Genomic DNA, 899,048 nt, shown 5'->3' with positions numbered 1-899,048 from the left:
GGGCTGTCTCAGCACGTCGAGGCCGGCGACGACCGCCTTGCCGCTGTCGGGCCGCAGCAGGGTGGTCAGACAGCGGACGGTGGTGGTCTTGCCCGCGCCGTTCGGCCCGAGCAGACCCAGGACGGTGCCCTCGGGGACTTCGAGGTCGACGCCGTCCAGTGCCCTGACGTTCCCGAAGGTCTTCACCAGACCTTCTGCGTAGATGGCGCCTGGCATATGAGTCTCCACGTCGTCGTGATTCTTCGGAAAGCCTAGGGTTGCGCGCTTCGTCGTGCTGAGGTTTTTCACCGGGCGGGGGTGGCGGGGCGCGCGATCAGGCACCCGGCGACGAGACACACAGTAACGCGATGTATCGCGTCTCACAATGGGCTCACCCGAAGGAGTGACACGCCGTCGGACGTCAGTCCATGACCGTGTAACCCGCCTCGCGCAGAGCCCTGTTGACCTCCGCGCAGTGCTCCGGGCCCTTGGTCTCCAGGTGCAGCTCGACCTCCGCTTCCGTGAGGCCGAGCCGTGGATCGGTCCGCACGTGGCTCACGTCGAGGACGTTGGCGTCCGCCGCCGACAACGCCCCCAGAAGCGAGGCGAGCGCGCCCGGCCGGTCCGTCAGCCTCAGCCGCACGGCCAGGTAGCGGCCCTGCGCGGCCATGCCGTGCCGCAGCACCCGCTCCATCAGCACCGGGTCCACGTTGCCGCCGGACAGCACCGCGACGACCGGTCCCTCGAAGGCGCCGGGACGGCTCAGCAGCGCCGCGACCGGGCTCGCCCCGGCCGGCTCGACGACCAGCTTGGCCCGCTCCAGGCACAGCAGCAGCGCGGCCGACAGCTCGTCCTCGGTGACCGTGCACACCTCGTCCACCAACTCGTCGACGATCCCGAACGGCACGTCCCCGGGCCGCCCCACCTTGATCCCGTCGGCCATCGTCGCCGGGTCGCGCACCGACACCGGACGCCCGGCCGCCAGCGAGGGCGGATACGCCGCCGCACCCGCCGCCTGCACGCCGACGATCCGCACGTCGGGCCGCAGCGCCTTCACCGCGACCGCGATCCCGGCGGCCAGCCCGCCCCCGCCGACCCCGACGACGATCGTGCGCACCTCGGGGCACTGCTCCAGGATCTCCAGGCCCACCGTGCCCTGACCCGCGATGACGTCCGGGTGGTCGAAGGGGTGGATGAACACGGCGCCCGTCCCGTGCGCGTACTCCGTCGCCGCGGCCAGCGTCTCGTCGACCACCTGGCCCTGCAGGCGCACCTCGGCGCCGTACTCCCGGGTCGCGCTGATCTTCGGCAGCGGGGCGCCCCTCGGCATGAACACCGTGGACCGCACCCCGAGCAGCGACGACGCCAGCGCGACCCCCTGCGCGTGGTTGCCGGCGCTCGCCGCGACGACACCGGCGGCCCGCTCCTCGGGCAGCAGCCCGGCGATCCGGACGTACGCGCCGCGCAGCTTGAACGACCCCGTCCGCTGCAGATTCTCGCACTTCAGGTGCACCGGGGCGCCCACCCGCCGGGACAGGTGCCTGCTGCCCTCCAGCGCGGTCGTCCGGGCCACGCCCGAGAGCATCTTCCGAGCGCCGCGCACATCGTCGAGGGTGACGGTCCGCAGGGATTCGGCCGTGCTGTAGCTCATGGCTCCAGGATCGCAGTTCGCCGGCGGCGGCGACCGGTGTGACCAACCCGCGGACTCGGCTTTGCGCAGCGCCGGTACGGGCCGCCGTCCGGCCGCGTACCCTGTCCCCCAATTAGCAGCCCTCCACGAAGTGAGCCCTCGGCCATGCCCACAACACCTGATATGTCGATGGACATGAGGACGGACCTGACGGCCGTCGGCGACACCGGTCTCCTCGACACGCTGCAGCACGAGGTGGCGCTGTTCGCCCGCCGTGCCGAACAGACGCGTCTGGGCGGAGTCGGCCAGGTGCGCAACTCGATGGACCGCGCCGCGTACCTGCTGCTCAACCGTCTCGACAAGGAAGGCCCGATGGGCGTCAAGGCGCTCGCCGCGAGCATGGGCATCGACTCCTCGACGGTCACCCGGCAGGTCGCCCCGCTCGTGGACACCGGCCTGGTCAAACGGACCTCGCACCCCGAGGACGGGCGCGCGGTCGTGCTCCAGCTGTCCCCGCGCGGGCAGTCGCGCCTGGAGGAAGTGCGCTCCTCGCGGCGCCAGTTGATGGCCGAGCTGACGCAGGAGTGGGCGCCGGAGGAGCGCGAGGCGTTCTGCACGCTCCTGACGCGCTTCAACGGCGCGCTGTCCGCGCGAATGTCCGCACAGGGGGCCCCGGAGGGCGGGTCGTCCTCCTGACCGGACTCCCCGGAGGGCGCACCCCCGGACGGGCTGATTCCGGCCCGCCCGGCGATAACCGGCCCCTCCGGCGTCCGAGGAGCGGGGGTCCGGGGGCGACGCCTCCGGGGACGGGAACGGGAAAGGGCGGCGGGGCGGAAACCGGAGCGTCGTACGCGCACGTCTCTTGACCGGGCGGTGCCTCCTGGCCTGATATGAGAACCGAGGGCTCACTCGGGGGTCGCGGGAGGCGCGGTTGCGACAACGGCATGCGACCCAGGACATCCACCGCGCCCGCGAGTTCGAGGCGTACGTCGCCGGCGCGGGCGGACGCCTGCTGCACACCGCGACCCTGCTCACCGCCGAGGCCCCGGACGACAACCCGCACGCGCGGCGCCTGCTCACCCTGGCGCTGGCCCACACGTACGCGAGCTGGGACCGGCTGCACGGCGGGGACCCCTACGCCCACACCCGCCGCTGCCTGGCGACCCGCTTCGCGAACGGCGCCTGGCGCCGGCGCGGCGGACTGCTCCGCTCCCGCGCCCGCCCGGCGGGCCTGCTGGCCCGGCTCTCCCCGCAGGAACGCCTGGTCCTGGTGCTGCGGCTGCACGAAGGAATCGCCGAGGAACAGACGGCGGCCCTGCTCGGCCTGTCCGCGGAGCGCGTGCGGACCGTCTTCCACCGCGCGATGACCGTCGTGCTGCGTCCGCCTCCGGGACCGGCCTCCGCGGTGGGCGGCGCCGAGGCGGTGCCGTCGTGACCCGGATGAGGCGTGAGGCGACCGTACGGCGGATGCTGGAGCAGTCGCCGCCGCGCGTACCGCCCGAGCTCCACGAGGAGGCTGCGCGGCGCGGGGCCCGCGTCCTGCGCCGCAGGGTGCTCGCCCGCCGCGTGATGTGGCTGTTGTTGCTGGCGGGGACCATGGCGTTCGTGGTGTGGGCGCTGACCGCCCGCCCCTGGGTGGAGCCGCCGTCGGAGACGACTCCACCGCTCACGGGCTGGTGACCGTCACCGTCCGAGCGCCTGCTGGAGGTCTTCGAGCAGGTCGTCGACGTTCTCGATGCCCACGGAGAGGCGCACCAGGTCGGCGGGGACCTCGAGCGCGGAGCCGGCCGCGGACGCGTGCGTCATCCGCCCGGGGTGCTCGATCAGCGACTCGACGCCGCCCAGGGACTCGCCGAGCGTGAACACCTCCGCCCGGTTGCAGACCTCGACGGCCGCCTCCTCGCCGCCCTCCACGCGGAAGGAGACCATGCCGCCGAAGGCCCGCATCTGCTTGGCGGCGACCTCGTGGCCGGGGTGGTCGGGCAGCCCCGGGTACAGGACGCTCGTCACGCGCGCGTGGCGGGTGAGCATGTCGGCGATCCGCGTGGCGTTCTCGCTGTGCCGGTCCATGCGGACCGAGAGCGTCTTGGTGCCGCGCAGCACCAGCCAGGAGTCGAAGGGCCCGGCGACCGCGCCCATCGCGTTCTGGTGGTAGGCGAGCTCCTCGCCCAGCTCCGCGTCGCCGGTGATCAGGGCGCCGCCGACGACGTCGGAGTGGCCGCCCATGTACTTGGTCAGGGAGTGCACGACGACGTCCGCGCCGAGCGCGAGCGGCTGCTGGAGGTACGGCGTGGCGAAGGTGTTGTCGACGACGAGCCGGACCCCGGCGTCCCGGGCCACCTGGGCCACGGCGGCGATGTCGGTGATGCCGAGCAGCGGGTTGGAGGGGGTCTCCACCCAGACGACCTTGGTGTTCGGGGTGATCGCGGCCCGGACGGCGGCCGGGTCGGAGGTGTCGGCCACGGACCATGCCACGCCCCAGCGGGCGACGACCTTGGCGAAGAGGCGGAACGTGCCGCCGTACGCGTCGTTCGGGATCACCACGTGGTCGCCGGGGCTGAGCAGCGTGCGCAGCAGGCAGTCCTCGGCCGCCAGTCCGGACGCGAACGCGAGGCCGCGGCGGCCGCCCTCCAGAGCGGCGAGGTTCTCCTCCAGCGCGGTCCTGGTCGGATTGGCGCTGCGGCTGTACTCGTAGCCGCCGCGCAGGCCGCCGACGCCGTCCTGCTTGTAGGTGGACACCTGGTAGATCGGCGGGACGACCGCGCCCGTCAGGGGGTCGGCGGTGTTGCCCGCGTGGATCGCGAGCGTCTCGAAGTGCTGACTGATGTGCCTGTCGCTCATGGGAACCGAGGGTAGTGGGCGCACGGTCCGGATGAGGGACGCGGAGCGGGCGGAGTGGGGGAGCGGGCGGACGCCGGGAGTTTTCCACAGGGCCCGGCACCGGGTTGGCCAATTGCCGGCGTGGTCTGGTTCGCTTGGTGGCATGGAGATTCTCTGGGTCCTGATCGCGCTCGTCATGCTCGGCTTCGTGGTGGTGCCGTATCTGCGGCGCGGGCGCGGGGCGATCACGCAGGTCCCCGCCGGTCACCCGGACGCGGCGGACCCGGTGAACTACGGCTTCGCCCGCGAGGAGGAGCTGGACGTCCGCATGCCGGGCCCCGACCAGGACCTGCTGGACGTCCTGGACCTGGTGCAGCGCACGCAGGACTACCGCGCGGCGCAGCAGCTGCTGGCCGGCACGGACGCGGCGGGCGAGCGGCGCTGGCAGCGCGTGCAGGCGTTCGCGGGCGCGGCCTCGCTGGAGTTGCAGCAGCGGCCCGGCGGGGTGGGCGAGGCGCCGGGCGGGCAGTGGCTGCGGGTGTGGCGGACCGAGATGCCCAAGGACGCGGGCGGCGCCGCGGTGCACGCCGAGTTCCTGGTGCAGCAGGCGTGGCGTACGGCGACGCCCGGGACGGACGAGTTCCGGATCATCATGGAGGAAGCGAGGACGGCGTGCGGCGAAGCCGCGCTGCTGGCTCCCGGCGACCCCGTCCCGTACCTCGTGGAGCTGTCGGTGGCCCGTGGACTCGGGTACTCGCGGCAGGACTTCGAGCAGGTCTGGCTGAAGATCCTGGACCGCGCCCCGGCCCACATGGGGGCGCACCTGGCCGCGCTGCACTACTGGTGCGAGAAGTGGCACGGCTCGCGGCAGCAGGCGTTCGCGTTCGCGGAGGCCGCGGCGGCGCGGGCGCCCCAGGGCTCCCTGCTCGCCGCCATGCCGCTCTTCGCGGTCTTCGAGCACCTGCCCGAGGTGAACCTGGTCGCCGGTTTCCACCAGAGCGAGACCGTCACCAAGGCGGTCCACGGCGCGCTGCACGCGGTGCACTCGGCCCGCCCCGACGACCCGATGACGGCACACGTACGGCACCTGCTGGTCTTCTTCCTGGTCCGCGGCGAGCGCTGGGCGGAGGCCATGAGCCAGCTCATACACATCGACGGCCACGTGGGCGCCCTCCCCTGGACCCTCTCCCCCGACCCGGCCGCCGAGTTCGCCGTCCACCGCGCCCTGGCGGTGGCCGGCTACGAGGCGAACGGCGGCAGCCCGGCGACCCTGCCGCGCTGACCGCCGCGGTCCGCCTCCCGGCCGGCGGCCGGTGTCAGATCGTCGCCGTGTCGATCACGAAGCGGTAGCGGACGTCGCTGTTCAGGACGCGCTCGTACGCCTCGTTGATGCCGGCCGCGCCGATCAGTTCGATCTCCGCACCGATGCCGTGCTCGGCGCAGAAGTCCAGCATCTCCTGGGTCTCCCGGATGCCGCCGATGCTCGACCCCGCGAGGGTCTTGCGTCCGCCGATCACCGAGAAGAGGTTGAGGGAGACGGGCTCCTCCGGGGCGCCCACGTTCACCAGCGCGCCGTCCGTCCGCAGCAGCGACAGGTAGGCGCCGAGGTCGAGCGGGGCGGAGACCGTGGAGAGGATCAGGTCGAAGGCGCCCTCCAGCTCCTCGAAGGTGGCCGGGTCCGCGGTGGCGTAGTAGTGGTCGGCGCCCAGCCTCAGCCCGTCGTCCTTCTTCCGCAGCGACTGCGACAGCACCGTCACCTCGGCGCCGAGCGCGTGCGCGATCTTCACGGCCATGTGGCCGAGGCCGCCGAGTCCGACGATCGCGACCTTCTTGCCGGGACCGGCGCCCCAGTGCCGCAGGGGGGAGTACGTGGTGATGCCGGCGCACAGCAGGGGGGCGGCCTCGTCCAGCGGGATCCCCTCGGGGATGCCGACGACGAAGTTCTCGTCCACGACGATCTTCTCCGAGTAGCCGCCGTAGGTCGGCTCGCCGTCCCGGCCGATGCCGTTGTAGGTCATCACGTTGCCGCCGGTGCAGTACTGCTCCTTGCCGGCCTCGCAGTTGTCGCACTCGCGGCAGGAGTCGACCATGCAGCCGACGCCGACGCGGTCACCCACCTGGTAACGGGTGACGCCGGGGCCGACCTCGGAGACCACACCGGCGATCTCGTGGCCGGGGACCATCGGGAAGATCGCCTCGCCCCAGCCCTCACGGACCTGGTGGATGTCGGAGTGACAGATACCGGCGAACTTGATGTCGATCAGGACGTCGTGCTCGCCGACCGCGCGCCGCTCGATGGTCGTCCGCTCCAGCGGAGCCTTGGCGGCGGGTGCGGCGTATGCGGCGACAGTGGTCATACCGGGGGTTCTCCTCGTGAGGTCGTGCGCCCGGCTGTCTCCTGTCCGGCCGGGCACGGCCTCCAGCCTGCTCCGGCGCCTCGGACTCACCCAGACCACGGCTCTGCCTACGTTGGCCGTGCGTACCACTGGCGGGGACAGGATGCCGTGCGTACGACCGGGAATACTGGGGCCATGGACGAGCAGCACACCCACCAGGCCGGCCCCGCGAGCGGCGGCCTCGACCCGCGGACGGAGCTCAGCGAGTTCCTGCGCACCCGGCGGGCCCGGCTGAAGCCGGAGGACGTGGGTCTGCCGGACTTCGGACGGCGCCGCCGGGTACCCGGTCTGCGCCGCGAGGAGCTGGCCCAGCTCGCCGGGGTGTCCGTGGCGTACTACACGCGCCTGGAGCAGGGCAACGGGCGGAACGTGTCGGCGGAGGTGCTGGACTCGATCGCGCGCGCCCTGCGCCTCACCGACGCCGAGCGGTCCCACCTCACGCATCTGGCGAAGCCGAAGCAACAGCGGCGCAAGCCGGCGGCCCGGACCCAGCACGTCCGCCTCCCGCTGCGGCACCTGCTGGAGTCGATGGACGCGGTCCCGGCGTACGTGGTGGGCCGGCGTTCGGAGATCCTCGCCTGGAACCGGATGGCGGCGGCGGTCTTCGGGGACTGGGGGCTGCTCCCGGCACAGGAGCGGAACTGGGCGCGGCTGGTGTTCCTGAACCCGGACTACCGGGAGCTGTTCGTGGAGTGGGAGCAGAAGGCGTACGACATGGTCGCCTATCTCCGCATGGACGCGGGACTCCATCCGGACGATCCGCAGCTGTCCTCCCTGGTGGGCGAGCTGTCCGTGAAGAGCGAGGAGTTCCGCAGGCTGTGGGCGGCGCACGACGTCAAGGAGAAGAGTCACGGCGTCAAGCACGTGAGGCACCCGCTGGCCGGTGAGCTGACGCTGCTGTGGGAGTCGTTCCGTCCGGCCGGCGACGACACGGGTCAGTCGCTGGTCACGTACTTCACGGAGCCGGGTTCGCCGTCGGCGGAGGCCCTGCGGCTGCTGGCCAGCTGGGGCGCGGACGCGAGGCGGTCCGGGGCGGACGCCACGGCGCCGTGAGGCGCGGGGTCCCTCGACCACGGAACGGCCCGCCGGGAGCAGTGCTTCCGACGGGCCGTCCGCTCACGGACCACTCGCCGTAGTCGTAGGACACGTACGCGGACGGGGACTTGAGGTTCTTGCCCCTGGCGGCGCCCTCGACGGCGACCGGGACGCCGGCCTTCCTGTCGGCCGTCACCTTGCTGTCCGGTCCGGTGGCCGCCTGGAAGCGGACCGTGGAGGCGGCGGCGAGCTTGGCGCTGCGCTTGACCGAGGTGGTCAGCTTGGTGGCGCGCAAGGCGGCCGATGCCGCGACCGGCGCCACCGAACAGGCCCTGATCGAGACGGGCCGCACACACGCCCGGGAGGTACGGTTCGTGCAGCCCGCGCACACCAGCATGGACTGCGCGCGGTGCGGAGCGGGAGCCAGGCACGCCCTGCCGCTGTCAGAACGCACCTGCACCTGCGCCGCGTGCGGAGCCGTCCGTCCCGGGGACGCGAACTCCGCCCGCGTGATGCTCCTCCGGGCAGGTCCGGACCCGGCTGGTGTCGAAGGCACAGGACCTCCCGGAGCGCCGCCGGGCGAACTCGGCGCCACCCGGCCGGGGGTGTTCTCGTACGCATGCGCGCACCCCCCGGATCACGCGGTAGGCCGAGGGGCGATCAAGCGTCTCGAAGGAACGCCGGAAAGGGCGCCGAAGTCGACGGGCGGCTGTCGCACCACCGCCGGAACTCCGTTGCGCGACCGTGTGGTCGGCTCCTCCTCCGGTCAGACTCCCGGGTTCTCCCGCACGGTGATCCGCCCCTTGCGGATCGTCGCCAGGCGCGGGGCCGCCTTCGCGATCGACGAGTCGTGGGTGACCATGACGAAGGTCGGACCCAGCTCCTCCCACATGCGGATGAGCACGTCCATGATCTCGTCGCGCATCGACTCGTCGAGGTTTCCGGTGGGTTCGTCGGCGAGCAGCACCTTCGGCTCCTTCACCAGCGCCCGCGCGATGGCCACGCGCTGCTGCTGGCCGCCGGACATCTCGCCGGGCAGGTGCCCGAGCCGCTCGCCCAGGCCGACCGACGCCAGCGCCTCGGCGGCCTTCTCCCGGCGCTCCTTGGCCTTCACGCCGAGCGGGACGAGCGCGGTCTCGACGTTCTCCTGCGCGGTGAGCGTGGGGATCAGGTTGAACGACTGGAAGACGAAGCCGATGTTCTCGCTGCGGACCCGGGTGAGCCGGGCCTCGGGCAGCCTGGCCAGGTCGGTGCCGTCCAGGAGGATCTCGCCGGAGCTGGGCCGGTCGAGGCCGCCGAGCATCTGCAGCAGCGTGGACTTGCCGCCGCCGGTGGGGCCCTGGATGACGAGCCGGTCGCCGTCGGGGATGGTCAGGTCGACTCCGTCGAGGGCGTTGACGGTCTCCTTGCCTCGCGTGTAACGCCGGGTGACGCCTTTGAGTTCGTACATGGGTCTGCTCCTGGATCGCGTACGGGGGTGGGGCCCGTCCGCTGCGGGCGGGCCCCGGTCGGCGGTGCCGGGCGGGTGCTACTCGACGCGGCGGAGCGCGTCGGCCGGCCGCAGCCGGGAGGCGCGCCAGCCGCCGAAGGCGCCGGCGACGAGACCGCCGGCCACGGCGAGGCCGACCGCGAGGGCGAGGGTGGTGAGGCCGACCGGCGCGGTCAGCGCGACCTCGAGGGTCCTGACGGCGGCCTGCCGTCCGGGTCCGCCCGTGCCGCCACCGGGTCCGCCCGTGCCGCCACCGCTGCCGCCGCCGAGCTGGGCCTGCAGGGTGGGGCTGACGGCGGTGACGGCGTACGCGCCCGCCAGGCCGAGCGCGATGCCGAGGGCGCCGCCGATCAGGCCCTGGACCATGGATTCGCCGACCACCTGCCGGGTCACCCGGCCGGACTTCCAGCCCAGTGCCTTGAGGGTGCCGAACTCGCGCACCCGGCGGGAGACCGCCGAGGAGGTGAGCAGACCGGCGACGAGGAACGCGGCCACGAGCACCACGACCGACAGCCAGGTGCCGACGCCGGCGGCGAGGGAGGAGGCGGTGGACAGGGAGCCGGAGACGGTGTCCGCGAGGTCGGCGGAGGTCGTGACGGTCGTACCGGAAATGCTCTTCTGGATCCGGGACTTGACGCTGTCGATCCGCTGGGAGTCGGTCGCCTTGACGTAGATCGTGGTGACCTTGTCCTCGGCGTCGGCGAGGGTCTGCGCCTGCTTCAGCGGCAGGTAGAGGTTGGCCGCGGCGTCCCCGCTGGCGGCGGTGGCGATGCCGATGACCTTGTACCCGGCGCCCTTGACCGTGACGGTGTCACCGGTCTCGAGCTCCTTCTCCTTGGCGTAGGCGGAGTCGGCGACGGCGACCTTCGCGTCGGTCTCGGTCGTCTTGAAGGTGCGTCCGTCGGTGATCTCGGAGGAGGTCAGCGGGCCGAGTCCGGGCTCGGTGACGTCGGTTCCGTAGACGGTGTAGCTGTTGACGTCGAAGGCGGCGCCGCCGCCCTCGACCCGGCCCTCCGGGGAGGACTGGCCGCCACCGGGACCACCGCCCTGACCTTCCTGGCCGTCCTGGCCTTCCTGCTGGAACCGGCCCCGGGTGAACTCACCGCTCACCTTCACGACGTGCAGGCTCAGTCCGCCCACCGCGTCGGCGACGCCGTCCTGCTCGCCGACCTCGGTCACGGTGGAGCTCGCCAGGGTCTGGAAGCCCTGCACCATGACGCGGTCGCTGCTCTGCTCCTCGCCGGAGTCGTCGTCCCGGGCGTCGAACTGGAACCGGGGACGGTCGGCGGCGGTCCCGGACCGGGCCTCCGCCGCCTTGGTGACCGTCATGTCCGTGCCGAGCCCGTACAGGGACTGCAGGACCTTCTCCTGCGCCTTGCCCATGCCGGAGGACACGGAGGTGACCACGATGACCAGCGCGATGCCGAGCGCCAGCCCGGAGGCGACGACGAGGGCCGCCTTTCTGCGGCGGCGCAGCTCGCGCCTCAGGTAGGTGAAGAACATGGCGGCAAGGTAGGGACGCCGGGTGATGAAGTGATAAGCGCCCCATAAGAGCCCCATGAGAAGAAGACCGATGCCGCCGCCCGCTCCCCGAAGGGGCGGACGACGGCATCGGTCGGGTGGTGGGCGGGGCGCCGCGTGCGCGGTCGGCGTCAGACCGCCGAGCCCGCCTTCCACTGCTCCCAGCTCATGTTCCAGCCGTTGAGGCCGTTGTCGGGGGCGATGGTCTTGTCGCCGGTGTTCTGGACGACGACCACGTCTCCGATGATCGAGTTGTCGTAGAACCAGGCACCCGGCGTGCTCGGGTCGTTCGCGCCCTTGGTGTCGGACAGGCCCACGCAGCCGTGGCTGGTGTTGACGCTGCCGAAGATGGACTTGGCGCCCCAGTAGTTGCCGTGGATGAAGGTGCCGGAGGTGCTCAGGCGCATGGCGTGCGGCACGTCCTTGATGTCGTACTCGCCCTTGCCGTCGTCGTCGGTGAAGCCGACCGTCGCGCCGTTCATCCGGGTCTCCTTGAACTTCTCGGAGATCACCATCTGGCCCTCGTACGTCTTGTTCTCGGGCGCCCCGGCGGAGATCGGGATGGTGCGGACGGTCTTGCCGTCCTGCGTGACCTTCATCTGCTTGGTCTTGGCGTCGACGTACGTCACCTGGTTGCGGCCGATCTTGAAGGTGACCGTCTTCTGCTGGACGCCGACGACGCCCTCGGCGCCCTCGACGCCGTCGAGCGCCAGCTTCAGCGTGACGGTGGAGCCCTCCTGCCAGTACTCGTCGGGCCGGCAGTCCATACGGTTGGCGTTGAACCAGTGACAGACGACTTCCTGGCCACTGGTGGTGGAGACGGTGATGCCCTTCTGCACCGCGGCCTTGTTGGTGATCGCCTTGTCGAAGTTGATCGACACCGGCATGCCGACGCCGACGGTGGTGCCGTCGTCCGGGGTGAAGGTGCCGATGAAGCTGTTGTCCGGGGCGACCGTGGTGAACGAGGCGTTCTCGTGGGCGGCGAGGCCCGCGGAGTCCTCGGCGGTGGCCGACAGCTTGTAGGTGGTGGCCCGCTCCAGCTGGGCGCTGGGCTTCCAGCTCTTCTTGTCGGCGGATATCTCACCGGCGACGGCGGTGCCGTCGGCGGTGGTCATCTTCACCTCGGTGAGCGTGCCCTTGGCCACGGTGACGGTGGCGGAGTTGTTGATGGAGGCGTTGTTGGAGCCGTCCTTCGGCGTGATCTTGATCTGTGCCTCGGAGGACTTCTTGGCCGCCGCCTCGTCGACCTGGGCCTGCGAGTCGCCCTTGCCGCTGTCGCCCGAGGCGCTGTCGTCGCCGCCGCCGGAACACGCCGAGAGCACCAGCACTCCGCCGAGCAGAGCGGACGCGGCCGCCAGACCCCTGCGCCGCTTACCGTCCGTCATCACACGCTTCTCCATCGTTGCCGAATCCCAACCCCACGGATCCCGGACCGAAGTCGAGGACCCCTCCACAACCTTCAACGCTACGACCGGCTTCGCCCGTTCCCCACGGCCCGAAGGTGTGGGGCTCACCACGTCCGCCGGGGCGGACGGTGGTGAGGATGCGGGTCGGTGCGCCGTCGCTTGAGACGTTCCGGCCCCGGCGGCGGTTGCCGCCCGGGGTCACGATTTCCTCAAAACGCCTCAGCCGGCCCCGCCCGCCCCCTCCTCCTCGTCGTAGGGCTCGCCGTCGTCGTCCTCGTCGAGGTCCCACTCCGGCGAGTCGGGGTCGTAGTCGATCTCCTCGCCGCTCCAGGAGGCCTGCAGCAACTCCACTCCCGGCACCTCGTCGATCAGGGCGAACGGGTCGACGAGCTGGGCGAGGGCCTCCGCGGTGTCCTCCGTCACGGCGCTCTCGGCGTGTACCCGTTCCTCGCCCCGCATATCGCCGTCGTCCGCGATCCTGCGCAACGCGGCCCCGGTCACCGCCTCCTCGTCGTCGATCTCGAGGACGAGTTCCACGCGAAGCCGTACAAACCGTGATGTCTCTGGGGTGTTCATGCCCGGAGCGTACGGCCCCGGCCCCCTGTGGCTTTCCCGTGACCCGCGCTGTTCACTAACATCGCCCCACACGGCCAATTCGCCAGCGCCACAAGGGGATCGATATTCCGTGTCATCCGCGCTCCGTCCGTTGCTGACCGCCACCGCCGCGGGCACCCTGCTGTGCGCCCTGTGGTTCGTCCCGTCCGCGAACGCGACCTCGAACACACCGGTGGCCGACACGGTCTCGGCAAGTCCGTCTCCGCAGGTCACGGAGCAGGCGAGAGTCGTCTCGACGTCCGTCGACGGCACCGGCGAGGACGTCCGCCTCGCGGACACCGGCAGCTTCGACAGCACCCCGTACATCGCCGGCGGCACCGCCTGCCTCGCCCTCGGCGCCGGTTTCGTCGTCTACTCGGTCCGCAGGGAACGCCTGGGTCTGTAGACCCGCGCGGAGCCCGGCACAACGGCCGCCGGACCCCGGACGGTTCAGCTCAGCGGTCCGGTGACCGTCTCCACGGCGGCCACCAGCCGCCCGTCCCGCACGAACGCCTCCGCCGCGGCGAGGTCGGGGGCGAGGTGGCGGTCGGGCCCGGGACCGCCCACACCCGCCTCCCGCACGGCCTCGACGACCGCCCGCGTGGCCGGCGCCGGGGTCAGCCCCTTACGCAGTTCCACGGCCCGCGTGGCCGCGTACAGTTCGATCGCGACGACCCGGGTGAGGTTGTCGACGGCCGTCCGCAGTTTCCGCGCCGCCGACCAGCCCATGGAGACGTGGTCCTCCTGCATCGCGGAGGACGGGATCGAGTCCGCCGACGCCGGTACGGCGAGCCGCTTCAACTCGCCGACCAGGGCGGCCTGCGTGTACTGGGCGATCATCAGCCCGGAGTCCACGCCGGGGTCGTCGGCGAGGAAGGGCGGCAGCCCGTGGCTGCGGTTCTTGTCCAGCAGCCGGTCGGTACGGCGCTCGGCGACGGAGGCGAGGTCGGCGACGGCGATGGCGAGGAAGTCCAGCACATAGGCGACCGGAGCCCCGTGGAAGTTGCCGTTGGATTCGACCCGGCCGTCGGGAAGCACCACCGGATTGTCCACGGCTGCCGCGAGTTCACGCTCGGCGACCAGCCGGGCGTGGGCCAGGGTGTCCCGTCCTGCGCCGGCGACCTGCGGGGCGCAGCGCACCGAGTAGGCGTCCTGGACGCGGGGCGCGTCGTCCTGGTGATGCCCGGTCAGCCCCGAACCCTTCAGCACGGCCAGCATGTTGGCGGCGCTGGCGGCCTGGCCTGGGTGCGGGCGGATGGCGTGCAGTTCGGGTGCGAGCACCTTGTCGGTGCCGAGCAGCGCCTCCAGGCTCAGGGCCGCCGTGACGTCGGCGGACGTGTAGAGGAGGTCCAGGTCGGCGAGGGCCATGACCAGCATGCCGAGCATGCCGTCGGTGCCGTTGAGGAGGGCGAGTCCCTCCTTCTCGCGCAGTTCGACGGGCCGGATGCCGTGCTCGGCGAGCAGTTCGCCGGCCGGCCGCACACTGCCGTCGGGTCCCTCCGCCTCGCCCTCGCCCATCAGCGTGAGGGCGCAGTGGGACAGCGGGGCCAGGTCGCCGGAGCAGCCGAGGGAGCCGTACTCGTGCACGACCGGGGTGATCCCGGCGTTCAGCACGTCGGCCATCGTCCGCGCGACCTCGGGCCGGACACCGGTGCGCCCGGAGCAGAGGGTCTTCAGCCGCAGGAACATCAGCGCCCGTACGACCTCGCGCTCCACTCGGGGCCCCATGCCCGCGGCGTGCGAGCGGACGATGTTGCGCTGCAGCCGGCCACGGAGCCCGGGGCTGATGTGCCGGGTCGCCAGGGCGCCGAATCCGGTGCTCACCCCGTACACGGGGTCCGGCTTCGCGGCCAGGGCGTCCACGATCCCGCGGGACGCGGCGAGGGCGGCCACCGCCTCCGCGGACAGCTCCACGAGGGCACCGCCGCGCGCCACGGCGAGCACGTCGGACGCGGTCACGCCGGCGGTCCCCACCACCACAGTGTGCATATTCATATTCAGGAGCGTACGCAGTGAATTCAGCGGTGTCACCACCGGGTCGGCGCCTCGCCCCTTACCGGCAGGCCGTGCGCTACGGCGCATGCCGCCCCCGGAACCGGCGCCGCTCCCCGTCCGCCGCCCGCGACGGCTCGTCCGCGAGCCGTACGACGGGATCGTCCGGCCCCTCCCGTCCGGCCACGACGGGATGCGCGGCGCGCTCGGCCTTGGCCCGGTACTGCGCCGCGTCGGCCAGCCGGAACAGCCGTCGGGCGGAGCGCACCGGCCCGACGGGGTCCTCGGTGGACGCCACCCCGCAGGCGACCCCGTCCCCGATCCCCAGCTCCACGGCCCGCCGGCACACCTCGTCGGCGGCCTTGACGACCTCGTCGGCCGGTGGCCCCACCGCCAGCAGACAGAACTCGTCCCCGCCGAGCCGCGCCGCCAGGGCTCCCGGCAACATGGCCCCGCACAGCGACAGCACGGTCCCGAACCGCTCCAGGAGCCGGTCCCCCACGGCGTGCCCCAGCGTGTCGTTGACCCGCTTCAGCCCGTTCAGGTCGCACACCACGAGGCTGACGACGGCCCCGTCGCGCCGGTGCCGGTCGACGGCCTCGTCGAGCCGGGCGTCCACGGCACGCCGGTTGGCCAGTCCGGTCAGCGAGTCCGTGTACGCCAGCCGCCGGGCCTCCTCCAGCCGCTCGGTCTGCGCGATCCCGGCGGCCACGACGGCGGCCAGGACCGTCGCGAAGTCGGCGTCGTCCCGCCCGAAGACGGGCGCACCGGCCGGCCGGGCCACATACAGCTCACCCCAGGCCCGCCCGTGCAGCACGATCGGCGCGACCACACAGCACCCGCGCCCCCGCCGCCTGAGCGCGGCCGCCCGCCGCCTGCAGTACCCGGAGCGCCCCGCCGAGGCCCCCTCGGCGGTCTCCACCCAGGCGTCGGGCTCGCCGCCCCCCGCCCACCGCTCGTGCAGGAACTCGGTGATCTCCGCGAACTGGTGCACCGGATAGGACTCGTCCTCCGGGAACTCCTCCTCGCCCTCGGCCAGCTCCCCGACGTTCACCAGCACCCGCAGCCGCCCGAGCTCCCGCTCCCACACCGACAGCGCGGCGAAGCTCCCGCCCAGCGCCCGGCAGGCCCCGCCGGCAGCGGCCCGCCAGGCGTCCCGCGAACCGTGCGCGGCGGCCATGCCCTGAGCCAGCGCCACCACGGCCGCCAGCCGGCTCTCCTCACCCATCTCTCCAGGTTAGGAAGGTTCGGGTCGAACCGGGACATTAAAGGCGCGAACGGGCTTCGCCGACCCCTACTCCCCAGGCCACTCCGGTCTGCGCTTCTCGTTGAAGGCGGCGACCCCCTCCGCCCGGTCCCCCGAGAACGCCACCGACCGCCAGGCGGCGTCCTCGACCTCCAGCCCGGCGGACAGATCCAGCCCGTGCCCGAGCCGCAGCGCCCGCTTGGCCGCCCGCAGCCCCACCGGTGAGTTCCCGGCGATCCGGGACGCCATGGCGAGGGCCTCCTCCCGGTCCCGCCCCTCCTCCACCAGCTCGTCGACCAGTCCCAGCTCCCGGGCCTCACCCGCCTCGACCCGCCGCGCCGTGAAGACCAGCTCGGCGGCCCGCGCCGCCCCCACCCGCCGGGGCAGCAACTGCGTACCGCCCCCGCCCGGAATCACCCCGACCGACACCTCGGGCAACCCCATGACCGCCGTACGGTCGGCGACGATCACGTCACACGCCAGGGCCAGCTCGAACCCGCCGCCGAGCGCGAACCCGTGCACCGCCGCCACCGTCGGCACCGGCAGGTCGAGCACCCCGGTGTACGCCGCGCGCGCCACGGGCCGCTGGCGCACCAGGTCGGCGTCGCTGAAGGAATTGCGCTCCTTCAGATCGGCCCCCACACAGAACGCCCGCTCGTGCGAGGAGCTCAGCACCACCACCCGCACGCTCCGGTCCTCCCCCAGCGCCGCACAGGCGCCGGCGAGGGAGCGGGCCATCCCGGTCGACACGGCGTTCATCGCACCCGGCCGGTCGAGGACGAGCTCCGCGACATGCCCCCGCTCGTGCCGGCGCACCAGCACGAACTCCCCGAACCGTTCCTCACTCATCGACGCCCTCCGGTTAACGCGGGTTAACTTCCACTCGTTCCGATCATCGCAGCCCGCGCCCACCGGTGAAAAGGGCGCACGCCTGGTTCCCTTGTCACCCCCCGCCCACCCGTTCGAGTGACATCGTTCCGGCTCCCGGCCCGGCCCCTCGCGGGAGCGCATAGCGTGCGCACACCGCGGCACGCCGCGGCACACCGGAGGCGCGCACGCAGGGGAGGGGATCGCGATGACACCGACCACACCGGCGGAAGAACCACCGGCAGGCACCTCCGGCCCCCGGGGCCGCCACCGCAAGCCCCGCCCCCGCAAGGTCCTGCCGGCCGCGGGAAGCCTGGTCGTGGCCGTCGGCGCCGTGGCCCTGGTCCGTCTGGCCGCCCCCCAGGGCGGCGGCACGGGCATCGGCACGGAGGCGGGCCCCCGTCCCTCCCCCCGTACGGACACCGGCACACCCGCCGCTTCCCCGCCCGGGACCGTCACCCCCGCCCCCGAGGCGGGCCCGTCCTCCCCCACGGCGCTGGGCGGCAAGGACCCGGCCTCGCTCACGACGCCCGGGCCGTCGGCGCCGGCCCGCCCCGCCACGACCGTCCCGGACCCGGAAGACCCGGAAAATGCGGTGGAAGACACGGCCGCGCCACCCGCCACCGCGCCCGCGACCACCCGCGGACCGCACGCGCCCACACCCCGGCGGCCCTCGCGCGACACGCCGGAACCACCCCCGTCGGTCCCCCACGACACGCCGCCACCACAACCGGACGGCCGCACCCCGGACCCCCGTCCCGGCCTGTGCGTACCGGTCATCGGCATCTGTGTGAGCAGCCGGGGTTAGGACGGGACGGAAGCCCCGTTCCGGCGCGTGAGCAGCCAGGGTTCCACCACGCCCAGACCACGCACGGGCCGCTGCCACATCGGCTGGAGCGCGAACCGGTAACCCGGCGGCTCCTCGCCCTCCTTCTCCGCCGCGGCCACCGCCTCGGCCGCCGCCGCCTCGGAGGCGGGCGCGTCACCGGTGCGGATCAGCTCCTCGGCGAAGGCGCTGTCGACCAGCACCGCGTCCCGGGGGGCTATGGACGTGAGCCGGGAGGCCAGGTTCACGGTCGTGCCGAACACGTCGCCCATCCGGGTGGTCACCGTGCCGAACGCCATGCCGACCCGCAGCTCCGGCATGGTCTCGTCGTTCGCCATGGTCTCGATCAGCCGCATCGCGATGTCCGCGGCGATACCGGCGTCGTCGGCGACGTAGAGCACCTCGTCGCCCAGCGTCTTGATGAGCCGCCCGCCGCGTGCGGCGACCAGATCGGCGGCGGTGGTCTCGAAGGCCTCGACGAGCTCCCCGAGCTCCTCCTCCTCCATCCGCCGGGTCAGCCGCGTGAACCCCACGAGGTCCGCGAAGGCGACGGCGAGCCGCCGGTCGACCATCTCCTCGTCGTCGGCGCCCTGCACGACCCGCCCGGCCGACGCGGCGAGCTGCCGCCGCCAGACGTACACGAGGAACTCCTCCAGCTCGGGCAGGAGCAGCTCGACGATCGGGTACGTCACCTCGGTACGGGTCATGCCCGGCTCGGGCGGCTCGGTCAGCCCCTCCAGGAACGAGTCGATCTGCCACTCGGCCAGCCGGGCGGTGGTCTGCCCGGTGGACCGCGCCACCTGCACCGCCATGGCCTCGCTCAGCAGGCCCGCCTCCACCAGACCGGCGAGCCGGCGCAGCGCGAGGACGTCGGCCTCGGTGAGGGCCTTGGCCTGGCCGACGTCGGCGAAACCCATCGCCCGCCAGAAGCGGGTGGCCAGTTCCATGGTGACGCCGGCGCTGCGGGCCGCCTGGAACGGCGTGTAACGGCGCTCGGCGCCCAGGATGAGGTGTTCGAGGCGCAGGGCAAGCGGATCCTCGCCGGCGCCCTGCGCGTCCGTGGAACCCGAGTCGTCGACGGTCACGCGTGCCCTTCCGATCTGCCATGGCCAGGTATCGACCGCGCTCAACTCTACGGCAGGTGTGCGCCAGCTCACTCCGTTCTGTTGGGCCGCGGGGTGGGGCCGCGGGAGACCGCGGCGGCCTCCCGCCGGAGCCGTGGCCTCACCTCGCGCGCACGTGGATGATGTCGCCCGCGCCCACCGGTTCCTGCACGCCCTCCCCCGTGGCCAGGACCAGGCGGCCGTCGCCGTCCACCGCGACCGCCTCCCCCACCAGCTCCCGGTCCCCGGGCAGCTCCGCCCGCACCACCCGCCCGAGCGTCGCGCACCCCGCCGCGTACGTCTCCTGCAGGCCGCTCGTCCCGGGGTCGCCCCCCGCCGCCCGCCACCGTCCGTACCAGTCCTCCAGCGACCGCAGCACCCCCCGCAGCAACGGATCCCGGTCCGTGCTCACCGCCCCCGCCAGCGCCAGCGATCCCGCGGTCGGCACCGGCAGCTCATCACCCCGGAGGCTCACATTGACGCCGACCCCGATCACCACCCCGTCGTCCCCGGCCCGTTCCGCCAGGATCCCGCCGGCCTTGCGCTCCTCTCCCCCCACCGTGACCAGCAGGTCGTTGGGCCACTTCAACGCCGTGTCGACGCCCGCGGCCCGCGACAGCCCGGTCGCCACCGCGACGCCGGTCAGCAACGGCAGCCAGCCCCACCGCGCCACCGGCACCTCGGCGGGCCGCAGCAGCACGGAGAAGAACAGCCCCGACCGGGCCGGCGCGGTCCACTGCCGGTCGAGGCGTCCCCGCGCGGCGGTCTGCTCCTCGGCGACGAGGACCACGCCCTCCTCCAGGCCGCCCGCGCCGGCCCGGGCCACGAGGTCGGAGTTGGTGGAACCGGTGCGCTGCACCACGTCCACCTGCGTCCACAATCCGCCCGCGCGCACGAGTCCCCGGCGCAGACCTGCGGCGTTCAACGGCGGGCGGTCGAGGTCGGACCACCGTCCCGGACCCGGCTCACCGGGCTTGCCTTCACCATGGGGTGTCATACGACCCACCCTAGGTTCGGCCTCCTCCGCCCCGCACAGGGGACGGGTTCCGGCCCGGGGCCGAGGCGCACGGGCGTACCCGTGGGCGCGGCGAGGAGGCGGGCTCTTCGAGGATCTCCTTCCCGCGTCTGTGAAGGGGAAAGCGGTGTGGGAAACACCGCACTGCCGATACGGAGGGCCCCCACTACGCTACGGATGAGTAACCGTCCCCCCTTTTGAGCAGGCAGGGAGCCGCATCCCGATGTCCGAGCCGGAAGAGCAGCAGCCTGACATTCACACGACCGCGGGCAAGCTCGCGGATCTCCAGCGTCGCATCGACGAGGCGAGGCACGCCGGCTCCGCGCGTGCGGTCGAGAAGCAGCACGCCAAGGGCAAGCTGACGGCCCGTGAGCGGATCGACCTCCTGCTCGACGAGGGGTCCTTCGTCGAACTGGACGAGTTCGCCCGGCACCGCTCCACCAGCTTCGGCCTCGACGCCAACCGCCCCTACGGCGACGGCGTCGTGACCGGTTACGGCACCGTCGACGGCCGCCCGGTCGCCGTCTTCTCCCAGGACTTCACCGTCTTCGGCGGGGCGCTGGGCGAGGTCTACGGCCAGAAGATCGTCAAGGTCATGGACTTCGCGCTGAAGACCGGCTGCCCGGTCATCGGCATCAACGACTCCGGCGGCGCCCGCATCCAGGAGGGCGTGGCCTCGCTGGGCGCGTACGGCGAGATCTTCCGCCGCAACACCCACGCCTCCGGTGTGATCCCGCAGATCAGCCTGGTCGTCGGCCCGTGCGCGGGCGGCGCTGTGTACTCCCCCGCGATCACCGACTTCACGATCATGGTCGACCAGACGTCCCACATGTTCATCACCGGGCCCGACGTCATCAAGACGGTCACCGGCGAGGACGTCGGCTTCGAGGAGCTCGGCGGCGCCCGCACCCACAACACCGCGTCCGGCGTCGCCCACCACATGGCCGGCGACGAGAAGGACGCGATCGAGTACGTCAAGCAGTTGCTGTCGTACCTGCCGTCGAACAACCTCTCCGAGCCCCCGGTGTTCCCGGAGGAGGCGGACCTGACGGTCACCGACGAGGACCGCGAGCTGGACACGCTCGTCCCGGACTCGGCGAACCAGCCCTACGACATGCACACGGTGATCGAGCACGTCCTCGACGACGCCGAGTTCTTCGAGACGCAGCCGCTGTTCGCGCCGAACATCCTCACCGGCTACGGCCGCGTGGAGGGCCGCCCCGTCGGCATCGTCGCCAACCAGCCGATGCAGTTCGCCGGCTGCCTGGACATCACCGCCTCCGAGAAGGCGGCCCGCTTCGTGCGCACCTGCGACGCCTTCAACATCCCGGTGATCACCTTCGTCGACGTCCCCGGCTTCCTGCCCGGCGTGGACCAGGAGCACGACGGCATCATCCGCCGCGGCGCCAAGCTGATCTACGCCTACGCCGAGGCCACCGTCCCCCTCATCACCGTGATCACCCGCAAGGCCTTCGGCGGCGCCTACGACGTCATGGGCTCCAAGCACCTGGGCGCCGACCTCAACCTGGCCTGGCCCACCGCCCAGATCGCCGTGATGGGCGCGCAGGGCGCGGTCAACATCCTGCACCGCCGCACCATCGCCGAGGCACAGGACCCGGAGGAGACCCGCGCGAGGCTGCTGCGGGAGTACGAGGACGCCCTCCTCAACCCCTACGTCGCGGCCGAGCGCGGTTACGTCGACGCGGTGGTCATGCCGTCCGACACCCGCCGGCACATCGTCCGCGGGCTGCGTCAGCTGCGCACCAAGCGGGAATCCCTGCCCCCGAAGAAGCACGGCAACATCCCCCTGTAAGGAGCCGACGTGATCAAGGTCGTACGGGGCAACCCCACACCGGAGGAGCTGGCCGCCGCACTGGCGGTGGTCCGGGCGCGCGCCGCGGCGGCGTCAGCCGTGCCGTCCGGCGCGCCCACCCACCGCGACGCGTGGTCCGACCCGTCCCGGATCGCGGCCCACCACGTTCCCCGCCCGGGCCCGGCATCGTGGGCGCGCACGTACTGGCCTAGCTAGCGACGTCCAGGTCAGGGGCGCGGTGTGACGGCGCCGTGCCCCTACTTGAGTACGCGTACTCAGGCACCCCGACCGGCCCAGGCCCCACGCTGGTGACATGCTGTGGTCCGACCCCGAGAACGAGCCGCCCAAGGAACTGCGGGACACGCAGGACATGCTGCGGCGGCTGGGCGTTCTCATGGCGCTGGCCATGGTGCTCGCCATGCTCGTGATCGGCGTGAGGTGAGGCATCCGGGCCACGTCGATACGCTGACCGCATGACAGATCAGCCGCGCCGCCGACTCGTGCTCGCCTCCCAGTCCCCCGCCCGGCTCGGGCTGCTCCGGCAGGCCGGACTGGACCCCGAGGTGATCGTCAGCGGGGTCGACGAGGACGCCGTCACCGCCCCCACCCCCGCCGACCTGGCGCTCGCCCTGGCCGAGGCCAAGGCATCCGTCGTCGCCGCGAAGCCCGAGGTCAAGGGCGCGCTGGTGATCGGCTGCGACTCGGTCCTGGAACTGGACGGCCGGGCCCTGGGCAAACCCTCGGACGCCGGGGAGGCCACCGCGCGCTGGAAGGACATGCGGGGCCGCGCGGGCACCCTGCAGACCGGCCACTGCGTGTACGACACCCTCAGCGGCCGGTACGTCTCCGCCACCGCCTCCACCGTCGTCCGTTTCGGCGATCCCAGCGACGAGGAGATCGCCGCCTACGTCGCCTCGGGCGAACCGCTCCACGTCGCCGGGGCGTTCACCCTGGACGGCCGCTCGGCCCCGTTCATCGACGGCATCGACGGCGACCACGGCAACGTCATCGGCATCAGCCTCCCCCTGGTCCGGCGCCTCCTCGCCGACCTCGGCGTCGGCATCACGGAGCTGTGGGCGCCGCCGGAGGAGTGACCGCAGGCGCGGCCGGGGAACCGTCACCGCCGGCGCCGCCCCCGAAAGCGGCGTCGGCCGGTTGCCCCGCATGGTCGTCGTACGTCATCAGCAGCAGCACGATGAGCCCGAGTACGACCACCATGGAGAGGAACGCCGGCGGGCCGACCAGGCCCCACACGACCGCGCCCAGCAGCGCGTGCACCACCGCCGCGCTGATCAGCAGGGCCCGGCCGGGCCCTGCGGGCGCCCGGTCGCGCACGGCGGCCAGCAGGGCCACCAGGCCGCACAGCGCGAAGTGGAGCCCGAAGACGACTCCGCCGATCTTCGAGGACGCCGACATCATGTCCGGATCGAGCCCGGCCGGCGACATGTTCTGCCGGTCGACGACGACGCCCAGGAACCAGTTCAGCGCCACGGTGCCGAGCGCCTCGGCGAACAGCACGAGCGCCACGACCCACGCCACCGGTCTGCGCACCACCGGCCCCCACCCGCTTTCGAGCACGACTGTGGTTACCCCGAGTATGTTCGGGCCGACGCGAAGGCTGCACGGGGTCCCCTCCCCCGGCTCGTTAAGAGTCCGGGGGAGGGCAAACCTCGGTACGAGGGTTCCGCGGAGGGCAAAGAATCATTGGGCCATTCGTAGGGACTCCACAAAGAAACGAAGTGGGCCGCAGCACGCTCTCACAGAGACCTTGACCACACAGGACGGCTAGGGTTTCCGGGAGGAGTCCTGCGTACCGAGGTGCGACAAGGGCTTTCGCGGGTCGAGCGAGCCTCGTATCACGCTCCGTGTGGGCAAGCTCACCAGTGGGGACGGGTCGAAGTGCCGTGTCGGCAGTCCCTAAACTCGGCTTGTTTCAAGGAGGGAGCCTCAATCGTGCGCAAGGTGCTCATCGCCAACCGTGGCGAAATCGCTGTCCGCGTTGCCCGGGCCTGCCGGGATGCCGGAATCGCGAGCGTTGCCGTCTACGCCGACCCGGACCGGGACGCTCTGCATGTCCGCGCCGCGGATGAGGCGTTCGCCCTGGGCGGTGACACTCCGGCCACCAGTTACCTCGACATCGACAAGGTGCTGAACGCCGCGCGTGAGTCGGGTGCCGACGCCATCCATCCGGGCTACGGCTTCCTCTCCGAGAACGCCGACTTCGCCCAGGCGGTGCTGGACGCGGGCCTGATCTGGATCGGCCCGCCGCCGCAGGCCATCCGCGACCTCGGCGACAAGGTCGCCGCCCGGCACATCGCGCAGCGCGCGGGCGCCCCGCTGGTGGCGGGTACGCCCGATCCGGTGAGCGGGGCCGAGGAGGTCGTCGCGTTCGCCGAGGAACACGGGCTGCCGATCGCGATCAAGGCCGCCTTCGGTGGCGGCGGGCGTGGTCTGAAGGTCGCCCGGACGCTGGAGGAGGTTCCGGAGCTGTACGACTCCGCCGTCCGTGAGGCGGTCGCCGCCTTCGGGCGCGGTGAGTGCTTCGTCGAGCGCTACCTCGACAAGCCGCGGCACGTGGAGACGCAGTGCCTGGCCGACCAGCACGGCAACGTGGTCGTGGTCTCCACCCGTGACTGCTCGCTGCAGCGACGGCACCAGAAGCTGGTGGAGGAGGCCCCCGCGCCCTTCCTGTCGGACGCCCAGATGGAGGAGCTGTACTCATCCTCCAAGGCGATTCTGAAGGAGGCCGGCTACGTCGGCGCGGGCACGGTGGAGTTCCTCGTCGGCCTGGACGGCACGATCTCCTTCCTGGAGGTCAACACGCGTCTGCAGGTGGAGCACCCGGTGACCGAGGAGGTCGCGGGGATCGACCTGGTGCGGGAGATGTTCCGCATCGCCGACGGCGAGGAACTGGGCTACGGCGACCCGGTGCTGCGGGGCCACTCCTTCGAGTTCCGCATCAACGGCGAGGACCCGGGCCGCAACTTCCTCCCGGCCCCCGGTACCGTCACCCGCTTCGACGCGCCGTCGGGGCCGGGTGTGCGGCTGGACGCGGGTGTGGAGTCGGGCAGCGTGATCGGCCCGGCGTGGGACTCGCTGCTGGCGAAGCTGATCGTGACCGGGCGCACCCGCAAGGAGGCGCTGGAGCGGGCCGCCCGTGCGCTGGCGGAGTTCCAGGTCGAGGGCATGGCCACGGCCATCCCGTTCCACCGCGCGGTGGTGAAGGACCCGGCGTTCGCGCCCGAGCTCACCGGTTCGACGGAACCGTTCACGGTGCACACACGGTGGATCGAGACGGAGTTCGTCAACGAGATCAAGCCCTTCGCCGCCGCCGTGGACGCGGGGGCGGAGGAGGAGATGGACCGCGAGACGGTCGTCGTCGAGGTCGGCGGCAAGCGTCTGGAGGTCTCGCTCCCGGCCTCGCTGGGCATGTCCCTGGCCCGTACGGGGCTGGCGGCGGGCGCGAAGCCGAAGCGGCGGGCGGCGAAGAAGTCGGGTCCGGTCGCCTCGGGCGACACGCTCGCCTCCCCGATGCAGGGCACGATCGTCAAGCTCGCCGTGGAGGAGGGGCAGGAGGTCAAGGAAGGCGACCTGGTCGTCGTCCTGGAGGCCATGAAGATGGAGCAGCCCATCAACGCCCACCGCTCCGGCACGATCAAGGGCCTGAGCGCGGAGGTCGGCGCCTCCATCACCTCCGGTGCGGCCATCTGCGAGATCAAGGACTGACACGTCCGACGCCTGCGGTGCTCCGTCCGCCCCGGTGGGGCGGGCGCAGCGCCCACGGCCGGTGGGTGGGCCGGGGCCCGCGTCGGCCGCGGGCAGTCGTGCCTCCCCCAGTGCCTCAAGGGCCTGGGAGGCACCCCCCCCCGCTCATGGGGGTCCCCGCTCGGGCGAAGCCGAGAGAGGGGGAGCGCGGGCGCGGCGGCACCCCGTAAGCGCCGGACCGTGCGAACACCCCCGGCCCGCACCGATGTGGGGTCACCTGGCAAGCACCGGGCGGACGAGCCGCCCCGGGCCGGCACCATGGCGACGGCACCCGCCAAGGCGCCGGGCGTCAGCGCCTCCGCAGGTCCGCCACCCGCGCCCGCTCCGCCCCCTGCGCCTGCTCGGCCGCCGCCCCCAGCGCCACAGCCGGCCGGAGCCCGGACCCCTGCCGCCGCGGCCCGGGAAGGGGGACCTCCCGGCGCTGGCGCCCCACCGAGCCCCCTTCACCCCCCGTCCCCGCGACAGCGATCTGCACGCCCTGATCGGCCAGCGCCTGCAACTCGGTCCCCGCCCGGTCGTCATGCCCGGCCGGCTCGTCCGTCACCAGCCGCGTGATCAGATCCGTGGGCACCGTCTGGAACATCGTGTCCGTACCGAGCTTGGTGTGGTCCGCGAGGACCACCACCTCCGCCGCGGCCTGCACCAGCGCCCGGTCGACCGACGCAGACAGCATGTTGGACGTGGACAGCCCGCGCTCGGCGGTGAGGCCGCTCCCGGAGAGGAACGCCCGGGACACCCTCAACCCCTGCAGGGACTGCTCGGCACCACTGCCCACGAGGGCGTAGTTCGAGCCGCGGAGCGTACCGCCGGTCATCACGACCTCCACCCGGTTGGCGTGGGCCAACGCCTGGGCGACCAGCAGGGAGTTGGTGACGACCGTGAGGCCGGGCACCCGGGCCAGCCGGCGGGCCAGCTCCTGCGTGGTGGTACCCGCCCCGACCACGATCGCCTCGCCCTCTTCCACGAGACTCGCGGCGAGGTCGGCGATGGCGGTCTTCTCGGCGGTCGCGAGATGTGACTTCTGCGGGAAACCGGACTCTCGCGTGAAACCGCCCGGCAGTACCGCACCGCCGTGCCGGCGGTCGAGGAGTCCTTCTGCCTCCAGCGCGCGCACGTCCCGCCGTACGGTCACTTCGGAGGTCTGGACGACGCGGGCGAGCTCACGGAGCGACACGGCCCCGTTCGCTCGCACCATTTCGAGGATCAATTGGCGACGTTCTGCAGCGAACACGAAACTGACAGTAACGCCGGCGACCGTCTGCTTTCAGCAGTTTGCGCTGAATAGCAGAAGTTGTTCGCACGGCCCCGCACCAAGTGGTATAGGGCCGCCCTTTCCGGACGTCAGGCCTCCGCGCCCGCCTTCCGCGTGTGCAACTGCCGTGCCACCTCGGCGATCGAGCCCGACAGCGAGGGGTAGACCGTGAAGGCGTTCGCGATCTGTTCCACCGTCATGTTGTTGTCGACCGCGATCGAGATGGGGTGGATGAGTTCCGAGGCGCGCGGCGCGACGACCACACCGCCCACCACGATGCCGGTGCCCGGACGGCAGAAGATCTTGACGAAGCCGTCGCGGATGCCCTGCATCTTCGCGCGCGGGTTGCGCAGCAGCGGCAGCTTCACCACGCGGGCGTCGATCTTGCCGGCGTCGACGTCGGCCTGGGAGTAGCCGACGGTGGCGATCTCGGGGTCGGTGAAGACGTTCGACGAGACCGTCTTCAGGTTCAGCGGGGCCACCGCGTCGCCCAGGAAGTGGTACATGGCGATGCGGCCCTGCATCGCCGCCACCGAGGCGAGCGCGAAGACGCCGGTGACGTCGCCGGCGGCGTAGACGCCGGGAGCCGTGGTCCGGGAGACCTTGTCGGTCCAGATGTGGCCGGACTCCCGCAGCCTGACCCCGGCCTCCTCCAGGCCCATGCCCTCGGAGTTCGGGATGGCGCCCACGGCCATCAGACAGTGCGAGCCGGTGATGACGCGGCCGTCGGCGAGCGTCACCTCCACCCGGTCGCCGACCCGCTTCGCGGACTGGGCCCGCGAGCGCGCCATGACGTTCATCCCGCGGCGGCGGAAGACCTCCTCCAGCACGGCGGCCGCGTCCGGGTCCTCGCCCGGCAGCACCCGGTCGCGCGAGGACACCAGCGTCACCTTCGACCCCAGCGCCTGGTAGGCGCCGGCGAACTCGGCGCCCGTGACGCCGGATCCGACCACGATGAGCTCCTCGGGGAGCTCGTTCAGGTCGTACACCTGGGTCCAGTTCAGGATCCGCTCGCCGTCGGGGCGGGCGTCCGGCAGCTCGCGCGGGTGCCCGCCGGTCGCGATCAGCACGGCGTCCGCGGTGAGCGTCTCCTCGGTCCCGTCCACGGCTCGCACCACGACCTTCCGCGACCCGTCGAGCGCCTGCATGCCCTCCAGCCGGCCCCGCCCGCGCAGCACCCGCGCGCCGGCCCGGGTCACCGACGCGGTGATGTCGTGCGACTGGGCCAGTGCGAGCCGCTTCACACGCCGGTTGACCTTGCCGAGGTCCACGCCCACCACCCGGGCGGCCTGCTCCATGGGCGGGGTGTCGTCGGCGACGATGATGCCCAGTTCCTCGTACGAGGAGTCGAAGGTGGTCATCACCTCGGCCGTGGCGATCAGGGTCTTGGACGGCACGCAGTCGGTGAGCACCGACGCCCCGCCCAGGCCGTCGCGGTCGACGACGGTCACCTCCGCGCCGAGCTGTGCGGCGACCAGCGCCGCTTCGTATCCGCCGGGTCCGCCACCGATGATCACGATCCGAGTCACGTACTCCATTGTCCCGCACACTTCACCGTGCGACCGTCCAGGGGCCTCAGCCGTGGCTCCCCCGTTACCGGAGTGGCCCGCGCACCCGCTGCCGTACCCTTCCCCCATGTCGCTCTACGCCGCGTACGCCGGCAATCTGGACGCGCGGCTGATGTCCCGCCGCGCCCCGCACTCGCCGCTGCGCGCCACCGGCTGGCTCAACGGGTGGAGACTGACGTTCGGGGGCGAGCACATGGGCCGGGAGGGCGCGCTGGCCACGCTGGTCGAGGACCCGATCTCGGCGGTCTTCGTCTCCCTCTACGACATCGCCCCGATGGACGAGGAGCCCCTGGACCGCTGGGAGGGAGCGGGCGGCCCGGACCTCTACCGCCGCACCCGGGTGCGCGTGCACACCCTGGACGGCGAGGAGCCGGCCTGGACCTACGTCCTCAACAGCTACGAGGGCGGCCTCCCCTCGGCCCGCTACCTGGGCGAGATCGCCGACGCGGCCGAGTCCGCGGGAGCGCCCCACGACTACGTGATGGAACTCCGCAAGCGCCCCTGCTGACGCCCCTGGCGGGAAACGACAAGACAACGATCGCCAACCCGCCCACTCCGGCATCTACGCGCGTAGGCGAATACCGGCTACCCTCATCGCGTGAATGCTTCTCTTCTTCCGGACGACATCCAGGGCGACCCGTACGCCGCAGCCGACGCCGCCGCCGCACGCCTGCGCGAACTCACCGGCGCCGAGACCCACGACGTCGCCCTCGTGATGGGCTCCGGCTGGGCCCCGGCCGTGGACGCCCTCGGCACGCCCGAAGCCGAGTTCCAGGTCACCGAGCTGCCCGGCTTCCCGCCGCCGGTGGTCGAGGGTCACGGCGGCAAGATCCGCTCGTACGCCATCGGTGCGAAGCGGGCCCTGGTGTTCCTGGGCCGTACGCACTACTACGAGGGACGTGGGGTCGCCGCGGTGGCCCACGGCGTCCGTACGGCCGTGGCCGCGGGGGCGAAGACGATCGTCCTGACGAACGGCTGCGGGGGTCTGCGCGCGGGCATGCGCCCCGGGCAGCCGGTCCTGATCAGCGACCACATCAACCTCACGGCGACCTCGCCGATCGTCGGCGCGAACTTCGTCGACCTCACGGACCTCTACTCGCCGCGTCTGCGGGCGCTGTGCAAGGAGGTCGACCCCACGCTGGAGGAGGGGGTCTACGCGCAGTTCCCCGGCCCGCACTACGAGACTCCGGCGGAGATCCGGATGGCCCGGGTGATCGGGGCGGACCTGGTCGGCATGTCGACGGTCCTCGAGGCCATCGCCGCCCGTGAGGCGGGGGCGGAGGTCCTGGGCATCTCCCTGGTCACCAACCTGGCCGCGGGGATGACGGGCGAGCCGCTCAACCACGAGGAGGTCCTCCAGGCGGGCCGGGACTCCGCCACCCGGATGGGGTCCCTGCTGGCGCAGGTGCTCGGCCGCCTGTAGGCGCGGGGCCCGCTCCTTCGGCGTGCGATGCGTGGTGACGCGCCTCGGGCTGCGGCGTCCCGGCGCCTCAGGCAGCGCTTCGCGCTGTTGTGGGCCGGCGCGGCCCGACGCGCTTCCTGGGGCCCGGCGTGGGTGTGGGCCGGGGTCGGGGTCGCGCAGCCCGGCGCTTGCGGGGCGCCGTCGCGCCCACCCTCCCCCATGAGCGGGGACCCCCGTCGCCCTGGGGGTACCTCCCAGGCCCTTGAGGCACTGGGGGAGGCGCGACCGCCCGCGGAGACGAAGACGTGACCGCCCACGGAAACAGGGGCGTGACTGCCCGCGGAGACGCGGGAGCGGCGGCCGCGTACGGCGGGAAGGGGGCAGGAGCGGCCGCCCGCAGCGGTCGGCGCGTCCGCGCCCCGCGCCCCCTCCGAGCGACGTGATCCGCGCCGGTCCGAGGACGGACACCCCCGACCCGGCCCCGACCCACCCACCGACCGCAGGCGCCACCCCAGCCTCCACCGGACCGGACCCTGCGCCGCAGGCATCCCCCCACCGGACCGAAAGCCGCCCCGCGGGCACAAGACCCGCACCCCGTGAAACCCTGACAGACGACCAACGAGAGAGGCCGACCGACCGTGCAAGACGACGCCCTCATCGCACAGGCCCAGGCGTGGCTCGCCGAGGACCCCGACCCGGACACCCGCGAGGAACTCGCCCGCCTCATCGACACCGGCGACCACACCGAGATCGCCGCCCGCTTCAGCGGCACCCTCCAGTTCGGCACCGCAGGCCTGCGGGGCGAACTGGGCGCGGGCCCGATGCGCATGAACCGCTCCGTCGTCATCCGTGCGGCCGCCGGCCTCGCCGCGTACCTCAAGAAGCACGGTCCCGCCCGGGCGGACGGCACAGCCGGCCTCGTCGTCATCGGCTACGACGCCCGCCACAAGTCCCGCGACTTCGCCGAGGACACCGCCGCCGTCATGACCGGCGCCGGCCTCCGGGCGGCCGTCCTGAACCGCCCCCTCCCCACCCCCGTCCTCGCCTTCGCCGTCAGGCACCTCGGCGCCGTCGCCGGAGTGGAGGTCACCGCCAGCCACAATCCGCCCCGCGACAACGGCTACAAGGTGTACCTTGGCGACGGCTCCCAGATCGTCCCCCCGGCCGACGCGGAGATCGCCGCCGAGATCGAGGCCGTGGCCTCGCTCACCACGGTCCCCCGCCCCACCGAAGGCTGGGTGACCCTCGACGACACCGTCCTGGACGCCTACCTCGCCCGCACGGACGCGGTCCTGTCCGAGGACTCCCCCCGCACCGCCCGCACCGTCTACACGGCGATGCACGGCGTCGGCAAGGACGTCCTCCTCGCCGCCTTCGAGCGGGCCGGCTTCCCACGACCCGTCCTCGTCGCCGAGCAGGCCGACCCCGACCCGGAGTTCCCGACCGTCGCGTTCCCCAACCCGGAGGAGCCCGGCGCGATGGACCTGGCGTTCGCGAAGGCCCGGGAGACCGGCCCCGACCTGGTGATCGCCAACGACCCCGACGCCGACCGCTGCGCCGCCGCGGTCAAGGACGGCGCGGACTGGCGCATGCTGCGCGGCGACGAGGTCGGCGCCCTGCTCGCCGCCCACCTGGTCCGCCGCGGAGCGACCGGCACGTTCGCGGAGTCGATCGTGTCGTCGTCCCTCCTCGGCCGCATCGCCGAGAAGGCGGGCCTCCCCCACGAGGAGACCCTGACCGGCTTCAAGTGGATCGCCAGGGTGGAGGGCCTGCGCTACGGCTACGAGGAGGCGCTCGGCTACTGCGTCGACCCGGACGGCGTACGCGACAAGGACGGCATCACGGCCGCCCTCCTCCTCACGGAACTGGCCTCCGGGCTGAAGGCCGAGGGCCGCACCCTCCTCGACCTCCTCGACGACCTCGCCGTCGAGCACGGCCTGCACGCCACCGACCAGCTCTCGGTCCGCGTACAGGACCTCGGCCTCATCGCGTCCGCGATGCGCCGCCTGCGCGACCGGCCGCCCACGGAGCTGGCCGGCCTCCGGATCACCGCCGCCGAGGACCTGACCCGGGGCACAAAGACCCTCCCGCCCACCGACGGCCTCCGCTACACCCTGGACGGCGCGCGGGTCGTGGTCCGCCCCAGCGGCACGGAGCCGAAGCTGAAGTGCTACCTGGAGGTGGTGGTCCCGGTCGCCGCGAGGAGCGACCTCCCCGGGGCCCGCACGAAGGCGACGGCACTCCTCGCGAGGATCAAGCAGGACCTGTCCGAGGCGGCCGGCATCTGAGGGAATCCCCGCGGGGCGAGCGCGCTCGCCCCGCGTCACCCCCTCGCCCTCACCCCACGGCCAGCAGGACCGCCAGCAGCACGGCCCCCGCGACGGCCGGCGCCGCGATCTCGTAGGCCCACCGCACGGTCACCTCGCCCTGCGCGGCCTCGGCGTCCTGCCGCCGCTCGTGCAGTTCGCGCATCTCGTCCATCGCCCGGTCGCTCTCGTGCCGCCGGGGCCCCTCGGCAGGGCCCTCCGCACCACGGCCGCCGCGTCCGCCCCCGTTCCCGAGCGCGGCCCGCGCGGCGGCCCGCGCCTCCTGCCGGTTCGCCTTGCTGCGGGCCCGCAGCGACACCGGGAGGGCCCACAGCTGGTACTTCGCGCCGGACTCGGCGAAGACCTCGTTGGTGAAGCCGGACCGCAGCGAGGCGACCTGTCCCCAGGGCAGCACGATCACGCGGAACGGGTTGCGGACGCGCAGCCGGTCGTCGTTCACGTACACGGCGGGGCGCAGGGTGTAGGCGACGACCAGCGGCACGAGGAAGAGCATCCCGGCGAGGGCCAGCCACGGGGTGCGGCCCTCGCCGGCGAACACCGCGTCGACGCCGAGCCATCCGATGACGGCGAGCAGCAGCGCACCGCCGACGAGACCCGCGGGCGAGCGGTAGATGCGGTCCTGGTACTGGGGCGCCGCGGACCCGGTCGGCTTCGTGGGCTCCGGGTCGGGCGGCTGGTGCTCGGGGGTCGTCATGCTCCCGATTCTGCACGACACCCCGGAGGAGCCCGTACGTGGTGGAAGCCGTACGCGATCCACCACGGGGCTGTACAGCCGCTACGCGCGTAGATATGCTCGTCTGGTGACCATGCCCACCACTGCACCCCATGCTCTCAGCGACGTCACCGCGTCCGACGGCACGCTGCGCCGCTTCCTCCACGGGCTGCCCGGCGTCGACGCGGTCGGCCTGGAGGCACGTGCCGCCTCCCTCGGCACCCGTTCGATCAAGACGACCGCGAAGGCGTACGCCATCGACCTCGCCATCTCGATGGTCGACCTGACGACGCTGGAAGGCGCGGACACCCCGGGCAAGGTCCGGGCGCTCGGCGCGAAGGCGGTCCGCCCCGACCCGACCGACCGCACCACGCCCGCCACGGCCGCGGTCTGCGTCTACCCCGACATGGTGGCCACGGCGAAGGAGGCCGTCGCCGGCTCCGGCGTCAAGGTCGCCTCCGTCGCCACCGCCTTCCCGGCCGGCCGCGCCCCGATCGCCGTGAAGCTGGCGGACGTCCGCGAGGCCGTCGCCGCCGGTGCGGACGAGATCGACATGGTCATCGACCGCGGGGCGTTCCTCGCGGGGAACTACATGAAGGTGCACGACGAGATCACCGCCGTGAAGGAGGCCTGCGGGGCGAGCGCCCGCCTGAAGGTCATCTTCGAGACGGGCGAGCTGTCGACGTACGACAACATCCGCCGCGCCAGCTGGCTCGGCATGCTGGCCGGCGCGGACTTCATCAAGACCTCGACCGGCAAGGTCGCCGTCAACGCGACCCCCGCGAACACCCTCCTCATGCTGGAGGCGGTCCGCGACTTCCGTGCCCAGACGGGCGTCCAGGTCGGCGTGAAGCCGGCCGGCGGCATCCGCACGTCGAAGGACGCCGTCAAGTTCCTGGTCCTGGTCAACGAGACCGCGGGCGAGGACTGGCTGGACAACCACTGGTTCCGCTTCGGCGCCTCCTCGCTGCTGAACGACCTGCTGATGCAGCGTCAGAAGCTGGCCACCGGCCGCTACTCCGGCCCCGACTACGTGACGGTGGACTGATCACCATGGCATCCGCATTCGAGTACGCACCGGCGCCCGAGTCCCGCTCGGTCGTCGACATCGCGCCGTCGTACGGCCTGTTCATCGACGGCGAGTTCACCGAGGCGGCCGACGGCAAGGTCTTCAAGACCGTCTCCCCCTCCACCGAGGAGGTCCTCTCCGAGGTCGCCGAGGCCGGCGAGGCGGACGTCGACCGCGCGGTGAAGGCCGCCCGCAAGGCCTTCGAGAAGTGGTCGGCGCTCCCCGGCTCCGAGCGCGCGAAGTACCTCTTCCGCATCGCCCGCATCATCCAGGAGCGCAGCCGCGAGCTCGCCGTCCTCGAGACCCTCGACAACGGCAAGCCGATCAGGGAGACCCGTGACGCGGACCTCCCCCTGGTCGCCGCGCACTTCTTCTACTACGCGGGCTGGGCCGACAAGCTCGACCACGCCGGCTACGGCGCGGACCCGCGTCCCCTCGGTGTGGCGGGCCAGGTCATCCCCTGGAACTTCCCCCTGCTGATGCTGGCGTGGAAGATCGCCCCGGCGCTCGCCACCGGCAACACGGTGGTCCTGAAGCCCGCCGAGACGACCCCCCTGTCCGCCCTGTTCTTCGCGGACGTCTGCCGCCAGGCGGGCCTGCCCAGGGGCGTCGTCAACATCCTCACCGGCGACGGCCGCGCCGGCGCCGCGCTGATCGCCCACCCGGACGTGAACAAGGTCGCCTTCACGGGCTCCACGGCCGTCGGCAAGGAGATCGCGCGCACGGTCGCGGGCACCCGCAAGAAGCTCACCCTCGAACTGGGCGGCAAGGGCGCCAACATCGTCTTCGACGACGCCCCGATCGACCAGGCCGTCGAGGGCATCGTCAACGGCATCTTCTTCAACCAGGGCCAGGTCTGCTGCGCGGGCTCCCGCCTGCTGGTCCAGGAGTCGGTCCACGACGAGCTGCTGGACTCCCTCAAGCGCCGCCTGACCACGCTCCGCCTCGGTGACCCGCTGGACAAGAACACCGACATCGGCGCGATCAACTCCGCCGAGCAGCTGGCCCGGATCACCGCACTGGCCGACCGGGGCGAGGCGGAGGGCGCCGAGCGCTGGTCCCCGGCCTGCGAACTCCCGGAGAACGGCTACTGGTTCGCCCCCACGCTGTTCACGAACGTCACCCAGGCGCACACCATCGCCCGCGACGAGATCTTCGGCCCGGTCCTGTCGGTCCTCACCTTCCGCACGCCCGACGAGGCCGTCGCCAAGGCCAACAACACCCCGTACGGGCTGTCGGCGGGCATCTGGACGGAGAAGGGCTCGCGCATCCTGGCGGTCGCGAACAAGCTCCGCGCGGGCGTCATCTGGTCCAACACGTTCAACAAGTTCGACCCGACCTCGCCGTTCGGCGGCTACAAGGAGTCGGGCTTCGGCCGCGAGGGCGGCCGCCACGGCCTGGAGGCGTACCTCGATGTCTGACCGACTCAACGTGCTGAAGACCTACAAGCTGTACGTCGGCGGGAAGTTCCCGCGTTCGGAGAGCGGCCGGGTGTACGAGGTGACGGATTCGAAGGGCAACTGGCTGGCCAACGCCCCGCTCTCCTCCCGCAAGGACGCCCGTGACGCGGTGGTCGCCGCGCGCAAGGCGTTCGGCGGCTGGTCCGGCGCGACGGCGTACAACCGCGGCCAGATCCTCTACCGGATCGCCGAGATGCTGGAGGGCCGCCGCGACCAGTACGCCGCCGAGGTCGCCGACGCCGAGGGCCTGTCGAAGTCCAAGGCGGCGGCACAGGTCGACGCCGCGATCGACCGCTGGGTCTGGTACGCGGGCTGGACCGACAAGATCGCCCAGGTGGTCGGCGGCGGCAACCCGGTGGCGGGCCCGTTCTTCAACCTCTCCTCCCCCGAGCCGACGGGCGTGGTCGCCGTGCTGGCCCCGCAGGAGTCGTCCTTCCTCGGCCTGGTCTCGGTGGTGGCCCCGGTGATCGCGACGGGCAACACGGCGGTCGTGGTGGCGTCCGAGAGGTCCCCGCTCCCCGCCCTCTCCCTCGGCGAGGTGCTGGCCACCTCCGACCTCCCCGGCGGCGTGGTCAACATCCTCTCCGGCCGCACGGCGGAGATCGCCGCCCCGCTCGCCGCGCACCAGGACGTCAACGCGATCGACCTCGCGGGCGCCGACGAGGTGCTGGCGAAGGAGCTGGAGATCGCGGCCGCGGACAACCTCAAGCGCGTCCTGCGTCCACAGCCTGTGGACGACTGGTCGGCGACGCCCGGCACGGACCGCCTGACGGCGTTCCTGGAGACCAAGACGGTCTGGCACCCGACGGGTTCGCTGGGCGCGTCCGGCTCGTCGTACTGAGCCACCCCCGCAACCGGAGCGCCGTACCCCTCCTTCGTCCGGGAGGGGTACGGCGCTCCGTCGCTCCGTGCCCATCCGGTCAGCCGCGCAGCGCCTCCGTCGCCCGCCCCGCCACCGGAACGCCGCCCACCGACGGCGCCTGGGCGACCGGCCCCGTCACCTCGCGCGAGTCCACCGGCCGGAAGTCGGCGACCTGGGTGCCGACGCCGTTGTCGAGCGGGTCCACGCCGGTGCCGGCGAGCGGGTTGGGCTTGAGGTCCGCGACCGTGCCCACGGCCCGGCCGGTGCCGTCGAGGAGCGGGCCGGAGTCCGCGGCCGCCGCCGTCGCCGCGCCGGCCCCGAGCGCCACCGAGGCGGTCGCGAGAACGGCCAGAGCGTGTCGGGCGGTCGGCGTCCTGGGTGCCTTGTGTCGGGCCATCGCTCTGCCACCTGTCGCATTCGCTGGGTAACCGGGTCGGCGCGAAGCGTAGTGGAGGTGTGATGCGTGCTTCAAAGCCGCACCGCGGGGCGTACGTCACCCGGCTGATGCCTCAAACTGGTGTCCCGTGAGCTCTTCCCAGTCGCCCGTGTCCGCGCGAGTCGTGCTGCTCTGCGGCCCCTCCGGCTCCGGCAAGTCCCTCGTCTCGGCCCGCTCCGGCCTCCCGGTGCTGCGCCTCGACGACTTCTACAAGGAGGGCGACGACCCGACCCTGCCCCTCGTGGCGGGCAGCTCCGACATCGACTGGGACCATCCCGGCTCCTGGGACGCGGACACCGCCGTCGCCGCGATCGAGCGGCTGTGCCGCACGCGTCGCACGCAGGTCCCCGTCTACGACATCTCGCTGAGCGCCCGCACCGGCGAGGACACCGTCGACATCGGCGGCACGCCGCTGTTCATCGCCGAGGGCATCTTCGCCGCGGAGATCGTCGAGCGCTGCCGTGAACGGGGCCTGCTGGCCGACGCGCTGTGTCTGAGCCGCGGTCCGGTGCGGACGTTCCGGCGGCGGTTCCTGCGGGATCTGAAGGAGGGCCGCAAGTCGGTGCCGTTCCTGCTGCGCCGCGGCTGGCGGCTGATGCGGCTGGAGCGGTCGATCATCGCCCGTCAGACGGCGCTGGGCGCGTACGCCTGCGACCGGGAGGAGGCGCTGACCCGCCTGGCCGCCGCGGCGGTCGCCGGACGCCCGACGACGGCGACGGGTTCCCCGCAGCAGCTCTGGAGCGAGCCGATCAGACGGTCGAGCACGAACAGTTCGGCGAGGTAGAAGGCGAGAGCGAGAAGGGGGGCAAGGACGGCGCACAGCCAGGAGCGACGCACCCCGGCGCGCGCCAGGAAGACGGTCAGGAGCACGGTGAGGAGCGCGCCGACGGCCAGGAAGACGACCGCCTCTCCCCAGTAGTGGAGCGCCAGCCCCAGCCAGAGCCCCTCCCCCAGCACCACCATCGCGATGGCCGCCCCCGCCGACGCCCGCGCGTCCCCCTGCCCGTGCCGCACGGTCCAGCCGGCCCATCCGAGCAGCGGCCCTCCCGCCAGTCCCGCCACCGACCAGACGGCGGCGGTTCCGAGCCCTCCGGCACCGAAGGCGTCCCCGAGCGCGGCCGTCGTGTAGTAGCCGGCGCAGGTGGCGAGCATCATCAGCGCCCCGCTCCGGACGGCGAGCCGCCGGGTGCGGATCAGCGCACCGGCCGCGGCGGTCCAGATGATCCAGGCGGACACCGAGTTGGTCGCCCGCTCCAGCAGGGGTGCCGTCCCGTGCAGGGTGTACGTCGCCCAGCCGAGCAGCAGCCCGAAGGCCACGACGGCGGGGAGGACGGCGACGGGAGCGCTGCGACGGGATGTGGTCACGGTGGTCACGCGCCGCACTGTGCACAGTATGTATGCACACCGTGTGTAGTGGCTGGGAGTTCAGGACTCCCCGGTGGTGGAGGGCCGTCGGCGGACCGTCGTACGCCGACGCGGCGTCAGTACGCGAAAAAGCGGGACCGCGTACGGGCCCCCCGGCCCTCCGCAGTCCCGCTGTTCCGCACTCCCCCGTGATCCCCCGTGATCACCCGGATCCCTCTCGCTCCCCCGGATCCCGGCCCCCCGGTTCCCCCGAACCCTCAGGCGACGAGCTCCCCGAAGGCGTTCTCCTCGTCACGGCCGAAGCTGAGGACCTCGTCCTCGCGCAGCCGGCGGAGCGACCGCCAGATGCTGGATTTCACCGTGCCGACACTGATGCCGAGGATGTCGGCGATCTCCGGGTCCGTGCGGCCCTCGTAGTAACGCAGGACCAGCATGGTGCGCTGGAGTTCGGGCAGCCGGGCCAGCGCCTGCCACAGCACGGCGCGCAGTTCGGTGCCGCGCATCGCGTCCGTGTCGCCGGCCGTCTCCGGCAGTTCCTCGGTCGGGTACTCGTTCAGCTTGCGGCGGCGCCACGCGCTGATGTGCAGGTTGGTCATGGTGCGGCGGAGGTATCCGCCGACCGCCGCCTTGTCGCTGATCCGGTCCCACGCCCGGTAGGTCGAGAACAGCGCGCTCTGCAGCAGGTCCTCGGCCTCGAAGCGGTCACCGGTCAGGTGGTAGGCGGTGGCGTACAGGGAGGCGCGGCGCTCCTGGACGTAGGCGGTGAACTCCACCTCGCTCAGCGAGCGGCGCTCCCCCGGGTCCTCCCCGTACGCGTTCCCCCCGTTCGTGCCCCCCGTGTCCCCCGTGGGTGCGTCAACCACCGTCATGATCGTGGTGTGCTGACGCCCGGTGCCGCGGGCGCACCCCCGCATGCCCGCCGCACCGGACTTCTCGGAACCCCGGTGCACGTCGTGCAGACGCGTGATCACTGCGCTGGTGCTGGTGCCGTGCAGCGTGTTCATCTCGCGCCCCCCGTCGTGGACTTCCGGTGTTCTGTCCTGCTGTGGTGCTTGTGACGAAAAGCTTGCCCGTGGACCTTCATGGCCGTGTCAGCCGACTGTCACAGGCGTGTCACAGAGGTCGGTCACGGTGGACCCGCAGGTCCTTCACATCCGTCCGTGCACGGAGCGGCACGTATCCGGCCCAAGGGGCATCTGCCGTCCACGGGTCGAACAGGGAGCCCTCCATGGGCCAGAATGGGCCCGTGCCTTCACTGTTGCTGATCGAGGACGACGACGCCATCCGCACGGCCCTGGAGCTCTCGCTGACGCGCCAGGGCCACCGGGTGGCGACCGCTGCCAGCGGTGAGGACGGTCTGAAGCTGCTGCGCGAGCAGCGGCCGGATCTGATCGTGCTGGACGTGATGCTGCCCGGGATCGACGGGTTCGAGGTGTGCCGGCGCATCCGGCGCACGGACCAGTTGCCCATCATCCTGCTGACCGCGCGCAACGACGACATCGACGTGGTGGTCGGGCTGGAGTCCGGCGCCGACGACTACGTCGTCAAACCGGTGCAGGGCCGGGTGCTGGACGCCCGCATCCGGGCGGTGCTGCGGCGCGGCGAGCGGGAGTCCAGTGACTCGGCGACCTTCGGCAGCCTGGTCATCGACCGTTCGGCGATGACGGTGACGAAGAACGGCGAGGACCTCCAGCTCACGCCGACCGAGCTGCGGCTGCTCCTCGAGCTGAGCCGGCGGCCGGGACAGGCGCTGTCCCGGCAGCAGTTGCTGCGGCTGGTGTGGGAGCACGACTACCTGGGCGACTCGCGTCTGGTGGACGCGTGCGTCCAGCGGCTGCGCGCCAAGGTCGAGGACGTGCCGTCGTCCCCGACCCTGATCCGTACCGTGCGCGGTGTCGGCTACCGGCTGGACGCGCCTCAGTGACACAGGAGCACCAAGGGGGGGCCGGCGGTTGGTCCGCCGCGCGCAAGGGGGTGTGGTCACGGCTGCGGTTCACCAGCCTGCGGCTGCGGCTGGTCGTGGTGTTCGGGCTGGTCGCGCTCACCGCCGCGGTGTCCGCGTCCGGCATCGCGTACTGGCTGAACCGCGAGTCGGTGCTGACCCGTACCCAGGACGCGGTGCTGCGCGACTTCGAGCAGGAGATGCGCAACCGGGCGGGTGCCCTGCCCGATCACCCCACGCAGGACGAACTGCAGCACACGGCGGGCCAGATGGCGAACAGCAGCCAGCGCTTCACCGTGCTGCTGGTCGCCGAGGACCCCGACGGGCGGACCGTGTACGGCAGTTCGGGCGGGTTGAACGGCTTCTCCCTGCAGGACGTGCCGGTCTCGCTGCGCGAGGCCGTGACCGAGCCGCAGGAGGTCACGTCGAACAACAAGTACCCGCACCGCCTGTACTGGCAGCGGATCGTCGACGACGACACCCCGTACCTGGTGGCGGGGGTGCGGGTGATCGGGGGCGGGCCGACCGGCTACATGCTGAAGTCGCTGGAGCCGGAGGCCAAGGACCTCAGCTCACTGGCCTGGTCGCTGGGGATCGCCACCGGGCTGGCGCTGATAGGTTCCGCGCTGCTCGCGCACGCGGCGGCCACGACGGTGCTGAAGCCGGTGCAGCGGCTCGGGGCGGCCGCGCGGCGACTGGGCGAGGGGAAGCTGGACACGCGGCTGAGGGTGTCGGGCACCGATGAACTGGCAGATTTGTCACGGACGTTCAACAAGGCGGCCGAGGCGCTGGAGAAGCGGGTGGCGGACATGGCGGGGCGCGACGAGGCGTCCCGGCGGTTCGTGGCGGACATGAGCCACGAGCTGCGTACGCCGCTGACCGCGATCACGGCGGTGACCGAGGTCCTGGAGGAGGAGCTGGAGTCCGAGGCCGGCGGCATCGACCCGATGGTCGAGCCCGCGGTACGGCTGGTGGTGAGCGAGACCCGGCGGCTGAACGACCTGGTGGAGAACCTGATGGAGGTGACCCGGTTCGACGCGGGCACCGCCCGGCTGGTCCTCGACGACGTCGACGTCGCCGACCAGATCACCGCCTGCATCGACGCGCGCGCCTGGCTGGACGCGGTCGACCTGGACGCCGAGCGCGGCATCCACGCCCGGATCGACCCGCGCCGGCTGGACGTGATCCTGGCGAACCTGATCGGGAACGCGCTCAAGCACGGCGGGTCGCCGGTGCGGGTCTCGGTGCGGGAGGACGGCGCGGAGGGCGCCGGGGACGGGGGCACGGTGGTCATCGAGGTGCGGGACCACGGGCCGGGCATCCCGGAGGAGGTCCTGCCGCACGTCTTCGACCGCTTCTACAAGGCGAGCGCCTCGCGGCCGCGTTCCGAGGGCAGTGGCCTGGGCCTGTCCATCGCGCTGGAGAACGCCCACATCCACGGTGGCGAGATCACCGCGGCCAACTCTCCCGACGGCGGTGCGGTGTTCACCCTGCGGCTGCCGCGGGACGTGTCCGCGCGGAACCCTTCGGAGAAGGCGGGCGACGTCGAGGACGAGGTCGCCGGGGGGGATGCCCGATGAACGTACGGACTGCTCCGCGGCGTACGCGGGGACTGCTCGCGCTGGGGGCGCTGGGCGCGCTGCTCGCCGGGTGCGGGATACGGGCCACGGAGGTGCCGACCGACTTCGGGCCGGCGCCGTCGCGGACGCGCTGCTCACTGGCCGAGACGGAGGCGCCGACGCGGCCGGAGCGAGGGCTGCCGGTGCGGGTGTCCCTGTTGTGCGGGTCGTCGCTGGTGGCCGTGGACCGGACGGTGCGGGTGCCGGACGGGGCGGCGGACTCACGGCGTGCGCTGGTGGCGCAGGGACTGCTGGACGCGTTGTCCCAGGAGCCGTCGGCCGCCGAGCAGCAGGCCGGGTACGGCACGCGGGTGCGGCGCGGCACGACCGTGACCGGTCCGCGGCTCGGCGATCCGGAGGACACGCTGCGGCTGAGCACCGCGCCGGGGAGTCTCGCCGCCGCCGGGCTCGCGCAGATCGTGTGCACCTTCTCCGACTCGGCGGCGGCCGAGGGCGACGGCTCGGTGATCCTGGGCGGTCCCGACGACGCCCGGCCGCGCCGCTACGCGTGCACGGACGAGGTCCGGTCCCGTCCGGACGCCGGGGAACCGCCGTCCTCGGAGGTCACCGGCGGGTGAGCCCCCGCTGTGGCGCATGCCTCATGCGGTGAACGGGTGACCTCCCGGAACCGATCGCGCCGGAGGTCGCGTCTAGGGGGGCGTGCAGCGTCAAGGCCTCATCGGCGGCTCCGCCGCAACCCGTATCCGCGTGGCAGGAGGGCTCCTCCTGGTCGCGTATCTCGCGTTCGTCGCCTGGTACACGCTGCGCCCGCTGGACGTCCCCTGGGTGATGCCCGCCAATCTGCGGCCGCTGGACGGCATCCGGGGCGACTTCGCGCTGGGCTGGGCGACGGGGGTCCGCCGGATCTGCGAGGGGCTGGCGCTGCTCGCGCCGCTGGGCGTGCTGCTGCCGATGGCCGGAGGCCGGCTGGCCGTCTCGCGGCTGGGATCGCTGATCCGCACCGCGGCGGCGACCGCGCTGGTGTCGCTGGCCGTCGAGATGCTGCAGACGGCGGTGCCGGGCCAGGTCGTGGACGTCGACTCGCTGCTGCTCAACACGGCGGGCGCGGCGCTCGCGCACGCGGCCGTGGTGCCGGCGGGCCGCGCCCGGCTGCGCCGCCGGGCGGTACGGCGGTCCCTCACGGCCCTTCTCCCGGAGGAGCCGGCTCAGGGGAGGACCCCGACGATTCCCAGGGTCGGGATCGCCCCGTGGAGTGATGCTTTGCCCCCTTCGTCTCCGTACCGTGGAGTGCACTGAGGCAGCCGGTCGGGAGGCCTCGCACCACTCACCAAGGAGCCGCGATGAGCCGCCTCGCCCGCCCCACCAACGGCCGCGTGATCGGCGGAGTGTGCGCCGCGCTGGCCCGGCGCTTCGGCACCTCCGCGACCACGATGCGGGTCATCTTCCTGCTGTCGTGCCTGCTTCCGGGGCCTCAGTTCCTGCTGTACATAGCGCTGTGGATCCTGTTGCCCTCGGAGGGCAAGGCCCAGCCGGCCTGGTGACTCCGCGGCGCCTGCCGCGCGTACGCCGACGGGGCGCGACCCGGTTCCGGGTGCGCCCCGTCGGTCCGTTCCCGCCTGGCGGGGTCAGGCGCCGACCGGCGCCCCGTTGAGGGTGACGCCCCGGGTGGGCAGCTCCTGCACCGGCATGCCGCCGAGGAGACCGGTGGCCGGGACCTCGGGGCCCGCCTGCCGGACGACCGGCTGCGCGGTCGCCATGCCGTCGCCGGCCAGCTCCTGGCCCTGCGCCAGCGCCTGGTCCGAGCCGGGCAGCGCGGTGGACAGCCTCTTTGCCGGTACGGCCCGGTCGACGGTGTCCAGCGCCGGGACGGCGTCCGGGACGGCCGGGGCCGCGTTGGCGGCGCCGGCGCCGGCCGCGGCGAAGGCGGCACCCAGCACGGCGACACCGAGGGTCTTGGCAGCAGACTGCTTCATGGAATGCGTCCTCGAAATGGGATATGGGGAGTGAGCGGTGCTGAGACGGTAGGCACGGCCCCTCTCCCGCCGCAAACATCGGAATATGGACGAACGGTGAAAGCGAGCGGCTCCCGCATTCCCCGCGGACGCCGCCCTCGGCTTTCCGCCGCCGGAGAACCGCTGGTGGAAGCCGTCCGACGGAACAGCCCTTCGGATGTCAGCCCGGCGCATCCGGGCTCGACGATGTCATCGATCACGGCCAGTCGTTCATCGAAAGGGATGAAGACCGATTGCATCGCATTGACGGATATCCTCGCGTGGTGTCGAGCATGCAACCGAACACGCCGACCGGGTAGTCGAATTCTCGGCCCATGGGGACGTGGGACATCAGACGACCGCCGGTGTGCACCGCCCGCCGCGCCACGGAAAGCGCAGCCGGCACAGCGGGCCGATGGGATGCCCGGCGTACGAGGCGGCGGCCCCGGGCTGAAGGGCGGAGCCCGGGGCCGACTTCCCGCGGGACGCGCTCGTCCCGGACCCGAAAGGCCGGCCGAGTGCGACCGCGCCGTCGGGGTGGTCGTGCGGCGGAACCCCGGGCGCCCGGCGGATCCGCTCCGTGGCCGGGGTGTTCGCGAGGGTCCGGTCCGCCGTTTCCGTACTCCGGCTCCCACGCGCGCAGATCACCGGGTGGACGAATTCGTCGATACGCAACGGTGACCGCACGGCAGGGTGGAGTACACCCGCACTTCTGAGAATGTTCTGCCATGGCACAGGAAGCGAGGCCGGTTCGCACGGCCCGGCTGGGGAGGGTGCTCGGCCCGGAGCCGACGGCGGTGAACGGAGTGGTGCTGCTGCTCCCCGGCGGCGAGGAGGTGTCCGGCCGCAGACCGTCCGCCGTGCTGGCGGCCGCCTCCGTACGCGCCCTGGGGCGCCGCCTCGCCCGCGCGGGCCGGGACGAGAGCCTCGCCGTCCATGTCGTCCACTACCGCTACCGGGGCTGGAACGGCAGCGAGGCGCATCTCGCGCGCGACGCCTCGTGGGCCGCCGACGAGGCCGTACGGCGCTACGGGGACGTCCCCGTCTGCCTCGCCGGGATCGGCATGGGGGGCAGGGCCGCGCTCCGCGCGGGGGGCCACGAGGCCGTCGACTCCGTGCTGGCGCTGGCTCCCTGGCTGCCGGACGAGGACGTGGCGGCACCGCCCGAACCGGTGAAACAGCTCGTCGGACGGCGGGTGCTGATCGTGCACGGCACGAATGACGCGCACAGCGACCCCGAGCTGTCGTTCCGGCTGGCGGCGCGGGCGAAGAAGGCGAACCGGGAGGTGTGCCGGTTCGAAGTCCACGCGGACGGCCACGGCTTGGGCCAGTACCGGGAGGAAGTGCTGGCGCTGGCGGAGGACTTCGTGATGGGGGCGTTGTTCGGGCGGGCGTTCTCGCGGCCCGTGCAGGATGCCCTGGCGGCGCCTCCGCCGTTGGGGTTGCGGATGCCGCTGGCCGCGGGGTTCGGGAAGTCCTTGCGGCGGTAGCGCCGGTGGGGTTCATGCCGTGCCGCGACTGCGGGCCGTCGGTGGCCGGTCGCACCCACGCGGCGGAGCCGCACACCGGTGCGGCCCCGCGCCCCTAGGTCGGCAGCAGGGTGCCCCTCTTCGAGAGCAGGAACTTCTTGAAGGCCGCCACCGGGGGTGTGTCCGGGTGGCCGGCGAGCCAGGCCACGCCGATCTCCCTGGCCGCCCTGGGAGCGGTGACCGTCAGTTCGACCACTCCGGGACGGGGGAAGGGCGGTGGGGGGAGGAGGGCCACGCCCAGGCCCGCCGCCACCAGGCCGCGCAGGGTCTCGGCTTCCTCGCCCTCGAAGGCGATGCGGGGGGTGAAGCCGGCCTGGGTGCAGAGGTCGTCGGTGATGCGGCGCAGGCCGTAGCCGGGTTCCAGGGTCACGAAGGTCTCGTCGGCGGCCTCGGCGAGGCGGATGCGCCGGCGGCCGGCGAGGCGGTGGTCGGCGGGGACGACCAGGCGCAGCTTCTGCTCGTCGAGGCGGCGGGCGACGAGGTCGGGGGCGTCGGGCACCGGGGAGGTCAGGCACAGGTCGAGTTCGCCCGCACGGAGGCGTTCCAGCATGGCCTCGCCGTAGTTCTGGACCAGGCTGAAGCGGATGCGCGGGTGGTCGGCGCGGAAGGCGTGCAGCAGGCCGGGCACGGTCTCGGCGCCCATGGTGTGCAGGAAGCCGAAGGCGACCTTGCCGGTGGCGGGATCGGCGTCGGCGCGCACCTCGTCGGCGGCGCGCTCGATCTCGGCGAGGGCGCGTTCGACGGAGGCGAGGAAGGTGTGCCCGGCCGGGGTGAGGGAGACGGTGCGGCCGTGCCGGGCGAACAGCTCGACGCCCAGGTCCTGTTCCAGGCGGACCAGCGCCCGGGAGAGGGTGGACTGCGGGACCTGCATCTCCTGGGCGGCGCGGGTGACGTGCTCGGTGCGGGCCACGCCGGCGAAGTAGGCGAGGCGGGGGGCGAGCAGCCTCGCCATGTCTTCCGTGTCTTGTGTGTCACTGGTCTGTGACAGTCTCCTTCGTGACCTCTGCTGATGCGCCATGGGAACGATTATGACGATTCCGTGCATTGGACGGATGAGCGGGGGCGTCCGTAGCTTCGAGGCATGACTCCCGCCAGTACCGGGGCGTCCACCAGTGTGGGCGCCGTCGCATCCGTTCCTCCGACCTCTTCGCCCCGGACCGCCCCCGAGGCCGTCCCCGAGTCCCGGATGTCTCCGGGCGGACCCGGTTACCGCCGGATGAGCCTCGCCCTGTTCCTCGCGGGCGTCGCGACCTTCGCGCTGCTGTACTCCACCCAGGCCCTGCTGCCGCTGATCTCCGGCGACTTCGCGGTGAGCGCGGGTGACGCGAGCTGGACGGTGGCGGCGGCGACCGGTGGCCTGGCGCTGTTCGTGCTGCCGATGAGCGCGCTGTCGGAGCGCTACGGACGGCGCACCGTCATGACGGCCTCCCTGGCCGCCGCGGTGACCCTCGGACTGCTGGTGCCGTTCGCGCCGTCGCTGGGCGCGCTGGTGGCGCTGCGGGCGCTGCAGGGTGCGGCGCTGGCCGGGCTGCCGGCGTCGGCGACGGCGTACCTCGCGGAGGAGGTCACGCCGAAGGCCCTGGTGACCGCGATCGGGCTGTTCGTCGCCGGCAACAGTGTCGGCGGGATGAGCGGCCGGGTGATCACCGGCTGGGTGGCGCAGGAGTGGGGCTGGCGGGTCGCCGTCGGGGTGATCGGCGTGGTCGCGGTGGCGTGCGCGGTGGCGTTCCGGCTGCTGCTGCCGGCGCCGAAGCACTTCCGTCCGGGCTCGCTGCGGCCGCGGGTGCTGGCGCGCACCGTCCGGGACCATCTCGCCGATCCGCTGCTGCGGCGGCTGTACGCGATCGGCGCGCTGTTCATGACGGTGTTCGGCGGCGTGTACACGGTCATCGGGTACCGGCTGACCGAGGCGCCGTTCTCGCTGCCGCAGGGCATCGTGGGTTCGATCTTCCTGGTGTACCTGGTGGGCACGGTCTCGGCTTCGGCCGCCGGGCGGCTGGTCGGGCGGCTGGGCCGGCGGGGCGCGCTGTACGCGGGGGGCGGGACGACCGCGGCGGGGCTGCTGCTGTCGCTGGCCGGGTCGTTGCCGGTGGTGCTGCTGGGGCTGGTGCTGATCACGGCGGGGTTCTTCGCGGGGCACGCGGTGGCGTCGTCGGCGGTCGGGAAGACGGCGACGGTGGGACGGGCGCAGGCGTCGGCCCTGTACCAGTCCGCGTACTACGTCGGGTCCAGTGCGGGCAGCACGGTGGGTGCGCTCGCGTTCCACGCGGGGGGCTGGGGCGGAACGGTGGGGGTCGGGCTGGCGGCGGTGGCCGGGGTCGCGGCGATCACCCTGGCCGGGACGCGGGCGGCGCGGGCGGCCGCGGTGCGGCCGGCCTGATCTTCCCCGCCCCCGCGCCGGCACCCTCGGCCTGCACGTTCGTCCGCCCGGAGAGCCGTTGTCAGTGGGCTGCGGTAGCTTCCGAAGTGGTGGACCACAACGACACCACATGGGGTGGGTGGACGATGACGAACGGCACCGCGACGACGACCGACCTGGACGCCAGGCTGGAGGCGCACCGGGTCGAACTGACCGGGTACTGCTACCGGATGCTGGGCTCCTCCTTCGAGGCGGAGGACGCGGTGCAGGACACGATGATCCGCGCGTGGCGCAGCTACGACAGGTTCGAGGGCCGTTCCAGCCTGCGCTCCTGGCTGTACCGCATCGCGACCAACGTCTGTCTGGACATGCTGACGGCGGGCAACAAGCGGGCCCGGCCGATGGACCTGACGGAGTCCACACCGCTGGCGCGCGCGGCCCTGTCGCCCCGCCCGGACAACACGTGGCTGGAGCCGATGCCCGACTCCCGGGTGCTGCCCACGCCCGCCGACCCGGCGGAGGCGGCGGTCGCCAAGGAGTCGGTGCGGCTCGCCTTCATGGCCGCGCTGCAGCAGCTTCCGGCCAAACAGCGGGCGGTGCTGATCCTGCGGGAGGTGCTGGCCTGGAAGGCGAGCGAGGTCGCCGAGCTGCTGGGCACCTCGGTCGCGTCGGTGAACAGCGCGCTCCAGCGGGCCCGGGCGACGCTCGCGGAGCGGCGGCAGCCGGGCGCCGAGGCGTCGGTGTCCGACCCGCTGGACGAGGAGCAGCGGAAGCTGCTCGAGCGCTACGTGGCGGCGTTCGAGGGGTACGACATGTCGGCCCTGACCGCGCTGCTGCACGAGGACGCCGTCATGACGATGCCGCCGTTCGACCTCTGGCTGACCGGCACCGAGGACATCACGGGCTTCATGACGACGCTGGGCGCCGCCTGCGCGGGTTCACGGCTGATACCGGTGGAGATCAACGGGCTGCCGGGCTTCGCCCAGTACAAACCCGATCCGGAGGCCGGCGGTTTCACACCGTGGGCGATCCAGGCGCTGGAGATCTCAGACGGCCGGATCACCGGTTTCCACTGCTTCCTCGACACCGCGCGGTGGTTCCCGCTGTTCGGGCTGCCCCTCCACCTCGAAGCGGAGGCCGGCCAGGTCGAGCAGGGCGTGTAGCGCCGGGGAGGGGTCGCGCAGCCGTATCCGGCCCCCGGCCCGGCGGGCGGTGAGCTGGAGCCGGGCGAGCAGGTCCACTGCGGCGAGGCCGGCCGGCCCCAGCCCGGCGACGTCGCAGACCACCACCCGGCCCGGGCCGCCGCCTCCCCCGTCCAGCAGCGCCCGCAGCGCGTCGCAGGGCCCGCTCACCTCTCCCGGGGTGAGGGGTCCGCTGAGTACGAGTACGGGCGGTGTCATGGCGTCCACGACCGGTAGACCGGGCGGCGGCGCGTAACTCATCGCGATGCGTCGCGGGACCGGCGCCGTGAGGGTCACATTGACCTGAGCGCGGCCCTCCCCGGAGGGTTGGGTGTATGCGCCATAGATCATTCCCGTCCATGCCGTCCGGTGCCCTTCGCGTCCGCGAGGAGCTGCCGTGCAGGGGGTGCTGAGCGGATTCCTGGTGATCGCCGTCGTCATCGGCGTCGGCTACGTCATCGGCCGGCGGGGGCATCTCGGCGCACAGGGCCGCGAGGTCCTGACGAAGCTGGCGTTCCACGTGGCGTCGCCCGCGCTGCTGTTCACCACGCTCGCCCGGGCCGACCTGTCGGTGGTCTTCTCCAGCCGGCTCCTGGTCACCGCGCTGAGCACGGCGGCGGTGGCGGGCGTCTTCGTCGCGGCGGGGGTCGTACGCGGCTGGGGCGTGGGCCGCACCACCATCGGCGCCCTGTGCTCCAGTTACGTCAACTCCGGCAACCTGGGCATCCCGATCGCCGTGTACGTGCTGGGCGACGCCTCGCTGGTGGCGCCGGTGCTGCTGTTCCAGCTGGTCGGGGTCACACCGGTCGCGCTGACGATCCTCGACCTGTCGACGGCGGGCGGGAAGCAGCCGCTGTGGCGGCGGATCCTGACCCCGTTGCGCAACCCGATCGCGGTGGGGTCGCTGGCGGGGGTGGCGGTGTCGGCGGCCGGGATCGGGATACCGGGCCCGGTGTGGGACCCGGTGGTCCTGATCGGCAACATGGCGGTCCCCGCCGTGCTCCTCGCCTTCGGCATCTCGCTGCGCGGCAGCACGCTGCCCCTGCGGGGCGGGGACCGCGGGGCGGTGCTGCTCGCCGTGGCGCTGAAGGCGGTGGGCCAGCCACTGGCCGCCTGGGCGCTGGCGGTGGGCGTCTTCGGCCTGCGCGGCGCGCACCTGCTGGACGTGGTGGTGACGTCGGCCCTCCCGGCCGCCCAGAACCTCTTCACGTACGCGAGCAGCTACCGGGTGGGCGAGCAGCTGGCCCGGGAGGCGATCCTGGTGTCGACGGTGCTGTCGGTGCCGGTCCTCGTGGTGGTGGCGGCACTGCTGGGGTGACTCAGCTCTCGGGGAACCCGCCGGTGTCGATGACGAGGTCGAAGGGGGCGGGGAGCTTGATCGGCTCGCCGAACTTCGCGGTGCTCAAGGGGCGGTAGACGTCCCCCTGCGGCTCGCCGTAGAGCGTCGCGGTCGGGCCGTCGGGGGCCCAGCGGTCGACGAGGAGGTACAGCGGGATGCCCGCGGTGGCGTAGGCGGCAAGCTTGCTGACGCGGTCGTCGCGGGCGTTGGACTTCGAGGTGACCTCGACGACCAGCTCGGCGAGGGCGGCGGGGATGTGGGTGTCCGATTCGGTGTGGTCCTGCACCGGGGCCACCACCAGGTCCGGGATGAGCATGCCCAGCCGCGAGGGCACGGCGATGGCCAGGGTCTGGAAGATCTCCCAGTCCTCGGGGATCGCGGAGTAGAGGCGACGCTGGATGCGGGCCGCGATCACGTTGTGACGGTACGCGGGAGCAGGTGACACGGTGATGATCCCCTCGATGATCTCCACCTTGCTGCCCTCGGGCCATTCCATCTCCTCCCAGAACCGGACGAGGTCGTCCCAGTTCTGGTCGGGCTCCTGGCTCACGGTGAGTGCGCTCATGGCGGTCCCCTCTTCGGTGCGTCACCGAGTACAGCATGCCGAACGGGACCGGTAAGGGGCCACCGGTCCCGTTCACCCGAATGAGGAAACCCCAGGTCAGGCGATACGTTCCAGCACGACCGGCGTGGCCTCGAAGTCCGTACCGGGGGCGGCGATGCCGTATGAACCCTCCACCGCCCGGAGCGCGTAGTCGAAGCGTTCCGGGGTGTCCGTGTGGAGGGTCAGCAGGGGCTGGCCCTCCGTCACCGTGTCACCGGGCTTGGCGTGCAGCTCGACGCCCGCGCCCGCCTGGACCGGGTCCTCCTTGCGGGCGCGGCCCGCGCCGAGGCGCCAGGCGGCGACGCCGACGCCGTAGGCGTCGAGGCGGGTGAGGACGCCGGAGGACGGGGCCTTGACCACGTGCTGCTCACGCGCGACCGGCAGTTCGGCGTCCGGGTCGCCGCCCTGCGCCGAGATCATGCGGCGCCAGACGTCCATCGCGGAGCCGTCGGCCAGCGCCTTCGCCGGGTCGGCGTCCTTCAGGCCGGCCGCGTCGAGCATCTCGCGGGCCAGGGCCAGGGTCAGCTCCACGACGTCCGCGGGGCCGCCGCCCGCCAGGACCTCGACCGACTCGCGGACCTCGAGCGCGTTGCCGGCGGTCAGGCCGAGCGGGGTGGACATGTCGGTGAGGAGGGCGACCGTCCTCACGCCGGAGTCGGTGCCCAGGCCGACCATGGTGCGGGCCAGTTCGCGGGCGTCGTCGATCGTCTTCATGAAGGCCCCGGTGCCGACCTTCACGTCGAGGACCAGGGAGCCGGTGCCCTCCGCGATCTTCTTCGACATGATGGACGAGGCGATCAGGGGGATCGCCTCGACCGTGCCGGTGACGTCCCGGAGCGCGTACAGCTTCTTGTCCGCCGGGGCCAGTCCGTCGCCGGCCGCGCAGATCACCGCGCCGGTGCCGTCCAGCACCGACAGCATCTCCTCGTTGGAGAGCAGCGCGCGCCAGCCGGGGATCGACTCCAGCTTGTCGAGGGTGCCGCCGGTGTGGCCGAGACCGCGGCCGGAGAGCTGGGGGACGGCCGCGCCGCAGGCCGCGACGAGGGGGGCCAGCGGGAGGGTGATCTTGTCGCCGACGCCGCCGGTGGAGTGCTTGTCGGCGGTGGGGCGGGACAGGGACGAGAAGTCCATGCGCTCGCCGGAGGCGATCATCGCGGCGGTCCAGCGGGCGATCTCGCTCCGGTTCATGCCGTTGAGGAGGATCGCCATCGCGAGCGCCGACATCTGCTCGTCGGCCACCTCCCCGCGGGTGTACGCGTCGATCACCCAGTCGATCTGCTCGTCGCTGAGTTCGCCGCGGTCCCGCTTGGTGCGGATGACGGAGATGGCGTCCATGGCCATGGCTGGCGTTCCTTCCGGAGGTGCGAAGGGTGCGGCCCCTCCGGCCGACGGTAACGGCCGTCGGGCGAAGGGGCCACGGAGGGATTACTTGGTGAGGTGCTGCGGGCCGAAGGCCTGGGGCAGCATCTCGGAGAGCGGCAGGATGCCCGCCGGGGTCTGAAGGAGCAGGCCGGGGCCGCCGAACTCGTACAGCAGCTGGCGGCAGCGGCCGCACGGGACGAGGATCTCGCCGGCGCCGTCCACGCAGGTGAAGTGCGTGAGCCGGCCGCCCCCGGTGCGCTGGAGCTCCGAGACCAGTCCGCACTCGGCGCACAGCCCGATCCCGTACGAGGCGTTCTCGACGTTGCAGCCGGAGACCGTGCGTCCGTCGTCGACCAGGGCCGCGACGCCGACCGGGTAGCCCGAGTAGGGGGCGTAGGCGTGGGACATGGCGTCCCGTGCCACGGCGCGCAGCGCCTCCCAGTCGACGTCGGCCGCGGTCACTTGCCCTGTCCCTTCCGGTACGGCATGCCGTCCGCCTTCGGCATCCGCAGCCGCTGCGCGGAGAGCGCGAGGACGACGAGGGTGATGACGTACGGCGTGGCGGAGACGACCTGGTTGGGGACCTCGTTGGTGCCGGCGTACCAGGCGAAGACCAGGGCGCCGACGACCAGGGTGATCACCGCGTGGACGTACTTCTTGCGGACGGCCAGCCAGATCGCGCCGATGACCAGCAGCAGGGCGCCGAGCAGCAGCAGGGCGTGCACGTTGGCGGAGCCGCCGCGCAGGTTGAGGCTGTCGGTGTAGCCGAAGAGGCCGGCGCCGATGGCGAGGCCGCCCGGCATCCAGTTGCCGAAGATCATCGCGGCGAGGCCGATGTAGCCCCGGCCGCTGGTCTGGCCCTCCAGGTAGAAGGGGTTGGCCACGATGGAGAGGAAGACGCCGCCGAGGCCGGCCAGTCCGCCGGAGATGATCACGGCGAGGTACTTGTACTTGTAGACGTTGACGCCGAGGGACTCGGCGGCGATCGGGTTCTCGCCGCAGGAGCGCAGCCGCAGGCCGAACGCGGTGCGCCACAGGATCCACCAGGTGGCGGGGATGAGCGCGACGGCGATCAGGGTCAGCCAGGAGACGTCGGTGACCAGCCCGCCGAGCAGGCCGGCGACGTCGGAGACGAAGAACCAGCCCTTGCCGTTGAGGTCGCTCAGCGCGTCGGACAGCCCGGGCACGGTGAAGTGGCCGAGGGACTCGACCGCCGGGGACTGCTTGGCGGAGCCGCCCTGGTGGCCCTCGAAGGCGAGCGGGGCGAGGTAGCGGGTGGCGCCGAGGGCGAGGATGTTGATGGCCACACCGGAGACGATGTGGTTGACGTTGAAGGTGACGGTGACGATCGCGTGCAGCAGACCGCCGAGCGCGCCGCCGATGACGCCGACGAGGACGCCGGTCCACGGACCCCACTGGAATCCGGCCCAGGCGCCGAACCAGGTGCCGAGGATCAGCATGCCCTCGAGGCCGATGTTGACCACGCCCGCGCGCTCGGCCCACAGGCCGCCGAGACCGGCGAGGCCGATCGGGACCGCGAGCTGGAGGGCGGTGGACATCTGGCTGACGTTGGTGATGCCGTCCGCGCCGGTGACGATGCGGACGATCGAGACCAGTGCCAGGGCTCCGGCGACGACCAGGAGCAGGACGGGCCACGACATGCGGCGGCCGGTCGGCGGTGCGTGTTCCAGCGACGGCTGGTTGACGTCGGTCGCTGTGGTCGGAGCGGTCATCGGCCGGCCACCTCCTTCGTGGTGTTGTTGTCGGCGCCCAGGACGTGCCCCGCGGCGAGTTCCGCGCCGACCCGGCGCTGCTGGCGGCGCAGGCCCCACTCGCGGACGGCCTCGTAGGAGACGACGACCGAGAGGACGATCAGGCCCTGCATGATGACCGCGATCTCCTTGTCGTAGCCGTGGAAGTCCAGCTCGGGCGAGGCCTTGTCGAGCCAGGCCCACAGCAGGGCGGCGAAGGCGATCCCGACCGGGCTGTTGCGGCCGAGCAGGGCGATGCCGATGCCGAGGAAGCCGATGCCGGTGGGGAAGTTGAGGTTGTAGGTGTGGGAGTCGCCGAGGAGGATCGGCAGGCCCGCGAGACCGGCGATGGCCCCGGAGAGCAGCATGGCGGTGAGGACCATGCGCCTGGGGTCGACGCCGGAGGCGGAGGCCGCGGACTCGGAGGCGCCGGAGGCGCGCAGGTCGAAGCCGAAGCGGGTGCGGTTGAGGACGACCCAGTAGCCGATGCCGAGCAGGACGGCGAGGACCAGCAGGCCGTAGATCTCCCCGGCCGCGCCCATGTCGATGCCGGGGATCCAGCCGGACTCGTGCATCTCGCCGGTGGTGCTGTTGTTGCCGATCTTGACGCCGAAGACGTCCGGCTTCCACATGTAGACGATGAGCGAGGTGGCGATCGCGTTGAGCATGATCGTGGCGACGACCTCGCTGACGCCGCGAGTGACCTTGAGGACGCCGGCGATGCCGGCCCAGAAGGCGCCGGTGAGGACGGCGGTCAGCAGCAGCAGCGGGACCTGGAGGAACGCCGGCAGGTTCGCGTGCGCGCCGACGATGGCGGCCATCATGGCGCCGAGCTGGTACTGGCCGTCGACGCCGATGTTGAACAGGTTCATCCGGAAGCCGATGGCCACCGCCAGGGCCGCGATGTAGTACATCGAGGCCTGGTTGATGATCAGGACCTGGATGTCGGAGAAGCCGGCCTGCTCGAACATGATGGCGAACGGTTCGACCGGGTTCTTACCGGAGGCGATCAGGACGATCGCGCTGAGCACGAAGGCCACGGCGAGCGCGATGACCGGCCCGGCCACCGCGAGGAGCACGCGCTCCTTGTCGATCTTCTTCATCAGCGGGCCTCGTCTTCCGGAGACTCGGCGGACGTGGACGGGTCGGCCGGGGTCTCGGGGGTCTCGTCGTGTTCGAGGTGGCCCTCGGCGGCGCCGGTCATGGCGGTGCCGAGTTCCTCCGGGGTGATGGTGGCCGGGTCGGCGTCCGCGACCAGCTTGCCGTCGTAGATCACCCGGAGGGTGTCGGACAGGCCGATCAGCTCGTCCAGGTCGGCGGAGATCAGCAGCACGGCCAGGCCCTCGCGGCGGGCCTCGCGGATGTGGTCCCAGATGGCGGCCTGGGCGCCGACGTCCACACCGCGGGTGGGGTGGGCGGCGATCAGGAAGCGCGGCTTGTGGCTCATCTCGCGGCCGACGATCAGCTTCTGCTGGTTGCCGCCGGACAGGGAGGCGGCGGTGACGTCGATGCCGGGGGTGCGGACGTCGTACGCGGTGACGATCCGGCGGGTGTCCTCCTGGGCGGCCTTCGGGTCGAGCCAGACGCCCTTGGCGTTGGGCTTCTCGGTGACGTGGCCGAGGATGCGGTTCTCCCAGAGGGGGGCCTCCAGGAGCAGGCCGTGGCGGTGGCGGTCCTCGGGGATGTAGCCGATGCCCTGTTCGCGGCGCCTGCGGGTGGCCCAGGAGGTGATCTCCTCGTCGCCCAGCCGGATGGTGCCGGAGTCGGCGTGCCTCAGGCCGATGAGCGCGTCGACCAGCTCGGTCTGGCCGTTGCCCTCGACGCCGGCGATGCCGAGGACCTCGCCCGCGTGGATGGTGAAGCTGATGTCGTCGAGCAGGGCCTTGCCGCCGGGGGCCGCCAGGCGCAGCTTGTCGACGGTGAGGACGGGGCGGTCGGTGACCGTGGACTCGGCCGTCTCCGGCGTCGGCAGCTCGCTGCCGACCATCAGCTCGGCGAGCTGGCGCGGGGTCGTCTCGGCGGGGACGGCCGTGCCGACCGTGGTGCCGCGGCGGATGACGGTGATCTCGTCGGCGACGGAGAGGACCTCGCCCAGCTTGTGGGAGATGAAGATGACCGACAGGCCCTCGGCCTTCAGCTCGCGCAGGTTGTCGAAGAGGGCGTCGACCTCCTGCGGGACGAGGACGGCGGTGGGCTCGTCGAGGATCAGGGTGGTGGCGCCGCGGTAGAGGACCTTGAGGATCTCCACGCGCTGGCGGGCGGCGACGCCGAGCTCCTCGACCAGGACGTCGGGGCGGACGCCGAGGCCGTAGCGGTCGGAGAGCTCCTTGATCCTGCGGCGGGCCCTGCCGCCGATGCCGTGGAGCTTCTCGCTGCCGAGGACGACGTTCTCGAGGACGGTGAGGTTGTCGGCGAGCATGAAGTGCTGGTGCACCATGCCGATGCCGCGGACGATGGCGTCGGCGGGCGAGGAGAAGCTCACCTGCTCGCCGTGGATCGTGATGGTGCCCTCGTCCGGCTTCTGCATGCCGTAGAGGATCTTCATCAGGGTCGACTTGCCGGCGCCGTTCTCACCGACGAGGGCGTGGACGGTGCCCTTGTGGACGGTGAGGTGGATGTCGTGGTTGGCCACGACGCCGGGGAAGCGCTTGGTGATCCCGGCGAGCTCGACGGCGGTCACCGAATCGTTGACCGCCGCTCCGGCCGGAGGGCTGCTGGACGCGTTGATGACGCACTCTCCTGGGGACGGGGGCCATCTACGCGCGTAGCGCCCCTATGGCATGCAAAGGGGTGGCGCACTCGACCGACGGGGTACGAGGAGCCGGGCTCCTCGTACCCCGTCGAGCGGACGCGACCCCGCGGTTGTTCGGGGGTGTCACTCAGCTCGACTTGACCTTGATCTCGCCGCTGACGATCTTCTCCTTGGCCGTCTCTATGGCTTTCTGGAGCTCGGCGTCGTCCGCGAACTTCGGGTTGGAGTTCGACAGGCTCACCTCACCCGTCTTCAGATCGCCCTTGACGATACCGGTCGCGGGCTTGCCGTCCTCGACCGACTTCGCCAGGTTGTACACCGCCTTGGCGACGTCCTTCATGGCCGAGGTGAGGATCGAGTCCTTGTACTTGGCGAGGGCTTCCTGCTTGTACTGGTCGGAGTCGACACCGATCGCCCACACCTTGTTGGCGGCGGCGGCCTCGATGACGCCCTGTCCGGACAGACCGGCGGCCGCGTAGATCACGTCGGCCTTCTTCTCGATCTGGCCCTCGGCGGCGGACTTGCCCTTGTCGGGGCTGGAGAAGCCGCCCTCCTCCGCGGTCTGCGTCAGGAACTGCGGGATCACCTTGACCTTGGGGTCGGTGTCCTTGACGCCCTGCTCGAAGCCCGCGCGGAACTTGTGGATCAGCGGGATGTCCACACCGCCCACGAAGCCGACGACGTTCGTCTTGGTGCTCTCGGCGGCGGCGACGCCGGCGAGGTAGGAGGCCTGCTCCTCGGAGAAGACCAGGTCGGCGACGTTGTCCGCCTCGATCGTGGCGTCGTCGACGATGCCGAAGGTGGTGTCCGGGTACTTCTCCGCGGCGCCCTTCACGGCGGAGGCGTACGCGTAGCCGACACCGACGACCGGGTTGTAGCCCTGCTTCGCCAGCGAGACCAGGCGCTGCTCCTTGTCGGCGTCCGTCTCGCCGTCGGTGGGCTCGACGTCGGCGGTCTCGTAGCCGAACTCCTTCTTCGCCTGCTCCAGGCCCGCGTACGCGGCGTCGTTGAAGGACTGGTCGCCCTTGCCGCCGACGTCGTAGGCGATGGCGAGGCCCTTGTCGCCCTTCGAGTCCGAGGAGCTCGAGGAGGTGGAGGTGCCGCCACAGGCGGAGAGGGCGAGGGCCAGGGAGGCGGTCGCTGCGCCCGCGACCGTGATCCGGGAAATCCGGCGCATGTGTGGTGCTCCTAGTCGTACAAGCGCCGGGACGTGTTCAGCTGCGGCGCTGGCTTCGCCGCAGATTAACGCGCGTAGACCTGCCTGAAAACCCCTTCTGTCCACCTTGTTATCCGGCCGTGGCCAACGTAACGCCGGGCGGTGGCCCGGGCGTCGCCGGGCGCGAACGCGGGGTGGCTGTGGGTGAGCGGGGGCGGGGACGGCGGAGCGGGCGGACACCCGTGGCGCCCGCCCGCTCCGTACGGGTGTGCCGCCGTCGCTACTGCTCGGTCTCGACCTTGATGGAGCCGTCGACGATGCCTTCCTCGGCCTTGGCCACGGCGTCCGTCAGGCCGGCGATCCCGGCCATCTTCGGGTTGCTCTCCGACAGGCCGACGCCGTCCACCTCGAGGTCGAAGACCTGGGTGCCGGTCAGCGGCTTGCCGTCCTCGACCGACTTGGCCAGGGCGTACACCGCACCGCCGACGTCCTTCAGGGCGGAGGTGAGGATGTAGTCCTTGTACGGGGCGAGGGCCTCCTGCCGGTACTGGTCGGAGTCGACGCCGATCGCCCAGACCTTCGCCTTGGCGGCGGCCTCGATGACACCCTGGCCGGACAGACCGGCCGCCTGGTAGATGACGTCGGCCTTCTTCTCGATCTGGCCCTCGGCGGCGGCCTTGCCCTTGTCGGGGCTGGAGAAGCCGCCCTCCTCGGCGGTCTGGGTGAGGTACTGCGGGATCACCTTGACCTTGGGGTCGGTGGCCTTCACGCCCTGCTCGTAACCGGCCTGGAACTTGTGGATCAGCGGGATGTCCACACCGCCCACGAAGCCGACGGTCTTGGTCTTGGTGGCCTTGGCGGCGGCGACGCCGGCGAGGTAGGAGGCCTGCTCCTCGGCGAAGACGAGGGAGGCGACGTTGTCGCCCTCGACCACGGAGTCGACGATGCCGAAGGTGGTCTTCGGATACTTCGCGGCCACGGCCTTCATCGCGGGGCCGTAGGCGAAGCCGACGCCGATGACCGGGTTGTGGCCCTGGCGGGCCAGCGAGGCCAGACGCTGCTCCTTGTCCGCGTCGGTCTCGCCCTCGGTGGGCTCCACGTCGGCGGTCCTGTAGCCGAACTCGTCCTTGGCCTTGGTCAGGCCGGCGAAGGCGGCGTCGTTGAAGGACTGGTCGCCCTTGCCCCCGATGTCGTAGGCGATGGCGAGGCCGAGGTCCTCCTTGGAGCCGCCGCTGCCGCCGTTGTCACTGCTGGTGCCGCCGCAGGCGGTGGCGGCGAGTGCGAGCGAGGCGACCCCCACCGCGACGCGGGTCAGTTTGGATATCCGACGCATCTGAAGTTCCCCATTCTCCAAAGCCCCGCAGCGGGCGCTCGGTTCGGCGCACATTAACGCGCGTAGAAACTCCTGGGAACGGGATCGAGCGGGGCCGTTATCCATTCGTGCCGATGGCTGGTTACGTCCTTGTGAACCAGAGGGCCGTACGGGCCCGTACCGGGCGATCGGTGCGGTACGCGCGGTCGCACGCGCCCCACGCTGCCCCCGGCGTGCGGGGCACGCAAGCGGAGCGGGCGGGGGAGGTGAGGGTGGGGACCGGCGGGGTGGGCAGGTGGGAGCCTGCCGGGGCTTTCGCCCCCTCCACCCCTTCCCGTCCCGTCCCCGGGGCTCCGCCCCGGACCCCGCTCCTCGGGCGCCGGAGGGGCCGAGTCGGCCCCTCCGGCGTTCGGAGTTCGGAGGAGCCGTCGCCTAACGCAGGGCGTCCAGGAGGGCGGCGCCGGTGAAGAGCTCCACGCCGACGGTGATGGCGTGCTCGTCCACGTCGAAGTCGCCCTGGTGCAGGTCGCGCACGGTGCGCTCGCCCGGCGGGCGGACGCCCAGGCGGGCCATGGCGCCGGGGACGCGCTCCAGGTACCAGGAGAAGTCCTCGCCGCCGAGGCTCTGCTCGGTGCCCTCGACGGACTCCACCCCGCGCCGGGCGATCATGGCGTCGCGCAGCAGCTCGGTGGCGCCGGCCTCGTTGACGACCGGCGGGACGCCGCGCACGTAGGTGATCTCCGACTTGGCGCGGTGCAGGTTGGCCACCTCGTCGATGGCGGCGACCACGATGTCGGGGGCCTGCCGCCAGGTCTCCAGGTCCAGGCAGCGCACGGTGCCGGACAGTTCGGCGTGCTGCGGGATGACGTTGGGCGCGTGGCCCGACTCGACCCGGCCCCAGGTCACGGCGAGTCCGCTGCGGCTGTCGACCCGACGGCCGACCAGGGCGGGCACGTCGGTGACGACCCGGGCGGCGGCGGTGACCAGGTCGGTGGTCAGGTGCGGGCGGGCGGTGTGGCCGCCGGGGCCGTCGAGGGCGATCTCCAGCCGGTCGCAGGCGGAGGTGATGGGCCCCTCGCGCAGGCCGATCCTCCCGGCGTCGACGCGGGGGTCGCAGTGCACGGCGAGGATCCGGCCGATGCCGTCGAGTCCGCCGTCCTCGACCACCTCGGCGGCGCCGCCGGGCAGCACCTCCTCGGCGGGCTGGAAGATCAGCCGCACGGGACGGGGCAGCAGGCCCTGGCGGTGCAGTTCGGCGAGGACCAGGCCGGCGCCGAGCACGACGGTGGTGTGCACGTCGTGGCCGCAGGCGTGGGCCCGGTCGGGCACGGTCGAGCGGTAGGGGCAGTCGGCCTTCATGTCGGGGATGGGCAGGCCGTCGATGTCGGCGCGCAGGGCGAGCATCGCCGAGTCCGTGCCGGCCTCGCCGTCGGTTCCGATGTCACAGATCAGGCCGGTGCCGCCGGAGAGGACCCGCGGCTTCAGACCGGCCCGCTCGAGGCGTTCCTTGATCGCCGCGGTGGTGCGGAACTCCTGGTGGCCGAGCTCCGGGTGCATGTGCAGGTCGCGTCGGAAGGCCACGAGTTCGGCGCGCAGGGCCTCGGGCAGCGCGCCGGGGAGCACCGCTCCCCCGGGGAGATCGATCTCGGACTCCAGTGACATCAGTGGTTTCACCCTTTGAAGAGTAGGGCTCCAGAGCTGTTCACCGACCCCTGATCAAGAAAAATCAGCCCGTTGGGGGGAGAAAATCCGGCTGCCCTACGCATAGCCGTATGTCGAGGTGGGTACACTCACCTCCCTTTTTGGGAGGGTATAGGCCGCCGGCCTGCCGGTCCATGAGGCCGATCACAATCCGGGACATGGTTCCGGCACTCCTCCACTCCTCACGGTTACCACGATCGGCCGAAGGCACGCGGACCGGTTCATTCGGCGGACGCCGGCCGCGCCGTGTCCCTGCGGCGGACAGTCGCCCCCCCCAGGTGGCGGCGACGGCTTCGTCGCCCGGGAGGGCCGGGACGTCGGCGAGCCGGTCGGCGAGTTCCCGGCGGCTCCGGGCGCCCCGGCGTACGGATCTCCATCGGCCCGGTCGGCTTGCGCTTGTGCGGCGGGGAGGCGACGTCGGTGTCGGGGACGACGGGTCGCACGCGGCGGGCTCGGGCGGCGTCGCGCCGGCGCTCGGCGCAGGTGAAGGCGAGGAACTCCTCCAGCTCCTCGCCCGACTCGGAGGTGTCGGCGGCGAGGTCGTCCAGGGAACGGACCGGCCGGGTGTTCTTCGCCGCCGGCATCCCTTCGGCCGACACGCGTGCCCTCGGCCGCGGATGGCCGGGGCCTTCGGATGCGGGCGCGCTCATCGGGGCCTCCGACTGGACGAGAACCGGTGCCACGGCCAGCGTACGAACACTCTCACCCGGTGACATCAGGGTCCGCCGGCATGAGCGAGCGACCGAACGCCCGCTCCCTTCCGGCGCGGGGCTCAAACCGCCGGAGCCGTCCGCAGGTGGTGGACGGACTTGGCGGTGTCGGTGACGCTGGCCAGGAAGCCCTGGGCGCGCGGGGAGGCGTTCTCGGTCAGCCAGGCGGGGTCTATGTCGCACACCGCGACGCGGACGCCCGTGCCGGCGAGGGCCAGCGGCAGGGTGTGGACGACCGTGGAGGGGAAGCTGAGGACGGTGGCGCCGATGGGGCCGCGCCGGGCGACGATCTCCAGCGGGAGCTCGGGGCGGACGATCTCCAGTCCCGTCCCGACGGCGAGCCGGTGGAGTTTCTCCGTGCTCTCGCGGCGGTGGGCGAAGTAGCGCTTGGCGCCGTGCGCGGCGACCAGGGCGCGTACGGCCTCCAGGTAGGCGTCGGCGTCCACCACACCGGTCTCCACCAGGGACGTGCCGACCATGTCGGCGCCCCGGGTGACGCGGGGCGGGCCGAAGCGGTCCCGGGTCCAGGCGAAGGTGTGGGAGCTGACGGTGACGCCGGGCGGGGTGTCCTCCATCGGCATGGAGGTGAAGACCTCCACCGTGCGCTTCTCACCGGGGGTGAGCCGGCGCCGGGCGGCGGCGGACACGGGCAGGAGGACGAATTCGCGGGCGCCGGGGCGGCCGCCCTTGCGGTGCCAGCGCACCAGACGCTCGCCCCGGGCCAGCTGACCGACGAACTCCATCGTCGCGGTGCCGTCGTCGACGACGACGACCTCACGGGCGCGGGTGATCGTCAGCAGCAGCTGGACGTAGCGGGAGAAGGGGTCGCCGAGGACGACGCGGGTGGCCCGGCGGAGCGGCCCGGCGAGGCCGCCGACCGTCTGCAGCGGGGCGCCCGCTCCGCCGCGCGCCTCCTCCCAGCGGACCTCGTGGCCCTCCTCGCGGGCCAGCTCCGCCATGCGGCGCAGCTGGCCCCGGGTCATGGGGTCGACCGGGGACAGCACCACGAGGGTGAACCCCACGCCGGGCGCGTGCGCGTGCGCCCACTCCAGCACGTTGAGCAGTTGTACCGGGCTCTCGACGAAGGCGAGGGTGTGGGGGCCGGGCAGGCCGGCGCGGGGGCTCATCGACGTACGACCGTTCCCGTCGTCGTAAGGGTGGGTGAGGGGTCAGACGGCCACGGGCTCGCCGGCGGCCGCGGCGATCTCCGCCTCGGCGACCACGCCGGTGACGCGGCGCAGCTTCTTCATCGGGCCCAGCTCGGAGTCGTAGACCTTCTTGACGCCGTCGCCGAGGGAGGCCTCGATGGTGCGGATGTCGCGGACCAGGCGGGTCAGGCCCTGCGGCTCGACGGAGGCGGCCTGGTCGGAGCCCCACATGGCGCGGTCGAGGGTGATGTGGCGCTCGACGAACGTGGCGCCGAGGGCGACGGCGGCGAGGGTGGTCTGCAGGCCGGTCTCGTGGCCGGAGTAGCCGATCGGGACGTTCGGGTACTCCTGCTGGAGGGTGTTGATGACCCGCAGGTTCAGCTCCTCGGCCTTCGCCGGGTAGGTGGAGGTGGCGTGGCAGAGCAGGATGTTGTCGCTGCCCAGGACCTCGACCGCGTGACGGATCTGCTTCGGGGTGGACATGCCGGTGGAGAGGATGATCGTCCGGCCGGTGGCGCGCAGGGCGCGCAGCAGCTCGTCGTCGGTGAGGGAGGCGGAGGCCACCTTGTGGGCGGGGACGTCGAACTTCTCCAGGAAGGCGACGGCCTCGGTGTCCCACGGGGAGGCGAACCAGTCGATGCCCTTCTTCTTGCAGTAGGCGTCGATCTGGCGGTACTCCTCCTCGCCGAACTCCACGCGGTGGCGGTAGTCGATGTACGTCATCCGGCCCCAGGGGGTGTCGCGCTCGATGTCCCACTGGTCGCGCGGGGTGCAGATCTCGGGGGTGCGCTTCTGGAACTTGACCGCGTCGCAGCCGGCCTCGGCGGCGGCGTCGATCAGCTTGAAGGCGTTCTCGATGTCACCGTTGTGGTTGATGCCGATCTCGCCGGTGACGTACACGGGGCGGCCGGGGCCGGCCTCGCGGGTGCCGAAGGTGCGGATGCGGGTGTTGGTGCTCATGTCCGGGGGTTTCCTTACTTGGGGAGGGAATCGAGAGAGGGACCGAGGATCCAGCCGGCGATCTCCCGGATCGCGCCGTCACCGCCGGGGAGGGTGGTGACCGCGCGTGCGGCGCCGCGTACGACGTCGTGGGCGCTCGCGACCGCCACGGGCCAGCCGACGAGGGCGAAGCACGGGAGGTCGTTGACGTCGTTGCCGACGTAGAGCACGCGCTCCGGCGCGATGCCCTGTTCCTCGCACCACTGCTTGAGGGCGAGGTCCTTGCGGTCGATGCCGTGCAGCACGGGGAGGTCGAGCTTGCGTGCGCGGGCGGCGACGACCGGGTTCTGTTCCGTGGACAGGATGAGCAGCTTCAGGCCGCTGCGGCGCAGGGCCGCGATGCCGAGTCCGTCCCCGCGGTGCACGGAGACGAACTCCCGTCCGTCGGAGTCGATCAGCACCCGGTCGTCGGTCTGGGTGCCGTCGAAGTCGAGGACGACCGCGTCGACGTCGTCGGCGGTCGGAAGGGAGCCCGGCCGGTCCGCGTCGAAGAGCGGGGCGAGAGCACGGGCCCGGGCGAGGTCGTGCGGGTCGTCGATCTCCAGCACCCGGGCCGGGTCGGTGCGCACGAGTTCGGTGCGGCCGAAGAAGCGGTGCCCGTGCTCGCGGAATCCGGCGGCGTCCATGGCGTAGGCGGCGCCGGTCTCCAGGAGGTCCTGGGGGCGGTCCTGGCGGCGGGGGCGGAAGGACTTGTCGTGGTTGACGCCGTACCCGCCCCCGGTCGCCCCGTCGTCGGCGTCGCGCCAGACGAAGCCGTGGAACGGGGCGACGGTCACGGCCGTGTCCGCGCCCTGGTCGACGACCGCGGCGGCCACCGAGCCGACGTCCTCACGGAGCAGGAAGGGGCTGGTGCACTGGACGAGCAGGACCACGTCCACGGGGGCGCCGTGCAGGGCCTCGTGGGTGTCCATGGCGTGCAGGACGGCGGCCTCGGAGGTGGCGGTGTCGCCGGCGATGGCGGCGGGCCGCAGCACGACCTCGGCGCCGGCCTGCCGGGCAGCGGCCGCGATGGCCTGGTCGTCGGTGGAGACGACGACGTCCGTGACGTACCGCGCGGCCCGGCACTCGCGCACGGCGCGCGCCACCAGGGGGACGCCGCCGACGGGGGCGAGGTTCTTCGCGGGGACGCCCTTGGAGCCGCCGCGCGCGGGGATCACGGCGAGCACGCGGCGCGCCGTCGGCGGGTGGGACATGGGATCAGCTCCTCGGTCGGGGGTCGGGCCGGTCACAGCTCGCCCATCCGGCGGATCACCGGGGCCACGCGCTGCACGCCGTGCCGGTAGGCGCCGCGCGCCGCGCGGCGCACGATCTGCCGGACCGGTCCGGGCTCCCTGTCGGCGGCGGGCGCGCCGGGCAGCGGGGCGCCGTCCGGGCCGAGGTGGTGGCGGGCGAGGATGCCGGGCAGGTAGCCGGGCGCGGTGACGGGCGTGTAGTACGGGGTCAGCGGCGGGAGTCCGCCGGGGCGGCCGAGCAGCTCGGCGATGCGTCCGCGGGCCGCGTCGAAGGCCGTCCCGTACGAGCCCTCCGCGGCCACGCCCTGCCGGGCCACCCACTCCGCGTCGGGCGCCGGCCGGTGCCCGTCGTCGAGCTGGTCCCAGGAGGCGAGGCAGCCCGAGCCGACGAAGTGGTGGTTGCCGAGCGCCTCCCGGACGCCGAGGTCGGTGAGGACCACGGTCGGGATGCGGCGGTGCAGCGACTCCAGGGCGGCCGTGGAGCTGACGGTGACCAGCAGGTCGGTCCGGTCGAGTACCTCGCCCATGTTCCCGTAGACCAGGCGGAAGTTGGCCGGCGGGTCCAGCCGCTGGACGAGCTTCTGGTAGGGCAGTTCCTCGATGTGGGTGGTGTGTTCGCCGGGCTTGGAGCGCAGCTTCAGCAGCACCTCGCGCCCGGGGTGCCGGCGGGCGTGCCGCACCAGCCGGTCCAGCAGGTACGCGCGGTCCCTGCGGCTGTCCGGGACGGACGGCTGGGCGGCGAACACCACGGTGTAGGGGTCGTGTTCGCCCTCGTACGGGGCCCCGCCGAGGAACGGCAGCGCGACCTCGGTCACCGAGGAGGCGTCGGCGCCCACCCCTTCGTACACGGCGCGGAAACGGTCCGCGTCCTGGCGGGAGTTGGCGAGCACCAGGTCGGCGCCGTGGCGCAGCAGGAGTCCGTCGGCGAGCTTCTCGTAGACGACGCCGACGTATCCGGTGACGACGACGGGCCGGCGCGGCCGGTCCTCCCAGACCCGCTTGAGTCCGTGCAGCATCGCCTGCACACCGCCGCCGACCAGGGCGAGCACGAGGAGGTCGTACGACTCCTCGCGCATCGCGCGCAGGAACTCGACGGCGGTGACCTCGCGGAGCGAGTCCGCCCGGACGCCGACCTCGCCGAGCTGGCGGGCGGTGGGGGTGGCGCGGCCCCGCAGGAGGTATCCGTCCAGGCGGACGTCCCGGCCGGCCGCGGCTCCCGGGTCTCCGGGCTCCGACGGCGCGACGCGGTTCGCGGTGAGCGCGCCCCATTTCCACCGGGTGTCGGAATCCGCGAGGACCGCGACCCTGAGGGGCTTCATTGCACTTGCTGGCACGCCGAAGACGCTAGGAAGCCATTTCTAGGCGTGGCCCAACCGCGAATCAACGAGAAGTTAACAACATGCCACCGAAAGCCGAACCGGCCCGGCGATCCCCCGGAAGTACAAGCGATGCACCGTTCCGACACGCCGAGTTCACCCCGTGTACGGCAACCGGAAAGTTTCCCTGTCCGGCGGTCTCCTAGCGTTTCGAAGGTGCCGAAGCTTTCCGTGATTGTGCCGTTCTACAACGTGCGGCAATACGCCCTCGATGCCCTGCGGAGTCTGCGCGCCAATGCGCGCGACGACTTCGAATTCATCCTCGTCGACGACTGTTCGACCGACGGAACCGCGGACCTTCTCGCGCGTGCGGAACACGAGCTGCCGGGGGCGGTACTGGTCAGACACGAACAGAACGGCGGTCTGGCGACCGCCCGCAACACCGGCATCGACCGGGCCCGTGGCGAGTACCTGACCTTCATGGACGGCGACGACTGGCTGGCGCCCGGCCACTACGCCCGACTGGTCGCCGCGATCGAGGCGCTCGGCTGCGACTTCGTCCGCACCGACCACGTGCAGTGCACGGCGCGGGCCCGCACCGTGCACCGCGTCCCGCACGGCCGGCGCAACGTGGTGCTGCGGCCGCGCGACGCGATCCTGCCCGCCCACCGGACCACCTCCGTCGACTACGCCTACGCCTGGGCGGGCATCTACCACCGTCGCCTGGTCGAGCGCGGCCTGCTGCACTTCACCGACGGGCTGCGCACGGCGGAGGACCGGCCCTGGATCTGGAGGTTGCACCGGGACGCGGAGTCCTTCGCGGTGACCAGCCTGCTGGGGGTCTTCTACCGGCGCGGGGTCGCCTCGTCACTGACGCAGATCGGCGACGTCCGGCAACTCGACTTCATCCGCGCGTTCGATCAGGTGATCGAGGAGACCGCGGGGGACGCGGATGCGGCGGCACTGCTGCCGAAGGCCGTGCGCACGTACTGCGCGATCATCGCCCACCACCTGGGCGCCGTCGACCGGTTCGAGCCTCCCGTGGCCAGGAAGCTGAAGGTGATGAGCACCGCCGCTCTGCGGCGCATGCCGCAGGACGTACTCGACGACGCGCTCGACTCGATGGACGCGGAGCGCGCCGGACGGCTGCGCCGGCTGCGCCGTCGTCCGGCGCCGGACGCGGAGGTGGCGGCGTGAGCACACAGATCTTCATGGTGTCGACCCTGTACGGCACCGCCACGCTCGCCGCCGCTCTCGACTCGGGCTGCTTCGCACCCGCCGACCGGCGGATCCTGCTGGTCTCCAACAACGCGGTGACGCCGGAGACGACGCCCTCCGTCGACGAGATGCCCGGGTTCGAGCGGCTGCGGTCGCGGTTCGACGACGTGGTGTCGTGGAACGAGGCCGTCTTCCCCTTCCACCCCGGCGGCTGGGAACCACGTCTGGACGACGTGCCCATGTGGGAGCGGTACCTGCGGCTGGCCTGGGGCATCGGTGACGACGACGTGTCGCTCGCCGTGGAGTCGATCCAGGTCAACCCGGCGCTCGGGGTGGCGCAGATCTTCACCGACGCGCCCGTCACCGTCTACGCGGACGGCCTGATGAGCTACGGCCCCACCCGCAACAAGATCGATCCGCTGGTCGGCACGCGGGTGGAGCGCCTGCTCCACCTGGACCTGGTGCCGGGGCTCCGGCCGCTGCTGCTCACCGAGTTCGGTGTCGCGCCGGAGGTGGTGCCGACCCCGGCGTTCACCAAGGTGCTCGCCGAGCTGGTCGACACCGGCGCCGCGCTGCCGGACGTGGAGGAGCCCGCGCTGTTGCTGGGCCAGTACCTGTCCGCGCTGCGCATCCTCTCCGTCGAGGAGGAGGAGGACCTGCACGTGCGGATGCTGAAGAGCGCGGTGGAACTGGGCCACACCCGGGTGCTGTTCAAGCCACACCCCACGGCCCCGGCCCGTTTCACCCGCACCTTGGAGCGGGAGGCCGAGCGGCTCGGTGCCGATCTCACGGTGCTGGACACCCCGGTGCTCGCCGAGGTGCTCTACCAGCGGATGCGTCCGGCGCTGGTCGTCGGCTGCTTCTCCACGGCGCTGCTCACCGCATCCGAGCTGTACGGTCTGCCGGTCGCCCGGGTCGGCACGGACACGCTGCTGAAGCGGCTGACGCCGTACGAGAACAGCAACCGCGTCCCCGTCACGATCGTCCACGCGTTGCTGCCCGCGCCGGACGACCGCGCGGCCGTCGCCGAGCGGCGCGGGAGCATGGACACCGAGGCGCTCGCCGGCCTCGTGCGGGCCGTCGGGTTCGCGATGCAGCCGAGGATCCTCCCTCAGCTGCGGGCCGAGACCGAGCGGTATCTGTCGACGCGGCTGGACGACGGCGTCCGGACGTACTTCACGAAGAAGCGGCTGACGTCCCTGGGGCTGCCGGGCGGGGTTCCGGCCCAGCTGGGCTTCCTGCCGCGCAACGCCACCGTACGACGGGTAGCGCGCAAGGCGCGCAGCCTGCGGCGGGCAGTGGCACGCCGACGCGCGGCCCCGCCCCCACCGGTGAACGGTGGATGAAACCTGTCGGACATTCGGTCGAGGGCAATGTATTCCTCGGATTCGCTGGTGTATCAACGGTCGTGCGTTCCGTAGCGCATCGCCGCCCTCCTCCAGCGCTGTCCAACCCGTGAGGCATCCATGACGAAGCTCGGTCGGCTTTATCCTCTCCTCGGCGACGTCCGACTGCCGGACACGGTTCCCTACTCCCAGGTGAGCACCTGGGAGTTGCAGTTCCTCTACCTGTTGGGACGTCATCACCTCACGGGTAAGGACCGGCTGGTCGAACTGGGCTCCGGCGGGGGCGGTTCCACGTACGCCCTCGCGCTCGGTCTGCGGGAGAGCCCGGTGTTCGACGAGCGCACGGGCCGACTGCACGCGTACGACTTCTTCCGCGTGGGCAAGGGCACGTTCGCCACGGAGAAGTTCTTCACCGACGGAGCGAAGCCGCAGGGCGAGAACTCCTTCCTGGACGACTTCCGCGAGCGGCTGGATCCGTTCCTGCCGTTCCTGGAGATCCACGCCGGGGACCTCTGGCAGACCTCCGATCCCGAGGACACCAGCGCGATCGAGTTCCTGCACGTCGACATCGCCAAGACGGCACGGGTGTTCCGGTGCGTGGCCGAACGGTTCCTGACCCGGCTGCGACCGGGCTCGGTGGTGCTGCACCAGGACTTCGCCGGACCGCGGCTGCCGTGGCTGCACCACAGCACCGGCGCGTTGCTGCCGTACATAGAGATCGCCGGGCCGCCGATCCGCTCCACGCTCGCCTTCGAGGTGGTCCGGCCGATCCCCGAACACGTGCTGAAGGCCGTCGCGGAGGACTCCTACTCCGTCGACGAGAAGCTGGCGCTGATCTCCGCCGTCCAGGAGCGGATCGACCGCGACCACACCGGCGGGATCCCCTTCAGGTCGGTCCTGGAGTTCGCCAAGGCCTACACCGCCCACTACGCCGGCGAGCACCGCCGGGCCTGGTCGATCGCCAAGCCGCTGGCCTCGGACGAGTACCTGAGCCGGACCCGCGCCGACCACTTCGAACAGTTGCGCAAGGCGTACGAACAGGACCGGGAGCAGGGCGGTTCCCGCCTGACCCGGCTGGTGAAGAAGGCCGTGGGGCGCTGAACCCGCGTGCGTGAGCCCCCGCGGTCCACCGGCCGCGGGGGCTCACCGCGTGTCAGGCTCCGAGGATCCTCCGCAGGTCGGCCGCGTTCGCCTCGGTGACCTTCCACAGCGTCCGCTGGCGCTCGTGGACGTCGGCGACCGTCGCCGCGTGGGCGTCCAGGATGCCTACGGCCCGCTCGGTGAGCATCGCGCCCAGGTTCCGCTCGTGCACGGAGATGCCCCACTCGGGGCGCTCGATGTCGGCCAGGAAGTACGCCATCTTGGGGTGCGAGATCAGGCTGATGATCGGCGTGCCCACGCCGAACGGGATCATCCCGGCGTGCCCGCGCATGCCGATGACCAGGCGGGTCTTCGCGTACAGGTCCCGGATGGCGTCGTTGTCGAAGTCGTACATCGGGATCACCGGCAGCGAGATGCCGTGCTCACGGCGCAGGTCGAAGGCGATCCGCTCGTCGTCCAGCGAGTGCGCGGCGCAGCGGACCTCGGTGTGCGCGCCGATGCCCCGCACGGCCTTCGCGATCTCCGCGAGGAAGTGGCCGTAGTCGTGTCCGAAGCGCAGGCCCGCCCGGTCGTAGGCGGCGTTCAGCAAGACGGTGTCCTCGCGGTGCGCCGGGTCCGTCCAGCCGGGGACGAGCTGACGGCTGACCGTGGTGGGGCAGGGCTGGAAGCGGACCCGGTCGTGCAGGTGGTCCGGGAGCATCGCCCGCACCTTCGCGATGGAGCCGTGGTTGCGCAGTCCGAAGAACGCGGACTTCTCCACCAGCAGCCGGAGGCTCTCGCGGAACCGCCCGGCCCGGTACGACTGCCCGTCGAAGGCGTTGAACCCCACCGCGTACACCATGATCGGCACGTCGATGCCGTTCAGCTGCTCGTCGGCCACGTTCCACTGCCAGGCGCTGTTGCCGTTGGGCATCGTGTCCGGGATGAACAGTCCGCCGCCGCCGATGACCAGTCCGCGCCGGGCGTTGACCCGCTCCAGGGCCGCCTCGTCGAACAGGCGGTGGGCGTGGACGGAGTGCCAGCGCCGGGAGGTGGTGTCCTCGCCGAACGCCAGACGCACCGTCTCCGGCAGCAGTTTGTCGCCCGCGTTGCCCTGCCGGTCCATGTAGAAGGCGACGTGCGCCAGCTGCTCCCCGGGGCTGCCCTGCTCCTGGGCGGGCACGGTGCCGGCGCGCTGCGCCCACAGCCTGCTCGACCGGTGGGTCGGGTCGACGGAGATGCCGGCGGTGGCGTACCGCAGCGCCTCGGTGTTGTCGCCGTGCACCCAGGCCATCTGGGCGAGCCGGGCGTAGGCGGTGGCGGCCCGGTTGGGGGCGGAGGTGGCCAGCAGCAGATGGGCCTTGGCCTCCTCGTAGCGGGAGACGCTCATCAGGGCGTGGCCGAGCACCTCGTGCGGCCAGGCGGCGTCGAGCGGGATGTGGACGCTGCTCAGGACGTCGACGGCGTCCTGGTAGTCGCCGGCCGCGATGTGCGCGGCGGCGACCTTGCGGGCGCACTCGACGTCTCCGGTGCGCATGACGTGCGGGGTGCCGAAGTGCACCAGCAGGTCGTGGTGGAGACCTCCGGAGGACGCCAGGTACGCGGCGTGGAAGTCGGCGTCGGACAGGTCGAACCCGCGCCAGCACTCCTCCGCCTGGGAGTAGCCGGCCTCGCCGCCCTGCCAGGGCTTGTGCCGCCCGGTGAAGTGCAGGATCGCCGTGTCGTCAGGCACCGGCAGATCGCCGGACAGGCGCCGCTTGACGAAGTTGTAGCGGGCGTCGAGCCGGACGAAGTCGCCGTCCAGGACGGCGTTGAGGATGCCCTGGTCGTGCTTGTCGAGTTCGTAGTCCCCGCTGCGCCCGGTCGCGTCGAGCTTCGCGCAGAAGGCGTCGGTGAGGTACTCGCGCTGGATCACCAGCAGGCCGGAGTTGAGCTTGTGCTGCCCGTAGAAGAACTGCGGGACGGCCGCCAGCCCCTCGCGCAGCCGCAGGAGTTCGCCCAGGTCGCCCAGGACGACCATGTCGGTGTCGAGGGTGATGACCGTGTCGTAGTCACGGATCCGGAAGACATCGAGGATGAAGTACGCCTTGCGGACCAGGTAGTTGTCCTGGTCGCCCTTCTTGTACGAGTCGTAGTGCTCGGCGTTCACGCGGCGCAGCACGATGCGCGGGTGCAGGGCGCGGATCTTCGCGATGGAGCCGGGGCGCAGGTCGTCGTGGAGGACGACGAAGTCCTCGCACACCCCGGGGTTGGACAGGGCGAGGCTGCGCAGCAGGGCGAGGAAGCCGGGCAGGTAGTTCTCGTCGACGTAGGAGGCGAAGGCGACGCGCCGCTTGCCGGTGAGCGCGGCCGACGAGGGGGCCGGGGCCTGGGCGGAGGTGGTGTCGGCCGGGAAGGTCGTGGTCATCGCAGGGATATCCTCATGTCGGTCACTCGCTGGGCCCGCTGCATGACCCATTCCTTCTCGCTGGTGTATTCGTGCACGGACGTGATCGGCATCTTCATGGCCTCCGGCACGCGGTAGGCGCCGCTCTCGTAGAAGTCGAATCCGATCAGGTCGAGCGTGGGGCTGACGTCCAGGAAGTCCAGCAGGAACAGCATGTTGAAGCCGGTGGTCGGGATGCCCGACCATGCGTCGTTGCCCAGGCGGCCGATGTTGCGCACGGGCCAGCGCAGTGACTCGTCGCCGAGGAACCGCTGGGCACCGGGTACGAGGCGGTTGCGCAGCGAGTACTTCCAGTCGCCCGAGATGCCGCCGAAGACGAGCCGGGTGGTGACCTGCTGGTCCCAGTTGAAGCCGTGCTTGTGGATGGTGGCGTGGATGTCGGTGCGGCTGCCGGTGTGCTTCGGGTCGATGCGGTACGAGTTGAAGCGCACCACCAGGTCGTAGCCGTCGATCTCGGCGCCCATCGAACTACTGCCGACCCGGCCGGAGTTGGCTATCAGGCAGATGGACTTGCCGGCGATCTCGTTGCGGAACTCGCCGAGGCTGAGCCACCGCACGCCGCCGATGGTCGGGTCGGCGACGGGGCCGCGCATCCGGGTGCGGCGCTGCTCGGCGTAGAGGGCGAGGACCTCGGTGAGGGCCGGGATGTCGCCGCCCCGGCCGGTGCGCAGGTCCAGGTACTGGCTGAGCAGTTTCTGCCGGTCGGCGACCGGGGACGGCTCGGCGGCCAGCGCGAGGAGCGCTCCCACCATGCGCGGCTCGGCCTCGGCCCAGTCCCCCACGGCGTGCGCGGCCAGGCCCTCGGCCCACACGTCGGTGGCGGGTCCGCGGGCGAACTCCTCGGCTCGCGGGCACTGGCGACGCAGCAGGGCGAGCAGTTCCTGCTCCTTCTCCGCCGCGGCGCGCAGTCCGGCGACCTTCGCGCGTACGCCGAAGCCGTCGTCGTCGGTGAGGCCCAGGTACCGCTCGTAGGCGGTCACGGCCTCGGTCTCGTCGCCGAGGGCCTCCAGCAGGCGGGCGCGCAGCCGCCAGCCGGCCCGGGAGCTCTTGCGCTGGGCCAGCACGGTGTCGCTGATGAGGACCGCGAGGTTCAGTTCGTCGTCGTAGCCGCATTCGAGGGCCTTGTTGGCGACTGCGAGCAGGGCGTCCAGCAGCTCGTTGGACAGGCCGGGAGAAGGCGTTGTCGTGCCCTTCACGGCCCGCTTGAGCAGGGCGGTCGCGCCGCTCGGCGCGGGCGCCGGCTCCGGCGTGGCGCCGGTGGCGCACACGACGAGCAGCTTCCGCAGCTGTTCGGCGAGTTGGATGCGGCGGCGGTCGACGCTGCCGACGAGCTTGCCGCTGTGTACCGCGCAGGCACGCAGACAGTCGTCCAGCTCCCCTCCTCGTGCACGTGCCCGTCTGTTGTGGACCGTCGTCATGGCACTCCTTGTGCGGAACCGGCCGCCGTCCGTGGGCCGGCATCGGTCGTGATGTTTTCCAGGTGGGGTGTCGAGAGAATTTAGGAAGCCAAAACGACGCCGAGGTGAACTCGTCGCGGCCGGACGGGGAATCGTTGGCCCGACAGCCGGACGTCGCCTGTGGATCGGTCTAGCGTGCTGGCGTATGCACGGCCAGGACCATGAGCGCAGGGGATTTCCTTGACCAGCACGATCACCCGCCCGACACCCGACATGCCCCGGGGGACGGAGCCGGGGACGCCTCGCCGCGAGTCGCGGCTGCGCGCCCTGGACGGACTGCGTCTGGTCGCCGCCCTCATGGTCGCGGCGTACCACTACGGCGGCCGCGGGGGCGCGGTCACCGAAGCCTGGGGAAGTTCGCCCAAGGTTCAGTTCCCCACGCTGCACGCCTTCTTCGCCTACGGCTGCCTGGGTGTGCAGATCTTCTTCGTGATCAGCGGATTCGTCATCTGCATGAGCGGCTGGGGGCGGTCGCTGACGTCCTTCTTCGCCTCCCGTGCCTCCCGTCTGCTGCCGGCGTACTGGGCGGCGGTCGTCCTCGTGACGGCGGTGTTCGCACTGCCGGTGGTCGCCTACGACGCGGTCTCGCCCAGCGACGCACTGGTCAACCTGACGATGCTCCAGCAGCCGCTGGGAGTGGACCGGGTGCTGGGGGTGTGCTGGACGCTGTGGGCGGAGATCCGCTTCTACGCGCTGTTCGCGCTGCTCGTGGTACTGCCCGGCGCGAGCCGTCGGCGCGTGATCCTGTTCTGCGCGCTGTGGACCCTGGCGGCGGCGATCGCCCAAGGCGCCGACGAACCGCTGCTCGACCTGATCCTGATGCCCGAGTACGCGCCGTTCTTCGTCGGCGGCATCGGCCTGTACCTGGTCCACCGCGACCGGCGGGACGCCTGCGCGTGGGGCATCGTCGGCGTGAGCTGGCTGATCGGGCAGCACCACGCGGTCCGTGAACTGTGGCACGCGCCGAGCGCGGACGCCTTCTCGAACCGGACGTCGTTCGGGATCGTCCTGGTGGTGACGCTCGGCTTCGTCGCGGTCGCCGCGATCGCGCTGGGGTGGCTGAAGCGGGTGAACTGGCGCTGGCTGACGGTGGCGGGGGCGCTGACGTACCCGTTCTACCTGGTGCACGAGCACCTGGGCTGGGTGGTGATCCACGGGCTGCACCGCGGCCTGGGCCTGGCCTCGGCGGAGACCTTCGCGCTCACGGTCGCCTCGATGCTGCTCCTCGCCTGGCTGCTGCACCACGGTGTCGAGAAGCCGCTGACTCCGAGACTGCGGGCGGCGCTGTCCGGGCGGCGCTGAGCTCCGGTCGCGGAGCGTCCGGGGCGACGGGCCTCGCCCGGCGACGCGGCGCACGTGCACTCCCCGGCCGGCGCCCGGGGCCTCGGTTCCTCGTCCGCCCGGACGGTTACGCGGGCCGGGCCGGGGACACGCCGGCCGGACTCCCCGAGTACCTGGCCCGGTTCGGCGGGCGCCGACCCCTACGCGCTCGCCAGCGACAGCTTCGCCGCGAAGCCCAGGAACAGGGCGCCGGCCGCCGAGGTGGCGCCGGCCGACAGGCGCCTGCGGCGGCGGAAGGCGGCGGCGAGCCGGGTGCCGCCGAAGATCAGCGCGCTGAGGTAGAGCACGCTGGCGATCTGGGCGAAGGCACCGAGGACGACGAAGGAGAGCGCCGGGTAGGCGTAGGCCGGGTCGACGAACTGCACGAAGAAGGCGATGAAGAACAGGATCGCCTTGGGGTTGAGCAGGCTGACGACCAGGGCCCGGCGGAACGGGCGCTCACCGGGCGCGACCGCGGCGGGGGCCTCGGCCGCGTCCTTGTCCCGCCGCGTCCGCCACATCCCCCACGCGGCGCGCAGCATCCCGACGGCCAGCCAGGTCAGGTATCCGGCGCCCGCGTACTTCACGATCCCGAACAGCACGGCGTTGGCCTGGAGCAGTGAGGCGACCCCGGCGGCCGAGAGCGTCATCAGCACGGTGTCCCCGCACCAGACACCGGCGGCGGCCGTGTATCCGGCGCGCACACCGCGACGGGCGGCGACGGAGAGGACGTAGAGGGAGTTGGGACCGGGCAGCAGGATGATGAGGATCAGTCCCGCCAGGTAGGTGGGGAGGTCGATGACGCCGAACATGGAGGGAGTGTCGCACGGGGGTGCGACACTCCGCTCCGGTGTTTCAGCCGTCGAGAAGGGCGTCCACCGAGATCTCGGCGCGCACGCCGACCGACTCCGGCACGGTCACGTCCTGACCCCGCTCGAAGCGCTGGGGGTCGGGATATCTGCCGTCGGCCGGATCGGTGTGGAGCAGGACCTCGTCGTGCTTGCGATCCACGATCAGGTAACCGACCAGGTCAGAAGGCATCCGAGGGCACGTACGTCCCCCAGACCTCCCGCAGCGCGTTGCAGACCTCGCCCACCGTCGCGCGGGCCTTGAGGGCGTCCTTCATGGGATGGAGGACGTTGTCCTCGCCCTCGGCGGCCTTCTTCAGGGCGGCCAGGGCCGAGTCGACCGCCCGCTGGTCGCGCTCCGCGCGGAGCTTGGCCAGGCGCTCGGCCTGCTGGGCCTCGATGGCGGGGTCGACGCGGAGCGGCTCGTAGGGCTCCTCCTCGTCGAGCTGGAAGCGGTTGACGCCGACCACGACGCGCTCACCGGAGTCGGTCTCCTGGGCGATGCGGTAGGCGGAGCGCTCGATCTCGTTCTTCTGGAAGCCGTGCTCGATGGCGTTGACCGCGCCGCCGAGGTCCTCGACCTTGCCCATCAGCTCCAGCGCCGCCGCCTCGACGTCGTCGGTCATCTTCTCGATGACGTAGGAGCCGGCGAACGGGTCGACCGTCGCCGTCACGTCCGTCTCGTAGGCGAGGACCTGCTGGGTGCGCAGGGCGAGGCGGGCGGACTTGTCGGTCGGCAGCGCGATCGCCTCGTCGAAGGAGTTGGTGTGCAGCGACTGGGTGCCGCCGAGCACCGCGCCCAGGCCCTGGACGGCGACGCGGACCAGGTTCACCTCGGGCTGCTGGGCCGTCAGCTGCACCCCGGCCGTCTGGGTGTGGAAGCGCAGCATCAGCGACTTGGGGTTCTTCGCGCCGAACTCCTCCTTCATCACCCGCGCCCAGATCCTGCGGGCCGCGCGGAACTTGGCGACCTCCTCCAGGATCGTGGTGCGGGCCACGAAGAAGAACGACAGGCGCGGGGCGAAGTCGTCGACGTCCATGCCGGCCGCGACCGCCGTGCGCACGTACTCGATGCCGTCCGCGAGGGTGAACGCGATCTCCTGCGCGGGCGAGGCGCCCGCCTCGGCCATGTGGTAGCCGGAGATCGAGATCGTGTTCCACTTGGGGATCTCGGCCTTGCAGTACTTGAAGATGTCGGCGATCAGGCGGAGCGAGGGCTTGGGCGGGAAGATGTACGTGCCCCGCGCGATGTACTCCTTGAGCACGTCGTTCTGGATCGTGCCGGTGAGCTTGTCGGCCGGGACGCCCTGCTCCTCGGCGACCAGTTGGTAGAGCAGGAGCAGCGGGGCGGCGGGGGCGTTGATCGTCATCGACGTGGAGACCTTGTCCAGCGGGATGCCGTCGAACAGCACCCGCATGTCGTCGATGGAGTCGATGGCGACGCCGACCTTGCCGACCTCGCCGTGCGCGATGGGGGCGTCGGAGTCGTGGCCCATCTGGGTGGGCAGGTCGAAGGCGACCGACAGGCCCATCGTGCCGTTGGCGATCAGCTGCTGGTAGCGGGCGTTGGACTCCGTCGCCGTGCCGAAGCCGGCGTACTGGCGCATCGTCCAGGGCCGGCCGGTGTACATCGTCGGGTACACGCCCCGCGTGAAGGGGTACGCTCCCGGCTCGCCCAGCTTCTCGGCCGGGTCCCAGCCCTGGAGGGCCTGTGGCCCGTAGACCGGTTCGATGGGCAGTCCACTCTCGGTGGACCGGGCACTGCCCGACTCGCGCGCCATGGTGTGATGCCTCCCGCTGAGCGGCGTTGCTCGACTTGCCCGCCCGGTACCCGTCAGTTGCCCCGTCAGTACAGGCCGACCCTTCGACGGACTGTAGCGGTGCGCGTGCGGCCCGGTGGAGGGGCACACCCTGGGACCTTCCTCACAGCCCCGGTGGGACCCCGCTCACAGCCCCACCCCGGCGCTCGTCTTCCGGTCACTCACCACCATGCCCCCTTGTTCGTCGGTGGTCACGTCCGGGGAACATCTCAGGTGACGGCCGGGCGCGGCCGGTGGGACGCCCGGGGGGCTGCTGTGCGGAGGAGGGGCATGGGGAGGAAAGGAATCGCGGGTCTCGCGGCGCTGGCCGCCCTGACGGCGTGTGCGGCCGGCTGTACGGTGCGGCCCGCCGGGGAGGGCGGGCCGCCGGTGCGCATCGAGGTGCCGGGCCGGACGCCCTCCACGTCGGCGCCGGAGCCGGAGTCACGGGCTCCGGACGGTGGCGGGAAGTCCGCCCGTCCCGGCGCCCCGGCGCCGCGCGTGCTGTGGTCCCCCGGTGACTCCGGGCGCGACATACGCGAACTCCAGGCCCGGCTGCGGCAGGTCGCCTGGATCTTCCACGGGCCCACGGGGACCTACGACGACCTGACGGCGAAGGCGGTCCGGGGCTTCCAGGGCAGGCGCGGACTGCCGAGGACGGGGGTGACCGACTCCGTCACCTGGCAGCGGCTGCTCGCCATGACGCGCGAACCGGGCAGGTGGGAGCTGTACCTGATGGGCGGCCAGCCGGCCGACGCGCCCGACCCGCGCTGCACGACCGGCCGCGCGCTGTGCATCAGCAAGTCGAGCCGCACCCTGCGCTGGATGATCGACGGGCGGACGGTGTCGACGACGCCGGTGCGCTTCGGTTCCGAGTACACGCCGACCCGCGAGGGTGTCTTCCACGTCTACTGGAAGTCCCGGCACCACGTGTCCACGCTCTACGACTCCCCCATGCCGTACGCCATGTTCTTCAGCGGCGGCCAGGCCGTGCACTTCTCGGCCGACTTCGCCGCGCGGGGATACGCCGGTTCCTCGCACGGTTGCGTCAACGTACGGGACGAGGAGGCCATCGCCCTGCTGTACGGGCAGGTGCGGAAGGGCGACAAGGTCGTCGTGCACTGGTGAGAAGGGGCGCGGGCGGAACCGGGGGAACGTGTCCCGCCCGCGCCGAGGTGCACGAGCCGTGGGTACGGGGGGAACCCCGGCTCCGTGCGACAGCCGATGACCAGTCGGCTCACTCTTTACTGCGCCACGAGGGCCGGAAGTGTCACACCTGCCGGGAGAAAATTTCAGCGATCAACAAAAGTGCAGGTCAGGGGCGGCGGCGTCATGGGTTCTTCTTGCGGCCCTTGCCGTTGTTCCCACCGTCCTCGCCGTTCCCGTTGTTCCCGCCGTTCCCGTTGTTCCCGCCGTTCCCGTTGTTCCCGCCGTTCCCGTTGTTCCCGTCGTCGCCCTTCTTGGCGCCGTTGCCGCCGTTGCCCTGCCCTTGGCCCTGCCCTTGACCCTGGCCCTGCCCTTGGCCGTTGGCCTTCCCGTTGCCGTGCCCGTTCCCGTTGCTCTCGTGGGCTTCCCCGTCGCCGCCGGTCGTACCGGACGCACCGGAGGTGTCCGGCGTGGACAGCACGTCCTCGCAGTACGGGCCGACCCGGGAGGGGCCGCCCGCCGCGTCCTCGAGGAGGTGCTCGCGTTCGCCGTTCAGCGCCCTGCCGTCGCGCCACGCGCGACAGGCCGCGGCGAGCTGCTTCCCGCCGTGTCCGGAACGGGGCGCGCCGTCACCGGTGTCCGCGTCGGGCTCCCCCGGTGCACGGGACCCGCCGGCGTCCCCGCCGCCCTCGGCCGTACCGGGGGCACTCCCGGAGTGCCGGTCCTCGGGCACGGCTCCGCCCGGTGCGGCGCCCTTCGGCGAAGGGGACACCAGGGGGCGTCCGGGACCCGCGCCGGTGGCCGTGACGGAGGCGGCCGGGTCGGACCGGGAGCCGTCGGGCGGGGACAGGACTCCGGTTCCGGTCAGCGCCACGGCGCCCCCGGCCACGCCGACGACCAGCGCGGCGGCCAGCCCGAGATGCAGGGAACGCCCTCGCCGGGGTCCGTCCGCGGTTCCGGAACGATCACCGCGCGGGGCACGCATACGGATCGTTCCGATGTCGGAGGGTCGCGTTCGGTCCGGTCGGTCCGCACCGTGAGCCGCCTCGGCCCGCTCCTCCCGCTTCTCGCGCGACATGCGGAAGGCGGCCAGGGCGGCCGCCTCGCCGGGGAGCTCCCCGCCGTCCGACGGGGGTTGCGCGGAGAGCGCGCGCAGCGTTCCAGCGAGCCGTCGAGCCTGGTCACGGGCGACGGGATCGGTGGTTTCCGGGGGCTCTCCGCTCAGTAAGCGCTCCGCAGTCCCGCGGTCCAGCCACCTGTGCTGCTCGTCGGCCATCACATGTCCTTCTGCGTCCGCGTTCGCATCTGCGTCACACTCGCGGACGTCACCGTACGACGGCGTGGTTCTCTCTGGGGAGGAAGGGCGTCGAGCACCCCGGCGGATTCCGGTTGGGTTTCCGGATCGCCGCCGATCAGCTCGGCCAGGCGCTTCAGCCCCCGGTGCGCGGCCGTCCGTACCGCGCCCGGTCGTTTGCCCAGGGTCTCGGCGGCGGACTTGGCGTCGAGGCCCACGACCACGCGCAGGACGACGGCCTCCGCCTGGTCCTGCGGCAGTCTGGATATGAGGGAGAACGCGCCGTCGGTGGCCAGCGCCTCGATGGCCTCGCCGGCCGTGTCGGACTCGGCGGCCCGCCCGGTGAGCTGGGTCTCGTCGCCCCCGATCGCGGGGCGGCGTCCGCGCATGCGGATGTGGTCCAGCGCGCGGTTGCGGGCGATGCGGGCGGCCCAGCCGCGGAACCGGTCCGCGTCTCCGGTGAAGCGCTCCAGGTCACGGGCGATCTGCAGCCACGCCTCGGACGTCACGTCCTCGGCGTCGGACTCGCCGACCAGCGTCCGTACGTATCCCAGCAGCCGCGGGTGCACCGCGCGGTACACAGTCCGGAACGCGCTTTCGTCCCCGTCCTGTGCCGCACGCACCGCGGCGGTCAGCTCCGCGTCGTCCCCCAGCACACGCGTGCGCCCTTCTGCGCTCTCGACCGGCGCCGCTCTCGCGGACCGGGTTCTCGCCGTCGTGGTCACTCGATTGATGGTTGCGGTGTCGAGGCCGCGGGCGGTTCGTGGTCATGTGTCCGCCGCGACCTGGCGCGAATGGCACGTTACGGCCTGAATCCTCTCCCCGTCCATGTCCGCCCAAGATGCAACTAACCCGTGACACATGAGGGTGTGACAGAAAGCGCGCCCCTGGCGCTGTAGGAAGTACGGGCCGCCGCGCGGCCCGGGCCGCGCGGCGGCCGGGGCCTCTCCTGTGGGGGGTGGCGGCTCCGGCCGTCGCCTCGGCGGCAGCGAAGCGGAGCGCGCCGAGACCTGCGGATTCTTCGTTTTCCCTGGTCACAGGGGTCACATGGACGGGTTACGGGCGGTTGGCGCCCGGGGTCTCGGGCTTCCCCGTGCCGTTGCTCCCGCTGCCGCCCGCACCGTCGCCCGTGGCGCCCGCACCGTTGCCGGAGCCGTTGCCCGCGTCACGCGTGACGTCGTCGCCCGCGTTGCCCGAGGAGCCGTTTCCGGACCGGTCGGCCGAATCGTCGTCCCTCTTCCCCGGCGCCCCGGTGTCGACGGGCGGCGTCCCGGTCCCCGCCGGCTGCCCGGCGCAGTGGGCGGCGACGTTCTCCGCGCCGCCCGCAGCCTCCGTCAGCCGCTTCCAGGCCGTCGAGTCCAGCGCCTCGCCCCGCCCCCGCACCTGCTCGTAGGCGCGGCAGTGGGCCTCGGTGTCCCGGGCCGTCCCCGGGTGGTCCGGGCGGTCGGATCCGGTGTCGGGGCCCGCCGGACCGCCGGTGGACGGGCCGGTGGACGGGCCGGTGGACGGGCCGGTGGACGGGCCGGTGGACGGGCCGGTGGACGGGCCGGTGGACGGGCCGGTGGACGGGCCGGTGGACGGGGCGTGGCTGCTCCTGCCGTCCTCCGTCGGGCCGTCCGTGGACGATCCCGTCGCGCCGATGCCGGCGACCGCGACCCCGCTCAGGGTGAGACCGGCGACCACGAGGGAGAGCGTGGCCTTCAGCGAGTGGCGGCCGAGCCGGCTCCGACGGGTCCGCCAGTCGTCCCGGCGTCGGGTGCGCGCGCCGTGCGCCCCCGCCTCCCGGGCGGCCAGGAACGCGGTGACGGCCCGCTGTTCGGCCCCCGCGTCCACGCCGCGGCGGATCAGCGCGGCGGCGAGCAGTGCCTCCAGATCGGCGGCGTCGACGACCCGGCGCCCGCCCGTGACGGAACCCGGACCGCCGTGCCCGGGGGGCGCGTCCGTCTCAGGGTGCACACGCCGACGGCCGGCCGGCCCGCCGTCGTTCTGCCGTTCACCCATGTCCGTTCTCGTTCCTGCTCGTTCCACTTGATGCCCGCGGCCCGGCCCGCCCGGCCGGCCCGCCGTGCCCGTGCGGGCCGGGCGGCCGCGTGGGCGGTACCGCCCGGACCGACGGATACGTTCCGCGTGTCCGGCCTGTTCATCCGGCGGCCTTCGGGGGCCGTCGTGGGCCGCCGGGTGCGGGCGGCCCGGGCCGGGCGCCGTCGCGCCGCCCGCCGTGTCCGCCGTCCCGGCCGGCGTTCATGTCGACTCACCCAGCGTCCGCGACGCCTCATCCGTCACACTCTCGACACCGAGCTGCTTCGCCAGGCGCTTCAGCCCCCGGTAGGCGGCCGTCCGTACCGCGCCCGGCCGCTTGCCGAGGACGCGGGCGGCGGCGGGGCCGTCGAGGCCGACGACCACCCGCAGCAGCACGGCCTCGGCCTGGTCGCGCGGCAGCCCGCCGACCAGTGCGAGGGCGTGCTCGGTGGACATGGCCTCCATGGCCTGGTCGTAGGTGCTCTGCGGCCCGGGGAGGTCCAGGACGTCCTGTTCCAGGGCCGACGGACGGGGCCGTACCCGCTGCCGGCGCAGATGGTCCAGCGCCCGGTGCCGGGCGATGGTCGCCGTCCAGCCCCGGAACCCGGCCCCGTCGCCCTTGAACCTCCCCAGATCGCGGGCTATCTCCAGCCAGGCGTCCGACATCACGTCCTCGGCGTCGTCCCCGACGAGCCTGCGCACATAGACGAGCAGGCCGGGCTGTACGAGCCGGTAGGCCACGGCGAAGGCGGCCTCGTCCCCCTTCTGGGCCCGCGCGACGGCCGCGCCCAGTTCCCCGTCGTACGCCTGTGCGCGGCGGGATTCCCCTCCGTGGCCCAAGAACCGTCCTCGTCCGTACCGAGTGCGTAGCGCACCGCTATCGCTTGGCGTGAGCACGCCCGACGGCGCCCGCACCCCCACGGTCATCAGCGTCCGGCGCCACGAAAGTGTCACAGCTCGTCACACGCCCCATGCGGCACACGCGGGCGGGGGCCGGCCTCCCGTGTCCCGGCGCCAGGGGGACGGCGGGGCCGTCCGGACAGACGCCGTCCCGGCCGGTACGGTCCGGGTCCGCCGCCGGCCGTCGGCGGGCGGCGGGCGGCGGGCGGCGGACCCGGACGGACCGGCACCCGTCACGCTTCCCCACGACGGAGGTCCCCATGTCGGCCTGGTGCCGGTGGCCGGGCGGAAGGTCCGCGGCGACCCCCCGCGCGACGGGTCGTGATCATCACCCGTCAGGGATGTGGCGCTCACCACACGATCACCTCACGGGACGCATACAACCTTTCGCCCTCCCGTACGTCCGCGAGGCATGTCGCGGGATCCGCGGGTTCGGTGACGTCACATGTGACGTTCGGCCCGCGCCCGACGCTGAATGAGTGTTACCTGTGGGACAGGTGATGTTCATGTGTCTTCTCTAGGGGTGGGGTAGTTGAGTTCTCGCAGAACCCGTGCGTACAAGCCGCTCAGCCTGAGACGGCGGGCCTGGCTGACCGCCGGAGCCGTCGTGCTCAGCGGTACGGGTCTCGTCACGTACGCGGTGGCCGATCAGCCGTCCGCTCCGGGGGATCCCGGCGTGGAGGCCCGTGACCCGAGCATTCACACGCTGAAGCTGGAGAACCGGGGTTCCGGCCGCCGGGGCCTCGACCGGCAGACCACGGATCGCTTCAGCGCGGTGCTGGTGACCTGGGACAACCCGGAGGCGGACGTCAAGGGCACGCCCCAGGTGCGCACCCGGGACCTGGAGACCGGCAAGTGGTCCGGCTGGCAGGCGCTGGAGGACGAGCCGAGCCAGGCCGACGGAGCGGAGGGCGAGCGGGCGGCGGCCCGCGGCGGTACGGCGTCGGTGTGGACCGACGACTCCGACGGCGTCGAGGTACGCGTGGTGAACGCCGACGGCACCCAGGTGGGCGGCCAGCCGGCCGGCATGGACGTCAAGCTCCTCGACCCGGGCACGGACCCCGAGGGCGCGCCGACGGTCGCGAGCATGGAGCCCGCGGCGTTCCTCGCGGAGACCACGACGCCGGCGGCCCCGGAGCCGACGGAGGCGCAGAGCACCGGAACGCCGTCGGAGGCACCCGTCACGGAGACCTCCACGCCCGCGGACACGGCGTCCGCGGAACCGGCCGGCACCCCGTCGGGGACGGCCACGGGCACCGCGTCCCCCGATCCGACGCCCACCGTCCCCGAGCCCCGCCCCTCGACGGTCGTGAAGCCGCCGGTCATCACGCAGGCCGAGTGGGGCGCGTCCACGGACTACGACGGCACGCCGAGCTACGGCACCGAGATCAAGGCCGCCGTCATCCACCACACCGGCGTCGACAGCGACAACAGCGTGTCCTGCGCTGACTCGCGGGCCCGGATGCGCTCCATCCAGCAGGAGCACTTCGCGCGCGGCTACTACGACATCGGCTACAACTTCGTCGTCGACCGCTGCGGGCAGATCTTCGAGGGCCGCAGCGGCGGCATGGACCTGCCGGTGGTCGGCGCGCACGACGTCGGCTTCAACACCGACACGCTCGGCATCTCCTATCTGGGCAACTTCGAGAGCGCCCGCCCGAGCCGGGCGGCGCTGGACTCGATCGCGCGGGTCGTCGCCTGGAAGTTCGGCATGTACGGCATCGACCCGACCGGCAAGGTCACGCTGACCTCCGGTACGGAGGCCGGCGTCACCGGCAACAAGATCGACAAGGGTGAGTCGGTCACCCTGCCGAGGGTCTTCGGCCACCGGGACACCAACCACACGGCCTGCCCCGGTGCGAACCTGTACCCGAAGCTGTCCCTCATCGCCGCGCTCGCCAAGACCCCGGGCGTCTCGCACGCCCTGGCCACCTCGGACCACAACCGGGACGGCCTCTCCGACCTGGTGGCCGGCACCCCGAAGGCCTCCGGCGGCGGCAGCGCGACCGTCATCCCCGGCGGACTGAACGGCCCGGTCACCGGCGCGAAGAAGACACTCACCCAGGACAGCCCCGGCGTCCCCGGCGGCAACGAGTCGGGCGACGGCTTCGGCACCTCCACCGCCTGGGGCGACGTCAACGGCGACGGTTACGCCGACCTCGCGATCGGCGTCCCCGGGGAGGACGACACCAGCGGCCACGCCGACCGCGGCGGCGTCGTGGTGATGTACGGCCCGGAACTGGACACCGGCTTCTCCCACTACGCCTCGGGCGTCACGCAGACCGGCGCGAAGCTCGGCACCACGGTCGCCGTCGGCGACTTCGACGGTGACGGCAAGGCGGACGTGTTCGCGGCCGGCACCGGGCGGGGCGGCAACTGGAACGCCCGGCACACCGACGGCGCCACCACGTACGGCACGCTCACCGGTTCCACCGGTTCCGTCTCCTACCTGGACGCCGCGAGCGGCGACTTCAACCGGGACGGTTACGCGGACATCGCCCTCAACTACCGCGACACCGGCGGCGTCAGCCGTGTCGTCCGCTTCGCGGGCTCCGCGTCCGGCCTGGCCGAGGCGGGCGTCCTCTCCGTCAAGGGCGGGCGCTCCGTCGCCGCGGGCGACTTCAACGGCAACGGCTACGACGACATCGTCATCGGCCAGCCGGTGGCCGACGAGTCCGGCGGTACGACGCCGGGCGGGCGGATCACCATGGTCCCGGGCACCTCGTCCGGGTTCACCACCACCGGCATGAGGACCCTCCACCAGGACACCTCCGGCGTCCCCGGCGGCAACGAGTCCGGCGACGCGCTGGGCACCTCGGTCTCGGCCGGCGACTTCAACCGCGACGGATACGCGGACGTCCTGGCCGGCGCGCCCGGCGAGGACTTCACCCGCAGCGGCGCCAACCGCAAGGACACCGGCCAGGCGATCCTGTTCCGCGGCGGCTCCTCCGGCCTCACCGGCACCGGCGCGATCGGCTTCTCCCAGGACACCTCCGAGGTCCCCGGCGCCACGGAGTCCGGTGACCGGTTCGGTTCCGCGGTGTCGCTGACGGACCTGTCCGGCTACGGCCGCGCGGACCTCACGGTCGGCGCCGAGGGCGAGGACACCTCGGACGGCGCGCTGCTGTACGTGCCGAGCAACAGCTCGGGCCTCGGCTACGGCGACTCGTACATCTTCGGCAAGGGCACCCTCGGCCTGCCGGCGGACGTGCGGCTGGGCCAGACCCTGGCGCCGTGACCCGTACCCGGTACGACGACGGCCGGGGGCCCGCGCACCGTGCGGGACCCCGGCCGTCGCACGCGTCAGGTCCGTGCGCCGTCCGACGCGTCACGGCACAGCAGGCGGAGGGAGCCGTCGCCCGTGTAGCAGCGGCGGGCCTCGTCGATGGGGTCCCAGAGGCGGCCGTCGGGGGTGCGGACCCAGTGGTCACCGCCGGAGGACCACCATTCGCCGCCGGTCCGGCGGGCGATCACCTCGCCGGCGTAGGCGCCGAATCCGCGCAGCACCAGTTCCACCGCGGCGAGCGGGGCCGCCTCCCGGCGTATGTCCTCGATCACCCGGTCGACGCTCCACAGACTGCGCGCCGAGTAGTCGAGGCGCAGCCGTGCCCCTTCGCGCATCGCCGCCACCGCGTCCGCCGCCCAGCGGACCGGCTTGGTCGCGGCCGAGGGCCTGGTCTCCTGCTGTGTGGTCACAGTCGTCGCAGTCGTCACACCCTGGTAAGCGCTCCGGTGAAGCGTTTCGTCACCATCGTTCGGACCGCGACCGCCGTTCGGACCGTGCCGGAGCCGTGGGCCTAGGAGTCCCTGCGGCTGCGGCGGGACACCGCGGCGCGCAGGACCCGGCGCCCCTCCGTCGAGACCTCGAGGGCTTTGCGCAGGCCCGCCGGGCCGTGGGCGGCGAGGAGTTCCAGGACCGTGAGCTGGCGGCGCAGTTCGGCGGCGAGCAGCGGTGACAGACCGTCGGAGCGGCCGTCGCGGCGGGCGTCGGCGAGGCCGGAGTCGTCGGCGGCGCCGTCCAGCATCCGGTGGATCCGCAGCGCGGCGACGGAGCAGTCGTCGGCCCACTCCCGCAACCCGGCGGCGGACCGCCCGGCGGGGGCGCCGGCCAGCATCCGGCGTGCGAGCGCCACCGCCTCGTCCGCGCCGTCGGCCGTCGCGTCCAGGGCGCCGCGGGCCTGCTCCAGCCGCCGCACCCAGTCCCCGGCGGGCGCGGCCCCCGAGAGGCTCGCCCACAGGGGCCGCAGCGCTTCGTCGTCACCGCCCAGCAGCGGCACGCACCGATCCAGACAAGCCAAGCCGCTCACGGCCAGCCCGGTCTCGTCGGCCCGCGCGATCATGTCCACCAGGCTCATCCACGCCTCCCCAAGGGGTGTTCGCGGGCCCCCGACGGGGCCCTCACGCGCCCCGTTCCTCACGGAGCCCGCATTTCCCCTTACTGCGTGCGATGGGCCGGGAGTGTCACAGGGGCACGACGCCGAGCCGGTCGAGCAGGCGGAAGAAGAGGTTTTCGGCCACCGGGTCGGGAGCGGCGGTCAGCACCTCGGTCAGGTCCTCGACGGAGGCGGTGCGCCCCGCCTCCTCGGCCCAGAAGACGGCCCGCTCGGCGGCGTCGGCGGGGTCCAGGAAGTAGTCCTCGAGCGTGAGCCCCTCCTGCTGCCCCTCCAGGCGGGCGGCCGTGTTCGCCCGCGCCAGACAGGTCGTCCACGCCCCGCTCTCCGGGGACGCCGCCTCCACCACCACGCAGTCGCTGTCCATGACGTACCCGAACAGCGCGGGCGCTCCGGTCTCCCGGGCCAGGTCGTTCATGTTCCCGACGTCGCCCCGGCCGCCCGGGTACTCCCACACCTGCCAGTCGTCGGGCGCCGAGGTGTGCCGGGTCATCTCCCCGGCCGCACCGGCCAGCGTGTCCAGTTCGGCGAGCGGCCGCTCCCCGCGGCCCACGACGAAGTACCCCCAGTAGCCCATGTGCCGGTGTTCCCCCGCTGTGTCGGTTCCTTCGGCCTGTTCAGAACACCACCACAGTCGCAGGGGGGTCCGCAGCCGTATGCGGCAATCCGTTCCGCGGCCCGGCCCGGGGGCCGGGGCCGGTCAGTCCAGCTCGTCCGCCAGGTTCCGGAACTGCGCCCAGGACAGCTCCGGTTCGTCCGGGTCCCAGAGTTTCTGGACGGTCGCCCGCAGCGGCAGCCGGATCCCGGCCGCGACCTGGTCCTGGGTCTGGGCCCGGGGGATGTCGCCCCAGACGGCGAGGGCCCCGCCGAGGATCTGGTCGTCGTACCGCTCCGGGACGGCGGTGGTGCCGCGCAGCACCAGCGGCGTCCACTGCTCGTAGATCCGCTCGCCCGTCGGGTAGACGAAGGTCAGGGGCTCCCCGAGCACGTAGTAGAGGAACTCGTCGTTGTGGTTGATGACCTCGCGGCCCTCGCTCAGGTACTCCTCGGGCTGCCGGGCGCCGATCTCCTTGCCGGTCCAGTAGGCGACCCGGATGTCCTTCGCGGCCCGCACCGAGCCGCCCCGGAAGAAGCCGTCGTTCCAGGCGCGGGGCGCGCGGTCGTGGGCGCGGACCGCGGCGGCCCGGTCGTTCAGCCAGCCGGCGGTCAGGTCCTCCACGGTCGCGCCGGAGCCGTACCTCTCCCGCGCGGCGGCGGCGAGGCCCGGGAACGACGCCTCGGGGTCGGACACCACCAGCGCCTGGTACTCGTCGCCGCCCAGGTGCCACTGCCCGCCGGGGAAGAGTCCGGCGTACTCGTCCAGCAGGTCGTCGACGATCTCGGCGGCCCCGGGCTCGGAGATGTCGATCGCGCCGCGCACCGCCTCGCCGTTCGCGTCGCGCAGTTGCAGGTCCGGGTGGGCGGCGATGACCGCGCCCAGGTGTCCGGGCGAGTCGATCTCGGGGACGACGGTGATGTGCCGGCTCTCCGCGAGGTCGACGATCCTCTTCACCTGCGCCTTGGTCAGATGCTGCTCGGACACGATCTCCGGGTGCGAGTCGGACTCGATGCGGAAGCCCTGGTCGTCGGAGAAGTGCAGGCCGATCTCGTTGAACTTCAGATCGCCGAGCTCGCGGATCCGGTCCTCGATCCAGCCGGCCGTGTAGTGCTTGCGCGCGATGTCCAGCATCAGCCCGCGCCGCTGCTTGGCGGGCTCGTCGCGCACCACGCCCTCGGGGGCGGCGCCGGCCCCCTCGACCTCCTGCTTGAGGGTGCGGGTGCCGTAGAACACGCCCGCCTCGCCGGGGGCGGTCACGGTCACCCGCCCGTCCCGCACGGTCATCGTGTACGACTCGGGGTTCGCGCCCGCGTCCCGGTTCAGCTCCAGCCGCAGATCGCCGGCCCGCCGGTCGTCCTTCTCCCCCGCGTACGTCAGTCCCAGCTCGCCGGCCGTCAGGCGGCCCTCGTCGGCCAGCGCGGGGTCGTCCACGACCACCCGGTGGTCCTTCGCGGGGCGCCAGCCGGGACCGCGCTCCGCGGTGTGGTCGCGTACGGCGGGTATGGTGCGCGGCGCCGTCGACAGCGGGTAGGAGCGGCTCGGAGCCGGGCTCTCCGCGGAGGACGCCGCCGGGCCCGCGGACCCGCCGCCGTCGCCCGAGGCCGTCCAGAGGCCGAGGCCCACACCGGCCGCGGCCACCAGCGCGCCCGCGGCGACGGCCCCGGTCAGCGCCCGGCGGCGCGGGGCCGTCCCCGTCGCCGCGCCGCGCCCGTGCTGCCCGTGCTGCCCGTGCTGCCCGTGCTGCCTGTGCCGACTCACCCGGCCAACGTACGACCCGAACGGGTGAAGGGTGACATCGAGCCGTTCCCAAACCCTGCCGTTCGAGTGAATTCGGGGTACCGATCGGACACGTCTCGGACTCACTCGATAACGTGACGTCACAACTCTCACAGCATCTTCCACCGACACACGCGACGCCCACGAGGACCCACGCTGCCTGCGCACCGTCTCCCAGACCTCCCCGGCCGAGTCGCCATACCCGGGCAGTCCCGCGGCGCGCCCGACGCCCCTCCCGCGCTGGAGCGGTTCAACACCGCTCCCGCCGAGGACGCCGAGCGCGCCCTTCTGGCCTGCCTGCGCAGCCCGCGCTGGGCCCTGCGCCTCTCCGGCCACCGCCCCTACCCCGACCTGCCGTCCCTCCTGGCGGCCTCCGACGAGGCGATGTACGACCTCTCCCCCGAGGAACTGGCGCAGGCCCTGGCGGCGGAGGCCCTCCCCACCCTCCCCGACGGCACCTACTCCGCCGCCCACACGGCCCTGACCGCGGCCCACACGGCGTACGAGACCAAGTTCGGCCACGTCTTCGTCATCTGCCTGGACGGCGTCCCCGAGGAGGAGACCCTGGACCGGGTCCTGGAGGACATCCGGTCACGATTGGCGAACGATCCGGACGAGGAACGGGCGGTGGCGGCCGAGGAGCTCCGCCGCCTGGCGCGGGGCAGGCTGGTGAGTACCCTCGAGGGCACGGGACCGTGACGGTCCGCGGCTCCGCCGGGCGGGCGCGGCCGGCCACGGCGGCGCCGCACCCCCGCACAGAACCGGACATTCCCTACCATGTGCCGCCGCGATAGCCCGTAAGCGTGCCAGTTTGATCACACCGGCAGGCCCCCTGTGAGTGCCGCGGGCAAGCGTCGCTAACATGCTGGGGGCCGGTGGACCGTACCCGGCCGGGCCCGACCGACAAGGAAAGCCGGCGCGGCCCCGAACCCCGCTCCCGGAGGAAACTTCCGTGCCGGCTGGAACGCTGTACCGCGGCCGGGAAGGAATGTGGTCCTGGGTGGCTCACCGAGTCACCGGCGTCCTCATCTTCTTCTTCCTGTTCGTTCACGTGCTGGACACCGCTCTCGTGCGGGTGTCCCCCGAGGCCTACGACACCGTCGTGGCCACGTACAAGACGCCGATCGTCGCGCTGCTGGAGTACGGCCTCGTCGCCGCCATCCTGTTCCACGCGCTCAACGGCCTGCGTGTCATCGCCGTCGACTTCTGGATCAAGGGCGCCCGCTACCAGAAGCAGATGCTCTGGACCGTCGTCGCCCTGTGGCTCGTGCTGATGCTCGGGGCGATCTACCCCGTGCTCGGCCACGCCGCTCGTGAACTGTTCGGGAGCTGACGCCCATGTCCACCACTGACACCACCGCCTCGGGCGTCGGCCCCGTCGAAGGCGCCCCGCTCTACTCCGTCGACAACCCGGCGCCGGTCATCGAGCCCCCGCGCAAGCGGACCAAGAAGAGCCCGAAGAGCACCCGCGGCAACTTCGAGATGGCCGCCTGGCTGTTCATGCGCCTGTCCGGCGTCGTCCTGGTCGTCCTCGTCATCGGTCACCTGCTGATCCAGCTGGTGCTGGACGGCGGCGTCTCCAAGATCGGCTTCGCCTTCGTGGCCGGCCGCTGGGCCTCGCCGTTCTGGCAGGTCTGGGACCTGCTGATGCTGTGGCTGGCGATGCTGCACGGCGCCAACGGGCTGCGCACGGTCATCAACGACTACGCGGAGCGGCCGAACACCCGGCTGTGGCTCAAGGGCCTGCTCTACACCGCCACGGTGTTCACCATCCTGCTGGGCACGCTGGTGATCTTCACCTTCGACCCGAACATCCGCTAGGCACGGGGCTGCGAGAATCATGAAGATCCACAAGTACGACACCGTCATCGTCGGCGCCGGTGGCGCCGGCATGCGCGCGGCCATCGAGTCGACCAAGCGCAGCCGCACCGCCGTCCTGACGAAGCTCTACCCCACCCGCTCCCACACGGGCGCCGCGCAGGGCGGCATGGCCGCCGCGCTGGCCAACGTGGAGGAGGACAACTGGGAGTGGCACACCTTCGACACGGTCAAGGGCGGTGACTACCTGGTCGACCAGGACGCCGCCGAGATCCTGGCGAAGGAGGCCATCGACTCGGTCCTCGACCTGGAGAAGATGGGCCTGCCGTTCAACCGGACCCCGAACGGCACCATCGACCAGCGCCGCTTCGGCGGGCACAGCCGCAACCACGGCGAGGCCCCGGTCCGCCGGTCCTGCTACGCGGCCGACCGCACCGGCCACATGATCCTCCAGACGCTGTACCAGAACTGCGTCAAGGAGGGCGTGGAGTTCTTCAACGAGTTCTACGTCCTGGACCAGCTGATCACCGAGGTCGACGGCGTCAAGAAGTCGTCCGGCGTGGTCGCGTACGAGCTGGCCACCGGCGAGATCCACGTCTTCCAGGCGAAGGCCGTGATCTACGCCTCCGGCGGCACCGGCAAGTTCTTCAAGGTGACGTCCAACGCGCACACGCTGACCGGTGACGGCCAGGCCGCCGTGTACCGGCGCGGGCTGCCGCTGGAGGACATGGAGTTCTTCCAGTTCCACCCGACCGGCATCTGGCGCATGGGCATCCTGCTGACGGAGGGCGCCCGCGGTGAGGGCGGCATCCTCCGCAACAAGGACGGCGAGCGCTTCATGGAGAAGTACGCGCCGGTCATGAAGGACCTCGCCTCCCGTGACGTGGTCTCGCGCTCCATCTACACGGAGATCCGCGAGGGCCGCGGCTGCGGTCCCGAGGGCGACCACGTCTACCTGGACCTCACGCACCTCCCGCCGGAGCAGCTGGACGCCAAGCTGCCCGACATCACGGAGTTCGCGCGGACCTACCTCGGCATCGAGCCGTACACGGACCCGATCCCGATCCAGCCGACCGCGCACTACGCCATGGGCGGCATCCCGACCAACGTCCAGGGCGAGGTGCTGGCGGACAACACCACCGTCGTGCCGGGCCTGTACGCGGCCGGCGAGGTCGCCTGCGTGTCGGTGCACGGCGCCAACCGCCTGGGCACCAACTCGCTGCTGGACATCAACGTGTTCGGCAAGCGGGCCGGCATCGCGGCGGCGGAGTACTCCCAGAAGGCCGACTTCGTCGAGCTGCCGGAGAACCCGGAGTCCTTCGTCGTCGAGCAGATCGAGCGGCTGCGGTCCTCCACCGGCAACGAGCGGGTGGCCACCCTCCGCCGTGAGCTGCAGGAGACCATGGACGCCAACGTCATGGTGTTCCGCACCGAGCAGACGATCAAGACGGCGGTCGAGAAGATCGCCGAGCTGCGCGAGCGCTACAAGAACGTCGCCATCCAGGACAAGGGCAAGCGGTTCAACACCGACCTCCTCGAGGCCGTCGAGCTGGGCAACCTGCTCGACCTGGCCGAGGTCATGGCCGTCTCCGCGCTGGCCCGCAAGGAGTCCCGCGGCGGTCACTACCGCGAGGACTACCCGAACCGCGACGACGTCAACTTCATGCGCCACACGATGGCGTACCGCGAGGTCGGCGCCGACGGCACCGAAACCGTCCGTCTGGACTACAAGCCGGTCGTCCAGACCCGCTACCAGCCGATGGAGCGTAAGTACTGATGGCTACCCCTGTTCTGGACAAGGCGGACGCGGCCGGTTCCCCCGAGCCCGGTTTCGCCGACTCCCCGTACATCACCGTCACGATGCGGATCCGCCGGTTCAACCCGGAGGTCTCGGCCGAGGCGGTCTGGGAAGACTTCCAGCTGGAGATCGACCCCAAGGAGCGCGTCCTCGACGCGCTGCACAAGATCAAGTGGGACCTGGACGGCACGCTGACCTTCCGCCGTTCCTGCGCCCACGGCATCTGCGGCTCCGACGCCATGCGGATCAACGGCAAGAACCGCCTGGCGTGCAAGACGCTGATCAAGGACATCAACCCCGAGAAGCCGATCACGGTCGAGGCCATCAAGGGCCTGACGGTCCTCAAGGACCTGGTCGTGGACATGGAGCCGTTCTTCCAGGCGTACCGGGACGTGATGCCCTTCCTGATCACGAAGGAGACCAACGAGCCGACGCGCGAGCGGCTGCAGTCCGCCGAGGACCGCGAGCGCTTCGACGACACGACCAAGTGCATCCTGTGCGCCGCGTGCACGTCCTCGTGCCCGGTGTTCTGGAACGACGGGCAGTACTTCGGCCCGGCGGCCATCGTCAACGCGCACCGCTTCATCTTCGACTCGCGCGACGAGGCCGGCGAGCAGCGCCTGGAGATCCTCAATGACCGCGACGGCGTCTGGCGCTGCCGCACGACCTTCAACTGCACGGACGCCTGCCCGCGCGGCATCGAGGTCACGAAGGCGATCGCGGAAGTGAAGCGCGCGTTGATCACGCGCCGCTACTGAGGCACGTCGCCGTACGTCCGTGAGGGCCCCGTCTCCGCCGGAGACGGGGCCCTCTGGCATATGCCACACCTTCGGGTGAACGCGGCTGCGACGGACGTGAGGGCGCCCTCCGCCCTACGATGATGGTCTCGACGCCAGCCCCTGGGAGGCACGCGATGTCCGCAGCATCCGTCGAGCGGCCCCACGACGAGCGTCCGCTGATCGCGGAGGCGAACCGTCTCATGGACCGCAATCCGGGTTACCGCGTCGAGATCATCGGAGGCCAGCTCCTCGTGACCCCGCCACCGGACGGCCCGCACGCCCGCGCCCTGACCACACTGATGGTCCCCTTCATCACAGCCGGACTGCACGGCGGGGGGACCGAGGTACTCCAGGGCGTCGGCCTCTGGCTGCCCACCGATGCCGAGGACTACGCGATTCCTGATCTGGTGGTCGCGGACGCCGACATCGACGATCACCTCATCGAGAACAACTGCTACGACCCGGTCCGCTTCCGCCTCGTCCTGGAGGTCACCTCCAGCAACTGGAAGAACGACCTGAAGGCCAAGGTCGCCGCCTACGCCGAGGCGAGGGTTCCCGTCTACGTCGTCGTCGACCGCAAGCACCGGCGTCTCCACGTCCTGACCGACCCGGTCGGGAACGAGTACGCCGGCCACCGCTTCCACTCCCCCGGTCAGCAGGTCACCCTCCCCGACTCGATCGGCGCGAAGGTCACCCTGGACGTGTCCGAGATCCTTCGGGCGGGACAGCCCCGCAGGACTGACTGAGCCGGACACCAAGCACGGCCGATCCGTGACGCAGCCCACTCCGCCATTGAGTTGAACACGTTCAAAAAAGGTCTAGAGTCTTCCCTGTCAGCGTTTTGAACGCGTTCAAGAAGGGCTGGGGGACATGGACCGCACGGTCATCGCCTACGTCATCTACCTCGTCGTCAGCATCGGGCTGACCGTCTGGGTCGCTCGCACGCTCAGCAGGAACGGGCGGGTCTTCCTCGCCGACGTGCTGCACGGCAACGAGAAGCTCGCCGACGCCGTCAACCACCTCCTGGTGGTCGGCTTCTACCTCGTCAACCTCGGGTTCGTCGCGCTGTACCTGAGCGGCGACGAGACGATCACCGACACGCGCGGCATCTTCGAGGCCCTGTCGACCAAGCTCGGCGTGGTGCTGCTGGTGCTGGGCGTGATGCACCTGGGCAACGTGTACGTGCTCAACAGGATCCGGCGCCGCGGGATGATGGAGCGGGAGCAGGTCCCGCCGGTGCCGCCGCAGGGCTGGGCGGCCCCCACGGCCGGGGCGTGAGCGGCATGACGGCCGCACCCCGGGACCGGGGCGCCGCGCGCGTCCCGGTCCGCCGGCTCACCGTGCTGTACGACGCCGAGTGCTCCCTGTGCGCCTTCGTACGGGACTGGCTGGTGCGCCAGCCCCAGCTGGTGCCGCTGGAGCTGGTCCCGGCGGGGTCACGGGCGGCGCGGGCCCGCTTTCCCGGCCTCGACCACGGGGCCACCCTGGAGGAGATCACCGTCGTGGGTGACGCCGGGCAGGTCTACCGGGGCGCCGCCGCCTGGATCGTCACCCTGTGGGCGCTGCGGAAGCACCGGCGGCTGGCCCACCGGCTGAGCACCCCGTCCGGCGCCCGGCTCGCCAGGGGCGCGGTGCTGGCCGCCGCCAAGTGGCGCGGGGCGACGACCGGGTGGGGCGGGGGCGTGTACCACCGGGGCGACGGATGGACCTACGATCCGCGCGACGGCTGGAGCCACACCCCGCCGAGCTGTGCCGCGGGCACCTGCACCGCCCCGTAGGGCGCCCGTCCGTGGCACTAGGCTCTCCTTCCGTGCCCGCGAAGAACGACGGCCCCGACGACGGCGCCACCCTCAGCAAGTCCGAGCAGACCCGCGCCCTGATCCTCGAGACGGCCATGCGGCTGTTCCAGGAGCGCGGGTACGACAAGACGACCATGCGGGCCATCGCCAAGGAGGCCGGGGTCTCCGTCGGCAACGCCTACTACTACTTCGAGGGCAAGGAACACCTGATCCAGGGCTTCTACGACCGGATCGCCGCCGAGCACCAGGTGGCCGTCCGGGAGGTCCTGCGCCGGGAGACCGACCTGGAGGCCCGGCTCGCGGGCGTGCTGAAGGCGTGGCTGGACATCGCCACGCCGTACCACGAGTTCGCGGTGCAGTTCTTCAAGAACGCCGCCGACCCGGACAGCCCGCTCAGCCCCTTCTCCCCCGAGTCCGAGCACGCGCGCGCGGAGGCGATCAGCGTCCACCGCGCGGTGCTCGCCGGGACGAGGAGCAAGGTGCCCGAGGAGCTGCGGGACATCCTCCCCGAGCTGATGTGGCTGTCCCAGATGGGGCTCGTCCTGTACTGGATCTTCGACCGGACCGAGGGCCGGGAGCGCAGCTACCGGCTGGCCGAGCGCGGAGCCCGGATCACCGCGCGGGGCATCGCCCTGGCCCGCTTCCGGGTGCTGCGGCCCCTGGTCCGCGAGGTGCACGAACTGTTCACGGAGTTCCTGCCCGGGATGACGAAGGCGCTTCCCGACCCGGCCAGGAAGGAGCAGGGGGCGCCCGCCGACGACGGGCGCCCCGGCACCGTCGGTTGACGGCGTCCACCTCACCGGGCGTGAGCTCCACGTCGTGCACCGGCGGGCCGTCCTCCACGGTCACGTGCACCGCGTGGGAGCCGAGCGGAGCCGCCGTGACCGCGAGCAGACAGGCGCCCGGAGCCGGTACGGAGACGATGTACGCGCCGTCGGCCAGGGAGACCACGCCGGTCCAGCTGACGGCCGCCCGAGGTCAGCAGGGCGACGGCGGCGCCCTCGACGGGTCCGCCGTCGGCCGTGCGGACGAAGCCGTGGACCACCGAGGAGGGGCCGTGCGGGTCCGGGACCTCGGTGGGCCCGGGCAGGGCGTCCTCCTTCGGCTCGACCGCCAGGTGCGGCAGCCGCTTCTCCAGGCCGGCCGGCAGCCACCCGTTGGACTTGCCCAGCAGGTGCATCACGGCCGGCACCAGCGCCGTGCGCAGGATGAACGCGTCCAGGGCGACCGCGGCGGCCGGCCCCACGCCCGCCATGGCGGCTCCGTAGTCGCCGCTGAGCACGAAGGCGAGGAAGACGCAGACCATGATCAGGGCCGCGGAGTTGATGACCCGGCTGGTCTCGGCGAGGCCGACGCGCACCGCGCGGGCGTTGTCCCGGGTGTGCACCCGCTCCTCGTGCATCCGGCTCACCAGGAACACCTGGTAGTCCATGGAGAGCCCGAACAGCAGCGACAGCATGATGATCGGCAGGAAGGACGCGATGGGGCCCTCCTGGCCGAGGCCGAGCAGGTCCAGGCCGTAGCCCCACTGGAAGACCGTCACCAGGACGCCGAAGGAGGCCGCCGCCGCGAGCAGGTTCATCACGGCAGCCGTCAGCGGCACCACCAGGGAACGGAACGCGAGCAGCAGGAGCAGGAAGCCGAGGCCGAGGCCGATGATCGTGCCGATGAACAGCGGAAGCCGCTCGCCGGTCACCGTCGCGAAGTCCTTGGACACCGCGGTCACCCCGCCGACGTGGGCCTCGACGCCCGCCTGCGGGATGACGTCCTCGCGCAGGGTGTCGATCAGCCGGTCCGTCTCCTCGGCCTGCGGGGAGGTGGTGGGGACGACCTGGATGACGGTGACGCCGTTCGCGGGCGGTACGGCGGCGACCCGGGCGACGCCCTCGGTCTCCTCCAGGACCGTCACCAGGGCGTCGGACGCCTCGCCGTCCACGACCACCTGGAGCGGGCCGTTGAAGCCGGGCCCGAAGCCCTCGGCGAAGGTGTCGGTGCGGACGGCGCCGGGCGAGGGGCTGGAGGTGACCGTGGCCCTGCCGGCCCGGCCGGGAGCGCGCCCGGTGGACGACGGGACGGCACCCGCCCCGGCGGGCCGCACGGCATGAGGCCGGGTCACTCCCCGGCGGCCGTGAGGTCGGCCACCCGGGCGGTGCGTGCGCCGAGGGCGGTCAGCCGCTCGAGGGCCTCGCGGTGCTGTGCCTCGTCGGGGCTCGCGGTGGCGTCCTCGGCCACGACGACGCCGTAGCCCGGCAGCAGCGCCGTCGCGGCCGTCGCCGCGACGCCGTGCGCGGTGGAGGGACCGGCGACCACCACCTCGGTGACCCCCTCACGGCGCAGTACGCCGTCCAGGCCGGTGCCCTCGAACGCGTCGAGGCCGTGCCCGGTCACCAGGTGGTCGCCGGGGCGGGGCGCGCAGCCGGGCACGAGCCGGTCGGGGGCGGCGTCCGGCCCGCCGTCCGCACCGCCGGCGCGCACGTGCCGGACCAGGACGACCGTCGGGAAGCGGTCGCGCAGCCGCCCGCACGCCTCGGCGACGGCCTCACCGCCGACCGGCTCCCCCTCCATGCCGACGATCCACCGCTGCGGATCGACCAGTACGAGTGCCGTACGGACAGGACTCGTCCCAGCTCGCGGCGGATCCGCCCCGGCACACCGTCAGGCCTGCTTCGAGGCCAGCTCGATCACCGTGATGTCCGACGGCGCGCCCACCCGCGTGGGCGGCCCCCACGCGCCGGCACCCCGGCTGACGTACAGCTGCGTGTCACCGTAGCGGTCCAGCCCCGCCAGCGTGGGATTGGCGAGACCGGCCACGAGGTTGCCGGGGAACAGCTGGCCACCGTGGGTGTGGCCGGAGAGCTGGAGGTCGACCCCGTGGTCGACGGCGTCGTGGATCTGCACCGGCTGGTGGGCGAGCAGCACGCACGCCCGTCCCCGGTCCCGGTCGCCGAGCGCCTTCGCGTAGTCCGGGCCCTGGCCCTCGTCCTCACCGGCCACGTCGTTGACCCCCGCCAGGTCGAAGTGCGGCAGCTCCGTGCGGGCGTTCTCCAGCGGGTTCAGCCCGAGCCGCCGCACCTCCTCGACCCACTGCTCGGCACCGGAGAAGTACTCGTGGTTGCCGGTGACGAAGAACGAGCCGTGACGCGCCCTCAGCTGCGCCAGCGGAGCCGCGGCCGGGCCGAGGTCCTTCACGCTTCCGTCCACCAGGTCGCCGACGACCGCGATCAGGTCCGGCTGGGTCGAGTTGACCGTGTCGACGACCTTCTGCGCGAAGCCCCGCCCGAGCACCGGCCCGAGGTGGATGTCGCTGACCACGGCGATGCGGTAACCGTGCGCCGCGCGGGGAAGCTTGGCGAGCGGCACGGTGACCCGCTTCACCCGCGGCCCGCGCAGCACGCCGTACGTCCCGTAACCGACGGTCCCCACGGCCGCCGCGGCGGCGGCCCCGCCGACGACACGGGAGACGAACAGCCGCCGGGAGGGGGCGGCGAGCGCTCCCTGCGGGCCGGACGCGCCGCCGTAGGCCGCCGGGCCGTCCCCGGCCGCCTCGGCGTCGGCGTCCGTCGCACCGCCCGGACCGCGCCCCGTGCCCTGCCCGGCCGGTATCGGCTCCGGCCGCACCGGTACGGGCGCCGCCGCCTCCGACGTCCGCGCCCGCCGTTCCAGGATCCGCCGCAGCACCGGGCGCACCAGTTCGCCCGCGAGCACCGCCAGCAGCAGGTACAGGGCCAGGGCCAGCCACAGGTAGCCGGGCCAGGCCAGGACCTGCTTGAGGCGGAAGGGGGCGTCGCTGCGGCTGACGGCGAAGGTGGCCACCGTCAGCGCCCAGCCGCCGGCGATCACCGCCGCGCCCGCGCGGCGCACCGCGCCCGGCCCCTTCGTGGTGTCCCGGAACAGACGCCGCCACACGTACCAGTTGCCCGTCACCAGGACGGCCACGACCAGCAGTGCGATGAGTACGAAAACGATGGCCACGAGGCGGAGTTCCCCTGTTCCCGGTCAGGACGTCCGTGACGTCCGGCTCAGTGCGCGCAGTCCGCGCAACCCGATGCCCCCGATGACCGTCCCCAGTACGAAGGAGACCACGGCGAGCGTCAGGTGAACGAAGAAGTACGCCGTGGGGTGCCCGTCCTCGAACGCGAGTCCACTGCTGTCCTTGACCAGGTTCTTGACGAAAGTGACCCAGATGACCCAGCTCCACACCCCGAAGGCGAGCAGGAACCAGGAGACGGGGCGGCTGAGCTTCACCAGAAAAGACCTTTCCTCACAGCGCCGGGCACCCTCGGCCGGCCGGGGGTCCGGAGGTTGTCCCCCGGAAGAGCACGGCATCGGTCCAGTATCGCCGGGCGGTGTCCGGATCCTTGCCCGGGGTGGGGACCTGCCCGGGACTTCGCCGGACATGGCATGTACGTTTCCGGTCGTGCCCGCACCCCAGAACACCGTCCGGCGATCGCTGCTGGTCGCCTCCGCCGTCCTGTTGTCCACCGCGCTGACCGCGCCCGCCGCCCTCGCGGCCCCGAAGCCGTCGACGAGTCCGACGGCCACGCCCCCGGCGACGATGTCGACGGTGGGCGGCGCCCGGCTCGGGCAGCCGGGGACGCAGGTCAACCTCGCGAGCGGGGTGCCGGTGCTGCCGAAGGAACTGTCGGCCCGCTCCTGGATCGTCGCCGACGCCGAGTCCGGCGAGGTGCTCGCCGCGCACAACGCGCACTGGCGGCTGGCCCCCGCGAGCACGCTGAAGATGCTGTTCGCCGACACGCTGCTGCCGAAGTGGCCCAGGACGACGGAGCACAAGGTCGAGCCGTCCGACCTCGCCGGTGTCGGTCCGGGCTCCAGCCTGGTCGGCATCAAGGAGGACGAGACGTACACCGTCCACGACCTGTGGCTGGGTGTCTTCCTCCGCTCCGGCAACGACGCGGTGCACGTGCTGTCGGCGATGAACGGCGGCGTCGAGAACACCGTCGAGGAGATGAACGCGCACGCCGAGGAGCTCCAGGCGCTCGACACGCACGTGGTCAGCCCCGACGGTTACGACGCCCCGAAGCAGGTGTCGTCCGCGTACGACCTGACCCTGATCGCCCGTTCCGGGCTGCAGAAGAAGGACTTCCGGGAGTACAGCTCGACGGTCACGGCGAAGTTCCCGGGTGAGACGAAGAAGAACAAGAAGGGCAAGAAGGTCCGCGGGTCCTTCGAGATCCAGAGCACCAACCGGCTGCTGGCCGGCGACTACGACGTGCCGGTCTACCAGGGCATAGCCGGTGTGAAGAACGGCAACACCACCAACGCGGGCGCCACCTTCACCGGTGTCGCCGAGCGGAACGGCAAGGTGCTGCTGGTCACCGTGATGAACCCGTCGAAGAACGAGCACAACGAGGTCTACAAGGAGACCGCGAAGCTCCTCGACTGGGGTTTCAAGGCGGCCGGCAAGGTCGAACCGGTGGGTGAGCTGGTGCCGCCGAAGGGAGCGGCTCGGGCCGGCGCCCGGCCGGGCCCGTCCGCCTCCCCCGGTGAGGCCGGGGGCGCCGGGGACGGTGTCGTCGCGGCCGGTTCGAAGCCGGTGGCGAGTGCCGCGGCGGGCGGCAGCGCCGACGGCGCCGGGGTCGCGCTGGGCGTCGTCGGCGGGGTGCTGGTGCTGCTCGCGGGCGGCGCCTTCCTGGTCAACCGGCGCTGGCCGCTGCCGGACCTGGTGCGCCGCCGCCCACGTCCGTGAGCCCGGGAACCTCGTCCCGCTTGCTCCGCGTCGCCGTCCAGGCGGCGCAGAACAGGACCAGTTTCGAGGTGAGGTTGATCCACAGCAGCAGGGCCACCGGAACGCCGAACGCGCCGTACATGCTCTTGGCGGCCACGCCCTGCAGGTAGCCGCTGAGCAGCAGCTTCAGCAGCTCGAAGCCGACCGCGCCGGTGAGGGCGGCGACGAGCAGACGGTGCCGGGTGGGTTCGACGCCGGGCAGCAGGGTGAGGACGTACAGCAGGAGCAGGAAGTCGGCGCCGACGGCGACGGCGAACGCCGTGACGTGCAGGACGACCCCGCCCCAGCCGCCCTTCTCCAGCCCGATGGCTTCGCTGATCCGGCCGACCATCGCGGAGGCGACGGTCGAGGCGACCAGGGTGATCAGGACCGCGCCGCCCAGGCCGACGAGGGTGCCCAGGTCCTTGCCCTTGCGCAGGAGCGGGTTCTCCTCCTCGTCGGGCAGCTCCCACACCGCGCGCAGGCATTCCCGCATGGAGCCGGCCCAGCTGACGCCGGTGAACAGCAGCACGGCGCCGGCGATGAGTCCGACGGTGCCGGCGTTCTCCGCCAGGCCCCCGACGTCCAGCTGGTCGGAGATGCCGGGCACCTGGTCGGCGATCCTGTCCTGGAGGGTTTCCTGCTGCTCCCGGCCGATCGTGGCGGCGCCGATCGAGGCGGCCACGGTGAGCAGCGGGAACAGCGCGACGAAACTGGTGAAGGTCATCGCGGCGGCCAGCCGCGTCCAGTGCACCCGGTCCAGACGCCCGTACGACCGCCACGCGTGCGTGAGCATCAGCCGGGCCGTCCACGGCCCGACGACCGGGAGTCTTTTCAGCCAGTCCATGATCCGACCCTGCCCCCCTCGTGGAAGCCCCATGTCCTGGTACCCCGGAACCGGGCCTCCGTGACCGGTGGCGAAGCGGACGGTCCCTCACCAGTCGGCCACCGCCAGGGCGTACATCGCCGCCCAGACCAGGCCGATGACGGCGAGCGCGCGGTCGCCCAGCACCACGTCCTCGGGTTCGCCGGCGGTTCCGCGGTCGGCGAAGACGGCGTACCGGAGGACGGCGAGGACGAAGGCGACCACGGACAGCTGCCGCCAGGGCAGCACGCTGGTGTGCGGCACGCCGCCCTCCTCCAGGGCCCACAGGCAGTAGCCGAGGACGGCGACTCCGGCGGCGAGCTGCCAGACGAAGCGGAGGTAGCCGGTGGTGTACTCGGTGAGCAACGCGCGTGTGGCGCCCGCTTCTCCGGCCATCTGCACGGCTTCGGAGTAGCGCTTGGCGGCGACCATGAACAGGGCGCCGAACCCGGTGGTGATGAGGAACCAGCGGGACAGGGGGATGCCGAGGGCGAGGCCGCCGATCACCGCGCGCATCACGAAGCCGGCGGTGACGACGACGAGGTCGACGACGAGGACGTGCTTGAGGCTGACGCAGTACGCCAGTTGCATGGCGAGGTAGGCGGTCAGCAGCGCGGCGGCCTCCGGGGGGCACAGCCGGGCCGCGACGGCGGGCGCGAGGACGCCGAGGGCGGTTCCGGCGGCGTAGGCGACCGGCACGGGGACCCGGCCGGCGGCGACCGGGCGGCGGCACTTGACGGGGTGGGCGCGGTCGGCGTCGGCGTCCCGCGCGTCGTTGACGAGGTAGACGGCGGCGGCGCAGGCGGTGAACAGGACGAAGACCAGGGCGAGCCGGGTCAGGGCGTGGACGGAGAACAGTTCGCCGGCGGCGGCCGGGGCGGCGATCACCAGGACGTTCTTGACCCACTGCTTGGGCCGCGCGGTCAGCAGCAGGCCCGTGAGGAGGCCGCCCGTGCCGGACGGCGCGGTCCGCCGTCGGTCGGAGCGCTCGCGCAGGAGGGTCACGCGGGGCCTCCCGTCATCCAGCGGGCACCGAGGCGGGCGGTGAGCGCGCCGAGGGCGGCGCCGGCAGCCACGTCCGACGGGTAGTGGACGCCGGCCACCAGGCGGGACACGCAGACGGCTGCGGCGAGCGGGGGCACCGCGCGGGCGCCCAGCGCGCCGAAGGCGACGGCCGCGGCGGCGGAGGAGGCGGCGTGCGAGCTGGGGAAGGAATGCCGGCCGACCGTGCCGACCAGGGGTTCGACGTGCGCGGGCCGCGGACGGCGCACGACCCGTTTCACGGCCGAGCCGGCGACGTGGGCGCCCGCGGTGAGCGCGGTGCCGCGCAGCCAGGCGCCGCGCCGGGGGCGGTCCACGACGGCTCCGGCGAGCCCCACCGCGAGCCACACCGCCCCGTGCTCCCCCGCCCGGGACAGGGCCCGCGCGGCCCCGGCCACGCGCGGGTCCGCGCCGCACGCCCTGAAGACCGAGACGATCCGGCGGTCCATGCCGTGGAGAGCGCGGGCGCGGGGGAGGTCGTGGAGGTCGTCCATGGGACCCACTGTTCACGCCCGGCGGGCCGGAATTCCCGTCGCCGGGGAGCGACATCTCATTAATCACCCGTTTCAGGGACGGGAATGACGTTTCAAAACTAAGAAGTCACATAGGGACGATACGGTCACCGTCATGCCTGCCGACACCGTTTCCGTCACGGGGTGGGGCCGCACCGCTCCCTCCGCCGCCCGGCTGATCCGCCCACGGACGTACGAGGAGGCCGTCCTGGCCGTGCGGGAGTGCGGGGTCCGCGGGGGCATCGCGCGGGGACTGGGGCGGGCGTACGGGGACGCGGCGCAGAACGCGGGCGGTGCCGTGCTCGACATGACGGGTCTGGACCGTGTGCACGCGGTCGACGCCGACGGCGGCACCGTGCTGTGCGACGCGGGCGTCTCCCTGCACCGGCTGATGGAGGTGCTGCTGCCGCTCGGCTGGTTCGTGCCGGTGACGCCGGGCACCCGCTACGTGACGGTCGGCGGGGCGATCGGCGCCGACATCCACGGCAAGAACCACCACGTCTCCGGCTCCTTCTCCCGCCATGTGCTGTCCCTGGAACTGCTCACCGCCGACGGGCGGGTCCGTACGGTCGTGCCGGGCACGCCGCTGTTCGAGGCGACCGCGGGCGGCATGGGCCTGACCGGGGTGATCCTCACCGCGACGATCCGGCTCCAGCCGGTGGAGACCTCGCTGATGTGCGTCGACACCGAGCGCGCGGACGACCTCGACGACCTGATGGCCCGCCTCGCCGACACCGACCACCGCTACCGCTACTCGGTCGCCTGGATCGATCTGCTGGCCCGCGGCCGGGCCACCGGCCGCGCGGTGCTCACGCGCGGCGACCACGCCCCTCTGGACGCACTGCCCCGGGGCTGCCGCGCGCGCCGGGAGCCCCTCTCCTTCCGCACCTCCCGGCTCCCGGCCGCCCCCTCCTTCGTCCCCGGGGGTCTCCTCGGCCGCACCATCGTGGGGCTGTTCAACGAGTTCTGGTACCGCAAGGCCCCCCGCGCCCGGACCGGGCAGCTCCAGCGCATCCCCGCGTTCTTCCACCCCCTCGACGGCGTGCCGCACTGGAACCGGGTCTACGGCCGGGGCGGCTTCGTGCAGTACCAGTTCGTCGTCGGACACGGCCGGGAGGACGCCCTGCGCCGGATCGTGCGCCGGATCTCCGGGCGCCGCTGCCCCTCCTTCCTCGCCGTCCTCAAGCGCTTCGGGGAGGCCGACCCGGGCTGGCTGTCCTTCCCGGTGCCGGGGTGGACCCTGGCCCTGGACGTCCCGGCGTCCCTGCCCGGCCTCGGCGGCTTCCTCGACGAGCTCGACGAGGAGGTCGCCGGCGCCGGCGGGCGCGTCTACCTCGCCAAGGACTCCCGGCTGCGCCCGGAACTGCTCGCGGTCATGTACCCCCGCCTGGACGACTTCCGCGCGCTGCGCGCCGGACTGGACCCGCGCGGGGTGTTCGTCTCCGACCTGGCCCGCCGCCTCCATCTCTAGACAACCTCCAGGAGCTGTCATGAAGGACGCCTTCGGCCTCCCCCAGTCCCTGCTCGTCCTCGGCGGTACGTCCGAGATCGCGCTGGCCACCGCGCGGCGGCTGATCGCCCGCCGCACCCGCACGGTGTGGCTGGCCGGCCGTCCCTCCCCCGGCCTGGACGAGGCCGCCGGGCAGCTGCGCGGCCTCGGCGCCGAGGTGCGCACGGTCGCCTTCGACGCGCTCGACCCCGCCGCCCACGAGGACGCGCTCGGCAAGGTCTTCGCCGAGGGCGACGTCGACCTGGTGCTGCTCGCCTTCGGCACCCTGGGCGACCAGGCGCACGACGAGCGGGACCCCCGGGCCGCGGTGCGGGTCGCGCAGACCAACTACACCGGAGCGGTCTCGGCGGGCCTGGTGTGCGCGGGCGCGCTCCAGGCGCAGGGCCACGGCTCGCTGGTGGTGCTGTCCTCCGTGGCGGGCGAGCGGGCCCGCCGCGCGAACTTCATCTACGGCTCCAGCAAGGCCGGCCTGGACGCCTTCGCCCAGGGCCTCGGCGACGCGCTGCACGGCACGGGGGTGCACGTCATGGTCGTACGCCCCGGATTCGTCCGCACCCGGATGACCGCCGGTCTCCCCGAGGCGCCGCTGGCCACCACGCCCGAGGCGGTCGCGGCGGCCGTCGAACTGGGGCTGCGGCGCCGCACGGAGACCGTGTGGGTGCCGGGCGCGCTGCGGGTGGTGATGTCGGCGCTGCGGCACCTGCCGCGCGGGGTGTTCCGCCGGCTGTCGGTCTGACCGCCGGCCGGGGTCGCTCAGTGGGCGGAGACGGAACCCCGCTCCACGCTCCCGGACTGCGGGGGCACCGCCACGGAGCCGAAGGGGAAATCGCGCAGCTTGCGCCACACCCCGTCGGCGCCCTGCTCGTAGAGCGCGAAGCCGGTGCAGGGCCACTCGGCCTCGTAGCCGGCGAGCTCCTCGAAGGCGCGGTCCATGGCCGCTTCCTCGATGCCGTGCGCCACGGTGACGTGCGGGTGGTACGGGAACTGCAGCTCGCGGGCGACGGGGCCGGAGGCGTGACGGATCCGCTTCTGCAGCCAGGTGCACGCCGCGCCTCCCTCGACGACCTGGACGAACACCACCGGCGTCAGCGGCCGGAAGGTGCCGGTGCCGGACAGCCGCATGGGGAACGGGCGGGCGGCCGCGGCGACCTCGCCCAGGTGCGCCTCGACGGCCGGCAGCCCGGTGTCGCCGATCTCCGTCGGCGGCAGCAGGGTGACGTGCGTGGGGATACCGTGAGCCGCGGCGTCGCCGAAGCCCGCGCGCAGCTGCTGAAGCCGGCTGCCGTGAGGCTCCGGGACCGCGATCGACACGCCGATCGTTACGGTCCCCACGTCGTCTCCTGTCGTTGTGGTGGTGGAGCGGGGTGGAACTGCGGTGAGCGCCGGGTGACCGCCCGAGCGGTCACCCTGTCATCGACTGTACGACCACGACCCGGATGCGGGCAGGCGCAACCGGAGTGATGTGCGGCGCCGTGCGGTGGTACGGATCGCCGCCGCGGGCCGGTTCAGCGCCGGTTCGACGCCCGGTGGGCCGGTGCGCGGCGGCTCAGTGCTTGGCGGGCAGGAAACCGACCCGGTCGTACGCCCGGGAGAGGGTCTCCGCGGCGACGGCACGCGCCTTCTCCGCGCCCTTGGCCAGGATCGAGTCGAGCGTCTCGGGGTCGTCCAGGTACTGCTGGGTGCGCTCCTTGAAGGGGGCCACGAACTCGACCATGACCTCGGCGAGGTCCGTCTTGAGCGCACCGTAGCCCTTGCCGGCGTACTTCTCCTCCAGTTCGGGGATGTCCGCTCCGGTGAGGGTCGAGTAGATCGTCAGGAGATTGCTCACGCCGGGCTTCTCCACGACGTCGTAGCGGATCACCGTGTCGGTGTCGGTGACCGCGCTCTTCACCTTCTTGGCGGTGGCCTTCGGCTCGTCCAGGAGGTTGATGAGGCCCTTCGGCGTGGACGCCGACTTGCTCATCTTGACCGTCGGGTCCTGGAGGTCGTAGATCTTCGCCGTCTCCTTGAGGATGTACGCCTTGGGCATCGTGAACGTCTCGCCGAACCGGCCGTTGAAACGCTCGGCGAGGTCGCGGGTGAGCTCGATGTGCTGGCGCTGGTCCTCGCCCACCGGCACCTCGTCGGCCTGGTAGAGAAGGATGTCCGCGACCTGCAGGACCGGGTACGTGAACAGGCCGACCGAGGCGCGGTCGGCGCCCTGCTTGGCGGACTTGTCCTTGAACTGGGTCATGCGGGAGGCCTCGCCGAATCCGGTGAGGCAGTTCATGACCCAGGCGAGCTGGGCGTGCTCGGGCACGTGGCTCTGCACGAAGAGCGTGCAGCGGTCCGGGTCGAGACCGGCGGCCAGCAGCTGGGCGGTGGCCAGCTGGGTGTTGGCGCGCAGCTCGGCCGGGTCCTGCGGGACCGTGATCGCGTGCAGGTCGACGACCATGTAGAACGCGTCGTGGGTCTCCTGCAGGGCCACCCACTGGCGGACGGCGCCGAGGTAGTTGCCGAGGTGGAACGAGCCTGCGGTGGGCTGGATTCCGGAGAGCACGCGGGGTCGGTCAGTCGCCATGCCCACCATTCTCTCAAACCCCGGAAGGCGGTCCGGAACAGGCCGGAAACAGGTGGGAACCGATCCGTGCCCGGCGGTGTAACAAAGACGTGAGGACGCGGGAGGGGGGCCGCATCGTCGATGAGGCCGCGGTGATCGCACGCGTACGCGCCGGGGAGCCGGAGGCGTACGCGGAGCTGGTGCGGACCCATACGGGCATCGCACTCAGGGCGGCCGCCGCGCTCGGGGCGGGGGCGGACGCGGAGGACGTGGTGCAGCAGGCCTTCGTGAAGGCGTACTGCGCGCTGGGCCGGTTCCGGGACGGCACGGCGTTCCGGCCGTGGCTGCTGTCGATCGTGGCCAACGAGACGAGGAACACCGTGCGCGCCGCCGTGCGCCGGAACGGCCTCGCCGACCGGGAGGCGGCGTTCGTGAAGGCGGATCCGGTGATACCGGAGTCGGCCGATCCGGCGGTGGCGACGCTGGAGGCGGAGCGCCGCGGGGCGCTGACGGCCGCCTTGGAGAAGCTGAGCGAGGAGCACCGGCTGGTCGTCACCTACCGCTATCTGCTGGAGATGGACGAGCGGGAGACCGCCCAGGCCCTGGGCTGGCCCCGGGGCACGGTGAAGTCCCGGCTGAACCGCGCCCTGCGCAAGCTGGAGCGCCTGCTGCCGGACTTCCGGCCCCGGGAAGGGGGTGAGAGGCGTGAGTGAGCGGTACGACGGCGACGCCGAGCGGTTGCGGGAGGAGTTGCGGGCACTGGGGCGGGCGCTGGACGGGACGGGCTCGGCGGCGGGGCCGGAGTCGATGGTCGAGCGGGTGCTGGGGCAGATACTCGCCGGGGAACTGCCGGTTCCAAAGGCCGGGCCGACGGGCGCCGGCGTGCGCCTGCGGGCGGCGCGGCGCTGGACGCGGGCGCGGTGGCGGTCGCTGGTCGCGGCCCTGTGCGGGCTGCTGACGGTGCTGGCGCTGACGCCTCCGGTGCGGGCGGCGGTGACCGACTGGTTCGGCTTCGGCGGGGTCGAGGTGCGGTACGACCCGTCGGCGGTGCCCTCGCCGGGCGCGGAGGTACTGGGGTGCGGGCGCTCGGTGTCGCTCGGCGAGGCGGAGCGGCGGGCCGGGTTCGCGCCGGTGGTGCCGAGCACACTGGGTGTTCCGGACGCGGTGGCGGTGAGCGCGCTGCCGCGGGGGCGGTCCCTGGTCAGCCTGTGCTGGCAGGAGGGCGGACGGACGGTCCGGCTGGACGAGTTCGCGGGCCGCCTGGACTTCGCCTTCACCAAGGCGGTGCGCGAGCAGCCGGAATGGCTGTCGCTGGGCGGGGAGGGCGAGGCTCCCGACCGGGCCCTGTGGTTCCCTCGGCCGCACGTGCTGAGCTTCTGGCTGGTGGACGCGGACGGTCACCGGTTCACCCGGGAGGAGCGCACGGCGGGGCCGACACTGCTGTGGACGCACGACGGGGCGGCCGGTGAGGGGGCCGCGCCGGGCGGGACGACCCTGCGGCTGGAGGGCGTGGGGTCGAGGGCACGGGCTCTGGAGATCGCGAAGGCGCTCGGGGAGGCGGGCCGGTAGCCGCGGCCCCCACCGTCACGGATGCGTGGTGGCCGGCCGGGAACCCCGGCGGGCCGGGCGGTGTACCAGAAGTGACAGGCGGCTCGCGGGCGGGCCGCACGGGGATCGACCGGCCGAGTGGGGGCCCGGATGCGTGACTGGAAGGACAGGGTTCGACAACTGACAGCGGGGATGGGCGCGTTGGTGGCTGCACTGGCCCTGATGGCATGGGGTGCTTCGCCGGCATCCGCCGGAGGGCCGACGAGCGTGCTGGTGGTCTCGCCGGGGAGCGGGGAGACCGCCTCGCTGTACTACTCCGACGCGGACTACCGCTGGCTGGAGCAGCTGCTCGGTCCCTCCGACAGGGGCGCCCGGGACAAGCCGCCGGAGGCCGACCTGGCCTCGGTCCGATTGGTCAACGTGTCGTGGATGCTGCACGACGTGACGCCCTGGCGTGTGGACCGGGTCTTCCTCGGAAGCATCGGGGAGGACGTGTGGATACACACGGCGGCGGAACCCCCAAAGACGCCGAACGGCGTCTGGCACCGCGCCGAGGACCCGTCCGACCTGCACAAGCTGCTGTACGAGCTGGGCGTGATGGGCCATGTGACAGAGACTGGATCGGCCTCCCACATCTACCCGGTGCCCTGGGAGACGCAAGCCTCCGGTTCCACCGCCGGATCCGGTTCACCGGGCTCCGGTACGGAGCAGGGTGTGACGGCGGCCCCGAGGAAACCGGCCGCGTCGGGTGCGGGCGACGCCACCGACTGGTGGTGGGCGATACCGGGGGTCGTGGCCGGAGCGGCGCTGGCTCTGGTGCTGCGCCCGTACGTGACGCGGTTGCCGCTGATACGCCGGCGGAAGGACGACCCGGGGCCGCGGCAGGAGCTGCTGGACACCTGACGACGGCACGCGACGGCCCGGTGCGTGACCGGGCCGCCGCGGGGCGCGTCGAGCAGGGCCGGGCTGCCTCAGCCGAGGTCGATCTCCGGGTAGAGCGGGAAGCCGGCGACCAGGTCGGTGGCGCGACGGGAGATCTCGTCGGCGACCTTGGCGTCGAGGACGTGGGCGGCCTTGGAGGGGGCGCCGGACTTGGTGGTGCCCGGCTCCGTGGTGGTCAGGACACGGTCGATCAGACCCGCCACCTCGTCCATCTCCGCCGTGCCGAGACCGCGCGTGGTCAGCGCGGGGGTGCCGATGCGGATGCCGGAGGTGTACCAGGCGCCGTTGGGGTCGGCGGGGATGGCGTTGCGGTTGGTGACGATGCCCGAGTCGAGGAGGGCCGCCTCGGCCTGGCGGCCGGTGAGGCCGTAGGAGGTGGCGACGTCGATCAGGTTGAGGTGGTTGTCGGTGCCGCCGGTGACCAGGGTGGCACCGCGGCGCATCAGGCCCTCGGCGAGGGCGCGGGAGTTGTCGACGATGCGCTGGGCGTAGTCCCGGAAGGCGGGCTGCCGGGCCTCGGCGAGGGCGACGGCCTTGGCGGCCATGACGTGCGGGAGCGGGCCGCCGAGGACCATCGGGCAGCCGCGGTCGACCTGGTCCTTGAGGGAGTCGTCGCACAGCACCATGCCGCCGCGCGGGCCGCGCAGCGACTTGTGGGTGGTGGTGGTGACGATCTGGGCGTGCGGTACCGGGTCGAAGTCGCCGGTGAGGACCTTGCCGGCGACCAGGCCGGCGAAGTGGGCCATGTCGACCATGAGCGTGGCGCCGACCTCGTCGGCGATCTCCCGCATGATCCGGAAGTTCACCAGCCGGGGGTAGGCGGAGTAGCCGGCGACGATGATCAGCGGTTTGAACTCGCGGGCGGAGACGCGCAGGGCCTCGTAGTCGATCAGGCCGGTGGCCGGGTCGGTGCCGTAGGAGCGCTGGTCGAACATCTTGCCGGAGATGTTCGGGCGGAAGCCGTGGGTGAGGTGGCCGCCGGCGTCCAGGGACATGCCGAGCATGCGCTGGTTGCCGAAGGCCTGGCGGAGCTCGGCCCAGTCGGCCTCGGAGAGGTCGTTGACCTGGCGGGCGCCGGTCTTCTCCAGGAAGGGGGCCTCGACGCGGTCGGCGAGGACGGACCAGAAGGCGACGAGGTTGGCGTCGATGCCGGAGTGCGGCTGGACGTAGGCGTGGCGAGCGCCGAAGAGCTCCCTGGCGTGCTCTGCGGCGAGCGACTCGACGGTGTCCACGTTGCGGCAGCCGGCGTAGAAGCGGCGGCCGACGGTGCCCTCGGCGTACTTGTCGCTGAACCAGTTGCCCATCGCGAGGAGGGTGGCCGGGGAGGCGTAGTTCTCGGAGGCGATCAGCTTGAGCATCTCGCGCTGGTCGGCGACCTCCTGGCCGATGGCGTCGGCGACGCGCGGCTCGACGGTGCGGATGACGTCGAGGGCGGAGCGGAAGGCGGTGGACGCGGGGGTGAGCGGCTGCTCGGCGGCTGACATGGGGACCTCCGGACGTGGCGTTCTGCGTTCACGGTACGGCCCAGGCGCACGGCACATGTGTCAGGACCCGAAGGGTCCGGGGCCGCTTCCCGATGGTTGCTCCATCCCAGCGCGCCAGTCACGGCCCACGGTCACATTACCGGGCGGCACGCGGTGCCACGGGAAGGCGTCCACCATGCGGGCGTCGGCGTCCGCACGACCGACGCGGGTGGCGCGTCAGAGGATCACGTGCGGCAGGAAGCGGGCGTACTCGTCCGTCACCAGGCCCGACGACTCACGGATGCCCAGGCCCGCGGACTCGTTCTCCACCACCCAGGCGCCGAGGACGACGTGGTTGCCGTCGAAGTCGGGAAGAGGAGCGAGTTGCTGGTAGCAGCAGGGTTCGTCGCGGAGGACGGGGCCGGTGCCGGGCTGGTGGAGGGTCACGCCGGCGCCCTCGCGGCCGAGCAGGGGCTTGGCGACCCAGCCGGTGGTGTCCGCCAGCTCCCGCGGGCCGTCCAGGTAGGCGGGGAGGAGATGGGGGTGGCCCGGATAGAGCTCCCAGAGGATCGCCAGCAGGGCCTTGTTGCTGAGCAGCATCTTCCAGGCGGGCTCGATCCACAGGGTGGCGCCGGTGCCGCCGCCGTTGTCGAGGGTGTCGAGGACGTGGTCGGCGAAGCGGTCGGTGGTGAGCCACTCCCAGGGGTACAGCTTGAAGATGCTGCGGATGAACCGGAGCCGGTTGTCGACGAAGCGGCCGGAGAGGCGGTCCCAGCCGATCTCCTCCATGGAGATCCAGTCGGTGTCGAGGCCGGCCTGTTCGGCGGTCTCCTTGAGGTAGGCGACGGTCATGAGGTCCTCGCCGAGTTCGTCGGCGGAGGAGTGGGCGAAGTACAGGGGGTTGCCCGGCGGAAGGAGGGCGGCCTGTTTCCTCCAGGCGTCGACGAGGCGTTCGTGGAGGGAGTTCCACTGGTCGGCGCCGGGGAAGCGTTCCTCCATCCAGAACCACTGGGGAGAGGCGGCCTCCACGAGGGAGGTCGGGGTGTCGGCGTTGTACTCCAGGAGCTTCGCGGGACCCGTCCCGTCGTAGCGGAGGTCGAAGCGGCCGTAGACGGAGGGGAGTTCCGCTCGCCGGCGCCAGGCCTCGGCGACCGCGCGGGCGATGCGCGGGTCGGTGATGCCGAGGTCGGCGAAGCGGTCGGCGGTGACGATGTGCTCGGCGGCGGCGAGGCACATGCCGTGCAGTTCCTCGACGACCTCCTCCAGCGCCTCGATCTCCTCCAGGGTGAAGACGTAGTAGGCGCTCTCGTCCCAGTAGGGGCGCAGGGACCCGTCGGGATGACGGGTGAGCGGGTAGATGAGCCCCTGCTCCTCGACGGTCTCCTGCCAGCCGGGGCGGGGCTCGGTCGTACGCCGTTCCATGACCCGCTCAGCCGCCGCTGCTGCCGGAGCCCGAGCAGCCGAAGCCGCCCCGGTCGACGGCCTCGCTGCGGCTGAAGGTGCCGTAGTCGGCGTAGCCGTTGCTGACGTCGGCGTCGTAGTACCAGTCGGCGTTGGTGCGGGTCTTGCCGCCCTTGCCGATCGAATGGGAAGTGGTCCCGGAGGACGTGCAGTTCTTGTCGGCGACGATCTTGTAGCCGTTGAGGTGGTCGTAGCTGTCCCGGTCCACGCACCGCCGGTCAGGATCCGACCCGCACGAGGTCAACGCCGCCGCGAGGACGCCCATCCCCCCGAGCACCACCGTGCTGGACCGCAGCCGCCGCCGTGACTCCGCCATGTCCTTCGCTCCCCCTCGTCCTTCCCGGGTCACCTCTCCCGGCTCGCGGCGGACAGCCTAGAGACCGGCCGGCCACCGCACACAGGAGCCCCCTGCGGACAGCGCTCCCCCGTCGCCCGTTTGTGCCCCTTGGCACGTTATGCCGGTGCGGTACGTCAGGGCAGCGCCCGGCACAGGGCGTCCAGGGTGCCGGCCCAGGCGTGGTCCGGCGGGGTGGCGTAGCCGACGACCAGGGCGTCGCCCGCCACGGTGTCGGTGGCGGGGTGGCGGAAGCGGGAGAGGCCGTGAACGGCGAGGTTCTGCCAGGTGGCGGCCTGGACCACGGACCGTTCGGTGCCCGGCGGGAGCCGGAGGACGGCGTGCAGGCCGGCCGCGATGCCGGTGATCCGGACGTCGGGGGCCCGGGCGGCGAGGGACTCGACCAGACAGTCGCGGCGGCGGCGGTAGCGCAGGCGGGCGGAGCGGACGTGGCGGTCGTAGGCGCCGGAGGTGAGGAACTCGGCGAGGGTGAGCTGTTCGAGGACGCTGACGGAGCGACCGCCGCCGTGGGCCACGACGTCCGGGACCAGGGACGGGGGCAGGACCACCCAGCCGAGGCGGAGTCCGGGGGCGAGGGACTTGCTGGCGGTGCCGAGGTAGACCACGTGGTCGGGGTCGAGGTTCTGGAGCGCGCCGACGGCCTGGCGGTCGTAACGGAACTCGCCGTCGTAGTCGTCCTCCAGGATCAGCCCGCCGGTGCGGCGGGCCCAGTCGACGACGGCGGCACGGCGCTCGGGCCGCAGGGCGCCGCCCAGCGGGAACTGGTGCGCGGGGCTGAGCAGGACCGCGTCGGCGTCGCCCGGGTCCTGGGCACGGGTGCCGAGGGAGTCGAAGGGCAGCGGGGTGGTGGTCAGGCCGGCGCGGGTGGCCAGGTCCCAGTGGACGTCCAGTCCGTAGGACTCCACGGCGAGGGTGCGGGCGCCGCGGGCGCGCAGGACCTCGCAGAGGAGGCGGAGGCCGCCGGCGAAACCGGAGCAGACGACGGTCCGTTCGGGATCTGCGCGTACGCCGCGCACCCGGGCGAGGTAGTCCGCGAGGGCCGTGCGCAGTTCGGGACGGCCGAGCGGGTCGCCGTAGCCGAGGGCGTCGTGCGGGGCGGCGGCGAGGGCGCGGCGGGTGGCCTTGAGCCATTCGGCGCGGGGGAAGGAGGCGAGGTCGGGGGTGCCCGGGACGAGGTCGTAGGGAAGCCGGCCGGGGGCTCGGCGCGGGGAGGGCCGGCGGGTCGTCGGTCCGGGTACCGCGCGGTCGGCGACGTGGGTGCCGGAGCCCTGCCGGGCCGTGAGCCAGCCCTCGGCGACCAGGTCGGCGTAGGCGTCGGCGACGGTGTTGCGGGCGATGCCCAGGTCGGCGGCGAGGGAGCGGGAGGAGGGCAGCCGGGCGCCGGGGGCGAGGCGGCCGGTGCGGACGGCCTCGCGCAGGGCGTCGGTCAGGCCGCGGCGCAGGCCGGGACCGGCCGGTTCGAGGTGCAGGTCGATGCCGAAAGTGGCCCAGCGTTCCGCCATGGAAGTGGACCATACCCCTGGGCTGCCTCACTCCTAGGGTCGAGGCATGAGCACTACCGAAACGAACACGACGTACGCCGCCGAGCTCCCCGTCCGGCTGGAGTGGGCCCGGCACGCCCCCGAGGTCTACAAGGCGATGGTCCGGCTGGACTCCGCCGCCAGGAAGGGTCTCGACGCCAGGCTGTACGAGCTGGTCAAGATCCGCGCCTCGCAGCTCAACCACTGCGCGTTCTGCCTGGACATGCACACCAAGGACGCGCTCGCGGCGGGCGAGAGCGTCGAGCGGATCGTACAGCTCGGCGCGTGGGAGGAGTCGCGGCACTTCTACACGGAGAAGGAGCTCGCGGCGATCGAGCTGACCGAGGCGGTCACCGTGCTGACGGACGGCTTCGTGCCGGACGAGGTGTACGAGCGGGCCGCCAAGCGGTTCGAGGAGCCGGAGCTGGCGCAGCTGATCGCCGCGATCACGGTGATCAACGCGTGGAACCGGTTCGGTGTGACCTGCCGGATGACGCCGGGTCACTACACGCCGGGGCAGCACGCGTGACGGCCCGTACGGCCCGTACGACCCGTCTCGACGCGGAGGTCCGCAGTGCGCTGCGGGCGGTGAGCGCCGCCGCCAAGAAGGGTCTCGGCGATCCCGGGCTGGCCGAACTGGTCCAGATCCGCGCCTCGCAGCTCAACCACTGCGCGTTCTGCCTCGACATGCACCTCGCGATCGCCCGCAAGGACGGAGTGGTGCGCGAGGCGCAGCTCGATCTGCTGAACGCCTGGGAGGAGGCCGGGGACGACGTCTTCGACGCGCGGGAGCGGGCCGCGCTGGAGCTGACGGAGGCGGTCACGGTGCTGACCGAGGGGTTCGTGCCCGACGAGGTGTACGAGCGGGCGTCCCGGCACTTCGACGCCGCCCGGCTCGCCCACCTCGTCGCGCTGATCACCGTGATCAACAGCTGGAACCGGCTGATGGTCGCCCGCCGGATCCCCCCGGGCTCCACCGAGTGGTGAACCAGGAGGGCGGGACGGCCGCTCCCGCCCCGCGGGCCCGTGGCTGACCGCCCGCTTCCCCGCCGCCCCGCCGCCGCGCTCCGCGGAGTGCGCCGGCCCGAGCCGGCCGACGGGCGAGGCCCGGACCCGTCCGGCGGGGGCGCGGTCAGCCCTGCCGGCAGGTGGTGTCCGGCCGGAGAAGGCCGCGTGGTCGTCGCGGGACACGCCGCGGGGCCCCGCGCCGGACGAACCGGCACGGGGCCCCGCGGAAGCCGGGAGGGACTCAGATGAGGCCGAGGCCGCGGACCGCCTCGCGCTCCTCCTCGAGCTCCTTGACGGAGGCGTCGATGCGGGCGCGGGAGAACTCGTTGATCTCCAGGCCCTGGACGATCTCGTACTTCCCGTCCTTCACGGTGACCGGGAAGGAGGAGATGAGGCCCTCCGGGACGCCGTAGGAGCCGTCCGACGGGATGCCCATGGAGACCCAGTCGCCCTCGTCGGTGCCGTTGACCCAGGTGTGGACGTGGTCGATGGCGGCGTTGGCCGCGGAGGCGGCCGACGAGGCGCCACGGGCCTCGATGATCGCGGCGCCGCGCTTGGCGACGGTCGGGATGAAGTCCTCGGCCAGCCACTTCTCGTCGTTCACGACCTCGGCGGCGTTCTTGCCGGCGACCGTGGCGTGGAAGATGTCGGGGTACTGGGTGGCGGAGTGGTTGCCCCAGATCGTCAGCTTCCTGATCTCGGAGACCGGGACGCCGGTCTTCTTCGAGAGCTGGGTCAGCGCGCGGTTGTGGTCCAGGCGGGTCATGGCGGTGAACCGCTCGGCCGGGACGTCCGGGGCGGCGGCCTGGGCGATCAGGGCGTTGGTGTTGGCCGGGTTGCCGACGACCAGCACCTTGATGTCGTCCGCGGCGTGGGCGTTGATGGCCTGGCCCTGCGGCTTGAAGATGCCGCCGTTGGCCTCGAGGAGGTCACCGCGCTCCATGCCCTTGGTGCGCGGGCGGGCGCCCACGAGGAGGCCCACGTTGGCGCCGTCGAAGGCCACGTTCGGGTCGTCCGTGATCTCGATGCCCTGCAGGAGCGGGAACGCGCAGTCGTCCAGCTCCATCGCGGTGCCCTCGGCGGCCTTGAGCGCCGGGGTGATCTCCAGCAGGCGCAGCTTGACCGGCACGTCCGCGCCGAGCAGCTGGCCGGAGGCGATGCGGAAGAGCAGGGCGTAACCGATCTGGCCGGCCGCGCCGGTGACGGTGACGTTCACGGGAGTGCGGGTCATGGCGTTCTCCGTATGACAGCTGGCGGTGGGGCGGTCCCTGCCCCGGGGTGCGGGATCCCGCTCCGGCTCGCGACCGGCGTCCACCACGATGATCGATCATCGGTTCGAATGATCGATCTCTTGGCGTCAAGAGAGATCCAGCGGTCAGGCTATCGCGCATCCGCGGACACGGACGGCCGGGCTCCCTGTGGCCCGCCCCACAGAGTGACGGCCCGGGTGGACGGGTAGCCGAGTGGCGCATAAGGGGCGGCCGCTCCGTCCGGGAGAGGTGGGGACGGGGCGGCCGCCGTCGGGACCGACCGTGCCGGATTCCCGTGGGGGTGCTTTTCGCCTGCCCGTCTTTCGCCACCCCATGCACATCACCACGCTTCCCCCACATATATGGGTCCGTACGGACCCATATATGTGGCGCGCGGGGCCATGTGCGGGGACGCTACTCGGTGCAGCCCTTCTCACCGGTGGCGGCCAGTACCGCGCAGGCCTTCGCGTCCTTCGCGTCCTTCACCGGCACCATCGGGGTGTACGCGACCGTGTCGCCGGCGGCGGTGATGCTGTCGCTCTGCTTCTTCGCCGCGCCCGCGCCGATCTCGACCTCGTCCCCCTGGGCGCCCTGCGTGATGCGCCCCCAGGCCGCGGCGCAGGCCTCGCTGTAGCGGACCTCCACCGTGGTGGCGCCGACGGTCGCGGTCCGGGTCGTGGTCACCAGGTCACCGCTGCACCCCATGGCCTCGGCGTCCTTGCCCGCGCAGCCGTCGCCGTTGCACTTCACGCCGGGGGGCAGGTCGACACCGGCGGTGGCGGTGGGCGAGGGGGACGTCCGGGCCTCGTCCTTGTTCTTGCCGTCCTCGGTGCCGGTGACGTAGAACGCGGCGGCGACCACCACCAGCGCTCCCACCGCTCCGACGATGAACGTCGACGTCCGCCGCTTGCCGCCGGAGCCGCCCTGGCCGGGCACGTCCGGGGGCGGCGCGCCGTAGGTGCCGGAGGGCCCCGGCGTGCGCCCGCCCGCCGCGGCCCCGGGGGCGCGGCGGCCCGTCCGCGGCGGGTCCGCCGGCACGGCGACCCCCCAGGAGTTCGTCCCGGACGCACCGCCCCGCGCGCCGTCCCCCCGTACGCCGCCGGTGGCGTCACGCGCGTCCGCGGCGGTCGGCTGCGGCGGCACGCTCGGTACGACCCCGGCCGGCCCCGCGACGCCCGGACGGACCGCGGCTGCGCCCTTGCGGGCGGACTTGCCGCCCGAGCCGGAGGACGGGCCGGCGAGCTCGCTGAGCGCGGCGCGCGCCTGCGAGATCCGGATCGCCTCCATCGTCATGTCGTGACGCATCTCCGAGCGGCTCCAGGCGCGCTCGGCGAGCTCCCACATGGTGGTGAGGTGCACCGGGTTGGTCCCGGTGACCTCGGCCAGGGCCACGATCGCGCCCTTGGGCGCGAGCAGCCGGCCGTTCAGGTAGCGCTCCCAGGACGTCTTGCTGTAGCCCGTGCGGTCGGAGACCGACGCGACGCTCAGGCCGCTGCGGTCCACGACCCTCCTGAGCTGACTCGTGAACTCCCTGATCTGCGGATCGAGTTCATCCGGCAAGGCCTTCCAACGAGGCATTGCTTCCCCCCTCTTCCCCCCGGTTGGTGCTGGTTGTTCCCTCGCGCATGGTGCCCCTCGCCGAGTCCCCGTCGTGACTATCCACGAGGATGCCGCCGGACAGGGTCTCAGTTCCCGGGGTGGGGGCGCACGGGAGCGTCGGAGCCGCGGGCAGGCACCGTCGCACGCCTACTCGTTCGCGGTCCAGTGTCCCACCGGTCGCCCCTTCGGCCGAACGGAGCCGGGCAGCCGCGCGCGGGGCGTCCGGACCGCCTCCTTTGTCCACGCCGGTCCACTGTCCCACCACTTCGTCGCGCAACCGCGTGTCCGTCGACACATCGACACCGGTCGGTCGCATACGGACGCGTCGCAAGGCCGTACGGGGATTCCGGGAGGCGTAGCGGAATGGTCACTTCCGTGCCACAGCGGCCGGACAGCCGTTGAACAGGCCCTTCACGGTGCAGGAAGGTGGTCCCCGGTGGCGGCCCGTCCTCTCACGGGGGTGTGGACGGGCCGCCGTTCACGGCGCTCCGCCCCCGGTTAACCGTCGACCGTGAAGTGCAGCGTGTCCTTCAGGAACGGGATCTCCAGCAGCGGCTTCGGCTGCACCATCAGCGCCAGCAGCGCGATCACCAGGCCCAGCCCGGCGTACGTGACGATGTCCGTGAAGCGGGAGCGCACCGCGAGCATGCCGACGTCCGGCACCAGCCAGCGCAGCAGGGCCCCGGCCAGCAGGGCCACGCCGACCAGCAGCGTACCGAGCCGGAACTGGTCCAGCGCGGTCAGCAGCAGCCCCAGTCCGACCGCGAGCAGCACGGCGAGGATCGGCCACTGGCGGGCGGGCGCGGGGGCGTCGCCGGGGGCGGCCCTGCCCCCGCCCTCGGGGCGCGCGGTGTCCCTGGTGAACAGCGGGAACCGCCGGGTGGTGCGGCGCGGCCTGCCCTCGGCGTCGGGTGCGCTGACGGGGTCGCGGACCGTGATGTCCTCGGCCCGCTCCTCGGAGGTGTCCGGGGCGCCGCGCTCAGCCGACACTGCGCTCCGCCGCCTCGACCACGTTGACCAGCAGCTGTGCCCGGGTCATCGGGCCGACGCCGCCGGGGTTCGGGGCGACCCAGCCGGCCACCTCGGCCACGCCCGGGTGGACGTCGCCCACGATCTTGCCCTCGGCGTTGCGGGAGACGCCGACGTCGAGGACGGCCGCGCCCGGCTTGACGTCCTCGGGGCGGATCAGGTGGGCGCTGCCCGCGGCGGCCACGATGATGTCCGCGCGCCGGAGGTGGGCCGCCAGGTCGCGGGTGCCGGTGTGGCACTGGGTCACCGTGGCGTTCTCGCTGCGCCGAGTCAGCAGCAGGGGCATCGGGCGCCCGATGGTCACGCCGCGGCCGACGACCACGACCTCGGCGCCCTTGATCTCCACGCCGTGGCGTCGCAACAGGGTGATGATGCCGTTGGGGGTGCAGGGCAGGGGAGCCGGCTCGTTGAGGACGAGACGGCCGAGGTTCATCGGGTGGAGGCCGTCGGCGTCCTTGCCCGGGTCCATCAGTTCGAGGATGCGGTTCTCGTCGATGCCCTTGGGCAGCGGCAGCTGGACGATGTAACCGGTGCAGGAGGGGTCCTCGTTCAGCTCGCGGACGACCGCCTCGATCTCCTCCTGCGTGGCCGTGCCCGGCAGCTCGCGCTGGATGGAGGCGATGCCCACCTGGGCGCAGTCGCGGTGCTTTCCGGCGACGTACTTCTGGCTTCCGGGGTCCTCCCCGACGAGGATCGTGCCGAGGCCGGGCGTGACGCCCTTCTCCTTCAGCGCCGCCACGCGGGCGGTCAGATCGGACTTGATCTCGGCTGCGGTGGCCTTGCCATCGAGAATCTGGGCGGTCATGACCCCATCCTCGCGGATGACCGGGCCCTGGTTCCAATCCGACCGCATTCCGGGCGGCCATGACACCCTCCGACCACGTATCACCCGTTTCCGGCCAAGATCGTGAGGTTGCACTTGCACAACACATACGGCTTACGCCTGGACAAGGAAAGGAGAGGTCAAGAACGATGAGGGCACAGTGCCGCGGGCAGAACCGGGGGGACGGACCGCATCTGTAGAACTTCCTCCGCGCCGAGTCTCGCGTCGTCCCCGCACCTGAAGCGCAACGGAGGAAGAACCGCCATGAGTTTCGGCGACCCGAACAATCCCTATGGTGCCCCGCAGGGTCAGCCGCCCGGCTACGGCTATCCCCAGCAGCCCCAGCAGGGGTACGGCTACCCGGCGGCGCCGCCGGTGGGCGCCTACCCCGGCGCCCCGGTGCCGACGTCCATGCCGGGAACGGTGAGCACGGCACGCGTGCTGCTGTGGATCATCGTGGCCCTGCAGCTCATCGGCGTGGCACTGTTCGCGATCACCGCCGCGAGCGTGGAGGCCGCGAAGGACGACCCGACGCTGAGCGAGGAGCCCGCGTTCGAGCAGCTCGCCGACTACTCGTCCGGCCTGCTCTGGGGTCTGACCCTGTTCGCGCTGGCGTGGGGCGTGTTCGCGCTCGTGCTGGCCCTCAAGTTCGGCAAGGGCGGCAACGGCGTCCGCATCACCACGCTGATCTTCGGCATCATCACCGCCATCCTCGGCATCTACCCCTTCATCCTCGTGGGCCTGATCCACACGGTGCTGGCGATCCTGATCGCCGTGTTCGTCGGCAACGCCGCGGGCAGCGCCTGGTTCAACCGCCCGCGTTACTGAGGGCGACCGCTCCGAGCACACCGCCGTCAGGGCCGTGTCCCCCCGTCCGGGGGGGGCACGGCCCTGGCGCGTCCGGGGCGAGCGGCCCCGGAAACGGCGGAAGCGGCATGGAGGGCGTCCCCGTCCCGGACCGGCGCGTCCGCCACCCGGCAATGACGGGGCGTCAGGACTGCTTGTTCCCGGCAGTGATCTTCAGGGCGGACGGTGAGAGGCTGCACGGGGCGACGATCGCCGCCTTCCCTGAAGACCCTTACCCACAAGGCAGGTTCACGTATGAGACTGACCCGCGGTGCTCTGCTGGTGGCCGCCACGGCGCTCACGCCGGCCCTCCTCCTCACCCCTCCGGCCTTCGCTTCGGACGCGCCGCCGTCCTCCGTAGCCGTGACGGCGGCGGACACGGACGGCCCCGGCACGCCGGTGGACGAGATGTCGGAGGAGGAACTCCGCCTCGCCATCTTCCGCATCCTCGGCGACCCCGACTCCGGCAAGGGCGTCGAGCGGGAAGCGGGCGAAGCCCTCGGCGGCACCGTGGAGGACATGCGCGAGTTCCTGAGGACCGGCTACCGCCTCGCGCAGTTCGAGGACGACCAGGTCGCCCTCTTCCGCGTCCTCGGCGACCCCGACTCCGGCAAGGCCGTCAAGCGCGAAGTCGTCAAAGCCCTCGAAGCCGGCACCCCGGAAGCCGCCCGCGCCTTCTTCGAAACCGGCTACCGCCTCGCCCAGGCCGAGGACGACCGCGTCGCCGTCGCGCGCATACTGGCCGACCCGGACATCAGCGACGCGCTCCGCGCGGCAGCCGAGGAGGTCATCGACGGAACGCCCGAGGAGCTGCGGCACTTCCTCGAGGCAGGCCGGTACGAGGTGGACAAGTAGAAGGCCGTGTCCGCCCGTCCACGTGGACGGGCGGACACACCGTCAGTGGAAGAAGTGGCGCGTGCCCGTGAAGTACATCGTCACACCCGCCTTCTTCGCGGCCTCGACGACCAGTTCGTCGCGGACCGAACCGCCGGGCTGGACCACGGCCTTCACGCCGGCCTCGGTGAGGATCTCCAGGCCGTCGGGGAACGGGAAGAACGCGTCCGAGGCGGCGTAGGAACCGGCCGCGCGCTCGGCGCCCGCCCGCTCCACCGCCAGCTTCGCGGAGTCGACGCGGTTGACCTGGCCCATGCCGACGCCGACGGAGGCGCCGTCCTTGGCGAGCAGGATCGCGTTGGACTTCACCGCGCGGCACGCCTTCCAGGCGAAGGCCAGCTCGGCCAGCTCCGCCTCGGAGAGGGCCTCGCCGGTGGCCAGCGTCCAGGTGGCCGGGTCGTCGCCCTCGGCCTGGAGGCGGTCGGTGACCTGGAGGAGCGCGCCGCCGTCGATCGGCTTGACCTCGACCGGGTGGTCGGGGCGGCCCGGGGCGCGCAGCACGCGGATGTTCTTCTTCTTGGCGAGGGCCTCCAGCGCGCCGTCCTCGTAGTCGGGCGCGACGACGACCTCGGTGAAGATCTCGGCGACCTGCTCGGCCATCTCCTTGGACACCGGGCGGTTGACCGCGATCACACCGCCGAACGCCGACAGCGGGTCGCAGGCGTGCGCCTTGCGGTGCGCCTCGGCGACGTCCGCGCCGATCGCGATCCCGCAGGGGTTGGCGTGCTTGATGATGGCCACGCACGGCTCGTCGTGGTCGTACGCGGCACGGCGCGCGGCGTCCGTGTCCGTGTAGTTGTTGTACGACATCTCCTTGCCGTGCAGCTGCTCGGCCTCGGCCAGGCCGCCCGTGCCCGCGGTGTAGAGGGCGGCGGGCTGGTGCGGGTTCTCGCCGTAGCGCAGGGTGCGGGCGCGCTCCAGGCTGGTGGCGAGGAACTCGGGGAACTGCGCGTCCCCGGCGGGCGCGTAGACGGAGGCGAACCAGGTGGAGACGGCGATGTCGTACTCGGCCGTGTGCCGGAAGGCCTCCGCGGCGAGCCGCTTGCGGGTGGTGAGCTCGAAGCCGCCGGACCGGACCGCGGCGAGGACGTCCGCGTACCGCGCCGGGCTGGTGACGACGGCGACCGACGGGTGGTTCTTGGCGGCGGCGCGCACCATGGACGGGCCGCCGATGTCGATCTGCTCCACGCACTCGTCGGGCGTGGCGCCCGAGGCGACGGTCTCGCGGAACGGGTAGAGGTTGACGACGACGAGGTCGAACGGCTCCACGCCCAGCTCGGCGAGCTGCCGCTGGTGGTCCTCCAGGCGCAGGTCGGCGAGGATGCCGACGTGGACCTTCGGGTGCAGGGTCTTGACGCGGCCGTCCAGGCACTCGGGGAAGCCGGTGAGCTCCTCGACCTTGGTGACGGGCACGCCCGCGGCGGCGATCCTCGCGGCGGTGGACCCGGTGGAGACGAGCTCCACGCCGGCCTCGTGCAGGCCGCGCGCGAGGTCCTCGAGGCCGGTCTTGTCGTAGACGGAGACGAGCGCCCGTCGGATGGCCCGCTTGTTGCTCTCGGCGGTCACTGGATAACTACCTTTCGTCCCTCAATGCGATAGCCGTTGCGGGCGAGGAGCCCCACGACCTCGACGAGCAGCCTTCGCTCGACTTCCTTGATGCGCTCGTGCAGAGCGCCCTCGTCGTCCTCGTCCCGGACCTCCACCACGCCCTGCGCGATGATCGGCCCGGTGTCGACGCCGTCGTCGACGAAGTGGACGGTGCAGCCGGTGACCTTGGCGCCGTACGCGAGCGCGTCCCGTACGCCGTGGGCCCCGGGGAAACTGGGCAGCAGGGCGGGGTGGGTGTTGACGAACCGCCCGCCGAAGCGCGCGAGGAACTCCTTCCCCACGATCTTCATGAACCCGGCGGACACCACGAGGTCGGGCTCGTGGGCGGCGACGGCCTCGGCGAGCGCCGCGTCCCACTCCTCGCGGGTCGCGTGGTCCTTGACCTTGCACACGAAGGTCGGCAGCCCGGCGCGCTCGGCGCGGGCCAGCCCTTCGACGCCCTCGCGGTCGGCGCCGACGGCCACGATCTCAGCCCCGTACGCCTCGGCGCCGGTGGCGGCGATCTCGTCGAGGAGCGCCTGGAGGTTGGTGCCGGATCCGGAGACCAGCACGACGAGACGCCTGGCGCGCTCGGCCACGGGCTTGGCGGCCACGGTGGGGCCCTTTCTCGGGGAGCGTCTGCACGGTCGGCGGCACAGCGCTTTGTACATTCCTACGAATGCTTCGCGTCCCCGGATACGGGGAAGCCTACGAAGCGGCCGACCGTCAGCAACGATACCGGCACACCGGGCGGCCCCCACGGGACGGGGGCGTGGCCGGAAGGTAGCGTCTGGGAGGAGCCGGTCCTGGAACGCCGGGCGCGTGGGAACGCGAACCGTGCACCGGGCGTTCACAGGATGACGGACCCGGGCCGCGAAGAGCCGACGGGAACGCACCGGCTCACCAGCTCAGTCGTAGTCGATACGTCGTGCGAGGCGGTCGCGCCGGACCACGCCGTGCTTCATTAAGGGGAAGACGCTCACTTGATGCCGGACCGCAGCCTGCGACTTCTCACGTTCCCCCAGCAGTCCGCCCGGGGAGGGGACCGGGGCGCCGTGCTGCTGCGGGAGCGCCCCGCCTCGCCGCCCGACGCCCTCCGGGGCGAGGGCGACGACGGGCGCCGCGGGGCCCGCGGCCCCGAGGACGCGCAGGGCGCCCCGGAGCCGCAGGACGACAATCCGTTCGCGCCACCGCCGGAGGGGACTCCCGACCGGCCCTGGCAGCCGAGGCATCCGTCCGGCGGGGAGGGCGGCGGCCGCTCCTCCTGGGGCCGGAACTGGAGCGACCGGCAGCCCGGCCGCTCCTCCGGCGGTTTCGGCGAGCGCCCGCGCCGCCCCGAGGGACAGGGCGGCGGCCCCCAGGGGCCCGGTGTGCGCTGGGACCCCACGGACCCGGCCCAGCGCCGTGCGCGGTACGCCCTGCTGTGCGGCATGTGGGCCTTCTTCTTCGGTCTCTTCGGCTGGCCTTACGTCGCGCTGCTGCTGGGCGCGCTGGCCCTGTACTGGGGCGTCAGCGCCCTGCGCGCCAAGCCCCGTGCGCAGGACCCGGACGCCCCGGCGTCCGAGCCGAAGGGCCGCCCGCAGACCGCGGCCGCGGTGAGCGGAGTGGTCACGGGATCGCTGGCGCTCGCCCTGGTCGCCGCGTCCTTCACGGCCCAGCTGGTCTACAGCGACTACTACACCTGCACCGACGACGCCCTCACCCAGGAGGCCCGCCAGTCCTGCGGCGATCTCCTCCCGGAGCAGCTGCGCGACCTCCTGGGCACGACCGACTGACGTCCGCGCTCACTCCCGGGCGCCGGGGGCGGGGGGCTCCCCGTCGGGGCCGGCGATCGCGTCCCGCACACCGAACGGCATGTCCCAGTCCCACCGGCCGGACGCGGAGTCCCGGGAGGAGGGGGCGAAACCCCGGGTGCGGCGGGACGGGCAGGGGTCGTCGCGCGGAAGCGGCGGGGCCGGCCGGCGGCGTGCGGACGGCGCGGGCCTCGCCTCCTCGTAAGCACGGCGGCTCCGGGGCGCGCCGGGTCCCGGGAGCCGGTTCCCCGGTCCGCGGCGGTTGCGTGGTGACGCGGGTCCCGGGAGCCGGTCCCCCGGCCCGCCTCCGGGCGGGCGGCGGCGCCAGGCGCGTACCGCCAGTGACGTGGGGACCGCCACCAGCGTGAGCCACGCCAGGGTCGCGGCTCCCACCTGCCACCACACCGGGCCGAACCGGGAGAGCGCGGCCACCCCCAGCGGCCCGCCCGCGAGCGCGGCGAGCACGGACAGCAGGGCCGCGCACAGCACGGCCGCCAGTCCCGCCGCCCCGGCGGTCCGGCCACGGGTCCAGGCCGGTGCGGGCGCAGGGCCGCTCCTCGCGGCGCCCCGTCCCACGAACCACCCCGTCACCAGTCCGGCCGCCACCGGCAGCGCCGCCGCCGCCCAGTTCGGCGCGGTCCCCGCTCCCGCGTCCGGTACCGCCGCGAGCAGCGGGAACGGCGGCAGCGGCGGGGCGGGCGGGGAGAACAACGGGGTCACCGGGGCGCCGGTCCCGAGGAGGAAGCCGGGGCCGAGGGCGTACGCCGCCGCCCACACCGCGGCGTTCGGCGCCAGGGTGACGCAGAGCAGCAGCACCGCCAGCCATCCCGACCAGCCCTCCGTCAGCCGCAGGAACGCCTGCCGGGCCTCCCCGCCGTGCCGTCCCAGCGACACCGCGAGGAGCAGCGCCCCGCCGCCGGACAGCACCGTCGCCCCGGCCGCCGCCGCCCGCGCCGCCGCTCCGGGACGGCCGTCCGGTCCGAGGAGCAGATGGCGCACTCCCCTGGGCAGCACCGCCCCCAGCACCCGCTCCAGCGGTCCGCTCGGGCGGCCGTACGCCGTCCACACCCCCGCCCCGGCGGCCAGTCCGGCGACCAGCGGCACGCACACCGCGGTCCACTGCCACGCCGGCCGCAGCACGCCGCCCGCGCAGGAGAGCGCGGCGGGGACGCCGACGGCGAGGTAGCCGAGAAGGACCCCCGTCCACGCCGTACGGCCGGGAACGAGCGGGGCCTCACCGCCCGCGCCGCCCTCCGCCGCGTCGCGGGCCGCCCGGTGCAGCAGCCACACCGGCAGCGCGAGCAGCAGCAGCGGCGGGACGCCCACGGGTGCGGGGACGCCGGAGAGCGTGTCGGCGCGGACCAGTTCGACGCCGTGGGCCAGCAGCCACAGCGCCGCCGCGAGGCGCAGGGCACCGCCGGGCCCGCTGTCGGGATAGGGCGAACTGATCCACAGCAGGATCACGAGCGCGGCGAGCACAGCGAGCCCCAGCCCGGCCGCGAGGGCGCCGCCGAGGAGGCCGGAGGCGAGCCCGGGCGAGCGGTCGCGCAGCCTGGTGAGCAGGGCGGCCGACGTGGTACGGCGAGCGGTCTTCTGGGTCACGTGCGCCATGCTCCCAACGACACGCGCCTTCCCGGTGTAACGGGCGAACCATGGCCGTGTCGCTCAATATACGTTTATGTACTTTTTTGGACGGAGGGGCGCCCAGTGACACGGAGCCCCGCCACCCCGCTCCCCTCACCCGACGAACGCCGACGCCTGCGCGAGGCGGCCTCGCTGACGCGGCCTCAGCTCGCGGAACGCATGGGAGTCCGGCCGGAGACGGTGCGCGCGTGGGAGTCCGGCCGCAGCGCACCCCGGGGCAGGAACCGGGAGGCGTACGCGGAGCTGCTGGCCGGTCTGGCGGAAGGGGCCGCCGGTGCGGGAACGCGGGAGTCCGTGTCCGTTCACCGGAAGGAGGAGGTCACCGCGGTGGTGACGGTGCGCCCGGACGAACCGGGCGGCGAGGGCCGCCTCGGAGCGGTCGCGCCGGATCCCTCCGCGTTCGCGCAGGCGCCCCCGCCATCGTCCGCCTCCCGGGAGGCGCTCCTGACGCCCGCCCAGGCCTTCGACGCCCTGTACTCCTTCTGCGCCCCTGCCCTCGTCCGGCAGACCTATCTGCTCACCGGCCGCCGCGCACTCGCCCGCGAGTCCGTGGAGCGGGCCTTCCAGCTGGCCTGGGACCGCTGGCCCGAGGTGGCCCGGGACCCGGACCCGGCCGGCTGGGTGCGCGCGGCGGCGTACGAGTGGGCGCTCTCCCCGTGGCACCGGTTCCGCCGCCACCGCCGGAAGGCCGAACCGCCGCCCCCGGACGAGGACGACCGCGCGCTCCTGGAGGTCCTGCTGCGCCTGCCGCCGCCGTACCGCCGTGCACTCCTGCTGTACGACGGGCTCGGTCTCGGTCTGCCCGAGACTGCGGCGGAGACGGAGGCGAGCACCCGGGCGACGGCCGGCCGGCTGACGCACGCGCGCGAGACCGTCGCCGCCCGGCTCCCCGAGCTGTCGGACCCGCGGGAGCTGCACCGGCGGCTGGCCGAACTGGCCTGCACCGGGCGGCTGCGGGCGGCCGAGCCTCCGGTGGTGCGCGACGGCAGCGAGCGCCGGGCCCGGTTCTGGACCCGGTCCGCCGTCGCGTTCACGGTCGCGCTGATCGGCGCCACGGCGCTCACCCTGTACACCGCCCCGACCCGCTACGAGCCGCCGGTGCCACCGGGCGAGACGGTGCAGGGTGTTCCGCCGCGGGTGGCGCCCGGCCCCTTGTCGGAGGACCAGCGTGAGCTGCGCACCCGGCTGCGGGGGGAACTGCCGCGGGGACCGGGACGCCTGGTGCCGCAGGCGCGGTAGCGGCCGGCGGAGACGACGGTGGGCCCGTCCCCCACCGCGGGGAACGGGCCCACCCGTGCCGTGCTCTGGCGAGTGACTCAGCCTGCGAGGATCGCGCGCGCCAGCTTCGCCGTCTCGGTCGGGGTCTTGCCGACCTTGACGCCGGCGGCCTCGAGGGCCTCCTTCTTCGCGGCGGCCGTGCCGGAGGAACCGGAGACGATGGCGCCGGCGTGGCCCATGGTCTTGCCCTCGGGCGCGGTGAAGCCCGCGACGTAGCCGACGACCGGCTTCTTCACGTTCTCCTTGATGAAGGCCGCGGCCCGCTCCTCGGCGTCGCCGCCGATCTCGCCGATCATCACGATCAGGTCGGTGTCGGGGTCGGCCTCGAACGCGGCGAGCGCGTCGATGTGCGTGGTGCCGATGACCGGGTCGCCGCCGATGCCCACGGCCGAGGAGAAGCCGATGTCACGCAGTTCGTACATCATCTGGTACGTCAGCGTGCCGGACTTCGAGACCAGGCCGATGCGGCCCGGCTTGGTGATGTCGCCCGGGATGATGCCGGCGTTCGACTGACCGGGGGTGATCAGACCCGGGCAGTTCGGGCCGATGATCCGGGTCTTGTTGCCCTTCTCCACGGCGTACGCGTAGAAGGCGGCGGAGTCGTGCACCGCGATGCCCTCGGTGATGACGACCGCGAGCGGGATCTCGGCGTCGATGGCCTCGACGACGGCGGCCTTGGCGAAGGCCGGCGGGACGAAGAGGACGGACACGTTGGCGCCCGTCTTCTCCATCGCCTCGGCGACCGTGCCGAAGACCGGGATCTCGTTGCCGTCGATGTCGACGGACGTGCCGGCCTTGCGGGGGTTCACGCCACCGACGATGTTCGTGCCGTCGGCCAGCATGAGCTTGGTGTGCTTCATGCCCGTGGCACCGGTCATGCCCTGGACGATGACCTTGGAGTCCTTGTTGAGGAAGATAGCCATGGCTGTCTGAGTCCCTCTTCCTTACTTCGCAGCCGCGAGCTCGGCGGCCTTGTCGGCCGCGCCGTCCATGGTGTCCACGCGCTGCACCAGCGGGTGGTTGGCGTCGGAGAGGATCTTGCGACCCAGCTCGGCGTTGTTGCCGTCGAGACGGACGACGAGGGGCTTGGTGACTTCCTCGCCCTTGTCCTTCAGCAGCTGCAGCGCCTGCACGATGCCGTTGGCGACCTCGTCGCAGGCGGTGATGCCGCCGAAGACGTTGACGAAGACGGACTTGACGTCCGGGTCGCCGAGGATGATCTCCAGGCCGTTCGCCATGACGGCGGCGGAGGCGCCGCCACCGATGTCGAGGAAGTTGGCGGGCTTGACGCCGCCGTGGGCCTCACCGGCGTAGGCGACGACGTCCAGGGTGCTCATGACGAGACCCGCGCCGTTGCCGATGATGCCGACCTCGCCGTCGAGCTTGACGTAGTTGAGGTTCTTCTCCTTGGCCGCGGCCTCGAGCGGGTTGGCCGAGGCCTTGTCCTGCAGGGCCTCGTGCTCCGGCTGGCGGAACTCGGCGTTCTCGTCCAGGGAGACCTTGCCGTCCAGGGCGATGACGTCGCCGGAGGCGACCTTGGCCAGCGGGTTGACCTCGACGAGGAGCGCGTCCTCGGCGACGAAGGTCTTCCACAGGGTGACCAGGACGTCGGCGACCTTGTCGGCGACCTCGGCCGGGAAGTTCGCCGCCTCGACGATCTCGCGGGCCTTGGCGGGGGTCACACCCTCGTTGGCGTCGATCGGGGTCTTGGCGACGGCCTCGGGGCGGGTGGCCGCCACCTCCTCGATCTCCATGCCGCCCTCGACGGAGGCGATGGAGAGGAAGGTGCGGTTGGCACGGTCGAGGAGGAAGGAGACGTAGTACTCCTCGACGATCTCCGGGGCGGTCTCGGCGATCATCACCTTGTGGACCGTGTGGCCCTTGATGTCCATACCGAGGATGTTGGTCGCGTGCTCGACCGCCTCGTCGGGGGTGGCGGCGAGCTTGACGCCGCCGGCCTTGCCGCGGCCACCGACCTTCACCTGGGCCTTGACGACGGACTTGCCACCGAGCCGCTCAGTGGCTGCGCGGGCCGCCTCAGGCGTGTCGATGACTTCACCGGCCAGCACCGGTACATCGTGCTTGGCGAAGAGGTCCCTCGCCTGGTACTCGAACAGGTCCACGCGCTTCCGTCCCTATCAGTGATCTCGCGGTTCGTTGGATGCGTGGGCGTGCCGCGAAGGGCAACGTGACGTCCGCTGTGTCACAAGGGAGGCGCACACGGTGTCCGAGCGCGCGGCATGTCCGTCTCGCAGGTTATCGCCGCTTGGGGGACCTCTCTAAATCGCGGGTCACACGTGAGCGGTGATACCTGTCACATGATGCCGCCGTCCCTGGCACGGCGTGCCTGGCGTGAGGGGCCTCACCGGGCTGGGGTCGGCCCGGTGAGGCCCTGGCGAACAGCCCGGAGGGGCGGTGGCCGCCCTGTTCTCCGGGGCGCGGGGGCCGGGTCCCGCCCCAATGGGGCCGGCCGCCCCTCCACGGGGTTCCTTCCGACCCGACAGACCGACGGCTTTCGGCTGTCCGGGTCCTGACGCCCCGCGGAGATCTTTGTTACCCGTGAGTCAGACACGGGTGGGACGCGGGGGGTGCAGCCGGACTCCACGGCGGGGTCCGCCACGGCTTCCGCCGGGACACGGAGGGCGCACGGAAGGTGTCCGGGCGGGTCGGCTGCCGCGCCCTCGCGCGTGTGCGTCCGCAGCGAGGGAGGGGCACCCCCTGGGCGGGCGAGACCGGGACGTCCCGGTGCGGGTCCCGCGTACCGGCCGCCTCGGCGCGCACGGCGGCGCCGGGTACGGGCCGGAGCGACGGCCGGTGGTGCGCGGGGACGGCGTACACGTCACCGTGCCGCGGCGTGCCGTGGTCCGCGGCCGAGCGGCTGCCCGCCCGCCGGCCGGCCGGCGGGCGGGCGGGCGGGGGCGCCCTCGACCGGTCCGCCGTCCGCCGCCCGTGCCCGTTCCCCGCACAGCACGCCGAGCACGAACACCGCGCCCGCCAGGAGCGCCCACCGGACCGCACGCCGCCCCACCGCCGCGCGCATCGTGCGCGGAGCGGCACCGGGAGAGCCTGCTGACCGGATCAAGACCGGATCAAGAGGGGCGGGTCCTCACGGACGACGGGGCGGCGGGGGGCACTTCACGGGTCCTTCGTCGAACGGCGCCGGTCCTTGCGCGCGACTCCCGAGGGGGCGCAAGCCCTCCGCCACCGATGGGTGCTCATGTCCGTTTCCACCGCCCCCAGGTCCGCTCCTCACGCCGCGTCCGGTACCGGTAGCGGACGCTTCTCGATCGCCGCCGCCATCACCTCCGGGAACAGATCGGGTGTGCAGGCGAACGCCGGTGCGCCCAGCGCGGCGAGCGCCGCCGCGTGCTCCCTGTCGTACGCGGGCGCTCCCTCGTCGGACAGCGCGAGCAGCGTCACGAACTGCACCCCCGACGCCTTCATCGCCGCCACCCGCTTGAGCATCTCGTCGCGTATCCCCCCTTCGTAGAGGTCGCTGATCAGCACGACCACCGTCTCCGCCGGCCGGGTGATCCGCGCCTGGCAGTACGCCAGCGCCCGGTTGATGTCCGTGCCGCCGCCGAGCCGGGTGCCGAAGAGCACGTCGACGGGGTCGTCGAGCTGGTCGGTGAGGTCCACGACCGCCGTGTCGAAGACGACCAGCCGGGTGTCGATCGACCGTATGGAGGCGAGCACCGCCCCGAACACCGACGCGTACACGACGGACGCCGCCATCGACCCGGACTGGTCGACGCAGAGGACGACCTCCTTCCTCACCGACCGCGAGGCACGCCCGTGGCCGATGAGCCGCTCGGGCACGACCGTCCGGTGCTCCGGGAGGTAGTGCTTGAGGTTGGCCGCGATCGTGCGGTTCCAGTCGATGTCGTGGTGGCGTGGCCGGTTGACGCGGGCACTGCGGTCGAGGGCGCCGGTGAGGGTGGCCCGGGTGCGGGTGACGAGCCGTTTCTCCAGGTCCTCGACGACCCTGCGCACGACCGCCCGTGCCGTCTGCTTCGCCGTCTCCGGCATGGCCTTGCCGAGCGACAGCAGCGTGCCGACCAGGTGGACGTCGGCCTCGACGGCCTCCAGCACCTCCGGTTCCAGCAGGAGCGTGGCGAGACCGAGCCGGTCGATGGCGTCGCGCTGCATGACCTGGACGACGGAGGAGGGGAAGTAGGCCCGGATGTCCCCGAGCCAGCGGGCCACCGAGGGCGCCGACGCGCCGAGCCCCGCCGAACGGTCGCGGTCCGCCCGCGGTCCGTCCCCCTTGCCGTAGAGCGCGGCGAGCGCCCCGTCCATCGCGGCGTCCTGCCCGGACAGCTCGCATCCGGTTCCGTCGGCCGTGTCCCCGCCGAGTACGAGCCGCCAGCGCCGCAGCCGCTCCCGCGCCGGATCCGTCGTCGTGTCCGGCATCTCCGCCTCTCCTTGCGCGTCCGTCATCCCGTCGCCTCCACGAGCCCGTCGCGTGCCCCCTCGTCCTCCCCGGCCGGTCCGAGCAGCAGCCGCAGGACCGGCAGCACGGCGTCCGCGCGGGCGGTGTCGGGGTCGGGGTCGAAGCCTGGGACGCCGGAGACAGCGGCCGCCGTGCCGCCGGGTGTCCCCGGTCCGCGCCGGACCAGTTCGCCCAGGGCGCGCCGCACCCCGGCCTCGTACGCCGAGAACGTCCGCCGCAGCAGCGGCAGTACGTCCGTGAACGCCTCCGCCGGTACGCCCGTCAGCCACGCGTCGACCAGCCCGAGCAGCCGTTCGTCGTGGACCAGGAGCAGTCCGCCGCCGGAGCCGCCGACGAAGCCCTCGATCCACGCGGCCGCGTCCGCCGGCGGTGTGCCCGGCGACAGCACAAGCCCCATGAGCCGCCCCGCCTCGTCCCGCGCCAGCTCCCCGTCGTCCAGCAGCAGCCGCACGGACCTCCCCCGTATGACACCGGGCACGGTGTCCCGTACGGAGAGGGTCCGCAGGACCGACTGCCAGCGGGCGCGCAGCTTCCCGTGGCCCGGCGCGGGGTCGTCGCCGAGCAGGCCCACCGCGCCGTGCACCGCGTCGACGTGGCGCCGCATCTCGTCGGCGGCGTCCGCGTCCAGCGCGGCGCAGGCCGGGGGCAGTCCGACGAAGACCCGTTCGGCGAGACCCGCGGCGACCTCGGCCAGCGCCGCCGTGTCGGTGCCGCGCACGTCGCCGTAGCGCAGCGAGCGGACCAGGGCGGGCAGCGCCTGAGCGAGATGGCCGACGTCCGTGTCGAGGGCCGCGCGGTCGGTGAGGATCCGCATCACCGTGGGCAGCGCCCCGGGCAGCGCGGCCAGCAGGCAGTGTTCGGCGAGCCCGGTGACCTCGGCGAGGTCCCGCGCGCCGACGGCGTCCGCCTCCGCCTTGGCGGTGGCGGCGGCGAGCACGGTCGTCCCCCAGACCCCGGCCTCGGCGACCCGCACGGACAGCTCGGGCTCCCAGCGCAGTCTCCAGGTCTCCCGGAAGGTCCCCGTGCCGCCGCGTGCGGCAGCGGGTTCTCCCCAGCCGATGCCGAGCAGCCGCAGCCGGCGGAGCAGTCTGCCGCGCTCCGCGTCGGTCTCCTTGCGCAGGTCCAGCTCCAGCTCCCGCTCCCCGGCCTCGGGTTTCAGCCGCAGCCGGCGCTGGATCCGCGCGAGGTCCCGCTGCAGCGGCACGGCGGGGGCGGTCGCCGGCACCTCCCCGAGCACGTCGCCGACGACCAGCCGGTCGTGCACCAGCGCCAGCGGTACCTCGGAGCCCTCGCACATCACCGCCCGTACGGCGTCGGTCGTCTCGCTCAGACCGGGCAGCGGACGTCCGCGCAGCGCGGCGAGGGTCTCCGCCAGCCGTACGGCCTCGATGACGTGCGCGGAGGAGACGGTCCGGTCCTCGGCCCGCAGCAGCCCGGCCACCTTGGTCAGCCACCGCTCGACCGGCCGGTCCGGCGCGCCGAACAGGTGCTCGTACCAGCCCGGGGAGTCGATGCCCGCGCCGTAGCCGCTCGTCCGGGAGAGCCTGCGGTGGGTCCAGGGCACCCAGGTCATGTCCGTCCTCGCCTTGGGCAGCCCCTTCAGCAGGGCGCGGTCGGCGGCGACGGCGGCCTTGTGCCGCAGCGCCGGCACGTGCCACGCCCCGCAGACCACGGCCACGCCGTCCTCGAACTCCCGCTGGGCCGCCCGGATCCGCAGCCGCATGTGCGCCTCGCGCACGAGGTCCCGCCGGTGTCCCCCGCTTCCGCACTCCTCCCGCAGCGCGGTCATGGCCTCCTCGAGCGCGGTGAACGGCGCGACCGGGTCCCCCGCGCCGACGCCCCGGTGCTCGACGACGTCCTCCCACCACCGCTCGGCGTCGTCGTACCCGGCGGCTTCGGCGAGCACTCCCAGGGGATCGACCCGCACGCCGTCGTCCGTGCCGGGCTCGTGGTCCTCGTCGCTCCCCCAGGCCAGTGTGTGCGCGGCCGGCAGGTCGATGAAACGGACCGGGACCTCGTGCTCCAGCGCCCAGCGGACGGCGACCCACTCCGGGGAGAACCCGGCCAGCGGCCAGAAGGCCGAGCGGCCGGGCTCGTCCACCGCGTGGGCGAGCAGCGCGACCGGCGGCCGCATGTCCTTCTCGGCGGCGAGCGGGACCAGCGCGTCCGCCTCCGGCGGGCCCTCGATCAGCACGGCGGACGGCCGGGCCTCCTCCAGCACCGCCCGTACGGCCCGCGCGGACCCCGGCCCGTGATGCCGCACGCCGAGCAGCAGCGGTCCCGCGGTGTCCGCCTTCCCGCCGCTCATCCACTCACCTCCCGGCAGGCCCGGTAGAAGTCCTTCCAGCCGTCACGCTCGCGGACCACGGTCTCCAGGTACTCCCGCCAGACGACGCGGTCCGCCGCCGGGTCGCGGACGACCGCGCCGAGGATGCCCGCGGCGACGTCCCCGGCCCGCAGCACGCCGTCGCCGAAGTGGGCGGCCAGCGCCAGCCCGCCCGTGACCACGGAGATCGCCTCGGCGGTCGACAGCGTGCCGCTGGGCGACTTGAGCTTCGTCCTGCCGTCGGTGGTGACCCCCTCGCGCAGCTCGCGGAAGACGGTGACGACCCGGCGGATCTCGTCGATGCCGTCGGGCACGGCCGGCAGGTCGAGGGAGCGGCCGATCTGGTCGACCCTGCGCGAGACGATGTCGACCTCCGCCTCCGGGGTCTCCGGCAGCGGCAGCACCACGGTGTTGAAGCGGCGGCGCAGGGCGCTGGACAGGTCGTTGACCCCGCGGTCGCGGTCGTTGGCCGTGGCGATCAGGTTGAAGCCGCGGACCGCCTGCACCTCCTGGCCCAGCTCAGGTATCGGCAGCGTCTTCTCCGACAGGATGGTGATCAGCGTGTCCTGGACGTCGGCCGGGATGCGGGTCAGCTCCTCGACGCGGGCCGTCATGCCCTCCGCCATGGCCCGCATCACCGGGCTGGGCACGAGGGCGTCGCGGCTCGGGCCGTGGGCGAGCAGCCGGGCGTAGTTCCAGCCGTAGCGGATGGCTTCCTCCGGCGTGCCGGCCGTGCCCTGCACGAGCAGGGTGGAATCACCGCTGACCGCGGCGGCCAGGTGCTCGGAGACCCAGGTCTTCGCGGTGCCGGGCACACCGAGCAGGAGCAGGGCGCGGTCGGTGGCGAGGGTGGTCACCGCGACCTCGACGATGCGGCGCGGACCGACGTACTTCGGCGTGACGACCGTGCCGTCCGGCAGCGTGCCGCCGAGCAGGTAGGTGGCGACGGCCCACGGCGACAGCCGCCAGCGGGCGGGGCGGGGGTGGTCGTCCTGCGCCGCCAGCGCGGCGAGTTCGGCGGCGAAGGCGTCCTCGGCGTGCGGTCGCAGGGTCTGCGCGGACGGCGCGTCCGCGGGCGCGGAGCCGTCCCGGCTCGGGTCTACGGACGTCGGTTCAACAGGGACAGGCATGGTTGAGTCCCCCTCCAGCTCGGCCGGTCCGGATCTGTCACCAACCGTGCACCACGCCACTGACAATCGCTCTGACCTGTACGGAAGCAATCGCCGGGGCGATTGTCAGTGCCAGGATCTAGTTTCGACGGCATGACTCAGCAGGGGGTGCGCCGGACCGCGGACCAGGTGCTGGCGCTGGCGCCTGACTCCGCGTCACGCACGGCGGGAAGCAGACTCGGCACGGCCGGTCCGTGGACCGGGGCCGGCAGTTCGGGCGAGGGGACGGTGTGGGGTCTGTGCGAGGGCGGCGGAAGCACTCCGTACCGGACGGTCGTCGACGTCGCGGACGCCTCCGGGCCCGCGTACCACTGCAGTTGCCCGAGCCGTGAGTCCCCGTGCGAGCACGCGCTCGGTCTGCTGCTGCTCTGGGCGGACGGGGACGGGGCGGTGCCGCGGGGGGAGGCGCCGGAGTGGGCCGAGCGGTGGATCACGGGCCGGCGCACGCGCGCGGAACGGAAGCGGACCGGGGAGTCCTCGGGCTCCTCGGGTTCCGCCGGCCCGGAGGCGTCGCGGCGCAGGGCGGAGCGCCGGGCCGAGCGGGTGACGGCGGGCGCGGTGGAGCTGGAGCAGCGTCTGGCGGATCTGCTCCGCGGCGGCCTGGCGGCGGCCGAGCAGTCGGGGTACGGACTGTGGGAGGAGACCGCGGCCCGCATGGTCGACGCCCAGGCGCCGGGACTGGCCGCCCGGGTGCGGGAACTGGGGGCGTTCGCGGGCGCCGGGCCGGGCGGACCGGTGCGGCTGCTGGAGGAGTGCGCGCTGCTCCACCTCCTCGGCCGGGGCTGGCTGCGCCGGGAGCGGCTGCCGGAGGGCCTGGCCGCGACGGTCCGTTCCCGTGTCGGCCTGCCCGCGTCGGCGGACGGCCCGGCGATACGGGACCACTGGCTGGTCCTCGCCCAGTACGACACGGCGGACAGCCGTCTGACGACCCGCCGCGTCTGGCTGTACGGCACGGACTCGGGGCGCACGGCGCTGCTCCTCTCCTACGGTGCGGCGGGCCGCGCTCCGGAGCTCGCGCTGCCGGTGGGACTGGCCCTCGACGCGGAGCTGTCCGCGTACCCGGGAGCGGGGCAGCCGCGGATGGCCCTGGGCGAACGGTTCGCGCCGCCCGCACCGACGGACGTACGGCCGCCAGGGACGACGACGGCCCGGGCGGCCGCCCGCTACGGCGAGGCGCTGCGCGACGACCCCTGGCTGGACTCGGTTCCGGTGACGCTGGACCGGGTGATACCGGCTCCGGACGGTGACGGCTGGCAGCTGGCCGACGCCGACGAGGACGCGGCCCTGCCGCTCACGCCGGCCGCGCGGTCCCGCCCCGGTCTGTGGCGTCTGGTCGCTCTGTCGGGCGGCGCCCCGGTCAGGGTCTTCGGCGAGTGCGGCCACCAGGGATTCACTCCACTGGCGGCATGGCCGGAGGGGTCCGGCGAGGTGGTGACGCTGTGCTGAGCGGCACGCTCGCCCCCGTTCCCACCCACTCCGGGAATCTTTCGGACATCACTGGACACTCGGTGCGCGTGGGCATGCGGCCGCGCCGGGACACCCTTCGGGAAGGAAGCTCATGAGCAGGACGACCACCTCCGTGGGCACGTCCCTCCCGGACTCCTGGGAGGAGCTGGTGACCACGGCCCTGCTGGGCACGGACCGGCGCACACCGGCGGGCTCCGCGCCCGGACCGGACGCGCCGTCCGCCCTGCTGGACGCGGCGGCCGTGGCGACCGTACGGCGACGCGCCGGCCTGCGGCCGTCGCGGGCCGCGGAGCGTCCGCGGCCCGCCCCCGAGGACCCGCGCCCTCCGCTGCCGTCCGCCGCCGCGCGCCGGCTCGCGATGCTGCTCGCCGACCGCCCCGGCGCCCCCGGCGGTGGGCGCCGGGGCACGGCCCCGGACCTCATGGAGCTGCTGCCCCAGTGGCTGGCGGCGGCGAACGCCCGCGGGTTCGCGGCACCCCCCGCCGCGCTGCCCGCCCTGCTCGACGCCGCACGGGGACGGACCGACCTGCGTCCGGCGGCACTGCGGTTCGCGGGGCCGCGCGCCCTGTGGCTGGCCCGGTTCAACCCCGACTGGCGGTTCGCCCTGCGTTCCGCACCGGGCGGCGGCGCGTCCGCGCCCCGTCTCCACGACACCGAGGGCATACGGCGGCTCTGGGAGGAGGGCCTCTTCGCCGAGCGGGTCGCCCTCCTCGACGCCCTCCGCTCCCGCGAGCCGGCCACCGCGCGGGAGCTCCTCGCGGCGAGCTGGGCGACGGAGCGGGCGGAGGACCGCCTGATGTTCCTGGACTCGCTGCGCACCGGACTCGGTCCGGACGACGAGCCCTTCCTCGAGCAGGCCCTGGCCGACCGCAGCCGCAACGTACGGGCGACGGCGGCGGAGCTGTTGTCGGCGCTGCCCGGCTCCGCGCTGGCGGAACGCATGGCGGTCCGGGCCGGGGCGTGTGTGGCCGTCGACCACACACGGGACACACCGACGCTCACCGTCGAGGCGCCGCACGAGTGCGACGCGGGCATGGAACGCGACGGCGTGGTGGCCAGGGCCCCGGCGGGCCGGGGCGAACGGTCCTGGTGGCTCGGTCAGCTGGTGGAGGCGGCGCCCCTGGGCAGCTGGTCGCGGCGGCTCGGCGGGCGTACGCCCCGGGAGATCGTGGCGCTGCCGGTGGCGGACGACTGGCAGGGCGAACTGCACGCGGCCTGGTGCCGGGCGGCGGTACGGCAGCGCGACGCGGCGTGGTCCCGGGCGCTGCTCGGGGAGCCCTCCGCGCCGGAGGCGGGCGGCCCGGGGGCGGTGTCCCTGGCCGAACGCGCCCAGCTGCTCGGCACGCTGGACGCCGCCGGGCGGGCCGAGTGGGTGGCCGGGTTCATCGAGACGCACGGCCTGTCCGAGGCGTTCCAACTGCTCGGGGTGTGTGCCGTGCCCTGGGCGGCGCCGGTCGGGCGGGCGGTGGTCGACGCGCTCGACATCGCGCGTGACGCAGGGAGTTATCCATGGAGTTTCAGCGGAGTCATGGGCCTGGCCGAACGCTGCCTCGATCCGTCCGAGGCCGGCCGTCTCGACGCGCTCCTGGCCACACCGGACGAGCCGGAGGACGCGTCGCCCGGAGCCGGCGGCTACTGGTCGGAGGCCTTCCAGCGGCTGGTCACCACACTGCGCCTGCGCGCGGCCATGCTGACCGAACTGTCCCCGGCCGCCACCTGACCGTGCGCAGGCAGGCGAACCGAGCCGATGCCGTACCGGTCGTACGGGGTCACTGGACCGAACTCGGCACGTCAGCCAATGCCTGGGCCTTGCCGACCCCGGGCCGGTGCGGCACGGGGGTACGTCACGCGGTTTGGCACTCGCGGGGTGCCGCCGCGCCCGTCCGTGCCGCCCCAGCGGCACGACTGCCCGCGGGAGCGGCGGTGCGGACCCTGCCCTCACACGCGGGGCGCCGCGAACGCGGCCTACGCCTCCGCGGGCTGCCGCACGTTCGCCCGTACCCAGTCCACGATGGACGCCGTGGTCGCACCCGGGGTGAAGATCTCCGCGACGCCCTTCTCCTTCAGCGGGGCGATGTCCGCCTCGGGGATGATCCCGCCGCCGAAGACCAGGATGTCCGCCGCGTCCCGCTGCCGCAGCAGCTCGATGACGGCCGCGAAGAGCGTGTTGTGCGCCCCGGAGAGGATGGACAGGCCGATCGCGTCGGCGTCCTCCTGGATCGCGGTGTCGACGATCTGCTCGGGGGTCTGGTGAAGCCCGGTGTAGATCACCTCCATACCGGCGTCGCGCAGCGCCCGCGCAATCACCTTGGCCCCGCGATCGTGGCCGTCGAGCCCCGGCTTGGCCACCACCACGCGGATCGGACCGGCTGCCACACCCATCACTGCCTCCATGAAGCGACTACATCCATCCGTACCGACAAGTACCGCACACATTCGTCATGCCGTACACATCGTTCGGGCACCTCGGCCCGAACCGGCCGGGGAAGTGAACGAACGTTATCCCCAGCATCCCGCAACCGGCAGTTTCACGGTGCGCGGGGAGGGGCAAATCACACGGAGGGACACGTTCATCGCGCAGCGTTCCCGGCCTCCGAGGCCCACGCACCGCGTGCCCGTGCACCACTCGGGCAACGGTGGGAACATGCGTACAAGGGATTCGCACCGAGGTCGCCGTGCCACCGCGCCCCCTCCACGCACCGCACGCGCGCGCCGTCGACCGCTCTCGCGGCGATTTCCCATGAGGGCACACGGGGGACAGGGCTGTCCTCCCGCGTGCCGACAGGAGGTCGGCCATGAAGGTCACCGAGGCAGCTCTTCCCTTCCTGCCGCTCTGTCGGCGTCTTCTGCCGACCCGGCTGGCGGATCTCTCCCTGGCCCTGTTGAAGGCGACCGCCCTGGAGCTGGCGATCCTGGCGGGCCACCTCCTGCTCTATCCCGCCGGCATCGTCCAGGAGCGCCGGGGCGCGCCTCCCGCGCTGCCCGCCCAGGACGGCACCGCACAGCTGCCGGCGGAGGCCAAACCCCCGGTGGTGCTGCTGCACGGCTTCATCGACAACCGGTCGGTCTTCGTCCTGTTGCGCCGCAGCCTCTCCCAGCACGGCAGGCAGCAGATCGAGTCGCTCAACTACTCGCCGCTGACCTGCGACATCCGTATCGCGGCCGAACTGCTCGGACGGCACATAGAGCAGGTGTGCGAACGCACGGGCAGCCGCCGGGTCGATGTGGTCGGACACAGCCTCGGCGGGCTCATCGCGCGGTACTACGTGCAGCGACTGGGGGGTGACGCCCGCGTGCGGACCCTCGTCACGCTCGGCACCCCGCACTCCGGCACCCGCGTCGCACCGCTGGCCAACGCGCACCCCATCGTGCGCCAGATGCGTCCCGGCTCGCCGGTGCTCGAGGAGCTCGCCCAGCCCGCGCCGGGCTGCCGTACGCACTTCGTCGCCTTCTGGAGCGACCTCGACCACATCATGGACCCGCTGGAGTCGGCGTGCGTCGAGCACCCCGACCTGACGTCGGTGAACATATGCGTGAGCGGCGTGGGCCATCTCGCCCTGCCCGTGCACCCGGCCGTGGCGACCCGCATACGGCAGGCCCTGGACACGGCGCATCCCGGAGAGCCGTCCACCGGCCGTCCGGAAGGCCTGACGGTGGCCTGACGGTGGCCTGACGGCCGGTGCTCCCGGACCGATCCGGGTCGCCGCCGCACGGAGACGGCGCGCGGCGGCGCGACACGCCCGGCGTCCGCGCCACGAGGCAACCGGAACCGAGCGTCCCCCTCGACGGTGGTCCGAACAACAACGGCCGGAGGCGGCTCACTTACCGCCGCCACCCCTCGCCATCTCGAACAAATTTCGAACAAAAAGCCAAGACCACGCCCGTCGTCCGCCAAAAGACAACCGATTGCCCGTTTCCTGCGCGCACGAAACCTGGGGAAGATTGTCGTGCCCGCATACCGCCGGGTACAGTCGCCGCACTGCTCTGGCAGCCCCTGTTGTCGAGGCGAAAGAGAAGTTGGTGAACGACCGTCACCCGTCGGGGACCATGGACCCGGCTCCGGCTTCCGATGCCGTCTCGGCGCCCCATGCGGCGTACGGCACGCAGGAAGCCCCGTACGGCGATCTCACCACGTACGGCGAACACGATTCCACCGGTTTTGCCGCCACCCACTTCGGGACCGGCGACCACACCACCGGAGCCTTCACCGCAGACCCCCTCTTCGGCGACCTTCCCGGCGGCGGCCACGACACGGGCGCGTACGACACCGGGCACTGGCCCGCGGGCGGTCACGACACCAGGCAGTACGACGGCTACGCGACCCCGTATCCGTCCGCGTACGACACCGGCGGCTACGACGCGACCGCCTGGGCCACCGGTCATCACCTGCTGACGGTGATCCCGCCGCAGGCCGGCTCGCCGGAGACCAGCGGCCAGTGGGACTCCGGTGAATGGCTCCGGCCCGATCAGGCCGGGAACCCCGCCGACGAGACCCAGCAATGGGACTGGGGCACGCAGACCTTCGACAGCGGTGCCTACGACGCCACGCAGTGGAACTCCGACGGCGGTGACACCACCGCCCCGGCGTCCGCGTCCGACGCCTACGAACCGCAGACCGAGTCCTACGCGCACCAGGGCGAGCCGTTCGACCAGGATCCCTACGAGGCCCACGCCGCCACCGAGCCGGCCGACACCGGTGAACTGCCCGCGGTGCACCTGCTCGACGAGCAGGAGGAGACCGTTCCCGCCCCCACGTCGCGCGCGGCCTCGCGCGCCGGGTCCCGCTCCCGCCGCCGTACGCCCGCCAGACGCTCCGCGCTGCTGACGGTGGCCGTGCCCTCGGCGTGCGTGATGGGCGTCGCCGGCATCGCCGCGGCCTCGGTCGGCAACCTGACCGACGACGGCGCCCAGGAGACGGCGACGACCGCGGCGGACGCCCAGCCGGTGAAACCCTCCACCGCCAACATCAAGCTGGACACCCAGCTGGAGAGCCTCGCCGCCGGCGCCGACGACTTCGCCGACCGGGCCAGCCGCACCCAGGAGCGCATCGACCTCGAGGCGCAGCAGGAGGCCGATCGCAAGGCGGCCGCCAAGGAAGCGGCCCGCAAGGAGCGGCTGCGGCCGAAGTTCGCGCTCCCGGTCGCGCAGCACGGACTCAGCGCCTACTACGGCCAGTCCGGCATCAACTGGATGTCCGTCCACACCGGCATCGACTTCCCCGTCCTGTACGGCGCGACGGTGATGGCCGCCACCGACGGCACGGTGCGCACACAGCTCAACCCCGCCTACGGCAACATGATGATCGTGACGGCGAAGGACGGCACGGAGACGTGGTACTGCCACCTCTCCAGCTACCAGGTCGCCTCCGGTACGACCGTGAAGGCCGGCGACCCGATCGCCTTCTCCGGGGACTCCGGCAACTCGACCGGACCGCACCTGCACTTCGAGGTCCGTCCCGGCGGCGGCTCGGCGATCGACCCGCTCGCCTGGTTCCGCAGCCACGGCCTCGACCCGTCGTAGGGTTCGCCCCCGACGGGTCGAGGCGGACGCCTACAGCTTCTCCACCGGCGCGTACCGCAGCAGCAGCCGCTTGGGCTTGGTGTCCCCGAAGTCGATCGTCGCCTCCGTGTTGGCGCCCGTGCCCTTCACCGCGACCACGGTGCCGAGGCCGAACTGGTCGTGGGTGACCCGGTCCCCGACCGCCAGCGCCACCACGGGCTTCTCCGCGGTCCGCCGGGTGGCGAAACCGGAGGCTCCCGAAGCCGACGAGCGGGAACGGGACGACGACAGCGAAGCCGCCACCCCCGACACCGGACCGGAGGACACGGGCGCGCTCGCCCCCGTCCGCTTCCACTCCAGGTGGGCGGCCGGGATCTCCTCCAGGAACCGCGAGGGCGGGTTGTAGGACGGCTGGCCCCACGCGCTGCGCAGCGTCGACCGGGTCAGGTACAGCCGCTCACGCGCGCGCGTGATGCCGACGTACGCCAGGCGCCGCTCCTCCTCCAGCTCCTTGGTCTGGCCGAGGGCGCGCATGTGCGGGAAGACGCCGTCCTCCATGCCGGTGAGGAAGACGACCGGGAACTCCAGGCCCTTGGCGGTGTGCAGGGTCATCAGGGTGATGACACCGGAGCCGTCCTCGTCCTCGTCGGGGATCTGGTCGGAGTCGGCGACCAGGGCGACCTGCTCCAGGAAGTCGGACAGCGCGACCGACTCGCCCTCGCCGCGCTCCTGCTCGAACTCCAGGGCGACGGCGGCGAGCTCCTGGAGGTTCTCGATCCGGGTCTCGTCCTGCGGGTCGGTGGAGGCCTGCAACTCGGCGAGGTAGCCGGTGCGTTCGAGGATCGCCTCCAGGACGGTGGCCGGGCCCGCGCCGGACTCGACGACCGTACGGAGGTCCTCCATGAGCGTGTTGAACCGCTTCACGGCGTTCGACGACCGCGCGGCCATGCCGTACGCCTCGTCGACGCGCTTCAGCGCCTGCGGGAAGCTGATCCTCTCTCGCTGGGCGAGGGCGTCGATCATCGCCTCCGCACGGTCGCCGATGCCCCGCTTGGGTACGTTGAGGATGCGGCGCAGCGGCACCGAGTCCTCGGGGTTGGCGAGCACCCGCAGGTAGGCCAGGACGTCCCGGACCTCCTTGCGCTCGTAGAAGCGGACGCCGCCGACGACCTTGTAGGGCAGGCCGACGCGGATGAAGATCTCCTCGAAGACACGGGACTGGGCGTTGGTGCGGTAGAAGACGGCGACGTCGCCCGCCTTCGCCTCGCCCGCGTCGGTGAGGCGGTCTATCTCGTCGGCGACGAACTGGGCCTCGTCGTGCTCGGTGTCCGCGACGTACCCGGTGATCCGCGCGCCCGTGCCTGCGTTGGTCCACAGGTTCTTGGGGCGCCGCGACTCGTTGCGCTCGATGACGGCGTTGGCCGCGCTCAGGATGGTCTGGGTGGAGCGGTAGTTCTGTTCCAGCAGGATCGTGGTCGCGTCCGGGTAGTCCTCCTCGAACTGGAGGATGTTGCGGATCGTCGCGCCGCGGAAGGCGTAGATCGACTGGTCGGCGTCGCCCACCACGCACAGCTCGGCGGGCGGGACCTCGGCCTCGGACGGTGCGCCGGCGGAATGCTCGGAGGTGCCGACGAGCTCGCGCACCAGGGCGTACTGGGCGTGGTTGGTGTCCTGGTACTCGTCGACCATGACGTGCCGGAACCGGCGGCGGTAGTGCTCGGCGACGTCCGGGAAGGCGCGGAGCAGATTGACCGTCGTCATGATCAGGTCGTCGAAGTCCAGCGCGTTCGCCTCGCGCAGCCGGGACTGGTAGAGCGCGTAGGCCTGGGCGAGGGTCTTCTCGAAGCCGTCGGCCGCCCGGGCGGCGAAGTCCTCCTCGTCGATCAGTTCGTTCTTCAGGTTGCTGATCTTGGCGCTGAAGGACTTCGGCGGGAAACGCTTGGGGTCGAGGTCCAGGTCGCGGCAGACCAGGGCCATCAGCCGCTTGGAGTCGGCGGCGTCGTAGATCGAGAACGACGACGTGAAGCCGAGCTTCTTGCTCTCGCGGCGCAGGATGCGCACGCACGCGCTGTGGAACGTCATGACCCACATGGCGCCCGCACGCGGGCCGACGAGCTGCTCGACGCGCTCCTTCATCTCGCCCGCGGCCTTGTTGGTGAAGGTGATCGCGAGGATCTGGCCCGGATGGACGTGCCGCTCGGCCAGCAGGTGGGCGATGCGGTGGGTGAGCACGCGGGTCTTGCCGGAACCGGCGCCGGCCACGATGAGCAGCGGGGAGCCGGAGTGCACGACGGCGGCGCGCTGGTTGTCGTTCAGCCCTTCGAGGAGTGCGGCGGCGTCGATCACCGGGCGTGGGGCGCCGTCGCGGTAGTGGGTGTCCCGTTCCGGCGGCAGGTCGAACTTCCCGCCGAACAGGTCGTCCGGGATCGGCTCCGGTACGTGCTCGTCCTCGGGCGGTGGCGGGGGCTCGCCCTCGGGGCCCCGCTGGGCCTGGAGGTCCGCCAGGAAGCTGTCGTCAAAGAGGCTGCTCATCGCTCTCCGAGTCTAGGGCGCTCCACCGACAACCTGAGGCCACCCCGGGAACATCCCCGGTTTCCGGCAGCCGGAGCAGGGTCTTCACCCTTCAGAACCGATATATCACCCTGGGTCACCCCGCGCGCAAGGTCACGAAAATGTATCGGGCATATCACCCATCAACCTTCACAGGCGCCACACCGGTTGGCTACGGTGCGGGCGGGCCGCACGACCCCCACCGGCGAACCTCGCCGGGCCGCGCGGCCTCCGCCGAGTCCGTCCCTGCCGATCGCGGCAGCCGGAGCCGGGGACCCACCGAGACCATGGGGTGAATCGGCCCACTCCCTCGCGGAGCGGCCGTAGGGCAACCCTTCCAAGCACCCGCCCGAACCCGACAGCTAACCCGGTAGGCGGAGCGTTGGAAGGAGTCGCCTCCCTTGGCGTCGCACCGCAAGTCGCGCACCCCCGGCACCCGCGTGGCAGGCATACGGACCCCGGCCCTCGCCACGGCCGCCCTGACCTCCGTGGCCCTGCTCTCCCAGACGGCCACCGCCGCCCCCTCCGACGACGGCAGGCCCAGCCTGGAGGAGGTCGAGAAGAAGGTCGACGACCTCTACCGCCAGGCGGAGTCGGCGACCGAGAAGTACAACGCGGCCAGGGAGAAGACCGCGAAGCAGCGCAAGCAGGTGGACACGCTCCTCGACGACGTGGCCGAGCGCACCCAGAAGCTCAACGAGGCGCGGGCGGAACTGGGTTCCTTCGCCGCCGCCCAGTACCGGACCGGCGCCGGCATCCCCGACACCGCGACCTTCCTGCTCGCGGACACGCCGCAGGACATCTTCGACCAGCGCCAGGTGATGGACCGGATGACCGGCCGCCAGAAGGAAGCGGTCGACGACTACGTCACCCAGCAGTCCGAGACGATGAAGAAGCGCCAGGAGGCCACCGAGAGCCTCGAGACGCTCACCGAGACCCAGGGCGACCTGAAGACGGCCAAGGCCACCGTCCAGAAGAAGCTCGCCGACGCGCGCGACCTGATGGCGGAGCTGACCGCCGAGGAGAAGGCGCGGCTCGCGGCGATCGAGAAGAAGAAGCAGAAGGAGGCCGCCCGCAAGGCCGCCGAGCTCGCCGAGCAGCAGAAGGCCCAGGAGGAGGCGGCCGCCGCCCAGCAGGACAGCGGCACCTCGGGCAGCGCCTCCGGCTCGGCCGGCACGCCGTCGACGTCGACGTCGACGTCGACGTCGACGTCGACGTCGACGGACTCCTCGTACGCCACCAAGGCCGAGAAGGCCCTCGCCTTCGCCCGCGCGCAGATCGGCAAGCCGTACGTCTGGGGCGCCACCGGCCCCGGCTCCTACGACTGCTCCGGCCTCACCCAGGCCGCCTGGAAGGCCGCCGGAGTCACCCTCCCGCGCACCACCTACGACCAGGTCGACGCGGGCACGACGGTCCCCGTCTCCCAGGCCCTCCCCGGTGACCTGGTCTTCTTCTACGACGACATCACCCACGTGGGCATCTACATCGGCAACGGGATGATGATCCACGCGCCGAAGCCCGGCACGTACGTCCGCGAGGAGTCCGTCTACTACGACGGCGAGTCCTCGATCCACAGCGTGGTGCGCCCCGCCTGACCCGCTCGGAAGGGGCGGGGAAGGAGCACGGGGGTTCCTCCGGCACCGTCCCCGCCCCGCTCCCTCTCCGTGCCGGCCCACCTCACGGCGCGCGGTGCCGGGCGGCCGTGTTCCCCTGGGAACGCCGACGGCGGTGACGCTGTCCGCGTCCACCGCCGTCGGCGTTCCCCGGCCCGGGAGCCGGGGCACGCCCTGTCGCGGGCCGCGGTCACGTCCGGCCCGTGGAGCAGAGGGTCAGGTCCACAGCACCGCGATGAAGACATTCGTCACGGTCAGCAGTCCGACCAGGCCGAACAGGCCCTTGTCCACCTTCTCGTCGTCCCGCTTCACATAGACCAGGCCGAGGATCACGATCAGCAGGGCCAGCTTCACGCCGATCTTGATGTTGTCGACGGAGTGGTCCTGGGCCTGGTTGAGACCGACCAGGACCACACCGGTGACCAGCATCGTCAGCGCGCCGTGCAGCATCGCGGGGACGAACCGGGCGGTACCCGCGCCCATCGCCTTCATCTGGGTGAGGAAGCCGCCGAGGAGCGACGCGATGCCGATGATGTGCAGACCGACGAAGAGGTGGATGAGTACGTCCATGAGGCCGGAGCCTAGCCATAGCCGCCTCGTAGCACTCCAGCGCCCTCATCCGTCCTTCCTCCGCCATATCGGTCATCACCCTGAGTGAAGACGACGAAGCCGGAACGAAATCCTGGTCACCTACGGTCACCCGACGATCCGCTCACGTCACTTCCGCGCAACCCGCACCGGGGCCCCGCGGCCGGGCCTAGCGTCCTCCCCCAGGTGACCGGCTCTCCACCGCCGCCCGGCCCAGAGGCGGCGACCGGACACCACCGCCGAAGAAGGTCCGGCGGCGGACGGCTCCCCCGTGCACCCCCGCCGCCGGACCGCCGGACCGCCGGACGGCAGTCCGCTCCGCGCGGCCGTGCACGAGGACGGGAGGCCAGGTGGCAGCGCACCGCAGGACCCGACCGCGCCCCGCACTCCTCGACGGACGCCCGGGAGGCCGCCTTGGCGGCCCCCGCGCGGCGGAGGCCGTCTCCTACGCCTACGCCAAGCTCGGCAGCCCTCACGTCTGGGGCGCGACCGGCCCGGACGCCTTCGACTGCTCGGGCCTCGTGCAGGCCGCGTACCGCTCCGCCGGTGTCTCCCTGCCCCGCACCACCTACGTCCAGATCGACGCCGGCCGCCGCGTCCCCCGCTCCGAACTCCGCCCCGGCGACCTGGTCTTCTTCTGCTCCGGCATCAGCCACGTCGGCATCTACGTCGGCGACGGCCGCGTGATCCACGCCCCGAACCCCTCGGCCCCGGTCCGCGTGGCCCCCATCGACGAGATGCCCTTCGCGGGCTCCACGCACGTGGTCCGAGGGCCCGCTCAGACCAGTCGTCGCGCCGTCGCCCAGCGGGTCAGTTCGTGGCGGTTGGAGAGCTGGAGCTTGCGCAGGACCGCCGAGACGTGGGACTCGACCGTCTTCACCGAGATGAACAGCTGCTTGGCGATCTCCTTGTAGGCGTAGCCGCGGGCGATCAGCCGCAGTACCTCCCGCTCGCGCTGGGTGAGGCGGTCGAGGTCCTCGTCGACCGGCGGGGCGTCGGTCGAGGCGAAGGCGTCCAGGACGAAGCCGGCCAGCCGCGGCGAGAAGACCGCGTCCCCCTCCTGGACCCGGAAGATCGAGTCGACCAGGTCGGTCCCGGTGATCGTCTTGGTCACGTATCCGCGCGCACCGCCCCGGATCACCCCGATCACGTCCTCCGCCGCGTCCGACACGGACAGGGCGAGGAAACGGACCGGCCGCTCGGCGTCGCCCATCAACGGGGCGCAACGGCGCAGCACTTCGACGCCGCCGCCACCGGGCAGGTGCACGTCGAGCAGGACCACCTCGGGCCGGGTCGCGGTGATGACCGTGACCGCCTGGTCGACGTCGGCGGCCTCGCCGACCACCTCGACGCCCGTCTGCGCGGTCTGTCCTATCTCCGCCTGGACCCCCGTGCGGAACATGCGGTGGTCGTCGACGAGGACGACACGCACATGACGCCCGGCACTCCCCGCCGCTCCCGTCGTTCCGTTCGCCTCGGTCGGCTCGCTCATGACGTCTTCTCCGCCCTCTCCATCTCCAGCTCGACCTCCGTGCCGCCGTCCGGCACCGCGCGCAGCCGCGCCGTGCCTCCGTTGCGCTCCATGCGGCCGATGATCGATTCTCTGACGCCCATGCGGTCGGCGGGTATCGAGTCCAGGTCGAAGCCGGGGCCGCGGTCCCGGACGGACACGAAGACCGTCCTCCCCTCGACTTCGGCGTAGACCTGCACCGCGCCTCCCTCGCCACCGTACTTGGCGGCGTTGACCATCGCTTCGCGCGCGGCCTGCATCTGTGCGCTGATCCTCTCGTCGAGCGGACAGTCTCCGACGACCACCACCTCGAGGGGGACGCCGTGCTTGTCCTCCACCTCGGCGGCATTGCGCTTCACCGCCTCGGCGAGCGTGGCGGGTTCGTCGTCCTCGTCCTTCCCGTTGCCCTCCGGCTTGTAGAGCCAGGCGCGCAGGTCGCGCTCCTGGGCCCGGGCCAGGCGGCGCACCTCGCCCGCGTTGTCCGCGTTGCGCTGGATCAGGGTGAGGGTGTGCAGCACCGAGTCGTGGACATGGGCGGCGACCTCCGCACGTTCCTGGGCCCTGATGCGCATCAGGCGCTCCTCGGAGAGGTCCTGTGTCATGCGCACGAGGTAGGGGCCGGCGAGGAGGGTGATGCCGACGAGGACCGCGAGGGCCGCCTGGAGCACCGAACCGAGGTGACTGCCGGAACCCCGCAGGACGAAGATGCCCGAGGCGCCCGCCGTCACCAGGAGCACACCGGCCACGGCCCGCAGCAGCGTGACCGTGCGCCGTCGGCGGCCGACCTCCATCCAGCGGGCCCGGCGGGCGTTGTCCGCCTGCCGCCAGACCAGGGCGACGCCCGCACCGACCAGCACGGTCGGCCAGAGGTAGGCCCTGGTGCCGTTGCTCAGGTTCACGTTGCCCACGAAGATCATGGCCACGACGACCATGAGGAGCAGGGCGACGATCTGCCCCTTGTCCGGTCTACGGGTGACGAGTCTGCGCCGACCGTCCGGCGAGGTGTCCGTCACCACCAGCGAGGGCGGTTTCTGCGCGTCCACACCTCCGACGCCCAGGGGTACGAAGAACCAGAACGCGGCGTACAGCAGCGCGCCGAGACCGTCGGCCATGAACAGGCCGACGAAGACGAGACGTACCCAGATCACGGGCAGCCCGAGGTGCCCGGCGAGCCCCCGCGCCACACCGCCGAGCCAGCGTCCGTCACTGCTGCGGTAGAGCTTGCGCGGCGGCCGCGGCTCGGCTACTGGCGCTGCTGCGGCTTCCGACATGCCAATGATGGTCACACGGCCGAAGTACCGGAGCATCAGGGTCGGCCCCGGAGACTCCCCTGATCTCCGCGGGCCGGGACCGTCGAACGTTCCCCCGGCCCCCCTGGGGGACCGATATCAGGGTCCGGCCAGGGTCGTACCGACTGCCGCCGCGGCGGCTCGCCCGTCACCATGGATCCATGACCGATCACCAGCACGCCGCGACGGGGCCGGGACCCGTCTCCGCCCCGGAGGGAGCGACCGCCCCGCCGCCGGAACCGGCCGACGAGAGCGGACGCTTCCGGCGCGACCGCCGGCACCAGTTGCTCGGCGGGGTGTGCGCGGGGCTCGGCCGGCAGTGCGACATGGACCCGGTGATCTTCCGGATCACGCTCGCGGTCCTGTCCGCCACCGGCGGCATCGGCCTCATCTTCTACGGCTTCGCCTGGCTCTTCGTCCCGTACGAGGACGAGGACGAGAACGGGATCCGCCGGCTGCTGACCGGCCGGGTCGACGGCCACACCCTGACGGCCGTGCTGTTCGCGCTGGTGGGCTGCGGCATCTTCCTCACCATGCTGAGCAACGACGGAGTGCTGAGCTTCGCCGTCATACTGTCCCTGCTGCTCGCCGGCGCCGGGTACTGGTCACGGCGGCGCGGCGCGCCCAGCCCCGACCACATCGCCGCCCAGGCCGCGGCCGACGCCCCACCGGAGCCCCAGGCGCCGCCGGCCCCCTCCGCCTTCCCCTCGTGGTGGCGTGATCCGATCGTCAAGGACGGCACACACGTCGGTGGCACGGGCTATCTGTGGGGGCCCCGGGACTCCCGCGACATGGACATCGCCGCCGCCGTCGACATCAACCTCGACCCCCGCGTCGGCACCCGCGGCATCGCGTACGCGCCGCTCCACCGGCCGCCGAAGCCGCGCGGCCCCCGCGGGACCGGCGGCTGGATCTTCCTGCTCGCCCTGCTCGCCGGCGGTCTCGGCACCGGGCTGACGTGGGAGGGGCATCCCCTCGGCACCAGCCTGCAGACCGGTCTCGCCTGCGCGCTCGCCGTCTTCGGCATCGGCGTGGCCGTCAGCGCGTTCCTCGGCCGTACCGGAGCGGGATCGATCGTCCTGGCGGTCGTCACGGCGGGCCTGCTCGCCGGCTCGGCCGCCCTGCCCAAGGACATCGGCACCGACTGGACGCGCACGACCTGGGAGCCCACCTCGGTCGCCCAGATACGCCCGGCCTACGACCTGGGCGCCGGTGAGGGCGAACTGGACCTGTCCGCGATACGCATCCCCGGGGACCGCACCGTCTCGACGCGGGCCGATGTCGGCCTGGGCCGGATCCACGTGATCGTGCCCAGGGACGTGACCGTGAGACTGAGCGTCGATGTGGGAGTGGGGGACATCCAGTTGCCGGGCGACAGGCAGAAGGACGTGGACGTGGCACCGGGCAAGCACAAGGAGGTGACCCTGGAGCCTCCGGCCGGCGTCGAGGAGGCGGGCACACTCGACCTCGATCTCCAGGTCGGCGCGGGACAGGCGGAGGTGAGCCGTGCTGCGTCATGAGTTCCAGCCGGGCAGGCTGGTGGCCGGCGCCTTCCTCATCCTCGCTGCGGTGATCTACGCAGGTGACGCGGGTGGCGCCTGGGACACCCCGTGGTTCGTGGTGATCCCCGTGGTCACCGGCGGGCTCTGCCTGGCCGGCGCGGTGGGTTCCCTGACCGGCCTCGTACGCCGCCGCCGGGACAGGTCGGTCCCCCGGAGGGCCGACGCGGAGACGACACCCTGAGCGGGCGCTACCGGTGCTCCCCCGTCCGCTGCCGCCGCGCGTGCAGAGCGGCGTCCACGGACAACAGCGGAGCACCCGCCAGCACCAGCGGAATCCAGGCCATCAGGTACGGGAGGTCGTTGCCGTAGTAGTACGGATCGGCGGCCCAGCTCACGGTCAGCCACAGGCTGAGGGAGATCAGCGCGCCGCCCAGGGCGGCGATGCGGGTGAGCAGGCCGAGCAGGGCGCCGATGCCGACGGCCAGCTCCCCGAGGGCGATGGCGTATCCGAACGCGACGGGGCTCTCCAACGCCATGTCGACCAGCGCGGGGACGGCGGAGGAGTCGCGGACACCGCGCATCATGTCGCCGATCGATCCGGCGCCGGCGTCCTTCATGAACGCGCTGTCCGTGAGTTTGTCGAGGCCGGCGTAGAGGAAGGTGATGCCCAGGAAGACACGCAGGGGGACGAGGGCGTAGCGGGCGGCGGTGTCCCGCCAGTCCCCGTCGCCGGGGCGCGGGGAGCGCGTGTCCGCCCGCATACCGTGGGTCATCGCCGTCCGCCGCCTCTCACTGCCGTGCCGGGACCTCCGCGTCAGTCCATACGTACGACGAATGAGGGCGGCTCAACCCTGGGCACGGGGTTTTTCTTCGGACGCGGTGCTTGCGGACACGCCGGTGCCGGTGCGGTTCGGGGGGTGTTCGCGCAGCCCGGCGCTGGCGGGGTGCCGTCGCACCCATCCGTGCCGCCCCAGCGGCACGATCGCCCCCGGGAACGGCGGGAGCGGCGGCGGCTGCCTGTGGTTCCCGGCAGGGTTCAGTCCGTCACGTCGATCGTGTAGCGGTTGGTTTCCACGCCTGCTGCTGTGACGACCTGTACCTCCACCCGCCCCGGCTCCACCTCCGCCGGCACGGGCACGGTCAGCAGCGAGTCCGTCGGGTTGTCGAAGCCGCCCTTCACCGGGACCAGCGGCACATGCACGTGCACCGGTCCCACCCGCACCACCATCCGTGACAACCGGTCCGCGCCCTGGGCCCCCGCCGGCACGAACCCGGCCCCGCGGATCTCGATGTCGTCGCCGGTCCGGATCGGCGCGTCCAGATCACCGGCTTCCCGCGCCCGCACCACCGACAGAATGACCGGACGCCCGCCCTCCGCGTACTTCCCCGCGAGATAGGTCGCCGCCGACACCAGGACCACCACCGCGAGTCCCCATGGCAGATCCGGCAGCTGGTCCGGTCGCCGGGCCAGCCGCACCGCCGCGAACACCAGGGCGACACCGCTGATCACGACGTACTGGATGTCGGCGAAGCTGCCCCGGCCCGAGTCGTCGGTCAGCAGGTCCGCCGCCCTGGGCCGGTACGCGCGCACCTTCTGCAGGCGCTGTCCCAGCACCCGCAGTCCGACCACCCGCCGCACCAGCACGGCGATCCCGCACACCACGGCCAGCACGGTCACCACACCGGCGCCGCGGTCCAGCTCCAGCCCGTCGATCAGGGCGTCCCGCTCCCGGTTCCCGGAGGCGGCCGCGAGCCGCCCCACCAGAACGAGCACCGCGAACGCCAGGAACAACACCCAGCACGCGGCCACCGCACGGGACGTGGAGAGCCGGTTGTCCTCCCCGATCACCGGCGCCAGCGCACCCCCGCGTGCCCGGTGGAACCACGCCGCGGCGGTCAGCGCGCCGGCCACCACCAGCGCCGCCAGCAACCCGGCGGTGCGCGCGGCGGTCCACCCCGCGCCGATCGCCGTGAACGCCTGCCCCAGGAGCAGCAGCACGACGCCCGCCCACACCGCACCCGCGGTCCGCCGCCACAGCCGCACCAGCCACGCCGTGCCCTCGGCCCGTCCCCGTTCGGCGACGACCTCCGCGGCCTGCGTCAACTCCTCCGACACCCACTGCCGGGAAGCGGAGGCGGAGTGGGCCACCGCGGCCGGCACCCCCTGCCCGGCCGCGAACTCGTCCCGCTTCAGCAGGAACGCGGCGACCGCGCGCCGATGCCCCTCACGCACTCCGTGCGGACAGTCCCCGCAGGTGCAGCCGCCCTCATGGGCGCCCACGTCGGGGCCGCCCTGCCTCGCCTCCTGCACCGCCACGCCCGAAGCCCGCCTTCCCCGCCATCAAAAACACGACACAAGTCCCCTGCGACGAAAGCGAATTGTGCCCTACACCGCCCCCTCGCCGTCCGGCAGGCCCGGTCCGGACGAGTGAATTTCACGACGACGGGTTGACCTGCCGTCTAACTCAGCAGATCCGGCTCGCTCCGGCTGATGTCCTGCCACATCGGCTGGTAGTTGATCCACGCCACCAGGTCCCCGCCCAACTGCTCCCGCGTCGCCACCGCCTGCCGGTGGTCGATCAGGACGGGCCGACCCGCCGCCTTCGCGGTGAGCTGCACCTGACAGGACCGCTCCATCGTCACGAACCACCAGGCCGCCGCGTCCACCGAGTCGCCCACGGTGAGCAGTCCGTGGTTGCGCAGCACCAGCGCCTTGTGGGAGCCGAGCACACCCGCGATCCGCCGTCCCTCCTCGGCGTCGACGGTGACGCCGCTGTAGGCGTCGTAGAGGGCGTGGTCCTCGTAGAAGGCACAGCTCTCCTGGGTGATCGGGTCGAGCAGGTCGCCGAGGGCGGCGAGGGCACGGCCGTGCACCGAGTGGCAGTGGGCGACGGCGACGACGTCGGGCCGGGCCGCGTGCACCTGGGCGTGCACGGTGAACGCGGCCTGGTTGACGTGGTGACCGCCCTCGACCACCTGGCCGTCCCGGTTGGCTAGCACCAGGTCGCTCACGGTGACCTGCCGGAAGGGCATCCCGAACGGATTGACCCAGAAGCAGTCGCTGAACTCCGGGTCGCGCGCGGTGATGTGCCCCGAGACACCGTCCTCGTAACCGAGCCGCCCGAAGAGCCGCAGCGCGCCCGCGAGCCGCTGCTTGCGGTGCCGGCGCTCGTCGTCGACCGACTCGTGCATCGGCGGCATGGCGAAGCGCAGTTTGTCGGTGGGCAGCGGCAGGGGCGGCGTGGGCCCGTGCATGAGTCCTCCCGCGGGGGTGTGCGTACGGGGCGGAAGTTACCGGCGGGCCGCCCCGTACGACAGCTCTCTTCCGTAAAGATGCGGCACGGGGCCCGCTGCTCCGTCCGGAGGACCCCGCCGATACCCGACACAGGATGTCCGGTTTCCACGCAACACTCGTCCCATGCACACGAATTGGGCGGCCTTCCTCGCCGCCGAACCGGATCTCGCGAAGACCGTGGAGGAGCGCTTCGCCGCGTACCCCCACCACGTTCTCGCGACCCTGCGCAAGGACGGCTCACCGCGCACCGCCGGCCTGGAGGTCCGCTTCCTGAACGGGGAGCTGTGGCTCGGCATGATGCCGGGTTCGCTCAAGGCGCTCGATCTGCGCCGCGACCCGCGCTTCGCGCTCCAGGCGAACCCCGGCGACGGCACGGGCATGGGCGGCGGCGACGTCCGGATCAGCGGCCGGGCGGTCGAGATCGCCGACGACGACACGGAGACCCGGCGCGGGTACGCCGAAGAGGTGGAACCGCCGGAGCCGTTCCACCTCTTCCGCACCGAGCTGACGGAGGTCGTACGGACCCGCGTCGAGGACGACAAGTACCTGGTCGTCCAGGTCTGGAAGCCCGGAGAGCCGGTGCGCGCTCTCAGACGGACATGACGGTGGGGACTACTCCCACTCGATGGTGCCCGGCGGCTTGGAGGTCACGTCGAGGACGACGCGGTTGACGTCCCGCACCTCGTTGGTGATCCGGGTCGAGATCTTCGCGAGGACGTCGTACGGCAGCCGTGACCAGTCGGCGGTCATGGCGTCCTCGCTGGAGACCGGGCGCAGCACGATCGGGTGGCCGTAGGTACGGCCGTCGCCCTGGACGCCCACCGAGCGCACGTCCGCGAGCAGGACCACCGGGCACTGCCAGATGTCCCGGTCGAGACCGGCCGCGGTCAGCTCCTCGCGGGCGATGGCGTCGGCCTCGCGGAGCAGGTCGAGCCGCTCCTTGGTGACCTCGCCGACGATGCGGATGCCCAGGCCCGGTCCGGGGAACGGCTGGCGCTGGACGATCTCCTCGGGCAGGCCGAGCTCCTGGCCGACCATCCGGACCTCGTCCTTGAACAGTTTGCGCAGCGGCTCGATCAGCTTGAACTCGAGGTCCTCGGGGAGGCCGCCCACGTTGTGGTGGGACTTGATGTTGGCGGTGCCGGTGCCGCCGCCGGACTCCACGACGTCCGGGTAGAGGGTGCCCTGGACCAGGAACTCCACCGCCGGACCCTCGTCCGCGATGATCTCGGCCTGGGCCTGCTCGAAGACCCGGATGAACTCCCGGCCGATGATCTTCCGCTTCTCCTCGGGGTCGGAGACGCCCTTGAGGGCCGTGAGGAACCGCTCCTGGGCGTCCACGACCTTGAGCTGCACGCCGGTCGCGGCCACGAAGTCCTTCTCGACCTGCTCGGTCTCGCCCTTGCGCATCAGGCCGTGGTCGACGTACACGCAGGTCAGCTGGGAGCCGATGGCCTTCTGGACGAGCGCGGCGGCGACGGCGGAGTCCACACCGCCGGACAGGCCGCAGATGGCGCGCTTGTCGCCGACCAGCTCGCGGATGGCGTCGACCTGCTCGTCGATGACGTTGCCGGTGGTCCAGTCCGGGGTCAGGCCCGCGCCCCGGTACAGGAAGTGCTCCAGCACCTGCTGCCCGTGCGTGGAGTGCATCACCTCGGGGTGGTACTGGACGCCGTAGAGCTTCTTGTCGTCGTTCTCGAACGCGGCGACCGGGACGATGTCCGTCGAGGCGGTGACGGTGAAGCCCTCGGGGGCGGCGGAGCAGGCGTCGCCGTGCGACATCCAGACGGCCTGCTCCTCCGGGGTGCCCTCGAAGAGGGTGGAGGAGTTCCTGGAGACACGCAGGTCCGTGCGGCCGTACTCGCGGGCGCCGGTGTTGTCCACCTGGCCGCCCAGGCTCTGGGCCATGAGCTGGAATCCGTAGCACATGCCGAAGACGGGGACGCCGGCCTCGAAGATCTCGCGGTCGAGGCTGGGGGCGCCCTCCTCGTACACGGACGAGGGGCCGCCGGACAGGATGATCGCCGCCGGGTTCCTGGCGAGGATCTCCTCGACCGGCATGGTGCTCGGCACGATCTCGCTGTAGACCCGCGCCTCGCGGACGCGACGGGCGATGAGCTGGGCGTACTGCGCGCCGAAGTCGACGACCAGGACGGTGTCGGGCGCGTTGGCAGCGGGAGACGCTGATGACACGAGGTGCCTTCCGGCGGTGGGGCGGGAGTCTTGTGCCCCCCAATTCTACCGAGGCGGCGGCGGAGCATGTCGCGCCGCCGGGACCGGGCCCCGTCTCACCATGCGACCGGTGTTGGACGGCCGCGGCCGACCGGGCATACTTGCCCCATGCTCACGCACCCGACCTTCCTCTTTACCTATGGCGACCGGCCCGCCGGCTGCCATGGTCGTGCTGCTTGAGCAACTGACAAGCGACTTCCCAGGCGCCCCGGGCCGACAAGGTCCGGGGCGCCTGGCGTTCTCCTCCGGACCCTGTCGCTCCGGGGCACCGCACCCGTCCTTCGAGGAGCCCCGCCATGACCGCCACCACGACGCAGCCGACCGAGAAGACCGGCGCCCGCACCGCCGAGGCCGCCGAGCTGATCACCGGCGCCCGCGAGCGGATCGACGCGCTCGACGACCGGATCATCGGTCTGGTGCAGGAACGGATGGCCGTGTCGGCCGTCATCCAGAAGGAACGGATCGCCTCCGGCGGGCGGCGGGTGAACCTGTCCCGCGAGATGGAGGTCCTCGCCACCTACCGGGACGCCCTGGGCAAGCCGGGCACCGCGCTCGCGATGACCCTGCTGGAGCTGTGCCGCGGCAGGATCTGAATCCGCTTCCGCGGTACGGACGTACGCACCGCCCCTCACCCGTACGGCGCATGACCGGGACCGGAGCCGCCTCGTTGGTACCGGTGTCCGGGCCGGCCGGGGACGGGCCGGGAGGACCACGCGCGGCTCGCCGGAGCGATGAGGCGTGCGGCTCCGCCGTACGCCGTGGGACCTCGCTCCGGACGAGTGACCGGACGGCAGGGGACAGCGGCCCGGTCACCCCTGAGAACGGCCGGTCCCGGGGACACCCGGGACCGGCCGTCGGGACCGGCCCCTCCCCCGCTCGCGGAGGTACGCCTCGGGTGCGGGTCACGCCACCGCGATCGTCGCCCCTCGGCTCCCGGCTGCGATCGTAGGGGTCGAACGCCTTGCCGGACGGCTCTTCGAGGTGGAGGCGCGGATGTCGCGCTCGCTGTCCTGGACGAACTCCTCCCGGACGCCATCAGGGAGGGACGAGGACTCCGTTCCGGACTTTTCGGACGGTCGTTCGGGCGCGGGTCGCGTGCTTTCTCTCGACGGCGGTCGTAGGCGGCCGAGGGTGCGCCGACGGCGATCATCCCTCATCTGTGATCCACCTCACATGAGAATTCCGTGAAGGCCTGGACAACCATCCACCGGCCTTGTCGATCGAACTCACTGAATCCTCACGGACCACACCCGTGACGCCTTCCGCGAAGGCGCCTCCCATCTCGTACCGCACCCGAGCGGTACACCGGACTCACCGAGGTCTTCATGAAGCTTCGCCGCGCCATGGCCGTGGCGGCCGCGACGGCCGTCATAGCGCCGCTGGCCCTGCTCTCGGCCCCGGCGGCCTTCGCGACCGGTGGTGAGGAGACGCCGAGCACGTCGACGAGTGCTTCCGCCGAGGGCGAGAACCCCCCGGCAGAAGACGAGAACCCGCCCGCCGAGGACGAGAACCCCCCGGCAGAAGACGAGAACCCGCCCGCCGAGGACGAGAACCCCCCGGCAGAAGACGAGAACCCGCCCGCCGAGGACGAGAACCCCCCGGCAGAAGACGAGAACCCGCCCGCCGAGGACGAGAACCCCCCGGCAGAAGACGAGAACCCGCCCGCCGAGGACGAGAACCCCCCGGCAGAAGGCGAAAAGCCGCCCGCCGAGGACGAGAACCCCCCGGCAGAGGACGAGGACGACGTCGAGCTGTGCCTCGACGAGAAGGGCGGCACCGCCAAGCTCAGCGTCGAGCTGAAGAGCGGTCTGGTCGGCCTGCCCGAGACGATCGTCGCCGGCAGCGGCTGGAAGGCGTTCTCGTTCAACGTCTCCAACCGCGGCGACGAGGAGATCAAGGACATCAAGCCGCTGATCGGCGTCGCCGCCGTCGGCTGGGACGCGGAGGACTACTCCGGCCAGATCACCGTTCAGGTGTTCGACAAGGCCGCGGGGAAGTGGACCACCCTGGCGGACACCGCCGGTGAGGGCAGTACCTTCGCCGCGTTCTCGCTCGGCGCCGGCCGGTCGACCTCGTACCAGCTGCGGCTCAGCGTCTCCGGCGAGGTGCCCGACGCGCTCGGCATCACCGGCGGCCTGGCCGAGTACGCGGACGACGACGGCTGCTGGGTCGCCGACGACGCCAACGGCTGGATCTACTTCTTCGACATCCTGGCCGCAGGCTCCGCCCCCGGGAAGCCGAACGACGCCAAGCCGCAGACCGGCGGCAAGGTCGAGCTCGACAAGGTGAAGAAGGTGAAGGACGTCAAGGTCACCGGCACCCTCGCCGCGACCGGTTCGAACTCCGCTCTGCCGATGATCGGCCTGGCCGGTGGCGCCGCCGTCGTGGCCGGCGCCGGTGCGGTGTTCGTGGTGCGCCGGCGCAGGGCCGGTTCGGAGGCGTAACGCCGCCCGGCCGCACCGTGTGCGGCATCACCCAGGACAAGGGCGAAGGACCTGAGCTCGGAGGGGGGCACAGGTCCTTTTCCCTTTACTTCTTCGGCGGCACCGCCGGCATCCCCAGGAACGGCAGCCGCAGCGCTCCGAACGCCTCCGCCGGGACCGCCGGGGACTTCGGCTCGACCGGCTCCAGGCGCCGGTAGGCCTCCCCCTGCGCGGGGCGCGGGTCGGCCTCGCCCTTGTTGGGCCAGTACGACATCGCCCGCTCGGCCTGCGCCGTGATGGTCAGGGAGGGGTTGACGCCCAGGTTCGCCGAGACCGCCGCCCCGTCCACCACCGAGATGCCCGGGTGGCCGTAGAGGCGGTGGTACGGGTCGATCACACCGGTCTCGCGGGAGCCGCCGATCGGGCAGCCCCCCAGGAAGTGGGCGGTCAGCGGCATCCCCGTCAGCTCGCCGACGTTGGATCCGGCGAAGCCGTTGATCTCGGCCGCCAGCGCCGACGCGCCGTCGGTGGCCGCCTTGATCTGCTTGGGGTTGGGGGCGCCGTGGCCCTGCCGGGCGGTGAGCAGCCCGCGGCCGGCCCCGGACGGCTTGAGGTACGTCGTCAGGGAGTTGTCCAGCGACTGCATCACCAGTCCGATGATGGTCCGCTCCGACCAGCGCCGGTTGGACAGCGAACGGAGCAGCAGCCAGGGGTGCCGCGCCACGTTGCCCAGCCAGCCGAGCACCCGGGCGGTGCCCGAGCCGCCGCCCGCGTACGGCACCTGGAGGATCGACAGCCCGCCCATCGAGTTGGAGCCCCGGCCGTAGCGGACCGGCTCGATGTGGGTGTTCTCGTCTGGATGGATCGACGACGTGATGGCCACACCGCGGGTGAAGTCGGCCTTCGGCGCGCCGGTGGCCCTGCGGTAGCGGCGGTCGTCGGTCTGCGCGCCGACCAGGGCTTCGGAGTTGGTGCGGGTCAGTTCACCCAGCCTCTTCGAGAGGTGCGGCAGTTGACCGCCCGCCTTCATCCGGTGCAGCAGCGTCTGGGTGCCGTAGGTGCCGGCGGCCAGGACGACCCGGCGGGCGCGGAAGGTCCGCCCCTTGCCCTTGCGGCGGTCGTCGGTCGGGAGCGTGGCGACGGCGAACCCGCCCCGCGAGTCCTCCGTGACCGACACGACCGTCGTCATGGGGTGCACGACCGCACCCGCCTTCTCGGCGAGGTGGAGGTAGTTCTCGTTGAGGGTGTTCTTCGCGCCGTGCCGGCAGCCGGTCATGCACTCGCCGCACTCGGCACAGGCCCGGCGCGACGGCCCCGCCCCGCCGAAGTACGGGTCCGGCACCTCCTGTCCCGGCTTCGCCTTCGTCTTCCCGTCGGCGTCCTCGCCGTCGCCGAAGAAGACGCCGACCGGGGCCATGTGGAAGCTGCCGCCCACGCCCATCCGCTCGGCCGCCGCCTTCAGGTGCACGTCCGACGGGGTCATGGTCGGGTTGAGCCGTACGCCGAGCATGCGCCTCGCCTGGTCGTAGTACGGGCCCAGCTCCTCCTGCCAGTCGGTGATGTGCCCCCACTGCGGGTCCTCGAAGAACGGCTTCGGCGGTACGTAGAGGGTGTTGGCGTAGTTGAGCGAGCCGCCGCCGACGCCCGCGCCGGCCAGCACCATGACGTTGCCGAGCAGGTGGATGCGCTGGATGCCGTACATGCCGAGCTTCGGCGCCCAGAGGTAGTTCTTCAGGTCCCAGGAGTTCTTCGGCAGGGTCTCGCGGGTGAAGCGGCGGCCGGCCTCCAGGACCGCGACGCGGTAGCCCTTCTCGGTCAGCCGGAGCGCCGAGACGGAACCGCCGAATCCCGAGCCGACGACGATGACGTCGTAGTCGTGGCCGGAGCCGTCGTCCGGTCCGTGGGCGGAGTTCTCCTGTGACACGTGCTCTCCTCGTTGAAAGCGGTGGCGCCGGGGGCGGGCCCTACCGGAAACGGAACGCCTTCATCAGGCGCAGGCTGCGGCTCATGAGGGCCGCGTACTTCTCGTCGTCCATGCCCAGTGACGGGGCCATCGGGAGGAGGCGCTGGTGGGCGACGGTCTGGGCCTCGGTGTACTTGAGGATGCCCTCGGAGCCGTGGCGGCGGCCGAGGCCGGAGTCCTTCATGCCGCCCATCGGGGACTGGACGCTGCCGTACGCGGCCGCGTACCCCTCGTTGATGTTGACCGTGCCGGTGCGCAGCCGGGCGGCGATCTCGCGACCCCGCCGGGCGTCCCTGGTCCAGACGGAGGAGTTCAGACCGTACGGGGTGGAGTTGGCGCGTTCGACCGCCTCGTCGTCGGAGGAGAAGCGGTGGACGGAGACGACCGGGCCGAAGGTCTCCTCGGAGCAGACGCTCATCGGGGCCTCGACGCCCTCGAGGATGGTCGGTTCGTAGAAGTAGGGGCCGATGTCCGGGCGGGCGGTGCCGCCCGCGAGCACCTTGGCGCCCTTGGCGACGGCGTCGTCGACGTGCCGGGTGACGGCGTCCAGCTGGCGTTGCCCGGCCAGCGAGCCCATGCCGGCGCCGTAGGCGAGGGACGCGCCGAGGCGGATCGCCCTGGTGCGGGCGGCGAAGCGCTCCAGGAAGGCGTCCGCGACCGACTCGTGGACGTACAGCCGCTCGATGGAGATGCACAGCTGGCCCGCGCTGGAGAAGCAGGCGCGGACGGCGCCCGCGGCGGCCTTGTCGAGGTCGGCGTCCTCCAGGACCAGCATGGCGTTCTTGCCGCCGAGTTCGAGGGAGACGCCGACCAGCCGGGCGGCGGCCCCCTGGGCGACCTCGCGGCCGGTGCGGGTGGATCCGGTGAAGGAGACGTAGTCGGCGTGCCGGACCACCTCGGGGCCCACCACCGGGCCCTCGCCGAGGACCACCTGGAAGACGTCGGCGGGCAGTCCGGCCTCGATCAGCAGGTCACGGGCCCACAGTGCGGTGAGGCAGGTCTCCGTGTCGGGCTTCATCACGACCGCGTTGCCCGCGGCGAACGCCGGGAGCGCGTCGCCGACGGAGAGTTCGAGGGGGTAGTTCCAGGGCGCGATCTGACCCACGACACCGCGCGGGTGGCGCAGTTCGGTGACCTTCGTCAGGGCGGGCATGGCGCCCGCGTGCCGCTTGGGCCGCAGGTAGGCGGCGGCCCGGCGGCCGTAGTGGCGGGCGGCGACGGCGACGGCCTGCACCTCCTCGTGGGCGTGCAGCCGGGCCTTGCCGGTCTCCAGCTGGATCAGGTCGAGCACCTCGGCCTGGCGGCTCAGCACCAGGTCGTGGAAGCGCAGCAGGACGGCGGCGCGCTCCCGTACCGGGATCCTCGCCCAGACGGCCTGGGCGGCGCGGGCCGCCTCGAAGGCCTTCGCGACGTCCTCGGGCGTCGACTCGGGCAGGTCGGCCAGCTTCTCACCGGTGAACGGCGTGTGGTTGGCGGTCCGGCCGGAACCGGCCACGCCCTTGGTGAGCTGGGCGACCAGCTCCGGCGTGACCACGTCGGCGGCGGTGCGGGCACCCGCAGGCGCGGGGGCGAGGGGGTTGGTGCCGGTCGTTTCCCGAGTCTGCGCGTCCGTCATGAGGCGCAGGGTATGCCGGGGAGAACACTTTGTGTACCCGTCGGTAACGGATTCCCGCACGGCTCACACATCACGCCAGTGAGCACTGGCAACAAAGCTCCTGATCAGGCCGTTGGCGGACGTCGGCTCGGTCAGAGCCGCCGGATGTCCCACGAGCCGATGACCGTGCGGGCGATCTCCCGGCCGTCCTCGGCGAAGTAGCCCTTGCCCGGGTACACGATCCAGAGCCGGTACATGTCGCCGTCCTCGCTCCGGTAGTACACGACCTGCGCCTCGCGCACCACCGCCGGGCTGGTGGTCGTCGTGTAGACGATGGTGTTCGTGGCCGCCTCACGGTCCTTGTACGTCGTCTCGCGCGGCTTGCCCTTCGGGGCCGGCGTGCCGGCGATGCCCCAGCCGTACTCGCCGTCCCTCAGCTCCTCCCAGTGCGCGAACGCCCGTTCCGAGGCCGAGGCCTCGATGTCGCCGTTCTCGTCCTCGGCCTTGACGTCGCGGTCGACCTCGACCCGCACCAGTCCGCTCGGGTCGGTGAAGGAGGCGACGGTCCCGTCCGAGTCCTCGGCCTGCTCCTCCCGCACGAAGTCCTCGGGCACCGCGACGCCGGCGCCCACCTCGCTCCCGAGGTCGTGCTGCTTCCAGCCGTCCGGCAGCGGCCCCGCGAACGGGTCGGCGATCACCAGGTAGGCGGCCAGCGTCCCCGCGACGACCGCCGCGCCCAGCGCCGTCAGCGTCTTGCGGCCGATCCGGACGCCCTTGCCGCCGGAGCCCGGGGCGGGGAACCGGGTCACCTGCGTGGGCTGCGGGGCGGGCGGGTTCGCGGCCGTCTCCAGTGCGGTGCGGACCTGGGCGGCGTTCGGACGGCGCGCCGGGTCCTTCTGCAGCAGCCCGGTGATGATCTCGGCCAGCGGCCCCTGCGCGGAGGCGGGCGGCGCCGGCGTGGCGTTGAGGACCGACTGGAGGGTGGCGGGGGTGTTGCTGCGACGGAACGGCGAGACGCCCTCCGTCGCCGCGTACAGCACCACACCGAGCGACCACAGGTCGGAGGCGGGGCCGGGACGCTGCCCCAGCACCCGTTCCGGGGCGATGTACTCGGGCGAGCCGACGAAGCCGCCGGTGTCGGTCAGATTGGTCTCGCCCTCGATCTGGGCGATGCCGAAGTCGGTGAGGACGACCCGGTCGTACCGGCCGAGCAGCACGTTGTCCGGTTTCACGTCCCGGTGCAGGACGCCCGCCGCGTGGGCGGCCTCCAGCGCGCCGAGCACCTCCAGGCCGACCCTGGCCGCCTCGCGCGCGGAGAGGGTGCCCTCGTCCTGCAGCACCTGGCCCAGCGAACGGCCCTGGACCAGTTCCATCACGATCCACGGCCGGCCGTCGACCACCGCGACGTCGTGGACGTCGACCACCGCGGGGTGGTCGAGTCGGGCGGCGGCGCGGGCCTCGCGGCGCATCCGCTCGAAGGCGTTGGAGCGTTCGCGTTCGGGAAGGTGGTCCGGGACGCGCGGCTCCTTGACGGCGACCTCGCGGTCGACGGTCTCGTCCTTGGCCCGCCACACCGTGCCCATGCCGCCGTGTCCGAGCTTGGCGAGCAGCCGGTAACGGCCGGCGATCAGCCGGCCGGCGCCGGGGTCGGACGTGGGCTCCGGGAGCGTCGGCCGGTACTGCGTCCGTTCCGGCGCCCGGCCGTGCGGCTGCGGCGGAACCACCTGGGTCGGCGCCGCGTACGGATTGCCGGGGTGCGGCACGGCCGCGGGCGGGTTCGGGTTCGGCGGTTGCAGACCGAAACTGGTGGGCTCGTCGGCCCCGTGGCGGGCTCCCCCGTCGTTGTTCATGGTTCATCCATATCGCGCCAAGCCCTCACGTATCCACTGCGGACGCCGACCGGTCACAGACCCGTGACCCTCGCGAGGGCTTATCTCCCGTTTACGGTGCTATGCGGCCGGATCGAGGCGTCGGTCGGCGTGGGAGGGGCCGAGGAACTCGGGGGCCCGGAGGACGATGCGCTCGCGGGTGTCTCCGGAGCCGTGCTCGTCGGCGTGCCCCCTCCGTCGTCGCCCCGGTCCTGCAGGAGCAGCGCCGCCGCGGACACCCCCGCTCCCACCATGGCGGCGACCGCCAGTGCCGCGACGAGCGCGCCCCTCGTGGGCTGCCGCCGGGCCGGAAGCGCCTCGGGCCCCCCGGCCACGTCCCCCCGCCGCACCGGGGGCCGCCGGCGGGGCGCGTCCCGGTCCGCGGGCAGCGGTCCGGGGGGCGCCGACTCCGGCGTACGGCCCGTCTCCCGGAACGCCCGCAGCATCCGCTCGGCCCGGTCCGCGTCCAGCCGGCGGTCGGGGTCACGCTCCAGCAGACCGCGCACCACGGGAAGAATCGGCCCCGCCTCGGCGGGCGGCCGTATCTCGTCGACCACGACGGCGTGCAGGACCCCGCCGAGGGAGTCCCGCCGGAACGGCGACTCGCCGCTGAGCGCCGTGCACAGCAGCGCGCCCAGCGACCACAGGTCGGACTCCGGTCCCGTCCTGGCGCCGGACATCCGCTCGGGGGCGGTGTACTCGGGCGAGCCGACGAAGGAGCCGGTCTCGGTGAGCGTGGTGGAGCCCGACACCCGGGCGATGCCGAAGTCGGTGAGGACGACCCGGCCGGTGCCGTTCTCCAGCAGGACGTTGGCGGGCTTGAGGTCGCGGTGCAGCACACCGGCCGTGTGGGCGGCGCGCAGCGCGCCGAGCAGGTCGATCCCGATCCGCGCGGCCTCCGCGGCGTCGACCGGTCCCTGCTCGGCGATCCGGTCGGCGAGGGACGGCCCGTCGATCAGCTCCAGGACGATGTACGGGTGTTCGTCGTCCTCGACGACGTCGTGGACGACGATGATGTGCGGGTGGCTCAACTGGGCCAGGGCCCGCGCCTCGCGCAGGGTGCGGTCCCGCTGCCGCCGGGCGTCCGCCGCGGAGAGCGTCTCGTCGAGGGGGAGTTCCTTGACGGCGACCCCCCGTCCGAGCAGTTGGTCGGTGGCCCGCCAGACCACACCCATGCCGCCGCGTCCGAGCCTCGCCTCCAAACGGTAACGGCCCGCTATGACACGTCCGTTGGTCCTGGCGGTCGCGTTCTCGGCGTCCCCGTCGGTCCCCATGGGCCCATCATGCCCCACCGGATGTGTCGGCTCCGGTACGGCGATTCGGCCAAGCGGCGCGCAGCCGCGCCCGGCACCGGCGTCAGGGCTCGCGCCACCCCTTCAGCACCGTCTCGAACTGCTCGCGGGCCGTGGCCCAGTCCTCGGCCGGCCCGGACATGTAGATCGCGTACTCGACCCCGTTCCGCGAGAAGTACATCTGGTCGACCGCCCGGCGCGGCCCCGGGAAGCCGGTGTCCTTGGCCAGCGCGGTCCAGCCGTACTCCAGCCGGGCGCTCTCGCGGTCCCGGTAGACGCGGCGGTCCAGAACGATCCGCCGGTAGTCGACCAGGCGCTCCCCTATCTGCTGGTCCAGATCGCTCAGGTGCTCGTACGGGTCGTCGAAGTCGGGCGAGTCGTCGATGGCGATGCGGATGAAGTGGTTGCCGCCGTCGGGCGTGTAGTCGACCTGCCGGGTCCCCTCGTCGAAGACCTCGCGCTCCCAGTCGTCGCCGGGCAGGGCGATGCTGAAGCCGTAGGGATCGCTGCGGCGGACCCAGCCCTCCGGGAGGCCGCCCCGCGACTCTGCCTGCCCCGTCCCGGTGGGGCCGGGCGTGGGGGTGGAGGTGGCGGTGGCCGTCGGGGACGGGCCGGCCGTGGTGCCGCCCCGTTCCTCCTGCTGGAGCATCACCGCGGTTCCCCCGCCGATGATCGCCGCCAGGACCACGACCAGGGCGATCACCCGCCCGCGCACCCGCCGGCGGGGGGCGACGGCAGGGGGCGCGTACAGCTGCTGAACGGCCGTGGGACCACCGCGCGGGTGCTGCGGGGCCGCCTCCGGCCGGGTCTCGTGCGGCAGTGGCACGTGGGCGTCGACGGCCCGGGTCGGCACGTACTCCTGTGCGGCGGGCGGCCGGCGTCCCTCGGCGGCCTCGGCGAGCATCTGCTCGGTCCGGTCCGCGTCGGGGCGGCCGGCCGGGTCCTTGTGCAGGAGTGCGCTGATGACGGGCGCGAGCGGGCCGGCGTGCCGCGGCTCCTCGACCTCCTCCTCGACGACCGCCTGCATGGTGGTCAGCGGTGAGGTGCGGCGGAACGGCGACCTGCCCTCCACCGCCGTGTACAGCGTCGCGCCGAGCGCCCACAGGTCGGAGGAGGGGCCGGGGTCGTGGCCGCGGACGCGCTCGGGGGCCAGGTAGTCGACCGAGCCGACGACCTCGCCGGTGCGGGTGATGGCCGTGTCGCCGTCGATCTGCGCGATGCCGAAGTCGGTGAGCAGCACCCGGCCGTCCCGGCCGAGGAGGACGTTGCCGGGCTTGACGTCACGGTGCAGCACGCCGGCGGCGTGCGCGGCCCGCAGCGCGCGCAGCACCCACAGGCCGATGCGCGCGGCCTCGCGGGGCTCGACGCGTTCCCGTTCCTTCACCTCGTCGGCCAGCGAGCGGCCCTCGACCAGCTCCATCACGATCCACGGCCGGCCGTCGTGCTCCAGCACGTCGTGCACCGTGACGACGGCGGAGTGGTTGATCCGCGCGGCCGCCCGCGCCTCCGCGCGGGTGCGGGCCAGCAGCCTGGCCTGTTCGCTGTCGGAGACGTAGAGCGCCGCGGTCAGTTCCTTGATGGCGACGGCCCGGTGCAGCACCTCGTCATGGGCGCGCCACACCCGGCCCATGCCACCGCTCCCGATGGATTCGCCGAGCCGGTAGCGGCCCGCGACGAGCGAGCCCTGCATCTGATTCACGTTGCCCCGCAATGGTCTTGACAGAGCCAGCGTAAGTATCCCGGCGCGTCCTGGGAACCGAGGGGGCGCCTTGGAGACCGCACTGTGACAGTTGTCGCTGCCCGGGGCGTCAGGCAACCAACACGCCTGTGGCGGCGTGGAGTCCGTGGTCAGCCGGTGAACCGGTAGGTCGCGGCGGCCTGCTCGTAGAGCCGTGTCACCTCGTCCCGTTCGGCCTCCGGACCGCGCACCTGCACCACGTGGTAGCGGCCGTCGATCAGCGCCGCGAGGTTGCGTACGTACAGCTCGCCGCCGTCGCCGGTCCAGGTGAACTGGCCCTCGGCCATGGTCCGTCCGCCCACCTCGATGGTCTTCAGACCGGTGGAGGTGGCCCAGCTGGAGTCGCGGTAGGGCTGGAGCTCGCGCTCGTCGTCCCGCTGGTAGGCCATCGGGTCGCTGCCGTACTTCTGCGCGCTGTCCCGGCCCGGTACGACGATGAGCTCGAAGTCACCGCCCGCGTAGACGACCTGGCCGCTGCCGTTCTTCGCGGTGCGCTGCCAGCCCTCGGCGACGGCGATCCGGAAACCCTCCGGGTCCTTGGCCAGGGTGAAGCCGTCGGCGACCTCCGGGTCGGTGGTCTGCGTCTCGGCGGAGGCGTCCGACTCCTCGGGGTCGTCCCCCGGCTCCGCCGGGCTCTTCCCGTCTCCCGGCTCTCCGCCGGCGTCCGGTGGGCTCGGCACGGGGCTCACCCCACCGGCGGCTCCGGTACGGTCGGTGGAACCCGTGTTCTCCTCACCGGACTTCGGCATGAACAGCATGGCGTACGCGATCGCCGCCGCCATGGCGAACAGCACCAGCAGGAGCAGGGTGCGGCCGAGCCGGCGCGGGGAACCGGTGTCCTGCCTGGTCCGCTTGTGCCGTCCGTGGTGCGCGGGGAGCCCGGCCCGGCGCCTGCGCACCAGCTCGCCCCGGCGCCGTATGACGGGCAGCCGTCCGGCGTCCACCGGCGGCGCCGCTATGACGTGCACACCCGCCTCGGGTTCGGGAGCCGACCGCACCAGCGAACGCAGCCAGCCGCTCAGTTCCTCGAAGTCGAGGCGTTCGGTGGGATCCTGACGCAGCAGCGACTCCACGACCGGCCTCAGCGGCCCGCACTCCTCGGCGAACGCGGGCGGCTCGGCGCACACCATCTGCACCAGCTCGGCCGTCGACTCCTCCGGGTAGGGCGCGTGTCCCTGCACGGCCCGGAACAGCAGGGAGCCCAGCGCCCAGAGGTCGGTGGCGGGGCCGATCGGGGCGGCCAACTGCCAGTTCTCGTGCACGGGACCGGCCTGCTCCGGCGCCCACCGCTCCGTCACGGGGCCGACGACGGCCATGCGTGCCTGCCGCGCCCGCTCGGCGGCCAGCGCGGTGGCCGGGCCGCTGCGCGCGGGGGCGTGTGCCACCAGGTCGTCCCAGCGTGCGGGCGGAGCGGCGGCCGCCGCCGGTTCGAGGGCGGGGGCTTCGGGTGTTCCGAGGGCGGTGCGTCCGCTGTCTCCGCCCGTACGGGGTGCGGCACCGTACCGTCCGGTGGCGCCCACGCCGTAGGGGTCCGCTATCTGCCCCGGCGGGACCGCGGCGGCGGTCGTGCCCGCGCCCCCGTCCCCCGGCCGGGAGACGTACGGCGGCTGCGCGGAGCCGTCACCGTGCTGCGGGGCGGAGTCCGGGCCGTCGTCGCCCTCCGGGGCGGGCCGGGCGCCGGGCAGGGCGGCACGGCCGTTCTGCTGGGCCTCCTGCACCCGGGCGGCGGCGCGGGTGCCCGCCCGGTACGCGGCGATCGCCCCCGCGCGGGCCGCCCGCACGTCTCCCGCGCTGTCGAGGGCCTTGGGGGCCACCACGGGCGACAGACCGCCCGCCGTGTCCGCTCCGCCGCCGGACAGCCGGCCGGCCCGCGCCTCGATGGCGGCCCGGCGCGCGGCATCGGGGTCGGGGTCCGGGCCGGCGGTGAAACCGGGTGGCCAGGACGGGCCGCGCCCGGTATCCGGCGTTCCCGCGGGCGCCGCCGGTCCCAGGGCCTCGAGCGCTCCCGCCGTCCGCTCCGGCTCCTCGTCCGGAGGGGGCACCGGGTCGTACCCGCACAGTGCCTCCTCGGCCGCGCCGACCGCGAGGCCGGTGAGCATCACCCGGCCGTCGTCGCAGACGAGCACCGTGCGCGCGGTGATGTTGCGGTGCACCCAGCCGTGGGCGTGCAGTACCCGCAGCGCGGTCAGGACGTCGGAGGCCACCTCGGCCGCCCGGTACGGGGACAGCGGCTTCTCGGCGAGCAGGGCGGCGAGCGGACGCGCGGGCACGAGTTCACTGACTATCCACAGGGAACCGCCCTCCGCGAACACGTCGAAGACCTGGTCCAGGCGCGGGTGGTCGGGAACGGCGGCCGCCGCCTGCGCCGCCTCGAGCGCGCGCCGCACGACCGGGTCGGCGGGCCGCCGCGTGCCCCCCCGCGCGGGCCCGGGACCGCCCCGCCGCACACCTCCGTCACGGGCGGTGAAACCGTCGGGCAGCCCTTCCGCGTCCAGCACCTCGGCCTCGACGACCTCCGGCAACGGGACCTGCCTGACCAGGACTTCCTGCCCGCTGTACGTGTCGAAGGCGCGGGTCTCGGTCAGCTCGTACTCGTCGGAGGGCGGCAGCGGCAGGCGGTAACGGTCGGCGAGAACCCGTCCCGCGTAGTCGTCCACGTTGCCTCCCCCGGCACTACGGTCGGTCGGTTCCGTTCGCCCGGCGGGCCGTCCCGGCTTCGTACGGTCCGCAAGCATTCACGATACGTGCCGGAGGCAACCCGCAGTGAGGGGATGCCACATCTGACTCCCCATTCCGCGGGCCGGTCATGCTCAGGACTTCGGCCGGAACGTCTTCGTCAACGTCCGCCAGGTGTCCTTGCGCCGGTCGCTGTCCCAGTCCGCGGCCCTGGCCGTGTACATCAGCCCGTACCCGAGCCGGTCGCCGACGACGGTCCCCCGGTCGATGGACCGGTACTTGGTCCCGCCCTCCACATAGGTGAACTCCCAGTCGGCCGTGTCCCAGCCGCGGTACTCCACCGCCTCGATACGGATGCGCTGGTACTGGGCGCGCACCATGGCGCGCTCCTGGTTCTTCCAGTCCGCGACCGGGTCGTCCTTCGGCGTGGTCGTCCAGCCGATGAGCAGCTTCTGCCCGTCGGGACCGGTGAACCGGTCCCCGGCGGCCCCCGTCGACCGGAACTTCCATCCCGCGGGCAGCCCGATCGAGTACCCCTGGCCGCCGTTGTACGTCTCCGTCGCCGACGTGCCGCCGCCGTCCTCCTCCTTCCCGGCGTCGTCCTCGTCCTCGTTCCCGGCCGGGCCGCCGGTGCCCGCGGTGGCGGTCGCCGCACCCGCTCCCGATTCCGTGCCCGTCGACTCGGTCGCCGTGCCGTCGGTCCGGGTGCCGTCGCCCTCGTCGCCCTTGGTGTCGGCGCTCGGGGTCCCGCTGGCGACGGTCGCGCCGCCGCTGCCGCCGGCTCCCTTGTCGCCCCCGTCGTCGCCGCCGAGCGTGAGGGCCAGCACGATGCCGAGCACGGCGAGCACCACGACCACCGCGATGATGACCAGCGTCCGCCGCGGCACCACATCGGTGAGCGGCGCCCTCGGCACGGGCCTGGCCGGCAGGTCCGGCGGCGTCATCACCGGCCAGCCCGAGCCACGGCCGCCGGCCGCCGGCTTCGCGGCCGGGGCGGAGGGCGACGTCACGCCGGGCCTCGTCCCGGAGGCGCCCGTCGGCGTGCTCCTGGTTCCCGTGGCCGGTTCGGCGGCCGAAGCGGCGCTGCCGCCGCCGGACTTGGCGCGGACCGCCGCGGCGGCACCGGCCGAGCCGGCCGCCACCGCCGCCTTCCGCACGGAACGCAACGCGCCCCGCAGCTTCTCCCCGGCCTCCTCGCCGCGCCTGCCCCCGGCGCCCGCGCGCTCGTCCGGCTGCTCGGGCAGCGGCACGACCTTCGTCGCGTCCGCCGGTTCCCCGGCCCCCTTGGACGCGGGCGCGTCCAGGACCGCGTTCAGCATGGCCCGGGCGCCGCTGTCGTCGAGCCGCTGGGCGGGGTCCTTGGTGAGCAGCCCGTAGATGACGTCCCTGAGCGGTCCCGCGTTCTTCGGCTCCTCGAGCGGCTCGGTCATCACCGCCGTGAGCGTCGCGATCGCGGACCCCTTGTCGTACGGCGGTGTGCCCTCCACCGCCGCGTACAGCAGTCCGCCGAGCGACCACAGGTCGGCCGCCGGCCCCGGCTTGTGCCCGCGGGCCCGCTCCGGGGAGATGTAGGAGGGGGCGCCGACCAGCATGCCGGTCGAGGTGATGGACGGATCTCCCTCGACCTGGGCGATGCCGAAGTCGGTGAGCACGACCCGGCCGTCCTCGGCGATCAGCACGTTCGACGGCTTCACGTCGCGGTGCAGGATGCCCTCGCGGTGCGCGGAGCGCAGGACGTCCAGGATGGCGAGGCCGACCTCCGCCGCGCGCTTCGGCTCCAGCAGACCGTCCTCCCGGATGGCCTCGGCGAGCGACTTGCCCTCGACGAGCTCCATCACGATCCAGGGCCGGTCGTCCTCCTCGACCACGTCGAAGACGGTCACGGCGCTGTTGTTGCGGATCCGCGCGATCGCCTTGGCCTCGCGCAGCGTCCGCGTGATCAGCCGCCGCTTCTCCTCCTCGTCGATGTTCGACGGGAAGCGGAGCTCCTTGACGGCGACGGTCCGCCCCAGGGTCTCGTCCTGGGCCCGCCACACCGTGCCCATGCCGCCGCGGCCGAGCACATCTCCCAGCCGGTAACGCCCGGCGAGGAGACGTGCGCTCCTGTCCTGACGGGATGTCCCCGCCCGCTCCGCCTCCGACATGCGTCCCCTCATGCAACCCGCCCTGACAGAGCCTTCATTGTCCCTCACCCGACAAGTGCTCGACGCCCAGGGTGCCTCTGGCCGCACTTCGGGCCCAACGCACACGGCACCCGGGCGGCGAACGCGCTCCCCTACCCTGCATGATGGGCCTCCGACCTGGGGGGAGCCGGGATGCAGCCGCTTCGGACACTACTGGCCGTTCCTGTGTTCCTGGCCCTGCTCGCCCTGGCCCCGACCGCCTCCTCGGCCCCGGCCGTCCCGCCTACGGACGCGCTCCTTCCGCTCCTGGTCACACGAGGTGGAGCCCCCGCCGCGGCCCTGCTGGCCCTGGAGGAGACCGGCGTCCGCTACGCCGACACCGGCCCGGGCATCGGACACGCCGACCACTTCCGCGCCGGCAGCATCACCAAGACGTTCGTCGCCACGGTCGTCCTGCAACTGGCCGACGAAGGCCGCCTGTCCCTGTCCGACACCGTGGAGGAGCATCTGCCCGCTCTGGTGCGGGAAGCGGGCAACGACGGCCGCGCGCTGACCCTGCGCTCCCTGCTCACCCACACCAGCGGCCTCCACGACTTCTCCGCGGAGACGCGGGGCACCGTACCGGTCGCCCCTCTTCAGGCCGTCCGCATCGCACTCACCCGCCCCCCGGCCGCTCCCGGCCGCTTCTCCTACTCGAACACCAACTACGTCCTGCTCGGCCTGGTCGTCGAACAGGTCACCGGCCGCTCGTACGCCGTCGAGGCCGAGCACCGCATCATCGCTGCGCTGCGTCTGACGGGCACCTCCTTCCCTGGCTCCCGGACCTCTCTGCCCCCGCCGCACGGCCGCTCCTACGCGACCGACGGCACCGACGTCACCCGGCTCGACCCGCGGGTGGCCGGCGCCGCGGGCGAGTTGGTGACCACGCTCGCCGACCTGGACCGCTTCTACGGGGCCCTGCTCGGCGGTGAACTGCTGCCCCCGCACCGGCTGCGCGAGATGCTCGACACCCGCACCGCACACGGCTCGTACGGCATGGGCCTGTTTCCTGTGACGCTTCCGTGCGGCACCACGGTGTGGGGACACAACGGACGCATCTCCGGCAGCTACGTGCGCACCGCGGCCACGGTCGGCGGCCGGCGTGTCCTCACCTTCCGCGTGAACACGGACTCGATAGCGGATCCCGGCCTCGAACCCGCGGTACTCACGGCCGAGTTCTGCTCCCGCACCTCCTAGAACGGACGGGCCCCGAACGGATATCCCGCCCCTTGTCACCCGTTCGAGTGATTCGGGCCGGTGGTCCGCGGCGCGCCTACAACGGCACGATGTCCGGCGCCCCCAGCCGCGCCGCGTCCGCCGTCAGGTCGTCGGGCTGCCGCTGCGACTCCCGTTCGGCCTCCACCCGCTTCTCGTAGTGCCGCACCTCACGCTCGATCTGGCCCTTGTCCCAGCCCAGCACCGACGCCATCAGCTCGGCGGCCTCACGGGCGCTGCGCACACCCCGGTCGAACGTCTCGATCGAGATGCGGGTGCGCCGGGTCAGCACGTCGTCCAGGTGCCGTGCGCCCTCGTGCGAGGCGGCGTAGGCGATCTCGGCACGCAGATAGTCGTCGGCAGCCCGGAGCGGCTCGCCCAGCGCGGGGTCCGCGGCGATGAGGTCCAGGACCTCCTCCGCCATCGCACCGTACCGGTGCAGCAGGTGCTCCACCCGTACCGTGTGCAGCCCGGTGCGCGCGGCCGTGCGCGCACGGGCGTTCCACAGGGCGTGGTACCCCTCGGCACCCACCAGCGGCGTGTTCTCGGTGACGCAGTCGGCGACACGGGCGTCGAGTCCGTGCACCGCCGCGTCCACCGCGTCCTTGGCCATGACCCGGTACGTCGTGTACTTGCCGCCCGCCACCACGACGAGCCCGGGTACGGGATGCGCCACGGTGTGCTCGCGGGACAGCTTGCTCGTGGCGTCCGATTCACCGGCGAGCAGCGGTCGCAGACCCGCGTACACGCCCTCCACGTCGTCCCGCGTCAACGGCACGGCGAGCACCGAGTTCACGTGCTCCAGCAGGTAGTCGATGTCCGCGCTGGACGCGGCCGGGTGCGCCTTGTCGAGGTCCCAGTCGGTGTCCGTGGTGCCCACGATCCAGTGCCTGCCCCAGGGTATGACGAACAGCACGGACTTCTCGGTGCGCAGGATGAGCCCGGTCGTGGAGTGGATGCGGTCCTTGGGGACGACCAGGTGGATGCCCTTCGAGGCCCGCACGTGGAACTGGCCGCGTTCGCCGACCATCGCCTGGGTGTCGTCGGTCCACACCCCGGTGGCGTTGACGACCTGCTCGGCCCGGATCTCGTACTCGCCGCCGCCCTCGACGTCCTGCACCCGGGCGCCGACGACGCGCTCGCCCTCGCGCAGGAACCCGGTCACCCGGGCGCCGTTGGCCGTCCTCGCACCGTACGCCGCGGCCGTCCGTACGAGGTTCACCACGAACCGGGCGTCGTCCATCTGGGCGTCGTAGTACTGCAGGGCTCCGACCAGTGCGTCCTTCCTCAGGCAGGGCGCGACGCGCAGGGCGTGACGGCGGGTCAGGTGACGGTGCGCGGGCAGGCCGCGCCCGTGCCCCCTGGCCATCGCCATGGTGTCGTACAGCGCGACGCCCGCTCCGGCGTAGAGCCGCTCCCAGCCCTTGTGCTGCAGCGGGTACAGGAACGGCACCGGGCGCACCAGATGCGGGGCGAGCCGCTCCAGCAGCAGGCCGCGCTCCTTCAGCGCCTCCCGCACGAGCACGAAGTCGAGCATCTCCAGGTAGCGCAGACCACCGTGGATCAGCTTGCTGGACCGGCTGGACGTACCCGACGCCCAGTCACGCGCCTCGACCAGGCCCGTGGACAGGCCGCGCGTCGCGGCGTCGAGCGCCGTACCCGCGCCGACCACGCCGCCGCCCACCACCAGCACGTCCAGCTCGTGCTCGGCCATGGACGCGAGTGATTCGGCGCGCTGCGCCGGCCCCAGTGTCGCTGTCCTCACCGCTGCCTCCCGCTCATCGGTCGCATCGGCCGCACCCGTCGGGCGAAGCCCGGTCCCCACCCTCATGCCCAGATTCTGACCGGCTTGCCCGACTTCAGCCACCACGGACCCCGGCCTGTGGACGACCCCGCAGGACGACTCACCGAAACTCAGCCGACCAATCCCACATATCGGTCATATTTACTCCTAGTCTGACATTGCGCTCGCCTGCCCGGTCCACAGGGCTTGCGCACCTGTCGCACTCCGGTTATTGGGAAGGACGGCCCACGCCATGCCCGCAGATCTCGCCGTCATCGGACTCGGCCCGTACGGCCTGCCCCTGGCCCAGGCCGCCGTCGCCGCCGGCATCCCCACCATCGGTTACCGGACCGGCCCCGAGGCGGGCCCCCTCAGCGCCGCCGAACATCGCCGCATGCTCGCGCGGGGTTTCCGGACGACCGCCAACGCGGCCGAACTCGGCCGGGTGCGCACCGCGGTCATCTGCGCGCCGACGCCGCGCGGTGCGGACGGCGGACTGGACCTGGGCCAGGTGGAGACGGCCGCCCACACCCTCGCCGCATGGCTGCGCCCGCACACCACGGTGATCCTCGAGTCCCCCGTGCCGCCGGGGACGACGGAGGGCCCCCTGCTGCGCCTGCTCGAGTCGGTGTCGGGCCTGCGCGCGGGGCACGACTTCCACCTCGCCTACTCCCCCAGCCGGGCCGACCCCGGCAACCGTGACCACACCCCCGCCAACACCCCCAAGGTCATCGGCGGTCTCACCCCCGCCTGCACCGAGTCGGCCGCCGCCTTCTACGGGCGCATCACCGACAAGGTCGTACGCGCGCGCGGCCTGCGCGAGGCGGAGACCGTGCAGCTTCTCGAGACCAACTTCCGGCACGTCAACATCGCCCTCGTCAACGAGATGGCCGCCCTCTGCCACGACCTGGGCATCGACCTGTGGGACGTCCTGCGCTGCGCGGAGACCAAGCCCTTCGGCTTCCAGGCGTTCCGCCCCGGCCCCGGCGTCGGCGGCCACGCCGTACCGCAGGACCTGACCGCCCACGTGGGCCGCACCCTGCGCATGACGGAACTCGCCCAGGAGGTCAACGGCCGCATGCCGCGCTACGTCGTGCAACGCGCCGCCGCGCTCCTCAACGAGCACGGCAAGTCCGCACGCGGCGCGCGGGTGCTCCTCCTCGGCGTCACCTACAAGCCCGACCTCGCCGACCTGCAGGGCTCCCCGGCCCAGGAGATCGCGGCCCGGCTGATGGAGCTGGGCGCCTCCGTCAGCTACCACGACCCGTACGTGCCGTCCTGGAACGTCCTCGACCGCCCGGTCCCCCGCGCGGACTCCCTCTACGAGGCCGTCGCCGACGCAGACCTGACGATCCTGCTCCAGCCGCACCGCACGTACGACCTCCAGGGCCTGTCGGTGAAGGCCCAGCTGATGCTGGACACGCGGGGGGCCACTCCCACGGGGGCGGCGCACCGGTTGTGAGGGGGCGCCGGACGGCCGACGGGTTGGCAATGCCTGCCAGGGAGAACGGTGGCCGCTCACCTCCCGCAAAGCCACACGACACGCCTCCTCCCGACCTTCACCATCCGCAGATGGGTCCGGTCGCGGGCGGTGGGCCTCGCGGAGACGGCCCACAGCGCGCCCCCGGACGCGGGGGCTCCGTCCGCGCACGCGGACACGCGGAAGGGGCCGGTCACCCGGGCGGGGTGACCGGCCCCTTCACGTGCCGTGCGAAGGACTACCGCCGGTGCTGCGAGTCCGCCACCGTCACCTCGACGCGCTGGAACTCCTTCAGCTCGCTGTAGCCGGTCGTGGCCATGGCGCGGCGCAGGGCGCCGAAGAGGTTCATCGAGCCGTCGGGGGTGTGGGACGGACCGGTGAGGATCTCCTCTATCGTGCCGACCGTGCCGAGGTCGACCTTCTGGCCGCGCGGCAGCTCCTCGTTGACGGCCTCCATGCCCCAGTGGTGGCCCCGGCCCGGACCGTCCGTCGCGCGGGCCAGCGGGGAACCCATCATCACGGAGTCCGCGCCGCAGGCGATCGCCTTGGGCAGGTCGCCGGACCAGCCGACGCCGCCGTCCGCGATGACGTGCACGTACCGGCCGCCGGACTCGTCCATGTAGTCGCGGCGGGCGGCGGCCACGTCGGCGACCGCGGTGGCCATCGGGACCTGGATGCCCAGCACGTTGCGCGTGGTGTGCGCGGCGCCGCCGCCGAAGCCGACCAGGACGCCCGCGGCACCGGTGCGCATGAGGTGCAGGGCGGCCGTGTAGGTGGCGCAGCCGCCGACGATCACCGGGACGTCGAGTTCGTAGATGAACTGCTTCAGGTTCAGCGGCTCGTGCGCGCCGGAGACGTGCTCCGCCGAGACCGTCGTGCCGCGGATGACGAAGATGTCCACGCCCGCGTCGACGACGGCCTTGGAGAACTGGGCGGTGCGCTGCGGGGAGAGCGCGGCGGCGGTGACCACGCCCGAGTCGCGCACCTCCTTGATGCGCTGCCCGATCAGCTCCTCCTTGATGGGAGCGGCGTAGATCTCCTGCAGGCGGCGCGTGGCCGTCTCGGCGGGCAGGCCGACGATCTCGTCCAGCAGCGGCTGCGGGTCCTCGTAGCGCGTCCACAGGCCCTCGAGGTTCAGCACGCCGAGGCCGCCGAGCTCGCCGATGCGGATCGCGGTGGCCGGGGAGACGACCGAGTCCATGGGAGCGGCCAGGAACGGCAGCTCGAAGCGGTAGGCGTCGATCTGCCAGGCGATCGAGACCTCCTTCGGGTCCCGCGTACGGCGGCTGGGGACGACGGCGATGTCGTCGAAGGCGTACGCCCGGCGGCCGCGCTTGCCGCGCCCGATCTCGATCTCAGTCACGTCTGTGGCCTTTCCCTGATGCGTTGCAGCGCCTTCCAGTATCCCCGACGACCGTGGCGCCCACCGCCCCGGACATACGGCGAGGGCGGCCCGGACACCCCGGGGCCGCCCTCGCCGAAGCCCGCCGTCTACTTGCGGCTGTAGTTCGGCGCCTCGACCGTCATCTGGATGTCGTGCGGGTGGCTCTCCTTGAGGCCCGCGGAGGTGATCCGCACGAACCGCCCGTTGTCCTGGAGCTCGGGCACGGTGCGTCCGCCGACGTAGAACATCGACTGGCGCAGGCCGCCGACCAGCTGGTGGACGACCGAGGAGAGCGGACCGCGGTAGGGCACCTGGCCCTCGATGCCCTCGGGCACCAACTGCTCGTCGGAGGCGACGCCCTCCTGGAAGTAGCGGTCCTTGGAGAACGACCTGCGGTCGCCGCGGGTCTGCATGGCGCCGAGCGAGCCCATGCCGCGGTACGACTTGAACTGCTTGCCGTTGATGAACATCAGCTCGCCCGGGGACTCCTCGCAGCCCGCGAGCAGCGAGCCCAGCATCACCGTGTCGGCGCCCGCGACGAGGGCCTTGGCGATGTCGCCGGAGTACTGCAGACCGCCGTCGCCGATGACCGGGACGCCGGCCTCCTTGGCGGCCAGCGCGGCCTCGTAGATCGCCGTGACCTGCGGGACGCCGACGCCGGCGACGACACGCGTGGTGCAGATGGAGCCGGGGCCGACGCCGACCTTGATGCCGTCGCAGCCCGCGTCGACGAGGGCCTGGGCGCCCTCGCGCGTGGCGACGTTGCCGCCGATGACGTCGACGCCGGAGGAGTTCGACTTGATCTTGGCGACCATGTCGCCGACCAGGCGGGAGTGGCCGTGCGCGGTGTCGACGACGATGAAGTCGGCGCCCGCCTCGATCAGTGCCTGGGCGCGCTCGAACGCGTCACCGGCGACACCGACCGCGGCGCCGACCAGCAGGCGTCCCTCGGCGTCCTTGGCGGCGTGGGGGTACTTCTCGGCCTTCACGAAGTCCTTGACCGTGATGAGGCCCTTGAGGACGCCGTGGTCGTCGACCAGCGGAAGCTTCTCGATCTTGTGGCGGCGCAGCAGCTCCACGGCGTCCGGGCCGGAGATGCCGACCTTGCCGGTGACCAGCGGCATCGGCGTCATGACCTCGCGCACCTGACGGGAGCGGTCGGTCTCGAAGGCCATGTCGCGGTTGGTGACGATGCCGAGCAGCTTCTTGTTGCCGTCGGTGACCGGGACGCCGCTGATGCGGAACTTCGCGCACAGGGCGTCGGCCTCGGCGAGCGTGGCGTCCGGGTGGATGGTGATCGGGTCGGTGACCATGCCGGACTCGGAGCGCTTCACCAGGTCGACCTGGTTGGCCTGGTCCTCGATGGACAGGTTGCGGTGCAGGACGCCGACGCCGCCCTGGCGGGCCATCGCGATCGCCATGCGCGACTCGGTGACCTTGTCCATGGCGGCGGACAGCAGCGGGATGTTGACCCGCACGTTCTTGGAGACGTACGAGGCGGTGTCGATCTGGTCGGGCGCCATGTCCGACGCGCCCGGCAGCAGCAGCACGTCGTCGTAGGTCAGCCCGAGTGTCGCGAATTTACCGGGCACTCCGTCGACGTTGGCAGTCATGACACCTTCCCCAAATGGCCTTGATCGGTGCGGATGTCCATGCTAACGGGAAGCGTGGGTGTCTCATTCCACGGTTTCGCACGGCTCCGGGCTTCGTATGTTCGTACGGGAACGGCTGGTCGTCCGTTCATGTGCCGAAGGGGCGGCGCGACGGCGGCGGTTACTGCTCCGCCAGGGCACGCAGCCGGCTCAGCGCGCGGTGCTGGGCCACCCGGACGGCGCCGGGTGACATTCCCAACATCTGTCCAGTCTCCTCCGCCGTGAGGCCCACGGCGATCCGCAGCAGGAGCAGCTCGCGCTGGTTCTCGGGCAGGTTGGCCAGCAGTTTCTTGGCCCATTCGGCGTCGCTGCTGAGCAGGGCGCGCTCCTCCGGGCCGAGGGAGTCGTCGGGACGTTCGGGCATCTCGTCGGAGGGCACGGCCGTCGAGCCGGGGTGACGCATGGCCGCGCGCTGCAGGTCGGCGACCTTGTGGGAGGCGATGGCGAAGATGAACGCCTCGAAGGGCCGGCCGGTGTCCTTGTAGCGGGGCAGCGCGAGGAGCACCGCGACGCAGACTTCCTGGGCGAGGTCCTCGACGAAGTGCCGGGCGTCGCCGGGCAACCGCGACAGACGGGTGCGGCAGTAGCGCAGCGCCAGGGGGTGGACATGGGCGAGCAGGTCGTGCGTGGCCTGCTCGTCCCCGTCGACCGCGCGGTGGACGAGCGCACCGATCGCCCCTTGGGCAGTGCCCGCCTCGTCGTCGCGCATCGGTCCATGGTGCCTTGCGGACGCCTGGTCCGCGGCACCGTGTCCCTGGTTGTGCACCGAAGCGTTATGAGCAGGTGCGCCGGAACTCATCCCTTGCGCCCTCCTCTTCCGCTCGACCGACTCGTCCCCGAGGAACTCCACACCTCAAGGATGCGGCATCCCCGGCGAAACGAGCAGCGGGCGTCCGACGGCTGTCGCCGATGCGCTGGTGGAGCGGGGTTCTCACGCCCGGGCACGGCGGCTTGCCGGCATCCCGGGCACGGCGGATCCGACCGACCGCGCCGGCTCGTCGCACTCCGGGCCGGGCCGGCCTGTTCCGCGGCGTGCCGTGCGACCCGGTCCGGGTCCGTGGGGCCGGGGTGCGCCGCACGGAACCACGGGTTTCGTGCCCGCCGGCAGCACGCCGACCGGAGCCACGGCCTTCCCGGGCGCCGACAGCACGCCGCACGAGGCCACGCCCCCCACCCACCGGAAGCGCGTCGCACGGAGTCACGGGTCGCGCCCCCATCGGAAACGCACCGCACGGCGCCAGAACCCACGCGTTTCGCCGGAAGCGCACCGCGCGGAGCCGCTCCCGCGCACCCACCGAAAGCGCCCTCCCGACGGAGCCACGAGCTTCACGTCCGCCGGGCACACACCCCACCGGACCGCGGGCCCCGCACCGTCGGTCGGCGGGCTCCGCCCGGGGCCGGCGCATGGGCGGCCGGTCACGAGGTGTCGCCTCGGCGGCCGGGTTCCGGGCGGGCGCTCACAGCCCTCCGCGGTGTCGGCTGCCGTGTGGTGCCGCGCGCCGGGGCGGGAAAGGGCTCGGGAGCCCTCGTGCGGATCGTGCCGGGCTCGTGGCTCCCGGTTCCGCGCCGGGCCGCGCGGCGCGCCCGGCGTCGCACCCCCGGCTCCCGCCGTCCCGCGGTGCAGGGCGCGAGGCCCTGCTCGCCGCCCGGCGCGATCCGCGCAGGGCCTCAGCGCACCAGACCCCACCGGAAGCCGAGCGCCACCGCGTGGGCCCGGTCCGACGCGCCGAGCTTCTTGAAGAGCCGCCGCGCGTGCGTCTTGACGGTGTCCTCGGAGAGGAACAGCTCGCGGCCGATCTCGGCGTTGGAACGGCCGTGGCTCATGCCTTCGAGGACCTGGATCTCCCGCGCGGTGAGCGTGGGCGCCGCACCCATCTCGGCGGAGCGCAGCCGGCGCGGGGCGAGCCGCCAGGTCGGGTCGGCGAGCGCCTGCGTGACCGTGGCCCGCAGCTCCGCGCGGGAGGCGTCCTTGTGCAGGTAGCCACGCGCGCCGGCCGCCACCGCGAGCGCCACGCCGTCGAGGTCCTCGGCCACCGTGAGCATGATGATGCGCGCTCCCGGGTCGGCGGACAGCAGTCGCCGGACCGTCTCGACGCCGCCCAGACCGGGCATGCGCACGTCCATCAGAATCAGGTCCGAGCGGTCGGCTCCCCAGCGGCGGAGGACTTCCTCGCCGTTGGCAGCCGTCGTTACGCGCTCGACGCCGGGCACGGTCGCGACCGCACGGCGGAGCGCCTCTCGGGCAAGCGGGGAGTCGTCGCAGACGAGGACGGAAGTCATGGCCGCCCTCCGCAGCTGATGCGCGTCACCTTGAGCCTCCAGGCTGGTACGAAATCGTCACCTGTGCGGTCGACCGTCCCGGACGTCCGTCCGAGCGCTTCTTCCTTCAACCGCCTCGCACTCTCAACGACGGTCACTCGAAAGAGTTACGGGGCCGTCTGCCATCTTCGGCACTCTACGTGAGGAGGCGAACACGGTGGAGACATGCGCGGCGGACCCTCGAACTTTCATCACAACCCGTGCCCCATTCAGACCCTTTTCTTCCCCTTTGCTGGTGTCCGGGGCTAGATTCGCAATGAGTCATATTTTCATCTCCTTGGATCGTAGTTGTACGGTCGTGGGCACCGGATCCGCCCAGAACGGCTACAAGGGGTCACGCAATGGCAGATTTCTCCCGCCTTCCCGGACCGAACGCGGACCTGTGGGACTGGCAACTCCTGGCCGCCTGCCGTGGGGTGGACAGCTCGCTCTTCTTCCACCCGGAGGGCGAGCGGGGTGCGGCCCGAAGCGCCCGCGAGAACTCGGCCAAAGAGGTCTGCATGAGGTGCCCGGTGCGCGCCGAGTGCGCCGCACACGCGCTGGCGGTGCGCGAACCGTACGGCGTGTGGGGCGGACTCACCGAGGACGAGCGCGAAGAGCTGATGGGGCGGGCGCGCAACCGGCTGGTGTCGGCGTCGGCCACCGGCGGGCACTCCGCTTCGGACAACTGAGGGAACGTTTCTTCAAGGACACGGGGCACGTACGCGTGCCCTTGATGCGTCACTGGGGGTGATCGACCGCCCCTCACGCGCGGTGCCGGTGACCGCGCGCCCGGCCCCTTACCGGGCGGCCGCCCCGGCCAGCTTCTCCAGCGTCGCGACGACCGCCGGCACCTGGGCGAGGTCCGGGAGGGTGAGCGCGACTATCTCCCGGCGCACGGCGGGCTCCAGCGCCACGGTGCGCACGCCCCGGGGGCGCACCGACTCGACGGCCAGCTGGGGCAGCACCGCCACTCCGAGTCCGGCGCCGACCAGTCCCGCGACGGCCGGGTAGTCGTCGGTCGCGAAGTCGATGCGCGGGATGAAGCCGGCCGTCTCGCACACCTCGACCAGCTGCCCCCGGCAGCGCGGACAGCCGGCGATCCAGGGCTCCTCGGCGAGTTCGCCGATGGCGACCGACTCCGCCCGGGCGAGCCGGTGCCGTTCGGGCACGAGTCCCACCAGCCGGTCCGACAGCAGCGGCCGTACGACGAGGTCGTCCCACTCCTCGGCGCCCGCCGCCCCCTCGTACCGGAAGGCGAGGGCCACGTCGCAGTCGCCCTCGCGCAGCATCTCCACGGAGCGCGGCGGTTCCGCCTCCTCCAGGGAGACCCGGGTGCCGGGGTGGGCGGCGCGCAGGGCTGCGAGGGCCGTGGGGACGAGGGTGGAGCTGCCGCTGGGGAAGGAGACGAGCCGGACCCGGCCCGCGCGGAGCCCGGCGATGGCGGCGACCTCCTCCTCGGCGGCGGTCAGTCCGGCGATGATCCCGACCGCGTGCCGCACCAGCGCCTCCCCGGCCTGCGTCAGGCGCATCTCGCGGCCGCTGCGGACGAGCAGGGGCGTGCCGACGGACGCCTCCAGGGCCTTCATCTGCTGGCTGACGGCGGGCTGGGTGCAGCCCAGTGCGCGGGCCGCCGCGGAGAAGGAGCCGGTGGTGGCCACGGCACGCAGCACGCGGAGATGACGGGCTTCGATCACCCCTCAAGGATAAGCCGACCTTTGACACCGTGCCGGATAACGCGTCGACGCTTTGACGCCCATCGCTTACCGTGCGATCCATGAAGCTTCTGTCTGTGAACCTGGGCCGACCCCGGACCGTGCCGTACACGGACCAGCGCGACGGCGTGACCGGCATCGACAAGCGGCCCGTGGACGGACCGGTGCGGGTGGCGGCACCGGGAGCGAAGGGAGTCGGCGGGAGCGGTCTGGCCGGGGACGCCGTGTGCGAGCGGCGGCACCACGGCGGGGACGACCAGGCGGTGTACGCCGTGGCCCGCGAGGACCTCGACGAATGGGAGCGCACCCTGGGGCGCCCGCTGGCGAACGGCTCGTTCGGCGAGAACCTCACCACCGAGGGGATCGACGTCTCCGGCGCCCTGATCGGCGAGCGCTGGGCCGTCGGTCCCGAGGCGGTGCTGGAGGTGACCTCCGGGCGCATCCCCTGCCGCACCTTCCAGGGCCACCTGGGTGAGAAGGGCTGGGTGAAGCGGTTCACGGAGCGGGGCGCGCCGGGGGCGTACTTCCGGGTGGTCCGGCCCGGTGAGATACGCGCGGGCGACGCCGTACGGATCGTGCACCGGCCGGAGCACGAGGTGACGGTGGCTCTGCAGTTCCGGGCGATGACGACCGATCGGACCCTGCTGCCGCGGTTGCTGGCGGCGGGCGGGGCGCTGCATCCGGAGGCGCTGGCGGCGGCGCGGACGTACGTGGAGAAGTACGGGGCGCGGTCGACGGCCTGACGGCGTGCGTCCATGGGATGACACGAAGCGGACGGCTCCGCTCCGGGTAACTACTCTTGCGCCATGACAACGGCTCTGATTACGGGATCGACGGCTGGGATCGGTGCCGCGTTCGCGCGGCGGCTGGCGGCCGACGGACACGATCTGGTGCTGGTCGCCCGCGACACCGCCCGGCTGCGCGAACAGGCGACCGAGCTGCACGACCGCCATGGCATCGAGGCGGAGGTGCTGACCGCCGACCTGGCCCGGGACAAGGGCATCGAGGCGGTGGCCGACCGCCTCGGCGACCCGAAGAACCCCGTCGACCTGCTGGTCAACAACGCCGGCTTCGGCCACCGGGGCCGTTACCTCGAGGTCCCCATGGCCGATGAGCTGCGGATGCTCAAGGTGCACTGCGAGGCGGTGCTCCGGCTGACGTCGTCGGCGGTGGAGGCGATGCGCGAGCGCGGGCGCGGAGGTGTCGTGAACGTCGCCTCGACCGCCGCGTTCGTACCGCGCGGGACCTACGGGGCCTCCAAGGCGTGGGTCGTGCAGTTCACCCAGGGCGCGGCGCAGGACCTGGCGGGCCACGGCGTACGGCTGATGGCGCTGTGCCCCGGTTTCGTGCGCACCGAGTTCCACGCGCGGGCCGGAATGGGCACGGACAACATCCCGAACTGGATGTGGCTGGACGCGGACAAGGTCGCCGCCGCGGCGCTCGCGGACCTGGCCCGGGGCAAGACGCTGTCGATCCCGGATCCGCGCTACAAGGCGCTGATGGGTGCGGCGAAGCTGGTCCCGCGCGGGTTGCTGGGCGGGATCTCGTCGCGGACGGGACGGAAGTACGGACCCAGGTAGCGATCGTCCGGCGGTCCCGGCAGGAACACGGTCACGGCGGGACGGACCCCGCTCCCCGGGAGAAAACGGGTGCTGACGGACCGACCCGGACCCAGGGAGCGGAAGTGGTGCCCCTGGCCGAGTTCTTCCAGGAGCGTGGGGTGCGTCGGTCGCCGTCCGAGCAGCCCACGCGTGATCGCGTTGGATGCCGGCTGGTCCAGCGACACCAGAGCGCCCAGCCAGGCGAAGTGCTCGAGCGCGTTCTCGGCGGCGACGGAGGAGAGCGGCACGCCCAAGTGGCGGGCGATGGACTCGGCGATGCTCCGGATGGTGACGCCTTCCTGCCCGACGACGTTCAGGAGGGAGCCGGCAGGTGCCTTCTCCAAGGCGAGGCGGAAAGCGCGCGCGGTGTCCAGACGGTGGGTGACGGGCCAGCGCTGGGAGCCGTCGCCGACGTACCCGGACACGCCCTTGTCGCGGGCGGTGGCGATGAGCGTGGTGGTGAAACCGGGGTCGCCCTCCCCGTGAACGGCGCGCGGCAGGCGCAGCACTGCGGAACGGATCCCGCGGGAGGACAGCGCCAGCACCATCTCGTCGGTTCCGGCGCGGGCGGGCGGGCTGTTGTCGTCGACGGTGTCCGTGGCCCGCCGCCCACCCGGAGCTGCAGGAACGCGAACTGGCCAAGCTCGCGTCCTGGTCGCAGACGCTCACCGGTGCCCTGATGCGGCGCGGAACGGCGCAGCCGGAGGCACGACTCGCCGCGGAGGCCGGTCTGGCCGTGTTCAGGACCGCCTTCGAACGCTGGAACGCGACCGCCGACCCGCAGCACACCCTGGGACAGTGCGTCAGCGACGCCTTCGACGACCTCGGAAGGCTGTTCGCCCGTCCCTGAGCGTCCGGCGCCCGGTACGGCGTGAGCCTGCTCCGGTCGACGGGGCAAGGCCCCCGCCCGGACCGCCCTCCGGCCGCACTCGGATGGACGTGATCGACCAGGACTCAGGTGCTCGACCGGACAGGGCCGCAACACGCGAGGTTCCCGTGTGGCGCGGGAGGGACGCCGGGTCCTCACCTGGTACCTGTCCGGCGCCGACGCGGGGCGGAAGGCGATCCTTCCGCGCTCCCGCACCCTTCACCTGGTGCCCGCGGGTGACCAGGTGCGACCGGTCGAGCGTTTCGACGAGGCCGCCGACGCGGTGCGGTGGTTCGACACCGAACGCGAGAACCCGCTCGCCGCTACGCCTACGGCCATCCGCTCCCCGCAGGCCCGGTACGGGAGCGGCCGGGCCGGACCTTCGCCGTCATCAGCCTGGCGGCCCTCCCCGAGAGGCGGGGCCGTGGCACGGGGCGCGTCTGGTGGAGGAACTCCTGCGCGGCCGCGCGGAGCAGCGCGCCGTCCTGTCGGTACAGCCCGCCGCCCTCGCGACGCAGCGCCTCTACCGGCACTGGGGATGGACGAACGTCGGCAGGAAGGGGCCTCTGGCCGGCGTCACACCGCCCTACGGGGATATCCACGTGCGCGGCCTGAGCTGTCTGCACAGGCCCTCCGCGCCTCGTCGGCGAGATGCGGAGGGCCTGCCGACCTCAGGGGTCGTACGTGAGGTCGAGCTTGCTGGAATAGGCGTCGGAGTCATCGACGGCGGGCCCGTCCTCCCCGTCGGAGCGACGGTGGGGCCCGGCCTCCGTCCAGACGCGCACGGCGCGCCAGTGGTACTGGTCCTGCTCGGCCCGCTCGGCCGAGAAGACGACGGATTGACCGGTGGTCAGCTCACGGAAGCCCTCGGCCTCGATCATCGAGAAGTGCGCCCAGACCTCACCCGGGAGGGTGTCGGAGGCGAGCACGCCCCAGCCCTCCTCTCTGTGCCACTCCAGCACGCGGCCGGCGTACACGTCGCCGGACGTGGTGTCGGGCATGGTTGTTCCCCCTTGTCCTCCTGGCGCGTCGCCCTTCGGCACACACTGTGGTCAGCAGCGCTCGACCGAATCAGTCATGAAACTAACAGGTGTGCGCCAGTGAGCCTCCCGCTGCCCCACTTCTCGGAGAACTCCAGGAACCGCTCGGTCGCGGCAGTCTCGCTCGGCGCGGTGTGGACGGGCTCCGAATCACGCGCGGCCTTGTCCCAGTCCTGGCGGGCGCAGGAGCGGATGCTGTCGCGCATCAGGTGAACGACGCAGGTCTGGACGACAGTGCGCGGCCGGACAGGGACAGCGAGAACACCATCTCGTCGACACCGGTCAGCCGACGCTGCCGCTTCTTCACCGGCTGCGGCCCAGTAGACGGTCTCTTGCCAGGGACGGAAGTCGGCGGCCGGCATCAGTGTGGCGTTGCCGCCCCTGGAGGTGGTCTCCACCGGCTCATGGTCGTCGTTGACCTGCTGGATCAGCGGGAAGTCCTGGCCCAGGCCTCGCTGACGGTGATGGACACAACCCCTCCTCCACAGAACCGGCACAGGAGAGCCATACCGGTCGAATGGTGCAGAGATCCGGTACGAGTCGCACGGCGGCGCTGACGGAACCGGGTCGGCCGGACAACCCTCAGTCCCCGCCGCCTCCGCCGCCTCCCCCGTCACCGCCGCCGCCGTCGCCGCCGCCGCTTCCGCCGCCGTCGCCGCCCTCCCCGCCGTCGCCGCCCCAGCCGTCGCCGCCGCCGCGTTCGTTGTCGTCGCGGCCGGTGCCGAGGTTGCTGAACCAGTGGAGGTCCCAGGTGTCGGCTTCCGTCTCCGCACGGGAACGGGGACGGAACCTGGCCAGGCCCGTCGTGTCCCCGAGGCCGAAGGAGACGGCGACCGCGTGGGCCATCACGGCGTCCAGGGGATCGGGGCTCTCGTGGTGCACGCCGGCCAGCGGCAGCAGCACGGTGCCGGGCGGAGGACCCGGCCACCGCGACGGGCGGGTCAGGAGGGCGACCCGCCGGTCGTCGCGCAGCAGCCACGAGCTCTCCGCGTTCTCCCGCCGCAGCGTCCAGTGCCGGTCGGGCAGGCGTATCTCCACGCTGCTCTTCGACTTGCGGAACGTGCGCCGGAGTTCGAGGTGCGCGATGACGTTGTCGATGATCACCTGCAGGCCGCCGTCCGGGGCGGTGGAGCCGGCGCGGAAGCCGTACGGCGCCCTGAGCCGTACGGAATGATCGGGCGGGCCCCACACGTCCACGCGTACCGAGCGCCGGTCCACGGCGACGGCGACCGGTCCGGCGGGGCCGGGCGCGTACCGCCGCGCGATCCACAGCGGTACGCCCTCCGCGTGCGCCCGCACGGAGAGCACGCCCACCTCTTCCGCCCCGCCGCACCCGCGGACCGCCAACTCGCCCAGGGCGCCGGCGAACTCGGCGGCCCGGCGCACCTTCAGCGGCGCGGTCGTCCCCGTCACGCGGGTGACCGGAACGATGCCGGGGCCCTGCGCCAGCGCGGCCAGGGGGCGTTCCGCGCCGCCGCCGCCGAGCCAGCGCCCCCGCAGGTACGCCTCGGCCATGGCGCCGAGGTTCAGCTCGGTCATCGGGGTCGTCCTGCCGCCCCTGCGCAGCCCGTCCTCGGTGAGCTCCACGGTCCGCGCCAACGGGTTCCGGGACCGTTCCCCGTAGAGCACCCGGCTCATCACACATCCCCTCCTGCTTCCCCTCCCGCACTGCGGTCCCCACCCTCACACACCGGGCCCCGGCGGACTCCGCCGCCCCCGTCGGGAAAACATCGCGGCCGTGCGGCAACCTCCCGGCGTGCGGCGGCGACTTCAGGGCGGTGGACAACGAGGGCCATCGCACATCGAACGAAAGCCGTGACATGCGCAGTACTGGTAACACCGCCCCGCCCGCGGGGCACCGGAGGAAGAACGGCCGGCGCCGCACCGTCCTGATCGGCGCCCTCACCACGTCGCTGGTGGGCGGCGCCGTGGTCGGCGGCGTGCTGATGTCGGCGTCCGCCGCGGAACCGGGCGCGGGTACCTACCGCCTGGTGAACGCGGCGAGCGACACCTGTCTGGAGGTTCCGTCGGGAAGCACGGGCGCCGGGGTGCGGCTGGCCCTGGCGGACTGCGACGGGGGCGCGGACCAGAGCTGGGAACTGGCCGACTCCGGCGACGGTTTCACGGTGACGTCGTCCGCCACCGACCTGTGCGTGGGCGTCAAGGGCGACTCGGCCTCCGCCGGGAAGGCCGTGCAGCAGCAGGACTGTGGCGAGGGCTCCTCCCAGGTCTGGAAGGTGAGCGCCGTCGGCGACGCCTACCACCTGGTCAACGCGCACAGCGAGAAGTGCCTGAACCCCAAGAACGGTCTGCTCCAGCAGAACTCCTGCGACAACGCCGCCGGCAAGACCTGGACCCTGCAGGAGGTGAACGGCTCGGCGCCCCCGGCGTCCACTCCGACGGCGAGCACCCCCGCCTCTCCCTCCGCGCCCGCCTCCCCCTCCGCGCCCGCGGACGACGAGCCGGCCGGTGACACCGCGTTCGCCTCCTGGCCCACCGCCACCGACGAGCAGCCCGTCTCCTCGACCATCGAGGTGAAGGGCGTGTACGACGGCTCCCTGAAGCGCTTCCACGGCGCGGGCGAGCTCGGCGGCAGCGGCCAGGACGAGGGCCAGGACCCGCTGTTCAAGCTCGCCGACGGCGCGACGCTGAAGAACGTGATCCTGGGTACGCCCGCCGCCGACGGCGTGCACTGCTCGGGCAGCTGCACCCTGGTCAACGTGTGGTGGGAGGACGTCGGCGAGGACGCCGCCAGCTTCAAGGGCAAGTCCTCCTCGGCCACCTACGTCGTCGACGGCGGCGGTGCCCGCAAGGCCGACGACAAGGTCTTCCAGCACAACGGCGCCGGCACCCTGACGGTCAGGAACTTCCAGGTGTCCGACTTCGGCAAGCTCTACCGCTCGTGCGGCAACTGCGGGACCCAGTACCAGCGCCACGTCGTGATCGACAACGTCCTGGTCACGAGCCCCGGCAAGGTCCTCGCCGGGGTCAACGCCAACTACGGTGACACCGCGACCCTCTCGGACGTGACGATCGTCGGCGACAGCAAGAGGAAGATCGCCGTCTGCGAGCGCTTCGAGGGCAACGACAGCGGTGACGAGCCGACCAAGCTCGGCAGCGGCCCCGACGGCAAGGCCTGCGTCTACAAGGACTCCGACGTGACCTACAAGTAGAGGGGCGCCCCACGGGCGAGGGCCCGGCGCCGCTGGAGAACAGCGGCGCCGGGCCCTCGTCGTGCTGCGAGCGGGTCGCTCAGTGGGCGTGGCCGTGGCCGTGACCGGCGGCGGCCGGCTCTTCCTCTTCCTTCTTCTCGACGACCAGGGTCTCGGTCGTCAGCAGCAGGGAGGCGATGGAGGCGGCGTTCTCCAGGGCGGAGCGGGTCACCTTGACCGGGTCGATGACGCCGGCCTTGACCAGGTCGCCGTACTCGCCGGTGGCGGCGTTGTAGCCGTTGCCCTTCTCGAGCTCGGCGACCTTGGAGACGATGACGTAGCCCTCGAGGCCGGCGTTCTCGGCGATCCAGCGCAGCGGCTCGACGGCGGCCTTGCGGACCACGGAGACACCGGTGGCCTCGTCGCCGGTCTTGTCGAGGTTGCCCTCGAGGACCTTGACGGCGTGGACCAGCGCGGAGCCACCACCGGAGACGATGCCCTCCTCGACCGCGGCGCGGGTCGCGGAGATGGCGTCCTCCAGACGGTGCTTCTTCTCCTTCAGCTCCACCTCGGTGGCGGCGCCGACCTTGATGACGCACACGCCGCCGGCCAGCTTCGCGAGGCGCTCCTGGAGCTTCTCGCGGTCCCAGTCGGAGTCGGTGGTCTCGATCTCGGCCTTGATCTGGCCGACGCGGCCCTGCACGTCCTCCTTGTTCCCGGCACCGTCGACGATCGTGGTGTCGTCCTTGGTGACGGTGACGCGGCGGGCGGAGCCGAGCACGTCCAGGCCGACCTGGTCGAGCTTGAGGCCGACCTCCTCGGAGACGACCGTGGCGCCGGTGAGGACGGCCATGTCCTGCAGCATCGCCTTGCGGCGGTCACCGAAGCCGGGGGCCTTCACGGCGACCGCGTTGAAGGTGCCGCGGATCTTGTTGACGACCAGGGTCGACAGGGCCTCGCCCTCGACGTCCTCGGCGATGATCAGCAGCGGCTTGGAGGCGTTGGCCTGGATGACCTTCTCCAGCAGCGGCAGCAGCTCCGCGATGGAGGAGATCTTGCCCTGGGTGATGAGGATCTGGGGCTCGTCGAGGACGGCCTCCATGCGCTCCTGGTCCGTCACGAAGTACGGCGACAGGTAGCCCTTGTCGAAGGCCATGCCCTCGGTGAAGTCCAGCTCCAGACCGAAGGTGTTGGACTCCTCGACGGTGATGACACCGTCCTTGCCGACCTTGTCCATCGCCTCGGCGATGAGCTCGCCGACCTGCTGGTCCTGGGCGGACAGCGCGGCGACGGCGGCGATGTCGGACTTCTCGTCGATCGGGCGGGCCGAGGCGAGCAGGTCCTCGGAGACCGCGGCGACGGCCGCGTCGATGCCCTTCTTCAGCAGCGCCGGGGAGGCGCCGGCGGCGACGTTCTTCAGGCCCTCGCGGACCAGCGCCTGGGCCAGCACGGTGGCGGTGGTGGTGCCGTCACCCGCGATGTCGTTGGTCTTGGTCGCCACCTCCTTCACCAGCTGCGCGCCGAGGTTCTCGTACGGGTCCTCGATCTCGACCTCGCGGGCGATCGTGACACCGTCGTTGGTGATGGTGGGGGCGCCGAACTTCTTGTCGATGACGACGTTGCGGCCCTTCGGGCCGATCGTCACCTTCACCGTGTCGGCAAGCTTGTTGACGCCGCGCTCGAGGGCGCGACGGGCGTCCTCGTCGAACTTCAGGATCTTCGCCATGGCAGCGGGAGCCCTCTCGGAAATCTGGGTGAAATCACTGCGCCCCGGGCGCCCGGCTTCTTATCGGATGCTGGGGCCAGGGGCGCAGTGGTTCGAGCAAAAAGTGCTTGCTTCGAGGTCGGGTCGTCCGGGGGTGACCCCCGGGTTCCCCTTACTTCTCGACGATCGCGAGGACGTCGCGGGCCGAGAGGACGAGGTACTCCTCGCCGTTGTACTTGACCTCGGTGCCGCCGTACTTGCTGTACAGAACGACGTCGCCGACCTTCACGTCGAGCTCGACGCGCTTGCCGTCCTCGATGCGGCCCGGACCGATGGCCAGGACGACGCCCTCCTGGGGCTTCTCCTTGGCGGTGTCCGGAATGACCAGGCCCGAAGCCGTGGTCTGCTCGGCGTCGAGCGGCTGGACCACGATGCGGTCCTCGAGCGGCTTGATGGCAACCTTGGAGCTGGCGGTCGTCACGATCCGACCTCCCCCTTCGGAGATCTCACGGGGTTAACTGTCTGAGGTGGCGACCAGGTGGATCCGTCGTCGCGGGTGCCGGACCTGCCCGTCGCGTGTTTGGCACTCTCCAGGGGGGAGTGCCAGAACTGAGACTATGACTGCGATTAGCACTCGGTCAAGCGGAGTGCCAATTGCCCGCGGCGCGTCGCGGGGGCGGGTTCCTTTTCGGCACCGGGTCGTGCAGCCGGCGGTGTCGCGGTGACCGTCACCGGGGGCTGCCGCCCCGGCCCCCCGCTTCGGCCCGGACGACCTCGTCCTCGATCGCCGGACGGGCTGGAAGGTGAGCGGCGCCCGCCGGTTGCCGTCGGCGGGTCGACGGGGTCCGACGTGGTCCTCCAGTCTCCCCACCCCCAGTCCCCGCTCCGCCAGTTCGTCCAGCAGCCGGGTCGTCCGTTCCGTCAGGGTCAGCGACGGGGCCTCGCCCGACGGTACGGCGATGATGTCGCCGGGTTCCAGGCGGCGGGGGCCGTCGGTGTAGGTGAGGTGGCCGTCGGGTTCCAGGGTCACCCTCCACAGCACCACCGCCGCGATGCCGCAGTCCGCGGCGGCCCGCAGGGTGGTGGTGTCGTACGTGCCGTAGGGCGGGCGGAAGAGGCGGGGGCGGACGCCGAAGCGGGACGCGAGCTTGCGCTGCTGGCCGCAGATCTCGGCGCGCTGGCCGGCGTAGGGCAGGCCGCGCAGGGCGGGGTGGTCGAGGGTGTGGTTCTGCAGGCTCGCACCGACCGAGCGCAGCCGGGCGAAGTGGGCGTACCCGGGGCCCGCCACGCTGTCCGTGAGGAACAGGCTGACGGGGAGCCGGCGCTCGCGCACCAGCTCGACGAAGCGGGGGTCGCGTTCGGCGCCGTCGTCGTAGGTGAGGAAGACGACCCGGTCACGGGTCGGGACGCGGTCGACGACGGGCGGGAGGGCGCCGGTCCCCGGCGCCGGGCCGGCTCCGGGCGACCGGCCCGCGCCGTCCCCCGTCCCGCCCGGCGGACCGCATCCGGCGATCACGGCCAGCAGGGCGACGGCGCCCGCCAGGAGACGGCCCCTCACAGGTAGTCCTCCAGGCGGGCCACCGCGTACCCCTCCGCCGTGGCCTTGTCCAGGAAGCGGCGGATCATGTCCGGCATCGTGCCCTTCCAGTCCCCGCGGCCCCGGAAGTGGCTGAGGACGATGTCGCCGGGGTGCAGTGCGCGGTCCCACTCGCGGTACTCCCAGCGGTCGACGAAGACCTCCTCGTTCCAGAGGGGGACGTGGGTGATCCCGCAGGCCTTGGCGGCGCGCAGGGTGGCCTTGTCGTAGTTTCCGTAGGGCGGGCGGAAGAGGACGGGGCGCTCGCCGTAGCGCTCCTCGATGACCTCCTGCATGCCGCAGATCTCACGCTTCTGGCGGGCGTAGGACAGGGCCGGCAGGTAGGGGTGGCGGAGGGTGTGGTTGTGCAGGGCCACGCCCCGGTCCCGCATCTCCTCGAAGTAGCCGTAGTCCTCCTTGACCAGGTAGTCGCTGAGGAAGGCGCTGTACGGGACCTTCAGCTCGCTCATCATCCGCAGGAACGCCGGGTCCTTCTCGGCGCCGTCGTCGATGGTGAGGAAGAGGATCTTCTCGTCGGTGGGGACGGTGGTGAAGACCGGGGGGAGTTCCAGCCGCCGGTGGCCGTCGACCTCGAAGCCGTCGCGGGTGGTGATCCGGGGCTTCTTCGCCGGGGGCGGCGGAGCGGTCAGCGGCACCCGCTTCAGCCCCCAGCGTCTCGCGGCGGCGACCCTGGCGGCGTGCGCCGCGCGCAGCTTGGTGGCGTAGGCGTCGAGCGCGCGGGCCGGGGGCGCCTGCAGGGGCTGCTGGCCGCCCGCCGGTTCGGCCGGGGCGCCGCCGCCCGGTCCGCAGCCGGCGGCGATGGAGGCGAGAGCGAGTACCGCGAGGCCGATCCGCACACCGCCGAATGGCCGCCTTTTATCGTTTTGTCCTACTGCTCGCATGGTGCCGGATCCTCGCAGTCCGCCACCGGCGATCCGGCCCGACACCGCGACCGGAGGCACACGGTCCACCGACTGGCCCACAATGACCCGGTGAACGACCTCGCCCCCCTCCTCACCCCCGAAGGCCGCGCCCTCCTCGACGAGGTGCGCGACACCGATCCGGCCCGTGAACTCGCCGTCGCGACCCGGCTGCGCCGCGAACACCCCGCCGACCTGGTGTCGGCGGCGCTGGGCCAGGCGCGGCTGCGGCAGCGTGCGGCGGCCAAGTTCGGGGCGGAGGACGCACGGCGGATGTTCTTCACGCCGAACGGGGTGGAGCAGTCGACGCGGGCGAGCGTGGCGGCGTACCGGGCACGGCGGTTCCGGGAGCTCGGTGTGGCCTCCGTGGCCGACCTGTGCTGCGGGATCGGCGGGGACGCGATCGCGCTGGCCCGTGCCGGGATCCGGGTGCTGGCGGTGGACCGGGATCCGCTCACCGCGGCGGCCGCGCGGGCGAACGCCGACGCACTGGGGCTCTCCGACCTGATCGAGGTGCGGCAGGCGGACGTGACGGAGGTGGACACGGCCGGCCATGACGCCGTGTTCGTCGATCCGGCCCGGCGCGGCGGGCGGGGCCGGATCTTCGACCCCGAGGCGTACTCGCCCCCGCTGTCCTGGGCGGTCGAGGCGGCCCGCACGGCACCGCGCGCCGCCGCGCTGAAGGTCGCGCCGGGCATCCCGCACGAGGCCGTCCCCGCCGACGCGGAGGCCGAGTGGATCTCGGACGGCGGGGACGTGAAGGAGGCGGTGCTGTGGTTCGGCGCCGGGCAGGAGGCGGCGGTCCGCGCGACCCTCCTCCCCGGTCCGCGCACCCTCCTCTCCCGCGGGCTGCCCGACCCCGCGGTCCGCCCGCCCGGCCGGTACCTGTACGAGCCCGACGGCGCCGTCGTCCGGTCGCACCTCGTCGCCGAGGTCGCCGCGGAACTCGACGGCGGGCTCATCGACCCGACCATCGCCTACGTCACCGCCGACGAGCACCGCCCGACGCCGTACGCCACCGCCTACGAGCTCACCGACCGGCTCCCGTTCAACGTCAAGAAGCTGAAGGCGCTGCTGCGCGAGCGCCGGGTCGGCACGCTGACGGTGAAGAAGCGCGGCTCGGCCGTCGAGCCGGAGGAGCTGCGCCGCAAGGTGCTGCCCAAACCGCACGGCGCCGGGTCCGTCACGGTCTTCCTGACCCGCGTCGCCGGCGCCCCGACGATGCTGCTGGGGCACCCGGTGCGGTGATCACGCGCCGGTCCGCGCCGCGCGGCGCAGCAGCAGCTCCCGTTCGCGTGCGTTGCGGGTCAGCGACGCCGCGCGCCGGAACTCCGCCCGGGCCTCCTCCGTGCGGCCCAGACGGGCCAGCAGGTCGCCGCGGACGCTGGGCAGCAGGTGGTAGTCCCGCAGCGCCGGCACGCCGTTCAGGGCGTCGGCCAGGGGCAGCGCGGCGGCGGGGCCCTCGGCCATGGAGACGGCCACCACGCGGTTGAGCTCGACGACCGGGGAGGGGGCGCGGACGGCGAGCAGGGCGTACAGGGCGGCGATGCGGGGCCAGTCGGTCTCCTCGTAGCGGTACGCGTGCGCGTGGCAGGCGGCGATGGCCGCCTGGAGGACGTACGGACCCGGGGCGCCGCCGGCGGCGGCGCGGGCGAGGGCGGTGGCGCCGCGGGCGATGAGCATGCGGTTCCAGCGGGCGCGGTTCTGGTCCTCGAGGAGGACCGGTTCGCCGTCCGGACCGGTGCGGGCGGCGGCGCGCGAGGACTGGAACTCCAGCAGCGCGGTGAGCCCGTGCACCTCGGGCTCCTTCGGCATCAGTGCGGACAGCACGCGGGCCAGCCGCAGCGCGTCCTCGCACAGCGCCGGGCGCAGCCAGTCGTCGCCGGCCGTGGCGGAGTACCCCTCGTTGAAGATCAGGTAGATGACATCGAGGACCGAGCCGAGGCGGGCCTCCCGGTCGGGGCCGCAGGGCACCTCGAAGGCGACGTTCCGCGTCGCCAGGGTGCGTTTGGCGCGCACGATCCGCTGGGCCACCGTCGCCTCCGGCACGAGGAAGGCACGGGCGATCTCGGCCGTGGTCAGGCCGCCGAGCAGCCGCAGGGTGAGGGCGGTGCGGGCCTCGGCGGACAGGACCGGGTGACAGGCGGTGAAGACGAGACGGAGCAGGTCGTCGTCGATGCCGTCCGGGTCGGCGGGCTCCTCCGGCGGGGCCGTCACCATGGGCTGGTCCCGGCCGATCTCGGCCAGCTTGCGGGCGTAGGTCTCCCGGCGGCGGATCAGGTCGACGGCGCGGTTGCGGGCGGTGGCCATGAGCCAGGCGCCCGGGTTGTCGGGCACCCCCTCCCGCGGCCACCGCTCCAGCGCGGCGACGAGGGCGTCCTGCGCGAGCTCCTCGGCGATGCCGACGTCCCGGACGACACGGGTCACGCCGGCGATCACCCGGGGCGACTCCATGCGGAACACGGTCTCGACGGTCCGTGCCGTGTCCGTGTCCGTGTCCATGTCCGGGTCGCGGTCCGGGTCACGGTCCGGGTCGCGGGGGTCTGTGGTGGGCTGTGGGGTCACGACCCACCATCAGACACCCGTACGGCGGCGGGGCCAAGGAGGGATCTCCGGGCGCGCGGGAGCCGTCAGCCCTCCACGACCTCCCGCACCTCGCAGGTCACCGTCCAGTGCGGCTCGTGCACCTTCAGGAACCGCTTGGTCCACTCGATCGCCTCGGCCCTGTCCTTGGCCTGCAGCATCGCGTAGCCCCCGATGACCTCCTTGGTCTCGGTGAACGGACCGTCCGTCACGGACAGCCGGCCGCCCTCGTAGTGCACCCGGGCGCCCTGGGCGGTCGGGACCAGCCCGGCGGTGTCCAGCAGGACCCCGGCCTTCGTCATCTCCTCGATCAGTTCGCCCATCCGCCGCATCAGTTCAGGGCTGGGGCCGCCTTCGGGGGCGTCGTTCTCGTCGATCCGGATCAGGGAGAGAAAGCGCGGCATGGTGACTCCTCGGGTCGTACGGACCGGGTCCTTCCCGGCCTCTCACCCCTGCGTCGAACGGGGGGCACCGGATTCGACACCGGCGCCGGAGTTTTTCCTCCCCGCCCTCGCCTCACCTCAGAGAGGCCCACAGCTCCCCCGCCTCCGGCTCGTCCGCCACCACGCGGTTGCGGTCCCAGGGGGCCGGGACGACCGGCATGGTGAGGGTCGTGACGCCGTCGGCCGGGAGGTCCCGCAGGCTCCGGGCGAGGCGCGTCAGTTCGCCCAGGGAGTCGAGGCCGGTGTCGGTGGTGAGGCTGTCGGTGACGGTGTCGGCGATCCGGTACAGCCGGGTGGGGCCGGTCAGCAGGTCCTCGTCCGCGGCCTGCTCCAGCAGCGCCTTCACCAGCCGGTGCTGGAGCCCTATGCGGCCGAGGTCGCTGCCGTCCCCGACGTCGTACCGGGTGCGGGCCAGGGCGAGGGCCTCCGTGCCGTCGAGGTGGTGGGTGCCGGCGTCCAGGGTGAGGTGGCTGCGGTCGTCGTCGATGTCCTCCTCGGTGGTGACGGTGACCCCGCCGAGCGCGTCGACCAGGCGGGCGAAGCCGGCGAAGTCGATCTCGACGTAGTGGTCCATGCGGACGTCCGTGAGCGACTCGACGGTCTTCACGGCGCACACCGGCCCGCCCACCTCGTACGCGCTGTTGAACATCACGCCGGAGGCCGCACGGGTCGACTTCCCGTCCTCCAGGGGGCAGGAGGGCCGGTCGACGAGGGTGTCGCGGGGGATGCTGACCACCGTCGCCGCGGTCCGGCCCGCGTCGAGGTGGACGACCATGGCGGTGTCGGAGCGGGCGCCGCCGCTGTCGCCGCCGCCGAGCTCCTGGTTCTCCTCGCCGGTGCGCGAGTCGGAGCCGAGCACCAGGATGTTCAGGGACCCGGTCGGCAGGTCCGTGGCGGACGCGTCCGGGGCCGGGGCGGCCGCGGCCCCGGCGGGGCGGTCGTCGCCCAGGGCGTTGTCGATGTCGACGCTGTCGATGTTGCCGTTGAGCTGCCAGTACGCCCAGCCGGCGGCTCCGGCGCCCAGGACCAGCAGGCCCGCCAGCGCGCACCCCGTGATCTTCAGCGCCTTCGCCCGCCGGCCCGTCCGTATGCCCGCGCCCTCGCCCCCGGCCCCGTCGTCGCCCCCGGTCCTGCCGCTCTTCTCGTGTCCCCTCACGGAGAGGAACGTAAGTCCGAATTATGACGAGCAGTGCACCGCGGGCAGTTTTCTTGTGAAATTCTCAGACTTCCGGCACGGCGTCCGGCGGTCCGAAACTTTCGGTCCGGCTCACGCCCCCGTCGGCGCCGCGGTACTGCTCCGCACCACCAGGCTCGTCGCCAGCTCCACCCGGGTCGCCGCCGCCGGGTCCTCGTTCCGGCCCAGATCGAGGACCAGCTTGGCCGCCGCCTCCGCCATCTCCGTCAGCGGCTGCCGCACGGTCGTCAGCGGCGGCCCCACCCAGCGGGCCACCGGCAGGTCGTCGAACCCGACCACGCTCAGGTCCTCCGGGATCCGCAGCCCCAGTTCGCGCGCGGCCTCGTACAGGCCGAGGGCCTGGAGGTCGTTGCCGGCGAAGACCGCGGTGGGCCGGTCCTCGCGGCGCAGCAGGGCGAGGCCCTGCCGGTAGCCGGCCTCGTGGTGGAAGTCCCCGTCCACGATCAGCCCGGGGTCGACCGGCAGCCCGGCGGTCTCCAGGGCGGCCCGGTAGCCGTCGATGCGGGCGCGGCTGCACATCATCTGCGCGGGTCCGCTGATCGCGCCGATCCGGGTGTGGCCCAGCTCGACCAGGTGCCGGGTCGCGGCGAGCCCGCCCTGCCAGTTGGTCGCGCCGATGGAGGGCACGTCGGTGCCCGGGTCGCCGGCCGGGTCCATCACCACGAACGGGATGGAACGGCTGGTCAGTAGGGCCCGCCCGGACTCGTCGAGGCCGGACAGCACGAGGATCACGCCGTGCGGGCGGCGCGCGGCGACCTGGTCGGCCCAGGTGCGTCCGGGCGTGAGCCGGCCCGCGCTCTCGGAGAGGACGACGCTCAGGCCCGCGTCCCGGGCCACGTTCTCCACGCCCCGGATGACCTCCATGGCCCAGGCGCTCTCCAGCTCGTGGAAGACCAGGTCGATCAACGGCGACCGGGACGCCTCGGCGCGCCGACGCCGGTAGCCGTGGGCGCGCAGCAGCCCCTCGACCCGGCTCCGGGTGGCGGGAGCGACGTCGGCTCGGCCGTTGAGGACCTTCGAAACAGTCGGGGCGGAGACGCCGGCCTCGCGGGCGATCTCGGCGAGGGTCGCCGTCCGGGCACTGCGCCCTTGCGTCCGGGTTTCGGCGGGCTGCGGGGAAGTCATGGCCGCGATCGTAACCCTGCGGGCCCTGTTGACGAAGACCTCAACTCCCCATGGATTCCCGGAACATTCGGTGGGAATCCCGAAACTTTCCCCGTAGCGTGGGCAAGAGATCCGTTCGCCCTCCCCGCACCCGGCCGTGCGCCTTCGGCCACGGCGGCTCGCACGGCACGCCGCCGACCGTCCGCGACACCGGCGAGCGGGCCGGCGCCGCCCGGCTCCACCCGCACGCCCCGGTGGCGTCGGCGACCCCGGACGTCCGATCGGCCGCCGGCGGGTGGTCGGACCGGACGTGCCGGGGCTGCGACCGGCGGCCTCCGGCGCGAACACCCGGCGCACGGCCCCGGCCGCGCCCCGCCGGCGCCGACGGGGCCGGGTCAGACGCCCCCGAGCGACTCGAACCGCCACCGGTGCACCGGACGGGTGACCAGGTCCCCGGCCGGTTCCGGGAGTTCGGGGAGGTCCGCGTCGTACGGGGCGTCCCACCAGGTGATGACCAGGACCCTGTCCTGCGGGGCGCGGAAGGTCTCGCGGCGCAGGGGGCGCCCGGCGAGCTCCCGCACGTGTTCCTCGGCCCAGGCCACCAGGTCCGCGCCCCGGCCGGGCAGCGCCCTGGCCTCCCACATCAGTGCGACCGTCATGAGTACAGGTTGTCCTTGGCGGTCTCGTGCACGTGGTCGTGCGCGTGCGAGGCGCCCGGCACGTGCGGGTCCGTCACCGGGAGCGAGGAGTCGGCCGACAGGTCCCAGTCGGAGGCCGGACGGTTCCGGGCGACCATCTCCGCGCCCAGCGCCGCCACCATCGCGCCGTTGTCCGTGCACAGCTTGGGACGCGGCACGCGCAGCCGGATGCCGGCCGCCTCGCAGCGCTCCTGGGCCAGGGCCCGCAGCCGGGAGTTGGCGGCCACGCCGCCGCCGATCATCAGGTGGTCGACGCCCTCGTCCTTGCAGGCCCGTACGGCCTTGCGGGTGAGCACGTCCACGACCGCCTCCTGGAAGGACGCCGACACGTCGCGCACCGGCACCTCCTCGCCCGCCGCCCGCTTGGCCTCGATCCAGCGGGCCACGGCCGTCTTCAGCCCGGAGAAGGAGAAGTCGTACGCCGGGTCGCGCGGACCGGTCAGCCCGCGCGGGAACGCGATCGCGTCCGGGTCGCCCTCGCGCGCGTACCGGTCGATGACCGGGCCGCCGGGGAAGCCCAGGTTCAGCACGCGGGCGATCTTGTCGAAGGCCTCGCCGGCCGCGTCGTCGATGGTCGCGCCGAGGGGACGGACGTCGGAGGTGATGTCCGCGGACAGCAGCAGCGAGGAGTGGCCGCCGGAGACCAGCAGCGCCATCGTCGGCTCGGGCAGCGACCCGTGCTCCAGCTGGTCGACGCAGATGTGCGAGGCGAGGTGGTTGACCCCGTAGAGGGGCTTGCCGAGGGCGTAGGCGTACGCCTTGGCCGCCGAGACGCCGACCAGCAGCGCGCCGGCGAGCCCGGGTCCGGCGGTGACGGCGATGCCGTCGAGGTCGCGGGCGCCGACGCCCGCCTCCCTCAGCGCGCGCGCGATGGTGGGGACCATCGCCTCCAGGTGGGCGCGGCTCGCCACCTCCGGGACGACGCCGCCGAAGCGGGCGTGCTCGTCGACGCTGGAGGCGACGGCGTCCGCCAGCAGGGTGGTCCCGCGCACGACGCCGACGCCGGTCTCGTCGCAGGAGGTCTCGATCCCCAGTACCAGGGGTTCGTCAGCCATGGGTCTCGGTTCCTTGTACGCCGTTCCGGTCGACGGGGTTCGCCGGGTTCACAGAGGTGGACGGGTCGGTCAGCCGCATCACCAGGGCGTCCACGTTCCCCGGTTGGTAGTAGCCGCGCCTGACGCCGATGGTCTCGAAGCCGAAGCGTTCGTAGAGTTTTTGGGCCCGGACGTTGTCCACCCGGCACTCCAGCAGCACCTCGGCGCACTCGAAGGCGGTCGCCGCCCGCAGCAGCTCGGTCAGCAGCCGCGAGCCCAGGCCGGTGCCCCAGTGGTCCCGGGTGACGGCGATGGTCTGCACGTCGGCCGCCGGGACGCTGTCGCCGCCCTGGTCCCCGTCGCCTTCGGACTCCGCGCCGGAGGTGGTGAGGCCCGCGTAGCCGACGATCCGGTCACCCTCCTGGGCGACGAAGTAGCGCCGCGTCGCCCCGGGCCCGCGCGCATGGGCCAGCTCGGACCAGAACATCCCGCGCGACCAGGCGTCCTCGGGGAACAGGTTCCGCTCCAGCTCCAGTACGGCGTCGATGTCCCACCAGCGCATCTCGCGCAGAACGGTCGTCTCGGTTCCCGTCACTTGGGGGTGACCACCTTGTAGTTCTTGGGGACCTGGGCATCGGGCCGGCGCAGGTACAGCGGCCGGGGCGCGAGCAGCTCCTCGCCCGCCGCCAGCCGCTCGGCGGCCAGCCGGGCCAGGGCGGCGGCGGACACGTGCTCGGGCTCGTGCGCCCTGGGGAAGGTGTCCGGGTAGAGCAGCGCGCCTGCGCCGACCGCGGGCAGGCCCGCGACCTGCTCGGCGATGTCGGCGGGCCGGTCCACGGCGGGTTCGGTGAGGCGGGTGCGGGAGTCGGCGTAGCGCGCCCAGTAGACCTCCTTGCGGCGGGCGTCGGTCGCCACGACGAAGGGGCCCTCCAGGTCGGCCGCGCAGGCCAGGCCGTCCAGCGTGCACACACCGTGCACGGGCACGCCCAGCGCGAGCCCGAAGGTGTCCGCGGTCGTCAGGCCGACGCGCAGCCCGGTGTACGGACCGGGGCCGACGCCGACGACGATCCCGGTGACGGCGTCCAGCCGCAGGCCTGCCTCGGCGAGGACCCGGTCGATCGCCGGGAGCAGCAGCTCGCCGTGGCGGCGGGCGTCCACCTGGCTCGACGAGGCGATGACGTCGTGGCCGTCGTGCAGCGCGACGGTGACGGCGGGTGTGGCGGTATCCAGAGCGAGCAAGAGCACGCAAACAGCCTACGGCTCCCACGCCCGGGCCACGGCCGCACGGGCCGACCGGTCACGTACTGCTACGGTCACGTCGACGTACGTACATAACAGTGCAGAGCGGGACAGAGGTGACGGCGGTGGCAGGCACCAGCTCGGTGATCGTGGCGGGGCTGACCGCGGCGGCCCTCGCGACGGTCGGCTACCTCGGCCACCGGGCGGCGGTGACCGTCCCGGCCGAGCTGCGCCCTCCGGAGCCCGGCACCGCGGCGGCCCTCCACCAGACCCTCCGGGAGCGGAACCACCCCGCCGCCCTGCCCGCGCGCTCGGGGACGGGCGAGCGGGTCGTGTACGCGCTGGGCGCGGACCGGGTGTGGCTGATCGAGGGGAGCGGCAAGGTGCGGCGCACCTTCGGGGTCAGCCCCAGCACGGTGGACCCGGCGCCGGGCACCTACCGGGTCACCTCCCGGTCCGGCACGGCCGTCGGATCGGACGGCGTCCCGATCGAGCACGTGGTGCTGTTCGCGTCCGTCGAGGGCACGGCGATCGGGTTCAGCGCGGCGGTCGACGGCTCGGCGCCGCGGCTCGACCCGAAGGAGCGGACGGGCGGCATCCGCGAGACCCGTGAGGACGGCGCGGCGATGTGGGGCTTCGCGACGATCGGGCGGAAGGTCGTCGTCGTACGGTGAGTCCCGGTGTGCGCGTTCCGGTCGGATCACGTGAACAGGAGCCGTGCGTTCCGACAAGACGTCGGCAAGATGTTGCGTTCGGCGTCCCGGGCGTGGTCACATGGTATCCAGCTCGTGGTTAGGTCTGCCTAACCACGCCCGCCCCCGTCCTTCAGGAGGCGTCCATGCCGGCCCACCAGAGCGCCCGCCGGACCACGGCGCAGTCGCGGCCCCAGCCGGTCTCCGGGATACCGATGCGCGATCTGCTGGCGTCCTGCGCCGCGGCCGCCGCGGTCTCCACCCCGCCCCGTGCGCCGGAGCCCCGGCCCCGCGAACCGGCGAAGGACCACCGCGAGGCGGCGTAGCCGGCCGGACCGACAGGACGGCCGGGCCGGACGGTCGGGCCGGACGCCCCGTCAGGCCGACAGCACGGTCAGGTCGGCCGCCGTCCAGCGCGTGCCCAGGCCGGCCACGGTCACCCGGCGCGCCTCGTCGGTGGTGTCGCCGACCGCACGGTGGATGACGACCTGGAGACGGTCCTCGGTCAGCTCCTCGACCTTGCCCTCGCCCCACTCCACGACGATCACCGACTCCGGCAGCGAGACGTCGAGATCGAGGTCCTCCATCTCGTCCAGACCGCCGGAGAGCCGGTACGCGTCGACGTGGACCAGCGGCGGACCGTCCCCCAGGGACGGGTGCACCCGGGCGATCACGAACGTCGGCGAGGTGACCGCGCCCCGTACGCCGAGCCCCTCGCCGAGACCTCGGGTCAGCGTCGTCTTGCCCGCGCCGAGCTCGCCCGAGAGCAGGACCAGATCGCCGGCGCGCAGCAGCTTGGCGAGTCTGCGCCCCAGTTCGCGCATCTGCTCGGGGGAGGTGACGGTCAGCCCGACGGAGTGCGCGGGCGGGGTCGGCTCAGCCGGGTCGTGCGGTGCTGCTGCTTCCATAGCCCTTAACGGTAGCCCCTGCGGGCACCGCGCCGGCGCGGGTGAGCAGGTCGGCGAGGCGGTCGGTGACCGCCTCCGGGTGCTCCAGCATCACCAGGTGCCCGGCGTCCGGGACCAGCACCAGTTCCGCCTCCGGGAGCAGATCGGCGATCGCCTCGCTGTGCTCGCTCGGCGTCACCAGGTCCCGCACCCCGGCCAGCACCAGCACCGGCAGGCCGGCGAAGTGGGCGAGGGCCCCGGTCTTGTCGTGGTCGCTGAAGGCCGGGTAGTACTCGGCGACCACGTCGATCGGCGTGCCCTCGATCATCCGCTCGGCGAACCGGGCGACCGCCGGGTCCACGTCCCGGGACGCGAACGAGTACCGCTTGATCACCCCGGCGAACAGGTCCGCCGTCGCCCGGCGCCCCCGTTCCACCAGCTCGGCCCGCTGCCCCAGCGCCTTCAGCACCCCCGGCAGCACCCGCCGCACCGCGTTGACGCCGGCCACCGGGAGTCCGAAGTTGACCTCGCCGAGCCGTCCCGACGACGTACCGACCAGGGCGACGCCCACGACCCGCTCCCGGATCAGCTCCGGGTACTGGTCGGCCAGGGCCATCACCGTCATCCCGCCCATGGAGTGACCGACCAGCACCAGCGGACCCTCGGGCGCCGCCGCGTCGATGACGGCCTTCAGGTCCCGCCCCAGCTGCTCGATGGTGACCGGCTCGCCCCGCTCCGCCTGCGCCGCGCCCCGCGCCGAGCGGCCGTGGCTGCGCTGGTCCCAGTGCACGGTCCGCACGACGCCCCGCAGCGCGGCCCGCTGGAAGTGCCAGGAGTCCTGGCTGAGGCAGTAGCCGTGGCTGAAGACGACGGTGACCGGGGCGGGGGCCTTGCGGCCGAACAGCCGGCGCCGACGTCCCGGGGTCGCGGCCGGATCGGGGTCGACGTCGTCGGTCTCGTAGTACAGCTCGGTGCCGTCGTCGGCGTACGCCTTGCCGGGCGTGCCGCGCAGCGCGCCGTACGGCCCCGCGGAGTCGAGGGCGAGCCGGGCCTTCTGGCGCATGCCCCGGCCGACCGTCATCCGCTCTATCGCCACGCCGGCGGCGGCCCCGGTGGCGAGCACGCCTATCGCGGCGCCCGCGACGCCGGTGGCCCGGCGCCAGCCTCCCCCGGCCGCGGAGGCGGCGGCCTCCGCGATGCCCTCGCTCACGTGCCGCTCCCCTGCCTTCCGTCGGTCCCCTCGTTGACGTAGACGCGCGGGACGCGGGTTCCGATCCGGGTGACGATCTCGTACGCGATGGTCCCGGCGGCCTGCGCCCAGTCCTCGGCGGTGGGCTCACCGCGGTCGCCGGGCCCGAAGAGCACCGCCTCGGCGCCCGGCCCCGGCTCGTCCCCGCCCAGGTCGACGACGAACTGGTCCATCGCGACCCGTCCCGCGACCGTGCGCCACTTGCCCTCGACGAGGACCGGCCCGGTGGAGGAGGCGTGGCGCGGGACGCCGTCGGCGTAGCCGAGCGGGACGAGGCCGAGGGTGGTGGCGCCCGGGGTGACGTAGTGGTGGCCGTAGCTGACGCCGTGGCCGCCGGGAACGTGCTTGACCAGGGCCATCGAGGCGGAGAGGGTCATCGCCGGGCGCAGTCCGAGGTCGGCGGGGGCGCCGATCCCGGGGCTGGGCGAGACGCCGTACATCGCGATGCCGGGGCGCACGAGGTCGAAGTGGCTCTCGGGGAGGGTGAGGGTGGCGGGCGAGTTGGCGATGTGCCGCACCTCGGGGTCGACGCCCCGGCTCTCGGCGTACGCGACCATCTCCCGGAAGCGGGTCAGCTGGGCGGCGACGGAGGGATGCCCCGGCTCGTCGGCGCAGGCGAAGTGCGACCACAGGCCGGTGACCCGCAGCAGCCCCTCGGCCTCGGCGCGCAGCGCCTGTGCGACCAGCTCCGCCCAGTCGTCCCCGGGCTGGCAGCCGCCGCGCCCGAGCCCGGTGTCGGCCTTGAGCTGCACCCGCGCGGGCCGCCCCGCGAGACGGGCGGCCCGGACGACCTCGTCCAGCGCCCACCTGCCGCTCAGGGACACGTCGAGGCCGGCCTCGACCGCCTCCCGCCAGGGCCCGCCGGGCGTCCACAGCCAGCACATGATCCGTACGTCGTCCGGCACCCCGGCGCCGGGCGCGCGCAGCGCGAGCGCCTCCTGCGGGGTGGCGGTGCCCAGCCAGGTCGCCCCGGCCTCGACGGCCGCCCGCGCGCAGGGGGCGGCGCCGTGCCCGTACCCGTCGGCCTTGACCACGGCCATGAAGGCGGCGCCGGGCGCGCGCTCGCGCAGGGTCCGCACATTGGCCCGCACGGCGGCGAGGTCGATCTCGGCGCGGGCCCGCAGCTCCGCACCCCCCGGGGCAACTGTCTCGTTCATCCCGCCCAGTCTCTCAGAGCGGCCCGTTGCGTCCTCCCGTCGGTTGGGTCAGCCCCTCCGGCGTTTGAGGAGCGGGGGTCCGGGGGCAGCGCCCCCGGAGACGGGACGGGAAAGGGCGGCGGGGGCGAAAAACCTCCGGAATCCGCCCGCACCTCACCCTCACCCCCGCACCACACTCCGCCACGCCCCCGCGATCCCCTCCGCCACGTCGTGCGCCCCCATCGGCGCCCCGTCCGCCGCGAACCGCCCCGCCAGCCCGTGCAGGTACGCCCCCGCACTCGCCGCGTCGACGGCCGACAGCCCCGCCGCCAGCAGCGAGCCCCCCAGCCCCGACAGCACGTCCCCGCTCCCCGCCGTGGCCAGCCACGACGTCCCCGTCGGATTCACCCGCACCGCACCCCCGCCCGGGGACGCGATCAGGGTCGTGGACCCCTTCAGCAGCACCGTCGCCCCGTACCGCCCCGCCAGCTCCCGCACCGCGCCCAGCCGGCCGCCCTCGACCTCCTCCCGCTCGACCCCGAGCAGCGCCGCGGCCTCCCCCGCGTGCGGTGTCATCAGCGTCGGCGCCCGCCGCCCCCGTACCGCCGACGCCTCCGCCAGCCGCAGCCCGTCCGCGTCGATCAGCACCGGCACGTCCGCCGCCAGCACCTCCGCCACCGTCGCCGCGTCGTCCCCGGCCCCCGGTCCGACCACCCACGCCTGCACCCGCCCCGCGTGCTTCGGCCCCCGGTCCGACACCAGCGTCTCGGGGAAGCGGGCGATCACCGCCTGTCCTGCGGGGCCGACGTACCGTACGGCCCCCGCACCGCCCCGCAGCGCCCCCGCCACCGCGAGCACCGCGGCCCCCGGGTACCGGGCGGACCCGGCCGCGATCCCGACGACGCCCCGCCGGTACTTGTCGCTCTCGACGGCCGGCACCGGCAGCAGCCGGGCCACGTCCGCGTGCTGCGGCGCCTCCAGTTCCGCCTCGGCCGGCAGCTCCAGCCCGATGTCGACCAGCCGCACCGACCCCGCGTACTCCCGCGCCGGGTCGATCAGCAGCCCCGGTTTGTGCGTCCCGAAGGTCACCGTGAGGTCGGCGCGGAGCGCCGCCCCCCGCACCTCCCCGGTGTCGGCGTCGACCCCGCTCGGCAGGTCGACGGCGACCACGGCCGCCCGCGACCGCCCGGCGGCGTCGGCGAGCGGCACCGCCTCCGGGCGCAGCCCGCCCCTGCCGCCGATCCCGACGATGCCGTCGACGACGAGGTCGGCCCGCTCGATCAGCCCTTCGGCGCCGTCCGTGCCCGTGGTCCGCCCGCCCGCCCGGCGCAGCGCCGCGACCCCTCCGGCGTGGGCGCGCTCCGGCGCGAGCAGCACCGCGCTCACGCCCGCGCCGCGCCGGGCGAGCCGGGCGCCGGCGTAGAGGGCGTCACCGCCGTTGTCCCCGCTGCCGACCAGCAGGACGACCCTGCTGCCGTACACCCGCCCCAGCACGTCCGCACAGGCCGCGGCGAGCCCGGCGGCGGCGCGCTGCATCAGCGCCCCCTCCGGCAGCCGTGCCATCAGTTCCCGTTCCGCCGTCCTGACCGTCTCCACGCTGTACGCAGTACGCATGCGTCCGAGTCTCCCGCAGACGGCCCGTCGACTCCCGTACCGGAGGAGCGGACCGCTTGACTACCTGCCATGTCCTTGCCAAACTCTCGGCCCCCCACCGGATGAATCGATTCAGTCGAATCGGTTCGACGACAGAAGCAGAGGACCCATGGGACGCAGAGCCGCACTCCTCGCAGCAGCCGGCGCCACCGCACTCCTCACCGCCGCCGGCACCATGACGGTCCCGGCCACCGCCGCCGCCTCCCCCACGGCCACCGCGGCCCCCGCCCGCGCCGCGGCCTGCGGCGACGGCTCCTACCAGGCCGAGGCCGTACTGAACGGCAGCACCTGGACGGCCAGGCGCGGCGGCAGCACGGTCCACACCGGCACCGACATGCGGGCGGCCGTGCAGGCGGCGATCAACAGCCTGACCCCCGGCCGCACCAGCAAGGAACGGGTGGTGGTCCGCGGCTCGGGCTCCGTCTCCGCCGGTTCCCGCATCTCCCTGCCGAGCTACACGGCCCTCGACGTCTGCGGCACCGTCGACGTCACCGGCAGCGGCTCCGGCGACCAGGCTCCGGTCTACTCCCGCGGCACCCGCGACATCGAGGTGCAGCACCTCAACGTCACCGGCGCCCCGCTGTACGGCATCTTCCTGCGCAACGTGCAGAACGTCGTCCTCGGCCAGATCGACATGCGCCTCTCCCGCGGCCTCGGCGTCCGCATCGACAACCGGGGCGACACCAGCCAGTGGACCCGCAACGTCCGCATCGACAGCGTGTACGTCTCCGGCGCGTCCAGCCACGCCGTGGAGACCTACGGCGTCGACGGCCTCACCGTCGGCACGGTGACCGCCCGCAACGTGGGCGAGTCGGGCCTGCTGCTGAACCAGACGGTCAACGCCACCGTCTCCAGGGTGGACGCGGAGAACGCGGGCGCCGGCACCGGGTACGCCGCCTTCCGCATGGCCAACCGCAACGGCCGCGTCGGCGGCTCCTACCCCACCAACATCCGCGTCGGCGAGGTCGTCGCGCGCGGCGGCGGGCGGGGCGTGTTCTGCGTGTCGGAGAGCGGCGGCGCGACCATCGACAGGATCACGCTCTCGAACACGGGCAACAACGCGATCCTCATCGAGAACTGCTACAACGTGAACCTCGCCGCCCAGAGCGGCACGGTCACCGGCGGCGGCGAGATCCGGCTGGCGGCGCGGACGGAGTTCGCGAACAACCGGGACATCACCGTCCAGAACCTCACGGTGACCAACTCGTCGATCCGTGAGAGCCCCTGCGGCGAGAACACGACGTTCCGCAACAACCGGCTGGTGAACAGCGGCCAGTCGATCTGCTAGCGGAGGCGCACACACGCACGCGGGGTGCGGCGCTCCCTGTCGCCGCACCCCGCGTGCGTCCCGCCGTACGTCCTTCGCCGCGTCAGTTCGTGGCGAGCATCCCCGCCCGCAGCCGCTTCAGCGTGCGGGACAGCAGTCGCGAGACGTGCATCTGGGAGCAGCCGAGCCGCTCGCCGATCTCCGCCTGCGTCAGCTCCTCCACGAAGCGCCAGTGCACGATCTTGCGCTCGCGCTCGTCGAGCTCGGCGATCATCGGCGCCAGCGCGTGGAAGTCCTCGACCAGTTCCAGCGCGGCGTCCTCGGTCCCGATGAAGTCCGCGAGCACGCTCTCGCCGTCCGGCTCGCTGCCGATGGCGGCGTCCAGGGACGCGGAGTTGTAGCCGTTGGACGCGATCCGGGCCTCGTTGACCTCTTCCTCGGTCAGGCTCATCAGCTGGGCGAGTTCGGCGGTCGTGGGCGTGCGGCCCAGTCGGCTGCGCAGTTCCTCGGTGGCGCGGGCGAGCTGCACCCGGGCCTCCTGGAGCCGGCGCGGAACGTGCACGGACCACGACGTGTCCCGGAAGAACCGCTTGATCTCACCGACGATGTAGGGGATCGCGAAGGAGGTGAACTCCACCTCGCGGGACAGCTCGAACCGGTCGATCGCCTTGATCAGACCGATCATGCCGACCTGGACGATGTCCTCCATCTCCTCCGGCCCGCGGCTGCGGAACCGGCCGGCCGCGAAGCGGACCAGGGACATGTTCATCTCGATCAGCGTGTTGCGCGCGTACTGGTACTCGTGCGTGCCCTCTTCCAGCTCCGCCAGCCGACGGAAGAACTGCTTGGACAGCTCCCGGGCGTCCTTCGGCGCGACCTGACCGGGATCGGCGACCTCCGGCAGTTCGGTCACTGTCTGAGCTCGGTCGGTCCGCGTCATCGTCGACGTCACTGTTCGCCCTCCCTGGTCTGGTCGGCCCCACTTCCGGCACCGGCTCAACCGCTTGTACCCCGGTCCACGCGATACACGCACCCTCTTTTCACACATTCATCGACGACGGTTGCGCACCAGCCTCACGAGGGCGAAGACGACGGTGAGCACGGCGGCGACGACGAGGAACGCGTCGCCCCAGACCGGCAGGTCGACCCCGGTCCCGGGGAAGGCGAACACGGACCTCACCCCTCCGCGATCACGACCGCCGAGGCCACCCCGGCGTCATGGCTGAGCGAGACGTGCCAGGACCGCACGCCCAGCGCGGCGGCACGGGCGGCCACCGTCCCCTTCACCCGCAGCCGGGGCTGTCCGCTGTCCTCGCACCACACCTCGGCGTCGGTCCAGTACAACCCCGCGGGCGCCCCGAGCGCCTTGGCGAGCGCCTCCTTGGCCGCGAACCGCGCGGCGAGCGAGGCGACACCGCGCCGCTCACCGCTGGGCAGCAGCAGCTCGCTCTCCAGGAAGAGCCGCTGGGCCAGTGCGGGCGTCCGCTCCAGCGACGCCGCGAACCGCTCGATCTCCGCCACGTCGATCCCGACTCCGATGATGCTCATACGGGAACTTTATTGCGGTGGGGCGGGGCCCAGACATGTCGGCGACCCGCCGTCCGCCGCGGGGCCGGCGGCGTTCGCGGACGCGCTCGCGCCTCGTCGGCACGCCGGACCGGCTCGGCGGCGAACGTCCGGCGGGGACAGGGCGGGATGCGTGGCGGATGTGATCCACCCGTGGCAGGTCCGGACAGGGCCCGGCAGACGACAGTCGGGGGCGCTTCCTTTTCGTCCGTCACGTGGGCCCTCCGACCACGCATACTGTGCCTGATTATCGGATGAGCAATCGGGAGAATATGTGGATCTGCAAGCTCTCATAGGCCTCGGGGTGCTTTCATTACCCTTCGGGCTGAGGATCCTCCATGTGGAGAGAAGCAGGAAGCGCAACGGGGTGAGCGTGACGGCGACTTGCGTGGACCGCATTTACGAGGGGCACACGGCCGAGCCGATAAGGGTCGTCTGTTCGTACGTCACACCCGAAGGGCGAGAGATGCGCTGGGTCGTGGATGCCGAGCCCGACTTCCCGGAGGTGGGGGAAACGGTCCCGGTCGTCTACGACGCCCGCAGGGGAGGAGCCGAACGACAGGCGGCCGGGAGGAGCCCGGTGTCGACCGGGGTCGGCTGGACCGCTCTGTCCGTCCTCTCCCTGACCGTCGGACTGCTGGGTACGTATGTGTTCTGAAGGCACCGCGCTCGTGGTGGCCGCCTGAACGTTCCCCACCCGCTGGTCGGGTTGGGCCGTCGGACCGAGCCTCCGGCCCGTCCCCACGGGACACTTCGCGGACCGCCGTTTCCCCGGCAGATGACCGCGGACCACGTGCGGGAACGCAAAGCGCCTGACCGCCCGCACCACGCCCTGGGACATTCCTCTCGACCCCCCGGCCGGGAGGCACATGCCCCTCTGAAAAGTGGGAGCATTTCGGCCTCGAGTGTGGACGCACCGCTCATCCGAGTGCGTGAGTGGCATTCACCTGCCGGATGCTCACCGTTTCCAGCAGGGTGGGTGTCATGAGCCCCGGGAGATCGCGTCCCGCCGGATGGCGCCGCCGCGCGCGATGCGGGAGCCGTTGCCTCATCGGACGGCCGACGTGCGGCTCACCGGGAGGCCATGCGAGTGACCCCATGGTCACGGGCGAACCCCGTCAGGCCGCGTCCAGTTCGCACCACACCAGCTTCCCCCGGCTGCCGTCCCGGGACAGCGGTTGCCAGCCCCACAGGTCGGAGCACGCCCGTACCAGTGCCAGTCCGCGCCCGTCCTCCAGGCCGAGGTCCGCGGACCGTTCGAAGGGCAGCGGCGCGTCGGGCGGCGCGGGGTCGGTGTCCCACGCCCCGATCCGCAGCACGCCGGCCATCCAGCGCACCCGCAGAGCGGCCGGCCCCTTGGTGTGCCGTACGGCGTTGGCGACCAGCTCCGTCGCGAGCAGCTCGGCGACGTCGACCAGCCCGATCAGTCCGTGCATCGTGAGGATGAGACGGAGGGTGCGGCGACTGACGGTGACCGCGCGAGGGTCGTTGGGGAGGGAGAGGGAGTACTCCCAGGGCTCGTTTTCGGGCATGCATGAACTCCATTCAGGTGATAGGGAGTTGCTGCTCGCGGGCGGTGGCTGTGCCGCAACCGTCGTGGCAGGACGGAGCGGTGCGCTTCCAGTAACCCCGGCAATTCGCAGCGTGTGCGTCGCATCACCGAACGTAGGACTAACCTGTCATCCCAAGCAAGCCGATCGCGTAATCTGAACCCGAACGAGCCGCATCGCCGATCGGGTTGAACCAAGGAGCAACAGTGGTCCTGAGGCGCGAGCCAACCGCACGTCAAATGCGCCTGGGAACCGAGTTGCGCAGACTTCGCGAAGCAGCGGGCCTCACGGCTCGTGACGCAGCAGCCCTGCTCGGAGCGGGCCGCGTCCAAATGAGCCACATCGAATCCGGGCTCACGGGAGTCAGCGAGCAGCGACTACGCCGCCTCGCCTCCCACTACGCCTGCATGGACGAGGAGTTCATCGATGCTCTGGTCTCGATGGCCACCGACCGGACCCGCGGCTGGTGGGAGGAATACAGGGGTCTCCTGCCCACGTCGTTCCTGGACTTGTCCGAACTGAACCACTACGCCTCGTTCCGGCACGATGTCGCAATCCTCTACGTGCCGGGCCTGTTGCAGACAGAGGAGTACGCCCGCGCCGTCTTCTCCGCCCGAGTGCCCGAGCTCACTTCCGAGGAACTTGAGCTGCGCGTACGCCATCGCATGGCAGGCCAGGAGATCACCGTCCCGTACGAGTTGGTGATCCACGAGTCGGCCCTGCGTATCAGGGTCAGCGATCGCGCCGCCTCACGGGCTCAGCTCGCCAAGCTCCTGGATCTCTCCGAAACGGACAACATCACCGTACGTGTCATCCCCTTCGACCTGGACGGCTTCGCCAGGGCCGCCAGCACCATGACCTACGTGGGTGGTTCAGTGCCCAAGCTGGACACAGTGGTGCGTGACGTGCCCCAAGGCTCTGCCTTCATCGATTCCGAAGCACAACTCAGCGCTTTCCGAACGCGTTTCCGTAGAGTAGAAGGCGTGTCCCTCGATCCCGGGCGATCACGGGACTTCATCCACCGGCTGACGAAAGAGCTGTGAGGGAGACCATGGACAACTGGCGCAAGTCCTCCTACTCAGGCCCCGACGACGGCAACGAGTGCGTCGAGATCGCGCACACCGCCACTCACGTGGGCGTACGCGACTCGAAGACCCCGGCCAAGGCGACCCTCACCTTCCCTGCCGAAGCCTTCACCACCTTCGTGGAAGCGCTGAAGACTCACTCCCCGGGGAAGTCAACATGACCGCGCCCGGCCGCTGGAGGAAGTCGTCCTACTCGGGCCCGGGCGACGGCAACGAGTGCGTCGAAGGTGGGACCCGCCCCACCCACACAGCAATCCGCGACTCGAAAACCCCGGCCAGGGCAAACCTCACCTTCCCGGCCGGAGCCTTCTCCGCGTTCCTCGACGGCGTGAAGGGCTACTCCACCGTCACCGACTTCGCCAGGTTCCGCGGCTGATCCACCTCGTTCCCCCGCGCCGTCGCCAGCTCGCAGGCGAACACCTGCAGCGGCACCGTCGCCACCAGGGGCTGGAGCAGCGTCGGGGTGGCCGGGACGCGGATCAGGTGGTCCGCGTACGGCGCGACCGCCTCGTCCCCCTCCTCCGCGACGACGATCGTCCGCGCACCGCGCGCCCGGATCTCCTGGATGTTGGAGACGATCTTGTCGTGGAGGACGGACCGCCCGCGCGGTGACGGGACGACCACGACCACCGGCACGTCGTCCTCGATTAGCGCGATCGGCCCGTGCTTCAGCTCGCCCGCCGCGAAGCCCTCCGCGTGCATGTACGCGAGCTCCTTCAGCTTCAGCGCGCCCTCCAGCGCCACCGGGTAGCCCACGTGCCGGCCCAGGAACAGCACCGTGTCCTTCCCCGCCAGCGACCGGGCCAGCTCCCGTACCGGCTCCATCGTGTCCAGGACGCGTTCGACCGCGCCGGGGATCGACGACAGGTCCCGCACCACCGCGCGGATCTCGTCCGCCCACTTGGTGCCCCGCACCTGGCCCAGGTACAGCGCGACCAGGTAGCAGGCGACCAACTGGGTCAGGAACGCCTTGGTCGAGGCGACCGCGACCTCCGGGCCGGCGTGCGTGTACAGCACGGCGTCGGACTCGCGCGGGATCGTGGAGCCGTTGGTGTTGCAGATCGCCAGCACGTGCGAGCCCTGCTCGCGGGCGTGGCGCAGCGCCATCAGCGTGTCCATGGTCTCGCCGGACTGGGAGACGGCGATGACGAGGGTCTGCTGGTCGAGGATCGGGTCCCGGTAGCGGAACTCGCTCGCCAGTTCCACCTCGCAGGGGATCCGGGTCCAGTGCTCGATGGCGTACTTGGCGATCAGCCCGGCGTGGAAGGCCGTGCCGCAGGCGATGATGACGACCTTGTCGATCTCGCGCAGGACGTTCGCCGGGATGCGCACCTCGTCCAGGGTGAGCGAGCCCGCCCCGTCGATGCGGCCCAGCAGGGTGTCGGCGACCGCCTTCGGCTGCTCGGCGATCTCCTTGAGCATGAAGGAGGCGTAGCCGCCCTTCTCGGCGGCGGAGGTGTCCCAGTCGACGTGGTACTCGCGGACGTCGGCGGCGCGGCCGTCGAAGTCGGTGACCGTCACCGCGTCCCGGCGCAGCTCGACCACCTGGTCCTGTCCCAGCTCGACGGCGTCACGGGTGTGCGCGATGAACGCGGCCACGTCCGAGGCGAGGAAGGCCTCGCCGGCCCCCAGACCCACCACCAGCGGGGAGTTCCGCCGCGCGCCCACCACCACGTCCGGCTCGTCCGCGTGCACGGCGACCAGGGTGAACGCGCCCTCCAGGCGCCGGCAGACCAGTCGCATCGCCTCCGCGAGGTCGGCGCAGCCGGAGAACTCCTCGGCGAGCAGGTGCGCGACCACCTCGGTGTCCGTCTCGGAGGCGAGGTCGTGGCCGCGCTCGGTCAACTCCGCGCGCAGGGCGGCGAAGTTCTCGATGATGCCGTTGTGGACGACGGCGACCCGGCCCGCGTTGTCGAGGTGCGGGTGCGCGTTGGCGTCCGTCGGACCGCCGTGGGTGGCCCAGCGGGTGTGCCCGATGCCGGTGGTCCCGGTCGGCAGCGGCCGCTCGGCCAGCTCCTTCTCGAGGTTGACGAGTTTCCCGGCCCGTTTGGCGGTGGCCAGACCGCCGTCCGCCAGCACGGCGACGCCCGCCGAGTCGTACCCCCGGTACTCCAGCCGCTTCAGCCCGGCCGTCACGACGCTCAGCGCCGACTGCGGCCCCACGTATCCCACGATTCCGCACATGCTCGGCAGCCTACGGTCCGACGGCCGCCGGGAAGGGCCTTCGCCTGCCCGGAAACGGAAATTCCCACCGGTGCGCGAAGCACCGGTGGGAACGGAACGCGGGTGCGTCAGGCCAGCTTGCCGAGCTGCGCGTCAAAGACCGCCGTCGGGAAGTCGAAGTCCTCGCCGGTGGCGGCGGAGGCGAAGTTGGTGACGGTGAAGGAGGCGACGGTGGCGCCCTTGCGGGCGACGACCAGCTTCATGGGCGCCTTCACGCCCTCCTCCGCGGCCAGGAACGCCGTGACCGCGACCGCCTCGTCGGCGCCGCCGGGCGCCTCGGTCTTCTCGACCGACACGATCTCGAGCGCCTCGCCCATGGCGTCGTAGGCGTAGCCTCCGGCGCACTTGCCGGCGGCGGCGTCCACGTCCTTGACGACCTGCTCGGCGCCGCCGTCCTCGTAGGAGGCGAGCGTGACGACCATCTTCTCCGCGTCGAGGCCGGCGAGCAGGGCCTCCTCGGGGCTGACGTCCCCGGCCGGCTTCTGCTGGTCAGCCGTCCAGGACCGCTTCACCGTGGCCGCCGGCGTGCCCGCGGGCACGCTCATCTGCAGCTGGGCGAGCGACTGGCAGGCCGCGTCCTTCGACTTCACCTTGTCGGCGGTGGCGTCCTCCGCGGCGGGCACCTCCTCCACCTTGCCGTCCTTGACGTCCGCCTGCGCCAGCACGGCCTTCTCCAGCTCGGCGGCGGTGAGCGCCTTGGCCGCCGGCGCGGCGGAGGCGGAGGCGGTCGAGTCGCCCTTGCCCTTGCCGTCGTCGGCCTTGTCCTCGTCGCCGGAGCCACCGCAGGCGGTGACGAGCAGGGCGAGCGCGGCGGCGGAGGCGGCGAGCGCGGTACGGCGGACGGCGGTGGTTCTCACGGGTGGGAACTCTTTCTCGAAGGCGCGGAGGACTCCGCAACGTAGTGCGCGTCATTCAAGCGGATCCCGCACACAGCCGCCGCACAGATGATCATCAGACCATCACCCGGTATGTGACCGTGACCACCGCGTGATCTCGGAAGGCGTCAAAAGCGGCGGGGCGGCGTGACACACCCCACCTGCCACCCCGTTCGAACTCCGTTAACAATGGACTGTGATCTCTCCGGTCTCCCCGATACCCCGGAGCGCCCACCGGCAGCGGCCGGAGGCGACTCCCTACATGGACCTCACCCGCGCCGAGTGGAGCGCGCTGCGCGACAAGACTCCGCTGCCCCTGTCGGCGGCGGAGGTCGAACGGCTGCGCGGCCTCGGTGACGTCATCGACCTCGACGAGGTGCGGGACATCTACCTGCCGCTGTCCCGGCTGCTCAATCTCTACGTCGGCGCCACCGACGGACTGCGGGGCGCCCTGAACACGTTCCTCGGCGAGCAGGGCTCCCAGTCGGGCACGCCCTTCGTCATAGGGGTCGCCGGTTCCGTGGCCGTCGGCAAGTCCACGGTGGCCCGGCTGCTGCGCGCGCTGCTGTCCCGCTGGCCCGAGCACCCGCGCGTGGAACTGGTGACGACGGACGGGTTCCTGCTGCCGACGAAGGAGCTCCAGGAGCGGGGCCTGATGTCGCGGAAGGGTTTCCCCGAGTCGTACGACCGCCGCGCGCTGACCCGTTTCGTCGCCGACGTCAAGGCGGGCAAGGGGGAGGTCTCCGCCCCCGTCTACTCCCACCTGATCTACGACATCGTCCCGGGCGAGAAGCTCACCGTGCGCCGCCCGGACATCCTGATCGTCGAGGGCCTCAACGTCCTCCAGCCCGCGCTGCCCGGCCAGGACGGCCGCACGCGCGTGGGCCTCGCCGACTACTTCGACTTCAGCGTGTACGTGGACGCCCGCACGGAGGACATCGAGCGCTGGTACCTCAACCGCTTCAAGCGGCTGCGCGAGACCGCGTTCCAGGACCCGTCGTCGTACTTCCGCAGGTACACCCAGGTCTCCGAGGAGGAGGCCCTCGACTACGCCCGCACGATGTGGCGCACCGTCAACAGGCCGAACCTCGTGGAGAACATCGCCCCGACCAGGGGCCGGGCCACCCTGGTCCTGCGCAAGGGCCCCGACCACAAGGTCCAGCGCCTGAGCCTGCGCAAGCTCTGACCGCTACCCTGCCGCCATGCTGCACCTGCGCCTGATCACACCGGTCGGGAAGACCGATGACGTGGTCCGTCTGATCGAGGGGACGATCGGCACCGCGCACCTGTGCGTGCTGCCGGGCGCCGCCCGCGATCCCGCCGGGGACGTGGTGATGTGCGACGTGGCGCGGGAGGCCGGTGACGACCTGATCGGCGGGCTGCAGCGGCTGGGACTGGACACGAGCGGTTCCATCGCCGTGGAGGACATCGGCCTGTCGCTGTCGAAGCGGGCCGAGGAGGCGGAGAAGGACGCGCCGGGGGAGAGCGCGGACGCGGTGCTGTGGGAGCACCTGACCGAGGCCACCCACGAGGAGTCGACGCTCTCGGTCACCTATCTCGCGTTCCTCACGCTGGCCACCATGATCGCGGCGTGCGGTGTGGTGCTGGACAACGCGATCCTGATCGTGGGCGCGATGGCGGTGGGGCCGGAGTTCGGGCCGCTGGCCGGCATCTCCACCGCGGCCGTGCAGCGCCGGCCCCGTCTCGCACTGCGCTCGGTGACCGCCCTGCTGGTGGGCTTCGCGGTGGCGATGGCGGTGACGGTGGGGTTCAGCCTCTTCATGGACGCGGTCGGGCTGTTCACCCAGGAGCAGCTGAAGGGCGAGAGGCCGCAGACCGGCTTCGTGTACGCCCCCGACTGGTTCTCGTTCGTGGTGGCGGTCCTGGCGGGCGCGGCCGGCACGCTCTCGCTGACGTCCGCCAAGTCCGGCGCCCTGGTCGGCGTCGCCATCTCGGTGACGACGGTCCCGGCCGCCGCGAACGCCGCGGTGGCGCTGAGCTACGGCGACACGGTCCAGACCTGGGGCTCCACCGAACAACTCCTGCTCAACCTGCTCGGCATCATTCTGGCGGGCGTCCTCACCCTGCTGACGCAGAAGTACTTCTGGGCCGGACAGCACCGACGGCTGCGCAGGCGCGCCGGGAGCTGACCGGCCGCCGACTCCGGCGCCCTCCCGCGTCCGCTCCGACACCCGTCGGTAATCGGCCAACTTCGATCAGGGAATCACCATTTCCCCCACCGTGTGAACACCAAAGGTTCACAAACGCCCCTTGCGATGTGCGGGAAGAGCGAACCGGGACGGCTACCGGCCAGTAGTAAAAATCGAGCCAGCCCGCCTCCGGCACGGGAACCGGACCCCTTCCCAGCGCCTGAGGTTCTACCTAGTGTTGCGCCCCGCGTGACCGGACCTGACCAGTCCGTTCCCGCACATCCATCGCGACCGGGGGAACAGCGCCGCCACGGGGAGGGGCGCGTCGCATGCCGCACCATCCGCCATCCGTGCATCCCGTACCGGACGGACACCGCCGTTCCTGACGCCGCGGGAGCCGAGGTGTCCTCATCGACTCCTCGCGCCCGCCGGCGCCTCCCGGTCGCCTCCCTCCAGTTCAGAAGGGGATGCACACGTGCGTTCCAGACCACCGTGGTCCGTCGGGCACGGACCACGCCGATCAAGACTCCTCACCGGACTCCTTCCCCTCTCCCTCAGCCTCGCGGTCGTCGCGGGCCTCGCCGCCCAGCCGCAGCCGCTCGACCGGACCACCGGGGACGACGCCGTCCCCGCGGGTGCCTCCGCCGGCTGGAACGAGGACACGGCCGCCGAACAGCTGCGGCAGGACCAGTGCCTGATGTCGGACGTGCTGCGGCTGGGCGGACCCGCCATGGCCGCCGTCGCGCAGAACGGCCTCAACCAGCCACCGGACAAGCTGCGCGAGCTGGCCGACCGCGACTACTGGGAGGACACGCCCCTCGCCGCCGCATACACCAAGGACCGGGACGCCGCGGACAAGGAACTGGACGCGCTCAACAGCCGCCGGGACGCCTGGGCGGCGCCCCTCGACGGGCTGGAGACACCCGGTGGCTTCACCGTCACCGGGTTTCACTGGCCGCCCGGATCGCCCGGCGACGACGAGGAGGACTTCTACTCCCAGACCGGCCTGACCCAGTGGGTCGCCGACCGGTTCTGGAAGAGCGAGGGCGACTTCTACGAGGACCCCACTCCCCCGGCCGACGAGCAGACCGTCAAGGCCGTCAAGGACCTGGGCACCCCCCTGTACACGAAGGACCCCGATCCGCACTCCCCCGACTGGAACCGGGACCTCGCCGAGCGGGACGCCTTCGAGCACCTGACGGACTGGTCGCTGGAGCCGACCGGCGCGGACGACGCCCGCATCTTCCTCGCCTCCGGCGGGTTCCCGCGCACGGCCCCGAGTCCGGGGTCCGCCGAGCACCGCATCGCGGTCGAGGACCTGAAGACCCGGTTCGCTTCCTGCGCCTGGCGGGACCCGATCGACCCGAGCGAGGTGCTGGGCGGGATCGCCGGCACCGCCGCCACCGAGTGGCAGGAGGAGATCGCCGCCCAGGCCGGGCAGCGCGACCTGATCCTCGACGCCAACGAGGAAGCCACCAAGGCGCTCGCCGCCGGCGCGAAGTCCCTCGGTGAGATGCTCGGCAACTCGTGGGTCGCCGACCACCTCGTCCAGTGGCAGGACTACTGGTCCGCCGGCGGGGTGGGCTGGATCGGCGACAGCCACGTGACGATCGAGGTGCCGGGCGCGAAGGGCAGCTGCCTGGACGTCGCCGGCGGTGCCAAGACCAACGGCACCCCCGTCCAGATCTACACCTGCAACGGCGGCGCGGCCCAGCAGTGGACGCTCGAGGGCAGTGAGAACGACCTGCACCTGCGCAACGTCGGCTCGCAGAAGTGCCTGGACGTGGCCGGGAACGCCTCGGCGAACGGCACGAAGATCCAGATCTCGGACTGCTACAAGTCCAAGGGACAGTCGTGGAAGGGCGACGTCCGCGCCACCGCGCCCCTGAAGAGCGTGACCACCGGCAAGTGCCTGGACCTGAGCGCGTTCACCAAGAGCACGGACGCGCGGCTGTGGGACTGCAAGGACGCCTCCTCGCAGAAGTTCCTGATCAAGCCGTCCGGCCACCAGGGCACCGACAGCCTGTCCTACCCGGACACGGCCCAGTTCAACAAGGCGAAGACGGGCGTCGCCGCCGCGCAGACGAAGGCGGCGAAGGAACTCGCCCTCCTCAAGGTGCAGGCCGGCCTGGCACAGAAGGCCGTGACCACCACCGACACCGCGGAGAAGGCGGCGTACGCCATCGCGGACGAGCGCGGTGCGCCGCGTGGCCGCGGTCTGCTGGTCGGCCAGCAGAAGGCGCAGGTCACCAAGGGCGCCGCGGCGGCACTGGAGGCGATGGTGAAGGCCGGCGAGACGGCTGCCGCCGCCACCCGCGCCTCCGCCGGCGACAGCGCGACCATCGCCCAGCGGGCGCTGGCCCAGGCCGCCCAGTCCAAGGCGGAGTTCCGCAGGGAGGCCGCCCACGCCGCCGAGCTGCAGGCGAAGGCCTCCGCCGACGCCGCCAAGGTGCACCGGGACAACGCCAAGAAGGACAAGGAGACCGCCGAGGCCAAGCTCACCGAGGCCCTGAAGGCCGAGGGCGAGGCCAAGACGGCCGCCGCCGAGGCCCGCGCCGAGCGCCTGGCCGCCGAGGCCGAGGAGAAGACGGCCGAGGCGGAGAAGAAGACGGCCGCCGCCAAGCAGGCCGAGGCGGCCGAGCACCGGAAAACCGCCGAGACCGAGGCGACGAAGGCCAAGGACGCCAAGGACAAGGCCGAGGCGGCCGAGAGCACGGCGTCCGACAAGCGTGACGCCGCGGTCAAGGCCAAGGACAAGGCCCGCGACCTGCGCGACGACGCCTGGGACGCCGAGCAGAAGGCCGACGCCGCACGCGCCAAGGCCGACGCGAAGGAGGCGTACGCCCAGGCGCACGAGTCCGACAGCAACGCCCAGGAGGCGAGGGCCGCGGCCGACGCGGCCGCCGGACACGCCGACGACGCCGAGGCCGCCGCGGTGAAGGCCCGCTCCGCGGCCGACGCCGCGACGAAGGCGGCCGCCGACGCGGACGCCGCCGCGACCCGCGCCGAGGCCGCCGCCAAGCGGGCCCGCGCGCACGCGGACAACGCCCAGGCGGCGAAGCTGAAGGCCGACGCGGCCCTGAAGACCGCGACCAGCGCGGCGGCGGACGCCATCAAGGCGGCGAAGCACGCCGCCTCCGAGGCCAAGGCGGCCGTCGCACTGGCCGACGAGGCGGAACAGGAGGCCAAGACCGCCAGGACCCACGCGAACGAGGCGAGCAAGGAGGCCGCCAAGGCCCTCGCCGCGTCGGCGAAGGCGACGGGCTTCGCCCACGTCACCGCCCAGGCCGCGGTGGACGCCGGCAACTCCGCCGCGCAGGTCGCCAAGCCCGCCAACGACGCGATCCAGCTCGGCTCCCCCTACGTCGACACCGACTCGGCCGCCGGCCTGGTGGTGCTGACGGGCCAGGCGTCGAAGTCGATCGCCGAGCAGCAGAAGGCCGTCGCCGAGGCCCACGCCAAGAACGCGCAGGCCGAGGCCTCCGCCGCCAAGAACCTCGCCGACCAGGCGAAGGGCGACGCGAAGCAGGCCTACGTCCACGCCGCGAACGCCGCCGGCCACGCCGCCGACGCCCGCGGCTACGCCAAGGAGGCCCTCGGCTACGCCGCCGACGCCGCCACCGCCGCGTCCAAGGCCGCCGCCTCACTGGCCCGCACGGCCGAGTACGACCGTCAGGCCACCGAGGACGCGGAGGCCGCCGACAAGGCCGCGGGCCGAGCCGAGGGTCACGCCAAGGCCGCCCGCGACTCCGCCGACGAGGCCGCGCTCGACGCGGAGGCCGCTCGCACGGCCGCCACGGAGGCCGAGGAGGCCGCCAGGGACGCCCGGTCGGCCGCCGACCGCGCGGACGCCGCCGCCACCGAGGCGGAGGAGGCCGCGAAGGACGCCCTGAAGTACGCGGAGGAGGCCCAGGAGGCGGCGGAGTCCGCCGAGCGCAAGCAGGCCAACCAGCAGGTCTCGTCGGGCGCCGGCACGGGCATCGGCGGCACGTTCTACGTCGTCGACAAGGTCACCGAGGCTGGACCGGCCAAGCAGCTCAACGACTGCGTCTACACGCTCCAGGGCTGCACGGTCACCTACGAGCTGCACCTCGACATCACGGTCAGCTACTACTACTGCCTGAACCCCGACGTCCCCGCGACCGAGAGCGGCTGTCCGAAGCAGGACACGCAGTACCTCGGTACGGAGACGCTGAAGGATCAGACCAACAACTGGACCCACCACTTCACCTTCGAGGAAATCACCAGGATCGGCTGGCAGAACCTCTTCGGGGAGACGGTCGGAGCGGTCCTGTACGAGCTGGTGCTGGGTGAGGCCTTCCAGTGCTACCACGGCGACAAGTCCAGCTGTGCCTGGGCCGCCACGATCCTCGTACCGCCGTCGGTCGCCACCAAGCTCGCCGAGGCCGTCAAGCTCGCCACGCGGGCCGAGAAGGCCGTCAAGACCGGTGAGGACGCCGCGCAGGTGCTCAAGGACCTGAAGAAGATCTACGGGGAGAAGGGAGCCGCCCAGGTCGGCGACGCCACGAGCGCGGCAGGGATGGGGCTGCGCATCGCACTCGGCGTGGCGGAACGGGCCAAGATCCACCGTGGCACCCTCGATCCGAAGCTCCTGGACAAGCTCAAGGACGCCGGTGTGAAGTTCAACCAGGCGGACACGATCTGGGTGGCCCAGTACGCCAAACCCGGTGTGCCCCTCGCCTGGCTTGAGAAGGGAAACGTCAATGCGGGCCTGACCCACATCATCTTCCGTCACGCGGGAGAATTCGCGGACGCGGGGGTCCGGGTGGACGACATCCCCGCCCTCGTGAAGACCGCCCTGACGGAAGGCACGAGAGTCGGCACCCAGGGGGCCGGAAGGCCGATCTTCGAGGTCGTCTTCCAGGGCAAGACCCAGCGCGTGGCCGTCAGTGTGGGTGACAACGGATACGTGATCGGAGCGAACATCGCATGACCCTCGAAGAACCGCGGCACGTACTCGTGCACGCCCGGGGCGAGCCGTCTCCGTTGTACGAGCCGCAGGACGACGGTGTCCACGACGACCTCGGTGCCTTCATCCGTGAGGTCTCGTTGGACGACGGCCGGCTGGGCCTGCCCGGGGACTTGGCCGACACACTGCGCTCCTGGTCGCTGTCCCGTCCGACAGGGGGCTTCATCTCCCGGCCGGACCTGCGTAAGCACGCCGAGCAGGGCCTGGTGATCGCTCGGCGTCTGGCTCGGTATCTCGGACCGTCGTGGGCGGTGCGTTACCGGGACGAGCGTCACCGGACAGCGACATGGGTGTGCTGGGGCTGTGACCGCCTGCACTGGGAACGCGACGACCACGACGCGCCACCGCATCCCGTCCGCATCACGGTCGAGGGCGAGTACAAGTTCGGTCCGCTCCGCTCGGACGGCTTCGGTGACTTCTTTCCCGACGATCCCGCCGCGGCCCTGGACCTGTCCGACGAACTCGTCTCCTCGCTCCGCACCTGGGCGGACGAGATCGACACCACCCTGAACCTGGACCTGCGGGACCGGGAAGAGGGGAAGTACGACACCGTGTGGCAGCGGTTGTTCCACCAGGGGATGGAGCTGGCCCAACAGGTCGCGCACGAACTCGGCCCCGCCCGGACCGTGACCTACAAGGGCTTGGCCCACGGAGGTCTCGCCGCGATGACGTCGGTCACCTGGCAAGGGGACCGGCAGATCTAGTCACGGGACGAAACCGGCCCGGTGGAACGGGAGATCACCTGCCCCGCTCCACCGGGCCGAGTCGGAACACTCTGCGCGCCTACCCCAGCGCCGACTTCACCACGTCCGCCAGGCGGCTCGCCACCGAGCGGGCCTGGTCGAGGTCCGCGGCCTCGACCATGACGCGGACCAGCGGTTCCGTGCCCGAGGGGCGCAGGAGCACGCGGCCCGTCTCCCCCAGCTCGCGCTCGGCCTCGGTGACGGCCGCGGCGAGTTCCGCGGAGGTCCTCACGCGGGACTTGTCCACGTCCGGGACGTTGACCAGGACCTGCGGGAGGCGCTCCATCACCGAGGCCAGGTCCCGCAGCGTACGGCCGGTCCCGGCGACCCGCGCCGCGAGCAGCAGGCCGGTGAGCGTGCCGTCGCCGGTCGTCGCGTGGTCGAGGACGATGACGTGGCCGGACTGCTCGCCGCCGAGGGCGTAGCCCTTCTCCTTCATCTCCTCCAGCACGTAGCGGTCGCCGACCGCGGTCTGCACGAGCCGGATGCCCTCGCGCTCCATGGCGAGCTTGAAGCCGAGGTTGGACATCACGGTCGCGACGACGGTGTCGGAGCGCAGTGCGGAACGCTCCCGCATCGCCAGCGCGAGCACGGCGAGGATCTGGTCGCCGTCGACCTCCTCGCCGGTGTGGTCCACGGCCAGGCACCGGTCGGCGTCGCCGTCGTGCGCGATGCCCAGCGCGGCCCCGTGCTCGACGACCGCGGCCTTCAGCCGGTCGAGGTGGGTCGAGCCGCAGCCGTCGTTGATGTTGAGCCCGTCCGGGTCGGCGCCGATGGTGACGACCTCGGCCCCGGCCCGGGTGAACGCCTCCGGGGAGACCTTCGCGGCGGCGCCGTGCGCCTCGTCGAGGACGATCCTCAGACCGTCCAGCCGGTTCGGGAGGGCGCCGACGAGGTGGGCGACGTAACGGTCGAACCCCTCCTCGTAGTCGCGCACGCGGCCGACGCCGGCGCCGGTCGGGCGGTCCCAGGGGGCCCCGGTGCGGTGCTCCTCGTACACGGACTCGATCCGGTCCTCCAGCTCGTCGGCGAGCTTGTGACCACCGCGGGCGAAGAACTTGATGCCGTTGTCCGGCATGGCGTTGTGGCTCGCGGAGAGCATGACGCCGAGGTCGGCGCCGAGCGCGCCGGTGAGGTGCGCCACCGCCGGCGTCGGCAGCACGCCGACCCGCAGCACGTCCACGCCCGCGCTGGCGAGGCCCGCGACGACGGCGGCCTCCAGGAACTCCCCGGAGGCGCGTGGGTCACGTCCGACCACGGCGGTGGGCCGGTGTCCCTCGAACGTGCCCGCCTCGGCCAGTACGTGTGCGGCGGCGACGGACAGGCCGAGCGTCATCTCCGCCGTCAGGTCCGCGTTGGCGACACCGCGCACGCCGTCCGTGCCGAAGAGTCGTCCCACTTGTCCTCCTGAGGGTGCGTCAGTATCGAAAGCCGAGGCCGTGCCGGGGCGCCGGACCCGTCCGCGCGGTCGACGGTCGTGCCGCTGACGGTACTGGTGACGTGTTCGACGGTCGGGACGCGAGTGCGGCTCCGCATCCGCGGACACGCGCCACAGCGACGATGTCCGACCATTCGATCACATTAGCCTTTGAGCGCCTTGTGCCGTTATACGCCCACAGCAGTGAATAGACGAACGCCCCGACAGCACTGTGGCGTGCCGCCGGGGCGTTCGGAGTACGCGCGAGCGCCTGGATTTAGCGCTTGCTGTACTGCGGGGCCTTACGGGCCTTCTTCAGACCGGCCTTCTTGCGCTCGACCGCACGGTCGTCGCGCTTGAGGAAGCCGGCCTTCTTCAGCGGGCCGCGGTTGTTGTCGACGTCCGCCTCGTTCAGCGCACGGGCGACACCGAGACGGAGCGCACCGGCCTGACCGGAGACACCGCCACCCGCGATGCGGGCGATGACGTCGTAGCGGCCTTCGAGCTCGAGCACCTTGAAGGGCTCGTTGACTTCCTGCTGGTGCACCTTGTTCGGGAAGTAGTCCTCGAGGGTGCGACCGTTGATCTTCCACTTTCCGGAGCCCGGGACGATCCGGACGCGGGCGATGGCGTTCTTGCGACGGCCCAGGCCGGCGGCCGGCTGGGGCTCGCCGAAGCGGGAGGCCATGGACTCCGAGGTGTACTCGCCCTCGACGGGCACCTCGGACTCGGTGGTGTAGCTGTCGATGTCAAGCTCTTCGAGCGGCTGCTCGGCAGTGGTCTCGGCCACGATTCTCCTCAGATTCTGTTCAGTCTTAGGGGGTGGCCGGACTTACTGCGCGACCTGGGTGATCTCGAACGGCACCGGCTGCTGGGCAGCGTGCGGGTGCTGGTCGCCCGAGTAGACCTTCAGCTTCGAGAGCATCTGACGGCCCAGGGTGTTCTTGGGGAGCATGCCCTTGACGGCCTTCTCGATGGCCTTCTCGGGGTTCTTGTCGAGCAGCTCGTCGTAACGGACGGAGCGCAGACCACCCGGGTAGCCCGAGTGGCGGTACGCCATCTTCTGGGTCCGCTTGTTGCCGGAGAGGTGCACCTTGTCCGCGTTGATGATGATGACGAAGTCACCGGTGTCGACGTGGGGCGCGTAGATCGGCTTGTGCTTGCCGCGCAGGATGGAGGCCGCAGTGGAGGCCAGACGACCCAGGACGACGTCCTGAGCGTCGATGACGTGCCACTGGCGCGTCACATCGCCGGGCTTGGGGCTGTACGTACGCACGGTTCGTAGCCTTCGCTTCTTCAGTGAATGAGTCCTGACAAGGTCACCGAAGACGATCACGACAGCCCTGACCGCACAGCGGTGACGCAAACCGCGTGCTGGTCGCTGGTCATCGGCCCGGTGGACCGGTGTAAGGGCCCCTCACGTGAGAATGAGTAAGCCACTACACACAACGAAAATGCAGGATACCCATCGTCGGCCGGACGGGTCAAAACGAACCCGTCCGTGAGGGGCTACGCCGATTCTACGACCGTGCGCCGCTCCCCCGCCGCCCCACCCGGGCGGTCCGCCTCCCGAGTCCCCCGTACGCAGTGAAGGGCGACCGTCACCGCCAGCACGCACAGCGTGAAGGAGTCGCGGAAGGCCCGGCGCCTGCCCGACTCCAGCCACGGCCAGGTCACCCCCGGCAGCTGCGGCACCAGGGCCAGCCAGAACCAGGGCCGCCGCGCCACCGCCCCGGCGTACGGCAGACCGGCGAGCAGCAGCGGCAGGACGACCAGGAGGTAGTGGTTGTAGGAGGGGCGCGACACCAGGAACGCCGAGAGCATCAGCCCCGCGGACGTCTCCGCCAGCCGCAGCTGCGCCGGACCCGGTCCGCGCCAGCGCCGGTACGCGCACACCACTCCCGCGGCGGCCGCGAGCAGCGCGAGCGGCACGGCGACCGCCCCGGGCACGCCGAGCCGGGGCAGCACGGCCGCCGGCGAGGCCTCGTAGAGCCGTACGAAGGCGTCGTCGCCGCTCAGCAGGAACGGCAGGGTGCGGGTGAAAAAGCCCGTGGGGTCCGGCAGGAACAGCGCCGCCACCACCGAGGCGACCGCCGGGACCAGCACCAGCACCGCCAGCGCCGCCCAGCGGCGCGCGAAGAGGAACAGCAGCGCCATCGGCGCGAGCAGCGGCTTCAGCGCCACCGCCACCCCGATGACCGCGCCCGCCGCGACCCACCGGCCCCGGCTCGCCAGCAGCAGGCACAGCGGAAGTGCCAGCACGGCCGTCACCGTCCAGTTGCCCAGCCGCACCAGCTGCCCGAACGGCGCGAAGCCGGCCGCGAGGCCCAGCAGCCCGAGGACGGCGAGCCTGCTGCGCAGCGGCACCCGGTGCAGCCGCAGGGCGCAGGCCCAGCCCAGCACGAGGGCGAGGACCACCGCCACCGGCACGGCCACGTCGAGCACGGACCGCGGCAGCAGCGCCTGCGGGGCGGCGGCCACCACCGCGCTCGGAAAGTAGAGGAAGTGCCGGTCGTCGTAGGGCGAACCACCGGCCAGCCAGGTCCGCCCGGCGTCCACGACGATCGCGTTGTCCATCCCTCCGTCCGAGGTCACCAGCACCGCGTGCGCCGCCAGCGCCCCCAGTACCGCCGCGAGCCCGGCCCACAGGGGCCCGCTCGCGGGACGCACCAACCACCCGGAGATGTCGCTTTTGCCCGTTACCATGGCGGCAACGCTAGGGCCTGCGGGCCCCGTTGAGGCGGACCAGCACACCCCGTGCCCCGTCTAAGATGCGCCCCATGAGTCTTGGGCAGGGGGGACCTCAGCAGCAGTGGGATCCCTGGAAACCGAATTCCCAGCAGCCCTGGAGCGGCGGCGGCTCCGGCCAGTCACCGGACTGGGCCGCGCTCGCCGACGCCTCCGAGGCCCGCGCCAAGCGCCGCCGGCTGCTGTTCATAGGCGGCGGGGCGCTCGCCACCATCGCGATAGGCACGGCCGTCGCGGTCGCCGTCGTCTCGTCCGACAGCGGCGACGAGGCCTCGCCGGGCGCCTCCTCCCAGCTGCCCGGGGGCTCCGACACCGACCTCCCGAGCCCCACGGGCACGGTCCCGTCGTTCGCCCCGACGAGCGCCCCGCCGCCGCTGGACCCGATGGACTTCATCGCCAGCGCGAAGAAGGACAAGGCCCCGCTGAGCCCCGACATCCTCTTCCCCGGAACCCAGCTGACCATGGGTGAGGCGGTGTACAAGAAGGGCCCGACGGCGGACACCGACAACTGCGCCTCGGCCGCGAAGTCCACGCTCCCGAAGGTCCTGAACGACAACGGCTGCACCCGTCTGATCCGGGTCACCTACACCAAGGACGACATGGCGGTGACGGTCGGCGTGGCCGTCTTCGACACCGCGGCCCAGGCGACGAAGGCCAAGCAGCAGGCCGACAAGAAGAGCATCGTCAAGTCGCTGTCGGGCGGCGGGGTCGAGGACTTCTGCTCCGGCGCGGTCTGCCGCTCCACCACCAACTCCTACGGCCGCTACGCCTACTTCACCCTCACCGGCTTCACCGCCGGCAAGGACGTGACGACGAAGGACAAGGCCGTCTTCACCACCGGCGACGACCTGCAGGAGTTCACGTTCGGCCGGATCCGCAGCCGGGGCGTGGCCCAGGCGTCGGCGGCGGCGAACGAGTAGCCGGCGGCGGTGAGCCGCGTGCCTGCGGTCCTTCCCGCCGAGGGAGCGGCCCCGCTCACGAGGTCCTGATCCAGATGCGGTACTCGCCGGTGCCGGCGGAGTTGCGGAACGGCAGGTTCGCCAGGAGCCGGTAGTGCGGATTGCCCCTGACCGCGTCCGCGATGACGTCGTCCACCCGCGGGTTGGTGAGCCCGTCGAGGACGATCAGATCGAACTCGCCGTCGCGCAGCGCCGCCCGGTAGGCGGCGTCCCCGGCGGAGTACGTGCCCTTCTCGTCCGTGTACTCCATGCCGAAGACGCTCTGCCACTGGCGGTGCGTGGTCTCCTCACGGAAGTAGTAGAGGGGCACCTCGGGCGTGGAACCGAGGTAGTGGCCCCGGGGGTTCATGTGGGGCTCGATGGTCCGGACCATTTTCGAGGAGTCGGGCCAGAGGGCGAACCGCCAGTCCGCCTGCGCGATGCCCAGGCAGAGCATCGCCGTCCACAGCATGATGCCGAGCTGCGGGTACCGGAAGTGCGCGCCCACCAGCCGGGTCGCACCGACACCGGCCATGGGCGCGGCGAAGAACAGGCCGAAGCCGATGTGCTTGAAGAGCGAGACCTGGGTGGCCAGGTGCACCTGGTAGGCGGGCGCGAGCACCGCCGTGCCGCACAGCACCAGTCCGAGCAGGGCCCGTCGGCGCCGCCCGGGGTCGTCCAGTCGCCGTGCGAGCGGCGACTCGTGCATGCGGCTGCGCCGCACGTAGGAGACGGCGCCGCCGACGGCGGTGAGGAACATCAGTCCGCCCCACTCCGCCGACCGCCGCAGCAGGAAGCCGGCGCCGTCGGTGCCGTGCTCCCGGTCGGTGGTGGTCTGCCGCACGCCGGCCATCAGATCGGTGGCGTAGACGCCGGCCGCGAGGAGGGCGCCGACGCCCAGGCCGAGCAGTACCACGCGTCCGGCCGCCGCCCCGGCGCCCCGGCGGGGCCACGTGGTGAGCAGGGCCAGCACGACGACGGTCGGCAGGTACAGCGCGGCCGCGTACTTCACGCCGACGGCCAGGACCGCCACGGGCGCGGCGAGCAGCACGGCTGCGACGGGCGCCCGGTCGGTGCGGACGACGATCCAGGTGGCCAGCGCCAGCAGGAACACGGCGGCGGCGTCGTAGGTGGCGTAGTACCCCATGACGACGGTCGACTGCACCACCGCGAACAGCGCCGCCGCGGCCAGCGCCGCCCGCTCGTTGAACAGGCGGCGGGTGAGGGAGTACAGCAGCCCGGTGGTGGCGAGCATGAACACCAGGCTCAGTGACCGCGCCCCGGCGAGCCCGAACCGCCCGTCCACGAGCGCGGCGAGCACCGGGTACAGCTGCGGCGAGCCGGAGAAGTACGCCGCGTAGTCCCTCGGGAGCACAGTGCCGTGCAGCAGGTGGTCGAGCTGGGCGTGTCCGGCCGCCAGGTACAGGGCCTCGTCCTGGAAGGCGGTGTTGGACAGCCGCAGCGAGAGCACGGCCTGGACGGTCAGGACGCACAGCAGCACGACCCGGCTGATCCGGTCCCGCCGTCTGCCGGCGGCCATGTCCCAGCCCACCTCGGGGGTGTCGGGCACGTGGTAGCCCGGCCCGGCCGGCGCCCGTTCCGCCACGGCCCGCAGCGCGCGGGTCGGCCGGTCGTCGTGGCCGTCTTGCGGACCGCTCGGCTGCCGCGGCGCGCACCCGTCGGCGCCGGCCCGGCCGCCGGCCGGGTCCTCCTGCCCGTACGGGCCGAAGGGCCGCGGTGCGCGGTGCTCGTACCGGGACATCACGGCTTCCGCACGTCGAAGCCGAACCGGTCGTCCGCGGCCAGGCGCCTGAACTCCTCCAGCGCCAGGGGGCTCGCCTCCAGCCGCCAGTCGGCGCGCTTCTTGTGGTTGAACCAGACGAAGCCGAGCATGTCGTCGTCGGTCGTGACGCCCGCGAAGAGGCTGCGGATGTCGGCCCGCCGCCGCTCGCCGGCCATGGCCGCCGTCTCCAGCAGCAGCATCGGCTTCCCGGTGAAGGTGCGGACCTGGTCCCGGGTCGGCCCGAAGACGCTGTCGAAGGCGCCGTCCTCCTCGCTCGTCCAGTAGCCGATCAGGCCGATCCAGTCGACGTAGCCGTCGCCCGGGTAGTACGGCTCCAGCTCGACCTCGCCGACCGGGTTGACGATGTTCGGCGACCAGGCCCAGATGACGTTCGAAGCGCCGACGTCGACGAAGGTGTCGTGGACGCGCCGCCAGGCGGCCACGTAGTCCTCGGGGGTGGTGTTCCGGGTGCCCCACTTCTCCCAGTGGCCGTTGAACTCGTCCGCGAAGGAGATCACCACGGGCAGGTTCAGCTCGCGCACCGCCCTCGCGTACTTCTCGACGTAGGCGTCCGACGCGCCGGCCGCGATGTCGGCGGGCGAGGTGTCGAAGGGCTCCCAGGACATCAGCGTCAGGGCGCCCTCCGCCCAGGCGTTGCGCACACCGGTGGCGTCGAAACCGTCGCCCCAGGCGGCGTAGTACTCGATGAGGTTCGGCCGCTTGCCGACCATCTCGGTGTAGGCGTCGATGCCCTTCATCGAGTGCGGCGAGCCCTCGACGGCGGCCCCGAAGTACTTCTTCGCCGGCTTCAGCAGCGGTACGACGTCGTACGGGACGCCCGCCCCGGCGCTCCCGGCGCCCGGGCCGCCGCCGGCCGCGTCCGGGCCGGCCGGCTCGTCGCCGGACGACGAGCAGCCGCTGAGCAGCAGTGCCGCCAGCAGGCAGGAGGACAGCACCGCACGGGCGCGGGGGAGGAAGCGCATCAGACCGTCGCCTCCGTCCGGGGCTGCACCAGGACGCGGGCCACCACCAGGGCGTAGAAGAGTCCGGAGGAGAGGATCAGCGCGAAGTCCGGGGCGTCCATGGTGAACGTGCGGTACACCGCGGCGACCACCCACACCAGGGCGGTGCCACCGCTCCACACCCACATGCCGGTCCAGAAGCGCCGGGTCCTGTCCTTCCTGGCGCCGGAGGAGCCGGTGGGCTGCCAGCCCATGCGGTTCCCGCGCAGGATGTCCCAGATGGCGAAGGCGTGTGCCCAGCCGTACATCATGCGGGCCGCCCACGCCTCCAGGCGGTAGGGCGCCCTGTGCCACATCGGGAAGACGATCGTGGTGTAGACGATGCTCGGGAGCAACAGGACCAGATGCTCGACCAGGAGCTTCTCCGGCATCGCCAGCAGCAGCACGATCGGGATCACGGGGGCCGCGAAGGTGAACAGCGCCGTGTGGATGTAGTAGAAGAAGCCGGACAGGTAGCACAGGCGGCTCGACGGCCTGATACTCGTCCGCCAGAACTTCCCGCTGCCCAGCAGGCTCATGGAGCCGGAGCACCATCGGTACTGCTGGTCGAAGAAGGCGCCCGCGTTGTCCGGGCACACGCCCGTCGACACCGCGACCGGCACATAGCGCAGGTCCCAGCCGAGACGGCGCAGGTCGAAGCCGGTGTGCACGTCCTCGGAGTGCTCGATCAGCGTGGTTCCGCCGTTGGTCTCCAGGGCCGCGCGCCGGTAGACGGCGCAGCTGCCCACGCAGATCGCACCGTCACTGCCCTGCCGGGAGACCTGCACGGACCGGTAGAACAGCTCCTGCACGGCGCCGGCGCCGCGCTCGATCCAGTTCTGCGAGTCCAGGACGCGGAAGTACTGCGGCGACTGGACGATGCCGGTGCGCGGATCCGCCGCCATGTACGGCAGCAGTTCCTGGAGCAGATCGGCGCGCGGGGTGAAGTCGGCGTCGAGGATCAGGATGAACTCGCCGTCGGACCGGCCGAACCCGAAGTGCAGGTTGCCCGCCTTCTTGAACCAGCCGCGGTTCTCGCGGCTCCCGTAGCGGAACCCGAAGTCCCGTGCCATCGCCTCCAGTTCGCGACTGGCACCGTCGTCCAGCACGAACGGGACGCAGACGCCCGGGTAGTGGTCGGCCATCACCCGCACGTGCTTCCAGGTGTTGTGCAGGATCCCGATGGGCTCGCCGCACACGGGCAGGAACACGTCGACCGTGGGGTACGCCTCCGGCCGCCAGTCGCGGACCAGCCGCTTGTGGTGCGCGACGTCGAAGTCACGGGTGAAACCGTTCACCCGGAGCGACACCAGGTAGTAGACGACCGTGAAGGCGAGCAGCGGCATGTACGCCCACAGCAGTGGCGCCGACCGCGCCAGCTTGACCTGACTGACCGCCAGGCAGCCGAAGCTGACCAGCGAGCTGAGCGTCAGGATCCATAAGTGCCGGCGCGCGTAGGCGTACTTCTCCCTGTCCGTCGGCGGCAGCGGCAACAACCCCGTCGGGACCCCGCCGTCGCGCGGCGCCCTGCGCCGCCCGCCGCTCCCGCGCAGGTCGCGACGCCCCCCGGTCCGCACCGGGCCCACTGAACCCATAGGAAACCCCCCGGGCCCCGACGGCCCGTCGACCCCACCCTCGCCCGGCCTCCCCGAACCCACGACCGGGCGCCGCAAGGTTATACGAGAGGCAGGAGGACCGTAAGGGGGCGACTGGAGCGCTATGTTCCGAATGTGCCAGGGGGGAAGCGGGGCCGGGAACGGGACGGAACTAGCAGGTCGCGCATCCCGACCGCGCGGGCAGGGACCGCTTGTTGCGGGCCTCCCTGCTGCGGGCGGCGAGGAGTTCGTCGGCCGGGTAGCCGACCTCCTCCAGGGTCAGGCCGTGCGGGCGTACGACGTGGACGGCCGAGTCCCGTACGCCCGCCGCCAGCACCTCGGCCGGCCAGTCGGGCGGGCGGTGGCCGTCGCCGACGAACAGCAGCGCGCCGATCAGCGAGCGGACCATGTTGTGGCAGAAGGCGTCGGCCCGGACGGTGGCGGTGACGATCCCGTCCTCGCCGCGCACCAGGCTCAGCTCCTGGAGGGTCCGGATGGTCGTGGCCCCCTCCCGCTTCTTGCAGTACGCGGCGAAGTCGTGCTCCCCCAGCAGCCCGCGGGCCGCCTCGTTCATGGCGTCGACGTCGAGCGGCCAGTCGTGCCACAACACGTGCCCGCGCAGCAGCGGGTCCACCCCGCCGGGGTTGTCGGTGACGCGGTAGGCGTAGCGCCGCCAGATCGCGGAGAACCGGGCGTCGAAACCGCGGGGCGCCTCCCTGAGCGCCCACACCCGCACGTCCCTCGGCAGGCGCCCGGCGAGCCGCTTGAGCAGCTTCGTGTGGTGCTCGGCCCACACCTCCCGCTCCAGGTCCACGTGCGCGACCTGACCCCGCGCGTGCACACCGGCGTCGGTCCGCCCCGCCACGGTCAGCTCGTACGTCGTCCCCCCGGACCGCGTCACGGTCCGCAGCGCGTCCTCGATCTCCCCCTGCACGGTCCGCCGCCCGCCGGCCTGCTTGGCCCACCCGGAGAATTCGGTCCCGTCGTAGGAAAGGTCGAGACGGACCCGCACGAACCCCGGCTGCACTTCGTCACTCACACCAAAGATCCTCTCACCCGCACGAAAGCGGGCCCGCCCCTCGAAAGGGACGGGCCCGCAACGCCCTCAGGGGCGCGGGGAACTGCGCGACAAGCCACGACACCGCCGCAGCCGCCATCGCCCAGCCCCCGGCAGAACGCTTACGCGTCCTTCGACTCCTCGGCGGCCTCGTCGGCCTTGACCTCGGTGGTCTCCTCGGCCTTGGTCGTGTCGACCTTGGTCTCGGCGTCCTTGGTCTCGGCGTCCTTGGCGGCACGCTTCGTCGCGGCCTCGGCCTCGCCGGTGGCCTCCTGCGCCACCGTCAGCGCCTCGACCAGCTCGATGACGGCCATGGGCGCGTTGTCGCCACGGCGGTTACCGATCTTGGTGATGCGGGTGTAGCCACCGGGACGGTTCTCGTACCGCGGGCCGATCTCGGTGAAGAGCGTGTGGACGATGCTCTTGTCCGTGATGACCTGGAGCACCTGACGGCGGTTGTGAAGGTCGCCCTTCTTCGCCTTGGTGACCAGACGCTCGGCGTACGGACGCAGCTTGCGCGCCTTCGCCTCGGTGGTGGTGATGCGGCCGTGCTCGAACAGCGCCTTCGCGAGGTTCGCGAGAAGCAGCTTCTCGTGCGCGGCGCTGCCGCCCATACGGGCGCCCTTGGTGGGCCTCGGCATGGTGTTTCTCCTAGGTGTCTGCCCCGGCCGTATCAGGTACCGGGGTCAGTATCCGAGCGGGCGGTCGCCCGTCGGAGATCCAGGCCCCCGCAGGGGCCTGGAAGGGGCGCGGGGAACCGCGCGACCAGCCACAGCCGGCCCGCGGACGCAGTACGGCCTCCCCGCGGAGCGCCTAGTACTGCTCGGTCTCGACGAAGCCCGCGTCCGCGTCGTCGTCCGCGCCGAAGGCGTCCGCCGCGGCGGTCGGGTCGAACCCGGGAGGCGAGTCCTTCAGCGCGAGGCCCATGCCGGCGAGCTTGGCCTTGACCTCGTCGATGGACTTCGCACCGAAGTTGCGGATGTCGAGCAGGTCCGCCTCGGAGCGGGCGACGAGCTCACCCACGGAGTGGATGCCCTCACGCTTGAGGCAGTTGTACGACCGAACGGTGAGCTCCAGCTCCTCGATCGGCAGCGCCAGGTCGGCGGCGAGGGCGGCGTCCGTGGGGGACGGGCCCATGTCGATGCCCTCGGCGTCGATGTTGAGCTCGCGGGCCAGACCGAACAGCTCGACCAGGGTCTTGCCGGCCGACGCCATGGCGTCGCGCGGACGCATGGCCTGCTTGGTCTCGACGTCGACGATCAGCTTGTCGAAGTCGGTGCGCTGCTCGACACGGGTCGCCTCGACCTTGTAGGTGACCTTGAGGACCGGCGAGTAGATCGAGTCGACCGGGATGCGCCCGATCTCCTGACCGACCTGCTTGTTCTGCACGGCGGAGACGTAGCCGCGACCGCGCTCGACGGTCAGCTCCATCTCCAGCTTGCCCTTGCCGTTGAGCGTGGCGAGGACGAGGTCGGGGTTGTGCACCTCGACACCGGCCGGCGGCGCGATGTCGGCGGCGGTGACCAGACCCGGGCCCTGCTTGCGCAGGTACATCACGACCGGCTCGTCGTGCTCCGAGGAGACGACCAGCTGCTTGATGTTGAGGATCAGGTCGGTGACGTCCTCCTTGACGCCCGGCACGGTGGTGAACTCGTGCAGGACGCCGTCGATGCGGATGCTGGTGACAGCGGCACCGGGGATCGACGACAGGAGGGTACGGCGGAGGGAGTTGCCGAGGGTGTAGCCGAAGCCCGGCTCCAGCGGCTCGATCACGAACCGGGAGCGGAATTCGTCGACGACCTCTTCGGTCAACGAGGGACGCTGAGCGATCAGCATGGGGTGATCAGATCCTTCTTTCGTGGACGCCCGCTATTTGACGCCCGACGGAAACCGCACCCGGTGAAAAGTGCGGGTACTGCAAGGGTACGGGCGGCACGGCCCTTGCGAGCCGTACCGCCCGAACCCGAAGCCGAACGAAGCGGCCGGCGTCTCAGACGCGACGGCGCTTCGGCGGACGGCAGCCGTTGTGCGGGGTCGGGGTGACGTCCTGGATGGAGCCGACCTCGAGGCCCGTGGCCTGCAGGGAGCGGATCGCGGTCTCACGACCGGAGCCCGGGCCCTTGACGAACACGTCGACCTTGCGCATGCCGTGCTCCTGGGCGCGGCGGGCGGCCGACTCGGCGGCCATCTGCGCGGCGAACGGCGTGGACTTCCGGGAGCCCTTGAAGCCGACGTGGCCGGCGGAGGCCCAGGAGATCACGTTGCCGGACGGGTCCGTGATCGAGACGATCGTGTTGTTGAACGTGCTCTTGATGTGCGCGTGGCCGTGAGCGACGTTCTTCTTTTCCTTGCGGCGCACCTTCTTGGCAGCGCCCTGACGACCCTTGGGGGGCATGTCGTTCTCCTACGGGAGGTGGTCGGTCCTACAGCGAAGACCGTGGACAGAGGTCCGCTGCGGACTACTTCTTGCCCGGCTTCTTCTTGCCGGCGATGGCGCGACGCGGGCCCTTGCGGGTACGCGCGTTGGTGCTGGTGCGCTGACCGCGGACGGGCAGGCCGCGACGGTGACGCAGACCCTGGTAGGTGCCGATCTCGACCTTGCGGCGGATGTCGGCCTGGATCTCGCGACGGAGGTCACCCTCGGTCTTGATGTTGTTGTCGACGTACTCGCGGATCGCGACGAGCTGCTCCTCGGAGAGGTCGCGAACGCGGGTGTTCGGGTCGACGCCGGTGGCGGCCAGCGTCTGCTGCGAAAGAGTCCGGCCGATGCCGAACACGTAGGTGAGGGCGATCTCCACGCGCTTTTCGCGCGGGATGTCAACACCGGAAACGCGTGCCATTCAATGGCTCCAGTTGATTGTCGGAGGTCTTCCACAGGACCGGATCCCAGCCCGCCGTACCAGGTACGGACCGGGTCCCCGGCCTCCGAGCCGGGGGTGTCGAGCCGTGCGGCTCGGGACCTGCGTATGAACGTGTACTGCTCGCGTCACGCGAAGTTCTGCGGAAGTCGCAGAGGGTGGATCGTGCTGCGGTCAGCCCTGGCGCTGCTTGTGGCGCGGGTTCTCGCAGATGACCATGACCCGGCCGTGACGGCGGATCACCCTGCACTTGTCGCAGATCTTCTTGACGCTCGGCTTGACCTTCATGGGTGTGAGGTTCTCCGGGTCAGTGCCATCACCCCGGCGGACCGGGGAGCGGGCAAGATCTACTTGTACCGGTAGACGATCCGGCCACGCGTCAGGTCGTACGGAGACAGCTCCACCACGACCCGGTCGTCAGGGAGGATGCGGATGTAGTGCATGCGCATCTTGCCGCTGATGTGTGCCAGGACCTGGTGGCCGTTCTGGAGCTCGACCCTGAACATGGCGTTCGGAAGAGACTCGACGACAGTGCCCTCGATCTCGATGGCACCTTGCTTCTTGGCCACGCTTCGCCCTTCGAATCGACTACCTTGATCGACTCTGGCGTGCACCGTGTGTAGTACATGCGGACATGCGGGTGCACAAGAGCCGACGAGTCAGTCTACGTCAGCGCCCCCGGAAAAACGAATCGGAAATCCTGCCCCACCCCGGAGATCCTTAACCGGACGGAGCCCACTCCTCGACGCCGGCCCCCGGCCGGCGAGTGCGTCCGGGGTCCGTCGTCAGCCGAGCGGGTCCGGCGCCGCCGTGATGCCCATCTCCGCCAGCTTCGCCTTGCCCCCGTCGGGAGCCGTCAGGACCAGCGGCCCCTGCTCGGTCAGGGCCACCGAGTGCTCCCAGTGGGAGGACCAGGTGCCGTCGGTGGTGATGACCGTCCAGTCGTCGGAGAGGACCTTCGTCTTCGGGGTGCCCAGGGAGACCATCGGCTCGATGGCGAGGCAGAAGCCCGGGACCAGCTTGGGGCCCTTGCCGCGCTTGCGGTCGACGTAGTTCAGCAGATGCGGGTCCATGTGCATCTCGGTGCCGATGCCGTGGCCGCCGTAGTCCTCGATGATCCCGTACTTGCCGCCGCCCGGCTTGGGCTGGCGCCGGATGTACGTCTCGACGGCGCGGGAGATGTCGACGAGCCGGTTGCCCTGCTTCATGGCCGCGATGCCGGCCCACATCGACTCCTCGGTCACCCGGGACAGCTCGATCAGCTCCGGGGAGTGGCCGGACCCGACGAACGCGGTGTAGGCGGCGTCACCGTGCCATCCGTCGATGATCGCGCCGCAGTCGATGGAGATGACGTCGCCGTCCTTGAGGACCACGTCGTCGGAGGGGATGCCGTGGACGACGACGTCGTTCACCGAGGTGCAGATCGTCGCGGGGAAGCCGCCGTAGCCGAGGAAGTTCGGCTTGGCGTCGTGCTCCGCGAGCACCTTGCGGGCGACCTGGTCCAGGTCCTTCGTCGTGGCCCCGGGCACGGCGGCCTCACGGGTGGCCGCGTGGATGGCGGCGACGACCAACCCCGCCTCACGCATCTTGGCGATCTGCTCAGGGCTCTTGATCTGCACCATGGGGACGACGGCCTTTCTGGGACCGGAAGGAGTACGAACGCTTCCAACGATACGGGGCGCGATCCGCGGGCGATCGCGCCTCCCCCCGTGTCCTGAAGGCCCGGGAGGTGCCCCCGGGGCGCCGGGGCCCCTCCGGGGGAGGCGCCCCGCGAGCGCCGGGCCGCGCGAGCACCCCCGGCCAAGCCGCAGCCGCGGCCCCTCGAGCGAAGGGACCGCGGCTGCGACCGATGTACAGAACTACTTACCGCTCTTCAGCGCCTCCAGCGCGCGGCCCGTGACCTCGTCGACGGGCCCCATCGCCGAGATGGTGACGACCAGCCCCTGCGCCCGGTAGTAGTCGATGATCGGCTCGGTCTGCGTGTGGTAGACCTCCAGCCGCGTCCGCACGGTGCCCTCGGAGTCGTCGTCGCGCTGGTACAGCTCACCGCCGCAGAGGTCGCACACGCCCTCCCGCTTCGACGGGCTGTACGTCACGTGGAACACGTGCGCCGAGTCCTTGCGGCAGACCCGCCGCCCGGCGATCCGCTTGACGACCTCGTCCTCGGGGGCTTCCAGATCGAGCACGGCGTCCAGCTTGATGCCCTCGGTCTGCAGCAGCTCGTCCAGCGCCTCGGCCTGCGACACGTTGCGCGGGAAACCGTCCAGCAGGAAGCCGCCCTCGGCGTCGGGCTGCTCCATGCGGTCCTTGGCCATGGCGATGGTGACCTCGTCGGGGACGAGATTGCCCGCGTCCATGTAGGACTTCGCGAGCTTCCCGAGCTCGGTCTGCCGGCTGATGTTGGCGCGGAAGAGGTCGCCTGTGGAGATGTGCGGGATGCGCAGTTTCTCGGCAAGGCGGGTGGCCTGCGTACCTTTACCAGCACCCGGCGGCCCGACGAGGACGATTCGCATCAGCGGAGGAACCCTTCGTAATTGCGCTGCTGGAGCTGGCTCTCGATCTGCCTCACCGTCTCGAGACCGACACCCACGATGATCAGGATGCTGGTCCCGCCGAACGGGAAGTTCTGGTTCGCCCCGAAACCAGCCAACGCCATTGTCGGCACGAGAGAGATCAGACCCAAGTACAGCGAACCCGGCCAGGTGATCCGGTTGAGTACGTAGCTGAGGTACTCAGCGGTCGGTCGGCCAGCCCGGATGCCCGGGATGAAGCCACCATACTTCTTCATGTTGTCGGCGACTTCCTCGGGGTTGAAGGAGATCGCCACGTAGAAGAAGGCGAAGAACACGATCAGGAAGAAGTACAGAATGATGTGCGCCGTGGCCCCGGGGTCGGCGAGATTCGCCTCGATCCACGTCGCCCAGCCCGCCGTCGAGCTGGAGAACTGGACGATCAGCGCCGGGATGTACAGCAGCGACGCGGCGAAGATGACGGGGATGACGCCCGCCTGGTTCACCTTGAGCGGGATGTACGTCGACGTACCGCCGTAGGAGCGGCGGCCGACCATGCGCTTGGCGTACTGCACGGGGATCCGGCGCTGGGCCTGCTCGACGAAGACGACCAGGCCGACCATGACGAAGCCGACGAGCATGACGGTGCCGAACTCGATCCAGCCGTCCGCGAGGCTGCCCTGCTCCTTGATGGCCCACAGGGCGGAGGGGAAGGTCGCGGCGATCGAGATGAACATCAGGATCGACATGCCGTTGCCGATGCCGCGGTCGGTGATGAGCTCACCGAGCCACATGACGAGGGCCGTACCGGCGGTCATGGTGATGACCATGGTGACGGTCACGAAGATCGACTGGTCCGGGACGATCTCGCTCGCGACCGGGCAGCCCTGGAACAGGGCGCCGCTGCGGGCGGTGGCCACCAGGCCGGTGCCCTGCAGGATGGCCAGCGCCACCGTCAGATAACGGGTGTACTGCGTGATCTTCGCCGTACCGGCCTGGCCCTCCTTCTTGAGGGCTTCCAGACGCGGGATCACCACGGTCAGCAGCTGCAGGATGATCGCCGCGGTGATGTACGGCATGATGCCCAGGGCGAAGATCGTGATCTGGAGCAGCGCCCCGCCGCTGAACATGTTCACCAGACCGAACAGACCCGAATTGGCTTCGGCATTGTCGATACAGGTCTGGACGTTGCGGTAGTCGACGCCCGGAATGGGAACGTTGGTACCGACGCGGTACACCACGATGATGCCGAGCGTGAAGAGCAGCTTCTTGCGCAGGTCGGGCGTCTTGAACGCCCGGGCGAACGCGGTGAGCACGGTGCCTCCTGCGACCCCCCGCGCATCTGCGTCAAGGGTGACGGTCTTGAGATTCCGACTAAGGACGAATACGTAACGGTCAACTGCCGTCCCGAGTGCCCGTACGGGGCGCCCGGGGTCAATGGGCAGCGCAGGCCACCTTACCGGCGACCATGCCGCCCTAGGAACGACCAACCGGGGATACCCCAAATGTGGGGTATCCCCGGTCGGGATCGTTCTACGTCATCGAGCCACCTGAAAGGGTCAGACGAGCTCGGTGACGGTACCGCCGGCGGCGGTGATCTTCTCCTTGGCGGAGCCGGAGACGGCGTCGACCGTCACCTGCAGCGCCACGGAGATCTCGCCCTGGCCGAGGACCTTGACGAGGCTGTTCTTGCGCACGGCACCCTTGGCCACGAGACCCTCGACGGTGACCTCGCCACCCTCGGGGTAGAGCGCGGCCAGCTTGTCGAGGTTCACGACCTGGTACTCGGTCTTGAACGGGTTCTTGAAGCCCTTCAGCTTCGGGAGACGCATGTGGAGCGGCATCTGGCCACCCTCGAAGCGCTCCGGAACCTGGTAGCGGGCCTTGGTGCCCTTCGTACCACGACCGGCCGTCTTACCCTTCGACGCCTCACCACGACCCACACGGGTCTTGGCGGTCTTGGCGCCCGGGGCGGGACGGAGGTTGTGGATCTTGAGCGGGTTCTGCTCCGCCATGATCAGTCGACCTCCTCGACCGTCACGAGGTGGCGGACGGTGTGCACCATGCCGCGGAACTCGGGGCGGTCCTCCTTGACGACCTGCGTGTTGATGCCCTTGAGACCAAGGGAGCGCAGGGTGTCACGGTGGTTCTGCTTGCTGCCGATGTAGGACTTGACCTGCGTGATCTTGAGCTGCGCCATGATCACACACCCGCCCCGGCACGCGCACGGAGAAGAGCCGCGGGGGCGACGTCCTCGAGCGGCAGACCACGGCGGGCCGCGATCTCCTCGGGACGCTGCAGGCCCTTGAGGGCCGCCACGGTCGCGTGCACGATGTTGATCTGGTTGTCGGAGCCGAGCGACTTCGACAGCACGTCGTGGATACCGGCGCACTCGAGCACGGCGCGCACCGGACCACCGGCGATCACACCGGTACCGGGCGACGCGGGCTTGAGCAGCACGACGCCGGCAGCCTTCTCACCCTGGATGGGGTGCGGGATGGTGCCCTGGATGCGGGGGACCTTGAAGAAGTGCTTCTTGGCCTCCTCAACGCCCTTGGCGATGGCGGCCGGCACCTCCTTGGCCTTGCCGTATCCGACACCCACGGTGCCGTCACCGTCGCCCACCACGACCAGCGCGGTGAAGCTGAAGCGACGACCACCCTTCACAACCTTGGCGACGCGGTTGATCGCGACGACGCGCTCAACGTACGCGGTCTTCTCGGCGGCAGCTGCGCCGCCGTCACGGCCCTTCCGGTCCCGCCGCTCGCCGCCACCGGCACCGCCACCGCGGCGCTGGGGTCCAGCCATTGGAATTACCTCTCTCTGTTTCCGCTAGCTACGGAACCGGCTCAGAACTTCAGTCCGGCTTCGCGGGCGGCGTCCGCCAGGGCGGCGATGCGCCCGGCGTACTGGTTGCCACCACGGTCGAACACGACGGCCTCGACACCGGCGGCCTTGGCGCGCTCGGCGACCAGGGCGCCGACCTGCTTGGCCTGCGCGGACTTGTCGCCCTCGCCACCACGGACCGACGCGTCCAGGGTGGACGCCGACGCCAGGGTGTGGCCCTTCAGGTCGTCGATCACCTGCGCCACGATGTGGCGGTTGGAACGGGTCACGACCAGGCGAGGACGCTCGGCGGTGCCGGCGACCTTCTTGCGGATCCGGATGTGACGACGCTTGATAGCAGCACGCTTGTAGGCGTCGCCCTTGAGGATCTTCTGCCCGTATGCCATGGCTTACTTACCCGCCTTTCCGACCTTGCGGCGGATGACTTCGCCCTCGTACTTGACGCCCTTGGCCTTGTACGGGTCGGGCTTGCGCAGCTTGCGGATGTTGGCCGCAACCTCGCCGACCTTCTGCTTGTCGATGCCCTCGACCGAGAAACGGGTCGGGGCCTCGACCTTGAAGGTGATGCCCTCGGGCGCCTCGACCGTGATCGGGTGGCTGTAGCCGAGGGAGAACTCCAGGTTCGAACCCTTGGCGACAACGCGGTAACCGACACCGCTGATCTCGAGCTTCTTCACGTAACCCTGGGTCACGCCGGTGATCATGTTCGCCACCAGCGTGCGGGACAGGCCGTGCAGGGCCTTGTTCTGACGCTCGTCGTTGGGGCGGGTGACGTTCAGCACGCCGTCCTCGCCCTTGACGATCTCGATCGGCGCCACGACGGTGTGGGTCAGCGTGCCCTTGGGGCCCTTGACCGAGACCGTACGGCCGTCGATGGTGACGTCCACGCCGGCGGGAACCGCGATGGGGAGCTTGCCGATGCGCGACATAGCTGTTTCCTCCGTTCCCTTCCGCTACCAGACGTAGGCGAGGACTTCCCCACCCACGCCCTTCTTGCCGGCCTGCTTGTCGGTGAGGAGCCCGTGCGACGTGGAGATGATCGCCACGCCGAGGCCGCCCAGCACCTTCGGCAGGTTGGTGGACTTCGCGTACACCCGGAGACCGGGCTTGGAGATCCGCTTGATGCCCGCGATGGAGCGCTCACGGTTCGGCCCGAACTTCAGCTCGAGGACGAGGTTCTTGCCGACCTCGGCGTCCTCGGTCTTCCAGCCGGTGATGAAGCCCTCCTGCTGGAGGATCTCCGCGATGTGCGACTTGATCTTCGAGTGCGGCATCACCACGGAGTCGTGGTACGCCGAGTTCGCGTTCCGCAGACGCGTGAGCATGTCTGCGATCGGATCAGTCATGGTCATGAATTGGCCTTCGGCCTCTCTCGCCGGGGTTTCCTGGTGCGCCATCCCTCTCCCCGATCCGAGACGGGACGGGTGCGGCGCGGTGGACCTACGGCGTAGTAAGTCGTCTGGGGCACGGCAGGTGCCCAACCCCGCAAGCCTAAGCCATGCGGAGCGGGCCTCCCGCCGTTCCCCTTGCTTACCGAGAGTCCTGGGGATCCGGAATTACCCGGATTACCAGGAGCTCTTGGTCACGCCCGGCAGCTCGCCACGGTGAGCCATCTCACGAAGGCACACGCGGCACAGGCCGAACTTGCGGTACACGGAGTGCGGACGGCCGCAGCGCTGGCAGCGGGTGTAGCCGCGCACTCCGAACTTGGGCTTGCGAGCAGCCTTCGCGATGAGAGCCTTCTTCGCCATCTCGCTCACGCCTCCTTGAACGGGAAGCCGAGGTGACGGAGAAGGGCACGGCCCTCTTCGTCGTTGGTCGCCGTGGTGACCACGGTGATGTCCATACCCCGGACACGGTCGATCTTGTCCTGGTCGATCTCGTGGAACATGACCTGCTCCGTGAGACCGAAGGTGTAGTTGCCACGGCCGTCGAACTGCTTGGGGGACAGGCCGCGGAAGTCGCGGATGCGCGGCAGCGCGAGCGACAGGGTGCGGTCCAGGAACTCCCACATGCGGTCGCCGCGGAGCGTGACGTGGGCGCCGATCGGCTGGCCCTCGCGCAGCTTGAACTGCGCGATGGACTTGCGGGCCTTGGTGACGGCCGGCTTCTGACCGGTGATCGTGGTGAGGTCGCGGATGGCGCCCTCGATCAGCTTGGAGTCGCGGGCGGCGTCGCCCACACCCATGTTGACCACGATCTTGACGAGGCCGGGAACCTGCATGACGTTCTCGTAGGAGAACTGCTCACGCAGCTTGCCCGCGATCTCCTCGCGGTACTTCGTCTTCAGACGCGGGCTGGTGGTGGTCGTCATCAGATGTCCTCACCCGTCCGCTTGGCAACGCGGATCTTGTTGCCTTCGTCGTCGAAGCGGTAACCGACGCGCGTGACGACCTTCTTGCCGTCCTTCTCCACGACCAGCTGGACGTTGGAGACGTGGACCGGGGCCTCGGTGGTCACGATGCCGCCGGCCTGCGAACCGCTGGCGGTCGGGCCGGCCTTGGTGTGCTTCTTGACCCGGTTGACACCCTCGACCAGGACGCGGTCCTCCCGCGGGTAAGCGGCAATGACCTTGCCCTGCTTGCCCTTGTCCTTGCCGGTGATGACCTGAACCAGATCACCCTTCTTGATCTTCATGCTTACAGCACCTCCGGCGCGAGCGAGATGATCTTCATGAACTTCTTCTCGCGCAGCTCACGGCCGACCGGGCCGAAGATACGGGTGCCGCGAGGGTCGCCGTCGTTCTTCAGAATGACGGCGGCGTTCTCGTCGAAGCGGATGTACGAGCCGTCCGGACGGCGGCGCTCCTTGACGGTGCGAACGATGACCGCCTTGACGACGTCACCCTTCTTCACGTTGCCACCGGGGATCGCGTCCTTGACGGTGGCGACGATGACGTCACCGATGCCCGCGTAGCGGCGACCGGAGCCACCGAGCACACGGATGCAAAGGATTTCCTTCGCCCCCGTGTTGTCGGCGACGCGCAGTCGCGACTCCTGCTGGATCACGTCTATCTCCTGTTTGTCTGCCGGTTCCCCGGGGGGCCGTTCGGCTGAACGGCCCCCCGGAGCCTGGCGGAACTGTCCTGCGAGGGATGCCTAGCAGGAACGTACTTTTGGGAATTCCCTTGCGGGAATTACCTACTTGGCCTTCTCGAGGATCTCGACGATGCGCCAGTGCTTCGTCGCGGACAGCGGCCGGGTCTCCATCAGGAGGACGCGGTCGCCGACGCCGGCGGCGTTCTGCTCGTCGTGGGCCTTGAGCTTGCTCGTGCTGCGGATGACCTTGCCGTACAGCGCGTGCTTCTTGCGGTCCTCGACGGCGACGACGACGGTCTTGTCCATCTTGTCGCTGACGACGATGCCCTCACGGGTCTTGCGGTCGCCCCGAGCCTCGGTGTTCGTCTCAGTCACGTTGTTCTCGCTCATGCGTTCTCCACCGTTTCGATGCCCAGCTCGCGCTCGCGCATCAGGGTGTAGATCCGCGCGATGTCCTTACGGACGGCCTTCAGCCGACCGTGGTTCTCGAGCTGACCGGTCGCCGCCTGGAAACGGAGGTTGAACAGCTCTTCCTTGGCCTCGCGGAGCTTCGCGAGAAGCTCCTCGTTGCCCAGCTCGCGCAGCTCGGACGCCTTGGTACCGGCCGACATCACGCTTCACCTGCCTCGCGCTTGACGATCCGGCACTTCATCGGCAGCTTGTGGGCCGCACGGGTCAGCGCCTCACGGGCGATCTTCTCGTTGGGGTAGGACAGCTCGAACATGACCCGGCCCGGGTGCACGTTCGCGATCCACCACTCCGGCGAACCCTTACCGGAACCCATGCGGGTCTCGGCCGGCTTCTTCGTGAGCGGGCGGTCCGGGTAGATGTTGATCCAGACCTTGCCGCCACGCTTGATGTGGCGGGTCATCGCGATACGGGCGGCCTCGATCTGGCGGTTGGTCACGTACGCCGGCGTGAGGGCCTGGATGCCGTACTCGCCGAACGCGACCGTCGTACCGCCCTTGGCCATACCGCGGCGCTTCGGGTGGTGCTGCTTGCGGTGCTTGACCCTACGGGGGATCAGCATGTCGGTCAGGCCTCCGTTCCGGTGCTCTCAGCCGGAGCGGCAGCCGGAGCCTCGGCCTTGGGGGCCTCGGCAGCGGGAGCCTGCTGCGGCTTGCGGCCGCGACCGCCACGCTCGCCACCGCGGCCACCACGGGCCGGGCGGTCAGCGCCACCACGGGCCGGGCGGTTGCCGGCACGGGCGGCGGCGTTCTCGGCGCGGACCTCGGCGATGTTCTTGACGTCGCCCTTGTAGATCCAGACCTTCACGCCGATGCGGCCGAAGGTCGTCTTGGCCTCGAAGAAGCCGTAGTCCACGTTCGCGCGGAGGGTGTGCAGGGGCACACGGCCCTCGCGGTAGAACTCCGAGCGGGACATCTCGGCGCCGCCGAGGCGGCCACCGCACTGGATCTTGATGCCCTTGGCGCCCGCCTTCATCGCCGACTGCATGCTCTTGCGCATGGCGCGGCGGAAGGAGACGCGGGAGGAGAGCTGCTCGGCGACGGCCTGGGCCACGAGCTGAGCGTCCGTCTCGGGGTTCTTGACCTCGAGGATGTTCAGCTGGACCTGCTTGCCGGTGAGCTTCTCGAGGTCGCCGCGGATGCGGTCGGCCTCGGCGCCGCGGCGGCCGATGACGATGCCCGGACGAGCGGTGTGGATGTCCACCCGCACGCGGTCACGGGTGCGCTCGATCTCGACCTTGGAGATGCCGGCGCGCTCCATGCCGGACGTCATCATCCGACGGATGGCGACGTCTTCCTTGACGTAGTCCTTGTACAGCTTGTCGGCGTACCAACGCGACTTGAAGTCGGTCGTGACACCGAGCCGGAACCCATGCGGGTTAACCTTCTGGCCCATTACCGGGTTCCTTCCTTGCTGCTGACGACCACGGTGATGTGGCTGGTCCGCTTGCGGATCCGGTAGGCGCGGCCCTGGGCACGCGGACGGAACCGCTTCAGGGTCGGGCCCTCGTCGACGTAGGCCTCGGAGATGAAGAGGCTGTCGACATCGGTGTGGTCGTAGTTGTGCGCGGCGTTGGCGATGGCGCTGTCCAGCACCTTGCCGACCGGCACGCTCGCGGCCTGCGGGGCGAAACGCAGGACCGCCTGAGCCTCCGTGGCGTCCATGCCACGGATGAGGTCCACCACGCGGCGGGCCTTCATGGGCGTGACGCGGATGTACCGCGCCTGGGCCCTGGCTTCCATGGTTGTCCCTTCAGTGTTTGTCATGGTCATCACCCCGCTGACTAGCGGCGCTTCGACTTCCGGTCGTCCTTGACGTGACCCCGGAAGGTGCGCGTCGGCGAGAACTCGCCGAGCTTGTGGCCGACCATGGACTCGGTGACAAACACCGGGATGTGGGTCTTGCCGTTGTGCACCGCGATCGTGTGGCCCAGCATCGCCGGGACGATCATCGAGCGGCGGGACCAGGTCTTGATGACGTTCTTGGTACCGGCTTCGTTCTGGACGTCCACCTTCTTCATCAGGTGGTCGTCGACGAAGGGTCCCTTCTTCAAGCTACGAGGCATCTCAACCCGTCCTTAGCGCTTCTTGTTCGTCTTGCGGCGGCGGACGATGTACTTGTTCGACGCCTTCTTGGGCGAACGAGTACGGCCTTCCTTCTTGCCCCACGGGGACACGGGGTGGCGGCCACCGGAGGTCCGGCCCTCACCACCACCGTGCGGGTGGTCGACCGGGTTCATGACGACACCACGGACGGTCGGGCGGACGCCCAGCCACCGCTTACGGCCGGCCTTGCCCCAGTTGATGTTCGACTGCTCGGCGTTGCCGACCTCGCCGACCGTGGCGCGGCAGCGCTGGTCGACCAGGCGGATCTCTCCGGACGGCATGCGGAGGTGGGCCATCGAGCCCTCCTTCGCGAGCAGCTGCACGGAGGCGCCGGCGGAGCGGGCGAACTTGGCGCCGCCACCGGGACGGAGCTCGATCGCGTGGATCGTGGTACCGACCGGGATGTTGCGGAGGGCCAGGTTGTTGCCCGGCTTGATGTCGGCCCCGGGACCGTTCTCGACGCGGTCGCCCTGCTGCAGGTTGCGCGGGGCGAGGATGTAGCGCTTCTCGCCGTCGGCGTAGTGCAGCAGCGCGATGCGCGCGGTGCGGTTGGGGTCGTACTCGATGTGCGCGACCTTCGCCGGCACGCCGTCCTTGTCGTGACGACGGAAGTCGATCACGCGGTAGGCGCGCTTGTGGCCACCGCCCTGGTGGCGGACGGTCACACGACCGGAATTGTTACGGCCGCCCTTGCTGTGCAGGGGACGGACCAGCGACTTCTCCGGCGTGGACCGCGTGACCTCGACGAAGTCGGCGACGCTGGAGCCACGACGGCCCGGAGTCGTCGGCTTGTACTTGCGGATACCCATTTCTCAGTCCTCGTCCGATATCGAACGATCCTGACCGCTTACGCGGTCGGACCGCCGAAGATGTCGATACGGTCGCCCTCGGCGAGGGTCACGATCGCGCGCTTGGTCGCCGCGCGCTGGCCGAAGCCGGTGCGGGTGCGCTTGCGCTTGCCGATGCGGTTGATCGTGTTGACCCCGGTGACCTTGACCTCGAAGACCGCCTGGACGGCCTCCTTGATCTGGGTCTTGTTGGAGCCCGGCGCGACGATGAACGTGTACTTGTTCTCGTCGATGAGCGCGTAGCTCTTCTCGGACACGACCGGCTTCAGCAGGACGTCACGGGGGTCCGTGAACGCCTTGCTCGCCGGGGTGACGACGGTGTTCTTGCCTTCGGCCTCGTGGCGGCGCGCCTTGGCGACGCGAGCGGCCTTGGCCGCCTTGGCGGCCTTCGAGGCGATCGAGGGGTGACGGGCAGCCATCAGACCTCGCTCCCTTCGTTGTCGTTGGCCTTGTTCGGGCCGGCGACGAAGGACTCGAAAGCGGCCTTGGTGAAGACCACGTCGTCCGAGACGAGAACGTCGTACGTGTTCAGCTGGCCCGGCTCCAGGATGTGGACCTGGGGCAGGTTGCGGGCGGACAGCCACGCGGCCTCGTCGGCGCGGTCGACGACCAGGAGCAGGTTCTTGCGCTCCGAGATCTTGCCGAACAGCGACTTGGCGGCCTTCGTGGAGGGGGTCTCGCCCTCGATCACGCCGGAGACGACGTGAATGCGGTTGTGGCGCGCCCGGTCGGTGAGGGCGTGACGCAGGGCGGCAGCCTTCATCTTCTTGGGGGTGCGCTGGGAGTAGTCGCGCGGCACGGGACCGTGCACGACGCCACCACCGGCGAACTGCGGTGCGCGGGTCGAACCCTGACGGGCGCGGCCGGTGCCCTTCTGGCGGTACGGCTTCTTGCCGCCACCACGGACTTCACCGCGGGTCTTGGTCTTGTGGGTGCCCTGGCGGGCAGCGGCCAGCTGCGCGACGACGACCTGGTGGATCAGCGGGATGCTGACCTTCTCAACGCCGAAGATCTCCGCGGGGAGCTCGACGGTACCGGCCTTGTCGCCCGCCGGCGAAAGGATGTCAACAGTGCTCATCGGTTACCTCAGGCCCCCTTGGCCGCGGTGCGGACCAGGACGAGGCCGCCGTTCGGACCGGGAACCGCGCCCTTGATGAGCAGCAGACCCTTCTCCGCGTCAACGGCGTGGACGGTCAGGTTCTGGGTGGTGACCCGCTCGTTGCCCATGCGACCCGCCATGCGGAGGCCCTTGAACACACGGCCCGGGGTGGCGCAGCCACCGATGGAACCGGGCGAGCGGTGCTTGCGCTGGGTGCCGTGTCCGGCGCCGAGGCCCTTGAAGTTGTGACGCTTCATGACACCGGCGAAGCCCTTGCCCTTGCTCTTGCCGGTCACGTCGACCTTCACGCCGGACTCGAACACCTCGGCGGTGACTTCCTGGCCCAGCGTGTACTCGGAGGCGTCCGACGTGCGGATCTCGACGAGGTGACGACGGGGGGTGACGTCGGCCTTGGCGAAGTGGCCCTTGAGGGGCTTGTTCACCTTGCGCGGGTCGATCTCGCCGAAGGCGATCTGGACCGACTCGTAGCCGTCGACGTCGTTCGTACGGACCTGGGTGACGACGTTGGGGCCGGCCTTGACGACGGTGACCGGAACAACACGGTTGTTCTCGTCCCACACCTGCGTCATGCCGAGCTTCTCGCCCAGGATGCCCTTGATCTGCTTTGCCATCTCTTCAGATCACCGGCCTCAGAGCTTGATCTCGATGTCGACACCGGCCGGGAGGTCGAGTCGCATCAGAGAGTCAACGGTCTTGGGGGTCGGGTCGAGGATGTCGATCAGGCGCTTGTGCGTGCGCATCTCGAAGTGCTCGCGCGAGTCCTTGTACTTGTGCGGCGACTTGATGACGCAGTACACGTTCTTCTCAGTGGGCAGCGGCACCGGGCCCGCGACCGACGCACCAGTGCGAGTCACCGTCTCGACGATCTTCTTCGCCGAGGAGTCGATGACCTCGTGGTCGTAGGCCTTGAGCCGGATGCGGATCTTCTGTCCCGCCATGGCTACTTCGTAGTCCTGTCTCTCTTTACGCTCCGGAACCCGATGTCCCAGGGCTCGTCCTCCGACCCACGCGGTCGGGTGTGTCGCACTCCCGCCGACATGAATGTCCCTTGTTTCGAACATCCCTGCGGGATTGACACGGCCCTACCAGAACCGCGGACCGGGGGCGAAAGGCCCACCGGGCGCCTGGCCGGCGCCGCGCAACGCTTCCCGGAAGATTCCCGTACGTCCGCCCCTACACCTTTCGATGTAATACGTGGGACGACGAGTACTGTGGGACTCGCTTCCGGTCCTCCCGGCGGGAGGCGCGCAGCATCAACGCTCGACCGAGCAACTCGGACAGTCTGCCACACGGGGACCGGGGCTGGCCAATCGAGCGGAAGAGATTACCCCGGAAGTGACGGGGATCAAACGCGGGAGCGCTCGTGCCCCGGCCCCTTGCTCCGGGGAAGCGTCAGGAAACCCTCAGACCCTTCGGGTACCGGATCATTCTCCCGTCGGGTGATCTCACCGATTCGCAGCACGCGGCGCGGTCCGAGCAGGGCGGACCGCCCCCTCACTCCGGCTGCTGCCGCACCAAGACCGTCCGGGCCCGGCTGGGGACCGGATCCACCGGTTCCCGGTCCGCGTAGTGCAGGTCCCGCCCGGAGACGATGCCCAGGTCGCCGGTGCCCGGTTGCCGTTGCCCCGCCGACGGACGCCTCGACTCTCGCGGAACGGCTCCGTTCACGAACACTCGTACGGTTACATGCCTTCATGCGAAGATCCACGACGGGAACACGTGCATGGGGTGGGGCTGCGCTGGTGTGCGCCGCGGTCGCGGCGCTGCTGCCGTGGTTGCGTTACGGCGCTCCGACTCCCCGCTGGGACGTCCTCGCCGCGCTGGGCGCGGCGCTGCTGTGCGGGCTGGGCTGGGTGGCGGCGACCTGGCGGGCCCCGCGGTTCGTCCCGGCGCCCCCGGAGGGCCGGCCCGCGGACGGTGCTCCCCGCCTGCCAGCCCGGCTGCCGCGCCCGCCGCTGGCCTCCCTGGCCCGCGGCCTGTCATACGCCCTCGCCGGGTACGCGCTGGTGTCGGCGCTGCTGCTGGCCTGGCAGCCGGACGGCCGCCAGGCACGCGCCCTCGCCGCGCTCCAGGACGCGGGCGCGACCGTCTCCACCGGCAGGATCACGGACGTGACGTCCCGGGAGCAGGCGATCGGTGGAAGCGCCGGACAGAAGTCCAGCAGCTACTGGTACGCGTCCTTCACCGCCGAACTGTCCGACGGCACCCGGCTGTCCGTGGACCGCGGCATCGTCGTGAGCACCCCTTCCGGGTGGAGGAAGGTCAAGGTGCTGCACGTCCCCGGCCGTCCCGAACTGGGTGGCTGGGCGGACGCCAGCACCGACCTCATGGCGTACGTCCAGACCTGGCGGCCCCCGCTCTCCCCCGTTCCCGGGCTCCTGACCGCCTTCGCGGCCTTGGCGACCCTGGCGCACCTCAATGGGCGCTTCGGGCGCTTCGGGCCCCACCGGGTGCTGGCCGAGGACGCGGCGGCGGGCCGGGTGAAGGCGTTCCGGGTGGAGGCCCTCACCGCGGTCCGGGACGAGCACACGACCGTCGGCGCCCGCGCCGGCACCACGCGGGTGGTGGTACGCCGCGAGCTGCACGCGTCCGGTGAGGGCGGCACGCTCCGGCTGTACGTGCGGGATGTCGACATGGCCGCCCTGGCGGCGGAGTTCGGAACTTCGGGCGGCTGGCTGATGTGGGCGAACCGCTGGCGTTCGGTACGTGGGAGCAAGCCCGTCCCCTGCGCCTTCGTCGCCCCCGACGGCCGGGCCTTCCGCTGCACCGCCCAGCCGGCGGACCTCGCCCTCCTGCGGGAGAGCGGAGCGGCGTCGGAGCAGTCGACGGACCCGTCCGTCACGGTCCGCGACTGGAGCGGCCTGTGCGGGACGTCGCCGGCCGTCCGTCTGCTGCTGGTCCTTCTCTACACCGCCGTGGCCGCCTGCGCGCTGCCGGCCCTGACGGGCACGGCGAGCCACCTCACGGGCTATCTGCCGCTGCCGGCGGCCGCAGTGGCCGCGGTCGTCGCCGGGTACCTGGTGACGCGCCCCGTCGCCACGGACGACCTGCCGGTCTGGGAAAGGCGCAGGAGCCGGGACCGGAGGGTGCGGGCGGAGGCCTGAGCAGGCCGGCAGCGCCCTGAAGGGACGCGGGGCCGTGTCCGTGTGCGGCTCCGCGGCGCCGTCGCGGCCGGCCGCGACGGCGCCGCGCTCAGCCCTGCTTGGCGACCGTGAGCAGTACCGCCGCGTCCTCCAGGGCCTCCAGGCCGTGCCGGGCGGGAGGGATGACGATCAGGTCGCCCGTGCGCCCTTCCCGGTCGGTGTCGCCGCTGGTGAGGCGGACGCGGCCGCGCAGGACCAGGAGGGTGGCCTCGCCGGGGCCGTCGTGGTCGGCGAGGGCGGTGCCGGCGGTCAGCGCGAGGAGGGTCTGGCGCAGGGTGTGCTCGTGGCCGCCGTGGAGGGTGGTGGCGCTGCGGCCGTGGGAGGAGGCGGCGGCGCGTCCCAGGTGTTCGCGGGCGAGGGCGTCGAGGGAGAGCTTCTGCATGGCTCCGAGCCTTCCCGAGGCGTCCCGCGGCCGCCAGGGCCATGTGGGGTACACCGTGGCGTCCGCCGTGGTCGCCCGTCGTGGCGCGCGGCTGTCCGAGCCCTCCGCGATACTGGCGCGGTGCCGTCGACACCCCCGCTCCCGCAGCCCATCACGCCCGACCCGCCGGAGGCGATCGCGCGTCCGCTGCTCACCCAGTCGTGGCTGGACCTGACCTTCGTGCACTGGGCGGTGGACCCGGCCGACGTGGCCCCCCTGCTGCCGCCGGGCACCGTGCCCGACACGCTGGACGGGGTCACGTACGTCGGTCTCGTCGCGTTCCGGATGCACAAGGTGGGATGGCTGCGCCTGCCGGGCGTCCCGTACCTGGGGAACTTCCCGGAGACCAACGTCCGCCTGTACTCGGTGGACGCGCACGGGCGGCGCGGGGTGGTCTTCCTCTCCCTGGACGCCTCCCGGCTGATCCCGGTGGCGGTCGCCCGCCTCGGGTTCCGGATGCCGTACGTCTGGTCCCGGATGCGCGTGGAGCACCTCGACGGCGGCACGGTGACGTACACCAGCAGCCGGCGCTGGCCCGGGCCGCGGGGCGCCGGCGGACGCATCACCGTGCGCAGGGGCGAGCCGATCGAGGAACCGACCGAGCTGGAGCACTTCCTCACCGCCCGCTGGGGCATGCACGGCGCCTTCTTCGGACGGTCGACGTACCTGCCCAACGCCCATCCGCGCTGGCCCCTGCACCGGGCCGAGCTGGTGGAGTGCGAGGAGGACCTGGTCACCGCGGCCGGGCTGCCGAGGCCGGCCGGGGAGCCGGTGAGCGTGCTGTACTCACCGGGCGTCCCCGCCCGCTTCGGACGCCCGGCCCGTCCGGCCGGCATCCCCACACCCTGACGGCGTGACGCGGGTGCGTCAGATGACGCCCTGCGCGAGCATCGCGTCCGCCACCCGCTCGAAGCCGGCGATGTTCGCGCCGGTCACGTAGTCGCCGGGGGCGCCGTAGCGCTCGGCGGTCTCGGCGCAGGTGGTGTGGATGTCGGTCATGATGCGGGCCAGCTCGTTCTCGACCTGGTCGGCCTTCCACGAGGTGCGCGACGCGTTCTGCGTCATCTCCAGCGCGCTGACCGCGACCCCGCCCGCGTTGGCCGCCTTGCCGGGGCCGAAGGCTACGCCGGCCCGCTGGAACAGCTGCACGGCCTCCGGCGTGGTCGGCATGTTCGCGCCCTCGGAGACCGCCTTCACGCCGTTGCGGATGAGGGCGTCGGCGTCGACGGCGTTCAGCTCGTTCTGGGTCGCCGACGGCAGGGCGACGTCCGCCGGGACCTCCCAGACCCGCCCGTCGGGCACGAACCGCGCGGAGGCGCCCCGGCGCTCCGCGTAGTCGCTCACCCGGCCGCGCTCGACCTCCTTGATCTGGCGCAGCAGCTCCAGGTCGATGCCCTTCTCGTCGACGACGTAGCCGCTGGAGTCGGAGCAGGTGACCGGGTTGGCGCCGAGGGCGGCCAGCTTCTGGATGGTGTAGATCGCGACGTTGCCGGAGCCGGAGACGACCGCGGTCTGTCCCTCCAGGTCCTCGCCGCGGGCGCGCAGCATGGCCTCCGCGAACAGCACGTTGCCGTATCCGGTCGCCTCCGGACGGATCAGCGAGCCGCCCCAGCCGGCGCTCTTGCCGGTGAGCACGCCGCCCTCCCAGCGGTTGGTGATCCGCCGGTACTGGCCGAAGAGGTAGCCGATCTCGCGGGCGCCCACGCCGATGTCACCGGCCGGGATGTCGGTGTACTCACCGATGTGCCGGTACAGCTCGGTCATGAAGGACTGGCAGAAGCGCATGACCTCCGCGTCGCTGCGGCCCTGCGGGTCGAAGTCGCTGCCGCCCTTGCCGCCGCCGATGCCGAGACCGGTCAGGGCGTTCTTGAAGATCTGCTCGAAGCCCAGGAACTTGATGATCCCGAGGTTCACGGAGGGGTGGAAGCGCAGGCCGCCCTTGTAGGGGCCGAGGGCGCTGTTGTATTCGATCCGGAAGCCCCGGTTGACGTGGACCCGGCCCTGGTCGTCCTGCCACGGCACCCGGAACATGATCTGCCGCTCCGGCTCGACCAGCCGTGCGACGAGTCCCGGCTCGGCGTACTCGGGACGCGCCTCGAGCACCGGGGCGAGGGTCTCCAGCACCTCGCGTGCGGCCTGGTGGAACTCGGGCTCCGCCGGGTTACGGCGCTCGACCTCGGCGCGGAGCAGGTCGAGCGAGGTCTTGGGGTCGGGTCGTGAGGTCACGGGGTCCCTTTCTGGCGCGGCTGACACCGGTATGGAAACCGGTGATGGGCGCTCGGCGCCGTTGCCGCGCGCAGGACAGCGGCCGGTCGGGGGTGGTCACCCGAAGCGGCCAGCTTTCCAGTGTTACCCCTGTGTAAACCGAAACGGCAAGAAGCTCGACCGATTGTCCGCTATCTGAGACCTCGTGCACGGACACAGGACGCCACGGCGTCTCACTCCCTGTATACGATCGGGGGCGGGGGCGCGCCTCCGGAGGAGCCGGGTCCCCACGTCCTTCCGGGGTGCCGGATCCCCTCGGCGTCCTCCCGCGACGAAGCACGAGGGCCCTCATGAGTTTCACGGTCTCCGCGGACGAACTCCTCAGCGCGTTCGGTCTCACAGGTGTCGTGTACTTCCCCCGCCACGAGGAACCGGGCAGCCGCCTCGACGTACGGACGGCGGACTTCCTCGGCGGGGTCGGCCTTCCGGACGACGAGTACTTCAAGTCGAGGGCCGGCGTCGGCCAGGAGGAGTCGATCCGCCTGGCCGAGTGGTTCGGGCCCGAGGACGGGCCCCTGCCCGGGGAGTGCGGGTCCTGGCTGGTCCTCGCCCACTTCGCCGCCTCCCTCATCGCCCTCGACCCCGGGAGCGGGAAGGTGTACGCGTTCGGCGAGGGCGAACCCCTGGACTCGTACACGCAACTCCACCGTGACGTCGAGTCCCTCGCCTACGCCCTGCTCCTCCTCAAGAGGTTCGAGGAGCACGCACGGGACGACGCCGGCATCGACGGGCAGGTCGACCGGTTGCGCGCGCGGATCGAGGCCTTCGACCCCCTCCCCTTCGAGGACGACCGGTCGCAGTGGAACCTCGTCCTCGACGAGGTCGCCGAGGGCATCCGGTGAGGCGGGCCGCCGGGCCCACGCGTCCTTGACCGGCCGCGTCACCACGACCTCCGGCATCACCCGGATCGCCCTCCGGGCTTTCGTTGGCCGGGGTCATTGACGTGGAGCAGGTGAAGGCTTTCGGGGCGCGTGCCGTTGATTGGAGTGTCAGCGCTCCGACGCGTACGTCACGAAGTTCGACCACGCACCCGGCGTGAGCGCGAGCCGAGGCCCTGCCGCGTTCTTGGAGTCGCGAACGTGGACAGTGCGGGGCGCTATCGCGATCTCTACACAGGAGTTGCCATCGGGGCCGTCGCTGTAACTGCTCTTGAACCAGAGCAGTTCAGAGGTGTCCCCGGCAGAAGCCTTGCGGATCATGTCTCTCCCAGCACTTGCTCGATGAAGGCCAGCGACTCACGAGGGGTGAGAGCCTGCGCCCGGATAGTCCCATACCGCAGCTCAAGGATTCGCAGCTGCTTCGGATCGAAGGTCGGCCGACCGCTGAACGCACCGTCGGAACGGCCTGCCGCTGTACCGTCGGTGAACTTCAGCACTTCAATCCTGCCGTCCAACCCAGGGTGAGCCCCCGCGTTGGTAGGCATCACCTGCAACGTGACATTGCGCAAACGCCCTGTCTCCAGCAGGTGTTCGAGCTGCTGTCGCCACACCATTGTGCCCCCAACGCGCCGACGCAGCGTGGCCTCTTCCAGGACGAAGCTGAGAGCCGGAGCAGGAGATCGCTCAAAGATCGACTTTCGGGCCATGCGAGCAGCGACCAGGCTCTCAGCCTCCTCCTCCGAGTACGGCGGCTGCCATGCGTCGAACAGGGCTCGCGCATGCTCCGGCGTCTGCAACAACCCATGGATGCTGAGCCCGACGTACACCCCAAGCTCGACCGCCCTGGCCTCCAGCTCCGCCAGCGCCCGCACGCTCTTCGGATACCGGACCTTCTTCACGTCCTCCCAAGCCGCCGAGAGCAACCCACCCGCCCCCAACACCTCGTCGGCCCTGTCCAGATACTCCCGCTGAGGGATCCGCTTCCCGCCCTCGACCTTGTAGACGAGGTCCTCCCCGTACCCGATCGCCGCCCCGAACTGGCCGGCCCGCATCCCCGCCGCCTCGCGCCGCAGCTTCAACTGCCGCCCCACCGTGGTGATGACGGCGACGCCCCACTCGTCGTCCGGGTCCACCTCCCACCCCGGCTCGTCCGCCTCCCCCTTGAGCCGTACCGCCTCACCGTCCACCAACATGCCGCACCCTCCGTCGTCCCGCGCCGTACCGCGGCGCCCTACCCGTACCAACCGCCCCGACAGCCCGGACAGCACCGGACAACCAGCGGACAGTCACCACACGCAGGGAGATCCGCCACCACTCACGCTAGATCGCGACAGGGCCACCAGTGAGAGAAACGCATAATTCATACTTTTACGCACCACGCCACACTGAGCACTCATGGTCGACCCCCTCCCGGGCCACCGAAATCCCAGAGGGGCAGCACCCCCAGGCTGCTTCAAAATTGAATTTAATCGCTTCCCCCGAACCAAGGAAAATGGGGCCATCGACGCCCCTTTTACGAAAGCTCAAAAGAAAATCAAGCGGTAACGAGTGGGCAACGGGATGAACAGATAACCCCCCGATACGGATCAAGGCATGATTTGATCACGACCGATAAGCCGGGCGATTTGACCAGTCCCCGGCCACATGCAAGTCCGACCTGGGGGAAAAGATGAAGCGCACTGCATTCGCAGTTGTTGCCATATGCGCCATTACCGTCACGACTCCGGGAGTCGCCTTCGCGGATTCTCCGGAACCCGCGCCGTTGGATGTCTGCGACGGAGGATGGAAGACCGACATCTATGCCCAGTCGAGGAAGCACCTGGGCAAGGGACCGATCTACAAGGACGGCCCCGGGGGGACCATGGTTCTGACACGGGTGAAGTCGGGATCCGTGGCGACCAAGATCACGGCCGGCGGAGGAGTCTCCGTCAGCGGCATCGTGGCCGAGGCGAAGGCCGAGGTGAGCCGCGAGTCGGTCAAGGAAGTGTCCTGGGAGACGCAGCACCAGTACCGGCGCGACATCAGCCGCAACAAGTACGGCAACGCGCAGTTCGGCTCATGGGGTCACCACGTCAAGTGGCAGAAGTACTACCAGCTGCCCGACTGCAAGAAGACCCAGATTTCGTACGGGGAGGCTGACGTCGCCAACAAGACCGTCGAGTTCAAGTACTGGGAAACGAGTTCCTGATGCGATCCAGTCGTGCGGCCTTCGTCACGGCAGCCGTCCTGTGCGGGTTGCTGACCTCCTGCACGGGCGAGGACAGCTCGGACAAGCCCAACGTTCCGGACCCGAAACCGTCCCAGTCAACCGTCGCGCCACCTCCCCAGGAGCCGCTGACCGCCCCCGAGGTGGACGCCGGATACGAGGAAATCCTCTCCGAAGGCCCTCATCGCGGTGTCCGGCAATTCGGCACGATAGAACTACCGAAGGGGGAATCCTGGATCAAGGTGAACTGCATTTCACGTTCGAAGCCGGTTGATCTGGAGATCTCCCTCGAAGGCATCGGAGGGTTCTCCCTGGGGTGTTCCGGTGTGGAGGTGGAGAAAAACGCGAATCAGATGAATCTGAACTCGCCGCGCAAGCTCCACTTCACCGTGGTGACGGAGGAGTCCGTTCGCTGGTATGTCAGCATCCAGGTTCCCAAGCGGTGAGCCCGGGCAGCGAAGCCGGCTTCTCCAGCCGCTGAGCGGCAGTCGGACAGAGGGCTCGGTGCAGGCACCGAGCCCTCTTCGCTCCCCCGCGCCGACAATGCCGACAACCTCGGACACATCACCGACAGTGACGGTACGCGCCTCCTTAATCACGCATGGCGACGGATGCGAGTCATCACTCTGAATGCCGTGCATCAGGAAACCGCCGGCATCACGGCTCAACCGACCAGTTCCTTCCCCCACTTCAGTGTGCTGCTGTCCGCCACCCCGCGCAGTGCCCGCCTCGCCCGCCTCCTCGCGGACGCCCAACTCCGCAGCTGGGGATACGACTCGGACGCCGCGCGCCACGTCGTGGCCGAACTGGCGGCCAACGCCGTCACCCACGGTCGCGTTCCGGGCCGGGACTTCCGTCTTGATTTCTACGTGGTGGACCACACGCTCCGTATCGAGGTCACCGACACGCGCGGTGAACGCCTGCCCGAGCTCCAGCCGCCCTCCCCCGACACCGAGTCGGGCCGCGGCCTGCTTCTCGTGGAGGCGCTCGCGGACCGCTGGGGCGTGACCGAGGACCGCTTCCCGCGCAAGACCGTCTGGGCCGAACTGCGCCTTGCATCACCGGAACCCGGGATCTGAAGCTCCGGTGCCGTCGGCGCCTTACCAAGCAAGGACATGAGGGGAAAGAAACCCCACCAAGCCCCACCCTTTCCCGCCCGAGGAGCGTGATCACTCGGGCGGGTGAACATCACCGGCTCAGCTGGATTTTCGGACCCCCAACGCCTCTACGCTCAGCGCACACAGCCGAAAAGACTTCGGCCCCCGCCGGGACTGGCATCCCGGTGCGAGGGCCTGACCACCCAGGAAGAACGGACCTTCCCGATGGATACCCAAAACCCTAGCGCGCCCCCGCGCCCCCGGTCAGCCCCCGCCGGCAAACCGACCCGGCCGCGTCACCACACCGGCGGCGTCATCCACGAGAACACCCGCCACACCACCCGCTTCGTGGTGATCGGCAACCACCTCACCCAGCACCCCGAACTGTCCCTGGTCGCCATCGGCCTCGCCTGCCACATCCAGTCCCTGCCCACCGGCGCCCCCGTGGACATCAAGAGCCTGGCCGCCCGCTTCAAAGAAGGCACCACCTGCATCGCCGCCGCCCTGCGCGAACTGGAGACCCACGGCTACCTCCGCCGCGAACGCGTCCGCACCCCTGCCGGCCGCATCATCACCCGCACCACCTCCTGCAACCAGCCCGGTCACCGACGCCAGGCAGCCCCCACCGACTGCCCCGCCCCGCAACCCGGACCGTCCAGGGAGCGCACACCCCAGCCCCGCCCCCGCAAGGCCCTCCCCACCGTCCCCCGACCCGGCTGCACCACCCCGGCCCTCCTCCAGCAGGCCACCGACCTCCTCACCGGCCTGCGCCGCCACGACCCCCGCCTCCTGCTCTCCGCCACCGACACCGAGCACCTGGCCCCCGGAGTCGCCGCCTGGCTGGAACGCGAGGTCACCCCCACCGCCGTACGCCACGCCCTCACCAACGACCTCCCCGGCGAACCCCTGCACCGCCCCGCGGCCCTCCTCGCCCACCGCCTGACCGCCCGACTCCCACCCCCACCTCCGTTCCGCGCACCGGCCACCCCGCCCCCGGTCCGCCACCCGCTGCGCAACTGCGACGGCTGCGACCACGCCTTCCGCGCCCCCGAAACCGAAACCCGCTGCCCCGCCTGCCGCACGACCGCTTCACCCACTCACTGAGCGGAGAGGGAACACCACGATGTTCGCGCCTCAGTACCCCAGCCGCCCCGTACGAAGCTGGGTCCTGACCTGGGCGCGGGACGTCGAGATCGCCCGCCGCCCCGACCTCGCCGCCCGTCACGCCCGCGCCAGGAGCGGCCTGGAGCACGAGGACGCGGCGACCGCCCGAGAAGCCCTGCGGGAGCTGACCGCGGTCCTGGACGAGGCCATGAAGGCAGTCCCCGCTTGAGCCGGACCCGGGAGTACGCCTTCGGCGCCGAGGAGAAGCCGCCCGCACGGCCGCGCGCACGAAGAGGGCGCCCCGCAGGGCGGCGACATCACCGTGCGCGGCGGGATGTTCGCCCATCAGATCGTCGTACGCGGCGAACGCGTCCACGTCGCCCAGGTCACCTCCGGCGCATCGCGCCGGTCAAGGCCCGGCTATCGTGGCGATCACGACCGGAAAAGGTCAACTGCCGCGCGGAACAAGGGGAATCGACGTGGACCAGCAGGACTCCGCCATGGGCGCTCCGGTACGGATCGACACCAACAAGCCGCATCCCGCGCGGATGTACGACTGGTTCCTCGGCGGCAAGGACAACTACCCGGTGGACGAGGAGCTGGGCAGGCAGCTCGTGGCGTTCGCGCCGCCCATTCCGGTCATGGCGCGGATGAACAGGGCGTTCATGCACCGTGCCACCCGCTGGACGGCCGACCAGGGCGTGCGCCAGTTCCTCGACATCGGGACGGGCATCCCGACGGAGCCGAACCTGCACCAGGTGGCCCAGGAGGTCGCCGCCGACGCGCGGATCGTGTACTGCGACAACGACCCGATCGTCCTGGTCCACGCCGAGGCGCTGCTGCGGGGCACTCCCGAGGGGGCCGTCGACTACGTGCAGGCGGACGCCCGTGACACCGCCGCCATCGTCGAGCGCGCCCGCAGGACGCTGGACTTCGAGCGGCCGGTCGCGCTCTCCCTGATCGCGCTGCTGCACTTCATCGGCGACGAGGACGGGGCGTACGAGCTGGTGGAGCAGCTCAAGGAGGCGCTGGCGCCGGGCAGCTACCTGGTCATGTCGCACCTCACGCCCGACTTCCACCCGGAGGAGGCGTCGAGGAAGGTGATCGACCTGTACCGGGCGGGCGGGCTCACCATGGACATGCGCAGCCGGGACCGGTTCGCCCGGTTCTTCGAAGGGCTGGAGGTCGTCGACCCCGGCATCGTGGCGGCCGAGGAGTGGCACCCGGAGCTCGGGGAGCCGGTCCCTGGCCAGGAGGGCGTCCACAGTGGGGCGTACGTGGCGGTGGCCCGCAAGGCCTGAGCCCTCGCGGAGCAGGACTGCGGGGCCGCCCCGGTCGGGGGCGGCCCCGCCGGGCGTTCTCAGCCCTTGCCGTGCTTGTGGTGCTTCCCGTGCTTCTCGCAGTCGTCCTCCCGGGCGGCCTCCTTCAGCGTGTCCCGCAGGGCGTAGAAGGCGGGCTTGCGGGCGTAGTCGTCGGTCATGACGTTCGCGAAGCCCTCGCCCTCGAAGAACACCGGCACCCACGAGTACTTGTCGGTGAAGCCCCAGATGGTGAACGAGTTGCAGCCGTCGACGGCCAGGCACGCCTCGAGCGTCCGCTGGTAGTAGTCGGCCTGCTGCCGCTCCTGCGCCTCGGTGGGCACACCGCCCTCGGGGACGTCCATGCGGACGTCCAGCTCGGTGACGGCCGTCTCCAGGCCGAGCGCGTCGAACCGGCGCAGGTTGTCCTCCAGGTCGCCCGGGAAGCCGTACCGCGTGCTCAGGTGGCCCTGGACGGAGAAGCCGTGCACGGGCACGCCCTGCTCGAGCAGGTCCTGTACGAGGGCGTAGTAGGCGTCGCTCTTGGCGTTGACGCCCTCGACGTTGTAGTCGTTGAAGAACAGCTTCGCCTTCGGGTCGATCCGGTGGACCCACCGGAAGACGTCCGCGACGATGCCCGGACCCAGCTCGCGGATCCAGATGTTGTCCTGGGTGCGCAGGTTGCCCTGGTCGTCGAAGATCTCGTTGGCGACGTCCCACTGCTGGATCCTGCCGGCGTAGCGGCCGACGACGGTGGTGACGTGCTCGCGCAGGATGGTGCGCAGCTCCTCCTTCGAGAAGTCGCCCTCCTCCAGCCACGCCGGGTTCTGGCTGTGCCACAGCAGGGTGTGGCCGCGCACGACCTGCTTGTTGCGCTTGGCGAACTCGACGATCGCGTCGGCCTGCGCGAAGTCGTAGCGGTCCCGCTCGGGGTGGATGTAGTCCCACTTCATCTGGTTCTCGGGGGAGACCGAGCTGAACTGGCGCCCCAGGATCTTCCGGTACTCCCTGTCGTGCGTGAAGGGGTCCGGGTAGTCCTGTTCCAGGTGGTGACCGCCGCCTGCCACGGCGGTCCCCACGACGAAGCCCTCGGGAGCGGCCGAGCGCAGCCGGTCGGACGCGGCGTGGGAGTGCGGCGCGGGCTTCTTGCCGGCCGACGGGTCGGCGGCGGCCGAGCCCGTCATGAGCGGCAGGGTCAGGGCGGCGGTGGCGAGGGCCACGGTGGCGAAACGAATGGATCTCATGCGGGGAGTCTCATTCCGTCGTCGTTCGTTCTCGAATGTTTCGAAGTCAGTGCCGAAACATTAGGGATGGGCGGACGCTAAGGTCTGGTCGAACGGCGCGTCAATACCCGTGCACCACCACGTCCGCGCGAACGACCGGCCGGGCGACAGGCCCGCGCCACCCCTCACCCCGCCCCTCCCACCCCGCGCCCGTGCACCTCCCCGTCCTCGCTGTACAGTTCCTGACCCGACGAAGTCCCCGCGACGGAAGGAGACACCGCAGTGTCCGATTCCCCACCGATCGACCTGGTTTCCCTGTCGGACGAGGACCAGAGCGTCACCGTGCGCGTCCTTCGGGCGGAGAACTTCTCCGGGGGTGAACAGGACGACACCCTGATCGCCGAGATCGGCGTCTCCAGCGCGTTCGTGAACGGGCGTATCGATCTCTATCTCAACGCCTACGACCTCGACAGCTGGACCGAGGTGCTGGATTCGGTCGCGTCCGGGCGCACCGCGAGCTGGCTGGAGAGCGGCCGGTCACCGCGCCTCACCCTCACCCCCGCCGATCTCAGCGAAAGCGAATGCACGGAAGTGAGCGTCCACGACGTCACCGCTTCCCAGATCCATGTCACCGTGCCGATCGCGGCACCGCCCGACTGGATCGAACGCCACCGCGCCCTGCTCGCCGCCCTCAGGAGCCGATTCCCTCTCGCGCAGGAGCCCCTGTAAGGACCCCTGCGCGAAGCCGGCGCGGGCCGGGGGCCGCCCCGGCCCACTACCGGCCCGTGGGCGTGTTCTTCACCACCTTCATTTCGCTCGTCCCCTTGTTGCCTATCGCGATCAGGGTCGTCTGGTACGGGACCAGCTCCGAACCGTCGTACTGCGGAACGGCCAGGTAGTAGATCCGCTCACCGCCGGCGATGTGCTTGGCGATCCCGTCCTCGAACTGCTTCTGGATCACGGAGTTGGGAATCGTGTACTGCGGGACCAGATTCCGCAGTTCCTTTCCGCTGCCGCCGAGCTGACGTCCGATCAGATGGCCCCGGGCAAGCCCCCTCTTGTAGCCCGGAGGGTTGTACTTGCCGTTCCGGACGGTGTCACTGCCCACGATGTCGGTGTCCTTGTCATCGGCTGCGGCACCACGTCCCGTCAGCTTGATGGCGTCGCGCTGGAGACAGCCGACCGCGCCCGTGGCCCGGTCCAATTCGTCGCGCGGGTGGTAGTAGATCCAACTGCGCTTTCCGGACGTGCAGTTCTTCTGCTGGTCGTCCCAGTTCTTGACGAACCGCGCGAATTCCGCCTTGTAGGACTTCCCCTCCGCCAGACGGGGGAACAGTTTGAAGTACTCGCGGATCTGCTCGTCCGTGAGCTTCAGGTCCTTCCGTGCCCGGGTGAGGGAGTCGTCGACGAACTTCCTGTGCGCCTTGTCCGTCGAGGTGCTCGAGACCGGCCGTGCGGCTTCCTTGCGCAGCGCGTCCGCGATCATCTCCGCCCACGGGGGCGGGGGCGGCGGGGGGCCGAAGTCGGCACAGGCGTAGCCGCACGGGCCGGCGCCCGTACCGCCGCCCGTACCGCCGCCTCCGCCGCCCGACCAGTAGCCGGTGCGCACGAGGTAGCTCTTGCCCTGGCCCTGCCGGGCCGGGCTGACGACACCTCCGCGGTACGGGCCGGTGGAGTAGTCGTTGTAGTGGTGGACCGTGCCCAGGTGGGTCTTCGGCTTGTCGGTCAGGCTCCGGTACAGGTCGTACGCGTCCCAGGCCCAGCCGATCGGCCCGAGGGCCTTCTTCCCGCCGAAGCGCAACACCTTGCCGGGGTTCTTGACGACCCAGCGGACGCCGGACTTGGCGGCGTTGCCCGCCGAGTTGGCGTAGCGCTCCAGCTGGTTGATGCCGTCCTCGATGTACCGCGTGGGGATGCACACGCCCCAGAGGCAGTTGTCGTGTCCGCTGGGGTCGGTGTTCAGCAGCGGGCTGCCGTTGCCGTACCCGTACCGGTTCGCGTTGATCGACGGGAGCGGGTTCAGGGTCCAGGAGTCCCGGGCGGAGAAGCCGCCCGTGGCCGGGTCGTACCAGCGGGCGTGCATGTTGACCTGGCCGGTGTCCGGGTCGGTGTACTCGCCCTGGTAGCCCAGCGGGCCGGTGCTGCCCGAGGCCGCCGTCACCTCGCCGAAGGGCGAGTAGCCCGTCGAGCCGGCCACGGCGCCCGTGGCCGCCGTGAAGGCCCCGATGACGTCGCCGTGCACGTCCGACAGGAGCGCGGCCGCGTTCGTGCCGTCCGCCCCGGCCGAGGACAGGGCCTCGCCCGACGGGTCGCGGAAGACCAGGCCGGCGGCCGTGGCGACCGGGTTGTTGGACTGGTCCGCGTACGCCAGCGTGTCGTCGCCCTGCCGCACCAGGCGGCCGAGCGCGTCGTACCCGTACGCCGTGCCGTCCGCCGAGACCATCCGGCCCAGCGCGTCGAAGGCGAAGGAGTGGCTTCCGCCCGCGTCGCCGCTGCCGGTGCGGTTGCCGCGCGCCGCGTACGTGTACGTCGCGTCCCCGGCCGACAGCAGGCGGTTGCGCGCGTCGTACGTCGCCGTCGTGTCGCCGGCGGACGTGCGGTTGCCCGCCGCGTCCCAGGTGTAGTCGGTGACCGTGCCGCCGACGCCGGTCCAGCTGGTCAGCCGGCCCGCCCAGTCGTAGCCGTAGGACTGGGTGCCCGCGCCCGCCGTGCCGGTCGTCGTCTTCTCGACCAGGCGGGAGGCGTCGTCGTAGCCGTACGCGACCGAGGCCGTCGTCGTGCCGCCCGGTGCCTTCAGGGTGTCCGAGGTGGGACGGTCCAGGACGTCGTAGCCCAGCGCGCGCGTCGCGCCGGTGCCGCCGTACGCCACCGACGTCAGGCGGGAGGCCGTGTCGTAGCCGTACGTCTGCGCCGCCTTCGTCAGCGGATCGGCCGCCGTCCTCAGGCGGCCCGCGCCGTCGTAGCCGAAGGTGGCCTGTCCCGCCTCGTCCGTGCGGGCGGTGAGGCGGCCCTCCGTGTCGTAGGCGAAGGACGCCGTGCCGGACGGGCCGTCGGCCGACAGCAGGTTGCCGCGGTCGTCGTAGGTGTAGGTGTTGGTGCCGCCTGGCGCGCTCGCCGAGGTGAGCCGGCCCAGCGCGTCGTAGCCGAAGGCGTCCGGCGTGGTCGCGGCCTCCGCGCCCGAGCCGGTGGCCCGGGTGAGACGGCCCAGCGCGTCGAAGGCGCGCTCGACCGCCACCCCGCCCGGCTGGAGCTCCCGCACCGGGAGCCCGGCCGCGTCGTACACCGTCGTCCAGGTGCGGTCCGCCGCGTCCGGGTGGGCCTGGGTGGAGGGCTCCACCACCGACTCCAGGGCGCCGCGGCTGGTGAAGTCGTACCAGGTGGTGTTGCCCCTGCCGTCGGTCAGGCGCGTGCGGTTGCCCGCCGCGTCGTAGCCGTACGTGGTCGTGATCGACGTGTCCGCGTCCACCGGCTCGACCAGCTTCGTCAGCCGGCCCAGCGCGTCGAACGTCTGCCGGACGGAGTGGCCGAGCGCGTCCGTGACCGTGACCGGGTTGCCGGCCTCGTCGTAGGAGGAGGACGTGGTGCGCAGGACCGTGCCCGCGCCGTTCTCGTCCCGGACCTCGGTGGCGCGGCCCGCCAGGTCGTAGGCGGTGCGGGTGGTGCGGCCCTGCGGGGTCGTCACCGTCGCGGGCAGGCCCGTGGGGCCGTAGGTGTAGGCCGTGACGCCGCCCGCGGTGTCCGTGGCGGTGAGCGGGTCGCCCGCCGCGTTGTACGAGCCGGAGGCGGTCAGGCCCGTCGGGCTCTTCGTCGAGCGCAGGTTGCCGGCGTCGTCGTAGGTGTACGTCGTGGTGAACGCGCCCGGTGCCGGGCGCCGTTCGACGACCGTGGACGTGGCCTGGCGGCCGAGGTCGTCGTACGTGGCCTCGGTGCGGGCGCCGGTCGGGCCGGTGGCCGACAGCTGCTCGCCCAGCAGGTCGTAGGTGAACGTCGACACCGGGGTGGCGGCGCCGTCCCCGGGGGCCGGCAGGGTCACCTTCGACAGGTTGCCGAGCTGGTCGTAGGCGTAGGACGTGGTCCGGCCGAGGGCGTCGGTCTCGCTCACCAGGTTGCCCGCCGCGTCGTAGGCGCTGGTGACCTCGCCGGGCAGCGGGTCCGTGGCGCCGGGCGGGGTGTAGGCGGGCAGGGTCGTGCTCGTCGCGCGGCCCGCGCGGTCGTACGCGGTGTGCGTGACGCGGCCGTTCGGGTCGCGCACGTCGGTCGTCTCGCCGAAGGCGTTGTAGCCGACGGTGGTGGTCGGGCGGACGGTCGCCGCCGGGGACTGCCGGGTCTCGGCGGTCACCGGGGCGCCGCGCGTGACGACCGGGCGGCCGAGGGCGTCGTAGGTGTGCCGCGTGGTGTGCGCGGCCGGGTCGGCGCCGGTGGCGTTGCCGCGCGGAGAGGTCTCGGCGACCACCAGGCCCCGGTCGTCGACCTCGTAGGTCGTGACCAGGTCGGCGGTGCCGTTCTCCACCGTCTCCTTGATCAGGTCACCGGTGGCGTTCCGCTCGTAGGTGACCTTCTCGGCGCGGGTGCCGCCGGTGCCGGTGAGGGTGGCGGTGCGCACCGCGCCGCCCGCGTCGTAGGTGTAGGCGGTGCGGCGGGCCAGGCCGGAGGGGTCGAGGACCTCGGCCGTGGTGCGTCCGGCGGCGTCCACCTCGTAGGCGGTGGTGACCTTGCCGTTGCCGGTGGTCTCGCGGACCAGGTGGCCGGCGGCGTCGTACGTCCGGTCGCTCAGCACCAGGTCGCGGGTGGATCCGTCCGGGTCGTGGAAGCCGACCAGGATCTCCCGGGCCTGGAGGCCGTCGTCGTAGTAGGTGAAGCGCGTGGTGCGGCCCATCGCGTCGGTGTGCTCGGCCGGCCGGCCGGCCGGGTCGTACGCGTAGGAGTCCAGGACGACGTCACGGGCGGCGGAAGGGGCGTTGGGGTCGCCCGTGAAGCCGGCCAGCGTGACCGTCGCGAGGGAGCCCGTCGCCGTGTACGTGTACCGGAACGTCCGGTCGCCCGGCAGGGTGCGGCTGGTCTGGCGGCCGTAGGCGTCGTACGCGTAGGTCTCCTCGCCGCCCTCCGGGTCGGTGAGCGAGGCCAGGCGGCCGTGGGCGTCGTAGGCGCGCTCGGTGGTGCGGGCGGCGTCTTCGCCGAGGAGGTCGGCGACGGTCTCCGTCAGCACCCTGCCGTCACCGTCGTACGTGTACGTCGTGCGCGCCCGGTGGTCGGTGTCCGTGACCTGGTTCGTGGTGACCGGGCCGGTGACCGTCAGCGGGCGGGACTCGCCGTCGTACGTGGTGGTCGTCGTGACGCCGTCGGGGTACGCGTCGGAGATCACCGTGCTGCCGGTCTCGCGGCCGAGCGCGTCGTAGGCGTACTCGGTGACGACGCCCTTGGGGTCGGTGACCTTCGCCAGGTCGCCGGCCGCCGTGTACTGGCGCCGGGTGACCGCGCCGCGCGCGTCGGTGCTGGTGGCGAGCAGGCCGGCCGGGGTCGTGCCGCCGCCGGCGGCGGGCTCGGTGCCGTCGGTGAAGGTGAAGGACTCGGTGCCGGCCGGGGTGGTGGTCGAGGTCCGGTCCCCGGAGGCGTCGTAGCCGTACGACGTCTTGTAGGTGTCGTCGGTCGCGCTCGCCGAGCGGGCGTCGCGTACGGCGGTGAGCTGGTCGTTGCGCGGGTCGAGCGGGTCTTCGGGGTTGTGGAAGTAGCTCGAGTACGAGGTGTGGCAGGTGTCCTCGTCGCCGGTCTTCCGGCACGTGGTCTGCGAGACGCGGTTGCCGCGCTCGTCGTTGCCGAACCGGGTGACGGAACCGTCGGGGCCGGTGGTGGCCGCGAGGTAGCCGCCGGTGTCGTAGGCGAAGCGCGCGGTGTGGCCGGCCGTGTCGGTCTGGGCGGTCAGCCGGTTGCCCTGCAGCGGGTCGTAGGTGTAGCCGGACGTGCGGTCGTCGGGGTCGGTGACGGTGACCGTGAGGGTCGGGGTCCCGTCGACGGCCTGCCGGTCGTCGGTGGCGGGCTGGTCCTCGGTGCCGGTGACCTCCAGGCCGGACAGGCGGTACGTGCCGCCGTTGGCGTCCGTGTAGGACGACACGCGGTCGTGCACGGTGTCGTAGGCGACCTCGGCGTGCACCCGGCCGCTCGCCCGGGTCACCTCGGTGAGCTGCTGGGCGACCTGTGCGGAGGCGTGGTGCTCGGCGACGGTGCGGGCGCCGAGGGGGCGGGAGTAGACCGCGGCCTCGTCGATGTCGCCGGCGAAGTGGCCGACGGTGCCGGCGGTGGCGGGCCAGTCGCTCCAGTAGCCGGCGCCGAGGTAGACGAAGCGCTGGTCGTACTGGGTGATCTCGCCGCTGAGACTGCCGGCCTTCCTGCCGTCCAGGTACAGCGTCTGGGTGTTGCCGGCGGCGGTCAGCGCCGCGTGGTGCCAGGTGCCGTCGTTGACGGCGGCGGCGGAGGTGATGGGCGCGTCGGTGCCGTTCCAGAACTCGCCGCGCAGCTTGCCGTCGGTGCCGACGTACAGGGCCGGGGTGTACGTGCCGGTGGTGGCCTCCTCCAGGGTGTGGTCCTGGTAGCTGAGGAGGACACCGCTGCCGGTGGTGCGGAACCACAGCTCGGCGGTCAGGTACGGGGTGTCGGTGACCAGCTGGTCCGGCAGCTGCACGTAGGACGTGGTGCCGTTGAACGTGGCCGCCGTGTCGGGGCTGCCCGCGAGTGCGCCGGGGGTGCCTAGCCGGACGTCACGGTAGGTGCCCGCGTGCTCCTCGCGGCTCAGCGGAAGGTCGTCGGCCGCGTCGGTCGCGCCCTCCTTCTCGTCCAGGCGCCAGTAGGAGAACGGGCCCGCGTCGTGCACCACCGTGCGGTGGTGGGAGCCGTCGCCGTAGCCGTAGGCGGTGCAGGCTCCGAGCTCGTCCTCGGGGCCGCAGACCAGGGTGAGCCGGTCGCCGGAGTAGGTGTACGTCCAGGTCAGCGGGGAGGCGCCGGCCTTCGGCGGGTCGGTGCTGACCGTCGCGACGTGGCCGCCGGACCAGGTCAGGTGCAGGGTGCGGCCACCGGTGGCGGTGACCTCGGTCAGCTCGCCGGCCGTGTCGTACGTGAGGGTCTGGGTGCGGTCGCGGTAGTCGGTGACCCCGGTCAGCCGGCCGTCCGCGTCGAAGACGTAGGTGGTCTGCTCCTTGTCGGTCAGCTTCCAGCCGCCGCCGCTGACGGCGGTCAGGGTGGAGAAGCTGCCGTACGGGGGCGCGTAGCTGCCGTCGGGGTTCTTGCCGAAGCGGACCTGGCGGCCCTCGGGCAGCGTGGCGACGACGTTGCCGGTTCCGTCGCCGTCCGGCGTGATCCGCATGTCGTAGCGGGTGGACCAGCCGGCGCCGAAGGCGTTGTCGGAGCGCGGGTCGCGGCTGTTGTAGGTGCGGGTGACGGTCAGGCCTGGACCGGCCGTGGCCACCGTCGCGTCGGTGTCGGTGGTGGTGTAGTTGCCGATGCCGGGGTCGACCTCACGGCCGTCGGCTCCCAGGCCCTGGCTGCCCAGGTGGGAGGTGATCGCGGGCTGCTCGACGGCCGTGGTGACCGAGTGGAAGGGGCTGAGCGGGGTCGGCAGGCCGTTCTCGCGGGCCTTGACGCGCCACAGGTACTGCTTGCCCCAGGTGAGCTTCCCCGTGGGCACGTTCCAGGTGCGCTTGGTCAGCCAGCCCGAGTTCGCACAGTTCACGGGCGCTTCGGGCGTACCCGCACAGATCTCGAACCAGTGCTCGATCTTCGCCCCGGAGGGGTAGTGGTCGATGCTCTCCGTGTCCATGAACAGCGCCGGGGTCAGGCTGCCGACCTGGCCGCCCGGGTCCGGGTACACGGCCGTGACGCGCGGGCCGACGTCCTGGGAGGTGACGGTGACCGTGACGACCGGAACGTCCTCGCTGGAGAACCACTTCTGGTCCCGCAGCCGTTGCAGATCGAAGTTGACCTTGTACTTGCCCGGCGGCAGCGGGGGTATCCGGGCGCTGAGCGTGGTGTCGTCGCCGGGCGTGAGGCGCTCGTTGAGGCGGGTGAAGGCGACCTGGCCCTGGAGCGCGCCCGTGTCGTAGTCGCGGACCCGGGCGCCGAGGCGGACCTCGTTCCAGCCGAGCGGCTCCCAGGTGAAGTCGCCGAGGTTCTTGACGTTGACGTCGATCTCACCGCTCTGGCCGCCGGTGAGCGGGGCGGTCTGGGAGCCGACGGTGTACTTCGCGCCCCAGGCGCTGTGGGTGACGGCCAGGTACGGCTTGTTGGCGGAGTTGGCGCTGCCGAACCGCTTCCAGGGACCGGAGGTGTCGAAGTCGGCCCACAGGGCGAGGCCGTGGTTGGTCTTCGACCCGTCGACCCAGCCCTGGACCAGGTCGACGCCCTTGCGCCCCAGGTCGAGGACGCGCCACTTGGAGCCGCCGCAGTTCTCGCCGTACGCGAAGGAGGCGGAGGCGATCAGGTCGTCGAAGCTCGGGGGGCGGTTGTTCCAGGTGACCGTCGTGGAGCTCCAGGAGCCGGTGACCTGGTGGACGGTCATCTTCTGGGCGGTGCAGCTGGAGGACCAGACGTTGTAGAGGCCGAGGTCGGCGTTGAGGATGTAGCGGTTGTCCAGTCTGCTGGTGACGTTGTCGAACTTCAGGTAGCTGATGGCCCGGTTGGTGCCGGCGTCGTAGCTGCCGACCTTCAGTTCGTCGTCGCCGGCGAAGTTGCTGTCGGGCCAGGTGTCCTGGACGAAGGAGTCGCCGTTGTCGTCGATGTCGTCGACGCTGGGGTCGACGCGCACGGGGTAGACCCGGTCGGGCGAGTCCAGCCAGGCCTCGTCGAGCAGGACCTCCAGCGACCAGCGTCCGTCGCTCTCCACCAGCCGGTAGTCGACGTCGCCCGACAGGGCGGGGCCGCCGGTCTCCGGGTCGTGGGCGGAGTCCTCCATCCACCCCTTGGGGATGACGGCCTGGGCCTGGCCCTGCGCGTCCTTCAGCAGGACGGCGCCGTGTGCGTCGAGCGACGGGGTGAGACCGTCGAGGTGGAGCGGGAAGGTCCAGGCGCGGGGTGCGTCCGGCGAGTTGAGGACGATGGTCTCCTTGACGGCGCCGTGCGCGGCCTCCAGGACGATGTCGGAGTCAGGGCGCACGTCCTCGTAGTGCGCGGCGTCGTCCCGCACCTCGGCCGTGGTGCCGGTGGCCCCGGACAGGCCGAAGCCGACCTCGTGGCGGCCGCCGTCGACCTTCAGCGTGGCCAGGGCCGGGTCGTCGCCGCGGGTGGCCAGGGTGAGGCCGGTGTCGTCGGCGGCCGCGGCGAGCCGGTCGCCGTCCGCCCGTACGTCCTTCGGGGCGCCCTTGGCGTCGTCGGCGGGGACCAGCGAGGTGTCGATCTCCCGCCAGGCGCCGTCCGCGTCCCGGTAGTGCACCTGCTCGGTGTAGACGCGGGTGGTGCGGGTGCCGTCGGGGTTGCGGAACTCCTTGGAGGTGGCGGTGCGTTCGCCCGTGTCCTCGACGCTGTGCCCGGGGTCGTATCCGGTGCTCCCCCGCTCCTCGTCGGCTGTGACCACGGGCTCGAGCGCGGGTGCGGTGAGCTTCGGCTCGACGGGGGTGAAGCCGGGACCGGATTCGTGGAGCGGCAGGGCGTTGTGATCAGCCGCCAGGTCCGCGGGGTCGGCCGTGCCGCGTCCGTTCGCGTCCGTGCGCCCGGAGCCGACCTCGTGCTTGCGCCCGGCCGCCGTACCGGTGCGCTGCTCGGGCGGGTCGGCGTCGGGCCAGGGCGCGGCCGAAGCGGTCCGCACGAACGGCGTCAGCGCGGGCGGCGGCAGCAGGGCGGCGCCCAGTGCCAACAGCACGCTGCCGGACGTCAGGGCCACGGCCCGCGCGGGACGCCCCGAGCGGCGGCGCCGGAGACCCACGAAAGGACGGAGGCGGGGGCGGCTGGGCACGGAACTCCTCGAAACCACAAGGCCGATCGCCCGCACGCGGGGACGATCGGCCGGAAGCAGGGGACCGGGCGCACTCGTCACCGAACGGGGAGAGGAACCCGGGCGGCGTACACGCTAGATGATCAGACGCCGGTTCCACCGTGCCCATGACAACGGATATATAACGACATTCCTCGACATGCCCGCCCCTCACGAGCCGGTCACAGGCCCTCCCGGGGATCTACTGCCCCCACTGACCTGCGGAAAAACATTTCAGCCACGATCCGGGCGGCCGGTCGACCGCGCGGCCGACCGTGATCGATTCGAGATGATCACCGGGATAACCTGCGGCGTCATCACACGGACCGGTCACCCACCACAGCGGTCCGACCGCCCCGCACCGGGATCTCAGCAGCGGAATCCGGCCATGGGCGACCTCCGCACGGCCGCAGGGAAGTGAAGGGCTCATGGCCGAAGACAAGGCACGCACGGCACGCAGGCGCCGCCCGAAGGCATGGCAGGCGGCCGCCGCCCTGCTCGTCTGCGCGACGGCCGTGACCGCCACCGTCCTGACCGCCGGATCGACGGACGCGGCCGAGCCCTACGACTTCAACGGGGACGGCACACCGGACCTGGTCGTCGGCCTGCCCGACAACACCGTGGCCGGGCACGCACGGGCCGGCTCGGTCGTCATCGCCGACGGCACCCCGACGGGACCGGCGAGCACCTCCGTCCGCATCGACCAGGAGTCCCCCGGGGTGGGCGGCGCCGCAGAGGCCGACGACGGCTTCGGCCAGGCGGTCGCCAGTTGCGACTTCGACCGGGACGGCGACGCCGACCTGGCCGTGTCCTCCCCCTTCGAGGCCATCGGCACGACCGAGGGCGCCGGCATGCTGAGCGTGCACTACGGCGAGTCCGCCGGCCTCCACGGCGCGACGACCGAGACCTTCACCGAGGACACCACCGCCTACCCGGGCTCCGTCGGCTGGGACGAGGTCTTCACGTACTCGCTGGCCGCCGGGGACGTCAACGACGACGGGTACTGCGACCTGGCCGTCGGGCAGCCCCTCGACATGGCCGGCGACAAGCCGAACTCCGGAACCGTCAAGCTGATGTTCGGTACTCCCAGCGGCCTCAACGCCTCGGACACCGTCCAGCTCGACCAGTCCACGGCCGACGTGCCCGGTGCCCCGGAGTCCGAGGACCGCTTCGGCGAGAACATGGCCGTCGGGGACGTCAACGGTGACGGCATCGGCGATCTCGTCGTCGCCACGATCGGCGAGCAGATCTCCGGCAGTTCGGACCGCGGCTCCCTGCACGTCCTGTACGGCCCGATCGAGGACGCCCCGGCCTCCGGCGGTTATGTCGACGCAGGCAGCGTCACGGGCATCGGCGAGTTCGCGGGGAGCGCGCTGGCCGTGGGCCACTTCGACGACGACGAGTACGCGGACGTCGCCCTCGGTGTCTCGGACGAGGAGGTCGGCGCCAAGGGCGCCGCGGGCCGGCTGGCGGTCCTGTACGGCGGCCCGCAAGGGCTGTCGGCCAACAGCCGCATCAAGCTGTTCGACCAGGACTCACCGGGCGTCTCCGGCGCACCCGAGACGGAGGACTACTTCTCCTCGTCCCTCGCCGCCGGCGACTTCGACGGCGACGGCGTGGACGACCTGGTGGTCGGCATGCGCAGCGAGGCGATCGGCTCGGTGAAGGGGGCCGGGGCCTCGATGGTCCTCTTCGGCAACCCGACCGGCGGCATCACGACCAAGGGCGCCCTGTGGATCGACCAGGAGACGGCCGGAGTCCCCGGCACGGCCGGCGAGGGCGACCACTTCGGCTGGACCGTCGGCGCCCTGGACACCGACGGCAACGGCCGGGTGGAACCGCTGGTCGGCGCTCCGGGCAACGCCGCCGGCACCGTCACCGTCCTCAAGGTCAGGCCCGGAACCCTGGAGTCGGCCAAGGCCCTGGCGGAGGGGGACCTGGGCTTCGCGGCGGGCAGCGACGGCGACGCGTTCGGCATGGCGCTGCCCCACTGAGCCGGTTCAGTCTGCCGCGCCCTCGAAGACCTCGGCCGCCGACGTGGCGGTGATGGCCCGCGTGAACCAGACCTCCAGGACGTCGGGATCCCCGCAGCCGACGATGCGCTCCCGGTCGGCCGCGGTGACGTCGACACCTCGATGGCCCAGAAGGACCAGGATGTCCTTCGCCCGGCTCTCGGCCAGACCTTCCGCACGGCCTTCCTCACGGCCCGCCTCGCGCCCCTCGGCCCGAAGCTTCTGGGCGGTCTCCGACTGGAAGAAGGAGAGGTCGACGGCCATGAGGTGCCTCCAGATGTCCGCGGCCGGCGTCTTGCCGAGGCCTTGTTCCGTGAGCTCGATGAAGAAGACTGCGGTGTTCTCGTCGTGGACCGACAAGCCCTTCAGTGCCTTTGCCAGCGCAGCCAGTATGGCATCGGCCTCCGGGTCACGGCTGTGCAGCGCAGCCGACAGGACCGTGAGCGGGATGTCGCGAGCGGCGTCGTCGGGGCTGTCGATCACCGGTACGTCGTCGGGCCCCAGCACAAGGGGTCGCAAGCTGAGCGAGGGCCACTGCCGGGGACCGATGTCGAACTGCTGGGCCGCCCACGCGGCCGTCCCCCGGTCCGCGCAGACGACGAGGAGCACCGGCGGGACGCGGTACTTGGCGTACGCGTAGGAGAGGTAGGACGCCCAGCTCGCGGGCTTGCGCGGGTCCGGCTCGCTCTGCGACTCGACCGCGAGGAGGAAACTGCCCTCCTCGGTGTCCATCCGCAGCAGCGTGTCCACCCGGCGCTCCAGCGGCCGGGTCTCCGTGAGGTCGGTGGAGAGCTCGACCGACGAGACGGGAGGGGGGAAGGCGGCGCCGAGGTTTCTGGCGACGCGGGCGAAGAGGCCCGGGACCTCCTGGAAGATCCGGTGCAGGGCCTCATGGGATGAGCTGACCATGCGGCGAACCTACGGGCGTGACGGCATACGCCGCCTACATATGCGGCACCGTTCACACGACCGGGCGGCCCGACCGGCGCCGCGTTGACTCCCCGAAGCGCCGCGCGAACGAAAGGGCCCGCACGACCGAAGTCGTGCGGGCCCTCTCAGGTGCTCGCGGCAGGAGCTACCAGGTCAGATCAGCAAGCTCACTTGTTGATCTTGGTGACCTGGCCGGCGCCCACGGTCCGGCCACCCTCACGGATGGCGAACTTCAGGCCCTCCTCCATGGCGACGGGCTGGATGAGCTCCACCTTCATCTCGGTGTTGTCACCCGGCATGACCATCTCGGTGCCCTCGGGGAGGGTCACGACGCCGGTCACGTCCGTCGTACGGAAGTAGAACTGCGGGCGGTAGTTGTTGAAGAAGGGGGTGTGACGGCCACCCTCGTCCTTCGACAGGATGTAGGCCTGGGCCTCGAACTCGGTGTGCGGGGTGACCGAACCGGGCTTGATGATGACCTGGCCGCGCTCGACGTCCTCGCGCTTGATGCCGCGGAGCAGCAGACCGACGTTCTCACCGGCCTGGCCCTCGTCGAGGAGCTTGCGGAACATCTCGATGCCGGTGACCGTGGTGGTGGTCTTCTCCGGCTTGATGCCCACGATGTCGACGGTCTCGTTGACCTTGAGGACACCACGCTCGATGCGGCCGGTGACGACCGTACCGCGACCGGTGATGGTGAAGACGTCCTCGATCGGCATCAGGAACGGCTTGTCGACGTCACGCTCGGGCTGCGGGATGTTCTCGTCGACGGCCTTCATCAGCTCGAGGACGGTGTTGCCCCACTCCTTGTCGCCCTCGAGGGCCTTCAGGGCGGAGACCTTGACGACCGGCAGGTCGTCGCCCGGGAACTCGTACTCGGAGAGGAGCTCACGGACCTCGAGCTCGACGAGCTCCAGGATCTCCTCGTCGTCCACCATGTCGGCCTTGTTCAGGGCGACGACGATGTACGGGACGCCGACCTGGCGGGCCAGGAGCACGTGCTCCTTGGTCTGCGGCATCGGGCCGTCGGTGGCGGCGACCACGAGGATGGCGCCGTCCATCTGCGCCGCACCCGTGATCATGTTCTTGATGTAGTCCGCGTGACCGGGGCAGTCGACGTGGGCGTAGTGACGCGTCTCGGTCTGGTACTCGACGTGCGCGATGGAGATGGTGATACCGCGCTGGCGCTCTTCGGGAGCCTTGTCGATCTGGTCGAAGGCCGAGGCCTCGTTCAGGTCCGGGTACGCGTCGTGCAGCACCTTGGTAATGGCGGCCGTGAGGGTCGTCTTACCGTGGTCGATGTGACCGATGGTGCCGATGTTGACGTGCGGCTTAGTCCGCTCGAACTTCGCCTTCGCCACGGGGGTCCTCCTGAGAGTGGTTCTGGTACGCCTTACTCATCGGCGCCAGGTGATCTTTGCTGGGAAACCCGGACCCGGGACATTCCGCCGGGTTGGCGGCGGAATGCCCACGTGCAGGCTCCGGGGTCAAGCCTAAAGCGTGTGAACGGGGTCCGTTGAACGGAGTCCCTTACTCGCCCTTGGCCTTCGCGATGATCTCCTCGGCGACGTTCCGCGGAACCTCGGCGTAGGAGTCGAACTGCATGGAGTAGCTGGCACGGCCGGACGTCTTGCTGCGCAGGTCGCCGACGTAGCCGAACATCTCCGAGAGGGGCACGAGACCCTTCACGACGCGGGCACCGGCCCGCTCCTCCATGGCCTGGATCTGGCCACGGCGGGAGTTGATGTCGCCGATGACCTCACCCATGTAGTCCTCGGGCGTGGTGACCTCGACGGCCATCATCGGCTCCAGGAGCACGGGCGAAGCCTTGCGCGCGGCCTCCTTGAAGGCCTGCGAACCGGCGATCTTGAACGCGAGTTCGGAGGAGTCGACCTCGTGGTAGCCACCGTCGATGAGCGTGACGCGGACGCCCGTCATCTCGTAGCCGGCCAGGATGCCGAACTGCATGGCCTCCTGCGCACCGGCGTCCACCGAAGGGATGTACTCCTTCGGGATGCGGCCACCGGTGACCTTGTTCACGAACTCGTACGAGGCGTCGCCGCCCTCGATCGGCTCGATCGCGATCTGCACCTTGGCGAACTGACCGGTACCACCGGTCTGCTTCTTGTGGGTGTAGTCCACGCGCTCGACGGCCTTGCGGATCGTCTCGCGGTAGGCGACCTGGGGCTTGCCGACGTTGGCCTCGACCTTGAACTCACGGCGCATGCGGTCGACCAGCACCTCGAGGTGCAGCTCGCCCATGCCGCCGATGATGGTCTGGCCCGTCTCCTCGTCCGAGTGGACCTGGAAGGACGGGTCCTCCTCGGCCAGACGCTGGATCGCGACGCCCAGCTTCTCCTGGTCGCCCTTCGACTTGGGCTCGATGGCGACCTGGATGACCGGCGCCGGGAAGTCCATGGACTCCAGGATGACCGGGTTCTTGTCGTCGGACAGCGTCTCACCGGTGGTGGTCTGCTTCAGGCCCATGACGGCGACGATGTCGCCGGCGCCCACCGACTCGATCTCCTCACGCTTGTTGGCGTGCATGCGGTAGATCTTGCCGATGCGCTCCTTCTTGCCCTTGACGGAGTTCAGCACGGCGGTGCCGGACTCCAGGCGGCCCGAGTAGACCCGGACGAAGGTGAGCTTGCCGAGGTGCGGGTCGCTCATGATCTTGAAGGCGAGCGCGGCGAGCGGCTCGTCCTCGGACGGCTTGCGCTTGACGACGGTCTCGGCGTCCTTCGGGTCGTGGCCCTCGATGGCCTCGACGTCGAGGGGGGTCGGCAGGTAGCGCACGACCGCGTCGAGCAGGGGCTGGACGCCCTTGTTCTTGAACGCGGTGCCGCAGAACACCGGGGTGACCGTGGTGTCGCTGGACTTGCCGGAGGCGATGGTGATGCGACGGATCGCGGCGTACAGCTGCTCCTCGGTGGGCTCCTGGCCCTCCAGGTACAGCTCCATGATCTCTTCGTCGTTCTCGGCGACGGCCTCGACCAGCTTGCCGCGCCACTCCTCGGCCGGACCCTGGAGCTCGGCCGGGACGTCGAGGACGTCGTACATCTCGCCCTTGGCGGCCTCGGCGGAGTAGACCAGGGCCTTCATGCGGACCAGGTCCACGACGCCCTTGAAGTCGGCCTCGGCACCGATCGGGAGCTGCATGACCAGCGGCTGGGCGCCCAGGCGGTCCGAGATCATCTCCACGCAGCGGTGGAAGTCGGCGCCGGTACGGTCCAGCTTGTTGACGAAGCAGATGCGCGGGACGCCGTAACGGTCGGCCTGACGCCACACCGTCTCGGACTGGGGCTCGACACCGGCGACACCGTCGAACACGGTCACGGCACCGTCGAGCACACGCAGGGAACGCTCCACCTCGACGGTGAAGTCGACGTGCCCGGGGGTGTCGATGATGTTGATCGTGTAGTCGTTGTCCTCGAGCGGCCAGTGACAGGTGGTGGCAGCGGACGTGATCGTGATGCCACGCTCCTGCTCCTGCTCCATCCAGTCCATGGTGGCGGCGCCGTCGTGGACCTCACCGATCTTGTACGACACACCGGTGTAGAACAGGATCCGCTCGGTGGTGGTCGTCTTGCCCGCGTCGATGTGGGCCATGATCCCGATGTTGCGGACCTTGGCCAGGTCAAGTGAAGTGGTAGCCATAAGGCTTCAGTCTTCTCTCGGTCTCGATGTGGGTAGCGACTACCAGCGGTAGTGCGCGAAGGCCTTGTTGGACTCGGCCATCTTGTGCGTGTCCTCGCGCTTCTTCACAGCGGCGCCGAGGCCGTTGGAGGCGTCGAGAAGCTCGTTGAGCAGACGCTCGGTCATGGTCTTCTCGCGACGGGCGCGGGAGTAACCGACCAGCCAGCGCAGCGCGAGCGTGTTGGCGCGACCGGGCTTGACCTCGATCGGGACCTGGTACGTCGCACCACCGACACGGCGGGACTTGACCTCGAGGGTCGGCTTGATGTTCTCCAGCGCGCGCTTCAGCGTGATGATCGGGTCGTTGCCCGTCTTCTCACGCAGACCCTCCATGGCGCCGTAGACGATGCGCTCGGCGGTGGAGCGCTTGCCGTTCAGCAGCACCTTGTTGATCAGGGAGGTCACCAGAGGAGAACCGTAGACCGGGTCGATGATGACCGGGCGCTTCGGGGCGGGGCCCTTACGAGGCATTCTTACTTCTCCTTCTTGGCGCCGTAACGGCTGCGAGCCTGCTTGCGGTTCTTGACACCCTGGGTGTCGAGCGAACCGCGGATGATCTTGTAGCGAACACCCGGCAGGTCCTTCACACGGCCGCCGCGCACGAGCACGATGGAGTGCTCCTGCAGGTTGTGTCCCTCACCCGGAATGTAGGCCGTGACCTCGATGCCGCTGGTCAGACGCACACGCGCGACCTTACGCAGGGCCGAGTTCGGCTTCTTCGGGGTGGTCGTGAACACACGCGTGCAGACGCCACGACGCTGAGGGGAACCCTCGAGTGCGGGCGTCTTGTTCTTCTCGACCTTGTCCTGCCGGCCCTTGCGGACCAGCTGCTGGATCGTAGGCACTACTTCTCCGGTTTCTGTGTGCCGAATGGTGAAGCTAACCTGGAACGTCACCGACCCACGCGGTCGGGTGTGTCGAATCCCGCGGCCTTCCGCCGCACGACGGAAGGAACGTGTGGATTGCGGTGGCCGTTCATCGGCCCCCGGTGCGGTGTGATGGCACGCACGAAGACCAGGGCACACCCCAGGCACAAGGTCTGAGCGTACCTACCGCATACGCCGTGGTCAAAACAAATGCCCCGGGGCCGTGCGAGGGCGTCGGACGCCCGCCGTCCGCCGCCCCGGACGGCGGTCCGCCCCGCCGCGGCCGGCACGCGCCGCGCCCGCCGGGAGGACCGGAGCCGCGGGGGCGGCGGCCGCCCGGGCGGGACGACGCGGTCGCCCGGGAGCGCCGGCGCGAGGCCCGGGAGAGAGCGGTGCGAACGCACGGCCCGAACCCGGCACGGCCTCCGTCCGGCCGGACGCACCGGAAGCCGCACCCGCCGGGGCGCCTGACATCGGGTCAGTTCGGTGTGCCCGACCGCACATTGTCTGTTTTCGCAGGTCCGCGGCGCCACGCTCGACAAACCTCCGTCATGGCTTCAAGATTGCCCGTACACTCATTCGAACAGACATTCGAACTACACCAGAGGGACCCGCACCGCCAGTTGGCGCACACCGGAAAGCAGGCAGACAGACATGGCGAGTGGCACCAGTGACGCCCCGAAGCAGCCGACCGACACCTACGCCCGCCTCGCGCACCTCCTGCCCGGCCCCATGCCCCACCGCGAGGCGCTGCTCGACCGGCTGTACAAGGAAGTCCTGAGCCACGAGTCGCACGCCTACGCCGCGGGCTGGACCGACGCCATGGCCTCGATGAGGCAGGCCCGCAAGGCCGACGCGGGGGCGCACGCGTAGGGGCGTCCACCCGATCGGGTGAACGCCCCTGCCCCTGCTCCCTCGCTCCGCCGCCCCCGTCGATCACGTCACCCCCGTCGTCCGCCGCCCGGGTCACTCCCGGGCCGCGGCGGGGCCGTCCGCACCGGCCGTCTCGGCGGCCGGCCCCGGTTCCACGAACTGGGTCACCACCTTGACGAACACCTCCAGCCGCTCGTCGGGCACGCCCAGCCAGTGGGCGAAGTCCTCGACGGTCGGCTGCCAGTCCGGCGGCGGCGCCAGGTCCGCGGAGACCGGCAGTTCCTCCGGCGTGACCCGGCCGGAGCGGATGAGCATCTCCCGGACCGGCACACCGAGGACACGGGCCAGCCCGCGCATCGTCTCCAGGTCGGGCATGCTCTGCCGCTGCAGCAGGCGGGTGACCGCCGCGCGGTGCACGCCGGCCTCGTCCGCGATCCGCGTCCTGCCGCCGCCCCGCGGGCTGTCGATGTCGTAGCCGCGCTCCCGCAGCAGCCCCTCGACCCAGCCCGCGAAGGCGTCCAGGCTCTGGTTGGCCATCCTCGTTCCTCCCACTCCCACTCCTCCGCCTGCGCAGAGCATAGCGTGCTTGCTCGCAAGAAATGCGTGCAGCCGTGCACGCACGCTATGGAGGCGGAAGAGGCTCCACGGGCGCGGCGGGGTGAGAAACTTCCGCTCTTTTTGTTGCGCGCCCGCACGCAACCTGACACAGTGGCCCTCCTCCGACCCCGTCGGCACAGGACCGGCACAGGATCGGCACCCAGGAGTCCTCCATGCCCGCAACCGCGACCAGCGTCCGCCCCGTCATGTCGCCCACCGTCCCGGCCACGGCAGCCGCCCGCCGCTTCGACCCGTACCGGCCGCCGGACCTGCCGGACCCGCCCGAGCCGGAAGCCTGGCGGGCCGCCGCCGCCTGCGCCGGCCTCGCGCCCGAACTGGTGTTCACCCGCCGCCTGGCGGACGCCGCACCCGCCCTGCGGGCCTGCGCCGCCTGCCCCGTGCGCGCCGAGTGCGAGGCCGCCGTGGCCCCGGCCGAGAGCTGGTTCGACGGCGTCTGCGCCGGCCGCCTGTGGCGCAACGGCCGCCCCGCGGCCGACCTCATGGACCTCGACCACCTCCAGCACCGCACCGGGAGCAACCGTGGCTGACCGCCCCTCCTCCGACGCCGCCCTCTGGATCTCGGCCCTGCTCAGCCACTTCCCGGAGCTGTCCGAGGAGCTCGCTCCCGGCCGGCCCGGGAGCGCCCCGGCACCGGGCCGCGGGCCGTCCGGCCCGCACCACGACGCGCTGCTCCGCGAGGAACGCCGGGAGGCCCTGCTGACGCAGCGGCTCCACGGCGTGACCGCCCCCGGTCACAGCGCCGCCCCGATCCGCCTGCACGTATCGGACGCCATCCGCGACATCACCGACGGCGTGGTCGAGCTGGAGGAGGCCGTCCACGCCCGGCTCGGCCTCCCCCGCCCCCGCCGCGCCCGGGTGCCCGAGCGGCTGCGCAGGATCGGCGCCCTGCTCGACAGGATCGGCGAGGACCAGGACCTCGCCGGTCACGTCACCGCCGAGACCCGCCGGATGGCCCGCCGCTGCGCCCGCGCGCTCGGCGACGTCGAGACCCCGGTCCGCGTCGCCGGGCGGTGCCCGTGGTGCGACTCGGTCTCCCTGCGGGCCCTGCCGGACAGCCGTACGGCGCTCTGCGTCAACCCCGCCTGCCGCTGCGCCGACACCACGTGCGGCTGCCACGACGATCCGGCCTACCGGCACGTGTGGCCGGAGGCCGAGTGGAAGGTCCTGGCCGACGCCTCGGGCTGCGACCCGGCGGAGCTCGAGGCCGCGGTGTCCGCTCCCCCGTCCGTCCCGTCCCACGCCGCCGTCCCGTCCCACGCCGCCGGCCCGTCCGCGCCGCGAGGAGCCCGCCGATGACCGCCCTCCCCGCCATGCCCACCCTCGTCCCCGGCCCCGTCGCGGCCCGGGAGGTCGGTGTCGCGCCGGCCACCATCCGCAAGTGGGTCCAGCTCGGCCACCTCACCGCGGCCGGCAAGGCCGGCCGGGCCCTGCTCTTCCGCCTGGAGGACGTCTTCGCGGCCGAGCGGGCGGTACGACGCGCCGGACGATCCGCCGGCTGACGGCGCTCCCCACGCACCCGGCGCGGGCCCTGACGCGGGTGGCCGGACTCCCTCCCCGGGAGTCCGGCCACCCGCGTCTTCGGCGTGCCGGGAGCACCGCGGCCGGGCCCGCGACAGGTCCGCCGAGCCCGCGCGCGACCGCCCCCACGCCAATTAGTTGCGCGCGCGCACGCTCTCTGTCACAGTTGGTGCAGCGGCGGAGCTGTGCCCCCGGCCGGGGCGCGGGTCCGCCGCCCGTCGTCGGGTGGTGTCCGCGCCCCTCTCCCTCCCGCCCCGCGGGCACCGCCCGACAGGCCCGGCTCCTCCTTCCGCCCGTCTCCCTCCGCCAGTCCCGAGGAGAACGTCATGTCCACGCCTCCCCCGAGTTCCTTTCCCGACGTCGAGGAGCTGGTCGCCGAAGTCCTCGCGGACGACCCGGCCCTGTCGACGGCGCTGGTCGCCGTCGAGCCGCCGCCGGAGTTCGACGGCACCCAGCCGGCCGTCCTGGTCAACCGGCGCGGCGGCGCCTGGACCGGCGACCTGCACGTCGACATGCCGCTGATCGAGCTGGAGGTCTACGGCCCCACCAAGGCCCAGGCCCACGTACTGGCCAACTCCGCCCGCCGGACGCTGCTGGCCCTGATGGACCAGCGGCTCGGCGGCAACTACGTCAGCGACGTCGAGGAGATGGACGGCCCGCGCTGGCTGCCCGACTACCTCTACCGCGCGGCCAACCGCTACGTGAGCGTCACGCGCCTCTCCATCGACGTCCACTGACGTCCGCGGCCCCGGCCGCCCCCGAACGAGGCCTCCGCCTTCCCGGCGGGGGCCTTCGCCATGCCCGGCCCTCCCCGGGAGTGGCACGCACCCACTCACCCCGTCCCAAGGAGAAACACCACCATGGCAGGACGCAACGCCTCCGAGATCCGCATCGCCGGCACCGGCCGTCTCTACGTCGCCGACGCCGACACCGTGCTCCCGGCCTTCGGCACCGGCGAGGCCGAGACCGAATGGACCGGCTGGAAGGACCTCGGCTACACCACCTCCGACGGCGTCACCTTCGGCAAGAAGGACAAGCTGGAGCCGATCGACGCCTGGCAGGCGGTCAGCCCGGTCCACTTCGTCTACTCGGACCGTGAGCTGACGCTGAAGTTCTCCCTGCTCCAGTTCAACGAGGACACGCTCCCGTTCTTCATGGGCGGCGGCGCGGTGAAGCCGGTGACCGGGTCCACCGACGTCTTCGAGTACAACCTCGCCGACTACGCCCAGGCCGACCCCCGCGCCCTGGCCCTGGAGTTCAACGACATCAAGGCGGACGGCACCGCCGACGGCGTCAACACCAAGGTCACCTACCGCATCTACATCCCGCGCGGCCAGGTCACCGCGTCCGACGACATCAAGCTCGGCCGCAAGGCCGCGGCCCAGCTGGGCATCACCTTCACCGCGATGTCCAGCGGCGACGACCAGCCGCTGGCGAAGTTCCTGATGCAGGACAACTCCTACGCCGCCGCCTGACCCGCCCCGGGGGTGGACCGCCCACCGGGCGGCCCACCCCCGGCCCGTTCCGCCCCCCTCTTCACCACCACCAAGGAGTACGACCCGCCATGGCCCGTTTCGACGTCAACGCCGCCCGCGCCCAGCGCCTGGAAGCCCTCGGCCGCACCTGGTCCTTCGACCTGGACGAGGACACCTTCACCCTCCCGACCGAGCTCTCCCGGGCCACCGCGCGCGCCCTGCGCCGGCTCGACGACAACGACGTCGACGGCCTGCTCAAGCTCCTGATGGGCGAGCAGCAGTTCGCCCGCTTCGAGAAGCACGAGGTGACCATGCAGGACATCGGCGCCATCCTCGAGGCGTACGGCAAGGAGACGGGGATGGGCCTGGGGGAAGGCTGAGCCTCGACGCGTTCGTCGAAGAACACGCCGAGGCCCTCGAAGCCGACCTGCTGCGCCACTACGGCGTGGACCTGCTCGACTGGCACCGCGAGGAGCTGTCGTCGCGGCGGCTGCTGGTGCTGATCCGGCACCTGCCGCCGGACGCCTCGCTCAACCGTGAACTGCACGGGGAGGCCGCCGAGTGGTCGGTCACCGACTACCTGCTCGCGGCAGCCGTCGACCACCTGGCGGTCGCCAACTGGATGTTCGCCAGTGTGAACACCGGGGAGGACGACGACCCCCCGGAGCCTCCGCAGCCGGTGCCGCGGCCCGGGGAACCGACGGCCGGGTCCGCCCCGGCCGAGGACGCCCCGGGTCTGCCCACCCCCGCGGAACTGGCCGGCTTCTTCGCCTGACCCCGGTCAGCGGCCGTCGTCCTGCTTCACCACGGGGGCCCACTCCTGCAGCTCGTCCACCAGAGCCCTGGCCCGCTCCGACAGGCGGGGCTCGCCGCGTCCCTGGGCGCCGGCCGTGCCGGTGTCCGCCGCGGAAGCGGGGGCCGTTTCGTCGTCGGCCCGGTGGTGCTGCTCCCGCTGCTCCTCCGGTGCCGCCGCCGGCCCGGCCGGCGGCGTCCTGGGCACGGGCACCGCTCCTCCCAGGACCCGCCGGGCGGCACGCGCCACCCGCCGCTCCCGTTCCGCGAGCTCCTCCTCCAGCTCGGAGGAGCTCGGGGGGCGACGCTCGTCGAACCGTTCCTGCTCGCTCACGACGCGCTCCTCGGCCGCCACCACCCTGGGCGGCGGCGCCAGGAGGTCCGCGAAAGGAAGCGGGATCACGGCGGCGCCCTCTTCGGAGGTGCCCGACCTGCGCAGCGGGGCCCCGCCGCGGCGCGCCCCCGTGCCGACGGCCTGGCCCTTCGCGTAGGCGTCGGCGATGCGGCGCTCGTACTCGCGCCGGACGGCGGGGAGGTCGGTGCGCATGGCCTCCGCCCAGCCGGCGGAGAAGGCCGCCGTCTCCCTGCGGTCGACCTCGGACCGGGGCATCACCACGAGCTCGTCGGGATCGAAGCCGTCCCGCAGCACCAGCTCGGAGACCCGCGCGATCAGATGGGGCAGATCCGGCGAGATCACCAGCCAGTCCACCGCCCGGTCCTCCCGACCGCCCCCCACCCGCCTCGCCACCGCCGGACCGCCCTCCCACCCCATGCCCCGCCCTGGCTCCCCGACCCCGCGGAACTCGCCGAATGACTCTCAGCGTACCTCGCTGACACACAGTCACCTCGGCGGGAGCACACGCCACAGGGGTCCGCCCGACCGCTGCGGAGTCCGGTGTCCGACGCTCCCGGACTCGGTATTGATCTGCTGCGGAACAACCACACGCGTCCCCGGCAACTCGGAGGAGGAACGGTCAGCCGGCGTCGGAGCGCAGAAGAAGAACCGGGGCAACGCATTCCTGCTAGCCTCCGCATGCTGTTTTCGATCAGCAAGGAGGGAACGATGAACTTCCCGGGCTTTCCGGTCACCGGCTGGAAGACAAGGACGATTCCGGTCGCCCGACGAGCGGGAACTCCGGCAGTCCTCGTGTTGCGATCTCGGGGACCTATGACCAGCTTTTCCGTAACCCCGGTCATGGACACACCGGCCATAAAAGAGCGCGGCGGCCACCTTTTCGACTCCTTCGGCACCGATCCCCACATGTTCGTACTGCCCACCCGATACACACATGTGGAGATAGCGCGACCCAAGCGCGAGGCTGGAAACGGTATCGCACGATGGACGCTCGATCGGGTGGCCGTCGAGGACCTCCGAGTCCTGGACAAGAGCGTCACAGGAGTAGGGTCCGAGGTATTCGCATGGCGGAACGCACAGGGCTGCTTTCGGTTCGACTTCAACCATAAGGATGCCCATCGAACCACAAAGATCAACTTCTACGCCCTTTCTGACGGAGAGGAGAGTCTGACGGATATCGAAGGACACACGCGTGGCACCGCCACGGTCCCGGAACCCGGCTTCGTCAGGATCCAGTCCTCCGGAACATGGCGCATCGACCTCACATGAGCTGAGCTCATCGCGGACTGCAGGAAGGCCCCCACGCTGCACCGTGGGGGCCTTGCCGTTTGCCCGGTCGAGTGCGTGAGGTGTGGCTGATCGCGTTCATCCGAGTGGTCCGGGGTGCGGCCAGGACGCCCGCCGCGACGACGATCACGATTGCTGTCGCGGGAGGCGCCGGCCACGTCCGCCGCGCGGGTCCGGGTCAGGCGCACCGCGTCGGGCAGCGGCTGCGGGGACGGGGTACGGGCCAGTCGTTCCAGGCCCGGCTGCACGGGAGAGGACGAGAGCGCAGGCACGCTCTTCGGTTGTGATCACGTGAACTCGACACTTCCCTGATCAACGAGGTCGTGCCCGTGCCCGCACGCTGGCCTTGTCCGAACCGGCATGCCCGGCCGTCACCGGCAGACTCACCCGGCCCGCAGCCCCGCCATGCCCCGGAAGGCTGTCGAAAAGGGCATTGCCGCACACGTTTCTCCGCTCAGAGGCGATCCGGACAGCAGTAGTCAGCCCATCCGCCCGACTCGAGCACATTCAGGAAACAGCGACGATGAAAAACAACCCGACCAGCACCCCGCCAACCAAAGCTGCGCACGATTCAATGACGAACAGAGCCCAGTGGATTTTCTCCTGACGCGCCTCGGGCACCAGTCTTCCGTTCCGTATACGCCTGGAACCCACGCCTCTTGACCGCGCGATCCGCTTTCGCTCGCGCTTCGACCGAGGCAGGTCTTCGAGCACCCAGAATGTTACTTTCACCCACCCCCTTATCCCATCCTCGCGCAGGCCTGTGAAGAACCCTCTGACCAGTACCACGAACACCCAGAGCGGAAGAATCGCTATCGAGCCGGCCAGCACGGCCCAAGCGACGCTTTCCGCGGTGACCGCATTCCATACGAAGGCCAGCCCGATGCCCGCCGTTCCATAAAGCAGAGAAAACCCGCTGAACACCTTCGCAGGCCCCGACCATCCGGCGCTCCTGTCCAGGAGGCCGAAAACCAGGACGCCGATGATGAAGGCCGGAGCCCCGAGGCCGAGCAGCGCCGACCCCTCTTCGCAGACGCCGGCCATCCGGTCACCGCAGTTCGCCAGGTCCCCCACCCGGCTGAACAACTCAATAAGGAGCGTTACCCCGCAAAACTGGAAAAACACTCCGACAACCACAAAAAGATGACGGAGCGGTAACGTACCGCCCGAGCCATTCACCGTCGCACCCACATCGATCGAGTCATTCACTCGGCTGACGATATCAGAGGACGGCGAGGACCACGATGAGCAGCCCCGAAGAACAGATAAAACAACTCAGGGAGGACCTGGCCGCACAGAATTCGCGGCTCACGGCTCAGATACAGACGAAGCTCGACAAGGAAAAGCTCTCCTTCCTCGTCAAGGAGGACGAGAAGAAGAAGGAGAAGCAGAAGACTTTCGAGGCCTCCCTGAAGGAAATGATCTCCACCGAGGTCGAGAAAGCCGGAAAGTCGACCTGGAACCCTGACAAGCGACCCTTCAAAACCCCGGAATTCATGGGGCTCGTGACCGCACTGACTGCGGCCGCAGTGGCCGGCACCCTGGCCTCCATCGGGCTCACCATCATCAAGTATGACTTCACGTTGGTCGACTTGACGGAGAAGGTGAACCGCAATGTCCTGCGCTGGGCGAACCACCTAACAAAACGCAAAGAGTGGGACAAGCAGTTCCGCACCAGCCAGCACAACGCGGAACTGGAACTCAACCGCCGTTTCCACGACCTCGATCATCGGTTGTCCCGCCGGATAAAAGAGGTTGTGAAGAAGCTGAACAAGAGGATCGACGGTCTGGACAAGCGGGTCGCCGACAACACTCGCGCCCGGGCAGACACGAGGAACGCCCAGGAACGGGTCAGAACCGTCGCCGCCTCGCCCGGAACCATCCCCTCCACACGTGCTGCCGCAGCCGAACTCAACGAGTTGCACACGAGAATCGATCAGTTGGTCGCCGCTCTCGGGTGATGCGGGCGGATTACGCTGCCCTGCCGATGACAGGTCATCGCAGACATCACCGTCTGGAGGCATGAATTCCGCTGATCGCTCCACTGAAAAAGTGACCCTCCACTCCAGAGGAATTCAAAAGAAAACCCTCCAGCGCCTCCGGAACCGGTATCGGGAAATCAGATGCGGCGGATCGCCGGACAGCGTCGGCCAGTCGACAGATCAGCTACTCCGGTCGCCCCCGCCGCCACTGCTTGTCCTGCCTTCCACTCTGTTTGACCATGCGCTGCGGGTCGGCGCCCCAAAACTCCCCAGACCCCGTTCCGGCCCGCCACACCCCAGGAGAAACGCATGTCGCTGGTCACTTCCCTGAAAAGGGGATCCTCCGCCCTCCAGGACTTCAAGAGCAAAGCCTCCGGCGCCTCGACGGCCGTCAGGAACGTCGGGACCGCCGGCCAGCAGAGCTCGTCCAGGATCAAGTCCTTCAAGACCGCCGTACAAGGTGCCGAAAAAGAACTCAAGGACCTCAAGACCGCCTCCGACAAGGCCGAGAAGTCGATCGCCAAGGCCGGCCGGGCCGGGAGCACCGCCGGCAAGAACCTCGGCGCCTACCAGAAGGGCGCCACCAAGGCCGCCAAGGGCCAGGACAAGCTGAACAAGTCGATGAAGGGCAACATCTTCACGCGGCTTCTCGGCATGCTGATGCCGCTGGTCGAGAAGGTCGTCGCGATGGCGGCCCAGTCGAAGACCATGCAGAACGTGATGAAGAAGGCCTTCACCGCCGTCCGCACCGTGATCAGCGCGGTGATGAAGGCGATCGGCCCCATCATGAAGAAGGCCGCCGCCCTCATCAAGAGCGTCTGGAACGGCATCAAGAAATCCGTCTCGACCGTCGTCAAGGCCGTCTCCAGCGTCGTCAAGAAGACCTTCAACGCCATCAGGTCGGCCATCACCACCGTGCTGAACGCCGTCAGGAACGTGGTCCGCAGCGTCTGGAACGGCGTCAAGTCGGCCATCATGCCGGTGGTCAACTGGGTCCGGACGGCGATCCCCCAGGCGTTCCAGACCGTGAGGAACAAGATGTCCAGCGCCTGGAACGGGCTCAAGGACATCGCCGGAAGGGCCTTCAACAGGGTCAAGGGCGCCGTCAGGGGCCCGATCAACGGCGTGATCGACCTGATCAACTCGATGATCCGCAAGGTCAACGGCATCAAGGTCAGCGTGCCCGGCTGGGTGCCGCTCGTCGGCGGCAAGACCTTCGGCGTCAGCCTGCCCACCATCCCCCGTCTCGCCGAGGGCGGCGTCGTCCGGCCCCGCGCCGGAGGTGTGCCGGCGATCCTCGCCGAGGCCGGTGAGGCCGAGGCCGTCCTGCCGCTGTCCAAGCTGAACCGCCTGCTGTCCTACACCGCCCGCCAGAGCCGTGCCCAGGCGCTCAACGCCGGGACCGGCGCGGCGGCCGGCTTCCAGATCGAGAACTACTACGAGGCGCCGTCGGCCGACCTGGAGGACACCGCCCGTGCCCTCTACTTCCTGGCGAAGGCACGCGGATGAGCGCCGCGGCCCTCTCCGCCTCCCCCGCCCTCCGGATCCAGCGGCTCCTGCGGGGGGTCGCCCCGGCGGTCGGAGACTTCCGCAGCCGGGTCGGCCAGGTGTCGGGGGCACTGAAGTCGCTGGTCACCGGTGTGCGAAGGGCGGCCGGCCAGGCGGGCGGCCTGGCCCCGGCGGCCCGGCAGGCGCAGACCGCGCTGTCGAGGATGAAGAACGGGGCCACCGCGAGCGCCCGCACCGTGCAGGCACTCGGCCGCGGCGCCACCACCGCCACCGCCGGCGTGAAGCGGATCACCGCACCCGCGAAGAAGGGCAGGGCCGGCCTGGCCGGGCTCGCCCTGGGCGCGAGCGGTCTCCTGACGATGGCGGTCGACATGAGCACCATCGGCGGCACCCTCGGTACGGCGCTGACCGCCTTCGGCGCGGCCGCCGTCGTCGGCGGCATCGTGATGACCGCGATGAACACCGTCGCGAAGGGCAATCCGCTCGGGCTGGCCCTCGCCGTCCTCGTGCCCGTCCTCGCCCACCTCCTGGAACTCGCCCTGAGTTCCGAGACGGGGCAGCGGGTCATGAAGCAGGTCTTCGCCAGGGTGCGGGAGACCTTCCGGTCGGTCGTCACGTTCCTCACGCCGCTGATGAAACTCGTCGGCAAGGCGGTCGGCACGTACTTCACCGGCTACCTGACCCTGATCACCACCGTGCTGACCGTCGTCGGCCCCGGTGTCCGCAAGGGGTTCGAAGCGGCCCGGTCCGCCGTGAACGGCGCGCTCGCCCCGCTGCGGAGCATCGCCTCGCGTGCCCTCGGCGGGGTGCGGGCCGCGGTGGACGGCGTCCGGCGGTGGTTCACCGGCACCCTGCCGAAGGCCTACACCCGGGTGAAGAACGCCCTGGACGACTCCCTCCGGGGCATCGGCGGCTTCGTCGGCACCGGCCTGCAGACCGCGCTCGGCGTGATCAAGGGACCGCTCAACGGCCTGATCGCCTTCGCCAACTGGATCATCGAGGGCCTGAACGACCTCGGCGGCGAGTTCCTCGGCAAGAAGTTCGGCGTCCACCTCGACAAGATCCCCATGCTCGCCGAGGGCGGCGTGGTCGATCCGTCCGGATCCGGCACCCCGGCCTCGCACGTCCGTCCGCTGTCGTCACTGGACCGGCTCCGTCCGGCCGAGGCGTCTGCCGCCGGCGCCCGGCGCCCGGCGGACCCGTCCCGGCTGCACACCTACGTCGCCCCGGACGGCCACGGTCCGCTCGCCGTCGCCGCCGACCTGCTCTTCCTGCACCGCACCGCGTGTGCCGCCTGAGGGCGGCCGCGCCCTCCCCGCCCCGAGCACCGACCCCGTGGAGGTGACGGCCCGTCATGGCCGAAACAGCGTTCCTCACCGGCCCGCCCCTCGCCAGACCCGGCTCACTGATCACCCGCGACGGGCAGATCCAGTGGGCCGGCCTGCTGATGGGTCCGGGCACCCCGTACCAGATCGACCGCAGCGGCGTCACCGGCTGGGAGGACCTGCCCGCCCTCGACACCGGTGACATCGCCCGCCCCGACCAGCACGGCGCCTGGCCGGGTGCCCGCTGGGCGCAGCCCAGGATCGTCGAGGCGTCCGTCTGGCTGCTGCCGCCGGCGGCGGCCGGACTCTCCGCCCACGACGCCACCGCCGGCTTCCGGGCGGCGACCGGAGCCGAGGGCGGCGAGCAGTGGCTGACCGTCCGCCTGCACGGCGAGGCCCTCGCCCTGAAGGCGCGGGTCAGCCGCCGCGTCGTGCCCAACGACCGCTCCTTCGCCCGGGACGGCATAGCCAGGGCCACCGTCCAGTGGACGGCGACCGACCCCCGGCGCTACAGCGTCGAGGAGCACAGCGCGGAGGCCAGGCTTCCGCGCACCGAGGACGGACTGGTGTGGCAGGGCGAGCAGGGGCTCGGCCTGGCCTTCCCCCTCGACTGGGGCAGCACGGGCGGCGCCGGCGCGTTCACCGTCCTCAACGCGGGATCGGCCGCCACCCGTCCCGTGATCGAGTTCCGCGGGCCGCTCCGCCGTCCCGCCCTGACCCGGCTGAGCGACGGGCGGCGGCTCCAGTACGACATCGCGCTCGGACCGCAGGACGTCCTCACCGTGGACACCGAGACCGGCACGGTCCTGCTGAACGGCACGGCCTCCCGGCTCTACACCGCCACCTCGGCCTCCTCACCGGAACAGCTGTTCCACCTCGAGCCGGGCCGCACCCCGCTGGTCTTCCGCTCCGACGACCTGGAGCCGGACCCGGACGCCTCGGTCACCGTCCGCTGGCGCGACGCCCACTGGTGACCGGCCCGCGTCCGCCCGCTCGCCCCAGCCCACCCGACATCCCCACGGCACCCTTCAGGAGGACGACATGCCCGTGCGCAGCGCATGGCTGATCAACCGCACCGAGACCGAGTCCGGCCAGTCCAGGACCGACACCCGTCTCGCCCCTCTCGGCACCATGGCCCCGACCGACGGCCTGAGCACCCTTTCCGGCATCGTCCCCGGCTCGCCGGGCGGCGAGTTCCGCATGTCCGGCCTCTACGTGTTCGGTGAGAACGCCGGCATGACGGCCACGGTGGCCCCGGGCCGGGCCGTCATCCAGGGCTCCGAGGCGGCCGGCGCCTATCCGGTGGTCCTGACCGACTACACGACGGTCACCTTCGCGGACGGCGACGCCGCCAACCCGCGCATCGACCTGGTGGTGCTGCGGGTCTACGACGCCCAGTTCGACAGCGGCAACGGCCGTACCGAGGCGGTCCTGGAGGTGGTCCAGGGCGAGCCGTCCGGCACCCCGCAGCCGCCCGCCCTCCCCCCGACCTCGCTGCCGCTGGCCCAGGTGGAGGTCCCGGCGGGCGCCTCCGTCGGCAACGAGGCCATCCACTGGGACACCGCGGTGGACGATCTGCGGGAGGCCACCGTCGCGGTCGGCGGCATCCTGCCGGAGACCCACAACCGTGAGATCGCGGGCGGCTACCCGGGCCAGTACCGGGACACCGGCGCCCAGCTGCAGCGCTGGGACGGCTCCCGCTGGACGGTCTACCCCCGCCACGTCGGCGGCATCGCCCCGCAGGACGCGCTGGCCACCGGCGAGTACGCCGGCCAGTACCGCGACGAGGGCGGACGCCTGCAGCGCTGGGACGGCCAGGGGTGGCGCCCGGCGGTCGCGGTGCCGCCGACCGCGTTCGCGTACGACAACGACGGCGGCTACTCCGCCGTCACCACCTGGACGGAGTCCCTGGAGCCCGGCTCCACCGCGGCGCCGAAGGTCACGGCGTCGTTCACCGCCCCGGTGTCCGGCGCGGTCCTGGTGACACTCGGCTTCCTCGGCAACACGGGGGTGGACGGTCAGACGGCCCGGATGTCCCTGACCGTCCGCAAGAACGGCTCCGTGCTGGTCGAACCGCACGAGACCCGCTCGGCGGTGACCACCAGCAACCGGGCGTCGAGCGTGTCCCACACGTTCAAGATCACCGGCCTGGAGCCCGGCGCCGCGCACCACGCGACCCTGACCTACCAGTCGTCGGCGTCCTCCAGCCGGAACTGGTACGACTCCCGTTTCCTGCGCATCGACCCGTGGCTGTGAGGCCGCGGTGAACGAGTCCTCCCTCACCCCCGTCTACCGGGCGCTCTTCTGCGATCTGCGCACCGACCAGATCGTGGACGTGCTGCCCCTGACGGACGCCAAGTTCGACGACTACATCGGCAAGGCCGGATCGCTCACCGCGACCGTCCCGCTCCCGGAGGCGGCCCTCGCCGCCCGGGCGCGGGCGGCCCTCCGGCCGGGCCGCACCGCGGTGTGGCTGGAGCGCGGCGGCGACATCTGGTGGGGCGGAGTGCTGTGGACCATCACTCCGGCCTGCGACGAACAGGGCCGGGTCACCGTGCAGTTCCAGGCGGGCACCTTCGACTCGTACCTGGACCACCGCATCCTCTCCCGCGGCCTGGCCGACACCGCGACCGACCAGTTCGACATCGCCCGGGCCCTGGTCCGGCACATGCAGGACCAGCCGGGCGGCGACATCGGCATCACGCTGGGCAACGAGATGTCGGGAGTACGGCGCGACTACGCGTACCCCTACTCGGCACTCGGCCGGGTCCGGGAACTCCTGGACAAGCTGGCGCAGCTCACCGACGGCTTCGAGTGGCGGATCCACTGCTTCCGCGACGCCCGCAACCGCCGGGTGAAGCGGCTGCAGCTCGGCTCCCCGCGGATCGTCGCCGGCCAGTCCGACCTGGTGGTGACCCACCCCGGCCAGGTCGTCACCTACAGCCTGCCCACGGACTCCACCGTGCAGGCCAATGTGTGGGTGGCACGCGGCGAGGCCGCCGGCACCGACCAGACGAAGGAGTCCGAGCCGCTGACCGTGGCGGAGACCGCGCCGGCGGCACTGGCCGACGGCTGGCCCCGGCTGGAGCAGACCTCCGACCACAGCGGTGTCACCGACGAGGCGACCCTGCGCTCGCTGGCCCGCGCCGAACTCACCCGGCAGAGCAGGCCGGAGACGATCCCGGAGATCACCGTCACGCTCGACGGGACCATCACCCCCGCCCTGCTGGGCGCCGTCGTCCGGCTGCGCATCCACGACCTGTGGCACGCCAAAGGGCTCGACCGGCCCTACCGGATCGTCGGGCTCGCGGTGAACCCGCCGCAACGCACCAAGCCCGAGACGGCCACGCTCTACCTGGAAGAGGTGTGACGGATGGCGATCATCCCGCTCGACCTGCTCGACCGCATCCGCGCCCTGGAACGCCAGGTCCGCGAGCTGATGGGCAGCGCCAACACCAGCCCCGCCCGCAACCAGGTCAGCGACGGCGAGATCGTCATCGGTGACGGCGGCCGCCTGCGGGTGCGGACCCCGGCCGGTGAGGACCTGCTCTACCTGGGGCGGGTCGCACCGGACCGGGACGGGAACACGCCCCAGCAGGGTCTGGTGGTCCGCCGCGACGACGGCTCGCTCGCCCTCACCGTGTGGACCGCCAGCCCCGACACACTGCCGGTGCAGTCGGTGCGGATCCTGGACCGGCGCGGCAACGTCGTCGTCGCGGACGACTCCGTCCACCGGGGTCTCGCCCGCCCGTACATCCCGTACCCCCTGCCCGGTCCCGCCGCCGCCGCCCGGTGGGAGTCGACCGGCTCCACCGAGTGGACCACGCTCTACCGCGGCCCCGGCATCGTGCAGCACCCGCGGCTGCACTGCCGGATCGCCCTCGAGGGCCCGGCCGGCGCGGAGGTACGGCTCCTGGTGAACGGCGTCCAGGCGGGCCCGGCGGGCTCCGCCACCGCCGAGGACGGCACCCCCGTCGACGAATTCCTGTTGGTCGACGAGGTCACCGTGGACTTCGACGCACCCGTCGTCTTCGAGGTCCAGGCACGGGTGGCCGCCACCGGCGACACCGTCCGCTGCCGCCCCCTCGCCCTGTACGGCGTCCAGTCCTGACCCACCGCCCCGCCCCGGGGCCCACACCGCGCCGGCTCCCGTCCTCCGGCACCCCGACCCCGTAAGGAGAGGCACAGTGCTGCCCGAATCCATCCCCACCGTCCGTGTCACGGCACGCTATCTGGCCCCGGACGGCACCCCGCTCACCGGAACCGTGGAGTTCCGCCCGCCCGCCCTGCTGGCCCACTCCGACACCGACGTGCTCGTGGGCGGTCCCACCACGGCGGTCCTGGACGCCGACGGCCGGCTCTCGGCCGTCCTGCCGGCCACCGACGCACCCGGCTGGAACCCGGTCGACTGGACGTACCGGGTGACCGAGAAGATCTCCGGGCTCTCCGCCCGGAGCTACCGGATGGCGCTGTCCGCCGCGCACCCCGCGGTCGACCTCGCCGACGTCCGGCCCGCGGACCCGTCCACCCCGAACTACGTCGCCGTCCCCGGGCCGCCCGGGCCGCAGGGCGAGCTGGGACCGGCCGGCCCGCCCGGACCGGTCCGCTCGGTCAACGGCCGCACCACCCCGGACATCACCCTCACCGCCGCCGACGTGGGCGCGCTGGCCGTCGACACGGCCGGCGCGCCGAGCGGCGTCGCCCAGCTCGGCACCGACGGGAAGGTCCCGCTGTCGCAGCTCCCCGCCCTCGGCGGCCAGGTCGCCTCGGTGAACGGCCGCACCGGCGAGGTGGTGATCACCGCCGCCGACCTGTCCGCGCTGACCCAGGCGGCGGGCGACGCCCGCTACCTGCCCATCGACGGCTCTCCGGTGACCTCGGTCAACGGCAAGGCCGGCGCGGTCCAGCTGACCGCCTCGGACGTGGCCGCGGTCGCGGCGGGCACCGCCGTGACCCTGACCGGCGACCAGACGGTGGCGGGGGCCAAGACCTTCACCACCCCGCCGTCGACGGCCGCCCTGCCGAGCAGCCCCGACCACCTCGCCTCACGCGCCTACGTCGACTCCGTCGCCGCGGCCGGCACGTGGACCCCGTCGGCCCTCGGCTTCACCGCCTGGGCCTTCGACCCGGCCACCGCCGCGGACGCCAGCGAGCAGTCCCCGCTGACCGGCCACGTCTACCTCATCGGCGTACCGCTGTACGCGCCCGCCACCATCAACAGCGTGGTGTTCTACCTGAACCGGTACTCCACCTCCGGCGGAGCCATCAGCGCCTCCTCGTTCGCCGGCCTCTACAACAGCGCCGGCCGGCAGGTGGGCACCACCACCGCCCTCACCAACCACTTCAAGGCCACCACCGGTGCCACGGTGGTGTGCCCGCTGAGATCGGCCTACGAGGCGCCCGCCGGCCTCTACTGGGTGGCCCTGCTCCTCAACGGCACCACCTCCGGCCTCGGCCTCCTCCGCGGCGCCAGCCAGGGCGACTACCCGGGCGGCAGCGCGCGGATGCCCAACCACGGCATCGCCCGGCACGCCCGGCTCTCCACCACCGGCCAGACCTCCCTGCCGAGCTCGTTCGCCCCGGCCACGGCCGTCGTCGCGGACGCCAACGCCATCTGGGCCGCGGTCGCCTGACCCGGCGCCGCGCACCCCCGCACCCCCGTCCCCGCCCAGAGAAGAAGGAAGAGACATGGCCACTCCCCTCTCCGCCGACGCCCTCGTCGCCGCCCTCCGCGCCGAGGGCCTCACCGTCGTCGAGCACGACGGCTGGCGCACCAACAACCGCGATCACATCGGGGCCTGGGGACCGGTGAACGGTGTGATGATCCACCACACCGTCACCTCCGGCACCGCCGCCACCGTCGATCTGTGCTTCAACGGCTACGAGGGCCTGCCCGGCCCGCTCTGCCACGCCGTCATCGCCAAGGACGGCTCCGTCCACATGGTCGGCAACGGCCGCGCCAACCACGCCGGTTCCGGTGACGACGACGTCCTGGCCGCGGTGATCGCCGAGACGGCGCTGCCGGCCCCGAACGAGAACAACACCGACGGCAACACCCGCTTCTACGGCTTCGAATGCGTCAACCTGGGCGACGGCGCCGACCCGTGGCCGGAGGTCCAGCTGGACGCGATCGAGCGGGCCTCCGCGGCGGTCTGCCGCGCCCACGGCTGGGGCGCCGGTTCGGTCATCGCCCACAAGGAGTGGACCAACGCCAAGATCGACCCGCGCGGCTTCGCCATGGGCGACCTGCGAGGCCGTGTCGCCACTCGCCTGGGCCAGGCGCCGTCCTGGCCGGTGGTCGACCTCTCCCTGCTGGTCGAGGCGGCCCTGACCGACCCGGCCGCCCCCGGCGCCCCGGTCACCTACGGCGGCGTGATCCACGTCGAGCGCGCCCTGGCGGCCGAGGGCCTGCTCACCGAGGGCTACGTCGACGGCCACTACGGCACCACCACCGTCGACGCCTACGCCGCCTGGCAGCGCCGCCTCGGCTACAGCGGCGCCGACGCCGACGGCATCCCCGGTACGAGCAGCCTGCGCGCCCTCGGTGACAGGCACGGATTCGACGTGGAGGAGTGAGTCCATGACCGACGCCAACCGGCGGGCCGCGCGCACCGTGGTCCAGACCCTGCTGGCGGTGGCGGCGCTGCTGCCGGTGATCATCGACAGCGCGGGTCTGTCGCGCTCCCTCCCGTGGGTGGCCACGGCACTGGCCGTGGCCGGCGCGACGTCGCGGGTCATGTCCCTGACCGGGGTGCAGGCCCTGCTGCCGGCGTGGCTGCGCGCCACCGGCCCGGCCGACGGTTCCGTGGAACCGGACGGGCGGGCGGCCGGGGGGCGCGGATGACCGAGACCGATCCGCACGACCCGGCGTCCGTGGCCCTCGAACTCGAACGGCTGCGGACGAGCGTGGAGACCGGATTCGCCCGGGTCGACGGTTCGCTCGCCCTGCTGGTGCAGCGGGGCGACCAGACCGACCGGCAGCTCGCCGACCACGAGATGCGCCTGGACGAACTGGAACGCGCCCGCTGGCCGCTGGCCGGCATCGCCACCCTCACCGCCCTGGCGGGCGTGGCGGTGGCGGCCTGGGAGCTCACCGCTCACTGACCGGCGCGCCCCGCACCGCAGCCCGTCCCCACCCCGCGCCGGCACCGCCCTCCCCGGGCGGTGCCGGCGCCCCGTCATTTCCTCCGCAGTGCCGAGGCCCCCTCCCCCACCCGTCCGGGAAGCACGGGACGAGGGGCCACGGCCGGACCAGCGACCGAAAGGACCTCCTCATGGCCGCACCCCTCTCCGCCGGCGCACTCCTCAGGGCGCTGCGCGACGAGGGCGTCAAGGTCGTCGAACACGACGGCTGGCGCACCCGCAACCGCAACCACAAGGGAGCCTGGGGCCCCGTCCACGGCGTGATGATCCACCACACGGTGACCAGCGGCACCGCCGCCACCGTGCGTCTCTGTTCCGAGGGCCACTCGGGCCTTCCCGGCCCCCTCTGCCACGGCGTCATCGCCAAGGACGGCACCGTCCACCTCGTGGGCAACGGTCGCGCCAACCACGCCGGTTCCGGTGACGACGAGGTGCTGCGCGCGGTGATCGCCGAGTCCGCGGGGCTACCGGCCCCCGACGAGAACAACACCGACGGCAACGCCCGCTTCTACGGCTTCGAATGCGTCAACCTGGGCGACGGGAAGGACCCCTGGCCGGCCGCGCAGCTGGAGGCGGTGGAGGCGGTGTCGGCGGCCGTCTGCCGCGCCCACCGCTGGAGCGCGCGCTCGGTGATCGGCCACAAGGAGTGGACCCACACCAAGATCGACCCCCGCGGCTTCTCGATGGCCGCCCTGCGGGACCGCGTCGCCGTCCGCCTCGGCGGCGCCGCCCCGGCCCCTCCGTCGCGGCCCGTGGTGGACCTGTCCCGGCTGGTGGCGGCCGCCCGGAGCAACCCGCCCGCGCCGGGCGCCCCCGTCACCTACAGCGGTGTCAGGACCGTGGAGCGGGCCCTGGTGGCGGAGGGGCTGCTGGCCGCGAAGCACGCCGACGGCCACTACGGCACGCAGACCCTGTCCGCCTACGCCGCCTGGCAGCGCCGCTGCGGTTACACCGGCGCGGACGCGGACGGCGTCCCGGGCGGTACCACGCTACGCCGCCTGGGCGCCGAGCACGGCTTCACGGTGCGGGGCTAGCCCGGCGAGCGGCCGGGAGACGCTCCGCCCGACCGGACCGCCGCAGGGCGCGCCTCGGCGGCGGTCCGCCGGTCCCGCGGCCGGGCCGTCCGGTCGGTGCGGCGCGACGACCGGGCCGACACACGACTCGCGGACCACGGGCCCGCCCCGACGACACGCCGGAACGTTCCCACAGGCGACCGAGAGGTGGTTGAGGACGCCAACTAGGCTGTGCATCACGCACGTTGGGAACCGAGGCCCCCAACACGACCGACTCGCGTCCGCCTTCGCGTGCGCACCGCCCCCACACCTCCAGCCGTCCCTCCGTCATCCAGGAGCACCACGTGCAGGTCGTGTACCGTCCCGTCGTCGTCGCCCTCGCCACCACGGCGACCCTGTTACTGGCCACCGCCTGCGGCAGTGAGACCGACGACGCAGCCGCCCCGTCGGAGCCCTCGGCCGCCTCCCCGGTGGCCGCCGGCGCGGAGGAGTCCCCGACGGCCTCCCCCTCGGACTCGTCCACCGCGTCCCCGTCCGCCTCCGCCTCGGCCTCCGTCTCGGCGTCCGCCTCCACCTCGGCGTCCGCCTCCACCTCCGCCCCGGCGGCCTCCGCCGCGCCGTCGAGGACCGCCGAGCCCGAGCCGGACAAGCCCGCCGCTCCGTCCTTCCCCGTACCGGTGCAGGTCGGCGACGCCACCCAGGTGATCACGGTCCGCGCGAGCGGCTCGTACGCCACGGTGACCGCCTGGCAGAAGGGCCCCTCCGGCTGGAAGGCCCAGTTCTCCACCGACGCGGGCCGGGTCGGCTCCAACGGGGTGACCAACGGCGCCACCCGACGCCAGAACACGTACACCACGCCGTCCGGCACCTACACCATCACCGAGGGCTTCGGCGTGCAGGCGGGCGGCACCTCGATGCCGTACACCCGGGTCGACAGCCGCCACTGGTGGGTGCAGGACCCGCAGTCGAAGTTCTACAACTCCCTGCACACCGCGGCCGGAGCCGACTTCCCGCTGACCGAGAAGGGGGAGCGGGGCAGCGAGCACCTCGTGAACTACCCGACGCAGTACGCCAAGGCCCTGGTGATCGACTTCAACCGCTGGCCCGCCGTCCCGGGCCGCGGCGCCGGGATCTTCCTGCACGTCAACGGGAGCGGCGCCACCGCGGGCTGCGTCTCCGTGCCCCGCCCGACCATGGACCGCATCATGGCGTGGATCAACCCTTCCGCCCACCCCCGGATCGCGATCGGCTGACCGGGCCCCGCACACGCCGGAGGGCGGCTACCCCGAGGGGTGGCCGCCCTCCGTCCGCTTCACGCGGGCACTCGCCCACCGGTCGTACGGGCCGTAGTCGTGGTCCTCCGGAGGAACGGCCCGGCAGGAGCCCGTGCCGAACGGCGAGTGGCCGATGTCGTCGTGGCCGACGCCCCGAACGTCTCACGGGTTCGATCGCCCCGGGAGCGCCGGCAACGGACCGGGGAGCGGGCCTGCACGACGAGGCCGCCCGACCGAGTGGGGTGCGAGGAACCGCTCGCCCGGAAGGCGGAGCGGGGCGGCGGTCAGAAGAGCAGTCCCACCACTTGTCCCACCGTCATGAAGAGCCCGAACAGCAGGACCGGCGCCCCGAACAGGACGATGCCGGCCGTCCGCCAGACCAAGGTCCGTGTCGCCAGGGTGCAGACGGCCCTGTCCGGTTCCGCGGGATCGTAGACGACCTCGATGCGCTCGGTACCACCGCCGAGCGTCGGCGCGGCGTAGTCGGCCACGATCTCGTGCTCGCCGCCCTGCAGATCGGTGTACCGGAAGTACTTCTTCTGGCCGCCGCCGTGCGAGAACCGTGCCACGACCTTGACCCCCCGCTCCCTCAGCGCGAGCCGTCGGCGCGCCGCCGCGAGACCGATCCCGAGGAGGAGGAGGACGCCGAGAGCGAGCGGCCCTATCCCGGTCGCCTACATGATCATCCGGAACATCTCTCCCGCCAGGGCCAGCCCGGCGATGCCGCCCAGATAGACGACCAGGACGACGGACACCTCGACCCGGGCACGCCGCTTCTTGCGGGAGACCGCATCCGGCACGCCCCCGGCCCACTCCTCGACCAGTGACTCACCGCCCTGGAGCGGCCCCGTCGCCGGCCTCCTCAGGTTGATCGCCTCCACGATCCGCGCCGCCCCCGAGGCTCCCGGCCCTTCAGTACGAACGCCGGACCCGGAACACCGCCGGCGCCCCAGAGCACCACCTCGACCGAGCGGTCGCCTCGCCCGACCGTCCGGGCGTTCTCGATGGCCTCGATCGGTATGCGCCGGCGTGTCCCTTTCCGTTCCAGCCAGACGGCCTCGGCATCAAGCCATACGGCCCCGTCGGCCCCGCCGGGCGAAAGCGGCGGCATCGGAGACGACGACGGCTCGGACCGACGGGACATGACGCCCTCCTTCTCCGGACCAGCACGGACCCGCAAGCGGCCCCTCGCCCGAACGAGCTAAACCACGAGTCAAATCGAGAGCAGCCACAGGCACAACCCGGCGAACGCCACACCGGCCACCATGTTCAACGCGACAACCTTGGGCCGTGGGACACCATTCGAATCCCTTCGCCCGGAGTCCCACACCGCAAAGGCCAGGAAGAAAAATATACCCGCGACCTCAAGGGCCCCCTGTCGCCATAAAGAAATACCAAACGTCCATATTTTCCCGGCTACAAGCCGAAAACACGGCAAGAATCACCGGGACCGCACAGTGCGGACAAGATCCGCGCCCCCCTCCACTCTGCACCCATGACCCGCCTCGTGGGCCCGGCCGACGCCGGCCCGGTGCGGCAGCGGCAGCGGCAGCGGCAGCGGCAGCGGCGGAACAACGACCGAACAGCACGGTCACAACGACCAGAACGAGGCCGTCGAGCCCAGGCACGCACCCCTTTGCCTCACTTCGTCGCCTCCTCCCGGAGGTGTACGTGTCCGGCCATCAGAATGAGGTCGCCCCAAGGCGCGATGCACAGCGGACAAGAAGCACGAGAAAACACCATTCATCGCATAGAAGCGAGGGAATGCTCCCGCTGAGACGCGCCGGAGGGCGGCCACCCCGCGCGAAGCAGGGTGACCGCCCTCCGGTCGTATCAGGCGACTCGCTTACTGGTTGTACGGACCGTAGTCGTAGTCCTCCAGCGGAACGGCCTGGCCGGAGCCCGTGCCGAACGGCGAGTAGTCGATGTCGTCGTAGCCGACGGCCGAGTACATCGCGGCCTTGGCCTCCTCGGTCGGCTCGACCCGGATGTTGCGGTAGCGGGACAGACCCGTACCGGCCGGGATGAGCTTACCGATGATGACGTTCTCCTTGAGGCCGATGAGGCTGTCGGACTTGGCGTTGATCGCCGCGTCCGTCAGGACTCGGGTCGTCTCCTGGAAGGAGGCGGCCGACAGCCAGGACTCCGTCGCCAGCGAGGCCTTGGTGATACCCATCAGCTGCGGACGACCGGAGGCCGGGTGACCGCCCTCCTGGACCACACGACGGTTCTCGGTCTCGAACTTGGAGCGCTCGACCAGCTCGCCGGGCAGCAGCTCGGCGTCGCCGGACTCGATGATCGTCACGCGGCGCAGCATCTGCCGGATGATGATCTCGATGTGCTTGTCGTGGATCGACACGCCCTGCGAGTTGTAGACCTTCTGGACCTCGCCGACCAGGTGGACCTGGACGGCACGCTGACCCAGGATGCGCAGCACGTCGTGCGGGTTGGTGGCACCCACGGTGAGCTGCTGGCCCACCTCCACGTGCTCGCCCTCGGAGACCAGGACCTTGGCGCGCTTGGAGATCGGGAACGCCGTCTCGTCGCTGCCGTCGTCCGGGGTGACGACGATCTTCTTGGTCTTCTCGGTCTCCTCGATCCGCACGCGGCCGGAGGCCTCGGAGATCGGGGCGACACCCTTCGGCGTACGGGCCTCGAAGAGCTCGACGACACGGGGCAGACCCTGGGTGATGTCGTCACCGGCCACACCACCGGTGTGGAAGGTACGCATCGTCAGCTGGGTACCGGGCTCACCGATGGACTGGGCGGCGATGATGCCGACCGCCTCACCGATGTCGACCAGCTTGCCGGTGGCCAGCGAACGGCCGTAGCACATCGCGCAGGTGCCGACGGCGGACTCGCAGGTCAGGACCGAACGGGTCTTGACCTCCTCGACTCCGCGGGAGACGAGCTCCTCGATGAGGACGTCGCCCAGGTCGGTGCCGGCCGGGGCCAGCACCTGTCCGTCGACCACGATGTCCTCGGCGAGGCAGCGCGCGTACACGGACGTCTCGACGTCGCCCTCCTTGCGGAGCACGCCCGTCTCGTCCCGGCTCGCGATCTTGAGACGCAGACCGCGGTCGGTGCCGCAGTCCTCCTCGCGGATGATGACGTCCTGGGAGACGTCGACCAGACGACGGGTGAGGTAACCCGAGTCGGCGGTACGCAGAGCGGTGTCCGCCAGACCCTTACGGGCGCCGTGCGTGGAGATGAAGTACTCCAGCACGGACAGGCCCTCACGGAACGACGCCTTGATCGGACGCGGGATCGTCTCGTTCTTCGCGTTCGACACCAGACCACGCATACCGGCGATCTGACGCATCTGCATCATGTTGCCTCGTGCGCCCGAGTTCACCATCATGAAGATCGGGTTGGTCTTCGGGAAGTTGTCGTTCATCGCCTCGGCGACCTCGTTGGTCGCCTTGGTCCAGATCGCGATGAGTTCCTGCGTGCGCTCGTCCTTGGTGATCAGACCGCGCTCGTACTGCTTCTGGACCTTCTCGTCCTGCGCTTCGTAACCGCGGACGATCTCCTTCTTCGCCTCGGGGACGACGACGTCGGAGATGGCCACGGTGACGCCGGAGCGGGTGGCCCAGTAGAAGCCGGACGCCTTCAGGTTGTCGAGCGTCGCCGCCACGATGACCTTCGGGTAGCGCTCGGCGAGGTCGTTGACGATCTCGGAGAGCTGCTTCTTGCCGACCTCGTAGTCGACGAACGGGTAGTCCTCGGGCAGCAGCTCGTTGAAGAGCGCGCGGCCCAGGGTGGTGTTCAGGCGGAAGCTGTCACCCTGCTGCCACTCCCTCTCCCCGACGCCGTCGTCCCCTTCCTCGCGCGCCGGCGGGGTCCAGCCGCGCGGCGGGATGGTGCCGACCGGGAAGCGGACGTCGATCCTCGACTGGAGCGACAGCTCGCCCGCGTCGAAGGCCATGATCGCCTCGGCGACCGAGGCGAAGGAACGGCCCTCGCCCTTGAGGTCGCGCATCTCGCCGTCGGTGGTGAGGAAGAACAGACCGAGGACCATGTCCTGGGTCGGCATCGTCACCGGACGGCCGTCGGCCGGCTTGAGGATGTTGTTCGAGGACAGCATCAGGATGCGGGCCTCGGCCTGCGCCTCCGCGGACAGCGGCAGGTGCACGGCCATCTGGTCACCGTCGAAGTCCGCGTTGAACGCGGTGCAGACGAGCGGGTGGATCTGGATGGCCTTGCCCTCGACCAGCTGCGGCTCGAAGGCCTGGATGCCGAGGCGGTGCAGGGTGGGCGCACGGTTCAGCAGCACCGGGTGCTCGGCGATGACCTCTTCGAGGACGTCGTACACGACCGTGCGGCCGCGCTCGACCATGCGCTTGGCGCTCTTGATGTTCTGCGCGTGGTTCAGGTCGACCAGGCGCTTCATCACGAACGGCTTGAAGAGCTCCAGCGCCATCGCCTTCGGCAGACCGCACTGGTGCAGCTTCAGCTGCGGGCCGACGACGATCACGGAACGCGCCGAGTAGTCGACCCGCTTGCCGAGCAGGTTCTGACGGAAGCGGCCCTGCTTGCCCTTGAGCATGTCGGACAGCGACTTCAGCGGACGGTTGCCGGGGCCCGTCACCGGGCGGCCGCGACGGCCGTTGTCGAAGAGCGCGTCGACGGCCTCCTGGAGCATGCGCTTCTCGTTGTTCACGATGATCTCGGGCGCGCCGAGGTCGAGAAGCCGCTTCAGGCGGTTGTTGCGGTTGATGACACGGCGGTACAGGTCGTTCAGGTCGGAGGTCGCGAAGCGGCCACCGTCCAGCTGCACCATCGGACGCAGGTCCGGCGGGATGACCGGCACGCAGTCGAGCACCATGCCCTTGGGGCTGTTGGACGTCTGCAGGAACGCGGAGACGACCTTCAGCCGCTTGAGCGCACGGGTCTTCTTCTGGCCCTTGCCGGTGCGGATGATCTCGCGGAGACGCTCGGCCTCCTCCTCGAGGTCGAAGGACTCCAGGCGCTTCTGCAGCGCCGCGGCGCCCATCGAGCCGTCGAAGTACGTGCCGAAGCGGTCGCGCAGCTCGCGGTAGAGCAGCTCGTCGCCCTCGAGGTCCTGGACCTTGAGGTTCTTGAACCGGGTCCACACCTCGTCGAGGCGGTCGATCTCGCGCTGCGCGCGGTCGCGCAGCTGCTTCATCTCACGCTCGGCGCCCTCGCGCACCTTGCGGCGCACGTCGGCCTTGGCGCCCTCGGCCTCCAGCTCGGCCAGGTCGGTCTCGAGCTTCTTGGCACGGGCCTCGAGGTCGGCGTCGCGGCGGTTCTCGATCTGCTGGCGCTCGACGGAGACGTGGGCCTCCAGCGAGGGCAGGTCGCGGGTGCGGCGCTCCTCGTCGACGTACGTGATCATGTACGCCGCGAAGTAGATGACCTTCTCCAGGTCCTTCGGGGCGAGGTCGAGCAGGTAGCCCAGACGCGACGGAACGCCCTTGAAGTACCAGATGTGCGTGACGGGCGCGGCCAGCTCGATGTGGCCCATCCGCTCACGGCGCACCTTGGCGCGCGTGACCTCGACGCCACAGCGCTCGCAGATGATGCCCTTGAAGCGGACGCGCTTGTACTTGCCGCAGTAGCACTCCCAGTCCCGGGTCGGACCGAAGATCTTCTCGCAGAAGAGTCCGTCCTTTTCGGGCTTGAGGGTGCGGTAGTTGATGGTCTCGGGCTTCTTGACCTCGCCGTGGCTCCACTGACGGATGTCGTCAGCGGTGGCCAGGCCGATCCGGAGCTCGTCGAAGAAGTTGACGTCGAGCACTATGCGTCAATCCCTCTCAGGGTTGTAAGTCTTGGGGTCTGAAACGGGGGTCCTGGGGCGGGCGGCCCGGAGTTCACCGGGCCGCCCCACTCCCGTCAGACCTCTTCGACGCTGCTCGGCTCGCGCCGGGACAGGTCGATGCCGAGCTCCTCCGCAGCGCGGAAGACGTCCTCGTCGGTGTCACGCATCTCGATGGACATGCCGTCGCTGGACAGCACCTCCACGTTCAGGCACAGGGACTGCATCTCCTTGATGAGGACCTTGAAGGACTCGGGGATGCCGGGCTCAGGGATGTTCTCGCCCTTGACGATGGCCTCGTAGACCTTCACGCGGCCGGTGACGTCGTCGGACTTGATGGTCAGCAGCTCCTGGAGCGCGTAGGCGGCGCCGTACGCCTCGAGTGCCCACACCTCCATCTCGCCGAACCGCTGGCCACCGAACTGAGCCTTACCGCCCAGCGGCTGCTGGGTGATCATGGAGTACGGACCGGTCGAACGCGCGTGCAGCTTGTCGTCGACCAGGTGGTGCAGCTTCAGGATGTACATGTAGCCGACCGAGATCGGCTCCGGGAACGGCTCGCCCGAGCGGCCGTCGTACAGTCGCGCCTTGCCGGACGGGAGCACCATGCGCTCGCCGTCGCGGTTCGGGATGGTGTGCTGGAGCAGACCCGCGAGCTCGTCCTCACGCGCACCGTCGAAGACCGGGGTGGCGACGTTGGTGCCGGGCTCGACCCTGTCGGCGCCGATGGCCTGGAGCCGCTCGGCCCACTCCTCCGCGAGGCCGGAGACGTCCCAGCCGCGGCTGGCGAGCCAGCCGAGGTGGATCTCCAGGACCTGTCCCGGGTTCATTCGGGACGGGACGCCCAGCGGGTTGAGGATGATGTCGACCGGCGTGCCGTCCTCCAGGAACGGCATGTCCTCGATCGGGTTGATCTTGGAGATGACGCCCTTGTTGCCGTGGCGGCCGGCGAGCTTGTCACCGTCGGTGATCTTGCGCTTCTGCGCGACGTAGACGCGCACCAGCTGGTTGACGCCGGGGGGAAGCTCGTCGCCCTCCTCGCGGTCGAAGACGCGCACGCCGATGACCTTGCCGGTCTCGCCGTGCGGCACCTTCAGCGAGGTGTCACGGACCTCACGGGCCTTCTCACCGAAGATCGCGCGGAGCAGGCGCTCCTCGGGGGTCAGCTCGGTCTCACCCTTGGGCGTGACCTTGCCGACGAGGATGTCACCGGCGATGACCTCGGCGCCGATGCGGATGATGCCGCGCTCGTCGAGGTCGGCGAGGACCTCCTCGGAGACGTTCGGGATGTCCCGGGTGATCTCCTCCGGGCCCAGCTTGGTGTCACGGGCGTCGACCTCGTGCTCCTCGATGTGGATCGAGGAGAGGACGTCGTCCTGCACGAGGCGCTGCGACAGGATGATCGCGTCCTCGTAGTTGTGGCCCTCCCACGGCATGAACGCGACCAGCAGGTTCTTGCCGAGCGCCATCTCGCCGTTCTCGGTGGCCGGGCCGTCGGCGAGGACCTGGCCGGTGATGATCCGGTCGCCCTCGTTGACGATGACCTTCTGGTTGACCGAGGTGCCCTGGTTGGAGCGCGAGAACTTGGCCAGGCGGTACGTGATGTACGTGCCGTCGTCGTTGGCGGTGGTGATGTAGTCCGCGGAGACCTCCTGGACCACACCGTCCTTCTCGGCCTTGACCACGTCGCCGGCGTCGACGGCGGAGCGGTACTCCATGCCGGTGCCGACGAGCGGGGCCTCGCTCTTGATCAGCGGCACGGCCTGGCGCATCATGTTCGCGCCCATGAGGGCGCGGTTGGCGTCGTCGTGCTCGAGGAACGGGATCATGGCGGTCGCGACCGACACCATCTGGCGCGGCGAGACGTCCATGTAGTCGACCTCGTCGCCGGGGACGTAGTCGACCTCGCCGCCACGACGGCGGACCAGGATCCGGTTCTCGACGAAGCGCATCTCGTCGCTCAGCGGGGCGTTGGCCTGCGCGATGACGAAGCGGTCCTCCTCGTCGGCGGTCAGGTAGTCCACCTCGTCGGTGACCCGGCCGTCGACGACCTTGCGGTACGGCGTCTCGATGAAGCCGAACGGGTTGATCCGGCCGTAGGAGGCGAGCGAACCGATCAGACCGATGTTCGGGCCTTCCGGCGTCTCGATCGGGCACATGCGGCCGTAGTGCGACGGGTGCACGTCACGGACCTCGAAGCCGGCCCGCTCACGGGAGAGACCACCCGGGCCGAGGGCGTTCAGACGACGCTTGTGCGTCAGCCCCGACAGCGGGTTGTTCTGGTCCATGAACTGCGACAGCTGGCTGGTGCCGAAGAACTCCTTGATGGAGGCGACGACCGGCCGGATGTTGATCAGGGTCTGCGGCGTGATCGCCTCGACGTCCTGGGTGGTCATGCGCTCGCGCACGACGCGCTCCATACGGGCGAGACCCGTACGGACCTGGTTCTGGATCAGCTCGCCGACGTTGCGGATGCGGCGGTTGCCGAAGTGGTCGATGTCGTCGGTCTCGACCATGATCGAGCGACCGGACTCGCCGACCGTCTCGGTCTCGCCGGCGTGCAGCTTCACCAGGTACTTGATGGTGGCGATGATGTCGTCGGTGGTGAGCACGCCGGCGTCCAGCGGCTCGTCCCCGCCGAGCTTCTTGTTCACCTTGTAGCGGCCGACCTTGGCGAGGTCGTAGCGCTTGGGGTTGAAGTAGAGGTTCTCGAGCAGCGTCTGCGCGGCCTCACGCGTGGGGGGCTCGCCCGGACGCAGCTTGCGGTAGATGTCGAGCAGCGCGTCGTCCTGGCCCTGGGTGTGGTCCTTCTCCAGGGTGGCGCGCATGGACTCGTACTCGCCGAACTCCTCGAGGATCTGCTCGGTGGTCCAGCCGAGCGCCTTCAGGAGGACGGTGACGGACTGCTTGCGCTTGCGGTCGATGCGGACACCGACCATGTCGCGCTTGTCGATCTCCATCTCCAGCCAGGCGCCCCGGGACGGGATGATCTTGGCGGAGAAGATGTCCTTGTCGGACGTCTTGTCGATGGACGAGTCGAAGTAGACACCGGGCGAACGGACCAGCTGCGACACCACGACGCGCTCGGTGCCGTTGATGACGAACGTGCCCTTGTTCGTCATGAGCGGGAAGTCGCCCATGAAGACGGTCTGGGACTTGATCTCGCCGGTCTCGTTGTTGGTGAACTCGGCGGTGACGAAGAGCGGGGCCGCGTACGTGAAGTCGCGCTCCTTGCACTCGTCGATGGAGTTCTTCGGCGGCTCGAAGCGGTGGTCGCGGAAGGTCAGCGACATCGACCCGGAGAAGTCCTCGATCGGGGAGATCTCTTCGAAGATCTCCTCCAGACCGGACTTGGTGGGGACGTCGTGCCCGTTCTCGAGAGCCTCCTCGACCCGACTCTGCCAGGCGGTGTTCCCGAGCAGCCAGTCGAAGCTCTCGGTCTGCAGCGCGAGCAGGTTCGGAACCTCGAGAGGCTCCTTGATCTTTGCAAAGGAGATGCGCAGCGGGGCGGTGCTGGCACCGTTGTTCGTATTCGCGGTCGAGGCGTTGCGCGAGGCGGCCAAGAGGGGGTCCTTCCGAGGGCTCGGACTCACTACGCGCGTACCGGCCCCCCACCGAGCAGAGAGACAGACATCCCAGGTCAGAGATGATCTAGTCGTCGGTGCTCGAGCGAGGGCATGCCCCTGGTGACGGGCAGGGGACAGCTAACAGGCAGCGCAAAGGGTCAGTGTAGCCATTTGGCACACTGATGTCCAATGCCGGTTTACGAACCCGGTGGAGGCCCTCGTTCTTCTCAACTCCTGCGACACGGCGCTGCCCTCAACGCACGTTGATACTGCCCTCTTTGCCGTCGATCCATGCCTCGGATTCGGATCCTTGCGACGACGCGTCCTGAGAATTGCGCGCCGCGTGCGGTTCGTCAAGGCCCCTCTTGCCGGAACCGTCTGTCACCGGGCACATCCTCGCGCCCCCCGGAGACACAACGAAGATCACCCTACCCCCCGCCGTCCCGGGGGCAAGGCAGCCGCCGCCGGACCCCTCATACGCCGAGGAGCGACCACCCGGTTGGATGATCGCTCCTCAGCGCTTGAGCGTTACACGTCCCGCGGGACGCGCAGCGGGTCCTGGCGGACCCGGAAGGTCTTACTTGACCTCGACGGAGGCGCCGGCGCCCTTGAGGGACTCGGCGGCCTTCTCGGCGGCGTCCTTGGCGACCTTCTCGAGGACGGGCTTCGGGGCGCCGTCCACGAGGTCCTTGGCCTCCTTCAGACCCAGGGAGGTCAGCTCACGCACGACCTTGATGACCTGGATCTTCTTGTCGCCGGCGGCGGTGAGGATGACGTCGAACTCGTCCTTCTCCTCGGCCTGCTCGGTCGGGGCGGCCGGACCGGCGGTGCCGGCGACGGCGACCGCGGCGGCGGCGGTGACGTCGAACTTCTCCTCGAAGGCCTTCACGAACTCGGAGAGCTCGATGAGGGTCATCTCCTCGAACTGGGCGAGCAGGTCTTCCTGGCTGAGCTTCGCCATGATGGCGGTCCTTCCACTAAATCGGCAGGTGCCGGATGTACGGGGTGTGGCGGGCGTACGTCGGGCCCGCGTCGACCCTCACCTCGTGCGGTTCACGCGGCGAGGATCGGAAAGCGAGCCGAATTACTCGGCACCGCCCTGCTCGTCCTGCTTGGCACGGAGCGCGTCCACGGTGCGGACGAGCTTCGAGGGGAGCGCCTGGAAGAGCTGAGCAGTCTGCGTCTGCTTGCCCTTGAAGGCACCCGCCAGCTTGGCGAGCAGAACCTCGCGGGACTCGAGGTCCGCGAGCTTCTTGATCTCGTCGGCGGACATCGCCTTGCCGTCAAGGACACCGCCCTTGATGACGAGATTCGGGTTGTCCTTGGCGAAGTCACGAAGACCCTTCGCCGACTCCACCGGGTCACCGGTGACGAAGGCGACCGCCGTCGGGCCAGCGAAGAGCTGGTCGTCGAGCGTGATCCCGGCCTCGTTGGCCGCAATCTTGGTCAGCGTGTTCTTCACCACGGCGTACTGGGCGTTCTCACCGAGCGAACGGCGCAGCGTCTTGAGCTGCGCCACGGTGAGACCGCGGTACTCGGTCAGCACGGCGGCGTTGGAGCTGCGGAACTTGTCCGTCAGCTCGGCAACCGCGGCAGCCTTGTCGGGCCTCGCCATAGAGCCTCGGCCTCCTTCCGGGTGATTCGGACCGCGCGGACCCGAAGGAGGACTGGGGAAAACGAAACGCCCCGACGCAGGCGCTCGGGGCGTAGCTCGACCGGTCGCTCGCGTCCTCACGACAGCGGGCTCCGGGAACTCTTCCACTGACACCTGCGCGGGTCGTCCGCAGTTCAGCGGATCCTTCGGCCACCGTGAACTCCGACGAGCACACGGCAACGACCAGCGGTCTTTGGCTTCCGTGGAAGAGTACGCGAACGGATCGGCGTCAAGCAAATCGGCCGATCATGGGCATCAAAAGCGCCCGGGGCTTCAGGAACTGAGGCCGGCCTCGGAGTCCGCCCCGAGGCCCTCCAGCTCCTTCAGCATCTCCATGAGGTCGAGCGTGTCCTTCGCCGGCGGGGCCTCGACCTCGGCCTTGGCACCGTAGTCGGAGTAGTCGGCCGTCATGTTCACCGTGCCCTGCGGCGTCTTCATGCCGACGACCATCCGGACCGGGTAGTTGTCCTCGTTGACCCAGAACTCGGTGTCGTAACCCTTCAGTCCCGACTTCTTGACGCTGGCGTTCAACTCCTCGCGCTCCTCCTCGGAGAGCAGGTCGAAGGACTCGTTGGCCTCGATCATCTCCTTGAAGCTCAGCGTGCCCTTGTAGTGCTGCGTCTGGACGCCGTCGACCTTCTCCGGGCCCATGTGCGTCAGGTTCGGCGACTCCAGCAGCAGGGCGAGCTGCTTCGCCGGGTCCTGGTTCATGTTCTCCAGGCCGCTGGTCATCTGCTTCTGCACCTCGGCGTCGCCGGACGCCTCGGCGATGGCGGCGAAGTCCATCTCCATCCAGCGCTTGCCGTCCATCTCGGCGGCCTGCTTCGCGCCCATGTCCATGTACATGACGTTGTCGAGCATGATCACGCGGACCTGGCTCGGAGCGTCCGGACCGGCCGCGGTCAGCGCGGAGCCCTTCATGGTCACGTCCATGACGGCCGGGTCCCAGCCCTGCACGCCGGAGAGCTCCATGGTGCCGCCGCCGCCCACCCCGGCCGGCGTCGTGATGGTCATCCGGACCTTGGAGGACTTGGCCTCCGAGGTGTTCTTGAAGGCGGCCTGGAGGACCTTCGTCATCTCGTTCTGCGTCTGGACCTCGGACCCCGCCGAGTCACCGTCCTGACAGCCCGCGACGCCCACGACGACGGCCGCGGCCGTCAGAGAGACGCCCGCGCGCTTCCATGCAGCCATACCCATGAGTCCCACCCCTGGTCGTTCCGCTGTGCTACGTCCGTGAAGTCAAAGGAACCGTAACCCACGCCACTGACACCCCCGTACGGGAAAAGCCCGTTCCCGCGCCTCGGAGGAGGCGCGGGAACGGGCTTTCACGGCGTGCACGGGCCGGTCACCCGGCCCACCCGGCTCAGACGGCGGCCGGGTCCTCCTCGACGAGGAGGTTGCGGGTGCGGTTCGGGTCGAGCGGAATGCCGGGGCCCATCGTGGTGGTGATGGCGGCCTTCTTGATGTAGCGACCCTTGGCGGCGGACGGCTTCAGACGGAGGATCTCCTCCAGCGCCGCGCCGTAGTTCTCCACCAGCTTGGTGTCGTCGAACGACGTCTTGCCGATGATGAAGTGCAGGTTCGAGTGCTTGTCGACGCGGAACTCGATCTTGCCGCCCTTGATGTCGTTGACGGCCTTGGTGACGTCCGGGGTCACGGTGCCGGTCTTCGGGTTCGGCATCAGACCACGGGGACCGAGCACGCGGCCGAGGCGGCCGACCTTGCCCATGAGGTCCGGGGTGGCGACGACGGCGTCGAAGTCCAGACGGCCCTTCGCCACCTCGTCGATCAGCTCGTCGGCGCCGACGATGTCGGCGCCCGCGGCACGCGCGGCCTCGGCACGGTCACCGGTCGCGAAGACCAGGACCCGGGCGGTCTTACCGGTGCCGTGCGGGAGGTTCACGGTGCCACGGACCATCTGGTCGGCCTTGCGCGGGTCGACACCCAGACGGAAGGCGACCTCGACGGTGCCGTCGAACTTGGTCGTGGACGTCTCCTTGGCGAGACGGACGGCCTCGAGCGGGGCGTACAGCTTCTCCCGGTCGATCTTGGCGTCCGCAGCGCGGAGAGACTTGCTGCGCTTGCTCACTGAAAGCTCCTGTGATGTGTCGAGGAGTCGTGGTCCGGGCCGAGCAGGCCCTGCCACTACTGCTTGGCTTACGGGGGTGGAGGTCAGCCCTCGACCGTGACGCCCATGGAACGGGCGGTGCCGGCGATGATCTTCTCGGCGGCGTCCAGGTCGTTGGCGTTGAGGTCGGGCATCTTGGTGGTGGCGATCTCACGGACCTGGTCACGCGTGATCTTCGCGACCTTGGTCTTGTGCGGCTCGCCGGAGCCCTTCTCCACGCCCGCGGCCTTGAGGATCATCTTGGCGGCCGGCGGGGTCTTGGTGACGAAGGTGAAGGAACGGTCCTCGTAGACCGTGATCTCCACCGGGATGACCCAGCCGCGCTGCGACTCGGTCGCGGCGTTGTAGGCCTTGCAGAACTCCATGATGTTCACGCCGTGCTGACCCAGCGCGGGGCCGACCGGCGGAGCCGGGTTCGCGGCACCGGCCTGGATCTGGAGCTTGATGAGCCCCGTGACCTTCTTCTTCTTGGGAGGCATGGCTCTCCGGGTCCTTTCCATTCGGGTCCTGCCCACGCCATGGGGACAACCCGGACGCAGGCATACCGCACAACGATAACGGGTATAGATGCGCGGCTGAAAACCGAGCAGGTCAGGCGCGCGTACGACCGCTCACCTGACCTGCTCGGACGCTGTGTGCCAGAAGGGCTAGTTCTTCTGGATCTGGTCGAAGGAGAGCTCGACCGGCGTCTCGCGGCCGAAGATCTCCACCAGGCCCTTGACCTTCTTGGAGTCGGGGTTGATCTCGTTGATGGTCGCCTGGAGCGTGGCGAACGGGCCGTCGGTGACGGTGACCGAGTCGCCGACCTCGAAGTCCAGCACCTGGACCTCGACCTTGCGCTGCGGCGCCGGCTTGCCCTCGGCCTCGGCGGCCTCGCGGGCGGCCTTCTCCTCGGCCTCCGGGGCGAGCATCTTGACGATCTCGTCCAGCGTCAGCGGGTACGGGTCGTAGGCGTTGCCCACGAAGCCGGTGACGCCGGGGGTGTTGCGGACGACGCCCCAGGACTCGTTCGTCAGGTCCATGCGGACCAGGACGTAACCCGGGAGCTTGTTCTGCTTGATCGTCTTGCGGTCGCCGTTCTTGATCTGGACGACCTCTTCCTGCGGCACCTCGGCCTGGAAGATGTAGTCCTCGACGTTCAGCGAGACGGCGCGCTGCTCCAGGTTGGTCTTCACCCGGTTCTCGTAGCCCGCGTACGTGTGGATGACGTACCACTCGCCGGGCAGCGTCCGCAGTTCCTCGCGGAGCTTCTCGACCGGGTCGCGGTCGTCCTCGGGCTCCTCGGCCGCCTCTTCGTCCTCCTCGGCCGCTTCCTCGGCCTCGGTGGTCTCGTCCGCCTCGGCGCTCTCGTCCGTGGTGGTGTCGGCAGCCTCGGCCTCGTCGGAGGCCTCGGTGTCCTCGACGTCGGCGCCTTCGACGGCGGCGAGCGCGTCCTCGGCGGACTCGGCCCCTTCGCCGTACGGCTCAACGGCGTCGTTCACGTTCGGGTCAGACACGGTGGCTGCTTCTTCCTGGATACAAGGGGTGGAACATGCGAAAAGGAGCGCCGGATACCTCGGCGCTCTTCGCTCTCGGCTCAGCCGAAGACGTACTTGGCGGCGTGACTGAGGCCATAGTCGATCACGGTGATCAGACCGATCATCACAACGACGAAGATGATCACGGCGGTGGTGTACGACGTCAGTTGGTTGCGGGTGGGCCAGACGACCTTGCGGAGCTCCGCGATGATCTGGCGGTAGAAGAGCGCGAGGCGCTTCAGCGGACCCTTCTTGGCCCGCTTTCCGCCCTTACGGGTCTTCTTGGAGTCCGGCGCCTCGTCCTGGGCATCAGGCATGTCGATGGAGCCCACGGCGTCCGTCACTCGTCCTCACCTGATTCCGGGTCGTGGCCGTGCCGCGCCCGGTCAGAGCCCGCACGGCGGTGCATTGCTGTACGTACATGCGCACACATCCTGGCGAAGGTGTGTGTAGCAGGGCCGGAGGGACTTGAACCCCCAACCGCTGGTTTTGGAGACCAGTGCTCTACCAATTGAGCTACGACCCTTTGTGTGTCCCCCAACGTACCGCATCCGACCGGGTGCTCGGCGTGCACCGGCTGAGTGCGGGCCGCTGAAGGCCAACGAGGTGAGAGTGTACGTGTTCCCGGGCCGGGCGTCGAACGAAAAGCACCCGGGAAGCGCCACCCCGGCGGAAGACCGTCCCGCCGCGCCGCCGCGGCGGCGTCGATCCGGACTGGTGTTCAGGGGTTTGCCCGGTGTTGTTCAGTACGTGAAACCCCCGTGCCGCGTGGGTTTCCGGTCTGGAACGATGGGCTCCATGAGCGCTGCAACCCCTCCCACCGAGCGCCGGGTCTCCGCCCGAGTCGGCGCGATCTCCGAGTCCGCCACCCTCGCCGTGGACGCCAAGGCCAAGGCCCTCAAGGCCGCCGGGCGTCCGGTGATCGGCTTCGGCGCCGGTGAGCCCGACTTCCCGACGCCGGACTACATCGTCGAGGCCGCGATCGAGGCCTGCAGGAACCCGAAGTACCACCGGTACACGCCGGCCGGCGGTCTGCCGGAGCTGAAGTCCGCGATCGCCGCCAAGACGCTGCGCGACTCCGGCTACGAGGTGGACCCCTCCCAGATCCTGGTCACCAACGGCGGCAAGCAGGCCATCTACGAGGCCTTCGCCGCGATCCTCGACCCGGGCGACGAGGTCATCGTCCCGGCGCCGTACTGGACCACGTACCCGGAGTCGATCCGGCTGGCCGGCGGTGTCCCGGTCGAGGTGGTCGCCGACGAGACGACCGGCTACCGCGTGAGCGTGGAGCAGTTGGAGGCGGCCCGCACCGAGAAGACGAAGGTCGTCCTCTTCGTCTCCCCGTCGAACCCGACCGGCGCGGTCTACGGCGAGGCCGAGACCGAGGCGATCGGCAAGTGGGCCGTCGAGCACGGCCTGTGGGTGCTCACCGACGAGATCTACGAGCACCTGGTCTACGGCGACGCCGCGTCCGTGTCCCTGCCCGCGCTCCTGCCCGAACTGCGCGACAAGTGCATCGTGGTCAACGGCGTGGCGAAGACGTACGCGATGACGGGCTGGCGGGTCGGGTGGATCATCGGCCCGAAGGACGTGGTGAAGGCCGCGACCAACCTGCAGTCGCACGCCACGTCGAACGTCTCCAACGTCGCCCAGGTGGCCGCGCTCGCCGCCGTCTCCGGCGACCTGGACGCGGTCGCGACCATGCGCGAGGCCTTCGACCGGCGGCGGAAGACCATCGTCCGGATGCTCGACGAGATCGACGGCGTGGTCTGCCCGGAGCCCGAGGGCGCGTTCTACGCCTACCCCTCGGTGAAGGCGCTGATCGGCAAGGAGATCCGGGGCAGGCGTCCGCAGGACTCGGTCGAGCTGGCGGCGCTCATCCTGGAGGAGGCCGAGGTCGCGGTGGTGCCGGGTGAGGCGTTCGGCACGCCGGGCTACCTGCGGCTGTCGTACGCGCTGGGCGACGAGGACCTCGTCGAGGGCGTGAGCCGGATCCAGAAGCTGCTGGCGGAGGCGCGCGACTGAGGTCGTCCTTCCGCCACAGGGGCGCCCGGGTCTCCTCCCGGACGCCCCTGTTCTTTCGTGCGGGCAAGACCACGAACGGGGAAAGCGCTACCGGGACGGACCGGACGTACGACAGGATCGGTGAATGCTGAGCTCTTCAGGCGGGTACCCCCCGAACCCCCCGCGTGTACGTGATCTCTCTGAACTGCCGAAGGCCCATCTGCACCTGCACTTCACCGGGTCCATGCGGCCCGCCACCCTGCTGGAACTGGCCGACAAGTACGGCGTGCGCCTGCCCGAGGCGCTGACCGACGCGCTGTCCGGCGGGGAACCGCCGAAGCTGCGGGCCACGGACGAGCGCGGCTGGTTCCGCTTCCAGCGGCTGTACGACGCGGCGCGCTCGTGCCTGCGGGAGCCGGAGGACATCCAGCGGCTGGTGCGGGAGGCGGCGGAGGAGGACCTGCGGGACGGCTCGGGCTGGCTGGAGATCCAGGTGGACCCGACGTCGTACGCGCCCCGGCTGGGCGGGCTGATCCCGGCGCTGGAGATCATCCTGGACGCGGTGGACGCGGCGACGCGGGACACCGGGATCGGGATGCGGGTGCTGGTGGCGGCCAACCGGATGAAGCACCCCCTGGACGCGCGCACGCTGGCCCGGCTGGCGGTGCGGTACGCGGACCGGGGGATCGTCGGGTTCGGCCTCTCCAACGACGAGCGGCGCGGGATGGCCCGCGACTTCGACCGGGCGTTCGCGATCGCGCGGGAGGGCGGGCTGCTGTCCGCGCCGCACGGCGGCGAGCTGGCGGGACCGGCCTCGGTCCGGGACTGCCTGGACGACCTGGAGGCGGACCGGATCGGGCACGGCGTGCGGGCGGCGGACGACCCGCGGCTGATGCGGCGGCTGGCGGACCGCCAGGTGACGTGCGAGGTGTGCCCGGCGTCGAACGTGGCGCTGGGCGTGTACGACAAACCGCAGGACGTCCCGCTGCGCACCCTGTTCGAGGCGGGGGTCCCCCTGGCGCTGGGCGCGGACGACCCGCTGCTGTTCGGCTCCCGGCTGACGGCGCAGTACGAGATCGCGCGGGACCACCACGGCTTCACGGACGCGGAGCTGGCGGAGCTGGCCCGGCAGTCGGTACGGGGCTCGGCGGCCCCGGAGGACGTGAAGGCGAGGCTGCTGTCGGGCGTGGACGACTGGCTCACCGCCCCGGTCGCCTGAAGTGGGCGCAGGGCGGATACGGCCTGAAACAGACCATGATCTCGTAGGGGTGACCGCCGCCGGGCCCCTGGACGAGGTTGTCGAGGCTCGTGACGAAGGCCTCCCTGCCCTTCACGACCCCTTCTCGCGCGGTCCCTGACCGGCCGCGTACGCCAGGGGAACGGCCGTCTCGGCGAAGGCGTCGCGGCCGCCGTGGAGGAAGAGGGTGCGCGCGTGGGTGACGTGCCGCAGTTCGTCCCGGCGGTCCGCCCGCCGCGGGCGCCCGCGCAGGGCCGCGGCGTCCCGGTCCGTGCGCGCCTCGTCGGTGCGGACGGCCAGCGGGGCGCCCGGGCCGAGCGAGCGGCGCAGCCGCGGCCACGCGCTGGGACGCAGTCCGTAGGAGTGGTGGACCAGGACGAGGTCGACGAGTTCTCCGGGGCCCTCGTCCGGCGGGACGCCGTCCCGCAGCGGCACGTGGACGATCGTGTGGCGCGAGCAGGCCGCGAAGGGGAACAGGCCGGCGAGCCGGTTCAGTCCGTCGTGGTCGCCGAGGAGCGGGCCGATGGGCTCCGGGACGCGCAGCGAGGTGTGGCGCAGGGGGTGCCGGGGCTGGACGACGCGGTGCTCGCGCGGGCCCGTACGGGGCCGGAACCGGCGAAGTCCCAGCTGCATGCGGTCGGCCTCACGGGCCCGGCATCGCGGGCCCGTACGGCGGACGACACCGGGGATTCGGCCGCTACAGGCTCACGCCCACCGTGACCGGTTCGTTGACCAGCGTGATGCCGAAGGCCTCGTGCACGCCGGCGACGACCTCGCGGGCGAGTGCCAGCAGGTCCTCGGTGGTCGCCCCGCCCCGGTTGGTGAGGGCGAGGGTGTGCTTGGTGGAGATGCGGGCCGGGCCTTCGCCGTAGCCCTTGGTGAAGCCCGCCTTGTCGATCAGCCAGGCCGCGGAGGTCTTGGTGCGGCCCTCGCCCGCGGGGTACGAGGGGGGCTCGGCGTCGGCGCCGAGCCGCTCCCGTACGCGGGCCCGGAAGGCCGCGAACGCCTCGTCGTCGAGGATCGGGTTGGTGAAGAAGGAACCGGCCGACCAGGTGTCGTGGTCCTCGGGGTCCAGGACCATGCCTTTCCCCGCACGGAGCTTCAGGACCGTCTCGCGGGCCGTGGCCAGGGGGACCCGCTCGCCCGGTGCGACCCCGAGGACGCGGGCCGTCTCGGCGTACTTGACGGGGCCGGAGAGGCCGCCCGCGTCCTCCAGCGCGAAGCGCACCCGCAGGACGACGTAACGCTCGGGGTCGGCCTTGAAGCGGCTGTGGCGGTAGGAGAAGGCGCACTCCTCGTTGCCGAGTGTGACGATCTCGCGGGCCCGGCGGTCGTAGGCGACGACCTCGGTGATGGTGGAGGAGACCTCCTGCCCGTACGCGCCGACGTTCTGGATCGGGGTGGCACCCGCCGAGCCGGGGATGCCGGCCAGGCATTCGATGCCGGCCAGGCCCGCCTCCACCGTGCGGGCGACGGCGTCGGTCCACACCTCGCCGGCGGCCAGCTCCAGTCGCGTGCCGTCCAGGGCGAAACCCTTGGTCGCGACGGAGAGGGCGGTGCCGTCGAAGCCCTTGTCGCCGATGACCAGGTTGGAACCGCCGCCGATGACCAGCAGTGGCGTACCGCTGTCGTCGGCCTCGCGGACGACGGCGATCACCTCGTCGTCGGTCGTGGCGGTGACCAGCCGGGTCGCGGGGCCGCCCAGCCGGAAGGTGGTCAGCGGGGCGAGGGGGGCGTCGTGGAGTTCCTGCACGGGCCCAAGACTACGAGACGGTGCCGACGGCCCCGCTCCCCCGGCCCGTCCGGGTCAGCCCAGCCGGACGACCGCCCGCGACATGCCCAGGACTTTCTGTCCCGCGCTGGTCGCGGTGAGGTCCACGCGGACCGTGTGGTCGTCGAGCTTGGCGGCGACCTTGCCGCTCACTTCGATGACGGCGCCCTGGTCGTCGTCGGGGACGACGACCGGACGGGTGAAGCGGACGCCGTACTCGACGACCGCGCCCGGGTCGCCCGCCCAGTCGGTCACCACGCGGATCGCCTCGGCCATGGTGAACATGCCGTGCGCGATGACGTCGGGCAGACCGACCTCCTTGGCGAACTTCTCGTTCCAGTGGATGGGGTTGAAGTCACCGGAGGCGCCCGCGTACCGGACGAGGGTGGCGCGGGTCACGGGGAACGTCTGTGCGGGCAGTTCGGTGCCGACCTCGACGTCGGCGTAGGAGATCTTCGCCGTCATGGTGTTCGTCACGCCTCCTCGGCCGCGCGGGCCACCAGCTTGGTCCAGGCGGTGACGACGTGTTCGCCGTCCTGGTCGTGCACCTCGCCGCGGATGTCCAGTATGTCGTTTCCGGCCATCGACTTGATCGTCTCGATGGTCGAGGTGACGGTGAGCCGGTCACCGGCGCGTACCGGGCGGACATAGGCGAACTTCTGGTCGCCGTGCACCACCCGGCTGTAGTCGAGGCCGAGCCGGGGGTCGGCGACGACCTGGCCCGCGGCCTTGAAGGTGATCGCGAACACGAAGGTGGGCGGGGCGATCACATCGGGGTGGCCGAGCGCCTTGGCGGCCTCCACGTCCGTGTACGCGGGGTTGGCGTCCCCCACCGCCTCGGCGAACTCGCGGATCTTCTCCCGGCCCACCTCGTAGGGCGCGGTGGGCGGGTAGGTCCGCCCCACGAAGGACTGGTCGAGCGGCATGCGCGCGGCACCTCCTGTGTCGTCTGTCTCTGCCTGCGGTCGGCCGGTCCTGACCGTATCCGGTCGGCGGGAAAACGACACGAGGCCGCCCCCCTGGCTGGGGGGACGGCCTCGTGTACGAGCCTGTTTTATCGCGTTTCGCGGTGCGCGGTGTGCGCATTGCAACGCGGGCAGTGCTTCTTCATCTCAAGACGGTCCGGGTTGTTACGCCGGTTCTTCTTGGTGATGTAGTTCCGCTCCTTGCACTCCACGCAGGCCAGCGTGATCTTCGGGCGGACGTCGGTGGCAGCCACGTGAGTGCTCCTTGACGAACGGATGGACTTGATTAACGCAAGAAGAGTAGCCGATCGAAGGACCGACCCCGCAATCGGCTACTGTCTGTAGCGGTGACCGGACTTGAACCGGTGACACAGCGATTATGAGCCGCTTGCTCTACCGACTGAGCTACACCGCTTTGATGCGATCGGGCCCCGCCTCGCGGCGGGAACCTCACACACCAGAGCCCCAAAACGGAATCGAACCGTTGACCTTCTCCTTACCATGGAGACGCTCTGCCGACTGAGCTATTGGGGCGAGCGATGAAGACATTACACGGTCCGCCGCCGTTCGCCCAAATCCGTTTCGACCCCTCTTCCCCGGGTCTTCCCCGGGCGGACCACGCCGGTACGACTATTGGGCTCCTCCCGGCGAGGAGCGGGCCCCCGGCCTAGGCTCGACTCACTCTGCGTGATCTTGCCTGCGCGACCCCGTCCCCCGGTGCGCAGCCCGAGCCCCTGGAACGCGATGCCCGACAGCCGGCCGCAGCCACCGCCCCGCCCGCCCTCGCCCCCGGGTCCGGCCGCGGCCGGGCCGGACCCGCTGCTGCTGTGCGGCGCGCGCCTCACCGACGGCCGGACCGTGGACGTACGGCTGGGCGACGGACGCATCGAGGCGGTCGGTACGGCCGGCAGCCTGGCGGCGGACGGCACGCGCGTGTGCGACACGCAGGTCGACCTCACCGGCTACCTGCTCCTGCCGGCCCCCGCGGAGCCCCACGTCCACGCGGACACGGCGCTGTCCGCCGACGACGGCGGCCCCGTCTCGTACGCCCCCCGGGACGTCCAGCGCCGCGCGACGGAGGCGGCGCTGCTCCAGCTCGGGCACGGCGCGACGGCGCTGCGGGCGCACGTGCGCGTGGGCGACATGGCCGGACTCGGCGCGCTGACCGCCGTACTGCGGGCGGAGCGCTCGCTGCGCGGACTGGCCGAACTGACGACGGTGGCGGTGCCCCGGGTGCTGACCGGGGTGGCCGGGGCGGACGGGCTCGCGATGCTGCGGGACGCGGTGAAGATGGGCGCGTCCGTGGTGGGCGGCTGCCCCGATCTCGACCCCGATCCCACGGGGTACGTGGAGGCGGTCCTGGAGGTCGCCGCCGAGCACGGCTGTCCCGTCGATCTGCACACGGACGCCGCCGACCCCGCCCGTCTGGCCCGGTTCGCGGCCATGGCGGGCGGGCTGCGGCCCGGGGTCGCCCTCGGCCCGTGCGGCGGCCTCGCCCGGCTGCCCGCCGAGCCGGCCGCGCGGACCGCGGACCGGCTCGCGGCGGCCGGGGTGACGGTGGTGTGCCTGCCGCAGGGCGGCTGCGGTGCCGTGGACCACCGGGGCACGGCACCGGTACGGCTGCTGCGGTCGGCGGGGGTGCGGGTGGCCGCCGGGAGCGGCGCCCTGCGGGACGTGTCGAACCCGGTGGGCCGCGGCGACCCGCTGGAGGCGGCGTACCTGCTGGCCTCCCGCCACGGACTGTCCGCCGAGGACGCCTACGCCTCGGTGAGCGGGGCGGCGCGGGCGGCCCTGGGGCTGCCCGAGGTGCGCGTGGAGGCGGGTTTCCCGGCCGAGCTGCTGGCGGTCCGCGGGGACGTGCTCCCGGAGGCGCTGTCGCTGGGGTACAGCCGCATCGTGGTGCACGGAGGGCAGGTGGTGGCACGGACGAGCGCGGTGCGGGAGTACGGCGGTCCGGCGGCGGAGTTGGAACCGGGGCTGCCCAGACAGGGACGGAGCGACGCATAGGGCCGGACGGGGTCCCCGGGGCGTTGCGCGGCGGATGCGGTCGCCCCGGCGTACGGTCGGAGGCATGCGCATTGTCATCGCTGGTGGTCATGGTCAGATCGCGCTGCGGCTGGAGCGGCTGCTCGCCGCGCGCGGGGACGAGGTGGCGGGCATCATCCGCAAACCCGAACAGTCCGACGAACTGCGGCAGTTGGGCGCCGAGCCGGTCGTGCTCGACCTGGAGTCGGCGTCGGTGGAGGAGGTCGCGCAGCGGCTGGAGGGCGCGGACGCGGCGGTGTTCGCGGCGGGTGCCGGGCCGGGCAGCGGTGTGGACCGCAAGGAGACGGTGGACAAGGCGGCGGCGGTCCTCTTCGCCGACGCGGCCGTCCGCGCGGGCGTACGGCGTTTCGTGATCGTGTCGTCCATGGGCGCGGACCCGGCCCACGAGGGCGACGAGGTCTTCGACGTGTACCTGCGCGCCAAGGGCGAGGCGGACGCGTACGTACGCGGTCTGGACGCCCTGGACTGGACGATCCTGCGCCCCGGTCAGCTCACCGACGACGCCGGCACCGGCCTGGTCCGCCTGGAGGCCCGCACGGGCCGCGGCCCGGTCCCTCGCGACGATGTGGCCGCCGTGCTGGCGGAGCTGGTGGACACCCCCGCGACGGCCGGCCTGACCCTGGAGCTGATCAGCGGCCCCGCGCCGGTGTCGGTGGCCGTGAAGTCGGTGGCCGGCAACTAGAAGAGGGGCATCTGCCCCGGGAACTCCGGCACCGCGTAACCGTCCAGCGAGGGCTGTTCCGCGCCGAGCGGGGCGTGTCTGCGTGACCCGGGGCACGAGGTCAAGTCCCCGCTCCCCCGGGCGCCGGGCGGATCGTGCCGCGCGTACCGCCCGGCGACGACGGCGATCTCACGACGGCACACGGGGCAGGGGCGGCGGCGGGACGACATGGGGCCAGTGTGCCCCTCGTCTCCCGGAGTGCTCCCCCTCGCACATGAAGAGACCCCCTCCGTTCTGCGTTTCCGCAGTCCGGAGGGGGTCTTCCCCAGTGTGGCGGCGCCAGGATTCGAACCTGGGAAGGCTGAGCCGGCAGATTTACAGTCTGCTCCCTTTGGCCGCTCGGGCACACCGCCGGGGTTGCTGCCGTCGAGCCGCTTTTCGGCGGTGCTCCGTGGCAACGACGTAAACAATACCCGATGAGCAGGGGTGCTTCGCCACCCGATTGATCGCGACCCGGAGGCCGGGGGTGACTAGGCTGGTCCGGATGCGGCCGGGGACCGATGCCGGGCTCGGGGGCCGCTTCACGTACGCCGGTACGCATCCGGTGCGCTGCCCGGTACGCACCCCGATTCAAGGAGCCACAGGACATGGCCGACTCCAGTTTCGACATCGTCTCGAAGGTCGAGCGGCAGGAGGTCGACAACGCCCTCAACCAGACCGCCAAGGAGATCTCGCAGCGCTACGACTTCAAGGGCGTGGGTGCCTCGATCTCGTGGTCCGGGGAGAAGATCCTCATGGAGGCGAACTCCGAGGACCGGGTCAAGGCCGTCCTCGACGTCTTCCAGTCCAAGCTGATCAAGCGGGGCATCTCCCTGAAGGCCCTGGACGCGGGTGAGCCGCAGCTCTCGGGCAAGGAGTACAAGATCTTCGCGTCGATCGAGGAGGGCATCTCCCAGGACAACGCGAAGAAAGTCGCGAAGATCATCCGCGATGAGGGCCCGAAGGGCGTGAAGGCCCAGGTGCAGGGCGACGAGCTGCGGGTCAGCTCCAAGAGCCGCGACGACCTGCAGGCCGTCATCGCGCTGCTCAAGGGCAAGGACTTCGACTTCGCCCTGCAGTTCGTGAACTACCGGTAGGCCCGGCTGGAACCGGTGGCGTTCGCACGCCGCAGGGACACGAGGAAGGGTGGGCACCCGAGCGGTGACCACCCTTCTCGCCTGCCGGCAGCGTCCTCGGGGCCCGCGGTGCGCGGTCAGTCGCGTGAGTGGCCGAACAGGATGCGGTAGGCGACCAGGAGGACGAGCGAGCCGCCGATCGCGGCGGCCCAGGTGGCGCCGTCGTAGAAGTCCCTGGCGATCGGGTGGTCGAGCCAACGGGCGGACGTCCGTCCGCCGATGAACGCACCGGCGACGCCGATCAGCGTCGTGCCGACGAAGCCGCCCGGGTCGCGGCCGGGCAGCGGGAACTTCGCTGCCGCCCCGGCCGGCGGTCCCAGGAGGATCCAGCCGGTGATCGTCATGCCGCGCACCTGCCCTTTCCTGCCGCCCTTGCACCGTGAAGGACGTCACGCACCCACCTGCCGGTTGCGGGTGGTCAGTAGGGTGCGGCCCATGACGCACACATCCGGTCCCGGCCTGCGCCGCACGCTCGGTGTCGGTGATGCCGTGGTCATCGGTCTCGGCTCGATGGTGGGAGCCGGGATCTTCGCCGCCCTGGCGCCCGCCGCGCACGCGGCCGGTTCCGGGCTGCTCCTCGGACTGGCGGTCGCCGCCGTGGTCGCCTACTGCAACGCCACGTCGTCGGCGCGCCTCGCTGCCCTCCACCCGGCTTCGGGCGGCACGTACGTGTACGGGCGCGAGCGGCTCGGGGACTTCTGGGGTCACCTCGCGGGCTGGGCGTTCGTGGTCGGGAAGACGGCCTCCTGCGCGGCGATGGCCCTCACCGTGGGCGCCTACGTCCGGCCGGGGCAGGCGCACGCCGTGGCGGTGGCCGCCGTGGTGGCGCTGACCGCGGTGAGCTACGGCGGTGTCCGGAAGTCCGCGTGGCTGACGCGGGTGATCGTGGGTGTGGTCCTGGCCGTCCTCGCTTTCGTGGTGGTCGTGTGTCTGACGTCGGGGGAAGCCGATGCCGGGCGGCTGGGCGTCGGGGTCCCGGGCGGCGCCGGCGGGGTGTTGCAGGCGGCCGGTCTGCTGTTCTTCGCCTTCGCCGGGTACGCCCGTATCGCGACCCTCGGTGAGGAGGTCCGGGATCCGGCGCGCACCATCCCGCGGGCGATTCCGCTTGCCCTGGGCATCGCGCTGGTCGTGTACGCGGCTGTCGCCGTGGCCGTCCTCTCCGTGCTGGGGCCGAAGGGGCTGGGCGAGGCCACCGCGCCGCTCGCCGACGCGGCGCGGGCCGCAGGTGCTCCCTGGCTGGCGCCGGTGGTGCGGGTGGGTGCGGCGGTGGCCGCGCTGGGTTCGCTGCTCGCCCTGATCCTGGGGGTGTCACGGACGGTCCTGGCCATGGCCCGGGACCGGCATCTGCCGGGTGTCCTCGCCGTCGTGCACCCGCGGTTCCAGGTGCCGCACCGGGCGGAGCTGGCCGTGGGCGCGGTGGTCGCCGTCCTGGCCGCCACGGTGGATGTACGGGGTGCGATCGGATTCTCCTCCTTCGGGGTGCTGGCGTACTACGCGGTGGCCAACGCGTCGGCCTGGACACTCGATCCACGGCCGATGACGCGGGTGGTGCCGGCGGTGGGGTTCGCCGGGTGCCTGGTGCTGGCGTTCTCGCTGCCGTGGGTCTCGGTGGCCGCGGGCGCGGGGGCGCTGGTGGTGGGGGCGGCGGCTTACGGCGTGCGGCGGGGGTCGAGGGCGGTCCGTAGCCGGTAACCGTGATGGGCCCGGGTGCGAGGGAAGCCGTGCTCGTGGGCCCGTCCGGCCTCTCGGGCCCTCGCTCTCTCCGGGGCGTCTTTCCCGAGCGCCGCGGTGGTCTTCCAGGGCCCGGTCAGGAAGCCGACGCCCCGCGGCCCACGGAACCGGTCCAGGGGGCCAGGCCCGTCCCCTCGTTCTCCTCCTCGTACCAGCCCGTGCCCCGGATCCAGGAGTGGAGCCAGTCCGCGAGGCCGGGCGCGTCGAGGAACCAGGCGTGGCCGGGGTCGCCGGGGTTGGGTTCGAAGAGGAGGACGGTGGCCCGGGGCGAGCGGCAGTCCACACAGGCGTACATGCCGCAGCCCCAGTGGGATATCGGCAGTATCCCCTCGGGCCAGGCCCAGTCGGGGTCCTCGCGGCCGCTCTCGCGGTGGGCGAGGTACTGGGCCACGGCGGAGGGTTCGCCGGAGGGCGCGCTGTCCAGCAGGGGCAGCAATCCGTACTCGGGGCCGAATCCGCCGTCCGCTATGCGCAGATAGAGCTCGGCGAGCAGCGGGGGCAGGGCGAAGCCCAGCGTGACCTCGGCATGTGCCAGGGTGGCCGGGTCGACGGGGTCGGGGAGGGAAGGCCAGCCCCATGGACGGGTCTTGCGGGCCTTGTCCGCCACCTGTGTCAGCAACTGCTCGTGCTCGGTCATGGGTTCATGATGCGGGCCGCCACCGACATGCGTGCGGGCCTGTGGACAACCTCCGGGTTGTGGACAACTCCTGGGCCGCGACGGGGCCGACGGGTGTGCCTCCCGGCTGGTCAGCGCTGTGTGAACGACTGGTCGGTGCGCACGATCTCCCGGCCCAGCGGGAACAGCGAGACCGGGATCAGCTTGAAGTTGGCGATACCGAGCGGGATTCCGATGACCGTCACGCACAGGGCGATGCCGGTGAGGATGTGGCCGAGCGCCAACCACCAGCCCGCGAGGAGCAGCCACAGCACGTTGACGAGGAAGGAAGGTGCTCCCGCGTCCCGGCGTTCGACCGTCGTGTACCCGAAGGGCCACAGGGCGTAGACGCCGATGCGGAACGCGGCGACGCCGAAGGGGATGCCGATGACCGTGATGCAGAGCAGCACGCCCGCGAGCAGGTAGCCGAGGAACAGCCAGAAGCCGCTGAAGACGAGCCATACGAGGTTCAGGATGGTCTTCACTGGTGGTGACCTGCCATCTTCTCGAGCCGGGCGATGCGTTCCGCCATCGGCGGGTGGGTGGAGAACATCTTCGAGAGCCCCTGGCCCGGTCGGAACGGGTGGGCGATCATCATGTGGCTGGCCGTCTCGATGCGGGGCTCGGGGGGCAGGGGGAGCTGTTTGGCGCCGTGTTCCAGTTTGCGCAGGGCGCCGGCGAGGGCGAGCGGATCGCCGGTGAGCTGGGCCCCGGAGGCGTCGGCCTCGTACTCCCGGGAGCGGCTGATGGCCAGCTGGATGAGGGATGCGGCGAGCGGCCCGAGGATCATGATCAGCAGCATGCCGAGGAGACCGGGGCCGTCGTCGTCGTCCGATCGGCCGATCGGGATCAGCCAGGCGAAGTTGACCAGGAACATGATCACGGAGGCGAGGGCTCCGGCGACCGAGGAGATCAGGATGTCGCGGTTGTAGACGTGGCTGAGCTCGTGGCCGATGACACCGCGCAGCTCCCGCTCGTCGAGCAGGCGCAGAATGCCTTCGGTGCAGCACACGGCCGCGTTGCGCGGGTTGCGGCCGGTGGCGAAGGCGTTGGGGGCCTCGGTCGGGGAGATGTACAGGCGCGGCATGGGCTGGCGGGCCTGGGTGGAGAGCTCGCGGACCATGCGGTACAGCCCCGGGGCCTCGAACTCGCTCACCGGGCGGGCGCGCATCGCGCGCAGGGCCAGCTTGTCGCTGTTCCAGTACGCGTACGCGTTGGTGCCCAGCGCGATCAGGACGGCGACGACGAGCCCCGTGCGGCCGAAGAGGCTGCCGATGACGATGATGAGTGCGGACAGTCCCCCGAGGAGGACCGCTGTCCTGAGCCCGTTGTGCCGGCGGTGCACGGTACGCCCTCCAAATCGTGCGACAGGGGGACCCTTGCTTGCTGATCTTCCTTCTGACCTGCGCTGTCCACCGGCTTGGTGGTGTCACGTCCGGTGGACCCTCCCGTACCGGTCAACGCCAGGCGAAGGGCACTAGTTCCCTTGTGCGCGTGGTGGCGCGTGTCAACCGTCCGGGTGGCGACCCGTCCCGGGCGTTCCCGGGCCGCACGCGTGCGTGGGCGTCGGGTGCCTCCACGCGCGCGTGCCGGGCGGGCCCGGTGGTCAGAAGAGCCCGGTGCCGGTGAAGCGCAGGACCAGCTGGGGGGCGCCGGACAGGACGATGCCGAGGACGCCGGTCAGGGTGAGGGCGGCGGTGAGGGGGGCGGGGAGCCGGTGCTTCACCGGTTCGCCCTCGGGGGCGCGGAACAGCAGGGCCGTCCACCGGAGGTAGTAGACCAACGCGATGACGACGTTGACGGCCATGACGACGGCGAGCCAGCCCAGTCCGGCGTCGACGGCCGCGGAGAACACGGTGACCTTGGCGAAGAGGCCGATGACGCCCGGCGGGAGCCCGGCGAGGCAGAGCAGGAAGAAGCCCAGGAGGAGCGCGGTGAGAGGGCTGGAGGCGTAGAGGCCGCGGTAGTCGGCGACCCGGTTGAGCCGGTGCGCGCGGCCGACGAGGGCGGCCACGGCGAACGCGCCCAGGTTCACGGCGCCGTACATGAGGGCGTAGGCGACGGTGGAGCCGATCGACCTCTCGGCGTCGCCGGAGTACGCGGCGGCGGCGATCGGCACCAGGAGGTAGCCGGCCTGGCCGACGGACGACCAGGCGAGGAGGCGGACCGCGCTGTACGCGCGCGTGGCCTGTTGTCTGAGGGCGCCCGCGTTGCCGACGGTCATGGTGAGGGCGGCCAGCGCGGCGAGGGCCGGGCCCCAGACGCCGGCGTACGACGGGAGGGCGACGACGGTGACGAGGGTGAGCCCGGAGAAGCCGACGGCCTTGCCGATGACCGACAGGTAGGCGGCGATGGGCAGGGGGGCGCCCACGTAGGTGTCGGGGACCCAGAAGTGGAAGGGGACGGCGGCGGTCTTGAAGGCGAAACCGATGAGGGTCAGGACGACGCCGGTCTGGGTGAGGGTGTGGAGCTGTCCGTCGACGTGCTGGACGCGCTCGGCGACCCGGGTGAGGTGGAGGGTCCCGGTGGCGGCGTAGACGAAGCTGATGCCCAGCAGGCTGACCGCGGTGGCGGTGACGGAGGACAGGAAGAACTTCAGGGCCGCCTCGGAGGACCTCCGGTCGCCGTGCCGCAGGCCGACCAGGGCGAAGGCGGGCAGGGAGGCGACCTCCAGGGCGACGACGAGGGTCGCGAGGTCGCGGGAGGCGGGCAGGAGAGCGGCGCCGGCCGCGGAGGAGAGGAACAGGAACCAGTACTCGCCCTCGGGGAGCCGTTTGCCCTCGTCCTTCAGGGCGGTGACCGACAGGAGGGCGGCCAGGAGTGCCCCGCCGAGGACCAGGAACTGGATGACGAGGGTGAAGCGGTCCGCGGTGTAGCTGCACACGCCCTCGTCGCCGACCAGGCAGAAGGTGCTGCGGTCGGCGTCGAGGAGGGGCAGCAGCATGAGCGTGGCGGCGGCGAGTCCGGCCACCGAGAGCCAGCCGAGGAGCGGCTTCCTGGCCTCGTTCACGAAGAGGTCGGCGACGAGGACGACGAGTCCGACGACCGCCGCGATGGTGGGCGGCGCGATGGCCAGCCAGTCGACGGACTGGACGAGGGAGCTCATCGGGTGCCTCCTGCGAGGAGCTGCTGCACGGCCGGGTCGGTCAGTCCCAGGAGGGCCCTGGGCCAGAGTCCGGCGACGACGGTGAGGACGACGAGCGGGGTCCAGGCCGCGAACTCGTGGGAGCGCACGTCGGTGAGGTGCGGGGCGTCCTGGGGTGCGGCGCCCATGCAGACCCTGCGGACCACGATCAGCAGGTAGGCGGCCGTCAGCAGGGTGCCGAACGCGCCGATGGCCATGAAGGTGAGGAAGGCGGGGCGGCTGAGGCCTTCGGCGGGGTCGAAGGCGCCGAACAGGGCGAGCATCTCGCCCCAGAATCCGGCGAGGCCGGGCAGGCCGAGGGAGGCGACGGCGGCGAAGGCGAGCAGGCCGCCGAGGCGCGGGGCCTTGCCGTAGAGGGCTGCGCCGGTCTCCTTCGCGAGGGCGTCGAGGTCGGTGCTGCCGGTGCGGTCCTTGAGGGCTCCGACCAGGAAGAACAGCAGGCCGGTGATGAGGCCGTGGGCGACGTTGGCGAACAGGGCGCCGTTGACGCCGGTCGGGGTCATGGTCGCGATGCCGAGGAGGACGAAGCCCATGTGGCCGACGGAGGAGTAGGCGATGAGGCGCTTGAGGTCGCCCTTCGCGCCCCGCTTGGCGAGGGCCAGGCAGGCGAGGGATCCGTAGATGACGCCGACGACGGCGAACGCGGCGAGGTACGGAGCGAAGGTGCGGAAGCCGTCCGGCGCGGCGGGCAGCAGGATGCGGACGAACCCGTACGTGCCCATCTTCAGCAGGACGCCGGCCAGCAGGACGGAGCCGACGGTCGGGGCGGCGGTGTGGGCGTCGGGCAGCCAGCTGTGCAGCGGCCACATCGGGGTCTTGACCGCGAGCCCGATCCCGATCGCCAGTACGGCGATGAGCTGCACGGACGCGGTCAGTGACCGGCCGTTGTCAGTGGCGAGTGCCACCATGTCGAAAGTGCCCGCCTCGATTCCGATCAGGAGCAGGCCGAGCAGCATGACCACGGAGCCGAGCAGCGTGTAGAGGATGAACTTCCAGGCGGCCTCGGCCCGGCCCTCGCCGCCCCAGCGGGCGATGAGGAAGTACATCGGGACGAGGACCGTCTCGAAGGCGAGGAAGAACAGGACCAGGTCGAGGACGGCGAAGGTCGCGAGGGTGCCGGCCTCGAGGACCAGCAGCAGGGCGACGAAGGCCTTCGGGGACGGCCCCTTGGGCGGATTGAAGTACGAGTGGAGCGCGCAGAGGAAGGTCAGCAGCGCGGTCAGGACCAGAAGGGGGAGGGAGATGCCGTCGGTGCCGAGGTGGATGCGCACGTCGAGCGCGGGGATCCAGCTGATGTCGGTCGTGGCCTGCATCCTCGACGGCTGGTCGTGGTCGAAGCCGAGCGCGAGGACGATCGCCGCGGCGAGGATCGCGCCGGTGACGGTCACTCCGTGGCGGAGCACCGCCTGGTCGGGTGACTTCCCCTTCAGTCCGGGCGGGGCCGGCAGGAGGGCGGCGGCGGCGCCGAGGAGCGGGCCGACGACGAGGAACGCCAGGAGGAACTGCATCACGGACTCGTTGATATCGATCACGCCTGCTCACGCTCCGGTGGCGACGAGGACGGCGGCGACCGCGAGGACGACGGTGCCGGCGAGCAGCACGCTCACATAGGTCTGCAGATTGCCGGTCTGGGCCCGCCGTACGGCGGCGCCGAGCCAGCGGGGCAGCGTGCCCGCGCCGCGTACGTAGGTGTCGACGACCTCGCGGTCGAGGAACCGCACGAGGCTCGCGCCGGCCCGGACCGGGCGGACGAAGAGCGTCGTGTACAGGGCGTCCAGGTGGAAGCCGGCGGCCGCGGGGCGGTGCAGCGGGCCGAGCAGCAGCCGCCCGGGGTCCGACGGGTCGGGTGCGTACGCGATGTCCCCGTAGGCCGGTTCGTGGGTGGCGACGGCCTCCGCCTCGACCAGCCCGGCGTCGCCCTCGGGGTGGGCGGCGACGGCGCCGAGGGGGACCCGGGCCGCCGCGTGCGCGGTGGTGTGCCGCCAGACGGCGTAGGTGATGATGCCGCCGGCCAGGGCCACGCCCGTGCCGAGCACGGAGGTGGTGAGGGTCGGGGTCAGGTCGTGGCCGTCGAACCAGCCGGGCAGCGCGCGGAAGGCGAGGCCGCCGAGCGCGAGGGACGGTACGGCGAGCGCCCACAGCACCACGGTCATCGTCAGCGGCTGCCTGCCGTGGTCGGGTGCTTCGGCGCCGTACCCGTGGAAGGCCAGCAGCCACAGGCGCATCGCGTACGCGGCGGTCAGCAGGGCGGTGACGAGGCCGGCGAGGAGGACGGTCCAGCCCGCCGCGGCGGGCGCGTGTTCGGTGTGGCCGGTGACGACGTGCTCGGCGGCCCCGAGGACGGCCTCCTTGGAGAAGAAGCCGCTGAACGGCGGGATCGCGGCGAGGGCGAGGAGCGCCACGGTCATCGTCCAGTAGGCGTCGGGGATTCGGTCCCGCAGGTGGCCCATGCGGGACATGGCGGCCAGCGAGTTGGTGCCGGCGGCGTGGATGATCACGCCGGCCGCGAGGAACAGCAGCGCCTTGAAGGCGCCGTGGGACAGGAGGTGGAAGACGGCGGCCCCGCGGTCGGCGACGGCGAGGGCGCCGGTCATGTAGCCGAGCTGACCGATCGTCGAATAGGCGAGGACGCGTTTGATGTCGTCCTGGGCGAGCGCGGCGAGCGCCGAGCCGGCCATGGTCACGGCGGCCATGACGGCGAGGACGGTCATCGCGGCCTGCGAGGTCTCGAAGAGCGGGAGGAGACGGGCGATGAAGTAGACACCGGCGGCGACCATGGTCGCGGCGTGGATCAGCGCGGAGACGGGGGTGGGGCCCGCCATCGCGTCGGGGAGCCAGGTGTGCAGCGGGAACTGCGCCGACTTGCCGGCCACGCCCGCCAGGAGCAGCAGGGCGATGAGCGTGGGGTGTTCGATGCCGCCGTTCGCGACGGCGCCGAGGACCCGGGTGATGCGGAAGGACCCGGCGTCGGTGGCCAGGGCGAACAGGCCGATGAGGAAGGGGACGTCGCCGAGCTTGGTGACCAGGAAGGCCTTGAGGGAGGCGGCGCGGGCCTCGGGGGTCTCCCAGTAGTGACCGACGAGGAAGTAGGAGCAGATGCCCATGACTTCCCAGCCGACCAGCAGCACCATCAGGTCGCCGGAGTAGACGACCAGGAGCATCGCGGAGGTGAACAGGGAGACGAGGGCGGCGTAGGAGGGGTAGCGCGGGTCGTCGCGCAGGTAGCCCGTCGAGTAGATCTGCACGCAGGCGGCGACGACGGTGACCAGGACGGCGGTCAGCGCGGCGAAGCCGTCGATGTACAGGGCGAGTTCGATCGGGACCGAGCCGGTGGGGGTGAGCTCGGTCGCGGCGTCGACGGTCTGGTCCCCGTCCTGGCGCCAGGCGACCGTGGCGGCCAGCGCGAGGGAGGCGAGCGTCGGCAGGACGGCGAGCGGGCGGACGAAGCCGGGGGCCGTGCGGCCCAGGAGCAGCCCGGCGAGCGCGCCGAGGAACGGAAGGAGGGGGACGAGGACGGCGAGGGTGGTCGTGGTCACGCGGTGGCCTCGGCCTTCTCGCCGGCCGTCCGGGGCACGGGGGTTTCGCGGCCGGTGGCGTCGCTGTCGGAACCGTCGGGCTCGTGGCCCTCGGCGGTGTCGCGGAGCTTGTCGATGTCCGAGGTGCCGCGGTTGCGGTACACGGCGAGGACGATCGCCAGGCCGATGCCGATCTCCGCGGCGGCGATGGCGATGGTGAACAGGGTGAGGGCCTGGCCGGAGTGCAGGGTCTCCTCTGCGGTCCGGCTGAGCCAGACGTCGAAGGCGACCAGGTTCAGGTTGACGGCGTTGAGCATCAGCTCGACCGACATCAGGACCAGGATCGCGTTGCGGCGGGCGAGGACGCCGTACAGGCCGGTGCAGAAGAGGAGGGCGGACAGGACGGCGGGATAGGCGAGGTGCATCAGCGGGCCCCTTCCGTGTCGCGCCGGGTTTCCGTCGCGCCGGACGCGGCGTCGGCCTTCGCCTTGCGGGACAGGACGATCGCGCCGACGAGGGCGGCGAGGAGGAGGACGGAGAGCGCCTCGAAGGGGAGGACCCAGTGCTGGAAGAGACTCGCCCCGGTGACGTCCGTGGAGCCGGCGGGGGCGCCGTCCAGGTCGATCCAGGTGGTGCGGAAGGCGTCGACGACGACCCAGACCAGGGCCGCCGCGGCGGCGACGGCCACGGTGAGGGCGACCCAGCGGTTGCCGGAGTCGGCGTCCGGTGAGCGGCCGATGGGGGCCCTGGTGAGCATGAGCCCGAACAGGAGGAGGACGACCACGGAACCGACGTAGATGAGGACCTGCACCCAGGCGATGAACTCGGCGGTGAGCAGGAGGTACTCGACGGCGAGGCCGCCGAGGGCCACCACCAGCCACAGGGCGGCGTGCACCAGCTGCCGGGTGGTGACGGTGATGACGGCGGCCCCGAAGGTGACCAGGCCGACGAGGAGGAAGGCGATCTCCACCCCTGTGGGGGAGAGGAAACCGCGGGACTCGGCCGCCAGGTTCACGGTGCCGGTCGCGAGGCCGCCGAGAGTCGCTGCGGGGGTCATTCCCGGCCCTCCTGCCGTGGCTGGTCCGTCTGCTGCTTCGACTCGCCCGCCGGTCGGGTGGGCGACTCGGCGGCGCGGGCCTGTTCGTCGGCGTGCGGCTCGGCGCCGGCCGGTGGCGCCGAGGGCGGGGCCGCCGTCTCCGCGGCCTGGGCGGCGGCCAGCTTCTCGGCGGTCTTGCGGGCGGCGGCGAGTTCCTTCGGCTCCTCGGCGCCGGGGTCGAGGGCGGGCGGGGCCGGGACGGTCCACATCCACTCGCGGAGCTTGTCGCGCTCGTGGGTGAGGTCGCGGATGTCGGTCTCGGCGTACTCGAACTCCGGGGACCAGAACAGGGCGTCGAAGGGACAGACCTCGATGCAGATACCGCAGTACATGCACAGGGAGAAGTCGATGGCGAAGCGGTCGAGGACGTTGCGGCTGCGTTCACGGCCGCCGGGGGCCGCCGCCGGGACCGTCTCCTTGTGGGAGTCGATGTAGATGCACCAGTCCGGGCACTCGCGGGCGCACAGCATGCAGACCGTGCAGTTCTCCTCGAACAGGCCGATCACTCCGCGGGTGCGGGGCGGGAGGTCGGGCTGGGTGTCCGGGTACGGGGCGGTGACGGACTTCCTCGTCATCGTCCGCAGGGTGACGGCCAGGCCCTTGGCCAGGCCGGAGCCGGGGATCGGGGCCATCAGAGGAACACCACCTTGACGACGCCGGTGAGGGCGATCTGGGCGAGGGACAGGGGGACGAGGAGGGTCCAGGAGAACTTCTGGAGCTGGTCCTCGCGCATGCGGGGGTAGGTGACGCGGAGCCAGATGACGACGAAGGCGAGGACCGCGGTCTTCAGCAGGGTCCAGACCCAGCCGAGCCCGTCGGCGCCCCAGGGGCCGTGCCAGCCGCCCAGGAAGAGGACGGTGGTCAGACCGCACAGGACGACGATCCCGGCGTACTCGGCGAGGAGGAAGAGGGCGAAGCGCAGACCGGTGTACTCGGTGTACGCGCCGAAGATGATCTCCGAGTCGGCGACCGGCATGTCGAAGGGCGGGCGCTGGAGTTCGGCGAGGCCGGCGACGAAGAAGACGAGCGCGCCGGTGATCTGCCAGGGCAGCCACCACCACTCGAACGCGTCGAGGATGCCGACGAGGGAGACGGTGCCGGCCGCCATCGCCACCGAGGCGGCGGTGAGCAGCATCGGGAGTTCGTAGGAGAGGAGCTGGGCGGCGGTGCGCAGGCCGCCGAGGAGGGAGAACTTGTTGGCGGAGGCCCAGCCGGCCATGAGCGAGCCGAGGACGCCGACCCCCATGACGGCGAGGACGAAGAACACGCCCGCGTCGATCACCTGGCCGACCGCGCCCTCGCCCGGTCCGATCGGGACGGCGAGCAGGACGAGGAGGTATGGCAGGAGGGCGACGGCGGGGGCGAGCTGGAAGATGCGTCGGTCCGCGCCGGCCGGGACCACGTCCTCCTTCTGCGCGAACTTCACTCCGTCGGCGATGAGCTGGGCCCAGCCGTGGAAGCCGCCGGCGTACATCGGGCCGAGGCGGCCCTGCATGTGGGCCATCACCTTGTGCTCGGCCTGACCCACGATCAGGGGGAAGGTGAGGAAGACGACGAACACGACCAGGAGTCGCAGGGCGACGTCGAGCACGTCGTTCACCGCGGGCCTCCTGAGGGGTCTTCGGGGACGGGGTTCTCGGGGTCGCTCCCGGACTCCGAGCGGGGCTCGGGGGCCGCGCCGGCATCGGCGTCGGGCCCGGCGCCGGCTTCGGGCTCCGAGCCGGTGTCCGAAGCCGTGTCCCCCCGGGCCTCGCGGGCCGGGCCGGCGTCGGGTTCCGCCTTCGACTCGGGTTGGGCGAAGGCAGCTCGGGCGTGGTGCCAGGGGGCGTCGGGGCTGCGGGGAGCGGCGGGCGGCTTTCGGTCCCGGCGGTCCTCGGTGGGCACGGGGGCGGACGCGCCGTCGGCTGCCGCGGGCTCGTCGGACGGCTCCGGAGCCTTCGAGGCGGCGCGCCGGCTCGCGGACCCCTCGGACGCGGTGCGCGCCCGGCGGGGGCCGCCGGCCGCGGGAGGACCGGAACGCTGCGACGCCGACCCTTCGCTCGCGCTCCGCGCACGTCGTGCGGGGGCGGCCGTCGGCTCGGGAGGAGCGGTCGGCTCGGGGGGCGCCTCCGCAGTCTGGCTCACGGAGCCCTCCGCCGCCGTGCGGGTGCGGCGGGGCCGGGTCGTGGGCTGGGCGGGGGCCTGCGGGTCGGCCGACTGGCTCGCGGAGCCCTCCGACGCCGTGCGGGTGCGGCGCGGGCGGTCCCCTGCCGCTCGTGTCGCGCCTGCCGCCGTCCTGCCCGTGCTCCGGGCCGAGCGGGCCGGGGCCGGGGGGAGCTGGCCCTTGAGGGGGCCCCATTCGTTCGGGTCGGGGACGCCGGGGGGAAGCATCTGGCGACGCTTGGGGCCGCCGTGCGCCGCGGGCTCCCCGGGCTCCTTGGCGCCGGGCCAGGCCTTGGCGACCCGGGCCGCGAGGACGAAGTCCTTGCGCAGGGGGTGGCCCTCGAAGTTGTCCGGCAGGAGGAGGTGGTCCAGGCCCGGGTGGCCCGTGAAGTCGACGCCGAACATCTCGTGCGTCTCGCGTTCGTGCCAGGCCGCGCCCGCGTAGACGTCCACCGCGGAGGGCAGCACCGGGGCCTCGTGCGGCACCGTGGTGCGCAGCAGCAGGCGCCGTACCGGAGCCAGGGCGGCGACGTGCGCCGTGACGCGGAACCCGGTGCCGGGTTCGTCGACCGCGCTCAGCCAGTCGAAGAAGGTGCAGCCGACCCGGTCGCGCGCGGCCTCCAGGGCGGTGATCCAGGAGGCGGGCGGTACGTCGACGGTCAGGACGCCGTACGACTCCTCCGCCGTGGCCTCCGTACCGAACAGTTCCTCGGCGTCGGTGGGGAGCCAGCCGACCGCGGTCATCGGCCCTCCCCCTCGCCGGACGGCGCCGGCGGCCGGACCAGCCCGCTCTGCAGCGCCGCCGCGGACGGCCGCGCGCCGCCGCCGGATCCGTACCGCTCTCCCAGCGACTCCCGGGCGATCTTCTCCTGGAGCTTCAGGATCCCCTGGAGCAGCGCCTCGGGCCGGGGCGGGCAACCGGGGACGTAGACGTCGACCGGGATGATCTGGTCCACGCCCTTGGTGACGGAGTAGGAGTCCCAGTACGGGCCGCCGCAGTTGCTGCACGCGCCGAAGGAGATGACGTACTTGGGCTCGGGCATCTGCTCGTAGAGGCGCTTCACCGCGGGCGCCATCTTGTCCGTGACCGTGCCGGAGACGACCATCAGGTCGGCCTGGCGCGGTCCGGGCGCGAAGGGGATCACGCCGAGGCGGATGAAGTCGTGACGGGCCATCGACGCGGCGATGAACTCGATCGCGCAGCAGGCCAGGCCGAAGTTGAAGACCCACAGCGAGTAGCGGCGGCCCCAGTTGAGGACCACCTTCATCGGCTCGGGCGCCAGCCGGGCGAGCGCGCCGAGCCGCTTCGGTTCCGGGAGCAGGACGGGCTCGGGGGCGGCAGGGTTCACGTCCATGTCAGGACGCCCTTCTTGTATGCGTACAGCAGACCCACGGCGAGGAAGCCGAGGAAGACGAACATCTCCACGAGGGTGGTCGCGCCGTAGCCGTCGGCGGCGAAGACGGTCGCCCAGGGGAAGAGGAAGATCGAGTCGACGGCGAAGATCACGTAGAGGAAGGCGTAGACGTAGTAGCGGACCTGGGTGTGGGCCCAGCCCTCGCCGACGGGGTCGACTCCGCACTCGTACGTCAGGAGCTTCTCGGGCGTGGGGACCACCGGCCGCAGCAGGCGTCCCGCCCCGAAGGCGACGGCGACGAACAGCAGGCCGACGACGGCGAGCAGTCCGACGACCGAGTAGGACTGGAAGTAGTCCGCCGCGACGACGGTCGTTTCCCGCACGTCCGCCCCTCACTCCCTTGATCGGCGCCCTGGCCCCTGCCCGTGCCGTGCCCGTGATCCGTACCGGTGGACGTCACGGTTCGACGATCCGTACGCACGGGAGTCTAGGCCCTCATAAATGCACCGTAAGCAGCCCGTCACCGCTCGGCATGCGGGGGTGGGGTTTTCCTCAGTGCGTCCTGGCGGTCCACCTCATGGCGCGGGCCCCCGGCTTTGGGCACGCTATGTCCATGACCGAACCTTTCCCGAGTCCGGGCGCGCCCGTGACGGCAGTCGCGGAGCCGGACGATCGCGGCGACCGCCCGCCACCGGCCCGCTTCGCGTACGACGCGCACACCTGGAAGGAGATCGCCCATCTCCTGGCGAACCTGCCGGCGTCGCTGGTCGGCTTCGTCTACACGGTGACCGTGCTGTTCACCGGCGCCGGGCTGACCGTGACGGTGATCGGGTTCCCGCTGCTCGCGCTCGGGCTGATGGGCTCCCGGCTGCTGGGCCGGATGGAGCGGGCACGGGCGAGGAAGCTGCTCGGGGTGCGGGTGGAGGAGCCGAGCCGGCTGCCGTGGGGCGGCGGTGCCGAAGGGTTCTGGCAGTCGCTGTGGATGGCGCTGCGGGACCCGGTGGGCTGGCGCACGATGCTGTACGAGCTGATACGGCTGCCGTGGGGCGTCCTCACCTTCACCGTCACGCTGACCGGTCTGTTCGTGCTGTGGCCGGTGCTGCCGTTCGTCGTGCGTGCACTGACCAACGCCGACCGGGCGATGGTGCGCGGTCTGCTGTCGCCTTCCGACGAACTGGAGCGGCGCATCGCCGAGCTGGAGTCCGACCGGGGCGTGGTGGTCGACACGGCGGCGGCGGACCTGCGGCGCATCGAGCGCGATCTGCACGACGGGGCGCAGGCTCGGCTGGTCAATCTGGCGATGGGTCTGGGCCTGGCCAAGGAGAAGCTGCTGGAGGATCCCGACGCCGCGGCCTCGATGGTCGAGGAGGCGCACGGCGAGGTGAAGCTGGCGTTGCAGGAGCTGCGGGACCTGGCCCGCGGCATCCACCCCGCGGTCCTGACCGACCGGGGGCTGGACGCCGCGCTGTCCTCGGTCGCCTCGCGCTGCACGGTGCCGGTGCGGGTGACGGTCGACCTCGACGAGCGGCCGGCCGCCGCCATCGAGGGCATCGCCTACTTCACCGTCTCGGAGCTGCTGCAGAACATCAGCAAGCACAGCCGGGCCAGGTCGGCCTCGGTGGAGGTGTGGCGGTCGGAGGGCCGGCTGCTCATCCAGGTCTGGGACGACGGGCGCGGGGGCGCGAGCCTGGACGGCGGGACGGGCATGCGGGGTCTCGCCGACCGGATGGGCGCGGTGGACGGGCTGTTCGTCGTGGACTCGCCGCAGGGCGGTCCGACGACGGTGACGGCGGAGCTGCCGTGGCGTGACCGTTCCGGTGCCCTGGCCGAGGACACGGGCAGGGCCGGGAGGACGGCCGAGGAGGCGTCCGTCCGCGGCCGGGGGTAGGGAAAACCCCCCTCCCAAGACTGCGACGTCCTCCATGGTCCGCCGGCCTGCGGCACAGGAGTCTGGAGGTACGACAGCACAGCCGCCGGACGAGGAGAAGGACGAAGCCGATGGCCACGGACTACGGACAGGCCTACGGGCTCCCCACGGAGCCCGGACACCCCGGGCACGCCGAGGGACGGCGGCACCGGCTGCCGGCCGCGCTGCGGGCGCCGGTCGAGGGACGCACCTGGCGCGAGCTGGGGTACGTGCTGCTGAGCCTGCCGATCAGCATCCTGCTGTTCACCTACGCGGTCACGATGGTGTCGCTGGGGGCGGGCCTGCTGGTGACGTTCCTCGGTGTCCCGGTGCTGGCGGCGGCGCTCGCCGGCTGCCGCGGGTTCGGGGCGGTGGAGCGGGCGCGGGCGCGGGGGCTGCTGGGCCTGGAGGTGGGTGAGCCGGACCCGCTGCGGATGAGGCGGCAGGGGTTCATGGCGTGGATCGGGGCCGTGCTCAAGAGCGGCGCCTCCTGGCGGGCCCTGCTGTACGCGGTGCTGCAGCTGCCGTGGGCGGTGCTCTCCTTCGTCGTCACCGTGACCGTCTGGTCGGTGGGCTGGTCGCTGCTGACGTATCCGCTGTGGTTCTGGGTCTTCCCGATGTACACCGGGCAGGACGGCATACAGCTCTATGGCGACGAGCATCACCGGATCTATCTGGACAACCCGTTCGAGATCGCGGTGACCGCGGGGGTGGGTCTGCTGTTCACCCTCGCCACGCCGTGGATCGTGCGGGCGCTGACGATGGTGGACCGGGTGATGGTGCACGGACTGCTGGGACCGTCGCGGCTGGCCACGCGGGTGGTGGAGCTGGAGTCGGACCGCGGGGTCGTGGTGGACACGGCGGCGGCGGACCTGCGGCGCATCGAGCGCGATCTGCACGACGGGGCGCAGGCCCGGCTGGTGGCCCTGGCCATGGATCTGGGGCTGGCGAAGGAGAAGCTGCGGGAGGATCCGCAGGCCGCGGCACGGATGGTGGACGAGGCGCACGGCGAGGTGAAGACGGCGCTGCAGGAGCTGCGGGACCTGGCCCGCGGCATCCATCCGGCGGTGCTGACCGACCGGGGGCTGGACGCCGCGCTGTCCTCGGTCGCCTCGCGCTGCACGGTGCCGGTGCAGGTGGAGGTGGACCTGGCGGAGCGGCCCGCGTCGGCCATCGAGGGCATCGCCTACTTCACGGTCTCGGAGCTGCTGCAGAACATCAGCAAGCACGCGCGGGCGACCTGGGCGGCCGTGGAGGTGTGGCGGACGGAGAACCGGCTGATGCTCCAGGTCGTGGACAACGGCGTGGGCGGCGCCGAGGTGTCCGGGGGTTCCGGGCTGGCCGGGCTGGCGGAGCGGCTGGACGCGGTGGACGGGGTCCTGGTGGTGGACTCCCCGGCGGGCGGTCCGACGCGGGTGACCGCCGAACTGCCGTGGTGGGCGGAGCGGACACGGTGAGGACGGGCTGAGACCGGCGAGCAGGCTTCGCCGGCGGAACCGGCGGAACCGACGGAACCGGCGGACGGGTGCGGGCCATGGCCCGCACCCGTCCGCCTCGACGACACCCCCATCACGTCGCCCCGCCACGTCCCCCGCCGGATGCTGGAATGCTGGACCCGATGACCGGGTCCGCCACGAGGGCGGCCCGGATCAGGGGCATGGGGGCAGAGGAACGTGGAGGACAGGGTGCGGGTGGTCATCGCCGAGGATTCGGTGCTGCTGCGGGAGGGCCTGACCCGGCTGCTGACCGACCGTGGGCACGAGGTCGTGGCCGGTGTCGGTGACGGTGACGCGTTGATCAAGACCATCACCGAGCTGGACGGGGAGGACCTGCTCCCGGACGTCGTGGTGGCCGACGTGCGGATGCCGCCGACGCACACGGACGAGGGGGTGCGGGCCGCGGTGCAGCTGCGCAGGACACATCCGGGCATCGGGGTGCTGGTGCTGTCGCAGTACGTGGAGGAGCGCTACGCCACGGAGCTGCTCGCGGGTTCCAGCCGTGGCGTCGGTTATCTGCTCAAGGACCGGGTGGCCGAGGTCCGTGAGTTCGTGGACGCGGTGGTGCGCGTGGCCCAGGGCGGCACGGCCCTGGATCCCGAGGTGGTCGCGCAGCTGCTGGGGCGCAGCCGTAAGCAGGACGTGCTCGCGGGGCTCACACCGCGTGAGCGGGAGGTCCTGGGGCTGATGGCGGAGGGCCGGACGAACTCGGCGATCGCCAGGCAGCTGGTGGTCAGCGACGGCGCCGTGGAGAAGCACGTCAGCAACATCTTCCTGAAGCTGGGGCTGTCCCCGAGCGACGGCGATCACCGCCGGGTGCTGGCCGTCCTCACCTACCTCAACTCCTGAGCGGGGGCGTCTCGACACCGTGTCCACCATGCGAATGACCCGAGGAAGGCGACCCTCAGGGACGTAGGGTTTATGCGGGGAAGGCCTGTGGGAAGGCCGTCCCGGACAGCCGCCCTCGAGGAGGTCCAGTTCAGTGACCAGTCAGGTCAGCAGCACAGCGGAGCAGGCCGACGGAACAGTCGTAGGGGAACAGCGCACGGCGGCGGGGGCGAAGGACGTCCGCCGGCTCGACCGGGTGATCATCAGGTTCGCGGGGGACTCGGGTGACGGCATGCAGCTCACCGGTGACCGTTTCACCTCGGAGACCGCGTCGTTCGGCAACGACCTCTCCACGCTGCCGAACTTCCCGGCCGAGATCCGCGCGCCCGCCGGCACCCTGCCCGGCGTGTCGTCCTTCCAGCTCCACTTCGCCGACCACGACATCCTCACCCCCGGCGACGCGCCGGACGTGCTGGTGGCGATGAACCCGGCCGCGCTGAAGGCCAACATCGCCGATCTGCCGCGCGGGGCGGAGATCATCGTCAACACGGACGAGTTCACCAAGCGGGCGATGCAGAAGGTCGGCTACGACAGCAGCCCGCTGGAGGACGGCTCGCTGGACGGCTACAGCCTGCACCCGGTGCCGCTGACCACGCTGACCGTGGAGGCGCTCAAGGAGTTCGACCTCACCCGCAAGGAGGCCGAGCGCAGCAAGAACATGTTCGCCCTCGGCCTGCTGTCGTGGATGTACCACCGGCCCACCGAGGGCACGGAGAAGTTCCTGCGGGCCAAGTTCGCCAAGAAGCCCCACATCGCCGCCGCCAACATCGCGGCCTACCGGGCGGGGTGGAACTTCGGCGAGACGACGGAGGACTTCGCCGTCTCCTACGAGGTGGCCCCGGCGGCGAAGGCGTTCCCGCCCGGCGTCTACCGCAACATCTCCGGGAACCTGGCCCTGTCCTACGGGCTGATCGCCGCGTCCCGCCAGGCGGACCTGCCGCTCTACCTCGGCTCCTACCCGATCACCCCGGCCTCGGACATCCTGCACGAGCTGAGCCGGCACAAGAACTTCGGCGTGCGCACCTTCCAGGCGGAGGACGAGATCGCCGGCATCGGCGCGGCGCTGGGGGCGGCCTTCGGCGGTTCGCTGGCGGTCACCACCACCTCCGGGCCCGGTGTGGCGCTGAAGTCCGAGACCATCGGGCTCGCCGTCTCGCTGGAGCTGCCGCTGCTGGTCGTGGACATCCAGCGCGGCGGCCCCTCCACCGGGCTGCCGACCAAGACCGAGCAGGCGGACCTGCTGCAGGCGATGTACGGCCGCAACGGCGAGGCGCCGGTCCCGGTCGTCGCGCCCCGCACCCCGGCCGACTGCTTCGACGCCGCGCTGGAGGCGGCCCGCATCGCCCTCACCTACCGCACGCCGGTGTTCCTCCTCTCCGACGGCTACCTCGCCAACGGCAGCGAGCCCTGGCGCGTCCCGGACCTCCAGGAGCTGCCGGACCTGACCGTGCGGTTCGCGCAGGGGCCGAACCACGCGCTGGACGACGGCACCGAGGTGTTCTGGCCGTACAAGCGGGACCCGCAGACCCTGGCCCGCCCCTGGGCGGTCCCCGGAACCCCGGGTCTGGAGCACCGCATCGGCGGCATCGAGAAGCAGGACGGCACGGGCAACATCTCCTACGACCCGGCCAACCACGACTTCATGGTCCGCACCCGGCAGGCGAAGGTCGACGGCATCGACGTCCCCGACGTCGAGGTCGACGACCCGGACGGGGCGAGGACCCTGGTGCTGGGCTGGGGGTCGACGTACGGGCCGATCACGGCCGCCGTGCGCCGCATCCGCAAGGAGGGCGGCCGGATCGCGCAGGCCCATCTGCGCCACCTCAACCCCTTCCCGCGCAACCTCGGCGACGTGCTCGGAAGGTACGACAAGGTGGTGGTCCCGGAGATGAACCTGGGGCAGCTCGCCACCCTCATCCGGGCGAAGTACCTGGTGGACGCCCGCTCCCACAATCAGGTCAACGGCATGCCGTTCAAGGCGGAGCAGCTCGCCGCGGCGCTGAAGGAGGCCATCGATGACTGACGCCAACGCCCTTCTCCAGCTGGTGCCCAAGGCCGAGGGCCGCCAGTCGATGAAGGACTTCAAGTCCGATCAGGAAGTGCGCTGGTGCCCCGGCTGCGGCGACTACGCCGTCCTCGCCGCCGTACAGGGTTTCATGCCCCAGCTCGGCCTGGCGAAGGAGAACATCGTCTTCGTCTCCGGCATCGGCTGCTCCTCCCGCTTCCCGTACTACATGAACACCTACGGGATGCACTCCATCCACGGCCGCGCCCCCGCCATCGCCACCGGTCTGGCCACCTCGCGGCGCGACCTGTCCGTCTGGGTCGTCACCGGCGACGGCGACGCGCTCTCCATCGGCGGCAACCACCTCATCCACGCCCTGCGCCGCAACGTCAACCTCAAGATCCTGCTGTTCAACAACCGGATCTACGGCCTGACCAAGGGGCAGTACTCCCCCACCTCCGAGGTCGGCAAGATCACCAAGTCGACGCCGATGGGATCGCTGGACGCGCCCTTCAACCCGGTGTCGCTGGCGATCGGCGCGGAGGCGTCCTTCGTGGCCCGCACCGTCGACTCCGACCGCAAGCACCTCACCGAGGTGCTGCGTCAGGCCGCCGACCACCCCGGCACCGCCCTGGTGGAGATCTACCAGAACTGCAACATCTTCAACGACGGCGCCTTCGAGGTCCTCAAGGACCGGCAGCAGGCCGAGGAGGCGGTGATCCGCCTGGAGCACGGGCAGCCGATCCGCTTCGGCGCCGACCACGCCAAGGGCGTCGTCCGCGACCCGGCCACCGGCGACCTGAAGGTCGTCGCGGTGACGGCGGACAACGAGGCCGACATCCTGGTCCACGACGCCCACGCCGCCTCCCCGACCACGGCCTTCGCGCTGTCCCGCCTCGCCGACCCCGACACCCTGCACCACACCCCCATCGGCGTCTTCCGCTCCGTCGACCGGCCCGTCTACGACACCCTCATGGCCGACCAGCTCGACACCGCCGTCGAGCAGCAGGGCAAGGGTGACCTCGCCGCACTGCTCGCCGGCGGCGACACCTGGACCGTCGTCGGCTGAGTCCCGCCGGCAGGCGTACGGCGAGGCCCGGGTGCTCTACGGCGCCCGGGCCTCGTCGTACGCCTGCCGGGCGGCGAGGACGTCGGCCATGCGCTTGTCGGTCCACAGGGCCAGGTCGCGCACCTGCTCGGCCGCCTCGCGGCCCAGGCCGGTCAGGGAGTAGTCGACGCGGGGCGGGATGACCGGCTTGGCGTCGCGGTGGACCAGGCCGTCGCGCTCCAGGGTCTGGAGGGTCTGGGTGAGCATCTTCTCGCTGACCCTGCCGATCGCCCGGCGCAGTTCGCTGAAGCGGTGCGGGCGCTCCAGCAGCCGGATCAGCGCCAGGACGCCCCAGCGGCTGGTCACGTGCTCCAGAACCAGCCGGTGCGGGCACATCGCCTCGGCTTCGCCCTGCCGGCCACCCTCACTTACCGCCATGCCAGTACCTTACTCCAAAGTGGGTACTTTCCATTAGTTAGCGCAACTCCTAGGCTGAAGCGGCACGCCCGCACCCGCACCCCCACAGGAGTTCCGCACCATGAGCATCGTCGTCACCGGCGCCACCGGACACCTCGGCCGTCACGTCGTGGAGCAGCTGCTGGAGAAGGTTCCGGCCGAGCGGATCACCGCCGTCGTCCGCAGCGCGGAGAAGGCGGCCGAGTTCGCCGGGCGCGGGGTGCGGATCGCGGTCGCCGACTACAACGCCCCCGAGACCTTCGACGGCCTGTTCGCGGCCGGCGACAAGGTCCTGCTGATCTCCGGCAACGAGTTCGACAAGGGCCGGGTGGGCCAGCACCGGGTCGTCATCGACGCCGCGAAGGCCGCGGGGGTCGCCCTGCTCGCGTACACCAGCGCCCCCGGCACCCTGACCGCCGCGCTCGCCGACGACCACCGCGGCACCGAGGAGGCGCTGCTGGGCTCGGGCGTGCCGTACGCGCTGCTGCGCAACGGCTGGTACCACGAGAACTACACCGAGAACCTCACCCCGGTGCTGGAGCACTCCGCGGTCGTCGCCGCCGCCGGTGAGGGCCGGATCTCCTCCGCCTCGCGGGCCGACTACGCGGCCGCCGCCGTCGCCGTGCTGACCGGCGAGGGACACGAGAACACGACGTACGAACTGGGCGGCGACGAGGCGTGGAGCTTCGCCGAGTACGCGGCCGAGCTGAGCCGGCAGACCGGCAAGGAGATCGCCTACACCCCGGTCACACCCGAGGCGCTCACCGGCATCCTGGCCGGCGCCGGGGTGCCCGGGCCGATGGCCGCCGTGCTGGCGGGCGTGGACGCCTCGATCGAGAAGGGGGAGCTGGTCGTCGACAGCGGCGATCTGTCCCGGCTGGCCGGCCGCCCCACCACCCCGCTCGCCGAGGCCGTCGCCGCCGCGCTCAAGGGCTGACCCGGAGGTCCGCCCCGTCCGCCACCCCCGCCCGTCACGACCGTATGCCGGTACGGACATGACACGCGGGGGTGTCCGGCGTTACCGTCGTCCGGCGAACACCGCGTACGCGGGCGTCGCGGGGGGACAGGACACACGTCGGACACGAAGGAGGGTTCCGTGACCGGGAAGTCGGCCGCAGAGCGGCGTACAGGACTGCTGAACGGCTTCGCCGCGTACGGGATGTGGGGGCTCGTCCCGCTGTTCTGGCCCCTGCTCAAGCCCGCCGGGGCGGTGGAGATCCTCGCCCACCGGATGGTCTGGTCCCTGCTCTTCGTGGCCGCCGCCCTGCTCCTCATACGCCGCTGGGCCTGGCTCGGCGAGCTGCTGCGGCAGCCGCGCAAACTGGCGCTGATCACGGTCGCCGCGGCGGTCATCACCGTCAACTGGGGCGTCTACATCTGGTCCGTGAACTCCGGGCACGTCGTCGAGGCCTCCCTCGGCTACTTCATCAACCCGCTGGTCACGATCGCGATGGGCGTGCTGCTGCTGAAGGAACGCCTGCGGCCCGTCCAGTGGGCGGCGGTCGGGGTGGGCGCCGCGGCGGTGCTCGTCCTCACCGTCGGCTACGGCCGGCCGCCGTGGATCTCGCTCTGCCTCGCCTTCTCCTTCGCCACGTACGGGCTGGTGAAGAAGAAGGTCAACCTCGGCGGCGTCGAGTCGCTGGCCGCCGAGACCGCGGTCCAGTTCCTGCCCGCGCTCGGCTACCTGCTGTGGCTGGGCGCCCGGGGCGATTCCACGTTCGCCGCCGAAGGGGCGGGGCACGCCGCGCTGCTCGCCGCGACCGGGATCGTCACCGCGCTCCCCCTGGTCTGCTTCGGCGCCGCCGCGATCCGCGTGCCGCTGTCCACGCTGGGACTGCTGCAGTACCTGGCGCCGGTCTTCCAGTTCCTGCTCGGGATCCTCTACTTCAAGGAAGCCATGCCGCCCGAGCGCTGGGCCGGTTTCGCCCTGGTGTGGCTGGCGCTCGCCCTCCTCACCTGGGACGCGCTGCGCACCGCCCGCCGGGCCGCCCGCGCGCTCGCCGGGAGGACCGGCGCGGCCAGGACCGGCGCGCCGGCCGGCGCGGTCGGCGCGGCTGCGGAACCGGACACCGGGGGCGTGCCCGGCGCGGCCGAGGCGGAGCGGGTGAAGGTCAGGCCGTAGAGCCGGGCGCTGTCGGAGCGGGGGCCTATAACTGGTGGCATGACGCAGACACCTGCCACCCCCGTGCACTGGAAGATCGTCATCGACGCGGCCGACCCGCACGCGCAGGCCGACTTCTGGGCCGCCGCCCTCCGGTACGTGGTCGAGGACAACAGCGCGCTCATCGGGAAACTGCTGAGTGCGGGCGCCGTCCCGGACGAGCTGACCGTCGAGTCCCACGGCCGCCGGGCGTGGCGCGACCTGGCGGCGGTACGGCACCCCGACGACCCCTACGAGGAGGAGAGCGGCACCGGCCGTGGACGGCGGCTGCTGTTCCAGCGCGTACCGGAGGAGAAGACGGTCAAGAACCGGCTCCACCTCGACCTGCATCCCGGCGCGGGACGCCGTGAGGAGGAGCTCGCCCGGCTGGAGGGGCTCGGCGCGCGCGTGCTGCGGCGGGTGGAGGAGCCTTCCGGGGGTTGGCTCGTCCTGACGGACCCGGAAGGCAACGAGTTCTGCCTGCATTAGGGGCTTCGTCCGCTCTTCCCCTGCGGTGGAGACTCCTCAGGACCGCTGGGCGCGGGCGCGTTCGGTCAGCCGGCCCATGCGGGCGCGGGCGGACTCCAGCTCCTCGATCTCGTCGGCGGCGGGCCCGTCCTCGGCGGTGAGCTCGGTCCACAGGGCGATCAGCTCGTGCCCGAGCTCCAGTCCGAGCAGCGGGTCGCGCACCGCGCGCCATGCGGTCGCCGCGCTGCGGACGTTGCCGTAGGCGGCCTCCGCGTCCCCCGCGCGGCGGCAGAGCACGGCGAGGTCGAGGGAGATCCGGAAGGCGCGCAGCGGCTCACCGGCCAGGTAGGCGACGTACGCGGCGAGTTCGCGCAACCGCAGCACCTCCGGTTGCTCCGGCCCCAGGGTTCCCGAGGCCTCCGCGGAGGTCTCCTCGGCCAGCCGGGCCGCCTCGTCGATCCTGCCCGCCCGGACGGCGTCGCTGATTCTGGCCATGGGTTCGGCGAGGCGGCTCTCGCCGGTGACGGGGGGTTCGTCACCGAGCACCGCCTCCGCCACGGCGTCGAACCCGCGGGGCGGGGCGGGCTTGGGCTCGGGGTCGGGCAGGGGCTCGGGGGCCAGTGCGGCCTCGGGTGCCCGGAGCCGGCCGGGAAGCGGCCTCGCGTCCATGGCCGGGGGCGGGCCGAACTCGCCCGTCGGAGGCACGACCGTGCCGGGCGGCACGGCCTCCGCCGCCCCGGGGACGGTCCGTGGCCCGAACGTCGGCACGGCCTCCCGGGGAGCCTCCGGCGCGGGCACGGGGCGCAGCTCGAAGGCGGGAGTGGCGTACCGTACGGGAGCCGATCCGGACGCATCTTCCGGCGCCGGCTCGGACGCGGGGTGCGGAAGGCGCGTCGGCCGGTCCGCGCCGGACTCCCGCGCCCGCGCCGTCAGGACCGGCTGCGCCGTGAAGTGGCTGGAGCCGTCCGGGTCGACCCGGAGCGGGACGACGCAGCCGATGCGTTCGTCGTGCACGGTGGCGAGGACGGCGTGGCCGGAGGCGATGGCGATGCGGTGGAGGCGGTCCAGCACCGCCTGCTGGATCTCCTCGCCGGGCCCGGCGATCACCGTCACCCCGCCCACCGACGCCCCGCCCGCGCCCGCCCCGCCCACGGGGACATGGACGTCGATCGGCGCTGCCGCAAGGTTCGCCGCATGCGCGGCCTGCTGCTGTTCCCGCTTCTTCTCGCGGCTGAGTCGAGACATCGTTCCCTCATTCGGGTCGTACACCTGCCGTCGAGTGTGTCCGTTCGCCCGCGTTTCTCACGTCACCGCGCTGTCACAGGCTCGTCCCAACGGCCGTCCGCGGCGGTTTCCCGTCCGCCCGGCGGCATGAAGACCGAGGTGGCGAGCAGGATGGGGGACATGGAACAGGGACCGGAGATCTGGATCCGAGGGCCGGTGACGGTATCAGAGGCGGCCCCGCCGGAGCCCGCCCCCGCGCGGGCGGCGGCCCGCCGCTTCTCCTGGGTCGGCCTGCACGGCGGCGCGGGCGTCTCCACGCTCGCCGCGGTCTACGGCGGCCATGACGGCGGACGCGCCTGGCCCGGCGCCGCCGGTCCGCCGTCGGTGCTGCTCGTCGCCCGGACCCACGCGGCCGGCCTGGACGCCGTGCTCCCGACGGTGGACGCGGTCCGGCGCGGTGAGGCGCCGCGGGGGACCGACCTGGAGGCCGTGGTCCTGGTGGCGGACGCGCCGGGACGGTTGCCGCGTCCCCTCGCCCACCGGATCCGGCTCGTCGAGTCGGTGATCGACGTGTACCGCGTGCCCTGGGTGGACGAGTGGCGCCTGGGCGACCTGTCCGGCCGGCCGCCCCGCGGGACGGAGCCGCTGGCCCGGCTGACGGGTGCGGTGCGCTGAATCCGGAGGCCCGGGTGCCGGCCGGCCGGGGCTCCGGCTCCCGTGCGTCCGGCCCGGTCGAGGGGATCGCGTCCGCCGTGCGCGGGCGGCGGCTGCGGGCCGTGGACGTGATCGCAAAGGCGCTGGCGCGGATCGAGCGGGCCGATCCGGTGCTGTGCGCGTTCCTCGAGGTGTGGGGCGAGGAGGCGCTGCGCCGGGCGGACGAGGTGGACAGGCGGGTCGCCGCCGGTGAACGTCCGCCGCTGGCCGGGGTGCCGGTCGCGGTCAAGGGGCGGCACGGGCTGCGTGCGGCGAAGCCGCTGCTCGCGGCCGGTGCGGTCGCCGTGGGCGCCACGTCGGTGCCCGGTCCGGGCACGCCCTGGCAGACCTGGGGGCTCGGGGCGCACGGCCGTACCGTCAACCCGTGGCGGGCGGACCGTACGCCGGGCGGTTCCTCGGCCGGGGCGGCCGTGGCGGTGGCGGCCGGGCTGGTGCCCCTGGCGACGGGCAGCGACGGCGCGGGCTCGGTGCGGATCCCGGCGGCGTGGTGCGGGGTCGTCGGGCTGAAGGTCACGGGGGGCCGGCTCCCCTCGGCCGACCGTACGGGCCTCGCCGCGCCCGGAGTCCTCACCCGCACGGCCTCGGACGCCGCGGCCTGGTGGCGGACGGTGTCGGGGCGGCCCACGGCCGTCGAGGCCTCCCCGCCCCTCCCCGTCCCCGCCGTCTGGTCCCCCGACCTCGGCTTCGCCGGTCCCGGCGCGGAGCCCGTCGCCCTGGCCCGGGCGGCGGTCGGCCGGCTGGCCGACACCGGACTCGTACGGCTCGTGCGGCCCTCGTCGCCGCCGGAGCTCCTCGATCCCGCGCCCGCCTGGCTCGCCCTGCGCTCCCCCGGCGCCGACCCCGCCGGCGCCCACCGCGTCCGGGCGGAGAACGACCGGCGCCTGGACGCCCTCTTCGCCCGTGCCGACCTGCTGCTCACGCCCACGACACCCACCGCGCCACACGGTCACGACGGCCCCGGCGAGATCTACTCGACCGCGCTCACCTGGGCGTTCAACGTCAGCGGACACCCCGCGCTGAGCCTCCCGGCCGGGTTCGGCGCCGACGGCTGCCCGGCGGGACTCCAGTTGGTCGCGCCGCGCGGGCGGGAGGACCTGCTGCTCGCGGTGGCGGCGGAGGCGGAGCGGCGCGGGGCCGCCGTCGGCCGGGCAGCCCGTGGAACCGCTCGACCCCTTTGACATATAGATGCATGTGCATATGATGCAGATGCCTGTAATTGATGTGCGCCGAGCACTTGGGGATGACCATGGACCGTCGCTTCCTCTTCGTCCTGGGCAGCGCCCGCCCTGACGGAAACACCGAACTGCTGGCCCGCAGAGCCGCCGAACAGCTGCCTCCGGACGTGGAGCAGCAGTGGATCGACCTCGCCGCCCACCCCCTGCCCGAATTCCAGGACCTGCGCCACGACAGCGACCACGTCCGCCCCACCGGGGGCAACGCGGCCCTGCTGCTGGACGCCACCCTGGCGGCGACGGACGTGGTGATCGCCTCGCCGCTGTACTGGTATTCGGTGTCCGCGCAGACCAAGCGCTACCTGGACCACTGGTCGGGGTGGCTGCGCACCCCCGGCCTGGACTTCAAGGCGACCCTGGCGGGACGCACCCTCTGGGGGGTCACCGCGCTCGCGCACGAGGAACCCCAGGTCGCCGACCCGCTGATCGGCACGCTGAACAACTCGGCCGCGTACATGGGGATGCGCTTCGGCGGGGTGCTCCTCGGCAACGGCAGCAAGCCGGGGGACGTGCTGAGGGACGCGGAGGCGCTGGTGCGGGCCAAGACGTTCTTCGCGCAGGACGCGCCGCTCGCCCGCTTCCCCCACGAGGCCGGCTGACCTCCGCTCCCCACCGGCCGAGCCGCGCCTCGCCGCCGATGTGCGCGGCGAGGCGCCGGGCGCTCGAGATCGCCGGGCTTGGCCACGTGGACGAAGACGGTGTGGTCCTCGGTCCGCCTGTCGCCGTGCTGCGCCTCGTCGTCGTGGAACACGATCCGGATTCCGTCGCAGTTCCAGTGCCCGTGGGAATCGGTCTCCGGGTCGTCCGGCCGGCGGCCGTGCCGCTCGATGACCGCCGTCCCGTCGCCCGGAGCGGCCAGGAACCGCTCCTCGACGTCCCGCGCCCGGCGCCCGCCGGGAAGTCCAGCGGCAGATGCGCCCGGAGTCCGGCGTCGCCCAGTCGCGTCACGTCGAGGTCGAAGAGGAGGAAGCCACCGGTTGCCGGATCGGTGCGGGCGTCCACGTAGTCGAAATCGGCTCCGGGGACGATCTCGGCCATCCGCCGCACGTCCCCGGGCGTCCGCGTCTCGGCGGACAGCCATGCCTTGTCATCGATGTGCTCCAGCAGCGCGCACGGCTGCTTGGCCTGCCGGCAGGCCTCGGCCTCGTCGGTGGTCCGCAGGACGGGACACGCCTTCGAGTCGCCCACGGACCGAACCGTCACGCCCCGGCCCGCCCGTGCCGGCGCGTCTCCCTATGCGGTGATGTCCTTCGCCGTGAACCTCGCCCAGGCCGCCGAGCCGAACACGGCCGCGTAGAGGGCCTGGAGGCCGAGGTTCCTGGTCAGGTCGTCCCAGTGGACCGGTTCGCGCATCAGGTCGGCGAAGGACAGCCAGTAGTGGGAGAAGAGGTAGGGGTGCAGGGCGTGCAGCTGGGGGATCTGGTCGAGGATCTGGACCGTGATCAGCAGTCCGACCGTGGTCGCCATCGCCGCGATGCCGCTGTTGGTCAGTGTGGAGACGAACAGGCCGAGCGCCGCCACCCCGATCAGTGACACGGCGACGACCAGGGCGATCAGCAGGGCTCTGGCCAGCCCCTCGGAGAAGCTGATCCGGGTGCCCGAGATGGTCGTGAGGTCGCCCAGCGGGAACAACAGCGCACCGGTGACCAGCGCCGACACGGCGACCACGAGGGTGGCGACCAGACAGAAGACCATGACCGTCGCGTACTTGGTGAGCAGCAGGCGGCTGCGGCCCGCGGGGGCGACCAGGAGGTAGCGCAGGGTGCCGGCGTTCGCCTCGCCGGCGACGGCGTCGCCCGCGACCACCCCGATCGCCATGGGCAGGAAGAACGGCAGCGTGGCGGCGAGCGCGGTGAAGACCAGGAACAGGCCGTTGCCGGTGATCTGCGAGATGAACGCCGGTCCTCTCCCGCCGCCCCCGCCACCTGCCGACGAGCCGTCACCGGTCTCGATCCGCACGGCGATGCCGACCAGGACCGGTACGGCGGCCAGCACCCCGAGCAGGGCGAGGGTGCGCCAGCGCCGGAAGGTGGTGAGCAGCTCGCTGCGCAGCAGTCCGAGGGCCCACAGCGGGCTCGCCTTCCGCGCCGCTTCAGCCCGCGACATCGAAGCCCTCCCCGGTCAGCGCCACGAACGCGTCCTCCAGCGAGGCCCGTTCGACCCCGAAGCCGCGCACCCGGACACCGGCGGTGACCAGTGCGGCGTTCACCTCGGCGAGGTCGCGCCCGGGCGCCTCGCCGGTCACCCGTTCCCCGGCCACGACGACATCGGCGATCCCCTGCTCCTTGAGCACCCGGGCCGCGTCCGCCGGGTCCGGTGTGGTCACCACCAGCCGGCCCCGGGCGCCCGCGGCCAGGTCGGCGACCGGGCCCTGGGTGATCAGCCGGCCCCGGGCCATCACGGCGGCGTGCGTGCACACCTGCTCGATCTCGTCGAGCAGGTGGGAGGAGAGGAAGACGGTGGTGCCGTCCGAGGCCAACTCACGGACCAGTGCGCGGATCTCCCGCATGCCCTGCGGGTCGAGGCCGTTGGTCGGCTCGTCCAGGACGAGCAGCCGGCGCGGCTGGAGCAGGGCGGACGCCAGGCCCAGGCGCTGCTTCATGCCGAGGGAGTACGCCTTCGCCTTCTTGCCGGCCGCGGCCGTGAGGCCCACCCGGTCCAGGGCGGCGGCGACGCGCGCGCGCCGGGTGCGCGGATCGGCGGTCGGGTCGGCGGCGTCGTAGCGCAGGAGGTTGTCGCGGCCGGAGAGGAAGCCGTACAGGGCCGGGCCCTCGATGAGGGCGCCGACGTGGGGCAGCACGGCGCGCGCGGAGCGCGGCATGGGGCGCCCCAGGACGTGCGCCGTGCCGGAGGTCGGCTCGATCAGCCCCATCAGCATGCGGATGGTGGTGGTCTTGCCGGAGCCGTTGGGGCCGAGGAAGCCGAAGACGCTGCCCTCCGGGACGGTCAGGTGCAGACCGTCGACGGCGAGCTGTCCGCCGCGGTAGCGCTTGGTGAGCGCGCGGGTGGCGATGGCTCCGTCACCCGTGGCCTCCTCGTCGCGCCGCTCCGGCTCCGTGGCGGACGCCTCGCCCATCGGCTCCCTCGTTCCCTGTCGTGTCGTGAGGTCCCGGGGCCTTACTTCCCCGCGTCGGCCGCCTTCACGAGCGCGTCCTTGGTGACGGTGCCCACGTAGACCTTGCCGTCCTCGGTGATCAGGGCGTTCACCAGGCGGGTGCTGAACACCGTGCCGGTGCCGAACTCGCCCTTGACCTGGTCGCCGAGCGAGCCGAAGAAGCCGCCGAGGTCACCGCCTGCCCCGTCGGCGGGCAGGACGCCCCCGTCACCGGTGCCGAAGACGGCGACGGTGTTCCAGCCCTCGCCGAGCATCTTCGGTCCGTCGAGGCCCTTGGCCAGGTCCTCCTCGGACTTCGGGGCCTTCCCGGGCTTCCCGGAGTGCTCCCCGCCCCGGTCGAGTTCGTCGGCCTCGGTCACCTCGGCGCCCTTGGGCGGGGTGAACTCGAAGGTCGACGCGGCCGGGCGGTCGAAGCTCACCTTGGTGAAGCCGACGTCCACGACGGCCGCGCCGCCGCTGGACGGGGTGAGGGTGAACTTCAGCGGCATGCCCGTCTCGTGGTCCACCGCGATGCTGATCGCGCCGACCGTGGAGCCGGACTGCTTCGGCTCGACGACCAGCCTGTACGCGTCCCGGCCGGCCACCTGGGCGGTGCCGTCGACGGTCACGGACGTGGTGTCGTCGACCGCCTTCAGCGCCTCCTCGGCGAAGTCCTTCGGAGTGGCCGGGGGCTGCTGCTCCCGGTCCTCGCCAAAGGCGTCGACCGTGCCGTGGTAGACCTCGTTGGACGCGCTGTCGTAGCCCCAGACGTCCTTGCCGTTGTGGATCAGGCTGTACTCGGCGGCGTTCTCCAGGATCGAGACCTTCTGCCGGTCCGGACCGTCGGCCGCGATCCGCAGCGTGTGCGTGCCGGACGCCAGTTCGGTGAGCTTGGCGGACGGGTCGGCCGAGGAGCCACCGTCACCGCCCTGCTCCGTCGCGCCGGACATGAGGCTGCTCTCCAGGCCGCCGAGGTTCGGCAGTCCGAGGTCGGTGGTGATCTTCACGGTGCCGGACAGCTGCTCGACGTCCGACTGCGCGATCTTCTCGATGAGCTGCGCTGCGGTGATCTCCGGCAGCTCGGGGTCGCCGGAGTCCGCGAGCGCGGGGACGAGGCCGATGGTCGCGGCCGCCACCCCCATCACGGCGACGGGGACGGCGTACCGCGCGACCCTGCGCCGTCGCGTGCGCGGCTCGTCGGCCTCCCCCGCGGTCGTCGTGTTCTCGGATTCGTACGGTGCCATGTGTGCCCTACCTCCGTGGTCGGCGGCGGCTTCCGTCTCGTGTCCTCGCACCAGTCCCGCCCTGAGCCGCCATTCTCACCCGAACCGGTGAGAAGTGGTGTTGTCCGTCGTGGTCCATCCGACCAAATCCGGCAGGCGGATTCGTCAGCCCTCGGACGCAACTCCACGTACTGCTGGGGTATGACACGGAGGGCGGTTCCCTCCCCCGTCCCGTAGGGGGCACGGGGGCCCGGGCCGGCTCAGCCCGCGCGGTGCACCACCGCGTCGCACAACTGCACGAGTGCCGCCTTCGCCTCGCCCTCACGCAGCGGGGCCAGCGCCGCGCGCGCCTCCTCGGCGTACCGCACGGTGTCCCGGCGGGCCTGCTCCAGCGCGGGGTGGGCGCGCAGCAGCCGCAGCGCCTCGGCGTGCCGGGTGTCGTCGGTGAGGTCGGAGTCGAGCAGCTCGCACAGGGCGATGTCGTCGGCGAGTCCCAGCCGGGCCGCCCGTTCGCGCAGCCGCAGCACGGGCAGGGTGGCGATGCCCTCGCGCAGGTCGGTGCCGGGGGTCTTGCCGGACTCGTGGGAGTCGGAGGCGATGTCCAGGACGTCGTCGGCGAGCTGGAAGGCGACGCCGAGCCGCTCGCCGTACTGGGTCAGCACGTCCACGACCGTCTCCTCGGCGCCGGACATCATCGCGCCGAACCGGCAGGCGACGGCGACCAGCGAGCCGGTCTTGCCGCCGAGCACGTCGAGGTAGTGGTCGACCGGGTCGCGGCCGTCCTGCGGCCCCGCGGTCTCCAGGATCTGCCCGGTGACCAGCCGCTCGAACGCCTCGGCCTGCACCCGTACGGCCTCAGGACCGAGGTCGGCCAGGATGTGCGAGGCCCGTGCGAAGAGGAAGTCACCGGTGAGGACCGCGACGGAGTTGCCCCAGCGGGCGTTCGCGCTGTCGACCCCGCGCCGCACCTCGGCCTCGTCCATCACGTCGTCGTGGTACAGCGTGGCCAGATGGGTGAGCTCCACCACCACGGCCGAGGGCACGACACCGGGCGCGTAGGGGTCGCCGAACTGGGCGGCGAGCATCACGAGCAGCGGGCGGAACCGCTTGCCGCCGGCCCGCACCAGGTGCTGGGCGGCCCCGGTGATGAAGGGGACCTCACTCTTGGTGGCCTCGATCAGCCCTTCCTCGACAGCCGTCATTCCGGCCTGGACATCGGCTTCCAGAGCCTGGTCCCGCACGCTCAGCCCGAACGGCCCGACGACGGTCACGAGGGGTCTCCTGTCTGCTGGTGTCCACTGGCGATTACACGGAATGTCGATAGGTCGCTGCCATCACTCAAGTCAGCGTATCCGGTCACGTTTCGATCACCGCCAGCGCCCGGCGTTAGGGGCGGGGCGGCACGGGGCCGGGAGCGGAGCACTTTTGATCATTCGACGACAACGGACATTCTTCGACTTTCCCGGGCGTAGCAATCCACTCCCCCGGACCGGCTCCCGACCTGCCCACCGGGCCACATCTCGCCACGCGAACCATCCTGCCCGCCTCGCGTCCGATTTGCCGCAAATGACAAACCGATTCCCCTTGGCGAAGATTGCGCTCGCAGGCGGTCCTCCGTGAAGTGGGTCACGCGCGGCCGGACACCCCCGTCACGGCCCGTCACCCGCCATCTCCCTTTCCCCGGTGACGAGTTGATCCTCAGCGCCCACAAAGGATCAAGTACCGCAAAACGCCCATTACAAGATCAAAGGGTGTCTTGTGTGAGGTCCGCGCTTGTTCCCGACATGTGCTCTCGCATAGGTTCCGGGCCTGCCGGGTGGACGCCTAATCCTGCCGCCGCCCGCACCAACCGACGACGACCACTCAGGACGGCAGGAGCGGGGGACCCAGGTAAGCCGCCGGACCGGACACCGCACCGGGACGGCTAGGGGTGAAGCCATGCCCGCAGGGGCACGGCCGGGCACTCTCCCGCCCGAACCCGACAGCTCACCTCGCAGGCGTAGGAGAGGAACCCAGACATGCCTGCTTTCGGCCAGCACCGCCGCCGCGTCGCCCGCTCCCTCGCCGTCACCGGCGTCGCCGTGGTCGCCCTGCCGCTGTTCGGCGCGACCGGCGCCTCCGCCGCCACCACCGAGCCGACGGCCGCCGCCACCGTGACGGCGTACCCGGACAACCTCGACGGCTGGATCCGCGAGTCGCTGGACGTCATGGCGCAGCACGGCATCCCGGGCAGCTACGACTCCATCCACCGCAACATCATGCGCGAGTCCTCCGGCAACCCGTACGCCGTCAACAACTGGGACTCCAACGCCGCCGCCGGCACCCCGTCGAAGGGCCTGCTGCAGGTCATCGACCCGACCTTCGCGGCCTACCACGTGCCCGGCACCGCCTTCGACCCGTTCGACCCGGTCGCGAACATCACGGCGGCCTGCAACTACGCGGCCGACCGCTACGGCTCCATCGACAACGTCTTCGGCGCGTACTGAGCCACCCGCTGACGGGCGAGCGTCACCGTCCCGCCGAACAGCCGCTCGAGGACGACGGCCACGCCGTCGTCCTCGTTCGACGTGGTGACCTCGTCCGCCACCGCCTTCAGTTCGGGATGCGCGTTCGCCATGGCGACGCCGTGGGCCGCCCAGCCGAACATGGGGATGTCGTTCGGCATGTCACCGAAGGCGATCGTCCGCTCCGGGCCCAGTCCCAGGTGCTCGGCGGCCAGCGCCAGCCCGGTCGCCTTGGTCACCCCGCACGGCTGGAGCTCCACGGTGCCCGGCCCCGACATGGTGACCGTGGCCAGTGAGCCGACCACCGACCGGGCCGCCGCCGCCAAGGCGTCGTCGGACAGGTCCGGGTGGCGCAGCAGCACCTTGCTGATCGGCCGGTCCCACAGCTCCCCGCGCCGCTCCACCCGCACCGCGGGCAGGGTCGGGTGCGGCATCAGGTAGCCGGGCTCGATCAGCGTCAGCCCGTCGACCCCGTCCTGGTCGACCGCGGCGTACACCTCCCCCACCTCGGCCTCGATCTTGCCGAGCGCGGTCTCCGCCAGTTCCCGGTCCAGGGTCACGGACCGCAGCAGCCGGCCCGCGCCGGCGTCGTACACCTGCGCGCCCTGCCCGCACACCGCGAGCCCCGTGCAGCCGAGGGCGTCCAGGAGCGGCCGCACTCTGGGGGCCGGGCGTCCCGTCACCACGAGGTGCCGCGCGCCGGCCCGCTCCGCCCGCGCGAGCACGGCGAGGGACCGGTCGGAGATGGTGTCGTCGCCGCGCAGCAGCGTCCCGTCCAGGTCGGTGGCGATCAGTGAGTACGCGGTGGGTGCGGCCATGATCAGAGAATACGGACAACCCGACGGTCCGATTCGCCCTGCCCGTTTGCGCTCGTTTTCGGTGCGGTTCCCTTCTTCCGCCTTCCTCCGACGCCGGGTAAGGACCGGTTCAGGACCCTTTCCCCGTTTGGCGAGAACATGGTCCGCTATCTACCGTCCGCCCGGTCCCCGGCGGTACCTTCCAGGAGTCCAGGGGGACTTGATCGGGGGGTCGGGTGAGCAGTGGACGCGTGCGCGTGCTGAGGCCCGAGGAGCTCGGCGAGGGGGAACGGGAGCGCCGGCGGAAACCGCGCGCCGCGACGGACGCACCGCGCAACCCGTTCATGGAAGCGGAGTCCGGCATCGCCGTGGCCCGGACGCGGCCGCGGGCCCGGGTCGCCGCGCGCACGGCTTCGTCCGCACCCGTCCGCGCCTGGCGGCGCCGGCGGCACGGACCCCGAAGGGCGCGGCACGGCTGCGCCGGTCGTGAGGAGGGGAGGACAGGTGTCCCGGAGAACGCGTACGCAGGAGGAGATACGGCGGTTCCTGGCCATCGGCGCGGTGCAGGTCGCCGAACTGGACCTGGACGGCGACGAGTCCGCGCCGAGACCCGGACCGGGCAGCCCCCCGGTGACCCACGGCGAGGTGTTCCTGCTGGTCAGACGGGCGGGTCGCCCGGTGGGGACCGTGCTGGCACGGGTGCCGGAGGGCGCGGACCCGCGGGCGGTGCTGTGGGAGGCGGCATCCGGAGCGGCGGGAGCGGCCGTGGCGGCGGGAGACGGCGGGGAACCGCCGTACGCCTCGGTCGTCGTGGCCACCCGGGAGCGGGCCGGGCAGCTCGCCCGGGCGCTGGACTCGCTGCTCGCGCAGGAGCATCCGCGGTTCGAGGTCGTCGTCGTCGACAACGCGCCGGTGACCGACGAGACCCGCGAACTGGTGGAGCGCAAGTACGGCGAGCGGGTGCGGTACGTGTGCGAGCCGGCGCCCGGACTCGCCGTCGCGCACAACAGGGGGCTGGCGGTGGCCCGGGGCGAGGTGATCGCGTTCACCGACGACGACGTGGTCGCCGACGCCCGCTGGCTCGCCGAGCTGACCGCGCCGTTCGCCGCCGACCCCCGGCTCGGCTGCGTCACCGGCCTGATCCTGCCCGCCCGGCTGCGCACCCCGGCCCAGGTCCTGCTGGAGAGCCACGGCGGCTTCGCGAAGGGCTTCACGCCGACGACGTACGACCCCGGCGACCCGCCCCGCGACGAGCCGCTGTTCCCCTTCACCGCGGGCCGCTTCGGCTCCGGCGCGAACATGGCCTTCCGCACGGAGGTGCTGCGTGCCGTCGGCGGCTTCGACCCGGCCACCGGCGCCGGGACACCCGCCCGGGGCGGCGACGACCTGTACGGCTTCGTCCGCGTCCTCGCCCAGGGGCACCGGCTGCACTACACGCCGTACGCGCTGGTGTGGCACCACCACCGGGAGACCTGGGCCGACCTGGAGACCCAGGCGTACGGCTACGGCGCCGGCCTCACCGCCTACCTCACCGCGCTCCTGGTCAACCGGCCCGCGCTGCTGCCGGCGTTCCTCGCCCGGCTGCCGCGCGGCCTCGCGCACGCCCGCGCGCTGACCGAGGTGCGCGACACGGACGGCGGCGGCGCGCCGGGCGGGCACGACACGCGCACCCACCCCTGGCCACGCCGTCTGTCGCGGCTGCAGCGCAGGGGGATGCTGTACGGGCCGCTCGGTTACCTGCGGGCGCGGCGAACACGGGGGAACGCCACGGGACGGGGGGCGAGATGAATCCGGCCGTACCCGTCTTCCTCTACCACGCCGTGATGGACGATCCGCCGGACTGGATCGCCGAGTTCACCGTCACGCCCAAGGAGTTCGCGGCCCACCTCGACGCCGTCGTGGACAGCGGCCGCACGCCCGTCACCATCAGCGCCCTCGCCGACCACCTCGCCGGACGGGCCCCCCTGCCGCCCCGGCCGGTGCTGCTCACCTTCGACGACGGCTTCGCCGACCTGCCGGGCCCCACCGCCGAGGCCCTGGCCGAGCGCGCGCTGCCCGCGACCGCGTACCTCACCACCGGCGCCATCACGCCGGGAGGCCGCAGCCTGCTGCCGCCCGCCCCGATGATGCGCCTGGACCGGGTGGTGGAGCTGGAACGGTCCGGCATGGAGATCGGCAGCCACACGGTCACCCACGCCCAGCTCGACACCCTGACCACCGGGCGGCTGCGCGCCGAACTCCTGGACTCCAGGGCCGTGCTGGAGGACGTCCTCGGCCATCCCGTCCCCCACCTCGCCTATCCGCACGGCTACAACAGCCCCCGGGTGCGCGCCATGGCGTCCCGCGTCGGCTACGAGACGGCGACCGCCGTGCGGCACGCGCTCAGCTCGGAGCGGGACGAGCGCTACCGCATCGCCCGCCTGATCGTCCGTCGCGGTCACACCGTCGCCGACGTCGAGGCGTGGCTGGCGGGTGACGGCGCGCGGATCGCCCCGTACCGGGACGGGCCGAGGACCGTCGGCTGGCGGTGGTACCGCCGGGCCCGCGCCGTCCTGCGCGGCCGTCCCGTCTTCGCGGGCTGACGGTCGACGGCCGATGACGGGCGGGGACGAGGGACGGGCCGGGGCGCGCGGGAGGGACCGGGCGACTGTCGCTCCCCTCGCTTCCGTCCCTTCCACCACTTCCGCAACTTCCGTCATTTCCCTCGCTTCGTGGCGAGTTCGACGTTTTTGACGTGAAAAACAGAGGCGATTCCTATACTCGTCGCGGGGGAGGGGAGTCTCGGCGTGCGACACCATGTGCCCGTACCGACCACGGAGAGCGGCGCGCTGCCCGGCCCCGAGCCGGCCACCGGCCCGAAGGAGCCGGGAGGGAACTCCGGCAGCCGCAGACCCTGGCCGGTCCCGAGCGGTCCGCCCGACGCCGGACCGCTGACGCTGCTGCTCGCCGCCGGACTGTGGTTCCACGCCCTCCCCCGCATCGGCTTCCGGGAGATGGGCGACTACGGGCTGCTGGACCGCCTTCCGGCCACCTACTACCTGTCGCTGCTGGTCCTCACCGCCGGCTTCGTCCTCAGTCTGCGGCGCGCGGGCACCGCGCCCTGGTGGCCGGCCGCGCACTGCGCCGCACTGCTGTGCGCGCTCAAGGCGCCGCCGGCGGTGCTGTACGACGCCGTGCGCTACCCGTGGGCCTCCAAGCACGACGCCGTCGTCGACACCCTGCTCGCCAACGGTGAACTGCGGCCGGGCGCGGCGCTGTCGGGCAACATGTCCGCGTACGACCAGTGGCCGGGCTTCTTCACGCTGAACGCCGGTCTGGTGCGCGCCTTCGGGGTGGAGAGCGCCGCCGCGTACGCCAACTGGGCGCCGGTCGTCCTCGGCCTGCTGATGATGCCGGTGCTCGTCCTGGTCTACCGCACCTTCTGCCAGGACTGGCGGCTGGTGTGGACCGCCGTGTGGATCTTCCAGCTCGCCAACTGGGTGGGCCAGGACTACTTCGCCCCCCAAGGGCTCGCGTACCTGCTGCACTTGACGGTCATCGCGGTGGTGCTGCGGTACTTCGTGCGCCCCGGGTCCGCCGGACGGCTGCGCGACCGCACCGCCCTCGACCCGGCCGCCGCCGGCGTGCCGCCGCCCACGGGGACCCGGCAGCGCGCGGTCTGCGTGGTGATCCTCGTCCCGCTGATCGCCGCCGTCAACGCCACGCACCAGCTCACCCCGGTGATGCTCTGCATCTGCCTGTTCGCGCTCGCCCTCACGCGCCGCTACCGCGACTACGGACCGCCGGCCGTCGCCGTGCTGCTGATGCTCACCTGGAACCTCACCATGGGGCGGCCGCTGTTCGTCGAGACGCTGTCCACCCTCAAGGAGTCGATCGGCGAGCTGACGCAGAACTCCCGCGCGGGATACGCGGGAGAGCTCACCGGCCCCGGACCCGAACTCGCCGGAACCGCCGGCGTGCTGATGGTGCTCGCGATCGCCGCGCTCGCCGGGACCACCCTCGTGCTGCGACGCCGGCTGGTCCGCAGCGCACTGCCGCTGCTGCTGGTCTCCGCCGCCCCGGTTCCGCTCTTCGCCGTCAACGACTACGGCGGCGAAATGCTCTTCCGCGTCTATCTGTTCGGACTGCCGGGTGCGGCGTTCTTCGCCGCCGCCGCACTCGTGCCCGCCGCGGGCGCTCCCCCCGGCCGGGCGAAGGCACTGCGGCGCAGGGCCGCGGCCGTCGCCCTGCCGGCCGTTCTGCTGGTGCTGCCGGCCGGCTTCCTGCCGTCGTACTACGGCAAGGAGAAGATGTACTACACACCGCCCGAGGAGACCGCGCTGGTCACCCGGACCCTCGACAACGCCCCCGACGGCTCGCTGATCCTCTCCACCAGCGGTTCCTTCCCGCAGGCACTGCACCGGTACGACCGCCTCGAGCACTGGTTCTTCGCCGAGCAGGAGCTGCCCGAGAACGAGAGGATGCTCGAGGACCCGGCCCGTCACCTCGCCGACGGGATCCCGCCGGGCACCAGGGCGTACGTCGTCCTCACCCGCACCCAGGACGTCTACACCGCCGGCGAGGGCCTGCTGCCCCCCGGCGGGTTCGAGACGCTGCGCACGAAGCTCTCCGCCTCCCCGCTCTTCCGGACCGTCGAAAGCCATCCCCACGGCGTCGTCCTGGAGTACCGCCCGGCCGCCCGAGGATCGACCACAAGGTGATCGAAGTGACGCTGAAGGCCAGCCAGTTCCGTCAGGTCAGCCCATGAGCGGCACCGGCTCCCCGAACTCCACCGGCTCCGCGGCCCCCACGGGTTCCGCGGACGTCGCCGGAACCGGTGCGGCCCGTGGGCCCGGAGGCATCCGGGTCACCGGGACCCTCCTCAGGGTCCTCACCGGCGCCTCGGGCTGGCTCGCGCTGGCCGCCACCACCGTGTCCGGCCCCTCGCCGCTGCGCTGGATCCCGGTGCTGCTCTTCATCCTGTTCGGTCCGGGCTGGGCGGCGCTGTATCCGCAGCCGGGCGGACCGGCCACCGGCGCCCGGCTGGAGGCCGTCGCGCTCGCCGCGCCGATCAGCCTCTCGCTCGGTGTGCTCACCGCCACCTCGCTGTTCCTGGTGGAGGGCTTCTCGACGACCTCCTTCCTCGTCCCGCTCGCCGCCTTCACCACGGTCGCCGCGGCCCTGCCGGGGCTGCCGCTGCCCGCCGCCCGGCACGGCGCGGCGGAACGCGTCAGGCACGAGCCCGCGGACGGCGGTGACGCATGAGGGGGCCGCACCGGCCGCGCGGACCGCGCGAGCGGTCCGGATGGCGCGCGCCGGGGGACCCGGGGCGCGCGAGGCGCGGGTACACGGCGGTCGTCCTGATGACGGTCGCCGCGCTGCTGACCGGGCTCGGGCTCTGGGCCGGCCGTCCCGGCGACGCGGACCCCTCCGGCCGGGGGCTGCCCGGCGACGCGGCCTCCGGCACGCTGCCCACCGGCCCCTGCGCCCCCACCGACACGCTGGTCCCGCCCTGCGGCGCCTGGTGGGGAGCGTACGTGCCGTACGCGGCGAACGGCTCGCTCAAGGACGCCGTGCTCGGTTTCGAGAAGAGGATCGGCCGCAGGCTCGACCTCGTCTACAACTACCACGACATGTCGGGCACCGAGCTCGACGGGCAGCTGCTCACCCCCGACGAGCAGGAGCTCGGCAGGGACCGGCTGCTCATGCTGGCCTGGGAGTCCACCGTCTGGACCGAACCGCACCACGAGAACTGGACGGAGACCCAGCTCGGCTGGAAGAACATCGCCTCGGGGAAGTACGACGAGGAGATCATCGATCCGCAGATCCGGCGCCTCAAGGCCTACGGCAAACGCGTCTTCTTCTCCTTCGACCAGGAGACCGACGCCCGCATCGAGGAGGGCGCCGGAACCCCGGCGGAGTTCGTCGCGGCCTACCGCCACCTCCACGACCGGTTCCGTGAGCTGGGGGCCGACAACGTCGTGTGGGTGTGGACCGTCTCCGGCTACCTCGGCAGCGGGAAGGAGATGAAGGCCCTCTACCCGGGGGACGCGTACGTCGACTGGATCGCGATGGACCAGTACAACTACTACGGCTGCCACGACACCACCGACTGGAAGAACTTCCTCCGCAGCCAGCAGCCCAGTTACGAATGGCTGCGCGCGAACGTCACCGACGAGAAGCCGGTGATGCTCGCGGAGTTCGCCACCGCGCCCGACCCCGACGACCCGGGGCGCCAGCGCGACTGGTACGCCGGGATCCCCGGCGCCGTGAGGGAACTCCCGGAGGTGAGGGCCCTGGTGCACTGGAACCGGCCGACCTCCGAGAGGCCCGAGTGCGATCTGACCGTCAACGACGGCCCGGGGCTCGAGGGATACCGGGAGGCGGGGAGGGACGGGTACTTCCAGCAGCCCGTGCCGCCCCGTTGAGCGGTGCCCTGCTCCCGGGGCCGGGCACCACGGCGCCCGGCCCCGGGCCGCTCAGCGGCCGGGCGTGCCGCTCGGGCCGCCGCGGAGCGCGAGCCGGGCCGCCGGCACCGCCCGGCTGAGCAGCAGCAGCCCGAGGAGCGCGATCAGCAGTGACGGGGCGACCGGCGCGAGCGCCTGCCGGAACGCCCAGCCGGCCACCCCGACGAGGTACAGCACGCCCCAGCGAACCGGCCGGGTCAGCGGTCCGCCCGCGCGGGCGAGCAGCAGCCACAGCGGGACGAGGCACAGCAGCTGGAACACCGAGGGGGCCCACCGCAGCAGGGGACCGGGTCCGTCGAGCCCCACCGCCTCCGCGAGGAGGCGGGCCGCGTCGGAGTACAACGCCCCGTCCACCGGCTCGGGCCGCCACCCGAGGGCGGCGGGCGCGGTGTGCAGGGCGACCAGGACGGAGCCCAGCGCGGCCCCGGGGAGCCAGGGGACCGGTCGCCGGCACAGCGTCACCGAGGCGACGAAGACGAGCAACAGCGCTCCTGCGGCGGCCGACGCGGACAGCGGCAGCTCTTCCAGCAGCCGGCGTCCCGTGGGCTCGCCCGCGCCGGCGTCGCCGGCGCGGGCGAGCCCGTGTGCCGAGAACCAGAAGGCGAGGGCCGCGAGGACGAGCAGGGTCCAGAGGATCCCCGCGATCCGGCGGTCGGATCCGTCGCCGGGCGCCGACGGCCCGGCGGGCTCCGGGTGTGCGGTCCGCGCCGGGGCGCCGGGGGGCGCCCCGGCGGCCCACGGCGCTCCGCTCGCCTCCGCCGGCGCCCGCCTCTCCCACGAGGACACGGCCGAGGGCGCGCCGGCGCCCCGCGCGGGCCGGACGGGCGGAGGGGACTGTTCTCCGCTGCCGTCCGGCTCCTCGTCGCCGGGCTGCCCGGCGTGGTCCGGCTCCGCGGCTTCCACCGGGTCCTCGCCCCGGTCCGGCCCCCCCCGTGCCGTCGGCGACTCCTTCCGGACGTCCTCCTCGCCGGGCGCCCGCTCCTCGCCGCCGGGACCGCCCCCCTCCTGTACGTCCGGGGCCGGCGGCCGCACGACGAACGCCACCGTGTCCGCCCGGAGGGCTTCCCGTTCGTAGCCGGGACGGCCGATGAACAGCGTGACGGTGTCCTCGTCGTCCTCCGCGTCCTCGTGCTCGTACGCCGCCCGGCGCGTCCGGTTCGTGCCGTATCCGGCGGTGGCGTTGAGCCGGGCCCAGCGCGTGCCGTACTCGGGTGCGGAGGCGGCCCGCTCCACGGACTCGCCGGTCCTCTCGCGCAGCGCCGCACGCAGCCCGAACACCGAGACGACCGCGACCAGCGTCATGCCGATCAGCACGGCCCACCCGGCCCCCGCGATCCCCGCCGGGGTGAACAGCACGGCCGCGCTGCCCAGCACCAGCGCGCACATCGCACCCTGGAGGGCGGCGAGCACACCGGTGCGCCCCTGTACCCGCAGCACCCCGATGTACAGCTCCACGACGACGCGGGGCAGCGCCCCCAGCGCGAGCAGCCGCAGCACGGTCGAGCCGTGCTCGGCGTAGTCCGCGTCGAACGGCGTGAGGATCCAGGGCGCGAAGACGACCAGCACCGCGACCACCGGCACCAGCAGCAGCGTCATCCTGCGCAGCGCCCCCCGCACGCCGTCGGCGAGCCGGCGCGGGTCGTGCGAGGCGTGGGCGGTGAGCGACGAGGCCATGTTGATGGCCATGAACTCCATGGTGCCGCCGACGGTGTACGCCACGTAGAAGTAGCCGTTCTCCGCCGCGCTGAAGCGGACCGCGACCATCACCGGCAGCAGGTTGATCATGACGAGGCTGAACAGCGCACCGAGCGAGTCGCCGGCCAGGAAGCGGCCCATGGACCGCAGGCCGGGCGGTTCCACGTCGTGGTCGGCGGCGGCCTGGCGCGGGATGAGCCGGCGGAAGACCAGCCAGCCGAGCGGCAGCGTGGAGAACGCGATGGCCACGGCCCAGGACACGAAGATGCCCAGGACGGGCAGCGTGCTCGCGAAGACGGCCAGCAGGACCAGCTTGCCGACGGAGAACACCGCGTTCCCGGCCGGCACCCACTCGGCCTTGCGCAGTCCCGTGAGCACGCCGTCCTGGAGGGTGAGCAGCGCCCACGCCACGCACGCCGCGACGAACAGCGTCCCGGCCAGCGGTGTGCCGAGGGGTGCGTAGGAGGGGCCCCACCGGTCGAGCGTGAGCAGGAAGACGCCCGCGGCCAGGGTGACGACCACCGAGCTCGCCAGGTACACGCCCCCCACCAGGCGTCCGGTCTCGCGGCCGGCGCGTGGTACGAAGCGGACCACGGCGCCGATCATCGTGGTCGCGGTGATGCTGGCGAGCAGTCGCATCGCGGCGATCGCGGCGGAACCCTGGCCGACGGCGTCCTCGGAGTAGTAGCGGGCGGCCACGAGCCAGAAGCCCAGCCCGAGGACGGCGGACACGCCCGTGCTGAGCATCAGGAAGTAGGCGTTCTTGAACAGGGAGTCGGAGCCCGGTGCGTCCCCGGCGGGCCGGGGCCCGTCGCCGGCGCGCACCGCGGCGGACTCGTGCACCCGGGTGCCGGTCACGGCCCGGCTCCGGCCCCGTCGGCCGACGTCCCCGGGCGCGGTCCCGCCGCCGGCACCGCGAAGAAGACGACGTCGTCGTCGACCGGCGGCATCAGCACCCGGCCGTCCGGCGGGCGCCCGTGGCGCAGCGCCACGAACGGCCCGAACCCGCGTGGCGGCACGCACACGCGTTCCCGGCCGAGCCGGCCGCGCACGGTCTCCTCCAGCCGTTTCGGCTGCGATCCCGAGCGCGCCGAGCGCGGGCCGGCCTCCCCCATGGTCATCCGCCCCCCAGCGTGCCTTCGGAACGCCCCCTCCCCGAGACCTTCCGGCACCCGCCCAGAGTCGCCCCGTTCGCACCGCTCCGTCAAGATTGCCTCCCCTCCTGTGGATAACCTCCGGTACGCAGGGAGGAGCGCGGGCGCCACCACGTCGGCTCTGCCCAAGACCGCCGTCCCACCCGTAACGTGTGGCACGGCCACGGACACGTGGAGCACCTGCGCACACGAAAGCGAGGCAGCACCCGATGCCCCCCTTCGATGTCCCCGAGGGCGATCCCTTCGGTCCGCACAACCTGCCGTACGGCGTGTTCTCGCCCTCCGGTTCGTCGGAGCGGACCGTGGGCGTCCGGCTCGGCGACCACGTCCTCGACGCCGGCGCGGCGGCGCACGCCCTGGGCTCCCCCTACGCCTCCCTGCTCGCCCGCCCGACCCTCGGCCCGCTGCTGGCCGCGGGCCGCACGGCCTGGTCGGACGTACGGCGGGCGCTCACGGCGTGGGTGACCGTCCCGGCGCACCGGGAGACCGTCGAGCCCCTGTTCCACCCGCTGTCCGAGGTGACCCTGCATCTCCCCTTCGAGGTCGCGGACTACGTCGACTTCTACGCCTCCGAGAACCACGCCCGGAACGTCGGCCGGATCTTCCGCCCCGAAGCCGCCGACTCCCTGACCCCCAACTGGAAGCACCTGCCGATCGGTTACCACGGCCGCTCCGGCACGGTCGTGGTGTCCGGCACCGACGTCGTACGCCCCTCGGGCCAGCGCAAGGCGCCCACGGACGCCGCCCCGGTCTTCGGGCCGTCCGTCCGGCTGGACATCGAGGCCGAAGTCGGCTTCGTCGTCGGCGTGCCGTCCGAGCTGGGCCGGCCGGTGCCGCTCGGCGACTTCCGCGACCACGTCTTCGGCCTCTGCCTCCTCAACGACTGGTCCGCCCGCGACATCCAGGCCTGGGAGTACGTGCCCCTCGGCCCGTTCCTCGGCAAGTCCTTCGCCACCTCGGTGTCGGCCTGGATCACCCCGCTGGACGCCTTGGAGGAGGCCCGCGTCGCGCCGCCGGAGCGCACCCACGAGCTGCTGCCCTACCTGGACGACGCGGCCGAGGAACCCGGCGGCTACGACCTGCGGATCACCGTCGCCGTCAACGGTCACGTCGTCTCCGAGCCCCCCTTCTCCACCATGTACTGGACGGCCGCCCAGCAGCTCGCCCACATGACCGTCAACGGCGCCCGTCTGCGCACCGGCGACCTGTACGGCTCCGGCACGGTGAGCGGTCCCGCCGAGCGGGAACGCGGCTCGCTGCTGGAACTGACCTGGAACGGCCGTGACGCCCTCGAACTCCCGGACGGCAAGCGGACGTTCCTGGAGGACGGCGACGTGGTGACGCTGTCGGCCTGGGCGCCGGGCCCGGACGGCGTCCGCGTGGGCCTCGGCGAGGTCACGGGCCGGGTGGTCCCCGCGGTCTGACCCGTCCGGCCCTCACCGATGTTCGACAGCCCCTGACTCGCACCGCCCTTCGCCGTCATACTTGGTGTCGGGCGGTGTGTGCGTTCGCGCCGCGCTCCCCTCGTACTTCCCGCACGCCCCAGCACGACCCGAAGCCGCCCTCTTCCGAACAGGATCCGGAGCCCGTGGCATGACCGTCTGCCTGCTCCTGCTGAGCGTTGTCGCCGTGACGGCCGCCGTGCCCGTCCCCCGGGCGCTGACCCGGTCGAAGTGGCCGGAACGGGAACCGGTGGTCGCCCTGTGGGTGTGGCAGTGCCTGGTCGCCACCGTCCTGCTGTGCTGCGTCACGGCCCTCGCCCTGAGCGCCGCCGCCGTCTTCGGCACCGTCCGCGCCCAGCTCTTCGCCCCGGCCCCGCCCGCGGTCACCGCGGCCTACGACCTGTCCGCCGCCTCGCCCTGGACCATCGTCCTCACCGTGCTGCTGGCGTCCGGGGCGGCCTGGACGACGGCCATGCTCGGGCGCGAACTGGCCGAGGCCCGCCGCCGGCGCGCCCGCTCCCGGGCTCATCTGCGGGAACGCGCCCCCGATCTGCCCGCCGGCCTCCCGGCGGCCCGCGGTCCGCTGCTGGTGCTGGAGGAGGAGTACCCCGACGCCTGGTGGATGCCGGGCAGCCCGCCCCAGCTGATCGTCACCACCGGCGCCCTGCAACGCCTCACCGACCACCAGCTCGACGCCGTCCTCACCCACGAGCGGGGCCACGCCCGCGCCCGCCACGACTGGCTGCTGCACCTGTCCACCGCGCTGGCCACCGGCTTCCCGCGGATCCCGCTGTTCGCGCACTTCTGCGACCAGACCCACCGCCTGGTGGAGCTGTCCGCCGACGACACGGCCTCCCGCCGCTGCGGCCACCTGACCACCGCGCTGGCGCTGATCGAGCTCAACCAGCACCGTGGCGTGCTGTCCTGCGCCTCCAGCCACCGCCTGCTCGGCGAACGCGTCGACCGTCTCCTGGAGCCCCCGCCCCGCCTCGGCCGCCGCCACCGCGCCCTGACCACGGCCGCGGCGGCCCTGGTACCGCTGGTCCCCCTCCTGATCACCTTCGCCCCGGGCCTGACGGCCCTGCCGTGACTCGGGTGCGGGCACGTCGTGCCGCCGGGCGGCACAGGCGGGCGCGCCGGCGCCCTGCGGCGCCGGGCTGCGCGACACCCCCCGCCCGGCCCCGGCGCGCGGCGCTCACGTCCAGTCGGGTTCCGGCTCGGCGTCCGTGTCGGGCCAGTCGTCCGGGCCGCCGGAGTCCTCGGACACGGCGCCGGCTTCTCCCGGCGCCGTCAGCCCGGCCAGCACCGCCACCACCCCCTCCCCGTACGTCGCCAGCTTCTTCTCCCCCACTCCGCCGATCCCGCCGAGCTCGGCCACCGACGTCGGCCACACCGTGGCGATCTCCCGGAGGGTGGCGTCGTGGAAGATGACGTACGCCGGGACGCCCTGCTCGCGGGCCTGCTCGGCGCGCCAGGCGCGCAGCGCCTCGAACGCGGGCCGGAGCTCCTCGGGCAGCTCGGCCGCGGCGGCCTTGGCCTTGCGTTCGCCCCGGCCGCTCGTGCCCCGGGCCGCCGCCGGCTTCTTCGGCTCCTTGCGCAGCGGCACCTCCCGCTCCCGCCGCAGCACCGCCCCGCTGTCCTCGGTCAGCACCAGCGTGCCGTACTCCCCCTCGACCGCGAGCAGCCCCTGAGCGAGCAACTGGCGCACCACGCCCCGCCATTCCGCCTCGGTCAGCTCCTCGCCGATGCCGAACACGGAGAGTTGGTCGTGGTCGAACTGGATGACCTTGGCCGTGCGCCGCCCCAGCAGGATGTCGACGATCTGCACCGCGCCGAACTTCTGCCCGCGCTCCCGCTGCAGCCGCACCACCGTGGACAGCACCTTCTGCGCCGCGACGGTCCCGTCCCAGGTCTCCGGCGGGGTGAGGCAGGTGTCGCAGTTGCCGCAGCCCGCCGGGTCGGGGTCCTGGCCGAAGTAGGCGAGGAGCCGGCCACGCCGGCACCGGACGGTCTCGCACAGACCGAGCATCGCGTCCAGGTGCTGGTTCGCCCGCCGCCGGAACGCCTCGTCGCCCTCCCCGGACTGGATCAGCTTGCGCTGCTGTATGACGTCGTTGAGCCCGTAGGCCATCCAGGCCGTGGACGGCAGTCCGTCGCGCCCCGCGCGGCCCGTCTCCTGGTAGTAGCCCTCGACCGACTTGGGCAGGTCGAGGTGGGCGACGAAGCGGACGTCCGGCTTGTCGATGCCCATGCCGAAGGCGATGGTCGCCACCACGACCAGGCCCTCCTCCCGCAGGAACCGCGCCTGGTGCGCGGCGCGCGTCCCCGCGTCGAGGCCCGCGTGGTACGGCACCGCCTCGATGCCGTTGCGGGAGAGGAACTCGGCGGTCTTCTCCACCGAGTTGCGCGACAGGCAGTAGACGATGCCCGCGTCCCCGGCGTGCTCCTCGCGCAGGAAGCCCAGCAGCTGCTTCCTGGGGTCCGCCTTGGGCACGATCCGGTACTGGATGTTGGGCCGGTCGAAGCTCGCCACGAAGTGCCGGGCGTCCGGCATGCCGAGCCGCTCGGTGATCTCCCGGTGCGTGGCGTGGGTGGCCGTCGCCGTGAGCGCGATGCGGGGCACGTCCGGCCACCGCTCGCCGAGCAGCGACAGCATGAGGTAGTCCGGCCGGAAGTCGTGCCCCCACTGGGACACGCAGTGCGCCTCGTCGATCGCGAAGACGGAGATCTTGCCGCGCGAGAGCAGGTCCTGGGTGCTGTCCAGCCGCAGCCGCTCCGGTGCGAGGTACAGCAGGTCCAGCTCGCCGGCGAGGAACTCCGCCTCGACGACGCGCCGCTCGTCGAAGTCCTGCGTGGAGTTCATGAAGCCGGCCCGCACGCCCAGCGCCCGCAGCGCGTCCACCTGGTCCTGCATCAGCGCGATGAGCGGGGAGACGACGACTCCCGTCCCCGGCCTGACCAGGGCCGGAATCTGGTAGCAGAGCGACTTTCCGCCGCCGGTCGGCATGAGCACGACGGCGTCGCCGCCCGTGATCACGTGTTCGATGACCGCTTCCTGCTCGCCGCGGAAGGCGTCGTACCCGAACACCCGGTGCAGCGCGGCCAGCGCCTCGCTCTCCCTCACTGTCATCCCGCCACTACCGCCCGTCACCGTGCCCTCGTGAGCCGTCCCTCGACCACTGCCTCCACGATAGGGGCCCGCACCGACAGCCCCGGAGTTGTCCACAGATTCACCCGCACGGCGGCGGCCCGGCCCCCGAAGGGTGCCGGGCCGCCGCCGTGCCGGTGGGTGCCGGGTCAGCGCACGAACACTCCCGCGTCCCCCGCCAGCTCCAGGAAGTACTGGGGTGCGACGCCCAGGACCACCGTGACGGCCACGCCGACCCCGATCGCCGTCATCGTCAGCGGTGACGGCACCGCGACGGTCGGGCCCTCGGGGCGCGGCTCGCTGAAGAACATCAGGACGATCACGCGGATGTAGAAGAACGCCGCGATGGCCGACGAGATCACGCCGACCACGACCAGCGGGGCCGCTCCGCCCTCCGCCGCCGCCTTGAACACGGCGAACTTGCCCGCGAAGCCGGAGGTCAGCGGGATGCCCGCGAAGGCCAGCAGGAACACCGCGAACACCGCCGCCACCAGGGGGGAACGACGGCCGAGGCCCGCCCACTTCGACAGGTGCGTCGCCTCGCCGCCGGCGTCCCTCACCAGCGTGACCACCGCGAACGCGCCGATCGTCACGAACGAGTACGCCGCCAGGTAGAAGAGGACGGACGAGACGCCCGACGGCGTGGTCGCGATGACGCCCGCGAGGATGAAGCCCGCGTGCGCGATCGACGAGTACGCCAGCAGCCGCTTGATGTCGGTCTGGGTGATCGCCACGATCGCACCGGCCAGCATGGTGACGATGGCGACGGCCCACATGACCGGCCGCCAGTCCCAGCGCAGGCCCGGCAGCACGACGTACAGGATCCGCAGCAGCGCGCCGAACGCCGCCACCTTGGTCGCAGCCGCCATGAAACCGGTCACCGGCGTCGGGGCGCCCTGGTAGACGTCGGGCGTCCACATGTGGAAGGGGACGGCGCCGACCTTGAACAGCAGGCCCATGACCAGCAGCGCGGCGCCGACCAGCAGCAGCGCGTCGTTGCCCATGGTGTCGGCGAGCGCCGGGCTGACGTCCTGGACCGTGCCGTCGACGACCTGCGCGATCGTGGCGTACGACATCGAGCCCGAGTAGCCGTACAGCAGGGCGATGCCGAACAGCGTGAACGCGGAGGCGAACGCGCCGAGCAGGAAGTACTTGACCGCCGCCTCCTGCGACATCAGCCGCTTGCGGCGGGCCAGCGCGCACAGCAGGTACAGCGGGAGGGAGAGGACCTCCAGCGCCACGAACAGCGTCAGCAGGTCGTTGGCCGCCGGGAAGACCAGCATGCCGGCGACGGCGAAGAGCAGCAGCGGGAACACCTCGGTGGTGGTGAACCCGGCCCTGACCGCCTTCTTCTCGCTGTCACTGCCCGGTACCGACGCGGCCTGCGCGGCGAAGGAGTCCACCCGGTTGCCGTGCGCCTCCGGGTCGAGCCGGCGCTCGGCGAAGGTGAACAGGCCGACCAGCGCCGTCAGCAGGATCGTGCCCTGCAGGAACAGGGCCGGTCCGTCGACGGCGACGGCGCCCATCGCCGCGATGCCCGCCTTGGTCGTGCCGTAGCCGTCCGCGGCGAGCGCCACGACCGCGGCGAAGGCGGCGGCCAGCGCGACCACGGCGACGAACATCTGCGCGTAGTAGCGCGATCTGCGCGGTACGAACGCCTCGACCAGCACCCCGAGGACCGCCGCTCCGACGATGATCAGGGTGGGGGCGAGCTGCCCGTATTCGATCTTCGGCGCGTCGATCTTCGAGATCGGGTCGGCCGCCGTTGTCCACAGGCTGTGGACGGCTGTTGCGCTCACTTGGCCGCCTCCACCTCGGGCCGGGGGTCCTTCTTCTGTACGTCGGACATGGTGTGCTCCACCGCCGGGTTCACGACGTCCGTGACGGGCTTCGGGTAGACGCCCAGGAAGACCAGCAGCACGACCAGCGGCGCCACCACCGCGATCTCCCGCACCCGCAGGTCGGGCATCGCGGAGACCTCGGGCCGCACCGGGCCGGTCATCGTCCGCTGGTACAGGACGAGGGTGTAGAGCGCGGCGAGGACGATGCCGAAGGTGGCGATGATGCCGATCACCGGGTAGCGCGTGAACGTGCCGACCAGGACCAGGAACTCACTGACGAAGGGCGCGAGCCCCGGCAGCGAGAGGGTCGCGAGTCCGCCGATCAGGAAGGTGCCGGCGAGCACCGGGGCGACCTTCTGCACCCCGCCGAAGTCGGCGATGAGCCGGGAGCCGCGCCGCGAGATCAGGAATCCGGCGATCAGCATCAGCACGGCGGTCGAGATGCCGTGGTTGACCATGTAGAGCGTCGCCCCGGACTGGCCCTGGCTGGTCATCGCGAAGATGCCCATGACGATGAAGCCGAAGTGCGAGATCGACGCGTACGCGATCAGCCGCTTGATGTCGCGCTGGCCGACCGCGAGCAGCGCGCCGTAGATGATGCTGACGACCGCCAGCACGAGGATGACGGGCGTCGCCCACTTGCTGGCCTCCGGGAACAGCCCGAGGCAGAAGCGGAGCATCGCGAAGGTGCCCACCTTGTCGACGACCGCCGTGATCAGCACGGCCACCGGGGCGGTGGACTCCTGCATGGCGTTGGGCAGCCAGGTGTGCAGCGGCCACAGCGGCGCCTTCACCGCGAAGGCGAGGAAGAAGCCGAGGAACAGCCAGCGCTCGGTGTTCGTCGCCATGTCCAGCGAGCCGTCGGCCCGCGCCTCGGCGATCTCGGTGAGCGAGAAGTTCCCGGCGACCACGTACAGCCCGATCACCGCGGCCAGCATGATCAGACCGCCGGCCAGGTTGTAGAGCAGGAACTTCACCGCCGCGTACGACCGCTGGGTCGCCGCCTTCTCCTCGCCGTGCTCGTGGGCACGGTCCCCGAAGCCGCCGATGAGGAAGTACAGCGGGATCAGCATGGCTTCGAAGAAGATGTAGAAGAGGAAGACGTCGGTGGCCTCGAAGGAGAGGATCACCATCGCCTCGACGGCCAGGATCAGGGCGAAGAAGCCCTGCGTCGGCCGCCACCTCCTGCTGCCCGTCTCCAGGGGGTCGGCGTCGTGCCAGCCCGCGAGGACGATGAACGGGATCAGCAGGGCGGTCAGCGCGATCAGCGCCACCGCGATGCCGTCCACGCCCAGCTCGTAGCGGACCCCGAAGTCCGCGATCCAGGCGTGGGACTCGGTGAGCTGGTAGCGGTCGCCGTCCGGGTCGAACCGCACCAGGACGACGATCGCCAGGACCAGCGTGGCGAGCGAGAACAGCAGGGCCAGCCACTTGGCCGCCGTGCGCTTCGCGGCCGGTACGGCGGCCGTGGCGATCGCCCCGATGGCCGGGAGCGCCGCCGTCGCTGTCAGCAGAGGAAAGGACATCGGTATCAGACCGCCCTCATCAGCAGGGTCGCGGCGACCAGGACCGCCGCGCCGCCGAACATGGAGACCGCGTAGGACCGCGCGAAGCCGTTCTGCAGCCTGCGCATCCGTCCGGACAGGCCGCCCAGGGAGGCCGCCGTGCCGTTGACGACCCCGTCGACCAGGGTGTGGTCGACGTACACCAGCGAGCGGGTGAGGTGCTCACCGCCGCGGACCAGGACCACGTGGTTGAAGTCGTCCTGGAGCAGGTCGCGCCGGGCGGCCCGGGTGAGCAGCGACCCGCGCGGGGCGACGGCCGGCACCGGACGGCGCCCGTACTGGGCCCAGGCGATCGCCACACCGACGATCATCACGGCGACCGTGGAGAGCGTCACCGTCAGCGCGCTGATCGGCGCGTGACCGTGGTCGTGGCCGGTGACGGGCTCCAGCCAGTGCATGAAGCGGTCGCCGATGCTGAAGAAGGCGCCGCCCGCGACCGACCCGACGGCCAGCACGATCATCGGGACCGTCATGGTCTTCGGGGACTCGTGCGGGTGCGGCGGGGTGTAGGCGCCGCGGGTCTCGGCGGCGGGCTCCACGTCCGGCTCCGCCGGGGACGGCGTCGGGGCGTTGCGCCAGCGCTCCTCGCCGAAGAACGTCATCAGCATCACGCGCGTCATGTAGTACGCGGTGATCGCCGCGCCCAGCAGGGCGCAGGCGCCGAGGATCCAGCCCTCGGTGCCGCCCTTGGCGAACGCCGACTCGATGATCTTGTCCTTGGAGAAGAAGCCGGACAGGCCGGGGAAACCGATGATCGCGAGGTAGCCGAGGCCGAAGGTGACGAACGTGACCGGCATGTACTTCCTGAGGCCGCCGTAACGGCGCATGTCGACCTCGTCGTTCATGCCGTGCATCACCGAGCCGGCGCCGAGGAACAGCCCGGCCTTGAAGAAGCCGTGCGTCACCAGGTGCATGATCGCGAAGACGTAGCCGATGGGGCCGAGGCCCGCGGCCAGCACCATGTAGCCGATCTGCGACATGGTCGAGCCGGCCAGCGCCTTCTTGATGTCGTCCTTCGCGCAACCGACGATCGCACCGAACAGCAGCGTGACCGCGCCGACGATGGTGACGACCAGCTGGGCGTCCGGGGCGCCGTTGAAGACGGCCGCGGAACGGACGATCAGATACACGCCCGCCGTCACCATGGTCGCCGCGTGGATCAGGGCCGAGACGGGCGTCGGGCCCTCCATCGCGTCCCCGAGCCAGGACTGCAGCGGCACCTGGGCGGACTTGCCGCAGGCGGCGAGCAGCAGCATCAGCGCGATCGCGGTGAGCTTGCCCTCACCGGCCTGCCCGGCGAGGCCGGGCTCCTCCAGGGTGCCGAGCACCGGCCCGAAGGCGAAGGTGCCGAACCACAGGAACATCAGCATGATCGCGATGGACAGGCCCATGTCGCCGACCCGGTTGACCAGGAAGGCCTTCTTCGCCGCCGTCGCCGCGCCGGGCTTGTGCTGCCAGAAGCCGATCAGCAGGTAGGAGGCGAGACCGACGCCCTCCCAGCCGACGTACAGCAGCAGGTAGTTGTCGGCGAGGACCAGGATCAGCATCGCCGCGAGGAACAGGTTCAGATAACCGAAGAAGCGGCGGCGCCGCTCGTCGTGCTCCATGTACCCGATGGAGTACAGGTGGATCAGCGAGCCGACGCCGGTGATCAGCAGGACGAACGTCATCGACAGCTGGTCGAGCCGGAAGGCGACGTCGGCCTGGAAGCCCTCCACCGGGATCCAGCTGAACAGGTGCTGCGTGACGGTGCGTTCCTCGGCGCCCTTGCCCAGCAGGTCGGTGAAGAGCACCAGGCCGAGCGCGAAGGAGACGGCCGCGAGCAGCGTGCCGATCCAGTGGCCGACGGCGTCCAGCCGGCGTCCGCCGCACAGCAGGACCACCGCTCCGAGCAGGGGCGCCGCCACCAGCAGCGCAATCAGGTTCTCCACGATTCAGCAGCCCCTCACAGCTTCATCAGGCTGGCGTCGTCGACCGAGGCCGAGTGGCGGGAACGGAACAGGGACACGATGATCGCCAGCCCGACCACGACCTCCGCGGCGGCGACGACCATCGTGAAGAAGGCGATGATCTGGCCGTCGAGGTTGCCGTGCATCCGGGAGAAGGCGACGAACGCGAGGTTGCAGGCGTTGAGCATGAGCTCGACGCACATGAAGACGACGATGGCGTTGCGCCTGATCAGTACGCCCGTGGCGCCGATCGTGAACAGCAGCGCGGCCAGGTACAGGTAGTTGACCGGATTCACTTCGACGCCTCCTCGGCCCGCTTGAAGGTCGGCGCCTCGATCGCGGTGCGCTCCAGACGTTCTTCCGCGCGCTGCTCCATCGCCCGCAGGTCGTTGATCGCCTCCTGCGACACGTCGCGGATCTGGCCGCGCTCCCGCAGCGTCTTGCTGACGGTGAGGTCCGAGGGGGTGCCGTCGGGCAGCAGGCCCGCGATGTCCACGGCGTTGTGCCGGGCGTACACGCCGGGCGCCGGCAGCGGCGGCAGGTGCTTGCCCTCGCGCACGCGCTGTTCGGCCAGCTCCCGCTGCGTCCTGGCGCGCTCGGTGCGCTCCCGGTGGGTGAGCACCATGGCGCCGACGGCGGCCGTGATGAGCAGGGCGCCGGTGATCTCGAAGGCGAAGACGTACTTGGTGAAGAGGAGGGCCGCCAGACCCTCCACGTTGCCGCCCGCGTTCGCCTCGCCGATGCCGTTGAACTCGCTGAGCGAGGCGTTCCCGATCCCGCCGACCAGCAGGACGCCGAAGCCGAGCCCGCACAGCAGGGCCAGCCAGCGCTGGCCCTTGATGGTCTCCTTCAGGGAGTCCGCGGCCGTGACGCCGACCAGCATCACCACGAACAGGAACAGCATCATGATCGCGCCGGTGTAGACGACGATCTGCACGACGCCCAGGAAGTAGGCGCCGTTGGCCAGGTAGAACACCGCCAGGATGATCATGGTCCCGGCGAGGCAGAGCGCGCTGTGCACGGCCCGCCGCATGAAGACGGTGCACAGGGCGCCGATCACGGCGACGGTGCCGAGGATCCAGAACTGGACGGCCTCGCCGGTGGAGGTCGAGTAGGCGGCGAGCTGCCCGGTCATCGCCCGATCACCTTCTCCGAGGCCGGCTCCTCCGGCCCGAACGTGGACTCGGCCTCCTGGACCACCTCGCCCTTGGAGTGGGCGGTCTGACGCTCCGTGCCGGGCGCGGCCTCGGTCACCAGGCCGCGGTAGTAGTCCTGTTCGTCCGTGCCCGGGTACATGGCGTGCGGGGAGTCGACCATGCCCTCCTCCAGGCCGGCGAGCAGCTGCTCCTTGGTGTAGATGAGGTTGGCCCGGCTGGAGTCGGCCAGCTCGAACTCGTTGGTCATCGTCAGCGCGCGCGTGGGGCACGCCTCGATGCACAGGCCGCACAGGATGCAGCGGGCGTAGTTGATCTGGTAGACGCGGCCGTACCGCTCGCCGGGCGAGTAGCGCTCCTCGTCCGTGTTGTCCGCGCCCTCGACGTAGATCGCGTCGGCGGGACAGGCCCAGGCGCACAGCTCGCAGCCGACGCACTTCTCCAGGCCGTCCGGATGGCGGTTGAGCTGGTGCCGTCCGTGGAAGCGCGGAGCCGTGGTCTTCTGCTGCTCCGGGTACTGCTCGGTGAGCCGCTTCTTGAACATGGCCTTGAAGGTCACGCCGAAGCCGGCCACCGGGTTCAGGAAACCGGGCTTGGTGTCCTTCGGTTCCTCAGCCATCGGACGCCTCCTTTCCATCCGTAGGTCCGCCCTGCGATTCGTCACTGTGAGCATCCGGTCCGCCGCTGGCGACGAGCTCCCGCTCGTGGCGCGGGCGGCGCCGCGGCACCGGGGGCAGCTCCTGGCCGGGCAGCGGCGGCACGGGGAACCCGCCCGTCATCGGGTCGAACGGAGGCTGCTCCGCGGGCTGTGCGGTGTCCTCGCCCCGGCCGCGGAACAGGTCGGCGACGAAGGAGAGCAGCAGCAGGGCGAGGACGCCCGCGGCGATGTAGAGCGCGATGTCGGTGAAGTCGTAGCCCTCGTTCCGCAGCGCCCGCACGGTGGCGACGGCCATCAGCCACACCAGGGAGACCGGGATGAGGACCTTCCAGCCGAGCTTCATCAGCTGGTCGTAGCGGACCCGCGGGAGCGTGCCGCGCAGCCACACGAAGCCGAACAGCAGGGTCAGCAGCTTGCCGGTGAACCAGAGCATCGGCCACCAGCCGTGGTTCGCGCCCTCCCAGAAGGTGCTGATCGGCCACGGGGCCCGCCAGCCGCCCAGGAAGAGGGTCACCGCGACGGCCGAGACGGTCACCATGTTGATGTACTCGGCGAGCATGAACATCGCGAACTTGATCGACGAGTACTCGGTGTTGAAGCCGCCGACCAGGTCGCCCTCGGACTCCGGCATGTCGAAGGGGGCGCGGTTGGTCTCGCCGACCATCGTCACGATGTAGATGAGGAAGGAGACCGGCAGCAGCAGGACGTACCAGCGGTCGGTCTGCGCCTCGACGATCGTCGACGTCGACATCGACCCCGAGTACAGGAACACGGAGGCGAACGCGGCGCCCATGGCGATCTCGTACGAGATCATCTGCGCGCAGGAGCGCAGGCCGCCCAGGAGCGGGTAGGTGGAGCCGGAGCTCCAGCCCGCCAGGACGATGCCGTAGATGCCGACCGAGGCGACCGCGAGGATGTACAGCATCGCGATCGGCAGGTCGGTCAGCTGCATGGTGGTGCGCTGGCCGAAGACCGAGATCTCGTTGCCGGCCGGCCCGAAGGGGATCACCGCGAACGCCATGAAGGCGGGGATCGCCGCGACGATCGGCGCGAGGACGTAGACGGCCTTGTCCGCGCGTTTGACGACGACGTCTTCCTTGAGCATCAGCTTCACGCCGTCGGCGAGCGACTGGAGCATGCCCCAGGGGCCGTGCCGGTTGGGGCCGATGCGCAGCTGCATCCAGGCGACGACCTTGCGCTCCATGACGATGGAGATCAGCACGGTCACCATCAGGAAGGCGAAGCAGAACACCGCCTTGAGGGCGATCAGCCACCAGGGATCGCGGCCGAACATCGAGAGGTCTTCAGCGGCGAGGTACGGGCTCATGCCTCCACCTCCTCGGGGGCCTCGCCGGCGGGGGTCGCCGGGCCGATACGGACGAGTGAGCCGGGCAGCGCCCCGGTGCCGGAGGCGACGCCGCCGTCGACGGAGTTCAGCGGCAGCCACACCACGCGGTCGGGCATCGCGGTGACGGCCAGGGGCAGTTCGACCGTCCCCTCGGTGCCGGCCACCGCGAGCAGGTCGCCGTCCTCGACGCCGGCCTCGGCGGCCGTGGCGGCGGACAGGCGCGCGCGGGCGGCGTGCCGGGTGCCGGCGAGCGCCTCGTCGCCGAGTTGCAGCAGGCCGTGGTCGAGCAGCAGCCGGTGCCCGGCGAGCACGGCCTCCCCGGCGGCCGGCCGGGGCAGCACGCCCGCGGTCTCCAGCGGGTCGGTGGCCCCGGGGCCGTCCCAGGCGCCGAGCCGGTCGAGCTCCGCGCGGATCGTGCGCAGGTCCGGCAGGCCCAGGTGGACGTCCATGGCGTCGGCCAGCATCTGCAGCACGCGCGCGTCGGTGGGCGCGGGCCGCCGGGTCATCTGGTCGGGCTTGAGCGCCGCCTCGAACAGGCGGACCCTGCCCTCCCAGTTGAGGAAGGTGCCGGCCTTCTCGGGAACCGCGGCGACCGGCAGGACCACGTCGGCGAGTGCGGTGACCTCGCTGGGCCGCAGCTCCAGCGACACCACGAACCCGGCCTCGGCGAGTGCGGCACGCGCGCGTGCCGGATCGGGCAGGTCGGCGACCTCCACGCCCGCGACCAGCAGCGCCTGGAGCTCGCCGCGCGCCGCCGCCTCGACGATCTGTCCGGTGTCGCGGCCGTAGCGGTGGGGCAGCTCGGCCAGCCCCCAGAGGGCGGCGACCTCCTCACGCGCCCGCGGGTCGGTCGACGGACGGCCGCCGGGCAGCAGCGCCGGCAGCGCGCCCGCCTCCACGGCGCCGCGCTCCCCGGCCCGGCGCGGGATCCACACCAGCCGGGCGCCGGTCGCGGCGGCGAACCGGACGGCCGCGGTCAGGCCGCCCCGTACGGCGGCCAGCCGCTCGCCGACGACGACGACCGCGCCCTCGCCCCGCAGCGCCTCGGCGGCCCTGGCCCCGTCGCCCTCCAGGCCGACGCCGCCCGCCAGGGCGTCCAGCCACTCGGTCTCGGTCCCGGGAGCCGCCGGCAGCAGCGTGCCGCCGGCCTTCTCGAGCCCGCGCGTGGCGTGCGTGGCCAGGGCGAAGGTCTTCTGTCCGTGCTTGCGCCAGGCCTTGCGCAGCCGCAGGAAGACGCCGGGGGCCTCCTCCTCGGACTCGAAGCCGACCAGCAGGACCGCGGGCGCCTTCTCCAGGGAGGAGTACGTGACGCCCGTGCCGTCGAGGTCACGGCCGCGTCCGGCGACCCGCGCGGCGAGGAAGTCGGCCTCCTCGGCGCTGTGCACGCGCGCGCGGAAGTCGATGTCGTTGGTGGCGAGCGCCACCCGGGCGAACTTGCTGTACGCGTAGGCGTCCTCGACGGTGAGCCGGCCGCCGGTCAGCACACCGGTGCGCCCGCGCGAGGCCAGCAGGCCCTGCGCCGCGATCCGCAGCGCGTCCGGCCAGGACGCCGGCTCCAGCTCGCCCTCCGGGTTGCGCACCAGCGGCGTGTCGAGGCGGTCCCTCAGCTGCGCGTACCGGAACGCGAAGCGCCCCTTGTCGCAGATCCACTCCTCGTTGACCTCGGGGTCGTGGGCGGCGAGCCGCCGCATGACCTTGCCGCGCCGGTGGTCGGTGCGGGTGGCGCAGCCGCCGGAGCAGTGCTCGCACACCGACGGCGACGAGATCAGGTCGAAGGGGCGGGAGCGGAACCGGTACGCCGCCGAGGTCAGCGCGCCGACCGGGCAGATCTGGATGGTGTTGCCGGAGAAGTACGACTCGAAGGGGTCGCCCTCACCGGTGCCGACCTGCTGGAGCGCGCCCCGCTCGATCAGTTCGATCATCGGGTCGCCCGCGACCTGGTTGGAGAACCGGGTGCAGCGGGCGCACAGCACGCACCGCTCGCGGTCGAGCAGCACCTGGGTCGAGATCGGGACGGGCTTCTCGTAGGTGCGCTTCCTGCCCTCGAAGCGGGACTCGGCGTTGCCGTGCGACATCGCCTGGTTCTGCAGCGGGCACTCGCCGCCCTTGTCGCAGACCGGGCAGTCCAGCGGGTGGTTGATCAGCAGCAGCTCCATCACGCCCTTCTGGGCCTTCTCCGCGACCGGCGAGGAGAGCTGCGTCTTCACCACCATCCCGTCGGTGCAGGTGATGGTGCAGGACGCCATGGGCTTGCGCTGGCCCTCGACCTCGACGATGCACTGGCGGCAGGCGCCCGCCGGGTCGAGGAGCGGGTGGTCGCAGAATCGGGGGATCTCGATGCCGAGCTGCTCGGCGGCCCGGATGACCAGGGTGCCCTTGGGCACGCTGATCTCGGCGCCGTCGATGGTCAGCGTCACGAGGTCCTCGGGCGGGACCGCGGCTTCCCCTCCGCCGGAGGGAGCGCTCGTGGTCACGGTCATGCGTTCACCTCCGTGCGGTGGTCGGCCCAGGCCGTGGACCTGGCCGGGTCGAAGGGGCAGCCCCGGCCCGTGATGTGCTGCTCGTACTCCTCGCGGAAGTGCTTGAGCGAGGAGAAGATCGGCGAGGCGGCGCCGTCGCCGAGGGCGCAGAAGGACTTGCCGTTGATGTTGTCGGCGATGTCGTTCAGCTTGTCGAGGTCGGCCATCCGTCCCTTGCCGGCCTCGATGTCCCGCATCAGCTGGACCAGCCAGTACGTCCCCTCGCGGCAGGGCGTGCACTTGCCGCAGGACTCGTGGGCGTAGAACTCGGTCCAGCGGGTGACGGCACGGACCACGCAGGTGGTCTCGTCGAAGCACTGCAGCGCCTTCGTGCCGAGCATGGAACCGGCGGCGCCCACTCCCTCGTAGTCGAGGGGGACGTCGAGGTGCTCGTCGGTGAACATCGGCGTCGAGGAGCCGCCCGGCGTCCAGAACTTCAGCCGGTGCCCCGGCCGCATCCCGCCGCTCATCTCCAGGAGCTGGCGCAGCGTGATGCCGAGGGGCGCCTCGTACTGTCCGGGATTGGCGACGTGGCCGCTGAGGGAGTAGAGCGTGAAGCCGGGGGACTTCTCGCTGCCCATCGAGCGGAACCACTCCTTGCCCCGGTTCATGATGGCGGGGACCGACGCGATCGACTCGACGTTGTTGACCACGGTCGGGCACGCGTAGAGGCCCGCGACCGCCGGGAAGGGGGGACGGAGCCGCGGCTGTCCCCGGCGGCCCTCGAGCGAGTCGAGCAGTGCGGTCTCCTCACCGCAGATGTACGCGCCCGCGCCCGCGTGCACGGTGAGCTCGAGGTCGAGTCCGCTGCCCAGGATGTTCTCGCCGAGGAAGCCGGCCGCGTAGGCCTCGCGCACGGCCTCGTGCAGCCGCCGCAGGACGGGGACGACCTCACCGCGCAGGTAGATGAAGGCGTGGGACGACCTGATGGCGTGGCAGGCGATGACGATGCCCTCGATGAGGCTGTGCGGGTTCGCGAAGAGGAGCGGAATGTCCTTGCACGTCCCGGGCTCGGACTCGTCGGCGTTGACCACCAGGTAGTGGGGCTTGCCGTCGCCCTGGGGGATGAACTGCCACTTCATCCCCGTCGGGAAGCCGGCGCCGCCGCGCCCGCGCAGACCTGACTCCTTGACGTACGCGATGACGTCGTCCGGTGACATGGCGAGCGCCTTGCGCAGCCCCTCGTACCCCTCGTGCCTCCTGTAGACGTCCAGCGTCCAGGACTCGTCCTCGTCCCAGAAGGCCGACAGCACGGGCGCGAGCAGCTTCTGCGGGTTCATGTCCTTGAGCTCGGGTGCCAAGGTCATCACTCCCCCTCCTCTGCGACGGGACCCGACGAACCGGAGGGGCGAGGCGGAGCCTCTCCATCACGGGTGGTGGTGGGCGACGGGTGGGCGGGGTCGGAGGCCGATGTGTCCTGCGGCGCGTCGTGCGAGCTGAGGTGCTCGGTGGGCGACGGCTCGTGCGGCGGGGTGTCCCGGGGCGCCTCGCCGCGCGGGTGCACCACGCGCGCGGGGGCGGCCTCCCCCTTGGCCAGCTTCAGGCCGATCAGGGAGGCGGGTCCCGCGCTGCCGGTGGCCTCGACGGCTCCCTCGCGCGCGTCGGGGAAGCCGGCCAGGATGCGGGCGGTCTCCTTGAACGTGCACAGGGGCGCCCCGCGGGTGGGCGCGACCGGGCGGCCGGCGCGCAGGTCGTCGACCATGCGCTTGGCGCTCTCGGGGGTCTGGTTGTCGAAGAACTCCCAGTTCACCATCACCACGGGCGCGAAGTCGCAGGCCGCGTTGCACTCGATGTGCTCCAGGGTGACCTTGCCGTCGTCGGTGGTCTCCCCGTTGCCGACGCCCAGGTGCTCCTGGAGCTCCTCGAAGATCGCGTCCCCGCCCATGACGGCGCACAGGGTGTTGGTGCACACCCCGACCTGGTAGTCGCCGCTCGGCCGGCGCCGGTACATGGTGTAGAAGGTGGCGACCGCGGTCACCTCGGCCGTGGTCAGGTCCAGCATCTCCGCGCAGAACCGCATCCCGGTGCGCGTGACGTGGCCCTCCTCCGACTGCACGAGGTGCAGCAGCGGCAGGAGGGCGGACCGGGAGTCCGGGTAGCGGGCGATGACCTCGCGCGCGTCGGCCTCCAGCCGGGCCCGGACCTCGTCCGGGTAGGCGGGCGCGGGCAGTTCGGGCATGCCCAGGCTGACGCCCCGCTCGGACCGCTCGGAAGAAGAGGTGGTCACCGGTCGACGCCTCCCATCACGGGGTCGATGGACGCGACGGCGACGATGACGTCGGCGACCTGGCCGCCCTCGCACATCGCCGCCATGGCCTGCAGGTTGGTGAAGGACGGGTCGCGGAAGTGGACCCGGTAGGGGCGGGTGCCGCCGTCGGAGACGACGTGCGCCCCGAGCTCGCCCTTGGGCGACTCGACCGCCGCGTACGCCTGTCCCGGCGGGACCCGGAAGCCCTCGGTGACCAGCTTGAAGTGGTGGATCAGGGCCTCCATGGAGGTGCCCATGATCTTCTTGATGTGGTCGAGGGAGTTGCCCAGTCCGTCCGGTCCCAGGGCGAGCTGGGCGGGCCAGGCGATCTTCTTGTCGGCGACCATGACCGGTCCGGGCTGGAGCCGGTCCAGGCACTGCTCGACGATGCGCAGCGACTGGCGCATCTCCTCCAGCCGGATCAGGAAGCGACCGTAGGAGTCGCAGGTGTCGGCGGTCGGGACCTCGAAGTCGTAGGTCTCGTACCCGCAGTACGGCTGTGCCTTGCGCAGGTCGTGCGGCAGGCCCGTGGAGCGCAGGATCGGACCGGTGGCGCCGAGGGCCATGCAGCCGGCCAGGTCCAGGTAGCCGACGTCCTGCATGCGGGCCTTGAAGATGGGGTTCCCGGTGGCGAGCTTGTCGTACTCCGGGAGGTTCTTCCGCATCGTCTTCACGAACTCGCGGATCCGGTCCACCGCGCCGGGCGGCAGGTCCTGGGCGAGTCCGCCGGGGCGGATGTACGCGTGGTTCATCCTCAGCCCGGTGATGAGCTCGTAGAGGTCGAGGATGAGTTCACGGTCACGGAATCCGTAGATCATGATCGTGGTGGCGCCGAGCTCCATGCCGCCGGTGGCGATGCACACCAGGTGGGAGGAGAGCCGGTTCAGCTCCATCAGGAGCACCCTGATGACCGAGGCCCGGTCGGGCACCTGGTCCTCGATGCCGAGGAGCTTCTCGACCGCGAGGCAGTACGCCGTCTCGTTGAAGAACGACGTCAGGTAGTCCATGCGCGTCACGAACGTGGTGCCCTGGGTCCACGTCCGGTACTCGAGGTTCTTCTCGATGCCGGTGTGGAGGTAGCCGATGCCGCAGCGGGCCTCGGTGACCGTCTCGCCGTCGATCTCCAGGATCAGCCGGAGCACTCCGTGGGTGGAGGGGTGCTGCGGGCCCATGTTGACGACGATCCGCTCGTCGTCGGTGCGGGCCGCGGTCTCGACGACCTCGTCCCAGTCGCCGCCGGTGACGGTGTAGACGGTTCCTTCGGTGGTCTCGCGCGCCGAGGCGGCGGATGCGTGCGACGTGCTCATGAGTACGACCTCCGCTGGTCCGGAGCCGGGATCTGGGCGCCCTTGTACTCGACGGGGATGCCGCCGAGGGGGTAGTCCTTGCGCTGCGGATGGCCCTGCCAGTCGTCCGGCATCATGATCCGCGTGAGGGCCGGGTGGCCGTCGAAGACGATGCCGAAGAAGTCGTACGTCTCGCGCTCGTGCCAGTCGTTGGTCGGGTAGACGGAGAACAGCGACGGGATGTGCGGGTCGCTGTCGGGGGCGCTGACCTCGAGGCGGATCAGCCGGTTGTGGGTGATCGAGCGCAGGTGGTAGACGGCGTGCAGCTCGCGGCCCTTGTCGTTCGGGTAGTGCACGCCGCTGACGCCGGTGCACAGCTCGAAGCGCAGGGCGGGGTCGTCGCGCAGGGTCCTCGCGACCCGGACCAGGTGCTCGCGCTCGATGTGGAAGGTGAGTTCGCCGCGGTCGACGACCGTCTTCTCGATGGCGTTCTCCGGGAGCAGGTCCTGTTCCTCCAGGGCTCCCTCCAGCTCGTCGGCGACCTCGTCGAACCACCCGCCGTAGGGGCGGGCCGCCGGTCCCGGGAGCCGGACCGAGCGGACCAGTCCGCCGTAGCCGGAGGTGTCGCCGCCGCCCGCGGCGCCGAACATCCCGCGCTGGACCCGGATCTCCTCGCCGCCCCGTCCGCGCTGCCCGGGGAGGTTCTCGGCGGACAGGTCCTTCTCGGGGTTCACCCCGTCCGGCCCGCCCGCGCCGTTCGCGTCGCTCATCGCAGCAGCCCCTTCATCTCGATCGTGGGCAGGGCCTTGAGCGCCGCCTGCTCCGCCTCGCGGGCCGCCTCCTCGGCGTTCACGCCGAGCTTGGAGGTCTGGATCTTCTGGTGGAGCTTGAGGATGGCGTCCATCAGCATCTCGGGGCGGGGCGGGCAGCCGGGGAGGTAGATGTCGACCGGGACGATGTGGTCGACGCCCTGCACGATCGCGTAGTTGTTGAACATGCCGCCCGAGGAGGCGCAGACCCCCATGGAGATCACCCACTTGGGGTTCGGCATCTGGTCGTAGACCTGCCGCAGCACCGGCGCCATCTTCTGGCTGACCCGCCCGGCGACGATCATGAGGTCCGCCTGCCGCGGTGAGCCGCGGAAGACCTCCATGCCGAAGCGCGCCAGGTCGTAGCGGCCGGCGCCGGTGGTCATCATCTCGATGGCGCAGCAGGCGAGGCCGAACGTGGCGGGGAAGACGGACGACTTGCGCACCCAGCCCGCGGCCTGCTCGACGGTGGTCAGCAGGAATCCGCTCGGCAGCTTTTCTTCGAGTCCCATGACTAAAGGCCCCTCAGTCCCATTCCAGGCCGCCGCGCCGCCATACGTACGCGTACGCGACGAAGACGGTGAGCACGAAGAGCAGCATCTCCACGAGCCCGAAGATCCCCAGGGCGTCGAAGGTGACGGCCCAGGGGTAGAGGAAGACGATCTCGATATCGAAGATGATGAAGAGCATCGCCGTCAGGTAGTACTTGATGGGGAAGCGCCCGCCGCCGGCCGGCGTGGGGGTCGGTTCGATACCGCACTCGTACGCCTCGAGCTTGGCGCGGTTGTACCGCTTCGGACCGATCAGCGTGGCCATGACCACGGAGAAGATCGCAAAGCCTGCCCCGAGGGCTCCCAGTACGAGGATGGGCGCATACGCGTTCACCGCTCCTCGCTCCTCTCAGTCGGCACTGACTGCTGGCGGTTGTGCAGCGGGCTCGCTACGCCTCGACAGCCCCACGAACCACGCCCGCCCCGGCGAAGATCGAGAACATGTGAAGCAGGTCACAAGCCCAACCGCTCCGCATCTTATGCCTGTGGGTCTGTGATCTGCGACACGGGGTATCGCACAAGCTTTGTGATCTCCACCACCTGACGAACGATCATGAAGTCGGATGAGCGGTGATCTTCACACGCCAAGCATCCAGGCGATCACCAAAGGTGACATTTTCCCTCGTCGGCGCAGCTCACGGAGCCCGTCTCCATATCAAGAAGCTTCCCGTGCATGCAAATTGGTGCCGGACTTGATCTCTTGATAAAGGGCCGTTCACACCTCGGAGGGGTCCGGGGGCGGGATGTGGACGTGTGCACGCGTTCACGAAGTCCCGGCGACGCGATCCGGCCACCGGCCGTCGACGCCCGCGTCGATCCCCGGCGGCCGGCCGGAGCGCCGCGACCGCCCCCGACGCGACCGCGCGGGCAATCGTTCCGTGACCTCCGTCACACCCGCGAGAGGCGCAAGGGAAGAGGGCTTGGCCAATCGGTCCAACCGATGGTAAGCGCGGGGCAATTCGGACGTAACGATGAAAGTACGTGATCACGAGCTGATCACGGACGCCCGCAATGTCCGTTAGGGCGTCAATAAAAAGCGACACGCCCGGGATTCGGAGTCCCGGTTGAACAACTGTGGCGCAGCACACGTTTCTTGAAGATATGAAGCAGCGCCTGGTACCGGTTGTTCCCATGTCCCACACCGCTCACATACGCAGCCACCGGAAACCCCGCCGCACCGCCCAGACCACGATGGCGATGCGGGCCGGAGTTGCCGGTGGCGTCCTCAGCACTCTGGCAGTGGCCGGGGCCTCGGGTTCGGCGAACGCTGCCGAGCCGGTGACGCAGACCCTCGAACTGCCCACCCTGACGGCCGACCTGGCCGCTCAGGTCGCCCAGTCCGCGGAGGCCACCCAGCAGGCCGCCGCGAACTACCAGCTGCAGGCCGAGCGTGACGCGGCCGCGGAGGAGGCCGCGCAGGAGGCCAAGGCCGACCTCGCCGAGGCCAAGAAGAAGGCCCAGGCGAAGAAGGAGGCCGCCGAGGAGGCCCGCAAGGCCGCCGCCAAGCGCGCCGCCCGCGACGCCGAGCGCGCCACCCTCACCGCGACCGCCACCACCGCGACCGCCACCACCACCGCCACCGTCTCCGCGCCCGCCGGCGGCAGCGTCGCGACGGTCGTCGCCTTCCTCAAGGCGCAGGTGGGCGACGCCTACGTCATGGGCGCCTCGGGCCCCAACGCCTGGGACTGCTCGAGCCTGGTGCAGGCCGCGTTCAAGCAGGTCGGCGTCGACCTGCCGCGCGTCTCGCAGGACCAGTCGATGGTCGGCACCGACGTCTCGCTGTCCAACCTCCAGGTCGGCGACATCCTCTACTGGGGCGGCAAGGGATCCGCGTACCACGTGGGCGTCTACATCGGCGGCGGCCAGTACCTGGACGCCGCCAACCCCTCCAAGGGCGTCGTCATCCAGGACCTCTCCGGCTACCCCGCGTCGGGTGCCGTGCGCGTGCTCTGAGCCGCGCCCCCTCATGGCGTGAAGGGCCGCTGCCGCTCGGGGGCAGCGGCCCTTCGCCGTCCCCGCACACCGGACCGGGATCTCCCGATTGCCCGGATCGTCCCGCGGCTCGGGCGGGTTGACGGCGCCGGTGCGCACCGGCCGGACGCCGTACGGCCCCGTGGCGGCCCCCCACGACGTCCCGGCACGGACGCCGACGGCCGGAGTCCGTCCTTCGGACTCCGGCCGTCCACAGCGCCGCTCACGGCTTCGCGCCGCGCGGGCGCCCGCTCACGCCTTCGGCGCCACCTTGCTCAGACCGTTGATGATGCGGTCCATCGCGTCGCCGCCCGTCGGGTCCGTCAGGTTGGCGAGCAGCTTCAGGGTGAACCTCATCAGCAGCGGGTGGGTCAGTCCGCGCTGGGCGGCGATCTGCATGACCTTCGGGTTGCCGATGAGCTTCACGAAGGCCCGGCCGAGCGTGTAGTAGCCGCCGTAGGTGTCCTTCAGCACCCGCGGATAGCGCTGCAGCGCGATCTCCCGCTGGGCCGGGGTGGCCCGCGCGTGGGCCTGCACGATCACGTCGGCGGCGATCTGCCCGGACTCCATGGCGTAGGCGATGCCCTCGCCGTTGAAGGGGTTCACCAGGCCGCCGGCGTCGCCGACCAGCAGCAGTCCGCGCGTGTAGTGCGGCTGGCGGTTGAAGGCCATGGGGAGCGCGGCGCCGCGGATCGGGCCGGTCATGTTGTCCGGGGTGTAGCCCCAGTCCTCGGGCATGGAGGCGCACCAGGCCTTGAGGACCTCGCGCCAGTCCAGCTCCTTGAAGGCGTCCGAGGTGTTGAGCACGCCGAGGCCGACGTTGCTCGTCCCGTCGCCCATGCCGAAGATCCAGCCGTAGCCGGGCAGCAGCCGGTCCTGCGGGCCGCGGCGGTCCCACAGCTCCAGCCAGGACTCCAGGTAGTCGTCGTCGTGGCGGGGCGAGGTGAAGTACGTGCGGACCGCGACGCCCATCGGGCGGTCCTCGCGGCGGTGCAGGCCCATCGCCAGGGACAGCCGGGTGGAGTTGCCGTCGGCGGCCACCACCAGCGGGGCGTGGAAGGTGACCTCCCGCTTGTCCTCGCCGAGCCTGGCCTTCACGCCGGTGATGCGCCCGGTGCGGTCGTCGACGATCGGCCCGCTCACGTTGCAGCGCTCGTGCAGCCGGGCGCCCGCCTTCTGGGCCTGCCGGGCGAGCTGCTCGTCGAAGTCGTCGCGCTTGCGGACCAGTCCGTAGTCGGGGAAGGAGGCGAGATCCGGCCAGTCCAGCTGGAGGCGGACACCGCCGCCGATGATGCGCAGGCCCTTGTTGCGCAGCCAGCCGGCCTCCTCGGAGACGTCGATGCCCATCGACACCAGCTGCTTCACGGCGCGCGGGGTGAGGCCGTCGCCGCAGACCTTCTCGCGCGGGAACTCGGTCTTCTCCAGCAGGAGCACGTCGAGACCGGACCGGGCCAGGTGGTAGGCGGTGGTGGAGCCGGCTGGCCCCGCGCCCACGACGATCACATCGGCGGTGTTGTCGGAGAGGGGCTCGGTCACGGCGGGATCTCCCCAAGTTCGAAATCTGCGTGCCGACCGGCACTGGACACAGGCAGTCTATTCAGCGGACGTGATCACCCGGCTGAAGGGCTGCCCCCGTGAACCGAGCTCTCCCCGCCGTACGGCTGCGGGTCCCCACCGACGAGGACGCCGTCACCTGGCACCGGATCTTCGACGACCCCGACGTCATGGAGTTCCACGGCGGCAGGGCCGCGGAGTTGTCGGTCTACGAGGAGCTCACCGCCCGCCAGCGCCGGCACGACGCCGAACGCGGCTTCTGCCTGTGGAGCGTGCTCGACGGGTCCGGGCAGGTCGTCGGCTTCACCGGCGCCCAGCCGTGGGAGCGCGACTGGGGCCCGACGGGCGAGATCGAGATCGGCTGGCGGCTCGCGCGGGAGCACTGGGGCAAGGGGTACGTCACCGCGGCGGCCCGGCAGACGCTGGAGCGGGTGCGCGCGGCGGGCCCGAAGGGCGTGGTGGCGGTGGTGGACGCCCGCAACTCCCGTTCCACGGCGGTCACCCGGCGGCTCGGGATGCGCCTCGCCGGGACGTTCACGATCCCGTCCTCCCCGCGCGAGGCCCACTGCTACCGGCTGGACCTGTGACCACGACACCCGAAGTGCGCGTGCCGCGCCTGGCCGGGCTGATGGCCGTGGACGCGCGCGAGTCGGCCCGGGCACGGGGCCTGTCCGTCGGCGCCCCGGACCGGCCGGAATTCCGGCTCGCCGTCGTCGACTACGTCGTACGCCGGTATCCGCGGCCCGGTACCGAGGTGCCGCGGGACTCCGCGGTCCACGTGTGGTTCGGCTCCGGTGAGGGCGAGGGCGGCGGAGGAGTGCGCGAGCCGCGCGGGCCGGCGCCGCCCTCGGGCGGGTTCCGGCGGGGACGGGAGCAGCCCGGCCCGCCCCGCGCGGTGGTGCTCAGCTCTCCTTGAAGCCCCGGTGCAGCGCGACCACCCCGCCCGTGAGGTTGCGCCACGCCACCTTCGACCAGCCGGCGCCCTTCAGCCGTCCGGCCAGCGCGGGCTGGTCGGGCCAGTCGCGGATGGACTCGGCGAGGTAGACGTACGCGTCCGGGTTGGACGACACCGACCGGGCGACCGGCGGCAGCGCGCGCATCAGGTACTCGGTGTAGACGGTGCGGAACGGCGCCCACGTCGGGTGCGAGAACTCGCAGATGACGATCCGCCCGCCGGGCCGGGTCACCCGGTGCATCTCGCGCAGGGCCGCGTCCGTGTCCTGCACGTTGCGCAGCCCGAAGGAGATGGTGACGGCGTCGAACACGTCGTCCTTGAAGGGCAGCCGGGTCGCGTCGCCTGCCGTGTACGGGAGCCAGGCGTTGTTCCGCTTGCCGACCCGGAGCATGCCCTGGGAGAAGTCGCAGGGCACGACGTAGGCGCCCGCGCGGGCGAAGGGCATCGACGAGGTGCCCGTGCCGGCCGCCAGGTCCAGGACCTTCTGCGCGGGCCGGGCGTCGACGGCCTTCGCGACCTCCTTGCGCCACCGCCGGTCCTGGCCGAGGGAGAGCACGTCGTTCGTCAGGTCGTATCGTTCCGCGACGTCGTCGAACATCGAGGCGACTTCGTGCGGCTGCTTGTCCAGGGATGCGCGGGTCACGCGCCCATTCTTGCAGCCCGCCCGCCCGGCGGGAGCGCCGGCTTCCGGCGCGCGGCGACGTCCTCGACCCGGCCGCACGCGAGCACGAGGCCCGGCCGGCGCCGGACGGGAACCACCGGCTCTCCGGCGGCAGACGCGCCTCGAACGCGGGCGCCTCCCGGAACCGGTCGGCCAGCGGCACGGCCCGCCGGGGCCGTACGGGCCGGGCGGGCCGGACGTCCGGCCCGTACGGCCCCTTCGCGGTGCGCCCCCCGTCAGCCGCCCGTCCCCGCCGGCATCCCGACCTCGCCCGTCCGCTTCAGCTTCTGCCAGCGCAGCCGGCCGCCGGTCAGGGCGGTGACGCAGGAGTGGATGAGGACGAGGTACATCATCTGCCGGTACGCGAACTGCTGCAGCGGCATCATCAGCAGGTACCGGTACTTCTCCCGGTCGAGCCGGAAGGCGTACGCGGCGCACACCAGCTGCACGCCCAGGACGGCGGACCAGGCCAGCAGGGCCGCCCGGAGGTCGACGAAGATCATCGAGTACACGGTGAACACGTCGATGAGCGGCGCGAACACCGGCGTGACGATCTGGAACAGCACCACCAGCGGCATGCCGACCCGCCCGAACCGTCCCGAAGGACCCTTGTCCGTCAGGGACTTGCGGTGCTTCCACAGCGCCTGCATGGTGCCGTACGACCAGCGGTGGCGCTGCGACCACAGCTGCCGCAGCGACCGGGGGGCCTCGGTCCACGCACGCGCGTGCTCCTCGTAGACGACCCGCCATCCCTCACGGTGCAGCGCGATGGTGATGTCGGTGTCCTCGGCGAGGGTGTCCTCGCTCATCCCGCCGACCTGGAGGACCGCCTCGCGGCGGAACGCCCCGATGGCGCCGGGGATGGTCGGCATGCAGCGCAGCAGGTCGTACATGCGCCGGTCGAGGTTGAAGCCCATCACGTACTCGATGTGCTGCCAGGCGCCGATGAGCGTGGAGCGGTTGCCGACCTTGGCGTTGCCCGCGACGGCGCCCACCGACGGGTCGGCGAAGGCCTGCACCAGGCGGCCCACGGTGTCCGGTTCGAAGACGGTGTCGCCGTCCATCATCACGACGATGTCGTGCCGGGCGTTGCGGATGCCGTTGTTCAGGGCGGCCGGCTTGCCCGCGTTCTCCTGCCGGATCACCCGGACGCCCGGCAGGCCGAGTCCTTCGGCGAGCTCCGCCGTGCCGTCCGTGGAGCCGTCGTCGACGACGATGATCTCGATCGGATGGGTGCTCCCGGCCAGCGACCGCAGGGTGTTCTCGATGCACTCCTTCTCGTTGTACGCCGGGACGATCACGCTGACCGGCCGGGTGACGGGCGGCCCCCAGCCGAAGCGGCGTCCGTTGCGCTGCCGGTGGTGGCGCCGGGCGAGGACGAGCATCAGCCCGAACCGTCCCATGACGGCCACGCCCACGATCACCAGGCCGGCCGAGAGCGCGGGCACCGTCCACTCGGCGACGGCGACGGCCGCGAGGAGCGCCTTGCCCTCGTAGCGGATCGTGCCGGTGGCGGGGCGGTGGGAGGCCTGGAGCGCGTCGCCGGCGCCGGACGGGGCGCCGGCGGCGGGCCCGCCCGCTCCGGGTCCGTCGGCGCCGGATCCGCCGGCGGACTGCCGCTGCTCGGCCATGGCGCCGCTGACGGTGGTGAAGGTGTAGCCCTCCGCCTGCGTCTCCTCGATGTACTCCGCCAGCGCCGCGACGGTCTGCGTGCGGTCGCCGCCGGAGTCGTGGAAGAGCACCGAGGCGCCCTCCCCGTCCTCCGGGGTGGCCCCTTCGACGATCTTCGCGACGCCCGGTTCCTTCCAGTCCTCGCTGTCGGTGTCGATGAAGACGCTGGTGTACCCCTCCTCGCCGAGCTGCTGGTAGACCTGCCAGCCGTAGTTGTCGACGGCGTCCGGCTTGGAGGAGTACGGCGCCCGGAACAGCGTGGTGGTGATCCCGGCCGCGCCCGCGAGCGCGAGCTGGGTCTGCTCCATCTCCCGGGTGACGCGCGAGGCGCTCTGGTACGACAGGTCGACGTGCGTGAAGGTGTGGACGCCGATCTCGTGACCCTGCTCGACCAGGTCCTCCACGACGTCGGGGTAGCGCGACACCATCGAGCCGACCACGAAGAACGTGCCGGGCACGTCGTACTCCTCCAGCACCTCCATGACCTTCGGCGTCCAGGTGGGGTCCGGTCCGTCGTCGAAGGTGAGCACGATCGTCCTGTCCGGGACGGAGGTGGTCTGGGCCTGTCCGCCGGGGAAGCTGAGGATCGGGCCGCCGTCGAGGATCTCGTCGGGCACCTCGGAGGCCGAGGCCCCGGTGCGGACCCGCTGGTCGTCGCCGACCTCGGCGCGCAGATAGCCGTCGAGGAGCATCACGCAGGTCAGGGCGAGCAGCAGGAGCAGCGCGAGGAGGACCCGCGGCCGGTGCAGCGCGGCGGCCCGGCCGGCGGCGCGCTCCATGCGGGTGGGGGCGCGGCGCCGGCCGCGCGCGGGGGGCGCGGTGGTCATGACGCCGCCGAGGGGGTGGGGACGGCGGTGGCGCTCGGCGCACCGGCCGGCGGGGACGGCGGTGCGCCGGTCGGGACCGCCCCGTTCCCCGGACCCGCGCCGCCGCCGGGACCGGCCTGCCCCTGCCCGGCCCCGAACGGCAGCAGCGAGGCCGGCGTGACCGAGGTGCCGATGCCCGTGAAGGCCATGCCCAGCACGACCGCGTACCCGGCGCACACGGTCCCCAGGAGGAGACCGATCCGGCGCAGCACCTTGGCCCGGCGTCCGGAGGAGTCGACGAAGACGGGTCCTTCGCCGGGCCCGTCGGGGCGTTTGCGGCGACGGCCGCGCCCGGCGGCGCGGCTTTCGGTGGCAGGATCGGAATGCATGGCCCGGACGGTAAAGGCCTTTGTGTGGGGAAAACCCAGTGTTTCCTGTGAGTCTCCCGTGGGAGGGCCGCGAACCTCTCCGTCCCCTGAGAATCGTCCGGGAACCGGGCGCACATCCTCAGGAGGCGCACAGAACCGCGTGCCACGTTGGCCGTCCACCCGACGTCTCACGAACGGAACGAGCACGATGCGCGGTCCACTGAAGTCCGTTGCCGGGCTCGCCCTCCTCCCGGCCCTGGCCCTGGCCGCGGCCACCGCGGGCTGCTCCGCCGGGGACACCAGGGCGGACGCGGCCCCGGCGGACCCCGCCTCCTCGGCCTCGTCGTCGTCCGCGCCGGTCACCGCGTACGCGCCGTACGTCAGTTCCTCCACGGCCTCCGACACCGACTCGGCGGGCTCCCCCACGACGTACAACCTGGCGTTCGTGATCTCCTCCGGCAGCGGCTGCACCCCGTACTGGAACGGCGTCCAGGACATCGACGACGCGACCGTGACGTCCCGGATCGCGGGGCTCACCGGGTCCGGCGCCGACGTCCGGGTCTCCTTCGGCGGCGCCTCCGGCGACGAACTGGCGGCCACCTGCGACACCGCGGCCGAGCTGGCCGAGGCCTACGGCACGGCGCTGGACGCGGCCGGCGCCACCCGCGCCGACTTCGACGTCGAGGGCGACGAACTCGCCGATTCCGCCTCGGTCGACCTGCGTTCGGAGGCGATCGCCCTGCTCCAGGAGGAACGCGCCGGCCTGGAGGTCTCCTTCACCCTTCCGGTCATGCCGTCCGGGCTCGACGAGGACGGGCTGGCCCTGCTGGCGTCCGCGAACGACCACGGCGTCCGGGTCGCCACCGTCAACCTCATGACGATGAACTACGGCGAGTCCTACGACGGTGACATGGGCGCCTACGCCCTCACTGCCGCCGAGGCCGCGAACGCCCAGCTCCAGGACGTCTTCGGGCTGTCCGAGGCCGCCGCCTGGCGGGGCATGGCGCTCACCTCGATGATCGGCGTCAACGACGTGGAGGGGGAGACGTTCACGCTCGCGGACGCGGCCGAGGTGCGCGCGTTCGCGGAGGAGAAGGGCGTCGCGTGGGTGTCGGTGTGGTCGGCGTTCCGGGACCGGCAGTGCGGCCAGGACACCTCCGCGGACGACCCGTTGACCGACTGCAGCGGGGTGGAGCAGGAGGACGGGGCGTTCGGGGAGGCGTTCGCGGGGTGAGGGCCGCGCCGCCACGGTGCCGGCGCCGCCGCGAGGTCAGCGCCGCCGGTACACCAGGCGGCCGCCCACGACGGTGGCCACGCACGTGGACGCGCCGTCCCGCACGAGGGCGTCCCGGTCGGGCACGTCGAACACCGCGAACCGCGCGGGCTTCCCGGCGCCGAGGCCCGGCAGCAGCACGAGCGGAACCGGGGAGAACGCCGCGGGCCCGGGCAGTGCGGCCGGACGTCCCGCCAGGGCGAGCCCGGCCCTGCGCACCGCGTCCAGGGCCTCGCGGCCGCGCAGCTCCCCGGCGACCGCGACCGTTCCGTGCGCCAGCATGCGCTGCACTCCGCGGCGTGCGCTGGCGCCCCGCGCGGACGGCCCGGCGGCCAGGAGCGCCCGCGCGCGCTCCCCGAACACCGGCTCGGTGCCGAGCCGGTCCGCCTCGCGCGGGTCGGGGTGGTACGCCTGCTCCAGCAGTTCCGGACCGTAGGGGTTGAGCAGACCGGGTGTCAGGATTCCGGGCCACCGCCGCAGCCGGGCGCCCGGATGACCGGCGGCCAGCCGTTCGTACGGGCCGACGGCGGCGATGTGCGCGCCGTCGACCACGACGGCGGCCTCGGGCGAGGCGTCGGCGGTGTGAAGGGTCAGCACGGGGGCGTCAGTTGGCGGGCAGGAGCTTCAGCTCCGGGTGGGCCGTGCCGCCCTCGATGGCGGTGGAGGAGATGTGGGAGACCACGCGGTCGTCGACGGGGTCGTTCGCCGGGTCGTCGTGCACCACGAGGTGCTCGTACGTCGTCGACCGCTGGGCCGGGACCCGCCCCGCCTTGCGGATCAGGTCGATGATCTCCAGCCGGTTGGAACGGTGCTTGGCGCCGGCGGAGGAGACCACGTTCTCCTCCAGCATGATGGAGCCGAGGTCGTCCGCGCCGTAGTGCAGGGAGAGCTGGCCGACCTCCTTGCCGGTGGTCAGCCAGGAGCCCTGGATGTGCGCCACGTTGTCCAGGAAGATCCGGGCGATGGCGATCATCCGCAGGTACTCGAAGAGGGTGGCCTGGGTGCGGCCCTTCAGGTGGTTGTTCTCGGGCTGGTAGGTGTACGGGATGAAGGCGCGGAAGCCGCCCGTGCGGTCCTGCACGTCACGGATCATCCGCAGGTGCTCGATCCGCTCGGCGTTGGTCTCACCGGTCCCCATGAGCATGGTGGACGTGGACTCGACGCCGAGGTTGTGCGCGATCTCCATGATCTCCAGCCACCGCTCGCCGGACTCCTTGAGCGGCGCGATGGCCTTGCGGGGACGGGCGGGGAGCAGCTCGGCGCCCGCGCCGGCGAAGGAGTCGAGCCCGGCCGCGTGGATGCGGGTGATCGCCTCCTCGACGCCCACCTTGCTGATCCGCGCCATGTGCTCGACCTCGCTCGCCCCCAGGCTGTGGATGACGAGCTGCGGGAACTCCTTCTTGATGGCGGCGAAGTGCTTCTCGTAGTACTCGACGCCGTAGTCCGGGTGGTGACCGCCCTGGAACATGATCTGCGTGCCGCCGAGCTCGACGGTCTCGGCGCAGCGCCGCAGGATGTCGTCGAGGTCGCGGGTCCAGCCCTTGGCGGTGTCCTTGGGGGCCGCGTAGAAGGCGCAGAACCTGCACGCCGTGACGCACACGTTCGTGTAGTTGATGTTCCGCTCGATGATGTACGTCGCGATGTGCTCCGTACCGGCGTACCGGCGCCTGCGCACGGCGTCGGCGGCGGCGCCCAGCGCGTGCAGCGGGGCGTCGCGGTAGAGGTCGAGGGCCTCTTCGGGGGTGATCCGACCACCGGCGGCGGCACGGTCGAGGACGGTCTGAAGGTCGGCCTTCTCGGTCACCGGCGTCCCTTTCGGAAGGGTTGTGGACGGACCGATCCAGCGTACGCCAGCGCTTGTGGGCGACCGGCGTCAGGCCGCGTACGCCCCGATCAGCAGTCCCGCGAAGGCTCCGCTGATCAGGAAAGGGCCGAACGGGATCGCCGTCTTGCGCCCCGCCTTCCGGGCGACGACGAGGACGCCCCCGTACAGCGCCCCGGACACGAACCCGGCGAGGGTGCCGAGCATCACGGTCGGCCAGCCGTACCAGCCGAGGACGGCGCCCGCGCCGAGGGCGAGCTTCACGTCGCCGAATCCCATGCCGCCCGGGTTGACCAGGAACAGCACGAAGTAGCCGGCGCCCAGCGCGAGCGCGCCCAGCAGGGCGGTGGTCCACTCCCCCGCGTGCTCGGGGGCCAGGGCGGCGAGGCCGAGCAGGGCGAGGGCGGCCCCGGCGAAGGGGAGGGTGAGCGGGTCGGGCAGCCGCTGCACCCGGAGGTCGACCACCGCCAGCAGCACCCCGGCGGGCGCGAGCAGCAGCCAGGCGCCCAGCTCGGGCCGGGTCCCGGTGGCGACGGCGAGGGCCGCGCAGACGAGGGCGGTGACGACGACGGGAGCGGTACCGGGTCCGTACGGCGGTCCCGCGCACGGATCGCACCGGGCCCGCCCGAGCCAGCCGCCGACCGGATGCCCCGCCGGACACGCCGTCCGCCACTCCTCCCCCGACGGGACGGAGAACCGGTAGGCCGCGCGGGGCAGCACCGCGCCGGCCGCCGCACCCCACAGCGCGGCGACGACGACCAGCCAGAGGTCCAGGTGGGCGCTCAGGTGGTCGCTCATCCCGCCGCCCCGCCCGCGTCGCGCCGCGTGGGCAGCGGCGTCCTGTTTCTCGGAACCGTCGAGCCGGACGGGCTGTGACTACGGCGTCGTGGCATGACGCGGGTCTCCTGGGTGTGTGGGAGGAGGGCCTGCTGAGCCTCCCCAGATCCTAGGGACCCGAACGGCCGCGGTCGAAGCCCTCCTCCCGCCACGACCTCCCCGAGGACACCGGTGGTTCGACCGCTCAACCGCCGAACAGGTCCTCGGCCCGGGTGGCGTGAACGGCCCGCTGGGCCCGGAGCTCGAGCCGATCGAGGTCGGCGCTGGCCTGGACCCGCTCCCGTACGACCTCGGGCACCGGGATTCCCCGCCGCTCCAGGATGCGCAGCGTCATCGCGGCACGATCCTCGACCCGGCCTTCCTCACGCACCTGCTCCGCCACCGGGTGCCGGAAGAAGTAGTGGACCGTCGCCATCAGGTCCCTCCGGATTTCCTTGGCCTGGTCATCGATCAGCCATGGACATCACCGTGCGCGTCAGCCCCTTCGACCTGGACGGCTTCACGGGAGCCACCGACGCCATGATGTACGTGGGCGGTGTCGTACCCAAGCTGGACACGGCCGTACGGGACGCACCGCAGGGTGCCGCCTTCATCGAATCCGAATCTCAACTCAACGCACTTCGCACGCTGTTCCGTATGGCGGAGTCCGCGTCTCTCGAACCCGCGCGCTCACGTGATGTCATCCACCGTCCGGCGAAGGAGCCGTAAGGCACCATGACCACGACCGAACGCCGGCAGAGGGCGCCTGCTCCGGAAACGGCGACGGCAACAACTGCGTGGAGATATCCCGCTCCTCCACCCGCACGGCCATACGCGACTCCACGCACCCCGCCCACGGCCCCCGCTTTCCACACGTTCGTCGAATCCCTCAAGTCGGGCAGCGGGGAAGGGACCGGAGGCGAATGAGCAGGGCCCCGGTCTGCGAACAGACCGGGGCCCTGTACATGTGCTCAGAGCATCGTGGTGCGCACGTCGCCCGCGTGGCCCACCGAGCCGCCGATGCCGGCGGAGACGCTGAGGGGGCCCGCCTCGGCGCACACGCCCACACCGACGGAACCGTGGTCCAGGGCGATGGCCACACCGGCGTCGGTACCGGCGGAGACCGCCTGGCCGCCGGACACGTGGTCCAGATCCGCGTCGGAGATCTCGGCCGTTTCCACCTGTGGGGAGAAAGTCATGGCTGGCCTTTCCGTTCGTGTCAGGGATCGCAGCGGCGGGGAATTCACCGGAGGCCCGGAACCGGGGCCGGTCACCGGCGAGCCGCGCGCACCGATCAAAGCACGCCGGGGAACGGCCCACCACTGTCACGCTGTTGACGCGCGCTCTCCCTGCGTCACCGAATTCACCGGTGTGGAAATGTCGTCACGGAACGGGCCGACGCCTTCACGCCGTCCACCGGTTCGCACACCGAACGGGCCGCCGCAGGCCGGGGGTCCGGGCGATTTCCCACTCCCGGATCCCGGCTCCTCCGGCTCCCCCCGCGTTCCGTGCGGCCTCCCGGTGAACGGTGTGCGGGTCCGAGGGATGTTTCGAGGCGGGCGCGACGCCGGGGCGTCTCGCCCCGGCGCACGGGGGGGGATCAGACGGCCGGCAGTGCGTAGATCTCGGGCCCGTGGGTGACCAGCAGGCGGTTGCCGGAGACGGCCACCTGCCACGGTTCGCCGTTGTCCTCGTTGTCGTCGTAGACCCAGCGGACCTTGCCGGTCCGGGCCTCCAGCGCGACGACGCCGCCGCCGGACAGGCCGCCGGTCGCCCCGTACAGGGAGGAGCCGACGCGCAGGAACGTCTCCGGTCCGTCGGCCTCCAGGTCGTCGCAGAGCCAGGTCCGCTTCCCGGTCCTGGCGTCCACCGCCCAGACGCCGTCGTCCTGGTCGCTGACGTACAGCACGTCGTCGATCACCGACGGGTTGCGGAAGGCCCGGCGGCCGTTGGAGGACAGGGTCCAACGGGTCTCGCCCGTGTCGGCGTCGAGGGCCGTCAGCTCGTCGCCCGGCAGGAAGACGAGACCGCCGGCGACCGTGGGCCGCCAGGTCCAGTCCTCACCGATCTTCTCGGTCCACAGCTGCGCGCCCGTGGCGGTGTCCCGCACCGTGAGGTTGCGGTTGGAGTCGGCGTACACCAGGTGCTTGCCGGAGACACTGCCCTGGACGTCGTAGTCCTTGGTGCCCCAGTCCCGCTTCTGCAGCCATGTCTGCTTGCCGGTGGTGTGGCTGACGGCGGCCACGGCCGTGCGGTAGTCCGTGGCGCTCCTGGACTCGCCGAAGTCCTTCGCCGTGACGTAGACGTTCTCGTCGTCGACGGCGATGGCGGAGTCGATCTTCAGGGACGTGCCCAGCCTGCTCCGCCAGACCTCCTCGCCGGTCTTCACGTCGAGGGCGACGAGCACTCCGTCGTAGCCGCCGTCGGCCAGGAACACCTTGCCGTCGTGGAAGAGGAGGGGCTCTCCCGGGCGGCACGCCTCCTTCTTCGACCAGCGGGCCTTCCCCGTCCTCACGTCGTAGGCGACGAGCGGGTCGCCGCTGATCAGCAGGAGGCCGTCGTGGACGAGCAGCGGTACGAGGGAGGTGGTGCTGTCCTCCGCCGCCGACTCGTGCCACAGGGGCTGGGGCGCCACACCGGGCGGCGGCGTGGTGAACCGCTCTCCCACCGGGTCGGCCGCGCCGCCCCGGCCCGTCCCGCCCGTCGTGGCAGGCGAGTCACCCCCGTCCTGGGCGAGCCACCAGGCGGCTCCGCCGCCCACCACGGCGACACCGGCGGCGGCGCCCAGCCCCAGGCCGAGCACCCAGCGACGGGACCGGGCGGCGCCGGCGCCCGGCCCGCCGAGCCGCACCGTGCCGGGCAGGGGGGTGCCCGGAGCGCCTCCGTGGGCGTCGGGGCCGTGACCCGGCATCGGGGCGGAGCCGTAGCCCGGCGTCGGGGCGGAACCGGGGCGACCGCCGTACGCCCCGGCCGGACCGCCGGCGCCGGATCCCGCCGTCATGGTCGGCGCCGGGCCGAAGGACGCCGCGGCCGGAGCCGGGTCCGGGGCGTCCAGGTCGAGGATCCCCGCCGCGTGCGTCGCGATCGTCGACGCCACCGCCGACGGCAGCCAGTCGGTCAGGACGGGCCCGACGCCCTGCGGCGCGAGGGACGTCACGATCTGCGCCGGCGTGGGGCGCTGGGCGGGTTCCTTCATCAGACACGCGCGGACCAGGCCCAGCAGCGACTGCGGCACGCCGGTGAGGTCGGGCTCGCCGTGCACGACCTGGTACAGCAGCGCGGCGTGCGAGGAGGCCCCGTCCCCGAAGGCCGCCCGGCCGGTCGCCGCGAACGCGAGCACCGCGCCCAGGGAGAAGACGTCGCCCGCCGTGCCGACGTCCTTGCCCTGTGCCTGCTCCGGGGACATGTAGCCGGGCGATCCGACCACGACCCCCGTCTGCGTCATGCGGCTTCCGTCGACCGCCCGCGCGATGCCGAAGTCGATGACGCGGGGGCCGTCGGCGGCCAGCAGCACGTTGGACGGCTTGAGGTCGCGGTGGATCAGGCCCGCCGCGTGCACCTCCTGCAGTGCCGCCGCGAGGCCCGCGGCCAGGGCGTGGACGGTGCGCTCCGGCAGCGCGCCGTGCGCGGCGACCACGTCCGTGAGGTCGGGGCCGAGCACGTACGACGTCGCGAGCCACGGCAGTGCCGCCTCCGGGTCGGCGTCCACGACCGGCGCGGTGTGACGGCCGGACACCGCCTTGGCTATCTGCACCTCGTGCCGGAAACGGGCCCGGAAGTCGGCGTCCGCCGCGAGGTCCTGACGGACCACCTTCACGGCGACGGTGCGGCCGCCGGGCGAACGCGCCAGGTACACGCGTCCCATGCCGCCGGCGCCGAGTCGTCGCAGCAGGCGGTAACCGCCCAGCTCGCGCGGGTCGTCCGGCTGCAGAGTCTCCATGGTGGCCTTCCCCGTCGTGGTGCCCGTGCGGCACGTGGTGCGCCCGGTGGCGTTCGCCGAGCAGACACCCTAAAGGAGGGTCAGGAGGCGGACGGTGGCCGGGAGCAGGCGGAAGGCGGTCACCCGGTCTTCGACAACCGGGCCTTCGGCGACCCGGATTCCTCGCTGTCGGACTCGTAGACGAGGTCGTCGCCGGCCGGGGTGAGGCGGACCGTGTGCTCGGCCTGGCTGCAGACGTCGCGGTTGGACGTCGCGCCGACGGAGGTCGTCACGAGCTGCTTCTCCGTGACCCGCTTCAGGGTGAGGACGTCGTCGCAGACGCCGCCGAGGATGTCCGTGTGCCGGAGGGTGCCCACCCGTTCGCCGACCTTCGCCTGCTCGAGCGTCACCCGGAACGTGCCGAGCGGGATGGTGATGCCCTCTCGGGAGGTGGCCTGGCCCTCCCAGGTGCCGAGGTAGGCGGCGGGGACCGTGGTGGGCGGCGCCGCGGGCTGGGACCCGCCGTCGGAACTCGAAGGGCCGCCGTCCTGGGAATCGCCCGGCAGCCAGTCGCGCACGAACACGGAGCCGACGGTCACCGCGGCCAGCGCGCCCGCCACCGCGAGGGCGACCGTGCAGCTGACACGTCTGCCCCGGCCGCCGCGGTCGGGGGAGGAGGTGGCCGCGAAGGAGACGGACAGCTTCCCGGGGGCGCCCCGGTCCACCGGCTGGGTGGGCGGGTGCGGGACCGCGGGTGCGTGGGGCGGCGCGTCTCGGGGCCCGGGGACGGCGGCCGTGCCCGGGCCCTGTGTTCCCGGCTGTGTTCCCGGCTGTGTTCCCGGCATCACGGGCGGCGGGCCGAAGACGCCGGACGCCGCGCCGGCCGACGCGGGACCGCCCGCCGACGGACCACCGAAACCCCCGGCCGGCGAAGCCCCGCCGGACTCCGTCCCCTCCCCCACCGACGGACTGCTGAACCCCACCGGCCCCGACGGGCCGTCCCCCGCCGTCTCCAGGTTCAGCAGCCGCACCGCGCTCCGGCTCACCTGTTCCACCAGGGCTCCCGGGAGCCAGCCGGCCGTGATCAGGCCCGCCGCTCCCTCGGGGGCCAGTCGGCGGGCCAGTTCGTCGGGGGCCGGGCGGGCGGACGGGTCCTTGGCCAGGCAGGACTCCGTCACTTCGCGCAGTTCGCCGTCGAGCCCGCCCAGTTCGGGCGGCTCGTGCACGACCTTGTACAGCAGGGCCGCCGAGGAGTCGCCGGGGAACGGGGGGCTGCCCGTCGCCGCGTACGCCAGGACGGCGCCGAGGGAGAAGACGTCGGCCGCGCCCGTCACGCCCTTGCCGAGGATCTGCTCGGGGGACATGTAGCCGGGGGACCCGATCGACACGCCCGTCGACGTCAGGGACGCCGTGCCGTCCGTGGCCCGGGCGATGCCGAAGTCGATCAGGAGGGGGCCGTCGAGGGTGAGGAGGACGTTCGACGGCTTCACGTCCCTGTGCACCAGGCCCAGCCGGTGCACGGCCGTCAGCGCCTCGGCGAGCCCCGCGCCCAGCGCCCGTACGGTGGGCGCGGGCAGCGGGCCGGTGCCGGTGACCGCCGCGGCGAGGGAGGGGCCGGCCGCGTAGGCGGTGGCGACCCAGGGGACCCGGGCGTCGGGGTCGGCGTCCAGGACGGGGGCCGTCCAGGCGCCGCCGACCCGGCGGGCGGCGTCGACCTCGCGCCGGAACCGGGCGCGGAACTCCTCGTCCAGCGCGAAGTGCGGGTGCACGATCTTCACCGCGACCGTGCGCCCCCCGGCGCTGCGGCCCAGATAGACCCGGCCCATGCCACCGGAGCCGAGCCGGCCGAGCAGCCGGTAGGGCCCCACGGCCGTGGGCTCGTCCACGTCGAGCGGCCGCATGGCGCCACCCCTCTCCCCCGTACGCCGAAACCTTCCAGCAGGGTAGTGGGCGGACCGCCCGCGGCCTCAGGGTCGGAGCAGATCGACCTTCACGTCCGCCGGGAAACCCGTCGTCGGTCCGACCCTGCGGGCGAACTCGGCGACCGCCTCCAGCTGCGGGGCGCCGAAGCTGAAGTCGAGGGTGGTGAAGTACTGCGCCAGGGTCGCCTCGTCGAAGGCCTCCCAGCGGGCCGCCTGCTCGGCGACCTTGCCGACCTCCTCCAGGGAGAGGTTGCGGGAGGCGAGGAAGGCCTCGTGCACCTTGCGGGTGATGACCGGCTCGCGCTCCAGGTAGTCGCGGCGCACCGCCCACACCGCGAAGACGAACGGCAGGCCCGTCCACTCCTTCCACAGCGCGCCCAGGTCGTGCACGTCGAGCCCGTAGCGGGGCCCGTCGAGCATGTTCGCGCGCAGGGCCGCGTCCCCGATGAGGACGGCCGCCTCGGCCTCCTGCATCATCAGGCTCAGGTCGGGCGGGCAGGTGTAGTAGTCGGGTCGTACGCCGTACCGCTCGGCGAGGAGGAGCTGGGCGAGGCGTACGGAGGTGCGGGAGGTCGACCCGAGGGCGACCCGTGCCCCGTCCAGCCGGTCCAGCGGGACCTGCGAGGCGATCACGCACGACATCACGTCGCCGTCGCAGCCGACGGCGATGTCCGGAAAGGCGACGAGCCGGTCCGCGTGCCTGAGGAACTCGACGAGGGTGATGGGACCGATGTCGAGGTCGCCCTGCACCAGCTTCTCACTGAGCTTCTCCGGGGTGTCCTTCGTCAGCTCGAAGTCGAGGAGCGTGCCCGTTCTCGCGAGCCCCCAGTACAGGGGCAGGCAGTTCAGGAACTGGATGTGGCCGACGCGCGGCCGGGTGCGAGGATTGTCCACATCGTGAGGCTAGTCCTCGTCCCCGGCGGGCGGACCCTCACCCCCCACTCGCCCACGCGTTCGAGTGGATGCCCGTGACGGACGGGGGGTTCAAACATTCGGGTGACGTGATCTTGACCTCTATTGCATTCGGGTATCTGCGTGCTAGGCTCTTCCGCAAGTTGCAGTTTGGTTTCCCTTGCAGTACAGAGCCTGCGGAGCATGTGACCGCGGGCTCTCGTCGTTCTCAGACGGATGCACTTGTGCGGAATTGGTCTTCACACTTGCTGGTTCTGGAGCAGGGCAACCCTTTGGGCCCAAGGAGGGCTTATGGCTACCGGAACCGTGAAGTGGTTCAACGCCGAAAAGGGCTTTGGTTTCATCGCCCAGGAAGGCGGCGGCCCCGACGTCTTCGTCCACTACTCCGCGATCAACGCGAGCGGCTTCCGCTCGCTCGAGGAGAACCAGCAGGTGTCCTTCGACGTCACGCAGGGTCCGAAGGGCCCGCAGGCGGAGAACGTCACCCCGGTCTGATCCTCGCCGATCCGGGAACGACCAGCAGTACCCAAGGAGCCCCGCGCCGTCAGGCGGCGGGGCTCCTGCCTTTCCGGGACCCAGTTGAATTCCCGGCGAATTCTTCTCGTACACACCGCGTGATCAGTGCGCGTTGCATCCAGGGATCCGGCGTCCGGCACACGTGCGGCACCTCACCGCGACACGGCATGCGGTCCCCTCGTTCGCGTGCGGTGCTTTCCTCTCCGACGGCCCTTCTTCACCCGGCACGTTCGACCGGCTCGAAAGAGGGAGCCCGGCGCGGTTGCGGCCCGGGCGGGTGAACCGCTGTCCGCCGGTGCGGCGCCCCGTGGGCGGCGCTGCCGGCGGCGGACGCCCACCGAGGACAGCGGCTCCGCGGGCCGGGCACGTGCGGACCGGGCTGACGGTGGAGACGGGTAGGGTCACCGCCCATGACCGCCACCGAAGCCGATCACACAGTCGCCACCCGCGCCTTCTACGACGCCGTCGCCGAGGACTACGCCGCCCTGTTCCGCGACCAGCTCGCGGTGAGACCGCTGGACCGGGCGCTGCTGGCCGGTTTCGCCGAGCTGGTCGGGGAGGGCGGCCGGGTGGCCGACCTGGGGTGCGGCCCCGGAGTGGTGACCGCGCACCTCGCCTCCCTCGGCCTCTCCGTCTTCGGCCTCGACCTGTCGGAGGGGATGCTCGCGATCGCCCGCCGCGAGCACCCCGGCCTGCGCTTCGAGCAGGGCTCGATGCGGGACCTGGACCTGCCCGACGGCGCCCTCGCCGGCGTGGTCTCCTGGTACTCCACCATCCACACCCCGCAGGACGAGCTGCCCGCCGTCTACGCCGAGTTCCGCCGTGTCCTGGCGCCCGGGGGCCATCTGCTGCTCGCGTTCCAGTGCGGCGACGAGCCCCGCCGCCACGAGCACCCCTGGGGCCACCCGGTCACCCTCGACTTCCGGCGCATGCGGCCCGAACGCGTCACCGCGCTCCTGGAGGCGGCCGGTTTCTCCCTCGTCCAGCAGACGGTGCGCGCGGCCGACACGGACCAGGGCGAGTCGACCCCCCAGGCGCTCCTGATCGCCCGCGCCACGAAGTGACCTGTCCGCCGTACAGCCCTTCCACCTCCGCCGCGAAGTCCCGCAGGATCTCCTCCCGGCGCAGCTTCATCGACGGGGTCAGATGGCCGGCCTCCTCCGTGAAGTCCACCGGGAGGACGGTGAAGCGGCGGATCGACTCCGGGCGGGAGAGCACCGTGTTGGCCTCGTCGATCGCGCGCTGCAGGACCGCGTGCAGCTCCTCGTCGTCGAGGGCGAGTTCCGGCGGAACCGGGTGCTTGCCGTTCGTCCGGCGCCAGTGGGTGATGCCGTCGGGGCCGAGGGTGATCAGGGCGGACACGTAGGGGCGGTTGTCGCCGACCACCATGGCCTGGGAGATCAGCGGGTGCGCGCGGAGCCGGTTCTCCAGCGGGGCCGGGGCGACGCTCTTGCCGCCGGAGGTGGGAGGGTCCCGGGCCGGGCGTGTGCGATGCCGGGGGTTACGTGAGGGTCGCTCACGTACGCTCCAGGACCGCCGTCACGCCCTGTCCGCCCGCCGCGCAGATCGAGATCAGCCCGCGTGCGGGGGCGTCCCGTTCGGCGAGGAGTTTCGCCAGGGTCGCCACGATGCGGGCGCCGGTGGCGGCGAAGGGGTGACCGGTGGCCAGGGACGAGCCCGCCACGTTGAGCCGGGCGCGGTCCACCGGCTCCAGCCCCCGCTTCTCCCAGGCGGCCAGGGTGGCCAGCACCTGGGAGGCGAACGCCTCGTGGACCTCGATCAGGTCGAAGTCCGCCATGCCGAGCCCGGCGCGCTCCAGCATGCGCGGGACCGCGTACGCGGGCGCCATCAGCAGGCCGTCCTCGCCGCCGGCGACGTCGCCGTGCACGAAGTCCACGGCGGCGGTCTCGTACGCGGTCAGGTAGGCCAGCGGTTCCAGGCCCCGTTCCGCCGCCCACTCCTCGCTCGCGAGCAGCACCAGCGCCGCGCCGTCGGTGAGCGGGGTCGAATTGCCCGCCGTCATGGTGGGGCCGGGTGCGTCGAGGCCGAACACCGGCTTCAGCGCGGCCAGTTTCTCCACCGTCGAGTCCGGCCGCAGGTTCTGGTCGCGGGTCAGGCCCCCAAAGGGCACCACCAGGTCCGTCAGCAGGCCGCGTTCGTACGCCGCCGCCAGCCGCCGGTGGCTGGTCGCCGCCAGTTCGTCCTGGGCCTCGCGGGTGATGCCCCAGGCGCGTGCGGTGACCGCGGCGTGCTCGCCCATGGACAGGCGCGTGCGCGGTTCGGCGTTGCGCGGGATGTCCGGGACGAGGTGGCCGGGGCGCACCTTGGCCAGCGCCTTGAGGCGGGCGACGGGCGACTTCGCGCGCCGCGCCCGGAGCAGCACCTTGCGCAGGTCGTCGTTGACGCCGAGGGGCGCGTCGCTCGCGGTGTCGGCGCCGCCGGCGATCGCGGCGTCCGTCTGGCCGAGGGCGATCTTGTTGGCGGCGGCGACGACCGCCTGGAGTCCGGTGCCGCAGGCCTGCTGGATGTCGTACGCGGGGGTGCGGGGGTCGAGCGCCGAGCCGAGGACGGTCTCGCGGGCGAGGTTGAAGTCGCGGCTGTGCTTGAGGACCGCTCCCGCGACGAACTCCCCCACCGCGCCCGGCGCCCGCAGCCCGTACCGCTCGACGAGGCCGTCCAGCGCGGCGGTGAGCATCTCCCGGTTGGAGACGGTGGCGTAGGGGCCGTCGGAGCGGGCGAAGGGGACGCGGCTGCCGCCGATCACCGCGACGCGCCGGACGGCGGCCGGCTTCAGGGTGCTCATCTCGACCTGCTCCTCACCGGTGACATAGGATTACCTCCGGTAACCTTACTCCAGAGTAAGCACATCCGGAGCAGGCACGGCGAGCACGGAGGAACCCCATGGCCGACCGCTATCTCAGCTTCACCGGCACCGCGCCCGGCCGCTTCCTCACGCGCCGCCTGGGCCTGCCCCGGCCGGCGCCGCTGCGGCGCTGGTCACCGGAGCGGCCGGACCTGGACGGCGGCCTGCTCCACCTCACGGCCGGGAAGTCCGGCCTCGACCTCGCCCCCGTCCTCGCCCGCACGGGCCCCGGCACGGACGACACCGGCCGGCCCGCCGCCGTCGTCCTGGACGCGAGCGGGGTACGGGACGTCGAAGGGCTCGCCGAGGTGCACGCGGCCCTGCACCCCGTCGTGCGGTCGGTCGCCGCGAGCGGCCGGATCGTGGTGCTCGGCGCCCCGCTCGACCCCGCCGACCACCACCAGGCCGCCGCCCAGCAGGCACTGGAGGGCTTCACCCGCTCCCTCGGCAAGGAGACCGGCCGGGGCATCACCGTGAACCTGGTCCGCCTCACCGACGCCCCCGCCGCCGAGTCCACCCTCCGCTTCCTGCTCTCCCCCAGGTCCGCCTACGTCAGCGGCCAGGTGATCGGGGTCGGCGCGCACGAGCCCCCCGCCCCCCACGACGCGGAGCGCCCCCTGTCCGGCCGCACCGCCCTGGTGACCGGCGCCGCGCGCGGCATCGGCGAGGCGGTCGCCGAGACCCTGGCCCGAGACGGCGCCGAGGTGGTCGTCCTCGACGTCCCCTCGGCCGAGGCGGACGCCCGGCGCGTCGCCGAACGGCTCGGCGGCAGGGCGCTCCCCCTCGACATCACCGCCGCCGACGCGGGCGCCCGCATCGCCGACGCCCTCCCCGACGGCCTCGACGTCCTCGTCCACAACGCGGGCGTCACCCGGGACCGCCGCCTGGTCAACATGGACGCCGCACGCTGGAGTTCCGTGCTGGAGGTGAACCTGGCGAGCGTGCTGCGCACCACCGACGCGCTGCTCGCCGCCGGGGCCCTGAAGCGGGGCGGGCGGATCGTCGCCACGGCGTCCATCGCGGGCCTCGCCGGGAACGCCGGCCAGACCAACTACGGGGCGAGCAAGGCCGGGATCACCGGCCTGGTCCGCGCCCTCGCGCCGCACGCCCTCGACGGGCACGGGGTGACCGTGAACGCCGTGGCGCCCGGCTTCATCGAGACGAGGATGACGGCCGCCGTCCCGCTGCTCATCCGCGAGGCGGGCCGCCGGATGAACTCCCTCGCCCAGGGCGGCCTGCCCGCCGACGTCGCCGAGACCACCGCCTGGCTCGCCCACCCGGCCTCCGGCGCGGTGAACGGCCAGGTCGTACGGGTCTGCGGCCAGAGCCTGCTGGGAGCGTGAACACCCCGTGACGTCCGCACCCGCGCCCACCGTGGAGCTCTCCGCGCCCCCCGCCCTCACGCCGCTCCTCGCCCGCGGCGCCCTGCTGTCGCCCTTCAAGCGCCCGCGCCCCGGCGCCGCCCACCCCCGCACCCGCCTTGTGCTGCCCGCGCTGCGCGTCGACGCCGCCCGGCTCACCGCGTACGAGAGGGTGTGCGGCTTCCCGGCCGGCGAGGACGCGCTGCCGGTGACGTACCCGCACGTACTGGGCTTCCCGCTCGCCATGCGGCTGATGAGCGGACCGGGCTTCCCGCTCCCGCTCCTCGGCCTCGTCCACACGTCGATACGGATCACCCGGCACCGGGCGACGGCGGCCACGGGAACGTACGGGCTGACGGTGCGCGTCGACGGACTGACCCCGCACCGGCGCGGCACCCAGGCCGCCGTGGTCACCGAGATGCGGGACGGCGGGGACGTCGTGTGGGAGTCGCGGAGCACGTACCTGGCCCGGCACCGTACCGCCTCCGCGCCCCCGGCCGACGCGAGGGAGGACCCCGCCCCCCTGCCCGCCGTCGCAAAGTGGCGGCTGGCCGGGGACACCGGGCGGCGCTACGGCGCCGTCTCCGGCGACCGCAACCCGATCCACCTGCACCCGCTGACCGCCCGGCTCTTCGGCTTCCCCCGCGCCATCGCGCACGGCATGTGGACCGTGGCCCGCTGCCTCGCCGCCCACGGCGCCCCGGACGCGGTCGAGGTCCGCGCGGACTTCCGGGCGCCGGTGCCGCTGCCGGGGACGGTGACGTACGCGGCGCAGGGCGGACGCTTCGCGCTGCGCGACGACCGCGGCCGGACTCACCTGACCGGGGAGGTCCGCCCGGTCTGAGCCCCGGTGACACCGGTGTCGGGCCCGGAGTCGTCGGGCGGGGTCCAGCGGCGGCCGGCCATCAGGTCGCCGAGACCCGCCCAGGCGAAGTTCATCAGGGTCGCCGCCGACTGCCGGGCCGTGACACCCGGCGTGGCGTTGGCCCAGTCCGCGAGGGACTCGGCGGCGCCGACCAGGGCCTCCGCGAGCCCCGAGACCTCACGCTCGGGCAGGTCCGGATCCCGGTGGGCGTCCCGGGCGGCGGCGAGGATGAGCTGCGTCACGAACGCCGTGATCTCCGCGCGCATCGCGGCCACCTCGGCGGCGAAGACCTCGCCGTGGGTGCGGGCCTGGAGGTGCAGCACCGCCCAGCCGTCCGGGTGCCGGGCGGTGTGCGTGAAGAACGCCGTCAGCCCCGACCAGAGCTGGCGGTCGGCCGGCAGACCAGGGCGGGCGCCCGCGCGCACCGCCTCGGTGAGGGCCGTCGCCTCCCGCCGGATGCACGCGGTGAACAGGTCCTCCTTGGAGTTCAGGTACAGGTACACCAACGGCTTGGAGACCCCCGCCAGTTCGGCGATCTCGTCCATCGACGCGGCCATGTACCCCCGCTGCCCGAAGGTCCGCACGGCGGCGTCCAGCATCTGCTGTTCACGGACCGCACGCGGCATCCGCTTCGTCTTCACGGCACCCATGGGACACAGCGTACGGTCCGTTCCTCACTGCGGGTCCCGGCCGCCGCCGTCCCCCGGCCCCGTCCGGTCGCCGAGGACGGACCGGTCGCCCGCCGTCAGCCGCGGCAGCAACTGCGCGGTGAACAGCGTGGACAGCGCCGAGGTGTCGGTGCCGCCGTCGGTGCGCACCACCACCGGCTGCGGGGCCTTCCCGGCCAGCCCCGCGCCCACCTCGAGCCGCCTGCGGGCCAGTTCGTACTGGAGCACGGCCCGGTTGTCCCGGTAGGCCTTGGCCAGGGCGCGCTGGGCGCGGGCCTCGTTCTCGGCCGCGATGAGCCCGCTGCGGCCGCGCGTCTCGATCTCGAACCGCACCCGCTGGGCCTCGGTCTCCTGCCGCTCCAGCAGCTGGGCGACCTCCTCGCGGGCCCGGTTCAGCGCCGCCTTCACCTCGACGATCCGGGCGTCGCGCACCTTCTTGGCCCGCTCGATGTCCATGCCCAGACTGTCGATGCGCCGCTTGCGGGTCAGCCCCCACTCCTGCTCGTAGGCGGCGCGCTCCTTGGCGATCCGCTCCCGGGTGGCCAGGTGGTGCTGGTACTGCGCCGGCAGCTGCACGTCGGGGATGTTGCACCCGGTGATGCGCACGCCGTAGCCGGACAGCTGCCGGTTGAGCAGCTCCTGCATGTCCGCCACGTCCGAACCGCGCAGGTCGTAGGCGCGCTCGGTGCGCATCTGGCGGGCCCGCTGCCGGATCGCGTCCTGCACGGCGCTGGACAGCACCAGGTCGAAGTTGCCGGCGCCGATGGTGCGGACGAACAGCACGGCGTCGGTGATGCGGAACTTCAGGAAGAACTCGATCGAGCGCAGCGGCACGTTCTCCTGCGTGGGACAGGCCATGACCGGCGCCGAGTAGGGGATCTCGGTGGCCGTGTCGACGACGAAGTCGACCCGCGACCAGGGGTGCCACAGGTAGTGCCGGCCGGCGTCGAGGGTGCGCACGACGGCGCCGTAGCGGGTCAGCACGCCGTTGGTGCCCTGCTCGATCTCGACGATCGAGGAGCGCCACCACCACAGCGCGCCGATCAGCAGCAGCACCGCGCCGGCGACGTGGGAGACGGTGGCCAGCGCGCCGTGGGCGAGGCCGGCCACGCCGTCGGAACCGTCCTCCCGCAGCGTCAGCATCACGCCCGTCAGCAGGGCGTGGACGCCGAGCCAGAGCGGCAGCATCCACCACAGCCGGCGGCGGTGACGGGGGATGATCACCGGAATGAGGGTGTCGGCCTCTCCGCCGCGCAGCAGCCGGGCGATGTCGCTCCAGGGGGCGACGGCCTCGGAGATGACCGAACGGCGGCGGACACGGGCGGAGCTCACTGCTGGGCCTCCTCGGCGGACTCGGACACATCACTCGCCCCGGCGCTCGCCGCGGACGCGGGCGCCTCGCCCGCCCCGGCGCCCTCGGGCACCTGCGGCACCGTCGGCCGCTCGGCCGCCAGCAGCGCGCCGATCTCCTCCTCGCGGGCGGCGATCCGCTCGGACACCTCCGCCAGCCGGTCCCGTACGGCGGCCATGTCCGCGTCGGTGAACAGCTCGGCCCCGCGCTCGCCGACCAGCTCACGGGCCAGTTCGAGGAAGTCGATCCCGGCCGCGCCGGTAGCGTCCACGCCGCCGATGCGCACCAGGCGGGGCAGGTGGTCGGCGACCTGCTCCAGGGTGTCGAGCACCTGCTGCTGGTAGCGGTACTCGAGGATCTCCGGCGCCTGCGCCGCGGTCACCGCGCGGATGTCGAGGGCCTGCGCCTCCAGCAGCGCCGCGTTGGCCTTGGCCTCCGACTCGGCCTGGACGTAGCGCTGCCGGGCCAGCGCCTCGGCGCGGTTGGTCTCGCGCTCCACGGCGGTGTCCATCTGCGCCTGGTACTGGGCGATGTCGGCCTGGATCGCGGAGAGCGTCTCCTGGCTGGAGGCGAGCTCCCGGGTCAGGTCGCCCTCGTCCTGCTCCTTGCGCAGCTGGAGCGCGTACTCGTGGGTGTACGCCTCCTTGGCCACGCGCACCATCTCGGGGGCGGCCAGGTCCATCCGGTAGCGCCGGTCCGAGGGCTCGGCGTGGGTGATGTTGGCGTTGGTCAGCTCCACCGCGGGCCGGAACTGCTGGTTGAGCTGCTCCAGCAGACGACCGCTGTCCTCGCCGACCATGTCGTAGATGCCGGCCGCCTCCTGCTCGTAGATCAGGCTGCGGATGGTCTCGCTGACGGCGTTGCCGAGCTTCTCCTCGAACCCGCGCACGGCGCCGAGGGTGTAGACGAACTCCACCGGGTCGCTGATGCGGAACTGGATGAACAGGTCGATGGACGCCTTCACCCCGCCCTTGGTCGGGGCCTCGCGCACCGGCGCGTTGAACGGGTACTCGCGGGTCGTGTTGACGATGTACGACACCCGCTTCCACGGGCTGAGCAGGGTGACCCGGCCGGGCCCCACGACCTTCTCCAGCTTGCCGAACCGGGTGATCATCGCCTGGCAGCCGTCCGGCACCATGACCAGGCCCTGCCGCCACCACACGAACGCGACGGCGGCCAGCGCGACGATCCAGTAGTGCACTCCGAACAGCGGGTCGGTGAGCCCGCCGCCACCGGCCGCCGACACGACCGAGGCGCCCACGGCGCCGACCACCAGCAGCGACAGCACCGGCAGCATGGACAGCAGGGAGCGGCCCCTGGGCATCACCATCGGGCAGATGGCGTGCACCACCTTCCCGTCCTCGCGCAGCTGCTCGCTGCGGCCCAGCGCCTCCCCCGCCTCGTCCAGCGGCACCGTCTTCTGCCGCATGACGGTGTCGACGGAGCTCCCGTCCTGTTCCCGGGCCGCCGGGAAGTCGGCCGGGTCCATCCCCTCGCCCTCGGCCTCCTGACGCCCGCCGCGCTCGTCCCCGGTGTTCCGGGACGGCGCGCCGCCCCCTCCGGTGCGGCGGCGCAGTTCGTCCTGGGCCGCCGTGCGCGGATCCGTGCCGGACGCGACCGCCTCGGCGACGTTGCGCAGAGCCTGCGCCCGCGTGCGTGCCACGGTCTCCCCCTTCGCGTGTGGTGCTGATCCCTGCCGGATCATCGATGTGGACCACGTGCGTCGTGTGACGCACGTGGTCCAGGTGATTCCACACCATCGGGAGGACGGCGATAAGGGGCGCCCCCAGCAACGGTCACCCGTCGGTGATTGCCGGGAAGCGCCCCTCGACCCGCCGGCCGGCGGGTGTCAGACGCACAGGCAGGGGTCGGTCTCGTGGCCCAGTCCGACGACGTCCCTGTCCCGCAGGGCGCCCGCGTACGCCTGGACCTCGTCCACCTCGCCCTTCAGGTGCTCGCCCCAGCCGTCGGCCGTGCGGGCGCGGCCCACCTGGAGCGGGCCGGCGCTCGTCCAGCCGTCGCGGAGGTGGGCGGTGGCCTCGGCGTTGGTGTAGCCGTCGGCGTACAGCTTGACCGTGTCGGTCGCGTCGTCGTAGACGATGGCCAGCCGCGTGCCGTGCCCGCTGCGACCGTCCGACTGCGTGACCTGCGAGACGACCTTCTCCGGCGCGCCCGCCTCGTCCCGCTCCGGCATGATCAGCTGCCAGGCGTACTTCGACGGGTCGTAGCGCAGCTTGAACGCGTCGGTGTGCTCACCGGCCTGGGAGAGGACCGTCATCGGCCGGGTGGCGTCGGCTTCCTCGATCCTGGCGACGACTCCGAGGGTGAAGCTGTCACCGGTGTCCACCACGGGGGCGTCGAGGACCGCGTGGCCGCTCTCGCCGTCCAGCGCCAGGTGCCCCTCGCCGACCAGCGGGTACGGCTTCCACGGGCAGTCGGGGTCGATGTCGGGGAGGCAGGAGTCGTCCGGACCGCGGTAGACCGACGCGCCCGCTGCGAGCCGCAGCGGCGAACCCCCCTTGTTCTCGGGCGTGGTGCCGTCGTCGGCCGTGCTGAACGACCAGTGGCCGAGCAGGTTCGGCTTGCGGTGGGCCAGCTCGGTCACCTCCTGCGGGACGACGAGGCGGTCGTACGCCCTGACGTCGCCGATGTCACCGTGCCAGCGCTGCCGGTAGCCGTTCTCGCCGCGGATCCGGCCGATCTGGAACGCGCCGCCCGCCGCGACCGGAGCGGCCTCGGCCTTGGTGCCGACCTCGTGGCCGTTGACGAAGAGCTGGGCGTACCCGGTCTCCGTGTCGTGGACGCCGAGCAGGTAGGCCCATTCGCCGGCCTCGGGAGCGCCGCCGGTGACCTTCGCGTCGCCGAGGGTGAAGGACCAGGAGGCGGCCGCGTCCCGCGGGGCCTCCAGGGCCAGGGCGTAGGCCGGGCCGGACGCGGTGTCCTGGCTCAGCACGGTCATGGGACGGCCGGTCTCCGCCGGGCGCACCCAGGTGCCGACGGCGAAGGTCCTGCCGCTGTCGACGGCCGGGGCGTCCGTGGTGAGGAAGCCGTGGCGGCTGCCGTCGAGGGTGGCCGTGGAAGTGAGCGGGACGCCCCGGGGCGCGGGAGCGCCGAAGGTCACGCCGCGTCCCGCCCGGGCCGCTTCCCCCTCCTCGGCGGCCGCCGTGGTGGAGCCGACCCCGTCATCGAGCTTCCAGCGGGAGACGGGCGCGCTCGCCGCCTTCGGGTGGAAGAAGTAGTCGGTGGGCACGCTCATCCGGCCGGAGCGGTCACGGGCCTGGACGCTCAGACGCTGCGGGGCGTTGCTCAGCGGGGCGAAGCGGACGGTGGCCGGGCCGCCGGGCTCGGCGGGACGGACGGTGCGCTGCGGACCGCCGAGGAAGGTGTACCGGTACTCGACGACGTCCGCCGAGGGGGAGTCCATGGTGAAGCTGCCGTAGATGCCGACCCCGCCGGTCCACCACGTCTCCTCCGGGTACTCCGGTGAGCTCACGACGGGGGCGGCCGGACTCTCGTCGTCGTGGACGAACCGGCACGCGGCGCCGGGCGCCTCGGAGCTCCAGGAGGAGTTCACCTTGCCGTCGTTGGCCCGGACGTGCCAGGAGACGACCGTGTCGGCCGGGACGTCGGACGGGACGGTGATGCGGTGGATCATGTCCGGGGGGTACGGGGAGGTGGTGAGGGAGCGGCGCTGCTCGACGCCGTCCACGTCCGACCACCAGATCTCGAACTCGGCGGTGAGCCGCTCCGAGTACCCGATGCGGTCGTCCTCGGCCGGATCGGTCAGCCGGGCCGTGAGCACCGGAGGGCTCCCGACGTAGTCCGGCGTGTCACCTGTCGCGCAGTCCTCGAACTCGGTCCGCAGGTCCTGGACGGCGGGCGGCAGGTTCTCCTTCTCCGCCGCGTGCGCGGCGCCGGGCGTGACCACCCCCGCCACCATCGCCGCAAGGCAACCGCCCAGCAGCAGACCTCTCCTGCCTGATCTCCCTGACATGGACGAACGCCCCTCCCCGGATCGCGCCCGGCCTCGAACAGCCGAGCGGCAGGAGGCTAGCAGCGGCCACCGACATCGGCGATCAAGTTTTCCGACGGGCCACCGGAAGCGGTGCCGTGCGGAGAGGACACGGCCGAAGCCCGAGAAGAGACGGGTGGGTGAGATCCTGCGGGTCCGCCGGTCCCGGGGACGACGAACCGAACGTCTCCGGGACCGCGAACAGGCGAGCGTGCCGCCACCACCCGCGGTTGATCCACATCAAGGGGCCGACGCCACGTTGTCGTACTTCTCGCGGTCGAGGATCTTCTCCCGCGACGCCACGTCGACCGGAGCCAGTGCTCGACCGGCGATACCCGTAACCGTAGGTCGGTATGCATGTTGTTCACAGCGCAGGCATCTAGTCAGTAACCAGGGGTGGGACATGACCAAGCCGGAGCGCATTGCGATCTACGTACGTATCAGCAAGGACCGCAAGGGCCAGGAACTCGGCATTCAGCGCCAGGAGAGGGCGTGCCGGGAGTTGTGCGAGCGCATGGGGTGGAAGGTCCACAAGGTCTATCCGGAGAACGACGTGTCAGCGTCGACCACGAGCAAGCGCCGCCGTCCGCAGTACACGGAGATGCTCCAAGACGCCCGCGACGGCCTGATTGACGGCATCGTCGTCTACTCCATCGACCGTCTGACGCGCCGCATCAGCGAGCTGACCAGCTTCCTTGAAGAGCAGCAGCGGCACGGCTTCGCGTTCGCGACGACCGAGGGCGAGGACACCTCAACGGCCAACGGCCGCATGATCCTGACGATCAAAGGTGCGGTGGCCCAGCAGGAGACAGAGCGCATGTCCGAGCGCGTCAACAACTCCCTTCTACAGCGCAGGGAGCAGGGCAAGCCTCACGCCGGCGGGAAGCGACAGTTCGGCTTCAAGGAAGGCTCGCACTTCAAGGAATTGGACGAAATCGAGGTCGAGCTCATCCGCAAGGGCTACCTCATGCTCATGGACCGGAACGCGAAGACCCCCGGCGACGTAGCCCGTTACTGGAACTCCGAGGGCTCTACGACACCGCAGGGTGGGGCCTGGACGCTCGCGGCAGTGAAGCGCGTGTTCCGGTCGGAACGGACCGGGGGAATCGTCACCTACAAGGGCCAGGACATCGGGGACAGCGTCTACGGTTCTCCTCTGAGCCGGGGGCAGTGGGAGAACGTACAGGCCTTGCTCGATGGACGGGCCACACCGGCGGCGCAAGGATCGGGCAAGCGTAAGCACTTGTACTCCGGATTCCTGCGATGCGGTCATTGCGGTGCCGTGATGCGCGTCCAGTGGGCGACCATCCAGGGACGGACTTTCCGAAGGACGTTCTGCAGCTCATCGCAGCGAGGCCAGAACGGCCGACTCGGCTGCGGCAAAGTGAGCCGTCAATACCAATGGATTGAGGAGCGTCTCAATGAGGTGGTCGAAGCTGCGCTCCTATCCCGCGTTCCTCCGAAGGAAGAGGTTCCGACAGAGGACCTCACAGATGAGATCAGCTTGCTGGAGACCCGAATCCGAGCACTCCGAGGCCGCTGGAAGGAAGGTCAGATGGAGGACGAAGACTACTTCGACTCCTTGCCCCACCTTCGCGCAGAGCTTCAAGCCCTACGTACGCGTGAAGCGACAACAGCCGTCCGTCGATCCCGCGCCGAGACCGACGTTCTTACAGTCTGGAAGGATGAACAGCCCGAAAACCTTGAACGCCGCCGCGCCATCCTTACGACCGTGATCGACCACGTTGACGTGTTCAGCATCGGCCGCGGTAGGCGCAAGCCGCCCGAGAGCACGTCGATCAAGATCACGCCGATCGGCGCAGACAATGAGGACTCGCTGTAGTGACCGTCTCCACCCGATCGGCAAGGTAGCCGTCGATGACAGCCCTCATGCGGATGTAATAGTCCTGGGGCAGCACCCGAGGGAGTGTCTACTGAGGTTGAACTCGCGATGTCGTAAATGCTGACCCACCCCGGCGCCAGTTCCACGATGTCCGTCCTCTGCCTTTCATGAGGCGTTTGACGTGGCGAGGTGAGCGTGGTGCCACCTACCAGCGGTGCCAGACCGCTTTGGGTGCGGCGTCACGCGTGACGGAGTGGTCATCTCCCGAGACGAAGAACAAGGCCCAGGAGACGGTGTTGTCGCCAGCGCGCTGGGCGCCGACTTCGAGTTGGAAGCCGTCGCAGAAGATATCGCCAGTGGGACTGAACCGCAGGCCGGTGTCGTACTTGATCGCGTGGGCTTCCATCTCCTGCGCGAGCTGCGAAGGCACACGGCCGATGAGCCGGATCCCCTCGCAGGTCACCTGAGGGCCGAGGCGTCCGTCGACGAGGACATAGGCCAGCTTTCGGTCCGTACGGAAGTAGCACTCCACCGGCGCCTGGCTCGCGGGGGCGTCTTCCTTGGCGAAGCGCACGGCGTACCGCCCTGGGCTGTATCCGTCAGGCGGGGCGGTGAAGCCGTGCGCGGCCAGGGCCGCGATGACCTCTTCCTGATGCATGTCCATGCGCAGTGGCCCCAGGGTCCGCCCGGGGACGTAGTCCCACTGATCCCGTTCCACGTCCGGAAGCACCGGCCACATACCCGTATCCATCACACGATGATCGTCCACCCGGTTCACGACTCGTGCATCAGGGGCGGTGAAACGACCGGCCGGGACAGTGGTAGCCGGTCGTCACAGCACGACCCCCCAAGGTTGAGGAAGTTGACCCTGTGATGTTGCGTCGTTGCTCAGGCAGGTCTCATGGTCAAGCCGGTCTCGGCGAGGCAGCCGTCTATGAGGTGGCTGCGGTACTGGGTGTGGCGTAGGCCCCGTCGGATGCGCTGGACGAGGTGGTCGGGGGTGCTGAAGGAGACGTTGGGGAGTCAGCCGCGTCGCAGTTCCACGTCGGGGGCAGATCGCTGCCGCGGAAGACGCAGACGAAGTCGTCCTCACGCACGATGTTGTGCTCCTGGCAGTCGGGGCACCGCCGGAACACCACCTCGTGGGTGAAGCCGGAGGGTCGCTGGAGCTCTGCAGCGTCCAGAGCGCGGGCGACCTCCACCCAGGAGGTGACGTCCGGGCAGTACCCGGTGGACTGGTTGCCGACCTCGCTCCCGGTCCACCGATCCGCCTCGCGCATAAAGCTGATCTCGCCGGCGCTCAGAACCGTGTCTCCGCCGGCACAGGCCACGTGCTCGCTTCGCCACGGTGCCAGCCGAAGCACACCGTCCGTACCGACCACGAAGGTGAACGGTACGGCCAGCTCCGCCGCCGATTGCTCCACGATCCAGTCATCGAAGTCAGCCGCCGTGCCGATCCGACGCCCGCCGTCACCAGGCCGGGCGGCAGCTTTCAGTTCGACCGGTCCGACATATTGATAACTCCGCCCCCGCCCACTCACGTCAGCCAACCCAGAGCACTTCCGGCACACGCCCTGGCACAGGACCCCACCTTCCCGGTTCGCCTGGCCATTGACGCCCCGCATGCCGTTGAGCAAGCCTCCCCATGCAGGCAAGGAACGCCCTGTGCGACGTATCAGCACAGGGCGTCACCTGACCTGTCAGATCAGCGATCAGGCGGCGGCAGCCACCGCCCGCGGCTCGTCCACGTCGATGGGCGCCGACCCCACGTTGTCGTACTTCCCACGGTCGAGGATCTTCTCCCGCGACGCCACGATCAATGGGCATACAACTTGACCCGCGACGTTCGTCGCCGTGCGGATCATGTCCAGGATCGGGTCGATGGCCAGCAGCAGGCCCACGCCCTCCATGGGCAGGCCCAGGGTGGAAAGGGTGAGGGTGAGCATGACCGTCGCGCCGGTGAGGCCGGCCGTCGCGGCGGAGCCCACCACCGAGACGAACGCGATCAGCAGGTAGTCGCCGACGCCGAGCGGGATGTCGAAGATCTGGGCGACGAAGATCGCGGCGATGGCCGGGTAGATCGCGGCGCAGCCGTCCATCTTCGTCGTGGCGCCGAACGGGACGGCGAAGCTCGCGTACTCCTTGGGCACGCCGAGGCGTTCGGTGACCTTCTGGGTCAGCGGCATGGTGCCGACGGAGGAGCGGGAGACGAAGGCCAGCTGGATCGCGGGCCAGGCGCCCTTGAAGAACTGCACCGGGCTCACCTTGCCGACGGTCGCCAGCAGCGCCGGGTAGACGCCGAAGAGGACGATGAGGCAGCCGACGTAGATGTCGGCGGTGAAGGTGGCGTACTTGCCGATCAGGTCCCAGCCGTAGGTGGCGATGGCGTTGCCGATGAGTCCGACGGTGCCGAGCGGGGCGAGGCGGATGACCCACCACAGGGCCTTCTGGAGGAGTTCGAGGACGGACTCGCTCAGGGTGAGGATCGGCTGGGCCTTCTCGCCGAGCTGGAGGGCGGCGATGCCGGCGACGGCGGCCATGAAGACGATCTGGAGCACGTTCAGCTCGGTGAACGGCGTGATGACGTCGGTCGGCACGATGCCGGTGAGGAAGTCGATCCAGGAGCCGGCCTTCTCCGGCGCCGCGCCGTCCGCCGGGGTGAGGCCGGTGCCGGCGCCCGGGTTGGTGACCAGGCCGATGGCCAGGCCGATCGCCACCGCGATCAGCGAGGTGATCATGAACCAGAGAAGGGTGCGCGAGGCCAGCCGGGCCGCGTTGTTGACCTTCCGCAGGTTGGTGATGGAGACCAGGATCGCGAAGAAGACGAGCGGGGCGACGGCCAGCTTCAGCAGGCCGATGAAGGTGCCGCCGACCTTCTCCAGGGTGGTGACGAGCCAGGAGACGTCCTGGCTGCGGGCGAGCCAGCCGAGCAGGACGCCCAGGACGAGGCCGGCGAGTATCTGGGCCCAGAAGGGCGCGCGTACGGGCAGTACGGGCAGCCTGGACCGCGTGTTCGTGGACACGAGAATGCTCCGGTGATGGGGACGCGTGGGGAAGGGTGACGTGGGACTCGGGTGGCGCGGAACGTCAGGGACGACAGTTCGCGGAGGTGACCCGGCAGAGGTCCACGTGCAGGCGCGCCACGAGCGGAACACTCCGGGGCGTGGGGAACACGGCTGCTGACTTCACCCGAGAACCGTAACACCTGAGCTTTGGGATCCTCAAAGCCTTGCTTTGAGAGGTGGAAGACCAAAGGCGTCCATGCAACGCAAAGCGCCCCGGTTTCCGGGTCAGTTCGGAAACCGGGGCGCCCGCGTGCGGTGCGCGGATGTGACGGACGTTACGAGGTCTGCCCCTGGGGCTGCGTGCGGGCGGTCTCGTCGGCCGCGTCCTCCTGGTTGCGGTTGGCCTCCAGGTTGGCCTTGGCCCGGTTCACCCGCTCCACGATCCGCTCGGAGGCCTGGTCCCGCTGCTTGCGGAGCACCACGAGGCTGATCGGGGCCGAGATCACCAGGGCGAGCAGGATGATCCACAGCCCGTTGGAGTCACCGAGGCCGCGCGGGGCGAGGCCGGAGTGAACGAGGCCCCAGACGACCACGAGGCAGCCCACGAAGATCCCGAGGCGCATCAGCGTGTAGCGGAGCATCTCATCCACTCTTCCCTGCGTACGGTCAGAACGTCCCAAAGGGACACCGTCCAGTGAAGCACGAGCGGGCAAGGATCTTTCAGCGGGGTGCGGGTCTCAGGTCAGCGGCAGCAGCATGACGACGTCGTCGCGGTCGTCGCCGGGGGCCACGCGGATGGCGCCCGGGACCCGGCCGACCTCCTTGTAGCCGCAGGAGGCGTAGAAGCGCTCCAGGCCGAGGCCGCCGCGGCAGGCGAGCCGGATCGCCTCGACGCCGTCGAGGGTGCGGGCGGCCCGCTCGGCGGCGGCCAGCAGGTCGCGGCCGTACCCCTTGCCCTGGTGGCGGGGGTGGACCATCACCGTGTAGAGCCAGATCCAGTGGGTCATCAGCCGGTGCGTGTTGAAGGTGAGGAACGCCGTCGCGGCCACCCTGCCCTCCTCGTCGTGCCCGACGAGGAGGCGGGAGCGCTCCTCCGTCATCGACACGAGCTGCCGCACCAGGTGGGGGCGGATGTCCTCCCGCGTCACGGGCGGCACGAACCCGACCGCTCCACCGGCGTTGGTGACGTCGGCCCACAGGTCGAGGACGCCGTCGCGGAGTTCGGGGGTGACGACGGGATCGAACGTGAAAGTAAGGGGCATGGGCCGATGGTAAGCATTACCTCGGCGCACGCGCAGCTCCTTCCCGCCGGCCGCTCCTCACCTGCCGAGCCGGGCGGCGCCCCTTCAGACGCGCATCGGCTGGGGGGACTCCCGCCGCGCCGGGTCGGGACCGTCGTACTCCCGGATGATCTCGTACCGGGTGTTCCGCTCCACCGGCCGGAACCCGGCGTCGCGGATCAGGTCCAGCAGGTCCTCGCGGGTCAGCTTGCTGGGCGTGCCGTAGTCGTCCGCGTCGTGCGTGATCTTGTACTCGACCACCGACCCGTCCATGTCGTCCGCCCCATGCTGCAGCGCCAGTTGCGCCGTCCGCACGCCGTGCATCACCCAGAACACCTTGACGTGCGGCACGTTGTCGAACAGCAGCCGCGACACCGCGAACGTCTTCAGCGCCTCCGCGCCGGTCGCCATCTGCGTCCGCGCCTGGAGCCGGTTGCGCACCTTGCCGTCCTTCATGTCCACGAAGTCGTGCTGGTAGCGCAGCGGGATGAAGACCTGGAAGCCGCCGGTCTCGTCCTGGAGTTCGCGCAGCCGCAGCACGTGGTCCACGCGGTGGCGGGGCTCCTCGATGTGCCCGTACAGCATGGTGCACGGGGTCCTGAGCCCCTTCTCGTGCGCCAGCCGGTGGATCCTCGACCAGTCCTCCCAGTGCGTCCGGTGGTCGACGATGTGCTGCCGCACCTCCCAGTCGAAGATCTCGGCGCCACCGCCGGTCAGCGACTCGAGGCCCGCGTCGATCAGCTCGTCGAGGATCTCGGAGGCGGACATCCCGGAGATGGTCTCGAAGTGGTGGATCTCGGTGGCCGTGAACGCCTTCAGCGAGACGCCCGGCAGCGCGGCCTTCAACTCCCTGAGCGAGCGCGGGTAGTAACGCCACGGCAGGTTGGGGTGCAGCCCGTTGACGATGTGCAGCTCGGTCAGGTTCTCGCCCTCCATCGCCTTGGCGAGCCTCACCGCCTCCTCGATGCGCATCGTGTACGCGTCCTTCTCCCCCGGCTTGCGCTGGAAGGAGCAGTAGGCGCAGGAGGCGGTGCACACGTTCGTCATGTTGAGGTGGCGGTTGACGTTGAAGTGCACGAGGTCGCCGTTCAGCCTCGTGCGCACCTCGTGCGCCAGTCCGCCCAGCCAGGCCAGGTCGTCCGACTCGTACAGCGCGATGCCGTCCTCACGGGTCAGGCGTTCGCCCGCCCTGACCTTCTCCTCCAGCTCGCGCTTGAGCCCGACGTCCATGCCGATCCCTCTTTCCCTCTTCAGACAGACCCGGTCAACCGTACGCCCCGCCTACTCCGCCTCCTCGGGCAGCTCACCGACGCGGTTCTCCCACTTGGTGGAGAGCACGATGGTGGTACGGGTCCGGGAGACGCCCTTGGTGCCGGACAGCCTGCGGATGATCTTCTCCAGGCCGTCCACGTCGGTCGCCCGCACCTTGAGCATGAAGGAGTCGTCGCCGGCGATGAACCAGCAGTCCTCGATCTCCTTCAGGTCCTTCAGCCGCTGCGCCACGTCCTCGTGGTCGGCGGCGTCGGAGAGCGAGACGCCGATCAGGGCGGCGACGCCGAGGCCCAGCGAGGCGGCGTCCACGGTGGCCCGGTAGCCGGTGATGACGCCGGCCGCCTCCAGCCGGTTGATGCGGTCGGTGACGCTGGGCCCCGACAGGCCGACGAGGCGCCCCAGCTCCGCGTAGGAGGCCCGGCCGTTCTCCCTGAGGGCCTGGATGAGCTGCCTGTCCACCGCGTCCATCGAATCGAAGCCTTCCACTGAAGAGGTCTGAGGGTCCTGCAGGTGCCGAGGTGTTGCGGAGGTGCTCGGTTACGGGCGGGATCCGCCGCCGAGTTCGCCCTTCCAGCGGCGGTAGAGGCGGTGCTCCACGCCCGCCGCGTCGAGTACGCGTCCGGCGACGAAGTCCACCAGGTCCTGGATGTGCGTCGCGCCCGCGTAGAAGGCCGGCGAGGCGGGCACCACGGTCGCGCCCGCGTCGTCCAGCGTCACCAGGTGCCGCAGCGTCTGGCCGTTCAGCGGGGTCTCCCGTACGGCCACGACCAGCGTGCGGCCCTCTTTCAGGGTGACGCTCGCCGAACGCTGCAACAGGTCCTTGGACAGCCCGAGCGCCACCCCGGCCACACAGGCCGTGGAGGCGGGCACGATCAGCATGCCCTTGCTCGGGTACGACCCCGAGGACGGCCCGGCCGCGAGGTCACCGGCGGTCCAGTGCCGTACGCCGTCGAGGTCGACGGTGAACGTGTCCGGCTTGCCGTCCGCGCCCCGGGACAGCCATTCCCGCAGGTCGTCCCGCCAGTGGGCGTCCCGGAAGGCGATGCCGGTCTCGTCCAGCAGGGTGAGCCGGGAGGCCCGGCTCACGACGAGGTCGACGCTCTCCCCCGCCGTCAGAAGCGCACGCAGCACAGCGGCTGCGTAGGGCGTCCCGGACGCCCCCGAGACCCCCACGATCCAAGGCTTGCGCCGCGTTTCTCCTGCGTTCACATCTTGAGCCTACCGGCGGAGGCCAGGCGTCCGTTCTCAGGACCGGTCGGAGGCCTCACCGGCCGGGCCCCGGACGGCTAGAGTGCCGGTGCGACGCGATGAGGCGCGATGAGGGGGGCACAGTGGCCAAGGTCAACATCAGTCTCGACGCCGAACTCGTGGTGGAGGTGATGGTCCTGGCGGGGGTCGGCTCGCCCCAGGACGCGATCGAGGTGGTCGTGCGGGACTACATCGCCCGTGGCCACCGCACGGAAGCCCGCACCGAGCTCAGGGACCAGGGCCTGCGCGAGGTCGACGCGAAGCCGCAGGAGCCCCAGGGCTGAGTCCCGGCCGTACGCCGGCGCGCTACACGGTCAGCCCCCGCACCAGCAGGTCCAGCAGCGCGCACACGAACAGCGCGATGCCGATGAAGCCGTTGACGGAGAAGAACGCCCGGTTCAGGCGGGTCAGGTCGTGGGGGCGGACGATGGTGTGCTCGTAGACGAAGGCCCCCGCCACGATCAGCAGGCCGAGCCAGAAGAAGGCGCCGGCGCCGGTGAGGAGCGCGTACCAGACGAAGAGGGCCGTCGTGACGGCGTGGCAGGCCCGGGCGCCCCGGATCGCGGCCGGGATGCCGAAGCGGGCCGGGACCGACTTCACCCCGATCTCGCGGTCGGTGTCGACGTCCTGGCAGGCGTAGATCAGGTCGAAGCCGCCGATCCAGACGCCGACCGCGAGGCCGAGCACGACGGCGTCCCAGGACCACGCCCCGGTGACCGCCAGCCAGCCGCCGACCGGGCCCATGGCCTGCGCGAGTCCGAGGATGGCCTGCGGGAAGTTCGTGAACCGCTTGCCGTACGGGTACACCACCATCGGGATCACGGCGACGGGCGCGAGGGCGAGGCAGAGCGGGTTGAGCAGGGCCGCCGCGCCCAGGAAGACGGCGAGGGCGACGAGCGCGCCCGTCCAGGCGTGCCGGACCGACACCGCGCCGGTGACCAGTTCGCGGTGGGCGGTGCGCGGATTGCGGGCGTCGATCTCGCGGTCGATGATCCGGTTGGCGGCCATGGCGAAGGTGCGCAGGCCGACCATGGCGAGGGTGACCAGGAGCAGCCGGCCCCAGTGGATGCTCCCGTCCCGCTCGTACATCGCGGTGAGGGCGGCGATGTAGGCGAAGGGCAGGGCGAAGACCGAGTGCTCGATCATCACCAGGCGGAGGAAGGCTTTCGTGCGTCCCGGCTGCTGCGGAAGCGCGGCGGAGGCCGAGGTCACAGTCCGTACTCCTTCCAGCGGCGGTCGACGAGTGCGGCCGTGTCCGGGTCGGACTCGACCATGTCGGGCCAGCCGCCGTCGCGCGTGTATCCCTCCTCGGGCCACTTCCGCGTCGCGTCGATGCCCGCCTTGCCGCCCCAGAACTGCTGGTACGAGGCGTGGTCGAGATGGTCGACGGGGCCTTCGACGACGGTGAGGTCACGGGCGTAGTCGGTGTTGCCGAGGGCCCGCCAGGACACCTCGTGCAGGTCGTGGACGTCGCAGTCGGAGTCGACGACCACGATCAGCTTGGTCAGCGACATCATGTGGGCGCCCCAGATGGCGTGCATGACCTTCTGCGCGTGCTTGGGGTACTTCTTGTCGATCGAGACGATCGCGCAGTTGTGGAAGCCGCCGGACTCGGGGAGGTGGTAGTCCACGATGTCCGGGACGATGATCTTCAGCAGCGGCAGGAAGAAGCGTTCCGTCGCCCGGCCCAGCGGTCCGTCCTCGGTCGGCGGCCGGCCGACGACGATCGACTGGAGCAGCGGGCGCCTGCGCATGGTCACGCAGTCGATCCTCAGGGCGGGGAAGGGTTCCTGCGGGGTGTAGAACCCGGTGTGGTCGCCGAACGGCCCCTCGGGCAGCATCTCGCCGGGCTCCAGCCAGCCCTCGAGGACGACCTCCGCCTGTGCGGGCACCTGGAGCGGAACGGTCTTGCAGTCGACCATCTCGATCCGCTTGCCCTGCACGAACCCGGCGAACAGGTACTCGTCGATGTCGCCGGGCAGCGGCGCGGTGGAGGCGTACGTCACGGCCGGCGGGCAGCCGAAGGCGATGGCGACCGGCAGCCGCTCGCCGCGCCGGGCGGCGACCTGGTAGTGGTTGCGGCTGTCCTTGTGGATCTGCCAGTGCATGCCGATGGTGCGCTTGTCGTGGCGCTGGAGCCGGTACAGGCCGAGGTTGCGGACGCCCGACTCGGGGTCCTTGGTGTGGGTGAGGCCCAGGTTGAAGAAGGAGCCGCCGTCCTTGGGCCAGGTGAAGAGCGCCGGGAGCTTCTCGAGGTCCACGTCGTCGCCGGTGAGCACGGTCTCGTGCACGGGCGCGTCGCTGGACTTCACCTTCTTCGGCGGTACGTGCGTCATCGCGCCGAGCTTCCCGAACGCCTCGCGCACCCCGACGAACCCGTGCGGCAGCTCGGGCTTCAGCAGCCCCCCGATCTTCTCGGAGATGTCCGCGTACGACTTCAGGCCGAGCGCCTTCAGCAGGCGGCGGTCGGTGCCGTACACGTTCATCGCGAGGGGCATGCTCGAGCCGCGCACGTTCTCGAAGAGCAGCGCGGGACCGCCGGCCTTGTTCACCCGGTCGACGATCTCACCGACCTCCAGATACGGGTCGACCTCGGCCTTGATGCGCTTGAGGTCACCCTCGCGCTCCAGCGCCCTGAGCAGGGAGCGAAGATCGTCGTAAGCCATGGGGTCAAGTATCCCCGAGCGGTTACCCTGGCCCTGTACCGCCCACCGCTTTCGCTGGAGAGGCCCCATGCTGCGGGTGCTGATGTTCCTCGTGCCACTGGCCCTGAGCGTGTACGCGTTCATCGACTGCATCAGCACGAAGGACGACGACATCCGTCACATGCCCAAGCCGCTGTGGGCGATCCTCGTGCTGCTGTTCCCGCTGGTCGGCTCGATCTCGTGGATCATCGCCGGCAAGAAGCGGCACCCCGCCGGCGCCGCCGGTTCCGCCTGGGGCCGGGGCGGCGGCCGTCAGCGGTGGGTCGCGCCGGACGACAACCCCGAGTTCCTGAAGTCGCTGAACGAGGACAAGGCGGACGAGGACCGCGGCAAGGACCGCGACGAGGACTCCAAGGGCGACTGAGCCCGGACCACCGTGTACGGCCCCGCGAGGGCGGCCGTGATCACACGAGGGTCCTGATCCGTTCGGCGTCCAGGGCCCGGTCGAAGACCCGTACGTCCCGGACGGCGCCGGGGAAGAAGTCGACGGCCTGACCGCCGTACGACGCCCGGCCGATGATGAAGGGGCCGGTGGCGGACATCGGGTCGGTGTCCTCGGCCTCCGCCTCCTGTACGCCGTCGACGTACAGCCGCAGTGTGCGCGCCTGTCCGTCGCAGACGCCGGCGAGGTGGGTCCAGACGTTCACGGCGGGCTCGCTGCGGCCGGTGGCGCGCAGGCCGGGGCGGGAGAAGGCCCAGCGGTTCCCCTCGACGGCGTACTGGAGGTAGAAGGCGCTGGCGTCCTGGGCGTCCTGGCTGACCGCGGTGGCCCAGCCCGCCGGTGCGACGGAGAGCCGGACCCAGGCGGCGACCGTGAAACTCCGGCCCTCCCCGGTCTCCAGCACCGGTCCCCCGGTCGTGATCTGGCTGCTCCGCCCGTCGAAGACGGCTCCGCCTCCGCCGGGCCCCCAGGTGACGCCGGTCGCGGTGCCGTCGTGGCCGCCCGCGGTGTCCCGCGCGACCGTGCCCGAGGTCTCGTCGAGGGGCCAGTGGCCGACGGGCCGGGCGGGCCGCGGGGCCGCGGAGGGCGAGGACGAGGGGGAGGCCGAGGAGGGGGGCGTGGCCCGGTCCCGGTCCGCGGCGGCCGACCGGTCGAACCAGAACCCCGCTCCGACGCCGGCCGCGGCGACCGCGCCTCCCCCGAGGCCGAGGAGCAGGAAGGCGCGCCGACTGCCGCCGCGTTCCCGGCCCGCCCGGCGGCCGGGCGGCTCCGTCGCGGCGGGTGCCGGCTCCGGGGTGGCGCCCACCCGGGTGGCCCGGTCGTGCAACCGCGGCGCCACCATGGTCGCCTGCTGCGGGAGGGCGCCGGGCCCGCCGTCGCGCGGAAGTACGTTCGTGAGGTCCCCGGGGGCCGTGGGACGGGCGCTCGGGAGGGGCGTCCCGGCAGGAGTCGGGAACCCCGGAGCGTTGCCCCGCTGCGACCGGGGGACGGGGTGCCGCAGGGCCATCGTGCTCTCGTTGCCCAGTGCGCCGGCCCGGGTGAGGATCTCGTGCGGGGTGGGGCGGCGGGCCGGGTCCTTGGCGAGGCAGTCGCCGATGAGGGCGTGCAGGGCCGGGTCGGTGACGGCGCCGATGTCGGGGGTGTTGTGCACCACGCGGTAGAGCAGCGCGGGGGTCGGTCCCTCGCCGAAGGGGTTGGCGCCGGTCGCCGCGAAGGCCAGCACCGCGCCCAGGCAGAAGACGTCGCTGGCCGGGGTGATCGTGTCGCCGTTGACCTGCTCGGGCGACATGAATCCGGGCGAGCCGGCCACGAGGCCGGTGCCGGTGATCGAGTCGGCCTCGACGCTGCGGACGATCCCGAAGTCGATGACGCGGGGCCCGTCCTCGGCGAGCAGCACGTTGGAGGGCTTGAGGTCGCGGTGGACGAGGTTCGCGGCGTGGATCGACACCAGCGCCTCGGCCAGCCCGGCCGCCAGCGCGAGGACCGCCCCCGCCTCGAACGGCCCCCGCTCGACGACCGCCTGCTCCAGCGAAGGACCGGCGATGTAGCTGGTGACCAGCCACGGCAGGGGGGCGTCCGGGTCGGCGTCGATGACGGGGGCGGTGAAGGCGCCGCTGACCGCCCGGGCCGCCCGGACCTCGCGGCGGAAGCGGTCGCGGAACTCGGGCCGGCGCACCAGTTCGGCGTGCACCACCTTGACCGCGACGAGCCGTCCGCCCGGGGAACGGCCGAGGAAGACCCTGCCCATGCCGCCCGCGCCCAGCCGGCTCAGCAACCGGTACGCCCCGACGGAGTCCGGGTCGTCCGGCTCCAGCGCTGACACAGATGCCTCCCGGCGTGCGATCTCGGCCCATGAGGGCAGGGCCAAGCATAAAGCCAATCGCACCCGTGTTCGCCCAAGTGTCGGACGTCGTACGGTACTTCGACCAGCGGTCGGCGGCGCACGACCAGGAGCTACGGGGCGCCCACGAGAACGACGGCTCGCCCGGTCACTCGTCTTCGAAGATCTCTTCGGCCTTCGGAGCGGTGACGGCGCGGGTGAGCCAGCGGCGGAGGAGGTCGGGGTCGCCGCAGTCCGTGACGCGTCCGCGAACGTCGTCGGAGATGTCGAGGCCGCGTTGTTCGAGGACGAGCAGGACGTCCTCGGCCGCACGTCGCGCCTCGCCTTCGACGCGGGCTTCCGCGCGGGCTTCCGCGCGGGCTTCTTCCCTGATCTCTTCGACGAGGTAGGACTTGTAGAAGGAGAGGTCCACGGCCACCAGGTTCCTCCAGAGGTGCTTGGCCGGGTGTTTGCCCAGGCCCTGTGCGGTGAATTCGACGATGGGGTCCGCGATGTCTTCGGGCACGTCCCGCAGTGCTGTGGAGAGGGCCTTCAGTATCGCATTGACGGCGGGTTCGGCGGCGTGTGTGACGGCCGCGAGGCTGGCCAGGACGAGGTCGGCGCGGGCCTCCTGAGGGTCGGTGATGACGGGCATGTTGTGCGGGCCGGCGACCACGGGGCGCAGGGTGAGGGTGGGCAGTTGGGGCGGTCCGCTGCTGACCGCCCGTTGGGCCCATCTGGCCGTGGCGTGGTCCTGGCAGACGACGAGGAGCGCGGTGGGCAGCCGGTACTTCGTCCACAGGTAGCTGGTGTAGTACGCCCAGCTCGCCGGCTTGTCCGGGTTCCTGTTGCCCTGTGCCTCGATGGCCAGGAGGAAGTCGCCCTGCTCCGCGGTCTCGAACCGCAGGACCGTGTCGACCCGGCGTTCGACGGGGCTGGTCTCGGTGAGGTCGGTCGGCAGGGGCGTGGCCTTGACGGGCCTGGGGATGTCGACTCCGAGGAAGCGCGAGACGCGGCTGAAGAGTCCGGGGTCGTGCTGGAAGATGCGGTGCATCGCCTCGTGGGGCGGCTTGACCATGGGTTTCCTTTATGTCAGCCCTGGCGAGGAATGACATATGTCGACGGCATGTGCGCCAACCGTAGGGAAACCGGGGCTCCGAGAGCCGGCAAACCGGTGGTGTTCACCTGGCCGAGTGAACCGGGCGCCACGCAAGGGCCATGCGGAAACGGACGGGACGCCGAGGGCCACGCCGCATCCCCGCAGGAGCAGCCGGGGACGCGCACGTCGTTGCTCGGGCCGCCGGCGGCTGGTCGAGGGCCCTGACCGGGTCAGCGCAGGCGGGACGAGGAGAGGATCGACAGCAGGTGGGCCGGGACCATCACCCAGGTGATGACGGCGAGCGCGCCCAGGGCCCAGCGGGTCGGTTCGATACCGCCGGTCACCTCGTCGGCGACGGCCGCGACGAGGAGGACGAGGGACGCCTCGATGCCGTTGGTCACCCGGTGGATCCTGAACGCGGCGGCGATACGGCGCACCATGGCGACACCCTGGGAGCGGGGACGGGTCGACTCGTCGTCGGCGACGGTCAGGCCGCGCCGGGCGCGGGCCACGTCCACCAGGTCGGTGGAGGCCTTGAGCAGGACGACGCCGAGGGCGGTGGCGATGCCGACCGACAGCCAGCCGCCGGCGCCGGACTCGGCGGCGCGGTGGCCGGCGCCCGCCAGCAGCGCCGCGTCGGCGAGGTACGCGCCGAGCCGGTCGACGTAGATGCCGGCCGCGCTGTTCTGGCCCTTCCAGCGGGCGACCTCGCCGTCCACGCAGTCGAAGAGCAGGAACAGCTGCATGAGGACCACGGCGAGGACCGCTCCGGTCAGGCCCGGGATCATCAGCGCGGCGCCGGAGGCGACACCGCAGACGACCATGGTCCAGGTGAGCTGGTCGGGGGTGACCGGGGTGCGGACCAGGTGGCGGGTGGTGCGCAGGGAGATCTTCCGCATGTAGAGCCGGCCGGCCCAGTGCTCGCCGTTGCGGCTCTCCATCTTGGCCCGCGGCTGGCAGACCTCCCGCAGCTCCTCCAGCACCGGCGCACCCATGACGTTCCTCCCCGCCCCGACCGCCGCCCGCGCGGCGGTGATCGGGCCAGGGTACAGAGGCGCCCGGCCGGGTCCGGCGGGGGCCGGTCAGCCCCCGAGATAGACCTGGAGCTCCTCGTACCGGCGGGCCGCCATGTCCTCCGGCGTCCCGGCGAGGGCGACGTCGAACGGGGTGCCGCAGATCCAGTCGCCGAAGACCGAGACGAAGTGGGTCAGCCCCTCCTCCTCCGGAGAGTTCTGGAAGGAGCGCGAGTGTCCGCCGATCCGGACGCCCCAGTGGTAGGGCGTTTCGAGGAGGCGGTTCAGGACCCTGCGGAACTCCTCCAGTGCCTCCAGGCCCGAGGGGGCCCGTTCCATGAACTCCTTCGCGAGGGGGAGGCTTTCCCAGTCCTCGTCGAAGCTCCGCACGACCACGGCATGAAGCGGCTTCGGTTCGTGGACGGTGACGTCCCAGGTGTCTCCGTCCTCGTCGGTGATCCGCGGCCCCCGCTCGACGGTCTCGGAGCCGGCCGGCACGTACCGCACGGCGGCGGAGCTGTCGGCGTCCTCGATGTCGGCGAACACCAGCAGGTGGCCGTCCTCGGGCAGTTCGATGTCCAGGGCGTCCCTGGGCAGGGCGGCGCAGTCGATGGTGACGATGTGCGCCTGCCAGCCAGGCCACGTCATGTCCTCGGGCATCCGGGGCAGTCCGCCCATCCTGGCGGCCGGCGGAGCGCTCTCGTCCTCCTCCGGCACACCCCAGCACAGGTGGATGGAGGGTCGCGTCCGGCTCAGGATCTCCTCGGCCACGGGGCCGGGCACACCGGTCTTGCGTATGAGGTCGTCGATGGCTGTCCGCAGTGTCGATTCCATGATCGGGAGTGTGCCGGACACCGCTGACAGCGGTGCCCGGCACCTGCGGACCGGCCGGAGCGGGCGCCCGGTTCAGAAACCGACGGACCCCAGCGCGCCCAGGCCGACGTCGGCGTAGGAGTGCTTGCCGGAGACGAAGATGTTGACGCCGTAGTAGTTGAACAGCCAGCAGCCGAAGGCGAGCAGGGCCAGGTAGGCGGCCTTGCGGCCCTTCCAGCCGGCGGTGGCGCGGGCGTGCAGGTAGCCGGCGTAGGCGACCCAGGTGATGAAGGACCAGACCTCCTTGGGGTCCCAGCCCCAGTAGCGGCCCCAGGCGTCGCCGGCCCAGATGGCGCCCGCGATGATCGTGAACGTCCACAGCGGGAAGACGGCCGCGTTGACCCGGTAGGCGAACTTGTCCAGCGAGGAGGAGGCGGGCAGCCTCTCCAGGAACGAGGTGGCGAAGCTGCCGGGCTTGCCGCCGTTCGCGAGCTTGTTCTCGTAGGCGTCCTTGAACAGGTAGAGGATCACGCCGACCGCGCCGACGTAGAAGACCGCGCCGCACAGGATGGCCGTGGAGACGTGGATGTACAGCCAGTACGAGTGGAGGGCGGGGACCAGCTGGTCGCTCTCGGTGTAGAGGACGGTGACGGCCAGACCAAGGTCGAGGAGGACCGAGGTGGTCAGGAACAGGCCGAGCCAGCGCACGTTCTTCTTCAGCGCCAGCAGCAGGAGGTACACGCCGACCGCGGTGGTGGAGAAGGTGATGTTGAACTCGTACATGTTGCCCCACGGCGCCCGCTCCACGGACAGCGCGCGGGTGAGCACGCCGCCGAGGGCGAGGGCGAACGCGAGCACGGTGAGGGAGATGGCGATCCGTCCGTAGAGGTCGCCCTTCTCGTCGCCGCCGTGCGCCCCGGGACCGTCGGGCACGTCGCGGGAGCCGGTGGCGGCGCGCACGACGACCTTCGGCCGCTCCAGTACGGCGGTGCCGCCGGCCTGCTTCACGGTGACGGCCGGCGCCTTCTTCGCCTCCGCCCTCGGGGTGAGGGCGGCGGCGGTGCGGGCGATCTTGCTGCGGCTGCCGAAGGTCCACTCCGCGATGTACGCGAAGAAGGCGAGGGTGTAGACGGCCATCGCGGAGTAGATCAGCACGTTGCTGATCTCCGCGAGGTTCTCGTTGGTCGCTGCGGCCAGATCTGTTGCGGCGGCGAGAGTCATTTCTCAGCCCCTTCGGCAGGTACGGCTTCGGGATCGGTGTCGGTGGGATCGGACGGGTCCGGGGTGGGGTCGGGGGCGCCCGGTGCCCGGTCGTAGAGGATCCCGGCGAGGTCGCCGATCTCCTCGGGGACCTTCGCGGACTCGCTGCGGCCGAGGCCGGCCATCTCGACGACGGTCACACCGTCGTCGCCGCGCACCGCGCGCACCCACACGCGGCGGCGCTGGATGAACAGGGAGCCGGCGAGACCGGCGATCGCGGCGACGGAGCCGCCGAGCGCCCAGCCGCCGCCCGGCTCCTGGACGACCTGGAAGCCGGCCCACTCCTTGATGTCCTTCTCGAAGGTGACCGAACCGGCGCCGTCCGGGAGCGTCATGGTCTCGCCGGGCATGAGCAGCTTCTTGAACAGCTCGCCCTCGGAGTCCTTGAACTCCTTCATCTTGGTCTTGTCCATCTGGTACACGCTCTGCGGAATGCCGGAGTCGGCCTTCAGGTCGCCGTGGTAGGCGGAGAGCGCGAGCACCGGGTAGTCCAGCGCGGGGAACTGGGAGAGCATCGTGCCGGTCGCGGAGCCGCCGAAGGTGGGCACGAAGAAGGCGTTGAAGCCGAGCTGCTCCTTCTCGCCCTCGGGGTTGCGGTAGCCGTCGAGGACCTTGACCACGCCGGAGGAGGTGACGTTGGCGTCGAGCGGCAGCAGCGGCACGGCGTCCCGGTAGACGATCTTCCCCTTGCCGTCGCGGACGGTGACGACGGGCGCGTAGCCGTGGCTGACGAGGTAGACCTTGGCGTCGCCGATCTCCAAGGGCTTGTTCACCTTGACGAGGGCCTTCTTCTCCTCGCCGCCGGCCCCCTCGGTGTAGGTGAGCTCCGTCTCGTAGGTGCGCGGGGTGCCCTTGTTGGGGCCGGTGCGCTCGTAGGTGCCGGTGAACTCCTCGACGTCGAAGCTGAACGGCTCCAGGTCGTCGTTGGTGAAGAGGTTGCCGGACTTGAAGTCGTCGTACTGGGTGAGCGTGTTGGAGAAGCCGTCGCCCTCGACGATCAGCTTGTTGCCCTCGGACTTGAACAGCTGGCCCCAGCCGAAGGCGGTCAGGATCACGATCAGCGCGATGTGGAAGAGCAGGTTGCCGACCTCGCGCAGGTAGCCCTTCTCGGCGGCGACGGCGTCACCGACGAGGTGGGCGCGGAAGCGGCGTTTCCTCAGCAGCGCGAGCGCGGCCTCGCGGACCTGCTCGGGCTCGGCCCCGGTGCGCCAGGTGGTGTGCGCGGGCAGCCGGGTCAGCCGGCGGGGGGCGCCCGGCGGGCGGCCGCGCAGCTGGCCGACGAACTGCCAGGTGCGGGGCACGATGCAGCCGATGAGGGAGATGAACAGCAGGATGTAGATCGCCGAGAACCACACCGAGCTGTAGACGTGGAACAGGCCGAGCTTGTCGTAGATCGGCGCGAGGACGTCGTGGCGCTCGCGGAAGTCGGCGACCGCCGTCTCGTCGATCCCGGTCTGCGGGATGAGCGAGCCGGGGATCGCGCCGAGCGACAGCAGCAGGAGCAGCAGGAGCGCGACCCGCATGGAGGTGAGCTGGCGCCAGAACCAGCGGGCCCAGCCGATGATGCCCAGGGCGGGCAGGTTGGGCTGCTCCTCGGTGGGCGCGGTGGACAGCTGGGCGCCGGCGGCGCCGAGGTCCCGGTCGTCGGCGGGCTTGGGGGTGTCGTCGGTCGTCGTCTTGCTCATCGGGTCAGATCCCCACAGTGAAGCCGTTGGACCAGGTCTGCATCTCCGCCACGAGGCTGTTCCACGCGCCGGTCAGCAGCAGGAGCCCGGTCGCGATCATCATGATGCCTCCGATGCGCATCACCCAGGTGTAGTGGCGCTTGACCCAGGCGAACGCGCCGAGCGCCTTGCGGAAGGCCACGGCGGTGAGGACGAAGGGGGCCCCGAGTCCGAGACAGTACGCGACCGTGAGGAGCGCCCCACGACCGGCGGTGGCCTCGTTGAACGACAGGGCCGTGACGGAGGCGAGCGTCGGGCCGATGCAGGGCGTCCAGCCGATGCCGAACAGGGCGCCGAGGACGGGGGCGCCGACCAGCCCGGTGGCCGGCCGCTTGTGGAAGCGGAACTCGCGCTGGGTGAGCCAGGGCATCAGGCCCATGAAGAAGACGCCCATGAGGATCATGAGGACGCCGAGCACCTTGGACAGGACGCCCGACTGCTCCTGCAGGGTCTGCCCGAAGTAGCCGAAGAAGGCGCCGCCGGAGACGAACACGGCGGTGAAGCCGAGGACGAACAGGGAGGCGCCGGCGGCCATGCGTCCGCGCCGGGCCTCGGCCAGGTCGGTGCCGGAGATGCCGGTGACGTAGGAGAGGTAGCCGGGGACCAGCGGCAGCACGCAGGGCGAGAAGAAGGAGACGAGCCCGCCGAGCAGGGCGATGGGCAGGGCGACCAGCAGGGCGCCGTTGAGCACCGTGCCGTTGGTGCCCGTCTCGACGGCGAGCGTGTGCAGGGCCGTCACGTCACTTCTCCGCGACGACCGGCTCGAGCATCTCCCGCAGCCGTTCCTCGTCGAGCGCGGTCAGCGACCGGGCCGCGATCCTCCCGTCCCGGTCCAGGACCAGGGTGGAGGGGACGGCCTGCGGGTTGAGCGTGCCCTTCTCGAAGCGGAGCATCAGCTTGCCCGTGGGGTCGTACAGGCTCGGGTAGGGGATGCCGAAGTCCTTCTCGAAGGCGAGGGCGGCCGTGGTGCTGCCGTCCCGCGTGTTGATGCCGACGAACTGCACGTCCTGGTCGGCGTACTCCTTGGAGACCTTGGCGAAGTACTTGGCCTCCGCGCGGCACGGGTTGCACCAGGAGCCCCAGACGTTGAGGACGACGACCTTGCCCTTGTAGTCGGCGACGTCGAGCTGCTCGCCCTCGAGCGTCTTCCCGGAGAGCTCGGGCGCGGCGACCCGCTTGCCCTCGGCGACCGTGGAGATGCCGTCGGTGCCGGTGACGAAGTTGGTGTTGCCGCCCCCGCCCGACGTCCCGCCCGAACCGCACGCGGAGACGAGCAGCGCGGCCACGGCCGCGCCGGCGGCCAGGGCGGCGCGACGGTGGACGCGGAGGGCACGGTTCGAGCTGTGGTCGGCCCCGTTCGAGCGCTGGGGGGCGCGGCTGGCGGCACTCATGTGAAAAGTTTCGCATGTCCGTTCCGGGGATCTTGCGCACCCCCCGTGCGGGCGGAAACCCGCATTTCAGGCGGGTTCGCCGGGGCCCGTTCCGGTCGTGTTCCCGGTGTCCTTCCCGAACGTCTTCCAGCCCCCGGCCGGTTCCCGGCCGACGTCCAGGGTGCGCAGCTTCTCCAGCACCTCCGGCTTCTGCACGTCCAGCCAGTCGGTGAACTGCCGGAAGGAGACGAGCCTCACGTCGCCGCCCTTCTCCTTCTCCCGCGCGATGTGCTTGAGCGCTTCCTCCACGGCGTCCATGTAGATGCCGCCGTTCCACTGCTCGAAGTGGTTGCCGACGAAGAACGGCGCCCGGTTCGTCTCGTAGGCCCGCTCGAAGCCGGATACGTACGCCCGGGTCGCCTGCCGCCGCCAGCCGGGGTGGTGGCGGGCGGGCGCGTTGGTCGAGTTGACCGACTGGTTGGCGAGGATGTTGTAGTCCATCGACAGGACCTCGAAGGAACGGCCGGGGAACGGTATCTGCTGGAGCGGAAGGTCCCATATGCCCTGTTTCCTCGACGGCCAGACCTGACGGCCGCCGGGCGAGGAGGCGTCGTAGCGCCAGCCGAGCTCGCGGGCGGTGGGCAGCAGGTTCTCCTGGCCGAGCAGACACGGCGTACGGCCGCCGACGAGTTCCTTGTCGTAGTCGAAGGGGAGCGGCTCCAGGTCGGTCCAGCCGGAGTTGGTCCGCCACTCCTTGACGAAGGACGTGGCCTGCTCGATCTCGCTGCGCCACTGCCGCGGCGTCCAGGTGCCGACGCTGCCGGAGCCGGCGCAGAAGTGGCCGTTGAAGTGGGTGCCGATCTCGTGCCCCTCGAGCCAGGCACGGCGGAGGTTCTTCAGCGTGTCCTTGATGTGGTCGTCGGTGAGGTAGCCGATGTCGGAGGCGCCGCGCGGGTTGTTCGGGGGGTCGTAGAGCCGCTTCTTCGACTCGGGGAGCAGGTAGAGGCCCGAGAGGAAGAAGGTCATGGACGCGCCGAGCTCCTCGGCGAGGTCCAGGAAGCGCGGGAAGAGGCCGTTGCCGACCTCGCCGGCCCCGTCCCAGGAGAAGACGACGAACTGCGGCGGGGCCTGCCCCGGCTCCAGCGGCACCGGCGCCTCGGGCTGGTGGGGCTGCTCGCCGGTGAAGGAGGTGGAGCCGTCGCCGATCGGGCGGGCCGTCTTCGTCGGCTTCGGATCCGGCTTCGGCGTTCGGGTCCGGTCGTCTCCGCCCGGACGGGAACCACCGGGGCCGCCCGCGTCCTCGTGGCCGCCGCAGCCGGCCGGCAAGACCGCGGCGGCGGCCCCCGCCCCGAGCCCGAGCATTCCCCTGCGGGTGAGACCGCGCATGGCAACCCCGTTCGTCACGTCCTCTGGTGGTCACCCGTTCAGAGGACGCGACGGGGCGGGACGTTCCCGCCGCCGTGCGAGGGTTTCGCAACGGGGTTCGAGCAGGGGCCTTCTGCCCCCCTGCCCGGAAGGCCGTCCTAGGCCCCGAAGGCCTTGCCCTTCCCCTTCACCGGCCTGGCGCCCGCGAGCAGATGCGCGGGGACGAGGTCGCGGGCCGGCTCGCTGTAGCCGACGGAGACGATCCTGTCCCCCCGGTAGGTGAAGGTGGTCAGCGAGGCGAGCGTGCACTGCCGCTTGCGCGGGTCGTGCCACAGCCGCCGCTTCTCGACGTAGGACCGCACGATCCAGATCGGCAGCTGGTGGCTGACCAGCACCGCCTCGTGTCCGCGCGCCGCGTCCTTGGCCGCGTTCAGCGCGCCCATCATGCGGATGACCTGGTCGACGTACGGCTCGCCCCAGGACGGCTTGAACGGGTTGACGACGTGCTTCCAGTTGGCCGGGCGGCGCAGCGCGCCGTCGCCGATGCCGAAGGTCTTGCCCTGGAAGACGTTCTCCGCCTCGATCAGCCGCTCGTCGGAGGCGATGTCCAGACCGTGCGCCTTGGCGATGGGCTCGGCCGTCTCCTGCGCCCGCTCCAGCGGGGAGGCGACGACGTACGTGATGTCACGGGAGGCGAGGTGCTCGCCGACCCGGTCGGCCATGCGCCGGCCCAGCTCGGAGAGGTGGTAGCCGGCGAGACGGCCGTAGAGGATGCCGTCCGGGTTCTCGACCTCGCCGTGCCGCATCAGGTGGACGACGGTGACGTCGTCGTTCTTCTCCGGGGTGCTCACGCCGTCGCCTCCGCTGCCGCTCGGGCCGCCGCCGGGAGGGCGTCGGCGATCCGCTGGACGGCCCGCTCGTCGTGCGCGGTGGACACGAACCAGGACTCGAAGGACGACGGCGGCAGGTAGACGCCGTTCTCGAGGAGCGAGTGGAAGAAGGCGGTGAAGCGGAACGACTCCTGTGCCTTGGCGTCCTCGTAGTCGCGCACCGGCCGGTCGGTGAAGAACACCGAGAACATGTTGGAGGCGTTCTGCAGCGTGTGCGCGACGCCCTCCTTGCCGAGCGCCTCGGTGACGAGGGACTGGATCTGCGCGGAGACGGCGTTCACCTTCTCGTACGCGGCGTCGTCGAGCAGCCGCAGCTGGGCGAGCCCGGCGGCGGTGGCGACGGGGTTCCCGGAGAGGGTGCCGGCCTGGTAGACGGGACCGGCCGGAGCGAGGTGGCCCATGACGTCGGCCCGCCCGCCGAAGGCCGCGGCCGGGAAACCGCCGCCCATCACCTTCCCGAAGGTCATCAGGTCGGGCCGGACGCCGTCGACGCCGTACCACCCTTCCCTGCTGGTCCGGAACCCCGTCATGACCTCGTCGGAGATGTACAGCGCGCCGTTCGCGGCGCACGCGTCCTTCAGCCCCTGGTTGAACCCGGGCAGCGGCGGCACGACGCCCATGTTGCCCGGGGACGCCTCGGTGATCACGCAGGCGATCTCGCCCGGGTGCGCGGCGAAGGCGGCGTGCACGGCGTCGAGGTCGTTGTACGGCAGCACGATGGTGTCGCCGGCCTGGGCGCCGGTGACGCCGGGCGTGTCGGGGAGCGCGAACGTGGCGACCCCGGAGCCGGCGGAGGCGAGCAGCGAGTCGACGTGGCCGTGGTAGCAGCCGGCGAACTTGATCACCTTGGTGCGCCGCGTGAACCCGCGGGCGAGCCGGATCGCCGACATGGTGGCCTCGGTCCCGCTGGAGACCAGCCGCACCTGCTCCAGCGGCTCGATCCGGGCGACCATCTCCTCGGCGAGCGCGACCTCGCCCTCACCGGGCGTGCCGAAGGACGTACCGCGCGCGACGGCCTCCTGCACGGCGGCGATCACCTCGGGGTGCGCGTGCCCGAGGATCATCGGCCCCCAGGAGCAGACCAGGTCGACGTACTCGCGTCCGTCGGCGTCGGTCAGGTACGGGCCGTTGCCCGACACCATGAACCGGGGCGTGCCGCCGACGGCGCGGAAGGCGCGCACCGGCGAGTTCACGCCGCCGGGCGTGACGGCCGCGGCACGGTCGAACAGCGCCTGCGAGACCGGGGCTTCGTATGAATATGGCAGTTCGCTCATGACCTGCGACTTCTCCGACCTTCTCCGACATTCCGGGGGTCCCCCGGCTCCGGGTGCGTATGACGTGTCCAGGGTAGGCCAGGGGCGGCCTGCGGCATCCTGCCCCCGATCGGCCGTGATCTGCGAAACTGGCGTCTGATACACACAGCTCACACGGCTTCGACCGGCCGGAGGCTGCAGGCATCCCGCGGGCAGATGTTTCACCGTACGTTTCGGCGGGCGGCCGTGGGGGAGGTCACTGACACGATGATCGGGTTGCGCGGCGGGGGCCACGCGTCCTAGAAAAGCAGTCGGGTGGAGATATGCATCGCGGTGGCGGACTGGGCGAGGGGACCGATGACCTGGGTCCTCGACGTGCCCGGCGGGGAAGGCACCGACGCGAGGCGGAGGACACGGACGAGACACGGCGGACACACGGTGGACCGGAGCGGATCGGCCCCCTGAGCGGGGCGGGGAGCAGGAATGGTGGTCGGGTGGGGGTGACGTACAAGTACTTCGGCGCGCCGGACGGCGCCACCGCGGCCCGCGTACCGATCTCGATGCGCCCCGAGGAGCTCGGCGGCGACGAGCTCGGCATGAACGGCATGTTCACCAAGATCAAGCCGGAGACCATGGCCGCGATGGTCCTCACGGGCATCGAGGGCGTCCCCCTGCACAAGGTCCCGCCCCTGGAACTGGTCGTCCTGCACCCCGACTACGCGGTCGTGAAACTCCCCATGACGGTCGTCGACCCGCTGCGCGGCATAGGCGAGGAGGCGGTCGGCGCGGCGGCCTTCATCTGGTCGACGGTCCCGGACCGCGGCGGCCCGCGCGACGCGTTCAACGTGTACCGGCTGCTGCACGAGTGGCAGGACTTCAGCCACCGGCTGCACGAGGCGGGGCATCAGGCGTACTGCCTGGTGTGGCCCTGAGCCGGGGTTTCCGTGCTTTCGGGCGGGGTCTTCGACCCCGCCCTCGTCATGTGCGGGGAGAGGCCGTCACACGGCCAGGGCACACGGAGGGCACATGGGCCTCGCTCGGGGCACTGATGTGCCCTGGGGACCGGGCCGCTCGTCCTCGTCTTCCGCCTCGGCTTCCGTGAAGGCGTCGTCGGTCGCCTCGCGGGTGCGGGTCTCGCTGGACGGCAGCGGGTGCGCGCACGTCCGGAGCGTGAGGCCCGGGTCCGAGTGGCCGAGGCCGGACGAGTCGCGTGCGGCGATCGGCAAGGACGTCGTGCTGCCCGGTGAGAGGCGCTGACCGCGGTCACCCCGTGGGGAGCGGCCGCGCGCGTCCGGACCGTCCTGCGGCACGCGCCGCGGCCGGCGGTCGTCGGCCCGGCGAGCGGAAGTGGTCCCGCCGACGGCCCTGGGCGGGCCGCTGGCGGGGCTGCGCCCATGGCCGGCCGTCCCGTCACGTTGTGACAACGGTCCCGCCCGGCGAGAGAACCGGTCGAACCCGGGCCGGGGCCGGCACGTCAAGGTATCGGCACGTAACCTCCGCCCGTCCGACGCGCACCCCACCGGTGACGGCCAGTCCTGGGAGACCCATGCGTACGAACATCACCCGCACCGTCCGCCTTCTCGCCGCACTCGCCGTAGGGGCCGGTGCGGCCGCAGGCTGCGGCAGTGGAAAGGCCGACGATGGCGGCGGGCAGGTCCGGAGCAGCACATCAGAGCCACAGGTGGGGGACCGCGCCCGTCAGGTCGCCGATGCGTGGAACGGCTCCAAGGCCGCCGAGGTGTGGCACGAGGGCTACCACCCCCTGGAGGCAGTGGTCCAACCGCCCGAGAACGGCCTTCGCGGCACGGCCGACAGGAGTGCCTACAGAACCGGGAACCTCGACCTCAGAGGGGAGCTCCCCGCCGCTCCGCGCAAGGCCGGGCGGGTGACGTGGAGGAGCGGGTACTCGATCACCATGCAGGTCATGGGGGCGGAGAAGGCGTATGAGGCCCTGGACCGGAGCAATGGCCCCGGACCGCGCCTCACCGTGACCGGGGCGACATTGGGGGAGATGACGCTGGGCACCAGCCGCGGCCCGGCGACCGTCCCGGCCTGGCTGTTCACCCTGGACGGCTACGACACTCCGCTCAAACGGGCCGCGGTCAGCCCGTCCAAGCTCCCCGAGTCACCGATCGAACCCCTCGGGCAAGAGGTGCCCACCGACGTGCTGGCGCCGCTCGGCGGGTTGGCGAACGTGGCGCGGGACGGCCGGTCCGTCACCGTGGTGGCCACCCACGGATCCTGCGACGACGGCCCCGCCGTGGGCGTGCTGGAGACAAGCGACAGTGTGGTGCTGTCCGCATCCGTCGTGGGGTCGACGGACGGCAACTGTCCCGGCGTGAAACTGAGCGAGAAGGTGACGGTGGAGCTCGGTCGGCCGGTCGGCGACCGTATCGTCCTGGACGCGTTCACGGGGCGGCCGGTGCCGTACGGCGAATGGCCGGGGGCTTCACGAAGCCGGAGTTGAGGCCGTCCCGCGAACGTGTGCCCGCGCCGCATGCGACGGCAGCGCCCGAGTAGCCCGTCGCTCTCGGCGAACAGGCGGTCGGGGCCGGCGTCCGTGTGCCGCACCGCGCCGTCCCCGCAGGGCACGACGCCGGCCGGCACGGTACGCACCCGGCCACGAGCCGCAGCAGCCGCCCGCCGGAGCGTCCTCGGCGGTCACGGCCACTGCTGCGGGCGCGCCGAGCCGGACGAGCCGGGGACCCGGTGCGGCGCAGCAACGGTCGCCGTGCGGGTGGACGGTGCCGCAGGAGTGCTGGACGGGGTCGGTCAGCGGGGCCGGCTCGACGGGCGCCTGGAGGCGTTCGTCGAGGCCCGGGCACAACTCGTCGAGGAGGTCAGGTCGGGGCGGAAGCCGGTCGGGACGATCACCTCGTCCACCGGGTGGGGGCGGCGCCCGTCCTCGCCGACCGGGAACGGGCGGCCGTCGGGGTCACGCTCGATCGCCTCGGTACGGAATCCGGTGACCGCGTCCGCGTGACCGTCGACGACGGCGGCCTTCGCCGCCAGGCCCAAGGCGCCGCGGGTGTGAGCGGTGGCTGGAAAGCGCCCCTCGTGGACAGGCTGGGGACCACCTCTGTGCTCATCGCCCGAAACGGGGTACCCCAGCGGCCCGATTCCCCCTCGTCCCCAGGAGGCACACCCCGTGACGTTCAATCCGCTCGAGCAGCGGGGCATCCCGCTCGACCGTCAGCTGCGCAGCTGGCGTGAGCTGAACGTGGATCCGATCGACCCCGACCACTGCGACCCGTACACCCGGTGCCGGATCATCACGATGAACGGGATCGAGGTGGAGGCGATCCTCTTCAGCCACCAGCTCGCCCGGCACACCGTGGACCCGGAGATCAAGCGGCAGCTGGCCCGGACCCGCTACATCGAGGCGCAGCAGCAGAAGGTCGTGAACTGGCTGCTTCCGGGTGTCTCCTCGGTGCTGGAGACGACGATCGCCTACGAGCAGGTGGCGGTGGACCTGACGGCGTGGGTGGCGCGGATGGAGCCGGACCCGTATCTGAAGCAGGCGTACCAGTTCGGGGTGCTGGAGGACTTCGACCATCTGTACCGGTACGCGAACCTGTACGAGATGATCGAGCACCGCAAGGCCGAGTCGATCGTCGACGACCTGACGGAGGTCATGCCGGGCCGGCCCACCAGGTTCCACCATCGCGATCCGGTCGACAACGTCCGCGACCCCTACGCCAGGGACGAGACGAACCCGCTGTCGAAGCTGCACGCGCTGACGATCATGTCGGCGGAGCAGCAGACGATGAACTTCTACATGAACACCGGCCCCACCTACATGGAGCCGATCGCCCGCCAGCTGTACCAGGAGATCGGGCTGATCGAGGAGGAGCACGTCACCCACTACGAGTCCCTGGTGGACCCCGGTGAGACGTGGTGGGAGCAGCTGGTCAACCACGAGTACAACGAGTGCTACCTGTACTACTCCTTCATGGAGCAGGAGAGCGACCCGAAGGTGAAGGCCGTCTGGGAGCTGCACCTGAACATGGAGCTGGAGCACCTGCACATCGCCTGCGACCTGATGCGCCGGCACGACGGCCGCGACCCCGCCTCGGTCCTGGCGCCCGAGCTGCCCAATGTCCTGACCTTCGAGCCGAACAAGCAGTACCTGCGCGAGCTGCTGGACACCCAGATGGACCTGACCACGCTCGGGGCGGGCTATGTGCGCGAGGCGCACGAGCGGTTCGAGCAGATGCAGGAGGCCATCCACGGCGGCGAGGCGCCGCCCAGCGACCGCGTCATGACCGAGCACGACGCCGTGTTCGGCCGCGAGTACCGCGTGCAGACCGAGGGCGAGCACCCCGACCCGGCCCAGCGCGAGAAGTGAGGGGAAGGCGGAGATGTCCGAGCTGCACACCCCGCACGCCGGGGACGACCAGGCCAGGGACGACGACGTGGTGGCGCTGCTGATGCGCCAGCACGGCGACATCCGCAACCTCTTCGACGAGGTCGAGGCCGCCAAGGGTGAGGAGCGCCGCGGCGCCTTCCGCCGCCTGGTGCGGCTGCTGGCCGTGCACGAGACCGCCGAGGAGGAGGTCGTCCACCCCTTCGCCCGCAAGAGCCTCCCCGGTGGCGAGCAGGTGGTGAAGGACCGTCTCGCCGAGGAGCGGGCGGCCAAGGAGACCTTGTCCGCGCTCGACGAGCTGGACACCGACGACCCGAGGTTCATGCCCCAGCTGCTGAAGCTGCGCAAGGACGTCCAGGAGCACGCGCGGGCCGAGGAGCGCTACGAGTTCACCCACATCCGCCGCAGCACCGACGCGGCCGGCCTCGCCGCCATGGCCAAGGCCGTCAAGGCCGCCGAGGCCATGGCACCCACCCGGCCCCATCCGGGCGTCGAGTCCGGGGCCGAGAACATGGCCCTCGGCCCGGTCGCCGCCCTCATGGACCGCACCAAGGACGCGGTCCGAAAGGCCATGGGCAAGGACTGACTCCGCGTGTCCTGGCCGGCCGGGGCGCTGACCCGGCCGGCCAGGACCGGCTGTTTGTTCCCTGCCTTCGGGGGGACCCTCCGCCCATGAGCGAAAAGCCAGGTCGTCGCCCTACGGGCCGGAACCGGATGCTGTGGCTGCTCGACGCCCTGGAGCGTGATCCCAGGGCGGACGCAGCGATCGACAAGCTCACCAGGAGGGTGCGAGCCCTCCCGCTGGGCCGCGCGCGGGACGCGTTGCACGGCAGGTGGCTGGGACATCCCGTGCACCCCTTGATGGTGCAGGTGCCGATCGGCAGCTGGATGTCCGCCGCCGTACTCGACCTGTGGCCCGGCCGTACCCGGGAGGCCGACCTCCTCGTGGGGGTCGGCCTGGCCGCGGCCGGCCCCGCCGCGTTGGCGGGCGCGGTCGACTGGGCCGAACTCCGCCGGCAGCAGACTCGGGTGGGGCTGGTGCACGCCGTGGCCAACACGGCGGCCGTGGGACTGTACGGCGCCTCGCTCCTGTGCCGCCTCACCGGGCGGTCCGCGGCGGGCCGCGCGTACGGCTTCCTCGGGCTGACGGCGGTCGGCCTGGGAGGCATGCTGGGCGGCCACCTCGCCTACCGGCAGGCTTCCGGCGCCAACCACGCCGAGGAAGTACCGCACGTCGTCAGCGAGGGCTGGCACCGGATCGGCACCGTGGACGAGTTCCCCGCCGGCCGGCCCGTGCGGCGCGCCGTGGACGACGTGCCGGTCCTGGTGGTGCGTGAAACCGGCGGGACCATCCACGCGCTGGCCGAGCGGTGCAGCCATCTGGCGGGGCCACTGTCCGAGGGCACGGTCACCGACGGGTGCGTCGAGTGCCCCTGGCACGGCAGCGTCTTCCGGCTCTCGGACGGCTGGAACGTCCGCGGCCCCGCCACCGCGCCCCAGCCCGCCTTCGACACCCGCGTCGTCGAAGGACACGTGGAGATCAGACTGCGCCGTGAGGACGGGACGGAGAGCCCGGCCGAGGACCGGGCGGCCGGGGCACCGGAGCGGGCAGGAGAGGACGAGGACCGTGGGCGCGGTGTCTGACGGCCGTATCGCGCAGCGGCTGAGGCGACGGCTGCGGCGCACCGAGCACGCCTACTCGGCGGGAGAGGACCGCCCGCTGCGCGGCTACGCGGCGGCCATGACGGCTTTCGGCGTCTACACGGCGGGGTGGGCGGCGGTGGTCGGGATGCGCGGCCGTCCGCTGCCGGACCGGCCCGAGCCCTGGGACGTGGCGCTGACGGCGGTGGCGACGTTCCGGCTGAGCCGGCTGCTGAGCAAGGCGTCGGTGACCAGTCCGCTGCGGGCGCCCTTCACCACCTTCCAGGGCCCCCAGGGCCCGGCCGAGCTGCACGAGGAGGCGCGGTCCGAGGGCGCCAAGGACACGGTCGGCGAGCTGCTGACGTGCCCGTTCTGCATGAGCGTCTGGGTGGCCTCGACCCTCACCGCCGGACAGCTGCTCTGGCCGCGCGCCACCCGCACCGCCATGGGGGCGCTCACCGCGCTGGCGGGCGCGGACGCCCTGCAGCTGACGTACAGCGCGCTGGTGGAGAAGACGACCGGTGAGTGACCGCTTCTCACCCGCCTGACCGCCTCGCGGCGGGGGCGGTGTGGCGGTCATCCGTTCCCGGGGCGGAGGTTCCACGTCGGAACGGCGGCCGTGCGGCCGGTCTCGGCCGGCGCACCGGGCCGACGAGCGGTCGGGCGACCGCCGGCCGGCCGTGCCGGTCGACCGGGCGTCGCGCCTTAGGGCGGCTCCGGAGCGGTCCAGTTGTACAGGGTCATTCCGCCCGGGTCGGTGAGGGCGCCGAAGAGGCCTGCGGCGGAGTACGGGAGGACGGGGGGCAGGGACGCCACGGGGAACCAGCGCAGGGCCGAGCACTTGGCCGGTTCGCGATTGACCGGCTCGCCCTGCCACCGGGTGACGGCGAAGAAGAAGCCGAGGTGTTGTCCGGGCCTCCCGTCGTCGCGGACCGCGTGGACGACGTGCGCCAGCCGGAACCGGTGCTGCGGAACCACGAGGCCGGTCTCCTCGGCGAGTTCACGGGCGGCGGCAGCGGGCACGGACTCGTCCGGTTCGAGTTTCCCGCACGGCAGGGACCACCGGCCGTCTCCGTAGGAGCCGCGGCGCAGGGACAGCAGCACGGTGTCGGCCCGGCGCAGCAGGAGGTGCACGTCGACAGCGGGCGGAGGAGGGACGCTCATGCCGGGACCGCCGAGGGGGAGGGGGGAGACTGGTCGGACAGCAGGTGGCGTACGGAGTCGGGGGCCAGGCGGCGACGGGCCGACCGGACCGCCAGCAGCCAGGCGGTCTCGTCCTCCGGGCCGGTGCCGGTGGCGGTGGTGAACTCGGCGGCAGCGCGGAACGGCCGCCGTCCCGAGGCCTTGGCGAGCAGCGCGGCCTCGATCCAGTAAGCCTCCGCCGTGGCCCGGGCCTCGGCTCCGTGGAACCCCTCCGCCTCGGCCAGCGCCCTGGCCCGGGCCAGCAGGTCGTCGGGGACGTAGTGGCGCAGATCGCGGACGGCGTCACGGATCTCGGTGACCCAGCGGTGGAGCCGTACCTCAGCGGGGGTGGACAGCCGCATCAGGTCCCGGCAGCGATTCAGCGCGGGCGAGAACCCGAGGCCGGGGAACAGGGAACTGGGCGGGTCGAGCACATGATCGGGTACGGCGCGTGCCAGGGCCGACCACAGGGGGTGCAGCGCGCGGAGGGTCCGCCAGGCACGCCACCGGTCGACCGCTGCCCGCGTGGCGGGCACGGCGGCACCGAGCACCAGCAGCGGGAACAGAACGAGTTGCAGGGAGTCGGTGGCCGTCTCCTGGACGGCGGCGAACTCCTCGGTCGGTGGCGAGACGGTGACGATGCCGAGGTAGGCGGTGCGCAGCGCGGCGTAGAGGACCGCGAGAACCATGGCGACGGTCATCATCGTCAGCCCGGCGCGCAGCAGCCGGCGGTGGGCCCGCCGGGCGGCACTGCCCCACTGGTAGGCGCACAGGGCGGCCGCCGATCCCATGTAGAGGTAGAGCACGCCCATGTAGAGGGCGAGACCGGGATCCCCCGCGTGGCCGGTGAGGAAGTGCTCGGTCGGCTCACTGCGGTCGATGGCGAGGAAGAACAGGGCGGTCATCGCGCAGACGGCGACGAGGGAGGCCTTGACGGCCACCCGTACGACGAACCGGGCCACGCGTATGTCGCGGCGCACGGGGCCGTCCTGGGGCGGGGAGCCGTAGATCGCACCGGCGTACCTCAGCAGTGAGCAGATGCCCCCGATGGCGATCGCGTGCTTGAGCAGGCTGGACAGGTCGTTGATCCCGGTCCGCGAGACCAGCTCGATGACCAGGGGGGTCTTCAGCCACCAGGCGGCGGAGAACGCCGCGAAGACCCCCCACAGGGTCCGCCGGTTTCCGCCCCGGAGCGCGGAGGGGAGCCGCCACAGGGCGGTCAGCAGCAGGAGCCCTGCCACCACGTAGGTCAGGGAATCGATCACGGGGACGTCCTTCGGTCTCCTCGGCGGCGGGCGACGGGGTGGGAGAGACTCTCCTCCAGCCGGCCGACCGTGTCCTCGCGCCGCTCCCGCAGGTCGCGAGCCGCCAGCTGGATGAGGTCCGCGAGCATTTCCGCGCGCCGCTCCTGAGGGCTGTCGTAGCTGGTGCGGCCCGTCACCGGCAGCCCCGCGGTGAACCTCGCCACGAGCCGTGGTCCGACGACGGGGAACAGCCTCTGGAGATAGGCGGCATCGACCGCTCCGGCGTCGTCCTCCCAGATGTGCACGAGCTCGTGGAGGATGATCTGGTCCTGGTGGCTCGTGGTGATGCCCCGTTGGAAGAAGACCAGGTCGGCGTCGGTCAGCTTGACCCACAGCCCGCAGGCGCCGTCGGGTGTGCCGGTGCCGGGCGGCAGCGGAAGCAGGATGATCCGGCGGCCGCGGGCCTCCTCGATGGCGCGGACGAACGCGGGAAGGGTGAAGGGGTCGGGCAGGGGCATCTGTGCCAGGTGGCGTTCGCACTCACGGCGGATCCGGCGCAGCGACGGGCGGCGCCTGCGAAGCAGCGGGAACAACCGACATCGGCGGTGGGACATGGTTCTCCCGGTCGGGACTGCCGGACAGCGGAGACGGAGTTGCCCGGGGCGGGCAGGACGGGGCCGTGGGCCGCGAGCCGGAGATGCTCAGGCGCGGCTCTCGGGGGCCGGCAACCCGTTCTGCCTGATCTCGGCCACGACCTCGTTGACATAGGCGAGCATCTCCGCCGAGAGGCCGTCCGCACGGGCGCCCCGGGGTGCCAGCGCGCTGATGTCTCCCGTGTGCAGAGAGGTGAGGAACCTGAGTCCCCCCACTACCTGCGCGGTGATTTCGTCGCTGTGGAAGTAGGCGGGGCTGACGTCGAAGTAGTGGGCCAGGGCCTCGAGCTGCCGGAAGGTCGGGTTGTCCCGGTGCCCGTTGCGCAGCAGCGAGATGTAGGAGTGGGAGATGATCTGCTCCCCGGCCGTGTCATTGATCGTCGCGGCGACCTGACGGTTGGACGGCGGGCTTTCCCCCGGCAGCACGGTGTGCTCGAAGAGATAATTCAACTTGTCCGCCAAGCTGTCCGGCCTGTCATCCTCAACGGTGCCCACGACGCTGAATTCTCCCCTTCCTCATAAACAAATTCCGACCGGTCCAACATCCTAGTGCACACTCCAGTCCGGGAGTAAGTCCCGGACAAAGCGCAAAGGTACACAACGACCCATTCCGGGCACCCTTGTTTTCTCTTCAAGTAATCTCTAGTCATGGCGAGTCATCCTCCCCGTCCGCGCTCCCGTCGATGTTGACTAGCGTGAACACTGTGGGTAGCGTGAGGCGAGCGACGCCCGTGGATCACCGCCTCCGGAGATATTTGGCCAGGTGATCAGTGTCACGGCCACCCAGGACCGGGACCGTGTCCGAACGTCAGGTCTGTCGCGGCATGAAGCGGGACATGCGATGAACGGGGTGAGCCGACGCAGCGTGGCAGCATCGAGAGTCTTCTGATCCTTGACATGACGATGTGGGTGTCGACGATCTGACCAATTGTTGACAGTCGCCTCCCCTCGCCATGCCGCTGCTTACAACGACGGCGTCCACCCATGGATAACGTCAGCAACAAATTCGGGGGAAATTGTGCACCGGAAATCATCCGGGCCGACATCGTTCTGCGGAATACAGGAAACAGATTGCCTCGTGCCTCGCCGCCCCGTTCTGTACGGCGAGTGGTGGACCCCGGGAACGCCGGTCGTCTCGGGGCGCGGGAGAGTGCACGTCTTCTCGGTGGCGGAGGAGGTGCGGGACGACGAGCTGGGCCCTCTGGTGGCCTGGCTGCTGGGGCGGCCCCCGTCCGGGGTGCGGCTCGGCCACGACGGTTTCGGGCGGCCGCGCCTGGACGCGGAGGCGATCGGACTGTCGGTCTGCCGCGATCAGGGCACGCTTCTCCTGGCGCTCGCCGCGGCGGGCTCGGTGGCGCTCAGCGCGGCCACGGTGCCGGCGTCGTTCGGCACGGGGGCGCTGATGCCGTTCACCCGCGCCGAACGGGAGCATGTCGAGCAGGCGCCCGCCGACCGCAGGATGCTGGTGCTCACACAGCTGTGGACCCGCAAGGAGGCGGCGTTGCGGCTGGTCGGGCGGGGCGGGTTCGCCCGGGCCGCCGAGGTGGACGTGCTGGTCGACGGAACGGACGGGAGGGTGGTGGTCCCGGAGACGGGAATGCTCGGGGCCGGGGGAACGGCGTACGTGGGTGATCTGCCCGCGGCACCGGGCACGGTGGCCTCCCTGGCGACGTCCGAACCGGTCGGGGAGGTCATGGTGTGGCAGGTGCGGTGCCCGGTGCCGGTCGGGTCGTGACGGCGCTTCCCGCCGTTCGGGGTTCGCCGATGCCGCGACGGCCGCCCGCGCCTACGGCATGAGGACGAGGTGAGGGTCGGGGCCGGAGGTGTGGCCGGGGTCGCTGAGCTCGCGCCACGTCGCCATCGCCAGACGGTAGGCGCCTGCCGTCTCGTATCCGGCGGCCGCCGCGCGGAAGTCGGCCTCGGCCTCCTCCTCCCGGCCGGCGGCGCGCTGGGCGCGGGCGCGCACGACGGCGCAGCGGGAGCGGTCCAACGGCGGCAGCTCCGGGGAGCCGGGGACGATGCCGACGGCCCGCTCCAGCGCCCGCGACGGGTCGGCTCCGCGCAGGTCCGCCAAGACCTCCAGGGTCGCGAGCCAGGACGAGCTCTCGGGCGTGGCGAGCAGGGCCCCGGCGTGCCTGACCTGTTCCATCAGGGCAGCGGCGGTGTCGTCGCCGGCGTCCAGGGCCAGCAGGGCACGGGCGCGGGTGAGCCTGACGCGACGGGCCACGTCGCCGGAGGGAGCGAGCAGCGCGTCCGCCTCGCGCAGCAACTCCAGGGCCGTGTCCGTGTGTCCGTCGAGGTGGCGGACACCGGCCGCGGCCCACAGCGCGGTCGCCCGCAACTGGTCGGACGCCCCCCGGGACGTCTGTTCCAGAACGGCGTCGGCGAGGTCGCGCGCGCGGTGCCACTCCCCGCTCTCGACGTAGGCGGCCAGCAGTGCCACCTGGGCCTGTCCCCGCTCGGGGCGGGCCGCCTCGAGACCGGCCGCGGCGGCCTGGGCGTTCTCGGCGCAGCGGACGGCCTCGCCCAGGTCCCCCTGCCACCGGAGCAGCCGGGAGAGCTCCGCGGCGACCCAGACGTGGAGCAGCGGTGCCGCACCGGTGAGCGGGTCGTCGACCAGGGCGCGCAGGATCTGCTCCCTGGCGTCGGTGGCGCCGAGGTGATCGAGGACCGCGGCCAGTTCCCAGCGCGCCTCCCAGCCCATCTCGTCGAGACCGCTCTCCGCCGCCTCCTCGATGACGGATTCCAGCCGCCGGCGGGCGGCGGGCCAGTCACCGGCCAGCTGGCTGGACCGCGCGGCCACCAGTTGGCCGACCAGTTCCAGGCGGTGCGTGCGCTGAGTGTCCCCGGCGCTGGGTTCGCAGAGCTTCCCGACGGTCGTACCGAGCCGTGCGGCGATGGTCCGGGCCGCCTTCAGGCTGGGGATGCGGCGACCGCTCTCCACCAGGGAGACGTAGCTCGGGGAGACTCCGTCCCCGGCGAGGTCTCCCTGGGACAGACCCCGGGCGCGGCGGAGTTCCCGAACGCGTTGCCCGAACGAGGGCTGTTCGATCGTCAAGGTTTGCTCGCTGTCGAGTGAGAGGCGAATGGACGAGTTTACTGACTGAGACCCTTGATTCTACAGGTCAAAGTAGCCGCAGCAGGTCGGCTACGAGGAGATGCAGTCGCCTCTTTGCGAGTTTTTGAAGGACCCTTGAGTCATCACTCAGTCAGTTTTAGTCATGCTAGCGTCATCTGTCATGGCAAGCGGTGTGAGCAATCGTCGTCACCGGTGGGGCATCCATGCGCTGCTCGCGGCCGTGGCGGTCAGCTCGACGGGCGAGGCGATGATGATCGTCGCCGTCCCCTGGTTCGTGCTCAGGACCACCGGCAGCGTGGCGCAGACCGGGATCGTGATCGCGATCGGAGCCGTGGCCTCCGGCGTGGTGGGTCTGGTGGCGGGCCCCCTGGTCGACCGCTGGGGGTTCAGGGCGACGGCGGCGCTCGCCTACCTGGTCGGAGGCGCGGGCGCGGCGTGCATTCCGCTGCTGTACGCCGTGGGGGCGCTGGACTTTCCCACTCTGGTCCTGCTGATCGTGGTCGCGAACGTGCTGGACATCCCGGGGACCGCGGCGGTCACCGGACTCGTGCCGGAGCTGGCCGAGGCCGCGGGCATGCCCCTGGAACGCGGGAACGCGCTGCTCAGCGGGGTCCATCAGGTCGCCCAGCTGTGCGGTCCCCCGCTCGGCGGAGCCGGCGTCGCGCTGCTGGGGACCCAGTGGGTGCTGCTGTTCGACGCGCTGGCCTGCGGGCTCGCGGCGCTGGTGATCCTCACCTGGGTCACGGCCGGTCGCCGGGCCCCCTCGCGACACGGCTCCCGCGGAACGTACCTGGCGAGCCTGCGCTCGGGGCTGCGCACCCTGCGGCGGCACCGGCTGCTGCGCACCATGGCCGTCTCGGGCACCGCCTTCAACGCCCTGGACAGCGGATTGGCCGGGGTCGTGCTGGTGACGTACGCGTACCAGCACCTGGGGAGCGCGGCGCATCTCGGCATCCTGCTCACGGCCTTCGCCCTGGGAGCCGTCGTGGGCACCCTCGGCTACGCGGCCGTCGGGCACCGGCTGAACGGGCGGCGGGTCTATCTCGGCGCCGGGTTCGCCGTCGCGGCCCTGGTCGGCGCCCTGGCGCCCCTGCCGTCCCTGCCGGTCGGCGCGGCGCTGCTCGCGGCGCTCGGCGCGGTCGCGGCTCCGGTGGGTCCGCTGCGCACGGGCGCCCTCCAGCGGAGCGTGCCCAAGGGGCAGTACGGGCGGGTGACCGCCGTGGTCGACACCGTCGGGCTGGTCGCGGTCCCCCTCGGAGCCACCGGGACCGTCGCCGTCGTGGGCGCGTTCGGCCTGGGGCCCGCCATCGCCCTGATCGCCGGCGGCTATCTGCTGGTGGTGCTCTGCTGCTCGATGGCGCCGGCGCTGCACGAGATCTGATCCGGACGGTGCGGGCGGGCCGGAGACATGACATTACCGACCTTGACAAAAAATGACTACCGGATGACTCTTAACCTTCATGGACTCTGCTCCGAGGAGGGACACATGAGCGAGCGAACAGCAGAAAGGCGCCCGCGCCGGGAACAGGGATCCGCCGGGCGCACCGCACGTCGCGGCCCCAGGGGACGCACTCGAGAGAGCAGGCCCGCATGACCTTCGCTCCCGCGAGGCCCGCCGCGGCCCCCCTGCCCGAGGGCGTCGCCGACGCCCGGCGCGTTCAGGCGCTACGAGCGGTGAGGGACCTGCTGGTCGAGGATCCCGGCGCCGTTCACGCACTGCTGTGCGAGATGTCCACTCACCGTGCGGCCGGATACGAGATCGAGGCGACCGTCGCCACGCTGGACGGCGCCCTCGACGAGATCGGCCGTCACCGGCCCGTCAGGGTGCCCAGCCTGGCGGTCTTCATGCCGTCGAACGTGATCCTCTACTCGTACGCCCTCTACCTGCTGGTGCCCTCGCTCTACGCGGACCGGCTGGTGTTCCGGCCCTCCAGCCACGTCCGGGACCAGATGGTCCGGCTGCACGCGCTGCTGGCCGAACGCCACGGACTGCCCATCGAGCTGACCGACGCCAGTCAGCGCGAGTTCCTGCGCTCCCACGTCCAGCCCGCCGACGTCGTGGTGTTCACCGGCGCCTATCGCAACGCTGAGCAGATCCGTGCCCAGCTCTCCCCGGGACAGCTGTTCCTGTTCCTGGGCGCGGGCGTCAACCCGTTCGTCGTCGCCCCGGGCGCCGACATCGGGCGCGCGGTGCGCGACGCGGTGGAGATACGGGTCCACAACTCCGGTCAGGACTGCCTGGGACCGGACCTGTTCTGCGTGCACGAGAGCCTTCTCGACACGTTCCTCGACACGCTCGTGCACGAACTGAAGAGCCTCCGGTACGGTCCGTACACCGATCCCGACGTCGATTTCGGGCCGATCTTCTACGAGGGTGCGCTGGAGGAGGCCGCGCTGTTCCTGGCCCGCAACCGCCGGAACATCGTGCACGGCGGCCACGTCGACTTCCGCGAGCGGCGGGTGGACCCCGCCGTCGTCCTCGGCGACGAGGTGACACCCCGCACCCAGGTGCCGGAGTTCTTCGCACCCGTCTTCTACGTCGTCGGCTACTCCGACGCCGAGGTGCTGTCGGCCACCCTCACCACCGGCCCGTTCACCGAACGGGCCCTGGGGTCCAGCGTGTACGGCGACGCCCCGGACCTGGTGGCCGCGCTGCGCAGGCGTACCACCGTCACCGTCGACGCCAACCTGTTCTCCGTCGACGACGGCAACGCGCCCTTCGGCGGATACGGGCGGATGGCCAACTACATCACCGACGGACGGCAGACCTGGGCGGAACCCGTCCTGATCTCCAAGGCCGTCGCCGAGCACTTTCAGGCGGACCGACGGTGAACACGGACTCCACGACCCACCCGACCGCCTGGCACGCCGTGGCCGACCTGGTGCGGCACCTGGGCTCCCGCGCGGTGTTCGGGCTGCCCGGGGACGACATGGACCTGCTGGGCGCCCTGGAGGACGCCGACACGCAGGTCGTGCTCTGCCGAGACCAGCGCAACGCCCTGTTCATGGCCACCGGTTACGCCCTCGCCTCCGGCGACCTCGGCGTCTGCGCGGTGGGCAAGGGCCCGGCCCTGACCAACACGCTGACCGGGCTGCTGGAGGCGCGGTCCGCCGCGACACCGGTCCTGCTGGTGGCGGGCGGCACCGGCCTGGACCGGGTGGGCACCGGAGCCTTCCAGGAAATGGACCAGATGGGCGCCGTCCGCCCGCTGGTGAAGTGGGCGGCCCGCGTGGACGACCCCGCCCGGCTCGTCCCGACCCTGAACAAGGCCGTGGCCGTCGCCGTCAACGGCACCCCGGGACCGGTCTACGTGGAGATCCCCGAGCACGTCGCGGCCCAGCCCGTCCTCCGTACCGGTCCGTGGCGGCGTGCCGCCGCGCAGCGGCTCGCTCCCGACCCGGACGTCCTGGCCGAGGCGTTCGACCTGATCTCGGCGGCCGGCCGGCCGGTGCTGCTGGTCGGCGGCGGTGCCCGGCACCGCAACACCGGACGGGTGGTGGAGGAGTTCGCCTCGCGCCTCGGCGCCGCGATGTTCACCACGGCCTCCGGGCGCGGCACGGTCGACGAGGACCATCCGCTGTTCTGCGGAGTGTCCGGCCTGTACACGGTCGCGCCCGCCGACCGGCTGTGGCAGGAGGCGGACCTGGTCCTCGCGCTCGGCAGCCGGCTGGAGGAGACCGCGGCCTTCGGCTGGCCGGAAGCGGAACGTCTCCCGGTGATCCAGGTGGTGACCGCCGAGGACGCCACCGCCGCGGAACGGCCCGGTGTCTGTGTGCTGGGTGACGTACGGCGGGCCGTGACCGCCTGGAGCCGGATGCTGGACACCGGCGCCGCGGGCGGCCCGTGGCCGGAGCGCGTCGGCGAGGTGCGCGCCGAACTCGCCGGGCGCGCCGCCGAACGGGCCCGCCGCGCCGCGGCGGTGGCGCGCGACGGCGGCGGCGTCGCCGTGGCCCACGTGCTGTCCGCGCTCGACGGGGCCGTGCCCGAGGACCGGATCCTGGTGCAGGAGAACGGCCTGCAGGACATGTGGTCGTACTTCCATCCGCACTGGAGCTGCGGCTCCTCGGGGGGGTCGGTGGTGCCCAGCGAGCAGACCCCGCTGGGATTCGGCGCGGCCGCCGCCGTGGGCGTGGCGCTCGCGGAACCCGGGCGCCCGGTCGTCTCGGTGGCGGGGGACGGGGCCTTCAACCTGTTCCGCACGGAACTGCCCACGCTCGCCGACGCGCGCCGCGCCGTCCTGTACGTCGTCCTGGACAACGGCGGTTACGGGTGGCTGCAGACCAACCTCGACCGGGTGTCCGGCACCGGTTCACGCTTCTCGTTCACGGCGGACCGGCTGACCGGAAATGAGGGGCTCGCCGCCTCGTTCGGATTGGGTTACTGGCGCGTGGACAACCCTGAGGACATTCACCACGTCTTGCGCTCCGCGTGGAAACACTGCGAGACCGGCACGTCGGCGGTCGTGGAGGTGCGGGTCTCGCTCTCCGACAGCCCGCCGGGGATGGCCGGGCCCGCGGGTGACTTCCCCTTGCGCGAGGACGGATGACGGACAGCGAGAGGACAAGGACGTCGTATGCCCGTTGCGCTCTTCTTCCCCGGTCTCATACCCACCGGGTTCGACGCCATCAGCTCGTTCGTGACCACGAACGAGCACGCCCGGCGAAGATTCGCCGAGGCCGACGACATCCTCGGCTACTCCCTGGCCGAGGCCTACCGCGAGGCGTCGATCTACGAGTGGGAGGTGTTCGAGGCCGGCTTCATGGCGCTCACCCTGGCCCTCGCCGACTGGGCGCAGGAGCAGCACGGCAGCCGCCCGGCGGCCTGCGGCGGACAGAGCTTCGGCGCCTTCATGGCGGCCGTGTGGGCGGGCGCGCTCAGCTACCCGGACGCACTGCGGCTGATCCGCCGCAGTGTCGCCGTCGAGACCGACTACTTCGACTCGCTCGACGAACCGCTGGGGTGTCACTTCTTCTACCGGCTCCCGCACGACACGGTGCGCCGGCTCGTGGCGGAGACGCACGAGCGCGGAGAGTGGGCCGAGTTGTCGGTGGTCCTCGACGAGCAGGTGCACGCCGTCTCCGCCTCGCTGCGCACGCTGAAGCGGTTCGAGCAGCGGGTGCGTGAGGAGGGCGGGTTCCCCTTCTACACCATGAACCGGGCCGAACACTGTTCCGCCGTCGCCGGGCTGCGCTCACGGCTGCACGACGAGGTGTACGGGACGGTCGACTGGCGGGCCGCGCGGCTGCCTGTGGTCTCGGACGTGGACGGGCGGCTGCTCACCGACCCCGAGGAGATCAAGCAGGACCTGCTGGACGGCTGGACCACGCCCGTCCACTGGCAGACGATCCTGCGCGGTCTGCGCACGGCCCAGGTGGACGAGGTGTGGATCCCCGGCCCGCGCAACATGTTCGCGCGGATCACCAACAACTCCTTCCCGACCCGCGTGATCACGCCGAAGCAGGCGCTCGCGACGTGAGCACGGGAACGGGAAAGGAGACCGCCGCCCTGCGCGATCCGGCCGGGCGGCGGGTGTTGTCGGCGGCGATGTTCGCCAGCGCCCCCGCGGAGGTGCTGGACTTCCTGCTGCCGCTGTGGGCCGGCTCCACCCTGGAGGCGGGCGCCTCGGTGGTCGGCGCGCTGGTCGCCGTCGAGGCGGTGCTGTCGCTCCTCGTGCGCCCGCTGGCGGGGGAACTGGCCGACCGGTTCGAACAGCGGTGGGTGGCCGCGGCGGGCGCGGGCCTGTACGCCCTGTCGTTCGCGGGCTACGCGCTGGCCGACTCGGTGCCCCTGGCCTTCGCCGCGTCGGCGGTGGGCGGCGCCGGCGGGGCGCTGTTCTGGGTCGGGCTGCGCGCGTGGACCGGTCAGCGGGCCGAGAACCACACCAGCGCGTACGGCGCGTTGCTCTCGGCTGAGGGGCAAGGCGCCTTCGTCGGGTACCTGGTGACGTTCTCGCTGCTGGAGCGCAGCGGCTACCGGCCGCTGTTCTGGCTCGGGTGCGCGGCCTGCGGGTACGCCGCGGTGGCGCTGCTGCGGGGCGCCGGCCAGGACCGGGCCGCGGCGGCGGAGCGGCCGGTCCGCACGCGCGGGGCGGAGCGGCGGGCGCTGTCGAGGCGCCTGATGCCGCTGATGGTGGTGGCCGCGGTGACCGCCGCCGCGGAGGCAGGGCTGTGGATGCTCCTGCTGCTGCGGTTGCAGGGAGACCTGGAGCTCACGCCCACCGAGATCGCGATGGTCTTCGCGCCCGGCTTCGTGGTGTTCATCCTGCTGCCGGAGCACACCCACCACCTCACCGACCGGCTGGGCCGCGTGCCCACCATGGTCGTCTCGTTCGGGGCGAGCACGGTGTTCGCCGCCGGCCTGTCGGTCACCGCCGCACCGGTGGCGATCGCCGTGCTGTGGGCGGTGGCCGCCGCCTGCTTCGCCGCGCAGATCCCCGTCGAGCAGGCCACCGTCGCGGCCGCCGCCGGCGGGCGGATCGGCCGTGGCATGGGGCTCTACGAGAGTGCCCGGCTGGCCGGCGTGGTGGTCGGCCCGGCCCTGATGGGTGTGCTGTACGAGCAGCAGGGGTGGGCGGCGGCCTGTCTGTCCGCCGCGTGCGTCTCCCTGCTGGGCGCCCTCGTCGTGCCGTACGCGATCCGGGTGCTGGACCTCCCCGACGCGCCGGTGCGGCCGTCGGAACGGGCGGACGAGCCGGAGCGCGACCGGATCACCGCGGCCGAGCCGGACGGCGGCCAGGACCCGGCGGCCGAGCCGGACGGTGACCGGACCCCTGTCCCCGGCAGGGAACCCAACCCCCCACATGAAGAAGGAGAAGACCGGTTCATGGACATGGACAAGCAGGATTCCGGCACGGCCTCCGGAGCATCGGGTGAGCGGCGGCTCACTCCCCGGGAACACGCCCGCAAGGAGCGGCGCGACTGGCTCATCCACACCGCCGCCTTCCTGATCGGGCAGGTGGTTCTGTGGGCGCTGGACTCCAACTGGATCGTGTGGCAGATCACCGACGACGCCGTGCCCGACGACAAGCGGGGCCCGCTGGTGTGGGTCGGGCGCATCTGGCTGACGATCTGGGTCATCGACACGATCTGGTCCTGGTCGTACACGATCTGGCCGCGCGAGAAGAAGTCCAAGTAGTCCCGGGACGCACACCGCGGTGAGCGCGGGGCCGTACCGGACAGGCGTGCTCCGGTACGGCCCCTGCTGTTCTCATCCCAGCAGCAGGGGCAGGCGGGCGTGGCCGCGCAGCGACGTCACCCGGTCCCGGGCCGCGCCGGCGCCCGCGAGGAGGATCGAGGGGAAGCGCTCCAACAGCAGCGGGAACGCCACCTGCGCCTCGAGCCTGGCCAGGGCGGCGCCCAGACAGTAGTGGGCCCCGGCACCGAACGTGAGCGACCGCGCGGGCGGCCGGTCCGGCCGGAAGACATCGGGGTCCGGGTGCCGCTCCGGATCGCGGTTGGCGCTGGCCAGCAGGGCGACCACCTGGGTGCCCCGCGGGATGGGCACCCCGCCCAGCTCGGTGTCCTCGTCCGTCCATCGCGAGGCGATCTGGACGGGCGGGTCGAAGCGGAGCATCTCCTCGACCCACGCGCCGACCCGGTCCGGCTCACCGCGCAACCGTGCGAGGAGTTCGGGCCGCTCCAGCAGAACGGCCAGTCCGTTGCCGAGGAGGTTGCTGGTGGTCTCGTAGCCGGCGGAGTACAGCAGGACGAGGTTGGCGAGCAGCTCGCGCCGGGTGAGCCGGTCGCCGTCCGCGTCGCGCACCGCGATGAGCGTGCTCACCAGGTCCCCGCGCGGGTCGGACCGCCGCAGCTCGGTGAGCCGTCCCAGGCGGTCCCACAGCTCGGAGGTGGCCTCGTCCGCCCGGTCCAGGGCGTCGCCGGTGAGGTTCTGCTCGATCGCGGAGGTCACGGCCTGCACCCGGGGCGCGAACCAGGCACGGTCCTCCTCCGGGACGCCGAGCAGTTCGCCGATGACCGCGATGGGCAGGGGGAGCGCGAAGTGGGCCATGAAATCCACCGGCCGGTCCGGGCCCGACCGCTCGGAGAGGCCGGTCAGCAGGTTCTCGACGAGCGCGGTCACGGCGGGCCGCAGCCCCTCCACTCGACGCGGGGTGAAGGCACGGCTCACCAGACGCCGCAGCCGTTCGTGATGGGGCGAGTTCTGGTTGACCATCTCGCCCATGAGCGAGTAGACGGTGAGGTGTTCGCGGCCCTGGGGCCAGGTGCGGGCGATCCATTCGTCGTCCTCGACCCGGAACACGGGGCTGCGCAGCATCCTGTCGCAGTCGGCGTGGCGGCTGACCACGACGGTGCCGTCCGGGAGCCGGGCCACGGGGGCGTGCTCGCGCAGTACCGCGTAGTGCGGATACGGGTCGGGGCAGCCCCGGGAACCGAACAGCGCGCGCAGGGACCGGCGCACCGCGGCCTGCTCGGACATGGTGCTCTGCCTTCCTCCTGCCGGCCGTCCCGGGACGCCGGGACGGGGATGAGCGGGCGGTGCGCTCCGGCCCTCCGGGGGGAGGGCCGGAGCGCACCCGTCGGTGTGTGCGGCCACCCGTCCTAGGCCGCGAGCTGCTTCTCGACGCGCAGGACGAAGTCGGAGACCAGGCGCAGCTCCTGGAGCTCCTCCTCAGGGAGACTGACCCCGAAGCGCTCCTCCGCCGAGACGATGACCTCGACCATCGCCAGGGAGTCGACGTCGAGGTCCTCGATGAAGGACTTGTCCTCGGTGACATCGGCGGGTTCGACGTCGGCGACCTCGTTGAGGAGTTCGGCGAGCCCTGCGATGATCTCTTCGCGTGTCATTCGGTTGCCTCTCTGTGCGCGTGCCCGTGGGCACGGGGCAGGTGGGATGGGTGCGGGACGTGGCCGGTCACTGCCTCGGGGCCGCGTCGGCGGGTGCGGGCCCCGGCGTGGCCAGCCCCACGACGTGGTCCGCGAACTTCTTCTCGATGCCGACCAGCCGGAGCTGGCGGTACAGGCTCTCGATGCCGAGCTGCTTCATGGTCAGCCCCTGCGGGGCCTGGTCGACCTGACCGCCCTCCTCGATGTTCAGGGCGATCGGGCCGGCCAGCTCGACGATCTCGCGGATGTCGTCGCCGTAGCCCTCACGCACGCCCTGGCGCAGCGCGTGCAGGCCGAAGCTGACGTGCCGCGACTCGTCCCGGCACATCGCGGTGAAGCCCGCCTTGACGCCGGCGAGCAGCGGGAGGCCGTGCAACGAGTTCACGATGGCGCGCTGTCCGACGAGGGCGAGCACGCCTTCGGTGATCAGGTGGAAGAGCGCCACGGCGCGCAGCCAGAGCCGGTAGTCCGAGGGGTGTTCCTGCAGCTCCCGGATGACCTCGGTCTCGATGCGGCTGAGGTCACGGTGCGGGGGCGTGACCATGTTCCACGCCTGCACCAGCATCCGCTTGGGATCGGGGTCCAGGCCGAGGAGTTCCTCGCCGAGCCGCAGCATGAGCTGGGTGTGACGGGTCTCGTCGGCGATCTGGGTGCCGAGGTAGAGGTGGTCGCGCTCTTCGGGGGCACCGGTGAGGATGGGACCGAGCAGGTCGAGGCCGGTGTACTCGCCGATGATGAAGGTGGCGATGGACTCCTCGACCGCCTTGCGCGCGGAGCGCGGCAGCCGTTTGTCGAAGTCCTCGCGGTCGCGCTCCAGATCGATGGCCTGCGCCGACCACTGCTGCTTCTCCCAGCGCTCGTAGAGCGCCTGTGGGTGCGGCTCCTGCTCGGTGACGAGATCGGCGTGCCGGAGCACGTCGCCCAGTGGGAGACGAGGCATCTCGGCGAGCGACGCGTCATCGAGCAGCAGGGTGCTCCAGCGTGGCATGTCAGTACTCCTTGACTACGGGGTCAAGCTCATGACTCCCCATGAATCCATTAGTGAACAGCACCTTAGGTATGCAGTCAATGCACCGGAGTCAAGATGTCGAGCTCTTCTGTCGAGTCACTGTCATAGTTCTTGACTGACGAATTGAGGATGTGTCAATCTCTGGTCATCGCCGGGGCGAGCCGCCTCGACGGATGCGAATCGTGCGATCCCAAGGACCGGAAGGGGGGCAGACGTGACGGAGACCCACGACGCGACACGCACGCGTGACGCCGCACGTACCTCTGCCGCGCAGCGCCGCGTGGTCGTCACCGGCTTCGGCACCGTCTCGCCGATCGGTGGCACCGTGGACGAGTTCTGGGCCTCGGCCACCGCCGGACGCAGCGGGATCCGTCCCATTTCGCGGTACGACGCGAGCGAGCTGCCCACCCGGTTCGCCGGCGAAGTCGTGGACTTCGACCCCCGGCAGTACATGCCCAACAAGGTGGGCCGGCGCCTCGACCGCTACGCACAGTTCGCGCTGGCCGCCGCTCTCCAGGCGGTGGACCAGGCGGAGCTGAGGCCGGACGGGGAGCTGGCCGCCCGCACCGCCGTCCTGGTCGGATCCGGTTACGGACCGGGCCAGTTGATGCGCTCGGCCATCCACGATCTGCGCGACCACGGCCGGCGCCGGATGAGCCCGTACCTGGCCTCGTCCGGCTCGCTGGACAGTGCGGCCGGGGAGATCGCCTCCCACATCGGCGCGCGCGGCCCCTCGGGAGCCACCGCCACCGCCTGCGCCACGGGCGCCACCTGTATCGGGGACGCCATGCGTCTGATCCGGCACGGGTACGCCGACGTGGCCGTGGCCGGAGGCGCGGACGACGCGGTCAACCCGCTCGACCTCGCCGCCGCGGCCAACGCCGGGGCGCTCTCCCGTCGCGACGACGCCCCACACCTCGCGAGCCGGCCCTTCGACCGGGACCGCGACGGATTCGTCATGGGCGCGGGTGCGGGCATCGTCGTGCTGGAGGAGGCCGAACACGCCCGGCGGCGCGGCGCCACGATCCTGGCCGAGGTGGCCGGATACGGCGCGACCACCGACGCGTACCACTCCACCCACCCGCGTCCCGACGGCGCGGCCGCCCGGCGGGCGATGACCGACGCGCTCGCCGACGCCGGACTGCGGCCCGAGCAGATCGACCACGTCTCCGCCCACGGGACGGGCACCCGGCTCAACGACCAGATCGAGAGCGCCGCCGTGCGCGCGGTGTTCGGCGAGCACGCCCCCCGCGTGCCCATCAGCTCGCTGAAGTCGATGACCGGCCACATGATCGGCGCGGCCGGCGCCGTCGAACTGATCGCCGCGGTACAGACGATCCGGACCGGCATCGTGCCGCCGACCGTCAACTGCGACGACCCCGAGGACCCCGGCCTCGACTACGTCCCGCACCGGGCGCGGGCCCACACCGTCCGTGCCGTGCTCAGCAACTCGTTCGGGTTCGGCGGGCACAACGCCGTCCTCGTGATCCGCGAGTGGCCCGGGGCGACGCGGCCGAAGGCCCGTCCCCAGGAGTCCCCGGGCGGTCCGTCCCGGCAGCCGGAGGAGGAACGATGACCACCACCAGGCCACAGCCCGAGGCGTACTGCCAGGCCGACCCGGTCTTCTACGACATCGCCGGCCGCCACACCGGGGACGACACCTCCGTCTTCCGCCAGAGCACGCTTCCCGCCCCCTCCGGCTGGGAGCGCCGCGAGACGGACGTGTGGATCGTGCACACGCCGCTCGGCCACGTACTGCCACGACAGGGCTGGAAGATCCACGTCTCCGGGCTGCCCGGCAACGCCCGGCGCGTCGTGGACGCCGCGTGGGAGTACTGCATCCGTCATGGGCTGCCGTTCAAGTTCCTGCGCAGCGTGGACGTGCTGACCACCCACAGCCTCAAGTACGCGCCGCGCTCCTCCAGCGGCAAGCTCGTGACGATCTACCCGTCCGACGAGGAACAGCTGCGCCGCACCCTGGAGGAGCTGGGACACCGTCTCGACGGCGAGGCGGGCCCGTACATCCTCACCGACCTGCGCTGGAACGCCGGCCCCCTGCACGTGCGGTACGGCGGCTTCGTCAGCCGGTACTGCACCGGCGACGACGGCACCCCGGTCCACGCCATCGAACGCCCCGACGGCACCCTCGTCCCCGACCGCCGCAGACCCGTCTTCGAGGTGCCCGAGTGGGTCGAGCTGCCCGGCTTCCTCGCCGAACAGCTCGCAGCCCGCGAGGCCGGCGGCTCTCCGGCGGACTTCCCCTACACGGTGGAACGCGCCCTGCACTTCTCCAACGGCGGCGGCGTCTACCTGGCCAGAGACGCCGAACGGCGTCAGGTCGTCCTCAAGGAGGCCCGCCCGCACGCCGGTCTGGACGGCCGCGGCCGGGACGCCGTGGCCCGCCTGGACCGCGAGCGCCGCGCGATGGAACGCCTCGCCGGCATCCCCGGCATTCCCCGCCTGTACGAGCACCGCGTGGTGTGGGAGCACCACTTCCTGTCCGTGCAGCACATGGACGGCGACACCCTGCAGGGCTGGCTGGCCCGCAACTACCCGCTGACCCGGACGGGTCCGGACGCCCGGTCGCTCGGCGACTACGCGAGGCGGGCCGGCGCGCTCGCCGACCGGATCGAACGGCTGGTCGCCCGCGTGCACGAACGCGGCATGGTCTTCGGTGACCTGCACCCCGCCAACATCCTGGTCGACGAAGCGGACGACGTGGCGCTGGTCGACTTCGAACTCGCCGTCCCCGTCGAGGAGGCGGACCGGCTGGGCCTCGGCCACCCCGGCTTCGCCGGCACCGGACGCACGGGCTACGACATCGACCTGCACGCACTGGCGGCACTGCGGCTGTGGCTGCTGTTCCCGCTCAACGGACTGAACGAGCTGGACCCGGGGCGCACGGCGCGCTTCGTGGACGTGGCCGAGCGCAGGTTCGCCCTCCCGGCCGGTTCCCTGGACCGGCTGCGCCGTGACCTCGCGCCGTCCGAGGAGGCCCGGAACCGGGTGCCCGCCGCCCTGCGCGAGCCGCTCCGCGTCGACCTGGACACGGCGCTGCCCGACTGGGGCGCGGTGCGCAAGTCGCTGGCGGAAGCCGTCGTGCTGTCGGCCACGCCGCACCGCACGGACCGGCTCTTCCCCGGTGACGTACGGCAGTTCCTGACCGACGGCGTCAACTTCGCCCATGGGGCGGCCGGTGTCCTGTGGGCCCTGCACACCTGTGGCGCGGGCCGCTACCCCGAGTACGAGCAGTGGCTGCTCGACGCCGCCGGACGGGACGTGCCGCCAAGGCCCGGCTTCTACGACGGCGCCCACGGCATCGCTCATGTGCTGGCCCGCCTGGGGCGTCTCGACGCGGCGGCACGCCTGGTGCACACCAGCCGGCAGGCGGTCGCCCAGGTGCGCGAGGTGAGCCTGTACCGGGGTGCCGCGGGAATCGGCCTCAACCTTCTCGACCTCGCCGCCCGGACGGGTGACGACGCCTACCGGCGCCCGGCCCTGGAACTGGCGGAGCGGACCGCCGCCGCCGTCACCGCGGGCGAGGCCCCGGGCATCATGGCGGGCCCCGGCCACGGCAGCCGCGCCGGCCTGCTGCGCGGCTGGACCGGGGCGGCGCTGTTCTTCCTGCGGCTGTACGAGGAGACGGCCGACGCCGCGCACCTCGACCTCGCGGTACGCGCACTGCATCTGGACCTGGACCTGTGCACACCGGCGGACGACGGTTCCCTCCAGGTGGACGGCGGCTTCCGGCAGCTGCCCTATCTGGAGGTGGGCAGCGCGGGCATCGCGCTGGTCGCGGACGAGGTCCTGGCGCACCGTCCCGATGCCCGGCTGGAGCACGCGCTGCCCGCCCTGACACGCGCCGCCGAACCCGAGTTCACCATCGAGCCGCATCTCTTCGGCGGCCGGGCCGGACTGCTGGCCACGCTCGCCGTGCTGCGCGGCCGGCACCCGGAGCGGGACCCGGGGCCGGTCGTGGAGCGGCACCTGACGAGGCTGCACTGGCACGCGCTGTCCTTCCACGGCCAGCTCGCCTTCCCCGGGGAGCAGCTGCGCAGGATCTCGATGGACCTCGCGACCGGTGGTCCGGGCGTCCTGCTGGCCCTGTCCGCCGCGCTGGACGGACGCCGGGACTTCCTGCCCTTCCTGGCACCGTTCGCGGCTCCCGCACCCGCCGCGGAGCACCGCGCCACCTGAGCTCCGGTCGGCGTCGACCGACCGGTTTCCGTGCCCACCGAGCACACCGGAGAGGAGGAAACACCATGGCCACCGTTCTGGACCTGCAGGGTCTCGAGGTCCCCGCCGAGGAGACCGCCCGCATCAGCAGCACCATCAGCAACAGCTGCTGAACGTTGCCGGCCCGTCCGTGACGAAGACATGGAGAGGAGGAAACACCATGGCCACCGTTCTCGACCTGCAGGGTCTCGAGGTCCCCGCCGAGGAGACCGCCCGCATCAGCAGCACCATCAGCAACAACTGCTGAGCGAGCTGAGCGCCAGCTCCGGCGCCCGCCCCGTGCGGGCGCCGGAGCTCACTCCTTCGCAGTCCATACGTCTCAAGCAGCAAGGGAGTCCGGATGAGCGGCCTGCTCGACGGCAAGAGGCTGGTCATCACCGGTGTGATCAGCGAGAGTTCCATCGCCATGGCCGTGGCGCGGCTCGCGCAGGAGCAGGGCGCCGAGATCGTGCTGACCGCCTACGGGCGTCCCACGCTCGTCCGGCGACTGGCCCGTCGCCTGCCCGTCGAACCGCCGGTCGTGGAACTGGACGTCACCGACCCCGAACACCTCGCCACGCTCGCCGACCGGCTGAGCACCCATGTCGACGGCCTGGACGGCGTGCTGCACTCCGTGGCGTACGCGCCCGCGAACTGTCTCGACGGCGGTTTCCTCGACGCGCCGTGGGACGACGTCGCGACCGCCCTGCACACCTCCACGTTCTCCCTCAAGGCCCTCGCGGCGGCCTGCCGGCCGCTGCTGCGCCCCGGGTCGTCCATCGTCGGACTGGACTTCGACGCCTCCCGGGTGTGGCCGGGCTACGACTGGATGGGAGTCGCCAAGGCGGGACTCGAGGCCTGTGCCCGCTATCTCGCCCGGGACCTGGGGTCCGAGGGCGTGCGGGTCAACCTCGTCGCGGCGGGACCGCTGCGCACCCTCGCGGCCCGGGGCATCGGCGGTGACGGACCGGCCTTCGAGAAGGACTGGTCGGCGCGGGCGCCGCTGGGCTGGGACCCGGCCGACGCGGAGCCGGTCGCCCGCACCTGCCTCGGCCTGCTGTCGGAGTGGTTCCCGGCCACCACCGGTGAGATCGTGCACGCCGACGGCGGCCATCACATGACGGCCACCTGAGGTGCGCCGCCCGGCCCCCGGCGACCATGGGGACGCCTTGCCTCCGGAGGAGCCGGCCGGTGCGGCCGGACTGTGGACGGACTGCGGGCGGTACACGGTGGAACGGGAGAAGATCAGGGAGTTCGCGGCGGCCGTGGGCGCCGACGACCCGGCGTACACCGATACCGCGGCGGCGCATGCGCTCGGGCACCCGGATGTGCTCGCGCCGCCCACCTTCCTCGTCGTCGCCGCCGCCCGCGCCGAGGACCGGTTGCTGCGCTGCCGGGGCGTCCTGGCCGATCCGTCCGGTGCCCTGCACCGCGCGCAGCGGTTCGTGCACCACCGGGCGGTGTGCGCCGGGGAGGAACTCCAGGTGCGGGTCCGGCTGGCGGAACGGTCCCGGCTCGGTGACCGGGAGGTCCTCGTCCTGGAGAGCGAGTTCCGTGGCGCCGACGGATCGCCGGTGAGCACCGTGACCTCGACGCTGCTGGCACCGGAGGGCGGTCCGTCCGTTCCCGGCCCTCCCGGGACCTAGTCCGACGCGCCGGCGGCGCACGCCGGGCCGGAGCACGTGCTCGGACGAAGGCCGCTTCCGCGCCCGCCCGATGCCGGACCGGGTGATCGAGTGCGAGGCGCCTTCCGACGCCGGACGCCGGACGCCGGACGCCGGACGCCGAGGATCACGCTAGTGGCCCATGCCCAGCCCGCCGTCGACGGGCACGACGGCTCCGGTGACGTAACCGGTGCTCTCGTCGGTCAGCCAGCGCACGGCCGCCGCGACGTCCCCGGGTTCGCCGGCGCGCGGCACCGGCACCCGGGCCAGCAGCTCCTCGACATGGCGGGCGGGCAGACCGGCGGTCATGTCGGTACGGATCAGGCCGGGCGTGACGATGTTGACCGTGATGCCGCGGCGCCCCAGCTCGCGGGCGAGCGAGCGGCCCATGCCGATCAGGCCGGCCTTGGCGGCGGCGTAGTTGGCCTGTCCCGCGTTCCCGGACAGGGCGACCTCGGAACCGATGAAGACGATGCGGCCCCACCGGCCGCGCATCATGCCCGTGACGGCGCGGCGCGCACAGCGATGGGCACCGGTGAGGTTGGTGTCGAGGACGGTGGTGAACCGTTCCTCGTTCATCACGGCGTACGGTCCGTCGGCGGTGATTCCCGCGTTCGCCACCAGGATCTCCACGGGGCCCAGGTCGCGTTCGACCGCCGAGAACGCCGCGTCGACCTCGGCGGTGTCGGTGACATCGCAGCGGACCGCGTACAGGCCCTCGGGCGAGGCGCCCCGGCAGGTCACGGCAACCCGGTGACCGGCCGTGAGGAGCTCCCGGGCGACGGCCAGGCCGATTCCGCGATTGCCGCCGGTGACCAGGACGGTGCGCTTCCGAGTCATGGGAACTCCCTCATGCGATGGCTTCTATGACTTTAGACTACTCGTTAATTACAAAAATTGACTCCCTGGGAACGGAGCATCCATGACCGACATGCTGGCGCCCTCCGTCACGGCTCCCGGCCTCGTCGACGCCGCCGGGCAGCTGTCCGGTGCGGCACTCACCCGGCGCGTCCTCGCCGCCGCGCGGGCGCTGCGCGACCACGGCGTCCGCGCCGGCGACCGGGCCCTGGTCAAGGGGGACAACTGCGTCGACTACGTCGTGGCACTGCTCGCCCTGATGCACCTGGACGTCTCGCTCGTGCCGGTCGACCACCGTCAGTCCGCCGCCGACGTGCGGGGCGCGGCCGAACGGACCCGCGCGCGCTGGCTCCTGACGGACGGGCCGGCCGGCGGGGCCTTCCCCGAGGAGCGGGTGCTCCGCCACGCCGGGCTCGGCACCGGTGCCGCACCGGACGGCGGAGAGGTCGACCTCGGCAGGTGGTACGCCCGTACCGACGCCGTCGTGCTGTGGTCCTCGGGCACCACCGGCCGTCCCAAGGGCATCGTGAAGTCCGGGCGCGCGGTGCACGGCAACACGCTGCGCACCATCCGCGCCATGGGGTACCGCGCGGACGACGTGCTGGCCCCGCTGCTGCCGTTCTCGCACCAGTACGGGCTCTCCGTGGTCCTGCTGTGGTGGCTGGCCGGCTGCACCATGGTCGTCACGCCGTATCAGCGGGTGGACGTGGCCGTGGCCCGGGCCGTCGCCCACGGCGTCACGGCCGTGGACGCGGCGCCCTCGACCTACCACACGCTGCTCGGTGTCGTACGCCGCCGCCCGGAGCTCCGCGCCGGGCTCGGGAACGTCAGGCTCTGGGGAGTGGGCGGCGCTCCGCTGCCGGCTCCGCTCGCCGCCGACTTCCCCGCCGTCCTGGGCCGTCCCCTGCTCGACGGGTACGGACTGACCGAACTCGGCAACGTCGCGCTCGCCACGCCCGACGAGCCGACCGGCTGCGGCCGTCCGCTGCCCGGGGTCGCGGTGCGTGTCGTCACCGCCGACGGCGCGGAGGCAGCGGCCGGCGAACTGGGCGGCATCGAGGTGCGGTCCCCGGACCTGATGGAGGGTTACCTGCGGGATGACGGCACGGTGTCGCCGGTGGCGCGCGACGCCTGGTACCCGACGGAGGACCTGGGCCGGCTCGACGGTGCCGGCCGACTGCAGGTGGTGGGCCGCAACCGGGCGGTGCACCGGCTCGGGTTCACGCTCTACCCCGAGAGCCTGGAGCGCAAGGCGGAGGCCTGCGGACGGCAGGTGAAGGTCCTGCCCGCCGAGGACAGCCGGCGGGGCTGCGCGCTGCACTTCGTGGTCGCGGACCCGGAGGACGCCCCGCCCGTCGAATGGCGCCGGAGGCTGGCCCCGCACCTGGCCGAGTACGAACAGCCCAACGCGGTGCACGTGGTGACGGGCTTCCCGCTCAACCCGAACGGGAAGGTGGACACACAGGCCCTGCGGGCCATGGTCGGTGTGGCGGGCTGACCCGCGGCGGAGGCTGCGCGGCGCGGGCCTCCGCCCACGCGGGCGGCGGAACGGGACGGGCCGCGGCCCTCGCCCCGACGCGGGACCGTTCGGCCGGTCCGGGGCCCTGGGGCCCCGGACCGGCGCCCCGTCGCGGACGGTGTCCGCCCGCCCGGGCGGATGCCGCGGAGCCGGGCGGTCAGCGACGCCGCAGTACGAGCGTGGCGTTGTTCCCGCCGAACCCGAAGCTGTTCACCGCGGCGACGCGGGCCGTCGGCACACTCAGCGGTGCCGTGGGCAGGAGGACCCGGTCCGTGTGCTCCGGGGTGCCGAGCCCCGGCGTCGGCGGCACGGTGCCGGTGCGCAGCGCCGAAGCGGCCGCCACCAGGGCCGGAATGCCGGAAACGTGCAGCAGGTGTCCGATCGCCCCTTTGTGGGAGCTGACGGGCAGTGTGTCCCGGTCGCCGGCGACGGCCTCGATCGCGGCGAGTTCCGCCGCGTCACCCTGGACCGTGCCCGTCGCGTGGGCGTGCACGAGGTCCACGCGGTCCACCGCCGCGTCGTCCAGCGCGTCGCGCATGCACGCGGTGATCAGGCCGGCGTCCGACGCCGCCCGGCCGCCGGCCACCCCGCAGGCCGCTCCCGCGACGACCAGGTCCGCCGCCCGGCCCCGGGCGCGGGCGTGCCGCGCGGTCTCCAGGACGACAGCGCCGGCGCCCTCGCCGATGGAGATGCCGGCGCGCCGGACGTCGAAGGGGCGGGCGGCGGCGGGGCTCACGGCCCGTACGACCTTCATGCTGGCGTACTCGTACCGGTTGAGCACCGACGACCCCGCCACCACGGCCACCGGCGCCAGGCCGGCGCGCAGAGCGGCCCGGGCGAATCCGACCGCGAAGGCCGCCGTGGCGCAGGCGTGCGACAGGTGGACCACACGCTCCCGGGCGAGGTCCGGTCCTGTCGCGTCCGTCGGGTCGGGACCGAAGAACTCCCCGAGGTCCTCGGTGGGTCCGCCGGCTCCGGAGGCTCCTCCCCCGGCGCCGGACGACTGGAGGGCCGGTGCCTGCCCGGCCAGGACCACCAGGGCGTCACGGGGCACCGCGGGCAGTCCGGCGGCCCGCAGCGCCTCCGCCGTCGCCACGCGGGCGTAGCCGCTCTTGCGGGACGGCCGCGCGGCCCCCGGCGTCCACGGGGACGCCTCGCCGGCCCGGGGGACCCGGCCCACGGGCTCCCCCCGGTACGAGGGAACGGCGAGGTCCGGCGCCGGGGCGAGGGCCGAGCGCCCTTCGAGCAGGCCGTTCCAGTAGGGCTGCACGCCCCGGCCGAACGGCGTGACCAGACCCAGTCCGGTGATGACGATGTCGCTCACGTGCGGGTGACCCTCCATGCGGTGGCAACGGCGAGGCAGCCGGTGGCGTCCGGGCCGCCGGGGAACAGGGACAGCTCCAGGACCACGGCCGTCCCGCCCACGGCGGCCACCACCGGGGCGAGCCGGGGGCCGTCCGGCGCGTTCCCGGCGAACAGGTCTCCGGTGAGCGGCGCGAGGAGGTAGCAGGCCCCACGGTGCCCGGCGGCGGTCGTGTACGGGCGTACCAGCTCGGAGGCCTCCAGCCCGATGGAGTCCGAGGGACGCAGCCGCCGGTCGGTGTCGTGGCAGCGCCGGACGAAGCGACGGGCGGCCCAGGTGCTGTAGCCGCCGGACAGGACGTACAGCGGGGCGGTGCGCCGCACCGGCTCAGGAAGCGCCTCGAACGCGGTCCGCAGCGCCCAGGTGACCGCGTCCGCCGGGGTGCGGTGCGCACTCGGCGCGGCGACCCGCTCCGGCGGACCGGACACCGCGGCGGCGGCCAGCCGGGGCTCGTCCGTGGCGGCCAGCGCGACGCGGCACCGCACGGGGCCCGGCCGCCCCGCCCGGTCCGGCACCGTGTCCGGTCGTTCCGCTGCCGATGTCCTCATCGGGCCACCCACCCTCTACCGTTGTCATGGCTTGTCGAATATGCTGAATCCGTAGTCAAAGCTTGTCAATGACGATGACACGGGGGTGTCGTGGTGCTCCATGTCGGGTTCGTCGGAATCGCCTGGCACGGTCATGTGAATCCGACGCTCGCCCTCGTCGAGGAACTCGTGCGCCGCGGCCATCGCGTCTCGTACGCGGTGACCGAGGCGTTCGCTCCGGTCGTACGGGCCGCAGGCGCGCAGCCCCTCGTCTACACCAACCCCGTGGACACGTCCCTCACGGACGACGGTCTCGACATCTCGCCCATGGACTTCCTGCGGGAGGCGAGGGCCGCCCTGGGGGTGCTGGAGAACGCCTGGGCGGCGGACCGGCCCGATGTGATCGCCTACGACGGGATCGCCTGGGCCGGCCGGGTGCTGGCCGCCAAGTGGCGGACGCCGGCGGCGGAGATGTGGCCCTCGTTCGTCTCCAACGAACACTTCTCCCTGGAGGGCCGGTTCCTCGCCCGCCACCCGCTGCACCCGGGCGTGCTGCGGTTCGCGCGTGAAATGTCCCGTTTCCTCGTCACGCACGGGCTGTCCGGGCGGTCCGTGGGCGAGTTCCTCGGACACACCGAGGAGCTGCGCCTGGTCTTCCTGCCGCGTTCGTTCCAGTACGCCGGGGACACCTTCGACGACCGGTTCGCCTTCGTCGGGCCGTGTGTCGGCGACCGCGCCTTCCAGGGCCGCTGGCGCCCCGCCGGCGACGGCAGACCGGTGCTGCTGATCGCTCTCGGCACGGCCCGCTACGACCGGCCGGAGTTCTTCCGCATGTGCGGCGAGGCGGTGGCGGGTCTGCCCTGGCAGGTCGTCATGGCGTACGGGCCGGGTCTCGACCCCGCCACCCTCGGACCCCTGCCCGACAACGTCGAGGCCAGCCCCCACGTCCCGCAGCTCGACGTCCTGCGCCACGCCGACGCGTTCGTCACCCACGCGGGAATGGGCAGCACGATGGAAGCGCTGCTGGAGGGCACACCGATGGTGGCCGTCCCGCAGACCGACGAGCAGACCGCCGTCGCCGCGCGCATCGCCGAGCTCGGTCTCGGCGTCCACCTGGACTCGGAGCGCGTGACCGCGAAGACCCTGCGGGCGGCGCTGCTGCGGGTCATGGCCGACCCGGACATCCGCGCCGAGGCCGGGAGGCTGCGGAAGCGGACACGGGCCGCGGGCGGCGCACCCGAGGCCGCGGACCGGCTGGAGCGCCTCGCACGGCAGCGCGCGACCGCGCCCGGCACCGGGGCAACGGCAGCCCGCTGACGACTCGTCGGCGACCACACGACAGCGTATCGACCGAGGTCCCCGCGGGGCCGCTACGGAGGTGTCATGCACGGCAGACTGGTCAGCCTGGAACGGCCGGACGACGAGGACTACGCGCTGATGGCGCGGTGGTTCGGACCGGATGCGGCGGCCGCCGTCATGGCCGCCACCGAGGGGGACGTCGTCACGGCGGAGGACTTCCGCAGACTCGACCACACCGGTGCACTGCGGCAGTTCGCGGTGCGCGACGGGCAGAACAGGACCGTGGGCGCGGTGCACTACAAGGCCCAGGGGCCGACCGGCGGTTATGCGATCGGCGGCGCGATCGGGGAGCCGGAGATGTGGCGCCGCGGACTGGGCGCAGAGGCCTTCGAACTGCTCATCGACCACCTCTTCCACGCCCGCAACGCCCACCGCGTGCAGTTCACCACCGCGCTGTACAACAAGAACGTGCTGCGGCTCGTGACCGGAACCGGCTTCACCCTCGAGGGCATCCTGCGCGAGTACTTCTACCTCGACGGCCGCTACCACGACGGGGCCGTGTGGGCGCTGCTGCGCCACGAGTACTACGAAGCGGTCGAGGAACTGCGGCGGGCCGACCCCGACTTCGCCCTCCCGAACGTGATCCCCGAGGAGGACAAGGCGGAGGCACGCCGGCTCGTCGCCGAGTACATCGCGAGCCCGGCCGGCAAGACGTCCGCGGGACTGCTGGTGACGGCGGTGGGCGCCGACCCGGGTGCGGGGCCGGAGGACCGGTGACGGCCCGCGTGGACCGCGGGCCGCGCTGGGCCACCGTGGTCGTCTCACCGCACTTCGACGACGCCGCGCTCTCCGTCGCCGGCTTCATCGCCCGGACGGACGGTCCCACGGCCGTGCTCACCGTCCACGGGGGCGCCCCGCCGGCGGGCCGGGTGTCCTGGTGGGACGCGGGCTGCGGTTTCGCGACGCCCGGCGAGGCGCACCGGGCCCGGCTCGCCGAGGACACGCTGGCCTGCGCCGCGATGGGCGCGGAACAGCTGACGCTGCCGAACCCCGACGGCCCCTACCGCCGGTCCGGCGAGCTCGCCGGACTCACCGAGTTCCTGCGGGCCCTGGACCCGGACACCCGCGTGCTGGTGCCGCTCGGCACCGACCAGCCGGACCACGCGGCCGTCCGCGACCAGTCCCTGGCGGCGCTCGCGGGACGTGTCGGCGTGCCGCCGTACGTGTACGCGGACCTCCCGTACACCGGCGGTGTGCGCGGATGGGGCACGGACGCGGCCGTGGACCGGCTGGCCGCCGACGAGACGCACGGGGGCGCCTACCGGGAACTCGCGACCGCGTACCGCCTGCGCGTGGCACACGACATCCGGCTGGACGAGACGGAATGGGCGGCGAAGCGCGCGGCGGTACTGCACTACGCCTCGCAGCTCACCCCGGTGGCCGTGGGACACGGCCCGTTCCTGCGCCGCCCGGGCCCGCTCCAGGCGGAACTCCTCTGGGAACTCACCCCACTGGACACCGGCGCCCCCCGCCCATGACGGCCTCTTCCCCACCCGTCCGCACCCGTCCGCACCCGTCCGAACGAGAGGAACGCCTCGTGCCCGTCGCCCCACGGAAGTCCGTGTCGACCGACCACTTCGACAAGGTCTACCGGTCGAAGCCCGACCCGTGGGGGACCCTGCGCAAGACCTACGAGCGCGAGAAGTTCGCCGACACCGTCTCCCTGCTGCCCGCCGGACGCTTCGGCGCCGCCCTGGAGATCGGCTGCGGGGTCGGTGCCCTCACCCGGCTGCTGGCACCGCGGTGCGACACGCTGCTGGCCACGGACTGCTCGGCCGCCGCGATCGAGCAGGCCGAAGCCACCTGCGCGGACCTCGCGAACGTCGCGTTCGCGACACTGCGCGTCCCGGAGGAGCTGAGCGCCGCGGACGAGCGGGTCGGTCCGGTCGACCTGGTGGTCATGTCCGAGGTGGGTTACTACCTCTCCGCCACCGACCTGGAGACGACCGCCGCCCGTGTCGCGGGCCTGCTGAAGCCCGGCGGCCATCTGCTGCTCGCGCACTGGGTGCACGACGCGCAGGAGGGGGACGTCATGACCGGGCACGCGGTGCACCAGGTCTTCCGCCGCCACGCCGACCTGCGACAGGCCGACGGCCGGGACGCGAGACGCCACGGCAACTCCTACCGCCTGGACCTGCTGCGCCGGACGGCGGACCCGGCGGCCGTGCCCCCTGCCGGATCGTTCCGCTCCGCCGTGTCCGCCGCTGCGGACACGGCGGAGGAGACCGCGACCGGCGGCGGGCGGGCGGCGGCCGCGCCGCGATGACCTGCCACCGTTCCGCGCCTTCCGTGTTCATGGGCCGGTTCGGCCGCCCGGTGACGGTTTTGGCCCGGGCCCCCTACGATCGGCGCCGTGGCGGAACTGGTGCGGCCTCTGGGGACCGGCGATCCGGAACGGCTCGGGCCGTGGAGGCTGTTGGGCGTGCTCGGGGCCGGCGGCATGGGGACCGTCTACCTGGGGCAGGCGGGGCGGCGGCTGGCCGCGGTGAAGACCCTGCGGTCCGAGCACGCGGGCGATCCGCACTTCCTGGCGCGCTTCGAGCGCGAGATACGCGCGGCGGGCGCCGTGCGCGATCCGTGCGTAGCGAGGGTGTACGGCGCCGGCCTCGACGGCCGTGTGCCGTGGTTCGCCGGGGAGTTCGTCCCCGGGCCCACGCTGGAGCGCACCGTCACCGACCGGGGGCCCCTGCCGTCGGAGACGGTCCGGGTGCTGGGCGCCCTGCTCGCCCGCGCGCTGCTGGCGCTGCACGGGGCCGGAGTCGTGCACCGGGACCTGAAACCGTCCAACGTGCTGCTGACCGCCGACGGGGTGCGCGTCGTGGACTTCGGCATCGCGCGGATGCCGGACGCCACGGCCCTCACCCTGACCGCGCAACGGCCCGGCTCCGCGGGCTACATGTCGCCTGAGCAGGTCCTGGGCGGTGAACTCGGGCCCCCGAGCGATGTCTTCGTGCTGGGGGCGCTGCTCGCCTTCGCGAGCACCGGGCGCCACGCGTTCGACGCCCCCGCCGCGCTGGTGGACTTCGCCGTCGTCCACGAGGAGCCCGACCTCGCCTCCGTACCGGACGGGTTGCGCCGGATGCTCGCCCGGTGCCTGGCCAAGGACCCCGCACTGCGGCCGACGGCGGCGGAGCTCCGGGAACTGTGGGGCGAGGGCGGCGGCGGCCGGGCGGGCGCGGGCGCGGCGCTCCTCGGGCGCAGGGCCGCCCGCGTTCCGGCGGACTGGCTGCCGTCGGGCGTCCTGCTGGACATCGCCGCACGCGAGCGCCGCGCCGCCGAACTGGCCGGGCGCCCGGTCCCCCGGGGACGTCCGGGTGACCGACGGCTGCCGCGGCGCTCGGTGCTCGCCGCGGCCGGCGGGTCACTGCTCACCGTCGGCGCGGGCGCCACGGCCTGGCGGTGGTACGCCGGCGACGGCGCCCGGAGCGACGCCGCCGCGGCTCCCGTGCCGCGCTGGACGGGCGCCCCCGGCACCCAGCCGGATCCCCTGTGGGAGGTCTCCGGCCTCGCGCCCGAGCCGCCGTTCCCGCCGACCGCGGCGGGAACACTGCTGCTGGCCGCGCTCCCCGGCGACGGCGTGGTGGCCCTCGACGCCCGTACCGGCCGGGAGCGCTGGCGGACGGAGGGCATCCGCACCGTGGTGACCGCCGGGCGGCCCCTCGCCCTCGACGGGGACGGCGCGCCGGTCGCCCTCGCACCGGACACGGGAGACGTGCGATGGCGCGGCTCCGGCGGGCTGCGCACCCTCCTGGCCGCCGACGGCGACACCGTGTACGGGCTCGACGGCTCCGGCGGGATCACGGCCGTGCGCACCGGGGACGGCACCCGGCGCTGGCGGCGGACGGCGCCCTCCGGCACCGGTGCGGCCGCGCGGGCCACCGTCGCCCATGGGCTGCTCCTGCTCACCGGGGACGACGGCGTGGTGCACGCGCTGCGCGCCCGGGACGGCTCGGAGGCCTGGCGGCAGGACACCGGGTCCGGCGCCGCGTCACGGCCCGCCGCGGACGGCGACGGCGTCTACCTGGGCGGCGCGCGGCTGTGCGCCCTGCGCCCCGCGGACGGCGAGCGGCTCTGGGAGCTGCCGAGCCAGGACCCCGCCGGCTTCGGGCCGCCCACGGTGCGCGGCGGACACCTGTACGCGGCGGACGGCGACGTCCTGCGCAGGGTGGCGTGCCGGGACCCCGCCTCCGGCGGGGAGTTCGACATGGGTGGGTCGTGGGACCCGTTCGGCAGCCTGCCGGGGCCGCGTGCCGGTGTCGCCCCCGTCGTCGCGGGCGACGGCGTCCACCTGACGCCGGCCGACCCCGCGGCCGGCGTCCTCGCCGTACGGGTCAGCACGATGGAGGAGCAGTACCGTTTCGTCCCGCCGGGCGATCCGGCGGGCGCGTGGCTGGTGGCGGTGGTGCACGGCGTACCGGTCATGCAGTGCGGGGAGCGGCTGTTCGCCCTGCCTCCGCTGTGACCCGGCTGTGACGGTGCGGGCCGACACGTGCCGTCGCGGTGTCCTAGGCTTTCCCATCGTCCTTGCGACAAAGGGGGGTTGGGGACTGTGAGGGATCTGAGCGGGGCGGACCCACGGCAGTTCGGCCCGTACCGGACACTTGCGGTGCTGCGGAGCGCGGGCACCACCCGGAGCTACCTGGCCCGAGGGGGCGACGGACGCACCGTCACCGTCACCGCGGCGGAGCCACGGCTGGCGGCGGTCCCCGTCTTCCGCAGCCGCTTCCGCCGGGAGCTCGCGGCGGCACGGCTGGCGGGGCCGTGGGCGCAGCCCGTACTCGAATCCGCCCCGGACGACCCGGTGCCCTGGTTCGCCTCGCCGTTCACCCCTTCCCTCTCGCTCGCCGAGGCCGTGGCCCTGGCGGGGCCGCTGCCCGAACCGGTCGTACGGGCCTTGGGCGCGGCCCTCGCCGAGACGCTCGAGCGCGCCCGCACGGCGGCCGGCGAAGCGTTCCAGGGGATCGGTCCCGAGGTGGTGCTGCTGACCGCCGACGGTCCCCGGATCAGCGCGTTCGGCCCGCTGGGCGCGGCCACGGCGGCGGCGGAGGGGCCGGGGGGCGGGCTGGCCGTGACGCTCGGCTACCTGACACCGGAGCAGGTCGCCGGCCACCGGCCGGGGCCGCCCGCCGACGTCTTCGTGCTGGGCACACTGCTGGCGTACGCGGCCACGGGCACGAACCCCTTCGATGCGAAGGACGTGAAGAGCGCGGACGACACGGAGAACACGGACGACACCGACGACACCGACGACACGGACGACACGGACGACACGGACGACACGGACGGCGCCGCCGCGCGTCCCGCCGCCGGGGGCGTCTCCCGCGGCGCCGCGCGCCACCGGGCCGCCGCACGCATCGCGCACCAGGAGCCCGACCTCGCCCCCGTCCCCGAGGAGCTGCGCCCGGTGCTCGCCCGGTGCCTGGCCAAGGACCCGGCGCGGCGGCCGGAGCCGTCCGTGCTCGCGGCCGTCCTCGCCCCCTCCGGCGCGGCGGCCGCGGTGAGCGCGGGCCGGCTGCCGGCCCGGCTGACCGCCGCCCTGGCGGAGCAGGCGTCGGCCGTGCTCGGGCTGGAGGTGCGGGAGGACCGGGAGGAGGCCGCGCCCGCCGTCCCGGCCACGCCCACCGTGCCGGACGCGAGCCCGGCGCCCGCAGCCGGCACGGCGGACGGGCGGGGGGCCGCGGCGGACCGTCCCCCCACGCGCCGCTTCGCGCGCCCCGATCGCAGGACCCTGCTGACCGGGGCGCTGTCCGGCGCGGCGGGGCTGGCGCTCGGCGGCGGTGTCACGGCGTGGGCGACCGACGACGGCCCGCGCCCCGCCACGACGGGGAAGCCGGCCGCGCGGAAGCCGCGCGCACCCGTCCCCGGAGCGCCCCCGGCGGCGCTGTGGGCGTACGGCATGCCGGACACCCTGCTCTTCGGCAGCGCCGCCCTGCACGGCGACGTGCTGTTGCTGCCGGGGGACTCCCTCGTCGCCGTGGACGTCCGTACGGGCAGGGAGCTGTGGCGACGCAGGGAACCGCTGGACCTCGCCGCCCACCCCTTGCGGGTCGACGACGAGCTTCTCGTGGTGCTGGGCGTACAGGGGCTGTTGTGGCGCTCGGTGCGGAACGGCGCCCGCCGGCACAAGGTCCCCTACGGGCAACTCCTCGAATCCGGCGAGGACATGGCCGGCCCCGAGCTGGTGGCCCGGGACGGTGCGGTGGTCTGGTTCAAGGGCGACGTCGAGAAGACCGCGGGCGCCGGCACCAAGACCGACGGCGCCGACGGGAAGACCCGCACCCTGTTCGCCTACGACGTCGTACGGCGCGAACCGCTGTGGCGAAGACCCCTCGCGGAGAACGAGTACGTCACCTGGGCCGCACCCCACCGCGACCTCCTGGTGTCGTGGCGGGACGCACCCCGGCCCAAGGACGGGAGGGCGCGGAAGAAGCAGCCCGAGGGGTTGCAGGAGTTCTACGCGCTGGACCGCGCCTCGGGCGGGGAGGTGTGGGCGAGGACGATCGGCGGTCTGACCATCGGCGCCTCGTGCGCCCTGTCCGGCGCGGGAACGCTGTACGCCTCGCAGGACCGCGAGCTGCGGGCGTACGAGCTGCGCACCGGCCGGGAGCTCTGGCGCACCTCCCACAGGAACCCGCACGGCGCGTACGGGACGCCGGTCCTCACCGAGGACACCCTGTACGTCGCGGACAACGACCCGACCGTCCACGCCCTCGACCCGGTCAGCGGCCGGCGGCAGTGGAGCCGTGGGACCGGCCTCCTGGCCGGGACCGGTGCGGCCCCTTCCGTGGCCGTCAGCGCGTCCGGCGCGACCGCGCTGTCCCTCGACTCCGTCCAGGTCACCGCGTTCGCCGCCGCCAACGGCGAGCGGCTGTGGAAGTTCCAGGCCGTGGGCGAGCAGGACGCCGGCGGTCTCGAACCGTACGAGCTGCTGACCGTCGACGGGATCTGCGTGGTCCGGTACGGCAGGTTCTTCTACGGCGTCCCGGTGGAGTGAGCGTCACATGAGCACCGTGCGGCCCCTCGCCCACGACGACCCGGACCGCCTGGGCCGCTACCGGCTGATCGGCAGGCTGGGCAGCGGCGGCATGGGGACGGTCTTCCTGGCCCGCTCGCCCGGCGGGCGCACCGTCGCGCTCAAGACGGTGCACCCGCGGTTCGCCGCCGAACCCGAGTTCCGCGTCCGGTTCCGTCTGGAGGCGGAGGCGGCACGCGCGATCGGCGCCCGGCACGGCGCGGCCGTGATCGACTGCGACCCCGACGGGGCCGTTCCCTGGCTGGCCACCGAGTACCTGCTCGGACCCTCGCTCGACGAGGCGGTGCGTCTGGCGGGGCCGCTGCCCGAGCACACGGTGCGCGCCGTGGGCGCCCACCTGGCGGACGCGCTCGGCGAGATCCACCGCACGGGCATCGTGCACCGCGACCTCAAGCCGTCCAACATCCTCCTCACCGCGGCCGGCCCGAAGATCATCGACTTCGGCATCGCCCGTGCGCTCGGCGCCCGGCGGCTCACCCGGACCGGGCAGGTCGTGGGCACCCCGGCCTACATGTCCCCGGAGCAGGCGACGGGGCACGACCACGGCCCCGAGGGCGACGTCTTCGCCCTCGGCGGTGTGCTGCTCTTCGCCGCGACCGGACGCCCACCGTTCCCGGGGGACAGTGCGGCGGACGTCCTGTACCGCGTCCGGTACGGGGAGCCGGACCTGACCCGCGTACCCGACGGCCTGCGGACGGTCGTCGCGTCCTGCCTGCGCAAGGAGGCCGCGGACCGCCCGGCGCCGTCCCGGCTCGCCCCGGAACTCGGGGCGGGAGCAGGCACGTTCGCGGAGTCGCTGCCGGAGGCGGTCCTCGCCGACCTCGTCGACCGCACCACACGGCTGTGGGACCTGCGCCCCGTACGCTCACCTGCGCCCGCTCCGGACGCCGTCGCGCGGACGGCGCCCGACGCGCCGCGACCGCCACGGCGCCGGGCCCTGTTCGCGCTGGGAGGGGGGATCCTCGCGGCCGGCGGCCTGACGGCGGGCGCCGTCGCGTACACCCGGCGCGACCGGCGGGACGCCGGGAACGGCGAGCGGACCGCGGCGGACGCCGGGACGGGCCCGCCCGGGGCCGACTGGACGTTCGAGGGTGCCTTCGACAACAAGGTCCGGCCCGTGGCGGCGGGCGGTGTCGTCCTGGTCAGGGACGCGCTCCGGCCCCGCTACACCGCCGTGGACGTCGTCACCGGGCGGAAGAAGTGGTCGCGGGACCCGCTGCGGGACGTCCTGGGCACGGACGGCGGACTGCTCGCCGTCCTCGACGAGGACGAAGGCCCGGCGGGGGCGTCCCCGGCCCGCCCCGCGCTCCTCCGGCTCGATCCGGAGACGGGCCGGACGAGCCCGCTGCACGACTCCCTGGGCGACCCGGCCCTGGAGCCGACGGCCCTGCTGACGGCAGACCGGCGGACGGTCTACGTCCTGGCCCGGCTGCCCGGCCGGGGCGGGGGGCCCGCGCGGCCGTTCCTGGGCGCGTACGACCTCGGCAGCGGCGCGGAGCGCTGGCGCGCGGAACTGCCGGAGAAGGGCGTGGGGGCCGAACCGCTGAGCGCCGTCGCCGAGGGCGGACGGCTGGTCTGCGTCACCCGGCTCGGGCTGACCGTCCGCGCCGCCGACACCGGCCGGACGCTGTACGACGAGCGGCTGGTGGATCCGGCCCGGTACGACGTGGGGGAGGAGAGCGACCTGCCGGCGCCGAGCGCGGCCGCGGTGCGGGACGGGCGGATCCACGTCAGCCAGGGCGAGGTGCTGGCGCTCGACGCGCACAGCGGTGAGACGCTCTGGCGCTGGGGGGCCGACGAGCCCAGCGCCTGGCCCGGCGGACCGGTCTACGGCGCACCGGCCGTCCGGGACGGCGTGGTGTACGTCGTCGCGGCGCCCGGGGACACCCGGGGCACGGCCGAGCGGACCGCCTGGCGCCTGATCGCGCTGGACGCCGCGACCGGTGGGTTCCTCTGGGACCACCGCGCCCCGATGCGGCTGTGGCTCGGCGAGCTCCTGCTGCGCGGCGGGCTGGCCCTGCTGACCCCCTTCGACGAGCGCCGGCTGCTGTACGCGGTGGACCTGCGGGACCGCGAGGTCGCGTGGACCTACTCCGGACCCGCGCGCGACACGGTCTCCCACTCCCTCACGGCGACGCCCGGGCACGTCTACGTCCTCCGGGCGGACGCGCTCACGGCGCTGCCCCTGCGGGAGTGAACGGCGCGTCCACGGTCATGACCGACGGGGACGCCGCCCGCGTCCGCCCGCGCGGGAACACGCCCCTCGGCGCGGCCGGCCGGGGGCCCTCCGGGACGACGTCCCCTCACCGCACGAGCGGCGGGGCCTCCCGCACCGGCGGCGTGCTCCGGCCGGTCCTCTCCCCCACGTCCCGGACGGCCGTCCGTCCGCGTCCCCAGGCGGCCAGTGGCTCGAGTGCCTCGTTGAGGCGCTCGCCGTCCTCGGTCAGGGAGTACTCGACGCGGGGCGGCACCTCGTCGTAGGAGACGCGGCGCACGACGCCGTCCGCCTCCATCTCCCGCAGGTGGGAGGCGAGCACCTTCTCGGTGACGCCCGGGAGCAGTCGGCGCAGCTCGCCGAAGCGACGGTGGGGGTGCTCGTGGAGCGCCCAGAGGATCAGCACCTTCCACCTGCCGCCGATCACCTCCATCGCGGTGTCGATCCCGCAGACGTGCCCGTCCGGTGTGCTCGGCCGGTTCAGCGTCGTCATGCCCCACCCCTCCGACGTGCTCGCTCACCCCGGGGTAACCACCCACTCCGAAGTGCGTACTTGATCACTTCCGGGCCTGCTCCCAGTCTATTCGGCATGGCACAGAACCCTGTGGAGAAGACTCCCGTCACGCTGCTGGGCCTCGGCGCGATGGGCGCCGAACTGGCCCGTACCTGGCTCGCCGCCGGTCACCCGGTCACCGTCTGGAACCGCACTCCGGCCCGCTCCGCGCCGCTCGCCGCCGAGGGGGCGGAGGTCGCGGACGGCGCCGCCGCCGCGGTCGCGGCGAACACGCTGGTCGTCGTCTGTCTGCTGGACGACGCCTCGGTCGGGGAGACGCTGGCCGGCGCCGACCTGACCGGCCGGGACCTGGTCAACCTCACCACCACCACCCCGGCCGAGGCCCGGGCCCGCGCCGCGTGGGCCCGCGAGCGCGGCGCCCGCTACCTGGACGGCGGGATCATGGCCGTCCCTCCGATGGTCGGCGTCCCCGAGGCCGGCGGCTACGTCTTCTACAGCGGCTCGCGGGAACTGTTCGAGCGGCACGCGGAGACGCTGGGCGTGCCGCTCGGCACCAACTACGTCGGCGAGGACCCGGGTTTCGCGGCCCTGCACGACGTGGCCCTGCTCAGCGCGATGTACGGGATGTTCGCCGGGGCCGCGCACGCCTTCGCCCTGATCCGCAAGGAGGACATCGACCCCGCGTCGCTCGCCCCGCTGCTCGCCGGCTGGCTCACCGCGATGGCCCCGTCCGTGCACCAGACCGCCGACCAGCTGCGCAGCGGCGACTACACCAAGGGCGTCGTCTCCAGCCTCGCCATGCAGGTGGCCGGCACCCCGACCTTCCTGAACACCGCCGAGCAGCAGGGCGTCAGTCCGGAACTGCTCGCCCCGTACTTCGCGTTGATGCGCCGCCGCCTGTCCGAGGGCAGCGGCGAGGAGGACCTGACGGGCGTGATCGACCTCCTCGTACGCTGACCGGCGCTCCCCCGCTCCTCGCCCGGACCGGTCCCCGGGGCGACAGCCGCCGCCTTCCTGCCGGACGCGGGCAGGCCACCGCTCACCCGTCCGCCGGCCGCCCGGCCACGCCGCCCACCGTGAACCCGGTCACCGTGCCGCCGCCCTCCCGCCGGAAGGCGTAGGGCGCCCCGCCGTGGGCGAGCGCGACCTCCCGGACGATGGAGAGGCCGAGCCCCGACCCCGGCAGGGAGCGTGCGTCGGCGGCGCGGTAGAAGCGGTCGAAGACGCGGGTCAGGTCGTCGTCGGCGATGCCGGGGCCGCGGTCGCGCACCTCCACCCGGACCGTGCCCGGACGCGCCGGTCCCACGACGTGGATCTCGACGGGGGAACGGCCGTCCCGGTCGAACTTGACCGCGTTCTCCACCAGGTTGGACAGCGCCCGCGTGAGCATCCCGGGCCGCCCGTCGGTCGTGGTGTCGCCGCTCGCGACCACCACGATCTCGCGCCCGGTGCGGCGCCGGGCGAGTCCCGCGACGTCCTCGGCGACGTCCGCGAGGTCGACCCGCCGCGGCGGTTCGGTGTCGGACTGTCCGGCCGCGAGGTCGACCAGCTCGTTGACCAGGTCGGTCAGTTCGCGGGCCTCCTGGGCGAGGTCGGCGACCAGTTCCTCGCGGGCGGCGGGCGGCAGCTCGTCGATGCGGCGCAGCAGGGAGATGTTGGTGCGCAGCGAGGTGAGCGGCGTGCGCAGCTCGTGCCCGGCGTCCTGGACCAGCCGGCGCTGGTCCTCCTCGGACTGGGCGAGCCGGCCCAGCATCCGGTCGAAGGCGCGGCCGAGGCGCCCCACCTCGTCGTAGCCGGCGACGGGCACCTGGATGCCGAGCCGGCGTGTACGGGCGACGGCCTCGGCGGTGTGGGTGAGGACGACCAGACGGCGGGTGATGCGCCGGGCCAGCCACCAGCCGAACAGCCCGGCGCCGACCACCACCGCCGCCATCAGGACCAGCGTGCGCCGCTGGAGCGCCCGCAGCAGGTCCTCGGTGTCGCTGAACTCCTGCGCGACCTGCACCGCGCCCCGCTCGCCGCCCAGCGCGACGGTCGCCACCCGGTAGACGTCGTCGCCGACGTCGACGTCCGCGTGCACGACCACCCGTCCCGCGGTCGCGGCGCCCGCGACCCGCCGGTCGGCGTCGACCACCGGCAGCCCCGGGTCGCCCGGGTCGACGACGCCGCCGTCCGGCCCGAGCACCTGTACGTCGGTGCGCGCGGGCCGCACCAGGTCGTGGCCGGGCGCGGCGGAGGAGAAGTCGTGCGGCGACATCCGGTTCTCCCGGACCTCGCCGCGCAGGTCCTGCACGACCTCGTCGAACACGGACTGCTGGTCCACCCGCACCAGCCGGGCGGCGGCGCCGTACGACAGGATCCCGACCAGGACGGTGACGGTGGCGGTGACCGCGGCGAACGCCACCGCGAAGGTGGTCCCCAGGGACAGCAGCCGCAGCCGTCTGCGGGAGGCCGTCCGCCCGTACGCCACTCAGCCCTCCCGCAGCACGTAGCCCACTCCGCGCACGGTGTGGATCAGCTGCGGCGCGCCGGGCTCGTCGAGCTTGCGGCGCAGGTAGCCGACGTAGACGGCGAGGTTCTTGGAACCGGGGCCGAAGTCGTAGCCCCAGATGCGGTCGTAGATGGTGGAGTGGTCCAGGACGATGCCCGCGTGGCGGATCAGCAGCTCCAGCAGCTCGAACTCGGTGCGGGTCAGCTCCAGCTCCCGCCTCCCCCGCCAGGCCCGGCGCGCCTGCGGGTCCATGCGCAGCCCGGCGGCCTCCACGAACCGGCCGGAGGTGTCCGGCTCCGGCTCCGCCACGGGCTCGGGGGCCGGTGCCGCGGGGGCCGCCCGGCGCAGCAGCGCGCGCAGCCGGGCGAAGACCTCCTCGACGTCGAACGGCTTGACGACGTAGTCGTCGGCGCCCGCGTCCAGTCCCGCGATCCGGTCGGCGGTCTCCACCAGCGCGGTCAGCATCAGCACCGGTGTGCGGTCGCCCTCGGCGCGCAGCACCCGGCACACCTGGAGCCCGTCGATGCCGGGCATCATCACGTCGAGGACCAGGACGTCGGGCCGGCCGCGGTGGGCCTGCGCGAGGGCGTCGACGCCGTCGGCGACGGCCGTGACCCGGTAACCCTCCAGGGTGAGGGCGCGTTCCAGGGCGTTGCGGATGGCTCGGTCGTCTTCGGCGAGCAGAACGGTGTGGGGCACGTGCCCAGTGTGCCAACCGCCGCCGTCCTCCGGCCCCGGCGGACGACGCCGGGGACCGCTTCCCACCCGTGTCTCACCCGGCGGACCGCAGCGCGGCCAGCCGCTCCTCGAAGGGGGTGACCTCCGCGAAGGAGTCCCGCCGGGGCCGCGGGCGGGCGGCGGCCGGCCCGGCCGTCAGCGCCGCCAGCTCCCCGGCCGCGCGCTCGACGCGGCCGTCCAGGCCCTCGGCGCCCCAGTCCTCCGAGGCGGCGTAGACGCCGGTGGGGGCGACGACGGCCTTGAGGTGGGAGAAGAGCGGCCGCAGCGCGTGGTCCAGGACCAGCGAGTGCCGGGCCGTGCCGCCGGTCGCGGCGATCAGCACCGGCTTCCCGGCCAGGGCGTCCTCGTCGGTCACGCTCAGCACGTCGAAGAACGACTTGAACAGCCCGCTGTACGACGCCGAGAACACCGGGGTGACCACGATCAGCCCGTCGGCCCCGGCCACCGTGTCGAAGGCCTCGGCCAGCGCCCGGCCCGGGAAGCCGTTGGTGAAGGTGTGCGCGATCTCGACGGCGAGGTCGCGCAGCTCGATCACCTGGACGTCGGCCGGGGCCTGCGCGGCGGCCGCGGCGGCCAGCCGGTCGCCGAGCAGCCGGGTGGAGGACGGGACGCTCAGCCCCGCCGAGACGACGACGAGCTTCATGCCTGTGCACCTTCCTTCGCCCTGGCTCCGGCCAGCAGCGAGCCGTGGGTGGGCGCGTCCGGCACGCCGGCCGGGCGGTTCCTGGCGAACTCCGCGCGCAGCACCGGCACGACCTCCTCGCCGAGCAGGTCGAGCTGTTCCAGCACGGTCTTCAGCGGCAGGCCCGCGTGGTCCATCAGGAACAGCTGGCGCTGGTAGTCGCCGGCGTAACCGCGGAACGACAGCGTCTTCTCGATGACCTGCTGCGGGGAGCCCACGGTCAGCGGGGTCTGCGCGGTGAACTCCTCCAGCGACGGCCCGTGCCCGTAGACCGGCGCCACGTCGAAGTACGGGCGGAACTCGCGCACCGCGTCCTGGCTGTTCCTCCGCATGAACACCTGGCCGCCGAGCCCGACGATCGCCTGCTCGGGGGTGCCGTGCCCGTAGTGGGCGTACCGGGTCCGGTACAGCTCGACCATGCGCTTGGTGTGGTCGGCCGGCCAGAAGATGTTGTTGTGGAAGAAGCCGTCGCCGTAGTACGCGGCCTGCTCGGCGATCTCCGGCGAGCGGATGGAGCCGTGCCAGACGAACGGCGGTACGCCGTCCAGCGGGCGGGGCGTGGAGGTGAAGCCCTGCAGCGGGGTGCGGAACTTCCCCTCCCAGTCGACGACGTCCTCGCGCCACAGGCGGTGCAGCAGGGCGTAGTTCTCGATCGCGAGGTTGATGCCCTGGCGGATGTCCTGCCCGAACCAGGGGTAGACCGGGCCGGTGTTCCCGCGTCCCATCATCAGGTCCACCCGGCCGTCGGCCAGGTGCTGGAGCATCGCGAAGTCCTCGGCGATCTTCACCGGGTCGTTGGTGGTGATCAGGGTGGTGGAGGTGGAGAGGACCAGCCTCTCGGTGCGGGCGGCGATGTAGCCGAGCATGGTGGTCGGCGAGGACGGCACGAAGGGCGGGTTGTGGTGCTCGCCGGTCGCGAAGACGTCCAGGCCCACCTCCTCGGCCTTCAGCGCGATGGCGACCATGGCCTTGATCCGCTCGCGCTCGGTCGGCGTACGTCCCGTGGTCGGGTCGGGCGTGACATCCCCGACGCTGAAGATACCGAACTGCATGGCCGCTCACCCTCCAGGTTGTTTATGCTTCAACTATACCCCTGGAACGACTCCCCGCCCCTTCCTATTCCACCCCCCGCCGGACGCCTACGGCACCAGCCGCCCCCCGCACCCCGCCCTCCGCCGACCACGCGTGCGCCTTCACCGCGTCGGCCGGCGGACACGTCTGCGCGACCCGGGGCGTGAGCACCCCTCGTCCACCGGGCCCGGGACCGCTACGACGCCGAGGCCGGCCAGTCGTCCGGGGCCTCCCCCGACCGCAGCCGGGCCGCCTGCTCCGCGCTGAAGTCCGTCGTACGCCTCATATGGTCGATGAACAGGGAGAGTTCGGCGTCGTCCAGGTCGTCGAAGAGCGCGAACCAGCCGCCGCCCAGCCGCTCCCACACCCGCCCGAACTCGGCCGCCCGCTCCGGCACCACCGCCACCAGCACCAGCCGCCGGTCCCCCGCGTCCCGCTCCCGCGCCGCGTACCCCGCCCGCTCCAGCCGGTCCACCAGCCGCGTCGCCGAACCGGTCGTCAGCCCCGTCAGCTCCGCGATCCGGCCCGTGGTCACCGGACCGTCCTCCAGCGTCAGCAGGTTCAGGCACTGCAGATCGGTGGGGTGCAGGCCCAGGTGGTCGGCGAGCGCCTGGTTGAACAGGGCATGGGCCGCCATGTACCGCCGGGACACCACGCCCAGCTCCGCCAGCAGCCCGGCCCGCGTGGTCCCCGGCATGCGCAGCTCCTCTCCGCTCCTGCGGATGTATCCCACCCCCGGACCGCCACAGGCGCCGCCCATCAGGTGACACACCCGCGTGCGGCACCGCGTGCCGGTCCCCGCTCCGCCGCCGCACCGGAGGACCACCCGTCCCCCGCCCCACCGGGTCCCCGGGCCCCGGGCCTATGCTGGCCGCGCAGGTCCCGACCGCGAGCCAGCACGCCCGAGGAGCAGCCCATGGCCACCGCCGTACCGCCCGCCGCGTCCCGCATCGCCGTCGTCACGGGTGCGAGCAGCGGGATCGGCGCCGCCACCGCCCGCCGGCTCGCCGAGGCCGGCTACCGCGTCGTCCTCACCGCCCGCCGCAAGGACCGCATCGAGGCCCTCGCCGAGGAGATCACCGCGGCCGGCCACGCCGCGACGGCCTACCCGCTCGACGTCACCGACCGCGCCGCCGTCGACGAGTTCGCCACCGCCTTCAAGACCGTCGGCGTCCTCGTCAACAACGCCGGCGGCGCGCTCGGCGCCGACCCGGTCGCCACCGGCGACCCGGACCAGTGGCGCACGATGTACGAGACGAACGTCCTCGGCACCCTCAACCTCACCCAGGCCCTGCTGCCCAAGCTGGACGCGAGCGGCGACGGCACGGTCGTCGTCGTCTCCTCCACCGCCGGCCACGCCACCTACGAGGGCGGCGCGGGCTACGTCGCCGCCAAGCACGGCGCGCACGTCCTCGCCGAGACCCTGCGCCTGGAGATCGTCGGCCGCCCGGTGCGCGTCATCGAGATCGCGCCCGGCATGGTCAGGACCGACGAGTTCGCCCTCACCCGCTTCGGCGGCGACGCGGAGAAGGCCGCCAAGGTCTACCAGGGCGTCGCCGAACCCCTCACGGCCGACGACGTGGCCGACACCATCGCCTGGGCGGTCACCCGCCCGCCCCACGTCAACATCGACCTGCTGATCGTCCGCCCCCGCGCCCAGGCCTCCAACACCAAGGTCCACCGGGAACCCTGATGTCCGACAGCGAACAGCGCCGCCTGGCCCTGGAGAAGAAGCGCGAGCGTTACGTCTGGTACTACCTCGGCTACTTCCTCTTCGGCATCCACATCGTCGCCTTCGTCATGATCTACGCGGTGACGCACGCGAAGTGACCCGGAGCGGAGACGGATGACGGGGCGCCCCGTCATCCACTGCACGGACCCGATGTCCGACCCCTGACTCGACGTATGAGGACCGCGCCTCGGCGCAAGCGCTGGACGGAGGAAGAGGATCGTGTCCCGCTGCGGCTGGACAGTGGCGCGGAGGCGGCCCCGGTGCTCGGCCGCACGGAGAGGAGTTGTTCCATCCGTCTGCGGCGCCCGCGAAACAGCCTGGCGTCGGCCACGACGGATCAGTGACGGACCGCCGGGCCCCGGGGCCCCGCGCTTCAACCCTTCACGCAGACGAACTGCTTCAGCTTCGCCACTACCTGGACGAGATCGCGCTGCTGCTCCATCACCTGGTCGATGTTCTTGTAGGCACCCGGAATCTCGTCGAGCACACCGGAGTCCTTACGGCACTCCACTCCACTCGTCTGCTGTTCCAGGTCCCGCACGGTGAACCGCCGCTTCGCCGCGTTGCGGCTCATCCGCCGGCCGGCGCCGTGCGACGCGGAGTTGAACGCCTTCTCGTTGCCGAGCCCCTTCACGATGTACGAGCTGGTGCCCATGGACCCCGGAATGATCCCGTACTCACCGGACCCCGCACGGATGGCGCCCTTGCGGGTCACGAGCAGATCCATGCCCTCGTACCGCTCCTCCGCCACGTAGTTGTGGTGGCAGGAGATCTCGGGCTCGAAGGTCGGCTTGGCCTTCTTGAACTCCCTGCGGATCACGTCCTTCAGGAGCGCCATCATGATCGAGCGGTTGTACTTCGCGTACTCCTGCGCCCAGAACAGGTCGTTGCGGTACGCCGCCATCTGCGGGGTGTCCGCGACGAAGACGGCGAGGTCGCGGTCGACCAGGCCCTGGTTGTGCGGGAGCTTTTGGGCCACACCGATGTGGTGCTCGGCCAATTCCTTGCCGATGTTGCGGGAGCCGGAGTGCAGAGTGAGCCAGACGGAACCCTCCGAATCGAACAAAAGCTCGATGTAGTGGTTCCCCCCGCCCAGGGTGCCCATCTGCTTGGCGGCGCGCTCCTCACGGAACTTCACGGCGTCCGCGACGCCGCCGAAGCGGTTCCAGAAGTCGTCCCAGCCGCCCGTCCCGAAGCCGTGCAGCCGCCCGGGGTCGACGGGGTCGTCGTGCATGCCCCGGCCCACCGGGATGACCTGCTCGATCCTCGACCGCAGCCGCGACAGGTCGCCGGGCAGGTCGTTCGCCGTCAGGGACGTCCGCACCGCCGACATGCCGCAGCCGATGTCCACGCCCACCGCCGCCGGGCACACCGCACCCCGCATCGCGATCACCGACCCGACCGTCGCGCCCTTGCCGTAGTGCACGTCCGGCATCACGGCCAGGCCCTTGATCCACGGCAGGGTGGCGACGTTCCGCAGCTGCTGGAGGGCGCCCTCCTCCACCGTCGCCGGATCCGTCCACATCCGGATCGGCGCCTTCGCACCCGGCAGTTCCACGTACGACATGACGTCCTCGTTCCCCCAGAAAACCGACAGAAGTCTCGAACCGCAAAACCGGTGCCAAGGTCGGCGAAAAGGGATGACGGACCGGCGTCCACGGCAATGCGTGCGATACACATTGTCTGCCGGGGAGGCCCCCGTGCGGCAAGCGATTAACCAGCGGGGACACTGGGGAGACCCGGCGGGCACCGGCCCGCACCCACCGTCGAGAGGAGCCCGACCGTGCAGCGGAAGGCGTACGTACCCGGCGTCGTCGCGCTCCTGGCGGCCGTCCTGGCCGGCTGCACCGGCAGCTCGGACGACGGCGGCCGGTCGGACCACTCCAACCCGGGAAGCGCCGGCACGGCCACCCAGGCCGCCCAGCCCGGCAGGTACGCCACGCTCCCCGAGCCCTGCGGCGTGGTCGAGGACGCGACGCTCGGCCAACTCCTGCCTGGGATAGGGGAGATGACCGACGAGGCACAGCGCGAGAAGGCGTACGCGGGCGAGGCGACCCTCACGTACGACACCGACCGCAAGGTGGGCTGCCGTTGGAAGGTGGAGTCGGCGGCGGCGACCGACCACCTGCTGGTCGACTTCGAGCGGGTCGTCTCCTACGACAACGCCGTCAGCGACGACGCCCGGGCCGGGGAACTCTTCGCGGCCAAGCGGGAGGCGGCGCAGCTCCCGGAGCCGGCGGTGACGACCACGGAGACCGGCACCCCGTCCACCGGCCCTTCCACGGACCCGAGTTCGTCCCCCTCCTCCGGGTCGCCCGCCGCCTCGCCGTCCACCGCACCCTCCGACCTGGAGCCCCGCCTCCTGGAGGACCTGGGCGACGAGGCGTTCCTCGACGACGAGCTGAGCAGCTCCGGTTCGACCGCCGAGCAGCGCACGGTGACTGTGGCGTTCCGCACGTCCAACGTGATCGTGACCGTCGAGTACGCGCAGCAGCCGATGACCGTCGGCGTCATCCCGGACAGCAAGGAACTGCAGGACAGGGCACGGAAACTCGCCTCCGAGCTGGCCGATTCACTGGGCGGTTGAGCCCGGTTCGCGGCTCTGGCGCCCCTGCGCGCGAGGCAGCCGAAGGAGGACCGCAGGGGTGGCTCACCGCGTACCGTGACCCCCCGGACCCCGTTCCGACCGCAGGGAACACGAGCGTCATGAGTGAAGGAACCATGCAGCGACGAGCACAGCGAGAGCAGCCCGAGCGAGCGAAGCGCCTTACCCGCGTTCTTGTCTGCGCGACAGCCGTCCCCGTGATGCTGGCCGCCGCCGGCTGCTCCTCGGACTCCGGCTCCGACGGCGACGGGGGCAAGGGCGCCTCCGCCTCCGCCTCGCAGTCCGCGAGCCCGTCCCCGACGGTGCGGGCGGCTGCGTACCAAAAGCTCCCGGAGCCGTGCGCGGTGCTGTCCGAGAAGACCCTGGACGACCTGGCGCCGAAGGCGAAGACGGGCAAGGAGGGCCCCTCGGACGACGTCTCCACCCGGGGCAGCTGCTCCTGGAACAGCCTGGAGAACAACGGCGTGAAGGGCTCGCAGTTCCGCTGGCTGAACGTGTCGCTGCTGCGCTTCGACTCGAACGTCACCCGCGGTCCGGGCGACGAGCTCGCCCAGGACTACTACGCCAAGCAGGTGCAGGACGCCCAGTCGGCCGAGGGCGCGAAGAACACCACGTCGGAACCGGTCGCCGGGACGGGTGACGAGGCGACCGCGGTGCGTTACGACCTGAAGAAGAAGGAAGGCGCCTTCAAGCAGCAGACGGTCGTGGCACGCGTCGAGAACGTGGTCGTCACCGTCGACTACAACGGCGCCGGTCTCGCCGGCGACAAGACGCCGGACGCCGACGAGCTGATGAAGGACGCGCAGAAGGCGGCGAAGGAGGCGGTGGCCTCGGTGACGAAGGCGAACGGCACGGCTGCCGCGCCGTCCCCGTCGGCCTCGGAGCCGGCGTCCCGGCCGTCCTCGAAGTCCCCTTCCGCATCGGCCTCGGAGTCCGCTTCGAAGGCGTCGGGCAAGGGCTGACGAGACCCTGAACCGGAACCGGCCGCCCGGCCTCCGCACACATGTGCCACTCTGTTGCGCGCAACAACACGCACTGGGAGGGGAGTACGGGTGGCCGCGCCACTGCAGCTGACACGGATGCACCGGGTTCTCATCGGCGTGGTCGTCTTCGGTGCCGTGATCATCGCCGGAATCGGCTTCGCGGGTTCGTACGCGGCCGTCCGTGAGCTCGCCCTGCAGAAGGGCTTCGGGAACTTCAGCTACGTCTTCCCGATCGGCATCGACGCCGGCATCTGCGTCCTGCTGGCCCTGGACCTGCTGCTGACCTGGATCCGCATCCCGTTCCCGCTGCTGCGGCAGACGGCGTGGCTGCTGACGGCGGCGACGATCGCGTTCAACGGCGCGGCGGCGTGGCCCGACCCGCTCGGTGTGGGCATGCACGGCGTGATCCCGGTGCTGTTCGTGGTCTCGGTGGAGGCGGCCCGGCACGCGATCGGGCGCATCGCCGACATCACCGCGGACAAGCACATGGAGGGCGTCCGGCTCACCCGCTGGATGCTGTCGCCGGTGCCGACGTTCCTGCTGTGGCGCCGGATGAAGCTGTGGGAGCTGCGCTCCTACGAGCAGGTGATCAAGCTGGAGCAGGAGCGCCTGGTCTACCAGGCCCGCCTGCGCTCCCGCTTCGGCCGCGCCTGGCGCCGCAAGGCCCCGGTCGAGTCCCTGATGCCGCTGCGCCTCGCCAAGTACGGCGTCCCCCTGGCCGACACGGCCCCGGCGGGTCTGGCGGCGGCGGGCATCGAGCCGGCGCTGATACCCCCGGCGCCGGAGACACCGGAGACGGCCGCGGGCGGCCGCGCCGACGCGGTTGCGGGCAGCCGCGCCGACGCGGTCGCGGGCGGCCGCGCCGCCGGGGCGGCACAGGTGGGCGCGGCGCCCCGGAGCGAGCAGCGCCTGGAACTCGAGGGCAACCAGGACCCCCGGCCGCAGGACGACACGGCCGCCAATCCCTGGCTGCACGCCCGCGACCCGCAGACCGTCGAGTACCACGGCGGCTACGACCCCACCTACGACCCCGACGAGGAATACGCCCGCTGGTACGCGGAACAGCAGCAGGCCGAGCAGTACCAGGACCAGTACCAGGAGGAGCCGCCCCTCCAGGAGCCCTCCCCGGAGGAGACCGGCAGCTTCCCCATCCCGGTGGTCCCCGGCCGCACCCGCGAGCTGGGCGAAGGCGGCGGCACCCCCGCCTCCGGCCCGGACGAGGAGGCGTACTACCAGGTGTTCCGCCAGTCGATAGACGGCAGCTATCCCACCCCCCGCGTCCTCGGCGACAACATCCAGGCGACCTACGGCACGACGCTGAACCCGAGCGAGCTGAAGGCCCTCGCCGAACGCTTCCAGGCGCGCCACACGGCGGAGCTGGAGGAGGACCACATCGCGTAGGGGGCTTCCTCTCCCGGTGCTGAGCGGTCCTGCGGGAGCTGGTCCCCCCGGCCGCCGGGGTCCTCACCGCCGAGTGGGACCAGGCCGTGGACACGGTCAGCGGCACCGTCGGCGACGCCTGGGGCGCCCCGGCTCCCCGGCTCCCCGGTAAGGGGCAACTGCTAGGATCCGGGACGGAATTCGAGCACTTTCACGAAAGAACGCCGCATTCCGTCCCGGAAGGACCAGCGTCCTTGTTCCTGTCCCTGCCCACTTACGCCTGGGTCCTCGTCGCGCTCGCCGTCACTCCGCTCCACATAGCCCTGATGCGCTGGTCCATGCCGACGCCGAAGGGCAAGAAGAGCGTGTCCTTCATACCTCTCGTCCTCGGGCCGTTCCTGCTCCTGTCCGCGCTGGCGGAGGGCCACTCCCTTGCCGTGACCCTTTACCTGTACGCGTCCATTCTCCTCATGCTCCTCATCATGATCGTCCCGGTGAGGAAGTGGGTCGCCGCCGACACCCTGAGACAAGAGCAGAATCCGGACATCAAGGTGAAGCCGCACGGCCCCTCCGTGGCATGGATCGTCTTCTCCATGCTCGTCTCCATGGGGGTCGTGGTCGGTGTGTGGTTCTCCCACACCTGAGAAACCGCGCGGCCCGACGCCCGCCGGCGCGGCCGGAGCCCGCGGGGCGCCCGGTGTGACACCGGGCGCCCCGTTCTCGTGGATCGGCGTGCTACGCGCCGAGCAGCGACCGCACCCGTTCCTGTCCCACCGCCAGCAGCAGCGTGGGCAGCCGCGGGCCGGTGTCCCGCCCGACCAGCAGGTGGTACAGGAGCGCGAAGAACGACCGCTGGGCGGTCTTGATCTCCGCCGGCAGCTCCTTGGGCGTGGCGTCGGCGGAGAAGCCCGCCTGGACCTTGGGCACGCCGTAGACGAGGTGGGTGAGCCCGTCCAGCGACCAGTTGTCGGCGAGCCCGTCGAGCAGCAGCCGCAGCGACTGCCGTCCCCGCTCGTCGAGCGACTTCAGCAGCTCGGCGTCCGGCTCGTCGCGGACGATGGTGCGCTGGTCGGCGGGGACGTGGGTGTTGATCCACGCCTCGGCCTTGTCGTACCGGGGGCGGGCCTCGTCCAGCGAGCCCAGCGGGTCGGACGGGTCCAGCTCGCTGAGGATGCGCAGCGCCTGGTCCTCGTGCCCGGCGGTGATGTCGGCCACCGAGGCGAGCGTGCGGTACGGCAGCGGCCTGGACGTCCGCGGCAGCTCACCGCTCGCCGTGCGCACCGCGCGGGAGTGCGCGGCGACGTCGGCGGGCAGGGCGGAGCCGTCGGCGACCTTGGCGTCGAGCCGGTCCCACTCGTCGTAGAGGCGCTGGATCTCCTGGTCGAAGGCGATCTTGAAGGACTGGTTGGGCCTGCGCCGGGCGTACAGCCAGCGCAGCAGCTGCGGCTCCATGATCTGCAGCGCGTCGGCCGGGGTCGGCACGCCGCCCTTCGAGGAGGACATCTTCGCCATGCCGCTGATGCCGACGAACGCGTACATCGGCCCGATCGGCTGCTCGCCGCCGAAGATCCCGACGATCTGCCCGCCGACCTGGAACGACGACCCGGGGGACGAGTGGTCGACACCGCTCGGCTCGAAGATCACGCCCTCGTACGCCCACCGCATGGGCCAGTCGACCTTCCAGACCAGCTTGCCGCGGTTGAACTCGTTCAGCCGGACCGTCTCCGAGAAGCCGCACGCCGTGCAGGCGTAGGTCAGCTCGGTGGAGTCGTCGTCGTACGCGGTGACCGTCGTCAGGTCCTTCTCGCAGTTGCCGCAGTACGGCTTGTACGGGAAGTACCCGGCGGCCCCCGAGCTGCCGTCGTCCTCGGCGGCGGCGCCGGAGCCCTCGGCGGCCTCCAGCTCGGCCTCGTCGACCGGCTTCTGCTGCTGCTTCTTCGCCGGGGCCTTCTTGGTGCGGTACTGCGCGAGGACCGCGTCGATGTCGGCGCGGTGCCTCATCGCGTGCAGGATCTGCTCGCGGTAGACGCCGGAGGTGTACTGCTCGGTCTGGCTGATCCCGTCGAACTCCACGCCCAGCTCGGCCAGCGACGCGGTCATCGCGGCCTTGAAGTGCTCGGCCCAGTTCGGGTGCGCGGAGCCCTTCGGCGCCGGGACGGAGGTCAGCGGCTTGCCGATGTGCTCGGACCACGACTCGTCGACCCCGGGGACGCCGGCCGGGACCTTGCGGTACCGGTCGTAGTCGTCCCAGGAGATCAGATGCCGGACCCGGTGGCCGCGGCGGCGGATCTCGTCGGCGACGAGGTGCGGGGTCATGACCTCGCGGAGGTTGCCCAGGTGGATCGGGCCGGAGGGCGAAAGACCGGACGCGACGACGACCGGTTTGCCCGGGGCCCGACGCTCCGACTCCTCGATGACCTCATCCGCGAAACGGGAGACCCAGTCGGTGGTCTCGGTGCTCTGAGCCACGATCGGCACGTCCTTCTTTCTGCTCGGGCAGCCGGTACGGTCGCACGGCTGGCCGCTCCATTCTCCCAGTCCGGCCCGCATCCGCGAAAACCGCTTTTCACCGCGTGGGATACTCGGTCTCCGCAGCAGTCCACGAACCCGAGAGAACGGCAGCCACTCCATGGCCTCGGTCACGTCCCTCACCGACTCCGTCCAGCAGCAGCTCGCGTCCGCCCTCACGGCCACCCGGCCGGAGGCCGCCGGCGCGGACCCGCTGCTGCGACGCAGCGACCGGGCGGACTTCCAGGCCAACGGCATCCTCGCGCTGGCCAAGAAGGCGAAGGCGAACCCGCGGGAGCTGGCGGCCGAGGTCGTCTCGCGCATCACGACCGGTGACCTGATCAAGGACGTCGAGGTCTCAGGACCCGGCTTCCTCAACATCACCGTCGCCGACCGGGCGATCACCCAGAACCTCGCCGCGCGGCTCGCGGACGGCGAGCGCCTCGGCGTGCCGCTGAAGGAGGACGCGGGCGTCACGGTCGTCGACTACGCCCAGCCGAACGTGGCGAAGGAGATGCACGTCGGTCACCTGCGCTCCGCGGTCATCGGCGACGCCCTGCGCGCCATGCTCGACTTCACCGGCGAGAAGACGATCGGCCGGCACCACATCGGCGACTGGGGCACCCAGTTCGGCATGCTCATCCAGTACCTGTTCGAGCACCCCGGCGAGCTGGCCCCCGCGGCCGAGGTCGACGGCGAGCAGGCCATGAGCAACCTGAACCGCGTCTACAAGGCGTCGCGTGCGCTCTTCGACGCGGACGAGGAGTTCAAGGAGCGGGCCCGGAGGCGGGTCGTCGCCCTCCAGTCCGGTGACAAGGAGACGCTCGAGCTGTGGCAGCAGTTCGTGGACGAGTCGAAGGTCTACTTCTACTCCGTCTTCGAGAAGCTCGACATGGAGATCCGCGACGAGGAGATCGTCGGCGAGTCCGCGTACAACGAGGGCATGCCCGAGACCGCCCGCCTCCTGGAGGAGATGGGCGTCGCGGTGCGCTCCGAGGGCGCGCTCGTGGTGTTCTTCGACGACATCCGCGGCAAGGACGACCAGCCGGTCCCGCTGATCGTGCAGAAGGCCGACGGCGGCTTCGGCTACGCGGCCTCCGACCTGACCGCGATCCGCGACCGCGTCCTCGGCCTGCACGCCACCACGCTGCTGTACGTCGTCGACGTGCGCCAGTCGCTCCACTTCAGGATGGTCTTCGAGACGGCCCGCCGGGCCGGCTGGCTGAACGACGACGTCACCGCGCACAACATGGGCTACGGCACGGTGCTCGGCGCGGACGGCAAGCCCTTCAAGACGCGTGAGGGCGAGACCGTGCGCCTCGAGGACCTGCTGGACGAGGCGGTGCAGCGGGCCGCGGAGGTCGTCCGGGAGAAGGCCCGGGACCTCACCGAGGACGAGATCCGGGAGCGGGCCGCGCAGGTCGGCATCGGGGCCGTGAAGTACGCGGACCTGTCGACGTCGCCGAACCGCGACTACAAGTTCGACCTGGACCAGATGGTCTCGCTCAACGGCGACACCAGCGTGTACCTCCAGTACGCCTACGCCCGTATCCAGTCCATCCTCCGCAAGGCCGGCGAGGTCCGCCCGGCCGCCCACCCGGAGCTGGAGCTGCACGAGGCGGAGCGCGCGCTGGGCCTGCACCTGGACGCGTTCGGGGACACCGTCTTCGAGGCCGCCGCGGAGTACGCCCCGCACAAGCTGGCCGCGTACCTGTACCAGCTGGCGTCGCTGTACACGTCGTTCTACGACAAGTGCCCGGTGCTGAAGGCCGGTTCGACGGAGCAGGTGGCCAACCGCCTCTTCTTCTGCGACCTCACGGCCCGCACGCTCCACCGGGGCATGGCCCTGCTGGGCATCAGGACGCCCGAGCGCCTCTGACGCCTCCGCCGGTGGACGGCGTGCGGGCGTGCGGCCCGTCCTCCCGGCGCCGGGCGCGCAGCGCCTCCCCCAGCCTGCGCAGCCCCTCCGCGATCTCGTCCGGCGTCTGGGTGACGAAGCAGAGCCGCAGCGTGGCCCGGTCCGGCTCACCCGCGTGGAAGGGCGCGCCGGGGACGTACGCCACGTCGTGCCGGACCACCTCGGGGAGCAGGGCCGTGGTGTCGTACGACTCCGGCAGGCGGGCCCAGAGGAACATGCCGCCCTCGGGGCGGGTCCAGGCCGAGCCGTCGGGGAGCGCGGCGGGCAGGCCCGCGAGCATGGCGTCGCGGCGGGCGCCGTACACGGCCGCGACGCGGCGGACGTGGGCGTCGAGGTCGTGGTCGGCGAGGTAGCGGGCCGCGGCGAGCTGGTTGACGGTGGGGGTGTGCAGGTCGGCGGCCTGCTTGGCGACGGCGCAGGCGCGGCGCAGCTCGGCGGGGGCGCGCAGCCAGCCCAGGCGCAGGCCGGGGGCCATGACCTTGGAGAGGCTGCCGAGCAGCACGGTGCGGTCCGCGGCGCCGGGGTGGGCGGCGATCCACGGCACCCGCTCGCCCTCGTAGCGCAGTTCGCCGTACGGGTCGTCCTCGACGATCCACAGTCCGCGCCGGGCGGCGACCTCCGCGACGGCGGCGCGGCGGTCGGCGGGCAGGGTGCGGCCCGTCGGGTTCTGGAAGGTGGGCACGGTGTAGAGGAGTCGGGGGCGTTCGCGTGCCACCAGTTCGTCCAGCGCGTCCGGGTCGAGGCCCTGCTCGTCGCCGGGGACGGCCACCACGCGTGCCCCGGCCAGGGCGAAGGCCTGAAGTGCCGCCAGGTAGCAGGGGCTTTCGACCAGGACCGTGTCGCCGGGTTCGAGCAGCGCGGTGGCGAGGAGGGAGAGCGCCTGCTGGGATCCGGTGGTGACGAGCAGGTCGTCGGGGGTGGTGGGCAGACCGCGGGCGGCCGTGCGCGCGGCGAGCGCCGCCCGCAGCGCGGGCTCGCCCTCCGTCGTGGAGTACTGCAGGGCCTGCGCGGGGGCCTCGGCGAACACCGCCCGGTACGCCGCCGCGATGCCGTCGGTGTCGAACAGTTCGGGGGCCGGGAGCCCGCCCGCGAAGTTGATGACCTCGGGGCGGGCGGTGACGGCCAGGATGTCCCGTACGGGCGAGCCGCCGACCGTGCGGGTCCGTGCCGCGAACGGCGGTGTGGGGGCGGGGGCGGTGGCGGGCTCGGTGGCGGTCATGGCACGGCTCCTTCGGCTGCGGTGACGGCGCGTGCCCGCAGCCTAGGAAAACGCGTGCCTTCTACACGCGGCTTTCCGCGATCCGGACGGTCCGGACGGCCCCGGGCCTTCGTGCCCACCGCTCCGCAGACGTCGGTGCCGGCGTCCGTCACGTCGTCGATGTCCTGGTGGCGGGCCCGTCCGCCGGATCAGGTGCCCTCGACGTACTCCCAGACGCTGTCGCGCAGCGCGTACCCGTAGTACTCGGTCTTCGAGGCGCTGGTGCGGAACGGCTTGCCGTGGTCGTCGATGCGGATCGTGCCCCGCCGCGATCCGCTGGACCAGTCGAGCTCCAGGTACCAGCTCACGTCACGTCCGGCGGTGTGCGCGTTGACGTAGAAGACCTCGGGGTCGGACTCGGTCACGCTGTAGGGGAAGTTCCGCTGTCCGTTGATCGGGGTGACCGGGGCGCTGCCCAGATCGAGCGACACGTCGAACGACTTGGTGACCACCTCGCCACCGCAGCCGACGCCCATCGCGTACTTGTTCCAGGTGAGCGGCGCCCCACTGTTCACCACACGCATGTGCAGACCCTGCAGGACGACGGTCTCCTCGCCCGTGCCCTGCACGGTGAGCGCGACCATCTGCCGGTCGGCGGAGACGGCGCCGAGCGGGGTGGCCCAGCCGACCGCGTCCTGCTGGGCGGGCGGCTTCGGTACGTTCTGCGGGCTCCGGTCGATGAGGAAACTGTGCTCGCAGGGGATGTCCCAGTAGTACGGCGTGGTCTGGACCGTGACCGGAACGCCCTCCTCTCCCCCGGTGTCCCGATCGGCGGAGCCACCGGCGTTCCCGCCCCGGGAGGCCGAGGGGCTCGCCGTCGGCTCGTCCTTCTCGGACGCGGAGGCGGACGGCGTGGCCGACGCGCTCTTGCTCGGGGAGGCCGATCGCGCGGTCCGCGACGGCGAGGAGGACTCCGAGGGGGAGACGCTGACTCCGACTCCGGCGGCGTCGGAGGAACCGCCCCGTCCGGTCTCCCCGTCCGGGAACAGCGTCGCTCCGAGCACCACGGCGGCGACGAGGGCGACGGCCGTCCCTGCGTACAGCGCGGTCCGCCGTGAGGGACCGCGTCCCCTCGCCGGTGTGGCGCCACGGGCGTCACCGACCACGGTGACGACCGGCTCCCCGTCGCCCGGGGACGCGTCGGCGGGGGGCTCGCTCCCGGTGCGGGAGGACTCGGTCTCCCCCTCGGCGGACTCGGCCTCTCCCACGGCGGGCCCGGCCTGCCCCGCGGAGGAATCGGTCTCCGCCGCGGAGGACTCGGCCTTCCCCCGCGGGGACTCCCCCACGGGCCTAGGACTCCCCGCAGGCCGGTCCTCTCCCCTTCTCTCCCCCTTCGCACCGCTGTCCTCCTTCACGCCCCGCATGGCGTCCGCGCGGATCCAGCGGCGGTGGAGCTCCAGCAGTTCCTCGGGGGTCGCCCGGCACAACCGGGCCAGGCGTTCCACCGGCGCGAACTCCACCGGCACGACCTCTCCGCTGACGTAGCGGTGGAGTGTCGACGCACTCATGTGCAACCGCTTGCCCAGTGCCCCGTAGCTGAGACCGGAACGCTCCTTCAGCTCCTTCAGCAGCCCCGCGAAATCGTCCCCCGCCACCATCTCTCCCACTCCCACATCCCCGTACCGCGTCCCAGCGGGACATCGTTTCCCCAGCTCAGAGCCGTTTTTGTCATTCCATTGTCCCGCATGCCCCGGCGTCGCTGGCGACCGGGACGGACCGTGTCGCAGGCTGTGGTCATCCAAGCAGCCGCTCCTGACATCCAGTTGAGCGGCCCGCAGACTTCAGCCACACCCGAAGGGGCTCCACCATGTCCGTACGCACCGTCCGCACCCGCCTGTTCGCCGCGTCCACCGTCGCCCTGGCGGCGCTGGCACTGACGGCCTGCGAGGGCGGATCGGACACGGGCGCCGACAGCCCGTCCTCCTCCACCACGGCCACCGCCGAGGCGAATCCCTCCACCGCAGGCTCCGCCGGCACGACCGGAAACAACGGCTCGGCCGACACGGGCGCCCAGGACGACAAGGGCGGTTCGTCCGGCTCCTCGGGCGCCGGCACGGCAGGCGGGTCCGGATCCGCGTCCGGATCCGCGTCCGGGAACGGCTCCGGCTCCGGCTCCGGCTCCGGCTCCGGCGAGCAGGACAAGGGGCTTCCCGGCAAGTGCTCCGCGTCCGCCGTGAGGATCACCGCCACCGAGGTGAACCGCCCGATCAACCACCTGCTGCTGACGGCCACCAACACCGGTTCGAAGACGTGCCACCTGCCCACCTACCCGAAGGCGAGGTTCGGCGAGGCCCAGTCCGTGCCGCCGGTCATGGAGGAGACCAAGCCGCAGGCGGTGACGACCCTGGAGCCCGGCAAGTCCGGTTACGCGGGCGTGCTGCTGTCGGCCGCCGACGGCAGCGCCGGGGACGGACACACGGTGAACACCCTCACGGTGCCGTTCGACGACGGTTCGATCGCCACCGTGAGCCTGCCCTCCGGCGGCGTCCACGTCGACGGCGCCCTGAAGGTCACCTACTGGCAGTCCACCATGGACACCGCCCTGTACTAGAGCGCGGCACCCGCCCACGGCCCGGAGCGGCCGGCGCGGCGAACCCGTCCCGGTGCGCTTCCCCCGCACGCCGCGCGTCGTCGCGCTGCTCGGCGGCATGACCGAGCTGCGCGAGGACCGGCGCGGCGTCCGCGTCCACACCGAAGCGCCGGTCCCGGTCGAGCCAGGGCCGCGACAGCGCCCCGGCGGCGTCGAGATCGCCCCGGCGGCGGGCGCCGAGGGCAGGTCCGTTCCCGGCGAACCGCTCCACGGCGAGCCGCCGGGCCCGCTTCGTGCAGCTCCGTGGCCCGAAGCCCCGCGGCCGTACGGGATCAGCGCAGGGCGCGGGCCGCCTCGACGGCCCAGTAGGTGAGGATGTTGCGCGCACCGGCCCGCTTGATGCCGGTCAGCGTCTCCAGGATCGCCCGCTCCCGGTCGATCCAGCCCTTCTCGGCGGCGGCCTCGATCATCGAGTACTCACCGGAGATCTGGTACGCCGCCACCGGCACGTCCACCGCGTCCGCGACCTTGGCCAGGACGTCCAGGTACGGGCCCGCCGGCTTCACCATGACCATGTCGGCGCCCTCCTCCAGGTCGAGCGCCAGCTCGCGCATCGACTCGCGGAGGTTCGCCGGGTCCTGCTGGTACGTCTTGCGGTCGCCCTGCAGCGAGGAGGCGACGGCCTCCCGGAACGGCCCGTAGAAGGCGGAGGCGTACTTGGCGGTGTAGGCGAGGATCGCCACGTCCTCCCGGCCGATCTGGTCGAGGGCGTCGCGGACCACCCCGATCTGCCCGTCCATCATCCCGCTCGGCCCGACCACGTGGGCGCCCGCGTCGGCCTGCACCTGGGCCATCTCGGCGTACCGCTCCAGCGTGGCGTCGTTGTCGACGCGGCCCTGCGCGTCGAGGACCCCGCAGTGCCCGTGGTCGGTGAACTCGTCGAGGCACAGGTCGGACATGACGAGCAGATCGTCCCCGACCTCGGCCCGCACGTCCCGCAGGGCGACCTGGAGGATCCCGTCCGGGTCGGTGCCGGGCGTCCCGAGGGCGTCCTTCCTGGACTCCTCCGGCACGCCGAACAGCATGATCCCGGAGATCCCGGCCGCCACGGCCTCCGCCGCCGCCTTCTTCAGGCTGTCCCGCGTGTGCTGCACGACCCCCGGCATCGCCGCGATCGGCACGGGTTCGCCCGCTCCCTCGCGCACGAAGGCGGGAAGGATGAAGTCGGCGGGGTGCAGCCGGGTCTCGGCGACCATGCGCCGCATGGCGGGGGTGGTACGCAGACGCCGCGGCCGCGCGCCGGGGAAGGATCCGTACGTCGTCATACCACCTACGCTACGCCCGCCCCCCGCGTGCCTTTGCCGACGCGGAGTCGGCCCGGCCCTCCGGTCACGGCCTCCCCCCGGACCACGGCCGCGTCACGCGCGGCCGTCCTCGCCTCAGGCCACCGTGTCCCACTCGCCGGGGAGGTCCTCCTCGTCCGGCGGCCGCTGCGCGGCCTTCTCGCGGGCGCGCAGGACGGCCCAGGCGAGGAGGGAGGCGCAGGTGAGGTACCAGGGCAGCGGCCAGAGGACGGGCCACCAGCCGGCGGACGGCGCGAGGAGGAGGTCGGCCGCGGCCGCGGTCATGCCGGCGGCGAGGTTCCAGCACAGCAGGCGGCCGGCCCAACGGGCGGGGCCGGTGAACCGGTTCGGGGCGGTGGGGCGTCGCGTACGGGAACGGCAGAAGGGCAGGGCTCTGCCGGGTTCGCTCATCGCGGGAGGGTCCTTCACGGAAGTGGTGACGGAGGTGGCCGGATCGGCCGGACGCGATCAGTGTGCAGGCCGTGGGATCGCTCCCACAGCACCGTCACGGGACGGACGCCTCCTCTGAGACAACTTCCCACCAGGCGTTTTCCCGCATCCACCCGAGAGGACCGGGCAAGCGCCGTCCGCACGCCCGGGCCACCGCGTCGTGAATCTGGCCGAAAAGCCCCCTCAAGAGCGGCAAGTATTCCGAATTGCCCTCGCCTTGAAGCTTTTCGGTCAATGCCGCCATGCAAAAAGGACAGAGAGTGGACAACTTCACCCCTCTGTCAGCCTTCTTCGCCCAAGAAAAGCCCTACTTGCCACAGGTAAGCGGTGGGGCTGATTCCGGCCCGTATGCATATGACCTTCGAGGGCATGCCACGTCGCCTCGTGTGCATCCTGTGACAACTCGTGAGGCGCCGGTGACCGTGGGGGGTCACCGGTTCCGACTGCCCGCCTGTCGCACTCCTGACCTCCCGTGGGAGAAGCCGATGCACTCGCGTGCCGCGCGCCCGCCGTCGCGGCGTGCCCGGAGCCGGCCGGAACGGCTCCACCACCGGCTGGTCCCACGACAAGCTCGGCGACGAAACCGTCGGCGACCTCGCCCAGTACCTCGCACCCTGCACGGCGCCCCGCACGACGATCACCGCGCTCGCCGCGGTCTCCGTCGCCGTCACGCTCCTCTCCCGCCCTTTCGTGCCCCGCACCCGCGCCGTCCACGTCGGGAGGACCGGCGGCCGAGCCCCACGGCGTGGGCTCGGGCCGCGCGGAGAAGGCCGGCGTCCGGTGTGCCGTCAGCGACCACGGCCGCACCGTCGTGCCGGACAATCCGAGGGCGTCCGCCCGAGCCGTGGCGGAGGCACCGGCCTCACGGGAAAGGACCGACATGCGGCTGCGCTGCGCCGTGCTCGACGACTTCCAGGACGTCGCCACCACGATCACCGACTGGAGCCCCGTCCAGGACCGGGTGGAGGTCACCGCCTTCACCGAGCACTTCACCACCGAGGACGAACTCGCCGCGGTACTGGCCGACTTCGACATCGTGGTGACACTGCGGGAACGCGTCCCGTTCCGCGCCTCCCTGCTCGACCGGCTCCCCCGGCTGAAGCTGATCGTCGCGTCCGGCATGCGCAACTCGGCCATCGACCACGCCGCCGCCGCACGCAACGGCGTCACGGTCTGCGGCACCCAGAGCTTCCCCACCCCGCCGGTGGAGCTGACCTGGGCCCTGCTGCTCGGGCTGGCCCGCGGCATCGTCCCGGAGAACAACGCCCTGCGGACGGGCGGCCCCTGGCAGTCGACGGTCGGCGCCGATCTGCACGGCCGCCGCCTCGGCCTGCTCGGGCTGGGCAGGATCGGCAGCCGGGTGGCACGGGTGGGCCTCGCCTTCGGCATGGAGGTCACGGCCTGGAGCCCTCACCTCACCACGGAACGCGCGGACGAGGTGGGCGTCGAACTGGCCCCCTCGAAGGAGGACTTGCTCCGCACCAGCGACTTCGTATCGCTCCACCTCGTCCTGGGCGACACCACCCGGGGCATCCTGGGCGCCCCCGAACTGGCCCTGATGAAGCCGACCGCCCATCTGGTCAACACCTCCCGCTCGGCACTCGTCGACCAGGACGCCCTGCTCGACGCGCTCCACGCATCCCGGATCGCGGGCGCGGCGGTCGACGTCTTCGACACCGAGCCCCTGCCCGCCGACCACCCGATGCGCACCGCCCCCCGCCTCCTGGCCACCCCGCACCTCGGCTACGTCTCCGAGCTCAACTACCGCACGTACTACGGCCAGGCGGTCGAGGACATCGAGGCCTACCTCGCCGGCACCCCGCTCCGCCGACTCGGCTGACGCTCGGGGAGCGCCCGTACGAGCCGGCGCCCGCCGCGGTCAAGGACCGCCGGGTCACGGATCCGTCCCAGCGGGCGACGGCCTCGCACGGGCGCGGAGCGGCGCGGGAACCCCCGCCCCGGCCGGGCCTGCGGCGCGCTCCGGCGCGGTACGGAGGGGGGGCGCGCCCGGCGGTGGCGCGCACCGTGCCCGTCCTGACGTGTAACAGGGACGTATTAGCGGGCAATTGAGCGAAACGACGGACGACCCGGGTGGGTCTTGGTGCTCAGAAACGCTCGCTCGTACCGACGGGCCGGCACCCCGACCGACACCGAGGAAGACATCATGCGCGTCAACAAGCTCACCATCGCAGCCCTGGCCGTCGTCGCGGGTCTCTCGCTCACCGCCTGCCAGAACGACGACGCCGCCACGGACCAGGGCAACTCGTCCGCCCCGTCCTCCTCGAACGGTGCTGCGGGCTCCGGCGGCTCGGCCCAGGGCGCCGCGAAGGGATCCGCCGGGAACGGCTCGGACGAGGGGCAGGGCACGGTCGCCGGAACCGGCTCCGACGAGAACGGCACGATCGGCTCGTGCCGCACCGACGAGCTGGAGGTCACGGCGACCGACAGCACCATCGACGGCGACGAGGACAACACCGTGGCGGTGACGTTCACGAACGGCGGCGGCCGGGACTGCTCGATCGCGGGCTTCGCCGGTGTGGACCTGAAGACCAACGCGGGGACGGTGTCCGCGGAGCGCACGGGTGAGTCGGCTCCCGCGACCGTCCTGAAGGACGGCAAGTCGATCTCCTTCTCGATCTCCTACCCGGCCAACGACACGGGCGGCTCCGGCGTCCGCGTCACCGGCCTCGTGGTGACCCCGCCGAACGAGACGAAGTCGGTCACCCTCGACTGGCCGGGCGCCGCCTCGCTGCCCGTCACGGACGGCTCCGGCACCCCGGTGAAGGTCGGCCCGATCGGCAGCGCCGGCCAGGGCGACTGACCCGCGCCACCGGCACCGCACGTGGCGGCGGCGCACGAAACACCGAGCGGCCTCGACGGCCGGATCGACACGGTCCGGTTCCGCGGGCCCTTCGCCGGTCGTCACCTGGGCGACTCCCACCACGAGTCCGTCAGCTGTGGCCCCAGGGACGCAACGGGCAGACGTCCCAGGAATAGCGTCGCAGTCGTGCCTGCTCGATGTGGGTGGCCGTATTTCCGTAGTCGATGTTGAGGTGACGCCCGAGGACGATGACGGCCACACTGCCGGCGCCTGCGGCCTTCAGCGCGGCGGCGGCTGACTGGGCATGGTTGCCGGTGGTCCAGGTGTCGTCGATGAGCAGGACGTTCTCACCCCAGAGCGCCGACGATCCATAGCGCGAGGAAGACGCGGCCCGGCCGAGCGCGGCTGCCCCAGACCTTGGCCTGAGCAGGTCTCGGTGACGGTCGCGGGTGGCGCCGACCACATGGGCGACCATGGTGCGTAAAGGGTGATCCGTCCGACCACTGGTGCTGGGCACCGTGGTGATGACGTCGAACCCGGGGACGGCACAGTGGTCGGCGATGCACCTCTCGTGCAGGGCGAGGAAATGCCACAGCACGGCTGCCAGACCCATACGGAAGTACTGCTGCTGAGGGCCTGCGGCGTTCTTGTAACGCCAGAGTTCGTTCGCGTACTGCTCCCCCTTGAGGGCGAGACTGATCGGGACGACGGTGTCGGCCGTTCCCGCCCCGAGGATCCTGCCGGTGTCATGGCACGGCCAGCACGTCGGGTATCCGGTCCTGGCCGGACCACGGCAGACCTGACACACACCGGGACCCGGCAGCAGCGGATGGACGAGGAAGTTGGCGTAGCGGGCGACCAGCCCGAGGACGGTTGCCATCCGGTCGGTCGGCTATGCCCAGGTCAGCTCGCCCGTGGTGGGGACGAGAGAGCCGAGATGGTCGAAGACGTCCGCAGGGCCGTCGACGACGGTGGTATTGGGCCTCGCCGCGTACTCCCTCGCCCACTCATGAGTCATGAGAGAGCGCAGGAGGAAAACCCGGCGTCCGTGCTCCAGTGCGAGACGGGCCTGCATGCGGGCGCCGCTTCGATAAGCCGCCTCGACCACGACCGTGGCCAGGCTGTAGCCGCTCATCACGGCGTTCCGCATGGGGAAGGAGCTTTTCGACGGTGGCGCGTCCGGCCAGAACTGGGAGATCACCAGCCCTCGCTCAGCGATCTCCTGCTGGAGCCGTGTGTTCTGAGCCGGGTAGGCACGGCGCAGCCCGGTCCCGATGACGGCGACGGTCCGACCGCCGACGGCGAGAGCGGCTCCGTGGGCGGCGGTGTCGATGCCGGCGGCCAGGCCGCTGACCACCGTGACACCGCGCTCCGCGAGGCCACCCGCGATGGCGCGAGCGTGAGCGATGCCGTCCGGGGTCGGAGTGCGGGTGCCGACCACGGCGACCCGCAGATCGTCCTCGACGGGGGTCCCGCGCAGGAAAAGGAACGGCGGACGCTGGTGAACCAGCCTGAGGAACAGTGGGTAGTCCTCGTCCAGGATGGTGACCAACCGCAGGCCCTCACCCTCCCAGGCGGCGATCTCGGCGGCGACGCTCCCCAGGTCCGCCGAGGGCCCGGTGTCGAAGAGCGCTCCCTGCCCCGAAGCATCGAGCGAGTTCTCCAGGACCTCGCGGGCACTGCCGACGGTCTCGATCTGATCGGTGAGCTCGGACCAGGGGCGATCACCACGCCGCAGCAAAGCGACGAGGGCGGCTCGCTCCAGTTCCCGGTCCATGCCGCAAGTATAGGAACGGTATGCGAAGCACCGGGTCGCCTCGTCGGACCGTACGGATGGGCGTGGTCCCAGGCCGCGCCCATGACCTCGCTCGTTGCCGTCGGAGCGGACCGGCACGCGCTCCGTCCCAGCCCACCGCTCCCCTGCCGGGCCGACGCTCACGACGCGCGGTACGCGCCGACCAACAGCGTGTCGGCAGCGTGCGGCCCCTGTCCGCCGGGCAGTACGTCGACGCTGATCCGCGTGAACCCGGCCTCGTCGAGCAGTTCGGTCCATACCCGTCCCTCGAGCACCCAACGGCGCATCGTGATCGTCTCCCCTTCGGACGTCCTCACCGGGATGTCGGCGTGCCGCACGTCGGACTGCGCGGGCGTACCGCCGAGGTGGTGGGCGAGCGTGGAGAACACCAGCCTCCCGCCGGGCCGCAACGCGCCGGCCGCGGCCGGGAGCAGTTCCCGCGGCTCGGTGAAGTCCACAGCGCCGAAGACGCTGTGGAGCACGTCGTACGTGTTCCGCGTCTCGCGCAAGTGACTCACCGCATCGGCCTGCACGACGGACAGGCGGGGCGCGAGGTGGCCGTACAGGTCGACGGCCATGGCGCACTGGGCGGGCGAGGCGTCGACGGCGACGATCCGGGCGGGCCGGTGGTGGACGGCCAGGTGGGCGGCCTGCCGGGCCGCCCCGGCCCCGAGGTCGCCGACGTACCGCCCGGTCAGGTCGCCCAGGGCTTCGGGCCCCGGCCCACCGTCCTGGCTCCAGCTCCAGCAGAAGCCGCCGGGGACGTCCCGGTCGGTGGCGTGGCGGGTCCGGCCGTAGTGACGCCAAAGGTCAGCCGAGGAGTCCGTCACCCGCGTCATCCCGACGAACATGGCCGGACAACGGGCCGGTTCGACCGGACCCCATCCGGCGCCTCAAGGCCCCGGCCATCGGCGAGAGGACCCCGGTGAGGGCCGAGGTCCAGCTCCGCCCATACGGTCTTGCACGGCACCGGGCCCGTTCGCACGCCCCAGCGGTCGGCCAGCTCCCCGACCAGGAGCAGGCCGTACCCGGATTCGGCGGGCCCCGCCCCACCGGCCGGCCGTTCCTGCGGGGGCGGTTGATCGCCCCGGGGGTCGGTGACCTCGATGCGCAGGGTGCCGGGCGCCGTGACGGTGAGGCCGAGCCGGAAGCTCCGCCCTGCCACCCGCGCGTGCAGGACGGCGTTCGCGGCGAGTTCGGCGACGATCAGCCGGGCCGGGTCCAACGACAGCCTCCAGGCTTCCAGTTGCTCGGCGGCCAGCAGGCGGGCGAGGCGGGCGCCCCGGCGGGTGGCGGAGAGCGGCACGGAGTACTGGCGGAGCGGGGTGCTCGATACGACGGTTTCCTGATTCACGTCACCCAGGGTCGCGGTACGCGCACCTTTCGTGAAGAAGGGCGGCCCGTGCGGCCGACGGCTGTCCGTGAGGTGCCCGGTCTCGTCCGGGCTGCCCGGTGCGGCAGACCTCCCTCAGGATGCCGGCAACGGCAGGCAGGGCATCCGCGGGTGCCGCAGGTGCTGCCCGCCGTCGTGGACGCACAGGGTGAAGGTCTCCGCTCCCGGCCGTCCTGCCGTGTCGTAGGCGTCGAGAACGCGCTCGACCCGTTCCCACAGCCGCACCGGACCTCCCTCCCGCACCTGCCAACCGCCCTCGGTCGGCGTCAGTGTGGCGGCCGACCCGCTGACCACGTCGACCAGGTGCACGACGTCGCCGTCGGTGGTCAGCTGTGCGTCGGGCACCGCGCTCTGTACGAGGAAGCGCAGGTGGAAGGCCTCCTCGCTCGCTGCGGTGATCCGCTCGGGACCGTGCCGGACGACCCGCGCCTCCCCCGGCGGCACCGCCGCCCAGTGGGCGGGGTTGCCGAAGGCCGGCGCCGCGTGCGTACGCGCCGGCATGAAGGAGACCGTGCCGCCCAGCAGGTGCCCCTCGGCAGTGCCGTCCCCGCCGACCGTGAGCAGGACGCGGGCGTAGCCGTGGAGCCAGCCGGAGAGCGTCAGCAGGATCTTCCCGCCCGGCCGGGTCTGGGCGACCAGGGCCGGGGGCACGGCCCGGAAGGAGCAGGCGGCGACGATCCGGTCGAACGGGGCCTCGGGCCGGTACCCGTACAGCCCGTCCGCGACCGCGAGGGTGGGGGCGTAGCCGCAGCCGTGCAGCGCGCTCGCGGCCCGTTCCAGCCGGTGCGGGTCCACCTCGATGCTCGTCACGCCGACTGATCCGAGGCGTTCGCAGGCGAGCGCGGTCGAGTACCCCGTCCCGGTGCCGATCTCCAGCACCGTGTGCCCCTCCCGGACGTCGGCGTCGGCCCACATCCGCACCACGAGCGACGGCAGGGTGGAGGACGAGGTCGGGACTCCTCCGTGCCGCTCGGCCGGGTGCTCCCAGTCGGGCTCGTCGCCGTCGAACTGCGTGATGAGCGTGGTGTCGGAGTACGCGGCGGCCAGCCAGCGCCCGTGGTCGAGCGCGGCGGTGACCGGCTGCCACACGGTCAGCCCCTGCCCGTCGCGCTCCTCGCCGGGCAGGTGGAAGCCGGGCACGAACCGGTGCCGGGGCACCGCCTCCACCGCCGCCCGCCAGGCCGGATCGTCCAGCACCCCGCGTACGGCGAGGTCCTCCGCCATGAGGGCGCGCAGTCGCGCGGCATCAGTGTCGAGGTCGACGGGCGGCGTCATGAACGGCCCCTCCTCTGGGACTGCGGGCCGTTCCCGTCACCGCCCCCGGACACGGAGGCGGTACCGGTCGTCCTCGATGTCCCGTGCCTGCCCATCTCGACCGGCCGCCCGGCGGTGTCGGCGTAGCGGGCGGTCTGCATGACGGGGCCGAGCGTCACGGTCGCGTACGGCGGCGGCCCGACCGGCAGCCGGTCGGTGACCAGGCGCAGCGCCCAGGGAGTCTCGGGGGCGAGTGTCGTCATGGGGTTCCCTTCTCTGTCCGCCATGCGGAGTTCCAGATTCCCGCCACTCAGTGTGCTCATGCGTGTGCACACTGTGAATACGGGCAGCTCGTACGGTCGGTGGCTGTACGTCGGCTGTCCGGTTTCTGTCCGCCCTGCCCGGGGTGACCGGGCGCGGGCGGCCGGAGTTGGTCCGAGGAAGGGCGCGCGACGGGAGGCGGCGAACATGGGCGAGTGGGAAGCGGGGCTGGACGACGAAGAGGCTGGGGCCGTGATGCGCACGGTCACCCGGCAGTTGAAGCTGTGGCGGGAGGCGGCCGGGCTCACCCAGGCGGAGTTCGGGGCGGCGATCGGGTACGGGGAGGAGTTGGTCTCCTGCGTGGAACGGGGGCGACGGATTCCCCGGCCGGAGTACTTGGACGCGGCGGACGAGGTGCTGGGCGCGGGCGGGAAGATCTCCGCGATGAAGAGGGACGTGGCGGAGGTCCGGTACCCGAAGAAGGTGAGGGACTTGAAGAACATGGAGGCGGAGGCTGTCGAGCTGTGCGCGTACAACAACTCCGTCGTCCATGGGCTGTTGCAGACCGAGGACTACGCACGGGCCGTGTTCAACGCCCATCGACCGGTGCTCACCGAGGAAGAGGTTGAGCAGCAGGTCACGGCACGCTTGGCACGCCAGGAGATCCTTGATCTCATGACTGGGCGGCGCGTCTTCAGCTTTGTGCAGTGCGAGTCGACGCTTCGCAGGCCCATGGGAGGCAGAATGGTGATGCGCCAGCAGCTCGAACGGCTGTTGGAAGTAGCTCAGTTGCGCAACGTGGACCTTCAGGTCCTCCCCCTGGACCGCGAGGTGAACTCCGGGACCGGCGGTTCGTTCCGGCTGCTCAAGCTCAGGGGCGGAACCACAGTCGCGTTCAGTGAGTCGCCCCTCAGCAGCAGAGTGACGACTGATCCCAAGGAAACGACGGCCCTCGACATCCGCTATGGAGCTCTGCGCGCCCAGGCTCTCAGCCCACAGGATTCGTTGCCCCTGATCGAGAAAGCACTGGGAGAGACAAGACCATGACGCTCAAGGCCTCTGAAACCGACACCACGCCGGAATGGATAAAGAGCAGCTACAGCACGTCCGACGGCCCCGACTGCGTCGAGGTGGCAGCGGTCCCTGCCCACATTCTCGTCCGCGACTCCAAGAACCCCCGCGGCCCCCGCCTCGCCCTAGCCCCCACCACCTGGGCGACCTTCCTGCCGTACGCCTCGGGCCGCTGACGCGAACGGGGCGGGGACAGCACGCGTGTGCTGTCCCCGCCCCGCCGCTCGTCGGGATCAGGTCGTCGACCGCCGCCTGCGCGCCCCCGGCCGCCGCTCGCTCGGCCGGGTCACCGGGTCGCCGGCCTCCAGCGCGGCCAGCCGGCGCCGGGCGCCGAAGTCGGCCAGGGCCTCCGCCAGCTTGTGGACCGACGGCTCGGGGGCCATCACGTCCACGCGCAGGCCGTGTTCCTCGGCCGTCTTCGCCGTCGCCGGGCCGATGCAGGCGATCACCGTCACGTTGTGCGGCTTGCCCGCGATGCCGACCAGGTTCCGGACCGTCGACGACGAGGTGAACAGCACCGCGTCGAAGCCGCCGCCCTTGATCGCCTCACGGGTCTCCGCCGGCGGCGGCGACGCGCGCACGGTCCGGTAGGCCGTGACGTCGTCGACCTCCCAGCCCAGCTCGATCAGGCCCGCGACCAGCGTCTCCGTGGCGATGTCGGCGCGCGGCAGGAAGACGCGGTCGATCGGGTCGAAGACCGGGTCGTACGGAGGCCAGTCCTCCAGCAGGCCCGCCGCCGACTGCTCGCCGCTCGGCACCAGGTCCGGCTTCACGCCGAAGGCGATCAGCGCGTTCGCCGTCTGCTCGCCCACCGCGGCGACCTTGATCCCCGCGAAGGCACGGGCGTCGAGGCCGTACTCCTCGAACTTCTCGCGGACCGCCTTCACCGCGTTGACCGAGGTGAACGCGATCCACTCGTAGCGGCCCGTCACCAGGCCCTTGACCGCCCGCTCCATCTGCTGCGGGGTGCGCGGGGGCTCCACCGCGATCGTCGGGACCTCGTGCGGCACCGCGCCGTAGGACCGCAGCTGGTCGGAGAGCGACGCCGCCTGCTCCTTCGTGCGCGGCACGAGCACCTTCCAGCCGAACAACGGCTTGGACTCGAACCACGACAGCTGGTCGCGCCGGGCGGGGGCGCTGCGCTCGCCGACCACGGCTATGACCGGTCGGCCGCCCTCCGGGGAGGGCAGCACCTTCGCCTGCTTCAGCGTCTGCGCGATCGTGCCGAGCGTCGCCGTCCAGGTGCGCTGCCGGGTGGTCGTACCGGCGACGGTGACCGTCAGCGGGGTGTCGGGCTTGCGTCCGGCGGACACCAGTTCGCCCGCCGCGGCGGCCACGGAGTCCAGCGTGGTGGAGACGACCACCGTGCCGTCCGACGCGCCGACCTCCGTCCAGCACCGGTCGGACGCCGTGCGCGCGTCGACGAACCGCACGTCCGCGCCCTCGGCGTCACGCAGCGGCACACCGGCGTACGCGGGCACGCCGACCACCGCCGCGACACCGGGGACGACCTCGAACGGCACCCCGGCCGAGGCGCACGCCAGCATCTCCTCGGCGGCGTACGCGTCGAGCCCGGGGTCACCGGAGACCGCACGCACGACCCGCCTGCCGCCCCGCGCGGCCTCCATGACAAGATGTGCGGCATCCCGCACCGCGGGGACACCGGCGGTTGTTGACGCGCCGTCGACGACCGTCAGCTGGGGCGTGCCCGTACCCGGATCCGACGTGTCGGAGTCCGTGTGCACTTCGGCGACGCCCTGCCTCGCGTGCGTGCGTACGACGTCGAGCACCTCGTGCTCGGCGACGAGGACGTCCGCGTTGGCCAGCGCCTCCACGGCGCGCAGGGTCAGCAGTCCCGGATCCCCGGGTCCGGCACCGAGGAAGGTGACGTGCCCGTGTTCCGGAGGGGCGGGAAGGGTGGTGGGGCTCACTGTGCTCGCTCCCCCATCAGACCGGCCGCGCCCTGCGCGAGCATCTCGGTGGCGAGTTCGCGACCGAGCGCCATCGCCGCCTCGTGCGTCTCGGGCACGGGACCGGTGGTGGACAGCTGCACCAGCGTGGCGCCGTCGGTCGAGCCGACGACGCCCCGCAGGCGCATTTCCTTGACAGACTGCCCGTCGGTCAGGAGATCGGCCAGCGCCCCCACGGGTGCGCTGCAGCCGGCCTCCAGAGCGGCGAGCAGGGAACGCTCGGCCGTCACGGCGGCCCGCGTGAACGGGTCGTCGAGCTCGGCGAGCGCGGCGATGAGTTCCGCGTTGTCCGCGGTGGTCTCGACCGCCAGTGCCCCCTGGCCGGGGGCGGGCAGAATCGTGTCGACCGACAGGACGTCGGTCACCTCGTCGCTGCGGCCGACCCGGTTCAGACCGGCGGCGGCCAGCACCACGGCGTCCAGTTCGCCCTTGTGGACGTACCCGATGCGGGTGTCGACGTTGCCCCGGATCGGGACCGTCTCGATCTCCATGCCGCGGCTGCGCGCGTACGCGTTCAGCTGCGCCATGCGGCGCGGCGAACCCGTGCCGATGCGGGCGCCGCGCGGCAGGTCGGTGAGCTTCAGCGCGTCACGGGTGACCATCACGTCGCGCGGGTCCTCGCGCACCGGGATGGCCGCCACGACGAGCTCGTCGGGCTGCGCCGTCGGCAGGTCCTTCAGCGAGTGCACCGCGAAGTCCACCTCGCCCCGCGCGAGCGCCTCGCGCAGCGCGGCCACGAACACGCCCGTGCCGCCGATCTGCGCGAGGTGCTCGCGCGAGACGTCACCGTACGTGGTGATCTCGACGAGCTCGACGGGCCGTCCGGTCACCTGGCTCACGGCTTCCGCCACCTGCCCGGACTGGGCCATGGCGAGCTTGCTCCGCCGCGTCCCCAGCCTCAGTGCCTTCTCAGTCATGCCGGCCCTCGGTTCCTTGCGTTCTTCTCGGTGCTTTCCTCGGCTCGGGAGACGGAGGCCACCGTCTCGGGGTCGAGGTCGAACAGGGTGCGCAGCGCGTCCGCGTACCCGGCGCCGCCGGGCTCGGCCGCGAGCTGCTTGACCCGTACCGTCGGCGCGTGGAGCAGCTTGTCGACCACCCGCCGCACGGTCTGGGTGATCTCCGCGCGGTGCTTGTCGTCCAGGCCGGGGAGCCGCCCCTCCAGACGGGCGATCTCGCCGGCCACCACATCGGCCGCCATGGTGCGCAGGGCGACGACGGTCGGCGTGATGTGCGCCGCCCGCTGCGCCGCCCCGAACGCGGCGACCTCGTCGGAGACGATACGCCGGACCTGGTCCACATCGGCAGCCATCGGAGCGTCCGCGGAGGCTTCCGCGAGCGACTCGATGTCGACGAGGCGCACCCCGGCGAGGCGGTGCGCCGCCGCGTCGACGTCCCGCGGCATCGCCAGGTCCAGCAGGAACAGCACGGGCTCGGGGCGCGGCGGCTCGGCCACCGGCTCCGGGCGGCGCCGCTCGGGGATCCGGCCGACGGCGGACGCGGTCGCGGCGAGCGCGCCGATCAGCTCGGCGTCGGTCTCCGGGCCGCCGCGGCCGGTCCGGCCGCGGTCGACGGCCGTCCCCGCGGCCCACGCGGCGTGCTGCTCCAGCGTCGCCGCGTCCATGCCGGCGACGGCGGCCTCGCCCATCACGGAGAAGCCGGGCCGTACGGCGGACAGGTCCAGCGGGCAGTTCTCCTCCGTGCCCACGGAGGTGGGCGGGAGCGGGGTCCCGGCCGCCTCCGCGGCCTCGGCGTCCGGGCCGACGACCGGCTGCCGTCCGACGCGGCCCTCGACGCCCCCGGCGATCTCCTCGGCCGTCAGGACCAGTCCCGTCGCACCCGTGCAGGAGACGACGACGTCGGCACGTGTCAGCTCGAACGGCACCGAATCCATCGGGACCGCGCGGGCCAGCACGTCCGTGTCGTCGCCCTCGGCCAGGATCCGCGCGAGGCGCTCGGCGCGCTCGGGCGTGCGGTTGGCGATGACTATCTCGCCGACGCCGGCCCGCGCGAGCGTGGCCGCGGCCAGCGAGGACATCGAACCGGCGCCGATGACCAGCGCCTTCCTGTCCCGGGCCCAGGTCTCGACGGGCGCGCCGGCGGACAGCTGCTCCAGGCCGAAGGTGACCAGGGACTGCCCGGCGCGGTCGATGCCGGTCTCGGAGTGGGCCCGCTTGCCGACCCGCAGCGCCTGCTGGAACAGGTCGTTCAGCAGCCGTCCGGCGGTGTGCAGCTCCTGGGCGCGGGCGAGCGCGTCCTTGATCTGGCCGAGGATCTGGCCCTCGCCCACGACCATCGAGTCAAGGCCGCAGGCCACCGAGAACAGGTGGTGGACGGCCCGGTCCTCGTAGTGCACATAGAGATGAGGAGTGAGCTCCTCCAGGCCGACCCCGCTGTGCTGGGCGAGCAGCGTGGACAGCTCGGCGACACCGGCGTGGAACTTGTCCACGTCGGCGTAGAGCTCGATGCGGTTGCAGGTGGCGAGGACGGCGCCCTCGGTGGCGGGCTCGGCGGCGACCGTGTCCTGCAGCAGCTTGGTCTGCGCGTCCACGCTCAGCGAGGCCCGCTCCAGCACGCTGACCGGCGCGCTGCGGTGGCTCAGTCCGACGACGAGGAGGCTCATGCCGGCATCACGGCGGGTACGTCCCCGTCGGGTCCCTGGTCGGTGGCGGCGGACGGCCGGCGGGTGGCGGCCGGGGCGGCGGCGGTGTCGGCCGCGGCCTCCTCGCCTGCCTTGCGCTGCTCGTGGAAGGCGAGGATCTGCAGCTCGATGGAGAGGTCCACCTTGCGCACGTCGACCCCGTCCGGGACGGTCAGCACGGTCGGCGCGAAGTTCAGGATGGAGGTGACACCGGCGGCCACGAGACGGTCGCAGACCTGCTGGGCGGCGCCGGCGGGGGTCGCGATCACACCGATCGACACGCCGTTGTCCGTGATGATCGACTCGAGCTCGTCGGTGTGCTGCACCGGGATGCCGGCGACGGGCTTCCCGGCCATCGCGGGGTCGGCGTCGATCAGCGCGGCGACCCGGAAACCACGGGAGGCGAACCCGCCGTAGTTGGCGAGGGCGGCGCCGAGGTTGCCGATCCCCACGATCACGACCGGCCAGTCCTGGGTCAGGCCGAGTTCGCGGGAGATCTGGTACACGAGATACTCGACGTCGTAGCCGACGCCCCTGGTCCCGTAGGAGCCCAGGTAGGAGAAGTCCTTGCGCAGCTTCGCGGAGTTGACCCCCGCGGCAGCCGCCAGCTCCTCCGAGGAGACCGTGGGCACCGAGCGCTCCGAGAGCGCGGTGAGGGCGCGGAGGTACAGCGGAAGGCGGGCGACGGTGGCCTCGGGAATCCCTCGGCTACGGGTCGCCGGTCGGTGAGTTCGGCCAGTTGCCACGGTGCTCCTGCGGGTAGAGCGGGGCTTCAGGCGGTCATACGTCAGGTCATACGTCCCCGGACCGCCCCGTCGAATGCAGGCTATGCCTTTGTGAACGCGTGCACAAAGATTGTGTCCGATTTGCCCGGCCAACGTGACCGGGGTCACGCGCCCCCGGCGCGCTCGCGGGGAACCGGCGCACGAACGCCGCCGTCCCTTTTCTTCTGGGGGCAAAACCGCACACTCTCCTCTGTGAATCCCGCCCCCGAGACCAAGTCACCATCGATCCTAAGCGACTTTCGGTCAGTTTGAACTGGTCGGTCAGTCGGCGAGAGCCCTGCGGAGACGGTCCTCGTTCACGCGCCAGAAGGTGTGCTGCTCGCCGTCGACGAGGACGACGGGGATCTGCTCCCAGTACCGGTCGTGCAGCTCCCGGTCCTCGGTGATGTCCTTGTGCTCCCACGGGACGCCGAGCTCCCCGCACACCTTCTCCACCACCACCTGCGCGTCGTCGCACAGGTGACAGCCGGGCTTGCGGACGAGGGTGACGAGCCGGTCTTGCGGGGCGACCGGCGTGTTGCGGCGGAAGAGAGGGCTCATACGGGTCATTGTCGCGCGCGCCCCGCCGCCCGGACCCGAAGAGTTCACGAGGCTCGAACCTCTCGGCTCCGGAACATCCGCACCGACTGGCTATGCTCACGCCATGGCCGCTCTCGGATGGCTCACTCCCCGTAGGCGCTCCGCCACGGCGCGGAGCGTGTTGGCAGGCGAGGCCTCTGCGGAGGCAGCACGCAAGTCCACCCAGGAGGTTTCCGAACGCGAACCGGAGTTCCCGGTCGTCGGGGACGAACGGGCCGCCGCGTTCTTCGACCTGGACAACACCGTGATGCAGGGTGCGGCCCTGTTCCACTTCGGGCGGGGCCTGTACAAGCGGAAGTTCTTCGACACCCGCGAGCTCGCCCGGTTCGCCTGGCAGCAGGCGTGGTTCCGGCTGGCCGGGGTGGAGGACCCCGAGCACATGCAGGAGGCCCGCGACTCGGCGCTCTCCATCGTCCAGGGGCACCGCGTCTCCGAGCTGCGGTCCATCGGCGAGGAGATCTACGACGAGTACATGGCCGAGCGGATCTGGCCGGGGACCCGGGCGCTGGCGCAGGCGCACCTGGACGCGGGGCAGCGGGTGTGGCTGGTGACGGCGGCGCCGGTGGAGATCGCCACGGTGATCGCCCGCCGGCTGGGGCTGACCGGGGCCCTGGGGACGGTCGCGGAGTCGGTCGACGGCGTGTACACGGGCAAACTGGTGGGCGAGCCGCTGCACGGTCCGGCGAAGGCGGAGGCGGTGCGCGCACTGGCGCTCGCGGAGGAGCTGGACCTGAGCCGCTGCGCGGCGTACAGCGACTCGCACAACGACATCCCGATGCTGTCGCTGGTGGGCCACCCGTACGCGATCAACCCGGACTCCAAGCTCCGCAAGCACGCCCGCCGCATGGAATGGCGCCTGCGCGACTACCGCACCGGCCGCAAGGCGGCCAAGGTCGGCATTCCGGCGGCGGCGGGCGTCGGCGCGGTGGCCGGCGGCACGGCGGCCGCCATCGCCCTCCACCGCAAACGCCGCTGATCCCTCACCCCACCGCCCCCGGGGACAGCCGCCGCCACCGCTCCCGCGGGCAGCCGTGCCTCACCCGGCGCCTCGAGGGCCCGGGAGGCGCCCCGCAGGCGCCGGGCCGCGCGAACACCCCGGCCCGCACCGGCACCGGGCCTCCGTGACGCACGGCCCCCGGTCAACCCCCGTCCCCCCACCGAACCGGTCACCGGGGACCGCTTCCGCCGCCCCGCACCGAAACCCGGCCAATCCGACTGCCTTACCCCGCAACCCCCTTGTCCAGTCCTCTTGGCTGCACACGGCCACAACCCGCCCCACTCCGCCCCGAAACACGAACGACCCCGGTCAAAAACCGGTCGTCAAACCACACCCAACCGCCCATCAACCGGCCACGGAAGCGACGCAATCGGTGATTTAAGCAACTCGGCGTAGCGGACCCTGCACGAAGCGTTATTCTCCTCAGACGCAATCCGGTACCCGCCCGTAGCCACTACGGGTGAACGGTCCCGCACTGCACGTGATGGAAGCTCTGCCTCTGGGAGTCCCGTGTACCCACACGTCGGGGTTGACGCCTCGGGCCTGGCTACGCTGCGCGCGACAGTCGCGACAGCCCGAGACCTGCTGCGCGGCATCGTCCCCACCGCGCACACGGTCCCCGCGTTCGCCACCGCCCCCGCCGCCGGCCCGTGCTACGCCCTCGCCGACGGCGGCGCGATCGGCGGACGGGGGCGCCGCCCCACGACCCTCGCCGCCACGGCCAAGGGCGCGGCCAGGGGGGCCTCCGCCAGGACGACCACCGGCGCCCCCGCCGCCCGCCGTCCCGCCGCCGACAGCGACAGCGCCCGGATGATGGATCTCGTCGAGCGCGCCCAGGCTGGTGAGGCCGAGGCCTTCGGGCGGCTGTACGACCAGTACAGCGACACCGTCTACCGCTACATCTACTACCGCGTCGGCGGCAAGGCGACCGCCGAGGACCTCACCAGCGAGACCTTCCTGCGCGCGCTGCGCCGCATCGGCACCTTCACCTGGCAGGGCCGCGACTTCGGCGCCTGGCTGGTGACCATCGCCCGCAATCTCGTCGCCGACCACTTCAAGTCCAGCCGCTTCCGCCTCGAGGTCACCACCGGGGAGATGCTCGACGCCAACGAGGTCGAGCGCTCCCCCGAGGATTCCGTTCTCGAGTCCCTGTCCAACGCCGCCCTCCTCGATGCCGTACGACGACTCAACCCCCAACAGCAGGAGTGCGTCACGCTCCGATTCCTCCAGGGCCTGTCCGTCGCCGAGACCGCCCGCGTGATGGGCAAGAACGAGGGCGCCATCAAGACCCTCCAGTACCGGGCCGTCCGCACCCTCGCCCGGCTCCTCCCGGACGACGCCCGCTGACCGCGCCCACCCATCGGCCGGAACACGCTCCGCGACACCCAACTCACGTAGAGTGAAAGCCGGTTGGCTTCCCCGTTCGGCCGTCCCGGCTCCGTAACCCAAGTGCCGCGCCGCTCGTTGTGCGGGATACAGGCTCCCTGTGGTCACCCCCTGGCCTACTTCGATCACCCGTTCGTGTGCCGTGGTCAGGGCGGGGACCCCTCAGGACCCCTGGGGAGTCGACCGTGATGACGAGAGGAGGTGCCGCCTGTGATCGCGAACGTATCGGCGCACCGGCGGGCGAACGCCTTCGCCCAGGCCCTGGAGGAGCAGTCCGACCGGGGCACGGCGGCCGAGCAGTCCGAAGGATCGGCACCGGCCCCGGCCGCCGCCGCGGAGACCGAGCGGGCACCGCTGCTCGCACTGGCCCACGGCCTCGGCGCGCTGCCCAAGCCGGAACTGGACCCCGAGGTCAAGGTCGTCCAGCGGGCCCGGCTGGTGGCCGCGTTCGAGGCCATGCTCCAGGAGGGCACCGCTGCGGGCGAGGCGACGGATCAGGCCGTACCCGGACAGCGCTCGCGCCGGACCGGGGGCGCCCACCGGGCGGCCCCGCTGGGCAGACTGCGGCCGCGGTCGCGGCTGACCAAAGGGCTCGCCGCGGGCGGACTCACCGTCGGCGTCGCCGCCGGCACCCTCGGCGGAGTGGCCGTCGCCAGCTCCGACGCCCTGCCCGGTGATTCCCTCTACGGAGTCAAGCGCGGCATCGAGGACGTCAAGCTCGGCCTCGCCGACGGCAACGACGAGCGTGGCCGGGTCTACCTCGACCACGCCTCCACCCGCCTCGGCGAAGCCCGCCGGCTGATGGAGCGCGACCGCGGCGGCTCCCTCGACCACGAGTCCCTCGGCGAAGTCCGCCGCACCCTGTCCGGCATGCGGCACGACGCCGCCGAGGGCCACCGGCTGCTGCGCGAGGCGTACGAGCGCGACCCGGACTCCCTGGGCCCCATGCAGGCCCTCTCCTCCTTCTCCCAGGCCCACCGCCACACCTGGGGCGCCCTGCGCGACCGGCTGCCCGTGCAGCTGGGGGACGTGAGTCAGCAGGTCTCGTCGGTGTTCGACGCCATAGAGGAAGACGTCGCCCCGCTGCGGTCGATGCTCCCCCAGCCCCCGACCGACGAGGAGGGCGACGGCGCACAGCGGCGCGGATCCGAGTCGGCACCCGCCACCCCGTCGTCCGGCGCGACCTCCTCGCAGTCCCCCGACGGCGACGCCTCCGGCGAACGCGACCCCGGCAGTGCCGGGCCCTCCGGTTCCGCCGACGCCGACCGCGAGAGCGACGGCCTGCTCGACGGCGACACCGGCGACCTGCTCGCCCCGCCCGAGGAGAGCGGCGCCCTCACCACCCCGCCACCGGCGACGGGCGGCTTCAGCCCGCCCTCCGCCCCCGACGTCGTCATCCCGCCCCTCCTGCCCGGCCTCCTCCCGGGCCTGGGCATCGACGGCGAGGACGTGGAGTAGCACCGGGGACGCGGTTCCCCGCGCCCCTCCAGAGGCGTGGAGAACCGCGTCCCTCCAGCAGGGGCGCGGGGAACCGCGCGAACCACCACGACCGGACCGCACCCGCCGCACACCCCGTCGCACCGCCCCCTCTCGCGCCCCGGGGCCAAGAGGGGCACCTAGAAGAACACCGACCGCCGCTGCACCAACAACTTGTACAGCGTGTGCTGGATCTGCTCCCTGACCTGATCGGTCAGGTTGAACATCAGCATCGGGTCGTCCGCCGCCTCCGGCGGATAACCGTCCGTCGGGATCGGCTCGCCGAACTGGATCGTCCACTTCGTCGGGAGCGGAATCGCCCCCAGGGGGCCCAGCCACGGAAACGTCGGCGTCAGCGGGAAGTACGGAAAGCCCAGCACCCGCGCCAGCGTCTTCGCGTTACCGATCATCGGGTAGATCTCCTCCGCCCCGACGATCGAGCACGGAACGATCGGGGCGCCCTGCCGCAGCGCCGTCGAGACGAACCCGCCGCGCCCGAACCGCTGCAGCTTGTACCGCTCGCCGAACGGCTTCCCGATGCCCTTGAACCCCTCCGGCATCACCCCCACCAGTTCCCCCTGCGTCAGGAGCCGTTCGGCGTCCTCCGCACAGGCCAGGGTGTGCCCGAGCTTGCGGGCGAGCTCGTTGACCACGGGCAGCACGAACACCAGGTCCGCCGCGAGCAGCCGCAGATGACGGCCGGCCGGATGGTGGTCGTGGACGGCGACCTGCATCATCAGACCGTCCACCGGCACCGTCCCGGAGTGGTTGGCGACGATCAGCGCACCGCCCTCCGACGGGATGTTCTCGACGCCCTTCACCTCGACCCGGAAGTACTTCTCGTACACCGGTCGCAGCAGGGACATCAGGACCTGGTCGGTGAGCTCCTCGTCGTAACCGAAGTCGTCGACGTCGTAGTCCCCGGTGAGCCGGCGGCGCAGGAACGCCAGACCGCTCGCGACCCGCCGCTCCAGACCGCCGGCTCCGCCGTCCGTGCCGCCGTCGGCCGGCTCCTGGGGCTGCTCGTCCACACCGGTCACCGGATCATCATCCCGCACGGGTGTCACGCCCGGCAGGGGCTGCACCTCCCCGACCGCCGCGGGCTGCGCACCGCCCTGGCGCCGGCCCCCCGCGCCCCGGCGGCGCGACGGGCGCTGCGCGGCGCCCCCACGCGAGCGGTGGTCGTCGTCGAACGGAATGACCTTGGCGTCCGCCATCGTTGCTGCGCTCCTCAGTTGGCGCTCTGCGTCGGGGAGTGACCGCTGCCCGGGAGGGGCAGCACGGCGATCCGGTCGACGGCCCTCACGATCGTCTCCGGCGGAAGCAGTCCGGGGCCGCGGCTGCGCACGAAGTCCGCAAACGTTTCGGCAGTCGAGTACTTCGGGGTGAAGCCCAGCGTCTCCCGCATCTGGTCCGTCGCCACCACCCGCCCGTGCGTGAGCAGCCGGATCTGCTCGGGCGAGAAGTCCGTCATCCCCAGCGTACGCACCAGCGCACCCGCCCAGGTGACCGCGGGAAGCAGCAGCGGCACGGTCGGCCGGCCCAGCCGCCGCGAGCACTGCGAGAGCAGCAGCACGCCGTCGCCGGCGATGTTGAAGGTGCCGCTGTTGAGCGTGGAGCGCCTCGGCTCGTGCGAGCCGATCCGCAGCACCTCGACGACGTCGTCCTCGTGCACGAACTGCAGCCGCGGATCGTAGCCGAACACGGTCGGCAGCACCGGCAGCGAGAAGTACGAGGCGAGCGGGCTGTCCGCGGCCGGGCCCAGGATGTTGGCGAACCGCAGCACGCACACGGCGACGTCCGGACGGCGGCGCGCGAAGCCGCGCACATAACCCTCGACCTCGGCCACGTCCTTCGCGAAGCCGCCGCTGGGCAGTGACTTGGGCGGGGTCGACTCGGTGAAGACCGCCGGATCACGGGGCGCGGAACCGTAGACGTTCGTACTGGACTTCACGACCAGCCGCTTGATGTTCGGGGACTTCTGGCAGGCACCCAGCAGCTGCATGGTGCCGATGACGTTGGTCTCCTTCAGCACGGTCCGGCCTCCGCTGCCGAGCGGCGTGCCCGTCACGTCGAGGTGGACCACCGTGTCGGCACCCGACTCGGCGAGCACCCGCGCGATGGTGGGCTGGCGGATGTCCGTCCGGACGAAGTCCGCGCCGCCCAGGTGGTGCTCGGGCGGGACCGCGTCCACGCCGACGACCCGGTCCACCTCCGGATCCCGCAGGATCCGCCGGACGAAACGGCCCCCCAGCTGACGGGCCACCCCGGTCACGAGCACGACCTTTCCCAAGATCAGCGCCTTCCTCTCGCCCTGCTCCCGACGGCCAACCTACCGGGTCGCCGTCGCTCTGTGGTGTCGGCCGGACGCTTGAAGTGACGACAGCCCCGGACGTACGAATGGCAGTGGCCCCCCACCGGAGTGCGGTGGGGGGCCACTGGACACGCTCTCGCGCTGTCGCTTACTTCTTGTTGCGACGCTGGACGCGCGTGCGCTTGAGCAGCTTGCGGTGCTTCTTCTTGGCCATCCGCTTGCGCCGCTTCTTGATAACAGAGCCCACGACTACCCTCGCTCACTTCTCATCACTCGGTGTTTGGGCGCCATGGGCCCACACGACCTACGAGGGGCTAGCCTACCCGCCCGAGCGCCGAGACCGTAATCGAGGTGACCGGGGAGGCCCACGAGTGCCCGGTGCGGACCTCCCCGGATCGCCGTCAGGCGGTTTCCACCCCCACGTAGCTCTCGCGGAGGTACTCGTGAACCGCTTGCTCCGGGACGCGGAAGGACCGCCCCACCCGGATCGCGGGCAGATGACCGCTGTGCACCAGCCGGTACACGGTCATCTTCGACACTCGCATCACCGAGGCGACTTCCGCCACGGTAAGGAACTGAACCTCGTTCAGAGGCCTCTCGCCAGCTGCAGCCATGACACACCTGAACCTTCCGCACTCGACGGCCACCGGCTTCCCCTTCCGGTGACTCTTCGTCGTTGCGTGCTCACTCCCCAATGTAGGGGCGGGTGATGCGAGTGGGGAAGAGGTGCACCCATCGGCGGCCTACTGTGACAGACACGCCCGATTGAGTACGTAGCGGGCCAGCGGCAGGTAGTGATCGGACCGCACGCCGTCATCAAGTGGAACGACGAGGGACACGACTCCCTCGGCCTCTCCGACGAACGGCGCGGGGTCGTTCACATCGGCCGGTCCCACAGCCTCGAACCCCAGCTGACCTGCTCCGCAGACCCAGCCGTGATCTCCGATCACCAGCTCCGGAAGCGGCCCGCCGGCGTCGGCCGCCACGGCGAGCGCGGTCCGAACCGGGAGGGGGGAGTGCGTGTGCGCGCCGGGCTCACAACCGGAGTGCCGCGCGGTCGCGCTCCGGACGAGCCCGACTCCCCGGACGTAGTCGAGGTTGTACGTGCGTAGACCGAACCTGGTCGTTATGTCGACACAGCGACCCTGCGCCGGGGTGAGGACGGCACATCCCGCCGCCGACAAGGCGTCTGCCAAAGCTGCGTAGAAGCCGAGCAGCCGGTGCGGGTGACCGGTGCCGAGCAGGACCGGCCCGCCACGCTCCGCAGCGACCGCCAGCCGCTCCGCGAGGGCGTCCAGGGCGGCCAGGGTCCGCCCGGGCTCGATCACATCATGGCCGAAGGTGTGCGCGGAATCGGCCGAAACCCCGCATCTGTCCGCCATCAGCGCGAGCAACTCCCGCTCGTCCCATACCCGTTCGGGATCCAACCCGATCAGCAGACGCGGGTCCCGGGCGGCGAACAACCGGTAGCTCCGCAGGCTCTCCTCCCGCGTGGTGCCCACGACCCCGGCGAGCCGGGCGGAGAGGAGATGCGCACGGAGCTCGGCGGTGGTCTGCACGGAAGAGATGGTGCGGGACACGGGAGGCGGGGCGCGGCCGGAACGGGCGAACACCGCACGGTCGGCGTAACGGACGCCGCCCTACGGCAGCAGCCCCCGCAACGGGAACACCGCGCGCCGCACCGCCAGGACCGCCTGGTCCACACGGTCCGCCGGGTCGTACCCCTCGTCCCACGCGGCCCAGGACACCGGCCACCGCCCGTCCGTCATCCGCCGCGGCGCCGGCTGCCGGGTCCGGGCGTACACCTCCTGCCGCCAGCTCTCGGGGATCACCGTCGTGGGCTCCACCGGCCGCTCGGCCGCGATCCCCACCAGATGGGTCCAGGACCGCGGCACCACCTCCACCACCGCGTAACCGCCGCCGCCCAGCGCCACCCACCGCCCGTCGGCGTACTCGTGCGCCAGCTCGTGGCACGCCACCTGCACCGCCCGCTGCGCGTCCAACGACACCGCCAGGTGCGCCAGCGGATCCTCGAAGTGCGTGTCGGCCCCGTGCTGCGTCACCAGCACCTGCGGCCGGAAGTCCGCGAGCAGCTCCGGCACCACGGAGTGGAACGCCCGCAGCCATCCCGCGTCCCCGGTCCCGGCCGGCAGCGCCACGTTGACCGCGCCGCCCTCCGCGCCGTCCGCCCCCGTCTCCTCCGGCCACCCGGTCTGCGGGAACAGCGTCCGCGGATGCTCGTGCAGCGAGATCGTCAGCACCCGCGGGTCCTCCCAGAACGCCGCCTGCACCCCGTCCCCGTGGTGCACGTCGACATCGACGTACGCGACCCGCTGCGCGCCCAGCTCCAGCAGCCGGGCGATCGCCAGCGCGGCGTCGTTGTACACGCAGAAACCGGAGGCCGCACCCGGCATCGCGTGGTGCAGCCCGCCCGCGAAGTTCACTGCGTGCGGCGCGTCCCCGCGCCACACCGCCTCCGCCGCGCCCACGGACTGCCCCGCGATCAGCGCCGACACCTCGTGCATCCCGGCGAACGCGGGGTCGTCCATCGTCCCCAGCCCGTACGACTGGTCCGCGGCCGTCGGGTCGGCCGACGCGACCCGCACCGCCTCGATGTAATCCTCCCGGTGGACGAGCCGCAGCGTCGACTCCCCGGCCGCCTTCGCGGCGACCACCTCCACCTCCCGGTCGAGTCCGAGGGCGCCCACCAGACTCCGGGTCAGCGCCAGCCGGACCGGGTCCATCGGATGGTCCCGGCCGAAGTCATAGCCCGTCACTGCCTCGTCCCACATCAGCCGCACGCGCCCGCTCATGCCCGCCACCGTATCGGTCCGGCTCCGCGGCGAACGACCTGGCGTACGCGAGCGTCACCAGGACCAACACCATCGGCACGAGCATCGCCCCGCGGTAGCTCCAGGCATCGCCGAGCGCCCCGACCAACGGCGAACCGATCAGGAAACCCACGTAGTTGAAGACGTTCAGCCGCGCCACGGCAGCGTCCGAAGCCCCCGGACGACCGCTCTCGAAAGCCCGCCGCCCGGCCGCCGCGAAGGTCTGCGGCACCAGCACGCACAGCCCGAGCCCCAGCAGTGTGAACCCCAGCATCCCCACCCACGCGCCGGACGCCCCGGCCACCACGGCGAACCCCGCCGCCGCCACCAGCGCCCCCGCCCGCACCACCGCCACGGCCCCGAACCGCCGCACCCCGACGTCCCCGACCGCCCGCCCCAGCAGCGTGGTGACCATGTACACGTTGTACGGAACGGTCGCCAGCTGCTCCGAGCTCCCCAGCACGTCCTGCAGGTACTTCGCACTCCAGTTGGAGACCGTCGAGTCCCCGATGTACGCCACCGTCATCACCAGGCACAGCGGCAACAGCCACGTGAGGCCACCGGCCGCCCGCTCGCCCCTCACGTTCTCCCGGACCGGCTCCTCATCCCCGTCGACGTACCACCGGCTTCCGGCCAACGCGGCCGGCAGCAGCACCAGCACCACCGGCAGGTACGACACCCACAACGCCAGGTCCCAGTGCGCCCCCGCCCACGCGAGCGATGCCCCGACGATCCCGCCCAGGCTGTACGCCGCGTGGAAACTCAGCAGGATGCTGCGCCCGTACGCCCGCTGCAGACTCACCCCGAGCATGTTCATCGACGCGTCCAGCGCACCCACGGCCAGCCCGAACACGGCCAGCGCCACACCGAGCCCCGCCATGCGCCCGCTCGCTCCGACGCCCAGCAGCGCCAGCAGCACCACCGGCTGCGACCACCTCAGCACCCGGCTCGGCGGCACCCGCTTCACCAGCCGCTCCGTGGTGACACTCCCGATGCCCGCCAGGATCGGCACGGCGGCGAGGAAGACCGGCAGCAGCGCGTCGGAGACCCCGTACCGGTCCTGGATGGCCGGAATCCGCGTCACCAGCAGAGCGAAGGCGACGCCCTGCACGAGGAAACCGAACGCCAGCGAGGCCCTGCCGCGCCGCAGCACATCAGTCATGGCGGCGAGCGTAGGGCTCGGGGGTACCGGTGGGTAGGTCCGGTCAAAGATGGATCTCCCTCAGCTTCACGCCCGTGCGAGCAGAGGCAGCAACTCCCCCATGTCCTCGAAGAGTCGTGTCGCCCCGGAGAGCTTCCCCGCGGGCGTCATCGCGGTGAACCCGTACACGTCCATCCCGGCCGCGACCGCCGCCCGGACACCCAGCGGGCTGTCCTCGACGACCGCACACCGCTCGGGTGCCACGCCCATCCGCTCGGCGGCGTACAGGAACAGGTCCGGGGCCGGCTTCCCCCGCCCCACATCCTGCGAGCTGAAGATCCGCTCGTCGTCGAACCACCGGTCGAGTCCGGTCGTGCGGTGCCCCACCCGGATCCGCTCATGGCTTCCGGACGAGGCCACGCAGTACGGCACCCCGTCGGCGGTCAGCTCCTCGAGTACGCCCATGGCGCCGACGACCGGCTTCAGCTCCCGCTCGAACGCGGCGAAGACCCGGGCGTGGAACACGTCGTCGAAGTCCGCCGGCAACCGTCGTCCCGTCCGTTCCTCGACGAGATCGTGCACGCGGTGCATGGCGGAGCCCATGTAGTCACGGATGGAGTCCTCGTACGAGGTCGGATGGCCGAGTTCGGTGAGATAAGCGGCCAGGAGCCGGTTGGAGATCGGCTCGCTGTCGACGAGAACGCCGTCGTTGTCGAAGATGACGAGGTCATAGCGCATGACCTCGACCCTAAACGCAGAAAACCCCGCACCGTACGGTGCGGGGTTTTCTCACTATTTGTTCGGCGGCGTCCTACTCTCCCACAGGGTCCCCCCTGCAGTACCATCGGCGCTGTAAGGCTTAGCTTCCGGGTTCGGAATGTAACCGGGCGTTTCCCCTACGCTATGACCACCGAAACACTATGAAACAGACAACCGAACCATGCCTGACCTGGCATGGGGCCGTTCGTGGTTTCAGAACCAACACAGTGGACGCGAGCAACTGAGGACAAGCCCTCGGCCTATTAGTACCGGTCAACTCCACACGTTACCGTGCTTCCATATCCGGCCTATCAACCCAGTCGTCTACTGGGAGCCTTACCCTCTCCAGGAGGTGGGAGTCCTCATCTCGAAGCAGGCTTCCCGCTTAGATGCTTTCAGCGGTTATCCCTCCCGAACGTAGCCAACCAGCCATGCCCTTGGCAGGACAACTGGCACACCAGAGGTTCGTCCGTCCCGGTCCTCTCGTACTAGGGACAGCCCTTCTCAAGACTCCTACGCGCACAGCGGATAGGGACCGAACTGTCTCACGACGTTCTAAACCCAGCTCGCGTACCGCTTTAATGGGCGAACAGCCCAACCCTTGGGACCGACTCCAGCCCCAGGATGCGACGAGCCGACATCGAGGTGCCAAACCATCCCGTCGATATGGACTCTTGGGGAAGATCAGCCTGTTATCCCCGGGGTACCTTTTATCCGTTGAGCGACGGCGCTTCCACAAGCCACCGCCGGATCACTAGTCCCGACTTTCGTCCCTGCTCGACCCGTCGGTCTCACAGTCAAGCTCCCTTGTGCACTTACACTCAACACCTGATTGCCAACCAGGCTGAGGGAACCTTTGGGCGCCTCCGTTACTCTTTAGGAGGCAACCGCCCCAGTTAAACTACCCATCAGACACTGTCCCTGATCCGGATCACGGACCCAGGTTAGACATCCAGCACGACCAGACTGGTATTTCAACGACGACTCCACCCGAACTGGCGTCCGAGCTTCACAGTCTCCCAGCTATCCTACACAAGCCGAACCGAACACCAATATCAAACTGTAGTAAAGGTCCCGGGGTCTTTCCGTCCTGCTGCGCGAAACGAGCATCTTTACTCGTAGTGCAATTTCACCGGGCCTATGGTTGAGACAGTCGAGAAGTCGTTACGCCATTCGTGCAGGTCGGAACTTACCCGACAAGGAATTTCGCTACCTTAGGATGGTTATAGTTACCACCGCCGTTTACTGGCGCTTAAGTTCTCAGCTTCGCCACCCCGAAGAGTGACTAACCGGTCCCCTTAACGTTCCAGCACCGGGCAGGCGTCAGTCCGTATACATCGCCTTACGGCTTCGCACGGACCTGTGTTTTTAGTAAACAGTCGCTTCTCGCTGGTCTCTGCGGCCACCCCCAGCTCAGAGCGCGAAGCTCATCACCGGTTGTGGCCCCCCTTCTCCCGAAGTTACGGGGGCATTTTGCCGAGTTCCTTAACCATAGTTCACCCGAACGCCTCGGTATTCTCTACCTGACCACCTGAGTCGGTTTAGGGTACGGGCCGCCATGAAACTCGCTAGAGGCTTTTCTCGACAGCATAGGATCATCCACTTCACCACAATCGGCTCGGCATCAGGTCTCAGACTATTGCCAGGCGGATTTGCCTACCTGACGTCCTACACCCTTACCCCGGGACAACCACCGCCCGGGATGGACTACCTTCCTGCGTCACCCCATCACTCACCTACTGCAAGTCTGGTTCGCCGGCTCCACCACTCCCCCTCACTCCGAAGAGATCAGGGGCGGCTTCACGGGCTTAGCATCGCCTGGTTCGATGTTTGACGCTTCACAGCGGGTACCGGAATATCAACCGGTTATCCATCGACTACGCCTGTCGGCCTCGCCTTAGGTCCCGACTTACCCTGGGCAGATCAGCTTGACCCAGGAACCCTTAGTCAATCGGCGCACACGTTTCTCACGTGTGAATCGCTACTCATGCCTGCATTCTCACTCGTGAACCGTCCACAACTGCCTTCCGGCGCTGCTTCACCCGGCACACGACGCTCCCCTACCCATCCACACAGGCGTTGGCCCTGTTGTGTGAATGACACGACTTCGGCGGTACGCTTGAGCCCCGCTACATTGTCGGCGCGGAATCACTAGACCAGTGAGCTATTACGCACTCTTTCAAGGGTGGCTGCTTCTAAGCCAACCTCCTGGTTGTCTCTGCGACTCCACATCCTTTCCCACTTAGCGTACGCTTAGGGGCCTTAGTCGATGCTCTGGGCTGTTTCCCTCTCGACCATGGAGCTTATCCCCCACAGTCTCACTGCCGCGCTCTCACTTACCGGCATTCGGAGTTTGGCTAAGGTCAGTAACCCGGTAGGGCCCATCGCCTATCCAGTGCTCTACCTCCGGCAAGAAACACACGACGCTGCACCTAAATGCATTTCGGGGAGAACCAGCTATCACGGAGTTTGATTGGCCTTTCACCCCTAACCACAGGTCATCCCCCAGGTTTTCAACCCTGGTGGGTTCGGTCCTCCACGAAGTCTTACCTCCGCTTCAACCTGCCCATGGCTAGATCACTCCGCTTCGGGTCTTGAGCGTGCTACTGAAACGCCCTGTTCGGACTCGCTTTCGCTACGGCTTCCCCACCCGGGTTAACCTCGCAACACACCGCAAACTCGCAGGCTCATTCTTCAAAAGGCACGCAGTCACGAGAACAAGGCAAGCCTTGCTCCGACGCTCCCACGGCTTGTAGGCACACGGTTTCAGGTACTATTTCACTCCGCTCCCGCGGTACTTTTCACCATTCCCTCACGGTACTATCCGCTATCGGTCACCAGGGAATATTTAGGCTTAGCGGGTGGTCCCGCCAGATTCACACGGGATTTCTCGGGCCCCGTGCTACTTGGGTGTTTCTCAAGCGAGCCGTACAGATTTCGACTACGGGGGTCTTACCCTCTACGCCGGGCCTTTCGCATGCCCTTCGCCTATCCATACGGTTTCTGACTCGCCGACCAGCCGGCAGACTGGTCAAGAGAAATCCCACAACCCCGTATGCGCAACCCCTGCCGGGTCTCACACGCATACGGTTTGGCCTCATCCGGTTTCGCTCGCCACTACTCCCGGAATCACGGTTGTTTTCTCTTCCTGCGGGTACTGAGATGTTTCACTTCCCCGCGTTCCCTCCACTTGCCCTATGTGTTCAGGCAAGGGTGACAGCCCATGACGACTGCCGGGTTTCCCCATTCGGACACCCCCGGATCAAAGCCTGGTTGACGACTCCCCGGGGCCTATCGTGGCCTCCCACGTCCTTCATCGGTTCCTGGTGCCAAGGCATCCACCGTGCGCCCTTAAAAACTTGGCCACAGATGCTCGCGTCCACTGTGCAGTTCTCAAACAACGACCAGCCACCCATCACCCCGGGACAGACTCCCGAGTGCACTGGGGCCGGCACTGAAGGCAGCCATACGGCCGTGCCCTCAGACACCCAACAGCGTGCCCGACACTCCTCGCTGACAAGATCCACGTTCCACGCCGAAGCAGTACTAGCGCTCTCATCCATCCGAAGTGTGCCGAGTAGTCAACGTTCCACCCATGAGCAACCAGCATCGGACGTGCGCCGATGTACTGGCCTCTGACCTCGCCCCGAAGGACTCGGTGAGAAGTGCTCCTTAGAAAGGAGGTGATCCAGCCGCACCTTCCGGTACGGCTACCTTGTTACGACTTCGTCCCAATCGCCAGTCCCACCTTCGACAGCTCCCTCCCACAAGGGGTTGGGCCACCGGCTTCGGGTGTTACCGACTTTCGTGACGTGACGGGCGGTGTGTACAAGGCCCGGGAACGTATTCACCGCAGCAATGCTGATCTGCGATTACTAGCGACTCCGACTTCATGGGGTCGAGTTGCAGACCCCAATCCGAACTGAGACCGGCTTTTTGAGATTCGCTCCACCTCGCGGTATCGCAGCTCATTGTACCGGCCATTGTAGCACGTGTGCAGCCCAAGACATAAGGGGCATGATGACTTGACGTCGTCCCCACCTTCCTCCGAGTTGACCCCGGCGGTCTCCCGTGAGTCCCCAACACCCCGAAGGGCTTGCTGGCAACACGGGACAAGGGTTGCGCTCGTTGCGGGACTTAACCCAACATCTCACGACACGAGCTGACGACAGCCATGCACCACCTGTACACCGACCACAAGGGGGGCACCATCTCTGATGCTTTCCGGTGTATGTCAAGCCTTGGTAAGGTTCTTCGCGTTGCGTCGAATTAAGCCACATGCTCCGCCGCTTGTGCGGGCCCCCGTCAATTCCTTTGAGTTTTAGCCTTGCGGCCGTACTCCCCAGGCGGGGCACTTAATGCGTTAGCTGCGGCACGGACGACGTGGAATGTCGCCCACACCTAGTGCCCACCGTTTACGGCGTGGACTACCAGGGTATCTAATCCTGTTCGCTCCCCACGCTTTCGCTCCTCAGCGTCAGTATCGGCCCAGAGATCCGCCTTCGCCACCGGTGTTCCTCCTGATATCTGCGCATTTCACCGCTACACCAGGAATTCCGATCTCCCCTACCGAACTCTAGCCTGCCCGTATCGACTGCAGACCCGGGGTTAAGCCCCGGGCTTTCACAACCGACGCGACAAGCCGCCTACGAGCTCTTTACGCCCAATAATTCCGGACAACGCTCGCGCCCTACGTATTACCGCGGCTGCTGGCACGTAGTTAGCCGGCGCTTCTTCTGCAGGTACCGTCACTTGCGCTTCTTCCCTGCTGAAAGAGGTTTACAACCCGAAGGCCGTCATCCCTCACGCGGCGTCGCTGCATCAGGCTTGCGCCCATTGTGCAATATTCCCCACTGCTGCCTCCCGTAGGAGTCTGGGCCGTGTCTCAGTCCCAGTGTGGCCGGTCGCCCTCTCAGGCCGGCTACCCGTCGTCGCCTTGGTGAGCCGTTACCTCACCAACAAGCTGATAGGCCGCGGGCTCATCCTGCACCGCCGGAGCTTTCGAACCCCGCAGATGCCTGCGAGGCTCAGTATCCGGTATTAGACCCCGTTTCCAGGGCTTGTCCCAGAGTGCAGGGCAGATTGCCCACGTGTTACTCACCCGTTCGCCACTAATCCCCACCGAAGTGGTTCATCGTTCGACTTGCATGTGTTAAGCACGCCGCCAGCGTTCGTCCTGAGCCAGGATCAAACTCTCCGTGAATGTTTACCCGTGATCGGGTTGCACATCACGAGAGCGGAACCACCGGAGGAATGATCCGGCGGTTCACAGCGTCCTCGCTGTGTGTTTCTTCAAAGGAACCTCAACCCGATCGAACCGACCGGGTCGGGGTATCAACATATCTGGCGTTGACTTTTGGCACGCTGTTGAGTTCTCAAGGAACGGACGCTTCCTTCGTACTCACCCTCTCGGGCTTTCCTCCGGGCGCTTCCCTTCGGTCTTGCGTTTCCGACTCTATCAGATCTTTCCGACCCGATTTCCTCGGTGCTTTCCGGGGTCCCGCTTCCGCGTTTCCCTTTCCGGCGGTTCCGACTCTATCAGATCCTTTCGGGCCTGATTCCCGGTCAGAGCGGGTTGTCTTCCCGGCCGTTGGGCCGTTCCGACGAGTGAGACTTTAGCGGATTCCTGGCCCCCGACCTAATCAGGGTCCTGCTCCCTTTCGGGCGCGGATTCCTCATTTCGCAAATACGCACGCCAAGGACGTGACAGCAGACAGACTGCTGTCTCGAACAGTGGTGGTACTTGTGGAATGGCTGTCCGGGGACCGACCGGAGTCGGCGCTCACGTCGGACAACTCGGAGAACCATACGGATCCTGCCGGGGCGTGTCAACCCACCGCCTCGTCCCACTCTCCGGGCGTACTCTGGACCGCATGACCACGCGTACGTACAGCCAGTTCTGGTGGGCCGCCTGACGGCGGCCGCCCCTTACGTGCGCACTCGACGGCCGCCGCCTCGGCGGCCGTTTCTGTTTCTCCCTCCAGGACTCCGAGGGGCGGCCGGCCAAGGACGGCAGCCTCGGACCGGAGACGGAGAAGAGAAGAGATGACACGGGTCTTCAGTGGGATCAAGCCGACCGGGCACCTGACGCTGGGGAACTATCTGGGCGCCATGCGGCAGTGGGCCGCGGTCGACCAGCACCAGGCGGACGCGCTGTTCTGCGTCGTCGATCTGCACGCGCTGACCGTGCACCACGATCCCGCGCGGGTGCGCAGGCTGAGCCGGCAGGCGGCGACGTTGCTGCTGGCGTCCGGGCTGGACCCCTCGCTGTGCACGCTGTTCGTGCAGAGCCACGTGGACGAGCACGCGCGGCTGTCGTACCTGCTGGAGTGCGTGGCCACGGACGGCGAGATGCGGCGGATGATCCAGTACAAGGAGAAGGCCGCGCGGGAACAGCGGCGGGGCGGGAGCGTGCGGCTGTCGCTGCTGACGTATCCGGTGCTGATGGCGGCCGACATCCTGGCGTACGGGACGGACGAGGTGCCGGTCGGGCACGACCAGACGCAGCACGTGGAGCTGGCGCGGGATCTGGCGGTGCGGTTCAACCAGCGTTACGGGCACACGTTCGTGGTGCCGCGGGCGACGAATCCGTCGGTGGCGGCTCGGGTGATGAATCTGCAGGACCCCATGTCGAAGATGGGGAAGAGCGACGACACGGGGCCGGGGATCGTCTATCTGCTGGACGAGCCGGACGTGGTGCGGAAGAAGTTCATGCGGGCGGTGACCGACAGCGGGCGGGACGTCGTGTACGACAGGGAGTCCCGGCCGGGGGTGGCGAATCTGCTGGAGATCCTGGCTGCGTGCTCGGGTGGGAACCCGGAGGCGTTGGCCGGTGTATACGAGTCGTACGGGGATCTGAAGAGGGACGCCGCGGAGGCGGTGGTCGAGGTGCTGAGGCCGGTGCGGGAGAGGCACAAGGAGTTGTGCGCGGATCCCGGCTATGTGGAGGGGGTGCTGCGGGATGGTGCGGAGCGGGCGCGGAGCATGGCCCGGCCGACCGTGGATGCCGCTTACCGGGCGATCGGCTTGTTGCCGGCGAGCTCTGATACCGGGGCGCCCGCGCTGAACGCGGCTCGGTAGGCACGGGGACTGGTGGCGAGGCGCGATGCGAAGTGCTGGCGCATCGTGACCTCGCTGCCGAAGCCCGCGCGGCGGGCTACCTCGGGCATGGGGAGGTCGGTGCGTTCGAGAAGGCGCTGGGCCGCGGCGATGCGCTGGTCGAGGAGCCAGCGCAGCGGGGTGGTGCCGGTCGCGGCGGTGAAGTGGCGGGCGAAGGTGCGCGGGGACATGCCGGCGTGGGCGGCCAGGTCGGCGACCGTGAGCGGTTCGTGGAGATGGCGCAGGGCGTGCTCGCGTACGGCGGCGAGGGCGTCGGCGTCGCGGTCGGCGCGAGGGGTGGGGTGCTCGATGAACTGTGCCTGGGTTCCGGTGCGGAAGGGGGCCGTGACCATGGAGCGGGCGATGGTGGCGGCGGCCTCGGCTCCGTGGGCGAGGCGGATCAGGTGGAGGCAGAGGTCGATGCCGGCGGCGGTGCCGGCCGCGGTCCAGATGTTGTCGTCCTCGATGAACAGGGCGTCGGGGACGACGGTGACGTGGGGGTGGTGTGCGCGGAAGAGGTCGATCAGGTTCCAGTGGGTGATGGCGCGGCGGCCGTCGAGGAGTCCGGCCTGGGCGAGGGTGAAGGCGCCGCCGCAGAGGGCGGCGAGGGTGGTGCCGCGGGCGTGGGCGTGACGGAGGGCGTCGAGGACGGGGGGCGGTGCGGGGGTGAGGTGGTCGTCGAGGCCGGGGACGAGGATCAGGTCGGCGTCGGTCAGCCAGGCGAGGGGGCGGTCGGGGAGGAGGGTGAGGCCGCCGCGCATGGGGACGGGGGTGGTGTCGGTGGCGACGCGGCGCAGTTCGAAGGCGGGGGCGCCGCGGTCGGTGCGGTCGGGGCCCCAGACCTCGGTGATGACGGAGACGTCGAAGGCGCGGATGCCGGGGAAGGCGACGAGGGCCACGCGGTAGGGGGCTGCCATGTGTGGCAGTAAACCATCGATCGCTGACTTTCAGACCTCTGGGAGCCGGTGCCGCCGGGCGGCACGATCGTGTGCATGGACATCGCGCAGAACGCAGCACTGGTGGTCGTGGACGTGCAGAAGGGCTTCGAGGAGGTCGACTTCTGGGGAACGCGCAACAACCCGGCGGCGGACGACAACATCGCCGCCCTCATCGACGTGTGGCAGTCGACAGGTCGGCCGGTCGTCTTCGTGCGGCACGACTCGGTCAAGCCCGGGTCGCCGTTGCGGAGCGGGTACGAGGGCAACGGGTTCAAGGAGTACGTGGAGCGGCGGCGTGGGAAGGGGGGCGGGGCCGAGCTGCTGGTCACCAAGAGTGTGAACTCGGCGTTCCTCGGGGCGCCGGACCTGGGTGCCTGGCTCCGGGAGGCGGGGATCTCGCAGGTCGTGCTGGCCGGGATCCAGACGAACATGTGCGTCGAGACGACGGCGCGGATGGGCGGGAACCTCGGGTACGAGGTCGTGGTCGCGTTCGACGCGACGTACACCTTCGACCTGGAGGGGCCCTTCGGCTGGCGGCAGAGCGCGGACGAGCTGGCGCGGGCGACGGCGGTGTCGTTGCACGGGGGCGGGTTCGCGACGGTGGTGACGACGGAGGACGTCCTGACCGCGGCGGAATGAGCCCCCGTGCGGGGCTCGGGCCGGTCGTCAGTCCTTGGTGCCGCTCGCGAGTTCGCGGCTGCGGTCGCGGGCGGCTTCGAGGGCGGCGATGAGGGCGGCTCGTACGCCGTGGTTCTCGAGTTCGCGGATGGCGTTGATGGTGGTGCCGGCGGGGGAGGTCACGTTCTCGCGCAGCTTCACCGGGTGTTCGCCGCTGTCGCGGAGCATCGTCGCGGCGCCGATCGCGGACTGGACGATCAGGTCGTGGGCCTTGTCGCGGGGCAGGCCGAGCAGGATGCCGGCGTCGGTCATGGCTTCGACCAGGTAGAAGAAGTACGCCGGGCCGGAGCCGGAGAGGGCGGTGCAGGCGTCCTGCTGGGACTCGGGTACGCGGAGCGTCTTGCCGACGGCGCCGAAGATCTCCTCGGCGTGGGCGAGGTGGTCGGCGGTGGCGTGGCTTCCGGCGGAGATGACCGACATGGCCTCGTCGACGAGGGCGGGGGTGTTGGTCATGACCCGGACGACCGGGGTGCCGGTGGCGAGGCGGTCCTCGAAGAAGGCGGTGGGGATGCCGGCGGCTCCGCTGATGATCAGGCGGTCGGCGGGGACGTGGGGGGCGAGTTCGTCGAGGAGGGCGCCCATGTCCTGCGGCTTGACCGTGAGGATCAGGGTGTCGGCGGTCTTGGCGGCTTCCTGGTTGGAGACCGGGGTGACTCCGTAGCGGGTGCGGAGTTCGTCGGCTCGTTCCTGGCGGCGGGCGGTGACGAGGAGGTCGGTGGGGGCCCAGCCTGCGCGGATCACTCCGCTGAGCAGGGCTTCGCCGATTTTTCCGGTGCCGAGGACTGCGACTTTCTGGGTCATGGCTGTTGGTGCCCTCCGGGGGTGGGTCGTCCCTCGTCATCCTTGCATCCCGGGGGCGGGCGGGGGTGGTGCGTCCAGTGGGCGGGACGTGGGGGGCGGGTTGCTGTCGAGGGTTTTTCGCCCCCGCCGCCCTTTCCCGTCCCTGGAGGCCGTGTCGCCGGACCCCCTTCGGCCCGGACGGCCTCGTCCTCGAGCGCCGGGCGGGCTGGTTCATGCCGTTCGGCGCTTCAGCGTCGCCGCTCCCAGGCCCAGGACCAGGAGGGCGCAGCCCGCGACGATCAGGGTGTCGCGGACGAAGGCCGTCGTCACGTCGGTGTGCTTCAGGACCTCGTTCATGCCGTCGACCGCGTAGGACATGGGGAGGGCGTCGGAGACGGTCTCCAGGACCGGGTGCATGGTGTCGCGCGGGGCGAAGAGGCCGCAGAGGAGGAGCTGGGGAAAGATCACCGCCGGCATGAACTGGACCGCCTGGAATTCGGAGGCCGCGAAGGCCGAGACGAAGAGGCCGAGGGCCGTGCCGAGGAGGGCGTCGAGCAGGGCGATCAGCAGGAGCAGCCAGGGGCTGCCGGTGACGTCGAGGTCGAGGAACCAGACGGCGAGGCCCGTGGCGAGGGCGGACTGGACGATCGCGAGGGCGCCGAAGGCGAGGGCGTAGCCGGCGATGAGGTCGCCCTTGCCCAGCGGCATGGCGAGGAGGCGTTCGAGGGTGCCGGAGGTGCGTTCGCGCAGGGTGGCGATCGAGGTGACCAGGAACATCGTGATCAGCGGGAAGATCCCGAGGAGCGATGCGCCGGTGGTGTCGAAGGTGCGCGCGCTGCCGTCGAAGACGTAGCGGAGCAGGAACAGCATCAGGCAGGGGATGAGGAGCATCAGCGCGATGGTGCGCGGGTCGTGGCGGAGCTGGCGCAGGACCCGGGCGGCGGTGGCGGTGGTGCGGGAGGCGCTGAGGGCGCGCGCCGGGGCGGATGCGGTCGTGCTCATCAGGTCGTCTCCTTCGTGCGGCTCGCCGCGAGTGCCTCGTCGACCAGGTGGAGGAAGGCCGCCTCGACGGTGTCGGAGCCGGTGCGGGTGCGGAGGGCGTCGGGGGTGCCGTCGGCGAGGATTCCGCCCGCGCGCATGAGCAGGAGCCGGTGGCAGCGCTCCGCCTCGTCCATGACGTGGGAGGAGATCAGGAGGGCGGCGCCGCGTTCGGCGGCGAGGGTGTGGAAGAGCTGCCACAGGTCGCGGCGCAGGACGGGGTCGAGGCCGACGGTGGGTTCGTCGAGGACCAGGAGTTCGGGGGTGCCGAGGAGGGCCACGGCGAGGGAGACGCGGCTGCGCTGGCCGCCGGAGAGGTTGCCGGCGAGGGCGTCGGCGTGGGTGGTGAGGTCGACGTCGGCGATCGCGCGGGTGACGTTCTCGTGGCGGCGGTCGGCGGCTGCCCGGCCGGGGTCGAGGATCGCGGCGAAGTAGTCGAGGTTCTGGCGGACGGTCAGGTCGTCGTAGACCGAGGGCGCCTGGGTGACGTAGCCGATGCGGGTGCGCAGGGCGGGGTGGCCGGCGGGGCTGCCCAGGACGTCCAGGGTGCCGGTGACCTTGGCCTGGGTGCCGACGACGGCGCGCATCAGGGTCGACTTGCCGCAGCCGGAGGGTCCGAGGAGGCCGGTGATCCGACCGCGCGGGACGGTGAAGTCCAGGCCGCGCAGGACGGTGCGGGAGCCCCGGACGACGGTGAGGTCCTGGGCGTGGACGGCTGGTCCGTCCGGTGGCCGGGAGGAGTAATTCATCATGTGATGAATACTCCTCCCGGGCCGCGCGCGACGTCAAGCCGTCGGGCTCGGGGGCGTCGTGGCGAGGAGGAGGACGACGTCGTAGGTCTCCTCGACGGCGCCGTCCGGGAAGGCCGCGGTGAGGTGCTCGCGCTGCTCGGCGAGGAAGGCGGCGGTGCGTTCCTCGCCGTGTACGAGCAGGACCGAGTGGCTGGCGAGGTTGGCCAGGCGGGTGTCGACGGGACGCGGCGGCCCCAGCGGATCTCCCGGCGGGTGAAGTGCAGGAGGCCGGCGGCGCGGGCGTTGGTGTTGCGCCGCTCGGCGGCGGGGTTCACGCCGAAGCGGCGTGCGGTGCGTTCGGCTTCCTCGGCGATCCAGGGCACGTCGAGCGCGTCGGTGTTCCACCACAGGGCGAGTGCGCCGCCCGGCCGCAGGACCCGTATCGCCTCCGGGACGGCACGGGCGGGGTCGGTCCAGTGCCGGGCCCGGGCGTAGGCGAGGAGGTCGGCGCGGTGGCCGGCGAGGGGGAGGGCGTTGCCGCTGCCCCGGACGACCGGCACGTCGGGAAGGGTGCGGCGGAACTCGGCCGCCATCCCCTCGCCGGGCTCGACGGCGATCACGTGGGCGCCGCGCGCGTGCAGACGGGCGGTCGCGATGCCCGTACCGGCACCGACGTCCACGACCCGGCGAGGGGGCGGCCGGTCAGCTCCTCGATCGCGTCGAAGAGGGCGGGCGGGTAGGAGCGGCGGTTGGCGGCTTACTGGGCCGCGGCCGCGTTGAAGGAGCGGGCTCGGGCGCGGCGGTCGGCTCCGGATGTCGTCATACGGCCATGGTGGCCGGGGTCCGCGGTGGGGTCAGGAGCGGCGGCGCTTCTTCGACGGGTTGCCCGAGCGGCGGGTGGTGCGCTTCTCGTACTCCTCGCGGGCCTTGTCGTACTCCGCGCGGTGGAGCTTCTCGCCCGGGGCCTCGGTGAAGGTGCGCAGGAAGTAGGCGAGGAGGGAGCCGACGAAGCCGATGGCCAGCAGGCCGCGCAGGGAGGCCTGGCGCTCGGGGTCGGGGCGGACGGTGAAGGCGGACCAGGTGTGGCGGAAGGCGAGCGAGCTGCAGATCGCGAACATCACGACCATGAGCAGCGAGACGAAGCTGCCGACGTCGGCGATCCGGAGCCCGTCGTAGGCGATGCGCAGGACGAGGCAGGCGGCGGCCGCGGCGGCGAGGGAGCCCACCGCGACGCCTACGCGGCGGACGGTGTAGCCGCCGGAGTGGTCGACCCAGGTGGTGCCGAAGAAGCGGATGGGCTCGGGCCGGGGGCCGGCGGGGGTGCCGCTCGTGTCGTTCTCTGCTGCGCTCACGGGTCGATTGTGTCTCCTCCCCCGCGTGCCCACTCGGGTCCCCCTCCCCTGCCGGGCCCCGCCGCGGCAGCCGTGTCCACGGCCCCGCATTCGGCGTCGTCCTCGTCGTCTCCGCGGCGCTCTACGTCGTGGCGGCCCTGGTGATGCTCGCGCTCCCCGGGAACGTCGACCGGTGAGTCCGTGCCGGGCTCCCTCCGCCGGCGCCTCGCCGGCGGAGGATCACTGGCAGCGGGAGGTGACGTACCCGTCGCTGCCGGTGCGGACGTACGCGTCGGAGACGTACTGGCCGCTGCCGATGTTGTCCCAGATGTTCGAGGTGCCGTACGGGCCCGACACCCACGTGCCCGGTTTCTGGCAGCTGATCCGGACCTGGGCGCCCTCGGACAGGACCCGGACGACGGAGTAGTCGGTGCCGGGGCCGCTGCGGACGTTCAGCCGGTGGCCCGGAGCGACCGGGTAGGAGCGGACGGCCGTGGCCGCCACCGCCGCCTCCTCGTCTCCGCCCGCGATGTCCCGGATCTGGTCGACAGACATGAGAAAACCTCCCCCGTTGCGCCCCACGACTGTCGTGGGGCCACGTTCATTCCCCTGGAACCAGTCATGAAACACCAGTTCGCCATTGGCACGCGAGGAGGGCACGCCGCCTCGGCCCCCCGGCCGCCATCGACTAGGCTCCGAGCGTCGCGCGCGCGGACGAACAGCACGGGGGTGGTTCCATGGCGTCGCAGCGGAGTGCCGGAGCGAGCGCGGAAGCGGAACTTCCGGAGTACGCCGGTCACTACCGTCTGGAATCCTGTCTGGGCTCGGGTGGCATGGGCGTCGTGCATCTGGCAAGGGGCACCTCCGGGATGCGGGTCGCGGTGAAGGTCGTACACGCCCGGTACGCCATGGACCCCGAGTTCAGAGGGCGGTTCCGGCAGGAGGTGGCCGCCGCGCGGCGGGTGAGCGGGGCTTTCACCGCACCGGTCGTCGACGCCGATCCGGAAGGCGTACGGCCCTGGATGGCCACCCTGTACATCCCCGGTCCGACGCTCTCCGAGCAGGTGAAGCGGAACGGCCCCATGGACCCGGACCAGTCACGTCGGCTGATGGCCGGGCTGGCGGAGGCGCTGCGCGACATCCATCGGGTCGGGGTCGTGCACCGGGACCTGAAGCCGAGCAACGTCCTGCTCGCCGAGGACGGACCGAAGGTCATCGACTTCGGCATCTCCCGGCCGAAGGACAGCGAGCTGCGCACCGAGACGGGGAAGCTGATCGGCACGCCGCCGTTCATGGCGCCCGAGCAGTTCCGGCGGCCCCGGGAGGTGGGCCCCGCGGCCGACGTGTTCGCGCTCGGATCGCTCATGGTGCACGCGACGACGGGACGCGGTCCGTTCGACTCCGACAGCCCGTACGTCATCGCCTACCAGGTCGTGCACGACGAGCCCGACCTGACCGGCGTACCGGAGTCGCTCGCGCCGCTGGTGCTGCGGTGTCTCGCCAAGGAGCCCGACGACCGGCCCACGCCGGACGAGCTGATGCGGGAACTGCGGTCGGTGTCGGCGGCGTACGACACGCAGGTGCTCATACCGGCGCAGCGGACGCGGGAAGCGCCGCAGACACCCGAGGGGGCCGCGCCGGAGCTCCTGGCGGACGCGCCCGCGAAGCGGCCCGTGCGGCGCCTCGGCAGGAGGACGGTCCTGGTGGCCGGGGTGCTCTGCCTCGCCGTGCTCGGCGGGCTCGCCTCGGTGCGGGTGTTCGGCGGCGAGGAGACGGCGCGGAAGACCCCGGCCACGCAGGGCGCGCCGGGCGGCTTCGGCGTGTGGGAGACGGTGCCCGGCCCGGAGGACGGCGGCATGCCCCAGTGCTCGTACGGGGCGGGGAAGCTGCTGTGCGCGCTGCCCGGCCTGGTCCTCGCCCTCGATCCGGCCGACGGCCGCACCCTGTGGCGGCACGACGTCGCGGGGACGACACGGAACGAACCGCCGGTGGTGTCGGGCGGTCTCGTCCAGCCCTCCGCCGACCTGATCGGCGACCTGGAGGCGCTCGATCCGGCCACCGGCGAGCCGGCGTGGCGGGGGGAGCCGCCCGAGTACGACGGAATGCGGACGGTCGGCGACATGCTCCTGCTGACCCGCTCCGACGGGACGGTCACGGGCGTGGCCGGCGCCTCCGGTGAGACCAGGTGGTCCCGCCGGATCCCGGGGCAGGCCGTGCCGTACTTCTCCTCGTTCGCCGTGGAGTCGGAGGATGCGGACGGGCTGTCGGCGTACGCGGCGAGCCCGTCCGGGGACGGGAACAGGACCCGGGTCACCGCGGTGGATCCGGCGACGGGCGACGTGCGGTGGGACGCGGAACTGGAGGGGACGCTGACGCCCGTGGGAGCGGCGGACGGGGCCGTGTACCTCATCGTCGAGGGCGCCGCCTACGGGGACGCGAAGGCCGTGCTCCGCTACACGCCCGGCACCGGGGACGCCCACCGGGTGACGCTGCCCGCGCCGGTCGAGCAGGTGCGGGCCGGCGTGCACGGGGACACCGTGTACCTCATGGGCGCGGGCGGCTCGCTGGTGGCCGTCGACATGGCGGCGGGCGAGCAGCGGTGGCGGCTGGAGACGGGCGTGAGCCGGGGCTCGGAGCCCGTCTCCGACGGACGGCACGTGTACGTCACCGCTCCCGACGGGCGGCTGCTGGGCGTCGACGCCCGCGCGGGCGAGCTCCTCGGGCAGACCCGGCCGCGGCTCGGCGCCGAAGCCGACCGGGTCCCCGACGCGCTGCCCGCGCCGGTGCTCGCGGACGGCCACGTCTACTCCGGTGCGCCCGACGGGACCGTGTTCGCCGTGGACGGGCGGGACCCGGGCGCCTGGTAGCCGAAGGGACCGCTGGAGACCGCCCGCGGCGGGGGCGGCCCTCCGCGGGCGCGGGTCAGCCCAGCTTGCCGACGTCCCGCACCGCGCCCTTGTCCGCGCTGGTGGCCATCGCCGCGTACGCCTTCAGGGCGGCCGAGACCTTGCGGTCGCGGTTCCTCGGGGCGTACCGGCCGTTCAGGGCCTGCTCGCGGCGGGTCAGTTCCGCGTCGTCGACCAGCAGCTCGATCGAGCGGCCGGGGATGTCGATGCGGATGCGGTCGCCGTCCTCGACCAGGGCGATGGTGCCGCCCGAGGCCGCCTCCGGGGAGGCGTGGCCGATGGACAGGCCGGACGTGCCGCCGGAGAAGCGGCCGTCGGTGATCAGGGCGCACGTCTTGCCCAGGCCCCGGCCCTTGAGGAAGGACGTCGGGTAGAGCATCTCCTGCATGCCGGGGCCGCCCTTGGGGCCCTCGTAGCGGATGACGACGACGTCTCCGTCGGTCACCTGCTTGTTGAGGATCTTCTCGACGGCCTCTTCCTGCGACTCGCAGACGACCGCCGGGCCCTCGAAGGTCCAGATGGACTCGTCCACGCCCGCGGTCTTCACGACGCAGCCGTCGACGGCGAGGTTGCCCTTGAGGACCGCGAGGCCGCCGTCCTTGGAGTAGGCGTGCTCGACGCTGCGGATGCAGCCGCCCTCGGCGTCCTCGTCCAGCGCGGCCCACCGCTCCGACTGGGAGAACGCCTCGGCCGAACGGACGCAGCCGGGCGCCGCGTGCCACAGCTCGACGGCCTCCGGCGAGGGGGAGCCGCCGCGCACGTCCCAGGTCTTCAGCCAGTCCGACAGGGAGGGGCTGTGGACGGCGTGGACGTCCTCGTTGAGCAGGCCCCCGCGGTACAGCTCGCCCAGCAGGGCCGGGATGCCGCCCGCGCGGTGCACGTCCTCCATGTAGTACGTGCGGTCCTTGGCGACGTTCGGGGCGACCTTGGCCAGGCAGGGGACGCGGCGCGAGACGGCGTCGATCTCCTCCAGGCCGAACGGCACACCGGCCTCCTGGGCCGCGGCCAGCAGGTGCAGGATCGTGTTGGTGGAGCCGCCCATCGCGATGTCCAGGGCCATCGCGTTCTCGAAGGCGGCGAAGGAGGCGATGCTGCGGGGCAGCACCGTCTCGTCGTCCTGCTCGTAGTAGCGGCGGGTGATGTCCATGACGGTGCGGGCCGCGTCCTCGTACAGGGCCCTGCGGGCCGTGTGCGTGGCGAGGACCGAGCCGTTGCCCGGCAGGGAGAGGCCGATGGCCTCGGTCAGGCAGTTCATCGAGTTGGCGGTGAACATGCCGGAACAGGATCCGCAGGTCGGACAGGCGTTCTCCTCGATGCGGAGGATGTCCTCGTCCGAGATCTTGTCGTTCACGGCGTCGGAGATCGCGTCGACCAGGTCGAGGGTGCGGACGGTGCCGTCGACGAGGGTGGCGCGGCCGGATTCCATGGGGCCGCCGGAGACGAAGACCGTGGGGATGTTGAGCCGCAGGGCGGCGTTCAGCATGCCCGGCGTGATCTTGTCGCAGTTGGAGATGCAGATCAGGGCGTCGGCGCAGTGCGCCTCGACCATGTACTCCACGCTGTCCGCGATGAGGTCGCGGGAGGGCAGGGAGTAGAGCATGCCGCCGTGGCCCATGGCGATGCCGTCGTCGACGGCGATGGTGTTGAACTCGCGCGGGATGCCGCCGGCCTCCCTGATGGCCTCGCTGACGATCCGGCCGACGGGCTGGAGGTGGGTGTGTCCGGGCACGAACTCGGTGAAGGAGTTCGCCACCGCGATGATCGGCTTGCGGCCGATGTCCGCGCCCGGTACACCGGAGGCTCGCATCAGGGCGCGGGCGCCCGCCATGTTGCGGCCGTGGGTGACTGTGCGGGACCTCAGCTCGGGCATCGTCGCTCGCTCCTTCGGAGAGTTGTGACCGTCGTCGAGCGTACGCCGGTCATTCAGGGAGTGGGACGAGACGTCCGGAATGCGGGACGAACGTCTCCGTGGACACGGGGGGCGGCCGGGGGTCTCAACGCCCGGTGAGGTGCCTCTGCACCACCGGCGCCACCCGCCCGATGATCTGCTCGGCGTCCGCCGAGGCCAGCGGCTCCACCCTGATCACGTACCGGATCATCGCGATGCCGACCAGCTGGGCGGCGGCGAGCTCGGCGCGCAGCTCCGCGTCCGGGACGTCGAGCCGTCCGGCGATACGGCTCAGCAGCTGGCCGGCGACCAGGCGGCGGAAGACGCCGGCCGCGATCTCGTTGTTCACGGCGGAGCGGACGATCGCGAGCAGCGGGGCCCGGGTGACCGGGCTCTCCCAGAGCCCGATGATCATCCGGGTCATCCGTTCGCCGGCCTCGTCGAGCGGTCCCTCGAGCACCGCGTCCCGCGCGGTGAGCACCGGCGCGAAGGCGACCTCGACGGCTGCCTCGAACACCTGCTCCTTGGTACCGAAGTAGTGGTGCACCAGCGCGGAGTCCACCCCGGCGGCCTTGGCGATGCCCCGGACGGACGTCTTCTCGTACCCGCGGACCGAGAACTCCTCGCGGGCCGCGTCGAGGATGCGGTCCCGGGTGCCGGCCGATTCCGTACGAGGGGGACGGCCGCGGCGCCGGGCGGCGCCGTCGCTCCGCGCGGGGGCGGCGGGGGCCGCGGCCGGGGCGTCCGGACCGTCGCTCGCGGTGGTGCCGGTCATCGCCGCGGCGCCTCGATCGTGGAGGCGGAGGACAGGTGCCGGCGGGTGAACGCCAGCGCCTCGGCCAGGTCGGCCTCGCGCTCCGCGCTCGACATGGCCCGGCGGGTGTTGACCTCGATGACGACATGGCCGTCGAAGCCGCTCGACGCGAGGCCCTCCAGCACCTCGGCGCAGGGCTGGTCGCCGCGGCCGGGCACCAGGTGCTCGTCCTTGGCGGAGCCCTTGCCGTCGGCGAGGTGGACGTGGCCGAGGCGGTCGCCCATGCGGTCGATCATCCCCAGGGTGTCGGTGCGGGCGGTCGAGGCGTGGCTGAGGTCGATCGTGAAGTGGCGGTAGTCCTCCTTGGTGACGTCCCAGTCGGGGGCGTACGCGAGCATCTCGCGGTCGCGGTAGCGCCAGGGATACATGTTCTCGACGGCGAACCGCACGTCGGTCTCGTTCGCCATCCGCCAGACGCCGTCCACGAAGTCGCGGGCGTACTGCCGCTGCCAGCGGAAGGGGGGATGGACGACGACCGTGCTCGCGCCGAGCTTCTCGGCGGCCGCCCGGGCCCGCTGGAGCTTGGTCCAGGGGTCGGTGGACCACACGCGCTGCGTGATGAGCAGGCAGGGCGCGTGGACGGCCAGGACGGGGATGCGGTGGTAGTCGCTGAGTCTGCGCAGGGCCTCGATGTCCTGGCTGACCGGATCGGTCCACACCATGACCTCGACGCCGTCGTACCCGAGGCGCGCGGCGATCTCGAAGGCCGTCGCCGTCGACTCCGGGTAGACGGAGGCCGTCGACAGGGCGACCTTCGCATCCGGGATGCGGACTACGTCCCTTGCTTCTGCCACGAGCCTCAGATTACGTGGTGGGGCCGGGTGGATGCGGGGTGCCCGTTCGCCGTTGTGGTGTTTGTCATGGGCCCGGAGCCGCTATTCCCGGTCCATGTGATCCAGTCTGCGGAGGATCACGCCCTCCCGCAGGGCCCAGGGGCAGATCTCCAGGCGCTCCACGCCGAACAGGTCCATGGCGCCCTCCGCGACCAGCGCCCCGGCGACCAGCTGGTCCGCGCGGGCCTCGGAGACGCCCGGCAGCTCGGCGCGCTCGGCGGTGGTCATGGCGGCGAGCCTCGGCACCCAGCCCTCCAGGGACTCCCGCTTCAGCTCGCGCTGGACGTACAGGCCCTCGGCGGAGCCGGGGGCGCCGGCGATGCGGGCGAGCTGCCTGAAGGTCTTGGAGGTGGCCACCACGTGGTCGGGCGCGCCGAAGCGGCTGAACTCCCCGACCGTGCGGGCTATCTCGGTGCGGACGTGGCGGCGCAGCGCGCGCACGTCGTCCGGCTCGGGCGGGTCGCCGGGCAGCCGGGCGGCGGTGAGGCGGCCGGCGCCGAGCGGCAGGGAGGCCGTGGCGTCGGGCTCCTCGTCCATGCCGTAGGCGATCTCCAGGGAGCCGCCGCCGATGTCGATGACGAGCAGCTTCCCGGCCGACCAGCCGAACCAGCGGCGGGCGGCGAGGAAGGTGAGCCGGGCCTCCTCGTCGCCGCTGAGCACCTGCAGCTCGACCCCGGTCTCCTCGCGCACCCGCGTGAGGACGTCGTCGGCGTTGCCGGCGCCGCGCACCGCGGAGGTCGCGAACGGCAGCAGTTCCTCGACCCCCTTGTCCTCGGCGGCCCGGAGCGCCCCGTGGACGACCGCGACCAGTCTGTCGATCCCGTCGGGGTGGATGGCCCCGTCGTCGTCGAGGAGCTGGGCGAGGCGCAGTTCCGCCTTGTGCGAGTGCGCGGGCAGCGGGCGCGCGCCGGGGTGCGCGTCCACCACCAGCAGGTGCACCGTGTTCGAACCCACGTCGAGGACACCGAGTCTCATGCACGGAACGCTACTGCCCGCCGCGCGGTGCGATGCCCGTTCCGCGGCGGCCGGGCCGGTCCCGGCGGAGGACGTGGGCGACTTACCCTGGACGGGTGCCAAAGACGAAAAAGGCGAAGGACGAAAAGACGGACAAGAAGGCCAGGAAGGACAAGAAGGCCGGACTGGCCGAGGGTTCTTCGCAGGTGACAGCACCGCGGACGCCGGTGACGGCTCCGGCGGAGGACGAGAAGGGGCTCGACTTCGCCCGCGCGTGGGTGGAATTCCCTGATCCGGCAGACGACGAGCAGGTCTTCCGCTGCGATCTGACCTGGCTGACCTCTCGCTGGAACTGCATCTTCGGCAGTGGCTGCCAGGGCATCCAGGCGGGCCGCGCGGACGACGGCTGCTGCACCCTGGGCGCCCACTTCTCGGACGAGGACGACGAGAAGCGGGTCGCCGGGCATGTGGCGAGGCTCACACCGGACATCTGGCAGCACCACGCGGAGGGCACGAGGAACGGCTGGGTCTCGCAGGACGAGGACGGCGACCGTCAGACCCGCCCGTTCCAGGGCTCGTGCATCTTCCAGAACCGGCCGGGCTTCGCGGGCGGCATGGGCTGCTCGCTGCACATCCTGGCCCTCAAGGAGGGCCGGGAGCCGCTGGAGACCAAGCCGGACGTGTGCTGGCAGCTGCCCGTCCGGCGGACCTACGACTGGATCGACCGGCCCGACGACACGCGCGTGCTGCAGGTGTCGATCGGTGAGTACGACCGCCGGGGCTGGGGCCCGGGCGGCCACGACCTGCACTGGTGGTGCACCTCGGCCACCTCGGCGCACGGCGCCGGGGACCCGGTGTACGTCTCCTACCGCGCGGAGCTGACCGAGCTGATGGGCAAGGCGGGCTACGACCGCCTGGTCGAGCTGTGCGAGGAACGGCTGGCCTCGCAGCTGCCCCTGTTGGCCCCGCATCCGGCGGACCCCGCCCGCCCCTAGGAGTACGCGGCCGGGCTCGGGCCGTCGCCCCCGGCGGCCGGCGACGGGTCCTGCGGGCCGGCCGTCACCGGCTCGGAGGGGGCGGGCCCGGCGGGTGTCGGGCCGCCCGTCCCGGAGCCCGGGTCCGGGTCCGGTGAGGACGGCGGATCGCTCGGCGTGGGGCCCGGGGGCGCCGGCGTCGTGGGCGTCGGCTCCGGGCCGGGCGACGACGGGGGCGAACCGCTCGGCGTGCCGGGGCGCGCGGCGCCCGGTCCGCCGGGGTGGCCGGAGGGCGAGCCTCCGCCCGGGGCGGAGGGGGCGGGGCCGTGGCCGTCGATGGTCACGACGGAACCGGCGGGCGAGACCCTCACGGTCGCGCTCCAGCGGCCGGACGGCTCGCGCAGCTGGTCGACGTGGACCTTGACCGTCGTCGACTCGCCGGGGGCCAGCGTTCCCGAGGACCGGCTCGGATAGAGCCAGGACGCTCCCGTCGACACGGACCAGTGGACCGGCTCCGAGCCCTTCGCGGTCAGGGTGATCAGCGTGGTGTCGCCGCTGTGGTCGGCCGTGACGCCCAGCACGGCGGCGCCCTCCCGCCCGGCTCCGGCGACGCTCACGACCTCCACGGACACGTCCGGCTCGCCGTTCTCGCCGAATCCGGTTCCGGGCCGGGTGCTCGCGTTGCCGGTGTTCTCGTAGCCGCCCGCCCCCTCGCCGCCGAGGTGGAGGGGGCCGCCGTCCTCCCGCGCGGAGGCCGAGCGGCCGTCCTGGGCCTCGCCCACGGGGGTGCTCCGGTAGGCGGCCCACAGGGCGAACACCGGCGCGGCGACGACGGTGGCGACGACCGTCGTCGTGACGGCACGCGCGCGCAGCCGGTCCCGCCGGGCGACGCGGTCCTTGGGGTCCATCGGGAAGCCGTGCCGGTCGAAGCGGGGCGCGGCGCCGCGCGCGCGTGGAGGGTGCGCCATGGCGGCGTGCAGGGCCGCGCCGGGAGCCGGGAGCACGGGCAGCGCGTCCGGTGTGACGCTGGTGCCGGGCCAGCGGCCGGGAACGGCCCGCTCGGCGGTGCGGCGGCAGCGCGGACAGTCGTCGACGTGCCGGACGAGCTCCCGGCGCAGGGTCGCGCTGAGCACGAGCCGCCGGTCGCCGGTGAGGTGTGCCACACCCGGGCAGGCGCCGGTCTCGACGACGGCGAGCGCCGCGCGGGTGCGTTCCACCTCGCAGGCCGCGGCGGCCAGCAGCTCGTGCGCGGCGGCCGGCCGCATGCCGAGCACGGCGGCGACCTCGTGGGCGGCGAGGTGGTGGCGCACGGCGAGCTCGAGCGCCTCGCGCTGCTCGGGCGTGGTGCCGGCGGCCTCCGGCCAGGCCAGCGCGGCCAGTTCGCGGCGGCGCTGCTCCCGGACCTCCTCGGAGACGGCCGGGACGGGGGCGGCCCCGGCCGTCCGCCGCCGGCCGGCACCGCCCACGGCGTGGGTGGTCCGGCGTTTCCGCCCGGCCTCGGCCAGCTCGCGCAGACACGCCCAGCGGGCCAGGGCGTACAGCCAGGCGCGGCTCCCGAACTCGTCGGGGACGTGCCGGCCGCGGCGCTCCGCGAGCACGAGGACGTCGGCCAGGGCGGCGGTCGCCGCGTCGTGGTCGCACAGGACGGACAGGCAGTAGGTGAACAGGCCGTCCAGATGGGGCTCGTAGCGGGTGGCCGGCCGCTGGGCCAGCGTGCGCGCGGCCCCGCGGTCGCGCGCCTCCCGGTGCGTCCGGTGTGTTCCGGTCGTGCGGGTCGGGGTCTCCGGGCCACTGCTCGTCATCCGGCGACCGTAGGCGGCGCGGGGCGGCGCCTTCCGGAGCCCTGCGCACTTTTAATCCGTACGGGTGAAACGATCCCTCTATCGGGTACAGGAACCTTTCACCGGCCCGTGAGCTGCCCTCTCCTCCGGGGCCGCCGCACCCGCTCCCCGTGCGGCGGGCGGGGGGCGCGGCGGCCCCGTTGTCAGTGCGTGCCGTTACCTTTTCCGCATGGCTGCCCGTACCAAGACCTCCAAGGACCGCCCGTCCTACCGCTGCACCGAGTGCGGCTGGCAGACGGCCAAGTGGCTCGGCCGCTGCCCCGAGTGCCAGGCCTGGGGGACGATCGAGGAGTACGGCGCGCCCGCGGTCCGCACGACGGCGCCCGGACGGGTCACCACCTCCGCCCTGCCCATCGGCCAGGTCGACGGCCGCCAGGCCACCGCCCGCTCCACCGGCGTGCCCGAGCTGGACCGGGTGCTCGGCGGCGGCCTCGTGCCCGGCGCGGTGGTGCTGGTCGCGGGTGAGCCGGGCGTGGGCAAGTCCACGCTGCTGCTGGACGTGGCGGCCAAGTCGGCGAGCGAGGAGCACCGCACGCTGTACGTCACCGGGGAGGAGTCGGCGAGCCAGGTCCGGCTGCGCGCCGACCGCATCCACGCCATCGACGACCACCTGTACCTCGCCGCCGAGACGGACCTGTCCGCCGTGCTCGGCCACCTGGACGCGGTGAAGCCGTCCCTGCTGATCATGGACTCGGTGCAGACGGTGGCGTCCCCCGAGATCGACGGCGCCCCGGGCGGCATGGCCCAGGTCCGCGAGGTGGCCGGGGCGCTGATCCGGGCCTCCAAGGAGCGCGGGATGTCCACGCTCCTCGTGGGCCACGTCACCAAGGACGGCGCGATCGCCGGGCCGCGCCTGCTGGAGCACCTGGTGGACGTCGTCCTGCACTTCGAGGGCGACCGGCACGCGCGCCTGCGTCTGGTGCGCGGCGTCAAGAACCGCTACGGCACGACGGACGAGGTGGGCTGCTTCGAGCTGCACGACGAGGGCATCACGGGCCTCGCGGACCCCAGCGGACTCTTCCTGACCCGTCGCGACGAACCGGTCCCGGGCACCTGTCTGACCGTCACCCTGGAGGGCCGCCGCCCCCTGGTCGCCGAAGTGCAGGCGCTCACGGTCGACTCCCAGATCCCCTCGCCCCGGCGCACCACGTCCGGTCTGGAGACCTCGCGCGTGTCGATGATGCTGGCGGTGCTGGAACAGCGGGGCCGCATCAGCGCTTTGGGCAAACGGGACATCTACTCCGCGACGGTCGGCGGGGTGAAGCTCTCGGAGCCGGCCGCCGACCTGGCCGTGGCGCTCGCGCTGGCGTCGGCGGCGATCGACACCCCGCTGCCGAAGAACCTGGTCGCGATCGGCGAGGTCGGCCTGGCCGGTGAGGTGAGACGGGTCACGGGCGTCCAGCGCAGGCTCGCCGAGGCGCATCGCCTGGGCTTCACGCACGCCCTGGTGCCCAGCGATCCGGGCAAGGTCCCGCCGGGCATGAAGGTGCTGGAAGTGGCGGACGTGGGGGACGCCCTGCGGGTCCTTCCGCGCTCCCGTCGCCGAGAGGCCCCGCGGGAGGAGGAGGACCGCCGGTAGACTTTGCCCAGGTCTCGCCCGTCCGTACGAACCGAGTGCGAGAAACGGGGGCGCCCAGAACCTGCGACCGGAGGAGTGCAGTGGCAGCCAACGACCGGGCGGCAGCTCCCGGAAAGTCCGGTGGGAGTACCGGTTCCGATGGCCTGATGCGCGCCTCGCTGAGCGCCGTGGCGCCCGGCACCAGCCTGCGTGACGGCCTGGAGCGCGTACTCCGCGGCAACACCGGCGGTCTCATCGTGCTCGGTTCCGACAAGACCGTCGAGACGCTGTGCAGCGGCGGCTTCGTGCTGGACGTCGAGTTCACCGCGACCCGGCTGCGCGAGCTGTGCAAGCTGGACGGCGGCATCGTGCTCTCGTCCGACTTGTCCAAGATCCTGCGGGCGGGCGTCCAGCTGGTGCCGGACCCGACCATCCCGACCGAGGAGACCGGCACCCGGCACCGCACCGCCGACCGCGTCTCCAAGCAGGTCGGCTTCCCGGTCGTCTCCGTCTCCCAGTCGATGCGCCTGATCGCGCTGTACGTCGACGGCCACCGCCGGGTCCTGGAGGACTCGGCGGCGATCCTGTCCCGCGCCAACCAGGCGCTGGCCACCCTGGAGCGCTACAAGCTCCGTCTCGACGAGGTGGCCGGCACGCTGTCGGCGCTGGAGATCGAGGACCTGGTGACCGTCCGGGACGTCTCAGCGGTCGCGCAGCGGCTGGAGATGGTGCGCCGCATCGCCACCGAAATCGCCGAATACGTGGTCGAACTGGGCACCGACGGGCGTCTCCTCGCCCTCCAGCTGGACGAGTTGATCGCGGGCGTGGAGCCGGAGCGCGAGCTGATCGTGCGGGACTACGTGCCCGAGCCCACCGCCAAGCGTTCCCGCACGGTCGACGAGGCCCTGCACGAACTGGACGCGCTGCCCCAGGCGGAACTGCTGGAGCTGTCGACGGTGGCCCGCGCCCTGGGCTACACGGGCTCTCCGGAGACCCTGGACTCGGCGGTGTCGCCGCGCGGTTTCCGGCTGCTGGCGAAGGTGCCGAGGCTCCCCAGGACGGTCATCGACCGTCTGGTGGAGCACTTCGGCGGGCTGCAGAAGCTGCTCGCCGCGAGCGTGGACGACCTGCAGACGGTGGACGGGGTCGGCGAGGCGCGGGCGCGGAGCGTGCGCGAGGGGCTCTCGCGGCTGGCGGAGAGCTCGATCCTCGAGCGGTACGTCTAGGGAGCCCCTGGCTGCTGCGGAGCGGGGGGTCTTCGCTCACCCGCGTTCGCGGGGCGGCTCCCCCGCTCTCGGCCGCGCCCGAGCGGGGACCTCATCGCCCTGCGGCACGACTGCCCGTGGTCGACGGCTAGTCCGTCTCCAGCACGAACGACGTCCGCACCTTCTCGAAGCCCGGCGCCTTCGCCTCCACCAGGTAGGTGCCCGCACCGGCCGCACCGGCCTTCGGCGTCGCGCACTCCGGCGCGCTCGCCTTGCGGTCCCACTCCACGGTGTACGTGATGCTGTCCTCCGCCGGCACCCGGAACACCAGGCTCCGCGCTCCCTTCGGGCAGTCGTCCGACGCCCAGTACGCGTCGTCGCCGCTCGCCGGGGTGATCGTCAACACCGCGCTCTCCGGCCCGAGATCGACCTTGCAGTCGCCCCCGGAGGTGTTCCGCACGGTGAGCAGGAACGTGGGCTTCTGCCCCGGCTCATAGGCGTTGCGGGAGCTGCGCAGATTCAACTTCACCGCGTTCGCCGTGCAGTTGGGAAGCGAGGACCCCGATCCGGACGGCAGCGCGTCACCCGCGCCGACCCCCGCCGACGTACCGCCCCCGGAACCTCCGCCCGCGCCGCCCCCGGCGCCGCCGCCGGAGTCCGCGGGATCGCCGTCGGCCCCGCCGCCCCCGGGCCCGGCCCCGGACGACGAGCCGCCGGACCCGGACCCACCGGACCCACCGGACCCGCCGGACCCGCCGGACCCGCCGGAGCCGTCGGATCCACCGCTCCCCGACTCGTCCCGCCCGCCCGGCGCCTGACTGATCGCCGGCCCCGAACTCGAAGGCCCCGGAGTGATGGAGGGTGCGGGATTCTTGCCGTTGGCCCCGTTGTCACGGTCACCGCCGCCCCCGCCCGCGGAGACCACCACCCAGGTGATCAACAACGCCAACAGGGCCAGCACGGACAGCAGTACGGCCCTCCGACGCCAGTAGATGGTGGAGGGAAGCGGCCCGACCGGATTGCGCAGAGATCCCACGGCGCAAACTGTACGAGAGATCGGCGCGTTCGCTTGTCACACCCGCCGCTCCGAGCAGAACTTTTCCGGATCATCATCCCGGTAAGAGCCCTGTCACCCCTGTCTTTCGTCAGGGTCGGCACGCGACGATCGCGGGGTGTGACCACATCGACGCCTCGCCTACCGTCCGTGACCATGGACTTCGTGGACAGCGGGCTCTACCGCGACATCACCGACTACGCGCACGACACCCCCGCGTGGCTGCGGCACACGGCCGAGATCGGGACGGAGGCCGGACTGCTCGTGTTCATCGCGCTGTTCGCGGCCGGCTGGTGGCGCGCACGGCACGCGGACACCCGGGCGTTCGCGATCGCGGCCCTTGCACCTCTGGCCACGGCTGTGGCGTACGTGTGCAGTGAGGTGCTCAAGTCCGTTGTGACGCAGGAGCGTCCGTGCCGGGCGGTCGCCGACGCCGCCCCGTCCCTGGCGGAGTGCCCGCCGCACGGCGACTGGTCGTTCCCGAGCAACCACGCCACGATCGCGGGCGCTTCGGCCCTCGCGCTGGTCCTGGTCCGGCGTGCGCTCGTCCTGCTGACGGCCCCGCTGGCCCTGCTCCTGGCGTTCTCCCGGGTGTTCGTCGGCGTGCACTACCCGCACGACGTGGCGGCGGGCCTGCTGCTCGGCGCGATCGTCGCCCTCACCGCCGTACGCCTGGGCACGCGCCCGGCGGTCCGGCTCACGGAGACGATGCGTGCGTCGTCGGCGTCCACCGCGCGGTGGTTCACCGGGCCGGGACCGGAGCCCGTCGCCCGCGCGGTGCCGTCGCACGCCGCGCACCGGCGCCGCTGAGCGGGTTCAGTCCGCCACCAGGCCCGCCTCGTAGGCGACGATCGCCGCCTGTACGCGATTGCGCACGCCGAGCCGGTCGAGGACCGCGCTGACGTACGCCTTCACCGTGCCCTCGACGAGATGCAGCCGGGCGGCGATCTCCGGGTTGGACAGTCCGGCCCCGACCAGGCCGAGGACCTCGCGTTCGCGCGGACTCAGCACCGCCGCACGCGCCTGCGCCTCGGCCTCCCGGGCGAGCCGGCCGCCGCCGTCGGCTCCGCCGAGACCCTCGATGACGTACCGGGCCACCTTGGGCGACAGAAAGGCCGCGCCGCCCGCCACCGCCCGTACACCCGCGATGAGTTCGTACGGATCGCCGGACTTCAGCAGGAATCCGGTGGCGCCGCCGCCGAGGGCGCGGGCGACGTAGGCGCGTTCGGAGAACGTCGTGAGCACGGCGATCCCCGTGCCGGGGACGGTGCGGGCGATCTCCTCGGCCGCCGCGAGCCCGTCCAGGCGGGGCATGCGGATGTCGAGCAGCGCCACGTCGGGGCGGTGCGCCCGGGCCAGCTCGACGGCCTCGCGGCCGTCGCCCGCCTCGGCGACCACCTCCGTCTCACCGCTGCTCCCCAGGATGGCGCGCACCCCGGCGCGCACCATCGCCTCGTCGTCGGCCAGCAGGACCCGGATCACGGTGTTGACTCCTCGTGGTCGTCCCGCCGTTCGCCGGACGGTCCGACGCGCGGGATCACATCCTTGGCGGCCAGGCGCCCCTCGTCGTCGAAGCAGAGCCGGAAGTGGTCGACGGAGACGAAGAGCTCGCCGCTCGCGCGGTAGTAGCGGCAGTCGGTGCCCTCGGGCGGTGCGGGCGCGCGCTCCGTCGGCGGGTCCTGGACGCGCCGGTCCGGCAGCGTCCGCGCGAGGTCCGCGACCGGTGTGCCCAGGCGCAGTCCGGCGTAGGCGGCGGGCTCCAGCACCGCGTGCGTCTCGGTGTACGCGTACCAGCCGAAGGTCACGCCGACCAGGACGACGCCCGCGCCGGCGGCGGCGCCGAGACCGGCGGCGACACGACGGCGGGCGCGGGTGAAGGGGGCGGAGGCGGGACGCGGTGGCGCGGGCGCCGCGTCCGCCCGCGCGGGGACGTGCGCCCGGACGCGGAACCCGTCGGCGTGCGGGCCCGCCTCGAACGTGCCGCCGACCGCGGTGACGGCGGCGCGCAGTCCGGGCAGTCCCGAACCGCCGCCGGGGGCCCGGGGACCGTCGTGCGCCGGCCGTCCGTTGGTGATGGTGACGCTCGCCCCCCGCACGTCGTCCCCCGTCACCGCCACGACGACGGGTGCCCCCGGTGCGTGCCGTGCCGCGTTGGTCAGCGCCTCCCTGGTCACCCGGTGCAGCAGCCGCTCGGCGACCTCGCCGGGCGTCACGGCCGTGTCCCGCCCGCCGGTCTCCCAGCGCACCGGCAGACCGGACTCGGCGGCGCGGGCGACGAGCTGCTCGACGTTCTCGCCGGCCGGGGCGAGCGGCAGCGGCTCGTCGTCCTCCCGCAGGACGCCGATGATGCGGTGCAGCCGGTCCGTGGCGTCGGCGGCGGCGGCGCGCAGGTCGGCCGCGGCGGCCCGGTGGTGGCCGGGGAGGTCGGGGGCGACCTGGAGGGCGCCCGCGCGCAGGGCGATCAGGCTCAGCTCGTGGCCCAGGGAGTCGTGCATGTCCTGGGCGATCCTGGCCCGCTCGCGCAGCCGTGCGCGTTCCCCGGACAGCCGCTGTTCCTCCTCCAGGCGGGCGGCCCGCAGCCAGCCCGCCGCGGTGAGCGCGCGGCTCTGCCGCCAGTAACGCCCGCCGAGCCAGGGGAGGACACAGCCGAAGAGCAGGGTGCCGGTCAGGACCAGCCACTCGGGGACCGGGTCCGACCCCACGACCGTGATCCTCGCGGTGCCGACGCAGGCGACGGCGGCGAAGCACAGCGCCGCGGGGGCCGTACGGGACGCCCGCAGGCCGAGCAGCAGCGCGAACACCGCGAGGGCCGGGCCGTAGGAGACGCTGAACAGCGCGGGCGCGGCGGCGAGGCTCAGCCCGGCCGTCAGCCCGAAGGCGGCCGCCGGCCGGCGCCGGGCCACGGCGGTGGCGGCGGCGAGCACCACGAGTCCGGCGAGTTGCTGCCGGAGCGGACGCGGCTCGTTCAGCCCGAGCCGGTCGGCGCAGACCGCCGGCAGGGCGAGGGCCGCCCAGAGCAGGCAGCCCTGGGCGAGCGCGACGGGACGGGCGCGTTCCATGGTCCCGACGCTACAAGCGGACGGGGGTGTGCCACCGCTGTCGATCGTCAGGTGCGCCGTCACCCCGCGGGAGGCCCCCGCCGTGGCGCTCCCACCGCGGGCGGGGCCCGGCGTGGGAGGATCGAGGGGCCATGACTGCTCCCACCAAACCCCCGTACGGCCCCGACGCCGATTCCGTGTCCGAACGTGCTCCCGGTGAGCCGCTGCACTCCCCCGTCATCGACTGGTTCGACGAGCACGCCCGGGATCTGCCGTGGCGGCGTCCGGAGGCCGGTGCGTGGGGGGTGATGGTCAGTGAGTTCATGCTGCAGCAGACCCCGGTGAACCGGGTCCTGCCCGTCTACGAGCAGTGGCTGGCCCGCTGGCCGCGCCCCGCCGACCTCGCCGCGGAGGCGCCCGGTGAGGCGGTCCGCGCCTGGGGCCGGCTCGGTTACCCGCGCCGCGCGCTCCGGCTGCACGGCGCCGCCGTCGCCATAACGGAGCGGCACGGCGGCGACGTACCGGCCGACCACGCCCAGCTGCTGGCGCTGCCCGGCATCGGGGAGTACACGGCCGCGGCGGTGGCGTCGTTCGCGTACGGGCAGCGGCACGCGGTGCTGGACACCAATGTGCGCCGGGTGTTCGCCCGCGCGGTCACCGGTGCGCAGTACCCCCCGAACGCCACCACCGCCGCCGAGCGCCGGCTGGCCCGGGCCCTGCTGCCGGAGGACGCCGCGACCGCCGCGCGGTGGGCCGCCGCCTCCATGGAGCTGGGCGCGCTGGTGTGCACGGCGAAGAACGAGTCGTGCCACCGCTGCCCGATCGCCGCGCAGTGCGCCTGGCGGCTGGCGGGCAAGCCGGCCCACGACGGCCCGCCGCGCCGGGGCCAGACGTACGCGGGCACGGACCGCCAGGTCCGCGGGCGGCTGCTGGCCGTGTTGCGGGAGGCGCACGGCCCGGTGCCGCAGGCCTCGCTGGACCGGGTGTGGCACGAGCCGGTGCAGCGTGCCCGCGCACTGGACGGTCTGGTCGCCGACGGTCTGGTGGAGCCGCTGCCGGGCGGTCTGTACCGGCTGCCGATGACCTGACGTCGGGCACGGCCGGCACACACGCGTCCGACGCCGGACACGGCCGCTTCGCACACGCCCCACCGGTACGGCCGGCCATATCGGCCCACGACACCCTCGACCGGTCGCCCGCTTCACCCCGTTCCTCCTTCCGTTACACAACCGACGGACAGCCGAGGGCTTCCCGCAGGCTGCTTCGGACAGCGCCGTGACAACGCCTCCGTACCTTCGATCACGTGCTCGACGAGGGCACGGAGACGACGGAACACGAGCAGGACAACCGGCCCGCGCGGGCGGGCCGGCACGGGGAGCGGGAGGCGGTTCACCATGGCGCAGGACACGGGGCGGGGCGAGGTGCTCGCGTTCGAGGAGTACGTCCGCACCCGGCAGGACGCGCTGCTGCGCAGCGCCCGCCGCCTGGTCCCGGACCCCGTCGACGCGCAGGACCTGCTGCAGACCGCGCTGGCCCGGACGTACGGCCGCTGGGAGACCATCGAGGACAAGCGGCTGGCCGACGCCTACCTGCGCCGGGTCATGATCAACACGCGGACGGAGTGGTGGCGGGCCCGCAAGCTGGAGGAGGTGCCCACCGAGCAGCTCCCGGAAGCCTGTGTGGACGACGCCACCGAGCAGCACGCCGACCGCGCCCTGCTGATGGACGTCCTGAAGGTCCTCGCCCCGAAGCAGCGCAGTGTCGTGGTGCTGCGACACTGGGAGCAGATGTCCACGGACGAGACGGCCGCCGCCCTCGGCATGTCGGCCGGAACGGTCAAGAGCACGCTGCACCGGGCGCTCGCCCGGCTCCGCGAGGAGCTGGAGGCGCGCGAGCTGGACGCACGCGCGCTGGAGCGTGAGGAGCGGGAGCGTTGCGCGGCCTGACCGGCACGGGGCCCGCACGGGCCCGGACCACCGCCCGGGCGGCGAGCACGGCGACGACCGTGCTCGCCGCCGCCGTCCTGTTCGTCGCCGGCTGCGGCACGGGCGGCACCGGCGCGCGGGACGAGGGCCCGGCGCACGCGGCCCCCGTGGCGAGCGCCCCCGCCGCGGCGGCGTCGGCACAGCCCTCGCCGGCCCCCGACCGGGTGGACGCGGTCCGGCTGGTCAAGGCCGACCCGGCGGTCTCGGCGGAGGTCAAGCGGGAGCTGCAGCCGTGCGTCGCCGACGAGTACCCCGTCGACGTGAGTTACGGCGATCTCACCCGAGGAGCCGTCGACGACGTTCTCGTCAACGTGCTGACCTGCGGAGACGCGGTCGGTATCGGCACGTATGTGTACCGCGAGCAGGACGGTGCGTACGTGAACGTGTTCTCGGCCGAGGAGCCTCCGGTGTACGCGGAGATCGACGGCGGGGACCTGGTGGTGACCAAGCAGGTGTACGACCGGGGGGACCCGGTGTCGAGCCCGTCCGGCGATGACGTGATCACGTACCGCTGGGGCTCGGGCCGGTTCACCGAGAAGTACCGCACGCACAACGACTACGGGCAGGTGGCCGGCTCGGAGCCGTCACCGAGGCCCGCCGGCTGAGACATGGCTCACGGCGTGAACCGGCGCGGCCGCCCGGACCGATGAACGGGTGAACCCGCGGCGCGGCCCCCGCGTCCGTGTGGGGGGCGGAGGAAGCACGTCCGCACCGACCCGAGATCACACGAGGACTGAGAGCACCGGGATGGCAGACCAGACCCACGTCCTGTTCGTCGAGGACGACGACGTCATCCGCGAGGCCACCCAGCTCACCCTGGAGCGGGACGGCTTCGCGGTCACCGCGAAGCCCGACGGGCTGTCGGGCCTGGAGGCGTTCCGCGCGGACCGCCCCGACATCGCACTGCTCGACGTCATGGTCCCCGGCCTCGACGGGGTCAGCCTGTGCCGGCGCATCCGGGACGAGTCGATGGTGCCGGTGATCATGCTGTCGGCACGGGCCGACGCCATCGACGTGGTGCTGGGCCTGGAGGCGGGCGCCGACGACTATGTGACCAAGCCGTTCGACAGCGCCGTGCTCGTGGCCCGGATCCGCGCGGTGCTGCGCCGCTTCGGACGCGCGAACGGCGGCCGGGAGGACGCGGCGGGACCGGGCGACGGGGGTGTGCTCGTGTTCGGCGAACTGGTGGTCGACACCGGGGGCATGGAGGTGCGCCGGGCGGGCGAGCCGGTGGCGCTGACGCCGACCGAGATGCGGCTGCTGCTGGAGTTCTCCGCGGCGCCGGGCACCGTGCTCTCCCGCGACAAGCTGCTCGAACGGGTGTGGGAGTACGGCTGGGGCGGAGACACCCGGGTCGTGGACGTCCATGTGCAGCGACTGCGTACGAAGATCGGCCAGGACCGCATCGAGACGGTCCGCGGCTTCGGCTACAAACTGAAGGCCTGAGAGGAACCGATGCGGGGGTGCTTCCGGCGCCTGGTGGCGGCGTCCGTCGCCCGGGCGGGCATAGGGACGGGTCTGCGGTGGAAGCTCAGCGCCGCCATCGCGCTGGTCGGGGCGCTGGTGGCGATCGCGCTGAGCCTGGTCGTGCACAACGCGGCACGGGTGTCGATGCTGGACAACGCGCGCGACCTGGCGGACGAGCGCATCCTGATCGCCCAGCGCAACTACGAGCTGTCGGGACGGCTGAACTTCCCCAACACCAAGATCGACGACCCGGAGCTGCCCGAGGAGCTGCGGGAGAAGGCCGAGGGGGGCCGGCGGGCGACCTACGTGGCCGACCGGCCGGGCGGGGCGCCGGACATCTGGGCGGCGGTGCCGCTGAAGAACGGACGCGTGATGTCCCTGCACTCCGGTTTCACGGACCGCAGCTCGGACATCCTCAAGGACCTCGACCAGGCCCTGGTGATCGGCTCCATCGCGGTGGTGCTGGGCGGCAGCGCGCTCGGGGTGCTCATCGGCGGGCACCTGTCGCGGCGGCTGCGGAAGGCGGCCACGGCCGCCAACCGGGTCGCCAAGGGCGAGACGGACGTCCGGGTGCGCGAGGCCATCGGCGGGGTGGTGCGGGACGAGACGGACGACCTGGCCAGCGCGGTGGACGCCATGGCGGACGCGCTGCGGCAGCGGCTGGAGGCCGAGCGCCGGGTCACCGCCGACATCGCGCACGAGCTGCGCACCCCGGTGACCGGTCTGCTCACCGCCGCCGAGCTGCTGCCGCCGGGCCGGCCTACCGAGCTGGTGCTGGACCGGGCCAGGGCGATGCGCACCCTCGTCGAGGACGTCCTGGAGGTGGCCCGGCTGGACAGCGCGTCCGAGCGGGCCGAACTGCAGGACATCCTGCTGGGCCAGTTCGTCGTCCGGCGGGTCCGGGCGAAGGAGCCGGACGTCACGGTGCGGGTGGTGCACGAGTCGGAGGTGACCACCGACCCGCGGCGCCTGGAGCGCGTGCTGTTCAACCTGCTCGCCAACGCCGCCCGGCACGGCAGGCCGCCCGTCGAGGTCACCGTCGAGGGCCGGGTCGTCCGGGTCCGCGACCACGGGCCGGGCTTCCCCGAGGCCCTGCTCGCCGAGGGGCCGAGCCGCTTCCGCACCGGCAGCGCGGACCGGGCCGGCCGGGGTCACGGGCTGGGCCTGACCATCGCGGCGGGGCAGGCCCGGGTACTGGGCGCACGGCTGACCTTCCGCAACGTACGCCCGGCGGGGGCGTCGGACGACGTGCCGGCCGAGGGCGCGGTCGCCGTGCTGTGGCTGCCCGAGCACGCGCCGACGAACACCGGGAGCTATCCGGTGCTGGCGCATTGACCGAACGGCTCCTGCGACGGCGCGCAGGCCCCCCGGCGGCGTGTACGCCGCCGGGGGGCCTGCGCGCCGCTCGGGGGGTCAGACGGGCTCGGCCACCGCCGCCGGAGTCGGGGCGCCGTCGCCGGCGTTCTCCTTCCGGGGGCCCGCGCCCTTCAGCGGAACCTCCTTCACGAACACCGCCGCCGCCAGCGAGAGCACCGCGACCACGGCGCCCAGGAGGAACGCCGAGTGGGTGCCCGAGGAGACCGCGTGCTGGTAGGCCTCACGGGCCGCGGCCGGCAGCTCCGCCAGGCTCTCCGCGTCCAGCTGGGCGGACCGCTCGGTCACCTTGGAGCCCAGCGCGCCGCTCTTCTCGGCCATGACGTCCTGGACCCGGCTGTTGAACAGCGCGCCCATGACCGCGACGCCGAAGGACGAGCCGAGGGTGCGGAACAGAGTGGCGGACGAGGACGCCACGCCCATGTCCTTCATCTCGACGCTGTTCTGCGCGACCAGCATGGTGATCTGCATCAGACAGCCCATGCCGAGGCCGACCACGGCCATGAAGACACCGGAGGTGAGGCGCGAGGTCTCCGTGTCCATCGTGGACAGCAGGTACAGGCCGACGGTCATCAGCGCGCTGCCGAGCACCGGGAAGATCTTGTACCGGCCGGTGTCGGTGGTCACCCGGCCCGCGACCATCGAGGTGACCAGCATCGCGCCGAGCATCGGCAGGAGCAGCAGGCCGGAGTTGGTGGCGGAGGCGCCCTGCACGGACTGCTGGTAGAGCGGCAGGAAGAGCGTGGCGCCGAACATCACGAAGCCGGTGATGAAGCCGATGACGGACATCAGCGTGAAGTTGCGGCTGCGGAAGATGTGCAGCGGCACCACCGGCTCGGCCGCCCGGGTCTGCCAGAACACGAAGCCCACGAGGGAGGCGACGCCGAGGCCGATCAGTTCCATGATCCGCGCGGAGGTCCAGGCGTACTCCGTGCCGCCCCAGGTGGTGACGAGCACGACGGCGGTGATGCCGACGGTCAGCAGGGCGACACCGAGGTAGTCGATGCCGGCCCGGGCCCGCTTCTTCGGCAGGTGCAGGACGGCGCCGACGGCGGCCAGCGCGAGCACGCCGAGCGGCAGGTTGATGTAGAAGGACCAGCGCCAGCCCCAGTGGTCGGTGATGGTGCCGCCGACCAGGGGACCGCCGATCATCGCCAGCGCCATCACGGCGGCCATCATCCCCTGGTACCTGCCGCGCTCGCGGGGCGGGATCAGGTCGCCGATGATCGCCATGACGCCGACCATCAGACCGCCGGCGCCCAGGCCCTGCACCGCGCGGAAGGCGATCAGCTGGCCCATGTCCTGCGCCATGCCGCTGAGCGCGGAGCCGATCAGGAAGATCACGATGGACGTCATGAACGTGGTCTTGCGCCCGTACATGTCGCCGAGCTTGCCCCAGACCGGGGTGGAGGCCGCGGTGGCCAGGGTGTAGGCGGTGACCACCCAGGACAGGTGCTCCAGTCCGCCCAGCTCGCCCACGATCGTCGGCATCGCCGTACCGATGATCATGTTGTCGAGCATCGCGAGCATCATCGCGATCATGAGTGCGAGCAGGACCACCCGAACGCTCTTCGGCTGCGTGCCGGTGTCCGTCTCCACGGTCCCCGCCGCTGGTGTGTCCGCCATGTTTCCTTCTCCCCCCGGCCGCGGTCGCGCGACCACTGCCACTTACTTGCCGACCGGCTAGTTGACTCCATCGGGAAGCTAGTCGCGCAACTAGCCGGGCGTCAAGTAAGTTTTCGTCAAGAGGGGTCGAGTAGGAGGATGGGCGGCACCATGGACGGCACCAGACAGCGGCGCCGCGGGAACACCCGCCAGCGCATCCAGGACGTGGCGCTCGAACTCTTCGCCGAGCAGGGCTACGAGAAGACCTCGCTGCGCGAGATCGCCGAGCACCTGGACGTCACCAAGGCAGCGCTGTACTACCACTTCAAGACGAAGGAAGAGATCCTCGTCGGCATCTTCGAGGACCTCTCGCGGCCGATGGAGGACCTGATCGAGTGGGGGCGGCGGCAGCCGCACTCGCTGGAGACCAAACAGGAGATCATCCGCCGCTACAGCGCGGCGCTGGCGGGCGCGGCCCCGCTCTTCCGCTTCATGCAGGAGAACCAGGCCACGGTCCGCGAGCTGCGCATCGGCGAGATGTTCAAGACCCGCATGCTCGGACTGCGGGACATCCTCGTGGACCCGGACGCCGACCTGGTCGACCAGGTGCGCTGCGTCAGCGCCCTGTTCACCATGCACGCGGGGATGCACGTCCTGCAGGACGTCGAAAGCGACCCCGAGGAGAAGCGCAAGGCCGTCCTCGAGGTCGCCATCGATCTGATCACCCAGGCCCACCGGGGTTCCGGGGGCGCCTAGGCGCCGGGGGCGCGGTGGGTCAGACCGTCACGCCGTGGGCGCGCAGGAACTTCGCCGGGTCCACGGCGGAGCCGTAGTTCGGGGTGGTGCGGATCTCGAAGTGCAGGTGCGGGCCGCTGGAGTTGCCGGTGTTGCCGGACAGGGCGATCTTCTGGCCGGTCTTGACGACCTGGCCGGCCTTCACGTCGACCTGCGACAGGTGGGCGTACTGGGAGTACTTCCCGTTGCCGTGGTTGATCACGACGGCGTTGCCGTACGCGGGGCCGTCGCCGGCGCCGTTGGGGCCGGCCTTGACGACGGTGCCGCCGTGCGCGGCCATCACCGTGGTGCCGGTCGGGACGGCGTAGTCCTGACCGCTGTGCTTGGACGCCCACATGCCGCCGTTCTGGGCGAAGCTCGCGGACAGCTTGTAGTTCTTCACCGGGTCCGTCCAGGACGCCTTCTTCTTGGCGGCGGCCTGGGCGGCCTCCTTGGCCTGAGCGGCCTTCGCGGCCTTCGCCTGGGCGGCCTTCTCGACCTGGGCGGCCTGGGCCTTCGCGGCCTTGGCCTGGGCGGCGGCCTGCGCCTGGACGGCGTCGGCGACGCCGGACGCGGCCGTGGTGTCGGCGGCGGCCGCGACCCCGGCTCCCATCACGACCGAGGCCCCCAGTCCGGCGGCCAGCACGGCGGCGCGGGTGCGGATCCGGGACGTGCGGAAGGAACGGGACGTGACGCGCTGGGACATACGAACCTCTTCAGGAGGGGGCAGAGGAAAACCACCCGGCGGACGGAACCGCGCCTCGGTGGTGATTCATTGGTAGCCCCTCCGCCCATAACGGCGCAAAGGTGTGACCTACGGTGGAAAGTCGTAGATGCACACTGAGATGCACATCTCTTGACACAGCACCCTTACAGGCCGAAACCCCCCATTTAGAGCTGATCGATCAGAACATCGGGGTAAATGTCTGTTTTGTGCGCAAGCTTCAGCCACTATTCCGCCTAGTACCGGGCAAAGCGCCTGTGGAGCATGTCACCGGCGACCGGGTTCGGCCATTCCACAAATGTGGCGCAGGCCTCTAGCCGCCTACCGTCCGGTAACCCTACGGTTCACCTCGCGTCACCCTCGCAGACGAGCATGCACACGACACTTTGGCAGCTCTACGGACGTGAGAGGACCCCACGAGATGAGAAGCCGCCGCTCCTGGCCGATCCGCGCATCGGTCACCGCCGTCTCCGCGGCCGCCCTGGTGGCCCTGGCCGCACCGGCCGAGGCCACCACCCCCGCTTCGCCGGCCGCTTCACCGGTGGCGGCCGCCACCGCGGCGGCGGACGTCGACTACGACACCTGGCAGCGGGACTGCCGGGCGGTCATGGACCGGGCCCTGCCCTATCTGAAGCAGCGGATCGGGGACACCCGGCCGGGCGAGAAGCAGGCGATCGTCCTCGACGTCGACAACACCGCGCTGGAGACCGACTTCGGGTTCAGCTTCCCGCAGCCCGCCAACGAGCCGGTCCTGGAGGTCGCGGAGTACGCGCAGGAGCACGGCGTCGCCGTGTTCTTCGTGACCGCCCGCCCGGGCATCATCCACGCGCCCACCGACTGGAACCTCGACCACGCCGGCTACGAGTCCTCCGGCCTGTACGTCCGCGGGTTCTTCGACCTGTTCAAGAACGTCGCCGACTACAAGACCGCTCAGCGCGCCGACATCGAGGCCAAGGGCTACACGATCATCGCCAACATCGGCAACAGCCCCACCGACCTGTCCGGCGGCCACGCCGAGAAGACGTTCAAGCTGCCGGACTACGACGGCCAGCTGTCCTGAACCGGCCGCGGCCACGGGAAAAGGGGTCTGCCCCGGGACACGTGTCCCGGGGCAGACCCCTTTTCCCGTTCAGGTCGAGCGCGGCGCCTAGGCGTCCTTGCTCAGGTTCGGGCCGGCTCCGCCGGCCGCCTGCTCGATCGGCGGGACGTCGGGCAGGGCCGACTTCTCCTCACCGCGGAAGGTGAAGGTCTGGGACTCGCCCTCGCCCTCGGTGTCCACGACCACGATGTGACCGGGACGCAGCTCGCCGAAGAGGATCTTCTCCGACAGCGTGTCCTCGATCTCGCGCTGGATGGTCCGGCGCAGCGGCCGGGCGCCCAGCACGGGGTCGTAGCCCTTCTTGGACAGCAGTTCCTTGGCGGACTGGGAGAGCTCGATGCCCATGTCCCGGTCCTTGAGGCGCTCGTCCACCTTGCCGATCATCAGGTCGACGATCTTGAGGATGTCCTCCTGGCTCAGCTGCGGGAAGACGACCACGTCGTCGACGCGGTTGAGGAACTCGGGCCGGAAGTGCTGCTTGAGCTCGTCCGACACCTTGTTCTTCATGCGCTCGTAGTTGGTCTTCGTGTCACCCGCGGCGGCGAAGCCCAGGTTGAAGCCCTTGGAGATGTCCCGGGTGCCGAGGTTGGTCGTCATGATGATGACCGTGTTCTTGAAGTCCACGACCCGGCCCTGGGAGTCGGTCAGGCGACCGTCCTCCAGGATCTGCAGCAGCGAGTTGAAGATGTCCGGGTGGGCCTTCTCGACCTCGTCGAAGAGGACGACCGAGAACGGCTTGCGGCGCACCTTCTCCGTCAGCTGGCCGCCCTCCTCGTAGCCCACGTAGCCGGGGGGCGAACCGAAGAGCCGCGAGACCGTGTGCTTCTCGCTGAACTCCGACATGTCGAGGGAGATCAGCGCGTCCTCGTCGCCGAAGAGGAACTCCGCGAGCGCCTTGGACAGCTCGGTCTTACCGACGCCGGACGGGCCGGCGAAGATGAACGAGCCACCGGGACGCTTCGGGTCCTTCAGGCCGGCACGGGTACGGCGGATCGCCTTGGACAGCGCCTTGACGGCGTCGACCTGACCGATGACCCGCTTGTGGAGCTCGTCCTCCATGCGCAGCAGGCGGGACGACTCCTCCTCGGTGAGCTTGAAGACCGGGATGCCCGTCGCCGTGGCGAGGACCTCGGCGATCAGCTCGCCGTCGACCTCGGCGACGACGTCCATGTCGCCGGCCTTCCACTCCTTCTCCCGCTTGGCCTTCGCGGCGAGGAGCTGCTTCTCCTTGTCGCGCAGGGAGGCGGCCTTCTCGAAGTCCTGCGAGTCGATCGCGGACTCCTTGTCGCGACGGACGCCGGCGATCTTCTCGTCGAACTCGCGCAGGTCCGGCGGCGCGGTCATCCGGCGGATGCGCATCCTCGAGCCGGCCTCGTCGATCAGGTCGATCGCCTTGTCCGGCAGGAAGCGGTCCGAGATGTACCGGTCGGCCAGGGTGGCGGCCTGCACCAGGGCCTCGTCGGTGATGGAGACGCGGTGGTGCGCCTCGTACCGGTCGCGCAGGCCCTTGAGGATCTCGATCGTGTGCGGCAGGGACGGCTCGGCGACCTGGATGGGCTGGAAGCGGCGCTCCAGGGCCGCGTCCTTCTCCAGGTGCTTGCGGTACTCGTCCAGCGTGGTCGCACCGATGGTCTGCAGCTCACCGCGGGCCAGCATCGGCTTGAGGATGCTCGCGGCGTCGATGGCGCCCTCGGCGGCACCCGCACCGACCAGCGTGTGCAGCTCGTCGATGAACAGGATGATGTCGCCGCGGGTGCGGATCTCCTTGAGCACCTTCTTCAGGCGCTCCTCGAAGTCACCGCGGTAGCGGGAGCCGGCGACCAGGGCACCGAGGTCCAGGGTGTAGAGGTGCTTGTCCTTGAGGGTCTCGGGCACCTCGCCCTTGACGATGGCCTGCGCCAGGCCCTCGACGACGGCGGTCTTGCCGACGCCGGGCTCACCGATCAGCACCGGGTTGTTCTTGGTACGGCGGGACAGCACCTGCATGACCCGCTCGATCTCCTTCTCGCGCCCGATGACCGGGTCGAGCTTGGACTCACGAGCGGCCTGGGTGAGGTTCCGGCCGAACTGGTCGAGGACCAGGGACGTGGAGGGGGTGCCCTCGGCAGGACCGCCGGCGGTGGCGGTCTCCTTGCCCTGGTAACCGGAGAGCAGCTGGATGACCTGCTGCCGCACCCGGTTGAGATCGGCGCCCAGCTTGACCAGGACCTGGGCGGCGACGCCCTCGCCCTCACGGATCAGGCCGAGCAGGATGTGCTCCGTGCCGATGTAGTTGTGGCCCAGCTGAAGGGCCTCGCGGAGCGACAGCTCCAGGACCTTCTTGGCACGGGGGGTGAAGGGGATGTGACCCGACGGGGCCTGCTGGCCCTGCCCGATGATCTCCTCCACCTGCTGGCGGACCGCCTCGAGCGAAATCCCGAGGCTCTCAAGGGCCTTGGCGGCGACACCCTCACCCTCGTGGATCAGGCCCAGGAGGATGTGCTCGGTGCCGATGTAGTTGTGGTTGAGCATCCGGGCTTCTTCCTGAGCCAGGACGACAACCCGCCGCGCGCGGTCGGTGAACCTCTCGAACATCGTTAATCGCTCCTCAGAGCGGTCAGGCAGTGGGGGGAACTTCCCCTCCCTGTCCTTCCGCAGCTTAGTCCCGCAAGCGGGGACCGCTCATTCCAACTGCCGACACCGTCGATGGCCTCCTGACCCCGCTCACGCCGACATCTGCTCCAACCCGATGGTGCGAGACGATGTTCCCGCAGGCCAGGCAGTTACCCCCTTCACCAGTACGCCCGTGGCGAACGGAAGACGTCCCGGCCTGCGTGTCGCCCCCTCCCACTAGGGATGTCTTACCCGCTGCCACGGACAGTCCATGCCGAGTGCACGGATTCCCTCCGCTACGGGCGAACAACCTTGCGCCTCCCCGCACCCCCGCACGCCCCCTTGTTCGACACCCTCCGCTCACGCATGAGCACCCAGCGTAACCCGGAGGGCGTTGAGGCGTTGCGCCGGGCATGGTCCGGACCACCGCCCCCGCAGCGCCGTCCCTCGGCCGCCCGCTCGCACCGAGCGACGACGAGGTGCGGCTCTGGTACGAGAACGCGCTGGGGTGGCCCACGGTGCCCGGGGCGCCGGTGCGGCTGGCGACGGGGGTGCGCTTCGACGTCCTGGACGTGCCCGCGGAGGCGGGCCGCGCGGCACTGGGACACCTGCGGCGCTCGGCGGCTCCCGGGCGGGGGTTCCCCGTCGCCCTGGGGGGCGGCCGGATGCGGCTGCTGGTGGCGGCGGGCAGCGCGGAGGAGCTGCCGGGGCTGCTGGAGTGGCTGGACTGGGGCTCGCTGGAGCTGGACCTGGTGGCGATCGGCGCGGGAGGCCTCATGGACGCCCCCCGCCCCCCTGGCGCCGCCGTCGGCGGCGCTGCCGGCTCCGCCACCCGGCCGCTCCCCCCGGACCATTGCGGATCGCAGGGGGCCGCCGTGTGGTTGCGGCCCCCCGAGCCGGGACGCGGGGCCGAGGCCTCGCTGCCGACGCTGTCGGCGATGGGCACGAAGGGTGGTGCGAGGGGGGACGGTGACGGCCCCCCGGATCTCGTGCGGCTGGTGAACACGGTGGCGACGCAGATCCACCGGGTCCGGCTGCGGCGTGCGGGCGCTGCCGCCGCCGTACGGGCCGACGGTCAGCCGTTGGCCTTCTCGTAGGCCTCGCGGATGGACGCGGGGACACGGCCGCGGTCGTTGACCTCGTAACCGTTCTCCTTCGCCCACGCGCGGATGGCCGCGGTGTCCTGGCTGCCGCCGGAAGCGGCACGCGCCTTTCCGCGTCCGCCCGAAGCGCGGCCTCCGGTACGACGACCGCCCTTCACGTAAGGCTCGAGAAGGTCACGGAGCTTGTCCGCATTGGCGGTGGTGAGATCGATCTCGTACGTCTTGCCGTCCAACGCGAACGTCACGGTCTCGTCCGCCTCGCCGCCGTCGAGGTCGTCGACAAGAAGGACCTGAACCTTCTGTGCCACCGGATTTCCTTTCATCGATAACTTGAGGGCCGGGGTGTGCCGGCGTCCGCCGTATCGCCGCCCCTTGTTATATGCAGTACTGCAGTACTCCGGAAAGCAAACCGCTTTTGCCGGAAAAACACAAACCCCTGGGAGAGACCCGCTGCCCGCGCCCGGCACGGAAACATGCGCGTTTCGGACATAGGGCACCGCGCGCAGATCACAGATGCAGAAGCATCCGGCTGTTGCCCAAGGTGTTCGGTTTCACGCGTTCGAGGCCGAGGAACTCCGCGACGCCCTCGTCATAGGAGCGCAGCAACTCCGCGTACACATCGGTGTCCACGGGCGTCTCACCGATCTCCACGAAGCCGTGCTTGCCGAAGAAGTCCACTTCGAAGGTCAGGCAGAATACGCGCCGAACACCGAGCCAGCGGGCCGTGTCCAGCAACTTCTCCAGCAACCGGTGTCCGACCCCCGCGCCCTTCAGGCCCGGCTTCACGGCGAGAGTGCGGACTTCGGCGAGGTCTTCCCACATCACGTGCAGGGCGCCGCAGCCGACCACCTCCGCGTTGTCGTCCCGTTCCGCGACCCAGAACTCCTGGATGTCCTCGTAAAGCGTCACCGTTGCTTTGTCGAGCAGGATGCGCCCGCGGACGTAGGCGTCAAGGAGCCGGCGCACGGCGGGGACATCGCTGGTGCGGGCCCGTCGGACCGTGATGGCTTTTGCGGGGACTTCGGGGCTGGCTGCGGGCATGTGCGGACGCTATCGTCCGCTCCGGCCCTCCGCGGAGCCGGGGTTCCCGTCGGTGGGGGTTTCCGGGAGCTGGACGATGCGGACCGCGTCGGTGAGAGCCTGACGCTGTTCCTCGCTCATCATGCCGAAGAACGCGACGAGAGCGGCGGCGGCGTTGTCGCTCTGCGACCACGCTTCGTTCATCAGCGCGGCGGCGTAGGCGGCGCGAGTGGAGACCGCCTCATATCGATAGGCCCTGCCTTCCGCCTCTCGGCGCACCCAGCCCTTCTGATGGAGATTGTCCAAAACGGTCATCACCGTGGTGTACGCGATGGACCGTTCCTTCTGAAGATCTTCCAGGACTTCCCGAACGGTCACCGGGCGGTTCCACTTCCACACCCGCGTCATGACCGCGTCTTCGAGTTCTCCCAAGGGGCGAGGCACAACTCAGAACAATAGTGGTGCATCACGGCGATGGCGTGCCGAACAGCATGATCGTCGGCAGACGTGAACAAAAAGGGCGTACGACCTTGGGTCGTACGCCGGGGGCGGTCGGGGTCAGGCTTCGGTCTTCGGAGCGGGCCGGGAGCCCTGGACCCGGGCGAGGGCCGCGTCGACCGCGGCGTCTTCCTTGGTCTTGTTGGCGCCGCCCTGGGTCTTCACGATCACCCGGATCACGCCGATGAAGAGAGCGGCCATGACGACCGGGGGGAGGAGCGCGGAGACGTAGTCCATGGGTCCAGGGTAGGGCAGCGGGGGTCGTCAGCGGGCGACCAGGTGCCGGTCCGGCGGGGGCGGGGCGGGTCTGCGGCGGGGGAAGACCTCGCCGGGGGTGGGGACGGGGCGGGCGGGGGCGGGGGCGGGGTTCGGCGGGGCGGCGGGTGGCTTCCGGGCCGGGTCCCGCTTCTTCTGCGGGTCCTCGGTGGCCGCGCGGCGGCCGGGGAGGGCCGGGAGGGGGGTGCGCCGGCGGAGGTGCAGGAGGGCGGCGGTGGGGGCGGCGCGCAGGGCCCGGAGGGCGGCCGGGCCGGCGGGGCGGGGGCGGTACCCGGCGCCCGGCGCCTCCTCCAGGAGTGTGGGGCGGCCGGCGGCGGCGCCGGGGAGGGCGGCGCGGCAGCGGCCGGGACCGGCCAGGAGGAAGGCGCGCAGCCGGGCACTCTCCCGCGTCGCCTCGTCGTGGTCCGCGGCGGGGCGGGGGCGGCCCTGGAGGTCGTCGGCCGGGGCGGGGGCGGGGTGCGGGGCGAGGGCGGGGGCGCGGCGGAGCACGCACGGCTCCTCCGCGCCGAACGCCATGCCGCCGCGGGATCCATAGGGCGTGGGCATGCCGTGACGATACGCGCTAATCGGACAAACACCGTGCATGGTGCAGGTGTGGCGCGGGGTGCCACCCGGGTGGGCGGGATGCCCGCGGCGCGGGGTTCGGTCCGGTGGGGCGCGGGTGTGGTGCCCGCGGCGCGGAGGGGGCGGGATGCCTGCGGCACCTGTGCGGCTTCGGCGGGGGCGGGTGGAGCGCCTGCGGCGGGTGGGTGGGTCGGGGCCGGCCGCTCGCCGCGCCGGCCGCGGACGTCGTGCCGCCGGGGCGGCACCCCGCGAGCGCCGGGTCGCGCGAACGCCCCACGGCCCGCACCGACGCCGGGCCGCGCAGGTTACAGGCGTGACGCGTTGCGCTCGTACACCAGGCGCAGCCCGACCAGCGTCAGCCACGGCTCGTGCTCGTCGATGACCGAGCTCTCCCCCAGCACCATCGGCGCCAGCCCACCCGTCGCGATGACGGTCACGTCATCGGGATCGTCCGCCAGCTCGCGGGCCATCCGGTTGACCACGCCGTCGACCTGCCCGGCGAATCCGTAGATGATGCCGGACTGCATCGCCTCGACCGTGTTCTTGCCGATCACACTGCGCGGCCGCGCCACCTCGATCTTCCGCAGCTGCGCGCCGCGGACGCCGAGCGCCTCGACGGAGATCTCGATGCCGGGCGCGATGACCCCGCCGACGTACTCCCCGCGCGCGCTGACCGCGTCGAACGTCGTCGCCGTGCCGAAGTCGACGACGATGGCCGGGCCGCCGTAGAGGTCGACCGCCGCGACCGCGTTGATGATCCGGTCCGCGCCGACCTCCTTGGGGTTGTCGGTGAGGATCGGCACGCCCGTCTTCACGCCCGGTTCCACCAGCACCGCCGGGACGTCCCCGTAGTAGCGGCGCGTCACCTCGCGGAGTTCGTGCAGGACGGACGGGACCGTCGCGCAGATCGCGATGCCGTCGATGCCGTCGCCCAGGTCGTCGCCCAGCAGCGGGTGCATGCCCATGAGGCCCTGGAGGAGGACCGCGAGCTCGTCGGCCGTGCGGCGCGCGTCCGTGGAGATGCGCCAGTGTTCGACGATGTCGTCGCCGTCGAAGAGGCCCAGGACGGTGTGCGTGTTGCCCACGTCGATCGTCAGCAGCATGACCGGTCCTACTCCGCCGCTCGCAGGTCGAGGCCGATGTCGAGGATCGGCGAGGAGTGGGTGAGGGCTCCCACCGCCAGGTAGTCGACGCCCGTGTCCGCGTACTCCTTGGCGCCTGCGAGGGTGAGGCGGCCGGAGGCCTCCAGGGCGGCGCGGCCGTCGACGAGGGCCACCGCCTCCGCGCACTCGCCGGGCGTGAAGTTGTCCAGCAGGATCAGGTCGGCGCCGGCGTCCAGGACCTCGCGGAGCTGGTGCAGGGTGTCGACCTCGACCTCGATCGGGACGTCGGGGAAGCGTTCGCGGACCGCGTTGAAGGCCTCGGCGACGCCGCCGGCGGCCACCACGTGGTTGTCCTTGACCAGGGCCGCGTCCGAGAGGGACATGCGGTGGTTGACGCCGCCGCCGCAGCGCACGGCGAACTTCTCCAGGCTGCGCAGGCCGGGAGTGGTCTTGCGGGTGTCGCGGACCTTCGCCCCGGTGCCCTCGAGGGCGTCCGCCCACGCGCGCGTGGCGGTCGCGATGCCCGACAGGCGGCACAGGAGGTTCAGGGCGCTGCGTTCCGCGGTGAGGATGTCGCGGGTGCGGGTCGTGACGGAGAGCAGGGTCTGGCCCGCCTCGACGCGGTCGCCGTCCTCCGCGTGGCGTTCGACCTCGAACTCCTCCGTGCAGACGACCGACATGACCGCCTCGGCGATCCTCAGGCCCGCCACGGTGCCCGCCTCCCGCGCGGTGAAGTCGGCGGTGGCGACGGCGTCCTCCGGGATGGTCGCGACCGTCGTCACGTCCACGCCGTGGGCCAGGTCCTCCTGGAGGGCGACGTTCGCGATGTCCTCGACCTCGACGGGGTCGAGGCCCGCGTCGGCCAGGAGCTGGGCGAGCGCGGGGTCGAGGCCGCACTCCAGGTAGGTCTCCTCGTCGGCGCCGCAGGCGCAGCCGTCGCCACAGCCGCCGGAGGGGACGAGGGGAAGGTCGGGGGTGGTCACTGCTGTCACTGCTCCTGGGCCTGGGGGAGGGTCGGGGGGAAGTCTGTGGTGTCGGTGGTGTGCACCGCCAGCGATCGGTCCGGATTCAGCCGTACGACGATGTGGCGGCGCCAGGTCGTGTCGTCGCGCTCGGGACGGTCCTCGCGCCAGTGGCAGCCGCGGGTCTCCTCGCGCCGCTGCGCGGCGGCGACCAGGACGCGGGCCACGCACAGGAGGTTGGTGGCCTCCCAGGTGTCGACGCCGGGCTCGGCGGTCTTGCCGTTCTCCTCGAGGGCGTCGTGTGCGTCGGCGTGGAGCCGGTGGAGGCGGTCGGCTGCCTCGGAGAGGGAGGCCCCGGAGCGCAGGACGCCCGCTCCCCGGGTCATGATCCGCTGGATGGTGAGGCGGGCCTCCGGGGGGAGGAGCGGGTACGCGGGGCGCTCCGTGGGCGGCAAGGGCTGCGGCACGCGCGCGTGGAGGGTGTGTCCGCTCCGCGCGATGTCGGCGGCGATGCGCTCGGCGTAGACCAGGCCCTCGAGGAGGGAGTTGGAGGCGAGGCGGTTGGCGCCGTGCACGCCGGTGCAGGCGACCTCGCCGCACGCGTACAGGCCGGGCACGGTGGTGCGGCCGTGGGAGTCGGTGCGGACGCCGCCGGAGGCGTAGTGGGCGGCCGGGGCGACCGGAACGGTCTCGGTGACCGGGTCGATGCCGTGGGCGCGGCAGGCGGCGAGGATCGTGGGGAAGCGGTTCTCCCACATCTCGGCGCCGAAGTGGCGGGCGTCCAGGTACATGTGCTCGGCGTCCTGCTCCCGCATGCGGCGCATGATGCCCTTGGCGACGATGTCGCGCGGGGCGAGTTCCGCCAGTTCGTGCTGTCCCCGCATGAAGCGCACGCCGTCGGCGTCCACCAGGTGGGCGCCCTCGCCGCGCACCGCCTCGGAGACCAGCGGCTGCTGGCCCTCCGCCTCGGGGCCGAGGAAGAGCACCGTCGGGTGGAACTGGACGAATTCGAGATCGCTCACCTCGGCCCCCGCGCGCAGGGCGAGGGCCACGCCGTCGCCCGTGGAGACGGCGGGGTTCGTGGTCGCCGAGAAGACCTGGCCCATGCCGCCCGTCGCCAGGACCACGGCGGGGGCGTGGACCGCCCCCACGCCGTCGTGCCGGCCCTCCCCCATGACGTGCAGGGTGACGCCGGCGGTGCGGCCGTCGACGTCGGTGAGGAGATCGAGGACGAGGGCGTTCTCGACGGTGCGCAGCCCGCGCGCGCGGACCGCCTCGACGAGGGCGCGGGAGATCTCCGCGCCGGTGGCGTCACCGCCCGCGTGGGCGATGCGGCGCCGGTGGTGGCCGCCCTCGCGAGTGAGTTCCAGGCCGCCGTCGGTCGACTCGTCGAAGTGCGCACCGGTCGCGATGAGGCGGCGTACGGCGTCGGGGCCCTCGGTGACGAGGAGGCGGACCGCCTCCTCGTCGCACAGGCCCGCGCCGGCGACCAGGGTGTCGTCCAGGTGCTGCTCGGGGGTGTCGCCCTCGCCCAGGGCCGCGGCGATGCCGCCCTGGGCCCAGCGGGTGGAGCCGTCGTCGAGGCGGGCCTTGGTGACCACGACCGTCGTCAGGCCGGCGGCCTCGCAGCGCAGGGCGGCGGTGAGGCCGGCGACGCCGGACCCGACGACCACGACGTCCGCGTCGATGGACCACCCGGGCGCGGGCGCGTGAAGACGGGGGTGAGCGCGAAGCGCTCCCGTTCGAGGGTGGTGGCGGGCGACGGGCGGGCGTATGCCTGTGCTGGTCACGAGGCGGCTCCGAAGGTTCCGAAGGTCAGGGGGAGGTTGTCGATCAGACGGGTGGTGCCCACGCGGGCGGCCACGGCCAGGACGGCCTCCCCGGTGAAGTCGTCGCCGATCTCGGTGAAGTCAAAGGGGTCGACCAGGGCCAGGTAGTCCAGGGTGAGGGGCGGCGTGAGGCGGGCGGCCTCGTCGAGGACCAGGCGGGCGGCGGCGCGGATGGCCGCAGGGCCGCCGGCGGTCGTGGCGACGGCGTGCGCGTCGGCCGCCGCGCGGGACTCCCCTATGGCGCTGAGCGCCTCGGCACGCGCGCGCGTGGAGGGCACTTCGCTCGCTCGCGCGCGCAGCGCCTGCTGGGCGGCGTGCCGGTCGCGGCCCGCGAACAGGGCCTGGGACAGGGCGAGCGCGGTGCGCCGCTCGGCGGCCGAGAGGTAGCGGTTGCGGCTGGACAGGGCGAGCCCGTCCTCCTCGCGGACGGTGGGGACGCCGACGATCTCGACGCCGAAGTTCAGGTCCCGCACCATGCGGCGGATCAGGGCGAGCTGCTGGGCGTCCTTCTGGCCGTAGAGGGCGGCGTCGGGGCGGGTGAGGTGGAGCAGTTTGGCGACGACGGTGAGGACGCCGTCGAAGTGGCCGGGGCGGGCGGCGCCCTCCAGGCGTTCGCCCATGGGGCCGGCGCTGACGCGGACCTGGGGTTCGCCGCCCGGGTAGACCTCGTCCACGGACGGGGCGAAGACGGCGTCGGCGCCCGCCTGCCCGGCGAGCTCGAGGTCGGCGTCCAGGGTGCGCGGGTAGCGGTCCAGGTCCTCGCCCGCGCCGAACTGCAGCGGGTTGACGAAGACGGTGACCACGACCTCGCCGTCGGGTCCCGCGGTCTCCCGTGCGGTGCGGATCAGCGTGGCGTGACCCTCGTGCAGGGCGCCCATGGTCATCACGACGGCGCGGCGGCCGGTACGCGCGCGTGCGTGCAGTTCGGCGGCGGTGCGCAGCAGGGTGGCGGTCATCGGGCGGCTCCGTTCCGGGACGCGCGCGTCGTCGTACGGGTGGGGTGGGCGGGGTGTCGGGACGTGCCGCTCATCGGTCCTCCTCCGGGGTGCTCCCGGCGCCGTCGGGGCCCCCGGATCCGCCGGCGAGCACCCCGAGGAGGTCCTCGGCGAGTTCCGGCTTCAGCAGCCCGTGGGCGAGGGCGCGGTCGGCGGTCGCGCGGGCCATCGCCAGGTAGCCGGCGACGGCCCCCGGCGCGTGCCGGCGCAGCTCGGCGACGTGCGCGGCGACCGTGCCCGCGTCGCCGCGCGCGACCGGGCCGGTGAGGGCCGCGTCACCGGAGCGCAGGGCGTTGTCCAGGGCGGCTCCGAGCAGCGGGCCGAGCATCCGGTCGGGGGCCCCGACACCGGCGGTGCGCAGCAGCTCCAGGGACTGGGCGACGAGGGTGACCAGGTGGTTGGCGCCCAGGGCGAGGGCCGCGTGGTAGAGCGGGCGGTTCTCCTCGGCGATCCACTCCGGTTCGCCGCCCATCTCGACGACGAGGGCCTCGGCGGCCAGCCGCAGCTCCTCGGGGGCGGTGACGCCGAAGGAGCACCCGGCGAGGCGCTGCACGTCGACGGAGGTGCCGGTGAACGTCATCGCGGGATGCAGGGCGAGCGGCAGCGCACCGGCCCGCAGGGCGGGGTCGAGCACCTTCGCGCCGTACCGCCCGGAGGTGTGCACCAGCAGTTGGCCCGGCCGCACCGCGCCGGTGTCGGCGAGTCCGCGGACCAGCTCGGGCAGGGCGTCGTCCGGGACGGTCAGCAGCACCAGCTCGGACCGCTGGAGGACCTCGGCGGGCGGCACCACCGGCACGTCGGGGAGCATCTGCTCGGCGCGCCTGCGGGAGGCGTCGGAGACGGCGGAGACGGCCACCGGGCGGTGCCCGGCGAGCTGGAGGGACGCGGCCAGGGCGGGGCCCACGCGTCCGGCGCCGACGACGCCGACGGTGAGCCGCGCGGGGCGGTCCCGGGGATCGGGCTGTGGGGTTGTGTTCACGCGAGGGCGGCCTTCCCGTTCCAGTCCGCTCGGGGTACCGGACGATTTCTCGTCATGTTAACGCGATCGGTTACGGGGGCGGCCGGTCGTCCACAGGCTGTGGGTTTCCGTGCGCCGCCGCCGCCCACGCGTGCGGACGTGTGCGGACGTGTGCGACGGGGCCGCGTCCGGGAAACGGGGGTGCCCGTGCGGGCGGGGACGCGGGATGATCGCGTGCATGAGCGATGCGGACGGCATGAGCGACCCCACGACGGTGCGGAACGGGCGGGGGCCCGGACCGGAGGCGGACGGCGGGTCGCGGCCCACGTTGCGTGAACGGCGGATCGCCGCCTGGCGCAGCGCCCCGCGCGTGCTCGCGCGCCTCGGCTTCCTCGCCCCTCTCGCGGAGCGGCTGACCCTGCTGGAGGAGGCGGGGAGCGTGTACGACCTCGACGAGACCTCCGACCTCTACGGCAACGGTGTCGTGGAGGCCTTGGAGGGGCGGGTCGCCGGACTGCTCGGCACCGAGGCCGCCGCGTTCTTCCCGACCGGCACGATGGCCCAGCAGGTGGCCCTGCGCTGCTGGGCGGGCCGTACCGGGAACCCGGCGGTGGCCCTGCATCCGCTCAGCCACCCCGAGGTGCACGAGCGGGACGCGTTCAGCCAGGTCAGCGGGTTGCGGCCGGTGCACGTGACGGGCGAGCCCCGGCAGCCCACCGCTGCCGAGGTGCGCGACTTCGCGGAGCCCTTCGGAGCGCTGATGCTGGAGCTGCCCCTCAGGGACGCCGGCTTCGTGCTGCCCACGTGGGAGGAGCTGACCGGGGTGGTGGACGCCGCGCGGGAACGCGAGGCGGTGGTGCACTTCGACGGGGCGCGGCTGTGGGAGTGCACCGAGCACTTCGGCCGGCCGCTGGAGGAGATCGCGGGCCTCGCGGACAGCGTCTACGTGTCGTTCTACAAGTCCCTCGGCGCGTTCGGCGGCGCCGCCCTCGCCGGTCCCTCGGTCTTGATCGAGGAGGCGAGGACCTGGCGGCACCGGTACGGCGGCAACGTCTTCCAGCAGTTCCCGACCGCGCTGTCGGCGCTGATCGGGCTCGATCGGGAGCTGCCCCGGCTGCCGGAGTACGTCCGGCACGCGCGCGTGGTGGCGGCCGCGCTGCGCGAGGGCCTGGAGGCGGGGGGGATGCCCTGGTTCCGGGTCCACCCCGAGGTGCCGCACACCCACGACTTCCAGGTGTGGCTGCCGTACGGCGCGGATGTGGTCGCCGAGGCGGCGATCGAGGCGGCCGAGGAGACGGGGACCGTGCTCTTCGCCAACCACTGGGATCCGAAGGGGCCGGGGCTGTCCTTCACGGAGGTGTACGTGCGTTCCGCGGGGCTGGAGTGGACGGCGGACGACGTGCGCGCGGCGGCGGAGGAGTTCGCGCGGCGCCTGCTCCGGGCCTGAGGGTCTCCTCGCCCCGGGTTCGAGGCGGGAAGGGGCGGCGGGGGCGAGAACCCCTCGCTCCCGGGCCCGGCGCGGACGAGGTGCACCATGTGGGCATGAGCGTGACCATCGACATCGCGGGGCTGCGGCCGGAGAGGGTCGCCGCCGTGCCCTCGCCCCTCGCCGAGCTCGGCATGGCGCTGCACGCGCTGTCCGAGCCCGGGCACCATCCGGGGCTCCAGGGCTGGGTGACGGGCGTGACCGCGCGGCTGGACCCGCACCTCGCGGACCGGATGTGCGAGGCCGACTTCCTGTGGCGCACGACGTTCTCGGACCTGTTCCTGCCGAGCGCCGGCACACCGGACCGCACGGCGCTCCCGGGCGGCACGCTCACCGAGGAACTGGACCTGCTGGACAAGCTGTCCGACGAGCAGTTCGTGGACGCCGCCCTGGAGTTCACCTGCGCGCTCCCCTACGGCGCCCCGGGCGCGGGCCCGCTCACCGACGAGGGGCTGCGGCGCCGCTCGCTGGAGCTGGCCGCCGCGCGCGGGCCGCGCCAGACGGAGTTCACCGAGCGGCTGCTCGCCGACCCGCCGCGGATCAGGACCTGGCTGCGGCGGTTCCTGCGGGACTGCGACGAGGCGTTCTTCGCCGAGACGTGGTCCCGGCTGCGGCACGGACTCGCCGCGGACACCCGCCACAAGACCGACCTGCTCCGGCACAAGGGACTGGCCGAGGCGCTGGCGGCGGTGTCGCCCGCGGTGACGCTCGACGAGGCCGCCGGGCGGATCACCGTCGACAAGCTGGGCGAGGGGCGTACGGCCACGGGCGACGGCGGGCTGCTGCTGATCCCGACCAGTCTCGGCCGGCCGCACCTGATGGTGCTGCACCGGCACGGCTGGCAGCCGGTGCTGCACTACCCGGTCGGCTCCGCCGAGCCGGCCGCCCCGCCGACGGTCGAGCAGCTGGCCCTGCGGATGACCGCGCTGTCCCACCCGGTCCGCATGCGCATGTGCCGCCACCTCGCCCGCAGCGCGTACACCACCGGCGAGCTGGTCCAGGTGCACGGCATGACGGCGCCGGAGATCTCCCGGCACCTGGGCGTGCTGAAGAAGGCCGGGCTGATCACCACCCGCCGCCGCGGGCGGTACGTGCTGCACCAGCTGGACGTGACGGCGGTGGCCCGGCTCGGCAGCGACTTCCTGGAGGGGATCCTGCGCTGAGGGCGCGGGCGGCGTCCGTCAGTCGAAGCGGATGTGGCGGATGCTCACGCCCGTCTGCCGCAGCCGGGTCCGCAGCCGGCCCCCGTCGTCGGGGCGCAGGGCCAGTCCGGCCAGCGCGGCGATGCGGTCGGCCGTTCCCGGCACCGTGGTGCGGTCGGTCCACAGGTGCTCGGCGAACTCCGGCTCGCTCAGCCGCTCCAGGCAGTGGTCGAGCCGCTGCACCGCCCAGCTCTCCCGGCGTGGGGAGGCGTTGCCCAGAACGGACCCGAGGAGGTGACCGAAGCCGCGCTCGCGCAGCCGCCGCAGCACCGTCGCCCGTTCGGCGAGGAGGGTGAAGTGGCGTACGTCGTGGCCGAGCTCGCGCAGCCGGCCCACGGTCTCCGCGAAGTACCCGGAGTCGGTGACGGTCATGGGGGCGATCACCACGCCGTCGTGCTCGGTCAGGGTGAGGTCGAGGACCTCGACGACGCCCTGCCGCCAGGCCCGCAGGTCCTGGAAGTCGCCGCGCAGTGCGGGCGGCAGCATGCGGTGCAGGCCGAAGCCGGGATGCTCGGGATCGCAGACGACGCTGCCCGGCAGACGGCGCCGTATCTCGTACGCGGTCTGTGTCTTGCCGCCCCCGAAGGGGCCGTTGATCCACAGCAGCATGGACCGACACCACCGACGCGCGGCCGTCCGTTCAGCCGCGTCCACCGGCCCGCACCAGACCCGTCTCGTAGGCGAGGACGACCACCTGCACCCGGTCCCGCAGGCCCAGTTTGGTCAGGATGCGGCCCACGTGGGTCTTCACGGTCGCCTCGGAGAGCACCAGCCGGGCCGCGATCTCGCCGTTGGACAGGCCCTGCGCGACCAGCACCATGACCTCCCGCTCGCGCTCGGTGAGCCGTTCCAGCTCCTTGTGCTCGGGCTGCTTGCCCGCGCTGGGCAGCATCGGCGCGAACCGGTCCAGGAGCCGGCGGGTGGTGGACGGGGCGACCACGGCGTCGCCGCTGTGCACCGCGCGGATCGCGGCGAGCAGCTCGCCCGGCGGCACGTCCTTGAGCATGAAGCCGGACGCGCCCGCCTTGAGCCCGGAGAAGGCGTACTCGTCGAGGTCGAAGGTGGTGAGGATCAGCACCTTCGGCGGATCGGTGTCCGCGCAGATCCGGCGGGTCGTCTCCACGCCGTCGAGCTTGGGCATGCGGACGTCCATCAGCACCACGTCGACGTCGGTGGAGCGCAGCACCTCCAGGGCCTCGACGCCGTTGCCCGCCTCCGCCACGACGTCCATGTCCGGCTGGGCGGCGAGCACCATCCGGAATCCGGTGCGCAGCAGCACCTGGTCGTCGACGAGCATCACGCGGATCGTCATCGGGGCCTCTTCCCATCGTCCGTCGGGTCTTCGCAGGAGGTGTGACAGGTGTCAACAGCGGGCGCGCGGGTGTCAGAGCGCGGGTTTGAGCGGCAGCAGCGCACTGATGCGGAATCCTCCGCCGGGCCGTGGGCCCGCGTCCAGGGTGCCGCCGACCATGCCGACCCGCTCGCGCATGCCGATCAGGCCGTGGCCCTGGCCGTCGGACCCGCCCTCCTCGTACAGCTCGTGCGGGGCGCCCTTGCCGTCGTCCTCCACGAGGAGGCCGAGACCGTCGTCGAAGTACACCAGGCGCACGCTGGCTCCCGCGTGCGGTCCGCCGTGCTTGCGGGTGTTGGTGAGCGCCTCCTGCACGATGCGGTACGCGGTGAGCTCGACGCCGCTGGGCAGCGGACGCGGGGTGCCCTCGACCTTGAAGTCCACCGGCAGCCCCGACCCCCGGCACTGCTCGACGAGGTCCTCGATCTGCCGCACGTCGGGCTGCGGCACGTACTCCCCGGCCTCCTGGTGCTCCCCGGTGCGCAGCACGCCCAGCAGGCGGCGCATCTCGGCGAGGGCCTGGCGGCCGGTGGAGGAGATCGTCTCCAGGGCCTTCTTCGCCTGGTCGGGGGCGGCGTCGAGGACGTAGGCGGCCCCGTCGGCCTGCACCACCATCACCGACACGTTGTGCGCGACGACGTCGTGCAGCTCGCGGGCTATCCGGGCGCGCTCGGCGGCGACCGCGACCTTGGCCTGCGCCTCGCGCTCCTTCTCCAGCCGGGCGGCCCGCTCCTCCAGCTGCGCGAAGTACGCGCGGCGGGTGCGGATGGAGTCGCCGAGCACCCAGGCGAGGGCGAAGGGCACGGCCTGGAGGATCATCACGGCGAGGTTGGTCGCCACGCTCACGTCCTCGTTGGGCCAGCGCAGCTGCGCCAGCGGGGCCGCGCACAGGCCGGCGGTCAGCGCCAGGCGGGAGGCCCAGCGCGCCCCGACCGCCGCGACCGTGTAGACGATCACCAGCAGGGCGAAGTCGGCGGGCAGCGTCGCCACGTCCGTGACCAGCTGACCCAGGCCCACGACGAGGGCGAGGACCAGCATCCGCTCGGGCATCCGGCGGCGCAGCGCGACGACCAGCGACAGCAGCAGCGCGACCGGCACGATGAGGACGGGCAGGTCCGTCCCCCGCAGCCCTTCCATGCTCGTTCCGCTGAACACCGAAATCCCGAACAGGACCACGGCCCAGAAGCCGTCGACCCACGTCGGGTGTCTGCGGAGGAAGTCATAGAGGAGCTGCACGTAACCCAGCGTAGGGAAGCGAAATGTGTGCGGGGGTCAACCGGAGGGCCGATCCCCGGTCGGCGCGTGTACTCCGCAAGGTGGAGGCCGGGCACGTCCGTGCGCTTAACCTGGGCCGGTGAGGACGGCGAGGGCGGGTGAGCGGAACCGGTGACGACGGAGGCCGGGGAGGCGGGCCGGCGGGGCTGGCGGGCGGCGGCCCAGGACGCCCTGTACGGTCCCGGCGGCTTCTACCGCGGGTCCGGCGCGGGCCCGGCCGGGCACTTCCGTACGTCCGTGCACGCCTCGCCGCTGTTCGCGGGCGCCGTGGCACGACTGCTGTGCCGGGTCGACGAGGCCCTGGGGCGGCCGGCGGTGCTCGACTTCGTGGACATGGCGGCCGGGCGGGGCGAACTGGTCACCGGCGTCCTCGCCGCGCTGCCCGCCGACGTGACGCCGCGCGTACGCGCGCATGCCGTCGAGCTCGCCGATCGGCCGGCCGGGCTGGACCACCGGATCGAGTGGCGGTCCGACCCCCCGGAGGGGATCACCGGACTGCTCTTCGCCAACGAGTGGCTGGACAACGTGCCCGTGGACGTCGCCGAGGTGGACCCGTCGGGCGTACCGCGGCTGGTGCTGGTGCGGGAGGACGGCACGGAGCGGCTCGGGGAGCCGGTCGCCGGTGCGGAGGCCGCGTGGCTGGCGCGGTGGTGGCCGCTGGCGGCCGAGGAGGGGCTCCGCGCGGAGATCGGACTGCCCCGGGACCGGGCCTGGGCCTCGGCCGTCGGCACGCTCGCGCGGGGGCTCGCCGTCGCCGTGGACTACGCGCACACGGCCACCGCGCGGCCGCCGTTCGGGACGCTCACGGCGTTCCGGGAGGGGCGGGAGACGACGCCCGTGCCGGACGGGACGTGCGACCTCACCGCGCATGTGGCCCTGGACGCGTGCGCCGCGGCCCGCGCGCTCCCCGGCACGCGCCTGCTGACCCAGCGGGACGCCCTGCGCGCCCTGGGCCTCAGCGGCGCACGCCCCCCGCTCACGCTGGCCTCCACCGACCCTGCCGGGTACGTGCGCGCCCTCGCGGGCGCCGGGGAGGCCGCCGAACTCACCGCGCCGGGCGGACTCGGCGACTTCGGCTGGCTGGTGCAGCCGGTGGGGATCGCGGACGCGGGGGACCTATTTGTCGATGTCGCCGACGACGAAGAACATTGATCCGAGGATCGCCACCATGTCCGCGACCAGCGTCCCCGGCAGCAGCTCGGTGAGCGCCTGGATGTTGTTGTACGACGCCGAGCGCAGCTTCAGCCGGTACGGCGTCTTCTCGCCCTTGCTGACCAGGTAGTAGCCGTTGATGCCGAGCGGGTTCTCGGTCCATGCGTACGTGTGCCCCTCGGGCGCCTTGAGCACCTTCGGGAGCCGCTGGTTGACCGGGCCCGGGGGCAGCTCGGCGAGCCGGTCGAGACAGGCGTCGGCGAGGTCGAGGGCGTTGTGGGTCTGCTCCAGGAGGCACTCGAAGCGGGCGAGGCAGTCGCCCTCCGCGCGGGTCACCACCTTCAGGACGTCGCCCAGTTCGCCGTAGGCGAGGTACGGCTCGTCGCGGCGCAGGTCGAAGTCGACGCCGGAGCCCCGCGCGATCGGCCCGCTCACGCCGTACGCGTGCACCGCCCGGGGCGACAGCACGCCCACGCCGCGCGTGCGGCCGCGGAAGATCTCGTTGCCGAGCACCAGGTCGTCGAAGCGGTCCATGCGGGAGCGCACGTCGGCGACGGCGCCGCGCGCGCGTGCGGTCCATCCCGCCGGGAGGTCCTCCTTGAGGCCGCCCACGCGGTTGAACATGTAGTGCATGCGCCCGCCGGAGACCTCCTCCATGACGTGCTGGAGCTCCTCGCGCTCCCGGAAGGCGTAGAAGATCGGGGTGATGCCGCCCAGTTCCAGCGGATAGGAGCCGAGGAACATCAGGTGGTTGAGCACCCGGTTCAGCTCCGCGAGCAGCGTGCGCAGCCACACCGCGCGCTCGGGGACCTCCATGCCGAGCATCCGCTCCACGGCGAGGACCACGCCCAGCTCGTTGGAGAACGCCGACAGCCAGTCGTGACGGTTGGCCAGCATGATGATCTGCCGGTAGTCCCGGGCCTCGAACAGCTTCTCCGCGCCCCGGTGCATGTAACCGATCACCGGCTCCGCGCGGACGATGCGCTCGCCGTCCAGGACGAGCTTCAGCCGCAGCACGCCGTGCGTGGACGGGTGCTGGGGCCCGATGTTGAGCACCATGTCGGTGCTCTCCGCCGCGCCGCCGATGCCGACCATGGTCTCCGTCGTGGGAGTCATGAACACAGTCTCCCCTACGTACGCTGGGGCCATGGAGACGGGGAGCACGCACGACACGGGGACAGCGGGAACGGGTGGGCCGGCGGCGCCGGGCGGCGAGGAGCCGGGGTGGATCGCGCTGCCCCCGGGACTGCTGAGGATGCGGCGGCTGCTGCTGGTGGTGTGGCTGGGGCTGCTGACCCTGGCCACCGCGCTGGTGCCGGGGCTGCTGGCCGGGCCCGGCTGGGCCGCCTTCGCGCTGCTGCCGCTGGCCCTGCTGGTCTGGGGCTGGGTGATGCTGGAACGGAACTGGCGCTCCTGGCGGTACGCGGAACGCGCCGACGACCTGCTGATCAGCCGGGGCGTGCTGTGGCGCGAGGAGACGGTCGTGCCGTACGGGCGGATGCAGCTGGTCGAGGTCGCCTCCGGGCCCGTGGAACGGCACTTCGGGCTGGCCAGCGTGCAGCTGCACACGGCGGCGGCGGCGACCGACGCCACCATCCCCGGCCTCGACCCGGCCGAGGCGGAGCGGTTGCGCGACCGGCTCACCGAGCTCGGCGAGGCCCGATCGGCGGGGCTGTGACGGCCCCCGGCGTCCCCGAGGACGTGCGCGGCCGGCCGCCCGTGACCGAGAGGCGGCTGCACCCCGTCACGCCGCTCAGGCGGGCGTGGGCGCCCGTCGCGGTGCTGATCGGGTGGGCGCTGCACGACCCCGACCAGGCGCAGCGCCAGCTGACCCGGCTGACGACGACGACCCTGCTGATCGGTCTCGCCGTGCTCATCCCGGCCGCCGCCCTCTACGGCTTTCTGACCTGGTGGTTCACCCACTTCGCGGTGACCGGGAGCGAGCTGCGCATCCGGACCGGGCTGCTGTTCCGGCGCACCGCGCACATCCGCCTCGAACGGATCCAGGCCATCGACGTCACCCAGCCGCTGCTCGCGCGGGTGGCGGGCGTGGCGAAGCTCAGAATCGACGTCATAGGCACCGACAAGAAGGACGAACTCGCCTTCCTGGGCGCCGGCGAGGCGCGTGCCCTGCGCGCGGAACTCCTCGCGCGGGCGGCGGGTTTCGCGCCGGAGACCGCGCACGAGGTGGGCGAGGCGCCGTCCCGGGAGATGCTGCGGGTGCCGCCGGGCGTCCTGGCCGTCTCCCTGCTGCTGACCGCGGCGACCTGGGGCTGGCTCATCGTCGCCTGCGTCGTGGTGCCGCTGCTGTGGGCGGCCACCCACAGCCTGTGGACGGTGCTCGCCGCGGCCGTGCCGCTGTTCGGCGCCGCGGGCGCGAGCAGTGTGGGCCGGTTCGTCGCCGAGTACGACTGGACGCTGGGCGAGTCGCCCGACGGGCTGCGCATCGACCACGGGCTGCTGGACCGGGCGCACGAGACGGTGCCGCCGGGGCGCGTGCAGACGGTACGGCTGGTCGAGCCGCTGCTGTGGCGGCGCCGGGGCTGGGTGCGGGTGGAACTGGACGTGGCGGGTTCGTCCAACTCCCTGCTGCTGCCGGTCGCCCCGCGCGAACTCGCCGAGTCGGTGGTCGCGCGGGTGCTGCCCGGGGTGAGCGTGCCCCCGCACGAGGCGCTCGTCCCGCCGCCGCGCCGCGCGCGGTGGTGCGTTCCGGTGTGGTGGCGCGGCTACGGACTCGCCGTCACCGACGCGGTGTTCGCCGCCCGCCACGGGCTGCTGCGTCGCAGCCTGTCCCTGGTGCCGCACGCCAAGGTGCAGAGCGTACGGCTGGCCCAGGGCCCCTGGCAGCGGGCCCGGGGTGTCGCGGACGTCCACGTGGACACCGGCGCGAACAAGTCGGTGACGGCCCGCCTCCGGGACGCCGGCGAGGCGGCGGCCCTCCTGCGCTCCCAGGCGGAGCGCTCCCGCACCGGCCGCAGGGACGCCCGCCCGGACCGCTGGATGACCTGACCTCCGCAGGGGGCGGAGCATCTGCCGGGGCCGCTGGGGCGACGGCACACAGGCTCCCCGAGCCACCCCGCCGGCCCCCGCAGCGGCACGGGACCTCGGGACCCCTGACAGGACCACGCGACGGACACGGCAGAGGGCGAGAACGCCCGCCACAGCCACAGTGACACCACAAGGCCCCAGGAGTCACCCTGCCGGTCTCCGAGGCCGCACACGGGCCTCGAGCGCCCTGGCGGGACGACCGGGGCGGGACGGGCGCGGCGCACGGCGGGCGGGGAAGGCCGCGCACCGGCCCTGGGGCCCGTCCCGGCCGTCGGACGGCACCGTCCGCGCGCGGGCGCGGTGGAACCCCGACGGGCCCCGCGCGGTGTGCGCGGGGCCCGTCGGGGTGGCCGGTGGTTCAGGAGGCCGCGCTGCGCAGGCCCTCGACGTCGATGTGCTCCGTCTCGTCGTGTGCCGTCAGGTCGATGACCTGGCCGGCGCCGCGCGCCTCCGCGTCGGCGGGCTTGAACCGCGCCTCGGTCTCCGCCTTGTGCAGCGCGAGCGCCTCCTGGCCGACGACGTCGGCGAGGTCCTCGTTCTGCACGGCGTCCAGGGCGGTGCCGTCCGTCTCCCGCTTCGTCCCGAAGAAGTCGAAGCCGCCGTCGGACACCGGCCGCCGCACCGGTGCGGTCGGCGGTACGACCGCCACCGCCGTCGGCACGGCGAAGTGCCCGGAGGGCTGCCGCGCGGACCGGTCCGGGGAAGCGGCCGGCGCGGGGGAGGTGGTCGTACGCCCGTGCTCGTCGGTCGCCTCGGGCCGCCCCTCGCCCTCGTCCTCCCGCGCCTGCTCCCGCCCGGGCCGCTTCGTGGGCTCGGGGCCGTCGTCCTCGGGGCCCTCGGGGGCGTCGTCGCCCTGCGGCGTGTCACCCGTCCGGGTACCGTCACCGGCCGGACCGGGCGCCTCGTCGGCCCGCGCGTCCGTGCCGGCGCCGTCCTCCGCGGCGTCGGCGGCCTCGGCGAGCCGCGCCAGTGCCGCGCCGGCACGCAGGAACAGCTTCGCCCCCTCCGGCGAGAAGACCGAGGGAGCCGCCGGCGCCTCCTCGGCGACGGCCTCGCCCTGCTCCACCGTCTCGGACGCCGCCCCCGCGGGCGCCTCCGCGTCCTCGGGCACCGCCGGCAGTCCCGCCGGCAGCGCGCGGGCCGGAACCGAGGCCTCTATCTCGAGCACCCGGCGTTCTTCCAGGACGCTCGCCCGGTCGGTCTCGGAGGCGGCGTACCGCCGCAGCAGAGCCGCGTGCTCGTTGCGCAGCCCGGCGAGTTCCGCGCGCTTGGCGCGCAACCGCTGCTCCAGTTTCGCCCGCAGCTCGCGCGACTCCTCGAGACCGGACTCCAGTTCGGCGACCCGCTCCTCGAAACGCCATTCGTCGCTCGCACGCGCGCGCGTGAGATCGGCGACGCGTTTGCCCGCCTGGATGTCCCAGTGCCGCATGACGACGGCGCCGCCGATCGCCGTGACCGCGGCGGCCGCGGCCAGGACACGGAGCACCATCGGTTGCGTGAACACCCAGGGCCCCAGGGCGCAGACGACGGACACGCCTGCGATCGCCGACGGGGGCAGCATCCTGTGCAGGGGCGGGGAATGACGGTGACGTCCACGTGGCATGGCCAGAAACTTACCGCGCGTAGGCGAATGTTGGCGCCCCGCCCTGTAAAAACAAAGCATTGCCGAGGCTTTCACAGGACATCAGGGAACGCGCGTCACACGTGAATAGATGTATGACCCGATTATCAAGATCGTTTATCGCCCCGCTGAACCGCCCGCCGCACTCCGCCCGCCGAACTCCCGGCACCCCCGACCGCTTTGCCCCGCACGGTGAACACCTCCTCCCCGGCACCGCCCGGAGGTCACCCTCACCGCCTGACGCCCGGATCGGCGCCGGTGCGAGGATCCCGCGCGGGACCACGGGGGCCGGTGACCGGCCGGAACGGGTGAGGAAGCGCCGTGCCGCTCCCCCGCCGGCCACTCCCCCGTCGGCCGGTCACCGGCCCCGGACGGAACGCGGCCGTGCCCCCAAGGCCCTGCCCGGCCCGAGGCGCACCCCGGCCCCTCCCTGGGCCTACGCTGAAGATATGAGCAACCACAGCGGACGCCGCCAGGTCGCGGGCCTTCCTCACCGGGACCGCTGCGCGGTCATGGGAGTCGTGAACGTCACCCCCGACTCCTTCTCCGACGGCGGCCGCTGGTTCGACACGACGACCGCCGTCAAACACGGCCTCGACCTGGTCACCCGGGGCGCCGACCTGGTCGACGTCGGCGGCGAGTCCACCCGGCCCGGCGCCACCCGCGTCGACGAGGCCGAGGAGCTCAAGCGCGTCATCCCCGTGGTCCGCGGCCTCGCCGCCGAGGGCGTCACCGTCTCCGTCGACACCATGCGCGCCTCCGTCGCCGAACAGTCCCTCGCGGCCGGCGCCGTCCTGGTCAACGACGTCAGCGGCGGACTCGCCGACCCCGCGATGATCCCCGTCGTCGCCGCCGCCGGCGCCCCCTTCGTCGTCATGCACTGGCGCGGCTTCCTGGCGGGCGGCAGCATCAAGGGCGTGTACACCGACGTGGTCGCGGAGGTCGCGGAGGAGCTCCACGCGCGTGTGGAGGCCGTCCTGGAAGGCGGAGTCGCCGCCGACCGGGTGATCGTCGACCCCGGCCTCGGCTTCTCCAAGGACGCCGACCACGACCTGGCCCTCCTCGCCCGCCTCGACCGCGTCCTGGCCCTCGGCCACCCGGTCCTGGTCGCCGCCTCCCGCAAGCGGTTCCTCGGCCGCGTCCTGGCCGGCCCGGACGGCACGCTCCCGCCCGCGCGGGAACGCGACGCGGCCACCGCCGCCGTCTCCGCCCTCGCCGCACAGGCCGGCGCCTGGGCGGTCCGCGTGCACGAGGTGCGCGCCACCGCGGACGCCGTACGGGTCGCGCACGCCGTCGCACAGGCCCGCACGACGGACCCCACACCCCCCGAATCCGGCGCGCACGGCGCAGAAGGAGCCCGGTGAGCGCACCCCACACCGATGTCGAGCACGTCGAGGCCGCCAACACCGCCTTCTACGAGGCACTCGAGAGGGGTGACTTCGAAGAGGTCGCCTCGCTCTGGCTGACCCCCGGCGACCTCGGCGTCGACGAGTCGTACCACGACCCCGCGGACACCGGCGTGGTCTCCTGCGTGCACCCCGGCTGGCCCGTGCTCACCGGACGCGGCGAGGTCCTCAGGTCCTACGCCCTGATCATGGCGAACACCGACTACATCCAGTTCTTCCTCACCGACACGCACGTCTCCGTCACCGGCGACACCGCCGTGGTGACCTGCACCGAGAACATCCTCAGCGGCGGCCCCGCCCCCGAGGCCGGCGAGGAGCTCGGCCCCCTGGTCGGCCAGCTCGTCGTCGCCACCAACGTGTTCCGGCGCACCCCGTCCGGCTGGAAGCTCTGGTCCCACCACGCCTCCCCGGTCCTCGCCGAGGAAGAGGAGGGCGAGGACGACGACACCCCGGCCTGAGCGGGTAGACGGACAGGGAGGCCCGTCGCCCCTCACCGGAAGTGGCCGGTGTCACGGCGGAGCGGGCAGGGACCGCCACCACGCCGTGAACCCCCGGCGCCCCCGGGGGAAACGGACGGTGACGACCCCGGCCACCGGCCCGTGTCCGCACCCCCGGGCCGTCGGCGCCGTCGGCGGCCACGGGTAGATTCGAGTGCGGGCCGGTGTGCCGCACGGACGCCGACCGGCCGGACCGACGACTGCAGGAGTGATTCGCGTGGATCGTGTCGCGCTGCGCGGCCTGAAGGCCCGCGGGCACCACGGTGTGTTCCCCAAGGAGCGGGAGGAGGGCCAGACCTTCATCGTGGACCTCGTCCTCGGCCTGGACACCCGGCCGGCCGCGGCCGACGACGACCTGACGAAGACCGTGCACTACGGCATCGTGGCCGAGGAGGTCGTGGCGGTCGTCCAGGGCGAGCCCGTCGACCTCATCGAGACGCTCGCCGAGCACATCGCCCAGGTCTGCCTGAAGCACGACGTGGTGCAGGAGGTCGAGGTGTGCGTCCACAAGCCGGACGCTCCGATCACCGTGCCCTTCGACGACGTGACCGTCACCATCACCCGGAGCCGCGTATGACCAGGCCGTCCATCCAGGGCCAGACCGACCCGACCGTCCAGCCCGTCCCCGCCTCCGTGGTCGAGCAGGTCGACGCCGCCGACGCCACCCTGCACAACCCGAAACGGGCCGTGGTCTCCCTCGGCGCCAACCTCGGCAACCGCCTGGAGACCCTCCAGGGGGCCGTCGACGCCCTGGAGGACACCCCGGGCATCCGGGTCAAGGCCGTCTCCCCCGTGTACGAGACGGAGCCGTGGGGCGTCGAGTCCGGCAGCCAGCCCTCGTACTTCAACGCGGTCGTGATCCTGAAGACCACCCTGCCCCCGTCCTCCCTGCTGGAGCGGGCGCACGCGGTCGAGGAGGCCTTCCACCGGGTCCGGGACGAGCGCTGGGGCCCGCGCACCCTGGACGTGGACATCGTCTCCTACGCGGACCTCCACTCCGACGACCCGCACCTCACGCTCCCGCATCCGCGCGCCCACGAGCGCGCCTTCGTGCTCGCCCCCTGGCACGACGTCGACCCCGGGGCGGAGCTGCCCGGCCGCGGTCCGGTCGCCGATCTCCTCGGCGCGGTCACCCGGGAGGGCGTCACGCCCCGCGCCGACCTGGAACTCCGGCTGCCCGAGTAGCCGTTAAGGTCGACACGACCACCTTCCGGGGCACCGTCCGGGGAACGCGAAGGGACACCGTGAAAGAGCTGCGCATCAGGGTGCTGGCAGGCGTCTTCGCCGTGGCCGGGATCCTGTCCTGGGCCGGCGCCCGCCTCTGGAACTCCCTGGGCACCCTGCCGAGCGTTCCCGTGGCCGCGCCCATCGTCCTCGCCCTGATCGCGGTGGTCCTCGCGGCCACCGCGCTGTCCCTCCGCGCCCGCCTCAAGGCCCAGCGGGAGCGGCAGACCGGCGCCAAGGGGGTCGACCCCCTGATGGCGGCCCGGGCGGTCGTGTTCGGGCAGGCCAGCGCCCTGGTGGCCGCGCTCGTCGCCGGCATGTACGGCGGCACGGGCGTCTTCCTGCTGGAGTCCCTGGACGTGCCCGCCCGCCGTGACCAGGCCATCTACGCCGGCTTCTCGGTCCTGGCGGGCATCGGCGTCATAGCGGCGGCCATCTTCCTGGAGCGCGTCTGCAAGCTCCCGGAGGACGACGACACGACCGGACCGGGCACGGCTCCGGCGGCATGAGACGCGCTCGCGTCAGCGCGCCATGATCAGGCTCATCGCCTCGTTGCGCGTCGCCGCGTCCCGCAGCTGACCGCGCACGGCCGAGGTGAGGGTCTTCGCACCGGGCTTGCGGATGCCCCGCATCGACATGCACATGTGCTCGCACTCCACGACCACGATCACCCCGCGCGGCTCCAGGATCTCCATCAGGGAGTCCGCGATCTGCGTGGTGAGCCGCTCCTGCACCTGGGGGCGGCGGGCGTAGACGTCCACCAGCCGGGCCAGCTTGGACAGTCCCGTGATCTTGCCGCTGGTGGCCGGGATGTACCCGACGTGCGCCACACCCCGGAACGGCACCAGGTGGTGCTCACAGGTCGAGTACACCTCGATGTCCTTGACCAGCACCATCTCGTCGTGACCGAGGTCGAACGTCGTCGTCAGCACGTCCTCGGGCTTCTGCCACAGCCCTGCGAATATCTCCCGGTACGCCCGCGCCACCCGCGCCGGCGTCTCCAGCAGGCCCTCCCGGTCGGGGTCCTCGCCGACGGCGATCAGCAGTTCGCGCACGGCGTTCCGGGCCCGCTTCTCGTCGAACTCGCCGATGGGGGCCATGCCGTCCAGCGTCACGGGGTCGGTCATGTGGGATGCCTCGTTCCTGTGCTTTCACGCGTGAGGGACACGCGTCTCCACCGCGGACACGCAAATGCCGCGCCCCCCAGGCTAGAACCAGGGGGGCGCGGCATCCATTCCGGGCCCGGCGGGGCCGCCGGGAGCCTCGAGGTCAGCTCTCGGGGCGCTCCTCCGGGGTCCGCTCCGGTGCCGGGGCGGGGTCCGCCGCGGTGCTCTTGGCGGTGGTGATGGCCGGCATCGCGCCGTTCGCCCCGTTCGTCAGGGCCAGCTCCTTGGGGGAGAGGACCGGCGGGCGGGTGGACGGCGTGCGTCGGGAGGAGCCGGTCCAGGCGGGCCTGGGCGGGCGCTTGACGATCGGCGCGAAGATCTCGGCGATCTCCTCCTTGCCCAGCGTCTCCCGCTCCAGGAGGGCCAGGACCAGGTTGTCGAGGACGTCGCGGTTCTCGACGAGGATCTCCCACGCCTCGTTGTGCGCGGTCTCGATGAGCTTCTTGACCTCTTCGTCGACCAGCGCGGCGACCTCTTCCGAGTAGTCGCGCTGGTGAGCCATCTCACGTCCGAGGAACGGCTCGGTGTTGTCCCCGCCGAACTTGATCGCACCGAGACGCTCGGTCATGCCGTACTGCGTGACCATCGCGCGGGCCACACCGGTGGCCTTCTCGATGTCGTTGGCGGCGCCGGTGGTCGGGTCGTGGAAGACGAGCTCCTCGGCCGCGCGGCCGCCCAGCATGTAGGCGAGCTGGTCCAGCATCTCGTTGCGCGTGGTCGAGTACTTGTCCTCGTCCGGGAGCACCATCGTGTAGCCGAGGGCACGGCCCCGGGAGAGGATCGTGATCTTGTGGACGGGGTCGGAGTTCGGGGAGGCCGCCGCCACCAGGGCGTGTCCGCCCTCGTGGTACGCGGTGATCTTCTTCTCCTTGTCCGACATGATCCGGGTCCGCTTCTGCGGGCCCGCGACCACACGGTCGATCGCCTCGTCCAGCATCTTGTTGTCGATCAGCTTCTGATCGCTGCGCGCGGTCAGCAGCGCGGCCTCGTTCAGCACGTTGGCCAGGTCGGCGCCGGTCATGCCGGGGGTCCGGCGGGCGACGGCCGACAGGTCGACGTCCGGGGCGACCGGCTTGCCCTTCTGGTGCACCTTGAGGATCTCGAGGCGGCCCTGCATGTCCGGACGGTCGACCGCGATCTGGCGGTCGAAGCGGCCGGGGCGCAGCAGCGCCGGGTCGAGGATGTCGGGCCGGTTCGTCGCGGCGATGAGGATCACGCCGCCCTTGACGTCGAAGCCGTCCATCTCGACGAGGAGCTGGTTCAGGGTCTGCTCGCGCTCGTCGTGACCGCCGCCGAGGCCGGCGCCGCGGTGACGGCCGACCGCGTCGATCTCGTCGACGAAGACGATCGCCGGAGCGTTGGCCTTGGCCTGTTCGAACAGGTCACGGACCCGGGAGGCGCCGACACCGACGAACATCTCGACGAAGTCGGAACCGGAGATCGAGTAGAACGGCACGCCGGCCTCGCCCGCGACGGCGCGCGCGAGCAGGGTCTTACCGGTGCCGGGCGGGCCGTAGAGCAGGACGCCCTTGGGGATCTTCGCCCCGACGGCCTGGAACTTCGCCGGCTCCTGCAGGAACTCCTTGATCTCGTGGAGCTCCTCCACCGCCTCGTCCGACCCCGCGACGTCGGCGAACGTCGTCTTCGGGGTGTCCTTGGTGATGAGCTTCGCCTTGGACTTGCCGAACTGCATGACGCGGGAGCCGCCGCCCTGCATCTGGTTCATCAGGAACAGGAAGACCACGACGATGAGGACGAAGGGCAGCAGGGACAGCAGAATGCTCACGAACGGGTTCTGCTTGGACGGCGAGACCGTGTAGCCGTCCGGGATCTGCTTGTTCTGGAACTTGTCCTGCAGCGTGCTGGCGATGGTGACGCCCTGGTCGCCGATGTAGCTCGCCTGGATCTTCGAGCTGTCCTTGACCTCGACGCCGTCCTTGAGCTGGACCTTGATGGTCTGCTCGTCGCCGGTGGTCAGCTTGGCCGACTCGACCTTGTTCTCATTGATCGCCTGGACGACCTCGCCGGTGTCCACCGTCTTGTAGCCGCCGGACGAGCCGACGACCTGCATCAACACGACCACGGCGAGGACGGCCAGCACGATCCACATGACCGGCCCACGGAAGTATCGCTTCACGTCCATCCATACGGAGCGGTGCCGCCCCGTCCCTCCTGCCATAGTGAGTTTGATAAAGACTGTTCTTCGGACGGTACCCCAGCATCGCCCCCCGAAGCTGCGGGGGACAGCCGGCGATCGCGTCCACGCATGCTCCAACGCCGCGGAGCCCGCCGGGGTTCCCGACCACCGTACGGCGGACCGGGGCCCCGGGCTCAGCCGCCGTAGACGTGGGGCGCGAGCGTACCGACGAACGGGAGGTTGCGGTACTTCTCGGCGTAGTCGAGGCCGTAGCCGACGACGAACTCGTTGGGGATGTCGAAGCCGGCCCATTCCACGTCGATGGCGACCTTGGCGGCATCGGGCTTGCGCAGCAGCGTGCACACCTTGAGGGAGGCGGGCTCGCGCGAGCCGAGGTTGGAGATCAGCCAGGACAGGGTCAGTCCGGAGTCGATGATGTCCTCGACGATCAGGACGTGCCGGCCCTTGATGTCGGTGTCGAGGTCCTTGAGGATCCGCACCACACCGGAGGACTGGGTGCCCGCCCCGTACGAGGACACGGCCATCCAGTCCATCGTGACGGGGGTGGACAGCGCCCGCGCGAGGTCGGCCATCACCATCACCGCGCCCTTGAGCACGCCGACGATCAGCAGGTCCTTGCCCGCGTACTCCGCGTCGATCTTCGCGGCCAGCTCCACCAGCTTGGCGTCGATCTCTTCCTTGGTGATGAGCACCTTCTCGAGGTCGGCACCCATGTCTTTCGCGTCCACCCGCATCACTTTCGGTCGTCCCACCGGCCGGTCCGGTCCGCCCCGCGACTCGTACGGGTCGGTGGGGTCCGGATTCAGCCCTGCCGAATCACCAGTCTGCCACCCTGCCGGCGGGCGACGACCCGGCCGGGGAGATTGATGGCCCCCTGACCGTGCCAGCCGGTGATCAGCCGGTCGACTTCCTCGATGTGGCGGGCGAACAGCGAACCGGCCGGCGCACCGGCCTCGATGGCGGCGCGCCGCAGCACACGGCGGCGTACGGCGGGCGGCAGGTCGTGCAGCGCGGCGCACTCCAGGCGGCCGTCGGCGTCGCGGACGCCGGCCTCGGCCCGGCCGGCCCAGGCGTCGAGGGCGTCGGCATCGTCGCGGGAGAGCTGGGCCGTACGGGCGAGGGCCTCGACGACGCCCTTGCCGAGGGCCTTCTCCAGGGCGGGCAGGCCCTCGTGGCGGAGCCGGGAGCGGGTGTAGGAGGGGTCGGCGTTGTGCGGGTCGTCCCAGACGGGCAGGGACTGGGCCATGCAGGCCTTGCGGGCGGTCTGCCGGTCGAGCTGGAGGAAGGGACGCCGGTAACGGCCGCCGGCCCCCGAGACCGCGGCCATTCCGGACAGGGAGCGGATGCCGGAGCCGCGGGCGAGGCCGAGCAGGACGGTCTCGGCCTGGTCGTCGCGGGTGTGACCGAGCAGGACGGCGGTGGCGCCGTGCCGGTCGGCGGCGGCGTCCAGGGCGGCGTAGCGGGCGTCCCGGGCGGCGGCCTCGGGTCCGCCGTCGCGGCCGACGGTGACCGCGACGGACTCGACGGGTTCGAGGCCGAGTTCACGCAGGCGCGAGGCGACTTCGGCGGCGCGCAGGTCGGAGCCGGCCTGGAGGCCGTGGTCGACGGTGACGCCGCCGGCGCGGACGCCGAGGCGGGGGGCTTCGAAGGCGAGGGCGGAGGCGAGCGCCATGGAGTCGGCGCCGCCGGAGCAGGCCACCAGCACGAGGGGGGAGGGGGGCGGCTCGTGCGCGGGGCGGCCGGGCGCTCGGCCGTGGTCGTCGAGGATGTCGTTCAGGACGCGGCGGACCGCCAGGCGTATCGCCGCGACCGCAGGATGGGGACCCATGTCCGGTTCCCTTCATGAAGTTGTCGGGGGGTGAGCCCGAGGTTCGGTCACTCAGAGTGTGTAGATGGTGACAGAACCGGGCCGTTCCCCGAGCATTGCACGCCTACTCAGGACTCACGGTCCCTCGGACGGGTGATTGGAGGGGCGTCTGTCTGCCGTCGGGCGTGTACGGCGCATGACGATGCGCGGGGTTCAGGCTTCCGGTTTGCGGTGCACCCGTGTGACCCAGTCCGCCGGTTTGGCGATCTCCGCCTTGGTGGGGAGCGTGTTGGGCGAGGTCCACACGCGGTTGAAGCCGTCCATGCCGACCTCCTCGACGACGGCGCGCACGAAGCGTTCGCCGTCGCGGTACTGCCGGAGCTTGGCGTCCAGGCCGAGCAGCTTGCGCAGGGCCATGTCCAGGCGGGAGGCGCCCTTGGCGCGGCGCTGCTGGAACTTCTCGCGGATCTCGGCGACGCTCGGCACGACCTCGGGGCCGACGCCGTCCATCACGAAGTCGGCATGGCCCTCCAGCAGGGACATCACGGCCGTGAGGCGGCCGAGGATCTCACGCTGGGCGGGGGTCTGCACGAGTTCGACGAGGGAGCGCCCCTCGTCGCCCTCCTCGCCCTCGGGACGGCCTCCGGCGAGCGACTGGGCGGCCTCGCGGATGCGTTCCAGGACGGTCATGGGGTCGACGTCGGTCTCCCCCAGGAACGACTGGATCTCGCCCTCCAGGTGGTCCCGCAGCCAGGGCACGGCGGTGAACTGGGTGCGGTGGGTCTCCTCGTGGAGGGTCACCCACAGGCGGAAGTCGTGCGGCTCGACATCGAGTTCGCGTTCCACGTGGACGATGTTGGGGGCGACGAGCAGCAGCCGGCCGGCGCCGTTCGCACCGGCCGGGAGGTCACGGGTGGCGGGGGCGAAGGTCTCGTACTGGCCGAGGACGCGGGAGGCGAGGAAGGACAGCAGCATGCCCAGCTCCACCCCGGTGACCTTGCCGCCGACGGCGCCGAGGACCACGTTGCCGGGGCCGGTGCCGCGCCGTTCCTGCATCTTGTCGAGGAGCGGTTTGAGCAGTTCGCGGAAGCCGGCGACGTTGGCCCGGACCCAGCCGGGGCGGTCGACGACGAGGAGGGGGGTGTCGTGGGTCTCCTCGGTGCCCAGCCGGGTGAAGCCGCGGACGTGCTCCTCCGAGGCCTTCGCGTGCCGGCGCAGCTCCGCGACGACGGCCCGGGCGTCGTCGCGGCTCACGTCGGGGCCCGGCCGCATGAGCCGGGTCGCGGTCGCGACCGCGAGATTCCAGTCGACCATCCCGGAAGAGGCAGCACCACCGATGCTCGTCATGCGTCAACGGTACGTGAGTGCCCGGGTTTCGGGCAGGACGGCGAGGTGACGGGGGCGCACCGGGGACGGGCGCGCGGGGCCGTTCGCCGTGCCTCCGGTCCCGCGCCCCTTCCGCCGCCCCCTCCGGGATCAGCGGCAGCCGCAGGCCGCCAGGGCCGTGGCCGCCTTGTCCAGGGCCGACTGGGCCGCCGTCGGGCTGGTGGTGGCGTTGGCCAGGAAGGCGAAGGCCACCAGGCGGCCGTCCTTGTCGACGACCGTGCCCGCCAGTGTGTTCACACCGGTGAGGGTGCCGGTCTTGGCGCGTACGACGCCGGCCGCGCCGTCGGCGTAGCGGCCGGCGAGGGTGCCGGTGAAGCCGGCGACGGGCAGGCCGGTGAGGGCGGGGCGCAGCTCGGGGTGGGCCGGGTCGCCTGCCTTGACGAGCAGGGCGGTGAGGAGGCCGGCGGTGAGTCTGCCGCGCCGGTCGAGGCCGCTGCCGTCCCTGATGTCGATGCCGGCGCCCTTCAGGGGGAGACCGAGGTGCTTCAGGCGGGCGGTGATCGCCGCGCCGGCGCCGGCGAAGTCGGCGCTCCCGCCGGTGGCCAGGGCGGTGTGGCGGGCGAGGGCCTCGGCGAGGTCGTTGTCGCTGTCGGTCAGCATCCGCTCGACGAGGGCGGCCAGCGGGGGCGAGGAGACCGCGGCGAGGGCAAAGGCGCGGGCGGTGGCCTTCGAGGGGCCGGGGGGCGTGGTCCTGACGCCGTGCCCCTCCAGCAGGTCGCCGAAGGTTCGCGCGGCGTCGGCCGCCGGGTCCGCGGCCCGCGGGGCCGGGCCGCTGGTGGAGTCGTCGGCGCGGGCCTCGTCGACCATGAGCGGGGTGACGGCGGCGATGTTCGGGTTGACCCCGATCGGGTGAAGCGTGGTGCCCCTGTAGAGGGTCGTGTCGTACGACAGCGTCACCTCGCGCACCCCGCGTTCGGCCAGGGCGGCGGCGGTCCGCTCCGCGAGGTCGCGCAGGCTCGCCAGCCCTCCGGCCTCCTCGCGGGCGGTGAGCGTGGGGTCGCCGCCGCCGACCAGGACGACCTCACCGGTGTCGGATTCGTACACCGCGCGGGTGGTGAGACGGTGGTCGGCGCCCATCGCGGAGAGTGCGGCGACGGCGGTGGCGATCTTGGTGGTCGAGGCGGGGACGAGCGCGTCCTCGGAGCCGGTGCCGTAGAGCCGTTCGCCGGTGGCCACGTCGACCACGGCGGCGGAGCGGCTGCCGAGCGCCGGGTTCCTCAGCAGCGGGTCGAGGACGGCGGCGAGGGCCTTGCGGCCGGGCGCCGACTTCACGGTGGTGGCGGTTCCGCCGAGGCCGGTGAGCACGGAGACGGCCGGCGGGACGGCCTGGGATCCGCGGGGCGGCGTACCGGCGTGGGCGCGGGTGCCGCCGTGATCTGTGCCACGCGTGGCTTCCAGGGCCACGGCCCGGTCCCGCTCGGCCGTACGCTGACCCGAGGAGTCCCAGGGACCGGCGGCGGTCGCCACTCCCGCGGCCAGCGCCAGACCGGCGGTGGCGGCGGTCGCGGTGAACTGCCAGGCCTTCGACCGCGGGCCCCGTGGTGACCCCGGCCGGTCCGGCCGCGCGAACCGTGGTCCCACGGCCGCGGCGACGCGCGCCAGACGTGGCCGTACGGTCTCCGCGGCCCGGGTGAGACGAGGTCGTACGGCGTCCGCGATCCGCACGACGTGCGGTGCCGCGGCCCGCCAAGGCCTCAGCTCTGGCACGACCACCAGCCCCTTTCGCGATCACACACCTGCGTGAGGGACACTTAACCACCAGAACTATGTGCTGATCATGGAGGAGCGTCCGGTGGAGTTCGACGTCACGATCGAGATCCCGAAGGGTTCGCGGAACAAGTACGAGGTGGACCACGAGACGGGTCGGATCCGCCTGGACCGTCGGCTCTTCACCTCGACCGCCTACCCGACCGACTACGGCTTCGTCGAGAACACCCTCGGCGAGGACGGCGACCCGCTGGACGCGCTGGTCATCCTGGACGAGCCGACCTTCCCGGGCTGCCTGATCCGCTGCCGCGCGATCGGCATGTTCCGGATGACGGACGAGGCCGGCGGCGACGACAAGCTGCTGTGCGTCCCGTCGACGGACCCGCGCGTGGAGCACCTGCGGGACATCCACCACGTGTCCGAGTTCGACCGCCTGGAGATCCAGCACTTCTTCGAGGTCTACAAGGACCTGGAGCCGGGCAAGTCGGTCGAGGGCGCCAACTGGGTCGGCCGGGTGGACGCCGAGGCGGAGATCGAGCGGTCCTACAAGCGTTTCAAGGAGACGGGCGGCCACTGAGCCCTCCCGCTGCGCGACGCAGAAACGGGCCGCACGCGCGCTTGCGGCCCGTTTTGCCGTGCGTGCGCATACTGAGGCTGTACGGGGCAGGCTTACGGACGGTCTCACGGACGGTGTCGTAAAGGGAGAGCGGAGCAGGTGACGGACGCGGAGGGCCGCAAGCCGCAGTCGGACGAGGCGAGGAGCGTGTTCGCGCCTCCCGCCGGTGTCGCGGCGCCGGCCGAGCCCGAGTCGTCGACGACGTCCGAGTTCGCCGTCCCCGAGGGGCTGGCCGTCCCGAGGACCGGTACGGAGTCCGAGACGACCTCCGAGTTCGCCCTCCCGGAGGGTCTGGGCGTGGCCCCGCCGCCGTCCCCGGCCGAGACGGAGGGGTCGGCGTTCAGCACGCCGAGCACCTACAGCGCGAAGCAGGCGGCGGCGTTCACCCCGGCGAGCGGGATCCCGCTGGTCAGTCTGGCCAAGGACGTGCCGTGGCAGGACCGGATGCGCACCATGCTGCGCATGCCGGTGACCGAGCGGCCGGCTCCGGAGCCGGTGCAGCGGCACGACGAGGCCGGTCCTGCCGTGCCGCGCGTGCTCGACCTGACCCTGCGCATCGGCGAGCTGCTGCTGGCGGGCGGTGAGGGCGCCGAGGACGTGGAGGCGGCGATGTTCGCCGTGTGCCGCTCCTACGGTCTGGACCGCTGCGAGCCCAACGTCACGTTCACCCTGCTGTCGATCTCCCACCAGCCGTCCCTGGTCGACGACCCGGTGACCGCGTCGCGCACGGTGCGGCGCCGCAGTCCCGACTACACCCGGCTGGCGGCCGTCTACCAGCTGGTGGACGACCTCAGCGACGACGAGACGCACGTCTCCCTGGAGGAGGCCTACCGGCGGCTGGCGGAGATCCGCCGCAACCGGCACCCGTACCCCGGCTGGGCGCTGACCGCGGCGAGCGGACTGCTCGCGGGGGCGGCCTCGGTGCTCGTCGGCGGCGGCCTCCCGGTGTTCGTGGCGGCCGCGATCGGCGCGATGCTCGGCGACCGGCTGGCCTGGCTGTGCGCGGGGCGCGGACTGCCGGAGTTCTACCAGTTCACGGTGGCCGCGACGCCGCCGGCCGCGATCGGGGTGGCGCTGACGCTGGCGCACGTGGACGTGAAGGCGTCCGCGGTGATCACCGGCGGGCTGTTCGCCCTGCTGCCCGGGCGGGCTCTGGTGGCCGGCGTGCAGGACGGCCTGACCGGCTTCTACATCACGGCGTCCGCGCGCCTGCTGGAGGTCCTGTACTTCTTCGTGGGCATCGTGGTCGGGGTGCTGACGGTGCTGTACTTCGGCGTGCAGCTGGGTGCCAGGCTGAACCCGGACGCGGCGCTCGGCGTCTCCGACGACCCGCTGTGGCAGACCGCCGCGGCGATGCTGCTGTCCCTGGCCTTCGCGGTGCTGCTCCAGCAGGAACGGTCCACCGTGCTGATGGCGACCCTGAACGGCGGGGTCGCCTGGGTGGTGTACGGCGCGATGCACTACACGGGCGACATCTCGCCGGTGGTCTCCACGACCGCGGCGGCGGGCCTCGTGGGCCTGTTCGGGCAGTTGCTGGCCCGGTACCGGTTCGCGTCCGCGCTGCCGTACACCACGGCGGCGATCGGACCGCTGCTGCCCGGTTCCGCCACGTACTTCGGTCTGCTGGGCATCGCCCAGAACGAGGTCGACTCGGGGCTCACGTCCCTCACGAAGGCCGTGGCGCTGGCCATGGCCATCGCGATCGGGGTGAACCTCGGGTCGGAGATCTCGCGGATCTTCCTGCGGATCGGGTCCGCGGAGAAGCGGCGGGCCGCGAAGCGGACGCGGGGCTTCTAGCGCCGGCGCCATTTTGGTCACGGCGCCATCCGGCTCGGGGCCTCGTGTGCGTCGGCGGCCGCGGACCGGATGGGGCTGATCGCGCCCACGCGGCGGGGCCGCGTACCGGCACGGCCCCGCGCCCCTTTGGGCGCTTCAGTAGCCCCGGTTGTAGGGCTGCTGCTGGTTCTGGTCGTAGTACTGGTCGTCGCCGTACGGCTGCTGGGGCTGCTGCTGGTAGCCCTGCTGGGGGTACCCCTGGTTGCCGTGGCGCTGTTGCCGGGGCTGCTGCGGGGCGGCCGGGGTGATGCGGCGCAGCTGGGTCGTGGCGTCGTCCATGACCGGGTGCTGGGGGTGCTGCGGGTGCTGCGGGTGCTGCGGGTGCTGCGGGTGCTGCGGGTGCTGGGGGTGCTGGGGGTGCTGCGGGTGCTGCGGGTGCTGGGGGTGCTGGGGGTGCTGGGGGGCGGCGGCCGGGATCTCGGCGGCGGCGCGCTTCTTCTTCCCGCGCTCGCGCAGGTACTCGATGATGATCGGCACCACGGAGAGGAGGACGATCAGGATGAGGATCGGCTCGATGTTGTTCTTGATGAGCTCGATCTGTCCGAGCCAGTAGCCCGCGAGGGTGACACCGCAGCCCCAGGCGACACCGCCGATGAGGTTGTACGTGAAGAACGTGCGGTACTTCATGCGGCCGGCGCCCGCCACGATGGGGGCGAAGGTGCGCACGATCGGGACGAAGCGGGCCAGGACGATCGCCTTGGGGCCGTACTTCTCCATGAACTCGTGCGCCTTCTCCAGGTTCTCCTGTTTGAAGAGCTTGGAGTTCGGCCGGTTGAACAGCCTGGGTCCGAAGAACTTGCCGATCATGTAGCCGACCTGGTCGCCGATGACGGCGGCCAGCACGATCAGCGTGCACACCAGCCACAGCGGCTGGCTGATGTAGGTGCCCTCGGCCACGAAGAGACCCGCCGTGAACAGCAGGGAGTCACCGGGCAGGAACGCGAAGAGTCCGGACTCCGCGAAGACGATCAGCAGGATGCCGGGAAGGCTGAAGGTCTCGATCAGGTAGTCCGGGCTCAGCCACTCAGGGCCGAGCGCAAGCGTGGTCACGGGGATGTGGCTCCTGCAGCTGGGGGGTAAGGGCTGGGATGGCTACCCAGATTATGAACGCAGCCGTCGGAACCCAGGTTCCGCGGGGGGTGCCCAGGATGCCCCGTGAACCGTCCCGAAGAAAGCCGTGAGCCGTGGGACGGGAGCAACGCGCAGGTCGTGGCCCGGATGGGGACCGGGCCACGACGCTCAGGAGGTGTGCCGCGCGGCGTTCGCGAGGATCGCCTCCCTGAGGTGCTCGGCGAGGCCGGGCCGCATGGAGTCGTAGAACGCCTTGAAGCGCTCGTCGCCGACGTACATCTCGGCGAGGCCCGTGTGCAGCTCGTACGGGCACTCGTAGAACCAGGCGCAGATGTGCTGCCGGTGCTCCTCGGCCATGTTCATGGCCGCCTCGCCGGTCGCGGACTCCCCGGCGGCCATCAGGGCGTCGTAGCGCTCGCCCCAGTCGGCCACCTCGGCCTGCATCCGCTTCCAGTCCTCCTTGGTGTAGCCCCGCGCCCGGCGCTGCGACTCGGCGTACGCCTCGGTGCCGCCCCAGCGCGCCTCCGCCTCGTCGGCGTACTGCTCGGGGTCCTTGTCCCCGAACACCTCGAACCTCTCCTCGGGAGTGAGATCGATTCCCATCGTGCGTGCCTCCATGGCGTGTTCCACGGCCGCCGCCATCTTCCGCAGCTTCTCGATCCGGGCGGTCAGCAGTTCGTGCTGCCGGCGCAGGTGCGCGCGCGGGTCCGCGCCCGGGTCGTCGAGCAGGGCGGCGACCTCGTCGAGCGGGAAGCCGAGCTCGCGGTAGAACAGGATCTGCTGCAGCCGGTCGAGGTCGGCGTCGCTGTAGCGCCGGTGCCCCGCGTGGCTGCGCCCGCCGGGAACGAGCAGGCCGATGGCGTCGTAGTGGTGCAGGGTGCGCACGGTGACGCCGGCGAATCCGGCGACCTGTCCCACGGAGTAGCTCACTTCCGCCCCTTTCCGGGTGTGCGCCCCAGCCTGGGACCTCACGCCACGTGAGGTGCAAGCCGGTAATCGAGTTGCCTTGTTCGCCCGTTCATCGTGTGCGCGTGGCCCAGGACAGCGCACGGCAGGCACCCTCCGCCGCCCCGGCACGCGCCCTGCTGCCGACCATCGTGCCCGCGCTGCTCGTGGGCGTGGTGACGAGCCTGGTCCTGGTGGGGGTCGGCACGGCGGCCGAGGAGCTGCAGGACGTGCTCTGGCAGGACCTGCCGGACGCCCTCGGCATCGGCGGGTGCTCCGTGCCGTGGATGTCCGTGGTGCTCACCGCCACCGGGATCGCGGTCGGACTGGTGGTGTGGAAGGTGCCGGGCCACGCGGGCCCCGATCCGGCGACCACCGGTCTCGACGCGCCCGTGCTGCCGGGGCTGCTGCCGGCGACCGCGCTCACGCTGGCCGGCGGGCCCAGCCTGGGCCCGGGAACCCGATCATCGCGGTGAACGTCTCGCTGGCGGTCCGGGCGGGCCTCAGGGCCTTCCCCCGGACCCCGGAGCGCGCCTGGGTGGCGCTGGCGGAGGCCGGGACGATCCCCGCCCCGCGTCGGCCGGACTTGGCTACCGGTCGTCCCCGGGGTGCCGCTGCCCCGACGCGTACGGGTTCTCCTCACCCTCGGCCAGGACGCCGACGAACGGCTCGCCCTCGCCCGCGAAGGTGTAGGCGCCGCCCCTGATGCGCTCGATGAGGGAACGGGTCCACTCGGTGCCGAAGTCGGCCGAGCGGACCCAGAAGTCCATGATCTCCCCGATGTGGCCCAACTGTCCGGGGCCGCCTTCGGGCGTGTAGTACTCGGTGACGGACTTGCGCCATTCCCCGATCGAACGCATCCGCTGTTCCAGCAGCGCGATGACCTCCGCACGCTCGAGGTCGACCATGAGGCCGAGCCCCGCCGAGAGCACGTCCGGCTTCTGGTCGTAGGAGGTCAGGGCCTGGCGCAGCAGCCGGAAGAACTCCTCGGCGCCCTGCCCGGTGAGCTCGTACTCCGTGCGCGGCGGACCGCCGGCCGTGGACGGGGCGACCTCGTGCGCGTGCAGCAGCCCCTCCTTCGCCATCTGCTTCAGCGCGTGGTAGATCGAGCCGGGCTTGGCGTTGGACCACTCGTGCGCGCCCCAGTACTCCAGGTCATTGCGCACCTGGTACCCGTGGGCCCGCCCGTGCTGGCGCACCGCGCCGAGCACCAGGAGACGGATCACTGACATGTGCTCAGCGTAGGCCCCCCGGGGACGGCCCCCGAGGGCTGCCCTGCCCGCTCAGAAGGGGAAGCCGCTCCGGCCGTGCTGCACCGAGATCCACTTCGTCGTGGTGAAGGCGTCCAGCATGGTGTCGCCGTTGAGGCGGCCGATGCCCGAGTGCTTCTCGCCGCCGAAGGGGACGATCGGCTCGTCGTGCACGGTGCCGTCGTTCACGTGGAACATGCCGGTGTCGATCTGCTTGGCGAAGTTCACGCCGCGCTCGACGTCACCGGTGTGCACGGCGCCGCTCAGGCCGTACGGGGTGTCGTTGACGATGCGCACGGCCTCCTCCTCGCCGTCGAACGGGACGAGGAAGGCGACGGGCCCGAAGACCTCCTGCCGCAGCAGGGCCGAGTCCGCGGGCAGGCCGGTGAGGACGGACGGCTCGACCAGGTTGTCCCTGCGCGCGCCCCGGACCAGGGCGGTGGCGCCCTCGGCGAGCGCCTGCTCGACCACGCCGGACAGTGCGTCCGCCTGGCTGGAGTTGATCACCGGGCCGATGACCGTCTCCGGGTCGCGCGGGTCGCCGGCCTTGAGTGACCTGACCTTGGCGACGAACTTCTCGGTGAACGCGTCGGCGACCGACCGGTCGACCAGGACGCGGTTGGCGGCCATGCAGACCTGGCCCTGGTGGACGAACCGGCTGAAGACCGCCGCGTCCACGGCGTAGTCGAGATCGGCGTCGTCGAGGACCACCAGCGCGCTGTTGCCGCCGAGTTCGAGGACCGAGCGCTTGAAGAGGGAGGCGCAGACGGTGGCCACGTGGCGGCCGACCGCGTCCGAGCCGGTGAAGGAGATGACCTTCGGTATCGGGTGCTCCAGAAAGGCGTCGCCTATCTCCGCGATGTCGGTGATGACGACGTTGAGCAGACCGCCGGGCAGGCCCGCGTCCTCGAGGATCTTCGCGACCAGGGAGCCGCCGACGACCGGCGTGTTCTGGTGCGGCTTGAGCACGACGCCGTTGCCGAGCGCGAGCGCGGGGGCGACCGACTTGAGGGAGAGCAGGAAGGGGAAGTTGAAGGGGCTGATCACGCCCACGACACCGACGGGCACGCGGTAGACGCGGTTCTCCTTGCCGTCCACCGGCGAGGGGATGATCCGGCCCTCGGGGCGCAGCGCCAGGTGGACCGACTCGCGCAGGAACTCCTTGGCGAGGTGCAGCTCGAAGGCGGCCTTCAGCCGCGTGCCGCCGAGCTCGGCGACGATCGCCTCGGCGATCTCCTCCTCGCGCTCCTCGACCAGCCTGAGCGCCTTCTCGAACACCGCGCGGCGGGTGTACGGATTGGTCGCCGCCCACCGCTTCTGCGCGCGGGCGGCCGCCCGGTACGCCTGATCGACCTCGTCGACCGTGGCTATCGTGATCGACGCGAGCTTCTCGTCGTCGTACGGGTTGAAGTCGATGATGTCCCAGGAGCCGGTGCCCGGGCGCCACTCACCGTCGATGTACTGCTGAGCCAGGTCGGTGAAGTACGGCGACATGTGATCCCTCAATCCCTCGCTGCGCCAGCGGAGCACTGATCGACTGGACTGTCTGATCACGCGTCATCGTACTTGTGTCCCATGCGAGTTGAGGCTCGCTCAGGACATGTGCAGCAGCCCCCGCAGGAGATCCCGGCTCTCCGTGGGACCCGGGCTGTCGTGCTGGAGCTCCTTGAACGCCTTCTCGTACTGGGCCACGTCCTCGGGCTTGTCGAGGTACAGCGCGCTGGTCAGCTGCTCCAGGTACACGACGTCCGACAGGTCGGACTCGGGGAAGCTGAGGACGGTGAACGCGCCCGACTCGCCGGAGTGCCCGCCGAGGCTGAACGGCACGACCTGCAGCCGGACGTTGGGCCGCTCGGAGACGTCGATGAGGTGCTGGAGCTGGCCGCGCATCACCGCGCGGTCGCCGTACGGCCGGCGCAGGGCGGCCTCGTCGAGGACGACGTGGAACTCGGGGGCGTTCTCCGAGACCAGGTACTTCTGCCGCTCCAGGCGCAGCGTCACCCGCCGCTCGACGTCCTCCTCGCTCGCCCCCTTCATGCCGCGCCGCACCACCGCGCGGGCGTACTCCTCGGTCTGCAGCAGGCCGTGCACGAACTGCACCTCGTACGCCCGGATCAGCGAGGCGGCGCCCTCCAGACCCACGTACGTGGGGAACCAGCTCGGCAACACGTCCGAGTAACTGTGCCACCAGCCCGCCACATTGGCCTCCTTGGCGAGGGAGACCAACGACCGGCGCTCCTGCTCGTCCGTGATGCCGTACAGCGTCAGCAGGTCCTCGACATCCCTGGTCTTGAAGCTCACCCGGCCCAACTCCATCCGGCTGATCTTCGATTCGGAGGCGCGGATCGAATAGCCCGCCGCCTCGCGCGTGATCCCCCGCGCCTCACGCAGTCGCCTGAGTTGTGATCCGAGCAGCATGCGCCGCACCACCGATCCCGGCTCTCCCGCGCTCACGTTCGCCAGCCTCCCCAACGTCTTCAGGGCCCGCAGTCTGCCACTAAAACACTTCGAGCAGTACTCGCCCGGTTACGGAAACGGAATCCGGCCGGGAAGCGGCACGGAACGGGCACGGAAGGAGAAGGAAGGAGAAGGAAGGAGCAACGAGGAGGCAAGGGAACAGCCGTGAGGCGACGGGAAGATGACGGAAAAATTGACCAACAAACCAGTACGGCAGGGGCGATTTCGGTCAGCTGCACGTGCATCTGCCCTTGCATCTGCTGTACGCATCCGAAACCATGGTCTCCGCACCACCGCAGCCTCGCTACGACCGCGAATTCCCGGGAGTGCCTCGCATGGGGACGAATGGATCGACCATGCTCGAGCCGTTACGGCAGGGCCTTCCGCCGCTGAACCTCGCGGCCGCGTCCGACGCCGCCTCCTGCGCTCTCCCCACCCGCTACGAAGCGGTCCGCGAGGCCCGGCGCTTCACCCGCAGGACGCTCGACCAGTGGGACCTGGGGGACCGTTTCGACGACGTGTGCCTGGTCGTCTCCGAGCTGGTCACCAACGCCCTGCGGCACGGCCTGCCGGCCGGCGCCCCGCGGCCGACGGCGCCGGACCCGCCGGTACGGCTGCACCTGATGCGGTGGACCGGACGGCTGGTGTGCGCGGTGCGCGACCCCAGCGACGACAGCCCCGTCACGCACGGGCCGGACGACTTCTCCGCCGAGTCGGGCCGGGGGCTGTTCCTGGTCGAGTCCTTCAGCGACAGCTGGGGCTGGCAGCCGATGGCCGGCGCGCTCAGCGGCAAGGTGGTCTGGGCCCTGTTCCGGCTTCCGCGCGTCGTCGACCGCCCCTGTCCCGGCACATGAGGCACCGCGGCGCTTCCCGGCGCCGCGGTTCTACGCGCGTCAGCGCCTCCTGAACCACTCCGGCGCCTTCCGGAGCGCCACGGGAGCCGCCCCCCGGTCCCGGCGGGCCGGTCAGCCGACGACCAGGTGGTCGAACTCGCCGTCCTTCACGCCCAGCAGCATGGCCTCGATCTCCGCGCGGGTGTAGACGAGCGCGGGGCCGTCGGGGAAGCGGGAGTTGCGCACGGCCACCTCTCCCCCGGGCAGCCGGGCGAACTCCACGCAGGAACCCTGCGAGTTGCTGTGCCGGCTCTTCTGCCAGGCCACGCCGTCCAGCCTGGTGGCCGCCATGCCGTTGTACACGCCGGACGCGTCGGCACCGTCGTACACGTCACCGTCGTACACGTCGTGGTCCACAGGTCGCTCCCCGCTGGTGCACTGGCTGGTGTGGCCATTGATGCAGTGGTCAACTGACCCGGATCATAGCTTTGTTCATGTGCTGATGCATGAGCAGATGCACGTGCACGCGCGGTGTTCCCGTAGTCACAGCCGTGACGGCCGAACGGCACCCACTGTGATGGACGCTCTACCCATCCCCGCTCCCTGAGAGACGCAAGCGCGGGCCTTTGTGTTCCCTCGTGTTCCCTTGTGTGTCCCCCGCCGTCCCCGCGCGTCGGCCCACCGGGGCGCCGTGAACGTGCGGTGCGAGGTGTGTCACGGAGGCTGGTGGTGCGCCGGGCGGGTCCTGTTAGCTGACGGCGGTCGTCCGGCCGACGGGGCCGGCCACAGCCAGGGGGTTCGCAGTGACTTCGGAGGCTTCGGTGACGTACCGGCCCGTACCGCCGTCATCGCGCGGGTCGCGCTCCCGGCGCGCACGGGTCGCGGCCGTGGGGCTCATCGGCGCGCTCGCGCTGACCGCGTGCAGCGGCGGCGGCTCCGACGGCTCGGGCGACTCCGCGGCCGGTCCCACTCCGTCCGCCACGGCGACCGCGGACTCCGGTGGCGGCGCCGCGGGGTCCGACGCGAGCACGGCCCCGGCGGGCGGGTTGGAGGGCAGCTGGTTCACCACCGCCGACGGCAAGGCCGTGGCCCTGATGGTCAACGGCGAGGACGCCGCCCTCTTCGCCACGGGCGGCCCCGTGTGCAGTGGCACCGCGCGGGATCGGGCCGGGACCCGTTCCATCCGCCTGAAGTGCGACGACGGCACCGAGGACCGGACGGACGGCACCGTCGACTCCGTCGACGGGGGCTCCCTGAGGGTCACCTGGGAGGGCGCCCTCGGCACCGAGACGTACACCAGGGCCGAAGCCGGCTCCTTCCCGACGGGGCTGCCCACGGAAGGGCTGGGCTCCTAGCGCCGGTCCGCGGGACGGATCGGTGACGGGTGCGTGATGATGACCGGTGGGCACCTCCACGAACCCCCAGAGGATCACTCATGCGCACCACGCCGATCGCCGTCCCCGCCGCCCTCGCCGCCCTCCTCCTGCTGGCCGCCTGCGGCGGCGCGGACGGGGACGGGGACGGGAGCGGCGACGGGAAGCGGGAGAGCACCGCCTGCTCGGTCGACACGGTGAGCGTGGAGGTCGGACCCGCGAGCGCCGCGCCGGCCGCCGGGGACACCGGCGAGGTCCCCGTCGGCTTCACCAACCAGGGCGCCGCCTGCACCCTGGACGGCTTCCCCGAGGTGCGGCTGGCCGGCTCCGGCGACTCCGCCGCCGTCGAGGTGCCGCCTGCCGAGGGCGCCACGGCCCAGAAGCTGACCCTGGCCGAGGGCGAGTCCGCATCGTTCACCCTCGCCTACGAACGCGGCGCGTCCGGCGAGGGCGCCTTCGACGCCGAGGAGCTGCGGGTCGAACTCTCCGGCGCCCGGAGCTTCCGCTGGACGTACGGCCCGGTCGCGGCCGACGGCCGGTCCGGCCACAAGATCTCCGTGAGCGCCTACCAGCAGGCGGGGGACTGACGCTCAGGGGAGGTGCGGGCGAGCCCTGACCTGTGCGTCGTCCGCCGCGCGGGCGCCCTCCTCCCAGCCCGCCGCGTCGCTCACCCCGCGCAGCCGGGTGGTCGTCGTCTCCGGGAACAGGCGGTCCGTCCGCTCGGTGACCGCCACCGCGCGGGAGGCGAGGACCGGGAGCAGGTCGTCGCTCACCCTGATCTCGGCGACGGCCGCGAGACGCGTGCCCACGCGGTGCGCGTAGGCGGCGAGGAAGGACTGCCGGAAGGTCTTGGTCCGCTTGCGTCCGCCCGCCCTCTGTGCGGCCTCCGCCCTGGTCATCGCCGTGGTGGCCTGCACCAGCAGTGAGGTGTAGAGGAGTTCCACCGCCTCCAGGTCGGGGGCGAAGCCGACCACGGTGGAGAACCCCAGCGGCTCGTTCCACACGGCCCGGCAGTGGTTCGCGCCGGCGACCGCGTCCAGCAGCACCGCCTTGGCCTGCTCGTACGGCGGCTCCACCCCGATCCGGCAGGCCCCCGGCGCCTCCCCCGCGGGCTCCCGCGCGGCGAGCAGCGCCTCGTCGACGCTGTGCCGCGCCATCAGCTCCTGCGCCTTGGCGCTGAGCGCCTCCGCCTCGTCCGGGAACCCGGTCGCCTCCGCCTTGGCCAGCAGCGCGCGGATGCGGCCGAACACGCGGGACTCCGGCCGTCGGTCCCGTGGGCCGGGGGCGGCCGTCTCGTCGAGGGGTTCGAGGGCGGGCAGGCGCAGCAGCAGGCGGTACAGCTCCAGGACGGCCGTGGCGTACGCGAACCGGTCGCCGCGCGGGGCGCCGTCCGTCCCCAGCTCGTCGAGCTGGGCCTTCCAGCGGGGCCCGCGCGGGCGGTCGTCGCGCGGCGCCTGCGCGCGGATCAGCGCGGAGACGAGCCGCACGTGGACGTCGTCCAGCTCGCGCCGGACGATCCGTACGACATCGGCGGGCTGCCAGCCGCGCCGCCAGGCGGTCGCGACGAACTCCTCGCCCCGCCGGGCGAGTTCGGCGTCGGCCGCCGGATCGGCGGCGAGCAGGGACGCGCCGGTGTCGAGGGCGGTGTCGCCGGTGTCGTAGAGGGCGGCCCGGAAGGCGCGGTCGACGGTGCTGGACGTGCTCACGGGCCGATCGTGCCACGTCCCGGGAGTTCACCCACAAGTGTCAACTTCGGGTTGACACCGTCGGGCTGTCAACTTACGGTTGACACATGACGACGAATCCGGTCATCAAGTCATCCGTACGTCTCGACGACCTCATCGCGGCCATCAAGAAGGTCCACGAAGAACCCCTGGAACAGCTCCAGGACGCGGTGCTCGCCGGTGAGCACCTCGGCGACGTGGCCGACCACCTGATCGGCCACTTCGTGGACCAGGCCCGGCGTTCGGGCGCCTCCTGGACGGACATCGGCAAGAGCATGGGCGTCACCCGGCAGGCGGCCCAGAAGCGGTTCGTGCCCAAGGAGGGCAACGACCTCGACCCGAGCCAGGGCTTCAACCGCTACACGCCCCGCGCCCGCAACACGGTCATGGCCGCGCACCACGCGGCCCAGGCCGCGCACAACGCCGAGGGCCTGCCCGAGCACCTGGTCCTCGGCCTGCTGGCCGAGCCGCAGGGCCTGGCCGTCAAGGCGATCACCGAGCAGGGCGTCACCGCGGCGGCGGTCGCCGAGGCCGCCCGCGCGGCGCTCCCGCCGGCCGTCGAGGACGCCCCCGAGCTGGTGCCGTACGGCCCGGCGGCCAAGAAGGTCCTGGAACTCACCTTCCGCGAGGCCCTCCGCCTCGGCCACAACTACATCGGCACCGAGCACATCCTGCTCGCCCTGCTGGAGCACGAGAACGGCGAGGGCCTCCTCAGCGGCCTCGGCATCACCAAGTCCGCCACCGAGCGGTACGTCACCGACATGCTGGCGCAGTACGTCGAGACCCGGACGGAGGACGAGGACGGGACCGCGCGGGAGGACTGAGCCCGGGGGCCGGCCGGGGGCCGTTGTCAGACCCCCCTGCCACACTCGCGGCATGGCCGACCGGTGGGCACTCGCTCCGGCCGAGGAAGGCGGCGTGGACGTCGCTCCCCTCGGTCCGGACGGGCTGCCCGCCGGTCCGGTGCTGCGGGAGGCGGACCTCGCCGAGGCCGTACGGAGCCGTCCCGGTGTCACCCGGTGGGTGTGGCGGTCCACCGCCGAGGTCTACCCGAGCCTGCTCGCCACGGGGGTGCGAGTGGAGCGGGCCTACGACATCGAGGCCGCCGAGACGCTCCTCCTCGGCCACGAGGGGCGGTACGGAGAACCCCGTTCGGCCGCGGCGGCGCTGGCCCGGCTGCGCGGCGGTCCCGTACCGCCCGACCCGCCGCAGCGCCAGGCCGAACCGGGCGCCCAGTCCTCCCTCTTCGAACCCCGGGGCGTCCGGCTGCCGCTGACGGACCTCCTCGTGGTCTACGCCGAGCAGCAGCGGCGGACCGACGCGACCGCGCACCCCGGCCGGATGCGGCTGCTGACCGCCGCCGAGTCGGCGGGGACGCTGGTGGCCGCCGAGATGAACCGCGCGGGGCTGCCCTGGCGGGCGGACGTGCACCGCGCGGTGCTGCACGACCTGCTCGGCGAGCGGTACGCGGGCGGCGGGGAGCCGCGCCGGCTCGCCGAGCTCGCCGACGAGGTGTCCGCCGCCTTCGGCCGCCGGGTCCGGCCCGACCTGCCCGCCGATGTGATCAAGGCCTTCGCCCAGGTCGGCGTCAAGGTCGCCTCGACCCGCCGCTGGGAGATCGAGTCCGTCGACCACCCGGCCGTCGCACCGCTGCTCGAGTACAAGAAGCTGTACCGGATCTGGGTCGCCCACGGCTGGTCCTGGCTCCAGGACTGGGTGCGCGACGGCCGCTTCCGGCCCGAGTTCCTCGCCGGCGGGACGGTGACCGGCCGCTGGGTGACCAACGGCGGGGGCGCCCTGCAGATCCCCAAGGTGATCCGTCGCGCGGCCGTCGCCGATCCCGGCTGGCGGCTCGTCGTCGCCGACGCCGACCAGATGGAACCGCGGGTCCTGGCGGCCGTCTCCCGCGACCCCGGCCTGATGGAGGTCGCGGGCCGGGAGACCGACCTGTACCAGTCGGTGTCCGACCGCGCCTTCTCCGGCGACCGCGCGCAGGCCAAGCTCGCCGTCCTCGGCGCGGTCTACGGCCAGACCTCCGGCGACGGCCTGAAGAACCTCGCCGCGCTCCGGCGCCGCTTCCCCCGGGCGGTCGCCTACGTCGACGAGGCCGCCCGCGCGGGCGAGGAGGGCCGGCTCGTACGGACCTGGCTGGGCCGTACCTGCCCGCCTGCCGTCCGCGCCACGGAGGACGCGGCGGAGGAGGCGGGCATCCCGGTCGCGGAGGAGGACCGGGCCGCCGACGCCCGCCAGTGGGTCCCGGGCCACTCCTCGACCAATGCCCGCGCCCGTGGCCGCTTCGCCCGCAACTTCGTCGTCCAGGGCAGCGCCGCCGACTGGGCCCTGCTGCTGCTCGCCGCACTGCGGCAGGCCCTGAGCGGCATGGCGGCCGAGCTGGTCTTCTTCCAGCACGACGAGGTGATCGTGCACTGTCCCGAGGAGGAGGCGGCGACGGTGGCGGAGGCGATCCGGCAGGCCGCGGACCTGGCCGGACGGCTGACCTTCGGGGAGACGCCGGTGCGGTTCCCGTTCACGACGGCGGTGGTGGAGTGCTACGCGGACGCCAAGTGACCGGCTCGCCGGCCCCGCCGTTCCGCTCGCCGAACGGCCTGGCCGCCCACGTACCAGCTGAACCCGCCACTGCCGGCGGCGAAGGCCGGCAGCCCGGGCCGCAGGACGATGCCGACGACGCCGACGACGCCGAGGACGATGTCCAGGACGAACAGTCCGACGATGCCGCAGCACGGGCTCGCCACCGCCAGGCCGTCGGTGCGCGAGCCGGAGGACGCGGCAGAAGGGCTGCCGTGACTGGCCATGGAACACTCCCGGTCGTCGGTTGCACGGACCGAACGGGACGCGGTTTCCTCACTTTCGACTTGACTGTTCCGGATGCCTCGTTGCCGCGCTCCCATGTCAACGGGCCGAACGGCACGCGCCCGCCAGCCCTTTGCCGAGCCCTCCGCGGACGGCCCGGATCACACCGTGAGCCGGACCGCCTCGATCCACAAGTCGTTGTCGTGGGTGCCGGCGTAGGTGAAGTCGTACCCGGTCCCGGGCTCGTCGCACGCCAGGCCGAGCCAGGCGTCGTCGTGGACGTAGGAGGACTGGCAGACGGCGCCGGCGCCACCGTCGACGTTGATGGTGAACCCCAGCATGTGCGGGGCGTCCTTCTCGGTACTGCCGACGTAGTTGTCGACGCCGTCGACGGCGTTCGACCACGGCTCGGGGAAGTGTCCCTCGCCGTTGGTCGACGCGGGGTCGTGGACGAAGGCGCCGCCGGACGTGCCCCTGGTTCCGGAGACGGCGATGTTGACGGCCGTGATCGGCGCCCCCGAGCCCGCCGTGCCCGCTGTCCCGCCGTCGCACACCGCGTCGCTCCAGCCCCGGCCCGCCGCGTAGACCCGGTAGCAGATGTGCCGTCCGCCCGGATCCTCCGCGGCCAGTCGCCGGACGGCGGCCGCCGCGGTCCTCTTCGGCGCCTCGGCCTTCTTCACCTCGGCCGAACGGGACGGCGCGGGCTTGGACTTGGGCTCGGACTTGGGCTCGACCTTGGGCTCCGACTTGGGCTCGGCCCCGGAATCGGGCTCGGAGTCGGATTCGGCCGGTGAGCCGGACGCGGACTCGGACCCGCTCGGCGACGCCGAGGGTGACGGGGACGCGGCCTGGTAGTCGACGGCCGGGATGCCGTCGGACGTACCGGGGTCGAGCGTCGTTCCGCCGGCGGGAGCCGTCTCGACCGTGCGCTCGTCCTCACGGTTCAGTCCGAATACCAGCAGCGGTACGCAGATCAGCACCGCCCCGACGATGGCGGCCGCGGCCACCATGGGCCCGCGCAGACGTCCCGGCCCCGTCCCGTCGGCGTCCGCGTCCGCCTTCCCGCCGTCACCGTTCCCGACCGCGACCGCACCGGCCGCCGCACCGGCCACCACCCCGGCTCCCGCTCCGCCGGGCTCCGCCGCCTGCCGCCGCTGTTCCTCCGGCTGCCGCTCTTTCTCCTGCCGCTCTTTCTCCTGCCGCTCTTTCTTCTGCTCCCGTTCCTCCTGCTGCCGTTCCTCCTCCTGCTCGGCTGCCGCCGGTTCCTCGGTGGTGGACCGGGAGCCCCATCGGGTGCGCCGCCCGGGAGTGGGCTCGGAGGACGACCCCGTCGACACCGAGGCGTCCGGATCGGCGGCGGAGTCGGGAGCAGGGACGGACTCCTGCGTGCGCGGTCTCAGGTCCGCGCCGGGATCCTCGCCCGGCACGGGTACGGCGACCGCGCGGCGGACGGCCAGGGAAGGCGTCGTCTCACCGGCCCGGGGTTCATGCTGACGCGGCATGAGCACTGCTCCTTGTCGAAGGTGGGGGCGGACGGTGCGATGTCGTCGGTGCTCGCCGGTGCCGTCGGCCGGTCATCCGTGCACGGCACCGGGCCGGACGGCCGCTCCGTCGACTCACGGCTCACTCAACTAACTCTGGATGACCCCTGGTTGCGTCCAAACCCTGGCGAGATGAACGGAAGGTGACACAAGGTCCCGTTCGCTCGTCGGCCGCACCACGCTGCCAAGGGGGACCCTCCGGAACGCGCCCCGGCCGACGGTGGGGGCCGCGCCCCGCGAGGCCGTCGCCGATGGCGGCCGCACGTTCCTCGTCCGCCTCCCGCTTCCCGGTGCGGACCCGGCCCGCTGGGCCGTCGAGGCGGAGGGCGCCCGCCGGCTTTCGATACCGGGGTTCCCTCCGGTCGAGGAGGTCGGTGGCACGGGGGGACTGCCCTGGTGCACGACGCCGTACGTCCCCGGCGTCTCGACCGCGCGGCCCGCGCTCGCCGCCGTCGCCGTATCCGCTGAATGAGGAAGGCCCAGCTCAAGGGCAAAGAGCTGGGCCTTCTTCGAAGAGCCGCCTTCGGGATTCGAACCCGAGACCTACGCATTACGAGTGCGTTGCTCTGGCCATCTGAGCTAAGGCGGCGCGCCGCGCACCTATGGTGCGATCAGCAACGTCGGTAAGTCTACACAGTTTCCTGGGGTGCTTCGTACCGGCCCCGGAGGCGGGCCGGAGCGGACGCCTCCGGGGGTGGTGGTACCGGCTATGAGCAGCGCTTTCCGTCCTTCGGCGGGGTGCCGGCGATCAGGTAGGCGTTGATCGCGGCGTCGATGCAGGCGCTGCCGCGGCCGTAGGCGGTGTGGCCGTCGCCCTCGTAGGTGAGGAGGCGCGCCGAGGAGAGCTGGCCGGCCAGGGCCTCGGCCCAGCGGTACGGGGTGGCCGGGTCCCGGGTGGTGCCGACGACGACGATCGGGGCCGCGCCCTTCGCCTCGATGCGCCGGGCCTCACCCGTGGCCCGCACCGGCCAGTACGCGCAGTTCAGCGAAGCCCAGGCGAGGCCCTCGCCGAACACCGGGGACGCCTTCTCGAAGGCGGGGAGCGCACGCCGCACCTCGTCCGGGGAGTCGAAGGCGGGCGGGAGGTCCAGGCAGTTCACGGCCGCGTTGGCGAACATCAGGTTGCTGTAGTCGCCGTTCGCGTCACGTTCGTAGTAGCTGTCGGAGAGGAGGAGGAGTTCGGCGCCGTCGTCCTCCTTCATCGCGGCCGTCAGCGCCTCGCGCAGACGCGGCCAGGCGCCCTCGTCGTACATCGCGGCGATGACGCCGATCGTCGCGAGCGACTCGGTGAGCCTGCGGCCGTCGGCGTCACCGGTGGGGATCGGCCGGGCGTCGAGCTTCCCGAAGAACGCCCTGAGGTTCTCGCCGGCCCGCCCGACGCCGGTGCTCCGGCCGCCGAGCGGGCAGTCGCTCCGCCGCACGCAGTCCTTCGCGAAGGCGGTGAACGCCGTGTGGAAGCCCTCCGTCTGCTCGAGGTTGAGCCGCCGCGCGGGCAGCGAGGGGTCCATCGCGCCGTCCAGCACCAGCCGGCCCGCCCGGTCCGGGAACAGCCCGGCGTAGGTCGCGCCGAGGAAGGTGCCGTACGAGGCGCCGACGTAGTTCAGCTTCCTGTCGCCCAGCGCGGCCCGGACGATGTCCATGTCCCGGGCCGCCTCGACGGTGGACACGTGGCGCAGCAGCTTCGGCGCGTCCGCCCCGCAGCCCTCGGCGAACCTCTTGTACGACGCGACCAGCGCGCCGGTCTCCTTCGCGTCGTCCGGCGTGACGTCCGTCCTCGTGTACGCGTCCATCCCGGGCCCGTCCAGGCACTCGACGGGGGCGCTGCCGGCGACGCCCCGCGGGTCGACGGCCACCATGTCGTAGCGGGCGCGCACGTCGGCCGGATAACCGATCCCGGCGTACCCCTGGACGTAGCCCACCGCCGAGCCGCCCGGGCCGCCGGGGTTCACCAGCAGGGAGCCCAGCCGCTTCCCGGGACCCGTGGCCTTCTTTCGGGTGAGGGCGAGACGCACGTCACCGGCCCTCGGTTCGGCGTAGTCGAGCGGGACCTTCAGCGTGGCGCACTGGAAACCGGGGACCCCGCAGTCGCGCCAGACCGGTTTCTGCTTGTAGTACGGCGTGAGGGCCGCGGGTGTGGAGCGGGGCAGGGGGGCGAGGACCGCCGCCGCCTCCTCCGCCGCCGCGCTGGCCGTACTAGGGCCGCTCCCCGAGGAGCAGCCCGAGATCAGCAGTGCGACGGCGAGCAGAGCGGCTCCGGTTCCGGTACGGGTCCTGCGGTGGATGCGCCTTGTGTCCATACAGCGAGCGTAACCGTGCGCGACGAGGCGATCGCTCTGCGCGCACACCGTGCCTCGTACGAGTTACCGTGTCGAGCCACTGGGCGGTGCCCTCGGTCAGCCCGCTCTGAGGGCCATCGTCATCGCCTCCACCGCGAGCAGCGGGGCCACATTGCGGTCCAGGGCCTTGCCGCACGCCGCGATCGCCTCGATGCGGCGGAGCGTGGACTCCGGGGAACTGCTACGGGCCATGCGCTCCAGTATGTCCTCGGCGTCGCCGTTGGCGATGGCGACGCGCGAGCCGAGCTGGAGGGCGAGGACGTCGCGGTAGAAGCCGGTCAGATCGCTCAGCGCGATGTCGAGGGTGTTGCGCTGGGTGCGCGTCCTGCGACGCTTCTGGTCGGCCTCCAGATCCTTGAAGACGCCTGCCGTGCCACGTGGCAACCGGCTGCCCTGGGCCGCGCCCAAGGCCTCTCTCAGCTCCTCGGTCTCCTTGGCGTCCGTCTCCTCGGCGAGCTGCTTGGCGTCCTCGGCCGCCACGTCGACCAGCTCCTGGGCCGCCTTGAGCGCGCCACCGACGTCTTCGACCCGCAGCGGCAGTCTGAGCACGGCGGCCCGGCGTGCGCGGGCGGCCGGGTCGGTGGCCAGGCGACGGGCCCGGTCGACGTCGCCCTGGGTGGCCCGGGCGACGGCGGCGGCGACGTCCGGCTCGACGCCCTCGCGCCGGACGAGCATGTCGGCGACGGCGGCCACCGACGGCGTGCTCAGGTTGAGGTGGCGGCAGCGGGAGCGGATCGTCGGCAGGACGTCCTCGACCGAGGGGGCGCACAGCAGCCAGACGGTGCGGGGAGCGGGCTCCTCGACGGCCTTGAGGACGGCGTTGCCGGACTTCTCGTTCAGCCGCTCGGCCTCCTCGACGAGGATGATCTGCCAACGGCCGTTCGCGGGCGAGGTGAACGACTTGCGGACGGTCTCCTTCATGTGCTTGTAGAGGATCTCCGCGCCCATGGCGACCACCGTGCTGACGTCCGCGTGGGTGCCGATGAGCGCCGTGTGGCATCCGTCGCAGAAGCCACAGCCGGGCGCGCCGCCCAGTGCCCGGTCGGGGCTCACGCACTGCAGTGCTGCGGCGAAGGCCCGCGCCGTCTGTGTCACTCCCGCGCCGGGCGGACCCGTGAACAGCCAGGCGTGCGTCATCCTCGACGCCTCCGGCGGGGGCGCGTCGGCCGCCGCGGCGGTGACGAGCGCGTCGGCGTCGCGGGCGGCGCCGGCGAGCCGCTCGCTCACCCGCTCCTGCCCGACGAGGTCGTCCCACACGGTCATGGGTCAGCCCGTCCTTCCGTCACGTCTGCCTCACCGGGTCCATTGTGCGGGTGGGCACTGACAACGCCCGCACCGCGGGCCGACCGGTCAGCGCCGGCGCCTCCGGCCCTCGTCCTCGTCACCGTCTTCGCCGTCGCGCGGGCCCAGCAGCTCGTCGGCCAGCGTCGGCAGGTCGTCCAGCGGAGTCTCCTCGGCCCATTCCGAACGCAGCCGAGGGGGCTCCTCGGGGTCGATCCGGGGCAGCTCGCGCGTGCGGTCGTCGGGGCCGTCGGCTCCCCCGGGCCCGCTCGCCGGGCGCTCGTCCCGGAAGTAGCCCGACGGCACCCGCCGGCCCGCGGGGCTCTGCTCGTCCCCCCGCACCGGAGGCAGCACCGCCGTCTCGTCCGCCGCGCCCGGCGGAACCGGCGGCTTCGGCAGTTCGGTCGTCACCTCGGCATCGGACACCCCGGGCCGCTGCCCGGCGTCCTCGTCCGGCACCCGGGGCAGCACGGCGGTCTCGTCGGCCGGCCCGCCCGACGCGTTCGTCGGCGTCACCACCGGCGTCGGCACGGTCGCCGCGTCGTCGGCCGCTCGCCCACCCGCGGCAGCGGCACCGGGGACAGCCGTCGTCTTCGGTCCCGCCTCCGCCGCGGCCGCCGCCTGCTCAGCCAGCCGCCGGGCCTGCTCCGCGCGCAGCAGCGCCTCCTCGGCCTTGCGCTGCTTCTCCAGGCGCAGCGCCTCGGCCTCGGCGCGCAGCCGCGCCTCCTCCTCGGCCTGCTTGCGGAGGCGTTCCTCCTCGGCCTTGCGGCGGGCCTCCTCCTCGGCGCGCGCCTTCTCCTCGGCGAGCAGCCGCTGCCGCTCCTCCTCCGCGCGCCGGCGTGCTTCCTCGGCCCGCTGCCGGGCCTCCTCCGCCTGCCGTTCCGCCTCGCGCCGCTGCGCCTCCTCCAGCTCGCGCCGCTTGCGCTCCTCCTCCTCGGCGCGCAGCCGGGCGAGCTGCTCCTCGCGCTCGCGCTCCAGACGCTCCTCCTCGGCCTTGCGGGCCGCCTCCTCCTCCGCCTTGCGGCGGGCCTCCTCCTCGGCCCTGCGGCGTGCTTCCTCACGGGCCCGGATCTCGGCCTCGGACAGCGGCAGCACCTGGTCGAGACGGTGCCGGATCACCGTGGTGACCGCCTCCGGTTCCTGGCCGGCGTCGACCACCAGGTAGCGGCCGGGGTCGGCCGCGGCCAGGGTGAGGAAACCGGCCCGCACGCGCGCGTGGAACTCGGCGGGCTCCGACTCCAGCCGGTCCGGCGCCTCGGTGAAGCGTTCCCGCGCGGTCTCCGGCGCCACGTCCAGCAGCACCGTCAGATGCGGGACCAGCCCGTCGGTCGCCCAGCGGTTGATGCGGGCGATCTCGGTCGGCGACAGGTCGCGTCCGGCGCCCTGGTAGGCGACGGAGGAGTCGATGTACCGGTCGGTGATGACGACGGCGCCACGCTCCAGGGCGGGCCGGACGACGGTGTCGATGTGCTCCGCGCGGTCCGCGGCGTACAGCAGTGCCTCCGCGCGGTGCGAGAGGCCGGCGCTGGAGACGTCCAGCAGGATGGACCGCAGCCGCTTGCCGACCGGGGTCGCCCCCGGCTCGCGGGTGAGGACGACCTCGTGGCCCTTGGCCCTGATCCATTCCGCGAGGGCCTCGGCCTGGGTGGACTTCCCGGCGCCGTCGCCGCCCTCCAGGGCGATGAAGAAGCCGGAGGCGGCGGACGCCTGCTCGGGGTCGCTGCCGCCGAGCAGGGCGTCGCGCAGGTCCTGCCGCAGCGGCACCCCGGAGCGGTCGTCGACCTTGGCGAGGACCAGCGCGGCCACCGGCAGCAGCAGCGCGCCGACCAGCATCAGCGTGAAGGCGGCGCCGCCGTGCGCGAAGACGAACCGGCCGTTCTCCAGCCGGTGCGGCCCGATGACCGCGGCGACCAGCGGGGCGATCACCGCGCCGAGCGCCACGAAGACCCGGACCACCGCGTGCAGGTGCTCGGTCGTACGGGCCCGTCGCTGGTCCTCGGTCTCCTGGTCGAGCAGCGTGTGCCCGGTGTTGGCGGCGAGCCCCGCGCCGACACCGGCCAGCGTCATGATCAGCACCACGCTGGTGACGTCCGGTACGAGTCCGGCGGCCAGCAGCGCGACCCCCGTGAAGGCGAGCGTGAGCGCGAGCAGCCGGCGGCGGGACAGGGACGGCAGCAGGACGGGCGCCGTACGGATGCCGACGACGACACCGCCGGTCAGCGCGCCCACCAGCAGGCCGTACAGCACGGGACCGCCGCCCAGGTCCTTGGCGTGCAGCACCGACACGGCGACGGCGGCCGACACGGCGGCGGCGACGGACGCGGAGGCGAGCACCAGCAGCGGCAACGCGCCGGTGCGGCCCTTGTCGGCGCCGGCGGCGCTCTTCGGGCGGCGCAGTCCTTCCAGCGGCGACCGGGCGCGCGGGGTGCGGGTGCCGGGCAGTTCCAGGAAGGTCAGGACGGACAGCGACGCGGCGAACAGTCCGGCCGCGACGTACGAGGCGAGGGCCGCCTGGTGCGCGCCGAACCAGTCGATCCCGGTGGCGAGCAGGTTGTTGAGCAGGGCCGCGACGACGAGCGTGACGGCCGCGAGCGGTATCGCCACGAAGCCCGTGCGCAGCGACAGGCGGCGCAGGGCGTCCATGTGGTCGGGCAGCGGGCGCACGGTCGCGCCCTCCAGTGGCGGGGCGGGCAGCAGCGAGGGGGCGGCGCTCTCGCGGCACACCGTCCAGAACCGCTCGGCGACTCCGGTCACGAAGGCGGTGACGAGGAGGACGGCCAGCGCGTTCCCGGGGGTCCAGTCGATCCACAGCGGCGCCACGATGAGCAGCGCGGCGCGCAGTCCGTCGGCGCCGACCATGGTCCAGCGGCGGTCCAGCGGTCCGTCCTGCGAGGTGAGCGACGTGAGCGGGCCGAGGAGCACGGCGCCGAACAGCAGCGTCGCCAGGATGCGTACCCCGAAAACGGTCGCCACTGCGAACGCCGCCCCCCGGTAGCCACCGCCGAAGGATCCCTCGGCGACCGCCGTCTGCAGGGCCAGGAGGACCAGCACCAGGAGGGCGAGGACGTCGCCGACCCCGCCCGCGAGCTGCGCGCTCCACAACCGTTTCAGCTGCGGTCGGCGCAGCAGGGCGCGGACGGCACGCTCGCGGGAGTCAGCGACAAGGGTGTCGTCGGGGGCCGGCTGTGGGGCCGTTGGCTGCTCGGCTCGCGTCATGCGTTCAGCCTATCGGCCCGGGCCGCCGGCCCGGCGCGACGCGCCTGACATGCCCACGACCCGACACCGAAGTGCTGCCGGGGCGTTCGCATTCCGAACCCGGGCGAAGACCGACACGGGTTCCGGCGAAGGCTCGCTGCTCCTGGCGTCTACCCGCGAGGGGAGGGATCAGTCCTCCGCCCCGTTCGAGGCGGTCGCCTTCTTGGCGGCGGTCTTCTTCGCCGTCGTGGTCGTCTTCGCCGCGGTCTTCTTGGCGGCCGCCGTCTTCTTCGCCGGCGCCTTCTTCGCCGCCGTCTTCTTGACCGCCTTCTTCGCGGTCTTCTTGGCGGGGCCCTTCGCCCGCTTCTCGGCGAGCAGCTCGAACCCGCGCTCCGGGGTGATCTCCTCGACGCTGTCGCCGGAGCGCAGCGTCGCGTTGGTCTCCCCGTCGGTGACGTACGGACCGAAGCGGCCGTCCTTCACCACGACCGGCTTCTCGCTGACCGGGTCGGTTCCCAGCTCCTTCAGCGGCGGCTTGGCCGCGGCCCGACCGCGCTGCTTGGGCTGGGCGTAGATCGCCAGCGCCTCCTCCAGCGTGATCGTGAAGAGCTGTTCCTCGGACTGCAGCGACCGTGAGTCGGTGCCCTTCTTCAGATACGGCCCGTAGCGGCCGTTCTGCGCGGTGATCTCCTGGCCCTCGGCGTCCGTGCCGACCACCCGCGGCAGCGACATCAGCCTCAGCGCCTCGTCGAGCGTCACCGTGTCCAGGGACATCGACTTGAAGAGGGAGGCCGTGCGCGGCTTGACCGCGTTCTTGCCGGTCTTCGGGGTGCCCTCGGGGAGCACCTCCGTGACGTACGGGCCGTAGCGGCCGTCCTTGGCGACGATCGTGTGACCGGTCGCCGGGTCGGTGCCCAGCTCGTAGTCGCCGCTCGGCCTGGCGAGCAGTTCCTCGGCGAGCTCGACGGTCAGCTCGTCGGGCGCCAGGTCCGTGGGGATGTCGGCGCGCTGGTGCTGCTCGGTGTCCTTCTCGCCGCGCTCGATGTACGGGCCGTAGCGCCCGACCCGCAGCACGATGCCGTTGCCCACCGGGAACGACGACACCTCGCGCGCGTCGATCGCGCCCAGGTCGGTCACCAGCTCCTTGAGACCGCCGAGGTGGTCCCCGTCGCCGTTGCCGGCGTCGGCCGCGTCACCGTTGCTCGCTCCCTCGCCGAAGTAGAACCGCTTCAGCCACGGCACCGCCCGCGCCTCGCCCCGCGCGATGCGGTCGAGGTCGTCCTCCATCCGGGCGGTGAAGTCGTAGTCGACGAGCCGGCCGAAGTGCTTCTCCAGCAGGTTGACCACGGCGAAGGAGAGGAAGGACGGCACCAGGGCGGTGCCCTTCTTGAACACGTAGCCGCGGTCGAGGATCGTGCCGATGATCGACGCGTACGTCGACGGACGGCCGATCTCGCGCTCCTCCAGCTCCTTGACCAGCGACGCCTCGGTGTAGCGGGCCGGGGGCTTGGTGGCGTGCCCGTCGACCGTGATCTCCTCGGCGGTGAGGGCGTCGCCCTCGGAGACCTGCGGCAGCCGGCGCTCGCGGTCGTCGAGCTCGGCGTTCGGGTCGTCGGCGCCTTCCACGTACGCCTTCAGGAAGCCGTGGAAGGTGATCGTCTTGCCGGAGGCGCTGAACTCGACGTCCCGGCCGTCGGCCGCCGTGCCGCCGATCTTCACGGTGACGGAGTTGCCGGTGGCGTCCTTCATCTGGGAAGCGACGGTCCGCTTCCAGATCAGCTCGTAGAGCCTGAACTGGTCGCCGGTCAGCCCGGTCTCGGCGGGCGTGCGGAAGCGGTCGCCCGAGGGGCGGATCGCCTCGTGCGCCTCCTGCGCGTTCTTGACCTTGCCCGCGTAGGTGCGCGGCTGCGGGGGCAGGTAGTCGGCGCCGTACAGCTGTGTGACCTGCGCGCGGGCGGCGGCGACCGCCGTCTCGCTCAGGGTCGTCGAGTCCGTGCGCATGTAAGTGATGTAGCCGTTCTCGTACAGCTTCTGCGCGATCTGCATCGTGGCCTTCGCGCCGAAGCCGAGCTTGCGGCTCGCCTCCTGCTGCAGCGTCGTCGTACGGAACGGGGCGTACGGCGAGCGGCGGTACGGCTTGGACTCGACGGAACGCACGGCGAACCGCGTGTGCTCCAGGGCGGCGGCCAGGGCGCGGGCGTTCGCCTCGTCCAGGTGGAGGGTGTTCGCGCTCTTCGGCTGTCCCAGGGAGTCGAAGTCGCGGCCCTGCGCGACCCGGCGCCCGTCGACGGTCTGCAGGCGGGCCAGGAGCGACGAGGGATCCGACGCGTCACCGGCGCGGCCGGTCGCGAAGGTGCCCGTCAGGTCCCAGTACTCGGCGGAACGGAAAGCCATGCGCTCGCGTTCCCGCTCCACCACGAGCCGGGTGGCGACGGACTGGACGCGGCCGGCGGACAGCCGGGGCATGACCTTCTTCCACAGGACCGGCGAGACCTCGTAGCCGTAGAGGCGGTCGAGGATGCGGCGGGTCTCCTGGGCGTCGACCAGCTTCTGGTTGAGCTGGCGCGGGTTGGCCACGGCCGCGCGGATCGCGTCCTTGGTGATCTCGTGGAAGACCATCCGCTTGACCGGGATCTTCGGCTTGAGCACTTCCTGCAGGTGCCAGGCGATGGCCTCGCCCTCGCGGTCCTCATCGGTGGCGAGGAAGAGTTCGTCGGACTCCTTCAGCAGGTCCTTCAGCTTCTTGACCTGGGCCCGCTTGTCCGCGTTGACCACATAGATCGGCTGGAAGTCGTGGTCGACGTCCACACCGAGGCGGCGCACCTCGCCGGTGTACTTCTCCGGCACCTCGGCGGCGCCGTTGGGAAGGTCGCGAATGTGCCCGACGCTCGCCTCGACGATGTAGCCGGGGCCGAGGTAGCCCTTGATCGTCTTCGCCTTGGCAGGCGACTCGACGATGACGAGTCGGCGGCCGCCCTTCGCGGTCTCGCTGGTCGGGGACAACTTCGCTCTTCTCTCCGGTCGGCGCTTGGGGCTCCCCAGGCGGTCTCCCCGGGGTCGGGTCATGGTGACGCTGCGGAGTGTGACGGTACATCCCGCCCCCGTGTCAAACGGGAAAAGCCCGCAACGGCCACTCGAACGGTAACCCGACTACCACCGTTCCTGCCGCCCGGAGTGTCCAGACTCAGCCCGCGCTTATGCGGAGTGCGATCTACCGGTTACCTGGAGCCGCCAGGGTTCCGGGCCCCTCACAGGCGGGTCAGACACCATGCGCCGAGGGCCAGGGAGATCATCGCGACGAGTCCCGCGACGGTGATCGATGCGACGGGGCTCACACCCTGGGCGACGGGACGGTGCTGCCGCGCACGGGTCACGGTCCAGGCCAGCAACCCACCCCCGAACAGGCAGAACACCACCCCCGCGAAGATCGCCGGTCCGCTCTCCATGGTCGCCCGATGCCCTCTTTCCCGTCCGCCGGTACCGGCCCCGGAGTGACGCTGTCACGCCCGGGCGGCGGACAGGCGAATCGGAGGTGAACGCGAAGGCCACGGACCTGACCACATGTCCGGAGACAGGCCCGGGGGTCCTTTCACGGACATTCCGGATCGATGTGAAAGGGCCGGGGAGGCGTCCGCGGCAGGCGCGAAAGAAGCGGCGGAAGACAGTGACGTGACTCATGGGGCGGCCTGCCGGGGCGCCCGTGGGGGCCGCTCGGGAGCCCGCCGTCGCCCGTGTCAGCCGACGGGCTCCAGGAACCCCTGCTCCACGAGCAGCCGGATCTGGGCCGGCGTCCGGTCGCGCAGCAGTACGGGGTCCTCGCCGAGGAGCTGGGCGATGGCGTCCAGGATCCGGCCCGCGCCCATGGTGCCGTCGCACACGCCGGCGAAGCCCGCGCCGATCGTGTCCACCTTGGTGGCCCGGCGCATCCCGCGGTTCTGCCGCAGCACGACGTGCTCCGGGTCCTCGGCGCCGGGCAGCCCGACCTGCTCCTGCACGACCTCGGCGGCCAGCGCGAAGCGCGCTTCGAGGAGCGCCGCGTCGTCGTGCGTCCGCAGGTAGTCGAGCCGGTCGAAGTGCGCCCTGACCGTCTCGCCGAGCGGCTGCTCGACCGGGTGCGGCCACTCCTCCACCGTGATCGACTCCGCGGCGGAGCCCGACTTGCGCAGGGTGATCCAGCCGAAACCGACCGCCCTCACCTTGCGCGCCTCGAACTCGTCCAGCCACGCGTCGTACCGCGCCCGGTACTCGGCCCGGTCACCGCGGTGGTCGCCCGCGTCCCTCAGCCACAGCTCGGCGTACTGGGTGATGTCCTGCACCTCGCGCTGCACGATCCAGGCGTCGCACCCGCGAGGCACCCACGACCTGAGCCTGTCCTGCCAGTCCTCCCCCTCGACGTGCTGCCAGTTGGCGAGGAACTGCGCGAACCCGCCCTCGTTCAGCCGTTCCCCCGCCTCCTGAACGATCGTGCGGCACAGATCGTCCCCGCCCATCCCGCCGTCGCGGTAGGTGAGCCGGGCGCCCGGGGAGATCACGAAGGGCGGGTTGGACACGATCAGGTCGTACGTCTCACCGTCCCGGACCGGAGTGAACAGCGAGCCCTCGCGCAGGTCGGCGGCCGGGACCCCGGAGAGGGCCAGGGTGAGCGCGGTGATGTGCAGGGCGCGCGGGTTGACGTCGGTGGCCGTCACGCGCGTGGCGTGCCGGGCGGCGTGCAGTGCCTGGATGCCGGACCCGGTGCCGAGGTCGAGCGCACAGGCCACGGGTGTACGGACGGTGATGCCGGCCAGGGTCGTGGACGCCCCGCCGACGCCGAGCACCACGTCCTCGTCCCGGCTCCCGATGCCCCCGGCACCGCCGACCGCGCACCCGAGGTCGGACACGATGAACCAGTCCTCGCCGCCCGGCCCGCCGTACGGCCGTACGTCCACGGTCGCGGTGAGGTCGTCCGCGCCGGCGCGCGTCAGCCATCCGCTCTCCAGACAGACGTCGACGGGCAGGACGTCCGCCACGCGCGCGTGCGGCACGGGCCGCTGCAGCAGGAACAGCCGTACGAGCGTCTCCAGCGGTGTGTCCCCGCGGGCGGCCCTCAGGGCGGGCACCGTCTCGCCGCGGGCCAGCGCCGCGTAGGCGGGGGCGCCGAGCAGTTCGAGCAGTCCGTCGGCGGTGAAGGAGGCTCCGAGCAGCGCGTCCCGCAGCCGGGCGGCGGCTTCGGGGCGGTCGGACGAGGGCAGGGGCGGCAGGCTGGCGTCACTCACGCCCTCCATTGTGGCCGCCGCCCTCACCCGGCGCGTCCCGCGGTGTCAGCTCTTGGCGGTCCCCGCCGTCGCGGTGGCCGTCCGGCAGCTGGGCTGCCGGGACATCGCCTCGCCGACCTCGCCCTCCTCCAGCGTGCTGAGGGCGTTGCTGCCGCTCTTGCCGAGCTTGTCCAGCTCGGCGGCGATGTCCTTCAGGCCGTCGGCGAACTCCGCCTGGTCGTCCGTGTCGAGGCCGTCGACCTGCTTCTTCAGCGAGGCGTACGACGCGGAGATGTCGTTGAGCTCCTTGACCGCGTCCGTCTGCTTCTTCTCCCCGTCCTCGACGTCCGGCGCCCCGGCCTTGCTCACGGCGGCCCCGATCGCCTTGTAGGCGTCGGACATGTCCTGGAAGGCCTTCGAGTCGGCCTTCTGGACCTCTTCCGGCGTGCTGTTGTCCGAGGTCTCCTCCTGGATCGCGGCGTTGGCCGATTTGATCTTCGCGGCCTGCGGCTGCACCGCGTCGCAGACCTGCTTCGCCCAGGCGTCCAGCTTCTCGTCGTCGTCGCCGCCGCACCCCGTCAGCGCCAGTACCAGTACCGCACCGCCGGACAGTGCGGCCGCGAGCTTCTTGTTCACCGGATCGGTCCCTTCCATGGCCTTCGGCCCCGGAACATACACGCCGGATGGCCTACACCCACCCGCCGAACATCCGGTAAGGGACTTTTGAAGCCATTTGCACCACGCGAGAGAAGGCTCACGGCATGGGCCCCGCGGACGGGGAGAGGGCGGACGGCACGTCAATGCGCACCGTCCGCCCGCACCTTGATCCGGCGTCCGCCGTCCGAGGCTAGGAAACCACCGCCGGATCGGCGGACTTGGGTTCCGGCTCGGCGTCGTCCTCGTCCTCCACCGCGATGCCGCGCCGCTTGGACACGTACACCGCGCCGACGATCACGAGCAGCGCCAGGACCGCGACGAGCACCCGCATCCCGACGCTCCTGTCCGCGCCGTAGGAGAACTTGATGACCGCGGGCGCGATGAGCAGCGCCACCAGGTTCATCACCTTCAGCAGGGGGTTGATCGCGGGTCCTGCGGTGTCCTTGAAGGGGTCGCCGACGGTGTCGCCGATGACGGTGGCCGCATGGGCCTCGCTGCCCTTGCCGCCGTGGTGGCCGTCCTCGACGAGTTTCTTCGCGTTGTCCCAGGCGCCACCGGAGTTGGCGAGGAAGACCGCCATCAGGGTGCCCGCGCCGATCGCGCCCGCGAGGAAGGCGCCCAGAGCGCCGACGCCGAGCGTGAACCCGATGAAGATGGGCGCCATCACGGCGAGCAGTCCGGGTGTGGCGAGCTCGCGCAGGGCGTCCTTGGTGCAGATGTCGACGACCTTCCCGTACTCCGGTTCCTCGCTGTGGTCCATGATCCCGGGCTTCTCGCGGAACTGCCGCCGCACCTCGTAGACCACCGAACCCGCCGACCGCGACACCGCGTTGATCGCCAGCCCCGAGAAGAGGAAGACGACCGCCGCGCCCGCGATCAGACCGACGAGGTTGTTGGGCTGGGAGATGTCCATCATCAGGCTCATCGGCGCGCCCTCACCGCTGAGCCTCTCGCCCACGTCCCGCGCGCCGGTGGTGATGGCGTCCCGGTACGAGCCGAACAGCGCCGCCGCCGCCAGTACGGCCGTGGCGATCGCGATGCCCTTGGTGATGGCCTTGGTGGTGTTGCCGACCGCGTCCAGGTCGGTGAGCACCTGGGCGCCCGCGCCCTCCACGTCGCCGGACATCTCGGCGATGCCCTGCGCGTTGTCGGAGACCGGGCCGAAGGTGTCCATCGCGACGATCACACCGACCGTGGTGAGCAGTCCGGTGCCGGCCAGCGCCACCGCGAACAGCGCCAGCATGATCGACGTACCGCCGAGCAGGAACGCCCCGTACACGCCGAGACCGATCAACAGGGCGGTGTAGACGGCGGATTCGAGACCGATCGAGATGCCGGAGAGGACGACGGTGGCCGGGCCGGTGAGCGAGGTCTTGCCGATGTCCCGCACGGGACGCCGGGTGGTCTCGGTGAAGTAGCCGGTGAGCTGCTGGATGAGGGCGGCGAGCACGATGCCGATGGCCACCGCGACGAGCGCGAGGATCCGCGGATCGCCGTCCTTGCCCAGGATCGCCTCGTCGGTGACGCCGTCGAGATCGGCGTACGACGACGGCAGGTAGACGAACACGGCGATCGCGACCAGGACGAGCGAGATCAGCGCGGAGACGAAGAACCCCCGGTTGATCGCGCTCATGCCGCTGCGGTCGGCGCGTCTTGGGGCCACCGCGAAGATGCCCGCCATCGCGGTGAGGACACCGATGGCGGGCACCAGCAGCGGGAAGGCGAGCCCGGCGTCGCCGAACGCCGCCGAGCCCAGGATCAGCGCGGCCACCAGGGTCACGGCGTACGACTCGAACAGGTCGGCCGCCATGCCCGCGCAGTCGCCGACGTTGTCGCCCACGTTGTCGGCGATGGTCGCGGCATTGCGCGGATCGTCCTCCGGGATGCCCTGCTCGACCTTGCCGACCAGGTCGGCGCCGACGTCGGCGGCCTTGGTGAAGATGCCGCCGCCGACCCGCATGAACATCGCGATCAGCGCGGCGCCGAGACCGAACCCCTCGAGCACCTTCGGGGCGTCGGCCGCGTACGCCAGCACCACGCAGGAGGCGCCCAGCAGGCCGAGACCGACGGTGAACATGCCGACGACACCGCCTGTACGGAAAGCGATCTTCATCGCTTTGTGCGAGACGGCGGTGAGATCCTTTTCCGGCTCGCCCACGGCCGGAGTCGCTTCGCGCGCCGCCGCCGCGACCCGTACATTGCTGCGCACGGCGAGCCACATGCCGATATAGCCGGTGGCCGCCGAGAACGCCGCTCCGATCAAGAAGAACACCGATCGTCCGGCACGCTGACTCCAGTCGTCCGCGGGCAGCAGCATGAGCAGGAAGAACACGACGACGGCGAATACGCCGAGGGTGCGCAACTGGCGGGCCAGATAGGCGTTCGCGCCCTCCTGGACCGCTGCCGCGATCTTCTTCATGCTGTCGGTGCCCTCGCCGGCCGCGAGGACCTGGCGCACCAGGAATCCCGCGACCACCAGTGCCGCCAGCGCGACCACGCCGATGACCACCACGAGCAGGCGGTTGTCGTCGGTCAGCACGGCGGCTGCGAGGGATGCGGACCGGCCCGGCTCTTGTGTGAGGGAAAGCCCCGCCATTCGTCCTCCTTGACGCTTGGGCTGAGCTCAAGATGTGGACGGGATTGTAGATACCAGAAGCTGATCAAAACAGAGCGCGCGAAATGTAAATGTCTTGCACACGCTCTTCCGTAATGATCGCCGGATGGCCGACGACTGGAAATCGGTAATGCCTTTGAAGCATTCTCGTGATCACATTTCCATGGCACGGCCGGTCGTGAACGAATTCACGCGATCAACCGCACGAGACCACTGTAAGCGCGGGCGCCGACACCCGCACATGACGAAGGGCCCCACGAGGGGGCCCTTCGAAAGAACAGTCGCCGTCCGGGTGAAACGGTCAGGCGAGGAGAGTGGCCGGCGGCGCGGTGGGCCACCTCATGCGGATCGCTCCGCCGTGCTCCCCCGCACTGACCTCGACGTCGTCGACGAGTCCGCTGATGACCGCGAGGCCCATCTCGTCCTCCTCGGTCTCCGCCACATCGCCCGACGCCTCGCCGGGCGCCCGCTCGCCGGGAACCGCGTGGGGCACCTCGTCGCCGACCTCGATGGAGAACTGCTTCTCCTCCTCGATCAGCAGCACCTTCACGGGCGCCGAGATCCCGCCGTTCCGGTGCAGCCCCACGGCACGGCTGCAGGCCTCACCGACGGCGAGCCTGACCTCGTCGAGGACGGCCTCGTCCACTCCGGCCCTGCGCGCCACCGCCGCCGCCACGAGCCGGGCGGTCCTGACGTGCTCGGGCAGCGCGCTGAAGCGGAGTTCGACGGTGGCCATGCATCCCCCTCGCGACTACGGGCGTGCTGTGGAGAGGCCGGGCCGTCATACGCCCGGCCCTCCTCTTGATTCTCTTCCGCCGCCCGGGCACGCGGCCCGGGAGCAGGGTGGTCAGTCGGTGGCCGCCACCGCTTCCTCCACCGAGGTGTGGATCGGGAACACCTTGGTGAGGCCGGTGATGCGGAAGATCTTGAGAATACGCTCCTGGTTGCAGACCAGGCGCAGTGAGCCCTCATGGGCACGGACGCGCTTCAGGCCGCCGACCAGCACGCCGAGTCCGGTGGAGTCGAGGAAGTCCACGCCTTCCATGTCGACGACAAGGTGGAAACTGCCGTCGTTCACCAGCTCGACCAACTGCTCGCGCAGCTTGGGCGCGGTATATACGTCGATTTCGCCACCGACCCTGACGATCGTGCGATCGCCCATGGTCTCGGTCGACAGGGACAGGTCCACGGATCCTCCAGCACCTAGCTATCGAGCGGTCGCCCTTGGGGCATCTCGGCTCAGCCCCCGGGACGGTTCGCCAGCCGCGATGGCATTCAATCACTTACCGGCAGGCGTGCACGACGCCTTGGCCCCATTGTCCGTCACGCCAGTGACACACTCGGTGCCGATGGCCAAGAATCACCGATCCGATCGACCCTCGACGGGCCTTCCGTCCGGGCCCGCCCCGGGCGCGGTCCTGGACCGGCTCGCGTCCGGACCGAGCCGGGCTTCGCGCATCACTCATACGGAGCACTTGCCCCCGCGTGAGGGTCGCCATGCCGTCTGGCCGGACCGGATCCGTCCGGAGGTCCTCGCCGCCGTGCGGGCCGCGGGCGTCGAACACCCCTGGGCCCACCAGGCACGCGCCGCCGAACACGCCCTGGACGGCGAGTCCGTCGTGGTCGCCACCGGTACCGCGTCCGGCAAGTCCCTGGCGTACCTGATGCCCGTCCTGTCCACCCTGCTGGACGGCGCGGAGGCCCCGAACGGCCGCGGCGCGACCGCCCTGTACCTCGCGCCCACGAAAGCCCTCGCGGCGGACCAGTGCCGATCCGTGAAGGAACTTTCACAACCGCTGGGCCATTCGGTGCGCGCGGCCGTCCACGACGGCGACACGCCGTTCGAGGAACGCGAGTGGATCCGCCAGTACGCCAACTACGTGCTGACCAACCCGGACATGCTGCACCGGGGCATCCTGCCGGCCCACCCCCGCTGGTCCTCCTTCCTGAAGTCGCTGAAGTACGTCGTCGTCGACGAGTGCCACACCTACCGGGGCGTCTTCGGCTCGCACGTCGCCCAGGTGCTGCGCCGGCTGCGCCGCCTGTGCGCCCGCTACGGCGCCTCGCCCGTGTTCCTGCTGGCCTCCGCGACCGCCGCCGAGCCCGCGGTCGCCGCCCGCCGCCTCACCGGCCTGCCGGTCGTGGAGGTGGCCGACGACGCCTCACCGCGCGGTGAACTGGTGTTCGCCCTCTGGGAGCCGCCGCTGACCGAGCTGCACGGCGAGAAGGGCGCACCGGTCCGCCGCACGGCCACCGCCGAGGCCGCCGACCTGCTGACCGACCTCACCGTGCAGGGCGTCCGCTCGGTCACCTTCGTACGCTCCCGGCGCGGGGCCGAACTCATCTCCGTGATCGCCCGGGAACGCCTCGCCGAGGTCGACCGCTCGCTGGCCGGGCGGGTGGCGGCGTACCGGGGCGGCTACCTCCCCGAGGAACGCCGCGCCCTGGAACGCGCCCTGCACTCCGGCGAACTGCTCGGCCTCGCCGCGACGAACGCCCTCGAACTCGGCGTGGACGTCTCCGGCCTGGACGCCGTGGTGATCGCCGGCTATCCGGGCACCCGGGCCTCCCTGTGGCAGCAGGCCGGGCGCGCGGGGCGGTCCGGGCAGGGCGCCCTCGCCGTCCTGGTCGCCCGGGACGACCCCCTGGACACCTTCCTCGTCCACCACCCCGAGGCCCTCTTCGACCGGCCCGTGGAGTCCACCGTCCTCGACCCCGACAACCCCTACGTGCTCGCCCCGCACCTGTGCGCGGCGGCCGAGGAACTACCGCTGACCGAGGAGGACCTGCCCCTGTTCGGCCCGGCCGCCGAGGACCTGCTCCCGCAGCTGGAGGCCGCGAAGCTGCTGCGCCGGCGGACCAGGGCCTGGCACTGGACCCGCCGCGAGCGGGCCGCCGACCTGACCGACATCCGGGGACAGGGCGGCCGGCCGGTCCAGGTCGTCGAGGCCGGTACGGGCAGGCTGCTGGGCACGGTCGACGCGGGGGCGGCGCACACGAGCGTCCACGAGGGCGCGGTGCACCTGCACCAGGGCCTGACGTATCTCGTCCGCTCGCTCGACCTGGAGGACTCCGTCGCCCTGGTCGAGCGGGCGGCCCCCGCGTACACCACGGTGGCCCGGGACACGACGTCGATCTCCGTGCTGGAGACGGACACCGAGGTCCCGTGGGGCGACGGCCGCCTCTGCTACGGCTCCGTCGAGGTCACCAACCAAGTGGTCTCCTTCCTGCGCCGGCGGGTCGTCACCGGCGAAGTGCTGGGCGAGACGAAGCTCGACCTCCCTCCTCGTACGCTGCGCACCCGCGCGGTGTGGTGGACGGTCACCGAGGACCAGCTGGACCGGGCGGGGATCGTCCCGGAGATCCTCGGCGGAGCGCTGCACGCCGCCGAGCACGCCTCGATCGGCATGCTGCCGCTCTTCGCGACCTGCGACCGCTGGGACATCGGCGGCGTCTCGGTCCCGCTGCACCCCGACACGCTGCTGCCCACGGTCTTCGTCTACGACGGCCACCCGGGCGGCGCGGGCTTCGCGGAACGCGCCTTCCGCACCGCCCGCGCCTGGCTCACCGCCACCCGTCAGGCCATCGCCTCCTGCGAGTGCGACGCCGGCTGTCCCTCCTGCATCCAGTCCCCCAAGTGCGGCAACGGCAACGATCCGCTGCACAAGCGGGGCGCGGTACGACTCCTCACGGTGCTGCTGGAGAGCGCCCCGGAGGAGAAGCCGGAGGACGCGGGGGGTGCTGCCGGGGCGCAGCGGGGGTCGGTGTCCGGGACGGAGGTCCCGCCGGGCCCGCCCGGGCCCTGATCTCCGCCGTGAACGGCCCCCGGCCCGAAGCCACCGACACGTCCGACACCTCGCCGGTGATCACGCACCGTACGAGCCGCGTGCCCTGCGCCCGGGCCACCCGGTCCGCCCGGGCACAGGCCGCCGTACCGCCCTCCGTCCAGTGGTCCGCCGCCGCGAGCGCCGCCAGGTCCGCGCCGCCGGCCGCCCGGTGCCGGACCACGACGGCGTGCCCCAGGGCGAGGACGACACCGAACACCACGCACAGCACGGCGATCGCACCGACGCTCCAGACGGTCGCCGACCCCCGGTCGGAGCACCGCGCGTGCCGCCACCCGTCCGTCGGCCCCCGTGTCCGGAAACGGGCCCTCACGTCGCCGCCTCCTCCACCGCGGCGACGGCCTCCTCCCGCAGCTCGAAGGGGAGTCCGCGCAGGACCGGTGGCCTGGCCTCGACGACCACCCGGACCTGCGCGGCCTCCCGGCTCACCGTGACTCTCGCGCCGGGCGGCGCCGCCTCGCGGGCCACCTCGACGACGGCGTCAGGAGGATCCTGCCGGGCCGCCGCGCGGGCGCCCGCGCGCGCCGCGTCCACGCACCGGATCTGTGCCGCCACCACCAGCAAGCCCCAGACCAGTGCCATCGCGAACATCACCAGCACGGGCAGCACCATGGCCGACTCCGCCGTCACGAACCCGCGGTCCGCACGCCGTTCACATCCGGCCATCGAGCGCCTGCTGCACGATGTTCCGCAGCGCCGTGCTGACCGGTCCGCTGGTGACCACCTTGTAGAGCACGACGGAGAACGCCACCGCCGCCACCACGCCCATCGCGTACTCCGAGGTCACCATTCCGGCGTCCCTCCGTGCCGTACGCACCTTGCACACCAGGGCACGCAGTCGTGCCCGTACCGCCTGATACATCTCAACCCCCATGAGGAGAAGTCGCATTGATCTTGTGGTTCGTGTCGCTTCCGTCAGTCGCCTCCCGTCAGACGCCGCCTCCTCCCAGCACCCCGCCCGCGAGCCCGATCACCACGGGCAGCACGCCGACCGCGATGAACGCGGGCAGGAAGCACAGCCCCACCGGCGCGCTGACCATGACAGCCGCCCGCCGGGCCCGTGTGGTCGCCGCGCGGGTCCACTCCGCACGGGCATCGGCGGCGAGCCTGGTCGCGGGAACGGCCAGGGGAAGTCCGGACACATCGGCCCGCTCCAGCAGCCGGGCCAGAGGCCCGGCGCCCGGCACCGACGCCAGCCGGCGCCATGCCGCGGCCGGTTCACCGCCGAGTCTCACCTCCGCCGCGCCCCGCGCCAGCGCCTCCCCGACCGGCCCGCCCAAGGTCTCTCCGACGGTCTGCGCGGCGAGTACCGGGCCCGCGCCCACCGCGATGCAGGCGGCCAGCAGATCGGCGGCGAGCGGCAGTTGGCGTTCCGCCCCGGCGGTGCCGGGCTCCCGCGCGTGCGGAGCGGCCGCCCTCCGCCGCAGACGCCACCACCACAGTCCCGCCGCCACGGCCGACCCCGCCACCGCTCCGGCCGGACCGCCCACCAGCACCCATCCGGCGCCCGCCACTCCCGCGTACGGCAGCCGGCTCCGCACGACGCGCAGCAGTGCGAGGTGGGGGGCAGCCACCGTCCGTTCCAGGGTCAGCGCCTCGGCCAGTCGGCGCCGCGCTCTCCGTCCTTGCCGCACACGGCCCCACCACCCCGCCAGGCCGGCGAGCGCGGACACCGCCCCCAGCACCGCCCCCAGCCCGTGGACGAGTTCTCCGCTCATGCCGCCGCCTCCTCGGCACCCCGCACGATCCGCAGGGCCCACCACAGCCCCAGGCCCTCCAGCACTCCGCCGGCCGCCAGACAGACCAGTCCCGACGGTGTGTGCAGCAGGATGTGCAGCGGGTCGGCGCCGAGCGCCGCCCCGAGCGCCAGGCCCACGACCGGCAGCCCGGCGAGCAGCACCGCCGTCGCGCGGGCGCCGGCCAACTGGGCTCGCAGGTCGGCCCGCTGGTCCCGTTCGGCGCGCAGCGCCGCTTCCAGCCGGTCGAGCCCGGCAGCGAGCCCGGCTCCCTGGTCCACCGCCACCCGCCAGCACGCGGCGAGTCCCCTCAGTCCTTCGGCGCCCGGCTCCCGCGCCGCCTCCGCGAGTGCCTCCGGGACGTCCCCGCCGAAGCGCGCCGCCGCCAGCACCGTCGCCTGCATGTCACCGAGCCCGCCGGAGTCCCGCGCGGCCGGCAGCAGCGCCTCTCCCGGCTGTCGCCCGGCGCGCACCTCCCCGGCGAGCGCTCCGCACAGAGCGATCACCGCGTCGCCGCGGTCCTCTCGCGCGCGGCGTCGCCCGGCGGCCCGCCGCACCCGCCGCAGCAAGGGCACCCCGGCCGCCCCCGCGACGACCGGCAGCGGCGACGCACCCAGTACCGCCAGCACCAGGCCCGCGGCCAACGACCACCACTCGGCCCGCAGCCGTCCGCGCGTCCGTCCCCACGCCCGGGCCACCCGGGGCCACCCCGGCGGCCCGCCGCCCACCGCCTCCCCGCCGGCCAGCAGCAGTCGCGCCCGCCCGGCCCCGGCATGCCCTCCGCCCAGCAGCCAGGCCGCGGCCCCCAGGCACGCCACGGCCGCACCCGTCGACACCTCGGTCGTCCCGTTCATTCCCCGATCCCCGCCCCCGGTCCGCCGGCGTTCGTGTTCCGGAGCAGCTCCCGCAGGCGCTGCCATCCCCGCTCCCGGGTGAAGGCCTGCGGGCCCCACCGCAGCGCCGGCACCGTCCGCACCAGCCCCGACGGGTCCCGTTCCAGCACATGCACCTCCGCGATCCGCCGCCGTCCGCTCCGGTCGCGCACGAGGTGCAGCACCACCGAGAGGGCGGCCGAGACCTGGCTGTGCAGGGCGTACCGGTCGAGTCCGGCGGCCGTACCGAGCGCCTCCAGCCGGGCCGGTACGTCGGTGGCGGCATTGGCATGGACCGTTCCCGAGCCGTCGTGGCCCGTGTTGAGGGCGGCCAGCAGATGAACCACCTCCGGGCCGCGCACCTCGCCGACGACCAGCCGGTCCGGCCGCATCCGCAGTGCCTGCCGCACCAGGTCCTCGAGGGTGACGAGGCCCGCGCCCTCCTGGTTGGCGGGTCTGGTCTCCAGGCGCACGACGTGCGGATGATCGGGCCGCAGTTCCGCCGAGTCCTCGGCCAGGACGATGCGCTCGTCCGGCCCGACCAGCCCCAGCAGCGCGCTCAGCAGGGTCGTCTTGCCACTGCCGGTCCCCCCGCTGACGAGGAACGACAGCCGCGCGTCCAGCAGCGCCCGCAGCACGCGGTCCCCGCCCGGCGGGACCGTCCCGGCCGCCACGAGTTCGTCGAGGGTGAAGGCGCGCGGTCGTACGACCCGTAGCGACAGGCAGGCGCAGCCGACGGCCACCGGGGGCAGCACCGCGTGCAGTCTGGTTCCGTCGGGCAGCCGTGCGTCGACCCAGGGCCGGGCGTCGTCCAGGCGCCGGCCGGCCACGGCGGCGAGCCGCTGGGCGAGGCGCCGGACGGCCGTCTCGTCGGAGAAGGCCACCTCGGTCAGTTCCAGCCCGCCGCCCCGGTCCACCCAGACCCGGTCCGGCGCCGACACCAGCACATCGGTCACCGAGGGCTCGGACAGGAGCCGCTCCAGGGGTCCGCTGCCGACCAGCTCGGACCGCAACTGCTCGGCCGCCCCGAGCACCTCGGCGTCGCCGAGCACCCGCCCCTGGTCCCGCAGTGCCTGCGCCACCCGCGCGGGCGTCGGCTCGGCCCCGCTCTCGGCCAGCCACCGCCGTACCCCGTCGAGCAGCCCGGGAGGCATGACCGCCGCGCTCGTCGCCTGCCTCCTCATGCCGCCCTCGCCTCCACCAGCGCCCGCTCCCAGAACTCCCTGCAGAAACGGGCCAGCGGTCCCCGGCCCGAGACGCCGGGCGGCCGGCCCGCCTCGTACGGGCGCCGCAGGGCGGGTTCGCCGGGCACGTCCCCGGCGAGGGGAAGTCCGAGCAACCGGGCCACTTCCCGGTCGTCCAGTCCCGGCGCGTACGGCCCGCGCACCGCCACCCGCAGATCGCGCAGGACCATGCCCACGGCGGAGGCGACACGGCCCGCCGCCGCGACGGCGCGCAGTTCCGCGGGGACCACGAGGAGCCCGAGGTCGAGCTGGGCGAGTACCTCGGCGACCCCGTCGTCGACGCGGCGCGGCAGGTCGACCACGACGGCGCCGCCCCCGCGCCGCGCCGCGGCGAGCACCGCGCGCACGGCCCTGGGCGGTACGGCGAGACAGTCGCCGCGGTCCCAGCTGAGTACGCGCAGCGAGTGCAGTTCCGGCAGCGACTCCTCCAGGGCGCCGCCGCCGACCCGGCCGTGTGACGCGGCGAACGCCGGCCAGCGCAGCCCCTTGGCCGTCTCGCCCCCGAGGGCCACGTCGAGTCCGCCGCCCAGCGGATCGGCGTCCACCAGGAGGGTGCGCAGCCCCTCACGCGCGGAGGCGACGGCGAGCGCGCACGCGAGCGTGGACGCTCCGGCACCGCCCCGGCCGCCGATGACGCCGACCGTCAGGGCGGGCCGTCCGACGCCTTCGACCACGTCGGCGATGCGGTCGACCAGCCACTGCTCGCCGTCGGGCAGCATCAGGACGTGGTCGGCGCCGATCTCGACGGCCCGCCGCCAGACCCCGGGATCGTCCTGGTCCCGGCCGACCAGCACCACCCCCGGCCGGCGCGCCGCCCCGCGCACCCGTCGCGCGGCGTCGTCCCCGACCAGGACGAGCGGTGCGGCCTCCCAGCCGCCCCTTGGTTCCGGCACCGTGTGATGGACCTCCGGTGTGGCGCCGGCCGCCGCGCACAGGCGCAGCAGGTCGTCGAGGAGCCCGGCGTCCTCGGTGAGGATCAGCGGTGCGTCCGGCCGGCCTCCTCCGGTGGCCGGCGGCGGATCGTGAGTGATGGTTCCGGACATGTTCGTCCCCCTTTGCCGCATCTCTCGCGCAGCCCCTGCGGCCCCGCGATTCCCAGACGTGTGAAGAGCCGACAAGCGGTCTCCCTTTGAACGGCCGACGGAAACCGGCCGCGGGCGACCCGACAAACGGAACCGGATGTGAACTCACGGCGAGCGGGACGCACCGGAATCACGATGCGGCGATGCGGAAAAACATGTGGATCTTGACCAATAACTGTGGACGAGCCGGCGGCTGTGAATATCGCGGTCACCCATACCGGTGACTCCCGCGCACCCCCTGTGCGACTTCCGCAGAGCAGTCCGGCGACTACCGCGGGTAACTACTCATGCGCATGACAAAAAGGGCGAGCCCGGTACCGGCACAGTGCGCCCACCACGAGGAGATTGAGGAAAACCCACCCGGACATGCGACGACCCCCGCCGGGGGGGAGAGCGGGGGTCGTCCCCACGGCCGACTCGGGGGGGGAGGAGTCGGACCGGGTTAGCACGGTCGCGAACGATCCGTGACTTCCATGGTGTACCCGAGAGCCCTCTCAGGCAAACCCACACGCCCCACCTTACGCCGAATGGGCTGCGCCTATGCTCAGGGACGTGGAAAACCACTCGATGCCCCGCACAGCCGCCTTCTTTGACCTGGACAAGACGGTCATTGCGAAGTCGAGCACGCTCACGTTCAGCAAGTCGTTCTATCAAGGCGGCCTGATCAACCGCAGGGCCGTCCTGCGCACCGCCTACTCCCAGTTCGTGTTCCTGGCCGGCGGCGCCGATCACGACCAGATGGAGCGGATGCGCAAGTACCTGTCCGCGCTGTGCCGCGGCTGGAACGTCCAGCAGGTCAGGGAGATCGTCGCCGAGACGCTGCACGACCTGATCGATCCGATCATCTACGACGAGGCCGCCACCCTCATCGAGCAGCACCACACCGCGGGACGCGATGTCGTGATCGTGTCCACGTCGGGCGCCGAGGTGGTCGAACCGATCGGCGAACTGCTCGGCGTGGACCGGGTGGTGGCCACCCGTATGGCCGTGGGCGACGACGGGTGCTTCACCGGCGAGGTGGAGTACTACGCGTACGGCCCGACCAAGGCCGAGGCGATCAGGGAGCTGGCCGAGTCGGAGGGCTACGACCTGGCCCGTTGCTACGCCTACAGCGACTCGGTGACCGATGTGCCGATGCTGGAGTCCGTGGGCCACCCGCACGCCGTGAACCCGGACCGCGCACTGCGCCGGGAGGCCCTCGCGCGGGGGTGGCCGATCCTCGACTTCCACCGGCCGGTACGGCTCAAGCAGCGCTTCCCCGCGTTCTCCGTACCGCCGCGCCCCGCCCTGGTCGCGGCGGCCGCCATAGGCGCCGCGGCGGCCACCGCGGGCCTCGTCTGGTACGCGAGCCGACGCCGCACGACGGCGGCCTGACCGCCCCCGCACGAGTCGCCCGCGCCCGCCCCTTCCGCACGCCTTCGGGCACAAAAGCAAAGAAGCGGGGCGAGGACTTCCACTTGCCCCGAACCCGGAGTACAAAGGACTTGACGGCCCGCGAGACCAAGGGCATCCGAGAGGATCACCCTCACCCACGCATCAGTGGCCCCACGGACCGAGCACGAACACCGGGAACCCACGCGACGCCGACCCGTCGATTACGGGCCAGCCGCACCAGGTGACGGGCAAAGCCCCCGACCTGATGGGCACATATCGAGGACGCTTGGTAACGCGGTGGACGTGCCAGCGGCGGTACGAGTATTCGTACCGCCGCATTTCCGTCCGGCTCCCGCCCGGCCCCTTTACGCGGCCCCGCGCTGGAGCGCCTCGCAGACGGCCGTCGACTCGCGCGCGCCCAGCTCGACCGCGCGTCCGCAGTGGGCGATCCAGGCCGCCACACCCTCGGGAGTACCGGAGACGTAGCCCTCCAGCGCCTCCAGATAGGCCTTCCGGCCCAGTTCTGCGTGACCGACCTCGGCCGGGCAGACCGACTTGGGGTCGAGACCGCTGCCGACCAGGACGATGCGCTCGGCCGTACGTGCGACCAGGCCGTTGTGGGAGGTGAAGGGGCGCAGCGCGAGGAGTTCGCCGTGCACGACGGCGGCCGTCACCAGCGCCGGCGCGGAACCGCCCGCGATGATCAGTTCGGACAGCCCGTCCAGCCGGCCGTGCGCCTCCGCCGCACTCGGCAGACCGAGCCCGATCAAGGGCTCGACGACCGGCTCGCCCTCCTGACGGGGCCGTCCGACCCGTTCGGCCTTGTCGGCCGCCGCGACCAGGTGCAGCCGGGCCAGGACCCGCAGCGGCGACTGCCGCCAGATGGACAGCAACTGCCCCGCCTCGGCGGTCAGCCGCAGCGCCGCGCCCATCGTGCGGGCGCCGTCGTCGCCGCTGAAGTCGCTGCGCCGACGCACCTCCTCGAGGGCCCAGTCCGCGCCCGACAGCGCCGCCGAGCCACGGGCGCCGCGCAGCGCCGCCTCGGAGGTGATCTCGTTGCTGCGCCGCCGCATGACCCGGTGTCCGTAGACCCGGTCCACGGCCTTGCGCACGGACTCCACGGAGTCGGCCACTCCGGGCAGGGAGCCCAGGGCGGCGAGCGGATCGGCGGTCGCGCCTGTCGTACTCATGAGTACGACACTACGCACCCCCGGCGCCCACCCCACGAAGGAGTGGTCTTCTTCACGCCCGACCACCACATAAAGCGATCAATCCATTACGCTTGGTGAACATGAAAATTGCTTTCGTGGGAAAGGGCGGCAGCGGGAAGACGACCCTGTCCTCCTTGTTCATCCGTCATCTCGCGGCCGCCGGGGCCCCGGTCGTCGCGGTGGACGCCGACATCAACCAGCACCTCGGGGCCGCGCTGGGCCTGGACGAGGCGGAGGCCGCCGCGCTGCCCGCGATGGGCGAGCACCTGCCGCTGATCAAGGACTATCTGCGCGGCACCAATCCGCGCATCGCGTCCGCCGAGACGATGATCAAGACCACTCCGCCCGGTGAGGGCTCCCGGCTGCTGCGGGTGTGCGAGGACAATCCGGTCTACGACGCCTGCGCACGGCCGGTGGAACTCGACGGCGGGGCCGTCCGCCTGATGGTCACCGGCCCCTTCACCGACGCCGACCTGGGCGTCGCCTGCTACCACTCCAAGACCGGGGCGGTGGAGCTGTGCCTGAACCACCTGGTGGACGGCCCCGGCGAGTACGTCGTGGTCGACATGACGGCCGGCTCGGACTCCTTCGCCTCCGGCATGTTCACCCGCTTCGACATCACGTTCCTGGTGGCCGAGCCGACCCGGAAGGGGGTCTCCGTCTATCGCCAGTACAAGGAGTACGCCCGCGACTTCGGCGTCACCCTGAAGGTCGTCGGCAACAAGGTGCAGGGCCCGGACGACCTCGACTTCCTCCGCGCGGAGGCCGGGGAGGACCTGCTGGTGACGGTGGGGCACTCGGACTGGGTCCGCGCCATGGAGAAGGGCCGCCCGCTCCGCTTCGGCCTCCTGGAGGAACCCAACCGGCACGCGCTGCGCCTGCTGCACTCGGCCGCCGACGCGACGTACGCGTCGCGCGACCATGAGCGTTACACCCGCCAGATGACGCACTTCCACCTGAAGAACGCCCGGTCGTGGGGCGACGAGCGCACCGGGACCGACCTGGCGGCCCAGATCGACCCCGGTTTCGTGCTCGGCGAGAACGTCACGGCGTCCGCCTGACGCTCACCGCTTCTCGGCCGCGGCTCCGGGCGCCCCCTTGGGGGCCGGCGCGGAACCACCCGCCAGGAAGGACTCCCAGCCCTTCTTCGGAGCCTCGCCGACATCCAGCGTGCGCAGTTTCGCCAGGACCTCCGGGTCCTGGGCGTCCAGCCAGTCCACGAGCTGCCGGAACGAGACACAGCGCACCTCGGACTTGGTGCACACCTCCTCGATGACCTCCTCGACGGCCCGCATGTAGGTGCCGCCGTTCCAGGACTCGAAGTGGTTGCCGATGATCAGGGGCGCCCTGTTGCCCTCGTAGGCCCGCTCGAACCCCTGGAGGAGGCCGTCCCGCATCTGGTCGCCCCACATCTCGTGTCTGGCGGGGTCGCCCTGGGTGGTGGTGCCCGACTGGTTGACCATGAAGTTGTAGTCCATGGTGAGCTGTTCGAAGGAGTGTCCGGGGAAGGGCACGAGCTGCATCGACAGGTCCCACAGGCCCTGTTCCTTCTTCGGCCACACCTGGTTGTCGACCCCGCTGGTGTCGTAACGGAAACCCAGGTCGCGGGCGGCCTTCATGAAGTTCTCCCGCCCCTCCAGGCAGGGGGTGCGGGCGCCGATCAGCTCCTTGTCGTAGTCGAAGGGCAGTGGGGCCGAGTCCTTCATGCCGGTGTTGGTCTTCCAGGTCTTCACAAAGCTCTTGGCCTGGGCGATCTCGTCCTTCCAGTCCGCCACCGACCATTCGCCGACGCCACCGCCGCTGCCGCAGAAGTGCCCGTTGAAGTGAGTGCCGATCTCGTTGCCCTCGAGCCAGGCGAGACGCAGCTGCTCCACGGTGTCGGCGATGCCCTCCTGGTCGTTGAAACCGATGTCGGAGCGGCCCGGGGAGTGCCGCGGCGGGCGGTACAGATCGCGTTTCTCCTCCGGCAGCAGGTACACGCCGCTCAGGAAGTACGTCATGGTCGCGTTGTTCTCCTTGGCGACCTTGCGGAAATGCGAGAAGAGCTTCTGGCTGTCCTCGCCCGCGCCGTCCCAGGAGAAGACCACGAACTGCGGGGGCTTCTCGCCGCGCTTCAGCCGCTCGGGCCGGGGCAGGTGCGGCTGTGCCCCGGTGTACGCGGTGGAGCCGTCGCCGATCAGCCGGACGACGTTCTTCGGTGCCGGAGCCGGCTTGGCCTTCTCCTGGTCACGAGCCCGCTCGCCGGTGCCGCCGGCGCCGCTCCCGCAGCCGGCGAGCGAGGCGACGCAGACCGCGGCGATCACGGTGCCCGTGGCGATTCTGTGGGTGGCGGCCATCCGCCCACCTTCTTCCTTCTCTCGGACCGAGCTCGATGAGGGCTTTGCCTGGTGCCGTGCCGGTCCACGCCGACAGCGCCGTCAAGGTCGCACGGAACAAAGAAGGAATTAATACGACAAGCCGATGAAATGGCTACATCACTCGCTGAGGTGAACGACTCACCCATTTGCCCGTAAAGTCTATGCCAGCCCTTTACTCTCAATTACGATCCGTTTACGGATTGTTGATAGGTGAGAGAGGGGAAACCATGTCAGCCTGCGTTCCCGCCCGCGCCGCCGACTCGGATCGGACCGAGCGGGTCCATCCGCCCCACAGCCCGCCGCCGCGCCCCCCGCGTCCGCGTATCGCGGGAGCCGATCTGTCGGCCTCGATCGCGGTCTTCCTGATCGCCCTTCCGCTGTCCCTCGGCATCGCCCTCGCCACCGGCGCACCGCTCCAGGCCGGCCTGGTCGCCGCCGCCGTGGGCGGAATCGTCGTCGGACGGATCGGCGGCTCCCCGCTCCAGGTGAGCGGTCCCGCGGCCGGACTCACCGTCGTCACCGCCGACCTCATCCAGCACTACGGCTGGCGGACGACCTGTGCCATCACCGTCCTCGCCGGAATCGCCCAGCTCGGCCTCGGCTGCCTGCGCGTGGCGCGCGGCGCGCTCGCCGTGAGCCCCGCGATCGTGCACGGGATGCTCGCCGGCATCGGTGTCACCATCGCCGTCGCCCAGCTGCACATCGTCCTCGGCGGCACCCCGCAGAGCTCCGTACCCGACAACCTCCTCGCCCTTCCCTCCCAGTTGGCGAACCTGCGCCCCGAAGCCCTGTCGGTGAGCCTGCTGACCCTGGCCCTGCTGCTGCTCTGGCCCCGGCTCCCGGGCCGCACCGGACGCGTTCTCCGCGCTGTTCCGGCAGCGCTCGTCGCCGTCTCCGGAGCCACCGCGGTCGCCGCCGCGGCCGGCCTCGTCCTGCCCAAGGTGGACCTGCCGTCCTGGCGCAACCACGCCCTGGCCGGGCTGCCCGAGGGACCCGTGCTCGGCCTCGCCGCCGCCGTGCTCACCACGACGCTGGTGTGCAGCGTGCAGTCGCTGCTCGGCGCCGTGGCCGTGGACAAGCTGGTGTCCGCCCGTCCCGGTCCCGGCCACGTCGGACGCTCCGATCTGGACCGTGAACTGCTCGGGCAGGGCACGGCCAACATCGTCTCCGGCTCGCTCGGCGGACTCCCGGTGGCCGGAGTGGCGGTCCGCAGTTCCGCCAACGTCAAAGCGGGCGCCGTGAGCCGGAACTCCACGATGCTGCACGGCGTTCTCGTGGTGATCGCCGCGCTGCTGATGGTCCCGCTCCTGGAGCTCATCCCGCTCGCCTCGCTCGCCGCCCTGGTGATGGCCGTCGGCATCCAGATGGTGTCCCTGCACCACATCCGCACGGTGACCCGCCACCGCGAAGTCCTGGTCTACGCCGTGACCACCCTCGGCGTCGTGTCCCTCGGTGTCCTGGAGGGCGTGGCGCTGGGCATCGCCGTCGCCGTCGGGGTGGCACTGCACCGGCTCACCCGCACCCGGATCACGCACGAGGAGAAGGAAGGAGTCCATCACGTAGACGTACGGGGCCAGCTGACGTTCCTCGCCGTGCCACGGCTCAGCCGGGCCCTGCACCTCGTCCCCCAAGGGGCCGACGCGGTCGTGGCGCTGAACGGCTCCTTCATGGACCACGCGGCGTACGAGACGCTGCAGGACTGGCAGAGCACGCACACCTCCCGGGGCGGCACCGTCGAGATCACCGGCCGCCGTGCCGGGGTCTGGATCGCCGAACCCGCAACCCTCGCCTCCGGGCACCCGCCCGGCATGAGCGAGGAGGCCGACGCGTCCGGCGCCGGCTGCCGCTGCCGGCCCTGGACGGCCTGGCGCAACCACCAGTGCGAACGCCCATGCCCCCTGCCGGGCGACGCCCCACGGCCGGCCGGAACCGACGGAGGGAAGAGAGCGGACGGAACGGACGGAGCCGCCGAAGGCGTACCGGAGCAGTCCGGCGCCGGCGGCCACGCGCTGATGCGCGGCATCAGCGCGTTCCAGCGCAACACCGCTCCCCTGGTCCGCGGCGAGCTGGCCCGGCTGGCGCGCGAGGGACAGCGGCCCGCACAGCTGTTCCTGACCTGCGCCGACTCCCGGGTGGTCACCTCGATGATCACGGCCAGTGGTCCGGGAGACCTGTTCGTGGTGCGCAATGTCGGCAACCTCGTGCCGCCCCCCGGTGCGGAGAGCGGCGACGACTCCGTGGCCGCCGCGATCGAGTACGCCGTGGAGGTGCTGGCGGTCCGGTCGATCACGGTGTGCGGGCACTCGGGGTGCGGTGCGATGCAGGCGTTGCTCGACACCGGGCAGGACGACGCGCGCACCCCGCTGAGACGCTGGCTGCGACACGGCCGGCCGAGCCTGGAGCGCATGGGCGACGGCAGCGGGCCCCCGCCCCGGCTGGCCGGGCGGGCACCCGCCGACGCGGTCGAGCAGCTCTGCCTGACGAACGTGGTGCAGCAGCTGGAGCATCTGCGCGCCCATGAATCGGTGGCCCGGGCCCTGAAGGACGGCGCCCTGGAGCTGCACGGCATGTACTTCCACGTGGGTGAGGCCCAGGCGTACCTCCTCACCGAGCGGGAGGGGGGCAGAGTGTTCGACCGGGTGCGGTCCGCGGACCCGGCGAGGTGAGGGGAGCCGTGCGATTGTGAGAGGCGTTACACACCTTGAACCGGCTCACTCCGGGCTCCGTGGGAAGAGGTGTCGCACATCGCACCACCCCATCCGACAGGTCTAAACCAATTTCCCGTCGGCCCTTGTCAGCGCACCCCCGGGTCTGATGAGCTGTGGCCTGGGACACAACGGACACCCTGGGAAAGGCAGATGCCGTGAGCAATGAAAGCCTGGCCAACCTTCTGAAGGAGGAGCGTCGCTTCTCGCCCCCCGCCGACCTGGCCGCGAACGCCAACGTCACGGCGGAGGCGTATGAACAGGCCAAGGCTGACAGGCTCGGCTTCTGGGCCGAGCAGGCCCGCCGACTGACCTGGGCCACCGAGCCCACCGAGACCCTGGACTGGTCGAACCCGCCGTTCGCCAAGTGGTTCAAGGACGGCGAGCTCAACGTCGCCCACAACTGCGTGGACCGGCATGTGGAGGCCGGGCACGGCGACCGGGTCGCCATCCACTTCGAGGGCGAGCCGGGCGACAGCCGCGCCATCACCTACGCCCAGCTCAAGGGCGAGGTCTCCAAGGCCGCCAACGCCCTGCTGGAGCTCGGCGTCCGGCAGGGCGACCGGGTCGCCGTCTACATGCCGATGATCCCGGAGACCGCGGTCGCGATGCTGGCCTGCGCCCGCATCGGCGCCACGCACTCCGTCGTCTTCGGCGGTTTCTCGGCAGACGCGCTCGCCACCCGTATCCAGGACGCCGACGCGCGTGTCGTCATCACGGCCGACGGCGGCTACCGGCGCGGCAAGCCCTCCGCGCTCAAGCCGGCCGTGGACGAGGCGATCGCCAAGGCCGGCACCGTCGAGCACGTCCTCGTCGTCCGCCGCACCGGCCAGGACGTCGCCTGGACCGAGGGCCGCGACGTGTGGTGGCACGACCTGGTGGAGCGGCAGAGCGCCGAGCACACCCCCCAGGCGTTCGGGGCCGAGCACCCGCTGTTCATCCTCTACACCTCGGGGACGACGGGTAAGCCGAAGGGCATCCTGCACACCTCCGGCGGCTACCTGACCCAGACGGCGTACACGCACTGGGCCGTGTTCGACCTCAAGCCGGAGACGGACGTGTACTGGTGCACGGCCGACGTCGGCTGGGTCACCGGGCACTCCTACATCGTCTACGGCCCGCTCGCCAACGGCGCCACCCAGGTGATGTACGAGGGCACGCCGGACACCCCGCACCAGGGCCGCTTCTGGGAGATCGTGCAGAAGTACGGCGTGACGATCCTCTACACGGCGCCCACCGCGATCCGCACGTTCATGAAGTGGGGCGACGACATCCCCGCCAAGTTCGACCTCGGCAGCCTGCGGGTGCTGGGCTCGGTGGGCGAGCCGATCAACCCCGAGGCGTGGATCTGGTACCGCAAGAACATCGGCGCGGACCGCACCCCGGTGGTGGACACCTGGTGGCAGACCGAGACCGGCGGCATCATGATCTCCCCGCTGCCGGGCGTGACCGACGCCAAGCCGGGCTCCGCCCAGACCCCGCTGCCCGGCATCGCCGCGACCGTCGTCGACGACGAGGCGAACGAGGTGCCCGACGGCGGCGGCGGCTACCTGGTCCTCACCGAGCCGTGGCCGTCGATGCTGCGCACCATCTGGGGCGACGACCAGCGGTTCATCGACACCTACTGGTCGCGCTTCGAGGGCAGGTACTTCGCCGGCGACGGCGCCAAGAAGGACGACGACGGCGACATCTGGCTGCTCGGCCGGGTCGACGACGTGATGCTGGTGTCCGGCCACAACATCTCCACCACGGAGGTCGAGTCCGCGCTCGTCTCCCACCCGTCGGTCGCCGAGGCGGCCGTGGTCGGCGCGGCGGACGAGACGACCGGGCAGGCGATCGTCGCCTTCGTGATCCTGCGCGGTACGGCGGCGGAGAGCGAGGACCTCGTCGGTGAGCTGCGCGGCCACGTGGGCGCCACGCTCGGCCCGATCGCCAAGCCCCAGCGGATCCTGCCGGTGGCCGAGCTGCCGAAGACCCGCTCCGGCAAGATCATGCGCCGTCTGCTGCGGGACGTCGCGGAGAACCGCCAGCTCGGCGACGTCACGACGCTGACGGACAGCACGGTCATGGATCTCATCCAGGCCAAGCTGCCCCAGGCGCCCGGCGAGGACTGAGCGGGCAGCGACCGACCGTCTCGGGCACCCCGCGCATCCGTGCGCGAGGTGCCCGAGATGCTGCTGATGCACTCCGGAAGCACGTTAGATACGCTAAAGAAAAGCTGTCTCATGGGGCGCCGGGAAGTCTGGTCGGCACACGATTCGTGCTGCCCGCCGACCGGAGGAACTCCCCGTGACCACGCCCCGCACCCCCAGCCCCCGCAAGGCCCTCGGACGCCTCTCCCTGCCCGAGCGGTCGTACGTGGTGGACGCACTGCGCACCGAGACGGTCGGCGGCGTCCTGCTCCTCCTCGCCGCCGTCGCCGCGCTGGTCTGGGCGAACGTGCCCGCGCTGCACGACAGCTACGAGAGCGTCAGCCACTTCCACTTCGGCCCCGAGGCCCTCGGGCTCGACCTGTCCGTGGCGCACTGGGCCGCCGACGGGCTGCTCGCCGTCTTCTTCTTCGTCGCGGGCATCGAGCTCAAACGCGAACTGGTCGCCGGTGACCTGCGCGATCCCAAGGCCGCCATGCTCCCCGTCGTCGCCGCCCTGTGCGGCATGGCCGCCCCGGCGCTGGTCTACGCGCTCACCAGCGGCGTGGGCGGCGGCTCCCTGGCCGGCTGGGCCGTGCCCACCGCCACCGACATCGCCTTCGCGCTCGCCGTGCTCGCCGTCATCGGGACCTCCCTGCCGAGCGCGCTGCGGGCCTTCCTGCTCACCCTCGCCGTCGTCGACGACCTGTTCGCGATCCTGATCATCGCGGTCTTCTTCACCGACGACCTGAACTTCACGGCGCTCGGCGGCGCGGTGGCGGGGCTGGTCGTCTTCTGGCTGCTGCTGCGCAAGGGCGTGCGCGGCTGGTACGTGTACGTGCCGCTCGCGCTGGTCGTGTGGGCGCTGATGTACAACAGCGGCGTCCACGCCACCATCGCCGGTGTCGCCATGGGCCTGATGCTGCGCTGCCACCGCCACGAGGGTGAGGAGCACTCCCCCGGCGAGCACATCGAGCACCTCGTCCGGCCGCTCTCCGCGGGCCTCGCGGTGCCGCTGTTCGCCCTGTTCAGCGCGGGCGTGGCGATCTCCGGCGACGCCCTCGCGGACGTGTTCACCCAGCCCGAGACGCTCGGCGTGGTGCTCGGGCTCGTCGTCGGCAAGACGCTCGGCATCTTCGGCGGTACGTGGCTGACGGCACGCTTCACCAGGGCCTCGCTCAGCGACGACCTGGCCTGGGCGGACGTGTTCGCGGTGGCGACCCTCGCCGGGATCGGGTTCACCGTCTCGCTGCTCATCGGGGAACTCGCCTTCGAAGGCGACGCGCCGATGACCGACAGCGTCAAGGCGGCGGTCCTGACCGGCTCGCTGATCGCCACCGTGGTCGCGACGGTGCTGCTGAAGATACGGAACGTCAAGTACCGCAGGCTGACCGAGGAGGAGGAGCGCGACGAGGACCACAGCGGCGTACCGGACGTCTACGAGCAGGACGACCCGGCGTACCACCTGCGCATGGCGGAGCTCCACGCGCACAAGGCGGCCGAGCACCGGCGCCTCGCCCGGGAGAAGGCTGCCGAGCGGGACGCGCTTGCCGAAGTGACGGGCGGGGCAGGCGAGGAGCACGACGGTCCGGCATGATCTGACGAGACGGTACAAAAGACTGAACCGTACGCGAGGACACAGAAGCGTACGCAGAAAGGGAGACCGCGATGAGCGCACCCGACGGCAGCCCGGTCGGCGCCGAACGCAGCATCGGCCAGCTGTTCGCCTCGGCGACGGCGGACATGTCGGCGCTGGTGCACGACGAGATCGCGCTGGCGAAGGCGCAGCTCAAGCAGGACGTCAAACGGGGCGCGACCAGCGGCGGCCTGTTCACGCTGGCCGGCTTGGTGCTCCTGTTCTCCCTGCCGATGCTGAGCTTCGCACTGGCCTACGGCATCCGCACCTGGAGCGGCTGGAACCTCGCGCTCTGCTTCCTGCTGTCCTTCCTGGCGAACTGCATCGTGGCGGCCCTCCTCGGTCTGATCGGCGTCGTCTTCGCGAAGAAGGCGAAGAAGGGCCGGGGCCCGCAGAAGGTCGCCGCCTCGATGAAGGAGACGGCGGGCGTGCTGCAGAAGGCCAAGCCGCACCCCCGCCCCGAGCTGCCCGAGGACCGGGGTCCCCGGGCCATCGAGGCTGTGGCACGCTCGTCTTCATGACGGATCCCGCCACCCCTCCGGCGCAGCCCGCCTCGGTCGTACGGCTCGACATCCCCGGCGGCGCCGGACTGACGCACCGGGACGTCGCCGCCAACGGCGCCCGCTTCCACATCGCGGAGCTGGGCGACGGCCCCCTGGTGCTGCTGCTGCACGGCTTCCCGCAGTTCTGGTGGACCTGGCGGCACCAGCTCACGGCGCTCGCCGACGCCGGGTTCCGGGCCGTCGCCATGGACCTGCGCGGTGTCGGCGGCAGCGACCGCACACCGCGCGGCTACGACCCGGCCAACCTCGCGCTGGACGTCACCGGGGTGATCCGCTCCCTCGGCGAGCCGGACGCCGCGCTGGTCGGCCACGACCTGGGCGGGTACCTGGCGTGGACGGCCGCGGCGATGCGCCCCAAGCTCGTACGGCGGCTCGCGGTCGCGTCCATGCCGCATCCGCGGCGCTGGCGCTCGGCTCTGGTCTCCGACGCCCGGCAGTCGGCCGCCCTGTCCCACGTCTGGGGGTTCCAGCGGCCCTGGATCCCGGAGCGCCGGCTCACCGCAGACGACGGGGCGCTGGTGGCCGATTTCATCCGGGACTGGTCCGGGCCGCACCTGCCGGACGAGGAGGCGCTGGAGAACTACCGGCGGGCCATGTGCATCCCGTCCACGGCGCACTGCTCGATCGAGCCGTACCGCTGGATGGTGCGCTCCCTGGCCCGCCCGGACGGCATCCAGTTCAACCGCAGGATGAAGCGGCCGGTGCGGGTGCCCACGCTGCATCTGCACGGCTCGCTGGACCCGGTCGTGCGCACGCGCAGTGCCGCGGGGTCCGGGGAGTACGTGGAAGCGCCGTACCGCTGGCGGTTGTTCGACGGGCTGGGGCACTTCCCGCACGAAGAGGATCCGGTCGCTTTCTCGACGGAACTGATCAATTGGCTGAAGGATCCCGAACCCGACCGGTGATCGGATCGAGCGCTCGTCCGGCGATCGGCCAATTGCCCGGCGCATACGCCAATTGAGTGCGCGTGAGGTGGTTATCGACCTTGGGGCGGGGGCAGACGTCGGGGTATGGGCTGGACGCACGACTACAGTGACGCAAGCCGTGACCGCCGCTCGGCGGGCGGTATGGGTTCCCACCAGCGAGGCGGTGCACCGCAGATGGCAGGTACGGACCTCAAGGTGGGCATCCCGCGCATCCTCCGCCGCCGGGCCCGCTGGGTCTCCGTCCGCCTGCGCCACCCGCGCGGCTGACGGACCGTACGACCGTACGACTGTTCCTCGGCACCAGGGCCCGTCCTAGAGTGCGCAGCTGTCGCTGTCCACCTGCTGGTTCGCGGCGCGGCCCTTGGCGACGTCCTCCCGGATCTCGTCCACGGTGAGCGCGTAGCCGGTCTCCGCGTCGTCCCTGGACTTCGCGAAGATCACGCCGTAGACCTCCCCCTCGGGGGTCAGCAGCGGGCCGCCGGAGTTTCCCTGACGGACGGTCGTGTACAGGGAGTACACGTCGCGGCGGACCGTGCCCCGGCGGTAGATGTCCGCGCCGTTGGCCGTGATGCGCCCCCGCACACGCGCGGAACGGACGTCGTACGCCCCGTTCTCCGGGAAGCCGGCGACGATCGCGCTGTCGTTGCTGCTCGCGTCCTCGGCGGTGAAGCGCAGCGCGGGCGCCTTGAGTTCGGGCACGTCGAGGACGGCGATGTCGCGCTTCCAGTCGTAGAGGACGACCGTCGCGTCGTACCTCCTGCCCTCACCGCCTATCTGCACGGTCGGCTCGTCGACGCCGCCCACGACGTGCGCGTTGGTCATGACGCGGCGCTCGGCGAAGACGAATCCGGTGCCCTCCAGGACCTTGCCGCAACTCGGGGCGGTGCCCATCACCTTGACGATGGAGCGCTGCGCGCGGAGGGCGACGGGGCTGCCCGCCAGGGCCGGGTCCGGGGGCCGGACGTCGGTGATCGGCTCGCTGGCGAAGGGACTGAAGACCTGCGGGAAGCCGTTCTGCGCGAGGATGGAGGAGAAGTCGGCGAACCAGGTGTCGGCCCGGTCGGGCAGCGCCCGGGAGACCCCGAGCAGCACCTTGGAGCCGCGGACCTCCTTGCCGAGCGTCGGCAGCGTCGTACCGGCGAGGGCCGAGCCGATCAGCCAGGCGACCAGGAGCATCGCGACGACGTTGACCAGGGCGCCGCCCGTCGCGTCCAGCGCGCGCGCCGGCGACCAGGTGATGTGGCGGCGCAGCTTGTTGCCGAGATGAGTGGTCAGGGCCTGGCCGACGGAGGCGCAGACGATGACGACGACGACCGCGACGACGGCGGCCGTCGTACCGACCTCGGAGTCGTCCGTCAGTGCGTCCCAGATGACGGGCAGCGCGTAGACGGCGACGAGACCACCGCCCAGGAAGCCGATCACCGACAGGATGCCGACGACGAAGCCCTGGCGGTAGCCGACGACCGCGAACCACACGGCGGCGACGAGCAACAGGATGTCCAGCACGTTCACCGCTTCACGCCTCGCCTCGTCCGACCCAGCACGGCGCCCACCCTGTCATGACCGCCGGTCCAGCGGGATGCGCCTGTCCCGGTCCCAGGGCAGCTCCCACCCCGCGAAGTGCAGCAGCCGGTCGATGACCCCGGCGGTGAAGCCCCACACGAGGGCCGACTCGACCAGGAACGCCGGCCCCTGGTGACCGCTGGGGTGGACCGCGGTCGCGCGGTTGTCCGGGTGGGTGAGGTCCGCCACGGGGACGGTGAACACCCGCGCGGTCTCGTTCGGGTCGACGACCCCCACCGGGCTGGGCACCCGCCACCAGCCCAGCACGGGGGTGACGACGAATCCGCTGACCGGGATGTAGAGCTTCGGCAGCACGCCGAACAGCTGGACGCCGGACGGATCGAGCCCGGTCTCCTCCTCGGCCTCGCGCAGGGCCGCCCGCAGCGGACCGTCGCCGTGCGGGTCGCCGTCCTCGGGGTCGAGGGCGCCACCGGGGAAGGACGGCTGCCCGGCGTGCGAGCGCAGTGAGCTCGCGCGCTCCATGAGCAGCAGTTCCGGGCCGCGCTCGCCGTCGCCGAAGAGGATGAGGACGGCGGACTGGCGCCCCGTGCCGTTCTCCGGGGGCAGGAAGCGGCTCAGCTGTCCCGGCCGGACCGTCTCCGCCGCGCGGACCACCGGGTCCAGCCAGGAGGGCAACCCCTCCTGGCTGAGCGTCATCGGACCGCCCCGGGCACCGCTCGTCCGTGTCATCGCCACCCCCGTCGTCCGACCGCGTCCCACGGATCCAACGCCCGGCGGCCCCGAGATCGTTCCGCGGGCCGCCGCACACGCCGCTCCGTCATCCGGCCCCCAGCGGCGGGGCGGGCCTGCCGCCGGCGTCCAGGTAGGCCTGCGGGGGCTTCAGACGCTGGCCCGGGAAGCCGCCCTTCTCGTACTTCAGCAGCTTCTCCGCCTTCTCCGGGTCCGTCTCGCCCTCGCCGTACGCCGGACAGAGCGGCGCGATGGGGCAGGCGCCGCAGGCGGGCTTGCGGGCGTGGCAGATGCGGCGGCCGTGCCAGATGACGTGGTGGGACAGGTCGGTCCAGTCCTTCTTGGGGAAGAGCGCGCCGACGGCCGCCTCGATCTTGTCGGGGTCGGTCTCCTCGGTCCACCTCCAACGGCGCACCAGCCGCTGGAAGTGGGTGTCCACGGTGATTCCCGGGCGGCCGAAGGCGTTGCCGAGCACGACGAACGCCGTCTTGCGGCCCACCCCGGGCAGTTTGACGAGATCCTCGAGCCGGCCGGGCACCTCCCCGCCGAAGTCCTCCACCAGCGCCTTGGACAGCCCTATGACCGACCTGGTCTTGGCCCGGAAGAAGCCGGTGGGGCGCAGGATCTCCTCCACCTCCTCGGGGTCGGCGGCGGCCAGGTCCTCGGGGGTGGGGTACTTCGCGAAGAGGGCGGGGGTCGTCTGGTTGACGCGCAGGTCGGTGGTCTGGGCCGACAGCACGGTGGCGACGACGAGTTGGAAGGGGTTCTCGAAGTCCAGCTCCGGGTGGGCGTACGGGAACACCTCGGCGAGCTCGCGGTTGATCCGGCGCGCGCGGCGGACCAGCGCGGTGCGCGACTCGTTCCCCGCCGGCTTGACGGCGGTCCTCGCGGGGGCGGACTTCCCTGCGGCCGTCCTCTTCGCCCCGGACACCCTCTTCGCCCCGGTCGCCCTCTTCGCCGCCGGCTTCCCGGCCGCGGCCTCCGCCGGCCCGCTCGTCCCTTCGGCCGTCCCGCTCGCGCGGACCGCCGGTTCCTTCTTCAACGGTGACCTCTTTGCCGTTTCCGCCGTTTGCCTACCGCCATCGGAGCCTTGTTCGCCCACAGCGGAATCGCGACGTACACCCACTCGCGCAGCTCCCTCGGCCTGTGCTCTCACCGGCGATTTGGACACCCGGCCAGCCTACGACCCGGCGCCGACATCCGCCCCGGACCCCGAAGACCGGCGTCCAATCGGACCCCTGCCGCTTACCCCGACCGGTCCGTACGGCATCCTTGTGACAGATCACACTGTTTGGACCGTCCGGCAAAATGGGAACCACGGTCCCCTGGTACGTGGGGGAACAAGATCCCCTGAGCAGGCCGACAAGGAGAGAACTCGTGGACGACGTTCTGCGGCGGAATCCGCTCTTCGCGGCGCTCGACGACGAGCAGGCCGCCGAGCTTCGCGCCTCCATGAGTGAGGTGACCCTCGCACGGGGCGACTCCCTGTTCCACGAGGGCGACCCCGGCGACCGCCTCTACGTGGTCACCGAGGGCAAGGTCAAACTGCACCGCACGTCCCCCGACGGCCGCGAGAACATGCTCGCCGTGGTCGGTCCCGGCGAGCTGATCGGTGAGCTGTCGCTCTTCGACCCGGGCCCGCGCACCGCGACCGCCACGGCGCTCACCGAGGTCAAGCTGCTCGGCCTGGGCCACGGCGACCTGACGCCCTGGCTGAGCGCCCGCCCCGAGGTGGCCACGGCGCTGCTGCGGGCCGTCGCGCGCCGGCTGCGCAAGACCAACGACGCGATGTCGGACCTGGTCTTCTCGGACGTCCCCGGCCGTGTCGCCCGCGCCCTGCTGGACCTCTCCCGCCGCTTCGGCGTGCAGTCCGAGGAGGGCATCCACGTCGTGCACGACCTCACGCAGGAGGAACTGGCCCAGCTGGTCGGCGCGTCCCGCGAGACGGTCAACAAGGCCCTGGCGGACTTCGCCCAGCGCGGCTGGCTCCGCCTGGAGGCCCGCGCGGTGATCCTCCTGGACGTCGAACGCCTCGCGAAGCGCTCACGCTGACACCCGGCCCCGGAGCCCCGCTCCCCCTCGGGAGCGGGGCTCCGCCGTGTCCGCGCGCCGGGCGTGCGCGCCCCCGCGGTCTCCGGGGGGCTAGATGAGCCCGTGCTCCCGGAGGTACTCCAGCTGGGCGCGCACCGAGAGTTCCGCGGCCGGCCACAGGGAACGGTCGACGTCGGCGTAGACGTGGGCGACGACCTCGGACGGGGTGCGGTGGCCGTCCTCGACGGCCGTCTCGACCTGGGCGAGGCGGTGGGCCCGGTGGGCGAGGTAGAACTCGACGGCGCCCTGGGCGTCCTCCAGGACGGGTCCGTGACCGGGCAGCACCGTGTGGACGCCGTCGTCGACCGTGAGCGACCTGAGCCGGCGCAGCGTGTCCAGGTAGTCGCCGAGGCGGCCGTCGGGATGGGCCACGACGGTCGTGCCGCGGCCCAGGACGGTGTCGCCCGTGAGGACCGCCCGGTCGGCCGGGAGATGGAAGCACAGCGAGTCGGCCGTGTGACCGGGGGCCGGTACGACCCTCAGCTCCAGCCCTCCGACGGTGACGACGTCCCCGGCGGCCAGCCCCTCGTCGCCGAGCCGCAGCGCCGGGTCCAGTGCCCGCACCTTCGTGCCGGTCAGCTCGGCGAACCGGGCGGCGCCCTCGGCGTGGTCGGGGTGACCGTGCGTCAGGAGGGTGAGGGCGACGCGCTTGCCGGCCCGCTCGGCCGTGCCGACGACGTGCCGCAGGTGTCCGTCGTCCAGCGGGCCGGGGTCGACCACGACGGCGAGGCCGGAGTCCGGTTCCGACAGGATCCAGGTGTTGGTGCCGTCCAGGGTCATCGCCGAGGCGTTGGGGGCCAGCACGTTGACGGCACGCGCGGTGGCGGGACCGGAGAGGACGCCGCCCCGCGGCTGGCCGGGAAGGGTGCTCGCGTCCGTCATGCGAGGGCTCCCCCGGCCGGGACGTGCCGGGTGAACTCGTCGTGTCCCGGCCAGGAGAGCACGATCTCGCCCTCCACCAGGCGCGCGGTGGCCAGCACCGGCGTGAGATCCCGCGCGGGCGCCGCGACGAGCGCCTCCGCGGCCGTTCCGTACGCCGTGAGCTGGCGCAGTGTGGCGATGGTCGGCGGCATCATCAGCAGCTCGCCCCGGTCGTACGCCCCGGCCGCCGCGCGGGGTGTGATCCACACCGTGCGGTCGGCCTCGGTGGAGGCGTTGCGGGTGCGCTGGCCCGCCGGGAGCGCGGCGACGAAGAACCAGGTGTCGTAGCGACGGGGCTCGAACTCGGGGGTGATCCACCGCGTCCACGCGCCGAGCAGGTCCGAGCGCAGGACCAGCCCGCGGCGGTCCAGGAACTCCGCGAAGGACGTCTCCCGCGCGACGAGCGCGGCACGGTCCGCCTCCCAGTCGTCGCCGGACGTGTCGCCGACCACGGAGTCGGGGGTGGGTCCGGCGAGCAGGACGCCGGCCTCCTCGTAGGTCTCCCGCACGGCCGCGCAGACGATCGCCTGGGCCTCCGCCCCGTCGACGCCGAGCCGGTCCGCCCACCACGCGCGCGCGGGGCCCGCCCAACGGACGTGCCGGTCGTCGTCCCGCGGGTCGACGCCGCCGCCGGGGTAGGCGTACGCGCCGCCCGCGAACGCCATGGACGCACGCCTGCGCAGCATGTGCACGGCGGGCCCGTCACCGGTGTCCTTGAGCAGCATGACGGTGGCCGCGCGCTTCGGCACGACCGGCGTGAGGCCGCCGTCCGCCAGCGCACGGATCCGCTCCGGCCACTCGGGCGGGTACCACTGCCCGCCGGCCTGCGCATTCACCATGGCCGGAGGCTATCCCGAGACGGGCGGATGTTCGAGTGCCCGCGGAGGACGGCGGGACCGGCGGCCGACACGGCGGTGGCCGCACGGCTCACGCCCGGCGCCCCGGGGCTTCGGGGCTTCGGTCACCCGGACGAGCCGCGCACGTCTCGTACGGGGCCGAGGAGGACGGCGCACGTCCCCGCCTCCCCCGCCGACGCACCGGACGCGGGCATTCCCGCACCGGGCGCCAGGGGACCCGTGGGCGCGCCCTCGTGCCAGGCGGCCCGGTCCCGGCGCCCGCACTGCGGGCGCCGTGCTCACCGGGACACGCCGTCGGGCCGGGCGCCGGCGCCCCAGCACGCCGCCGCGCACCGGGCGTCAGGCCCGGGGCGCCGCGCACCGGGCGCCGCCCCATCAGGGCCCGCCCTCACGCCGGGCGCCGGTTCCACGGCGCCGCGCACCGGGGTCGCGGGCACCGGACCACACCCTCGCTCCGGGCGCCGGGCGTCGTCATCGCCGGGTCCCGCGCCCCGCGGGACCCGGCGGCGCGGGCTACGCCTCCGTGAGTTCCACCTGGATCTCGACCTCCACCGGGGCGTCCAGGGGCAGTACCGCGACGCCCACCGCGCTGCGGGCGTGGACGCCCTTGTCGCCGAGGACCTCGCCGAGCAGTTCGCTCGCGCCGTTGAGGACGCCCGGCTGGCCGGTGAAGTCCGCGGCGGAGGCCACGAAGCCGACGACCTTCACCACGCGCGCCACGCGGTCCAGGTCCCCGGCGACGGACTTGACCGCGGCGAGGGCGTTCAGCGCGCAGGTGCGCGCCAGCTCCTTGGCCTCTTCGGCGGTGACCTCCGCGCCGACCTTGCCGGTCAGCGGAAGCTTGCCCTCCACCATGGGCAGCTGGCCGGCGGTGAAGACGTACCGTCCCGACCGCACGGCAGGCTGGTACGCGGCCAGCGGCGGGACGACCTCCGGCAGGCTCAGGCCCAGCTCGGCCAGTTTCGCCTCGACGGCGCTCATCCCTGCCTCTCCCGCTTCAGGTAGGCCACCAGCTGCTCGGGGTTGTTCGGCCCGGGCACGACCTGGACGAGCTCCCAGCCGTCCTCGCCCCAGGTGTCCAGAATCTGCTTCGTTGCGTGGACGAGCAGCGGCACAGTCGCGTATTCCCACTTGGTCATGCGGCCGACTCTAGCCCCCGCCCGCACGGGACGCGGCCCCCGCACCGCCCCCTCGCGCGGGGGCGCGCCGGCCGGGAACCGCCACCCGGATCCGACGGGGCGCGGGAAGAGCATTTAGTCTCGAAGACGTGAGCAGGCTCCAGGTCGTCAGTGGCAAGGGCGGAACCGGCAAGACCACGGTGGCCGCGGCCCTCGCGCTGGCCCTGGCCACGGAGGGGAAGCGGACGCTCCTCGTCGAGGTCGAGGGCCGCCAGGGCATCGCACAACTCTTCGAGACGGAGGCACTGCCCTACGAGGAACGGAAGATCGCCGTCGCTCCGGGAGGCGGCGAGGTGTACGCCCTCGCCATCGACGCCGAACTGGCCCTCCTGGACTATCTCCAGATGTTCTACAAGCTCGGCAGCGCCGGCCGGGCCCTCAAGAAGCTCGGCGCGATCGACTTCGCCACCACCATCGCCCCCGGCGTGCGGGACGTCCTGCTCACCGGCAAGGCGTGCGAGGCGGTGCGCCGCAAGGACCGGGACGGGCGGTTCGTCTACGACTACGTCGTGATGGACGCCCCGCCGACCGGCCGCATCACCCGCTTCCTCAACGTCAACGACGAGGTGGCCGGGCTCGCCAGGATCGGCCCGATACACAATCAGGCGCAGGCGGTCATGCGGGTGCTGAAATCGCCGGAGACGGCCGTGCACCTGGTGACGCTGCTGGAGGAGATGCCGGTCCAGGAGACCGCCGACGGCATCGCGGAACTGCGTGCCGCGCGGCTTCCGGTGGGACGGGTCGTGGTGAACATGGTCCGGCCGGAGGTGCTGGACGCGGCCGGGCTGGAACTCGTGGAGACGGTCCCTCGTTCCTCCGTCGCGCGGGCGCTGTCGTCCGCCGGCCTCGGTGGCGCGCGGCGCGGGGGACACGCCGAGCGGCTGGTGGACCCGTTGCTCGCGCAGGCGGAGGAGTACGCCGAGCGGTACGCGCTGGAGACCGAGCAGCGCGCCGTGCTGGCGGACCTCGGCGTGCCGTTGCACGAGCTTCCGCTGCTCACGGAGGGCATGGACCTGGCCGGCCTGTACCGACTGGCCAGGCGGCTGCGCGAACAGGGCGTGTCATGACCGGCCGCGCCCGCACGGTACGGCCCCGGGGCGACCGCCGCCGCCGTACCGGCCCCGTCACGAGTCGCAAGCACCGGAAGCAGGGGATGTCATGAGTCGTCGTCCGGAACCGGCGCAGGACCAGGACCCGGCCCGTCACCGCCTCTCCCCCACCCACGCCCTCGACATCGACCCGCTGATCGAGGACCCCGCCACCCGGATCGTGGTGTGCTGCGGCTCGGGCGGGGTCGGCAAGACGACCACCGCCGCGGCGCTCGGCCTGCGCGCGGCCGAACAGGGACGCAAGGTGGTGGTCCTCACCATCGACCCGGCCCGCCGGCTCGCCCAGTCCATGGGCATCGACTCGCTCGACAACACCCCGCGCCGGGTGAAGGGCATCGACGAGTCCGCGGGCGGCGAGCTGTACGCGATGATGCTCGACATGAAGCGCACCTTCGACGAGATCGTCGAGGGGCACGCGGACCCCGACCGGGCCGCCTCGATCCTGGGCAACCCCTTCTACCAGTCGCTCTCCGCGGGCTTCGCCGGCACGCAGGAGTACATGGCGATGGAGAAGCTGGGCCAGCTGAGGTCCCGGGACGAGTGGGACCTCATCGTGGTCGACACCCCGCCCTCCCGTTCCGCGCTGGACTTCCTGGACGCCCCCAAGCGGCTCGGGTCCTTCCTCGACGGCAAGCTGATCCGCGTGCTGCTGGCCCCGGCGAAGGTCGGCGGCCGTGCGGGGATGAAGTTCCTGAACGTCGGGATGTCGATGATGACCGGCGTCCTGGGCAAGGTGCTCGGTGGCCAGCTGCTGAAGGACGTGCAGACGTTCGTGGCCGCGATGGACTCGATGTTCGGCGGGTTCCGTACGCGTGCGGACGCCACGTACAAGCTGCTCCAGGCGCCCGGGACGGCGTTCCTGGTGGTGGCGGCCCCGGAGCGGGACGCGCTGCGCGAGGCCGCGTACTTCGTGGAGCGGCTGGCGGCGGAGGGGATGCCGCTGGCCGGGCTGGTCCTCAACCGGGTGCACGGCAGCGGCGCGGACCTGCTGTCGGCCGAGCGGGCGCTGGCCGCCGCGGAAAATCTTGAGGACTCCCGCATTGTGGATCAGGAGGACGGGAAAGCTGGACTTCGTAACTCTCCCGAGGCGTACGGCAGTTCAGACCTCCCCGGTTCGCCCCCCGCTTCCGGGACACCGGCTTCGGACACCCCCGGCACAGGCTCCCCCGCCCCCGCCGACGACACCGAAGGCGCGAGCACGAACGACACGGGAGCGGACGCGGACCGGACCGTCGACCTGCTCACCGCGGGCCTGTTGAGGCTGCACGCCGAGCGGATGCGGCTGCTCTCGCGCGAGCAGCGCACACGCGACCGCTTCACCGCGCTCCACCCCGAGGTGGCGGTGACCGAGGTGGCCGCGCTGCCCGGCGACGTGCACGACCTCGCGGGGCTGCGGGACATCGGCGACCGGCTCGCGGCCCACCGGCCGGAGCTGCCCGGGACGCCCTGACGACACCCTCGGCCGGAACCGGGCGGGACCGAGAACCCCGAGGGTCCTCAGCTCACCGCCGCGTAGTCCTCGTACACCTCGTCGTCGAGCGGTACGAGACCCGATCCCCGCTCGTACTCCGAGCGCGCGGTCTCCAGCAGCCTGCGCCAGGAGGTCACGGTCGGCCGCCGGCGCAGCAGTGCGCGGCGCTCACGCTCCGTCATGCCTCCCCACACGCCGAACTCGACGCGGTTGTCGAGCGCGTCAGCCAGGCATTCGGTGCGTACCGGACACCCGGTGCACACCGCCTTGGCCCTGTTCTGCGCTGCTCCCTGAACGAACAGTTCATCCGGATCGGTAGTGCGGCAGGCGGCCTGCGCACTCCAGTCGGTAACCCAGCCCATACCGGCGCCGTCCTCTCCCGAATCGAGGCTCCCCCACGGCGGCAGCGGCATATTCACCGCCGCCAGTTGAGGACGTTACGGAAGGCGGGCACGGCGCAACACCCCCAGCGGGCCCAATCTTGAATGGCCCGAACGGACTATGGGTAAGCGGCAGATCACCCGGGGGAGTGAGGGGGCGACATGCGCGACGAAACCGGCATTCCAGGTCAGTTCCACTGCGTCACAACGGGCACCGCATGACACACGAGACAGATCCGGACACGCACTCAACACTCCTCGGCGGACACGCGTACGAAAAAAGTCGAGGAGATCCGGAACGATTCGGGGTCGCCGGACGTATTGATACGTGGCCTCACTGCTGTGACAGTTGAGAGCAGCTTAGGCCAAGGCATATACGCTTGTCCGGCAAATGAGAACGTAGGCTGCTCCCATGCCAAAGAAGCGCTCGGGCGGTGGCCTGTCCTCCACGCAGCAGGCCGCCAAGTTCCTCGGTGTCAGTGTCCTCGCGGGGGCCCTCATGGCCGGCATCGCGCTGCCCGCCGTGGGCGCGCTCGGCCTCGCGGCCAAGGGATCGGTCGAGAGCTTCGACGAGCTCCCGGCCAACCTCAAGACGCCGCCGCTGAGCCAGCGCACCACCATCCTCGACGCCGACGGCGGCCAGATCGCCACCGTCTACTCGCGCGACCGCACGGTGGTCGACCTCAAGGACATCTCGCCGCACCTGCAGAAGGCGATCGTCGCGATCGAGGACTCGCGCTTCTACGAGCACGGCGCGATCGACCTCAAGGGCGTCCTGCGCGCACTCAACAAGAACGCGCGCAGCGGCGAGGTCTCCGAGGGCGCGTCCACCCTCACGCAGCAGTACGTGAAGAACGTCTTCGTCGAGGAGGCGGGCGACGACCCGACGAAGGTCGCGCAGGCCACCCAGCAGACCATCGGCCGCAAGATCGCCGAACTGAAGTACGCGATCCAGGTCGAGGAGGAGCTGGGCAAGAAGAAGATCCTCGAGAACTACCTGAACATCACCTTCTTCGGCCAGCAGGCCTACGGCGTCGAGGCCGCCGCCCGGCGCTACTTCTCCAAGTCCGCCAAGGACCTCAACCTCCAGGAGTCCGCCCTCCTCGCCGGCCTCGTCCAGTCGCCGAGCCGCTACGACCCGGTCAACGACGAGGCCGAGGCGAAGAAGCGGCGCAACATCGTCCTGCAGCGGATGGCCGAGGTCGGCGACATCTCCCGGGAGGAGGCCGCCGAGGCGGCGAAGACCCCGCTGGGCCTGAAGGTCAGCAGGCCGAAGAACGGCTGCATCACCGCGGTCGACGACGCGAGCTTCTTCTGCGACTACGTGCGCGAGGTGTTCCTGAGCGACCCGGTCTTCGGGAAGACCAAGGCCGACCGGGCGAAGATCTGGAACCAGGGCGGCCTGACCATCCGCACGACGCTCGACCCGCAGGCGCAGGCGTCGGTGCAGCAGTCGCTGAAGGACCACGTCCACCAGTCGGACTCGGTCGCCGCGGCGTCCACACTGGTCGAGCCCGGCACCGGCAAGATCGTCGCGATGGGCCAGTCGAAGCCGTACGGCTACGGCAAGAACGAAACGGAGATCAACTTCTCGGTCGACCAGGCCATGGGCGGCTCCAACTTCGGCTTCCCGACGGGTTCCACCTTCAAGCCGTTCGTGGCGGCGGCGGCGCTGGAGGAGGGCAGGCCGGCGACGCAGACGTATTCCGCCCCGTTCACGATGCCGTACCCGGCGACCGTGCGCGGGTGCGAGAAGCCCTGGGTGAACGACAGGGGCTACAAGCTCGAGAACGAGAACGAGTCCGAGGTGGGGCCGTACGCGCTCAGGGACGCGATGGCCTTGTCGGTCAACACCTACTTCGTGCAGATGATCGAGGACATCGGCATGTGCCCCGTGGTGACCATGACCGACAAGCTCGGCATCGTCCAGGGCAACGGGGAGAAGATCCCCGAGGTCCCCTCCTCGATGACCCTCGGTTCCACCGGCCTCTCGCCCCTCACGATGGCGAGCGCGTACGCCGCCTTCGCCTCCCGGGGCATGTACTGCACGCCGATCGCCATCGAGGCGATCACCCAGAAGATCGGCAACGAGCAGAAGTCCCTCGAGGTTCCGAAGTCGACGTGCTCGCGCGCGATGAGCGAGGAGACCGCGGACGCGGTGAACACCCTGCTGCAGGGTGTGGTCGACTCCGGTACGGGTCAGGAGGCCGGCCTCAGCGACCGCGACAACGCCGGTAAGACGGGTACGACGGACGAGCGCAAGAACGCCTGGTTCGTCGGCTACACGCCGAACATGTCGGGAGCCGTCTGGGTGGGCAGCGCGAGCCAGAAGGTCGAGATGAAGAACATCACGATCGGCGGCCAGTACCACGCGCTCGTCTTCGGTGGCGCGGTCCCGGGTCCCATCTGGAAGGACGCCATGACCGGTGCCCTGGCCGGCAAGGAATCCCCGTCCTTCAACATCATCCACATCCCGGACGCCCAGGACCGTGACCGCGGCGACGGCGGCGGCGGTGGCGGCGGTGGCGGCAACCGTGACGACGACGGCAGCAACGGCGACGGCGGGGGCGGCGGCCTGGTCGGCGGCGGTGACGGCGGCAACGGGGGCGGCGGCCTGGTCGGGGGCGGCAACGGGGGCGGCAACGGCACGGGCGGCGGCGAGCCGGACCCGTCCTTCTCCCTCCCGGAGGGCTTCTTCCGGGGGGCGGGCGAGGGCCCCGGCGGACGCGACTGACGGCCCCCGCAGGACACGTCGAACGGCCTCTCCCCCGACTGCCGGAGGAGAGGCCGTTCGGCGTCTCACGACGCTCCCGCGGTGCGACGGGAGCGGGCCCGGCCGTCGCGTCCGGCCGGGGGACCGCCGGTCAGCCGGCCAGCAGCCTCTTCACCGCGGCGGCGACCCGGCCGCCCTCCGCCTGTCCGGCCACCTTCGGGTTCACGATCTTCATCACGGCGCCCATGGCCCGCGGCCCTTCCGCACCCGCCGCCTTCGCCTCCTCCACGGCCTGGGTGACGATCGCGTCCAGCTCCTCGTCGGACAGCTGCTTGGGCAGGTACCGCGCCAGCACCTCGCCCTCCGCCTTCTCCCGCTCGGACTGCTCGGGACGGCCGCCCTGAGCGAAGGCCTCCGCCGCCTCACGGCGCTTCTTCGCCTCGCGGGTGATCACCTTCTGCACCTCGTCGTCGGAGAGCTCGCGCTTCTCCTTTCCCGCGACCTCCTCCTTGGTGATCGCGGCGAGCGTCAGCCGGAGCGTCGAGGAGCGGAGCTCGTCGCGCTCCTTGATCGCGGCGTTGAGGTCTTCCTGCAGCTTCGACTTGAGCGTGGTCATGGCTAGATTGTCGCAGGTGCGCGCGGCGGAACGCCTGCTGATTTAAAGGGCTTCGCGTCCACGCGGCGTGCGGAGCGCCCGCCCGGGTCTGACACGATGGACACATGCGCGCGCGATACAAGATCCCCCTGGGAATCACGGCGGCCGGCGCCGCCGGACTGCTGTACGCGGCGGGCTTCGAGGCCCGCTCCTTCCGCCTCCGACGGGTGACCGTCCCCGTCCTCCCGTCCGGGATGCGCCCCCTGCGCGTGCTCCAGGTCTCCGACATCCACATGGTCGGCGGCCAGCGCAAGAAGCAGCGCTGGCTGCGCTCCCTGGCGGGCCTGCGCCCCGACCTCGTGCTCAACACGGGCGACAACCTGTCCGACCCCGAGGGCGTGCCGGAGGTCCTGGACGCGCTCGGCCCCCTGATGGAGTTCCCGGGCGCGTACGTCTTCGGCTCCAACGACTACTACGGCCCCAGGCTGCGCAACCCCGCCCGTTACCTCCTCGAGAAGGTCCAGGGCCGCCACGGTCTGAACGGCAACGCCCCGGAGGTCGACGTGGTCCACAACCCGTGGGAGGACCTGCGGGACGGCTTCGACGCGGCGGGCTGGCTGAACCTGACGAACACCAGGGGAACCCTGAAGATCGAGGGCGCGTCGGTCGAGCTGACCGGCCTGGACGACCCGCACATCAAGCGCGACCGGTACGCGGAGGTCTCGGGCGGCCCGTCGGACGCGGCGGACTTCTCGATGGGCGTCGTCCACGCCCCGTACCTGCGCGCCCTGGACTCCTTCGCGGCCGACGGCTATCCGCTGATCCTGGCCGGCCACACCCACGGCGGCCAGCTCTGCATCCCCTTCTACGGCGCCCTGGTCACCAACTGCGACCTGGACACGGACCGCGTGAAGGGCCTGTCCACGCACACGTCCGAGGGCCGCACGTCCTACCTCCACGTCTCCGCGGGCTGCGGCGCCAGCCGCTACACCCCGGTCCGCTTCGCCTGCCCCCCGGAGGCGACGCTGCTGACCCTGGTGGGCCGCGAGCAGAGGGTCCTCGGGTAACCCGAACGGCTCACCCGCGTCGCCCCGGACCGGACGTCCGCCCACGCTGGGGTGCATGACCGCCCCGATACCCAGGGACCTCCCGGATCTCCCCGCCCTGCCGCGTACGCATCCGGCGTCGGCCGCCCTCTTCGCCCCCGCCAGGGCCGTCGTCCCCCTGGTACGCCGCCCGCTGACAGCGGCGTACCGCCTGCTCCTGGCGCTGCTGGCGGCGGGGGCGGTGCTGGTGGAGACCCTCCTCGGCGGCCCGGCGCGGGTCCTGAGCCACTTCACGGTCCAGAGCGCGCTCCTCCTGGCCCTGGTCATGCTCGCCTCGGCCCGCCGCGCCTGGGGCGTCCGCCACCCCCTGCCGGGAGCGCTCACGGGAGCGGCCCTGCTCTACGTGCTCATGGCGTCCCTGACCCACCACGTCCTCCTGGCGGACGCGCCCCCGCCCTTCCCGGTGACGGACGCGACCACCGGGGTGGACCGGCTGGAGCCACTGGCCACCCACACCCTGCACACGGTGCTGCCCGTCGCCGCGGTACTGGACTGGCTGCTCCTCTCCCCGCCGGCCCGCCTCCACCTCCGCCGGACCGCCGCCTGGATGCTGTACCCCCTGGCCTACCTGGCCTTCATCCTGGCCCGGGGCGAACTCCTCACCAGCTCCCCCGACCGCTACCTCCACCCCTTCCTCGACGTCGCCCGGCACGGCTACCGGAACGTCCTCGCCAACGCCCTCCTCCTGGGCCTCGCCCTCTACGCCCTGGCCGTGCTCCTCGTGGTCCTGGACCACGCCCGCCCGAACCCGGTCCGCCGCCCCCCGAAAACCGGATTTCGCCTCCGGCTCCCAGTGGGCTAAAGTGAACGTCGTCGCCGCGAGAGCAGCGACGATCGGGGTGTAGCGCAGCTTGGCAGCGCGCTTCGTTCGGGACGAAGAGGTCGTGGGTTCAAATCCCGCCACCCCGACAGTGAAGTACCAGGTCAGGGGCCTGATCCGCAGTGCGGGTCGGGCCCCTGAGTGGTTCCGGGGCCAATCCGGGAGCCATGGGGGAGCCGATCTCGGGATCCGGCTCCCAGAGGGCTTCCGCACTCCTCGTGTGCCGCCCATCGGTCGGTCTCCTGGCCCTGGGCCACTCGCCGGCCGGGGCCCAGCCCACCGCGGTCGCCCCCTCGCCGGTCGCCCCGCCTCCGACCTGCGGAATGCCCTGCGACCGCCGCCCGCGCCCCAGGAGCGACGCTCCCGACACCGTACGTCCGGCCGCCGACCGTTCCGACTGCCGTTCGGTCCGGTTCCGGGGGCGCGGATGTCCCGGCTGCCCGAGCCGCGTCGGGCCGTGGAGCACCGGTGGACGACCGGAGGAGGTTCGGTCGTAGTGTTGCGTTCAGCGGACCGAACTGATCGATTCGGCATGTCCTTGGTTGCAGAGATCACGGCACGACACGCGTCGGCGAACACGGCAGGTGAGCCGGGCGCCCGACGGGGAGGGATTCGGGCATGGCCTGGGAGGAATGGGAACAGCTGAAAAGCGAGGTGGCCGAACACCGTTCGACGGGAATGCGGTTGAACCAGCTCCCGGCTGACGGAGGCGGCACCTCCGCACCGGCCGGCGACCTGACGGTCGATCAGCAGGACCTCGCCTCCATCGGCAACAAGGCGTTCGACCTCTGGGACTCCCTCGGCAACCACGGCCGCGACGCCTGGTCCAGCAGCCAGTCCGCGGCCTCCGACCTCAAGGGCCAGGGCTTCAGCTTGGGTGGCGGCCTCGACCACGTGCAGAAACGCTGGGAGGAACAGCTGACGTCACTGCTCGACGCCTGCGCGCACATCTCCAACCACCTGGACTTCACCAAGAAGGTGCACCAGGGAGACGAGCACTACATAGCGGGCATGGTGAGCAGCATCGCGACCCTCGACAAGGGCTTCAGTGAGGAGGCGGGTCGCTGATGGACCTGGACACGCTGCGGTTCGGCCGCTTCACCGCGCTGGACACCGCGATCACGGACTGGTCCCGGGTGGTCGGCCATCTCGAGACCCTGGAGAAAGAAGCCCGCGAGGGACTCAAGGGCGCGGCCGAGAAGGCCAACTGGGCAGGGGTGAACGCCACGGTGACGCGTGAGTTCATCACCAGGACAGCGGGCGAGTTCGCCGACGCCCACACCGAGGCCACCAGCATCCACAACATCCTCAAGGACGCCCGCGACGAACTCGTCGGCTACCGGGACCAGCTGAACGACGCGATCTCCGACGGGCTGAAGAAGAACCTGACCGTGGTCGAGACCGGTAACGGGTCGTTCACCGTCACCATGAACATCCACCCCGACCGGGCCGCCGAAGGCACCTCCGTTCCCGAGCACGGCCAGCAGGACGTGAACCGGCTCAGGGACGAGGTCCAGCGCATCCTGCAAGCGGCCACCGAGAGCGACGACACGGCCGACCGGGTACTGCGGGCCCTGGTCGACCAGGCCGAGTACGGCTTCTCGGGCGCCTCCTACGCGGACCGGGACTCCGCCGCCCGGGCTCTGGAGCAGGCCGAGAACCTCGCGAACCTCATCAAGAGCAAGGGCGACTCGATGTCGCCCGAGGAGTTCGACCGGCTCACCCGCGCTCTCGCCACCCACCGCGACGACCCCCTCTTCCAGGAGAAGTTCACCACGGTGCTCGGTCCCCGGGGAACGCTGGACTTCTGGGCCGATCTGTCCGACCCCTCCGACGGCGGCGAGCTGCAGCGATCACGCCTCGACCAGCTGGGCGACCTGCAGAAGAACCTCAGCCTCGTCCTGGCCGGTGCCACCCGCTCCGACTCTCCCGCGATGCGCCAGTGGGAGGACCAGATGATCCAGCTCGGCGACGACCGCATCCAGACCCGCGGGACCCAGGTGTACGGCTTCCAGCTGATGAGCAACCTGATGCGCGTCGGGGACTACGACGACGCGTTCCTGAACAAGTACGGCAACGCCCTGGTGGAAACCGAGAAGAAGATGCGGCTGCCGGACCGCTACTGGAACGCCGGACTGCAGCCGATGCCGAAGATGAACTTCATCGGGGACGAGTTCGGCCGCGACCCGATGACGGGCCTGATGACCGCGTTGTCCCACAGCCCCGATGCCGCGACGGACTTCTTCAACACCACCGAGCCGCAGGACAACGCCCAGTGGGTGCTCAAGGACCGGCCGGTCTTCGATGACACACCGCTCGACGACGACGACGGCAACCAGTCCCGCGAGGCGACCGGCAAGGCCCTGGTGGCCGCGACCACCGGCGTCAGCCCCCACGATCACAACGCCGTGCCCGTGGAGCACACGGCGGACAACCGCCGTGCCCTCGACCGGTCCCTGAAGTACCTGTCCGAAGCAGGCGACGACATGCCGTCCGAGTTCCGCGACGACATGGCCACCGTCCTGGTCAACTGGGGCGACGAGGTCCACAACACCGCCAGCTCCCTCGCGGACGACGCCAAGGATCCCCGGCAGCTGGACCGCAGCCAGCTGCTGGAAGTGGCCAAGCAGGTCTCCCGCGACCAGAACGCCTACGGCATCCTCAACGACGGCATCAACCAGGAGATGGTCCGCGACATCTACGACGACCACCCCAGCGATCCGAAGGAGACCCTCCTGCGGGCCGGGCACACCGCCGGCTTCCTGGAGGAGGCGCGCTATCAGGCGCTGAAGACGGACAAGGACGACCCGTCCTGGGACGCCAAGTGGCTCTACCACGGCTTCGGTGGTGCCGCGAACTTCATCCCCGTGGTCGGCGACGCCGCCCAGCGCGGCGTCGACGCGCTCGCCTACCAGTGGCAACTGGACGAGCAGAAGCGCATCAACGAGGAGATCTCCCGGCAGAACGGCGAGGTCTTCACCGCCCGCGAGAACCAGCTGCAGCAGTTGGCCGACCTGTGGATGAACGCCAACCCCGACCACCGGGACAACAACCGCTACACCCTCACAGCCGAGATCAACGGAGCCGCGTTCGACGGGAACGCGCGAGCCCAGGGACTGGCGGGAGACCAGTGAACACGCACACGTCTCCGCAGCGGGCGCGGCTGCGCCGGCCCGGTCGGCGCTTCCTCCGCACGGGCGCCCCGGCCACCGTTCTGGCCCTCGCCCTGACCCTGGTCGCAACCGGTTGCTCGGACGCCGGCCGCGACTACTCGGTGCCCGGCGACCTGTGCGGCGTGACCGTGGACTCCCAGCTGCTCTCCCCGTTCCTGCCCGACGGCGAGAAGCTCACCCAGCGTTCCCACGACGCAGGCGCCACCAGCCCGCGGTGCCGCGTTTCCGTGGACGACGACCTCGTCGTCTACACCTCCGGCGATGTGGTCTCCACGGACACCGACCCTCTCCAGGTACAGGATCGCGGACTGCGGCGGCTGGGGCACCCCTCGCCCGCAGACGTCGGTGACGCGGCGCGCGTCGCGGACCGCGGGGCCATGGCGGTCGCCGACTGCACCAGAGGAGGCGAGCGGATGCGCTTCGTCACTCTGATCCAACTGGAGAAGGAGATCCCCGAGGACACGTCAAAGCGCAGGTCGGACCTGACGCGACTCCTGCGCGCCTACTTGCCGGGGGCGATGGCGGCCCTGGACTGCGGTGTGACCTAGGCGGCCGCGTCCTCCGCCACCTCGTCGGGGGCCGCCCACTCCACGAACCGGACGACGATCCCGCTGGGGTCGGTGACCTGGAAGAGCTTCTCGCCCCACGGCTCCTTGCGCAGCGGCAGGGTGACGGCCGCGCCCCGCTCCCGCAGTCGCCGTTCCTCCTCCTCGATGCCGGTGACCGTGAAGGCCAGGGCGGTCCCGGCGGCGTGCGGGTCGCGCCGGTCCGCGGACGGGGCCTCGGCGCCCCGGCGCAGCAGGACGATGTCGACGGCCGCGTCGCCCCGGGTCAGTGAGGCGAACCCGTCGGCGGCGGCGATCTCCCTGTAGCCGAGGTGGGTGGTGAAGAACTGCCGTGAGGCGGTCACGTCGTCGACGGTGAGCGATACGGTGGAGACGGTGATCTGCACGGTTGTCTCTTCTCTCTTCGGGGGTCGGGTGGGGCGGCTGTGCGACGAGCCCGCATCACCATCGGCCTGCGGCACATCGTGCCGACTCCGGGGGCCGGTGCGCTTGTGCAGGGTGCGGCAGTGTTGCGGCCGGTCACGTTGCCGACCGCGGCCACCGTCTGGTGTGGTGGTTCGGGGGACCGAGGCCCGGGAAGGATCGACGACATGATCATTTTTGGCACCAAGGGGTACCTGCACCAGCTGGCGATACTGACGCTGGTGTGCGCGCAGTGCGGGAACCCCGCCGCGCACACGCTCAGGAAGCGGGTCACCAAGTTCACCCTGTTCTTCGTGCCGCTGTTCCCGGTCTCCACGAAGTACGCGACGCAGTGCACCTTCTGCGGCGCGGAACAGAAGGTGACCGGTGAGCAGGCCGAGCGGCTCCAGGCGCAGTCCCTCGGCGGCGGGCAGGGGTACGGGCAGCAGTCGCAGCAGCAGCCCTACCGGTCGTAGGCGGCCGTGGTCGTGGACCGCGCGGGCCGCGCGGTCCACGGATCCCGGGCGCAGGGGCCCCGCCCGGATCCCTCCCCTCGGTGCGGAGGGCGGGCGCGGCCGTTCGGGCACGGCCTGGAACCACCCGTCGCGATGAGGCAGTCTTCTCCCTGTGGTGAGCCTCCTTCCCAACCCGGCCCTGCCCGGCGACCTTTCGGCACACATGGTGGTGTGCGGGGACGACGGGCTCGCGCACCGGCTCGCCGCCGAACTGCGCGGTGTGTACCGCGAGCAGGTGACCCTCGTCGTGCCGCCGTCCGAGCGCGGCGTGCGGCAGCCGATGGCCGGGCGGGCCCGTGCGGCCTCCGCGGCCCTGATCGACCGGGTCGTGACCGCGGTCAACCGGGGCAACAGCGGGTCCGACGACACCTTGGCGCCAGGTGAGCGGGTCGTGGAGGCCGCCGAGCCGACCGAGGCCGTGCTCGCCGGGGCCGGGGTGGAACGCGCCGCCGCGCTGGCGCTGGTGTACGACGACGACGAGACCAACATCCGTGCCGCCCTGACCGCCCGTCGGCTCAACCCCCGGCTGCGGCTCGTCCTCCGGCTCTACAACCGGCGCCTCGGCCGGCACATCGAGGAACTTCTCGATCAAGCCGCCGAGTTGGCGGCCGGTGATGACACGCCGGGACGTGACGGGGCCGGTGGAACCGGTGGGGCCGACATCTCCACGACCGTGCTGTCCGACGCCGACACGACCGCGCCCGCGCTGGTCGCCACCGCGCTCGTCGGCAGCGGCAAGGTCGTCGACGCGGAAGGACTGCTGCTGCGGGCGGTGGAGCGCCGCCCCCCGGGTCCGGGCGAGGTGGCCGATCCGGGACTGTGCACCCTCGCGCTGCTCTCCGCGACCAGCAACGACCCGGCCGGGAACGAGGGTTCGGAGGACAGCGGCGAGCGAGGACCCCAACTGCTGCCCGATGCGGCGGCGGTGGCGGCGGCGACCGGCCGGGGGACGGTGGTTCTGGAGCAGCTGTCGTACTCGGGGCCTCCGTTGCCGACGCGGCGGGGCGGGCCTCCGTTCGCCTCGTTGTTCTCGCGACGGCTGCGGTGGTCGTTGGCGGGGCTGGTGGCGGCGGTGGTCGCGCTCGCCGTCGCGCTGACGGTGGTGACACGGGACAACCCGCTGCACGCCACGTACGTCACGCTGCTCGACCTCTTCGCGATCAACGAGCCCGCGCACCACGAGACCACCGGGCGACAGGTGCTGCAACTGTTGTCCATGCTGGTGGGGTTGTTGCTGCTGCCGGTGCTGCTGGCGGCGGTGCTGGAGGCGCTGGGGACGTTCCGCACGGCGTCGGCGCTGCGGAAGCCCCCGCGTGGGCTGAGCGGGCACATCGTGCTGCTCGGGCTGGGCAAGATCGGGACGCGGGTGCTGACGCGGCTGCGGGAGCTGCACATTCCGGTGGTGTGCGTCGAGGCCGATCCGGAGGCGCGTGGCATGGCCGTGGCACGGCGGCTACGGGTGCCGGTGGTGCTGGGGGACGTCACGCAGGAGGGGGTCCTGGAGTCCGCGAAGATCCATCGTGCGGACGCGCTGCTGGCTCTGACCAGCGCGGACACGACGAACCTGGAGGCGGTGCTGTACGCGCGCTCCGTACGGCCCGACCTGCGGGCGGTGCTGCGGCTGTACGACGACGACTTCGCGAAGGCGGTGTACCGGACGCTGCGGACCGCGCACCCCGCGGCGCTGACGCGGAGCCGGAGTGTCTCGCATCTGGCCGCGCCCGCGTTCGCCGGGGCGATGATGGGACGGCAGATCCTGGGAGCGATCCCGGTGGAGCGGCGGGTGCTGCTGTTCGCGGCGGTCGTCGTGGGCGGGTGCGCGCCGTTGGAGGGGCGGACGGTGGGGGAGGCGTTCCGGGCGGGGGCCTGGCGGGTGCTGGCGCTGGACACGGCGTGGTCGGCCTCCGGCGGGGAGGGGGTGCCGGGGTCCGGGCTGGTGTGGGACCTCCCTGACACGTACGTGCTGCGCGCCGAGGACCGGGTGGTGCTGGCCGCCACCCGGCGGGGGCTGGCGGAGTTGCTGGGGCGGCGGGCGCGGAGCACGACGTGACGCCTGCCGCTGGGTGCTGGGCGGGGTGGGCTTCCCTCGCCCGCGTCCGCGGGGCGCCGCTGCGCCCACCCGTGCCGCCCCGCGGCACGACTGCCCGCGGCCGCGGGCGGCTCGGGTGGGCGCGGCCGCGGGCGGCTCGGGTGGGCGCGGCCGCGGGCGGCTCGGGTGGGTGCGGCTATGCGGGGAGGTGCTTGGCGGCGAAGGCGAGTTCCAGGCGGACCTGTTTGATGCGTTCGTCGACCACCAGGGAGCCGTGGCCGGCGTCGTAGCGGTAGACCTCGTGGACCGCGTCGCGGGACTCGAGGCGTTTGACGTAGTTCTCGATCTGCTGGATGGGGCAGCGGGGGTCGTTGACGCCCGCCGAGATGTAGACCGGGGCCTTGACCTGGTCGACGTAGGTGATCGGGGAGGACGCCTCGAAGCGCTCGGGGACCTCCTCCGGGGTGCCGCCGAGCAGCGTGCGGTCCATCGCCTTCAGCGCTTCCATCTCGTCGTGGTACGCCGTGACGTAGTCGGCGACCGGAACCGCCGCGATGCCCACCGCCCACGCGTCGGGCTGCGTGCCGAGGCCGAGCAGGGTGAGGTAGCCGCCCCAGGAGCCGCCGGTGAGGATCAGCCGGGCCGGGTCGGCGAGACCGGAGGTGACCGCCCACTCCCGCACCGCCGCGATGTCCTCCAGCTCGATCAGGCCCACCCGGTGCTTCAGCGCGTCGGTCCAGGCGCGGCCGTAGCCCGTGGAGCCCCGGTAGTTGACGCGGACCACCGCGTAGCCGTGGTCGACCCAGGCGGCCGGGCCGGCCGCGAAGGAGTCGCTGTCGTGCCAGGTGGGGCCGCCGTGGATGTCGAAGACCGTCGGGAGCGGCCCGCTCGCGCCGGCCGGCTTCTGGACGAGCGCGTGGATGCGCCCGCCCGGACCCTCCACCCACACGTCCTCCACCGGCACCGATCCGGGCGACTTCATCCCGGGCGGGTCGAGGACCACCCCGCCCGTCGTGGACCGCACCGCCGGCGGCCGGGCCGCCGACGACCACAGGTACTCCACGCTGCCGTCGGGCCGGGCCGTCGCACCCGAGACCGCACCGCGCGGGGTGGGGATCCTCACCAGCCGGCGTTCGGCCAGGTCGTAGCGGAACAGCTCGCCGCGGGCCTCGAAACCGTGCACGACGAGCAGTCCCGTGCCGTCCGGGTACCACTCGGCGCTCACGTCACCGGGCAGCTCCAGCGCGAGGTCGGTCTCCTCCCCCGTCGCCACGTCCCACACCAGGGGCTCCCAGCGTCCGCGCCGCTGGTGCCCGATGAGCAGCCGGGTGTCGCCCGCCACCGGCGCGAAGCCCAGCACCTCCAGGCCCAGCTCCCGCGTGCCGCCCTCGGTGTCGTCGAGCTCGGCGACCGTCGTGCCGTCGGGCCGCAGCACCCGCAGCGCGGAGTGCATCGCGTCACCGTGCTCGGTGTGCTCCACCGCGATCAGCGAACCGTCGTGGGAGAGGTCCCCGACGCCCGCCGACTCGCGGTGCCGGTAGATCTCCACGGGTCCCTCGCCCGTGCGGGCCAGGTGGATCGTCGTGCCGTCCTCGTCCGTGGAACGGCCCACGACCGCCGTACGGCCGTCCCGGCCCAGCGCGAGTCCCGCCGGGTACGAAGGGTCGAGGCCCGGTACCGCGAGCTCGTCCTCGCCGCCCGCGAACCGTTGCCGGCGCCACACGCCGAACTCGTCGCCGTCCTTGTCGTCGAACCACCAGATCCACTCGCCGTCCGGCGAGAGCACGCCGTCCGTCGTGCCGTTGGGCCGGTCCGTCACCTGCCGCTGCTCGCCCGTCGCCCGGTCCCAGGCGTACAGCTCGTACGTCCCCGTCGCGTTCGACACGAACAGGGAGCGGTCGGGGGCGTCCTCCGCCCAGTCGGGCAGGGACACCCGGGGCGCCCGGAAGCGCTTCTCCCAGTCGGGCATGCCCGCGCCCTGTTCCACTCGCTCGGTCTGGTGGTCCGTCCGGCCCGGCGCGTCGAACGCGTTGCTCTCAGTCATGACCCCATACTGCCCGTCCCGCAGGGCATCGCGCCGCCGAGCTCCCCAGCCTGTGGACAACTTCTTCCCGATCTTTCACCGGCCCCTCGTGGAGACGGCCCGCCACGCGGCGACCCCGCGGGACGGGAACCGCCCGTCGACCCGTACCGTTGAGGGCGTGTACCGGTTTCTGCTGACACCCCGCTGGTGGGGGATCAACGTCTTCCTGCTGCTCTCCATCCCCTTCTGCGTCTTCATGGGGTCCTGGCAGCTGGGCCGGTTCGAGGACCGGGTGGACAGTCACCGCGACGCCGAGGAGCGGATCGCCACGGACAAGCGGGAGGCGGCCAGGCCGCTGGACGACCTGCTGCCCGTGACCAAGGCCACCTCCGGCAAGCAGGCCACCGCGAGCGGCCGGTACGACACCCAGCTCCTCGTGCCCGACCGCACGCTGGACGACGAGGACGGCTACTACGTCCTGACCCTGCTGCGCACCGACACCGGCCGCGCGCTGCCCGTCGTCCGGGGCTGGCTGCCCGGCACCCCCGACCCGGCCGAGGCGCCCGCGGCGCCCACCGGTGAGGTCACCGTCACCGGCGCGCTCCAGGCGTCGGAGACCCCGGGCAGCAACGGCGTCAGCGCCCGCGGCGGACTGCCCGAGGGGCAGACGGGGGCGATCAGCTCGGCGTCGCTGGTGAACCTCGTGGAGTACGACGTGTACGACGCCTGGGTCACGCTCAACCAGGGCGACTCGGGGATGCGGGCGGTGCCGGCGACCGCGCCGGGCGGCACCGGTCTGGACCTGAAGGCGTTCCAGAACCTCGGCTACACCGCCGAGTGGTTCGCCTTCGTCGGCTTCGTGATCTTCATGTGGTTCCGCCTGCTCCGCCGCGAGGTGGAGCTGGCCCGCGACGCGGAACTGGGCCTGCTCCCGGACGGGGGCCGGGACGAGGGGCAGGGCCAGGACGGGAAGCGGGAACCGGAGCAGTCGAGTCCGTCAGCGGTCTGACGGCGGACCGGGCCTGCGGTCCGGCAGCGGACCGCAGGCCGCTCCGTCACGCCCCCGTCAGCAGCCCCGTGTAGTACACCGTGCCCGCGCACGCGTTGCTCACCGTCGTGGTGGCCGGGCCCGAGCCCGTGGGCGGCGTGTACGTCACCGCCACGCTGCCGTCTCCCACGCCGTCCTCCCGGACCAGCTGGGCGACCGTGCCGCCGTCGGTGCCCGTGGACGCCCCGGCCGTCGTGGTCGGGGTGTCGGTCGGGGTCGGGTCGGGCGAGGGTCCGCCGGTGCCGCCGCCCGTGCTGTCGCCCGGAGCCGTGCAGGTCTCGGAGGGCACCCAGGCGAACTTCACCTCGTACGCCGCGCCCGGCTTGAGCACGAGCCGCGCGGCCTCCAGCGACGGGTCGGGCAGTCCGGCCGCCGCGTCCCCCGCCACATGCCGCGCCGAGCCCACCTTGGTGGTGTCGGCGGCGCCCTGCGCGACCGCGTCCACGGAGCCGGCGGCCTCGACGGCACAGCTCGCGGTGGAGACGTTGACGACCCGGAACGAGCCGTAGACCGCGCCCGTGGACTCGGGTGCGGTGCTGGACGCCGTCGCCGGGCCGAGCTGGGCGGCGGTGCAGGCGGGCGCCCCTGCGGCGGCGCTGGACGAGGGGTCGGCCCCCTCCGTCGCGCCCGTACCGGAGCCGGTGCTCGCCCCGTCCTCGTCCTCCTCCTTCTCGTCGCCCTTGTCGGTCCCCTCGACCCGGTCCGAGGCGCCGCCCGCGGTGCTCTCACCGCCCTCCGGGTCCTTGCCCTGGCCGGTGCCGCCCTGCGCCTGCGCGGCGTGGCCGACGGCGGAGGGGTCGGCGTCGGAGCCGGCGACGCCGGAGACGTGGACGAGGGCGGGGACGGCGGTGCCGAGGAAGAGGGCGGCGGCGGCCATGCCGACGAGGGCCTGGCGCTTGCGGGCCCGGCGGGCGGGGACGGCCCGGCGCAGGTAGTCCAGGGTTCCGTCGCCCGGCTCCACCTCCCGCACCGCCTGCCGCAGCAGGGTGCGCAGTGCCAGCTCGTCCGCGTCGAGCCCCTCGGAGCTCTGTCCGTCCAAACCGTCGTTCACAGTTCCGTTCCCAGCGTGCGTGTGCTTCGGTTCGTGTCCGTCGCCGGATTCCCCCGCGTCCTCGGGCGCGGGCACGCCCTCGGGCTCCCGCGCGGCGCCGGACGGGCGGGAGGGCCCCCGGTCCTCCGGCCCGCGCTCCTCGCGCCGCGCGTCCTCGCCGTGGCTCATGCCGGCGCCTCCATGGCCAGCCGCAGCGCCGCGATACCGCGGGAGCCGTACGCCTTCACCGAGCCCAGCGAGATGCCGAGGGTCTCGGCGACCTGCGCCTCGGTCATGTCCGCGAAGTAGCGCAGCACCAGCACCTCGCGCTGGCGGCGCTGCAGGCCCTTCATCGCCTTGATGAGGGAGTCGCGTTCCAGTTGGTCGTAGGCGCCCTCCTCCGCGCTCGCCATGTCGGGCATGGGCTTGGAGAGCAGCTTGAGGCCGAGGATGCGGCGGCGCAGCGCGGAGCGGGACAGGTTGACGACCGTCTGACGCAGGTAGGCCAGGGTCTTCTCCGGGTCCCGGACGCGTTTGCGGGCGGAGTGGACGCGGATGAACGCCTCCTGCACGACGTCCTCGCAGGATGCGGTGTCGTCGAGGAGGAGCGCCGCGAGGCCCAGCAGCGAGCGGTAGTGCGCGCGGTAGGTCTCGGTGAGGTGGTCGACGGTGGTTCCGGCCGCCACGACGTCGTCGGTGCCGTCACGCTGACCTGGTATGCGGGCGGGCCGCGCTGCGGGCATGGGCGCGATCACCGGCATGCCGCCGGACGCGCCGGACATGCGGGGTCGGCGAGCCTGGCGGGGCGGCCGGAGGGCCGTGCCGCGCGGCGCTGTGAAGTCGAGTACCTCAGCCACGCCAGTTGGACACGCTTCCCCTGGTAAGGGTTGTACGCGCCGGGCGTCACTTTTACGGCGGACGGTGCGGCCGGTCGGCAGGCCACGTCAGGCAGCACCACCGACAGCACATCAAATGCCCTCATGCGTCCCGCTCTTCCCCTGTGTCCCATATGAACGGGCGTCCCCACGCCCGGTTCCGGACGTCCCCACGTCCGGAGAGCAGCGCCCCCACGCCCCCCGGTGAGGGTGACCGCAAAGACGCTCCCCGCCCTCCGCACGGTTGCGGAGAACGGGGAGGTGAATCCTCGTGCACGTCTCGCTCGATCCTCGGCCGCCGGAACGTCCTGATCAAGAGGCTCCGGCCGGGAATCCGGCTCGCAAGACTTACACAGATCCTACAAACGAATGCCGCGCCATTCAGAACTTTTCACTGTTCAAGCGCTACGAGTTCGGCGATCTGCACGGTGTTGAGCGCCGCTCCCTTGCGCAGGTTGTCCCCGCACACGAAGAGCTCCAGCGCGGTGGGGTCGTCCAGGGCCCGCCGTACCCGCCCGACCCAGGTCGGATCGGTGCCGACGACGTCGGCGGGGGTGGGGAACTCCCCCGCGGCCGGGTTGTCGAACAGGACCACGCCGGGCGCCGTGGCGAGGATCTCGCGCGCCTTGTCGACGGTGACCTCGCCCTCGAAGCGGGCGTGCACGGTGAGGGAGTGCGTGGTGACCACCGGGACGCGTACGCAGGTGACCGCCACGGGCAGGTGGGGCAGGCCGAGGATCTTGCGGGTCTCGTCCCGCACCTTCATCTCCTCCGAGGACCAGCCGTCCTCGCGCAGCGACCCGGCCCACGGCACGACGTTCAGCGCGACCGGCTCCGGGAACGGCCCGGTGTTGTCCCCCACGGCCCGCCGTACGTCACCGGGGTGGGTCCCCAGCTCCGTGCCGGCCACCAGGGACAGCTGTTCGCGCAGGGTCCGCACGCCCGCGTGTCCGGCGCCGCTGACCGCCTGGTACGACGAGACCACCAGCTCGCGCAGGCCGAACTCGGCGTGCAGCGCGCCCAGCGCGACGATCATCGACAGGGTGGTGCAGTTCGGGTCCGCGACGATCCCGCGCGGACGCCTCCGCACGGCGTGCGGGTTGACCTCTGGGACGACGAGCGGCACGTCCGGGTCCATCCGGAACGCGCCGGAGTTGTCGACCACCACCGCGCCCCGCGCGGCGGCGACGGGCGCCCACCGTTCGGCGACCTCGTCGGGGACGTCGAACATCGCGACGTCGACCCCGTCGAAGGCCTCCTCGGTGAGCGCCACGACCTCGGTCTCCTCGCCGCGCACGGCCAGCTTGCGGCCGGCCGAGCGCGGAGAGGCGATCAGCCGGATCTCACCCCAGACGTCCGCCCGCTGGGACAGGATCTGGAGCATGACCGTGCCGACGGCCCCGGTCGCCCCCACGACCGCGAGCGTCGGCCGCCCGGAACGTCCGGGCCCTGCGGTTCCGGCCATCAGCGGCCGGTGCCTCCGTAGACCACGGCCTCGTCGCTGTCGGAGTCGAGCCCGAAGGCGGAGTGCACGGCGCGGACGGCCTCCGGCACGTCGTCCTTGCGGGTGACGACCGAGATACGGATCTCGGAGGTCGAGATCAGCTCGATGTTCACGCCCGCGTTGCTGAGCGCCGTGAAGAAGTCGGCGGTGACGCCCGGGTTGGTCTTCATACCGGCGCCGACCAGGGAGATCTTGCCGATCTGGTCGTCGTAGCGCAGGGAGTCGAAGCCGATGGCGCCCTTGTTCTTCTCCAGCGCGTCGATGGCCTTGCGGCCCTCGGTCTTCGGCAGGGTGAAGGAGATGTCCGTCAGGCCGGTGGACGCGGCGGACACGTTCTGCACGACCATGTCGATGTTGACCTCGGCATCGGCGATCGTGCGGAAGATCGAGGCGGCCTCGCCGGGCTTGTCCGGCACACCGACGACCGTGATCTTGGCCTCGGAGGTGTCGTGCGCGACACCGGAGATGAGAGCCTGCTCCACCTGCTTGTCCCCTTGCTTCATCGGCTCGCTGCTGACCCACGTGCCCCGCAGTCCGCTGAAGGACGAGCGGACGTGGATCGGGATGTTGTACCGGCGGGCGTACTCCACGCAGCGGTGGAGCAGCACCTTGGACCCGGAGGCCGCCAGCTCGAGCATGTCCTCGAACGCGATCCAGTCGATCTTCCGGGCCTTGCTCACCACACGCGGGTCGGCGGTGAACACGCCGTCCACGTCCGTGTAGATCTCGCACACCTCGGCGTCGAGCGCGGCGGCGAGGGCGACGGCGGTGGTGTCGGAGCCGCCGCGGCCGAGCGTGGTGATGTCCTTGGTGTCCTGGCTGACGCCCTGGAAGCCGGCGACGATGGCGATGTTGCCCTCGTCCACCGAGGCCTTGATCCGGCCCGGCGTGACATCGATGATGCGGGCTTTGTTGTGGACCGAGTCGGTGATGACACCTGCCTGGCTGCCGGTGAAGCTCTGGGCGTTGTGACCCAGGTTTTTGATCGCCATGGCCAGCAGGGCCATGGAGATCCGCTCTCCGGCGGTCAGCAGCATGTCGAGCTCGCGCCCGGCAGGGATCGGGGAAACCTGCTCGGCGAGATCGATCAGCTCGTCCGTCGTGTCGCCCATCGCGGAAACCACGGCGACCACCTGGTGGCCGTTCTTCTTGGCTTCCACGATCCGCTTGGCGACGCGCTTGATGCCCTCGGCATCGGCTACGGAGGAGCCTCCGTACTTCTGCACGACAAGGCCCACGTGCGCTCCTCGCTCAGTCCGTCGTTTTCCGCAGTCCGCACACATATGTGTCCGCTGCGGTCGGCTCAGTCTATCGAGCGTCCGAAAAACCCCTCCGCGATATCGCATGGTGAGACATCCGGCCGCTCGTGCAGGGGGCTCCTGCCCATCCCGACCCGGCCCACTCGGAAAAGCGACCCGCGTCACACACGGGCTCAGCCGGCGAGGTCCCCGCCGGGCCGCACGGACAGGTCACCGCTGTCACCGGGGGCGGTCACCCGTTCCGCCCCTTCGGCTCGCTGTGGCGCGGATCCTCGGCGTCCTCGAAGTGACCGGGGATCCGGCCCCGGTCCCATGCCGCGTCCCTGCCCGCGTCGCCCACCCGCACGCTGCCGTTCACGCGGCGGACGCCGACAGGGGGGCGCACCTGTTCAGGGAGCCGTGAGCACGCTGACCGGCACCGTCCACCAAGCGCTCGTTCGAGCGCTCGCCGGACGGGCGCCGCCGTATGCTCACGCCTCTTCGGTCACGTGGCCGGCCGCACGCCCAGTGGGACGCCGATCTCCTCGGCCATGACCTTGCCCGCCTCGAACTCCAGGGTGTCGTCGCCCATGCCCTGGTCGGTGTCCAGGCCGTCGAGTTCGGCGAGGGGCTGGTTGAGGCGGACGTGGGCCACCACCGACTGCAGCGCCCGCAGGGCCGCGGACGCCGTGGAGCCCCAGTTGGAGAAGTAGGAGAACTGCCACCACCACAGGGCCTCCGTGGTGCGGCCGGCCTTGTAGTGGGCCAGGCCGTGGCGGAGGTCGGTGATGACGTCGGTGAGGTCGTCGGAGATGCGGGCCGGGACCGGGGCCCTGCGGGGCTCGTAGGGGTCGAAGACCTCCGAGTAGACGTCGATCGGCTCGAGCATGCGGGCGAGGTTCTCGCGGAGTTCGTCCACGTCGGCCTCGGGACCCAGGTCGGGTTCGTAGCGCTCGTCGGGGACGATGTCCTCGTGCGCGCCCAGGCGGCCGCCGGCCAGGAGGAGTTGGGAGACCTCCAGGAGGAGGAAGGGGACGGCCGAGTCCGGCTCGTCGCCCTTCGCGACCTCCGTGACGGCGACCAGGAAGCTCTCGATCTGATCCGCGATCTGGACCGCGAAGTCGTCCGGGTTCTGGTCCGTCGCGTGCAGCGTGGCATCAGACATCTAGGAGTCGTCTCCCCTCGAAGGCGCGGCCGAGGGTCACCTCGTCCGCGTACTCCAGGTCGCCGCCCACCGGGAGGCCGCTGGCCAGGCGGGTGACCTTCAGGCCCATGGGCTTGATCATGCGGGCGAGGTACGTCGCCGTGGCCTCGCCTTCCAGATTCGGGTCCGTGGCCAGGATCAGCTCCGTGACCGTACCGTCGGCCAACCGCGCGAGAAGTTCTCGTATACGCAGGTCGTCGGGGCCCACCCCGTCGATGGGGCTGATCGCGCCGCCGAGGACGTGGTAGCGGCCGCGGAACTCACGGGTCCGCTCGATCGCCACGACGTCCTTGGGCTCCTCCACGACACAGATGACGGTCGGGTCGCGGCGGGTGTCGCGGCAGATGTTGCACTGCTCCTCCTGCGCGACGTTCCCGCAGGTCGCGCAGAAGCGGACCTTCGCCTTGACCTCCATCAGCGCGTGCGCCAGACGCCGTACGTCCGTCGGTTCCGCCTGGAGGACGTGGAAGGCGATCCGCTGCGCGCTCTTGGGACCGACGCCGGGCAGCCGCCCCAGTTCGTCGATGAGGTCCTGGACCACGCCTTCGTACAACGGACTGCCGTCCTTCCTGGTGTTCCTTCAGTACGTACGGTAGAGGCCCGCGGGCCGTCCGAGAAAGGGCGGGAGGTCAGAAGGGGAGGCCGGGGATGCCACCGCCGCCCAGCCCCTGGGCCAGCGGGCCGAGCTTCTGCTGCTGGAGGTTCTGCGCGTTCTCGTTGGCCGCCTGGACCGCCGCGACGATCAGGTCGGCGAGGGTCTCGGTGTCCTCCGGGTCCACCGCCTTCGGGTCGATCACGAGGTCGCGCAGCTCGCCGGAGCCGGTGACGGTGGCCTTCACCAGGCCGCCTCCCGACTGTCCGTCGACCTCGGTCCTCGCCAGCTCCTCCTGGGCCCTGGCCAGGTCCTGCTGCATCTTCTGGGCCTGCTGGAGCAGCTGCTGCATGTTCGGCTGGCCACCACCGGGGATCACGATTGGGCTCCTTGGTCGGTCCGTCGGTAAGGGTTTTACCGTTCGGCACGAGCCTACGTGGTCGCGGAGGCCGCTGCCCCGGCACTCTTTCGAGTGAGTTCCGGTCGGGGCCTTATACCTGATCACGGCCATCTTCCGGGCGACAAAGAGCCCGAACCCCCGGCGTCGCCACCCATTGGGCGGTAGGAAGGGTCAGGCGCTCGATCACCTGGCGTCACACTTCGTGGACGGAACGCAAGCGGAGTCGGCAGGGTTCAGTAGGGAGATACCGGGTGGGTCAGCCGGAGATGCAGCCCGAGGGTCGGCCTCAGGACGGACGGGGCGAAGGGGCGGCCGGGCTGCGGCCGGGCGACCTGGAGGGGCGGGAGTTCCCGCTCGGGGACTGGGGCGAGCCGGCGGCCCGGCTGGACGAGCTGTACCGGTGGGTGGAGCGCGGCGCGCTGGACACGGCCGCCTGGTACCTCGCGGGCCGGATGTGGAAGCGGCGGTGCGCGTGGGCGCTGCGGGCCGGGACGGCCGGGGGCTTACTGACCGGGGCCGCGCTGCCGCTGCTCGATCTGACCGGGGCGGCCGACGGGGCGGCGCCCTGGGGGTATCTGGCGCTGTTGCTCGGGGCGGCCTGTGTGGCCGGGGACCGGTTCTTCGGGGTGACGTCCGGCTGGATGCGGGACGTGGCGACCGCGCAGGCCGTGCAGCGGCGGCTGCGGGCTTTCCAGTTCGACTGGGCGTCGGAGTGCGTGCGCGAGGTGCTCGGCCCGGCGGACGGCACGGCGAGCGAGGCGGCGGAGCGGTGCCTGTCGGTGCTGCGGCGGTTCTCGGAGGACGTCACGGAGCTGGTGCGGGTCGAGACGGCCGACTGGATGGTGGAGTTCCGCACGGGCGGCGCGCCGCTGGGCATCCAGACGGCGGTGGCGGGTGCGGGGCGCCCGGAGGGCTCCCTCCCGTACGGCCGCCTCCCCTCCCCGCAGGGGTCGGCCCGCCCCAACATGCCGCGGCAGCGTCCGCCCGAGCCGCGCTGAACGGGCTCGTCACGGCGTGTTCCGTGCGCACAGTCCCATCCCCGCCGGGGTCCAGCACGGCAGGTGGCCGTGGGTGCGGATCACGTCCTGCCCGTTGCCGCGCGTGAGGTACGTCAGGAAACTCGACACCAGCGAGTCCGCCGGCGGCTGCCCGTAGGTGTAGGCGTACTCGATCTCCCGGTACGGGTAGGAGCTCGTCCCGCGCTCGATGGCGTCGACGGACGGGGCCTCGCCGTCGAGGTCCAGCCGGTGCAGGCCCTTCGCCCGGGAGGCGCGGGCCTGTTCGCTGTAGCCGATCGCGCCGGGGATGTCGGCGACGGTCTCCAGCACCTGCTCGGTGGAGTCGAGTTCGCAGCGGACGACGGGGGCGGTCGGGTCGTCCTTGTGCACGCAGTCGACGGAGGAGTGGGCGATCTCGCCCCGGCCCAGCACGCGGCGCTGGAAGACCTGTCTCGTGCCCGAGTTGGCGTCCCGGCTGACGAGGTGGACCGCCAGGTCCGGGCCGCCGAGCTCGCTCCAGTTCGCGATCTCCCCCCGGTACAGCCGTCGTACGTCCGTCGTCGACAGGTTCCGCAGCCGCACGTCCTCGTTCACCACCAGCGCGAACACCGAGACCGCCACCCGGTTCTCGCGCAGTTCGGGCAGTCCGTCCGGCTTGGGCCCGTCCGAGAGGGCCACCAACGGCGGCGAGCCGTCCTCCGCCTCCACCCCGGCCGCCGTCAGGTCCCGTATCCCGGCCGTCGACCCGTGCGGGTCCACCCTGACGCGCGGGTCGTCGTCCGCGCAGTCCCGCTCGTACTTCTCCGCGACCTCCCGCAGCACCGGCGCGAACGCCGTCGATCCGGTGAGGGTCAGGGTGCCGCTCCGGCAGCCGACGGGGGGCGGGCTGTCGTCCTGGGCCACGACGATCACCGCCAGGGCCACCACGCACAGCGTGAGCGTGATGGTGATCAGCCGGGCCGCCCGGCTGAACAGCGGGGCCTTGTCGTCCGGGGTGGCGCTCCGGTTGCGGTGCACGTCGCCCTCGCTGAGGTCGCCGCTCACCTGGATGTCGTCGCCCACGCGACCGCCGGAGAGCAGCACCAGCAGCTTGTAGTAGGCGCCCCGGTTCAACGGGACGCGCGGGAGGCGCAGGGTGCCGTCCTGGTAGCCGAAGCCGCTTTCCCGGCTGAAGTGTTCGAGGAGGTGGCTGGTGTCCGAGGGCTGGGTGACCGAGACGCCGAGGATGGTGCGCTCCCTGAACTCCACGGTCAGGCCGTGGTTCCCCGGACTCTGGTAGTCGTCGCGGCCGACGGTCTGCGAGCCGTCGTTCTCGATGCGCAGCAGCACCATGCTGGCGTGCGTCATCCCGGCCGCCGTGTCGAACCAGCCCTCCCGCCGGCTGGTGCGGCTCGACCGCTGGCCGTCGCCGATCGGGACGTCCAACTGCACGCGGTACCCGATCCTTTTGCGGCGCGGCACCCGCCGCTCGTACCAGACCATGACGGCGGAGGCGACCACACCGAGGATCGCCGTCGCCACGGCCACCAGGTTCTCCGCGCTCAGCCACTCCACCGTGCCGCCCCCGCCACTGCCCGCACGTCCGACCGGGCAGTCACCGTACGGCCCTACGGAGCGGCCGGCGGTGTTCGTCCGCGGGAGTTCGCCGAACGTTCAACGGCCGTGTTCGCTACGGGTGTCAGTCCCGCGTGTAGGTGAGCTGCTCCCCGCTGCCGGTGGTCACGCGCCGGAGGGAACCGTCGGGGAGCAGGGTGACCTCGCTGGCGGAGCCCGGGGTGCAGGCGCTGCGCGGCTGCCCGACCGTCACGGAGGACGGACCGAGCTCCAGCCGGCCGCCGGAGCCGGCGGTGAGCCGGGCCTCGAAGACGCAGTGGTAGGTGCCGCTTCCGGTGGGCCCGTCGGCGACGAGGGACATGACCGGGTCCCCGACCCCGCCCTGGCGCAGGGTCAGTCTGCGGGTGTGTTCGCCGCCCGCGTTGTCGATGGTGGTGGACCAGCTGCCCAGGTAGTCCGCGGGGACGGTCCCGTCCGCGGGGGCGGAGGTGCTGGGCCGCCGGGTCTCGTCGGGAGTGGTGGGGGCGGTGCTCGGGGGTGCGCTGCCGGGCGAGGGGGGCGCGGTGGGGTCGCCGCCGGCCCGGTTGTCGGCGGTGCCGCTCATCAGCGCGTACACGGTGCCGCCGGCGGCGAGCGCGACGACCAGTGCGATCACCACGAGCAGCACGGTGGAACGGTTGTCCCGGCGCGGCTCGGACACCGGGCCGTACGGCGGCGGCCCGTAGGCCGGGGTGTGGCCGACGGCGGGCCCGCTGTGGGGGTGGCCGTACGCGGGCTGCTGGGGGTGCCCGTACGGGCCGGGCGCCGGAGGCTGGGCGGGAGCGCTCCGACCGGCCACGAGGGTGGGCAGCTGGTCCGCCCCCGGCTGCCCTGGCGGGGGCGGGGGGGCCGCACCGGCCACGGGCGGTCCGACGGAGTCGTCGGCGGCCCGGGCGTGCTCGGGGGTGCCGGCCCGGTGGCCCGCCCAGGGCGGCACGGACGGCCCGACGGGTGCACCGGGACGCGCCGCTTCCGGCGGCACGTGGTGTCCGCCGGCGGGCGGCACCGGCTGTCCGTTCACCGGTGCCGCGGGGGCGCCGGGCGGCACCGGCTGTCCGTTCACCGGTGCCGCGGGGGCGCCGGGCGGCACCGGTGGCCAGGCGGCGGGAGGTGTGCCCGCCGGGGCGGGGGGCGCCGGGGCTTCGGGGTCCTCCGCGTCCAGGAGGCGGACCGCGTGGCGGCCGAGCTGGGCCACCAGGGCGCCCGGCAGCCAGGGGTCGCGGGAACGGCCGTCGGCGACGGTGTCGTCCGCGCCGGTGCGGCGCAGGACCTGGTCCAGCGTGGGCCGCGCCGCCGGATCCTTGCGCAGGCAGTCGCGTACGAGATCGGCGAGCCCCTCGGGCACCCGCTCCAGGTCGGGTTCCTCCTGGGCGATGCGGAACATCAGCGCGTGCGCACCGCTGTCGGCGGTGCCGAACGGAAGCGTGCCGGTCGCGGCGTAGGCGAGCACCGAGCCGAGGCAGAACACGTCGCAGGCCGGTGTGATGCGGTCGCCGCGCACCTGCTCGGGCGCCATGAAGCCGGGCGAGCCGACGAGCGCCCCGGTGCGGGTGAGCCCGCCGTCGGTCACCGTCTCCAGCGCCCGTGCGATCCCGAAGTCGATGACGCGCGGACCGTCGATGGTGACGAGCACGTTGGACGGCTTGAGGTCCCGGTGCACGATGCCGGCGGCGTGGACGTCCTTCAGCGCGTGCGCGAGACCGGCGGCGAGGATGCGCACCGAACGCTCGGGCAGCGCCCCGTGGTCGTGCCCGACCACCTGCTGGAGACTGGGCCCGGCGACGTACCCGGTGGCGACCCACGGCACGGGCGCCTCCGTGTCCGCGTCGAGGACCGGCGCCGTCCAGTCGCCGCCGACCCGCCGCGCGGCGTGCACCTCCTGGCGGAAGCGCGCCCGGAACTCCTCCTGCCGCGCCAGCTCCTCGCGGACCAGCTTCACGGCGACGGTGCGCCCCCGGTCGGAGCGGGCGAGGTAGACCTGCCCCATGCCGCCGGCCCCGAGCCGGGCCAGCAGCCGGTACGCCCCGATGTCCTGTGGATCCCCGGGCCCGAGCTTGTCCATCGCCGCGCCGCCTCCCCCCGATGAGCAACAGCCCGAGGATAGTGCGGGGCCCGTACCCGGTGAGCCGGGCGACCTCTACGGTTCCGTAACAGGCGGTCCGAGGTCGTCCAGCACCTTGGACAGGCGTTCCAGCGCCTGAACCGCCCGGGCGAGTTCCGCCTCCCCGTGGGCCGCTCCGTACGCCTGTGCCAGCCGCTGCGCGAAGGCCGCGTGGCCGGGGTCGATGCGGCCGACCGCCGCGCGGCCCTCCTCGGTCGGGGCGAGGAGTTTGGCGCGGCGGTGGGCCGGATTGGGCCGGTACTCGGCGAGTCCCCGCTCCACCAGCAGATCGGCGATGCGCTGCACGCTCTGCCGGGTGATGCCCATGGCCCTGGCGATCCCGGAGACCGGCAGCGGCTCGCCGAGGACCGCGCCGAGCACCTGCCACCGGGCGGCGGTGAGTCCGGCGGGCCGGGCCAGCTCCTCGGCGACCGCGAGGAACTGGCCGTTCAGCCGGAAGCTGCCGAGCGCGCCCCGGCTGAGCAGGTCCTGGTGCTCCCCGCTCACCGGGCCGTGGCCTTCGCGTACACGGCGTACGCCTCGGGGTCCGAGTCGTGGAACAGCCGGTACCAGGCGTCGGTCACCGCGTCGTCGTGGACCTTGAGCAGCCGGAGGATCTCGCGGGCGAAGGCGACGGGCTCGGTCGGCCCGGCGGTGACGAGACCGCCGTCGGTGACCGCGTCGGCCTCGACGTACCGCTCGCCGCCCGCGTAGCCGGTCGCGGCGAGGTAGAAGGGGGCGGCGCTGGTGTGCGCCCGTTCGTCGAGCAGCCCTTCGCGGGCGAGCCCGGCGGTGGCGCCGCAGATCGCGGCGACGGGCACGCCGGCGTCGAGGAAGGCGCGGGCGGCGCGGGCGAAGGGGGCGAGGTCGTCGCCCTCGTCCCAGCGGTCGGCGCCGGGAAGGATCAGCAGCGCGCTGTCCTCGGGCCTCAGCTCGTCGAGCGCGAGGTCGGACAGGACGCGGAGGCCGCCGATGCCGGTGACGGGCTCCCCGGCCGGGGTGACCGTACGCACCTCGTAGCCGGCGCGGGCGAGGTGCGCGGTGGCGTGACCGGTCTCCCAGTCGGCGAAGGTGTCGTAGAGGGCGAGGTGCACGGGCTTGCGGATCATGACCGCTCCCTTGTGGATGCGCCAGCAGATGACAGCATCTTGTCATGATGACAGCTTCCTGTCCATCATCCCGTCGACACCCTGTCGCGGAAAGTCCCTCACCGCAGACAGGCCGCCGATGTCGTCGGCCCACCGCCCGGGCCTACCCTCGGCGGCATGACCCCTCAGCCGAACCCCGAGGTCGGGGCCGCCGTCAAGGCCGCCGACCGTGCGCACGTGTTCCACTCCTGGTCCGCGCAGGAGCTCATCGACCCGCTCGCCGTCGCCGGGGCGCAGGGGTCGTACTTCTGGGACTACGACGGCCGGCGCTACCTCGACTTCACCAGCGGACTCGTCTACACCAACATCGGCTACCAGCACCCGAAGGTCGTCGCCGCGATCCAGGAGCAGGCGGCGCGGATGACGACGTTCGCGCCCGCGTTCGCCGTCGAGGCGCGCTCGGAGGCGGCGCGGCTGATCGCCGAGCGGACCCCGGGCGACCTGGACAGGATCTTCTTCACCAACGGCGGCGCCGACGCCGTGGAGCACGCCCTGCGCATGGCGCGGCTGCACACCGGCCGCCCCAAGGTGCTCTCCGCGTACCGCTCGTACCACGGCGGCACCCAGCAGGCGGTCAACGTCACCGGTGACCCGCGCCGCTGGGCCTCCGACAGCGGCACGGCCGGGGTGGTGCACTTCTGGGCGCCGTTCCTGTACCGCTCCCGCTTCTACGCCGAGACCGAGGAGCAGGAGTGCGCGCGGGCGCTCGAGCACCTGGAGACGACGATCGCCTTCGAGGGGCCGTCGACCGTCGCCGCGGTCGTCCTGGAGACGATCCCGGGGACGGCGGGCATCATGCCGCCGCCCGCCGGTTACCTCGCGGGCGTGCGCGAGATCTGCGACAAGTACGGGATCGTCTTCGTCCTGGACGAGGTCATGGCCGGGTTCGGGCGGACCGGGACGTGGTTCGCGGCGGACCTGTACGACGTCGTCCCGGACCTGATGACCTTCGCGAAGGGCGTGAACTCCGGGTACGTGCCGCTGGGCGGCGTCGCGATCTCCGGGGCGATCGCCGACACGTTCGGCAAGCGGCCCTACCCGGGCGGGCTGACGTACTCGGGGCACCCGCTGGCCTGCGCCGCCGCCGTCGCGACGCTCCGTGCGATGGCGGAGGAGGGCGTCGTCGAGAACGCGGCGACGCTCGGCGCCTCCGTCGTCGGCCCCGGGCTGCGGGAGCTGGCCGAGCGGCACCCGAGCGTGGGCGAGGTCCGCGGGACCGGCATGTTCTGGGCGCTGGAACTGGTGCGCAGCCGGGAGACCCGGGAGCCGCTGGTGCCCTACAACGCGGCCGGTGAGGCGAACGCCCCGATGGCGGCCTTCGCCGCCGCCGCGAAGGAGGCCGGGATCTGGCCCTTCGTGAACATGAACCGGACGCACGTGGTGCCGCCGTGCAACGCGAGCGAGGCGGAGCTGAAGGAGGGTCTCGCGGCGCTGGACGCGGCCCTGTCGGTGGCGGACGGCTACGTGGAGTGACCGCGCCGGAAGGCCGGCGCGAGCGGGCGCGAGGGGGCCTCCCCCTCGCGCCCTTTCGAACACCCGGGGCCCGTCCGAACGCGTAAGGTGACGTGCTCGCGCACATCCGCGTGCGCGCCACTCGAACGCGACGAGGGAGACGCCCCGACCATGCCCGGCTTCAGCGGCGGCGGCGCCGTGACCCGCAGCACCCTGCGGCAGCAGATCGCGGACGCGCTCCGTGACGAGGTGCTGGCCGGGCGGCTCCAGCCGGGTCAGGAGTTCACCGTCAAGGAGATCGCCGACCAGTACGGGGTGTCCGCGACCCCCGTCCGGGAGGCGCTGGTCGACCTGTCGGCACAGGGGCTGCTCGACGCCGACCAGCACCGGGGTTTCCGGGTGCACGCCTACTCCGTCGACGACTTCCGGGGCATGGTCGAGGCCCGCGCCCTGGTGACCGACGGGATGTTCCACACGCTGGCCGGCGGTCGCCTGCCCCATCTCCGGCCGGACGCGTCCCCGGTCGCCGCCGCCCTCGCCGGGGTGCGCAGACGCGGCGAGGAGGCGCAGCGCGCGGCCCTCGCCGGGGAGGTCACCGTGCTGATCGGCTACGACCTGCGCTTCTGGCGCGAACTCGGGTCCGTGTTCGGCAACCCGTACCTCACCGACTTCCTGCACCGGCTGCGCGTGCAGACGTGGGTGTGCGTGGTGCAGCGCCTGCGACGGCTGCCCGATCTGCGCGGACACCTGTGGGCCGCGCACACCGATCTGGTCGATGCCTTGGCGTCCCGGGACACCGGTGCGGCCCGCGCGATCGTCGCGTCGTACGACGCGCACGCGCTCTCCCTCGTCGAGGGGCTGACGGACGGTGGTGTGGGTAAGGGACCTGCACCAGGGTCCGCACCGGGGGAGCCGCCCGCGCCGGGCGCCGATACGCTTCCCTGACCACGACGACCGTCCCGACGACCGTGCTGTGTGAGGAGCCTTCTTTGGCCTGTGACCTGTGGCTGGTACCGCTCGTCGACGTGTTGTGCCACACGCCCGACAATCCGTTCGCCGAGGAACTCGCGCAGTACGACGCGGCGCTGGCCGAAGCGGGCCTGCCACCGGTGCCGGTGTACCAGTACATGCCGGGACTGACCGGCGAGGTCGCCCCGGTCGCGGGTTTCGACTACGACGCGCTGCACTTCCTGCGGCGGGCGCACCTGCTCCAGATGTGCGGGCTCCCGGTCACGCCGGTGGACGAACTGGGCGGCGACTACGAGCAGTTGCTGGAGATGTTCGAGACGACGGCCCAGCAGTCCCACCTGGTCTGGCACTACGACCACGCGGGCGCGTACGTCCCCGTCGACTTCCCGCACCCCCTCGCCAACGACGAACTCCTCGCGGGCGGCGGCCCCCTGGGCTCCTCCCACGCTCTGCTGAGGGAGCTGGAGCTGGTGGCCCCGTCCATCGGCATCGACCCGATGAACCCCCCGCCGGCGCCCGAACCCCCGCACGGCCCGACCGAGTTGGAGGAGCCGGCCGTCCCCGCCCCGTACGACCCCAGCCCCTTCGCCCGCGAACGCCACGTCTGGCTGGGCCTGCACGCGGCGGCGACCCGGAGCCTGGCGCAGGGATCGATGATCGTGTTCAGCTGAGGCTCACCCCATCGCGGAGAGCCCCTTCTGCATGTCCTCCGCGTTCATGACGGGGCACATCTCGACCTCGGCGTTCATGCGGGTGAAGAACGGTTCGCCCACCGGGGGCACCTCCGAGCTGTCCTGCATATGGAGGACCAGCACCATCGTCCGCCGCCCGCCGCCCGCCGCCCGCCGATCGGACCGAAGTAGGCCGCCTCCGGCTGCAGCCGGTCGAGGATCCCCTTGACCTGCTCGGACATCTTCCCGCTGCGGAGCAGTTCGCTCGACTTCTCGGTGTCCAGCGTCGCCTTGAGCATCACGCGCATCGCACCCACCCTCTTCCGCGTCGATGCACGCTCCTGATGTCAGGGTATGCCCGTTACGACGAAGCCACCGGCACACCTCGTCGAGGTGCACCGGTGGCCGGCCGGAACGGGTGCTCCTACAGGAACGAGTTGATCTCGATCGTCTCGTCGCGGCCCGGGCCCACGCCGATCGCGGAGATCGGGGCGCCGGACATCTCCTCCAGGGCCTTGACGTAGGCCTGGGCGTTCTTCGGCAGGTCGGAGAAGGACTTCGCCTTGCTGATGTCCTCGCTCCAGCCCGGCAGCATCTCGTAGACCGGCTTCGCGTGGTGGAAGTCGGACTGCGAGTACGGCAGCTCCTCGACGCGCTTGCCGTCGATCTCGTACGCCACGCAGACCGGGATCTGCTCCCAGCCGGTGAGGACGTCGAGCTTGGTGAGGAAGAAGTCGGTGAGGCCGTTGACGCGGGTGGCGTAGCGGGCGATCACCGCGTCGAACCAGCCGCAGCGGCGGTCACGGCCGGTGGTGACACCGCGCTCGCCGCCGATGCGGCGCAGCGCCTCGCCGTCCTCGTCGAACAGCTCCGTCGGGAACGGTCCCGCGCCGACGCGGGTCGTGTACGCCTTCAGGATGCCGATGACCCTGCTGATCTTCGTCGGGCCCACGCCGGCGCCCGTGCAGGCGCCGCCCGCGGTCGGGTTCGACGAGGTGACGAAGGGGTACGTGCCGTGGTCGATGTCGAGCAGCGTGCCCTGGCCGCCCTCGAAGAGGACCACCTTGTCCTGCTCCAGCGCCTGGTTCAGCACCAGCACCGTGTCGGCGACGTACGGGGCGAGCTTGTCCGCGTAGCCCAGCAGCTCCTCGACCACCTGCTCCACGGCGATCGCGCGCCGGTTGTAGAACTTGGTGAGCATCTGGTTCTTGACGTCGAGGGCCGCTTCGACCTTCTGGGTGAGGATCGACTCGTCGTACAGGTCCTGGACGCGGATGCCGACGCGGTTGATCTTGTCGGCGTAGGTCGGGCCGATGCCCCGGCCCGTGGTGCCGATCTTGCGCTTGCCGAGGAAGCGCTCGCTCACCTTGTCCACCGTCACGTTGTACGACGTGATGATGTGCGCGTTTCCGCTGATCAGGAGCTTGGACGTGTCGACGCCTCGCTCGTTCAGACCGCTCAGCTCGGAGAGCAGGACCGACGGGTCGACGACGACTCCGTTGCCGATGACCGGCGTGCAGCCGGGAGACAGGATTCCGGAAGGAAGCAGGTGGAGGGCGTACTTCTGATCACCCACGACTACCGTGTGGCCGGCGTTGTTGCCGCCCTGGTAGCGCACCACATAGTCGACGGAACCACCGAGCAGGTCCGTCGCCTTTCCCTTGCCTTCGTCACCCCACTGAGCACCGAGCAGCACAAGTGCGGGCACGCGCGTACACCCCTTCCGGGCGGGGCATGTCCAAGGTCAGGGGCGCACACGGAGGATCACCGCCGCGTGCACCGCGACCACCGTTGGCCGCCAACCGTCGGACCGGATGCCCCGGAATAGACGAAGCCCCTGGCGCAATAGCGCAAGGGGCTCTTGCACAAAGATGCTACCCGAGGAAGCGAGGCATGGCCGAGGTGGCGACTTCCAGGATCTTTTCCGCGACGTCCGATCAGCTCCTGGTGGTCATCGATCCGGTCGCCCGGCGGGCGGACGGCGAGTCGGTCCGGATCGCGAAGGACGTGCTCAGCGCGGGTGCGGCGGGCACCAAGGTGTGCCTGCCGGACGGGCCGGAGGAGTTCGCCCGGGCGCTGGCGCGGCGCGGGTCGCGGCGGCCGGTGGTGGTCGGCGACGACCGGGCCCTGGTGCGGGCGGTGACGCTGCTGCACCGGCGGCGGGAGCTGGCCGACTGCGCCCTGTCCCTGGTGCCGGTGGGGGGCGCGCTGTCCCTCGCCCGGTCGCTGGGGGTGCCGACGGGGGCGGTGGCGGCGGCGCGGGCCGTGCTGGACGGGGCCGAGCGGCGGATGGACCTGCTGGTGGACGACAGCGACGGGGTGGTGCTCGGCACGCTGCGGATCCCGCCGGTCGGGGGCGTCGCACGGGCGCGGGAGGGGACCGGGGAGGCGGGACGTCCCTGGCTGCTGACCTGCCGGTCCCTCATGCACACGCTGGCGCCCGCCCGGCCGTCCAGGGCCGCCTCCGACCCCGATGCGGGACCGGTGCGGCTGCGGGTGGAGGTCGACGGGGCGACGCTCGTCGATCTGCACCGGCCGGTGGAGTCCGTCTCGGTCGCCCCCGACGCCTCCGGGACGGCCCGGGTGGAGGTGCGTCCGGTGGCGAAGGCGGCTCCGCTGCTCGCGCAGGCCCGCACGGTGACCGTGTCGGGCGCTCACTTCCGGTACCGGGCGGACGCGGCGGTGTCGGGACCGGTGCGGACGCGGACGTGGGTGGTGCGGGAGGGGGCCTGGGGGCTGACGGTGCCGGCGCGGTAGCGGACGCGTCGGGTCAGGGTGCCTTGAAGCCGGTCGTGTCCAGTACGCAGTCGAACGGGGCGGGGATGGACAGCTTCTCACCGAAGGGCTTGGTGTCGCGGGACTCGTAGCCCTTGGCCGAGGGCATCGAGAAGACCGTGGCCTGTTCCTCCTGCATGTCGAGGAGCAGGTAGACGGGGACGCCCGCCTTTCCGTAGGTCTCGACCTTGTCGGTCAGGTCGTCGTCACGGGTGGAGGAGGAGGTCAGTTCGGCGACGAAGGAGAGGGCTTCGCCGTCCAGACGGTTACTGGTCGTCTCAAAGACTCGTTCGGCCGCGACATGGATATCCGGTCCGTACGCGCGCTCGTCCCCTGGGAAGACGTACAAGAACGGGCCGTAACTGATGGAGTGCTCTGCGGGGAGATGCGGTTCGAGTTGCCTGCACACCAGGTGCATCACTCGGTGGTAATACCCCTTCGACCACGGCGACACGACGATGCTCCCCCTGATGATCTCGGCCTTGTAGCCGTCGGGCACGTCCAGCTCGTCGAGGGTCCTCAGCAGGCTCTCGAAGCTGTCGGGCTCGGTGCCGTGTGTCGTCGGTCGCTCTGCCATGACTGTCATGATGCGCCCTCCCCTTGAAACGGACCAGCCACCACTCAGCGTAGCCGATCGACTACTCCCGCCCGAACCGCTCCTCCCGATGCGCCCGCCAGCGCTCCATCATCGCCTCGACCTCCTTCTCCACGAACTCGAAGAAGGCCAGCGTCTCCGCCAGCCGACGCCCCGCCGGGGTGTCCGCGCCCAGGCTGGTGACGCCCTCCCGGAGGGCGTCCTCCCAGCGCTTGAGGACGGCCTCTCGATTGGTGAGGGCCTCGTACCACTGGTCGCCGTGGACCCGGTACCGCTCCCGGCGCGAGCCGGGCTCGCGTTCGCGCGACACCATGCGCACCTGGGACAGGTAGCGCACCGCGCCGGACACCGCGGCCGGTGAGACCCTGAGCTGTTCGCCCAGCTCGGCGGAGGTCAGGACGCCGGTGTCGGAGGCGAGCAGGGCCGCGAAGACGCGGGCGGGCATGCGCGTCATCCCGGCTTCCACCAGTTGCGCGGCGAAGTGCTCCACGAACCGGGAGACCGCCTCCGGGTCCCGGCCCGTCCCGCTCGGTTCCGCCATGATCCGATCATCTCCCCTGCTCAGACACCACGGATCAGTCTAGTCGCAGGTTTATACGTTTCGTTAACTTCACAAATTTCTAAAATAAGCGTACGTTCCTGAACATGACGAAGGCCATTACCGTGTCCGGCCTGCACAAGTCGTTCGGCCGGACCCACGCGCTGGACGGTCTCGACCTGAGCGTCGGGGCCGGCGAGGTCCACGGCTTCCTCGGCCCCAACGGTTCCGGGAAGTCCACCGCCATCCGCGTCCTGCTCGGCCTGCTGCGCGCCGACTCCGGTGCGGCGCAGGTGCTCGGCCGGGACCCGTGGACGGACGCCGTGGAGATCCACCGCCGCATCGCCTACGTCCCCGGTGACGTGACGCTGTGGCGCAACCTCTCCGGCGGTGAGGTCATCGACCTGTACGGAAGGCTGCGCGGGGGCCTGGACCCGCGTCGCCGCGCCGAGCTGGTCGAGCGGTTCGAGCTGGATCCGACGAAGAAGGGCCGCACGTACTCCAAGGGCAACCGGCAGAAGGTCGCCCTGATCGCCGCGTTCGCCTCCGACGTCGACCTGCTGATCCTGGACGAGCCGACGTCCGGCCTGGACCCGCTGATGGAGGAGGTCTTCCAGCGCTGTGTCGCCGAGGAGCGGGAGCGCGGGCGGACCGTGCTGCTGTCCTCCCACATCCTCAGCGAGGTGGAGGAGCTCTGCGACAGGGTCAGCATCATCCGCAGGGGGCGGACCGTGGAGAGCGGTTCGCTCGCCGAGCTGCGGCATCTGACCCGGACGAGCGTGAGCGCCGAGCTCGCCGGACCGCCCGACGGGCTCGCCGCACTGCCCGGCGTGCACGACCTCGACGTACGGGGGCGCAGGGTGCGGCTCCAGGTGGACACCGACAAGCTCGACGCGGTGCTGCGCTCGCTGAGCGAGTCGGGCGTGCGGTCGCTGACGTCCACCCCGCCGACGCTGGAGGAACTCTTCCTGCGGCACTACCAGGACGAGGTGACCGCCCGATGAGCACCGCGGCCTCCGCCGTACGGCCGGCAAGCTCCCGTCAACTCGCGGGCACCGGTACCCTGTTGCGCTTCGCTCTGCGCCGGGACCGGGTGATGATCCCGGTCTGGGTCGCGGTGAACGCGCTGATGGTGCTCTCCATGCCGAACACGCTGGAAGGCCTGTACGGCACTCCCGCCGAACGCGCCGACCTGGTCGGCCAGATGACCGGCAACTCCTCACTGCGCGCGATGATCGGCCCCGTCTTCGGCGACTCCCTCGGCGCGCTGACCGCCTGGCGGGTCGGGGTGTACGCGGGGGTGCTGGCCGCCGTGGTCGGTCTGCTGGTCGTCGTACGGCACACCCGGGACGAGGAGGAGAGCGGACGTCAGGAGCTGGTGATGTCCGGGACGGTGGGCCGCAGGGCCCCGCTGACGGCGGCGCTGCTCGCGGCGGCCGTCGCCAGCGGGACCCTGGCGCTGCTGGTGACGGCGGGACTGGCCGGGCAGGGCGCGGCGGGCGCGCTCGTGTTCGGACTCGGCGTCGCCGGCGTGGGCATGGTCTTCGCGACCATGGCGGCGATCGTGGCCCAGGTGACGGAGAGCGCCCGGCTCGCGCGGGGGCTGACGGCGGCGCTGCTCGGGGCGGCGTTCGTGCTGCGGGCGGCCGGCGACTCGGCGAGGGACGACGGCTCGTCGCCCCTGACGTGGGCGTCACCGCTGGGCTGGCTGACGAACCTGCGGGCCTTCGCCGGTGACCGGTGGTGGGTGCTGGGGCTGTTCGCGGGCGCGGTGCTGGTCCAGGGAGCGGCGGCGTACGCGCTCGCCGGGCGCCGGGACCTCGGTATGAGCTTCCTGCCGAGCCGTCCGGGGCCGGCCGCTGGAGGACTGGGCGGTGCGACGGCGCTGGCGTGGCGGTTGCAGCGGGGCGGTGTGCTCGGCTGGAGCGTCGGGTTCCTGCTCGCGGGGCTGGTCTACGGCGGGATGGCCGAGGGGGCGGCCGATCTGGTCGGCGACAACGAGGGCGCCCGGGAGGTCTTCCGGCGGATGGGCGGACAGTCCGGGCTGACGGACGCGTTCCTCGCGGCGATGGTCGGGGTCCTCGGGCTGGTGGCCGCCCTGTACGTCGTGGCGTCGGTGCTGCGGCTGCACGGTGAGGAGACCTCGGGGCGGGCCGAACCGGTCCTCGCGGGTGCGGTCGGACGGCTGCGGTGGGCGGCCGGGCACCTGGTGGTGGCGTTCGGCGGGGCGGTGGGGCTGATGCTGCTGGCGGGGCTGGGTCTCGCCGTGGGCCACGGTGAGCGGGCGGGCCCGATCCTGGGGGCGTGCCTGGTGCAGGTCCCGGCGGTCTGGACGGTCGGCGGGGTCGCGGTCCTGCTGTACGGGCTGGCGCCCCGCGCGGCGACGGCGGCGTGGGGCGTGGCCGGTGCGGTGCTGCTGGTCGGCTGGGTCGGTCCGGCGCTGGACGTCCCGCGGGCGGTGCTGGACCTGTCGCCCTTCGGTCATCTGCCGAAGCTGCCGGGCGGGGGCATGGAGTGGCCCCCGGTGCCGGTCCTCACGGCACTCGCGGCGGCCCTGGTGGCGGCGGGGCTGGCCGGGCTGCGGCGCAGGGACATGGCGACGTGACGGAACCGTCAGTCGACGTACCGCTTGAGTTCCTCGGTGTCGAGTTCGATGCCGAGGGGCGCCGGCAGGGAGAGCTCGTGGCCGAAGGACTTCTGACGGTGCTCTGGTAGCCGTCGGTCGGGGACGGGTCGCTGAAGAGCGTGACGGAGCAGTCGTCGCGGTCGATCAGCAGGTAGTACGGGATGCCCGCGTCGGCGTAGCCTGCGGGCTTCTCCTCACGGTCCCGCCGGTGCGTGTCCGCATCGTAGGACGTGACCTCGACCGTCATGATCACGCCCTCGGTTTCGGCCCAGTCCCCCTTTCCGGCGAATGTCCCGCGAGGCGCGAGCACAGCGTCCGGGGAGAGCACGGCCCTTGCGGTACTTCTCGACCTTCAGCCCCAGCTCCCCGCCTCCGTGGAGCCACAGGCCGCTGCCCGCCAGAAGGAAGCACTCCTGCAGCCACCGGACGACCTCGCTGTGGTTGCCGTCCGTCATGCCCTTGATCCCGACCCGTCCGTTGAGGAACTCCAACCTGACGGCGTCGAACCTCTTGGCCACGTGGGCGGCGAGCTCCTCGAACTCCTCCACGGACATCTGAGCCATGTGCTGCGCCATGACCGTCATGGTGCCCTCCTTCGCAGGCGCTCACCAGCCTGCCGGACCGCGGACGAACGCCCGGGCGGATCGGCGACGTGATCAGCCGAACGGGTGATCACCCCACCTCCACGGCCAGCCCCTCCAAGCCCCTGATCACGAAGTTCGGCTTCCGCCGCGGCTCCGCCGCGAGCCGCAGCGTCGGCGCCTTCTCCAGCAGGGCCGTCATCGAGGCCGCCAGCTCGATGCGGGCCAGCGGGGCGCCGATGCAGTAGTGGATGCCGGCGCTGAAGGAGATGTGCGGGTTGTCGCGACGGGTGAGGTCCAGACGGGACGGGTCGGCGAAGACCGCCGGGTCGTGGTTGGCGGAGCCGAAGAGCATCGCGATCTCCGCGCCCCGCGGGATCACCTGCCCGTCGATCTCGATCTCGTCGAGGACCCAGCGTTCGAAGAGCTGGAGCGGGGTGTCGTAGCGCATCAGCTCCTCGACGGCGGAGGGGACGAGGGAGTGGTCCGCGCGCAGGGCGGCGAGCTGGCCGGGGTTGCGGAACAGGGCCCACCAGCCGTTGACCGTGGAGTTCACGGTCGCCTCGTGGCCCGCGTTCAGCAGCAGCACGCAGGTGGAGATCATCTCCTGCTCGGTGAGCCTGTCGTCCTCGTCGTGGGCGGCGATCAGCCCGGAGATCAGGTCGTCGCCCGGGTTTTCGCGGCGCTCGGCGATCAGCTCCCGCAGGTACTCCGAGAACTCCAGCGACGCCCGGACCGCCCGCGCCGCCGCGTCCTCGCCCGGGTTCAGCTCGTACATCCCGCAGATCTCCGCCGACCAGGGGCGCAGGGGCGCCCGGTCGGACTCCGGGATGCCCAGCATCTCCGCGATCACCGCGACCGGCAGCGGCTCGGCGACGTCACTCAGCAGGTCGCCGCCGCCCGCCTCGACGAGCCGCGCCACCAGGTCGTCCGCGAGCTTGCGCACGTACGGCTTGAGGCGCTCCACCGTGCGCGGGGTGAACGCCTTCGACACCAGGCGGCGGATGCGGGTGTGGTCCGGCGGTTCGAGGTCGAGCATGCCGTGGTCGTTGAGGGTGTGGAACGGCTCGTGCTCCGGCGGCGGGGCGGTGCGGCCGAACTCCTCGTGGGTGAAGCGGTGCAGGTACGTCCGTCCCAGGCGCCGGTCGCGCAGCAGCGCCGAGACGTCCGCGTGGTGCGGCACCAGCCACTGGTCCGTCGGCTCGAAGTGGTGCACCCGCCCGCGTGCGCGCAGCTCGGCGTAGGCGGGGTAGGGGTCGCCGAGGAAGGCCGGGTCCCACGGGTCGAAAGCGAGGTCGGAAGGAGCTGCCATGCACGGACGTTAGACCGCCGTCCCGCTCCCTGACCAGGGGGTGCGGCGCGCCGGGCGTCCGTCAGGCGGTGCCGAGGTCGGGGATCGTGACCGTGCCGTCCTCGGCGAGCGGGAAGCCGGGGTTGTGGGCGACCTCCCAGGCGTGCCCGTCGGGGTCGGTGAAGGCACCGGAGTAGAAGCCGATCTCGTTGGCGACACCCGGCTTGGTGACCGTCCCGCCGGCCCGTTCCACCGCCGCGAGCAGCTCGTCGACCTCGGCGTCGGAGCGGACGTTGTGCGCGAGGACGATGCCGCCGAACCCGCTCGCGGTCCCCGGTTCGAGACCGGCGTCCCGCGCGAGCTCGTCCCGGCCCCACAGGACGACCCCGATACCGCCGGCCTGGAAGAAGACGGTCTCCTGCACCTCCTGCCCGTGCCAGCCCAGAGCCTCGTAGAAGGCCTTCGACCGGGCGAGGTCGGTGACTCCCAGCGTGATCAGGGTGATGCGCTGTTCCATGCCGCTCACTCTAGGCCGCGCGGGGTCAGCCCGGCGTGACCAGTCGCGCCTCGTAGGCGAACACCGCCGCCTGGGTGCGGTCGCGCAGGCCCAGTTTCACCAGGATGCGGCTGACGTGGGTCTTGATCGTGGACTCGGCGACCACCAGCCGCCCGGCGATCTCCGCGTTCGACAGGCCCTGCGCGATCAGCACCAGCACCTCCGTCTCCCGCTCGGTCAGCTCGCCGTACGCCGCCTGCGCGGACGGCATCAGGCGCGGGGCCTCGGACAGCCTGGAGAACTCGGTGATCAGGCGTTTGGTCACCGTGGGGGCGAGCAGCGCCTCGCCGGACGCGACGACCCGCACCCCGTCGGCGAGCTGGCGGGCCGAGGCGTCCTTGAGGAGGAAGCCGGAGGCGCCCGCGCGCAGCGCCTGGTAGACGTACTCGTCGAGGTCGAAGGTGGTCAGCACCAGCACCTTCGCCGCGCCGTCGGCGGCGACGATCTCCCGCGTCGCGTCGATGCCGTTCAGCTCGGGCATGCGGATGTCCATGAGGACGACGTCGGGGGCGAGCTCGCGGACCCGTTCCACCGCCTGGCGGCCGTTGACGGCCTCGCCGACGACCTCGATGTCGGGCATCGCGCCCAGCAGCACCGAGAAGCCCTCGCGCACCATCATCTGGTCGTCCGCGATCAGGACACGGATGGTCATGCGTCACCTTCGTTCACCGTGGCGACCGGCAGGAACACGGCGACCTCGTAGCCTCCGTCGTCCGTCGGTCCCGCCGTCATCTCGCCGCTCAGCATGGCGACCCGCTCGCGCATGCCGGTGATGCCGTGACCGGCTCCGGGCGAGGGCTTGACCAGGCTCGGCTCGGGAGCCGGGCCGTTGACCACGCGCACGCCGAGGCCGCCGAGGACGTACCCGATCTCGACGCGGGCGCCCGCGCCGGGCGCGTGCCGCAGGCTGTTGCTCAGCGCCTCCTGCACGATCCGGTACGCCGACAGCTCCACGCCCTGGGGCAGCTCCCGCACCGCGCCGGTCACCACCTTCTCCACCTGGAGGCCGGCGCCCCGCACGTTGACGAGCAGGGCGTCCAGGTCGGCGAGGGTGGGCTGCGGGGCGTCCGGGGCCTCGTAGTCCTCGGCGCGGACCACGCCCAGGATGCGGCGCAGCTCGGTGAGGGCGGCCACCGCGTTCTCGCGGATGGTGGCGAAGGCGCGCTCCAGCTCCGGCGGCGGGTTCTCCACCCGGTAGGGCGCGGCCTCGGCCTGGATGGCGACCACCGACATGTGGTGGGCGACCACGTCGTGCAGCTCGCGGGCGATGGTGGTGCGCTCCTCCAGCGCCGTGCGCCGGGAACGCTCGTGCGCGGTGACCGTCTGCTGGGCGGTCACCTCCTGCTGGGCGGTGCGGCGGACGTGCCAGAGACAGACCACGAGCAGGGCGAACGCGGACGTCACCATCATGGGCGCACTGTTCGTGGAGTAGTACGACCCGCCGAGGACGCCGTCCGAGAGGAAGGCGTACACGCCGGTCAGGACCCACATCCAGGCGGCGGTGCGGGGCCGGGTGCGCAGCGCCACGACGACCAGCACCGCCAGGTGGCAGACGAACGCGCCGGGCATCCACGGCCAGTCGCCCTGACCGCTCTTGATCAGCGCGACCACCGGGGTCACCGCCAGGGACAGCCAGAACGCGCCGACCGGCCGGACCAGTGTGGTGAGCACCGGGAGCGCGCACAGCAGGCCGATCAGCAGGGCCATCACGTTCCCGCCGGGCAGGCCGCTCGCCAGCGCGCCAGCCATCAGGGAGATCAGCGCCAGCGCCCCCACCACCGCGTGCGGGAGGTGCTGCGCGGCCGACCGCAGCCGGGCGGGCAGCCGGCGGACGAAGGGGCCGTCCGTGCGCCGGGGAGGCAGCGGACGGTAGGCGAAGGGGTCGTGGAACAGGTCCTGGCGCAGCCCGCGCAGGGCGCTCCGGGCCGCCTGGTACTCCGGGCTGCGGGTCCCCGCCCCGTCCCCGCGCGGGGCGGCCGGGGGCTGCTGCTGAGTCGTCTCGGTCACGCTCACACGGTAGGCCGACCGGGTGAGCGCGGTCGTCCCCGCTGAGAGGGGTTCCCGGGCATCCGTCTCAGGTACTACGCGGGTCACGGCGGGCTGCTCCTCAGTATCCCGAGGGACGGACCAGTCCCGACTCGTACGCGAACACCGCCGCCTGGGTGCGGTCCCGCAGACCCAGCTTCACCAGGATGCGGCCGACGTGCGTCTTCACGGTCTGCTCGGCCACCACGAGGCGGACCGCTATCTCCGCGTTGGACAGGCCCTGCGCGATCAGCGCGAGCACCTCCGTCTCGCGTTCGGTCAGCTCCCCCACACGCTGTCTGAGCGGGGTGCGGGGGCGGGCGTCCAGCCGGGAGAACTCGGCGATCAGCCGGCGGGTGATCCCGGGCGCGAGCAGGGCGTCCCCGGCCGCCACCACCCGCACCGCCTCGGCGAGCTGGTCGGCGGAGGCGTCCTTCAGCAGGAAACCGGAGGCGCCCGCGCGCAGCGCCTCGTACACGTACTCGTCGAGGTCGAAGGTGGTCAGGACCAGGACCCTGATGTCCGGGGTGGCGGCGGTGATGCGGGCGGTGGCCCCGATGCCGTCGAGTTCGGGCATGCGGATGTCCATCAGGACGACGTCCGGGGCGAGTTCGGCGACCCGCGCGACCGCGTCCGCTCCGTTCACCGCCTGGCCGACGACCTCGATGTCGGGCTGCGTGTTCAGCAGCACGGTGAAGCCCTGCCGGACCATCTGCTGGTCGTCGGCGATCAGTACGCGGATCATGCGGCGCCGTCCTGGGGAGGGGGTGCGGAAGCGTGCGGGGCGGAGGCCGGGAGGTAGGCGTGGACCTTGTAGCCCCGGCCGGTCCAGGGGCCGGCCGTCAGCCGGCCGCCCAGCATGACCGCGCGTTCCCGCATGCCGAGCAGCCCGTGCCCGGCCCCGGCGGACGGCGGCGCCTCCCGGGTCGGGCCGGTGTTGACGACCTCCACCCGCAGTCCCCGCGGATCGTAGGACAGGACGACGTGCGCGGTCGCGCCGGGTGCGTGGCGCAGGACGTTGCTCAGCGCCTCCTGCACGATCCGGTACGCCGACAGCTCCACCCCGGGCGGCAGCGGGCGCCGCTCGCCGGTCAGTTCGGTGGTCACGGTGAGTCCGGCGGCGCGGGTGTTCTCCACCAGCGATGCGAGCCGGTCGAGGGTGGGCTGCGGGGCGTGCCGGGAGGGGTCCGGGGCGCCCGCGCGCTCGCCGGGGGCGGGGTGCTCGGAGCGCAGCACGTCCAGGACGCGGCGCAGTTCGGTGAGCGCCTCGACCGCGTTCTGCCGGATGCCGGCGAGGTTCTCCTTCAGCTCGTCGGACGGGTCCTGCACCAGGTGCGGGGCGACCTGGGCCTGGATGGAGATCACCGACATGTGGTGGGCCACCACGTCGTGCAGCTCCCGGGCGATCCGGCTGCGCTCCTCCAGGAGGGTGCGGCGGGCGCGTTCCTCGGCGGTGAGGGTGGTCTGTTCCACGAGTTGGGCGCGGGCTTCGCGGCGGCCGCGCAGGGCGCCGCCGAGGACGACGGCGACGGTGAACAGGACGACGGCGAGCTGACCGGTCGGCTGGTAGTTCGTGGCGCCCACCAGGCCCTGTACGGCGTAGGTGACGAGCGCGGTCAGTACCAGCGCCTCCACCGCCACTCGGGTACGGGCCCGCAGGGCGAGCAGCAGCAGGACGAGCAGGTGCGCGATGATCCCCGCGGCCGACCAGGGCCAGGTGAACTTGTCACCGTCCGCGACCATCACCGCCCGCACGGCGAACGCCCCCACCAGCATGGCCGCCGTCGACATCCACCACGCCGGGATCGGCCGCCACAGCGCGCACACCATCGCGCCGGCCTGGGCCAGGGCGATCAGGAAGGCGAACCCGGGGTCGACCCCGCCGTTGTCGTTCAGCTGGGCCGCGTCACCGAGCAGCACGCCGAAGGCGGCCAGGCACACGATGCCGTGCGGCAGCCAGCGCAGCCAGGTCGAGGAGGGCAGGGGGTCGACCCGCGCGGTCCACAGGTCGTCCCGCAGCACACCGAACCACCGCCGGACGGTCTCGGCCCCCTTGTTCGCCACGCGGTCCAGCCTAGACACGCCGTGCCTCCTTCGCCGCCGTCCGGTGCGCTCGGAGCACCCGGGACCGTCCGCTCCTCCGCCCGCCCCCGCCCCGCTCCCACGACCGGAACGCGGACCGGCACACGGCGAGGGCCAGGACGAACACCGGCAGCCAGGCCAGCCGGGCGGCGACCCAGCCGAGGCCGTCGGGGACGGTGTGCAGGCCGGGGAGGCGGCCGGCCAGGAGGCCGGTGGCGGTGGTCGCCATCAGGGCGGACTGGTGCCAGAGGAAGACGGTCATCGCGGAGAGGTTGACCAGCGCCACCGCCGCCCACGCGGCGGGGCGCCGCATCGCGCCGCGCAGCCGGTCCCGCAGCAGCAGCGCCAGTCCGCACTGGGCGAGACCGAAGGTGACGGCGGCCAGCGTCGGCGGGTTGAGGTTGGAGACCCCGGCGCCCGGGACGCCGACCATCGACGCCGGGTAGCCGGCCCAGGCGACGAGCGCGGCCGTGGCGGCCGTACCGGAGAGCAGGAGGAACCAGCCGGACCTGCGGCGTTCCAGTTCGCCGCGCGTCCAGGCCGCGCCGAGGGCGTACGGCACCAGCCAGCCGGCCGCCAGGTTCAGCCAGCCGAGCCGGTCGGGGGCGCCGAGGCCGAAGCGGAGCAGGTCGACGTGGAGGACGACGGCGAGCGGCCACAGCGGGTGGAGGCGGGCCAGCAGCGGGGTCGCGGCGGTGAGGGCGGCGAAGACCAGCAGGAACCACAGCGGCGACAGGGCCAGCTTCACCAGCGTGCGGACGGTCGTGTACTCGGCGCCGGAGAGCAGCAGGACGGCGGCGACGGCCGTCCACAGGGCGAGGACGGCGGCGACCGGCCTGAACAGCCGGCCCAGCCGGCCGCGCAGCCAGCGGCGGTACGGGATGCCGCGGGCGCGGGACGAGGCGTGTCCGCGGGTCGCCACGTGGCCGCCGACCAGGAAGAACACGGCGAGGGTCTGGAACGCCCAGGACACGGGCGCCAGCCACGGCATGTGCTGGAGCGGGCTGGCGGTGCGCAGGGTGCTGCCGTCCGCGACGAGGGCGGTGACCAGCCAGTGGCCGAGGACGACCCCGAGGACGGCGCCGGCGCGCAGGGCGTCCACGGCACGGTCGCGGTGGGCCGGGGTGGCCGCGTCGACGCGTCCGGCGGCGTCGCGCAGCGCGGCTGCCAGGCGGTTCACGTGGTCACCGCCGAGGTCTCGCCGAGGACGATCCGGGTGAGGTTGGCCAGGGAGACGGAGCCGGCGGCGAAGTAGTCGCTGTGGCCGCCGTCGCCGGCCGCGAAGACCCGGGCGCCGAAGGCCGGGGAGACGGGGTCGGCGCCGAAGCCGACGGTGGTGCCGAGGAGGTCGGCGCTGAGGTGGGGGACGTTCCCGATCCAGTCGTCGGCGCCCCGGGCGGCCCAGATCCGGGCCCGGGTGCGCAGGTCGGCGGCGGTGTCTGCGCCGGTGCCGGGGCTGCCGACGAGGACGATGTCGTCGACGTCGAGTCCGTCGGCGGCCTCGGCGCAGACGACGGAGCCGTAGGAGTGGCAGAGGAGGGAGACCCGGGCGCCCTGCCCGGCGACGTCGCGCAGGCCGCCGACGAGCTCCCGCAGTCCGGGGGCGGCTTCCTCCGCCCGGTCGGTGGTGGCGACGGTGGTGCTGACGGTGCCGGGGGTCTCGTAGCCGAGCCAGGCCACGACCGCGGCGCGCCCGCCGAGCCGCTCGTGCAGCGCGAGGGCGGCGGCGCGGAACCGGCCGTAGGTGTCGATGCCGGTGTCGGAACCGGGGACGAGGACGGCGACGCGGTCGGCGTGCGCGAGGTCCCCGAGCACCTCGGTGACCAACCCGGGCCCGCGCCCGTCGAAGTGCAGCAGCTGCCGCCCGGCCAGGGCCCGGTCGGCGGCGGCCCGCCTCCGGTCCCCGTACGCGTCGGCCGTGCGGGCGGCCTCCAGGGCGTTGGCCCGGTTGGCGGCGTAGATCGTGCCGAGGGTCGCCGCGGAGGGCGCCGCGAGCACGGCGGGCTCGGGCGCGGGCACCCGCGCCCGGGCCGCCCCGGCCAGCGGCACGGCCACCGCACAGGCCACGAGCAGCGCGAGCACCCCATGCCGCACCCGCCCTCCGCGGGCAGTCGTGCCGCAGGGCGACGGGGGTCCCCCCGCTCGAGCGGAGCCGGGAGTGGGGGAGGGCGGGCGCCGGGGGCACCTCCCAGGCCGTTCAGGCACGGGGGGAAGCGCCCCGCGAGCGCCTGGCTGCGCGATCCCACCCCCGGCCCACGACCTCGCCGGTTCCCCCTCGCGCTCACGCACCATGGTGGTCGTACCTCCCCCTCCGCCCGGCCATCGGGCCTACTGGAAAGGGAAGTTACGGAGCGCCGCGGGTAACCCGCGTCCCACCGGGGGACTCACCCGCGAGGTAGCTCCCAGGTACTACGGGTACGACCGGGCGTCGGCCCGGAAGCGGTGCTCACCAGGCGAGTTGAGCGATCTCCTCCGCCACCACCGCGCACGCGTCCGCTGCCGGATCGATCAGCGGGAAGTGCCCCACGTCCTCCAGCAACGTCACCCCCACCACCTCCCCGGCCTTCGCCGCCGCCTCCGCGTACGACTCGGCGACCGCCTGCGGGACCACGACGTCGGTACGCCCCTGCACCAGGGTGGTGGCGATCCCGGTGGGCAGCAGCAGCCCGGGGTCGGCGTGCGGCCGACGCTCCGCGAAGTGGTCGTCACCACCCAGCAGTTGTCGCACCGCGCCCCCGCACACATCCAGCTTGTCGGCGACCTCGAGGTCGGCGATCGGCGCGAGGGCGACCACACCGCGCAGTGGCGCGGGCCCGTCCGTGCGCCAGGGGGAGCCCGCCGGCAGGACGTGCCGCGCGGCGGCCCACAGCGCCAGGTGCCCGCCCGCCGAGTGCCCGGTGAGCACGACCCGCCGCGGGTCGGCCCGCGGCACGCGCTCCCGTATCAGCTCCGGCAGCGCGTCCACCGCGGCGGCGACGTCGTCGAAGGTGTCGGGCCACCGCCCCGCGGCCGGATCGCCACCGCCCGGCTCCCCCGCCCCGCACCGGTACTCGACACTGGCCACGGCGAAGCCCCGCCCGGCCAGGAAGGCCGCGAACGGGCTGATGTGCCGCCGGTCGTACGACGCGCGCCAGGCGCCGCCGTGCAGCACGACCACCACCGGCGCGGGCCCGCCCTCCCCGCGCGGCGCGTAGAAGTCGACCAGCTGGTCCGGGGCGTCGCCGTAGGCCGCCGTGGCATCGGGGTCCACGGGCGGGTGGGAGAGGGCCGACGCCTCCTCGGCGGCGGCCCGGGCGGCTGCGGCGTCGTCCGTCATTGTTCCAACCTCTCAGCGACGAGACACGGGTGACGGACCGGCGGTAACGCGGCCGTTCGGCCGGGACGGTACCAGCACGCCCACGGGCACCGGCACGGGGATGTCACGCCCGGTCAACGGGCCGGGGGCGGCCCCGCACGAGGTCACCGCCCCGGACCCGTCCACGCCAGCACCTCCGCCAGCACCCGCGCCGCCCGCTCCACGTCCGCGAAGCCGACGTACAGCGGGGTGAAGCCGAAGCGGAGCACGTCCGGCCGGCGGAAGTCGCCGACCACCCCCCGCTCGATCAGCCGCTCCATCACGTCACCGGCGTCCGGGCAGCGCAGCGCGACCTGGCTGCCCCGCTCCCCGTGCGCACGCGGCGTCACGCACTCCACCCTGCCCTCGGGCACGTACTCCTCGACGCACTCCAGGAAGAAGTCCGTCAGCGCGAGGGACTTGGCGCGCACCGCGTCGATCGTCACCCCGTCCCAGACCTCGAGGGCCGCCTCCAGGGCGAGCATGGAGAGGATGTCCGGGGTGCCGACCCGCCCGCGCACCGCGCCCGTCGCCGGCGCGTAGTCCGCCCGCATGCCGAAGGGCTCCGCGTGGGAGTTCCAGCCGGGCAGCGGCGAGTCGAAGCGGTCCTGCAGGTCCGCGCGCACGTACAGGAACGCCGGCGCACCGGGGCCGCCGTTCAGGTACTTGTAGGTGCAGCCGACCGCCAGGTCCACGCCGTGCTCGTCCAGGTCCACCGGCAGCGCGCCCGCGCTGTGGCACAGGTCCCAGACGACGTACGCCCCCGCCGCGTGCACGGCGGCCGTCAGCGACGGCAGGTCGTGCAGCCGGCCGGTGCGGTAGTCGACGTGGTTGAGCAGCACGGCGGCCGTGCGGTCGCCGAGCGCGGCCGGGACCTCGGACGGGGGCACCGGACGCAGCGTGCAGCCGGTCATCCGGGCCGCCGAGCCGGCGATGTAGCCGTCCGTGGGGAAGGTGGTCGCGTCGACCACGATCTCGTCCCGTCCGGGCCCCCCGGCGGCTGTCAGCCGCGCCAGCCGCACCGCGCCCACCAGCGCCTTGAACACGTTGACGCTCGTCGAGTCGCCGACCACGACCTGCCCGGCCGCCGCGCCGACCAGCGGCGCGATCCGGTCGCCGATCCGTTCCGGCGCCGTCCACCAGCCGCCCTCGGTCCAGGACCGGATGCGCAGCTCGCCCCACTGCCGGCGCACCACGTCCTCGACCCGGCCGGGGACGGCGGCGGGCAGCGCGCCCAGCGAGTTGCCGTCGAGGTAGACGACGTCGTCCAGGACGAACCCGGCCCGCTTGGCGGCCAGCGCGTCGGCCCCGTCCAGCTTCTCGGCCTTCGACATCAGCTCAGACATACGACCTCGCCGTCCACAGCTCGGGGAACACGCTCTTCTGCGCCCGCTTCTCCAGCCAGGCCACCCCGGCGGAGCCGCCCGTGCCGGTCTTGGCGCCCATCGCGCGGCGGGTGGCGACCAGGTGGTCGTTGCGCCAGCGCCACACCAGCTCGGCGACGTCGGTCAGCGCCTCGCCGAGCCGGGCCACCTCGTCCCGCTCGTCACCCGCGTAGACGGCCGTCCAGACCGCCTCCACCTCGGCCGAGGGCTCGTACCGCCTGGTCACGTCGCGCCGCAGCACGTCCTCGGGCACCGCGTGCCCGCGCCGGGCGAGCAGCCGCAGCACCTCGTCGTACAGGCTCGGCTCGTGCAGCGCCTTCTCCAGCTCGGCGTGCACGCGCGGCGCGCCCCGGTGCGGGACCAGCATGGACGCGGACTTGTCGCCGAGCAGGAACTCCAGGCGCCGGTACATCGCCGACTGGAAGCCGGAGCCCTCGCCGAGGGCGCCGCGGTAGGAGTTGAACTGTGCCGGGGTGAGCCCGCTCAGCGGCTTCCAGGAGGCGTTCAGCGCCTCCAGCTCCCGTACCGACCGCTTCAGCGCGTCGACCGCGGTCGGGACGTCGTCCTCGCGCAGCGCCTTCGCCGCGGTCTCCCACTCGTGGACGATGACGGTGAACCACAGCTCCATGACCTGGGTGGTGACCAGGAAGACCATCTCCCCGGGATCGTCGGAGAGGGTGTGCTGCAGGTGGGTGAGGACGTCGGCCTTGACGTAGTCCTCGTAGGGGGTCGTCCCCTGGAAGTCGAGATGCGGGGTCTCGGGCTCGTGAGCCTCGTGGGACATCGCGGTCTCCTGCTGTGTGCTCCGGGTGGCGGTCCGCCCCTGCCGTTACCGGCACGGGGGCCCCGGTCCCCACGGTGCATCCTGCGCAATCGTCCCCCACCACCGCAAGGCCCGCCCGCTCACGGGCGGGCCCCGCAGACGTCACGGGTCAGCCCAGGACCTGGGCCGCCGTCGGCGAGGAGTCCTCCAGGAACTGCGAGCAGCGCTCGTACTCCTCCTGCTCGCCGATCGCCTGCGCGGCGCGGGCGAGGGCGTGCAGGGCGCGCAGGAAGCCGCGGTTCGGCTCGTGCTCCCACGGCACCGGGCCGTGGCCCTTCCAGCCGCTTCGGCGCAGCGCGTCCAGCCCGCGGTGGTAGCCCGTGCGGGCGTACGCGTACGACTCCACGACGCTGCCCCGCTCGAAGGCCTCGTCGGCCAGCCGGGCCCAGGCCAGCGAGGAGGTGGGGTACTTCGCGGCGACGTCGGCGGGCGTGCTGCCCGACGCGAGCAGCTCGCGCGGGCCCGGGTCGTCGGGGAGGTGGGTCGGGGGCGGACCCCCGAGGAGGTTCTCGTGAATCGACATGGGTCCAGTCTCGTACATCGGCGGACCCCGCTCCGCGCTCCTCCCCCGGTTCCGTCCCCGCCTCCGGCGGGAACAACCGCCACGCTCCCGTGCCCGCGGCGCTCGGGGTGCCGGCGGTCCGGCGCCGGGCGTGCGGCGCGCACACGGAGGAGCCCGGCACCGCGAGCGGTGCCGGGCTCGACGCGTCGTGCTACTTCAGGCGGGTGCCGGTGGAGCGCAGGTTCCGGCAGGCCTCCACGACGCGGGCCGACATGGACGCCTCGGCCAGCTTGCCCCAGGTGCGCGGGTCGTAGGTCTTCTTGTCGCCGACCTCGCCGTCGACCTTCAGGACGCCGTCGTAGTTGCGGAACATGTGGTCGGCGACCGGACGCGTGAACGCGTACTGGGTGTCGGTGTCGATGTTCATCTTCACGACGCCGTTCTCCAGCGCGGTGAGGATCTCCTCCGGGGTCGAGCCGGAGCCGCCGTGGAAGACGAAGTCGAACGGCTGGGAGCCGGCCGGCTTGCCGTACTTGGCGGCGACGCCCTCGTTGAGCTCCTTCAGCAGCTCGGGACGGAGGACGACGTTGCCCGGCTTGTACACGCCGTGCACGTTGCCGAAGGACGCGGCCAGCAGGTAGCGGCCCTTGTCGCCGAGGCCGAGGGCCTCCGCGGTGCGGATCGCGTCGTCGACCGTGGTGTAGAGGGAGTCGTTGATCTCGTGCGTGACGCCGTCCTCCTCACCGCCGGTCGGGGTGATCTCGACCTCGAGGATGATCTTCGCGGCGCGGGCGCGCTCGAGGAGCTCCTGGGCGATGGAGAGGTTGTCGGCGAGGGTCTCCGCGGAGCCGTCCCACATGTGGGACTGGAACAGCGGGTTGCGGCCGGCCTTGACGCGCTCCTCGGACACCGCGAGCAGCGGACGGACGTACCCGTCGAGCTTGTCCTTCGGGCAGTGGTCCGTGTGCAGGGCGATGTTGACGTCGTACTTCTCGGCGACGATGTGCGCGAACTCGGCGAGCGCGACCGCGCCGGTCACCATCTCCTTCTTGTGCTGGCCGCCCAGGAACTCGGCGCCGCCCGTCGAGATCTGGACGATGCCGTCGCTCTCCGCCTCGGCGAAGCCGCGCAGTGCCGCGTGCAGGGTCTGGGACGAGGTGACGTTGATGGCCGGGTAGGCGAACTTCTCCGCCTTCGCCCGGTCGAGCATCTCGTTGTAGACCTCGGGAGTTGCGATGGGCATCTGTCCGCTCCTTATGCGTGCGGTGTGGCGTACTGCGTACGGTCGGCCCTGACCTGGAACCTTGGATGCGACGTCATTGTCGGGGCCATCTTCCCAGACTTGCCCGTCCGGTCGACGGCGCAGGTCAAGTCGTTATGCGGGAGATGCGAGGGATGCGGGGAGAGCCGGGAGGCCGGGGGCGCCCGGTGGCCGGGGCGCCCCGGGGGGGCCGGGGGCGCCCGGTGGCCGGGGCGCCCCGGGGGGCCGGGGGCGCCCGGTGGCCTCAGTCGAGGCCGAGCTCGTCCTTGGAGTAGGCGAACAGGTACGGCACCCCGGCGCCCTCCTGGATCTTCTCGGCGGCGCCGGTCGCCCGGTCCACGATCGTCGCGACGGCCACGACCTGGGCGCCGGCCTCGCGCACGGCATCGACGGCGGTCAGCGGGGAGCCGCCGGTGGTGGAGGTGTCCTCGACCACGAGCACGCGGCGGCCCTTGATCTCCGGGCCCTCGACGCGGCGCTGGAGCCCGTGCGCCTTGGCGGCCTTGCGCACGACGAAGGCGTCCAGCCTCCGGCCCCGCGCGGCGGCGGCGTGCAGCATGCTCGCCGCCACCGGGTCGGCGCCCATGGTCAGCCCGCCCACCGCGTCGAACTCCAGCTCCTCGGTCAGGTCCAGCAGCACCTGCCCGACCAGCGGGGCGGCCTCGCCGTCGAGGGTGATGCGGCGCAGGTCGACGTAGTAGTCGGCCTCCAGACCGGAGGAGAGGGTCACCTTGCCGTGCACCACGGCCTTGTCCTTGATCTGCTGCAGCAGCGCGCCGCGTGTGTCCGTCATGCCAGCCAGCTTAGAGGCGGGTCCAGGTCCAGGTCGTCGAGGCCTCCAGCGGCTCCAGCGGGGTGACCAGGCGCGGGTGGGTGTTCAGCCCGTCCGGCGGCCCCGTCTGCGGCTCGACGCACACGGCCTCGCGCTGCTCGTCGTAGACCACGACCCACTCCTCGCGGCTGGTCACCTTCAGCTCGAGCTGCCCCGGCCAGGTGAGGGTGACGTCGACGCCGCCGGGCATCCCGAAGCAGTCGTCCCACGGCCCGGGCCTCGGCTCGACGCGCTGCCCGGTCGGCAGGTGGTCCTCCCCGCGCTCCTCCTGCCAGGCGGGCTCGAAGCCGATCGCCACGTCCTCCCCGCCGAGGTTCCGGTTGAACCACGGGTGCCAGCCGATCTGCGCCGGGAAGGACGACTCGTACGTCTCCACGCTCATCGTCAGCGTCAGGGAGTCCCCGGTCAGCGCGATCCGCTGGGTGACCCGTCCGGAGTACGGCCAGGGCTCGACGAGGTCGTACGTGAGCACGGCCTCGTCGGCGCCCTTGCGGGCGGTGCGCCAGGCGGCGTCGCGGGCGGTGCCGTGGATGGCGTTCGGCGGGGCGTTGAGCGGCATCTGCTGCACGGTCGCGCCGTCCCGGAACCGCCCGTCACGGATCCGTCCGCACCAGGGAACCATCGGGAAGCACCCGAACCGCTCCCCCTGCCGCAGCAGCTCGACGCCCCCGACCCGCAGCCCTCCGACCCGCCCGCCGTTCCCCGGCAGCACAGTCGCCTCCGCGTCACCCGCGGTCAGCGTGATGTCTCCGTCGCTCACGCGACGACCCTACTGGGACGATCAAGAGCACGTCGCCACGACGGCCCCCGCCGGCCACGGACGGTCGCGCCCTCCCCCGGTGCCCGAACGGCCCCGGAGGCGCCCCCGGGCCGGCACGGGCGGACGCGAGGCGCCCCGTGAGCACCGGGCTGCGCAACGCCCCGCCCGGCGGCGACAGTTCAGCGGCGCCTGCGGAGCGCCCTGATCGCGACGACCGCCGAGGCCACCGCCAGAGCCGCCGCCGGCGCGGCCCACCGCAGGGGCGTGCCGACGGCGACGGTCTGCGGAGCCGGGACGGGTGCGTAGCGGCCGCGCGGCGGCGCGTGGTCCACCTCCTCGGCACTGCGGCCGATCATCGTCCGCCGGGCATGCGCCGCCTCGGCGACGGAGTCGTCGCCCTCCTCCTCGAACTCCTCCTCGAAGGCGGACGGCGGGATCTCCACGTCGAAGACGGGCGGGACGTCCCCGTCCGGAGAGGGCGGCGGGGTGCCGTCCACGTCCGGGGGCGGGGGCGGGGCGTCGTCCGGGGCCGACGGCGGTGCGTCGTCCGCGTCCGGGGTGGTCTCGAAGTCGGTGGTGGCCCGGGGTTCGAAGTCCCCCGTGGACAGCAGCTCGGGCGACTCCGGACCGGAGGGCCGCTCCGCCGCTTCGACGCCCAGGTTCCCCGCGAAGCGGTTCAGCAGGCGGGTCACCGCCGAGGCCACCGCGTCCGCCGGGAACTCCGTGATCCGGCCGTCGGCCGTCGCCGTGCCCTCCACCGTGAGGGTGGCGCCGCCCTCCGCGTCCCGCAGGCGCAGCCGCAGCGCGAGCTTCGCCGAGCCGCTGCCGCGGGCCTCCGCCGCATCGCCCTCGACGGCGTAGGAGCCGTCGTCCCGCGCGGACACCCGTACGGCGCCCCGGTAGGTGACGGAGTGGCCGCCCACCCGGACCTTCAGCCGGCCGGCGACGGGTTCCGCGCCGACGTCGTGCTGGAGTCCGGGCACCGCCCGGGCGACCCGCGCGGGGTCGTCCAGCACCTCCCTGAGCCGCTCCGCCGCGACCGGAACGAACACCTCGTGCTCCATGACTGCCGAGCCTACCCACGCGACACCGGGCTGCACCCCCGTCGGCGGGAAGTCGCGGCGCGTCGGCGCGGAACGCAGGAGAGGGGCTCAGCCGGTGTACCGGGGGTGCACCAGGGTGGACGGCGGCAGACCGGTGACCCGGGTGCGCTCCGCCGCCCGGACGTCCGCCGCGAGGGAGGCGTCGGTGAGCGTGCGCGGACGCGGTCCGGCGGGGTCGAGGCGCGGCTCGGGGAGGTGGCGGGCGGCCAGGACGAACCCCCAGTCGCGGTGGGCGTGGACGGTGGCCGTGGCGCCCCGGTCGGGTCCGGCGGCGAAACCGGTCCGCCGGCCGCTCACCCGGTACGCGGCGGTACGCAGCCCCGCCGCGCGGAGCGTCGAGTCCACCGTCCAGAAGTCGCGGGGACGGGACGCCACCGCGCCCCCGTGCACCACGAGCCGCCCGCCGGGCGCCAGCACCCGCCGGACCAGCCCGTAGAACTCCTGCGTGTACAGCTTGGCGCTCGCGGTGATCCCGGGATGGGGCAGGTCCGAGACGACGACGTCGTACGCCGCCCGGGGCGCCCCGCGCAGCCAGTCGAAGGCGTCCGCGGTGGTCACCCGCACGCGCGGGTCGTCGAGGGCGTGCGCGTTCAGCGCGGACAGCGCCGGGTCGCGGCGGGCCAGCCGCACCACGCCCGCGTCGATCTCGACGACGTCGGCCCGGCGCACGCCGGTGTGGCGCAGCACCTCGCGCACGGCCAGCCCGTCACCGCCGCCGAGGACCAGCACGCGGGTGTGCGGGCCGCGCATCGCGGGGTGCACCAGCGCCTCGTGGTACCGGAGTTCGTCCCGGCCGCCGACCCGCAGCCGCCCGTCGAGGAACAGGTTCAGGGGCCGCCCGTCCCGTCCGCCGGTGAGCAGCACCTCCTGGACGTCCGTCCGCAGGGCCACGCGTACGTCGGAGCCGTACAGGGCGTGCCGGGCGGCCCGCTCGAAGTCGTCGACGAGGACGGCGGCCGTGGCGAGGACGAGGAGCACGCACGCGTTGAAGGCGACCAGCAGCCGGCGGGCGCGCCGCGTGAGGTCCTGCCGGAACAGCCCGAGCACCAGCGCCCCGCCGACGACCGCGTTGACCGCGCCGGTGATCAGCGCGCCGGTCAGCTGGCCGAGCAGCGGCAGGAGGAGGAAGGGGAAGGCGAGCCCGCCGACCAGCGCGCCCACGTAGTCCGCGGCGGACAGGTCGGCCACCGCGCCCCCCGCGTCCTGCCGGCGGATCCGCTGGATCAGCTCCATCAGCAGCGGCACCTCGGCCCCGATCAGCAGCCCGGTGGCCAGGGAGAAGGCGACCAGCAGCGCGCGTGGGCCGCTCTCCCACACGCCGCCCCAGTCACCCGTCCAGGCGAACACGGCGTACAGCGCCATCGCGCTGCACCCGCCGACGAGGGCGAGGGCCGCCTCGACGGCGCCGAACCCGGCCGCCGCGTGCCGCCGCAGCCGTTTCGCGGCCAGGGACCCGATGCCCATCGCGAAGACCATCACGGACAGCACGACGGAGGTCTGGGCGACCGAATCACCCATCAAGTACGTGGCCAGCGCGACCAGTTCCAGCTCGTACACGAGTCCGCAGGCCGCACAGACGAACACGCCCGCGAGGACCAGGAACCGTCCGGTTTCCTGCCGCACCGGCAGCCGCAGCGGACTCTCCGCGGCGCCACCGGGCCCGTCCCAGGACTGCGTGGAGCCGGGCGGTGCGGGGGCCTGCGATTCGATCACCCCAGCGACGTTACGTTACTCCTCCACCGCGCAACGTCACCCACACGTGTGCTCTTTGTTTATGTTTGCCCGATATCGTCACGAGCAGTGACCCCGCCCCGACCCCCTTGGCCTCCGGCCGGCCTCACACCGCCGCCCTCGTCCGCACCCCCACCCTCGTCCGCGTCGTCACCAACTGCCCGTCCTGCGGATAGGCGTGCCAGGTCCGCCAGTGCACCTGACCCCCGTGGTGCTGGGCGAGCATCGCCGTGAACGCGTGCGGACTGCCGGGGAAGACCCCGGCGAGACCCTGCGGATGGTCGGAGACCAGGGCCAGCAACTCCTGGGCGCGGCCCGCGAAGGCCCCCGGGGAGAGCACCTCCACCCGGGCGGCGAACTCGTACTCCCAGTTGTCCACCTGCTTGGCCACGCCCAGCGGAAGCGGCGTGCTGCTGCCCGGGATGCACGCCACCGTCTCCGAACAGAGACCCCGCTCCTCCTCGACGAGCACCTGGTGGGACGCACCGAGCAGCCTCAACTGAACGTTTGTCCCGGCCAGTTCGAGATCCAGTGTGGCCAGCGCGGGAAGCGGCTCGCGTCCCAGGGCCCAGGCGAGGTCGGCCGCGCGCGTGTCGGAGTAGGCGGTGTTCAGGGTCGTGAGCATGGATCGGCTCCGCAAGCACACAAGGAGAGGGAGATAAGGGGGTCCGCGCACCCGGCCGCACCGGGAAGCCCGGCCGGTCAGCCCGGTCACCCGACCGGAAGAAGGGGCCGCGGGGAGTCCGAGGGCTGCGTCGGTGATTTATAGGCAATCATGAAGTGTGGTCCCACCACAGCGTTTTTACCCAACTTCGTGGGCTTTCCATTCCCTGGGGGGCTCCCCAGCTCACCTGTTCAACTCCGGCGCACACCCCGAGGTGACGGCGTACGCCGGTGCGCAGCGTCCCGGAACGGCACGGCGGGGCCCGCCCAGGTGCGGACCCCGCCGTCGCGGATGCGTCGTCCCCCGCAGTGGAGACGGGCTGCCCCGTGTCAGCCGCCTCCGCCGCATCCGCCACCCCCGCAGGACGACCCGCCTCCGCAGGACGAGCCACCCCCGCAGGACACTCCCCCGCCGGAGCTCGACGACGAGTGGGACCCGCCGCTGCCGCCCCCCGCCCACCAGCTGTCACTGCCCCTGCCGCGACGGCCGGCGCCCACTCGCCGCGCGGGCCTGCGCGCCACGCTCACGACCGCGACCAACAGTACGAAAAGCGCCACCAGGATGATGCCGATGACCATGGCGTCACCCTCCTCTCGTTCCCCCGTGATCCCCCGAAGCAGCCCCCCGTGGGCGCCCCGCTCACGTGTGTGACCGGGAGATGCCCTCCGCCCGCACGGCCCAAAGCAGAGTTGAGCAACTTCTGAGGGTGCGACCGGCCGAAGAGCCCTGGAAGGCGCTCGGGACGGTCCTCCAGGCGGGGGAAATCTCCCCGCCCTCGGATCGCCACCCCCGGGCGCGTACGGATCACGGTGCCGGGAGACGTCGGCGCGGAAGGCCGGGCCTGGCGTCAGGACGCGTGACACCGCGTGTACCCAGGACTTCGGGTGTCAGACGCGCCTGACCGTCAGGAAGGGGAGATGTCCTACTCGGGTCGTCAACCGGTCACCTGGTACTGGCCGACCTCCAGGAACCAGCGCATCTCCTCGGGGTCGCCGGCCCTGAGCATCTCGAGGGCGGCCGCCCGCAGCGCCGGCCTCGCCGCGGACCTGGATATGAGCTGGGCGAGCGCGACACGGTCGTCCTGGGCCTGTGCCAGGCGGTAACCGGTCTCCAGGAAAGCGCGCAGCGCCTCAGGGGAGCCGTCGTTGAGAACGGCCCGGCCCCGTGCGACGACCTCTGTGCCGGCTTCCGGGCGGGACATGTGCTGGACGATCGCGACACGGTCGTCCTGGGCCTGTGCCAGGCGGTAACCGGTCTCCAGGAAAGCGCGCATTTCCTCGATCGTGCCGTTCAGCGCCTTGTAGCCCTTCTCACGGACCTCCGTTCCGGCTTCCGGACGGGACATGAGCTGGACGATGGCGACCCTGAGGTCGTTGGGGTCGTCCGCGACCGCGGAGACCTGGACAGGGGGCGCGTCAGCAGCCAGGGCGGGCGGGGCGAGCATCAGGACCGGAGCCGCGGTGATCGCCGCCACGCCCACCGCCATGCGGGACATTCTCATGATGTGCCTCCCGGGTTTCGAAAAAGATGACATGACGGTAGGTCGGTTACCGTGCCCCGTCATTCGCTTTTCTGATCTTCCGACCGGGGAATCGGGAAGGCGGTCAAGGAACGCAGCAGGACCGTCCGTGGGCCGTCCGAGGACGGCCCACGGCGACGGACGACAACGGCTCCCCCGCTGCTCACAGGCCGTACCCCCGGGGCCGCCACGGGTGCGGATCCCCGGACGTGAGTTGAGGAACCCCGGAACCTCGGCGCAGGATGACCGCCATGACCTCCAGCGCGCGCCCCCTCCTGAACCGCCGGCTCGCCGAGTTCGGGACGACGATCTTCGCCGAGATGTCCGCCCTGGCCCTGCGGACCGGATCCATCAACCTGGGCCAGGGCTTCCCCGACACCGACGGCCCCGAGGAGGTCAGGGAGGCCGCCGTACGCGCCCTGCGGGACGGCCGCGGCAACCAGTACCCGCCGGGCCCCGGCGTCCCCGAGCTGCGCGCCGCCGTCGCCGCGCACCAGAAGCGCCGCTACGGCCTCGCCGTCGACCCCGACACCGAGGTCCTGGTCACCGCCGGCGCCACCGAGGCGATCGCCGCCGCGCTGCTCGCCCTGGTGGAACCCGGCGACGAGGTGATCGCCCTCGAGCCGTACTACGACTCCTACGCGGCCTGCATCGCCATGGCGGGCGGCGCCCGCGTCCCCGTCACGCTCCGCCCCCGCGAGGGCCGCTTCCGCCTCGACCTCGACGAACTGCGCGACGCCGTCACCGACCGCACTCGTCTGCTCCTGCTCAACACCCCGCACAACCCGACCGGCACGGTCCTCACCCGCGCGGAGCTGACCGCGATCGCCGAACTGGCGGTGGAACGCGACCTGCTCGTCGTGACCGATGAGGTCTACGAGCACCTGGTCTTCGACGACGCCGAACACATCCCCCTCGCCACCTTCCCGGGCATGCGGGACCGCACGGTGACCATCTCCAGCGCGGGCAAGACCTTCTCCTTCACCGGCTGGAAGGTCGGCTGGATCACGGCCTCCCCGGAACTGGTCACGGCGGTCCGCTCGGCCAAGCAGTTCCTCACCTACGTCTCCGCGGGCCCCTTCCAGTACGCGGTCGCCGAGGCCCTCGCCCTGCCCGAGTCGTACTTCACCGACTTCCGCGCGGACATGCTCGCCAAGCGCGACCTCCTGGCGGCGGGCCTGGAGGAGGCCGGCCTGACCGTCCACCGCCCGTCCGGCACCTACTTCGTCACCGCCGACATCCGCCCCCTGGGCGAGAGGGACGGCATCGCCTTCTGCCGCTCCCTGCCCGAGCGCGCGGGCGTGGTCGCCATCCCCACGGCCGTCTTCTACGACCACCGCGAACTGGGCGCCCCCTTCGTCCGCTTCGCCTTCTGCAAGAAGCGGTCCGTGCTGGAGGAGGCGTCCCGGCGCCTCAAGGCCGCCGGGGCCCGGTGAGCGCGGTCACTTGGTCTTGGACGACCCCAGCCACGTCTCGAAGTCACTCAGGACCTCGCCCATGGCGCCGAGGGACATGGGCGACGACTCGTACTGCATGGAGAGGTTGACCTCGTACAGCTTGTAGGCGGGCTCGGTCTCCCGTGCAGCCGCGCATGCTTCCGCCAGTACCCGGATCGCGCGCACCCGGTCGCCGGCTTCCACCGCTTCCACGAGGTCGGGCCACAGCGTGTCACCGATATGGTCGACGAGTTCCATGACGTGGTTACCGGCCCGGCTGGCACGGTCCTTGATCGCTTCCTGCCTGGCCTCGGCCCGATCCTCGGCCCGATGGGAGTCCCGTTCATCGGTGTCTTCCCAGGCATGGTCGCCCCAGATCTCTTCCCAGCGCTGATCAGCCCGTGCCAGAGCGGCCTCGAACGCGCGGTCCAGATCTTCCTGAGTGAGACGGGGATGCTCTCCGATGTTGTCGCGTTCGAACGATGACAGCGGCAGGCTGAGGTCGGGCACGGGGGTGTCGTCGCGCAGCGCGGTGAGGAGCAGCACGGCAAGGAGAAGTAGCTACGCGTGCGTGACGGCCCGGGTCCGGGTCAGGGCCGTCACGCACGTCACGGCCAGGTGCGCTCGATGCGGTCGCGTCGCACCGCATAGGCCGCGGGGCCGCCCCTGGCCACGGCCCGGTGGATGGCCTCACGGTGTGTGTCGAGCCGTCCAACCATCTCAGGGCTGGGAAGTTGCTGGTTGTCGAGGTAGAAGAACACCGTTTCTCGCTCCAGCACCGGCTGGATCTCCGAGTCTCTGCTCTTGATCCGGCCGTCCTTCGAGATCGGTACCCATGACTGGTCGAGACCGTAAGCGAGCCAGTCCTCGTCGGCGATGTCCTGTGCGTCGTCGGGGAAGACGTCTCCGATGAGGTGCACGATCCAGCCGCGCACCCTCAGCCCTTCCACGACGCGACGTCCGAGATTGCGGTCGAGGAAGAACTCAGGCGGCAAGGCGCACCACTGCCCGGCACAACGCGTCGACCTGCTCGGGTGTCATGTCGAAGTCGTACGCGATGTCCTCAACGCTCTCCCCGGCCTCCCAGAGGTCGGTGATGGCCTTGACCGCGACGCGGTTCGCGGCCACGACGGGCCTCCCGAGCCCGAACCTCGGGTCGATCACGACGGGGACGGACTCCGGGTACTGCCTGAGCCGCAGGCTGGTGGGGAAGTCGTCGTCGGGCTCCCAGTTCAAGTAGCGGAGGTAGTCGGAGACCACTTCGTGGATGGGTGCCTGACCGTCCCGGGCCCTGCGCAGGTCCCCCAGTCCGTGCTCGACGAAGATGTCCACGCCGTCCGTCGCGATGCGCTTCGAGACAAGGCCGTAGGGGGTGTCGAAGGCGTCCCGTACGGCGGCGGCCGCTTCCCTGATCTCGCTCATCCGCAGCCCCAGGGTTCGCAGGGAACGAAGGACGTGCGCCTCGGCCACCGCGATGAACGGCACCGAAGGCTGTCCCTTGCGCAGTGGTTCCACCTGGTGGACCAGCGGCGCCCCGGCGGCCCTGCTCTTCAGCCACGAGAGCAGGGTCGACTGCGGAATCTGCAGGTGAGAGGCTGTTTCCGTGGGCGTCAGAAGCCCGTCCTCGAACCGGTCGGCCATGCCCCACCTCCTCCGTCTGTCGTGTCCGCCAACGGACCTCGCATCGTCGCACATCAAGTCTCCCGTCCGGGGAGCGATCCCACACCCGCCCACCTGCTCAGCCGGCCGCACGAAGAAGACCCCCGACGAGGTGGTGTCGACAGTCCCGGCAGTGTCCGGGCTCCGGTGCGCGGAAGGCGCGCTCGCAGCCGTCGCAGGTCTGGAAGGGCAGCACGGCCGGGCGGCCGGGGAGGGGCGGGAGCGGGGCCGGGGGCGGCTCGGGCAGCGGCGTCTCGCGCAGGCGGAAGGCGAGGATGGCCGCCGGGCGGGTCAGGAAGCGGTCGGGGAGCCCCGTGGTGAGCAGTGCGGTGATCCGGGAGGGCGCGACACCGGCCGCCAGCCATGCGGTGACGGCCGGCGCCAGGCACACGGCCTCACGCTCGGACAGGACGAGACGCGGATCGACGCGGCGCAGGGAGGCCAGGACGGCGACCGCCTGCGGATCGGCATCGGCGAGTGCAGTCGGCTCCTCCGGCTGGTCCGGAGTGGGTACGGGAGCTGCTTGCGCAGCCACCGAAGAGGGAGCGGATTGCTCGGCTGCGGACGGCTTCCGGGGCCGGGGCGGCTTCGGCGGTTCCGGTGACCCGTCTGGGTCCGGCTGCGGGGTGCCGCCGGGTACGTCGTAGAAGTACGTCCGGGTGCGGATCCGCCCCGAGGGCAGACGCTCCCGGCATCGCTCCAGGTACCCGGCGGCCTCCAGCTCCCGCAGGGCCCGGGAGATCAGGATCTCACCCTCGGTGAAGTGTGCGCACAGGGCGGCGATGCTGACGGGGGTGCCGGTGGGCAGGGAGAGGATGTAGACCGCGACGCCGACGGTGACCGCGCTGCCGCGCCGTTGTGCGAGGGCGTTGGAGATCACGGTGAAGTCGGCGGTGAGCCGGGTGCGGACATGGATTACGCCGGAGGTCGGAGCCCCGGCGTCGGCGCGCAGGCGCGCGTTAGACTGCGAGTCAGCCATCGGGAAGGTTGCTTCTTCCTGATCGGTCAGGCCCTCGTTCCGGGACGGCGAATCCTGGGCGGGGGCCGTATCTGTTTGTGGTCGTCGCGGCGAACGTAACCGCCCACATCCCGCGCCTGCAAGCCGGTCACCCGCACGGGTGACGCGGGCCTTCCGGCCGGGAGGGTGGGTGGGCGGGTAGTTCTTTCCCCGGTTCTTTGGGGAGGTCAGTGACCCACCGGAACCTCATAGGCGAGGCACCGGCGGACCCGTACAAGGGCCGGCGACCGGTGCCCCGTTGACTCATACGCGGTGACGACCGTCCTTCAACTCGCCTATGAACGCCGCCCAGGAGACGGCCTCGAAGCACAGCGCCGGACCGTGCGGGACCTTGCTGTCACGGACGGGGACGACGCCGGGGAATCCGTCGACCACCTCCACGCAGTCGCCCCCCGCCTGGTTGCTGTAGCTGCTCTTGCGCCAGGCGGCGCCGGTCAGATCGGGACGGGAGAAGTGCGCCACGGTAGTTGCCCTCCATCGCAGACCGGACCATGTCGAGCGACATGATCGGGGGCAGGGCTGCCGCCCGTAGCCGATCGTAAATCACCTTGTAGCGGTTGATGTTGGTCGGTTCTTCGATGAGTTGGCCGTAATCCGAACCCTCCGTGTAGGCCACTTCCGAGCCGTCCGGCAGGATCAGGACCGTCAGCGAGCCGCCCATAGCCTCATGCCCGCCTTGGTCGAACGGCAGCACCTGCACAGTGATGTGACGCTTCCCGGCGACGTCAAGCAGTCGCGCCAACTGCTTCCGCATCACGGCATGGCCGCCAATCGGACGCCTCAGTACCGCCTCATCCAGGATTACGCACAGTTCCGGCCGATCCGAGCCCAGCCGTTGCTGCCGTCCCATGCGGGCTGCTACGCGCTCCTCCAACTGCTCCTCATCGTCCAGACCGAGAACGGCCCGCGCGTAGTCCTCCGTCTGCAACAGACCCGGCACCACATGGGCCGCATACTGCCTGATGGTCACCGCCCGCTCCGAGTACTCCATGAACTTCCGCGACCAGTCCGGAAACGCCTCCCGGTACACGTACGGCCACAGCTCGACCAGGAGGTCGTCCGCACCGAGAGCCGCGTCCAGCGCACGCGCCAGTTCCAGCGTCGGCTTCGCTCCCGACGCCCGCTCGATCTGCGTGATCCGGGTGCTCACCACGTGTGTCCTGGCACCGAGTTCGGCCTGAGTCAGGCCGGCCGCCGTACGGAGCCTGCGCACCCGCGCACCGAACAACGCCGCCATCGACGCACTGGGGTCAATTCCGTTGGCCAAAGCGTCACTTCCGTTCCTTATGGCCTGAAAGGTAAGCCTGCGCCCTCTGTCGAGCGTAGGGCGATCCGACGAACCTTGGACACGGAAAGCGATGACTCGTGCACGTTGCGAGACATTCCGAGCTCGATGGAGAGGGACGGACAAAGCCGTGCTCACAGGAACGATCACCTCTGGAGACGAGCCACGGCGGAGCTGCACGCCCACCGCATCGGACATCGTCACGCTCGTCGACGAAGAGAGCGGACGACCCTCAGCCGTCGCCCAGTTCACTTCCTCGCCACGAGGTGCGCAGCTAGCCCGACACTTCGCCGCCCGGTGCATGGAGGCGTGGGGTCACCCACCCGCGTCGGACGTGTCGTGCGCGATCGCCCTCGTCGTCGGTGAACTCGCCGCGAACGCCGTGCAGCACGGCCGGGTGACCGGACGGGACTTCGGCCTCCGGCTCACCCTCGACGAGGTGGCGGGCCTGGTACGGGTCGAGGTCGCGGACGCCGCCTCCACGAAGCGACTGCCCACCTCCACGCCCACGGCCTCTCCCGAAGGTGAGTCCGGCCGTGGGCTGCTCCTGGTGGAAGCCCTGGCGGTGCGCTGGGGTTCGTCACCTCGTCACCCCGTGGGCAAGACGGTATGGGCGGAGGTGCCCACGGAGCCGTCAACTCACCTGTAAGCATTGGTCACTTCGATAACCCCGGTTATCAACGGAGTCATGGTTTGAGTCTCCCTCCCTTCCCTAACGTCTGTTCCGTCGCACCGGGCTCGCACGGAGCCGAAGGCACTCGTCCCGCACCGTGTCCCGCCCGGTCGACTCCTCATCGGAACGGACCGCGGAAGGGCGGAGAGCGCCATGACGGAACACCCCGAGCAGAACCAGCCCCCGGTAAGCGTCGAGCAGAACGAGCAGCCTCCGGGCCCCGGCACCCGCCCCGGCCTTGGAAAGGGAAGAAAAAGGTTCTCCGAGAAGGTGGCCACGGCCCGACAGGGATTCGGTCTCCCCGAAGGCTTCCGGCCCTCGAAGGTCGTCTTCGCGGTCCTTCTGAAGGACGGCAACGCCCTCACCTCCGACGCTCTGTTCCCGTTCTCGCAGGTCACCCTGGTACAGACGGCGCGGACGCTCGAAGCGTGGGGTGTTCGGGTCGAGGTCGTCGGCATCACCTCCACTCCGCCGAGTGTCCCCGCCACCGGCATCCGGTGGTCGGCGGCGTGACAACACCGCGACACAGGAAGGCGCGGCGCCCGGTACCGGCCAGAACGGTCGGTCACCGGGCCTGGCTTTCCTCGCACGCGGGGCGCGTCCGGTGTAATGCCAGTGCATCGAGTCGAGGCCTGATAGACGTGCTGTGACAACGCTGGGCGCATCAGGGAGAGCCGGCCCGGTGGCTCCGTGGCGGACGCCGGGCCACCGCCCGCCACGCGTCCTAGTCCCGCACCGGGTTGCCGTTCAGCTTGCGCCGCTCCCAGCGGTTGGGGTGGCGGACGACCACCCCCGCCATGCCGCCGGACCCGGCGAGCCGGATCAGCGGGGTGCCCGGAAGCCGGTCGGACGTGGTCCTGTCCTTCAGGCCGCCGAGGCCTGGGTCCAGGGCGCCGGTGTCCGCGGCCCAGCCGTCGGGGATGACGATGGTGACACCGGCCGCCTCCCCGTACGCCTCCACCGTGACCTCCGGGAGGCGGCACTCGGCCCGGGTGAAGTCGAGCTTCACGCCCCCCATGCCTCCGTGGGCGATCACGTGCCCGGGGACCTCCCAGCGTCCGGGGCCCCGGGACGCTCCGTGGAGGCCGCCCTTGAGCACCAGGGGCGGCAGGTTCCCGGCGGACTCCCGCTTCGGCAGGTCCGCGGTCAGGACGGCCAGCTCGGCGTAGGTCTTGGAGGTCAGCGCCTGCTCCAGGCGCGCGTCCAGCTCGTCGAGATCGATGCGTCCCTCGGCCGCCGCGTCGCGCAGCTGCTCCACCACCGCTTCCCGGTCGTCGTGGGAGGCGCGGAGCTCTCCCGGGGGGACGGGGTGCGGGACGGGCTCCGGAGCCTGGGCTGTCATGGCCACAAGGATAAGCAGCCGGCGGGCCGGGCGGACCGGAGCACGGGAAAGCCCGCCCCCGGGGCCGGCCGTGGTGCGGTCGGTGTCGGGTGCGGGCTCTCCCCACGTACGACGCGTACCTGCGGGTACGCGCCGGAACGTCGTGACCGGGGACGGACTACTCGTCGTCCTCGGGCTTGTCCGCCTCGTTGATCTCCTGCTCCAGGCCGAGCTGCTCGACGAGCCACTTGTCGAACTCGATCGCGGCCCGCACCCAGCTCACCGTCGACGAGACGAAGTGCTCCAGGCTGACGCCCATGCCGATCAGCATCTGGGCCTCACCGATGAGGCGGACCGTGCCGTCGTCGTGGGTGTGGGTGTAGACCTTGGGCCACAGGGTGCGCCGGTTCCAGTCGTCGACGGACTCGAGCAGCTGCGGCTTCTCGTCGATCTGGTGCGGCCGGTCGTAGAACGTCCGGACGGAGAAGATCTGCTGGTCGCCCTCACCGCGGAACATGAAGTAGGTGCGGAACTGCTCCCACGGCGCCGCGAGGTCACCCTCGTCGTCGACGACGTACTTGAGCTCCATCTGGTCGAGGAGCTGCTTCACGAGGTCCTGATCCGGGACGACGGGGCCCGCCGGTCCTTGCGGCTGCGGCTCGGGCTGGCCCCCGAAATTCGGAATCGAGGACGGGTCGATGGTCATACTGGAAAACTCCTACGTCGTCTGGCGTCCGGCCGTCGCTGAGACCAGACGTACATCCCACCCTCTCTCTCTTGCCCCGTGCCGGGCAACCTGCCCCGGCCGACAACCGCCGCCGAATCGGCCGTCGGCACGAATACCGGGGTCCCGCCCCGGCCCTTCGCCGGAGCGGGACCCGCGGGCTACAGGGTCTTGCCCGTCGCCGGACCCACCAGCAGGCCGTCCTCGAAGCGGTCCACGCGGACCGTGTCGCCGTCCTTGATCCCCCCGGCCAGGATCTCCTTGGCGAGGCGGTCGCCGATGGCGGTCTGGACGAGGCGGCGCAGCGGGCGGGCGCCGTAGGCGGGGTCCAGGCCCTCCTCGGCGAGCCACTCCAGCGCCTCGGGGGTGACGTCCAGGGCGAGCCGGCGTTCGGCGAGGCGGCGGGCCAGGCCGTCGAGCTGGAGGCGCGCGATGCGTGCCAGCTCGGGCTTGGTCAGCGCCGAGAAGACGACCAGGTCGTCGAGGCGGTTGAGGAACTCGGGCTTGAAGGAGGCGCGGACCGTCTCCAGGACCTGCTCCCGCTTCTCCGTCTCGGTGGTGAGCGGGTCGACCAGGTACTGGCTGCCCAGGTTGGACGTCAGCACCAGGATGGTGTTGCGGAAGTCGACGGTGCGGCCCTGGCCGTCGGTGAGGCGGCCGTCGTCGAGGACCTGGAGCAGGATGTCGAAGACCTCGGGGTGGGCCTTCTCGACCTCGTCGAGGAGGACGACGCTGTAGGGGCGGCGGCGGACGGCCTCGGTGAGCTGGCCGCCCTCCTCGTAGCCGACGTAGCCGGGGGGCGCGCCGACGAGGCGGGCGACGGAGTGCTTCTCGCCGTACTCGGACATGTCGATGCGGACCATCGCCCGCTCGTCGTCGAAGAGGAAGTCGGCGAGGGCCTTCGCCAGCTCGGTCTTGCCGACGCCCGTCGGGCCGAGGAAGAGGAAGGAGCCGGTGGGGCGGTCGGGGTCGGCGATGCCTGCCCGGGAGCGCCGTACGGCGTCGGAGACGGCGCGCACGGCCTCGGTCTGGCCGATGAGGCGCTTGCCGAGTTCGTCCTCCATGCGGAGCAGTTTCTGGGTCTCGCCCTCCATCAGGCGGCCGGCCGGGATGCCGGTCCAGGAGGCGACGACGTCGGCGATGTCGTCGGCGCCGACCTCCTCCTTGACCATGGTGTCCCGGGCCACCTCCTCCTCGGCCTCGGAGGCGGCCTCCAGGTCGCGTTCCACACCGGGGATCTCGCCGTAGAGCAGTTTGGAGGCGGTGTCGAAGTCGCCGTCGCGCTGGGCGCGTTCGGCCTGGCCGCGCAGTTCGTCGAGCTTCTCCTTCAGTTCGCCGACCCGGTTGAGGGACTGCTTCTCCTTCTCCCAGCGGGCGTTGAGGCCGCGCAGCTCCTCCTCCTTGTCGGCGAGGTCGCGGCGCAGGCGCTCCAGGCGTTCGAGGGAGGCCGCGTCGGTCTCCTTGTCGAGGGCGAGTTCCTCCATCTTCAGCCGGTCGACGGCGCGCTGGAGTTCGTCGATCTCGACGGGCGAGGAGTCGATCTCCATGCGGAGGCGGCTGGCGGCCTCGTCGACGAGGTCGATGGCCTTGTCGGGGAGGAAGCGGGAGGTGATGTAGCGGTCGGAGAGGGTGGCGGCGGCGACGAGGGCGCTGTCGGCGATCTGGACCTTGTGGTGGGCCTCGTAGCGGCCCTTGAGGCCGCGGAGGATGGCGATGGAGTCCTCGACGGTCGGTTCGGCGACGAGGGTCTGCTGGAAGCGGCGTTCGAGGGCCGGGTCCTTCTCGATGCGTTCGCGGTACTCGTCGAGGGTCGTGGCGCCGACCATGCGGAGCTCGCCGCGGGCGAGCATGGGCTTGAGCATGTTGCCGGCGTCCATCGCGGAGTCGCCGCCGGCGCCGGCGCCGACGACGGTGTGGAGCTCGTCGATGAAGGTGATGATCTGGCCGTCGGAGTCCTTGATCTCGGCGAGGACGGTCTTGAGGCGCTCCTCGAACTCGCCGCGGTACTTGGCGCCGGCGACCATGGCGCCGAGGTCGAGGGCGACCAGCCGCTTGTTCTTCAGCGACTCGGGGACGTCGCCCTTGACGATGCGCTGGGCGAGGCCCTCCACGACGGCGGTCTTGCCGACGCCGGGCTCGCCGATCAGCACCGGGTTGTTCTTGGTGCGGCGGGACAGGACCTGCACCACGCGCCGGATCTCCTGGTCGCGTCCGATGACGGGGTCGAGCCTGCCCTCGCGGGCGGCGGCGGTGAGGTCGGTGCCGAACTTCTCCAGGGCCTTGTACTGGCCCTCGGGGTCGGCGGTGGTCACCCGGCGGTTTCCGCGCGCCTTCCGGAAGGCGTCCTGCAGCTTCCCGGCGGTGGCGCCCTGCTGCGAGAGCACCTCGCCGGCGGCTCCGCCCTTGGCGGCGATGCCGATGAGGAGGTGCTCGGTGGAGAGGTACTCGTCGCCGAGGTCGCGGGCGCGGGACTGGGCGTCCGCGATGACGGCGAGCAGTTCACGGTTGGGCTGGGGCGGTGCCACGGTGGACCCGGTGACGCTCGGCAGGCCGGCGAGGACGCGCTCGGCCCCGGAGCGTACGGCGGCCTGGTCGGCGTCGACCGCGGCGAGCAGGTCCGTGATGTTCTCGTTCTCCTGCCCGGCGAGCAGGGAGAGCAGCAGGTGGGCGGGGGTGAGGTCGGGGTGCCCCTCGGTCACGGCCCGGTTCCCGGCGTTCTGGATCGCTTCCCGGCTCCGGTTGGTCAGCTCGGCGTCCACGGTATCCGTTCTCCTCCTTGCGGTGACCCTTCAGCGGCCTTCGTGGCTGACTCGGTCAACGTACACAAACTTGAGTCTATTCCACTCAAGGTGGTGGACGGGAGTGCGACAGGGGCTAAGTTCCGGTCCATGACCACCACGTACTCGGTAGATCCGGGCGATCCGGACGCGTCGTTCCTCGGCTTCTGGCGCGAGAGGCACCTGTGCACGCTGACCACCCTCCGTCCGGACGGCACCCCGCACCTGGTACCCGTCGGGGTGACGTACGACCCCGGGGCGCGGGTCGCCCGGGTGATCACCAGCGGGACGAGTGCGAAGGCGCGCCACGTGCGGGCGGCGGGGGACCGGGGCGCGGCCGTCGCGGTCTGCCAGGTGGACGGCCGGCGGTGGGCCACGCTGGAGGGGCGGGCCGTGGTCCGCGCGGACCGGGAAAGCGTCGCGGAGGCGGAGCGGCGGTACACGGAGCGCTACGGGCGGACGCCGCGGCCGAACCCGTCCCGGGTGGTCATCGAGATCGCGCTCACGCGCGCGATGGGGCGCGGGTGAGGCCGGCCGTGCGGCCCGTGCGCCGCGCGGCGGCTTCCGGCCATCACGCGGACGGGCCGATACCCGGACATGCCCGGGAAAACTGCAGCGGCGTCACCGTGTTCAGGTCACGGTGACGCCGCTGCGGGGGGAAGCACCTGCGCGATCTTTTACGACGGGGGAATCGCGTCAGGCACTGCGGGGGGTGGCCGAGATGGTCCGGGGGGCGGGGGAGTCGGACTCCACCTGCCGATGGTCCCGCTGGTCCAGGTTCACAAAGATCATTCCGTACCGGATGGCACACCGTACGGGCTTCGGCGCCCCCCTGGGCCGCCGCAGGCACCGGTACGCCCGTACGTCCCCGTCCTCGTCGCGGGTGACGACGACCGGTTCACCGAAGACGGTCACCATCAACGAGTCACCGCTGTGGGGGATGGCGGTGACCAGGTCGATGAAGTGCCATCCGGATCGGTAGGCGGTCGCCATCTCCCGGCGGAAGGAGCGGTCGTCGGGTGGAGTAGTCATGTCAAGCCCACACGCTGTCAGCCGTCTGCGCGGAGCCGGCGGCCCACACGCTGTCGGCAACCGGTGCGTCCTGCGCGACGATCGGCGGCCACACGCTGTCCGCCCGGACGTCTTCCTTCGCCCCGGAGAGGCCGCCCGCTATTCCGAAGGCCACACCGACGGAGAAGGCGGCGACAAGCACCGAGCGAAGCATTTTCTTACCCATAGTCGGCTTCGTCCTCACTTGAAGGTCCCCTCTGTCCCCCGTCGCATACGACGATGGCTCATTCGGGCACATCATGGCCACACGATCGGTGCATCATGTTCCTGCATGTTCAGGACCCTGTGGGGTGGAGATTTGGGAAAAAAACAGACTAAGGCGGCACATCCTCACGCGGTGACTGAACTGTGCGAGGAGGGGGGGCGACTGTACGCGAATGCTCTGCGCGCGGGACGTATCGCCCGCGCCGATGTGGAAACCGCGCCCTGCTTGATGGACTTCGCCCTCCTTCACCCGGATCCCGACGATGCGCAGTGGTTGCGTCCGGTGCTCCCCTCGATCGCGCTGGCCCAGCGGTTGAGCCCCATAGAGCGGGAGATCACCGAGCGCAGGCGCCTGTCGATAGAACTCGCCGACACTTTCGAGCCGTTCATGTCCCTGAGCACCCAGGAGATCGCGCCCACCCACGCGATCACGGTGCTCGAGGGCAACGACCGCATCAACAGCGCGCTGGACCTGGCCACCGCACAGTGCCGCACGGAGATGCTCACCGTCCAGCCGAGCGGGCACCGGCCCGAACGCAGTCTGCTCCAGGGGTTCGAGCGCGACCGGCTGCTCACCGAGCGCGGCGTGCGCATCCGCACCCTCTACCAGCACACCGCGCGGTTCAACCCCGAGCGCCTCTCCTACGTCGAGCAGTTCGCCAAGGGCAGGGCGGAGTACCGCACCATCGACGAGCTGGTGGAACGCCTCATCATCTGCGACGAGACGGTCGCCTTCATCCCCGTGCGCGACGACCGCCAGGTCGCCCTGGAGCTGCGGCACACCGGCCTCGTCCGCTACCTGATCAAGGTCTTCGAGTTCATGTGGAGCCGCGCGGTCCCGCTGACCGCCGGCACCCCCTACGAGACCGCGCCCGACGGCATACCGGAGATCCAGCACTCCATCGCCAAGCTCCTGGTGGAGGGCCACGTGGACGAGGCCATCGCCCGCCGCCTCGGCATGAACGTGCGGACCTGCCGCGCCCACATCGCCAAGCTCGCCGCCACTCTCGGCAGCGGCAGCCGGGCCCAGCTCGGCTACCTCATCGCGGAGTCCGGGATCCTCAGCCGGGAGGGAGCACCGCAGTGACCCCGCCGGCGCGGGCGGGCCGCCTCACCGGGCGGTCCGGGGCCCCCGGCGGGGCAGGGTGACGGCGGGGCGCCGGAAGCCGTCCAGTCCGGCCTGGGCGATGCGGACGCCCAGCTGCGTGCGGCTGACCGCGCCCAGCGTCTCCGACAGACGGGCGATGTGCGCCCGGCAGGTCCGCACGCTGATGCCCAGCCGTTCCGCGATCACCGCGTCCTGGTGGCCCTCCGCGAGCAGGGACGCGATGGACTGCTCCCGGTGCGAGATGCCCTCGATGCCGGTCTCGGGCAGCGGGGCGGTCAGCGGGATGGCGAGCCGCCACAGCCGGTCGAAGACCGTGCCCAGGTACTCCACCAGCGCCGGGTGGCGCAGCTCCAGCGCCATGGTGCGCTCGGCGTTGGCGGGGATGAAGGCGACCGTGCGGTCGAAGAGGATCAGCCGGTCGATCACCTCGTCCAGCGTGCGCGCCTCCACCGCGTCGCCCATCAGCTCCAGGTAGCTGAGCAGCCCGTGCCCGTGCCGGGCGACGTGCGTGTACAGGTCGCGCATGCGCACGCCCCGGCCGCGCAGCGCCGTCGCCCGGTGCAGGCCCTCCGACAGCTCCGCCTCGCGCCGGATGCCACCCGGCTGGACGGTGAGCACCTCGGTGGTGCACGCCTGCGTCGCCTCGTCCATCGCGGCCTGGATGCGGGCCAGTCCGTCCAGCACCCGGATCGCCGGGCCCTCCGCCGCGGACCGTGACGCGGGCGCCCGGCAGCCCAGGCCGGCGTACCACTCGAAGGCCTCGACGGCCGAGCCGACCCGGCGCTGGCTCGCGCTCACCTCGTCGTACATCCCGCGCAGCAGCCGGGTCATGACCTCCTGCGGGGGGGTGGGGACGAGCCAGTCCATGTCGTCGGGATCGGGGTGCAGCAGGGCCAGTTCCAGCAGGCAGGGCACCGGCTCCGCGTCCCGGCGCGGCAGCCGTCCGCGCCGCACGGCCCGGGAATACACGCGATCCCCGGCCTCGCACAGTCGGTCAGCACCGTGTGGATGCCCGTCCGTCCCGTGCCCGGCCATTGCCCGTCCCACCCCCGGTTCAGCCACTTTCCGCAGCGCAACTATGCGCGGCCGGAACCGGCTGTGCAACACGGGCGGGACCTGGCGCCGGCCGGGGGACCGGCGGGCGGCCGGATATCGACGGAGCGGCTACTTCAGCTTGACCGCCTCGCAGGCCGCCGCGAACTCGGCCGTGCAGATGTCCGAGACCTCGTAGATCCCGTCGGCGATCACGGTCTCCTCGATGTTGTCCTTCGTCAGGGCGACCACGGGCACGAGCTGCGCCGGAATGTCCTTGTCGGTGGGGCTGTTCACCCGGTCGCGGGTCAGCGCGTCGAACTGGATGTCCTTGCCCTGGACCCTCGCCACCGCCATCTCGGCGGCGCTCTCGGCCTCCTCCGGGTAGGACTTGTACACGCTCATGTACTGCTCGCCGGCGAGGATCCGCTGGACCGCCTCGAGTTCGGCGTCCTGGCCGGTGATCGGGGGCAGCTCGGTCACGCCGGCGGCCTTCAGCGCCTTGACGATGCCGCCCGCCATGCCGTCGTTGGCGGAGTAGACCGCCTTGATGTCGTCCGCGCCGATCGCGTTGATCGCCTCGGCCATGTTGGCCTGGGCGTTCTCCGGCTTCCAGTCCTTGGTGTCGTAGGACTTGGCGATCGTCACCTTGCCCTTGAGCTCGGAGAGCGCGCTCGCCTTGAACTGCTTGGCGTTGGGGTCGGTCGGCGAGCCGTTCATCATCACGATCTTGTCGGTGACGGAGGCCTCCCCGAGCGACTCCAGCAGGGTACGGCCCTGCACCTCGCCGACCAGACCGTTGTCGAAGGAGATGTACGCGTCGATCGGGCCCTCGGCGAGACGGTCGTAGGCGATGACCGGGATGCCCGCGTCCCTGGCCTTCTGCACGCTGTCCGCGATGCCGTGCGCGTCGACCGCGTCCAGCACGATGACGTCGACCTCGTCGTCGATCATCTGCTGCATCTGGCTCGCCTGCTTGTCGGCGTCCGCCTCGGCGTTGGCGTACTCGACGGTGCCCTTCTTGTTGGTGAGCGACTCCACCTTCGCCTTGAAGATGGGGTAGTCGAACTGCTCGTACCGGGTGTTGTCCTTCTCCGGGAGCAGCAGCCCGACGGTGACGTCGTCGCCCTTGCCCGGGCTCGCGTCGTCGCTGCTCCCCGTCGCGTTGAGCACGCCGCATCCGGCGAGCATGACGGACATGGAGGTGGCGGCCACGGATATGGCGATACGACGCATGCGGAGGCTCACTTCAGGTGCGTTTCGGACGTGGGCACAGCTTTGCGGCCCATGTGACTGAAAAGCCAACCTTCAGCCCCCACCGGCGTCAAGGTCGGCCGCTTAACGAGATGGACACGGCATGGTGCGCCGCACTCGTGAGAGACCCGCGGACGTCCGGCGAGAATCATCTGGACACGCAGCTACACGATAGTCACACAAGTTATGGCGCATGAGCCGGGAGGCCCGGAGGCCCACTCGGCCTCCGGGCCTCCCGGCACTCCACGCCCGCGCCTCAGCCCGGCTGCTGCCGCTTGGGCCGCCACACCACCAGCGCGCTGGTCTGCTGCACCTCCTGGTAGGGCACCAGGTCACGGCGGTACGAGGCGTGCACCGCGGCCTCGCGCTGCCGCATCGCCGCGGCCGCCCCGTCGAGGGCGCCCTCCAGTTCGGCCACCCGGGCCTGGAGGGCGGCGACCTGGTTCTCCAGTTCGATGATGCGCTTGATTCCGGCCAGGTTGATGCCCTCGTCCTGCGACAGCTGCTGCACCTGACGGAGCAGCTCGATGTCACGGGCCGAGTAACGGCGGCCCCGGCCGGCCGTGCGGTCCGGCGACACGAGACCCAGCCGGTCGTACTGGCGCAGCGTCTGCGGGTGCAGACCGGAGAGCTGGGCCGCCACCGAGATGACGTAGACCGGGGTGTCCTGGGTCAGTTCATACGGATTGCGTCGACGGCCGTCCATGCAGATCAAGCTCCCTTCGCGGCCTGGAACAGCTCCGCCCGCGGATCGTCGTCCGCGGTCGCCTCGCGATACGCCTCGAGCGCGTCACGAGCCTTCCCCGACACGTCCTTGGGAACACTCACCTCCACGGTGACCAGCAGATCACCACGGGTGCCGTCCTTGCGGACCGCGCCCTTGCCCCGGGCCCGCATGGTGCGTCCGTTGGGCGTGCCCGGCGGCAGCTTCAGCGTGACCGGCGGACCGCCCAGTGTCGGGACCCGGACCTCGCCGCCGAGGGCGGCCTCGGCGAACGTCACCGGGACCGTGACCGTGAGGTTGTCGTCCTTGCGGCCGAACACCGGGTGGGCGCCGACGTGCACGACGACGTAGAGGTCGCCGGCGGGACCGCCGCGCTCGCCCGGCGCACCCTTGCCGCGCAGCCGGATCCGCTGGCCGTCGCTGACGCCCGCGGGGATGCGCACCTGCATGGTCCGCGAGGACTTGGCCCGGCCGCTGCCCTTGCAGATCTCGCAGGGCTCCTCCGCGATCAGGCCGCGGCCCTTGCAGTCGGGGCAGGGGTCGGTGAGCGAGAAGCCGCCGCCGGAACCCCGCGCCACCTGGCCGGTGCCGACGCAGGTCGGGCACACGCGCGGTGTGCCGTTCTTGTCGCCGGTGCCCGAACAGGCCTTGCAGGGCGCCTGCGACGACATCCGCAGCGGGACCGTCGCCCCCTCGATCGCCTCGGTGAAGCTCAGCGTCACCTCGGACTCGATGTCCTGGCCGCGCCGCGGCTGGGTACGCGTGGTCCCCGCGCCGCCGCGGTTGAACAGGCCCCCGAAGACGTCACCCAGGCCGCCGCCGAAGCCGCCCGCCTGCTGGCCGCCGGCCTGACCCCCGAAGAGGTCCCCCAGGTCGAAGTTGAAGGAGCCGCCGCCCGCGCCCGGCCCCGGGCGGAAGCCGCCGTTGCCGAAGAGCGCGCGCGCCTCGTCGTACTCCTTGCGCTTCTTGGGGTCGCCGAGGACGTCGTTCGCCTCGGAGATCTCCTTGAACCGCTCCTCCGCCTTGGCGTTGCCCTTGTTGGCGTCCGGGTGGAACTCGCGGGCGAGCTTCCGGTACGCCTTCTTGATCTCGGCCTCGGTGGCGTCCTTGGGGACGCCGAGGACCTTGTAGAAGTCCTTCTCGATGAAGTCCTTGGTGCTCATCCCCGACGTCCCTCCTTCCCTGCGTCGACTCCCGCGTCAGCCCTCGTCCGGGCCACCGCTCTCCTTGTTCTCCGAGTCGGCCTGCGCCTCGGTGCTCTCCTCGGCCGGCTTGACCGTCTGCGCGCCGGGCTGCGGTTCGGCGACGGCCACCCGCGCGGGGCGGATGGTGCGCTCGCCGATGCGGTACCCCGGCTGCAGGATCGCCACGCACGTCGTCTCGGTGACGTCCGGCGCGTAGCTGTGCATCAGCGCCTCGTGGATCGTCGGGTCGAAGGGCTCGCCCTCCTTGCCGAACTGCTGGAGGCCCAGCTTGGCCACGGTGGTCTCCAGCGACTCGCCGACGGACTTGAAGCCGCCGACCAGCTCGCCGTGCTCCCGCGCGCGGCCGACGTCGTCGAGCACGGGGAGCAGCTCGCTCAGGAGGTTCGCCACGGCGACCTCCTTCACCGCGATCCGGTCGCGTTCGACCCGGCGCCGGTAGTTCTGGAACTCGGCCTGGAGGCGCTGGAGGTCCGCCGTGCGCTCGTTGAGCGCCGTGCGCGCCTGGTCCAGCTGGGCCACCAGGGCCGCTTCCTGGCCCGTGTCCCCGGCCGGGGCCGCCGCCTCCTCCTCGGAGGGCTGTGCGGCGGCCTTCGGCTCGGCTTCCTCGGAGGGGACGTCGGGCTGCTGCGACTGCTCGTCGAAGCCCGGGGTCTCCTCGGTCACGCCGCACCGTCCTTGCGGTCCTCGTCGACGATCTCCGCGTCGACGACGTCGTCGTCGGCCTTGGCCTCGCCGGCGCCCGCGGACGCGCCGCCGGCCGCCTGGGCGCCCTGGGCGTCGGCGTACATGGCCTGGCCCAGCTTCTGGGAGACGGCCGCGACCTTCTCCGTGGCCGTGCGGATCTCGGCGGTGTCCTCGCCCTTGAGCTTCTCCTTCAGCTCGGCGACGGCGGTCTCGACCTCGGTCTTGACGTCACCGGGGACCTTGTCCGCGTTGTCGCTGAGGAACTTCTCCGTCTGGTAGACGAGCTGCTCGCCCTGGTTGCGGGACTCGGCGGCCTCGCGGCGGGCGTGGTCCTCCTCCGCGTACTTCTCGGCCTCCTGGCGCATCCGGTCGACCTCGTCCTTCGGCAGCGAGGAGCCGCCGGTGACGGTCATCTTCTGCTCCTTGCCCGTGCCCAGGTCCTTCGCGGTCACGTGCATGATGCCGTTGGCGTCGATGTCGAAGGAGACCTCGATCTGCGGGACGCCGCGCGGCGCCGGCGGCAGACCGGTCAGCTCGAACATGCCGAGCTTCTTGTTGTACGCCGCGATCTCGCGCTCGCCCTGGTAGACCTGGATCTGCACGGACGGCTGGTTGTCCTCGGCCGTGGTGAAGATCTCGGAGCGCTTCGTCGGGATCGTGGTGTTGCGCTCGATCAGCTTGGTCATGATGCCGCCCTTGGTCTCGATGCCGAGGGACAGCGGGGTGACGTCGAGCAGCAGGACGTCCTTGACCTCGCCCTTGAGGACACCGGCCTGGAGGGCGGCGCCGATCGAGACGACCTCGTCCGGGTTCACACCCTTGTTGGCCTCCTTGCCGCCGGTCAGCTCCTTGACGAGCTCGGCGACGGCGGGCATGCGGGTGGAGCCGCCGACGAGGACCACGTGGTCGATCTCGGACAGCTGGATGCCGGCGTCCTTGACGACGTTGTGGAACGGCGTCTTGCAGCGCTCGAGCAGGTCCGCGGTCAGCTGCTGGAACTGGGCGCGGGTCAGCTTCTCGTCGAGGTGCAGGGGGCCCTCGGCGGAGGCGGTGATGTAGGGGAGGTTGATCGTGGTCTCGGTGGACGAGGACAGCTCGATCTTCGCCTTCTCGGCGGCCTCGCGCAGACGCTGCAGCGCCATCTTGTCCTTGGCCAGGTCCACGCCGTGCCCGGACTGGAACTGCTTGACCAGGTAGTCGACGACGCGCTGGTCCCAGTCGTCACCGCCGAGGTTGTTGTCGCCGTTGGTGGCCTTCACCTCGACGACGCCGTCGCCGATCTCCAGCAGGGAGACGTCGAACGTACCGCCACCGAGGTCGAAGACCAGGATGACCTGCTCGTCCTTGTCGAGGCCGTACGCCAGGGCGGCGGCCGTCGGCTCGTTGACGATGCGCAGCACGTTCAGGCCGGCGATCTCGCCGGCCTCCTTGGTGGCCTGGCGCTCGGCGTCGTTGAAGTAGGCCGGGACGGTGATGACCGCGTCCGTGACCTTCTCGCCCAGGTACGCCTCGGCGTCGCGCTTCAGCTTCTGCAGCACGAAGGCGCTGATCTGCTGCGGGTTGAAGGGCTTGCCGTCGAGCTCGATCTTCCAGTCGGTGCCCATGTGGCGCTTGACCGACCGGATGGTCCTGTCGACGTTGGTGACCGCCTGGCGCTTGGCCACCTCGCCGACCAGCACCTCACCGTTCTTGGCGAAGGCGACGACGGACGGCGTGGTCCTGGCGCCCTCGGCGTTGGTGATGACGGTGGGCTCACCGCCCTCCAGAACGCTGACGACGGAGTTAGTCGTGCCCAGGTCGATGCCGACCGCACGTGCCATTTCGATTCCTCCAGCTGACTTGAGTGGAACAGACTCAAGCATGCATGACACCCGGCGCGGGGTCAACAGAGCTGAGTCGAGCAGGCTCAACTCTTATCCGTTCCTTACGCGCAACTGCCCCGTGACCTGCGGCGATGCCTCGGCAGATCGTTGACGGGGGCGGAAAACGGGGGTGACGGGGAGGCGGGCGAACGCGAGGACGACCACCGCGGCCACCGCCGCCACCCACACCACCGCGCCCCCGGACACCCTCCCGGTGTGGGCGGCCACCCCCACGAGCACCCCGCCCAGCGCTCCGCCGCCGAGCAGCACGGTCACCGCGCGGGGGGCGAGTCCGAGCCGCCGCAGCCGGTGCCCGAGGTGATCCGGCCGGCCGCGGGTCAGCGGCCACCGGGAGAGCCGCCGCGCGAGGACCACCAGTGCGGCGTCGGCGCACGCCACGGCCGTCAGGGCGAACAACACCCCGGCGCCGGTCCCCATTCCCTGTCCGGCCCGCACGAACACCGCCGCCGAGGCCACCGTGAACCCCGCGAACAGCGAGCCGGCCGACCCGAGACCGGCCCGCGCGGGATGCCAGTTGTGCAGCAGGAACCCGGCGAGCGCGGCGGCCAGCACACCCGTCAGCACCGCGATCCCGTCCATCAGCTCGGCCGCCGCGCAGGCCGCCACCCCGAACGCGGTCACCGCCCCCACGGTGCCGGCCAGCCCGTCCGCGTGGTCGAGCCCCCGGAACGCGGCGGTGACCGCCACGATCCACCCCGCGGCGAGCACGCCCCGCGCCACCCCGGTCTCCGCGTACGGCACGACCAGCGCCGCCGCCACGGCCGTACCGGTGAGCGGGATCCACCACCGCAGCCGCCACACGTCGGCGGCCAGCCCGAGCACGCCGATCCAGACCCCGGCGGCCAGCAGGCGTCCGATCCCGGTGCCGAGCGGAGCGAGTCCCGCCCGGTCCCCGAGCCCCGCCACCAGCCCGGTCGCGAGCACGACGGCCGTTCCCCCGGACAGCGGAACCGCCAGACGGCGTCTGCGGTCCAGGATTCCCAGGCGCAGGGCGGGGACCCGCAGCACCTCCGTGAGCAGGGCGGAGAGCAGCAGGGCGGTGGCGGCGGCGGCGATCCCGTAGAGCACGGATATAAGTTAGGGGTGTATGGACCGATTTAGCGCGAATAACACGATCCGATCGCGGACGCCATCCGAGAGGCCCCGAGGGCGCCGCCATAGGCGACCCTGAGCGATTCAGATCACCCCGCGCCCGGCTACAGTGCGACCGGAGATGGGGGTAATCTCGAACGGACTGCATAAGTTACCGCTTAGTAATCTCGGGGAAGCCGTGGTGGAGTCCCCGTCCCGGTCCCGAATCACCCCTCGTCAAACCCCTCGCAGGCCCGAGGAGCCCTCATGCAACTCGCCGCGATCATCGTGTCGCTGGTCCTGACCGTGGTCGGCGTCGCGCTGCTCGCACGCGCGATCGGCCAGTTCGTCCGGTACTTCAAGCTGGGCCAGCCGGTCCCGGCCGGCGCCCGGACCGACAACCCCTACCAGCGCAGTGTGACCCTGGTGCGGGAGTTCCTCGGCCACACCCGCATGAACCGGTGGGGTGTCGTCGGCATCGCCCACTGGTTCGTCGCCGTCGGCTTCCTGACCCTGCCGCCGACCATCGTCACCGCCTACGGCCAGCTCTTCGAGGCCGACTGGGTGCTGCCGGTGCTGGGCGGCTTCCTGCCGTACGAGCTGTACATCGAGTTCATCAGCGCGATGACGACCCTCGGCATCCTCGCGCTGATCGTCGTCCGGCTGCTGAGCCTGCCCTCGCGTCCGGGCCGCAAGTCGCGGTTCACCGGCTCGAAGATGGGCCAGGCGTACTTCGTCGAGTACGTCATCCTCACCATCGGCCTGGCGATCTACGTGCTGCGCGGCCTGGAGGGCGCACTGCACCACGTGGACCACTACGAGGCCGCGTACTTCGCCTCGTACCCGCTGGTCCTGGCCTTCGAGGGCCTGTCGGTCGCGACGCTGCAGAACCTGGTCTACCTGTTCGCGATGATCAAGCTGGGCACGACCATGATCTGGATGATCACGGTCAGCCTGAACACCAACATGGGTGTGGCCTGGCACCGCTTCCTCGCCTTCCCCAACATCTGGTTCAAGCGCGAGGCCACCGGCGGGACCGCCCTGGGCGCGCTCCAGCCGATGACCTCCGGCGGCAAGCCGATCGACTTCACCGAACCCGGTGACGACGACGTCTTCGGCGTCTCCCAGGTCGAGCAGTTCTCCTGGAAGGGCCTGCTGGACTTCTCCACCTGCACCGAGTGCGGCCGCTGCCAGTCGCAGTGCCCCGCCTGGAACACCGGCAAGCCGCTCTCCCCCAAGCTGCTGATCATGTCCCTGCGCGACCACGCGCACGCCAAGGCCCCCTACCTGCTGGCCGGCGGCGGCAAGACGGCGGAGGGCGAGGAGAAGGCGTCGAAGGAGCAGCTGGCGGGCGTGCCCGCGGCGGCCCTCGCGGAGGCCGAGCGCCCGTTGATCGGCACCGCCGAGGAGAACGGCGTCATCGACCCGGACGTGCTGTGGTCCTGCACCACCTGCGGCGCCTGCGTCGAGCAGTGCCCCGTGGACATCGAGCACGTCGACCACATCGTCGACATGCGCCGCTACCAGGTGATGATCGAGTCCGCGTTCCCGTCCGAGGCGGGCACGATGCTCAAGAACCTGGAGAAGAAGGGCAACCCCTGGGGCCTGGCCAAGAAGCAGCGCCTGGCGTGGACCAAGGAGGTCGACTTCGAGGTCCCGGTCGTCGGCAAGGACATCGAGGACCTGTCCGAGGTCGAGTACCTGTACTGGGTCGGCTGCGCCGGCGCCCTGGAGGACCGCGCGAAGAAGACCACCAAGGCCTTCGCCGAGCTGCTGCACATCGCGGGCGTCAAGTTCGCGATCATGGGCGGCGACGAGAAGTGCACCGGTGACTCCGCGCGGCGCCTGGGCAACGAGCCGCTGTTCCAGGAGCTCGGCATGGAGAACGTCTCCGCGCTGAACATGGCGTTCGGCGAGGAGACGGACGACGAGGGCAACGTCACCGAGGAGTCGAGGAAGCCCAGGTCGGCGAAGAAGATCGTCGCCACCTGCCCGCACTGCCTCAACACCCTCGGCAACGAGTACCCGCAGCTCGGCGGCGACTACGAGGTCATCCACCACACCCAGCTGCTCCAGCACCTGGTGGACGAGGGCAAGCTGATCCCGGTCACCCCGGTCGAGGGCCTCATCACCTACCACGACCCGTGCTACCTGGGCCGCCACAACAAGATCTACACGCCCCCGCGCGAGATCATCGGCAAGGTCCCGGGCCTGCGCAACGAGGAGATGCACCGCCACAAGGAGCGGGGCTTCTGCTGCGGCGCCGGCGGCGCCCGGATGTGGATGGAGGAGCGGATCGGCAAGCGCATCAACAACGAGCGCGTCGACGAGGCCCTCTCCCTCGACCCGGACATCATCTCCACCGCCTGCCCGTTCTGCCTCGTCATGCTGACCGACTCGGTCAACGGCAAGAAGAACGAGGGCAAGGCCAAGGAGTCCACGCAGGTCGTCGATGTCGCCCAGCTGCTGCTGGAGTCCGTCAAGACCCCGGCCGACCCGGCCGGCGACGAGGAGAGCGAGAGCGCTCCGGAACCGGAGCCGGTGAAGTAACGCGCCACTCCGTCGAAGGGGCCGCCCACGTGGGCGGCCCCTTCGACGTGTCCACGCCCCCGCCGCTTCGGGTCAGCCCGCGGCGCGGGCCGGGGCGTCGGGCGGGACGGCGGACAGGGCCGTGGGGAGTTCGGCTCGGCGGCTGATGCCGAGCTTGCGGTAGGCGGCCGTCAGATGGGTCTCCACCGTGCGCCGGGCGAGGTGCAGCGAAGCGGCTATCTCCGCGTTCGTCCACCCCTCGGCCGCGAGGCCGGCGATGCGGCGCTCACTGCCGGTGAGCGCGGCGGAACCGGTGCGCGGGGCGCCTGCGCGCCGGGCGCCGTTCTCGCGGAGCAGCCCCTCGGCGACGGTGCGCAGTCGGACCGCGCCGAGCCGCTCGGCGCGCTCCACCGCCTCGCGCAGCGGCTCCCGGGCATGGGAGCGCTCCCCCGAAGTGCTGAGCAGACGGCCGTGGGAGATCAGGGCCGAGATCAGTTCCGTTCCGACCGGTCCCCCGCGCAACGCCCCGACCGCGCGGCCGGTGAGCTCCACACCACGCCGGCCGCCCGTCGCCTCGCCCAGCACGCGCAGCGCGCGGCCCCGTACGCGCGGGGTGCCCCACACCTCGGCGAGCCGCAGCTCCTCCTCGGCGAGGGCCAGCGCCTCCCGCGGCCGGCCGAGCGCCAGCAGGCACTCGGCGGCGGCGACGCGCCAGGGGGCGACCACGGACCTCAACGTCTCACGGGCCGTCTGGCGCCGTCCGCACTCCGTGAAGTCGTCCAGCGCCGCCGCCGGGTCCCCGACGGCGGCGCGCAGCATTCCCCGCGCGTACAGGAAGCGGTGGGTCCGCCAGGAGTCCGGCGCCGTCCGCAGGTCGAACCCCTCCACGAGACGGGTGGCCTCCTCCAGCCGGCCCGTCTCCACCAGCGCGATCACGGCCTGCGTGTGCGCGCTGGTGGGTCCGGGCCCGGACGGCCCGGCACCGGACGACCGGGCCCTCGGGTCGGCGAGCACGGCGGCGAAGTCCGCGCGGGCCGCCGCGAGATCCACCCGCACGTCGAGCAGGGTGTGGTGCATGGGGTGCAGCAGGAAGGAGTCCAGCGCGTCCAGGGCGCGCCGCACCAGACGCTCGGCTTCGTCGAGTTCGTCCGCCCACTGGGCCACGGCGGCGGCCGTGCCGAACAGCAACGGCTCGACGAGCGGGTCGACCGGCTCCTCGAGTAAGGCGCGGATCTGCGCCATCGCGTCCCGGGAGGAGATCAGGCCGGCCGTCGCCTCGTACCGCACGCTCAGTATCCGGTGGGCCGCGTCGAGCAGGTCCGGGGCGTCCCCGTCCGGCCCGGACCGCCGCCGGTGCTCCTTGCGCAGGGCGCCCAGTTCCTCGTCGGACATCAGGACGGCGACGGCGCGCAGCGTGCGCACCAGGTCGGGCTGGTCCGCCAGCCGCTCCTCCCCCTCCCGGAGCGTGCGCAGCGCCGCCCGGGTCTCCCCGCTGCGGGCGAGCGCCGTGGCCAGGGCCACCATCGCCCGCACCAGGTCCCGGGACCCGCCCGGCAGCCGTACGGCCTCCGCGAGCCGGGCGATGCCCCCGGACGGGTACTCGGCGCACTCCAGGGAACCGAGCTGGATGAGGACGGTGGCCCGGCGGACGGGCGCCATGGGTTCGTCCAGGGCGCGCCGCAGGAACGCCACGGCGCCTCGCGGGCGGTCGGCGCGGATCTCGTCGGCCGCCGCCTCGACCAGCACGTCGACGGCCCAGGGCTCGGCCACCGCGGAGGCCTGCGACAGGTGCCCGGCCACCACGGCGACCTCGGCGCCCCCGCGCATCAGCTCCTCGGCGGCGGTGCGGTGGGCCGCCCTGCGCCGGCCGCTCGTCCAGCCGCTCAGCACCGCGTCGCGCAGCAGCGGATGCGCGTACCGGTACAGGCCGTCCGCGCCCTGGCGCAGCAGGCCCAGACGGGCCATCGCGGTGAGCCAGCCCACGACCCGGGCCGCGTCCGCCTGAGCCGTCCGGGCGATGATCCGGGCCTGGGTGTCGCGGCGTTCGGCGGGGGAGCCCCCCGGACACCAGTCCCCCGCCGGCCCGGCGCCGTCCGCGGACGGCGCCCGCGCGGCCCCCGGGTCCGCTCCCCCGCCCTCCAGCACGGCCAGGGAACGGGCGACCCCGGCCGTCGCCCCGCCCGCGCCGGCCAGCCACCAGGACACGGCGTCCGGGTAGGCGCCCGGGTACAGCGCGGCACAGGTGTCCGGCAGCGCCGCCGGCGGGGCGGACCCGTCGGCGGCGCTGCCGGACGACAGGTCGTCCAGCAGGGCGCGCAGCAGCAGCGGGTTGCCCGCCCCGGCCCGCACGCAGTCGGCCACCCGGTCGGGGGCGGCATCCGGGAAGGCGGCGCGGACCAGTTCCGTGGCGGCGCCGGTGCTCAGCGGGGCGAGGGTGTGGGTGCGGGCGAGGGTGGGGGAGAGCCCGTGGGCGAGACCGGCACCGGCCGGTTCGATGTCGTACTGGCTGCGCTCGGTGACCACCAGGAGCACCGGCAGTCCCTCGACGAGCCGGGCCGCCTCCGTCAGCCAGCCGCGCGAGGACGGGTCGGCGGCGTGCACGTCGTCGACCGCGACGAACAGCGGCGCCTCGTCCGCGTACGTCTCCAGCAGCCGCAGCAGCGCGGTCCGCGTCCGGTGGTGCGCGGTCCGCGGGGCGTCGGGCTCCGCCGGGAGGTCGTCGACGAAGTCCGCCTCCTCACCGAAGAGCTGGTGGACGACGCTCCAGTCCCTGCCGCTGTTCTCCGGGGTGCAGCGGGCCCGCAGCACCCACATCCCCCGGGCCGCCGCCCGCTCCGCGGCGGCCCGCAGGAGCGCGGTGCGGCCGATGCCGGTGGCGCCGCGCAGCAGGACCAGACCGCCCGATCCCGCACGGGCCCGTTCGGCCTCCGCGGCCAGCAGCCGCAGGGCGTCGTCCCGTTCGCTGAGGGGTTCCACCGAGGGCAACGGTTCCTCCTGGGCCGGGGCGGGTCATGGTCGGGGGACGGGCGGGGGACGGTGAGCGGAACAGCGGCCGTCTCCTCGGGGAAGGACGCGGAACGGGCCCGGCGGGTGCCCCGACGGGCCGGACCGACAGGCCTCTTGGGGCAGGAAGCGGGAACAGGGGGTGAATCCTTGTCGCGGGTATGGACGCAGAGCACCGCGTCGTGTTCCATTCCCGCAGAGCCGGACCCCTTCCCCGGGTCGGGACGGAAGAGCACGGCGCACAGGGCGCGACCGGGGGGCGCCCGCCGCCCGCCCGGCCGGCGAGCGGTGCGCGTGATCTCGTGGTGCGTCTCGTGGTTCTCCACGATTGTCCGCGTCCCGCCCCGCACAGGAGTGTGTGACCGAGACATCGGACGCGGACACCACGACGGTGCCCGCCACTCGGCCATGGGGACATCGGTTGCACAGCTCGTTCGGAACCTCGGAAACGGTCCTGCCCGCCGGGCAGGGACCCCGGATCCCCGTGGTGGTCGACGCCCCGGATCCCATCTCCCGGGCCGGCGCGGCCAGTGAGCTCCGCCGGCACCCGGTCGTCGAGCTGGTGGAGGACGGCCGCACCGGCCCGGACACCGTGGCCCTCCTCATCAACGACCACCTGGACGAGACCCTGCTGGCCCGGCTGCGCAAGCTCGTGCGCAGTGACGGCAGCCGTGCCGTGCTCGTGGTCAGCGCGATCCGGGAGAACGAACTCCTCGACGTGGTCGAGTGCGGGGTCGGCGCGATCGTGTGGCGTCACGAGGCCACCGCGCACCGGATGGTGCGCGCCGTCGTGGCGGCCTCCCGGGGCGACGGGGACCTCCCCGGGGACCTGCTGGGCCGTCTGGTCAACCAGGTGGGGACGCTGCACCGCACCTCGGCGGGCCACCCCGGGGCCCCCTCCTCCGGCCTGACGGCCCGTGAGGCGGACGTCCTGCGACTCGTCTCCGAAGGCCTGGACACGGGAGAGATCGCCGGAAAGCTCTCGTACTCCGAACGTACGGTCAAGAACGTGTTGCACGGTCTCACCACCCGGCTGCACCTCCGCAACCGCGCGCACGCCGTTGCGTACGCCCTCCGGGAAGGTTACATCTGACCGAACAGGCAACCGAATTCACCCCCTCGGGCAGCCCGTCGTGCCCGTTCCCGTCCCGAGTGGCGGCCGCGGCGCCGCGCGTCCACGGGCACGATCGGTGGAGCCCGGCGGCCCGGTGGTCCGGCAGCCGGTGAGCCGCAGCACGGCAGAGCAGGAGTACGACGGTGATCCACGAGGTGGACGAGGTCCTCAAGGGGCTCCTCAGAAGCGGCGCCCTGGCCGGCTCGGGCATCGAGGTGTCCCTGGACGCCCCGACCCGGGACTGGGCGGCCCGCCGCAACGCGCCCACCCTCAACGCCTACCTCTACGACATCCGCGAGGAGGTCTCACGGCGCGAACGCGGCGCGGTCGCGGTCACCGACGGCAACGGCCTGGTCGTGAAGCGCCGTCTGCCACCGCGTTGGTTCCGGCTGTCGTACCTGGTCACCGCCTGGACCAGGCAACCACAGGACGAACACCGCCTGTTGTCCGCCGTGCTGGCCACGCTGCTGCCCCGCGAGATCCTGCCGCCCGGCGAACTGCCCGACGCGCTGGGAGCGCTGGGGCTCTCCGTGTCGCTGTCGGTGGCCGGCACCCAGACCGAGTCACGGTCGTTGGCCGAGATCTGGTCCGCGCTCGGCGGTGAACTCAAGCCGTCCCTCGACCTGGTGGTGCTCGTCCCGTTCCCGTCCTTCCCCGAGTACGACGCCGGGCCGCCGGTCACCGAGGGCGCGGTGGTACGGGTCCGCTCGGTCGACGGCGCCCAGGACGACTCGCCCGGACGCGGCCACCGCCCGCACCACGTCGAGCGGGGGAAGCAGAACCGGTGAACGGCCACCTCCACGACCCGGCCGACGCGCTCCTCACGCGCGTCGCGCGACTCCGGGAACGCGTCGCCCTGCTGGTCGAGCACCGCGCCGCCGGCGACCCGACCGCCGACGACCCGCTCCGCGGCCTGTACCTGTCGGAGGAAGCCGTACGGCACCACCTCCGCCCGGTCACCGCCCCGCCGGACCCCGGCCGGCCCGGGGACGACGACGAGCCCCCCGGCGACCGGCTCGGCCCGCTCGCACGGCGGCTCGGCCTGCGCCCGCTGGAGGTCTCGGTGCTGCTCGTGGCGCTCGCACCGGACCTCGACCGCTCCTTCGAGCCCCTGTACGGCTACCTCAACGACGACGTGGGCCGCCGCCGCGCCACCGTCGGGCTCGCGCTCGACCTGTGCGGCGCCCCCGTGCACCGGCCCGAGGCCCGCGCCGTCTTCCACCCCTCGGCGCCCCTGCGGTCCCTCGCCCTGCTCGACGTCGACGAACCGGAACGCCCGTTCCTCAGCCGGTCGCTGCGGGTCCCGGGCCGGCTCGTCGCCCACCTCCTCGGCGACGACACCCCGGATCCGTCCCTCACCGGGCGGGTCCGCCCGCTCACCGTGCCGTCCCTCCCGGACACGCCCGGCGGCGACACCTTCGCCGGGCGGCTCGCCGCCCGGCTGGCCGCCGGGCCGCTCACCGTCTACCTGCGCGAGCACCGCGCGGGCGAGGGCCTGGCGCACGCCGCGCGGGCCCTTCCCGGCGCCCTGCACTACGCCCCCCGGGATCCGCACACCGGGGAACCGCCGGCCGCCCTGCTGCGCGAGGCCCGGCTGCGGGACCGCGCCGTGGTCGTCTCCCCGCTCCCGGACGACCCCGGGGCACTCGTGCGGGCACTGTCGGTGCCCGATGTGCCGGTGGTGTTCACCGGCCCCCGGCCGTACGACCCGCAGTGGTGCGACCACGACCCCCTCGTCCTGGACGCCCCCCGACTGGGAACGGGCGCCGTGGACGCCTGGGCCGCGGCCCTGGCCGACGGAGCGGGACCGGATGCCCGTACGGGCACACCGGCCGTCCCCGACGGCCCCCTCGGCTTCGACCTCGCCGCCACCGTGGCCCCGTACCACCTGAGCACGGACCGGGTGGCGCGGGCCGTACGGGCCGCCCGGGGCCTCGCCGCGTTCGACGGCACCGCCCTCACCCCCGACCACCTCAGGCTCGCCGCACGCCAGCAGTCGACCTCGGGTCTGGAACAGCACGCCCGGCGGATCCGGCCTGCGGTGGACTGGGACGACCTGGTGCTGCCCGAGGCTCCGCTGGCCCAGCTGCGGGAACTGGCCCGGCGGGCCCGGCACCGCGACCGGGTGCTCGGCGACTGGCGGCTCAGCGCCGGCGGCGGCCGGGGCCGGGGCGTGCTGGGGCTGTTCGCGGGCGAGTCGGGCACGGGCAAGACGCTGTCCGCCGAGGTCGTCGCCGCCGAGCTGGGCCTGGACCTCTACGTCGTGTCGCTGTCCTCGATCGTGGACAAGTACGTCGGCGAGACCGAGAAGAACCTGGAGCGCGTCTTCTCCGAGGCGGACCGCACCGACGCCGTCCTGCTCTTCGACGAGGCGGACGCGGTGTTCGGCAAACGGTCCGAGGTCAAGGACGCGCACGACCGGTACGCCAACATGGAGAGCGCGTACCTGCTCCAGCGCCTGGAGTCCTTCGACGGCATCGCGCTGCTCACCACCAACCTGCGGGCCAACATCGACGAGGCGTTCACCCGTCGGCTCGACCTGGTGGTCGACTTCCCGTTCCCGGACGCCGGCCAGCGGCTCGCCCTGTGGCGGCACAGCCTCTCCGGCGTGCCGTGCGCGGACGGCGTCGACGCGCACGGGGTGGCGCGGGACTTCGAACTGTCCGGCGGTTCCATCCGCAGCGCCGTGGTCACCGCCGCCTACGCGGCCGCGGACCGGGGCGGGCCGGTCACCACGGCCGACCTGCTGGAGGGCGCGCGACGGGAGTACCGCAAGGCGGGGCGGCTGGTGCCGGGCGAGGGCGGCTGGTAGCCGCCCCGGCCGGGGCGGCTACCGCGGGGTCAGACCGACTGCCGCTGCCACTTCTGGTTGGGCGTGCCCCCGGACTTCCACAGGTGCAGCTTCGTGCCGTTCGCGGTGCCGCTCCACATGGCGTCGACGCACTTCTCCGACTGCGGGTTGACGAGGTACCCCTCGGCGCTCGTCACGAAGGTCTGGGCGGGGTTGCCGCTGCACCGGGCCAGCTGGATCAGGGCGCCCTCCTCCACGGAACCCCACGCCACGTCCATGCACATGTCCATGGAGCGGACGGTCCCGTCGCCCCGGAAGTCCCACCGCTGATTGGCGGCCTCGGGGTCGCAGTCCTGCAGCACCAGAGCGGTGCCGTCCTCCGCCTTGCCCTTGTTCAGCGGGACGGTGATGCACCGCTGGGACCCTTCGCCCACGATGAGGTCGCCGACCGGGACGGCCGGCTCGTCCTCCTTGTCCTGGCCGCCTCCGCCGCCGGACCCCTCCTCCTTCTCCTCCTCGGATCCCGCGCCGTCCGAGTCCCCGGTGTCCGCCGGCTTCTCCTGTTCGGGCGCCTTCACCTCCTGCGACGGCCCGGCGCTCGGCACGGCGGCCGGCGCGGACAGCGCGGGACTGGGGGCGGGGATCGCACCGGCTTCGGCCTGCGCCACCTGCTCGGTGGCCAGGGAACGGACGTCGGGCTTGTACGTCAGCCAGATCACCGTGAACGCGATCGCCAGCGCCACCGTCATGCCCAGTACCGTGGCCAGCCATCCGGGGAGGAAGCCGCGCTGGACGAACTTCCCCTCCACCCCGAGCGGATCGACGCCCGACCGCTGGACCGCCAGCGTGTACGGGCGCTCCTGCTTCGAACCGAACCAGATGATCTCCCGCGGCTTCAGCCGCGCCTTGACGAACACCGCCCGGCCCGGCTCGATCTGCACATTGCCCGGGTCCAGGTCGAACGACAGCTGGTCGCCGTTGTCGCTCCCGCTGAGCGACGCGGTCACCTTCGTGTTCCCGAGGTTGTCCACCGCCAGCTTCGGCCGCCCCCGCAGCCGCCCCTTCACCACCGGCGGCACCAACTCGGCCCGCACCTCGGTGAACGGAGTGACCGTCACGTTCCCCTCGGGGACGGCCGTCGCCTCGGGGTGCTCCGTCGGCGTGATCCGCACCGCGTACGGATGCGGCCCCGCCACCGCGTCCGGCGTCCGCGGCACGGCGAACGACACCTCCACCGTTCCCGTCGTCCCCGGGTACAGCCGCAGCGTCTGCGGCTCCACCCGCGTCCACGGCGCGAGATCCCCCACCGGCTCGAACCGGTACTCGTCCACCACGTCACCGGTGTTGCGCACCCGCAGCCGCACCGTGGCGCTGCCACCGGGGTCCACCGTCGTCGACGCCGGCTCAAGAGAAGTCCAAAGGGTCACGTACCGACGTTACGGGACACGTCCCGAGGGGGCAGGAGCCGGTGAGGCAGGGGCGGCTGCCCGGAAAGGCATCCGGCTGCCCGGCCCGGTGGCGGCACGTCCCGGCCCGCCGGCCGGTCGTCCGCATCCCCTTCGGGCGCGGACCCGTCGGGGCCGTGGCCGGCCCCCTCCTCCCGAGCCGTCGTGCCGTCCTCGACGACCTCGCCCTCCGGACGCCCTCCGGACGCCCGCGCCGTCGCTCGACGGCGGACACACCTCGCCGCACGGTCCGCCGGGACCGCGGGGGGGGGCGGGGAACGACCTTCGGGGCAGCCCCGGGGGCAGGAACGGCGCGCCTTGCCTTTCCGGGCAACGACCATGCCCCGAACACAGCACTCGCAGACGTTTCGGGTGACGCGCCGCACGCGCGAGGGTGGGCACAGACCTGACTCGTACCCCGAGGAGAGCAGAGCATGCCGTCCTACCTGTCGCCGGGCGTCTACGTCGAGGAGGTGGCCAGCGGCTCGCGCCCCATCGAGGGAGTGGGGACATCGGTGGCGGCCTTCGTCGGGCTCGCACCGTCCGGCCCGTTGAACGAGCCGACCCTGGTGACCAACTGGACCCAGTTCGTCGCCGCCTTCGGTGCCTTCACCGACGGGTACTACCTGGCGCACTCCGTCTACGGCTTCTTCAACAACGGCGGCAGCGCGGCCTACGTGGTCCGCGTCGGCGGCGCCCCCGGCGGCGCCGCGGGCGAGGCGGCCGGCTCCCCCGCCGAGGTGACCGGCCGGGCCGCGCAGGCCGCCCTGCCCGCCGGGGCGCCCCAGCAGCTCGGCACGTTCACCGTGTCCGCCGTGGCCGCGGGCTCCGGCCCGCTCAGCGTCGAGGTCTCCGACCCCGAGGGCGAGGGTCCCGCCGAGCGGTTCAGGCTCGTCGTCAAGGACGGCGACAAGCCCGTCGAGAGCTTCGACGTGAGTGCCAAGAAGAGCAGCCGCACCTACGTCGTCACGCAGGTCAAGGAGCGCTCCAAGCTCATCACCGTGCAGGAGGCGGCGCCCGCCGCGCAGCTCGCGCGCCCGGAGAACCAGACCGTGGCCCTCGTCGCTCCGGCCGCCGCTCCCGCCGCCCCGGCCGCCCCGGCCGCCCCGGCCGCCGCCGGCGCCGAGAGCCACCCCGGCCCGGCCCAGTACCTCGGGGACTCGGCGGACCGCACCGGCTTCGGCGGCCTGGAGGCCGTGGACGAGATCTCCATGGTCGCCGTCCCCGACCTGATGGCCGCCTACCAGCGCGGCGCCATCGACCTGGAGGCCGTCAAGGCCGTCCAGCTCGGCCTGATCGCGCACTGCGAGCTGATGGGCGACCGGGTCGCCGTCATCGACCCGCCGCCCGGCCTGAACGCCCGCGACATCCGGGTCTGGCGCCAGGAGACCGCCGGCTACGACTCCAAGTACGCCGCCCTGTACTACCCGTGGGTGAAGGTCTTCGACCCGGCGAGCGGCCAGACCAGGACCGTTCCGCCGAGCGGTCACATCGCCGGCATCTGGGCCCGCAACGACTTCGAGCGCGGTGTGCACAAGGCCCCGGCCAACGAGGTGGTGCGCGGCGCCGTCGACCTGGAGCTCCAGATCACCCGCGGCGAGCAGGACCTGCTCAACCCGATCGGCGTCAACTGCATCCGCGCCTTCCCCGGCCGCGGCATCCGCGTCTGGGGCGCCCGCACCCTCTCCTCCGACCCGGCCTGGCGCTACCTGAACGTCCGCCGGTACTTCAACTACCTGGAGGAGTCGATCCTGATCGGCACCCAGTGGGTGGTGTTCGAGCCCAACGACCACCAGCTGTGGGCCAGGATCCGGCGCAACATCTCCGCCTTCCTCGTCAACGAGTGGCGCTCGGGCGCCCTCTTCGGCGCCCGGCCGGAGGAGGCGTACTACGTCAAGTGCGACGAGGAGACCAACCCCCAGGAGTCGGTCGACCTCGGCCGGGTGGTGTGCGAGATCGGCATCGCGCCGGTCAAGCCGGCCGAGTTCGTGATCTTCCGGCTGGCCCAGTTCTCCAGCGGCAGCGGGGAGCTGGAGGAGTAGGGAGGCCTCCTCTCCTCTCCCCCCGCGATCTCCGCCCTCCCCCCTTCCGAAGGAAATGAAGACAGATGAGCCTGCAGCCGGGTGACGCCCTCACGTCACACAATTTCGGCCTCCAGATCGACGGTGTGATGGTCGAGTACCTCGCCGAGGTCAGCGGCCTCAGCCTCGAACAGGACGTCATCGAGTACCAGCAGGTCTCGGCCCAGGGCAAGCCCGTCACCAAGAAGATGCCGGGTGTGAAGAAGGCCGGCACCTGCACGGTCGTCCGCGGCATGACCCAGTCCGCCGCGTTCAACCAGTGGATCAACGAGTCGGTCAACGGCGCGATGGCCACGGCCCGCAAGAACGCCACCATCATGGTGATGGACTACCAGAACAATCCGGTCAAGCGGTACAACATGCGCAACGCCTGGTGCAGCAAGATCGACACCAGCACGGTGAAGGCCGGTGAGGCCTCCGCGCTGACCGAGACCGTGACCATCACGTTCGAAGAACTGGTCATCGAGTAATGCGCCGCACCACCGCCCGGCCGGGATCCCTCCCGGCCGGGCCCGCCCCCGCCGGCGGAGCCGCTCAGGGGCCGTTCGCGGAGAGCCCGGCGCCACCGGAGCAGACCGTGCCCGACGCCGCCGGCCCGGCCCCGACGGCGTCCGCCGCCCCCGCGGGCCAGACACTGCGCACCGAGTTCCCGTTCGAGCTGCCGCGCGGGTACGTCGACGACTCCGGGACCGTGCACCGGCACGGCGTGATGCGGCTCGCGACCGCCCGGGACGAGCTGATCCCGCTGCGCGACATCCGGGTGCAGGAGAACCCCGCCTACCTCTCGGTGGTCCTGCTCGGCCGGGTGATCACCAGGCTGGGCACGCTCCCGCTGGTGCACGACGGGGTGGTGGAGAACATGTTCGCCTCCGACCTGGCGTTCCTCCAGGACTTCTACCGGCAGGTCAACGCCGAGGGCCACACCCGGGCCGGCGTGACCTGCCCCCACTGCGAGCAGCCGTTCGAGGTCGAACTCGGCGGGAGCCGCCTGGGGGAATCGTGACGTACGCGACCGACCGGCTGCACGAGGAGATCGCGTACATCGCCTACCACTTCCACTGGAGCCTGGAGGACATCCTGGACCTCGAACACGGCGACCGCCGCCGGTACACGGAGCAGATCACCTCGCTCGTCACCCGCGCCACGGCGGAGGGCTGACGCGGCATGGGATTCCTCGACCGGTTGCGGAGGAACGCGCCGGGGAGGCGGGACGGGGCCGGCGCGCCCGCCCCGTCCCCGGCCGCAGGTACGGATGCGGGTACGGCGCGGGTGTCCCCAAAGACGTCCTCCGCCGACGCCGCCGGCAGCGGTGGCGGTGCGTCCGCGGCCGTGGCGCGCACCGCCGCCTGGCCCGGGCTGCCGCCGATCCAGCGGGCCACCGCCCGGCCGTCGTGGCCCGTCGCCGACTCCGGATTCGGCGGCAGGCTGAGCACCTGGCAGAACCCGGCCTTCACCGGCACGCTCTCCCACGCCGTGCTCGACGGCGCGCCCGGCGGGCTGGTCCAGGGGATCCTCACCGCCTCGGCGCGGCCCTCGCCGGGACTCGAACTCCCCGCGCTCTCCCTGCCCGTCGCCGCTCCCGCCGAGTCCGGCACCGGTCACCCGGGCGACGGCACGGAGCAGCCGCCGGTGCAGCGCGCGGCGGCCCCCTTCGCCGTCGGCCGCCCCTCGGGCCCGTCGGTCACCCCCGTCACCGCCCCGGCCCCCCGGCCCGCGGCACTGACCCGGACGGCGGTCCCGGCGGCGCCCGTCCAACGGCGTGCCCTGCCGGTCGCCGTGGGCCGGGACGGGGGCGGCCCCGGTGCGCGCCCGGCCACCCCACCGACCGCCCCTGCCTCCCCGGCCGCCGGGGGCGGCGCTCCCGACGGCGCGCGTCGCCGGCCGCTGCTCGGCGCGCCCGTGACGGCCCCGCCCCCGGGGTCCGCCCCGCTCACCAAGCGCGCGGCCGCCCCCGGCTCCCCGGGCACGGACACCCCGGCCACCGCGCGGGGCGCGGCCGTGCGGCCCGGCCCGGCTACGGGTACGACCCCCGGTGCGCGGACCGAGGCGGAGGTTCCCCGCGGTGTCGGTGGGGCCGGCCGTGCCGGCGGGCAGGATCCCGTGGTCCAGCGGGCCGTCACGTCCGTGCGGCCGGCGTCCGTACCGCGTGGGGACACCGGGGAAGCGGCGGAGGAACGGGCACCGGCGCCCGCCTCCCCGGCTCCTCCCGTACGGCCCCTGGCGCCGGCCCGCGCGCTGGCTCCCGTCGTGCCGTCCGCGCTGTCGCCCGTGGCGCCGAACCTCCGTCCCGCGCCCGCCGCCGTGCCCCTGCGGCAGACCGCGCCCGCCGTGCAGCGGCGGGCGGCCCGGCCCGGCGGCGTACCGGGCGCGCGGCGGCCCGACGCCTCCGGACCGTCGGGCGGCCCAGGGGCCGGGAGCACCGGGCGGCCCGGCACCGCGCCCACGGGCGGCGGCGCCGGCACGGTGGCCCCTGCCGCCGTGCCGCCTTCCACGCCGTCTTCCACGCCGACTCCCCCGGCAGGTCCTTCGGGGACGCCGGTGGCGTCGTCCGGAGCGCCGACGGCGCGGCGCGCACCGGTCACGCCCACCGGTCCCACGGCCGGTCCTCCAGGGAGCGCCCGGGACGGCTCACCCGCGTCCGCGCCGGCCACCGTTCCCGTGACCGCCGTGCAGCGCATCGCCCGGCCCGGCTCCACGGCGCCCGTCGCACCGCTCCGGCGTGTCCCGTCGTCACCGGTGCACCGGGGCGCGGACGCTTCCGCGTCCCCCGTGACCCCGTCCTCGTCCGGTTCCTCCGCGTCCGCCGCCGCCGACGGGATCCCGGCCGCGTCCGGCGCCCGCCGGCCCTCCGCCGCCCCCGCCGTCCCTGCCGTCCCTGCCGTCCCTGGCGTCCCTGCCGTCCCTGGCGTCCCTGCCGTCCCTGCCGCTCCCGCCGCCGAGGCGGTCCCCGTCCAGCGGGCCCGGAGCGCGGGCGCCGCGCCGCGGCCCGGTGTCCCGGGCACGGCTCCGTCCCCCGGCGCGCACACGCCCGAAGCCGCCGCTCCCTCCGTGCGGCGCCGTACGGACTCCGGGGCCGCGCCCCCGGCCGCCGTCCTTCCCGCGCTCCCCGTCACCTCCCTCGGCGACACACCGGCCGTCCAGCGCCGTGCGAACCCCGGAGCAGCGGGCCAGGCCCCCTCACCCGTCCTTCCCGCACCCCCCGCCGCCGCCCTCGGCGACACACCCACCGTCCAGCGCCGTGCGAACCCCGGAGCAGCGGGCCAGGCCCCCTCACCCGTCCTTCCCGCACCCCCCGCCGTGCCCGGCGCCCCGGCCGGTCCTCCGCCGTCCGGGGCGACGGTCCCCGGAGCCGTCTCCCCCGCCGTCCAGCGCCGTACCGGCCCCGGGGGTCCCGCGGAGGGCACGAGCCGTGCCGTGCTGCCGCCGCTCGGCTCCACCTCCGTTCCCGTGCCGGTGCCGAGCGGCGCCGCCTCCGCCCCGGCACCCGCCGCCACGCCCGTCGGTCCCCCCATCCAACGGCTCGCGGTGACCCGGTCCGAGCCGCCCGCTCCGTCCGCTCCGTCCTCCCCCGGGTCCGCGCCCGTGGCCCGGCGCTCCGGTTCCGCCGGTCCGGTCGGCGGCGACAGGAGCCCGGCGCCCGCCCCCGGACCGGCTCCCCGCACCGGGACGGGCACGCCCGTGCAGCGCCTCGCCCTGCCCGGCTCACCGGCGCCCGTCCGCCCGGCAGGCTCCGTGCCCGCACAGCACCGCCCCGCGCTCCCCGGCCCGCAGGCCACGGCCCCCGCCGCGCGGCCCGGCCTCGGCGCCCCCCTCCGACGCCGCACCGCGCCCACGCCCGCGCCCGCGCCGAGTCCCGTCCGCGCGAGCTCCCCGGGCGCACGTGTGTCCGCGCCCCCCGCCGAGCCCGCGTCGCCGCCTCCCGGTGCGCAGGCCCCCGCCGCCGTCCAGCGCACCGTCGCACAGAGCCCGGTGAAGCGCCCCGTGCCCGCGCCCCCGGCTGCCGGGCCCGCGGCACCCGCCTCCCCCGGTCCGGTCCCGCTCCGCGCCCCCACCGCCTTCGCCCCGGTCCCTGCGCCCCCCGCCGATCCCTCCGCACCGCCGGTGCAGCGGGCGGCCACGGCGGCCCCCTCCCCGGAGGCCGTCCCCCCGGCGACCCGGCTGCGCGCCCCCGACGCCCCGGCGCTCCCCGCTCTGCCGGTCCCCGTCCAGCGCGCCGCCGTGCCCACCGCGCTGAAGTCGCTCTGGAAGAAGGCCGTCGGCACGCCCTCGCCGGACACCCCCGGACCGCCCCCGCCGTACGACCCCGGGACCCCTCCGCCGTACGACCCCGGGACCCCTCCGCCGTACGATCCCGGCCCGCCCCCGCCGTACAGCCTCCACGACCCGCACCCCGGCGGGAGCGGCCCGCACGCCGGGCCGGCCTTCGACCCGCGCGCCCTGACCGACGGCCAGATCGACGAACTGACCCACCGTCTGGTCGGCCCGCTCACCCGCCTCCTGCGCACCGAGCTGCGGATGGACCGGGAACGCATCGGCAGACTCCGCGACCCCCGCACCTGACCCGTACCCGGCCGTCCTCACCCCCGCCCGTCGTTCCGTCCGCCTCCGAAAGGCCCTCCGATGCCCAGCGATCTCGATCCGGGATCCACCATCTTCTTCACCCTCACCATCGACGGGCAGAGCCTCGGCGCGTTCAACGGATGCGAGGGCCTGGCGTCGACGGTGGAGGTCGAGCAGTACCGGGAGGGCGGCAACAACGGGTTCGTGTGGCAGCTGCCGACCCGGGTCACCTTCTCCACCATCCGGCTGACCCGCCCGCTGACCCCGGACACCTCGAAGGTCGCCGCCTGGATCTCCTCCGTGACGACCGGCGTCACCCGGCCCACCGCCCAGATCTCGGCGCTGCGCGCGGACGGCTCCGAGGTGGCGCGCTGGGGGCTGATCGACGTCCTGCCGGTGAGCTGGCAGGGCCCCTCCCTGGACCCCGCGAACCCGGGCGTGGCCACGGAGGTCCTGGAGATCGCGCACCACGGATTCACGGACTGAGCGCGACCTCGCCGACCGAGCGCGACCGGGACCACGGACGGACCGGCGCACCGCGCACCGCGCCCCCCACCGGGCACCGACACACCAGCACCGAGGACGGAGACGAAGGACCATGGCAGGCAAGGGAGGCAAGGGCTCCAAGGGCGGAGCGGGCAAGAGCCTGGTGCGGGCCACGCTGGCCATCCACGAGCCCCCCATCGGCGACAGCACCACACCGGGCGGTCTGATCAGGACCTTCGACTTCGACTTCAACCCGGCGCAGCTGACCCTCACCCGCCGTGCCCAGTGGAAGAGCACACCGTCCGCCGCCCTGCGCGACGGTCCGCTGCCCGAGTTCATGGGGGCCGAGGGCCGGAGCCTGTCGATGGAGATCTTCCTCGACTCCTCCGGCGACCCCGGCGACACCAGCGTGCTGAAGAAGGTCGAGGCGCTGTTCTCCTGCTGCGAGGTCACCGCCAAGAGCATCGCCGCGGACCAGCCGTCCACACCGTGGGTGGTGTTCGAATGGGGGTCGTTCTCCACGGCGCGGTTCACCGCGTACATCGGCAGCGTGGGGGCGAACTACACGCTGTTCGGCACCACGGGCGTACCGATCAGGGCGACCTGCCAAGTGGAGCTGAACGAGATCCCCAGTCAGACCAAGGGCCAGAACCCGACCTCGGGCGCGCTCACCGCGCGGCGCGTGCACCGGGTCGTGGCGGGCGACACCCTGCAGTCGCTGGCCTGGCGGGAGTACGGGGACGCCGCGGCCTGGCGCTCGATCGCCGAGGCCAACGACATCGACGACCCGTCCCGGCTGCCGGGCGGCACCGAACTGATCCTTCCGGCGGCCGGGGAGGTCGCGTTCTGATGGTCAAGCCCTCCTTCTCCAACATCGTCGACGTCACGTTCGACGGCAAGCCCGTACCGCCCTACTTCGCCCCGCTGCTCGTCGGCGGCTGGGTCGACCTGGGCGCCGGGGTGCCCGGCGCCTTCCGGGTCACGTTCCGGGACGCGCACGGCCTGGTGCTCGGCAAACTCGGCATCAGGTTCGGCACCGAGGTGGTGATCTCCCCCGTCGCCCACGGCAAGGGCGCCGGCGACCCGCTGCTGACCGGCGAGGTCACCGGCATGGAGACCGACTACGACGGCACCGGCACCTTCACCGTGATCCGCGGCTACGACCGCGGCCACCGCATGATGCGCCGCCGCCGGGTCGCCGCCTACCGCAACCAGACGGCGTCCGACATCGCCCGCACCCTGGCCGGCCAGGACGGCGTCGCCGTCGGCAAGGTGCAGTCGACCAGGACGGTCTACGAGTTCATCAGCCAGGCCAACGTCACCGACTGGGACTTCCTGTCCCGGCTCGCCGACGAGAACGACATGGTGATGTCCCTCGACGCCAGGGGGAAGTTCCAGTTCGTCAAACCCGACCCCGCCTCCGGCGCGCCCCCCGTCAGCACACCGGGCGAGAAGAGCCCGTTCGTCCTCCAGGCCGGCACCGACGTGCTGCGCTGCCGGGCCGCGGTGAGCTCCGCCGACCAGTACGGGCGGGTCGAGGCGCGCGGCTGGGACGTCGTCGCGAAGAAGGAGCTGACCGCGACCGCGCCCACCACCGCCCACGCCGGCATCTCCATCGGCACCACCCCCCAGAAGGCCGCCTCGGCGTTCGGGATCGTCACCCTCGTGGAGACGGAGAAGCCCTACGACCGGCAGAACGAGGTGAAGTTCGCCGCGGACTCCCTCGCCGACGACGTGACCTCGTCCTTCGCCGAGCTGGAGGTCGTGGTGCGCGGCAACCCCAAGCTGCGCCCCGGCGTCCCCGTCACCCTCACCGACGTCGGCGCCCCCTTCGAGGGCAAGTACACGGTGACGTCCGCCCGGCACGTGTTCGGCGACGGCAAGCACTACGAGACCTGGATCACCGTCAGCGGCCGCCAGTGGCGCTCGCTGTTCGGGCTCACCTCCGGCGGCGGGGGCACCGCGGCGGCCGCGCCCCGCCTGCCCAGTGTCGCCAACGCCCTGGTCACCGACGTGCAGGACCCGCTCAAGCAGGGCAGGGTCAAGCTGCGGTTCCCGTGGCTGGACGACACCTACGTCTCCGACTGGACCCGCACCGTGCAGCTCGGCGGCAAGCGCGGCGGCGGCATCTTCCCGCTCGACGTGGGCGACGAGGTGCTGGTGGCGTTCGACCGGGGCGCCCTCGACCACCCGTTCGTCGTCGGCGGGCTCTACAACGGCGTGGACAGGCCGTCCCCCGTCCGGGACGTGCCGCTGCACGACGGCGTGAAGCGGCGGGCGATCCGGCACACCCTGTCCGACCGCGACGCCAACCGCGTCGACCTGCTCAGCCAGACCACCGGCGCCCGCAAGCAGGGCGTCCGCGTCGCCTCCGGCGACGACAAGCTGATCATCAACCTGGACCGTACGAAGACGGAGATCACCGTCGACAGCAAGGGCACCGTCGTCATCAAGGGAAGCCGCTCGGTGTCCGTCGAGGCGGGCACCGACCTGATCCTGAACGGCAAGCGGTCCGTGAGCATCAGGAGCGGCGGCCCGCTCACCCTGGAGGGCCGCGGCGCGGTCAGCCTGAGCTCGGCCGTCGGCGCCGTCAGCGTCGACGCCAAGGGCGCGCTGTCCCTGAAGGCGATGGGTCTCGCCACCCTGTCCGCGATGGGGAGCGTGCAGATCAACGCGGCGGCCGCCGTGGGCATCCGGGCCGCCACCGTACCGATCACGGGTCTGCTGACCGCCAACGGAAAGCCGGTGATCTGATGGCCGAGCAGTTCGTCGGATCCGGCTGGGCGTTCCCCCTGCGCATCGGACCCACCGGGGGCATCGCCCTGGTCAGCGGCGAGAAGGAGATCGAGGAGGCCATCCGGCTGGTGCTGGCCACCGCGCCCGGCGAGCGGCCGATGCGACCGGAGTTCGGCTGCGCCATCCACGACCTGGTGTTCGCCCCCGTCAACGAGGCCACCGCCGGCCGCATCCAGCACGAGGTGTACGCCAGCCTCGACCGCTGGGAGCCGCGCATCGAGGTCGAGGAGGTGGAGGTCACCGCCGGCCCCGACGAGGGCGTCCTGCACATCGACGTCCGCTACTCCGTCCGCGGGACCAACAACCCGCGCAGCCTCGTCTTCCCCTTCTACGTCATCCCCTCCCACGACGAGCCCGGCACGAGCGGCACGGCCGGTGCGGGCGAGTCGGGCCCCCTCCCCGAAAGCGACCGCTGATGGCCCTGCCCTCCCCGAACCTCGACGACCGCCGTTTCCAGCAGTTCGTCGACGACGCCAAGCGCTACATCCAGCAGCGCGCCCCGGAGTGGACCGACCACAACGTCTCCGACCCCGGGGTCACCCTGGTCGAGGCGGTCGCGCACATGGCGGACCAGATCGTCTACCGCCTCAACCGGGTGCCCGAGAAGAACCACCTGGCCTTCCTCGACCTCGTCGGCATCACCCTGTTCCCGCCCACCGCCGCACGCACCGACGTCACGTTCTGGCTGTCCGCGCCGCAGGACGAGCCGGTGGTGCTGCCCGAGGGCACCGAGGTGGCCACCACCCGCACCGAGCGCGACGAGGCCGTGGTCTTCGCCACCGAGCGCGAACTCACCGTCGTCCCCTGCTCGCTCGGCCGGCTGGCCGTGCAGAACCAGGGCGAGCCGGTCACCGACCGCACCGACGACCTGGCCGCGGGCAAGGACGTGCCCTGCTTCGCCGAGGCCCCCCGCCCCGGCGACTGCATGCTGTTCGGCCTGAGCGCCGCCGTCCCGCACTGCGCCGTCGCCCTGGAACTCGACAGCCGCGTCGACGGCGTCGGCGTCGACCCGCGCCAGCCCCCGCTGGTGTGGGAGGCGTGGACCGAGGACGGCTGGACGGAGTGCGAGGTCGACCGCGACGCCACCGGCGGACTCAACCGGCCCGGCGAGGTCGTCCTGCACGTCCCCGGCGGCCACGTGCTCTCCCGCAACGGCGGCCACGAGGGCGGCTGGCTGCGCTGCCGGGTCACCGAACCCCTCGCCGGCCAGCCCTTCTACACCACCTCCCCGTCCGTGCGGGCCGCCGAGGCGTACACCCTCGGCGGCACCACCGGCGCCGTGCACGCCGAGACCGTGCGCGACGAGGCGCTCGGCGAGTCCACCGGCCTGCCCGGCCAGCGGCTGCGGCTGGCCCACGCGCCCGTCGTGGGCGACACCCCGCCCGTCCTGCTGCAGACCGCCGAGCACGACGGCTGGACCGACTGGGACGTCGTCCCCCACTTCGCCGCCTCCCGCCCGCACGACCGGCACGTCACCCTGGACGCCACCACCGGCGAGATCGCCTTCGGCCCCGCGGTGCGCGAACCCGACGGCACCCTGCGCCAGTACGGCGCCGTCCCCCCGAAGGGCGCCGTCATCCGCGCCCGCCGCTACCGCACCGGCGGGGGCAGGGCCGGCAACGTCGCCCGCGGCGCCGTCCGCGTCCTGCGCCGCTCCGTGCCGTACGTCTCCGAGGTCGTCAACCGGGAGGCCGCGCGCGGCGGCGTCGACGGCGAGACCGTCGAGGAGGCGAAGACCCGGGCGCCCATCACCCTGCGCGCCCAGGAACGCGCGGTCACCCTGCGCGACTACGAGGAACTCGCCCGCCGCGCCGCCCCCGACACCGCCCGCATCACCTGCCTGGAAGGGGAGGAGAGCGAGCACGGCGCGTACGCGGTCCGGGTCCTGGTCGTCCCCCAGGCCGTGCCGGACCCCGGCGGGCGGCTGCGCTTCGAACAGCTCGTGCCCGGCGACGCGCTGCTCTCCCGCATCACCCGCTACCTCGACGAACGCCGGCTGATCGGCACCCGCCTCGCCGTCGGCCCGCCGTTCTACCAGGGCGTCACCGTCGTCGCCACCGTGCACGCCTTCCGCGGCACCGACACCGACCGGGTCCGCCGCCAGGCCCACGACGCCCTCTACCGCCACCTCGACCCGCTCACCGGGGGCGCCGAGGGCACCGGCTGGCCCTTCGGGCGGCCCGTACAGGCCGGGGAGATCTTCGCGGTGCTCCAGCGGGTGCCCGGCGTGGAACTCGTCGACCAGGTCCTGCTGCACCCCGCCGACCCGATCACCGGCAAGCGCGGCGAGGCCACCGACCGGATCGACCTGTCCGCCCCGTCCCTGGTGTTCTCCTTCGACCACCGGGTCCGCGTGATCGGGGACGGCGCGTGAGGGGCTCCGTCGACGGGCTGGGCTCCTCGGCGCCGATCGGCGCGACGCTGCCCGCGATCTTCGCCGACGACGACCTGGCGCAGCGCTTCGTCGCCGGGCTCGACGAGGTGCTCGCGCCCTTCCTGGTCGTCCTCGACAACCTGGACTCCTACTTCGACCCCGCGCTCGCCCCGCTCGACTTCACCCGCTGGCTGGCCGACTGGGTCGGCGCCGAGACCGACGGCATCGAGACCGACGGCGCCCCGGCGGACGGCCTCACGGGGGAGCGGCGGCTGCGGGCCGCCGTCGCCGCCGCCACCCACCTGCACCGGGTACGGGGCACCCGGCGCGGCCTGTCCGAAGCGGTGCGCCTGGTGTTCGGCGCGACGCCGCGGATCTCCGAGAGCGGCGCCGCCGAGTGGCACGCCCGGCCGCTCGGCCCGGTGCCCGGCGACCGCCGCCCGCACCTGCACGTCTCCCTGGCGCTGCCCGACCCGACCGCCGCCGACGTCCACCGGCTGGACACCCTGGTCGCGGCCGCCCGCCCCGCCCACATGCCCTACACGGTCGAGGTCACCGCCGCGACCGCCGCCGAAAGGACCACCGACAGATGACCAGCCAGTCCTCCGGACCCGGCCGGGCCGCCCCCAGCTGCGCCGAGTGCGGCACCCCGGCGGAGCCCGGTCAGTCCTTCTGCGACTCCTGCGGGGCGGTCCTCGGCTGGGCCGACGCCGGCCGGCCGGGACGCGCCGGGTCCCCGGCACGGACCACGACGCCCCCCGGCACCGGGGACGACGCCGGCGACCGGGGCGGTGCCGCGGTGCCGCACCCCCGGACGGCGCCGGCAGCGGTGTCGCACGCCGACGACCGGGCCGCCGTACCGGGAACGCCCCTGCCCTCCGCCCCGTACGGGTCCGGCGACGAGCACGACGACGGGCCGGACCGCGCCACCGCGGCCGCGCCCGGCGGGCCCCGCGACCACCGGGCCGACGACCGGACCCCCGTCACCCCCGACGCCCCCCACCCGGCCGGCCCGTCCACCACGGCCCCCGAGGACGACACCGAACCCCTGCCGTCCGTGACGGGCTCCCCCGAGCCGTCGCGGCAGCACCACCACGAAGCCGCCGCCGAAGCCGCCGCCGACGCCGCCGCGGACGCCGCCGCCGAGCGGGCCAGGTCCCTCCTCGTGCCCGTCGCCGACCCGGAGCACCGCGCCCCGGACGAGCCCGCCGTCGCACCGGTCCTGCCCGGGCGTCCGGTCGCCCACCGCCCCCAGGTCCGCGCCGTGGGCCCGCAGCCGGACGCGGAGGGCGGCGTCCCCTGCCCCTGGTGCTCCACCCTCAACCGCCCCGAACGGCACTACTGCTCCCGCTGTGCCATGTCGATGACCCGCGGCGAGGACACCCCGGAACGGCTGCCCTGGTGGCGCCGGGTGTTCGGCGCCCGGGACGCCGAGTCGGCCTGGGCCGGCGAGCGCCCGCGCCTGCGCCGGGGCTTCGGCCACATCTGGAACTGGGTCGTCGCCGCCGTCGTCATCGGTCTGGTCGTCGCACTGATCGTCAACCTGGGCGCGATGATCCAGGCCACCCGCGACCACTTCGCCAAGCGGGCCCCGGTCGGCCCGTCCAGCGTCAAGGCGTCCCGCTCCTACGCCGAGCACGGCGCGTCCCTCGCCTTCGACAAGCTCAGCAACACCTGGTGGGGCCCCGGCATCGCGCAGGCCGCCGAGGGCGAATGGCTGGAGGCCACCTTCGACCGGCCGACCCGCCTGCTGGACCTCGTGATCACCCCCGGCGTCTCCACCAAGCCGGACCAGCTCTCCGAATCGGCGCTCCCGCGTCAGCTCGACGCGCAGATCACCCTCGCCGACGGCAAGAAGATCACCCGCACCATCACCCTGGACCAGGGCGCCGGCGGTCAGCGCCGCAAGTTCCGGGTCGGCGAGGTGACCGCCGTGCGCTTCATCCTGCGCTCGGCCTACGGCGCCGCCCCGAAGAAGCAGGTGGCCATAGCCGAGATCGAGTTCTTCGGCCCCTCGAGCAACAACACCTAGGCGCCGCCGGGCCCCGCTCCGCCGGCGGGCGCGCGCGGGGCCGGCCCCCGGGCCCGCACCGCGCCCGCACCCGCCCTCCCGGCTCCGCCGTCCCTCCGGTTCGTCATGTCCAGGTGCAACCCTCGGGCCCGCCCGGAGGTCTCCTGACCGGTGATCACCCGTGAACCGCAGGACGCCCCGGGGCGGACACGGGGGCACACCGCGCCCGCACCCGTGAACGGCCGCTCCCGTCGGTCGTCCCGCTCACCGCAGGAGACCTCCTTGCACAAGAACCTCCGCACCGCTCTCGCGACCGCCACCGCGGCCGCGCTCACCGGCGGCCTGCTCGCCCTGTCCGCCTCGCCGGCGACCGCCGCCGGCCGCGCCTTCCGGGCCGACTTCAACGGCGACGGATACGGCGACGTGGCCTTCGCCGCCCCCTACGCCAAGGTCGACAGCCGGGGCATGGCCGGCTACATCGCCGTCGCGTACGGCGGTCCCACCGGCCTGGACCCGGCCCGCGCCACCGTCGTCAGCCAGAACACCCCCGACGTTCCCGGCGACGCCGAGGCGGAGGACACCTTCGGCGACGCCCTCGCCGCGGCCGACCTCGACGCCGACGGTCACACCGACCTCGTGGTCGGCGCCCCCGGCGAGGACGACGGCAGCGGCTCCGTCACCGTGCTGTGGGGCTCCGCCGACGGCCTGCGCGACGGCACCACCGTCCAGGCCCCCACGGCCGCCGCACGCGACAACTGGGGCCGGTTGCTGACCACCGGCGACTTCGACGGCGACGGCCGCACCGACCTGGCCGTCGGCGCCTACTCCGAGGCGTACGTCGTCCGGGGGCCGCTCACCCGCGACGGCGCCACCGGGGCCGCCCAGCGGATCGGCACCCCCGAGAAGGCGTACATCGTGGACGCCCTGCAGGCCGGCGACACCAACGGCGACGGGCGGTCCGACCTGGTCCTCACCTACCGCACCGACCTCACCTCCGACCCGTCGGGCAGCTGGTCCAAGGGCGTCGCCTACCTCGGCGGCGCCTCCGGCCCGGACACCTCCGTACCGCGCCCGCTGCACGGCGGCACGTCGATCGCCCTCGGCGACATCGACGGCGACGGCCACGACGAGATCGCCCTCGGCAACGTGTTCGCCGAGGAGGACGACCACAGCGGCTCCCTCGGCGGCCGGGTCGTCGTCATCCGCGGTTCGGAGGGCGGCCCCGTCAACGGCGACGCCCCCATGGCCGAACTCACCCAGGACTCCTCCGGCGTCCCCGGCGCCGACGAGGCCCGCGACGGCTTCGGCAGCGCGGTGTCCATCGCCGACGTCGACGGCGACGGGTACGGCGAGCTGGCCATCGGCATCCCCTTCGAGGACATCGGCACCACGAAGGACGCCGGCGCCACCGTCCTGATGAACGGCTCCGCCACCGGCGTCTCCCGCACCGGCGCCCGCACCGTCACCCAGGGCACCACCTCGGTCCCCGGCGCCGTCGAGGCCATGGACTACTTCGGCTCCGACGTCCTGCTGAGCGACGTCACCGGCGACGGCCACGCCGACCTCACCGTGACCGCCGGATTCGAGGACGAGGGCGTCGGCGGCGTCTGGTCGCTGCACGGCACCGCCGACGGCATCACCACCGACGGGGTCCGCGCCTTCGGCCCGGGCAGCCTCGGCCAGGCCCGCACGTACGGCGCGTTCGGCGCCCACCTCACCGGCTGAACCACCCGGAGACCCCCTGCGCGGACACACCGCCGCCGTCGCCGACGGCGGCGGCCCCCTCGACCGACGCGGAATCTCCGTCCTCCGTAGGACCGGGCCGCCACGGCGCCCTACGCGGGACGGACGACCCGGCTGACGGCCCCTTAGGGGATGTCACAGCTCGGCCGCAAAGCCGGGTCCGGACGCCGGGGTCCGGTACGCCGCCGCCCGGGACCAGGTACGTTCGATGACGTGGCTGGATTCAGGATCGGACGCGGCCGGAACAACAACGGCGCTCCTCACGCGCGACCGCAACACCCCCCGCACGGGCAGCAGACGCCGCAGGGGCCGTCGTACGGCTACCCGCAGGCGCCGCAGCCGTACCCGCAGCAGCCGTCGTACGGCGGCGGCGGCGCCGGCCCCTGGCCGCACGCGAACCGCGGCCCGGGCGGACCCGGCGGCCATGGCGGTCACGGCGAGCCGGAGTACTTCGGCGACGGCGCGTACCCGCACGGCGCCCAAGGCGCCCCGCACGACCCGTACGCCGCCAACAACCCGGGGCACACCCAGGCCTTCTCGATCAACGAGGACCCCTACCACCAGGGCGACGCCCACCGCGCCGACACGGCCCCGCCGGCCGGCCCGGTCGGCCCCCGCCTGGGCTGGAAGGACCTGCTCAGGGGCGTCGTCCTGTCCCCCGCCCAGACGTTCCACCAGATGCGCGACTACACGATGTGGGGCCCCGCCCTCATCGTCAGCTTCCTCTACGGCCTGCTCGCCGTCTTCGGCTTCGACACCGCGCGCGAGGACGCGATCAACGCCACGCTGTCGAACGCCATCCCGATCGTCCTGACGACGGCCGTCGCGATGGTGATCAGCGCCTTCATCCTCGGCGTGGTCACCCACACCCTGGCCCGCCAGCTCGGCGGCAACGGCGCCTGGCAGCCCACGGTCGGCCTCTCCATGCTGATCATGTCCCTCACGGACGCGCCCCGCCTGGTCTTCGCCATGTTCGCCGGCGGCGACGCCGCCTTCGTCCAGATCCTCGGCTGGGCCACCTGGGTGGCGGCCGGCGCCCTCCTCACGGTCATGGTCAGCCGCTCCCACGACCTCCCCTGGCCGAAGGCCCTGGGCGCCTCGGCCATCCAGCTGGCCGCCCTGCTGTCGATCGTGAAGCTGGGCACGTTCTGACCCCGGACCGCGCACGAGGAAGGGGGCTCCCGGTGCCGGGAGCCCCCTTCCTCACGTCCTTCTCGCTTCTCTCAGGCGTCGAGAACCTGCCCGGACCGCCTGACCACCGGCGGCTGAACGCTCCACGGGAAGTTGATCCACTCGTCGGTGCGCTTCCAGACGTACTCGCACTTCACCAGCGACTGCGTCTTCTCGTAGATCACGGCGCTGCGCACCTCGGCGACGGCGTCGAGGCAGAAGTCGCGCACCAGCTTGAGCGTCTTGCCGGTGTCGGCGACGTCGTCCGCGATCAGCACCTTCTTGTCGGTGAAGTCGATGGCGTTGGGCACCGGCGCGAGCATGACGGGCATCTCGAGGGTGGTCCCGACCCCGGTGTAGAACTCGACGTTGACCAGGTGGATGTTCTTGCAGTCGAGGGCGTAGGCGAGCCCGCCGGCGACGAAGACGCCGCCGCGCGCGATGCTCAGCACGACGTCGGGCCGGTACCCGTCGTCGGCGATCGTCTGGGCGAGCTCGCGGACGGCGACGCCGAACTGCTCGTAGCTGAGGTTCTCGCGCATGCCGCTCACACCTGCGTCCGGTGGAAGTTGAGGTAGGACCGCGAGGCCGTCGGCCCCCGCTGCCCCTGGTACCGCGATCCGTAGCGCTCACTGCCGTACGGGTGCTCGGCCGGCGAGCTGAGCCGGAACATGCACAGCTGCCCGATCTTCATACCGGGCCACAGCTTGATCGGAAGCGTCGCGAGGTTGCTCAGTTCGAGGGTCACGTGCCCGGAGAACCCGGGGTCGATGAACCCGGCGGTGGAGTGGGTGACCAGCCCGAGCCTCCCGAGCGAGCTCTTCCCCTCCAGCCGCGAGGCGAGATCATCGGGAAGCGTGATGACCTCGTACGTACTGGCCAGCACGAACTCGCCCGGGTGCAGGATGAACGGTTCGTCCCCCTCCGGCTCCACGAGCCGGGTCAGGTCCGCCTGCTCGACGGAGGGGTCGATGTGGGGGTACCGGTGGTTCTCGAACACCCGGAAGTAGCGGTCGAGGCGTACGTCGATGCTGGACGGCTGCACCATGGCGTCGTCGTAGGGATCGATGCGCACCCGTCCGGCGTCGATCTCGGCCCGGATGTCCTTGTCTGAGAGAAGCACGCCCCGAGAATACGCAAGGCGCGCGGACCGGCCGCAATCGGCCACCCCACGCGCCCCCGCTGTTACCCCTACTACCGCTCGCTACCGCTTCTCGAGCACCACCGGCACGACGCTGCGGAGCCGCGCGCAGCCCGGACACCGCAGGAGCCGGCCGGGACCGAGCCGCTCGGCCTGCCGCATCGGAAACGAGGCGGCGGTGAACACGTGCCCATCGGCACAGCGGACGACGGTGCGCTCCATCAAGTCCAAGAGTCCCTTCCCCAAGAGGCCGCGTCTGGCGAACTGCCATGACAACAAAAGCCACATTACGGGATCAAAGGAACGGCCCTCCAGGCGGCACCCCACACCTTCACCGTACGCCCCAACTTCTGCCCCCCGCAGCCGCATCCATCCCTGAAACGCGGTCAGGCCCCCGGGCTCGAACACCGGGGGCCTGACATGAGGTAGAGTGACGGGGCATCCGGACACCGCTCAACGCGGGGCCTCCGGATCACGCGGGTGTAGTTTAATGGTAGAACATCAGCTTCCCAAGCTGAGAGCGCGAGTTCGATTCTCGTCACCCGCTCCATGAAGAAGGCCCAGGTCAGCGACCTGGGCCTTCTTGCTGTCCGTCGTCAGTCGGCGGAGTGGTTTCGTCTCCTCGGACACCGAGCCCCGGGGCTCGGTGTCCGAGGAGACGAACTACGGCTCAGAACACGCCCTTGTAGCCCTGCCAGCCCGTGGCGATCTTCGTGCGGCTGCCGAAGGAGCCCTTGCCGGTGCCGTTGGAGCGCCACAGGTTGCCGGCGGTGTCGCGGGCCACGAGGTCGGCCTTGCCGTCGCCGGTGATGTCGCCCACGCCCACCAGCACGTTGTACGACGAGCCCCAGTCGTTGAACAGCTTGACCCGGCTCTTGAACGCGCCCGTCCCGGTGCCGTCGTACCGCCACAGTTCGTTCGACTTGTCCTGCGCCAGCAGATCGCCGCGGCCGTCGCCGTTCAGGTCACCGGCGCCAAGGATCTTCTTGTAGCCCGTCCACTTGGACGCGATCTTCACCCGCGCCGAGAGCTTCCCCGTGCTCGTCGCCTTGTAGAGGTAGACGTCCCCGGTCGAGGACTGACGGGCGATCAGGTCCGCTCGGCCGTCACCGCTGATGTCCCCCGGCGAGGTCAGCACGTCGTACTGGTTCCAGCCCGTGCCCAGCGAGGTGTACGCGGTCGACGGGGTCACCGCCGCCCCGCACGCGGGCCGGTAGGCGCGCAGCGTGCCGCTGCTGTGGCGGACGAGCACGTCGTTGCACCGGTCGCCGTTCAGGTCGCCGTACGGCACGAACTTCGCGCTCGTCGGCCATCCGGAGCCCGTCTTCTTGCTGGTGAAGGTCCCGGTGCCGGTGCCGTACTGGTACGTCAGTCCGCCCGAGCCGTTGAGGGTGAGCAGCTCGCCGAAGCCGTCCGAGGTGGCGAAGTCCCGCCGGACCGGGGTCGCGCCGGTGACCTTCACCGTGCCGGTCCTCGTCAGGGCCGCGCCCTGTCCGTCGGCCGGGGCGGCGGTCAGCGTCCAGGTGTACGCGCCGTTGGCGACCAGCTTGCCCGCACCGTCCTTGCCGTTCCACGACGCCGGGATCACGCCCCGTGCGGTACCGCCGGTGAGGGTGCGCACGGTCGCACCGGTGGCCTTGTTCCTGAGGACGAGCCGCCAGGAGGCAGCCGGCTTCGACAGCCACCACTTGGGGCTCCAGCTCGCGGCGCCGCCCTTCACATCGGCCGAGCCGGCGACGGCCGAGTCGAGCTGGGTGAGCGCCGGGGCGGGGACACCGCTGGACACCACGTGGGTGTCGCCCTTGGCGTCCACGTACGCGATCAGACCGGTGTACGGGTCGACGTCCCACGGCTGCCCGGACTGGAAGGTCCCCGCCGAGTGCGTGACGGGTGTGCCACTGCGGACGTCGGTGACCTCGAACCGTCCGTCGACGCCGGTGACGACGAACCCGTCACCGAGCTTCGCGGTCTCCCAGGCTCCCTGGGTGAGGGTCAGCCTGGTCTTCGCGACGGTGTCGTAGACGCCCTGGCTCTCCGCCGATCCCACACACGACCACAGCAGCCAGCGCCCGGCCGCCTGGAGGTCCTCCAGCAGACACCCTCGCCCGAACCACACCGATTCGCCGCGCCTGCCCGTGCGGACGTCGACCGGCGCCACGCCGTCGTTGCCGTCCCGCACCCACAGGGTGGTGCCCCACATCGCCGTACCGTTCTCCGGCGAGGTCAGCACCGTGTCACCCGTGTCGAGGTCGATCACCCGCGTCTGCGGCGCGGTCTCGTCGGTGTACTCGGTGGCCATCGCGACGTGCCGGCCCTTGGCGTCCCACACGCGGACGTAGTCGTGCTCGGCGTCGACGGGTGTGCCGGGCAGCGAGCCCGTCGGCCCCACGAACCGGGGCACGCGGTCGCCGCCCGACAACCCCGTGCTCCAGACCACCGTGCGGCCGTCCCCGGTACCCACGAGGTAGGGGTTGCCGTCGGTGACGCCCTGGGCCGTGCGTGAACCGGCGGTGAGGGTGTCACCGGTCGCGTCGATCGTCCGGCCGTACATGTACGTACGGCCCCGGTCCCAGTCGTGTTCCGTCACGGTCAGCCGGCCACCCGCCAGGGTGAGTTCCCGCACGGGGTCGACCACGGGCTTCAGTTCGGCGGCGGCGACCTTCTTGACCACGGGAGTGCCGTCGGCGCCCGCACGGACGAGATGCACTCCCCAGTCGGCGGTGTCGGGACCGCTGCCGGGCACCAGGAGGCCGCCGTCGGGGGTGGGGACGGCGAGGGAGAGGCTGCGCGACCGGGCCAGTACGGTCCCCGTCGTCGACCCGTCGGTGGCGAGCGCCTCGACGCGCCAGACGGGCAGGGCGCCGTCCATGGCGCCCAGCGAGGAGTCGTAGCGGGAGACCAGAAGCGTGTCGCCGACCATGCCCAGCAGGTGCGTCGGCCCGTCGTTCGCCAGGGGCACGGTACGGACGGCGGTGTTCAGGTCGTCGCGGGAGTAGACGGAGACGGCGGTACCGTTCCACGACAGCAGATGGGTGGCGGTGAGGATCACGTTCCCGCTGCCGTTGCCGCTCGGGTCGTGGGACAGCTCGACCAGCCGGCCCTCGTCGGCGTCGAGCCAGCCGCGCCGGAGCGTCCCGCCGGCCCTGTACAGGACCACCATGCCGTGGGCGTCCGCCACGGGCGAGTCGCCGCTGATCACCGAAGTGACGCCCGTCGGGACGCCCGCCACCGTGCGGTCGCGCACCGTGCCGTCGTCCTGGAGGTCGAACAGGTACCACGTCAGGTCGTCGCCCGTACCCGACCAGGCGGTCGTCACGACGGTCCGCCCGAGCGTCCCCTGGTAGGTGTGCCGGTCCGGGAGCCGGATCGTCGTGGCCGTCCCCCCGGCCGCCATGTCCCGCAGCGTCACGGTCCGTGCGTCGTCCTGGCGGGCGACGACGTCGGAACCGGCGCCGAACTCCGGCATGCCCCAGACCTCGGCAGCCGAGGAGTCCACCACCGTGTCCTCACCGGTGTAGGTGGTCCATATGTGGCCGCGCCCGGGTTCATGGCGCAGGAACCCCGACGGTCCCGCGCTGAACAGGGCGGTCTGGGGCCGCAGCGACGTCGCCGCCGGGATGACCACCTCGGCGGCCCCGTCCGCGTGCGCGTCGGGGGTCAGCGGTCCGAGGCCCAGGGCCAGGGCCAGCGAGGTGGCGGCGGCGACACCACCACGTGTGAGGGCATATCTGCCCACTCGGTTCCTCCACGGGAGACGAAAGCCAGGAAAGCAAGGAAAACGGGGGACTCGTACGACGGACGGCGCGGCAGGGCAGAACGACAAGACGTTGGTGTCCGCTCAGCCATCGGCCCGGGTCGGCACCCGGACCGGCTCCAAATGATCGCAGCTTCCCGAACCAAGATCCAGGCGTGTGCCGGCGCAGGCAGCGCTTGCAGGGTTCAGCTCATGGTGACCGCGACTGTCCGCGAGTGGGACGATGAGGAGGGGTGGGGCGTGCTCGACTGCCCCGAGACTCCTGGCGGCTGTTTCGGCCACTGCTCCGACATCCAGGCAGCCGGCTTCCGCACGCTGTCACCCGGGCAACAGGTGGACCTCACGTGGGAGGCTCCCGGCTTCAAGCAGGACGGGTACGACTACCGTGCGGTGAGCATCGTGCCCCGGCAAGCCTGACGTCGACGACGGCGGACTCCACGGTCTCCTGCGGCTCGGCCTGCCCTCGCACCCCCTGCCGCGGCATACGGCGAGGCCTCGTTGATCGAACTCCTCATGCGGTGGTCACACCCAAGATCAGCGCGGTCTTCTCGACCCACCGCACGAGGTGCTGTCCCACCCTCCTTGTGGAGCAAGGACGGGAGAACGACAGCCCGGACGCCCGCATCGGACTCGGTCCCATCGGGAGCGCGCTCGCCGTTGTGTCGACGAGAAGTGATCAGTTCCTTTCGGTGGGCGCCGCCACTCGCGTGAGGACTGTCGCCAGGTTCCGCGGGATCAGCGGACGTCGACGTGATCGCCCGAGACGGTGGCGGGTGCGGTGGTGGGCGTGCCGGCGAAGGTGTAGCGCCAGTAACCGTCCGCCGACGCCTTCGCCGTGGTCTTCCATGCGCCGGAGCTGTCAGTGGTGATCGTCTTGACCGTCGTGCAGGTACCGGAGTGACCGCAAGCCGGCCGTCCGGGCAGACACGTACGACTTCAACGGACAAGCTGCTCGGGAACAGGCGGACGAAGACCGGGCGTCCTGACCGTCTTCGTGCGGAGATCGTCACCGCGCAGGAGAAGGCGAAGCGATCCCGGCCCGCCACACGCTGTACCTGTCGGGCGGCAAGGCGCCTTCAAGCGATGTCGTGGACGTTGTGCTCAGTCAGGTCGGATGCGTGCCGGGCGATCGTCCGGTAGTCGGCATCGTCGTGGAGGACAGCCAGGCCATGGTGGGCCGCTGTGACGGCGATGAGGAGGTCCACCGCCGAGGCGCTGCGATGCTCCCCTGCCCGGGCCATGCGGTGTTGCACCGCACCGATCCAACGCCCCGCGTTCTTCGGCACCGGCACGTCGGGGTAGAGATCCGTGAACATCTCCGCGATCTCGTCGTACTCCCGTCCGCTCCGGGCGCTGTGGAGAAACTCGGTGCGTTGCACGTAGCAGGATGCGATGGCCCCGGCGTCGATCGCGTCGTACCAGGCCGATTGCAGTTTCGGATCCCGGAGCAGCCGGACCAGGCCGGACGTGTCGAGCAGGTAGATCACCGGCTGCGCTTCTCCGCCCTGTGCAGATGCTCGGCGTCCTCGACGGCACCCCACTCACGGGCACGCTCGAAGTGACGGCTGATGCGCGCCGCACGCTCCTGTTGCTCGGCGTAGAAGTTCAGAGCGAGATTGACCGCCTCCTTCTTGGTCCGGACGTGGGCCAGAGCCATGGCGCGCTCCAGGGCGTCGTCGTCGATGTCGATCTGGGTCACGGACATACCGAACCTCCCAGGCGATGTTGGTGATGTACATAGAAGAATACGTCACCAACATTGGCCGGTCCACATGTCGGCTCCCGGTGTGTGCAGTCGTGACGGACCCTCCGGGTCAGCCCCCAGAGACGATGCGGTCCGTCCGGTGCAGGCGTCGCGCGCTGTGCGGCCCGACTGCTGGTCGCGCCCGTGCCCACAGCGTGCCCGTAGGACCCGTAGGAGTGGACAACCACGGTCACCAGCGGTGCCACCAAGCACTCACGCCTGCGGTCGCGATACGAATCCGCGCAGGTCAGCAGCTACCCGGCCACGCAAGCGCCGTCGCTTCCCAAGCTGAGAGCGCGAGTTCGATTCTCGTCACCCGCTCCACGAAGAAGGCCCAGGTCACAAACCCGGGCTTTTCTGTTGTTCCCGTTGATCACTCGCCGCGTGCCAGATCCGTGCCGGAAGGCGCGCCGCCCGCCCCCTCGGCCGCGACGGCCGGGTATCGGTGAAGGTGACGTCCGGCTCCGGTCCGCAGGGCCCCCTTCACGCTACGGGCCAGGCGTCAGCCATCACGAAGGAGACCACCGTTCCTCCGGAACGGCTGGGACCGGAGTGCCAGGACGTGGCGAGGGAGTCGACCAGGAGCAGCCCGCGCCCGTGCGCGTCATCCGCGCCCGGCCGGCGGAGGCGCACGTTCGCCGGAAACCCCGGGTTGTGAACCTCCACGCGCAGCGAGGTCCCTTCCCGGAACCATTCGACCCGCACGACCCACAGTTCGTCCGAACGCCCGTAGAGGACCGCATTGGTCACCCAACACCGAGATCATCAGCACACAAACCAGCTGTGGGGGAAGGGGGGTCCGGAAGAGGATGTCTGCATGCGGACAGGAGTGGTCGGACTCAGGATGGGGCTCCACCTGGCGGACTGGTGCCGCAAGGTGGGCTTGGAGGTCGTGGCGGCATGTGACCGCGATCCCGAACGCCGCGCCGTGGCACAGGCGCAGCTGCCCGGTGCGGTGCTGGTGGAACGGTGGCAGGAACTGCTGGAGCACCGTCTCGACGGGGTCGTCCTGGCCAACGACTTCGATGAGCACGCGCCGTTGGCCGTCGCGTTCCTGGACCGTGGGGTACATGTGCTGTCCGAGTCGGCGGCGTGCGTGGACGCCGCGGAGGGCGAGCGGCTCGTCGCGACGGCGGACAGGTCGTCCGCAACCTACTCCTTCGCCGAGAACTACGTGGCCCATCCGCACGTCCGTCTCATCCGCCAGGCGATCGAGGCCGGGGAGCTGGGCCGGATCAGCCTGATCGAAGCGGACTACCTGCACGGCATGTCCCCGGCCGATGTCGCGGGCCTGATCGGTGATCCGGCGCACTGGCGCGGGCGCATCGCTCCCACGGCGTACTGCACGCACACCCTCTCCCCGGTGCTGGCCCTCACCCGGGCCTGGCCGGTGGAGGTGTCGGCGTTCCCGGTGGACGAGGCGGACCCACGCGCCGCGGTCGTCATGGCGGTACGGCTGTCCAGCGGGGCGCTGGCCCTCACCCGGCACGGGTTCCTCCAGGGCGAACCCGACAGCCACTGGAGCTGGATCTCCGTACGCGGTACCAAGGCGCTGGCCGAGTCCGTCCGGGCCGCCGGCGAACGGTCCTGGTCGGTCCGTGTCAGAACGGAGGGCTGGGCGCTCCCAGGGGGCCACGCCCACGAGGAGGAACGCACCGCTGAGCCGCTCACCCTCGCCGGAGAACCCGTGGCACGCGGAGCCGAGGGCACCGTACGGGTACTGCGCGCCTTCCGGGCCACGATGGAGCACGGAGAGCCACCACTGGTGCCGGTGCGGCCCGCCGTGGCCGCGTCACTGGTCGGCGTGGCCGGCGCGGAGTCACTGGCCAACGGTTCCCGTCCGGTCCCGGTGCCGCTGATGACGACCGCTGCAAGGAGCCCCTCGGACGGTCCCTGACCTCGACGACGCCGGACGGGACGTATGCCGGCGTCTCCGTCCGGCTGTCGCTCCGGCCGACGACCGCATCCGGAAAGGGCTCGAATCGAATTCCTCGAGCGGTGGCCGCTCACCCTGTCAGGCAGGGGGCCCAGGTGGGAAGGGGATCTCCGCGAGCACCGGGATCAGCTGCTCCTCCTCGTAGTCGAGGTGCGCCGTCAGCTCCTCGGCCATCCGCTCCAACTCGGCCCGGAACCGCTCGGGATCGGCCTGTGCGATGTCGGTGAGCAGAGCGGCGAGCTCCTGCTGGAGCCGCGCGACGGTGCGGTGCTCGGAGCGCAGCCTTTCGAAGGCGTCCTTCAGATGGGGGTGCGCGGCCTCCATCGCGGGGAACATGTGCGCGTCCTCACCCATGTGGTGGAACTCCAGCGTCTGGCAGAAGGCAAGGCAGTGCTGCCGGATCTGGAGCCCGAGCCCCGGCACCGGCGCGTCGTCCCCGGCCTGCCGGGAGGCCCGTGCCGTGAAGTGGGCGTCCACTTCGGCGCTCACGTGCCGTAGCTGCCCGCGAAGCCAGACGTGGACCTCGACCAGTTTGTCGGCGAGGTTCCTGACCGTGCCGGGCCCCTCACCGGGTGCCGGATCGCTCCGCTCCAGCACCACGACGGGCAGGATCCGGTCGGTGTCCTCCTGGTACTCGCCGTAGCCGGGCTCGGCGTTCACCACGTACGAGAAGAGGCGGTCGCGGTCCTCCCCCTCGGCGGGCACCGCGACGGCCTCGTACTCCTCCGTCCCGGTCTCCACCCGCACCAGCGGGGTGGCCACGAGGTTGTGGTACCAGGCGGGGTGGCGAGGCCCACCGAGGTTGGAGCCGACGACGAGCAGCCCGCGCTCGTGACGGACGCAGCCCAGCGGGGTGGTGCGCTCCTCACCGGATGTGGCGCCGGTCGTGGTGAGAAGCAGCAGATCGCTGCCCTCGAAGGGGCCGCCGACCTTTCCTCCGTTGGCTCGGAACTCCTCGATGACCCATTGGTCGAAGGGCGTGGACATACGAAGTGGGATCTCCTGGATGTGGGACGCGCAAGGCGCGGTACGGGTCACGGCGGGACGGTGCACCGCAGAAACCGACTGGCTTGTCCGCCGCACGGCGGAGGCACTCGGTCTCCAATCCCGGGCAGCCAGGTCAGGTCACGGCGTTGCGCCCCGGCGCGGCGGGCGAGGCCGGCCTGCCGGCACAACGAGGACGCGGGCACCCGACAGCGGGGAAGCGGCGCGAGTGCGCCGGATCAGGTTTCGCCTGTGAGGGATGAACGCATGGGGCTGTTCCCTGATGACAGGTGGTCGCCCGATCGCCGGCCGGCCCAGGTCTTTTTGGCCGACGCCACGCGCCACACCTTCATTGGAACGATCAACGCCGGTTGCTGTCAAGGCGACAGGGCGGCGCTGAACAGGATTTGAGCCGTCCTCAGGAGGAACGGAAACGCTCGTTTCCCGTTGCCGCCCAGACCCCGTACACCGCGGTGGCGGTGGGAGCGGGGAGGCGGGAGGAACACCCTGCGGCATTCGAGGGTGATGGAGACGGACAGCACCGCAGCGCCGGGACCGCCGGTCTCGTGGTCGCCGCCACGGCCGAACCGCGGGCACTCACCCTGCTGCACGGTGACCGCGGCTTCGAGTGCCTCGCCGCCGTCACCGGCCAGGCACCGCGGGGTACGGACCCGGAGCCGGCAAGTGAGCCAGGACCGAGCGCCCTCCTGTTCCCAGGGAGTCGGTCTCCGAACTGGTCGTCCCCGGAATGGCCGAGCGAGCGCAGAGCCCGTTCGTGCAGGCGTTCCACCGCCCCTTCTTCGAAGCCGTGCCCACAGCGTGCCCGTAAGACCCGTAAGACCCGTAAGACCCGTAAGAGCGGACAACCACGGTCACCAATGGTGCGACGGCACCCGCACCACAGCGTCGCCGCAACTGATCCACGCAGGTCAGCGACCATGTGGTCACGCACGCTCCATCGCTTCCCCGGTTGAGCGCGCGAGTTCGGTTCTCGTCACCCGATCCACGAAGCAGGCCCAGGTCGGAGACCTGGGCCTTCCGGCTGTGCGCGGTGGTCAGCCGTCGTGCGCCGGCACGGCCCGGGAGGGGCCGGGGCCGTACGGGCGGCCGGAGGCGACTACTTGGTGAAGGTGAAGTACTTCCAGGCGCCGTGCGTCGTGGAGTTGACGGTGTCGCCGGAGGAACCGTTGACGTACGACGAGCGCATGCGGGCGCGGATGCCGGACTCGCCCGGCGCCTCCAGGCGCACGGCCGACTTGCCGTCGGCGCCCAGGGCGAAGTACTCGGGGGTGGAGTCGCGCCAGGCGCCCCCGTAGTGGACCTGGAGCTGGAAACGCTGCTTGCGGCCCTTGTGGTAGCTCATGGTGGTGGTGAACACCGGGTCGGTCTTCTTGCGGAAGTAGTAGTACGTCGTGGAGCCGATCTTGCCCGTCCTGTAGTGCTGGGAGACGGCGGTGGAGACCTTCACCTTGGCGTACGCCGTGGACTTCACGGTCTTCGAGGCGTAGCGGGCGTCGCCGGCGAAGACCGCGCTGACGGCGGTGTCACGGGTCATGGTGACGGTCGCCGACAGGTCGCCCTTGGAGTTGACCTTGCCCGTCTTCAGCAGCTTCCTCGGCTTGTCGGAGCCGAAGGGGTCCGCGTAGACCGAGACGGTGCGGTTCTTGTACGTCGTGCCGAGGTGTGCGGTGAAGGTGACCTTCTTGCCGTACGAGTACAGTTTGCCGTTGTTGTTCAGGCTCAACGCGGTCGCCTTGCGCGAGACGTCCACCGCGTCCGAGCCGGAGGCCGGGGCGTGCGTGGCGTCGCCCGCGTAGGAGACCCGGTAGGTGACCTTGCCGCCGGCGGGCGGTGTGTCCGTGAAGGAGAAGCTGCCGTCCGCCCTCGTCCTGACGGCGGCCAGCGCCTTGCCCTTCGGCGACTCGACGTCCGTACGGGTCACCTTCAGGCCGGTGCCGGCGGCGAAGGGCGTCCTGGAGGTCAGCTTGCCGGTGACGGTGAGCTTCTTGGACCGTTCCGACTTGGCGGGGGCCGACACCTTGAGGGCGGGAAGTTCCTTGGTGGGGTCGGTCAGGGCGCGCAGGGTGTGGGCGCCGTGGGTGTTCACGGAGACGGCGAAGACCCGGCTCGAGTCCGGCGCCCAGGCGAGCGCTCCGTCCACGAGGGTGTCGGCGCCGCTGCTGTTGCCGGTGTTGGGGAAGTCGTACTCCCGCACCGGCACCGGGTCACCGGGCCGGTGGACGTGGACGTCGGGGTCGTACCAGGAGAAGCTGCCACCCGCGACGCTGCCGTCGGGCGCGACCCGCACGGCGTTCGGGTAGGCGTCGATGGGGTAGCCCGCCTGCTCGGTGAGGTCGGTGGTCGAGTAGGCGCCGAGGCCGTAGCCGTACTCGGGGTCGCCCCACGAGGTGAGGACCTGCTTGCCGTCGGGCGTCAGGTCCACCTGCTTCACGGCCGTGTCCATGTCGCCCTTGACCCGCAGTGCGGCCCCGGCGGCCGAGACGTCGTAGACGGCGAGCTCGCCGCCGTTGCCGGCCACCAGGACGCCCGGGACGGCCGGGTCGGACGCCAGGAACATCCCGAAGGCGCCGGAGAAGCCGACGTCGCCCCGCTAGGCGAGGCGAACGACGGGTTCGGGGCCGGAGGTGTCCAGCGAGCCGAAGTCCGTGCCGTGGGCGAACCAGATCCGGCCGTCCACCACCTCCAGATCGCCGGGAACCACGCCCACCGGGTAACTCGCGGTCCGGGTGTGCGTGCCGGTGTCCACCGAGATGATCCGGTTGCCGTTCCTCACGGCCGCGTACACCTGCCCGGAGTCGGCGGACAGCGCCAGGCCGGTCACGCCGGAGAGGCCGGTCAGCGTCGCCTTCACGGTGCCGCTGTAGTCGGTGACGACGATCGTGCCGCCGGTCGGATCGGAGACGTAGACCCGCTGGTGGACACCGTCCACGACGATGTCGCCGACCGACTTCACCGGAAGGCCTTTCGCGGAGTCGGCCGATGCCGGACCCGCCGCGCCTCCCACCAGGGCCGCGGAACTGAGGACGACCGCGAGTGCCGTCACGGTCGCGATGCTGCGCCTGCGCACAGTGATGTGAACCCCCACAGAAGATGCCCGGTGGTCACCGGACGAAAACGAACGGCCGCGTGTCCCCCTCACCCGACGACGGGTGTTCGGACGCTGCCGGAGACGCAGCGTATGACATGCGGGTGACAATTGAGGGTCGAATTACCGCATTACCGCATTACTGAATTACTGCATTACGGCGATTCCGCCGGCGTCTCGTACGCGGCCCGGACCGCTGCCCGGCCCGCGCGGCGGCACGGCGGGATCAGCGGTCCCCTCAGCCGCCCCGCCCTCCGTTCCGTTCGGCTCCCCGGGCCGGGAGCGCGGGGCCGGTCCCGGCCGTCCGGACCGGCAGAGGAAGCCCCGGACCGGCGGTCCGGGGCTTCGCCGCCGTCAGCGGGTCTGCGCTCATACCGCCAGCAGGCCCACCACGGCCGTACCCGCTCCGTAGCAGGCGCCCCGGAGGAACTGGTCGGCCGCGATGCGGCGGCGGCGTGAGATCCACCGCGCGGCATCACGCGCCGTCCGGCCGCAGCGCGCCCCCGCGGCGGACAGCCGTCGTCCGGTGGCCCCCCGTCGGCCCGGGGGCGCCGCTTCCTCCATGGAGCACCCTGACCGGGCGCGCCGTACTTTCATGGCGGTTGCACCTGCCTTCCTCGGTGTCGTGGTTCTCCCGGGCAGCCGGGCATGGCCGCTCGGGGCGCGCCGGTCCCGGTGGCTGCGACCGGGGTTCCGGCGGGGTGTGCGGGAGGGCCGGGGTCACCGTCCGGCGAGGGCCGGGACCGGGTGGGCGGCCTGTGCGGGGCGGAGCAGCCGGAAGGTGACCCGGCCGTCGGCGTCGATGCGGGCGCCGTGCACGGCGGGCTCGGGCAGGCTGTTGTAGTGGAAGGGCGTGGAGAAGTAATAGGCGCCGGTGTCCGGGACGACGACGAGGTCGCCGGCGTCGAGGAGGGGCAGCGCACGGTCGCGTGCCAGCAGGTCACCGGCGAAGCAGCACGGGCCCGCGACGTCCTGCCGCACGGGCCGGCCGTGCTTGGCCCGGCCGCGGGGATCGTGGGCCTCGATCCGCAGGGGCCAGGCGTCGGGGGCGAACACCGTCCGCGTGGCGACCTGTGCTCCGGCGTGGGTGATCGCGACGGGCCGCCCGCCGACGGTCTTGGTGTACTCGACGTACGCGGCCATGAAGCCGTTCTTGGCCAGCACGGAGCGGCCGAACTCGGTGACGACCTCGTACGCGCCCGAGAACAGGGCAGGCGCGTGTGCGCGCAGGTGGTCCACGTAGGCGTCGAAGCCCGGCTCCGTCTCGTCGCCGGTGAAATCGACCGGCAGTCCGCCGCCGATGTCGATGCCGGTGACCTGCCGGCGGCCCAGGTGGGCGTTGACCTCCTCGGCGAACTCCACCGCCTTCGCGACGCCCCGGGCGATCAGGTCCAGGGGGCAGCCCTGTGAACCGACGTGCGTGTGCACCCAGGTGAGCCAGGGGCGGTCCCGGTACGTCTGGAGCAGTCGTCGTCGGTTGCCCTCGTCCTCCAGGGGGATGCCGAACTTCGAGGTCGCGGTGGCGGTGCTCATGGCGGTGATCGAGCCGGCGCCGACCTGGGGGTTGACGCGCACGCCGATCCGCGAGCCGGAACGGCGGGCCGCCAGGATCTCGTCCAGCCGCGCCAGTTCCTGGAAGCTGTCCGCGTTCACCGCGACCCCCAGGTCCAGGGCCCGGGCCAGTTCGGCCCGCGTCTTGGCGGGGGAGTCGAACACGATGTGCTCGGGTGCGAAGCCCGCCTCCAGCGCCTGGGCGAGTTCGCCCGCACTGGCGACCTCGCAGCCCATGCCGCTCAGGCGCAGTTCCTCGAGTACGGGAACCAGGCAGTTCGCCTTGGCCGCGAACGCGTGCAGGACCCGGAGGGAGTCGGGGAACGCGCTCCGCAGGGACGTGACGGTCTCGTTGACGCCGTCGAGGTCGACGAACCCGGCCAGTACGGCCGTCTCGGGTTCCAGGAGTCCCTGTCGTACGGCTGCCCGCAGAATCCGTTCACGCCGGTCGGCCTTGCCTGAACCACTCATCGTGCGCCCTCCCTGATCCGGGGTCTCACCGCGCCACGATCGCCGTGGGGCGGACCACCAGACTCCCGGCGCGGCGGTGCGGGTGTCTTCGTCGGGAGTCCCGGTGTTCCGCCGCGCGGTTCTCACCGCGGAGCGAAACCGCGGACGTGGCGCAGCCGCCGTTGTGCCCGGGCACGAAGAAACCGCCCCTTCTTCGTGGCGGCTCCCGAGGACTCACGCCTCCCGGCCCCCGCGCTCGAGGAGGCGCAGTTGCAGCTGGGCGAGGAGCCGGGCGTCCGGACTGCGGAGGTCGAGCCCGGACACCTCGGTGATCCGGTTGATCCGGTGCCTCAGGCTGTTCGCGTGCACACCCAGCGCCCGTGCGGCGTCCGGTACGTGGCCGAAGTGGTCCAGGTACACCCGCAGGGTCCGCACCAGCGTGCCCCCGCCGTTCCCGGCGTCGAACGCCACCAGGCGTGCCACCGGTGTCCCCGGCGCCGGGGCCGGTCCCGTCAGCGCGTCCAGCATCTGGTTCAGGGCGATCGACTCGGCCACCTCGTCCGCGGAGGCGACGGTGCGGTGCTCGCCCGCCGAGAGCAGGGCTCTCAGCGCCAGGTCCGCCGACCGGCGGGACCCGGGCAGGGCCGCCAGGGTGTCGACCACCGTGCCCAGACCGATTCTCGTCTCCGGCCCGAACACGTCGGCCACCTGCCGCACCAGTGACCTCCCCAGACGCCCGACCTGTTCGACGGCCCGCCGCACGTCCTGGTGCAGCGCGCCCACCAGGACCAGGGCCCCCTGGTCGACCGGCACCACCACCGACGTGAGGCCGTTCGCGCCGCAGCACACGGACAGCAGGGCGCACAGCCTTCCGGTCTCCTCCCCCTTGCAGGAGGCTCCGGGACGTACCGCCAGGACCGCGCAGTGCCCGCGCGCCGGTATCCCGGTGCGCTCGGTCAGCACCTCGGCGGATCCCCGTCCGTCGAGCAGCGCGCGGGCCGTGTCCTCGACCAGTCGGACGTGCGTGCGGTGCGACCGGTGGTGCAGCAGGTGTGCGGCGGCCGCCCGCGCCGCCGACCGCAGGGTGTCGGAGGCGTGCGGCGGGAGGTCACCGCCCGCGGCCGCCACCCAGATCGATCCCAGGATCTCCCCGCCCGCCCGGACCGCCACCACCAGGCGTTCGGGATTCTCCCCGTGCGCCGGCCGGTGGATGACGTCCCCCGAGCCCCACAACGCCTGGAAGAACCCGGCCTCCCGCATGGCGGCCACGCGCCACTCCGGCACCCGGCGGCCGAGGATCGTCAGCCGGCGCAACTCGTCCACGTCCTCCTTCGTGGACGAGTACGCCAGGACCCGGGACTCCACGTCCTCGATCGTCACCGCGCCGCCCACCAGGACCGCCACCGCGTCGGCCAGCCCGTTCAGGTCGCCCGGCGGCACCGCCGCCACAGCCGGGTCGGCGGGGGCTCCGGACAGGACCAGACCGGCCCGCAGTGCGCCGACCAGCTCGGTCCAGCCGCACCACGCCGTCCGGAAGAGCACCGCCGTACCGGCGTCCTCGACGGCCGCCCGCAGCGCCTCCGGGGGCCGCCCCGGCCTTCCCGGCCCGAAGACCACCGCAGCCGCGCCCGATCCTGCGGCCTCGCGCACGACGTCGACAGCGGCGGCCGAGTGCGGATCGACGCCCACGGCCAGCACCACCTGCCCCCGGGGCGGCCCCGCCTCCAGCGGGTCCAGCACGGTGACCCCCTCGACCACGACCCCCAGGCCGCGGGGAGCCAGGTACGGCTCCAGCGCACCGGCCCCCATGACCGACAGCAGGCTTTCCAGCGTCGGTCCCGCCGCGGTGCCGTCCCCCTGCCCCGCCGTCTCGTTCAGCGCCATCCGGCCCCCCACTTCGGTGCGTCACGTGACGGTGAGTGTAGAAGGCATCACAGGAACGAGTGGGGCATATGCCCGGAAGCGGTCGGCCGGCCTGCCCCCGCGCGGTCGGGCGGGAGGCCATGCCGGAAGGCCGGTTCCGGTCCTGGGCGAGGGCCGTCCGGTGGTCAGCCGGAGGACTCCCGCGGGCTCGGTGCTTCCGGCTGCTCCTGCGGAGGGGACACGACGGGGCACGCGGAAGCCGACTGCGTCATCGTCCATCCGTCCCCGAACACATGGAGTCTGCCGGTCGCGGCGGAACGGCGCGCGGTGTCGCCGCCGGCTTCCGCGTCGGCACGGGGGACTGCGGTGGGGGCCGGCGAAGCCGCGTGGTTCACCGTGCACGTCAGCTGGAGCATGGCCCGACGGCTCAGCGGAGCCGTCTCACCGGGGAGCCGGACGGAGAGGATGCCGTCGTCGGCGATCGCCACCCGTGGCGTGTCCGTCAGGCGGGGCAGCTCCGTGGTGACCGCCGGGGCCTCGTTCGCGGCCGACGCCTCGAACAGCAGGCTTACGACGGCCTCGAGGTCCCCGGCGTCGTCGACCCGGTGGGGACGGGGCGTCAACTCCCCGTCGCGCAGGAAGAAGAGGGGGATGGTGGCGGGCGTCGGGGGTGGTGTCGCACGGGGGGAGAACATGCCGCTCGCCGGCGCACCGGTCTCGATGACACCGGACGGGGGGATTCCGCACGCCGTGAGCGCGACCGCGGCCACGGCCGTGAGCCCGGAGAGCAGCGCTGCCGTCCGCGAGCCCCTCACCGGGCGCCCCCGTCGGCCTCGGTGTCGGTGTCGTCGCGGTGCAGCGGGAGTTCGACCGTGAACACCGCGCCGCCCCGGGGCAGGTTCGCCGCCCGGATGCGCCCTCCGTGCAGGCGCACGTTCTCCGCCGTGATGGCCAGGCCCAGCCCGCTGCTCTCGCTCCTGGCCCGTGAGGTGCTCGCCTTGTAGAACCGCTCGAAGATGTGCGGCATGGCCTCCTCGGCGATCCCCGGTCCGTTGTCGGTCACCTCGATGACGGCCCATGCCATGCCCGCCCCGTCCACCCGTGCCCCCATGGCCAGCCGTACGGGCGGCTCTCCGTGCCGCAGCGCGTTGCCGATCAGATTGGCCGTCACCACGTCGAGTCTGCGCGGATCGACGCGCGCGCGGAGTTCACCCGGTCCGGGCAGCCGCAGCTCCACCTGCTCCCGCCGCCACCGGGAGGCGACGGTGCGCCGTACGGACTCGGCCAGGTCGATCTCGTCCCGGTTGAGTTCGGCCACCCCCGCGTCGAAACGGGAGATCTCCATCAGGTCGTTCACCAGTCCGCTCAGCCGGTTCGTTCCCTCGCTGATGAGCCGCAGCGCCTCACCGGTCTCCCCTTCCCCCTCCAGGTCCAGCACGTCGGTGACCGCCGACATCGCCGCCAGCGGCGTGCGCAGCTCGTGGGAGACGTCCGCCACGAAGCGGCGCCCCCGGGCCTCCAGGCGACGCAGCTCCCGCACGGTTCGCTCCAGTTCGGCCGCCGTCTCGTTGAAGGACTGGGAGAGATCGGCCAGTTCGTCGGAGCCGGTGACGTTCAGCCGGACGTCGAGATGTCCCGCGGCCATCCGGCGCGTCGCCCGGCGCAGCGCCCGTACGGGACGCAGTACGCCGCTCGCGGCGAGCAGCGCCAGGACGACGGCGAGGCACAGGGCCACCAGGGTGGCCCGCTCGATGCCGTGGACCATGGCCTCGACGTACCCCTCTTCGGTGGTCTGCGGGACCTCCAGGTACATCACGAGCCCGGAGAGCCTGGTCTCCAGGCCCTCGCCCCAGGTGTACGTGACGGGCATGCCGACGACGAGACGAGGACGCCCGTCGACGTTCACCCGCTGGAACACCGCGACGCGTCGCTCCCGGACGGACCGGAGCATTTCAGGGCTCAGCTCGACGAAACCGGCGCTCGGCGCATAGGCGCGGTGGTCACCGTACGTGGCCATGATCCGCCAGCCCGACGAACGGTTCGCGTACAGCACCTGGTCCACCGCGGACTGGAGGTCCGCCTGGTTCGGGGCGATGGGGATGGAGGGCGCGACGGCGTCGACGCTCGTACGGAACCGGTTGATGACGGAGTCCTGGCCCTGCTGGAGCACCCCCGTGCGCGCCTCGCGGAAGGCGAGGGCCCCGGTGCCCAGGGAGCTGGCCATGGCCACCAGGACGAAGGACGTCAGCAGGCGGGGGCGCAGACCGCGCAGGGGGAGCGGGATGCGTGCCAGGGCCGCCCGGAGGAACCGCCGGGGGCCGGCACCCGGTACGGCGGTGAGGGCCCCGTCGGCCGTGGGGGCCCCGGGGACGGTCCTCCGCGTCCGCGCGGACGTCCGGTCGCTCATGAGGTGCCGAAGCGGTAACCGAATCCGCGTACGGTCTGTACGTAACGGGGATTCCTGCCTTCACCGAGCTTGTTGCGCAGTCGCTTCACGCAGGCGTCCACGAGCCGTATGTCGCCGTGGTAGCTGTGTTCCCAGACCGCTTCCAGCAGCTGCTGGCGGCTGAACACCTGGCCGGGCGAGGCCGACAGGGTCAGCAGCAGCCGCAGTTCGGAGGGGGCGAGGGTGACGGGTTCGCCGCGGTGCGTCACCACGAGCCCGGCGCGGTCGACGACCAGCTCGCCGTGCGTCTCCGCCCGGGGACGGGTGCCGTCCGGCAGCGAGGCGTCCTGTCTGCGCAGTACGGCCCGTATGCGGGCGTCGAGCACCCGGGCCTGCACGGGCTTCACCACGTAGTCGTCCGCACCGGTCTCCAGTCCCACGACCACGTCGACGTCGTCGCCCCGGGCCGTCACCATGATGATCGGCACCTGGTCGCGCTCCCTGACCCGGCGGCACACGTCCAGGCCGGACATGCCGGGCAGCATGAGATCGAGCACGACGACGTCCGGCCGGAAGGGGCGGAGCTGTTCCAGCCCCTCCTCTCCCGTTTCCACGGCGAAGACCTCATGCCCCTGATGCCGCAGACCCAGTTGGACGGCCCTGCGGACATCTAGGTCGTCCTCGACGATCAGAACCCGTGGCATTTCGGCAGTGTAGGCAGACCGGACGAGGCGACCGTCCCGAGGAAGGTCCCTCTCCGACCGCCGTTACACAACGATCACATGGTTCGGGGAACGCGGGGCGTCGTTATCTTTCCGTGATAACACCGGCTCATGGGGATCATCTGGAATCGCCAGATTGACCTGCCATGCATTCGGCACGACAGCGACGATCCGCATCCTCCGCCGGCAGCACCGCGGCCGGTCACCGCGCCGGCCGCCGACGGCGGTCCTCCCATCGTCGGGGACGTCCGCGCCGCCGGGTCCGGAACCTGCTGACCGGCCTGCTGGTGACCGTCGGCCTGCTGGGCTCGGCGGCGTACGTCCTGGGAGGCGGGCGGAGCGACGCGTCGAGCGGCGCGCCCCGCCCACGGAGCACGCACGTCACACCCGCTCCCACTCCCACGCCGTCCTCCTCCCCCTCCTCCTCTCCCTCCCCCTCCGCGAGCCGGACCGAGATCGACGTCCCCCCGACGGGCAGCGGGACGTTCGTCACCGCGCGGGCCAGTGGGGAGAAGGTGGGCAGCGGTTCCCGCCCGGTGCGCTACGTCGTGGAGGTCGAGACCGGCCTCGACGTCTCGCCGGCCCAGGCGGCGAACGAGATCGCCGACATACTCGCCGCCCCGCGCGGCTGGACCCACGACCCGGACAACGCGTTCCAGCTGGTGGGCGCGGGATCGCCGCACGACATCACGATAAGGATCGCGACACCGGCGACGGCGGACGCCCTGTGCTGGGCGGGCATCCAGCAGGACACCGGGGGCGAGTACAACTGCGAGGTCCCCGGAGGGGTGGTGGTGAACCTCAAGCGCTGGGTCAAGGGCTCGCCCACCTTCGACGGGCCGATCGAGGACTACCGGGCGCTGATCATCAACCACGAGGTGGGGCACTTCCTCGGTCACGGGCACGTGACCTGCGGGGGCGCCGGGCGCCTGGCCCCCGTGATGATGCAGCAGATCAAGGGCCTGCACGGATGCGTCTCCAACGCCTGGCCCTACGACGAGAACGGTGACCTCGTCACCGGGCCGCCCGTATGACCGGCGCCGCCCGTACGGTCGGCGCCGGTCCCCGAGCCGGCCGGTGATCGGGATACTCGGCGGAGCGGAGCGGGAGCAGCAGCTCTCCACCGCGGTGATCCTGCCGCCCACGACGGCCGCGGACCGGATGGGTCCGGGGACCGTGACCCGGGTGCTGATCAGCACCGCGCTCGGCGCGGCCGGCCAGGACGCCCGCCGGGCGCCGATCGCGCCGGCCCCCGGGGCCGAGGCCTCCCTGACCGTGACGGCACCGGCCGATCCGGCCGAGGCCCGCAGGGAAGTGCAGGGGGACGTCAACGGCCTCTGCTCCCAGTCCTCGGGCTGGTCCCGCTGGCGGTCGGGGCCATCGGCATCGCCCATGTGACGCTGGTGACGGTCGTCGAGCGGATCGGGGAGACCGGGCTGCGCCGCACCCTCGGGGCCTCCCGGCGTCAGGTCGTCGCCCGGTTCCTGGCGGAGTCGACGACGACCGGACTCCTCGGCGGTGTCGCCTTGCTCTTCCCGGACGCCTGCCGGCCGTTACGCCATCGCCTGCCTGTCCGGTCGTTGATGCCAACGATCCGGCAGGCGTCCAGATGAGAGGTTCCTTGATCCACGAGCAGAAGGCATGTCTCCCGCTCGCGGCTCAACTTCTTCGGCCCTTGTGGCCGTCGATCCGCCCGGACCTCGAAGTCCATCGCATCCCCTGAGCCGGGGTGTTGCGACGGCCACTGGAACTCAAGGACGGGCCGGGCCCTCCCCCGCCCCGGCTCATCCGGTCCGCCGTGTCGCGGGGGACGCCGCTTCGATCCGTACCGCCAGACCGTCGAGGAGGGCCGTCGGGCCGAACCCGTGCGACGACTCGGAGGAAAGGGCGGCCTCGTCGGCGACGGAAGCGAAAGGGGACGGGCGGCCACGGGCCGGCAGGGCCGTCATCCGGTCGCGCCGGGCGTCCGTCCACTGCTCCCCGGTGATTCCGCCGGCCCGTGTGGCGCGCACTTCGGATTCGGTGTCGATCGCCCGGCCCCGGACATGTCCGAAGAGGGTGACCGCCGCGTGCATGCGGGTGTCGGCGTCCGGCCCGAGGCCGTCCAGGGCGGCCAGGGCCCATTCGATGTGACGCGTGCCGTTCGGCACGAGGAGGGACCGGCTGGGGCCGAGGGCCGCGGGCGCGGTCGCCTGTCGGAGCGGGGGATCGCCGGGGAGCGCCCGTCCGCACCGGGCGTCCCGGCACCCGGTGCGACACGTCCCCGGACGGAAAAGCGCGGCGTCCGGTCATGAGCATGCTGTTAGGCTCCCCCCACGCGCGTGGGGGGAGCGGTCGGGGGGCCGGGGACACCAGGGCGTCACCGTACGTCCCGCCATGCCTTCTTCTTGCCTTCCAGGAGGAATGGTGGTCAGACCCGGCCGACACGGTCGCAGACCCGTTCTTGATTCCCGTCCGGCACGCCTCGGTCCGCCGGTGGCACGTACCGCGGCCGTCCTGGCGACGGCGCTGGCCCTCGGTCTCCCGCTCGCCGCCGCGCCGCACCCGGCGGCAGCCGCGCCGCAGTCGGCCGCCGAGCCGGCCGCCGAGTTCGTGCTGCCCGCCGCCCCGCGAGCCGTCCCCAGGGCCACACAGATCCTCAACGCGGGGGCCAGCGGCTTCCTCTGGGCGCAGGAAGGCGACGACCGTCTCCTGTGGACCGATTACGCCACCGGGACCACGACCGCGCTGGAGCAGCGGCTGGACGCCCCGGTCCAGTACGACATCGACAGCGGCTACTTCCAGGAGTCCGCCTCCTTCCAGCCCGGTTACTACGGGGACGGCTCCGACACCGTCGCCCTCTACTCGGAGGAGGACTCCCGGGTCACCCTCCTCCAGGGCGCGGGCACCTCCGGCGGCACCGCCGTGGTGCCGGTGCCCGAGCACCACACCTACCGGGGCACCTTCGGCTCCACCGTCCTCACCAGTACCAGCGGCGTCGGCGGGAACCCGGACGCCTACCAGCTGTGGCGGGTCCGGGACGGGGGCGAGGCCGTACGGACGCCCGTGACCGGGCTGCCGGACGGCGCGGGCGACATCGTCGTCGAGGACGGCGACGCCCGGTCCGTCGTCCTCCGCTACGAGACCGGCGAGGACGGCTGGGGCCACTGGGGCATCGTCGACCTCGCCACCGGCGCGTTCGGCCCGCTGCCCGACCGGGTCTCCCCCGAGGACGGCTGGGAGGTGACCGGCTTCCGGCTGGGCGCCGACTCGGTGCTGCGGCTGCGCGGCGGGCGCGCCGCGGCCGACCTGTACGACCGTGACGACCTGACCGCGGCGCCCCGCACCTTCGACACCGGCTCCCTGAGCCACCAGGCCACGTACGGGATCGTCGGCGACGCGCTGCTCGGCGTCGAGCCGGTGTCACCCGGCGACAACGCGTACCGGGGCCGGCCGCTGTGGGCGCTCACGACCGACGGCACGGACACCGGCATGACCAAGGTCATGGACCCGGCCGCCCAGCGGATCGTCCAGGCACCGGACGGCTCCGTCCTCGTGGCCGGGGCGGAACGGCACGTCGAGCGGGGCGACCTCGACTGGGGCGTGTACCGCGTGGCCCGGGGCGCCGACGGCTCCGTCACCCGTGACCGCGTGACCGCCGTGCAGCCGATGCCCGCGCGGATCAACGGACTCTCGCTCGGCAGCGGCATCCTCACCACGGCCGACAACAGCACGCTCTACGAGCCGAACACCGTCATCGGCGCCTACCGCAGCACCTGGTTCACCACGGGCGGCACTCCGCGCGTGGCCAGGACCACGGTGGACGGGTCGGTCAGCGGGTGGGACGGCGACTGCACCTCCGGCACCGACCGCTGCATCCGGATGTTCGCCGACGGCACCGGCCACCACGGCCGCCGCGACTCCACCGAGTCCGGTCTGACCATGCTGCGCGCCAACGGCGCCGAGAACTGGGGCCCGACCCTCGACACGGGCGACTCCACCCCGCAGCTCGAGGACCTCTCCGGACGGTACGCGGTCGTCGACGGCGCCTCCTCCGGCCGGCAGTACGTCGGTGAGTTCGCCGGCGGCTCGGCGGGCAAGGTCCTGCAGAAGCGGGACCGGGTCGCCGCGGCCGTCTGGGGCAACACGCTGTGGAGCGGCGCGGCCACGGGAGGGAAGGTCACGGCCACCCGGCTCCCGTCCGGCACCGCCGTGGAGTCCTTCACCACCCGCAACGGCTGCACCCCGTCCGACCTCCAGGCCGTGGGCCGCTGGGTGTACTGGACCTGCGTGGACTACTGGGGCGACGTGCAGGGCTCGGGCGTCTACGACCGTACGTCCAAGCGCACCGCCACCGCCCCGGCGAGCAGGGTCCTCCTCGGGGACGGTTACCTCGTCGAGCGCGTCGGCGGCACCCAGTCGGGCAGCGGGCTGAGGCTCGTCGACCTGCACGGCGGGCTGCCGGCGAGCGGTGATCACACGGAACTGCCGAGCCGCAAGCTGGCCGACTGGACCGACCTCGGCCGGGACAACCTCAGGGCAGGTATGGACTGGACGGTGGACCGCTTCGGCGGCGGCGTCGCCTACGCCGACCGCGAGCAGCGCGTCCACCTCGTGCCGACCGGCGTCCCGGCGTCCGCGCTGTCGGCCATCGACTCCACGGTCACGTCCGGGACCGCGAGCTGGTCCGGCACCTGGTGGCTGTCGAAGCCCGCCGCCTCCTGGAAGGTGACCGTCCGCCACAAGGCGTCCGGTGCCACCGTGCGCACCGTGTCCGGCTCCGAGGCCCGCGGTCTGCTCAAGGCCGCCTGGGACGGCAAGGACTCCGCGGGCCGCCCGGTCACCAACGGCGCCTACACCTGGACGCTCACCGTCCAGCCCGCCGACGGCCGGGGCGCCGCCCTCAGCCTCTCCGGCAGCGTCGCGGTGACGGCCGGAGCGGCGGCGCCGCGCGACCACGCGGGCAAGGACGGGATCGGTGACGTCCTGACCCTCAACTCCTCCGGCGCCCTCACCGTCCAGCGCGGTACCGGTACGGGCACGCTGGGCGCCAAGGTCTCCGGCGCCGGCTGGCCCACCACCGCGACGTTCGTGCCGTTCGGCGACCTCGACGGCGACCGCTGCAACGACGTGCTGGTCCGGCTGCGCAACGGCGCCCTGCGCGCGCACCGCCCGGCCTGCGGCAAGGCGGTGACGCCCTCGACGCCGTACACCTCGCTCGGCACCTCCGGCTGGAACCAGTACGACGTGCTGACCGCACCGGGTGACGTGAGCGGTGACGGCCGTCCGGACCTGATCGCCCGGAACGCCTCCACCGGCACGGTCTACCTGTACAAGGGCACCAGCACGGGCAAGCTGTCGGCGCGCGTGAAGCTCTACGACAACTGGAAGACGTACAAGAAGGTCGTCGGGGCCGGTGACCTCAACGGCGACGGCATCGGCGACCTGCTCGCCCAGGACAAGTCGAACAACCTGTACCGGTACACCGGCACCGGCAAGGGCACGTTCAAGGCCCGCGCGAAGGTCTTCTCGAACTGGGGTGCTTCCTACAACGCCGTCGTCGCGGCCGGTGACATCACCGGCGACGGCAGGACGGACCTCGTCTCGCGCGACACCAGCGGCAACCTGTACCGCAACAGCGGTGACGGCAAGGGGTCGTTCGGCGGCCGCACGAAGATCGCGACGGGCTGGAAGGGGTACCGGGCCGTCGTCTGAGCCCCGGCCCGCCCCCGCCCCCGCGGCAGGCTCCGGTCCCCCGACCCGGGCCCGGCCGCGGGGGGACGCCCCGCCGCCGGGTCCGCGGCTACTCGGCGGGCAGGGCCTCTCGCATCGCCTTCGCGGTGGCGGCCGGGTCGTAGCCCTCCGGGACGCCTTCGACCAGGATGATGTCGCCCTCGATGTGCCGCGAGCGCAGCGGCGCGATCTCCTGGTACGCGGGGGAGTCCCACCAGGCCCGCGCCTCGGCGGTCCCGGGGAATCCGATCACCACGACGTGTCCGGGCCAGCCGCCCTCCTTCACCTCGTGCTGCGTGGCGTGCACGAGGAAGCGCCCCCCGTACGGCTCGAAGGTGGCGGGGATGCGCTCGATGTACTCGGCGATCTCCGGGTGCGGGGCGGCCTCTTGCAGGTGGGCTATGACGTAGGCGGGCATGGCGTCCTTCCGGTCGGTCGGGCTCCGTACGCCGGGATCATGGCATGCCGACACACCGGGGTCGATGACCTGACGGGTAAGCGGAGCCCGTCGCGGCCCCGCCGCGCACCACGGCCGTGGCGGGCTCAGCCGCCGGACGTCCGTGCCCGGCGCGGCGTCTGGGGCGACTTCGCGGCCTCGGCCTCCGCCTTGGCGTCGCTCACCGCCGCGGCGGCCTGCCTCTCGGCCTCGTCGGCGGCCGTGGCGGCGTCGAGGGAGACCGTCGAACCCGCGCCGAGCTGCGGGATCCGGCCGGCGCCCGACGTGTCGTCGGCGGCGGTGGCTTCCTCCCCGGGTGACGCGGGTCCGGCGGGGCCCGTCGTCGACTGGTCGCCGAACGCGCGGGTGACCGTCCGGATCGCCTCGGTCAGCTCCCCCGGGATCACCCAGAACGTGTTGTTGTCGCTGCCGGCCAGGTGCGGGAGCGTCTCGAGGTACTTGTAGGCCAGCACCTTCGCGTCGGCGTTGTTGCGGTGGACGGCCTGGAAGACCAGTTCCACCGCCTTGGCCTCGCCGTCCGCCCGCAGGATCATGGCCTGCTGCGTGCCCTGGGCCTCCAGGATGTCCTTCTGCTTCGTCCCCTCCGCGGTGAGGATCTTGGCCTGCCGCTCCCCCTCGGCGTGCAGGATGGCCGCGCGCTTGTCGCGCTCGGCCCGCATCTGCTTCTCCATCGCCTCCTTGATGGTGTGCGGTGGATCGATGGCCTTGATCTCGACACGGTTGACCCGGATGCCCCACTTGCCGGTGGCGTCGTCGAGGACGGCCCGGAGCCGGGAGTTGATCTCCTCGCGGGAGGTGAGCGTCTCCTCCAGGTCCATGCTGCCGATGACGTTCCGCAGCGTGGTCACGGTGAGCTGGTCGATCGCCTGGAGGTAGTCGGCGACCTCGTAGGCCGCCGCCCGTGGGTCGGTGATCTGGTAGTAGAGCACGGTGTCGATGTTCACCACGAGGTTGTCCTCGGTGATCACCGGCCTGGGGTCGGACGAGTAGACCTGCTCGCGCACGTCGAGCTTGGTGTTGATGCGGTCCGCCACCGGCAGGATCAGGTTCAGGCCGGGTTGCAGCGTCCGGTGGTACCGGCCGAACCGCTCGATGTTGTAGCGGCGCGCCTGCGGGACGATCCGCACGGTGGAGGCCACGAGGAAGACGACGACGAGGACCGCGACGAGGAGGGGAATGACAACTGGATCCACAGTGCCTCCGTTGCTGTGCGTTCAGCCGTTCACGGGGTCATGGGGTCATGCGGCCATGGGCTCACGGAAGGAGTGCGCGGGGGTAGACGATGGCCGTGGCGCCCTCGATCTCCATGACGTCCACCAGCGCTCCCACCGGGATCACCAGGCTCTCGTCGAGGGCGCGGGCCGACCACTCCTCGCCGGAGAGTTTGATCAGGCCGCGGGTCGCGGTGACCTCCTGCACGACCTCGGCCCGCTTGCCGATCAGCGCATCGCTTCCCTCGCGGACGAGGGGCTGCTGTTCCCTGTGCCGCAGCGCGACGGGACGGACGACGACGAGGCCCGCCGCCGCCGCCACTCCGAGGGCCACGAGCTGGCCGAGAAGTCCGACGCCGAAACCGGCGACCACGGCGGCGACCAGGGCGGCGCCCGCCAGCAGCCCGAGGAACAGCGTCAGGGTGAAGAACTCCGCGGCGCCCAGCATCGCGGCAGCGAGCAGCCATACGAACCACGGCATCGCATCGCCCTCCTTCAGGGGCCTTCCCCTCAAGTTACCTCCGGGAACGCCGGGCAGACAGACACGGCGACCGTGGTTCTCGTTCTCCGTAGGACTCACCCCGGTCGGAGGGCGGGTGGGCGTGGAGGCCGGGCCGGGGGGAGCCCGTCGAGGAGACACCCGCCGTCCCATGGACCAGACTCGAAGGGAGACCGCCGGTCGATCGCGCTCGAAAGGTCGGACCCGTGCACGATGTCCCGCTGTGGCTGTGGATGGTCTTCGCCGTCACCGTGCTGGTGTCCCTGGCGGTCGACCTGCTCGCGCACCGGAAGGCCCACGCCATCGGGTTCCGGGAGGCCGCCCTCTGGAGCGGGGTCTGGGTGGGACTGGCGGTCACCTTCGGCGCCGTGGTCTTCCTCGTGGTCGGGACGACCGCCGGAGTGGAGTACACCACCGCATGGCTGCTGGAGAAGAGCCTCTCGGTCGACAACCTCTTCGTCTTCGCCCTGATCTTCGGCTACTTCAACGTCCCGCGCGCCTACCAGCACCGCGTCCTGTTCCTCGGCGTCCTCGGCGCCCTGGTCTTCCGGGGCGTCTTCCTCGCCGCCGGCGTCGCCGTGGTCAGCCGCTTCACCGCCGTCCTGTTCGTCTTCGCCGCCATCCTCTTCTACAGCACCTACAAGATCCTCAAGGAGGAGGAGGACAGCTTCGACCCCGGCAAGAGCATCGCCGTACGCCTGCTCCGCAAGATCATCCCCGTGCGGGACGCATACGCCGGCCCCCATTTCTTCGTCAGGGAAGCCGGAAGACTCGTCGCCACCCCGCTGCTCGCCGTCGTCGCCGCGATCGAAGCCGCCGACCTCGTCTTCGCCGTCGACAGCGTGCCCGCCGTCCTGGCCGTCAGCAACGACGCCTTCATCGTCTACACCAGCAACGCCTTCGCCATCCTGGGCCTGCGCGCCCTCTACTTCATGCTCGCGGGCCTGCTGGACCGGTTCCAGTACCTGAGCAAGGGCCTGGCGCTCATCCTCGCCTTCATCGGCGTCAAGCTCGTCCTCCAGGCGTCCCACGAGATCGTCAGCCCCGCCGTCCCCGAGATCCCCTCTCCGCTCAGCCTCGCCGTCATCGCCGCCGTCCTGAGCGTCTCCGTCGCGCTCAGCCTGCTGCGCCCCCCGCCCGCCGACCACGAGGAGGCGTCCCCGGCGGCCGACACCGGCCCGCCCGAGGGCCGTACCGAGGACCGGTGACCGGACCCGGACAGGTACCGGTCACGCCGGTACGCGGCGGGACCCGGCGGACGGCGGCCGGCCGGCGGAGCGGTTGAAACCGGAGGACGGCCGAGGGGGCGGCCGGGATCACACCGTGAGCCGGACCGCCTCGATCCACGACTCGTTGTCGTGGGTGCCGGCGTAGGTGAAGTCGTACCCGGTCCCGGGCTCGTCGCACGCCAGGCCGAGCCAGGCGTCGTCGTGGACGTAGGAGGACTGGCAGACGGCGCCGGCGCCACCGTCGACGTTGATGGTGAACCCCAGCATGTGCGGGGCGTCCTTCTCGGTACTGCCGACGTAGTTGTCGACGCCGTCGACGGCGTTCGACCACGGCTCGGGGAAGTGTCCCTCGCCCTTGGTCGACGCGGGGTCGTGGACGAAGGCGCCGCCCGACGTGCCCCTGGTTCCGGAGACGGCGATGTTGACGGCCGTGATCGGCGCCCCCGAGCCCGCCGTGCCCGCTGTCCCGCCGTCGCACGCCGCGTCGCTCCAGCCCTGCCCCGCCACATGGACCCGGTAGCAGATGTGCCGTCCGCCCGGATCCTCCGCGGCCAGTCGCCGGACGGCGGTCGCCGCGGTCCTCTCCGGCGCCTCGGCCTCCTCCTCCTCGGCACCGCCGCCCCCCGCCCCGGCTCCGGCTCCCTCCCCGGCTCCGCCGGGCTGCTGTGTCCCGGTCGCGGCCGGGGGCGCCGTGGCGCCGGCGGACGGGGCCTTCGGCGCCTCGATGGCCGGTGCGGAAGAGGGCGGCAGCGTGCTGACACCGGCTTCCTGGAGCTTCTCTGTGGCGGCGCTGCGGACCTGGGGCTGGTAGGCGATCCACAGCATCACGAACGCGATCGCCAGCGCCGTGAGGACACTGGAGAAGACCGCCAGCCAGCGCGGCAGGAAACCCCGCTGCACGTACGTGCCCTCCACGTCCAGCGACGCCACACCCGACCGCTGCACCGCCAGGGTGTAGGGCCGCTGCTCCGCCGAACCGAACCAGATGATCTGCCGCGGCTTCAGCGTCGTCCTCACGAACGCCGCACGGCCCGGCTCGATCTGCACATTGCTCGGATGGATGTCGTACGACAACTGGTCACCGTTGTCGCTGCCGCTCACCGACACCGTCAGCTTCGTGTTGCCCAGGTTGTCCACGGCCAGTCTCGGACGGCCACGGAACCGCCCCTTCACCGTCGGCGGCACCAACTCCGCCCGCACTTCCGTGAACGGAGTGATGGTGAGGTTCCCTTCCGGAACCGTCGTCGCCTCCGGATGCTCCGTCGGCGTGATCCGCACCGCGTACGGATTCGGCCCCGCCGTCGCATCCGGCGTACGGGGCGGAGCGAACGTCAGGTCCACCGACCCCGTCGTCCCCGGATACAACCGCAGCGACCTCGGCTCCACGACGGCCCAGGGCGCGAGAGGGCCCACCGCCTCGATGCGGTACTCGTCCACCACGTCACCGGTGTTGCGCAGACGCAGCCGCACCGTCGTACTACCGCCCGGGTCCACGGTCGCGGAGGCGGGCTCGAGGGAAGTCCAGAGGCTCACTCCCGGATGCTAAACGCAACGAGGGAGCCGAGTCAGGAAGCCATGGGGCACGACGAGTGCCCGAAGAGGCGGGGCCGACTGCCCCGCTTCCGGAGGCCGTCCCGGAGGGGGTGGGCGGTGATGTCCGTGGCGCCGGACGGGAAGAGGTGTCCCGGCGCTCTCGCGGGCACGCGGGAGAGGGACCGCCCCGGCTCGTCCCGGGGCGGCCCCTCTCGTGGGTCACGGCCGTATCAGTGCTTGAAGGCGTCCTTGGCCTTCTCCTTGGCCTCGCGGGCGTCTCCCGTGCTCTTCCTGGCCTGGCCCTCGGCGGCCATGCGGTCGTTCCCGGTGGCGCTCCCCAGAGCCTCCTCGGCCTTGCCCCGGGCCTGCTCGGTCTTCGCCTTGGCCTTCTCACCGGCACTCATGGAACACGCCTCCTCGTAGCGTTCTCGCCACTGTCTCGGTGCGCTCCGCATGCCCCCACCTTTCCTTCACAAACAAGGCGTCGTCGGGGAATGGAGGCGTCGACGCAGGGCAAACGGTGGCCCAGGAGGTCGATAACTATGGTTCCCCTGTTGCTGGTTCTGCTCCTCGCACTGATCCTCTTCGGCGCCGGATTCGCCGTGAAGGTCCTCTGGTGGATCGCCATCGCCGTTCTGGTGCTCTGGCTGCTCGGCTTCGTCATGCGCTCCACCTCGGCCGGCGGCGGCCGTAGTCGCTGGTACCGATGGTGACGCGTCTCGAGGACGCGCTCCGCCTTCCAGGGCCCGGCCACCTCGGTGGCCGGGCCCTGCGCTCGCGTGTGGAACACCGGGACACCGCGCCCGGCGGACGGGACCGGCCGGGGGGCCGCCGGGCGGCCGTCGCCCGGCCGGTCTCCCGCGGCCCGGCCGGTCACCGCATCACATGACGAGCATCAGTACGAGCACCACGAATGCGACGCCCAGGCCGAACAGGCTCCCGAGCAGGCAGCCCGGCCTGCCGACCGTGCCGGAGATCCGGGCCATGGCGGTCGGCGGATCCGGGGCGGGGGCCGGCGGCTGCGGGGGTTCCGGGGCGTGGCGGGGCGCCTGGGGAGCGGAGGGCGGTCTGTCGTTCCTGTTCATCGCGTCCCGCACGATCTGGCTCCACAGGACCGGCGGCAGGTCCGGGGGCCGGCCGTTCGCCGGTTCCACGATGGTCTGCCGGAGCCAGTTGCCCGTGAGGGGGTCGGGGTCCCGGCTCATCCGGTACAGCAGTTCCTGGAGATCGCGCAGATGGCGTCCGTCCCGGGCCAGTGGGACGACGGCCCAGGTGAAGAGCTCGGCCGCCCGGTCGACCATGGCCTTCCTCGACGTGTGCTCCGCGCCCGGTCCCCGCGGCGTGAGGTACAGGCCGTTGCGGAGCACCTCGGCGCACAGCCTGTGCCGCGTCTCCGGGTCACGCGCCTCGACGCGGCCGTCCCTGCCCAGCTCGTCCAGCACCAGGTCCACCGAGTCCGGGGGCAGTTCACCGGAGCACAGCTCGTGCAGGAGCAGTTCGTCGGGCCGGGTGCGCAGGTCCGCCGTCAGGATGCTGCGCCGGCTGCCGTCGTCCTCCCTGCGCCGGTACGCGCGCAGTTCGCGGTGAAGGGCGTCGTGTACGTCGTACGGGGGGCGTGCGTCGTACGCCTCGTACGCGTCGTGAGCGTTCGAGGGGGCCGGCACGGGTGCCGGGAAGGCGTCGTCGGACGCGGGACCGCTCGGTTCACCGGGTCCGGGGACGCCGGACCGGAGGGGGTGCGGAGGGGAGGCCGGGGGACGGCCCGCCGGCGCCGCGTGCGGGTACGGACGGCCGGGCGCCTCCGGATACGCCCCACGGTGCGGCCCCGGCTCCGGATACGTCCCACGGTGTGGTTCCGGCTCCGGATACACCCCACGGTGCGGCCCCGGGGCGGGCGTCGTTCGGGCCGCCTCCTCCATCCGGTGGACCGATTCCCGGTCCTGGTCGCGGTCCTGGTCGCGGTCCTGGTCGCGGCCCTTGTCCTGGTGCCCCGCCCGGCACGGGTCCGCCGCGTGCGGTGCGGGCGCGGCGGTCCTCGCGGCGGAGGGACGGCTCGTGTCAAGGATCTCCTGGAGCCGGGCGCGGCGCCGCTCCCAGTTCCACGACGCTCCGTCGGCGAGTCCGTCGGTCAGCTGCGGCACACCGGGAGGCGCCTGCCGATGGTCGAGGAGGTGTCCCACCAGCCGTGCCGCCGCCCGGTGCTCGAACCGGACCTGGTCCGGCGGGCGGCCCACGACCCGGGCCAGCGGACCGGAGCCGCCGGAGTCCGGCTCCCAGTGCGGGACGGACATCAGCCGCAGGGGATGCGTGTCCACCGCGTCGCAGGTGGCGAACGTCCACGGCCGGCCCAGCCAGGAGCCGAACAGCAGGAACAGCCCCAGGTAGACCAGCGGCACCTCGTCCCGGCGCGGCCAACCCCGCGGCGCCTCCTCCTCCAGGAGCAGCGACACACGCTGCTCCGGGTCGCGCAGCAACTCCGCGGTGGCGAGGATCAGCGCGTGCTCGACCCCGGGCAGCAGCTCCAGCATGCCCGGCCGCCGGTCCTCCGCCAGCTCGTCGAGCTTCGCGCAGTCGATCCGGGGCAGGCGCCCGGACGCCTGCTCGGCCGCCTCCCGCTTGCGCCAGCCGCCGTACGCGAGGCCGAGGCACCGGCCGGGCCCCAGGGTCCTGCGGTCACCGATCAGGACGTGGCTGACCGTACTGGGCCTGCCGCCGCGGTCGGTGGTGGGCCAGCGCTGGACCAGCAGGACGTCGCCGTCGCGGGACAGCGTGCGCACGACGCTCGGCCGGGCGGCCGCCGCTCCGGACACCCACAGCAGCGGGCCCAGCTCCCGGCCCAGTTCCTCGGCGCGCCCGGGGTCGCAGGAGTGGGCCACGGCGTTCATGCCGGTGCCCTGGCGGCCGTGGTTGCCGTCCCACCGGAAGACGGCCTGGTGCACCGAGCCGCCGGTGGCGCCACCGGCGCCACCCGGCCCGCGCGGGCCCGCCGGGCCGCCGGGGAACGGGTTCCGGTCCTGGAAGTCGCTCACTGGGTCTCCCCTCTCTCGGTCGCACCGGGCTCCCGGGACCGCCCGGCCCCCTCGGGGACCCCGGCCTCCTCCGCCGGCGTCCACTCGAGCCCGGGCGCCTCCCCCACGGCCAGCGCCTCGGTACCGCCCGGGACCTGGATCAGTCCGTGCATCGCCAGCAGCGCCAGCAGCGGCTCCACCACCCGCCGGGGCCCCGCCCCCGCCGGGTAGCGGCCCCGGTCCTCCTGACCGCCGGTGGCGGACGCGACGTGCAGGGTGCACCGGCGGATCGCGTCGAAGGGACGCAGCCACGCCGGACCGGCGTACCGGCGCAGCAGCGCGTACACGTCCCGGCTCTCCTCGCGCACCAGCCCGGGGTCCAGCGAGGTGGCCGGCGGCCGGCCCAGCCACCGGTCGACGGGCGGCTGGAACCTGAGGAGGTCCGCCTTGCCGAGCACCACCGCGGCCGGCACGTCCAGGTACCCGCCGTTCTTCGGGAGCCGGTCCAGGACCGTGCCGAAGGCGAGGTCGCCGTCCGGGTTCACCTCCACGCCCCAGCGTTGCCTGACGTGGTCCAGCTGCGGCAGCGGGAGGGCCAGCGCCGGGTCGACGACGAAGACCAGGGCGTCGACCCCGAGCAGGAACCGCAGCGCCGCGTCGGTCCGTACGAGGTCCTCGCCGCCGAGGTCGAAGAAGGCGACCGGGCGCACCCGCCCACGGGCGTCGGTGATCAGGAGGGACTCCACGAAGCGGGCGAAGTCCTCCAGGCCCAGTGCGGCGGTGTGGTCCAGGACCTTGCCGCTGCGCAGGGGCTGCACCCGGTCCCGTACGAACTTCGCGTGCTGTTCCGGATTGACGGACTGCCACTTCAGCCCGAACGGCTCCAGGCCGCCGTCGGTGATCGCCGCGATCATCTGGGTCAGCAGGTGGCTCTTGCCGGTGGAGGACTGGCCGACCATCGCGACGGTCAGCGGGCGGCCGTACATCAGGTAGGGCACCGGGATGAAGTGTTCGGGGAAGTCCGGGTCCGCCGTGCACTTCTGGACGGCGCCGCGCATGACGTCGTTCTGCCGCAGGGGGTTGTTGACGCCCTTGAGGTCCAGCGGTTTGTACTGCATGCGGCTGTCGGTGACGAACAGTTTCGTGAGGTCGAGCCGGATGGTCTCCAGGCAGTACGGGCAGAGCACCTCGCCGTTGCCGCGCCCGTCCTCCGCCGCGGGCTCCCGCCGGGACCGGGCGGCGGACGCGTGCTGCCGCTTGCGCCGCAGCGCCTCGTCGAAGGCCTCGTGGTCCGCGGCCGTCCCGTCGGCCGGCACCGTGAGCCGGGCGCGCCGGGCGGCGCCCGGCGCCACCACGTCGAGCACCTGGGCGGGCGTCGGCCGGCCGGCCGCCCGCGGGGCGAAGGCGTCGCGCAGCGTCTGGTCGAGCCTGCGGTGTTCGCCGAGGTCGGCGGGGGCCCGGTCGGCGGACCCGGGCCGTCCGGTCACCAGCTGGTAGAGCACCTGGGCCGTGCTCCACACCGCGTCCCGGGAGTCGGTGAGCCCTTCGCCCCGGCGCTGTTCGGGCGGGCAGAAGGGCGACCGGCCCCACGGGCGCCTCGGCTGTCCGGTCCGGGCCACCGACTCCAGTCCCCAGAGCTGGACCCTGGCGCCGTCCCAGCGCACGGTGGCGGGCGAGACGCCGCGCGGCACCAGGCCCTGGCCCTCCATCAGGTACACGGCCAGCAGCAGGTCCCGGGTGAAGTGCTCCTGGTCGGTCGCGGACATCACGTGGAGCCGTTCGACGGACGTGCCCCGCGGCGGGTCGTACAGCAGGAACGGCTCCGCCGTGTCCAGCTCGTAGCCGATGATCCTCGGGAAGAGCGCCGCGTACTCCGTGTCGCCGAGCGCCCGGTGCAGCCGCAGGGCGGCGCCCGCCTCGGTGTCCAGCAGGGCGCGCGCCGCCGGGTGCGCGGCGTCCTTGGCGTTCAGGCGCACCTGCACGCACTGCTGTCCCTCGTCGTCGAGCACGGCCTTGCGGATCAGCTGGGGCAGCAGCCGGTCGCGGCGGAACTCCGGGCCGACCCGGAGCGGGGTGGTGCGCCGCCCTCCCGAGGGGACGGTGAACGTGAGCTCGTCCGGAGGCGCACCGCCCGGTCCCTCCGGCCGGGGAGACGGGATGCTGGTCACCGGCGGTCCTTTCGTTCGTCCGTGGGTACCGGCCCGTCCATGGGCGCCGGGCCGGGATGCGGGGTACGGCTCACCAGTGGTCGCCGTCCCCCCGGCGATCGCCGCCCGGCCCGTCGTACGGGTCCGTCCGGTCGCACGGGTCCGTCCGGTCGTACGGGTCCGTCCGGTCGTAGGGGTTCCTCGGCGCGCCCCGGCGGCTCCGGTCGTACGGGTCCGACGCGCCGTACGGGTCCGACGCGCCGTACGGGTCCGGCCCGTCGTCCGGGTCCGTCCCGTCGGGTGCGGAGCCGTGCCGGGAGCGGACGGTCTCCACCACGCCCATCCGCAGCGGTGTGAGGCGCACCAGGCCCGCGTACCGTCCCGACGACGTCCACAGGACGTCCTCGAGGCGGACCGAACCGCTCGGCACCCAGGCCTTCTCCACCTCGTCGCGCACCGCCGCGGGGGCGAACCTGAGCCACACCGCGGCCGCCGGGTCGCGGCTGAGCAGCGTGCCCTGCTCGGGCGAGGACAGCTGCACCACGGTCCGCCGGTCGGCCTCCGCGCCCACCAGCTCGGCCAGTCCGTACGGGTCGGTGCCGAGCAGGCTCGCCGAGCCGGCGCGGACGCGGCGGGCGGCGGCGAACGGGGGCGGGGTCAGGACCCCGTTGTGCCGCAGGTGGCGGCGGGCCGTCGACAGCAGCTCGCGGACCCGTTCCTCGGTGCGCCGGACGGCGAGGGTGCCGGCCCGGCCGCGTTCGACGGCGCCCCAGTAGTGCTTCATCGCCTCCAGGGCGGCGTCCGTCAGGTCGGCGGAGAGGGTGGCGACCAGCTCGGGCCCGCCCTCACCGTTCTCCCGTCGCAGCCAGCGCGGAGCCTCCTTGGCGCGGTGCTCCCGAAGACCCCCGGCACCCGTGCTCCGGCCCGGCTCCTCGGCGGGCCCGTCCCACGACGGCCCGTCCTCCCAGGTGTACACGCTCGCCCAGTCGCCGTCCCCGTCGTCGGGCCCGGCGGGGGCGTCGTCCGGCTCCAGGTCCCCGTAGTCGTCGAGCCAGGGGTCGTCGGCCGGCTCCCCGGTCCCGGCGGGCGCGGTCCGCTCCGCGTCGGGCGCCGCCTCGGCCTCCGCGGCGGCCGCCGTCGCCAGCAGCATGCCGGCGACGGAACGGGCGGCGTCGGCGCAGTACAGGCGCTCCTCGACGGCCCAGTGCTCCCGGACCGCCTCGGCCAGCAGGGCGTCGAGCTCGTCCAGGGTCAGCCGCAGTACGGCGGTGGCGTGACCCGGCGCCCAGGCCGCGGCCGCCGCACGCCAGAGCCGGCGCACCGTCTCCACCGCGACGCCCAGACCGGCCAGCAGACCGGCGGCGCCCAGCCAGACCGGGGGCTCGGTCGCGTACGCCACCGCCGCCCCGAGCACGGCGCCGCCGAACGCCGCGGCCCCGGGGGCCACGGCCCGGCGGCCGGGACGTCCCGTGTCCCGGAGCCGGGCCGCCCCGAGCACCGCCGTGCCGACGAACAGCAGCGGCACGACGACCGCCAGTACCAGGAACGCCCCCCACCACAGCGCACCGAGCAGCCCCGCCCCGGCCGCCGCCAGGGGACCGGCCACCGCGGCCGTGTGCGCGGACCCGTCGCCGGGGGCGCCCCCGCGCGCGTCGGTCCGGGCGTGGGAGAGCGCGGTGAGCCTCGGCAGCAGCGCCGAACCCGGCAGCGGCTCCACCCGCCCGGCCAGTCCGGTGAAGCGCTGGGCCGCCGACCGCAGGGGGATCCCCTGACCCAGCAGTTTCCAGGCGAACTCCTTCAGTCCTTCGCCGATCCGCTCCCCCAGCCCTTCGGCCGACGGCACCCGCAGACCGAGTGCCGCGAGCCGGGCCGCCGACTCGGCGGCGGCCCGTGCCTCACCGCCGCCGCGCAGGGCCGTGGCGACGAGGTCCCGGTAGTCGTCGACCGCCCGGCGCGCCTGGTCGGCGTCCGCCTCGAACGCCTCCCGGCGCGAGGACCGGACCAGACCGGGCAGGGCCCGCAGCCCGGCCAGCGCGTCCTCGGCGTGGTCGAGGGCGTCCGCGCAGGCGCGGTAGGCGTCGTCCGCGACGCCACCGGGCTCCCGGTGTCCCAGGTTCCGGCCGCCCCGGCCCTCCACCAGGCCGCGCAGCGGCTCCGGCAGGTCGGCCCCCGACGAGGCGGTCAACAGCACGTCCGGCGCGAGTTCGGTGTCCTCGCCGGCGAACCGCTTCAACGCGTCGCGCCAGGCCCGGTCGCGCACCTCCGGCGGCAGGTCCTGCTCCAGCAGCCGCACTCCGGGCGCGGCGACGGCCCCGGGCAGTGACCGGACGCCGTGCAGCACGCTGAGGTAGACGTCCGGGACCGACAGCACGTCCACCAGGACCGCCAGCGCGTCCGCGTCGTCGGGCGCGGGCCGTTCCAGCGCGGTGCGGGCGGAGCGCAGGTCGCCGGCCCACAGCAGCGCGGTGCCCGAGGAGCGCAGCACCGCGGGGCGCAGCAGCCGCCGGTCGGGCTGGAACCCCCCTTCCTCACCGGCGAACGCGCCCGGCGCACTGCCGACCAGCAGCACCAGGAGCCTGACCTCGCCCACCGCCCGGTAGCCGACGAGCAGTTCGTACTGCAGCTGGTGGTCGGTGAGCCCGGCCGGGGTGTCGACCACCAGGAACAGCGGGTCGTCCGGTTCCGGCAGCCCGGCCCGGCCCAGCTCGCGGGCGACCCGGTCCCGCACGGCGGACGGGCTGTGCAGCGCCGCCGCCCCGGCACGCAGGTCCAGGTGGACGACGGCGCCGGAGTCCTGGGACGCGCTCACCGGTCGTCACCGCCCCAGGGGCCGCGCGGGTCGGTGTCGTCGTCCCAGGGCGCCCGGGGCAGGTCGTCGCGGTCCGCGGAGGAGAAGCGGCGCCCTCCCCCGTACTCCGTCCCGTACTCCTCGTCGCGCTCTCCCCGGCTCCCCGCTTCGCCCGGGCGGGGGGCGTCCCCTCTCCGGCCGTCCCGGTCCTGACCGTCCCGGCGGTGGTCGCCGGGCTCTCCGTAGTCGTCGTAGTCGCCGTAGGTGTCACGGCCGTCCCGGGCGGCACGGCGACGGCCGTCGCCGGCCCCGTCACGGCCACCGGTGCGGTCCCGGCCGTCGCGGACTTCCCAGCCTCCCCAGCCGTCCCGGTCCCGCCCGTTCCGAGGGCTGTCGCCGGGCTCCCCGTAGCCGTCGTGGACGTCCCGGGCGGCACGGCGACGGCCGCCGTCGCCCCCGTCCGGGCCACCGCGGTCGCCGGCGCGGGAGCCGCTCCCGCCGTCCCGGTCGGCGCCCCAGGCGTGCCGGTCCTCCCCCTCCCCTGCTCCCCCTTCACCGCGCTCGTCGCCGTACGACCGCTCGAAGGAGCCGAGCGGCGTGGTGCCCCAGTCGTCGTCGGCTTCGGGGCGGCGCCGGGGTTCCGGGAGGTCGCCGCGGGCCCGCGGACGGGCCGGTGTGCCGCCGCGGACGTGCTCCAGCAGGGTGCGCAGGGTCGGCTGGACGGCGCGCTGGCTGCCGAACTCCATGTCCAGGGCGGCCGGGAGGGTCTCCGCCCAGAACTCCCACAGCGGCCGCACCCAGCCCTCGACCCGCTCGCCGCCCCGTTCCCGGCGCTCGGCCAGCAGTTCCAGCTGGCGCGGGGCGATCTTCTCCACCAGGTCGGTGAAGAGGGGGTGGGGTTCGCTGCCGGCCCGGACGAGGTCCAACGGCTGGGCCCTCATCAGCTCACGGCAGTGGTCCTCGACGGCCCGGCTGTCGTCGAGGACCGTCCAGCGCTCGTACGACCGCAGCAGCTCCGCCCAGCTCGACACCCCGCCGGGGTAGTCGTCCAGCCTCAGCCGGACGCCGGGGACGTTCGCCCCCCGCTCGGGGAACAGTCTCAGCCGGATCCGCTCCGGCGACGACGGGTCGCCGTCCAGCACGTCCACCTGGCCGTTCCACATGCAGCACAGCAGCCGGTGCAGGATGACGCGCCGGTCCTCCTCGCTGCTCACCATCCAGCTGTCCCGGAAGCCGGTCCGCTGCCGCCACCGCAGCACGTCCCGGGGCTCCTCGAACTTCTTCGCCCGGGCCCACTGGCGCAGCACCTTGCGGGCCTCGGGCACCTGGATGAGGCTCATCTCGCTGCGGAAGAGGACGACGGTGATCGAGTCGCTCTCCACCCCCCGGTACTCCACGGAGTTGTTCGCGTTCGCGGACAGCCCCAGCGTCTTGCCGAGGTACTCCCGCACCTCCTCCACGGCCTGCACCCGCGGATGCGTGACCAGGATCCGCAGCGGCCCGGTGCCCTCCGGGGTGAAGCCGACCGGCAGCAGCACGGACAGCTTGCGGACGAACAGGTCGAGGGTCTCCTTGCTGGTCTGTTCCCTGGCGTCCGCGTCACCCGCCGCGGCGGCCAGCAGCGTGCCCATGGCCGGCAGCAGCGGGTGCTGCTCCAGACGTGCGCCCCGCTCGGCGAACAGCCGCGTGATCCGGGCCTCCAGCAACCCCTTCACCCGCGCCACCGAGCCCTCCGGGTCGCGGCGGCTGAGCGCGAGGACCTGGCGCCAGGTGTCCCCGTCGACCAGTTTGAGCAGCAGCGCGGACTCGTCGTCGGTCTCGCGCAGCCCTTCCCGGTAGACCAGCCGGCGGACCACGTCCTCGTAGAAGTAGTTGAGGCTGCGCTGCGGCGGCAGCAGGTACGAGATGCCGGTGCGGTCCTCGTACAGCTCGTGGGCCTTCTGCTCGGAGCTCCTGGGCTCCTGGTCGCAGTGCCGGCGGAAGGCCTTCACCAGGCGCACGACGTCGTCCCCGGCCGCGTCCGCCTGGGGCTGCCAGTGCTGGTGCTGCTCCCGCCAGGCCTCGTGCCAGACCGACCGGCAGCGCCACTGGTACCAGAGGTCCTGCTCCTGGATGGCCGCCTGCACGTCCTCGTCGCCCCAGCGGGCCGGTGCCAGGCCGGCCAACTGGCCCTTGATCCGAGGGACCTTGGGCGGCTGTTCGGTCACCCCGGGCGGACGCTGCGGCGCGCGGGCACGGTTGTCCAGCATGCCGAGGAAGCCGTGCCTGACGATCGGGTCCTCGTGGCCCGGCACGCCCTGGACGACGCGTTCGGCGAGGAAGGGGTCCACGCTCCGCAGCAGCTTGTCGACGGCGGGGCGCGGGGCGAACCGGTCGGCCATCGTGGCGGCCGACCGTTCGACCTCGGTCCGCAGGTCGGCCAGCAGCCGCTGCATGTCCGCGATCCGCTCGCCCAGCGCCTGTTCGATGTTCTTGCCGCCGCGCGGCAGCGGCTCGGGGTCCGGCACCGGCAGCTGACGGCGCTCCCACAGCTCTTCGAGGTGGGAGTCGGCGAACAGCTGCCGGATCATCGGCACCGCGTCGTCCTTGAACCCGGCGCGCGGCCGCTCCACGAGGTCCGTGACCGCCTCCCGCAGCAGCCGTCCGGCCACCAGGTCGGCCAACTGGTCCATCGGCGCGGTCATGGAGGCGACCAGGCTGGTGGAGACGCCCTGCCGGCCGATCCCGGTGGGCGACGGGGCGCTGCGGGCCACCCCCCGGTTGATGAAGCTCGCGGCGAAGGTCTGGTAGTCGTCGTCGGCCGCCGTTTTCCGGCCCTGGGTTCGGCCGTCGCCCAGCTCGGTGCCGATCAGCGACATCACCAGGGAGACGATGGAACGGCGCAGGTCGTCCGCGCGGATGCCGGCGGTCGGGCTGAACAGGAACGCCGTGGGCAGGACGCCGGTGCGCAGCCGGACCGGGGGCGTGCCCGGGTAGCGGATGGCGAAGCCGGCGTCGTGGTCGAGGTCGCCGATCTCCACGCCCTCCCGCGGCGCGTTCTGCCGGTCCACCAGCCGGAACAGGTCGACCAGCGCGCGGGCGGCGTTGAGCTCCGCCTCCCAGCCGCCGCCGGTGGCGGCGGAGAACGACGACGGCATCACCACCAGCGGGTAGATCCTCACCCCGTCGAAGCGGCGCAGCTGGAAGGCGTGGCTGATGAGGTGCAGGTAGTCCAGGAAGATCCCGGCGCCGGTGCCGCCGGCCACCGAGAAGGAGACGAACACGTCGCAGCCGTTGACCTTGCCGCCGCCGAACTCGCTCAGTTCGCCCGCCGCCTTGGCGATCGCGTCGATGGCCTGCAGCAGCGGCTCCAGGACCGGGGAGAGACCGTGCCGGAGCGTGGCGAACAGGGCGGCGCGCCCGACGGTGGGCAGCTGTCCTGCGCCGCTGCGGAGCGGGGTGACCTCCGGCTCGCCGACGACCGGCGGCAGCCAGTCGGCCACCTCGCCCCGCATGCTCGCGCGGAGCATCTTGGTCACCGCCGGCGAACTGTCGAAGTTCGGCAGCAGGTTGTGGGTGGCCCGGGAGGTGCGGGCGTACGCGGGCCGCAGCGACGGGTCCACGGTGAACTGCGGCAGCTTTCTGAGGTCGCCCTCGCTGTAGTCCGCGTACACGAACTGGAGGCAGTCGGGCAGCTGGAAGGGGGCGCGGCCGCTCTGCCGGCTGAGCGCCATGCCGTCCGGACCGCACAGCTCGGCGCGCAGCCTGCGTTCCAGCTCGGCGCCGACCAGGCCCCCGGTGCCGCCCAGACCGACGAAGAGCATCGGCTGGAAGATCTTCATGTTTTCCTCCCCGCTTGACGGCCGGCGCGTCCGCCGGTTCGTGCTCGGTACGTCCGTGGTTGCGCGCGGCGTGCGGGCCGCGCTGCGGTGCGGTGCGGCGCGTGGGGGCGGGCCGGTGGCGTGTCCGGCCCGCCCTCTCGCGTCACAGGTACGGGTTGTCGTCGTATCCGCCCCTGGCCCCGCCGGCGGGGGAGCCGGAGCCGGAGCCCGCGGTGGCCGTCTGCGGCCGGCGCCTCGTGGTGCGGGTCTCCTCGCCGAGGGCGAGGCTCAGCGTGTCGGTCAGGGGAACCTGACCGTGGGTGGGCACCGGGATCCGGCTGCCGCCCCGCTTGCGGAGCACCGCTCCGCCCTCGCGGCGGCGCTGGACGGCGTAGGGGCCGTGGGGGCGCCGCTCGATGCGCGGGCTGTGGTGGGCCTCGGCGACGGCGAACTCGTACCACTGCTTGCTGTTCCCGCGCCCCGCGGTGTGCTCGTTGAGGAGGGTGCCGTCCTCCGAGAGCAGCCGCAGCACCAGGCCGGACGGGTCCCGCCGACGCCGCCTCAGCCGCCGCCAGGCGACCACCGCCACCGCGGCCAGCGCGATCAGTACGGCACCGGAAGCGAACGCCCACCAGTACTTCTCCCCGATCCCGGGCTCGGGCGTGACGTGCACCGAGAGCGGGGAACGGACCAGCGTCCGTCCGTCGTGGGTGGTGTCGACGGCGGTGACGGTGCCGGCGAGCCGCAGCCCGTCGCCGAGGCGGTCCCCGAAGGCGCTCGCGGGGGCGACCTCGACCGTCACCTTCCGGGTGCCGCGCTCACCGGGCCCGAGGGTGATCTCGGCGGGCTCGACGGAGAGCAGCCCGTCCTTCACGTCGGCGACGGACAGCCGCAGGGTGTGCGGGACGTCGGTGGTGTTGCTGACGTCCAGGTTCCCGGTGACCTCCGCGCCGGGGTGGGCGTTCGCGGCGCGCAGGTCGAGCGCGGCCCTGACGGGCAGCTGGCCGGGCGCGACCTCGCCGCTCTCGCTGCGGGTGTCGGCGCTCAGCCCCGAGGCGGTGAGGGTCGCGCTCACCTTCAGCTCCCCGTCGGCGTCCCGCGGGATCGTCGCGGTGCCGGTGAAGGAGCCGTCGCTCGCCCCTGGGTCGGGTCCCTCGCCGTCGTCGGCGAGGTCCAGGGCCAGCGGGTCGAAGCCGTCCCCGGTCAGTTCGCTGCGGACGCGCAGCCCCTCGTAGTCGCGCGGGTCCTTGATCTCGTAGCCCTCGCGCGTCTGCAGCCGCATGGTCACCGTGACCTTCTCCCCGGCCTGCGGGGAGGGCGGGTCCATGGTGATGGCGCCGCGCAGCTCTCCCTGCCACAGCACGCTGACGGCGACCGGCAGCGAGCGGTGCCCCTCGGGGGCCTCGGCCCTCACCTTCCAGGTGCCGGGCAGCGGGTCGACGATCTTCAGCGCCTCGACGGCGCCGTTGCCGCCCGCCAGCTCGAAGCGGGACTTCTTGTGCGTCCCGGACGTCGGGACCTCGTCACCGGACGGGTCGACGTAGGTGATCTCGACCGCGGGGTCGCCCTTGTCGACGACGATGCTGCCCACGGTCGCCAGCGGCGAGATCCCGATCTCCAGGGTGGCCGGCGGACGCTCGGGGGCGGGCCCCTCCTCGTGGCGCAGGCAGTGGGCGGCGGCGAAGATCTTCTCCAGCGTGGTGCCGATGTCCTTCGCGCCGGAGACCTTGTGGGCCCTCGGGGTGGCGGAGGGCAGTGCGACACAGCCCTTCCGGTAGCCGCCGGCGGCTATCCGGTCGAGCTGCTCGCGGTCCGGGTCGGCTCCGAAACCCAGCGGCCAGATCTGGACGTTCTGCGCGGCGGCGTCCTTCAGCGCCTCCGTCAACTGCCGTTCGCCCTCGGCCTCGCGGTGTGCGGGGTCGCCGTACTTGGGGCTGTCGGCGACGTCCATCTTCCCGTCGGTCAGCAGGAACAGCACCCGCGGCTCCGACGGGTCGGTGCCGCGGGTCAGATCGTGCACGCCCTGCCGGATCGCGCTCGGGAAGTCGGTGCCGGTGCCCTCGCCCTCCTTGCGGCTGCGCAGCTTCCCGACGCAGTCGCCGATCGTCTCGCGGCCCGCGGCGTCCAGCGTGGTGCGCGGGCACACCGGATCCACCGCGCGCTGGTCGTCGGACTCGGCGGCGGCGAAGCCGAAGACCGTGACGTGGGAGGACGAGGAGACGTCACCCAGTGCGATCCGTGCGGCGGCGGCCTTCTCGGCCCGCATGTCCGCGGCCGTGAGGCTGGCCGACTCGTCCACGGCCACGGCGTAGTTGACGGACGGGAACGCCGGCGCGGAGTCCGCCGCCGGCACCGTGTCCCGGCCGGCCGGCGCCACCAGGGACGCGAGCACCGCGGTGCCGCCCACCAGCGAGACCGCGGCACGGCGCACCCCGCTCCTTCCCCACTGCCGTCTTCCCGCGACTCTTCCCACGGCGTCCCCCGCTCCTCGGTTCGTCTCTGTTCTGCGTTCGGGTGTTCTGCGTCCGGCTGCTCCGCCCCGGCTCGTGCGGTGGGGCCGGCCGCGCGTCAGCGCGCGGTCAGGCCCCAGAGCACGGCCAGCGCCGTCGACGGGGCGAGCGAGCCCACTCCCCAGCGGATGGCCCGGTACTTGGCGGACAGGATCGAGCTGACGTCCACGGCCTGGACGAGCAGCCACCCGGTGGGATCACGCCCGGCCTCGGCGATCCGGGCGGCCAGCCCCACGGGGTCGAGGGGCCCCACCAGGTCGCCGAAGTACGTCACCCCGTCCCGCCCGCGGACCGTGCCGGTACGCGGCATCAGCGCCCCGACCAGCGCGGTCACCGCGACGGCCCAGAGCACCCCGGCGAGGACCAGCGTCACGTCGGCGAGCCCGTCCCAACGGGGACTGCCGTGCCACCCGACCAGGAACGCGGGCAGCGCCAGCGTGCCCGACAGCAGCACGGCCGCCTTGGAGTCCGCCCGGCCGACGTCCTCCCGGGCCGTGTCCAGCAGCCGCTCGGCGATGCGCTCCCCCGACCCGTCGTGGCAGCGCCGACCCCCGTCCGGCACAGGCCCGACCGGGTCGGGGGAGGTCCCACCCCCGCCTCCGGCGGTCATCGGTCCTCTTCCGTCCAGGGCCATCCCTCGTCCCCGGAACGTCTGCGGCGACGCGGCGGCTCCTGGTCGCGGCCGTCATCCGGGTAGTACGGATCCGGCCGGCGGTCCCGGGGGAACGGCTCGCCGTCACCGCCGTCGTCACCCGGGTGGTACGGCTCCGGCCGATAGGCCCCGCGCCCGGCACGGGAACGCGACCCGCCGTAACCGGCGTCGTCGTCATCCGGGTGGTACGGCTCCGACCGGTAGGCCCCGCGCCCGGCACGGGAACGCGACCCGCCGTCACCGGCGCCCGCTCCCGAGGAGAGCTCGGACCGGCGGGCCGGCCGGCGGTCCCGGGAGAACGGCTCACCGTCACCGCCGTCGTCACCCGGGTAGTACGGCTCCGACCGGTAGGCCCCGCGCCCGGCACGGGAACGCGGCTCGCCGTAACCGGCGTCGTCGTCATCCGGGTGGTACGGCTCCGACCGATAGGCCCCGCGCCCGGCACGGGAACGCGACCCGCCGTCACCGGCGCCCGCTCCCGAGGAGAGCTCGGACCGGCGGGCCGGCCGGCGGTCCCGGGAGAACGGCTCACCGTCACCGCCGTCGTCACCCGGGTAGTACGGCTCCGGCCGATAGGCCCCGCGCCCGGCACGGGAACGCGACCCGCCGTCACCGGCGTCGTCACCCGGGCGGGGATCCCTCCCGCCGGGCCCGCGCCGGTCGGGTTCGGTCCGGCGGAACGGCCGCCGGGGCGGTTCGTCCGACGCCCAGTCCGGGTTGAACGACCGGTCGGCGGACGGCTCCAGCTGCCGCGGTTCCGGGCGGCGGGCGGGCACCATCCCGATGGGCCCCATCACGGGCCGGCCGATGCCCTGGTTGAGGAGGTTCAGGACCTGTGCCTCCACGTCGGCGGTGGCGAGCTCGCCGCGGGCGGCCATCGCGAAGAGCCGGGCGACCCGGTCCTTCTCGTCCTGCCTGCCCTCCTGACGGATCTTCTCCAGGAAGTTCTTCGCCTCGTCCGGATCGGCCGCCAGCATGAAGCTGAGCTGCTCCAGCTCGCCGCCCTGCAGCATGCGCCGGAACTCGTCCTGCCGCAGCCGGGTCCGTTTGGCCCGGGCGTGCACGTCCCGCTCCTCGTCGGCGTGCTCGATGGTCCGGTCGTCCGCCCGGAGACGGACGTACAACCGCACCCGCAGGCCGAGTTCGGACCCCAGGTCGGCCCATCGCCCGCCGGCGCACTCCCGCGTGATGGCGCGGTTGGCCTGCTCGGCCTCGGTCACCCGGTAGGTCGTGGTGACCTCGCGCAGCCGCTCCAGTACCGGGGAGGTGAGCCGGCCGGCGACATCGGTCACGACCTCGAGCGCGGCCAGGTGGGGATCGGTCACGGTCCACTGGATGTCCACCTCGGCCTTGAAGAAGGTGGTCCCGCCGGCGGCCGGCAGCTCCATCTGCAGCGGCGTCACATAGGTGCCGAGCGCGATCTCGCAGACGCTGTGCGGTCTGGCCAGCGCCCTCCTGTCGACGTGCTCGACACCGGAGGCCCTGACCACGCTGTAGCCGCCGTTCCGGTAGAACCGCACCAGCGCCGACCGGGCGCTCACCCGGGGGACCCCGTCCGCCAGCGTGTGGTAGTCCCTCAGGTACGGACCCGCGGGTCCGGACGCCCCCTCCTCCGCGGCCCCGTTCTCGTCCTCAGCCATGGATCCCCTCCTCGCGTGTCCTCTCCCGGCGTGTCCTCCCCCGGCGCGGCCCCTCCCGGCGCCGTCCCTCCTCCGGTGCGACGGCGAGCCACCACAGGTCTCGCGCCCTCGCGTCGGAGAGCGGCTTCTCCGGGTCGTTCATCATGCGGCGCAGCAGCCAGTCCAGCCGCCGACGGTCGTGTTCCTCGGTCGTCAGCGCGGGCAGCAGGGCCGCCAGTCCCGGCCGGGTCCACTCGGCCCCGCTCTTGCGCACGGCCGAACGCAGCAGTTCCTCCAGCGCGTCCATCGCCACGTCCTTCGACCGCGCCGTGTTCAGCGCGGTCCACAGCAGGTCCGCCATGGACGGGACCAGTTCGGGCCGGGTGGCGGCGAGGGCGAGCGCCATCGGCCAGTCACCGCGGTCCCCCAACGGGGAGTCGGGGTCGTCCATCAGCACCTCCTCCACCGTGTTCAGCGCGAGCCGGACGCTGGTCGTCAGGCCCAGGTCCTGGTACGGCTCGCGCTTGTGATGGGTCCACTCCCCCACGCGCGCCAGCACCTCCGCGGCGTCCGGCAGCGTCAGCAGCCGTACGACGTTGAAGGAGGCGATGGCCAGCTGCTCCCCGTCGTCCCGGACCCCGATCCGGGCCAGGGCGTCCAGCGTGTCGTCCGTCGTGGCCGCGGCGTTGCCGTAGCCCAGCGCCATCGCCGCGGTCCAGCGCAGCGGATCGCTGCCGTGCTTGCTCCAGTCGCCGACCAGCTTGTGCACCGTCCCGCGGTGCGATGCGTGACCGGCGGCCTGGTCCATGGTGGTGGCCGCGAAGATGCGCCGGCGGAACGTGTCCGCCTCGGCGAGCGGCCGGACCAGTTCCGTGTAACCGTGGTCGAAGTCCCGTGCGCACAGTTCCCCGGCGGCCACCGCGGCGCGCATCCACACCTGGGGACGTGGATCGTCCGCCAGCAGCCGCAGCCAGCGGACCACCGGCGCCCGGACCGGGAAGTGCCGGTCCCACAGCTCGGTCAGCACCGCGGACGGCAGGGCGGAGCCCCGGTACCAGATCAGCCGGGCCGGCACGTCGTGCCCGTCCACCTCGACCTCGCCGTCGACCACTTCGGCGCGCGAGAGCGCCCGGTCCGCTTCCGGGTCGTCGCAGAACAGCGGGCGGGCCGGCGTGTGGTCCGGGTCGGCCTGCACGGACAGTTCCCAGGTCAGCAGGTGGGCGGCGGTGGCCACGGCGCCGTACGAGGCCCCGCCCAGCACGGCCAGCGCGATGCGGAACGCCACCGGGTGGAACAACGTCGCCGTGTCCGACCGTCCCGCCTTGCCGTCCGGCCGCTCCGTCCCGGCCGGGGACGCCGTCAGCGCCCGGTCCACCCCGGCGAACCACTCGTGGGCCTGCCCGGCGGCGAGGCTGCGGCAGCCGGAGAGCAGTTCCTCGTACGAGACGTCCCCCAGCACGTGCCCGGCCAGCAGCGACGCGAGCAACTCGGCCTCGGCGGGGCGCAGGTCCTCCAGCCCGATCGCGTCCTTGACCTCCTCCCGCTGCGCGAGCGCCTGCGCGCGGGCCGACAGCTCGGCCGCCGGCGTCCCGTCCTCCCCGGCCCCGGCGGTACGGTCCTCCAGCCGCTCGCGCAGCCGGGTGGCGAGCAGCTCCCCGGTGAGCACGGGCGGACAGAGCATGCCGTACCGCCCGGCCAGCAGCGGATTCGCCGCCGATCCCACCGACACGACGATCACCGCGAAGGCCTCGCGACGGGCCAGGGCCGCGGCGAGCTCGTCGAGGTCCATCTCGTCCGGGGGCAGTGCGCCGGGCCGGGCGAGGGACGGTTCCAGCAGGTATCCGGTCCCGCGCCGGGACTCCTCCTCCTCGCCGTCCAGCGTCCGGGCCAGCTGCCTCGGCCCGCCCTCCGGATCGACCCGCAGCACCCGGGGACCGGCGGCGGCGTCCGTTCCGTCCGCCGGGCGCTGGGTGACCTCGTCGAGGAGCGAGAGCGCCGTGCTCGTGCGTCCGGTGCCGGGCGCGGCGCCGAGCACCAGCAGACGGCGGGCGCGGAGCGCGTTGCGCAGCCGCACGTACCCCTGCGGCTCCACGTGGACGCGGCGGAGCCTGCGCAGCTCCTCCTCGGGCACGGGGCCGCTGCGCATGCCCGCGCCGGGGGGCCGGGAGCCCAGCAGCAGGTTGATGTTGTCGCCGATGTGGGCGCTCTGGAGCCGCGAGTGGGCGAAACTGATCAGGTCCCTGCGGACGTCGAACAGCTGCCGGGTGGCGCGGCGCGTCCGTGCGGCGGCGGCGAGGTCGGTGGACCCCTCCTCGCCCTGCTCGCCGGCGAGGGGGTCCCGGGTGCGCTCCTTGAACCGTCCGGCGGCGCGCTCCCGTTCCCTCTCCTTCTCCTTCTCCTTCTCCGCGGCCTCGTCCTCGGCGGACTTCTCGTCGTCGTCCTCGTCCCCGTCGTCGCCACGGGACCGTTCGTCCCCGCTCCTCCTGTCGTCCCGGCCCCTCTTGCCGTCCCTGTCCTTCTTGTCGTCCCGGCCCTGTCCCCTGTCGTTCCCGGCCTTCTTGCCGTCGGAGTCGGACGACCGGCCCTCGTCCCGCCGCCCGGGGGCGTCGTCGGCCGCGCCGTCCGCCTGCTCGTCGTCGCTCACCCGGCTCAGCCCCTCCCCTGCTCCGCGTCGCGGCCGGTGTTCCGGCCGATGTGCACGTTCCCCCGGTACTCGTTGTGGTGGTGGTGGGACACGTCGCCGGCGACGTCGTAGCGCACACCGGGACGGTCGGGCCGGTGACCGTGCGCGCCGGCGGCGTCCTCGGCCCCGTCGCCGTCGTCGGTCCGGGCGGCGTCCGGCCCGGCGGAGGACGGCCCGGCGGAGGACGGCCCGGCGGTGGACGGAGGCCCGGCGGCGGACGGCCCGGCGGCGGACGGCCCGGCGGCGGGGGCCGGCACGGTGTCCGGGATCTTCGGAGCGAGCCGCCCGGGCAGGTGGAACCAGGCGGTGACCTCGCCCTCCTTGAGGGCCAGCCGGGCCGGGGAGTAGTGCGCGGGCTCGATGAACTTGCCGCCACCGCTGACCGCGTCCTCGTACAGGGAGGAGGAGACCACCAGCACGAGGTCGGCCTTCTCGGCGTCGAGCAGTCCGCGGGCGACGGAGGAGTCCGCGAGCCGGCAGGCGAGGTCGACGGCGCGTCCGCTGATGCCCCGGCCGTCGTGCCGGACCGGGCCGACGTTCATGCCGATGCGCAGCCCGAGCGGGACGGCCAGACCGCGGTTCTCGTCCCGCAGCTTCTCGTGCGCCTCGACCAGCCACAGGCCGAGCAGCCGGCTCACCGCGATCCGGCTCGCCACCGACAGCAGGACGCCGTCGCCGCGGTCCTCCATGTGCACGGCGTCCCGCGCCACCCTGGCGTGGGTGAACGCCGTCTCCACCACCCGGTAGATGCGGTCGCGCATCCGCGGCTTGTCGACGTCGTCGTACTCGCCGGAACGTCTGGCATCGACGCTGATCACCAACTCGTAGTGCGCTTCGGTGAGTTCCAGAGCGTCGTGGTTCACCCGTACCCCCCTGTGGGTCCTGTCCGCCTGCCGAAGAGAGCGTTCGTCCTGCCGGAGTGGTGGTTCGTGAGGTGGTCCGTCCCTTCTCAGCATCGGGCCCGGGACGAGGGGCGTCTGTAGCCGTTTACACACGGCGGGGCGGGGGTTACTCCTGATGCCCTTCCGCGAGGAGGGCGAGCAGGGCGGGATCGAGGATCTCCACCATGCGGTTGCCGGTGCGCACGACGTTCTGGGTGCGCAGGAGCCGTAGCGCCTTGGCGACGGCTTCCCTGGTGGCCCCTATCGTGGCGGCCAGTTCGTCCTGGGCCAGCTGGACGACGACGGCCGGGGAGCCGTTCGAGAGGGTCGTGCCGGGCGGGGTGTAGGGGCCGGCGGGTCCGGGGCCCGACAGTTCGGTGAGCCGACCGGCCAGGCGTTGCAGCACGGTGAGCGAGGCGAGCGCGGAGCGTTCCTGGTCGGCGCTGCGGAGCCGGAAGGTGAGCTGGCGCATCACCAGACCGCCGACCCGGGGATGCAGGGCGAGGAAGCGGCGGAACGCGTCCCCGGATATGACCTGGGCCTCCGCGGCGCCCAGGGCGCGCACGGTCGCGCTCCGCGGATGCAGGTCCAACGCGGCCATCTCACCGAGCAGTTCGCCCGGGCCGCGCAGCCCGAGTATCAGCCGGGTGGCCCCGCGGTCCGTCGCCACGGACACGGTCACCCACCCTCGGATCATGATCGCGACGTGGCTGGATCGTTCCCCTTCCGTCAGGAGATGGGCGTCGGCCGGATAGCGCTTCCGGTTCCCGAGGGCCATCACGCTCTCGCGCTCCTGGGCGGTCAGCGCTTGCGCGAACGCCGTCCCGTTGCCGAGCAGCCCCATCGCCGGCCCCCCGCCGCAGTCCGGACACCTCGATATCTGATCGGGTGTCGATGGTGACAGAACGCGATTCCGCGGCCGTACGGATCACGCCATACCGGCGGTACCGGTGGGTAGTCACGGAACGCCAGGCAGGGCGCCCTTCCTCCCCGCGCCCCGTCACCCCTCGGCCGCCGGCGCCCGCCACGGTCCGCCCCCTCCCCGCCCGCGTCCGGGAGGACGACCGCGAGGTCAGGCGCGTCACCCGAACACGGAGCCGCCGCTACCCAGGGCACCGGCCCACTGACGGAGAGTTGGCGCGAACTCGGGTTTGCGCTGTGGAAGTGGTGACACGGACGTGTGAGGACGAGGTGATGACGGACCGGGACGGCGCATCGACGCACGCGCGCCGCCGACTCCCTTGCCACGCAGGCGAGTCCGTCTTCCGTCACCCGCTCCACGGTGGACCCCGGGCCGACGGCCCGGCACTCCGCCCGGGCGTCCGTCGAGTTGTCCGCGAACCTCCCCGGCATTGTCCGTGATCGGTAACGGACGCATCCCGCGGCCACCGCCCCCCGTCCTGACAAGTGGCCGGGGTGACCGGGGAACGACGGCGACTACGCGAGGGCGGGGCGGACATGGCACGGCACGGTGGCGGGCGCGGCTGGTACGGCAAGGTGGTCGGGGCGGCGCTCGGGGTGACGGTGCTGGCCGTCGGCGCCTCGGTGTGGACCGCGCAGGCCGGAGTGGTGAACGACCCGTCGCCGAAGGCGACCGCGACCGCCACGCCGGGCGGTGACGTCGAGCCGGTCGAGGCGACCATCGTGCACGCCTCGGACCAGGGGGCGCGCGGCGTCAACATCACCATCGACGACGGTCCCGACCCCGCGTGGACCCCCCAGGTCCTCGACCTGCTGCGCGAGTACGGGGTGAAGGCCACGTTCTGCGTGACGGGGACGCAGGCGCAGGCCCACCCGGACCTCGTGAAGGAGGTGGTCGCGGCCGGGCACCGGCTGTGCGACCACTCGGTGTCCCACGACACCACCATGGACAGGAAGTCCGAGGCCTACCAGAAGAAGGAGATCCTCGACGCCGAACGCATGATCACCGAGGCGTCCGGGGGCGTACGGCCGATGTACTACCGGGCGCCCGGCGGGGCCTTCACCCCCTACAGCCGCGAGCTGGCCGCCTCCCGGGGCATGCGCCCGCTGGGCTGGAACGTGGACACCAAGGACTTCGAGCAGCCGGGCGCCGACGCCATCGTCGCCACCGTCGAGCGGGAGATCGCCAACGGGCCGACGATCCTCTTCCACGACGCGGGGGGCGACCGCGCGCAGACCGTCGACGCCCTGCGCCGCGTCCTGCCCTGGCTCGAGGAGCAGGGCTACTCCTTCGGCTTCCCGGTGCGCTGAGCACCCGGGACCGGTCCGTCACGGGCGGCCGGGGACGCGGTGCTCCCAGCCGGCGGCGCGCCACCGGGCGGGATCGAGGGCGCGGCGGCCGTCGACGATGCGGCGGTGGTTCACGACCGCGCCCATGGCCTCCGGGGCGCCCCGGAGGAACTCCTTCCACTCCTCCCTCGGTGTTCGACGGGATTAGGCCCTCACACGGAGCCCCTCGTCGTCCTTTCGACACCCGCGCACCGTCCGGACCGGCACGCGCCCGCCTCCGCGGCGTCTTCGCGGCGACCGCGCCCCCGGCCGGCGCACCGGTGCGGGGGTGTGACCTTCGTCGCGGCGGCGGGGGCTCGGCGCGTTCGCCGTCGGGCGGTCCGCCGGCGGGGGTGAGGGGGACGGATCCGCCGTCGACGGAGGTCACAGGGGTGCGGCCGGAAGCGCGCGACCGGAAGCCCGCGCTCCGCGGAGAGCAATATCTGTGTCCGCGACAGGAGAAACGGGTACGGGGCGCGACACGTATTCCCCGGCCGCCGGCCGGACCGGAATTATCGGCCGTGCGGGGCCGATCCCACCGTGCTACCGTCGTTACCAGTTGCAGGTGTGGTTGCCAGAAGGTTCATTTCCGACGGGTTAATCATCACGGCGACACGGAATTCACACAAGGTGAATTACCGATACCGCCTCCGAAGGAGAAATGACATGGCTACCGGCACCGTGAAGTGGTTCAACGCGGAAAAGGGCTTCGGCTTCATCGAGCAGGACGGCGGCGGCCCCGACGTCTTCGCCCACTACTCGAACATCGTCGCCCAGGGCTTCCGTGAGCTGCAGGAAGGCCAGAAGGTGTCGTTCGACATCGCGCAGGGCCAGAAGGGCCCGACGGCCGAGAACATCGTTCCCGCCTGACACGGCGACGACGCACACTCCGCGGCTGGGGCCCGCACCTCTGGGTGCGGGCCCCGGCTCGCGCGCATTTCCGGGCGCGCGACGGAAAGACTCCACCACGTCACCGACCGGTGGCGCCTTCCCCGTCGGCCCGACGCCGCCCCCACCGAATTCGGCTCGTCTCGAGATTCTCTGCGCCGCCCATGTGCTGCGGGAATTCCTTGGTACGCGCCCCATCAAGGAAGGTCCCGCATGAAGCGTGCCCGCACGTCCCGCACCCCTGACCGCTCCGGAGGAGGCTCCGGCGCCCCCCGCTCCGGCGCCCCCCGCTCCGGTGGCCCGCGCCGCTCCAGGGGCCAGGGAAGCCGGCAGGCCGGACGGCCCGCCCCGCAGGGCGAGTTCGCGCCGCCGAAGACGATCACACCCGCGCTGCCCGCCGCCGAGTCGTTCGCCGACCTCGACATGCCCGCACGGCTGCTGGCCACGCTCGGCGACGAAGGCGTGACCGTACCGTTCCCGATCCAGGCGGCGACGCTGCCGAACTCCCTGGCCGGCCGTGACGTGCTCGGCCGCGGCCGCACGGGCTCGGGCAAGACCCTCGCCTTCGGCCTCGCCGTACTGGCCCGCACGGCGGGCCGGCGCGCCGAGCCGCGACGGCCGCTCGCCCTCGTCCTCGTCCCCACCCGCGAGCTCGCCCAGCAGGTCACCGACGCGCTCACCCCGTACGCCCGCTCCGTGGGCCTGCGGCCGGTCACCGTCGTCGGCGGGATGTCCATCGGCAGGCAGGCCGGTGCGCTGCGCGCCGGGGCCGAGCTGGTCGTCGCGACGCCCGGACGGCTCAAGGACCTGATCGAGCGGGGCGACTGCCTGCTGGACGACGTCGGCATCACGGTCCTCGACGAGGCCGACCAGATGGCCGACATGGGGTTCATGCCCCAGGTCACCGCCCTGCTCGACCAGGTGCGCCCCGACGGTCAGCGGATGCTCTTCTCGGCCACCCTGGACCGCAACGTCGACCGGCTGGTGCGGAACTACCTGCACGACCCCGTCGTGCACTCGGTCGACCCCTCCGCCGGCGCCGTCACCACCATGGAGCACCACATACTCCACGTGCACGATGCGGACAAGCACCGGACGACCACCGAGATCGCGGCGCGGGACGGCCGAGTGATCATGTTCCTCGACACCAAGCACGCGGTGAACCGGCTGACCAAGCACCTCCTGAGCAGCGGTGTCCGCGCCGCGGCCCTGCACGGCGGGAAGTCCCAGCCGCAGCGCACCCGGACCCTGGCCCAGTTCAAGAGCGGGGAGGTGACGGTGCTGGTGGCGACCAACGTGGCGGCGCGCGGGATCCACGTCGACAACCTCGACCTGGTCGTCAACGTGGACCCGCCCACCGACCACAAGGACTACCTGCACCGCGGCGGCCGTACGGCCCGCGCCGGGGAGTCCGGCAGCGTGGTCACCCTGGTGACCCCCGACCAGCGCCGCGACATGACCCGGCTGATGGCCTCGGCGGGCATCACCCCCCGGGTCACCCAGGTCCGGTCGGGCGAGGAGGAGCTGAGCCGCATCACGGGCGCCCAGGCCCCCTCCGGCGTCCCGGTCGTCATCGCCGCGCCGCCCGTGGAACGTCCCCGCGGCACGTCGTCCCCCTCCCGCGGCCGCCGGGGCCGCCGGGGCCGCGCCGGCCAGGGCCGGCCCGGCGGTGAAGGGGGCCGCAGGACCCAGCGGCGGCCCGACTTCGGCCCGGCCGCCTAGGACCGCCGGGGGCGCCTCCCTCCGGGAGGCGTGAGCCGCCGGAGAAGACACGAGGGCCCTGCCGACACACGTCGGCAGGGCCCTCGTCGTCGTGTGCGCGCCGCCGCCCCGCCGTCCCCGGCGCATGCTCCCCGCTGCCACTGGCCACAGGCTGTCTGCGGCACCGGCACACCAAAATCTGTCTTTGTCAGAGTAGACATTGCGACGCGATGTGGTTAGTCTTCTTCTTGTCGACACGGTCCAGTGAGACCCGGCAGACACGAACTGCCGGGAAGCAGTACCGCAGTACCGCAGTACCCGTTCATCAAGTGGTCGGTTCGGAGGAAGGACGGAGGAGCAGACGCCATCAGGATCGCCCGGCGCCGAGTGATTTTCGGTCCGGGTACCGCAGGACCCCGGAACGGATGGTGGTCTTTGGTCACGCAACCGCGATCCCCGCACCCCCGCCCCCACCGGGCCGGGTAGCGGAAACAGAAGGTCGGCAGAGCATGAGGGCCGACCGATGGTGTTGAATTTCCTTCGGGGCCCTGGTGCCGTACGGCACCAGGGCCCCTCGACGCGTTGTACGAAGAGGTGACATGCCGGCAGACACTCCACTCAGCGATCGTCTGGACGACGACGACTACCCCGCCTACACCATGGGCCGGGCCGCCGAGATGCTCGGCACCACCCCTGGCTTCCTCCGGGCCATCGGCGAGGCCCGGCTGATCACTCCGCTGCGCTCGGAGGGCGGACACCGCCGGTACTCCCGCTACCAGCTGCGGATCGCCGCCCGCGCCCGCGAGCTCGTCGACCGGGGGACTCCGATCGAGGCGGCCTGCCGCATCGTCATCCTCGAGGACCAGCTCGAGGAGGCCCAGCGCATCAACGCCGAATACCGCCGCGCCGCGGACGAGGCGTCCCGCGGCGCCGGCCCCGGTTCGGACTGACCACGTGGACGCGGGCCGGCCGGCGCACGACGGACGCCGTCCCCGGCCGTTCCCCGTCGCGCGGCCGGGCGCGCGTCAGGCCGCGGCCCTGGCCGCCGGGTCCTGGACGGCCGGTTCGCGGACCACGCCGCGGCGGCGGGCCGGGATGCCGAGGGTCGGGTTGGCCACACCCCAGGCCGCGCCCTTGCAGACCAGTTCCTTGTAGAGGGCGGCGAGGCGTCCGGTCAGGGCCGCGTCGACGGCGCGGTCGTCGGCGGTGACGTACTGGATCAGGCCCTCCCTGCGGCCCAGCGAGATGCACTGGTTGAAGTAGCGCAGCGGCGTGCGGGGGAGCTTGCCGCCGGTCAGACGGGCCGCGATGGCGTCGGCGGCCTGCCAGGCGGTGGGGACGCCCGAGGCGCACGACATCCGCAGCGGCTTGTCGCCGGGGCCCGCCACCAGGGCCGCGTCGCCGATGGCGTACACGTCCGGGTGCGAGACCGAGCGCATGGTGCCGTCGACCACGATCCGGCCGTCGTCGCCGGTCTTCAGGGTGGTGGCCCCCGCGATCGGGTGGACGGCGAAGCCGGTGGTCCACAGGGTGACCGCGGCCGGGAGGGAACGGCCGTCGGCGAGGATGACGTGGTCGGCCCCGACGGCGGTGACGGACGCCCGCTCGTGCACGGTGACGCCGAGCCCGCCGAAGACCTTGCGCAGGTGCCCGCGGCCCTTGGCGGAGAGCCAGTCGCCGAGGTCGCCCCGGACGGCGAGGGAGACGTCGAGGTCCGGGCGGGACTCGGCGATCTCGGACGCGGCCTCCAGACCGGTGAGCCCGCCGCCCACCACGACCACGGACCGCCCCGCGTCCAGGCCCGCCAGGCGCTCGCGCAGCCGGAGGGCCCCGGGACGACCGGCGATCTCGTGGGCGTGTTCGGCGGCGCCGGGCACGCCCTGGGGGTTCCAGCCGCTGCCGAGGGCGTACACGAGGGTGTCGTACGTCAGTCGCCCGGTTCCCCCGGTGCCGTCGGTGACGGTGACCGTCCCGCGGTCGGCGTCCACGGCCGTCACCCTCGCCTGCCGCGGTTCCACGCCGGTGCCCGCGAACATCTCGCCGAAGGGGCGGGGCCTGAGCTCCTGGCCCACCGCGAGCTGGTGCATCCGGACGCGCTCGACGAAGTCGGGCTCGGCGTCGACGAGGGTGATGGCGACGTCTTCCCGGCGCAGCCGCCTGGCCAGGCGGCCGGCCGCGACGGCTCCGGCGTATCCGGCTCCGAGGACGATGATGCGGTGCTGCATTTCCCTGCTCCTGTCGTCGGCTCTTCACGGGTCGCCCCTTGAACCGGGCGGCCCGCCGTTTCCTGACAGGAGAAGGGTGTGACGTGAGTCACATTATGCTCAGAAGGCGACGAGCAGGGGGTCGCCGTGGTCAGCGGAGGCCCAGAGCCGGGTCGCGCGCTCCAGCTTGTCGGGGTTCACCTGGTTGCGGATCGCGGTGATGCCCTCGGCGGTGACCGCGAAGCACATGATGCCGACGACCCGGCCGTCGAGGACCGCCACGAGGGCGGGGTCGCCGTTGGCGGTCGTGACGTGGATGCCGGGCGAGCCGCCCAGGACGGCGCGCTTGGCCTTGCCCGGCTTGAACAGGCCCCGGATGAACGTCGCGACCGCGAGCGCGCCCTCGAACGCCTTGGCACGAGCCGGTACCTTCCCGCCACCGTCGCCGACCGCGACGGCGTCCTGGGTGAGCAGCCGCACCAGCGGTTCGGTCCGGCCGCTGGTGGCGGCGGCGAGGAACTCGTCGACGACCCGCCGGGCGGCGGCCCCGTCGATCTCGGTGCGCGCCTTGCCGTCCATGACGTGCTTCCTGGCCCGGTGGAAGATCTGCTGGCTGGCGGCCTCGGTGAGGCCGAGGATCGCGGCGATCTCCCGGTGCGGGTAGTCGAACGCCTCCCGCAGCACGTACACCGCCCGCTCGTTGGGGGTGAGGCGTTCCAGCAGGGTGAGGACGGCGTACGAGACCGACTCGCGCTGTTCGGCGGTGTCGGCGGGGCCGAGCATCCGGTCGCCGGCGAGCAACGGCTCGGGGAGCCACTCGCCCACGTAGGTCTCGCGCCGGGCGCGGGCCGAGGTGAGCTGGTTGAGGCACAGACGGGTGAGCACCTTCGTCAGCCAGGCCTCGGGGACCTCGATGCGGCCGGTGTCGGCGGCCTGCCAGCGCAGGAAGGTCTCCTGCACCGCGTCCTCGGCCTCGCTCGCGGAGCCGAGGAGGCGGTAGCCGATGGCCTCGAGACGCGGTCGGAGGGCCTCGAAGCGATCCACGTCCCGCACGCTCAGCGCCATACCCCGGATCGTAGCCCCCACCGGGCGACCGGGCCGTCCGGATGGGCGCACGCAGGCATGCGTCCGTGGTTTCTGGACAGGCGCACCGGGTTACCCCAGTAGTCGGCAGGCGGGAAGCGATCTCGTTCATGGCTCAGCAAGCGGGCTCGGCGACAGCGGAGGATTCCGGACTCGACACGGGAAAGGCGGGGCACCCCGGCTCCGGCAGACCCGCCCCACCGGGAGGGCGGGGCTTCCCGTCCGCGGTGGCGCGCAGCGGCCGGGTGGGCGGCCTGGACGGGCTGCGGACGGTGGCGGTCGCCCTGGTGCTCGTCTACCACGTGGCGCCGGACGCGCTGCCGGGCGGCTCGGTCGCCGTGGACGTCTTCTTCACCATCAGCGGCTTCGTCATCACCCGGCTGCTGCTCGCCGAGTACGCCCGCACCGGCGGCGTCGCCCTGCTCCCCTTCTACCGGCGGCGCTGGCTGCGGCTCGTCCCCGCGCTGCTGGCCGTGTGCGCGGTCTGCGCGGTCCTGTCGGTGACCACCCCGCTGTGGGGCTTCGACGACTCCCTGCCGGCGGCGGGCCTGTCGGCGCTGTTCCTCGTCAACATCGTCCGGGCCACGGAGTCCGGGCCGTACAGCGACCTGATGGGGCCGCTCGCGCACACCTGGTCGCTGGGGGTGGAGGAGCAGTTCTACCTGCTCTGGCCGCTCGCCCTGCTGGTGCTGCTGCGGTACACCCGGGCGCGCACGGTGCTGCTCTGCACGGCGGCCCTGTGCGCGCTGCCCGTGCTGTGGCGCTGCGCCCTGTGGCAGCCGGACGCGGCCCACCGCATCTACAACGGCACCGACACCCGCGCCGACCAGCTGCTGGCCGGCGCCCTCGTCGCCGTGGTCCTGGCGCGGCTGCGCGCCGACGATCCCCGGCTGGCCGTGCTGCGGGCCTGGGCGGGCCGGCTGGCCTGGCCGGCGCTGGGCCTGCTGGCGCTGGCGGCCTGGCGGATGCCGGTGACCGCCGACGCCGGCCCGTGGACGGCCGTCTGGTACACCGCCGGGTTCCTGTGCGTGGCGGTGCTCTCCGCCGTCCTGGTCGCGGCGCTCGAACTGCGCCCCGGGGGCGGTCTCTCCCGGCTGCTCTCGCTCACGCCGCTGACCTGGGTGGGCCGCAACCTGAGCTACGGCGTCTACCTGTGGCACTACCCCGTCGTACGGCTGCTGGCCTCCCTCGGCATGAAGGACGGACTCCTGCCGGCCACGGCCGTGCTGACCCTCCTGATGGCCCTGCTGTCGTACCACGTCGTCGAGGCGCCGTTCCTGCGCCGGGCCCGGCGCCCCGCACCGGGAACCGCGGCCCCGCAGCCCGCGGCCTAGGGTTGCGGCAGGTCCGGGGACGCGGCCCCGGACCGTGGTCTTCCGAGGGAGGGGTGCCGCATGGGGGGCGCCGGGCCGAAGACGGCGACGGAGCGGCTCGAGGGCTTCCGGGGCGAGCTGACCGGCTACTGCTACCGGATGCTGGGATCGTTCGCCGAGGCCGAGGACGCCGTGCAGGAGACGCTCGTCCGGGCCTGGCGGGGCCTCGAGCGCTTCGAGGGCCGGTCGGCGCTGCGGTCGTGGGTGTACCGCATCGCCACCCGCGTCTGCCTGGACGCCCTCGCCTCGGGCAGGCGCCGGGCGCTGCCGATGGACCTCTCCGGTCCGGCCGACGGCGCCGCGCCGCCGGGGCCTCCGGCGGACTCCGTCCTCTGGATCGAGCCCTGCCCCGGCGGCGACCCCGGGACGGAGGTGGCGGTCGGCGAGTCGGTGCGGCTGGCGTTCGTCGCCTCGCTCCAGCACCTGCCGCCCAAGCAGCGGGCCACGCTCCTCCTGCGGGACGTCCTGGGTTTCTCCGCCCGCGAGGTCGCCGAGCTGCACGGCTCCACCGTCGCCTCGGTCAACAGCGCGCTGCAGCGGGCCCGCGCCACGCTGGCCGCCCGCCGCGAGAACGCCGGCGGGCAGGCCGACCGGCCGTCCGACGCCGTGCGGCTGCTGGCCGAGCGGTACGCCACGGCCTTCTCCCGCTACGACATGGAGGAGCTGAACATGCTCCTCCACGTCGACGCCACCCTGTGCCTGCCGCCGTACACCCACTGGATGCGCGGGGTCCCGGACATCCAGGCCTGGCTGACCGGGCCGGCGGTCGGGTGCCGGGGCTCCCGCCTGGTCCCGACGGTGGCCAACGGCTCCCCCGCGTTCGGCCAGTACCGCCCCCGGGCGGACCGGACCGGCTACGAGCCCTGGGCCCTCCAGGTCGTCGAGTTCTCCGGCGACCGCGTCACGGGCATCACGGCCTTCCGTGACACCGAGCGGCTCTTTCCGCTCTTCGGCCTGCCGGACCGCGTCGGCGAGGAGGCCTGACGCGCCGCCCGCGCCCGGTCACCTGCCGCTGTCCTCGGCCAGCGTGTGGGCGACCAGGGCGTTGGCGTGGCCGTGGCCCAGTCCGTGGTCGGCCTTGAGCCAGTCGACGAGCTCCATGTGCCTGGTGAGCGGGGAGGAGCGGATGAGCTCCTTCCACTCGGCGACAGGCCGGCCGTACTTCTTCTCGATGGAGGGGAAGTAGCCGGCAGGGCCCTTCACCGCGTCGGTCATGAGGTGCTCCCTTGTCGTGTCGGGCGGAACGTGAGGGGGTGCGGCGGCCGGCTAGCGGTCCGCCGGGGCGGTGGTCAGCCGGACCGTCAGGGCAGTCAGCCAGAGCAGGCCGAGGCCCGCGCCCGCGGTGAACGCCAGGACGGAGGCGGCGGAGGCTGCGAATCCGGCGAGCACCGCGACGGGCGCGAGGCGGGAGGCGACGGCCCAGCCGCGGTGGCCGCGGTCGGCGAGCGGGCGGGCCAGGACGACGAACGCGGCGCACAGGGCGAGGTAGCCGGCCATCCCGGCGGCCATGTGGACGGCTCCGTGCCCGCTCAGCGTGGCCGTGTCGGGGGAACCGGCGGGGAAGCCCGCGCCGGCGTCCGCGGGGAAGGCCGCGGCGGCCCAGAACGAGACGCCGCACACCCCGACGAGGAGAGGGCCCCCGGTCGCGCCCGCGCCGTCGCCCAGCACCCGGCGCAGACCGGCCGCCCCGGCGACGAGTAAGGCCCCGGCGACCAGGAAGTTCACCGTCTGGATCCAGCCCGCCCCGCCGAGGGCGAGCTGGCTGATCGCGTGCCGGGTGAAGTCGAAGCCCTCCCGTGCCGAGCCCTGGGCGAGACCGGCCGCGAGGAACAGCGGGCCCGCCAGCACGCCGCCGGCCACGGTCCACCGTGCCGTCGGACGCGACGTGGGCGAGGCGGGGGCGAGGGGGCGGGATGCGCCGAGCGTGTGGGTCATGGCCAGGCCTTCCTTGTGTCGGTGGTGTGGTGTGTACGACCGGCTGCAGGGGGAGGAGTCATCGCTCGGCCCGATGTGTTACGCGTCACAAAGGCTCGGGACGACACCGGCCGGGCGGGGCGCGACACCGCCGCCCGGTTGTCCATGGATGTGAATTCGGTTCATCGTCGAAGCTATTGACGTGCTCACGGCAGGCCCTTACTTTCCCGGAAAGCGCTTTCTCCGTTCACGGACCCGAACTCGTCGATGAGCTCGCCCCCCCACCCGACCGAACCTGGAGACGAACGATGCACGTGAGACCCGCCCTCGCCTGTGCCGGCCTGCTGGCCGGCGCACTCGTCACCCTGTCCGGCAGCCCCGCGCAGGCCGCGACCGTCCGCTACGAGGCCGAGGGGTCCTCGGCGGTCTGCACCGGCGCCGTCGAGACCGAATGGTCCGGATACTCCGGCAGCGGCTTCTGCAACGGCGCCAACGGCACCGGCGGCTACGTCCAGTTCACCGTGAGCGCCCCCGCCGCCGGGACGGCGACGCTCCGGGTGCGCTTCGCCAACGGCGGCGGCGGCGCACGGGCCGCGAACATCGTGGTGAACGGCAGCACGGTCGCGTCCGCCTCCTTCGAGGCCACCGGCGCCTGGACGGGCTGGACGACGAAGACGTTCACCGTGCCGGTGCGGTCGGGCGACAACACCGTGCGGCTCAGCCCGACGTCGTCCGCCGGACTGCCCAACGTCGACTACCTCGAGGTGGAGACGGGCGGCGGCACGACCACCCCGCCGCCCGCCTCCGCGCTCTACGTGGCGCCGGGCGGCAGCGCCGGCGCGTCCGGCACCCAGTCCGACCCGACGACGCTCGCCTCCGCGATCGGCCGCATCACCCCCGGCGGCACGATCTACCTGCGCGGCGGCACGTACCACCACTCCCAGACGGTCACCGTCCCCGCGGGCAACGACGGCACCCCGGGCGACCGTACGGAGCTCGTCGCCTACCCGGGCGAGACACCCGTACTGAACTTCTCGGCGCAGAGCGAGAGTCCGTCGAACCGCGGACTCGCCGTGAACGGGTCGTACTGGCACGTCAAGGGGATCGTCGTCGAACGCGCCGGGGACAACGGCATCTTCGTCGGCGGCAGCAACAACGTCTTCGAGCGCACGGTGACCCGCTACAACCGCGACACCGGGCTCCAGCTCTCCCGGGCGGCCTCCGACACGCCCCGCGACCAGTGGCCGTCGAACAACCTCGTCCTGAGCGCGGAGTCGCACGACAACGCCGACTCCGACGGCGAGGACGCCGACGGCTTCGCCGCCAAGCTCACCTCGGGACCCGGCAACGTCTTCCGCTACGCCGTCGCCCACAACAACATCGACGACGGCTGGGACCTCTACACCAAGGACGACACGGGCGCGATCGGCGCGGTCACCATCGAGGACTCCCTCGCCTACGAGAACGGCACCCTCAGCAACGGCGGCCAGGCCGGCAACGGCGACCGCAACGGCTACAAGCTCGGCGGCGAGGACATCGAGGTCGACCACGTCATCCGGCGCAGCATCGCCTACGACAACGGCAAGCACGGGTTCACGTACAACAGCAACCCGGGCTCGATGACCGTCTCCGACAACGTCAGCATCGACAACGCCCAGCGCAACTTCAACTTCGACGGCGGCAGTTCGGTGTTCCGCGACAACACCTCGTGCCGCAGCGGAAGCGGCTCCAACGACAGGACCATCGGCAGCGTCGACGGCTCGAACCAGTTCTGGTCCGGCTCCAACGGCTCCCGGTGCGCCGACTACTCCGGCGCGCTGGACTGGTCGTTCGCCTCGGACGGCCGTCTGGTCGTCGGCTTCGGCGGCAACACGGTGACCCCGTAGGGAAGTCGGGCGGTGGCCGGCTCCCGGTTCCTCCGGGGGCCGGCCGCTTCCCGTCTCCTACGGGGTCAGGCCGATCTCCGCGCAGTCCGCCGCGTACGCCCCGGCGCAGATGTCCTCGACGGTGCGGACACCTTCCTGGACCACCGTGGCCTCGATGTTCTCCCTCGTGAGGGCGACCACCGGGACCAGCAGCGCCGGGATGTCCTTGTGCGTCGGGCCGTCGACCACGTCCCGCGCCAGGGCGTCGGACTGGATCGACCTCTCCCGCACCTTGGCCACCGCCATGTCCGCGGCCCCCGTCGCCTCCGGCGGGAACGGCTCGTACACCGTCATGTGCTGCGTGCCGGCCACGATCCGCCGCACCGCCGCCAGGTCGGCGTCCTGACCGGTCACCGGGCCCACCGCCCCGTCGGACACCCGCACGGACGGCGCCACCGCCTCCGGCCCGGCGGCGCCGTCGCGGCCGCGTACGGCCTCCCCGGACCCCTTCTCCCGCTCCGGTGCGCGCGCGGACACGGGACCGGGCCCGGCGCCGGAGACGGGGCCGGCCCCGGAGTCCGCGTCGGCTTCCGGCACCGGCACGGCCACCCCGCCGGCGTCGCCGCCCCCGGCCCCCGGCAGCGGCGACGGAACCGGCGGCACCGGCCGGGGAGACGGCCCCCGGTCTCCCCCTCCGCGCCCTCCACGCCGCCGGCGGAGCCGGACTCCCCTCCCGGCTCTGCCTCCTGGTGATCCGCCTCGGCTGCCCTCCCTGCCGGGACGACGCGCCCGCACGGGCCCGGCCCCGCCACGCGTCCCGGGCCGGCCCTGCGGAACAATCGGGACATGAGCATCGTCAAGATCAACGTACTCACGGTCCCGGCGGAGCAGCGCGAGACGCTGGAGCAGCGGTTCGCCGCGCGGGCGGGGGCCGTGGAGGGTTCGGACGGGTTCGAGTGGTTCGAGCTGCTGCGTCCGGTGGAAGGCACCGACACCTACCTCGTCTACACCCGCTGGCGGAGCGAGGAGGACTTCCAGCGCTGGATGTCCGGCCGCGCCCAGGAGGCCCACGGCGGGGCCCCGGGTGAGAAGCCCCGGCCGGCCGCCACGGACGCCACGCTGTGGTCCTTCGAGGTGGTCCAGCAGGCCGGGCCCGAGCAGAGCTGACGCCGGGTTCGCCGTCCCGGCCCACGCGCGGCCGCGCCGCCGGGCTTCCCGTCCGACGGTGTGCGCCGCCGTGTTTCACCCGGACCGCCCACACCTCGGTCGCTCTTCCGGCGGACCGCGGTGATCGGCACGGTCGCGTCGGTCCCGCGGAAAAGCGGGTGGAGAGGCCGGAAAACAAAGAGCGGGGCCCGCACCGAAGTGCGGGCCCCGCTCCTGAATCCCTGCGCCTGGATCAGGCGGGGACGATGTTCTCCGCCTGCGGGCCCTTCTGGCCCTGCGTGACGTCGAAGCTCACCTTCTGGCCTTCCTGGAGCTCACGGAAGCCGGAGGTGGCGATGTTCGAGTAGTGGGCGAACACGTCGGCGCCGCCGCCGTCCTGCTCGATGAAGCCGAAGCCCTTTTCCGAGTTGAACCACTTCACCGTACCGGTGGCCATATCAATTCTCCTGAGACAGTGCTGGGACTCGCACTTTACGAATCCCTTCATCGTCGCGATGATCACCTGCCCGGAGACCCGGTAGCAAACTGGCAACCACAACTGCAACTGGCGTCAGCCTAGCACGAGAGAAGTCAACGGCAAGCGAGGAAAATCACTGGAATAAAACACCGCCAGGTGTTTAGGGAATGAGATTTCGTTCGACGAGTGCGGAAATCCTGTTTCGGCGGGAACAGATTTTCATCGGCCTCCGCGGGCCGCCCCCGCGCCCCGTCGGCGCAGCTCCTCGTTGACGTGTTCGACCCGTTCCAGCTGGTCCTCGAGGCTGACGATGCGGCACGCGGCGTCGACCGGTGTGCCCTGGTCGACCAGTTCGCGGGCCCTGGCGGCCAGCCTCAGCTGGTGGCGCGAGTAGCGGCGGTGGCCGCCTCCCGAGCGCGTCGGGGTGATCAGCCGCGCCTCGCCCAGGGCGCGGAGAAAAGCGGGTGTGGCTCCGACCAGTTCGGCGGCCCTGCCCATGGTGTAGGCCGGGAAATGGTCGTCGTCGAGCGGGTCGGCGACGGGGGGCCGGCCCTGGTCCGGCTGCCGGCCGTCGGCGTACGGCTGACTTTCCGAAGGCATACGCACCTTTCCGCGGACCACGGTGGGCACGGTCCGCCACGGGGACGGGCTCCCCACGGGGAACTCTAGTCGGCCCGGCGGAAAAACTGCCGTGGCGACGGCAGATGTCCTGCGCACGTCCCGCGATGGACTCCGTACGGCGGTCACGCCCCGTCCGGGCGCGCGGTACGAGCCGGCGTCACCGAGGGCGGGGCGGGCGGGTGAGGCGCCGGCGGAGCGCCGCGTCGGCCCCCGCCCGGCGAAGACCGCGCGGGTCACCTCCGCCGGCCCGGCCCCGGTCGTACCGGGGCGCGGGAACGGCGGAGGGCGGGGGAACGCTTCCGGGGGGCCGCCGACGTCGGCGGCAGGGCCGCGGAGGCGGGAAGGCCGGGGCCGGGCCCCGAGCTGCACACGTGGGGACGCGACGGCCCGTCCCGGCCTTCCTCTGGCCGCAATCTGTCACGCCGCCGGGGTGGCCGCCCGCCGGGGCGGGCCAGGAGCATGACGAGGTCCGACATTCCGGGCGCTTTATCTCATTTCTTCATCCATACTCGACAACATGAACACGGCAACGTATGTAGTCCTGGCCTCCACCACGCACCGGTGGGCCGTCTTCGCGGCCTTCATCGGCGGGCTGGTCGTGGCCGGCGCGCTGATCTGGGCCGTACGGCTCGGCATGCGGTACATGGACCGTGAGGAGCCCCGCCCCGCCGCGGAGGACCAGCCGAGGCTGCCGGACGGCGGCGCGGTCCGCGAGATGCGGGAGATACGGGAGCCGGACGAGATGCCGGACATGTCGAGGACCGGCTCACGGCTCATGCCCTACGAGCTCCACCACTCCGCGACCAGAACGGGCAGGGACCAGCAGCGCAAGCGCTGGCTGCCCGGATCCAGCGGCGGCTTCGGCAGCGGAGGCCCCGGGCACGTGTGACCTCACCGTGCCGGGGCGACGCCCCCCACGGTGATCCGGACCCGCTCGCTCGACGCGCCGACGCCGTTCAGCGCGGCGGCCGCCGTCCTGCCGGGCCTGTTCCTCACCGGCGGGCTCCCCGTACGGCCGTCACGGACGCCCCGGAGCCGGTGCCGCCGGTGCGCCCGTGCGGGCCGTCCGCACGGGAGGGCCGTACGGGTGACCGGACGGCCCTCCCGTGGCTGTCGCCTCCGGTCGTTCCCCCTCGTCCCCCGTTCCCGTCCGGCCCCGTCCCGGACCCGGCGGGCCGGGGCCGGTGTCCGGGTCAGCGGCCGAGCCAGGCCGTGGTGTCCGGGCCGAGCCGGCCGTCCTCCAGCGGTGCGCTGGTCAACAGGACCTCGCCCGCCGGGAGGGAGACCGGGCCGGGGGACAGGTTGGTCACACAGCGCCAGCCGTCGCCGCGGTCGAACTGCAGGACCCCTGCCGGGGTCTCCTCCGCCCAGTTCAGCGTCTCGCCGTCGATCAGCTTGCGGCGCAGCCGCAGGGCCGTGCGGTACAGCTCCAGGGTCGAGCCCTCGGCCCCGTCCTGCGCCTCGACGGCGTACGCGGCGAAGGACGGCGGCTGCGGCAGCCAGGCACCGGCCGCCCCGAAGCCGTACGACGGACCGGCCGTCGTCCACGGCAGCGGCACCCGGCACCCGTCGCGGCCCTTGCGGACGTGCCCCGTCTGTTCCCAGATCGGGTCCTGGAGGACCTCGGTGGGCAGGTCGGCGACCTCGGGCAGGCCGAGCTCCTCGCCCTGGTAGAGGTAGGCCGAGCCGGGGAGCGCCAGCATCAGCAGGGTGGCGGCGCGGGCCCGGCGCAGCCCGGCGTCCGGGTCGACGGCGGGGGCGCGGCCGCCGGACAGCAGCCAGGCGTTCTCGTCCGTGTCCGGCGGCAGCACCAGGCGGGAGGCGTGCCGGACGACGTCGTGGTTGGAGAGCACCCAGGTCGCCGAGGCGCCGGCGGCGTGCGCGGTCCGCAGCGATCCGGTGATGACCTGCCGCAGCTCCTCCGCGTCCCACGCGGCCTGCAGGTACTCGAAGTTGAAGGCCTGGCCCAGTTCGTCCGGACGGGCGTACAGGGCGCGCCTGGCCCCGGGGACCCAGGCCTCGGCGACGGCCATGCGGGGCGGGGAGTAGGCGTCGAGGACCTTGCGCCAGTCGCGGTAGATCTCGTGCACCTCGTCCCGGTCGTAGAAGGGGTGGGTGCCGGGCGGGAAGTCGGCGAGGGCGGCCTCACCGCCCGAGGCGTGGTCGCCGAGGTCGCGCAGCGGCTCGTCGAGGTCCTTGACGAGGGCGTGCGCCACGTCGATCCGGAATCCGTCCACGCCCCGGTCGGCCCAGAACCGCAGGGTGGCGCGGGCGTCGTCGCGGACCTCCTGGTTCCCCCAGTTGAGGTCGGGCTGCTCGGCGGCGAACAGGTGCAGGTACCACTGTCCGTCCGGCACCCGCTGCCAGGCGCTGCCGCCGAACACGGACTGCCAGTCGGTGGGCGGCAGCTCGCCCCGCTCCCCCTTGCCGTCGCGGAAGACGTAGCGGTCGCGGGCCGGGGAGCCGGGCCCGGCGCGCAGCGCCTCCTGGAACCAGACGTGCTGGTGGGAGGTGTGGTTGGGGACGATGTCGACGATCACCTTCAGGCCGAGCCGGTGGGCCTCGGCGACGAGCGCGGCGAAGTCGTCGAGGGTGCCGAGGCGGGGGTCGACGTCGCGCGGGTCGGCGACGTCGTAGCCGCCGTCGGCGAGCTCGGAGGGGTAGAAGGGGCTCATCCACAGGGCGTCGACGCCCAGCGCGGCGAGGTGGGTGAGGCGCCGGGTGATGCCGCGCAGGTCACCGAGTCCGTCGCCGTCGGCGTCGGCGAAGCTGCGGGGGTAGATCTGGTAGACGACGGCCTGCCGCCACCAGTCGGGGTCCCTGGAGGAGAGGTCGGGCGTGGCGTCGGGGGCGGGGTGCGGCGGCCTGGTGCCGGGCGTGGGGGTGCGGTCGGTCACGCGGTCTCCTCTGGGTGCGTGCGGGTACCTGCGGAGAATCTCTGCAGAACACCGTAAAAGCGAACTCACCGACAGCGTGGAGCCATTCCCTGCAGGTGTGGCGTACGGCACTTTCACCCCCGTTTGCCGCAGCCGAACCGGCGATCGGGCGCCCAGGGGGACGGGGGCGTGCGAGCCGTTCTCCCTCCGTGCCGCTCACCCGGACGGCCCTCCTCGCTGGTGGGGCGAGAAAGGGGGTGGTGCCGTAGGAGCACGTCCGCTCGTGGACGGCCCGGTTCCCCCAGGAGGCACCTCGATGACCCATGCCCCGGCCGCCGCCCGCACCCTCCTCGTCTCCGCGCTGACGGCGACGGCCCTGCTGACCGCGGCGGCGTGCGTGGCCGGCGACCGGGAGGTGCCGCGCGCGCTGCCCGAGGGCGTGTCCGAGCCCCCGGCCGCCTCCGCGTCCCCCGCCTCGCCCGCCGCGAAGCGGCCCTCGCCCGGCCCGTCGGAGCTGAGCGAGGAGCAGCTGCGGGAGGCGCTGATCACGGAGACGGACCTGGGGGAGCCGTGGACGGCGAGCCAGGGCGCGGCGACCTGGCGGGACGGGATGCTCAAGGCGAAGGCGGAGGACGCCGACTGCCACCGGCTGCTCGACGTCCTCTACACGGAGGAGCTGTTCGGCCCGCCGGCCGGGCCGAGCGCCACCACCACGCTCGACGATGCCTACGACGACTCCCAGCTGCGCTACCAGGTCGCCGCGCACCCGCCCGCCGACGTGGACCGCGTCCTGGACTGGTTGAGGACGCTGCCCGGGACGTGCGCGCGGTTCGAGGCGACGGCCACCCGGGCCGGCGCCCAGCGCGTCGAGGTGACGGAACTCCCGCTCCCGGAGGCCGGCGACGCGCGGGCGGGACTGCGGGTGACGATGACCGGGGAGGCGTCCGACGGCGTCCCGACCCACCTCACCGTGAACCTCGCGGCGGTCCGCGTCGGCGAGGACACGATCACCCTCACCAACGGCGGCCTCGGCGCGGTGCTCCCCGAGGTCGCCCAGGCGATGGTCCAGCTCGGCGCGGACCGCCTGGCGGACGTCGGCCGGCAGGCGCGGGTACGGGTCTGAGGGCCGGGCCCCTCCCGGCGGCGGGTCAGGCGTCGCCGTTCAGCACGGCGGCGGTCAGGACGTCGCCGGCCACGCCCCAGCCGCCGTCGGCGACTTCGTCGACGAGGACGACGGTGGTGGGCCGGGCCCGCTCACCGTAGATCTCCGCGTACAGGTCGGTGGTGCGCTCGACGATCTTCCTCTTGTCCTCGGCGGTGAGGGTTCCCGCGGGGACCTTGAAGTGGGCGAAAGGCATGGGTGCTGCTCCCTTGTGATCCGGGGCGACGTGCTCGTGGACGCCGGGTGACGTCCTCCACGATGCGCGCCGCCGGCCCGCGGAACCAGGGGACGTCATCCCCTGTGCCGGCTGCCCGGCCGGACGGACCATGGGGGAATGGGTTCTGTGAGACACAGCGAGCTGGGCGCCTTCCTGCGGTCACGGCGGGAGCGGATCCGCCCGTCCGACGTCGGACTGCCCGCCGGGCCCCGGCGCCGGGTGCCCGGGTTGCGCCGTGACGAGGTAGCGCAGCTCGCCGGGGCGTCGGTGGACTACTACAACGAACTCGAGCGCGGAGCCGGCTCCCAGCCGTCGGAGCAGATGCTCGCCGCGCTGGCCAGGGCGCTGCGCCTGACCGCCGACGAGCGCGATCACCTCTACCACCTGGCGAACCGCCCGGTGCCGGTGCAGGGCGGGGCCGCCTCGCACGTGCACCCCGGGATGCTCGACCTGCTCACCCGTCTGACCTCCACACCGGCGCAGGTGGTCACCGACCTGCACGTCACCCTGGTGCAGAATCCGCTCGCGGTGGCGCTGCTCGGGGACCACTCCGGCTTCCGGGGCGCCCGGGCCAGCTTCGTCCACCGGTGGTTCACCGAGCCCGGCGCCCGGCGGCTGTATCCGCGGGCCGATCACCCGGCCCAGTCCCGCGCCTTCGTCGCCGACCTGCGCGCGGCCGCGGCCCGGCGGGACGCGAAGGACGCGGAGGCGCGTTCGCTGATCGGTGCGCTGCTCGACGGCTCCGCCGAGTTCGCCGCCCTGTGGGCCGAGCACGACGTGGCGTTCCGCCGGGAGGACCGCAAGCGCATCGTCCACCCCGCCCTCGGCGTGGTCGAGGTCAACTGCCTCAACCTGTTCAGCGAGGACGGCCGGCAGCGGCTCCTCTGGTTCACCCCGGCGGTCGGCACCGACAGCGCCGAACTGCTCCGCCTCCTGTCGGTCATCGGCACCCAGGACCTCCCCGAGGCGGTCCGCTGAGCGGCCGCCGCCTCCCGGGGCCCGCGGACCGGCGGTTCAGGTCAGGCGCTCCACCGCCTGCTTGGCCTCGGCCAGGCCCGCGCCCGTGGTCTCGCGGTACAGCTTGATCGCCTGGATCTTCTTCCCCCGGCGCACGAGGGCGAGGATCTCGTCCCTTCCCGGAACCTCCTCGTGGATGCCCAAGTGCCGCATCACCGCGTCGAGTTTGCGCTCGACGCGGGCGGCACGGCGGTCGGCGCGGGAGAGGTGGCCCTGGATCGTCATGACGCCGAGGATCACGACGCAGGTGAGGAAGAGGATGGCTGTGTCCATGACCGTCAAGGGTAGACAGTCGCGCGCTCAGGGCGTGTCGAAGCGACGGCGGTGGGCGACCACGTCCAGGGCGACCTCCAGGGCCGTGCGGTCGTGGGCGAAGGCGTCGGCGCGCAGGCGGGCCAGGGCCTCGTCGGCGCCGACGCCCAGCTGGGCCATGATCATGCCGACGGCCTGGTGGACGCGGTCGTGGTCGGCGGCCAGTCCGCTGAGCCAGGGCTCGTCGCCGCCCTGGAGGTCGTACGGCAGGTCCACCAGTGCCGCCGTCATGACGCCGGCGACGAGCCGGGCCACCCGCAGCTGGCCGTCGGTGAGTCCGCCGGGGGTGTCGCGGTACAGGTCGAGGGTGCCGACGCAGACGGCGCCGCTGCCGAGGGGGAGCCCGTACACGGCGCGTACGCCGGCGCCGATCGCCTGCTGGGCGAAGACGGGCCAGCGGCCGGCACAGCCGGCGGCGGCGAGGTCGCCGGCGAGGACCGGCTCGCCGGCCGCCAGGACGTGGTGGCAGGGGCCGTCGCCCAGGGTGGCCTGGAGCTGGGCGAGACGCGCGGCCCGCGGACCGGAGGCGCCGAGGTGGACGGGCATGCCGTCGCCGCGCAGCGACACGCTCGCGCCGTCCACCGGCAGCAGCGCGACGGCCACCGCGCACAGCCGTCCCGGAACGGCGGCCGGCTCGACGTCGCGCAGTCCCGCGGCGATCGCGCCGAGCACCTGCTCGTCCTCCCGGCCCGGATCGCCCTCGGGGCCGTCCCTGGGCCGCACGCCCCTCGCCTCCTTCGGCCGTCCTGTCCGGAAACGAGCCCCGACTACCCGGCCCGCCCCGCCCCGAAACGGTCAGAGCGGGGGTTGCGCCGGGGCCGGCCCCAGGGTCGTGGTGCCCGGGGCCGTGCGGTGGCCCAGGCCGGTGCGGTAGGCGTCCAGGGCCGCTTCGACGCGGCCGGTGCGGCGCAGCAGGTCGCCGAGGAGGCGGCACAGGTCGGCCAGGTCGCCGACCGCGCCCGCGCGTTCCAGCAGGCTCATCGCGCGGACGTAGTGCTCCTCGGCCTGTTCCGCCCGGCGGGCGTCCTCGGCGATGATCCCGAGCAGCCGGTGCGCCGCCGCCGCGTGCACCGCGCCCCGCTCGGGGGAGAGCCCGCCGAGCACGTCCTCCAGCAGGGCCGCCGCCTCCCGGGAGTTGCCGCGCCGGCGCAGGACGTCGGCCAGCTCGACGGTCACCTGGCTGCTGTAGAGGGACGCCCGCTTGGCCGACAGCATCCCCAGCGCCTCGCGCATCTCCTTCTCGGCGCGCTCCAGTTCGCCGTTCTGCGCGTACACGTAGCCGCGCATCCAGTGGCAGTTGGCCAGCTCGGTGCTCAGCTGCAGCCCGCGGTACAGCTCCGCCGCCTTGGCCAGCGAGGCGTCCGCCTCGGCGAGGCGGCCCTCGGCGAGCAGGGTGCGGGCCACCGACCGGTGCATGCGCGCCACCAGCGCCGGGTCGCCGGACTGCGGCGCGAGCGCCAGCGCGAACTCCGCCGCCTGCGCGGCCCGCGCGTGCGCGCCCATGTCCATGTACGGGCCGATCGCGCTGGCGTAGAGCAGCAGCAGGGCGTCCGGGTCGTGCAGGCCGCCCCGGTTCAGCTCGTCGATCGTGGATTCAAGGAGGTAGACCGCGTAACGCAGTTCGCCCGCGAGGTAGTGGGCGACGGCCCGTCCGCGCAGCGCCGGCACCCGGGCGGGCAGCGGTTCCTCGGCGAGGCGGTCCTCGGCCCGCTCGAAGTACTGTCGCCCCTCGACGAGTTCGCCGGTCTCCAGGGCGCACTCGCCGAGCCCCAGCAGTGCGGCGGCCTGCTCCTCGGCCAGGCCGTGCGCCTCCGCCTCGGCGAGCAGCCCGGCGTACTGCTCCACCGCGGCCTCCGTCTCGCCGACGGCGAGGGTGTGCCGCGCCTCGGTCAGCCGCAGGTGCAGCTCGGTCACCAGCCGGGCGGAACGCCCGGTGGCCAGTTCGTCGAACGCGACGCCGAGACGGTCGGCGAGGTGCCGCAACGCGTCGTCGGAGGGGCGCACCCGTCCCGCCTCCAGCGTGGAGATGTACGCGGGCGTGTACACCGGCTCCGCCAGCTGTCGCTGGGTCAGTCCGCGCTCCACCCGCAACTGCTGCACCCGCCGCCCGATGGTCGCCGGCTCGTCCCGTTCCCCCACAGCAACTCCCCCATTGCCCCTTGCCGTTCGCGTCCGACAGCCCCTAGGTTAAACCGCGGATTAAACGTGCTTAACCCGTTGCTGTTGCGAGGTCGCCGTGCTGGAACGCACACGCACCACCGAGCGTTACGCCCGCGGTCTCGCCGCGGCCGTCGCCGCGGTCGCGACGCTGGTCCTGGCTGCCAACGCGGGCCCCGCCAGGGCCGTCGACCCCGAGCCGGACCACCGGACCACGACACCGGTGGAGGCGGCGGTCCGGTAGGACGGCCGGCCGGAGCGGCCCGGCGGGAACGGACCGGGAGGCGCCGGCAGCGGCAGGCCGGAGCGGCCCGGCGGCACGGCCCGACGGGTGACCGGCCGCGCTCAGCCCTGTGTCTGCAACTGCCGCAACTGCCGCCGCACGTGGTCCAGGGCCCCTTCGCGCCGCCCCGGCACCCGGCCGCGCAACTCGGCCAGCACCGGCCCGAGTTCACGGGCCCTGGCCGGATCGCCGATCCGGCCCCACTGGTGGTGCGCCCGGTCCACGGCCGCCTCGACGGCGGGCGCGTCCGCCGACTGCCCGGCGGTCAGCCGGGCGCTCGCGACGGCCAGCCAGGCACGGCAGCTGCGCGCCGCGTCCCCGGCCAGCATCGCCAGGTCCGCCCGGACCTCCGTCCAGTGCAGCGCCTCCTCGGAGGCGGGCCCGTGCGCCAGGACGGCCGCCTGCTCCAGCCGCGCGGCGAGCGCGTCGGCGTCCGCGTGCCGGCCCGAGCGCACGGCGGCGGTGACGGCCGCGTGCGGATCGCCCGGCACCGGCCCGCGCCGCGCCAGCGGCAGATCGGCGCCCGCGCTCTCCGGCGCGATCCGCGTCAGCGCCTGCTGGTGCAGCTCCTCGTCCGGCGGGCGCCATCCGCTGCGCAGGATCGTCGCGACCGCCTTCATGTACGCCGGCGCCGCGACCCCGCGGCGGGACGGCGGGGGCGCGACACGGCCGTAGACGGCGTTGTCGGGGCCGCAGTCGAGCGGGAACGGGCCCGGCGGGCGCGCCGCGCCCAGCACCTGCCAGGTCTCCGGGTCGGCGTGCAGATCGAGGAACAGCGTCGTCGCGCCCGCCGGACGCAGCCGCAGCTCCTCCCGGAACCAGTGCCACGGCAGCCCGGTGTACCGCACGGTGGACGCGGTCGTCCGGGCCAGCGCCAGATGCGGCAGCCGCTGACGGCGGTCGAGCTGGAGCTGACCGGTGACGTACACGGTCAGCGGCCCCGGCGCCGCGGCGGCGGCGCGCAGCCGGGTCAGCACGGCCTGCGGCTCCAGCGGGTCGGCGAGTTCGACGACGTTCGCGGTGTCCGCGCCGGACAGCACGGCGGGCGGCACCGCCGCGAGGACCGGGAGCACGGAAGCCGCGTCCACCAGCCGCCCGCGGCCCAGCGGCGAGGCCGCCAGCAGCAGCACGGTTCCGGGCATGGTCCCCTCCCCTGTCGATCACCTACCGCAGCACGGTAACCGCTGCGGACGCACGGGGGGACGTCAGTGGGGTGAACGTCCCTCTTCGGGGCCTTCGCCCCCCGCCGCGCGGGCCCGTCGTACGGCGAAGGCGGTGGTGTCGTCGGCCAGGCGCCCCCGGCTGTGCCGCAGCGTCCCGTCCCGTACGACGGCGACCAGCCGGCCCGGTGCGACGGCCCGCGGGTCCGCCGCCACCGCCCGGGCCAGGTCGTCGGCGAGCCGGTAGAAGTCGCCGGCGCCGTCCCGGGCCTCGGTCACGCCGTCGGTGACCAGCAGCAGCGTCTCGTCGGCGGCGACCGGCACCCGGCACAGCGGCGGCGGTCCGGGGCCGAGGTCGCGGCAGCCGATCGGGAGCCCTCCGCCGGCCGGCAGGGACCGCACTCCGCCGGGGCCGACGGCCAGCGGGGGTTCGTGGCCGAAGACGACGGCGTCCACCACGTCGGTGCGGTCCGCCGGGAAGCCGAGCAGCACGGCGGTGGCGAAGCGGTCGCCGTCGTCCCGGCCGAGCGCCGTGGTGTACTCGCGGTGCCGCAGCATCCGGGTCTCCAGCCGGTCGGCGACCGCCGTCAGCTCCGCCTCGTGGTAACCCGCCTCGCGGAACGCCCCGAGCAGCACCGACGCCGTCTCCACCGCGCCCAGCCCCTTGCCCTGCACGTCACCGACCAGTACCCGGGTGCCGTACGGGCCCGGCTGGATGTCGTAGAAGTCGCCGCCGACGCGGGCCTGGGCGTCCGCGGTGAGGTACACCCCGGCGTGCTCCAGGCCGCCCCAGTCCGGCGGCAGGGGGCGCAGCACGGTGCGCCGCACGGTGTCGGTGACGTCCCGCATGTGCAGCGCGCGGCGCTCACCGCGCACCCGCACCACGCAGGCCAGCGTGGCGAGGACGCCGCCGGCGGAGACGAGGATGAAGTCCGGCAGCCCCGCCTGGAACTGGTGCGGCCAGGCGCTGTCCACGAGGGTGTAGGCGACGAGGGAGAGCACGGCGAACAGGGCCGTGCCCCACACCCCGCAGATCGCGCAGGCGATGCCCGGCACCAGCACGATCCAGGAGATGATCCGGAATTCGCCGGTGGTGTTGTAGTCGGCCACCGTGATGGCCGTGAGCAGCAGCAACGGCGGCACCCAGGTGACGCTGCGGCCCCTCAGCCGCAGCATCTCGTGCCGGTGCACGACGTCGCGCCGACCGGCCGGGGGGTACCGGTCGTGCAGGCCGTGTCCCCCGCTGCCCGGACTCACGGCCCCAGCGAAACACGGCGCCGTGCGGCCCGCATCCGGTCTCCACTTGCCGACGGGTCCGGGGAGGTGTCCATTGGTGGGGCGGGGGCGAGGAGAGAGGAGTGCTCCCATGACGCACACGGCACCCCGGCCCCGGGGGATGATCGAGCCGGCCGGCACGACCGACGTCTTCGGCGCGCGGACCCACCGGATGGCGAAGGTCGTCGTACCCGTCCTGCTCGGAGTCCTGTACGGCTACTGGGTGGCGGCCAACCGGCGCTACGGCGGGCCGATCACCGTGGAGAACTTCCTGTACGGCTTCTTCGCCGGCCTCGTGTTCTCCCTGCTGTTCATGGCGCTCCTCGCCCTGGCGCCGAAGGTGCGGCGCGAACTGCACGCGGTGCTCTGGGCCGCCCTCAGCGGCAGCGCGATCGGCTTCCTGGTCGTCCAGGCCCCCAGCCCCGGCGTCCTGCGCTCCACGATCGTGGGCCTGCTGGTCGCGACGGGGGTGTTCCTGACGATGTTCTACCGCTTCTACACCCGCGAGGACGCACGGGGCGACCGCCTGAAGTAGGCCCCGCCCTCCGCAGGCGGTCCTGCCGCGGGGCGGCACGGGCTCGCACGGCCCCGTCCGGGCAGCCCCGTACACCCGTACGCGCCCCCAGCGCTCGCGCACCGGACCCCCCGCCCCTTGCCTGGAGACGTGCCCCTCCACCACGACGACCGCCGTACGCGCCTGCGCGACGCCCTCTCCGCGGCCCTCGTCGCCCTCGCCTGCCTCCTCGCCCCCTGTGGCACCCTCGCCGCCTGGGTGACGTTCGGCCTCGCCGACACCGGCCGGTACGTCGGCGCCATGGCTCCGCTGGCCACCGACCCCGACGTGCGCGAGACCGTCGCCGACGCGGTGGGGGACGAGGTCGTACGGGAACTGGAGACGGGGACGGCCGGCACGGCCGACACCCCCCTCGGCCCGTTCGTCCGCGACGCGATCCGCTCCTTCACCCGCACCGAGGCGTTCCGCACCGCGTGGGAGACGGGGAACAGGGCCGTTCACGAAGCCGTCCTGCACGCCCTGCGCGACGACGCGGCCGCCCCCGGCCCGGTCACCGTCGACCTCGCCCTCGTCACCACGCGGGTACGCGCGCAGCTCGCCGCCGACCGCATGCCCTTCGCCCACCGCGTCCCCGTCGAGCACACCGAGGTCGCGGTGGTGCCGGCCGCGGAGGTGGCCGGGCTCCGCAAGGGGTACCACGTGCTGGACGCCGCCGCCCTCTGGCTGCCGCTCGCGGCCGTCGTCCTCGCCGCCGCCGGGATCGCCGTCGCCGCCTGCCGCCGGCGCGCGCTCACCGCGACCGGCCTGGGCACGGCCCTGGGCGGCGCCCTGCTCGTCCTCGCGATCGCCGTCGGCCGCCGGCTCACCCTGGCCGGCCTGCCCGACCGCGTCCACCGCCTGGCGGCGGCCGCGGTCTACGACGCCCTCACCGCCACCCTGCGCACGGCGGCCTGGCTCCTCCTCGCCCTGGGCCTGACGGTGGCCCTCGCCTCCTGGCTGACCGGCCGCCTCGGAAACCGCCGCGCCTCCCCGTCCCGCGCCACCGCCCGGGGCGGTCGTCCCCGGCGACCACCCGCCACGCTCCCCCGTCCTTGAGGGAGGATTCGGGCATCACGTCCGCGAGCGGAAGGCCGGAACGTTGGAGACTGGGACTGCCGACCCGTCGGTCACCGGGGACGGGTCCGGGCGGACCGGGCGACGCCGTCGGTTCGGCGCCCGGTGCGCGGGGCTGCTGTTCACCGGGGTGAGCGTGGTCGTCGGCTGCCGGACCGCCGGCGCCGACGGCGTCACCCCCGTGCCCCAGCTCCTCGCCTTCCTGCCCTGGCTGCTCGTGCCCACGGCCGCCGGGCTGCTGTGCACCCTCTTCGCCCGGTGGTGGACCGGCGCGGTGTGGGGCGTGGCCCTGCTGGGTCTGCTGGCCTGGTTCATCGAGCCGTACGGGAAGACCGGCGACCCCGCGGGGCCGCCCGTCGCCGAGCTGCGGGTGCTGACCTCGAACGTGGAGTTCGGGCAGGCCACCGGTGCGCTGGTCGACGCCGTACGCCGTGAGGGACCGGACGTCGTGTTCGTCCAGGAGTGCGAGTACACCTGCGACGCGGCCCTGCGGCGGGAGCTGGCCGACGCCTACCCCCACCGGCAGGCGGTGGAGGGCGGCGGCTCCGAGGGCTCGGTCATCCTCAGCCGCTTCCCGCTGCGGGCCACCGACGGCGTCCCCGGCGCCATGGGGATGCCCGGCGCCGTCGCCGACGTCGACGGGCACGCCGTACGGCTCCAGCTCGCGCACCCCATGCCGCCGCTGCCCGGCCAGGTGGACCTGTGGCGGCGGGAGCTCGGCCGGCTGCGGGACGCGGCCGCCGCCGGCCGGGACACCCCCACCGTGCTCGCCGGGGACTTCAACGCCTCCCAGGACCACGCGGCCTTCCGCCGCCTCCTCGACACCGGCCTGCGCGACGCGGCCCGCCTGGCCGGCGCCGACCGGACCCCGACCTGGCCGTCCCGCACCGCCCCGGCGTTCGGCGCCCAGATCGACCACGTCCTGGTCTCCGCCGACTTCGCCGCGCCCCGAGCCCGCTTCCTCGACCTCCCGGACACCGACCACCGGGCACTGGTGGCCGACCTGACCCTGCACGCCTCCCAGCAGTAGGCAGTGGTGCCACCGCGGCCGCGTCCCTGGTCGCCCTCGGCGAGGTCGTCACCGTGTGCCAGCCGACCTCGCCCTCCCGCCCCGAGACGGCGGTCCGCCGGCTGCACGGCGACCCGCTGGGCGTACGGCTGCTGCTGGCGGCGCGTACGGAGACGGAGCTGGAGGGCGTCTATCCCGATCCGGCCGAGGCGTACCGGGAGGTGGCGCGACAGGCCCGGCGTACCGGGAGTGGCTGGATCAGGACCTGGTCCCCGGTCCCTGATCCGGCCGCTCCCGCGCCCCGCCCCGGACCCCGGTGGCCTCAGACCCCGATGTCCCGCCCGTCCGCGCGCCACACCGCGACCACGGCCGGGCGGACGTACGTGCCGGGCCCGTCGGGCCAGGTGCTGGCCGGCCGGTCGACCGTCGCCCCGTCCACCTCGCCCGGGTGCTGCACGGCGACCAGCACCCGCCGGTCCTGGATGACCGGACCGCAGGTCTCCGCACCGTTGGGCACGGTGAGGAACTGCTTCAGCTCACCGCGCCGGTCGCCGCGCGTGGCGACGCCGAAGAGGCCGTCGTGGGAGCCGAGGGCGCTGCCGTCGGTGGAGATCCACAGGTTGCCGTGGTCGTCGAAGGCGACGTTGTCCGGGCAGGAGATCGGGCTGACGGAGTCCTTCGGGAACCCGGCGAAGTACGTCGCCGGGTCCTCCGGGTCGCCTGCGACCAGGAACAGCGACCAGGCGAAGCGGGTGCTGTCCGCCCGGTTCCAGCGCTCGGTCAGTTCGAGCACGTGGCCGTGCTTGTTGGAGTTGCGCGGGTTGGCCTCGTCGGCGGCGGCGTAACCGGACTTGCCGCGGTTGGAGTTGTTGGTGAGGGCCATGTAGACCTTGCCGGTCACCGGGTTGGGCTCGATGTCCTCGGGCCGGTCCATCTTGGTGGCGCCGACCTTGTCGCCGGCCAGGCGCGTGAAGACGAAGACCTCCTCGGCGGTCATGCCCTCGACGTGCGAGACGGCGCCGTCGGCGGTGGCGGTGGCCAGCGGGATCCACCGGCCGCTGCCGTCGAACTCGCCGTCCCTCGGGAGCTTGCCGGTACCGTCGATCTCGAAGGCCGGGGAGTCACCGCTGAGCTTGGCGACGTACAGCGTGCCCTCGTCGAGCAGCGAGAGGTTGTGCTCGCGGGCGGAGCGGCTGTTGCCGTGCCGCATCCGCTTGCTGCCGACGAACTTGTAGAAGTAGTCGAACCGCTCGTCGTCGCCCGAGTACACGACCGGACGCCCGTCGTGCGTCAGCCGCACCGTCGCGCCCTCGTGCTTGAACCGGCCGAGCGCGGTGTGCTTGCGCGGGGTGGAGTCGGGGTCGTACGGGTCCAGCTCGACGACATACCCGAACCGGTGCGCCTCGTTGGGCTCCTGGGCGAGGTCGAACCGCTTGTCGAACCGCTCCCACTTGCGCTCGGTGGCACCGGTGCCGATGCCGTACCGCTTGTCGGTCGCGCTGCTGCCGTTGGCGAAGTACTGGTTGAAGTTCTCCTCGCCGTGCAGGGTCGTGCCCCACGGGGTGGTGCCGCCGGCGCAGTTGTTGAGGGTGCCGAGCACCTTGGTGCCGCTGGGGTCGGCAGAGGTCTTCACCAGGTCGGACCCGGCGACGGGCCCGGTGAGCCGGAACTCGGAGGTGGCGGTGAGGCGACGGTTGAGCTGGTGCCGGTTGACGGGCGTCAGCTTGCCGGTGCGGCGCTCCTCCTCGACCGCGACCACCGCGAGCCCGTGCGCGGCCCAGGCGATCTCGACCTGCTCGCGGGTGGGGTTGGCGGCGTCGTAGTCCCGGAACATGAGGACTTCGTCGGTGTACTCGTGGTTGGCGACGAGCAGCTGCCGGTCGCGCTCACCGCGCAGCGGCAGCAGGGCGAGGAAGTCGCAGTTGTACCCGAACTGCCCGGCCTGCGCCTTGGCGCTCTGCCTCTCCGGGTCGAAGGCGGGCGCGCCGCGCAGGATGGGCTCGCCCCAACGGATGACGACGTTCTGCCGGTAGCCCTCCGGCACGGTCACGGCGTCGGCGGTGTTCGGCGCGACGGGCGTGAACCGCAGACCGCGGGCGCCCTTGGGCTTGTGGCCGTGCCCGTGGCCGCCCTTCCCGGCGGCGGGGGCCGCCTGCGCCTCGGGCGCGGCGGCGACACCGACCGCTCCGGCGCCGGCCGCGGCGACGGTCACGACGGCGGCGGCACGCATCATGGAGCGGCGGCTGAGGGCGCCGGCGATGACGTCACCGACGTACTCGTTGGAGCTGGTGTTGGGCACCTCGTGGAAGCAGGCGTCACCACACCGGAAACGGCAGGTCAGGGCGGACCGGCCGCCGGGGTGGGAACCGGACGGCGTTCCGATCAACGGCAGCAGCTTTCGCACGTTCTCTCTCCTTGGGTGCCCGTGGTGTCAGCGTGACCGTAGGAGCACATACGTGCGACAGCCGGGCATCGGGGTGAACGGCGGGTGAACCTGCGGCAGCGTCTGGGACGTCGCGCCGGGCCGAATCACACCCTTGACATATACGATTCCGCAAACCCAACCCTGCCCAAGATCGCCCTTGCGGGCCGTTAACCTTACGTGTCCGTCCTGGCCAGGGATTGACGGGCATCAACCACGCGAAGGGTTGCGCACATGGGCATTCTCACTCTCCTGCGGAACGCGTTCGGTCGGTCACGCAAAGCGAGGTCCGCCGAAGCGGGGGGTGCGGCGGACGCCGCCGAGACGGCGAGCACGTCCCCGGCGGAGCCGGTGGAGCAGGCGGCCCCGAAGGTCCCGTCCCCGTCCCCCGAGCCCACCCCGCCGTCCGCCGCGGTCTCGGTACCGGAGCCCCGCGAGGAGCACGACCTGGTCTCCGCGGCCTTCGACAACGTCGCGGTACCCGGCCCCACCCGCTCGGACGACCCCGCGGCCCCGGATCCCGCCCAGGAACCCGGGACGACCCCGACACCCGCCCCCGAGGCCACGACGGAACCCGCGCCGGAGACCAAGGCAGAGCCCGAGGCCGCCGCCGAGCCGGAACCGGAGGCCGAGGCGAAGCCCGAAGCCGAGGTGAAGCCCGAAGCCGTGACCGAGCCGGAGACCGAGCCGGAGCCGGAAGCCAAGGCCGCCACCGAGGCCGAGGCCGCGGTCGAGCCGGAGCCGGAGTCAAAGCCCGAGGCTGTCACCAAGCCCGAGCCGGAGACCGAGCCCGAAGCCAAGGCAGAGCCCGAGCCCGCTGCCGAGCCGAAGCCGGAACCGGAAGCCAAGGCGAAGCCCGAAGCCGTGACCGAACCGGAGGCCGAGCCGGAGCCGGAAGCCAAGGCCGCCACCGAGGCCGAGGCCGCGGTCGAGCCGGAGCCGGAGTCAAAGCCCGAGGCTGTCACCAAGCCCGAGCCGGAGACCGAGCCCGAAGCCAAGGCAGAGCCCGAGCCCGCTGCCGAGCCGAAGCCGGAACCGGAAGCCAAGGCGAAGCCCGAAGCCGTGACCAAACCGGAGGCCGAGCCGGAGCCGGAAGCCAAGGCCGCCACCGAGGCCGAGGCCACGGTCGAGCCGGAGCCGGAGTCAAAGCCCGAGGCCGCCGCCGAACCCGAGCCGGAGGTGGAGGTCGAGACGAAGCCCGAAGCCGAGCCGGAGCCGGAGACCGAGGCGAAGCCCGAGGCCGTGACCGAACCGGAGGCCGAGCCGGAGCCCGAGGCGAAGCCCGAGCCCGAGTCGGAAGCCAAGGCCGATGAGGAGTCCACGGCCGCCACCGAGGCCGAAGCCGAGGCCACGGTCGAGCCGGAGGCCGAGCCTGACGAGGAGCCCGCGGCTGTCGCCGAGGCCGTGCCCGCAGCCGCCGACGGCGAGGACGCCCCGCAGGGGCCACCCGCACCCGACGACGAGAGCCGCACGGGCGGTGCGGGTGGGAACGAGAACCCGGCCGAAGGCGAAGCCGAGGCCGAACAGGAAACCGTGCCCGAGCCGGCGGCCGAGGCCGAGGCCGGACAACCCGCCACCCCCGCCGCGAAGCTCCGCGGCACCACCCTCACCACCGCCCACGAGGCAGCCGGCGCCACGCTCGCGCACCACGGCCTCACCGGCGCCCGCGCCAAGGTCTACCTCGTCCTCGACCGCTCCGCCTCCATGCGCCCGTACTACAAGGACGGCTCCGCCCAGGCCCTCGCCGAGCAGACCCTCGCCCTCGCCGCCCACCTCGACACCGAGGCCACCCTCCACGTCACGTTCTTCTCCACCGAGCTGGACGGCACCGGCGAGCTGACCCTCACCGACCACGAGAACAAGATCGACGAGCTGCACGCCGGCCTCGGCCGCATGGGCCGCACCAGCTACCACGCGGCCGTCGAGGCCGTCCTCGCACGACACGCCGAGGAACCGGCCGGCACCCCCGCCCTGGTGGTCTTCCAGACGGACGGCGCGCCGGACGCCAAGACCCCCGCCACCCAGGCCCTCACCGACGCGGCGAAGAACCACCCCGCCGTCTTCTTCTCCTTCGTCGCCTTCGGCGAGCACGACAACAAGGCCTTCGACTACCTCCGCAAGCTGAAGACGGGGAACACCTCCTTCTTCCACGCGGGCCCCACCCCCCGCGAGCTCACCGACAAGGAGCTCTACGAGGGCGTACTGGCGGCCTGGCGCCCGTAGCCACCGCCTCGTTCCTCCTCCGGGGGGGGGGCGGACGGGATTCCCGTCCGCCCCCCGAAACGCGTGCGAGCCGAGCTCGCCGGGGCCAGTAGGATTTCGACCATGGCGGCCACTGGATCCGAGAAGCAGGGGGCGAAGGCGTACTACGTCTCGACCCCCATCTACTACGTCAACGACGCTCCTCACCTGGGCCACGCCTATACGACCGTCGCAGGCGACGTGCTCACCCGCTGGCACCGCCAGCGCGGCGAGAAGGTGTGGTACCTCACCGGCACGGACGAGCACGGTCAGAAGATCATGCGCACCGCGGAGGCGAACGGCGTCAGCCCGCAGCAGTGGGCGGACAAGCTCGTCGACGAGGCGTGGAAGCCCCTCTGGGAACACCTCGACATCGCGAACGACGACTTCATCCGCACCACGCAGAAGCGGCACACCGACCGCGTCCAGGAGTTCGTGCAGGACCTGTACGACAAGGGCGAGATCTACAAGGGCGGCTACGAGGGCCCGTACTGCGTGGGCTGCGAGGAGTACAAGCTCCCCGGCGAGCTGCTCGACGGCGAGGGCGAGTACGCGGGCCAGAAGCTGTGCCCGATCCACAAGAAGCCGGTGGAGATCCTCAGCGAGGAGAACTACTTCTTCAAGCTCAGCGAGTACGGCGAGAAGCTCCTCGCCCACTATGAGGCCAACCCGGGCTTCATCCAGCCGGAGTCCGCGCGCAACGAGGTCGTGAACTTCGTCCGCCAGGGCCTGCAGGACCTCTCCATCTCCCGCTCGACGTTCGACTGGGGCGTGCCGGTCCCGTGGGACGACAAGCACGTGATCTACGTGTGGGTCGACGCCCTGCTGAACTACGCCACCGCGGTCGGCTACAACGAGAACCCGGAGAAGTTCGGGGCCACCTTCCCCGCCGACGTGCACCTGGTCGGCAAGGACATCCTCCGCTTCCACGCGATCATCTGGCCGGCCATGCTGATGGCGCAGGGCCTCCCCCTGCCCGGGAAGGTCGCCGCGAACGGCTGGCTGATGGTCGGCGGCGAGAAGATGAGCAAGTCCAACCTGACCGGCATCAAACCGCAGGACCTGACCTCGCACTTCGGCGTGGACGCGTACCGCTGGTACTTCCTGCGGGCGATCGCCTTCGGCCAGGACGGCAGCTTCTCCTGGGAGGACTTCTCCGCCCGCTACACCAGCGAGCTGGCGAACGACTACGGCAACCTCGCCTCCCGCGTGGCCGCGATGGTCGGCAAGTACTTCGGCGGCGAGCTGCCGGCCTCGACGGCCGACGGTGACGCGGAGAAGGCGATCCACGACGGCCTCGCCAAGGCCGTCACGGAGGCCGACCGGAAGATCGGCGAGGAGCTGGACTTCCAGGGCGGCATCCTGGCCGTGTTCGACTTCGTGAAGCAGGTCAACGGCTACATCACGGAGCAGGAGCCCTGGAAGGTCGCCAAGGACACCTCCGACGAGGGCAAGGCGCGCCTGGCGACGATCCTCTACACGGCCGCGGAGTCCCTGCGCGCGGTGGCGGTCCTCCTCAACCCGGTCATGCCGGAGACCTCCCAGAAGCTGTGGGACTCCCTCGGCGCGGAGGCCGGCCTCGGCGCCCTGGCGGACCAGAAGGTCCAGGAGTCCGGCACCTGGGGCCTGCTCCCCGCCGGCTCGACGGTCACCAAGGGCGCGGTCCTCTTCCCGCGCCTCGAGGAGAAGCCGACCGCGTAGGACGCGTCACGTACGCCCAGAGGCCCGGAAACGGCTTGTTTCCGGGCCTCTCCGCACAGTCGGAGGCTCAGCTTCCCGATGCGTGTGCCACGAAGTCGGCCCACGCCCGGCGCGTGAGCGCGAGCTGAGGGCCACCGGTGTTCTTGGAGTCGCGGACGTGCACGGCGCCGGGGGTGAGAGCGAGCTCGACGCAGGAGTTGCCGTCGTTGCCGCTGCTGTAGCTGCTCTTGAACCACGCCAGCTCGGAGGCGTCTCCGGCAGTGGTCTTGCGGGTCATGTCTCTCCCAGCAGTTGTTCGACGAAGGCCAGCGACTCCCGTGGCGAGAGGGCCTGAGCCCGGATGGTGCCATACCGCAACTCAAGGATGCGCAGGTGTTTGGGTTCCGAGGTCGGCCGACCGTTGAACGCACCATCGGAACGGCCCACTGCCGAACCGTCTGCGAACTTCAGCAGCTCGATCTTGCCGTCCATGCCGGAGTGCGTCTCGCAGTTCAGCGGCATCACCTGAAGAACGACGTTGTGCAGCCGACCCACCTCCAACAGACGTTCGAGCTGCTGGCGCAACACCATTGTGCCCCCGATCGGGCGACGCAGAGCCGCTTCTTCCAGGACGAAGCTGAGCGCAGGCGCAGGTGAACGCTCATAGATCGACGAACGAGCCGCGCGTGCGACCACCATCCGCTCCACCTCCTCCGGGGAGTAGGGAGGCTGCATGGCTTCGAACAGGGCGCGTGCGTGGTCGGGGACCTGCAGAAGTCCGTTGATGCCGTTGCTCTCGTAGATGCCGATCTCTACCGCCTGGGCCTCCAGCTTGGCCAGCTCCCGAACTGTTTTCGGATACCGGACCTTTTTCACGTCCTCCCAGGCCGCCGCGATGAGTCCGCCCGCGTCCAGCACCTCGTCGGCCCTGTCCAGGTACTCCTGCCGGGGAATCCGCTTGCCGCCCTCGACCTTGTAGACGAGGTCGTCCCCGTACTTGACCGCCGCCGCGAAGTCGGCGACCCGCATCCCCACGGCCTCCCGCCTCAGCCTCAACTGACGGCCCACCGTGGTGAGAACGGCCACGCCCCACTCGTCGTCCGGGTCCACCTCCCACCCCGGTTCGTCCGTCTCGGTCCGGAGCCGTACCGCCTCGCCGTCCACCGACATGCCGCACCCCTCTGTCGTACCGCCGTGCTGTGCAACGCCCTTACTCGTAGGCCGGTTTTTCCGACGGTCCGGACAGCGGCCGACAAGCACCGACAGTCACCCTACGTACCGGGTCCGTCACTGTTCACGGTAAGCACGTCCGGCCACCCTCGGTCCCGTGAACAGCGAAAAGTCCACCCAACTTCTGTCATCCGCCGACCACTTCAGCGTGCTCCTGTCACCCACACCCCGCGGCGCCCGCCTCGCCCGGCTGCTCGCCACGGACTGGATGCGCGGCCGGAACCTGCCCCACCGCACCACCGAGGCCGCCGAACACCTCGTCGCCGAGCTCGCCGCCAACGCGGCCACCCACGGCCGGCTCGCCGGACGCGACTTCCGCCTCGCCCTCCTGACCGACGGCGCCACCCTCCGCATCGAGGTCACGGACACCCGCGGTGACGACCTCCCGCACCGCCGCCCACCCACCCCCGACGCCGAGTCAGGACGCGGCCTGCTCCTCGTCGAGGCCCTCGCCGACCGCTGGGGCGTGGAGCTCGGGCCGGCCCCCCGTAAGACCGTATGGGCGGAACTCGATCTCCCTCCACGCTGACCAGCGGAAACGACACCGGCACCGGAACCCGATCGCGTGTGTTCCGGTGCCGTCGGACGTCTTTCCCAAGAACTACGGGAGAGAAAGAAACCCCGCCAAGCCCCACCCCTCCCGCCCACGGCGCACGCTCACTCGCGCGGGTGAACATCACCAACTGGAGTGGATATGCCACAGGTTGTCTGCCCTACGCTCAGCGCAACACGGCACACAGCCCCAGACACGCAAACGGCCCCCGCTGGGAATGACGTCCCATCGCGAGGGCCTGACCACCAAGGAAGAAAGCACCTTCCCGATGGACACCCAAAACACTAGCGTGCGCCCGCACGCCCAGTCCCGTAACGGCGACAAAAACCACCCCTCCCGGCCCGCCCACACGAAGCGGCACCCGGGTGGCGTCACCCACGACAACACCCGCCACACCGCCCGCTTCACGGTGATCGGCAACCACCTCACCCAGCACCCGGACCTCTCCCTGCTGGCGATCGGACTGGCCTGTCACATCCAGTCCCTCCCCACCGGCGCCCCCGTCGGCATCAAGACCCTCGCCGCCCGCTTCCCCGAGGGCCCGACCCGTATCGCCGCCGCCCTGAACGAGCTGGAGACCCACGGCTACCTGCGCCGCATCCGCGAACGCACCCCGACCGGCCGCCTCGTCACCCGCACCGTCTCCTGCAACCAGCCCGGCCGACGCGACACCGCGTCCGAACCGGGCGAGGCACCCAGCCCTCCGGCCCGTCCCCCGACCCGCCGCACGGCCACCTCCCCGCAGCAGGAACCCGCCCGCCGCCGGGCCCTCCCCGCCGTACCGAAGCCCGCGTACGCCTCCCCCGACCTCCTCCGGGCGGCCACCGACGTCCTCGCCGGCCTCCGCCGCGAGGACCCCCGCCTGCTGCTCTCCGCCACCGACGCCGAACACCTCGCGCCCGGCGTCGTCGCCTGGCTGGAGCGCGACCTCACCCCCACCGCCGTACGCAAGGCCCTGGCCGGCGACCTGCCCCTGGAGCCCCTGATCCGGCCCGCCGCCTTCCTGGCCCACCGCCTGACGGCCAAACTGCCGCCCCTCCCGCCCTACCGCGCCCCCGAACAGCCCCCGCCCGTCCGGCACCCCCTCCGCAACTGCGACACCTGCGACCACGCCTACCGCGGCCCCGACCCCCACCGCTGCCAGGGGTGCGCGTCAACGGAGCAGTTCTCCGGAACCGGCGGCGGCCTTGGAGCCGTCCCGGCAGGATGACCCGTACCGCCCCGCTCCGACCGCTGTGACGACGCTCTCCGACACCCGAAGGGACCTCACGTGCCACCCACCTTCGCGGCCAACGGATTCCTCCCCATGGGCCGGTACTCCGTCTCCCTCGACGAAGCGAAGGCCATGCTGGTCGGCGCGCCGAAGTTCCAGGACTCCGTGACACGCACAGCGCTCTGGGACGGCTTGCTCGACTATGTCGACCGTTTCCTCACTCTGGAGGACACCTACGCGGACGTCCTCGCGGGCCTCCCGCTCATCCACCGGATCCGACTCGGCGGCAGTTTCGTCAGTGCGAAAACCGACCCCGGGAACATCGACGCGACCCTTCTGATCGACACCCGGGCCGAGCGTGCGGTACGCGGCAGGCCCGGCTCCAAGTGGCTGACCACCGCATTCCAGAGCCGGGACAGAATGAGGGGTTCGGCGTCTCTCCCCTCCGTATCGGGTACCGGCCGGTCGCCCATATCTTCGAGCCGGAGCGCTTCACACCCGAAGAGCGGACATACTTCACGCAACGGGGTGTGTGGGACGACTGGTGGCAGCGCTGCAGACTGCCCGACGGGAAGGACCGTTCGCCGTCCGAAGAGAGTGCCGCCCCGGCACGCGGATACCTGGAGGTGCGACTGTGACCGGCGACAGCTGGCGCGAGCGCAGGCGCGCGCTCCTTCGAGACGATCCCGGCGAGGCCGAGCGCGCCGCACGCCTCCTTGATCAGCTGGGTACCGAGGACCGGGACGACGAGGAGATCGAGGCGGACCACCGCGCGAGCCGACTGGCGGCGGCACGGGAGTACGCTCCGGACGCCCGGCTCGACGAAGAGCTGCGGCTCCGGCTGACCGGACCGGACACCGACGGCGGGGCTCTCCGCTTCCAGTGGGGCGACGCGCTGCTGCAGCCCGTCGAGCACATGGTCTCGGTCGCCGCGGGCACTCCGGTCCAGTTGGAACTCACCGGAATCTCGGCGGGCAGCACCGTGGTGCACGCCCGCCCGGTCACCGCCCCCGGCGACGCCACCGAAGCCGACGCTCTGGACGCCCCGCCACGTCCGCCGCCTCCACCGGCCTCGGCACCCTCACCACGCTGCTCGACGCCCTGGAGTCGGAACGTGACGTCCGCTCATGGGCGCAGCTCTTCGACGCGGTCGAAGCCGTGTCCCGGGCGCTGAGCCGGTATGCGCTGGACATGGGCGTGACCTGGTACGACGCCGACGGCCACATGCGTCGCGCACGACTGACCGAGCGGGGCCGGAACTATGTGAGACGGCTCCGGGAGACCAAGAACCGCGATCAGGAGATCGTCATCTCCGGCCGCGTCACGGAGCTGCGGGAGAGCGGCCTCGTGAAGGTGAAGACGGGCACGGCCAAGAACGCGCCCGCCTACGACGTACGTTTCGAGGAGCCCGAGGAACTGCTGCGCATGCGTCCCGGTCTCGGGGACAACGTCCACTTCCGGGTCCGCTTCCGCCAGCAACTGGACTCCATGGATATCGCGCGGTCCACGGAGTACACGTATCTCGGACCGGCCGCCGAACAGACATCGCTGCCGCTCGGACCCTAGACCCGCTCGCCCTGCCGGGCCGCCACCCGCAGCGGCCCGGCAGGGCCCTCTACTCCTGCAACACCGCGAACCCCTCCACGCGCCGCACCCCCGTGCCGCGCGGCTCCGGATCCCCCGTCACCGCGACCTCCAGCCCGCGCCGCCAAGCCTCGGCGGCCTTGCCGACGTCCTCGGGCCGCAGCTCCACCCGGACACGCCGCTGGCGCGGGGCGACCTCGTGGACGAAGGAGCCGTAGATCGTCGCCTCACGCGGGTCCACGTCCCGGTACAGGTTCGTCACCACCCCGGTCAGGACCACCCCCCTCCTCCCGGCCCAGCCGCTCCCGCAGGTCCTTCGCCACCGCCTCCAGCGCGTCGACGTGCCTACGGGAGATCGCGACCGGCGGTGAGGGCTGCTCCATCGGCATCTCGGACGACCAGGCGAAGGACAGCGAGAAGTCACGGCGCTCCTCACCCGCGATCCTCACCAGGGCCTCGCAGAGGTCGGCCGACAGGCCGGCCCGCGTCAGACGCTCGAAACGCGGCACGGAGTCGCCGGTCAGCGTGCGCTCCGCAGCTTCGTGCGCGCAGGTGACGCCCGCGAAGAGCATCCGCGAAACCTTGCGGGCGAAAGGCTCGGCCGGGGACGGACCGTGCCGGATCACTTCTTCATCGGTGAAGAAGGCCCCCTGCACCGCCCGGCTCTCTCTCGATGACCCGGCGTTCCGGCAGTCGTGGAGCAAGCCCTCGGTACGGTCACCGGTCCTGGGGACCCCTCGTGGGGCCGCTTCATCGCGGCCCAGTCCGCCGCGGGACTGGCGCAGCAACTGTCGGAGATCAGCCGTGTCTGGCGCGCCGAAGCTCCGGACATGACCGGAGCAGGGCTGGCGCTCGCCCTTGCCACCGCCCGGTCGCTCCCCCGGCCCGGACCCGCACAGGTCGCGGTGAGCGGACCGATGAGCGCATCCGTATCAGCACGGTTGACCAGTGGGGTCGCCGTGGAGGTCATCCGCTCGGCACACACCTCACTGCTGATCGCCAGTTTCGCCGCCCACGGCGCGCGAAGCGTCGTCACGGAGATAGGACGAGCGGTCGACCGAGGGGCCCGCGTGGACCTCCTGCTCGAAGAGTCGACGCAGGCGGCGGCAGCGTTCGCCGCGCTTCCCGACCGCGTACACGTCTGGCATCGGATCGGCTCGTCGGGCGTCCTGCACGCCAAACTGATCGCGGCCGACCGGCACACAGCGTTCCTGGGCAGCGCCAACCTCACCGACCGGGCCCTTTCCGACGACATCGAGCTCGGTGTGGTGCTGCGTGACCCCCACCTGGTGGAGCCGCTCGTGGATCACTTCCGTTGGCTCCCGGCCGCCGAGAACAATGTCATGCGACCTGCGTGAACCGTCCCGTGGGAGGTTGCCCGGCGGACGCCGTGCGGGGCCCGGGGACGTGTCCCGGGCCCCGCACGGTCCGTGGCGCGGCGGGCCGCGCGGTGTGGGTGCGCGAGGGCCGGGGGCTCGTGGTCTCCCGGCCCTCGCGCGTCTCGGGTGCTACTTGAGCACGCCCGCCCCCGTCGTCGTCGCCAGCGACGCCGGCAGGTTGGCCGCCGAGGCCTCCAGGCCCGCGGTGAGGGTCGGGGTCCAGTTGACCGTGGTCTTCAGGTCCTTGGACGAGGCGGCGTTGTAGGCGGCGACGAGGTCGGTCACCGTGCCGTTGACGAGGTTGCCGGAGCCCTTGACCGAGCCGGTGCCGTCACCGCTGAGGAGCTTGGCGGCCTTCGCGCCGGACGGCAGCTTCCAGTGGTTGTTCTCCGCGACGACCTGGGCCTTGGCGCGGGAGTTGATGCTGTACTGCGGCGTGTACCCGTTGAGGGGCGTGACGTCGTAGTAGTTGTTGTAGATGTGGATCTGGCCGATGCGGGCCAGCGGGGCGCGCTGCATGATGCCCTTCCACACGTTGTGGTGGAGGGAGACGCGCAGCTTGCCGACGCTGTCGGTGTCGCTGCCGCCGATCAGCATCGTCTTGTCGTGGTTGGTGAACTGGTTGTGCGAGACGGTCACCAGGTCGGAGCCCTTGGTGATGTCGAGGGCGCCGTCGTGGATCTGGTACTCGCGGCCGAAGTACTTCGGGTTGGCGCTGTCGAAGTGCGGCGCGTCGGTGAACGTGTTGTGGTCCGCCCACACGTGGGTCGCGCCGCGCAGGGACACCGAGTCGTAGTTGGAGTTCCAGTTGCCCTTGTCGCCGTCGGTCGGGTCCCACTGCGGGAAGCAGTCCTCGGTGGCGGCGAAGGTCAGGTTGCGGACGATGACGTTGTCCACGTTCTGGATCTGGAGCATGGCCCCGGTGAGGCCGGCGTTCGTGCCGGGGACGCCCACGATCGTCGTGTTGGCGGGGACCTTGAGGACGATGTTCTTGCCCTGCTTGGCCTGGGCGGCGGCGCGCGCCTTCTCCTGGGTGCCGGAGGGCAGCTTGGAGCGGCCGTAGGTGGCCGGGTCGTAGGCCTTGAGGTAGGCCGACAGCGAGTATCCGGTGCCGGAGGCGTAGTCGGCGCAGGTCAGCTTCTTGCCGCTGTCGTCGGTGTTGGCGTCGATCATGCCGTTGACCTTGATGATGCGGGGCGTGGTGTCGGACACCGAGCCCAGTGCCTTCACGAGCTGCGCGCGGGTGGAGACGGTGAAGGTGTGGGCGGCGTCGGCCTTCGCGCCACCGGTGGTGCCCGTGCCGGAGGACGCCCAGCCGTCCTTCGCGGCGAGCGTCTGGTGGTACAGGTCGACGGTCCCGGCGTTGGCGTTCATCACGAAGACGCCGGCGCCGGCGCCCGCGGCCACGACGGCCGCGCAGACGACGGCGGCACGACGGGAGCGGAGGGACCGGCGGTGGGAACGAGCAGCCACGAGGCTTCCTTACGGGGGAGGAGCGGGGTTACGCCCTGTCAGTGGCCGCCGGACGGCGAAGGGTTGCCGCGTGCGGAGATTTCTTCTCCCGCCCTTCCCACCACACGATGTCGTCCGGGTCCGCCTCGATGACGCCCCACCCGGTTCCGTTCGCCTCCGGCTGACCACGGGTGGCGGGTGCGGTGCGCCGTCCTGGACGCCGGGGGTGACGCGGAGACACTCAGCCACGGACCGCACCGACCCGATCGGGTGAAGGTCTCGCACATGCCGATGGCACGGCCCATGAGCGCACCAGACTTGCGCTCATGGTCACAGCAACACACGAGGCCTCCCACCGGCTCTTCCAGGAGCACCCGGAAGCCCTCGCCCCCGTCTTCGAAGCACTGGGCCTGCCGCCGCCCGTGAAGACGGACTTCCACGAGCTCTCCCCGGATGTCACCGAGATCCGCCCGGTGGAGCGCCGCGCGGACACCGTCCTGATGTTCGAACCCGACATGGGGGAGCACTTCGTCCTGGCTGTGGAGGCCCAGACGAAGAAGGACCCGGAGAAGGCGAGGAGCTGGGCGTACTACGTCGCGTACCTGCGAGCCAAGTACGACCTGCCCGTGCTGCTGGTCGTGGTCTGCCGCGACCGCTCCACGGCGGCCTGGGCGATGGGTCCCTTCGAATGCACCGTGGGTCCCTGGACGACCCAGGTCACCCGCCCCTTCGTCCTGGGCCCACAGACCGTCCCGGAGGTCACCGACGAGACGGTGGTGGTCCAGCAGCCCGCCCTCGCGGCACTCTCGGCCATCGTGCACAGCCAGAGCCCGCGGGCGACCGCCATACTGGAGACGGTCGCGCGCGGACTCGTGTCCTTCGAGCCGGACATCACGAAGTACTGGTTCGAGGTGGTGGAGGTCGGTCTGGAGTCCACTCCGACCAGGAAGAGCTGGAGGAAGCTGATGCAGAACGTCGTCACCCACTTCCCGGGCCACGGAACGCTCTTCGAGGAGAAGTACCTCGAAGGCAGGGCCGAAGGCGAGGCCAAGGGCGAGGCCAAGGGAATCCTGCGCGTTCTGGAGGTGCGGGGCCTGCCCCTCTCCGACGACGTCCGTGAGCGCATCACCACCTGCACCGACCTCGACCGCCTCAACGACTGGCTCGACCGATCCGGCACGGTGGAGCGCGCGGAGGATCTGTTCACCGAGGACTGACGGGCTTGAGGTCCTGGGCGTCGCCGTTGAGCGGAAGGCGTTGATCCCGCCCGTGTCGGGCTCGTCGGCAAGGAGCATGACGATGCGATCCGTGCCGGGCGCGTTCGTCGGCCGGAAGGCCCAGGAGCCCGGCACCTGGGGTGTCCCGCCCGTCGGATCGACGGTCACGGAGGGCACGGTGCTCCTTCCGCGTCCCGAGGAGACGCCGGCCGCGTAACGCGCTCGCTACAGCACGGGCCCGGAGGAGGGCGAGACCTTCTCCCGGGTCCCTCGCCTTGCGAGGATCGCGTGAAGGCGGCCGAGGTCCGGCCGTCACCACTCACGTGGGGGGACCCGTCCATGGCACTCTTCGGCAACGCGCACACCGTCGATCCGGCCCAGGCGCAGCAGGACTACGCCCGGCTGCTGGGCCACGGCGAGCAGGTGCACGCGGCGTTCCTGCTGATCCGCGACACCATCCTGTTCACCGACCGCCGCCTGATCATGATCGACAAGCAGGGCATCACCGGCAAGAAGGTGGAGTACCACTCCGTCCCCTACCGCAGCATCACCCACTTCGCGGTGGAGACCGCCGGCACCTTCGACCTCGACGCCGAGCTGAAGATCTGGATCTCCGGCTCCCCCACCCCGGTGGAGAAGACCTTCACCAAGGGCGTCGACATCTACGAGGTCCAGGCGATCCTCACCCAGTTCGTGGCGCGGTAACCGCGCGCACGGAGAAGGGCCCGGAACCGGGGTCGGTTCCGGGCCCTTCTCCGCTGCCGGGTTACTTCGGCTGCGGCTTGCGCACCGTCAGGTGCAGCTCCTTCAGCCGGGCCTCCTCCAGCTCCGTCGGCGCGCCCATCATCAGGTCCTGGGCGTTGCCGTTGAGCGGGAAGGCGATGGTCTCGCGGATGTTGGGCTCGTCGGCGAGGAGCATGACGATGCGGTCCACGCCGGGCGCGATGCCACCGTGCGGCGGGGCGCCGAAGCGGAACGCGCGGAGCATGCCGGCGAACTTCTCCTCGACCGTCTCACGGTCGTAGCCCGCGATCTCGAACGCCTTGAGCATGATCTCCGGCTCGTGGTTCCGGATCGCGCCGGAGGACAGCTCGACGCCGTTGCAGACGATGTCGTACTGCCAGCCGAGGATGGACAGCGGGTCCTGGGTCTCCAGGGCCTCCAGGCCGCCCTGCGGCATCGAGAACGGGTTGTGCGAGAAGTCGATCGCGCCGGTCTCCTCGTCCTTCTCGTACATCGGGAAGTCGACGATCCAGCAGAAGCGGAAGACGTTCTCCTCGAAGTGGCCGGCGCGCTTGGCGGCCTCGACCCGCACCGCGCCCATGATCTTCGAGACCTCGTCGAACTCGCCCGCGCCGAAGAACACCGCGTGGCCGGGGGCCAGCGCGAGGCGCTTGGTCAGCTCGGCGACGTTCTCCTCGGTGAGGAACTTCGCGATCGGGCCGGTCAGCGAGCCGTCCTCGCCGACGCGCACCCACGCCAGTCCCTTCGCGCCCTGGGAGACCGCGTAGTCGCCGAGCTGGTCGAAGAACTTGCGGGGCTGGCCGGAGACGTCCGGCACCGGCAGCGCGCGCACGTGCTTGCCGGCGAACGCCTTGAACTCCGAGCCCTCGAAGACGTCGGTGATGTCGACGAGCTCCAGCCGCGCGCGCAGGTCCGGCTTGTCGGAGCCGTACTTGAGCATCGCCTCGCGGAACGGGATCCGCGGGAACGGCGACGTCACGTGACGGCCGTTGCCGAACTCCTCGAACAGCTCGGTCATGAGCTTCTCGATCGGCTGGAAGACGTCCTCCTGCTCCACGAAGCTCATCTCGACGTCGAGCTGGTAGAACTCGCCCGGCGAGCGGTCCGCGCGGGCGTCCTCGTCGCGGAAGCAGGGCGCGATCTGGAAGTAGCGGTCGAAGCCGGAGATCATCAGCAGCTGCTTGAACTGCTGCGGCGCCTGCGGCAGCGCGTAGAACCTGCCGGGGTTCAGACGGGAGGGGACCACGAAGTCACGGGCGCCCTCGGGGGAGGTGGCGCTCAGGATCGGGGTCGCCATCTCGTTGAAGCCCAGCGCCGTCATCTTCTGGCGGATCGCCGAAATGACCGACGTGCGCAGCAGGATGTTGCGGTGCATGCGCTCGCGGCGCAGGTCCAGGAAGCGGTACTCCAGGCGCCGCTCCTCGTTGACGCCGTCCTCGGCGTTGATGGTGAAGGGGAGCGGGGCGGCGGCGCCCAGCACCTCGACCGTGGAGACCTCGACCTCGACCTCACCGGTCGGCAGCTCGGCGTTGACGTTCTCCGCGCCGCGCGAGACGACCTTGCCGTCGACGCGGACCACGGTCTCCTTGGAGAGCTTGTCCAGCGCGTCGTACGCCTCGGTGCCCGGGCGCGCCACGAGCTGCGTGATGCCGTAGTGATCGCGCAGATCGATGAAGAGGATGCCGCCCAGGTCGCGCCGATTGTGCAGCCAGCCACTCAGCCGGACGTCGGAGCCGACGTCAGAGGCGCGGAGCTCGCCGCAGGTGTGGGACCTGTACCGATGCATCGTCGTTCATCCAGCCTTCGCGGATCGGGGTCTTCGTTTCACGTGAAACTCCCCCCAAGCCTACCGGCCGGCCCGTGATCGCTTCTCCGTCATCGGCGGACGGACAAGGGGGAAGTTTTCGACACATCCTCCATGAAGTGGTGCAATGCGCACCGGTGAGCCCCTGCCCGCCCTGGGGGACGTCGTCCCGGGCCGGCAGCCGCTCATCCCACGAGGGGATCCCCGCTCCCGGGGAGCCGGCCGCCCGGCGGCAGGTACCGCAGTCGTCCGTCCGGCTCGGTCACCGGTGTGAAACCGGCGGCCCGCAGACGAGCGGCGCTCTTCTCCCTGAACCGCCGGTTGGCGGCGAAGCCGACCGGCAGGAGGGCCATCAGTGCGGCCCAGACGAGGGCGGCGAGGACCACGGTCATGCCGCCCTCGCCGAACACGAGGCCGACGGACAGGGCGAGCCCCGCGGCGGCGATGCCGGAGAGCAGGATCCGCTGCCTGTCGGTGTACATGGTGGTGAGGTCGAACGTGATGCGGGCCTTGAACAGCTCGACCTCCTCGGGCGCGAGGCGCGGCAGCTCACCGCCGACGGCGGCCCTCGGGTACAGCGCCCGGTTCCGTGCGGCCCGCTCCCGGGCCTCGGGAGCGGGATCGGGCACGATCACGATCACGTACTGCTTCTCCCGCTGCCGTACGTCCGCGTACGCGTATCCGAACTTCTGGGCCATGGCGGCGAACCGGGCGAGCTTCGTCGTGGTCGCCAGGGCGCTGGTGACCTGTACGGGCTCCCCGCTCTCCATCCGCCGCAGCATCTTCCGTATCCGGCGCTCGCTCATCGGTGCCCCGCCCTCTCCTCAGCAGACCGGCCGTGCACGGACATCGTCGTGTCCGTGCACGGCCGGGATCACTGCCTGGCGCGGGCAGTCTTCAGGCGCCGTCGTTGCCGACCCCCGGTCCGCCCTCGGACATGCCGTGCACGGCGGGGACCGTGCCGAGCCGGCCCTTCTGGAAGTCCTCGAAGGCCTGCTGGAGCTCGTCGCGGGTGTTCATCACGAACGGGCCGTAGTGGGCCATCGGCTCCCGGATCGGCCGTCCGCCGAGGAGGACGACCTCCAGGTCCGGGGTGTGGGAGTCCTGCCTCTCGTCCGCGCGCACGGTCAGCGAGGAGCCCGCCCCGAAGACCGCCGTCTGGCCCAGGCGGACCGGGCGCCGCTCGGCGCCGACCGCGCCCTTGCCCGCCATGACGTACGCCAGACCGTTGAAGTCCTCCCGCCAGGGCAGGGTGATCTCCGCGCCCGGCGCCAGCGTCGCGTGCACCATCGTGATCGGCGTGTGCGTGATGCCGGGGCCCTCGTGGCCGTCCAGCTCACCGGCGATGACGCGCAGCAGCGCGCCGCCGTCGGGGGAGGTGAGCAGCTGGACGGAGCCGCCGCGGATGTCCTGGTAGCGCGGCGCCATCATCTTGTCCTTGGCGGGCAGGTTCACCCACAGCTGGAGCCCGTGGAAGAGCCCGCCGGACACGACGAGCTGCTCCGGCGGCGCCTCGATGTGGAGCAGGCCGCTGCCGGCCGTCATCCACTGGGTGTCGCCGTTGGTGATGGTGCCGCCGCCGCCGTGGCTGTCCTGGTGGTCGAAGATCCCGTCGATGATGTAGGTGACGGTCTCGAAGCCGCGGTGCGGGTGCCAGGGCGTCCCCTTCGGCTCCCCCGGCGCGTACTCCACCTCGCCCATCTGGTCCATCATGATGAACGGGTCGAGATGGCGGTAGTTGATCCCGGCGAACGCCCGGCGCACCGGGAAGCCCTCGCCCTCGAAACCGCTCGGCGCGGTCGTGACGGTGAGCACGGGACGTGCCGCGGCGTCGGCGGGCGCGGTCACACGGGGCAGCGTCAACGGGTTCTCGACGGTCACTGCAGGCATGTCGGTACCTCCTCGGGTACGCCCACTTTAGTTGAGCGTTGAACTTCTTGCCACCCCGAACGACGAAAGCCCGGAGGACATTCCCTCCGGGCCCGGCGTTCAGGAGTGACAGGGGTCGGCCGTCCGCGCGGCGACGGCTTCAGCCGTACATCCGGCGCATCGCGAACTCGACCATCTGCTCCACGGCCTTGGCGTCGAACACCATCCGGTGCTCGCCCTCCATGTCGAGCACGAAGCCGTACCCCGTGGGCAGCAGGTCGATCACCTCGGCGCCGGTGATCACGAAGTACTTGGACTCCTTGCCCGCGTACCGCCGCAGCTCCTTGAGCGAGGTGAACATCGGGATCACCGGCTGCTGGGTGTTGTGCAGGGCGAGGAATCCGGGGTTGTCGCCGCGCGGGCAGTAGACCTTGGAGGTGGCGAAGACCTGCTGGAAGTCCTCGGCCGCCATCTGCCCCGTGGTGAACGCGCGCACCGCGTCGGCGAGCGAGGGCACGGACGGCTCCGGATACAGCGGCGCCTGCTGTCCGTACCCGCCCTGCATCTGCTGCTGCGGCGGGACGTAACCCTGCTGTGCCCCTGCGCTCTGGTCGTAGCCGTACATGGCGCACAGACTACTGACCCGGCGGGAGGGCTGGGTCACAGATGTCCGGATCGGGGTTGCTTCTTATTACCGGCGGGTAGCATCATCGGAGCTACTTGCCGGTACGTGAATCAGTTGCGAGGAGTCAGCGCCTCGCCGATACCTCTCTAACGGAGCCGTCGCCATGGGGCACTACAAGTCGAATCTCCGCGACATCGAGTTCAACCTCTTCGAGGTGCTCGGGCGCGACAAGCTGTACGGCACGGGCCCGTTCGAGGAGATGGACGTCGAGACCGCGAAGAGCATCCTGGAGGAGCTCACCCGCCTCTCGGAGAACGAGCTGGCGGAGTCCTTCACCGACGCCGACCGCAACCCCCCGGTCTTCGACCCGGAGACCAGCACCGCGCCGGTCCCGGCGTCCTTCAAGAAGAGCTACCAGGCCTTCATGGACTCCGAGTACTGGCGCCTGGGCCTGCCCGAGGAGATCGGCGGCACCACCGCCCCCCGCTCCCTCATCTGGGCCTACGCCGAACTCATCCTCGGGGCCAACCCGGCGGTGTGGATGTACTCCTCCGGCCCCGCGTTCGCCGGCATCCTCTTCGACGAGGGCAACGAGGTCCAGAAGCACATCGCGAAGATCGCCACCGAGAAGCAGTGGGGCTCCACGATGGTGCTCACCGAGCCGGACGCCGGCTCGGACGTGGGCGCCGGCCGCACCAAGGCCGTGCGGCAGGAGGACGGCTCCTGGCACATCGAGGGCGTGAAGCGCTTCATCACCTCCGGTGAGCACGACATGTCCGAGAACATCCTCCACTACGTGCTGGCCCGTCCCGAGGGCGCGGGACCCGGCACCAAGGGCCTGTCCCTCTTCCTCGTCCCGAAGTACCTCTTCGACTTCGAGACCGGCGAGCTGGGCGAGCGCAACGGCGTCTACGCCACGAACGTCGAGCACAAGATGGGCCTGAAGGCTTCCAACACCTGCGAGATGACGTTCGGCGACAAGCACCCCGCCAAGGGCTGGCTGATCGGCGACAAGCACGACGGCATCCGCCAGATGTTCCGCATCATCGAGTTCGCCCGCATGATGGTCGGCACGAAGGCGATCTCCACGCTCTCCACCGGCTACCTCAACGCGCTGGAGTACGCCAAGGAGCGCGTCCAGGGCCCCGACCTGGCCGACTTCATGGACAAGTCGGCCCCCAAGGTCACCATCACGCACCACCCGGACGTCCGCCGCTCCCTCATGACGCAGAAGGCCTACGCGGAGGGCATGCGCGCCCTGGTGATGTACACCGCCTCCGTCCAGGACGCCATCCAGGTCAAGGAGGCGAACGGCGAGGACGCCTCCACCGAGCACGCGCTGAACGACCTGCTCCTGCCGATCGTCAAGGGGTACGGCTCCGAGAAGGCCTACGAGCAGCTCGCCCAGTCGCTGCAGACCTTCGGCGGCTCCGGCTTCCTGCAGGAGTACCCGATCGAGCAGTACATCCGGGACTCCAAGATCGACACCCTGTACGAGGGCACCACCGCCATCCAGGGCCAGGACTTCTTCTTCCGGAAGATCGTCCGCAACCAGGGCGCGGCGCTGAACTCGCTGGCCGAGGACATCAAGAAGTTCCTGGCGCTCGGCGAGGGCGGCGAGGAGCTGGCGGGCGCCCGCGAGCACCTGGCCAAGGCGGCCGTCGAGCTGGAGGCCATCGTCGGTCTGATGCTCACCGACCTCGCGGCCACCGAGCAGGACGTCAAGAACATCTACAAGGTCGGCCTGAACACCACCCGCCTGCTGATGGCCTCCGGTGACGTCGTCGTCGGCTACCTGCTGCTCAAGGGCGCCGCGATCGCCGCGGAGAAGCTGCCGACGGCCTCCGCCAAGGACAAGGCGTTCTACACCGGCAAGATCGCGGCGGCGAAGTTCTTCGCGGCCGACGTCCTGCCCGGCGTCACCCTGGCCCGCAAGGTCGCCGAGGGCGTCGAGCTGGACCTGATGGAACTGGACGAGGCGGCCTTCTGAGTCCTTCCGGGCCCCCCGGACCTCCCGGACAGACCCCACGAGATCCAGCCGGACCCCGCCCGAGGGCCCGCTCCCGCACCGGGATGCGGGCCCTCGGCCTCGTTAAGGTGAACCCATGAGCGCTCCCTCCCGCTTCGACCGCGGCCACACCGACGACCTGATGTCCTTCCTGGCGGCGAGCCCCACGCCGTACCACGCCGTGGCGAACGCCGCCGCGCGGCTGGAGAAGGCGGGCTTCCGTCAGGTCGCGGAGACGGACGCCTGGGACGGGTCGGCGGGCGGCAAGTACGTGCTGCGCGGCGGCGCGATCATCGCCTGGTACGTCCCCGAGGGCGCGGACGCGCACACCCCCTTCCGGATCGTCGGCGCCCACACCGACTCGCCCAACCTGCGTGTGAAGCCCCGGCCCGACAGCGGGGCGCACGGCTGGCGCCAGCTGGCCGTGGAGATCTACGGCGGACCGCTGCTCAACTCCTGGCTCGACCGCGACCTGGGCCTGGCCGGCCGGCTGTCCCTGCGCGACGGCTCCACCCGCCTGGTCGACGTCGACCGCCCCCTGCTGCGGGTCCCCCAGCTCGCCATCCACCTGGACCGCTCCGTCACCTCCGACGGCCTCAAGCTCGACAAGCAGCGGCACATGCAGCCGGTGTGGGGCCTGGGCGACGACGTGCGCGACGGCGACCTGATCACCTTCCTGGAGGAGACCGCCGGTCTCCCGTCCGGCGAGGTCACCGGCTGGGACCTGATGGTCCACCCCGTCGAACCGCCCGCCTACCTGGGCCGCGACCGCGAGCTGGTGGCGGGCCCGCGCATGGACAACCTGCTCTCCGTGCACGCCGGCACGGCCGCGCTCGCCGCGGTGGCCGGCGAGGGCTCGGGCCTCTCCCACATCCCCGTCCTCGCCGCCTTCGACCACGAGGAGAACGGCTCCCAGTCCGACACCGGCGCGGACGGACCGCTGCTCGGCGGCGTCCTGGAGCGTTCGGTGTTCGCGCGCGGGGGGTCGTACGAGGACCGGGCCCGCGCCTTCGCCGGCACCGTCTGCCTCTCCTCCGACACCGGTCACGCCGTGCACCCCAACTACGCGGAGCGGCACGACCCGACGCACCACCCGCGCGTCGACGGCGGCCCCCTCCTCAAGGTCAACGTCAACAACCGGTACGCCACGGACGGCTCCGGCCGGGCGGTCTTCGCGGCGGCCTGCGAGAAGGCGGGCGTCCCGTTCCAGTCCTTCGTCTCCAACAACGCGATGCCGTGCGGCACCACCATCGGCCCGATCACCGCGGCCCGGCACGGCATCAGGACCGTCGACATCGGCGTGGCCATCCTGTCGATGCACAGCACCCGCGAACTGTGCGGCGCGAAGGACCCGTTCCTGCTGGCGAACGCCCTCGTCGCGTTCCTCGACGGGTAGTCAACTGCCGTACGGCGCATGGGCGACGCCCACCCGGGTACCCGGTCCCCACCGGAAACACCGGACAGGGAGGCGACACTCATGGGCCTCGGCGGATGCATCATCCTCATCGCCGTGGGAGCAATCCTCACGTTCGCGACCGACTGGGACATGCAGGGTGTCAACCTTGACCTGGTCGGCGTCATCCTCATGATCGTCGGTCTGATCGGCGTCGCGACGTTCAGCAGCATCGCCCGGCGTCGGCGGGTCGTCGTACCCCCCGCCACCCCGGTCGTCGACGACACCCGCCCCCGCGACGGCTACAGCGACGGGTACGGGGTCTGACCAGGCCTACTGCCACTCCGGAGGGCGCGGGGGAGTCCCTCCCCCGCGCCCTCGCCGCCGTTCGACGGCGTCGTCCTGCTTCGGGCCGGCCGGACCGCACGGGGACCGGCGGGAGGCGCTCTCCGGGTGTCGGGCGGACGCGGCGGCGGGAATCGCCCGGGTCCCGCCCGGACGCGTACGCCCGGCACCGCGTGGAACACCGGATCGGCGGCTGACGTCCCGCACCGGCGGTCAGCCGAGCGGGTGCCCCGTCGTCGTGTCCACGTGGTCCGGCACCTCCTCGTGGCGGTCGCCGGTGGTGAGGGTGCCGGTGGGCTCGAAGAGGAGGATCGCGGTGGGGACGGGGGCGTGGGGCTTGTGCTCGACGCCGCGGGGGACCGTGAACACGGAGCCCTTCGGCAGGACGACCGTGCGCTCGCCGGACGACTCGCGCAGGGAGATGCGCAGTTCGCCGTCGAGGACGAGGAAGAACTCGTCGGTGTGGTCGTGCACGTGCCAGACGTGTTCGCCCTCCACCTTGGCGACGCGTACGTCGTAGTCGTTGACGGCGGTGACGATGCGAGGGCTCCACCGCTCCGTGAAGGAGGCGAGGGCCCGGTCGAGGGAGAGGGGTTCCTGTGCCATGCCTTCATCGTCGGCGGTGCGCCGGCACCGCGACAGTGCTAGAAATCGCGCATGCCGCAAGGATCCTCTCAGCCCGTGCGCTCCCACCGCGTCGTCGTGATCGTCGACGAGGGCACCAATCCGTTCGAGGTCGGCGCGGCCACCGAGCTGTTCGGGCTGCCCCGGCCCGAACTGGGGACGCCGTGCCCGCCGTACCGGGTGACGCTGTGCGCACCCGCTCCCGAAGTCCCGATGAACCACGGCTTCTTCACCATGACCGGGGTGGCCGGTCTGGACGCCGTGGAGGACGCGGACACCCTCGTCGTGCCCGGACGGCCGGACAACGTCGTACCGCGCGGTGAGGCCGTCCTCGACGCGATCCGGAGCGCGCACGCACGTGGCGCCCGGGTCGTCGGCTTCTGCACCGGCACGTTCGCGCTCGCCGAGGCCGGCCTGCTGGAAGGGCGCCGCGCCACGACGCACTGGATGTGGGTGGACTCCTTCCGCGAGCTGCACCCGAACGTGCTGCTGGAGCCGGACGTGCTCTTCGTGGACGACGGGGACGTCCTCACCGCCGCGGGCAGCTCGGCCGCCCTGGACCTGGGGCTGCATCTGTGGCGTCGCGACCACGGCGCCGAGACCGCCAACGCGGTCTCCCGCCGTCTGGTGTTCGCCGCACACCGGGACGGCGGGCAGCGCCAGTTCGTGGAACGACCGGTTCCGCCCGTGCCGGACGAGTCGCTGGGGCCGTTGCTGGCGTGGGCTCAGGCACGGCTGGGCGAACCCCTGACGTTGGCGGACCTGGCCGCACGGGCGGCCGTGAGCCCGGCGACCCTGCACCGGCGTTTCCGTGCGCAGCTCGGTGTGACACCGCTCGCGTGGCTGACCGGGGAGCGGATCGCGCTGGCGTGCCGGCTCATCGAGCGGGGCGAGGTGCGGCTGGACGTCGTGGCCGCGCGCAGCGGCCTGGGAACGGCGGCGAACCTGCGGGCGCGGCTGCGGCGCGCGACGGGCCTCAGCCCATCGGCCTACCGACGGCGTTTCGGGGCGCGGGACGGGGAAGCCCTGGACGCATGAGATTCCTCGTGCGCGACCGGATCCTCGGGATCGGGGACGACTACTGGATCGAGGACGACCGGGGGAACCGGGTCTTCCTCGTCGACGGCAAGGCCATGCGCCTTCGGGAGACCTTCGAGCTGAAGGACACCGAGGGCCGCGTCCTCATCGACATCCGCCAGAAGATGTTCGCCCTGCGGGACACCATGGTGATCGAGCGCGGCGGGGAACCGCTGGCGACCGTCCGGCGCAAACGGCTGTCGCTGCTGCGCAACCACTACCGGGTGGCGCTGGCGGACGGCGGCACCGAACTGGACGTCAGCGGCCGCGTCCTCGACCGGGAGTTCGCCGTCGAGTACGACGGCGAGCTGCTCGCCGTGATCTCCCGGCGGCTGCTGAGCGTACGGGACACCTACGCCGTCGACGTCGTGCGCGAGGACGCGGACCCGGCGCTGCTGATCGCGGTGGCGGTGTGCGTGACCAGCCTGGCGGAGAAGGAGCGGGAGGACTAGGCACCGGTCCCGCGGTCAGCGGTCAGCGGTCAGCGGTCAGCGGTGGGGACGGTCCAGGCCCAGGACGCGGTCCTTGAGGGCCGGGAAGCGTTCGCGGGTGCCCGCGACCGTCGCCGGGTCGAAGTCGACGGTGAGGACCTCCTCGCCGGGGCCCGCCTCCGCCAGGACCTCGCCCCAGGGATCCACCACGATCGAGTGGCCCGCCTGCGGAACCCCGGCGTGCGTCCCGGCCGTCCCGCACGCGAGGACGAACGCCTGGTTCTCCACCGCCCGTGCGCGGGCCAGCAGCGTCCAGTGGGACCGGCGGCGCTCCGGCCAGCCCGCCGGGACGACGAGGGTCTCGGCGCCGGCGTCGACGAGACCGCGGAAGAGTTCGGGGAAGCGGAGGTCGTAGCAGGTCGCCACACCGACGACGGTCTGCGGCAGCCGGACCGTCACCAGCGCGTCGCCCGCCCCCATCAGCACGGCCTCGCCCTTGTCGAAGCCGAAGCGGTGGATCTTGCGGTAGGCGGCGGCGAGGTCACCGGAGGGGGAGAGGACGAGCGAGGTGTTGTAGAGGGTGCCGTCCGGGTCGCGCTCGGGGACCGACCCCGCGTGCAGCCACACGCCCGCGTCGCTCGCGGCCTTGGCCATCGCCTCGAGGGTCGGCCCCTCGAGCGGTTCCGCCGCACCGCCGAACCCCTCGTACGCGAACGCGCCCGTGGTCCACAGCTCCGGCAGCACGACGAGGTCGGCCCCGGCCTGATCCCGTACCAGCCCGGCGACCCGGCGTCGGCGCGATTCGACCGGTTCGCCCTCGTTCACCGCGACTTGGAGCAAGGAAGCGCGCACACTACCACCGTCCTGGCATTCGGCCCGCGCACACGGGCCTACGATCGTCACACGAAAGCACTGCCGGGGTGCCTCACAGCAGCGTAACTTGGGGGTCCCCCCTGTTCGAGCGAAGCCGAGAACCTGGGGGAGTTCCGAGACACCCGCCGAGTGCAGCCACCGCCCACTGGCACCGCCGCCACCACCTGCCCGTGTACCGACCGCCGAGGGGTCCCGTTCCGTGAGTCTGCATCCCACCCTCCAGCCCTACGCCGACGCCTGGTCCCACTCCATCGAGGCGATATCCGAGCTGGTGCAGCAGCTCCCGGAGGCCGACTGGAACCGGCGGACACCGTGCCCGGGCTGGTCGGTCCGCGACGTCGTCTCGCACGTCATCGGCCTGGACTCCGAGATGTACGGCGACCCCCGCCCCATCCACACGCTGCCGCGCGACCTGTTCCACGTCACCAACGACCACCAGCGGTACATGGAGATGCAGGTCGACGTGCGCCGCCACCACACGGCGCCGGAGATGACCTCCGAGCTGGAGCTCATGATCATCCGCCGCAACCGCCAGCTGCGGAACGAGAACCGCGATCCCGGCGCCACGGTGCGCGGCCCGCTCGGCACGGAGCTGACGCTGGAGGAGTCCATGCGCCGGCACGCCTTCGCCGTGTGGGCGCACGAGCAGGACCTGCGCACGGCCCTCGGCCACCCCGGCAACCTCGACTCCCCCGGCGCGCACGTCGCCCGTGACGTGCTGCTCGCCGAGCTGCCCCGCGTGGTCGCCGATCTCGCGCAGGCGCCGCGCAGCTCGGCCGTCGTCATCGACGTCCACGGTCCGGTGGAGTTCCTCCGCACGGTCCGCGTCGACATCCAGGGCCGCGGCACCCTGGAAGCGGTCCCGGCCCTCGGCCCGGCCGCCTCCCTCTCCCTCGACTGGGAGACCTACGTCCGTCTGGCCTGCGGCCGGGTGACGGCGGAGGCGGTGACGGACAGGGTGAAGACGGAGGGCGACCCGGACCTGGCGGCGGCGATCCTGCGGTACTTCGCCGTGACGCCGTAGCCAAGGGCGGTCGTGCCGCCGGGGCGGCACGGGTGGGCGCCGGAGGCACCCCCTCCGGGGGAGGCGCCGGCCGCGCGGCCCACCTCCGCCCGGCAGCAGCGCCGGGCGCCTACACGGGCACGTGCACGGAGGAGACCCGGCTCGCCACCAACCGCTCCCGCTCCCTGCGCACCGCCCGCCTCCGCAACCGCAGGATCTGGGTGACACCCAGCACCTGCAGCACGAACACGGACGAGAAGGCCACGGCGTAGTCGTCCCCGGTCGCGTCCAGCAGCACACCGACCGCGAACAGCGTCGTCATGGAGGCGGTGAAGCCCCCCATGTTCGTGATCCCCGACGCCGTCCCCTGCCGCTCGGGCGGATTCGCCGGCCGCGCGAAGTCGAACCCGATCATCGACGCCGGCCCGCAGGCCCCCAGCACCACGCACAGCACCACCAGCAGCCACATCGGCGCCGTGTCCGCCGGATGGACCAGAGTGGCCGCCCACAGCACCGCCGTCGCGCCCACCGTCCCCAGCGCCAGCGGCAGCCGCGCCCCGTGGTGCCGGGCGATGACCTGGCCGTAGACCAGCCCGAAGACCATGTTGGACAGCACGACGAGGGTGAGCAGCTCACCGGCGGCGGCCCGGGACAGCCCCTGTGCCTCCACCAGGAACGGCATCCCCCACAACAGCAGGAACACCATCGCCGGGAACTGGGTGGTGAAGTGCACCCACAGTCCCAGCCGCGTCCCCGGCTCCCGCCAGGAGGCGGCGATCTGACGGCGTACGTAGGCGGCGCCCTGGTGCGGGACCGGCTCCGGCTCGTGCCCCTCGGGGTGGTCCTTGAGGAACAGCAGAAGCAGCACGAACACCACGACGCCCGCCACCGCGCTGCCCGCGAACGCCGCCGTCCAGCCGATGCCGTGCAGCATCCGGGCGAGGACCAGCGTGGAGACGAGGTTGCCCGCCATGCCGGCCAGCCCGGCCATCTGCCCGACCAGCGGTCCGCGCCGGGCCGGGAACCACCGGGTGCCCAGCCGCAGCACGCTGATGAACGTCATCGCGTCACCGCAGCCGAGCAGGACCCGCGAGGCGAGCGCCATGCCGTACGACGGGGAGAACGCGAAGCCGAGCTGCCCCGCCGTGAACAGCACGGCGCCGATGCCCAGCACCTTCTTGGTGCCGAGCCGGTCGACCAGCAGTCCGACGGGTATCTGCATGCCCGCGTAGACCAGCAGCTGGAGGATGGAGAAGGTGGACAGGGCGGAGGCGCCCACGTCGAAGCGGTCGGCGGCGTCGAGGCCGGCCACACCGAGCGACGTGCGGAAGATGACCGCGACGAAGTAGACCGAGACGCCGATCCCCCACACGGCGAGGGCGCGCCGTCCGCCGGGAGGGTCCCCGGGCAGCGTGCCGCTCATCGCACCTCACCCCGGGCCAGGTGGGAGAACCATCCGACGTGCCGGTGGACGACGCCGACGGCCGCCTCCGCGTCACCGGAGCGCAGTGCCCGGAGGATCTCCTCGTGCTCGGCGAGGGTCTTGGCGATCCGATCCGGGTGGGAGTGCATCACGGCGACGCCCATCCGCAACTGGCGGTCGCGGAGCTGGTCGTAGAGGCGGGAGAGGATCTCGTTGCCGCCGCTGCGGACGATCTCGGCGTGGAAGCACCGGTCGGTGACGGAGGCCGCGGCGAAGTCACCGGCGGCGGCCTGCTCCTTCTGCCGGGCGAGCAGCTCCTCCAGACGCGCGATGAGCGCGGGCGGCGCGGGTACGGCCTTCCTGGCGGCGTGCTCCTCGACGAGCAGCCGGGTCTCGACGACGTCGGCGATCTCCTGCGCGGAGACGGGCAGGACGAGGGCGCCCTTCTTCGGATAGAGCTTGATCAGCCCTTCGGCCTCCAGCCGCAGCAGCGCCTCGCGCACGGGGGTCCGCGAGACCCCCACTGCCTCGGCCAGCTCGCCTTCGGTGAGCAGCGTCCCGCCCTCGTAACGGCGCTCCAGGACGCCCTGTTTGACGTGGGTGTAGACGCGGTCGGTGGCGGGTGGTTGCTTCACGGCGGTCATGCTCATGCGGACAGGATAGATACAACACGCACGCGTGGAAGAAACCATCCACGATGCGGACCTGGAGAAGTCGGAAGTGACCCCCGACTCACGCACAACCATCCGCGCGCACCGTGCGTCAGAAAGACGCGGCCCCTTTATGGGCCGCACCTCAACTTGGCCGCAGGGTACGGCCATTCCAGGCAATCGGGGTATTCGACTTGAAGATCGACATTCAGGGCTTCCGTGTCCGCAGAGCCGCCGGCGTCGCCGTGACCACCGGCGCCCTGCTCGCCTCCGGAGCCCTCTACGCCGCGCCCGCGCAGGCCGCCGCCGCGCCGTCCATCGTCGCCAAGGGCGGCTTCGTAATGAACAACGCGAACGGCAAGTCGCTGTACACGAAGGCGGCGGACACGCGCCGTTCGACCGGCTCGACGACGAAGATCATGACCGCCAAGGTGGTGCTGGCGCAGAAGAACCTGAACCTCGACACCAAGGTCACGATCCAGAAGGCGTACAGCGACTACATCGTCTCGAAGAACGCCTCGTCGGCGCGGCTGATCGTCGGCGACAAGGTCACCGTGCGCCAGCTGCTGTACGGGCTGATGCTGCCGTCCGGCTGCGACGCGGCGTACGCGCTGGCGGACAAGTTCGGCTCGGGCACCACGCGTTCGGCCCGCGTGAAGTCGTTCATCGGCAAGATGAACTCCGAGGCGAAGAAGCTGGGCCTGAAGAACACCCACTTCGACTCCTTCGACGGCATCGGGAACGGCAAGAACTACTCGACGCCGCGCGATCTGACGAAGATCGCGAGCAGCGCGATGAAGAACTCCACGTTCCGCTCGATCGTGAAGACGAAGAAGTACACGGCGAAGACCAAGACCAAGACGGGCAGCACCCGCACGATGGCGCCGTGGACCAACACCAACACGCTGCTCAACAGCTACAGCGGCACGATCGGCGTGAAGACCGGCTCCGGCTCGGTGTCCAAGTACTGCCTGGTCTTCGCCGCGACCCGCAACGGCAAGACCGTCATCGGCACGGTCCTCGCCTCCTCCTCCGCCGCCCAGCGCGAGAAGGACGCGAAGAAGCTCCTGGGCCACGGCTTCGGCAAGATCTGACCCACGGACGCGACGGGGGTCCGCCGGCGTCGGCGGGCCCCTTTCACGCGCGGGCCACGGCATCGCCCCCGGCGCCGAGCACGGAGCCCAGCGCCTTTCGCAGGTCGGCGGGCTCGCGGTAGTGCACACCGGTCATGCCGAGGGCGACGGCGGCCTCGACGTTCTCCGGCCGGTCGTCCACGAACAGGCACCGGCCGGCGACGGTTCCCGCCCGCCGGACCGCGATCTCGTAGATCTCCCGGTCGGGCTTGGCCACCCCCACCCGCGCGCTGCTGACGACGTGGTCCGCGAGATCCGCCAGCCCCATCGACGCGAGGTCGCGCTCCAGCTCCAGGGTCGCGTTGGTCACCAGGACCAGGGGGACCTGCCTCCTCACCCGGCGCAACAGGTCCACCACCGCGTCATCGGCCCGGAACGGGGCGTCGGCGAGCGCCGTGGCAAGCCGACGGGCGTACGCCTGCGGCACCCGGTCGGAGAGCGCCGACGCGATGGAGCGCACCCACTCCTCCGTGGTGATCCTGCCGAGCAGGAGGGGCAGGTCCACGTCGGGCGCGTAGGCCACGTCCATGGTGGTGCCCTCGGCCAGTCCCGCGGCACGCTCCAACTCGGCCAGTGGGGCCGTGTCGTAGAAGCGGATCACGTTGTCGAGGTCGCACAGCACCGCGTCGAAGGGCCTGCTGGACATACCGGGATCGGTCACCGGCCATACGTAGCACGGCGTTCGACGACGGCGTCGGCGCGCACCGCACACCGATGTCCGCCGTACACACTCCCGTCGGCCGACACAGCCGTTCCGGTCGGATTCGCTCGCAGTCGTGAACATCACCGAACCTGCTGGCATATGCGTTCCGCCCCGCTCTACGTTCCGCAGCGGAGGTAATTCACATGAACGAACCCGGCAAACGGCAGAACTCCGCCGAACGGCACGAGGCGATCGACGTCAGCGACTTCGTCTACGCGGCGACCGGAGAACGGGTCAGGCGGCTGACCATGCCGGACGGAAGTCACTGGTTCCCAGCAGTGGACGTCTGTAAGTCGCTGGGGTACACCACCCCCCGCAAGGCGCTCCTCGACCATGTTCCGGAGGACCATCGAGACAATCTCGAGACAGTGACTGGAAGTCACTGTCTCAGTATTCCCGCAGGTCGGAGCTGGCGCCGAGACCTTCAGCTCATCGATTTGCAAGGTCTCATCCTCCTCGTCAACGCCTGCACCAAACCCGCCTGCGCCCCCTTCAAGCAGTGGGTCGCCGAAGTGATCGAGACCGTTCAGCGAGAGGGTTCCTACTCTCTCGACGAGGCCGAGGTGCAGTCCGCCGAGCCCGGTGCCCCCGTCGCCTACGCGATGCCGGAGCAGGTCGCCGAGGCCATCGTCCGGCTGGAGGCGCACAACCTCCAGCTGGACGAGAAGCTGGCCGACGGGCAGCGCGAATCGATCGCTTTGCAAAAGGAGATGGTGGCCATGCAGAGGAAGCTGCTGGTCACCCAGCAGGCCACCCTCGCCGTGCAGCAGGCCATGGTCCGGGCGATGGAACGCATCGCGGACCGGTTCGACGCCCTCGTCCTCGAACACCGGACGCCCGCGGCCCTGACCCTCCCCACCGCGCGGCCCACCACCGAGTCGGTGCTGGCCGGCTGGCGGCAGCGGCTGTCCGTGACCGAGGACGTGTGGGCGGTGGCCGTGGTGATCGCACCGGTGCTCGTCGAGCAGGGGGAGCTGCGCGAGCCGCTGGAGTCGATCGCCGCCCGTACCGGGCTTTCCGTGCGTCGCGTCAACGACTGCCTCCGGCTGCTGCGCAAGCACGCCTGCATCCGCTCGCGGGGCGGGGCCGAGGACGGGGCTCCGGTGTACGTGCTCCACCAGGTCTGAGCGGGCCGGCACAGCAGGAGGGGCGTCGCAATCCGGAATTGCGGCGCCCCTCCCGTGTCGAACCTAGCGGTTCGCGGGCGTCAGGCCCAGCTGATCAGCCGCTTCGGCTGCTCCAGGATCGCCGCCACGTCGGCCAGGACCTTGGAGCCCAGCTCGCCGTCGACCAGGCGGTGGTCGAAGGAGAGGGCCAGGGTGGTGACCTGGCGGGGCTTGACCTTGCCCTTGTGGACCCACGGCTGGAGCTTGATCGCACCGACCGCGAGGATCGCGGACTCGCCGGGGTTGAGGATCGGCGTGCCCGTGTCGACGCCGAAGACGCCGACGTTGGTGATCGTGACCGTGCCGGCCTGCATCGCGGACGGGGAGGTCTTGCCCTCGCGGGCCGTGGACACCAGTTCGCCCAGGGACTCGGCCAGTTGCGGCAGCGTCTTGGCGTGGGCGTCCTTGATGTTCGGGACGATCAGGCCGCGCGGGGTGGCCGCCGCGATGCCCAGGTTGACGTAGTGCTTGACCACGATCTCCTGGGCCGCCTCGTCCCAGGAGGCGTTGATCTCCGGGTTCCGCTTGATCGCGACCAGCAGGGCCTTGGCGATCAGCAGCAGGGGGTTCACGCGCAGGCCCGTGAACTCCTTGTCCTGCTTGAGCTCCTCGACCAGCTTCATCGTGCGGGTCACGTCGACCGTCACGAACTCCGTGACGTGCGGCGCCGTGAACGCCGAGCCGACCATCGCCGCCGCCGTGGCCTTGCGGACCCCCTTGACCGGGATGCGGGTCTCGCGGGCCGTGTCGTACGACACCGGCACGGCCTGGGCGGCCGGAGCGGCCTGGGCGGGTGCGGACGCGGGTGCGGGCTGCTCCTGCGGTGCCTGGACCGCCGCCACCGCCGCGTGGACGTCCTCGCGGGTGATGACGCCGTCCGGGCCGGTCGGAACGACCGTCGCCAGGTCGACGCCCAGGTCCTTCGCCAGCTTGCGCACCGGCGGCTTCGCCAGCGGGCGCGCCGCGCCCGCGACGGGGGCCGCCGGGGCGTGCCCGTTCAGCTCCTGCTGAACCGCTGCCGACACCTGCTGGGCAGCGGTGTCCTGGGCCGGCGTCTTGCGGGGCCGGCGGCGCGTCGAGGACGTCGCCACGCCGTAGCCGACCAGGACCGGCTGGCGGGCCGCCGGCTTCTCCTCCTCGGGCTCCGCGGCGGGAGCGGGGGCGGGAGCAGGGGTCTCCTCCTCCGCCGGGGCCGCACCGCCCGCGACGTCCACCGCGATGATGGACGTGCCCACGTCCACCGTGGTGCCCTCGGGGAAGTGCAGCTCGCGGACCACGCCGTCGTAGGGGATGGGCAGTTCGACGGCCGCCTTCGCCGTCTCGACCTCGCAGACCACCTGGCCGTCGGTGACCGTGTCACCCGGCTGGACGTACCACTTGAGGATCTCGGCCTCGGTGAGGCCCTCGCCCACGTCCGGCATCTTGAACTCGCGTACGGACGCGTTCGTCATCGTCGTCACGACCCTCTCCTCAGTACGCCAGCGAGCGGTCGACGGCGTCCAGCACCCGGTCCAGGTCCGGGAGGTAGGACTCCTCCAGGCGGGCCGGCGGGTACGGGGCGTGGTAGCCGCCCACCCGCAGCACCGGGGCCTCGAGGTGGTAGAAGCAGCGCTCCGTGATCCGGGCGGCGATCTCCGCGCCGGAACCGAAGAACACCGGCGCCTCGTGGACGACGACCAGCCGGCGGGTCTTCTCCACCGACGTCTGGATCGAGTCGAAGTCGAGCGGGGAGACCGAGCGCAGGTCCAGCACCTCCAGGGAGCGGCCCTCCTCGGCCGCCGCGTCGGCGACCTCCTGGCAGAGCTTCACCATCGGGCCGTACGCCGCGAGCGTGAGGTCCGTGCCCTCGCGCACCACGCGCGCGGTGTGCAGCGGGCCCGGGATCGCCTCGGTGTCGACCTCGGCCTTGTCCCAGTAGCGCCGCTTGGGCTCGAAGAAGATCACCGGGTCGTCGCTCTGGATGGCCTGCTGCATCATCCAGTACGCGTCCGACGCGTTCGACGGCGACACGATCTTCAGGCCGGCCACGTGCGCGAACAGCGACTCCGGGGACTCCGAGTGGTGCTCCACCGCGCCGATGCCGCCGCCGTACGGGATGCGCACGACGACGGGGAGCTTGACCTTGCCCAGCGAGCGGGCGTGCATCTTCGCGAGCTGCGTGACGATCTGGTCGTACGCCGGGAAGACGAAGCCGTCGAACTGGATCTCCACCACCGGCCGGTAGCCGCGCAGGGCCAGGCCGATCGCGGTGCCCACGATGCCCGACTCGGCGAGCGGGGTGTCGATGACACGGCTGTCGCCGAAGTCCTTCTGCAGCCCGTCCGTCACCCGGAACACGCCGCCGAGCTTGCCGACGTCCTCGCCCATGACGAGGACCTTGGGGTCCGCGTCCAGGGCGTGCCGCAACGACTCGTTGATCGCCTTGGCCAGGGCCATGTTCTTGGATGTCACGGTCTTCGCCATGTCACTTACCCCCGTCCGCGTCCGCGAACGACGCCTGGTACGCGGCGAACTGCGCACGCTCCTCGTCCACGAGCGCGTGTCCGTCCGCGTACACGTTCTCGAAGATGGCGAAGTGGTCCGGGTCCGGCATGGCACGGACCGCTTCGCGCACTCGTTTGCCCAACGCTTCGCTCTCGGCCTCCAGTTCCGCGAAGAATCCCTCGTCCGCGTGGTTTGCGGACTCCAGATAGCGGCGAAGGCGCAGGATCGGGTCCTTGGCCTCCCAGGCCAGCCGCTCCTCGTCGCCCCGGTAGCGGGTCGGGTCGTCGGAGGTGGTGTGCGCGCCCATGCGGTACGTGAACGCCTCGACCAGCGTCGGGCCCTCACCGGCGCGCGCCCGCTCCAGGGCCCACTTGGTGACGGCCAGGTTCGCCAGCACGTCGTTGCCGTCCACGCGGACGCCGGGGAAGCCGAAGCCCTGCGCGCGCTGGTACAGCGGCACGCGGGACTGCTTCTCGGTCGGCTCGGAGATCGCCCACTGGTTGTTCTGGCAGAAGAACACCACGGGGGCGTTGTAGACCGCGGAGAAGGTGAAGGCCTCGGCCACGTCGCCCTGGCTGGACGCGCCGTCGCCGAAGTAGGCGATGACCGCGCTGTCCGCGCCGTCCTTGGTGACGCCCATCGCGTAGCCCGTGGCGTGCAGGGCCTGCGAGCCGATGACGATCGTGTACAGGTGGAAGTTGTTGCCGTTCGGGTCCCAGCCGCCGTTGTTCACGCCGCGGAACATGCCGAGCAGGTTGGTCGGGTCCACCCCGCGGCACCACGCGACGCCGTGCTCGCGGTAGGTGGGGAAGACGTAGTCGTCGTCGCGCAGGGCCCGGCCGGAACCGATCTGCGCCGCCTCCTGTCCGAGCAGCGAGGCCCACAGGCCCAGCTCGCCCTGGCGCTGCAGGGAGGTGGCCTCGGCGTCGAAGCGGCGGGTGAGCACCATGTCGCGGTACAGGCCGCGCAGGTCGTCGGCGGTGATGCCGGCGACGTACTGGTCGAACTCGGCGTTCTTGACGCGCTTGCCCTCGGGAGTCAGCAGCTGGACGAGGGCGGGCTCGGCGCTCTTCCCGGCGCCGGCGGCCTTCTTGGTGGTGCGGGTGGTGCGCTTGGTGCCGGTGGTGCCGGCCTTGTCTCCGGCGCTGCGTCGCGGTGTGCGC

The 899,048-nt window shown here is 72.2% G+C and carries 819 protein-coding genes, 7 tRNA genes, 3 rRNA genes, 20 pseudogenes and 3 riboswitches (2 of these 852 cut by a window edge); of the genes and pseudogenes, 327 read left to right on the top strand and 522 right to left on the bottom strand.

Annotation, left to right across the window (positions count from 1 at the left end):
• Together ACZ8ZB_RS21530 and ilvA are read right to left on the bottom strand one after the other, a co-directional pair.
• Positions 1-216, bottom strand: partial view of an ATP-binding cassette domain-containing protein gene (locus ACZ8ZB_RS21530; protein WP_470739288.1) — the 5' end (the start) only. 780 nt of this gene lie to the left of the window's left edge; the window shows 216 of its 996 coding nt (coding positions 1-216); its start codon is at positions 214-216; its stop codon lies off the left edge, out of view.
• A gap of 184 nt (positions 217-400) precedes the next feature.
• On the bottom strand, positions 401-1,630 hold the full coding sequence (gene ilvA, locus ACZ8ZB_RS21525; protein WP_470739287.1) for a threonine ammonia-lyase: 1,230 nt from the start codon (positions 1,628-1,630) through the stop codon (positions 401-403).
• Positions 1,631-1,804: 174 nt separating this feature from the next.
• Here ilvA and ACZ8ZB_RS21520 point away from each other — a divergent pair, with 174 nt between their 5' ends.
• The 3 genes from ACZ8ZB_RS21520 (at position 1,805) to ACZ8ZB_RS21510 (ending at position 3,289) form a co-directional block, all read left to right on the top strand.
• Positions 1,805-2,305, top strand: a complete 501-nt coding sequence (locus ACZ8ZB_RS21520) for a MarR family winged helix-turn-helix transcriptional regulator (protein WP_470739286.1) — start codon at positions 1,805-1,807, stop codon at positions 2,303-2,305.
• A gap of 235 nt (positions 2,306-2,540) precedes the next feature.
• Positions 2,541-3,044 carry a sigma factor-like helix-turn-helix DNA-binding protein gene (locus ACZ8ZB_RS21515; RefSeq protein ID WP_470739285.1) on the top strand — a complete coding sequence of 168 codons (504 nt, stop codon included), beginning with the start codon at positions 2,541-2,543 and terminating at the stop codon, positions 3,042-3,044.
• Positions 3,041-3,289 (top strand): hypothetical protein, encoded by a 249-nt coding sequence (locus tag ACZ8ZB_RS21510; RefSeq protein WP_470739284.1) that lies wholly within the window; start codon positions 3,041-3,043, stop codon positions 3,287-3,289. Before ACZ8ZB_RS21515 ends, ACZ8ZB_RS21510 begins: the two co-directional genes overlap by 4 nt.
• A 3-nt stretch (positions 3,290-3,292) precedes the next feature.
• Here ACZ8ZB_RS21510 and ACZ8ZB_RS21505 read toward each other — a convergent pair whose 3' ends face one another.
• The gene (locus ACZ8ZB_RS21505; protein WP_470739283.1) at positions 3,293-4,450 is read right to left on the bottom strand and encodes a cystathionine gamma-synthase; all 1,158 of its coding nucleotides are present in this window, start codon (positions 4,448-4,450) and stop codon (positions 3,293-3,295) included.
• Between the two features lie 142 nt (positions 4,451-4,592).
• Here ACZ8ZB_RS21505 and ACZ8ZB_RS21500 point away from each other — a divergent pair, with 142 nt between their 5' ends.
• Complete coding sequence (locus tag ACZ8ZB_RS21500; RefSeq protein WP_470739282.1) at positions 4,593-5,711, top strand: hypothetical protein; 1,119 nt, start codon at positions 4,593-4,595, stop codon at positions 5,709-5,711.
• A 34-nt stretch (positions 5,712-5,745) separates the two neighbouring features.
• On the opposite strand, the gene ACZ8ZB_RS21495 is transcribed toward ACZ8ZB_RS21500, so the two are convergent.
• Positions 5,746-6,786 carry an NAD(P)-dependent alcohol dehydrogenase gene (locus ACZ8ZB_RS21495; protein ID WP_470739281.1) on the bottom strand — a complete coding sequence of 347 codons (1,041 nt, stop codon included), beginning with the start codon at positions 6,784-6,786 and terminating at the stop codon, positions 5,746-5,748.
• A 174-nt stretch (positions 6,787-6,960) separates the two neighbouring features.
• Here ACZ8ZB_RS21495 and ACZ8ZB_RS21490 point away from each other — a divergent pair, with 174 nt between their 5' ends.
• Together ACZ8ZB_RS21490 and ACZ8ZB_RS21485 are read left to right on the top strand one after the other, a co-directional pair.
• Positions 6,961-7,878, top strand: a complete 918-nt coding sequence (locus tag ACZ8ZB_RS21490) for an MmyB family transcriptional regulator (RefSeq protein ID WP_470739280.1) — start codon at positions 6,961-6,963, stop codon at positions 7,876-7,878.
• A gap of 194 nt (positions 7,879-8,072) precedes the next feature.
• A pseudogene (locus ACZ8ZB_RS21485) lies at positions 8,073-8,360 on the top strand (zinc ribbon domain-containing protein); the annotation flags it as partial.
• Between the two features lie 266 nt (positions 8,361-8,626).
• Here ACZ8ZB_RS21485 and ACZ8ZB_RS21480 read toward each other — a convergent pair.
• The 4 genes from ACZ8ZB_RS21480 to ACZ8ZB_RS21465 all read right to left on the bottom strand — a co-directional run bounded on the left by ACZ8ZB_RS21480 (position 8,627) and on the right by ACZ8ZB_RS21465 (position 12,813).
• Complete coding sequence (locus tag ACZ8ZB_RS21480) at positions 8,627-9,310, bottom strand: ABC transporter ATP-binding protein (RefSeq protein WP_470739279.1); 684 nt, start codon at positions 9,308-9,310, stop codon at positions 8,627-8,629.
• A gap of 78 nt (positions 9,311-9,388) precedes the next feature.
• On the bottom strand, positions 9,389-10,852 hold the full coding sequence (locus ACZ8ZB_RS21475; RefSeq protein ID WP_470739278.1) for an ABC transporter permease: 1,464 nt from the start codon (positions 10,850-10,852) through the stop codon (positions 9,389-9,391).
• 149 nt (positions 10,853-11,001) lie between these two features.
• Positions 11,002-12,255: a L,D-transpeptidase gene (locus tag ACZ8ZB_RS21470; protein ID WP_470739277.1), complete on the bottom strand. Its 1,254-nt coding sequence runs from the start codon at positions 12,253-12,255 to the stop codon at positions 11,002-11,004.
• A gap of 240 nt (positions 12,256-12,495) precedes the next feature.
• Entirely contained in the window at positions 12,496-12,813 is a 318-nt protein-coding gene (locus ACZ8ZB_RS21465; protein ID WP_470739276.1) for a hypothetical protein, read from the bottom strand.
• Between the two features lie 148 nt (positions 12,814-12,961).
• Between ACZ8ZB_RS21465 and ACZ8ZB_RS21460 the strand changes: the two genes are divergently transcribed.
• The gene (locus tag ACZ8ZB_RS21460) at positions 12,962-13,276 is read left to right on the top strand and encodes an LAETG motif-containing sortase-dependent surface protein (RefSeq protein ID WP_381231394.1); all 315 of its coding nucleotides are present in this window, start codon (positions 12,962-12,964) and stop codon (positions 13,274-13,276) included.
• A 44-nt stretch (positions 13,277-13,320) separates the two neighbouring features.
• Here the strand turns inward: ACZ8ZB_RS21460 and hutH are convergent, their stop codons facing one another.
• The 3 genes from hutH to ACZ8ZB_RS21445 all read right to left on the bottom strand — a co-directional run bounded on the left by hutH (position 13,321) and on the right by ACZ8ZB_RS21445 (position 16,957).
• On the bottom strand, positions 13,321-14,859 hold the full coding sequence (gene hutH, locus ACZ8ZB_RS21455) for a histidine ammonia-lyase (RefSeq protein WP_470741553.1): 1,539 nt from the start codon (positions 14,857-14,859) through the stop codon (positions 13,321-13,323).
• Positions 14,860-14,941: 82 nt separating this feature from the next.
• On the bottom strand, positions 14,942-16,090 hold the full coding sequence (locus tag ACZ8ZB_RS21450; protein WP_470739275.1) for a GGDEF domain-containing protein: 1,149 nt from the start codon (positions 16,088-16,090) through the stop codon (positions 14,942-14,944).
• A gap of 66 nt (positions 16,091-16,156) precedes the next feature.
• Positions 16,157-16,957 (bottom strand): enoyl-CoA hydratase/isomerase family protein, encoded by an 801-nt coding sequence (locus tag ACZ8ZB_RS21445; protein ID WP_470739274.1) that lies wholly within the window; start codon positions 16,955-16,957, stop codon positions 16,157-16,159.
• 226 nt (positions 16,958-17,183) lie between these two features.
• Here ACZ8ZB_RS21445 and ACZ8ZB_RS21440 point away from each other — a divergent pair, with 226 nt between their 5' ends.
• Positions 17,184-17,783, top strand: coding sequence for a hypothetical protein (locus tag ACZ8ZB_RS21440; protein ID WP_470739273.1), 600 nt, complete (start codon positions 17,184-17,186; stop codon positions 17,781-17,783).
• Here ACZ8ZB_RS21440 and ACZ8ZB_RS21435 read toward each other — a convergent pair.
• A complete protein-coding gene (locus ACZ8ZB_RS21435) occupies positions 17,780-18,886 on the bottom strand; it encodes an adenylate/guanylate cyclase domain-containing protein (RefSeq protein WP_381231386.1) in 1,107 nt (368 codons plus the stop codon). The two genes, ACZ8ZB_RS21440 and ACZ8ZB_RS21435, sit on opposite strands and share 4 nt — an antisense overlap.
• 139 nt (positions 18,887-19,025) lie before the next feature.
• Positions 19,026-19,901, bottom strand: a complete 876-nt coding sequence (locus tag ACZ8ZB_RS21430) for a biotin--[acetyl-CoA-carboxylase] ligase (protein WP_470739272.1) — start codon at positions 19,899-19,901, stop codon at positions 19,026-19,028.
• Between the two features lie 241 nt (positions 19,902-20,142).
• Here ACZ8ZB_RS21430 and ACZ8ZB_RS21425 point away from each other — a divergent pair, with 241 nt between their 5' ends.
• The 4 genes from ACZ8ZB_RS21425 (at position 20,143) to ACZ8ZB_RS21410 (ending at position 22,826) form a co-directional block, all read left to right on the top strand.
• Positions 20,143-21,732, top strand: a complete 1,590-nt coding sequence (locus tag ACZ8ZB_RS21425; protein ID WP_470739271.1) for an acyl-CoA carboxylase subunit beta — start codon at positions 20,143-20,145, stop codon at positions 21,730-21,732.
• A 9-nt stretch (positions 21,733-21,741) separates the two neighbouring features.
• On the top strand, positions 21,742-21,948 hold the full coding sequence (locus ACZ8ZB_RS21420; RefSeq protein ID WP_470739270.1) for an acyl-CoA carboxylase epsilon subunit: 207 nt from the start codon (positions 21,742-21,744) through the stop codon (positions 21,946-21,948).
• A 97-nt stretch (positions 21,949-22,045) separates the two neighbouring features.
• The gene (gene mmpB / locus ACZ8ZB_RS21415; protein ID WP_106979509.1) at positions 22,046-22,174 is read left to right on the top strand and encodes a morphogenic membrane protein MmpB; all 129 of its coding nucleotides are present in this window, start codon (positions 22,046-22,048) and stop codon (positions 22,172-22,174) included.
• 31 nt (positions 22,175-22,205) lie between these two features.
• Entirely contained in the window at positions 22,206-22,826 is a 621-nt protein-coding gene (locus ACZ8ZB_RS21410) for a Maf family protein (protein WP_470739269.1), read from the top strand.
• On the opposite strand, the gene ACZ8ZB_RS21405 is transcribed toward ACZ8ZB_RS21410, so the two are convergent.
• A complete protein-coding gene (locus ACZ8ZB_RS21405) occupies positions 22,795-23,271 on the bottom strand; it encodes a hypothetical protein (protein ID WP_470741552.1) in 477 nt (158 codons plus the stop codon). The genes ACZ8ZB_RS21410 and ACZ8ZB_RS21405 overlap by 32 nt on opposite strands.
• A gap of 414 nt (positions 23,272-23,685) precedes the next feature.
• On the opposite strand from ACZ8ZB_RS21405, the gene ACZ8ZB_RS21400 reads away from it, so the two are divergent.
• Positions 23,686-25,458: an acetyl/propionyl/methylcrotonyl-CoA carboxylase subunit alpha gene (locus ACZ8ZB_RS21400; protein WP_470739268.1), complete on the top strand. Its 1,773-nt coding sequence runs from the start codon at positions 23,686-23,688 to the stop codon at positions 25,456-25,458.
• A gap of 328 nt (positions 25,459-25,786) precedes the next feature.
• On the opposite strand, the gene ACZ8ZB_RS21395 is transcribed toward ACZ8ZB_RS21400, so the two are convergent.
• Both ACZ8ZB_RS21395 and ACZ8ZB_RS21390 read right to left on the bottom strand, forming a co-directional pair.
• The gene (locus ACZ8ZB_RS21395) at positions 25,787-26,728 is read right to left on the bottom strand and encodes a DeoR/GlpR family DNA-binding transcription regulator (protein ID WP_470739267.1); all 942 of its coding nucleotides are present in this window, start codon (positions 26,726-26,728) and stop codon (positions 25,787-25,789) included.
• Positions 26,729-26,838: 110 nt separating this feature from the next.
• Positions 26,839-28,386: an NAD(P)H-quinone dehydrogenase gene (locus ACZ8ZB_RS21390; protein WP_470739266.1), complete on the bottom strand. Its 1,548-nt coding sequence runs from the start codon at positions 28,384-28,386 to the stop codon at positions 26,839-26,841.
• On the opposite strand from ACZ8ZB_RS21390, the gene ACZ8ZB_RS21385 reads away from it, so the two are divergent.
• The 3 genes from ACZ8ZB_RS21385 (at position 28,385) to ACZ8ZB_RS21375 (ending at position 32,007) form a co-directional block, all read left to right on the top strand.
• Positions 28,385-28,825: a gamma-glutamylcyclotransferase family protein gene (locus ACZ8ZB_RS21385; RefSeq protein WP_470739265.1), complete on the top strand. Its 441-nt coding sequence runs from the start codon at positions 28,385-28,387 to the stop codon at positions 28,823-28,825. The two genes, ACZ8ZB_RS21390 and ACZ8ZB_RS21385, sit on opposite strands and share 2 nt — an antisense overlap.
• 90 nt (positions 28,826-28,915) lie before the next feature.
• Positions 28,916-29,740, top strand: a complete 825-nt coding sequence (locus ACZ8ZB_RS21380) for a purine-nucleoside phosphorylase (protein WP_470739264.1) — start codon at positions 28,916-28,918, stop codon at positions 29,738-29,740.
• A gap of 617 nt (positions 29,741-30,357) precedes the next feature.
• On the top strand, positions 30,358-32,007 hold the full coding sequence (locus ACZ8ZB_RS21375) for a phospho-sugar mutase (protein ID WP_470739263.1): 1,650 nt from the start codon (positions 30,358-30,360) through the stop codon (positions 32,005-32,007).
• A 49-nt stretch (positions 32,008-32,056) separates the two neighbouring features.
• Here ACZ8ZB_RS21375 and ACZ8ZB_RS21370 read toward each other — a convergent pair whose 3' ends face one another.
• A complete protein-coding gene (locus tag ACZ8ZB_RS21370) occupies positions 32,057-32,740 on the bottom strand; it encodes a PH domain-containing protein (protein ID WP_470739262.1) in 684 nt (227 codons plus the stop codon).
• Positions 32,741-32,852: 112 nt separating this feature from the next.
• On the opposite strand from ACZ8ZB_RS21370, the gene deoC reads away from it, so the two are divergent.
• Genes deoC through ACZ8ZB_RS21355 form a run of 3 tightly spaced genes read left to right on the top strand, consistent with a single transcriptional unit; the run spans position 32,853 to position 36,128 of the window.
• A complete protein-coding gene (deoC, locus tag ACZ8ZB_RS21365; protein ID WP_470741551.1) occupies positions 32,853-33,806 on the top strand; it encodes a deoxyribose-phosphate aldolase in 954 nt (317 codons plus the stop codon).
• A gap of 5 nt (positions 33,807-33,811) precedes the next feature.
• Positions 33,812-35,248 (top strand): aldehyde dehydrogenase family protein, encoded by a 1,437-nt coding sequence (locus tag ACZ8ZB_RS21360; protein WP_470739261.1) that lies wholly within the window; start codon positions 33,812-33,814, stop codon positions 35,246-35,248.
• Positions 35,241-36,128, top strand: a complete 888-nt coding sequence (locus ACZ8ZB_RS21355) for an aldehyde dehydrogenase family protein (RefSeq protein ID WP_470739260.1) — start codon at positions 35,241-35,243, stop codon at positions 36,126-36,128. Before ACZ8ZB_RS21360 ends, ACZ8ZB_RS21355 begins: the two co-directional genes overlap by 8 nt.
• A gap of 79 nt (positions 36,129-36,207) precedes the next feature.
• On the opposite strand, the gene ACZ8ZB_RS21350 is transcribed toward ACZ8ZB_RS21355, so the two are convergent.
• Complete coding sequence (locus ACZ8ZB_RS21350; RefSeq protein WP_470739259.1) at positions 36,208-36,546, bottom strand: hypothetical protein; 339 nt, start codon at positions 36,544-36,546, stop codon at positions 36,208-36,210.
• 127 nt (positions 36,547-36,673) lie between these two features.
• On the opposite strand from ACZ8ZB_RS21350, the gene ACZ8ZB_RS21345 reads away from it, so the two are divergent.
• The gene (locus ACZ8ZB_RS21345; protein WP_470739258.1) at positions 36,674-37,369 is read left to right on the top strand and encodes a uridine kinase family protein; all 696 of its coding nucleotides are present in this window, start codon (positions 36,674-36,676) and stop codon (positions 37,367-37,369) included.
• 44 nt (positions 37,370-37,413) lie between these two features.
• Here the strand turns inward: ACZ8ZB_RS21345 and ACZ8ZB_RS21340 are convergent.
• Together ACZ8ZB_RS21340 and ACZ8ZB_RS21335 are read right to left on the bottom strand one after the other, a co-directional pair.
• Positions 37,414-37,902 (bottom strand): annotated as a pseudogene (locus ACZ8ZB_RS21340) (DUF6518 family protein); the annotation flags it as partial.
• Positions 37,903-38,207: 305 nt separating this feature from the next.
• Positions 38,208-38,954 (bottom strand): SigE family RNA polymerase sigma factor, encoded by a 747-nt coding sequence (locus ACZ8ZB_RS21335; RefSeq protein WP_470739257.1) that lies wholly within the window; start codon positions 38,952-38,954, stop codon positions 38,208-38,210.
• 242 nt (positions 38,955-39,196) lie between these two features.
• On the opposite strand from ACZ8ZB_RS21335, the gene afsQ1 reads away from it, so the two are divergent.
• The 5 genes from afsQ1 to ACZ8ZB_RS21310 all read left to right on the top strand — a co-directional run bounded on the left by afsQ1 (position 39,197) and on the right by ACZ8ZB_RS21310 (position 43,013).
• Positions 39,197-39,874, top strand: coding sequence for a two-component system response regulator AfsQ1 (gene afsQ1, locus ACZ8ZB_RS21330; RefSeq protein ID WP_030830243.1), 678 nt, complete (start codon positions 39,197-39,199; stop codon positions 39,872-39,874).
• Positions 39,871-41,472: an ATP-binding protein gene (locus ACZ8ZB_RS21325; protein ID WP_470739256.1), complete on the top strand. Its 1,602-nt coding sequence runs from the start codon at positions 39,871-39,873 to the stop codon at positions 41,470-41,472. Before afsQ1 ends, ACZ8ZB_RS21325 begins: the two co-directional genes overlap by 4 nt.
• Positions 41,469-42,089: a hypothetical protein gene (locus ACZ8ZB_RS21320; protein ID WP_470739255.1), complete on the top strand. Its 621-nt coding sequence runs from the start codon at positions 41,469-41,471 to the stop codon at positions 42,087-42,089. The genes ACZ8ZB_RS21325 and ACZ8ZB_RS21320 overlap by 4 nt, the downstream gene beginning before the upstream one ends.
• Positions 42,090-42,171: 82 nt before the next feature.
• A complete protein-coding gene (locus ACZ8ZB_RS21315) occupies positions 42,172-42,768 on the top strand; it encodes a VanZ family protein (RefSeq protein ID WP_470739254.1) in 597 nt (198 codons plus the stop codon).
• A 44-nt stretch (positions 42,769-42,812) separates the two neighbouring features.
• The gene (locus tag ACZ8ZB_RS21310) at positions 42,813-43,013 is read left to right on the top strand and encodes a PspC domain-containing protein (RefSeq protein ID WP_470739253.1); all 201 of its coding nucleotides are present in this window, start codon (positions 42,813-42,815) and stop codon (positions 43,011-43,013) included.
• A gap of 84 nt (positions 43,014-43,097) precedes the next feature.
• Here the strand turns inward: ACZ8ZB_RS21310 and ACZ8ZB_RS21305 are convergent, their stop codons facing one another.
• A complete protein-coding gene (locus ACZ8ZB_RS21305) occupies positions 43,098-43,445 on the bottom strand; it encodes an ATP-binding protein (protein WP_470739252.1) in 348 nt (115 codons plus the stop codon).
• A 746-nt stretch (positions 43,446-44,191) separates the two neighbouring features.
• Between ACZ8ZB_RS21305 and ACZ8ZB_RS21300 the strand changes: the two genes are divergently transcribed.
• Positions 44,192-44,953 carry an alpha/beta hydrolase gene (locus ACZ8ZB_RS21300; protein ID WP_470739251.1) on the top strand — a complete coding sequence of 254 codons (762 nt, stop codon included), beginning with the start codon at positions 44,192-44,194 and terminating at the stop codon, positions 44,951-44,953.
• Positions 44,954-45,047: 94 nt separating this feature from the next.
• Here ACZ8ZB_RS21300 and ACZ8ZB_RS21295 read toward each other — a convergent pair whose 3' ends face one another.
• Positions 45,048-46,010, bottom strand: a complete 963-nt coding sequence (locus ACZ8ZB_RS21295) for a LysR family transcriptional regulator (RefSeq protein WP_470739250.1) — start codon at positions 46,008-46,010, stop codon at positions 45,048-45,050.
• 63 nt (positions 46,011-46,073) lie between these two features.
• On the opposite strand from ACZ8ZB_RS21295, the gene ACZ8ZB_RS21290 reads away from it, so the two are divergent.
• Both ACZ8ZB_RS21290 and ACZ8ZB_RS21285 read left to right on the top strand, forming a co-directional pair.
• Positions 46,074-47,372: an MFS transporter gene (locus tag ACZ8ZB_RS21290; protein WP_470739249.1), complete on the top strand. Its 1,299-nt coding sequence runs from the start codon at positions 46,074-46,076 to the stop codon at positions 47,370-47,372.
• Positions 47,373-47,497: 125 nt separating this feature from the next.
• Positions 47,498-48,514, top strand: a complete 1,017-nt coding sequence (locus ACZ8ZB_RS21285; RefSeq protein WP_470739248.1) for a sigma-70 family RNA polymerase sigma factor — start codon at positions 47,498-47,500, stop codon at positions 48,512-48,514.
• Here the strand turns inward: ACZ8ZB_RS21285 and ACZ8ZB_RS21280 are convergent.
• Entirely contained in the window at positions 48,398-48,793 is a 396-nt protein-coding gene (locus ACZ8ZB_RS21280) for an STAS domain-containing protein (RefSeq protein WP_470741550.1), read from the bottom strand. The two genes, ACZ8ZB_RS21285 and ACZ8ZB_RS21280, sit on opposite strands and share 117 nt — an antisense overlap.
• Positions 48,794-48,929: 136 nt before the next feature.
• Between ACZ8ZB_RS21280 and ACZ8ZB_RS21275 the strand changes: the two genes are divergently transcribed.
• Complete coding sequence (locus ACZ8ZB_RS21275; RefSeq protein WP_470739247.1) at positions 48,930-49,850, top strand: AEC family transporter; 921 nt, start codon at positions 48,930-48,932, stop codon at positions 49,848-49,850.
• A gap of 1 nt (position 49,851) precedes the next feature.
• On the opposite strand, the gene ACZ8ZB_RS21270 is transcribed toward ACZ8ZB_RS21275, so the two are convergent.
• The 14 genes from ACZ8ZB_RS21270 to ACZ8ZB_RS21205 all read right to left on the bottom strand — a co-directional run bounded on the left by ACZ8ZB_RS21270 (position 49,852) and on the right by ACZ8ZB_RS21205 (position 65,932).
• Positions 49,852-50,436 carry a Uma2 family endonuclease gene (locus tag ACZ8ZB_RS21270; RefSeq protein ID WP_470739246.1) on the bottom strand — a complete coding sequence of 195 codons (585 nt, stop codon included), beginning with the start codon at positions 50,434-50,436 and terminating at the stop codon, positions 49,852-49,854.
• 96 nt (positions 50,437-50,532) lie between these two features.
• A complete protein-coding gene (locus ACZ8ZB_RS21265; protein WP_470741549.1) occupies positions 50,533-51,810 on the bottom strand; it encodes a thymidine phosphorylase in 1,278 nt (425 codons plus the stop codon).
• Positions 51,811-51,900: 90 nt separating this feature from the next.
• Entirely contained in the window at positions 51,901-52,299 is a 399-nt protein-coding gene (locus ACZ8ZB_RS21260) for a cytidine deaminase (protein ID WP_470739245.1), read from the bottom strand.
• Positions 52,296-53,570 carry an ABC transporter permease gene (locus tag ACZ8ZB_RS21255; protein ID WP_470739244.1) on the bottom strand — a complete coding sequence of 425 codons (1,275 nt, stop codon included), beginning with the start codon at positions 53,568-53,570 and terminating at the stop codon, positions 52,296-52,298. Before ACZ8ZB_RS21255 ends, ACZ8ZB_RS21260 begins: the two co-directional genes overlap by 4 nt.
• Entirely contained in the window at positions 53,567-54,691 is a 1,125-nt protein-coding gene (locus ACZ8ZB_RS21250; RefSeq protein WP_470739243.1) for an ABC transporter permease, read from the bottom strand. The genes ACZ8ZB_RS21255 and ACZ8ZB_RS21250 overlap by 4 nt, the downstream gene beginning before the upstream one ends.
• Positions 54,691-56,268 carry an ABC transporter ATP-binding protein gene (locus tag ACZ8ZB_RS21245; protein WP_470739242.1) on the bottom strand — a complete coding sequence of 526 codons (1,578 nt, stop codon included), beginning with the start codon at positions 56,266-56,268 and terminating at the stop codon, positions 54,691-54,693. The genes ACZ8ZB_RS21250 and ACZ8ZB_RS21245 overlap by 1 nt, the downstream gene beginning before the upstream one ends.
• A gap of 199 nt (positions 56,269-56,467) precedes the next feature.
• Entirely contained in the window at positions 56,468-57,517 is a 1,050-nt protein-coding gene (locus tag ACZ8ZB_RS21240; RefSeq protein ID WP_470739241.1) for a BMP family lipoprotein, read from the bottom strand.
• Between the two features lie 259 nt (positions 57,518-57,776).
• A complete protein-coding gene (locus tag ACZ8ZB_RS21235) occupies positions 57,777-58,829 on the bottom strand; it encodes a BMP family lipoprotein (RefSeq protein ID WP_470739240.1) in 1,053 nt (350 codons plus the stop codon).
• A 411-nt stretch (positions 58,830-59,240) separates the two neighbouring features.
• Complete coding sequence (locus ACZ8ZB_RS21230; protein WP_470739239.1) at positions 59,241-60,470, bottom strand: M20 family metallopeptidase; 1,230 nt, start codon at positions 60,468-60,470, stop codon at positions 59,241-59,243.
• Between the two features lie 260 nt (positions 60,471-60,730).
• A complete protein-coding gene (locus tag ACZ8ZB_RS21225) occupies positions 60,731-61,108 on the bottom strand; it encodes a hypothetical protein (protein WP_470739238.1) in 378 nt (125 codons plus the stop codon).
• A gap of 173 nt (positions 61,109-61,281) precedes the next feature.
• On the bottom strand, positions 61,282-62,346 hold the full coding sequence (locus ACZ8ZB_RS21220) for a hypothetical protein (protein ID WP_470739237.1): 1,065 nt from the start codon (positions 62,344-62,346) through the stop codon (positions 61,282-61,284).
• 42 nt (positions 62,347-62,388) lie between these two features.
• Entirely contained in the window at positions 62,389-63,327 is a 939-nt protein-coding gene (locus ACZ8ZB_RS21215; protein ID WP_470739236.1) for an N-acetylneuraminate synthase family protein, read from the bottom strand.
• A gap of 14 nt (positions 63,328-63,341) precedes the next feature.
• Positions 63,342-64,559 carry a cytidylyltransferase domain-containing protein gene (locus ACZ8ZB_RS21210; RefSeq protein WP_470739235.1) on the bottom strand — a complete coding sequence of 406 codons (1,218 nt, stop codon included), beginning with the start codon at positions 64,557-64,559 and terminating at the stop codon, positions 63,342-63,344.
• Between the two features lie 32 nt (positions 64,560-64,591).
• A complete protein-coding gene (locus ACZ8ZB_RS21205; protein ID WP_470739234.1) occupies positions 64,592-65,932 on the bottom strand; it encodes a DUF6716 putative glycosyltransferase in 1,341 nt (446 codons plus the stop codon).
• Positions 65,933-66,130: 198 nt separating this feature from the next.
• Here ACZ8ZB_RS21205 and ACZ8ZB_RS21200 point away from each other — a divergent pair, with 198 nt between their 5' ends.
• The 3 genes from ACZ8ZB_RS21200 to ACZ8ZB_RS21190 all read left to right on the top strand — a co-directional run bounded on the left by ACZ8ZB_RS21200 (position 66,131) and on the right by ACZ8ZB_RS21190 (position 69,579).
• A complete protein-coding gene (locus ACZ8ZB_RS21200) occupies positions 66,131-67,111 on the top strand; it encodes a glycosyltransferase family 2 protein (protein ID WP_470739233.1) in 981 nt (326 codons plus the stop codon).
• Complete coding sequence (locus ACZ8ZB_RS21195; RefSeq protein ID WP_470739232.1) at positions 67,108-68,478, top strand: alpha-2,8-polysialyltransferase family protein; 1,371 nt, start codon at positions 67,108-67,110, stop codon at positions 68,476-68,478. Before ACZ8ZB_RS21200 ends, ACZ8ZB_RS21195 begins: the two co-directional genes overlap by 4 nt.
• A gap of 120 nt (positions 68,479-68,598) precedes the next feature.
• Complete coding sequence (locus ACZ8ZB_RS21190; RefSeq protein WP_470739231.1) at positions 68,599-69,579, top strand: hypothetical protein; 981 nt, start codon at positions 68,599-68,601, stop codon at positions 69,577-69,579.
• Between the two features lie 52 nt (positions 69,580-69,631).
• On the opposite strand, the gene ACZ8ZB_RS21185 is transcribed toward ACZ8ZB_RS21190, so the two are convergent.
• Positions 69,632-71,965 carry a glycosyltransferase gene (locus ACZ8ZB_RS21185; protein ID WP_470739230.1) on the bottom strand — a complete coding sequence of 778 codons (2,334 nt, stop codon included), beginning with the start codon at positions 71,963-71,965 and terminating at the stop codon, positions 69,632-69,634.
• On the bottom strand, positions 71,962-73,422 hold the full coding sequence (locus tag ACZ8ZB_RS21180; RefSeq protein ID WP_470739229.1) for a glycosyltransferase family 29 protein: 1,461 nt from the start codon (positions 73,420-73,422) through the stop codon (positions 71,962-71,964). The genes ACZ8ZB_RS21185 and ACZ8ZB_RS21180 overlap by 4 nt, the downstream gene beginning before the upstream one ends.
• 252 nt (positions 73,423-73,674) lie before the next feature.
• Between ACZ8ZB_RS21180 and ACZ8ZB_RS21175 the strand changes: the two genes are divergently transcribed.
• Positions 73,675-74,763 carry an acyltransferase family protein gene (locus ACZ8ZB_RS21175; protein WP_470741548.1) on the top strand — a complete coding sequence of 363 codons (1,089 nt, stop codon included), beginning with the start codon at positions 73,675-73,677 and terminating at the stop codon, positions 74,761-74,763.
• A 179-nt stretch (positions 74,764-74,942) separates the two neighbouring features.
• On the opposite strand, the gene leuE is transcribed toward ACZ8ZB_RS21175, so the two are convergent.
• From leuE to ACZ8ZB_RS21160, 3 genes are read right to left on the bottom strand one after another with little or no spacing between them, the layout of a single operon-like run.
• On the bottom strand, positions 74,943-75,593 hold the full coding sequence (gene leuE, locus ACZ8ZB_RS21170; protein WP_470739228.1) for a leucine efflux protein LeuE: 651 nt from the start codon (positions 75,591-75,593) through the stop codon (positions 74,943-74,945).
• A gap of 43 nt (positions 75,594-75,636) precedes the next feature.
• The gene (locus ACZ8ZB_RS21165) at positions 75,637-75,822 is read right to left on the bottom strand and encodes a hypothetical protein (protein WP_470739227.1); all 186 of its coding nucleotides are present in this window, start codon (positions 75,820-75,822) and stop codon (positions 75,637-75,639) included.
• Positions 75,812-77,410, bottom strand: a complete 1,599-nt coding sequence (locus ACZ8ZB_RS21160) for an acyl-CoA mutase large subunit family protein (protein WP_470739226.1) — start codon at positions 77,408-77,410, stop codon at positions 75,812-75,814. The genes ACZ8ZB_RS21165 and ACZ8ZB_RS21160 overlap by 11 nt, the downstream gene beginning before the upstream one ends.
• A gap of 309 nt (positions 77,411-77,719) precedes the next feature.
• On the opposite strand from ACZ8ZB_RS21160, the gene ACZ8ZB_RS21155 reads away from it, so the two are divergent.
• The gene (locus ACZ8ZB_RS21155; protein WP_470739225.1) at positions 77,720-78,556 is read left to right on the top strand and encodes a L,D-transpeptidase family protein; all 837 of its coding nucleotides are present in this window, start codon (positions 77,720-77,722) and stop codon (positions 78,554-78,556) included.
• A gap of 202 nt (positions 78,557-78,758) precedes the next feature.
• Here ACZ8ZB_RS21155 and ACZ8ZB_RS21150 read toward each other — a convergent pair whose 3' ends face one another.
• The 4 genes from ACZ8ZB_RS21150 to ACZ8ZB_RS21135 form a co-directional block, all read right to left on the bottom strand.
• Entirely contained in the window at positions 78,759-79,850 is a 1,092-nt protein-coding gene (locus ACZ8ZB_RS21150) for a hypothetical protein (RefSeq protein WP_470739224.1), read from the bottom strand.
• Positions 79,850-80,524 carry an RNA polymerase sigma factor gene (locus ACZ8ZB_RS21145; RefSeq protein WP_470739223.1) on the bottom strand — a complete coding sequence of 225 codons (675 nt, stop codon included), beginning with the start codon at positions 80,522-80,524 and terminating at the stop codon, positions 79,850-79,852. Before ACZ8ZB_RS21145 ends, ACZ8ZB_RS21150 begins: the two co-directional genes overlap by 1 nt.
• 400 nt (positions 80,525-80,924) lie before the next feature.
• Positions 80,925-81,869, bottom strand: a complete 945-nt coding sequence (locus ACZ8ZB_RS21140; RefSeq protein WP_470739222.1) for a hypothetical protein — start codon at positions 81,867-81,869, stop codon at positions 80,925-80,927.
• A gap of 240 nt (positions 81,870-82,109) precedes the next feature.
• Entirely contained in the window at positions 82,110-82,727 is a 618-nt protein-coding gene (locus ACZ8ZB_RS21135; protein ID WP_470739221.1) for an RNA polymerase sigma factor, read from the bottom strand.
• Between the two features lie 667 nt (positions 82,728-83,394).
• On the opposite strand from ACZ8ZB_RS21135, the gene ACZ8ZB_RS21130 reads away from it, so the two are divergent.
• Complete coding sequence (locus ACZ8ZB_RS21130) at positions 83,395-86,025, top strand: FG-GAP-like repeat-containing protein (protein WP_470741547.1); 2,631 nt, start codon at positions 83,395-83,397, stop codon at positions 86,023-86,025.
• A gap of 65 nt (positions 86,026-86,090) precedes the next feature.
• Here ACZ8ZB_RS21130 and ACZ8ZB_RS21125 read toward each other — a convergent pair whose 3' ends face one another.
• The 4 genes from ACZ8ZB_RS21125 to ACZ8ZB_RS21110 all read right to left on the bottom strand — a co-directional run bounded on the left by ACZ8ZB_RS21125 (position 86,091) and on the right by ACZ8ZB_RS21110 (position 89,444).
• On the bottom strand, positions 86,091-86,483 hold the full coding sequence (locus ACZ8ZB_RS21125; protein WP_470739220.1) for a hypothetical protein: 393 nt from the start codon (positions 86,481-86,483) through the stop codon (positions 86,091-86,093).
• 101 nt (positions 86,484-86,584) lie between these two features.
• Positions 86,585-87,142: a hypothetical protein gene (locus ACZ8ZB_RS21120; RefSeq protein WP_470739219.1), complete on the bottom strand. Its 558-nt coding sequence runs from the start codon at positions 87,140-87,142 to the stop codon at positions 86,585-86,587.
• Between the two features lie 106 nt (positions 87,143-87,248).
• Positions 87,249-87,755 carry a hypothetical protein gene (locus ACZ8ZB_RS21115; RefSeq protein WP_470739218.1) on the bottom strand — a complete coding sequence of 169 codons (507 nt, stop codon included), beginning with the start codon at positions 87,753-87,755 and terminating at the stop codon, positions 87,249-87,251.
• Between the two features lie 123 nt (positions 87,756-87,878).
• The gene (locus ACZ8ZB_RS21110; protein ID WP_470741546.1) at positions 87,879-89,444 is read right to left on the bottom strand and encodes a beta-N-acetylhexosaminidase; all 1,566 of its coding nucleotides are present in this window, start codon (positions 89,442-89,444) and stop codon (positions 87,879-87,881) included.
• Between the two features lie 264 nt (positions 89,445-89,708).
• Here ACZ8ZB_RS21110 and ACZ8ZB_RS21105 point away from each other — a divergent pair, with 264 nt between their 5' ends.
• The 9 genes from ACZ8ZB_RS21105 to ACZ8ZB_RS21065 all read left to right on the top strand — a co-directional run bounded on the left by ACZ8ZB_RS21105 (position 89,709) and on the right by ACZ8ZB_RS21065 (position 96,531).
• The gene (locus ACZ8ZB_RS21105) at positions 89,709-90,251 is read left to right on the top strand and encodes a 2-oxo-4-hydroxy-4-carboxy-5-ureidoimidazoline decarboxylase (protein WP_470741545.1); all 543 of its coding nucleotides are present in this window, start codon (positions 89,709-89,711) and stop codon (positions 90,249-90,251) included.
• 253 nt (positions 90,252-90,504) lie between these two features.
• Positions 90,505-90,885 (top strand): succinate dehydrogenase, cytochrome b556 subunit, encoded by a 381-nt coding sequence (sdhC, locus tag ACZ8ZB_RS21100; protein WP_086850366.1) that lies wholly within the window; start codon positions 90,505-90,507, stop codon positions 90,883-90,885.
• Between the two features lie 5 nt (positions 90,886-90,890).
• Positions 90,891-91,373 carry a succinate dehydrogenase hydrophobic membrane anchor subunit gene (locus tag ACZ8ZB_RS21095; protein ID WP_386013083.1) on the top strand — a complete coding sequence of 161 codons (483 nt, stop codon included), beginning with the start codon at positions 90,891-90,893 and terminating at the stop codon, positions 91,371-91,373.
• Between the two features lie 19 nt (positions 91,374-91,392).
• On the top strand, positions 91,393-93,147 hold the full coding sequence (gene sdhA, locus ACZ8ZB_RS21090; protein WP_470739217.1) for a succinate dehydrogenase flavoprotein subunit: 1,755 nt from the start codon (positions 91,393-91,395) through the stop codon (positions 93,145-93,147).
• Positions 93,147-93,926, top strand: coding sequence for a succinate dehydrogenase iron-sulfur subunit (locus ACZ8ZB_RS21085; RefSeq protein WP_190100380.1), 780 nt, complete (start codon positions 93,147-93,149; stop codon positions 93,924-93,926). Before sdhA ends, ACZ8ZB_RS21085 begins: the two co-directional genes overlap by 1 nt.
• A 155-nt stretch (positions 93,927-94,081) precedes the next feature.
• Positions 94,082-94,693, top strand: a complete 612-nt coding sequence (locus ACZ8ZB_RS21080; protein ID WP_470739216.1) for a Uma2 family endonuclease — start codon at positions 94,082-94,084, stop codon at positions 94,691-94,693.
• Between the two features lie 124 nt (positions 94,694-94,817).
• On the top strand, positions 94,818-95,225 hold the full coding sequence (locus ACZ8ZB_RS21075) for a hypothetical protein (RefSeq protein WP_470739215.1): 408 nt from the start codon (positions 94,818-94,820) through the stop codon (positions 95,223-95,225).
• 5 nt (positions 95,226-95,230) lie between these two features.
• Positions 95,231-95,725: a thiol-disulfide oxidoreductase DCC family protein gene (locus tag ACZ8ZB_RS21070; RefSeq protein ID WP_470739214.1), complete on the top strand. Its 495-nt coding sequence runs from the start codon at positions 95,231-95,233 to the stop codon at positions 95,723-95,725.
• Between the two features lie 32 nt (positions 95,726-95,757).
• Positions 95,758-96,531: a TetR/AcrR family transcriptional regulator gene (locus ACZ8ZB_RS21065; RefSeq protein ID WP_470739213.1), complete on the top strand. Its 774-nt coding sequence runs from the start codon at positions 95,758-95,760 to the stop codon at positions 96,529-96,531.
• Here ACZ8ZB_RS21065 and ACZ8ZB_RS21060 read toward each other — a convergent pair.
• From ACZ8ZB_RS21060 to ACZ8ZB_RS21045, 4 genes and pseudogenes are all read right to left on the bottom strand, one after another.
• Positions 96,527-97,736 (bottom strand): annotated as a pseudogene (locus ACZ8ZB_RS21060) (MMPL family transporter); the annotation flags it as partial. The gene ACZ8ZB_RS21065 and the pseudogene ACZ8ZB_RS21060 overlap by 5 nt on opposite strands.
• 122 nt (positions 97,737-97,858) lie before the next feature.
• Complete coding sequence (locus tag ACZ8ZB_RS21055) at positions 97,859-98,311, bottom strand: cysteine hydrolase family protein (RefSeq protein WP_470739212.1); 453 nt, start codon at positions 98,309-98,311, stop codon at positions 97,859-97,861.
• Positions 98,312-98,401: 90 nt separating this feature from the next.
• Positions 98,402-99,718 (bottom strand): metallophosphoesterase, encoded by a 1,317-nt coding sequence (locus tag ACZ8ZB_RS21050; protein ID WP_470739211.1) that lies wholly within the window; start codon positions 99,716-99,718, stop codon positions 98,402-98,404.
• A gap of 24 nt (positions 99,719-99,742) precedes the next feature.
• Positions 99,743-99,991 (bottom strand): SCO4848 family membrane protein, encoded by a 249-nt coding sequence (locus ACZ8ZB_RS21045; protein WP_030829790.1) that lies wholly within the window; start codon positions 99,989-99,991, stop codon positions 99,743-99,745.
• Between the two features lie 172 nt (positions 99,992-100,163).
• Here ACZ8ZB_RS21045 and ACZ8ZB_RS21040 point away from each other — a divergent pair, with 172 nt between their 5' ends.
• Positions 100,164-101,453 (top strand): D-alanyl-D-alanine carboxypeptidase family protein, encoded by a 1,290-nt coding sequence (locus tag ACZ8ZB_RS21040; RefSeq protein ID WP_470739210.1) that lies wholly within the window; start codon positions 100,164-100,166, stop codon positions 101,451-101,453.
• On the opposite strand, the gene ACZ8ZB_RS21035 is transcribed toward ACZ8ZB_RS21040, so the two are convergent.
• The 3 genes from ACZ8ZB_RS21035 to ACZ8ZB_RS21025 form a co-directional block, all read right to left on the bottom strand.
• Entirely contained in the window at positions 101,401-102,318 is a 918-nt protein-coding gene (locus ACZ8ZB_RS21035; protein ID WP_470739209.1) for a YihY/virulence factor BrkB family protein, read from the bottom strand. The two genes, ACZ8ZB_RS21040 and ACZ8ZB_RS21035, sit on opposite strands and share 53 nt — an antisense overlap.
• An 87-nt stretch (positions 102,319-102,405) precedes the next feature.
• Complete coding sequence (locus ACZ8ZB_RS21030) at positions 102,406-103,341, bottom strand: decaprenyl-phosphate phosphoribosyltransferase (protein ID WP_470739208.1); 936 nt, start codon at positions 103,339-103,341, stop codon at positions 102,406-102,408.
• Positions 103,338-103,871, bottom strand: coding sequence for a phosphatase PAP2 family protein (locus tag ACZ8ZB_RS21025; protein ID WP_470739207.1), 534 nt, complete (start codon positions 103,869-103,871; stop codon positions 103,338-103,340). Before ACZ8ZB_RS21025 ends, ACZ8ZB_RS21030 begins: the two co-directional genes overlap by 4 nt.
• Before the next feature lie 133 nt (positions 103,872-104,004).
• On the opposite strand from ACZ8ZB_RS21025, the gene ACZ8ZB_RS21020 reads away from it, so the two are divergent.
• Together ACZ8ZB_RS21020 and ACZ8ZB_RS21015 are read left to right on the top strand one after the other, a co-directional pair.
• Positions 104,005-105,360 carry an FAD-binding protein gene (locus ACZ8ZB_RS21020; RefSeq protein WP_470739206.1) on the top strand — a complete coding sequence of 452 codons (1,356 nt, stop codon included), beginning with the start codon at positions 104,005-104,007 and terminating at the stop codon, positions 105,358-105,360.
• Positions 105,361-105,379: 19 nt separating this feature from the next.
• Positions 105,380-106,135, top strand: a complete 756-nt coding sequence (locus ACZ8ZB_RS21015) for a decaprenylphospho-beta-D-erythro-pentofuranosid-2-ulose 2-reductase (protein WP_470739205.1) — start codon at positions 105,380-105,382, stop codon at positions 106,133-106,135.
• A 17-nt stretch (positions 106,136-106,152) separates the two neighbouring features.
• Here ACZ8ZB_RS21015 and ACZ8ZB_RS21010 read toward each other — a convergent pair whose 3' ends face one another.
• Entirely contained in the window at positions 106,153-106,731 is a 579-nt protein-coding gene (locus ACZ8ZB_RS21010; RefSeq protein WP_470739204.1) for a 2'-5' RNA ligase family protein, read from the bottom strand.
• Between the two features lie 214 nt (positions 106,732-106,945).
• On the bottom strand, positions 106,946-107,938 hold the full coding sequence (gene trpS / locus ACZ8ZB_RS21005; RefSeq protein WP_470741544.1) for a tryptophan--tRNA ligase: 993 nt from the start codon (positions 107,936-107,938) through the stop codon (positions 106,946-106,948).
• A 152-nt stretch (positions 107,939-108,090) separates the two neighbouring features.
• Between trpS (ACZ8ZB_RS21005) and ACZ8ZB_RS21000 the strand changes: the two genes are divergently transcribed.
• The 3 genes from ACZ8ZB_RS21000 to ACZ8ZB_RS20990 all read left to right on the top strand — a co-directional run bounded on the left by ACZ8ZB_RS21000 (position 108,091) and on the right by ACZ8ZB_RS20990 (position 110,389).
• Complete coding sequence (locus ACZ8ZB_RS21000) at positions 108,091-108,651, top strand: RNA polymerase sigma factor (RefSeq protein ID WP_470739203.1); 561 nt, start codon at positions 108,091-108,093, stop codon at positions 108,649-108,651.
• The gene (locus ACZ8ZB_RS20995) at positions 108,644-109,507 is read left to right on the top strand and encodes a hypothetical protein (RefSeq protein ID WP_470739202.1); all 864 of its coding nucleotides are present in this window, start codon (positions 108,644-108,646) and stop codon (positions 109,505-109,507) included. Before ACZ8ZB_RS21000 ends, ACZ8ZB_RS20995 begins: the two co-directional genes overlap by 8 nt.
• Positions 109,508-109,708: 201 nt before the next feature.
• Entirely contained in the window at positions 109,709-110,389 is a 681-nt protein-coding gene (locus tag ACZ8ZB_RS20990; RefSeq protein ID WP_470739201.1) for a hypothetical protein, read from the top strand.
• A gap of 68 nt (positions 110,390-110,457) precedes the next feature.
• Here ACZ8ZB_RS20990 and ACZ8ZB_RS20985 read toward each other — a convergent pair whose 3' ends face one another.
• From ACZ8ZB_RS20985 to pdxR, 4 genes are all read right to left on the bottom strand, one after another.
• Positions 110,458-111,912 (bottom strand): glycine hydroxymethyltransferase, encoded by a 1,455-nt coding sequence (locus ACZ8ZB_RS20985; RefSeq protein WP_470739200.1) that lies wholly within the window; start codon positions 111,910-111,912, stop codon positions 110,458-110,460.
• A gap of 31 nt (positions 111,913-111,943) precedes the next feature.
• A riboswitch (ZMP/ZTP riboswitch) is annotated at positions 111,944-112,044 on the bottom strand.
• 84 nt (positions 112,045-112,128) lie between these two features.
• Positions 112,129-113,313 carry a glutathionylspermidine synthase family protein gene (locus ACZ8ZB_RS20980; RefSeq protein WP_470739199.1) on the bottom strand — a complete coding sequence of 395 codons (1,185 nt, stop codon included), beginning with the start codon at positions 113,311-113,313 and terminating at the stop codon, positions 112,129-112,131.
• 7 nt (positions 113,314-113,320) lie between these two features.
• Complete coding sequence (locus tag ACZ8ZB_RS20975; RefSeq protein WP_470739198.1) at positions 113,321-113,668, bottom strand: hypothetical protein; 348 nt, start codon at positions 113,666-113,668, stop codon at positions 113,321-113,323.
• A 155-nt stretch (positions 113,669-113,823) separates the two neighbouring features.
• Entirely contained in the window at positions 113,824-115,209 is a 1,386-nt protein-coding gene (gene pdxR / locus ACZ8ZB_RS20970) for a MocR-like pyridoxine biosynthesis transcription factor PdxR (RefSeq protein WP_470739197.1), read from the bottom strand.
• Between the two features lie 46 nt (positions 115,210-115,255).
• Between pdxR and ACZ8ZB_RS20965 the strand changes: the two genes are divergently transcribed.
• Positions 115,256-115,756 carry a carboxymuconolactone decarboxylase family protein gene (locus ACZ8ZB_RS20965; protein ID WP_470739196.1) on the top strand — a complete coding sequence of 167 codons (501 nt, stop codon included), beginning with the start codon at positions 115,256-115,258 and terminating at the stop codon, positions 115,754-115,756.
• The gene (locus ACZ8ZB_RS20960; protein WP_470739195.1) at positions 115,753-116,214 is read left to right on the top strand and encodes a carboxymuconolactone decarboxylase family protein; all 462 of its coding nucleotides are present in this window, start codon (positions 115,753-115,755) and stop codon (positions 116,212-116,214) included. Before ACZ8ZB_RS20965 ends, ACZ8ZB_RS20960 begins: the two co-directional genes overlap by 4 nt.
• Positions 116,215-116,476: 262 nt before the next feature.
• On the opposite strand, the gene ACZ8ZB_RS20955 is transcribed toward ACZ8ZB_RS20960, so the two are convergent.
• The 4 genes from ACZ8ZB_RS20955 to ACZ8ZB_RS20940 form a co-directional block, all read right to left on the bottom strand.
• Complete coding sequence (locus tag ACZ8ZB_RS20955; RefSeq protein ID WP_470739194.1) at positions 116,477-117,466, bottom strand: malate dehydrogenase; 990 nt, start codon at positions 117,464-117,466, stop codon at positions 116,477-116,479.
• Between the two features lie 433 nt (positions 117,467-117,899).
• Positions 117,900-119,045: a helix-turn-helix domain-containing protein gene (locus tag ACZ8ZB_RS20950; RefSeq protein WP_470741543.1), complete on the bottom strand. Its 1,146-nt coding sequence runs from the start codon at positions 119,043-119,045 to the stop codon at positions 117,900-117,902.
• Between the two features lie 537 nt (positions 119,046-119,582).
• Complete coding sequence (locus ACZ8ZB_RS20945; protein WP_470739193.1) at positions 119,583-120,074, bottom strand: DUF3017 domain-containing protein; 492 nt, start codon at positions 120,072-120,074, stop codon at positions 119,583-119,585.
• A complete protein-coding gene (locus ACZ8ZB_RS20940; RefSeq protein WP_470739192.1) occupies positions 120,064-120,918 on the bottom strand; it encodes a bifunctional methylenetetrahydrofolate dehydrogenase/methenyltetrahydrofolate cyclohydrolase in 855 nt (284 codons plus the stop codon). The genes ACZ8ZB_RS20945 and ACZ8ZB_RS20940 overlap by 11 nt, the downstream gene beginning before the upstream one ends.
• Positions 120,919-121,200: 282 nt before the next feature.
• Here ACZ8ZB_RS20940 and ACZ8ZB_RS20935 point away from each other — a divergent pair, with 282 nt between their 5' ends.
• Positions 121,201-121,764: a hypothetical protein gene (locus ACZ8ZB_RS20935; protein ID WP_470739191.1), complete on the top strand. Its 564-nt coding sequence runs from the start codon at positions 121,201-121,203 to the stop codon at positions 121,762-121,764.
• Between the two features lie 273 nt (positions 121,765-122,037).
• On the top strand, positions 122,038-122,637 hold the full coding sequence (locus ACZ8ZB_RS20930; RefSeq protein WP_470739190.1) for an ALF repeat-containing protein: 600 nt from the start codon (positions 122,038-122,040) through the stop codon (positions 122,635-122,637).
• 42 nt (positions 122,638-122,679) lie between these two features.
• Here ACZ8ZB_RS20930 and purH read toward each other — a convergent pair whose 3' ends face one another.
• Together purH and purN are read right to left on the bottom strand one after the other, a co-directional pair.
• The gene (purH, locus tag ACZ8ZB_RS20925; RefSeq protein WP_470739189.1) at positions 122,680-124,242 is read right to left on the bottom strand and encodes a bifunctional phosphoribosylaminoimidazolecarboxamide formyltransferase/IMP cyclohydrolase; all 1,563 of its coding nucleotides are present in this window, start codon (positions 124,240-124,242) and stop codon (positions 122,680-122,682) included.
• Positions 124,239-124,877 (bottom strand): phosphoribosylglycinamide formyltransferase, encoded by a 639-nt coding sequence (purN, locus tag ACZ8ZB_RS20920; protein WP_470739188.1) that lies wholly within the window; start codon positions 124,875-124,877, stop codon positions 124,239-124,241. The genes purH and purN overlap by 4 nt, the downstream gene beginning before the upstream one ends.
• Before the next feature lie 372 nt (positions 124,878-125,249).
• Between purN and ACZ8ZB_RS20915 the strand changes: the two genes are divergently transcribed.
• Positions 125,250-126,038 carry a hypothetical protein gene (locus ACZ8ZB_RS20915; protein WP_470739187.1) on the top strand — a complete coding sequence of 263 codons (789 nt, stop codon included), beginning with the start codon at positions 125,250-125,252 and terminating at the stop codon, positions 126,036-126,038.
• A gap of 9 nt (positions 126,039-126,047) precedes the next feature.
• On the opposite strand, the gene ACZ8ZB_RS20910 is transcribed toward ACZ8ZB_RS20915, so the two are convergent.
• On the bottom strand, positions 126,048-127,667 hold the full coding sequence (locus tag ACZ8ZB_RS20910; RefSeq protein WP_470739186.1) for a cell division protein PerM: 1,620 nt from the start codon (positions 127,665-127,667) through the stop codon (positions 126,048-126,050).
• 96 nt (positions 127,668-127,763) lie between these two features.
• Here ACZ8ZB_RS20910 and ACZ8ZB_RS20905 point away from each other — a divergent pair, with 96 nt between their 5' ends.
• Entirely contained in the window at positions 127,764-128,939 is a 1,176-nt protein-coding gene (locus ACZ8ZB_RS20905) for a sigma factor-like helix-turn-helix DNA-binding protein (protein ID WP_470739185.1), read from the top strand.
• Positions 128,940-129,016: 77 nt separating this feature from the next.
• Here ACZ8ZB_RS20905 and sucD read toward each other — a convergent pair whose 3' ends face one another.
• The 6 genes from sucD to ACZ8ZB_RS20875 all read right to left on the bottom strand — a co-directional run bounded on the left by sucD (position 129,017) and on the right by ACZ8ZB_RS20875 (position 136,887).
• Complete coding sequence (gene sucD / locus ACZ8ZB_RS20900; RefSeq protein ID WP_030871259.1) at positions 129,017-129,901, bottom strand: succinate--CoA ligase subunit alpha; 885 nt, start codon at positions 129,899-129,901, stop codon at positions 129,017-129,019.
• 21 nt (positions 129,902-129,922) lie between these two features.
• Positions 129,923-131,101, bottom strand: coding sequence for an ADP-forming succinate--CoA ligase subunit beta (gene sucC / locus ACZ8ZB_RS20895; protein ID WP_030871256.1), 1,179 nt, complete (start codon positions 131,099-131,101; stop codon positions 129,923-129,925).
• A gap of 716 nt (positions 131,102-131,817) precedes the next feature.
• A complete protein-coding gene (locus ACZ8ZB_RS20890; protein ID WP_470739184.1) occupies positions 131,818-132,006 on the bottom strand; it encodes a hypothetical protein in 189 nt (62 codons plus the stop codon).
• Between the two features lie 221 nt (positions 132,007-132,227).
• A complete protein-coding gene (locus ACZ8ZB_RS20885) occupies positions 132,228-133,391 on the bottom strand; it encodes a VWA domain-containing protein (RefSeq protein WP_470739183.1) in 1,164 nt (387 codons plus the stop codon).
• Positions 133,392-133,414: 23 nt separating this feature from the next.
• A complete protein-coding gene (locus ACZ8ZB_RS20880) occupies positions 133,415-135,739 on the bottom strand; it encodes a DUF5682 family protein (RefSeq protein ID WP_470739182.1) in 2,325 nt (774 codons plus the stop codon).
• A complete protein-coding gene (locus ACZ8ZB_RS20875) occupies positions 135,736-136,887 on the bottom strand; it encodes an ATP-binding protein (RefSeq protein WP_470739181.1) in 1,152 nt (383 codons plus the stop codon). The genes ACZ8ZB_RS20880 and ACZ8ZB_RS20875 overlap by 4 nt, the downstream gene beginning before the upstream one ends.
• A gap of 132 nt (positions 136,888-137,019) precedes the next feature.
• On the opposite strand from ACZ8ZB_RS20875, the gene ACZ8ZB_RS20870 reads away from it, so the two are divergent.
• Together ACZ8ZB_RS20870 and ACZ8ZB_RS20865 are read left to right on the top strand one after the other, a co-directional pair.
• Positions 137,020-138,372: an SWIM zinc finger family protein gene (locus ACZ8ZB_RS20870; RefSeq protein ID WP_470739180.1), complete on the top strand. Its 1,353-nt coding sequence runs from the start codon at positions 137,020-137,022 to the stop codon at positions 138,370-138,372.
• A 112-nt stretch (positions 138,373-138,484) separates the two neighbouring features.
• Positions 138,485-140,113 (top strand): DUF5691 domain-containing protein, encoded by a 1,629-nt coding sequence (locus ACZ8ZB_RS20865; RefSeq protein WP_470739179.1) that lies wholly within the window; start codon positions 138,485-138,487, stop codon positions 140,111-140,113.
• A 245-nt stretch (positions 140,114-140,358) separates the two neighbouring features.
• On the opposite strand, the gene ACZ8ZB_RS20860 is transcribed toward ACZ8ZB_RS20865, so the two are convergent.
• Positions 140,359-140,775, bottom strand: coding sequence for a cobalamin B12-binding domain-containing protein (locus ACZ8ZB_RS20860; protein ID WP_030829691.1), 417 nt, complete (start codon positions 140,773-140,775; stop codon positions 140,359-140,361).
• A gap of 413 nt (positions 140,776-141,188) precedes the next feature.
• Here ACZ8ZB_RS20860 and ACZ8ZB_RS20855 point away from each other — a divergent pair, with 413 nt between their 5' ends.
• Entirely contained in the window at positions 141,189-142,055 is an 867-nt protein-coding gene (locus ACZ8ZB_RS20855) for an esterase/lipase family protein (protein WP_470739178.1), read from the top strand.
• 358 nt (positions 142,056-142,413) lie between these two features.
• Complete coding sequence (locus ACZ8ZB_RS20850; protein WP_470739177.1) at positions 142,414-143,913, top strand: M23 family metallopeptidase; 1,500 nt, start codon at positions 142,414-142,416, stop codon at positions 143,911-143,913.
• Positions 143,914-143,943: 30 nt separating this feature from the next.
• Here ACZ8ZB_RS20850 and pcrA read toward each other — a convergent pair whose 3' ends face one another.
• The gene (gene pcrA, locus ACZ8ZB_RS20845) at positions 143,944-146,424 is read right to left on the bottom strand and encodes a DNA helicase PcrA (protein ID WP_470739176.1); all 2,481 of its coding nucleotides are present in this window, start codon (positions 146,422-146,424) and stop codon (positions 143,944-143,946) included.
• Between the two features lie 255 nt (positions 146,425-146,679).
• Positions 146,680-146,836: riboswitch (cyclic di-AMP (ydaO/yuaA leader) on the top strand.
• Between the two features lie 7 nt (positions 146,837-146,843).
• Here pcrA and ACZ8ZB_RS20840 point away from each other — a divergent pair.
• Entirely contained in the window at positions 146,844-148,037 is a 1,194-nt protein-coding gene (locus ACZ8ZB_RS20840) for a C40 family peptidase (protein WP_470739175.1), read from the top strand.
• 234 nt (positions 148,038-148,271) lie between these two features.
• Here ACZ8ZB_RS20840 and ACZ8ZB_RS20835 read toward each other — a convergent pair whose 3' ends face one another.
• Positions 148,272-148,625: a hypothetical protein gene (locus tag ACZ8ZB_RS20835; protein WP_470739174.1), complete on the bottom strand. Its 354-nt coding sequence runs from the start codon at positions 148,623-148,625 to the stop codon at positions 148,272-148,274.
• A 440-nt stretch (positions 148,626-149,065) separates the two neighbouring features.
• On the opposite strand from ACZ8ZB_RS20835, the pseudogene ACZ8ZB_RS20830 reads away from it, so the two are divergent.
• Positions 149,066-149,410: pseudogene (locus ACZ8ZB_RS20830) on the top strand (C40 family peptidase); the annotation flags it as partial.
• Positions 149,411-149,421: 11 nt separating this feature from the next.
• Here ACZ8ZB_RS20830 and ACZ8ZB_RS20825 read toward each other — a convergent pair.
• Positions 149,422-150,135, bottom strand: coding sequence for a LuxR C-terminal-related transcriptional regulator (locus ACZ8ZB_RS20825; protein ID WP_470739173.1), 714 nt, complete (start codon positions 150,133-150,135; stop codon positions 149,422-149,424).
• Entirely contained in the window at positions 150,132-151,424 is a 1,293-nt protein-coding gene (locus ACZ8ZB_RS20820) for an ATP-binding protein (protein WP_470739172.1), read from the bottom strand. The genes ACZ8ZB_RS20825 and ACZ8ZB_RS20820 overlap by 4 nt, the downstream gene beginning before the upstream one ends.
• 179 nt (positions 151,425-151,603) lie before the next feature.
• Here ACZ8ZB_RS20820 and ACZ8ZB_RS20815 point away from each other — a divergent pair, with 179 nt between their 5' ends.
• Both ACZ8ZB_RS20815 and ACZ8ZB_RS20810 read left to right on the top strand, forming a co-directional pair.
• Complete coding sequence (locus ACZ8ZB_RS20815) at positions 151,604-152,962, top strand: PspC domain-containing protein (RefSeq protein WP_470739171.1); 1,359 nt, start codon at positions 151,604-151,606, stop codon at positions 152,960-152,962.
• Entirely contained in the window at positions 152,949-153,185 is a 237-nt protein-coding gene (locus ACZ8ZB_RS20810; protein ID WP_470739170.1) for a hypothetical protein, read from the top strand. The genes ACZ8ZB_RS20815 and ACZ8ZB_RS20810 overlap by 14 nt, the downstream gene beginning before the upstream one ends.
• A 7-nt stretch (positions 153,186-153,192) precedes the next feature.
• On the opposite strand, the gene ACZ8ZB_RS20805 is transcribed toward ACZ8ZB_RS20810, so the two are convergent.
• The 3 genes from ACZ8ZB_RS20805 to ACZ8ZB_RS20795 form a co-directional block, all read right to left on the bottom strand.
• Positions 153,193-153,717 (bottom strand): DoxX family protein, encoded by a 525-nt coding sequence (locus ACZ8ZB_RS20805; protein ID WP_470739169.1) that lies wholly within the window; start codon positions 153,715-153,717, stop codon positions 153,193-153,195.
• 263 nt (positions 153,718-153,980) lie between these two features.
• Positions 153,981-155,261: a hypothetical protein gene (locus ACZ8ZB_RS20800; protein WP_470739168.1), complete on the bottom strand. Its 1,281-nt coding sequence runs from the start codon at positions 155,259-155,261 to the stop codon at positions 153,981-153,983.
• A 143-nt stretch (positions 155,262-155,404) separates the two neighbouring features.
• Positions 155,405-156,199: a class II aldolase/adducin family protein gene (locus ACZ8ZB_RS20795; RefSeq protein WP_470739167.1), complete on the bottom strand. Its 795-nt coding sequence runs from the start codon at positions 156,197-156,199 to the stop codon at positions 155,405-155,407.
• Between the two features lie 163 nt (positions 156,200-156,362).
• Between ACZ8ZB_RS20795 and ACZ8ZB_RS20790 the strand changes: the two genes are divergently transcribed.
• Positions 156,363-156,842 carry a pyridoxamine 5'-phosphate oxidase family protein gene (locus ACZ8ZB_RS20790; protein WP_470739166.1) on the top strand — a complete coding sequence of 160 codons (480 nt, stop codon included), beginning with the start codon at positions 156,363-156,365 and terminating at the stop codon, positions 156,840-156,842.
• A 9-nt stretch (positions 156,843-156,851) separates the two neighbouring features.
• On the opposite strand, the gene guaA is transcribed toward ACZ8ZB_RS20790, so the two are convergent.
• Positions 156,852-158,432: a glutamine-hydrolyzing GMP synthase gene (guaA, locus tag ACZ8ZB_RS20785; protein ID WP_470739165.1), complete on the bottom strand. Its 1,581-nt coding sequence runs from the start codon at positions 158,430-158,432 to the stop codon at positions 156,852-156,854.
• Positions 158,433-158,767: 335 nt separating this feature from the next.
• Here guaA and ACZ8ZB_RS20780 point away from each other — a divergent pair, with 335 nt between their 5' ends.
• Positions 158,768-159,064, top strand: a complete 297-nt coding sequence (locus ACZ8ZB_RS20780) for a chorismate mutase (protein WP_030829640.1) — start codon at positions 158,768-158,770, stop codon at positions 159,062-159,064.
• Between the two features lie 732 nt (positions 159,065-159,796).
• Complete coding sequence (locus ACZ8ZB_RS20775) at positions 159,797-160,915, top strand: LPXTG cell wall anchor domain-containing protein (protein ID WP_470739164.1); 1,119 nt, start codon at positions 159,797-159,799, stop codon at positions 160,913-160,915.
• An 85-nt stretch (positions 160,916-161,000) separates the two neighbouring features.
• Here ACZ8ZB_RS20775 and ACZ8ZB_RS20770 read toward each other — a convergent pair whose 3' ends face one another.
• The 7 genes from ACZ8ZB_RS20770 to ACZ8ZB_RS20740 form a co-directional block, all read right to left on the bottom strand.
• Entirely contained in the window at positions 161,001-162,818 is a 1,818-nt protein-coding gene (locus tag ACZ8ZB_RS20770; protein ID WP_470739163.1) for a GMC family oxidoreductase N-terminal domain-containing protein, read from the bottom strand.
• Positions 162,819-162,858: 40 nt separating this feature from the next.
• The gene (locus ACZ8ZB_RS20765) at positions 162,859-164,472 is read right to left on the bottom strand and encodes a succinic semialdehyde dehydrogenase (RefSeq protein ID WP_470739162.1); all 1,614 of its coding nucleotides are present in this window, start codon (positions 164,470-164,472) and stop codon (positions 162,859-162,861) included.
• Between the two features lie 131 nt (positions 164,473-164,603).
• Positions 164,604-166,301: a serine/threonine-protein kinase gene (locus ACZ8ZB_RS20760; RefSeq protein WP_470739161.1), complete on the bottom strand. Its 1,698-nt coding sequence runs from the start codon at positions 166,299-166,301 to the stop codon at positions 164,604-164,606.
• A gap of 80 nt (positions 166,302-166,381) precedes the next feature.
• The gene (locus tag ACZ8ZB_RS20755; protein WP_470739160.1) at positions 166,382-167,593 is read right to left on the bottom strand and encodes a serine/threonine-protein kinase; all 1,212 of its coding nucleotides are present in this window, start codon (positions 167,591-167,593) and stop codon (positions 166,382-166,384) included.
• Positions 167,594-167,675: 82 nt separating this feature from the next.
• On the bottom strand, positions 167,676-169,301 hold the full coding sequence (locus tag ACZ8ZB_RS20750; RefSeq protein WP_470739159.1) for a serine/threonine-protein kinase: 1,626 nt from the start codon (positions 169,299-169,301) through the stop codon (positions 167,676-167,678).
• Positions 169,302-169,459: 158 nt separating this feature from the next.
• Positions 169,460-172,006, bottom strand: a complete 2,547-nt coding sequence (locus ACZ8ZB_RS20745; protein WP_470739158.1) for a protein kinase — start codon at positions 172,004-172,006, stop codon at positions 169,460-169,462.
• A gap of 153 nt (positions 172,007-172,159) precedes the next feature.
• Positions 172,160-174,169 (bottom strand): protein kinase domain-containing protein, encoded by a 2,010-nt coding sequence (locus tag ACZ8ZB_RS20740; protein ID WP_470739157.1) that lies wholly within the window; start codon positions 174,167-174,169, stop codon positions 172,160-172,162.
• Between the two features lie 171 nt (positions 174,170-174,340).
• On the opposite strand from ACZ8ZB_RS20740, the gene ACZ8ZB_RS20735 reads away from it, so the two are divergent.
• A complete protein-coding gene (locus ACZ8ZB_RS20735; protein WP_470739156.1) occupies positions 174,341-175,384 on the top strand; it encodes a serine hydrolase domain-containing protein in 1,044 nt (347 codons plus the stop codon).
• A 76-nt stretch (positions 175,385-175,460) separates the two neighbouring features.
• Here the strand turns inward: ACZ8ZB_RS20735 and ACZ8ZB_RS20730 are convergent, their stop codons facing one another.
• Positions 175,461-177,167 carry a glycerol-3-phosphate dehydrogenase/oxidase gene (locus ACZ8ZB_RS20730; RefSeq protein ID WP_470739155.1) on the bottom strand — a complete coding sequence of 569 codons (1,707 nt, stop codon included), beginning with the start codon at positions 177,165-177,167 and terminating at the stop codon, positions 175,461-175,463.
• Positions 177,168-177,438: 271 nt separating this feature from the next.
• Between ACZ8ZB_RS20730 and ACZ8ZB_RS20725 the strand changes: the two genes are divergently transcribed.
• Positions 177,439-178,647 carry a nucleotide sugar dehydrogenase gene (locus tag ACZ8ZB_RS20725; protein WP_470739154.1) on the top strand — a complete coding sequence of 403 codons (1,209 nt, stop codon included), beginning with the start codon at positions 177,439-177,441 and terminating at the stop codon, positions 178,645-178,647.
• A gap of 256 nt (positions 178,648-178,903) precedes the next feature.
• On the opposite strand, the gene ACZ8ZB_RS20720 is transcribed toward ACZ8ZB_RS20725, so the two are convergent.
• From ACZ8ZB_RS20720 to ACZ8ZB_RS20705, 4 genes are all read right to left on the bottom strand, one after another.
• Entirely contained in the window at positions 178,904-180,028 is a 1,125-nt protein-coding gene (locus ACZ8ZB_RS20720; RefSeq protein WP_470739153.1) for a GuaB3 family IMP dehydrogenase-related protein, read from the bottom strand.
• A gap of 128 nt (positions 180,029-180,156) precedes the next feature.
• Positions 180,157-181,662 carry an IMP dehydrogenase gene (gene guaB / locus ACZ8ZB_RS20715; protein WP_470739152.1) on the bottom strand — a complete coding sequence of 502 codons (1,506 nt, stop codon included), beginning with the start codon at positions 181,660-181,662 and terminating at the stop codon, positions 180,157-180,159.
• Positions 181,663-181,822: 160 nt separating this feature from the next.
• Positions 181,823-182,410, bottom strand: coding sequence for a sigma-70 family RNA polymerase sigma factor (locus ACZ8ZB_RS20710; RefSeq protein ID WP_030829597.1), 588 nt, complete (start codon positions 182,408-182,410; stop codon positions 181,823-181,825).
• 959 nt (positions 182,411-183,369) lie between these two features.
• A complete protein-coding gene (locus ACZ8ZB_RS20705) occupies positions 183,370-183,981 on the bottom strand; it encodes a response regulator transcription factor (protein WP_003948568.1) in 612 nt (203 codons plus the stop codon).
• A gap of 380 nt (positions 183,982-184,361) precedes the next feature.
• Here ACZ8ZB_RS20705 and ACZ8ZB_RS20700 point away from each other — a divergent pair, with 380 nt between their 5' ends.
• Positions 184,362-184,691 carry a WhiB family transcriptional regulator gene (locus ACZ8ZB_RS20700; protein WP_470739151.1) on the top strand — a complete coding sequence of 110 codons (330 nt, stop codon included), beginning with the start codon at positions 184,362-184,364 and terminating at the stop codon, positions 184,689-184,691.
• Positions 184,692-184,799: 108 nt separating this feature from the next.
• Here ACZ8ZB_RS20700 and ACZ8ZB_RS20695 read toward each other — a convergent pair whose 3' ends face one another.
• A complete protein-coding gene (locus tag ACZ8ZB_RS20695; protein ID WP_470739150.1) occupies positions 184,800-185,696 on the bottom strand; it encodes a LysR family transcriptional regulator in 897 nt (298 codons plus the stop codon).
• An 80-nt stretch (positions 185,697-185,776) separates the two neighbouring features.
• Here ACZ8ZB_RS20695 and ACZ8ZB_RS20690 point away from each other — a divergent pair, with 80 nt between their 5' ends.
• The gene (locus ACZ8ZB_RS20690; protein ID WP_470739149.1) at positions 185,777-186,457 is read left to right on the top strand and encodes an MOSC domain-containing protein; all 681 of its coding nucleotides are present in this window, start codon (positions 185,777-185,779) and stop codon (positions 186,455-186,457) included.
• A 63-nt stretch (positions 186,458-186,520) separates the two neighbouring features.
• Positions 186,521-187,294, top strand: a complete 774-nt coding sequence (locus ACZ8ZB_RS20685; protein ID WP_470739148.1) for an SDR family NAD(P)-dependent oxidoreductase — start codon at positions 186,521-186,523, stop codon at positions 187,292-187,294.
• Here the strand turns inward: ACZ8ZB_RS20685 and ACZ8ZB_RS20680 are convergent.
• Positions 187,201-187,863 (bottom strand): Rossmann-fold NAD(P)-binding domain-containing protein, encoded by a 663-nt coding sequence (locus ACZ8ZB_RS20680; protein WP_470739147.1) that lies wholly within the window; start codon positions 187,861-187,863, stop codon positions 187,201-187,203. The genes ACZ8ZB_RS20685 and ACZ8ZB_RS20680 overlap by 94 nt on opposite strands.
• On the opposite strand from ACZ8ZB_RS20680, the gene ACZ8ZB_RS20675 reads away from it, so the two are divergent.
• Complete coding sequence (locus ACZ8ZB_RS20675) at positions 187,824-188,165, top strand: acyl-CoA-like ligand-binding transcription factor (protein ID WP_470741542.1); 342 nt, start codon at positions 187,824-187,826, stop codon at positions 188,163-188,165. The genes ACZ8ZB_RS20680 and ACZ8ZB_RS20675 overlap by 40 nt on opposite strands.
• A gap of 689 nt (positions 188,166-188,854) precedes the next feature.
• Here the strand turns inward: ACZ8ZB_RS20675 and ACZ8ZB_RS20670 are convergent.
• From ACZ8ZB_RS20670 to ACZ8ZB_RS20660, 3 genes and pseudogenes are all read right to left on the bottom strand, one after another.
• Positions 188,855-189,184: a cold-shock protein gene (locus ACZ8ZB_RS20670; protein ID WP_470739146.1), complete on the bottom strand. Its 330-nt coding sequence runs from the start codon at positions 189,182-189,184 to the stop codon at positions 188,855-188,857.
• Positions 189,185-189,294: 110 nt separating this feature from the next.
• A pseudogene (locus ACZ8ZB_RS20665) lies at positions 189,295-189,492 on the bottom strand (transposase); the annotation flags it as partial.
• Positions 189,493-189,805: 313 nt separating this feature from the next.
• Complete coding sequence (locus tag ACZ8ZB_RS20660; protein ID WP_470739145.1) at positions 189,806-190,861, bottom strand: hypothetical protein; 1,056 nt, start codon at positions 190,859-190,861, stop codon at positions 189,806-189,808.
• Between the two features lie 182 nt (positions 190,862-191,043).
• On the opposite strand from ACZ8ZB_RS20660, the pseudogene ACZ8ZB_RS20655 reads away from it, so the two are divergent.
• Positions 191,044-191,547: pseudogene (locus ACZ8ZB_RS20655) on the top strand (RICIN domain-containing protein); the annotation flags it as partial.
• 33 nt (positions 191,548-191,580) lie between these two features.
• Positions 191,581-192,396, top strand: coding sequence for a pectate lyase (locus ACZ8ZB_RS20650; protein WP_470741541.1), 816 nt, complete (start codon positions 191,581-191,583; stop codon positions 192,394-192,396).
• A 79-nt stretch (positions 192,397-192,475) separates the two neighbouring features.
• Here ACZ8ZB_RS20650 and groL read toward each other — a convergent pair whose 3' ends face one another.
• The 4 genes and pseudogenes from groL to ACZ8ZB_RS20630 form a co-directional block, all read right to left on the bottom strand.
• Positions 192,476-194,101 carry a chaperonin GroEL gene (groL, locus tag ACZ8ZB_RS20645; RefSeq protein ID WP_470739144.1) on the bottom strand — a complete coding sequence of 542 codons (1,626 nt, stop codon included), beginning with the start codon at positions 194,099-194,101 and terminating at the stop codon, positions 192,476-192,478.
• 151 nt (positions 194,102-194,252) lie between these two features.
• Positions 194,253-194,561, bottom strand: coding sequence for a co-chaperone GroES (gene groES, locus ACZ8ZB_RS20640; protein WP_073932713.1), 309 nt, complete (start codon positions 194,559-194,561; stop codon positions 194,253-194,255).
• 366 nt (positions 194,562-194,927) lie between these two features.
• Positions 194,928-195,638: pseudogene (locus ACZ8ZB_RS20635) on the bottom strand (polysaccharide deacetylase family protein); the annotation flags it as partial.
• The gene (locus ACZ8ZB_RS20630; protein WP_470739143.1) at positions 195,635-196,513 is read right to left on the bottom strand and encodes a polysaccharide deacetylase family protein; all 879 of its coding nucleotides are present in this window, start codon (positions 196,511-196,513) and stop codon (positions 195,635-195,637) included. The gene ACZ8ZB_RS20630 and the pseudogene ACZ8ZB_RS20635, both read right to left, overlap by 4 nt.
• Before the next feature lie 135 nt (positions 196,514-196,648).
• Between ACZ8ZB_RS20630 and ACZ8ZB_RS20625 the strand changes: the two genes are divergently transcribed.
• On the top strand, positions 196,649-197,824 hold the full coding sequence (locus ACZ8ZB_RS20625; RefSeq protein WP_470739142.1) for a THUMP-like domain-containing protein: 1,176 nt from the start codon (positions 196,649-196,651) through the stop codon (positions 197,822-197,824).
• On the opposite strand, the gene ACZ8ZB_RS20620 is transcribed toward ACZ8ZB_RS20625, so the two are convergent.
• From ACZ8ZB_RS20620 to tsaB, 8 genes are all read right to left on the bottom strand, one after another.
• Positions 197,825-199,078: an RNA polymerase sigma factor gene (locus tag ACZ8ZB_RS20620; protein ID WP_470741540.1), complete on the bottom strand. Its 1,254-nt coding sequence runs from the start codon at positions 199,076-199,078 to the stop codon at positions 197,825-197,827. It lies immediately after the preceding gene.
• 128 nt (positions 199,079-199,206) lie between these two features.
• Positions 199,207-199,563 carry a YciI family protein gene (locus tag ACZ8ZB_RS20615; RefSeq protein ID WP_470739141.1) on the bottom strand — a complete coding sequence of 119 codons (357 nt, stop codon included), beginning with the start codon at positions 199,561-199,563 and terminating at the stop codon, positions 199,207-199,209.
• Positions 199,564-199,675: 112 nt separating this feature from the next.
• Positions 199,676-200,758, bottom strand: coding sequence for an LCP family protein (locus ACZ8ZB_RS20610; RefSeq protein WP_470739140.1), 1,083 nt, complete (start codon positions 200,756-200,758; stop codon positions 199,676-199,678).
• Positions 200,759-200,869: 111 nt separating this feature from the next.
• Complete coding sequence (locus ACZ8ZB_RS20605; RefSeq protein ID WP_470739139.1) at positions 200,870-201,922, bottom strand: LacI family DNA-binding transcriptional regulator; 1,053 nt, start codon at positions 201,920-201,922, stop codon at positions 200,870-200,872.
• A 374-nt stretch (positions 201,923-202,296) separates the two neighbouring features.
• Positions 202,297-202,560: a hypothetical protein gene (locus ACZ8ZB_RS20600; RefSeq protein WP_470739138.1), complete on the bottom strand. Its 264-nt coding sequence runs from the start codon at positions 202,558-202,560 to the stop codon at positions 202,297-202,299.
• A complete protein-coding gene (gene tsaD, locus ACZ8ZB_RS20595; RefSeq protein ID WP_470739137.1) occupies positions 202,557-203,654 on the bottom strand; it encodes a tRNA (adenosine(37)-N6)-threonylcarbamoyltransferase complex transferase subunit TsaD in 1,098 nt (365 codons plus the stop codon). The genes ACZ8ZB_RS20600 and tsaD overlap by 4 nt, the downstream gene beginning before the upstream one ends.
• Positions 203,647-204,228 (bottom strand): ribosomal protein S18-alanine N-acetyltransferase, encoded by a 582-nt coding sequence (rimI, locus tag ACZ8ZB_RS20590; RefSeq protein ID WP_470739136.1) that lies wholly within the window; start codon positions 204,226-204,228, stop codon positions 203,647-203,649. The genes tsaD and rimI overlap by 8 nt, the downstream gene beginning before the upstream one ends.
• A complete protein-coding gene (tsaB, locus tag ACZ8ZB_RS20585; protein WP_470739135.1) occupies positions 204,225-204,878 on the bottom strand; it encodes a tRNA (adenosine(37)-N6)-threonylcarbamoyltransferase complex dimerization subunit type 1 TsaB in 654 nt (217 codons plus the stop codon). Before tsaB ends, rimI begins: the two co-directional genes overlap by 4 nt.
• 119 nt (positions 204,879-204,997) lie before the next feature.
• Between tsaB and ACZ8ZB_RS20580 the strand changes: the two genes are divergently transcribed.
• Positions 204,998-205,546, top strand: a complete 549-nt coding sequence (locus tag ACZ8ZB_RS20580) for a hypothetical protein (protein WP_470739134.1) — start codon at positions 204,998-205,000, stop codon at positions 205,544-205,546.
• Between the two features lie 164 nt (positions 205,547-205,710).
• Positions 205,711-205,890: a hypothetical protein gene (locus tag ACZ8ZB_RS20575; RefSeq protein WP_470739133.1), complete on the top strand. Its 180-nt coding sequence runs from the start codon at positions 205,711-205,713 to the stop codon at positions 205,888-205,890.
• A 51-nt stretch (positions 205,891-205,941) separates the two neighbouring features.
• Here ACZ8ZB_RS20575 and tsaE read toward each other — a convergent pair whose 3' ends face one another.
• From tsaE to ACZ8ZB_RS20555, 4 genes are all read right to left on the bottom strand, one after another.
• Positions 205,942-206,472, bottom strand: a complete 531-nt coding sequence (tsaE, locus tag ACZ8ZB_RS20570; protein WP_470739132.1) for a tRNA (adenosine(37)-N6)-threonylcarbamoyltransferase complex ATPase subunit type 1 TsaE — start codon at positions 206,470-206,472, stop codon at positions 205,942-205,944.
• The gene (locus ACZ8ZB_RS20565) at positions 206,441-207,661 is read right to left on the bottom strand and encodes an alpha/beta fold hydrolase (RefSeq protein ID WP_470739131.1); all 1,221 of its coding nucleotides are present in this window, start codon (positions 207,659-207,661) and stop codon (positions 206,441-206,443) included. The genes tsaE and ACZ8ZB_RS20565 overlap by 32 nt, the downstream gene beginning before the upstream one ends.
• The gene (gene alr, locus ACZ8ZB_RS20560) at positions 207,658-208,857 is read right to left on the bottom strand and encodes an alanine racemase (protein ID WP_470739130.1); all 1,200 of its coding nucleotides are present in this window, start codon (positions 208,855-208,857) and stop codon (positions 207,658-207,660) included. The genes ACZ8ZB_RS20565 and alr overlap by 4 nt, the downstream gene beginning before the upstream one ends.
• A gap of 159 nt (positions 208,858-209,016) precedes the next feature.
• A complete protein-coding gene (locus ACZ8ZB_RS20555) occupies positions 209,017-210,450 on the bottom strand; it encodes an NAD(P)H-hydrate dehydratase (RefSeq protein ID WP_470739129.1) in 1,434 nt (477 codons plus the stop codon).
• Between the two features lie 148 nt (positions 210,451-210,598).
• Here ACZ8ZB_RS20555 and ACZ8ZB_RS20550 point away from each other — a divergent pair, with 148 nt between their 5' ends.
• Positions 210,599-211,777: a hypothetical protein gene (locus ACZ8ZB_RS20550; protein WP_470739128.1), complete on the top strand. Its 1,179-nt coding sequence runs from the start codon at positions 210,599-210,601 to the stop codon at positions 211,775-211,777.
• An 82-nt stretch (positions 211,778-211,859) separates the two neighbouring features.
• Here the strand turns inward: ACZ8ZB_RS20550 and ACZ8ZB_RS20545 are convergent, their stop codons facing one another.
• From ACZ8ZB_RS20545 to ACZ8ZB_RS20535, 3 genes are all read right to left on the bottom strand, one after another.
• Positions 211,860-212,696, bottom strand: a complete 837-nt coding sequence (locus ACZ8ZB_RS20545) for an RNA polymerase sigma factor SigF (RefSeq protein WP_470739127.1) — start codon at positions 212,694-212,696, stop codon at positions 211,860-211,862.
• 108 nt (positions 212,697-212,804) lie between these two features.
• Positions 212,805-212,927 (bottom strand): hypothetical protein, encoded by a 123-nt coding sequence (locus tag ACZ8ZB_RS20540; protein ID WP_470739126.1) that lies wholly within the window; start codon positions 212,925-212,927, stop codon positions 212,805-212,807.
• Positions 212,928-212,932: 5 nt separating this feature from the next.
• Positions 212,933-213,304, bottom strand: coding sequence for a holo-ACP synthase (locus ACZ8ZB_RS20535; RefSeq protein WP_470739125.1), 372 nt, complete (start codon positions 213,302-213,304; stop codon positions 212,933-212,935).
• A gap of 292 nt (positions 213,305-213,596) precedes the next feature.
• Between ACZ8ZB_RS20535 and ACZ8ZB_RS20530 the strand changes: the two genes are divergently transcribed.
• Positions 213,597-213,980, top strand: coding sequence for a hypothetical protein (locus tag ACZ8ZB_RS20530; protein WP_470739124.1), 384 nt, complete (start codon positions 213,597-213,599; stop codon positions 213,978-213,980).
• 460 nt (positions 213,981-214,440) lie between these two features.
• Here the strand turns inward: ACZ8ZB_RS20530 and ACZ8ZB_RS20525 are convergent, their stop codons facing one another.
• Positions 214,441-214,854, bottom strand: coding sequence for an ATP-binding protein (locus tag ACZ8ZB_RS20525; RefSeq protein WP_470739123.1), 414 nt, complete (start codon positions 214,852-214,854; stop codon positions 214,441-214,443).
• 224 nt (positions 214,855-215,078) lie between these two features.
• On the opposite strand from ACZ8ZB_RS20525, the gene ACZ8ZB_RS20520 reads away from it, so the two are divergent.
• From ACZ8ZB_RS20520 to ACZ8ZB_RS20510, 3 genes are read left to right on the top strand one after another with little or no spacing between them, the layout of a single operon-like run.
• A complete protein-coding gene (locus tag ACZ8ZB_RS20520) occupies positions 215,079-215,915 on the top strand; it encodes a helix-turn-helix domain-containing protein (RefSeq protein WP_470739122.1) in 837 nt (278 codons plus the stop codon).
• Between the two features lie 8 nt (positions 215,916-215,923).
• Positions 215,924-216,118, top strand: a complete 195-nt coding sequence (locus ACZ8ZB_RS20515; RefSeq protein WP_470741539.1) for a DUF397 domain-containing protein — start codon at positions 215,924-215,926, stop codon at positions 216,116-216,118.
• Positions 216,115-216,333, top strand: a complete 219-nt coding sequence (locus tag ACZ8ZB_RS20510; RefSeq protein WP_470739121.1) for a DUF397 domain-containing protein — start codon at positions 216,115-216,117, stop codon at positions 216,331-216,333. Before ACZ8ZB_RS20515 ends, ACZ8ZB_RS20510 begins: the two co-directional genes overlap by 4 nt.
• Here ACZ8ZB_RS20510 and glmS read toward each other — a convergent pair.
• Both glmS and ACZ8ZB_RS20500 read right to left on the bottom strand, forming a co-directional pair.
• A complete protein-coding gene (gene glmS, locus ACZ8ZB_RS20505; protein WP_470739120.1) occupies positions 216,294-218,141 on the bottom strand; it encodes a glutamine--fructose-6-phosphate transaminase (isomerizing) in 1,848 nt (615 codons plus the stop codon). The two genes, ACZ8ZB_RS20510 and glmS, sit on opposite strands and share 40 nt — an antisense overlap.
• A gap of 107 nt (positions 218,142-218,248) precedes the next feature.
• Positions 218,249-219,037 (bottom strand): hypothetical protein, encoded by a 789-nt coding sequence (locus ACZ8ZB_RS20500; protein WP_470739119.1) that lies wholly within the window; start codon positions 219,035-219,037, stop codon positions 218,249-218,251.
• A 214-nt stretch (positions 219,038-219,251) separates the two neighbouring features.
• Between ACZ8ZB_RS20500 and coaA the strand changes: the two genes are divergently transcribed.
• The 4 genes from coaA to ACZ8ZB_RS20480 all read left to right on the top strand — a co-directional run bounded on the left by coaA (position 219,252) and on the right by ACZ8ZB_RS20480 (position 226,899).
• The gene (coaA, locus tag ACZ8ZB_RS20495) at positions 219,252-220,241 is read left to right on the top strand and encodes a type I pantothenate kinase (RefSeq protein WP_470739118.1); all 990 of its coding nucleotides are present in this window, start codon (positions 219,252-219,254) and stop codon (positions 220,239-220,241) included.
• A gap of 16 nt (positions 220,242-220,257) precedes the next feature.
• Positions 220,258-221,205 (top strand): DUF389 domain-containing protein, encoded by a 948-nt coding sequence (locus tag ACZ8ZB_RS20490; RefSeq protein WP_470739117.1) that lies wholly within the window; start codon positions 220,258-220,260, stop codon positions 221,203-221,205.
• 697 nt (positions 221,206-221,902) lie between these two features.
• On the top strand, positions 221,903-226,159 hold the full coding sequence (locus tag ACZ8ZB_RS20485) for an RICIN domain-containing protein (RefSeq protein ID WP_470741538.1): 4,257 nt from the start codon (positions 221,903-221,905) through the stop codon (positions 226,157-226,159).
• The gene (locus tag ACZ8ZB_RS20480; protein ID WP_470739116.1) at positions 226,156-226,899 is read left to right on the top strand and encodes a hypothetical protein; all 744 of its coding nucleotides are present in this window, start codon (positions 226,156-226,158) and stop codon (positions 226,897-226,899) included. The genes ACZ8ZB_RS20485 and ACZ8ZB_RS20480 overlap by 4 nt, the downstream gene beginning before the upstream one ends.
• A 79-nt stretch (positions 226,900-226,978) precedes the next feature.
• Here ACZ8ZB_RS20480 and glmM read toward each other — a convergent pair whose 3' ends face one another.
• The 4 genes from glmM to ACZ8ZB_RS20460 form a co-directional block, all read right to left on the bottom strand.
• Complete coding sequence (gene glmM / locus ACZ8ZB_RS20475) at positions 226,979-228,337, bottom strand: phosphoglucosamine mutase (RefSeq protein WP_470739115.1); 1,359 nt, start codon at positions 228,335-228,337, stop codon at positions 226,979-226,981.
• Positions 228,338-228,632: 295 nt separating this feature from the next.
• On the bottom strand, positions 228,633-229,145 hold the full coding sequence (rpsI, locus tag ACZ8ZB_RS20470) for a 30S ribosomal protein S9 (protein WP_030831638.1): 513 nt from the start codon (positions 229,143-229,145) through the stop codon (positions 228,633-228,635).
• 42 nt (positions 229,146-229,187) lie between these two features.
• On the bottom strand, positions 229,188-229,631 hold the full coding sequence (gene rplM, locus ACZ8ZB_RS20465) for a 50S ribosomal protein L13 (RefSeq protein WP_004927173.1): 444 nt from the start codon (positions 229,629-229,631) through the stop codon (positions 229,188-229,190).
• A gap of 233 nt (positions 229,632-229,864) precedes the next feature.
• Positions 229,865-231,061: a glycosyltransferase 87 family protein gene (locus ACZ8ZB_RS20460; RefSeq protein ID WP_470739114.1), complete on the bottom strand. Its 1,197-nt coding sequence runs from the start codon at positions 231,059-231,061 to the stop codon at positions 229,865-229,867.
• A gap of 74 nt (positions 231,062-231,135) precedes the next feature.
• Between ACZ8ZB_RS20460 and ACZ8ZB_RS20455 the strand changes: the two genes are divergently transcribed.
• Positions 231,136-232,023 (top strand): hypothetical protein, encoded by an 888-nt coding sequence (locus tag ACZ8ZB_RS20455; RefSeq protein WP_470739113.1) that lies wholly within the window; start codon positions 231,136-231,138, stop codon positions 232,021-232,023.
• Positions 232,024-232,078: 55 nt separating this feature from the next.
• Here the strand turns inward: ACZ8ZB_RS20455 and ACZ8ZB_RS20450 are convergent, their stop codons facing one another.
• From ACZ8ZB_RS20450 to rpsJ, 34 genes are all read right to left on the bottom strand, one after another.
• Positions 232,079-233,803 carry a glycosyltransferase family 39 protein gene (locus tag ACZ8ZB_RS20450; protein WP_470739112.1) on the bottom strand — a complete coding sequence of 575 codons (1,725 nt, stop codon included), beginning with the start codon at positions 233,801-233,803 and terminating at the stop codon, positions 232,079-232,081.
• Positions 233,803-234,807, bottom strand: a complete 1,005-nt coding sequence (locus ACZ8ZB_RS20445; RefSeq protein ID WP_470739111.1) for a glycoside hydrolase family 26 protein — start codon at positions 234,805-234,807, stop codon at positions 233,803-233,805. Before ACZ8ZB_RS20445 ends, ACZ8ZB_RS20450 begins: the two co-directional genes overlap by 1 nt.
• Entirely contained in the window at positions 234,807-236,171 is a 1,365-nt protein-coding gene (locus ACZ8ZB_RS20440; protein ID WP_470741537.1) for a glycosyltransferase family 2 protein, read from the bottom strand. The genes ACZ8ZB_RS20445 and ACZ8ZB_RS20440 overlap by 1 nt, the downstream gene beginning before the upstream one ends.
• Positions 236,172-236,592: 421 nt before the next feature.
• Positions 236,593-237,459: a tRNA pseudouridine(38-40) synthase TruA gene (truA, locus tag ACZ8ZB_RS20435; protein ID WP_470739110.1), complete on the bottom strand. Its 867-nt coding sequence runs from the start codon at positions 237,457-237,459 to the stop codon at positions 236,593-236,595.
• Between the two features lie 140 nt (positions 237,460-237,599).
• Positions 237,600-238,118 carry a 50S ribosomal protein L17 gene (gene rplQ / locus ACZ8ZB_RS20430; RefSeq protein ID WP_470739109.1) on the bottom strand — a complete coding sequence of 173 codons (519 nt, stop codon included), beginning with the start codon at positions 238,116-238,118 and terminating at the stop codon, positions 237,600-237,602.
• Positions 238,119-238,290: 172 nt separating this feature from the next.
• Positions 238,291-239,313, bottom strand: a complete 1,023-nt coding sequence (locus ACZ8ZB_RS20425; protein WP_003966937.1) for a DNA-directed RNA polymerase subunit alpha — start codon at positions 239,311-239,313, stop codon at positions 238,291-238,293.
• 154 nt (positions 239,314-239,467) lie between these two features.
• Positions 239,468-239,872 (bottom strand): 30S ribosomal protein S11, encoded by a 405-nt coding sequence (gene rpsK / locus ACZ8ZB_RS20420; protein WP_003956432.1) that lies wholly within the window; start codon positions 239,870-239,872, stop codon positions 239,468-239,470.
• Positions 239,873-239,936: 64 nt separating this feature from the next.
• A complete protein-coding gene (gene rpsM / locus ACZ8ZB_RS20415) occupies positions 239,937-240,317 on the bottom strand; it encodes a 30S ribosomal protein S13 (RefSeq protein ID WP_004984507.1) in 381 nt (126 codons plus the stop codon).
• 192 nt (positions 240,318-240,509) lie between these two features.
• Complete coding sequence (rpmJ, locus tag ACZ8ZB_RS20410; protein ID WP_003998809.1) at positions 240,510-240,623, bottom strand: 50S ribosomal protein L36; 114 nt, start codon at positions 240,621-240,623, stop codon at positions 240,510-240,512.
• 59 nt (positions 240,624-240,682) lie between these two features.
• Positions 240,683-240,904, bottom strand: a complete 222-nt coding sequence (gene infA, locus ACZ8ZB_RS20405) for a translation initiation factor IF-1 (protein WP_004927214.1) — start codon at positions 240,902-240,904, stop codon at positions 240,683-240,685.
• 216 nt (positions 240,905-241,120) lie between these two features.
• Entirely contained in the window at positions 241,121-241,957 is an 837-nt protein-coding gene (map, locus tag ACZ8ZB_RS20400; RefSeq protein WP_470739108.1) for a type I methionyl aminopeptidase, read from the bottom strand.
• Positions 241,958-242,194: 237 nt separating this feature from the next.
• Positions 242,195-242,848, bottom strand: a complete 654-nt coding sequence (locus tag ACZ8ZB_RS20395; RefSeq protein ID WP_470739107.1) for an adenylate kinase — start codon at positions 242,846-242,848, stop codon at positions 242,195-242,197.
• A complete protein-coding gene (gene secY / locus ACZ8ZB_RS20390; RefSeq protein ID WP_470739106.1) occupies positions 242,848-244,161 on the bottom strand; it encodes a preprotein translocase subunit SecY in 1,314 nt (437 codons plus the stop codon). Before secY ends, ACZ8ZB_RS20395 begins: the two co-directional genes overlap by 1 nt.
• 243 nt (positions 244,162-244,404) lie before the next feature.
• Positions 244,405-244,860: a 50S ribosomal protein L15 gene (gene rplO, locus ACZ8ZB_RS20385; protein WP_014674382.1), complete on the bottom strand. Its 456-nt coding sequence runs from the start codon at positions 244,858-244,860 to the stop codon at positions 244,405-244,407.
• 2 nt (positions 244,861-244,862) lie between these two features.
• Entirely contained in the window at positions 244,863-245,045 is a 183-nt protein-coding gene (rpmD, locus tag ACZ8ZB_RS20380; protein ID WP_003974250.1) for a 50S ribosomal protein L30, read from the bottom strand.
• 2 nt (positions 245,046-245,047) lie between these two features.
• Positions 245,048-245,653, bottom strand: coding sequence for a 30S ribosomal protein S5 (rpsE, locus tag ACZ8ZB_RS20375; protein WP_030831667.1), 606 nt, complete (start codon positions 245,651-245,653; stop codon positions 245,048-245,050).
• A gap of 41 nt (positions 245,654-245,694) precedes the next feature.
• Positions 245,695-246,078, bottom strand: a complete 384-nt coding sequence (gene rplR / locus ACZ8ZB_RS20370) for a 50S ribosomal protein L18 (protein ID WP_004927235.1) — start codon at positions 246,076-246,078, stop codon at positions 245,695-245,697.
• A gap of 3 nt (positions 246,079-246,081) precedes the next feature.
• Positions 246,082-246,621: a 50S ribosomal protein L6 gene (gene rplF / locus ACZ8ZB_RS20365; protein ID WP_371235513.1), complete on the bottom strand. Its 540-nt coding sequence runs from the start codon at positions 246,619-246,621 to the stop codon at positions 246,082-246,084.
• Between the two features lie 24 nt (positions 246,622-246,645).
• Entirely contained in the window at positions 246,646-247,044 is a 399-nt protein-coding gene (gene rpsH, locus ACZ8ZB_RS20360) for a 30S ribosomal protein S8 (protein ID WP_470739105.1), read from the bottom strand.
• 213 nt (positions 247,045-247,257) lie between these two features.
• A complete protein-coding gene (locus ACZ8ZB_RS20355; RefSeq protein ID WP_003948630.1) occupies positions 247,258-247,443 on the bottom strand; it encodes a type Z 30S ribosomal protein S14 in 186 nt (61 codons plus the stop codon).
• Between the two features lie 5 nt (positions 247,444-247,448).
• On the bottom strand, positions 247,449-248,006 hold the full coding sequence (gene rplE, locus ACZ8ZB_RS20350) for a 50S ribosomal protein L5 (protein ID WP_470739104.1): 558 nt from the start codon (positions 248,004-248,006) through the stop codon (positions 247,449-247,451).
• Positions 248,006-248,329, bottom strand: a complete 324-nt coding sequence (gene rplX / locus ACZ8ZB_RS20345; protein ID WP_389012230.1) for a 50S ribosomal protein L24 — start codon at positions 248,327-248,329, stop codon at positions 248,006-248,008. The genes rplE and rplX overlap by 1 nt, the downstream gene beginning before the upstream one ends.
• A gap of 2 nt (positions 248,330-248,331) precedes the next feature.
• A complete protein-coding gene (rplN, locus tag ACZ8ZB_RS20340) occupies positions 248,332-248,700 on the bottom strand; it encodes a 50S ribosomal protein L14 (RefSeq protein WP_003998823.1) in 369 nt (122 codons plus the stop codon).
• Positions 248,701-248,832: 132 nt separating this feature from the next.
• Positions 248,833-249,120, bottom strand: a complete 288-nt coding sequence (rpsQ, locus tag ACZ8ZB_RS20335; protein ID WP_004927263.1) for a 30S ribosomal protein S17 — start codon at positions 249,118-249,120, stop codon at positions 248,833-248,835.
• Positions 249,117-249,341, bottom strand: coding sequence for a 50S ribosomal protein L29 (gene rpmC, locus ACZ8ZB_RS20330; protein WP_007494763.1), 225 nt, complete (start codon positions 249,339-249,341; stop codon positions 249,117-249,119). Before rpmC ends, rpsQ begins: the two co-directional genes overlap by 4 nt.
• Positions 249,341-249,760, bottom strand: a complete 420-nt coding sequence (gene rplP / locus ACZ8ZB_RS20325; protein ID WP_007443989.1) for a 50S ribosomal protein L16 — start codon at positions 249,758-249,760, stop codon at positions 249,341-249,343. The genes rpmC and rplP overlap by 1 nt, the downstream gene beginning before the upstream one ends.
• Before the next feature lie 5 nt (positions 249,761-249,765).
• Positions 249,766-250,593 (bottom strand): 30S ribosomal protein S3, encoded by an 828-nt coding sequence (rpsC, locus tag ACZ8ZB_RS20320; RefSeq protein WP_004927271.1) that lies wholly within the window; start codon positions 250,591-250,593, stop codon positions 249,766-249,768.
• Positions 250,593-250,940, bottom strand: coding sequence for a 50S ribosomal protein L22 (rplV, locus tag ACZ8ZB_RS20315; protein ID WP_006130776.1), 348 nt, complete (start codon positions 250,938-250,940; stop codon positions 250,593-250,595). The genes rpsC and rplV overlap by 1 nt, the downstream gene beginning before the upstream one ends.
• A 41-nt stretch (positions 250,941-250,981) precedes the next feature.
• Positions 250,982-251,263: a 30S ribosomal protein S19 gene (gene rpsS, locus ACZ8ZB_RS20310; protein ID WP_108954814.1), complete on the bottom strand. Its 282-nt coding sequence runs from the start codon at positions 251,261-251,263 to the stop codon at positions 250,982-250,984.
• 12 nt (positions 251,264-251,275) lie between these two features.
• Positions 251,276-252,112: a 50S ribosomal protein L2 gene (rplB, locus tag ACZ8ZB_RS20305; protein ID WP_004927281.1), complete on the bottom strand. Its 837-nt coding sequence runs from the start codon at positions 252,110-252,112 to the stop codon at positions 251,276-251,278.
• Between the two features lie 38 nt (positions 252,113-252,150).
• Entirely contained in the window at positions 252,151-252,570 is a 420-nt protein-coding gene (gene rplW, locus ACZ8ZB_RS20300; protein WP_470739103.1) for a 50S ribosomal protein L23, read from the bottom strand.
• Positions 252,570-253,229, bottom strand: coding sequence for a 50S ribosomal protein L4 (gene rplD / locus ACZ8ZB_RS20295; protein ID WP_470739102.1), 660 nt, complete (start codon positions 253,227-253,229; stop codon positions 252,570-252,572). The genes rplW and rplD overlap by 1 nt, the downstream gene beginning before the upstream one ends.
• An 8-nt stretch (positions 253,230-253,237) precedes the next feature.
• Complete coding sequence (rplC, locus tag ACZ8ZB_RS20290) at positions 253,238-253,882, bottom strand: 50S ribosomal protein L3 (RefSeq protein WP_004927290.1); 645 nt, start codon at positions 253,880-253,882, stop codon at positions 253,238-253,240.
• 18 nt (positions 253,883-253,900) lie between these two features.
• On the bottom strand, positions 253,901-254,209 hold the full coding sequence (rpsJ, locus tag ACZ8ZB_RS20285; RefSeq protein WP_003948644.1) for a 30S ribosomal protein S10: 309 nt from the start codon (positions 254,207-254,209) through the stop codon (positions 253,901-253,903).
• Positions 254,210-255,013: 804 nt separating this feature from the next.
• Here rpsJ and ACZ8ZB_RS20280 point away from each other — a divergent pair.
• The gene (locus tag ACZ8ZB_RS20280) at positions 255,014-256,375 is read left to right on the top strand and encodes a hypothetical protein (RefSeq protein ID WP_470739101.1); all 1,362 of its coding nucleotides are present in this window, start codon (positions 255,014-255,016) and stop codon (positions 256,373-256,375) included.
• Between the two features lie 88 nt (positions 256,376-256,463).
• Here the strand turns inward: ACZ8ZB_RS20280 and ACZ8ZB_RS20275 are convergent, their stop codons facing one another.
• The gene (locus tag ACZ8ZB_RS20275; RefSeq protein ID WP_470739100.1) at positions 256,464-256,796 is read right to left on the bottom strand and encodes a cupin domain-containing protein; all 333 of its coding nucleotides are present in this window, start codon (positions 256,794-256,796) and stop codon (positions 256,464-256,466) included.
• Between the two features lie 120 nt (positions 256,797-256,916).
• Here ACZ8ZB_RS20275 and ACZ8ZB_RS20270 point away from each other — a divergent pair, with 120 nt between their 5' ends.
• Positions 256,917-257,684, top strand: coding sequence for a YqjF family protein (locus tag ACZ8ZB_RS20270; protein WP_470739099.1), 768 nt, complete (start codon positions 256,917-256,919; stop codon positions 257,682-257,684).
• 18 nt (positions 257,685-257,702) lie between these two features.
• Here the strand turns inward: ACZ8ZB_RS20270 and gdhA are convergent, their stop codons facing one another.
• Positions 257,703-259,061, bottom strand: coding sequence for an NADP-specific glutamate dehydrogenase (gene gdhA / locus ACZ8ZB_RS20265; protein ID WP_470739098.1), 1,359 nt, complete (start codon positions 259,059-259,061; stop codon positions 257,703-257,705).
• Positions 259,062-259,390: 329 nt separating this feature from the next.
• Here gdhA and ACZ8ZB_RS20260 point away from each other — a divergent pair, with 329 nt between their 5' ends.
• The gene (locus ACZ8ZB_RS20260) at positions 259,391-259,942 is read left to right on the top strand and encodes an SUKH-4 family immunity protein (RefSeq protein WP_470739097.1); all 552 of its coding nucleotides are present in this window, start codon (positions 259,391-259,393) and stop codon (positions 259,940-259,942) included.
• Positions 259,943-260,089: 147 nt separating this feature from the next.
• Here the strand turns inward: ACZ8ZB_RS20260 and ACZ8ZB_RS20255 are convergent, their stop codons facing one another.
• Entirely contained in the window at positions 260,090-260,299 is a 210-nt protein-coding gene (locus ACZ8ZB_RS20255; RefSeq protein ID WP_470739096.1) for a DUF397 domain-containing protein, read from the bottom strand.
• Positions 260,296-261,171, bottom strand: a complete 876-nt coding sequence (locus tag ACZ8ZB_RS20250; protein WP_470739095.1) for a helix-turn-helix domain-containing protein — start codon at positions 261,169-261,171, stop codon at positions 260,296-260,298. Before ACZ8ZB_RS20250 ends, ACZ8ZB_RS20255 begins: the two co-directional genes overlap by 4 nt.
• Before the next feature lie 698 nt (positions 261,172-261,869).
• Between ACZ8ZB_RS20250 and ACZ8ZB_RS20245 the strand changes: the two genes are divergently transcribed.
• The 6 genes and pseudogenes from ACZ8ZB_RS20245 to ACZ8ZB_RS20220 all read left to right on the top strand — a co-directional run bounded on the left by ACZ8ZB_RS20245 (position 261,870) and on the right by ACZ8ZB_RS20220 (position 265,686).
• Positions 261,870-262,166, top strand: coding sequence for a hypothetical protein (locus ACZ8ZB_RS20245; protein WP_470739094.1), 297 nt, complete (start codon positions 261,870-261,872; stop codon positions 262,164-262,166).
• On the top strand, positions 262,166-262,630 hold the full coding sequence (locus tag ACZ8ZB_RS20240) for a hypothetical protein (protein ID WP_470739093.1): 465 nt from the start codon (positions 262,166-262,168) through the stop codon (positions 262,628-262,630). Before ACZ8ZB_RS20245 ends, ACZ8ZB_RS20240 begins: the two co-directional genes overlap by 1 nt.
• Before the next feature lie 180 nt (positions 262,631-262,810).
• Complete coding sequence (locus ACZ8ZB_RS20235; RefSeq protein WP_470741536.1) at positions 262,811-263,263, top strand: ATP-binding protein; 453 nt, start codon at positions 262,811-262,813, stop codon at positions 263,261-263,263.
• Positions 263,264-263,506: 243 nt separating this feature from the next.
• Positions 263,507-264,385 carry a helix-turn-helix domain-containing protein gene (locus ACZ8ZB_RS20230; protein ID WP_470739092.1) on the top strand — a complete coding sequence of 293 codons (879 nt, stop codon included), beginning with the start codon at positions 263,507-263,509 and terminating at the stop codon, positions 264,383-264,385.
• A gap of 46 nt (positions 264,386-264,431) precedes the next feature.
• Positions 264,432-264,614 (top strand): annotated as a pseudogene (locus ACZ8ZB_RS20225) (hypothetical protein); the annotation flags it as partial.
• A 250-nt stretch (positions 264,615-264,864) separates the two neighbouring features.
• Positions 264,865-265,686: an SAM-dependent methyltransferase gene (locus tag ACZ8ZB_RS20220; RefSeq protein WP_470739091.1), complete on the top strand. Its 822-nt coding sequence runs from the start codon at positions 264,865-264,867 to the stop codon at positions 265,684-265,686.
• Between the two features lie 59 nt (positions 265,687-265,745).
• Here ACZ8ZB_RS20220 and ACZ8ZB_RS20215 read toward each other — a convergent pair whose 3' ends face one another.
• Positions 265,746-266,927, bottom strand: a complete 1,182-nt coding sequence (locus ACZ8ZB_RS20215) for an endo-1,4-beta-xylanase (protein ID WP_470739090.1) — start codon at positions 266,925-266,927, stop codon at positions 265,746-265,748.
• A gap of 261 nt (positions 266,928-267,188) precedes the next feature.
• On the opposite strand from ACZ8ZB_RS20215, the gene ACZ8ZB_RS20210 reads away from it, so the two are divergent.
• Positions 267,189-267,635 (top strand): DUF5959 family protein, encoded by a 447-nt coding sequence (locus tag ACZ8ZB_RS20210; protein WP_470739089.1) that lies wholly within the window; start codon positions 267,189-267,191, stop codon positions 267,633-267,635.
• A gap of 46 nt (positions 267,636-267,681) precedes the next feature.
• On the opposite strand, the gene ACZ8ZB_RS20205 is transcribed toward ACZ8ZB_RS20210, so the two are convergent.
• On the bottom strand, positions 267,682-276,768 hold the full coding sequence (locus ACZ8ZB_RS20205; protein ID WP_470739088.1) for a DNRLRE domain-containing protein: 9,087 nt from the start codon (positions 276,766-276,768) through the stop codon (positions 267,682-267,684).
• Positions 276,769-277,286: 518 nt separating this feature from the next.
• On the opposite strand from ACZ8ZB_RS20205, the gene ACZ8ZB_RS20200 reads away from it, so the two are divergent.
• Entirely contained in the window at positions 277,287-278,852 is a 1,566-nt protein-coding gene (locus ACZ8ZB_RS20200; protein ID WP_470739087.1) for an FG-GAP repeat domain-containing protein, read from the top strand.
• 6 nt (positions 278,853-278,858) lie between these two features.
• Here the strand turns inward: ACZ8ZB_RS20200 and ACZ8ZB_RS20195 are convergent, their stop codons facing one another.
• The 5 genes from ACZ8ZB_RS20195 to rpsL form a co-directional block, all read right to left on the bottom strand.
• Positions 278,859-279,779, bottom strand: a complete 921-nt coding sequence (locus ACZ8ZB_RS20195; RefSeq protein WP_470739086.1) for an RpnC/YadD family protein — start codon at positions 279,777-279,779, stop codon at positions 278,859-278,861.
• A gap of 188 nt (positions 279,780-279,967) precedes the next feature.
• The gene (tuf, locus tag ACZ8ZB_RS20190; RefSeq protein ID WP_217128206.1) at positions 279,968-281,161 is read right to left on the bottom strand and encodes an elongation factor Tu; all 1,194 of its coding nucleotides are present in this window, start codon (positions 281,159-281,161) and stop codon (positions 279,968-279,970) included.
• Positions 281,162-281,330: 169 nt separating this feature from the next.
• Positions 281,331-283,457, bottom strand: a complete 2,127-nt coding sequence (gene fusA, locus ACZ8ZB_RS20185) for an elongation factor G (protein ID WP_470739085.1) — start codon at positions 283,455-283,457, stop codon at positions 281,331-281,333.
• Positions 283,458-283,496: 39 nt separating this feature from the next.
• A complete protein-coding gene (gene rpsG, locus ACZ8ZB_RS20180; protein ID WP_003992340.1) occupies positions 283,497-283,967 on the bottom strand; it encodes a 30S ribosomal protein S7 in 471 nt (156 codons plus the stop codon).
• 2 nt (positions 283,968-283,969) lie between these two features.
• Entirely contained in the window at positions 283,970-284,341 is a 372-nt protein-coding gene (rpsL, locus tag ACZ8ZB_RS20175; RefSeq protein WP_003948652.1) for a 30S ribosomal protein S12, read from the bottom strand.
• A 675-nt stretch (positions 284,342-285,016) separates the two neighbouring features.
• Between rpsL and ACZ8ZB_RS20170 the strand changes: the two genes are divergently transcribed.
• Entirely contained in the window at positions 285,017-285,235 is a 219-nt protein-coding gene (locus ACZ8ZB_RS20170; protein ID WP_470739084.1) for a hypothetical protein, read from the top strand.
• A gap of 93 nt (positions 285,236-285,328) precedes the next feature.
• On the opposite strand, the gene ACZ8ZB_RS20165 is transcribed toward ACZ8ZB_RS20170, so the two are convergent.
• The gene (locus ACZ8ZB_RS20165; RefSeq protein ID WP_470739083.1) at positions 285,329-285,772 is read right to left on the bottom strand and encodes a helix-turn-helix domain-containing protein; all 444 of its coding nucleotides are present in this window, start codon (positions 285,770-285,772) and stop codon (positions 285,329-285,331) included.
• A 233-nt stretch (positions 285,773-286,005) separates the two neighbouring features.
• Between ACZ8ZB_RS20165 and ACZ8ZB_RS20160 the strand changes: the two genes are divergently transcribed.
• From ACZ8ZB_RS20160 to ACZ8ZB_RS20130, 7 genes are all read left to right on the top strand, one after another.
• Positions 286,006-286,380, top strand: coding sequence for a WhiB family transcriptional regulator (locus tag ACZ8ZB_RS20160; protein WP_470739082.1), 375 nt, complete (start codon positions 286,006-286,008; stop codon positions 286,378-286,380).
• On the top strand, positions 286,373-287,149 hold the full coding sequence (locus ACZ8ZB_RS20155) for a hypothetical protein (RefSeq protein WP_470739081.1): 777 nt from the start codon (positions 286,373-286,375) through the stop codon (positions 287,147-287,149). The genes ACZ8ZB_RS20160 and ACZ8ZB_RS20155 overlap by 8 nt, the downstream gene beginning before the upstream one ends.
• Positions 287,146-287,352: a hypothetical protein gene (locus ACZ8ZB_RS20150; protein ID WP_470739080.1), complete on the top strand. Its 207-nt coding sequence runs from the start codon at positions 287,146-287,148 to the stop codon at positions 287,350-287,352. The genes ACZ8ZB_RS20155 and ACZ8ZB_RS20150 overlap by 4 nt, the downstream gene beginning before the upstream one ends.
• A 345-nt stretch (positions 287,353-287,697) precedes the next feature.
• Complete coding sequence (locus ACZ8ZB_RS20145) at positions 287,698-288,108, top strand: hypothetical protein (RefSeq protein WP_470739079.1); 411 nt, start codon at positions 287,698-287,700, stop codon at positions 288,106-288,108.
• Positions 288,109-288,231: 123 nt separating this feature from the next.
• The gene (locus ACZ8ZB_RS20140; RefSeq protein ID WP_470739078.1) at positions 288,232-288,846 is read left to right on the top strand and encodes a phage tail tube protein; all 615 of its coding nucleotides are present in this window, start codon (positions 288,232-288,234) and stop codon (positions 288,844-288,846) included.
• Between the two features lie 89 nt (positions 288,847-288,935).
• Positions 288,936-289,226 carry a hypothetical protein gene (locus ACZ8ZB_RS20135; protein ID WP_351995597.1) on the top strand — a complete coding sequence of 97 codons (291 nt, stop codon included), beginning with the start codon at positions 288,936-288,938 and terminating at the stop codon, positions 289,224-289,226.
• Positions 289,227-289,291: 65 nt separating this feature from the next.
• Positions 289,292-289,621: a hypothetical protein gene (locus ACZ8ZB_RS20130; RefSeq protein ID WP_470739077.1), complete on the top strand. Its 330-nt coding sequence runs from the start codon at positions 289,292-289,294 to the stop codon at positions 289,619-289,621.
• 6 nt (positions 289,622-289,627) lie between these two features.
• Here the strand turns inward: ACZ8ZB_RS20130 and ACZ8ZB_RS20125 are convergent, their stop codons facing one another.
• On the bottom strand, positions 289,628-290,347 hold the full coding sequence (locus tag ACZ8ZB_RS20125; RefSeq protein WP_470739076.1) for a hypothetical protein: 720 nt from the start codon (positions 290,345-290,347) through the stop codon (positions 289,628-289,630).
• Between the two features lie 324 nt (positions 290,348-290,671).
• Here ACZ8ZB_RS20125 and ACZ8ZB_RS20120 point away from each other — a divergent pair, with 324 nt between their 5' ends.
• Positions 290,672-291,262, top strand: a complete 591-nt coding sequence (locus tag ACZ8ZB_RS20120; protein ID WP_470739075.1) for a hypothetical protein — start codon at positions 290,672-290,674, stop codon at positions 291,260-291,262.
• A gap of 525 nt (positions 291,263-291,787) precedes the next feature.
• Here ACZ8ZB_RS20120 and ACZ8ZB_RS20115 read toward each other — a convergent pair.
• Positions 291,788-292,489, bottom strand: coding sequence for a hypothetical protein (locus ACZ8ZB_RS20115; RefSeq protein ID WP_470739074.1), 702 nt, complete (start codon positions 292,487-292,489; stop codon positions 291,788-291,790).
• A gap of 35 nt (positions 292,490-292,524) precedes the next feature.
• Here ACZ8ZB_RS20115 and ACZ8ZB_RS20110 point away from each other — a divergent pair, with 35 nt between their 5' ends.
• The 13 genes from ACZ8ZB_RS20110 (at position 292,525) to ACZ8ZB_RS20050 (ending at position 305,505) form a co-directional block, all read left to right on the top strand.
• Positions 292,525-293,241, top strand: coding sequence for a hypothetical protein (locus ACZ8ZB_RS20110; protein ID WP_470739073.1), 717 nt, complete (start codon positions 292,525-292,527; stop codon positions 293,239-293,241).
• A gap of 330 nt (positions 293,242-293,571) precedes the next feature.
• Entirely contained in the window at positions 293,572-294,771 is a 1,200-nt protein-coding gene (locus ACZ8ZB_RS20105; protein WP_470739072.1) for a phage tail protein, read from the top strand.
• Positions 294,768-296,069: a tape-measure protein gene (locus tag ACZ8ZB_RS20100; protein WP_470739071.1), complete on the top strand. Its 1,302-nt coding sequence runs from the start codon at positions 294,768-294,770 to the stop codon at positions 296,067-296,069. Before ACZ8ZB_RS20105 ends, ACZ8ZB_RS20100 begins: the two co-directional genes overlap by 4 nt.
• A 56-nt stretch (positions 296,070-296,125) precedes the next feature.
• Positions 296,126-297,070 carry a phage distal tail protein gene (locus ACZ8ZB_RS20095; protein ID WP_470739070.1) on the top strand — a complete coding sequence of 315 codons (945 nt, stop codon included), beginning with the start codon at positions 296,126-296,128 and terminating at the stop codon, positions 297,068-297,070.
• A gap of 67 nt (positions 297,071-297,137) precedes the next feature.
• On the top strand, positions 297,138-298,352 hold the full coding sequence (locus ACZ8ZB_RS20090) for a hypothetical protein (RefSeq protein ID WP_470739069.1): 1,215 nt from the start codon (positions 297,138-297,140) through the stop codon (positions 298,350-298,352).
• A 7-nt stretch (positions 298,353-298,359) separates the two neighbouring features.
• On the top strand, positions 298,360-299,466 hold the full coding sequence (locus ACZ8ZB_RS20085; RefSeq protein ID WP_470739068.1) for a hypothetical protein: 1,107 nt from the start codon (positions 298,360-298,362) through the stop codon (positions 299,464-299,466).
• A gap of 3 nt (positions 299,467-299,469) precedes the next feature.
• The gene (locus ACZ8ZB_RS20080; RefSeq protein WP_470739067.1) at positions 299,470-300,207 is read left to right on the top strand and encodes a hypothetical protein; all 738 of its coding nucleotides are present in this window, start codon (positions 299,470-299,472) and stop codon (positions 300,205-300,207) included.
• 76 nt (positions 300,208-300,283) lie between these two features.
• Positions 300,284-301,729, top strand: a complete 1,446-nt coding sequence (locus ACZ8ZB_RS20075) for a phage tail protein (RefSeq protein ID WP_470739066.1) — start codon at positions 300,284-300,286, stop codon at positions 301,727-301,729.
• A 55-nt stretch (positions 301,730-301,784) separates the two neighbouring features.
• Positions 301,785-302,672 (top strand): N-acetylmuramoyl-L-alanine amidase, encoded by an 888-nt coding sequence (locus tag ACZ8ZB_RS20070; protein WP_470739065.1) that lies wholly within the window; start codon positions 301,785-301,787, stop codon positions 302,670-302,672.
• A gap of 4 nt (positions 302,673-302,676) precedes the next feature.
• On the top strand, positions 302,677-302,940 hold the full coding sequence (locus ACZ8ZB_RS20065; RefSeq protein WP_470739064.1) for a hypothetical protein: 264 nt from the start codon (positions 302,677-302,679) through the stop codon (positions 302,938-302,940).
• Positions 302,937-303,200 carry a hypothetical protein gene (locus ACZ8ZB_RS20060; RefSeq protein WP_470739063.1) on the top strand — a complete coding sequence of 88 codons (264 nt, stop codon included), beginning with the start codon at positions 302,937-302,939 and terminating at the stop codon, positions 303,198-303,200. Before ACZ8ZB_RS20065 ends, ACZ8ZB_RS20060 begins: the two co-directional genes overlap by 4 nt.
• Positions 303,201-303,370: 170 nt before the next feature.
• A complete protein-coding gene (locus ACZ8ZB_RS20055; protein WP_470739062.1) occupies positions 303,371-304,273 on the top strand; it encodes an N-acetylmuramoyl-L-alanine amidase in 903 nt (300 codons plus the stop codon).
• Between the two features lie 323 nt (positions 304,274-304,596).
• Complete coding sequence (locus ACZ8ZB_RS20050; RefSeq protein ID WP_470739061.1) at positions 304,597-305,505, top strand: L,D-transpeptidase family protein; 909 nt, start codon at positions 304,597-304,599, stop codon at positions 305,503-305,505.
• 305 nt (positions 305,506-305,810) lie between these two features.
• Here ACZ8ZB_RS20050 and ACZ8ZB_RS20045 read toward each other — a convergent pair whose 3' ends face one another.
• From ACZ8ZB_RS20045 to ACZ8ZB_RS19990, 12 genes are all read right to left on the bottom strand, one after another.
• Entirely contained in the window at positions 305,811-306,095 is a 285-nt protein-coding gene (locus tag ACZ8ZB_RS20045; RefSeq protein WP_470739060.1) for a hypothetical protein, read from the bottom strand.
• Between the two features lie 105 nt (positions 306,096-306,200).
• Positions 306,201-306,407, bottom strand: coding sequence for a hypothetical protein (locus ACZ8ZB_RS20040; protein ID WP_470739059.1), 207 nt, complete (start codon positions 306,405-306,407; stop codon positions 306,201-306,203).
• A gap of 965 nt (positions 306,408-307,372) precedes the next feature.
• Positions 307,373-311,287, bottom strand: a complete 3,915-nt coding sequence (locus tag ACZ8ZB_RS20035) for a DNA-directed RNA polymerase subunit beta' (RefSeq protein ID WP_470739058.1) — start codon at positions 311,285-311,287, stop codon at positions 307,373-307,375.
• Between the two features lie 95 nt (positions 311,288-311,382).
• The gene (gene rpoB / locus ACZ8ZB_RS20030; protein ID WP_470739057.1) at positions 311,383-314,868 is read right to left on the bottom strand and encodes a DNA-directed RNA polymerase subunit beta; all 3,486 of its coding nucleotides are present in this window, start codon (positions 314,866-314,868) and stop codon (positions 311,383-311,385) included.
• 580 nt (positions 314,869-315,448) lie between these two features.
• Positions 315,449-315,832, bottom strand: coding sequence for a 50S ribosomal protein L7/L12 (rplL, locus tag ACZ8ZB_RS20025; protein WP_470739056.1), 384 nt, complete (start codon positions 315,830-315,832; stop codon positions 315,449-315,451).
• A 123-nt stretch (positions 315,833-315,955) separates the two neighbouring features.
• The gene (gene rplJ, locus ACZ8ZB_RS20020) at positions 315,956-316,486 is read right to left on the bottom strand and encodes a 50S ribosomal protein L10 (protein ID WP_030823469.1); all 531 of its coding nucleotides are present in this window, start codon (positions 316,484-316,486) and stop codon (positions 315,956-315,958) included.
• 312 nt (positions 316,487-316,798) lie between these two features.
• Positions 316,799-317,722, bottom strand: a complete 924-nt coding sequence (locus ACZ8ZB_RS20015) for an SCO4651 family lipoprotein (RefSeq protein ID WP_470739055.1) — start codon at positions 317,720-317,722, stop codon at positions 316,799-316,801.
• A gap of 166 nt (positions 317,723-317,888) precedes the next feature.
• Positions 317,889-318,614: a 50S ribosomal protein L1 gene (gene rplA / locus ACZ8ZB_RS20010; protein ID WP_470739054.1), complete on the bottom strand. Its 726-nt coding sequence runs from the start codon at positions 318,612-318,614 to the stop codon at positions 317,889-317,891.
• Between the two features lie 83 nt (positions 318,615-318,697).
• Positions 318,698-319,132: a 50S ribosomal protein L11 gene (gene rplK, locus ACZ8ZB_RS20005; RefSeq protein ID WP_004927359.1), complete on the bottom strand. Its 435-nt coding sequence runs from the start codon at positions 319,130-319,132 to the stop codon at positions 318,698-318,700.
• Positions 319,133-319,300: 168 nt separating this feature from the next.
• Entirely contained in the window at positions 319,301-320,149 is an 849-nt protein-coding gene (nusG, locus tag ACZ8ZB_RS20000) for a transcription termination/antitermination protein NusG (protein ID WP_470739053.1), read from the bottom strand.
• A gap of 80 nt (positions 320,150-320,229) precedes the next feature.
• Entirely contained in the window at positions 320,230-320,514 is a 285-nt protein-coding gene (gene secE, locus ACZ8ZB_RS19995) for a preprotein translocase subunit SecE (protein WP_470739052.1), read from the bottom strand.
• Positions 320,515-320,623: 109 nt separating this feature from the next.
• A tRNA-Trp gene (locus ACZ8ZB_RS19990) sits at positions 320,624-320,696 on the bottom strand.
• A gap of 272 nt (positions 320,697-320,968) precedes the next feature.
• On the opposite strand from ACZ8ZB_RS19990, the gene ACZ8ZB_RS19985 reads away from it, so the two are divergent.
• A complete protein-coding gene (locus ACZ8ZB_RS19985) occupies positions 320,969-322,195 on the top strand; it encodes a pyridoxal phosphate-dependent aminotransferase (RefSeq protein ID WP_470739051.1) in 1,227 nt (408 codons plus the stop codon).
• A gap of 124 nt (positions 322,196-322,319) precedes the next feature.
• Positions 322,320-323,393 carry an adenosine deaminase gene (locus ACZ8ZB_RS19980; RefSeq protein WP_470739050.1) on the top strand — a complete coding sequence of 358 codons (1,074 nt, stop codon included), beginning with the start codon at positions 322,320-322,322 and terminating at the stop codon, positions 323,391-323,393.
• On the opposite strand, the pseudogene ACZ8ZB_RS19975 reads toward ACZ8ZB_RS19980, so the two are convergent.
• The 7 genes and pseudogenes from ACZ8ZB_RS19975 to ACZ8ZB_RS19945 form a co-directional block, all read right to left on the bottom strand.
• A pseudogene (locus tag ACZ8ZB_RS19975) lies at positions 323,374-324,044 on the bottom strand (hypothetical protein). The gene ACZ8ZB_RS19980 and the pseudogene ACZ8ZB_RS19975 overlap by 20 nt on opposite strands.
• Positions 324,045-324,108: 64 nt before the next feature.
• On the bottom strand, positions 324,109-325,164 hold the full coding sequence (locus ACZ8ZB_RS19970; protein ID WP_470739049.1) for a UDP-N-acetylmuramate dehydrogenase: 1,056 nt from the start codon (positions 325,162-325,164) through the stop codon (positions 324,109-324,111).
• A 54-nt stretch (positions 325,165-325,218) separates the two neighbouring features.
• Positions 325,219-325,647: a MaoC family dehydratase gene (locus tag ACZ8ZB_RS19965; RefSeq protein WP_470741535.1), complete on the bottom strand. Its 429-nt coding sequence runs from the start codon at positions 325,645-325,647 to the stop codon at positions 325,219-325,221.
• Between the two features lie 8 nt (positions 325,648-325,655).
• Entirely contained in the window at positions 325,656-326,108 is a 453-nt protein-coding gene (locus tag ACZ8ZB_RS19960; RefSeq protein WP_470739048.1) for an FAS1-like dehydratase domain-containing protein, read from the bottom strand.
• Positions 326,109-326,236: 128 nt separating this feature from the next.
• Entirely contained in the window at positions 326,237-326,401 is a 165-nt protein-coding gene (gene rpmG, locus ACZ8ZB_RS19955) for a 50S ribosomal protein L33 (RefSeq protein WP_003948671.1), read from the bottom strand.
• A gap of 88 nt (positions 326,402-326,489) precedes the next feature.
• A tRNA-Met gene (locus ACZ8ZB_RS19950) sits at positions 326,490-326,562 on the bottom strand.
• A 46-nt stretch (positions 326,563-326,608) separates the two neighbouring features.
• A tRNA-Thr gene (locus ACZ8ZB_RS19945) sits at positions 326,609-326,681 on the bottom strand.
• A 210-nt stretch (positions 326,682-326,891) separates the two neighbouring features.
• Between ACZ8ZB_RS19945 and ACZ8ZB_RS19940 the strand changes: the two genes are divergently transcribed.
• Together ACZ8ZB_RS19940 and ACZ8ZB_RS19935 are read left to right on the top strand one after the other, a co-directional pair.
• On the top strand, positions 326,892-328,154 hold the full coding sequence (locus ACZ8ZB_RS19940) for an amidohydrolase family protein (RefSeq protein ID WP_470741534.1): 1,263 nt from the start codon (positions 326,892-326,894) through the stop codon (positions 328,152-328,154).
• 64 nt (positions 328,155-328,218) lie between these two features.
• A complete protein-coding gene (locus ACZ8ZB_RS19935; protein ID WP_470739047.1) occupies positions 328,219-328,875 on the top strand; it encodes an NAD(P)H-binding protein in 657 nt (218 codons plus the stop codon).
• On the opposite strand, the gene ACZ8ZB_RS19930 is transcribed toward ACZ8ZB_RS19935, so the two are convergent.
• Together ACZ8ZB_RS19930 and ACZ8ZB_RS19925 are read right to left on the bottom strand one after the other, a co-directional pair.
• Entirely contained in the window at positions 328,872-329,084 is a 213-nt protein-coding gene (locus ACZ8ZB_RS19930; RefSeq protein ID WP_470739046.1) for a hypothetical protein, read from the bottom strand. The two genes, ACZ8ZB_RS19935 and ACZ8ZB_RS19930, sit on opposite strands and share 4 nt — an antisense overlap.
• A gap of 101 nt (positions 329,085-329,185) precedes the next feature.
• Positions 329,186-329,267 (bottom strand) — tRNA-Tyr (locus ACZ8ZB_RS19925).
• A 234-nt stretch (positions 329,268-329,501) separates the two neighbouring features.
• Here ACZ8ZB_RS19925 and ACZ8ZB_RS19920 point away from each other — a divergent pair.
• On the top strand, positions 329,502-329,990 hold the full coding sequence (locus ACZ8ZB_RS19920) for a YajQ family cyclic di-GMP-binding protein (protein ID WP_024883143.1): 489 nt from the start codon (positions 329,502-329,504) through the stop codon (positions 329,988-329,990).
• Between the two features lie 116 nt (positions 329,991-330,106).
• On the opposite strand, the gene ACZ8ZB_RS19915 is transcribed toward ACZ8ZB_RS19920, so the two are convergent.
• Positions 330,107-330,373 (bottom strand): GlsB/YeaQ/YmgE family stress response membrane protein, encoded by a 267-nt coding sequence (locus ACZ8ZB_RS19915; protein ID WP_470739045.1) that lies wholly within the window; start codon positions 330,371-330,373, stop codon positions 330,107-330,109.
• Between the two features lie 91 nt (positions 330,374-330,464).
• On the opposite strand from ACZ8ZB_RS19915, the gene ACZ8ZB_RS19910 reads away from it, so the two are divergent.
• Positions 330,465-331,721 carry an APC family permease gene (locus tag ACZ8ZB_RS19910; protein WP_470739044.1) on the top strand — a complete coding sequence of 419 codons (1,257 nt, stop codon included), beginning with the start codon at positions 330,465-330,467 and terminating at the stop codon, positions 331,719-331,721.
• 115 nt (positions 331,722-331,836) lie between these two features.
• Here ACZ8ZB_RS19910 and ACZ8ZB_RS19905 read toward each other — a convergent pair whose 3' ends face one another.
• The 13 genes from ACZ8ZB_RS19905 to ACZ8ZB_RS19845 all read right to left on the bottom strand — a co-directional run bounded on the left by ACZ8ZB_RS19905 (position 331,837) and on the right by ACZ8ZB_RS19845 (position 344,051).
• Positions 331,837-332,397, bottom strand: coding sequence for an SMI1/KNR4 family protein (locus ACZ8ZB_RS19905; RefSeq protein ID WP_470739043.1), 561 nt, complete (start codon positions 332,395-332,397; stop codon positions 331,837-331,839).
• 110 nt (positions 332,398-332,507) lie between these two features.
• Positions 332,508-332,900, bottom strand: coding sequence for a YccF domain-containing protein (locus ACZ8ZB_RS19900; protein ID WP_470739042.1), 393 nt, complete (start codon positions 332,898-332,900; stop codon positions 332,508-332,510).
• Entirely contained in the window at positions 332,897-333,760 is an 864-nt protein-coding gene (htpX, locus tag ACZ8ZB_RS19895) for a zinc metalloprotease HtpX (RefSeq protein ID WP_470739041.1), read from the bottom strand. Before htpX ends, ACZ8ZB_RS19900 begins: the two co-directional genes overlap by 4 nt.
• Positions 333,761-334,021: 261 nt before the next feature.
• Positions 334,022-335,521 (bottom strand): NADH-quinone oxidoreductase subunit N, encoded by a 1,500-nt coding sequence (locus tag ACZ8ZB_RS19890; protein WP_470739040.1) that lies wholly within the window; start codon positions 335,519-335,521, stop codon positions 334,022-334,024.
• A complete protein-coding gene (locus ACZ8ZB_RS19885; RefSeq protein ID WP_470739039.1) occupies positions 335,518-337,092 on the bottom strand; it encodes a complex I subunit 4 family protein in 1,575 nt (524 codons plus the stop codon). Before ACZ8ZB_RS19885 ends, ACZ8ZB_RS19890 begins: the two co-directional genes overlap by 4 nt.
• A gap of 6 nt (positions 337,093-337,098) precedes the next feature.
• Positions 337,099-339,096, bottom strand: a complete 1,998-nt coding sequence (locus ACZ8ZB_RS19880) for an NADH-quinone oxidoreductase subunit 5 family protein (RefSeq protein WP_470739038.1) — start codon at positions 339,094-339,096, stop codon at positions 337,099-337,101.
• Positions 339,093-339,500 carry an NADH-quinone oxidoreductase subunit NuoK gene (gene nuoK, locus ACZ8ZB_RS19875; protein ID WP_470739037.1) on the bottom strand — a complete coding sequence of 136 codons (408 nt, stop codon included), beginning with the start codon at positions 339,498-339,500 and terminating at the stop codon, positions 339,093-339,095. Before nuoK (ACZ8ZB_RS19875) ends, ACZ8ZB_RS19880 begins: the two co-directional genes overlap by 4 nt.
• Positions 339,500-340,132 (bottom strand): NADH-quinone oxidoreductase subunit J family protein, encoded by a 633-nt coding sequence (locus ACZ8ZB_RS19870; RefSeq protein ID WP_470739036.1) that lies wholly within the window; start codon positions 340,130-340,132, stop codon positions 339,500-339,502. Before ACZ8ZB_RS19870 ends, nuoK (ACZ8ZB_RS19875) begins: the two co-directional genes overlap by 1 nt.
• Positions 340,129-340,803, bottom strand: coding sequence for a NuoI/complex I 23 kDa subunit family protein (locus ACZ8ZB_RS19865; RefSeq protein WP_470739035.1), 675 nt, complete (start codon positions 340,801-340,803; stop codon positions 340,129-340,131). The genes ACZ8ZB_RS19870 and ACZ8ZB_RS19865 overlap by 4 nt, the downstream gene beginning before the upstream one ends.
• A complete protein-coding gene (locus ACZ8ZB_RS19860) occupies positions 340,803-341,771 on the bottom strand; it encodes a complex I subunit 1/NuoH family protein (RefSeq protein ID WP_470739034.1) in 969 nt (322 codons plus the stop codon). Before ACZ8ZB_RS19860 ends, ACZ8ZB_RS19865 begins: the two co-directional genes overlap by 1 nt.
• On the bottom strand, positions 341,768-343,057 hold the full coding sequence (locus tag ACZ8ZB_RS19855) for an NADH-quinone oxidoreductase subunit C (protein ID WP_470739033.1): 1,290 nt from the start codon (positions 343,055-343,057) through the stop codon (positions 341,768-341,770). Before ACZ8ZB_RS19855 ends, ACZ8ZB_RS19860 begins: the two co-directional genes overlap by 4 nt.
• The gene (locus ACZ8ZB_RS19850) at positions 343,054-343,668 is read right to left on the bottom strand and encodes an NADH-quinone oxidoreductase subunit B (protein WP_384709419.1); all 615 of its coding nucleotides are present in this window, start codon (positions 343,666-343,668) and stop codon (positions 343,054-343,056) included. The genes ACZ8ZB_RS19855 and ACZ8ZB_RS19850 overlap by 4 nt, the downstream gene beginning before the upstream one ends.
• Entirely contained in the window at positions 343,659-344,051 is a 393-nt protein-coding gene (locus tag ACZ8ZB_RS19845; protein ID WP_030823404.1) for an NADH-quinone oxidoreductase subunit A, read from the bottom strand. Before ACZ8ZB_RS19845 ends, ACZ8ZB_RS19850 begins: the two co-directional genes overlap by 10 nt.
• Before the next feature lie 230 nt (positions 344,052-344,281).
• Between ACZ8ZB_RS19845 and ACZ8ZB_RS19840 the strand changes: the two genes are divergently transcribed.
• The 5 genes from ACZ8ZB_RS19840 to ACZ8ZB_RS19820 all read left to right on the top strand — a co-directional run bounded on the left by ACZ8ZB_RS19840 (position 344,282) and on the right by ACZ8ZB_RS19820 (position 351,032).
• Positions 344,282-345,556 (top strand): sensor histidine kinase, encoded by a 1,275-nt coding sequence (locus tag ACZ8ZB_RS19840; RefSeq protein WP_470739032.1) that lies wholly within the window; start codon positions 344,282-344,284, stop codon positions 345,554-345,556.
• A gap of 110 nt (positions 345,557-345,666) precedes the next feature.
• Positions 345,667-347,031 carry a sensor histidine kinase gene (locus ACZ8ZB_RS19835; protein ID WP_470739031.1) on the top strand — a complete coding sequence of 455 codons (1,365 nt, stop codon included), beginning with the start codon at positions 345,667-345,669 and terminating at the stop codon, positions 347,029-347,031.
• A 228-nt stretch (positions 347,032-347,259) separates the two neighbouring features.
• On the top strand, positions 347,260-347,919 hold the full coding sequence (locus tag ACZ8ZB_RS19830; RefSeq protein WP_470741533.1) for a LuxR C-terminal-related transcriptional regulator: 660 nt from the start codon (positions 347,260-347,262) through the stop codon (positions 347,917-347,919).
• A gap of 133 nt (positions 347,920-348,052) precedes the next feature.
• Positions 348,053-349,981, top strand: coding sequence for a 2-oxoacid:acceptor oxidoreductase subunit alpha (locus ACZ8ZB_RS19825; RefSeq protein WP_470739030.1), 1,929 nt, complete (start codon positions 348,053-348,055; stop codon positions 349,979-349,981).
• Positions 349,974-351,032 (top strand): 2-oxoacid:ferredoxin oxidoreductase subunit beta, encoded by a 1,059-nt coding sequence (locus ACZ8ZB_RS19820; protein ID WP_470739029.1) that lies wholly within the window; start codon positions 349,974-349,976, stop codon positions 351,030-351,032. Before ACZ8ZB_RS19825 ends, ACZ8ZB_RS19820 begins: the two co-directional genes overlap by 8 nt.
• A 36-nt stretch (positions 351,033-351,068) precedes the next feature.
• Here ACZ8ZB_RS19820 and ACZ8ZB_RS19815 read toward each other — a convergent pair whose 3' ends face one another.
• Positions 351,069-351,449, bottom strand: a complete 381-nt coding sequence (locus ACZ8ZB_RS19815) for a winged helix-turn-helix transcriptional regulator (protein ID WP_470739028.1) — start codon at positions 351,447-351,449, stop codon at positions 351,069-351,071.
• A 100-nt stretch (positions 351,450-351,549) separates the two neighbouring features.
• Here ACZ8ZB_RS19815 and ACZ8ZB_RS19810 point away from each other — a divergent pair, with 100 nt between their 5' ends.
• The 3 genes from ACZ8ZB_RS19810 to ACZ8ZB_RS19800 all read left to right on the top strand — a co-directional run bounded on the left by ACZ8ZB_RS19810 (position 351,550) and on the right by ACZ8ZB_RS19800 (position 354,096).
• Entirely contained in the window at positions 351,550-352,404 is an 855-nt protein-coding gene (locus ACZ8ZB_RS19810) for an SDR family oxidoreductase (RefSeq protein ID WP_470739027.1), read from the top strand.
• A 159-nt stretch (positions 352,405-352,563) separates the two neighbouring features.
• Entirely contained in the window at positions 352,564-353,589 is a 1,026-nt protein-coding gene (gene rarD, locus ACZ8ZB_RS19805) for an EamA family transporter RarD (protein WP_470739026.1), read from the top strand.
• Positions 353,590-353,628: 39 nt separating this feature from the next.
• Positions 353,629-354,096: a VOC family protein gene (locus tag ACZ8ZB_RS19800; RefSeq protein ID WP_470739025.1), complete on the top strand. Its 468-nt coding sequence runs from the start codon at positions 353,629-353,631 to the stop codon at positions 354,094-354,096.
• A gap of 36 nt (positions 354,097-354,132) precedes the next feature.
• Here ACZ8ZB_RS19800 and ACZ8ZB_RS19795 read toward each other — a convergent pair whose 3' ends face one another.
• Positions 354,133-355,320, bottom strand: coding sequence for a tetratricopeptide repeat protein (locus ACZ8ZB_RS19795; protein WP_470739024.1), 1,188 nt, complete (start codon positions 355,318-355,320; stop codon positions 354,133-354,135).
• Between the two features lie 159 nt (positions 355,321-355,479).
• On the opposite strand from ACZ8ZB_RS19795, the gene ACZ8ZB_RS19790 reads away from it, so the two are divergent.
• The 3 genes from ACZ8ZB_RS19790 (at position 355,480) to ACZ8ZB_RS19780 (ending at position 357,844) form a co-directional block, all read left to right on the top strand.
• Positions 355,480-355,974: a DUF6668 family protein gene (locus tag ACZ8ZB_RS19790; protein WP_470739023.1), complete on the top strand. Its 495-nt coding sequence runs from the start codon at positions 355,480-355,482 to the stop codon at positions 355,972-355,974.
• Positions 355,975-356,075: 101 nt separating this feature from the next.
• Complete coding sequence (locus ACZ8ZB_RS19785; protein WP_470739022.1) at positions 356,076-357,191, top strand: amidase family protein; 1,116 nt, start codon at positions 356,076-356,078, stop codon at positions 357,189-357,191.
• A gap of 68 nt (positions 357,192-357,259) precedes the next feature.
• Positions 357,260-357,844 (top strand): flavodoxin family protein, encoded by a 585-nt coding sequence (locus ACZ8ZB_RS19780; RefSeq protein ID WP_470741532.1) that lies wholly within the window; start codon positions 357,260-357,262, stop codon positions 357,842-357,844.
• A gap of 634 nt (positions 357,845-358,478) precedes the next feature.
• Here the strand turns inward: ACZ8ZB_RS19780 and ACZ8ZB_RS19775 are convergent.
• The 4 genes from ACZ8ZB_RS19775 to ACZ8ZB_RS19760 form a co-directional block, all read right to left on the bottom strand.
• Positions 358,479-359,351 (bottom strand): ABC transporter permease, encoded by an 873-nt coding sequence (locus ACZ8ZB_RS19775; RefSeq protein ID WP_470739021.1) that lies wholly within the window; start codon positions 359,349-359,351, stop codon positions 358,479-358,481.
• Positions 359,338-360,321, bottom strand: coding sequence for an ABC transporter ATP-binding protein (locus ACZ8ZB_RS19770; protein WP_470739020.1), 984 nt, complete (start codon positions 360,319-360,321; stop codon positions 359,338-359,340). Before ACZ8ZB_RS19770 ends, ACZ8ZB_RS19775 begins: the two co-directional genes overlap by 14 nt.
• 41 nt (positions 360,322-360,362) lie before the next feature.
• Positions 360,363-361,583 (bottom strand): LolA family protein, encoded by a 1,221-nt coding sequence (locus tag ACZ8ZB_RS19765; protein ID WP_470739019.1) that lies wholly within the window; start codon positions 361,581-361,583, stop codon positions 360,363-360,365.
• Between the two features lie 239 nt (positions 361,584-361,822).
• On the bottom strand, positions 361,823-362,833 hold the full coding sequence (locus ACZ8ZB_RS19760; RefSeq protein WP_470739018.1) for a polyprenyl synthetase family protein: 1,011 nt from the start codon (positions 362,831-362,833) through the stop codon (positions 361,823-361,825).
• Between the two features lie 575 nt (positions 362,834-363,408).
• Positions 363,409-363,577: riboswitch (cyclic di-AMP (ydaO/yuaA leader) on the top strand.
• Between the two features lie 3 nt (positions 363,578-363,580).
• On the opposite strand from ACZ8ZB_RS19760, the gene ACZ8ZB_RS19755 reads away from it, so the two are divergent.
• The gene (locus ACZ8ZB_RS19755) at positions 363,581-364,048 is read left to right on the top strand and encodes a transglycosylase SLT domain-containing protein (protein WP_470739017.1); all 468 of its coding nucleotides are present in this window, start codon (positions 363,581-363,583) and stop codon (positions 364,046-364,048) included.
• Here ACZ8ZB_RS19755 and ACZ8ZB_RS19750 read toward each other — a convergent pair.
• Entirely contained in the window at positions 364,012-364,884 is an 873-nt protein-coding gene (locus tag ACZ8ZB_RS19750) for an HAD family hydrolase (protein ID WP_470739016.1), read from the bottom strand. The two genes, ACZ8ZB_RS19755 and ACZ8ZB_RS19750, sit on opposite strands and share 37 nt — an antisense overlap.
• A 483-nt stretch (positions 364,885-365,367) precedes the next feature.
• Here ACZ8ZB_RS19750 and ACZ8ZB_RS19745 point away from each other — a divergent pair, with 483 nt between their 5' ends.
• The 5 genes from ACZ8ZB_RS19745 to ACZ8ZB_RS19725 all read left to right on the top strand — a co-directional run bounded on the left by ACZ8ZB_RS19745 (position 365,368) and on the right by ACZ8ZB_RS19725 (position 371,270).
• On the top strand, positions 365,368-366,651 hold the full coding sequence (locus tag ACZ8ZB_RS19745; RefSeq protein WP_470739015.1) for a glycosyltransferase family 2 protein: 1,284 nt from the start codon (positions 365,368-365,370) through the stop codon (positions 366,649-366,651).
• The gene (locus ACZ8ZB_RS19740; protein WP_470739014.1) at positions 366,648-367,445 is read left to right on the top strand and encodes a polysaccharide deacetylase family protein; all 798 of its coding nucleotides are present in this window, start codon (positions 366,648-366,650) and stop codon (positions 367,443-367,445) included. Before ACZ8ZB_RS19745 ends, ACZ8ZB_RS19740 begins: the two co-directional genes overlap by 4 nt.
• Before the next feature lie 204 nt (positions 367,446-367,649).
• Complete coding sequence (locus tag ACZ8ZB_RS19735) at positions 367,650-369,563, top strand: hypothetical protein (protein ID WP_470739013.1); 1,914 nt, start codon at positions 367,650-367,652, stop codon at positions 369,561-369,563.
• 43 nt (positions 369,564-369,606) lie between these two features.
• Positions 369,607-370,107 carry a hypothetical protein gene (locus tag ACZ8ZB_RS19730; RefSeq protein WP_470739012.1) on the top strand — a complete coding sequence of 167 codons (501 nt, stop codon included), beginning with the start codon at positions 369,607-369,609 and terminating at the stop codon, positions 370,105-370,107.
• 98 nt (positions 370,108-370,205) lie between these two features.
• Positions 370,206-371,270 carry a glycoside hydrolase family 26 protein gene (locus tag ACZ8ZB_RS19725; protein WP_470739011.1) on the top strand — a complete coding sequence of 355 codons (1,065 nt, stop codon included), beginning with the start codon at positions 370,206-370,208 and terminating at the stop codon, positions 371,268-371,270.
• Positions 371,271-371,321: 51 nt separating this feature from the next.
• On the opposite strand, the gene ACZ8ZB_RS19720 is transcribed toward ACZ8ZB_RS19725, so the two are convergent.
• A complete protein-coding gene (locus ACZ8ZB_RS19720) occupies positions 371,322-373,862 on the bottom strand; it encodes a lipopolysaccharide biosynthesis protein (protein WP_470739010.1) in 2,541 nt (846 codons plus the stop codon).
• Positions 373,859-374,125 (bottom strand): hypothetical protein, encoded by a 267-nt coding sequence (locus tag ACZ8ZB_RS19715; protein WP_470739009.1) that lies wholly within the window; start codon positions 374,123-374,125, stop codon positions 373,859-373,861. Before ACZ8ZB_RS19715 ends, ACZ8ZB_RS19720 begins: the two co-directional genes overlap by 4 nt.
• A gap of 242 nt (positions 374,126-374,367) precedes the next feature.
• On the opposite strand from ACZ8ZB_RS19715, the gene fahA reads away from it, so the two are divergent.
• Together fahA and ACZ8ZB_RS19705 are read left to right on the top strand one after the other, a co-directional pair.
• The gene (fahA, locus tag ACZ8ZB_RS19710) at positions 374,368-375,582 is read left to right on the top strand and encodes a fumarylacetoacetase (RefSeq protein ID WP_470739008.1); all 1,215 of its coding nucleotides are present in this window, start codon (positions 374,368-374,370) and stop codon (positions 375,580-375,582) included.
• 169 nt (positions 375,583-375,751) lie between these two features.
• Positions 375,752-376,690: a M56 family metallopeptidase gene (locus ACZ8ZB_RS19705; RefSeq protein WP_470739007.1), complete on the top strand. Its 939-nt coding sequence runs from the start codon at positions 375,752-375,754 to the stop codon at positions 376,688-376,690.
• 105 nt (positions 376,691-376,795) lie between these two features.
• On the opposite strand, the gene recQ is transcribed toward ACZ8ZB_RS19705, so the two are convergent.
• The 15 genes from recQ to ACZ8ZB_RS19630 all read right to left on the bottom strand — a co-directional run bounded on the left by recQ (position 376,796) and on the right by ACZ8ZB_RS19630 (position 395,010).
• Positions 376,796-378,730 (bottom strand): DNA helicase RecQ, encoded by a 1,935-nt coding sequence (gene recQ, locus ACZ8ZB_RS19700; RefSeq protein ID WP_470739006.1) that lies wholly within the window; start codon positions 378,728-378,730, stop codon positions 376,796-376,798.
• A gap of 167 nt (positions 378,731-378,897) precedes the next feature.
• The gene (gene nuoN / locus ACZ8ZB_RS19695; RefSeq protein ID WP_470739005.1) at positions 378,898-380,547 is read right to left on the bottom strand and encodes an NADH-quinone oxidoreductase subunit NuoN; all 1,650 of its coding nucleotides are present in this window, start codon (positions 380,545-380,547) and stop codon (positions 378,898-378,900) included.
• Positions 380,544-382,115, bottom strand: coding sequence for an NADH-quinone oxidoreductase subunit M (locus tag ACZ8ZB_RS19690; RefSeq protein ID WP_470739004.1), 1,572 nt, complete (start codon positions 382,113-382,115; stop codon positions 380,544-380,546). The genes nuoN and ACZ8ZB_RS19690 overlap by 4 nt, the downstream gene beginning before the upstream one ends.
• Positions 382,116-382,120: 5 nt before the next feature.
• Positions 382,121-384,085: an NADH-quinone oxidoreductase subunit L gene (gene nuoL, locus ACZ8ZB_RS19685; RefSeq protein WP_470739003.1), complete on the bottom strand. Its 1,965-nt coding sequence runs from the start codon at positions 384,083-384,085 to the stop codon at positions 382,121-382,123.
• A 14-nt stretch (positions 384,086-384,099) separates the two neighbouring features.
• Positions 384,100-384,399, bottom strand: coding sequence for an NADH-quinone oxidoreductase subunit NuoK (nuoK, locus tag ACZ8ZB_RS19680; RefSeq protein WP_004927567.1), 300 nt, complete (start codon positions 384,397-384,399; stop codon positions 384,100-384,102).
• Complete coding sequence (locus ACZ8ZB_RS19675; RefSeq protein WP_470739002.1) at positions 384,396-385,238, bottom strand: NADH-quinone oxidoreductase subunit J; 843 nt, start codon at positions 385,236-385,238, stop codon at positions 384,396-384,398. The genes nuoK (ACZ8ZB_RS19680) and ACZ8ZB_RS19675 overlap by 4 nt, the downstream gene beginning before the upstream one ends.
• On the bottom strand, positions 385,235-385,876 hold the full coding sequence (gene nuoI, locus ACZ8ZB_RS19670) for an NADH-quinone oxidoreductase subunit NuoI (protein WP_470739001.1): 642 nt from the start codon (positions 385,874-385,876) through the stop codon (positions 385,235-385,237). Before nuoI ends, ACZ8ZB_RS19675 begins: the two co-directional genes overlap by 4 nt.
• Positions 385,869-387,242 (bottom strand): NADH-quinone oxidoreductase subunit NuoH, encoded by a 1,374-nt coding sequence (nuoH, locus tag ACZ8ZB_RS19665; RefSeq protein WP_470739000.1) that lies wholly within the window; start codon positions 387,240-387,242, stop codon positions 385,869-385,871. The genes nuoI and nuoH overlap by 8 nt, the downstream gene beginning before the upstream one ends.
• Positions 387,239-389,743, bottom strand: a complete 2,505-nt coding sequence (locus ACZ8ZB_RS19660) for an NADH-quinone oxidoreductase subunit G (protein ID WP_470738999.1) — start codon at positions 389,741-389,743, stop codon at positions 387,239-387,241. Before ACZ8ZB_RS19660 ends, nuoH begins: the two co-directional genes overlap by 4 nt.
• A complete protein-coding gene (gene nuoF / locus ACZ8ZB_RS19655) occupies positions 389,740-391,089 on the bottom strand; it encodes an NADH-quinone oxidoreductase subunit NuoF (protein ID WP_470738998.1) in 1,350 nt (449 codons plus the stop codon). Before nuoF ends, ACZ8ZB_RS19660 begins: the two co-directional genes overlap by 4 nt.
• On the bottom strand, positions 391,089-392,009 hold the full coding sequence (nuoE, locus tag ACZ8ZB_RS19650) for an NADH-quinone oxidoreductase subunit NuoE (protein ID WP_470738997.1): 921 nt from the start codon (positions 392,007-392,009) through the stop codon (positions 391,089-391,091). The genes nuoF and nuoE overlap by 1 nt, the downstream gene beginning before the upstream one ends.
• Positions 392,006-393,337 carry an NADH-quinone oxidoreductase subunit D gene (locus ACZ8ZB_RS19645; RefSeq protein WP_470738996.1) on the bottom strand — a complete coding sequence of 444 codons (1,332 nt, stop codon included), beginning with the start codon at positions 393,335-393,337 and terminating at the stop codon, positions 392,006-392,008. Before ACZ8ZB_RS19645 ends, nuoE begins: the two co-directional genes overlap by 4 nt.
• Entirely contained in the window at positions 393,334-394,086 is a 753-nt protein-coding gene (locus ACZ8ZB_RS19640; RefSeq protein ID WP_470738995.1) for an NADH-quinone oxidoreductase subunit C, read from the bottom strand. Before ACZ8ZB_RS19640 ends, ACZ8ZB_RS19645 begins: the two co-directional genes overlap by 4 nt.
• Complete coding sequence (locus ACZ8ZB_RS19635; protein WP_470738994.1) at positions 394,083-394,637, bottom strand: NuoB/complex I 20 kDa subunit family protein; 555 nt, start codon at positions 394,635-394,637, stop codon at positions 394,083-394,085. Before ACZ8ZB_RS19635 ends, ACZ8ZB_RS19640 begins: the two co-directional genes overlap by 4 nt.
• A gap of 13 nt (positions 394,638-394,650) precedes the next feature.
• Positions 394,651-395,010 carry an NADH-quinone oxidoreductase subunit A gene (locus tag ACZ8ZB_RS19630; protein ID WP_003974383.1) on the bottom strand — a complete coding sequence of 120 codons (360 nt, stop codon included), beginning with the start codon at positions 395,008-395,010 and terminating at the stop codon, positions 394,651-394,653.
• 767 nt (positions 395,011-395,777) lie between these two features.
• Here ACZ8ZB_RS19630 and ACZ8ZB_RS19625 point away from each other — a divergent pair.
• Positions 395,778-396,629: a C40 family peptidase gene (locus ACZ8ZB_RS19625; protein ID WP_470738993.1), complete on the top strand. Its 852-nt coding sequence runs from the start codon at positions 395,778-395,780 to the stop codon at positions 396,627-396,629.
• Between the two features lie 270 nt (positions 396,630-396,899).
• On the opposite strand, the gene ACZ8ZB_RS19620 is transcribed toward ACZ8ZB_RS19625, so the two are convergent.
• Positions 396,900-398,183: a geranylgeranyl reductase family protein gene (locus tag ACZ8ZB_RS19620; RefSeq protein ID WP_470738992.1), complete on the bottom strand. Its 1,284-nt coding sequence runs from the start codon at positions 398,181-398,183 to the stop codon at positions 396,900-396,902.
• Positions 398,184-398,281: 98 nt separating this feature from the next.
• Here ACZ8ZB_RS19620 and ACZ8ZB_RS19615 point away from each other — a divergent pair, with 98 nt between their 5' ends.
• Together ACZ8ZB_RS19615 and ACZ8ZB_RS19610 are read left to right on the top strand one after the other, a co-directional pair.
• Positions 398,282-398,788 (top strand): GNAT family N-acetyltransferase, encoded by a 507-nt coding sequence (locus ACZ8ZB_RS19615; RefSeq protein ID WP_470738991.1) that lies wholly within the window; start codon positions 398,282-398,284, stop codon positions 398,786-398,788.
• Positions 398,785-399,117 (top strand): PASTA domain-containing protein, encoded by a 333-nt coding sequence (locus ACZ8ZB_RS19610; protein ID WP_470738990.1) that lies wholly within the window; start codon positions 398,785-398,787, stop codon positions 399,115-399,117. The genes ACZ8ZB_RS19615 and ACZ8ZB_RS19610 overlap by 4 nt, the downstream gene beginning before the upstream one ends.
• On the opposite strand, the gene ACZ8ZB_RS19605 is transcribed toward ACZ8ZB_RS19610, so the two are convergent.
• The 3 genes from ACZ8ZB_RS19605 to ACZ8ZB_RS19595 form a co-directional block, all read right to left on the bottom strand.
• Positions 399,104-399,799: a demethylmenaquinone methyltransferase gene (locus ACZ8ZB_RS19605; protein WP_470738989.1), complete on the bottom strand. Its 696-nt coding sequence runs from the start codon at positions 399,797-399,799 to the stop codon at positions 399,104-399,106. The genes ACZ8ZB_RS19610 and ACZ8ZB_RS19605 overlap by 14 nt on opposite strands.
• A 254-nt stretch (positions 399,800-400,053) precedes the next feature.
• Complete coding sequence (locus ACZ8ZB_RS19600; RefSeq protein ID WP_470738988.1) at positions 400,054-402,315, bottom strand: bifunctional polysaccharide deacetylase/glycosyltransferase family 2 protein; 2,262 nt, start codon at positions 402,313-402,315, stop codon at positions 400,054-400,056.
• On the bottom strand, positions 402,312-402,683 hold the full coding sequence (locus ACZ8ZB_RS19595) for a hypothetical protein (protein ID WP_470738987.1): 372 nt from the start codon (positions 402,681-402,683) through the stop codon (positions 402,312-402,314). Before ACZ8ZB_RS19595 ends, ACZ8ZB_RS19600 begins: the two co-directional genes overlap by 4 nt.
• 187 nt (positions 402,684-402,870) lie before the next feature.
• Between ACZ8ZB_RS19595 and ACZ8ZB_RS19590 the strand changes: the two genes are divergently transcribed.
• Positions 402,871-403,896, top strand: coding sequence for a chitinase (locus ACZ8ZB_RS19590; protein WP_470738986.1), 1,026 nt, complete (start codon positions 402,871-402,873; stop codon positions 403,894-403,896).
• Positions 403,897-403,932: 36 nt separating this feature from the next.
• Here the strand turns inward: ACZ8ZB_RS19590 and ACZ8ZB_RS19585 are convergent, their stop codons facing one another.
• From ACZ8ZB_RS19585 to ACZ8ZB_RS19570, 4 genes are all read right to left on the bottom strand, one after another.
• Positions 403,933-404,532: an imidazolonepropionase-like domain-containing protein gene (locus tag ACZ8ZB_RS19585; protein ID WP_470738985.1), complete on the bottom strand. Its 600-nt coding sequence runs from the start codon at positions 404,530-404,532 to the stop codon at positions 403,933-403,935.
• 7 nt (positions 404,533-404,539) lie between these two features.
• Positions 404,540-405,739, bottom strand: coding sequence for a cyclic dehypoxanthinyl futalosine synthase (gene mqnC, locus ACZ8ZB_RS19580; protein ID WP_470738984.1), 1,200 nt, complete (start codon positions 405,737-405,739; stop codon positions 404,540-404,542).
• Between the two features lie 69 nt (positions 405,740-405,808).
• Positions 405,809-406,555 carry a prepilin peptidase gene (locus ACZ8ZB_RS19575; protein WP_470738983.1) on the bottom strand — a complete coding sequence of 249 codons (747 nt, stop codon included), beginning with the start codon at positions 406,553-406,555 and terminating at the stop codon, positions 405,809-405,811.
• A gap of 223 nt (positions 406,556-406,778) precedes the next feature.
• Positions 406,779-407,009 (bottom strand): hypothetical protein, encoded by a 231-nt coding sequence (locus ACZ8ZB_RS19570; RefSeq protein ID WP_470738982.1) that lies wholly within the window; start codon positions 407,007-407,009, stop codon positions 406,779-406,781.
• A gap of 41 nt (positions 407,010-407,050) precedes the next feature.
• Here ACZ8ZB_RS19570 and ACZ8ZB_RS19565 point away from each other — a divergent pair, with 41 nt between their 5' ends.
• On the top strand, positions 407,051-407,302 hold the full coding sequence (locus tag ACZ8ZB_RS19565) for a Scr1 family TA system antitoxin-like transcriptional regulator (protein WP_470738981.1): 252 nt from the start codon (positions 407,051-407,053) through the stop codon (positions 407,300-407,302).
• Positions 407,303-407,544: 242 nt separating this feature from the next.
• Here the strand turns inward: ACZ8ZB_RS19565 and ACZ8ZB_RS19560 are convergent, their stop codons facing one another.
• The 4 genes from ACZ8ZB_RS19560 to ACZ8ZB_RS19545 form a co-directional block, all read right to left on the bottom strand.
• Positions 407,545-407,772, bottom strand: a complete 228-nt coding sequence (locus ACZ8ZB_RS19560; protein ID WP_470738980.1) for a hypothetical protein — start codon at positions 407,770-407,772, stop codon at positions 407,545-407,547.
• A gap of 401 nt (positions 407,773-408,173) precedes the next feature.
• The gene (locus ACZ8ZB_RS19555; RefSeq protein WP_470738979.1) at positions 408,174-410,513 is read right to left on the bottom strand and encodes a serine/threonine-protein kinase; all 2,340 of its coding nucleotides are present in this window, start codon (positions 410,511-410,513) and stop codon (positions 408,174-408,176) included.
• A 119-nt stretch (positions 410,514-410,632) separates the two neighbouring features.
• Positions 410,633-412,393, bottom strand: a complete 1,761-nt coding sequence (locus ACZ8ZB_RS19550; RefSeq protein ID WP_470738978.1) for a serine/threonine-protein kinase — start codon at positions 412,391-412,393, stop codon at positions 410,633-410,635.
• Positions 412,394-412,459: 66 nt separating this feature from the next.
• The gene (locus ACZ8ZB_RS19545; RefSeq protein WP_470738977.1) at positions 412,460-413,308 is read right to left on the bottom strand and encodes a menaquinone biosynthetic enzyme MqnA/MqnD family protein; all 849 of its coding nucleotides are present in this window, start codon (positions 413,306-413,308) and stop codon (positions 412,460-412,462) included.
• 309 nt (positions 413,309-413,617) lie between these two features.
• Here ACZ8ZB_RS19545 and ACZ8ZB_RS19540 point away from each other — a divergent pair, with 309 nt between their 5' ends.
• Entirely contained in the window at positions 413,618-413,821 is a 204-nt protein-coding gene (locus tag ACZ8ZB_RS19540) for a cold-shock protein (protein WP_003992177.1), read from the top strand.
• Positions 413,822-414,252: 431 nt separating this feature from the next.
• Positions 414,253-414,906 (top strand): class I SAM-dependent DNA methyltransferase, encoded by a 654-nt coding sequence (locus ACZ8ZB_RS19535; protein ID WP_470738976.1) that lies wholly within the window; start codon positions 414,253-414,255, stop codon positions 414,904-414,906.
• Positions 414,907-414,910: 4 nt separating this feature from the next.
• Here ACZ8ZB_RS19535 and ACZ8ZB_RS19530 read toward each other — a convergent pair.
• A pseudogene (locus ACZ8ZB_RS19530) lies at positions 414,911-415,306 on the bottom strand (long-chain fatty acid--CoA ligase); the annotation flags it as partial.
• A gap of 52 nt (positions 415,307-415,358) precedes the next feature.
• Positions 415,359-416,645: an acetyl-CoA C-acetyltransferase gene (locus ACZ8ZB_RS19525; RefSeq protein WP_470738975.1), complete on the bottom strand. Its 1,287-nt coding sequence runs from the start codon at positions 416,643-416,645 to the stop codon at positions 415,359-415,361.
• Positions 416,646-416,743: 98 nt separating this feature from the next.
• On the opposite strand from ACZ8ZB_RS19525, the gene ACZ8ZB_RS19520 reads away from it, so the two are divergent.
• On the top strand, positions 416,744-418,048 hold the full coding sequence (locus ACZ8ZB_RS19520) for a 3-oxoacyl-ACP reductase (protein WP_470738974.1): 1,305 nt from the start codon (positions 416,744-416,746) through the stop codon (positions 418,046-418,048).
• A 7-nt stretch (positions 418,049-418,055) separates the two neighbouring features.
• On the top strand, positions 418,056-418,910 hold the full coding sequence (locus tag ACZ8ZB_RS19515; protein WP_470738973.1) for a MaoC family dehydratase: 855 nt from the start codon (positions 418,056-418,058) through the stop codon (positions 418,908-418,910).
• Here the strand turns inward: ACZ8ZB_RS19515 and ACZ8ZB_RS19510 are convergent.
• From ACZ8ZB_RS19510 to ACZ8ZB_RS19495, 4 genes are all read right to left on the bottom strand, one after another.
• A complete protein-coding gene (locus ACZ8ZB_RS19510) occupies positions 418,880-419,581 on the bottom strand; it encodes a TetR/AcrR family transcriptional regulator (RefSeq protein WP_470738972.1) in 702 nt (233 codons plus the stop codon). The genes ACZ8ZB_RS19515 and ACZ8ZB_RS19510 overlap by 31 nt on opposite strands.
• 24 nt (positions 419,582-419,605) lie before the next feature.
• Positions 419,606-420,931 (bottom strand): SPFH domain-containing protein, encoded by a 1,326-nt coding sequence (locus ACZ8ZB_RS19505; protein WP_470738971.1) that lies wholly within the window; start codon positions 420,929-420,931, stop codon positions 419,606-419,608.
• A complete protein-coding gene (locus ACZ8ZB_RS19500) occupies positions 420,928-422,613 on the bottom strand; it encodes an SPFH domain-containing protein (protein ID WP_470738970.1) in 1,686 nt (561 codons plus the stop codon). Before ACZ8ZB_RS19500 ends, ACZ8ZB_RS19505 begins: the two co-directional genes overlap by 4 nt.
• Positions 422,614-422,799: 186 nt before the next feature.
• On the bottom strand, positions 422,800-424,944 hold the full coding sequence (locus ACZ8ZB_RS19495; protein ID WP_470738969.1) for a laminin G domain-containing protein: 2,145 nt from the start codon (positions 424,942-424,944) through the stop codon (positions 422,800-422,802).
• Between the two features lie 421 nt (positions 424,945-425,365).
• Here ACZ8ZB_RS19495 and ACZ8ZB_RS19490 point away from each other — a divergent pair, with 421 nt between their 5' ends.
• Entirely contained in the window at positions 425,366-426,805 is a 1,440-nt protein-coding gene (locus ACZ8ZB_RS19490; RefSeq protein WP_470738968.1) for a recombinase family protein, read from the top strand.
• A 205-nt stretch (positions 426,806-427,010) separates the two neighbouring features.
• Here ACZ8ZB_RS19490 and ACZ8ZB_RS19485 read toward each other — a convergent pair whose 3' ends face one another.
• From ACZ8ZB_RS19485 to ACZ8ZB_RS19440, 10 genes and pseudogenes are all read right to left on the bottom strand, one after another.
• A complete protein-coding gene (locus ACZ8ZB_RS19485; protein ID WP_470738967.1) occupies positions 427,011-427,583 on the bottom strand; it encodes a hypothetical protein in 573 nt (190 codons plus the stop codon).
• A 110-nt stretch (positions 427,584-427,693) separates the two neighbouring features.
• A pseudogene (locus tag ACZ8ZB_RS19480) lies at positions 427,694-427,828 on the bottom strand (transposase); the annotation flags it as partial.
• Positions 427,829-427,836: 8 nt separating this feature from the next.
• Positions 427,837-428,346 (bottom strand): annotated as a pseudogene (locus ACZ8ZB_RS19475) (hypothetical protein); the annotation flags it as partial.
• Positions 428,347-428,517: 171 nt separating this feature from the next.
• Positions 428,518-429,834 (bottom strand): dicarboxylate/amino acid:cation symporter, encoded by a 1,317-nt coding sequence (locus ACZ8ZB_RS19470; protein WP_470741531.1) that lies wholly within the window; start codon positions 429,832-429,834, stop codon positions 428,518-428,520.
• A gap of 58 nt (positions 429,835-429,892) precedes the next feature.
• On the bottom strand, positions 429,893-429,979 hold the full coding sequence (locus tag ACZ8ZB_RS19465) for a putative leader peptide (RefSeq protein ID WP_327148552.1): 87 nt from the start codon (positions 429,977-429,979) through the stop codon (positions 429,893-429,895).
• A gap of 166 nt (positions 429,980-430,145) precedes the next feature.
• On the bottom strand, positions 430,146-430,451 hold the full coding sequence (locus ACZ8ZB_RS19460; protein WP_470741530.1) for a DUF4229 domain-containing protein: 306 nt from the start codon (positions 430,449-430,451) through the stop codon (positions 430,146-430,148).
• A gap of 96 nt (positions 430,452-430,547) precedes the next feature.
• Positions 430,548-431,072, bottom strand: coding sequence for a GNAT family N-acetyltransferase (locus tag ACZ8ZB_RS19455; RefSeq protein ID WP_470738966.1), 525 nt, complete (start codon positions 431,070-431,072; stop codon positions 430,548-430,550).
• 84 nt (positions 431,073-431,156) lie between these two features.
• Complete coding sequence (gene mqnE / locus ACZ8ZB_RS19450; protein WP_470738965.1) at positions 431,157-432,320, bottom strand: aminofutalosine synthase MqnE; 1,164 nt, start codon at positions 432,318-432,320, stop codon at positions 431,157-431,159.
• A gap of 51 nt (positions 432,321-432,371) precedes the next feature.
• Positions 432,372-432,830, bottom strand: coding sequence for an Lrp/AsnC family transcriptional regulator (locus tag ACZ8ZB_RS19445; protein ID WP_351996530.1), 459 nt, complete (start codon positions 432,828-432,830; stop codon positions 432,372-432,374).
• Between the two features lie 69 nt (positions 432,831-432,899).
• On the bottom strand, positions 432,900-433,535 hold the full coding sequence (locus tag ACZ8ZB_RS19440; protein WP_470741529.1) for a UbiX family flavin prenyltransferase: 636 nt from the start codon (positions 433,533-433,535) through the stop codon (positions 432,900-432,902).
• A 158-nt stretch (positions 433,536-433,693) separates the two neighbouring features.
• On the opposite strand from ACZ8ZB_RS19440, the gene ACZ8ZB_RS19435 reads away from it, so the two are divergent.
• On the top strand, positions 433,694-433,894 hold the full coding sequence (locus ACZ8ZB_RS19435; protein ID WP_006133221.1) for a type II toxin-antitoxin system VapB family antitoxin: 201 nt from the start codon (positions 433,694-433,696) through the stop codon (positions 433,892-433,894).
• Between the two features lie 22 nt (positions 433,895-433,916).
• Here ACZ8ZB_RS19435 and mqnP read toward each other — a convergent pair whose 3' ends face one another.
• Complete coding sequence (mqnP, locus tag ACZ8ZB_RS19430; protein WP_470738964.1) at positions 433,917-434,822, bottom strand: menaquinone biosynthesis prenyltransferase MqnP; 906 nt, start codon at positions 434,820-434,822, stop codon at positions 433,917-433,919.
• On the bottom strand, positions 434,819-436,276 hold the full coding sequence (locus ACZ8ZB_RS19425) for a menaquinone biosynthesis decarboxylase (protein ID WP_470738963.1): 1,458 nt from the start codon (positions 436,274-436,276) through the stop codon (positions 434,819-434,821). The genes mqnP and ACZ8ZB_RS19425 overlap by 4 nt, the downstream gene beginning before the upstream one ends.
• A 67-nt stretch (positions 436,277-436,343) precedes the next feature.
• On the opposite strand from ACZ8ZB_RS19425, the gene ACZ8ZB_RS19420 reads away from it, so the two are divergent.
• The gene (locus ACZ8ZB_RS19420) at positions 436,344-436,679 is read left to right on the top strand and encodes a PLD nuclease N-terminal domain-containing protein (RefSeq protein ID WP_470738962.1); all 336 of its coding nucleotides are present in this window, start codon (positions 436,344-436,346) and stop codon (positions 436,677-436,679) included.
• A gap of 40 nt (positions 436,680-436,719) precedes the next feature.
• On the opposite strand, the gene ACZ8ZB_RS19415 is transcribed toward ACZ8ZB_RS19420, so the two are convergent.
• The 11 genes from ACZ8ZB_RS19415 to hemL form a co-directional block, all read right to left on the bottom strand.
• Positions 436,720-438,579, bottom strand: coding sequence for a protein kinase domain-containing protein (locus ACZ8ZB_RS19415; protein WP_470738961.1), 1,860 nt, complete (start codon positions 438,577-438,579; stop codon positions 436,720-436,722).
• Between the two features lie 166 nt (positions 438,580-438,745).
• A complete protein-coding gene (locus tag ACZ8ZB_RS19410) occupies positions 438,746-439,654 on the bottom strand; it encodes a hypothetical protein (protein ID WP_470738960.1) in 909 nt (302 codons plus the stop codon).
• A gap of 251 nt (positions 439,655-439,905) precedes the next feature.
• On the bottom strand, positions 439,906-440,670 hold the full coding sequence (locus tag ACZ8ZB_RS19405) for a CDP-alcohol phosphatidyltransferase family protein (RefSeq protein ID WP_470738959.1): 765 nt from the start codon (positions 440,668-440,670) through the stop codon (positions 439,906-439,908).
• An 87-nt stretch (positions 440,671-440,757) separates the two neighbouring features.
• The gene (locus ACZ8ZB_RS19400; protein WP_470738958.1) at positions 440,758-441,522 is read right to left on the bottom strand and encodes a DUF1963 domain-containing protein; all 765 of its coding nucleotides are present in this window, start codon (positions 441,520-441,522) and stop codon (positions 440,758-440,760) included.
• A 72-nt stretch (positions 441,523-441,594) separates the two neighbouring features.
• On the bottom strand, positions 441,595-442,722 hold the full coding sequence (ccsB, locus tag ACZ8ZB_RS19395) for a c-type cytochrome biogenesis protein CcsB (protein WP_470738957.1): 1,128 nt from the start codon (positions 442,720-442,722) through the stop codon (positions 441,595-441,597).
• Complete coding sequence (resB, locus tag ACZ8ZB_RS19390; RefSeq protein WP_470738956.1) at positions 442,719-444,446, bottom strand: cytochrome c biogenesis protein ResB; 1,728 nt, start codon at positions 444,444-444,446, stop codon at positions 442,719-442,721. Before resB ends, ccsB begins: the two co-directional genes overlap by 4 nt.
• Positions 444,447-444,450: 4 nt before the next feature.
• Positions 444,451-445,224, bottom strand: coding sequence for a cytochrome c biogenesis CcdA family protein (locus ACZ8ZB_RS19385; RefSeq protein ID WP_470738955.1), 774 nt, complete (start codon positions 445,222-445,224; stop codon positions 444,451-444,453).
• A gap of 1 nt (position 445,225) precedes the next feature.
• Entirely contained in the window at positions 445,226-445,876 is a 651-nt protein-coding gene (locus ACZ8ZB_RS19380; RefSeq protein WP_470738954.1) for a TlpA family protein disulfide reductase, read from the bottom strand.
• A gap of 66 nt (positions 445,877-445,942) precedes the next feature.
• Complete coding sequence (locus ACZ8ZB_RS19375; protein ID WP_470741528.1) at positions 445,943-447,217, bottom strand: polysaccharide deacetylase family protein; 1,275 nt, start codon at positions 447,215-447,217, stop codon at positions 445,943-445,945.
• 161 nt (positions 447,218-447,378) lie between these two features.
• The gene (locus ACZ8ZB_RS19370) at positions 447,379-448,026 is read right to left on the bottom strand and encodes a histidine phosphatase family protein (RefSeq protein WP_470741527.1); all 648 of its coding nucleotides are present in this window, start codon (positions 448,024-448,026) and stop codon (positions 447,379-447,381) included.
• Positions 448,027-448,067: 41 nt separating this feature from the next.
• Positions 448,068-449,384, bottom strand: a complete 1,317-nt coding sequence (hemL, locus tag ACZ8ZB_RS19365; RefSeq protein ID WP_470738953.1) for a glutamate-1-semialdehyde 2,1-aminomutase — start codon at positions 449,382-449,384, stop codon at positions 448,068-448,070.
• Positions 449,385-449,686: 302 nt separating this feature from the next.
• Here hemL and ACZ8ZB_RS19360 point away from each other — a divergent pair, with 302 nt between their 5' ends.
• Positions 449,687-450,295, top strand: a complete 609-nt coding sequence (locus ACZ8ZB_RS19360) for a hypothetical protein (protein ID WP_351996516.1) — start codon at positions 449,687-449,689, stop codon at positions 450,293-450,295.
• Between the two features lie 66 nt (positions 450,296-450,361).
• Here the strand turns inward: ACZ8ZB_RS19360 and ACZ8ZB_RS19355 are convergent.
• Positions 450,362-450,568 (bottom strand): annotated as a pseudogene (locus ACZ8ZB_RS19355) (site-specific integrase); the annotation flags it as partial.
• Positions 450,569-450,909: 341 nt separating this feature from the next.
• Between ACZ8ZB_RS19355 and ACZ8ZB_RS19350 the strand changes: the two are divergent.
• Complete coding sequence (locus ACZ8ZB_RS19350; protein ID WP_470738952.1) at positions 450,910-451,830, top strand: hypothetical protein; 921 nt, start codon at positions 450,910-450,912, stop codon at positions 451,828-451,830.
• Here the strand turns inward: ACZ8ZB_RS19350 and ACZ8ZB_RS19345 are convergent.
• A pseudogene (locus tag ACZ8ZB_RS19345) lies at positions 451,813-452,495 on the bottom strand (hypothetical protein); the annotation flags it as partial. The gene ACZ8ZB_RS19350 and the pseudogene ACZ8ZB_RS19345 sit on opposite strands and share 18 nt — an antisense overlap.
• A 16-nt stretch (positions 452,496-452,511) precedes the next feature.
• Between ACZ8ZB_RS19345 and ACZ8ZB_RS19340 the strand changes: the two are divergent.
• The 4 genes from ACZ8ZB_RS19340 to ACZ8ZB_RS19325 all read left to right on the top strand — a co-directional run bounded on the left by ACZ8ZB_RS19340 (position 452,512) and on the right by ACZ8ZB_RS19325 (position 455,899).
• Positions 452,512-453,711: a hypothetical protein gene (locus ACZ8ZB_RS19340; RefSeq protein ID WP_470738951.1), complete on the top strand. Its 1,200-nt coding sequence runs from the start codon at positions 452,512-452,514 to the stop codon at positions 453,709-453,711.
• Positions 453,712-453,724: 13 nt separating this feature from the next.
• Positions 453,725-454,315 carry a hemerythrin domain-containing protein gene (locus ACZ8ZB_RS19335; RefSeq protein WP_470738950.1) on the top strand — a complete coding sequence of 197 codons (591 nt, stop codon included), beginning with the start codon at positions 453,725-453,727 and terminating at the stop codon, positions 454,313-454,315.
• A gap of 86 nt (positions 454,316-454,401) precedes the next feature.
• Positions 454,402-455,373 carry a Rieske (2Fe-2S) protein gene (locus ACZ8ZB_RS19330; protein ID WP_470738949.1) on the top strand — a complete coding sequence of 324 codons (972 nt, stop codon included), beginning with the start codon at positions 454,402-454,404 and terminating at the stop codon, positions 455,371-455,373.
• A complete protein-coding gene (locus ACZ8ZB_RS19325; RefSeq protein WP_470738948.1) occupies positions 455,366-455,899 on the top strand; it encodes a DUF1360 domain-containing protein in 534 nt (177 codons plus the stop codon). The genes ACZ8ZB_RS19330 and ACZ8ZB_RS19325 overlap by 8 nt, the downstream gene beginning before the upstream one ends.
• Positions 455,900-456,075: 176 nt before the next feature.
• Here ACZ8ZB_RS19325 and ACZ8ZB_RS19320 read toward each other — a convergent pair whose 3' ends face one another.
• From ACZ8ZB_RS19320 to ACZ8ZB_RS19305, 4 genes are all read right to left on the bottom strand, one after another.
• The gene (locus ACZ8ZB_RS19320) at positions 456,076-456,534 is read right to left on the bottom strand and encodes an NUDIX domain-containing protein (RefSeq protein WP_470738947.1); all 459 of its coding nucleotides are present in this window, start codon (positions 456,532-456,534) and stop codon (positions 456,076-456,078) included.
• Positions 456,531-457,817, bottom strand: coding sequence for an MAB_1171c family putative transporter (locus tag ACZ8ZB_RS19315; RefSeq protein ID WP_470738946.1), 1,287 nt, complete (start codon positions 457,815-457,817; stop codon positions 456,531-456,533). The genes ACZ8ZB_RS19320 and ACZ8ZB_RS19315 overlap by 4 nt, the downstream gene beginning before the upstream one ends.
• Complete coding sequence (locus ACZ8ZB_RS19310) at positions 457,814-458,314, bottom strand: toxin (RefSeq protein WP_470738945.1); 501 nt, start codon at positions 458,312-458,314, stop codon at positions 457,814-457,816. Before ACZ8ZB_RS19310 ends, ACZ8ZB_RS19315 begins: the two co-directional genes overlap by 4 nt.
• Before the next feature lie 183 nt (positions 458,315-458,497).
• Positions 458,498-458,911, bottom strand: coding sequence for a helix-turn-helix domain-containing protein (locus ACZ8ZB_RS19305; protein ID WP_470738944.1), 414 nt, complete (start codon positions 458,909-458,911; stop codon positions 458,498-458,500).
• Between the two features lie 616 nt (positions 458,912-459,527).
• On the opposite strand from ACZ8ZB_RS19305, the gene ACZ8ZB_RS19300 reads away from it, so the two are divergent.
• Positions 459,528-460,184, top strand: coding sequence for a 4'-phosphopantetheinyl transferase family protein (locus tag ACZ8ZB_RS19300; protein ID WP_470738943.1), 657 nt, complete (start codon positions 459,528-459,530; stop codon positions 460,182-460,184).
• 51 nt (positions 460,185-460,235) lie between these two features.
• Here the strand turns inward: ACZ8ZB_RS19300 and ACZ8ZB_RS19295 are convergent, their stop codons facing one another.
• Positions 460,236-461,507, bottom strand: a complete 1,272-nt coding sequence (locus ACZ8ZB_RS19295) for a helix-turn-helix domain-containing protein (RefSeq protein WP_470738942.1) — start codon at positions 461,505-461,507, stop codon at positions 460,236-460,238.
• A gap of 181 nt (positions 461,508-461,688) precedes the next feature.
• Here ACZ8ZB_RS19295 and ACZ8ZB_RS19290 point away from each other — a divergent pair, with 181 nt between their 5' ends.
• The 5 genes from ACZ8ZB_RS19290 (at position 461,689) to ACZ8ZB_RS19270 (ending at position 468,663) form a co-directional block, all read left to right on the top strand.
• The gene (locus tag ACZ8ZB_RS19290) at positions 461,689-462,909 is read left to right on the top strand and encodes an MFS transporter (RefSeq protein WP_470738941.1); all 1,221 of its coding nucleotides are present in this window, start codon (positions 461,689-461,691) and stop codon (positions 462,907-462,909) included.
• Positions 462,910-463,118: 209 nt separating this feature from the next.
• Positions 463,119-464,360 (top strand): aldehyde dehydrogenase family protein, encoded by a 1,242-nt coding sequence (locus ACZ8ZB_RS19285; protein WP_470738940.1) that lies wholly within the window; start codon positions 463,119-463,121, stop codon positions 464,358-464,360.
• Positions 464,357-466,075 carry a thiamine pyrophosphate-binding protein gene (locus ACZ8ZB_RS19280; RefSeq protein ID WP_470738939.1) on the top strand — a complete coding sequence of 573 codons (1,719 nt, stop codon included), beginning with the start codon at positions 464,357-464,359 and terminating at the stop codon, positions 466,073-466,075. Before ACZ8ZB_RS19285 ends, ACZ8ZB_RS19280 begins: the two co-directional genes overlap by 4 nt.
• Before the next feature lie 27 nt (positions 466,076-466,102).
• Complete coding sequence (locus ACZ8ZB_RS19275) at positions 466,103-467,005, top strand: ACP S-malonyltransferase (protein ID WP_470738938.1); 903 nt, start codon at positions 466,103-466,105, stop codon at positions 467,003-467,005.
• Complete coding sequence (locus ACZ8ZB_RS19270; RefSeq protein ID WP_470738937.1) at positions 467,002-468,663, top strand: MFS transporter; 1,662 nt, start codon at positions 467,002-467,004, stop codon at positions 468,661-468,663. Before ACZ8ZB_RS19275 ends, ACZ8ZB_RS19270 begins: the two co-directional genes overlap by 4 nt.
• Positions 468,664-468,735: 72 nt before the next feature.
• Here the strand turns inward: ACZ8ZB_RS19270 and ACZ8ZB_RS19265 are convergent, their stop codons facing one another.
• The 3 genes from ACZ8ZB_RS19265 to ACZ8ZB_RS19255 form a co-directional block, all read right to left on the bottom strand.
• Positions 468,736-469,965 carry a cytochrome P450 gene (locus tag ACZ8ZB_RS19265; RefSeq protein ID WP_470738936.1) on the bottom strand — a complete coding sequence of 410 codons (1,230 nt, stop codon included), beginning with the start codon at positions 469,963-469,965 and terminating at the stop codon, positions 468,736-468,738.
• 122 nt (positions 469,966-470,087) lie between these two features.
• The gene (locus tag ACZ8ZB_RS19260; RefSeq protein ID WP_027734852.1) at positions 470,088-470,333 is read right to left on the bottom strand and encodes an acyl carrier protein; all 246 of its coding nucleotides are present in this window, start codon (positions 470,331-470,333) and stop codon (positions 470,088-470,090) included.
• A 67-nt stretch (positions 470,334-470,400) separates the two neighbouring features.
• Positions 470,401-471,360 carry a ribonucleotide-diphosphate reductase subunit beta gene (locus ACZ8ZB_RS19255; protein WP_470738935.1) on the bottom strand — a complete coding sequence of 320 codons (960 nt, stop codon included), beginning with the start codon at positions 471,358-471,360 and terminating at the stop codon, positions 470,401-470,403.
• Positions 471,361-471,595: 235 nt separating this feature from the next.
• Between ACZ8ZB_RS19255 and fabF the strand changes: the two genes are divergently transcribed.
• From fabF to ACZ8ZB_RS19230, 5 genes are all read left to right on the top strand, one after another.
• Positions 471,596-472,957 (top strand): beta-ketoacyl-ACP synthase II, encoded by a 1,362-nt coding sequence (gene fabF, locus ACZ8ZB_RS19250; RefSeq protein WP_470738934.1) that lies wholly within the window; start codon positions 471,596-471,598, stop codon positions 472,955-472,957.
• Positions 472,954-475,578, top strand: coding sequence for a class III lanthionine synthetase LanKC (gene lanKC / locus ACZ8ZB_RS19245; RefSeq protein ID WP_470738933.1), 2,625 nt, complete (start codon positions 472,954-472,956; stop codon positions 475,576-475,578). The genes fabF and lanKC overlap by 4 nt, the downstream gene beginning before the upstream one ends.
• 169 nt (positions 475,579-475,747) lie before the next feature.
• Positions 475,748-475,864, top strand: coding sequence for a class III lanthipeptide (locus ACZ8ZB_RS19240; protein WP_470738932.1), 117 nt, complete (start codon positions 475,748-475,750; stop codon positions 475,862-475,864).
• A gap of 93 nt (positions 475,865-475,957) precedes the next feature.
• Positions 475,958-476,728 carry an enoyl-ACP reductase FabI gene (gene fabI / locus ACZ8ZB_RS19235; protein WP_470738931.1) on the top strand — a complete coding sequence of 257 codons (771 nt, stop codon included), beginning with the start codon at positions 475,958-475,960 and terminating at the stop codon, positions 476,726-476,728.
• 37 nt (positions 476,729-476,765) lie between these two features.
• A complete protein-coding gene (locus tag ACZ8ZB_RS19230) occupies positions 476,766-477,242 on the top strand; it encodes an FAS1-like dehydratase domain-containing protein (RefSeq protein ID WP_470738930.1) in 477 nt (158 codons plus the stop codon).
• A gap of 150 nt (positions 477,243-477,392) precedes the next feature.
• Here the strand turns inward: ACZ8ZB_RS19230 and fabG are convergent, their stop codons facing one another.
• The gene (gene fabG / locus ACZ8ZB_RS19225; RefSeq protein WP_470738929.1) at positions 477,393-478,100 is read right to left on the bottom strand and encodes a 3-oxoacyl-ACP reductase FabG; all 708 of its coding nucleotides are present in this window, start codon (positions 478,098-478,100) and stop codon (positions 477,393-477,395) included.
• A gap of 82 nt (positions 478,101-478,182) precedes the next feature.
• Here fabG and ACZ8ZB_RS19220 point away from each other — a divergent pair, with 82 nt between their 5' ends.
• Positions 478,183-479,616: a class I adenylate-forming enzyme family protein gene (locus tag ACZ8ZB_RS19220; RefSeq protein WP_470738928.1), complete on the top strand. Its 1,434-nt coding sequence runs from the start codon at positions 478,183-478,185 to the stop codon at positions 479,614-479,616.
• 178 nt (positions 479,617-479,794) lie between these two features.
• Here the strand turns inward: ACZ8ZB_RS19220 and ACZ8ZB_RS19215 are convergent, their stop codons facing one another.
• Both ACZ8ZB_RS19215 and ACZ8ZB_RS19210 read right to left on the bottom strand, forming a co-directional pair.
• Positions 479,795-480,961 (bottom strand): beta-ketoacyl synthase N-terminal-like domain-containing protein, encoded by a 1,167-nt coding sequence (locus ACZ8ZB_RS19215; protein ID WP_470738927.1) that lies wholly within the window; start codon positions 480,959-480,961, stop codon positions 479,795-479,797.
• Complete coding sequence (locus ACZ8ZB_RS19210; RefSeq protein WP_470738926.1) at positions 480,958-481,548, bottom strand: hypothetical protein; 591 nt, start codon at positions 481,546-481,548, stop codon at positions 480,958-480,960. Before ACZ8ZB_RS19210 ends, ACZ8ZB_RS19215 begins: the two co-directional genes overlap by 4 nt.
• Before the next feature lie 90 nt (positions 481,549-481,638).
• Here ACZ8ZB_RS19210 and ACZ8ZB_RS19205 point away from each other — a divergent pair, with 90 nt between their 5' ends.
• From ACZ8ZB_RS19205 to ACZ8ZB_RS19175, 7 genes are all read left to right on the top strand, one after another.
• Positions 481,639-482,844: a macrolide family glycosyltransferase gene (locus ACZ8ZB_RS19205; RefSeq protein ID WP_470738925.1), complete on the top strand. Its 1,206-nt coding sequence runs from the start codon at positions 481,639-481,641 to the stop codon at positions 482,842-482,844.
• Between the two features lie 66 nt (positions 482,845-482,910).
• Complete coding sequence (locus ACZ8ZB_RS19200) at positions 482,911-483,603, top strand: GNAT family N-acetyltransferase (RefSeq protein WP_470738924.1); 693 nt, start codon at positions 482,911-482,913, stop codon at positions 483,601-483,603.
• Positions 483,600-484,364 carry a PIG-L deacetylase family protein gene (locus tag ACZ8ZB_RS19195; RefSeq protein WP_470738923.1) on the top strand — a complete coding sequence of 255 codons (765 nt, stop codon included), beginning with the start codon at positions 483,600-483,602 and terminating at the stop codon, positions 484,362-484,364. The genes ACZ8ZB_RS19200 and ACZ8ZB_RS19195 overlap by 4 nt, the downstream gene beginning before the upstream one ends.
• 59 nt (positions 484,365-484,423) lie before the next feature.
• Entirely contained in the window at positions 484,424-485,152 is a 729-nt protein-coding gene (locus ACZ8ZB_RS19190) for a class I SAM-dependent DNA methyltransferase (RefSeq protein WP_470738922.1), read from the top strand.
• An 87-nt stretch (positions 485,153-485,239) separates the two neighbouring features.
• The gene (locus ACZ8ZB_RS19185) at positions 485,240-487,348 is read left to right on the top strand and encodes a serine/threonine-protein kinase (protein WP_470738921.1); all 2,109 of its coding nucleotides are present in this window, start codon (positions 485,240-485,242) and stop codon (positions 487,346-487,348) included.
• Positions 487,349-487,435: 87 nt separating this feature from the next.
• Positions 487,436-489,880: an outer membrane protein assembly factor BamB family protein gene (locus ACZ8ZB_RS19180; protein WP_470738920.1), complete on the top strand. Its 2,445-nt coding sequence runs from the start codon at positions 487,436-487,438 to the stop codon at positions 489,878-489,880.
• Positions 489,881-489,887: 7 nt separating this feature from the next.
• Positions 489,888-492,116, top strand: a complete 2,229-nt coding sequence (locus ACZ8ZB_RS19175) for a protein kinase domain-containing protein (RefSeq protein WP_470738919.1) — start codon at positions 489,888-489,890, stop codon at positions 492,114-492,116.
• Positions 492,117-492,222: 106 nt separating this feature from the next.
• On the opposite strand, the gene ACZ8ZB_RS19170 is transcribed toward ACZ8ZB_RS19175, so the two are convergent.
• Positions 492,223-492,627 (bottom strand): winged helix-turn-helix transcriptional regulator, encoded by a 405-nt coding sequence (locus ACZ8ZB_RS19170; protein WP_470738918.1) that lies wholly within the window; start codon positions 492,625-492,627, stop codon positions 492,223-492,225.
• Between the two features lie 96 nt (positions 492,628-492,723).
• On the opposite strand from ACZ8ZB_RS19170, the gene ACZ8ZB_RS19165 reads away from it, so the two are divergent.
• Positions 492,724-493,605: an NAD(P)-dependent oxidoreductase gene (locus tag ACZ8ZB_RS19165; protein ID WP_470738917.1), complete on the top strand. Its 882-nt coding sequence runs from the start codon at positions 492,724-492,726 to the stop codon at positions 493,603-493,605.
• 82 nt (positions 493,606-493,687) lie between these two features.
• Here the strand turns inward: ACZ8ZB_RS19165 and ACZ8ZB_RS19160 are convergent, their stop codons facing one another.
• The 5 genes from ACZ8ZB_RS19160 to ACZ8ZB_RS19140 all read right to left on the bottom strand — a co-directional run bounded on the left by ACZ8ZB_RS19160 (position 493,688) and on the right by ACZ8ZB_RS19140 (position 498,327).
• The gene (locus ACZ8ZB_RS19160) at positions 493,688-495,118 is read right to left on the bottom strand and encodes a HAMP domain-containing sensor histidine kinase (protein ID WP_470738916.1); all 1,431 of its coding nucleotides are present in this window, start codon (positions 495,116-495,118) and stop codon (positions 493,688-493,690) included.
• Positions 495,119-495,838: a response regulator transcription factor gene (locus tag ACZ8ZB_RS19155; protein WP_470738915.1), complete on the bottom strand. Its 720-nt coding sequence runs from the start codon at positions 495,836-495,838 to the stop codon at positions 495,119-495,121.
• A gap of 73 nt (positions 495,839-495,911) precedes the next feature.
• Positions 495,912-496,520, bottom strand: a complete 609-nt coding sequence (locus ACZ8ZB_RS19150) for a CE1759 family FMN reductase (protein WP_470738914.1) — start codon at positions 496,518-496,520, stop codon at positions 495,912-495,914.
• Positions 496,517-497,611: an LLM class flavin-dependent oxidoreductase gene (locus ACZ8ZB_RS19145; RefSeq protein WP_470738913.1), complete on the bottom strand. Its 1,095-nt coding sequence runs from the start codon at positions 497,609-497,611 to the stop codon at positions 496,517-496,519. Before ACZ8ZB_RS19145 ends, ACZ8ZB_RS19150 begins: the two co-directional genes overlap by 4 nt.
• 215 nt (positions 497,612-497,826) lie before the next feature.
• Positions 497,827-498,327 (bottom strand): MarR family winged helix-turn-helix transcriptional regulator, encoded by a 501-nt coding sequence (locus ACZ8ZB_RS19140; RefSeq protein ID WP_470738912.1) that lies wholly within the window; start codon positions 498,325-498,327, stop codon positions 497,827-497,829.
• A gap of 219 nt (positions 498,328-498,546) precedes the next feature.
• Between ACZ8ZB_RS19140 and ACZ8ZB_RS19135 the strand changes: the two genes are divergently transcribed.
• Positions 498,547-499,323, top strand: coding sequence for an SDR family NAD(P)-dependent oxidoreductase (locus ACZ8ZB_RS19135; RefSeq protein ID WP_470738911.1), 777 nt, complete (start codon positions 498,547-498,549; stop codon positions 499,321-499,323).
• Entirely contained in the window at positions 499,227-499,460 is a 234-nt protein-coding gene (locus ACZ8ZB_RS19130) for a hypothetical protein (protein ID WP_470741526.1), read from the top strand. Before ACZ8ZB_RS19135 ends, ACZ8ZB_RS19130 begins: the two co-directional genes overlap by 97 nt.
• A 275-nt stretch (positions 499,461-499,735) precedes the next feature.
• Here ACZ8ZB_RS19130 and ACZ8ZB_RS19125 read toward each other — a convergent pair whose 3' ends face one another.
• Positions 499,736-500,929 (bottom strand): RtcB family protein, encoded by a 1,194-nt coding sequence (locus tag ACZ8ZB_RS19125; protein ID WP_470738910.1) that lies wholly within the window; start codon positions 500,927-500,929, stop codon positions 499,736-499,738.
• Between the two features lie 216 nt (positions 500,930-501,145).
• Between ACZ8ZB_RS19125 and ACZ8ZB_RS19120 the strand changes: the two genes are divergently transcribed.
• The 4 genes from ACZ8ZB_RS19120 to ACZ8ZB_RS19105 all read left to right on the top strand — a co-directional run bounded on the left by ACZ8ZB_RS19120 (position 501,146) and on the right by ACZ8ZB_RS19105 (position 504,974).
• Entirely contained in the window at positions 501,146-501,949 is an 804-nt protein-coding gene (locus ACZ8ZB_RS19120; protein ID WP_470738909.1) for a DUF3558 domain-containing protein, read from the top strand.
• 119 nt (positions 501,950-502,068) lie between these two features.
• Positions 502,069-502,929, top strand: a complete 861-nt coding sequence (locus tag ACZ8ZB_RS19115) for a DUF3558 family protein (RefSeq protein ID WP_470738908.1) — start codon at positions 502,069-502,071, stop codon at positions 502,927-502,929.
• Positions 502,930-503,019: 90 nt separating this feature from the next.
• Entirely contained in the window at positions 503,020-504,351 is a 1,332-nt protein-coding gene (locus tag ACZ8ZB_RS19110) for a DUF2637 domain-containing protein (RefSeq protein ID WP_470738907.1), read from the top strand.
• A gap of 233 nt (positions 504,352-504,584) precedes the next feature.
• Positions 504,585-504,974 carry a hypothetical protein gene (locus ACZ8ZB_RS19105; protein ID WP_470738906.1) on the top strand — a complete coding sequence of 130 codons (390 nt, stop codon included), beginning with the start codon at positions 504,585-504,587 and terminating at the stop codon, positions 504,972-504,974.
• 91 nt (positions 504,975-505,065) lie between these two features.
• On the opposite strand, the gene lysS is transcribed toward ACZ8ZB_RS19105, so the two are convergent.
• Complete coding sequence (lysS, locus tag ACZ8ZB_RS19100) at positions 505,066-506,808, bottom strand: lysine--tRNA ligase (RefSeq protein ID WP_470738905.1); 1,743 nt, start codon at positions 506,806-506,808, stop codon at positions 505,066-505,068.
• A 151-nt stretch (positions 506,809-506,959) separates the two neighbouring features.
• Between lysS and argS the strand changes: the two genes are divergently transcribed.
• The gene (gene argS / locus ACZ8ZB_RS19095) at positions 506,960-508,717 is read left to right on the top strand and encodes an arginine--tRNA ligase (RefSeq protein WP_470738904.1); all 1,758 of its coding nucleotides are present in this window, start codon (positions 506,960-506,962) and stop codon (positions 508,715-508,717) included.
• Here the strand turns inward: argS and ACZ8ZB_RS19090 are convergent.
• Together ACZ8ZB_RS19090 and ACZ8ZB_RS19085 are read right to left on the bottom strand one after the other, a co-directional pair.
• Entirely contained in the window at positions 508,695-509,975 is a 1,281-nt protein-coding gene (locus ACZ8ZB_RS19090) for an aminotransferase-like domain-containing protein (protein ID WP_470738903.1), read from the bottom strand. The two genes, argS and ACZ8ZB_RS19090, sit on opposite strands and share 23 nt — an antisense overlap.
• Before the next feature lie 188 nt (positions 509,976-510,163).
• On the bottom strand, positions 510,164-511,612 hold the full coding sequence (locus tag ACZ8ZB_RS19085; RefSeq protein WP_470741525.1) for a helix-turn-helix domain-containing protein: 1,449 nt from the start codon (positions 511,610-511,612) through the stop codon (positions 510,164-510,166).
• A 209-nt stretch (positions 511,613-511,821) separates the two neighbouring features.
• On the opposite strand from ACZ8ZB_RS19085, the gene ACZ8ZB_RS19080 reads away from it, so the two are divergent.
• Positions 511,822-512,565 carry a DUF4232 domain-containing protein gene (locus tag ACZ8ZB_RS19080; protein ID WP_470738902.1) on the top strand — a complete coding sequence of 248 codons (744 nt, stop codon included), beginning with the start codon at positions 511,822-511,824 and terminating at the stop codon, positions 512,563-512,565.
• Between the two features lie 311 nt (positions 512,566-512,876).
• On the opposite strand, the gene hemB is transcribed toward ACZ8ZB_RS19080, so the two are convergent.
• Positions 512,877-513,869: a porphobilinogen synthase gene (gene hemB, locus ACZ8ZB_RS19075; protein WP_470738901.1), complete on the bottom strand. Its 993-nt coding sequence runs from the start codon at positions 513,867-513,869 to the stop codon at positions 512,877-512,879.
• A 114-nt stretch (positions 513,870-513,983) separates the two neighbouring features.
• Positions 513,984-514,298 carry a hypothetical protein gene (locus tag ACZ8ZB_RS19070; RefSeq protein WP_470738900.1) on the bottom strand — a complete coding sequence of 105 codons (315 nt, stop codon included), beginning with the start codon at positions 514,296-514,298 and terminating at the stop codon, positions 513,984-513,986.
• A gap of 919 nt (positions 514,299-515,217) precedes the next feature.
• Between ACZ8ZB_RS19070 and ACZ8ZB_RS19065 the strand changes: the two genes are divergently transcribed.
• Complete coding sequence (locus tag ACZ8ZB_RS19065) at positions 515,218-516,177, top strand: D-2-hydroxyacid dehydrogenase family protein (RefSeq protein ID WP_470738899.1); 960 nt, start codon at positions 515,218-515,220, stop codon at positions 516,175-516,177.
• A 324-nt stretch (positions 516,178-516,501) separates the two neighbouring features.
• On the top strand, positions 516,502-517,158 hold the full coding sequence (locus tag ACZ8ZB_RS19060) for a DUF4232 domain-containing protein (RefSeq protein WP_470738898.1): 657 nt from the start codon (positions 516,502-516,504) through the stop codon (positions 517,156-517,158).
• A gap of 130 nt (positions 517,159-517,288) precedes the next feature.
• On the opposite strand, the gene ACZ8ZB_RS19055 is transcribed toward ACZ8ZB_RS19060, so the two are convergent.
• From ACZ8ZB_RS19055 to ACZ8ZB_RS19030, 6 genes are all read right to left on the bottom strand, one after another.
• Positions 517,289-518,038, bottom strand: a complete 750-nt coding sequence (locus tag ACZ8ZB_RS19055; RefSeq protein WP_470738897.1) for a hypothetical protein — start codon at positions 518,036-518,038, stop codon at positions 517,289-517,291.
• Positions 518,039-518,050: 12 nt separating this feature from the next.
• Positions 518,051-518,935 carry a DNA-processing protein DprA gene (locus tag ACZ8ZB_RS19050; RefSeq protein ID WP_470738896.1) on the bottom strand — a complete coding sequence of 295 codons (885 nt, stop codon included), beginning with the start codon at positions 518,933-518,935 and terminating at the stop codon, positions 518,051-518,053.
• A gap of 158 nt (positions 518,936-519,093) precedes the next feature.
• The gene (locus ACZ8ZB_RS19045) at positions 519,094-519,792 is read right to left on the bottom strand and encodes a class I SAM-dependent methyltransferase (protein WP_470738895.1); all 699 of its coding nucleotides are present in this window, start codon (positions 519,790-519,792) and stop codon (positions 519,094-519,096) included.
• Positions 519,789-520,316 carry an ATP-binding protein gene (locus tag ACZ8ZB_RS19040; protein ID WP_470741524.1) on the bottom strand — a complete coding sequence of 176 codons (528 nt, stop codon included), beginning with the start codon at positions 520,314-520,316 and terminating at the stop codon, positions 519,789-519,791. The genes ACZ8ZB_RS19045 and ACZ8ZB_RS19040 overlap by 4 nt, the downstream gene beginning before the upstream one ends.
• Positions 520,317-520,421: 105 nt before the next feature.
• The gene (gene tgmC / locus ACZ8ZB_RS19035; RefSeq protein ID WP_470738894.1) at positions 520,422-521,621 is read right to left on the bottom strand and encodes an ATP-grasp peptide maturase system methyltransferase; all 1,200 of its coding nucleotides are present in this window, start codon (positions 521,619-521,621) and stop codon (positions 520,422-520,424) included.
• On the bottom strand, positions 521,618-521,863 hold the full coding sequence (locus tag ACZ8ZB_RS19030) for a putative ATP-grasp-modified RiPP (protein WP_470738893.1): 246 nt from the start codon (positions 521,861-521,863) through the stop codon (positions 521,618-521,620). The genes tgmC and ACZ8ZB_RS19030 overlap by 4 nt, the downstream gene beginning before the upstream one ends.
• Positions 521,864-522,068: 205 nt before the next feature.
• Between ACZ8ZB_RS19030 and ACZ8ZB_RS19025 the strand changes: the two genes are divergently transcribed.
• Both ACZ8ZB_RS19025 and ACZ8ZB_RS19020 read left to right on the top strand, forming a co-directional pair.
• Complete coding sequence (locus tag ACZ8ZB_RS19025) at positions 522,069-522,908, top strand: helix-turn-helix domain-containing protein (RefSeq protein WP_470738892.1); 840 nt, start codon at positions 522,069-522,071, stop codon at positions 522,906-522,908.
• Complete coding sequence (locus ACZ8ZB_RS19020; protein WP_470738891.1) at positions 522,905-523,108, top strand: DUF397 domain-containing protein; 204 nt, start codon at positions 522,905-522,907, stop codon at positions 523,106-523,108. Before ACZ8ZB_RS19025 ends, ACZ8ZB_RS19020 begins: the two co-directional genes overlap by 4 nt.
• A 57-nt stretch (positions 523,109-523,165) precedes the next feature.
• Here ACZ8ZB_RS19020 and ACZ8ZB_RS19015 read toward each other — a convergent pair whose 3' ends face one another.
• The 5 genes from ACZ8ZB_RS19015 to ACZ8ZB_RS18995 form a co-directional block, all read right to left on the bottom strand.
• Positions 523,166-524,863, bottom strand: coding sequence for a bifunctional uroporphyrinogen-III C-methyltransferase/uroporphyrinogen-III synthase (locus ACZ8ZB_RS19015; protein WP_470738890.1), 1,698 nt, complete (start codon positions 524,861-524,863; stop codon positions 523,166-523,168).
• Positions 524,860-525,819 carry a hydroxymethylbilane synthase gene (hemC, locus tag ACZ8ZB_RS19010; protein WP_470738889.1) on the bottom strand — a complete coding sequence of 320 codons (960 nt, stop codon included), beginning with the start codon at positions 525,817-525,819 and terminating at the stop codon, positions 524,860-524,862. Before hemC ends, ACZ8ZB_RS19015 begins: the two co-directional genes overlap by 4 nt.
• Entirely contained in the window at positions 525,816-527,522 is a 1,707-nt protein-coding gene (locus ACZ8ZB_RS19005; protein WP_470738888.1) for a glutamyl-tRNA reductase, read from the bottom strand. Before ACZ8ZB_RS19005 ends, hemC begins: the two co-directional genes overlap by 4 nt.
• Positions 527,519-528,286, bottom strand: a complete 768-nt coding sequence (locus ACZ8ZB_RS19000) for a redox-sensing transcriptional repressor Rex (RefSeq protein ID WP_470738887.1) — start codon at positions 528,284-528,286, stop codon at positions 527,519-527,521. The genes ACZ8ZB_RS19005 and ACZ8ZB_RS19000 overlap by 4 nt, the downstream gene beginning before the upstream one ends.
• Before the next feature lie 300 nt (positions 528,287-528,586).
• Positions 528,587-528,865: a glutaredoxin family protein gene (locus tag ACZ8ZB_RS18995; RefSeq protein WP_470738886.1), complete on the bottom strand. Its 279-nt coding sequence runs from the start codon at positions 528,863-528,865 to the stop codon at positions 528,587-528,589.
• Positions 528,866-528,968: 103 nt separating this feature from the next.
• On the opposite strand from ACZ8ZB_RS18995, the gene ACZ8ZB_RS18990 reads away from it, so the two are divergent.
• The 3 genes from ACZ8ZB_RS18990 to ACZ8ZB_RS18980 all read left to right on the top strand — a co-directional run bounded on the left by ACZ8ZB_RS18990 (position 528,969) and on the right by ACZ8ZB_RS18980 (position 532,745).
• Positions 528,969-529,880, top strand: coding sequence for an HAD family hydrolase (locus ACZ8ZB_RS18990; protein WP_470738885.1), 912 nt, complete (start codon positions 528,969-528,971; stop codon positions 529,878-529,880).
• Between the two features lie 531 nt (positions 529,881-530,411).
• Positions 530,412-531,248, top strand: a complete 837-nt coding sequence (locus ACZ8ZB_RS18985; protein WP_470738884.1) for an ECF subfamily RNA polymerase sigma factor, BldN family — start codon at positions 530,412-530,414, stop codon at positions 531,246-531,248.
• Positions 531,249-531,497: 249 nt separating this feature from the next.
• On the top strand, positions 531,498-532,745 hold the full coding sequence (locus ACZ8ZB_RS18980) for a DUF5667 domain-containing protein (protein WP_470738883.1): 1,248 nt from the start codon (positions 531,498-531,500) through the stop codon (positions 532,743-532,745).
• Between the two features lie 158 nt (positions 532,746-532,903).
• On the opposite strand, the gene ACZ8ZB_RS18975 is transcribed toward ACZ8ZB_RS18980, so the two are convergent.
• The 11 genes from ACZ8ZB_RS18975 to ACZ8ZB_RS18925 all read right to left on the bottom strand — a co-directional run bounded on the left by ACZ8ZB_RS18975 (position 532,904) and on the right by ACZ8ZB_RS18925 (position 545,011).
• On the bottom strand, positions 532,904-533,980 hold the full coding sequence (locus tag ACZ8ZB_RS18975) for a lysophospholipid acyltransferase family protein (protein ID WP_470738882.1): 1,077 nt from the start codon (positions 533,978-533,980) through the stop codon (positions 532,904-532,906).
• 14 nt (positions 533,981-533,994) lie between these two features.
• Complete coding sequence (locus ACZ8ZB_RS18970) at positions 533,995-535,056, bottom strand: NAD-dependent epimerase/dehydratase family protein (RefSeq protein ID WP_470738881.1); 1,062 nt, start codon at positions 535,054-535,056, stop codon at positions 533,995-533,997.
• Between the two features lie 169 nt (positions 535,057-535,225).
• Positions 535,226-535,324: a 30S ribosomal protein bS22 gene (locus tag ACZ8ZB_RS18965; RefSeq protein WP_003948845.1), complete on the bottom strand. Its 99-nt coding sequence runs from the start codon at positions 535,322-535,324 to the stop codon at positions 535,226-535,228.
• A 154-nt stretch (positions 535,325-535,478) separates the two neighbouring features.
• Entirely contained in the window at positions 535,479-535,691 is a 213-nt protein-coding gene (locus ACZ8ZB_RS18960) for a helix-turn-helix domain-containing protein (protein ID WP_004984898.1), read from the bottom strand.
• Positions 535,692-535,820: 129 nt separating this feature from the next.
• Positions 535,821-536,636, bottom strand: coding sequence for a phosphatase (locus ACZ8ZB_RS18955; RefSeq protein WP_470738880.1), 816 nt, complete (start codon positions 536,634-536,636; stop codon positions 535,821-535,823).
• Positions 536,637-536,717: 81 nt separating this feature from the next.
• Positions 536,718-537,890: an acetoin utilization protein AcuC gene (locus ACZ8ZB_RS18950; RefSeq protein ID WP_470738879.1), complete on the bottom strand. Its 1,173-nt coding sequence runs from the start codon at positions 537,888-537,890 to the stop codon at positions 536,718-536,720.
• Complete coding sequence (locus ACZ8ZB_RS18945; RefSeq protein WP_470738878.1) at positions 537,841-539,070, bottom strand: MFS transporter; 1,230 nt, start codon at positions 539,068-539,070, stop codon at positions 537,841-537,843. Before ACZ8ZB_RS18945 ends, ACZ8ZB_RS18950 begins: the two co-directional genes overlap by 50 nt.
• Before the next feature lie 66 nt (positions 539,071-539,136).
• On the bottom strand, positions 539,137-539,787 hold the full coding sequence (locus tag ACZ8ZB_RS18940) for an HAD family hydrolase (protein WP_470738877.1): 651 nt from the start codon (positions 539,785-539,787) through the stop codon (positions 539,137-539,139).
• Positions 539,788-539,847: 60 nt separating this feature from the next.
• A 5S ribosomal RNA gene (gene rrf, locus ACZ8ZB_RS18935) occupies positions 539,848-539,964 on the bottom strand.
• Positions 539,965-540,051: 87 nt separating this feature from the next.
• Positions 540,052-543,173, bottom strand: a 23S ribosomal RNA gene (locus ACZ8ZB_RS18930).
• Between the two features lie 311 nt (positions 543,174-543,484).
• Positions 543,485-545,011 (bottom strand): 16S ribosomal RNA (locus ACZ8ZB_RS18925).
• Together the 16S, 23S and 5S rRNA genes form the textbook arrangement of a ribosomal RNA operon.
• Before the next feature lie 842 nt (positions 545,012-545,853).
• Here ACZ8ZB_RS18925 and trpS (ACZ8ZB_RS18920) point away from each other — a divergent pair.
• Entirely contained in the window at positions 545,854-546,888 is a 1,035-nt protein-coding gene (gene trpS, locus ACZ8ZB_RS18920; RefSeq protein ID WP_470738876.1) for a tryptophan--tRNA ligase, read from the top strand.
• Here trpS (ACZ8ZB_RS18920) and ACZ8ZB_RS18915 read toward each other — a convergent pair.
• Positions 546,819-547,823, bottom strand: a complete 1,005-nt coding sequence (locus ACZ8ZB_RS18915; RefSeq protein WP_470738875.1) for a GlxA family transcriptional regulator — start codon at positions 547,821-547,823, stop codon at positions 546,819-546,821. The genes trpS (ACZ8ZB_RS18920) and ACZ8ZB_RS18915 overlap by 70 nt on opposite strands.
• 75 nt (positions 547,824-547,898) lie before the next feature.
• On the opposite strand from ACZ8ZB_RS18915, the gene ACZ8ZB_RS18910 reads away from it, so the two are divergent.
• Positions 547,899-548,483, top strand: a complete 585-nt coding sequence (locus ACZ8ZB_RS18910) for a cysteine hydrolase family protein (RefSeq protein ID WP_470738874.1) — start codon at positions 547,899-547,901, stop codon at positions 548,481-548,483.
• 27 nt (positions 548,484-548,510) lie between these two features.
• On the opposite strand, the gene proC is transcribed toward ACZ8ZB_RS18910, so the two are convergent.
• The 6 genes and pseudogenes from proC to ACZ8ZB_RS18880 all read right to left on the bottom strand — a co-directional run bounded on the left by proC (position 548,511) and on the right by ACZ8ZB_RS18880 (position 552,957).
• Positions 548,511-549,323: a pyrroline-5-carboxylate reductase gene (proC, locus tag ACZ8ZB_RS18905; protein WP_470738873.1), complete on the bottom strand. Its 813-nt coding sequence runs from the start codon at positions 549,321-549,323 to the stop codon at positions 548,511-548,513.
• Between the two features lie 210 nt (positions 549,324-549,533).
• Positions 549,534-550,304: an ABC transporter permease gene (locus tag ACZ8ZB_RS18900; protein WP_470738872.1), complete on the bottom strand. Its 771-nt coding sequence runs from the start codon at positions 550,302-550,304 to the stop codon at positions 549,534-549,536.
• Complete coding sequence (locus ACZ8ZB_RS18895) at positions 550,304-551,092, bottom strand: ABC transporter ATP-binding protein (RefSeq protein ID WP_470738871.1); 789 nt, start codon at positions 551,090-551,092, stop codon at positions 550,304-550,306. The genes ACZ8ZB_RS18900 and ACZ8ZB_RS18895 overlap by 1 nt, the downstream gene beginning before the upstream one ends.
• Positions 551,093-551,125: 33 nt before the next feature.
• Positions 551,126-551,894 (bottom strand): annotated as a pseudogene (locus tag ACZ8ZB_RS18890) (class I SAM-dependent methyltransferase).
• Between the two features lie 31 nt (positions 551,895-551,925).
• Complete coding sequence (locus tag ACZ8ZB_RS18885; RefSeq protein WP_470738870.1) at positions 551,926-552,423, bottom strand: EamA/RhaT family transporter; 498 nt, start codon at positions 552,421-552,423, stop codon at positions 551,926-551,928.
• Between the two features lie 219 nt (positions 552,424-552,642).
• Positions 552,643-552,957, bottom strand: coding sequence for an SH3 domain-containing protein (locus ACZ8ZB_RS18880; protein WP_470738869.1), 315 nt, complete (start codon positions 552,955-552,957; stop codon positions 552,643-552,645).
• Between the two features lie 182 nt (positions 552,958-553,139).
• On the opposite strand from ACZ8ZB_RS18880, the gene ACZ8ZB_RS18875 reads away from it, so the two are divergent.
• Positions 553,140-555,269, top strand: coding sequence for a serine/threonine-protein kinase (locus tag ACZ8ZB_RS18875; RefSeq protein WP_470738868.1), 2,130 nt, complete (start codon positions 553,140-553,142; stop codon positions 555,267-555,269).
• 55 nt (positions 555,270-555,324) lie between these two features.
• On the opposite strand, the gene ilvD is transcribed toward ACZ8ZB_RS18875, so the two are convergent.
• From ilvD to ACZ8ZB_RS18855, 4 genes are all read right to left on the bottom strand, one after another.
• Entirely contained in the window at positions 555,325-557,178 is a 1,854-nt protein-coding gene (gene ilvD / locus ACZ8ZB_RS18870) for a dihydroxy-acid dehydratase (RefSeq protein WP_470738867.1), read from the bottom strand.
• A 124-nt stretch (positions 557,179-557,302) separates the two neighbouring features.
• Positions 557,303-557,971 carry a TetR/AcrR family transcriptional regulator gene (locus tag ACZ8ZB_RS18865; RefSeq protein WP_470738866.1) on the bottom strand — a complete coding sequence of 223 codons (669 nt, stop codon included), beginning with the start codon at positions 557,969-557,971 and terminating at the stop codon, positions 557,303-557,305.
• A complete protein-coding gene (locus ACZ8ZB_RS18860; protein ID WP_470738865.1) occupies positions 557,968-558,804 on the bottom strand; it encodes a sugar phosphate isomerase/epimerase family protein in 837 nt (278 codons plus the stop codon). Before ACZ8ZB_RS18860 ends, ACZ8ZB_RS18865 begins: the two co-directional genes overlap by 4 nt.
• An 81-nt stretch (positions 558,805-558,885) precedes the next feature.
• Positions 558,886-559,818 carry a Ppx/GppA family phosphatase gene (locus ACZ8ZB_RS18855; protein WP_470738864.1) on the bottom strand — a complete coding sequence of 311 codons (933 nt, stop codon included), beginning with the start codon at positions 559,816-559,818 and terminating at the stop codon, positions 558,886-558,888.
• 95 nt (positions 559,819-559,913) lie between these two features.
• On the opposite strand from ACZ8ZB_RS18855, the gene ACZ8ZB_RS18850 reads away from it, so the two are divergent.
• A complete protein-coding gene (locus ACZ8ZB_RS18850; protein ID WP_470738863.1) occupies positions 559,914-560,792 on the top strand; it encodes a DUF3109 family protein in 879 nt (292 codons plus the stop codon).
• Here the strand turns inward: ACZ8ZB_RS18850 and ACZ8ZB_RS18845 are convergent.
• Positions 560,789-562,573: a BACON domain-containing protein gene (locus ACZ8ZB_RS18845; protein ID WP_470738862.1), complete on the bottom strand. Its 1,785-nt coding sequence runs from the start codon at positions 562,571-562,573 to the stop codon at positions 560,789-560,791. The two genes, ACZ8ZB_RS18850 and ACZ8ZB_RS18845, sit on opposite strands and share 4 nt — an antisense overlap.
• A gap of 208 nt (positions 562,574-562,781) precedes the next feature.
• Between ACZ8ZB_RS18845 and radA the strand changes: the two genes are divergently transcribed.
• Positions 562,782-564,191, top strand: coding sequence for a DNA repair protein RadA (radA, locus tag ACZ8ZB_RS18840; RefSeq protein ID WP_470738861.1), 1,410 nt, complete (start codon positions 562,782-562,784; stop codon positions 564,189-564,191).
• A gap of 80 nt (positions 564,192-564,271) precedes the next feature.
• Positions 564,272-565,396 carry a DNA integrity scanning diadenylate cyclase DisA gene (gene disA / locus ACZ8ZB_RS18835; RefSeq protein ID WP_381231189.1) on the top strand — a complete coding sequence of 375 codons (1,125 nt, stop codon included), beginning with the start codon at positions 564,272-564,274 and terminating at the stop codon, positions 565,394-565,396.
• Positions 565,397-565,523: 127 nt separating this feature from the next.
• On the opposite strand, the gene ACZ8ZB_RS18830 is transcribed toward disA, so the two are convergent.
• Positions 565,524-566,411, bottom strand: a complete 888-nt coding sequence (locus tag ACZ8ZB_RS18830; RefSeq protein ID WP_470738860.1) for a hypothetical protein — start codon at positions 566,409-566,411, stop codon at positions 565,524-565,526.
• A gap of 174 nt (positions 566,412-566,585) precedes the next feature.
• On the opposite strand from ACZ8ZB_RS18830, the gene ACZ8ZB_RS18825 reads away from it, so the two are divergent.
• Complete coding sequence (locus ACZ8ZB_RS18825; RefSeq protein ID WP_470738859.1) at positions 566,586-567,239, top strand: phosphatase PAP2 family protein; 654 nt, start codon at positions 566,586-566,588, stop codon at positions 567,237-567,239.
• Positions 567,240-567,245: 6 nt separating this feature from the next.
• Here the strand turns inward: ACZ8ZB_RS18825 and ACZ8ZB_RS18820 are convergent, their stop codons facing one another.
• Both ACZ8ZB_RS18820 and ACZ8ZB_RS18815 read right to left on the bottom strand, forming a co-directional pair.
• Positions 567,246-567,911, bottom strand: coding sequence for a response regulator transcription factor (locus ACZ8ZB_RS18820; protein WP_470738858.1), 666 nt, complete (start codon positions 567,909-567,911; stop codon positions 567,246-567,248).
• Positions 567,908-569,488 carry a sensor histidine kinase gene (locus tag ACZ8ZB_RS18815; protein WP_470738857.1) on the bottom strand — a complete coding sequence of 527 codons (1,581 nt, stop codon included), beginning with the start codon at positions 569,486-569,488 and terminating at the stop codon, positions 567,908-567,910. The genes ACZ8ZB_RS18820 and ACZ8ZB_RS18815 overlap by 4 nt, the downstream gene beginning before the upstream one ends.
• A gap of 131 nt (positions 569,489-569,619) precedes the next feature.
• Here ACZ8ZB_RS18815 and ACZ8ZB_RS18810 point away from each other — a divergent pair, with 131 nt between their 5' ends.
• From ACZ8ZB_RS18810 to cseC, 5 genes are all read left to right on the top strand, one after another.
• The gene (locus ACZ8ZB_RS18810; RefSeq protein ID WP_470738856.1) at positions 569,620-570,555 is read left to right on the top strand and encodes an HhH-GPD family protein; all 936 of its coding nucleotides are present in this window, start codon (positions 569,620-569,622) and stop codon (positions 570,553-570,555) included.
• A 306-nt stretch (positions 570,556-570,861) separates the two neighbouring features.
• Positions 570,862-571,413, top strand: a complete 552-nt coding sequence (locus tag ACZ8ZB_RS18805) for a SigE family RNA polymerase sigma factor (protein ID WP_470738855.1) — start codon at positions 570,862-570,864, stop codon at positions 571,411-571,413.
• Positions 571,401-572,057: a hypothetical protein gene (locus tag ACZ8ZB_RS18800; RefSeq protein WP_470738854.1), complete on the top strand. Its 657-nt coding sequence runs from the start codon at positions 571,401-571,403 to the stop codon at positions 572,055-572,057. The genes ACZ8ZB_RS18805 and ACZ8ZB_RS18800 overlap by 13 nt, the downstream gene beginning before the upstream one ends.
• A 142-nt stretch (positions 572,058-572,199) precedes the next feature.
• On the top strand, positions 572,200-572,898 hold the full coding sequence (gene cseB, locus ACZ8ZB_RS18795; protein ID WP_470738853.1) for a two-component system response regulator CseB: 699 nt from the start codon (positions 572,200-572,202) through the stop codon (positions 572,896-572,898).
• Between the two features lie 9 nt (positions 572,899-572,907).
• Positions 572,908-574,254: a two-component system sensor histidine kinase CseC gene (cseC, locus tag ACZ8ZB_RS18790; RefSeq protein ID WP_470738852.1), complete on the top strand. Its 1,347-nt coding sequence runs from the start codon at positions 572,908-572,910 to the stop codon at positions 574,252-574,254.
• A gap of 78 nt (positions 574,255-574,332) precedes the next feature.
• Here cseC and ACZ8ZB_RS18785 read toward each other — a convergent pair whose 3' ends face one another.
• Entirely contained in the window at positions 574,333-575,919 is a 1,587-nt protein-coding gene (locus ACZ8ZB_RS18785; RefSeq protein ID WP_470738851.1) for an MDR family MFS transporter, read from the bottom strand.
• Positions 575,920-576,057: 138 nt separating this feature from the next.
• Between ACZ8ZB_RS18785 and ACZ8ZB_RS18780 the strand changes: the two genes are divergently transcribed.
• Complete coding sequence (locus ACZ8ZB_RS18780; protein ID WP_470738850.1) at positions 576,058-576,654, top strand: TetR/AcrR family transcriptional regulator; 597 nt, start codon at positions 576,058-576,060, stop codon at positions 576,652-576,654.
• Positions 576,655-576,673: 19 nt separating this feature from the next.
• Here ACZ8ZB_RS18780 and ACZ8ZB_RS18775 read toward each other — a convergent pair whose 3' ends face one another.
• Positions 576,674-577,378 carry a M23 family metallopeptidase gene (locus ACZ8ZB_RS18775; protein ID WP_470738849.1) on the bottom strand — a complete coding sequence of 235 codons (705 nt, stop codon included), beginning with the start codon at positions 577,376-577,378 and terminating at the stop codon, positions 576,674-576,676.
• Between the two features lie 439 nt (positions 577,379-577,817).
• Here ACZ8ZB_RS18775 and ACZ8ZB_RS18770 point away from each other — a divergent pair, with 439 nt between their 5' ends.
• Positions 577,818-578,456 carry an HAD family acid phosphatase gene (locus tag ACZ8ZB_RS18770; protein WP_470738848.1) on the top strand — a complete coding sequence of 213 codons (639 nt, stop codon included), beginning with the start codon at positions 577,818-577,820 and terminating at the stop codon, positions 578,454-578,456.
• Positions 578,457-578,543: 87 nt separating this feature from the next.
• Here ACZ8ZB_RS18770 and ACZ8ZB_RS18765 read toward each other — a convergent pair whose 3' ends face one another.
• Positions 578,544-581,069: an ATP-dependent Clp protease ATP-binding subunit gene (locus ACZ8ZB_RS18765; RefSeq protein ID WP_470738847.1), complete on the bottom strand. Its 2,526-nt coding sequence runs from the start codon at positions 581,067-581,069 to the stop codon at positions 578,544-578,546.
• A 431-nt stretch (positions 581,070-581,500) separates the two neighbouring features.
• Between ACZ8ZB_RS18765 and ACZ8ZB_RS18760 the strand changes: the two genes are divergently transcribed.
• Complete coding sequence (locus tag ACZ8ZB_RS18760; protein ID WP_470738846.1) at positions 581,501-582,184, top strand: SCO3374 family protein; 684 nt, start codon at positions 581,501-581,503, stop codon at positions 582,182-582,184.
• On the opposite strand, the gene ACZ8ZB_RS18755 is transcribed toward ACZ8ZB_RS18760, so the two are convergent.
• From ACZ8ZB_RS18755 to ACZ8ZB_RS18710, 10 genes are all read right to left on the bottom strand, one after another.
• Positions 582,163-582,498, bottom strand: a complete 336-nt coding sequence (locus tag ACZ8ZB_RS18755) for a histone-like nucleoid-structuring protein Lsr2 (RefSeq protein WP_470738845.1) — start codon at positions 582,496-582,498, stop codon at positions 582,163-582,165. The genes ACZ8ZB_RS18760 and ACZ8ZB_RS18755 overlap by 22 nt on opposite strands.
• Before the next feature lie 199 nt (positions 582,499-582,697).
• Positions 582,698-583,231 carry an amino-acid N-acetyltransferase gene (locus tag ACZ8ZB_RS18750; protein ID WP_470738844.1) on the bottom strand — a complete coding sequence of 178 codons (534 nt, stop codon included), beginning with the start codon at positions 583,229-583,231 and terminating at the stop codon, positions 582,698-582,700.
• A 9-nt stretch (positions 583,232-583,240) separates the two neighbouring features.
• A complete protein-coding gene (locus tag ACZ8ZB_RS18745) occupies positions 583,241-583,618 on the bottom strand; it encodes a BlaI/MecI/CopY family transcriptional regulator (RefSeq protein WP_470738843.1) in 378 nt (125 codons plus the stop codon).
• 150 nt (positions 583,619-583,768) lie between these two features.
• Positions 583,769-583,945, bottom strand: coding sequence for a hypothetical protein (locus tag ACZ8ZB_RS18740; RefSeq protein ID WP_470738842.1), 177 nt, complete (start codon positions 583,943-583,945; stop codon positions 583,769-583,771).
• 27 nt (positions 583,946-583,972) lie between these two features.
• Positions 583,973-584,530, bottom strand: coding sequence for a hypothetical protein (locus ACZ8ZB_RS18735; RefSeq protein WP_470738841.1), 558 nt, complete (start codon positions 584,528-584,530; stop codon positions 583,973-583,975).
• Between the two features lie 323 nt (positions 584,531-584,853).
• Positions 584,854-585,651, bottom strand: coding sequence for a type III pantothenate kinase (locus ACZ8ZB_RS18730; RefSeq protein ID WP_030828157.1), 798 nt, complete (start codon positions 585,649-585,651; stop codon positions 584,854-584,856).
• Positions 585,652-585,659: 8 nt separating this feature from the next.
• On the bottom strand, positions 585,660-586,634 hold the full coding sequence (nadC, locus tag ACZ8ZB_RS18725) for a carboxylating nicotinate-nucleotide diphosphorylase (protein ID WP_470738840.1): 975 nt from the start codon (positions 586,632-586,634) through the stop codon (positions 585,660-585,662).
• Between the two features lie 5 nt (positions 586,635-586,639).
• Complete coding sequence (locus ACZ8ZB_RS18720; RefSeq protein WP_470741523.1) at positions 586,640-588,388, bottom strand: L-aspartate oxidase; 1,749 nt, start codon at positions 588,386-588,388, stop codon at positions 586,640-586,642.
• 11 nt (positions 588,389-588,399) lie between these two features.
• On the bottom strand, positions 588,400-589,398 hold the full coding sequence (panC, locus tag ACZ8ZB_RS18715) for a pantoate--beta-alanine ligase (protein WP_470738839.1): 999 nt from the start codon (positions 589,396-589,398) through the stop codon (positions 588,400-588,402).
• Positions 589,399-589,468: 70 nt separating this feature from the next.
• Positions 589,469-590,416, bottom strand: a complete 948-nt coding sequence (locus ACZ8ZB_RS18710; protein WP_470738838.1) for a Rossmann-like and DUF2520 domain-containing protein — start codon at positions 590,414-590,416, stop codon at positions 589,469-589,471.
• 205 nt (positions 590,417-590,621) lie between these two features.
• Here ACZ8ZB_RS18710 and ACZ8ZB_RS18705 point away from each other — a divergent pair, with 205 nt between their 5' ends.
• Both ACZ8ZB_RS18705 and ACZ8ZB_RS18700 read left to right on the top strand, forming a co-directional pair.
• On the top strand, positions 590,622-591,842 hold the full coding sequence (locus tag ACZ8ZB_RS18705) for a threonine aldolase family protein (RefSeq protein ID WP_470738837.1): 1,221 nt from the start codon (positions 590,622-590,624) through the stop codon (positions 591,840-591,842).
• 95 nt (positions 591,843-591,937) lie between these two features.
• Positions 591,938-593,044 carry a DUF5937 family protein gene (locus ACZ8ZB_RS18700; protein WP_470738836.1) on the top strand — a complete coding sequence of 369 codons (1,107 nt, stop codon included), beginning with the start codon at positions 591,938-591,940 and terminating at the stop codon, positions 593,042-593,044.
• Positions 593,045-593,062: 18 nt separating this feature from the next.
• On the opposite strand, the gene ACZ8ZB_RS18695 is transcribed toward ACZ8ZB_RS18700, so the two are convergent.
• From ACZ8ZB_RS18695 to ACZ8ZB_RS18685, 3 genes are all read right to left on the bottom strand, one after another.
• Positions 593,063-593,692 (bottom strand): ATP-binding protein, encoded by a 630-nt coding sequence (locus ACZ8ZB_RS18695; RefSeq protein ID WP_470738835.1) that lies wholly within the window; start codon positions 593,690-593,692, stop codon positions 593,063-593,065.
• Between the two features lie 31 nt (positions 593,693-593,723).
• Complete coding sequence (locus ACZ8ZB_RS18690) at positions 593,724-594,395, bottom strand: response regulator (protein ID WP_470738834.1); 672 nt, start codon at positions 594,393-594,395, stop codon at positions 593,724-593,726.
• A gap of 72 nt (positions 594,396-594,467) precedes the next feature.
• Positions 594,468-595,670 carry a sensor histidine kinase gene (locus tag ACZ8ZB_RS18685; protein WP_470738833.1) on the bottom strand — a complete coding sequence of 401 codons (1,203 nt, stop codon included), beginning with the start codon at positions 595,668-595,670 and terminating at the stop codon, positions 594,468-594,470.
• A gap of 150 nt (positions 595,671-595,820) precedes the next feature.
• Here ACZ8ZB_RS18685 and ACZ8ZB_RS18680 point away from each other — a divergent pair, with 150 nt between their 5' ends.
• Positions 595,821-596,861: an SAM-dependent methyltransferase gene (locus tag ACZ8ZB_RS18680; RefSeq protein ID WP_470738832.1), complete on the top strand. Its 1,041-nt coding sequence runs from the start codon at positions 595,821-595,823 to the stop codon at positions 596,859-596,861.
• On the opposite strand, the gene ACZ8ZB_RS18675 is transcribed toward ACZ8ZB_RS18680, so the two are convergent.
• The gene (locus ACZ8ZB_RS18675; protein WP_468519852.1) at positions 596,826-597,977 is read right to left on the bottom strand and encodes an NADH-quinone oxidoreductase subunit D; all 1,152 of its coding nucleotides are present in this window, start codon (positions 597,975-597,977) and stop codon (positions 596,826-596,828) included. The genes ACZ8ZB_RS18680 and ACZ8ZB_RS18675 overlap by 36 nt on opposite strands.
• A 31-nt stretch (positions 597,978-598,008) precedes the next feature.
• Here ACZ8ZB_RS18675 and ACZ8ZB_RS18670 point away from each other — a divergent pair, with 31 nt between their 5' ends.
• Positions 598,009-598,539: a PH domain-containing protein gene (locus ACZ8ZB_RS18670; RefSeq protein WP_470738831.1), complete on the top strand. Its 531-nt coding sequence runs from the start codon at positions 598,009-598,011 to the stop codon at positions 598,537-598,539.
• Positions 598,536-599,870, top strand: coding sequence for a PH domain-containing protein (locus ACZ8ZB_RS18665; protein ID WP_470738830.1), 1,335 nt, complete (start codon positions 598,536-598,538; stop codon positions 599,868-599,870). Before ACZ8ZB_RS18670 ends, ACZ8ZB_RS18665 begins: the two co-directional genes overlap by 4 nt.
• A gap of 397 nt (positions 599,871-600,267) precedes the next feature.
• Here ACZ8ZB_RS18665 and ACZ8ZB_RS18660 read toward each other — a convergent pair whose 3' ends face one another.
• Entirely contained in the window at positions 600,268-601,512 is a 1,245-nt protein-coding gene (locus ACZ8ZB_RS18660; RefSeq protein ID WP_470738829.1) for a coiled-coil domain-containing protein, read from the bottom strand.
• 467 nt (positions 601,513-601,979) lie between these two features.
• On the opposite strand from ACZ8ZB_RS18660, the gene folP reads away from it, so the two are divergent.
• The 5 genes from folP (at position 601,980) to ACZ8ZB_RS18635 (ending at position 605,166) form a co-directional block, all read left to right on the top strand.
• Complete coding sequence (gene folP / locus ACZ8ZB_RS18655; RefSeq protein WP_470738828.1) at positions 601,980-602,894, top strand: dihydropteroate synthase; 915 nt, start codon at positions 601,980-601,982, stop codon at positions 602,892-602,894.
• The gene (locus ACZ8ZB_RS18650; protein ID WP_470738827.1) at positions 602,891-603,394 is read left to right on the top strand and encodes a nuclear transport factor 2 family protein; all 504 of its coding nucleotides are present in this window, start codon (positions 602,891-602,893) and stop codon (positions 603,392-603,394) included. The genes folP and ACZ8ZB_RS18650 overlap by 4 nt, the downstream gene beginning before the upstream one ends.
• 256 nt (positions 603,395-603,650) lie before the next feature.
• On the top strand, positions 603,651-604,010 hold the full coding sequence (gene folB, locus ACZ8ZB_RS18645; protein WP_371237906.1) for a dihydroneopterin aldolase: 360 nt from the start codon (positions 603,651-603,653) through the stop codon (positions 604,008-604,010).
• Entirely contained in the window at positions 604,007-604,618 is a 612-nt protein-coding gene (gene folK / locus ACZ8ZB_RS18640) for a 2-amino-4-hydroxy-6-hydroxymethyldihydropteridine diphosphokinase (protein WP_470738826.1), read from the top strand. Before folB ends, folK begins: the two co-directional genes overlap by 4 nt.
• Before the next feature lie 59 nt (positions 604,619-604,677).
• Positions 604,678-605,166, top strand: a complete 489-nt coding sequence (locus tag ACZ8ZB_RS18635) for a DUF3180 domain-containing protein (protein WP_470738825.1) — start codon at positions 604,678-604,680, stop codon at positions 605,164-605,166.
• A gap of 12 nt (positions 605,167-605,178) precedes the next feature.
• Here ACZ8ZB_RS18635 and folE read toward each other — a convergent pair whose 3' ends face one another.
• The 6 genes from folE to dacB form a co-directional block, all read right to left on the bottom strand.
• Positions 605,179-605,784 (bottom strand): GTP cyclohydrolase I FolE, encoded by a 606-nt coding sequence (folE, locus tag ACZ8ZB_RS18630; protein WP_470738824.1) that lies wholly within the window; start codon positions 605,782-605,784, stop codon positions 605,179-605,181.
• 142 nt (positions 605,785-605,926) lie between these two features.
• Entirely contained in the window at positions 605,927-607,966 is a 2,040-nt protein-coding gene (gene ftsH / locus ACZ8ZB_RS18625; protein WP_470738823.1) for an ATP-dependent zinc metalloprotease FtsH, read from the bottom strand.
• A 188-nt stretch (positions 607,967-608,154) separates the two neighbouring features.
• A complete protein-coding gene (gene hpt / locus ACZ8ZB_RS18620) occupies positions 608,155-608,715 on the bottom strand; it encodes a hypoxanthine phosphoribosyltransferase (RefSeq protein ID WP_030224979.1) in 561 nt (186 codons plus the stop codon).
• Positions 608,716-608,783: 68 nt separating this feature from the next.
• Positions 608,784-609,809, bottom strand: coding sequence for a tRNA lysidine(34) synthetase TilS (gene tilS, locus ACZ8ZB_RS18615; RefSeq protein ID WP_470738822.1), 1,026 nt, complete (start codon positions 609,807-609,809; stop codon positions 608,784-608,786).
• A 192-nt stretch (positions 609,810-610,001) separates the two neighbouring features.
• On the bottom strand, positions 610,002-611,135 hold the full coding sequence (locus tag ACZ8ZB_RS18610; protein WP_470738821.1) for a zinc-dependent metalloprotease: 1,134 nt from the start codon (positions 611,133-611,135) through the stop codon (positions 610,002-610,004).
• A gap of 129 nt (positions 611,136-611,264) precedes the next feature.
• Positions 611,265-612,887, bottom strand: a complete 1,623-nt coding sequence (dacB, locus tag ACZ8ZB_RS18605) for a D-alanyl-D-alanine carboxypeptidase/D-alanyl-D-alanine endopeptidase (RefSeq protein ID WP_470738820.1) — start codon at positions 612,885-612,887, stop codon at positions 611,265-611,267.
• A gap of 79 nt (positions 612,888-612,966) precedes the next feature.
• Between dacB and ACZ8ZB_RS18600 the strand changes: the two genes are divergently transcribed.
• On the top strand, positions 612,967-613,458 hold the full coding sequence (locus ACZ8ZB_RS18600; RefSeq protein ID WP_030828087.1) for an inorganic diphosphatase: 492 nt from the start codon (positions 612,967-612,969) through the stop codon (positions 613,456-613,458).
• Positions 613,459-613,596: 138 nt separating this feature from the next.
• On the top strand, positions 613,597-615,294 hold the full coding sequence (locus ACZ8ZB_RS18595) for a threonine/serine exporter family protein (protein WP_470738819.1): 1,698 nt from the start codon (positions 613,597-613,599) through the stop codon (positions 615,292-615,294).
• Positions 615,295-615,429: 135 nt separating this feature from the next.
• Here the strand turns inward: ACZ8ZB_RS18595 and ACZ8ZB_RS18590 are convergent, their stop codons facing one another.
• Positions 615,430-616,383, bottom strand: coding sequence for a DedA family protein (locus ACZ8ZB_RS18590; RefSeq protein ID WP_470738818.1), 954 nt, complete (start codon positions 616,381-616,383; stop codon positions 615,430-615,432).
• Positions 616,384-616,572: 189 nt separating this feature from the next.
• Complete coding sequence (locus ACZ8ZB_RS18585; RefSeq protein ID WP_470738817.1) at positions 616,573-617,334, bottom strand: MerR family transcriptional regulator; 762 nt, start codon at positions 617,332-617,334, stop codon at positions 616,573-616,575.
• Positions 617,335-617,435: 101 nt separating this feature from the next.
• Between ACZ8ZB_RS18585 and ACZ8ZB_RS18580 the strand changes: the two are divergent.
• Positions 617,436-617,920 (top strand): annotated as a pseudogene (locus ACZ8ZB_RS18580) (voltage-gated chloride channel family protein); the annotation flags it as partial.
• A gap of 19 nt (positions 617,921-617,939) precedes the next feature.
• On the opposite strand, the gene ACZ8ZB_RS18575 reads toward ACZ8ZB_RS18580, so the two are convergent.
• From ACZ8ZB_RS18575 to ACZ8ZB_RS18565, 3 genes are all read right to left on the bottom strand, one after another.
• Positions 617,940-618,581 (bottom strand): PadR family transcriptional regulator, encoded by a 642-nt coding sequence (locus ACZ8ZB_RS18575; protein ID WP_470738816.1) that lies wholly within the window; start codon positions 618,579-618,581, stop codon positions 617,940-617,942.
• A 51-nt stretch (positions 618,582-618,632) separates the two neighbouring features.
• A complete protein-coding gene (locus tag ACZ8ZB_RS18570; RefSeq protein WP_470738815.1) occupies positions 618,633-620,093 on the bottom strand; it encodes an aldehyde dehydrogenase family protein in 1,461 nt (486 codons plus the stop codon).
• A 99-nt stretch (positions 620,094-620,192) separates the two neighbouring features.
• Complete coding sequence (locus ACZ8ZB_RS18565; protein WP_470741522.1) at positions 620,193-621,017, bottom strand: helix-turn-helix domain-containing protein; 825 nt, start codon at positions 621,015-621,017, stop codon at positions 620,193-620,195.
• 395 nt (positions 621,018-621,412) lie between these two features.
• Between ACZ8ZB_RS18565 and ACZ8ZB_RS18560 the strand changes: the two genes are divergently transcribed.
• The gene (locus ACZ8ZB_RS18560; protein WP_470738814.1) at positions 621,413-621,910 is read left to right on the top strand and encodes an ATP-binding protein; all 498 of its coding nucleotides are present in this window, start codon (positions 621,413-621,415) and stop codon (positions 621,908-621,910) included.
• 111 nt (positions 621,911-622,021) lie between these two features.
• Here the strand turns inward: ACZ8ZB_RS18560 and ACZ8ZB_RS18555 are convergent, their stop codons facing one another.
• The gene (locus ACZ8ZB_RS18555; RefSeq protein ID WP_030828063.1) at positions 622,022-622,306 is read right to left on the bottom strand and encodes a DUF397 domain-containing protein; all 285 of its coding nucleotides are present in this window, start codon (positions 622,304-622,306) and stop codon (positions 622,022-622,024) included.
• A 470-nt stretch (positions 622,307-622,776) separates the two neighbouring features.
• Between ACZ8ZB_RS18555 and ACZ8ZB_RS18550 the strand changes: the two genes are divergently transcribed.
• Together ACZ8ZB_RS18550 and ACZ8ZB_RS18545 are read left to right on the top strand one after the other, a co-directional pair.
• A complete protein-coding gene (locus ACZ8ZB_RS18550; protein WP_470738813.1) occupies positions 622,777-623,244 on the top strand; it encodes a hypothetical protein in 468 nt (155 codons plus the stop codon).
• 80 nt (positions 623,245-623,324) lie between these two features.
• Positions 623,325-623,849, top strand: a complete 525-nt coding sequence (locus tag ACZ8ZB_RS18545) for a DUF4232 domain-containing protein (RefSeq protein WP_470738812.1) — start codon at positions 623,325-623,327, stop codon at positions 623,847-623,849.
• Between the two features lie 3 nt (positions 623,850-623,852).
• Here the strand turns inward: ACZ8ZB_RS18545 and ACZ8ZB_RS18540 are convergent, their stop codons facing one another.
• Positions 623,853-624,968, bottom strand: coding sequence for a DUF2786 domain-containing protein (locus tag ACZ8ZB_RS18540; RefSeq protein ID WP_470738811.1), 1,116 nt, complete (start codon positions 624,966-624,968; stop codon positions 623,853-623,855).
• 86 nt (positions 624,969-625,054) lie between these two features.
• Here ACZ8ZB_RS18540 and ACZ8ZB_RS18535 point away from each other — a divergent pair, with 86 nt between their 5' ends.
• Positions 625,055-625,810: a Clp protease N-terminal domain-containing protein gene (locus tag ACZ8ZB_RS18535; RefSeq protein WP_470738810.1), complete on the top strand. Its 756-nt coding sequence runs from the start codon at positions 625,055-625,057 to the stop codon at positions 625,808-625,810.
• Between the two features lie 52 nt (positions 625,811-625,862).
• On the top strand, positions 625,863-627,554 hold the full coding sequence (locus tag ACZ8ZB_RS18530) for a bifunctional 3'-5' exonuclease/DNA polymerase (protein ID WP_470738809.1): 1,692 nt from the start codon (positions 625,863-625,865) through the stop codon (positions 627,552-627,554).
• Here ACZ8ZB_RS18530 and ACZ8ZB_RS18525 read toward each other — a convergent pair.
• The 13 genes from ACZ8ZB_RS18525 to bldG form a co-directional block, all read right to left on the bottom strand.
• The gene (locus ACZ8ZB_RS18525) at positions 627,536-627,799 is read right to left on the bottom strand and encodes a hypothetical protein (RefSeq protein WP_470738808.1); all 264 of its coding nucleotides are present in this window, start codon (positions 627,797-627,799) and stop codon (positions 627,536-627,538) included. The genes ACZ8ZB_RS18530 and ACZ8ZB_RS18525 overlap by 19 nt on opposite strands.
• A 159-nt stretch (positions 627,800-627,958) precedes the next feature.
• A complete protein-coding gene (locus ACZ8ZB_RS18520; protein ID WP_470738807.1) occupies positions 627,959-629,299 on the bottom strand; it encodes a hypothetical protein in 1,341 nt (446 codons plus the stop codon).
• A gap of 554 nt (positions 629,300-629,853) precedes the next feature.
• Positions 629,854-629,927: transfer RNA gene (locus tag ACZ8ZB_RS18515), tRNA-Thr, on the bottom strand.
• A 118-nt stretch (positions 629,928-630,045) separates the two neighbouring features.
• Positions 630,046-631,635 carry an alpha/beta hydrolase gene (locus ACZ8ZB_RS18510; RefSeq protein WP_470738806.1) on the bottom strand — a complete coding sequence of 530 codons (1,590 nt, stop codon included), beginning with the start codon at positions 631,633-631,635 and terminating at the stop codon, positions 630,046-630,048.
• Between the two features lie 96 nt (positions 631,636-631,731).
• Positions 631,732-632,937 carry a DNA polymerase III subunit delta' gene (locus ACZ8ZB_RS18505; RefSeq protein WP_470738805.1) on the bottom strand — a complete coding sequence of 402 codons (1,206 nt, stop codon included), beginning with the start codon at positions 632,935-632,937 and terminating at the stop codon, positions 631,732-631,734.
• Positions 632,938-633,024: 87 nt separating this feature from the next.
• Positions 633,025-636,171, bottom strand: coding sequence for a dTMP kinase (gene tmk, locus ACZ8ZB_RS18500; RefSeq protein WP_470738804.1), 3,147 nt, complete (start codon positions 636,169-636,171; stop codon positions 633,025-633,027).
• Between the two features lie 168 nt (positions 636,172-636,339).
• Positions 636,340-639,153 (bottom strand): type I DNA topoisomerase, encoded by a 2,814-nt coding sequence (topA, locus tag ACZ8ZB_RS18495; RefSeq protein WP_470738803.1) that lies wholly within the window; start codon positions 639,151-639,153, stop codon positions 636,340-636,342.
• A gap of 245 nt (positions 639,154-639,398) precedes the next feature.
• Complete coding sequence (locus ACZ8ZB_RS18490) at positions 639,399-639,596, bottom strand: hypothetical protein (protein ID WP_470738802.1); 198 nt, start codon at positions 639,594-639,596, stop codon at positions 639,399-639,401.
• 288 nt (positions 639,597-639,884) lie between these two features.
• Positions 639,885-641,414, bottom strand: a complete 1,530-nt coding sequence (locus tag ACZ8ZB_RS18485; RefSeq protein WP_470738801.1) for a DUF7059 domain-containing protein — start codon at positions 641,412-641,414, stop codon at positions 639,885-639,887.
• Between the two features lie 36 nt (positions 641,415-641,450).
• Complete coding sequence (locus ACZ8ZB_RS18480) at positions 641,451-642,038, bottom strand: small secreted protein (protein ID WP_470738800.1); 588 nt, start codon at positions 642,036-642,038, stop codon at positions 641,451-641,453.
• Positions 642,039-642,231: 193 nt separating this feature from the next.
• Positions 642,232-644,637, bottom strand: a complete 2,406-nt coding sequence (locus tag ACZ8ZB_RS18475; RefSeq protein WP_470738799.1) for a sodium-translocating pyrophosphatase — start codon at positions 644,635-644,637, stop codon at positions 642,232-642,234.
• 319 nt (positions 644,638-644,956) lie between these two features.
• A complete protein-coding gene (locus ACZ8ZB_RS18470) occupies positions 644,957-645,391 on the bottom strand; it encodes an ATP-binding protein (protein ID WP_470738798.1) in 435 nt (144 codons plus the stop codon).
• A 111-nt stretch (positions 645,392-645,502) separates the two neighbouring features.
• On the bottom strand, positions 645,503-645,844 hold the full coding sequence (bldG, locus tag ACZ8ZB_RS18465) for an anti-sigma factor antagonist BldG (RefSeq protein ID WP_003991900.1): 342 nt from the start codon (positions 645,842-645,844) through the stop codon (positions 645,503-645,505).
• A 79-nt stretch (positions 645,845-645,923) separates the two neighbouring features.
• On the opposite strand from bldG, the gene ACZ8ZB_RS18460 reads away from it, so the two are divergent.
• Complete coding sequence (locus tag ACZ8ZB_RS18460) at positions 645,924-648,461, top strand: DEAD/DEAH box helicase (RefSeq protein WP_470738797.1); 2,538 nt, start codon at positions 645,924-645,926, stop codon at positions 648,459-648,461.
• Here the strand turns inward: ACZ8ZB_RS18460 and ACZ8ZB_RS18455 are convergent.
• The 7 genes from ACZ8ZB_RS18455 to ssd all read right to left on the bottom strand — a co-directional run bounded on the left by ACZ8ZB_RS18455 (position 648,343) and on the right by ssd (position 653,395).
• Positions 648,343-648,813: an Rv3654c family TadE-like protein gene (locus ACZ8ZB_RS18455; RefSeq protein WP_470738796.1), complete on the bottom strand. Its 471-nt coding sequence runs from the start codon at positions 648,811-648,813 to the stop codon at positions 648,343-648,345. The genes ACZ8ZB_RS18460 and ACZ8ZB_RS18455 overlap by 119 nt on opposite strands.
• Entirely contained in the window at positions 648,810-649,166 is a 357-nt protein-coding gene (locus ACZ8ZB_RS18450; RefSeq protein ID WP_470738795.1) for a TadE family type IV pilus minor pilin, read from the bottom strand. Before ACZ8ZB_RS18450 ends, ACZ8ZB_RS18455 begins: the two co-directional genes overlap by 4 nt.
• Positions 649,153-649,362, bottom strand: a complete 210-nt coding sequence (locus tag ACZ8ZB_RS18445) for a DUF4244 domain-containing protein (RefSeq protein WP_470741521.1) — start codon at positions 649,360-649,362, stop codon at positions 649,153-649,155. Before ACZ8ZB_RS18445 ends, ACZ8ZB_RS18450 begins: the two co-directional genes overlap by 14 nt.
• A gap of 67 nt (positions 649,363-649,429) precedes the next feature.
• Positions 649,430-650,218, bottom strand: coding sequence for a type II secretion system F family protein (locus ACZ8ZB_RS18440; RefSeq protein WP_470738794.1), 789 nt, complete (start codon positions 650,216-650,218; stop codon positions 649,430-649,432).
• The gene (locus tag ACZ8ZB_RS18435) at positions 650,215-651,090 is read right to left on the bottom strand and encodes a type II secretion system F family protein (RefSeq protein ID WP_470738793.1); all 876 of its coding nucleotides are present in this window, start codon (positions 651,088-651,090) and stop codon (positions 650,215-650,217) included. The genes ACZ8ZB_RS18440 and ACZ8ZB_RS18435 overlap by 4 nt, the downstream gene beginning before the upstream one ends.
• Positions 651,087-652,292 carry a TadA family conjugal transfer-associated ATPase gene (locus ACZ8ZB_RS18430; protein WP_470738792.1) on the bottom strand — a complete coding sequence of 402 codons (1,206 nt, stop codon included), beginning with the start codon at positions 652,290-652,292 and terminating at the stop codon, positions 651,087-651,089. Before ACZ8ZB_RS18430 ends, ACZ8ZB_RS18435 begins: the two co-directional genes overlap by 4 nt.
• Positions 652,289-653,395, bottom strand: a complete 1,107-nt coding sequence (gene ssd / locus ACZ8ZB_RS18425; protein WP_470738791.1) for a septum site-determining protein Ssd — start codon at positions 653,393-653,395, stop codon at positions 652,289-652,291. The genes ACZ8ZB_RS18430 and ssd overlap by 4 nt, the downstream gene beginning before the upstream one ends.
• Positions 653,396-653,974: 579 nt before the next feature.
• Here ssd and ACZ8ZB_RS18420 point away from each other — a divergent pair.
• On the top strand, positions 653,975-654,808 hold the full coding sequence (locus ACZ8ZB_RS18420; RefSeq protein WP_470738790.1) for an HAD family hydrolase: 834 nt from the start codon (positions 653,975-653,977) through the stop codon (positions 654,806-654,808).
• A gap of 365 nt (positions 654,809-655,173) precedes the next feature.
• Here ACZ8ZB_RS18420 and ACZ8ZB_RS18415 read toward each other — a convergent pair whose 3' ends face one another.
• Entirely contained in the window at positions 655,174-655,998 is an 825-nt protein-coding gene (locus ACZ8ZB_RS18415) for a Fic family protein (protein ID WP_470738789.1), read from the bottom strand.
• Positions 655,999-656,099: 101 nt separating this feature from the next.
• On the opposite strand from ACZ8ZB_RS18415, the gene ACZ8ZB_RS18410 reads away from it, so the two are divergent.
• Positions 656,100-657,080 (top strand): ATP-binding protein, encoded by a 981-nt coding sequence (locus ACZ8ZB_RS18410; protein WP_470738788.1) that lies wholly within the window; start codon positions 656,100-656,102, stop codon positions 657,078-657,080.
• A 3-nt stretch (positions 657,081-657,083) separates the two neighbouring features.
• Here ACZ8ZB_RS18410 and ACZ8ZB_RS18405 read toward each other — a convergent pair whose 3' ends face one another.
• Positions 657,084-658,355 (bottom strand): polysaccharide deacetylase family protein, encoded by a 1,272-nt coding sequence (locus tag ACZ8ZB_RS18405; RefSeq protein WP_470738787.1) that lies wholly within the window; start codon positions 658,353-658,355, stop codon positions 657,084-657,086.
• Between the two features lie 248 nt (positions 658,356-658,603).
• Between ACZ8ZB_RS18405 and ACZ8ZB_RS18400 the strand changes: the two genes are divergently transcribed.
• The 6 genes from ACZ8ZB_RS18400 (at position 658,604) to ACZ8ZB_RS18375 (ending at position 666,602) form a co-directional block, all read left to right on the top strand.
• On the top strand, positions 658,604-661,042 hold the full coding sequence (locus tag ACZ8ZB_RS18400; protein WP_470738786.1) for a SulP family inorganic anion transporter: 2,439 nt from the start codon (positions 658,604-658,606) through the stop codon (positions 661,040-661,042).
• 197 nt (positions 661,043-661,239) lie between these two features.
• Positions 661,240-663,195 carry an acetate--CoA ligase gene (gene acs / locus ACZ8ZB_RS18395; RefSeq protein ID WP_470738785.1) on the top strand — a complete coding sequence of 652 codons (1,956 nt, stop codon included), beginning with the start codon at positions 661,240-661,242 and terminating at the stop codon, positions 663,193-663,195.
• A gap of 175 nt (positions 663,196-663,370) precedes the next feature.
• Positions 663,371-664,807, top strand: coding sequence for a Na+/H+ antiporter NhaA (nhaA, locus tag ACZ8ZB_RS18390; protein ID WP_470738784.1), 1,437 nt, complete (start codon positions 663,371-663,373; stop codon positions 664,805-664,807).
• A gap of 71 nt (positions 664,808-664,878) precedes the next feature.
• The gene (locus tag ACZ8ZB_RS18385; RefSeq protein WP_470738783.1) at positions 664,879-665,367 is read left to right on the top strand and encodes a phage holin family protein; all 489 of its coding nucleotides are present in this window, start codon (positions 664,879-664,881) and stop codon (positions 665,365-665,367) included.
• A complete protein-coding gene (locus tag ACZ8ZB_RS18380; protein WP_470738782.1) occupies positions 665,364-666,314 on the top strand; it encodes an alpha/beta fold hydrolase in 951 nt (316 codons plus the stop codon). The genes ACZ8ZB_RS18385 and ACZ8ZB_RS18380 overlap by 4 nt, the downstream gene beginning before the upstream one ends.
• Before the next feature lie 105 nt (positions 666,315-666,419).
• Positions 666,420-666,602 carry a hypothetical protein gene (locus ACZ8ZB_RS18375; RefSeq protein ID WP_470738781.1) on the top strand — a complete coding sequence of 61 codons (183 nt, stop codon included), beginning with the start codon at positions 666,420-666,422 and terminating at the stop codon, positions 666,600-666,602.
• Between the two features lie 45 nt (positions 666,603-666,647).
• Here ACZ8ZB_RS18375 and ACZ8ZB_RS18370 read toward each other — a convergent pair whose 3' ends face one another.
• From ACZ8ZB_RS18370 to nth, 3 genes are all read right to left on the bottom strand, one after another.
• Positions 666,648-667,847 (bottom strand): MarP family serine protease, encoded by a 1,200-nt coding sequence (locus ACZ8ZB_RS18370; protein ID WP_470738780.1) that lies wholly within the window; start codon positions 667,845-667,847, stop codon positions 666,648-666,650.
• 45 nt (positions 667,848-667,892) lie between these two features.
• Positions 667,893-668,588 (bottom strand): NUDIX hydrolase, encoded by a 696-nt coding sequence (locus tag ACZ8ZB_RS18365; protein ID WP_470738779.1) that lies wholly within the window; start codon positions 668,586-668,588, stop codon positions 667,893-667,895.
• 88 nt (positions 668,589-668,676) lie between these two features.
• A complete protein-coding gene (gene nth / locus ACZ8ZB_RS18360) occupies positions 668,677-669,519 on the bottom strand; it encodes an endonuclease III (RefSeq protein WP_470741520.1) in 843 nt (280 codons plus the stop codon).
• Positions 669,520-669,965: 446 nt separating this feature from the next.
• Between nth and ACZ8ZB_RS18355 the strand changes: the two genes are divergently transcribed.
• Positions 669,966-670,640, top strand: a complete 675-nt coding sequence (locus ACZ8ZB_RS18355; RefSeq protein ID WP_006132548.1) for a Crp/Fnr family transcriptional regulator — start codon at positions 669,966-669,968, stop codon at positions 670,638-670,640.
• Positions 670,641-670,730: 90 nt separating this feature from the next.
• Here the strand turns inward: ACZ8ZB_RS18355 and ACZ8ZB_RS18350 are convergent, their stop codons facing one another.
• The 4 genes from ACZ8ZB_RS18350 to ACZ8ZB_RS18335 all read right to left on the bottom strand — a co-directional run bounded on the left by ACZ8ZB_RS18350 (position 670,731) and on the right by ACZ8ZB_RS18335 (position 673,596).
• Entirely contained in the window at positions 670,731-671,561 is an 831-nt protein-coding gene (locus ACZ8ZB_RS18350) for an MBL fold metallo-hydrolase (RefSeq protein ID WP_470738778.1), read from the bottom strand.
• On the bottom strand, positions 671,558-672,439 hold the full coding sequence (locus ACZ8ZB_RS18345; protein WP_470738777.1) for an NUDIX hydrolase: 882 nt from the start codon (positions 672,437-672,439) through the stop codon (positions 671,558-671,560). Before ACZ8ZB_RS18345 ends, ACZ8ZB_RS18350 begins: the two co-directional genes overlap by 4 nt.
• A gap of 531 nt (positions 672,440-672,970) precedes the next feature.
• The gene (locus tag ACZ8ZB_RS18340; RefSeq protein WP_381220477.1) at positions 672,971-673,438 is read right to left on the bottom strand and encodes a RidA family protein; all 468 of its coding nucleotides are present in this window, start codon (positions 673,436-673,438) and stop codon (positions 672,971-672,973) included.
• Complete coding sequence (locus ACZ8ZB_RS18335; RefSeq protein WP_106979478.1) at positions 673,435-673,596, bottom strand: DUF4177 domain-containing protein; 162 nt, start codon at positions 673,594-673,596, stop codon at positions 673,435-673,437. Before ACZ8ZB_RS18335 ends, ACZ8ZB_RS18340 begins: the two co-directional genes overlap by 4 nt.
• Before the next feature lie 128 nt (positions 673,597-673,724).
• Between ACZ8ZB_RS18335 and bagA the strand changes: the two genes are divergently transcribed.
• Together bagA and bagB are read left to right on the top strand one after the other, a co-directional pair.
• Positions 673,725-674,702, top strand: a complete 978-nt coding sequence (bagA, locus tag ACZ8ZB_RS18330) for an ATPase BagA (protein ID WP_470738776.1) — start codon at positions 673,725-673,727, stop codon at positions 674,700-674,702.
• A 91-nt stretch (positions 674,703-674,793) separates the two neighbouring features.
• Positions 674,794-676,194, top strand: coding sequence for an ATPase BagB (bagB, locus tag ACZ8ZB_RS18325; RefSeq protein ID WP_470738775.1), 1,401 nt, complete (start codon positions 674,794-674,796; stop codon positions 676,192-676,194).
• A 47-nt stretch (positions 676,195-676,241) separates the two neighbouring features.
• Here bagB and wblA read toward each other — a convergent pair whose 3' ends face one another.
• Positions 676,242-676,577, bottom strand: a complete 336-nt coding sequence (gene wblA / locus ACZ8ZB_RS18320; protein WP_470741519.1) for a transcriptional regulator WblA — start codon at positions 676,575-676,577, stop codon at positions 676,242-676,244.
• A 430-nt stretch (positions 676,578-677,007) separates the two neighbouring features.
• On the opposite strand from wblA, the gene ACZ8ZB_RS18315 reads away from it, so the two are divergent.
• Positions 677,008-679,329: a transglycosylase domain-containing protein gene (locus tag ACZ8ZB_RS18315; RefSeq protein WP_470738774.1), complete on the top strand. Its 2,322-nt coding sequence runs from the start codon at positions 677,008-677,010 to the stop codon at positions 679,327-679,329.
• Positions 679,330-679,459: 130 nt separating this feature from the next.
• Here ACZ8ZB_RS18315 and ACZ8ZB_RS18310 read toward each other — a convergent pair whose 3' ends face one another.
• Entirely contained in the window at positions 679,460-679,924 is a 465-nt protein-coding gene (locus ACZ8ZB_RS18310; RefSeq protein WP_470738773.1) for a GatB/YqeY domain-containing protein, read from the bottom strand.
• A gap of 104 nt (positions 679,925-680,028) precedes the next feature.
• Here ACZ8ZB_RS18310 and ACZ8ZB_RS18305 point away from each other — a divergent pair, with 104 nt between their 5' ends.
• The 6 genes from ACZ8ZB_RS18305 to ACZ8ZB_RS18280 all read left to right on the top strand — a co-directional run bounded on the left by ACZ8ZB_RS18305 (position 680,029) and on the right by ACZ8ZB_RS18280 (position 685,550).
• A complete protein-coding gene (locus ACZ8ZB_RS18305; protein WP_470738772.1) occupies positions 680,029-680,970 on the top strand; it encodes a metallophosphoesterase in 942 nt (313 codons plus the stop codon).
• 55 nt (positions 680,971-681,025) lie between these two features.
• Positions 681,026-681,811, top strand: coding sequence for a Pr6Pr family membrane protein (locus ACZ8ZB_RS18300; RefSeq protein ID WP_470738771.1), 786 nt, complete (start codon positions 681,026-681,028; stop codon positions 681,809-681,811).
• A 33-nt stretch (positions 681,812-681,844) separates the two neighbouring features.
• Positions 681,845-681,918: transfer RNA gene (locus tag ACZ8ZB_RS18295), tRNA-Pro, on the top strand.
• A 529-nt stretch (positions 681,919-682,447) separates the two neighbouring features.
• Positions 682,448-682,897, top strand: coding sequence for a hypothetical protein (locus ACZ8ZB_RS18290; protein WP_470738770.1), 450 nt, complete (start codon positions 682,448-682,450; stop codon positions 682,895-682,897).
• Positions 682,897-684,963 carry a hypothetical protein gene (locus ACZ8ZB_RS18285; RefSeq protein ID WP_470738769.1) on the top strand — a complete coding sequence of 689 codons (2,067 nt, stop codon included), beginning with the start codon at positions 682,897-682,899 and terminating at the stop codon, positions 684,961-684,963. The genes ACZ8ZB_RS18290 and ACZ8ZB_RS18285 overlap by 1 nt, the downstream gene beginning before the upstream one ends.
• On the top strand, positions 684,960-685,550 hold the full coding sequence (locus ACZ8ZB_RS18280) for a hypothetical protein (RefSeq protein WP_470738768.1): 591 nt from the start codon (positions 684,960-684,962) through the stop codon (positions 685,548-685,550). Before ACZ8ZB_RS18285 ends, ACZ8ZB_RS18280 begins: the two co-directional genes overlap by 4 nt.
• On the opposite strand, the gene ACZ8ZB_RS18275 is transcribed toward ACZ8ZB_RS18280, so the two are convergent.
• Positions 685,547-685,954 (bottom strand): VOC family protein, encoded by a 408-nt coding sequence (locus ACZ8ZB_RS18275; RefSeq protein WP_470738767.1) that lies wholly within the window; start codon positions 685,952-685,954, stop codon positions 685,547-685,549. The genes ACZ8ZB_RS18280 and ACZ8ZB_RS18275 overlap by 4 nt on opposite strands.
• A 204-nt stretch (positions 685,955-686,158) precedes the next feature.
• On the opposite strand from ACZ8ZB_RS18275, the gene ACZ8ZB_RS18270 reads away from it, so the two are divergent.
• Together ACZ8ZB_RS18270 and ACZ8ZB_RS18265 are read left to right on the top strand one after the other, a co-directional pair.
• Positions 686,159-686,446: a zinc-ribbon domain-containing protein gene (locus tag ACZ8ZB_RS18270; protein ID WP_470738766.1), complete on the top strand. Its 288-nt coding sequence runs from the start codon at positions 686,159-686,161 to the stop codon at positions 686,444-686,446.
• A gap of 202 nt (positions 686,447-686,648) precedes the next feature.
• Positions 686,649-688,535 (top strand): NAD-binding protein, encoded by a 1,887-nt coding sequence (locus tag ACZ8ZB_RS18265; protein WP_470741518.1) that lies wholly within the window; start codon positions 686,649-686,651, stop codon positions 688,533-688,535.
• Between the two features lie 175 nt (positions 688,536-688,710).
• Here the strand turns inward: ACZ8ZB_RS18265 and ACZ8ZB_RS18260 are convergent, their stop codons facing one another.
• Complete coding sequence (locus tag ACZ8ZB_RS18260; RefSeq protein WP_470738765.1) at positions 688,711-690,558, bottom strand: S9 family peptidase; 1,848 nt, start codon at positions 690,556-690,558, stop codon at positions 688,711-688,713.
• 157 nt (positions 690,559-690,715) lie between these two features.
• On the opposite strand from ACZ8ZB_RS18260, the gene ACZ8ZB_RS18255 reads away from it, so the two are divergent.
• Positions 690,716-691,546 carry an SURF1 family protein gene (locus ACZ8ZB_RS18255; RefSeq protein ID WP_470738764.1) on the top strand — a complete coding sequence of 277 codons (831 nt, stop codon included), beginning with the start codon at positions 690,716-690,718 and terminating at the stop codon, positions 691,544-691,546.
• Between the two features lie 46 nt (positions 691,547-691,592).
• Here ACZ8ZB_RS18255 and ACZ8ZB_RS18250 read toward each other — a convergent pair whose 3' ends face one another.
• From ACZ8ZB_RS18250 to ACZ8ZB_RS18215, 8 genes are all read right to left on the bottom strand, one after another.
• Entirely contained in the window at positions 691,593-692,804 is a 1,212-nt protein-coding gene (locus ACZ8ZB_RS18250) for a hypothetical protein (RefSeq protein WP_470738763.1), read from the bottom strand.
• Complete coding sequence (locus ACZ8ZB_RS18245) at positions 692,801-693,376, bottom strand: SigE family RNA polymerase sigma factor (protein WP_030863114.1); 576 nt, start codon at positions 693,374-693,376, stop codon at positions 692,801-692,803. The genes ACZ8ZB_RS18250 and ACZ8ZB_RS18245 overlap by 4 nt, the downstream gene beginning before the upstream one ends.
• Before the next feature lie 505 nt (positions 693,377-693,881).
• Positions 693,882-694,955, bottom strand: a complete 1,074-nt coding sequence (locus ACZ8ZB_RS18240; protein ID WP_470738762.1) for an aspartate-semialdehyde dehydrogenase — start codon at positions 694,953-694,955, stop codon at positions 693,882-693,884.
• Positions 694,955-696,232 carry an aspartate kinase gene (locus ACZ8ZB_RS18235; protein WP_470738761.1) on the bottom strand — a complete coding sequence of 426 codons (1,278 nt, stop codon included), beginning with the start codon at positions 696,230-696,232 and terminating at the stop codon, positions 694,955-694,957. Before ACZ8ZB_RS18235 ends, ACZ8ZB_RS18240 begins: the two co-directional genes overlap by 1 nt.
• Positions 696,233-696,485: 253 nt before the next feature.
• Positions 696,486-696,611, bottom strand: a complete 126-nt coding sequence (locus tag ACZ8ZB_RS18230) for a hypothetical protein (RefSeq protein ID WP_470738760.1) — start codon at positions 696,609-696,611, stop codon at positions 696,486-696,488.
• 126 nt (positions 696,612-696,737) lie between these two features.
• On the bottom strand, positions 696,738-697,397 hold the full coding sequence (locus tag ACZ8ZB_RS18225) for a DUF5063 domain-containing protein (RefSeq protein WP_470738759.1): 660 nt from the start codon (positions 697,395-697,397) through the stop codon (positions 696,738-696,740).
• On the bottom strand, positions 697,390-697,989 hold the full coding sequence (gene recR / locus ACZ8ZB_RS18220; RefSeq protein WP_381220548.1) for a recombination mediator RecR: 600 nt from the start codon (positions 697,987-697,989) through the stop codon (positions 697,390-697,392). Before recR ends, ACZ8ZB_RS18225 begins: the two co-directional genes overlap by 8 nt.
• Before the next feature lie 76 nt (positions 697,990-698,065).
• Entirely contained in the window at positions 698,066-698,407 is a 342-nt protein-coding gene (locus tag ACZ8ZB_RS18215; protein WP_470738758.1) for a YbaB/EbfC family nucleoid-associated protein, read from the bottom strand.
• A gap of 272 nt (positions 698,408-698,679) precedes the next feature.
• Between ACZ8ZB_RS18215 and ACZ8ZB_RS18210 the strand changes: the two genes are divergently transcribed.
• Positions 698,680-699,426 (top strand): SLATT domain-containing protein, encoded by a 747-nt coding sequence (locus tag ACZ8ZB_RS18210; protein ID WP_470738757.1) that lies wholly within the window; start codon positions 698,680-698,682, stop codon positions 699,424-699,426.
• Between the two features lie 9 nt (positions 699,427-699,435).
• Here the strand turns inward: ACZ8ZB_RS18210 and ACZ8ZB_RS18205 are convergent, their stop codons facing one another.
• From ACZ8ZB_RS18205 to ACZ8ZB_RS18190, 4 genes are all read right to left on the bottom strand, one after another.
• Positions 699,436-700,980: a substrate-binding domain-containing protein gene (locus ACZ8ZB_RS18205; protein WP_470738756.1), complete on the bottom strand. Its 1,545-nt coding sequence runs from the start codon at positions 700,978-700,980 to the stop codon at positions 699,436-699,438.
• Positions 700,981-701,104: 124 nt separating this feature from the next.
• Positions 701,105-703,081 (bottom strand): serine/threonine-protein kinase, encoded by a 1,977-nt coding sequence (locus ACZ8ZB_RS18200; protein ID WP_470738755.1) that lies wholly within the window; start codon positions 703,079-703,081, stop codon positions 701,105-701,107.
• A gap of 75 nt (positions 703,082-703,156) precedes the next feature.
• Positions 703,157-703,627: a MarR family winged helix-turn-helix transcriptional regulator gene (locus tag ACZ8ZB_RS18195; protein ID WP_470738754.1), complete on the bottom strand. Its 471-nt coding sequence runs from the start codon at positions 703,625-703,627 to the stop codon at positions 703,157-703,159.
• Entirely contained in the window at positions 703,624-704,229 is a 606-nt protein-coding gene (locus tag ACZ8ZB_RS18190) for a type 1 glutamine amidotransferase family protein (protein WP_470738753.1), read from the bottom strand. The genes ACZ8ZB_RS18195 and ACZ8ZB_RS18190 overlap by 4 nt, the downstream gene beginning before the upstream one ends.
• A 156-nt stretch (positions 704,230-704,385) precedes the next feature.
• Here ACZ8ZB_RS18190 and ACZ8ZB_RS18185 point away from each other — a divergent pair, with 156 nt between their 5' ends.
• From ACZ8ZB_RS18185 to ACZ8ZB_RS18175, 3 genes are all read left to right on the top strand, one after another.
• The gene (locus tag ACZ8ZB_RS18185; RefSeq protein ID WP_470738752.1) at positions 704,386-705,741 is read left to right on the top strand and encodes an aminotransferase class III-fold pyridoxal phosphate-dependent enzyme; all 1,356 of its coding nucleotides are present in this window, start codon (positions 704,386-704,388) and stop codon (positions 705,739-705,741) included.
• 150 nt (positions 705,742-705,891) lie between these two features.
• Entirely contained in the window at positions 705,892-706,665 is a 774-nt protein-coding gene (locus ACZ8ZB_RS18180) for a GntR family transcriptional regulator (RefSeq protein ID WP_470738751.1), read from the top strand.
• A gap of 44 nt (positions 706,666-706,709) precedes the next feature.
• A complete protein-coding gene (locus tag ACZ8ZB_RS18175) occupies positions 706,710-707,360 on the top strand; it encodes a hypothetical protein (RefSeq protein ID WP_470738750.1) in 651 nt (216 codons plus the stop codon).
• 3 nt (positions 707,361-707,363) lie between these two features.
• Here ACZ8ZB_RS18175 and ACZ8ZB_RS18170 read toward each other — a convergent pair whose 3' ends face one another.
• Positions 707,364-707,489 carry a hypothetical protein gene (locus tag ACZ8ZB_RS18170; RefSeq protein WP_470738749.1) on the bottom strand — a complete coding sequence of 42 codons (126 nt, stop codon included), beginning with the start codon at positions 707,487-707,489 and terminating at the stop codon, positions 707,364-707,366.
• A gap of 295 nt (positions 707,490-707,784) precedes the next feature.
• The gene (locus ACZ8ZB_RS18165; RefSeq protein ID WP_030827782.1) at positions 707,785-709,068 is read right to left on the bottom strand and encodes an adenylosuccinate synthase; all 1,284 of its coding nucleotides are present in this window, start codon (positions 709,066-709,068) and stop codon (positions 707,785-707,787) included.
• 185 nt (positions 709,069-709,253) lie between these two features.
• On the opposite strand from ACZ8ZB_RS18165, the gene ACZ8ZB_RS18160 reads away from it, so the two are divergent.
• On the top strand, positions 709,254-710,117 hold the full coding sequence (locus ACZ8ZB_RS18160; protein ID WP_470738748.1) for a diacylglycerol kinase family protein: 864 nt from the start codon (positions 709,254-709,256) through the stop codon (positions 710,115-710,117).
• 13 nt (positions 710,118-710,130) lie between these two features.
• On the opposite strand, the gene ACZ8ZB_RS18155 is transcribed toward ACZ8ZB_RS18160, so the two are convergent.
• Entirely contained in the window at positions 710,131-710,721 is a 591-nt protein-coding gene (locus ACZ8ZB_RS18155; protein WP_470738747.1) for a Uma2 family endonuclease, read from the bottom strand.
• Between the two features lie 52 nt (positions 710,722-710,773).
• Complete coding sequence (locus ACZ8ZB_RS18150; RefSeq protein WP_470738746.1) at positions 710,774-711,271, bottom strand: GbsR/MarR family transcriptional regulator; 498 nt, start codon at positions 711,269-711,271, stop codon at positions 710,774-710,776.
• A 104-nt stretch (positions 711,272-711,375) separates the two neighbouring features.
• Between ACZ8ZB_RS18150 and ACZ8ZB_RS18145 the strand changes: the two genes are divergently transcribed.
• On the top strand, positions 711,376-712,272 hold the full coding sequence (locus tag ACZ8ZB_RS18145) for an ABC transporter ATP-binding protein (RefSeq protein WP_470738745.1): 897 nt from the start codon (positions 711,376-711,378) through the stop codon (positions 712,270-712,272).
• Positions 712,269-713,873, top strand: coding sequence for an ABC transporter permease (locus ACZ8ZB_RS18140; RefSeq protein WP_470738744.1), 1,605 nt, complete (start codon positions 712,269-712,271; stop codon positions 713,871-713,873). The genes ACZ8ZB_RS18145 and ACZ8ZB_RS18140 overlap by 4 nt, the downstream gene beginning before the upstream one ends.
• Positions 713,874-713,881: 8 nt before the next feature.
• Here ACZ8ZB_RS18140 and ACZ8ZB_RS18135 read toward each other — a convergent pair.
• The 20 genes and pseudogenes from ACZ8ZB_RS18135 to ACZ8ZB_RS18040 all read right to left on the bottom strand — a co-directional run bounded on the left by ACZ8ZB_RS18135 (position 713,882) and on the right by ACZ8ZB_RS18040 (position 734,325).
• Positions 713,882-714,478 (bottom strand): annotated as a pseudogene (locus ACZ8ZB_RS18135) (Uma2 family endonuclease).
• A gap of 88 nt (positions 714,479-714,566) precedes the next feature.
• Positions 714,567-715,787, bottom strand: a complete 1,221-nt coding sequence (locus ACZ8ZB_RS18130) for a cytochrome P450 (protein WP_470738743.1) — start codon at positions 715,785-715,787, stop codon at positions 714,567-714,569.
• 61 nt (positions 715,788-715,848) lie between these two features.
• Positions 715,849-716,283 carry a VOC family protein gene (locus ACZ8ZB_RS18125; protein ID WP_470738742.1) on the bottom strand — a complete coding sequence of 145 codons (435 nt, stop codon included), beginning with the start codon at positions 716,281-716,283 and terminating at the stop codon, positions 715,849-715,851.
• A gap of 25 nt (positions 716,284-716,308) precedes the next feature.
• Positions 716,309-716,974, bottom strand: coding sequence for a response regulator (locus ACZ8ZB_RS18120; RefSeq protein WP_470738741.1), 666 nt, complete (start codon positions 716,972-716,974; stop codon positions 716,309-716,311).
• Positions 716,971-718,329, bottom strand: coding sequence for a sensor histidine kinase (locus ACZ8ZB_RS18115; protein ID WP_470738740.1), 1,359 nt, complete (start codon positions 718,327-718,329; stop codon positions 716,971-716,973). Before ACZ8ZB_RS18115 ends, ACZ8ZB_RS18120 begins: the two co-directional genes overlap by 4 nt.
• 100 nt (positions 718,330-718,429) lie before the next feature.
• The gene (locus ACZ8ZB_RS18110; protein ID WP_470738739.1) at positions 718,430-719,092 is read right to left on the bottom strand and encodes a response regulator; all 663 of its coding nucleotides are present in this window, start codon (positions 719,090-719,092) and stop codon (positions 718,430-718,432) included.
• Positions 719,089-720,429, bottom strand: coding sequence for a sensor histidine kinase (locus ACZ8ZB_RS18105; protein ID WP_470738738.1), 1,341 nt, complete (start codon positions 720,427-720,429; stop codon positions 719,089-719,091). The genes ACZ8ZB_RS18110 and ACZ8ZB_RS18105 overlap by 4 nt, the downstream gene beginning before the upstream one ends.
• The gene (locus ACZ8ZB_RS18100; RefSeq protein ID WP_470738737.1) at positions 720,422-721,609 is read right to left on the bottom strand and encodes an acyltransferase family protein; all 1,188 of its coding nucleotides are present in this window, start codon (positions 721,607-721,609) and stop codon (positions 720,422-720,424) included. Before ACZ8ZB_RS18100 ends, ACZ8ZB_RS18105 begins: the two co-directional genes overlap by 8 nt.
• Positions 721,606-722,721 (bottom strand): alpha/beta hydrolase, encoded by a 1,116-nt coding sequence (locus tag ACZ8ZB_RS18095; protein ID WP_470738736.1) that lies wholly within the window; start codon positions 722,719-722,721, stop codon positions 721,606-721,608. Before ACZ8ZB_RS18095 ends, ACZ8ZB_RS18100 begins: the two co-directional genes overlap by 4 nt.
• A 154-nt stretch (positions 722,722-722,875) precedes the next feature.
• Positions 722,876-723,745 (bottom strand): alpha/beta hydrolase, encoded by an 870-nt coding sequence (locus ACZ8ZB_RS18090; RefSeq protein WP_470738735.1) that lies wholly within the window; start codon positions 723,743-723,745, stop codon positions 722,876-722,878.
• A gap of 143 nt (positions 723,746-723,888) precedes the next feature.
• A complete protein-coding gene (kynU, locus tag ACZ8ZB_RS18085; protein ID WP_470738734.1) occupies positions 723,889-725,109 on the bottom strand; it encodes a kynureninase in 1,221 nt (406 codons plus the stop codon).
• Positions 725,102-725,932 carry a tryptophan 2,3-dioxygenase family protein gene (locus ACZ8ZB_RS18080; protein WP_470738733.1) on the bottom strand — a complete coding sequence of 277 codons (831 nt, stop codon included), beginning with the start codon at positions 725,930-725,932 and terminating at the stop codon, positions 725,102-725,104. The genes kynU and ACZ8ZB_RS18080 overlap by 8 nt, the downstream gene beginning before the upstream one ends.
• Before the next feature lie 148 nt (positions 725,933-726,080).
• Positions 726,081-726,494: a DUF3151 domain-containing protein gene (locus ACZ8ZB_RS18075; protein WP_470738732.1), complete on the bottom strand. Its 414-nt coding sequence runs from the start codon at positions 726,492-726,494 to the stop codon at positions 726,081-726,083.
• Positions 726,495-726,684: 190 nt separating this feature from the next.
• Positions 726,685-727,716 (bottom strand): class II fructose-bisphosphate aldolase, encoded by a 1,032-nt coding sequence (gene fbaA / locus ACZ8ZB_RS18070; RefSeq protein ID WP_085572427.1) that lies wholly within the window; start codon positions 727,714-727,716, stop codon positions 726,685-726,687.
• Positions 727,717-727,978: 262 nt separating this feature from the next.
• Entirely contained in the window at positions 727,979-728,527 is a 549-nt protein-coding gene (gene pyrE / locus ACZ8ZB_RS18065) for an orotate phosphoribosyltransferase (protein WP_470738731.1), read from the bottom strand.
• Positions 728,528-728,537: 10 nt separating this feature from the next.
• Entirely contained in the window at positions 728,538-729,326 is a 789-nt protein-coding gene (locus ACZ8ZB_RS18060) for an aldose epimerase family protein (RefSeq protein WP_470738730.1), read from the bottom strand.
• 179 nt (positions 729,327-729,505) lie between these two features.
• On the bottom strand, positions 729,506-730,390 hold the full coding sequence (locus ACZ8ZB_RS18055; RefSeq protein ID WP_470738729.1) for an SRPBCC domain-containing protein: 885 nt from the start codon (positions 730,388-730,390) through the stop codon (positions 729,506-729,508).
• A gap of 87 nt (positions 730,391-730,477) precedes the next feature.
• Entirely contained in the window at positions 730,478-732,142 is a 1,665-nt protein-coding gene (locus tag ACZ8ZB_RS18050) for a polyamine aminopropyltransferase (RefSeq protein WP_470738728.1), read from the bottom strand.
• A gap of 124 nt (positions 732,143-732,266) precedes the next feature.
• Positions 732,267-732,785 (bottom strand): DUF2617 family protein, encoded by a 519-nt coding sequence (locus ACZ8ZB_RS18045; RefSeq protein ID WP_470738727.1) that lies wholly within the window; start codon positions 732,783-732,785, stop codon positions 732,267-732,269.
• A 973-nt stretch (positions 732,786-733,758) separates the two neighbouring features.
• Complete coding sequence (locus tag ACZ8ZB_RS18040) at positions 733,759-734,325, bottom strand: ALF repeat-containing protein (RefSeq protein ID WP_470738726.1); 567 nt, start codon at positions 734,323-734,325, stop codon at positions 733,759-733,761.
• A gap of 260 nt (positions 734,326-734,585) precedes the next feature.
• On the opposite strand from ACZ8ZB_RS18040, the gene ACZ8ZB_RS18035 reads away from it, so the two are divergent.
• On the top strand, positions 734,586-735,779 hold the full coding sequence (locus ACZ8ZB_RS18035; protein ID WP_470738725.1) for a pyridoxal phosphate-dependent aminotransferase: 1,194 nt from the start codon (positions 734,586-734,588) through the stop codon (positions 735,777-735,779).
• Positions 735,780-735,785: 6 nt separating this feature from the next.
• On the opposite strand, the gene ACZ8ZB_RS18030 is transcribed toward ACZ8ZB_RS18035, so the two are convergent.
• The 6 genes from ACZ8ZB_RS18030 to ACZ8ZB_RS18005 form a co-directional block, all read right to left on the bottom strand.
• A complete protein-coding gene (locus tag ACZ8ZB_RS18030) occupies positions 735,786-736,325 on the bottom strand; it encodes a hypothetical protein (protein WP_470738724.1) in 540 nt (179 codons plus the stop codon).
• A 62-nt stretch (positions 736,326-736,387) separates the two neighbouring features.
• Positions 736,388-736,774 (bottom strand): PIN-like domain-containing protein, encoded by a 387-nt coding sequence (locus ACZ8ZB_RS18025; RefSeq protein ID WP_470738723.1) that lies wholly within the window; start codon positions 736,772-736,774, stop codon positions 736,388-736,390.
• Entirely contained in the window at positions 736,764-737,420 is a 657-nt protein-coding gene (locus tag ACZ8ZB_RS18020; RefSeq protein ID WP_470738722.1) for a DUF433 domain-containing protein, read from the bottom strand. Before ACZ8ZB_RS18020 ends, ACZ8ZB_RS18025 begins: the two co-directional genes overlap by 11 nt.
• A 97-nt stretch (positions 737,421-737,517) precedes the next feature.
• Complete coding sequence (locus tag ACZ8ZB_RS18015; protein ID WP_470738721.1) at positions 737,518-738,417, bottom strand: hypothetical protein; 900 nt, start codon at positions 738,415-738,417, stop codon at positions 737,518-737,520.
• Positions 738,418-738,699: 282 nt separating this feature from the next.
• Positions 738,700-738,831 carry a DUF397 domain-containing protein gene (locus ACZ8ZB_RS18010; RefSeq protein ID WP_470738720.1) on the bottom strand — a complete coding sequence of 44 codons (132 nt, stop codon included), beginning with the start codon at positions 738,829-738,831 and terminating at the stop codon, positions 738,700-738,702.
• Entirely contained in the window at positions 738,794-739,693 is a 900-nt protein-coding gene (locus ACZ8ZB_RS18005) for a helix-turn-helix domain-containing protein (RefSeq protein WP_470738719.1), read from the bottom strand. The genes ACZ8ZB_RS18010 and ACZ8ZB_RS18005 overlap by 38 nt, the downstream gene beginning before the upstream one ends.
• A 178-nt stretch (positions 739,694-739,871) precedes the next feature.
• Here ACZ8ZB_RS18005 and ACZ8ZB_RS18000 point away from each other — a divergent pair, with 178 nt between their 5' ends.
• Entirely contained in the window at positions 739,872-740,390 is a 519-nt protein-coding gene (locus ACZ8ZB_RS18000) for an ATP-binding protein (protein WP_470738718.1), read from the top strand.
• Between the two features lie 177 nt (positions 740,391-740,567).
• Positions 740,568-740,927: a DUF6119 family protein gene (locus tag ACZ8ZB_RS17995; RefSeq protein WP_470738717.1), complete on the top strand. Its 360-nt coding sequence runs from the start codon at positions 740,568-740,570 to the stop codon at positions 740,925-740,927.
• Between the two features lie 211 nt (positions 740,928-741,138).
• On the opposite strand, the gene ACZ8ZB_RS17990 is transcribed toward ACZ8ZB_RS17995, so the two are convergent.
• From ACZ8ZB_RS17990 to clpB, 3 genes are all read right to left on the bottom strand, one after another.
• The gene (locus ACZ8ZB_RS17990; protein ID WP_470738716.1) at positions 741,139-741,756 is read right to left on the bottom strand and encodes a DUF1707 SHOCT-like domain-containing protein; all 618 of its coding nucleotides are present in this window, start codon (positions 741,754-741,756) and stop codon (positions 741,139-741,141) included.
• Positions 741,757-741,913: 157 nt separating this feature from the next.
• Positions 741,914-742,441: a YbjN domain-containing protein gene (locus ACZ8ZB_RS17985; protein WP_030827697.1), complete on the bottom strand. Its 528-nt coding sequence runs from the start codon at positions 742,439-742,441 to the stop codon at positions 741,914-741,916.
• A 179-nt stretch (positions 742,442-742,620) separates the two neighbouring features.
• A complete protein-coding gene (gene clpB, locus ACZ8ZB_RS17980; RefSeq protein WP_470738715.1) occupies positions 742,621-745,218 on the bottom strand; it encodes an ATP-dependent chaperone ClpB in 2,598 nt (865 codons plus the stop codon).
• 129 nt (positions 745,219-745,347) lie between these two features.
• Here clpB and ACZ8ZB_RS17975 point away from each other — a divergent pair, with 129 nt between their 5' ends.
• Positions 745,348-745,764, top strand: coding sequence for a pyridoxamine 5'-phosphate oxidase family protein (locus tag ACZ8ZB_RS17975; protein WP_470738714.1), 417 nt, complete (start codon positions 745,348-745,350; stop codon positions 745,762-745,764).
• 168 nt (positions 745,765-745,932) lie between these two features.
• On the opposite strand, the gene ACZ8ZB_RS17970 is transcribed toward ACZ8ZB_RS17975, so the two are convergent.
• Positions 745,933-746,268: a Rieske (2Fe-2S) protein gene (locus tag ACZ8ZB_RS17970; protein WP_019524256.1), complete on the bottom strand. Its 336-nt coding sequence runs from the start codon at positions 746,266-746,268 to the stop codon at positions 745,933-745,935.
• A 1-nt stretch (position 746,269) separates the two neighbouring features.
• Positions 746,270-746,491: a hypothetical protein gene (locus tag ACZ8ZB_RS17965; protein WP_470738713.1), complete on the bottom strand. Its 222-nt coding sequence runs from the start codon at positions 746,489-746,491 to the stop codon at positions 746,270-746,272.
• Positions 746,492-746,578: 87 nt separating this feature from the next.
• Between ACZ8ZB_RS17965 and ACZ8ZB_RS17960 the strand changes: the two genes are divergently transcribed.
• Positions 746,579-747,598, top strand: coding sequence for a helix-turn-helix transcriptional regulator (locus ACZ8ZB_RS17960; RefSeq protein WP_470738712.1), 1,020 nt, complete (start codon positions 746,579-746,581; stop codon positions 747,596-747,598).
• 24 nt (positions 747,599-747,622) lie between these two features.
• On the opposite strand, the gene ACZ8ZB_RS17955 is transcribed toward ACZ8ZB_RS17960, so the two are convergent.
• From ACZ8ZB_RS17955 to ACZ8ZB_RS17925, 7 genes are all read right to left on the bottom strand, one after another.
• The gene (locus ACZ8ZB_RS17955; RefSeq protein ID WP_470738711.1) at positions 747,623-748,654 is read right to left on the bottom strand and encodes a helix-turn-helix transcriptional regulator; all 1,032 of its coding nucleotides are present in this window, start codon (positions 748,652-748,654) and stop codon (positions 747,623-747,625) included.
• Positions 748,655-748,783: 129 nt separating this feature from the next.
• Positions 748,784-749,887: a sugar ABC transporter substrate-binding protein gene (locus ACZ8ZB_RS17950; RefSeq protein ID WP_470738710.1), complete on the bottom strand. Its 1,104-nt coding sequence runs from the start codon at positions 749,885-749,887 to the stop codon at positions 748,784-748,786.
• A 274-nt stretch (positions 749,888-750,161) separates the two neighbouring features.
• Positions 750,162-750,611 carry a heat shock protein transcriptional repressor HspR gene (locus tag ACZ8ZB_RS17945; protein WP_470738709.1) on the bottom strand — a complete coding sequence of 150 codons (450 nt, stop codon included), beginning with the start codon at positions 750,609-750,611 and terminating at the stop codon, positions 750,162-750,164.
• 5 nt (positions 750,612-750,616) lie between these two features.
• Complete coding sequence (gene dnaJ, locus ACZ8ZB_RS17940) at positions 750,617-751,792, bottom strand: molecular chaperone DnaJ (RefSeq protein WP_470738708.1); 1,176 nt, start codon at positions 751,790-751,792, stop codon at positions 750,617-750,619.
• A 36-nt stretch (positions 751,793-751,828) separates the two neighbouring features.
• On the bottom strand, positions 751,829-752,497 hold the full coding sequence (gene grpE / locus ACZ8ZB_RS17935; RefSeq protein ID WP_470738707.1) for a nucleotide exchange factor GrpE: 669 nt from the start codon (positions 752,495-752,497) through the stop codon (positions 751,829-751,831).
• Entirely contained in the window at positions 752,494-754,338 is a 1,845-nt protein-coding gene (gene dnaK / locus ACZ8ZB_RS17930) for a molecular chaperone DnaK (RefSeq protein WP_470738706.1), read from the bottom strand. The genes grpE and dnaK overlap by 4 nt, the downstream gene beginning before the upstream one ends.
• Positions 754,339-754,431: 93 nt before the next feature.
• The gene (locus tag ACZ8ZB_RS17925; protein WP_470738705.1) at positions 754,432-755,469 is read right to left on the bottom strand and encodes an MraY family glycosyltransferase; all 1,038 of its coding nucleotides are present in this window, start codon (positions 755,467-755,469) and stop codon (positions 754,432-754,434) included.
• A gap of 270 nt (positions 755,470-755,739) precedes the next feature.
• On the opposite strand from ACZ8ZB_RS17925, the gene ACZ8ZB_RS17920 reads away from it, so the two are divergent.
• Entirely contained in the window at positions 755,740-758,022 is a 2,283-nt protein-coding gene (locus ACZ8ZB_RS17920) for a (Fe-S)-binding protein (protein ID WP_470738704.1), read from the top strand.
• A 72-nt stretch (positions 758,023-758,094) separates the two neighbouring features.
• On the opposite strand, the gene ACZ8ZB_RS17915 is transcribed toward ACZ8ZB_RS17920, so the two are convergent.
• A complete protein-coding gene (locus tag ACZ8ZB_RS17915; RefSeq protein ID WP_470738703.1) occupies positions 758,095-760,977 on the bottom strand; it encodes a helix-turn-helix transcriptional regulator in 2,883 nt (960 codons plus the stop codon).
• A 481-nt stretch (positions 760,978-761,458) separates the two neighbouring features.
• Between ACZ8ZB_RS17915 and ACZ8ZB_RS17910 the strand changes: the two genes are divergently transcribed.
• From ACZ8ZB_RS17910 to ACZ8ZB_RS17900, 3 genes are all read left to right on the top strand, one after another.
• Positions 761,459-762,097: a helix-turn-helix transcriptional regulator gene (locus ACZ8ZB_RS17910; RefSeq protein ID WP_470741517.1), complete on the top strand. Its 639-nt coding sequence runs from the start codon at positions 761,459-761,461 to the stop codon at positions 762,095-762,097.
• Positions 762,098-762,261: 164 nt separating this feature from the next.
• The gene (locus ACZ8ZB_RS17905; RefSeq protein ID WP_470738702.1) at positions 762,262-762,906 is read left to right on the top strand and encodes a Pvc16 family protein; all 645 of its coding nucleotides are present in this window, start codon (positions 762,262-762,264) and stop codon (positions 762,904-762,906) included.
• Positions 762,903-764,930, top strand: a complete 2,028-nt coding sequence (locus tag ACZ8ZB_RS17900; RefSeq protein WP_470738701.1) for an ATP-binding protein — start codon at positions 762,903-762,905, stop codon at positions 764,928-764,930. Before ACZ8ZB_RS17905 ends, ACZ8ZB_RS17900 begins: the two co-directional genes overlap by 4 nt.
• A gap of 29 nt (positions 764,931-764,959) precedes the next feature.
• On the opposite strand, the gene ACZ8ZB_RS17895 is transcribed toward ACZ8ZB_RS17900, so the two are convergent.
• The gene (locus tag ACZ8ZB_RS17895) at positions 764,960-766,336 is read right to left on the bottom strand and encodes a ricin-type beta-trefoil lectin domain protein (RefSeq protein WP_470738700.1); all 1,377 of its coding nucleotides are present in this window, start codon (positions 766,334-766,336) and stop codon (positions 764,960-764,962) included.
• A gap of 452 nt (positions 766,337-766,788) precedes the next feature.
• Between ACZ8ZB_RS17895 and ACZ8ZB_RS17890 the strand changes: the two genes are divergently transcribed.
• The 14 genes from ACZ8ZB_RS17890 (at position 766,789) to ACZ8ZB_RS17825 (ending at position 783,557) form a co-directional block, all read left to right on the top strand.
• Complete coding sequence (locus tag ACZ8ZB_RS17890; RefSeq protein ID WP_470738699.1) at positions 766,789-768,396, top strand: phage tail sheath family protein; 1,608 nt, start codon at positions 766,789-766,791, stop codon at positions 768,394-768,396.
• A 65-nt stretch (positions 768,397-768,461) separates the two neighbouring features.
• Entirely contained in the window at positions 768,462-768,905 is a 444-nt protein-coding gene (locus tag ACZ8ZB_RS17885; RefSeq protein WP_085573106.1) for a phage tail protein, read from the top strand.
• Positions 768,905-769,438: a hypothetical protein gene (locus ACZ8ZB_RS17880; protein ID WP_470738698.1), complete on the top strand. Its 534-nt coding sequence runs from the start codon at positions 768,905-768,907 to the stop codon at positions 769,436-769,438. Before ACZ8ZB_RS17885 ends, ACZ8ZB_RS17880 begins: the two co-directional genes overlap by 1 nt.
• Entirely contained in the window at positions 769,435-769,593 is a 159-nt protein-coding gene (locus tag ACZ8ZB_RS17875; protein WP_095534630.1) for a DUF6760 family protein, read from the top strand. Before ACZ8ZB_RS17880 ends, ACZ8ZB_RS17875 begins: the two co-directional genes overlap by 4 nt.
• Before the next feature lie 111 nt (positions 769,594-769,704).
• A complete protein-coding gene (locus ACZ8ZB_RS17870; RefSeq protein WP_470738697.1) occupies positions 769,705-772,995 on the top strand; it encodes a hypothetical protein in 3,291 nt (1,096 codons plus the stop codon).
• A 60-nt stretch (positions 772,996-773,055) separates the two neighbouring features.
• Entirely contained in the window at positions 773,056-773,481 is a 426-nt protein-coding gene (locus ACZ8ZB_RS17865; protein ID WP_381231595.1) for a phage tail protein, read from the top strand.
• Positions 773,482-773,593: 112 nt separating this feature from the next.
• Entirely contained in the window at positions 773,594-774,331 is a 738-nt protein-coding gene (locus ACZ8ZB_RS17860; protein ID WP_470738696.1) for a CIS tube protein, read from the top strand.
• A complete protein-coding gene (locus ACZ8ZB_RS17855; RefSeq protein ID WP_470738695.1) occupies positions 774,331-776,235 on the top strand; it encodes a VgrG-related protein in 1,905 nt (634 codons plus the stop codon). Before ACZ8ZB_RS17860 ends, ACZ8ZB_RS17855 begins: the two co-directional genes overlap by 1 nt.
• Positions 776,235-776,693, top strand: a complete 459-nt coding sequence (locus tag ACZ8ZB_RS17850) for a GPW/gp25 family protein (protein ID WP_381231601.1) — start codon at positions 776,235-776,237, stop codon at positions 776,691-776,693. The genes ACZ8ZB_RS17855 and ACZ8ZB_RS17850 overlap by 1 nt, the downstream gene beginning before the upstream one ends.
• A complete protein-coding gene (locus tag ACZ8ZB_RS17845; RefSeq protein WP_470738694.1) occupies positions 776,693-778,651 on the top strand; it encodes a putative baseplate assembly protein in 1,959 nt (652 codons plus the stop codon). Before ACZ8ZB_RS17850 ends, ACZ8ZB_RS17845 begins: the two co-directional genes overlap by 1 nt.
• Positions 778,648-779,244 carry a phage tail protein gene (locus tag ACZ8ZB_RS17840; RefSeq protein WP_470738693.1) on the top strand — a complete coding sequence of 199 codons (597 nt, stop codon included), beginning with the start codon at positions 778,648-778,650 and terminating at the stop codon, positions 779,242-779,244. Before ACZ8ZB_RS17845 ends, ACZ8ZB_RS17840 begins: the two co-directional genes overlap by 4 nt.
• On the top strand, positions 779,241-780,683 hold the full coding sequence (locus tag ACZ8ZB_RS17835; RefSeq protein WP_470738692.1) for a zinc ribbon domain-containing protein: 1,443 nt from the start codon (positions 779,241-779,243) through the stop codon (positions 780,681-780,683). Before ACZ8ZB_RS17840 ends, ACZ8ZB_RS17835 begins: the two co-directional genes overlap by 4 nt.
• A 261-nt stretch (positions 780,684-780,944) precedes the next feature.
• Positions 780,945-782,387, top strand: a complete 1,443-nt coding sequence (locus tag ACZ8ZB_RS17830) for an FG-GAP and VCBS repeat-containing protein (RefSeq protein WP_470738691.1) — start codon at positions 780,945-780,947, stop codon at positions 782,385-782,387.
• A gap of 150 nt (positions 782,388-782,537) precedes the next feature.
• The gene (locus ACZ8ZB_RS17825) at positions 782,538-783,557 is read left to right on the top strand and encodes a Yip1 family protein (RefSeq protein ID WP_470738690.1); all 1,020 of its coding nucleotides are present in this window, start codon (positions 782,538-782,540) and stop codon (positions 783,555-783,557) included.
• A 71-nt stretch (positions 783,558-783,628) separates the two neighbouring features.
• On the opposite strand, the gene ACZ8ZB_RS17820 is transcribed toward ACZ8ZB_RS17825, so the two are convergent.
• From ACZ8ZB_RS17820 to ACZ8ZB_RS17810, 3 genes are all read right to left on the bottom strand, one after another.
• A complete protein-coding gene (locus ACZ8ZB_RS17820) occupies positions 783,629-784,126 on the bottom strand; it encodes a phosphoribosyltransferase (protein ID WP_470738689.1) in 498 nt (165 codons plus the stop codon).
• Positions 784,123-784,698, bottom strand: a complete 576-nt coding sequence (dcd, locus tag ACZ8ZB_RS17815) for a dCTP deaminase (RefSeq protein ID WP_030827650.1) — start codon at positions 784,696-784,698, stop codon at positions 784,123-784,125. Before dcd ends, ACZ8ZB_RS17820 begins: the two co-directional genes overlap by 4 nt.
• 81 nt (positions 784,699-784,779) lie before the next feature.
• On the bottom strand, positions 784,780-784,938 hold the full coding sequence (locus ACZ8ZB_RS17810) for a hypothetical protein (protein WP_470738688.1): 159 nt from the start codon (positions 784,936-784,938) through the stop codon (positions 784,780-784,782).
• 254 nt (positions 784,939-785,192) lie between these two features.
• Between ACZ8ZB_RS17810 and ACZ8ZB_RS17805 the strand changes: the two genes are divergently transcribed.
• Positions 785,193-785,266, top strand: a tRNA-Gly gene (locus ACZ8ZB_RS17805).
• A gap of 120 nt (positions 785,267-785,386) precedes the next feature.
• On the opposite strand, the gene ACZ8ZB_RS17800 is transcribed toward ACZ8ZB_RS17805, so the two are convergent.
• A complete protein-coding gene (locus tag ACZ8ZB_RS17800; RefSeq protein ID WP_470738687.1) occupies positions 785,387-788,452 on the bottom strand; it encodes an FG-GAP-like repeat-containing protein in 3,066 nt (1,021 codons plus the stop codon).
• Positions 788,453-788,662: 210 nt separating this feature from the next.
• Between ACZ8ZB_RS17800 and ACZ8ZB_RS17795 the strand changes: the two genes are divergently transcribed.
• On the top strand, positions 788,663-788,887 hold the full coding sequence (locus ACZ8ZB_RS17795; RefSeq protein WP_470738686.1) for a cold-shock protein: 225 nt from the start codon (positions 788,663-788,665) through the stop codon (positions 788,885-788,887).
• 659 nt (positions 788,888-789,546) lie between these two features.
• Here ACZ8ZB_RS17795 and ACZ8ZB_RS17790 read toward each other — a convergent pair.
• The 3 genes and pseudogenes from ACZ8ZB_RS17790 to ACZ8ZB_RS17780 all read right to left on the bottom strand — a co-directional run bounded on the left by ACZ8ZB_RS17790 (position 789,547) and on the right by ACZ8ZB_RS17780 (position 791,025).
• Entirely contained in the window at positions 789,547-789,957 is a 411-nt protein-coding gene (locus ACZ8ZB_RS17790) for a PIN domain-containing protein (RefSeq protein ID WP_470738685.1), read from the bottom strand.
• Positions 789,954-790,175, bottom strand: coding sequence for a type II toxin-antitoxin system VapB family antitoxin (locus tag ACZ8ZB_RS17785; RefSeq protein WP_470738684.1), 222 nt, complete (start codon positions 790,173-790,175; stop codon positions 789,954-789,956). The genes ACZ8ZB_RS17790 and ACZ8ZB_RS17785 overlap by 4 nt, the downstream gene beginning before the upstream one ends.
• Before the next feature lie 522 nt (positions 790,176-790,697).
• Positions 790,698-791,025 (bottom strand): annotated as a pseudogene (locus tag ACZ8ZB_RS17780) (ATP-binding protein).
• A 6-nt stretch (positions 791,026-791,031) separates the two neighbouring features.
• On the opposite strand from ACZ8ZB_RS17780, the gene ACZ8ZB_RS17775 reads away from it, so the two are divergent.
• The gene (locus ACZ8ZB_RS17775; protein ID WP_470738683.1) at positions 791,032-792,111 is read left to right on the top strand and encodes a Gfo/Idh/MocA family protein; all 1,080 of its coding nucleotides are present in this window, start codon (positions 791,032-791,034) and stop codon (positions 792,109-792,111) included.
• 117 nt (positions 792,112-792,228) lie between these two features.
• Here the strand turns inward: ACZ8ZB_RS17775 and ACZ8ZB_RS17770 are convergent, their stop codons facing one another.
• From ACZ8ZB_RS17770 to ACZ8ZB_RS17735, 8 genes are all read right to left on the bottom strand, one after another.
• Complete coding sequence (locus tag ACZ8ZB_RS17770) at positions 792,229-793,137, bottom strand: nitroreductase/quinone reductase family protein (RefSeq protein WP_470738682.1); 909 nt, start codon at positions 793,135-793,137, stop codon at positions 792,229-792,231.
• A 1,114-nt stretch (positions 793,138-794,251) separates the two neighbouring features.
• Positions 794,252-795,712: an Ig-like domain repeat protein gene (locus tag ACZ8ZB_RS17765; protein ID WP_470738681.1), complete on the bottom strand. Its 1,461-nt coding sequence runs from the start codon at positions 795,710-795,712 to the stop codon at positions 794,252-794,254.
• Positions 795,713-795,745: 33 nt separating this feature from the next.
• A complete protein-coding gene (locus tag ACZ8ZB_RS17760) occupies positions 795,746-796,198 on the bottom strand; it encodes a YncE family protein (RefSeq protein WP_470738680.1) in 453 nt (150 codons plus the stop codon).
• Positions 796,199-796,960: 762 nt separating this feature from the next.
• Entirely contained in the window at positions 796,961-798,262 is a 1,302-nt protein-coding gene (locus ACZ8ZB_RS17755) for a type III PLP-dependent enzyme domain-containing protein (protein ID WP_470738679.1), read from the bottom strand.
• Positions 798,263-798,475: 213 nt separating this feature from the next.
• Entirely contained in the window at positions 798,476-800,125 is a 1,650-nt protein-coding gene (locus tag ACZ8ZB_RS17750; RefSeq protein ID WP_470738678.1) for a PucR family transcriptional regulator, read from the bottom strand.
• Positions 800,126-800,289: 164 nt separating this feature from the next.
• Positions 800,290-800,919 carry a hypothetical protein gene (locus ACZ8ZB_RS17745; RefSeq protein ID WP_470738677.1) on the bottom strand — a complete coding sequence of 210 codons (630 nt, stop codon included), beginning with the start codon at positions 800,917-800,919 and terminating at the stop codon, positions 800,290-800,292.
• Positions 800,916-802,511, bottom strand: a complete 1,596-nt coding sequence (locus tag ACZ8ZB_RS17740; protein ID WP_470738676.1) for an ATP-binding protein — start codon at positions 802,509-802,511, stop codon at positions 800,916-800,918. Before ACZ8ZB_RS17740 ends, ACZ8ZB_RS17745 begins: the two co-directional genes overlap by 4 nt.
• Complete coding sequence (locus tag ACZ8ZB_RS17735; RefSeq protein ID WP_470738675.1) at positions 802,508-803,194, bottom strand: response regulator; 687 nt, start codon at positions 803,192-803,194, stop codon at positions 802,508-802,510. The genes ACZ8ZB_RS17740 and ACZ8ZB_RS17735 overlap by 4 nt, the downstream gene beginning before the upstream one ends.
• A gap of 305 nt (positions 803,195-803,499) precedes the next feature.
• Here ACZ8ZB_RS17735 and ACZ8ZB_RS17730 point away from each other — a divergent pair, with 305 nt between their 5' ends.
• From ACZ8ZB_RS17730 to ACZ8ZB_RS17720, 3 genes and pseudogenes are all read left to right on the top strand, one after another.
• Positions 803,500-804,246, top strand: coding sequence for a DUF3152 domain-containing protein (locus tag ACZ8ZB_RS17730; protein WP_470738674.1), 747 nt, complete (start codon positions 803,500-803,502; stop codon positions 804,244-804,246).
• 43 nt (positions 804,247-804,289) lie between these two features.
• The gene (locus ACZ8ZB_RS17725) at positions 804,290-804,610 is read left to right on the top strand and encodes a hypothetical protein (protein WP_470738673.1); all 321 of its coding nucleotides are present in this window, start codon (positions 804,290-804,292) and stop codon (positions 804,608-804,610) included.
• Positions 804,607-804,678 (top strand): annotated as a pseudogene (locus ACZ8ZB_RS17720) (hypothetical protein); the annotation flags it as partial. The gene ACZ8ZB_RS17725 and the pseudogene ACZ8ZB_RS17720, both read left to right, overlap by 4 nt.
• Positions 804,679-804,725: 47 nt before the next feature.
• Here the strand turns inward: ACZ8ZB_RS17720 and ACZ8ZB_RS17715 are convergent.
• Both ACZ8ZB_RS17715 and ACZ8ZB_RS17710 read right to left on the bottom strand, forming a co-directional pair.
• Positions 804,726-804,923, bottom strand: a pseudogene (locus ACZ8ZB_RS17715) (helix-turn-helix domain-containing protein); the annotation flags it as partial.
• A gap of 73 nt (positions 804,924-804,996) precedes the next feature.
• Positions 804,997-805,362: a hypothetical protein gene (locus ACZ8ZB_RS17710; RefSeq protein ID WP_470738672.1), complete on the bottom strand. Its 366-nt coding sequence runs from the start codon at positions 805,360-805,362 to the stop codon at positions 804,997-804,999.
• Between the two features lie 325 nt (positions 805,363-805,687).
• On the opposite strand from ACZ8ZB_RS17710, the gene ACZ8ZB_RS17705 reads away from it, so the two are divergent.
• Positions 805,688-808,906, top strand: a complete 3,219-nt coding sequence (locus ACZ8ZB_RS17705; RefSeq protein WP_470738671.1) for an FG-GAP-like repeat-containing protein — start codon at positions 805,688-805,690, stop codon at positions 808,904-808,906.
• Positions 808,907-808,994: 88 nt separating this feature from the next.
• Here ACZ8ZB_RS17705 and ACZ8ZB_RS17700 read toward each other — a convergent pair whose 3' ends face one another.
• The 3 genes from ACZ8ZB_RS17700 to ACZ8ZB_RS17690 all read right to left on the bottom strand — a co-directional run bounded on the left by ACZ8ZB_RS17700 (position 808,995) and on the right by ACZ8ZB_RS17690 (position 811,073).
• On the bottom strand, positions 808,995-809,342 hold the full coding sequence (locus tag ACZ8ZB_RS17700) for a DUF1330 domain-containing protein (protein WP_470738670.1): 348 nt from the start codon (positions 809,340-809,342) through the stop codon (positions 808,995-808,997).
• 125 nt (positions 809,343-809,467) lie between these two features.
• Positions 809,468-810,574 carry an SPFH domain-containing protein gene (locus ACZ8ZB_RS17695; protein ID WP_470738669.1) on the bottom strand — a complete coding sequence of 369 codons (1,107 nt, stop codon included), beginning with the start codon at positions 810,572-810,574 and terminating at the stop codon, positions 809,468-809,470.
• A gap of 61 nt (positions 810,575-810,635) precedes the next feature.
• Positions 810,636-811,073, bottom strand: coding sequence for an NfeD family protein (locus ACZ8ZB_RS17690; RefSeq protein WP_470738668.1), 438 nt, complete (start codon positions 811,071-811,073; stop codon positions 810,636-810,638).
• Positions 811,074-811,297: 224 nt separating this feature from the next.
• Here ACZ8ZB_RS17690 and ACZ8ZB_RS17685 point away from each other — a divergent pair, with 224 nt between their 5' ends.
• Positions 811,298-812,299: a TerC family protein gene (locus tag ACZ8ZB_RS17685; protein ID WP_470738667.1), complete on the top strand. Its 1,002-nt coding sequence runs from the start codon at positions 811,298-811,300 to the stop codon at positions 812,297-812,299.
• 108 nt (positions 812,300-812,407) lie between these two features.
• On the opposite strand, the gene ACZ8ZB_RS17680 is transcribed toward ACZ8ZB_RS17685, so the two are convergent.
• Together ACZ8ZB_RS17680 and ACZ8ZB_RS17675 are read right to left on the bottom strand one after the other, a co-directional pair.
• The gene (locus tag ACZ8ZB_RS17680; protein ID WP_470738666.1) at positions 812,408-813,853 is read right to left on the bottom strand and encodes a COG1470 family protein; all 1,446 of its coding nucleotides are present in this window, start codon (positions 813,851-813,853) and stop codon (positions 812,408-812,410) included.
• A 230-nt stretch (positions 813,854-814,083) separates the two neighbouring features.
• Positions 814,084-814,257, bottom strand: a complete 174-nt coding sequence (locus ACZ8ZB_RS17675; protein WP_381224414.1) for a CsbD family protein — start codon at positions 814,255-814,257, stop codon at positions 814,084-814,086.
• A 138-nt stretch (positions 814,258-814,395) separates the two neighbouring features.
• On the opposite strand from ACZ8ZB_RS17675, the gene ACZ8ZB_RS17670 reads away from it, so the two are divergent.
• The gene (locus ACZ8ZB_RS17670) at positions 814,396-814,566 is read left to right on the top strand and encodes a hydrophobic protein (RefSeq protein WP_371238732.1); all 171 of its coding nucleotides are present in this window, start codon (positions 814,396-814,398) and stop codon (positions 814,564-814,566) included.
• A 168-nt stretch (positions 814,567-814,734) separates the two neighbouring features.
• Here ACZ8ZB_RS17670 and ACZ8ZB_RS17665 read toward each other — a convergent pair whose 3' ends face one another.
• From ACZ8ZB_RS17665 to ACZ8ZB_RS17620, 10 genes are all read right to left on the bottom strand, one after another.
• Positions 814,735-816,882, bottom strand: a complete 2,148-nt coding sequence (locus tag ACZ8ZB_RS17665) for a hypothetical protein (RefSeq protein ID WP_470738665.1) — start codon at positions 816,880-816,882, stop codon at positions 814,735-814,737.
• On the bottom strand, positions 816,879-819,029 hold the full coding sequence (locus tag ACZ8ZB_RS17660) for a hypothetical protein (RefSeq protein ID WP_470738664.1): 2,151 nt from the start codon (positions 819,027-819,029) through the stop codon (positions 816,879-816,881). The genes ACZ8ZB_RS17665 and ACZ8ZB_RS17660 overlap by 4 nt, the downstream gene beginning before the upstream one ends.
• A gap of 70 nt (positions 819,030-819,099) precedes the next feature.
• Positions 819,100-821,817 carry a hypothetical protein gene (locus tag ACZ8ZB_RS17655; protein WP_470738663.1) on the bottom strand — a complete coding sequence of 906 codons (2,718 nt, stop codon included), beginning with the start codon at positions 821,815-821,817 and terminating at the stop codon, positions 819,100-819,102.
• Entirely contained in the window at positions 821,814-825,617 is a 3,804-nt protein-coding gene (locus ACZ8ZB_RS17650; protein WP_470738662.1) for a tubulin-like doman-containing protein, read from the bottom strand. The genes ACZ8ZB_RS17655 and ACZ8ZB_RS17650 overlap by 4 nt, the downstream gene beginning before the upstream one ends.
• 142 nt (positions 825,618-825,759) lie before the next feature.
• Positions 825,760-828,027 (bottom strand): VWA domain-containing protein, encoded by a 2,268-nt coding sequence (locus ACZ8ZB_RS17645; protein WP_470738661.1) that lies wholly within the window; start codon positions 828,025-828,027, stop codon positions 825,760-825,762.
• Positions 828,028-828,164: 137 nt separating this feature from the next.
• Positions 828,165-828,668 (bottom strand): Pycsar system effector family protein, encoded by a 504-nt coding sequence (locus ACZ8ZB_RS17640; RefSeq protein ID WP_470738660.1) that lies wholly within the window; start codon positions 828,666-828,668, stop codon positions 828,165-828,167.
• Between the two features lie 44 nt (positions 828,669-828,712).
• Positions 828,713-830,398 carry a hypothetical protein gene (locus ACZ8ZB_RS17635; RefSeq protein WP_470738659.1) on the bottom strand — a complete coding sequence of 562 codons (1,686 nt, stop codon included), beginning with the start codon at positions 830,396-830,398 and terminating at the stop codon, positions 828,713-828,715.
• Entirely contained in the window at positions 830,391-833,021 is a 2,631-nt protein-coding gene (locus tag ACZ8ZB_RS17630; protein WP_470738658.1) for a hypothetical protein, read from the bottom strand. The genes ACZ8ZB_RS17635 and ACZ8ZB_RS17630 overlap by 8 nt, the downstream gene beginning before the upstream one ends.
• 5 nt (positions 833,022-833,026) lie before the next feature.
• Positions 833,027-833,923, bottom strand: a complete 897-nt coding sequence (locus ACZ8ZB_RS17625) for a nucleotidyl cyclase domain-containing protein (RefSeq protein ID WP_470738657.1) — start codon at positions 833,921-833,923, stop codon at positions 833,027-833,029.
• Between the two features lie 145 nt (positions 833,924-834,068).
• The gene (locus ACZ8ZB_RS17620) at positions 834,069-834,785 is read right to left on the bottom strand and encodes a Crp/Fnr family transcriptional regulator (protein ID WP_470738656.1); all 717 of its coding nucleotides are present in this window, start codon (positions 834,783-834,785) and stop codon (positions 834,069-834,071) included.
• Positions 834,786-835,399: 614 nt separating this feature from the next.
• On the opposite strand from ACZ8ZB_RS17620, the gene ACZ8ZB_RS17615 reads away from it, so the two are divergent.
• From ACZ8ZB_RS17615 to ACZ8ZB_RS17600, 4 genes are all read left to right on the top strand, one after another.
• Positions 835,400-836,173, top strand: a complete 774-nt coding sequence (locus tag ACZ8ZB_RS17615) for a polysaccharide deacetylase family protein (protein ID WP_470738655.1) — start codon at positions 835,400-835,402, stop codon at positions 836,171-836,173.
• Between the two features lie 684 nt (positions 836,174-836,857).
• On the top strand, positions 836,858-837,061 hold the full coding sequence (locus ACZ8ZB_RS17610) for a cold-shock protein (protein ID WP_030819851.1): 204 nt from the start codon (positions 836,858-836,860) through the stop codon (positions 837,059-837,061).
• Between the two features lie 231 nt (positions 837,062-837,292).
• The gene (locus tag ACZ8ZB_RS17605) at positions 837,293-838,801 is read left to right on the top strand and encodes a DEAD/DEAH box helicase (RefSeq protein WP_470738654.1); all 1,509 of its coding nucleotides are present in this window, start codon (positions 837,293-837,295) and stop codon (positions 838,799-838,801) included.
• Between the two features lie 578 nt (positions 838,802-839,379).
• A complete protein-coding gene (locus tag ACZ8ZB_RS17600; RefSeq protein ID WP_470738653.1) occupies positions 839,380-839,730 on the top strand; it encodes a MerR family transcriptional regulator in 351 nt (116 codons plus the stop codon).
• 75 nt (positions 839,731-839,805) lie between these two features.
• Here the strand turns inward: ACZ8ZB_RS17600 and ACZ8ZB_RS17595 are convergent, their stop codons facing one another.
• A complete protein-coding gene (locus ACZ8ZB_RS17595; RefSeq protein WP_470738652.1) occupies positions 839,806-841,005 on the bottom strand; it encodes an NAD(P)/FAD-dependent oxidoreductase in 1,200 nt (399 codons plus the stop codon).
• Positions 841,006-841,104: 99 nt separating this feature from the next.
• Positions 841,105-842,049 (bottom strand): RNA polymerase sigma factor SigJ, encoded by a 945-nt coding sequence (gene sigJ, locus ACZ8ZB_RS17590; protein ID WP_470738651.1) that lies wholly within the window; start codon positions 842,047-842,049, stop codon positions 841,105-841,107.
• Between the two features lie 128 nt (positions 842,050-842,177).
• On the opposite strand from sigJ, the gene ACZ8ZB_RS17585 reads away from it, so the two are divergent.
• Positions 842,178-843,401, top strand: a complete 1,224-nt coding sequence (locus tag ACZ8ZB_RS17585; protein WP_470738650.1) for an acyltransferase family protein — start codon at positions 842,178-842,180, stop codon at positions 843,399-843,401.
• 60 nt (positions 843,402-843,461) lie between these two features.
• Complete coding sequence (locus ACZ8ZB_RS17580; protein WP_470738649.1) at positions 843,462-844,424, top strand: sigma-70 family RNA polymerase sigma factor; 963 nt, start codon at positions 843,462-843,464, stop codon at positions 844,422-844,424.
• Positions 844,425-844,442: 18 nt separating this feature from the next.
• On the opposite strand, the gene ACZ8ZB_RS17575 is transcribed toward ACZ8ZB_RS17580, so the two are convergent.
• Together ACZ8ZB_RS17575 and ACZ8ZB_RS17570 are read right to left on the bottom strand one after the other, a co-directional pair.
• Entirely contained in the window at positions 844,443-844,655 is a 213-nt protein-coding gene (locus ACZ8ZB_RS17575; protein WP_470738648.1) for a DUF4287 domain-containing protein, read from the bottom strand.
• Positions 844,656-844,706: 51 nt separating this feature from the next.
• On the bottom strand, positions 844,707-845,375 hold the full coding sequence (locus ACZ8ZB_RS17570) for a DUF998 domain-containing protein (protein ID WP_470738647.1): 669 nt from the start codon (positions 845,373-845,375) through the stop codon (positions 844,707-844,709).
• Between the two features lie 287 nt (positions 845,376-845,662).
• On the opposite strand from ACZ8ZB_RS17570, the gene ACZ8ZB_RS17565 reads away from it, so the two are divergent.
• On the top strand, positions 845,663-847,240 hold the full coding sequence (locus ACZ8ZB_RS17565; RefSeq protein WP_470738646.1) for a CBM35 domain-containing protein: 1,578 nt from the start codon (positions 845,663-845,665) through the stop codon (positions 847,238-847,240).
• Between the two features lie 57 nt (positions 847,241-847,297).
• Here ACZ8ZB_RS17565 and ACZ8ZB_RS17560 read toward each other — a convergent pair whose 3' ends face one another.
• Positions 847,298-847,816 carry a hypothetical protein gene (locus ACZ8ZB_RS17560; RefSeq protein ID WP_470738645.1) on the bottom strand — a complete coding sequence of 173 codons (519 nt, stop codon included), beginning with the start codon at positions 847,814-847,816 and terminating at the stop codon, positions 847,298-847,300.
• 249 nt (positions 847,817-848,065) lie between these two features.
• On the opposite strand from ACZ8ZB_RS17560, the gene ACZ8ZB_RS17555 reads away from it, so the two are divergent.
• Positions 848,066-848,386: an antibiotic biosynthesis monooxygenase family protein gene (locus ACZ8ZB_RS17555; protein WP_470738644.1), complete on the top strand. Its 321-nt coding sequence runs from the start codon at positions 848,066-848,068 to the stop codon at positions 848,384-848,386.
• A 232-nt stretch (positions 848,387-848,618) separates the two neighbouring features.
• Here ACZ8ZB_RS17555 and ACZ8ZB_RS17550 read toward each other — a convergent pair whose 3' ends face one another.
• Positions 848,619-848,822, bottom strand: coding sequence for a cold-shock protein (locus ACZ8ZB_RS17550; RefSeq protein WP_003969786.1), 204 nt, complete (start codon positions 848,820-848,822; stop codon positions 848,619-848,621).
• A gap of 240 nt (positions 848,823-849,062) precedes the next feature.
• On the bottom strand, positions 849,063-849,443 hold the full coding sequence (locus ACZ8ZB_RS17545) for a MerR family transcriptional regulator (protein WP_470738643.1): 381 nt from the start codon (positions 849,441-849,443) through the stop codon (positions 849,063-849,065).
• 538 nt (positions 849,444-849,981) lie between these two features.
• Here ACZ8ZB_RS17545 and ACZ8ZB_RS17540 point away from each other — a divergent pair.
• Positions 849,982-850,353 (top strand): DUF6479 family protein, encoded by a 372-nt coding sequence (locus tag ACZ8ZB_RS17540; RefSeq protein ID WP_470738642.1) that lies wholly within the window; start codon positions 849,982-849,984, stop codon positions 850,351-850,353.
• A 304-nt stretch (positions 850,354-850,657) separates the two neighbouring features.
• Here ACZ8ZB_RS17540 and ACZ8ZB_RS17535 read toward each other — a convergent pair whose 3' ends face one another.
• Positions 850,658-852,361 carry a glycoside hydrolase family 13 protein gene (locus tag ACZ8ZB_RS17535; RefSeq protein ID WP_470738641.1) on the bottom strand — a complete coding sequence of 568 codons (1,704 nt, stop codon included), beginning with the start codon at positions 852,359-852,361 and terminating at the stop codon, positions 850,658-850,660.
• 295 nt (positions 852,362-852,656) lie between these two features.
• On the opposite strand from ACZ8ZB_RS17535, the gene ACZ8ZB_RS17530 reads away from it, so the two are divergent.
• On the top strand, positions 852,657-853,463 hold the full coding sequence (locus ACZ8ZB_RS17530) for a hypothetical protein (RefSeq protein ID WP_470738640.1): 807 nt from the start codon (positions 852,657-852,659) through the stop codon (positions 853,461-853,463).
• A gap of 25 nt (positions 853,464-853,488) precedes the next feature.
• On the opposite strand, the gene ACZ8ZB_RS17525 is transcribed toward ACZ8ZB_RS17530, so the two are convergent.
• Positions 853,489-853,698 (bottom strand): 4-oxalocrotonate tautomerase family protein, encoded by a 210-nt coding sequence (locus ACZ8ZB_RS17525; protein WP_470738639.1) that lies wholly within the window; start codon positions 853,696-853,698, stop codon positions 853,489-853,491.
• 138 nt (positions 853,699-853,836) lie between these two features.
• Here ACZ8ZB_RS17525 and ACZ8ZB_RS17520 point away from each other — a divergent pair, with 138 nt between their 5' ends.
• Positions 853,837-854,697: a helix-turn-helix transcriptional regulator gene (locus ACZ8ZB_RS17520; protein WP_470738638.1), complete on the top strand. Its 861-nt coding sequence runs from the start codon at positions 853,837-853,839 to the stop codon at positions 854,695-854,697.
• A 36-nt stretch (positions 854,698-854,733) separates the two neighbouring features.
• On the opposite strand, the gene ACZ8ZB_RS17515 is transcribed toward ACZ8ZB_RS17520, so the two are convergent.
• The 3 genes from ACZ8ZB_RS17515 to ACZ8ZB_RS17505 all read right to left on the bottom strand — a co-directional run bounded on the left by ACZ8ZB_RS17515 (position 854,734) and on the right by ACZ8ZB_RS17505 (position 857,187).
• Positions 854,734-855,009, bottom strand: coding sequence for a ribosomal protein L7/L12 (locus ACZ8ZB_RS17515; RefSeq protein ID WP_470738637.1), 276 nt, complete (start codon positions 855,007-855,009; stop codon positions 854,734-854,736).
• Positions 855,010-855,036: 27 nt separating this feature from the next.
• Positions 855,037-855,771: a GAF and ANTAR domain-containing protein gene (locus ACZ8ZB_RS17510; RefSeq protein WP_470738636.1), complete on the bottom strand. Its 735-nt coding sequence runs from the start codon at positions 855,769-855,771 to the stop codon at positions 855,037-855,039.
• Positions 855,772-855,843: 72 nt separating this feature from the next.
• On the bottom strand, positions 855,844-857,187 hold the full coding sequence (locus ACZ8ZB_RS17505) for a helix-turn-helix domain-containing protein (RefSeq protein ID WP_470738635.1): 1,344 nt from the start codon (positions 857,185-857,187) through the stop codon (positions 855,844-855,846).
• 97 nt (positions 857,188-857,284) lie between these two features.
• On the opposite strand from ACZ8ZB_RS17505, the gene ACZ8ZB_RS17500 reads away from it, so the two are divergent.
• Positions 857,285-857,449, top strand: coding sequence for a hypothetical protein (locus tag ACZ8ZB_RS17500; RefSeq protein ID WP_470738634.1), 165 nt, complete (start codon positions 857,285-857,287; stop codon positions 857,447-857,449).
• Between the two features lie 101 nt (positions 857,450-857,550).
• On the opposite strand, the gene ACZ8ZB_RS17495 is transcribed toward ACZ8ZB_RS17500, so the two are convergent.
• The gene (locus ACZ8ZB_RS17495; protein WP_470738633.1) at positions 857,551-858,630 is read right to left on the bottom strand and encodes a hypothetical protein; all 1,080 of its coding nucleotides are present in this window, start codon (positions 858,628-858,630) and stop codon (positions 857,551-857,553) included.
• A 63-nt stretch (positions 858,631-858,693) separates the two neighbouring features.
• Entirely contained in the window at positions 858,694-859,824 is a 1,131-nt protein-coding gene (locus tag ACZ8ZB_RS17490) for a PP2C family protein-serine/threonine phosphatase (RefSeq protein ID WP_470741516.1), read from the bottom strand.
• Positions 859,825-860,014: 190 nt separating this feature from the next.
• On the opposite strand from ACZ8ZB_RS17490, the gene ACZ8ZB_RS17485 reads away from it, so the two are divergent.
• From ACZ8ZB_RS17485 to ACZ8ZB_RS17475, 3 genes are all read left to right on the top strand, one after another.
• Entirely contained in the window at positions 860,015-860,458 is a 444-nt protein-coding gene (locus ACZ8ZB_RS17485) for a hypothetical protein (protein ID WP_470738632.1), read from the top strand.
• 129 nt (positions 860,459-860,587) lie between these two features.
• Entirely contained in the window at positions 860,588-861,532 is a 945-nt protein-coding gene (locus tag ACZ8ZB_RS17480) for a hypothetical protein (protein WP_470738631.1), read from the top strand.
• Between the two features lie 43 nt (positions 861,533-861,575).
• Positions 861,576-862,580: an endonuclease/exonuclease/phosphatase family protein gene (locus tag ACZ8ZB_RS17475; protein WP_470738630.1), complete on the top strand. Its 1,005-nt coding sequence runs from the start codon at positions 861,576-861,578 to the stop codon at positions 862,578-862,580.
• A 301-nt stretch (positions 862,581-862,881) separates the two neighbouring features.
• On the opposite strand, the gene ACZ8ZB_RS17470 is transcribed toward ACZ8ZB_RS17475, so the two are convergent.
• A complete protein-coding gene (locus ACZ8ZB_RS17470; protein ID WP_470738629.1) occupies positions 862,882-864,963 on the bottom strand; it encodes a PhoX family protein in 2,082 nt (693 codons plus the stop codon).
• 252 nt (positions 864,964-865,215) lie between these two features.
• Between ACZ8ZB_RS17470 and ACZ8ZB_RS17465 the strand changes: the two genes are divergently transcribed.
• A complete protein-coding gene (locus ACZ8ZB_RS17465; protein ID WP_470738628.1) occupies positions 865,216-867,204 on the top strand; it encodes a VWA domain-containing protein in 1,989 nt (662 codons plus the stop codon).
• 102 nt (positions 867,205-867,306) lie between these two features.
• Positions 867,307-868,923 (top strand): methionine--tRNA ligase, encoded by a 1,617-nt coding sequence (gene metG / locus ACZ8ZB_RS17460; protein ID WP_470738627.1) that lies wholly within the window; start codon positions 867,307-867,309, stop codon positions 868,921-868,923.
• 67 nt (positions 868,924-868,990) lie between these two features.
• Here metG and ACZ8ZB_RS17455 read toward each other — a convergent pair whose 3' ends face one another.
• Positions 868,991-869,200 (bottom strand): DUF397 domain-containing protein, encoded by a 210-nt coding sequence (locus ACZ8ZB_RS17455; protein WP_470738626.1) that lies wholly within the window; start codon positions 869,198-869,200, stop codon positions 868,991-868,993.
• Positions 869,197-870,072 (bottom strand): helix-turn-helix domain-containing protein, encoded by an 876-nt coding sequence (locus tag ACZ8ZB_RS17450; RefSeq protein WP_470738625.1) that lies wholly within the window; start codon positions 870,070-870,072, stop codon positions 869,197-869,199. Before ACZ8ZB_RS17450 ends, ACZ8ZB_RS17455 begins: the two co-directional genes overlap by 4 nt.
• 157 nt (positions 870,073-870,229) lie before the next feature.
• On the opposite strand from ACZ8ZB_RS17450, the gene ACZ8ZB_RS17445 reads away from it, so the two are divergent.
• From ACZ8ZB_RS17445 to ACZ8ZB_RS17425, 5 genes are all read left to right on the top strand, one after another.
• A complete protein-coding gene (locus ACZ8ZB_RS17445) occupies positions 870,230-870,661 on the top strand; it encodes an ATP-binding protein (protein ID WP_470738624.1) in 432 nt (143 codons plus the stop codon).
• A 292-nt stretch (positions 870,662-870,953) separates the two neighbouring features.
• Entirely contained in the window at positions 870,954-871,895 is a 942-nt protein-coding gene (locus ACZ8ZB_RS17440; RefSeq protein ID WP_470738623.1) for a helix-turn-helix domain-containing protein, read from the top strand.
• Between the two features lie 96 nt (positions 871,896-871,991).
• On the top strand, positions 871,992-872,618 hold the full coding sequence (locus ACZ8ZB_RS17435; RefSeq protein WP_470741515.1) for a DUF6932 family protein: 627 nt from the start codon (positions 871,992-871,994) through the stop codon (positions 872,616-872,618).
• A complete protein-coding gene (locus ACZ8ZB_RS17430; RefSeq protein ID WP_470738622.1) occupies positions 872,533-873,072 on the top strand; it encodes a hypothetical protein in 540 nt (179 codons plus the stop codon). Before ACZ8ZB_RS17435 ends, ACZ8ZB_RS17430 begins: the two co-directional genes overlap by 86 nt.
• Positions 873,057-873,464 (top strand): hypothetical protein, encoded by a 408-nt coding sequence (locus ACZ8ZB_RS17425; protein WP_470738621.1) that lies wholly within the window; start codon positions 873,057-873,059, stop codon positions 873,462-873,464. The genes ACZ8ZB_RS17430 and ACZ8ZB_RS17425 overlap by 16 nt, the downstream gene beginning before the upstream one ends.
• 49 nt (positions 873,465-873,513) lie before the next feature.
• Here the strand turns inward: ACZ8ZB_RS17425 and ACZ8ZB_RS17420 are convergent, their stop codons facing one another.
• Complete coding sequence (locus ACZ8ZB_RS17420) at positions 873,514-873,723, bottom strand: hypothetical protein (protein ID WP_470738620.1); 210 nt, start codon at positions 873,721-873,723, stop codon at positions 873,514-873,516.
• Positions 873,710-874,054: a hypothetical protein gene (locus tag ACZ8ZB_RS17415; RefSeq protein WP_470738619.1), complete on the bottom strand. Its 345-nt coding sequence runs from the start codon at positions 874,052-874,054 to the stop codon at positions 873,710-873,712. The genes ACZ8ZB_RS17420 and ACZ8ZB_RS17415 overlap by 14 nt, the downstream gene beginning before the upstream one ends.
• Before the next feature lie 123 nt (positions 874,055-874,177).
• Here ACZ8ZB_RS17415 and drmC point away from each other — a divergent pair, with 123 nt between their 5' ends.
• A complete protein-coding gene (gene drmC, locus ACZ8ZB_RS17410; RefSeq protein ID WP_470738618.1) occupies positions 874,178-874,840 on the top strand; it encodes a DISARM system phospholipase D-like protein DrmC in 663 nt (220 codons plus the stop codon).
• A 150-nt stretch (positions 874,841-874,990) separates the two neighbouring features.
• Here drmC and ACZ8ZB_RS17405 read toward each other — a convergent pair whose 3' ends face one another.
• Positions 874,991-876,334, bottom strand: coding sequence for a pectate lyase family protein (locus ACZ8ZB_RS17405; protein WP_470738617.1), 1,344 nt, complete (start codon positions 876,332-876,334; stop codon positions 874,991-874,993).
• 305 nt (positions 876,335-876,639) lie between these two features.
• On the opposite strand from ACZ8ZB_RS17405, the gene ACZ8ZB_RS17400 reads away from it, so the two are divergent.
• From ACZ8ZB_RS17400 to ACZ8ZB_RS17390, 3 genes are all read left to right on the top strand, one after another.
• Positions 876,640-877,530, top strand: coding sequence for a hypothetical protein (locus ACZ8ZB_RS17400; protein ID WP_470738616.1), 891 nt, complete (start codon positions 876,640-876,642; stop codon positions 877,528-877,530).
• An 82-nt stretch (positions 877,531-877,612) separates the two neighbouring features.
• The gene (locus ACZ8ZB_RS17395; protein WP_470738615.1) at positions 877,613-877,747 is read left to right on the top strand and encodes a hypothetical protein; all 135 of its coding nucleotides are present in this window, start codon (positions 877,613-877,615) and stop codon (positions 877,745-877,747) included.
• Positions 877,748-877,869: 122 nt separating this feature from the next.
• Positions 877,870-878,235, top strand: coding sequence for a PH domain-containing protein (locus tag ACZ8ZB_RS17390; RefSeq protein ID WP_470738614.1), 366 nt, complete (start codon positions 877,870-877,872; stop codon positions 878,233-878,235).
• Between the two features lie 61 nt (positions 878,236-878,296).
• Here the strand turns inward: ACZ8ZB_RS17390 and aspS are convergent, their stop codons facing one another.
• The 4 genes from aspS to ACZ8ZB_RS17370 all read right to left on the bottom strand — a co-directional run bounded on the left by aspS (position 878,297) and on the right by ACZ8ZB_RS17370 (position 882,572).
• The gene (gene aspS, locus ACZ8ZB_RS17385; protein WP_470738613.1) at positions 878,297-880,060 is read right to left on the bottom strand and encodes an aspartate--tRNA ligase; all 1,764 of its coding nucleotides are present in this window, start codon (positions 880,058-880,060) and stop codon (positions 878,297-878,299) included.
• A 203-nt stretch (positions 880,061-880,263) separates the two neighbouring features.
• Positions 880,264-880,884: a hypothetical protein gene (locus ACZ8ZB_RS17380; protein WP_470738612.1), complete on the bottom strand. Its 621-nt coding sequence runs from the start codon at positions 880,882-880,884 to the stop codon at positions 880,264-880,266.
• 91 nt (positions 880,885-880,975) lie between these two features.
• Complete coding sequence (locus tag ACZ8ZB_RS17375; protein ID WP_470738611.1) at positions 880,976-881,968, bottom strand: pirin family protein; 993 nt, start codon at positions 881,966-881,968, stop codon at positions 880,976-880,978.
• 139 nt (positions 881,969-882,107) lie between these two features.
• Positions 882,108-882,572 (bottom strand): SseB family protein, encoded by a 465-nt coding sequence (locus tag ACZ8ZB_RS17370; protein ID WP_470741514.1) that lies wholly within the window; start codon positions 882,570-882,572, stop codon positions 882,108-882,110.
• Between the two features lie 163 nt (positions 882,573-882,735).
• On the opposite strand from ACZ8ZB_RS17370, the gene ACZ8ZB_RS17365 reads away from it, so the two are divergent.
• The 3 genes from ACZ8ZB_RS17365 to ACZ8ZB_RS17355 all read left to right on the top strand — a co-directional run bounded on the left by ACZ8ZB_RS17365 (position 882,736) and on the right by ACZ8ZB_RS17355 (position 886,300).
• On the top strand, positions 882,736-884,562 hold the full coding sequence (locus ACZ8ZB_RS17365) for an acyl-CoA dehydrogenase (RefSeq protein ID WP_470738610.1): 1,827 nt from the start codon (positions 882,736-882,738) through the stop codon (positions 884,560-884,562).
• 115 nt (positions 884,563-884,677) lie between these two features.
• Positions 884,678-885,976 (top strand): M18 family aminopeptidase, encoded by a 1,299-nt coding sequence (locus ACZ8ZB_RS17360; protein WP_470738609.1) that lies wholly within the window; start codon positions 884,678-884,680, stop codon positions 885,974-885,976.
• Between the two features lie 81 nt (positions 885,977-886,057).
• Positions 886,058-886,300: a DUF6458 family protein gene (locus tag ACZ8ZB_RS17355; protein WP_470738608.1), complete on the top strand. Its 243-nt coding sequence runs from the start codon at positions 886,058-886,060 to the stop codon at positions 886,298-886,300.
• Positions 886,301-886,531: 231 nt separating this feature from the next.
• On the opposite strand, the gene ACZ8ZB_RS17350 is transcribed toward ACZ8ZB_RS17355, so the two are convergent.
• A complete protein-coding gene (locus ACZ8ZB_RS17350) occupies positions 886,532-886,924 on the bottom strand; it encodes a cupin domain-containing protein (RefSeq protein ID WP_470738607.1) in 393 nt (130 codons plus the stop codon).
• 51 nt (positions 886,925-886,975) lie between these two features.
• On the opposite strand from ACZ8ZB_RS17350, the gene ACZ8ZB_RS17345 reads away from it, so the two are divergent.
• On the top strand, positions 886,976-887,980 hold the full coding sequence (locus ACZ8ZB_RS17345) for a GlxA family transcriptional regulator (RefSeq protein ID WP_470738606.1): 1,005 nt from the start codon (positions 886,976-886,978) through the stop codon (positions 887,978-887,980).
• Positions 887,977-888,471, top strand: a complete 495-nt coding sequence (locus ACZ8ZB_RS17340) for an LURP-one-related/scramblase family protein (RefSeq protein WP_470738605.1) — start codon at positions 887,977-887,979, stop codon at positions 888,469-888,471. Before ACZ8ZB_RS17345 ends, ACZ8ZB_RS17340 begins: the two co-directional genes overlap by 4 nt.
• 36 nt (positions 888,472-888,507) lie before the next feature.
• Here ACZ8ZB_RS17340 and ACZ8ZB_RS17335 read toward each other — a convergent pair whose 3' ends face one another.
• Entirely contained in the window at positions 888,508-889,302 is a 795-nt protein-coding gene (locus ACZ8ZB_RS17335) for a carbon-nitrogen family hydrolase (protein WP_470738604.1), read from the bottom strand.
• Positions 889,303-889,522: 220 nt separating this feature from the next.
• Between ACZ8ZB_RS17335 and ACZ8ZB_RS17330 the strand changes: the two genes are divergently transcribed.
• Positions 889,523-890,347: a maleylpyruvate isomerase family mycothiol-dependent enzyme gene (locus ACZ8ZB_RS17330; RefSeq protein ID WP_470738603.1), complete on the top strand. Its 825-nt coding sequence runs from the start codon at positions 889,523-889,525 to the stop codon at positions 890,345-890,347.
• Positions 890,348-890,456: 109 nt separating this feature from the next.
• Here the strand turns inward: ACZ8ZB_RS17330 and ACZ8ZB_RS17325 are convergent, their stop codons facing one another.
• Positions 890,457-891,749, bottom strand: a complete 1,293-nt coding sequence (locus ACZ8ZB_RS17325; protein ID WP_470738602.1) for an MFS transporter — start codon at positions 891,747-891,749, stop codon at positions 890,457-890,459.
• The gene (locus ACZ8ZB_RS17320; RefSeq protein WP_470738601.1) at positions 891,746-892,399 is read right to left on the bottom strand and encodes a GntR family transcriptional regulator; all 654 of its coding nucleotides are present in this window, start codon (positions 892,397-892,399) and stop codon (positions 891,746-891,748) included. The genes ACZ8ZB_RS17325 and ACZ8ZB_RS17320 overlap by 4 nt, the downstream gene beginning before the upstream one ends.
• Before the next feature lie 194 nt (positions 892,400-892,593).
• On the opposite strand from ACZ8ZB_RS17320, the gene ACZ8ZB_RS17315 reads away from it, so the two are divergent.
• Positions 892,594-893,493, top strand: a complete 900-nt coding sequence (locus ACZ8ZB_RS17315) for a D-alanyl-D-alanine carboxypeptidase family protein (protein ID WP_470738600.1) — start codon at positions 892,594-892,596, stop codon at positions 893,491-893,493.
• Positions 893,494-893,536: 43 nt separating this feature from the next.
• Here ACZ8ZB_RS17315 and ACZ8ZB_RS17310 read toward each other — a convergent pair whose 3' ends face one another.
• The gene (locus ACZ8ZB_RS17310) at positions 893,537-894,178 is read right to left on the bottom strand and encodes an HAD-IA family hydrolase (RefSeq protein WP_470738599.1); all 642 of its coding nucleotides are present in this window, start codon (positions 894,176-894,178) and stop codon (positions 893,537-893,539) included.
• A gap of 200 nt (positions 894,179-894,378) precedes the next feature.
• On the opposite strand from ACZ8ZB_RS17310, the gene ACZ8ZB_RS17305 reads away from it, so the two are divergent.
• Positions 894,379-895,362, top strand: a complete 984-nt coding sequence (locus ACZ8ZB_RS17305; protein WP_470738598.1) for a BRO-N domain-containing protein — start codon at positions 894,379-894,381, stop codon at positions 895,360-895,362.
• Between the two features lie 80 nt (positions 895,363-895,442).
• Here ACZ8ZB_RS17305 and ACZ8ZB_RS17300 read toward each other — a convergent pair whose 3' ends face one another.
• The 3 genes in view from ACZ8ZB_RS17300 to pdhA are tightly spaced (at most 10 nt apart) and all read right to left on the bottom strand, a layout consistent with a single transcriptional unit that may run on beyond the window.
• Complete coding sequence (locus tag ACZ8ZB_RS17300) at positions 895,443-896,861, bottom strand: dihydrolipoamide acetyltransferase family protein (RefSeq protein WP_470738597.1); 1,419 nt, start codon at positions 896,859-896,861, stop codon at positions 895,443-895,445.
• Positions 896,862-896,871: 10 nt separating this feature from the next.
• Positions 896,872-897,864, bottom strand: a complete 993-nt coding sequence (locus ACZ8ZB_RS17295) for an alpha-ketoacid dehydrogenase subunit beta (RefSeq protein WP_470738596.1) — start codon at positions 897,862-897,864, stop codon at positions 896,872-896,874.
• Position 897,865: 1 nt separating this feature from the next.
• Positions 897,866-899,048 carry the 3' portion of a pyruvate dehydrogenase (acetyl-transferring) E1 component subunit alpha gene (gene pdhA, locus ACZ8ZB_RS17290; protein WP_470738595.1) on the bottom strand. 23 nt of this gene lie beyond the right edge of the window, so the window shows 1,183 of its 1,206 coding nt (coding positions 24-1,206); its start codon lies off the right edge, out of view — the gene reads right to left on this strand; its stop codon occupies positions 897,866-897,868.

The organism is Streptomyces sp. 12E (genome assembly GCF_055633275.1).
The sequence above is the reverse complement of the archived record's forward strand: the minus strand, read 5'-3'. Positions and strand labels throughout refer to the sequence as shown.

Bases quoted from the DNA above. Each gene is read 5' to 3' on its own strand.
- ilvA (WP_470739287.1), bottom strand. From the start codon at position 1,630: ATGAGCTACAGCACGGCCGAATCCCTGCGGACCGTCACCCTCGACGAT.
- ACZ8ZB_RS21520 (WP_470739286.1), top strand. From the start codon at position 1,805: ATGAGGACGGACCTGACGGCCGTCGGCGACACCGGTCTCCTCGACACG.
- ACZ8ZB_RS21505 (WP_470739283.1), bottom strand. From the start codon at position 4,450: ATGAGCGACAGGCACATCAGTCAGCACTTCGAGACGCTCGCGATCCAC.
- ACZ8ZB_RS21500 (WP_470739282.1), top strand. From the start codon at position 4,593: ATGGAGATTCTCTGGGTCCTGATCGCGCTCGTCATGCTCGGCTTCGTG.
- ACZ8ZB_RS21495 (WP_470739281.1), bottom strand. From the start codon at position 6,786: ATGACCACTGTCGCCGCATACGCCGCACCCGCCGCCAAGGCTCCGCTG.
- ACZ8ZB_RS21490 (WP_470739280.1), top strand. From the start codon at position 6,961: ATGGACGAGCAGCACACCCACCAGGCCGGCCCCGCGAGCGGCGGCCTC.
- ACZ8ZB_RS21480 (WP_470739279.1), bottom strand. From the start codon at position 9,310: ATGTACGAACTCAAAGGCGTCACCCGGCGTTACACGCGAGGCAAGGAG.
- ACZ8ZB_RS21475 (WP_470739278.1), bottom strand. From the start codon at position 10,852: ATGTTCTTCACCTACCTGAGGCGCGAGCTGCGCCGCCGCAGAAAGGCG.
- ACZ8ZB_RS21470 (WP_470739277.1), bottom strand. From the start codon at position 12,255: ATGACGGACGGTAAGCGGCGCAGGGGTCTGGCGGCCGCGTCCGCTCTG.
- hutH (WP_470741553.1), bottom strand. From the start codon at position 14,859: ATGCACACTGTGGTGGTGGGGACCGCCGGCGTGACCGCGTCCGACGTG.
- ACZ8ZB_RS21450 (WP_470739275.1), bottom strand. From the start codon at position 16,090: ATGGGTGAGGAGAGCCGGCTGGCGGCCGTGGTGGCGCTGGCTCAGGGC.
- ACZ8ZB_RS21445 (WP_470739274.1), bottom strand. From the start codon at position 16,957: ATGAGTGAGGAACGGTTCGGGGAGTTCGTGCTGGTGCGCCGGCACGAG.
- ACZ8ZB_RS21440 (WP_470739273.1), top strand. From the start codon at position 17,184: ATGACACCGACCACACCGGCGGAAGAACCACCGGCAGGCACCTCCGGC.
- ACZ8ZB_RS21430 (WP_470739272.1), bottom strand. From the start codon at position 19,901: ATGACACCCCATGGTGAAGGCAAGCCCGGTGAGCCGGGTCCGGGACGG.
- ACZ8ZB_RS21425 (WP_470739271.1), top strand. From the start codon at position 20,143: ATGTCCGAGCCGGAAGAGCAGCAGCCTGACATTCACACGACCGCGGGC.
- mmpB (WP_106979509.1), top strand. From the start codon at position 22,046: ATGCTGTGGTCCGACCCCGAGAACGAGCCGCCCAAGGAACTGCGGGAC.
- ACZ8ZB_RS21410 (WP_470739269.1), top strand. From the start codon at position 22,206: ATGACAGATCAGCCGCGCCGCCGACTCGTGCTCGCCTCCCAGTCCCCC.
- ACZ8ZB_RS21385 (WP_470739265.1), top strand. From the start codon at position 28,385: ATGTCGCTCTACGCCGCGTACGCCGGCAATCTGGACGCGCGGCTGATG.
- ACZ8ZB_RS21390 (WP_470739266.1), bottom strand. From the start codon at position 28,386: ATGGGGGAAGGGTACGGCAGCGGGTGCGCGGGCCACTCCGGTAACGGG.
- ACZ8ZB_RS21370 (WP_470739262.1), bottom strand. From the start codon at position 32,740: ATGACGACCCCCGAGCACCAGCCGCCCGACCCGGAGCCCACGAAGCCG.
- deoC (WP_470741551.1), top strand. From the start codon at position 32,853: ATGCCCACCACTGCACCCCATGCTCTCAGCGACGTCACCGCGTCCGAC.
- ACZ8ZB_RS21360 (WP_470739261.1), top strand. From the start codon at position 33,812: ATGGCATCCGCATTCGAGTACGCACCGGCGCCCGAGTCCCGCTCGGTC.
- ACZ8ZB_RS21355 (WP_470739260.1), top strand. From the start codon at position 35,241: ATGTCTGACCGACTCAACGTGCTGAAGACCTACAAGCTGTACGTCGGC.
- ACZ8ZB_RS21350 (WP_470739259.1), bottom strand. From the start codon at position 36,546: ATGGCCCGACACAAGGCACCCAGGACGCCGACCGCCCGACACGCTCTG.
- ACZ8ZB_RS21335 (WP_470739257.1), bottom strand. From the start codon at position 38,954: ATGAACACGCTGCACGGCACCAGCACCAGCGCAGTGATCACGCGTCTG.
- ACZ8ZB_RS21320 (WP_470739255.1), top strand. From the start codon at position 41,469: ATGAACGTACGGACTGCTCCGCGGCGTACGCGGGGACTGCTCGCGCTG.
- ACZ8ZB_RS21310 (WP_470739253.1), top strand. From the start codon at position 42,813: ATGAGCCGCCTCGCCCGCCCCACCAACGGCCGCGTGATCGGCGGAGTG.
- ACZ8ZB_RS21305 (WP_470739252.1), bottom strand. From the start codon at position 43,445: ATGAAGCAGTCTGCTGCCAAGACCCTCGGTGTCGCCGTGCTGGGTGCC.
- ACZ8ZB_RS21300 (WP_470739251.1), top strand. From the start codon at position 44,192: ATGGCACAGGAAGCGAGGCCGGTTCGCACGGCCCGGCTGGGGAGGGTG.
- ACZ8ZB_RS21295 (WP_470739250.1), bottom strand. From the start codon at position 46,010: ATGGCGCATCAGCAGAGGTCACGAAGGAGACTGTCACAGACCAGTGAC.
- ACZ8ZB_RS21290 (WP_470739249.1), top strand. From the start codon at position 46,074: ATGACTCCCGCCAGTACCGGGGCGTCCACCAGTGTGGGCGCCGTCGCA.
- ACZ8ZB_RS21285 (WP_470739248.1), top strand. From the start codon at position 47,498: ATGACGAACGGCACCGCGACGACGACCGACCTGGACGCCAGGCTGGAG.
- ACZ8ZB_RS21280 (WP_470741550.1), bottom strand. From the start codon at position 48,793: ATGAGTTACGCGCCGCCGCCCGGTCTACCGGTCGTGGACGCCATGACA.
- ACZ8ZB_RS21270 (WP_470739246.1), bottom strand. From the start codon at position 50,436: ATGAGCGCACTCACCGTGAGCCAGGAGCCCGACCAGAACTGGGACGAC.
- ACZ8ZB_RS21265 (WP_470741549.1), bottom strand. From the start codon at position 51,810: ATGGACGCCATCTCCGTCATCCGCACCAAGCGGGACCGCGGCGAACTC.
- ACZ8ZB_RS21255 (WP_470739244.1), bottom strand. From the start codon at position 53,570: ATGACCGCTCCGACCACAGCGACCGACGTCAACCAGCCGTCGCTGGAA.
- ACZ8ZB_RS21250 (WP_470739243.1), bottom strand. From the start codon at position 54,691: ATGAAGAAGATCGACAAGGAGCGCGTGCTCCTCGCGGTGGCCGGGCCG.
- ACZ8ZB_RS21240 (WP_470739241.1), bottom strand. From the start codon at position 57,517: ATGCGCCGGATTTCCCGGATCACGGTCGCGGGCGCAGCGACCGCCTCC.
- ACZ8ZB_RS21235 (WP_470739240.1), bottom strand. From the start codon at position 58,829: ATGCGTCGGATATCCAAACTGACCCGCGTCGCGGTGGGGGTCGCCTCG.
- ACZ8ZB_RS21230 (WP_470739239.1), bottom strand. From the start codon at position 60,470: ATGTCACTGGAGTCCGAGATCGATCTCCCCGGGGGAGCGGTGCTCCCC.
- ACZ8ZB_RS21220 (WP_470739237.1), bottom strand. From the start codon at position 62,346: ATGAGCCCCCGCGCCGGCCTGCCCGGCCCCCACACCCTCGCCTTCGTC.
- ACZ8ZB_RS21215 (WP_470739236.1), bottom strand. From the start codon at position 63,327: ATGAGCACCAACACCCGCATCCGCACCTTCGGCACCCGCGAGGCCGGC.
- ACZ8ZB_RS21210 (WP_470739235.1), bottom strand. From the start codon at position 64,559: ATGTCCCACCCGCCGACGGCGCGCCGCGTGCTCGCCGTGATCCCCGCG.
- ACZ8ZB_RS21190 (WP_470739231.1), top strand. From the start codon at position 68,599: ATGACGAAGCTCGGTCGGCTTTATCCTCTCCTCGGCGACGTCCGACTG.
- ACZ8ZB_RS21185 (WP_470739230.1), bottom strand. From the start codon at position 71,965: ATGACCACGACCTTCCCGGCCGACACCACCTCCGCCCAGGCCCCGGCC.
- ACZ8ZB_RS21180 (WP_470739229.1), bottom strand. From the start codon at position 73,422: ATGACGACGGTCCACAACAGACGGGCACGTGCACGAGGAGGGGAGCTG.
- ACZ8ZB_RS21175 (WP_470741548.1), top strand. From the start codon at position 73,675: ATGCCCCGGGGGACGGAGCCGGGGACGCCTCGCCGCGAGTCGCGGCTG.
- leuE (WP_470739228.1), bottom strand. From the start codon at position 75,593: ATGTTCGGCGTCATCGACCTCCCCACCTACCTGGCGGGACTGATCCTC.
- ACZ8ZB_RS21165 (WP_470739227.1), bottom strand. From the start codon at position 75,822: ATGCCTTCTGACCTGGTCGGTTACCTGATCGTGGATCGCAAGCACGAC.
- ACZ8ZB_RS21160 (WP_470739226.1), bottom strand. From the start codon at position 77,410: ATGGCGCGCGAGTCGGGCAGTGCCCGGTCCACCGAGAGTGGACTGCCC.
- ACZ8ZB_RS21155 (WP_470739225.1), top strand. From the start codon at position 77,720: ATGGGGAGGAAAGGAATCGCGGGTCTCGCGGCGCTGGCCGCCCTGACG.
- ACZ8ZB_RS21150 (WP_470739224.1), bottom strand. From the start codon at position 79,850: ATGGCCGACGAGCAGCACAGGTGGCTGGACCGCGGGACTGCGGAGCGC.
- ACZ8ZB_RS21140 (WP_470739222.1), bottom strand. From the start codon at position 81,869: ATGGGTGAACGGCAGAACGACGGCGGGCCGGCCGGCCGTCGGCGTGTG.
- ACZ8ZB_RS21120 (WP_470739219.1), bottom strand. From the start codon at position 87,142: ATGAGCCTGGTGGACATGATCGCGCGGGCCGACGAGACCGGGCTGGCC.
- ACZ8ZB_RS21115 (WP_470739218.1), bottom strand. From the start codon at position 87,755: ATGGGCTACTGGGGGTACTTCGTCGTGGGCCGCGGGGAGCGGCCGCTC.
- ACZ8ZB_RS21095 (WP_386013083.1), top strand. From the start codon at position 90,891: ATGTCCACCACTGACACCACCGCCTCGGGCGTCGGCCCCGTCGAAGGC.
- sdhA (WP_470739217.1), top strand. From the start codon at position 91,393: ATGAAGATCCACAAGTACGACACCGTCATCGTCGGCGCCGGTGGCGCC.
- ACZ8ZB_RS21085 (WP_190100380.1), top strand. From the start codon at position 93,147: ATGGCTACCCCTGTTCTGGACAAGGCGGACGCGGCCGGTTCCCCCGAG.
- ACZ8ZB_RS21080 (WP_470739216.1), top strand. From the start codon at position 94,082: ATGTCCGCAGCATCCGTCGAGCGGCCCCACGACGAGCGTCCGCTGATC.
- ACZ8ZB_RS21075 (WP_470739215.1), top strand. From the start codon at position 94,818: ATGGACCGCACGGTCATCGCCTACGTCATCTACCTCGTCGTCAGCATC.
- ACZ8ZB_RS21070 (WP_470739214.1), top strand. From the start codon at position 95,231: ATGACGGCCGCACCCCGGGACCGGGGCGCCGCGCGCGTCCCGGTCCGC.
- ACZ8ZB_RS21055 (WP_470739212.1), bottom strand. From the start codon at position 98,311: ATGGAGGGGGAGCCGGTCGGCGGTGAGGCCGTCGCCGAGGCGTGCGGG.
- ACZ8ZB_RS21035 (WP_470739209.1), bottom strand. From the start codon at position 102,318: ATGGACTGGCTGAAAAGACTCCCGGTCGTCGGGCCGTGGACGGCCCGG.
- ACZ8ZB_RS21025 (WP_470739207.1), bottom strand. From the start codon at position 103,871: ATGGACGACCTCCACGACCTCCCCCGCGCCCGCGCTCTCCACGGCATG.
- ACZ8ZB_RS21020 (WP_470739206.1), top strand. From the start codon at position 104,005: ATGCCTGCCGACACCGTTTCCGTCACGGGGTGGGGCCGCACCGCTCCC.
- ACZ8ZB_RS21015 (WP_470739205.1), top strand. From the start codon at position 105,380: ATGAAGGACGCCTTCGGCCTCCCCCAGTCCCTGCTCGTCCTCGGCGGT.
- ACZ8ZB_RS20990 (WP_470739201.1), top strand. From the start codon at position 109,709: ATGGCATGGGGTGCTTCGCCGGCATCCGCCGGAGGGCCGACGAGCGTG.
- ACZ8ZB_RS20985 (WP_470739200.1), bottom strand. From the start codon at position 111,912: ATGTCAGCCGCCGAGCAGCCGCTCACCCCCGCGTCCACCGCCTTCCGC.
- ACZ8ZB_RS20980 (WP_470739199.1), bottom strand. From the start codon at position 113,313: ATGGAACGGCGTACGACCGAGCCCCGCCCCGGCTGGCAGGAGACCGTC.
- ACZ8ZB_RS20975 (WP_470739198.1), bottom strand. From the start codon at position 113,668: ATGGCGGAGTCACGGCGGCGGCTGCGGTCCAGCACGGTGGTGCTCGGG.
- pdxR (WP_470739197.1), bottom strand. From the start codon at position 115,209: ATGGCGGAACGCTGGGCCACTTTCGGCATCGACCTGCACCTCGAACCG.
- ACZ8ZB_RS20965 (WP_470739196.1), top strand. From the start codon at position 115,256: ATGAGCACTACCGAAACGAACACGACGTACGCCGCCGAGCTCCCCGTC.
- ACZ8ZB_RS20955 (WP_470739194.1), bottom strand. From the start codon at position 117,466: ATGACCCGCACTCCCGTGAACGTCACCGTCACCGGCGCGGCCGGCCAG.
- ACZ8ZB_RS20940 (WP_470739192.1), bottom strand. From the start codon at position 120,918: ATGACCGCCCAGATTCTCGATGGCAAGGCCACCGCAGCCGAGATCAAG.
- ACZ8ZB_RS20935 (WP_470739191.1), top strand. From the start codon at position 121,201: ATGAGTTTCGGCGACCCGAACAATCCCTATGGTGCCCCGCAGGGTCAG.
- ACZ8ZB_RS20930 (WP_470739190.1), top strand. From the start codon at position 122,038: ATGAGACTGACCCGCGGTGCTCTGCTGGTGGCCGCCACGGCGCTCACG.
- ACZ8ZB_RS20915 (WP_470739187.1), top strand. From the start codon at position 125,250: ATGCCGGACCGCAGCCTGCGACTTCTCACGTTCCCCCAGCAGTCCGCC.
- ACZ8ZB_RS20910 (WP_470739186.1), bottom strand. From the start codon at position 127,667: ATGGCGCACGTGACCCAGAAGACCGCTCGCCGTACCACGTCGGCCGCC.
- sucD (WP_030871259.1), bottom strand. From the start codon at position 129,901: ATGGCTATCTTCCTCAACAAGGACTCCAAGGTCATCGTCCAGGGCATG.
- ACZ8ZB_RS20885 (WP_470739183.1), bottom strand. From the start codon at position 133,391: ATGCCGGACACGACGACGGATCCGGCGCGGGAGCGGCTGCGGCGCTGG.
- ACZ8ZB_RS20880 (WP_470739182.1), bottom strand. From the start codon at position 135,739: ATGAGCGGCGGGAAGGCGGACACCGCGGGACCGCTGCTGCTCGGCGTG.
- ACZ8ZB_RS20875 (WP_470739181.1), bottom strand. From the start codon at position 136,887: ATGCCTGTCCCTGTTGAACCGACGTCCGTAGACCCGAGCCGGGACGGC.
- ACZ8ZB_RS20870 (WP_470739180.1), top strand. From the start codon at position 137,020: ATGACTCAGCAGGGGGTGCGCCGGACCGCGGACCAGGTGCTGGCGCTG.
- ACZ8ZB_RS20865 (WP_470739179.1), top strand. From the start codon at position 138,485: ATGAGCAGGACGACCACCTCCGTGGGCACGTCCCTCCCGGACTCCTGG.
- ACZ8ZB_RS20860 (WP_030829691.1), bottom strand. From the start codon at position 140,775: ATGGGTGTGGCAGCCGGTCCGATCCGCGTGGTGGTGGCCAAGCCGGGG.
- ACZ8ZB_RS20855 (WP_470739178.1), top strand. From the start codon at position 141,189: ATGAAGGTCACCGAGGCAGCTCTTCCCTTCCTGCCGCTCTGTCGGCGT.
- pcrA (WP_470739176.1), bottom strand. From the start codon at position 146,424: ATGAGCAGCCTCTTTGACGACAGCTTCCTGGCGGACCTCCAGGCCCAG.
- ACZ8ZB_RS20835 (WP_470739174.1), bottom strand. From the start codon at position 148,625: ATGGACGTACTCATCCACCTCTTCGTCGGTCTGCACATCATCGGCATC.
- ACZ8ZB_RS20825 (WP_470739173.1), bottom strand. From the start codon at position 150,135: ATGAGCGAGCCGACCGAGGCGAACGGAACGACGGGAGCGGCGGGGAGT.
- ACZ8ZB_RS20820 (WP_470739172.1), bottom strand. From the start codon at position 151,424: ATGTCGGAAGCCGCAGCAGCGCCAGTAGCCGAGCCGCGGCCGCCGCGC.
- ACZ8ZB_RS20815 (WP_470739171.1), top strand. From the start codon at position 151,604: ATGACCGATCACCAGCACGCCGCGACGGGGCCGGGACCCGTCTCCGCC.
- ACZ8ZB_RS20805 (WP_470739169.1), bottom strand. From the start codon at position 153,717: ATGACCCACGGTATGCGGGCGGACACGCGCTCCCCGCGCCCCGGCGAC.
- ACZ8ZB_RS20795 (WP_470739167.1), bottom strand. From the start codon at position 156,199: ATGCACGGGCCCACGCCGCCCCTGCCGCTGCCCACCGACAAACTGCGC.
- ACZ8ZB_RS20790 (WP_470739166.1), top strand. From the start codon at position 156,363: ATGCACACGAATTGGGCGGCCTTCCTCGCCGCCGAACCGGATCTCGCG.
- ACZ8ZB_RS20780 (WP_030829640.1), top strand. From the start codon at position 158,768: ATGACCGCCACCACGACGCAGCCGACCGAGAAGACCGGCGCCCGCACC.
- ACZ8ZB_RS20775 (WP_470739164.1), top strand. From the start codon at position 159,797: ATGAAGCTTCGCCGCGCCATGGCCGTGGCGGCCGCGACGGCCGTCATA.
- ACZ8ZB_RS20765 (WP_470739162.1), bottom strand. From the start codon at position 164,472: ATGACGGACGCGCAGACTCGGGAAACGACCGGCACCAACCCCCTCGCC.
- ACZ8ZB_RS20760 (WP_470739161.1), bottom strand. From the start codon at position 166,301: ATGAACAACGACGGGGGAGCCCGCCACGGGGCCGACGAGCCCACCAGT.
- ACZ8ZB_RS20755 (WP_470739160.1), bottom strand. From the start codon at position 167,593: ATGGGGACCGACGGGGACGCCGAGAACGCGACCGCCAGGACCAACGGA.
- ACZ8ZB_RS20750 (WP_470739159.1), bottom strand. From the start codon at position 169,301: ATGCAGGGCTCGCTCGTCGCGGGCCGCTACCGGCTCGGCGAATCCATC.
- ACZ8ZB_RS20740 (WP_470739157.1), bottom strand. From the start codon at position 174,169: ATGTCGGAGGCGGAGCGGGCGGGGACATCCCGTCAGGACAGGAGCGCA.
- ACZ8ZB_RS20735 (WP_470739156.1), top strand. From the start codon at position 174,341: ATGCAGCCGCTTCGGACACTACTGGCCGTTCCTGTGTTCCTGGCCCTG.
- ACZ8ZB_RS20725 (WP_470739154.1), top strand. From the start codon at position 177,439: ATGCCCGCAGATCTCGCCGTCATCGGACTCGGCCCGTACGGCCTGCCC.
- guaB (WP_470739152.1), bottom strand. From the start codon at position 181,662: ATGACTGCCAACGTCGACGGAGTGCCCGGTAAATTCGCGACACTCGGG.
- ACZ8ZB_RS20710 (WP_030829597.1), bottom strand. From the start codon at position 182,410: ATGCGCGACGACGAGGCGGGCACTGCCCAAGGGGCGATCGGTGCGCTC.
- ACZ8ZB_RS20705 (WP_003948568.1), bottom strand. From the start codon at position 183,981: ATGACTTCCGTCCTCGTCTGCGACGACTCCCCGCTTGCCCGAGAGGCG.
- ACZ8ZB_RS20700 (WP_470739151.1), top strand. From the start codon at position 184,362: ATGGCAGATTTCTCCCGCCTTCCCGGACCGAACGCGGACCTGTGGGAC.
- ACZ8ZB_RS20690 (WP_470739149.1), top strand. From the start codon at position 185,777: ATGAAGCTTCTGTCTGTGAACCTGGGCCGACCCCGGACCGTGCCGTAC.
- ACZ8ZB_RS20685 (WP_470739148.1), top strand. From the start codon at position 186,521: ATGACAACGGCTCTGATTACGGGATCGACGGCTGGGATCGGTGCCGCG.
- ACZ8ZB_RS20680 (WP_470739147.1), bottom strand. From the start codon at position 187,863: ATGGTGCTGGCGCTGTCCTCCCGCGGGATCCGTTCCGCAGTGCTGCGC.
- ACZ8ZB_RS20670 (WP_470739146.1), bottom strand. From the start codon at position 189,184: ATGCCCGACACCACGTCCGGCGACGTGTACGCCGGCCGCGTGCTGGAG.
- ACZ8ZB_RS20660 (WP_470739145.1), bottom strand. From the start codon at position 190,861: ATGAGCCGGGTGCTCTACGGGGAACGGTCCCGGAACCCGTTGGCGCGG.
- groL (WP_470739144.1), bottom strand. From the start codon at position 194,101: ATGGCGAAGATCCTGAAGTTCGACGAGGACGCCCGTCGCGCCCTCGAG.
- ACZ8ZB_RS20620 (WP_470741540.1), bottom strand. From the start codon at position 199,078: ATGGACACGGACACGGACACGGCACGGACCGTCGAGACCGTGTTCCGC.
- ACZ8ZB_RS20615 (WP_470739141.1), bottom strand. From the start codon at position 199,563: ATGCCGCGCTTTCTCTCCCTGATCCGGATCGACGAGAACGACGCCCCC.
- ACZ8ZB_RS20605 (WP_470739139.1), bottom strand. From the start codon at position 201,922: ATGACTTCCCCGCAGCCCGCCGAAACCCGGACGCAAGGGCGCAGTGCC.
- ACZ8ZB_RS20600 (WP_470739138.1), bottom strand. From the start codon at position 202,560: ATGACGGTCGCACTGATGTGGGAGGCCAGGGCGCTGCCCGGCCGGGGC.
- tsaD (WP_470739137.1), bottom strand. From the start codon at position 203,654: ATGGCTGACGAACCCCTGGTACTGGGGATCGAGACCTCCTGCGACGAG.
- ACZ8ZB_RS20575 (WP_470739133.1), top strand. From the start codon at position 205,711: ATGCCGGCCCACCAGAGCGCCCGCCGGACCACGGCGCAGTCGCGGCCC.
- tsaE (WP_470739132.1), bottom strand. From the start codon at position 206,472: ATGGAAGCAGCAGCACCGCACGACCCGGCTGAGCCGACCCCGCCCGCG.
- alr (WP_470739130.1), bottom strand. From the start codon at position 208,857: ATGAACGAGACAGTTGCCCCGGGGGGTGCGGAGCTGCGGGCCCGCGCC.
- ACZ8ZB_RS20555 (WP_470739129.1), bottom strand. From the start codon at position 210,450: ATGCGTACTGCGTACAGCGTGGAGACGGTCAGGACGGCGGAACGGGAA.
- ACZ8ZB_RS20550 (WP_470739128.1), top strand. From the start codon at position 210,599: ATGGGACGCAGAGCCGCACTCCTCGCAGCAGCCGGCGCCACCGCACTC.
- ACZ8ZB_RS20545 (WP_470739127.1), bottom strand. From the start codon at position 212,696: ATGACGCGGACCGACCGAGCTCAGACAGTGACCGAACTGCCGGAGGTC.
- ACZ8ZB_RS20535 (WP_470739125.1), bottom strand. From the start codon at position 213,304: ATGAGCATCATCGGAGTCGGGATCGACGTGGCGGAGATCGAGCGGTTC.
- ACZ8ZB_RS20525 (WP_470739123.1), bottom strand. From the start codon at position 214,854: ATGCCCGAAAACGAGCCCTGGGAGTACTCCCTCTCCCTCCCCAACGAC.
- ACZ8ZB_RS20515 (WP_470741539.1), top strand. From the start codon at position 215,924: ATGGACAACTGGCGCAAGTCCTCCTACTCAGGCCCCGACGACGGCAAC.
- ACZ8ZB_RS20510 (WP_470739121.1), top strand. From the start codon at position 216,115: ATGACCGCGCCCGGCCGCTGGAGGAAGTCGTCCTACTCGGGCCCGGGC.
- glmS (WP_470739120.1), bottom strand. From the start codon at position 218,141: ATGTGCGGAATCGTGGGATACGTGGGGCCGCAGTCGGCGCTGAGCGTC.
- ACZ8ZB_RS20490 (WP_470739117.1), top strand. From the start codon at position 220,258: ATGCTGCACCTGCGCCTGATCACACCGGTCGGGAAGACCGATGACGTG.
- ACZ8ZB_RS20485 (WP_470741538.1), top strand. From the start codon at position 221,903: ATGTCGGACGTGCTGCGGCTGGGCGGACCCGCCATGGCCGCCGTCGCG.
- ACZ8ZB_RS20480 (WP_470739116.1), top strand. From the start codon at position 226,156: ATGACCCTCGAAGAACCGCGGCACGTACTCGTGCACGCCCGGGGCGAG.
- ACZ8ZB_RS20460 (WP_470739114.1), bottom strand. From the start codon at position 231,061: ATGGTAACGGGCAAAAGCGACATCTCCGGGTGGTTGGTGCGTCCCGCG.
- ACZ8ZB_RS20455 (WP_470739113.1), top strand. From the start codon at position 231,136: ATGAGTCTTGGGCAGGGGGGACCTCAGCAGCAGTGGGATCCCTGGAAA.
- ACZ8ZB_RS20450 (WP_470739112.1), bottom strand. From the start codon at position 233,803: ATGTCCCGGTACGAGCACCGCGCACCGCGGCCCTTCGGCCCGTACGGG.
- ACZ8ZB_RS20445 (WP_470739111.1), bottom strand. From the start codon at position 234,807: ATGCGCTTCCTCCCCCGCGCCCGTGCGGTGCTGTCCTCCTGCCTGCTG.
- ACZ8ZB_RS20440 (WP_470741537.1), bottom strand. From the start codon at position 236,171: ATGCCGCTGCTCGCCTTCACGGTCGTCTACTACCTGGTGTCGCTCCGG.
- rplQ (WP_470739109.1), bottom strand. From the start codon at position 238,118: ATGCCGAGGCCCACCAAGGGCGCCCGTATGGGCGGCAGCGCCGCGCAC.
- ACZ8ZB_RS20425 (WP_003966937.1), bottom strand. From the start codon at position 239,313: ATGCTGATCGCTCAGCGTCCCTCGTTGACCGAAGAGGTCGTCGACGAA.
- rpsK (WP_003956432.1), bottom strand. From the start codon at position 239,872: ATGCCCCCCAAGGGTCGTCAGGGCGCTGCCAAGAAGGTGCGCCGCAAG.
- rpsM (WP_004984507.1), bottom strand. From the start codon at position 240,317: ATGGCACGCGTTTCCGGTGTTGACATCCCGCGCGAAAAGCGCGTGGAG.
- rpmJ (WP_003998809.1), bottom strand. From the start codon at position 240,623: ATGAAGGTCAAGCCGAGCGTCAAGAAGATCTGCGACAAGTGCAGGGTG.
- map (WP_470739108.1), bottom strand. From the start codon at position 241,957: ATGGTGCAGATCAAGAGCCCTGAGCAGATCGCCAAGATGCGTGAGGCG.
- ACZ8ZB_RS20395 (WP_470739107.1), bottom strand. From the start codon at position 242,848: ATGCGAATCGTCCTCGTCGGGCCGCCGGGTGCTGGTAAAGGTACGCAG.
- rplO (WP_014674382.1), bottom strand. From the start codon at position 244,860: ATGGCGGAGCAGAACCCGCTCAAGATCCACAACCTCCGTCCCGCCCCG.
- rpmD (WP_003974250.1), bottom strand. From the start codon at position 245,045: ATGGCGCAGCTCAAGATCACGCAGGTCAAGTCCTACATCGGCAGCAAG.
- rpsE (WP_030831667.1), bottom strand. From the start codon at position 245,653: ATGGCTGGACCCCAGCGCCGCGGTGGCGGTGCCGGTGGCGGCGAGCGG.
- rplR (WP_004927235.1), bottom strand. From the start codon at position 246,078: ATGGCATACGGGCAGAAGATCCTCAAGGGCGACGCCTACAAGCGTGCT.
- rplF (WP_371235513.1), bottom strand. From the start codon at position 246,621: ATGTCGCGCATCGGCAAGCTCCCCATCGCGGTTCCCGCCGGCGTGGAC.
- rpsH (WP_470739105.1), bottom strand. From the start codon at position 247,044: ATGACCATGACTGATCCGATCGCAGACATGCTCACGCGTCTGCGGAAC.
- ACZ8ZB_RS20355 (WP_003948630.1), bottom strand. From the start codon at position 247,443: ATGGCGAAGAAGGCTCTCATCGCGAAGGCTGCTCGCAAGCCCAAGTTC.
- rplE (WP_470739104.1), bottom strand. From the start codon at position 248,006: ATGACGACCACCACCAGCCCGCGTCTGAAGACGAAGTACCGCGAGGAG.
- rplX (WP_389012230.1), bottom strand. From the start codon at position 248,329: ATGAAGATCAAGAAGGGTGATCTGGTTCAGGTCATCACCGGCAAGGAC.
- rpsQ (WP_004927263.1), bottom strand. From the start codon at position 249,120: ATGAGCGAGAACAACGTGACTGAGACGAACACCGAGGCTCGGGGCGAC.
- rpmC (WP_007494763.1), bottom strand. From the start codon at position 249,341: ATGTCGGCCGGTACCAAGGCGTCCGAGCTGCGCGAGCTGGGCAACGAG.
- rplP (WP_007443989.1), bottom strand. From the start codon at position 249,760: ATGCTGATCCCCCGTAGGGTCAAGCACCGCAAGCAGCACCACCCGAAG.
- rpsC (WP_004927271.1), bottom strand. From the start codon at position 250,593: ATGGGCCAGAAGGTTAACCCGCATGGGTTCCGGCTCGGTGTCACGACC.
- rplV (WP_006130776.1), bottom strand. From the start codon at position 250,940: ATGGAAGCCAGGGCCCAGGCGCGGTACATCCGCGTCACGCCCATGAAG.
- rpsS (WP_108954814.1), bottom strand. From the start codon at position 251,263: ATGCCTCGTAGCTTGAAGAAGGGACCCTTCGTCGACGACCACCTGATG.
- rplB (WP_004927281.1), bottom strand. From the start codon at position 252,112: ATGGGTATCCGCAAGTACAAGCCGACGACTCCGGGCCGTCGTGGCTCC.
- rplW (WP_470739103.1), bottom strand. From the start codon at position 252,570: ATGGCTGCCCGTCACCCCTCGATCGCCTCGAAGGCCGCCAAGGCGGCC.
- rplD (WP_470739102.1), bottom strand. From the start codon at position 253,229: ATGAGCACTGTTGACATCCTTTCGCCGGCGGGCGACAAGGCCGGTACC.
- rplC (WP_004927290.1), bottom strand. From the start codon at position 253,882: ATGGCAAAGCAGATCAAGGGCATCCTGGGCGAGAAGCTCGGCATGACG.
- rpsJ (WP_003948644.1), bottom strand. From the start codon at position 254,209: ATGGCGGGACAGAAGATCCGCATCCGGCTCAAGGCCTACGACCACGAG.
- ACZ8ZB_RS20275 (WP_470739100.1), bottom strand. From the start codon at position 256,796: ATGCAGAAGCTCTCCCTCGACGCCCTCGCCCGCGAACACCTGGGACGC.
- ACZ8ZB_RS20260 (WP_470739097.1), top strand. From the start codon at position 259,391: ATGAGTTTCACGGTCTCCGCGGACGAACTCCTCAGCGCGTTCGGTCTC.
- ACZ8ZB_RS20255 (WP_470739096.1), bottom strand. From the start codon at position 260,299: ATGATCCGCAAGGCTTCTGCCGGGGACACCTCTGAACTGCTCTGGTTC.
- ACZ8ZB_RS20250 (WP_470739095.1), bottom strand. From the start codon at position 261,171: ATGTTGGTGGACGGTGAGGCGGTACGGCTCAAGGGGGAGGCGGACGAG.
- ACZ8ZB_RS20240 (WP_470739093.1), top strand. From the start codon at position 262,166: ATGCGATCCAGTCGTGCGGCCTTCGTCACGGCAGCCGTCCTGTGCGGG.
- ACZ8ZB_RS20230 (WP_470739092.1), top strand. From the start codon at position 263,507: ATGGATACCCAAAACCCTAGCGCGCCCCCGCGCCCCCGGTCAGCCCCC.
- ACZ8ZB_RS20215 (WP_470739090.1), bottom strand. From the start codon at position 266,927: ATGAGATCCATTCGTTTCGCCACCGTGGCCCTCGCCACCGCCGCCCTG.
- ACZ8ZB_RS20200 (WP_470739087.1), top strand. From the start codon at position 277,287: ATGGCCGAAGACAAGGCACGCACGGCACGCAGGCGCCGCCCGAAGGCA.
- ACZ8ZB_RS20195 (WP_470739086.1), bottom strand. From the start codon at position 279,779: ATGGTCAGCTCATCCCATGAGGCCCTGCACCGGATCTTCCAGGAGGTC.
- fusA (WP_470739085.1), bottom strand. From the start codon at position 283,457: ATGGCTACCACTTCACTTGACCTGGCCAAGGTCCGCAACATCGGGATC.
- rpsG (WP_003992340.1), bottom strand. From the start codon at position 283,967: ATGCCTCGTAAGGGCCCCGCCCCGAAGCGCCCGGTCATCATCGACCCG.
- ACZ8ZB_RS20170 (WP_470739084.1), top strand. From the start codon at position 285,017: ATGGCGAGTGGCACCAGTGACGCCCCGAAGCAGCCGACCGACACCTAC.
- ACZ8ZB_RS20165 (WP_470739083.1), bottom strand. From the start codon at position 285,772: ATGGCCAACCAGAGCCTGGACGCCTTCGCGGGCTGGGTCGAGGGGCTG.
- ACZ8ZB_RS20160 (WP_470739082.1), top strand. From the start codon at position 286,006: ATGCCCGCAACCGCGACCAGCGTCCGCCCCGTCATGTCGCCCACCGTC.
- ACZ8ZB_RS20150 (WP_470739080.1), top strand. From the start codon at position 287,146: ATGACCGCCCTCCCCGCCATGCCCACCCTCGTCCCCGGCCCCGTCGCG.
- ACZ8ZB_RS20145 (WP_470739079.1), top strand. From the start codon at position 287,698: ATGTCCACGCCTCCCCCGAGTTCCTTTCCCGACGTCGAGGAGCTGGTC.
- ACZ8ZB_RS20140 (WP_470739078.1), top strand. From the start codon at position 288,232: ATGGCAGGACGCAACGCCTCCGAGATCCGCATCGCCGGCACCGGCCGT.
- ACZ8ZB_RS20135 (WP_351995597.1), top strand. From the start codon at position 288,936: ATGGCCCGTTTCGACGTCAACGCCGCCCGCGCCCAGCGCCTGGAAGCC.
- ACZ8ZB_RS20120 (WP_470739075.1), top strand. From the start codon at position 290,672: ATGCTGTTTTCGATCAGCAAGGAGGGAACGATGAACTTCCCGGGCTTT.
- ACZ8ZB_RS20110 (WP_470739073.1), top strand. From the start codon at position 292,525: ATGAGCAGCCCCGAAGAACAGATAAAACAACTCAGGGAGGACCTGGCC.
- ACZ8ZB_RS20105 (WP_470739072.1), top strand. From the start codon at position 293,572: ATGTCGCTGGTCACTTCCCTGAAAAGGGGATCCTCCGCCCTCCAGGAC.
- ACZ8ZB_RS20100 (WP_470739071.1), top strand. From the start codon at position 294,768: ATGAGCGCCGCGGCCCTCTCCGCCTCCCCCGCCCTCCGGATCCAGCGG.
- ACZ8ZB_RS20095 (WP_470739070.1), top strand. From the start codon at position 296,126: ATGGCCGAAACAGCGTTCCTCACCGGCCCGCCCCTCGCCAGACCCGGC.
- ACZ8ZB_RS20090 (WP_470739069.1), top strand. From the start codon at position 297,138: ATGCCCGTGCGCAGCGCATGGCTGATCAACCGCACCGAGACCGAGTCC.
- ACZ8ZB_RS20080 (WP_470739067.1), top strand. From the start codon at position 299,470: ATGGCGATCATCCCGCTCGACCTGCTCGACCGCATCCGCGCCCTGGAA.
- ACZ8ZB_RS20070 (WP_470739065.1), top strand. From the start codon at position 301,785: ATGGCCACTCCCCTCTCCGCCGACGCCCTCGTCGCCGCCCTCCGCGCC.
- ACZ8ZB_RS20065 (WP_470739064.1), top strand. From the start codon at position 302,677: ATGACCGACGCCAACCGGCGGGCCGCGCGCACCGTGGTCCAGACCCTG.
- ACZ8ZB_RS20060 (WP_470739063.1), top strand. From the start codon at position 302,937: ATGACCGAGACCGATCCGCACGACCCGGCGTCCGTGGCCCTCGAACTC.
- ACZ8ZB_RS20055 (WP_470739062.1), top strand. From the start codon at position 303,371: ATGGCCGCACCCCTCTCCGCCGGCGCACTCCTCAGGGCGCTGCGCGAC.
- rplL (WP_470739056.1), bottom strand. From the start codon at position 315,832: ATGGCGAAGCTCAGCCAGGAAGACCTGCTCGCCCAGTTCGAGGAGATG.
- rplJ (WP_030823469.1), bottom strand. From the start codon at position 316,486: ATGGCGAGGCCCGACAAGGCTGCCGCGGTTGCCGAGCTGACGGACAAG.
- ACZ8ZB_RS20015 (WP_470739055.1), bottom strand. From the start codon at position 317,722: ATGGGTATGGCTGCATGGAAGCGCGCGGGCGTCTCTCTGACGGCCGCG.
- rplK (WP_004927359.1), bottom strand. From the start codon at position 319,132: ATGCCTCCCAAGAAGAAGAAGGTCACGGGGCTCATCAAGCTCCAGATC.
- ACZ8ZB_RS19985 (WP_470739051.1), top strand. From the start codon at position 320,969: ATGAGCGCTGCAACCCCTCCCACCGAGCGCCGGGTCTCCGCCCGAGTC.
- ACZ8ZB_RS19980 (WP_470739050.1), top strand. From the start codon at position 322,320: ATGCTGAGCTCTTCAGGCGGGTACCCCCCGAACCCCCCGCGTGTACGT.
- ACZ8ZB_RS19965 (WP_470741535.1), bottom strand. From the start codon at position 325,647: ATGACGGCGAAGATCTCCTACGCCGACGTCGAGGTCGGCACCGAACTG.
- ACZ8ZB_RS19960 (WP_470739048.1), bottom strand. From the start codon at position 326,108: ATGCCGCTCGACCAGTCCTTCGTGGGGCGGACCTACCCGCCCACCGCG.
- ACZ8ZB_RS19940 (WP_470741534.1), top strand. From the start codon at position 326,892: ATGCCCGACAGCCGGCCGCAGCCACCGCCCCGCCCGCCCTCGCCCCCG.
- ACZ8ZB_RS19935 (WP_470739047.1), top strand. From the start codon at position 328,219: ATGCGCATTGTCATCGCTGGTGGTCATGGTCAGATCGCGCTGCGGCTG.
- ACZ8ZB_RS19930 (WP_470739046.1), bottom strand. From the start codon at position 329,084: ATGTCGTCCCGCCGCCGCCCCTGCCCCGTGTGCCGTCGTGAGATCGCC.
- ACZ8ZB_RS19920 (WP_024883143.1), top strand. From the start codon at position 329,502: ATGGCCGACTCCAGTTTCGACATCGTCTCGAAGGTCGAGCGGCAGGAG.
- ACZ8ZB_RS19915 (WP_470739045.1), bottom strand. From the start codon at position 330,373: ATGACGATCACCGGCTGGATCCTCCTGGGACCGCCGGCCGGGGCGGCA.
- ACZ8ZB_RS19910 (WP_470739044.1), top strand. From the start codon at position 330,465: ATGACGCACACATCCGGTCCCGGCCTGCGCCGCACGCTCGGTGTCGGT.
- ACZ8ZB_RS19905 (WP_470739043.1), bottom strand. From the start codon at position 332,397: ATGACCGAGCACGAGCAGTTGCTGACACAGGTGGCGGACAAGGCCCGC.
- ACZ8ZB_RS19890 (WP_470739040.1), bottom strand. From the start codon at position 335,521: ATGAGCTCCCTCGTCCAGTCCGTCGACTGGCTGGCCATCGCGCCGCCC.
- nuoK (WP_470739037.1), bottom strand. From the start codon at position 339,500: ATGCACCTCGCCTATCCCGCCGTCCTGTCCGCCCTCCTCTTCTGCACC.
- ACZ8ZB_RS19870 (WP_470739036.1), bottom strand. From the start codon at position 340,132: ATGACCCCCGCAGCGACTCTCGGCGGCCTCGCGACCGGCACCGTGAAC.
- ACZ8ZB_RS19865 (WP_470739035.1), bottom strand. From the start codon at position 340,803: ATGGCCCCGATCCCCGGCTCCGGCCTGGCCAAGGGCCTGGCCGTCACC.
- ACZ8ZB_RS19855 (WP_470739033.1), bottom strand. From the start codon at position 343,057: ATGACCGCGGTCGGCTGGCTCCCCACCGACGCCGAGGAACTGTTCGGT.
- ACZ8ZB_RS19850 (WP_384709419.1), bottom strand. From the start codon at position 343,668: ATGGACGTGAACCCTGCCGCCCCCGAGCCCGTCCTGCTCCCGGAACCG.
- ACZ8ZB_RS19840 (WP_470739032.1), top strand. From the start codon at position 344,282: ATGACCGAACCTTTCCCGAGTCCGGGCGCGCCCGTGACGGCAGTCGCG.
- ACZ8ZB_RS19835 (WP_470739031.1), top strand. From the start codon at position 345,667: ATGGCCACGGACTACGGACAGGCCTACGGGCTCCCCACGGAGCCCGGA.
- ACZ8ZB_RS19820 (WP_470739029.1), top strand. From the start codon at position 349,974: ATGACTGACGCCAACGCCCTTCTCCAGCTGGTGCCCAAGGCCGAGGGC.
- ACZ8ZB_RS19815 (WP_470739028.1), bottom strand. From the start codon at position 351,449: ATGGCGGTAAGTGAGGGTGGCCGGCAGGGCGAAGCCGAGGCGATGTGC.
- ACZ8ZB_RS19810 (WP_470739027.1), top strand. From the start codon at position 351,550: ATGAGCATCGTCGTCACCGGCGCCACCGGACACCTCGGCCGTCACGTC.
- ACZ8ZB_RS19800 (WP_470739025.1), top strand. From the start codon at position 353,629: ATGACGCAGACACCTGCCACCCCCGTGCACTGGAAGATCGTCATCGAC.
- ACZ8ZB_RS19795 (WP_470739024.1), bottom strand. From the start codon at position 355,320: ATGTCTCGACTCAGCCGCGAGAAGAAGCGGGAACAGCAGCAGGCCGCG.
- ACZ8ZB_RS19790 (WP_470739023.1), top strand. From the start codon at position 355,480: ATGGAACAGGGACCGGAGATCTGGATCCGAGGGCCGGTGACGGTATCA.
- ACZ8ZB_RS19780 (WP_470741532.1), top strand. From the start codon at position 357,260: ATGGACCGTCGCTTCCTCTTCGTCCTGGGCAGCGCCCGCCCTGACGGA.
- ACZ8ZB_RS19775 (WP_470739021.1), bottom strand. From the start codon at position 359,351: ATGTCGCGGGCTGAAGCGGCGCGGAAGGCGAGCCCGCTGTGGGCCCTC.
- ACZ8ZB_RS19770 (WP_470739020.1), bottom strand. From the start codon at position 360,321: ATGGGCGAGGCGTCCGCCACGGAGCCGGAGCGGCGCGACGAGGAGGCC.
- ACZ8ZB_RS19765 (WP_470739019.1), bottom strand. From the start codon at position 361,583: ATGGCACCGTACGAATCCGAGAACACGACGACCGCGGGGGAGGCCGAC.
- ACZ8ZB_RS19755 (WP_470739017.1), top strand. From the start codon at position 363,581: ATGCCTGCTTTCGGCCAGCACCGCCGCCGCGTCGCCCGCTCCCTCGCC.
- ACZ8ZB_RS19750 (WP_470739016.1), bottom strand. From the start codon at position 364,884: ATGGCCGCACCCACCGCGTACTCACTGATCGCCACCGACCTGGACGGG.
- ACZ8ZB_RS19740 (WP_470739014.1), top strand. From the start codon at position 366,648: ATGAATCCGGCCGTACCCGTCTTCCTCTACCACGCCGTGATGGACGAT.
- ACZ8ZB_RS19730 (WP_470739012.1), top strand. From the start codon at position 369,607: ATGAGCGGCACCGGCTCCCCGAACTCCACCGGCTCCGCGGCCCCCACG.
- ACZ8ZB_RS19725 (WP_470739011.1), top strand. From the start codon at position 370,206: ATGACGGTCGCCGCGCTGCTGACCGGGCTCGGGCTCTGGGCCGGCCGT.
- ACZ8ZB_RS19715 (WP_470739009.1), bottom strand. From the start codon at position 374,125: ATGACCATGGGGGAGGCCGGCCCGCGCTCGGCGCGCTCGGGATCGCAG.
- fahA (WP_470739008.1), top strand. From the start codon at position 374,368: ATGCCCCCCTTCGATGTCCCCGAGGGCGATCCCTTCGGTCCGCACAAC.
- ACZ8ZB_RS19705 (WP_470739007.1), top strand. From the start codon at position 375,752: ATGACCGTCTGCCTGCTCCTGCTGAGCGTTGTCGCCGTGACGGCCGCC.
- recQ (WP_470739006.1), bottom strand. From the start codon at position 378,730: ATGACAGTGAGGGAGAGCGAGGCGCTGGCCGCGCTGCACCGGGTGTTC.
- ACZ8ZB_RS19690 (WP_470739004.1), bottom strand. From the start codon at position 382,115: ATGTCCTTTCCTCTGCTGACAGCGACGGCGGCGCTCCCGGCCATCGGG.
- ACZ8ZB_RS19675 (WP_470739002.1), bottom strand. From the start codon at position 385,238: ATGACCGGGCAGCTCGCCGCCTACTCGACCTCCACCGGCGAGGCCGTC.
- nuoI (WP_470739001.1), bottom strand. From the start codon at position 385,876: ATGGCTGAGGAACCGAAGGACACCAAGCCCGGTTTCCTGAACCCGGTG.
- nuoH (WP_470739000.1), bottom strand. From the start codon at position 387,242: ATGAGCCCGTACCTCGCCGCTGAAGACCTCTCGATGTTCGGCCGCGAT.
- ACZ8ZB_RS19660 (WP_470738999.1), bottom strand. From the start codon at position 389,743: ATGACCGTGACCACGAGCGCTCCCTCCGGCGGAGGGGAAGCCGCGGTC.
- nuoF (WP_470738998.1), bottom strand. From the start codon at position 391,089: ATGACCTTGGCACCCGAGCTCAAGGACATGAACCCGCAGAAGCTGCTC.
- ACZ8ZB_RS19645 (WP_470738996.1), bottom strand. From the start codon at position 393,337: ATGAGCACGTCGCACGCATCCGCCGCCTCGGCGCGCGAGACCACCGAA.
- ACZ8ZB_RS19640 (WP_470738995.1), bottom strand. From the start codon at position 394,086: ATGAGCGACGCGAACGGCGCGGGCGGGCCGGACGGGGTGAACCCCGAG.
- ACZ8ZB_RS19635 (WP_470738994.1), bottom strand. From the start codon at position 394,637: ATGGGACTCGAAGAAAAGCTGCCGAGCGGATTCCTGCTGACCACCGTC.
- ACZ8ZB_RS19625 (WP_470738993.1), top strand. From the start codon at position 395,778: ATGAAGCAGCGCCTGGTACCGGTTGTTCCCATGTCCCACACCGCTCAC.
- ACZ8ZB_RS19600 (WP_470738988.1), bottom strand. From the start codon at position 402,315: ATGACCACCGCGCCCCCCGCGCGCGGCCGGCGCCGCGCCCCCACCCGC.
- ACZ8ZB_RS19595 (WP_470738987.1), bottom strand. From the start codon at position 402,683: ATGCATTCCGATCCTGCCACCGAAAGCCGCGCCGCCGGGCGCGGCCGT.
- ACZ8ZB_RS19590 (WP_470738986.1), top strand. From the start codon at position 402,871: ATGCGCGGTCCACTGAAGTCCGTTGCCGGGCTCGCCCTCCTCCCGGCC.
- ACZ8ZB_RS19575 (WP_470738983.1), bottom strand. From the start codon at position 406,555: ATGAGCGACCACCTGAGCGCCCACCTGGACCTCTGGCTGGTCGTCGTC.
- ACZ8ZB_RS19570 (WP_470738982.1), bottom strand. From the start codon at position 407,009: ATGGCGACGGTCCACTACTTCTTCCGGCACCCGGTGGCGGAGCAGGTG.
- ACZ8ZB_RS19565 (WP_470738981.1), top strand. From the start codon at position 407,051: ATGGACATCACCGTGCGCGTCAGCCCCTTCGACCTGGACGGCTTCACG.
- ACZ8ZB_RS19560 (WP_470738980.1), bottom strand. From the start codon at position 407,772: ATGACTTTCTCCCCACAGGTGGAAACGGCCGAGATCTCCGACGCGGAT.
- ACZ8ZB_RS19555 (WP_470738979.1), bottom strand. From the start codon at position 410,513: ATGGAGACTCTGCAGCCGGACGACCCGCGCGAGCTGGGCGGTTACCGC.
- ACZ8ZB_RS19550 (WP_470738978.1), bottom strand. From the start codon at position 412,393: ATGCGGCCGCTCGACGTGGACGAGCCCACGGCCGTGGGGCCCTACCGG.
- ACZ8ZB_RS19540 (WP_003992177.1), top strand. From the start codon at position 413,618: ATGGCTACCGGAACCGTGAAGTGGTTCAACGCCGAAAAGGGCTTTGGT.
- ACZ8ZB_RS19535 (WP_470738976.1), top strand. From the start codon at position 414,253: ATGACCGCCACCGAAGCCGATCACACAGTCGCCACCCGCGCCTTCTAC.
- ACZ8ZB_RS19525 (WP_470738975.1), bottom strand. From the start codon at position 416,645: ATGAGCACCCTGAAGCCGGCCGCCGTCCGGCGCGTCGCGGTGATCGGC.
- ACZ8ZB_RS19520 (WP_470738974.1), top strand. From the start codon at position 416,744: ATGGCCGACCGCTATCTCAGCTTCACCGGCACCGCGCCCGGCCGCTTC.
- ACZ8ZB_RS19510 (WP_470738972.1), bottom strand. From the start codon at position 419,581: ATGGGTGCCGTGAAGACGAAGCGGATGCCGCGTGCGGTCCGTGAACAG.
- ACZ8ZB_RS19495 (WP_470738969.1), bottom strand. From the start codon at position 424,944: ATGTCAGGGAGATCAGGCAGGAGAGGTCTGCTGCTGGGCGGTTGCCTT.
- ACZ8ZB_RS19490 (WP_470738968.1), top strand. From the start codon at position 425,366: ATGACCAAGCCGGAGCGCATTGCGATCTACGTACGTATCAGCAAGGAC.
- ACZ8ZB_RS19460 (WP_470741530.1), bottom strand. From the start codon at position 430,451: ATGCTCCGCTACACGCTGATGCGCCTCGGGATCTTCGTGGGCTGCCTC.
- ACZ8ZB_RS19455 (WP_470738966.1), bottom strand. From the start codon at position 431,072: ATGCCCCTTACTTTCACGTTCGATCCCGTCGTCACCCCCGAACTCCGC.
- mqnE (WP_470738965.1), bottom strand. From the start codon at position 432,320: ATGGACGTCGGGCTCAAGCGCGAGCTGGAGGAGAAGGTCAGGGCGGGC.
- ACZ8ZB_RS19445 (WP_351996530.1), bottom strand. From the start codon at position 432,830: ATGGACGCGGTGGACAGGCAGCTCATCCAGGCCCTCAGGGAGAACGGC.
- ACZ8ZB_RS19425 (WP_470738963.1), bottom strand. From the start codon at position 436,276: ATGGCTTACGACGATCTTCGCTCCCTGCTCAGGGCGCTGGAGCGCGAG.
- ACZ8ZB_RS19420 (WP_470738962.1), top strand. From the start codon at position 436,344: ATGCTGCGGGTGCTGATGTTCCTCGTGCCACTGGCCCTGAGCGTGTAC.
- ACZ8ZB_RS19410 (WP_470738960.1), bottom strand. From the start codon at position 439,654: ATGGTCAAGCCGCCCCACGAGGCGATGCACCGCATCTTCCAGCACGAC.
- ACZ8ZB_RS19405 (WP_470738959.1), bottom strand. From the start codon at position 440,670: ATGGGTGCGCCGGTGCTGGAGGAGCTGCGGGAGGTCTGCCAGCCGCGG.
- ACZ8ZB_RS19400 (WP_470738958.1), bottom strand. From the start codon at position 441,522: ATGGAATCGACACTGCGGACAGCCATCGACGACCTCATACGCAAGACC.
- ccsB (WP_470738957.1), bottom strand. From the start codon at position 442,722: ATGACTCTCGCCGCCGCAACAGATCTGGCCGCAGCGACCAACGAGAAC.
- resB (WP_470738956.1), bottom strand. From the start codon at position 444,446: ATGAGCAAGACGACGACCGACGACACCCCCAAGCCCGCCGACGACCGG.
- ACZ8ZB_RS19380 (WP_470738954.1), bottom strand. From the start codon at position 445,876: ATGAGTGCCGCCAGCCGCGCCCCCCAGCGCTCGAACGGGGCCGACCAC.
- ACZ8ZB_RS19375 (WP_470741528.1), bottom strand. From the start codon at position 447,217: ATGCTCGGGCTCGGGGCGGGGGCCGCCGCCGCGGTCTTGCCGGCCGGC.
- ACZ8ZB_RS19370 (WP_470741527.1), bottom strand. From the start codon at position 448,026: ATGCGGCACGGCGAGGTCGAGAACCCGGACGGCATCCTCTACGGCCGT.
- hemL (WP_470738953.1), bottom strand. From the start codon at position 449,384: ATGAGCGAACTGCCATATTCATACGAAGCCCCGGTCTCGCAGGCGCTG.
- ACZ8ZB_RS19360 (WP_351996516.1), top strand. From the start codon at position 449,687: ATGCATCGCGGTGGCGGACTGGGCGAGGGGACCGATGACCTGGGTCCT.
- ACZ8ZB_RS19350 (WP_470738952.1), top strand. From the start codon at position 450,910: ATGCGTACGAACATCACCCGCACCGTCCGCCTTCTCGCCGCACTCGCC.
- ACZ8ZB_RS19335 (WP_470738950.1), top strand. From the start codon at position 453,725: ATGTCCGAGCTGCACACCCCGCACGCCGGGGACGACCAGGCCAGGGAC.
- ACZ8ZB_RS19330 (WP_470738949.1), top strand. From the start codon at position 454,402: ATGAGCGAAAAGCCAGGTCGTCGCCCTACGGGCCGGAACCGGATGCTG.
- ACZ8ZB_RS19320 (WP_470738947.1), bottom strand. From the start codon at position 456,534: ATGAGCGTCCCTCCTCCGCCCGCTGTCGACGTGCACCTCCTGCTGCGC.
- ACZ8ZB_RS19310 (WP_470738945.1), bottom strand. From the start codon at position 458,314: ATGCCCCTGCCCGACCCCTTCACCCTTCCCGCGTTCGTCCGCGCCATC.
- ACZ8ZB_RS19290 (WP_470738941.1), top strand. From the start codon at position 461,689: ATGGCAAGCGGTGTGAGCAATCGTCGTCACCGGTGGGGCATCCATGCG.
- ACZ8ZB_RS19285 (WP_470738940.1), top strand. From the start codon at position 463,119: ATGACCTTCGCTCCCGCGAGGCCCGCCGCGGCCCCCCTGCCCGAGGGC.
- ACZ8ZB_RS19275 (WP_470738938.1), top strand. From the start codon at position 466,103: ATGCCCGTTGCGCTCTTCTTCCCCGGTCTCATACCCACCGGGTTCGAC.
- ACZ8ZB_RS19265 (WP_470738936.1), bottom strand. From the start codon at position 469,965: ATGTCCGAGCAGGCCGCGGTGCGCCGGTCCCTGCGCGCGCTGTTCGGT.
- ACZ8ZB_RS19260 (WP_027734852.1), bottom strand. From the start codon at position 470,333: ATGACACGCGAAGAGATCATCGCAGGGCTCGCCGAACTCCTCAACGAG.
- ACZ8ZB_RS19255 (WP_470738935.1), bottom strand. From the start codon at position 471,360: ATGCCACGCTGGAGCACCCTGCTGCTCGATGACGCGTCGCTCGCCGAG.
- lanKC (WP_470738933.1), top strand. From the start codon at position 472,954: ATGACCACCACCAGGCCACAGCCCGAGGCGTACTGCCAGGCCGACCCG.
- fabI (WP_470738931.1), top strand. From the start codon at position 475,958: ATGAGCGGCCTGCTCGACGGCAAGAGGCTGGTCATCACCGGTGTGATC.
- fabG (WP_470738929.1), bottom strand. From the start codon at position 478,100: ATGACTCGGAAGCGCACCGTCCTGGTCACCGGCGGCAATCGCGGAATC.
- ACZ8ZB_RS19220 (WP_470738928.1), top strand. From the start codon at position 478,183: ATGACCGACATGCTGGCGCCCTCCGTCACGGCTCCCGGCCTCGTCGAC.
- ACZ8ZB_RS19210 (WP_470738926.1), bottom strand. From the start codon at position 481,548: ATGAGGACATCGGCAGCGGAACGACCGGACACGGTGCCGGACCGGGCG.
- ACZ8ZB_RS19200 (WP_470738924.1), top strand. From the start codon at position 482,911: ATGCACGGCAGACTGGTCAGCCTGGAACGGCCGGACGACGAGGACTAC.
- ACZ8ZB_RS19175 (WP_470738919.1), top strand. From the start codon at position 489,888: ATGAGCACCGTGCGGCCCCTCGCCCACGACGACCCGGACCGCCTGGGC.
- ACZ8ZB_RS19170 (WP_470738918.1), bottom strand. From the start codon at position 492,627: ATGACGACGCTGAACCGGCCGAGCACACCGGACGGGCACGTCTGCGGG.
- ACZ8ZB_RS19165 (WP_470738917.1), top strand. From the start codon at position 492,724: ATGGCACAGAACCCTGTGGAGAAGACTCCCGTCACGCTGCTGGGCCTC.
- ACZ8ZB_RS19150 (WP_470738914.1), bottom strand. From the start codon at position 496,520: ATGAAGCTCGTCGTCGTCTCGGCGGGGCTGAGCGTCCCGTCCTCCACC.
- ACZ8ZB_RS19145 (WP_470738913.1), bottom strand. From the start codon at position 497,611: ATGCAGTTCGGTATCTTCAGCGTCGGGGATGTCACGCCCGACCCGACC.
- ACZ8ZB_RS19140 (WP_470738912.1), bottom strand. From the start codon at position 498,327: ATGCCGGGGACCACGCGGGCCGGGCTGCTGGCGGAGCTGGGCGTGGTG.
- ACZ8ZB_RS19135 (WP_470738911.1), top strand. From the start codon at position 498,547: ATGGCCACCGCCGTACCGCCCGCCGCGTCCCGCATCGCCGTCGTCACG.
- ACZ8ZB_RS19125 (WP_470738910.1), bottom strand. From the start codon at position 500,929: ATGTCGTACGTGGAACTGCCGGGTGCGAAGGCGCCGATCCGGATGTGG.
- ACZ8ZB_RS19115 (WP_470738908.1), top strand. From the start codon at position 502,069: ATGAGTGAAGGAACCATGCAGCGACGAGCACAGCGAGAGCAGCCCGAG.
- argS (WP_470738904.1), top strand. From the start codon at position 506,960: ATGGCCTCGGTCACGTCCCTCACCGACTCCGTCCAGCAGCAGCTCGCG.
- ACZ8ZB_RS19090 (WP_470738903.1), bottom strand. From the start codon at position 509,975: ATGACCGCCACCGAGCCCGCCACCGCCCCCGCCCCCACACCGCCGTTC.
- ACZ8ZB_RS19085 (WP_470741525.1), bottom strand. From the start codon at position 511,612: ATGGTGGCGGGGGACGATTTCGCGGGGCTGCTGAAGGAGCTGAAGGAG.
- ACZ8ZB_RS19080 (WP_470738902.1), top strand. From the start codon at position 511,822: ATGTCCGTACGCACCGTCCGCACCCGCCTGTTCGCCGCGTCCACCGTC.
- hemB (WP_470738901.1), bottom strand. From the start codon at position 513,869: ATGACGACGTACGGATCCTTCCCCGGCGCGCGGCCGCGGCGTCTGCGT.
- ACZ8ZB_RS19070 (WP_470738900.1), bottom strand. From the start codon at position 514,298: ATGAGCGAACCCGGCAGAGCCCTGCCCTTCTGCCGTTCCCGTACGCGA.
- ACZ8ZB_RS19065 (WP_470738899.1), top strand. From the start codon at position 515,218: ATGCGGCTGCGCTGCGCCGTGCTCGACGACTTCCAGGACGTCGCCACC.
- ACZ8ZB_RS19060 (WP_470738898.1), top strand. From the start codon at position 516,502: ATGCGCGTCAACAAGCTCACCATCGCAGCCCTGGCCGTCGTCGCGGGT.
- ACZ8ZB_RS19055 (WP_470738897.1), bottom strand. From the start codon at position 518,038: ATGGCAACCGTCCTCGGGCTGGTCGCCCGCTACGCCAACTTCCTCGTC.
- ACZ8ZB_RS19050 (WP_470738896.1), bottom strand. From the start codon at position 518,935: ATGGACCGGGAACTGGAGCGAGCCGCCCTCGTCGCTTTGCTGCGGCGT.
- ACZ8ZB_RS19045 (WP_470738895.1), bottom strand. From the start codon at position 519,792: ATGACGCGGGTGACGGACTCCTCGGCTGACCTTTGGCGTCACTACGGC.
- tgmC (WP_470738894.1), bottom strand. From the start codon at position 521,621: ATGACGCCGCCCGTCGACCTCGACACTGATGCCGCGCGACTGCGCGCC.
- ACZ8ZB_RS19030 (WP_470738893.1), bottom strand. From the start codon at position 521,863: ATGACGACACTCGCCCCCGAGACTCCCTGGGCGCTGCGCCTGGTCACC.
- ACZ8ZB_RS19025 (WP_470738892.1), top strand. From the start codon at position 522,069: ATGGGCGAGTGGGAAGCGGGGCTGGACGACGAAGAGGCTGGGGCCGTG.
- ACZ8ZB_RS19020 (WP_470738891.1), top strand. From the start codon at position 522,905: ATGACGCTCAAGGCCTCTGAAACCGACACCACGCCGGAATGGATAAAG.
- hemC (WP_470738889.1), bottom strand. From the start codon at position 525,819: ATGACTGAGAAGGCACTGAGGCTGGGGACGCGGCGGAGCAAGCTCGCC.
- ACZ8ZB_RS19005 (WP_470738888.1), bottom strand. From the start codon at position 527,522: ATGAGCCTCCTCGTCGTCGGACTGAGCCACCGCAGCGCGCCGGTCAGC.
- ACZ8ZB_RS18995 (WP_470738886.1), bottom strand. From the start codon at position 528,865: ATGAGCCCTCTCTTCCGCCGCAACACGCCGGTCGCCCCGCAAGACCGG.
- ACZ8ZB_RS18990 (WP_470738885.1), top strand. From the start codon at position 528,969: ATGGCCGCTCTCGGATGGCTCACTCCCCGTAGGCGCTCCGCCACGGCG.
- ACZ8ZB_RS18975 (WP_470738882.1), bottom strand. From the start codon at position 533,980: ATGGCGGACGCCAAGGTCATTCCGTTCGACGACGACCACCGCTCGCGT.
- ACZ8ZB_RS18960 (WP_004984898.1), bottom strand. From the start codon at position 535,691: ATGGCTGCAGCTGGCGAGAGGCCTCTGAACGAGGTTCAGTTCCTTACC.
- ACZ8ZB_RS18950 (WP_470738879.1), bottom strand. From the start codon at position 537,890: ATGAGCGGGCGCGTGCGGCTGATGTGGGACGAGGCAGTGACGGGCTAT.
- ACZ8ZB_RS18945 (WP_470738878.1), bottom strand. From the start codon at position 539,070: ATGACTGATGTGCTGCGGCGCGGCAGGGCCTCGCTGGCGTTCGGTTTC.
- ACZ8ZB_RS18940 (WP_470738877.1), bottom strand. From the start codon at position 539,787: ATGCGCTATGACCTCGTCATCTTCGACAACGACGGCGTTCTCGTCGAC.
- trpS (WP_470738876.1), top strand. From the start codon at position 545,854: ATGACACGGGTCTTCAGTGGGATCAAGCCGACCGGGCACCTGACGCTG.
- ACZ8ZB_RS18915 (WP_470738875.1), bottom strand. From the start codon at position 547,823: ATGGCAGCCCCCTACCGCGTGGCCCTCGTCGCCTTCCCCGGCATCCGC.
- ACZ8ZB_RS18910 (WP_470738874.1), top strand. From the start codon at position 547,899: ATGGACATCGCGCAGAACGCAGCACTGGTGGTCGTGGACGTGCAGAAG.
- proC (WP_470738873.1), bottom strand. From the start codon at position 549,323: ATGACCCAGAAAGTCGCAGTCCTCGGCACCGGAAAAATCGGCGAAGCC.
- ACZ8ZB_RS18900 (WP_470738872.1), bottom strand. From the start codon at position 550,304: ATGAGCACGACCGCATCCGCCCCGGCGCGCGCCCTCAGCGCCTCCCGC.
- ACZ8ZB_RS18895 (WP_470738871.1), bottom strand. From the start codon at position 551,092: ATGATGAATTACTCCTCCCGGCCACCGGACGGACCAGCCGTCCACGCC.
- ACZ8ZB_RS18880 (WP_470738869.1), bottom strand. From the start codon at position 552,957: ATGTCTGTCGACCAGATCCGGGACATCGCGGGCGGAGACGAGGAGGCG.
- ACZ8ZB_RS18875 (WP_470738868.1), top strand. From the start codon at position 553,140: ATGGCGTCGCAGCGGAGTGCCGGAGCGAGCGCGGAAGCGGAACTTCCG.
- ilvD (WP_470738867.1), bottom strand. From the start codon at position 557,178: ATGCCCGAGCTGAGGTCCCGCACAGTCACCCACGGCCGCAACATGGCG.
- ACZ8ZB_RS18865 (WP_470738866.1), bottom strand. From the start codon at position 557,971: ATGACCGGCACCACCGCGAGCGACGGTCCGGACGCCCCGGCCGCGGCC.
- ACZ8ZB_RS18855 (WP_470738864.1), bottom strand. From the start codon at position 559,818: ATGAGACTCGGTGTCCTCGACGTGGGTTCGAACACGGTGCACCTGCTG.
- ACZ8ZB_RS18845 (WP_470738862.1), bottom strand. From the start codon at position 562,573: ATGACGAGCAGTGGCCCGGAGACCCCGACCCGCACGACCGGAACACAC.
- radA (WP_470738861.1), top strand. From the start codon at position 562,782: ATGGCTGCCCGTACCAAGACCTCCAAGGACCGCCCGTCCTACCGCTGC.
- ACZ8ZB_RS18825 (WP_470738859.1), top strand. From the start codon at position 566,586: ATGGACTTCGTGGACAGCGGGCTCTACCGCGACATCACCGACTACGCG.
- ACZ8ZB_RS18815 (WP_470738857.1), bottom strand. From the start codon at position 569,488: ATGGAACGCGCCCGTCCCGTCGCGCTCGCCCAGGGCTGCCTGCTCTGG.
- ACZ8ZB_RS18810 (WP_470738856.1), top strand. From the start codon at position 569,620: ATGACTGCTCCCACCAAACCCCCGTACGGCCCCGACGCCGATTCCGTG.
- ACZ8ZB_RS18805 (WP_470738855.1), top strand. From the start codon at position 570,862: ATGGCGCAGGACACGGGGCGGGGCGAGGTGCTCGCGTTCGAGGAGTAC.
- cseB (WP_470738853.1), top strand. From the start codon at position 572,200: ATGGCAGACCAGACCCACGTCCTGTTCGTCGAGGACGACGACGTCATC.
- cseC (WP_470738852.1), top strand. From the start codon at position 572,908: ATGCGGGGGTGCTTCCGGCGCCTGGTGGCGGCGTCCGTCGCCCGGGCG.
- ACZ8ZB_RS18785 (WP_470738851.1), bottom strand. From the start codon at position 575,919: ATGGCGGACACACCAGCGGCGGGGACCGTGGAGACGGACACCGGCACG.
- ACZ8ZB_RS18780 (WP_470738850.1), top strand. From the start codon at position 576,058: ATGGGCGGCACCATGGACGGCACCAGACAGCGGCGCCGCGGGAACACC.
- ACZ8ZB_RS18775 (WP_470738849.1), bottom strand. From the start codon at position 577,378: ATGTCCCAGCGCGTCACGTCCCGTTCCTTCCGCACGTCCCGGATCCGC.
- ACZ8ZB_RS18770 (WP_470738848.1), top strand. From the start codon at position 577,818: ATGAGAAGCCGCCGCTCCTGGCCGATCCGCGCATCGGTCACCGCCGTC.
- ACZ8ZB_RS18765 (WP_470738847.1), bottom strand. From the start codon at position 581,069: ATGTTCGAGAGGTTCACCGACCGCGCGCGGCGGGTTGTCGTCCTGGCT.
- ACZ8ZB_RS18760 (WP_470738846.1), top strand. From the start codon at position 581,501: ATGGTCCGGACCACCGCCCCCGCAGCGCCGTCCCTCGGCCGCCCGCTC.
- ACZ8ZB_RS18750 (WP_470738844.1), bottom strand. From the start codon at position 583,231: ATGCCCGCAGCCAGCCCCGAAGTCCCCGCAAAAGCCATCACGGTCCGA.
- ACZ8ZB_RS18745 (WP_470738843.1), bottom strand. From the start codon at position 583,618: ATGACGCGGGTGTGGAAGTGGAACCGCCCGGTGACCGTTCGGGAAGTC.
- ACZ8ZB_RS18740 (WP_470738842.1), bottom strand. From the start codon at position 583,945: ATGGACTACGTCTCCGCGCTCCTCCCCCCGGTCGTCATGGCCGCTCTC.
- ACZ8ZB_RS18735 (WP_470738841.1), bottom strand. From the start codon at position 584,530: ATGCCCACGCCCTATGGATCCCGCGGCGGCATGGCGTTCGGCGCGGAG.
- ACZ8ZB_RS18730 (WP_030828157.1), bottom strand. From the start codon at position 585,651: ATGCTGCTGACGATCGACGTGGGCAACACGCACACCGTCCTGGGCCTC.
- panC (WP_470738839.1), bottom strand. From the start codon at position 589,398: ATGACCGCCACCCTGCTGCGCACCGCCGCCGAACTGCACGCACGCGCG.
- ACZ8ZB_RS18705 (WP_470738837.1), top strand. From the start codon at position 590,622: ATGATCGCGTGCATGAGCGATGCGGACGGCATGAGCGACCCCACGACG.
- ACZ8ZB_RS18700 (WP_470738836.1), top strand. From the start codon at position 591,938: ATGAGCGTGACCATCGACATCGCGGGGCTGCGGCCGGAGAGGGTCGCC.
- ACZ8ZB_RS18695 (WP_470738835.1), bottom strand. From the start codon at position 593,692: ATGCTGCTGTGGATCAACGGCCCCTTCGGGGGCGGCAAGACACAGACC.
- ACZ8ZB_RS18690 (WP_470738834.1), bottom strand. From the start codon at position 594,395: ATGACGATCCGCGTGATGCTCGTCGACGACCAGGTGCTGCTGCGCACC.
- ACZ8ZB_RS18675 (WP_468519852.1), bottom strand. From the start codon at position 597,977: ATGACTCCCACGACGGAGACCATGGTCGGCATCGGCGGCGCGGCGGAG.
- ACZ8ZB_RS18670 (WP_470738831.1), top strand. From the start codon at position 598,009: ATGGAGACGGGGAGCACGCACGACACGGGGACAGCGGGAACGGGTGGG.
- ACZ8ZB_RS18660 (WP_470738829.1), bottom strand. From the start codon at position 601,512: ATGCCACGTGGACGTCACCGTCATTCCCCGCCCCTGCACAGGATGCTG.
- folP (WP_470738828.1), top strand. From the start codon at position 601,980: ATGAGCAACCACAGCGGACGCCGCCAGGTCGCGGGCCTTCCTCACCGG.
- folK (WP_470738826.1), top strand. From the start codon at position 604,007: ATGACCAGGCCGTCCATCCAGGGCCAGACCGACCCGACCGTCCAGCCC.
- folE (WP_470738824.1), bottom strand. From the start codon at position 605,784: ATGACCGACCCCGTGACGCTGGACGGCATGGCCCCCATCGGCGAGTTC.
- ftsH (WP_470738823.1), bottom strand. From the start codon at position 607,966: ATGGACGTGAAGCGATACTTCCGTGGGCCGGTCATGTGGATCGTGCTG.
- hpt (WP_030224979.1), bottom strand. From the start codon at position 608,715: ATGCGGGTGGACGCGAAAGACATGGGTGCCGACCTCGAGAAGGTGCTC.
- tilS (WP_470738822.1), bottom strand. From the start codon at position 609,809: ATGGGTCCCCATCCTGCGGTCGCGGCGATACGCCTGGCGGTCCGCCGC.
- ACZ8ZB_RS18610 (WP_470738821.1), bottom strand. From the start codon at position 611,135: ATGACGAGCATCGGTGGTGCTGCCTCTTCCGGGATGGTCGACTGGAAT.
- ACZ8ZB_RS18575 (WP_470738816.1), bottom strand. From the start codon at position 618,581: ATGTCAGTGATCCGTCTCCTGGTGCTCGGCGCGGTGCGCCAGCACGGG.
- ACZ8ZB_RS18570 (WP_470738815.1), bottom strand. From the start codon at position 620,093: ATGTCGCCGTACTTCACCGACCTGGCTCAGCAGTACATCGACGGTGAG.
- ACZ8ZB_RS18565 (WP_470741522.1), bottom strand. From the start codon at position 621,017: ATGCTGCTCGGATCACAACTCAGGCGACTGCGTGAGGCGCGGGGGATC.
- ACZ8ZB_RS18560 (WP_470738814.1), top strand. From the start codon at position 621,413: ATGCTCGAGCCGTTACGGCAGGGCCTTCCGCCGCTGAACCTCGCGGCC.
- ACZ8ZB_RS18545 (WP_470738812.1), top strand. From the start codon at position 623,325: ATGCGCACCACGCCGATCGCCGTCCCCGCCGCCCTCGCCGCCCTCCTC.
- ACZ8ZB_RS18535 (WP_470738810.1), top strand. From the start codon at position 625,055: ATGACGACGAATCCGGTCATCAAGTCATCCGTACGTCTCGACGACCTC.
- ACZ8ZB_RS18530 (WP_470738809.1), top strand. From the start codon at position 625,863: ATGGCCGACCGGTGGGCACTCGCTCCGGCCGAGGAAGGCGGCGTGGAC.
- ACZ8ZB_RS18525 (WP_470738808.1), bottom strand. From the start codon at position 627,799: ATGGCCAGTCACGGCAGCCCTTCTGCCGCGTCCTCCGGCTCGCGCACC.
- ACZ8ZB_RS18520 (WP_470738807.1), bottom strand. From the start codon at position 629,299: ATGCCGCGTCAGCATGAACCCCGGGCCGGTGAGACGACGCCTTCCCTG.
- ACZ8ZB_RS18510 (WP_470738806.1), bottom strand. From the start codon at position 631,635: ATGGACACAAGGCGCATCCACCGCAGGACCCGTACCGGAACCGGAGCC.
- ACZ8ZB_RS18505 (WP_470738805.1), bottom strand. From the start codon at position 632,937: ATGACCGTGTGGGACGACCTCGTCGGGCAGGAGCGGGTGAGCGAGCGG.
- tmk (WP_470738804.1), bottom strand. From the start codon at position 636,171: ATGACGCGAGCCGAGCAGCCAACGGCCCCACAGCCGGCCCCCGACGAC.
- ACZ8ZB_RS18490 (WP_470738802.1), bottom strand. From the start codon at position 639,596: ATGGAGAGCGGACCGGCGATCTTCGCGGGGGTGGTGTTCTGCCTGTTC.
- ACZ8ZB_RS18485 (WP_470738801.1), bottom strand. From the start codon at position 641,414: ATGGAGGGCGTGAGTGACGCCAGCCTGCCGCCCCTGCCCTCGTCCGAC.
- ACZ8ZB_RS18480 (WP_470738800.1), bottom strand. From the start codon at position 642,038: ATGGAAGGGACCGATCCGGTGAACAAGAAGCTCGCGGCCGCACTGTCC.
- ACZ8ZB_RS18475 (WP_470738799.1), bottom strand. From the start codon at position 644,637: ATGGCGGGGCTTTCCCTCACACAAGAGCCGGGCCGGTCCGCATCCCTC.
- ACZ8ZB_RS18470 (WP_470738798.1), bottom strand. From the start codon at position 645,391: ATGGCCACCGTCGAACTCCGCTTCAGCGCGCTGCCCGAGCACGTCAGG.
- ACZ8ZB_RS18460 (WP_470738797.1), top strand. From the start codon at position 645,924: ATGGCATTCAATCACTTACCGGCAGGCGTGCACGACGCCTTGGCCCCA.
- ACZ8ZB_RS18450 (WP_470738795.1), bottom strand. From the start codon at position 649,166: ATGGCCGGATGTGAACGGCGTGCGGACCGCGGGTTCGTGACGGCGGAG.
- ACZ8ZB_RS18445 (WP_470741521.1), bottom strand. From the start codon at position 649,362: ATGTATCAGGCGGTACGGGCACGACTGCGTGCCCTGGTGTGCAAGGTG.
- ACZ8ZB_RS18440 (WP_470738794.1), bottom strand. From the start codon at position 650,218: ATGAGCGGAGAACTCGTCCACGGGCTGGGGGCGGTGCTGGGGGCGGTG.
- ACZ8ZB_RS18435 (WP_470738793.1), bottom strand. From the start codon at position 651,090: ATGAACGGGACGACCGAGGTGTCGACGGGTGCGGCCGTGGCGTGCCTG.
- ACZ8ZB_RS18430 (WP_470738792.1), bottom strand. From the start codon at position 652,292: ATGAGGAGGCAGGCGACGAGCGCGGCGGTCATGCCTCCCGGGCTGCTC.
- ssd (WP_470738791.1), bottom strand. From the start codon at position 653,395: ATGTCCGGAACCATCACTCACGATCCGCCGCCGGCCACCGGAGGAGGC.
- ACZ8ZB_RS18420 (WP_470738790.1), top strand. From the start codon at position 653,975: ATGCTCAGGGACGTGGAAAACCACTCGATGCCCCGCACAGCCGCCTTC.
- ACZ8ZB_RS18415 (WP_470738789.1), bottom strand. From the start codon at position 655,998: ATGAGTACGACAGGCGCGACCGCCGATCCGCTCGCCGCCCTGGGCTCC.
- ACZ8ZB_RS18410 (WP_470738788.1), top strand. From the start codon at position 656,100: ATGAAAATTGCTTTCGTGGGAAAGGGCGGCAGCGGGAAGACGACCCTG.
- ACZ8ZB_RS18405 (WP_470738787.1), bottom strand. From the start codon at position 658,355: ATGGCCGCCACCCACAGAATCGCCACGGGCACCGTGATCGCCGCGGTC.
- ACZ8ZB_RS18400 (WP_470738786.1), top strand. From the start codon at position 658,604: ATGTCAGCCTGCGTTCCCGCCCGCGCCGCCGACTCGGATCGGACCGAG.
- ACZ8ZB_RS18385 (WP_470738783.1), top strand. From the start codon at position 664,879: ATGAGCGCACCCGACGGCAGCCCGGTCGGCGCCGAACGCAGCATCGGC.
- ACZ8ZB_RS18380 (WP_470738782.1), top strand. From the start codon at position 665,364: ATGACGGATCCCGCCACCCCTCCGGCGCAGCCCGCCTCGGTCGTACGG.
- ACZ8ZB_RS18375 (WP_470738781.1), top strand. From the start codon at position 666,420: ATGGGCTGGACGCACGACTACAGTGACGCAAGCCGTGACCGCCGCTCG.
- ACZ8ZB_RS18365 (WP_470738779.1), bottom strand. From the start codon at position 668,588: ATGACACGGACGAGCGGTGCCCGGGGCGGTCCGATGACGCTCAGCCAG.
- ACZ8ZB_RS18350 (WP_470738778.1), bottom strand. From the start codon at position 671,561: ATGACGGACGCGAGCACCCTTCCCGGCCAGCCGCGGGGCGGCGTCCTC.
- ACZ8ZB_RS18345 (WP_470738777.1), bottom strand. From the start codon at position 672,439: ATGGTGAATGCGCAGGCCGGCGGGCAGTGGTACCCGCCCGAGTGGCCG.
- ACZ8ZB_RS18340 (WP_381220477.1), bottom strand. From the start codon at position 673,438: ATGAGCGCCGTCGAGGCGAAACTGGCCGAGCTGGGCCTGAGCCTGCCG.
- ACZ8ZB_RS18335 (WP_106979478.1), bottom strand. From the start codon at position 673,596: ATGACCAAGTGGGAATACGCGACTGTGCCGCTGCTCGTCCACGCAACG.
- bagB (WP_470738775.1), top strand. From the start codon at position 674,794: ATGAGTCGTCGTCCGGAACCGGCGCAGGACCAGGACCCGGCCCGTCAC.
- wblA (WP_470741519.1), bottom strand. From the start codon at position 676,577: ATGGGCTGGGTTACCGACTGGAGTGCGCAGGCCGCCTGCCGCACTACC.
- ACZ8ZB_RS18315 (WP_470738774.1), top strand. From the start codon at position 677,008: ATGCCAAAGAAGCGCTCGGGCGGTGGCCTGTCCTCCACGCAGCAGGCC.
- ACZ8ZB_RS18310 (WP_470738773.1), bottom strand. From the start codon at position 679,924: ATGACCACGCTCAAGTCGAAGCTGCAGGAAGACCTCAACGCCGCGATC.
- ACZ8ZB_RS18305 (WP_470738772.1), top strand. From the start codon at position 680,029: ATGCGCGCGCGATACAAGATCCCCCTGGGAATCACGGCGGCCGGCGCC.
- ACZ8ZB_RS18300 (WP_470738771.1), top strand. From the start codon at position 681,026: ATGACCGCCCCGATACCCAGGGACCTCCCGGATCTCCCCGCCCTGCCG.
- ACZ8ZB_RS18290 (WP_470738770.1), top strand. From the start codon at position 682,448: ATGGCCTGGGAGGAATGGGAACAGCTGAAAAGCGAGGTGGCCGAACAC.
- ACZ8ZB_RS18285 (WP_470738769.1), top strand. From the start codon at position 682,897: ATGGACCTGGACACGCTGCGGTTCGGCCGCTTCACCGCGCTGGACACC.
- ACZ8ZB_RS18270 (WP_470738766.1), top strand. From the start codon at position 686,159: ATGATCATTTTTGGCACCAAGGGGTACCTGCACCAGCTGGCGATACTG.
- ACZ8ZB_RS18265 (WP_470741518.1), top strand. From the start codon at position 686,649: ATGGTGGTGTGCGGGGACGACGGGCTCGCGCACCGGCTCGCCGCCGAA.
- ACZ8ZB_RS18260 (WP_470738765.1), bottom strand. From the start codon at position 690,558: ATGACTGAGAGCAACGCGTTCGACGCGCCGGGCCGGACGGACCACCAG.
- ACZ8ZB_RS18250 (WP_470738763.1), bottom strand. From the start codon at position 692,804: ATGAGCCACGGCGAGGACGCGCGGCGCGAGGAGCGCGGGCCGGAGGAC.
- ACZ8ZB_RS18245 (WP_030863114.1), bottom strand. From the start codon at position 693,376: ATGCCGGTGATCGCGCCCATGCCCGCAGCGCGGCCCGCCCGCATACCA.
- ACZ8ZB_RS18240 (WP_470738762.1), bottom strand. From the start codon at position 694,955: ATGGCCGGAACCGCAGGGCCCGGACGTTCCGGGCGGCCGACGCTCGCG.
- ACZ8ZB_RS18225 (WP_470738759.1), bottom strand. From the start codon at position 697,397: ATGTCTGATGCCACGCTGCACGCGACGGACCAGAACCCGGACGACTTC.
- ACZ8ZB_RS18200 (WP_470738755.1), bottom strand. From the start codon at position 703,081: ATGGACAAGCTCGGGCCCGGGGATCCACAGGACATCGGGGCGTACCGG.
- ACZ8ZB_RS18190 (WP_470738753.1), bottom strand. From the start codon at position 704,229: ATGATCCGCAAGCCCGTGCACCTCGCCCTCTACGACACCTTCGCCGAC.
- ACZ8ZB_RS18185 (WP_470738752.1), top strand. From the start codon at position 704,386: ATGACCCCTCAGCCGAACCCCGAGGTCGGGGCCGCCGTCAAGGCCGCC.
- ACZ8ZB_RS18180 (WP_470738751.1), top strand. From the start codon at position 705,892: ATGCCCGGCTTCAGCGGCGGCGGCGCCGTGACCCGCAGCACCCTGCGG.
- ACZ8ZB_RS18170 (WP_470738749.1), bottom strand. From the start codon at position 707,489: ATGCAGGACAGCTCGGAGGTGCCCCCGGTGGGCGAACCGTTCTTCACC.
- ACZ8ZB_RS18160 (WP_470738748.1), top strand. From the start codon at position 709,254: ATGGCCGAGGTGGCGACTTCCAGGATCTTTTCCGCGACGTCCGATCAG.
- ACZ8ZB_RS18155 (WP_470738747.1), bottom strand. From the start codon at position 710,721: ATGACAGTCATGGCAGAGCGACCGACGACACACGGCACCGAGCCCGAC.
- ACZ8ZB_RS18150 (WP_470738746.1), bottom strand. From the start codon at position 711,271: ATGGCGGAACCGAGCGGGACGGGCCGGGACCCGGAGGCGGTCTCCCGG.
- ACZ8ZB_RS18145 (WP_470738745.1), top strand. From the start codon at position 711,376: ATGACGAAGGCCATTACCGTGTCCGGCCTGCACAAGTCGTTCGGCCGG.
- ACZ8ZB_RS18140 (WP_470738744.1), top strand. From the start codon at position 712,269: ATGAGCACCGCGGCCTCCGCCGTACGGCCGGCAAGCTCCCGTCAACTC.
- ACZ8ZB_RS18130 (WP_470738743.1), bottom strand. From the start codon at position 715,787: ATGGCAGCTCCTTCCGACCTCGCTTTCGACCCGTGGGACCCGGCCTTC.
- ACZ8ZB_RS18125 (WP_470738742.1), bottom strand. From the start codon at position 716,283: ATGGAACAGCGCATCACCCTGATCACGCTGGGAGTCACCGACCTCGCC.
- ACZ8ZB_RS18120 (WP_470738741.1), bottom strand. From the start codon at position 716,974: ATGACCATCCGTGTCCTGATCGCGGACGACCAGATGATGGTGCGCGAG.
- ACZ8ZB_RS18110 (WP_470738739.1), bottom strand. From the start codon at position 719,092: ATGATCCGCGTACTGATCGCCGACGACCAGCAGATGGTCCGGCAGGGC.
- ACZ8ZB_RS18095 (WP_470738736.1), bottom strand. From the start codon at position 722,721: ATGGTGCGTGAGCGCGAGGGGGAACCGGCGAGGTCGTGGGCCGGGGGT.
- ACZ8ZB_RS18090 (WP_470738735.1), bottom strand. From the start codon at position 723,745: ATGACGGACGACGCCGCAGCCGCCCGGGCCGCCGCCGAGGAGGCGTCG.
- kynU (WP_470738734.1), bottom strand. From the start codon at position 725,109: ATGTCTGAGCTGATGTCGAAGGCCGAGAAGCTGGACGGGGCCGACGCG.
- ACZ8ZB_RS18080 (WP_470738733.1), bottom strand. From the start codon at position 725,932: ATGTCCCACGAGGCTCACGAGCCCGAGACCCCGCATCTCGACTTCCAG.
- ACZ8ZB_RS18075 (WP_470738732.1), bottom strand. From the start codon at position 726,494: ATGTCGATTCACGAGAACCTCCTCGGGGGTCCGCCCCCGACCCACCTC.
- fbaA (WP_085572427.1), bottom strand. From the start codon at position 727,716: ATGCCCATCGCAACTCCCGAGGTCTACAACGAGATGCTCGACCGGGCG.
- pyrE (WP_470738731.1), bottom strand. From the start codon at position 728,527: ATGACGGACACACGCGGCGCGCTGCTGCAGCAGATCAAGGACAAGGCC.
- ACZ8ZB_RS18055 (WP_470738729.1), bottom strand. From the start codon at position 730,390: ATGGAGCACGAGGTGTTCGTTCCGGTCGCGGCGGAGCGGCTCAGGGAG.
- ACZ8ZB_RS18045 (WP_470738727.1), bottom strand. From the start codon at position 732,785: ATGCTCACGACCCTGAACACCGCCTACTCCGACACGCGCGCGGCCGAC.
- ACZ8ZB_RS18040 (WP_470738726.1), bottom strand. From the start codon at position 734,325: ATGAGAATGTCCCGCATGGCGGTGGGCGTGGCGGCGATCACCGCGGCT.
- ACZ8ZB_RS18035 (WP_470738725.1), top strand. From the start codon at position 734,586: ATGACCGCCATGACCTCCAGCGCGCGCCCCCTCCTGAACCGCCGGCTC.
- ACZ8ZB_RS18020 (WP_470738722.1), bottom strand. From the start codon at position 737,420: ATGGCCGACCGGTTCGAGGACGGGCTTCTGACGCCCACGGAAACAGCC.
- ACZ8ZB_RS18015 (WP_470738721.1), bottom strand. From the start codon at position 738,417: ATGGCTGACTCGCAGTCTAACGCGCGCCTGCGCGCCGACGCCGGGGCT.
- ACZ8ZB_RS18005 (WP_470738719.1), bottom strand. From the start codon at position 739,693: ATGGCGGCGTTGTTCGGTGCGCGGGTGCGCAGGCTCCGTACGGCGGCC.
- ACZ8ZB_RS17995 (WP_470738717.1), top strand. From the start codon at position 740,568: ATGACGGAACACCCCGAGCAGAACCAGCCCCCGGTAAGCGTCGAGCAG.
- ACZ8ZB_RS17990 (WP_470738716.1), bottom strand. From the start codon at position 741,756: ATGACAGCCCAGGCTCCGGAGCCCGTCCCGCACCCCGTCCCCCCGGGA.
- ACZ8ZB_RS17985 (WP_030827697.1), bottom strand. From the start codon at position 742,441: ATGACCATCGACCCGTCCTCGATTCCGAATTTCGGGGGCCAGCCCGAG.
- ACZ8ZB_RS17975 (WP_470738714.1), top strand. From the start codon at position 745,348: ATGACCACCACGTACTCGGTAGATCCGGGCGATCCGGACGCGTCGTTC.
- ACZ8ZB_RS17970 (WP_019524256.1), bottom strand. From the start codon at position 746,268: ATGACTACTCCACCCGACGACCGCTCCTTCCGCCGGGAGATGGCGACC.
- ACZ8ZB_RS17960 (WP_470738712.1), top strand. From the start codon at position 746,579: ATGTTCAGGACCCTGTGGGGTGGAGATTTGGGAAAAAAACAGACTAAG.
- ACZ8ZB_RS17955 (WP_470738711.1), bottom strand. From the start codon at position 748,654: ATGGCCGGGCACGGGACGGACGGGCATCCACACGGTGCTGACCGACTG.
- ACZ8ZB_RS17950 (WP_470738710.1), bottom strand. From the start codon at position 749,887: ATGCGTCGTATCGCCATATCCGTGGCCGCCACCTCCATGTCCGTCATG.
- ACZ8ZB_RS17945 (WP_470738709.1), bottom strand. From the start codon at position 750,611: ATGGACGGCCGTCGACGCAATCCGTATGAACTGACCCAGGACACCCCG.
- dnaJ (WP_470738708.1), bottom strand. From the start codon at position 751,792: ATGAGCACCAAGGACTTCATCGAGAAGGACTTCTACAAGGTCCTCGGC.
- dnaK (WP_470738706.1), bottom strand. From the start codon at position 754,338: ATGGCACGTGCGGTCGGCATCGACCTGGGCACGACTAACTCCGTCGTC.
- ACZ8ZB_RS17920 (WP_470738704.1), top strand. From the start codon at position 755,740: ATGCAACTCGCCGCGATCATCGTGTCGCTGGTCCTGACCGTGGTCGGC.
- ACZ8ZB_RS17890 (WP_470738699.1), top strand. From the start codon at position 766,789: ATGCCGTCCTACCTGTCGCCGGGCGTCTACGTCGAGGAGGTGGCCAGC.
- ACZ8ZB_RS17885 (WP_085573106.1), top strand. From the start codon at position 768,462: ATGAGCCTGCAGCCGGGTGACGCCCTCACGTCACACAATTTCGGCCTC.
- ACZ8ZB_RS17880 (WP_470738698.1), top strand. From the start codon at position 768,905: ATGCGCCGCACCACCGCCCGGCCGGGATCCCTCCCGGCCGGGCCCGCC.
- ACZ8ZB_RS17865 (WP_381231595.1), top strand. From the start codon at position 773,056: ATGCCCAGCGATCTCGATCCGGGATCCACCATCTTCTTCACCCTCACC.
- ACZ8ZB_RS17860 (WP_470738696.1), top strand. From the start codon at position 773,594: ATGGCAGGCAAGGGAGGCAAGGGCTCCAAGGGCGGAGCGGGCAAGAGC.
- ACZ8ZB_RS17855 (WP_470738695.1), top strand. From the start codon at position 774,331: ATGGTCAAGCCCTCCTTCTCCAACATCGTCGACGTCACGTTCGACGGC.
- ACZ8ZB_RS17850 (WP_381231601.1), top strand. From the start codon at position 776,235: ATGGCCGAGCAGTTCGTCGGATCCGGCTGGGCGTTCCCCCTGCGCATC.
- ACZ8ZB_RS17845 (WP_470738694.1), top strand. From the start codon at position 776,693: ATGGCCCTGCCCTCCCCGAACCTCGACGACCGCCGTTTCCAGCAGTTC.
- ACZ8ZB_RS17835 (WP_470738692.1), top strand. From the start codon at position 779,241: ATGACCAGCCAGTCCTCCGGACCCGGCCGGGCCGCCCCCAGCTGCGCC.
- ACZ8ZB_RS17825 (WP_470738690.1), top strand. From the start codon at position 782,538: ATGTCACAGCTCGGCCGCAAAGCCGGGTCCGGACGCCGGGGTCCGGTA.
- ACZ8ZB_RS17810 (WP_470738688.1), bottom strand. From the start codon at position 784,938: ATGGAGCGCACCGTCGTCCGCTGTGCCGATGGGCACGTGTTCACCGCC.
- ACZ8ZB_RS17795 (WP_470738686.1), top strand. From the start codon at position 788,663: ATGGTGACCGCGACTGTCCGCGAGTGGGACGATGAGGAGGGGTGGGGC.
- ACZ8ZB_RS17785 (WP_470738684.1), bottom strand. From the start codon at position 790,175: ATGTCCGTGACCCAGATCGACATCGACGACGACGCCCTGGAGCGCGCC.
- ACZ8ZB_RS17775 (WP_470738683.1), top strand. From the start codon at position 791,032: ATGCGGACAGGAGTGGTCGGACTCAGGATGGGGCTCCACCTGGCGGAC.
- ACZ8ZB_RS17770 (WP_470738682.1), bottom strand. From the start codon at position 793,137: ATGTCCACGCCCTTCGACCAATGGGTCATCGAGGAGTTCCGAGCCAAC.
- ACZ8ZB_RS17765 (WP_470738681.1), bottom strand. From the start codon at position 795,712: ATGTTCCTGGCGTCCGACCCGGCCGTCCCGGGCGTCCTGGTGGCCGGC.
- ACZ8ZB_RS17755 (WP_470738679.1), bottom strand. From the start codon at position 798,262: ATGAGTGGTTCAGGCAAGGCCGACCGGCGTGAACGGATTCTGCGGGCA.
- ACZ8ZB_RS17750 (WP_470738678.1), bottom strand. From the start codon at position 800,125: ATGGCGCTGAACGAGACGGCGGGGCAGGGGGACGGCACCGCGGCGGGA.
- ACZ8ZB_RS17740 (WP_470738676.1), bottom strand. From the start codon at position 802,511: ATGAGCGACCGGACGTCCGCGCGGACGCGGAGGACCGTCCCCGGGGCC.
- ACZ8ZB_RS17735 (WP_470738675.1), bottom strand. From the start codon at position 803,194: ATGCCACGGGTTCTGATCGTCGAGGACGACCTAGATGTCCGCAGGGCC.
- ACZ8ZB_RS17700 (WP_470738670.1), bottom strand. From the start codon at position 809,342: ATGCCCGCCTACGTCATAGCCCACCTGCAAGAGGCCGCCCCGCACCCG.
- ACZ8ZB_RS17690 (WP_470738668.1), bottom strand. From the start codon at position 811,073: ATGCCGTGGTTCGTATGGCTGCTCGCTGCCGCGATGCTGGGCGCCGCG.
- ACZ8ZB_RS17675 (WP_381224414.1), bottom strand. From the start codon at position 814,257: ATGAGTGCCGGTGAGAAGGCCAAGGCGAAGACCGAGCAGGCCCGGGGC.
- ACZ8ZB_RS17670 (WP_371238732.1), top strand. From the start codon at position 814,396: ATGGTTCCCCTGTTGCTGGTTCTGCTCCTCGCACTGATCCTCTTCGGC.
- ACZ8ZB_RS17650 (WP_470738662.1), bottom strand. From the start codon at position 825,617: ATGAAGATCTTCCAGCCGATGCTCTTCGTCGGTCTGGGCGGCACCGGG.
- ACZ8ZB_RS17635 (WP_470738659.1), bottom strand. From the start codon at position 830,398: ATGGCTGAGGACGAGAACGGGGCCGCGGAGGAGGGGGCGTCCGGACCC.
- ACZ8ZB_RS17620 (WP_470738656.1), bottom strand. From the start codon at position 834,785: ATGGGGCTGCTCGGCAACGGGACGGCGTTCGCGCAAGCGCTGACCGCC.
- ACZ8ZB_RS17615 (WP_470738655.1), top strand. From the start codon at position 835,400: ATGGCACGGCACGGTGGCGGGCGCGGCTGGTACGGCAAGGTGGTCGGG.
- ACZ8ZB_RS17610 (WP_030819851.1), top strand. From the start codon at position 836,858: ATGGCTACCGGCACCGTGAAGTGGTTCAACGCGGAAAAGGGCTTCGGC.
- ACZ8ZB_RS17605 (WP_470738654.1), top strand. From the start codon at position 837,293: ATGAAGCGTGCCCGCACGTCCCGCACCCCTGACCGCTCCGGAGGAGGC.
- ACZ8ZB_RS17600 (WP_470738653.1), top strand. From the start codon at position 839,380: ATGCCGGCAGACACTCCACTCAGCGATCGTCTGGACGACGACGACTAC.
- ACZ8ZB_RS17595 (WP_470738652.1), bottom strand. From the start codon at position 841,005: ATGCAGCACCGCATCATCGTCCTCGGAGCCGGATACGCCGGAGCCGTC.
- sigJ (WP_470738651.1), bottom strand. From the start codon at position 842,049: ATGGCGCTGAGCGTGCGGGACGTGGATCGCTTCGAGGCCCTCCGACCG.
- ACZ8ZB_RS17585 (WP_470738650.1), top strand. From the start codon at position 842,178: ATGGCTCAGCAAGCGGGCTCGGCGACAGCGGAGGATTCCGGACTCGAC.
- ACZ8ZB_RS17580 (WP_470738649.1), top strand. From the start codon at position 843,462: ATGGGGGGCGCCGGGCCGAAGACGGCGACGGAGCGGCTCGAGGGCTTC.
- ACZ8ZB_RS17575 (WP_470738648.1), bottom strand. From the start codon at position 844,655: ATGACCGACGCGGTGAAGGGCCCTGCCGGCTACTTCCCCTCCATCGAG.
- ACZ8ZB_RS17570 (WP_470738647.1), bottom strand. From the start codon at position 845,375: ATGACCCACACGCTCGGCGCATCCCGCCCCCTCGCCCCCGCCTCGCCC.
- ACZ8ZB_RS17565 (WP_470738646.1), top strand. From the start codon at position 845,663: ATGCACGTGAGACCCGCCCTCGCCTGTGCCGGCCTGCTGGCCGGCGCA.
- ACZ8ZB_RS17555 (WP_470738644.1), top strand. From the start codon at position 848,066: ATGAGCATCGTCAAGATCAACGTACTCACGGTCCCGGCGGAGCAGCGC.
- ACZ8ZB_RS17550 (WP_003969786.1), bottom strand. From the start codon at position 848,822: ATGGCCACCGGTACGGTGAAGTGGTTCAACTCGGAAAAGGGCTTCGGC.
- ACZ8ZB_RS17545 (WP_470738643.1), bottom strand. From the start codon at position 849,443: ATGCCTTCGGAAAGTCAGCCGTACGCCGACGGCCGGCAGCCGGACCAG.
- ACZ8ZB_RS17540 (WP_470738642.1), top strand. From the start codon at position 849,982: ATGAACACGGCAACGTATGTAGTCCTGGCCTCCACCACGCACCGGTGG.
- ACZ8ZB_RS17530 (WP_470738640.1), top strand. From the start codon at position 852,657: ATGACCCATGCCCCGGCCGCCGCCCGCACCCTCCTCGTCTCCGCGCTG.
- ACZ8ZB_RS17525 (WP_470738639.1), bottom strand. From the start codon at position 853,698: ATGCCTTTCGCCCACTTCAAGGTCCCCGCGGGAACCCTCACCGCCGAG.
- ACZ8ZB_RS17520 (WP_470738638.1), top strand. From the start codon at position 853,837: ATGGGTTCTGTGAGACACAGCGAGCTGGGCGCCTTCCTGCGGTCACGG.
- ACZ8ZB_RS17515 (WP_470738637.1), bottom strand. From the start codon at position 855,009: ATGGACACAGCCATCCTCTTCCTCACCTGCGTCGTGATCCTCGGCGTC.
- ACZ8ZB_RS17495 (WP_470738633.1), bottom strand. From the start codon at position 858,630: ATGCCCGGAACCGTGCTGCTGCTGGCGGCCTCGCCGCTGGGCCGCGGG.
- ACZ8ZB_RS17490 (WP_470741516.1), bottom strand. From the start codon at position 859,824: ATGCTGCGGCTGAGGGGCCGCAGCGTCACCTGGGTGCCGCCGTTGCTG.
- ACZ8ZB_RS17485 (WP_470738632.1), top strand. From the start codon at position 860,015: ATGACGCACACGGCACCCCGGCCCCGGGGGATGATCGAGCCGGCCGGC.
- ACZ8ZB_RS17465 (WP_470738628.1), top strand. From the start codon at position 865,216: ATGGGCATTCTCACTCTCCTGCGGAACGCGTTCGGTCGGTCACGCAAA.
- metG (WP_470738627.1), top strand. From the start codon at position 867,307: ATGGCGGCCACTGGATCCGAGAAGCAGGGGGCGAAGGCGTACTACGTC.
- ACZ8ZB_RS17455 (WP_470738626.1), bottom strand. From the start codon at position 869,200: ATGACCCGCAAGACCACTGCCGGAGACGCCTCCGAGCTGGCGTGGTTC.
- ACZ8ZB_RS17450 (WP_470738625.1), bottom strand. From the start codon at position 870,072: ATGTCGGTGGACGGCGAGGCGGTACGGCTCCGGACCGAGACGGACGAA.
- ACZ8ZB_RS17440 (WP_470738623.1), top strand. From the start codon at position 870,954: ATGGACACCCAAAACACTAGCGTGCGCCCGCACGCCCAGTCCCGTAAC.
- ACZ8ZB_RS17435 (WP_470741515.1), top strand. From the start codon at position 871,992: ATGGGCCGGTACTCCGTCTCCCTCGACGAAGCGAAGGCCATGCTGGTC.
- ACZ8ZB_RS17415 (WP_470738619.1), bottom strand. From the start codon at position 874,054: ATGCTCTTCGCGGGCGTCACCTGCGCGCACGAAGCTGCGGAGCGCACG.
- ACZ8ZB_RS17400 (WP_470738616.1), top strand. From the start codon at position 876,640: ATGGTCACAGCAACACACGAGGCCTCCCACCGGCTCTTCCAGGAGCAC.
- ACZ8ZB_RS17395 (WP_470738615.1), top strand. From the start codon at position 877,613: ATGCGATCCGTGCCGGGCGCGTTCGTCGGCCGGAAGGCCCAGGAGCCC.
- ACZ8ZB_RS17390 (WP_470738614.1), top strand. From the start codon at position 877,870: ATGGCACTCTTCGGCAACGCGCACACCGTCGATCCGGCCCAGGCGCAG.
- aspS (WP_470738613.1), bottom strand. From the start codon at position 880,060: ATGCATCGGTACAGGTCCCACACCTGCGGCGAGCTCCGCGCCTCTGAC.
- ACZ8ZB_RS17380 (WP_470738612.1), bottom strand. From the start codon at position 880,884: ATGAGCGAGCGCCGGATACGGAAGATGCTGCGGCGGATGGAGAGCGGG.
- ACZ8ZB_RS17375 (WP_470738611.1), bottom strand. From the start codon at position 881,968: ATGCCTGCAGTGACCGTCGAGAACCCGTTGACGCTGCCCCGTGTGACC.
- ACZ8ZB_RS17370 (WP_470741514.1), bottom strand. From the start codon at position 882,572: ATGTACGGCTACGACCAGAGCGCAGGGGCACAGCAGGGTTACGTCCCG.
- ACZ8ZB_RS17365 (WP_470738610.1), top strand. From the start codon at position 882,736: ATGGGGCACTACAAGTCGAATCTCCGCGACATCGAGTTCAACCTCTTC.
- ACZ8ZB_RS17360 (WP_470738609.1), top strand. From the start codon at position 884,678: ATGAGCGCTCCCTCCCGCTTCGACCGCGGCCACACCGACGACCTGATG.
- ACZ8ZB_RS17355 (WP_470738608.1), top strand. From the start codon at position 886,058: ATGGGCCTCGGCGGATGCATCATCCTCATCGCCGTGGGAGCAATCCTC.
- ACZ8ZB_RS17350 (WP_470738607.1), bottom strand. From the start codon at position 886,924: ATGGCACAGGAACCCCTCTCCCTCGACCGGGCCCTCGCCTCCTTCACG.
- ACZ8ZB_RS17345 (WP_470738606.1), top strand. From the start codon at position 886,976: ATGCCGCAAGGATCCTCTCAGCCCGTGCGCTCCCACCGCGTCGTCGTG.
- ACZ8ZB_RS17340 (WP_470738605.1), top strand. From the start codon at position 887,977: ATGAGATTCCTCGTGCGCGACCGGATCCTCGGGATCGGGGACGACTAC.
- ACZ8ZB_RS17325 (WP_470738602.1), bottom strand. From the start codon at position 891,749: ATGAGCGGCACGCTGCCCGGGGACCCTCCCGGCGGACGGCGCGCCCTC.
- ACZ8ZB_RS17320 (WP_470738601.1), bottom strand. From the start codon at position 892,399: ATGAGCATGACCGCCGTGAAGCAACCACCCGCCACCGACCGCGTCTAC.
- ACZ8ZB_RS17310 (WP_470738599.1), bottom strand. From the start codon at position 894,178: ATGTCCAGCAGGCCCTTCGACGCGGTGCTGTGCGACCTCGACAACGTG.
- ACZ8ZB_RS17305 (WP_470738598.1), top strand. From the start codon at position 894,379: ATGAACGAACCCGGCAAACGGCAGAACTCCGCCGAACGGCACGAGGCG.
- ACZ8ZB_RS17295 (WP_470738596.1), bottom strand. From the start codon at position 897,864: ATGGCGAAGACCGTGACATCCAAGAACATGGCCCTGGCCAAGGCGATC.